This window comes from Kluyvera ascorbata, assembly GCF_023195735.1.
In the GTDB taxonomy this organism is placed as follows: Bacteria; Pseudomonadota; Gammaproteobacteria; order Enterobacterales; family Enterobacteriaceae; genus Kluyvera; species Kluyvera ascorbata.
Map to the genome: position 1 here is coordinate 2,925,512 of NZ_CP096201.1, position 920,851 is coordinate 3,846,362.

Below are 920,851 nucleotides of genomic sequence, written 5' to 3' on the forward strand. Positions count from 1 at the left end.
GCCACCACTTCAAACGGCTGACCACCGGTTTCCACCTCGGCGCTAAAGCACTCCTGGTGGATCTGTTCCGGCGCATAGCCCTGGGCAGTGGCCTGCTCGCTGACCGCATCCATCAGCCGTGTCGGACCGCAGACGTAGACATGGGTGCCAGCAGGCACGTCGCACAGCACCGCATCAAGATTAATGCGCTGTTCATCGCTGAAGTGCAGATGCACCTGCGGGGCGTAGGCCGACGCCGTCAACTGGGCGACAAACGCCGCCTGTGCGCGGCTTCGCGCACAATAATGCAGACTGAAAGCACGCCCGGCCGCCATCAGCTCCGCCGCCATCGCCAGCATCGGCGTAATACCGATACCGCCGCCGATAAGCAGGCTGAAGCTCGCCTTTTCATCCAGCGCAAACAGGTTGCGCGGCTCGCTGACCTGAATCTCATCGCCTTCCTGTAGCCCGTGAACGGCAAGTGAGCCGCCTTTGGACTGGCTATCTTTCAGCACGCCAAGCTGGTAGTGATTGAGTTCGCACGGATCGCCGCACAGCGAGTACGGGCGCACCAGATCCTCGCCCAGATGCAAGTCGATATGCGCCCCGGCGGTAAACGCGGGCAGCGCCGTACCGTCGGCTTTAGCCAGCGTCAGCAGCACCACCTCGCCCTGAAGCTCACGACGAATAACCTGTAATGTCAGCATCGATGGCCCCTTAACGCATAAACAGCCCGCCGTTAATGTCCCAGGTGGCCCCGGTGACAAACGACGATGTTTGGGAAGCCAGCAGGGCCACGGCCTGGGCAACAAACGCCGCGTCGCCAAGCTCACCTACCGGGATCATCTGTAACAGGCCGGGCATCTTCTCTTCCGGCACCAGCGCATGCACCGTCGGCAGGTCCATCGGCCCCGGCGCAATTGCGTTGACCGTCACGCCGGATTTCGCCAGCTCGCGGGCAAAGACTTTGGTCAACGTCAGAATGCCGCCTTTTGACGCCGCATAGTGCGCCCCGGAGGCGGTGCCGCCGTTCTGCCCGGCGAGCGACGCCAGGTTGATGATGCGACCGTAGCCGCGACGGGCGAAGTAGCGCCCCATCGTCTGGCAGCCAACAAAGGTGCCGCGCAGGTTGGTGGAAATCACCTGGTCAAACTCTTCGGCGGTAATGTCCATTACCGGGGTGGCGAGCGTCAGCGCGGCGTTATTCACCAGCACCTGTAGGCTGCCGAAGCGTTCGATGGTCGCCGTCAGCGCGCGGTCAAAAGCTTCCGGCTGGCGGATATCCAGCCCCAGCGCCAGGACTTTGCCTTCGCCGTTATCCAGGTTTGCGGCAGCCGCTTCGGCGCGGGCGGCGTCAACATCGGTCAGCACCACCTGAAAGCCCTCGGCCAGCAGATGAGCGGCAATCACGTTGCCGAGACCGGAAGCCGCTCCGGTGACTAATACGGTTTGCGTCATAAACGGTTCCTTACAGGATGTAGCCGATGCTGTGCAGCACATCGTCGCTGTTGACCAGGCGAATCACCTTCTGCGTGATACGCCAGCCGCTTTCCTGCGGGCGCAGACGCCAGGTAATGTCGGCGGCGTAGTGGCGGCTGTGGCCTTTACGGTGCTCCCACAGCGACTGTGCGCCGCGCACCACCACTTCGTTTTCGCTGGCCTCCAGCAGACGGAAGCGCGACAGCGTGCGCAGCGTTCTGGCGCGCGGCGTGGTGGAAATGGACTCGCCGCTGTAGAGACGCTTCACGCGCTTAGCGCGCATTTCGTGATCGTCACAGGCGTAGTTGAGCGTGTTTTTAAAGTCGGTTTCGGTCGGGTCGATCGGCACTACGTACAGGCCGTCGTGCTGCCAGAGATCCAGCCACGCATCGAACTCGCCCTGATCCAGCAGGTCGCCCTCGAGGTTGATAACCGCGATGGCGTTAAACAGTACAGATTCAGCGGTCGTCATTTATTCCATCTCCGTCATCAGTTTTTTCCACTGCTGGTAGGCCGCACGCATGCCGGTTTCAGCGCTAACGTCGCTACGCCGGCCGTCGTCGGTGCGGTATTCCCCCGCCAGGCCACGGTTGAGCATGATCCACAGGTCGTCACCGGCGGTGGCTCCGCGCTGTACGCGCTCCCATGCTTCCGAGTCGTCCGGCGTACCGAAGCCCATCGGCCCCTGGAAGTGTTCGTGCAGACGTAGACGCGCCTGGTTAGCGATTTCCGGGCCACCGTCCATGGTGATCACCGCATGGTGAATTTCGGTTTCATTTACCGACACCGGCTGCAGGACGCGGAAGAAAGCCATCGAGCAGGCAATGTTCGGGAAAATATTGAGGTTGAAGCCGGAGCCGCCGACCGCACGCACAATACGGCGTACCCGATCTTCGTCGTGATCGGCGCGCAGGGCGTCGGCCAGTTCTGTAAAGCGTTCAGGGATTGGCGCATCAAGATTGGCTTCCAGATCCACCAGCTCCGGGATCATCACCATCACGCTATGGCCGTTGCCGAGATCTTCGACGTAACCGCTGCCGTCGACGAAGTTGAGCATCTCTTCGGTCTGCTTATCGACCGAGCTTAAAAACGAACGGTGCACCACCGGGAAGTGGTAGCCGTCGGTGGTGTTTTCGAGCTGGATTTTCCAGTTGCCGGGGAAGCGGAAACGGTGTGCCGGGCCGGTTTTGATCGGGTAGCCCGCGCCCTGCTTCATAAACAGATCCATCCACTTTTTCGCCGCGCCGAGGAAATCTTCCAGCGGTTCAATGTGGTCGTTAAAGGTGGCGAAAATCATGCCCGCGTACTGTTCGGTGCGCAGGGACACCAGCCCCAGCTCGCCCTTTTCTAACTGGTCGGCATAGCTTTCCGGCTGCGGCACGCCGCGCAGGCTGCCGTCCAGCGCGTAGCCCCAGCCGTGGTACGGGCAGACAAAGCTGTTGGTTTTGCCGCTGCGGTGTTCGCAGACGGTGGCCGCGCGGTGACGGCAGCGGTTAAGCAGCGTGTGGACGTCGCCTTTACGGCCACGCACCACAATCACCGGCTGGGTGCCAATTTCAGTCGTTTTGAAGCTGCCGGTCTCCGGAATTTCGCTGGCGTGTGCCACCCAAACCCAGGTTTTACCGAACACGCGATCCAGCTCCAGATTGAACAGTTCTTCAGAGGTGTACAGCGAGGTGTGTACACGGTCGTGCTGTACCAACGAGGCAAGCGCTTCGCGGCTCGGCACGTTCGGCATCGTGGTATCGATATTCTTCACATTAATCAGGTGGTCACACTGCATGTCCATTCTCCTGCACGTCTTCGACGGTCTGATTTTGGTCCGGCACCGGGAGCGTATCCTCGGCATGCCAGTGGCTTACGGGTCGGCTAAACAGGTTGCGGGTGGTGAAATGGTGCATCACCATCTCCCCCGCTTCGCGCCGGAAGGTGACGTTTAATTCGGCGGCGTTGAGGTGCGCGCCGCCCGCGCTGAAGGCCGACGTTTGCAGCATCAGCCAGCGGCCCTGTACCTCTCCGCCTGCTGCATTCGTCAGCGCCTCTGAGCAGAGAAAGTGCGCGTTCATGGCAAAGTGCGCGGGATGGCGGACGTAGCCCGCCATCATCGCGATAATCGCCGCGCGTCCCTGATGACGCCCCAGCCGCGTGGCGTAGGGTTCGCCCACGCCTTGCCAGCAGGCATCGACAGAGAACAGCGCGCCAATGGCCTGTACCGTGTCGAGTGAATCCAGCCGGTCGCACAGGTGCATGTAGTGGCTGATACACACCCGCGCGGCCTGCTGGTCTTCGAGCTGCTGGAGGCGCAGCGCATCCTGAGAGGTCATCATCGGCTCCCTTAACCCTGGATAATCAGTTCACGACCCACGCGGGCTTCGATTTTGCAGTACTTCCACAGCTTGCTGCCGCCGTCGCCGACCGGGGTGGTGCGGAACAGGTTGCAGACCGCCGCCACGTTTTCCAGTGCCTGCGCGTCCGCCAGCACGTAGGTGGTCCACGGCGCGGTGGTGGACGGCCCGACCATCAGCTGGTCGTCGTCCATGTTGCCGATTACCGTGATCCCCGGGGTCTCTTCCATCCCTTTCATCATTACGCCGAAAGCGGCCCATACCTGTTTGGCTTCGGCCTGGCTGGCGTCAAAAAAGTTCTGGTTCACGCCGATGCAAAACAGCACGCGCAGTGTGGTTGATTGGCTCATTGGTTGCTCCTTAGGTTAAAAATTACAGGTAACCGGGCATCGGTTTACCGCCGAAAAAGACCGTACCGGCGTTGAGGTACGAGAGGTCGCCCATAAAGGCGTGTTGGGTAATCACCATCGTGTCGCGGACGTAGCGCTGCAGCGGGCTGGTCATGGTGACGCCGCCCATGCCGTTTAGCGCCAGCGCCTGGCGCGCCACGTCGGCAGCGACGCGAGTCACGTGGGTTGAGGAAAGTCGTAAGGCGTTGATCTGCGCGCAGTCCGCATCATCGCCTCTGAGCAGTTGCTGCCAGACATCGTCGATAGCGTCATAGAACCAGGCGCGGGCGGATCGCAGGTCAGCCTCGCAGCGGGCAATTTGCATCTGCGCCTGCGGGCGGTCGGCCAGACGCGGTGCGCCGGTGACCGACTGCTGGCGATGAGCAATGGCATAAATTTCGTTGAGCGCCGCGCGGGCCACGCCGAGCGCCACCACAGAAAGCACCTGAGTGGCTAACGAGAGCACCGGGTAGCGGTACAGCGGGCCTTCGAGGTTCAAGGCGCCGCCGCGAATAAAGGTCCAATCCTGTGGCACAAACACGTCGTCCACCAGCAGGTCATGGCTGCCGGTTCCGGCAAGGCCTACGGTGTCCCATACCGGGTCAATCTGCACGCTGGCGCGGGGCAGCACCGCCATGCGCGGCAGCGCCTGGTCGCCGTCGGGCAGAATACCCACGCCCAGCACCGACGCGCCCATGCTGCCGCTGGCAAAACTCCAGCGTCCGCTGACGCGGTAACCACCGTCTGCCTGTCGCGCTTTTTGTGTCGGGAAAATCCCGCCGGCAAAGACCACGTCCGGGCCGTCGCGATAAAGTGCTTTTAACGTTTCTACCGGCAGCGCACCGAGGTAAAACGGGCTCATGCCGAAGCTCGCCACCCAGCCTGCGGAACCGTCCGCGGTGGCAATCTGCTCAATCAGCTCGCAGAACTGCGCCGGAGTGCACTCGTCGCCGCCGTAGATTTTTGGCACCAGCGCACGATACACGCCCGCCTGTTTAAAACCGGTAATGATGTCGTCGGAAATATGGCGTTGATGCTCAAAATCGGTGCTGCGCGCGCTCACTTCGCTCAGCAGCGGAACCAGCGATTCACGAACCTGGATGGCAGACATGGCTTTCTCCATAATTTTTATAGGCAGCCGTTCGCAGAGCGAACGAGGCCGCAATGAGTCGAACTCACTGAGTCATCAGGGAAAAGGTAAAACGGGTTGGCTTAGCGGCGTTGTCGCGCCGTGAGCCATTCGGCGGCCTGTACCAGCAACCCTTCGGCGCCTTTGCGGGCCACCAGTTGCAGGGCAACCGGGCGGCCATCAAGCGTGCCCGCAGGTAGCGTGAGCGCCGGATGTCCGCTGAGGTTAAACGGCCTCACCAGCCGGGTCAGGTTGACCACGCTGAGCGGGTCTTTCGCCTCGTCAAGCGTGGGCGGCAATTCTGGCAACGTCGCCAGCGCCACCAGCGGAGTGATAGCCAGCAGCGCATCCACGTCGTCGCTGAAGCGCTGGCGCACTTTTTCAGCCTCTGCCAGCGCATCGGCGCTGACGTTAGCCCCGGCACGAATGCGGGTTGCCACATCGGCAGAGACGGTGTTTGTCGCCAGCAGCGCGCTGAAGGCCTGCCAGTTTTCATGGCTGATAATGGCCATACCCGCAAGATGGGCATCGGTAAGCGTTGAGAGTTCGCCCTGCTCTGGCTGCACGTCCGCTTCGGCAAGAAAACGCAGCAGCGCGGCATCAATTTCCGGCAGCGCCGCCGGGATAAAGGTGATGGCTGGCAGCGCCTCCAGCGGGGATTCGACGACAATGTGCAGACGGTTCAGCGCCTGACGGAGCGTGCCCGTATCGCGGGTAAACAGACCGACGCTGTCAAGCGAGCTATCGACAGGCAGAACACCTTGTCGGCTCAGCACGCCATAGCCGGGCTTCAGCCCCAGTACGCCGCAGCAGGCTGCTGGCATGCGCACCGAGCCGCCGGTATCGGTGCCGAGCGCAAAATCGACCTCGCCCGCCGCCACGACCGCTGCCGAACCGCTAGAAGAACCGCCGGGAATAAGCGACGGGAAATGAGGATTCACCGGGGTGCCGCTCCAGGGGTTTACCCCGGTCACGCCAAACGCCAGTTCGTGTAACGTGGTTTTTCCTGACAGCACGCAGCCGTTTGCCAGCAAGGTAGCAACGACGATTGCATGCTGCGCGGCGACTGGCGTATCCGCCAGCGCCTGACAACCGGCCTGGGTGCGGAATCCCGCCACGTCCAGGGTGTCTTTGACGGCAAAGCTCAGGTCACCCTCGCCGAGGATGAACCGTTCGATAAACCCATTGCTCTCACAAACTGGCTTCATGATTAACACCTTAACCAGAAAAAATGAATCATATTCAGGCGCGCAGTCGTTGCTGCTTTTTTGCCCTGACCGATGTGTAATCACTATGGAATATTTAGATGAAAATTCAAGTAAATTTTCACGTTAAATTTACTGCAAAATAACAATTAATTAACCTTTTATTGATAAGGGTTAATCGCGCAGTTTGATGAATTACAAAGCAAAATGGCGAATACAGGCGGGCGCTGCCGTTGGCGATGAGGCCAACGGCAGTCATAAAAAAAGAGTTTATTTACAGTGAGTTATGATAATTTTCTACGCGGGTCACAATTTTGTCATTGTGTCGTATTGCGGCTACAGTTCGTTAAGATTATCCAGCACTTTCGACAGCGACTGGTTCATTTTCTCCACCTGACTTACGCTCATCCCCTTAAAGCCTTTGTCGAAAATTTTACCCACCAGCGGCATCGCTTCCGCCACTTTTTGCTGGCCCGCTTCGGTCAGCATCACCACCGTTACCCGCGCATCGCTGGCGCTATTTGCGGTGGTGACCAGGCCATCTTCGCGCAGTCGGCCCACAATCTTGGTGACCGTCGGCATTTTCGCCAGCGCGTATTCGGAGATTTGCGAAATACTCGCCTCGCCGTACTGGTGCGTTATCATCAACACGCGAAAGCGCGACACGTCGAGCGCAATCTTTTTCAGCGCCACTTCTACGGTTTGGGTGTAACGCGCATAGACGTTAACAATCCAGTAGAACGGAAACTCTTCACGATGAAAGGCGGTATCGTCCGATACTTTTTTTATATGACTCATGCGTTTCCTTACCCCATCAAACCACAGATTTTTCGATTATACCCTGAGTCGTTACGCCCGTCCTGACCCCTTTTCACCCCGAATACCGGCGGCTTAAGAATTAGCGCGACGCAGATCTCATTATGATTCACAAATGCCACACACATAACAATTACGTATCATTTTAACTACGTAAAATTGACATTTGTGATGGCTATTTTCTATACGTTAGCAGCCTGCATCTCGGTACCCATACTAATAAACACAATGTGGAGCTTTTCATGAACGATAGCCCTTCTCTGGGACACAAACGCGACGGGGAGCTTGCCACTCCGCCCCCGGCGCAACGGCCGCTGAACCCTCGCCAACAGGCGGTTATCAATAAGCTTTTCCGCCGCTTAATTGTATTTTTATTCGTGCTGTTCGTTTTCTCCTATCTCGACCGTATTAATATCGGCTTTGCCGGCCTGACCATGGGCAAAGACCTGGGGCTGACCAGTACCATGTTTGGTCTCGCGACAACCCTGTTCTATGTGATGTACGTGGTGTGCGGTATTCCCAGCAACGTCATGCTGACCATCGTCGGCGCCCGCCGCTGGATTGCCATCCTGATGATAGTCTGGGGTATTGCCTCGACCGCCACCCTGTTCGCCACCGGGCCGAACAGCCTGTACGCGCTGCGTATGCTGGTCGGTATCGCCGAAGCGGGCTTCCTGCCCGGTCTGCTCTACTACTTAACCTACTGGTTCCCGGCGCACTATCGCGCTCGCGCCAACGCCCTGTTTATGATTGCCATGCCGGTAACCATGGCGCTGGGGTCACTGGCTTCAGGTTATATTCTCAACATGGACGGCTTGCTGAACCTCAAGGGCTGGCAGTGGCTGTTCCTGCTGGAAGGCTTCCCGTCCGTGCTGCTCGGTCTGGTGGTCTGGTTCTGGCTGGACGACAGCCCGTCGAAAGCCAAATGGTTGACCGACGACGATAAAGCCTGCCTCGAAGAGATGATGGAGGCCGACCGCCAGAACGCGCTGCAAACCCAGAGCGCGATTCAGGCGGCATCGGTGGGTCAAAAGAGCGTACAGCGCGAGCTGATGACGCCGACCATTATGCTCTATACGCTGGCCTATTTTTGCCTGACCAATACGCTGAGCGCCCTGAGCGTCTGGACCCCGCTTATCCTGCGTAGCTTTAACGCTGAGAGCAGCAACGTGACCATCGGCCTGCTCAGCGCTATTCCTCAGGTCTGTACTATTGTCGGGATGATCTGGTGGAGCAAGCGTTCGGACCGCCATAACGAGCGTAAGCTGCACACTTTACTGCCCTATCTTTTCGCCGCGGCGGGCTGGGTTCTCACCGCCACCAGTCCGTACCCGCCGTTGCAGTTTACCGGTATCGTGATGGCCTCGATGGGCGCCTTTGCCGCGATGGTCATTTTCTGGACCACGCCGGACAGAGCGCTTTCCCTGCGCGCCCGTGCGCTGGGCATTGCGGTGATTAACGGCACCGGGATGACCGGCGCGGCGCTCGGCCCGCTGCTGATGGGGCTGATGAAGGACGTGACCGGCAGCTTTAACGCGGGGATCTATATGGTCGCCGGGTTCCTGGTGCTGGGCGCGGTGATTATCGCGTTTATTCCGATGAAGGCGACGCAGCGTCAATCAGCCACGGCCGGTGCCGCCCCGGAGTCGGCGTAAACGCCTCGTCCGGGCTACAAGAAACCATCCCGTAGCCCGGCCGAGCAAAGCGACGCCGGGAAGGCTGATTCCCGTCAGAAGGTGTAGCTCGCCCCGAGCTGCACCGTTCTGTCTCGACCAATCCAGCAGTTGGTGCTGTCATAGCAGGTCAACGTTTCTTTGTTGGTCAGGTTTTGCGCGCTGGCTTTCAGCATCAACCCAGCCAGACTGCTCTCCACCGCCGACATATCGTAAGAGAGCGACATATCGTACTGCGTGGTGCCACCGAGTTTGCCAGCCGTATTATCCGGCGCAATCTCCATTGGCCCGGTATAGCGCACCCCGGCCCCTACCGTCAGCCCGCGCACCAGACTTTGATCGAAGGTGTAGTCTCCCCACAGGTTAAACGCGTTTTCCGGAACCTGCGTCGGACGTTTACCCTGATAGGTTTCATCTTCGGTATTAATGGCGTGCGTATAGGCGTAGTTGGCGATCAGGTTGATGTTATCGGTTGGTCGGCTAATGGCCGACAGCTCCGCACCGTTTGATTCAATCTCCCCCGTCTGATGGTAATTCCAGCTCGGGTCCAGGCTCAGCACGTTTTTCTGCTTAATGTTAAACACCGAGGCGGTGAAGGTGGTGGCATATTCCGCCAGCAGGTACTTCACGCCGCCCTCCACCTGTTTACTGGTGGTCGGTTTCACCTGATCGGCCGTCAGGTTACGCGCCGGTGATACCGGTTTAAATCCTTCGGAATAGCTGATAAACGGCGAAATACCGTTATCAAAGGCGTACAGCGCCCCCAGTCGTTTCGTTACTCTATCCTGAGAAATCCACGTTTTCTGGTCAGCGTTAAGATAGTCGGTAGTGGCAGATTGGTACTCATCGTAGCGCAGGCTTGCCAGCAGATTCAGACCGCCAAACTCAACCTGGTCCTGAAGGTAGTACCCTTTCTGGTTGTAGGAGAGACGGTTTTTCTGGGCTGTATACAGCCCCAGCGCATCTTCATTGACCAGGCCGAAATCCGGATTGCGCATATCAATACCCGGCGTTGTAGACGCGGGAGCATAACGATAGTGGTAATGCGAGTTCAGCTTCTGGTAGTCAAACCCAGCCAACAGATGGTGCTGCCAATCACCGAAGGTGAAGGTGCGCGTCACCTGGTTATCAATATTGAAGTTATGCAGGTCTTCATCCGTGGTGTACGCAAAACGGTCTAACTCATAAACGGGATTGCCCGCATTCCCCGTTGAGTAAATGCTCTTCTGGTGGGTGTCGATATCGAAGTAGCGTGCCTTCTGCGCAATGCCCCAGCCGCTATCAAATTCGTGCTCAAAGCTGTAGCCCACCATCCACTGTCGCTGCTTAAAACCGTTCCATTTATCGCCAGCATAATCGCGCTTATCAGCATAGTTTGAGCGCAGATAAGAGAGCGGCAGCGGGTTCGACGGCGTCAGGCTTGGCGTGTTTTGCGCCAGCGCATCAATAGTCAGCCGGGTTTTATCACTCGGTTGCCAGGTGACGCTCGGCGCAACCAGATAATCCTCGGTGCGGGAGGTGTGCGGCTGATCGTCGCCTTCCGTCGCCTTGCCCAGCAGGCGGTAGCTCCAGTCGCTGTCGGCAATGCGCCCGGTGGAATCGAGGTAGCCCTCTTTCAGATTACGGGTACCGGTATTAAAACCGACTTCGGTACGCGGCGTAGTCTGTGGTTTTTTGCCCTGAATGTTGACCAGCCCGCCCGGCGAACCGTTGCCGTACAGCACGGAAGAAGGCCCTTTCAGAATGTCGACGCTCTCAATCAGCAGCGGATCGATACGCGCTTTGGTATTGCCGGTGACGTTATAAGGCAATTGCAGACCGTTATAGAACTCGTTATCGACGGTAAAACCGCGGATTTTATATTCGCTCATATAGGTGGTACTGCCGCGAGACTCGGTTGATACACCCGGCGCATAGCGCAGGATCTCATTCACCGAGGTGGCATGGCGTTCGCTGATTTCATGCTGGCTGATGGTGTTAATCACCTGCGGGGTTTTACTCTCGGCCACCGCGGATTTGGTGGCGCTGTTGGTCCATGCTGGCAGTTCACTGCTCTCGCCCGACCCGGTGACGACCATCGTGGTTTCATTTTTATCAGCCCAGGCCGACGTGGAAAGCGCAACGGCAATCATCCCTGAAAGCGTACAACGACGAAAAACGGTTTTTTTCATTTTATAGGTGAACTCAAAACGCACAAAGAACGATAATTATTATCATTTGTATTTTTAGTTCAACATAAAAATGCAGACAACAACAAAAAGTGGAAAAAACACGCGGGGGATAAAACGAAGAACGGCCCCTTGCGGGGCCGTTGAGAGACATTATTCGCGGCGAATCAGGCGGAAAACCACCAGCACAACGATGGCACCGACTACGGCAACCAGGAAGCTGTGCAGGTTAAACCCGGTGACGCTGCCGCCGAGGCCAAACGTGGTCGCTAACCAGCCGCCCACAACCGCACCGACTATCCCCAGGATACAGGTGAGGATGAATCCCCCCCCATCGCGCCCCGGCATAATCAGTTTGGCAATAACACCGGCAATCAGACCAAAAATAATCCAGGTAATAATACCCATTTTTCCCACCTCTTCAGTTCCATTAAACAGCCATAAAAGCGCCGACATTCTGCGCCGCTAATACTTCAAGTATAGGTAATTGTTCTTAAAAAACCTGGAAAGGCGATGATATTTTATACGGATAAATACGAATTTTGACGTAAGCACTGTCTTAAGTGCTTTGGTCAGCCTAAAGCTGCGAAGATGTTAAATATTTTCATTTGGGCGCTGAAGTTATAGATTGCTACGCCGATACATAATTAAGCCTCTGCCATTCAGGAGCCATTCCACGTGAGTGAGCACAACACACAGTTTCTAAAGCAAAACCCATTAGCTGTATTAAGTATTCTGCGCGATCTTCAGCAGGCTAACGCCGCGCTGCGCGTCAGCTGGTCGTCCCGACAGTTTATTAGCCGTATTCTTGATGCCAGCCAGCAGCGGCTGGTGATTGATTTTGGCAGTCGGGAGGAAGATAACATTGCGGCCAGAACGGCAAAAAATATCACCATCGTCGCCGAAACCAACGGTGCCAAAATTGAATTCACGGTACCAGCGATGGCGGTCGAGGATTATCAGAACTTGCCGGCTTTCGTGATGCCTACGCCTGCGGCAGTCTGGTTTATCCAGCGTCGGGAGTTTTTCCGCATTCCTGCTCCGCTGCATCCGCCCTATTTCGGCAAAGCCACGTTACCGGATAAAAGCACGCTGCGCTTTCGTCTGTACGATCTTTCGCTCGGCGGTATGGGGGCGTTGCTGGATGCGCCAGCACCGGATGGATTAGTTCCGGGTATGCAACTTAACGAGATTGAGCTGGATATGGCGCAGTGGGGGCGCTTTCGCTTTGATGCGCGGCTGTTGGGAATTAGCGAGCGCAAAGTGGTGGATAGCAAGAACGAAACCATCGTCACGCCGCGCTTAAGCTTCCGTTTTCTGCATATGAATCCGGTGCTTGAGCGCTCGCTCCAGCGCATTATCTTTGCACTGGAGCGTGAAGCGCGCGAACGGGCGAATAACGTCCGCTGATTACATGGCGTCCATCGCTTTCTGAACCTTCCAGATATAACGGGGCGCTTGCGGTGCAGGGTGATTCTTCACGACGTGCTGGAAGAACTCATCCTTATCCATGTCGTTAATTTCGGCAATCGCCTTTTTACGATCCGATGAGAAGGTACGCAGCAGCGCGCCGGCACCGTTAGCATAGGAGACCACCAGCGCATACTGCATCACTTCCGGATCGTTTATCCCAGCAAGCGAACCATGTTCGAGAATGCTCAGATAAGCGGCTCCCATGGAAATATTCCGTTCCGGGTTTTTCAGTTCGCTGGTCGACGGTTGTCCACTCCAGCCCATGTAACGATAAACATCCAGACCAGACGTAGAGGCTTTAAGCTGCATCAGCCCTACCGCGTTTGATTTACTGACAAGCGACGGATTGCCGCCTGACTCCACGGCGATAATCGCCGTCAGCAGACGCGGGCTTACGCCCCATGCCGCACCGGCTTTTTCACTGATTGGCATCCACTGCATTGCGCGCTTCACCGGCACTTCGGGGTTCCAGGGTGGGTTGCGATAATCCGATTGGTGAGAAGAACATCCAGCAAGTAATACAATTAAAAAAGCAAACCATCTCAATTTCACGCATCTATCCTTTTAGCTGAACTTTGCCGCCGTTAATGACAACCATGGGCTCAGGCGGCATGATACTCGTTTCATTCTCTGCAAGGAAATGCCATGTCTCAGTTTCATCTCGTCGCCCCTTCCGGTTATTGCATCAATCAGTCCGCCGCGCAGTGCGGGGTCAAGCGATTAGAAGAGGCCGGGCATCGGGTGAATAACCAGCAGGTTATCACTCGTCGCGACCGCCGTTTTGCCGGAACGGAAGCGGAACGTCTGCACGATATCAACGCGTTGGCATCCCTCAAAGAGAAGAATCAGATAGTGCTGGCAGTACGCGGCGGCTATGGTGCCAGCCGTTTGCTGGATACCATTGACTGGCAGGCACTGGCAGCCCGCCAGCGGCAAGATCCGCTACTTATCTGCGGCCATAGCGACTTCACCGCCATTCAGTCCGGTCTGCTGGCAAAAGGCAACGTGATTACCTTCAGCGGCCCGATGCTGGCCGGAAACTTCGGCGCGGAAACCCTGAATGCGTTTACCGAACAGCACTTCTGGCGCGCCCTGCGTCAACCACGCTATAGCGTTGAGTGGCACGGCGATGGCCCGGTATGCGATGAACAAGGGACGCTGTGGGGCGGCAATCTGGCGATGCTCGTGTCACTGATTGGCACGCCGTGGATGCCGGATATTGAAGGCGGCATTCTGGTGCTGGAGGATATCAACGAACATCCGTTCCGCGTCGAACGCATGCTATTACAGCTGCTTTATGCGGGCATTCTGCCGCGCCAGCGCGCCATTGTATTAGGGAGTTTTACCGGCGCGACGCCGAACGACTACGACGCCGGATATTCCCTTGAGTCGATGTATGAGTACCTCCGTTCACGGCTGTCTATTCCGGTCATCACCGGCCTCGACTTTGGCCATGAACAGCGCACGGTGACGCTGGCGCTTGGCGCACAGGCACAGTTGGCCCACGGCGACGGGCAATCCCGGCTGACGATAACCGGTCATCCTGTATTAGTTGAATAAAAAACAATAATCACCGTTTATTAGTCCAATGTTCGTGCCGCAATTATGGTAACGTTTTGTAACTAGCTTGTACGTTATCGGGGAGTGCGTGAACATTGGACGCCACGGCAGTCATTAGTCTCTTTATTTTGGGTTCGGTCTTAGTAACCTGCAGTATTCTCTTAAGCTCATTTTCTTCCCGTCTCGGTATCCCTATTCTGGTTATCTTTTTAGCCATCGGCATGCTGGCGGGCGTCGACGGCATCGGCGGCATCCCCTTCGATAACTACCCTTTCGCCTATATGGTCAGTAACCTGGCGCTGGCGGTTATCCTGCTTGATGGCGGGATGCGCACCCAGGCGAGCTCCTTTCGCGTCGCTTTAGGCCCGGCGCTGTCGCTGGCAACCGTTGGCGTTCTGATAACCTCCGGGCTCACCGGGATGATGGCGGCCTGGCTGTTTAACCTCAATCTGATGGACGGGCTGCTGATTGGCGCCATCGTCGGCTCCACCGACGCCGCCGCGGTATTTTCGCTGCTTGGCGGTAAAGGCCTTAACGAGCGCGTGGGCTCGACCCTGGAGATTGAGTCCGGCAGCAATGATCCGATGGCGGTGTTTCTGACCATCACGCTTATCGAGATGATCCAGCAGCATGAAACCGGGCTGAGCTGGATGTTCCTCGTGCACATTCTCCAACAGTTTGGACTGGGGATTATTATTGGCATCGGCGGCGGTTACCTGCTGTTGCAGATGATCAACCGCATCTCCCTGCCAGCCGGGCTCTATCCGCTGCTGGCATTGAGCGGCGGGATCATGATTTTTGCCGTCACCACTAAACTCGACGGCAGCGGCATTCTGGCGGTCTACCTGTGCGGTTTCCTGCTCGGCAATCGGCCGATTCGTAACCGCTTTGGCATTCTGCAAAACTTCGATGGCCTGGCCTGGCTGGCGCAGATTGGTATGTTCCTGGTGCTGGGGCTACTGGTAACCCCTTCCGATCTGCTGCCTATTGCCATTCCGGCGCTGCTGCTTTCTATCTGGATGATTTTCGTCGCCCGCCCGCTGTCGGTGTTCGCCGGGCTGCTGCCGTTCCGCGGGTTTAACCTGCGCGAGCGCACGTTTATCAGCTGGGTTGGCCTGCGCGGCGCGGTGCCCATCATTCTGGCGGTATTCCCGATGATGGCCGGGCTCGATAACGCCCGCCTGTTCTTTAACGTCGCCTTCTTCGTGGTGCTGATCTCGCTGCTGTTGCAGGGGACGTCGCTCTCCTGGGCAGCGAAGAAAGCCAAAGTCGTGGTGCCACCGGTCGGCTGGCCGATTTCCCGCGTGGGTCTGGATATTCATCCGGAGAATCCGTGGGAACAGTTTGTGTATCAACTTAGCGCCGAAAAGTGGTGCGTGGGGGCGGCCCTGCGCGACCTGCATATGCCGCCGGAAACGCGTATTGCCGCGCTGTTCCGCGATAACGTGATGCTCCACCCGACCGGCAGCACGCGCCTGCGTGAAAACGATATTCTGTGCGTGATTGGTCGTGAACGTGACCTGCCGTCGCTCGGCAAAATGTTCAGCCAGTCGCCGCCGGTCGCATTGGATCAAAGCTTCTTTGGCGATTTTATTCTGGAAGCCGGGGCGAAGTTTGCCGACGTTGCCATGATTTATGGTCTGGACGGCGGTGAAGAGTTCCGCGATAACCAGCAATCGCTGGGGGACATTGTCGAACACCTCTTAGGCGCAGCACCGGTTGTGGGTGACCAGGTGGAGTTTGCCGGTATGGTGTGGACGGTGGCCGAGAAAGAGGAAAATCAGGTTCTGAAGGTTGGCGTGCGGGTCGCTGAGGAAGAATCGGAGTAGTTTGTTGTGCCGGATGGCGCTGCGCTTATCCGGCCTACATGCCCGGTCAGCAAAGCGCTACCGGGCAACATCAAAAAGTTACACCGTCACAACTGGCACACGCGGCGCCAGAGCACACATAAGCTCGTAACCGACGGTTCCCGCGCTGGCGGCCACTTCATCAATCTTGATCTCTTGCCCCCACAGCTCAACGGCGGTACCAATTCCGGCCTGCGGACACGGCGTTAAATCCACCGCCAGCATATCCATCGAAATCGCCCCAACGGTACCGGTACGGATACCGTCCACCAGCACCGGCGTGCCGTTGGCGGCAATGCGCGGATAACCATCTGCATAGCCGCAGGCCACGATTCCAATACGCTGCTCCTCTTTGGCACGATAGCGACTGCCATAACCGACGGCATCGCCGGGCTTCAGATTCTGAATCCCGATTATCTGACTGCTGAGGCTCATGACCGGTTTGAGCCCGGTATTGGCAATATCCTGCCACTGCCCGGACGGTGAAGCGCCGTAGAGCACAATCCCCGGCCGCACCCAGTCGAAATGGGTCTCCGGGTGCCAGAGCGTTGCCGCAGAGTTGGCTAGCGAGCGCGGGCACTCCAGCCCTTCGGCGGCCTGTTCAATACGCTGCATTTGCTCAGCTACGCCATCGATCAGTTCAGACTGAGCAAAATGTGACATCAACGTCATCGCCCCGACGTTACTAATGCCCCGTAGCTGCTGCCAGACGGTATGGATGAGCTCCGGCGCAAAGCCGAGGCGGTTCATGCCGCTATTCACCTTGAGATAGATATCAATCGGCGCATGCAGGCGCGCGTTTTGCAGCGCCTTAATTTGCCAGTTGCTGTGCACGCTGGTGGTCAGCCGGTACTTATCGAAAAGCTCCAGCTCATCAGCGTGGAAAAAGCCTTCCAGCAACAAAATAGGCCCTTTCCAGCCGCGTTCGCGCAGCAAAATGGCCTCTTCAAGATTGAGCATCGCAAAACCGTCGGTTTCCCGCAGCGCATTCCAGATGCGATCTAATCCGTGACCGTAGGCGTTGGCTTTCATCACCGACCAAACGCGAGCACCACCCGCCGCGCGGCGGACAATGCCCAGATTCTGCTTCAGCGCCTGCAAATCAATCGTGGCGAGCACGGGACGTGACATGCGTTCTCCTTATTGGTGTGCGCCATGCAAATGCTGAGGATGTGCCGGCGTAAAGCCCGGCGAATAGCGTGCAACGCTAAGATCATCATAGGGGATAGCCGGCATTCGGCCAGACATTAAATCACTCAGCAACTGACCGGAACCGCAGGACATGGTCCAGCCCAGGGTGCCGTGCCCGGTATTGAGCCACAGGTTTTTGAACGCGGTTTTGCCCACCACTGGCGTGCCATCTGGAGTCATCGGACGCAGGCCGGTCCAGAAGGTAGCCTCTTCGATTTTACCGCCGCGCGGGAAGAGATCGCCCACCACCATTTCCAGCGTTTCGCGACGCGGTTGCAGCAGTTCGGTGTTAAAACCGACGATCTCCGCCATGCCGCCGACGCGGATACGGTTATCAAATCGGGTAATGGCAATTTTGTAGGTTTCGTCGAGAATGGTCGAGACTGGCGCCCCGCTCTCTTCAATAATCGGAATGGTCAGCGAGTAGCCTTTCAGCGGGTAAACCGGAATATCCACCAGCCCTTTCAGCATGGCGGTAGAGTAAGATCCAAAGGCCATCACATAGGCATCGGCTTTCACCAGCTCATCGCCGCATTTTACGCCGACGATGCGGTCCCCTTCCTGAATCAGGCTGTCGACCGGAGTATTAAAGCGGAACTGTACGCCCGCCTGTTCGGCCATTTTCGCCAGACGCTGGGTGAAAAGCTGGCAGTCGCCGGTTTCATCGTTTGGCAGACGCAACCCACCGGTCAGCTTGTGGGCCACTTCCGCCAGCGCCGGTTCAACTTCTGCCAGTCGCGAGGCTTCCAGCAGTTGATACGGAACGCCCGCATCTTCCAGCACCGCGATATCGCGAGTGGCGTTTTCATACTGTTGTTCGGTACGGAACAGCTGCAGCGTACCGCCCTGACGCCCTTCATAAGTAATACCGGTGGTTTCACGTAGCGTCTTCAGGCAGTCGCGGCTGTACTCGGCAAGCCGCACCATCCGACCTTTGTTTTCCATATAGTGGCGGGTGTCGCAGTTGCGCAGCATCTGCCACATCCACTTCAGCTGAAAACCGGTGCCGTCCAGACGAATCGCCAGCGGCGCATGGCGCTGAAACATCCACTTAATCGCCTTCAGAGGCACACCAGGTGCTGCCCAGGGTGCCGCATACCCCGGCGAAATTTGCCCCGCGTTGGCCGCGCTGGTTTCCAGCGCCGGACCGGCTTCCCTGTCAATTACCGTAACCTGATGCCCCGCCTGACTTAAATACCAGGCGCTGGTTACGCCAACCACGCCACTTCCCAGTATGACAATGTGCATAGCCACTCCAGAATGAGTAAAAGAACAATCTTCTAATTACAAATTGATAACCCAGATGAAAATATTATTCAACATATGCTTTTTTTATGGTGACTTGCCTCACAGAGTGCCCATCACACGGGGTAGCGGTGAATTTGATATCTCCTGCTACCCTCTTTTTTTGTCAGCATAAAACTCTGCAAAATTGAAAAATAGTCGCTATCAAAATGAATAAATCATGAAGAAAAGAAATGGCGCTTGTTACAGAATTTCTGCGGTGTTCTATTCTTGAAGAGAGGCTCTCCAGACAGAGAGAGTCGCCAACAATGAGGGCGCGCTAATGGCTACGATTGACTCGATGAATAAGGACACCACTCGTCTGAGCGATGGACCCGATTGGACGTTTCCGCTGCTCGAAACCTACCTGGCAGAGATCGACCGGGTAGCGAAGCTGTACCGGCTGGACACCTATCCGCACCAAATTGAAGTCATTACCTCCGAGCAGATGATGGACGCTTATTCCAGCGTCGGAATGCCGATTAACTACACCCACTGGTCGTTTGGCAAAAAATTTATTGAGACCGAGCGCAGCTATAAGCACGGACAACAGGGGCTGGCCTACGAAATAGTCATCAACTCCAACCCGTGTATCGCCTATCTGATGGAAGAGAACACCGTCACCATGCAGGCGCTGGTGATGGCGCACGCCTGCTATGGCCACAACTCCTTCTTTAAAAATAACTATCTATTCCGTAGCTGGACCGATGCCAGCTCTATCGTCGACTATCTGCTGTTCGCCCGCAAATACATTGCCGACTGCGAAGAACGCTATGGCGTGGACGAGGTGGAGCGTCTGCTCGACTCTTGTCACGCGCTCATGAACTACGGGGTAGACCGCTACAAACGACCATCCAAAATCTCCATGCAGGAAGAGAAAGCGCGGCAGAAGAGCCGTGAAGAGTATCTGCAAAGCCAGGTGAATATGCTGTGGCGCACCCTGCCGAAACGCGATGAAGAGAAAGCCATCGAGTCAGCACATCGCTATCCGTCCGAGCCGCAGGAAAACCTGCTCTATTTTATGGAGAAAAACGCCCCGCTGCTGGAGTCGTGGCAGCGTGAGATCCTGCGCATCGTGCGCAAGGTCAGCCAGTATTTTTATCCGCAGAAGCAGACCCAGGTGATGAACGAAGGCTGGGCCACCTTCTGGCACTACACCATCCTTAACCATCTGTACGATGAAGGAAAAGTGACCGAACGCTTTATGCTCGAGTTCCTGCACAGCCATACCAACGTGGTGTACCAGCCGCCGTACAACAGCCCGTGGTACAGCGGAATTAACCCATATGCGCTGGGCTTTGCCATGTTCCAGGATATTAAGCGCATTTGCCAGAATCCGACCGAGGAAGATAAGTACTGGTTCCCGGATATCGCGGGATCTGACTGGCTCACTACCCTGCACTTCGCGATGCGTGATTTTAAAGACGAGAGCTTTATCAGCCAGTTCTTGTCACCGAAGATCATGCGCGATTTCCGTCTGTTCACGGTGCTGGATGACGATCGTAATAACTATCTGGAGATTTCGGCTATCCATAATGAGGAGGGGTATCGGGAGATTCGTTCGCAGCTTTCGTCCCAGTACAACCTCAGCAATCTGGAGCCGAATATTCAGGTGTGGAACGTGGATCTTCGCGGCGACCGTTCGCTGACGCTGCGCTATGTGCCGCATAACCGCGCGCCGCTGGATAAGGGGCGTCGTGAGGTGCTTAAGCATGTGCATCGTCTGTGGGGGTTTGATGTGCATCTGGAGCAGCAGAATGCGGATGGTAGCGTGGAGTTGCTGGAGCGTTGCCCGCCGCGGCCAAACGCGCTGTAACCTATCATGGTAGCCCGGATGAGGTGCGAAGCACCAACTCCGGGGGGGCTCTGTGCCAGTGATTATCTCTGTAGGTTTATCGCTCTGTTGCGCTCCCTTCCAATGCTAGCCATATAAATTGCACTGGCGCTGAGAGCGCGCAAGGGGCGGCAAAATCGCCACTTCGTGGTTCCCTCAGCTTATTCCCTCCGGCTTCGGGTCGGGCGCAAGTTTACATCCCTGTAAACTGCGCCCTCAGCCCACATCCCTGTGGGCTGACCCGGCCTACGGGAAACGCTTCGGCGATTTAGACGCCACCAACACCCGTGCGGTCTTCCAGTTGACAGCAAAAAACAACACAAATGTCACTGAAACCGATGAGTCCCCGCTGGAAATCGGCGAGCCGGAGAATGGAAGACAAGGTCAGGACGCCATGGATGGCGGACTGAGGCGAACCGAGACAGGGACAAAATTGCCGGGAGCAATTTTGAACAACGCTTGCGTTGGCCCCGAAGGGGCGAGGCCCATGGATGGGCCGAGTAATCTCGAGTTTCGCCGTGCCGCAGGCTGGAGTTCGTAGGTGAGCGCAGTGCGAAGCACCGATTTCCCTGCGGGGCCGCGGGGATTGTTAAGGGGGATGCGGTTATCCCCCTTAACACGTTCACAGATGAAGAAGCGCCATATTCTGCCCAGCATAAAGTGAACGGAACCAACGCACTCCATAAAACAGATAACTACCGGCTATGAATCGCCAAATCTCCCGGCAACGTCTTCTGCATACGATGCCAGATCTCACCGCTGTCATGACCATAGCTACGCACCGTCTCATACACCTTATCGTGCGCGCCCTGCTCACACAGTTCCGCCAGCTTATGGTAGAAACCGAGCGCCAGACTACGCGCTTCCGGACTAGAGAAATAATGACGCCCCAGGCGCGTATACAGCCCCTTCATCCCGTTAAGAATCAGCCCATAGATAGGGTTACCGGAAGCGAATGCCAGACCGCGGAACACACCGTAGTCGAGTTCGGCAAACGCATCAGCGTAGTCTTCGACTTCGCGCGTCGCGGCCAGCACTTCCAGCGCTTTTTCCGGGTGCTGACGGAAAGCGGTACGGATATAAATGGTCGCGATATTGGTACGCACGGACAGCAGATTATCAATCAGCTGCGGTACGCTATCGTGATCGAGACGCGCCAGCGTTTCCAGAATGTTGAGACCTGACGTTTCCCAGAAGTTATTCACTTTCGTCGGCTTACCATGCTGAATAGTCAACCAGCCATCACGAGCCAGACGCTGCAACACTTCACGTAAGGTGGTGCGAGTCACACCAATTAATTCAGAGAGTTCACGTTCAGCGGGAAGAATAGACCCTGGAGGAAAACGGTTATTCCAGATGCTTTCTACAATATACTCTTCCGCGAAACCCGCCGGGCTTTGCGCCTTAATGACCATAGTAAAAATTCCATTACACAGCGTTGCAATTGGACTCATCATACCAGAGGCAACATAGTGCAGGTAGCAGGACAAATGAATTAAAAAGGGATCGCCGTTTCATTTTTCACATTTCTTTGTCGTAGTGGAAAGTACCCACAAAGGCTGAATTCTGGAAGTAGCACTGATTTAGTGGTAAAAAATGACATCTTTTCGGGAGGAAAACGGTTGTTATGGAAATCTCTTACGGTCGCGCGCTATGGCGTAACTTTCTTGGCCAGTCGCCGGACTGGTACAAACTGCTGCTGATTATTTTCTTAGTCATCAATCCGCTGGTATTTTTAATTAATCCATTTGTCGCCGGATGGCTGTTGGTCGTGGAGTTTATCTTCACTCTCGCGATGGCGCTGAAGTGCTACCCGCTGATCCCTGGCGGGCTGCTGGCGATTGAATCGGTGTTTATCGGCATGACCTCCGCTAACCACGTGCGTGATGAGATTGCGGCCAACCTCGAAGTGCTGCTGTTGCTGATCTTTATGGTCGCCGGCATCTATTTTATGAAGCAGCTTCTGCTCTTTATCTTCACCCGTCTTTTGCTCTCCATTCGCAGCAAGCGCCTGCTATCGCTGGCGTTCTGTCTTGCTGCCGCATTTTTGTCAGCGTTCCTTGATGCGCTGACGGTAGTGGCGGTGATTATCAGCGTCGCCGTTGGTTTTTATAGCATCTACCACCAGGTGGCATCATCGCGCCCCGATGATGACGACCTGCTCGACGACAGCCATATCGACAAGCATAACCGCATCGTGCTTGAGCAGTTCCGCGCCTTCTTGCGCAGTCTGATGATGCATGCTGGCGTCGGTACGGCGCTCGGCGGCGTGATGACGATGGTCGGCGAGCCACAGAACCTGATCATTGCTAAAGTTGCTGGTTGGCATTTCGGTGAGTTTTTCCTGCGCATGTCACCGGTTACCGTGCCCGTGTTCATCTGCGGGCTACTGACCTGCTGGATGCTGGAGAAATGCAAAGTATTTGGCTATGGCGCCGAGTTGCCGGACCCGGTCCGTAAAATCCTGTACGACTTTGATGAACGCAGCCGCGTACAACGCTCAAAGCAAGAGAATATGCGGCTGATCGTGCAGGGCGTCATCGGCGTCTGGCTGGTGCTGGCACTGGCGTTACACCTGGCTGAGGTTGGGTTGATTGGCCTGTCGGTGATTATCTTCGCCACCTCATTTACCGGCATTACCGACGAACACGCTATTGGTAAAGCCTTCACCGAAGCGCTGCCCTTCACCGCCTTGCTGACGGTCTTCTTCGCCGTCGTCGCGGTCATTATTGACCAGCACCTCTTTGCGCCAATTATTGACTTTGTGCTCCAGGCTTCACCGCATGCCCAGCGCTCGCTGTTCTATGTCTTTAACGGCGTTCTGTCGTCTATCTCGGATAACGTATTTGTTGGTACCGTTTATATCAACGAAGCCAAAGCCGCGCTGGATAACGGTGCTATCAGCCTGCCACAGTTCGAACTGCTGGCGGTGGCCATCAACACCGGCACCAACCTGCCGTCGGTGGCGACGCCAAACGGCCAGGCAGCTTTCCTGTTCCTGCTCACCTCAGCGCTGGCACCGCTGATTCGCCTCTCCTACGGGCGAATGGTTTGGATGGCGCTGCCCTATACGTTCGTGTTGACGATTGTCGGTCTGCTATGCGTCGAGTTTACGCTGCAGCCGTCGATAGACTGGATGATGAGTAATGGGTTATTAGTTTTGCCTAAGTAACGACTTAATAACGTCCAATGATTATCGCCCAACAAACTTTGTTCGGGCGTTGACTCGTTATTTATGAATAATTACGTATAGCCGGATGGCACGGCTATCGTTTTCGTTTACACTGCGCTTTCAAAGCACGTTCCAGGGAAATGTATATGTTGCGATATTTAAACCAGAGCTCACGTGGCCGCAGTGCCTGGTTATTACTGGCGTTAACCGCTTTTGCGCTTGAGTTAGTGGCATTATGGTTCCAGCACGTGATGTTATTAAAACCGTGCGTACTGTGTATTTACGAGCGTTGTGCGCTGTTTGGGGTTATGGGCGCGGGGCTAGTGGGTGCCATCGCACCGAAAAGCCCGTTACGCTATGTTGCCCTGCTTATCTGGCTTTACAGCGCTTTCAGAGGGTTACAGCTGGCGTGGGAACACACCATGATTCAGCTTCACCCATCGCCGTTTATGACCTGTGATTTTATGGCGCGTTTCCCAAGCTGGCTGCCGCTCGATAAGTGGCTGCCGCAGGTATTTGTCGCGTCAGGTGACTGTTCTGTTCGTCAGTGGGAATTCTTATCGCTGGAGATGCCGCAGTGGCTGGTCGGTATTTTTGCCGCCTATCTGATTGTGGCGCTGCTGGTGCTGATTGCCCAACCGTTCAAACCAAAAAGACGCGACCTGTTCGGCCGCTAATCACCGCCTTGCCAGTGGCTTTGAACAGGCTGCTGGCAAGTTCTTCACCCTCTCTATCCCATCAACGCCCATATTCCATACCCCGCCGCAAGTACCAGACTCCAGCCGCCCAGATTAATCACTAACGCCAGTACTAAGAGCTTTATTGGATTACGCATATGCGTCCTTATACCGAATCGCTTTTATTCTCTATCGGCCCGGTATAAGAATTACGTAGGGATTTAAGGCGGGAAATATAAAAAAAATGAATGATGCCGCAAATTGCGGTTTATTTAGCCCAATCCGGCTTATTTAATATATGGTCCTGCCAGTCGTATACTTCCGACTCTTTCACCGCGATATGACGTACGGAAATACGCTCGCCGTGCATCGCCGCCTTGGAACCGGTGATGAGCGGGTGCCACTGCGGTAGCGACTGCCCTTCCGCCAGCAGGCGATAGGCGCAGGTATGCGGCAGCCACTCGAAGGTAGGCAGATTGTCGCGCGTCAGCTTGATGCAGTCCGGCTCGTATTCGAAGCGGCGTTCATAGTTACGGCACTGACAGGTTTTGATATTGAGCTGCTTACAGGCAACGTTAGTGAAATAGATTTCGTCGGTGTCGTCATCCATCAGCTTATGCAGGCAGCACTGTCCGCAGCCATCACACAGCGACTCCCACTCCGCGTCTGTCATTTCATCAAGGGTTTTGCTCTGCCAGAAAGGTAATTCGCTCATCAGGATGTCCACATCAAAAATCAGGGTGCTTCTTATAACCAGTCTGGCACAGGGATGCAAGTTTTGCCGCCCGAATAGGGCGGCAAGGAGGGCTTACAGAACGCGAGTCGTTAGGGACAGTCCGTTAAACTGCACCTCAAGCTCATCGCCCGCGAGCAGCGGGCCAACGCCTTCCGGAGTACCGGTTAGAACAACATCACCCGGTTTCAGGGTAAAGAAGCGGCTCATATAGGCAATCAGCGGCACGATTTTGTGGATCATATCGGACGTACTACCCTGCTGGCGTACTTCGCCATTGATGGTCAAGCCCAGCGAAATATTCTGCGGGTCGCCCTCAAAAGCGGAAGCAGGAATAAAGCCGGAGATTGGACAGGAGTTATCAAAGCCTTTGGCTTTTTCCCACGGCTGACCAGCCTTTTTCATTTTCCCCTGCAGATCGCGCAGGGTGAGATCCAGCGCCACGCCGTAGCCGGCAATCGCCTGCAATACGTGATCTTCGGTTGCCTGGCGCAGCGTGCCGCCAATCAATACCGCCAGTTCGACTTCATGATGCACAGAGCCAAGACCCTGCGGCAGAATCAGCGGCTGGCGCAGGTCGCACAGCGCCGTTTCTGGCTTAATAAAAAGAACGGGTTCTTCCGGCGTTGCGCTGCCCATTTCCTGGATATGCTTAGCATAATTACTGCCAACACAGACAACTTTGCTTACCGGGTAATCCAGCAGAGCACCCTGCCAGTTATGATGCTGATACATGCTTTTCCCTTACTCGTTGTTCATCGTGGACGCATTTTGGCCGGAAGCGGAGCGGTTACTCGCCCTTATTTTTCGACTCAGCCAAATGCTGCTTTAACAGATTTTCAGGCGGTGGCGGGATCTGTAAATAATAGCCCTGCTCTTTAAGCGCCTGTTTTACTTTTTCCAGGTCGGCATTGACTGTCTTCTTACGTCCGTCAAGCGGCAACAACATGGCTAACTGAGGCTGACCGAAGCCCTGCATCAGTTCTGGCGGCACGCGAGAGAAATCGTCTTTTTTTTCGACATACAAATAGGTTTGATCACGTTTAGAACTACGATAAATCACACAAAACATACTTTATACTCGGAATTAGGACTGTGGTTACTTGCTTGAATATATTAGTGACTATAACATGACTGATAGTCTTCGGAATATCGTCGCGCAACGTGCGGCGATAAATAGCAAATTGAGTAAGGCCAGGATGTCAAACACGCCAATCGAACTTAAAGGCAGTAGCTTCACCCTATCTGTGGTTCATTTGCATGATGCAAAGCCCGAGGTTATTCGTCAGGCGTTGGAAGACAAAGTCGCCCAGGCTCCGGCCTTTTTCCGTCATGCCCCTGTAGTGGTCAATGTCGGTAACCTTGAAGAATTCACCCAGTGGCGTGCTATTCAGCAGGCTATTATGTCCGTGGGCTTGCGGATTGTGGGCGTGAGCGGTTGTAAAAACCCTCAATTTAAAGCGGCCATCGACCAGTCAGGTCTTCCTTTACTGACTGAAGGCAAAGAAAAAGTTGTCCGCGCGGCCCCCGTAGAGCAGCCCAAACCGGTAGAACCCGAACCAATTGTTAGTCCGATCACAAAAACGCGAATGATTGATACGCCAGTACGTTCCGGTCAGCGCATTTATGCACCAAACTGTGATCTGATTGTGACAAGCCACGTCAGCGCGGGCGCTGAGTTGATTGCCGACGGGAATATTCACGTTTACGGCATGATGCGTGGACGCGTTCTGGCCGGTGCCGGCGGAGACCGGGAAGCACAAGTATTTTGTACCCACCTGGCGGCGGAGCTGGTCTCCATTGCCGGGGAATATTGGCTGAGCGATCAGATCCCAGCCGAATTTTATGGCAAAGCGGCGCGTCTACGTTTGGACAACAGCGCTTTGACTATTCAACCGTTAAATTAATCCCTTTTTAACAAGGAATTTCTATGGCACGCATTATTGTTGTGACTTCAGGTAAAGGGGGCGTGGGTAAGACCACCTCCAGCGCGGCCATCGCGACTGGTTTGGCGCAGAAGGGAAAGAAAACGGTCGTTATCGATTTTGATATCGGTCTGCGTAACCTTGACCTGATCATGGGCTGCGAACGTCGTGTAGTTTATGATTTCGTGAACGTTATCCAGGGCGATGCCACGCTGAATCAGGCATTAATCAAAGATAAGCGTACCGAAAATCTTTATATCCTCCCTGCTTCTCAGACCCGTGATAAAGATGCGCTGACCCGCGAAGGCGTCGAGAAAGTGCTCGATGAGCTGAAGAAGATGGAGTTCGACTTCGTGGTCTGCGACTCCCCTGCCGGTATCGAAACCGGTGCGCTAATGGCGCTCTATTTCGCTGATGAAGCGATCATCACCACTAACCCAGAAGTGTCGTCCGTTCGTGACTCCGACCGTATTCTGGGCATTCTGGCGTCGAAATCTCGCCGCGCAGAAAACGGTGAAGAGCCAATTAAAGAACACCTGCTGTTAACGCGCTACAACCCAGGCCGCGTTAACAAAGGCGATATGCTGAGCATGGAAGATGTGCTGGAGATCCTGCGCATCAAACTGGTCGGTGTTATTCCGGAAGATCAATCCGTACTTCGCGCTTCTAACCAGGGCGAACCGGTTATTCTGGATACCGTGTCTGACGCAGGTAAAGCCTACGCCGACACCGTCGATCGTCTGTTGGGAGAAGAACGTCCTTTCCGCTTCATTGAAGAAGAGAAGAAAGGTTTCCTCAAACGCCTGTTCGGAGGATAAATCATGGCATTACTCGACTTTTTTCTCTCACGGAAAAAGAATACCGCCAACATTGCTAAAGAACGCCTGCAAATCATCGTCGCGGAACGCCGCCGCAGTGATGCAGAACCGCACTATCTGCCGCAGTTAAGGAAGGATATTCTGGAAGTGATTTGCAGGTACGTGCAGATTGACCCAGAAATGGTCACGGTGCAGTTAGAGCAAAAAGACGGGGATATTTCGATTCTGGAACTCAACGTCACGCTACCGGAAGCAGAAGAGTCAAAATCCTGACTTTCGGTGGTGTAAAAAAAGGCGCTAGTGATAGCGCTTTTTTTGTGTCTGCCGTTTGGTGCTTTCCGGCTGATGTTATCTCGCTGGTCACGCGGACGAGGCGCTTTAGCGTCGACGCCGGGGTTTCCCCGGTGTCGCTACGCTCGGCCGGCTACGCGTCCTGTTCTGGGCTCGCCGCTGGCTTCTTGCTCTTCCCTTTGCCTTTGCTGAACGACTTCTTCGCGCCCCCCGGCGCAACCAGCCCACGGAACTGTCTTACCGGCGTACTGCGCGCCTGATCGATAAGCTGGAATAATGTCCCCACCAGCGGCTGCATAAAGTCCTGATAGCGGCACTGCTTCTCGCTGATTTGGGTCAGCGTCGACTCCCAGTGTGCCGTCATGTCTGGACGAGTGGCCATCTCCGGCAGCGAGTGGAACAGGGCTTTCCCGGCGTCAGTCGAGTGAATGTAGCGCCCTTTTTTGGTCAGGAAACCACGCTTAAACAGCAGTTCAATAATCCCCGCGCGCGTTGCTTCCGTTCCTAATCCGTCGGTCGCGCGCAGGATTTTTTTCAGATCTTTATCCTGCACGAAACGGGCAATCCCGGTCATCGCCGACAGCAGCGTTGCATCGGTGAAATGGCGCGGCGGTTGAGTTTGTCGCTCCACCACTTCGCCGTTTTCGCACAGCAGTTCATCCGCTTTAGCAACCACCGGCAGCGGCGTACCGTCGTTCTCTTCATCGCGCTCTTTCGCCCCGAGCAGCGTACGCCAACCGGCCTCCGCCAGGAAACGCGCCTTCGCCACGAACTTACCGTTAGCAATATCAAGATCTATCTGACATTTGCGGTATACCGCATCCGGGCAGAACTGCATCAGATACTGACGGGCGACGAGGTTATAAACCTTCGCCTCGTTCTCACTAAGATTGACCTTGCTGGCGCGCGCCGTGGGAATGATAGCGTGGTGAGCATCGACCTTTTTGTCGTCCCAGCAGCGATTGCGAGTATCGGTGTTCACCACCGGCTGCGGCAGCAGGTCCGGCGCGTGCACGCCAATGGCGTTAATCACCGCGTGTCGCCCAGCAAAATGTTCTTCTGGCAGATAGCGGCTATCGGAACGCGGATAGGTGATGAGTTTATGGGTTTCGTACAGCTTCTGGCAGATATCCAGCACGTTCTGCGCGCTCAGGCCAAAGCGTTTGGCCGCTTCAATCTGCAATGCCGACAGTGAAAACGGCAGCGGAGCCGGTTCGGAGTCGCGCTTATCGTTGTAGGCCGTGACCAGCGCAGGCTGGCCGCTAATGCGCTTCACCACGTGCTCAGCCAGCGCGCGGTTCAGCAGACGGCCCTCTTCATCCTGATGCGGCTCGCAGGCCTCGCTTGGCTGCCAGGTAGCCGTAAAGCGTTCCTCTTTCGGCGTGACGATATGCGCTTTGACTTCGAAGAAATCCTTCGAGACAAAGTGCTCAATCTCTTCATCGCGGCGCACCACCAGCCCCAATACCGGAGTCTGTACGCGGCCCACGGAGAGCACGCCCTGATAACCCGCATTACGCCCAAGAATGGTGTAAGCCCGGGTCATATTGATGCCGTACAGCCAGTCGGCGCGAGCGCGGGCCAGCGCCGACACGCACAGCGGGATAAACTCGCTGTTCGCGCGCAGGCGTGAAATCGCCCGCTCTACCGCCTGTGGGTTAAGGTCGTTGATTAAGCAGCGCTGCACTTGGTGACGCTTTTCCGCCGACAGCTGCAAATAATCCAGCACCTCATCCACCAGCAACTGACCCTCTCTATCGGGGTCACCCGCGTGGATGACTTCACTGGCTTCATGCAGAAAGCGCTTAATCACGTTGAGCTGTTTTGTCACCGATGACCGGGGCTGAAGCTGCCATTTTTCCGGCACAATCGGTAAATCCTGCAGATTCCAGCGCGCATAGCGGCTGTCATAAACATCCGGCTGAGCCTGTTCCAGAAGGTGGCCGATACACCAGGTCACAACCTGGCCGTTGCCACACTCGATAAAGCCGTCGCCCTTTCGATGGGGCTTCGGCAATACGTCAGCGATGGCGCGGGCCAGACTCGGTTTTTCCGCTATGAACAGCCGCATGGGTTCAGCGCAGCTCGATCATCGGACGGCCACCGCGTGCTGTCACTAGTTCGCCGATGGCGGTCAGTTTGATACCAAATTCCGCGGCAGCCGCGTGCACCGCATCTTCTGCGTCCGGCGTAACCGCCAGCAGCAGCCCGCCGGAGGTTTGCGGGTCGCAGAGCAACGCGCGTTGGGCATCGGTCATGGTGCCCATCAGGTGCCCGTAGCTGGCAAAGTTACGTTCGGTACCGCCCGGCACGGCGCCAAGCTCGATGTATTCTTCAACGCCCGGCAGCTTAGGCACCGCGTCGAAATCAATCTGTGCCTGTACGCCTGCGCCCTGGCACATTTCGCTCAGGTGGCCGAGCAGACCAAAACCGGTCACGTCGGTCATCGCTTTGACGCCTTCGATGTTGGCAAACGCAGAGCCGACCAGGTTCATCTGGCACATCACTTCCGTCGCCAGCCCTTGATGTTCTGGCTTCAGCAGCGATTTTTTCTCGGCGGTGGTCAGCACGCCAATCCCCAGCGGTTTGGTCAGGAACAGCTTGCAGCCCGCCTGTGCGGTGCTGTTTTTCTTAACGCGTTCGGTCGGGACGATCCCGGTGACCGCCAGGCCAAAAATAGGTTCTGGTGCGTCAATAGAGTGCCCCCCCGCCAGCGCAATACCGGCCTGTTTGCAGGCAAAACGCCCGCCTTCGGTCACTTCACGGGCAATTTCCGGCGCCAGTTTGTTAATCGGCCAACCGAGGATGGCAATCGCCATAATCGGCTTACCGCCCATGGCGAAGATATCGCTGATGGCGTTGGTCGCCGCAATGCGGCCAAAGTCGAACGGGTTATCGACGATAGGCATAAAGAAATCGGTGGTGCTGATGACCGAGGTACCGTTACCCAGGTCATAAACGGCGGCATCGTCGCGAGTTTCGTTACCGACAAGCAGGTTCGGGTCGATAAACTTCGTCTGCTCGCTGTGCAGGATGGTTTCCAGCACCTTCGGTGAAATTTTACAACCGCAACCCGCTCCGTGGCTGTACTGCGTTAAACGAATGGCCTGCTCGCTCATGGACAACTCCTGTCATTGCTCTGGCATTTGCATAGGGGATGTATGTTAACGCCAGAACAGAGCCGTGATAAGTACGACTGTCTGAATTCGGGGGCAGTTGCCTATAATCCAGACAATCGTCGCGGTTTTTCTAGAGATAACGGACGAACGGTGCCGTATCCGGGAAGGTAATGGTGGTGGAGGCTTTGAGCTGCGGCGTGCCCAGATAGAGGAAGCCGACGATTTTGTCCTGCGCACCGCACTGGAACCCTTCACGCACGACGGGGCTTTCCGTCAGCGCTCCGCTGCGCCAGATACCGTTGAAGCCCTGAGCGACGGCCGCCATCTGCATCGCCATTACCGCGCAGCCTGCGGACATCTCTTGCTCCCATTGAGGGATCTTCGGGTGATCCTGGCATTTCGCAATCACGGTGATAATCATCGGCGCGCGGAAAGGCGCATTACGCGCTTTCTCAACGGCCTTTTCATCGCTTTGCGCAGCCACCGCCCCCTGCTCAAGCAGTTGGCTGAAACGCTCGCGGCCTTCGCCTTCAATAATCACAAACTGCCACGGCTGCAGCGTGCCGTGATCCGGCGCGCGCATACCGGCACGGAGGATATTTTCCAGTGCTTCCCCGGTGGGTGCTGGCTCTGCCAGACGGGATGCGCTGCGGCGATTAACGAGTAATTCAAGTGCGTCCATTGAGTAACCCTCTCATGTTATTTTTCATAAAATTAACATGCGCGAGGATTTTGTTACAGCGCCACAGGCGATTCCTGCTGACAAGCGGCGACGGTCTATTTAGGATAGCCACACGTTCCACCGTTTCGGTGGACCTTTTATTTCTTTCAGGGAGAATACATGCGAACCCTATGGCGCTTTATTGCCGGATTCTTTAAATGGACGTGGCGGCTGCTCAACTTCGTACGTGAGCTGGTGCTGAACCTGTTCTTTATTCTGCTGGTGCTGGTTGGCGTCGGCATCTGGATGCAGGTGAGTAGCAGTAGCACAAGCGAGAGCAGCAGTCGTGGTGCACTGCTGATGGATATCAGCGGCGTGGTGGTGGATAAACCTTCTGCCAGCAGCAAGCTCAGCGTGATTGGCCGCCAGATTTTCGGCGCCAGCTCTGACCGCCTGCAGGAAAACTCGCTGTTCGATATCGTGCAGACTATTCGCCAGGCTAAAGATGACCGCAATATCACCGGCATCGTGCTGGATCTGAAAAACTTTGCCGGTGGCGATCAGCCGTCGATGCAATATATCGGTAAGGCGCTGCGCGAGTTCCGCGATGCCGGTAAGCCGGTGTATGCCGTCGGCGATAGCTACAGCCAGGGGCAATACTACCTCGCGAGCTTCGCCAACAAGATTTGGCTGTCGCCGCAGGGCGTGGTTGACCTTCATGGCTTCGCGACCAACGGTCTGTACTACAAATCGCTGCTGGATAAGCTGAAAGTTTCGACCCACGTGTTCCGCGTCGGCACCTATAAATCCGCCGTTGAGCCGTTTATCCGTGACGATATGTCCCCTGCCGCCCGTGATGCGGACAGCCGCTGGATTGGCGAGCTGTGGCAGAACTACCTGAACACCATTGCCGCTAACCGACAGATTACCGCGCAGCAGGTCTTCCCTGGCGCACAGGGTCTGCTCGACGGTCTGCGTAAAGTCGACGGCGACACGGCAAAATATGCGCTCGACAACAAGCTGGTCGATGCGCTGGGCTCAAGCGCGGAAATCGAAAAAGCGATGACCAAAGCGTTTGGCTGGAGCAAAGCCGATAATAACTATCGCGCGGTCAGCATGTATGACTACGCGGTGAAAACCCCGGCGGATACCGGTGCCAGCATCGCGGTCATCTTCGCGAACGGCGCTATCATGGACGGTGAAGAAACCCCGGGTAACGTCGGTGGCGACACCACAGCATCACAGATTCGCGATGCGCGTCTGGACCCGAAAGTGAAAGCCATCGTCCTGCGCGTTAATAGCCCAGGCGGTAGCGTCAGCGCCTCTGAAGTGATCCGCGCAGAGCTGGCCGCCGCTAAAGCCGCTGGCAAACCGGTGGTGGTTTCGATGGGCGGTATGGCGGCATCCGGTGGTTACTGGATCTCTACGCCGGCAAACTACATCGTTGCCAGTCCAACCACGCTGACCGGGTCGATTGGTATCTTCGGGGTCATCAACACCGTTGAAAACACGCTGGATTCTATCGGCGTACACACCGACGGCGTAGCGACCTCACCGTTGGCGGATATGGCGGTGACGAAAGCTCTGCCGCCGGAAGTGCAGCAGATGATGCAACTCAGCATCGAGAGCGGCTACAAGCGCTTTATCACGCTGGTGGCGCAAGCGCGTAACAGCACGCCGGAGGCCATTGATAAGATTGCACAGGGCCACGTCTGGACCGGTGAAGATGCGAAAGCTAACGGTCTGGTTGACAGCCTGGGTGACTTCGACGATGCGGTGGCGAAAGCCGCTGAGCTTGCGAAAGTGAAAACCTGGCATATTGACTACTACCAGAGCGAGCCAACCTTCTTCGATAGGATTATGGACAGCGTGTCCGGTTCAGTTCACGCCGCACTGCCGCAGGCCATTCAGGCTTACTTGCCAGCACCGCTTGCCTCTGCTGCAAATGCAGTGAAAGCCGAGAGCGATAAACTGGCGGTGTTTAACGATCCGCAAAATCGCTATGCATTTTGCCTGACCTGCGCCAATATTCGCTAATCGCAATCCCCTCCGCACGGAGGGGATTTTCTTTCGATTAATCATTAAACGACCCCATGCAAAAAAAATCCATTTACGTCGCCTACACCGGCGGGACCATCGGGATGCAGCGCTCCGATCACGGCTACATTCCGGTTTCCGGTCACCTGCAGCGCCAGCTTGCGCTGATGCCAGAGTTCCACCGTCCAGAAATGCCGGACTTTACCATCCACGAATACGACCCGCTGATGGACTCTTCCGACATGACGCCGGAAGACTGGCAGCACATTGCCGACGACATTAAAGCGCACTACGACGAGTATGATGGCTTTGTTATCCTGCACGGTACCGACACCATGGCGTTCACCGCCTCGGCGCTGTCGTTTATGCTGGAGAACCTCGGCAAGCCGGTTATCGTTACCGGCTCGCAGATCCCCTTAGCTGAGCTGCGTTCCGATGGGCAAATTAACCTGCTGAACTCGCTGTACGTCGCCGCGAACTTCCCGATTAATGAAGTGACATTGTTCTTCAATAATCGCCTCTATCGCGGCAACCGCACCACCAAAGCGCACGCCGACGGTTTTGATGCCTTCGCCTCCCCCAATCTACAGCCGCTGCTGGAAGCGGGGATCCATATCCGTAAACTCGGGACGCCGCCCGCGCCGCATGGCGAAGGCGAACTGATCGTGCACCCGATTACGCCGCAACCGATCGGCGTGGTGACGATTTACCCTGGTATCTCCGCCGATGTGGTGCGTAACTTCCTGCTTCAGCCGGTAAAAGCGCTTATCCTGCGTTCTTACGGCGTCGGCAACGCGCCGCAAAACGGCGTTTTTGTGAATGAGCTGGCCGAAGCCAGCAAACGCGGTATTGTGGTGGTGAATCTTACCCAGTGCATGTCCGGTAAGGTCAACATGGGCGGTTACGCCACCGGTAACGCGCTGGCACAGGCGGGCGTGATTAGCGGCTCAGACATGACGGTGGAAGCCACGCTGACCAAATTACATTATCTGTTAAGCCAGGGGCTGGATGCCGACGCCATTCGCCGCGCCATGCAGCAAAACCTGCGCGGTGAACTGACCCCGGACGAATAAGGAGAGCGAGATGACGCAACGCGCACTGTTATTGGTGGATTTACAGAACGATTTCTGTGCCGGTGGGGCGCTTGCCGTCGCGGACGGTGACAGCACTATCGACGTCGCCAACTTGCTGATTCGCGCCGCTAAAATTCGCGGCGATGCCGTTGTGGCAAGCCAGGACTGGCACCCGGCTAACCACGGCAGTTTTGCCAGCCAGCACGGCGTAAACGCCTACAGTCAGGGCGAGCTCGACGGCCTTGCGCAAACCTTCTGGCCGGATCACTGCGTGCAGCACAGCGACGGCGCGGCGCTGCATCCTCTGCTCGCCGCCCAGGATATTGACGCCGTGTTCCATAAAGGCGAAAGCGTCAATATCGACAGCTATAGCGCCTTTTTCGACAACGGTCATCGCCAGAAAACTGGTCTGGATGCATGGTTGCGCGAGCGCGGTATCAACGAGCTTGTGGTGTTAGGGCTTGCGACCGATTACTGCGTGAAGTTCACCGTGCTGGATGCATTACAGCTTGGCTATGCGGTTAACGTTATCACCGACGGCTGCCGCGGAGTGAATATTCAGCCGCAGGACAGCGCCAACGCATTTATGGAGATGACCGTCGAAGGGGCCACGCTTTATACGCTGGATGACTGGCTGGAAATTCAGGGATAATTCCCTGTAGCCCGGACGAGGCGCGAAGCGCTGACGCCGGGCTCTCTCCGGCGTCGTGTTGCTCAGCCAGACTACTCTCTCCCTTTTTCTTCCTCGTGAACCATCTCGCAGATTTAACCCAGCGGCAGTGATATGTTCGAACGGTTGTTTTTTCGCCACGCCATTTCCGTGGCGTGTTTGCTTTTTTAATGTCAAAGAGGACCGTTTATGAAACTTTTGCCTTTGCTGGCAGCATTACCCCTGCTCTGCGCCTCGGTTGTTTCCGCGAATTCCTTGATGTCCGTCGGCTACTTTAACGGTGGCGGTGACGTGACGGCCGGGCCTGGCGGCGATATCAATAAGCTCGATGTGCGCCAGATAACCCACCTGAACTATTCGTTTGGCCTTATCTACAACGACGAGAAAGACGAAACCAACGACGCGTTAAAAGACCCAACCAAACTGCACCAAATCTGGCTCTCCCCGAAAGTCCAGGCTGACTTAGAAAAAATCCCCGTGCTGCGTAAGCAAAACCCTGACCTGAAGGTCCTGCTTTCCGTCGGCGGCTGGGGGGCTCGAGGTTTCTCCGGCGCGGCAGCGACGCCGGAATCCCGCGCGGTGTTTGTCCGCTCGGTGCAGGACGTGGTGGCGAAATATGGTTTAGACGGTATCGACCTTGACTGGGAATACCCGGTCAACGGCGCGTGGGGGCTGGTGGCAAGCCAACCGGCGGACCGCGATAACTTCACCACCCTGCTTAAAGATCTGCGTACGGCATTTGGTCATAAAAAGCTGGTGACTATCGCCGTCGGCGCGAATGCGGAAAGCCCGAAAAGCTGGGTCGACGTGAAAGCCATTGCGCCGCTGCTCGATTACATCAACCTGATGACCTACGACATGGCGTACGGCACTCAGTACTTCAACTCTAACCTGTACGATTCAACCCAATGGCCGACGGTCGCCGCGGCGGATAAATACAGCGCCGACTTTGTGGTCAATAACTATCTCGCCGCCGGGCTGAAACCAAGCCAGATGAACCTGGGTATTGGTTTCTATGGCCGGGTGCCAAAACGTACCGTTGAGCCGGGCATCGACTGGAGCAAACCAGATGCGCAGAAAAACCCGGTGACCCAGCCTTACTTTGGGCCGCACGAGGTGGATCTGTTTAAATCGCTCGGTGTCGATTTGAGCAAAGATACCTACGTGAAATACAACGACATTGTCAGCAAGCTGCTGAACGACCCGCAGAAGCGCTTTACCGAACATTGGGACGACCAGGCGAAGGTACCGTGGCTGTCGGTGCAGTCAACGGATGGGAAACCGCTGTTTGCGCTCTCCTATGAAAACCCGCGTTCGGTGAGCGTCAAGGCCGAATACATCAAGAGCAAGGGGCTGGCAGGCGCGATGTTCTGGGAGTACGGCGCGGATGACAACAACCAGTTGGCGAAGCAGCTGGCTGAGTCGCTCGGGATCAAACACTAAGCGCTAGCCCGGACGAGGCGTTTCGCCGACTCCGGGATGGCTCGGTGCCAGATGAAACACCGAGCCACTCCCGGCGGCGCTTCGCTTGGTTGGGCTACGAGTTTCAGGTATCACACCGGCGTTAAAATCCCGCTTTGTTCATGAATACGATAACTTGCCCCCGGATGTGGCGTCTGCAACCGGGGGCTGGCGCCGAACAGCTTCTCGCGAAGCGTTCCCTGGCTGTACTCTTGTTTGTAAACCCCACGTTTTTGCAGTTCAGGAATCAGCAATTCGACGACATCGGTGAACGTTTCATGCGTGACCGCGTAGGCCAGGTTAAAACCGTCCACATCCGTCTCTTCCACCCACGATTGCAGCTCATCCGCGACCGTTTGTGCGCTGCCCACCATCAACGGGCCAAAGCCGCCAATGCCGACCCAATCCGCCATCGCTTTTACCGACCACTGCCGCTCCGGGTCAGCGGTTGAGAAGGTATCCACCACCGATTGAATGGCGTTGGTTTCCGCATAGGTGAAGACTTCATCCGGCTGATACTGACCAAAATCGATCCCCGTCCAGCCAGAAATCAGCGCCAGCGCCCCTTCGTAGCTGGTCCAATTTTTATACTCCTGCCACTTCGCCTGTGCGGCTTTGTCGGTTTCACCAACGATAACCGTCTGCATATTGAAGATCAGAATGCTGCGCGGATCGCGTCCCGCTTCTTCAGCGCGGCGGCGAATATCCGCAACCGTCTTTTTCAGCGCGCTTTTTGACGGCGATGCGACAAACACACACTCTGCGTGGCTTGCGGCAAACTGCTTACCACGGCTGGATGCCCCCGCCTGGTAGAGCACCGGCGTACGCTGCGGTGACGGTTCACACAGATGATATCCCGGCACATCAAAAAACTTGCCGTGGTGGTTAATGGCGTGAATTTTACTCGGGTCACTGAAAATTCTGCGTTCACGGTCGCGCAGAATCGCCCCCTCTTCCCAACTGCCCTCCAGCAGTTTGTAGATAACCTCCAGGTACTCATCGGCGTAGTCGTAGCGCGCATCATGCGCCGTCTGCGCCTGCTGGCCGATATTGCGCGCCCCGCTTTCCAGATAGGAGGTAACAATGTTCCAGCCCACGCGCCCTTTGGTCAGGTGGTCCAGGGTCGACAGGCGACGGGCAAAGGGATAAGGATGTTCAAACGACAGCGACGCGGTAAGACCAAAGCCCAGATGCTCCGTCACCAGTGCCATTGGCGTGACCAGCGCCAGCGGATCGTTAACCGGTACCTGAGCGGCCTGACGAATGGCCGCCTCACCGTTACCGTTGTACACGTCATAGACGCCCAGCACATCGGCAATAAACAGGCCGTCGAACTTGCCACGCTCAAGCAAGCGCGCCAGATCGACCCAATAATCCAGGTCTTTATACTGCCAGGACCGATCGCGCGGATGGGCCCAAAGCCCTGGCGATTGGTGGCCGACGCAGTTCATGTCGAAGGCGTTGAGACGAATTTCACGTTGTGATGACATAGCGTTCTCCCATGACGACCGGCAAAGGCCCGACGCCAAAAATTAGGTTGGTGTGTTTACGATAAAACGCGTTGGCGGCAGCCCAGTTTTTCCAGCACTGCATGCGCAACCTGCTGAGCGTGATCGGCGACCTGCGGCAATCCCATCAGCTCGCCAAAACGTCCGCGTGCGGCGGGACCCGCCACCCAAATCGGTAATGTGCTGCCTACAGGCTGCGACTGCGCGTTAACGTCTATGCCCATTCCCAGCGCATCGGCGCGGATAATGCCAGCCTGCTGGAGCGCGCTTAAAAACGGCTGACCGCTAATCAGATTGCTGTGCGCGGGGCCAGTAGTGAGGACCAGATAGTCCACTGTTTCTGTCTGTAGTTCGCCACCGCGCGCGCATAGCGCAAGACGTAGCGTGTCGCCATGAAGAGTGGTGGTCTTCAGCCGTGCGGCCAGCACGCGCAATGTGCCCGCGCGCTGGCGTGATTCAATCGCTTGCGACACCTGCGGAGCAATGCGATAGCGATGCACATCCCAGAAACGCCGCAGATGGCGCTGGAACTGGCGCTTTTCCTTGTCACTCATCTGCTGCCAGATGACCTGTCCCTGGCTGCGTACCGCATCCAGCACCACCTGCCACGGCAACCCGGCCTCGGCGGCGCGGCGAATCTCCTGGCGGACTTGCTTCAGACGCTGGCGCAACGACCCTGTCAGAGCCTTTATGGCCCATTTTGGCAAATTGATTGGCGCATTAGGGCGTGACAGCAGTCCGTGGCGTGAGAACGCGATAATGTTCCCCAGATGCCCCAGGCGGTGGAGCGAGGCCACCACGTCACCCATGCTCAGCGCCGTCCCCATAATCGCAACCTTTGCCGTAGAGGGGATGGTCGCTAACGAGCCGGACTGCCACGGGTTCGCTATCACCCGTGAGTGCAGTGCCAGTTCACCTACCCCGTCCGGTAGCGATGGCGGCGGATGGCTAATGGCCAGCACCAGGCTATCGGCCCGAAGCCGTTCACCTTTTTCTGTCACCACCTGACCGCTGTGCCAATCAACCGCCCGGTCCTGAAGATGCCTCACCCACCCGCGTTGCGCGCTGACTTCGCTCGCCAACGCGGCCTGAAGATAGCGACCAAATGCCCCGCGCTGTGGGTAGATGCTGCCATCGGCTAGCTCCGCCTGTGGGTCCTGCGGGAAATCACCATGACGCCGATACCAGCGGTCAAACGCACCATCGTCGTCTCCCGCAAGCTGCATGCGCGCGGCGGGAACGTTAATCCGGTGCGCCGGGTCGGTGGCCGAATAGGCGACGCCCAGCCCCAACGCGTTGCGCGGTTCAATAATGCTGATGTGTAACGGTCGCGCCGCCTCGCGTAGCAGATGGATGGCGACTGCCGTACCGCTAAATCCGCCCCCGACGATCACCACGTGGGGTTCGCTCATCCGTGGTTGCATGACACCACCTCCTTCAGCTCGCGCTGACCTGTTTGACGGGGCGCGCCGCGCCGCCGATGGTTTCACCGAATGGCCCCGTGTTTAGCTGCCCTTTCGCCGAACGTGGCTGAGTGCTAGTCGGCAGTAGCGGCATCACCAGTTCGGCAAAACGGTGTGCCTCTTCCAGATGCGGGTAGCCTGAGAAGATAAAGTGAGTTATCCCCAGCGCCTGGTACTCGCGGATGCGCTCGGCCACCTGCTGCGGGTTGCCCACCAGCGCGGTACCGGCACCTCCGCGTACCAGCCCGACGCCCGCCCAGAGGTTCGGCGCAATACGCAGGTTTTCGCGATTGCCGTTATGCAACGCGCTCATCCGCGCCTGCCCGGTTGAATCCATGCGAGAAAAAATCTGCTGCGCCTGAGCGATAGTGTCGTCATCAAGATGGGCAATAAGTTTATCGGCGGCGGCCCAGGCCTCGTCTTCCGTTTCGCGCACAATCACATGCAGACGAATACCATATTCCAGCGTGCGCCCTTTCTCTTCCGCCCGTGCTTTAACCACCGCCAGTTTCTCCGCCACCTGCGCTGGCGGCTCGCCCCAGGTCAGATAGGCATCGATATGATCGGCGGCAACATCAATGGCCTGCTCCGACGATCCGCCAAAATAGAGCGGAGGCCCGTTGCGTTGTACCGTTGGGAACAGCACTTCTGCGCCTTCCACCTGAATATGCTGGCCGCGATAGTCCACTTTTTCGCCCGCCAGCAGCCGACGATAGACCTCAAGAAACTCATGGGTGACTTCATAGCGTTCGCTATGGCTTAAGAAAATGCCGTCACCTTTGTTTTCAACCGGGTCGCCGCCGGTCACCACGTTTATCAGCAGGCGGCCTTCAGATAGCCGGTCCAGGGTAGCGGCCATCCGCGCCGCCAGCGTCGGCGGCTGCAAGCCTGGACGTACCGCCACCAGATAGCGCAAATTTCGCGTTATCGGTGCCAGCGCGGCCGCAACAAGCCAGGAGTCTTCGCAGCTTTTTCCGGTGGGGATCAACACCCCGTAGTAGCCGAGGCTGTCTGCCGCCAGCGCCACCTGTTGCAGGTAAGGCAGGTCTACCGGACGCCCTCCTTCGGTGGTCCCCAGGTAGCGCCCATCACCATGGGTGGGTAAAAACCAGAAGATATTGATGTTCTCTGCGGCTTGTACGGTCATTATCCATTTCCTTTATAACTATATTTGGTATTTATAGAAGTGGTTATTTAAGTCAGTTATAAAGGAGTTAGCGAAATGCATGCCAGTTTTCAAAAACAAAAATTACATTAAATATCAATATATTATAGATAATGCTTTTGCCCTCGCGTTGTTGCAAATGCAACAGCGGAGAAGCAAAAACTGCTGCAATGGCAACAGACCACGCCTTCCCCCCTCTGGAAAATTCACCGCGCAAAAGATACCGTCCAGACAGGAATTAGCCGGAGACTCACGATGCTCAATGCAGAACTCACTTCATCAGGCCCGATACTGGTCGACCCCGCTTCACAGGCCTTTCAGAAGGTGCTGAACCGGCTTGCCCCGACGGACGCCACGGTGCTGATTATTGGCGAAACCGGCACCGGTAAAGAGGTGGTGGCGCGTTATCTTCATCACCATAGCCCGCGCGCCAACGCGCCGTTTCTGGCGGTGAACTGCGGCGCGCTGACCGAATCGCTGGCGGAGTCCGAACTGTTTGGGCATGAGAAAGGCGCATTTAGCGGCGCGACGCACCGCCATGAAGGCTGGTTTGAAGCTGCGCAAGGCGGCACCCTGCTGCTTGATGAAATTGGGGAACTGAGCCTGTCGCTACAGGTCAAGCTGCTGCGCGTGCTCCAGGAACGTGAAATTACGCGCGTGGGGTCGCACAGGCCGATTCGCATCAATGTGCGGGTGATCGCCGCGACGCATGTCGATCTTAAACGTGCCATTCAGGAACGTCGTTTTCGGGAGGATCTTTTTTATCGCCTGAATATCGCTGCCGTCAATCTCCCGCCGCTGCGCCAGCGTAAACAGGACATTCCGGTGCTGGCCGCGCATTTCATCCAGCGCTACGCCCACCGACTTGGGCGAGCTGAACAGCAGATTGCCCCCGAAACGCTGGCACTGATGCTGACGTATCCGTGGCCTGGCAATATCCGCGAGCTGGAAAATACGCTGCACAACGCGGTCTTACTGAACCCCGACGCACTGCTCCTGCCGGAGCATCTGCGGCTCACGTCAGCCACATCACCACCGCTCCCCGCGCCGGATGAAAGCGACGAGCTGACCACCTTTATGCGCCGTCAGCTACAGACGCACAGTGGCGCACTGTATGACCGCATGGTGCGCGCCATGATCCAGACGGCAATGAGCCAAAGTGATAACAACCAGAGCCAGGCCGCCTCGCTGCTCGGCATGAGCCGCCATGCGCTGCGCACCCAGTTGGCGCACCTGGGGGTCATTAAGCAACGGCGCAAACCGGGCGAACCGTTGCCTGCGCCACCGCGCGAACGGGAGCTGCGTATTGGCTACCAGCGCTTTGGTAATCTCGGGGTGCTGAAAGCGCGTCAGCTTCTGGAGCAGTCCTTCGCCGATTCAGGGGTAAACGTACTGTGGAGCGAATATCCCGCTGGCCCACAGTTGCTCCAAGCGCTGAGTAACGATGAAATCGATTTTGGCACTACCGGCGAAGCGCCGCCCATCTTTGCCCAGGCGAAGGACAACGCGTTGCTTTACGTGGCCTGGGAGCCACCGGCACCGCGTAGCGTAGCAATGGTGGTGCCGCATGACAGCGACATCCGCTCAATTGAGCAACTCAAAGGCAAACGTATTGCCCTGAATAAAGGTTCAAACGTGCACTGGCTGCTGGTGCAGATTCTGGAAGAAGCAGGGCTGGGGCTGGGAGACGTCAAGATTGTGTATGCCCCGCCTAAGTATCCTTTAACGGCCAGCGACTATCTCGCGGCGGATGCATGGATGATGTGGGACCCGGTACTCAGCGCGGCGGAACGCAGCGGCACCCTGCGGGTGCTGGCCACCGGGGAAGGCCGGGTGAATAACCATCAGTTCTATATTACCCGCCGCCAGTATGCCCAGCATAACGAAGAGATTATCAGCGGCATCGTCGCGGCGCTGGTGAAAACCGGAAAGTTTATCGACAGGCACCGCCATGAGGCAGCGCAGCTTCTGGCAAGCGAACTGGGGCTGGATACCGGATCGCTGGTCTGTGCGCTGGCGCGGCGCAGTCATCAAACGCGTGAAATGGATATGCAGGCGATACGCGCGCAGCAAACGATCGCCGACCGTTTCTACGCGCTGGGCCTGTTGAACAGGCCCGTGGCTGTCAGAGAGGCGCTGTGGTACGCCAACACGCAGTGGGTTGAGCCGTGGGCCGCCGCTTAGTGTTGTTTAAACGTCGCAATCGGCTTCGGTGTGATACCGAAGTCTTCTTTTAGCTGCTGCTTGCTCTTCATCACCATCTGCCCTTGTGTGTCGATAGTCATGTGCTGCGCATCATCGTTGTAGCGAGACTGCCACAGCATCACCAGCTGCAGACAGTTTTCTTTCTGTTCAGCCGTCAGCGCCACGCCGTCAGGCCATTTTCCTAGCTCCACCGCGGTGACTAAACGCTGGTAAATTTCCGGTGTCATATTGTCGATCATTTGCTCAATACTCATCTTCAGCGCCTCTCCTCAGGAATAATTTGCTGAATCGTTTCTTCAACCCTTGGTCGCGTCGCCGTTCTCATCATCCGTGAAGCTTAACGACGCGGAGTTGACGCAAAAACGCTCGCCGGTAGGCTGCGGGCCGTCAGGGAACACGTGCCCAAGGTGCGCATCGCAATTACCACAACGAATTTCAGTGCGTTGCATGCCGTGGGAGTAATCATTGAGGTAACGGATGGCCGTGTCACTCACCGGCTCATAAAAACTGGGCCAGCCGCATCCGGAGTCATACTTACTTTGGGAGTGGAAAAGCGGCGCATCGCACACCAGACAATGATAAATCCCATCGCGCTTATTGTGCAGTAAACGCCCGGTAAACGGCGGTTCTGTGCCATGTTTCTGAGTAACGTAGAACTGCATTTCACTCAGGGTATTTTTCAGTTCTTCTGGGGTGTTTTTTTTCACCATTTTGCTCACATCTCATTATGAAAAATACATATGCCAGACGATTCTAACAAAACATTAACAATGAAGTGTGAACTTTTGTTCTAAACTTAATCGGCGTGAAAAGGCACCCGGGGAATTGTGACTTAAATCACATTTTTATCTTCTGCGCCCTTTAAAATCCCCGGCGCCGCCCTCATGTGGTTTCAAGCTCATAGGAAGAGTGAGACACGTCAGTCGACTAAAGCTTAGGCAGAGGATTGATTTGTCGCAATGATTGACACGATTCCGCTTGACGCTGCGTAAGGTTTTTGTAATTTTACAGGCAACCTTTTATTCACTAACAAATAGCTGGTGGAATATATGACTATCAAAGTAGGTATCAACGGTTTTGGCCGTATCGGTCGCATTGTTTTCCGTGCTGCTCAGGAACGTTCTGACATCGAGATCGTTGCAATCAACGATCTGTTAGACGCAGACTACATGGCTTACATGCTGAAATATGACTCCACTCACGGCCGTTTCAACGGTACCGTTGAAGTGAAAGACGGTCATCTGATCGTTAACGGTAAAAAAATCCGTGTTACCGCTGAACGTGATCCGGCTAACCTGAAGTGGAACGAAGCAGGCGTTGACGTTGTTGCTGAAGCAACTGGTCTGTTCCTGACTGACGAAACCGCACGTAAGCACATTGCTGCTGGCGCGAAAAAAGTGGTTCTGACTGGTCCTTCTAAAGACAACACCCCTATGTTTGTTAAAGGCGCTAACTTTGACAAATACGAAGGTCAGGACATCGTTTCTAACGCATCTTGCACCACTAACTGCCTGGCACCGCTGGCTAAAGTTATCAACGACAACTTCGGCATCATCGAAGGTCTGATGACTACTGTTCACGCGACCACCGCTACTCAGAAAACCGTTGATGGCCCGTCTCACAAAGACTGGCGCGGCGGCCGCGGCGCAGCTCAGAACATCATCCCATCCTCTACCGGTGCTGCTAAAGCAGTAGGTAAAGTACTGCCAGAACTGAATGGCAAACTGACTGGTATGGCGTTCCGCGTTCCAACCCCTAACGTATCCGTAGTTGACCTGACCGTTCGTCTGGAAAAAGCTGCATCTTATGAAGAAATCAAGAAAGCAATCAAAGCTGCTTCCGAAGGCGCAATGAAAGGCGTTCTGGGTTACACCGAAGACGACGTTGTATCTACTGATTTCAACGGTGAAGTTTGCACTTCCGTATTCGATGCTAAAGCTGGTATCGCACTGAACGACAACTTCGTTAAACTGGTTTCCTGGTACGACAACGAAACTGGTTACTCTAACAAAGTTCTGGACCTGATCGCTCACATCTCCAAATAAGTTGAGATGAGTATCTGATCCAAAAAGGCGACTTCGGTCGCCTTTTTTTATGACCAAAATATTTACACACCAAGGATTGCATCATGATTAACAAAATTTTCGCTCTCCCGGTCATTGAACAGCTTACCCCTGTCCTCTCTCGTCGCCAGCTTGATGAGCTGGAGCTTATCGTTGTCGATCATCCCAAAGTCAAAGCGTCCGTCGCTTTCCAGGGCGCACACCTGCTCTCCTGGAAACCAGCGGGTGAAGAAGAAGTGCTGTGGCTGAGCGACAACACGCCGTTTAAAAACGGTGTCGCCCTGCGCGGTGGCGTACCCATCTGCTGGCCATGGTTTGGCCCAGCGGCACAGCAGGGTTTCCCGGCGCACGGTTTTGCGCGCAACCTGCCGTGGGAGCTGAAGGCTCACAATGAAGATGACAACGGTGTCGTGCTGACCTTTGAACTGAAGAGTAGCGATGCCACTCGCCAGTACTGGCCACATGAATTCTCCCTTCTCGCGCGCTTCAAGCTGGGTAAAACCTGCGAGATGGAGCTGGAAGCACACGGTGAGTTCGAGACTACGACCGCGCTGCACACCTACTTCAACGTCGGTGACATTCACGCCGTCAAAGTTAGCGGCCTCGGCGATCGTTACATCGATAAAGTGAATAACGCTGAAATTGGCGAACTGAGCGACGGCGTACAGACCTTCCCGGATCGTACCGACCGTGTCTATCTGAACCCGGAAGCGTGCAGCGTTATCAGCGATGCGTCTCTGAACCGCACTATCGACGTGATTCATCACCACCACGTCAACGTTGTGGGCTGGAACCCAGGCCCGGCGCTGTCGGTCAGCATGGCCGATATGCCAGATGATGGTTACAAAACCTTCGTCTGTGTTGAAACTGCCTGCGCCAGCGCAACGCAGAAAGCCAGTGAAGAGAAACCTGCCCGTCTGAGCCAGACCATCCGCGTCGTTAAACGTTAATTCCCTCCCCTATATCTCGCTGGGCGATAACACATTGCCCGGCGCTTTTCCTCTACCGCGCATCAACAGACTTATTTAATCCAAAAAAGTTACCGGTAACATCACTTAGATCAAGCAGCCTGAAACATCCTGAAATAGGATTATTATTAGGTGATATTCTTATTTCACAACAAGAATATGCCAGTAATTTTCAAATAGTCACAATATTAATCTGAATAACACTCACTCTCATTCCCTTATCTACTGCGCGGCACTCAGGTATTTGCCTGTCTGATTCACCGTCAGCCCCGCAGCGCTCAACACCATTATTTTGTTTTTCCCGAGGATAATCATGCCTGTTTTTCACGCGCTTCCTTTCCGGCGCAGCACCCTTACTCTCACCGTGGGGCTTGCCCTGTGCGCCCTGACACCTAATGGAGTGAATGCTGCCGATGGTGCAGACGGCAGTGCCGCAACGCCTGATGCCAGCGCGCAAGGGGGTCACGGCGGCAATATGGATTTAGTGACCGGTGTCGGTGGCAACGGTGGGGCTGGAGGTGCCGGAGGGCGCGGACAGGCGAGCAGCGACGGACAAAGCGGTGAAGCCGGTAGCCTGAGCGGCAGCCCGATAGCCGCCGGTAACGGTGGGGCTCACCAGGAACCTGACCGCGTAGCCACTACCGGTGCCGGCGCTGCCGGCGGTGGCGGTGGCGGCGGTGCTGCGGGGGCTGTACTGAATGGATCCGGGCACACGCAAAACAACGCCACCATTCGGGGCGGCAACGGCGGGCGCGGTGGTAACGGCGGCTCAAACACCACGGACGTTGTCGATGCTGGGAACGGCGGCAACGGCGGTGACGGCGGTGGCGGAGGGAGCGGCGTGCTGCTCACCGCCAGCGGCAGCTATGACAACAGCGGCACAATAAGCGGCGGTAACGGTGGCACCGGGGGGAATACCGGCAGCGCCAGCGCGAATGATAAAACCAACAACGGTATCACTATCCATGCCGGTAGCGGCGGCGCGGGCGGTGAAGGTGGCGACGGCGTGACTGCAACAAAAGGCGGCAATGTCACCAATAGCGGCACCATCAGCGGCGGTAACGGCGCCACCGGTGGTCTGGCGGCCAACGCCAACAGCCAGCAGAACACCACGGTCACCGGCGTCGGCGGCACCGGCGGGAAAGCGGCCAGCGGCGGTAACGGCGTATGGCTCAGCGATACCAGTTCAATCACAAATACGGGAAAAATACTGGGCGGTATCGGCGGCAATGGTGGCAACGGCGGCGCGGTTGAAGCCGGTCAGGGAACCGGCGTTGTCGGCTATGGCGCCATCGGCGGCAACGGCGGCAGCGGGATCACCGTGGTCAATAGCGGCACTGTCACCAATCAGATGGGTGGCGAGATAAGCGGCGGCTATGCCGGGACCGGCGGCGGTGGTAACTCCAATAGCAGCGGTCTGAACCTCAGCGGCGGCGACGGTGGCGACGGCGGTAACGGTGGTATCGGTATTGCGCTGGAAAATGGCGGTACGGTCTCTAACTTCGGCAAGGTCATCGGCGGCGCGGGCAACCGTGGCGGCGGTAGCGGCAGCCTGGCAACCTCCCACGGCGGCGATTCCGGCATTGGCGGTATTGGGATTGATATCACCCAACAGGGGAAGGTGACCAACGAAGCGTCAGGGAAAGTGCTGGGCGGTAAAGGCGGAGATGACTCTGCTGGCGGCGGTGGCGTCGGGGGAATTGGCGGTACCGCCGTCAATATTACCGGCGCAGGCGATGTCCTTAATAAGGGCGAATTTACCGGCGGCGACGGCGGTGCGGGGGCTAATGCTAACGGTACCAACGCCGACGGCGGAACCGGTGGTCAAGGTGGCAACGGGTTATCCATTCACGGCAAAGGTACCGTCACTAACGCCACCAGCGCTACGGTCCACGGCGGTATGGGCGGCACCGGCGGTGGCGGCAGCATCGGCAACGGTGGCGTTGGCGGCAAAGGAGGCAACGGCGTACTGATTGGCGCAGGCGGCACGGTGACCAACGACGGTAACATTGTCGGCGGGACCGGGAATCGTGGCGGCGGCGGTGGTCAGTCTGACGGCGGCAGCGGCGGTGACGGCGTACATATCGAGGCTGGCGGCGGTACGCTGGATAACAGCGGCACCATTTCTGGCGGCAGCGGCGGCAATGCGGGTACTGCCACCGGCAGCGCGGGTGCGGGCGGCATCGGCGTGTACGGTAGCGATATGACCATCATTAACAGCGGTACGCTTCAGGGCGGGATGAGCCAGGATGGAACCACCCGCGCCCAGGCCGTGATGTTTGCCTCCGGCACCAACTCGCTGGCGCTACATGCGGGCTACAACGTGGTGGGTGATGTCAGCGCGGGTAACGGCGATGATACGCTGATCCTTGGCGGCGACCGTGACGCGGAATTTGATGCCGTAAGTATTGGCGACAGCGCCCAGTATCAGGGCTTCGATCATTTCAGCAAAGAGGATGCCAGCACCTGGCTTTTGAAAAACAGTACGGATTCGGTCACCCCCTGGACGCTGAAAGGCGGCGTATTACAGGTTGCCAAAGCCGAGAGCCTCGGCCAGACCGGAAGCGCGCTGACCTTCGACGGCGGTACGCTCCAGTTGCTCGACAACGTCTCACTGGACGCTTCACGGCCGATGACTCTCGCTGGCGCTGGCGGTACGCTGGATACTCAGGGCTACCGCGCCACGATAGACCAAGGTATGACCGGCAGCGGGAACTTCACCAAACAAGGGTCTGGTGCCCTCACGCTTACCGGTGACAGTACCTTTGAGGGTGAAACGACCCTTGCCGGCGGCAGTATGGATGTCATCGGCTCACTCAAAAGTGCGGTAACCGCACTGAACGCCACCGCCCTCTCCGGCACCGGCAGCGTCGGCAGCACAACGCTTGAAACCAACAGTTCACTGACCGTAGGTTCGCCAGCCGAGAGCGATGACACCGACGCGACCTTTACGGTTGACGGCAACCTCAGTAACGGCGGCAGCGTCACGCTATCACGCAGTCTGCTGCATGTGGGTAACGAGCTGGATGTCAGCGGTAATTATCGCGGCGAAGGCGATAGCACGCTGAATCTCAATACCGTACTGGGAGATGATGCGTCGCAAACCGATCATCTCAGCATTGCGGGTGATACCTCCGGCACCACGCGCGTCACGGTCAATAACGTGGGCGGTCTCGGCGCACAGACGAATCAGGGGATTGAGGTCATCAGCGTTGGCGGACAATCCGCTGCTGGCGCTTTCGTACAGGCGAACCGTGTGGTTGCTGGTCCGTGGGACTATAGCCTGGTGCAAAAAGGCCAGAACTGGTATCTGACCTCAATCAACACCAAGACGGTGACACCGCAGTATCGCCCGGAGGCCGGAAGCTACCTGGTCAACCTGGCCGCCGCCAACACCGTCTTTAGCCTATCGCTGGACGATCGTGAAGGTGCCACTGAGTACACGCCACAGTGCGCGAAGCGCTCTGCCCTGGCAAGCTCCTTCTGGCTGCGCCAGGAAGGCGGACAGAACCGCTCGCGCGCGGCAGGCGGGCAAATTCGCTCCCGCACCAACCGCTATGTGGCTCAGATGGGTAACGAATTCTGGCATGGCAGCAGCAATGGCGACGACCGCTGGGGCGCAGGGCTGATGGCAGGCTACGGTAACGTCTCAGGGCAATCGTCATCATCCCTAACCGGCTATCGTTCGCGTAACCATATGGCGGGCTATAGCGTGGGGGCGTACAGCACCTGGTATCAGAATGCGGTCAGCCGACAGGGTCTGTATCTCGATAGCTGGGTGAACTACAACTGGTTTACTAACCGGGTCAACGGCGATGAGTTGCAGCATGAAACCTATGACAGCCACGGTTTCACTGCCTCGGTGGAAACGGGCTATAACATGCTACTGCGGGAGCAGCCACGCCAGGATATCTATCTTGAACCACAGGCCCAGCTCACGTGGATGGGGGTCAAAAGCCCAGACCACATCGAAGCCAACGGTACGCAGGTGAAAGATAGTAGCAAAGGCAATCTGCAATCCCGTCTGGGGATGCGGCTCTATCTGCGCGGCCACCGCACGGAGGACGACGGCAAGGGGCGAGAGTTCAAACCATACGCCGAAGCCGACTGGCTGCACAATACCCATTTCGCCGAGATTAGCATGGGCGATACCTCGATTCGTCAGGAAGGCGCGGCCAATATTGCACAACTAAAACTCGGCGTGCAGGGGCAAATCTCCCCGTCGCTGAATCTATGGGGAGGCACCGCGATACAGGTGGGTGACCACAGTTATAGCGATGCGTCGATTATGATGGGCGTGAAATACGCCTTTAAATAAAAAAGCCTCACCACGGTGCAGCGCACCACGACGAGGCCCTTTTGCAGTGCAACCCCAACGCGCAAAACGTTGGGGTTCATCCCGCTGAAATTCGGGACAATTTAGAAAGTGTAGGTCACACCCGTAGACAGTAACCCGGTCCAGCTCTTGTCAACCATTGGGCTGTCGGTGATTTCGTCAGACAGACGGGTATAACGCGCGGTACCGTAAACGCTCCAGCTGTTCGCGAAGCGATAGTTGGCGGTCAGCTCCAGATACGGGTTCCAGCTGTTGCTTGGGTCGTAGCTTCTCAGACCACTTTTTGCCGCTTCATGATGCGAAACGCCGTAGTAGTACTGGTTCTGGTTTTCGCTGTTCCACTCAACGCCGATACCCGGCGTTAAGGTCAGGCCACCGTTGGTGTAGCGATACACCCACGCGGTATCCCACACCACCCCGTTACTGTTATCCAGAATGTCACCCGAAAGCGCGGTACGCAGAGAACCATACTGTGTGTGGTGCATCCAGGAAATACCCGCCATCACGGTAGATTTACGCTTATCAAGCTTACGCAGTTGGCTGTTGTCGCTGTCGCCCGGCTTAAAGTACATCGGAGACCAGTATCCCATCACCGAGAGTTGGTCTGTGCCGTCATTCCACAAATAGTAGCCGCCACCCAGACCACGGAACCAGAAGTTATCCCCTTCATAGTTGATAACCGGTACAGGGTATAAGTCATGGTCGTACTGCTTATATGGATGCTCAACAATCCCGACACCCGCACCCAGAGTCAGCTTACTTTCCGCCTGTACTGCGGTAGCAGAAGTGGCAATCAGGACCCCTAAAGCTAGAAGTTTGATTCGATTCACAATCTGTCATTCCTTTTTTCAACATTTCAGCGGGCTGAAGTTTACCTTTCGCACAGCCTAACGACAAATTTTTTACCTGTAATATCAGAATACGACTCATCAATATCTCGCCCAATGATGGCAACACGCTTGCAAATACGTGACAGCACTATGAAAGCGTAAAAAATATAAAAAGAATTAATGCCCGTATTTTTTGATGAGTTATTGATATGTCATTGAAAATCGTTTTTCCCGCCATGCAAGTTTTGCAAATGCCATCTACGCTTAATTTTAGAAGGTGTAATCGCAGCGCACGTTACCGTTAATCGTCCAACAACCTGGCACAAGGGTTGCTGGATTAAGGAGTGAGCGTCGTTCGGCTTACCTCTTCCGGGAGCCCCCACTATTCATACCAATGGCTCTTAACCTGTGCTAAAAAACGAAAGGACGGCATGCCATGAATATATTCGATCACTATCGCCAGCGCTATGAAGCTGCCAAGGACGAAGAGTTCACACTGCAGGAGTTTCTTACCATTTGTCGGCAAGATCGCAGTGCCTATGCTAACGCAGCAGAAAGGCTATTAACCGCTATTGGCGAGCCTGTAATGGTTGATACTGCCCAGGAACCGCGGCTTTCCCGTCTCTTTTCGAACCGAGTCATCGGACGCTATCCGGCGTTTGAAGAATTCTACGGCATGGAAGAAGCGATTGAACAGATCGTCTCCTATTTGAAACATGCCGCCCAGGGACTGGAAGAAAAGAAACAGATCCTCTACTTATTAGGCCCGGTCGGCGGCGGTAAATCCTCGCTGGCGGAGCGTCTTAAAGCGCTGATGCAGCGCGTACCTATTTACGTGCTGAGCGCCAACGGCGAGCGTAGCCCGGTTAACGATCATCCTTTGTGCCTGTTTAATCCGCAGGAAGACGCGCAGATTCTGGAAAAAGAGTACGGCGTGCCAACCCGCTATCTGGGCACCATTATGTCGCCGTGGGCCGCGAAGCGCCTGCACGAATTCGGCGGTGATATTACCAAATTCCGCGTGGTGAAAGTCTGGCCATCCATCCTTGAACAGATTGCGATTGCCAAAACTGAACCGGGCGATGAAAACAACCAGGATATCTCCGCGCTGGTCGGTAAAGTCGATATCCGCAAACTAGAACACTACGCGCAGAACGACCCGGATGCCTACGGCTATTCCGGTGCCCTGTGCCGCGCCAACCAGGGGATCATGGAGTTCGTCGAGATGTTTAAAGCGCCAATCAAGGTGCTGCATCCGCTGCTGACGGCCACCCAGGAAGGTAACTACAACGGGACCGAAGGGATCTCTGCCCTGCCCTTTAACGGCATTATCCTGGCGCACTCAAACGAATCTGAGTGGGTCACCTTCCGCAACAACAAAAACAACGAGGCGTTCCTCGACCGTGTTTACATCGTCAAGGTGCCTTACTGCTTACGCATCTCCGAAGAGATCAAGATTTACGAAAAACTGCTCAACAACAGTGAGCTGACCCACGCGCCTTGCGCGCCGGGAACGCTGGAAACGCTGTCTCGCTTCTCGATTCTTTCTCGCCTGAAAGAGCCGGAAAACTCCAGCATCTACTCGAAAATGCGCGTGTACGACGGTGAAAGTCTGAAGGATACCGACCCGAAAGCGAAGTCCTACCAGGAGTATCGCGACTATGCGGGCGTGGACGAAGGAATGAACGGTCTCTCTACCCGTTTCGCCTTTAAGATCCTCTCTCGCGTGTTCAACTTCGACCACGCCGAAGTGGCAGCGAACCCGGTACATCTGTTCTACGTGCTGGAACAGCAGATCGAACGCGAGCAGTTCCCGCAGGAGCAGTCGGAACGCTACCTGGAGTTCCTCAAAGGCTATCTGATCCCGAAATACGCCGAGTTTATCGGTAAAGAGATCCAGACGGCGTACCTCGAATCCTACTCGGAATATGGGCAGAACATTTTCGATCGTTATGTTACCTACGCCGATTTCTGGATTCAGGATCAGGAGTATCGCGACCCGGATACCGGACAGTTGTTCGACCGTGAATCGCTGAACGCTGAACTGGAGAAAATTGAGAAGCCTGCGGGGATCAGCAACCCGAAAGACTTCCGCAATGAGATAGTCAACTTTGTGCTGCGCGCCCGCGCCAACAACAACGGCCGCAACCCGAACTGGACGAGCTACGAGAAGCTGCGCACCGTTATTGAGAAGAAAATGTTCTCCAATACCGAAGAGCTGCTGCCGGTGATTTCGTTTAACGCGAAGACCTCAACCGATGAGCAGAAAAAGCACGACGATTTTGTCGATCGGATGATGGAAAAAGGCTATACCCGCAAACAGGTTCGCCTGTTGTGCGAATGGTATCTGCGCGTGCGTAAATCGTCATAACCACACGGTACCCGGCGGCGTTCGCGCTGCCGGGCCGACAACAATGTCCCGTAGGCCGGTTCATCCGGCACTTACAGGCGCAGTAAGTTGGCAAAAGCAGTTCAGGAGGGGCTATGACCTGGTTCATTGACCGGCGTCTGAACGGCAAAAACAAGAGTGCGGTTAACCGCCAGCGCTTCTTGCGCCGTTATAAAGCGCAAATAAAACAGTCGATCTCCGAGGCCATCAACAAACGTTCGGTGACCGATATCGACAGCGGTGAATCTGTCTCCATTCCGACGGATGATATTAGCGAGCCGATGTTCCATCAGGGGCGCGGCGGATTGCGGCATCGGGTTCATCCCGGTAACGACCACTTCGTACAAAACGATCGTATCGAGCGACCACAGGGCGGCGGCGGTGGCGGCGGTAGCGGTCAGGGACAGGCCAGCGCCGATGGCGAAGGTCAGGATGAGTTCGTGTTCCAGATTTCCAAAGATGAGTATCTGGATCTGCTGTTTGAAGATCTGGCGCTGCCTAACCTCAAGCGTAACCAACAGCGTCAGCTCACCGAGTTTAAAACACACCGTGCAGGCTTCACCGCCAACGGTGTACCGGCGAACATCAGCGTCGTGCGTTCACTGCAAAACTCCCTCGCCCGTCGTACGGCGATGACCGCAGGTAAACGTCGCGAGCTGCACGCGCTGGAAGCCACGCTCGATGAAGTGGCCAAAAGCGAACCGGCGCAGCTTCTGGAAGAAGAACGCCTACGCAAAGAAATTGCCGAACTACGGGCAAAAATCGACCGCGTGCCGTTTATCGACACCTTTGACCTACGCTACAAGAACTACGAGAAACGCCCTGAGCCTTCCAGCCAGGCGGTGATGTTCTGTCTGATGGACGTCTCAGGCTCGATGGATCAATCTACCAAGGACATGGCCAAACGCTTTTATATCCTGCTCTATCTGTTCCTGAGCCGAACCTATAAAAACGTGGAGGTGGTCTATATTCGCCACCATACTCAGGCCAAAGAGGTAGATGAGCACGAGTTTTTCTACTCACAGGAAACCGGCGGCACGATAGTCTCCAGTGCGCTGAAACTGATGGATGAAGTGGTGAAAGCGCGCTATGACCCGGCGCAGTGGAACATTTACGCCGCGCAGGCGTCGGACGGCGATAACTGGGCGGACGACTCCCCGCTGTGTCATGAAATTCTGGCGAAGAAAATTCTGCCGGTGGTGCGTTACTACAGCTATATCGAAATCACCCGGCGAGCGCACCAGACGCTGTGGCGTGAATATGAACATCTGCAGCAGACGTTTGATAACTTTGCCATTCAGCACATTCGCGATCAGGAAGATATTTATCCGGTCTTCCGTGAACTGTTCCACAAGCAAGGTAGTACAATCAAGGATTAATCAATATAAATCAGCCAGTTATATTTTATTTCTGGCTGATTTTCCTTTCTTGCGAACTGTTATTTTATTCTTTCCTAATCAGTGAGTTAACTTTCATTTTAGGGAATAAATTTCATCAATGGCTGTTAACATCAAGTCAACTGAACATGAATGTTGTCGTTCTCACTTGTTCAAAGGGATTTCAAATCTTGCGAGTTTTCCTATTAAATCAGTGTAATACAGTGATTTTTCGCCAATAGTTCATAATTAAGTGATCAATATTATCAGTCAGTTACAAGTGTAATAGCGTTCCCATGGCGAAAGATTTATTGCAATTAAGGTCCGCTATGAGCGAAGAGCGGACCCTGGAATACTGTATATTCTCTAAATTTGAATAGTAAGGTTACCGGGATACATCCACGATTACGGGATCATACTGGAATTAACAGAGGTTGGGCGGAGCATAACTTACCGCCTGAATCCCCATTTTGACTGGAAGGGTACTGTCAGCAACCACAAAAGAGCCTTTTAAAACGGCTTCAGCATCATACTGGGTGAAGGTATAAGTCTGGTGGCCGACAGAACACATCTTGGGCAGGTTGTATTCTTCCTATGATGAGTTTTTAAGGTGAAAGGTTATTTTACTTTCCTCAGATGAGCTTTGAAAACTGAAGCTGACATCATTTAAATCCTCGTCTAGGCCGTTTTTATCAAATCGCTGACAACTTAAATTACCCCACATATCTTCATAGCAAATAGAAAAAACTTTGAGGTGAAGTTTTTTATCATTAAGTAAGTAACTACCGAAAGCTTCCTTGGATAAGGTGTTCGATATTCCAGAGAAAAATGATAACTCTACATCATTATTACAGCACTCTACACCAATCCATTGGTGTATTTTAAATGTTATTTCATTATAATTAATGTCATTTATTGTTAGTTTTTTGGTGTCAACATCGGAACCTATTACCTTAGCTTGGATAGAAGACTGTAATAATAAGGCAAATTGAGACCTCGTTAGCTTTGAGAGAATGTCATCGTTTTTTAAAATATCTTGAATGGCATTTGTAAAATTAGAAATTTCAAAATTCTCATCTTTCATGAAGCTTTTAATTATATCGGCATTACTAAGGTAGTCTTTTAGGTATTTAGTTTCTGTGTGTTTGTAATAGTAACACTTGTCTGAAATGCAGAGTACACTAATTGCTGGATTTGTTAAGAAGTTAACATCGTTATCATAATATCTGCTAAGTTCGCTTTTTTTCGCGTTACTTGAAAAAGCAAATAGAACAGTGGGGGAGCGTCCGCCAATTGATCGAAATTTTCTAAATTTTTCAATTGTTGTTTCGAGCTCTTTTGCTGTTAAAGTTGATTTAACCTCAATATTATATCTAACTGCCTCTACAGGGACGAAGGCAAGTTCACTATTTATATATGGCGGCAGGATTTCATTATCATAAATTACAATATCAGTTTCGTTTGACTGCTCTCCAGATGAGTTTTCAATTATACCTTTTGAAATCTCATACTTCCTTGGGATAACGTCTTTTATTAATTTTATCAACTCCACTTCGTTTAATCCACCCTTTACGCCTTGATGTTCAACGTTTTTATTTATAGTGAACTCTTGCTTTAACGTTTTTATTCTAGATGATATTTTCTCGGAAATGATGCTCATGCTAATGCCTCCCCCAGCTAACTTATTTTCTATGATTTTAAAAATTATGAACTATACAGGCCATTATTAGGTCTGCTTTTATTGGTCTTTAACAAAACATCTACGGAAAATTTATATGCTTTTAATGAAATCCCCCACAACTCATTTGTATTGATACTCCCACCACAAACTAAAGCAACCAGTTTTCCATCTTCACCGATAATTGGTGCGCCGCTACAACCTTGGAAATGTTGGTGGCCTGGATGATTGAAAGGAAGTTTAAAATAATGATAGTCACCTTCGGTACGAAGATACTCAAGGCCAGTATAAATGCGGAATTCAGTAACTAGAAAATTATTTTCCCCACGCTGAACTATTGATGGCTTAACGAGCCCACTAAAACCATACTTAGTGTTTGTACATGGTTGATTTTCTAAAGAAGATGTCAGTATGGAAATATATTCTTCAGAAAGGATTTCAGTAGTGTTTGGGTCTATTTCTTGGCGTTTGGCAATTGTTGATTCTGGCACTTCAACGTAGGAAAAATCAACATCCACAATTTCCGAAGTATTTATTTTGATTTTCCTTAAAGAGTTGACTCCGCCTAACCTGTATAATTCTGCACCTCGATTAGGAACATACTGTTGCTGAATAGCCCATACTTCGCCATTTCCGGTTGCATGCTGGACGGATAGAAGCAATTTTTTTTCGCCATACCTTACAAAACACCCCGAAGCTATCCCAGTTGGGAGGCCTCTAACGTCAGTAGACACAAGCGGTACGGTGGATAGCCAGAGTTTTCTTTCAAAATTTTCATTCATATGCCTATCGTCCTTTTACAAAAAACCAACAGAAAGTACATGCTTTGATTAAGATGCAATCTGACTTTTTACAGTATGTTATCCAAGATTAAACTAGCTCTGTGGCATCTATAATGCAATGTGTTTCCAGAGATTTATGATATGTCAATCGATATAATATTTATAGGCAGTATGTTTGCTAGATGGGAGAAATCTAACTCAGTGAATATAGCTGTAATTTGAGTTAGTGGCTCAATGAGCATTTCTCTAACGGAAGCATCCAAAAAGCTAAAGATACCTGTTTATGCCAACGTCCGCTTCTGGCTGTGAGTTCAACCGATGGATGCAACACATTGATTGAACCGCTCTGCGGGTGATTCATAGTCTAGCGTTTTTCTCGGCCTCTCGTTGAGCTGTCTGGCAACACTGTTTAGTCTTTGCTGGCTGTGAACCGATAAGTCAGTTCCTTTTGGAAAATACTGTCTGAGTAATCTGTTTGTATTTTCATTTGAGCCGCGTTGCCAGGGGGATTGAGGATCGCAGAAGTAAACCTGAATATCTGTAGCTACGGTAAACCGGGTATGGCTGGTCATTTCAGCACCCCGGTCCCATGTTAATGTTTTATAAAGCTCAGCAGGTAATTCACGGGCTTGTTTGATGAGTGCAGATATAACCGTTATGGTCTTGTTGTCCCTGACTTTGGCCAACATAACAAAACGGGAATGACGCTCTACGAGGGTGACGATATAGGAGTTTTTAGAGCCCTGGATCAGATCACCTTCCCAGTGACCTGGTATGGCTCTGTCAGCTGCTTCAGGTGGCCTTTCGCTGATAGAGATCGTATCCGGGATTGACCCTAATCCTTTCCCTTTAAGCGATGATGTTCTGGATCTACGCACGACTCTTCCGCTTCTGAGGCATTGCTGCAGTTCTTTTTTTAATGCACCCCGGGTTTGTATAAAAAGCGTTTTATATATCGTTTCGTGTGACACATGCATTTCCTGACTATCCGGATAACAGCGTTTCAGCCAGCCGGCGATCTGTTCCGGCGACCAGTCCTGATGCATCTTCTCTGCAATGATTTTACACAATGCGGGGCTTTGAATTAGCTTGCAAGGTTTTGGTCTCAGAGCATTTTCCCACGCAGCAGTATCGGCTTTTGCTGCACGGTATTGTTTTGCACCACCGTGTCTCCTAATCTCGCGGCTAATCGTTGAAGGAGCTCTTGATAATTTGGCAGCGATGTCCCTGATGCTGCGTTTTGCTACCAATCCTCTGGATATTTCCTCTCTTTCATCAAGCGAGAGCGCTAACCGGTGCCGCCTTCGCACGGGAGGACGGTAGCCACCTGTCTGGTGGATTGTAGGCATAATAGAAGAGTGAAATCTGTCGAACATTCTGGCGATATCGTGCAGGGAATCACCTTGCTTATATCGGTCCCAGATAATCGCTTTCTGTTCTGGCGTGTAGTAAATGCGCGTTCTTCGTTTCATGGCAACGTCCCCCCTTGATCAAGGATAGCGTTGCATCGACCCGTTGAACTCACAGCACAAAGCGGACTTTTGGCGCCCTTTCAAATCCTCACTGAATACCGTCTCGCAGTAGGCGTAGAACGAATTCACATTGAAGAGTGCAAACATGTCAACTTGCGGCTTTCACGATGAAAGTCACAACGACGAGCACGTCCAGCGTCTCTTCACTACCAACAATGATCGGGGAGTAAGCGCTGTTCATCGGGTTTAACTGAACCGTCGGCCGAAGTAGCAAGCGTTTCACAGTGCCCCCCTTCCACAGCGGCGATAATGATATCGCCGTGCTCAGCCGTTTTCGAACTGTCCACCACCAGCAAATTACCGTCACTTATCCCGGTATCTATCATTGAATCGCCGGACGCTTCCACAAAATGGGTAGCGCTGGGGTGCTGGATAAGCAGCTCATTCAAATAAATACGTTGCTCAACGTAATCAGCTGTAGGTGAAGGAAAACCGCAAGGAACCCGCTCACTGAACAGCCGCAGCGTGACAATCTCACGCAGTTCTACTGGTGAAAAAAACTTCATAATGAACTCACTCACATTGACACTGTATATACATACAGCGTATATACTGTAGAGAGGAGCTAAAGCATGTTTGCGGAACTCGTTTATGACAAAAGGAATTTCGATGGAATGGGATCATTAATAAGTAATTTCCAGCACCGATAAGTCCACGCGATTCCACTTTCACTGTTCCTACCACCAAACCCACTAGAGTTATCTATTATTGATATTGCACTGTTTAAATGAACAGATATCGGAGGGGACTTGCCCATACAACGCCTTAATTTTGAGCCTTCAGCGATTTATGAATATCCGGAGCATCTCCGTCAGTATCTCTCTGAAATTCCTCCATTACCCGGTGTCTATGTATTCCACGGAGAGAGTGAAACGCTGCCGCTCTACATAGGGAAAAGTGTTAATATTCGCAGTCGCGTGATGTCACACTTCCGTGCCCAGGATGAAGCATCAATGCTCTACCAATCCAAAAAAATAAGTTGGATACGTACCGCTGGTGAAATTGGCGCACTGCTGCTTGAGGCTAAAATGATTAAAGAGCAGCAACCACTCTTCAATAAACGTCTTCGTCGTACCCATCAACTTTGTTCATTACATTTAGATGCAGGACAACCTAAGGTGGTGTATGCAAAGGAGATAGATTTTTCTCATCAACCAAATTTATATGGCCTATTTTCTAATCGACGTAATGCACTTGAAGCATTGAAGTCTATAGCAGATGAACATCGTCTCTGTTACGGATTACTTGGCCTGGAATCACTGAGCGGTAATCGCGGTTGCTTTCGTTCGGCACTGCAGCGATGCGCAGGTGCATGTTGTGGTAAAGAGACCATCGAATCTCATCACCAGAGGCTATTGTTGGCACTTGAACGACTACAGCTTGTATGCTGGCCCTGGAACGGAGCTATTGCTATGAAAGAAGAGAGTGCTGATTTAACTCAGTACCATATTATTCGCAACTGGATGTGGCTTGGCTCAGTCAGTTCACTCGACGAAGCAAAAATGCTATCTCGACAAGAGGCAGGTTTTGATCAGGATGGTTATAAGATCTTATGTAAACCCCTTCTGACCAGCAACGAAAATATTATCATTCTAAACATGTTGGGTTAACGTTAAGACTTTGCTGGGGCACTCCACCGAGTCGATGAGTGAACGGTACAAAATGATCGCAGCCTTAATTGGAAAAAGTTGGTGCTATAGTTACGTGAAAAATCGCGATGACTCCTATCATGAAATTGTTTTATTTTTCACGTGGCGTTTTGGAGATATATTGAGAAGAAAAATTTTTTCAGCAATTACATAACGTTACCGAACGGGTGCTGCTCCACAAGTAAACAACGCATTTAGCTCTTTCCCTCAAGTCTCACAATCAGCGAACGTAAAAAATCCCTGAATCGCTGAGCTGGCGCTGACAGCGGTTGTCCAGCGTTAGTGACCACGCCGACGTCCATGTAGGTGATACAGTCTTCAATCGTCCGACGAATGACGCGCTGGCCGTTTAGCGACCAGGGGCGGTAAACCAGGTCGGATAAGATGGTGATGCCGTTGCCCTGGGCAACGAGGCTGCGCACGGCTTCAAAGGAATTACTACGAAAGTGGATGGAAGGCTGATAGCCAGCGTGCTGCCAGACATGGGTGATCACCGTGGGATATTCATCGGTCTCAAGCATCAAAAAGGGCAGTTTTACGATATCCCGCAGGCGGATAACAGACTGGCTCAGCAAAGCATGTCCCGGAGCGATCCAGAGCTGGCGTAGCGATCGAATAATGGTTTCCACCTCCAGGTCACTGTCGCGCTGAATATTCGATGTGAGCAGTAGACAAAAATCAACCTGCTGCTGACGCAGAGCAGCCAGCAGATCGGGCGCAGTGGCCTCGAAATAGTCAATTTCCAGTAACGGAAAGCGGTTTTCAATGTCACTTAGCATCTCGGGTAGCAGGTAAGCCGAAAGTGTCTGAGCTATCCCTATCCGCACTTTTTCGGCGGTCGTTTCCGGTTGGCGATGCAAATCCTCCAGCGCGATGTGGCTATTGCCGATGATCGTGCGGGCATGAGTCAGGAAACGTTCTCCAGCCAAAGTGAGCTGGATTCCTTTTGGCTGGCGCAGAAACAGCTGTGCATCAAGTGCCTCTTCCAGATTCCGTAATGCGACCGTCATAGAAGATTGCGAAACGTGACAACGGCTAGCAGCTTTAGAAACTTGCAATGTTTCTGCTAATGCTATGTAAAATTCAAGTTGCCTGAGGGTAAATTTCATAGTTTAAAACGATACCATCCGAGCAAAACTTTATATTAGCATCTCCATTTTCTTCGCGGTAATGTTCCAGGGAACAAAAATGAATTATTGAAGGGTATCGCTATGCCTTATTTATTACTCACTCTCGCCGCATGCTTTTGGGGCGGAAATTATGTGGTAGGTCATCTATTAGTCAGTCTTGTTGACCCTGTTCTATTATCCTCTGCTCGCTGGATATTTACGGCCATATTACTGGTAGCGCTCTACTACAGGCAGATTCGTGAGCAATGGAACGCTATGCAGCGTTCTTTTCACATCATCATCTTCCTGGCTTTGTTTGGGCAAGTGTTATTCCCACTGACGCTGTATATTGGTTTGCAATATACTTCTTCGCTTAATGCTGCCATTTATTTGTCTACGACACCGGCATTAGTTCTATTGATCAATAAAACTATTTTTAAGGAAAAAATAACAACCCAGAATATTGCCGGGGTTATTATCAGCTCTTTCGGTGTCGCCTATCTGGTGATGCAGGGGGATTTATGGCACCTGGAAACCCTAAAGCATCTCAATCGTGGCGATCTGTGGACGATGGGTTCGGCAGCAAGCTGGGCGGTATATTGTGCATTTCTGCGGATAAAACCTCGTGAAGTGGGGGGAAATGCGTTTGTGGCCGTTAGTGCGACGATAGGTGCTGTAGTGCTTTTTCCAATATTGATTTTCTCTATGGCGAAAAATGGCATTCCACCACTTGCTGAATTGGGCCACAGTGGTTTGGTGATAGGTCTGCTGTACTTGATAATTTTTCCATCGTGGCTCTCATATTTGATGTGGAATAAAGGCATTCAGGCGATTGGCGCGACGCGTGGAGAAGTGTTTTCCCATTTCATCCCGCTGAGTGGTGGTTTATTCAGCGTGATGTTTCTCAGTGAACCATTACATATATATCATCTGGTCAGCGCGCTACTGATTATCTGCGGGATTGCACTCTGCTCAGGAAAATCAGTGAAGCGAGCATTCAAGGCTAGCGTGTCATAAACAATATATCGCACACAAAACAGAAGCACTCCGTGTAGAAATCCCGGCGTCGCTGCGCTCGGCCGGGCTACAATTGTCGTCGGGGGAAGATGTATATCTCTTCGCCACCCGCGCGGCTACTCTTATCTTACGGCGGTGCGTTTACGCCAGTCGCTCACGACCAGTCCTATAATCATTACGGTGATTGCCAGGCCAACGCCACCGTTATCTACCGGCTGGGAAAGCAAGTCGCCACAGGCTGCGCCGAAAGGACGAGTCAGAATTTAGGCCGCCCAGAAGCAAAATACAGAAAGTGACCAGGTGAGCTACAGTTCCCTATTGACGATAATGAAAAACCGCGCTCACGGGCGAGTTCTTCCCGCTTGATGTTTTCAAAACATTTCTATCGCTAATGCATTGCTAGAGATACCGGGCGCATCATGTTAATATTCCGACTGACACGGAAGAACATATAATTTCACTATGAAACTGCAGAATAAAATACTGCGATTTGTCATTTCATCAGGCGTCGTCATACTGACATCCTCCTTCCTGATTTATGAATTAGTCGCCAGCCATCGGGATATGTCCGAATATATGCGATATATCATCGACAAAGGCGAGTCGGCCTTTCTCTATGAGAAATATCAGAACCAGCTGATTATTTCGCAATTCGCTCAAAAGCTGGATGAACGCCCCACTGCCGAAGCGGCAGCGCATGCCTGCGCCAGCGTACAGCATCGCGGCAACATTCACGGTCTGAACATCGATGGTTACCGCTATTCGAAGCTATCCGGCTCGCTCACTGCGGGGAAAACACCCTGCGACAAATGGGCGCAAAGCCTCCCCGCCCTTGAAGCTTTTGATGCGGCCGTCGACAATAGTACCGCCTGGAAACCACGCCTGCCCGATGCAATACCACAGCAGAAACGTTTTCGTTATTATATTGATGTGGTGAATCAATATATCTATTTTAATTCACCAGTAGTGATTCATGACGCGACATTAACCAGTTGGAATTTCCTTTATGGCGATCGACTGGGTATATCTCCGGCCAGTCTGGAAAATTTATTCCTTGGAAGAACAGTGGTATCCAGTATCTATATTGATACCTTTACTCATAAAAATATCTTAACGTTTTTAACACCGCTCTGGCTTTGTTGAATAAATCAGATTTCGGGTAAGTCTCCCCCGTAGCGGGTTGTGTTTTCAGGCAATACGCACGCTTTCAGGCATACCTGCTTTCGTCATTTTGTTCAGCGCTCGTACCAGGGCCATAGCCTCCGCAACCTGACCATCGTAGTCACGCAGCGTCAGTGAACCCCCGAACAGCTGTTTTACCCGGTACATCGCCGTTTCCGCTATCGAGCGACGGTTATAATCTGTTGTCCATTTCCACCGCGCATTACTCCCGGTCAGCCGCTGATTCGCAACAGCACGGTTACGGTCTGCATATTCACCGGGCCAGTAACCCGCGCCTTTTCGGGGCGGGATAAGCGCGCTGATTTTCTTACGCCGCAGTTCATCGTGACAGAGCCGGGTGTCGTAAGCGCCGTCTGCCGATGCTGCCCTGATTTTTCTGTGAGTCTGCCGGATAAGACCCGGGAAGGCTTCTGAGTCCGTCACATTGTTCAGCGACAGGTCTGCACAGATGATTTCATGTGTTTTGCTGTCAACTGCCAGATGCAACTTTCGCCATATACGACGGCGTTCCTGGCCATGCTTTTTGACTTTCCACTCGCCTTCACCAAAGACCTTCAGCCCGGTGGAATCAATCACCAGATGCGCGATTTCACCTCGGGTGAACGTTTTGAAACTGACATTAACCGACTTTGCGCGCTTGCTGACACTGGTGTAATCCGGGCAGCGCAACGGAACATTCATCAGTGTAAAAATGGAATCAATAAAACCCTGTGCAGCCCGCAGGGTCAACCTGAACACGCGTTTAATGACCAGCACAGTCGTGATGGCAAGGTCAGAATAGCGCTGAGGTCTGCCTCGTGAAGAAGGTGTTGCTGACTCATACCAGGCCTGAATAGCTTCATCATCCAGCCAGAAAGTTATGGAGCCACGGTTGATGAGGGCTTTATTGTAGGTGGGCCAGTTGGTGATTTTGAACTTTTGCTTTGCCACGGAACGGTCTGCGTTGTCGGGAAGATGCGTGATCTGATCCTTCAACTCAGCAAAAGTTCGATTTATTCAACAAAGCCCACCGCTCTATCATCATGAAAACCTACAAGGCATTGTGATGGTCGATCTCTCTCATCAGGACCTACACGATATTTTCTATACCCGTGACCGTCCTCATTTCTGGCGCTATCTGGATATCTCATTTATTGATTCCGATAATAACGCCCATATCGAGGTCCATCGCAGCACGTCTCACCTGCTGAGCTATGTGCACTACAGCCGACCGCTGGCCGAAAACATGCGCGTGGAGCTGTCGCTGGATGTGATGTACTTCCTGCTGAGTTCGTGGAAACTATTCCTGTTTTACCTCATTTCCACCGCCGCGTTGTTGCAGCTTGTTCGCACGCATTTCCGCCTCTACCGGACGGTTAGCCAGGAGAACATCAGCGACGCACTGACCGGGCTCTACAACCGTAAGATTCTCTCGTCGGTGCAGAGCATGCGCTTACAGCGCCTGACGGAACAGGGAGTGGGCGTTGTTGTTATTGCGCTTGACTGCGACAGGCTGAAGTTTATCAACGACACCTGGGGCCACGATGAGGGAGACCGGGTGATAATCATGCTGGCGCAGGCAATATCCGCCACTATCCGCAAAAGCGATTATGGCGTTCGCCTGGGTGGCGACGAATTTTGTATTATCCTGATTGACTACGAAGAAGCTGAAGCGAAGGTGATAACAGAACGTATTCAGGATCATCTGGCGCTTATCGACACGGACAATCGCGTGAGTTTCTCCTGGGGAGCCTACAAAATGCGCCTCGGCGATAGCCTTGAGCAGTCGATGAAGATAGCCGACCAGCGCCTCTATCAACATAAACAGCGTAACAAAACCGCTTCGGCGCATGCACATGGAAAAAATAATGATTGAACCCATCACTGTAAATGTTCATCAACGGCTACTGGGGCTGCTCAACGAGCACCAGGCGCGCTATCGCGTGATGGCGCACGATGCCGTGGGTAAATGTGAAGCCGTGTCTGAAATTCGCGGCACCGCGTTAGGCCAGGGTGCCAAAGCGCTGGTGTGCAAGGTGAAAGGCAACGGCGTAAGCCAGCACGTACTGGCTATCCTCGCCGCCGACCAGCAAGCTGACCTCGCACAGCTGGCGCACCATATCGGCGGCTTAAAGGCATCTCTCGCTAGCCCGGCTGAAGTGGATGCCCTCACCGCCTGCGTGTTTGGCGCGATTCCGCCATTCAGCTTCCACCCGTCGCTACGTCTGGTAGCTGACCCGCTATTATTCGACCGTTTTGAGGAAATTGCTTTTAACGCCGGTAGCCTTGAAAAATCGGTGATCCTCAATACCGAAGATTATCTGCGTATCGCACAGCCGGAGCTGGTCTCTTTCCGCCGTCAATCCTGATCGCTTCGGATACGGTAGGCCGGATAAGCGAAGCGCCATCCGGCACACAGCTGCCTATTGCCGGATGGCGCTTCGCTTATCCGGCCTACATACAATCTCGTTACATTCACACCCATTCATTCTGTTACCGGTATCACGCAAAGCAGTTTACGTAAGCGTAATACGGAATATCGCAATTGTTAACTTTTCTCACTCATCCACACTGTATGGCGTCTTTCCCCACAATCGTGCTGTAACGACACCAGGTGATACGATGAACATGAAAGTTACCCGTAAAGAAAAAATCAGCTATGGATTAGGCGATATGGCCAGCCATATCGGTCTGGACAACGTCATTATCTTTTTAACCTTCTATTATACCGACGTGGTTGGCCTGCCCGCCGCCTTCGTGGGCACCATGTTTTTACTGGCGCGTACCGCTGACGCCATCATCGACCCGGCAATGGGCTATATGGCCGACCGTACGCGCTCACGCTGGGGCAAGTTTCGTCCGTGGATGCTGTGGCTGGCGCTGCCTTTCGGCGTGAGCTGTCTGCTGACCTACGCCGTGCCGCAGTCGCTGGATATATCCGGCAAGATGATCTTCGCCAGCGTCACTTACACCTTCATGATGCTGATGTACACCGCCATCAACATTCCTTACTGCTCGATGGGTGCGGTCATTACGCCAGACAACGATGAACGCATCTCCCTGCAGTCCTGGCGCTTTTTCCTGGCCACGCTCGGCGGCGCCATGTCGACTTTCTTTATGATGCCGCTGGCCGAGTATCTGGGCGGCGATGACAAGCTCATGGGCTACCGTTCCGCAATGGCAATCATGGCCTGCGTTGCCGTGGTGATGTTCTGGATCTGTTTTGCCAACACCCGCGAACGCATTAAGGCCCCAGCCACTCATAACAACTACCTCGCTGAACTGCGTGACCTGCTGCGTAACGATCAATGGCGCGTGGTCGCCATACTGGTGATGACCAATATCGGCTTTGGCGTGATTCGCCTTGGCGCCATGATGTATTTTGTCACCTACTACCTCGGCAGCGCCGCTTACTTTATGTGGATGCTGGCCGCACACATCATCGGCAAAGCCGCCGGTAGCCTGCTGGCCAAACGTCTGACTCGCAACGCCAATAAGGTCCAGATGTTCGGCTACTGCGCCGTGCTGGCCGGGGTACTGAGTATCGGGCTGTTCTTCGCGCCAAAATCCATCGTCGTGCTGGTGCCGCTGACGTTCATCGTCTCTACGCTTTATCAGTCCACCACGACCCTGATGTGGGTGATGATGGCGGACGTCGCCGACTACGGCGAATGGCGTCAGGGCAAACGTATGGACGGCATAATCTTCTCGACCTTCCTCGCCGTGCTCAAGCTGGGTATGGCGCTGAGCGGAGCCATCGTTGGCTGGACGCTTGGCTTTAGCGGTTACGTCGCCAACGCACCAGAGCAAACGCCGCTGGCGATGCACTGCATCGTCGCCCTCTTCACCGTAGTGCCTGGGCTGCTGTCTCTGGGCGCATTCATCACCCTGCGCTGGTACAAGCTGGACGACAGCACCATGCAGGAAATCAATCTTGCGAAAACCCAATCTCTTGTGAAAGGATGAGTCAACCATGAGCGAACTAATTCAGCATGCAAACGCTATCGAGTGGCGCTTCGAACGGCAGATACTGCGCGTAGAGCCCTGGGGAGAACACAGCCTCCGCGTTCGCGCCACCTGTGCTCCGGCGTTCAAGACTGAGCTGAATGCGCTGCTGCCCCAAATTGAAAGCCAGGCGATTATTCAGCAGGATGCGGAAACCCTGAGCTTAACCCACGGCAATATTCGTGCGGTGTTGAACCTCAAAGGGCAGCTGGCGTTTTATAACCAGCGCGGTGAACTGCTGCTGGAAGAGATGTGGCGCCAGCGCTCAACGGTAGGGATTGGCGCCAGCGAAAAGAGCCAGGACAAATACGTCAGCGCCCTCAAGCTCGACGGCCGCGAATTTAAGCCGCTGCCCGGCGGTAAGTATCAGCTGACGGTGCGTTTTGAGTCGCGTGACGGCGAGCGGCTGTACGGCATGGGGCAGTATCAGCAGCCGTGGCTGGATCTCAAAGGCTGCTCGCTGGAGCTAGCCCAGCGTAATTCACAGGCCAGCGTGCCGTTTTTACAATCCAGCCTCGGCTACGGCCTGCTGTGGAACAACCCCGCCATCGGCGAGGCGGTGCTGGCGAAAAACCACACCTGGTGGACCGCGCGCGTCACCGAAGAGATGGATTACTGGATAACTGCGGGCGATAGCGTCGCACAAATTACCCGCCAATACGCGCGCGCCACCGGTACGCCGCCACCCGCGCCGGAATTTATCAGCGGCCTGTGGCAATGCAAGCTGCGCTATCGTAATCAGCAAGAGGTGCTGGAAGTGGCCCGTGAATATCACCGCCGCCAGCTACCGCTCTCGGTGATGGTTATCGACTTCTTCCACTGGCCGAACCAGGGAACCTGGTGCTTTGACCCGGTTGACTGGCCCGATCCTAAAGCGATGGTGGAAGAGCTGGAGTCACTCGGCATTAAACTGATGGTCTCCGTCTGGCCGACGGTTGAAGCGCGCAGCCCGCTGTTCCCGCATATGAAAGCCAAGGGTTGGCTGGTCACCAGCGATCGCGGTGTGCAGGTCAATCTCGACTTTATGGGCAACACCACCTTCTTTGATGCCACCCACCCGCAGGCCCGAGAGTTCGTCTGGGAGACGGTGAAGAAAAACTATTACGATCTCGGTATCAAACTGTTCTGGCTGGATGAAGCCGAGCCGGAGTACCGCGCCTACGATTTCGATAACTATCGCTATCATGCCGGTCCGGTACTGGAAGTGGGCAACCGCTACCCGCGCGATTTTGCGCAGGGCTTCTACGATGGGCTGCACGACGCAGGCGAGCGCGATATCGTCAATCTGGTGCGCTGCAGCTGGGCCGGTAGCCAACGCTACGGCGTGCTGGCCTGGTCAGGCGACGTGCACTCGTCTTTCCACGCCTTCCGCAACCAGTTGGCCGCTGGGCTGAATATGGGTCTGGCGGGGATCCCGTGGTGGACCACGGATATCGGCGGTTTCCAGGGCGGAAACATTCACGACCCGGCCTTCCACGAACTGCTGATCCGTTGGTTCCAGTGGGCCGTGTTCTGCCCGGTGCTGCGCATGCACGGCTACCGCGAACCGCGGGTTCAGCCGCCGGAAAGCTACCGTCATGGTATCCCGCAGTGCGACAGCGGTTCGCCTAATGAGCTGTGGAGCTACGGTGAAGAGAACTTCGCCATTATGCAGCGCTGGCTTGGGGTCCGTGAAAGCCTGCGTCCGTACATTGATGCGCTGTACGATAATGCCCACCGCCACGGTGACCCGCTGATGCGCCCGCTGTTCTGGCACTACCCTGACGAGCCGCAAAGCTGGCAGACGGAAGATCAGTATCTGTTCGGCGAGGATCTGCTGGTCGCGCCGGTGATGCATGCAGGACAACGCCAGCGTGATGTCTGGTTACCGAGCGGTAATGCCTGGGTAGGGCTCGATGGAGAGCGCTATCAGGGCGGCCAGCGCATCACCGCCGCTGCCGGGCTGGAGACGATTCCTCTGTTTATTCGCGAAGGCAGTCCATTGATAACGGTATTGGTCAGATAATCAGGCAAATATCTGAAATCTCCAGCAAAGATTGAAAAAGAACTGTGTACGCCCCGCTTCTTGCGTACAGTAGAGTGACAAACCAGTAGCCCGGCCGAGCGCAGCGACGCCGGGTTACGATAATGCAGTTTTTTTTTCTTTTTCTGGCAAGGATTCCCACTTCATGTTCGATAGCACCCTGTTGCTCCTCCTGTGCCTGGCGGCGCTCGGCTTTATCAGCAACAACTCTACCGTGGCCGTCTCAATTCTGGTTCTCATCATTCTTCGTTCTACCCCACTGAGCGCCTTTTTCCCCTGGGTGGAAAAACAAGGGCTTAGCATCGGGATTATCATTCTGACCATCAGCGTCATGGCACCCATCGCCAGCGGCACGCTGCCGGCCTCCACATTAATACACACGTTTGCCAACTGGAAATCGCTGGTTGCCATTGGCGTCGGCGTGCTTGTCTCGTGGCTCGGCGGGCGCGGCGTAACGCTGATGGGAACTCAGCCGCATCTGGTGGCTGGACTATTAGTCGGTACGGTTCTTGGCGTCGCCCTGTTCCGCGGCGTACCGGTAGGGCCGTTGATTGCCGCCGGTCTCGTCTCGCTGCTTATTGGGAAGTCGTAGTCAGCGCCGCCAGATAGCGCCCCGGCGTTTTCCCTAGCCCCTTGCGGAACATGGTGATAAACGCCGTGGTGGAGTCGTAACCCAGCGACAGTGCCACCTGCTGTACGTTAAGCCCGCGTATTAACATCTGCAGGGCGAGGATCAACTGCAGCTGATGCCGCCAGCGGCGAAAGTTCAGCCCGGTCTCTTTCACCACCAGCCGGGCAAGATTGCGCTCGCTCATGGCGAAGCGCTGCGCCCACTGCGCCAGCGTCTGCCACTGCGCGGGCTCCGCTTCCATGGTCTCCACCATCAGACGAATTTTCGGGTGTGCGGAGACCGGCAACTGTAGCTGCTGCTCTGGCTGCTGCGGTAACTCATCGAACAGAACCTGAATGAGCCGCTGCGTTTCCGGCTCCAGACGCTGGGCTTCATCGCGCTGAGCTAACGCTAAAATCAGCTCGCGCACCAACGGTGATATCTTCAGCGTGCAGCAGTGCGCTGGCATCTGCGCCGCGCCGGGTTCGATAAACAAAAAGCACAGTTCCGCCTGCGGCGTGGCCCGATTGCTGTGCGGTACTTCACCGGGGATCCACACCGCAAACTGCGGTGGTACCATCCACATCGCATTTTCCACTTCACAGGTAATTGCACCGCGCAGCGCAAGAATCAACTGCCCTTTTCGGTGCTGATGCAGCGGAATATGCTGCTCACCCTCCGCTACCTGTACCCCAAACGCGATGGCCGCATCCTGATGGCTATCCGGGTGATAGCCGCCTAAACCGAGTCCCAGCATCATTTTGTCCGAATTTAGCGATAATCTGTCATTTTAGCTTGATTTCAGCAAAGGCTAAACCGGGTATTGTAGTGCTCCCACTCTTTTGTCGAGATGACTATGTCTGATGTTGTGACGTCTTCCAGCCGTCGTTGGCTGCTGATTATTGGTATTTTATTGATTGCTTCGACGCTGCGCGTCACCTTTACCGGCGCCGCCCCTCTGCTTGATTCGATTCGTGCGGAATACGGGCTGACCACCGCACAGACCGGGCTGTTAACTACGCTGCCGCTGCTGGCGTTTGGTCTGGTCTCACCGCTGGCAGCCGGGGTAGCCCGGCGTATCGGCATGGAGCGCAGCCTGTTTATCGCCATGCTGTTGATTTGCGCCGGTATCGCCGTGCGCTCTCTGCCGTCGGTCGCGCTGATGTTTATCGGTACCGCCATTATTGGCTGCGGGATTGCGCTCGGTAACGTACTGCTGCCAGGGTTAATCAAACGTGATTTTGCCTCACAGGTGGCGAAATTCACCGGGGCCTATTCGGTCACCATGGGGGCCGCCGCCGCGTTGGGTTCGGCGCTGGTCGTTCCTATTGCGCTAAGCGGCTTTGGCTGGCGCGGCGCGCTGCTGATGTTGATGGTGTTCCCAGTACTGGCGCTGCTGTTCTGGTTGCCGCAGTGGCGGGCAGCAAAAACCACGGCCATCTCCGGCAGCGGTGCCATGCATAATCGCGGCATCTGGCGCTCGGCGCTGGCCTGGCAGGTGACGCTGTTCCTCGGCCTGAATTCGCTGGTCTACTACGTGATTATCGGCTGGCTGCCAGCAATTCTGATTAGCCAGGGCTACAGCGAAGCGCATGCTGGCTCTCTGCATGGCCTGTTGCAGCTTGCTACCGCCGCTCCCGGTTTTGTGGTGCCGATTATCCTGCATCGTATGAAGGATCAACGCGGGATCGCTATTACCGTCGCGCTGATGTGCGCCGTTAGCGCGCTGGGCTACTGGCTCTTTCCCTCACAGGCGGTGCTCTGGACGGTTATCTTTGGCTTTGGCTCCGGCGCTACTATGATTTTGGGCCTGACCTTTATCGGGCTGCGCGCCAGTTCGGCGCATCAGGCTGCCGCCCTTTCGGGGATGGCGCAGGCAGTGGGCTATCTGCTGGCAGCATGCGGGCCGCCGCTGATGGGGAAAATTCATGATGCCACCGGCGCATGGCATATCTCATTGCTTGCGGTTGCTATCATTGCGCTGGTGATGGCGGTGTTCGGCGGGCTTGCCGGGCGAGATAGAGAGATTAACGTCGGATAACGTCGTAGCCCGGCCGAGCGTAGCGACGCCGGGAAAAATCCCGGAGTCGGCGTACCGCCTCGTCCGGGCTACATTTTTACTGGGCAGCAGCGTGCAGGAAGGCCTGCACCAGCGGCGCTGGGCGTCCCGCCAGCGCGTTACGTTCATGCTGGAACAGCGTGGCCACGAAGAACGGATGCGTGACCAGTTCCACCGCGCGAATGTCACCATTTTCATCCCAGCCGGTTACCCGCAACGCCTGTGATTGCAAGGCATCGGCAAATTCGGCAGAGATGCCGTAGTTGCAATGATAACCTTCTTCAATGCTGTCGCGACCGTACGCGCGGGCAATGAGCGTGTTGGCGCGCAGTTCAATGGTGTCGCTCTTCTCCACCAGCGAGCAGGTCAGCGGCGCAATCACCATGCGGCCTTCGGTATCCGTTTCCGCATGCGCGGCATCTTCCCATCCCATCACGTTACGCGCGTATTCCAGAATAGCGTGCTGGAAACCCCCGCAGGTGCCAAGAAACGGCAGGCTATTTTCGCGAGCATAGCGGGCGGCGGTCAGCGCACCTTCGGTGTTTTCATACGGGCTCGCAGGCACCAGCCAGATGCCATCGAAATCGGCGAAAGCGTCAGCGCTATGCACATCGCGCGTAGCCACCCAGCGGTATTCAATAGGTCGTTCCAGTACCGCAGCGGCGTCATCAAGCGCCAGCGGAATGGCCTGATGCGCAAGGACATCAGCGTTGTAGTCACCCACCAGGGCAATACGAAGAACAGGGGTAGTAGCGGAGTTTTCCATGGGAGATCCTTATGTACAGACATGACGAACGGCATAAGGAGCCTCAGATTAGCGATGTCGTCACGCTTTAGCAATACCCGGAGGGCGAACCCCACGAATCTTTGTGGTATGGTCGAATGGAAAAAGGGAGGAAGGATATGATCCAGTGTAAACGCGTGTATGACGACGCAACACCTGATGATGGTTACCGTGTCCTGGTCGACCGGTTGTGGCCGCGCGGCATCAAAAAGGAAAACCTTATCTACGATGAATGGTGCAAAGACCTTGCCCCTTCAGCCGAGCTGCGCAAGGCCTACCACGGCGAGGTCATCGACTTTGCCACCTTCTGTCAGCATTACCGCGAAGAGCTTTCGCGCCACCAGGACGAAGGCCAGCGTCTTGCTGACATTGCGCAAAGACAGGGATTAACGCTGATTTACGCGGCCGCCAATACCGCGCAAAACCATGCCCGCGTACTCGCCGACTGGCTAAAAAATCGCTAAACCCTGAACGCGATGTCTGCGGACATCGCGTTATTCCACCAGGGCAGCACGCTCTTGCTCAACCTGCGCGTCTGGCGTTAATGGCAGTAAATACTCTGAACGGACAAACGCAAACCCCTGCTGTCCCTCACCTGCGCTGACTTCACCGGTCACCAGCCACAGCGCACGCGGCGCATCGGCGGACAGCTCGGTCATCACGCCGTTAACCGGGTTCAGGCAACGCTCTCCTGGGTTAATCAGCGCAAACAGTTCAACACTCTTGCCAATATTGGCTCGGCCAGCAGCAGTACGGGCACCGATGATCACGGCGATGGTACCCGGTTTCAGCGAAAACATACGTCTCTCGTTAATCAGAATTATCTTAGGTGCGCAGTTTACTGGATAGAGAATGTACTGTCATTTTTTCTGTGGATGATCGCGTCGCCACAGCGCCCACTCCTCAATCGTTTCGCCATTTGGCAGTTTGCAGAGGCTTGATTCGCCCTGCGCATTGACCTGACGAATGCTTTCTCCCCCTTTCTGCTGGCAATAAACCGCAGCAGGATTTGCCATACCAATTTGCGGCGGTAAAGGTGCTTCTGGTTCAGCCTGTTTTGCACATCCTGCAAGCAGCAATGGCAGCAGTAAAACGTAGCGACGGGACATCATTTCTCCTTAGTTTCACACTGGAATTTAGCTTTAAACTCCATAATTTCTTCAAATTAACTACACTTTTGCGACGTAAAGTACATTTCGTTCTCAACTGACCAGAGAACAGAACATTCCATAATCAATGAGTTATTTTGCCCCATCTCCCCCGATGGGGCTTTTTTTTATCTGTAATAAGAAGCAGATAACCTCTCGTTACACACCTTTTAGACACACAGTGCTTACCTTCTTGATACATAATGTATAAAATTTAGTGTATCTGGATCGCATTCAGGCTCAAATGCCACCATTCACGCTATCGTAGGGACCCTCGTTTTCATGTCAGATATTATCCTTGCTCGGGTATCGCAAACGCTTGCCACTGAACAATCTCTGGAAAGTCTTGTTCGCCAATTGCTTGAGATGCTTGAACTGGTGACCAATATGGAATCCACCTATCTGACGAAAATTGACACGCAGGCCGACCTGCAGCACATCGTTTATTCGCGCAACAGCGGTGAAATGAACATTCCAGAGAATTTCTCCGTTCCCTGGGGCGATACCCTGTGTAAACGCGCGATGGACGACGGCTGTTTTTACAGTGACCATGTTCCTGAGCAGTGGGCCGATTGCGACGCCGCCAAAGCGCTGGGTATCACCACGTTCCTGAGCACGCCGATTCACCTGACCGACGGTTCGCTTTTTGGCACGCTGTGCGCTACCAGCACCGAGCAAAAGCCGCTTAGTTTTAATAGCGAACACGTGCTACAACTGTTTGCCAGCATTATCGCCCGCTATATCGAAAAGGAGTCGCTGGTAGCCCAGCTTCAGGAAGCGAACGCCGCGCTGATTTATCACTCCTATACCGATGCGCTCACCGGCCTTCCTAATCGCCGCGCCGTTTTTGAAAATCTGGAGACGCTGTTCTCGCTCGCGAGGCATCTGAACCACTCGGTGATGCTGGCCTTTATCGACCTCGATAAGTTTAAGATGATCAACGACTGCTACGGACATCAGGCGGGCGATGCATTTTTACAGCAGGTAGGTCAGCGCCTCAAGCTTGGCATTTCTCCCGACGACCAGCTTGGCCGGTTGGGCGGCGATGAGTTTATGGTGGCCACGCTTGCCCGTACAGCGGTGCAGCTTGAGCACTTTGCCGAAACGCTACGCCAACTGTTGATTGGTGATTACCTTCTCGGTGACACGTTGATTCACTATCCCGGTGCCAGCATCGGCGCCATTGTGGTCGATCCCAACGTGATGGATCCTGATGGCGCGCTGCGAGCAGCAGATAGCGAAATGTATCAGGATAAAAAATTCCGTCATCGCCCGGAAATTACCGCCCAACGGGTTGAATAATTACAGTATCATACGCGCTGTTTATGGAAAAATTCAGGATGTCACAATGAGATTGGGTATCGCCTTCCCCATCGTTATCTTCATTATCGCCGTGATCTTTCTGGCCTGGTTTTTTATTGGCGGTTACGCGCTGCCGGGAGGAGCACAATGAGAAAGACCACGATTATTATGCTGATCATCGCCATTATTACCGTCGTAGGCGTTCAGCTAGGCTGGTGGTAAACCAGAGATAAGCCGCGCATCTGCCCGGCTTATCACCTTTCCCCGCGACGCTTTTTCATCTGATACATGTCGAGATCGGCCTGCTGAATGGCCGCATCCAGCGTCGTCACGCAAGGCGCAACGCCCCATGATACCGATAGCGGAACCTCCTGCCCCTGCGGGCTAAAAGGAAAGACCGCAATCTTCGCCGCAATCCGTTCTGCCACCATGTGCGCATGCGCAATATCAGTACGACTCAGCAACACCACAAACTCATCACCGCCGCTGCGAATCACCCAATCACCGTTTGCGCGAATATCACTCAGCATACACTGCGAGATAGCCTGCAGCGCTCGATCGCCCGCCTGGTGCCCGTAGCTGTCGTTTATCGCCTTAAACTTATTACAGTCAAAGAGAATAACCGTCATAAAAGGCAGCGCGCGCTGTTGGATAAGCGCGAAAATATTGCGCGTAAAGCAGCCGGTGAGCGGGTCGCGATAAAATCGCAGGTCAGCATGGTTAAGATGGTAACGGATCAATAAGAATAACAAGAGCAGCAGCACCGGGGCTAATGCCATCATCACCTGCGCTTGCGGGGTGTGCGTAATAAAAAGCCACAAGGGAAGCGCATACTTTATTTCATAGCGCGACGATACGGTGTGAATACGGTGACTATCCAGCCAACCGCAGTTGCCAATGATGCACAGCACTTCACCGGTTTCTTTGCTTTGATACCCCATAATCAACCCTGGCGGCACCTGTTGATTAAAGGCAAGCCCCAGCATCCGCTGTAGCTCGACTCGCGACAGATCGTAGGCCAGATAACCGATGATATGGTTGCTCGGTTCACCTTCCGAGAGATCGTAGATATAGCTCACTACGCTGTAAGCTTTATCGCCGGTGATTTTATCGGAGTAAAAGGTTGTCGAACTGAGTGACTTTTTGCGTACGCTCTTTTGCAGCACACGATCGTAGAACATCTCCGGCTCATTAAAAAAATGACTCGGGTCATGTGCCATCTGCGAGGTTTCAAAGCTAAACGGGATGGAATCTGTTGGGGTGAACCAGTAAAACCAGCGGCCGTCGCTGGCAATAATATAGCGATGGATATCATGCTGTTCGGGATTGAGTGCGCGAACTTTATCCCGAATGTATTCGGCCGCGACGTAGATACAACGAGCGCTGCGCTCCGGGCTGCGGGAGATCAATGCACCATGCTGATTATCGATATTTTTTGCATCGGCGTTAATTCCCCAGGCCTCACCGCGAGGCTCAAAAACATCGGCATCACCGCACAAAAAGTGACGGCTTATTTGCTGATAACGCACGCCGGCGGCTTCCGCCATCAGCTCGTTATCGTTAAACAAGGTAGCCATCTGATTTTGAAGTTCGTGAATGCCTTCATTCACCTGCGATAGCGTACGCTGGTACAAGAAAAAAATGGCAAGACAGATAAGCAGGCAGGTGACCGCCACTGAGACCAGTAGGGACTGCTTTTTACGCAAACTATCCTGAATAATTCTCACTGACACCCCGTGCGGATGGGTTAATTCCCTAAAACGCTACCCGCGCAGTCAGCCACAGCGACACGGTACGTTTTCAATACGTATCAGATCATTATGGACGAGAACTTTCGCAAGCGAGAATTCGATCCTGTCAGGAGTCAGGCCTAATGGCAATAGGATTTCAGGAAGGGTGAGCGCCGTCCCTCACCCAAAGTGATTAGTGCTGGTTATCGGAACCTAAGAAATAAAACCCCAGCGGAATGGAACACAGTATGGTAAATATCGAGCTATAGACCATCACCATCGCGCCTTGCAGCACAAACATACCGGTGGTCCACTCGGCGTACGGCAGATTATACTCTCTGACCACACCACCAAAAGTCGCTCGCCCTACCACTACCACGGCAATGGTAAATACCACTACAGCACACAGCAGGAATTTCTTGCCGTTTGGTGTCCGCAGTTTCTCCAGAATCATCGCATCCTCCCGACGCTGACTACACGATATTTTGCTGTATTTGTAACACTAATGAAGCATGAATTGAATGTTTTTGTTTGCGTGAGGTAACTAAGTGACTATCAAACCGCTCCCGTCTTGATGCAGGTCATCATGCTAAAGCATGACCATAGCGGGGCAGATTCATTCTTTTGCAGGAGCGCCCTTCCGCCTTGATTTGCCATGTTTAAAACAACGGCAACGGAGGACAAGACGATGGCCTGGCAGCCCTTTCTTTATGTAATAACCAATGCAACCCCTCGCCGTTCGGCAAAACGCGGCAAGCTCACACTCGTTAAAAAACGTTAACGCCGCCCGCAGGCGGCGTTGGGGGGATTATTCGAAGAAGACTTCCGGGTTATCCGCCAGCGAGACAAACGTTTTGGTGTTTTTATCCAGCGCGCGAATAGCACCGCTTTCAATGTCATACACCCATCCATGCAGACGAATCGCGTTATCGCGCAGACCCACCGCGACCGACGGGTGCGTTTTGATGTTGTTCAACTGCGCAATGACGTTCTCTTCTACCATCGCGTTAACCTTATCGGTTTCGTTCGCGTAGGTTTTCTTCTCAACAACCGCTTTGGCGGCATCAGAATAGCGCAGCCAATGGGAAACCGCTGGCATCGGCTCCAGGCACTGGCAGGTCGCAATCGCTTTCATTGCGCCGCAGTTAGAGTGGCCACAAATCACAATATCGGTTACGCCAAGCGCCACAACCGCGTACTCAATGGTCGCAGATACCCCACCCGGCTCCGGGCCGAAGGACGGCACGATATTACCGGCGTTACGGATGACGAACAGCTGCCCCGGTTCCTGCTGGGTAACCAGCTCAGGGACCAGACGGCTGTCAGAACAGGAGATGAACAGCGCTTTTGGGTTCTGGCTGGACGCCAGGCTGCGGAAGAGTTCCTTACGTTGAGGAAAAACTTCTTTCTGAAAGTTGAGGAACCCTTCAATGATATGTTGCATAGCAGTATCTCTTTTTCGTTTTTACGCAAGTCATGATTGATATCACATTTTCAGTGTACCACCTGTGTGCAGAAGAGAAAGCACTCAATAGCGTTACCCCTTCGTTACTCACTGACAACAACTCGGTTTCGCCCACTTCTTTTGGCAACGTATAACGCTTTATCAGCAAACGAAATACACTCATCTGCCGTGAAACGTTTATCCGGTGGCGTAAACACGCCAATACTCACCGTCATCGGTTCCGGCGTTAATTGCGGCACATTTTTTTCGGTCTCTATCGCGATACGGGCGCGGATTCTTTCTGCAACGATCTGCGCCACCTGCGATGATGCGTTATACATCAGCACGGCGAACTCCTCACCGCCAATACGAGCAAGGACATCGTTTTCACGAATCGCACTCCTGGCCAGTTCAACAACGCATCTGATAACCGCATCCCCGACCGGGTGGCCATAGCGGTCATTGATACGCTTAAAATGGTCAATATCAAGAATCATCACACTGATATCGTCCCTGGAAGCTACTCGCTGCTGTAACTCTTTGTAGAAATACGCGCGATTGTTGATGCCGGTTAATGGGTCATGAATCGAGAGCATGGTGGAGTTTTTGTGCATCAGAAAAATGTCATACAGCAGCACAATAATCACAAAGAAAGTGCAGACTACCTCAATGCCGCGGCTCAGATACCAGACGGAAAAATTGTACTCATTCAGATTCAGCAAAATCAGGTTACTGAAGATGCTGGAAATGCAGAATGCCGATATGCTCACCCAGAGTAAATTTCTGAGCGCCGTTGTGACAATGACCAACAGCAGTACCATAAACCAGGCGGCCACAATCAATGCGCTGTAGTGGCTGCTCCAGGCATTGCGGTCATGACCATTAGCCTTATTAATGAGATTCAGCGAAATCTGTGGGTTATAGCTGGATAAGTTATGTGCAAATATGGCTAAAAAGAAGACCGCAAATGCCAGCAGGATAGCCAACGCCTCATCTTTGCCATCGGGACTAATATTTTTACTCAGTAAATACGCGTAGTACAGTGCAAACAAAATAGCTACGATAAACGTTATCTGTCGGAACAGATAAAAAATAGCCAGATCGTTGGTAATCGCGTTCATCGGAATACACATTGAGATAAAACGCTGAATTAACGTTAACGCTTCTGAACAATAGATATCCGAGCCTAAAAAACCCAGCCCCAGAATGACTACGTATAATAGTTTCCGATTACAAATAAACTGGAAGAGCATAAAGAAGAAAATAATAGCATCCAGCAACAAAAGTAATCCAGTAAAAACAAGATAGTAAATATCAGGAATCACAATATTGTAAGTAGCTAAATGATTAGCCAGTATAAACATTCCGATAAGCAGCAAAAACGCGCTACCCAGGAAAAAACTCACTCTCTGATTTATTCTATGACGACATTTACTCATTCGGCGTCCTCCATGACTACATTTACTTTTATAGTCCGCCTTCAAGCATGAGCATATTGCGCTTAATCAAAATTTATTATTATAAATAGTGACGATTTCCAACATTAATGAGGTGTTGATGATTAATCACCAAATAAAAATAATGGGAAAAGATGATAGGTTTTTATTTATCCGCAGCATTGTTGCCCACTCAAATGCCTATCATCTGGTTTTTAATTTTGGTTAGGTTTCATCATGAGCGGAAACGATCGTTTTCTGCACAACAACGGTCGACCTTTCCATATAAAAACCGCCCGAGGGCGGCAAGAGGATTTACTCGCTGATTTCCAGCGCGTCCTGGATGGCGTCAGCCAGTGCGGCAACTTCCTGAGAAACGTTGCGCAGGTCCATCTGGGAGCGAATCCCCGAGTTTGCGGTGGACGCAGAAACGGACGCTTTGGAGATCTCCAAAACAGCCTGTACGGCGTGAAAAACACAATATTCATCTTTTTATCAGTAATAAGTATGAAATTATGCACTCAAAAAACCATTTGCCGTTAAATTAACCATTTGATTTTTATGGATATAAAAATAATTTTGCAGAACTATTTTCCATGTGAGAAAGCCCGCTTTGAGCGAATAGCGGTAGTGAGAATTAGTCCTGATTATCCGGATTCAGGACTATCACTGGCGTCTGATAATCAATGGAGAACAGATCCCTTCTTATTCATTTATTACGCGCAGGCGAGCATACGTATTGACTTAATACTCGCTCACTTTAAGGCTTCGTCTCTGCCATGATACCAGGCTTCAAAAGCATCTGCGGTCATCGGTTTGGCAAAATAATAGCCCTGCACTTCATCGCAACCCAGCGTTCTTAAAATATCAACGGTACTGGCTTCCTCGACTCCTTCGGCCAGAACGATATAGTCGAGCTGCTTGAGGAGGGTGATAACGTTGCTAACAATGATGCGACTGGCCTTATCGTGAGCAACCCTACTTACAATAGAGCGGTCAAGCTTGATGATGTCCATCGGGATTTTTCGCAGGTAATTAATGTTGCTGTATCCGGAACCAAAATCATCCAAAGATATTTTAAATCCGCGTAGTTTGAGCATAGCCAGGCCGATAAGTGCTGCGGGGCTTTCCAGCATCTTCTCGGTTTCCAGACACTCTACCCCCAGTTGGGCGGGCTCCAGACACGCATCCATAATTTTCTGTTCCAGCTCATCGGCAAAATCTGGTCTTGAAAAATCACTGGCGGACAGATTTATCGACACGGGTAAATAAAACCCTCGGCTTTGCCAGTAACTTAATTGCGCAATAGCCTGATCGATAACCCAAGCGGTGAGTTCACGCATCAGGCTGGTCTTTTCGACGAGAGGAATAAACACCCCCGGCAACACCTCGCCGTTTTTAGGGTGTTGCCATCTAAGCAAAGCTTCGGCTCCCGTCACACGCCCTGTCAGCAGTGAGATTTTTGGCTGATAAACCAGGTATAAGCCCTGATTTTCATGTAGCGCTTTTCTCACTTCAGTAAGAAGACTGAAATCCGTCTTCTTACGGGTATCCAGTGCATCATCATAGACTGTAAACCGGCGTCCCTGACTTATCCCTTCGTGCAAGGCGCTGACAGCACGGCGCAGAATTTCATTCGATGTCAGAGAGTTATCACAAAGCCCGGAGTCCCCCATGTGAATATCCAGATCAAGAGTAACTTCCGGGGTGATCCTGGCCTGTATCCCTTGAAGGCTTTGAGAGATATTTTCTAGTGTCAGGGCTTTTTGCTTATGGGTAAAAAAGGCAAATCGTCCGACTGCCACGGCGTAGAGTAGCCCTGTTAAAGGTAGGCGGAGCTGCAACTCTGCGACCATACTACGAAGTAGATTTTCTACGGCAGTCATACCGAGCGAGCGAGCCATTTCGTAGGCTAATGGCATATCAATACAATCAATAATGACGAGCCTGAATGCGCCTTCAGCTGAAACCTCGATATCTTTCAACAGTCGCTGTCGGTTTGGCAATAGCGTGACGATATCGAGGTAACCGACGGAGTGCCAGGACGCCAAAAAATCCGCTATAAGCCCTGCCATCTTTTCAAAAAGATCGAGCTGCTCGTCTGAAAGTTCCCTTGGTTGGGTATCGAGAATACACAAGGTACCTACGGGTACTCCATCCTGGGTTTTAAGTGGACATCCTGCATAAAAGCGAATGAATGGAGCTTCTTTTACCGCATGATAGTCACGAAAGATAGGGTGCTGATGAGTGTCATGACAAATGAATGTCTTACTCTGTTTCAGAGTCTGTACGCAAAATGCCTCGCTCAGGCTGGTTTCCGTGACGGCAAAATTCTGGGCGGATTTGATGTATTGTTTTTCTTCATCGAGAATAGAAACAAAGCCCATCGGCATGCTCAACAAGTGGCATATTAGATGAATATATTTTTCTAACGCATCATCCCGACCCTTGTCAGGATTTTTCAACAAGTCGATTGCCGCAAGTCTTTTACTTTCATCTCTGCTGAGATCGGTCAACATGGCAAGACATCCTTAGGTGTAGTAGGCTTTTGGTTATTCCACACTCGCAGGTGGCTTGAATAATTCTTCTAATGGCATGTGGTAATACATACGCTGTGACCAGCCTAACTCTCACATTAAAATGTTTTCTGTTGATTGTCTCCCGGAAATGTCGTCCCGGAGCTGCCCGGTAAAGCGGCCGAGCAGCCAGATACTGTCATCTCACATGCTGAATACGAGATATTTGACCAGCAGCTATGAGCGAACTATGCACGTTCTTTTATAGCGGCAGAAAACTTACACAATATCAGACATAACGCTCCTTAAGTGAAAATTGTACTAGACTCTGTTTGATTGATTCAAATTTTTCACCAGAGAATGCATATGATAAATAAAGAAAAACGTACCGTTAGCAGGGGCATAAATCATGTGGGTCTCACGGTTCCAAACCTGCAGCAGGCAACCGATTTTTTGCAAAAGGCATTGGATGCCAGATTTGTTTATGACGGCCTGACCGATAGCGATTCCCCAAGAGAAGGGGCTGATACTGAAAGGCAGTTGGGCCTGACAGAAGGCTCAATGATTATCAAACAACGGTTGCTAAGAATTGGTAATGGTCCAAATCTGGAACTTTTTGAGATAGTAAGCAGAGAACAGGCGCAGCCGGTAAGGCTACAGGACTTTGGCTGGAACCACATTTCACTTTATGTGGATGATATACATTACGCGGTGGAAAGGGTCAAGGCTGCGGGAGGCCAGTTCCTTTCAGAAATTCATGGAAATTCGCGTCATGAAGATACCGATGGTAATGCCAGCGTATACTTTAAGGCGCCATGGGGCAGCTTGATAGAACTGCAATCAATACCTAATGGTTATTATTATCCTGAAGACAGCGAAGCAGACACATGGATACCTGAGCGATAAATGTTCTGTTGCGGTTTTAAGGGTGATGAGTTCCCCACAGCGCACATCCCAGTATCAGGAACGTTCGCTTCTGGCACTTAGCTGTCATTATCAATGGCGAGCGTTCCTGTCATCGAAGAGCTGCGGGCAGAGGTTAAAATCCTTCGTGCTGACCAAAAGGATTATATAAACCAGCCTGTTATGGCTGGTTTTTTATGTCTATTTTCCATATGGGAAACCAGTGTGGTAAAGAGGAGATTTTCCCTTCATGAATACATAATAGCTAATTATAAGGGCGATGAGCATACATAATGCAATCTCTTCCCGCTTTCTTAGCCCGATAAAGCGCATCATCAGCGGCAGTGATAACGTCAGAAGATGAGTCATTTTTCTGTTTAATTGCTGCTCCAATACTTAAAGTAACACGAATACTTCCGTTGCAACCATCCGAAACCGATGCTTTTATGTTTCTAACAATTTCTTCAACATTGGTGTCGTCAAATATGACTATTGCAAACTCCTCGCCTCCGGATCTGGAGATAAAGACATTATCTTTCACGATATTCTTCAACTTCAACCCTATGTTTTTCAATACATTATCGCCAGCTTCATGACCGTATGTATCATTTATTTTCTTGAAGTAGTCAATATCGGCAATGCAAATTGCTCCAGACCTATCCTCTATCTCTCTGAGTTTAACGTTCAGGTGTCGTCTATTTGGTAACCCTGTTAATTCATCTGTTAATGATAAACGAACCGCAGAGTTATAATTAATATTTACGTATGATATGAATTTGTTAAACGAATAAATAATCATGAGCATAGCAGGAACATAAAGAAGAGATGCCAGTACTGATGCTATGTCTCTTTCAATCACATTTAGACCTCCAGCCATAGAAGCCAGAGATGAATTCAGGAGTAAGAATAAACTAATCCTAAACACCAACAAATGCATGTCTCTCGAGTAAATGTTAAAAGACTTTCTAATAAACCATACCATTACAATTACAGTGCATGTATTTATAAAAAAGTAAAAATTTAATTTTGATGTATCTCCTACAGCCCAGAATAGAAAAATAATAAGCATGGACATACAGCAGGTATAAATGATTACCATTCGATAAAGCAGACCGTCATGGGATTCAACTTCATGAATTAGTTTGTCGTGTATCTTAAAATTCATCACATCATCCTGATTTGGTTTAGAACACGATAATACCACGTGATTGATGCTACATCATACATTTTCACCGATTAAGGCATTGAATTAGTTGTTGTGCATGAAGATGAGATATGCAAAAACTCTGCTGGGATCAGCAATCCCTTCTTTGTTTACTATACGTTTCGCGTAAAATCATAAGACTTTATGAATGCTGAATTATGTGACACTCTCAATTTGTTGAGCCACTATTCTTCAGTAATTTATTATTTTCTCACTTAGCCATCTTAAAAATGCAGACCTATTTTAGGTTAGTGCCTCTAGTGATTTCGGGAACAGCCTCTCCAACCTATTGAGTAAGAAAAGACAGGAGTCAGTTAACTACGATTGGTCAAGAGAAGGTGCTCCACCAATTTTTTACGAATAACGTTCATTATCTGAACGGCTATATCACAAACAGAGAGTAAATACTCAAATATTGATGGGACATGCCAGTCAGGAAATGACAGATAGGCACAGCGACTCGAGGGAAGAAAAGTGCAGAGAACTCATCATTTAATAGCCGATCTTGCAGAAGGGTTTTGCAGAAGAGCTAAAAGGTGATTGCCGCCCGTAGGCGGCAAGAGGATTTACTCGCTGATTTCCAGCGCGTCCTGGATGGCGTCAGCCAGTGCTGCAACTTCCTGAGAAACGTTGCGCAGGTCCATCTGGGAGCGTATTCCCGAATTTGCGGTGGACGCGGAAACGGACGCTTTGGAGATCTCCAGAGCGGCCTGAACGGCCAGTAAGCGCTTGTGGTTTTCAGCGGCATCAACGCCGGTGGCGCCGTCGAGATCGAAATACCCTTCTAACATTGCTCTCTCCTTATGGTTTCGTGACCAGTGTAGGGGGATATGTGCAATCGCGCTATCACATTCGCCAGAGACGGAAGTAATACTTAGTAACAATTGAAATACTATTGTAATTATCTTACAGACCTTAAAATACCTATCGTAAACTATTAGAATTTTAATGTATTTGCAAGTTAACCATTCATCAACGCAATTCATTTAAATAATAACAATAATCAATACAACAAACGGCATACATCGGGAGCGTAAATGGAATTTAATGAAATGCTCAGTGGATTTTTTGAGCAGGTCCGAAATGAATCCGACTTCCTTCAGTTTTTAACAGAATTAAAACAAAACAACATCTCTTACTACATTTACTTTGTTGCTACCGGAAATGTTAAGATAGTGACTACCGCAGACACCTATATGTCGATGAAAAGTGACCGGGGTTTAATAAAAATAAACTCAGAAGCCAGCAGTAGCCTGACCCGGATTGCTGCCAAACGTCATTTCACTCGTGTTACCGCTTTCGACCAGTATTGCCGGGAACTCGCCAGAGCCGGGGTTTTTAAGTGGGTCGTGGATGTTAATGAAGAGAATCGTTATTACTGGTCGAAGGATAATCAGTTATTACATGCGGAGAATATCATTAACCCTACGTAATTACGCTGGCATCAGGACAATGACCGCTCATCATGCAGCGGTTTTGATATTTTCATTTCACCCGCAACAAGTCGCTATACCGAGTCGTGTATCGCGGCGACAGCATTTCTCTTTTCATCTGCCACTCCTGCTGAATACCTTGTCCGGCAAAATAGAGCGTCCCCTTTCCCACCTTAGTATTGATGCGATCCAGGGTATCCATCAGTTGCGTACTTTTATGTCTCGGCGCGTTCTCATCGAATAGGTCGAGCTGAGCAATTCCCTGGCTGTAAAAATCCCCCAACATGACGCCCGCTTTTTGGTAACGATGACCGCTCTCCCAGATGGCATCCAGACAGCGCGTGGCTGCCGCGACAATATCCCTGGTATCCTGCGTCGGCGTAAGCAGTTTCACGGATGCGCTGTTACTGTAATACGCTTCTTTCACAGCAAAGGGAGACGTTTTGACAAAAGCTGAAATGAACCGGCAGTACTGGTGTTCACCGCGCAACTTCTCTGCCGCGCGTGCCGCATAGCTACATATAGCTTGCCGCATCTGCTCATAGTCCGTAATACGCTCACCAAACGACCGGGAGCAGATAATCTCCTGCTTTACCGGCGTAAACTCCTCCAGCTCAAGGCAGGGTTCGCCACGCAGCTCGCGTACCGTTCTTTCAAGGACTACGCTGAAATGCTTCCTGATAAAACGAATATCGATGTCCGCCAGTTGCAGTACCGTGTTGATGCCCATTGCCTGAAGTTTCGTGCTTATCCGCCGGCCGATTCCCCACACCTCGCCAACCGGTAAGGCGGCCATCAGCTTACGCTGGTTGTCCACATTGGACAGATCAACAACGCCACCGGTTTGCCGCTGCCAGCGCTTGGCAGCATGATTTGCCAGTTTGGCAAGCGTCTTGGTCTGCGCTATCCCTACGCCGACGGTCAGATGGGCTCGCTGAAACACCGTCGCGCGGATCTCCCGGCCAAAATCGGTCAGATCACGACAGTTTCTTACCCCGGTCAGGTCGCAAAATGACTCATCAATCGAATATATTTCGCATCGCGGCAACATCTCTTCCAGCGTGGTCATCATGCGAACGCTCATATCAGCGTACAGCTCATAGTTGCTTGAAAAAAAATGGACGCATTCAGGGAACCGTACATTTTGCAGTTTGAACCAGGGCGTCCCCATTTTGATCCCTAGCGCTCTGGCTTCTGCGCTACAGGCTATTACGCAGCCGTCGTTGTTACTCAACACGCAAACGGGTTTGCCCTTAAGATCGGGTCTGAATGCGGTCTGGCAGCTCGCATAAAATGAATTCGCATCAACCAGCGCAAACATCAGCCGACCGTCTTCAGAACATGGGTGACGACACCGAAGATATCCAGCGACTCTTCTCCCCCAACCAAAATTGGGCTGTAGGCTGAATTTTCTGGCACCAGCATGACCGTAGGATGCATTTGCAGCCGTTTCACCGTAAATTCACCATCAACCGCAGCGATAACGATATCCCCGTGATGCGCTGTTTTAGCGCTATCGACCACCAGCAAATCACCACTGCCTATCCCCGCACCGTTCATGGAATCCCCTGCTGCACGGACAAAGTAGGTCGCGCTTGGGTGTCGGATAACAAGCTTATTTAAATCAATACGCTGCTCAACATAGTCCTGCGCCGGGCTCGGGAACCCACACGGAACCCGATCGCTAAACAAAGGAAGCGCCGCTATCTGGCCAAGGCCAGTGGGTGAATAAAACTTCATAATGAACTCACTCGTGTTGACACTGTTTATACATCCAGTATATATACTGTTATTATATCCAGTAAAGAGGCGTTAGAAATGTTCGTGGAACTCGTTTATGACAAAAGGAATTTTGAAGGTTTGCCAGGCGCAAAAGAGATAATACACGGTGAACTGAGCAAGAGAATTCACCGTATCTTCCCGGAGGCCGAGGTTCGGGTGAAACCGATGATGACGCTGCCGGCTATCAATACGGATGCCAGCAAGCATGAAAAAGAGCAGATAAGTCGTACGGTGCAGGAGATGTTTGACGAGGCAGAGTTCTGGCTGGAGAGTGAATAACCACCGCCAGCGACCGTCCCCGGCGCCATCAGGGGTGTGCCGGGGAAATGCGCCGCATCGAAGAAATCGAAAACAAAGGATACAATGGAATTCAAGTAAGACTAATATATCGATAAATAAAATAGCAGCCCGTAAGCGCTATTCACATCGCACATCAAAATCTCGGTGCCACACCATATTTTGGTGATTTGATATTGGCAGCCCATACTTTGATATCATTCTGCAGCAATAACGTGAAATCAGAATTGAGACGGCTCACCATCTCATTGACCTGTTCGGCATTCTTCACGGCAAAATGTTCAATCTTGTTCTTTCCTACTGGCACACAGCTGTATTTAGCGGGAATATCTTTTCCATTTACATTCAATGCTCTACTGCTATCAGCGCACGTTCCCTCCGATAGATAAGAGACCACCATATTGGCCCCGCTTCGCCCAGGCTGTGAAATACTCAGCATGACGGGGAATCCATCTGAAGTCTGCGTCATATCATAAAGAATGGCATCTTTTGAATACCAGGTATTGTATTCCCTTTCCTGAAGTGCTGAATGTGTAATGATGGGAAAAGAAAGCAGTGCAATGATTGTAATAGCATGAATTTTCATAAAACATTGCCTTTAATGGTTATCATATGCATTATTCAGATCATGATAAAAACGACAACAAATTAAAATTATTCCTACTATTTTTGGCTGTAATAGAGTGGTTCCAGGTCTGAGGCATCCCCCATCGCACCCCGGCAATTCGTCAAGCTGCACAAGCTGATCACCTGCACGCTAATTCCGTTTTCCCGTTGTTAACAGTGCCATTATAGACAGCAGAAAGATAACTCAATGTATACCTCATCAGTCATTTCTGCTTGTTGGAGGCTCTACACAATTCGAATGCTAATAAAAAAACGGGAACCAACCGGCTCCCGTTTATCACGAATCCAGCAAGTGGATTACATGTTTTCGATGATCGCGTCACCAAACTCTGAACATTTCAGCAGTTTAGCGCCTTCCATCAGACGTTCGAAGTCATAGGTCACGGTCTTGTTGTTGATAGCGCCTTCCATACCTTTAACGATAAGGTCAGCCGCTTCGAACCACTCCATATGACGCAGCATCATTTCTGCGGACAGGATGATAGAACCTGGGTTCACTTTGTCCTGGCCTGCATACTTCGGTGCAGTACCGTGGGTCGCTTCGAACAGTGCGCATTCGTCACCGATGTTCGCGCCTGGGGCGATACCGATACCACCAACCTGTGCAGCCAGCGCATCGGAAATGTAGTCACCGTTCAGGTTCATACAGGCGATAACGTCGTATTCAGCAGGACGCAACAGGATCTGCTGCAGGAACGCATCGGCGATCACATCTTTAATGATGATCTCTTTGCCGGTGTTCGGGTTCTTGATTTTCTGCCATGGGCCGCCGTCAATCAGTTCGCCGCCGAATTCTTCGCGAATCAGCTGGTAGCCCCAGTCTTTGAACGCGCCTTCAGTGAACTTCATGATGTTACCCTTGTGAACCAGGGTCAGGGAATCGCGGTCGTTGGTGATAACGTATTCAATCGCCGCACGCACCAGACGCTTGGTCCCTTCTTCGGAGCACGGCTTGATGCCGATACCGCAGTGTTCAGGGAAGCGAATTTTCTTCACGCCCATCTCTTCGCGCAGGAATTTAATCACTTTCTCAGCGTCAGCAGAGTCAGCTTTCCATTCGATACCTGCGTAGATGTCTTCAGAGTTTTCACGGAAGATGACCATATCGGTCAGTTCTGGGTGTTTAACCGGGCTTGGAGTGCCCTGATAGTAGCGAACCGGACGCAGACACACGTACAGGTCAAGCTCTTGACGCAGCGCAACGTTCAGAGAACGGATGCCGCCGCCAACTGGCGTAGTCAGAGGGCCTTTGATAGCAACACGGTAGTCGCGGATGAGATCCAGCGTTTCTGCTGGCAGCCATACGTCCTGGCCGTAAAGTTGGGTGGATTTTTCCCCGGTGTAAATTTCCATCCAGGAAATTTTACGCTCGCCTTTGTAGGCTTTCTTAACAGCGGCATCAACCACTTTCAGCATTGCTGGGGTGACATCAACACCGATACCGTCGCCTTCAATAAATGGGATAATCGGATTGTGTGGCACATTCAGCTTGCCGTCTTTCAGGGTGATTTTTTGACCTTCCGCCGGAACAACTACTTTGCTTTCCATTCACCTCTCCTTCGAGCGCTTCTGGTGTGCTCGTCATCCTTTACGCCACAGGTTCTTGCCGCTACTACGCCCACTCCACTAATCCCCTTCAGGGTATAGCCTGGAGATGCACTGTCTTACCGTCTTCCTGCAACACAAAGAGTTAGAGCATTTTGTTAATGTTTTGTAATAAGCCTGTCAATACTACCTGATTGTTTGTCGCCATGAAAGACTCTCGTTATTAGGCTATAATGCGCGAATCTATAAGGCCTGAAAATACTATGATTAAGACTTCATTTAGAAAAAACCAGCTTGAGCGATTCAGCTCACGACAAGCCACCAGGTCGCGTAAAGATAACCAACCAAAACGCGTCATTCTGTTCAATAAACCCTACGATGTGTTGCCGCAATTTACCGATGAAGCAGGACGTAGCACGCTAAAAGATTATATTCCTGTGCAAAATGTCTACGCTGCGGGGCGCCTCGACAGGGACAGCGAAGGGCTGCTGGTGTTAACAAATGACGGTGCCTTACAGGCCAGGCTGACGCAACCTGGCAAACGGACAGGGAAAATTTACTACGTTCAAGTCGAAGGCGAACCGACGGAAGAGGCAATGGAAGCGCTGCGTCATGGCGTCACGCTAAACGATGGCCCCACGCTGCCAGCCGGTATTGAGCGCGTTGACGCTCCCGATTGGCTGTGGCCACGTAATCCTCCCATCCGCGAACGCAAATCCATTCCAACAGCCTGGCTGAAGGTCACGCTATATGAAGGGCGTAATCGTCAGGTACGGCGCATGACGGCCCACGTGGGGTACCCGACGCTGCGCCTGATTCGCTATGCCATGGGCGGCTATACCCTGGATAATCTCAACAACGGCGAATGGCGAGAAGCCGACGGCGAACGCGGATAGCGTTCGCCCGGCAATGGGTTTCAGGAAATATCCGGAACAATAATGCTCTTATATTTTTCCAGCACCGGTGAGTTAATGTCAGAAGCGTTCTTCAGCTGCCACAGGTTGCGCGAGATACCGTCATTCACCAGATAGATGACGCCCGTTTCAATCGCCGACATCAGACACAACATCACCGGTTCATTGACCGTATAACCCACTTCACCTTCCAACAGGCGCTGATAGTCGATGTAGCGGAAGACCCCAGCCTGGAACTCATAAGAGAGGATCGTTTTGCTGGTATTCACCGAGGAGAGCACTTCGCCGGTACTGACGTTAACCACCCTCAGGTTGACCGCAATCTGATCGAGCTGATACTGCGTACTCGCCCCGATGCCAAAATACCGCGCCCCTGCCCCGCCCGATTTCACGTTGCTTTCATAACCGATGATGGAACCTTCGATCAGAATATTGGCCGCGACCAGCGATGGAAGCTGAGTGCGGTTATTCACCGCCACGGTGCCATTTTCCTGCGCCGCGCGAATAATTTTTCGTTCATTAAGCAGGTTCTGTAACCCCTGGCGCTCCAGCGGAATAAACCAGTTAGAATCCTTCAGCGCCGATACCAGCATCGCGGTGGCACTTTGCGGAACTGACGTGGAAAAGTTACTCGCCGGATAAGGTTTGAACTGCCCGGTCTCATCCGAGATGTTATAGACCGAAACAAACAGTCTCCCCTGCGGCTCCGGCAGGTGCGTTAAATCCTGGTAGCTCTGTGAACGCGGTAGCAGCGTGGGTTTTGCCGCCTGTTTTGGTGGAGAAGTAATACAGCCTGTCAGCATAAACAGGCTAACAAAAATAGCCACTACCCCAGAGATATTTTTCATGTCAGCTTCTCGCCACTGATTAGTTTGTTGAAATGCTACTCAGGCCGCTGACCTGAATGGTGGACGATTTCCCGGTAGCACGGTCAAGAATATTCATCATCAGTTGACCGTCGGTATTGGTGATATCCACAATAAAATCTTTAGTCACCAGACGCCCGGGTTTGCCGGTGGAAATATTACCCATCAAGCTGCCAAGAAGTTGTGATTGAATAGCCGCGGTGAAATTATCGAGAGCAGAGGTTCCCGTTGATCCGCTATTCCAATCATAGGCATCAGGGTCTTTATAAGAGTTTTGTGCGTTAGCTTGTGAAAGCAAAAATGCGCCGTTATTTGGGTTGCCGCCAAAGTTGGGGTTAACAAACTGGAAAGTCAGATTTCCAGCCTGCGCGGTGGTAGATAAAAAACCAATGCCAAGAATCAAAGAAAGCACTTTCATCGTACACTCCTAGAACTCATCGCTGGTTAAATCGCCGGTATTTAATAATGCTTTATTAATCGCACGTTTCGATAGCGCCTCATAAACCGAGGCTAACGCGATATTAACTTGCTTATTAAAGTCATTTTTACTGGAAAATAAGAACGTTTGATATAATAAATCCTGGTCAACCTTAATCGTTATCCAACTTCCCCAGCGGGCGCTCGGCCGTTCATTAATAGTAATCGCCCCCGGGTATTCCTCCTCCCAATGTTCGGTAAATGCACGATAGAAATCATGACCCACACGAGTGACCGTATTATCTGTCACCAATCCAGGTATTTCTATTTCCGCAGAATAACTGGCGCACGGCGCCAGCAGCATCATTAACGATACTGTTACCACCATCAGATATTTCATGATTAGCGTCTAAGGTTTTCGTTGGCCCAGGTAACCGCCTGCGTCCTGTTTTTTACCGCTATTTTTCGGAAAAGATTATATAAGTGCGTCTTTACCGTATTTTCGCTAATAAATAGCAGGCGAGCAATTTCAATGTTAGAAGCCCCCATCCGGAGTTTATTAAGAATATCTCTTTCTCTTTGCGTCAGCCCACTGGTATCGTCGTGATAGCGGTAATTACCGGACTGATTAATAAGATAACTGGTCAGATCGTGGGGAAAATGGCAGCCGCCGCTCATTACGTTACGGATACCTCCCACCAGCGTAGGTTCATCAACGGAGAGCTGGAAGACGGCGCTGATCCCAAGCCAGGACTCAACCTCATGAAATTGATAGTCATCTGGCATATTGATCAGCAATACTTTAACTTTGTCACGTAATCGTCGAAGCTCGCTCTGCCACAGCATCGTTCTTCTTTTATCCGATTCGCTAAGGTCAAAAAGTACCAGAATGCGCTCAGCGCTGGGCTGTTCGAGCGTTTTTTGAATATTCTGTATTTTGACATTAATTGTTAATGAAGCTTTGAGTTGATGGACCAGGGCGGTTGCCTGCAAAGACGGCCTGGTTATTAACAACAAAATATCGTTATACACCGGTTCAGTTTCTTTCGGCATAATGCAATCCTATCCCGCTTGCTGCTCGGAACGCGTGCCCTTTCTGTTATGCACAAACGAGTGCATATACAGAAAGGGTCGCTGTTCTGTGTAGTTGCTGATTAATAAGTATGACAATAAAGAGATTAAGCACGCATTAGCGCTTAAATCCTAAGTGCTGCAATACTGTTCAATCTAGACATTGCCATTTTTATAGCAAGGGTTATTTGTGTTTCAAAATGTAACAATAACATGTCATTTTATTACAAAAGGTTTTGCCTTTCTTTATGATTAATATAGGAAAAAAAGCCATCAGGATATTATTCAGGCAAAGTGTAAAATGACGTATTTACATTTAAAACCATTAGCAATAAGTCAATGGCAGACAACAATTTACCAAAGTGTAAACTTTATATTCCACAACACTCGCCAGTTACAAGCAGGTTACAGCCAGAGTGTAAACCTTACCGTACTCAAACATCGTCAGCCTCGACGGATTGTTACGCATGGCTTTCGTGCCGCGCCGCAGCGGCTCCCTCATTCCTGCATTCTCATACTATTGACTGATGCTCATTTTCAAAATACGCAATCCAGGTGAAAAACAGGGATATTAGCCTCAGACATACTCAATCCATAAATCAGTTTCACTCCCTAATCCATTATCGGCTTAAGGTGTGCTGATTTAACTCCTGACTTTAACCATCGGTTAAAACTAGGTGCCATTATGAAACAATGGTTTTTATTAATACCCTTATTGGGCTATTCATATCTGTCTATGGCGGGAGGCGATCTTGCTGGTTCTGAGTTTTCAGGGCTGAATAATTATCGTCAGGGCTACAATATGGTTGCCATCACTGGCCAGCACGGCAGTGATAATACTGCGTCTATTACACAGTCAGGCTCGCATATTTATGGTTCTATTTCGCAGGTAGGTGGATATAACAACGCGATATTAAATCAGAATGGTTTTAATAATCGTGCGGCAATAGCGCAATACGGTAATGGTAATAATGCCACGGTCAGCCAATCAGGGACGAACAACTCTGCCGTATTAGTACAGGCAGGAACGGGCAACGAGGCAGATATTACGCAAACGGGTTTTGATAACTCTGCTGAGATTGTCAATAAAGGTGTTCGCAATCTCACGCAGATCAATCAAACGGGCACAAGCCGCAGCGCGGCCGTTGTGCAAAATTCGGCAGGAATGGCAATTCGTATTACCCAAAATTAGTGTTTGAACTGGCTTACCAATCTCTAAACCTATGGGGTATCTCATGAAAAAGTGGAACATTGTTATTTTGTCAACGTTGTTAGCATCTGGTACTGCAATGGCAGGCGGCAATGACTGGACGCCTCCCTCTAGCGGGAGCGGCGTCAGCATCCCTCACGTGGGCTTTACTACACCAACAAAACCGGTTCTTCCTGCTGCGGGGAAATGGGATGGCGTGGTGCACATTTATCAGGCAGGCAGCAATAACGATTCCTATGCCAGTCAGACTGGGGCATCCGGTTCTACTATCGACGTTCATCAGAACGGTGATTGGGGCAGATCAACGGTGAACCAAATTGCCACGAAAAGTGCGACCGTCGTGAATCAGTACGGCACGGGCAACCAATCCTACGCAACTCAGGCGGGGTCCGGTAACTCGATTGCGGTCACACAGTCGGGGACCTCAAACGCCTCCACAACGCTGCAAGCTGGCACGGGTAACGCCATTAATGTAGCGCAGAGCGGCAACAACAATAGCTCGTATATCGACCAGAAAGGCAAAAACAGTTCAGTTGATGTCACTCAGGTCGACTACCGTAATAGCTCAACCGTTAACCAGAATGCAGAAGGTTCAATGGTGGTGGTGTCACAGAGCGGGAGCTATAACAGCAGCTATGTAGACCAGGGCCGTAACAACACGCTGGCTTACGTTCAGCAAGTTGGCGGTTCCGGCAACAGTTCGACGGTACTGCAGCACTAATAAAAGCGGCCGGATGAACATTCATCCGGCCGAATTTCCGCTATCACGAGGCCCGCCATGCATTTACTCCTTATTGCCGCCGCGCTCAGTAACCAACTGTGGTTTGAAACCCAGGCACAGGCCGAAACGGTGGTGATCACCCCGATGGCCAGTCTGACCAGCGACTGTGACTGCCAGTTAACCATTAATGTTATTCATCAAGGCCAGTCCGGCACCAGCAACAGCAGCCAAAGCGGACAGGTGGCCCTTAAAGCCCAGCGTCCCCAGCAGCTCGCCAGCCTGCATCTGGATATTCCCCAGGGCGAATGGACACAAATCACCGTCATATTAAGCAATCAACAAGGGGTGATTATGCAGCAAAGCTGGAGTTCTCCGGCTCGCGTTTGATTCCCTTCCCGCTTCTTTATATCCTTATCTCCTTTCACGCTCGATAAGGATGCCGCATGTTCAAGCCACACGTTACCGTCGCCTGCGTAGTTCACGCTGAAGATAAATTCCTGGTGGTTGAAGAAACCATCAACGGCAAGGCGCTATGGAACCAGCCCGCGGGACATCTGGAGGCGGATGAGACGCTGGTCCAGGCCGCCCAGCGTGAGCTATGGGAAGAAACCGGCATTCGCGCCACGCCGCAGCACTTTCTTCGCCTGCATCAGTGGATCGCCCCGGACAACACGCCTTTCCTGCGTTTTCTGTTCGTTATTGAGCTCGATAACATCTGCCCTACCGAGCCGCATGACAGCGATATTGACCGCTGTTTGTGGGTGAGCGCTGGAGAAATTTTGCAGGCCAGCAACCTGCGTTCCGCACTGGTAGCCGAAAGTATTCGTAGCTATCAGCAAGATGCACGATATCCGCTGTCATTAATCGGCGAATTTAACTGGCCGTTTACAGAGGGTGTCAAGTAAGGGGCTGCGTGCTAGAATATGCCGCCTTGAAGTCCAATGTCGTGAGTATTCCAATGTCAGAAAGCCAGAAAAAAGTGATCGTCGGCATGTCCGGCGGTGTTGATTCCTCCGTTTCCGCCTACCTGTTGCAACAACAGGGCTATAAGGTGGAGGGCCTGTTCATGAAGAACTGGGAGGAAGACGACGGCGAGGAATACTGCACTGCTGCCGCCGATCTTGCCGATGCGCAAGCGGTATGCGATAAGCTCGGCATTGAGCTGCACACCGTTAACTTTGCCGCCGAATACTGGGATAACGTTTTTGAACTCTTCCTGGAAGAGTACAAAGCGGGTCGTACGCCGAACCCGGATATCCTGTGCAACAAGGAGATCAAATTTAAAGCCTTCCTCGAATTCGCCGCTGAAGACCTGGGCGCAGATTACATCGCGACCGGCCACTACGTGCGCCGTGCGGATGTCAACGGCAAAAGCCAGCTTCTGCGTGGCCTCGATGGCAATAAAGATCAGAGCTACTTCCTTTATACGCTCGGCCACGAACAGATAGCACAGAGCCTGTTCCCGGTCGGAGAGCTGGAAAAGCCGCAGGTACGTAAAATCGCCGAAGAGCTGGATCTCATCACCGCGAAGAAAAAAGACTCTACCGGTATCTGCTTTATCGGTGAGCGTAAATTCCGCGAGTTCCTCGGCCGCTACCTGCCAGCACAGCCGGGTAAAATTATCACCGTTGACGGCGAAGAGATCGGCACCCATCAGGGGCTGATGTACCACACGCTCGGTCAGCGTAAAGGTCTGGGTATTGGCGGGACCAAAGAAGGGACGGAAGATCCGTGGTACGTGGTCGACAAAGACGTTGAAAACAACGTGCTGGTTGTCGCCCAGGGTCACGATCACCCGCGCCTGATGTCCGTTGGTCTTATCGCACAGCAGCTGCACTGGGTTGACCGTGAACCGGTCACCGGCACATTCCGCTGCACCGTGAAGACCCGCTATCGCCAGACCGATATCCCGTGCACCGTCACCGCACTGGATGAAGGCCGTATTGAGGTTCGCTTTGAAGAACCTGTTGCCGCAGTGACCCCAGGTCAGTCCGCCGTGTTTTACAACGGTGAAATCTGCCTCGGTGGCGGCGTGATTGAGCAGCGCCTGCCGCTGCCAGTGGAATAAAGCCCTGCTTCGATAGGGTACAACGCAATCTGGCCCGCGTCGCGCCGCAGGTCAGATGCCAACAAGGAGTGAGCGTGGCGAAGAATTACTATGACATCACCCTGGCGCTGGCCGGTATTTGCCAGTCCGCCCGTCTGGTGCAGCAGCTGGCCCATCAGGGACACTGCGACGGCGACGCGTTACACGTTTCGCTGAACAGTATTATCGATCTGAACCCAGACTCTGCGCTGGGCGTGTTCGGTGGCAGTGAAGCCAATCTTCGCCTCGGCCTTGAAACCCTGCTCGCGGTGCTGAATGCCAGCAGCCGCCAGGGCCTGAACGCAGAGCTGACCCGCTATACCCTCAGCCTGATGGTGCTGGAGCGCAAGCTCGCCGCAGCCAAAGGGGCGATGGATATTCTGGGCAACCGTATTACTGGTCTGCAGCGTCAGCTCGACCATTTTGATTTACAGTCCGATACCCTGCTCAGCGCGATGGCCGGTATCTATGTTGACGTGATTAGCCCGCTCGGCCCGCGAATTCAGGTAACCGGTTCCCCTGCCGTGCTGCAAAGCCCGCAGGTGCAGTCCAAGGTCCGCGCTTCGCTGCTGGCAGGTATCCGCGCCGCGGTGCTGTGGCACCAGGTCGGCGGTGGCCGTCTACAGCTGATGTTTTCTCGTAATCGCCTGACCACTCAGGCAAAACAAATTCTTGCTCATTTAACCCCGGAGTTATGATCTATGGAATTATCCTCACTGACCGCCGTTTCACCCGTCGATGGACGCTACGGCGATAAAGTCAGCGCGCTGCGCGGGATTTTCAGCGAATACGGTTTGCTGAAGTTCCGTGTACAAGTCGAAGTACGCTGGCTGCAAAAGCTGGCCGCACACGCAGCCGTCAAGGAAGTTCCTGCTTTTGCTGCCGACGCAAACGGTTACCTTGATAGCATCGTGGCAAACTTCAGTGAAGAAGACGCGGCGCGCATTAAGACTATCGAGCGCACCACCAACCACGACGTGAAGGCAGTTGAGTATTTCCTGAAAGAAAAAGTCGCGTCCGTGCCTGAGCTGCACGCCGTGTCTGAATTCATTCACTTTGCCTGCACCTCCGAAGACATCAACAACCTCTCCCACGCGCTGATGCTGAAAACCGCGCGCGAAGAAGTGGTGCTGCCGTACTGGCGCAAAATGATTGATGCCATCAAAGATCTGGCCGTTCAGTACCGTGATATTCCGCTGCTGTCCCGCACCCACGGTCAGCCGGCTACGCCGTCAACCATCGGTAAAGAGATGGCGAACGTCGCTTACCGTATGGAGCGTCAGTACCGCCAGCTGGCACAGGTTGAAATCCTCGGTAAAATCAACGGTGCGGTGGGTAACTATAATGCCCACATCGCAGCATACCCGGACGTTGACTGGCACCAGTTCAGCGAAGAGTTCGTGACCTCGCTGGGCATTCAGTGGAACCCATACACCACGCAGATCGAGCCGCATGACTATATTGCCGAGCTGTTTGACTGCATCGCACGCTTCAACACCATTCTGATCGACTTCGACCGTGACGTGTGGGGCTACATCGCGCTCAACCACTTCAAGCAGAAAACCATTGCCGGCGAAATCGGTTCTTCCACCATGCCGCACAAGGTCAACCCAATCGACTTCGAAAACTCCGAAGGCAACCTGGGCCTGTCCAACGCCGTGCTGCAGCACCTGGCCAGCAAACTGCCGGTTTCCCGCTGGCAGCGTGACCTGACCGACTCCACCGTGCTGCGTAACCTGGGCGTGGGTATCGGCTACGCGCTGATCGCCTACCAGTCCACCCTGAAAGGCGTAAGCAAGCTGGAAGTGAACCGCGACCGTCTGCTTGACGAACTGGACCACAACTGGGAAGTACTGGCTGAGCCAATTCAGACCGTGATGCGTCGTTACGGTATCGAAAAGCCGTACGAGAAGCTGAAAGAACTGACCCGCGGCAAACGTGTAGATGCCGAAGGCATGAAGCAGTTTATCGACGGTCTGGCGCTGCCAGAAGAAGAGAAAACTCGTCTGAAAGCCATGACCCCGGCTAATTATATCGGCCGCGCCATCACCATGGTTGATGAGCTGAAATAATCTCGCCTCCCCCTCCTTCTTCCTGAAGGAGGGGACTTTCCTGCCAATTTAATCAATGTTTATCTCCATAACGCCATAATCGCGTTAAACTATTCACGTCATTAATTAAATGGAGAAACAGCATGCGCGTACTCGTCGTAGAGGACAACGCTCTGTTACGTCACCACCTGAAAGTTCAGCTCCAGGAAATGGGCCATCAGGTCGATGCCGCAGAAGACGCGAAGGAAGCAGATTATTATTTAGGCGAGCATATTCCAGATATTGCGATTGTTGATTTAGGGCTTCCCGATGAAGACGGCCTGTCGCTGATTCGCCGCTGGCGCAGCCACGATATTTCGCTGCCGATTCTGGTGCTCACCGCACGTGAAAGCTGGCAGGATAAAGTGGAAGTGCTGAGCGCTGGCGCCGACGACTACGTCACCAAGCCTTTCCATATTGAAGAAGTCGCCGCCCGCATGCAGGCGTTGATGCGTCGTAACAGCGGACATGCCTCGCAGGTCATCTCCCTGCCACCGTTCCAGGTTGACCTCTCCCGCCGCGAGCTCTCCATTAATGACGAGGTGATTAAGCTCACCGCATTCGAATACACCATTATGGAAACGCTTATCCGCAATAACGGAAAAGTGGTCAGTAAAGACTCCCTGATGCTGCAACTCTATCCCGATGCAGAGCTACGTGAGAGCCACACCATCGACGTACTGATGGGCCGCCTGCGTAAGAAAATTCAGGCTCAGTATCCCCAGGACGTGATTATCACCGTGCGCGGTCAGGGCTATCTGTTCGAACTACGCGAATGAAGAGTTTACGTCGGCATTTCCTGCCGCTTTCGCTGCGGATGCGTTTCCTGCTGGCGACGGCCGCGGTGGTTATCGTGCTGTCGCTGGCCTATGGCATGGTAGCGCTGGTTGGCTATAGCGTCAGCTTCGATAAAACCACCTTCCGCCTGCTGCGCGGCGAGAGCAACCTGTTCTATACCCTCTCCAAATGGGAGAACAACACGCTCAGCGTCGATATCCCCGAGAATCTCAATCTGCAGGGCCCCACGGTGGCGCTGATCTACAACGCTCAGGGCAAACTCCTGTGGCAGCAAAAAGATCTCCCGTGGCTGGTAAAAAGCATTCAACCCGAGTGGTTAAAAGGCAACGGTTTCTATGAGATAGAAGCCGATGCCAGTGCCAGCAGCACCCTGCTGCGCGACGATCATGAGATACAAAAAGAACTCACCGAAATGCGTCAGGAAGGAGACGATTCGGAGATGACCCACTCGGTAGCGGTCAACAGCTACCCGGCCACCAGCCTGATGCCGGCATTGGTTATCGTGGTGGTGGATACCATTCCTATTGAGCTTAAACGCTCCTATATGGTCTGGAGCTGGTTCTCCTACGTGCTCGCCGCCAACCTGCTGCTGGTTATCCCGCTACTGTGGATTGCCGCGCACTGGAGCCTGCGCCCCATCGCTGATCTGACCCGTGAAGTCCGCGAGCTTGAGGAACATCACCGGGAACATCTAAACCCGGACACCACACGTGAGCTGACAAGCCTGGTGCGCAACCTGAATCGGCTGCTGAAAAGCGAACGCGACCGCTACGATAAGTACCGCACCACGCTGACCGATCTGACCCACAGCCTGAAAACACCGCTGGCGGTGCTGCAAAGCTCGCTGCGTTCACTACGCAGTGAAAAAATCACCGTGAGCGAGGCTGAACCCGTCATGCTGGAACAGATAAGCCGTATCTCACAGCAGATTGGCTACTACCTGCACCGCGCCAGTATGCGCTCCGACAGCACGCTGTTCAGCCGCGAGCTTCATCCGGTGGCCCCGCTGCTGGATAGCCTGACATCGGCACTGAACAAGGTCTATCAGCGTAAAGGGGTCAACATCACGCTGGATATCTCACCGGAGATCTCTTTCGTCGGTGAGAAAAACGACTTTATGGAAGTAATGGGCAACCTGCTGGATAACGCCTGTAAATACTGCCTTGAGTTTGTTGAGGTTTCCGCCCGCCAGACCGATGATTACCTGCATATTATCGTTGAAGATGACGGCCCAGGCATTCCACAAAGCAAACGCGATATCGTCTTTGACCGCGGTCAGCGTGCCGACACGCTGCGTCCGGGACAAGGGGTGGGTCTCTCAGTGGCTCGCGATATCGTGGACCAGTATGATGGTCAGATTGTTGCCCACGACAGTCTGCTCGGCGGCGCGAAAATGGAAGTGATTTTCGGGCATCAGGGTCCGGACAGTCACGAAGGGTAAATAATGTTTCCGTAGCAGGGTAGTTTTGTGAATACGTTGTATAATGCGGACATACACCTGCTGCGGAAATATCAATATGGAATACCACTTAACGTTAAACTGGCCCGATTTTATGGCGCGCTACTGGCAAAAGCGCCCGGTAGTGCTGAAACGCGGCTTCGCCAACTTTATTGACCCCATTTCACCGGATGAACTGGCTGGTCTGGCGATGGAAAATGAGGTGGATAGCCGTCTGGTGAGCCATCTTGACGGCAACTGGCAGGTCAGCCACGGTCCTTTTGAAAGCTACGATCACCTGGGCGAAAGCAACTGGTCGCTGCTGGTACAGGCCGTTGATCACTGGCATGAGCCTTCCAGCGCGCTGATGCGTCCGTTCCGCGCCCTCCCCGACTGGCGAATTGACGATCTGATGATCTCGTTCTCGGTACCGGGCGGCGGCGTTGGCCCGCATGTCGATCAGTACGATGTCTTTATCATTCAGGGTACCGGCCGCCGTCGCTGGCGCGTGGGCGAGAAAAGTGCGCTCAAGCAGCACTGCCCGCACCCGGACCTGCTTCAGGTTCAGCCGTTTGATGCCATCATCGATGAAGAGATGGAACCCGGCGATATCCTCTATATTCCACCAGGATTCCCGCACGAAGGCTACGCGCTGGAAAACTCGCTCAACTATTCCGTGGGCTTCCGTTCACCGAACAGCCGCGAACTGATAAGCGGCTTTGCCGACTATATCCTGCAGCGCGACCTCGGCAGCCAGCACTACAGCGACCCGGACGTGCCTTCGCGCGATCACCCAGCGGATCTGCTGCCGCAAGAAGTGGATCGCCTGCGCGATATGATGCTGGGCATGATCCAGCAGCCGGAACACTTCCAGCAGTGGCTGGGCGAATTTATCAGTCAGTCGCGCCATGAGCTGGATATTGCCCCGCCGGAACCGCCGTATCAGCCGGATGAGATTTACGATGCGCTGCAACAAGGTGACATGTTGCAACGTCTGGGCGGCCTGCGAGTGATTCGTATCGGGGATGATTTCTTTGTCAACGGCGAGAAGATCGACTCACCGCATCAGCAGGCGCTGGATGCCATGGCGGGCAGTATTATGCTGGAGAGCCAGCATTTCGGCGAGGCGCTGGACGATCCGTCCTTCCTGGCAATGCTGGCCGCGCTGGTGAACAGCGGGTATTGGTTTTTCGCAGAATAAATAATACGTAGGCCGGATAAGGCGAAGCCGCCATCCGGCCTACAAAAAAAACCGGCCATCTATCAGCCGGTTTTTTCTTATGAACCGCGCTTCGCCGTCAGTTCCGCAATGCGCACAATCACCTTCACCGCTTTCTCCATGCCTTCCAGGGTCACAAACTCGTGCTTGCCGTGGTAGTTATAGCCGCCGGTAAAGAGGTTCGGGCACGGGAGTCCCATAAATGACAGCTGCGCGCCGTCAGTGCCGCCGCGAATCGGTTTGAGATCCGGTTCGATATCACAATCGCGCATCGCCTGCTGAGCGATATCCAGAATGTGAGGATGATCGGCCACCTTCTCGCGCATATTGTAATAGCTGTCTTCAATCACCAGCTCAATATAGCAATCCGGGTGCAGCCCTTTGCCAACCTTCTTGGCAATTTCCATCATCTTGCGCTTACGCGCTTCAAACTGCTTACGGTCAAAATCGCGCACGATGTAGTGCATCTCCGCGCGATCCACCGAGCCTTTGATGCTGGTGAGATGGTAGAAACCTTCGTAACCTTCGGTGGTTTCCGGGCTCTCATCGGCCGGTACTTCCGCATGAATGCGGGTCGCCAGCGACAGCGCGTTGACCATCACCCCTTTCGCAGTCCCCGGATGCACGTTGTTGCCGACAATTTTGATAGTGATAGAGGCAGCGTTGAAGTTTTCAAACTCCAGTTCGCCCACGCCACCGCCGTCAACGGTATAGGCCCACTGCGCGTTAAAGGCTTCGACATCAAAGTGCTTGGCCCCTTTCCCGACCTCTTCGTCCGGGGTAAACGCCACGCGAATATCACCGTGCGGGATATTCTTTTCTTTCAGCACCGCCAGCGCGGTCATGATTTCGGCAATACCGGCTTTGTCATCAGCGCCCAGCAGCGTTTTGCCGTCGGTGGTGATAAGCGTTTGCCCCAGCAACTGATGCAGCACCGGGAACATCACCGGCGACAGCACTTCATCACCGATACCCAGGGCGATATCGCCGCCACGATAGTTTTCAACAATTTGCGGATTGACATTTTTACCGCTGAAATCCGGTGCGGTATCCACATGGGAGATAAAACCGATCGCCGGAATATCGCCGCTGACGTTCGCCGGGAGGGTGCCCATCACCGTACCCTTCTCGCTCAGCGTGACGTTAACCAGCCCCATTGTTTCCAATTGCTCTTTGAGCAGATGTAATAGTTTCCACTGCCCTTCGGTACTCGGCACCTGACGCACGCCGGGCTTCGACTGTGTGTCCAGTGAAACGTACTGCAAAAAACGCTCAAGCAATTTATCCATGTAGCCACCCTCACTTTTTGTGACAACATTATCAATAAGCCCGAAAACACAAATATTGCGTCAGGTCACTTTTAGTCCGGCAAAGGCCATTTTTTTCATCAATCCGTCGCTAATCATCGGATATACCTAAGGTAGCTTAGACAAGGATTGGCGATTGGGTATCGTTTGCCGTAGAATGCCAGCCCTTATTAATAAATATCAGACCTCTAAACGTCTAAAGGTGGATAACCACAAACCCCGCATCGGTAAGCCATCCGGTGTGTTGACATGGGACAGAGTAAGAAATTGAATACTAAATCGCGTTCGCTTTCACCGCTGGTGCAACTGGCGGGAATTCGCAAAGATTTCGATGGAAAAACGGTCATCTCCGATCTGAACCTGACCATCAATAACGGCGAGTTCCTCACGCTGCTTGGCCCCTCTGGCTGCGGTAAAACAACCGTTCTTCGCCTTATCGCTGGGCTGGAAAACGTCGATGCCGGGAAAATCCATCTGGAAGGTCAGGACATCACCAACGTCCCTGCCGAAGACCGTCACGTCAATACCGTGTTCCAGAGCTACGCGCTATTCCCGCATATGACCGTTTTCGATAACGTCGCCTTCGGCCTGCGGATGCAGAAAACGCCGGCAAGCGATATCACCCCGCGGGTTCACGATGCGCTGCGTATGGTGCAGCTTGAAGAGTTTGCCCAGCGTAAACCGCACCAGCTCTCCGGCGGGCAGCAACAGCGCGTTGCTATTGCCCGCGCCGTGGTCAACAAGCCGAGCCTGCTGCTGCTCGATGAATCCCTCTCCGCCCTCGACTACAAGCTGCGTAAGCAGATGCAGAACGAACTCAAAGCGTTGCAGCGCAAGCTTGGGATCACCTTCGTGTTTGTCACCCACGACCAGGAAGAAGCCCTGACCATGTCTGACCGTATTGTGGTAATGCGCGACGGCAAAATTGAGCAGGACGGCACGCCGCGTGAAATCTACGAAGAGCCGAAGAATCTGTTTGTGGCGAGCTTTATTGGCGAAATCAACATCTTCAACGCTACCGTCATTGAACGTCTCGACTCGCTGCGGGTCCGCGCCAGCGTCGAAGGCCGCGAGTGCAATATTGACGTTAAATTCCCGGTCACGCCGGGTCAAAAGCTCAACGTCCTGCTGCGCCCGGAAGATCTGCGCGTCGATGAAATCCACGACGGCACCGACGTCGACGGCCTGATTGGCTACGTGCGCGAGCGTAACTATAAAGGTATGACGCTGGAATCAGTGGTTGAGCTTGAGAACGGCAAGATGGTGATGGTCAGCGAATTCTTCAACGAAGATGACCCCGACTTTGACCACTCGTTAGATCAGAAAATGGCGATTAATTGGGTAGAAAGCTGGGAGGTTGTACTGGCTGATGAAGAGCACAAGTAAGTTCCAGAATGTGGTGATTGCCACCATCGTCGGTTGGCTTGTGCTGTTCGTATTCCTGCCCAACCTGATGATCATCGTGACCAGTTTCCTGACGCGTGACGATGCCAATTTCGTCCAGATGGTCTTTACCCTGGACAACTATGCCCGGCTGCTTGACCCGCTGTACGCCGAGGTGCTGCTACACTCGCTGAACATGGCATTTATCGCCACGCTGGCGTGCCTGGTGCTGGGCTATCCCTTCGCCTGGTTTCTGGCGCGCCTGCCGCATAAGGTGCGCCCGCTGCTGCTGTTTTTGCTGATTGTGCCGTTCTGGACCAACTCGCTGATACGCATCTACGGGCTGAAAATATTCCTCAGCACCAAGGGCTATCTCAACGAGTTTCTGCTGTGGCTGGGGATAATTGATACCCCGATTCGTATCATGTTCACCCCCAGCGCGGTGATTATCGGCCTGGTCTATATCCTGCTGCCATTTATGGTGATGCCGCTTTACTCCAGCATTGAAAAACTCGATAAACCGCTGCTGGAAGCGGCGAAAGATCTCGGTGCCAACAAGCTGCAAACCTTTATCCGCATCATCATTCCGCTGACCATGCCGGGGATAATCGCCGGTTGTCTGCTGGTGATGCTGCCCGCGATGGGGCTGTTCTACGTCTCTGACCTGATGGGTGGGGCGAAAAACCTGCTGATTGGTAACGTCATCAAGAGCCAGTTCCTCAACATCCGCGACTGGCCGTTTGGTGCGGCCACCAGCATCACGCTGACCGTGGTTATGGGGCTGATGTTGCTGGTGTACTGGCGCGCCTCGCGCTTGCTGAATAAAAAAGCGCACGAGCTAGGCGATTAATTATTTTTCAATATATTAAGTCGGATTCCGGCATACCTTTCACTCTCATGAAAACGGTATGCCGAATCACTATTATTCAATAATTCATCAATGAACTGACCGAGGTGCGTGAGGTGCTCAGCGTTGGCGCTATTCCTGCGCAATCCTCTTCTCCGCCCTCGCCATCGGACATAAACGCCACGATCTCCTGACACACCCGTTGCAGCGAGAGCGGCGCGTCCGCTGGCGCCGATATTGGCAGAGGGATCCCATCTTCCAGGTGATTGAGGATATCTTCGACAAGCCAGTCCGTGCCGTCCTCAAAGCCGATATGTTCCACCCGATACTTTGAGGCAGAGAAATAATCCTGCACCGTGACGTTATCCTCACTGTCCTGGAAACGGATAATCAGGTTATTTTCATGGCGCTGCAAAATCACATCTTCCGCCTGTAGCCCGCTCCCAAAATGTAAGATATCGGAATCGCCGCTGCTGCTGTACACTTCGCTGATAATCTCCTGACCATCACCAGCGTTAAACAGATACACATCGCTACCATAGCCGCCCTTCAGAATATCGTTACCGGCTCCCCCGGTCAGCCGATCGTTACCGTTGCCACCGTCAAGCAAATCGTCACCGGTTCCCCCGCTCAGCCAGTCATTATCCGAACCGCCAGCCAGCGTATCGTCACCCTCATCACCATAGAGCATATCCCGACCGTTATCGCCATTGAGCGTATCGTTACCCGTACCGCCTGCCAGAACATCATCATCGTCGTCACCGTAAAGCGTATCATCACCTCTGCCGCCAAACAGCGTGTCGCTGCCAGCATGACCGTAGAGCACATCGTTACCGCTATCGCCATACAGGGCATCGCTTCCCTCGGCGCCATGTAGCACATCATCACCGCCGGAGGCATGAATTTCACTGCCAATGTCCAGAGCGTACAGCGTCTGTACTTCATCGGTTCCGGCACTTTTCAACAGCTGGTTTTGTATGGACGAGATATCCCATGTCGTGCCATCAGCAAACATAATTTGTTCTATCGAATGAGACTTCGCGTCAAAATAGGCGAGTATTGTTACGCGGTCAGTACTGTCCCGAAAACCAATAAGTAGATCATCGCCACTGCGTTGCACAACGGCGTCTTCCATCCGCAAGCCTTCACCAAAGCGCAAGGTATCCGTTTCAGGGTTATAGCTGCTATCGGCAATGACATCCTGTCCGTCACCCCGGTTGAATAAATAAGTATCCTCACCCAAGCCACCGTCCAGTACATCATTACCAGTGCCACCGGCTAGCACATCGCTGCCTGCATGTCCCCACAGAACATCATCGCCACTGTCGCCGTAAAGACCGTCGTTGCCGTAACTACCATAGAGTTTGTCATCACCGCCTGCTGCGTGAATCTCGCTGCCGTTTTCATCAGCATACAGGTACTGTGCCTCCTCGGTGCCTATTCGCGCCAGCGCGTATACATCAGACTGGGTCCAGGTTGTGCCATCCGCAAAGTAGACAGAGACCAGCAGCCCACGCTTAGTGCCAAAATAATCTTCAACCGTCACACTGTCAGTACTGCCACGGAAAGCGATAATCAGGTCGTCGTCATCACGCCGGACAACGGCATCCTCCACCAGTAGACCGCCGCCAAAATAGAGGGTATCGGCGATATTAACGGCATCGTCACTATAATAATAACCGCCGATCACATCCTGTCCGTCCCCGGCATTAAACATATAGGCATTACTACCTGCGCCACCATCAAGCCAGTCATCGCCCGTCCCGCCTACCAGGGTGTCATTTCCGGCGCCCCCGATAAGCAGATCATCTCCTGCCTCTCCCCAGAGATGGGCATCCGCTTTATCACCATATAGCGCATCATCCCCGCCACCAGCATGAAGCTCACTGACATTTCCTTCAGCTACCATCACCTGCGCCTCATCCGTACCGGTTATCGCCAGCGCATCAATTGCGGCGACATCCCAGCAAGTACCATCTGCAAAGCGAATGCTATCCAGCGGGCGGATTTTTTCTAAAAAGTAACCACCGATAATGATGCTGTCGCTGCTGCCGGAAAAGGTAATAACCAGATCGGTATCGCTGCGCCCTAAGCGGGCATTTTCCGCCAGCAGGCCATCGCCTACATTCAGGATATTACGGTCCTGGGTATCAGGATAATGCATATCATTAATGACATCCTGCCCGTCCCCAGCGTTAAATTGATAGGTATCGCTGCCTTCGCCACCGGCCAGAATATCCGTCCCCGCGCCGCCGGTCAGCCAATCATCGCCATCATTACCGTAAAGCCGGTCGTCCCCGGACATACCAATAAGCGTGTCATGATTGTTACCCGCCTGAATCTCGCCGCCGGTCTCTGTCGCCGTGTGCGTTTGCGCAGCATCAACCACCACTGTCGCGGCAATAATCGTTTCCGTGTTCCAGACGGTGCCATCGGCAAAGACAATCTGCGCCAGCGGTCTGCCTTTCGCGATAAAATAATCGATAACGATGACGCTATCCGTGCCGTCCCCCACGGCGATAATCAAATGGTCTTTCTGGCGCGAAAGCGTAATCTGATCCGGACGAATAGTGTCGCCAAAGCGCAGGGTATCCAGCCCGACATCGCTTGAATAGCGGGTATTATTAAAGATAACGTCCTTACCCCCTCCGGCATTAAAGATATAGGTGTCATTTCCATCACCGCCGTCCAGCACATCAAGGCCCGCCCCGCCGGAAAGCGTATCATCGCCCCAGCTGCCGTACAGTTCATCGTCACCCTCATCGCCATACAGTGCGTCGTTCCCGCGCTCCCCCTCTAGCACATCATTCCCACCGCTGGCATGAATCTCGCTACCTTCCGAGAAGGCTTGTAACCGCTGGTCGGCCTCGGTTCCTGCCAGAATCTGTGCTTTTACCGTTGCCACATCCCAGACGGTACCGTCCTCGAACACCAACTGCTCAACCTTGTGCTCGTCGGCTTCGAAATATCGCAAAACCGTCACGCTGTCACTGCTGTCCTGAAAGGTGATAATTAAATCGTTCATTTCACGGCTGAGAATCGTATTTTCAGCCGTGAGGCCTTCGCCAAAACTCAACCGATCCTGACCCGCTTTCACCGCACGAACGTGCGCCTCTTCTTCATCCCCGGTCAGCGAAAGCAGTTCTTCAATATCGCCGCTGAATTCATAAATCACATCCTGCCCGTCCCCAGCGTTAAAGAGGTATATGTCGTCCCCTTCACTTCCTCTCAGATAATCGTCGCCCTGACCACCGCGCATCATATTCGCGCCGGTATCGCCATGAAGGTTGTTATCGCCATCATCGCCTGACGTCCAGTCAAAAGTGCTTTCTTCAGCCTCTGATTTGGGTTCAACCTCAGTATCTTCTGAAGCGGGAGGCGTATCGTCAGCAATATGGAATGCCGCATCATCCGCCAGGTAATCACTGATTCCCGGTTCACGATTGACTAATTCATAGCGGAGCTCCGCCAGTTTCTGGCGGTTATAATCGGAATAGACGGAGAGATTAAGTAATGCCGTACTCACTTCGCTCAGACGCGCGTATTCTCCGGCCTGATAGAGCCGGGTAAAGAGTTTTTCTGCCGCCGTCAGGCTGATAACCACGCCAAGTACGCCAGAATTAAAGCCGGTTAATACCACATCTTTCAGATCTTCATATAAGGTGGTCTGCGCCAGAAGTTGTGCCGCGGTATAGTTTTTAAAGTTCTGATACTCTTTCAGTAATATTTCTGAAGCTTGCTTTATTAGGGTGATATCGTAGGGAGCTGAAGTCAGTTGCTCAATCACCGCCAACTGTTGCATTGTGATAGCATATTTCTGTACAGAGGACACATCCTGAACCCCTGCCCACTGGTAAATAAGCCGATCCAGCAACGCATCTTTTTTATCGCTGTCCGTCTCGGCAAGCCAGCTAATGACTAATTCCTGTAAAACGCCATCCCTCGCCATCGCCTGACGTAAATCCGACACGTTGCCAAAGCCGCGGGCATTGGGCAGACTTATCACCTCTTCCGTCAGGGGCACATCGTCCACATGAATTCTGTCATACTGATCCACCTGGAACCAGACATCGGCGCTGGTTGTCGTGGTGCCGTCTGCCCGCGTGACCACGCTGGTCTGTCGATGCGCTTCGCCATTGCCATCAAGGAACGTTGAGGAGGCGTAGCGAATATCAATTGCCGTTATACCCGCATCGTCCAGGCTGTAAAGTTCGCCGTCATCGGTTTCGCCATTGCTATTTTTATCCTGCCAGATTTGCAGCGATGACCAGGCTTTATCAAACTTGTCCACGCTGCCGTCGAGATTATCATCCAGCTCCGTCAGCGCCTGAAACCCATTACTAGCGGTGCTACCATCATGCAGGCGCGTATTGTTACCAAACAGTTCCCGACCGTTATTAATTTTACCGTCGCCGTTCAAATCCCGTACCAGCAAGCCATCCGACGCGGCAACCCAGCCGGTTAACTCCTTAACGCCATCGCCACCATAATCAAAATGAATACCTTTATCCGCCAGCGTTTCCACGCCATTACCATCCAGATCGATAACCAGCGGATCTGCGCGAGCGGCATCGTCATCCGGGCCTTTATCCCGCCCATTCCCACCACCTCTATCATCAGGCTGCGAGCCCTCCCCATCGTCCATAGACTCAACTCGAATGGTGATACCTAACGCGGAATAAACCGTATTACCAGCAGAATCCGTTTCAACACTGGCATATGTTTTGAAATTATCGATCCGCAAACCATTGTTAATCACCAGCGTATCACCGTCAAAGGTATATTCATTGCCAGCATTATCAACATATACTCCCGGCTGGGCATCCTCTGAATAGACAGCCTCTGTCAGCTCGGTGGTCTTTTTATTCTCATCGGTAAGGAAAACAGCACCATGAGTATCATCACTACCGTTAAGTATTATGGTGTCATACCCATCCACCATAAAAGTATTAAAACCGTTACCGCCATATAAGCGATCGGCACTTTTATCATTTTGTTCGAGTGCGTATCCGCCATAAAGAATATCATTACCATCGCCACCATAAATAATATCCTCGCCCATACCACCGGATAATATATTACGGCTGAGGTCGGCTAATGTGGCATCGCTGCCGCCATAAAGGATATCGTTTCCCGCATCGCCATACAGCTTATCCTCCCCCTGGCCGCCGTAGAGGACATCATTGCCGTCGCCGCCGAATAAGCTGTCATTTCCCGCATAGCCAATCAGTACATCGTTACCACCGTGGCTGCTGAGGGTATCGTTAAGGCTCCCCCCCATCATCAGGTCCGCAACACCCGCGGCGAATTTGCCTTTCTCATATTCCTGGCTGTCCAGCACTGCCGCAGCGGCATCATCCGGTGCCAGATAAATATTGCTGGCAATCAGCTCATCGCCGTCAAACCAGCGATGAACATTCTCATAACCCTGCCCTTGCAGAAAACCCAGCAAGGCATCCCGGGCCGGAACTAATATCTCCGTCAGGTCGCTGACTTCCTGTTCCGACACATTTTGCGCCAGATCGATAATTGTGGTGTAGTCGTGATTTGCCGCTGCAATACGGTCATTCGTGGGGGAATCCGTATCCGGTGCATGGCCAAACGCGGCTTCGTAGTCCATGATTGTTTGCCGGTGATTTTGCAGCATACGGAAGATATTTTTCGCTTCCGCCGCGCTCACCTCCTGCGGGTCGTCATACAGACCAAACACCTGAGATTCCATAAAACGGCGTTTCGCGATACCAGAGCGGATCTTCTCTGCCTGGTCAGGATCGTTAGATCTGTAGCGGATTTCAAACCAGGCTTCTGCGCGATTGCCCTGCCGGATGGCCTCTCGTAAAGAAGGGCCAATCAGGCCTGCATTGTTCCACCCCAGGCTCGCCAGCACGATTATTTCTTTTGACTCGGTCAGCGCAGTATTGTCCCCACTGCCTGCGGGTAGCCGGTTTAGCACTCGAGCTTTATAAACATCTTCCCACAGGCTATCGAATACGCTCCGGACTTCAGCGTCGCTATAAAAACGAAACTCGGTACGCCTGCTGTCGACCGGGACCAGTGCCGCATACGCCGGGTCGGTATTATTGCGGCGCTCCAGGAGTATTTGGTTATACTGACTGACGTCAGTGACGTGGGCTTCCATTAACTCTTTAAGCCTCCTTGTATAATCATTTTCGATTGCTTGTGCATGGATTACATCGTTATTATTATTGCCATCGTCAGGGTGGAATCCCATCCCCTCCAGAACAGCCTTTCTTACAGGTTCATCACCCGCAACTAAATCAAAGCCAGCGCCAATGGTGGGATTCCCGTTCACACGACTCAATGTCAAGCGTTCATTTTCAGTGCTGGCTTCCATCCCGCAGATAAACATATACAGTTTATCTGGAAAATTAGTTAAAGCGTGCCAGTTAAGTGACATAATTCATTCCTTTTGCATTATACTTTTAACGAATTTGGCAATAGTTTTCATTCAGCCATTCTCTTTTACCGCTGCTGATAAATGAGATACCCCAGTCTGAGGTAAAATGCGGTATGCCTCTGTACAGATAAATTTTATTATTAAACCGGACCATCTTTTTAAGCCTGTTGGAAAGATAGGTTAATTGATTACGACCGCGCCGCACCGGTGGTATGAAAGTCATCACGCGCGGATCGGGGCCATCCAGCGATTCATTCACCAGATAAAGTCCGCCAGAGCTTATCTTTAACGGGGATAACGGAATGCCCTTACATCGGCTGGCAATGAAATCTGCGTAGTTCTTATCCGTAAGCTGAGCCATCCGGATAAAAATCAGGGGTGTGGCCGGCATGTTCTGATTCCGGGCACTTTCTTCCAGCCAGGCCGGAAATGGCATTCTCCATACCCACAGATACCTGCTATTAGCAATAAAATCATCTATCTTTCGTTCTATTTGTTCCTCTTGCTCCCGGGTCAGTGGTGCTCTCGTTCTGAGTGCATCAGGCTGATAAAAATCACGCTCAATCTGCGGATAAAACCCCTCCGTAAAAATCCTGCGCAACAGCGGCCGGTACTGTTCCGGATTCAGCTTTTGCCACGGTGGTTCTTTCAGTTGCTTAAAGTGGGGAATGACGAGATCTATAGCGCAGGCCTGCTGGTTAGCCCGTAGAGTAAGCTGAGAGTAATCAAAACGCTTCAGCTCCTTAAGCAGGGCATCGCAGAACTGATAGCCTTTCCCTGTGAATTGTACCCACGGCCCTACCTGCGGTTCCAGTATCTGTTTTGCCTGCACTGATGATGCGGCCAGCAGCATAGCAATAAAAGAAACTGATAGTTTTTTTTTGAAAGAGAAGTATTCCATAAATTCTCCGGATAAAAAGTACCAACAGATAACGAAAATATATTCTTTAAAATTACCTGCATTGTTGTAATTCACTTCGCAGATAGTTAATTTTTAAACATTAGTTAATAACATAAATAAAAATAAAAAACGCTATAACAGACACCACTATCCAGCCTGTATTCAGGCAATGTCAATACCAGCCCTTAATTATAATTCGAGAGAAAAGCTCTTTAATAACCAATAAAAATAATGAATATCAATATGCAGCCCCCTAAATTTGCAATATCACCATCGATAAATTCCGGATAAAACACAAAGCAAAGACATAATTTTCATCTTGAGTTGGACATTATGCTCGCAGAGTGAACATACCGCCTCTGCACAGTACGGTTCTTGAAGCCTGAAAGGTGCATTTGCGCAACAGCTATACCATGAAAAATATCGTCATATATCAAACACACTGAACCTCCCTTTTCGCTGCAGAAGGCACGCATTTTTTACGCCGGAGAAATGGGAAAAACCTAAGCGCTTGATATCCATCCCCCGTAAATGTGAAAAATGCGGTAGAATGCGCGGCCTCGGGTGATGGTCATGTTGCGTATTTAATGTGAACCATTTTGGTGAAAAGTTTTGGATAACGTTTGGAGAACGGAAAAAGTTGATTTTTTTCAATACTCTGAAACAGTCGCACATTCTGAACAAGAAGGCGGCGCTGAAATGATCGGTCGACTGCTGCGCGGCGGCTTTATGTCCGCCATCTACGCTTATCTCTACATCCCGATTATCATTTTGATCGTGAACTCGTTTAACAGCTCACGCTTCGGGATCAACTGGCAGGGTTTCACCACCAAGTGGTACAGCCTGCTGATGAACAACGACAGCCTGCTACAGGCGGCACAGCACTCGTTGACGATGGCGATTTTCTCCGCCACCGCCGCGACGCTGATTGGCTCGCTCACTGCCGTGGCGCTGTACCGCTATCGCTTTCGCGGCAAACCGTTCGTCAGCGGCATGCTGTTCGTGGTGATGATGTCGCCGGATATCGTGATGGCGATTTCCCTGCTGGTGCTGTTTATGCTGCTCGGCATTCAGTTGGGCTTCTGGTCGCTGCTGTTCTCACATATCACCTTCTGCCTGCCGTTCGTGGTGGTCACCGTCTACTCGCGGCTGAAAGGCTTTGACGTGCGCATGCTGGAAGCGGCGAAAGATCTCGGCGCTAGCGAACTGACTATTCTGCGCAAAATTATTCTACCGCTGGCGCTGCCGGCGGTGGCCGCAGGTTGGTTGTTAAGCTTTACCCTATCGATGGATGATGTGGTGGTATCGTCGTTTGTCACCGGGCCGAGCTATGAAATTCTGCCGCTGAAGATCTACTCAATGGTGAAAGTTGGTGTATCGCCGGAAGTGAACGCGCTGGCGACGATTTTACTGGTGCTGTCGCTGGTGATGGTGATTGCCAGCCAGCTGATTGCACGAGATAAAACCAAAGGCCTGAAGGTCAGGCACTAAACTCAGGGGACGTAAAATGAAAAAATGGTCACGCCACCTGCTCGCGGCAGGTGCTTTAGCGCTCGGTATGAGTGCGGCCCACGCGGACGATAGCAAAACGCTCTATTTCTATAACTGGACGGAGTATGTGCCGCCAGGGCTTCTGGAACAGTTCACCAAAGAGACCGGTATCAAGGTTATCTATTCGACCTATGAGTCGAACGAAACCATGTACGCCAAGCTCAAAACCTATAAAGACGGTGCCTACGATCTGGTCGTGCCGTCGACCTACTTTGTCGACAAGATGCGCAAAGAGGGCATGATCCAGAAGATCGATAAAAGCCAATTGAGCAACTTCAAAAATCTCGACCCGGAGATGCTCAACAAGCCGTTCGATCCGAACAACGACTACTCGATCCCTTACATCTGGGGCGCAACGGCGATTGGCATCAACAGCGATGCGATTGACCCGAAAACTGTCACCAGTTGGGCCGACCTGTGGAAGCCGGAATACAAAGGCAGCCTGCTGCTAACCGACGACGCCCGTGAAGTGTTCCAGGTGGCGCTGCGCAAGCTTGGCTACTCCGGTAACACCACCGACCCGAAAGAAATTGAAGCGGCCTACAACGAGCTGAAGAAGCTGATGCCAAACGTGGCAGCGTTCAACTCCGACAACCCGGCTAACCCGTATATGGAAGGCGAAGTGAATCTGGGGATGGTGTGGAACGGTTCCGCGTTCGTTGCCCGCCAGGCCGGTACGCCGCTGCAAGTGGTATGGCCGAAAGAAGGCGGTATCTTCTGGATGGATAGCCTCTCCATTCCGGCCAATGCCAAAAACAAGGCCGGCGCGCTGAAGCTGATTAACTTCCTGCTGCGCCCGGACGTGGCAAAAGAGGTGGCGGAAACCATTGGCTACCCAACGCCAAACCTGGCGGCGCGTAAGCTGCTGAGCCCGGAAGTCGCCAACGACAAATCGCTCTACCCGGATGCCGAGACCATCAAAAAAGGCGAATGGCAGAACGACGTAGGCAGCGCCAGCACGCTGTACGAAGAGTATTACCAGAAGCTGAAAGCGGGACGTTAATTACGACCCCGCTAACCCGGCAGGCGCAGCGCCGCCGGGATTGCAGCAATAAAAAAGCGGAGCCTAAGCTCCGCTTTTTAGTCGGCACAGCCCAAACATCAAATTTCTTTCAGCAGCTTCGCCACGTACGCTGGCACCACTTCGCTTGCCAGACCATAATGTTTTTCTTCGAACTCGCTGCCCACCTGGCTTGGCTCAAGGTTCAGCTCAACGGTGTGCGCGCCGTGCAGCTTCGCTTCGTGAACAAAACCCGCCGCCGGATAGACATGCCCTGAAGTGCCGATAGCAATAAAAATATCCGCCCTCGCCAGCGCCATGTAGATATGGTCCATCTCAAACGGCATTTCGCCAAACCAGACGATATGCGGGCGCAGCGGTGCCGGGAACTGGCAGCAGTGACAACGGTCATCCACCGTCAGGTCGCCCGGCCAGTCAAATACCTGGCCGCTTTGGGTGCAGCGCACCTTCAGCAGTTCACCGTGCATGTGCAGCACGTTTTTATTGCCCGCGCGCTCGTGCAGGTTGTCAATGTTCTGCGTCACCACCAGCACGTTCTCGCCCAGCGCCTCTTCCAGCCTTGCCAGCGCCAGATGCGCCTCATTCGGCGCAATTTCCGCCTGCTGTAACTGACGGCGACGTTCGTTATAGAAGCGCTGCACCAGCTCAGGATCGCGGTGATAGCCTTCCGGCGTCGCCACATCCTCAACCCGATGCTCTTCCCACAACCCGTCCGCCGCGCGGAAGGTCCGAATACCCGACTCTGCCGAAATGCCTGCGCCCGTCAGTACGACCACTCTTGGTTTATCCATCTCTTCTGGCATCACCCTGTCCGTAAAGAAAATTCGCTGGCGCAGACGCTGGCGCAGCTGACGTTTATTCCGACGAAAACGGCTCAATCGATGTAAGCGGCGCGACTGCATATCTACTCCATGTTAGTTGGTCAGATGAAGGAACGCCGCGCCGCGCATTCCCCCTGCATCCCCGTGACGAGCGCGCTCAATGCGCGGCGTACGAGCTACAGGCAGTAAATGACGCGGTAAGCGTTGCGCTAGTCCATCGGCGATCGCTGTAAAATTAGATAACCCACCGCCGAGCACCATCAGATCCGGGTCGACGATAGTCAGAATGTTGCCAAGGCACACCGCAAGCAGATCCAGATAACGCTCAACGTGCTCACGCGCGTTGCGATCGCCTTGCTGCCAGAGGGCAACGATTTCCGGCGAGGTCAGCGGCTGCTGGTAAAAATGTTCGTACAGCCACGCAAAACCACGACCGGATAAATAGTTTTCAATGCAGCCAGACTGGCCGCAGCCGCAGCGGGTGAGCGGAAAATCACGCCCCACCACTTCCAGCGCATCCACCGGCAGGCGGATGTGGCCAAACTCGCCGGTAATATAACTATGACCGGTAATCGATTTACCGTTCAGAACGATACCGCCGCCGACGCCGGTGCCGAGAATCAGCCCCATCACCAGCGGATACTGGGTGAACTCTTCATCCCAGGCTTCAGAAATCGCGAAGCAGTTGGCGTCATTATCGAGGCGCACGTCGCGATCGAGCAGACGGCTCAGGTCCGCACGCAGCGGTTTCCCGCTGGCCGCCGGCACGTTAGCCGCATACAGCAGGCCGCCTTCGGTTTCCGGCATGCCGGGAATGCCAATCCCCACCGTACCCCGGCAATCAAAACGCTCGTCGGCCTCGTTTACCAGCGCAATGACCGCGTCAAGAAAGCGCTCATAGCTCTCTTTCGGCGTAGGAACGCGTGTTTCCCACCGTAGCTGGCGCGATGAATCAAATACGCCAAGTGCAATCTTGCTGCCGCCAATGTCAAATCCGTAATGCATCATTGTTCATTCCTCTAACTGACGCGCGCAGCAGCAAGGCCACACGGTCAGGACGTCAAATTACTGGCCACTCAGCACCCTCGCAGGGTCAATTCGGCTGGCGCGGCGGGCGGGATACCAGCTCGCCAGCAGACTCAGCAACAGTGCCGTGACCAGCACATAAACGACATCCAGCCAGTGCAGTTCAGACGGCAGGAAGTCGATAAAATAAATGTCGCCAGATAAGAACTGGTGACCAATAAGTTTTTCAATCACGTTGATAATGTTGGTCAGGTACAGGGAGCCTAGCACCCCAATCACCACGCCACACACGCTGCCCAGCAGGCCAGCCAATAAACCATACCACACGAAAATTGCGCGAATCAGCCCGTCTTTGGCACCCAATGTGCGCAACACCGCAATATCGCTACTTTTATCTTTCACCGCCATCACCAGCGTGGAGACGATGTTAAAGCAGGCCACGCCAATCACCAGTACCATCGCCAGATACATGATGGCGCGGATCATCTGGATATCTCGGTACATGTAGCCGTAGGTGCCAATCCAGCTTTTGATGTAGACGTAGTTGTTGGTCACTTCGCCCGCATCACGCACCAGTTTGTTGGCGTTAAAGACGTCGTTCACCTTGATGGCGATACCGGAAATGCTCTCGCCCATGTCGAGATATTGCTGCGCATCCTGCATCGGGATCATCGCAAAGCTGTGGTCAAGCTGACCGCTCAATTGCAAAATACCGGTCACGTGCAGACGCACGCGTTTTGGCTGCAGCAGTTTATGTTCTGGATTCGAGTTCGGGATCATGATTGAAACCCAATCCCCCGCTTTCACCTTCAGCGCATCGGCCACACCTTTGCCAAGAATAATTTGCTGTTCACCGGCTTTAAAATTGGCCCATGCTTCAGCCTGAACAAAGCGTGGCAGCGCGCTAAGTTTACTTTCCTGCGCCGGGTCAACGCCCTTCACCTGGATGGCGCGCAGGTTGCTGCCGCTCTCGACCAGGCCGGTAAAGTTGATGTACGGAGCCGCCGCTTCAATGCCCTTTACCGCTTCAACTTTCGGCAGAACGTTCTGCCAGTGATTCCACGGTTGGTTCACCGCTTCAATTTCACCGTGCGGCACCACCGCCAGAATGCGGTTGTTCAGCTCACGCTCAAAACCGTTCATGGCGCTGAGGCCAACAATCAGCACCGCGACGCCCAGCGCAATGCCGACCGTAGAGATAACGGAAATCAGCGACACCATGCCGCCGCGCCGACGACCGCGGCTAAAGCGCAGGCCAATCAGTAATGAGAGGGACGGAGCCATTAATGCGCTCCCATCAGGGTCAGTTGATCGCTCAGGTGACCATCGCGCATCTCAAGCTGGCGGCCCATTCGTTTCGCCAGTTGAAGGTCGTGCGTGACCACCAGGAAAGCGGTGCCCTGCGACTGGTTCAGTTCGCCCAACAGCTTGAAGATGCTGTCGGCGTTTTTCGCATCGAGGTTACCGGTTGGTTCATCGGCCAGTACCAGGCGCGGGTTATTGACCAGCGCACGGGCAATCGCCACGCGCTGACGCTCACCGCCGGAAAGCTCCGACGGACGGTGATGGGCACGATGCTCAAGCCCAACCGCTTTCAGCATTTCCAGCGCGCGCGTGTTGATTTCGGCGGCTTTCTTTTTGCCAATCAGCAGCGGCATTGCCACGTTTTCCAGCGCGGTGAAGTCCGGCAGCAGATGGTGGAACTGGTAGATAAAGCCAAGCTTCTGGTTACGCAGTTCGGCTTTTGCCGCCGTTGAGAGTTTACTCATCGGCTGACCGCTGAAAATCACGTCGCCGGAAGTCGGCGTATCCAGCCCGCCAAGCAAATGCAGCAGCGTACTTTTGCCGGAACCGGAGGTACCGACAATCGCCATCATTTCGCCTTCGCCAATGCTGAAGCTGACATTGTGCAGAACGTCGGTTTGCACATTGCCTTCCTGATAGCGTTTGCACAGGTTGTCGCATTGCAACAGGATCTTATTCATAACGTAAAGCCTCAGCGGGTTGAGTGGCGGCAGCGCGCCATGAAGGATAAAGCGTCGACAGCAGCGCCAGGGCCATCGCCACCAGCGCAATCACGATAACCTGCAGCGGCTCGATGGCAACCGGCAGCGCCGCGCCGTCAAGGAACGCGCCGATAATCGGCATTAAATTGTTAAGTTGGCTGGCCAGCAGCACGCCAAGCAGCGCGCCTAACAGCGCGCCGATAATGCCCGCGCTGGCGCCCTGCACCATAAAGACGGTGAGGATCTGTCGCGGTGTCAGCCCCTGGGTTTGCAGAATGGCGACTTCGCCCTGCTTCTCCATGACCATCAGCCCAAGCGATGTGATGATATTAAACGCGGCCACCGCCACGATAAGGCTCAGCAGCAGCCCCATCATGTTTTTTTCCATGCGCACGGCCTGGAACAACTCCCCTTTACGCTCGCGCCAGTCCTGCCATTTGGTGCCCTGCGGCAGCGTTTGTTGGCTCAGAGTGTCTACCTGAAGCGGTTGTTCCAGCCACAGACGCCAGCCGGTGATATTTCCCAGCGGGTAGAGCATCAGGCGTGAAGCATCCTGGATATTGACCAGCATCTGGTAGCCATCGACTTCACTGTCGGCAGCGAAGGTGCCAATCACCGTGAACAGACGCTGGCTCGGCAGACGGCCCATCGGCGTAAACTGGCTGGCAGAAGGCACCATCACGCGAATTTGATCGCCACGATTCACCCCAAGCTGCCCGGCAAGCTGCTCGCCGAGAATGACGTTATATTTTCCGGCAGTAAGATCGGTCTGTTTGACGTTGACCAGGTACGGCGTGAGCGGATCTTTTTGCGCCGGGTCGATACCCAGCATCACCCCAACCGAGACGCTGCGCGCGCTTTGCAGCACCACGTCACCGGTGGTGAGCGGCGCAACGCGCGTTACGCCCTGTAGCTTCGCGCTCGATTCCGGGTGCTGTTGCGGGTTGAGGGAGCCTTGATCCGCCGTCAGAATGGCCTGCGGCATCAGCCCCAGGATGTTGTTTTGCAGCTCGCGTTCAAAGCCGTTCATCACCGAAAGTACGGTCACCAGCGCCATTACGCCAAGCGTAATGCCGATAGTCGACAGCCAGGAAACAAAGCGACCGAAACGGTCCGCTGCTCGCCCACGCATGTAGCGCAGGCCGATAAATAGTGCGACAGGTTGGTACATGTAATCCGTCTGGTTGCTGATAGCAGAAGCACGAGTATATAAGCGAAAGCGGAATGGGTAAATGACTGAACCGTAAGCGCAAGGCTGACAATCGCTGACGAAAGGACACAAACATTGAAATTTTGGCCGTCACGGACAATAGTGTTGTTTTCCCTTTATTTGCGAATTCATGATGATCCGCACCGTCAATCCTCTTCTGCTATCCGCAGGCGCGGCGCTTCTGGCGCTGTTCCTGATTTATACCGGCGTAAGTGCCGCTGAAAAAGTGACCTGGCTGATGGAAGTCACCCCGGTGATTATCGTCGTGCCGCTGCTGCTATTCACGGCGAAACGCTATCCCCTCACTCCGCTGCTCTACACGCTGATTTTCTTTCACGCCATCATTCTGATGGTCGGCGGCCAGTACACCTACGCGAAGGTACCGATTGGTTTTGACGTGCAGGCCTGGTTTGACCTCAGCCGTAACCCGTACGACAAACTGGGGCATTTCTTTCAGGGGCTGGTACCGGCGCTGGCGACGCGAGAAATCCTGCTACGCGGACACATCGTGCGCGGGCGTAAGATGCTGGCGTTTCTGGTCTGCTGTGTCGCCCTCGCCATTAGCGCAACCTACGAGCTGATTGAGTGGTGGGCAGCGCTGGCGATGGGGCAAGGCGCGGATGATTTTCTCGGTACTCAGGGCGACCCGTGGGATACCCAGTCAGATATGTTCTGCGCGCTGTTAGGCGCGTTGACGACGGTGATTGTGCTGGCGGGCTGGCACTGCCGACAGTTAAAAGCTGCCGGATGGCGCTAACGCCTATCCGGCAGTCTTCCCTATCCGCGACGGAACTTGATAATCAAAATGGGCATGGCGAACACCAGCGTCATAAAATTCGCCATGCTAACTGCCGTATCTTCAATCATCACGCCGTAAATCAGCCACATGACCAGTCCGCAAACGAACATGATGTACATCAGGCCGGAGATCCCTTGGGTGTTGCGGGTGGCGATCACTTTAATCGCCTGCGGTAAGAACGACAGCGTCGTCAGGCAGGCGGCCGCATAACCAATCAAAGAAGCCCACTCCATGGTTACGCCTGCGCATCGCGAGTTACGGCAAGCGGAGTTACCGGCACCTCTTGCGGTGCGGCGGGCGTCGGTACTTTGCGATATTTATCCAACAGGTGAATCTGAATTCTACGCAGCTGGTCGCCGTTCAAGCGGTAGTAGCGGAAATAGAGCACCAGGGTAATCGCAAAGAACACGACCGGCAGCACAATCATGATGAACTGCATGCCGAGCACGGTTTCGGCAGATTGGGCAACGTTTGGCGTATAGCCAATCACCCCGAGCACCACCGCGATAAAGAAGGCGGCAAACGCCGACCCGCCCTTCACCACCATCGTCTGCACCGCGTAGGCGATGCTCTCGCAGCGGACGTTAAACTTGTACTCCCCGTAGTCGACGGTATCCGCCACCATAATCACCTGCAATACCCAGAACAGCGCGGTGCCGATATTCAGGAAAATCCCCGCAATGCAGATAACCAGCACGTTTGCCGACCCCGCCAGCGCCATCAGCAACAGCACGCCGCCGCTAACCATCGGCAGGATTGACGCCCCCGCCCATAGCACCCGACGCGATAGCGCCTTCGCCAGACGCGGGAACAGCACCAGCGTCAGCAGGTTGGCCGCCCCGGCATAAGAGAGGTAGTACGGGAACAGGTCCGCATCGCCCACCACGTAGGTGAAATAGTAAATGGCAAAACCGGTGATGATATTCGACGCCACGTTGTAGGCCAGCGCCATTCCCAGCAGACAGGAGAGCTGGTCGTTTTTGTAGATGAGGGCAAGGATCGATTTCAGCGACAGGCGGCTGCTGTCCGCCGTGGCATCGCTGTCTGATGAAAAAACTTCATGGACGTTGCGCAGCGTGACAATCGTCGAGGCGATAAAGAACGCGATCAGCACCAGCGTGAACATCTGGAAGCCAAATCCACGATCCGCTCCGCCCACGTAGTTCACGAACGGCAGCGTTATCCCTGCGGTGACAAACCCGGCGAGGCTGGCAAAAAAGCGCGGGAACGGCACCAGCTGTTCGCGTTCGCGCTTGTCCAGAGTAATGGTCGGCACCAGCGACCAGAACGGAATATCCATCAGGGTATAGGTTGTGCCCCACAGAATGTAGGTGATGCAGACGAACACCACCTGCGTAGTGCCTTCAAACAGATGAGCGCTGAACAGTAAAAACAGCACCAGCGAGTTCGCCAGCGTGCCGAGCAGGATCCACGGCTTAAATTTGCCCCACCGCGTTCGCGTGGCGTTCACCACCCAACCCATGATCGGGTCGTTAAACGCGTTCCAGATTTTAGCCACCAGAAACAGCGTGCCCACCAGGCCCACCGATAATCCCACCACGTCGGTGTAGTAGTACATCAGGTACATGTAGACGATACCGATGGCGAAATCCTTACCAAACGCACCGAATCCGTAACTGAGTTTTGTTGTCAGAGAGATGCTCATAGGGTACCGGGTCACTGTTACCAGCGCCCGCCTTCTGTTATTAGAGAGGTAAGCGCCAGGTCTTACGCCCGGCGCAATTTGGATTAACGGTGCAGCCAGGCCGGTAGCCAGTCGCCGTGTGAGGCAATCAGGTCATCCACCAGCGCATAAATCTCTTCAATGCCCAGCACCGCGGCGGTGTGCGGGTCCATCAGCGCCGCATGGTAAACGCGGTCGCGGTTTTCGGTCAGAATCGCTTCGGTCAGCAGCGTCTGCACGTTGATGTTGGTTTGCATCATGGCGGCCAGATGCGACGGAATCGCCCCTACTTTGGTTGGCTGAATACCGTTGGTGTCCACCAGGCATGCCACCTCAACGCAGCTTCCCTGCGGCAGGTTATCAATCAGGCCGTCGTTACGGACGTTGCCGTAAATCACGCTCGGTTCACCGGTCCAGATAGCATTCATAATGGTGCTGGCGTATTCGCGCGACGGCTTAATATCAATGCGATCGGCGGTTTTGTACTCTTCCAGCTCTTTATGCCAGTTCGCCAACTGCTCGACGCAACGTTTCGGGTACTCGTCCAACGGCACCTTGTAGCGTTCAATCAGATCCTCGCGCCCCGGCTTGATAAACCACGGAGTGTACTCCGCAAAGTGCTCTGACGATTCGGTGACAAAATAGCCCAGCTTTTTAAACATCTCATAGCGCACAATATTCTGGCAGCGCTCATTGCCGTGAATATTCGGTTTCGGCGCTTGACCGGCTTCATAGGCCGCCAGCAGTTCCGGGTAGAGGTTAACGTAGCGACCATCGGCGGTTTTACGCTCCAGCTCCAGGTAGAACGCCATATGGTTAATCCCGGCGCTGCGATAGCGCAGCGTCGCAGGGTCAATATTCAGATCGCGTGCCAGCTCTTCCGCCGTTCCCTGCACCGAGTGACACAGCCCCACCTGCTTGATGTGCGGATAACGGGCGTACATGGCCCAGGTGTTCATCGCCATCGGATTGACGTAGTTGAGCATCGTGGCATCAGGACAGACTTCAGTCATGTCGTCGCAAATTTGCCACAGATGAGGAATGGTGCGCAGCGCACGCATGATACCGCCAGGGCCAAGGGTATCGGCAATCGTCTGCTCCAGTCCGTGGCGCTTGCAGACTTCAAAGTCGGTAACGGTACACGGCTCGTAGCCGCCAATCTGGAAGGCGACCACAACAAAATCGGCCCCCTGTAGCGCCGCTTTGCGGTCGGTATGACAGGTGATATGACCAGATGCGCCGGCAGAATCCATCAGTTTGCGCACAACGATGTGCGACTCTTCAAGACGCGTTTCGTCGATATCCATCAGCGCGATATGCGCCGATTTAAGCGCCTCGCGATGAAAAACATCGCCCAGAATATTTTTCACGAAAATGGTCGAACCCGCGCCGATAAAGGTAATTTTTGGTGCTGTCATCATGACTCTCCAGAAACAGTAGTGAACGCCTTTATCGTGGCATGCGCTCCGGGCGAAAACCTCCGTCTTCCCCGGCGAGCATTCCCAAAAACTCAGATCAGAGGGTGGTCGCGACAAGATCTGAGTTTTTGGGAGTAAATAGACTAAAAAGCAGAGTATCCGGCCTGCTGATCAGGCTAATATCAATGATAGCGGCGGCATTTGAGCCCGCCCTGCTGGCATGATTCTGATATTTCAGGAAACGGAGTAACCATGAGCGACGAGCCAATTACCTTTCTGCCCCGCGACCCGCATATGTGCAACGGCGATGAAAAGCAGACCCGCAGCCCGCTGTCGCTCTATTCCGAATATCAGCGTATGGACATTGAGCTCCGTCGGCCGCACGCGATGGCCGCCAGCCACTGGCACGGTCAGGTAGAGGTTAACGTACCGTTTGACGGCGATGTGGAATACCTGATTAACAACGAAGTGGTGCAGATAAAACAGGGTCACATTACGCTGTTCTGGGCCTGTACTCCGCACCAGTTGACGCGACCGGGCGACTGTCGGCAGATGGCGATTTTCAGCCTACCGATGCACCTGTTTCTCTCCTGGCCGCTGGACCGGGAGCTGATTAACCACGTCACCCACGGCATGGTGGTGCAATCGCTGGCGACCCAGCAGCTCAGCACCTTTGAAGTTTTGCGCTGGCAGCAAGAGGCCTACAGCCCCAATGAACAGATTCGCCAATTGGCGATCGATGAGATCGGCCTGATGCTCAAGCGCTTTAGCCTCTCGGGCTGGCAGCCGATTCTGCTCAACAAAACCTCGCGTACCCACAAGAACAGCGTCTCGCGGCACGCGCAGTTTTACGTCAGCCAAATGCTGGGCTTTATTGCCGATAACTACGATCAGGCGCTGACCATCGACGACGTGGCGGATCACGTCAAGCTCAACGCTAACTATGCGATGGGCATTTTTCAGCGCGTCATGCAGCTCACCTTAAAGCAGTACATTACGGCGATGCGTATTAACCACGTACGCGCCCTGCTGTGCGATACCGACAAAACTATTCTTGATGTGGCAATGACGGCAGGCTTTCGTTCCAGCAGCCGCTTCTACAGCACCTTCAGCCGCTACGTTGGAATGTCACCGCAGCAGTACCGCAAGCTGAGCCAGCAGAAGCGACAAACTCTCTGATCCACCGGTTTCGCTATTTTCAGCGGTTGCACTCCCGCCGCCATCACGGATAATAAGTACAGCAAATTTATATTATTACCGTGAAGACACGGCTTTCTGGAGAACGTGCGCCGACTATGCCTGAACATGCCCGTTACGACCTACCGAGTAAACCTGGCGACCAGCGCCAGCTTGGCGAACTGACCGGTGCCGCCTGCGCGACGCTGGTGGCAGAAATCGCCGAACGTCACGCCGGTCCGGTGGTGCTTATCGCCCCGGATATGCAAAATGCGCTGCGTCTGCACGATGAAATCGGCCAGTTTACCGATAATCTGGTGATGAACCTCGCCGACTGGGAAACGCTGCCTTACGACAGCTTCTCTCCGCATCAGGATATTATCTCCTCACGCCTGTCGACGCTGTACCAGCTGCCCACGATGCAGCGCGGCGTACTGATTGTGCCGGTCAGCACGCTGATGCAGCGCGTCTGCCCGCACAGCTTCCTGCACGGCCATGCGCTGGTGATGAAAAAAGGCCAGCGCCTGTCACGCGATGCGCTGCGTAACCAGCTCGAAAGCGCGGGCTATCGCCACGTGGATCAGGTGATGGAGCACGGGGAGTACGCCACCCGCGGAGCGCTGCTTGACCTCTACCCGATGGGCAGCGAACAGCCTTACCGCCTCGACTTCTTCGACGATGAAATCGACAGCCTGCGCGTCTTCGACGTTGACAGCCAGCGCACGCTCGAAGAAGTAGACGCCATTAATCTGCTTCCCGCACACGAATTCCCGACTGATAAAACCGCCATCGAGCTGTTCCGCAGCCAATGGCGCGATAAGTTCGACGTGAAGCGCGATGCTGAACATATCTATCAGCAGGTCAGCAAAGGTACGCTGCCTGCCGGTATTGAATACTGGCAGCCGCTGTTCTTCAGCGAGCCGCTGCCGCCGCTGTTCAGCTACTTCCCGGCCAACACGCTGCTGGTCAATACCGGCGACCTCGACGCCAGCGCGAACCGCTTCCAGACCGATACCCAGGCGCGATTTGAAAACCGCGGCGTCGACCCGATGCGTCCGCTGCTGCCACCGGCTCAACTCTGGTTGAAAACGGATGAGCTTAACAGCGAGCTGAAAAAATGGCCGCGCATCCAGCTTAAAACCGAGAGCCTGCCGAAGAAAGCCGCCAACACAAACCTCGGCTTCCAGCCGCTGCCGGAGATTGCCGTTCAGGCGCAGAACAAGTCGCCGCTGGAGAACCTGCGTAAGTTTATTGAATCCTTTACCGGCCCGGTGATTTTCTCGGTAGAAAGCGAGGGTCGCCGTGAAGCGTTGGGTGAACTGCTGTCGCGCATTAAGCTTGCGCCGAAGCGTATTCAGCGTCTGGATGAAGCCAGCGGTAACAGCCGCTACCTGATGATTGGCGCCGCCGAGCACGGGTTTATCGATACCCAAAACAACCTGGCGTTAATCTGCGAAAGCGACCTGCTCGGCGAGCGCGTCGCGCGCCGTCGTCAGGATGCGCGCCGCACCATTAACCCGGATACGCTCATCCGCAACCTGGCGGAGCTGCATATCGGCCAGCCGGTGGTGCACCTTGAGCACGGCGTTGGCCGCTATGCTGGGATGACCACTCTGGAAGCGGGCGGCATAACCGGCGAGTATCTGATGCTCACCTACGCCAGCGATGCCAAGCTGTACGTGCCGGTCTCCTCGCTGCACCTGATCAGCCGCTACGCGGGTGGTGCGGAAGAGAATGCGCCGCTGCATAAGCTGGGCGGCGATGCCTGGACGCGTGCACGACAGAAAGCCGCCGAGAAAGTACGCGACGTGGCGGCCGAACTACTGGATATTTACGCCCAGCGCGCCGCCAAAGCGGGCTTTGCCTTCAAACATGACCGTGAACAGTATCAACTGTTCTGCGACAGCTTCCCGTTTGAGACCACGCCGGATCAGGCGCAGGCTATCAACGCCGTGCTGAGCGACATGTGCCAGCCGCTGGCGATGGACCGTCTGGTGTGCGGCGACGTCGGCTTTGGTAAAACCGAAGTCGCCATGCGCGCCGCTTTCCTCGCCGTCGAAAACCACAAGCAGGTTGCGGTGCTGGTGCCGACCACCCTGCTCGCCCAGCAGCACTACGACAACTTCCGTGACCGTTTCGCCAACTGGCCGGTGCGCATCGAAATGCTGTCGCGCTTTCGCAGCGCCAAAGAGCAGACGCAAATTCTGGCCGATGCCGCCGAGGGTAAAATCGATATTCTGATCGGTACCCACAAGCTGCTGCAAAGCGACGTCAAGCTGCGCGACCTGGGCCTGTTAATTGTCGATGAAGAGCACCGCTTCGGCGTGCGCCATAAAGAGCGCATTAAGGCGATGCGTGCCGACGTCGATATTCTGACCCTGACCGCCACCCCGATTCCGCGTACGCTGAACATGGCGATGAGCGGCATGCGCGACCTGTCAATTATCGCCACGCCTCCGGCACGTCGTCTGGCGGTGAAAACCTTCGTGCGCGAATACGACAGCCTGGTGGTGCGCGAAGCGATTCTGCGTGAAACGCTGCGCGGTGGTCAGGTTTATTACCTGTTCAACGACGTTGAAAACATTCAGAAAGCCGCCGATAAGCTGGCGGAGCTGGTACCGGAAGCGCGTATCGCCATCGGTCACGGCCAGATGCGCGAGCGCGAGCTGGAACGGGTGATGAACGATTTCCATCACCAGCGTTTCAACGTGCTGGTGTGTACCACCATCATCGAAACTGGGATCGACATTCCGACCGCCAACACCATTATCATCGAGCGAGCGGACCACTTCGGCTTAGCGCAGCTTCACCAGCTGCGCGGCCGCGTCGGTCGTTCACATCACCAGGCCTACGCCTGGCTGCTGACGCCACATCCGAAAGCGATGACCACCGACGCGCAAAAACGTCTGGAAGCCATTGCGTCACTGGAAGACCTTGGTGCGGGCTTTGCGCTGGCCACCCACGACCTCGAAATTCGCGGGGCGGGCGAACTGCTCGGCGAAGACCAAAGTGGCTCCATGGAGACCATCGGCTTCTCGCTGTATATGGAGCTGCTGGAAAACGCCGTCGATGCGCTCAAAGAAGGTCGCGAGCCGTCGCTGGAGGATTTAACCAGCCAGCAAACCGAAGTCGAGCTGCGCATGCCGTCGCTGCTGCCGGACGATTTTATCCCGGACGTCAACACGCGCTTGTCGTTCTACAAACGTATCGCGAGCGCGAAGAGCGAGAACGAACTGGATGAAATCAAGGTTGAGCTGATTGACCGCTTCGGCCTGCTGCCGGACGCCGCACGCAATCTGCTGGATATCGCGCGTTTACGCCAGCAGGCGCAGAAACTCGGGATCCGCAAGCTTGAAGGCAACGAGAAAGGCGGCGTTATTGAGTTCGCTGAGAAAAACCACGTCAACCCAACGTGGCTGATTGGTCTGCTGCAAAAACAGCCTCAGCACTATCGTCTCGACGGCCCAACGCGCCTGAAGTTCTTCCAGGACTTGAGCGAGCGTAAAACGCGTATGGAGTGGGTGCGCCAGTTTATGCGCCAGCTTGAAGAAAACGCGGTCGCCTGAGTCTTCCCCGCCGGGCGGCGCTACGCTTACCCGGCTTATAATCTAATCATGGTAGGCCCGGTAGGCGTAGCGCCGCCGGGTAATTTCTCTCCTTTTCCCCTTTCCTCACCTATCACTCCCGACTGAAAAACCGTTTCACTTCGCACCATTATCCTGCTTACTTTTGTTTACATATGAATAAGAATGCGTATATTTCTCATTTGCATTTGTTTTCAAGTACGCATTGGCATCACTCATTGACCGTGGCCACAGAGCTGCGGAACACAACAACACTCGTTAGATTAAGGGTTTATCATGTCTTTCATTTCCACTACCCGGGATAACCGCACCGCCCCCACTCTCGTGGCGATGGGCATTGCGCTGGCGCTCTACCCAGGCCTCAGCATCGCCGCGGACAGCAGCGAAGATACCATCATCGTCGATGGCTCAACCGACAGCAGTGCTGCCAACGACCAGCAGGACTACAGCGTAAAATCGACCACAGCTGGTACCAAAATGCAGATGATTCAGCGCGATATTCCGCAGTCGGTTAGCGTCGTCAGCGAACAGCGTATGCAGGATCAGCAGCTACAGACGCTCGGTGATGTGATGAACAACACCATCGGTATCACCAGCAGCCAGGCCGACTCCGACCGTACCAGCTACTTCTCCCGCGGTTTTGCGATTGATAACTATATGGTCGATGGCATTCCGACCTATTTTGAATCTCGCTGGAATCTAGGCGATGCGCTATCCGATACCGCCCTGTTTGAACGTGTGGAAGTGGTACGCGGGGCAAGTGGCCTGATGACAGGGACAGGGAACCCTTCCGCTTCCATTAACATGGTCCGTAAACATGCCACCAGCCAGGAATTCAAAGGCAACCTTTCCGCTGAGTACGGTAGCTGGAACAAACAACGCTATGTTGCCGACCTGCAAAGCCCGTTGACCGATGACGGTAAAGTGCGCGCGCGTATCGTTGCAGGCTATCAGAACAATGATTCCTGGCTTGACCGCTACAATAACGAAAAGACGTTCTTCTCGGGTATTCTGGATGCGGATCTCGGTGACACCACCAGCCTCTCCGTTGGCTACGAATACCAGCAAATCAATGTCAACAGCCCTACCTGGGGCGGCTTACCGCGTTGGAATACCGACGGTAGTACCAACCATTATGACCGAGCACACAGCACCTCGCCGGACTGGGCCTACAACGATAAAGATATCAATAAGGTCTTCATGACGCTGACGCAGCGCTTTGCCGATACCTGGCAGGCAACGCTGAATGCCACCCATTCTGAGGTGAAGTTTGACAGTAAAATGATGTACATCGATGCCTATGTTAACAAGGCGGATGGAACATTAGTTGGCCCGTACGGCAGCTACGGCCCCGATTATGAATACGTTGGCGGGACAGGCTGGAACAGCGGTAAACGTAAAGTTGATGCGTTAGATCTTTATGCGGACGGTAGCTATGACCTGTTCGGCCGCCAGCACAACCTGGTGCTGGGCGGTAGCTACAGTAAGCAGAACAACCGCTATGTAAGCTCCTGGGATAACGTTTTCCCGGATGCCGTCGGCAACTTCGCTAACTTCAATAGCGCCAGTTTCCCAGAGACCAACTGGAGCCCACAGAGCCTCGCGCAGGACGATACCACGCGCATGAAGTCGCTGTATGCCGCGACGCGCATCACGCTGGCCGACCCGCTGCATCTGATCGTTGGCGCGCGTTACACCAACTGGAGCATCGACACGCTGGCCTACAGTATGGAGCAAAACCACACTACGCCGTATGCGGGTCTGGTGTTCGATATCAATGATAACTGGTCAACCTACGCCAGTTATACCTCCATCTTCCAGCCGCAAAACGACAAAGACAGTTCGGGTAAATACCTGAAGCCAATTACCGGCAACAACTACGAAGTGGGTCTGAAGTCTGACTGGATGGACAGCCGTCTGACCACCACCCTTGCCGTCTTCCGTATTGAGCAGGATAACCTGGCACAGTCGACCGGGGTGCCGATTGCGGGCAGCAACGGTGAAATTGCTTATACCACTGCCGATGGTACCGTCAGCAAAGGCGTTGAGTTTGAAATTAACGGTGCACTGACCGATAACTGGCAGTTGACCTTTGGCGCAACGCGCTATGTTGCTGAAGACAATGAAGGCAACGCGGTGAACCCTAACCTGCCTCGCACTACCGTTAAACTGTTTACCAGCTATCGTTTACCGGCAGTACCTGAGTTGACGGTGGGCGGCGGTGTGAACTGGCAGAACCGCGTCTACAAAGATACCGTTACCGAATTTGGCACCTTCCGCGCCGAGCAAGGCAGCTATGCGCTGGTGGACCTGTTCACCCGTTATCAGGTAACCAAAAACTTTGCGCTGCAGGGCAACCTCAACAACCTGTTTGACAAAACCTACGATACCAATATCGATGGTTCTATCGTCTACGGTGAGCCGCGCAACGTGAGCATTACCGCGAGCTATCAGTTCTGATTCAATCTCCAGACAAAGCAAGGGAGCCGAAAGGCTCCCACACTTCAGGCGTAAAAAAGGCAGCCATTCGGCTGCCTTAGTCTCCCCAATTTTACGACTTCGAAATAACTTAGTTATTACGAATATAGTCGTCCATCTCGGTTTTCAGGTTATCGGATTTAGTACCGAAAATCGCCTGAACGCCGGAACCTGCAACGACCACACCGGCAGCGCCCAGTTTTTTCAGGCCAGCCTGATCAACTTTCGCTACGTCGGCTACGCTCACGCGCAGACGGGTGATACATGCATCGAGGTTCGTGATGTTTTCTTTTCCGCCGAAGGCTGCAATCAGCGCCGGAGCCATTTCACTGGTTGCGGTTGCTTTGGAGTCTTCAGTGTTATCTTCACGACCAGGGGTTTTCAGGTCCAGTGCTTTAATCAGCACGCGGAAGACAACGTAGTAGACGATCGCATAGCAAATACCGACGATTGGGAACAGCCACAGTTTGCTGCTGTTACCGGACAGTACGATAAAGTCGATCAGGCCGTGAGAGAACGAAGTACCGTCACGCATACCCAGCAGGATACAGATCGGGAACGCCAGACCAGCCAGAATCGCGTGGATGATGTACAGGATCGGCGCAACGAACATGAAGGAGAACTCGATCGGCTCGGTAATACCGGTCAGGAACGAGGTCAGCGCTGCGGAGATCATGATACCGCCCACTTTTGCACGGTTCTCTGGTTTAGCAGAGTGCCAGATTGCAATCGCAGCAGCCGGCAGGCCGTACATTTTGAACAGGAAGCCGCCGGACAGTTTGCCCGCTGTCGGGTCGCCTGCCATGTAGCGAGGGATATCACCGTGGAATACCTGACCTGCGGCGTTGGTGTATTCACCAATCTGCATCTGGAATGGAACGTTCCAGATGTGGTGCAGACCGAACGGCACCAGGCAGCGTTCGATGAAGCCGTAGATACCAAACGCGACAACCGGGTTCTGGTAAGCAGCCCACTGAGAGAAGGTCTGAATAGCAGTACCGATTGGCGGCCAGATGAAGGACAGGATCACGCCGGTAAAGATAGCGGCCAGACCTGAGATGATCGGTACAAAGCGCTTGCCCGCGAAGAAGCCCAGATATTCTGGCAGCTTGATGCGGTAGAAGCGGTTGAACATGTACGCGGCGATGGCACCGGAGATGATGCCGCCGAGAACACCGGTATCAGCCAGGTGTTTAGCGGTAATCTCTTCAGCCGGTAAATGCAGTACCAGTGGCGCAACCACAGCCATGGTTTTCACCATGATGCCATAAGCGACGACGGAGGCCAGTGCGGATACACCATCGTTATTGGTGAAGCCTAACGCAACACCGATAGCGAAGATAAGCGGCATGTTAGCAAAAACAGAACCGCCTGCTTCTGCCATAACATGAGAAACGACGGCTGGCAGCCAGCTGAAGTTTGCGGAACCGACGCCCAGCAGGATACCTGCGATAGGCAGCACGGAAACCGGCAGCATCAGCGATTTACCGACCTTCTGCAGGTTAGCAAATGCATTCTTAAACATAATTAGGAGTGCTCCTGAGTATTTGTACTTTTGTTATACACATTGTGTATATCTACGTTTTCACGCATTGGTGAGAGGGGAGAGACTCACCAGGGACAGGACATCTAAGTGCCCTTTTTATTTATTACACAGAGTAAAATAATTCACTCCGGTTTTGTTTGACGGCTATCACGTTTCAAAGAGCTATGGCGCAAAATCTTAATCTTCTTTACATAAGACGTGTCTGCATGTTTCAAAAATAACATTCACCGCCACTTTTATGGCGGTGAACTGTACTCGCTTTAACCATTAATTACGAGCAATAAAATAAGCTATGAAATCAGGCAGATTGCAGGCGGGAAGGAGCGATATGGAAAAGGGTCGCGAAGTTATCGGTCGTCTGCTGCGCAAGCTGTTCAAGGCTTACGCCCTTTAGCACAGCCATGTATTCAGCGACATCTCGCACCATCGCCGGCTGGTTCTCTTTGCCACGATGCGGAACCGGAGCCAGGTACGGAGAATCGGTCTCGACCAGCAGCCTGTCCAGCGGCACGTAGCGTGCGGCATCGCGAAGCTGCTCCGCATTACGGAAAGTGACAATGCCGGAAAACGAGATATAGAAGCCCATATCCAGTAGCTTACCCGCCGTCTCTCTATCTTCAGTGAAACAGTGTAGTACACCGCCGCAATCCGTCACCTTTTCTTCCTGCAGGATAGCCAGAGTATCCGCGCGCGCGTCGCGGGTATGAACGATGACCGGCTTGTTCAGCTCACGGCCAATCTGAATGTGCTGGCGGAACGAGAGCTGCTGCTGCGCTTTCGTCTCCGGAGTATAGAAATAGTCCAGCCCCGTTTCGCCCATGGCGACAACGCCCTCTTCCGCCGCCAGACGGCGCAGTTCTTCTACGTCGTAGGGCTCATCCTGATTCAGCGGGTGAACGCCGCAGGAAAAGACCACTTCCGGGCGATTGCCCACCAGCTCACGCATGCTGCGATAGCCCGGTATGGTGGTGGCTACCGCAAGGGCAAAACGGACGTCGCGCGCGGCGGCTTTCGCCATCACATCGTCAACGTCTTTGTGCAAGGATTCATAGTTAAGGCCATCAAGATGGCAGTGCGAGTCGACTAAAAACATGATGTCTCTCTTAGAGGTGGGATACTGGCAGTACCGCACCAGGTTGCAAATACTGTTCCCAGCGCAGCAGGCGCTCGGTGAGGATCAATTCTCGGTTTAGCCCGGTGACGCTCAGCAGCTGTTCGCGGCAAGTGCAGGCATCGGCGGCGATCGCCTGCAGGCGCGATGCGGACAGCGCGTTTGCCAGCCGATTCACCAGGTCGACGCTATCAACATTGGTCAGACGCGTGATTCGCTGCTGATGTTTCAGGGCATCCAGCAGCAGCGACGAGAACCAGTGCAGGCGCGCCACGGCTGAATCATGGTTCAACGACGGTAAAAGCGCCAGCCAGTCACCGCTATTTAAGGTAGCGCTCAGCGCCTGACAGAGTTTTTCGCGCGCCCCCCAGGTATCTGCCGCCAGCAGATCCAGCGCGGCAGCAGGCGCGTGGTCGCACAAGCGCAGCGCGGTTAATAACGTCTCTCGCGGCTGGCTGATTTCACGCTCAAGCCACGCCAGTGCATAGGCTTCGTTCGGCGGTGCCAGATGATAGAAACGACAGCGGCTGCGCAGCGTGGCCAGCAGACGTGCAGGCTCTTCACAGGCGAGGAAGAACCAGGTGTTTTTCGGCGGTTCTTCCAGCGTTTTTAACAGCGCATTAGCCGCCGCTTCGGTGAGCAATGCCGCATCGGCAATCCACACCACTTTCGCCCCACCAAGACGCGAATGCTCATACAGTTTTTCGCTAGTCTCGCGCACCGCATCAATACCCAGCGTGCTTTTGCCTTTTTCCGGCTGCAGCACATAGTAGTCGGGGTGCGTCCCCGCCTGCATCAGTTGGCAGCTATGGCACTGACCGCAGCTTTTCTGGCCGTCGGGGTTCTGGCACATCAGGAAGCGGGTGATGGCATAGGCCAGTGAGTCGGCCCCCATTCCGCCGCGCGCCTGAATCAGCAGCGCGTGGTGACCGCGTCCAGCCTGATAGCTTGCAACAAGCTGTTCAAACGGTGGGCGCAACCACGGATACCATTTCATGCCTGCTGCTCCGCAAACCAGGCGGTAACCGCGGCGCGAATATCGCTCATCACGTTGTCCAGCGGCTGGGTGGCATCAATGGTAATGATGCTGTTATCTTCCGCCGCCAGTTCAAGGTAACGAGCGCGGGTGCGGTTGAAGAAATTCAAAGATTCCTGCTCAATACGGTCGAGGTCGCCGCGAGCACGAGCACGTTTCAGACCCACTTCAGGCGTCACATCGAGATAAATGGTCAGGTTCGGACGGAAATCGCCGAGCACGGCATCGCGCAGCGTCGCCAGCATCTTTCTGTCGATACCGCGCCCGCCGCCCTGATAGGCCTGAGTCGAGAGGTCATGACGGTCGCCAATCACCCACTTACCGCTCGCCAGCGCCGGTTTGATAACCGAGTCAACCAGCTGCACGCGGGCAGCATAGAACATCAGAACTTCCGCTTTATCGGTAATCACTTCGTCGCCGACCGATTTGATGTCCAGTACCAGGCTGCGCAGCTTTTCGGCCAGCACGGTGCCGCCCGGTTCACGGGTGAACAGCAGGTCGTTCACGCCGAGGTCGCGAAGCGTTTCGACAACCACGTCACGCGCGGTGGTTTTTCCCGCGCCTTCCAGGCCTTCAATGACGATGTAATTACTGCGCATTTTTATCCTTTAGCACTTTCAGGTAATCCTGCACCGAGCGGTTATGGCTCGCAAGATTGGTATTAAACGTATGCCCGCCTTTGCCATCGGCCACAAAATAGAGGTACGGCGTTTTTGCCGGATGCGCGGCGGCATTCAGCGAGGCTTCGCCCGGGCTGGCAATCGCCCCCGGCGGCAGGCCAGAAATCGTGTAGGTATTATACGCGGTTGGGGTCTCAAGATCCTTACGGGAAAGCTTTCCATCGTAGCTCTCACCCATGCCGTAGATAACGGTCGGATCGGTTTGCAGACGCATGCCGATGCGCAGGCGGTTGATAAACACCGACGCCACGCGGTCGCGTTCTTCCGGCACCGCGGTCTCTTTCTCAATGATAGAGGCCATCGTCACCAGCTGGTTTTTATCATCATACGGCAGGTTATCTGCACGCCCTTCCCAGACCTTATCAACCTGGGCGACCATTTTCTGGTGCGCGCGCTTAAGGATAGCGACGTCGCTGGTATTGGCAGTGTACATCCAGGTATCCGGCCAGAACCAGCCCTCAACCCATTCAGGGTTGTCGAACTTCAGCGCTTCGGCCACCGTGGCGTATTTATCATCGCTCAACGTGTGTTTGATGTACGGCGCTTCACGCAGCTGTTTAAGGTAATCGCTCAGGCGCATCCCTTCGACGAAACGCAGTGGGAACTGCGCTTCTTTGCCGCTCCCCAGCAGTTGCAGCATCTCACGCACGGTCATCTGCGGCGTGAAGCGATAGGTACCGGCCTTAAAGTGAGAAAGTTCAGGTTCAAGACGCAGCAGCCACTGGAATACCCGCGGGCGGTTGAGCACTTTATCTGCATAGAGTTGGTCGCCGAGCGCCAGTCTTCCGGTGCCGGTTTTTAGCGTAAAGACCATCTCTTCTTTAATCAGGAGCGTACTGCTGGCGAGCTGTCGCACTTTCCACACGCCGACGCCGGCGGCAATGCCCAGGACAACCAACAGTAACAAAACTACGCGTAACATTTTCTTCATGCTAATCAGGCGACTCACAAAGTGGGGCTAAATATCGGTAAAGTTCGCGGGCAGACCACTGCTGCTCCGCATAGCGCTGAACGGGAACCACGGGCATCAGAGCGTTACAGATGAGCACTTCATCGGCCTGCGCTAACGCCGACAGCGGCGCATTCACTTCGACAACGCGATAGGCCGTCGGTGCCAGACGTTTCATTATATATTGCCGCATAATGCCGTTCACTCCCGCCTGGTCGAGACGCGGCGTATAGACATCCTGCCCGCAGCGCCAGAACAGATTAGCGGCACAGCATTCCGTAAGCCACCCGTCGCTGTCAAGGACAAGGGCTTCATCGGCGTTTGTCTGCTCAAGATGAGAACGAATCAATACCTGCTCGAGGCGATTGAGGTGCTTAAGGCCAGCCAGGTAAGGATTGCGCCCAAGCGGAACCGGGCTCAGTGCCAGAGTGGCCCCCTCCTCCTTCCAGCGCGCATAATGAGCAGGTGCCGCAGAGGTGGAGAGGATGCGCGTAGGCGTATCGCAGGCGCTGCCGCTATATCCGCGACCGCCCGCTCCCCGGCTCAGAATCACCTTGAGTACGCCCGTTTGCTGGCGCTGGGCAAGTGAGGTCATCTCATCACCGAGCGTTGACCAACGTTCAAAGGGAATAGCTAACCGTTCGCAGGCGGACTGCAACCGGGCAAGATGGGCATCCAGAAGCTGCACCCGGCCATCAACTACGCGGGCGGTGGTAAAGCAGCCGTCACCAAACTGGGTTGCACGATCGTTCACCGCGAGGGTGTTTTGTTCGAGGCCATTAATCAAGAACATAGCGGCTCCTTATTGATGGTCGGGTAGTGTCGCAGGACGAAACGCGTTGAACAAGCAGAGAAAGCCGAATAAAAAAAGGCCCGACATGCGGGCCTTCATCAATGCGTTATCTGATGGCGCATCGCCATCAGATAATCAGGCTCAGACCTTTTTGAAGATCAGTGAGCCGTTGGTACCACCGAAGCCGAAGGAGTTACACAGCGTGTACTCCATGCCGCTAACCTGACGTGCTTCGTGAGGCACGAAGTCCAGGTCGCAACCTTCATCCGGGTTATCCAGGTTGATGGTTGGCGGTACGGCCTGATCGCGCAGGGCCAGGATAGAGTAGATAGATTCTACTGCACCCGCAGCACCCAGCAGGTGACCGGTCATTGACTTAGTGGAGCTGACCATTACGCGGCTTGCTGCGTCGCCAAAGACAGACTTAACGGCCTGTGCTTCTGCTTTATCGCCAGCAGGCGTAGAGGTACCGTGGGCGTTCACGTAGCCAATCTGGCCCACGTCAATACCTGCGTCGCGAATGGCGTTAACCATCGCCAACGCAGCACCCGCGCCGTTTTCCGGCGGTGAAGTCATGTGGTACGCATCGCTGCTCATACCAAAGCCAACGACTTCAGCATAGATTTTCGCGCCACGTTTTTTCGCGTGTTCGTACTCTTCGAGTACAACCATACCTGCGCCGTCACCCAGCACAAAGCCATCACGCTCTTTATCCCACGGACGGCTCGCCGCCTGCGGGTTATCGTTACGCGTAGACAGCGCACGCGCCGCACCGAAACCACCTACACCCAGAGGGGTACTGGCTTTTTCAGCGCCACCGGCAACCATCGCATCCGCATCGCCGTAAGCGATGATACGCGCGGCCTGACCGATGTTGTGCACACCGGAAGTACAGGCGGTCGCGATGGAGATGCTTGGCCCACGCAAACCGAACATGATGGTCAGGTGACCTGCCACCATGTTAACAATCGTCGACGGAACGAAGAACGGGCTAATCTTACGCGGTCCACCATTCACCAGAGAGGTGTGGTTTTCTTCGATAAGACCGAGACCGCCAATACCGGAGCCAATAGCGGCGCCAATACGGTGAGCGTTCTCTTCCGTAATTTCAAGGCCAGAATCCTGCATGGCCTGAACGCCAGCGACAATTCCATATTGAATGAAGGCATCCATCTTGCGCTGTTCTTTGCGCGAGATAATGTCATCACAGTTAAAATCCTTTACTAAGCCAGCAAATTTGGTTGCATAGGCGCTAGTATCGAAATGGTCGATCAGGCTGATGCCACTCTGACCGGCAAGGAGAGCTTTCCAGGTAGACTCTACGGTATTGCCGACAGGAGACAACATGCCCAGTCCGGTCACAACTACACGACGCTTAGACACGTTTGTCCTCCAGGGAGGGATAAAATTGATACTTATGGGAGAAAAAGATAAAACTCAGGCGGTCGAATGACCGCCTGGAGATGTTCACTTACGCCTGGTGACCGTTGATGTAATCAATGGCAGCCTGAACGGTGGTGATTTTCTCAGCTTCTTCGTCCGGAATCTCAGTATCAAACTCTTCTTCCAGAGCCATTACCAGCTCAACGGTGTCAAGAGAATCTGCGCCCAGGTCTTCAACGAAGGAAGCATTGTTGGTCACTTCTTCCTGCTTAACGCCCAGCTGTTCGCCGATGATTTTCTTAACGCGTTCTTCGATAGTGCTCATACTCTTAAATTTCCTATCAAAACTCGCTTTCGCGATGGTTTTCGTAGTGTATAAAATGTTGAAAAATTTGCAACTAAATCCCGGCAGGTCGTACCACGATTTTACGCTATTTTGAGGGTGTTTGCCCTCATAACGCAAATGATTTTGCACTAATCATACTCAGACATACGTAGATTGCCCGTTGTCTGAGCACTTTGTGCAAAACACAATCAGACCATGTACATCCCGCCGTTTACGTGCAACGTTTCACCAGTGATGTAACTTGCTTCGTCGGAGGCCAAAAATGCAACCGCACTAGCGATTTCATTTGGAGTGCCGAGGCGCCCCGCAGGAACTGCCGCCAGTGTACCCGCACGCTGCTCATCGGTCAGCGCACGCGTCATGTCCGTTTCAATAAAGCCCGGAGCAACAACGTTCACAGTAATACCGCGTGACGCAACTTCACGCGCCAGTGATTTACTGAAGCCAATCAGACCCGCTTTCGCCGCAGCGTAGTTAGCCTGACCCGCATTTCCCATGGTACCAACCACAGAACCGATAGTGATGATACGCCCATGACGCTTTTTCATCATAGCGCGCATTACCGCTTTTGACAGACGGAAAACAGATGACAAGTTGGTTTCGATAATATCGTTCCACTCGTCATCTTTCATGCGCATTAACAGGTTATCACGAGTAATCCCGGCATTATTGACCAGAATGTCTACTTCGCCAAACTCTGCGCGGATATTTCCCAGAACTGATTCAATAGATGCCGGGTCGGTCACATTCAACAGCAGACCTTTACCGTTCGCACCCAGATAATCGCTAATCGCCTGCGCGCCGCTTTCGCTGGTCGCAGTACCGATAACTTTCGCGCCGCGAGCGACGAGAGTTTCAGCGATTGCGCGGCCAATACCGCGGCTTGCACCCGTTACCAGTGCAATTTTTCCTTCAAAGCTCATGCTTTCCTCTTTATTGCGCAAGTGCCGCTGACAGGGCAGCCGGCTCGTTAATGGCCGATGCAGTCAGGGTATCTACAATACGTTTGGTCAGGCCGGTGAGGACTTTACCCGGACCAACTTCATACAGATGCTCTACACCCTGGGATGCCATAAACTCAACGGTTTTGGTCCACTGAACCGGGCTGTACAGCTGGCGAACCAGCGCGTCGCGAATCGCGTCGGCATCGGTTTCGCACTTCACGTCGACGTTGTTCACAACCAGAACGGTCGGCGCGTTAAAGGTAATTTTTTGCAGCTCAACGGCCAGTTTTTCCGCCGCAGGCTTCATCAGCGCGCAGTGGGATGGCACGCTAACCGGCAGCGGCAGCGCACGCTTAGCGCCCGCGGCTTTACAGGCAGCACCTGCGCGTTCAACCGCTTCCTTGTGACCGGCGATAACCACCTGGCCCGGCGAGTTGAAGTTGACTGGAGAAACCACCTGCCCTTGCGCAGACTCTTCGCACGCTTTGGCGATAGCCGCATCGTCAAGACCGATGATAGCAGACATGCCGCCGGTACCTTCTGGTACCGCTTCCTGCATGAACTTACCGCGCATCTCAACCAGACGCACTGCATCAGCGAAAGCAATAACGCCCGCACAAACCAGCGCAGAATATTCGCCCAGGCTGTGACCGGCCATCAGAGAAGGCGCTTTACCGCCCTGCTGCTGCCACAGACGATACAGAGCAACGGAAGCGGTCAGCAGCGCCGGCTGGGTCTGCCAGGTTTTGTTCAGTTCTTCAGCCGGACCTTGCTGGGTCAACGCCCATAAATCGTAGCCCAGCGCAGCGGAAGCTTCCTGGAAAGTTTCTTCAATAACCGGATAGGTTGCTGCCAGTTCAGACAGCATGCCTACCGCTTGTGAACCCTGACCCGGGAACACGAAAGCGAATTGCGTCATGTTTATAATCCTTATACTTAGAAACGGACCAGCGCAGAACCCCAGGTGAACCCACCACCGAAGGCCTCAAGCAGCACCAGTTGACCACGTTTAATACGGCCATCGCGTACGGCTTCGTCAAAGGCGCAAGGCACGGAAGCCGCAGAGGTGTTGCCGTGACGGTCGAGCGTTACTACGACGTTGTCCATCGACATGCCGAGTTTCTTCGCCGTCGCGCTGATAATACGTAAGTTCGCCTGGTGTGGCACCAGCCAGTCCAGTTCAGAACGGTCGAGGTTATTGGCCGCCAGCGTTTCATCAACGATGTGCGCCAGTTCAGTTACCGCGACTTTAAAGACTTCGTTACCGGCCATCGTCAGATGGATGGAGTTTTCCGGGTTAACGCGGTCGGCGTTCGGCAGCGTCAGCAGCTTACCGTAACTACCGTCTGCATGCAGATGGGTAGAGATGATGCCCGGTTCTTCGGATGCACCCAGTACCACAGCGCCTGCGCCGTCACCGAAAATAATGATCGTGCCGCGATCGGTAGGATCGCAGGTGCGTGCCAGCGTATCCGCCCCCACCACCAGCGCATATTTCACGGCCCCGGTTTTGACGTACAGATCGGCCACGCTCAGCGCGTAGGTGAAGCCTGCGCACGCTGCCGCGACGTCGAATGCCGGTGCGCCTTTCACGCCCAGCATTTCCTGAATCTGACAAGCTGCGCTTGGGAAAGCGTGGGTCGCAGAAGTGGTAGCAACCACAATCAGCCCCAGTTCGCTGGCGTCAATGCCCGCCATTTCCAGCGCGCGTTTTGCCGCTTCGTAACCCAGCGTAGACACGTTTTCATCAGGGCCAGCAATACGGCGCTCGCGGATACCTGTTCGGGTGACAATCCACTCGTCAGAGGTATCTACCATTTTTTCCAGATCGGCGTTAGTCCGCACTTGCTCAGGCAGATAGCTGCCGGTACCAATAATCTTCGTATACATGTACGCTCAGTCACTTTTCGCTAATATAGCCGCCCTATTCAACGACCGGGGAGTAGGCACTATTTGTTGCCGACTTCCAGGGTGTCGAATCCTGCGGGGTATACGGATTCCAGGCGAGCGGCAATTCGCTGAGGAACTTGTCGCTGCACCGCCTGCACTGCCTGTTCTATAGCGATCGCAAAGGCTCGCTGATTGGCCGCACCATGACTCTTAATCACCGTGCCGCGCAATCCTAACAGACAGGCGCCATTATACTGGTCGGGGTTGAGGTGACTGAATCGCCTTGTCAGGCTTTTTTGTAACCAACGCTTTAATAAATACAGCCACCACGACCGTTTTTTCCCCTCGCTCTGCGATTTCAGCAGCGAAAGGAAGACTCTGACAACCCCTTCCATCGTCTTTAAGGTGACGTTACCTGTGAAGCCATCGCAAACTAATACATCGGTTTTTCCCGTCAACAGCTCATTGGCTTCAAGATAGCCGATATAGTTGAGGGAAGAGATTGTTTTTAACACTAATGAGGCGTCACGAATACTATCATGACCCTTAATCTCTTCTTCACCGATGTTCAGCAGTGCCACGCGCGGGTTTTCAATCCCCAACACGTCCTCGGCCATGACCGAGCCCATGACGGCAAATTGCACCAGCATGGTACTGTCGCAATCCACGTTGGCACCGAGATCCAGCACCACCGTTTTGCCCTTTTGCTGATGCGGTAGAACCGTCACCAGCGCCGGACGCTCAATCCCCTGAAGGGGTTTGAGCAATAATTTTGCCAGCCCCATCAACGCTCCGGTATTCCCGGCGCTGACGCAAGCTTCGGCCCGCCCTTCTTTCACCATCTCCAGCGCCACACGCATTGAACTACCGCGACTGTGGCGAATAGCATGCGAAGGCCGCTCATCACTGGCAATAACCGACTGGGCAGGGATAATCTGCAAACGTGAACGTTGTTCAAAGTCAGCTTTGGCAAGTAATGGCGTAATGTCGTCGGGATTGCCGACTAAAAGAAGTGAGAGTTGCGGATTAGAACTCAGTGCCTGCAATGCTGCAGGCACTGTCACGGAAGGGCCAAAATCGCCCCCCATGACATCTAACGCCAGGGTTAGACGTGTCAAGGTATCGTCGCCGCTTGGTTTGGTTTATCCCCGCTTGCACGGGGAAAGCCTCACTAAGCTTCACCACGCTTGCACTCATTGTCTTTCGCGCCGAAGCGAGAAATCCGCTGAGTATCGCGTGATTACTTAGCGATTACCTTACGGCCACGGTAGAAACCGTCGGCAGTGATGTGGTGACGCAGGTGTTGTTCACCAGAAGTTTTGTCTACAGACAGGCTGGTGACTGCGGTCAGAGCGTCATGGGAACGACGCATGCCACGTTTGGAACGGGTTGGTTTATTCTGTTGTACGGCCATGGACCTTACTCCTCAATTACTTTTGCTTTAAGCTGGCTAATACGGCAAATGGGTTTGGCTTCTGTGCCTCTTCAGGCAATTCACCAAAGACCATGTCCGCCTCGGACACTTCACAGTGTTCAGAATCATGCACCGGAACTACCGGCAAGGCGAGGATGATTTCATCTTCAACCAACGCCAGCAGATCGATTTCACCGAATTCGTTAACCTCAATCGGCTCATACGCTTCCGGGAGTGCCTCAACCTGATCATCATTTTTGACCGGACTGAAACAATACTTTGTGTAAACATGATGCGTAAACGGTTTCCCGCAACGCTGGCACTCCAACGATACCGTCACCTTCACATCGCCGGTCAAGACCGCGAGGCGTTGGTTATCGATATTGAAAGACATGTCGCATTCAACATCACTGTCTACACTGACGACGAACGCAGCGACGCGCTCCGCCTGATCGGGGGTATAGATACCCTGGTAATCAAGGCGTTTTTGAGCCGTACGAACCGGATCGAGAGTCAGGGGTAATTTTACCTTTTGCATAGGGCGCGCATATTAACTTTGTAACGTCATAGAGTCAAAGAAAAAGGCAGCCTCAGGTTGCCTTTTGCCAATAATTCGCACACATTGCGGCCTATAGTTTAAAATGTCGGAATCTAATTCGCTACCGTCTATTTAAAAAATTATGCCTGAATTGATTCTTGCTTCGACATCCCCCTATCGCAAACAGCTTCTGGAGAAACTCGGCCTCCCCTTCGAGTGCGCCGCACCCGAGGTTGACGAACTGCCGTTACCAGGCGAAACCCCGCGCAGCCTGGTGCTGCGCCTGGCGCAGGCAAAGGCCCAGGCGCTGGCCGCACGTTTTCCTGAACATCTGATTATCGGCTCCGACCAGGTGTGTTTACTGGATGGCGAGATCACCGGGAAACCCCACACCGAAGAGAATGCTCGCCTGCAATTAAAAAAGGCCAGCGGAAATGTGGTGACGTTTTATACCGGCCTGGCACTCTATAACTCCGCTAATGGTCAGTTACAGACAGAATGTGAGCCGTTCGACGTCCATTTTCGTCACTTGAGCGAGCAAGAAATCAACGCTTACATCCGTAAAGAAAACCCACTTAACTGCGCGGGCAGTTTTAAAAGTGAGGGGTTAGGTATCGCATTATTTGACCGTCTTGAAGGCCGCGACCCAAACACGCTGATTGGTTTACCACTGATTGCGCTGTGCAAAATGCTGCGCCGGGAGAACTTTAACCCGTTGGCAGATTAGTGCCCCCCCGGCTACTCCCTCAAATGTAACCCGGCCGAGCCCAGGGACGCCGGGAAATCCCACTCACGATCACAGTTTATTTTTTCACCGCCATTACAATCCACACTCTACATTGAAACATTGTTTTAATTTAAGGAGAGAGGATGCGTGGCAAACATAAACTGTTCTTTATACTGGCAATGCTGACTGCGGTGCAGGCCAATGCCGCAGATGACTGGCAGCGTCAGGGCATTACTGAAGGCAATCTTCCTGCCAGCTGGCAGCAGATGAAATCGCAAATGCAGTACCCCGATTCCTGGCTTTCAGGGCACTACACGGACTTCAAACAGTGGCAGCAGCATGCTCGCCAGGAATTCCGTCAATCGCTGCTCACCCCTGACTCAACGAAGCCCTTCGACACCAAAAATATTGCCAGTGAAGACCGGGGCAGCTACACCGCAGAAAAGCTGTCCCTTAACATCACCGACGATAATCGCATCGCTGCGTTAATGCTCACGCCTAAAACCCCTGGCCCACATCCCGCGGTTGTTCTGCTGCACGACCACGGTTCGAAGTTTGATATCGGTAAAGAGAAGCTTATCCGGCCTTGGGGTAACGCAGAACAACTCGCTAGCGCCCAGGCCTGGGCAGATAAATTCTTCACCGGGCGCTTTATCGGCGACGAACTGGCTAAACGCGGCTATGTGGTTATCGCTATCGATAGCCCCGGCTGGGGCGACCGCGGGCCGATGGTCTATGAACAGCAGCAGGCGCTGGCAAGCAACTATTTCAATCTTGGGCGCTCACTGGCCGGTGAAGTGGCCTATGAAGATATGCGTACCGTTGATTTTATCGCTTCGCTGAAAAGCGTCGACAGTCAACGTATTGGCGTGCTCGGCTTCTCGATGGGGGGCTTCCGCGCCTGGCAGCTCGCGGCACTTTCCGACAAAGTGGCCGCGACGGCGGTCATCTCCTGGTTCGGTACTTACAACGGTCTGATGACACCGGGCAACAATGTGCTGCGCGGTCAATCCGCCTTCTACATGCTGCACCCGGGAATGCCCGCGAAAATGGATATCCCCGATATCGCGAGCCTCGCCGCGCCGAAGCCAATGCTGATATTCAGCGGCGGTCAGGACAAGCTGTTCCCTGCGGACGCCGTTAACGATGCCTTTGCTAAAGCACACCGCGTCTGGTCCTCGCAAAACGCCGACGATAGGCTCGTCACCAAAACCTGGCAAGCATTAGGTCACGTCTTTTACCAGCAACAACAGGAGGAAGTTTTCCCCTGGCTGGATAAATGGCTGAAGTAAGAGGAAATAAGAGAGGTTAGCAGGCCGGATAAGCGAAGCACCATCCGGCCTAACGGCTTACTGCTGATTGCGCAGTACCTGCAGGCAGCGCTTGAGCTGGTCATCCATCGGCGCTTCGATACGCAGCACTTCGCCGGTACCCGGATGCGTAAACTTCAGCGCGGCAGCATGCAGGAACAGACGGTTCAGCCCGGTACCCGCCAGCTGTTTATCAAACTCACGGTCTCCATAGCGGTCATCAAAGGCGATAGGATGACCGGCATGCAGCGTGTGGACACGAATCTGGTGGGTACGTCCCGTCACCGGGCTGCAGCGAACCAGCGTCGCGTGGGTATAGCGCTCCTCCACCTTAAAGCGGGTTTCCGACGGCTTCCCTTCCTGATTCACGCGCACGATGCGCTCACCGCTTTGCAGAATATTTTTCAACAACGGCGCCTGCACTACTTTGACATGGGATTGCCACTGTCCACGGACCAGCGCCAGGTAATCTTTTTGCATCCCCTTCTCGCGCAGCTGTTCATGCAGTGAACGCAGCGCCGAACGCTTCTTCGCCACCAGCAGCACGCCGGAGGTATCGCGGTCAAGACGGTGAACCAATTCCAGGAAGCGCGCTTCCGGGCGCAGGGCTCGCAGGCCTTCAATGACGCCAAAGCTCAGCCCGCTGCCGCCGTGTACAGCGGTGCCAGAAGGTTTGTTCAGCACCAGGATATGATCGTCTTCATAGAGGATCACATCGCTCAGGGCAGCGACTTTTTGCAGATGCGGTGATACGGCATCTTCTTCACGCTCGGCAACGCGTACCGGCGGGATGCGCACTTCATCACCCGCTTCCAGCTTGTATTCAGGTTTAATGCGTTTTTTGTTTACCCGCACTTCGCCCTTACGCAGGATGCGATAGATCATGCTCTTCGGCACACCCTTGAGTTGGGTGCGCAAAAAGTTATCGATTCGTTGCCCGGCTTCATCAGCGCTGATGGCAACCATTTTTACGGTTGGAGTCTCAGTTTTCATGGTGCGCGATTCTAAATATCCCCGCTCAATAGCGCCACTCATTTTTCTATGCTTATATTTATCATTACCTGATTACTCTCGTTGCTTCTGCCCGCGAATTGTTTGTTATTAGAACAATCGCATCCAGCAGGTGAAAAAACTGTGAGTAACCGGGTGATAAAAGGTGAAAGTCATCTTGCTATAACTAGGTTAGCAAGGAATAATGAATCTGTTTTCCGTGTTGAACCTGGAATAACAAGGATATTTACGGAATGACCAGTTTTGTCTGTCCGATCATCCACGCAGCAATGGCGTAAGACGTATTGATCTTTCAGACAGTTAGCGGGCTGCGAGTTGCAGTCCTTACCGGTACATATACTGTACGAATTTTAGATGGCAGACAGAAAACGCAACGGGAAACATCCGTGCAGACCTCTACCTTCTGAAAGATGACGAGTATAAATGGAATCTTCTCTGGAGAGTTATCCCAGGCTGTTCCCCAAATAATTGCGCTGTGTTTCCGCTTGAAACACAGGCTACCGACACTCTGCGCCTCTTAAGCGAGCGACAACCGTGAGGTTGGCGACGTGAATAGTCACGAGGCCATCGGTTTACCCCGGAAAGGCAACACTCTGCTCGCAGCTTAGTCGTCAATGTAAGAATAATGAGTAAGTTACGATGAAAAGAATGTTAATCAACGCAACTCAGCAGGAAGAGTTGCGTGTCGCCCTCGTTGATGGGCAGCGTCTGTACGATCTGGATATTGAAAGCCCAGGACACGAACAGAAAAAAGCGAACATCTACAAAGGCAAAATTACCCGTATTGAGCCAAGCCTCGAAGCCGCATTTGTTGATTACGGCGCCGAACGTCATGGTTTCCTCCCTCTCAAAGAAATTGCTCGCGAATACTTCCCTGCTAATTACAACGCTCATGGCCGTCCGAATATCAAAGACGTCCTGCGCGAGGGTCAGGAAGTCATTGTTCAGATTGATAAAGAAGAGCGCGGCAACAAAGGCGCTGCACTGACCACCTTTATCAGCCTTGCGGGTAGCTATCTGGTGCTGATGCCGAATAACCCACGTGCTGGCGGTATCTCCCGTCGCATCGAAGGTGACGATCGCACCGAGCTGAAAGAAGCGCTGGCAAGCCTCGAGCTGCCAGACGGCATGGGCTTAATCGTACGTACCGCAGGTGTGGGTAAATCCGCCGAAGCGCTGCAGTGGGACTTAAGCTTCCGCCTTAAGCACTGGGAAGCTATCCAGAAAGCCGCTGAAAGCCGCCCTGCACCGTTCCTGATTCACCAGGAAAGTAACGTCATCGTTCGTGCCTTCCGCGACTACCTGCGCCAGGACATCGGCGAAATCCTGATCGACAACCCGAAAGTGATGGAAATGGCGCGTCAGCACATTTCTGCGCTGGGTCGTCCAGATTTCAGCAGCAAAATCAAACTGTACACCGGCGAAATCCCGCTGTTCAGTCACTACCAAATTGAATCGCAGATCGAATCCGCTTTCCAGCGTGAAGTCCGTCTGCCGTCAGGCGGCTCTATCGTTATCGATAGCACCGAAGCGCTGACCGCTATCGATATCAACTCCGCGCGTGCAACCCGCGGCGGCGACATCGAAGAAACCGCATTCAACACCAACCTGGAAGCGGCCGATGAAATCGCCCGTCAGCTCCGCCTGCGTGACCTCGGTGGCCTGATCGTTATCGACTTTATCGACATGACCCCGGTACGCCACCAGCGCGCGGTTGAAAACCGTCTGCGTGAAGCGGTGCGTCAGGACCGTGCGCGTATCCAGATTAGCCACATTTCTCGCTTCGGTCTGCTGGAGATGTCCCGTCAGCGTCTGAGCCCTTCTCTTGGTGAATCCAGCCATCACGTCTGCCCACGCTGCTCCGGTACCGGTACCGTGCGTGACAACGAATCGCTGTCGCTCTCCATTCTGCGTCTGATTGAAGAAGAAGCGCTGAAAGAGAACACCAAAGAAGTTCACGCAATTGTCCCAGTGCCAATTGCCTCTTACCTGCTGAACGAAAAGCGCGCCGCTATCAGCGCCATCGAATCCCGTCAGGGCGATGTTCGCTGCATCATCGTGCCAAACGATCAGATGGAAACTCCGCACTACTCCGTACTGCGAGTGCGTAAAGGTGAAGAGACCACTACCCTGAGCTACCTGCTGCCGAAGCTGCATGAAGAAGCCATGGCGCTGCCGGTAGAAGAAGAGTTCGTTGAGCGTAAGCTGCCTGAACAGCCGGCGCTGGCGACCTTCGTAATGCCTGAAGTACCACCAACGTCTGCGACAGAAAAAGCCGCGGTTGCCGCTGCACCACAGCCAAAAGCTGCCGTTGCTGCTGCCCCTGCCGCACCGGGCCTTATCTCCCGCTTCTTCGGCGCGCTGAAAAACCTGTTTGCCGGTACCCCGGAAGCACCGGTTGAAGCTCAGCCAGAGAAACAGGAAGCCAAGCCAGAACGTCAGCAGGAACGTCGCAAACCGCGTCAGAACAACCGTCGCGACCGCAACGATCGCGGTGACCGTAACGACCGCCGTGGCGATCGCAACGAACGTAACGACCGTGGTGAAAACGCCGAAGGCCGTGAACCGCGCGAAAACCGTGAAGGTCGCGAGGACAACCGTCGTAACCGTCGTGAAAAACCGCAGCAGACCGGTGAAGCTCGTGAAAACCGTCAGGTTGCTGCCGTAGACGACAGCGAGAAAGCGAAATCCCGTGACGATCAGCAGCAGTCCCGCCGCGAACGTAACCGCCGCCGCAACGACGAAAAACGTCAGCAGCCGCAGGAAGCCAAGCAGCAGACCCGCGAAGAACAGCCGGTCGTTGTCGACGAAGCTGCACAGGAAGAACGCGTTCAGACTATGCCGCGCCGCAAGCCGCGTCAGCTGTCGCAGAAAGTGCGTATCGAAACCCCTGAGCAGACCGCAGCGCGTGAACTGATTGCAGATGAACCGCAGCAGGAAGAAGCACCACGTACCGCTCTGGCAAAAGTTGATCTGCCAGCCGTTGTTGACGCACCGGTTCAGACCGAGCAGGACGATAGCGCTGAAGGCCGTGATAACAACGGTATGCCGCGTCGTTCCCGTCGTTCTCCGCGTCACCTGCGCGTTAGCGGCCAGCGTCGTCGTCGTTACCGCGATGAGCGTTATCCAACCCAATCACCAATGCCGCTGACCGTCGCCTGTGCGTCGCCAGAACTGGCATCCGGTAAAGTGTGGATCCGCTACCCGGTTGCACAGGTTCAGGATCAGGCTATCGTTGATGCACCGGTTGAGCAGGAAGAGATTGCGCAGCCAATCGTGGCAGAAACCGTTGAGCAAGCCGTAGCGCCTATCGCCGCTGCCGAGCCAGTAGCACCTGCTGCTGTTGAAGCGCCGGTACAGCCTGCGGAAGCGGTTGAGCCAGAAACCGTGGTTGAACCTGTTGCTGTCGCTGCTGAAGAAGCCGCACCAGCCCAGGAAGAAGCGCCTGCGCCAGTTGTTGCAGAAGCAGTAGCTGAAGAGCCAGTCGTTGTTGAAGAAGCACCGGTACAGCCGGTTGCCGAAACCGCAGCGCCGGTTGAAGAAGCCAACGTGGAAGCACCGGTCGCCGCTGAGCCAGTGGTTGAAGTGCCTGTCGTAGCAACGCCTGAAGTAGAAGCGCCAGTGGTTGTGGCAACTCCAGTCGTTGAAGCACCAGTGGTTGCTCCAGCGCCGGTTGTCGCAGAGCCAGCACCTGTTGCTGCTCATCACTCGACCGCACCGATGACTCGCGCACCAGCGCCAGCCTACGTGCCTGAAGCGCCGCGTCACAGCGACTGGGTTCGCCCTGCCTTTGACTTCGACGGTAAAGGTTCTGCCGGTGGTCACAGCGCAACCCATACCGCGACCTCAGGTCCAACCCGCCCGCAGCCGGTTGAATAACCGCTCGCGAGTGAAATAAAAAATCGGCCCTGGTGGCCGATTTTTTTTTAGTCTTTTTTCGGCTGCTGCATCCCGGCAATTTGCGGCATGACTTCCCGCATCAGGTCGAGAAATTTACGCAGCCGCGTTGGGTAATACCGCGCCCACGGGTATACCAGATGCACCGGCAACGGCGCTGCCTGCCACTGTGGCAGCAGCTCAATCAACTGTCCGCTTGCCAGCTCCGCTTCCACCGTCCAGCTCGACACTACCGCCACACCAACATGCGCCAGTGCCGCGTTCTTCGCCACATACAGGCTGTCGGTGCTCAACCGCGCCGCCACCGCCACATTGGCCAGCTGGTCGCTCCCCACCTGACGCAATACCACTTCATGCTGGTAGAAGGTACTGATAGCAATCCACGGTAATGCCGAAAGCTGCTCGGGATTCTCTACCGCCGGATAACGACTCAGCAGTTCAGGTGACGCAACAATACAGCGCGGGACTTCAGCCAGCAGCACCGATACCGTCGCCGGGTCGACATCAGCGCCAACGCGAATGGCGCAATCAATATTGTCGCTGATGAAGTCCACCGCTTTGTCATGCAGCATCCACTCCACCGACAGCTGCGGATAGCGTGCCAGAAAACCCACCAGCGGCATCAGCAGCTGCTGCTGGCCAAATGCATGCGGTGCGCGCACCCGCAGCGTCCCGACCGGCTGGTCATCGGCAAACTGTAGCGCATCCTCCAGCGCCAGCCATGACTCCACCACCTGACGAGCGTGTTGATAGCAGCGTTCGCCATCGTCGGTCAGCTTCATGGCGTGCGTGGACCGTTGCAGCAGCCTGGCTCCCAGCATCTCCTCCAGCGATTGCAGGCGTCGGCTGACGGTGGCCTGAGTAGTCTGCAACTGCCTGGCCGCCGCGGAGAGCGAACCGGATTCCACGATACGAATAAAGGTCCGCATCAGCTCTACGCGGTCTATACGCTCATTTCTTTTCATTATCACTTTGCCTATACGCCAAACGTATAACTGTTTTACCACCAGGCTGGCTACCACTCCACCCCAAAGACACAGAAAATGCGCCTCATACACCGTTGAGGACAACAACATCATGAACAGTCACACCGCATCAACACAGGTCAACAGCCTGCTTATTTTCATCCTGGCATTGGGCGCGGGATTTAGCGTCGCCGCCATTTACTACGCGCAGCCGCTGCTGCCGCTGATGGGCGCAACCTTAAATCTCAGCGTCGAAGGGATGGGGCTGATTCCCACGCTGACTCAGGCTGGTTATGCACTGGGCATTTTATTCCTGTTGCCGCTGGGCGACCGCTATGACCGCAGAACGCTGATTCTGTTTAAAAGTCTGGCGCTGGCCGTGCTGCTACTGATTTATAGCCTGACCCAGCAATTTCATTCTCTGCTGGCGATAAGCCTGCTTATCGGGATGGCTGCGACCATGGCGCAGGATATTGTGCCCGCCGCCGCCATCCTTGCCCCTGCGGGTAAACAGGGGAAAATGGTGGGCACGGTGATGACCGGTCTGCTGCTCGGCATCCTGTTATCACGTACCGTAAGCGGCGTGGTCGGCGAACTCTTTGGCTGGCGCGTGATGTATCAGGCTGCTGCCGTCAGTATCGCGCTGATTGGAGCGCTGCTGTGGCGCGTGCTGCCAAACTTTGCCGCCCACTCAGAGCTGCACTACCCAGCGCTGATGGTGTCGATGGCACACCTGTGGCGTCGCTACCCAACGCTGCGCCGTGCCGCCATGGCGCAAGGTTTTCTCTCTATCGCCTTTAGCGCGTTCTGGTCTACGCTTGCCGTGATGCTGGCCGAGCACTATCACATGGGCAGCGCCGTTGCCGGGGGGTTCGGTATCGCCGGTGCAGCAGGTGCTTTAGCCGCGCCGCTGGCAGGTGGCTTAGCCGATAAAGTTGGTGCCGAGAAAGTCACTCAGTTGGGTGCGCTGCTGGTCAGCCTCTCGTTCGCCCTGATGCTGCTGCTCCCTGCCCTGCCGCCGATGGCGCAACTGGTGCTGATTGCCGTCTCTGCCGTGGGCTTCGACCTTGGCCTGCAGTCAAGTCTGGTGGCACACCAGAATCTGGTTTATAGCCTGGAGCCACAGGCTCGTGGCCGCCTGAACGCGCTGCTGTTCACCGGGGTGTTTATTGGGATGTCAGTTGGGTCGGTGCTGGGGACGCAGGTTTACGCCATGGCCGGTTGGGAAGGAGTGGTGATTCTGGCTACCGTTGCGGGTCTGGTTGCACTGGCTATTCGCGTCAGTGAAACCTACCGCCTGCGTAACACCGCGCTCAATGCACAATAGAAGCTAAAAAAAAGCCCGCGACGGGGTGATGACGCGGGCGATAAAACATATCCAGTTTCCAGATATGTCAAAACTTACATGTTTTATTTATTCAGTTGGAACAGCGACATTCCCTGCATATCCGTAAACGCTTTGTACGCTGCCTGTAGTGCGGTTTGCTGCATGGTGTAATTCGAAATCGTTTCGTTCCAGTCTACATCGACCAGGTTACTCATCTGCTGTGTTTGCGCCAGCGCACGGTCATCACCCAGTGAATCGAGCTTGTCGAGTTCATTAAGCTGGGTACCTAATTCGGCGCGCACGGACAGCACGTTGTTCAATGAGTTACTCAGGCTACGGTTAGTGCGGTCGATTGCCGCTGCCGCCGTATCTTTTGCGGTATCATCATCTTCAACAGGCGTGTTCAACGCGGCAATCGCGGAGTCCAGCGCTTTAAAGATATTGGTGTCCGCATCCGGCTTCGCGTTACTGGTCGCACTGTCAAACACCAGATTACCGGTATGGCCAATCACCATGGTACGTGATGTATCAACCTGCTGTTCGACGTTGAGCGTACCGCCAACGTAGGTGCCCTGGTCGTCAAACGGTGCCGTATCCGTTTTATAACCGGCAAAAATATAGCGCCCGTTACCGTCGGTACTGTTTGCCAGGTTGAGGATCTGGTCACGGATCCCCTGCAGTTCAGTTGCCAGTGAGGCGCGGTCATCATCGCTCAGCGTGCCGTTACCGGCGTTAACGATCTTTTCCTGCGCCGACTGAATCGCGGTGGTCACCTGTGAGAGCGTGCTCTCTTCAATCGACACGCGCTGCGTGGCAAAGGTGCGCGCCGTCGCAAACTGGCTGTTCTGCGCCTGTGCCTGTGACAAGACGACTGCCTGCGAGGCCGCAACCGGGTCATCCGACGCACGGTTAACGCGCTTGCCGGTCGACATCTGTTCGCCATACTTCAACCATGCAGACTGAGAATCGGTAATGCCTCTCATGTTCTGCTGATACATCATTAAGGTACTAACGCGCATGATGGTCCCTCTTCTTAGCGAATATTGATTAATGCGTCGAAGATGGTGCTTGCGGTTTGCAGCACCTGCGCATTGGCCAGGTAATACTGTTGATAGAGCTGCAGGTTGCCGTATTCTTCATCGAGGTTTACCCCAGAGATAGACTGCTGCTGCTCGGTTAATTGGGTGACCACGTTTGCCTGCGTGGTACTGCTGCTCTTCAGCGTCGAGGTTTTGGTACCGATGCTACTCACCAGCGCCGCGTAGGCATCGCTGAAGCTCTTCGAGCCGCCAACCACTTTACTGTTTTGCAGATCCAACAGCGCCTGTCCGTTGCGGTTATCACTCTCGCCAACGCTGTCACCGTTAGTGTCCGGCAGACCCATCGCAATTTCAGACTCGCTGCTGATAGCGACTTTCATGTTAACGATAGTGTCGCTGACCGGCTTAACGGTGAAGCTATCACCGGTATTCGCCGCACCCGTTCCGCCAATAGAAACCGAGAGGCCGTCAAATTTCAGCGTGGTCGCATCGCTATCCGCATCCAGCTTCACGGTGGTGTTATCGGAAGTGCGCGTCACCTGCCAACCGCTGTCGGTTTTCACCACTCGGTAATCCGTCGCCTGTACCGCAGATGACTTACTAACGCTTGCCGTCAGCTCTGCGTCGCCGGTATTTTTACTGTTTGCCAGAACGGACGGTTTGCCGAAGGAGAAGAAATTCTCGCCGGTATCGCCGTTGGCATCGACGCCTTGCTTATGCACCGTGTTGAAAGCGTCGGCAAAGGCCAGCGCCATCTGGTTCAGGCTATTGCGCGTCTGGTCCAGATCCTGAGAGCGGAACGTCAACATGCCGCCCAGTGAACCGGTCGTCAGCAGCTTTTCCGGGATCTCAACATTGCCCGCCACGTTATCAACATAAGCCACAGTCGTCCGCGTTGGATCGGCACTGCTCGGTACCGCCGCCAGTTGGTTAGACTTGGTCCCCGCCACCAGCGTATAGCCGTTTGCCATGGTGATGTTGTAGGTGCTGCCATCCTGGACGTTGACTTCAACGCCCACCAGCTTGTTCAGGTCGCTCACCAGCTGATCGCGCTGGTCCAGCAAATCGTTTGGCGATGCGCCTGCGCCTACGCCGGTCAGACGTGAAATTTTGTCATTGAGGCTGGCAATCTGCGAGGTGTAGTTGTTTATCTGATCAACGGTCGACGAAATACTCAGGTTGATCTGCTTGTCCTGGTCACGCAGATACTGGTCAGCAACCTTGAACTGGTTTACCACGCCATCGGCCTTACCCAGCACGGTCTGGCGTGCCGCCGGATCTTCGGCGTTGCTCACCAGCGTCTGCAGGCTGCTGAAGAAATCCTGCAGGGTCGTCGAGATGTTATTGGTCGTGCTCGCAAACATGTTGTCGAGCTTAGAAACCTGATCGTAACGCGTACTCAAACCGCTGCTCTGGCTTTGCGCCGAACGCAGCTGGTTGGTGATAAAGGCGTTATATTCACGCTGAATGCTGGAGACATTAACGCCATTGCCCACCCAACCGCCCGCACCAAGCGTACTGTTGGCTGCTGCCAGCACCGTCGTCTGACGGGTGTAGCCAGCGACGTTATAGCTGGAGATATTGTTACTGGTGGTATTCAGCGCCGACTGTGCGGCGCTCAGCCCGCTCATCGCGCTGTTAATTAAACTGGACATGAACGCTCCTTCTTTAGACCATGGTATTACTTATCGGATGGCGGACGGCAAACTTGAGGCTCGTCAGAACAGATTTTCGATGTCGTTACGATAGGCATTGCTGACCTTATCGCTCATCGCTTTCAGCTGTTGAATCATGCTGGTGAGTTTGCGCGCATACTGCGGATCGGTGGCATAACCGGCGTTTTGTAGCGCCTGCGCGCCCTGCTCTGCCGTTGATGCCGAGGTCACCGCCGCATAGCGAGGGTTACGCGTTAGCAGATTCACATAGTCCGACAGCGCCTCAAGATAGGAGCTGTAGACACGGAACTTCGCCTTCACCTTCTTCGCTTCGCCGTTTTCAAATTCCGTGGTGGTGATTTCCGTCACCTTACCCTTCCAGTCACCGGACGCTTTCACACCAAACAGGTTGAAGCTTGGTTCACCGTTTTCCCGACGGATCTGTCGCTGCCCCCAGCCAGACTCCAGCGCCGCCTGCGCCAGAATCAGGTGGTGAGGAATACCGCTTTGCTCACTCGCCAGCCGTGCCGGAAGCGACAGCTGGGCGAGGAAGTCTTTGCTATCGCCGGAAAGCGGCGTGTCGCTATTATCCGGTGCCTTCGGCAGCGCTTTACGCACCATCTGCGTCAGCGCGGCGTTCTGGTAGCTGGTAACCGTCTGCATATCGAACTTCATCGGCACCTGGCCGACATTGTCGGCCGGCTCCTGCTGCTGCGCCGACAGCTGCTTGACCATCTCCTCCGCCAGACCTAGGCCTTTTCCTGCCGTCATCTGTTGGGCAATTTGTTGGTCATACATACTGGTGTAAAGCCGCGTCTGTTCGCTGCTGAAAAGACCGTCTTTCGGCAGCGTTTCACGCATGCTTTTCAGCATCATCTGCACGAACATCCCTTCCACCTGACGCGCCACCGGCCGCAGGTTGGCCTGCGGGTCCTGCCCGGCCTTGGTTTTCAGCTCGTTCAGCGACTGCGCGTCCCAGGCGGCGCTCGCCAGTAGTTTGCTGTCGGTCAGCATCAGACAATCTCCACCTTGGCGCGCAGGCAGCCTGCGCTTTGCATCGCCTGAATAATCGACATCAGGTCGATTGGCGTTGCCCCCAACGCGTTCAGCGCACGCACCACGTTGTTCAGGTTGGCGCTTGCGCGAATGCTCTGCAGCGAGCCGCCGCTCTGGCGAAGGTCAATTTGCGTCTGCGGCGTAACCACGGTACGGCCGCCAGCAAACGGCGTATCCGGCTGGTTCACCTGTGCGGAGCGGTTAACGGTAACGGACAGGTTACCTTGCGCGACAGCACAGCTATCCAGCGTCACTTCGCGGTTCATCACCACAGAGCCGGTACGGGAGTTGATAATGATCTTCGCATCCTGCGGCGTGGTACCGACCTCAAGATTTTGAATATCCGCCAGCAGACGTACCTGACCGCTGCCGCCCACCGGCGCGCGCACCTGTACAGTACGCGCATCCAGCGCGGTAGCGTTACCGAGGCTGCTGCGACGGTTAATGGTGTCGGCAATCTGCTGCGCCATGGTGAAGTCATCGTCATTCAGCTGCAGGTTGATGGTGTTACCCGCGCCGAACTGCGTAGGCAGCTCACGTTCAATGGTCGCCCCGCCGGTAATACGCCCGCCGTTCAGCTGGTTCACCTGCACGCTGCTTCCACCGGCCGCGGCGCCAGCGCCGCCGACCAGAATGTTGCCCTGCGCCAGCGCATACACCTGGCTGTCCACGCCTTTCAGCGGAGTCATCAGCAGCGTACCGCCGCGCAGGCTTTTGGCGTTACCCATGGAAGAGACCACCACGTCGATGTTCTGCCCCTGGCGGCCAAACGCCGGAAGCTGCGCGGTGACCATCACCGCCGCCACGTTTTTCAGCTGCATGTTAGTGCCTGCTGGCACGGTGATCCCTAACTGGGAGAGCATGTTGTTAAGGCTCTGAGTGGTAAACGGCGTTTGCGTCGTCTGGTCACCCGTGCCATCAAGCCCCACCACCAGGCCATAGCCAATCAGCGAGTTTTCCCTCACCCCCTGCACGCTGGTGAGGTCGCGAATGCGTTCGGCGTGCGCCAGGCCGGTGACCAGCACCAGCGCCAGGGTTAGCAGAGTTTTAAACATGGTTCACCTCGTTACATCGGCGATAAGTTAAGGAAGAAGCGCTGCAGCCAGCCCATATTCTGCGCTTCGTTGATATAGCCGTTGCCGACATATTCGATACGCGCATCCGCCACCTGCGTGGACGGTACGGTGTTGCTGCCGCTGATGGTGCGCGGGTTAACCACCCCGGAGAAGCGGATAAATTCTGTGCCCTGGTTGATAGCAATTTGCTTTTCACCCACGACATGCAGGTTGCCGTTGACCAGCACCTGATCGACGGTCACCGTCAGCGTGCCGCTGAAGGTGTTGCTGGCGTTTGCGCCACCCTTACCGTTAAAGGTGTTGCCACCGGAAGCATCAACATCGGCGCGCGCATTGCCAAACAGGCCCTGCAGGTAGCGCGGTACGGTGTCAAAGCCAAAATTCGTTTTGCCATCGCGGCTGGCGTTAGCCGACGAGCTTTTGCTCGCACTGACGTTTTCTTGCAGCACGATAGTCAGCGTATCGCCGATATTGCGCGGACGGCGGTCTTCAAACAGCGGCTGGTAGCCGTAGTTAATCGGCTGCGCGGTCTGGAAAATAGAGCCATTCGCCACCGGGACCGGGCCAGGAATCGGCTGGGCGGTCGTCGCCCCTTCCACCAGCGGCTTAGACGGCACCAGAGCACACCCTGCCACGCTGAGGGCGACAATGGTTAAAAGCGGATAACGAAACGCTGCGGATTTTTGCATTGCTTTCTTCTTCTGAATCTCAATGTTTGCCCCGAGAGTGCCCGGAGTCGGCATTCACACCTCGTCCGGGCTACACGGCCTGTCGTAGCCAGGACGAGCGAAGCGACTCCGGGGAACGCCCGGCGAAGCCTTACAGCTGCGTCAGTTTTTGCAGCATCTGGTCAGTCGTCGATACCGCTTTACTGTTAATTTCGTACGCGCGCTGCACCTGAATCATGTTAACCAGCTCTTCCGCCACGTTGACGTTAGAGGTTTCGACATAACCCTGATACAGCAGACCCGCACCGTTCAGCCCCGGCGTGGTGTCGTTCGGCGCACCGGAGGCCTGGGTTTCGATGTACAGGTTTTCACCAATACTCTCGAGCCCGGTGTCGTTCATAAAGGTCGACAGGTTCAGCTGCCCGACCTGAACCGGGTTAGCCTGCCCCTGCTGGGTCACGCTGACGATACCGTCACGGCCGATAGTGATGCTGATAGCGTTCGCCGGAATGGTGATTGCTGGCTGTACCTGATAGCCGCTGGCGGTGACCAACTGACCGTTCTGGTCAACCTGGAACGAACCGTCACGGGTATAGGCCGAAGAACCGTCCGGCAGCAGGATCTGGAAGAACCCGTCGCCTTTAATCGCCACATCTTTACTGTTGTTGGTCTGCGACAGGTTACCCTGGCTGTGCAGACGTTCGGTCGCCACGGGACGCACCCCGGTACCAATCTGCAGGCCTGATGGCAGCGTCGTTTGTTCGGATGATTGCGCACCCGGCTGGCGAACGGTTTGATAGAGCAAGTCTTCAAACACCGCGCGCTGGCGCTTAAAACCATTAGTACTGACGTTCGCCAGGTTGTTGGCGATAACGTCCATATTGGTTTGCTGCGCGTCGAGACCGGTTTTCGCGATCCATAATGAACTGATCATAGTTTTCCTTAGCTCATTGACAGCAACTGGTTAGCTTTCTGCGTGTTTTCATCCACGCTGCTGATAACCTTCATCTGCATTTCAAAACGGCGTGAGCTGGCAATCATGTCTGCCATTGCCGCCACGGGTTTTACGTTGCTGCCTTCCAGCACGCCAGACTGCAGGCGCAGCGTTGGGTCAGCCTGTAAGGTTGGCCCACGCGTCGCAACCGCCGACGGCGTGAGGTGGAACAGTCCATCATCGCCACGCGCCACTTCCGTTGCCGTCGCCTTCACGACCTTCAGCTTACCGACGGGGGAAACCGTATTAGGTGGGTCACCCGGTGTCAGTGCGGAAATAGTGCCGTCCGAGGCAATGGTCACCTGCGAGCCTTCCGGCACGCTCAGCGGCCCGGTTTCACCAATCACCGGATTGCCCTGAATCGTGAGCTGCCCGGTGGAGCTGACCTGGATGTTACCGTTACGGGTATAGCCTTCGGTACCATCTGCCGACTGCACCGCCAGCCAACCGTCCTGCTGAATGGCGACGTCCAGCGGACGTGCGGTGTAGTCCAGTTGGCCTGGGGTCATATCCGCGCCCGGCGTGGTGGCAGCCACCAGCGTACGCGTCTCAACGGACGGCCCCACGACCGGCACCGCACGCATGGCGGTTAGCTGGGCGCGAAAGCCCGGCGTTGATGTATTGGCAAGGTTGCTCGCCGTGACCGCCTGCTGCTGCATGGTCTGGCTGGCGGCACCCATTGCCGTATATATCGCGTGATCCATGAGGTCACCCTATTAGACGATTAACGCAGGTTAACCAGCGTGTTGAGGATCTGATCCTGGGTTTTGATGGTCTGGGCGTTAGACTGATAGTTACGCTGCGCCACGATCATATTCACCAGCTCTTTACTCAGGTCGACATTGGAAGCCTCGAGCGCGCCGTTGGTCAGCGAGCCAAAGTTACCGGTACCTGCCGTCCCCAGCAGCGCCACGCCAGAAGACTGGGTCGCGGACCAGACGTTATCGCCTTCGGATTGCAGGCCGCCGGTGTTGGAGAAGTTAGCGAGTACAATCTGGCCCAACAGCTGGCTTTGACGGTTAGAGTAATTACCCACCACCGAGCCATCATCGTTAACCTGATAGCTCACCAGGCTGCCCGGCGCATAGCCGTTCTGCGTGGTGGCAACCACATCGCTAGAGCCGGTGTTCTGCTGCATGGAGTTAAGGAAGCTGAGGTTGAAGGTTCCCGCCGTCGAGCCATTCAGTGAGGCAACCTGAATGGCGATTTCCGGCGTCGCATTTGCCGTACCGTTGAGATCCCAGGATGCTGGCGTAGTGCTGGTATTGAGGGTGTAATTTGTCACCGTATCCAGAGTACCGCTGTCGGTGAAGCCCATCTGCGCCGCTTTCACCGGATCGGCACCGCTAACGCTGGTATCCTGCGTCCAGACATCCCACTTGTTCGCCGCCGTTTTCACGTAGTACACGTTCAGGTCGTGCGAGTTACCCAGGCTGTCATAAACGGTGACAGTACCCTTTTTGTTGTAGGTATCCGGATCGCTTGGGTTGAAGGTTTTCGTCGTCGGAATGGCTTCATCCGTTGAGTTCAGGTTCATTTGCATGGTGCCGTTAGTCGACGCTTTCGCAGACATCAGCGTGTTCGGAATCGACAGCGCAACCGGGTTTGCCCCCTGCTGGATGGTCGGCGGGGTGCCGCTTGCCGGGTAGCCCGTCAGGTTCAGCCCCTGAGAGTTCACCAGGTTACGGTTCTCATCGAGTGAGAACTGACCGTTACGGCTGTAATACACCGCACCGTTGGTATCAACCAGACGGAAGAAACCGTTCTGGCTAATCGCCACGTCAAGCGCGCGACCGGTACTGGTGGTGGTGCCGTCGGTAAAGTCCTGGGTGATCCCTGCGACTTTAACGCCCAGCCCGACTTTGGAACCGGCGAACATATCCGCAAACGAAGCCGACCCGGATTTAAACCCGTAGGTGGCGGAGTTGGCGATGTTGTTGCCGATAACATCGAGGTTGGTGGCAGCCGCGTTTAAACCGCTGACCGCTTGTGAAAAGGCCATAACGTCTCTCCTGAAGTTGTTAAAGGCTTAGATAATCTGGCGAACCTGGTCCATCGTGGTGGTACCGTACGTTCCCAAATCCAGTTTGTTGCCGTCTTTGCCCAAGGTAACGCCCTGCACTAGCGCAAACTGCAGCGGTTGAACCACCAGCTGCGTGGTTCCCTGACTAGCTGCAAAGCTGATGTTGTAAGCACCATCCGGTGCCGCCGTGCCATCGTCCAGCTTGCCGTCCCAGGTAAAGGTATGAACGCCCGCGGTCTGTGCGCCCATATTCAATGTCCGGATAACTTTGCCGTTGCCATCGGTGATGGTCGCCGTGACCTTATCGGCTGCCTGCGTCAGCTCAATGCCGAATGGCGTGGTGTCCACGCTATCGTTCTCGCTGCCAGCGCTTTTCCCGGCCAGAATGGTCGAACCCGGGATCATCACGCCGTGACCCACCAGCGAACTGGCCTGCAACGACTGGCTGCTATCGATTTGTCCGGAGATGGAACCGAGCGTGGTGTTGAGCTTCTCAATGCCGCTCAGGGTGCTGATCTGTGCCAGCTGTGAGGTTAATTCGTTGTTTTGCAGCGGGTTGGTCGGGTCCTGGTTTTTCAACTGCGCCACCAGCAGCGTCAGAAAGCTGCTCTGCAGGTCAGATGAACTGTTGGTCCCGGTGCTGTTCAGCGCCGACGAGGCTGAACTGCTGCTGGTGGTATCATTAATATTGGCTACGATAGACATCGGTTATCTCCCTTATTGTCCAAGCGTCAACGTTTTCAGCATCATGCTTTTCACGGTGTTGAGGACCTCGACGTTGGCCTGGTAGCTGCGCGACGCCGACATGGTGTTGACCATCTCGCCCACCACATCCACGTTAGGCATACGTACATAGCCCTTGGCGTCCGCTAGCGGATTCCCCGGCTGATAAACCAGCTTGTCCGGCTCCTGGCTTTCCACCACGTCAGCCACCTTCACGCCGCCGGTTGCCGCCCCTATTGGCGCATCCACCTGAAACACCACCTGCTTGGCGCGGTACGGCTGACCGTCCGGCCCGGCGACGCTATCGGCGTTGGCGAGGTTACTGGCCGCGACGTTGAGGCGCTTGGACTGCGCGGTGAGCGCCGACCCGGCGACGTCGAAGATATTGAGTAATGCCATGGATTAGTTCCCCTGCTGCAGGACACTCATCATGCCCTTGATTTGTCCGCCAAGAACCGTAAGACCGGTCTGGTACTGGAGGCTGTTATCGGCGAACTGCGTACGTTCCCGGTCCATGTCGACGGTGTTGCCATCCATCGCGGGCTGGTCGGGAATGCGGTAAAGCAGATCAGCCTCTGGCGTTGAGACAGTCTGCGCGGGAATATGGCGTTCGGAGGTCAGCGTCAGCGCTACGCCGCTGCTTTCCGGCCGTCCACGCGCCATTACTTTTTTGAGTTCACTGGCAAAATCAATATCGCGCGCCTGATACCCGGGGGTATCCGCGTTCGCGATATTAGCCGCCAGAATTTCCTGACGTTCAGCGCGTAGGTTCAGCGCTTCTTGCTGAAAACGTAAGGCGGCGTCGAGTTTGTCGAGCATGTCTCCTCCGCAAATGACAAAGTTTCAGCCGACAGCTTAAATCCCCTTACACGCGCGTCATCGACGGAATAAACGCAATATGCGTCGCTATTTGTTGCGTTGATGTGGCGACAAGATGGGTAAAATGCGTGCATTATCTATTCACTGGAGCGTTCCATGCGTCAGCTCATTGCCCCTCTCATCGCTGCGGCACTGGTCTTTAGCCCATTGGCTTTAGCGGCCGATATCCAGACGCAGCTCACTGAATTTTTTACCCAGCGTCTGACCGGCTTTAGTAATGAAGTCACCGTGAAGCTGCGTAATACGCAAAACCTTAAGCTCGCATGCGACGAGCCCGCGTTCAGCACGCCGGGCAATTCGCGGCTGTGGGGAAATTTAACGGTGGTAGCGCAGTGCGGGAACGCGAAACAGTATTTGCAGGTTAACGTGCAGGCCATGGGCGAGTATGTGGTGGCCGCAGCGCCTATCGTGCGCGGTACACCCATTGAAGCGCAAAGCGTGACGCTGATGCGCGGACGGCTCGATCAGCTGCCGCCACGAACGATGCTCAACCTTTCTCAGGCCCAGGACGCTATCAGCCTGCGCGACGTCGCTATCGGCCAGCCGCTTCAGCTGTCGATGGTGCGCCAGTCATGGCGAGTGAAAGCAGGACAAAAAGTGATGGTAATTGCCCAGGGCGAAGGCTTTAGTATCAACGGCGAGGGGCAGGCAATGAACAACGCCGCCGTCACGCAGAATGCGCGGGTGCGGATGCCGTCGGGCCAAATTGTGAGCGGACAGGTCGATACTGATGGGAATATTCTGATTAATCTATAAACGTTATAAAGAATATGTGTCGCTTGCCGATAGATAATTAACATTTAAGAGAGTCGGCGCCTGCGCCATACAAGAGCCTCAATGAGGAAAGAACCATGAGCATCGATCGTACATCTTCTCTGAAAGCGGTTACCAGCGTCCAGCAGCGTGAAACCCCTGAGACCAGCGCGCCAAAAGTGCGTGCGGAAAAAACAGCCACAGCGACTAGCGCCAGCGTAACGTTAAGCAACGCGCAAACTGCATTAACCCGTTCTTCTGCCGGTGACATTAATATGGCCCGCGTGGAAGAATTGAAAACCGCTATTCGTAACGGTGAATTAAAAATGGACACCGGCAAAATCGCCGACGCGCTTATTCAGGACACACAAGATTATCTGCAGAGTAAATAAGAGATGAGCGGTTTGTCAGCCATACTGGACCAAATGACCAGCATCCTGAACTCGCTGAAAGCGGTGATGGATGCTGAACAGCTGCAGCTCTCCGCAGGCAACGTCAACGGCCTGCAGCTTGCCAGCATCACTGAAGAGAAAAGCTCTCTGCTGGCAACGTTAGACTATCTGGAGAAGCAGCGTCGCGTCGAGCAGGACGCCCAGCGAGAAACGCATGACGATATTGGCGACCGCTGGCAGGTGATTACCGAGACCACGCAGCAGTTGCGTCGTCTCAATCAGCACAACGGCTGGCTGCTGGAAGGACAGATCCTTCGCAACCAGCAGGCGATTGACGTGCTTAAGCCATTCCAGGAAACCGGACTTTACGGCAAGGATGGTCAGGCGGCAGGTGCCCCAGTAGCGCGCAGCGCGAAGAAATATTCAGTCTGAATTGCGGCGGGGCCACAGAATGTGCCCCGCGCAGTGCCTTTCTTTTACGCCGTCCGGCGTGCAAACTCTTTAATCTTAAAGCCCAGAATCGCCAGCGAGGCGAAATAAGCCACGATCCCGGCAACCACGACGCCAAGCAGGCGTAGCAGACGGTAAGGCATCGTTCCCTGCGACCATTCAGGCATGACGTGCATCAAACCGATCAGCGCCGCCGACATCACCAGCACCGAAATCACCAGACGAACTAAGAAAGCCGTCCAGCCCGGCTGAGGCGTGAAGATCTTTTGCTTGCGCAACTGCCAGTAGAGCAGCGCGGCGTTCAGGCAGGCCGCCAGACCAATCGACAGCGACAGCCCCGCGTGCTTCAGCGGGCCGATAAACGCAAGGTTCATCACCTGCGTCATAATCAACGTGACGATAGCAATTTTAACCGGCGTTTTGATGTCCTGACGTGAGTAAAAACCCGGAGCCAGAACTTTAACAATAATCAGCCCCATCAAGCCCACAGAATAGGCCACCAGCGCCCGCTGGGTCATCGCGGCATCAAAGGCGGTGAATTTACCGTACTGGAACAGCGCTACCGTCAGCGGCTTCGCCAGAATACCCAGCGCAACGGCACTCGGCAGCGCCAGCAGGAAGCACAGACGCAGCCCCCAGTCCATCAGGCGACAGTATTCATCATGATTGCCGCTGGCAAAGCTTTTCGACAGCGACGGCAGCAGGATAGTCCCCAGGGCAACACCCAGCACGCCGGACGGGAACTCCATCAGACGGTCGGCATAGTACATCCAGGAGACGGAACCTGACGCGAGGAAGGAGGCAAAAATGGTATTGATGATAAGTGAAATCTGGCTCACCGAGACGCCCAGGATCGCCGGGCCCATCTGTTTCACCACGCGCACGGCACCGGCATCTTTAAAGTTGATACGCGGCAGCACCAGCATGCCGATTTTTTTCAGATGCGGCAGTTGATAAGCCAGCTGCAACACGCCGCCGACGGTCACCGCCCACGCCAGCGCCAGAACCGGCGGATGGAAGTGCGGCGCGGCAAACAGCGCGAAGCCAATCATGCTGACGTTGAGGAACGTCGGCGCAAATGCCGGTACGGAGAAGCGGTTCCAGGTATTGAGGATAGCCCCGACCAGCGAGGCCAGCGAAATCAGCAGAATATAGGGGAAAGTAATGCGCAGCAGTTGGGTCGTCAGCGCAAACTTATCCGCGGTGTCGGCAAAGCCCGGTGCGGTAATGGTAATGACCCACGGTGCCGCTAGCATCCCCAGCACGGTAACCAGCGCCAATGCCAGCGTCAGCAGTCCCGAAACGTAGGAGACAAACACGCGCGTAGCGTCTTCGCCTTGCTTGCTTTTGTATTCAGCCAGAATCGGTACGAACGCCTGCGAGAAGGCGCCTTCAGCAAAAATTCGACGCAGTAGGTTTGGCAGTTTAAAGGCCACAAAGAAGGCATCGGTTGCCATGCCGGCACCAAACACCCTCGCTACGATCGCGTCACGCGCAAATCCCAGTACGCGTGAAAACATGGTCATCGAGCTGACGGCTGCCAGCGATTTTAATAGATTCATTAACTTGTGATTCCACAACCCGGATTAAAGCGCCCGTAGGATGAGCGCTAAAAAAGTGGCGTTAGTCTACCGGGTTCAGAGTGAATTGCTACTGCCAGATGTTACAGCTGGTTGCTCTGAGAAGCCTAGGACTGCCTACTCGCGGATTGCCTCGCGCCACAGCCCTTCAACCACCCGCTGCGCCGCAATCGCCTGCTCCCCTGCGGTTTCCGGAGCCGTCTGATTTTGCACGCACTGAATAAAATGATGCGCACAGCCGGTAAACCCACGCTGCTCAAGGGTCGTCTGCCAGCCCGGAATAGGCCGGGTCACGATGCCAGAACCGCGCTCTTCTCGCCATTCACGCATGTCCGTCACCTCAAACAATCCACCGTCGGCCACCGCTTGCACCCATTCACGCTGACTGCCCGCACGACGGTGCATACTGGTGGTAATTTGCAGTCCCGGCTGGCTGAAATGGTGCTCGGCGTAAAACATATGCCCTTCGTCGGTGGTTTGCAGGACACCATCGCGAAGCGTCGCTTTGCCGTCCGCCAGCCACAGCGCGGTATCGACCACGTGCAGATAATCATCAAGCAACGTGAAGCGCAGATCGTGCGGGCCAATGCTGTCGGCACGATGTTTATCCATGCGCAGCGACGACATCTCCCCGGCGCGCTTTTTCAGCTCGCGGTAAAGCGGCGAGAAGCGACGGTTGAAACCCACCATCAGCGTCAGATTCTTGCGCGCCGCCAGCGCCACCAGCCGCTCCGCATCGTCGAGCTTATCGGCAAGCGGTTTATCCACGCAGACATGAACGCCGGCGTTTAGCAGTTCGCTCACTACCGCGTAGTGTGAGGCCGTCGAGCTGTGCACAAAGACCGCGTCGCACTGCGCCGCTAGCGCGGACAACGAGTCAGCGTAAGGCAGCCGATAGGTTTCGCATACTTTCAACGCTTTCTCTTTGCCCGGCGACCAGGCGGCCTGGAGCGTCCAATCCGTTGCGGCACTTAATACCGGTAGCCAGACTTTCTGGGCAATACCGCCAAGCCCAACGACACCAATGCGAATCTTCGCCATAACGCTTACTCCCCGAGATGCGCCAGCAGTGAATCCAGGCGCTGTTTAAGTTCGGCAACCTCACCTTCAAGCATCTCGACGCGAGCCAGCAGGCTCTCATCCGCCACCGGCGCATCGCTTTGCACCGCTATCGCCTGAAGATCAATTTCCCCGCTGAACAGATGCATATAACGGCTTTCGCGTTTGCCCGGCTCACGCGGTAACCGCACCACAAAAGGGCCATCTTCACGACTCGCCAGGCGTTCCAGGGTATTTTCGACTTCCGCCATATCGGCAAACTCATGCATACGCTGCGCACGGCCACGCAGCTCACCCGGCGTTTGGGCGCCGCGCAGCAGCAGCGTCGTCACCAGCGCCACTTCCGCCGTCGACAGCTTCAGGTCGCCAAACTCCGAGTTGCAAAAGCGCTGCTCATACTTGGTCACGCGGTTACCAAAACCACTCACCGTACGCAAATAGTGGCGCTTTACAAGCGTATCCAGTTGATCCTGCACTTCCGCTTCACTGAGTGTCATCACCGGTTCACGGTTGGTTTTCTGATTACAGGCCGTCACGACGCCGTTGATAGAGAGCGGATACTGCTCCGGAGTGGTGACCTGCTTTTCCAGCAAGCAGCCAATCACGCGGGCTTCCAGCGGGCTTAGTTGATATTTCATTCGGGTCTCCTTATCGACCTGCAGTCCATTGAGGGGTGGTCAACGCGGTCAGAACGTGATCGCGCCATTCGCCGTCAATCAGTAGGTAGTCCTTCGCGTAGCCTTCTTTTTCAAACCCCAGGCGCGCCAGCAAATCGCCGCTGCGTTTATTGTGCGGCATGTAGTTGGCCATAATACGGTGAATGTGCTGGGTACGCTGCATATAGCGAATAGCGCTGGTCAGCGCTTCATACATCATCCCCTGCCCCTGCCACTTCTGGCCGATGGAATAACCGAGGTAGCAGGCGTGGAACGAACCGCGCACCACGTTAGAAAAGTTCGCCACGCCGATAATCTCTTTTTCTTCCGGGTCAAGGAGCGCGAAATAGAAAGCGGTTCCCTGCTTATGAAACTCATTGATCATCGACAGCCGCGCCTGCCAGCCGGACGGATAGCAATGGCTGTCATCCCGAATAGGTTCCCAGGGTTTTAAAAACTGCCGATTCTCGGCGTAATAATCCGCCAGACGCCAGGCGTCCCGGTCGTGAATCAGACGCACAACCAGCCGGTCTGTGGTCAACCGAACTTTCGGCACATTACTGCGATAGCCAAACATCTCACTACTCCTGTACCTGACGTACACCCTGGTCGTTTAACTGTACCTTCCCACGGCGACCAATGAAAACAACAATCTGTCATGATGCATTGTGATAAAAAAGCCCTGCCGCTGGCAATACGAGAAAGAGTGAGATAGTCCGGAAAATTGAAGATGTTACCGCTTCAGTCATTCATTCCCATGCTGAAAAAAATGAACAAGACCAATCATCATCTTATCGGGTTCGAAATCAATGCCATTAAGAGACAAATAAAATAGTCTCCGGTTTGCGAAAATTCGCAACCGTAAAAATTACGTTGTATAGCCATCGCGCTGGCAACTGCTCATTCTATTTAAGTTAAGGTGCCATCATGGGCGAAATTAGCGTCACCAAATTATTAGTCATTGTGGTTCTGGTCGTTCTGCTCTTCGGAACGAAAAAACTCGGTTCAATGGGGGCCGATCTTGGTGCGGCGCTGAAAGGCTTTAAAAAAGCCATGAACGATGACAAAAGCGGTGAAAGCGACGCTGATTTTCTCAATGAGAAAAAGGCACATGATGACATTAAAGATGCTGGGACGAAGTCAAATCAGAACTGAGGGACATCCCAACTTCACGGCAGTGAAGCCGCATAATTGCGCACAGGGCGAACGTCTGGCGGTAGAAATATGTCCTCAATCGCGTAGCATCCGTTTCTCGAATGCCCAAGCGACGGCACTTTCAGTATTTTCCGCTGTCAGAGTCCTACGGACAGAGTATGCTGCTTTATGTCAGGATGCACAGAACGCTTCACCTTGAGGAACCTCATGAAAAAATTGTTTGTTATCGCCGCACTGATCGTCAGCGGCCTGGTGGTTGGCTGCAATCAGCTCACGCAGTATTCCGTCAGCGAGCAGGAAATTAATCAGGCTTTGCAGAAGCGGAATAATTTCTCTAAGGATATTGGCGTGCCCGGCGTTGCCGATGCCCATATCGTCCTGAGCAACCTCTCTAGCGCCATTGGGCGTGAAGAACCGAACAAAGTGACGCTAAGCGGCGACGCCAAGCTGGATATGAATTCTCTTTTCGGTAGCCAGAAAGCGAATATCGCGCTGACGCTGAAAGCGCTGCCGGTGTTCAACAAAGAGCAAGGCGCTATCTATCTGCAGGAGATGGAGATTCAGGATGCGAAAGTCACTCCGGAGAAAATGCAAACGGTGGTGCAGACGTTAATCCCTTATCTTAACCAGTCGCTGCGCACTTATTTCAACAAGCAACCTGCCTACGTACTGAAAGAAGATGCAAGCCAGGGTGAAGCGCTGGCGAAGAAATTTGCTAAGGGTATTGAGGTTAAACCAGGCGAAATTATTATCCCGTTCACTGACTAATTTCCCGAATACATCATGTAGCCCTCTTCGTTGGGAGAGGGCTTACTTCAAATTCCCTTCATTATCATCCATAACAAACAAATTTTACGGAAAAGGATGCAAAGGGAAACGTTTACGCTTATCCTTAGTGCCCGGCAAAAAATGACTGATATCCCACCAGCCGGAGCCTCAAATGACCGCATTACCGCAAGTTCTGAAAATTCGCCGCCCAGACGACTGGCATATCCATCTTCGCGATGGTGAGATGCTGAAAACGGTTGTCCCGTATACCAGTGAACTGTATGGCCGCGCAATTATCATGCCGAACCTGGTTCCGCCAATTACCACTGAGGATGCAGCTATCGCCTACCGCCAGCGCATTCTTGATGCTGTGCCCGCCGGGCACAACTTTACGCCGCTGATGACCTGCTACTTAACCGACACCCTCGACCCGAACGAGCTGGAGCGCGGTTTTAACGAAGGCGTATTCACCGCAGCAAAACTGTATCCGGCGAATGCTACCACCAACTCCAGCCACGGCGTCACCAGCACCGATGCCATTATGCCGGTGCTTGAGCGCATGGAAAAACTGGGAATGCCGCTGCTGGTACACGGTGAAGTGACCCACGCGGAGATTGATATCTTCGACCGTGAAGCGCGTTTTATCGACACCGTGATGGAACCGCTGCGCCAACGCCTGCCGGGGCTGAAAGTCGTCTTCGAACACATCACCACCAAAGATGCGGCGGAATACGTGCGCGACGGTAACGAACTGATCGCCGCCACCATTACCCCTCAGCACCTGATGTTCAACCGCAACCATATGCTGGTTGGCGGCGTTCGCCCTCACCTGTACTGCCTGCCTATTCTGAAGCGTAACATCCACCAGCAGGCGCTGCGTGAACTCGTCGCCAGCGGCTTTACCCGCGCATTCCTCGGCACCGATTCCGCGCCACACGCCCGCCATCGCAAAGAGGCAAGCTGCGGCTGCGCGGGCTGCTTCAATGCCCCAACGGCGCTGGGTAGCTATGCCACCGTGTTCGAAGAGATGAATGCGCTGGAGCACTTTGAAGCCTTCTGTTCTCTGAACGGCCCGCGCTTCTACGGCCTGCCGGTGAACGAGGATGTTGTCGAGCTGGTGCGCGAAGAAAGCCAGGTTGCCGAAACCATCGCCCTCAGCGACGATACGCTGGTGCCGTTCCTGGCCGGTGAAACGCTGCGCTGGACGGTGAAAAAATAATTTCACGCCCCCTGTTGTAAAAGCCGCAAGGTAACTGTATAAATATACAGTATATTACACAGGGGGCAATTATGCGTATTGAAGTTACCGTTGCAAAAACCACTGCACTGCCTGCAGGGGCGCTAGACGCGCTGGCAGGCGAACTTTCCCGCCGTATTAACGACCAATTCCCGGACAGCGGAGGCACCGTCAGCGTGCGCTACGCGGCCAATAACAACCTCTCCGTCATCGGCGGCATCAAAGAAGATAAAGACCGCATCAGCGAGATCCTCCAGGAAACCTGGGAGAGCGCGGACGACTGGTTCATCACCGATTAATATTTGCTCCCTCATTGTGTTTTTGCCGGGTCGCCCCGGCTTTTTTTCGTTCTTTTCTGCTTGTTATTTTCACATTTATCCCCATCTTTTAGATTAGCTGCAAAAACAATGAACAATATGGTTGTTTATTGTGCGAACAGCCGGTCTATTCAGGAATTTATGTTGCTTTTGATTTCAATTCTCGAGTATTTATTGAATTGTTGTATACTGATAAAGCTTCACAAAAAATTGCATTAAACCTCGAGAGTTGTTGCCTTTTAACACATGAAGAAGGGGTTATGATGGAAAAGAATAATGAAGTCATCCAGACCCATCCCCTCGTCGGATGGGACATCAGCACCGTTGATAGCTACGATGCCATGATGCTGCGCCTGCACTACCAAGACCCCAATCAATCGAGCAATAAAGAAGCTGAAGTTGGCCAGACCCTGTGGCTAACCACCGATGTCGCACGTCAGTTTATTTCCATACTGGAAGCCGGGATTGCCAAGATTGAGTCTGGCGATTACCAGGTCAATGAGTATCGCAGGCATTAATGCTGATACTTTCGTCGTATTAACGACCAACAGGCACCTACGGGTGCCTTAATTATTTTCACCCTTGTATAACAACAGTGGGTTAATTACTCTACCAGACTCTGGCTTTACGCTTTTCATCGTGTCGGGAATGACTATGGAATACGATCTTATTATTATTGGCAGCGGCTCCGTCGGCGCGGCGGCCGGTTATTACGCCCGTAAAGCGGGTTTAAATGTGCTGATGACCGATGCCCATATGCCCCCTCATCAGCAGGGGAGCCATCACGGCGATACCCGCCTGATGCGCCACGCCTACGGTGAAGGCGAGAAATACGTACCGCTGGTCCTTCGCGCGCAGGCGCTGTGGGACGAACTGGCCGCCACCAGCGGCGAAGCGCTGTTTGAACAAAGCGGCGTCGTCAACCTTGGCCCAGTAGACTCCACCTTCCTGAACACCGTCGCCAACAGTGCCGAGCAGTTCGGCCTGGCGGTTGAACACCTGGATGCCGGGGCGGTCATGGCCCGCTGGCCAGAAATTCGCGTGCCGAATGACTACAAAGCCATCTTTGAGCCGGGTTCCGGTGTGCTGAAAAGTGAACTTGCGGTGAAGACGCTGATTGCAATGGCAAAAGACGCAGGCTGCGCGCAGCTGTTCAACTGCCCGGTCACCGCCATTCGTAACGATGGCGACGGCGTCGCCATTGAAACCTCCGAAGGAAGCTGGCGCGGCAAAAAACTGCTGCTGACGGCGGGAACCTGGGTTAAGCAGCTCTATCCTGAACTGCCCATCCAACCTGTGCGTAAGGTCTTTGCCTGGTTCCAGGCCGATGGTCGCTATAGCCGCAAAAATAACTTCCCTGCCTTTACCGGTGAGCTGCCGAACGGCGACCAGTTCTACGGTTTCCCGGCGGTGGAGAATGAGCTGAAAATTGGCAAGCATAACGGCGGTCAGGTCATCAATAGTCCGGAAGAACGCAAAGCGTTTGGCACCGTGGCAACCGACGGTTCTGAAGCCTTCAGCTTCCTGCGCCAGATCCTACCTGGCATTGGCGGCTGCCTGTACGGTGCAGCCTGCACCTATGACAACACGCCGGATGAAGATTTTATTATCGACACCCTGCCCGGCCAGCCGGATGTGCTGTTTATCGGCGGCCTGAGCGGTCACGGCTTTAAGTTTGCCACCGTGCTAGGGGAAATTGCCGCACAGTTTGCGCAGCAGAAAACGCCAGAATATGATTTATCACCGTTTGCGCTGTCCCGCTTTAACGGCTGAGCCTCGTGGCGCCGGATGCGCTTTGCTTATCCGGCCGACAAAATAAAACGGCCCCGATAATTCGGGGCCGTTAAATCGAGAATGCTATGCGTCGTCTGTTCTACTTTCTGCTCAACAACATCCGCGAACACCTGATGCTGTATCTGGCGCTCTGGCTGCTGCTGGCTCTTCTCGACATCGCCTGGCTCTGCTTCAACTAATCGTTCTCAGTTTGCGGGTCCGGGATACCCAAACGCGTATTCAGGCGACCGCGCGACTTGTTAAAAATCTTATTACCATTCTCACGCCCGGCACGACGCAGACGCTGCTCTTCTTCTGGCAGTTTATGCTCTTCCTGACAGGCCACGCTGCAACACCCTTCAAACTTCTCGGCACAAGCAGGACACTGGATAAACAGCAGATGGCAGCCATCGTTCAGGCAGTTGGTATGGCTATCGCACGGCGTACCGCACTGATGGCAATGGGCAATGATGTCGTCTGAAATACGCTCGCCCATACGCTCGTCAAAAACAAAGTTTTTACCGACAAAACGTACCGGTAAACCCTGCTCACGAGCGCGGCGGGCGTACTCAATGATGCCGCCTTCGATATGCCAGACCTGATTAAAGCCGTTATGTTTCATCCACGCGCTGGCTTTTTCACAACGAATACCACCGGTGCAGTACATAACAATTTTCTTGTCTTTATGCCCCTGCATCATCTCAACCGCTTTTGGCAGCTGCTCGCGGAAGGTATCCGCCGGGATTTCCATCGCCTGTTCGAAATGCCCCACTTCGTATTCATAGTGATTACGCATATCAATAAACACCGCATCAGGGTCGTCGAGCATGGCGTTCACTTCCGCCGCCTTCAGGTAGTCACCTACGTTGCTGGCATCAAACGTCGGGTCCTCAATACCATCAGCCACAATGCGTTCACGAACCTTCATGCGCAGCACCCAGAATGATTTCCCATCATCATCCAGAGCAATGTTCAGACGCAGCCCTTTCAACGCAGGATCAAAATTATTCAGGCACTCGCGCAGCTTCTCTACGCGGCTCTCCGGCACGCTAATCTGCGCGTTAATACCTTCGCGCGCGAGATAGATTCGACCAAAGACATCAAGCGCAGAGAGCGCAACATAGAGCGCGTCACGCGTGGCTTTTGGATCAACAATGGTGAAGTACTTATAGAATGAGATAGTGGTGCGTGGCTCGGTTTCTGCCAGCATCTTCGCTTTCAGCGTCTCATTCGAAATGCGGTTATGTAACACTGGCATGGTGTTCTTATCCTGCAAAATTGAATGGTGAGTAATAATCGGGGCGCATGATATAGCAATCATCGTTAATTTACATCCCCACATTTTGCGCTACATTCTCATCACGATTACTGATTTGCTGCAAAAAAGTTGAATGAATACTCTCCAGTCGTGACGCAGCCGTTTTGGTTGTCGGAAAAAAAGTGCGACAATAGAAACCGTTGCTTGTAATAACAGGAATGACATGACCCAGTTACCCAAATTTACTGCCTCGTTGCTACATCCTCGCTACTGGCCATCCTGGCTAGGTATTGGCGTACTCTGGCTGGTCGTTCAGCTCCCCTATCCGGTTATCTATCGCCTCGGTAATGCCATTGGCCGCCTGGCGATGCGTCTAATGAGACGTCGTGCCCAAATTGCGTATCGCAATCTTGAGCTGTGCTTCCCACACAAGAGTGAAGCGGAACGTCATGAGATGGTGGTCAAGAATTTTGAGTCCGTCGGCATGGGCGTGATGGAAACGGGGATAGCCTGGTTCTGGCCAACCAAACGCGTCAACCGCTGGATGGATGCGAGTGGTCTTGAGCATATTCGCGCCGTACAGGACTCGGGCCGCGGTGTTTTACTGATCGGTATTCACTTTCTGACGCTGGAAATGGGTGCTCGCATGTTCGGTATCCATAACCCAGGGATCGGGGTTTATCGTCCAAACGATAACCCGGTGATCGACCTGCTTCAAACCTGGGGTCGCATGCGCTCGAACAAAGATATGATTGACCGCAAAGACCTGAAAGGCATGATCAGGGCACTGAAGAACGGTGAAATTATCTGGTACGCCCCGGATCACGATTACGGCCCGCGCGCCAGCGTCTTCGCCCCGCTGTTCGCCGTCAAAGATGCCGCAACCACCTCTGGCACCTGGATGCTGGCAAAAACGTCAAAAGCGTGTGTGGTTCCTTTCGTCCCCCGTCGGAAGCCGGACGGTAAAGGCTACGAGCTGATTATCCTTGAGCCCGAATGCAACCCACCGCTGGACGATGCCGAGACAACCGCGGCATGGATGAACACCATAGTTGAGAAATGCATCATGATGGCGCCAGAGCAGTATATGTGGCTACACCGGCGCTTCAAGACGCGGCCGGAAGGCGCACCATCGCTCTACTAGCGAACGTTAACGCACAGCCCCGCTGTGCGTTTTTGTTTTAGCTTTAAAAGCTGCCCACATTGCAGTGATATAAACACAGGAGCATAATTAGCAGGCTTATAAATACATTCTCTTTTGGCGACGTTTCGCCTGCGGAACCCTATGCAACCCTCAGATGCCCCCATTAACTGGAAGCGAAATCTCGCTGTCGTCTGGCTCGGCTGTTTTTTAACCGGTGCCGCGTTCAGCCTGGTTATGCCTTTCCTGCCGCTATACGTTGAAGCGCTCGGCGTTACCGGCCATAGCTCACTGAATATGTGGTCCGGTCTGGTCTTTAGTATTACCTTCCTGTTCTCCGCTATCGCGTCACCGCTGTGGGGCGGCCTGGCCGACCGCAAAGGGCGTAAGATAATGCTGCTACGCTCGGCGCTGGGCATGTCCATCGTCATGCTGTTAATGGGGCTCGCGCAAAATATCTGGCAGTTCCTGATCCTTCGTGCGCTGCTGGGGCTACTCGGCGGTTTTATTCCGAATGCTAACGCGCTTATCGCCACGCAGATCCCACGCCATAAGAGCGGCTGGGCGCTCGGTACGCTTTCAACGGGGGCAGTCAGCGGCGCGCTGTTGGGGCCGCTGGCCGGCGGTTTCCTTGCCGATAACTACGGCCTGCGCCCGGTCTTCTTTATGACCGCCGCGGTACTGTTTGTCTGCTTCGTCATGACGCTGTTTTTCATTCGCGAGCAGTTCACGCCGGTATCGAAAAAAGAGATGCTGCACGTCAAAGAGGTCTTTGGCTCGCTGAAAAACCGCGAGCTGGTGCTAAGTCTGTTCGTGACCACGCTGATAATCCAGGTGGCGACCGGTTCTATCGCCCCTATTCTGACGCTCTATGTGCGCGATCTCGCCGGCAACATCAGCAACATTGCTTTCATCAGCGGCATGATAGCGTCGGTGCCCGGCGTGGCGGCGCTAATTTGTGCGCCGCGTTTGGGGAAACTCGGTGATCGTATTGGCCCGGAAAAGATCCTCATCGTGGCGCTGGTTGTCTCCGTACTGCTGCTGATCCCAATGTCATTTGTGCAGAACCCACTACAGCTCGGTATCCTGCGCTTCCTGCTCGGCGCCGCCGACGGTGCGCTGCTGCCCGCAGTGCAGACGCTGCTGGTGTATAACTCCAGCAACCAGATTGCCGGTCGTATCTTTAGCTATAACCAGTCGTTCCGCGATATTGGCAACGTCACCGGGCCGCTTATCGGTGCGGCTGTATCGGCCAACTACGGTTTCCGCGCCGTCTTCTGCGTGACCGCCGCCGTAGTCTTGTTCAACGCGATTTATACCGGTTTTAGCCTGCGCCGTAGCCCAGAACCTTCCCGTCCTTAAATACAACGCCCGGCGGTTTGCGTAAAATCAAACCACCGGGCGTGTACAACTCAAAAGTTCAGCTATTATTTCCCTGAATACCTCGTCACATTGCAGGGAGTTGAGATGACTTTATACGCCACGCTCGAAGAAGCTATTGATGCAGCACGTGAAACGTTCCTCGCCGATAACCCCGGACTTGAGGAAGGTGAAGCGGACGTAGAGCAGTTCAATATGCAAAAGTACGTTCTACAGGATGGTGACATCATGTGGCAGGCCGAGTTCTTCGCCGAAGAGGATGACGCAGGCGAGTGCGTGCCGATGCTCAGCGGTGAGGCAGCGCAGAGCGTGTTTGATGGTGATTTTGACGAGATAGAGCTGCGTCAGGAGTGGCTGGAAGAAAATACGCTGCACGAATGGGATGAAGGCGAATATCAGCTTGAGCCCTCGCAGGATACCGAAGAGGGCCAGGCCGCCGCAGATGAGTGGGACGAGCGTTAATCACTCATACGGGCCGTGATTCGCATCAATCGGCAGCAGCAAGGTGTCGAAAACCAGCGAGAAAGGCAGATCCAGAATGGTGACATAGCGCCAGGCTGAATCACGCAGATCCCACTTAACGCCCGGATAGTACTGATTCCCGTGGCCCTGGCCCGGGATCGTCCGGCTGATAATGCTGCCGCATCCGGTGAGCATTATCGCCATGGCGGCCACCAGTATCATTCTTATCACGTCGTTTACCTCATTAAACAGACAAAAAAATACCGGCTTGATGGCCGGTATTTCCTTACGGCAAATATTTGCTCGGAGCCCTCCCCGGAGTCGGTGCTTCGCACCTCGTCCGGGCTACAGGTTACGTAGCCCGGCCAAGCGAAGCGCCGCCGGGGAAGCACCGCACTATTTGGCGTTTAACACCATCGGATTCAGCTTCAGCTTATCGTACTCGGCCACCCACGAAGAGTATTTCTCCGGCGCAGCCCATACGCGATAGTGCAGACGCGACAGCGTGACTGGGTCGCTCAGCAGCACCAGACGTCGATCGCGATTCAGCTTATCCGGCGTTTCATTCAGCGCCTGCTCGACGTGACGATCGCGGGCAATTTCCAACACATGGCTTGCACGGTGACGTGCCGTAGCCATTGCCGTTGCCAGGGCATTCAGCGACGGGTTAAACACCGCATGCATAAAGCCATCGTCCAGCACGCGAGCGCGGTTCTGTTCCAGATACGCTTCGGTATCGGCCAGTACCTTCGGCGTGTTGTACTCTTCCGGGATCAGGAACAGCTTCCAGCGCTTAGTACGCAGACCGATAGTCGAACGGCTGGAAATCACTGAAACGAACGGCGACAGGATCAGCGAGAAGACGATCGGCGCCAGCCAGAACAGGAAGCGCAGGTCCAGCCATGCCATACCGACCGCCCATACCAGACCCAGCAGCAGCTGAGAACCGTGACGCATAAAGGCTTCGCCCCATGGCGTGGAGTCATCGTCACGCTGTGGCGAGTTCCAGACCACTTCCCAACCCAGGAACGCGCTGACCACAAATACGGTATGGAACAGCATACGAACCGGTGCAAGAAGAACGGAGAACAGCACTTCAAGCAGCAGTGAGAGCGTTACGCGAACGAACCCGCCGTACTCTTTCGACCCTTTGCACCACACCAGAATAATGCTCAACAGCTTCGGCAGGAACAGCAGCACCATGGTCGAGGCAAAGAGCGCGATCGCCAGTTCAGGACGCCACTGCGGCCAGACCGGGAATAGCTGACGCGGCTGCAGGAAGTACTGTGGCTCGGTCAGCGCATGCACCACCTGCAGCGCGGTCGACAGGGCCAGGAACATAAACCACAGCGGCGCAGAAAGGTAGGACATGACGCCGGTCAGGAACACCGCACGGTGAACGGGGTGCATCCCTTTCACCAGGAACAGGCGGAAGTTCATCAGGTTACCCTGACACCAGCGACGGTCACGTTTGAGTTCATCAAGCAGGTTCGGCGGCAATTCTTCATAAGAGCCCGGCAGGTCGTAGGCAATCCAGACGCCCCACCCTGCACGACGCATCAGCGCGGCTTCGACGAAGTCATGCGACAGAATTGAACCGGCAAAGTTACCTTCGCCCGGCAACGGTGCCAGCGCACAGTGCTCAATAAATGGCTTCACGCGAATAATGGCGTTGTGACCCCAGTAGTGGGATTCACCCAACTGCCAGAAGTGCAGCCCCGCGGTAAAGAGCGGCCCGTAAACGCGCGTTGCAAACTGCTGGCAGCGTGCATACAGCGTGTCCATCCCGGAAGCGCGTGGGGAAGACTGGATGATACCCGCATTCGGGTTCGCTTCCATCAGACGCACCAGGTTAGTCAGGCAGTCGCCGGACATCACGGAGTCGGCATCCAGTACTACCATGTAGCTGTACTGGTTACCCCAACGACGACAGAAGTCATCGATGTTACCGCTTTTACGCTTCATACGACGACGACGACGACGGTAGAAGATCTGCCCTTCGCCCTGCACCTCGGCAATCAGCTCCATCCAGGCTTTTTGTTCTGCCACGCAGATATCCGGGTTGTAGCTGTCGCTCAGGATGTAGACGTCAAAGTGCTTCTGCTGGCCGGTGGCTTTCACCGACTCCCAGGTTGCACGCAGACCGGCGAATACGCGAGACACGTCTTCGTTACAGATAGGCATGATCAGCGCCGTACGGTGTTCCGGATTCAGCGGCTCATCGCCCACCGTCGAGGCCGAAATACTGTACTTATCGCGGCCAATCAGCAGCTGCAGGAAGCCCATTAAGGCGGTCCAGAAGCCGGCGGAGACCCAGCAGAAGAGCACCGCAAACAAAATCAGGATCCCGGTTTGCAGCAGGTACGGCAGCAGCTGCATGAAAGAAACCCACAGATTCTGCCCGACCATATCCGCCGGGTTAATCAGCGCCCAGCCCTGATAAGGCAGTATGGTCTTCATATACCAGGTCGCGACCACGGTCTGTGCAATCGTCAGGATCAGCAGCGTGTAGCGGCGTAGAGAACCGACCGTACGCCATTTTGCCTCATGCTCCTGCTCTTCTTTGGTCAGACGAGACAGGTAGCGCGGCGTGACGTCACGGCCACGAAGACGATCCCAGAAGCGGCCTACCGGGTTGGTACGCCATGGGTCCGGGAACATTGAGGAGCGCGTAGCTTTCGGCATGGCCTGCAGCTGGGTGCGCCCTTCATCGTCTTTGATAAGCTGATCGCCGCCCAGAGAATCTGGCCAGCCCTCTTGAAGACGCGCCTTGACCGAGGCCAGCGGCGTGTCATCATCACGGGCAATCGCCTGATGCTCATCATCCAGCGCTTCGTGCACGGCACGAAGCGAGCTGTTAGGGAGCGCCGCTTTTTCTGCATCCGTAAGCGACAATGCGTCGATATACTTCGTTGTGTTATTCATTAGCAGGCAGCTGATAGCTCCAGGTTTCACTCAACGTCTGATCGGCGTTGACCAGCGCAGCGCGCATTTCAGTGGTTTTCTTCGGATCTTTCACCTTCACGCGCAGCATCAAGCGCCAGCCTTTCGTGACCGGGTTGTAGCGCACGCTGTTTTCGACGATTTCACCGTTATCGCCAATGCTGGTCTGCGCCGTTACCGGCGTATCCTGCGGCATCTTGCGCATGTCTGCGCCGGTGAAATCCACCACGAAGGCCAGCGTACCGTCCGGCTGACGAATCAGGTTGGACTGCTTCACATCACCGGTAGAACGGCGAGTCTGCATCACGTACGCGTTATCGGTCGGGTGCAGTTTTTCTTCGTCACGGGTAAAGGTGATGGTGTACTTGTAGTTCATCTCTTTACCAGCATCCGGCAGCTTGTCCGGCGTCCAGTAAGCGACGATGTTATCGTTGGTTTCGTCGTTGGTTGGAATTTCAACCAGCTCAACGGTACCTTTGCCCCAATCGCCTTTTGGCGTGATCCAGGCGCTTGGACGCAGGTCGTAGCGGTCATCCAGATCTTCGAAGCGAGAGAACTGACGGCCACGCTGCAGCAGACCAAAGCCCTGCGGGTTTTCGGTGGCAAAGCTGCTAACGGCCAGATGTTTTGGATTGTTCAGCGGACGCCAGATCCATTCATCGTTACCGGCATGAATAGAAAGACCGTTGGAGTCATGCAGTTCCGGGCGATAGTTGGTCGTCGCAGAAGGCTGGTTTGGCCCGAACAGGAACATGCTGGTCAATGGCGCAACGCCCAGTTTACCCACTTTATCGCGCAGGTAAATTTTGGTCTGAACGTCAACCACGGTGTCGCGGCCAGGCATAATTACGAAACGGTATGCCCCGGTCGCACGCGGAGAATCCAGCAGCGCATAGATAGTCAGACGCTTATCGGTGGCTTTTGGACGTTCAATCCAGTATTCACGGAAGCGAGGGAATTCTTCACCTGACGGCAATGCGGTATCAATCGCCAGACCGCGCGCAGAGAGACCATAAACCTGGCCCTGACCCAGAACGCGGAAATAGCTCGCACCCAGCATGCTGACGATTTCATCGTTTTTGTCTTTGCTGTTCAGCGGGTAAAGCACTTTAAAACCGGCGAAGCCTAAATCCTTCACGGTGTCTTTGTCGTGCTGAACGTCGCCGAACGTGAAGTAGTCCGGGCTGTACTTAATTTTGCGCACGGAAGTTGCCGTGACTTCATTAATGGTCACCGGCGTGTCGAAGTACATACCCTGATGGTAGAACTCGAGCTTAAATGGGGTCTTTATATTGTTCCAGTATGCCTTATCGTGGTTGAACTGGATTTGCTGGTAGTCCGCATATTTCATATCGCGGAAGACGGAAGGCAGGTTGCTTTTTGGCGCTTCATAGCTCTTGTCAGCCAGCGATTTTGCCTGCTTTGCAACGTCATCAATAGTGAATGCCCATGCAGATGAAGTACACAGGGACAACATTACGGCTGCGCCTAACCAACGCAGTTTCATCATCTGTGGTGTATGTTTCATATAACTAAGCACTTCCCCCTTTGTGTGCTTAAATCGATCCGATCCATTTTACTGGAAATTCAAGCAATCCGACAACATAATCCCCGTATTGTTCAGCACAGTGGCTTATGGAGTAAGCAACCGTTAACCGCGCTTTGCACTTTGCGTGCTTATCCTGGAGACAGGTAACCAGAGTTAGTGTAGGGTTGCGAACGAATGTAAACTTTATCGTCTTATCAGGTAAGGCGATTAGTCCGAGAATCGTACCTAACCCTATGAATAACAAACCCGCACAGCGTGAATATTTCCTCGACTCCATTCGGGCCTGGCTGATGCTCCTGGGGATACCCTTTCACATCTCCCTGCTTTATTCCAGCCACACCTGGCATATGAACAGCGCTTCACCCTCCTGGTGGCTGACGTTGTTCAATGATTTTGTTCATGCTTTTCGCATGCAGGTGTTCTTTGTTATCTCCGGCTACTTTTCCTATATGCTGTTTTTACGCTATCCCATGAAAAAATGGTGGAAAGTACGCGTGGAGCGCGTCGGTATTCCGATGCTTACCGCCATCCCTCTTCTGACGTTGCCGCAGTTTTTAATGCTGCAGTACGTTAAGGGTAAGACGGAAAGCTGGCATACGCTCTCTTTTTACGACAAATATAATACGCTCGCGTGGGAACTGGTGTCGCACCTATGGTTCCTATTAGTTCTGGTGGTATTGACCACGCTTGGCATTCTGGCGTTTCGCCTGATGCGCCGCCGTCAGATGCGTAGAAGAACCGATATGTTCGACAATATGTCGATGGCAAAACTCACGTTGATGTTTTTAGCGTTGGGGATCGTTTATGCCGCCATTCGCCGAACGCTTTTCCTGCTTTACCCGCCAATACTTAGCGATGGGTTGTTTAACTTTGTCGTGATGCAGACGCTGTTCTACGTTCCCTTCTTTATTCTTGGTGCGCTGGCGTTTATCCATCCCAAGCTGAAAACGCTGTTTACCACCCCTTCACCGTGGTGCATTGTGGCCGCTTTGTTTGGTTTCATTGCTTACCGCCTGAATCAGCATTTTGGCTCAGGTGAAGCATGGATGTATGAAACGGAATATGTGATTACGATGGTACTTGGGGTATGGATGGTGAACGTGGTGTTCTCATTTGGCCACCGCATGCTGAACTTCCAGTCCGCACGGGTGACCTATTTCGTCAACGCTTCTTTATTTATCTACCTGGTACACCACCCGCTGACGCTGTTCTTTGGCGCCTGGATCATGCCGGCCATCAGTTCGAATACCCTGGGCTTCTTGACCGGCCTGATTTTTGTGGTTGGCTGCGCGTTAATCCTTTATGAGATTCACCTGCGTATTCCTGTGCTGCGTTTCCTCTTTTCCGGTAAGCCGCAGCAAAAGCCCTCAAAAGCGCAGATCGCTAGCCATTAAGTATTGGCATCGTTTGCCAGACCCGGAATATGGGTCTGGCTGAGCAACTGCTGATACAGCTGCGTGGTCTCATCATCAAAACAGACGAAATAAACCACTTCCGGCAGGCTACGACGGGTCAGAAAGGCCGCTACCGTGCTCACCGCAATTTCGGCAGCGTCTTTCGGCGGATAACCATAGGCTCCCGTTGAGATAGCCGGGAAAGCAAGGCTGTGATAGCCATTATCCAACGCTAGCTGCAGACTATTACGGTATGCTTCCTGCAACAAAGACGCTTCATTCTCTCCCCCACCCTGCCAGACAGGTCCGACAGTATGGATGACCGCCTTTGCCTTCAGGTTACCCGCGTGCGTAATCACCGCATGTCCGGGCGGACAGGTTCCCTGCTGCTGGCGGACAACGGCACAGGCTTCCTGCAGCGAGGGGCCAGCGGCACGGTGAATCGCACCATCAACACCACCACCGCCCATCAATGAAGGATTGGCTGCATTGACGATAACATCCACCTCAAGGTGGGTAATATCCCCCTGCAGCACCTGAATTCGTACGGTCATGCTCACTATCCTCTAACTAAGACAGAAATATTGTCTACCATAGACAACGCCGACCGCAACTTCGTTTCAGTCTATTCATAGACCACAGTTAATATCGCAAGTTTTTTTTCAGGGTCGACCCACCTCATGCTTGCGGTCGCTTTTGCATTGGTTAACTTACCCCCTTGCAACAAATCACTAACATTAGTGGTTTGTACTTTGTATTTTCCATTTTCGTAACAGCTCACGTTTATGCGCTGAGAGCTAGACTGGTAGTCGCAAGGAGTCTCAACAATTTGTCCGCGGAAATGAATGATCCCGTCCGAGGCAGCCAATGATGGCGTACTGCTAAGAATCAGCAGGGAGAGAGGTACGGTAAAAGAGTGAAGAAATGTTTTCATGGTAACGCCCCTCATTCAAGATCGTCCGTGAATCTACCCTTCCTGATCTGAAATTCGTGGTGAATACACATTTTGTAAACATTACATTTACATTAGTGTGCTTAGTCTTTGATTTCAAGTATTTTTCTCATAGATTATTTGTATGGTTATGAGCCGCATACCCGATCATCACTCCTCTTTTTATCGTAAAAAAGGCCGTAACCTTTATGGTTACGGCCCAGAAATAATGATGACTAACGGAAGTTACAACCCGCAGCCCCCGGCTGATTGCACAGATTTGCACTGCCTGCATTCACAAAGCTCGACGAATCACTGTTCAAAGAACCAAAATTAATGCTGGTTGTATTACCATTGCCTCCGCTGTTACCACCGTTACCGCTGCCTGTGCTACCACCGTTACCGCCGCCTGTACCACCACCGTTACCGCCGCCTGTGCCACCACCGTTACCGCCGCCTGTACCACCACCGTTACCGCCGCCAGTACCACCACCGTTACCGCCGCCTGTACCACCACCGTTACCGCCGTCTGTGCCACCACCGTTACCGCCGCCTGTGCCACCACCGTTACCGCCGCCTGTGCCACCGCCGTTACCGCCGCCTGTGCCACCACCGTTACCGCCGCCTGTGCCACCACCGGTGCCACCGCCGTGGCCACCATGCCCACCATGACCATGACCACTGCCGTAGCTACCACCGTTACCATCGTGACCGCCCTGGCCACCGTGATCATGATCTCCACCCATACCGCCGCCATGGTGACCGCCGTTGCCGCCGCCCTGGCCACCGTGACCATGATCTCCACCCATACCGCCGCCATGGTGACCGCCACTGCCGCCGCCCATGCCGCCGTGACCTTGACCACCACCTATGCCGCCGCCATGATTATCGCCACTGCCGCCACCCTGGCCACCGTGACCTTGACCACCACCTATGCCGCCACCATGATTACCGCCACTGCCGCCACCCTGGCCGCCGTGACCTTGACCGCCACCTATGCCGCCACCATGATTACCGCCACTGCCGCCACCCTGACCGCCGTGACCTTGGCCACCACCTATGCCGCCGCCATGATTACCGCCACTGCCGCCACCCTGACCGCCGTGACCTTGGCCACCACCTATGCCGCCGCCATGATTACCGCCACTGCCGCCACCCAAGCCACCGTGACCTTGACCACAACCTATGCCGCCGCCATGATTACCGCCACTGCCGCCACCCAGGCCACCGTGACCTTGACCACCACCTATGCCGCCGCCATGATTACCGCCACTGCCGCCACCCAGGCCGCCGTGACCTTGACCGCCACCGTTGCCACCGCCCTGACCGCCGCCGTTGCCACCGCCCTGACCGCCACCGTTGCCACCGCCCTGACCGCCACCGTTGCCACCGCCCTGGCCACCACCGTTGCCACCGCCCTGGCCACCGCCGTTGCCGCCGCCCTGGCCGCCACCGTTGCCGCCACCCTGGCCTCCACCGTTGCCGCCGCCCTGACCACCGCCGTTGCCGCTGCCCTGGCCACCGCCGTTGCCGCCACCCTGGCCACCACCGTTGCCGCCGCCCTGACCACCGCCGTTGCCGCCGCCCTGGCCGCCACCGTTGCCGCCACCCTGGCCTCCACCGTTGCCGCCGCCCTGACCACCGCCGTTGCCGCCGCCCTGACCGCCACCGTTGCCGCCGCCCTGACCGCCACCGTTGCCGCCCCCCTGGCCGCCACCGTTGCCGCCGCCCTGACCGCCGCCGTTGCCGTTGCCGCCGCCCTGACCGCCGCCGTTGCCGTTGCCGCCGCCCTGACCGCCGCCGTTGCCGTTACCGCCGCCCTGACCACCGCCGTTGCCGTTACCGCCGCCCTGACCACCGCCGTTGCCATTGGCGTTGCCATTGCCATTATTTCCACTTCCGTTACCACCGCCTCCATTGCCCTGACCATTCCCATTATTTCCGTTGCCGTTCCCGTTAGCGTTCTGGCCGCTATTGCCGTTGTTACCGTTATTACCGTTACCATTTGCCGCTACGGCATATATTGTGGTTGCTGGGTACAAAACGGTAAGCGCCACCATTATGGCGAGTTGCTTCATTTTCATGATGAGCCCTATCACGCATTATTAGTTGCTGTGTGCTGTTGCCGTAATAACCGAACACTCGTTATGCAAATAAACACCGTTCGGTAATGATCACGACACCCGTTCATTGAATTACAAGTATTCCAGGCGATAAAAGGCAGTACCAACGAAGGTAAAAAATGTCACTTATCAATAGATTAAAATAAATGCAAACATGACATGCAGGCGAAAAAAACAGCCATCCATAAACAACCTATGAAGGTTTTTATTATTAATAAATGTTTAACCTAACGAAATTAAAGGTTTAAACGAATACCTTAAACTTTGTCATTCAACATTTATCTGTATGCGTAACACCATAATAGTTTTTGAAAATATACCGCCTCGCCATACCAATGATATCGCCATGGAATTATGTAAAGCTTCATACACCGATATAATTCATGTTTCGATGCTATACGGATGAGTATGCATATTTGGAAGACATGAGGATCTCATGATAAAGTTTGATTTAATTTTAATATTATCAACCTTTAGTATTAACTACTCACAAGGCACTAGACTCTGATAAGATAACCAGAAAACAAAGCGTTAAAAAAAGGCAGACACAACGAAAGTGTTAAAAGCGATTAATATCACGCAATTTCATCATACATATTGGTTAAGAGAAGGCTGATGGACAATTTATAAAAAACAAAAACATCATGAATTACATAATGTTAACAGCATAACACTCTGTCACGCATAACCATTAAGAAAAGCTGTTAAAAACTTAATAAATAAGTTGTATTTACATCTTGTAATTTATTTTTACATCTTGTTTCATGATTATTTCTTGCTTTAGAAATATCAGCGTCTAAATTTTAAATTAAGCAGACATTCTTTTAATTGCGTATTTTAACATTTGTCAAAACAGCAACCACATTTCAGCAATGCTTAACCAGGTGCCTTTATAATTTTGCCTGCTGTTAGAAATTAGGGGTCTCATCATGCAAAAAGAGCTCAGTTTCACGGACCAGACTCTTTCTCTTATCACAAGGCCGTCGCTCCAGTCCTGTGCGCTTTCTCAGAGTCTGAAAAAAACACTAAGGATGAATAGTAAAATCATCAATATTCATACTGTTAGCCAGGAAAACGTATCACAAGGTATCGTACTCTTTGATATGATTGAAATTGATAAAAGGTTAATAAAGGCCTGGCAGGAAGAACTCTGTAAAATAAATAACGGCATAAAACTCTTACTTTTCAATACTCCTGAAGATTACGCCTATCAGGATATTGAAAGTTGGCCGCATATTCACGGCATATTCTATGCACATGATGAAGAACACTTCTTGATCAAAGGCTTACAAAAAGTGATGGAGGGGGAATGTTACTTCTCACGTAAGCTGGCGAGCTATCTTATTATGAATTCTGGAAATTACCGTTATGATACTCAGGAAAGCACAATCCTGACCTTCAGAGAAAAAGAGATCCTGAATAAGTTGCGCATCGGTGCCTCTAACATTGAAATCGCTCGTTCGTTATTCATTAGTGAGAGTACGGTAAAAACGCATTTATATCATTTATTTAAAAAGATCTCGGTTAAAAATCGGACCCAAGCCGTATCCTGGGCAAACGATAATTTCAAGAGCTAATTCGTCCTACACCAGCAATAAAAAAGCGGCGCCAGGTTTACCCTGTCGCCGCTTTTACTGTTTATGCGCACTCTACAGCACGGACTCCTTCGATGCTGTCGTTCTCGCTCTACGGTTTGCCAACCATAGTCCACTGTTTTTCATCGCATAGCCAAAGATCAATCCCACCGCTAATGATGAAACGACCAGTCGCCAGTTGCCCTGTCCAGCAAAGGTCGCACACGCGCCAATGAAAGTGCCTGGAACAAATGACAACAGCATTTGCTTTGCCTGAATACACATCAAAAACGCGACAATACCCGTTATGACGTAACCAAGAATTTCCAGGTGGGGAGCAAGCGCGCTGCCATAGATAATGACTAGCGCCCAAATAACACCGCTCATCGTCGTACAGGCTGAAACGGCCAATCCTTTCAGACCATCATGCGGGCAGGCAAAATAAGCCGTACAGCCCAAAAATCCGGCCCAGCTCAGTAAACCGAGAGACACGGCAACCCATCCCCAGAGACCGGAGAGAATGCCTGTTGTGATTGCAATAGCTAAGATAACGTTCATAGCGCGCATCTTAGCAGATGCGCGCTATTTTGGTGAGATCACGAGCACACAATGCTCATAACATTAATTTCAGTTGCACTAATTTTGTGATTTAAATCACTCTTTATCTTCTTCCTGTAGCTCATCCCACATCGCCGCAATAGCTTCACGGGTCAGCGGTGCCATCGTACGCCAGAACGCAGTGGTCGCATGAGCTTCAACTTTCCCCAGGAAACTTTCAAACCACGGCAGGATAAAGTCACCAAACAGCGTTTCCAACGCCTCGGTGTCGTCCTCTTCCGCTTTATCTTCAAGCCATGAAGCCGCCAGCAGCAGCGTGCCGATGTGATCGGCAGGACTATCCCCTAATGGCATGCCCCATTCCGTCAGGAATTCACGAACTTCAGCTTCGGTCGCGCCGTCATCCCATGCGCTACGGCACGGTGGTACACGGCAGTCATCCCCCACAAACAGCGCGTTGTAGTCAGCCGCAATCTGCTGAATATCACAGCTTTTTTGCAGACGAGCCAGCAGTTCATCCTGCTCCAGCGGCCAACTCGCCGCCAGCTTTCCATCACGGATCAGCGTGAATAGCGGCACCAACAGCGGATCCTGAGGTTGACGGTAGTACAGGGAGCCAAGCACGCGGCAGATGATTGAAAACTCGTTCATTGGTTAATCCATTCAGTCATTAAAATTCAGCAAATTCAGGAATCGGCGCCATTCCACGCGATTCAAGGAAATTCAGGAAGCGCCGAGGGGTAACGTTGAGGATCCTTTCCGCTGGGAATTCCACAGCATCGAGGATCTTCTGGCATTCGGTAAATTCACCCAGCGTAAAAGCAGTATGCGAGTCAGATCCTAGCGCAAGCCAACCACCGGCATCGCGAACGGCCGCAGCTATTGCACGGCAGTTGCTTTCGCTACCCACGCGGGAACTGACAAAAGAGGAGTTGTTAATTTCCAGCGCCACATGATATTTCGCTGCGGCTTCAGCAATGGCGGGAATATCAACGGGGAATTTCGGGTTACCAGGGTGGCTAATCATGTGGACCTGACCACTTGCCATCGCCGCAATCATCGCCTGGGTATGCGTCTCTTTATCCTGAGGCGCAAACACCGGCTCATGGAAGCCGGCGATGATGAAATCAAGCGACGTTAGCATCGGCCCGGTACAATCGATTTCACCTTCAATGTTTTTGATGTTTGACTCAATACCGCGCAGGATCCCGACCCCATCAACGATGCGTGGCCAAATGCGCATATTCACAAAATGCCAGTAATGCGGAGCATCAGCCATATCGGGGCCATGATCGGTGATGGCAAAGAGTTTAATCCCTTTGCGTTTCGCCTCGGCGATATAGTCATGCAACGTACTGTAAGCATGTGTGCTGGCAACGGTGTGCATATGTAGGTCAACAGGATACATCACATTCTCCTCTCTCGTGATAAGCCAAGGATAGCAGGAAACCCTTGTATTTATTAGCTTGGGACATTAATAGCCGCGAACGCGATCGACCTGTCCGCCGGGCGCTTCACCACGTTCCAGTTGGGTAATGGTCTGCGCGATATAGGCAATGGCCTCTTTTGGCCGCGTCACCGCAGCAACGTGCGGTGTCATCGTTACCCGAGGATGAAGCCAAAGTGGGCTCTCTTTCGGCAGAGGTTCACGACTGAATACGTCAAGCATTGCCGCCTTAAGCTTGCCGCAGTCCAGCGCCGCCAGCAGATCCTCTTCAACCACATGAACGCCACGCGCCAGGTTCAACACATAGCTGTTATCCGGAAGCTGCGATAAATGCTGCTGATTGATGATGCCCACCGTTTCCGCCGTATTCGGCAGTAGGTTTATCAATACCCGCGTTCCTTGTAAAAACGCATTCAGTTCATCTTCACCGGCATAGCTCGTCACCTGCGGCCATTGCTTACGGCTTCGGCTCCAGCATCGCACCGGGAATCCCCACGACAAGAGACTTTCCGCCACTTTTGAGCCGAGTACCCCCGCCCCCATAATACCGATGGTAAATTCTTCTTGCGTATAGTCCGGCAGCGGCTGCCACGTGGATTGACGCTGTAGCGCTTGATAATCATCAAAACGACGGAACCAATGCAGCACCTGGCTGACGGCATATTCCTGCATCTGAATACCCATGCCGGTATCTTCAAGGCGGAATAGCGGAATAGATTCCGGTAGCATTTCCGGATGCGCTTTCAATTTACTGAGAATAGAGTCAACGCCAGCGCCTAGCGCAAATACGGCCTTGAGCTCGCGACCTTGCAGCATTTCTACCGGAGGATGCCACACCAGCGCATAGTCGGCTGGCGCATTATCCCCTCGCTCCCATCCACGAATACGGGCATCTGGCAGTAATTTACTTAGCTCGGCAATCCAGTAAGGGGTATCAAACGTGGGGTGGTAAAAGATGATCTCCATAGTGACTCCTGCTTGTAGCACCGCTATCGGAACGAATGGGTGTTGTTTTTGATTATTTTTGTGGGTTAACAGAATAACAAATTTCTTTTCCCTGTCTCGGAAAATGCGGAGCAGATCGCAAATAATACGATTTATGCCTGTTTAAGAAGCATGTTGGTCGAAGTTTGTATAAACGCACGATTTTTTTAAAAAGTTTATTGACGCTGAAGAGCCTTTTCCCTACATTAGCGCTCGTCCCAGCAACACAGGGATGACAATATGGTGAGGTGTCCGAGTGGCTGAAGGAGCACGCCTGGAAAGTGTGTATACGGCAACGTATCCGGGGTTCGAATCCCCGCCTCACCGCCATATTCTAAGAAGAGCTCGTACGAAAGTACGGGCTTTTTTTTCGCCCATTGTACGCCCCGTTTCCCTTACAAGCATCGAAGCCGTCTGTTTCCCCGGGGTCGGCGTAAACACCTCGCCCGGGCTACGGGATGGTAGCCCGGCCAAGCGCAGCGCCGCCGGGAATGCTTATCTCCCAGCCGGACGCACAAAGGCGATACAAACGGTCTGAACGCCATGAGATGAATCCGTCTGGAAATCGACTGGCATCTTTATATCAATTCGAATGTGCGGCCACTCCTGAAGCGCAGTGCCAAAACGCTCCGTCGAGCACGAGCCCCCTACGCGACCAATAAGGGCTACACCATCGCGCAACAACTGTTCGCGACGAATATCTGCGCTGTAGATATTTGGCTGCGTGGCGTTGTTCCATTTGGTGATGATTTTGGGCCGGGATGGGACGTAAAACGTTAGCCATTCTGCCAGACGCTCCCCACCGACATACCTCAACGGCGTACCGTAGCGTTGATACCAGAGACGGTTTACCGTATCGCTAAACGGGATAACACCGCTCATTTTCTGCCCCGCATTAGCCACGTTGGCATACATCACACCGCTGTAGCCCATGATGACCAGCAGCGCAGCGCTGAGTAAGCTAACAAATACGCTGCGTGGAACGATGACAGAAGTTTGGCTGACGCAGCTAACCATCAACGCCGGTGCCAGAATGAAAAAAGGCTGCAGCCATTCAGTTAATCTGCCGCTGTTGAAGAAGAAAAACCAACAGCAAAGCGCTGTCAGCGGAATCAGGTAGACTCCCAGCACTACCCGACGTTCCCATGACGCAGGCCAGCGTAAGCGCGTGCCGCAAAAATACAAAATCGCGCCAGAAATAAGCAGTGGATAGAAAATGGAGAGCAAGCAGGTAAAAAGCCCCGGGTTAATACCTGGGTGCATTTCTGAATTCACCCAATGCAAAGCGGCAAAGTTATGTTCCTGCAGCCATAGGATATTCGGAGCAATTAACAGTACGCCTAATGCTAACGCACAATACCAGACAGCATGCCGATAGCAGCGACGAATATCCGCTACGAAAAGCGTTGAGAGAAATACAGACCCAACCAGAATCAACGTGGAATATTTTGACATGGTTGCCAGCCCAGCCAGCAGAGCAAAAGCAAGCCACCAATATAGATTTCGGCTAATAGCCAGCAGATAACAATACATCATCCATGGCCATAGCATCACCAACAGATAATTATCGTTGTAGCTAATGATATCAAAATTAATTAGCCCTGATAAATTAAGGGTTAACAATGCAAACCAGGCCAACATGTTACTGCCAGTGAGCCTGTGAGCAAGTACCCAACTACCCACCATGCCTATAGCGATGGCGAGAAAATGCGAAGCATACCAGTAAATATTCGCAGGTAGATAAACCGCAGGCCGCATAACCAGGCCAACCAACCATGGATTTTTTGGAGAGCCCCATTCGCCATTTTGCGCCCAGTTTAGCGCCTCTACAGCATCATAGGGAACCGCAGGGTCGAGCGATACCGTCACGATAGTCCACAGGACGGCATACAACGATGCCCAGATTATTACCAACCGTAAATTCATTATGTTTACCGGGCAGATATTCAACGTATTGATCTTAAAGTTATCCCTCATAAAAAAATATAAACAGCAAATCAATGAGATGTTTATTTATGACGCGCTAAAATAATAAAGATGACTGCGTTATCAAAACAGTTAGCCCTATCTTTTAGAGGTAATAGCTCAAACAGAACAATGCACAATATCTGTTTAAATAATTTCTGCACTATCGTTATCACGGCCCCTCATCCGCAGGTACCTGCACCGCTATCTCTTCCGCAATCCCAAACTGCTCCACCAGCAAAACTTTCTGCTGACGGTGCGACAGCGTGTCGAATATCTCTTTGCCTCTGGCATCCCTGACCACCCGCTCACCTTTCACTATCCCGGTAATCGAATCATGTCCCGCACGGCGGATAAGCAGCGCGCCATCAAAACGGCTACTGTGACGGCTTCGTTCGTGTCGCTGTGGATATTCCGCCGCCGACGCGTCCATGTCTAACAACTGGCAGTCCACCCGCGAGCGACCGAGCGGTTTCCAGTTCACGCACCAGAACCCTTCATCACGGTGTACCCGCGTCCCCCACACTGGGTGCGTAGAATGCCAGGCCTGTAGCGGCAACGGCTGGCCGTGAAGCATCGTGGTATCGACAATAAAGTGCTCATCATTAAGGCGGACGAACAGCGTGCCGTGGCCAGGAGAGTCCGCACTGACCGGTCGAGGTGAGCGCATCGTTGAAAGGCCGTACTGTACGGAAAAACCCACCGCTTTTAACAGCGCATACAATGCACCATGGCTAGCCCAGCAGGTGCCACCGGTTCCAAAGCGCAGCCAATGAGAGAAGAAGTCATCCGGCGTAAAGCCGGGTAAATCACCCGAAATACCCTGCGATACCTGTATTCGCTTGCGGATATTATCGAAGGGCACAGAACGACACCATGTCTGATAAAGCTTCGTCAATCCCGACTCGGTTAGCGCGGGATAGTGGCAAAGCCCCATTTTTTCAAGCACCTGTTCGGCGAGAGCAGGCGCAATGCTCATGTTTAAATTTTGCAAACTCATCATTAACCTGTGGCTTGTCTCAGCCATTCATAGAGAACAACTGAGCATCAATAGCACAAGTTAAGAACAATTGTAAACGAAATGTAAATTCACTCTTCAATCATCAATGCATACTCATCGCTGAGAAAATCTACTAATGCGCGAACCGCGGGTAATAACCCTCGACGGGAGGGGAATACCGCGTGAATCACCTCCCGCTTCGGCTCCCACTCATCCAGCACACGCACCAGCGAGCCATCAGCCAGCTGGTCTTTCGCCATCAGGATAGGCAACTGCACGACGCCAATGCCTGCGACCGCCGCCTCACGCAGCGCGAGCATGTCGCTGGTAATCAATCGCGGCGTGAAGTGGACCTCGGCCTTCGCACCGTTCGGCCCATTCAGCGACCAACGATGAACATGCTTTCCTGCCGAGGTACTTAACCCCGGCCAGCGGCTCAGCTCATCAGGCGAGAGCGGTTTACCCATCGTTTCCACCAACCGAGGGCTCGTCACCAGGCAATGCCCACGGTCTGCCAGAACGCGCATCACCAGGTCACTATCATCAAACGGTCTTGGCCTGACGCGAATCGCCACATCGACCCCTTCCGCCACCAGATCCACTCGGCGATTGGTCGCTTCAAGCTGAATCTGTACGCCGGGATAGCGCGCCATAAAACGCGCCAGCATTGGCCCGACGTGCACATGCAGCAATGTCACTGGACAGGTTATTTTGACGCAACCTCGCGGTTCCACCTGCAGTACGGCAATCGCCTCCTGAGCCGCTTCCGCCTCTATCAGCATCGCCTTACAGTGCTGGTAAAACGTCTGCCCCACTTCCGTCACCGTGAACTGACGCGTGGTGCGATGAATTAGCCGCACACCAAGCTGTTCTTCCAGCTGCGCAATGCGTCGGCTGAGCTTTGATTTTGGGATATCCAGCGCGCGTCCCGCCGCGGCAAAGCCGCCGTTATCCACCACGTGAACAAACCACGCGAAATCATTGAGATCCTGCATGACCACCTCATCGTTCTAATTTTGCAACAGTGTAGGTCAATTCCGCTATCTAGCGAGCTATTAAATCCAAATATAAGCTAATCCACATCAAAGCTCACTACGCAGGAGAAACAAATGAAACAGATTACGGGTGTGTATACCGCGCCACGTCCGCACTGGGTGGGTGATGGCTTCCCGGTTCGTTCGTTACTTTCCTATCAGTCTCACGGTGAAAGCCTGAGCCCTTTCCTGCTGCTCGACTATGCAGGGCCGTACAGCTTCCCGGCAGATGGCGCTATGCGAGGGGTGGGAGAACATCCACACCGCGGGTTCGAGACGGTCACTATCGTCTACGCCGGTGAAGTGGAACATCGGGATTCCACCGGTAAAGGCGGTGTGATTGGCCCGGGTGACGTGCAGTGGATGACCGCTGGTTCCGGCATTCTGCATCAGGAATTTCACTCGGCGGAGTTTGCCCGTCGTGGCGGCGAACTGAAGATGATCCAGCTGTGGGTCAACCTGCCGGCGAAAGACAAGATGGCCGCGCCGGGCTACCAGAGTATTGAAGCCACGGCCATTCCAACGGTGGAACTCCCGGATAACAGCGGTTCGCTACGGGTGATTGCCGGTCGCTACGAGGAAAAAATGGGCCCGGCGAGCACGTTCTCACCGCTTAACGTCTGGGATATGCAGCTTCGTGAAGATAAAGAGATGACCTTTGAGCAGCCGGAAGGCTGGAGCACGGCACTCGTCGTGCTGGAAGGGAGCATAACGGTTAACGGTGAAACCCGCGCCCAGGAAGCGCAACTGGTCGTGTTAAGCCAGGAAGGTAAACGCGTGCACCTGCATGCCAGCCATGACGCCAAAGTGCTGGTGCTGGCAGGCGCGCCGCTCAATGAACCGATTGTCGGCTATGGCCCCTTCGTGATGAACAGTAAAACCGAAATCGATGAAGCGATTCGCGATTTTAACTCCGGCCGTTTTGGTCAGATCTGATAATAGAGAGGTGAATAACATGTCTACTCCAGCAAATTTCAACGGTGCACGCCCAGTGATTGATGTGAACGATGCGGTAATGCTACTCATCGACCACCAGAGCGGTCTGTTCCAGACGGTTGGCGATATGCCGATGCCAGAGCTGCGCGCTCGCGCTGCTGCACTGGCAAAAATGGCAACCCTTGCCGGTCTGCCGGTGATCACCACCGCGTCGGTTCCACAAGGCCCCAATGGTCCGCTGATTCCGGAAATCCACGAAAACGCGCCGCACGCACAATATATTGCACGCAAAGGTGAAATCAACGCCTGGGACAACCCGGAGTTCGTTGCTGCCGTGAAAGCAACGGGACGTAAAACCCTAATTATTGCCGGGACGATCACCAGCGTCTGCATGGCCTTCCCGGCTATTGCTGCGGTCGCTGACGGTTATAAGGTGTTTGCCGTCATCGACGCTTCGGGTACCTACAGCAAAATGGCGCAGGAAGTCACTCTGGCCCGCGTGGCGCAGGAGGGCGTTGTACCGATGGATACCGCAGCCGTCGCTTCCGAACTACAGCGCACATGGAATCGCCCGGATGCCGCCGAATGGGCCGAGGTGTACACCAAAATCTTCCCAGCGTACCAGTTGCTGATTGAAAGCTACGCAAAAGCGCAGGACGTCGTGAAGCACAGCGAACAGCTTGATTCCCAGCGTTAACTCTCCTGCCCCACCGCTTTTGGATGGGGCAGTGTTCATTGCTTAACCGAACGATTAATAAATCTGAATTTATGCTTGACCGTTTCAGGTCAACTCCCTATAGTAGCGCCCCGTTGACCACCTACGGTGAGCAGCAAAACAATATGGTGAGGTGTCCGAGTGGCTGAAGGAGCACGCCTGGAAAGTGTGTATACGGCAACGTATCCGGGGTTCGAATCCCCGCCTCACCGCCATATTTTAAGAAGAGCTCGTACGAAAGTACGGGCTTTTTTTTTCGCATGTTGCACGCCCGCGGGGATGAGAATCCCGGACCGGGTTCGACAACTGGCGCAGCCAGTTGGACAGACTGAGAGCGCAGCGAACAGGCTGCCCGAAGGGTGAGCGAAGCGAGCTAATCCCCCTCACCGCCATGTTTTTAGAAGAACTCGTACGAAAATACGGGCTTTTTTTCGCATGTTGCAGCCTGCGGGGGATGAGGATCTACGGTTCTAAAAATACCGTTCATAGGTAGAAGCGGAAATTAGACTATTATCTATCACCTGAATATTAATAATTTGAACTAATGATAACAATGTTGCTATAGCGAATTCACAAAACTATATTTCGATGATGAATAAATGCGAATTTTTCCGAAAAATGGGGAGAATAGGAACGCCAGACACTGGAGCAGTATGTTACTCATGCCCATAAAATAATTACATGGCATTCATTCAGACCATTAATGGTATAATTATCACCAAAGAAAAAACCACAAAAATAAAAATTCACCATGGAAAAAACATCAACCTGAGAGTACCATACTCTCTAGATTAAATTTTAAATAACCATTAAAGCCTTAATGAAACAATAAACATAGGCGTAACAAATGACACACAACCAACGATACTATCTGAGACAGAGAATATTTTAGATTAAAGACCAACGACTCAGAACAATGCAATATTGTATTTTAACTGGCACTGTAAGAAATTACTCCATTACAATACTCATGATGAATGCGAGCAATAGATACATCACAAAAACAAATGTATAGTTATTTTTGATTCATATCGCGACAAAAAACAATCATATAATGTTGACTCATGAACAACTTATGCATAAAAAACAAAAACACAACCTCGAATCCAATGAGCAATAAATTTAAATCCACCAGCATTATTACCGACAGCGCAACGGATGCAACTAAAGGACGGACACAAAAGCATTACAGTGAACAATGTTTTTATGTCCGCCGTGAAATATTGAAAATGCTAATGGGAATTAGCATAAATATAAAAAATGCAAAGGAGTGAAGGAAATGCCAGCACCGTGTTATATCTCAATTAAAGGCCAAACTCAGGGACTGATTACCGATTGCGCATTTACCGCTGAATCTGTCGGCAATATCTACGTTCAGGGTCATGAAAATGAGATGCTTGTGCAGGAATTTAGCCACAACGTCACTGTGCCGACCGATCCTCAGTCCGGCCAACCATCAGGCCAGCGTGCACACAAGCCGTTTGCGCTGAACAACGCAGTTCCTCTGATGTACAACGCTCTGGCCTCCGGCGCTGACGACTGGTGCGCACCACTGGAAGCATAAGCCAAAACCAGCAGTATCAGTACCGAGTTACGTTTTGTATACGGGAGATGGCAGACGCCGGAAACTTCGGCGGTAGCGTGCCTGAAAATAGGCGTAACATCGTACGTCCATTGCAACTGATTCATTTAGTGAATTAATAATGTGAGGGCAAGGTGTCTCATTTATTTTATCCTGAAGGTAATGACTTACCTGGCTATGAGTGGTCTCGTCTATTGGGCCAAACTAAGGGGACCGATTTTGATTTCGGCGCACTGGTTGATGCTCTTGACTGTCAACGTAATTTTTATGGTGTTGGTATTATATACAACGACGGTTCTCGCTCATTTTTAGTTCGCACTTCCAAACGTGCCTCCACTCCGGGCCTGAATCAAATAACCCATGTCATTGTGACTCAAGCCACACATTTATCTCGTGAGATGATGGAGAAAAGAGTCAAAGAAGCTGTGAAAGATCCATCAATTGGGACAGAAATTGCGTCAACAGCACTATCCTGCGGAGCCTGTATACTCACGGCTGTTGCATGCGCTGTTTCGGCTTCCTCCGTACCGCTTACAGGCGGAATGAGTACGCCTCTGGCCGTACTGGCGACTGCCGGAACGATTGCTACTTTTGCTCAATGCGTCAATGGCGCCTGGCGTTTGTATGATATTACGCGTAATGATGCCCAAAATGTTGACTGGATTGATCAGCAGGGATGGTACACGGCGACCTTCACTGCGCTCGATTTAATTTCACTGCTCTCGCTTGTAGGCCCGCTAAAAGAAGTGGTCATGACATACAAAGTGATGAAATCAACCTCTTCAATGAAAGTGATCGACTGGTTAAAGCGTTATCCCAGAATAGAGCGGGTTCGTCTGACTGAAGCTATCATAAAACAACTTAACCCAGGAATATCTAACAAAACGATGAAAGCAATGATCCGCGCGGGAAAATATCCCAGACGATATCCTTCAGAAGGATTTCACGGAGAGTTAATAAAACAACTCATCAACGCGATGACCAGCGCAATGGCGGTTTCTGGTAGTGCAGTCAGTGGAGTTATACATTCTCAGGAAAGTATTATCACCTCTGGTGAATATGTTTTGGGGTTATTACAGTCTGTGGACACTATTAATTAAATGAATATAACGAGAGTATTATTGGGCGCACAGTTTCTACGATTAATTGATGAAGGAAAACAAGCCGACTGCTTGATCAAAAATGGAGGGACTGCTTTACTCAAAAAATCCACCCCGGAGCAGGAAAATGCACTCAATCTTCAATGGCTCAGACTTTCACGTCCCAACCCTTTTTCAATAGGGATTATCGTTATGTTACTGGCAGCCTCGACTCCATGGGGATGGGCATCGATTATATATTACTTTAACCTTCCTGTTGAGGTGAGCTCGATATTATGTTTATCCATTATTCTATTTGCAGGTATATATGTTGCTTTTATACCTTATGGATTAGGGCGAGGCTATACCAGTGGATTAAATTTGATCCGTTATTATTATCTTTTTAATATACTATTATCATTGACTGGTCTTTTACTGATGTTTATACAATCCTCAGGCTTTTATCAGTTAATGAGAGATCTTAATGCATTTTTATTACAATTACTTATTTTATACTTATGTCAATATACTATAAACAGCAACTCATTTTATAGAATAATTTCGTTCCTTCGAACCTTACGTCTAATGCTAGAAGCAAAAAAAGAACGAGAACTGTTACAAAATAACAGTAAGTAGCCTTCTTCAGAAATTTTTTTATTTCACGCATTCACCACTCAATGTTATGCGCTCCTAAACTCAGGAATTACAATGTCTGGATCATTTAACTTATCAAGTAATATGGATATTTATTCGGCCTTATGGAGGTTATATGTCATTAAATGGACTGCGTTTTACGTTAAATATTGATGGTCAGTCAGCGACCGCGCTGGCCGTGGTAGATTTTACGCTTTACCAGCAATATTCTGATCCGTTTGTAATGGAAGTAAATGTTTCCAGCTCTCAATTCAATCTAGTAGCTTCGGATTTTCTTGAAAAAAATGTCGTTCTGACTATCTGGCAAGGTAATATTTCACAACGCCATATCAACGGCATTGTCACTACAATGGCCCGGGGAAATAACAACGGATGGCAGGCAAACTATCATCTGACCATTTCCCCTCCACTTCAGCGCTGTAGTTTGCGCAAGAATTTCCGTATTTTCCAGCAACAGGACATCCAAACCATCTCCGATATTCTACTAACAGAAAATGGCGTAACAGAATGGAAGTCCCACTTTTATGAAAAACACCCACCTCGTGAATTTTGCGTACAGTACGAGGAGTCAGATCTCGCTTTTCTGACTCGCCTATGGTCTGAGGAGGGAATCTTCTTTTTTGAAAAGCTGTCCCCAGACGCTAATGGACCACAGCAGACGCTGACCCTGTGCGACAATTTTGCCGGATTGAAAACCATACCCACCCCAATCCTATTTAACCCAAACGCCACAACAGAAATCACTCCTGAATCAATCAGTGTGTTCCACTATGCGGCCACTGTCACACACTCTTCAGTGCAGCTTCAGGACTACACCTTTAAAGTCCCTGGATGGCCGGGACGCTATACGCATAAAGCCGATAATCTTAACGGCCAGCGGTCACAGTACGAACTTTTTGATTATCCGGGCCGTTTTAAAGATGAACAACAGGGTCAGAGCTTCGCCCGCTACAAAATGGATGGCTGGCGCAGCAGCGCTGAAACGGCCACTTGTACCAGTAATTCCCCCAAACTATGGCCGGGTACACGTTTTACCCTGTCAGGACACCCAACAACTGACCTTAACCGCGAGTGGCAGGTAGTGGGGAGTACGCTGACAGGGATACAACCTCAGGCAATCCATGGTAGTACAGGGCAAGGAACCACTCTCTCCAACGATTTTACTGTAATACCAGCAGATCGAACCTGGCGTTCACAACCATTACCTAAGCCCAAAGTTGACGGTCCACAGAGCGCTATAGTGACCGGGCCTGACGGAGAAGAAATCTTCTGCGATAACCACGGTCGGGTTCGCGTGAAATTTCACTGGGATAGAAACCGCCCCAAAAGTAGTGAGGATACTTCCTGCTGGGTGCGGGTATCGCAGGCGTGGGCGGGATCAGGATTCGGCAATCTTGCTATCCCACGCGTCGGGCAGGAAGTCATTGTGGATTTCCTGAACGGCGACCCGGATCAGCCCATCATTATGGGACGCACCTATCACCAGGATAATCGTTCTCCCGGCGATCTTCCCGGCACAAAAACACAGATGATCATTCGCTCAAAAACTTACAAAAGCGAGGGTTTCAACGAACTGCGGTTTGATGATGCCACTGACAAAGAGCAGGTCTATATTCATGCGCAAAAAAACATGGATACCGAAGTCCTTAATGACCGCAGCACTACGGTACACCACGACCATACCGAAACCATCACCAATAACCAGACTGTCACAGTCGGTGTGGGCCAGACAATCAACGTAGGAAGTAAAAATGAAGGCGGACATAACCAGAAGGTCACCGTCGCCAATGATCAGACCATCACCGTACAAAATAATCAGATGCTGGAAGTCACAAAGGATCGAGAGAAAAACATCGGCGGCAACCAGACCACCACAATTACAGGCAAAGATACAGAAACGGTGGCAGAAGATCAGAATGTCACCATCAAGAAAAGCTACACACTCAATGTCGCTGACAATACAAAAATCATTTCGGGTAAATCCATTGAACTCATCTGCGGCCCCTGCTCCATCAAAATGGAGCAAAGTGGGACCGTTACTATTTCCGGCCTGAAATTTAACTTCGCCGCCAATGGTCCGGTGGAAATTAAGGGCGAAGATGTGGACATTAACTGAGGAAACGCAAATGGAATTTCGTAATCTCACGCCATTCTCAGTAATGGAATACGCGATGGACGATAAACTGGATGAACGGCATCGGGTGGTCGCCATGAAAACGGGTTTTCGTCTGATGCAGGATGCTGGGGGTCAGTGGCATACACAACTTATGGAAAACCCAGCACTGCCGTTATGTATGGAGGACGAATTCTCAGGGGAAATGAATCTATCTCCGGTACTGCGCGAAAGCGACCTGGCCCCCCTGAAACCCGCCTGCGATATTATTGTTAACGGAACGGCTTACACACCAGGTGGCATCGCTGCGCCAGAGATGACCGTAGGAGTCCTAATGCGTGCCCCTTCCGGCGATGTTTTGCTGAATAAAAAGCTACGGATAACCGGCCAGCGTTTTTACCGATGTCAGGCGGTAACCGGGCAATGGTACGAAACTGAGCCTGAACCATTTACCTCCCTGCCTCTGGATTATCGTTACGCTTTTGGCGGCGAGTGCCGCGTATCAACAAACAGTGAGTATGCGAAACTAATCCCCGATGAATTCCGTCTGACTGAGGTGCAACGCGGTGAACACCCCGATAAAGATAATCCACCTCTGGCGCATACGGTCTGTCCAGTCAATCCGGTGGGCTTGGGCTATACGCACCCCTGGTATCTTCAGACCTGCAAAATACAGCAACTCGAAGCCCCTCGTATTATCGCCGTGGACAGCCCGTTCACCCTGCAGCATTTTACAGACCTCCTTGACGACAACGCAGACTGGTTTGCTCCGGCGTTTCAACCAGCCGGTTTTGGCTGCATCAGCCGAACCTGGCTGCCCCGCCTGCTACTGGCGGGAGCCTATGACCAGGAATGGCTGGAAACACAGCATCCTGGCCTGCCGGATGACTTTGACTTCGGTTACTGGAACTGCGCTCCGCATGACCAGCAAATTCTGTATCCCGAACCGGGGCCGGAGTTTGTACTGAGTGGTTTTCGCCCGGAGGGTGATATCCATTTTACCCTGCCAGCACATCAAGGACGCATTCTGCTGAGACTCCCGACCGGGCAGCGCATCCCCATGCCAATGTGGCTGGACACGATCGAAATTAATACCGATGCCCTGACCGTGGCACAGACCTGGCGCTTCCTGCTGCCGGGCAGTTCGCCAGTGCGGGTAATGGAAGCACGTTACAGAACCAGGAGTGCCCAGGATGGCAGATAATTTTACCGCCCGTCAGAACGGGCAATGGAAAGTCGTCAGCACTAAACCCGATGTTTGTAAGACCCCGATGGGGCCCTCCACTCCCCCTGTCCCCTATCCGGTAACCGCAAACATGGGTGCTGCCGTGATGGTCGTATCGTCGGTAAAAATTAACGGCTGCCCGGCAGTAGTACTGGACCAGAGCAAAATCCCACAGACCATTGGCGACACGCCTGGTGCAGCAAAAGGAGTCAGCAGCGGCACTGTCGGTGATGTGTGCGAACCGCTGGAGCATAGTCAGACGGTACGCTTTGGCCGCAAACCAATGCTGCGGCATAACGATGAGTTCTGGATGAACAGCCGGAACACCGTCGGCCTGATAGTCGGTATGCCTCCTGTCGCGGGAGTGTCGGCTGATGACGCTGACCCAGATGATGAGCCAGAAACCGAAGAAGAAGAGAAAGAAGGTGGTGGCTGGCTTGATGCGCTGCAGACGGGGTTAGATGTCGCGGGATTTATACCCGGATTTGGTTTTTTTGCCGATCTGGCCAATGCGGGCGTCAGCGCGGCTAGGGGAAATTACGCTGAAGCAGCAATGTCGCTGGCGGCCTCCATACCAGGTATCGGTGATGCAGCAGCAGCCGGAAAGATGCTGATGAAAGGCAAAAAAGCGGCAAAAGCCGCAAAACTGACCGCCAAAAAAGCCGCAAACAAAAAAGCGGAAAGAGAAGCAGAAAAACGTTCCCGGGCGCAGAGGAAAGTACAGCAGAAAGCCTCAAACCAGAAGAAAGGTGGCAAAATTAAAGGGAAAGGGAAAAAGAACGGTGGCAAAGGGAAAGGGTCAAAAAGCAACGATTGCACAAAACCCGGAGAACCCGTTGATGCCGGAACTGGCGATTTTCTCCAGGAGTTGACCGTTCTCACTCTCCCCGGCTCCCTGCCCCTGAACCTCTCCCGTTTCTACCGTTCACAGGCGCAAAGTGGTGGCATCTTTGGCCCGAAATGGACGGATAGCTGGTCCGTTTCTCTAACAGTACATGATGGAGATTTGCACTTCACCGACCATGAAGGCGTGGTTCTCTATTACCCCATCCCACAGGACGGTATTTTTCATGAAGCCGTTAATTCCCGTCAGGCATATTACCGACTGACAGGAGACATGAGTAGTAAACTTACCCTCCTCGATCGCCGCTCGCAGCAGATGCAGATATTTTCCCCAGCAGGCCATGGTGTTCATCTACTGTCTGCCATCTGCGACCGCTACGACAACCGGATTGATTTTATTCGCACAAATGGCTTGCTGACGGAGATTCGCCACAGCGACGGTTACTCGCTTGCGCTCAACTGGCAGCAACAGCAGCTAATGAGCATTGAACTGGCCGCCCCACAAAAACAACGTCTCGTTACCTGCCATTACGACAACAATGGTTTTCTGGCCGAGTGTGACACCTTCCAGTTCACCCATTTGCAGTATGAATACTCAGCTGACGGTTTTATGACCCGATGGCAGGATACGGACAAAACCTGCGTTGATATTTGCTATGACACACAGGGCCGAGTTATAAGCACCCTGTCAACGGAAGGCTATTACGACGACCGCTTTGTCTATAACGAAGAAGAACACTGCACCACCTATATTGACGCCGAGGGTGGAGAAAACCGCTACTGGTATAACGAGGATGGTCTGGTCACTCGCAGCCTTGACCCACTGGGCCGGGAAGAAATCACCGTATGGGAAAACACACAGCTTCAGTCCCGGACCGATGCGCTGGGACGTACCACGCAATACCAGTACAACGACGAAGGTGATATCCGCCAGGTAGCTTTGCCAGGCGGCTACAGTCTGTATTACGGCTATAACGAACATGGTCAGGTCACCCGGCTGAACGCACCGGGTAACCAAGTCTGGCAATGGGCTTATGACGACCATGGCAGCATGGCCAGCCAGACCGATCCCCAGGGGCGTCAGCAGCAGTTCAGCTACAGCGAACACGGTGATTTATTCCGGCAGATAATACCGGGCAGCGCCACCTGGCAGTGGAATTACGATACCCTACATCAGGTTCGTGAAACCACTGCGCCGGATGGCGGCGTGACGCAGACTGAGCTGGATATACTGGGCCGGCTGCTGAACGTGAAAGATCCGCTAGGCTTCACCACCCAGTTCCGCCACAGTAAAAAACATGCCAGCCCTCTGGGTAGCGCGGAAGAAATTCACCGCCCGGATGGCGTGCGCGAACTGATGCGCCAGAACAGCGAAAAGCTGCCAGAGAGTTTCACCGATGGCGAAGGCAAAACCACCCGCTACGAATATGGCGCATTTGACCTGCTGACCGCTGTCATCCGCCCAGATGGAGAACGGCTGGAATGCCGTTACGACAAACTTACCCGCCTGACTGAAATCACCAACGCTGAAGGTGAATACTACCGGCTGGAATATGATAAGGCCGGGCAGCTTGTCGCCGAAACCGGCTTTACCGGGCGTACGCTGACCTATGTATACGATGCTGGCGGGCGCTGCATCCGCACCACTTTCCCTGACGGCACGCACCTTAACCGCCTGTACAACATCACCGACCAAGTGACAAACGAGGAAGTGACGCAGGGCGACAATGACCGAGTACTCAGCCGCACAACTTTCACCTACGATGCCTTCAGCCGCCTGGTCGGGGCTCACAATAATGATGCCACCGTCACATATGAATACGATAATGCCAGCCGGGTCACCGCCGAAATCATTAATGGCAGGCGAACAGAGTATCAGTACGATGCCATACAGGATACAGTCTCGCAGCGCACCACCGCTGGTATTACAGAGCACTTTACCCATGGGCTGATGGGGGAAATCACGCAGTGGCGGATTGCGGACCATGCCCCGCTAACCCTGGAGCACGACCTGTGCGGTCAGGAGATATCCCGGCAGAGTGATGCCGGGTTCAGCCTCCGCCAGAATTACACCCCGACGGGAATGCTGACTGAGCAGCAGGCCGGTGACCTCACGGCACTGAATCCGCACTACCGGCGCAACAACACCCTGCACCGCCGGTGGCTGTATGACAAAGCTTACAACCTGACAATGATTGCCGATTCCCTGCGGGGAACGATGGTCAACAGCCTCACGGCAAACAATCAGATAAGCCATGCCACCTGGACCGGTAGCAGCAACGTACCAATGTGCGAGGAGCGCTTCACTTACGATAGAAACCTCAATATCTCCCGCCGCCAGACCTGGATAAATGAGGTACTGGAAAGTGAGTCGCACCAGCGCCAATTGCATGGACGGGTGACATCCAGGGAATGCAAAGAATGGCGGCACTCAACACATCGTATAAACCCTAACAGCGGGATGCCGGAAAAAGGCAAATTTGTCAGAGTCATCCGGGATGAGCAGACCACCTGGAAATACGATGTTAACGGTCGTCTAGTGGAAAAGCTGGTTGATAAAGGCGGCCACCGTCCGCTCATGTGGCGCTACCGCTGGGATGCGCGGAGCCAGCTAACCGGGCTGGAAACCCCGGAGGGCGAGCGCTGGGAGTACAAATACGACCCTTTCGGCAGGCGCACCAGCAAGCGCTGCACCAATCGGGATAAACCTGGCATGAATTTTCACTGGAACGGCGACCAGCTAACAGAAGAAATTCCTATTGGAACTGATGGTAAACCGGAAGATGAAAACACCATTCGCTGGATATATGAACAGGGCAGTTTCACACCGCTGGCTCGTTATGAAAGAGGGCAACTGCACTATGCCATCACTGATACGATTGGTCGCATTCAGGAACTGCTGACCGAAGACGGCACCATTGTCTGGCGGGGTAAGCAACAACTCTGGGGCCGGGAAGAAAGCCGGAAAAAGGAAGCCGCCCCCACCTGTCATCTGCGTTTTCCGGGACAGTATGAAGATAACGAATCAGGGTTGTACTATAACCGGTTCCGGTACTATGATTGCGACTCGGGGCAATACCTCTGTGTGGACCCGACAGGGCTGGGTGGGGGAATAAACGAATATAGTTACGTACCCAATACTCTCAGCTATATCGATCCTCTTGGCTTAGCACCTTGTTCATCACATAAATCTCGTGCAGCTCGCCCACCCCGAACACCAAGTCCTCCGCAAAATATTAAGTTAACACGAGAGGGGGTAGAACATGTCAACGAACGCCATATCGGAAATGGTTCTGGATGGGGACATAAAAGCAAATGGACATTAGGTCGTGCAGACTGGAAAACTACGGCAAGAGATGTATTTAGAAATCCTGACCGAATAATAAGGGATGGAGATCGTTTCATTTACGAAAAAACGCTTCGCAAAAAAACAATAGGCAGGACTCCAGAAGGGGTGAATTTAAATAAAGTTCGAGTCATTGTTGAGTATAATGGCGATCTCGTTACAGCATTCCCTCAGGAGGAGCTCAAGATCCTGAGTGCCTCCGATGTGTTAATTTTTTCCAAATAAAGGAGCTAGATATGAGCCTGGATTTACTTATAACGCTTGATAACGGTGAGAGTAAAAGATTATTTATAAGTGAAGCGCTGCACTCTGAACTATTTGGCCCCCTAACTCGCTGGACGAGTTACAAGGAGCTAAGAAAGATAAGCGACTATTATAAAGCCAATGTTAAATTCAATGACAAAGACGTATTGAAATTTCTATCAGAACTAACCGATGTGGCTCAACGCATTGATAGAGAAAAAGATGAACTCCAGAAGATTATTGAATCACTTCGTGTACTAAAAATAAAATCCTTAAGGGTTACAGGAGATTAAATATTGGGTGTGATTTTAACAAACATCCCCCACGATTATTTACCCTCTATAAATCCGATTATGTAGATAGAGAGGGGCTGGGTCAGGTTGTAGTGATGTGATGGACTGATCTTACCCAGCAATAGTGGGCACACGACATTGCCTGTAGCGGTCTCAGTCCAGAACAATTTGAAAACCAGAACCTAGCTTAGGGCCGTGTCCATATTACACGAGTAGGAGCAAGTATTCCTGAGTAAGGCATTGCAGGGGAATACATCATTCTTGAAGAAAAGATAATGGAGCTGAAGTCATCGTACAATTTCTTAGCCCGGCCAAGCGCAGCGCCGCCGGGAACCGCTCGCTCTAGCTCACCGCCACCCTATCCGCTACCTGCGCGGCAAGCCGTAAAGACTCCACCGTCAGCGGCGTATCCACACGAATTCGCAGCTGCCCGACAATTCGTCCCTGAATCGGCTCACAGCTGCTGTAGACAAGCTGTGGGCTTCCGCCAAGCACGTGCACAATCTGCTGTAAATCCGGTTCACGTCCGTTGACACCGTTGAAATGTAGCGTGATCAGCTGCTGCCCTTCGACCATGATTTCACGATTTTCCTCACGCCCGTGATGCAGCGTCCCGAGCATCCCGCGCGTCACCTCATGCTGAGGATCGCCAAACACCTGCCACACTTCTCCTTGCTCAATCACCCGCCCCTTTTCCAGCACCGCCACCCGGTCACACAGCGTACGGATAACATCCATTTCGTGAGTAATCAGGATAATCGTGAGGCCGAGACGCTGGTTAATCTCTTTGAGCAGGCTGAGCACCGCCAACGTGTTTTCCGGGTCGAGCGCCGAGGTGGCCTCATCGCACAGCAAAATTTCCGGCTGCGTTACCAGCGCTCGGGCAATCCCGGTCCGCTGTTTTTGCCCGCCGGACAGTTGCGTCGGGTAACTACCACGCAGCGATTCCAGCCCCACCAGCCGCAGCATCTCGTCAACCCGACGACGACGTTCAGCGGCCGGAATACCGGCCATTCGCAGCGGAAGTTCAACGTTCTCTGCCACCGTCCTGGTCGCGTGCAGATTGAAGTGCTGGAAAATCATCGCCACCCGGCGCCGCAAATCCCGCAGTTGCCCGCGTGCGCCTTCACCAATGGGCACACCGCTTATCGTCATCTCCCCCCGGTCGGCGTTCTCCAGACGGTTAAACAGCCGCAGCAGCGTGGATTTTCCCGCGCCGCTGCGCCCGATAATGCCAAAGATTTCCCCGGCCTGAATCTCCAGGTTAATATCGTCAAGCGCCTGCACGCCGTTCGGGTATGCCTTGCTGATACCGCGCACGCGGATATGTGGTGTCATGGTCGTCACTCCTAAAATCCGGGCACAATTTTTCCCTGATACCGGGTCAGAATAAACTGACGTACCGCATCGGAATTCAGCGCTTTCGCCAGCTTCTGGATGCCGGGATCGTTGATGTTATCCGGGCGGGCGACCAGATATTCGACGTACAGACTTTTCCCTTTTTCCACAATCAGCGCTTTATCCGTATCAATACCCGCTTCCAGCGCATAGTTAGCGAAGATAAACGCCAAATCCACCTGGCTTACTGCACGTGCCAGCATCGCCCCTTCCAATGGACGAATTTTAAAGTGGCGCGGATTGGCGATGATGTCTTTCTCCGTCGACTGCGGGTCTTCCGGGTTTTTGAGCGTAATAAGCCCAGCTTCGCTCAGCAGTACCAGCGCCCTGCCGGTATTCACCGGATCGTTAGGGATAGCGATAGTCGCGCCATCCGGCAGATCCTTAATGCTGGTGTATTTAGTGGAGTACGCGCCAAACGGCTCGATATGCACACCCACCACCGGCACCAGATGGGTGTGACGCGTCTTGTTATAGTCGTCAAGGAACGGACGATACTGGTAGTAGTTTGCATCGAGATGCTTCTCGGCAAGCTGCTGGTTAGGCTGAATAAAATCGTTAAAGACCTTAATCTTCAGATCCACGCCTTCTTTGGCGAGCTGTGGCTTTACGAATTCCAGAATTTCAGCATGCGGTACGGGAGTCGCGCCGACCACCAGCGTTTCATTGGCCACCGCCGATAAAGAGAACAGCGCCATCAGCCCAGCTATCACGGTCTTTTTCATTATGTCATCCTGTTGATATCACTATTTACGACTCATACGGCGCACCAGTCGGTCACCGCTCATTTGGAGAACTTGCACAAGAGCAATCAGCAGCACGACCGTCACCGCCATCACATCGGTCTGAAACCGCTGATAACCAAAACGTATCGCCAGATCGCCTAAGCCTCCGCCGCCTATCACCCCGGCCATCGAGGTGTAATCCACCAGAACAATGGACGTCACCGTCAACGCCGCGATCAGCCCGCCACGAGATTCCGGCAGCAGGGTGTGCCAGATAAGCTGCCAGGTATCGCCCCCCATCGCCCAGTTAGCCTCGATAAGCCCGTGGTCCACTTCACGCAGCGACGTCTCCACCAGGCGAGCAAAGAACGGCGCGCAGCCCGCCACCAGCGGGGGAATGGTGCCTTGTACGCCCAACGACGTGCCGGTTATCAAGGTGGTCAGCGGAATCATCACAATCAGCAAAATGATGAACGGCAGCGAACGCATTATGTTGACCAGCAGCGACAGCACGCGGTAGAGCAGCGGCGCGTGGAGCAACCGGGGCTGCCCGGTCAGATAAAGAATGACGCCCAGCGGCAGCCCAATCAGCACCGTAAATCCCAGCGCCCAGCCCAGCATAATCAGGGTATCCAGCCCTGCCTGAGCGACATCGTTCCAGTCAATTCCGGCCAGAAAAGCGAGCATGCTCCCCCCTCAGTTCCAGTCGTGGCGCGCGGGGCGCTTTCCGTTCAGCACCCAGTTGCCCAGCAGGTGATACTTCCAGCGCACCGGGTCGTGCAGCGTATGCACGCGCCCGTTACGCCAGTGGCGATCGTAGTTGTAGCGCGGGTGTGTCGAGCGGGTGCCACCCAGTTCGAACAAACGCGTTGCGGCTTCCAGCGCCGCTTCGGTGGTGAATATTTTAGCTCGGGCGACGGCAATAGAGGCCAGCGCGACCGCCTCTTCCGAGAGGTCATGTTTATAGCGGTCCAGCACCTTACCGGCCTGCTCCAGCAGCGCATCGGCGGCGGCCAGGCGACTATCAAGCGCACCAATCTGGTAAACGGTCAGCGGGTCATCTCCTGCCCGCTCAACGCCAGCATCAATCCACGGACGGGCAAACTGATTCACAAAGCTGACGGTATCGTTCAATGCCGCGCGGGCAATTCCGGCATCAATAGCCGCGGTCGTTAGTTGGGCAAATGGCCCCGCAAGCGTTGGCGTGTCGTAGGACTTCCAGGTCGGTATCAGGTTAAACGGCTCCACCTGCAGGTTGTCAGCCAGCACCGTACCGCTCGAGGTGGTGCGCTGCCCCAGGCACGCCCAGTCGTTCACCACCGTCAGCCCCTTGGTGCCCCGCGGCACAAAGGCCAGCTGTGCTCGTCCCTCGTCGTCCAGCGCCAGCACGCCTAACCAATGGGCGTACAGCGAGCCGGTGCAGTAGCCTTTACGACCGTTTATCCGCAGGCCATCGGCGGTGTGGCTGATTCGCGTCTGAATGTCCTGCACTGTCTTGCCGCCGGTCTCCGACAGCGCGTTGGCAAAGCGATAGCCCTTCAGCGCCAGTTCAAAGAAATAGCGCTGCTGCTCTTCATTGCCCTGCAGACGAATATCCTCAAGCAGGCAGTAGTGATTCTGCGGAATTTGCCCCAGCGCCGGGTCAGCAGCAGAGATAATGGCAATCACCGCCGCGAGGGTCGCCGCGGACACCTCGGCCCCACCAAAACGGCGCGGCACGGTGATGCCCCACAGCCCGCTGTTGGAATAGGTGTTGACGACCTCAGGCGGTACCACTCCGCTCAGGTCGCGCTCGGACGCGCCGGGTTGCAGGAAAGCGGCGAGTTCATGGGCGATGCTAATCGCCTCTTCATCGCGGGTAATCACATGCGCATGAGGCGCAGCAAGGGTGTAGTCTGGGGTGGCTTGAGTCTCGGGCATAGCATGGTCTCTATAATGTTATCAGCACGGTCAGATGCAATTATCTTTTTGATATTCATGCATATCCCATTAAGGAATGAATGATTGCATCTTTTATCTTTTAGGTTATATGTGTTGATAGCAATGTTTATGCCAGCTTTAACTTCCAGTATTTCAAGCAGTTATACTTGACCAGAAGTACCAGAGAGTAGGATTTGCAACACGCCATTGCTGCAGCTGTTGTATTTGCAACAGCCAAAAATAACAAAGCCCGGTTTCCCGGGCTTTGCAGACGTTACAGCGGTTAGTAGTAGGCTTTCAGCGTGCGCTGGCAGAGCGCCGAGCGTACGCAGTCGTCTTTGGTGAAGCGCACAATACCTATCATTTCATCTTCTTCAAAACGGGCCAGCGCATCGCTAAGCCCGGACTGAACGCCGCGAGGCAGGTCACACTGGGTGATGTCCCCGTTCACGATAACCGTGACGTTCTCCCCGAGGCGAGTTAAAAACATCTTCATTTGCGCCGCGGTAACGTTCTGAGCCTCATCAAGAATCACCACCGCATTTTCAAATGTACGTCCGCGCATATAGGCGAACGGCGCGATCTCTACCTTACCGATTTCCGGGCGCAGGCAATATTGCATAAAGGAGGAGCCCAGTCGTTTCACCAGCACGTCATAGACGGGGCGGAAGTAAGGGGCGAATTTCTCCGAGATGTCTCCGGGCAGGAACCCCAGGTCTTCATCGGCCTGAAGGACGGGACGCGTCACGATAATCTTATTCACATCCTTATGAATGAGCGCCTCCGCAGCTTTCGCTGCGCTGATCCAGGTCTTGCCACAGCCCGCTTCGCCAGTCGCGAAGATCAGCTGCTTACTCTCAATAGCATGCAGGTAGTGGGCCTGAGCGTCATTGCGGGCGGCAATCGGCGAGGTGTCGCGACTGTCGCGCGCCATACCGATTGCTTCCACTCCACCACTCATTTGCACAAGCGAGGTGACCGATTCTTCTTCACGTTGTTTGTGGCTGCGTGAGTCACGTCTCAGCACACGTTTTGCTTCGCGATGAGCTTTGATCACTGCTTTTTGTCTTCCCATGGATAGCACCTTGAGTTGTTGGTATACATCACACGCGCTGAAAGCAGCGCGATTATGCGCACGAACGTCTGAGGTTTGGCTTCCTTGTAAGCCATAGCAACTGCCTGTTGAATTGACGAAAATGCACGGCTACGCGCACCGCGCAATACGTCGGGAACAACGGGTTGAATTCGAATTGGATGAAAAATTGAGGTGACGAAATCGCTGCCGGAGAGGGGGCCTCCGCGCTGGATGATGCGGGTTGAGGTTCTGCTTAGTCCAGTCAAGGACGCTACCATTCGCGATCTCCATAGTGAAACGGAAACTACCGCTATATTTATTATTACATCCAAATCAACAAAAGATGCAACATAATTTTTACACAAACATAACGATGGCTTTCAGAGATAGCATCTGACACTTATGTGACAGTTTTATATCAATCAGGGGAGAAATGAAAAAAAAGGACTGATTGTTGGTGATATTCTGAAGTTTGGGAGAAATCCCGGGGTCGTTTGCGCTCGCCCGGGCTACAAATATGCACTGCCGGATGGCGGCGTGAACGCCTTATCCGACCTACAAGCGTGCGCCGTACAATGTAGCCCGGCCAAGCAAAGTGCCGCCGGGACTGCACTCAAGCTTGCAACAGCGTGCTGCCCAAATAACTCTTATCCGAAGCCACACCCGGCAGCACAAAGAAATACCCGCCGCCAATCGGCTTCACGTACTCCTCAAGCGCTTCACCGTTCAGGCGTTTTTGCACCGTCAGGAACCCTTTTTCAAGGTCATGCTGATAACAAACAAACAGCAGCCCCATATCGAGTTGACCGGAGTTAGAGACCCCCAGCGAATAGCTGTAACCCCGCCGCATCATCAGGCTCGACTGCGTCTCTTTCGTGCGCGGGTTGGCCAGACGAATGTGGCTATCCAGCGCAATCACATCACCGTTCGGGTCACGGACGTAGTCAGGCGTATCGTGCTCGTTCTTCATCCCCAGCGGCGCGCCGCTGTGCTTATCACGCCCGAAAATCGTCTGCTGCTCTTTAAGCGGCGTACGATCCCAGGACTCAACGTGGAACTGAATAATGCGCACGGCCTGATACGAACCGCCCTTCGCCCACGCCGGTTCACCCTGATCGCCCGTTACCCACACCACCTCGTCCATCAACGGTTTATCGCTGCCGTCCGGGTTGGCGGTGCCGTCTTTAAAACCGAGCAGGTTGATTGGCGTCTCTTTGCCTTTGCTGCGCGCCGCGTGGTCGGAGATAAATCCTTCCCGCTTCCAGCGCACGCTGAGCAAGTCCGGCGAGTGCTTGATGATATCGCGCAGCGCGTGGATAACCGTGTCCTGCGTGTTGGCGCAAATCTGCAGCAGCAAGTCGCCATGGCACAGGGCCGCATCCAGCGCATCGTTCGGGAAGCGCGTCATCTTCTGTAGCTTTTTCGGCGCTTTATCCGCAAGACTAAAGCGGCTGTCGAACAGCGAGTGACCAACGGAGACCGTCATGGTCAGGTTATCCGGTGCGATAAACGCCCCGAGAATCCCCGAGTCCATCGGCGGCAGACGCGGATTCGGCGTATCCGGTGCCGGACCGCCTTTGGTGAGGAAGGCAATGCGGTCGGTCAGCAGACGGAACAGACGCTCAAGGTCTGATTTATCTGCCGCCAGCACGTCAAACGCCACCAGCATCATCGCAGCCTGCTGCGGCGTCAGTACGCCCGCCTGGTGCTCGCCGTAAAACGGCTGGGTTTCCATCCGGCTGTTCGCCGCCGGAGCCTCGCTGGCTTTCGCCGCGTGCGCCACCGGGCAACCGCCGGAAATCGCCAGCGCGCCTCCCAGCGCGCCGATCCCTTTTAATAAACGACGACGTGACGGTTCGTTCAGGTCGTCAGAGTGCTGCTTTGCCATCTTGCTTAGTCCAGACCCAGGATCCCACGAAGCTGCGCCAGATCTTCCGCCAGAGTGGTGATCGGCCCTTTCAGCGCATTGCGGTCCGCATCGGTCAGCTTGTCATAGGTTTCGAAGCCGTCTTTGGTGCGGTATTTGCTCAGAATGGCGTCCACTTTCTTGAAGTTAGCGTCAATCTTCGCCAACAGCGCGCTGTTCTCTTTCTGCAGTTGAGGACGCAGCAGGTCAACAATCTTCTGCGCACCGTCGATGTTAGCCTGGAAGTCCCACAGGTCGGTGTGGCTGTAACGGTCTTCTTCACCGCTGATTTTGCTCGCCGCGACTTCTTCAATCAGACCCGCCGCGCCGCCCACCACTTTTGACGGCGGGAAGGCCAGTTCAGAAATACGTTTTTGCAGATCCAGCACGTCGGTATTCAGCTGGTCAGCATAGTGCTCCATACCTTTCACGCTGTTGTCGCCAAACAGCGCTTTTTCCAGACGGTGGAAGCCGGTGAATTTCGGATCCGCCGCTTTCTGTTCGTAGTCGTCTTCACGGGCATCGATGCTGCCGTCGAGGTCAGAGAACAGCTCGGCAATCGGTTCGATACGCTCGTAGTGCTGACGGGTAGAGGCGTACAGGGATTTCGCTTTGGCGATATCGCCCGCTTTCACCGCGTCGGTAAAGGCTTTGGTGCCTTTAACCAGCTCTGCCGTTTCAGCGGTGACGTAGGCTTTATACGCGGTAATCGCATCGTTCAGGCTCAGCAGCGCGTTGGCTTTCGCCGCGTCTTTGGTCGCTTCACCGGTAACAATCAGCTTACCTTTCGGGTTAGTCAGCAGGCCGCAGGTCATGTCGTATTCACCCGGCTGCAGGTTGGCGGTCATCTTCTGGGTGAAGCCCGGCGCGATGTTCTCACGCTCTTCCACCACCATCACCCCTTTGAGGATCTCCCACTCCAACGCCTTCTGGCTGTGGTTCTGGATGATGAACTGGGTTTTACCCGCTTTCACGGTGATGGACATCGGTTCACACTGTTTGTCGTTTACCGTCACTTTAACCTGCGGAATATCGGCAGCCTGTGCCATAAACGCCGTAGAGAAGAGTGCTGCGATGCCCGTCTGCAACGCGCTGCGGCGGAAGTTCTTGGTCATGGTCCATCCCTTTCAATAAGTAGTTGTCACTAAACAGCCGTTATCTGCCTTATGGGGCGATACGTGATGTTGATGTAGCAGCGCGTGGCGGCCAGAAGAACAGCGCCAGTGCGGGAATCAGATACAGGAAATAGACCGCCACTTCGCTGACGCTCGGCGCTTCCTGATAACCAAAGATGCCTTCCAGCAGCGTGCCGAAAAGCGAATGCGTGGTCAGCGTACCGCTGAGATCGAAGGCCACATCCTGGAACGCGTTCCACAGGCCCGCTTCATGGAAGGCGCGAATAGCCCCCGCCGCCAGCCCAGCCGCCACCAGAAGAATAAACAGGCTCGTCCAGCGGAAGAACACGCCGAGGTTGAGGCGAATACCGCCCCAGTAAAGCAGGAAACCCAGCACGATGGCTGTTGCCAGACCCAGGATAGCCCCCAGCGGCGGCCAGATGCCGAGATCCTGCTGGAATGCCGCCAGCAGGAAAAATACCGACTCCAGCCCTTCACGCGCTACGGCGAAGAAGACCATCATGATCAGCGCCCAGCCGTGGTTATTGCCCTTTTGCAGCGCGTTATCCACCGCCTGCTCCAGCTGCTGCTTGACGTTGCGGGACACTTTACGCATCCAGAACACCATCCACGTCAGGATAACCACTGCCACCACGGCCACCAGCCCTTCAAACAACTCCTGCTCTTTTTGCGGGAACTCGCCGGTCGTTTCGTTGATGAAAATGCCCAAACCTAAGCACAGCGCAGCGGCCAGAATCACGCCAACCCACATGACCCCAATCCAGCGACCGCGCTGCGTGCGCTTCAAATAGCTGGCAATCAGGCTGACAATCAGCGCAGCTTCCAGCCCTTCGCGCAGCATAATGAGAAAAGGAACAAACATGCGGACATCCTTAAATGTTTAACGCCGTCAACTTTTGCAAAGACAGGTAAATGTGAGTGATAGTGATTATCATTAAGCCAAAAATAAACACAAGCGAAATGTGAGGGAAATAATGACGAGATGTAAAAAAATAGCGCGAATATAGTTACGCTCGTTATCAGGTGCAAACATAAAAAAAGCCCGCAAAAATGCGGGCTTGAGAGAGTTGCCGGGTTGGTACACCGAGCTACCCCGGAGGCGGCGCTATCGCACCTCGTCCGGGCTACTTAAGCGGGACGGCGGTGCGGAGTGATAATGCGCGTCCGCTTTGGCAAAGCGTTCCTGCATGCTTGCCGACGGCGCTTTATCCAGCAGGCTAAACAGGACAATACCGACGCTGCCAAAGATAAAGCCAGGAATGATTTCATACAGCCCCAGCCAGCCAAACTGTTTCCAGACGATCACGGTCACCGCACCGATAATCATCCCGGCCAGTGCGCCGTTGCGGGTCATACGTGACCACATCACCGAGAACAGCACCACCGGGCCAAACGCGGCGCCGAAGCCTGCCCACGCGTAGCTCACCAGACCCAGCACGCGGTTTTCCGGATTTGCCGCCAGCGCGATAGCCACCAGCGCCACCACCAGCACCATAAAGCGCCCTACCCACACTAGCTCTTTCTGGCTGGCGTTTTTACGCAGAAACGCTTTATACAAATCTTCGGTAATCGCACTTGAGCACACCAGCAACTGACAGCTCAACGTTGACATCACCGCCGCCAGAATCGCTGACAGCAGGATCCCAGCAATCCACGGGTTAAACAGAATCTGCGCCAGCTCGATAAATACGCGCTCGGCGTTCTGGCTCACCGGCCCTGCCACCGACGGGTTGTTCTGGAAGTAGGCAATCCCGAAGAAGCCCACGGCAACCGCCCCAGCCAGACACAGGATCATCCAGGTCATACTGATACGGCGTGCGTGCACAATGCTATGGTGGGAGTCGGCGGCCATAAAGCGCGCCAGAATGTGCGGCTGACCAAAATAGCCCAGGCCCCAGCCCATCAGCGAAATAATGGCAACGAAATTCAGACCTTTGAGCATATCCATGTTTTCAATGCTCTTTTGCTTGATAACTTCCAGCGAGTCACCGAGGCCACCCACGGCGAAGATAACGATAACCGGCGTGAGGATCAGCGCAAAAATCATCAGGCTGGCCTGCACGGTATCGGTCCAGCTCACCGCGAGGAAGCCGCCGATAAAGGTGTAGAGGATAGTCGCTGCCGCTCCCGCCCACAGTGCGGTTTCGTAGCTCATGCCAAAGGTGCTTTCGAACAGACGCGCACCGGCAACAATCCCGGAAGCGCAGTAGATGGTGAAGAACAGCAGGATAACCAGCGCGGAGATAATACGCAGCACGCGGCTGTTATCTTCAAAACGCCCGGTGAAGTAGTCAGGCAGCGTTAAGGCGTTGTTGTTCGCCTCGGTGTGCACGCGCAAGCGCCCGGCCACCAGCTTCCAGTTGATCCACGCGCCAACGGTCAGACCGATGGCGATCCAGCTTTCTGAAATACCGGAAATGAAGATAGCGCCCGGTAGCCCCATCAGCAGCCAGCCGCTCATATCAGATGCCCCGGCGGAAAGCGCGGTCACGAACGGGCCCAGGCTGCGGCCGCCGAGAATATAATCATCGAAATTTTTGGTGTTGCGCCATGCAATAAAACCAATGAGGATCATGCCAAAAATATAGATAAGAAAGGTCACCAGCATCGGTGTACTTATAGTCATTAGAATCTCCAGAATTATGCGTCGGCAACATCCCCATTTGCCGTTTTTTATCATTGCCGGAACGAGGCAATTATTTGAAGCGACCGTATCCTGACGGAAGCGGAATTAATTCACAAACGATTTAACACTGCATTTACATAGAATGCATTACCCCGCTGATAGCATTTTCCTATAGGTTGCACTCCCTCACGTTTTTTACGGTTGCACCACGAATAACTGTTAAGTGGCGCATAAAATCAGCTCGCAATACCCATTTCCCAGGCTGTTTTCCATAAGTTTTACCATTAACAATTAACTCATTTTTAAGCCTGCAACGGACGTCACATTTAACACGGTTGCACAAAGTTGCAACATGATGGATATTCCTGTTACGCAATTACTATGACAACCGAGCAACAGGAGTAGATGGCATGGGCACCACCACCATGGGGGTTAAGCTGGATGACGCAACGCGCGAGCGCATTAAGAGTGCGGCGACACGTATCGACCGCACCCCTCACTGGCTCATAAAGCAGGCAATTTTTAACTATCTGGAAAAGCTCGAAAACGATGAAGTCTTGCCGGAGCTGCCTGCGCTGCTGTCAGGTGCCGCGAATGAGAGTGATGAATCTGCCCAGCCGGCGGAAGAAATCCACCAGCCGTTCCTCGAATTCGCCGAGCAGATCCTGCCGCAATCCGTGACCCGTGCGGCGATTACCGCCGCCTGGCGCCGCAGCGAAACCGACGCCGTGCCAATGCTGATGGAGCAGGCCCGCTTGCCGCAGCCGATTGCCGAACAGGCGCATCAGTTGGCCTGGAAACTGGCGGAAAAGCTGCGCAACCAGAAAACCGCCAGCGGCCGCGCCGGGATGGTGCAGAGCCTCTTGCAGGAATTCTCCCTCTCCTCTCAGGAAGGCGTGGCGCTGATGTGCCTCGCGGAAGCGCTGCTGCGTATTCCTGACAAAGCCACCCGCGATGCCCTTATCCGCGACAAAATCAGCAACGGTAACTGGCAGTCGCACATTGGCCGCAGCCCGTCGCTGTTCGTCAACGCCGCCACCTGGGGGCTGCTGTTTACCGGCAAACTGGTCTCTACCCACAACGAAACCAGCCTGTCGCGCTCGCTGAACCGCATTATCGGTAAGAGCGGTGAGCCGCTGGTGCGTAAAGGCGTGGACATGGCGATGCGCCTGATGGGCGAACAGTTCGTGACCGGTGAAACCATCGCCGAAGCGCTGGCCAACGCCCGTAAGCTTGAAGAAAAAGGCTTCCGCTACTCCTATGATATGCTCGGCGAAGCCGCGCTGACTGCCGCCGATGCGCAGGCCTATATGGTCTCCTATCAGCAGGCGATTCACGCCATTGGTAAAGCGTCCAACGGCCGTGGCATCTATGAAGGCCCGGGGATCTCCATCAAACTCTCCGCCCTGCACCCGCGTTACAGCCGTGCCCAGTACGACCGCGTTATGGATGAACTCTATCCGCGCCTGAAATCGCTGACCCTGCTGGCGCGCCAGTACGATATCGGCATTAACATCGACGCCGAAGAGGCCGATCGTTTAGAGATCTCCCTCGATCTGCTGGAAAAACTGTGCTTTGAGCCAGAGCTGGCAGGCTGGAACGGCATTGGCTTCGTTATTCAGGCCTACCAGAAGCGCTGCCCGTTTGTTATCGACTACCTGATTGACCTCGCCACCCGCAGCCGTCGCCGCCTGATGATCCGTCTGGTGAAAGGCGCCTACTGGGATAGCGAAATTAAACGTGCGCAGATGGACGGCCTCGAAGGCTATCCGGTCTACACCCGCAAGGTGTACACCGACGTCTCTTATCTCGCCTGCGCGAAAAAACTGCTCGGCGTGCCGAACCTTATCTACCCGCAGTTTGCCACCCACAACGCCCACACTCTGGCAGCGATTTATCAACTGGCGGGCAATAACTACTACCCGGGTCAGTACGAGTTCCAGTGCCTGCACGGCATGGGCGAACCGCTGTACGAGCAGGTTGTCGGCAAAGTGGCGGAAGGCAAACTGAACCGTCCATGCCGTATTTATGCGCCGGTGGGCACTCACGAAACGCTACTGGCCTATCTGGTGCGTCGTCTGCTGGAAAACGGCGCTAACACCTCGTTCGTTAACCGTATCGCCGACAGCAGCCTGCCGCTGGACGAGCTGGTTGCCGACCCGGTGCTGGCGGTTGAGAAAATGGCGCTACAGGAAGGTGCGTCCGGTCTGCCGCATCCGAAGATCCCACTGCCGCGTGACCTCTATGGTAAGGGCCGCGTCAACTCCGCCGGTCTGGATATCACCAACGAACATCGTCTGGCTTCCCTCTCCTCGTCGCTGCTCAATAGCGCGCTGCATAAGTGGACGGCGAAGCCGATGCTGGAGCATCCGGTTGCCGACGGCGATATGGTGTCGGTGATTAACCCGGCTGAACCGAAAGATGTGGTGGGCTATGTCCGCGAAGCGACGTCCAGCGAAGTAGAACAGGCGCTGGAAAGCGCGGTGAACAACGCGCCAATCTGGTTCGCCACTCCGCCGCAGGAACGTGCCGCAATTCTGGAACGCGCCGCGGTGCTGATGGAAGATCAGATGCAGCCGCTGATGGGGATTCTGGTGCGTGAAGCCGGGAAAACCTTCAGCAACGCCATTGCCGAAGTGCGTGAAGCGGTCGACTTCCTGCACTACTACGCCGGTCAGGTTCGTGACGATTTCGATAACGAAACTCACCGTCCGCTGGGCCCGGTGGTCTGTATCAGCCCGTGGAACTTCCCGCTGGCTATCTTTATGGGTCAGGTGGCCGCCGCCCTTGCCGCCGGTAACAGCGTGCTGGCCAAACCGGCCGAGCAGACCCCGCTGATTGCCGCTCAGGGTATCGCCCTGCTGCTGGAAGCGGGCGTACCGGCAGGCGTGGTGCAGTTGCTGCCAGGCCGCGGCGAAACCGTCGGTGCGCAGCTGACCGGTGATGCCCGCGTGCGCGGCGTGATGTTTACCGGTTCTACCGATGTTGCCACCCTGCTGCAACGCAATATTGCCATCCGTCTCGACGCTCAGGGCCGCCCGACGCCGCTGGTGGCGGAAACCGGCGGCATGAACGCGATGATCGTTGACTCCTCCGCGCTCACCGAGCAGGTGGTGGTTGACGTGGTAGCCTCGGCCTTCGATAGCGCGGGACAGCGCTGCTCGGCGCTGCGTGTGCTCTGCCTGCAAGACGATATCGCCGACCACACGCTGACCATGCTACGCGGCGCGATGGCGGAATGCCGGATGGGCAATCCGGGCCGTCTGACCACCGATATCGGGCCGGTTATCGATGCTGAAGCGAAAGCCGGTATTGAGAACCATATCCAGACCATGCGCGCCAAAGGCCGTACCGTATTCCAGGCCGCGCGTGAAAATGCCGAGGACAGCCGCGAGTGGCAAACCGGTACCTTTATTCCGCCAACGTTGATTGAGCTCGAGAGCTTCGACGAGCTGAAAAAAGAGGTCTTCGGTCCGGTGCTGCACGTGGTGCGCTACAGCCGGAATCAGCTGGATTCATTGGTTGAACAGATCAATGCCTCCGGCTACGGTCTGACCCTCGGCGTGCATACCCGTATTGATGAAACTATCGCTCAGGTCACCGGCAGCGCGAAAGTCGGCAACCTGTACGTTAACCGTAATATGGTGGGCGCGGTCGTTGGCGTACAGCCGTTCGGCGGTGAAGGTCTCTCCGGCACCGGTCCGAAAGCGGGTGGCCCGATGTACCTGTACCGCCTGCTGGCGAGCCGTCCAGAAACGGCGCTGGCGAAAACGCTGGCGCGTCAGGATGCGGGTCAGGTGGTTGATACTCAGCTCAAAACGCTGCTGGAAAAACCGCTCACCGAGCTGCAAAGCTGGATGGCCGGTCGTCCGGAGCTGCTGGCGCAGAGCAAGCTGTATAGCGAGCTGGCGCAGGCCGGTACTCAGCGCGTGCTACCAGGGCCAACCGGCGAGCGCAACACCTGGACGCTGGTGCCGCGCGAGCGCGTACTGTGCGTGGCCGATAACGAGTCGGACCTGCTGACGCAGCTGTCGGCGGTGATGGCGGTCGGCAGCGAAGTGCTGTGGCAGGATGCGCCTCTGCAGCGTGAACTGGTGAAATCATTGCCGAAAGCGGTGAGCGAGCGTATCCACTTCGCGAAACCGGAAACGCTGATGAACGCCTTCTTCGATGCGGTGATTTACCACGGTGATTCTGACCAGCTGCGCGAACTCTGTGAGCAGGTGGCAGCGCGTGACGGAGCGATTGTTTCGGTGCAGGGCTTTGCCCGCGGTGAAACCAATCTGCTGCTGGAGCGTCTGTACCATGAGCGTTCCCTCAGCGTGAACACCGCCGCAGCGGGCGGGAACGCCAGCTTGATGACGATTGGTTAAGAGGTTCAAACCCCGCCTATTACTAAGAAATTCCCAGTAATAGGCGGTAAAAAATAACGGCATAGAATATTGTGATCTACTGGTTGTGCTAACAATTCAGGGAGACCATATCTATGTCCGTTCGTTCATTTATTCTCATTTAAATCCCTCGTAACTTGATATAAACCATCCAAATCTTAAAGTAATTTCTATGCAGCCGACAGGTTAACTCGATAACAAAAAACGACAACCCGAATATTAAAAAAAACGCCCATAACTCACTAAGATCTTTCTGTGCAATTGAAAATATAAAAAATGACATAATAAAAAACAGAATAACATCAACCTTAATGACTCTTGCATCTGTTAATAAATAAGCCTTTTGCAAGCTTATCTTATTTTCATTAGCAAAACGAATAAGCTTTTGCGCTCTATATTCACTTAACCCCGCAAGTCTAATACCATCAATTAAATCCTTATTATTCTGATCATATTTTTTGAAGAGCATATCCTTATTCTCTCAAATCAGACCAATTAGTACTTTCTCCACCAAGAAGTTGATAAATTGTGAATCCACTAGCGGCATCACCGGTTAACTCATTAGCGCTCCCAACGGCACCCAGGGTTCTCCAACTGCGAATATAATCTTCCTGTATATAGCGGAATAATTTCCACGAATCGGTTTTCAACGTAAGCGTTGAGGCTGAACCAAATGAAAGAACAAGATCTCCCGTTGAAAAAACAATATCCCCACCCTTTTCATCACCACCTAAAAGTTTAACAGCCTGACGATAGGCATACCTCAAAGGCATTTTCTTAGGATCCTCATGATATAATAAATAATAACCATTTTCCCAAACATTCTCACTTCCCTGCATCATTAAAGGTATCCCATAACTTTTACAGGCAGCGCCAAGGCTTGCTTTACATAAACCAAAGCCGCCGATGGCTTGCATTGCCCCACTAACGAAGCCAACTCGTTTTAATGATATTGTTAGAATAGAATGTTTTACTCTTTCACGCTCAACTATTGCATATAATTTAATACTCTCCATTCTTAAGTTCATATAATGTTGAGTTAACGACATATGATATTCACGCAATTTATCCATCGCCCTGCCAAAATCTAATTTCCCATACCGATATTCATCAAGGCAAGCTGATGTGACTCTACGTTCCTCGTTCATATATTTTGAACGTATATCCGGATCGTGAAGATATTGAAAACCTATATCATAGACAAGCTGGTCAATTTTTTCTTTTTCACGTTGCAAGTTCATTAATCCATAGCTACTCAAAATAATCTCCTATTATTTTCCGAGCAATTTATATTGGATTTTAATGCTCCAAATCAAATTTATGACAAACGGCGTGAAGAAGAGCGAAGCAAAAGCAACAGCAATACAGAAAAGAATGTTTGCTATTAAATACTCTATCCCTTCAGAAAGAGACGAAAAAATTACAGCTGATAGTAAAGCCATACTCCAGGCGTAATATTTCCAGGCATAGAGAAAAAACGCCCGGCTTAAACTGATTTTTTTCAATTTTGCCAACTTAATCAGGATAGCGGCATCCTTTTTTTTCATGCCAGCTTTCGCTAGTATCTCTTCCCATTCATTATTCATTCAATGCTTCTATTATTTGTTAATGATAAATATAAAAAATACATACAAGAAACAATTACAGTTTTAAAGTACTCTTAGTGGAATAATAACAAAGTGACAAAGATCAAATCGTTTATTTCGTTATGCCAGAAATATGAGGTTCCCTCAGAGCGATTGCCGGTTTTTTAATTTGGGAACCGTCCGGGATCGCATGCGCTCGCCCGGGAAATTCACTAGCTAGAAGACAGATTTCGTCGTCCACACCCGGCTACGCCATCGCCGGTACATCAGCATCGCCCGCAGCCCTTCATCAATAATGTACGCCATCCAGACCCCAACCAGCCCCAGCCCGAACGAAATACCCAACAGGTAGGAAAACGGCAGGCTGACAATCCACATCACGATAATCCCGCAGATAAACGGAAAGCGAACGTCGCCGGTCGCGTTCAGACTGCTGATGACGATGATATTGGTCGCGCGTCCCAGTTCGAGCAAAATCGACAGCATAAACAGTTTCTTAGTCAGGGCGATGATTTCCTGATTCGGGGTAAAGAGCTGCATAATCGGCTCGGCGAGCAGGTAAATAACCACGCTGATAGACAAGGCCACCGCCAGACCCAACCGCCAGCTTTTAATCCCCTGGCGGTACGCCGCATCAATTTCACGCGCGCCCACCGCACGGCCAATGATAATCTGTGAGGCCTGGCCGATAGATATGGCAAACAGCGCGACAAACTGGCTGATCGTTGAAGCGTAAACCTTGGTAGTTAGCGCTTCGGTGCCGAGAAAAGCGATAATCGCCGTCACCACCAGCTGCGAGCCCGCGTAAGAGAGGTTCTCCCCCGCCGACGGCAGCCCGTAGCGTAAAATGGCTCCCAGCATTTTGCGCGAGCACTGCTTCAGCTTCTGCCAGCGGAACACGTAGCCAATGTACTTTTTCAGCATCCACGCCAACATCAGCATACCAATAACGTTGGCGATACATACCGCAATACCCACGCCGGTCACCCCGAGGTCGAGAAAACTCAGCTTGCCGTAGAGAAACAGGTAGTTGAACACCACGTTGATCACGCTGACCGTGACAGGTACCAGCATCGCCTGACGAACGTAGCCGTGGGTACGCAGAATGGGCAGAATAGACGAATAGAGGGCGATAACCACCGAAATGCCGCCGATGATGCGAATAAACGGCGAACCGACCACCACCAGCGCCTCGCTTAGCCCCAGCATGCGCAAAAACGCATCGCCGAAAAGAATAAAGATAAGGCTCATCGCCACGCCGATAAGAAAAGCCACTACCAGCCCGTTGGTGATCACCCGCTCCACGCGCTTAAACCGCTGCGCACCAATCAGCTGCGCGACCACAATCTGCACGCCAACGGTCAAAAAGCCGTAGAAGATAACGGAAATGGCCAGAATCTGGTTAGCGACCCCGGTGGCAGCAACGGCCTCATCGGAATAGTGTCCCAGCATGAAAACGCTAACGTACCCCAGCATCAGCCGCAGCAGTTGCTCCACAAAAATTGGCCACGCCAGCGTAAAAAGCGTTAACCGAGGCTGAACGTTGGTGCCGGACATCACTGTCATTTCCCTTCCCTCTCTCCGTGCAAGTGCGCGATCATCAACCTTCTACACCAAAGACGTCCAGTCGATCGTTGCGTCACCTTTCAAATTCAGAAAAACGAGCGGTGGTTGGAGGAGATTCAGAGGTAAAATCGTGCTATATCCTGAGCCTAAGCGCCGTATGAATAATCTGGAGAGTCAACCGATGAAACGTCTCTTACCCGCCCTTGCCCTGCTGCTGAGCAGCGGTTATGCCCTGGCGGACGAGTGTGCCGATGCCACTACGCAGGCTGATTTAAACACCTGCTCCGCTGCGCAGTATCAGGCGGCAGATAAAAAGCTCAACCAAACCTGGCAGGACGTGCTGAAGCGCGCAGAGCCCGCGCAGCGAGATTTACTGAAGAAAGCGCAGTCAGCGTGGATTGCGCTGCGCGATGCGGACTGCGCGTTTATCAGCTCCAGTAGCCATGGCGGCAGCGCGCAGCCGATGGTGAACAGCCAGTGCCTGACCGACAAAACTAACGAGCGCGAAGCGTTTCTCTCCTCGCTGTTACAGTGTGAAGAGGGCGACTTGAGCTGCCCTCTGCCGCCCGCCAGCTAACGGACGCGGATACCGTCGATGATGATGCGCTGGACGTTGTCGACGGTCTGCTGAAAGAAGGTTTCGTCGCGCAGGGTTTTCCCGGTCACCGCCTCCACCTGGGTGGCAAAATCAGCGTAATGCTGGGTCGTCGCCCAGATCATAAAGATCAGATGGTGCGGGTCGATAGGCGCGAGCTTGCCCGCACTCACCCACACGGCAATGATGGCCGACTTCTCCACCACCAGCGCTTTCAGATCGCCAGTCAGCTCATCCATCACCAGCGGCGCGCCCTGCAGCATCTCCAGACAGAACAGCTTCGAGGCCTGCGGGTAGTCACGCGAGACCTCAAGCTTGAGACGGATGTACTCTTTAATCGCCACCAGCGGCGCCAGATCTTCCCGAAATGCCTTCAGCGGCGCCAGCCAGATATCGAGGATCTGCTGCATCACGGCCACGTAAAGCGCCTCTTTTGACGGGAAGTAGTAAAGCAGATTGGTTTTCGATACCCCGGCCAGCTCCGCCACTTGTTCAAGGCGCGTGCCGTGGATCCCGTATTGTGAAAAGGTATTCAGCGCGGCGGTAAGGATAGCCTGTTTCTTCGCACTGACAGCCTGCGAACGTTTGCCACCTTTTTTTACTGCATCCTGAGCCATGCGCCCTCTCCTTGTTATTTACGGCATCAATACCTATTTTGCGGGTTACGGCCATAAAAAGAAACCGCCGGATTATCCGGCGGTTAGGAGAGAGGCAGACAATTCACGCACCGCTAGCTGCCGCGGTGGCTACCATGGCTGTTTTTCCCGCCTTTTTTGCCCGCTTCCGAGGCGCGTTGGGGATCGTTCTTGAAGTTCCCGCCGCTGTGTTGGCCGCCCTTACGACCTGCTTCTGATGCTCTTTCACGGTCTTCGGCAAAATTGCCGGAACCGCCACGATGGTTTGCCATTACTGACCTCCGGTTGAGAGAACGACATAGTGCATTACGTAATTCAAAGCGCATTCACCCGCCGTATTGCGCGGGTAGTAATAAGGTTAGCCGTCGCAGCGGCAGCGCAGGCGGATTGGTCACATTTTGTCATATCTAGCGCCCGTTTTTTCAAGGCGACACCTCGCCCCATGCGTAATCGGCTCTTATGGTAGAGGAAAAACGGTCATAAAAAAGTGTGTCAGCCTACGTCAAAAGGCACAGCGGCGGCAAAAAATCATGCCACCCAGGCGCGGATAAATTGCCGAATCGTTGCAGCGAATCCGTCATTTGCGACTATGCTTAAACATGCTTGTTAGGTAACCGACGAATTTGACACAGGAGAGTTAAGATGAGTGGAAATGCAAGTGTTCTGGTGCTCTATTATTCTATGTACGGACACATCGAAACGATGGCTAAAGCGGTAGCCGAAGGCGCAAATAAGGTCGACGGCGTTGACGTCACCATCAAGCGCGTACCAGAAACAATGCAGGCAGAAGCCTTTGCCAAAGCAGGCGGCAAAGCGCAGGCGGTTCCCGTCGCCACCCCACAAGAACTGGCTGATTACGACGCCATTATCTTCGGTACGCCTACCCGCTTCGGCAATATGGCCGGGCAAATGCGCACCTTCCTCGACCAGACCGGCGGCCTGTGGGCGTCCGGCGCGCTGTACGGCAAACTGGCCAGCGTCTTTAGCTCAACCGGTACCGGCGGCGGACAGGAGCAGACCATTACTTCAACGTGGACGACCCTCGCCCACCACGGTATGGTGATTGTGCCGATTGGTTACGCGGCTCAGGAACTGTTTGATGTTTCTCAGGTTCGCGGCGGCACGCCATATGGCGCAACCACTATCGCTGGCGGAGACGGTTCACGCCAGCCAAGCCAGGAAGAGCTGTCCATCGCCCGTTATCAGGGTGAATACGTGGCAGGCCTGGCCGTCAAAATGAAAGGCTAATGATTTAAGGGAGAAGCGATATGCCGACACAAGAAGGCAAGGCTCATCATATTGGTGAATGGGCCAGTCTGCGCAACACGTCGCCTGAAATCGCCGAAGCGATTTTTGAGCTGGCCAAATTTGATGAAAAAACGGCAGAGAAAATCTGGGAAGAAGGCAGCGATGCCGTTCTCGAACTGGCCTTCAGCAAAACCGATAAAGACGCGCTCTTCTGGGGCGAACAAACCATCGAACGTAAAAACGTGTGATGGTCTAAACCCGGCGTCAGCGTAAACGCCTCAGCCGGGCTACCACCCTCTGTCATTCTTAGCCCGGCCGAGCATCGCGACGCCGGGTTTGTTTTTTACACCGCCACCCGCCGCTGCCAACGTTTTGCCACCCTTTCCAGCCCAAAACACAGCAGATAATAGACCACGCCGATAAAGACAAAGATCGCCGTCGGGTAGATCTGCACGCGGTTGTTCACCTGCCCCGCCACCGTGGTTAATTCCGGCACGTTGACGATAAACGCCAGAGAGGTGTCCTTCAGCAGGCTGATAAAAATCCCCACCAGCGAAGGCAGCACGTTGCGAAGGGTTTGAGGCAGCAAAATCAGCCGCAGGCTCTGCCCGGCGCTAAAGCCCTGGGTCAACGCCGCCTCATACTGTCCGGTAGGCAGCGCGCGCAGCCCCGCCAGCACCGAGTGCATCACCATTGCTGCGGTAAACCACGCCAGCGCCAGCGTTACCGTCACCGCACCCGGCAGGTCGCTCCCGGTCAGCATTGGCAGCAGATACCACAGCCAGAAGATAACGAAAATCAGCGGAATCCCGCGTATTACCTCCGCCCACAGGTAAAGCAAGCGCCGGGTCAAACCAGAGAATCGCCACGCCGCGCAGGCCAGCAGAATGCCGCCCGGCAGCGCCAGCGCGCCGGCGCCTATCGCCATCATCAGCGTCAGCGCTACGCCACCGGGCTCGCCATCGGCCAGCCGTCCCCACAGCAGATAGTCGAGGTTGTCGTAAATTACCGCCAGATTAGCGTTCATTCACCGCACCTCCCGCCACGCTCGCCGCCGCCTTCCGCACGCGCTTAGGCTGCCCCACCGGTTTAGGTCCCAGACGGCTCAACAACAGCCCCAGCGCCATGCCGGTCAGCAGATAGAGGACGGTGCCCACCGCGAAAGCCTCCAGCGCATGCGCGTTGTAGCTTTCGATTTGCCGCACCTGATAGGTCAACTCAGCAAAACCAATGCCGCTCGCCAGCGACGAGAGCTTCATCAGATTCAGATACTGCCCCACCACCGGCTGCCAGGCGTTAGCCAGCCCTTGCGGCAGCAAAATATGTCGCAGCAGTCCATAGGTCGAAAACCCCTGCGCCAGCGCCGCTTCGCGCTGGCCGTTCGGCACGCTTTGCAGCCCAGCCGCTATTTCCTCAATCAAGAACGCCGAGGTAAAGACGCCAAGACCCCACGCCGAGCACAGAAACTCCGGCGTCAGCCACCAGACGTTGCCGGGCAGAATCGACCAGTCGTGCGGGTCGTTGACAAAATTCCGCAGCCCCTGCGGCAGGAAGTTCCACGCCGCGAAATACCAGAACAGCAACTGTACCAGCAGCGGCGTATTGCGAAACAGCGACACCCAGCAGGCGGTGATACCCTGCCCCAACCGCCCACCAGCGAGACGCAGCAGTAAAAACAGCGCCGCCAGTACGCTTGCCAGCATAATCCCGGCAAGCGATACCCACAGCGTGGTGAGAAAGCCCGAGATAAGCCATTGTAGAGGCTGCCCGCTCAGTACCCCCTGCCAGTCGAAATTCACCATCACGCCGTCTGCTCCTGGTGCAGCGGGTCCAGCACCTTCTGCAGAAAACGCCGTGCGCGCGGATGCTGCGGACGGGCAAAAAACTCCGCAGGAGGCGCGACCTCCAGCACATCGCCGCCGTCAATAAACACCACTCTGTCGGCAATTTCGCGGGCAAACTGCATTTCGTGGGTCACCACAATCATGGTGATCCCGCTGTGGGCCAGAGACTGCATGACATGCAGCACTTCGCCGATCATTTCCGGATCCAGCGCCGAGGTGGGCTCATCAAACAGGATGATTTGCGGTGAAGAGGCCAGTGCACGAGCAATCGCCACGCGCTGCTGCTGGCCGCCGGAAAGCTGTGAAGGCATGGACTCCGCCTTTTCCGCAAGCCCGACTTTTTGCAGTAGCTCCCGCGCGCGCTGCTCAGCATCGCTGCGCTTCCAGCCGTGGACCGACTCCAGCGCCAGCATGATGTTCTGCGCCGCCGTGAGATGAGCATAAAGATTGAACTGCTGAAAGACGAAACCAATTCGGCTGCGCAGCTGACGCAACGCCCGCCCGCTCAGCTGACTGGTCGGCTTGTCGTCAATCAGGATCTCACCGCCGCTAAGGCTTTCAAGCTGGTTTATCAGGCGGATCAGGGTCGATTTCCCCGAGCCCGAAGGCCCGAGGATCGCCACCACTTCGCCGGGATTAATCGTCAGATCGATGCCGTTCAACACCCGATGACTGCCGTACGCTTTGACTGCCTGACGGAACGCCACGCTGGCATTGCGCAGATGTGAAAAATCCGCGGACTTCGCCGCGGAATGAGAGAATAAAGCCGACAACATATTATTTTGCTTCTATGGTGAAGGAACGCGGCTGAGGCGCTTTGGTGGAAGGGCCAAACCAGGTGTCGTAGATTTTCGCTGCATCGCCTGATTTCTCAAGCGCCACCAGCTCATCGTTCACCGCTTTCAGCAGTGCCGGTTCACCCTTTTTCACGCCTACGCCGATTTCTTCTTTGCTCAGCAGATCCGGCAGGATTTTAAATTTGGCTTTATCCGGCGCTTCGCCCAGCAGGCCCGCCAGAATGGTGCTGTCCTGGGTAATCGCCTGCACGTTGCCGTTACGCAGCGCGGTTAAAGCCAGCGGAATGTCATCATAAGAGAGCACGCGCGCCTGCGGGAAGCGCTGATGCAGCGTTTGCTCGCCGGTCGTGCCCTTCACAGCACCGATGCGCGCTTTGCTGTAGTCGTCGAGCTTATCGCCGCCGGTCGCCGGTACCAGGAACTGCTGACCGGTGACGAAGTACGGGGTGGAGAAATCGATAACCTGCGCGCGCTCCGGGGTAATGGTGATATCAGCAACAATCAGATCGGCCTTGCCGGATTGCAGCAGCGGGATACGGTTCGCCGGGTTCGTCGCCACCAGCTCCAGCTTCACGCCCAGCGATTTTGCCAGCGCTTTGGCGAAATCAACGTCGTAGCCCACCAGTTCGTGAGTCTTCGCATCCACAGAACCAAACGGCGGGTTAGCATCAAAGGTGGCCACTTTGACTACGCCCTTGGCCTTAATATCCGCCAGCTGATCGGCCTGCGCGGTGAAGGTCGTCAGGCCGGTCGCCACCAGACCGGTGAGAAGAGCGAGCTGTGCAACTGTCTGTTTTGTCTTTGCCATAATCTTTCTGGATACCCCTGTTTTTGTATTGTCTTTTTACGCTCCCACACCGCCATCGGCGGAACAAATAACGATTCGCTATGCTTTATAACCAAATATCATTTGGCGAAAGTAATTGTTATCTAAAGGTAAAATCTGATTAACAACGCCAGATATCGCAAATGCTTTGCACAATTTCATCTTTCCATTGCCGTGGATTTCCTGCTGAAATGGTCGAAAAGAAAACCGTAACATTAAGAAGGTCTTAATACGTAAACAGTTATGATTTCCTGGAGTCATTGTTTCCCATCGTTACCAACTGACACAACAATCCGCGAGCATCCAGAGTGACTGGCAACCTATCATTGCCCCGACATAAATAAGGGGGATTTTCCTCCGTTGCCTGACGCTTCCTTCAGCGTCAATTTGAATGCTTTATGGATGACTACAATGAAAAAATTTACCCGCACTGCTTTACTGGTCGCTACGCTTGCTGGCGCGACTTTTGCCGCTCAGGCTGCTGATACCACCGCCGCCCCTGCGCCAGCTCAGGACCCAATCGTTCAGCACCTGAAGCTGACCGATGCTCAGGTTTCCAAAATCAAAACGCTGCACCAGCAGCTGGAGAAAAACGTCCAGGCCATCTCAATGAAAGATGTCAAAGACGGCATGATCATCGACATGATCCAGTCCGGCAAATGGAATGAAGCGGGTGTGAAACAACAGCTGGCGGCGTTCAGTAAAGTGGACCAGCAGGTTCGCTACTACAAAGTGAAATACTACTTTGACTTAAGCCAGGTGCTGACCGCTGACCAGCGTAAGCAGGTCCAAAACGATCTGGCTCAGGCAGCGGCGGAGTAAGCAACATGAAAAAAATCGCGATGATGTTAGGCGCCTGCGCACTGCTGGCAATGGGTGCGGCGAATGCGGCCAACGGCCAGGCAGTAGCGAACGCAAAAACCGCCTGTCAGAACAACCCAACCCAGTGCGCTCAGGCGAAGAGCACGGCAAAAGCTAACGCGCAGAAAGAAGCGAAAGCAGCAAAAGACGCCTGTGCGAAAAACCAGACGGCCTGTAATAACGCGAAAGCGAAAGCTAAAAGCGCGGTGCAGAAGTAAGCCACGGTAGTGAAAACAAAAAAGGCCGCGGGGAGATATTCCGGCGGCCTTTATCATTAGCAAAAGAGAGTTTAAGCTCGGTTTTACGCTGCTTTCTCATTCGCTTTCGCGCGTGCGGCCAGGAAATCTTCTGCCGTAATAATTTTATTGAGTTCAACCTGAAGACGAGCGTCGTTTTCGGTTTCCCATACATCGACAGCTGCCTGTAAATTAATCCAAAATGCAGCCGAGGTATCAAACGCTTTAGCCAGGCGAAACGCCATATCAATAGTCAGCTTACGATTATTGTTCACTAGCGCGCTGACCGTGTTGCGGTGTACCTGCAGCATTTCCGCCAGATCGTTGATTTTAAGGTCAAGCGGCTCCAGGTATTCAAACAGAAGGATGTCCCCTACCGTAGTCGGCTTTCTGGTTGCTTGATTCATAATTTACTCCATGATGGTCGACGGCTTAGCGGCAATAAAAATGGCTAAGCCGATTAGTTCTGTTGATTAGTATTCATGTGGATCTAAATAAAGATCGTGCGCTTTACCATTTGCCCACTGGAAAATTAATCGGTACTGCTTGTTAACCCTTATTGAAGAATAATCTTTGAGTTTTCCCTCAAGTTCCTCATAACGGTTACCGGGCGGTGACTTCAAGTCTTGGTAAGTTACCGCTGCATTAATGATATCTAGCTTCCTGGCCAGAGATGCATGTATGTCTGAGGGGATTTTTTTATGTGGTGTTGCATGTTTAAAAAAATCCGCAAGCCAGTCATCTCGAAAGCTTCCAATGTTTACAAGCATACTCGGCATTCCATTGCACCTCCCTAACTACCTTATCAAAACAATAACGCACCAATGCACTGTGCGCAAGTGCATCATTATTTTAAAGCGCTGGTATGACTGAAACCGCCTGATTTCTACAACAAATTGTGACCTCTCACGCATTACCCATAATCTCTATGCGGACATCCCCCTCGCTTTGATCGCTGTCAAAAAGGAACATACCGTCTGGTCGGTATGATTCGGGCCATGAATATGGAAACCCAACACCGCAAAAAAGATCCGGTCCGTTTATATCAGCTGCTGCTGGAGTCAGCGGCGATGATTGCTGGACGGGACGGCATCGCGGCCCTGTCGCTGAACGCTGTCGCCCGCGAAGCAGGGGTCAGTAAAGGTGGCTTGATTCATCACTTTCCCAATAAGCAGGCGCTGATTTACGCGCTGTTTACCCGCCTGCTGGCGATTATGGAAGAAGCGATCGTCGCATTGATGCAGCAGGATGGCGTCAGCTATGGCCGCTTTACTCGCGCCTATCTGAACTACCTTGCTGACCTGACGGACACGCATGAAAGTCGCCAGTTGATGGTGCTGTCGCTGGCCATGCCGGATGAACCGGTGCTACGAAAATGCTGGCGTGACTGGATGCTGGAACACCTGGCGCACGGCGATGCGCTGGACAATAGCCCCACCGGTACGCTGGTGCGCTATACGGCAGACGGCATCTGGTTATCTGAACTTACGGAAGGGATCACCATGTGCGCCGAACACCGACGAACGTTGGTCGAATCTCTTAATAAGATGACGCTTCCCGCGTGAAGCACAAGGCTGAGGCCGCGATGCGCTACAACATCAATGCCCGTTTTATTTATGATGCAACGGATGGCACGATAACGCTGCCGCAAAGCGCTGAGCCGGACAGCCAGCTGTCGATCACCGCCAGCGCCCTGCTGTTTTTCTTTTTGCGTCACACCGGTATCGTCAGCCGGGAAGAGGTGCTGAAAAAAGTCTGGGATGACAACGGATTAACCTCGTCAAACAGCAACCTGAATCAGTACCTGAGCATGCTGCGCAAAACCTTCCGCCACTACGGCGTCGATAACATTATCGTCACGGTGTCGCGCGGCTACTTGCAGCTCAACCCAGATGTGGTGATTGAAGCGCTGGATGAACCTTCGCCGCCCGTACTAACGCAGGAACCGCCGCTCATCATCCCTGAAGCCGCGCCTGAGACACCACAGGAAACCCCTCCCGCTACGGCGCATGCGCGCGGTGCCTGCTGGTATATCGCAGGTGCCTGCCTGCTGACCATTGCGCTGTTGCTGCTTATCCTGAGTCTGGTGGGTATGCGAGAGTCGCACCCCATCTCACTGAGCCAAATCACCCATAGCCAGTGTGAATTGCTCGCCAGCGATGAAATGCTGCGCTCGGTCAGCGCAGATGCCTACGTGAAAAATTTCGATGAAGTACGTCAGCGGCTGAAGGTCGAGTGCAAACCCGGCGAGCGTTTTCTCTTCTTCTACGGCGACAGACTGGAGACCAACGGCCTGGGGCGCGTGTTCCTCGCCCACTGCGCGATGCATGAAGACAATCCGTTTAGCTACTGTGACAACTACTTTTACTATTCATGGAAACCATGATGAAACTCGCGCCGCGTACGTTCTTTGCCCTTTCTCTGCTCGTGTTTATCGTGGTCGCCGGGTTTAGCGCCTGGCGTCTGCTGCCCGATGAAAACGCTGGCGTAATGAGCTGCTCCACCAAAGGGATCATGCGTTTTGAAAATATGGATAAAGAGAACGTGAACGGTAACATTCACTTTAACTTTGGCGGCCACGGCAAAGGCTCAATGGTGGTCGAGGGTTATACCGATTCGGCCGCTGGTTGGCTCTATCTGCAACGCTACGTCAAATTCAGCTACAGCAGCAAACGCATTTCCGCGACGGAACGTCACTATCGCATCAACCAGTGGGAGTCCAGCGCCTCGTCTATCGATGAATCCCCGGACGTGATTTTCGCCTACTTTATGCGCGAGATGTCCGACAGCCACGACGGGCTGTTTCTCAACGCCCAGAAGCTCAACGATAAAGCCATTCTGCTGAGTTCCATCAACTCACCGCTGTGGATTTGCACGCTGAAATCCGGCAGCGCGCTGAATTAAACGTCGCCGTCCTCATAAAAAACCATGCCTTGATAGGGACGTTCCCGGCAGGCGGCCAGCCGCTGCGCGAGGCTGCCAACGTGTAGCTCCAGCTTGTGCCCGTCCGGGTCGAGAAAATAGTACGACGCCCCCTCGCTGCGGTTATCCTTCCACACCACCACTCCGGCCTGCGCCAACCGCTCGGTCATCGATGCAAAATCAGCTTCCGCCACGCTAAAGGCATAGTGCGTATAGTCGCTCTCCTCGGGTACTATTTTGTGGCGCTGCGCATCCAGCGACAGGCAAAGCCACAGCTCTCCACACGACAAATATGCCCCACCGTCCCAACGGGCGCGCAGGCGCATTCCCAATCGTTGATGATAAAAGTCGACGCTTGACGTCAGGTCGCTGACCGCCAGGGTCAAATGGTTAAGTCCACTCAGCATAAGATCCTCTGATAGATTGACGCTGTTCGGGGGCGTGCGCCCCTTTGTATCGATGGCAAACTGTGATCCATCGCGCATGCACTTTTCCCCACCGCTTATCCCTTATAAAAGACCGCATCTTTTGCGTTTAGCTTCACCGCCAGAATTTGAACCCCACCACAGTTGCCCCTACGCCATGTTACCCGACTTTTGTATAAATTTAGCAACTTCATAACATTTCCAGCGAACGCCGCGCGCACGGAAAAAATCGCCTTATACCCGTCAAAATCCCGCCCCTCCCCGCAGCATAAAGAGATAAATAACCGGTCATAAAAGGCTAAATAGCAGAGTATTTATCTAAATAAGACTTCCACTCAGATTTAAATTCCACTCAAAAGGCCAATCCCTATAGTGAACCCCGAACGCCGCTGCCGTGGGTTAACGCCGTGACACGGACGGTTTTCCTGAAATCACACAACCTGTTTTGAGGAGTGAAGCAATGGGTGATGCATTAGGGCTTATTGAAACCAAAGGTCTGGTGGCCTGCATTGAAGCCGCGGATGCGATGTGTAAAGCCGCCAACGTTGAACTGATTGGCTACGAGAACGTCGGTTCCGGCCTCGTCACCGCGATGGTGAAAGGCGACGTCGGCGCGGTGAAAGCGGCGGTGGATTCCGGCGTGGAGTCGGCGCAGCGCATTGGGGAAGTGGTGACGTCGCTGGTGATTGCGCGTCCGCATAACGACATCAACAAAATCGTCATTAAACACAAGGCTTAAGGCCAGGAGAACGCAAATGGGTGATGCATTAGGTCTGATTGAAACCAAAGGTCTGGTGGCCTGTATCGAAGCGGCAGATGCGATGTGTAAAGCCGCCAACGTCGAACTTATCGGCTATGAAAACGTCGGCTCCGGCCTCGTCACCGCGATGGTGAAAGGCGACGTCGGCGCGGTGAAAGCGGCGGTAGATTCCGGCGTGGAGTCGGCACAGCGCATTGGTGAAGTGGTGACCTCGCTGGTTATCGCACGCCCGCATAACGACATCAACAAGATTGTCTCGCACTACAAAATTAGCGAATAACCGGAGAGAAAATGATGAAAGAAGCGCTTGGTCTGATTGAAACCAAAGGTCTGGTGGCCTGTATCGAAGCCGCAGACGCCATGTGCAAAGCCGCCAACGTCGAGCTTATCGGCTACGAAAACGTCGGCTCAGGCCTCGTCACCGCGATGGTCAAAGGTGACGTCGGCGCGGTCAACGCGGCGGTGGACTCCGGCGTGGAAGCGGCAAAACGCATCGGTGAAGTCGTCACTTCCCGCGTTATTGCACGCCCGCATAACGACATCGAAAAAATCGCATCGCAGCATAAAGCATGACCTGACCGGGCACGCCCCGTCTGCACTCTTTTCGTTTGATGAAGGATAGACTCATGATTGAACTGGATACCGATTTGCTCTCTCGCCAGAACGCGCGAGAACTGGTGCGCAACGCCAAAAAAGCGCAAGCGGTCATGGCCACCTTTTCGCAGCAGCAAATCGACGCCATCGTGAAAAACGTGGCCCAGGAAGCGGCGCATCACGCCGAAGCGCTGGCGAAAATGGCCGCGGAAGAAACCGGCTTCGGCAACTGGCAGGATAAAGTCCTGAAGAACCGTTTTGCCTCGCTGCGCGTTTACGACGCCATCAAAGATATGAAGACCGTCGGCATCATTCATGACGATCAACAAAAGAAAGTGATGGACGTGGGCGTGCCGCTGGGCGTTATCTGCGCGCTGGTCCCCTCAACCAACCCGACTTCAACGGTCATCTACAAAACGCTGATTGCCCTGAAGGCCGGTAACGCAATTATCTTCTCCCCGCATCCGGGCGCACGCCAGTGCAGCTGGAAAGCGATTGAGATTGTGAAACGCGCGGCAGAAGCGGCGGGCGCACCGGCCGGTATCGTTGACGGCGTGACCGAGCTGACGCTGGAAGCCACCTCTGAACTGATGCACAGCAAAGATGTATCGCTGATCCTGGCGACCGGCGGCGAAGGCATGGTACGCGCGGCATACGCTTCTGGTACGCCAACCATCAGCGGCGGCCCGGGCAACGGTCCGGCGTTTATCGAACGCAGCGCCGACATCCCGCACGCGGTGAAAGATATCATCACCAGCAAAACCTTTGATAACGGCGTTATCTGCGCGTCTGAGCAGTCGATCATCGTCGAACGCTGCATTTACGACGAGGTGCATCGCGAGCTGGAAGCCCAGGGCGCGTACTTTATGAACGAAGGCGAAGCGGCGAAAATGGCAGCCCTGCTGCTGCGTCCGAATGGCACCATCAACCCGAAAGTGGTGGGCAAAACGGCGCTCTATTTAAGCCAGATGGCGGGCTTCTGCGTACCGGCCAGCACCCGCGTGCTAATTGCCGCCCAGACTACCGTCTCCCACAAAAACCCGTATTCACGTGAAAAACTGTGCCCGGTACTCGGCCTGTACGTGGAAGAGGACTGGAAAGCTGCCTGCCACCGCGTGGTGGAGCTACTGACCAACGAAGGCCTTGGCCATACGCTGGTGATCCACACCCGCAACCAGGACGTTATCCGCCAGTTCTGCCTCGAAAAACCGGTTAACCGCATTCTGATCAACACGCCCGCGGCCCTCGGCGGCATCGGCGCGACCACCAACATCACCCCGGCGCTGACCTTAGGCTGCGGCGCGGTAGGCGGCGGCTCCAGCTCCGATAACGTCGGTCCAATGAACCTGCTCAATATCCGCAAAGTAGGCTACGGCGTGCGCTCTATCGACGAACTGCGCGCACCGAGCAGCCGCGTGGAACCGCAGCCGACGATCACCAGCCAGCCGGTTGACCCGCGCCGCAGCATCGTTGACGACGCGCGCTTCACCTCCCCTGCCCCAGCCAGCACCATCAGCGCTCACGACGACAACCGTTTCGCGGCGGCCGCCACGGCAGAGGTTGAAGGTGAAATCAGCGAGCAGAACGTGGAGCGCGTTATCCGTCAGGTGCTTGAGCGCTTAGGCAAGTAACGCATTGATATAAGGCGATTAAAACGATGATTCTCGCAAAGGTAACCGGACATGTCGTCGCCACGCAGAAATGCGATGAGCTGCGCGGCAGCAATCTGCTGATGATCACACAGCTGGATGACGACCAGCAGCCCATGAAGAACCGAACCTGGGTTGCCGTCGATAGCGTCGGCGCAGGCATGCACGACATCGTGCTGGCAGAAGAGTACTTCGCGCTCAACAAGGACCGTTACAAGGCGATGTCGGTGGTTGCCATTGTCGAGAACGTCTTTCGGGACGCCTAAGGAGTAAATAACCCAATGAGTGAATTTTTGCTGAAACCCCGGATTTGCTTTGGTCAGGACGCGCTGTCGGCCCTGACCGACGTGTCCGCCCACAGCGTACTGCTGGTCACCGATCAGGCGATGGTCAAGTTCGGCCTAGCCTCACGAGTGACCAATATCCTGCGCGATCGCGGCATTGCATTCCAGATCTGGGACGACGTGGTGGCTGACCCGGACATCGCCACCGTGGTACGCGGCATGAAGCTGATGGACAGCCGCTATCCGGACCTGGTCATCGCACTCGGCGGTGGCTCGGTGATTGACGCCGCCAAAGCGGTTATTTTCGCCCTGGCGCAAACCCGCCCGGACGCAGGACGCGCGCGCCCTTGCTTCGTGGCCATCCCCACCACCAGCGGCACCGGTTCGGAAGTCACCAGCTTTTCGGTGGTGAAAGCTAACGCTGAGAAGCTGGTGCTGGTCGACCCGTCGCTGCTGCCGGATATCGCCATTCTTGACCCAACGCTGGTGGCCTCCGTGCCGCCGGCGATTACCGCCGACACCGGAATGGACGTGCTGTGCCACGCGCTGGAGGCCTACGTCTCCACTGCCGCCAGCGACTTTTCCGACGCGCTGGCCGAAAAAGTGGTGCAGCAGGTCTTCCGCTATCTGCCCACCTGCTGGCGCAACGGCCAGGATTTGCAGGCGCGGGAGAAGATGCACAACGCCTCCTGTATGGCAGGTATGGCGTTTACCAACGCCTCGCTCGGTATCACCCACAGCCTGGCGCACGCGCTGGGCGGCGTGTTCCGCGTGCCTCATGGCCGCGCTAACGCCCTGTTGATGGCGCAGGTCGTGGCATGGAACGCCGATTTTGACGGCCAGTGCGATACCGCCGCCGCCCATAAATATGCCCGGCTGGCGCATTTATTGGATCTGCCGGCAAGCAGCGCCCGCGAAGGCGTTGCCAGCCTGCTGGTAGCCATTGAAACACTGAAAGAAGAGATGCAGATGCCTGCGGGCATTCGTGATACCGCCGTCGATGCCACCGATTTTGAGCGCCGATTGCCGGAAATGGTTGGTCAGGCGTTGCGCGACAGCTGCACTCCGACCAACCCACGTGCGCCGGACGCGCAGGCGCTCACTGAACTCTATCGCCGAACCTACGGGTAACGCCTGATGTAGGCCGGGTAAGCGCAGCGCCACCCGGCAAAATGCCGGCACCCAATAAGAACATCTGGAGAATACTACATGGCACACTACAGCTTAACGCCGCGCGTCAAAGTGTTGGCAGAACGTTTACTCTCACAAAAAAGCACCCTGTGCACCGAACATGCCACCACCCTGAACGCGCTCGATAGCGATATCGCTGGCGTTCCCGCCGCCGTTAAACCGGCGCGCCGCTTCTATGAACTGATGCGTCAACTGCCGCTCACCATCAGCGCCGATGAGCTGATCGTCGGCAACCAGACCCGCAAGCCGCACGGCGCGATCTTCCATGATGAAGCCGCCGCCAGCCGCCCCTCGGCGTTCCAGTTCCTTAATCTGAACAGCGACCTCGACTCCCCGGACTACAAGCTGGTGGTCGAGAAAGGCGTGTTGGCGATTAAACACCAACTGGAAGAGAAAACCCGTACGCTCGGCAGCGCGGTCAGCCGCAGCGGCATGGATGAAGTTAACGGCTGCCGCGCCGCGATTTACGCCTGCGATGGGCTGATGGCGCTGGCGCAAAACCTCGCCCACAGCGCCGAGCAGTTAGCCGCCGCTGAAACCAACGCGTATCGCAAAGCCGAGCTGTTAGACAGCGTTGCTATTTTGCACCACGTTCCGGCCCACCCGGCACGCAGCTTCAAAGAAGCCTGCCAGGCGTTTTATCTGTTCCAGCTGGCGCTTCAGCTCGACAACGGCAGCTACGCCGTCAACCCGGAAGGCGCCGACAAAGCGCTGCTGCCGTACTACCAGCACGATATCGCCAACGGCACGCTAACCGAAGCCCAGGCCTATGAAATCGTTGAGTGCCTGTGGTTTAAGCTCGCGGAATTAAGCGAAGTCCGCGCCGCCAGCGCGATTGACGGCTACCCAATGTTCGATGCCCTGCTTCACGGCGGGAGCCTTGAAAATGCGCGCATCAACGCCCTGTCTGACATGTTCCAGAGCGCCCAGCACAATCTCAGCGCGCTGCATCTGCCGGTGCGTCTGTTCAGCGGTAAACAGTCCGTTTCCGCTGCACCATTCGCCAATTGTACTGAAACCACTACGGCGGAAGGACTGACCCCGCGCATGCAGCGCCTGCGCAACCACTACCTGACCGTGCGCCCAAGCGTCTCCATCTATCGCGCGCTGGCCTTTACCGAAGTGGTGAAAGCGAACCCGGGCATGCCGACCATCCTGCTACGTGCCAAAGCCTTCCGTCACGCCTGCGAAACCGCGCCGATTCTCATTCAGGACGATGAGCTGATCGTCGGCCATCCGTGCGGTAAGCCGCGCGCCGGGGCCTTCTCGCCGGATATCGCCTGGCGCTGGGTACGCGACGAGCTCGACACCATGAGCACCCGTCCGCAGGATCCGTTCGAAATCAGCGAAGAAGATAAGAAAACCATCCGCGAAGAGATCGTGCCGTTCTGGGAAGGCCGCTCGCTGGATGAAATTTGCGAAGCGCAGTACCGCGAGGCGGGCGTCTGGTCCTTCAGCGGCGAAACCTTCGTCAGCGACCTCTCCTACCACCAGATCAACGGCGGCGGCGATACCTGCCCGGGCTACGACGTGCTGCTGTTCACCAAAGGGATGAACGGTATTAAAGCCGATGCCGAGGCACACCTCGCCAGCCTGAGCATGGAGAATCCGGACGATATCGACCGTATTTACTACTACAAAGCGGCGATTGAAACCTGCGAAGGGGTGATTAACTATTCGCACCGCATCGCCGCACGCGCCCGCGAACTGGCTGCCGTTGAGCAGAACGCCCAGCGCCGCGCCGAGCTGCTGACCATCGCCGACGTGAACCAGAACGTCCCCGCCAACCCACCGAAAACCTTGCAGGAAGCGCTGCAAAGCATCTGGACGGTGGAGTCGCTGTTTGAAATCGAAGAGAACCAGACCGGGCTGTCGCTCGGCCGCGTGGACCAGTACTGCTACCCGATGTTTGAAGCCGATATCCGCGAAGGCCGCCTGACCCATGACGCCGCGCTGGAATTATTGCAGGCATTTATCATCAAATGCGCCGAACTGATGTGGATGTCCAGCGAACTAGGGGCGAAGTACTTCGCCGGTTATCAGCCGTTTATCAACCTGACCGTTGGCGGCCAGAAGCGTTCCGGTGGCGATGCCTGTAACGACCTGACCTATCTGATCATGGACGCCGTGCGCTTTGTGAAGGTTTACCAGCCGTCGCTGGCCTGCCGTATTCACAACCAGTCGCCGCAGAAGTACATGGAAAAAATCGTCGACGTAGTGAAAGCGGGCATGGGCTTCCCGGCCTGTCACTTCGATGACTCCCACATCAAGATGATGCTGCGTAAAGGCTTCGACTTTGAAGACGCGCGCGACTACTGCCTGATGGGCTGCGTCGAACCGCAGAAATCTGGCCGCATCTACCAGTGGACCTCCACCGGTTACACCCAGTGGCCAATTGCCATCGAGTTCGTCTTAAACCGCGGCCGCATGGTGCTGTTCGACAGCTACCAGGGGCTGGATACCGGCGACCTGCGCGACCTGCACACCTTCGAACAGTTCGACGCCGCGGTGAAACAGCAGATTGCCCATATCGTGCGCCTGTCGGCAATTGGTACGGTTATCAGCCAGCGCGTACACCGTGACGTAGCGCCGAAGCCGCTGATGTCGCTGCTGGTTGAAGGCTGCATGGAAAAAGGGAAAGACGTGGCTGCCGGTGGCGCGATGGTCAACCACGGCCCGGGGCTGATTTTCTCCGGTCTGGCAACCTACGTCGACTCGATGGCTGCTATCCGCAAGCTGGTATTCGAAGATAAAAAATACACTCTTGAGCAGATGCGCGATGCGATGCTGGCGAACTTTGAAGGTTTCGAAGGGCTGCGCCGCGACTGCCTGAACGCACCGAAGTACGGCAACGACGATAACTACGTTGACCAGTACGCGCTGGATATCACCGAGTGGACCGAGCGCGAGTGCCGCAAGTACAAGATGCTCTACTCCACCCTGAGCCACGGCACGCTCTCCATCTCTAACAACACGCCAATCGGTGAGCTGACCAACGCCACGCCGAACGGGCGTCTGGCGTGGATGCCGCTCTCCGACGGCATCAGCCCGACTCAGGGCGCGGACAAGCATGGCCCAACCGCCATCATTAAGTCGGTCAGCAAGATGAACGTGGAAACCATGAACATCGGCATGGTGCACAACTTCAAGTTCCTCAAAGGGCTGCTCGATACCCCGGAAGGCCGCTACGGGCTTATCACCCTGCTGCGCACCGCATCGATTCTTGGCAACGGCCAGATGCAGTTCAGCTACGTCGATAACGAAGTGCTGAAAAAAGCGCAGCAGGAGCCGGAGAAATACCGCGACCTGATCGTCCGCGTGGCGGGCTACAGCGCCTACTTCGTGGAGCTGTGCAAGGAAGTTCAGGACGAGATCATCAGCCGTACGGTGATTGAGAAGTTCTGATAACACGGACAGCAATCGGACAAGGACGTCCGCAGTTTTCAGGAGGCAAGCGTGATTGGCAATACACAAGAATTAACCGGTCGAATTTTTAATATTCAGAAGTATTCGATCTACGACGGCGACGGCATTCGCACGCTGGTGTTTTTTAAGGGCTGCAACATTCGCTGCCCGTGGTGCGCCAACCCGGAAGGCTTGAGCAGCCAGTTTCAGGTGATGTTCTCCCAGGATAAATGCATTAACTGCGGCGACTGCGTGAACGTCTGCCCGGCGGGCATTCACTACCGTGCGGAAGAAAACGGCGAGATGAAGCACTTCGTCAACCGCAATAAAGACTGCATCGGCTGCCGCAAATGCGAAGATATTTGCACCCAACACGCCCTGGATATTCTGGGCAAAGATGTCACCGTCAGCGAATTGATGGACATCATCATGCAGGACTATGACTTTTACATCTCCTCCGGCGGCGGCGTGACCATCGGCGGCGGCGAGATGAGCCTGCAAACCGATTTTGCCGTCGCTCTGTTCAGTGAATGCAAGAAGATGATGATCAACACCGCCGTCGAGACCCAGGGCACTACGCCGCTTGCGAACTACCAGAAACTGGCGCCGGTCACCGACACCTTCTTATTCGACATCAAACAGATCGACAGCGATCACCACAAAGCGCTGTTCGGCATCGGCAACGAAGGGGTGCGCCGCAACCTTGAGTGGCTGGTGGACTCAGGCGCTAACGTGATTGTGCGTATGCCGTTGGTGCGCGGTTACAACGACTCGTGGGAAGCCATTACCGGGGCGATTGATTACGTCCAGAAGCTGGCGAAGCGCGGCAATATCCGCCGCATCGATATGCTGCCGTACCACCAGTTGGGGCGCAAAAAGTATGAGCGCCTGGATATGCCCTACCCGATTCTGCAAGACCCGTCGTACAGCGTAGAAGAGCTGAACCAGCTAGAGACCTTCTTCGCCGGATTTGATTTTGATATTCGCTTAGTGCGTCACTAAAGGAGCCGAGAATGAAAAGTTTAGGCGTGATTGAAACACGAGGATGGGTCGCCGCCATCCAGGCCGTCGATGCGGCCTGTAAAGCCGCAGGCGTCACCTGCATCGGCTATCGCAAGGTAGGATCAGGGCTGGTGAGCGTCTGCTTTGAAGGAGAAATCAGCGCCATTCACACCGCTATCGAACGCGGCGTGGCGGTCGTTAAGGCGATTAACCTGCCGGCCAATTCGCTGGTGATTGCTCGCCCGGAACGCTGCATCGTTGAAGCGCTGAGCACCCTCAAGGGGCATCCACCACGGGTAAAAGCAGAGCCTGCCGCGCCAGTTGAACTCGCCCATGACGCTCCGGTCGAACTCGCCGCGCCACAGGAAACGGCAGTGGAAGAAAAAAACGCCGCGCACAAAAAAGGGAAAAAGGCATGATTGACGCCCTGCTACAGGAAAAAATCAGCGCCCGGCTGCACGAGGCAACGCCTACCATCCCGGTGGGCGTCTCTAACCGCCACGTTCATCTGTCGCAGCAGGATGTTGAAGCGCTGTTCGGCAAGGGCTATGCGCTGACGCCGTTTAAGCCACTGCGTCAGCCAGGGCAGTTCGCCGCCGAAGAGTGCGTGACCGTTGTCGGGCCAAAAGGCTCGCTGACCCAGGTTCGCGTACTCGGCCCGACCCGCCCGACCACGCAGCTGGAAGTCTCCCGCGCCGACTGCTTTGCCCTGGGGATTAAAGCCCCGGTGCGGGAATCCGGCCAGCTGGAGAACGCCGGTGATGCGCTGCTGGTGGGGCCAAAAGGCCACGTTGAGCTGCACTCGCAGGTGATCTGCGCCTGGCGACATATTCATATGTCGCCGCAGGATGCCCGTATGCTTAACGTCCACAACGGCCAGAAGGTTAGCGTTCGCAGCCGCGGCGAGCGGCAGCTCACCTTCGATGAAGTGGTGGTGCGCGTGCGCGACGATTTCGCCCTTGAGTTTCATATCGATACCGAAGAGGCCAACGCTGCCGGGCTGAAGAACGGCGCGCCGGTCACGTTGATAGGCTAAGGAGTTGCTGATGACCGAGCAACAGACTGACCGTCTGGTGGCGCAGATCCTCCAGCGTTTACGGCCACCGGTGCTGGTGATGGTGACCGCCGCCGAGGGCTATCGTCAGGCTATCCGTCAACGGTTGGCAGCCTGCGGGCAGCGGCTGATGCTGGCGATGGATGAAAGTCTTGAGGACGCCGCGGCGTGGCATCAACTTGGGGAGGTTCTGCCGCTTTCGGGCGAGCCGCCGGTAGGCTATAAAGCGCTGCTGCTGCCGTTTCTCGACTATCCCCAGGCGGCAGATTTGGTCAACGGCACGCTACAAAACCCGGTAGCGCGTCGACTGCACGATGCGCTGCTGGCGGGTGTTCCGGTGCTGGCGCTGCGCTATCACTGCTGCCCACACAGTGAGCTAAACCAGCTGCGCGGCGCGGTCGTCGACAGCGCCTATACCGCGCATATCGACGCCACCCTTGCCCGTCTGGCAGCATGCGGGGTGACGCTGTGTACGATGAATGAACTGCTGGAGAAGCTGGAAACGGGCGCAACGGCAGCCGTAACCGCGCCGCTTACGACGTCCCGTCGTTATCTGACTGTCACAGATATCGTCAATAATCCGTCGCTGGCCGGAAAACCTGACGCGGTGCTGACCGATGCTGCTGTCGACTATGTCAAAACAAAGACAAAAATAACCTTACCTCGATAATAAAACCTGGAGTGTAGAAGATGTCTTCGAAAACAAAATGCTGGCTATGGATGCTGCTGGTTATCGTCTCAGAAACCTCGGCCACCTCAACGCTTAAAATGTTCGACTCCAGCGAAGGGATGACCAAAACCCTGCTGCTGGCGCTGATCGTTGTGCTGTACTGCGTGTGCTATTACTCACTGTCCCGCGCTGTGAAGGATATTCCGGTTGGGTTAGCCTACGCCACCTGGTCCGGTACCGGTATTCTGGTGGTTTCAACGCTGGGTATGGCCTTCTACGGCCAGCATCCAGATACCGCCGCCATCATCGGCATGGCGATTATCGCCAGCGGTATCGTCATCATGAACCTGTTCTCGAAAATGGGTCACGAAGACGCTGAAGAGACGCCGCCCGCCCCGGTCACCAAACTCGATAAAAATATCGCTAACTAACGCAAAAGGAATCGCTCATGTTTAATCTTGGATTTTTATGGCTGGCGCTGTCTATCGGCTCCGAAATTACCGGCACGTCAATGATCAAAAAAACCAACGGCTTTAGCAAACTGGCACCCTCAGTGCTGGTGGTCTGCGCGTACGGGCTATGCTATTTCGCGCTCACCCGCGCGATGAGTACCATCCCGGTCGGCGTGGCCTATTCACTGTGGTGCGGCTTTGGCATCGTCGGCGTCACGATCTGTTCCATGATCCTCTACAAGCAGAAGCCCGACCTTCCGGCTATCTTCGCCATGCTGCTGATTATCAGCGGCGGGATTATCATGAATGTCTTCTCCGGTATGTAAGTCCTGACGATGGCCTTCCCTATAAAGGGAAGGCTAGCCACAACAATGCCAACCATTTTATCCGTCTGCCGAATACTACGCTTCCTGAGGCGTTGCGAAACGATCATAAGACACCGCTCATCTCTGAATCGCTGGTCAATGAAGCAGATGCCCTTTCGTATGAGACACGTTCTTTAATTCTCTAGCTTCCCTTCTATATAGTATGACTATTTATATCTTTTTTGTGAGCTACCAAGCAACTTAACGCATATCATTGCGCGAATAATGGACGGATTGTTTGTTTTTTGATTCTAATAGTCATACTAATAAACAAACTGGAGACGTTAGATGACGCTCGATAGCTCACTTTTTCTCTCAAGCCACGATCTTGCCGACCTCAGGGCCCACCAAAACCGGGACTCACTGCCTGGCGCTACCCTGCGCCAACAACAGCGGCAGCTTGCGGCATGGCTGGAACAACCGTTATGGATCCCGGGTCACGGAGAAGGTGGCGGGCCAGAACATGCCCAGCACAAACTTAACTATCAGATGATAGATTTGGCCGGGCTGCACTGGCTGCTGAGCGGAGATCCGTGCTATCGCGACCGCGTGCTGGCGGTGTTGAGCGGCTATGCCGATATCTACCCTACGCTCGGGAGTGCAACCAGTCGCGATAGTAACCCGCCAGGCCGATTGTTCCATCAGACACTCAATGAAGATATGTTTTTACTCTACGCATCCAGCGCCTGGTCCTGCGTCAAAGGGTCGGCCAGTCCTGAAATGCGGGCACATATTGAAGCGAACTTGCTCTGTCTGATGGTACACGAGGCTTTAACCGTTCACAGTGCTACCTTCGATATCGTGCACAACCACGGCATGTGGTCGGTGGCCGCCATCGCCATTTGTGGCTACGTCACCGACCATCCTGAGTGGGTAGAGGTTGCTCTGCATGGGCGCCTTCACGATGACACCAGCGGTGGTTTCTACGCGCAATTAGATCAGCTGTTTTCCCTCGATGGCTACTATATCGAAGGTCTCTACTATCAACGCTTCGCTCTGCGCCCTCTGCTGATGCTGGCCACCGTGATCGACCGCTATCAGCCTGAGCTTAACATCTGGGCCTATCGGGATCGGTTAATCCATCGCGCCTGCTTCACGATGTTTGATATGGCCTTCCCTGATGGCTCGCTGCCCGCGCTAAATGATGCATCGAAGACCATGAATCTACAGGATGAAGGCGCGCTGATGGCGGTCAGCCTGTGCCGCCAGCATTACGGAGCCTCGGCGCAACTCTCCGCACTGGCTCACTTTCAGCAGCAGTGTTGGCTGTGCCGCGGCGCGCTGGAACTGAGTGAGGATGGCCCTCACAGCCACTCCCCACGGCCCTCTCTTTTGGTGCGAGATGGCGTAATGGGCGAACGCGGGGCCGGTGGGATTCTGCGTACACAACCCGCAGGACAAAATGAAAGTATGGCGCTACTTTGGTGGGGCGGTCACGGCAATATCGCCGGCATGCACAGCGCGCTCAATCACGGCCATTTCGATGGTCTGCACCTGAGCTACTTCACCGAGGGCGTTGAGATCCTTCAGGACTATGGCTTTGCCCGCTGGGTTAACGTCGAGCCAAAGTTTGGCGGTCGTTACGTACCGGAGAATAATAGCTATGCAAAACAGACCATTGCACACAATACGGTAGTGGTCGATGGCGGATGTCAGAATCAAGGCGATAAAGAACGCGCCGCGGTACGCTATGGCAATACGCGCTTCTTCAGCACTGACGGGCCGCATCAAGCCATGAGCGCCGTGCTTGAAGACTACTGGCCCGATGTAACGCAGCAGCGTACGGTGTTACTGCTGGCGCTTACGCAGTGCGAACGTCCGCTGCTGGTCGATCTGTTTACGTTGCAAAGCGGTAGTCGCCATCAGTATGACTATTGCCTACATACGTTGGGACAAATCATCCGTAGCAGCTTAACGCTCGAGACCCTGACCACACGCTCACCGCTTGGAGATGCGCACGGTTATCAGCACCTCTGGCGCTGTGCTAACGCCCACATCCCGGCGTTCGAAAGCTCACAGCTCAGCTGGCTTCAGCGCGATCGCTTTTACACCCTAACCAGCGTTATCCCTCAGAAGGGAGAACTTATTATCGCCCGAACGGGGGCCAGCGATCCGGCGTTCAACCTGCGAGAAGAGCCGACGTGGATACTGAGAACGGAAGCGCAGAACACGCTGTTTGCCAACGTGCTGGAGTGTCACGGTGAGTTTGATGAGTCGCGGGAGATTTCACGTCAGGCTCGAGGGAGCGTAGCGCGCATAACGATTGAAGAGCATTCACCAGAGCAAATCGCCCTGCTGATTCATTTCCATCAGGGCAAGCCGTGCCGGGTTACGGTGGATAACCGCCCTGGGTACGACACGTTCTCCGTTTGCTGATTACAGGCGGTGTTTACTGGCGTCCATCATACCAAGGGACGCCTGGAACGCCGCTTCTGCATCCCCAGCCATAATCGCTTTATAGATACGTTCATGATCGTCAAGACACATGCCGCCCTCTTTCGAGGAGTGGCTGATAAACCATTTGAAGACTGTCGTCAGTACATTACCAAACGGTTGATAGAAACAGTTGCCGGAGGACATAAAGATAATGCGATGAAAGCGGGTATCAGCATCGACCCACTGCTCAGCATCAAAATCGCGAGCAATACGGCACATTTCTTCCCAGGTCTGGGACAGCGCAATACACTGCTCTCGGGTAGCATTAATCGCCGCCAGGCGCGTGGCATGCGGCTCAATCACCCGACGGAACTCAAGAAACTGCTGGTACATTTCCAGCGTCCCTTCCATGCCGCTTAACCATTCCAGCAGCTGTACATCCAGAATATTCCAGTCAGTACGTGCACGTACGCGGGTACCGGTTTTCGGACGCGACTCAAGCAAGCCTTTAGAAGAGACCAGCTTCAGGGCTTCACGCAGCGCAGTACGACTCACCCCAAGCTGTTCACACAGTTCGACTTCCGCAGGGAGCACCGTGCCCGGCGTCAGTTGACCGGAGAAAATCTTCCGCGCGATGTCGCTGGCAATCAGCCCGTCCAGGCCACGCTGCGTTGTGGTAATAGTTGTGAAGTTCATGCTTTTGTCATACCTGAACAAAAATTATGGGCCAGTGTAGCATATACAGGCACGGCAAATTCCGTCTTCAGGTCAATTATATCGGTTCTATCCGCGTTTTTTTTCATCACACCCATCATAAATCGTTCATTTAGTCATACTAATTCTGATTACTTTTAACGCAAAATGTTCAATAACCAAACACACATCACAAGTACCATCATATAAAACCTCAAATATTGAAGCCGATCGCAAAATGTCACACCTCGATTTTATTAGTCATACTAAATGACAAATAATGCATCATCTCCTGATGACTAACTGCGAGTGTGAACATAATGGATATCAACATTATTGTGATGGCGGTGTACTTCGTACTGATGATTGCTATCAGCTACGCTTTTAAAAAGATGGGTACCGGTTCGGCAAGCCACTACTTCCGGGGCGGCGGTAGGATGCTGTGGTGGATGGTAGGCGCAACTGCCTTTATGGCACAGTTCAGCGCATGGACGTTTACCGGAGCAGCCGGCCAGGCTTATCGCTACGGTTTTACTGCCATCGGCGTGTTTGCCGGTAACGTCATTGGCTATATTGTCGGCTGGTGGTGGTTCGCCAGCCGTTTTCGCCAGCTACGCGTCGACACGCCAACTCAGGCTATCAGCCAACGTTTTGGCCCTAAAAATGAGCAGTTCTTTACCTGGATTCTAATCCCGTTAAGCATTCTGAACGCCGGTGTCTGGCTCAATAGCCTCGCCGTTTTTGCCAGCGCAGTCTTTAAGTATGACTTAACGCTTACCCTGTGGATCACCGGAATAGTGGTCCTGCTGATTTCGCTGCTCAGCGGTTCCTGGGGCGTAGTGGCCAGCGATTTCGTACAGACGCTGATTGTCGCCATTATTTCCATCGTGTGCGCCGTCGTCGCGCTGGTGAAAGTCGGTGGCCCGGTCAACATGGTTCACGACTTCCCTTCTGGTTTCTTCACCGGCCCGGATACCGGGCCACACTATATTTTGATCCTGATAGTCTGCTTTGTGTTCTTCTTCGTTAAACAGGTGCAGAGCTTCAATAACCTGCAGGACTCTTATCGTTACCTCAACGCAAAAGACAGCGTGAACGCTAAAAAAGCAGCGCTGTTTGCGCTATTTCTGATGCTCTTCGGCACCCTGATTTGGTTTGTGCCACCGTGGGCAACCGCCATTTTGTACCCGGATATGGCGCTTTCACATCCGGAGCTGGGGAAAAATGCCAGTGACGCAGCCTACCTGGTCTTCGCTGAACGCGCCATGCCGGAAGGTACCGTCGGGCTGCTAATGGCCGGTTTATTCGCTGCCACCATGTCCTCTATGGATACGGCGCTAAATCGTAACTCGGGGATTTTTGTCCGTAGCTTCTGGACACCGGTGGTCAACCGTAATGAACCGAAAAGCGAACACTACCTGCTACGCGTGGGACAAATCGCCTGCGTGGTGAACGGCATATTAGTGATTCTGGTGGCGGAATATATGCAGTCGCTACAGGAACTCAGTCTGTTTGATTTGATGATCCAGGTTGGCACGCTGGCTTCGGCCCCCATTATCGTTCCGTTGTTCTTCGGGATGTTTATTCGTAAAACACCGGACTGGTCAGGCTGGGGAACGGTGCTGTTCGGCCTTCTGGTCTCTTTCACGATTACCCATTGGATAACGGTGAAAGACGTGACGGATGCGATGGCGCTAACGCTGACCAACCGTGAACTCAAAGATCTTTCTGCGGTGTGGAATATCTTCTGCCACCTCGTCTTTACCGGCGGTTTCTTCTGTCTCTCCGCGTTGTTCTGGCATGAACCGACTCAGGCTCGTGCATCTGTGCTCAACACCTTTTTCGTCAACATGGAGACACCGGTGCTTGCGGATCACGAACAGGACGCCTTCGACCGGATGCAGCGCAACAAGATTGGCAAAATCTCGTTGGCCATGGGGCTTTGTATGCTGCTGCTCATCCTGATCCCAAATCCATTATGGGGGCGCCTGCTATTCCTGTTCAGCGCCGCCGCCATCATCCTTTTTGGCTACGTACTTTGGCGTAGCGCCTCATCTGATACGACAAAACAAGGGAGCAACTATGTTTACCGACCTGAAAAATAAGCGCGTGTTAATTACCGGTTCAACCGCGGGCATGGGGCTGGCTGCAGCGCAGGCTTTCGCCCGGCAGGGCGCAAAAGTCGGCATTAACAGCCATGCCTCCTCACCGAGTCTGGAAGCGACGTTAGTTCAACTGCGTGAAAGTGGCGCTGAAGTGGCATTTTTCGAAGCGGATATCACCCGTACCGATGAATGCCGCCGCCTGGTTGAGGCCTTTGTCGCGAAATTTGGCGGTCAGGATGTACTGGTGAATAACGCCGGAGGGTTGGGCGGGCGCGCCAATCTGGAGTCAATCGACGACGCGTTCTATGAGCACGTCATGGATCTGAACGCCCGTTCGGCGCTCATGATGACCAAATATGCGATTCCCCACCTCCGAGCCTCGGCTAAAGCCCGCAACGAAACCAGCTGCGTTATCAGCACCGGGTCTATCGCCGGGCGTGAAGGCGGCGGCGTCGGTGCCGGTATCTACGCAGCATCGAAGGCTTGGTTGCATGACATTCATCGTAACTGGGTGAAAGAGTTCACCGCGGACGGTATTCGTTTCAATATTGTCTCACCGGGCACCATTGATACCGCGTTCCACGATGGCAAAAGCGACGAACTACGCAGCAAAATTGCCGCCAGCATTCCAATGGGCCGTTTTGGCTATGCCGAAGAGGTAGCGCCAGCGTTCTTGTTCTTCGCCTCCCATGCCTGCAGTGGTTACATTACCGGGCAGATTCTCGACGTCAATGGCGGCCAGATGGCACCATAAATTACCTTCAGAGGATCCTGATGGGGATGAAAATCCCCATTTTTTAGCCCTCAATTTCATCCAAAATAAGTATTGCGCTCCCCACCATCTCATCGAAAAATCTGATAATAGGTACAGTTTTCATATTGATATAGCCTCGATGGTTTACCAGCGATATAATTATCGCCCTGAGTACTTTTCCCACTTCCCGCGCGATCGTTAAGGATTATTGATGCCCGCTCAGCGACCAGTGAGACACATCACGAGCGTGCTGATCGTCTCCATCTTTTTGCCCATAATCCTGAGTCTCTGGCTGGCACATCGCCAGGCCCATGAACTGTTTTTGCAGGAAATGGATGGCTACGCCGAACGCATTCAAGCGAGAACCCAGCGAGTCAAAGAACAAACCCGTACCGCCCTTGAAGAGGTCAACCGTTTTCACGGCGTTCCTTGCAGCCCTGAGCACCAGCTGTTAATCCAGAAAGTCTCTTATATTCATCAGTACATTCAGCGTATTTTTTACCTCAATGACGACGATGAACGCTGCAAACTGATACGAAATACGCTGGCAGAAAAAGTCCCTGGCTCCGAATTTGTCACGCCTGCTGGCTACCATGTGTGGCTCACCTCACGTCACGACCTGCATACCGATGACAATATGGTTGCCATCAGCCATGGAAAATATATGGCGGTGATCGACCCAGACTCGTTAATTGATGTGCTGCCGCATCCCTCTTACCCGATTTACGCGGCTATTATTACCGACCGTGGCCTCCGCGTGATTGCCAGCAACCATCCGATTGCTCCTGATGTCTGGCAAAACGTTCTGCACCACGACCAGCCGATGCTTGAAGTCGACGGCATCGTGTATAAACAGCAACCGCTGCCGCCGGTAGGCTCGACGTTAATAACCTGGTCGGCCACCAAACCTATTGATACCAACTGGTTTCACCAGCTGCTGCTCTGGCTGCCGGTTGGGCTGGTCTTAAGCGCGTTGGCATCGTTTGTCGTGCTGCGGATCCTGCGTCGTCTGCAGTCATCGCACTATCGTATTCTTGATGCGATAAAAGCCGGAGAAATTACCGTGCACTATCAGCCCATCGTCTCGCTGGAAGATGGGCGAATCGTCGGCGCGGAGGCGTTGGCTCGCTGGCAGCAGCCGGATGGCCGCTGGCTATCGCCAGAAGTGTTTATCCCCGTTGCCGAACAAACAGGGGTCATCGGCCCGCTAACCGAGTACATCGTCCACAGCGTATTCAACGAATTAGGCCCCTGGCTAGCTCAACATCCTGAGATGCACATTTCGATTAATATCGCCGCCGCTGACCTGCAATCAGCCACGCTGCCCGCGCTCATTCATCAACAGGTTCAGCGCTGGCAGGTTTCCACCACGCAGGTTGCTATTGAAATAACCGAGCGCGATCTGGTCGCGCGCGAAACGGCCATTCCGGCTCTAGAGGCTTATCGCAAACAGGGCTATACGATTTATATCGACGATTTTGGCGTCGGCTATTCCAGCCTCAGCTACCTCAACGATCTGCAGGTTGACGCGCTTAAAATCGATAAAACCTTTGTTGACACCCTGGAATGCAATCCGGTGGTAAACCATATTATTGAAATAGCAAAATCGCTGAATTTATCGGTGGTTGCGGAAGGTATAGAGCATGAAAGCCAGCGTGAATGGCTGAAGGCACGCGGCGTTACCTCAGGCCAGGGCTGGCTTTTTAGCAAGCCGATGCCAGCAGAGGCGTTTATTGATTGGGCCGAGGATAGTCTCGGCCATGCTGGCGATGAACGGTAGTCGTACGGATTTTATTTTGCCCTACCCAGCCTGCTTCGCCAGCCATACGGTATGCCCGCCACATTCGGGGTCTTCCATTTTCATCTCCAGCACCGCAAAACCGTTTTCCGCCAGCAGCGACCGATATTCGTCGGGCGCCAGGCTCGCGTGGAACAACGGTTCCCCTTCAAATTTCCCCATGGCGATACCATGACCTGTGCCGCTGGTGAACATCAAGGCGCTGCCGGGATGGCTATGACGAGCAAAGACGGGAAACATGCGGCGCTGGTCGTCCTGGGTGAGGTGGAAGAAAGAATCCCAGGCGATCAGCCCGTCGAAGGTCTCATCAAGATTTAACGTCCGCATGTCATGGTGCAGCCAGCGCTGCTGGGGAAAATTCGCGCGGGCGCGGGACAGCATCGCCAGCGCGCCGTCGACGCCGGTCAAGGCACAGCCCTGCTGAATAAAATAGTCGGCAATCGGCTGGCCGTTGCCGCAGCCGAGGTCGAGCATTCGCCCAGCACTCCCCATCGCCGCCAGCAGTTTATCCAGCCAGCGCTGCTCAAACAGCGTCCGTGAGCGTTGCTGGTAAAACGCCTCGGCGTGACGCTGGTAAAGATCAAGAATCGTGCGTGCTGCTGGATGGTCCATCGTGGGCCTCGTGGTAGTGGAGTGGCGTACTGAATTCACAGATTAGCCCATCTCATACACAAAAGTCCCCGTCTGGTTGTCGTTCGTGCATTCCCTTTCCCCGCCGTGCATCAAACAATGACAGAGCATCTGTACCCTATTAAAACGTGGAGAAAACCATGACTGAACAGCACGCTTCCCAGAACTGGCTCGATCTCAGCGGCAAGGTATTTGCCGTCACCGGCGCGGCAAGCGGCATCGGCGAAGCCATTGCCACCGCGTTAGCGCAACAGGGCGCCAACGTCGCGCTACTCGACAGCAACCCACAGCGTTGCGAGACAGTGCGGCAGAAGCTTGAGCATCTACCAGGAAAACGCGTGGCGGTGGCCTGCGACGTCAGCCGCGAAGAGCAGGTTAAAGAAGCGGCGCTAAGCGTGCGTTCGCTGCTCGGCCCCTGCGATGGGCTAGTCAACGCGGCGGGCATTTTACGCCCGGCGGGGCTGGCGGACATTAGTCTTGAACAGTGGCAGACCCAGCTCAACGTCAACCTGACCGGCTACCTGCTGTGCGCCCGCGAATTCGCCCACGATATGCGAGCGGCAAAGCGCGGCAGCATTGTGCATATCGGTTCCATTTCCGGACGCATTCCGCAGCCGTGGAGCGGCGCGTATAGTCCCGGTAAAGCCGCCGTTGGTCTGCTGTCACAGCAGATTGCCGTGGAATGGGGTCAGGACGGGATTCGCAGTAATCTGGTCGCCCCGGGGATGATTGAAACCGCGCTGACCGCCGAGTATTACGCGCAGCCGGGCGTACGTGAGAGCCGTGAGGCGTTTACCGCCAGCCAGCGCATTGGCAAACCGGACGATATTGCCAATGCGGTGCTGTTCTTGCTGAGCGATAAATCGAGCTATATCAACGGGGCGGAAATTGGCGTCGACGGCGGCCTGCCGACCATGCTGATGGGCAAATTGCCGCGCCCGGGCTTTACCCGTTAAACGCTATATAGCCTGAGCAGGTTCAGCGTATTCCTGCGTCGGCTTCTCGCGAAAATCACGCGGCGAGAGGCCGGTGCTGCGGCGAAAAAAACGGGAGAAATAGGTGGCATCGCTAAAGCCGAGGTAGTCCGAAATCTGGCTGACCGTCATGCTGGTATAAAGCAGGCTGCGTTTAGCTTCCAGCAACAGGCGCTGGTGCAGCACGCTGAGCGCGCTGCAGCCGTGGAACTCGCGGCATAGCGTATTGAGATGCACCCCAGACATGCCAATCTGGCGGGCGTAGTGCGCCAGCGGGAAATGTTCACGGTAGTGGTTTTCCACCAGCTGGTTAAAACGGCGAATGGCGGTGCGTTTGCGCTCTACCTTATCGCTCACTTCAACGGGCCCGCTGGTCTGACGGTTAAGCCAGACCATCAGCGCGCTAAGCAGCGAATGCAGCATCATGTCGCGCGCGTCGTTATCGGCCTGGTACTCCTGCTGTAGCGTCTGAAACAGGGTATGAATTTGCGCCCCCGCGTCACCAACCGGCACGCGAACGGCGCGGCTTAGCACCTGCAGCGGGCGGCCAAACTGTTGTTCAAACTTGGCCACCAGCGGCGCGGCAAGCGATAGAGAATACCCCTGCGTTCCCGGCGAGAAGCGAAAGCCGTGGACGCACAGCGCTGGCATAATCTGCACGCAGGCGTCGGTGAACGGCTGGCGGACGCCTTCAATCTCAATTTCACCCTGCCCTTGTTGAATATAGAGGATTTGCACCAGATCGGTGTGCTGATGGGCGCGAATGCTCCAGTCATAGAGGCTGCTGCGGCTTTGAATCGACTCGCAGTGCAGGAGGTCCGGCGTCGGCCAGTGCCAGCTTTCGCCGTATAGTTTGAAAACCGGGATGCTGTTGGCGAGGTTCATGGTGCCTCCGTTGGTAAACATGTAGGCCGAAGAAGGCAACGCCGCCATCCGGCAATCTGCGCTGGGTTGCCTGAAGGCGCTGCGCTTATCAGGCCTACGTTTTACTAGCTTATTTTATCGTCGTCGCCCGAATCAACCGCGTCTCCTGCGCCACAATAAACGGCTCAGAAGCTTTAAGATAGGCGGCAAAATCCGGATGCGTGTCGCGCAGGTAACTACGACGTTCGTACTCCGCCAGGCTCTCGTAACCCCACAGGTGCACAAACTGGTTCTGCGGGCCGACAAAACTGGTGTAAAACCCCAGCGGATTGCCCAGCGTCTCTCGCAGCACCGGCATCGCCAGACGGTCAAATACCTCGAGAAACTCGTTCATTTTGCGCAGACGAATAGTGTAAATACGGTGATCGATGATCGGCAACATCATGATTTAACCTCCTGAATCTGATGCGTCGGCCAGCCAAGCGGTCCAAAGCGATCGTAGGGTTTTGGCCACGGCGCGGTTTCGCCAAGCGCGATAGCCGCGTGAATCGGCCAGTTCGGATCATCCAGCATCCCACGGCCAATCGCCACCAGATCCGCCCGTTTTTCCTGCACAATCGCCTCGGCCTGCGGCGCTTCGTAAATCAGCCCGACGGTAATAACTACCGCCTGCGGCAGCGCCTTTTTCACCGCTTCGGCAAACGGCACCATATAGCCTGGCTTGTCGGCATCCGGCGTCTGGTTGTAGATGTTATAGCCGCCGGAAACGTGCAGATAGTCGTAGCCGAGTGCATGCAGTTCGCGGGCAAACCTTACTGCTTCATCAAGCGATAAGCCGCCTTCAGCAAATTCGCCGCCGTTAAAGCGCACGCCCAGCGGACGGGTTTTCGGCCAGACCTCACGCAGCGCGCGCGCCACCTGCAACGGAAAGCGCATACGGTTTTCCGGGCTACCGCCGTAGTTATCTTCACGCTGGTTGCTAAGCGGTGAGAGAAACTGGTTCAACAGATAACCGTTGGCGGCATGAAGCTCAATAAAATCGGCCCCGGCGTTCAGCGCCCGCTGGGCGGCATCAACAAAGCCCTGGGTAATGCGTGCCATTCCCGCTTCGTCTAACACCTGCGGTACGCGCCAACCGGGTTTATACGGGATGGCTGAAGGGGCCACCGTCGGCCAACCGCCCTCTTCATCCGTTAGCGATGTCCCCTGATTACGCCACGGCGCATTGGTGCCCGCCTTGCGGCCCGCGTGGTTGAGCTGCACGCCAATCGGCGTGTTGTTGTAGGTACGAATATCAGCCAGCAATTTTTGTAGTGCCTGCGCCTGCTCGCGATTCCACAGCCCGAGACAATGCGGGGTAATGCGCCCGTCCGCGGTGACGCCGTTGGCCTCGCAAATCACCATTCCGGCACCGGAAATCGCCAGTCCGCCAATGTGCTGGGCGTGCCAGGGCGTGGCAATGCCGTCCGCCTGCGCGGAGTACTGCGACATCGGCGGGACAACAATACGGTTTGCCAGCGTCAGCGGGCCGACCTGTAATGGACTAAAAAGTGTAGACATCATACTCTCCTGATTTATGAGGCTTCGCGCTCTGGCTGCAATGCCGTATCACCGCGTGCCGCCATGCTGCGGGCGGCGATATAGCCGAAGGTAGCCGCCGGGCCGATGGTGATCCCGGCCCCTGGGTAGCTTCCCGCCATCACGCTCGCCATCTCGTTACCGGCGGCGTAAAGCCCCGGAATTGGCAGCCCCTGGTTATCCAGCACCCGCGCTTCGCCGTCGGTTTTCAGACCGTGGAAGGTACCGAGATCGCCCATATAGAGCTTCACGGCGTAGAACGGCCCCTGTGCTATCGGTGCGACGCACGGGTTCGGCTGATGGTTGGCATCGCCGAGATAGCGGTTATAAGCCGACTCACCGCGCCCAAACTGTGGGTCTTTGCCCTGACGCGCGTCGGCGTTGTAGTGGTTAACGGTGCTTACCAGCGTTTCAGCGGGAACGCCCATTTTCTGCGCCAGCTCGCTCAGGGTTTTCCCTTCCAGCAGATAGCCGCTTTTCAGGTAAACCGAGACGGGGATCGGCGCAGGTTTAGCAAACCCCATGCCGTATTTACGCAGCGCCCGGCGATCGCAGATTTGCCAGGCGAAGGTTTCGCGGTCTTCGCGGCAGGTTTCAATCATGGCGATACCGACATCGTGATAGGAGTCAGCCTCGTTGCAAAAGCGCACGCCGTGGCGGTTGATCATGATAAAACCGGGCTTATAGCGGTCGACCAGATGCGGGAACACATACGACCGACGGCCAATCTGCACCTTTGAGGCCGGGATCCACGCCGCCCCGTTGGCATAGCTGTCGTCAAAGCGAGCGCCAATGCGCTCGGCCATCGCAATGCCGTCGCCGGTATCCGCACCGGGCGGCGTCGGGGAAAGTTGAATGCCGCCACGGCGCACGTGCGGGTAGAGTTTTTTCAATCGCGCGTCGTCACGGGCAAAACCGCCGGAGGCCAGCACCACACCGCGTCGGGCGAACAGGTTAATCCGCTCACCGTTCAGTTCAACCACCACGCCGCGCACCACGCCGCGTTCCACGATCAAATCTTTCGCCGCCACGCCGGTGTGAATCGGTATGCCGAGATCCTGTGCGGAGCAGGCTAAGCGAGCGACCACCGCGTTGCCGCCATTGGCGGTAATCCCGCGCCCATAGCGGGCCACTTCCAGCAGGTGGCGGCTCAGGCGCTTAACCACGTAGGCGAAAGATTTCAGCGAACGAGTGGCATTAAAAAAGTGCTTCAGGTCGTTGTTTGAGGAGCTGAACATCATCCCCATGAACGTGATGGTGCGCAGCGGTTTGCGCAGGCGCCGCATGGACTTGCCCAGTTCACGGATATCAAACGCCTCCGGTACCACCGAGCGGCCGCGCATCACGCCGCCGGGGGCATCGGGATGGTAGTCGGGGTATTGGTACAGGTTGCAGCGAAAGCGGGTGTTTTCTTCAAAAAAGCGCAGCATGTCCGGGCCGTTTTTGAGGAAGGCGTCCACCACCTCCGGGCGGAAGCTGTCGCCTGCTTCGCCCAGCAGGTAGGTTCGCGCCGCGGCCTGGCTATCTTCAATACCCTGCTGGCGCGCCAGATGGTTATCGGGGATCCACAGCACGCCGCCGGAAAACGCGGTGGTGCCGCCGAAAACCGCCTCTTTTTCGATAACCTGGACATCCAGCCCATCCAGGCCCGCGGTCACCGCTGCCGATAGCCCGCCGACGCCGCTGCCAATCACCAGTACGTCGCACTCGCGGACGGGGAGTTCTACAGCCATAGGGTACCTCACAGATGAATGATTTTTATTATTTTGCTGATGTTATAAAAACGTTACATATGCATTTTTCACAGCCCACTGTGGAAAAAGAAGGGGACTTTCACACCAAAACCTGCACTTTTCGACAATTGCGAAGAAGTGTGTTCTGGCGCAAATTTTTGCGCTCACCGCTATAGAGAAGCAGCGTTTTTCCGCCCTACTTCACGTCACAAGATGAAGATTCAGCACTTGCGCAATTGCGCGTTTTATCACCGAATTAATGTTATTCGCCATCAAGGCGCCATTCAGTTAAACAGGACAAAACCGGCATCATGCCCGCTCACGTAAACGCCCGCCGAACGCTGCCTAACTACGCCCTTTACGGCGCACAGGACTCTCCCACTGCCGTTGAAAGCGTGCACCATGAGCGTATTCCGTCGCGGGCCAGCCGCTTCGGATTCGAGATTGAGCCGCACTTTCACGAGGCGCTCATCCAGACGCTGTACATCACCCACGGCGGCGGTGAGACGTCGATTGACGGGCAGATATGGCAGCTGGAAGCGCCGTGTCTGGTGGTTATTCCGGCCCGTTCCGTCCACGGTTTTCGTTTTCGCAATGACGTTGATGGGCATGTCATTACTACCGTGCAGTCGGCAATTGAGTCCGTCGCCATGACCGCCGCCCCTGAACTGCTGACCTTTGTGCGTACGCCTGCGGTGCTGGCCGTTGATCCGGCAACCCGCCGCGGCGCACCGCTGGAAGCACTGTTCGATGCTATTGGCCGTGAGGCGGAACACCCGGAACGCTGGCAGTACACCGCTGGGCTGGCGCTGACCATTGCGCTGTTCGTGCAGATTGCCCGCCTGAGCGAAAAAGCGCGTCTGGCAGGCAACCCGGCCCGCGCCGCCCTGGTCGCCCGCATTGAACGCTTTCGTCTGCTGCTCGACGAACGCTGCCGTACCCGCCAGTCGGTAGCCAGCTACGCCGATGCCATGGGCATTTCCGCCGGCCAGCTCACCCGTATTTGTCGCGAGGCGTTCGGGATCTCCGCCATTGAGGCTATCGACCGCCGTGCCGTGCACGAGGCCCGACGGCTGCTGGTGTACTCCAGCTTCAGCGTCAAGCAGATAGCCCGTGAGCTCGGCTTTCGCGACGAGGCCTACTTCGGTCGTTTTTTCCGCAAACAGACCGGGCTGCGGCCCACCGAATACCGTCGTCAGGAACAGGGCCGACTGTCACGTTCAGCCTAATCTTCGTGAGGGCGCATCTGCACAAACAGATGTTCCGGGCCCGAGTTGGTGAGGTTATTGCCGCGGACGTACTGGATAGGGCGTGCCGGGTCGAGGCGAATATCTCCCACCTTGCGCGCCACCAGCTTCGCGGCAATGAGCGTTTCAAGCTTGGCTAACGGCTGACCAAGGCACTTGTGAATACCGTTACCAAAGCCGAGATGCCCGCTGCTGTCGCGATCGATATTGAACGTTTCGCCATCAATAAACTTGCGGCTATCGCGATTCGCCGCCGACAGCAGCAGGCGTATCACCGCCCCTTTGGGTATCTCTATGCCTGCAACCGTGGTGGCTTCGGTGGTGATACGACTCACCCGCTGAACGGTGCCACGATAGCGTGCCACCTCTTCCACAAAGCGGTCGGCATCCTCTTCATTGTCACGAAGACGCGCGACCAGCTGCGGCTGTTCGGCAAACATGCGGAAGGCGTTGGCCACCAGAATGGTGGTGGTATCGTGCCCGGCGATAAAAACGAAGGCGCACAGCTCTTTGGCCTCTTTTTCGTTCAGCATCCCCGATTTCCACATACGGGCAATATGGCCACCGATGGACTGGCTGTTGTTGAGATAGAGCCGCTCCATCGCCTCTTTCAGATAGGCAAAGAAGGCCATCGCGCTCTGCTCATCGGTGCCGGTACCGGGGGCGTTGCGCGCCAGACGGCCAAAGTAGCTGAAGGTTTCGTCAGACCAGAACTTCATTTTCTCTTCGTCTTCATTCGGCACGTCAATCATTGCCGAGATGGTGGCGATACTGAGCGGAATGGCAAAATCTTCCACTACATCGCCACCGCCGTTGGCCAGCATCTGGTCAATCAGCGCTTCGGCGCGGCGTTCAATTTCGGGGATAAACGGCTCCAGCGAGAGCGGCATAAACGACGGCTGCGCCACTTTGCGCAGGCGGGTATGCCCCGGCGCATCGAACAGGGTGAGGAAGGTCAGCGGCGGCGGGCTGACCACTTCGGAGGAGAACAGCTTCGGATTGCGAATCGCCTGGTAGACATCGTCATAGCGCGACAGGAACCAGACGTCGGTAGTGGCCGACTGGCAGCGAAGCACCGGCGCATGTTCGCGCATCCAGCGGTAGTGTTCATACGGGTCGCCCTGAGCGCCGTCATCCACCACTTTGAAGGGCGCTAACCCCTCTGGCCACGCCAGTTCGTGGGAATACGGTGGCAGCGAAGGCGGCAGGAGATCGTGGAACGGACAGCGCAGAGCTTCGGCTTCCGGCACAGACGGTGCGACGGTCAGCGGCGGGGCGGCAGGTGCCGTTTTCAGCGCCAGCGCCCGGCTCATGGTGGTACGCGAGTGCTGCGCGTGCTGGACCAGCACATCGCGGGCGGCGTTGAGATCGCCATATTCAAAGGCCGAGACCAAATCCCGATGCTGCTGCACGATGTCACCGACAATCTCCACGCTGATGGTCAGCGCGCGGTCGATATAGTCACGCACCGTCAGTTGGGCGTAGAGCGCAATCAGCTGCGCATTGCGGGTAGCCTCAATCAGGAACTGATGGAAGGCATGGTTAGCTTCCACGTAGCGCGGCACGTCAATAAAACGCCGCCCGGAGACGAACGCCGCCGTGGCGTCGGCCAGGCGACGGAAGGTGGTTAGCTGCTCGCCGCTAAGCCGCCCCATGGTCAGTTGAACGGCACCCAACTCCAGCGCCAGACGCAGGTCAAAGGCATCGTCCACATCCGCCGCGGCAAGCGGTGGCACCACGCTCGGCACCGCCTGCCCTGCGCCAGCAAACTTCTCGTAGTAGAAGTTGCGCGGCGTCAGCCCTTCGGCGTCCAGGTAGCTGCGCACGGCATCCACCATCGGCGGTGGGCCGCAGAGGTAAACGTCGGCATCACCGCCGTTCAGCATGCCCGCATCGATATGCTGAGTGACATAGCCTTTGTGCGGATAGTCGCTTTCCGGGTCGGCGACGGTACAGCGATAGCTGAAGTTTGGCAGCCGACGCGCATAGTCGTCGAGCACTTCAAGCGCCACCCGATCTTCATCGCGGGTCACGCCAAAAATCAGGTGCACCGGCTGGTGCGTCGCGTGGTCATCCACCAGCGCGGCCAGCATCGACAGGAACGGCGCGATCCCGGTACCGCCCGCCAGAAACAGGAGCGGACGCTCCACCGGGCGCAGGTAGAAGCTGCCCATCGGCCCACGAAACGATATGGCATCACCCACGCGGGCATGCTCGCTAAGCCAGGTCGACATCAGCCCCTGCGGCACATTACGCACCACGAACGAGGCCTCCGCATCCTGCGGCCCGGAGCTAAAGGAGTACGAGCGCGTCTGGTCAGTGCCGGGCACCGTTACGTTGACATACTGCCCCGGCAGGAAGCTCAGTGCTTGCCGGTCGTCTAGCGCAATGGAGAACGTTAAGGTGGTCGGCGATAGCGTACGGCAGGCGGTGATATGCCCCTGATAGGTCGCCACGCAGGCGGCATCTAAAACAGCGGCTATCTCTACCACGCAGTCGCTGGACGGGCGCATCTGGCAGGTCAGTACCCTGCCCGCGCTGGCCTCTTCGGCTGAGAGCGCATCGTCAACGTAATCACCATGCTGATAGTCACCTGAGGCGCAGGTGGCCTTGCAGGTTCCGCAGACGCCGTCGCGACAGTCGAGCGGAATGCTGATTCTGGCGCGCAACGCGGCGTCGGCAACGGTCTCGCCGGTACGGCACGTGATGGTCTGCATCGCGCCGTCTTCAAAACGAAGGGTAATCTGATGGGTCATCTCTCTCATCCTCCAGGCTTTTGCGGTCGGAAAATCTGATGCCTCATCAAATGCTGGATGGCGTTCTGATACAACGGACAGAGATGACATTAAACAGGACAAAACCGGCATGCTGTTGGGTTAGCGGGGGCGGTCACATTTATCGGGTGGGGAAATTGGGGATTGGGCTTATTGAGTACGTGGTTATTGTGGTGCATTACCCCCTCACCCTAGCCCTCTCCCCGGAAGGGCTAGGGGACAGATTAGCGTTGCTGGTAAGCCTGGTGCAGGTTTTCTCTGCCTCCCTTTCTGGGGGAGCGCCGGAGTAAGGGTTTTAGTTAAACAAATAATCAATGGAACGCTAATTATTTTCATATTGAATTGATAAGCATTATCAATTCAATATATTGTCGCGAGCACTCTCCAGGATATTGGATATCCTGCATTTTTCGCCTCGGGACAGGCGGGAGGTTCACTGAATTTACCCTGTTCCATAAGGTTATCCGATGAATTCCAGCCTTGCCTCCAGCGCCGACTCTCCCGCGCTGGCGATTGCCGCCCGCTACCGCCGGGTGGTTATGCAGCGTTACCTGCTTGCCGGTGTCGTGCTGCTCTGTATCCTCTGCTCCCTGCTGCTTGATTTCACCCTCGGCCCCTCGGGTATCTCGGTATCCACGCTGTGGCAAACGCTGTTCCACGCCAACGCAGCGGACCCCGGCACCCGCGTGATCGTCTGGGAGCTACGTTTACCGTTCGCACTAATGGCCATTCTGGTCGGCATGGGCTTAGGGCTTGCCGGGGCGGAGATGCAGACTATCCTCAACAACCCGCTTGCCAGCCCGTTTACCCTCGGCGTCTCTTCTGCCGCCTCGTTCGGTGCAGCGCTGGCGATTATTCTGGGGCTTGGGATTCCGGGCATTCCCGACCAGTGGTTTATCTCGGTTAACGCCTTTGTCTTTGCGCTGATGGCCTGCTTTATTCTCGACGGCATCAGCCGCTGGACGCGGGTAGCAACCTCCGGCGTGGTGCTGTTTGGTATCGCGCTGGTCTTCACCTTTAACGCGCTAATCTCTATTTTACAGTTCGTTGCCAGCGAAGATACCTTGCAGGGACTGGTGTTCTGGACGATGGGCAGCCTGGCCCGCGCTTCGTGGGATAAGCTCGCCATTCTGGCGGTCGCGCTGCTGATTATCGCCCCGCTGTCATTGAAAAATGCCTGGAAGCTCACCGCCCTGCGTCTTGGCGAAGACCGCGCCGTCAGCTTTGGTATCAACGTACGCAAGCTGCGTCTGGCCACGCTGCTGCGCATCAGCATTATCTCGGCGCTGACCGTGGCGTTTGTGGGGCCAATTGGCTTTATCGGTCTCGTTGCTCCGCATATTTCCCGCATGATGTTCGGCGAAGACCATCGCTTCTACCTGCCCGGCAGCATGCTGATTGGCGCACTGGTGCTGTCGCTGGCGTCGGTGGTGTCTAAGAATATCGTCACCGGAGTCATTATTCCGGTGGGCATCGTGACGTCACTCGTGGGCGTGCCGTTCTTCCTGAGCATTATTATTCGCCACCGAGGGACGCTGTGATGGATGGATTGTCGATTCGCGACCTGCATACCGGGTATGGCAAAAAGAAAATCATCGATGGCCTGACCACACCGCTGCTGCCGCGGGGCAAGATTACCGCCCTGCTCGGCCCCAACGGTTCAGGTAAGTCAACGCTGCTGCGCGCGCTGGCGGATCTCAACCCCGCGCAGGGCGTACTGTCGCTGAACGGCGTAGATTTGATGACGCTGATACCGGCTAAGCGTGCCCAAAAGGTGGTTTATCTGCCTCAGTCGCTGCCTGCCGGTGTGCACCTGCACGCGCTGGAGTCGGTTATCGTGGCGCGACGCGCCAGCGGCTATCACCAGGGTAACGCTGAGCAGGAAGCCTACGCCATTCTGGAAAAACTCGGCGTCGCCCATCTGGCGATGCACTTCCTCGACCAGCTCTCCGGCGGCCAGAAACAGCTGATTGGCCTGGCGCAGTCCCTGGTTCGTCAGCCGGATCTGCTGCTGCTCGATGAGCCTCTCAGTGCGCTTGACCTCAACTATCAGTTTCACGTGATGGATATCGTCGCCAGAGAGACGCGGCTGCGCAATATCGTCACCGTGGTGGTTATCCACGATATCAACATTGCCCTGCGTCACGCCGAATATGCCGTGATGATGAAAAACGGCGCGCTGGTCGCAAGCGGCGTGCCGGATGAGGTGGTCATTCCACAAAACCTGGCGACCGTTTACGGCGTGCGCGGCCGGGTCGAACATTGTTCACAAGGGCTACCGCACGTGGTGGTCGATGGTTTAACGACATAACAATAATCGCAAGACGGGGAAATCATGACGATGAAGAAGGCAATATTAGGCGCAGCGCTGCTGTTTTCACCGCTGCTGGCCATGGCGGGCAACTGGCCGGTCACGGTCAAAGATATGGACAACCGGACGGTGACGGTTACGCAGGAGCCGCAGCGCATCATTTTGCAGGATGGGCGCGATATTCTGACGCTGGCGATGCTGGAGCGCGACAATCCGTTCGCCAAAGTGGTGGCGTGGAACAACCTGCCGAAAAAGCAGGATACCGAAACCTGGAACGTGCTGAAGCGGAAATGGCCCGAGGCGGATAAAATCCTCGATATGAAATTCTCCGACCAGGGGAACGTAGACCTGGAGACGGTGATTTCTCGCCATCCGGATCTGATGATTGCCCAGCTGCGTGCGAAGCCTTCGCTGGTGCAAAGCGGCGTGCTGGCAAAGCTTGACGCGCTGCACGTGCCGGTTGTTTTCGTTGACTACGAACTGCATCCGGTTGAGAACACCATGCCAAGCATCGCGATGCTCGGTAAGGTACTGGGTCAGAGCGAACGCGCGCAGGCCTATATCAACTTCTATCAGCAGCATCTGGACACTATTCACCAGCGTCTGGCCAAGGTCGAGAAAAAACCCCTCGTGTTTATCGAGCCGATTGCCGGGGTTGCGGGGCTGGATAACGGCTGTTGCTTCACCCATGCACGCAATGGCTGGGGCGGTCTGGTGGAAGCGGCGGGCGGCGTGAACATCGGCTCACAGCTGCTGCCGGGCGCAACCGGGAATATCTCGGTCGAGAAAATCATCTCCATGAACCCGGATTACTACCTAATGACGGGTTCCAAACGTCCGGGGAAAGGGACGGCGATTATTCCATTTGGCTACAACGTTCCGCAGGCTGATGTGGTGAGCGCCTTTAATGCGCTGCTGGCGCGTCAGGGCGTGAGCAGTATTCCAGCCGTCGTCGCGGGTCATACCGGTGCGCTGTACCATCACTTCTATAACAACCCGTACAACATTATCGCCATCGAGACGCTGAGTAAGATTTTCTACCCGACGCAGTTTAAAGATGTCGATCCATTGGCGGATTATCATCAGCTGATTACCCAATTCACCCATATTCCTGATGATAAGGTGGTCCTGAGCTATACGCCTGAGAAATAGTAAACTCATGCTGGTGAGTTAAGGCAACATTGTAGGCCGGATAAGCGAAGCGCTATCCGGCCTGCCTTTTTTATTTTAGCGATCAACGATCGCTATTGTGAAACCGTTATTAACGCGAGTAATATCCTGCCAAAATAATAATAAAGGTAGTGATTATCATTCGCTAAACAGTAGCATTTAACCTCACCCCAAGTGGGTAATAAATAGAAAATACCAGTAAAAATAAAACACTACATCTCTTCATTTTATCTTTATATATCATAGCGGTTTATCGATTTTACTATTTTTAAAACAGATGAAACGCACAAAATATTGCGTAAATTGATATATATCAGTTTCAGATTAATTCCCTATAGAAACCGTTAAATTTGATTTTAGTCAACTCCCTGCCTGGCTATAGAATGCATTTTATAGCGCTCTTTGCATTGACGGGATGAATAATTAATTGGTTTTAAGACTTGAACAGATGTTTAGCAGGCCATCTAGCCTGTGGGGTTGGTTGATGTGCAATGCCCTGAACGGCGTTGCTATCGTTATCTGCTTTGCCTCCATTAGCGCCGTTATCGGTATCAGAGAAGGTGTCTGGCATATTGTCATCACCGTCGCCATTATTATTTCCGCATTTTATAGCGCTAATTATTTTGCCGCTCTGGAATCACGTAATGATTCCCGCCGTTATTATTTACTGGTGTGGGTAGTTATCACTGTCGCAACTAACTTTATTCGCGTCTGGGGCTAATCCCATCGCGACATAAAATACACAACGCACAACAATAAGGATTCACGCCTTGACTCTGGCAATGATTTTTATCCTCATCAATAACCATAAAGGACTGTCGGCACTGCTTCTGCTGATTATCCTGGTGCTATTCTGGATACTTGGCCCACGGGTGAGAAAGCTGCTGAACGGTATTAAAGACCCTTCCTGATGGCTTGATGGGTTACCGATGCACCCGCATCGGTAACCTATCATCACCATTAGCCCATCGCTTCACACTGGCAGCCAATCTTAATGCTCGCAAATTTATACGCGACGGCGAGATAAAATAGCGCAATCGCAAAACCGACGATCGGATAGAACAGCAGGCTAAATAGCGCCACCGCCAGAATATGCCCCACGCCCGCCATCAAAAAGCCCCGGCGCTTTAAGCGCAGTTTGCCGTAAGAAAACACAAACGCCAGATAAGCGACGATAAACAGTACGATCACAATTTTAAACGATAAAAACTGCACCGAGAAATTCATCTCCGTGACGCCCAGATGCGGCAACGCGAGAAGAACGAACAGCGTGAGAAAAAGCAGCGAGGCGAGCTTGACCCACGCCATTACGCCTTTCCAGAAAGAGATACGGGTCATAACGAAATCCTTAATTTGATGATAAAACAGCATTGTGGCAAGCCGGGAGAATAGCCAATGCGAAGTTCGATGACAGGGCCTGGCTCCCAGGATGCAATACGTTTCAAAGTGAATTTGTCGTGTTAATAAGCATATTGAAAGACGAAGCGTGTCCTATACGACAGGCAGGACTAATAACCGTCGATGCATGGAGACAAAAACAGAACAGATGCCAGAGGAAACAGCAAAGATAACTAGGGTGTTGAAGGGGGTTTAGTCTGCAGGTAACGTTGACTTCGGGTAGTGATATACATTTGCTGATCCATAGCATATAACTCGTTGATAAAGAATGATTAATATTTCCCCTGGTGCCAGGACATTATAGCGTTCTTCCTGTTAAAGATTCTCCAGCCGAACGTAAATAAGTGTCATTTTACTTATTAGTAAAATACCCCTAACGCGGTATATCTGGAATAACTAAATATCTACTATGGGTAATTATGGAAAATAGCCTGTTTAATTACCGTGTAATTTGTGATTATTTTCCGACCTGGAACTAGTGCCAGGCATTACCCTCATCCCAACCCTCTCCCTGGAAGGGAGAGGGAGAAAAACGGTACCAGACTTACCCACGCCTCCTATCGGTCCCCTCGCCCCTTTGGGGAGAGGGTTAGGGTGAGGGGGAAACCCGCACCGAGTGACCAACATCGCTATCAGGGTTTCGGGCCAAACATCGCCTCAAGCTGTTTTTCATCAGGCATCCCCACCACCTGCTGCAGCTCATTCTTGTCGTTCATATAGTAAATCGCTGGCGTCGCGTTCGCCCCTAAGTCATCCATCATCTTCTGATGCGCTTGCAGCAGATTGAAGGTTTCGCGCGGCGTGACGCCGTCAAAACGCGGCAATTTCTTACCGTTGGACAGCTCGTAATCCCGCCAGGCCGCTACCGGGTCCGGCGCATTAAGGATGGCCGTCGCGTTGCGACCGCTTTTCGGGTTAAGAAACGCCACCAGCAGCGTATTGAGTTGAACATGGCCTGCCTCAACCCAAGGCTGTGCCGCCGCCCAGAACGCTTTGCAGTAAGGACAGAAAGGATCGGCAAACACAAAGACCTTTCTCGGTGCGGTCTCGGCGCCCTCTTTCAGCGCATGGGCCGCGTTGAGTTTTTTCCACATCTCATGACCCATCGGCACGTAAATGGCCTGAGTGAAATACCCTTCACTCAGGTTTTTCCCTTTATCGTCATAAAGGTAGCCGGAAACCACATGCTTACCATCCGGTGTCAGGAACAGGTTAACGCCCATGTCCTGATACTGTCCCACCCAGCTTTTCAGGCCGCCGGGGGCATCCACCTCTTTGATAATGGTAATGTTCTGCTGCTCGCTAAAACGCTTTACGATATCGGGAAGCGGCGCGCTGGCATAGGCAAACGCCGGAAGCAGCGCCAGCGACGTTAAGACAATCGATTTCATCCTCGTTTCTCCGTGAACGGGGGATTCCTCCCCCGTGAATAAACTTACTGTTTTTTCAGCGCTTCGCTGACCATAGCATCAAAATCTTCGTAGGGAACCCAGCCCGATAGCATTTCATCGCCGATAAGCGTCGCGGGAGTACCCTGAATGCCTAGCTCCTGTGCTACCGCGAGGCTCTTCTTCACCGTCACCAGGCTTTCGTCATCCGGCGTGTCCACCACCACGCCAGCTTTCTTTTTCGCCTGCGCAATGCTGGCATCATCGTGATACCCCTTTTTCGCCATCAGCACATCGTTGAATTTGATGAACTGTTCAGGGTGCGCACGCCAGACGGTCAGGGCATCTCGTGCCGAAGTGACCGAGCTTTCCGAGCGGTAAGGCAGGAATTTAAAGACCACGGCAACGTCCGGATATTTGGCGACGATCTTCTCCAGATAAGGATCGAACTTTTTGCAGTACGGGCAGTTGTAGTCGGTAAAGACCACCAGCGTCAGGCGTGGTTTTGTCGCGCCAATCCGCGGGGAATTCGGGTCATGAAACAGAAAATCATTATATTGCGCGATAACCTTTTTCAGCTGCTGCTGGTTCGCCTGCGCATTTTGCTGGTCCAGCTTATCCGCCGCCGCGGCCAGAATTTCTGGATGCTTGAGCAACGTTTCCTGTACCAGTTCCTGAACGCGTGCCTCCTGGGCGGGCGTCAGAGCGGGAGCCGCAAAAGCCTGCAAAGAGGCGGTCATCAAAAGCGTAAAAAGAAGCGTGTATTTCATGGTGCATTAACCTTTGGCATGTTTCAGAGCGCGAAGCAGAGATGACGAGTCCAGCAGTGGAGAGAGCGTCTCTCCCTGCGGCAGGCCCGGCCCGTAAACTTCATTGAAGGGGATGGCGTAACGATTACGCGTTTGCAGGAAAGCTGATATCGCATCAGACGGCTTGCTCCAGTCGCCGCGAAGCGCCACCACATCAGGCGCATTCAGCGCAGCGATAACCTCCGGTTGGGTGAGTACGCGCATGTCGTTCACCTTACAGGTCACGCACCAGTCGGCGGTGATATCAACGAAAACGCGCTTGCCGTCGGCCAGCGCCTGCGCAATGGCGTCTTCGCTGAGCGGTTGCCAGCGGATATCCGCACTGGCCTTCGCTGCGCGCTCAGGTGTCGCAGGAGCGTGAATCAACCCGCGAAGCTGATAACCACTCAGCGCCGTGAGCACGAACACCACCAGATAGAACGCAAATCCACTGCGCGGGCCGCGAATAAAGACCGCCGCCAGCGCAGCGAGCGCCAATAACAGGATGACAGCATTGCTGACAAACTCACCCAGATGCTGGCTCAGCAATGATGCCAGCCACAGGCTTGAGGCCAGCATCATCAAGGCCAGGAGGGTTTTGACGATAGCCATCCAACGGCCAGGGCGCGGCAACAGCGCAGCGGTTTTCGGCACCAGCGCCACAAACAGCCAGGGAATCGCCATCCCGACGCCGAGCGCAATAAAGATAAGCCAAAGCTCCTGCAACGGCGCACCCAAAGCAAAGGCGACGGCGGTACCCAGGAACGGTGCCGAGCACGGCGTGGCCAGCAGCGTGGCAAACATGCCTTCGAAGAAGCTCCCGAGCCAGCCGCTTCCCCCCGCGGTGGCCATGCGACTCGCCACAGATGACGGCAACAGCAGCGCGAAGACACCAAAAAGATTCAGTGCGAAGATAAAGGTCACCGCCACCATCAGGCCGATAAACCACGGACTCTGAAACTGGATGCCCCACCCCAGCGCCGCGCCGGTTAACTTCAACGCGGTCACCATCGCCGCCAGCAGCGCGAAAGAGAACAGGATCCCGACGCTGGTTGCCAGAAAACGCAGGCGAATGTTACGTGTATCTGAGCCCGCATGAAGCACGGCGCTCAGCTTCATTCCCATCACCGGCAGAACGCAGGGCATCAGGTTGAGGATCAACCCACCAAGCAGCGCGAAGAGCAGTATCTGCCCGATGCCAGTTCGGGCAATCTGAGGCGGTGCCACAGTCGATTCGTCGGCGCCTACCGTCAGCGTAGTTTGCTGCGCTTTGCCATCGCTGGTGAGAACGAACGAGAGCGTTTTACCCGCCAGCGTCTTCGGTTTATCGCCCCATTCGTCCGTAACCGGTGCGCTGATGGTCAACGTCGCGCCGTCGGTTTTTATGTTCGGGTCGCCGGGAATAATGCCGCCGTCCAGCGGATCGAAATAGATACCCGGGGTACGCCATGCGCCCGCGGTGGTACCGGTGATGACCAGACGATCGCCCGCGAGGTGCGCCGCCAGATTATCCGACAGACCATTTTCCGCCGGGATAGTCCGCATTGCCTGCTCGAAGGCATCCTGGAACTGGCCGTCAACCGGCTGATTAAAATCGAGATGCAGCGGGTAGTCCGTTAACAAACAGACGTTGCTACAGGTCGAGAGCGTCAGCGTACCGTCCAGCACATCGCCTGGATTACCGGTGATAACCATCGGAATAACCACCCGATTATGGTAACCCTGGGTGGTCAGCCCCGAAATTTCAAAGCGCGAGGGAGTCGGCCAGTACCACTGCGCTTTTTCACCGTTTTTCCAGTGAATTTCAGGCGCTACGCCCCCTTCTCCCGGCGATCGCCAGTAGGTTTTCCAGCCGGATTGCAGCTCAACGGTCAGCAGGCCATACAGGCGATCCTTGCCTCTTTCCGCCTGGAAACGAATCTTAGCGTGGTCATTTTGCCCTGACGTGAGCCACCCGGTATCGGCGGCGTGAGCAGAACCCACGCAGGCGAGCAACAGGAGCAATAATCCCCTGAAGATATTCAACATATTTTTTCTCCGTAAATGAAATAATCAATCGTCGTCAGAACGATGATTCATTCACGGAAAACGCAGTTTTTGAGATGTATTCGGACCGTGGGTGGCCGTCTGGGCACGTCGCGAAAGACGAACGCACGCACTTCAGCGAATAGCTGAATCAGGGCCAGGAAGACGATAACGGCAGGCAGCGCGCCGTCGAAGAAAATAGGTTGTGCGCACAACAGCGAATTGGCGCTAAGCTGGCATGGCGAAGGCCCAACCTGGGATTCGTCCGTTGCTGGCGTGGAGATAGTCTGAACCGGGTTGCCCGCCTGCTCGAGAAAATGGTGCAGATAAACGGCCCGCTGCACCAGGCAAAGAGCCATGGCGAGGCAGGTCACTATCAAGAACCCTTTCGCAAGAAGCTGACGATTTCGCATAAATTACCAGACGTTTCAGAACAGCCGAATCATAAACAATCCTCATCAATGCGCAAGGGGTGCGCGTGTAAGGTTTTGTCTTGTCGCAGCGGACAAGCCGGAAAATCATGCTCTATTGCGAATCCATCGCTACGCTGCACGCGGCTGGTGGCGCGCGATATGTTTGGCAACGGCACCAGCGGCTACGGCGTGGGGTTAAGTTAGCTCTCAGGGTTTCAGCAACGCCTGATATTGCGCTTCATATTGCGGAGCATTCCAGGAGCCATCAAAAATCGTGTAGGTAATGTAGCCCTTATTCAACCAGCCGGAATCCGTGTCATCCATAACCACTTTGAGAGACTCAGGGTTCATCGTCTGTCTGGCCTTACCGTCTGCGAGAATATCGTAGCCAATTTGCGCGACCGGGAAGCGCTGATTTTCAACGTAGTGCACGCCTTTAATCTCCGCAGTCGCCAGGGCCGGGTAGTTAATGCTGAGCCCGGTGCCCAACGGCAATAACGGTTTACCCTGTGTGCGCTGGGCATTCAGTTTATCCACCACGCTCACGACATAGTCCACGGAGTCGGGCCAGTATTTATGCGTGCTTGGCCAGCCATTTTTCATCTCCTCTTCGGTAAAACGATAGCCGATGCTGGCGGCAATCGCCGGAACGCCGTAGCGTACGGCGCGAGCCGCCGCGCTGACGGTACCGGAGTTCACCTGCGCCATACCGGTATTTGGTCCATCGTTAACACCAGAAACCACCAGATCAGGCGCGGCCTTTTTCAGCAAGCCATTTAGCCCGAAGTCCACGGCGTCCGCAGGCGTGCCCGGGAAGCAGTAACGCTGTTCGGCAACCTTTTTCACATCAAAAACTTTACCGGTCTTAAAGGTGATAGCAGAACCAATGCCGCTCTGATTAGTGGCGGGCGCGACCATCCAGACATCATAACCTTTCGCCTTAAGCTTATCCTGAAGCGAAGTACTGCCCGGGGATTCACAACCATCATCATTCACAATCAGTATTTTCAGCGGCGCGTTCCCCGCCTGGGCAGAAAATGCGCATATTGCCAGCACCGATGCAACGATCTTTGGTAAATTCATGATGACTCCTTATGGGTTATTAATAGGTCCAAATAACAAGCAAAAAAAAACCTAAGAAATCCCCCACTCGCGTTGAGTAGAAAATTTCTTAGGTTTTGCCTTTATTCAGTAGCAATCCTGATATGGATGAGAAAATAACCGTTATGAGGACTAACGTCCAGACTCGCCACCCGCATTCTGTGACGAGCATCAAATACTGACGGATAAATATACACCTGACCCGAAAGTTAATTTAGTCGAGTAACTACTGGCGCATTATTATGTAGGAAATTCTTATATGAATTATCGAAAAGCAAGACTTGAGGATGATCACAAATATCGATATATAAAAAAATAATTACTGCCATTCTATTTTGATGGTGATATTGTCCGGCCAAACTGGATTGTTACTGTTTTCAACAGGCAAAACCTGCGTTATTTCTCAACCATGCAATTTAAGCGGTTGAGTAAGAGCGCAGGTTTTTTTGTTTTATAAGCAATATAAAAAGGATATCCGATGAAAAAGTGGTTTGTTGCTTTAGCGGCGCTAGCCAGTATAGCCACCTGTTCTGCGGCAGATACGACGCCCTCAGCTCAGGATGATACGGTTACCGTCTATTTTGCCCGTCACGGGAAGACGCTGTTTAATACCTTTGACCGCGTTCAGGGCTGGGCGGATACGCCGCTCACCGAAGAGGGTGTGCAGGTGGCCCGCTATCTTGGCGAAGGGTTAAAGGGCATCAAATTCGATAGTTTTTACTCCAGCGATGCAGGCCGCCAGCGGGAAACCATGGCCGTTATCCTCAAACAAATCGGCGTAACCCAGTACCATCTCAATGAACTGCCGGGGCTGCGTGAAGCGTTCTTTGGCGGTTTTGAGGGCGGCTTCAACAAAGATATGGCCAATGCAGGCGCCCACGCACTGGGGATGGCCGACGCCGCTGCGCTTTTCAATGCCATGAAGGCGGGCACCCTGCCGGTGAAGGACTCCCAGGATGCGCTGGCAAAGGCGGACGTTAAAGGGCTCGCCGAGAATTATGCGCAGGTAAAAAACCGTACTCAGGCCGCGCTGGCGACTATCGTCAAGCAAGCTCAGCAAAATGGCGATAGAACCGTGCTGGCCATTTCATCGGGAACCGCTATGCAGATTATGATTTCCGATCTTACCGATTCACCGGACAAAAATAAGCCGCTGGCTAACGCCGCCGTCGTCAAAATTATCTATAAAGATGGGCATTACAGCGTACCGGAAATTGGCTCACTGCAATACATTGAAACCGGCAAACTGCGTCTGAAAAATCAATAATAGCGTTGCACATTTATTAAGCCGCGGCCCCCTTTTCCCGCGGCGCTATTCTGGGATACCACAATGAAAATGAACACACTGGCGACAGCGATGCTGCTGCTTGGCAGCTATACGCCCGTATGGGCTGCCGATATGGGCCATACTGAAAATAATTATCTTGCCGATCCTTTTTTCAGCGACGCGTCAATGACGCTATCACTGAAGAATTACTGGAAATATCTGAAGGAGGAAAATGCTAACCCTACGCACGTCCATAACGCCTGGGGCCAAGGCGTAGCCGTGGATTATCAATCGGGGTATTTTGCAGATTTTATCGGCGTTGATGCCGTATATTATGGCGCAGTAAAATTGGGTGCCAGCGATTACTTTAACTCCAGAGGAGTACTTTATAATAACGGAGAGGGTAATAAAAAAAGCAACGCGGAGGGCTATTCAAAATTCGGTCAACGAAATATTAAATTAAAATATCTGGCCGGAGACGCTCAGCTTAACGCTCGTTGGGGCTGGCAGGTGCTGAAAAACTACGGGGTGATTTCCACATCCAACCGTTTATCCCCAACGACCTACTCAGGCATTAGCGGTGGGGTCAGCTATGACCACCTCACTCTGCGAGGTGCCTATGTCGAAAATTCGATGGACCGTAACTCCCCGGATAAGAAGCAGTTCCAGACAAATACCGGCGCTAAAATCAATCACCTGGCTTCCGGTGAATTGCTGTGGAATAGCCAGCCGTTTAGCCTGCAATATGGCTACGGTGAGAGTGAAAACTATCTGCGCCGTCATCTGTTATTTACCCAGTTGCGCCCGGTTAGCCATCTGAATATTGGCACGCAGATTTACGCCACTGAGGCACTGGATGAGTATCTGGCAATGCCAGCCAATAAGCGCGATTTTGACCATAACGCCTGGCACTTCGCCGTGGATGCGACCTGGCAGGCGGAACGCTGGGGTACAAAGTGGGGCGTAGGCTATACCAGTGCCAAAAAAGAGAACGAAGTGGGCTTCTACCCGCGTCACATGAGTAAAAACTCACGCGGCACCTTTATCTCAATGGCCTATGCGGGTGACGACTATATGCGCGATGGCGAACTGGTGCTGGCCAATATCTCCGACTACAAGCTCACGCCGGATCTGGCCGTTGGGCTGGCAGGAAATATCGCTCAGTTCAACTATAAGGATAACCACGTACGTACCGGCGAGATTAATGCCTTTACCCGCTGGACGCCTTCTGCGCCGCCAATGAAGAACCTGACAGTATGGTTGATGTTCGGCCCCGGCTGGTCTTATAAAACCAGCGGTAAAACGCCGGTGTTGACCAACGGCCGCTATACGCGAACGCATACGCTGTCGTCTGAGGCGATTATTGAGTATCGGTTCCGGATGTTCTAAGAAAAACAGGCCTGATAGCGATGCTATCAGGCCTGCGAGCAGGTTACGGTGCGGTGCTGTGAACTTCCGCGACGCGCTTACGTACGCCGAACCATCCAGCCACCAGCAGAATAGCAATCAGCGGCAGTGAAGCGATGGTGTAGGTGCCGTTCGGGTAGTCAAACGCCATCAGGACCAGCACGCTCAGCAGGAATAGCAGAGTCAGCCACGAGGTAAACGGTGCGCCCGGCAGCTTGAAGTTCACATCCGCCGCCTTGCCTTCTTTGATGGCCTTGCGCAGACGTAGCTGGCACACCATGATAAACGCCCACGAGGCGATAATCCCCAGCGAGGCGAAGTTCAGAACAATTTCAAAGACCTGAGACGGTACCAGATAGTTCAGGAACACGCCCACCACGTAAACCACCAGCGTCGCCATAATGCCCGCGTACGGCACGTGCTGGCGGCTCATTTTGCTCATAAACTTCGGTGCGGAACCGCCCATCGCCATCGAGCGTAAGATGCGCCCGGTGCAGTAGAGGCCGGAGTTCAGGCTGGAGAGCGCCGCCGTCAGTACCACGATGTTCATGATGCTGCCGATATAAGGCACGCCGAGCTTGGAGAAGAAGGTCACAAACGGGCTCTGCCCCGCCTGATAGGCCGTCCACGGCAGCAGCAGCACCAGCAGTACGACCGAGCCCACGTAGAACAGACCGATACGCCAGATAACGCTGTTGATAGCGTGCGGCACCATGGTCTGCGGGTCTTTACACTCGCCCGCCGCTGTCCCCACTAATTCAATGGAGGCAAAGGCAAAGACAACGCCCTGTACCAGCACCAGCGCAGGCAGCAGGCCGTGCGGGAAGAAGCCGCCGTTGTCGGTTATCAGATGGAAGCCGGTAGCGTTGCCATCCAGCGGTTTTCCACTGCCCAGATACACGGTCCCGACGACGAGGAACACCACAATCGCCAGCACTTTAACCAGCGCAAACCAGAACTCCATTTCGGCGAACCACTTCACGCCAATCATGTTCATGGTGCCGACAATCGCCAGCGCCCCCAGCGCAAACACCCACTGCGGCACATCGCCAAACGCGCCCCAATAGTGCATGTAGAGCGCCACGGCGGTGATATCAACAATGCCGGTCATCGCCCAGTTGACGAAGTACATCCAGCCTGCCACGTAGGCGGCCTTTTCACCGAGAAACTCACGGGCGTAGGAGACGAAGCTGCCGCTCGACGGACGGTGTAATACCAGTTCGCCCAGCGCGCGAAGAATAAAGAACGAGAAGATGCCGCAAACCAGGTAAACCAGCGCCAGCGCGGGGCCAGCCATCTGCAGACGCGCACCTGCACCGAGGAATAAGCCGGTACCGATGGCGCCACCGATGGCGATCATCTGCACCTGTCGGTTACCCATCGCTTTGTGATACCCCTCTTCGTGGGCGTTCAGCCAGCGTCGTTTTGCCGCACGTTGATCCGCAGCCTGTGTGTTTTGTGTTTCCATTATTTCCCTGTACCTGTCTGATTTATGGAATACATAAGATTTTCAAATGAATATGGAACGCATATCCATCAAATCCCGTGCCGTTCTTCCCGTCATTCTGCGTAGGGATAAAACTGCCGCGAAGCATCCTACCTGCAATTATTAAGCGGTGCAAAACATACGGTTACTCCTCGGACTACTTCCGCGTAGAAAACGGTGCCCGTCAGGAAAATCCCGGTGACTTACGCTGGGCTCCCGTCGTCGCCTGTGCAATGGGCATAAAAAAGGCTTCCCAAAGGAAGCCTTTAAAAGCGCGATGATTTTTGTGCGGAGAATTTAACGATGATTGACCTTCGGCTGACGGAATATTTCCACCGAGGCCGCCAGGCAGAGAATATAGCCGAAGAGTTCAGTCCCCTCTTCCACCATATTTTTCACTTCCCGGACGTAGCCATCCTGTAAAAGCGAGTGCCAGAGCAAGGACATACCAAACAGGCGAGAAAATACCAGCGTCGCTAATAATCCTGACAGCATCATTCCGAAGGCGGGTTTCGCCGTATATAGGGTGAGCTGATTTAATACCCGCTGAGGCTGGCGAGAGGCATAGGCAACCGTAATGATACTGACTATCAGCGCAAACCATACCCAACTGCCATGGTGGATAAGGTCGAAGATGCCGTCGAGTTCTCGGATCAGCATGGCCATAAAGAAGCCAGCAATCAAGACATTACATTGGCGCATGTCGGGTTGCTTACGTGCAGCGACGAGGTGAATCAGGACGATAAGGAAGAGGATTGACTCCTGAACAATCTCAGTGAGCGAGATTTCAGACAGGCTATTTTTGAGAATATTGACATCGATATGTAGGCATAGAATAGCAACACTGGTCGCCAGCGATAAAAACAAGCAGCGCAAAAACAAATTAACTAAAATCATAATAGTCACGGTCTTTTAATAAACCAGCAGTTTATATTACAGACCACAACAAAACTTACCCTTATGTGTCACAACGGCCTCCAAATTTAACAATTATTGCGTTATTCAAGAGCAATAATTAATTCCTCCATGACACAGGAGATATATTTTAGTATGAGAATCTACTGAGGAATATATTAAGTTCGGTATAAATCCCTCATTGTCAGGGAATATTTTTTAAACATTCAGCGCGGCTCGCATCGGCGATAGCCGCGCATGAATGCCCGTGCATCAGGCCGCAAGCCAGCGCTGCCCTTCCGCCTTCATTCTGGTTTCCAGCTCACTGCCGCGGGTAGCAAAAACGCGACCCAGAGGGAACCCGCTCTTTTCCAGCAAATAGGCCAGCGGCGCATATTCGCGAGGATAGCGGGCAACCACGCCAGGGTCTATCTCTACCCAGCCCTGTGGGAAGGTGAATGTGCCCATGTCGTAAACGCTCTGGCGATGAAACAGCTTCCACACGCCATCACGTTTTTCCGCCAGATCGAAAAAGCGGTTATGGCATTCGCAACCGATATTCAGTTTAACGTTCTCGGCAATAATCACCGCGTTAGTTTCCAGCGTGGCTTTGGTTCCTTCGGCATTGAAGGTAATGCGGGGTAAGGTAATGAGATGCTTGGTGCGCAGGTCTGACGCTCCCATACGCATCGAGCCGTCGACAAAATCGCTCGCCAGCCCTTCAAACCAGGTGATCTCAATGGTGCCGTCTGGATGAAAGAGATCCCGTAGCTGCGCCCATTCGCCAAGATCGCGGTGGATCCATCCGTTGACCAGGTCATTAAGCTGTTGCCGATCGTTATGTTGAATCTGCATGAAGGTATCTCCAGTAAGGTAGTGGAATGAGTGTGCTGACGGGAGCAATGCAATTCAAATATATTAATATTACCGATTCATCATTTTTAATGATTAATAGCAATCACTATGGAACTCCGTCATCTCCGCTATTTTCTGGCCGTTGCCGAAGAAGGTCATTTTGGCCGCGCCGCCGAGCGGCTCAACATCGTGCAACCGGCGCTCAGTATGCAAATTAAAGCACTGGAATCAGAACTGGGTGGCGCGTTGTTTATCCGTACCAGCCGACGCGTCGAACTTACCGAGGCCGGACAGTTAATGTTAACGGAGGCCAAACGAACATTAATGCAGGCGGAGTATGCTCGCCAGACCGTAGCGCGATCGCTGCACGGTGAGACAGGACGAGTGCGGGTTGGCTTTGCCGGGAACGCAATCTTTAGCGGCAAGATGACGGCTGACCTACGCGAATTTCACCATGCCTATCCGGATGTTGAACTGGTGATTGAAGAGATGGCCCCTCAATCACAGGTAGATGCGATTCTGGCCGGCCAGCTTGACATCGGTTACACGCCCGATAACAGCAAAACCGCCACGCCGGGTATTATCGCGCACCCTATCGGGCGCTGGGCGTTTCTGGTGGCCTTCGTCGACGATCACCCACTGGCCTCGCATACGCGTATTTCCCCCGAGCAGCTTGCCGGGGAAGCGCTCATTCTTTATGAGGCGCACGATATTCATGAACGGCTTTTTTTATTACTGAAAGAAAGGATGGGTGACCGACTGAATATCGCGCAGCGCTCCAGCAGCACGCTAAGCGTACTCGCCATTGCCGCTGCCGGGCTGGGTGTGGCGTTGATTCCTGCTCCATTAGAGCAGGTACACATTCCAGGCCTGACCTATTGCCCTCTCGATGATATTGAACTGAGCGCCAATTTGATGCTGATTTCTCGTGGGCAGGAGCCGAGTGCAGCGGTAAAGGCATTTATTCGGGGAGCTAAGGGCTAGCAAGAAACCGAGCATTAAATATCATGGGGAGTCCCTTCCCCAGGCACGTTAGCCTACATGCTCTTTGCCGTACTGGTCGAACTAAGTGCCGCAATTAGCTTCGTTTTTTCTGCCGGTGAGTTAATTTTCTGGAAACAATCTGCGATAATTTTCTTAGCGACAGTTTGCGTTAACTCATAATTATTTTTTTCCCAGTCGCTAATGGGCCTTGTGCGCTCCGCTGAGAGCAGATCGCTACTCGAGCAGGTGTGATAATAATCACCGCTCTTTATTGTCGTTGAATAGAAGAAAGTATAATCACTGGTATCTAAGCCTTCGTACAAGAGCTTATATTTATACGGCTGGATAATAATTTCTTTATTTACATTAGAGGGGATATCAGCGCTAGCCAGAAGCTCATCAAGCTCTGGATTAACGTACTCCATCGTTCTGTTATGAACGCTGCCAACATAGGTTCCCTTTAGCTGGTCTTTACTAAACGTATCTACCTGCGAAGTCCCGCCACCCAACAATGCCGCAGCAAACTGCAGCGTTTTCAACGCGACAACCTTTGCATTATCAGATTTAGCGACCAGATTAAGCGAGTTATTCGTGTCTTCGATGATATCGCCATTGATTGCATTTTGCGTCAGGACTTCAATTTTGGAACCATTGCTGAGTTTAACAACTCTGGTATCGACAATCTTTGTCTTCGGCGGTTGGGTACTTGAACATGCACTCAGTGCAAGGCCAACAAAGGCCAGCAAGGTCATTTTATATTTATTATCCATCGACAACACATCCCATATAGATCGTTAGTTTTACATTAAAAAAAACCAGATTATTCTTATCACATTTTTAATTTGCTAAAAGGCTAAACGCTTATTTTTGGTAGGGAAAAATCGACATTTTTGAACAATTTTATAGTTTCACAAGATGTGAACCTGCGGTGGCCTCAAATACAGCTAATAAATTTTAGTTAAGGATGAGTTAGGACTTTGTGGGGAATGCCGATGAGGTGAAGTGGGAAACGCCTGGTGATAAAGCACCGCCTGACTAGACGACCCAAAGCAAAAAGGGCTTGTCTTTCGACAAGCCCTTTTCTAATTTGGCGGAAGCGTAGGCATCCTATCTCAAAACTAATTTAGTCCAACCCAATCCAATTAACCCATAAATATCAATAAGATATTTACTTCCCCTCTATAAACCTATTCAATCAAATCCACTGAAAGCCAGAACGAATGGCATACCGAATGGCATACTGGATCCAAAGGAAAAACGATGTCTGTAATCACTGATACCAAAGCCCGCAACATCAAACCTGACGAAAAACCGATCCCCCATGGAGGCATCACGGGGTTAGCGCTGCATCCATCCTCAAAACGTGGAAGAGGGAAATGGGTGCTTCGCTACTTGAGTCCGGTAACACAAAAACGTCGTAATTCGGGCTTAGGTATTTATCCCGAAATTAGTATCGCTGAAGCAGGCAAGCTAGCCACAGCCATGCGAGAACAACTTGCTGTCGGTATTGACCCACTTGAACTCCAAAAAATCGAGAAAGTGGTGATCCCTACATTTGAAGAAGCCGCACGCACGGTTCATGCAGGGCTAAAATCTGGGTGGAAAAATGAGAAGCATGGCAAGCAATGGCTAACCACTCTTGAGAAACATGCTTTTCAACGTATTGGATCGATAGCTCTCAACGATCTGACAGCCGCCAACATTGCAATGGTTCTCCGCCCTATCTGGCTATCTCACCCTGAAACGGCGAAAAGAACGAAACAACGTATCCATACGGTGATGGCATGGGGTTGGGCTCATGGGTACTGCTCTTCTAACCCCGTTGATGTCGTTGGGCATTTATTGCCACAACAACCGAGCGAAGCACTCAGAAGAGTTCATCAACCAGCAATGCCATGGAGGAACATCCCGCTTTTTCTGGCAACCCATATCCAGAATGATGAGCCTTACAACGTCAGCAAGGCGCTGTTAAGCTTTGTTATCCTTACCGCTTGCCGTTCAGGGGAAGCTCGAGCCATGAGATGGTCTGAAGTTGACTTCAAAAATGCTGTCTGGACTATTCCTGCAGAAAAAATGAAAGCCGGGCTTATGCATCGAGTTCCTCTGTCAAATCAGGCTGTTGCTATTATTGATAAGATGAAGGGTTTACACAAAGAACTGGTATTCCCTTCACCACGCAAGCAGATTGTTTTATCAGATATGGCATTGACGGCTTTTCTTCGCAGAACAAAAGCCGTAAGCGATGTACCAGACCGTGTAGCAACGGCACATGGTTTTCGTTCAAGTTTTCGCGACTGGTGTAGTGAACATGGGTATCCACGTGATCTTGCAGAACGAGCTTTGGCACATACAGTCCAGAATAAGGTCGAAGCTGCCTATCACCGAACAGACCTGCTGGAACAGCGTCGCCCAATGATGCAAGCCTGGGCCAATTTTGTAATGTCATCGGGAGAGTAACCAAAAGGAGGATCGCTTCATCGGTCCTTCTTTCTAGTTATCCCCCATGCAATCAATTCAGATGTTTTGTAGTAATTCAGTAACATGCTAAGCCTGAACGGCACTCTACATTACAGGTTCTTATTTTTTTGTTTTATTTTCCTTTGCACGACTGAATCAAAAGCCTTTTTAACACCGTCATGCTTATTGCTCCATGCCAGAACTAAAGGTTCTAATTTTATATTTTGCTCATGTAAATCGCTCTCAATGCCTCTTTTTTTTCCAGCTGGCCAACCAACCTGATCCATAAATAAAAAAAGCTGTTTTTCGATACCCCTAAACGCTGCTACTTTATTTTTCCAGCCATCATCAGGTTTATTCATTTGAAGCAATTCAATAACTTTATCTTTGATATAATCATAACTGGCAGCTCTTGCCTTACCACCAGCAGATTTTTGAGCTTTGTAAGCAACTTCACTATCAATTTTGTCCTGATGCCTGATGTAACCACTGATGAGACCCGAACAATAGTGTAATAAACCAATAGCATCCAATACTAATTCAACTCCTTTATCATTACCTGACATATAGTAACGCATGCCCAATTCTCGCCATACAGCGGCTACTTGTGTCTGACTTGAAATGGTTTCACCAATAGTCTCCTTTAAAGCATCGCCATGCCTATATTTATGCTCAATATCCACAACCTTCCAATAGCATTTCTCCAACGAATCGACTTCTGGTGGATATTTTTGAATGATGCTATCGAGAAAATTTACAGCAGCTGAATCATTTTCATTCAGGCATGTTAAAGCTTCAGACCACTCACCTTTAGGTGAAAAAATAACCAATTTATTGGCAATTCTTTCGTACTCAGAAAGCATCTGTTGAAGAAATTTTTCGTTGTAAAATTCAGCCATAAATCAATCCCTTAGAAAAATCAAAAAATATGCACTGCACACATGTTTTTTTCTCGATTAGCTTTAATTAACCTTCTTCACATCTTAACCAGTACAGAGAAGAGAAGGTAATCTATGCATTCAACCACTGTGAAAATCCTACGTATTCGTGATATTTGTCAAAAAATAGGTATCGGTCGATCTACCGTCTACGATTGGATAAATCCCAAATCACCACGTTACGATGCCAGTTTTCCCAAACGACTTAGATTAGGAAAACAATCTGTTGGTTGGTTGGAATCAGAGATTGATAACTGGATTTTGCAACGCAATACAGTCAAGCCATGAATGTTATTACTACTAGAACATACTCGGGATTAGGCCCACTTGAAAGCAAGTGCTGTAGTATGCTTAATGAGATAGGAAACACCAAATAGGGCAGGAATTCCTGCTCTACGCCATATTCCTTGAATTACTCGACTATATAGCTCGTACTGAATTTCCGTTATAGAATATTCGTTACAAGCATTAGCTTTAATTTGGGGCGTGTATTCAATGTATAGATTTGGTCATTGCAAATAATGCTCACGTTCGATGAATATACCGATTATCTTGTCGTGCATTTCCGCTGATTTTGAATACCCCAGAGTCTTGCGATTCAGTCGTTTTAATCGGTTACGAAGATTCAGGTTTTCTCGCTCAATCCGTTGTGTATAGAGCTTGCCTGTTATGTGCTTTTTACCCGGCAACAGTTCATAAACACTGAAGTTATCTGTACACCAGAAGGCGACATTGAAGCCCGACAGTAACCCCAGTAATTTACGCAGCGTCTTTTTGCCCCGACTCCCGAAAGCATGGGCAATAATGCGTTTCAGCCGGGGTTCCCAGGCATACCACAACCAGCGCTGTTGCTTTTTGTTGCCAACAAATGACCACATTTCATCAACTTCACAAATAAGCTGAATCTGGAGATTATCCAGCGGGAGTGCAGTTACACATCGCGGCGCGAGTTTTTTAAAGTGCGGACAACGGCATTGATGCTGATATGCAGCGCCCGGGCGGTACCGCGGATACCTGCGTTGTTCATAGCAAGGTCAACAACTTGTTCTTTCATGCCAGGCTGGCACGCACGATAAGCATAGTCGAGCTGGAAAGTACGGCTGCATAGCTGGCACCGATAACGCTGAAGTTTGGCCTTACCGAGTCCATGTTTTTTAACGGATTCGGTCTGCTCACAAAACGGGCATTTTACGCCAACTTTAGCCATCAGATACTCTCGACAAAAAGAGTGATTCTACAACATGATCAACACGTTGAATACTTGACCAACAATATGATTTCAGTGTGATTTATCACTCTGGGCAGGATTAACATCTATCATTTTTTTCGACATAAAAATGCGCAACAACCCCCATTAAGGAACATTGCCCTCTATTTAATGTCTCTGCAGCATTAATTATTCTCTTCATATTCAGAGGTCCGAAAAAGCAAAGCTGGTTCTATACTGACCGTTTTCAGGAAGCTTTAAGGCGATACGGCAGGAGTAACTTGAAGTAAAATGGCGGCGGGGACCTTCGCAGTTTGAAAAAAGCATAACTTAATTCGTGCCATATAAAACTACAGGGAGCCAAGGGCTCCCATGATTCTTTTCGACAAGATTGTTTTTTATTACTGTTGAAGAGCTTTAAACAACACCTCAACATGAATATCAACCGTATCTAGTGCCCTAACAGGTAACTCTGTCCCTCCGAATAAAAGGGGGAGCTCTGTACATCCCAGAATGATGGCCTCAATCCCTTCATCCTGATACATGCGTTCAATGATTGTGGTAAATGTGTCTCGCGTCTGTGGCTTGATAATACCTCTTTCGAGTTCATCATGGATTTTATCTGCGATGTAATCAATTTCATCAGCGTGAGGAACGACTACTTGGATGCCAGATTCAGTGAAGGGCCGTTTGAAGAAGTCTGCCTCCATTGTAAATCGTGTGCCCACAAGCCCGACTTTCTTCAGACCCAGAGTCTGAACTTCTGAACAAGTGGATTCGATAATGCTGACAAGTGGAACCATTGTACGCGCCTGGAGTTCATCGAAGACGATATGTGGCGTGTTACCGGTCAGCGCGACGACTTCAGCACCGGCAGCTACCAGATTCCCGATGGCCTTTTCTAGGTATTTCGTCAGTGCTTCATAATCCTTCCGACCGCACATGACCAGTACGTCATATACGTTAATACTTTCGATGGTTAAATTAGGAAAGAAATTGTCGCCGGTACGTTTATTAGCCTCATACACGAATTTTCGGTAATAAAGCAATGTAGATTCAGGGCCTGTTCCACCGACTAAACCGAGTTTTTTCATCTAGACCTCAATTGTTAATCGTATCTTCGCACTCGGGTATGACCGTCAGTGCTTGCGCAGCATGAATGGATATAAATATATTAAGAAGTTCTCTTGCATCAGTTGCATCAGTCAGTGCACTACGCATACCGGCTGGTTCGAACCCTTCGTTAACCAGGGTTTCAGAGCGCAGATGAATAAGTGATGCTGCAATATCGGGTGTGAATTCCGGATGAAACTGGGTTGATACCGCTTTTGCGCTATACCGAATTATTTGGTTTTTATCGTGTGTTGATGAGGCCAGAGATTGCGCGCCAGGAGGCAATTTGGTAACAGTCTGCAGGTGCGTAAGATGTGCTCTGAAACCTTCCGAAAATCCTCGGGTAAGCGGATCATACGTACCTTCTTCTGTCAGGTTTATATCAAGACAACCCATTTCGCGCCCCTGTGGGTGGTAATCGACAGTACCTCCCAGCGCATGTGCCATCAGTTGATGACCATAGCAAACACCAAACAGAGGCATACCAGCCTCAATCGCATAACGTATCCATTTTGCTGTATTCTCGCTCCATTCCAGCTTATCCGTCACCATATCCCATGACCCGGTTATAACAGCGATTCTGTTGGGATCAGGATTCGGCAGCGTTTCGCCGCTAAATACCTTAACGACCTGAATTGCATCTGGTGCAAGAGCCATTGCCCTGCTGAACCATAATGGTAAATCGCCATGTACATCCCTAAGTTCGTCAGGAGGAGTACCAGCCTGAATGAGAAGAATCTGTGGCAACTGATTGCTAACTAAAGAATTACTTTCACATTTCATAATGTACGTAGCTCCTTTCAGACTAATGGTTACTACGGTCGGATAAGCGCTGCCCTTTACAATAAAAAATATGTAATTTCAGTTCAATTGAATAAAATAGAATCCAGCATTCAATTTCGGTGAATAAATGGACATTTCAGATTTCAAAACTGTCATTGCTTTGACAGAAACAGGCAGCATTACCGGTGCAGCAAAATTGCTGCACCGGGTTCCCTCTGCAATCACCGCAAGAGTTCAGAACCTTGAGAGCCAGCTCGCAACTACTCTATTTGTAAAGTCTGGCCGTCGATTTCTTCCGACAAATGATGGCCGGGTGCTATATGAGAATGCACTGAAGATTATCCAGCTAGTTACCTTAGCAGAACAACAGGTGGTCAGGCCGGTACCTAGTGGCCGGTTCCGACTTGGCGCGCTCGACAGCATGGCCGCAACAAGGTTGCCAGAACCGCTGGCGCGGCTTTACCAACAACATCAGTCTGTGTCGGTGGAGCTGATTACCGGGACAAGCCGCGCACTACTCGATGCAGTGCTTAGCCATGAACTTGATGCAGCCTTCATCGCTGACGCACCGGCTGATGATAGGCTGGAACGTATGGCCGTATACAAGGAAGAACTGGTTATTATCGCCGCAGCAAATTTCCTGCCGATACGTTCTGCTGCCGATTTAAGTCACACAACGTTGCTGGTATTCAGCGACGGCTGCTCCTACCGTGACCGGCTAACAACCTGGTTGAGAGAAACTGGGATCAGACCTTACAGGCTGGCAGAAATGTCCTCATACCACGCAATTCTGGGAGGCGTCAGTGCAGGAATGGGGGTTGGCGTGATACCAACCCCCATCCTCGAAACGTTTCCTACACAGGAGCTAGTCACAATCCATCCCTTTAATTCTAAAAACAGTCAAATAACAACGGAACTGATATGGCGTAAGGGAGAGCTCACGGCTAATACAGGCGCCCTGATTGATATCTTGTCCTCAACGTCGAATTTACCTGACTGGCAAGATGCTGCCATCTAGTTTGAAATTATGACCGCCTGGCAGGGTCTGCAATATCGAAAACCCTACCAGATGAAGTTAGACCGCTGGCTTTTTCCGTCCTGACAGACGCTAATACCTGGCTGTAATCCGCCTTACGTTTATTAACATACGCTGAAACTCGTAACTTCCGCTTATGGTTGTGAGTTCAATGGGTCGATGCAACGCTATCCTTAATCAGGGGGGATGTTGCCATGAAACGAAGAACTCGGATTAACTAAACGCCAGAGCAGAAGGCAATTATCTGGGATAGATATAAGCAAGGTTATGGCGGGATAAATGGACAAAATTGGCTGTTCTTACAGGAATCATGCATCCAGGAATAGTTTCCGTGTACCGAAGGCAAGATCGTGCTTTGAGCCGGCTTTGAAATTCAGTTGTACTCTCGACCTTCTGTAAGTCCTTCCGCTTCTAAGCCAAATGGTGACTTTAGTTTATCTTGATAAATCCCGCTAATTAGTTTGAAATGGTGCAATTCCTGAACAAAGGGTTTAATCAGATGACTATGTCACCACCTCCTATTTTTGAAGGCGACGACTATTACAGCGTCTCTGAAGAATTTTTTAGCAAAATACCATCTGATCTAAGAGCGCCTTTTGAACAAATAATGAAGAAAGGGGCCGAGATTATTAGCGGTTGCGATAAAGAGATTGAAAGTCTGATTAGACTTATAAAGGTAATACCTACAACAACAAGCCTTAGTTACATTTATCGTCGGCTTCGTACGACCAAGTTTGAACTCACTACTGAATCGATGATGGAACAGGAGATGTTAACAACCGCTTTTGTGGTCAGCTACTCACGTTTGTTCGCCAAAAGCAATGGCACTTGCGTTCTCCAGCGCAATGATCTCCCTGTCCACCTGCGGACTGTTCATGATGAGCTTTATAAAATTCGCAACGAGCGTTATGCCCATAACGGAGGTCATAAATCGATTGATACTCTAGTAGGGTTTGCGTTCAGCGGCACAGAATTTTATATACAGGCGCAAATGAGCTTAGGGCTCCATATAGGTGGAAGAAACGAGTGGGAAGATCTAATCAAATTCATCGACGCTTCAATGCACGAACGGCTTTATAAAATACTTGCGCGTTTGAAGGAACAAACGGGCTACGAGTGGTTATTTCCAGACGGCCCGACACCAAGTTGGGTGGGCAATTACGGCGATTGAATATGTCGTGCAAGTTGATCACTATCATTGGACTTCAAATCCCTCAGTCCATAGGTGCGTTTTTAAACCTCTTTTATGGAACACCGGAACCGGGCCATTTTCTCGGCCCAGAGTGGCAAAGTTAAATTTTTCTCTTTAATTTTGTTCAGGCAGGATCAATGACGACAAGTTTGATCCATTCCTGAAAACCGGCTTTAATGAGATCTTCTTTTAATTCTTTAAGGCATGATTGTGGTACAGCCAGCCAAAACAAGTTCTTGGCCCGAGTTATTGCGACATATCCGATACGTCCTTCTTCATCACCTGTACCAGAAAGTAGCGATTTGATGTTGGATTTCTTAGCCACATACATAACCGCACCGATAGACTCCCCTTTAACCTGATGAACCGTCTCGACTCTTAGCCCGTGTCCTTGAGCCGAAACTGCACTGGTTAGTGTCTGATCTGGTAATAGTTTCTTAGTGAGTTTAGTACCTACATTGCCAGCAACTTTATATCCGTAGTGCTTTTCAATCTCTGCGAGAAGCACTTTAGTATTTGTTAATAGATTGGAGTGCCAGTCGGTCTTAGCCACAAGCGCAGACGAAGGGAGTCCCAAATCAGCGTTGCGACTGAAACACCACAGTAATCGCTTTAGTCCCTTCATCTCAGCATCCTGTGTTAACCCCTGAAGTCTAGAACTGAGGCCATGGGGTACATCCTCCAATAAGCTGAGAATAGCCCGGCAGACCAAGTTAAAGCATCCATGGTAGTTACTATGCTGATCCCTTAATAACGATGCTTCTGCTAACACCTTGACCATACCTTGCCCTGGAGGGGCAGCCCTACCCACAATTACTGCGGCTCTGTCTGCTCCCCGGCAGAGGAGCACTGCATCCTGATGCTGCATGCCTAACTCATCAATACGGTCCTTGAACGCATCAATTAATTTGGGAAGTTCCGAATCTTTGTATCCAATAAAATAAGCTCCACCTTGTTCCCCCTGGCGGTATGGTTCGTCTTGGCGGCCACTAAGAATGTTGGCGATATTGATGATTGGAGGCAGGGAACGATAATTGCGAGTAAGCTTGTAGCCGGTCACCTCTGCACGATCCTCGTAGCTATTCAGGAACTCACCGTCAGCACCAGCGAAACCATAAATTCCCTGATTAACATCCCCGATAAGCGTAACCTGGACCCCTGCAGTAATGAGTAGCTTTAAGATTTCCTTATGCAGTGTTCCCAAATCCTGAGATTCATCGACAAGCATTTGCGGGTAGCGGGCTGCCAGCGCCCTCAATACTGCAGGTTGAGAATCTAGGGTCCTATACACCCAGTACCGACCTATCTCATGAGTGTAAGCACCTAAACGTCCAAGGTCATGAATTCTCTGGCTTTGTTGAATAAATCAGATTTCGGGTAAGTCTCCCCCGTAGCGGGTTGTGTTTTCAGGCAATACGCACGCTTTCAGGCATACCTGCTTTCGTCATTTTGTTCAGCGCTCGTACCAGGGCCATAGCCTCCGCAACCTGACCATCGTAGTCACGCAGCGTCAGTGAACCCCCGAACAGCTGTTTTACCCGGTACATCGCCGTTTCCGCTATCGAGCGACGGTTGTAATCTGTTGTCCATTTCCACCGCGCATTACTCCCGGTCATTCGCTGATTAGCCACTGCACGGTTACGGTCTGCATATTCACCGGGCCAGTAACCCGCACCTTTTCGGGGCGGGATAAGCGCGCTGATTTTCTTACGCCGCAGTTCATCGTGACAGAGCCGGGTGTCGTAAGCGCCGTCTGCCGATGCTGCCCTGATTTTTCTGTGAGTCTGCCGGATAAGACCCGGGAAGGCTTCTGAGTCCGTCACATTGTTCAGCGACAGGTCTGCACAGATGATTTCATGTGTGTTGCTGTCAACGGCCAGATGCAACTTTCGCCATATACGACGGCGTTCTTTGCCGTGTTTTTTGACTTTCCATTCGCCTTCACCAAAGACCTTCAGCCCGGTGGAATCAATCACCAGATGCGCGATTTCACCTCGGGTGAACGTTTTGAAACTGACATTAACCGACTTTGCGCGCTTGCTGACACTGGTGTAATCCGGGCAGCGCAACGGAACATTCATCAGTGTAAAAATGGAATCAATAAAACCCTGTGCAGCCCGCAGGGTCAACCTGAACACGCGTTTAATGACCAGAACGGTGGTGATGGCGAGATCAGAATAGCGCTGAGGTCTTCCCCGTGATGAAGGCGTTGCCGACTCATACCAGGCCTGAATAGCTTCATCATCCAGCCAGAAAGTTATGGAGCCACGGTTGATGAGGGCTTTATTGTAGGTGGGCCAGTTGGTGATTTTGAACTTTTGCTTTGCCACGGAACGGTCTGCGTTGTCGGGAAGATGCGTGATCTGATCCTTCAACTCAGCAAAAGTTCGATTTATTCAACAAAGCCGAATTCTCTTTAAAACCTTAGCTTTATCAAGAATTTCAAGGTCATTTCTTACATCGGAATAAAAGACAAAATCCCCATCCTGTATGCTTATTTTTATGTCTTTTAATGGCAAAGGGGGGCGACCTTCACGCCAATATTTAAACCTTGCAAGAAAAGGCTCCGAACCTGACACCAGGTATGCAGCCTGAGGTGCGGCCATAGTCCTGTAAGCATGGGGACGTAAAACATGTTTGGTAAAAAAACCGTCAAGTGTATCGACTTCCACCCTTCGACGGTTAGCATCGTCTGTTAGCCCAGCAGCGAGTTCCGCATATCCTGCATTGAATGTATTGACTGCAACATTGGAGAAAGACAACAACACAACGCGGCCGCGACTGTTTTGCATTTTCTGCCGAATAGCGATCAGGCGTCTAATGGCTGTAGCTGTCTTCCCGCTTCCTGCGCACGCAGTGACCGCAATTGGCCCTAACGGTGCTTCTATGATATCTATCTGTTCCTTTGATAGTTTCAAGGCTTGACCACTCCCTGACAGACGTGCTGAATAGCTTTTTTGAGGTACTCAGGGACTTCAAAACCATTTTCTTTCGAAATCTGTTCTGCTAATGCCTGGGCAAATCGACCTTTCTGGATATTGCCGTTGCCTTTTCGCTCAAACATTCCGCAAAATAACGCTTTGGTTTTTGCGGTATTGTCTGGCTGTGCATCAACTATATTACGTAGAGCTTTAGAGATTTTTGGATGTGGGTCGGCTAATGCAGTAAGCATTGGGTCGCGGTTCGCCTCAATGAGTGCCAGATCATATTCAAGGGTCTTCAATCCATGAAAAACCTTCACGAAATCATCCTCCAGACTCTTCATCTTGATGGTATTTGCCGATAACTGCACCTGCTCTCCCAACGCTGGGTACACCTCTTTCCTTTTTACTTTTTTCTTTTTCTCAGCATTGCCAGCAGGCTCTTCATCATCAGGAGCATCTGTTTCTTCCTGGTAGGCTGCCTCAGAAAGTAAGTCATCAATTTCCTCTTCAGCCTGTTCACCCTCTGCCACGACTTCAACTTCTTCTTCTTCAAATGGATCGGCATCTGTTACTACAGCGACGGGGATTCGCAGCCCCTGCTCTCCAAAAAGCGGGAGGAAGGAGTCAAAATTAAGTCCCTCAACGCTAATGAGACTGACCCCATATCCCTTGAGATCAAAGTCCATTTTCTTAGCAAGTGCGTCAATCAACATAAGTTCTGCTGCGCCCTCAACAAAAATCACCCGGCGTGCAAAAAATAGTTCAGCCCTTGTTACGTCCAGATATCGCTCTAACTTTTCACGTTTTCCCTTTTCAAATTTGATATCACGTGGAAAGAAGGTCTCAACACCAGCTTCGTTTTCGATCAAGCATACAAGAGAGTCCAGCTTTGAATTACTGGCAAAATTTGGGGAATGGCTGGTGACAAATAGTTGTACAGGCTTTTCGCCTTCACCCGTTGGAATCCCTGCAAGGTACTGCAGCAATACGCGCTGCAGTTGGGGATGTAAATGCGCTTCAGGTTCCTCAATAATCAAACTCCTGAAAGCAGAATCAGTATTTTTAGCCAATTCACTAAGTACTACCGCCATGAAGATCAGATTATTGAAGCCCAATCCATTCTTCTCAATCTCCATGGCTTCAGCCGTCAAGGTCAGTCGGGAAGAGAGGCGCTGAAAATCAGTCACGCTGAGCCCGACAGCAAGCTCTTGCGCTAGCTGAGCACCCATCATGGAATCATGTCTGGTTGATATCGCTTTATGGGTACTCTGAATGGATTTGTCTTGTTTAAGTGTTTCGTCAAGTTGCTTTAAAGCCGTATTTATTGTGTCACGACCTGCATCATCGGTGAGCAAATGAAGTAATCGAGCCAGCTGGCTGTTACGGTTAGGACGAAGGCCCTGCGCGGCATCGCGGAGAGGCTGGAGATAGACCCCCCGAAGGTTCTCCATCATATCTGAGGTAAGCGAAACTTCTGGGTGATCACCGCACCAACGCCGGACTTTGAACCGTCCCGTCTTATCCATATCGGTATACTGGACATGGATATGCGCTTCCATTGTCATGTCTCCATTTGGCTTGAGGGCAGCTATAAAGTCCGCTTCATCTTCAAGACTTAGACCTCGGAAGACAAAATGGAAACTTATATCACCACTTGGGTCACCCTCATGCGGACGGTGTCTATCAGAACCATCGAGGCGAGGATAATTCTCATCATGACCTGCAAGAAGCGTCCGGAGTGCATCGATTGCTGCACTTTTCCCTACGTTGTTTGGGCCTACTAGAACATTTAAACCGGGTTGAAATCTCAGCGTGGCTTCACGCAGTTTGCGAAAATTCTTTATCGTGAGCTCTGCAAGATACATAAAGGTCCCTATCCTATATTGCTGTTCTTATTAATAAATAAGGCGAAGCGTGAAATCATTCCAGCTTGAATAACGAGCATATTACAAGCCAAATTCTGATATTTAAGTTGCCGCCATCTTATCACCACTGGCATTAGCGGATAAGCGCGTATCAATTGACCTGCGTCCAATTTTTGACATGAAATTTCTATAGAAAGGTTCGCTTCTGGCACTGAGCGGACCGCTTGAAGCGCCGCGAAGTATGCTCTGATCAAAAAGCGGAAGTTTGGAATGCATACTTATATTGAACTATGGGAGCAAGTCAGTTTAACGGTATAACCAAAAGGGCAGGTATTATCTGCCCTAAGCTGACATCCTTGAATTACTCGACTAAAAATCTGGTGCTGAATTTCTATTTGCAAACATTTGCAATACATATTAACCCGAACCTGGAACAGTAATTAAAAATTTGGGTTGATACGTGCTGAAACCCCAGCGTGTTCTTTTAAGAGGTAAAGAAGCCCACCTCCATCAATGAGTTCGATTGGTTTGTCTTCGCAGAAACGATATGCATCTTTACCATATTGACTTGTACACACCAGAATACCTTTGTTAGCACCTTCATTCATCATTGTTCCATAAAGATCTCTAACAGAACTGACACCGACAGTGTCTTTATATCTTTTAGCCTGAATCACCACTTTTCCACCGAGTATCGGGCGTGTGTCGAATGCCACCGCATCAACGCCACCGTCTTTTGTACCTCTCGTGAGTTTGGTGTCCAGTCCCATTTGAGTGAAAAGATTTGATACTAACACCTCAAATTCTGACGGTGAAAGTTCCATAAGGTTTGGTCGTGTTTCAAGGGCTGATAAAGCATCACCTTGTTCAATAAAGCGTTTATCAACCATGTTGAATTCGATAATAGGCTTTACTGCCTGAAGTTCATCTGGTCGCCCTGAAACTTGTGCACCTAAACTTCTAAGGCATGCGCTTTTTTCAACCCTTTCCAGTTTTATTTGCATAAAATCGTCCTTGTAAGCACGGGCAGATACTAATGTGACTTTGATGTCATGCCCACTAGTAGGATCGATAGTATCGATTACACCGTTAAACAGTACTGACGTTAAAGCAGATGCCTTGTCAGCTTCGAAAAGCTCATGCATTGTGCGGAGTGTGATTGCGGCGATTATGTTTTGATAGAGTTCTTTTATCTCGCCAACCTTTCGCGCCTTGGCATCGATGGCATCTCTCGTTTTGATATATCTGTATTCCAACTCGCGTGGTACTACTGCGATTTCAGGTAAGTTGTATTCAACCAACAACTCCTTGCTATCAGGCAAATAGGCCAACCTAAAAGTTTGTGGGAAGCCGTTCTCAGGATATTCAGACCGTGCCAACACCATTTCGCAATATGCCAGCACGCTGTCAGGATCGCAGTTGAGGTAGTCTTGCTCAAACTGGTCAACTTCGTCGTGCTGACTTTTTATTTCTTCGAGGTAAGCGATTCTTCGGGTCTGGTAATCAGCAACTAAAGCATCAAGCTCAACTTTCTGGCTTGAAAGTTTAACTGAATGATCTTCCTTACTTTTACTGAAAGATTCTTCTGCACTCTGCAATTCTCGATAATATTTGTTCTTTACCCATGGGAAAATAGTCTTCCATACAGGTGGGGCGTTCACGACTTTCATCTCTGGCTCTGGGTCTGGTAAGAGATGCTTGGGAGTTTTGAAGTCTTCGAATTTTGGGTGTTTTTTCAGTGCCGAAAAATCAATCGAATCATCAAACTCTAGAGTATGTTCCAGAAGTGTAGAAAGCGCAGAGATATTCTCATTCAACTCAGCGTTAAGATCGGAAACTTCATCTTGACGCTCTTCCAAATACATGGCTTTCGCTAACTTATCAGCCTCTTTTTGCTCACGAAGTCTCTGAGCATTATCACGTTTTATTTCGCGCTCGATACGGCGAACCTCGGCAAAATGATGACGCTCTGATCTCTTACGTTCACGCTCTGCTGCTGCAACGGCTCTGCCTGTAGCACGTATAAAACCTTCAAATCCTGATCTCCGCCCCATTCCAGTCCCCACAGCCTCCAACAGAAAGTTCAGGTTGCAACAAGTGAAGTTACCTCAAGCAACCACCCATCTAATTAATCTGTAATTAATTTACTCTATTAACACCATGCCAATCTACAATATTTTATAAAAGCAATTAGCTAATATCTTAAAATGCATAGGTTTGTTGTCTCTTAACCAATCTATAGAGAGCTGGTCACGACCATTAACTAATTCAGTGAAGAATTACCAACATCCGCTCCTGGCACGGAGCGGACGAGCTAACTGAGCTGAAGGTCCGCTGTGAGCGATAAGCGGACATTGGTGATTACCCCGCGGCGTAAACCAACCACTAATTTCTTTATCTCAAGTCCATTCGCAAGCCCAAATTTCATTCGGATTTTAACATTCTCATATACTGGACTATGTGCTTTTCTGCTTCAGTGAGATATTGACATGAAACATACCGAGCGGTATGTTTCATGAGTGACTATTAATAATCAACGTAAAAAGCAGCCCGAAATCGTAAGGGCAACATTGCTCAGATGTGCGAAAACTCTGGCAGTCAGGAGCGGTCTGGCCGCTATCAGCGTACAGGTCGTATGTGAACAGGCTGGTGTAACAAAAGGGGCTTTTTTCCATCACTTTGAGAATAAGGATGCGCTGCTGAAGTGCGTCTTTGAACAGATGATCACAGAATATTCAGAAGAAATTGACCGGCTTATATCTTCCGACCCCAATGAGAAAGGTGCATTTACTCGAGCCTATCTGGAGCAGGGATTCGCAACCCTGAAAAATGCCGGTCTTATGACCTTATGGAAATCAGCCATGGATGATGAAAACATCTGTTTCCGCTGGCGTAAATGGTATCAGGGAATGCTTGAAAAACGCGGCGATCTAGATGACAACCCACATCTTACCCTGGTGAGACTGGCCGCTGATGGTTTATGCCTTAGCTTCAGCATGCAGATAGCACAGGGAGATCCGGATAATCTCATCGCTACGCTGCGCCAGATGGCGTCCTTACCCTAGAACCAACCTTATTCAATGCAGGAGCAACATATGACCCATCCATTTCTTATTATCGGGGGATACGGCACAGTGGGTTCCCATCTTGTGTCTATACTGAACCAGTTTCTGCCAGAACTGCCAGTTGTGATCGCTGGACGAAATGCGCAAAAAGCCTGCGAAGCAGCATCCCGCTTCAGCAATGCGACCGGCATCGCCGTTGATACACAACGTGCTGACCTGGGGTTAGCCTCACAGGCTCAATTCAGCGGTATTGCCTTGTTGACCAATGATTTATCCACTCACCCAGCAGAATACGCAATCAGTCAGGGCATACCGTACACTAGCATTGCCACTCAACTGAACCACATCGCACCAAAACTTGCATTGTACCTGAATAACCTTTCGACCTGCCGCGTTCTCATTCAGGATACCAGCTTTGCCGGTGCGCTAATTTCTGCAGGAATTCACTGCACTAAAGATTTCAGGTCCGTGGAACAAATCAGGGTGGGCGTGCTGATGGATGAAAATGACCTCGGTGGCCCTGCCAGCATGTCTGATTTTGATGATTACTCCCAGAAAGAGTCGGGCCTGGTGCTGGAAAACTCGCAGTGGAAGGTACCCCGTAACGGAGATGAGCAGCGGAAATATGTCCTGAATGATGGTTCAAGTTTTATTGCTTCAAGCCTGCCAGGATTTGATGCTGCAGAATTGGCTCAGATAACGAAAGCACATTCCGTCAGGGTCGATCTAGTTGTCGGTCAGTCTCCTGGCAGCCTGAAGGGAGATAATCCGTCTGTAGAAATCCTGTATGAGATTGAAGGCATCCTTGTCAACGGCCAACATGAGAGCCTTTCATTTCAGTTGACCCACCCGAAGGGGCAGTCTTATCTGACGGCCGTTGGAGTAGCCGCAGGTATTGAGTCAATGCTGATGAATGCTAAAAAGACAGGGCTGTATCTGACTTCGCAAAAGATCAATCCAGAACTGATGATTGAACGGCTTGAACGAACCGGGGCAAGACTTCAGCCGGTGAAGATATAAGGGTTTAGCTTCTTTTCGCTAAAATTCATGCTACCGGAAACTAAAGCTGCAGGTTCATTTTAATAACATCCCCTGTAAGTCTCAGCTCCTTGCAGGGATAATATCGACTGGAACGTCCGCTCATGGCTGTGAGTTCAACGGGTCGATGCAACGCTATCCTTAATCAAGGGGGGACGTTGCCATGAAACGAAGAACGCGCATTTACTACACGCCAGAACAGAAAGCGATTATCTGGGACCGATATAAGCAAGGTGATTCCCTGCACGATATCGCCAGAATGTTCGACAGATTTCACTCTTCTATTATGCCTACAATCCACCAGACAGGTGGCTACCGTCCTCCCGTGCGAAGGCGGCACCGGTTAGCGCTCTCGCTTGATGAAAGAGAGGAAATATCCAGAGGATTGGTAGCAAAACGCAGCATCAGGGACATCGCTGCCAAATTATCAAGAGCTCCTTCAACGATTAGCCGCGAGATTAGGAGACACGGTGGTGCAAAACAATACCGTGCAGCAAAAGCCGATACTGCTGCGTGGGAAAATGCTCTGAGACCAAAACCTTGCAAGCTAATTCAAAGCCCCGCATTGTGTAAAATCATTGCAGAGAAGATGCATCAGGACTGGTCGCCGGAACAGATCGCCGGCTGGCTGAAACGCTGTTATCCGGATAGTCAGGAAATGCATGTGTCACACGAAACGATATATAAAACGCTTTTTATACAAACCCGGGGTGCATTAAAAAAAGAACTGCAGCAATGCCTCAGAAGCGGAAGAGTCGTGCGTAGATCCAGAACATCATCGCTTAAAGGGAAAGGATTAGGGTCAATCCCGGATACGATCTCTATCAGCGAAAGGCCACCTGAAGCAGCTGACAGAGCCATACCAGGTCACTGGGAAGGTGATCTGATCCAGGGCTCTAAAAACTCCTATATCGTCACCCTCGTAGAGCGTCATTCCCGTTTTGTTATGTTGGCCAAAGTCAGGGACAACAAGACCATAACGGTTATATCTGCACTCATCAAACAAGCCCGTGAATTACCTGCTGAGCTTTATAAAACATTAACATGGGACCGGGGTGCTGAAATGACCAGCCATACCCGGTTTACCGTAGCTACAGATATTCAGGTTTACTTCTGCGATCCTCAATCCCCCTGGCAACGCGGCTCAAATGAAAATACAAACAGATTACTCAGACAGTATTTTCCAAAAGGAACTGACTTATCGGTTCACAGCCAGCAAAGACTAAACAGTGTTGCCAGACAGCTCAACGAGAGGCCGAGAAAAACGCTAGACTATGAATCACCCGCAGAGCGGTTCAATCAATGTGTTGCATCCATCGGTTGAACTCACAGCACAAAGCGGACAGGATTGCTGGGCTAAAGGTCTGCTTTGAGCGAGGAGCGGAAGTTCATAGAGATGGCAGATAAGGGGGAGACTGGAACACCCTGCTGTATACATAATGGCAGGGCTCATAAGTATGCTAAGTCATTTTCTTCTTTCAAGAAGCAGGACTGGCTTATCATAATTACTATTACACCACTGATGTTTTTTTATTACTGCCTGAGGTACTTTCCCCATATCCTTCACAGGCGTGAACCCCATAGAACCGTAGAATCCTTCCAAATTTTCAAATGGCAAACAGTATAATATCGAGAGATCTGAATTCTTAATCAGGAAGTCCACAACTTTTCTGGCGATCCCTAAACCTTCATTGCCTGGGTATACATAAATCCCGCCTAGCTCACCGCTCTCAGCATCTATAGCACCTACTCTTCCCTGACCGGCAGGCTTACCGTCACAGGATGCAAGTACGATTAGTTCGCCTTCATGAGAAGGAACAAAATCGACCTCTTCGTAGCGCTTGTTAACAGCGCCCAGATCTGTGGCGGTGGCAACTCTCAAAAAAATTTCCATTACCTTTCCTAAATCGTGTATTTGCAATCTTGGGCTTAGAATAATAATTAATTCATCACGATGATACTTAGCTGGCTAATAAAATCAAGGAGTGATCATGATTAATGTCCGCTCCTGGCACGGAGCGGACATGCTGATGTGCATCGTCCATCAGTTGAACTCACAGCGATGAACGGAAATTCGTTTTCGGGTAACATAATCCATATGCATGAGGATTTCTAAAAGATAATGGGGCCTCTAAGCTGGATACTTACAACGATTCATGCCGTATTCACCATAAGCACTCTGTTTGGCGAATTTTTAATCAAACAATAAACACCAATAAAAGGAATTTTCATGAACAATATTCCATCTATGCCGCAGTTAGGGGTTTATGTCTCAAAAATCGATCCCACCTTTCGCATCACTGTAACCGACGTTGATATTGTTGATGACGATGATGACTCTCCTGATGATGAATTGTTTTATTTAGTCCGCTGGATCGAGGGGGAGGATGAAAGTGATTTGTCTGCGATGGAATTTGAGCTAGACCCAGCAGGGTGGAAGGCTTTCGTCGAGTCTGAGCAATTAGTGTTTGAGCGCGACCCCTACATGGATTCAGTCCCTGAAAATTCAAACCTTGCGAAAATTCGGGATTTACTCATGAAAACTAAGCAGAATGACCGTTCGTAAGCACCCATCAGGAAAGATGACTTAAGGAATGTAATCCATATCAAATGGAGAAGGTATTACGTGGGGTGCATACGATTCCTACAAATGATGAAGCCAGGGTGTAATTTTTGATATCTTCTGGCCATAGTCGGCAGTAGCGACTATTTAAAAGACAAAAAAGCAGGCGCATACCTGCTTTGGATATCACGGGGGTTAACCTTTCGGTGGGAAGTCATCCCTCCCGTGGGAATCCTTATCCCGGATCTGCCCATTTGGTCGGTGAATAACCAGTTCGCTCTCCTGGTTACGAGCAATAGCACGACCAGCGTCAATAGCTTCCTGCTGCGTACGATGCGTTGAGGTAACGCGCTCGTTGCCTTCCCCACGCACAGCCCATTCCCCGTTGTGCGGTACTACATGCTGATTCTTACCCATCTGTATTACCTGACATGTGATAACACCATATGGTGCTAATAGATAGTATAGATACTACATATTGCGTCTCGTTTGCACCCGATCACATTACCAGAACTACGTTGTATTGAAGATAACTACTTCATGCGGCTAAGCGCGGGCCGACAAGATTAATACTGGCTACACCCCATCGACCGTTCTCGTGAGCTGTACGCTTTCGTACGTTCTTTAGCGAGATAGCTCAACCGAAATACTAGGCGCTTATAATGCACTGAGTAATCACTGGCATTTGTCTCCAACACATAGACCGGATTATCGGGAAACTCGACCAGCGACCGGTAATCATCATAGTCACGTAAATCTAATGCACTCATCCATGCACTTTGAATCATCACCCAAAGGCTTTGAGGATTATCTGCACTCCCTAATCCACGAAAGAGATCTTTATTCAAAAATAAAACGACATGGTAGTGAGGATAAACAGCAGTATCTATTTCTCTCACCCAGAAGTAACGTAACCGACAAGGATGTGCTCGTTTATCTGACCGTTTAAGTCTGTGCCGGTAATGCGCTATTTTCGCTCTGAGAGAGCTTATAAAGCGGCTTAGCAGATCACGTGACATATTAGGGTTACAACATACTGAGTCCTCTGTAATCCATTCTGGTGACATACGCAGGTCAATTCGTATTGCTAATGACCTTGGGTATTCATCCTGTGCTGACTGTAGTACATCCCCCAATCGTTGTAGATAGTGTTGATTAAAAGGTTCTTGACGTTGATCAAGATAGTCTTGAGGGAACATATAATACATCCTTTGTTGCAAATTCGATTGTTAATGACTCTATTGAAATGATTACTACAGATAACCAATTCCAATAGAGCCTTGTAATAACAGGTGGATATAATTTATCAACAGATAATACCCAGCCATCACCTCCATGTAAGTACAGGAGAATGTTTAATAACTAAAATAAAACCATAATCACATTCCAATGTTGTGGTGATTGTCATTAACCAACATCACCATACAGGTAACAGGATTTGTTATGTCAACCAGTCATGGTCGTTGATATGTTTGATTGTCGTATTAATAATAGTCATTCATGTACTCACTAACGTATATCAATACATCATGCTCTATTGCATACTAGTCAATATAGATACTTGAGCATAGATAACCCTTGTATCTACGTAATGGCATTTACGGATAGATGATAACCTATACAGATACACTGTTGTATATATTACAGATGTACTTATATATACTACTGTATATAATACTATTACCGACAGTAAATACTCACAATTATCCACCACCCTCTTCTTTATATAGCACCTCTGTTTTTTTAATTAAATCAGCCAGAAATATTACTCTTAAGTTAACAACGTGAAAATATAAACCAAACACTGCTACATACCCTTATATTTCATGACCTGAAGCTTTATTCAATATAGCTATCGATTATAAGTTTCAAATGATACATACCAATGGTTAGAAAAAATATAGTATCTATATAAAATCAATTTTATCTAATTTTCACCTCTTTTCCTTGCGATAAGTTGCGACAATCGCAAGAGTAGCAACTCAGTAATGCTTGTAAGCTGGATTTTTTGTAAAAATATTGTTATCAAAATTTGTATCTTTACGCACCATTTTTCTGCTGTTTAAATAATAGATCTCAATCACGCATGCATCTGCCAGATTATTTATTACTCGTTCTAGCAATTTCCCCTTACGTAATGCATTAGGGCCAAATCGCCGTATGTCGTTATATCTCACAGAGTCAAACTGAGAGCGATAAAAATCGCGTCGTAGCCATGAAATCAGCAATGCCTCATAATAGCCATCATCTTGCCCAAAAAGATTAATCGCCTGTTCCATATACCATTCACACAGCAACCATGCCCCCTCAACATGCTCTTTTTGTATTAAAAACTCACCTTCTGTAAAGTAAGTAAATAGGGCTGATAACCGTGCTACGTTATTAGCCAGTTTTGAAGCAAAGTCACTCATATTAGAATAGCTTTCGCCTGTTTTAATTCGGCTCTCAATTACATTATAAATTTTGTCCCACGCATCCTGCGCAGAAAGATCAAATGAAAGAATTTTCTGCTCACCGGAACTGGCAGATTTCCCCTCCTCAGAGATTAGCGCTTCCAGACGCTGATGAAAAAATTCAAGATCTCCTAACCTCCCTATATTAGGTTGAATATAACGTTCACCCTGTGTAGAGAGACTTTCATCAATATACACAGGTAAACAACGTGCAAAAAAACCGCTACCTCGGGCTTTTGATCCCTGCCGCTTCAAATATAAATCAAATGTCTTTTTTTGAACCATGAGTGACAGTGTGACACGACCATTTTCAATGGTAAAACTTTGCGTCGTTTTTCGATCCACGCGAAAAGATGCTCCATCCCACATAGTATTAATAAAACTTAAATCGTTCATCACCTGTCTTTCAAGAATATTTGCCCCTTCATCAGCAATCAATCCGATATGCGGAGAATGACTGTACATCGCAAACTGCAATGCCTCCGGGGTGACATTATTATAAATATGTTGACAGATTTTAGGCTGCACTGGTTTTTCAAGCTGCAACGCTCTCAGGTTTTGTGACTCCTCATGAGTGCATTCCCCCTTAGTCGTTTTTTTCTTAATAATATTTAAAATTGCCTTTTCCCTTGTATTCCATATTTTCGTATCAACTTCGAATATCTTCCTCTGCTCCTCTGCCTGTCGTAGCAAACAAGCGTCATGCTGATAAAATGGGCTAAGCACCATACGATCCACGGTTGTTTTTCTCTCACCAGAGTTAGCTATAACGAATAAAAACAAGGATACCGGAGCGGTCACGGATTCATTTAATTTTACGTTGACAGTATTCTGGCAGGCTAAAGACATGGCTCCAATCACGGATGAAGAAATCAGTTCTATCGGTGCCTGCGTGCGTTCCTGAATATCACGAATTGTTTCGCGAATGCTCTCAGGAAAAGCTCTAAGTGGAAAACGGATCATAATTCCCTCATTGGTTACGTTCTGTTAGATGCGAACAATAAATCGCAACTGCAATCGCAAGTCAAACACAAAAGGAACCGTCAAATGGTATCGTATCAAATGAGTTCGATTTGACTCTATTTGGATTATAAGACCAGTTAGCATCAGATTAGATGTGCCTGGAAAAGAAACACTACCTGACGATGATTTATACCAATGCCATCAGCCAGTCCAGGTATGAGAGACATGATTTGTTTACCATCATCTACAGGGGCCGCATGTTAACAAAATGTTTTCCGAACATCACTACAGCGCCCTGAAGAATAAAAATATACTTAGCCTAGAAAGATATTTATTAAGATAGTTTATTTAGGTTCCAAAAAACCGTCTGGAGATTCATGAGAACAATCTAATCATTTATAAATGAATCTCAGTTATATATTACATTATTGAATAACAGCATATCTCACTTAACAGACCATCCCGAAGGATGGTCTGTTTCATTTCTGAGGAGTTATCAATGAAACAGACTTCTGGCTATCAGATTATCCGCCGTCATTTACGTCGCTATCCCCGCACATTACGCCACGCTCTGATTAAGGAACTCAGCCAGCTTATTACTTACGAACCTGTTATCGGTATTATGGGCAAAACAGGTGCAGGTAAATCGTCCCTCTGTAACGCCATGTTTCGCAGTGAAGTCTGTGCAGTCAATGCCGTTGAAGCCTGCACCCGCGAGCCACAGCGTGTGCGTATGCAATTCGGGCAACATTATCTCACCCTGGTCGACCTGCCGGGCGTGGGGGAAAGCCAGTTGCGGGATACTGAATATCGCAAACTCTATCGGGAGCAGCTCCCGAAACTGGATATGGTGCTGTGGGTGTTAAAAGCGGATGACAGAGCCTTCTCTGTGGAAGAGGCCTTTTATCTGTCTGTTTTCGCCCGGTCCGGCAGTGCCATACCACCAGTGCTGTGGGTACTCAATCAGGTCGATAAAGTGGAGCCTTCTGAACGATGGAACTGGCGCTCTGCGAGTCCGTCCCCTGCTCAGCTTGAAAATATTGAGTGTAAGCAACGCGCCATTGCCCGCCAGCTACATATAGAGGAAAAGGGCATCATTCCGGTATCCGTAAAGGGGCGTTACCACCTGTCTCGGATTGTGGAGCAGATGATAAACCGCCTCCCAAAGCAGGCACGCAGTCCGCTGCTGCCCCACCTGCATCAGTCATATCACTCCGCTCCCGTCCGGGAAACCGCCCGCTGCAGCTTTGGCGACGCCGTTGTTGAGACCCTTGACCGGGTCATTGACAGCGCCCCGTTGCCACAGATTGCCCGTAAGGCGCTGCAGGCTGTTACGCACACTGTTGCCCACGTTGCCCGCAGCGTCTGGTCCTTCTTTTTCGATTAGTTTTCACATCTGACGATAAAGTATTTTGCTTGTTCATGATCGATTTTGTCGATCGTTCCGATCTGTTTTATTCATTATCCCTATCTATATTGCGGCTATAAAATTAGCTAGGGATAACGACTACTTAATTTAAATCAACAGGATAGCTGTTACAGCTCCGGCTTCCGGATGTAATGGTAAGGAGATGGCATGCCACTGGTTTTGTTATGGATTTTTCTGGCCGTCGTGCTGGGTTTTCTGGCGAAGGGGGCCGGGCGGTCATTCTGGGGATGGTTTATCCTGGCGATGATAATCGACCCGATTCTCGCCGGGTTGCTCTTCTTTCTCATCGTCAGAGACTGAGGGGCGCTATGGCATTCCCGCACCGACTGGCACGGAAAATTTTCCGCTGCCTCATTATCAACATCGTTCTCACGATTTTTATCGTGTTCGCCATGATATTCCTCGTCGACACATTCGCCCCATAGGGAATTCAGTATGAAACGACTAACCCTGCCTGCACTGGCACTCCTGGCTTTCTCATCCACACCCGCTTTAGCGGGCAACTGGAGATACGCCAGCGGAGAGTATTACTACACCATTAATCGAAACAGCGTGTTTTCTATGGATGACACGCCCGGGCATGAATATATCCAGGTGAAAACAAATGAGAGGAGCAAAAAGGTCTGTCAGACACCGGAAAACACCAATGTGGTCCTGACCCTCAATAAACAGCCTGTACAGGGGGAGCGTTACATCTGGCAGAAGAAAGGGGAATGTCAGATATCCCTGATTATTCGGGGCAAACCCACCCAGCAGTGGCTGGTGAATTACCTGAGTGAACAGGGGCATGTCATCACGCTCTCTGATATGACCGGTGATTTTAAAATCAGCGGACGTGGCTTTAAAGATTTCTGGGATGCAAACCAGTGAGGTAAATAATGAAATTTTCAGCAAAGGCCTTTTTCTCCGCCACGGTATTTATCCTTGCCATACCGACAGCGGCCATCGCGGCCACCATAACCACGCAAACGCGTATTCCCGACAGTCCCTATATCCTCGCCAGTACCGGGGCCGGGGATGGCCTGTGGTGCAACGGTTGCGGTGGTAAACAGGGCTGGGTGCACATCGACAGTGACGAAATGATGACACTGGGCGCAGGGACCACTGTTGCGGCCTCAGGCGGCAAATTTGCCATTTTGCGAACCGATATGGGGATGTCCTGTCCGGCAGGCAATATCAGCGTCCTGGACCTGGAAGCCGGGAAATATGTCGGCCCGGAAATAGATGAATGTAATGATGAAAAAGTCGATTACAAAATCAGCAACGGTAAATGGTGGGTGAAGGTCCGCAATCATATGTATTCCGGAAAATAAACTCCATTCTTTTACAACCCAGATTCACCGTTCTCTTTCAATATTCCCCTCTGTTTAAGGATAAATAATGACAGCTATTAATGAGCTCAGCACACATCTCAACACAAAAACACTGAATTTTGTCTTACTTTCGTTCGTCACCTTTGGCATTTATCCGCTGATGTGGCTTTACCGCAAACAAGGCATCATCATCGACACCACGAAAGTCTCGTTTTCCTCAGACCTCTACGTTCTGTGGATAGCTATCTGTTATGGCATTTCGCGCCAGCTCAGTGTGATGGGCACCACCGACCCGGAAATGTATGGCTATGACCCGACAATGGACGCCATTGCCATGCTCGGCGGTGTGCTCTCCATTGCCAGCGCTGTGATGTACATCATCTGGGCCTTTAAAGCCCGCACGGCGCTGCAGAGCTATGTGCTGAATACCTTTAAGTTTGAGCTGAAGATGAATATCTTCTACCTCATCATCTTCAACGTGTTTTATATCACCTACTGCATCAATGCGATGCCGGAGGCTTTTGCTAAACACAAAATTATCCAGGGTGGCTTAACCGCTGCGCCTGTCGAAGCCACTTTACCGGCGGGGAATAGCCAGGCCGACACGGACCCGAAATAACCGTGCGGTAACTTTCGCTGTCATTACAGAATCCCGCCATTCCCTGATATACCCCATCTGATGCCCTGCTCGTATGAGCAGGGCTTTTTCGTTTATGCCATCCACAAAGGTAAACCCCATGAAATTAGCCAGCCGCTTTGGTCGCGTGAATCTTATCCGCCGCGACCGTCCATTAACCCATGAAGAACTGATGCAACATACCCCCAGCGTGTTCGGTGAAGAGAAGCACAGCTCCCGCAGTGAGCGCTACGCCTATATCCCGACCATTGCCTTGCTGGAGAGCCTCCAGCGTGAAGGTTTCCAGCCATTCTTTGCTTGCCAGACACGCGTCCGTGACCAAAGCCGCCGGGAACACGCGAAGCATATGCTGCGCCTGCGCCGTGCCGGGCAAATCACTGGTCAACAGGTTCCGGAAATTATTCTGCTCAACTCGCATGACGGCTCCAGCAGCTACCAGATGCTGCCGGGCCTGTTCCGTGCCGTCTGCTGTAATGGCCTGGTCTGTGGAACGTCTTTTGGGGAAGTGCGGGTGCCTCATAAGGGCGACGTGGTGGAGAAGGTTATCGAAGGCGCTTACGAGGTGCTCAGGATATTTGACCGGGTGGAAGAGAAGCGTGATGCCATGCAGTCGCTGATACTGCCCCCGCCAGCACAACAGGCGCTGGCTAAAGCAGCCCTGACGTACCGTTTTGGCGAGGAACATCAGCCTATCGCTGAATCACAGGTGCTAAGTGCCCGTCGCTGGCAGGATGAAAAGAATGACCTGTGGAGCGTCTTTAACCGGCTTCAGGAAAATCTGAGTAAAGGAGGTCTGTCCGGTCGTTCAGCACAGGGGAAACGCAACCGGACTAGAGCAGTAAACGGTATCGACGGCGACATCAGGCTGAATCGTGCGTTATGGGTAATGGCGGAAGAGCTGCAGCAGGCGCTGAGTTGAAGCGGATGGTATCTTGCCTTCCGCCTGGACGACGTAATCTGCCAATAACCCATCTTTCTGTCCCCCTCTGAAATCTATCTCTCAACCGTAGGGCCTCGTTCAGCGAGACCTCAATGATTATCTTTCATAAGGAACATCCCATGAGTAACACCACCAGCTTGCACACGCTTGCAGATGCTGACAACACAGCTCTCATCACCGCCACGTTGCTGCCCGATGCACAGCGGCTTCATTTCTGGCCGCAGAATTTTGGCGGTATCCCGCAGTGGATACTGCTGGAGCCGCGTATTTTTGGCTGGATGGACCGGTTTTGTGAGAATTACAACGGCGGCATCTGGCGCTTTTATACACTCATTAATGGTGGGGCCTTTATGGCCCCCGAGCCAGATGATGAGAACGATGAGCAATGGACGCTGTTCAACGCCATGAACGGCAACAGTGCTGAAGTAAGCCCCATGGCTGCTGGTATCACCGCTTGCCTGATGGAATACAACCACCATGCCTGCCGCACAGAGTGTGATGCCATGACGGCGCATTATTACCGCCTACGGGACTATGCCCTGAGCCACCCCGAATGCAGTTCCATTATGCACATCATCGACTGAGGGATTTACGATGGAACAGCAGTTACCTTTATTTGCCTCAGACCTACCGGTTTCCGCACAGCAAGCCATCCTGGAGGCATTAACCCTACTGGAGCATCAACTACGTGAACCCGGCGTGGCATTTACCTCCACCACCGCCGTGCGTGACTGGCTGCGCCTGCAACTTGCCACACAGGAGCGGGAGGAATTCATGGTGCTGTGGCTCGATAATCAGCATCGTCTGCTGGCACACGAAACCCTCTTCACCGGCACCATTAATCATACCGAAGTTCATCCCCGCGAAGTCGTGAAGTCTGGCCTGAAGCATAACGCAGCAGCGGTTCTCGTGGCGCACTGTCACCCTTCTGGTTTCGCTGAACCCAGCCAGGCTGACCGGCGCATCACTGAGCGTCTTAAACTGGCGCTGGACCTTGTCGATATTCGTCTGCTGGACCATCTGGTTGTTGGCGGAATGGATATCGTCTCGTTTGCTGAACGCGGCTGGCTGTAAAGGGAGAGCAATGAATGAAAATCATCAGTAAGCGTCAGGCAATGGCGATATACCGCCAGCACCCTCAGTCCCGGTTGTTTCGCTTCTGTACCGGGAAATATCACTGGTCCGGCAGCGTCTGCCATTACCACGGCCGGGAAGTGCAGAATATCTGCGGTGTACTGGCCGTCTTCGCGGAGCGACGTCAGGACCGCAACGGTCCCTATGTCGTATTGCGCAGCATCACCCTCAATTAACAATCAGCAGAAGGCGCTCCTCTATCATGAAAAAAGACACCGTCAACAAAACCACAGATACGCTGCAATGGGGACTGAAATGCGACATCACGCCGCATTTCGGCGCACGTCTGGTGCTGGAAGGCAACCGCCTGCATTACCTGGCTGACCGGGCCAGTATCACAGGGGCATTCAGTGAGGCAGATTTACGCCATCTCGACCAGGCTTTTCCGGTGCTGCTGAAGCAACTGGAACTGATGCTGACCAGCGGTGAGCTTAATCCCCGTCACCAGCACACCGTTACCCTGTATGCGAAAGGGCTGACCTGCGAGGCCGACACTCTGGGCAGTTGCGGTTATGTTTACCTCGCTATTTACCCGACATTCACAACAGCAACGTAAACCCCGCACCACCTTTCTTTTAAACTCACCCACAAAGAGAGAAACTCCTTGCAAATCCTTTCTGCGCCACCGGCGCGGGCGGCATTGTCACGCCCATCCCCTGTAGCTGTCTGGCAAATACTGCTGTCACATCTGCTGGCACAACACTACGGCCTGACCCTGAATGACACCCCGTTCAGCGATGAAACCATTATCCGCAAGCATATCGATGCAGGTATCTCACTCAGCGATGCGGTCAATTTTATCGTCGAAAAATATGAGCTGGTACGGACTGACCGTCACGGTTCTACAGTGGCGGAACAGTCACCTTTTATCAGCAGCATCGACATGTTCCACGCCCGCCGGGCTACCGGGCTGATGAAACGACGGGGTTACAAAACCATCAGCAATATCATCACGGGTGTTTATCGACAGGAGCAACCATGAAACTGTCACTCAATGTGGAAGCCGACAGTATCAACGTACTGGCCCTCAATATGGGCCGGATCGCCGTTGATATCGATGGAATTGAACTGACCGACTTGATCGACGTGGTTTGTGATAACGGTTATTCGCTTCGTATTGCTGATACCCCTGGTAAGCGGGTTGTCGAAACGCCTCTTCCCCCTTCTGTTCGTCTACCAGGCCTGTGTTGCAGCACGGCACATATCACCTGTGAGGATAACGCTACCCTTGACCAGATAACCCTTCAACACCAGGGCGGCGGCGACAACGACTGGATACTGTACATCTGCTACGGTTATCTGCTCAGACTCAACGCCAGGCGATATCCATTGTTGGAACTGAAGCGAATGGGGCTTTCAAAGGACTGCCGTCGGTTAGTGACCACGCTGATACGACGTTACGGGATCGATATTCTGCATCTGGATGCGGCGGGCGACCTGCTGCCCAGCTTTGAAACCTTCGACTGGTAAGTCTTTCCCTCAATACAACTACAGGTAATCTCATGCTGGCACTCACCACAGAAGCAGCGCTGGATATACTGATTGACTGGCTTCAGGACAACATTAACTGCGATTGCTCGCTGATTTTCGATAACGATGACGACCAGACCCACTCCGCCATGTTATTGCCCAGGGTCCGGCAGGAAAGGAATGATGTCCGGACGCTTCGCCTCCTGCAGCAGTTGCACAACGACAAAAAATCATAATCCCCATACACGCCTGTCAGCGCCAGCCCTCATCCGGCTGGCGCTTTGCTTTCTATAAAGGAAAAACCCAAATGACCGAACTGACTCATACCGACCCCGAAGTCCTAACAGATAACACCGACGTGATTTGTTCCACCAGCATTGAGCGAATCGTCACCGGACGCAACGCCGCACTGGATAAGATTGAAGAATTAATCCACCAGCTTGACGATTTATCAACACTGACCAGCAGCATTGGTGGCGGAACATCTCAGGAATGGGGAATGCGTCAGGGCCGCCGCTACGACTGCTGGTTTACAGAGAAAACAGAAGTCGCCATGAAGGCCATTACCCACAATATCGATCGCAGTATCTGGCGCGATCTCATGCAACGCTCAGGCATGCTGTCGCTCATGGATGCACAGGCGCGCGACGAGTGGTACAAAAGCCTGGAGAAAGACGATATTCCGACGATTTCTGACGCCAATATTCTCAGTACCTTTGAGCAGTTGCATCAGAGCAAAGGTGAGGTCTTTGAGCGTGGAGTGATCAATGTATTTAAAGGCCTGAGCTGGAATTACAAAAGCAACAGCCCCTGTAAGTTCGGCAAGAAGATCATCGTGGATGGCCTAGTGAAATACAACAGATGGGGATTTAGTCTGAATTGGGGTTGGCAGCTCGATCGCCTGGCTGACCTTGAGCGCATGCTGATGCTTCTCGATGGAAAACCTATCCCCGACAACCGCGCCGATGTCACCCGCCGTCTCAGCGATCATATTGATGAGAATAGGCACAACACAAATTATGAGGATGAGATATTTACTATTATGTACTTTCAGAAGGGAACGGCGCACATCACGTTCAAGCGACCGGAGCTGGTTGATAAGATAAATGACATCATCGCAAAGCACTACCCGGCGATGCTTGCATCAGAAAGCTGAAAAACAAACAACAGTCCGATGCAAACTGAGGGGCATCGATTGAAACTAAAGTGACATGGCATACTGGATGGCATACTGAAAATACCCGGAAACGAAAAAACCCAAGTCGCATAACGACTTGGGTTTCGAATTTGGCGGAAGCGTAGAGATTCGAACTCTAGAACCCTTTCGGGTCGCCGGTTTTCAAGACCGGTGCCTTCAACCGCTCGGCCACGCTTCCAATGAGGCGCACTATAAACATCCCGAACGGACCTGTAAAGCACCAAAACGTTCGTTTGCCTGAAAAACAGCCAAAATGTTGTTATTCGCCTGAAAAAACAACAAAATGGCTATTTTTACGACGCTTTATTCCTCAAATTTCCGCTTAATGCTTCTTGATGTAGATATCTTTCGTGGAGAAATTCCCCAGGCGATCCGGCGCAAATCCGCCCACCCACGGTTTTACCAGGTGCGTGCGTACGTAGTGATAGACAGGAATAGCCGGTACATCGCGCGCCAGCAGGTCTTCGGCCTTCTGATAATCGCGCGCACGCTGAGCGACATCCTGCGTCTTCGCCGCATCGCGCAGCGCCTCGTCATAGTCCGGATTGCTGTACTTCGCCGTATTCTCGCTGTCGCCGGTACGGAAGGTGTTGAGGAACGTCGAGGCGTCATCATAGTCCGCAATCCAGGCGTAGCGCACGACGTCAAAGTTGCCGGTATGCATCGCATCCAGCATGGTCTTCCACTCCTGGTTTTGCAACTTGGCTTCAACGCCGAGATTTTTCTTCCACATTGAAGCTGCCGCTATCGCGATGCGCTGGTGGGATTCCGACGTGTTGTACAGCAGGTTGAACGACAGCGGGTGCGCATCATTAAATCCAGCTTCCGCCAGCAGCTTTTTCGCCTCAGCCATACGCTTATCACGCGGCCAGGAGGCGTAATCAGGCCCGTGCAGCTTCACGCCGCCAATATCCGGCTGGCTAATCACCCATGCCGGGCTTTGCCCCTGCCCTAACACTTTGTCGGCAATAATGTCTTTATCCAGCGCCATATTCAGCGCGCGACGCACACGGGCATCGTTAAACGGTGGTTTAGTGGTGTTGAACTCATAGTAATAGGTCGCCAACTGCGGCTTAACGTCCACCTGATCGCCGAGCGTCTTTTTCAACTGACTGAACTGGTTAATCGGTAAGGTGTAGACGATATCGACTTCACCCGCTTTATAGCGGTTCACATCAGAGGCTTCAGAGCGAATAGGCAGGTAGGTTACTTTATTGACCACAGTCTTCGCGTTGTCCCAGTAACGTGGGTTTCGCTCGGCCACAATGCGCTCGTTAACCACCCACTGCGACAGTGTGTAGGCACCGCTGCTAACAAAGTGCTCCGGCTTCACCCATTTATCACCAAACTGGCCGATCAGCACTTTATCCAGCGGCACCATTGACGGGTGCGCCAGCATGGCGAGGAAGGCGGAGTTGGGCTGCGTCAGGGTAACTTCGACCGTGGTGTCATTCAGCGCCTTCACGCCGAGGGTATCCGGGGCCTTCTTACCTAAGGCGATATCCGCCGCGTTCACTATATGCATATTGCCTGGGTAACTGGCGTAAGGCGATGCGGTGGTTGGCGTGACCAGACGCTGCCAGCTCCAGACCACATCTTGTGCGGTAATCGCTGAACCATCAGACCAGGTAATGCCTGGGCGCAGATGGAACGTCCAGACGGTATTGTCCTTATTGTCCCAGGATTCCGCCAGCCGCGGCTCAATGCTACCGTCGGGCTTCACCGCCACCAGCCCATCAAACATATCGTTGAGGATGTTGAACTCAACATCACTCTCAACTTTATGCGGATCAAGCGAGGCAGGTTCATTGCCGTTGCCGCGTACCAGCTCCTGTTTATCGGCAAGCACGGTACCTTCCGGCACGTTTGCCGCCTGAACGGTTGCGGTTATACCTAGCGCCAATAGCGCGATCGTGACGTTGTTATAGTGTTTTAATTTCATTTCCATTGCCTTGTTGTTATAACCCTCTTCACTGTTAGCATGAAGCCGCAACAACGCAAATGCTTTCAACAACCTATAAGAGTTTGATCTCGATCTTCGTGATTTTATTAATGGAATTTGTGACCCACCAGTAATACCCTGATTCGACAGAGTAAAGATGGGTAAAATCATTAGGGAATAAAGAAGAGATTTTTTATTCTGTCTCACTAATAACATCTGTCATATAAAGGGTGACTTATGGATCGCATAATTACTTCATCGCGTGACCGCTCATCGCTGCTGAGCACACACAAAGTTCTGCGTAACACCTATTTTCTGCTGAGCCTGACGCTGGCGTTTTCCGCCATTACTGCGACCGCCAGCACCGTGCTGATGCTGCCGTCTCCGGGCCTTATTCTGACGCTGGTTGGCATGTATGGTTTAATGTTCCTGACCTATAAAACGGCGGATAAGCCGGTCGGTATTCTGTCGGCCTTCGCCTTTACGGGCTTCCTGGGTTACATCCTGGGGCCGATTCTGAACGCCTATCTGTCTGCGGGCATGGGCGACGTTATCGGTATGGCGCTGGGCGGTACCGCGCTGGTGTTCTTCAGCTGCTCGGCCTACGTGCTGACAACCCGTAAGGACATGTCCTTCCTCGGCGGTATGCTGATGGCCGGTATCGTGGTGGTGCTGATTGGTATGGTGGCGAACATCTTCCTGCAGCTGCCTGCCCTGCACCTGGCAATTAGCGCGGTGTTTATCCTGATCTCCTCCGGGGCCATCCTGTATGAGACCAGCAACATCATCCGCGGCGGTGAGACCAACTACATCCGTGCTACCGTTAGCCTGTATGTCTCGCTGTACAACATCTTTGTCAGCCTGCTGAGCATTCTGGGCTTCGCAAGCCGCGATTAACCCCAGCTCAACGGACCCAAGGCCTCGCTTATGCGGGGCCTTTTTATTTGCTACACTTGCCGCCATCTGTTTGTTGCGTGAAATATTATGCTTATCTACGAAAACACTGAAATCGAGACCGATAGCGAAGGCTATCTTAAAGACACTACGCTGTGGAGCGAAGGACTAGCGGCGGCGATTGCCGCCAATGAAGGTATTGAACTGAGCCCTGAACATTGGGAAGTCGTACGCTTTGTGCGTGAGTTTTATCTGGAGTTCAACACCTCTCCGGCAATTCGTATGCTGGTCAAAGCAATGGCGAATACCTTCGGCGAAGAGAAAGGCAACAGCCGCTACCTGTATCGCCTGTTCCCGAAAGGCCCGGCCAAACAGGCCACCAAAATCGCGGGCCTGCCTAAGCCAGTGAAGTGCATCTAATAGCGAATACTGAAGTTGCTCCACGCTTTTTCGGGTTGATGGGGTTCCGCCAGAACTTTATCAACCCGGGCGCTGCGCGGCCCGCCCGCTTTCAACCACGCCAATAGCTTCTCGACCTGCTCTTCGCTGCCGCAGGCGACAACCTCCACGCTGCCATCATCCAGATTCAGCGCGTAGCCTCGCAGGCCCAGACGCACGGCCTCCTGCTGGGTAAAAAAGCGAAAACCGACGCCCTGTACCTGGCCGTAAACCCAACAAATTACGCATTTATCCATGCGGCTTTCCTCCGGTATAGTTCAGACGATTTATTCCACTTTAGCGTCAATTGGCCTGACATTCTTCCGCTGTTCGTTGCATTTATGCAGGGAAGTCGGGAAAATGCAGCCTGATCCCTTCCTATATAGTCAGATAAAAAAACTATGAGTGTACGTTTAGTGTTAGCCAAAGGGCGCGAAAAATCATTGCTGCGCCGTCATCCCTGGGTCTTTTCCGGTGCGGTTGCGCGCATGGAAGGCAAAGCCAGCCTCGGCGAGACCATTGATATTGTCGACCATCAGGGGAAATGGTTAGCCCGCGGCGCATATTCTCCAGCTTCGCAAATCCGCGCTCGCGTGTGGACGTTCGATGCCAAGGAAACCATCGATATCGACTTTTTCGTGCGTCGCCTGCAGCAAGCACAAACCTGGCGCGACTGGCTGGCGCAGAAAGACGGGCTGGACAGCTATCGTCTGATCGCCGGTGAGTCTGACGGCCTGCCTGGCGTCACCATTGACCGCTTTGGTTCCTTCCTGGTGCTACAGTTGCTGAGCGCCGGTGCGGAATACCAGCGTGCAGCGCTGATTAGCGCACTGCAAACGCTGTACCCGCAATGTGCGATTTACGATCGTAGCGACGTTGCCGTGCGTAAAAAAGAAGGTATGGAACTGACTCAAGGGCCAGTCACCGGCGAACTGCCACCTGCCCTGCTGCCTATTGAAGAACATGGCATGAAGCTGTTGGTAGATATTCAGGGTGGCCATAAAACCGGCTATTATCTTGACCAGCGCGACAGCCGTCTGGCGACTCGTCGCTACGTGGCGGATAAACGCGTTCTGAACTGCTTCTCCTACACCGGCGGCTTTGCGGTCTCTGCGCTGATGGGCGGCTGCAGCCAGGTCACCAGCGTAGATACTTCTCAGGAAGCGCTGGACGTGGCACGTCAAAACGTCGAGCTGAACAAACTGGATCTGAGCAAAGCCGAATTCGTTCGCGACGATGTCTTCAAACTGCTGCGTAAATATCGCGACCAGGGCGAGAAGTTCGATGTGATCGTCATGGACCCACCGAAATTTGTGGAAAATAAAAGCCAGCTGATGGGTGCCTGCCGCGGCTATAAAGACATCAACATGCTGGCTATTCAGCTGCTGAACCCGGGCGGTGTGCTGCTGACCTTCTCCTGCTCCGGCCTGATGACCTCAGATTTGTTCCAGAAAATCATTGCTGATGCCGCAGTAGATGCCGGTCGTGATGTACAATTTATAGAGCAGTTCCGTCAGGCAGCCGATCACCCGGTGATTGCAACCTACCCGGAAGGACTGTACCTGAAAGGATTTGCCTGCCGCATCATGTAACTTGAAAAGCGAAATGGTGTCTATATATGTAGAGATACAGAGATAACGCTATTTCCCGGGAGGTGAGTATGATGATTACCAGCAAATTCGGTATTGGCCAGCAGGTGCGTCACTCCCTGCTGGGCTACCTGGGCGTGGTGGTAGATATCGACCCGGTTTACTCGCTTGACGATCCTGATCCCGACGATCTTGCGGCCAACGATGAGCTTCGCGCGTTGCCCTGGTATCACGTGGTGATGGAAGATGACGATGGTCAGCCGGTACATACCTATCTGGCCGAAGCCCAGTTGAGCAGCGAACCGCGAGAAGATCACCCAGAGCAACCTACGATGGATGAACTGGCGCGTACCATCCGCCGACAGCTACAGGCACCGCGGCTGCGTAACTAACCGCCGCGTTAATGCTAAAACCCCGCACTGCGGGGTTTTTTATTATGAAGTACAGATAGCATTCCGTAGCCCGGCCAAGCGAAGCGACGCCGGGAATGCCCTCGCGTGACTCTGATTATTTTGCCAGCCCTAAACGCGGGATCTCAATCGCTGGACAGCGATCCATCACCACTTGCAGACCCGCATTGCGCGCCAGCACTGCCGCCTGCTCGTTAATCACTCCAAGCTGCATCCACAGCGTTTTAGCGCCAATCGCGATAGCGTCTTGTGCCACACCCCACGCCGCTTCAGAGTTGCGGAAGACATCAACCATATCGACCTTTTCCGGCACATCGGCAAGCGTGGCATAGCCTTTCTGGCCCAGCAACGTGCCGCCAGCTACCTTCGGTGACACTGGGATCACGCGATAGCCTTGATCCAGCAGATATTTCATGACCCGATAGCTTGGGCGGTCAGGTTTATCGCTTGCCCCCACCAGCGCAATGGTGTGGGTAGTGGTCAAAATGTTGGCAATATCATGTTCTGTCATCATTATCCTCCTGGCTAATCGTTTAAGTGTACGCGAGCACGCCGATGTCGCGCGTCAAATTTTTGCTAATCAGAGCTTGCAGGCTGATTCGCTTGCAGTAATCTGTCTGGATTACACATATAGGGAATGGTTTATGGAACTCACCACTCGCACCTTACCGGCGCGTAAACACATTGCGCTGGTTGCGCACGACCACTGCAAAGATATGCTGATGAAATGGGTAGAGCGCCACCGGGATTGTCTGGCGCAGCATACGCTGTCGGCCACCGGCACCACCGGTAACCTGGTGCAACGCGCCACCGGCCTGGAAGTGAAAGCTATGCTGAGCGGCCCGATGGGCGGCGATCAACAAGTAGGCGCGCTGATTTCAGAAGGTAAAATCGACGTCCTGATCTTCTTCTGGGATCCGCTTAACGCCGTCCCACACGACCCTGACGTCAAGGCGCTGCTCCGTCTGGCAACCGTCTGGAATATCCCGGTTGCTACCAACGCCTCCACCGCTGATTTTATTATCCAGTCACCGAACTTCAGCGAGCCGGTCGATATCCTGATTCCGGACTACCAACGCTACCTCGCTGAGCGCTTGAAATAAGCGCCAGAAGCAAGCCGGAGTCATGACTCCGGCTTATCTTAAGGTTTTCGCGCCACCGGCACTGACAGCTGCTTCAAAATATCCACAAACGGCGACGGCTGTTGCTGATTAAACAGCAGCCAGACACGTAAACGCGCGCGAGTAATGGCCACGTACAGTAAACGTCTCTCCTCGGCATCCGGGAAATCTTCCGGCGCAGGCAGCAGCGCCTGTTCCATAATCGACTCGCGTGCAGGCGCCGGGAAACCGTCAAACCCTTCTTTAAGCCCCAGCACGATGACGTAGTCCGCCTGTTGGCCTTTGCTGGCATGAACGGTCATAAAATCGATATTGAGCTTAGGCCAGCGCGTAGCGGCCTTATCAAGCGCGGCAGGCTTCAGATGATGGTAACGCGCCAGCACCAGGATTCGTTGATCCTCAGTGGCGTAACCGCTGAGCTTATCAAACAGCGCATCAAGCTTGTCATCCTCCAGCAGCGTCACAGCATGTTTATCGCCCGCGGTCAGGCTATTGAGTGGTTTACTGAGCTGGTGCGGATTTTGCTGAATAAACCGATTGGCTATCTCGCCAATACGGCTATTAAAGCGGTAGGTGGTATCCAGTGCGCAGTTATCGCCTTCACCAAAATAGTGGTTAAACGCGGTGGTCAGCGAAAGCTGCGCACCGCTGAAGCGATAGATGGCCTGCCAGTCATCGCCCACGGCATAGAGCGAGGTTTGTGAGTTCTGCTTACGCAGCGCCGCCAGCAGCGCGGCTCGCTGTGGAGAGATATCCTGAAATTCATCCACCAGAATATGTTTCCACGGGCTGACAAAGCGACCTTTTTCCAGAATATTGATGGCCTGATGGATAAGCCCGGAAAAGTCGACGGCGTTTTCGTCTTTGAGCGCCGTTTTCCACGCCTTCAGCAGCGGCGCCATCAGCTTCACGCGTTTACCAAACAGGTCGCGTACCTCTTCCGGCGCACCGGCAATCATCTCTGCCTGTGAACCGCCGTGCATACGCATCAGGCTTACCCAGCGATCGAGTCTGCTCCCCATGCGTTTAATGAGTTTTTCATCTTCCCAGAAATTATCTTCGGCGACGTCCCAACCCATCTCATCCTGCAGCCACAAACGCCAGCCTTTAGCCTGCGCCTTTTTCTCCCGACACTGCTGCTGCCAGCATTGGGTAAATAGCGCGTAGCGGGCAGAGGAATCGTTCTCCAGCTTGCTAACAACCGGAACTTTTTTGCTACCCTGCTGAATAATGTGCAGCGCCAGGGCGTGGAAAGTACGCGCGGTAATGGCGTCCGTATGCAGCCGCGTTTGCAGGCGCTCATCCATTTCCTGCGCGGCTTTTTTACCAAAGGCCAGCAGAAGGATTTGCTCCGCCGACGCTTCACCCCGCGCAAGCAGCCAACCCGCCCGCGCCACCAGCACGGACGTTTTTCCGCTGCCAGCCCCGGCCAGCACCAGCAGCGAACGTTCACCATTCACCACCGCTCGTGCCTGAGAAGTATTAAGTGGCGATGACTCAATCTGTTCGAAAAATTCAGCGTACTTTTCCAGCATCGCTTCGGTGTATCGCTGATTATGCTGCGCACGACCGTTTTCTTTATCGGTCAGCCATGCCTGACATTGACGCCAGGCATCACAGCAGTTATCAAATGCTTCAAGACGTTCGGTCGGTAACGGTAGCCCTTCCAGCGCCGTGACCACCTGCTGGCGTATTTTTTGCGCCTGTTGGCGGGTGAGCCATTGGGTTTCTGCGCTGCTGCCTGCAATTACCGCTAGCTGCTTTTCGAGAAGTTCAGCGGCAATCGCGCTCATTTCTTCGCCCCATTGCTGCCAGAGCCCCAGCAAATGGCGGTGGAAGCGCTGCGTTTCTCCCCATTCGGTTCCGTGCAGGCGTACGACTTTATCTTCAGGCAAAACGAACTCCAGCTCCCCCCACACCAGACCGCGTTTGCAGTTGATGGCCAGAAGCTGATTGAAAGGAATGAGATACTCATGCTGAGGACCGGAGACCCTGACGCCGGCGTTGAGGATCTCAACCCGGTCATAAGGATGCTGCGCCATGCGCTTGCCCAGCGTTGTTGATTTTAATTCCATGTCGTGTCGAATCCTGACTTTTTCGATACCTCACAGTGTAACCGCCAGAGAATAGGTGCTCCAGCGTAAAAAAACGTTACAATCATCAGGTCTTATTATTCACAGTGCTACACAGAGGGTTTATGCGTACAGTTCTGAATATTTTGAATTTTGTGTTAGGTGGATTTCTGACAACGCTAGGCTGGCTGCTTGCAACGCTGGTCAGTATCATTTTGATTATTACCTTACCGCTCACTCGCTCCTGCTGGGAAATCACCAAACTCTCACTGCTGCCCTACGGTAATGAGGCCGTTCATGTTGATGAACTGGAGCCAGGAACAAAAAGCAGCGTGATGAATGCGGGCGGAACCGTGCTTAATATTGTCTGGTTCGTACTGTTCGGCTGGTGGCTGTGTCTGACTCATATTCTCGCCGGGATTGCGCAGTGCGTGACGATCATTGGTATTCCTGTTGGCATCGCTAACTTTAAAATTGCCGCCATCGCACTCTGGCCGGTTGGCCGTCGTGTGGTTCCCGTGGAAGTAGCGCGCGCGGCTCGCGAAGCAAATGCACGCCGCCGTTTTCAGTAATCAGGACGAATACACGCTATGCTAAGCCCTTTGCTTCGCCGCTATACATGGAACAGTACCTGGCTTTATAACGCCAGAATCTTTATTGCGCTTATCGGTACTACCGCCCTGCCCTGGTGGCTGGGCGATGCTAAGCTCACCATTCCGCTCACCCTGGGCGTGGTCGCCGCGGCGTTGACCGACCTCGACGATCGACTCACCGGACGGTTACGCAACCTGGTTATAACGCTTATCTGTTTCTTCATTGCCTCGGCATCAGTGGAGTTGCTGTTTCCGTGGCCATGGCTGTTTGCGCTGGGTTTAACGATTTCGACGATCGGGTTTATCCTGCTCGGCGGCCTTGGTCAGCGCTACGCCACCATCGCATTTGGTGCGCTGCTTATTGCTATTTATACCATGCTGGGGGTATCGCTTTACGCACACTGGTATCAACAACCGCTGCTGCTGATTGCCGGTGCCGTCTGGTATAACCTACTGACTCTGACCGGGCACCTCATCTTCCCTATCCGTCCACTGCAGGATAACCTCGCCCGTAGCTACGAACAGCTTTCTCGTTATCTCGAGTTGAAATCCCGATTGTTTGACCCGGACCTCGATGACGAAGACCAGGCGCCACTTTATGAGCTGGCATTGGCAAATGGGCAACTGATGGCAACGCTTAACCAAACCAAAGTGTCGCTATTAACGCGTTTGCGCGGCGACCGGGGCCAGCGGAGTACCCGAAGAACGTTACATTACTATTTCGTCGCCCAGGATATTCACGAACGAGCCAGTTCATCGCATATCCAGTACCAGGCGCTGCGCGATAACTTCCGCTACAGCGATGTCATGTTTCGCTTCCAGCGCCTGCTCTCTATGCAGTCCATCGCCTGTCAGGATCTGGCAAAATCAATATTGCTCCGTACCCCCTATCAGCACGATGCGCGGTTTGAGCGCGCATTCTCCCACCTCGATGCTGCGTTAGACCGCGTACGCGCCAGTGGTGCCGCGCCAGAACAGATGAAAGCACTTGGTTTTTTACTGAACAATTTGCGCGCTATTGACGCCCAGCTTGCGACTATCGAGTCCGAGCAACTGCAATCACAGGCGCAAAGCGAGACGGAAACCTTGCTCGCAGACGATAGCCTGCATGGTTTTGCCGATATTCAGTCGCGTCTGAGTCGTAATATGTCACCGGAGTCGGCGCTTTTTCGCCATGCGGTGCGTATGTCATTGGTACTCTGCGCAGGTTACGCATTCATTCAGTTTACCGGTTTGCAACACGGCTACTGGATCCTGCTCACCAGCCTGTTTGTCTGTCAGCCCAACTATAACGCCACCCGTCACCGCCTGGCGCTGCGTATCATCGGTACGCTGGTCGGCGTGGCCCTAGGTCTGCCGATTTTGTGGCTGGTCCCTTCGCTTGAGGGACAATTGGCACTGATTGTCATCACCGGGGTTCTCTTCTTCGCTTTTCGCAACGTTCAATACGCGCACGCGACGATGTTTATCACGCTGCTGGTTCTGCTGTGCTTTAACCTGCTTGGTGAGGGCTTCGAAGTAGCATTGCCGCGTGTGGTGGATACGCTGATTGGATGCGGTATTGCCTGGGTTGCCGTCAGTTTTATCTGGCCTGACTGGAAATTCCGCAATCTGCCTCGCGTGCTGGAGCGCGCAGTTGACGCAAACTGCCGCTACCTGGACGCAATTCTGGAACAGTATCACCAGGGGCGCGATAACCGTCTGGCCTATCGAATTGCACGTCGTGATGCGCATAACCGGGATGCAGAGCTCGCCTCAGTGGTCTCAAACATGTCGACGGAACCTAAGGTCACCCCGGAAATGCGAGAAACTGCGTTTCGGCTGCTCTGCCTCAACCACACCCTGACCAGCTATATTTCCGCTTTAGGTGCCCATCGGGAAAAACTGGCTACAGCAGAAATACTGGCTCTTCTGGACGATGCGGTGTGCTATGTCGATGATGCGCTACACCACCAGCCTTCTGATGAGGAACGGGTGCAGCAAGCTTTATCTAACTTAGCCGCACGAATCCAACATCTCGAACCTCGCCCGGACAGCAAAGAGCCATTGGTCTTACAACAAATTGGCCTGATGATTTCGTTGCTACCTGAAATCTGTCGTTTGCAAAAACAGGTTATGGCCTGACCCCCTCCGTTTTCACGTGGGCTAATGCCCATTCCTGTAGCTCCTGGCGCCGTTGCGCCGGGAGCGCGGCTGAGTGAACGCCCATAATCGCCCCTTCCAGAGAATACAGCACATTAATACTCAGCTGCTTACGAATCTTACGCAGCCGAATCCATGCCATTTCTGCCCCCAGATGCTGAAGCATTTGAGCATCTTTAATTCCCGCTTCACTTAACAACAGCTCCATATGAAATGAGAGATTAGGCAGATCTTTTATCCGTAATGATTTCTGTTGTTTCTTTTCTCGAAGCGCATCCTCGAGAGAAAATTTGCCAAGCTGAAGTAAGACCGGTTCGTCAGACCAGAGCCGCTCGCCAACATGGAAATACTTTAACTGCTGTGAACACCCTCGCTTACGTAATGTCAGTAATGGAGGCGAATGCTGAGCCTGATAGGTCGCACTTTCCTCGCACATCCTCAGGTAGAGTTCCCCTTCAGAGACCATTGCAAATACCGCATCATTGACGGCAAGACTATAGCCACCAAACAGCGCCCGCGACTTGATTTTGCCCAACAGCGAAAAATATTTCTGGGACTGATAAATCCGTTTATATGATATTTTCTTCATGATTAATCCTTAATAATCATGGACATGGATGCATTAAATTTGTTAATGGAAGACATAACAAGCAACATAGGCGCGTTCGTTCGACACGGCAAGGTGAATTTGCCTTTGTAGGCATTTAGAGTGCAATTTTGCGAGTTGCTTTCAGAAAATGAGGTTGATCTTTAATCTTCAGGGTAGTACTGTATATTCATACAGTAACCCACAGGGCTGGATTAACTATGTATACTTCTGGTGTTGTAAATCATTCTTCTGCTGCGGTCTCGACTACCGCTTCCCATACTTTTACATCAGTAAAAGATTCCTCAACCGCTTTGGTTAGCGAAGTGCTTTATCGGGAAGATCAGCCGATGATGGCGCAGCTATTGCTACTGCCCCTGCTACAGCAGCTCGGTCAGCAGTCTCGCTGGCAGCTGTGGTTAACACCGCAGCAAAAGCTCAGCCGCCAGTGGGTGCAAGCATCTGGCCTACCGCTGACAAAAGTGATGCAGCTACGTCAGATGCCTCCAGGCGACATGCTCGACTCCATGGTTCGCGCATCTCGTACGGGGAATTATAGTGTGGTTATCGGCTGGTTGACGGAAGATTTATCAGCGGAAGAACATGCCCGATTACAACAGGCTGCCGAAGACGGTAACGCGATGGTGTTTATTATGCGACCAGTTCACTCTGCCTCTCGTTGTGCTGGACAATTTAATGGGCTAAAAATTCACTCAAATTTGTATCATTGAAGAAAATTAGGAATTTTCCTGGCCTTTTTTTTGCAGTTTTTTTATCTCCTCGATTTTATGAATGATTTTAGGTAGAACGCTTGTCTGGTGCGGTTCTGGGTGTTTTGCATCGTTTAAATTTTCGACACATTTGTTAAATATTGCGTATACAACTCTTTTTTTTTCATAAGCCTGACGGAGTTCACACTTGTAAGTTTCCAGCGACGTTGTAGACTTTACATCGCCAGGGGTGCTCAGCTTAACACCGCAGATATCTGCTGAGTAATTACTAAGCCACGCCCCCGGTGGAAGGATTTAACCGTGAATCTATTTAGAACTTCATGGCAAATTTTGGATGATAACGAGGCGCAAAAAATGAAAAAGACAGCTATCGCGATTGCAGTGGCACTGGCAGGTTTCGCTTCCGTAGCGCAAGCCGCTCCGCAAGACAACACCTGGTATGCGGGTGGTAAACTGGGTTGGTCCCAGTTCCATGACACCGGCTGGTACCAGAGTGACCTGAACAACAACGGTTCTACCCACAACAGCCAGCTGGGCGCAGGCGCGTTCGGTGGCTACCAGGTTAACCCGTATGTTGGTTTCGAAATGGGTTACGACTGGCTGGGCCGTATGAAATACACCGGTAGCCAGACCAATGGCGCACTGAAAGCTCAGGGCGTACAGCTGACCGCTAAACTGGGTTACCCAGTAACTGACGATCTGGATATCTACACTCGTCTGGGTGGTATGGTATGGCGTGCTGATTCCAGCAACAACCAAATCGGCGACAACCACGACACTGGCGTTTCCCCAGTATTCGCTGGCGGCGTTGAGTGGGCTGTTACTCGTGACATCGCTACCCGTCTGGAATACCAGTGGGTTAACAACATCGGCGACGCAAACAGCGTTGGCGTACGTCCAGACAACGGCATGCTGAGCGTAGGTGTTTCCTACCGTTTCGGCCAGCAGGATGCAGCAGCGCCAGTTATCGCGCCAGCTCCAGCTCCAGCTCCAGAAGTACAGACCAAACACTTCACTCTGAAGTCTGACGTTCTGTTCAACTTCAACAAAGCTACTCTGAAACCAGAAGGCAAACAGGCTCTGGATCAGATGTACACCCAGCTGAGCAACCTGGATCCTAAAGAAGGTTCCGTAGTGGTTCTGGGCTTCACCGACCGTATCGGTTCTGACGCTTACAACCAGGGTCTGTCCGAAAAACGTGCACAGTCCGTTGTTGATTACCTGGTATCTAAAGGTATCCCAGCTGACAAAATCTCCGCACGTGGCATGGGCAAATCTAACCCAGTTACTGGCAACACCTGTGACGGCGTGAAAGCGAAAGCTGCGCTGATCGACTGCCTGGCACCAGATCGTCGCGTAGAGATCGAAGTTAAAGGTAGCAAAGACGTTGTAACTCAGCCTCAGGCTTAAGTTCCCGTCTAATAAAAAACCCCGCGCTGCGGGGTTTTTTTTGTCCTGAATTTAATCAGACAAGCTATCGAGACACGGGTAGTGGCTACTTCTCTTTTCCCAGCATCGCCTCAAGGTCCTGCTTCAGACTAGACATCTTCGTCGCATACTTCTCTTTATTCTCAGCATCTTCGATAAGCTTAACCACTGTTTCGGACAGCGTTTTACCCCGGCGCTGAGCAAGCCCTGCTAGACGCTGCCAGACGGCAAACTCGAGATCGATAGACTTCTTGCGGGTATGCTGATGCTCGGCGTTAAAATGACGCTTACGGCGTGCACGAATCGTCTGCTTCATACGGTTTACCAGCTGCGGGTTGATGTGCTGAGCAATCCAGCCATTCACCTGAACTGGTTCATTTTCCAGTTTCAGCAAAACATCGACAGCCTCTTGTGCGGCGCTGGCTTCAATGTAGCGGGTAATGGACTCACCTTCCCGATGTTTTTTCACCAGGTATTTCCACTTCCAGCCGCTTTCAAGATTTTCCAGTTGTTGATATTTCATTGCGATCTCAGTGTGACCGTGTAACTCTTTTCAGGATAACAGTTTTTTCTCAATGTGCTGAGAAGAAATCTGCAACTGTGATATGGATAAAGCCAAGGGCCGAAGATACTTCCCTATTCTCCGTGAGCTTCCCTGCGGCATCAGGTATAATCACGCACTTTACATCTGACTAAAAATAGCGACATTGACTATAAATACTCTTTCCCGGCGCTTTCTCGCCCCCGCGACTGAAGCTTACCAGGCGCTATTTGCCCAGCCTGACTTAGCCTCAGAAAACGACGCATTATTCAGCGAACTCCAGGCCCGTTTACACTACGCGCTGGAGCAGTTTCTCCACCCACAGGGGATCTCACCCTTCTTACTGGTGAAAGCCCCAGAAGAAAAAGAGTACCTGCAACTGCTCTCGCAAACGGCCCTCTCTCTGCGCAATAGCGATGAATCTGCTCTTACGGGCGTTGATTATCAGGCTATCGGTGGCAAAGTCACGATGCAGCCAGCCAAAAGTGCAGAGGATAATTTCGCCAGTACCGGCCCCATCATTTTTGCCGACTGGGCCGAAGCTGAACAACTTTTTGGCTGTGTTCGTCAGTTTAATGGCGAAATCAGCCTGCAGCCAGGTCTGGTCCATCAGGCTAACGGCGGCATTCTCATCCTCTCTTTACGAACGCTGATGTCACAGCCACTGCTGTGGATGCGTTTAAAGAATATCGTCACGCAGCAGCGCTTTGACTGGCTCACCTTTGATGATGCGCGTCCGCTGCCGGTGAGCATCCCTTCGATGCCGTTAACGCTTAAGGTCATGCTGGTCGGTGAACGCGAATCGCTGGCTGACTTCCAGGAGATGGAGCCTGAGTTAGCGGAATCCTCACTGTACAGCGAGTTTGAAGACAGCCTGCAGCTGACAGACGAAGAAGCGCTCAGACAGTGGTGTCAGTGGGTATCAAGCGTAGCCCGTGAGAAATCCCTGCCGATGCTTGCCGCTGATGCCTGGCCGCTCCTGATGCAGGAAGGCGCACGTTACAGCGGTGACCAGGAAATTATGCCGCTTTGCCCGCTGTGGATTAGCCGCCAGCTACGCGAAGCCGCACCGTTTACCACGGATAACACCATCAACGCCGAACAGCTGAAAACGATGCTGGTGCAGCGCCAGTGGCGTGAAGGATTCCTGGCCGAACGTATGCAGGATGAAATTCTGCTTGAGCAGATCCTGATTGAAACCGAAGGCGAATGCATCGGTCAGATCAACGCCCTGTCGGTCATTGATTTCCCTGGTCACCCTCGCCCATTCGGTGAGCCGTCACGAATAAGCTGCGTCGTACATATTGGCGACGGTGAGTTTACCGACGTTGAACGCAAGGCGGAACTTGGTGGCAATATTCACGCCAAAGGGATGATGCTGATGCAGGCCTTCTTAATGGCCGAGTTGGATCTAGACCAGCAGCTCCCGTTCTCTGCCTCTATCACCTTCGAACAGTCATACAGCGAAGTTGACGGCGACAGCGCCTCTATGGCCGAGCTCTGTGCGCTTATCAGCGCCCTGGCAAACGTTCCGATTAATCAAAGCATCGCCATGACCGGTTCTGTTGACCAGTTTGGCCGTGCTCAGCCAGTTGGCGGTCTGAATGAAAAAATTGAAGGCTTCTTTGCCATCTGCGCCCAACGCGGTTTGAGCGGGAAACAAGGGGTCATCATTCCTTCCGCCAACGTACGTCATCTGAGCCTTGCGGCTGAGGTGCAGGAAGCGGTAGAAGCAGGAGAATTCTCAATCTGGGCCATTGATGATGTCACTGATGCGCTGCCGCTTCTTACGCAGCTGAACTGGGACGGAGAAGGTCAGACGCTGCTGCAAACTATTCAGGAACGTATTGCACAAGCCACACAGCAGGAGCCTCGCTACCGCTATCCGTGGCCGTTACGCTGGTTAAATCGTTCAGCTTCCAACTGATCGGACTTGTTCAGCGTACACGTGTTAGCTATCCTGCGTCCCGAACTCAAAATAAGGCTTACTTAAAACATGGTAGATAAACGCGAATCCTATACTAAAGAAGATCTTCTTGCCTCTGGTCGCGGTGAACTGTTTGGCGCTAAAGGCCCGCAGTTGCCAGCTCCGAGCATGCTGATGATGGATCGTGTCATTTCAATGACCGAAACCGGCGGCAACTTTGACAAAGGTTTTGTTGAAGCTGAGCTCGATATCAATCCAGATCTGTGGTTCTTTGGTTGCCACTTTATCGGCGATCCAGTAATGCCAGGCTGTCTGGGTCTGGACGCAATGTGGCAGTTAGTTGGTTTTTACCTCGGCTGGCTGGGCGGTGAAGGCAAAGGCCGTGCGCTCGGCGTGGGTGAAGTTAAATTCACCGGTCAGGTTCTGCCAACCGCGAAGAAAGTGACCTATCGTATTCACTTCAAGCGCATTGTTAACCGTCGTCTGATCATGGGTCTGGCGGATGGTGAAGTACTGGTGGATGGTCGTCTGATCTACACGGCTAACGATCTGAAAGTGGGCCTGTTCCAGGACACTTCTGCATTCTGATACTGCTTGTCGTTAGAGGATCTAACGACGGATAAGCGTTGAGAATTTCAAGGCGAAACCTCCGCTATGCGGAGGTTTCTTTTTAAAGAGACAGTGTCAGGCGACTACCGCCCTGTCCTCCATGGCTTCTCGCCAGCCTCCCAGCCAGTAAGACCTCTGGTTAATGGTCTGGTATGGACACATTTCTTTTGGCCGGCCGGTAATCCCGGCCTGATACCCACGCTGATGTGCCCGCTCCAGGCGATCTCGTTTTTGTCTCTTCATGCCTCGTTTCCCTCATATCTTGGTCTGGTGGAAAAGAAAACAGTGGTTACAAAGTGTGCAGCCACACAATACGAATACCGCTAAATAATCTTCCCGTCAATGCGCAGAATTCATACCAATGTCATATTTGTGAGCTACTCAGAAGATCATTTGTACAAAAAATGTGAAGTGGGTTAAGTAAGCAATTGAGCGTAGGCATAAAAAAACCGCCGAGGTTTTGCACCGTCGACGGTCTTTAGAACTATTAATTCTACTTATGGTTAGCGATTGATGGTCTGAGCTATCGAGGTCGCTTCCTGACTCCAGGCCTGCGCCAACACTTTCACCATCGCGTCATAACCATCCTGCTGCTGCGCCAGTTCAATATGGAACGGGCGTTTAGTCAGCTGCCCTTGATGGTTAAGCAACCATTCACCGCTCACTATCACTTTACCATCGTAACGCCCATGGAAGCCGTTAACCGAGACGTTGAGCGTATCCTGGTCGCTGCCTAACGGTTGCGAGGAGACCACCCAACCCGGTAGCTGATTGCTGAGGTTCGCCACCAGCGTGGTTCGCAGCTGCTGATCCAGCGGGCTTGCCCACAGATTATTGCTGGCAATCACATACTGTACGTCGCTGGTCTGATAGACCACACCGCTGCCTGCAAGGAAATCAGGGATGTTAACCTGTTCCACCCACAGCAAACGTTGGCTGGAGCTCGCGCTATTTTGCACCGTCCCCGTTGCTTGCGGCAGCTGGTAGTAGGTCTTATTCTCCGTGCTGCTACAGGCAGCTAACAGACACACCGCGGCCAGAACTATCCACTTTTTCATTATTTCGCCCTCTTAGGCTCTGGATCTTTTTTATCCTTCGCTTCGAACACCAGCGCGTTGCTCTTCTCATTCAGCGTTTTCAGCACCGGCTGCAGTTCACGCAGAACCTGATCCAGACGCTGCATGTCGCCCACCATCTTGTTATAAGCGGCGGAACCCGGCTGGAAGCCCTGCATACTGCGGTTAAGCTCACGCAGCGTTTTCTGCATGTCGGCTGGCAGCTGCTGTGCTGACTGGCTGGCGGTAATCTTATTCAGATTATCCAGCGTCGTCTGCAGACGGCGCATAGTGTTCTGGCTTTCGCTCAGCGTATTCGTCGCCTGCTCAACCATTGGGGTCAGCGGCAGGTTGTTGATCTTATCAAGCGTATCCATCAGGCGCTGCTGGATCTGCGCCAGACCGCCGCTGACAGTCGGTACTATCATGTGACCACCAAACTCACGCATGCCGGTCACTGGCGGATCTTTTGGATAAAAATCAAGGTCAACGTAAAGCGCACCCGTCACTAGGTTACCCGTTTTCAGCGCACCGCGCAGACCACGTTGGATAAGGCTCGTTAAGTGAGCGCCAACATCAGGTTGTTCTCCAAGCTCGCTCGCCAGACGCTCTGGTTCAATGCGGATCAACACCGGAATACGATAATCGTCGTTCAACGCCTGACGTAAGCCCGGCACAAAATAAGGCACCTGCGCCACGGTTCCAAGACGAATACCGCGGAATTCGACCGGTGCGCCAGGTTGCAACCCACGAACAGAATCTTTAAAGAACATCAGATAATCGATGTGATCGGTATACAACGAATCCTGGATACTTTTCTGATCGTCGTAGAGTTTGAACTCCGTTTTCTCAGCAATTGGCTGGCCCAGGTCGACGCCTTCCGGCACGTCAAAGCTGACGCCACCGCTAAAGAGCGTCGACAGCGATCCCATTTCTACGCGCATCCCTGCGGAGGTCAGGTCGACCGCTACGCCGCTGTCTTTCCAGAAACGTACGTTGCTGGTAACCAGTCGATCGTTTGGCGCGCTGATAAACAACTGATAGCTGATAGTACGGGTCTGCGAGTCAAAAGTACTCGTCTCAACGGACCCCACACGATAGCCACGGAACAACACCGGATCGCCCGGACTGAGCTGCCCTGCTTTTTTACTATCAAGCAGCACACGGATACCTTTTGCATCTGGTGGTGCAAGCGGCGGTGAATCCAGAAGCTGATAGTCATTCGGTGCAGAACCTTTAGTTCCTGGCTGCAGCTCGATATAAGCGCCCGACAGCAGTGTTCCTAAGCCACTGATACCTTCACGGCCAATCTGCGGCTTCACCACCCAGAATACTGAGTCTTTATGCAGCAGCTTTTCCATGCCCGAATTCAGTCGCGCTTTAATTTCAACGTGCGTGAGATCGTCGGTCAGCGTGGTGCTTTCGACAATGCCAACGTCCACGCTGCGACTCTTGATCGTTGTTTTACCACCTTCAATACCTTCAGCATTGGTGGTGATAAGCGTCACCTCCGGCCCCTGATGGCTGTAGTGATAGAATAAGATCCAGGCACCAATCAGCGCCGTGACGATCGGGAAGATCCAGACGGGAGACCAGTTTTTCACTTTCTGCACCTTTGCCTCCCCACTCTTGGTTTCCATGCTTTTACGACTCCTCATGGCTTGATTCAGGTTCCCGATCCCACGAAAGTCGCGGATCAAATGTCATTGCCGAGAACATGGTCATTATGACGACCAGCGCAAACATCAGCGCGCCAATCGCCGGATAGATATTCATTAAGCCCCCAATACGTACCAGGGCTGAAAGTACTGCGATAACAAAGACGTCGATCATCGACCAGCGACCAACAAATTCCACCACTTCATAAATAAGGTGCATTCGTTCGCTGTCCCGATGTTTACGCTTCATGCCATTCGCATCCAGACATAGCCAGGCGATGGCGATCATCTTCAGCGTCGGCACCATAATACTGGCGAGGAAAATGACCATCGCCACGGGATACGACCCTTCACTCCACAGCAACACGACCCCGGCAAGAATGGTCGACGGCATCTTATCACCCAATAAATCGGTAATCATGATAGGCAGAATATTGGCTGGGAGATAAAGCAGAATCGATGTCACCAGCAGCGCCATCGTCCACTGCAGACTGTTTTTGCGCCGGACGTGGCCTTTGCTGTGACAGCGCGGGCACTCAAGCTGGTCGGCCGGTAAAATCGCCGTACAGCACGCGCAGGAGCGTAACCCCTGACGAATGCCGGTCACGCCGGGTTTCAGCGGCTGTTCAAGTTTGGGCATCGGGGCAATATCGTCCCACAGCCAGCGACGATCAACGCATTGTAAGGTACGCAACTGTAACAGACAGAAAAGGCACCAGGGCAAGAAGCTGCTGCCGACACCAATATCGCCGTAAGCCATCAGCTTCACAAAGCTCACCAGCACCCCGGCGAGGAAAATTTCCGCCATCCCCCAGGTTTTTAGCGTGAACAGAATGCGCGCCAAAACCACCTTCAGCCGGAGCGGCATACGCACCCGGTTAACCAACAGCAGGATGGTTATCAGACAGAATGTGGGTACCAACTGGACAAACAGCAGGAAGAAGGTGCCAAGACTGGCGTAGTCTTCCGAGAACATAACGCCCGGGATTTCCAGCAGCTCAATTTCACTACTGACCCCCGCCACATTCATACTGATGAAGGGAAACAGGTTCGCCAACACCAGCATAAAAAGCGCGACCAGAACATAGGCCGTCGGACGCTGACGGGGCTCATCCCACGCGGTGGTTAGCGTCGTACCACAGCGTGGGCAGTTCGCCTTATGTCGGTGTTCAAGGTGCGGCAACGCCACCAGCATGTCACATTGTGGACACAGGATATGCTGCGCAGCATGATGTTGATCGCACATGATTACTCCTCAATCAGGCGCCGTTTTTTAATGCTTCGAGATATTCCCACCGCTCAAACGCTTCTTCCAGCGCTTGCTCAGCCTGAGCCATATCGGCCAATACCTTTTGGGTATGGTCGTGAGGCTGGCTGAAGAAGGACGCATCGGCAACTTGAGTCTGTAACGCCTCAAGGTTCGCTTCCAGCGTTTCCAGCTTCTGCGGTAGCTGCTCTAATTCGCGCTGCAGGTTATAGCTTAGTTTGGCACTGGCTCGTTTGACAGTTTCTGCTTTTGGCTGAGCCACTTCCGCGCTTTTTTTCTCGATCGTCTGTTTTTGCGCCCGTGACTGCGATTGTTGACCGCGCGCGTCGTGATAGCCGCCGACATATTGACCAATACGGCCTTCACCTTCGAAGATCCAGCATTCGGTCACGGTGTTATCAACAAACTGACGATCGTGGCTAACCAACATGACGGTACCCTGGTAACCATCAATCAACTCTTCAAGCAGTTCGAGCGTTTCGACATCCAGGTCGTTGGTTGGTTCATCGAGAATCAACAGGTTACTTGGCTTCAGGAATAATCTTGCCAGCAGCAGGCGGTTACGTTCACCACCGGACAGCGCGCGAACCGGGGTCATCGCACGTTTCGGGTGGAATAGGAAGTCCTGCAGGTAGCCCAGCACGTGGCGAGGCTTACCGTTAACCATCACTTCCTGCTTTCCTTCGGCGAGGTTGTCCATCACCGTTTTATCCGGGTCCAGCTCAGCGCGGTGCTGATCGAAATAGGCCACTTCCAGCTTGGTGCCGACGTGAATACGCCCGCTGTCAGCTTCTAACTGGCCCAGCATCAGCTTCAGCAACGTAGTTTTACCGCAGCCGTTCGCACCAATCAGCGCAATTTTGTCGCCGCGTTGAACCTGCGCCGAGAAGTCTTTCACCAGCACTTTGCCGTTAACCTGGTAGTTAACGTCTTCCATCTCGAACACGATTTTGCCGGAGCGAGACGCTTCTTCGACCTGCATTTTCGCGCTACCCATTACTTCACGGCGAGCGCTGCGTTCGTTACGCATCGCTTTCAGCGCGCGCACGCGGCCTTCGTTACGGGTACGACGTGCTTTGATGCCCTGGCGGATCCACACTTCTTCCTGCGCCAGCTTGCGATCGAACTCGGCGTTTTGCAGATCTTCAACGCGCAGCGCTTCTTCTTTCTCCAGCAGGTACTGGTCGTAGTTACCCGGATAGGTCACCAGCTTGCCGCGATCGAGATCGACAATACGGGTCGCCATATTGCGGATAAAGGAACGGTCGTGGGAGATAAAGATAATCGTGCCTTTGAAGGTCTTCAGGAAGCCTTCCAGCCAGTCGATAGTTTCAATATCCAGGTGGTTCGTCGGTTCGTCGAGCAGCAGCACGCGCGGCGCGCTGACCAGCGCACGACCTAATGCGGCTTTACGCAGCCAGCCGCCGGACAACGCCGCCAGCTCCATATCCGGCTCCAGACCCAGCTGTGCCAACACTTCGTTGATGCGGTTTTCCAACTGCCACAGACCGTGGTGATCCAGCTGTTCCTGAACCTTCGCCAGCTCCTGCAGGTTTTTATCGCTTGGATCGGTCATCACCAGGTGCGAGATATCATGATAGCGTTTGAGATATACCGCCTGCTCTTCGATACCTTCGGCGACAAAGTCGTAGACGCTGCCCTGCACGTTACGTGGTGGATCCTGCTGCAGACGCGCCACAACCAGATCCTGTTCGTAAATAATACGACCGTCGTCCAGACCCTGCTCACGGTTGAGGATCTTCATCAGCGTGGATTTGCCCGCGCCGTTACGGCCGACCAGACAGACGCGCTCGTTATCCTCGATATGCAGCTCTGCATTATCAAGAAGCGGCGCATCGCTGAACGACAGCCACGCACCGTGCATACTAATTAATGACATTCTTTATTCCTTTCAGGCCGCGGTAATCAGCCAGCAGTTGTGGATCTGACGGTTACGGGCGAAATCCTGAGACTGTGTTTTTTGGGTAATGTCTTGTGCTTTCAGTCCCAGTTCTGCCAGGCCGTCGTGGTCCATACGGAAACCGCGTTTGTTGTTGGAGAACATGATGGTGCCGCCTTTACGCAGCAGACGTTTCAGATCTTTCATCAGACGCAGATGATCGCGCTGAACGTCAAACGCATCTTCCATACGTTTGGAGTTTGAGAAGGTGGGTGGATCGATAAAGATAACGTCGAACTGTTCATCGGTATCGCGCAGCCACGCCAGCACGTCCGCCTGCATCAGACGATGCGCGCGACCGGTTAAGCCGTTAAGGCGCAGGTTACGCTCCGCCCACTCCAGATAGGTACGCGACATATCCACGGTAGTGGTCGAACGCGCGCCGCCCAGACCCGCGTGCACGCTAGCGCTGCCGGTATAGGAGAAGAGGTTCAGGAAGTCTTTGCCTTTACTCATCTCACCCAGCATGCGGCGGGCGATGCGGTGGTCGAGGAACAGGCCGGTATCGAGGTAATCGGTCAGATTGACCCACAGGCGCGCGTTGTATTCGCTCACCTGCATGAAGTCGCCCTTCTCGTTCATCTTCTGATACTGGTTTTTACCCTTCTGACGCTCACGGGTTTTCAGCACCAGCTTGTTCGGCGCAATACCGAGCACGGCGATGGTCGCGGCGATAATATCAAACAGACGCTGACGCGCTTTATTGGCATCGACGGTTTTCGGCGGCGCATATTCCTGCACCACTACCCAGTCGGCGTAGCGGTCAACGGCCACGTTGTATTCCGGCAGGTCAGCGTCGTACAAGCGGTAGCATTCAATCCCTTCCTGTTTCGCCCACTTTTCATATTTCTTCAGATTTTTACGCAGACGGTTGGCGTAATCTTCTGCCAGAGAAGCAGGCTTCTCGCCGGTGGTTTCGGTCAGATGGTAGTTTTTCTGTACGCAGTCCAGCGGGCCGTTTTTGGCTTTAAATTGACGCTCAGCGCGCAGCTGTAGACAGCTTAACAGCTCCGGAGAGGCGCTAAACAGCGACAGATTCCAGCCGCCAAAGTGGTTTTTCATATTGCGGCCGAGCAGGCTGTGCATCGCAATCAACGCCGGTTCACTTTCCAGACGTTCGCCGTATGGCGGGTTGCTGATAACGGTACCGTAAGGGCCTTTCGGCAGCGGATTGGTCAGCTGCGCCACGTCTTTCACTTCAAAGGTGATAAGCTCGCCAATCCCCGCACGGCGGGCGTTGCTTCGCGCCAGCTCAACGACACGGCTGTCGATGTCGGAACCAAAGAAGCGAGATTCATAGGCGGCAAGGCCGGCACGGGCGCGAGTCTGGGCGTCAGCTTTGACCTCTTTCCAGACCGCGTCGTCATGCTGTGCCCAACCGCTGAAGCCCCAATGGCCGCGATGCAGCCCTGGTGCCCGGTCAGTCGCCCACATCGCTGCTTCAATCAGCAGCGTGCCGGAACCACACATTGGGTCGAGCAGCGGCGTGCCCGGCACCCAGCCGGAACGCATGACAATAGCGGCCGCCAGGTTCTCTTTGATCGGCGCCATACCGGTGCGATCGCGGTAGCCGCGCAGGTGCAGGCCTTCGCCGCTCAGATCGAGAGAGATATAGGCGGTCTCTTTGTTGAGGCGTACGTTAATACGCAGATCCGGATTGTCGCGATCGACGTTAGGACGCGGTAGATTTTTGCGCGTAAAGGCATCGACGATCGCATCTTTTACCTTCAACGCACCATACTGGCTGTTACGAATGCTATCGTTCAGGCCACCGAAGCTCACCGCAAAGGTAGCATCCGGGGTGAAGATAGCGGTCCAGTCAATAGCCTGTACGCCAAGATAAAGATCGAGATCGCTCCAGACGCTACATTCTCCCAGCGGCATCATGATGCGCGACGCCAGGCGGCTCCACATCAGGCTTTTGTACAGAAGCTGCGTGTCGCCCTGGAAATGGACGCCGCCCTGGGCAATCTGGCACTCTTGGGCGCCCAGGCCTTCCAGTTCAGTTTTTAACAGCTCTTCCAGCCCACGGGCCGTACTGGCAAACAGAGAATTCATATCGTCACTTTTACTCGCAGAAAATTGTTGCGCATTATAGCCAATCTGCGCCCCATGTCATAAAGTTAAAGGCTTATTTTCGACTCAGGGACAGCGTTGTGGCTACATTATCGCGGCTTTTTATACATCCGGTGAAATCTATGCGCGGCATCGGGCTTACGCACGCCTTTGCCGATATTAGCGGGATGGCGTTTGACCGCATTTTCATGATCACCGAGCCTGATGGCACCTTTATTACCGCCCGTCAGTTCCCGGCGATGGTGCGCTTTACCCCTGCGGTCCTTCACGATGGTTTACACCTCACCGCGCCCGACGGCAGCAGTGCGTTAGTCCGTTTTGCGGATTTCCTCGGTCAGCCGTCGCCAACCGAAGTTTGGGGCAACCATTTTACCTCGCGTATTGCGCCTGACGCCATCAATCAGTGGCTCACGCCGTTCTTTAAACGTGATGTCCAGCTTCGCTGGCTGGGTGATGACCTTACCCGTCGCGTTAAGCGCCACGATGCGGTGCCGCTCTCATTCGCCGATGGTTTTCCGTTCCTGCTCACCAACGAAGCTTCGCTGCGCGACCTGCAACAGCGCTGCCGTGCCAGCGTTCGCATGGAACAGTTCCGCCCTAATCTGGTGGTAACCGGCGCGCAGGCCTGGGAAGAAGACAGCTGGAAGACGCTGCGCATTGGCGACGTGGTCTTCGATGTCGTGAAGCCATGCAGCCGCTGTATCTTCACTACTATCAGCCCAGAAAAAGGGCAAAAACACCCGGCAGCAGAACCGCTGAGCACGCTACAGTCATTTCGCACTAACCCCGCCAACGGCGATGTGGATTTCGGTCAAAACCTGATTGCCCGCAACAGTGGCGTGGTTCGCGTGGGCGATGAAGTGGAAATTCTCACCACCAGCCCGGCCATCGTGTACGGTGCAGGGAAAAGCGAGGAGGCGCTGGCCCCGCAGACGCAGCAGGATGCGCTCGTGGAGATTGACTGGGAAGGCAATACCTTTACCGGGAATAATCAACAGATCTTACTGGAACAGCTAGAGCAACAGGGTATTCGCGTCCCCTACTCCTGCCGGGCGGGTATCTGCGGCAGCTGCCGCGTGACGCTGCTGGACGGAGAAGTGAGCCCGCTGAAAAAAAGTGCGATAGCTAACGATGGTACGATTCTTAGCTGTAGCTGTGTGCCGAAAACCGCACTGAAGCTGAAGCTTTAAACCGCCTGTTCCAGGCTGTAACCGTCCAGCCCTGGCTGAGGTTGCAGCCTGTCGTTCATCACTTTGATAGGGTCGCCAAGCTGCATAGTGCGCCCAGCCAGTACCAGCCCTGGCTGTGCTAGCAGGCATAGCGCGGCGTTTTCGCCTGGCTCAACCACCAGCAAATTCACCTGGCTGTCATCGTCACTTAACCAAACGGCTGCGGCATCACCGGTCACCGGAGACCAGCTATCTTCGTGCGCGCGGAAATGCCAGCTTTTCGGCATCTGAGGTTTGAGGAAGCGAATGGCGACGAGGGCATTAAGAATCAGCTCAGCACGATGTTCTTTTGAAAGCACAAGGTCACGGCATTTTTCTTCAAAGGAGAAATAAAGCGCGGCATCGTCAACGCAAAAACCGGTTGGCGCAAAAGCATCGGGCGTTAACATTCGGCGAGCAAAACGCGAACGAAACAACATACCATTGGCTAAATCGAGCATCATTCGATCGTGCTCTTCATCATAATACCAACGCCAGTTATCATCAGGTTTAATTCGCATTTTTCTCTCCCATCATATTCGCATCCAATGCATTGTCTGTTCTTCCGCTGCGTTACTTTCCCTTAAATAATAAAAGACCAATATGTTTAAATAAGCAACAATACGGGAATATAATGCAACCAGGGCCGGAAATAAAGCCCTGGATCACAATACTGGGAAAAATACTAGATGTGGGTAACGATTTCTTTAATCAGCGGCGGGCCTTTAAAAATAAAACCGGAATAAATCTGTACCAGAGACGCACCGGCTGCCATCTTCTCGCGCGCGGCAATCACCGAGTCGATACCGCCAACGCCAATAATAGGTAATTGACCTTTTAATTCGGCTGACAGCATACGAATAATTTCAGTGCTCTTTAATTGTAATGGACGACCACTTAAACCACCCATTTCATCGCAATTTTTCATCCCCTGAACCAGAGAACGATCCAATGTGGTATTGGTCGCAATCACCCCATCAATATTATGGCGAACTAAACTATCGGCCACCTGGATCAACTCTTCATGAGAAAGATCCGGCGCGATCTTCACCGCCACTGGAACAAATTTATGATGCTTTTGTTCAAGTTCAGATTGCTTATTTTTAATACCGGAAAGGAGATCGTCAAGCGCATCACCATATTGCAGCGTACGCAGCCCTGGGGTATTTGGTGAGGAGATATTAATCGCAATATAGCCCGCATAAGCGTAGATTTTTTCCATACAAATCAGATAGTCATCTTTGCCCTGCTCTACTGGCGTATCTTTATTCTTACCAATATTAATACCCAGAATTCCGTCGAAATGCGCTTTTTTTACGTTCTCGACCAGGTTATCAACGCCGTGGTTATTGAAGCCCATGCGGTTGATCAACCCCTCGGCATCGACCAGACGGAACAAGCGTGGCTTGTCGTTACCCGGCTGTGGGCGCGGCGTGACGGTTCCAATCTCAATAGAGCCGAATCCCATCGCCCCTAAGGCATCAATACATTCGCCGTCTTTATCCAGACCTGCGGCCAGACCCAGCGGATTTTTAAACGTCAGCCCCATGCAGGTCACCGGTTTTTCCGGTACTTTTTGACGCACGAGTGCTTCCAGCGGGGTGCCGGTGACGCGACGTAATTGTTGGAACGTTAATTCATGAGCGCGCTCTGGATCGAGCTGAAAAAGTGCTTTACGAACGAAGGGATAGTACATGAACTCTCCTGGATTCCCGGTGTGCAAACCGGGGGCGTATTATGTGCGATAACGCTCAAAAATGGAATTGACCTATGGCAAAAAAAACGCAATCGTTTTCCCTCCATTCAACCCCTACGTCACTCCGCATATGCATTTTCTGGTAATTCATCATCAGAAAAAGTATTTCGCCCTGGGTTTCCCCTCTGACACACTGATGCAAATGTTATCAATTTTAGATTAATGTTTGTTTTTAGTTATAAGGAGAGACCATGCGCGTCATTACTTTAGCAGGCAGCCCCCGTTTTCCTTCTCGCTCCAGCGCCCTGCTGGAGTATGCCCGGGAGAAACTCTCTGCCGCCGACGTTGAAGTTTTTCATTGGCATTTGCAGAACTTCGACCCCGAAGATCTGTTTCACGCCCGCTTTGACAGTCCCGCGCTGCAAACCTTAACCGAGCAGTTGGCACACGCCGATGGCTTGATTATCGCCACGCCGGTCTATAAGGCATCATTCGCTGGCGCATTAAAAGCGCTGCTGGATCTGCTGCCTGAGCGTGCGCTTGAAGGCAAAGTTGTGCTGCCACTGGCAACTGGCGGCACGGTGGCACATATGCTGGCGGTGGATTACGCCTTGAAACCAGTGCTCAATGCGTTGAAGGCCCAGGAGATCCTACAGGGGGTCTTTGCCGATGATAGCCAGGTGACCGATTATCAGCATAAGCCCCAGTTCAGCCCGAATCTGCACACGCGACTGGACAGCGCGCTGGAGACATTCTGGCAGGCATTGCATCGGCGGGACATCCAGGTTCCCACGTTAAGTGCCGCACGACTCACCGAACATGTTTGATAAAAAAAACGCCGCAGGGATAACCCAGCGGCGTTTTTGTTTGTATCGATAAAGTAGCCCGGCCGAGCAACGCGACGCCGGGAAAATCCCGGAGTCGGCGTTAACGCCTCGTCCGAGCTACGTATCAGGCTAATGCTTTCGCAATCTTCTCGTACAGATCGCCGGACAGGTTTTCCAGCCCTTTCAGCTGTTCCAGCGCGGCACGCATTAACGCCTGACGCTTCGCATCGTAACGTTTCAGGCGGATCAACGGCTCAATCAGACGCGAAGCCACCTGCGGGTTTTTGCTGTTCAGCACGGTGAGCATTTCTACCAGGAACTGATAGCCGCTACCGTCTGCCGCATGGAACGCCGCCGGGTTACTGCCCGCAAAGGCACCAATCAGTGAACGAATACGGTTCGGGTTATTCATGCTGAATGAGCGGTGGTTCAGCAGCTTACGTACCGTTGCCAGCACGTCATCCGCCGGGCTTGTTGCCTGCAGAATCAGCCATTTATCCATCACCAGCCCGTCATGATGCCATTTATCATCATATTCTTGCATCAGCGCGTCGCGGCATGGCAGTTCAGCCGCCACGGCAGCAGACAGCGCCGCCAGCGCATCCGTCATGTTATCGGCATTATGGTACTGCTCGCTCACCAGCTTATCGCCAAGCTCACGGTCACCAAACGCCAGGTAGCGCAGGCAGGTATTGCGCAGCGAACGCTTGCCAATGTCGGCATGCTCTACGCGATAGCTGTCGAGCTTGTTGACGTTATAAACCGCCAGACATTCATCGGCCAGTTCAGTCGCCAGCGTACGGGTCAGCGCTTCGCGCACCGCGGCAATGGCGATAGGATCGATAATCTCGAACAGTTCGGCAATTTCGCTCGTTGATGGCAGCGTCAGGATTTCAGCCGCCAGCGCCGGGTCAATGTGCTCATCAAGCAAAATCGCGCGGAACGCATCGGCCACGTGGACCGGCAGCGACAGCGGCTGGCCCTGCTGATGGCGGGCAACGTTCAGCTTGATATAGGTTGCGAGCAGGCTCTGCGCCGCATCCCAGCGAGAGAAGTCATTACGCGCATGACGCATCAGGAACGTCAGCTGCTGATCGCTCCATTTATATTCCAGTTTCACCGGCGCTGAGAATTCACGCAGTAACGATGATACCGGCTGGAAGTAGACGTTATCGAAAACAAAGGTCTGCTCGGCCTGGGTCACATTCAGCACGTGATGCACCGGGTGCCCGTCTTTCTGCAGCGGGATCACTTTGCCTTCGTTATCGTACAGTTCAATGTCGAACGGAATATGCAGCGGGAATTTTTCATCCTGCTCAGCGGTCGCTGGCGTACGCTGACGGATGGTCAACGTATACTGCTCGGTTTCCGGGTTGTAGTCGTCATGCACGCTGACAATCGGCGTACCGGCCTGGCTGTACCAGCGGCGGAAATGAGACAGGTCAACGTTGGACGCGTCTTCCATCGCCTGCACGAAGTCATCACAGGTTGCGGCGCTGCCGTCGTGACGTTCGAAGTACAGCTGCATGCCTTTCTGGAAGTTGGTCTCACCCAGCAGGGTGTGCAGCATGCGGATAACTTCTGCCCCTTTCTCATACACCGTCAGGGTATAGAAGTTATTCATTTCGATAACTTTGTCCGGACGGATTGGGTGCGCCATCGGGCTCGCGTCTTCCGCAAACTGCAGGCCGCGCATGGTGCGCACGTTACTGATGCGGTTCACGGCGCGTGAACCTAAATCAGAGCTGAATTCCTGGTCACGGAAAACGGTTAGGCCTTCTTTCAGGCTCAACTGGAACCAGTCGCGGCAGGTAACGCGGTTACCGGTCCAGTTGTGGAAATACTCGTGGCCAATCACGCGTTCGATGTCGAGATAGTCTTTATCCGTTGCGGTATCGGTTCGTGCCAGCACGTATTTGGAGTTAAAGACGTTCAGCCCTTTGTTCTCCATCGCGCCCATATTAAAGAAGTCGACGGCGACAATCATATAGATGTCGAGGTCATACTCGAGGCCGAAACGATCTTCGTCCCACTTCATGGAGTTTTTCAGCGAGGTCATCGCCCACGGCGCGCGGTCCAGGTTGCCGCGGTCAACGAACAACTCCAGCGCCACTTCACGACCAGAACGCGTTTTGAAGGTATCCCGCAGTACGTCAAAATCACCGGCTACCAGCGCAAACAGATAGCATGGTTTTGGGAACGGATCCTGCCACTGTACCCAGTGACGGCCATTTTCCAGCTCACCCTCGGCAACGCGGTTGCCGTTAGAGAGCAGGAACGGATATTTGGTTTTATCAGCGGTGATTTTGGTGGTAAAGCGCGCCAGCACATCCGGGCGGTCAAGATACCAGGTAATGTGGCGGAAGCCTTCTGCTTCACACTGGGTGCACAGCGCTTCGCCAGACTGATACAGCCCTTCTAACGCCGTATTCGCCGCTGGGCTGATTTCATTCACAATCTTCAGCGTGAAACGTTCTGGCAGGCCAGCAATAACCAGGTAGTTATCTTCTTCTTTATAGTTGTCCCACGGCTCGCCGTTAACGTGAAGGGAGATAAGGGTTAAATCTTCACCGTTCAGACGTAGCGGTACATCAGACGCTGCGTGGCGGGAAACCTGGCTTTCCGCAGTCACGATGGTTTTTGCGGCATCCAGGTCAAAGGCCAGGTCAATATCACTAATCAGGTAGTCCGGCGCACGGTAGTCGTGGCGGTACTTGGCTTGGGGCTGTTGTGTCATAAAAAACCTTTAGCATCTTTTGTAAATGTCACCTCCAGTCTATTCCTGTTGTGTTAAACGCGCTACGCAGAATCTTCATCTTTTCCAGTCAAATAGGGAAAAATGATACATTTGCGTAACACACCGCACAAAACGCCATGGTGACTCTTCGTGCCTTATGGTGTGATCGGGGTTCAATAAATCGATAAACAAGGTATACTCCAGCGATTCTCCCCTGTTGTTTATTGTACTAAACGCTCCTGTGAGAGGATGCTACTGCGCACCATGACACAATTCGCTTCTCCTGTGCTGCACTCGCTGCTAGACACAGATGCCTACAAACTGCATATGCAGCAGGCTGTGTTTCACCACTACTACGACGTAAACGTAGCGGCTGAATTCCGCTGCCGTGGTGACGATCTGCTGGGCATTTATGCTGACGCTATTCGCGAACAAGTCGAAGCCATGCGTTCACTCACCCTGCAGGATGACGAATACCACTGGCTCTCCGGACTTCCTTTCTTTAAACAGGATTACCTGAACTGGCTACGTGATTTTCGCTACGATCCGCAGCAGGTCACCGTCACCAACGATAACGGCAAGCTGAATATTCGCCTTGAGGGCCCGTGGCGCGAAGTTATCATGTGGGAAGTCCCGCTGCTGGCGGTGATTAGCGAGATAGTTCATCACTACCGCTCGCCGGAAAACGGCGTGCCGCAGGCGCTGGAAATGCTGGAGCGTAAGCTCGTCGACTTTAACCAGTTGACTGCCGACATTGATATGTCCGCTTTCAAGCTGATGGATTTTGGTACCCGCCGCCGCTTCTCCCGTGAAGTTCAGGAGGCCATTGTGGGCCGCCTGCAGCAGGAGTCCTGGTTTACCGGCACCAGCAACTACGACCTGGCGCGTCGTCTGTCGCTCACCCCAATGGGGACGCAGGCGCACGAATGGTTCCAGGCGCATCAGCAAATCAGCCCCGATCTCGCCACCAGCCAGTGCGCCGCCCTGGCCGCCTGGCTTGAAGAGTATCCAGACCAGCTCGGCATCGCATTAACCGACTGTATTACTATGGACGCCTTCCTGCGTGATTTTGGCCCGGAATTCGCCACCCGCTACCAGGGGCTGCGCCATGATTCTGGCGACCCGTTTGAGTGGGGCGAAAAAGCCATTAAGCACTATAAAAAGCTCGGCATCGACCCGCTGAGTAAAGTGCTGGTGTTCTCTGATAACCTCGACTTAACCAAAGCCGTCGAGCTATATCGCCATTTCTCATCACGCATCAACTTGAGCTTTGGCATCGGTACGCGCCTGACCTGCGATATTCCTCAGGTTAAACCGCTAAATATTGTTATTAAGCTGGTGGAGTGCAACGGCAAACCGGTGGCAAAACTCTCTGACAGCCCAGGTAAAACTATCTGTCACGATAAAGCGTTTGTTCGCGCTTTACGTAAAGCATTTGATCTTCCGCAGATCAAAAAGGCGAGTTAATCACCAAAGGGAGCCACACGGCTCCCTTCTTCTTTATTTATTTCTGAAAACAGCCCTTCTCGATGCTAATTCTGCTTGTCTGATAGAAGATGACAGGTAACATAGATATCCCCCCGCCGTTCCGGGGAAAACGATTTTTTTATTGGACTACGAATAGAGAGACTATTATGAGCGTTGTGCCTGTAGCCGACGTACTCCAGGGCCGCGTAGCCGTTGACAGCGAAGTCACCGTGCGCGGCTGGGTACGTACCCGCCGAGATTCAAAAGCTGGCTTTTCCTTCCTCGCCGTCTATGACGGTTCCTGCTTTGATCCTGTACAGGCCGTTATTAATAATTCTCTGCCCAATTACAATCAGGAAGTGCTGCGTCTGACCACCGGCTGCTCCGTGATTGTCACCGGCAAGATCGTCGCCTCTCAGGGTCAAGGTCAGAGCTTTGAAATTCAGGCTTCCAGCATTGAAGTGACCGGCTGGGTTGAAGATCCGGACACCTACCCGATGGCGGCAAAACGCCACAGCATCGAGTATCTGCGTGAAGTCGCGCATATGCGTCCACGTACCAACCTGATTGGCGCAGTTGCCCGCGTACGTCATACGCTGGCGCAGGCGCTGCATCGTTTCTTCGATGAGCAAGGTTTCTTCTGGGTTTCTACCCCGCTGATTACCGCTTCCGATACCGAAGGCGCAGGTGAAATGTTCCGCGTTTCCACGCTGGATATGGAAAACCTGCCGCGTAACGATCAGGGCAAAGTCGATTACGACAAAGATTTCTTCGGCAAAGAAGCCTTCCTGACCGTTTCCGGCCAGCTGAACGGCGAAACCTATGCCTGTGCGCTGTCGAAAATCTACACCTTCGGCCCAACCTTCCGCGCGGAAAACTCCAACACCAGCCGCCACCTGGCAGAGTTCTGGATGCTGGAGCCGGAAGTGGCATTCGCTGATCTGGAGGATAACGCCCGTCTGGCAGAGGCGATGCTGAAGTACGTCTTCAACGCTGTGCTGACCGAACGCGCGGACGACATGAAGTTCTTCGCTGAGCGCGTAGATAAAGATGCCATCGACCGCCTGGAACGTTTCGTGACCGCCGATTTCGCGCAGGTGGATTACACCGATGCCGTGACCATTCTGGAAAACTGCGGTAAGCAGTTTGAAAACCCAGTCTACTGGGGCGTGGATCTCTCTTCTGAACACGAACGTTATCTGGCCGAAGAACACTTCAAAGCGCCGGTCGTTGTGAAAAACTATCCGAAAGAGATTAAAGCGTTCTATATGCGCCTGAACGACGACGGGAAAACCGTTGCCGCAATGGATGTTCTGGCTCCGGGCATCGGCGAAATCATCGGTGGTTCTCAGCGTGAAGAGCGTCTGGACGTTCTGGATGCGCGTATGGCTGAAATGGGTCTGAATAAAGAAGACTACTGGTGGTACCGCGACCTGCGTCGCTACGGCACCGTTCCACACTCTGGCTTTGGTCTGGGCTTCGAGCGTCTGATCGCTTACGTTACCGGCGTGCAGAACGTTCGTGACGTTATCCCATTCCCAAGAACGCCACGCAGCGCTACGTTCTAAGTTTATTGTCTGCTAAAGGCCAGCCATCGCGCTGGCCTTTTTTTGCCCGCAACTGTAAAGAAACCTTTTTTTTAAATTTAACAAAATTAAACATCAACCCCCTCCCTGGTGACGTTTGTTACAACCCATGTCATTGCAACAACTCTGTACGAAATTTAGCCTATAAACTATTGCAGTTCAGATTTCACTAATCCCTTAGCATATTTATTGAACAAACACACAGCTGTCCGGATGGCTAAAAATGGCCATAGCAAAAAGTTTGCGTCGCATACATTGGTGATAAGAAAAGGTGTTATACAAATAAAAGATAAGAAATTCATATTGATAGATAAGGAACGGTTCAATTCTCCCGCACCTGTATCAGAACTTTGAGATAGTTCACAAAGTTCCTTAAAATTCACAAAATGTTACACATAATTTCTTTTGCTTACTTATTCTCGATGTTTGTAGCATTTTCAGGCTGGCGGAAGAACGTTTTGGATGGAAAGATGCCTCTCAGACACATAAAGACACCAAACTATCATCAATAGTTCCGTAAATTTTTATTTACGGAAGTAATTGGCGGCAGTGGCGAGTGTCTATAAAAAAAAACCTAATGAGGGTAATAAATAATGATGAAGCGTAATATCCTGGCAGTGGTAATCCCTGCCCTGCTGGTAGCTGGCGCAGCTAATGCTGCTGAAATCTATAACAAGAATGCCAACAAACTGGACTTCTACGGTAAAGCAGTTGGTGAGCACATTTGGACCACCAACGGTGACACCGCCAGCGACGACACCACCTATGCACGTATCGGTTTCAAAGGCGAAACTCAGATCAACGATCAGCTGGTGGGTTACGGTCAGTGGGAATACAACATGGACGCCTCCAACGCGGAAGGCTCCCAGGGCACCAAAACTCGTCTGGCGTTCGCTGGTCTGAAATTTGGCGATGCGGGTTCTCTGGACTACGGTCGTAACTACGGCGCTATCTACGACGTCGCAGCTTACACCGATATGTTGGTTGAGTGGGGCGGCGACTCCTGGGCTGCTACCGACAACTTCATGAACGGTCGTTCTTCCGGCCTGCTGACCTACCGTAACAACAACTTCTTCGGTCTGGTTGATGGTCTGAGCTTCGCGCTGCAGTACCAGGGTAAAAACGAGCGCAGCAACCCAGTAGTTACCACCTTCAACTCTGACGGTACCGTTAAAGATGTTGGTTACGGCGGTAACGGCGCAAAAGCGAATGGCGACGGTTTCAGCACCTCTGCACAATATGACTTCGGCAACGGCATCGCGCTGGCCGCAGGTTATGAAGTTGCAGACCGTACCAACGACCAGGTTAACCCAGGCAGCACCACTGTTGCTGGCGTAACACACACTTGGGCAAGCGCTGGCGGTAGCAAAGCAGAAGCATGGTCTACTGCTGCTAAATACGACGCGAACAACGTCTACGCTGCAGTAATGTACGCTGAAACCCTGAACATGACTCGCGAGCCAGACAACAACTTCGCGAACAAAACTCAGAACTTTGAAGCTGTGGTTCAATACCAGTTCGATTTCGGCCTGCGTCCATCCATCGGCTACGTACAGTCTAAAGGTAAAGACCTGATCGCTCGTGGCGATTTCAAAGGCGGCGATGCTGACCTGGTTAAATACATCGAAGTGGGTACCTGGTACTACTTCAACAAGAACATGAACGTCTACGCGGCGTACAAGTTCAACCTGCTGGACGACAACACTTACTCAGCTGAATCCGGTCTGGCGACCGACGATCAGGCTGCGGTTGGTATCGTTTACCAGTTCTAATCAGCACACCCTCTTTGTATATGCCTAGAAAGCAGGACTTCGGTCCTGCTTTTTTACGTTCCTAAGATGAAGATCGTATCTTTTGAAAACCTTCGCGCTTTTAGTCTCTAACGGTTGGCATTTTGTAAATCTACCGTTAACCTGATAGCGGATTTCCCCCGAACTTATAAATGGAACCTCGTCATGTTTGAGAACATTACAGCCGCCCCTGCCGACCCGATTCTGGGCCTGGCCGATCTGTTTCGTGCCGATGACCGCCCGAGCAAAATCAATCTCGGGATTGGTGTATATAAAGATGAAACCGGGAAGACGCCGGTTCTGACCAGCGTAAAAAAAGCTGAACAGTATCTGCTGGAAAATGAAACCACCAAGAACTATCTCGGCATTGATGGTATTCCTGAGTTTGGCCGCTGCACGCAGGAACTGCTGTTTGGCAAAGGTAGCCCTATCGTTAGCGATAAGCGTGCTCGTACCGCGCAAACCCCAGGCGGTACCGGCGCACTGCGCGTCGCGGCGGATTTCCTTGCTAAAAACACCGACGTGAAGCGCGTTTGGGTCAGCAACCCTAGCTGGCCGAACCACAAAAGCGTCTTTGGTGCTGCGGGCCTCGAAGTACGTGAATACAACTATTACAGCGCAGAAAAACATGCGTTAGATTTCGACGCGCTGCTGGCAAGCCTGAACGAAGCCCAGGCGGGCGACGTTGTGCTGTTCCACGGCTGCTGCCATAACCCGACCGGCATTGATCCAACGCTTGAGCAATGGCAACAGCTGGCTCAGCTTTCTATTGAAAAAGGCTGGCTGCCGCTGTTTGACTTCGCTTACCAGGGCTTTGCCCGCGGTCTGGAAGAAGATGCAGAAGGCCTGCGCGCGTTTGCAGCACTGCACAAAGAGCTGATTGTGGCGAGCTCCTATTCCAAAAACTTTGGTCTCTATAACGAACGCGTGGGTGCCTGTACGCTGGTGACCGCGGATGCGGAAACTGCCGATCGCGCATTCAGCCAGATGAAAGCCGTTATTCGCGCCAACTACTCCAACCCACCGGCTCACGGTGCATCCGTTGTCGCAACCATCCTCAGCAACGATGCCCTGCGCGCCATCTGGGAACAAGAGCTGACCGATATGCGTCAACGCATTCAGCGCATGCGTCTGCTGTTTGTGAATACGCTGCAAGAAAAAGGTGCCAACCGCGACTTCAGCTTTATCACCAAACAGAACGGTATGTTCTCCTTCAGCGGCCTGACCAAAGAACAGGTTCTGCGTCTGCGTGAAGAATTTGGCGTTTACGCCGTGGCCTCTGGCCGCATTAACGTTGCCGGGATGACCCCAGACAACATGGCACCGCTGTGCGAAGCTATCGTCGCCGTGCTGTAAAATTCGAGTAGCCCGGCCGAACGAAGTGACGCAGGGCTACCGGATAGACATAAAAAAGGCCGCATCAGCGGCCTTTTTTATTATTTACCAGACAGGAAGTTCATCCTGCAGGAACGGGTTATGTTGACGTTCGTATCCAATCGTCGACATCGGCCCATGCCCGGCAATAAACTTCACGTCATCGCCAAGCGGCAGCAGTTTACGCTTAATCGCATCAATCAGCTGCGCGTGGTCACCACGCGGGAAGTCGCTGCGCCCTACGCCGCCTTTAAACAGCACGTCGCCGGAAATGAGCAGTCGTGCCTCGTTATCAAAAAACACGACGTGTCCCGGCGTATGGCCAGGGCAGTGCAGCACCTGTAACTTCACGTTGCCTACGCTGACGGTGTCGCCCTCGTTAAGCCAGCGATCTGGCGTCAGCGGCTGACAATCGTCAAGGCCAAACATCCGGCTTTGCGCCGGCAAACCCTGCAACCAGAATTCATCTTCTTTTTCCGGCCCGATAACCGGCACACCATAATGCTGAGCCAGTTCAGCCGCCGCACCCACATGATCGAGATGACCATGGGTCAGCAAAATTTGCTGCAACGTCACGCCAGCTTCGGCGACCTTCTGTTTGATGGTTTCAGCATCACCGCCGGGATCGACCAGGGCCGCCAGTTTGGTTTGCTCACACCAAATCAATGAACAGTTTTGCGCGAACGCCGTGACCGGAATAATACGATAATTCATGCTGCTCCTGTTTATACTCATCACCGCTCAGATACATCAGTGAACCTGAACTGTCGGGCGTAGAGTTACCAGTGCCGAACCGGACCGGTATCAATATGCACAAAGTTGCTACGAGGGTAATATCCTACACCACCTGCGCGCATAGATAACGCTGCTTTGCGTATATTACTTAACGAAATCCCTTCAATATGGAAATCCATTGCCTGACCTTTCGTGTGGTAGCTCTTTTTCGCTACCCCACTGCTGTGCGCTCGCAACTCATTATTGGTATCGATGGAACGATATCCGGAGATTAATTGCACAGGCTTATTTGTTCCTAATAATCCCTGAAGGCGATAGAGCTGATCAAACAAAGAAGGATCGATGCTCTTTATTTTATTCGCGCGATAGTCACGGAAAAAATGGTTTAGTTTTGCTAATTCATCCTGAATATAGCCTCGGCCGTCAAAAAATTCGGCTTTTAGCAACTCACCCGTATGTAGATTACTCAACGTTAAAATACGCGGACGAGGGGTCGAGAGGGTCGCAAACGCGGGCGTGGGTAAGATGGCGGCAGCGCCCAGCGCAACCCCACCTAACGCCAGCAGTTTGCGGCGATTAGCGTCAAATTTGTCCATGATAATCAGGTCTACAGTCAGTAAATGTGATCGAAATATATGCACTTCTGGCGCACGTCTTGCACCTTACCGGGCATCAAAGCCAGCGTCAAGGCGGCCTGTAGCGCAGAAAGGCCAACCCCAGACATTCGGGGCTGGTCCCTACGCTTTTTATTCGACAACTACATTACCTGAACTACTTCATTTATCTGATTAATTGTTCCGCTTTTGGCAAAATTTGTGCGCCGGATCGCGCCGTAACGTCGTAATTGTAAATATCTGTTCGATATTGTGTCTGACCATCAGCGCCAACAAAGGCGGTCAGATAATAGAGATTAACCGGAATATTCTGCCGGATATTAACGTAACGGGTATTACCTTCCTTCAACGCATCAGATATACGCGTGTCATTCCAGCCGGCATCCTGTAACAGCATATTTGCTAAATCAGATGCTTTATTAACCCGCACGCATCCGGAACTTAATGCCCGAGCATCTTTCTGGAACAGATTATGGTTAGGCGTATCATGCAGATAAATAGCGTCTGAGCTTGGCATATTAAACTTATAGCGGCCCAATGAGTTATGATCTCCCGGCGCCTGCTGGAAACGGAACGGCAAATTCGACGGCGTGATCGTTGACCAGTCCACGCGCCACGGGTCGATGGCTTCTTTACTGTTCCAGCCGCGCAGCACGGTATAGTTATGGCGTTCCAGATAACCTGGGTCATTGCGCAGCTTTGGCAGAATGTCATTGCGTGCCAGCGTCGGCGGTACGTTCCACGGCGGGTTGACGACCACATTGTTCAGCGCGCTGCTCATCATCGGTGTTTTGCGATCGGGACGACCGACAATCACGCGCGAGGCCAGCGCTTCATTACCGTTCAGGTAATAGACCAACGAATATGCCGGAATATTCACCATAATCCCGGTAGAGACTTTCCCAGGAAGCAGACGCAGACGCTGAATATTCAGCGCCAGTACGCCAGCACGCTCGGCAGAAGAGACGTTCAGCCAGTCGCGAGTTGAGGTACCAATAACCCCGTCAGCGCCGAGACCTTGCGCCGCCTGGAACCGCTTAACCGCATCAACCAGTTGACGGTCATAGGCCGCAGGCCCGCTTTTCGCCACTTTTTTTGTTTTGCCGACGTTATCACCCGGCAACGGGATCGCCGGACTGGTATCCAGCATGCCATTACGCTGGAGGATTTCACGCAGTGCCGGAACATCACTGCTCCATTGACCTGGTCGTAATGACGCCGTCGACGTCAGCTTAGGCCAAGGGCGGGTATCCCCCACCAGCGCTAACAGCGCCTGATGCATCGCCGCATACTGCGGATGCTTCGGTGCAAGTGAGGCAATAAACGGCACCAGCGAACCATTATCCAGCGCCGTCTGCCACTTGTTCATCACCGACAGCGGCGGTGTCGCCAGCGTGTAAGGTTTATCGCTGTACAGCCAGCGATTACCCTGAACCGGGATACCGCTGATAAAATGCAGATAGCCCATCAGCGCATCAGAGAGCACGACATCGCGCGCCATGCCGCTGACGTTAGGATTAGTGAGCAGTTCAACCCATTGGGTAAACTGTGGCTGGAAACCGGCGATGGCCACTTCCGCAAGCTGCTGCTGGAAAGCGCGAACCGCCTCGCGGTTCTCCCACATCGGTTTCATCTCGCGGGCAGCGTAGAGCGTTACCAGCGGGTTCATGTAGACGGGTTGGTAGCCAGCGGGCAGTATCGACTGGATCTCAGCACGGCTTTTTGCCGCTGCGCCGTCCGCCAGTGGCTTAGTACCGACAAGGTTTGCCATCACAGGCGATTGCGCGCCCGGCTGGAGCAGTACCGGAGAAGGTTCTGCAGGCAGTGCGCTACTGTCAGACGGCACCAGTTCTGGCTCGCCTGCAACAGCCGTAAACAGTGGAGCAAACGCCATTGCCAGACACAAACTTACCGCTGACAACCGACGACCATTTTCTTTTTTCAGCAACATCCCTTGCCCCCTGTTAAATATACGAAGACCCGTAACGTGGGCTCACCTTCAGTATATAAAGACAAAAACTTTTTTGCCCGTTCAAATGTAAAGAAGTCTAAAGATAATAACGCGCTATAGGCTAAATACGGATAACAAAAAAGGCGACATAAATGTCGCCTTAGGTTCTGTTTTCGGATTAAGTGTCATTTCCCGGGTTCGCTATGCTCGTCCGGGCGACATGCTACACCTACGATGCGTCGGCGGTCCCGGGCAAGGTTTCCGGCAGCTGAGCGGCGAAGCCTCGCAGACCGACAACGTGAACGTGTTCATGGTTTTGTACCACTTTACGCACCAGTTTGTAGGTCGTACCTTTCTCCGGACTGATGTTTTCCGGTGCCGCGATAATCAGCTGCATTTCCAGACGCTCGCACAGTTCGAACAGCGTCGCGATGGAGCGGGCATCCAGACGTGCGGCTTCATCAAGGAACAGCAGACGGCACGGAGACAGGTCTTTACCACGCAGACGACGCGCTTCATCCTCCCAGCTCTGCACCACCATCACCAGAATTGACATCCCGGTACCGATAGCTTCCCCGGTAGACAGCGCGCCGGACTCCGCACGCAGCCAGCCGTCGGAACCACGGTTAACCTCAACTTCCATCTCCAGATAGCTACGGTAGTCGAGCAGCTCCTCACCAATGGTTTGCGGCGTGCGCTGGCCCATATCGATTTGCGGATTCAGGCGTTGATACAGCTTCGCCAGCGCTTCTGAGAAAGTCAGGCGATTGCTGTTGAACAGATCCTGATGCTGCTCGTGTTGCTCAGACAGCACGTCCAACAGCGTCGAGTGGGTTTCACGGACGTTCACGTTCAGACGCACGCTGTTCACCTGACCAAACGACACGCTCTGCAGACCCTGGTTCAGCTGGCGGATACGGTTCTGCTCGCGCTGAATGGTTTTGCGGATAATGTTCGCCACGCTTCGGGAGCTTATCGCCAGCTTCTGTTCGCGGTTGGTCAGCTCTTCCGTCAGGCGGCTCAGCTCGATTTCCATCTGTTCGATGGCTTCAACCGGGTCGTCGGTGCGGATGATATCCTGACGAATACGTTCGCGCAGGTGCTGGTAAACGGCGACAAAGAACTGGATCTTACGTTCCGGACGTTTTGGATCTTCCGACATGCGCAGCACATCGCGCAGGTGTTCGTTATCCGCCACGGCCAGACGCAGCGCACCCAGCGCCTTATCCGACATCGAGCGCAGATCGTCAGCGGAGAGATAAGCCAGCTCGCGACGGTGCAGACGACGTTCAACGTTGTTGTCTTTCACCAGACGCATCACTGCGCACCAGCCCGCTTTCGCGCTCACCACCTGCTCGCGCATTTCGAGATAATCACGTTCCAGTTTACGCAGCTTACGGGTCAGGTTATCCATCTCCGCTTCGCAGAAGGTCAGCGCTTTTTCCAGCTGATTACGGCGCGTACGGTTGTTACTTAACTGGGCATGCAGCTCGTCGCGGCGGATACGCGCGCGCTCTTCTGCACCGGCATCGGCGCGAACGCCAATATCTTTCAACTCTTTATAGAGATCGTTAAGCAGCTCTTTTTTGGTGTCATAAGAGCTTTTCAACGATGCCAGCACTTGGCTGTACTGGCTAACCTGCGCTGCGTGAGTACGCATTGCTTCACGAGCGCGGCTACGTTCACTTTCCGCCTGCGCCAGACGTTCACGCAGTTTTTCGTTGAGATCGCTGTTGCCGGAGAGCATCTCAGCCGAATCGGAATAACCAAAGTGCGCGCGACGCTGTACCACTTCCGTGAGGGCAAACGCCTGCTGACGCGCTTCACGCTGCACCTGCTGTGACCAGGCATAATCTTCTTTCAGCTGTTCAAACTGCTCCGGGTCGTTCTGCAGAACAGAAGCGATCGGCTCCAGTTTCGCCAGCTGATTGCCGTGCTGCTGAATGAAGCGCGCGGCTTCCTGAGCTTCGTCCAGGCGTTCCTGAATTTCTTCAACGCGGTCAGCCAGCGTTTCGTCTGCCAGCAGGCTCAGGCGCGGAAGCAGACGGTTAAGCAGGGCCACGCCCTCTTTCGCCTGCTCGTACTGTGCCTGCTGCTGCTGGTTATCGCTTTCGTGGCTGCTGAGCGTACGTTCCAGTTCGTTGCGACGGGCGTTCAGTTTGCGGATTTCCGCTTCCGGATCGTCCTCAAACGCTACCGACAGATGGCTGCCGATAAAACGGCTGAACGCCTGGTGTAGACGCTGGGTTTTCTGTACGTCGAACGACAGGGTCGCAAAACGTTCGGACAGCCCTTCTCGCTCGGCGTGCAGGCTCTCAATTCGGCTTTCGCGCGCAGCACGACCAAACAGCGGTACCGATGGGAAGCGGGAATAACGCCACTGGCGGTCGGAGGTTTTCACCACCACCGCTTTTTCCAGTTCATCGACGTTGAATACGCTGTCATCAAAGGACTGCGGATCCCCTTCAATCAAATAGAGATCTTCCGGGCAATCTTCCAGCCCTTCCAGATACTCGGCGATCTGCGACAGGTCCGGTACCACGATAGCGTGGCGAGACGGCCCGTATAACGCGGAGAAATACGGCGCATCGTCGAGGCTAACGTCATCATAAATTTCGGACAGCAACACGCCGCCAAAACGTTCTGCCAGCGTATTAAGGCGTTGGTCTTCAGAACCGCCTGGCTGGCTAAGACGCTCAATTTCATCATCGACGGCACGTTTACGCGCACCAACTTCGTCGCGTTCAACGATGGCTTCACGTTCACGTTCCAGCAGCTGTTGCAGGTATTCGGTTACATCCTGGCTGGACTCAAACTGCTCGCCGCTCTGCTCACACAGCTGACTTAAGCTGTTTTGTGCCGCCAGCCATACCGGCGCACGATGCATCAGCGCGGAGATGCGCGATTGCAGCTGTTCCTGCTCCTGACGCAGCGCCATACGCTGTTCGCGGGCATCGGTCACGCAGTCGCTCAGCGCAGCGATACGCGCTTCCAGCTCGTGATGCAGCTTTTCGAGTTCGTCGATACCGTACTGTTTGCCCTGACGCTTGCAGAAATCAGCCAGCAGACGCTCGGCTTCCTGCTGCTCACGCAGACGCTGTTCCAGTTCTGTCAGACGGCTGCGCAGCGGCTGCGCTTGCTCCGCCAGATGACGCTGGTTGACGCCGTCGCGCAGCAGTTCACGCGCCACTTCCCAGGCTTCGTTACGCGCCAGCGGGCCGTTAATGGCCTCAACAATCTGGAACGCCTGTTCAAACTGGCTGTGCGCGGTCTGCGACACACTCATTTTTTGTTCGAGGGTCAGCAGTTTTTCCGTTGCTTCCTGCTCTTTGGCCTGGAAGGTTTCCAGCCATTCGCCCGCGCTTTCCGGCGTTAAGTCCGGCAAATGACACAGCGCTTTCGCACGCTCCAGCGCTTGTAGCGCCTGTGTGTACTGAATGGCGCGGGTTTGCTGGACGTCCAGCGCCTGCTGGTAGTCAGCGAGCTGGCTTTTCAGCTCATCCACTTCCAGTTCGGCGGCTTCCGCGCGCGCTTCGTTCTCTTCTTGCTGCTCGGCGGCTTCGGCCACCACTTCGTTCTGCTCTTCCAGACGAATTTGCAGCTCATCTAAGTCCGCTTCATAGCGTTCAATTTTTTCTTGCTGACGCAGCGCCGTCTGCACCAGGTTCAGATGATCGCTAGCGGCCTGGTGGTCAGCCTCCAGATCCCCTTCGGCACCGTTGTGTTCCTGGAGCTCACGGGCCATGTCGACGTGTTTGTACTGCTCTGCCGCCAGCTGAGAGCGAGAGGTGTACAGTTCGCGACGGTATTCCAGCGCTTTATCAAGATGCACACGACGCTCGTTAGCGTGGCGCATGTAGTCGGCGGCCACGTAGTCGGTGGCTTCAGAAATCAGATGTTTAAACAGGTCACGGTCAGACTGAGTGACGCGAATCGCTTCCAGCGTCATGCGGTTTTCACGCAGCGCCGCTTCCATATCCTGGAAGGCTTTACGCACACCGCTGTTTTCCGGCAACAGATAGTCACGCAGCGAGCGGGTAATTGCGCTGGAAATACCGCCGTACAGCGAGGCTTCAATCAGACGGTAGAACTTGCTACGATCCGCCGCGGAGCGCAGGCGACGGGCCACGATGCCCAAATCGAACATCAGCGCATGGTAATCCGTAATCGAGTTGAACTGCTTGAACTGCACGCCTTCGATGGTATCAAGCTTGTCCTTCAGCTCTTGCAGGCTCAGTACGCGCGCCTGGCGTTCATTCAACGTTTCAGTCAGCAGCTGCGTTGGCTGAATGGAGGTTGGCAGGCCCTGAATCGCAAATGGCTTGATGTCAACTTTACGGTCGCGCCCGGCAACCTGCTGTAGACGCACGCCCACCACCACGCGCTGATGGCGTGAGTTCATCACGTCCAGCACAGAATAACAGACGCCGGCTTTTAGCTTACCGTGCAGGCCTTTATCGCGAGAACCGCTGGTGGCCCCGGCTTCCGTGGTGTTACGAAAGTGCAGCAGGGTTAAGTCAGGAATCAGCGCCGTGACGAAAGCCGCCATGGTGGTGGATTTACCGGCACCGTTACCGCCCGAAAGCGTGGTCACCAGTTCATCTAAATCGAAGGTACGGGCGAAGAACCCGTTCCAGTTAATCAGCGTTAGCGAACGAAATTTACCGCGATCGATCATTACTCTTCCTCCCCGCTATCCTGCTGATTGTCGTCGTTCTCGTCATTGAGCTGCAGATGGTTTTCAATCGCCATCGCTTCGCCATCGCGAATCATGCGCAGTTGCGCTTCACGCGCGTCATCGCCGGAGCGAACGTCGGCGCCAAAGCGGAACACCGATTCGGTAATGCGGAATTTGCTGCTGTCATGCCCCATAAACCACACCATCCCAAGACGGCGCAGGCGGTTCAGCGAGGAGCGGACTTTCTCTTGCAGCTTCTGACGATCAAGATCAGAACCGGTTGAGCGGTTATTCACCAGCTTCAGCAGTTTGGCTTCGTCGGCCAGCGACAGTAGCTCATCGTAGAGCTCCTGTTGGGTGAAGATGCCTTCATTCGCCAGACGTTCCGGGCTCAGGTACAGGTAGCAAAGAATTTTGCCGACCATCATGTCCAGTTCGGATAAGACCGAGCGAGGAATCAGCGTAGTAGAGCGCGGGCGCAGATAGAAGAACCCTTCCGGCGCGCGAATCAGCTCTACGTTATAGCGGGCGTAAAACTCTTCCAGATATTCCTGGAAATCCATTAAAAAGGCGTGGTTGTCCAGTTCATCCAGACCGATGTGGCGACCACCGCGCAACGCGCTATCCAGCGCCGGGAAAAGGGGGTTGGCCAGGGCCTGTGCCAGTTTAACCGGCATCACTTGTTCAATATTTATCGATGACATGCGCCTGTACCTTGGCTCCGTAATCATTAATCGACTGCCATTTAGCCGGCAGTCCGGTGAAATCTGCTTGCGCCACGCCCAAACGTACCGCCTGGTCTACCACGATTCTCGCGACGTCGAAGTGACGCGCGCGCGGATACTGCACCAGGTATTCTTTCACCACCAGACCGAGGTCCAGCGGCAGCTGTTTGGTTCGATAGATAGCCAACTGTTCTTCAATTAGCGCGGCGAGCTGTTCGCGAATTTCGTTAAATTCTTCGTACTCTAAATCCGGCGGAAGTTCCCCGGTGACCTCTTCGTCGCGCAGCGTCATCTCTTCATCACGCATGTCCAGCAGACGGTCGGCGCTGGCGTAGGTGAGCGCCCACGGCGCGTCGAAGTAAGACTGTACCGACTGGCGCAAACGCTGAGCAAACACGCGGTTTTTATCCATATCGATAGCGGTACGGATAAATTTATGCACGTGGCGGTCGTAGCCAATCCACAGGTCAATCGCCTGCTGGCCCCAGCTCACGATGCGGTCAAGCTTGCTTTGCAGATCGAATACCAGCCTGTCGACAAAGTGCAGATCGTTATGGCTCAACGTGGCATCCTGAATACGCAGCAGGTTGGCCTGTAGCTTGTCGCCCGCGGCATCTAACGTATCCTGCAGTTCACGCAGGGTGCCGGAGGTTTCAGAAAGCAGCAGCTCACAGCTGGAGATAGCCGCGCGCCAGTCTTTGTTCAGCAACTGGGCAATATCGTCTTTCACCGATTGCTGCTGCTCGTCCATAATGCGCTGCGTCAGATCGATACTGTCAAATATCTCGGCCACTGAGTATTTCAGCGGTGCGTAAACGTTGCGATGCCAGTGAAATTCATCGCCACCCTCGTCGGCGGAATCCGCCGCGCGCTTGAGCTCGCTGGCAACAATCGATAGCTGCATAGAGAGGCGCAGAGTGGAGAATTCACGCTGACGAATATAATAGTCGGTGATGCCAATCCCCAGCGGAGTCAGACGATAAATGGCGTTGCCTTCCGTGATTTCGCTGGTAAAGCGGTTCAGCAGACGTTGGCGAACCAGGTCGTTAATCGCGTTATTGGCACGAGTCCCGATGGTTTCACTGGTTTGCTCAAACGCATCACTGACGTGACGAAACGCGTCCACCAGCTCGCCTTCCGTCATTTCACCTTCCAGTCGTTCACCGTTCAGCGTTGCAATAGCCAGCAAAAACGAGAGCCTATCGACGGGTAGCGAAATGGCGAAATCATTTTTCCTGGCCCAGGCAACCAGTTCGGGGACTGTCTGGGAAAATTCACTCATCGTTTATCCTTGTTTCTGTCTGCGGCTTCAGCGCGGTGACATGAATATAACGCCCCAGGCTAATATAGGGTTCCTGGCGGCAATAGCGCGTTTCAAGCTCCAGCAAAATATCAAAACTGTTTTTTTGCATCTGTTTATCGCGCAAATAGTCATGAAACACCCGCACGCCGGTTTTCCCGTCAATTTGCCAGCCGCTCTCTTCCAGCCAGCGATAGACCTGTTGCGGATCGCGCGGGTAGTTCGGCGACAGCGTACGTCTTTTCTTTTTAGGCATGCCTAGCGCTACGTAATCGAAGTTGCCGACCACCATGTTACGCATCAACAAGCCGTTTGCATTGTAGAACATTAATGATAATGCGCCGCCCGGACGCAGCACCGACCACAGCGTGTTAAGCACGTCCTGCGGTTCGGCCACCCACTCCAGCACAGCATGGAACAATATCAGATCAACCGGGCTTTCCAAATGCTCAGCCACATCCTGGACCGCGCATTGTACGAAATGCATGTTGTGGCTCACACCTTTCTCGCAGGCGGCCTGCGTTGCCCGGGCGATCATCTCTTCGGAAAGATCGCATAGCGTTACGTGATGACCACGCTCCGCCATTTTGATGGCCGTCTGGCCTTCACCACCACCGGCATCCAGGATACGCAGCGGCTGCGGCCCCATTTTAGCCAGCAGCGCGTCAAGATCTTGCCACAGAATAGCCTGGCGCAGCTGTCCCTTCGTGGTGCCGTATATATTGCGGGAAAATTTATCCGCAATGTCATCGAAATTGCGATCCTTCACAGGACATCCTCACATCGCCAGTGACAAAGGGGCTATTTTGTCACACCCACGGCGATAATGAAGCTATCTGGTGTAATATCGCTGCATTCATACGGTCGGATGGTTAAAAAAGGAACGGTGCCGAATGCTTTTTACGCTGAAAAAGTATATTGGCGGCATGATGCTGCCGCTGCCCCTGCTTCTGTTGCTGATAGGTTTGGGAATATTCCTGGTCTGGTTCACCCGCTTTCAAAAACTGGGCAAAGGGGCCATTACCGTAGGATGGCTGGCGCTGCTGCTGCTCAGTCTTCAGCCGGTCGCTGATGGGTTACTCAAACCGATTGAAGATAAATACCCGACATGGCGCGGTGAAGAACCCGTGAAGTACGTTGTTGTACTCGGTGGCGGGTATACCTGGAACCCGGAGTGGGCGCCCAGTTCAAACCTTATCAACAACAGTTTGCCAAGGCTTACTGAAGGTATTCGTCTGTGGCAGGCCAATCCGGACGCGAAGATTATCTTCACCGGTGCGCGGGCAACCACGAATACGGTAAGCACCGCAGAAGCGGGGGCCAGAGTTGCTGAGAGCCTTGGCGTACCGCGCAGCGAAATCATCGTGCTCGATACCCCGAAAGATACCGAAGAAGAGGCCAGCGCCGTGAAGGCTGACATCGGCGACGCCCCTTTCCTACTGGTGACATCAGCGTCTCATTTGCCTCGTGCGATGATCTTCTTTCAACACGCCGGGCTGCACCCGCTGCCTGCGCCAGCCAACCAGTTGGCCATCACCTCTCCGCTTAACCCGTGGGAGCGTATCATCCCTTCCCCGGTTTGGCTGATGCACAGCGACCGGGTCGGATATGAGACGCTGGGACGAATCTGGCAGTGGTTGAAAGGGGGCTCAGGAGAGCCAGGGGAGCAGTGATTTTGAGGCCAGATCGAAGTTGGCCCGGCTGAATTTGCCGGTATTAACCAACTGCTCAACCTCATCCCACAGCAGATATAGCCAGCGCCGCCAGAGAAACGCCTCTGAGACCGGCGCGCGCTGGAGATAGTGCCAGAGCAGCTGTTCCGCTTGCCCGCTCTCATGCAGCCGGAACAACTCATATTCACGCGGTGCCCAGAGAATCGCCCCCGGTCCTACCATCGCCAGCAGCTGATCGCTGCGGGAATCTTTCAGCATGCTGCGCAAAGTCAGATGCCCGTGCACCAGAACGCAGTTATCGCTAAAACCTTCAAACAGCGCATCGAGACACTCACGGGTGCGAAACAGCAGCCGCTTATCCTGCATGGTCAGCCCGGTATTCTGGTAAAGATTGAGCGTTCCCCACAGCACTTCAATACGCTGGCGATACCAGTGCGGCCAGCTATTTTCCTGCGTACCGTCAACAAAGCCGACGCAGCCTGAGCTGTCTACCCGATGCCATGCCAGCAGCGCTTCCACGATTTGATCTTTTAGCGCGTCCCACCGCTGAGGGTTACGGGTGGGTGCTTCAACGGGTACGCCGCGCAGGCGCTCAAGCAACAGTACGTCTGGCCCTGGGTGTTCTTCATGCGTCATCACCCCATATACCACCGGCATCCGCACGGTGCCGTGACGAGCCAGCGTGGAGATTTTCCATGCCAGCTGGCGCGCTACGCCTGGCGATGAAAAGCTCCTCGCCAACAGCGGCATGGGATTTCCTTCGGCATCATACAGCGACCACAGCGCGGTATCCGTCTGCTCGTTAATACATTCCACACGGCTGAGCGATTCTCCCAGCAGGTGGCTGAGTTCTGCACGTAGCTGTTCCATGTCAGATTACCCCTATGAAAGCCATTGCTTTCATAATGAGCATATGAAATATGAATTTCACCAGACAAGATCAAAATTGAAACAGAAAGTCAGGAAATACCCGGGAGGCACTCAATAAAGTTGCCCCCTCAGATTGAGGGGGCGACGGGATTACTTCAGCTCAGCGCGAACGCGGGCCAGATCTTCCGGTGTATCCACCCCTGTGCCCGGCACTTCTTTTGCCACCGCAACGTGAATTTTTTCTCCGTACCACAGCACGCGCAGCTGTTCGAGCATCTCTATGTGCTCCAGCGGGCTTGGCGCCCAGTTGACGTAGCGGCGGATAAATCCAGCGCGGTAGCCGTAGATGCCAATATGGCGCAGCAGCGTATCGCCAATCGCTTCACGGCTGTTGGCAAAACGATCGCGATCCCATGGGATCGTGGCTCGGGAGAAGTACAGCGCGTAGCCGTCTTTATCCATGACCACTTTTACCGCGTTCGGGTTAAAGGCTTCTTCTGCATCATGGATCGGCACCGCCAGCGTTGCCATACCGGAATGGCTGGCCGCCAGGTTTTCCGCTACCTGACGGATAATTACCGCCGGGATCATCGGCTCGTCGCCCTGCACGTTAACGATAACAGTATCATCGCTAAAACCGCATTTCTCGACCACTTCCGCCAGACGCTCGGTTCCGGACTGATGATCGGCACGGGTCATGCACACTTCGCCACCAGCCGCTTCAACGGCTTTCGCTACGTCAGCATGGTCAGTTGCCACAATGATGCGATCGGCTCCAGACTCACGCGCGCGTTCCAGTACGTGCACAATCATCGGTTTGCCGTTGATATCCTGTAACGGCTTTCCCGGCAGACGCGTGGACGCAAAACGAGCGGGAATAATCACGACAAAACTCATGGTCGATTCTCTTCAGCAGCTAAAACGCGGGCTTCGTTTTCCAGCAATACGGGGATTCCGTCACGCAGGGGAAACGCCAGATTATCAAGTTTGCAAATCAGTTCTTGCTTGTCCTGGCTGTAGTAGAGTTTGCCGTTGCAAACCGGGCAGGCAATAATTTCAAGTAGACGGTGATCCATGGTTCCTCCTGATGGGCCGTATCGAAAACCAGTGCAGCATATCATAGAGCGCTACCGGTCTACGTCAATCTCCCAACCGTGTCGTTGTTCACTAAAGAGTTTTTCAGCCACCGCACCGAGTTTCACCCGCGTCGCACCCTGCCAGCGGGCAAAATCGTTAATGGCCTGAATGAGCCCCTTTTCCAGATGCTGGCTGACCCGCACGCCCGTTTCCAGGTACAGTGCAAAAATTTCCAGCACCCCATCTGTACGATGCATCTTGCTGTCCATACGCCCAACGATTTCCCCACGATGCAGCAATGGCAGCACAAAGTAGCCGTACTGGCGTTTCGGCGCTGGCGTGTAGCACTCCAGGCGGTAGGTAAAGTTGAAAAATTGCTCTGCACGTTTGCGATCCCACACCACGGGATCAAACGGTGAAAGCACGGCGCTATGCGTCGCGTTCAGCTTCCCCTCCGCCGCACGCTTCAATTCCGGCAGCAGGCTCTGGTGTACCCACATTTCACCAAGCTGTTCGACGTCAACCGGCACCACCAACTGGCGCTCCTGCCACTCAGCCAGCAGTAAAGCGAGAGCGGGGCGGCGCAGACGGTAATAATCCGCCAGCCACTCTGGGCGGAAAATGCCCAGGCTGCGAGCACTGTTTTCCAGCATAACGGCCTCGGCCTGTGGTTGGGCCAGCGCATCGGTTTCATCGTTCCAGCAAGGCATAACGCGTTCAGTTAGATCGTAGACCCGTTGGAAGTTGCGACGTTCGATAACCATCACTTCCCCGGCGGTAAAGAGGCCTTCGAGATGACGTTTATGCGGTTTCCATTCCCACCAACCGCTCTCCCCCTTACGTGGGTGAACAAAATCAGCCGAGCGCACCGGGCCATTCTGTGCAATATGGGATTTCAACGCGGCGATGTCATCGGCGTGTTCGTCCATCCAGCTCTGGTGATACTTCCAGCCCATATTGTGTGGGGCAAGCATACGATGCCTGACCAGAGAGAAGTCACTTCGCGGAAGGAAGCAGGCTTCATGTGCCCAGTATTCCATTAATTCACCGCGAGAAAGCGCCTCATCCAGCCACGATGGCGAATAAGCACCAAGACGGCTGAAGAGCACCAGATAGGGGCTACGCGCGACCACGTTGATGGTGTCAATTTGCAACAGGGACATTTGCTGAATAGCAGGAAGAATATCGGCCGCCCTAGCCAAGCGGCGCGGGCGGTTAAGCAACCCCTGTGCCGCGAGATGAAGATGGCGTGCGGCACGAAGGGTAAGATGCAACTTAGACATGCGGACTCCCCTAATTGTCGCCGAGGCCGTATAGCGTCGTGCGAGGGTAATCAGTTCCTGAAGCAGCGTCTGTGCGCGGTCACCGGACAGTACGGCGTCCACCGGCAGATACCACCAGTTTTCATGCGCAAAGCGGCGGCATTTCACCGCATCTTTTTCCGTCATTATCAGCGTCTGGTCGGGGTTAACCAATGCCAGCACGTCGGCTTCGACCAGTGCTTGATGATCCGCTAACGCCACCGTACGCACGGGATGCGCGCCGCAGGCGTTAAGCGTGGCGAAAAAGCGTGGAGGGTGGCCGATACCGGCCATTGCGACCACATTCGGCAGAGTTGATACCGGCCGGCGCTCGCCGGTTAACAGGTTAATGGCATCGCCAGGCTGAAGGTGCATCGGAATTTCGCCCGATAGCGCTTCACCGCCGTTCACAATACGCGCATCGACTGAATCCAGCCTTGACGCTCGCTCACGCATTGGCCCTGCGGGAAGCCACCAGCCGTTACCAAAGCGGCGTACGCCGTCGATAACCACAATCTCTTTATCACGTGCCAGGCGGTAGTGCTGCAGGCCATCGTCGGTGACGATAAGCTGGAGATCGTGCGCTGCCAGCAGAGCTTTCACGGCATCGACGCGGATCGGAGATACAGCGACGGGAGCCCCCGTGCGCTGGAAAATAAGGACAGGTTCATCGCCGGCCTGAGCCGTCGTTGTTTGCGCCGTTAACAACAGCGGATAACGTTCGGCTTTACCGCCGTAGCCGCGCGACACTACACCAACGCGAATGCCCTGACGCTGTAGCTGCTCCACCAGCCAGATGACAACCGGCGTTTTACCATTGCCGCCCGCCGTGAGGTTTCCCACCACCACAACGGGACAAGGCGCCCGCCAGGATTTCTTAATACCAAGCTGATAGCACAGGCGGATGATGCCGCTCACCAGGCCATACAGCCAGGAGAGCGGTAGCAGCAGTAGCCAAAGCGGCGATTCGCCTGACCAGATTTTCGCTATCATTCGCCAAACTGCATTTTGTGCAGCTGCGCGTAGACGCCGCGATGGGCAAGCAGGTCGTTATGGTTACCACGTTCAACGATCTGGCCATCTTCAACAACGATAATTTCGTCAGCTTGTTCAATGGTCGACAGGCGGTGGGCAATCACCAGCGAAGTGCGGTTCTTCTGGAGCTCATCAAGCGCGGCCTGAATCGCACGTTCGGACTCCGTATCCAGCGCCGAGGTGGCTTCATCAAGGATCAGGATTGGGCTGTTGCGCAACAGCGCACGTGCAATAGCGATACGCTGACGTTGGCCACCGGAAAGCAGCACGCCGTTTTCGCCGATCACGGTATCGAGGCCGTTATCCATCTTATTGATAAAGTCCATCGCATAGGCCATGCGGGCTGCTTCTTCAATCTGCTCACGGCTGAATTCATCCGTACGCGCATAGGCAATGTTGTTAGCCACCGTGTCGTTGAACAGATGTACATTTTGCGATACCAACGCGACCTGGTTACGTAGAGAGGAAAGCTTGTACTCGCGCAGGTCGTGACCATCGAGCAGAATTTCTCCTTCATCGATATCGTAAAAACGGGTCAACAGGCTCGCAATGGTGGATTTACCTGAGCCAGAACGACCCACAAGCGCAACGGTTTTACCCTCAGGAATGGCCAGGCTTATCTTTTTCAATGCTGGTGTATCGCGGCCAGGATAGGTGAAGGTTACGTTGCGGAATTCGACGTTGCCTTTTGCTCGGTCAATATCCAGTTTGCCTTCGTCTTTTTCTTGTTCGCTATCCAGGATAGAGAACAGCGTCTGACATGCAGCCATACCGCGCTGGAACTGGGCGTTAACGTTAGTCAGTGACTTCAGCGGACGCATCAGCGCAATCATGGACGAGAAGACCACGGTGATGGTACCTGCGGTCAGGGTTTCCATTACGCTCGGGAAGCTTGCAGCATACAGCACGAATGCTAACGCCAGCGACGCAATCAGCTGAATGATCGGGTCAGAGATAGAAGACGCAGAAACCAGCTTCATGCCCTGTAAACGCATTTTGTTGCTGACCTTATCAAAGCGGTTGGTTTCCACTTCCTGGCCACCAAACATCAGCACTTCTTTATGCCCTTTCAGCATCTGCTCAGCGCTGGTGGTCACCTGCCCCATGGTGTTCTGCATGTTTTTACTGATGTTACGGAAGCGCTTAGAGACGATGCGGATAGCCATCGAAACGATAGGCGCCAGGACAATCAGAATAATCGACAATTGCCAGCTGTAATAGAACATCATGATGAACAGGCCAATGATAGACGCCCCTTCACGCACCACGGTAATCAGCGCGTTTGATGACGAAGAAGCAACCTGTTCAGAGTCGTAGGTAATGCGCGACAGCAGCGTACCAGTCGACTGTTTATCGAAGAAAGAGACCGGCATCCCCATCATATGACCGAACAACCGGCGACGCATGGTCATGACAACCTTGCCGGAAACCCAGGATATACAGTAGCTTGAGATATAGCTTGTGATACCACGCAGGATCATCAAGCCAACAACGACCAGCGGCATCCACAGCAGCACTGAGCGATCCGTTTTACCAAAACCATCATCCAGTAACGGTTTAAGAAGCGATAGCATGAAGGTATCGCTGGCTGCGTTAAGGATTAACGCAACGCCCGCCACGAGCAGCCCTGCTTTGTACGGTGCAATAGTCGGCCAGAGTCGGCGGAAGGTCTGCCACGTGGAGAGATCTTTGTCGTTCTGCATTCAAAAAACCAGCTTGTGTTGAAATAGCCGCATATTCTACCCGTTATCGCGAGTCTCGCCAAACCACTGATGATACCAACGTGGTAAAAGTTGATCTCGTAAGCCTTCAATCCGCCAGCTATTTGCGCTAAATGTCACCGTTATCTGCCCCTGATGTGGGGTATCAAACCAGGCATATCGCTGCTGTAGATAGCGCGTCTTCACCTTAGTGGAAGGCAGTCGCCACGCGTTATAGCGGGATGCGGAAGCCAGAGCGGCAACGCCGCCCACCCGTTGTAGCAGTGCCATTCCCGATGATGTCGAGCTGCCGTGATGTGGAACCTGAATAATTGTAGACGCAAACGACTGCCAATAATGGCGTATCATGGCCATTTCCGCCGGTAATTCAATATCTCCGGTCAGCAGGATACTGTTCTTGCCATCATCAACCCTGACCACGCATGAGCCGTTATTGCCTTTTGCTGGTGGCCCGGGTAACGGCCAGAGCGCCTGAAACGTAAGCCCCTGCCATTGCCAGCGCTCGCCCCGGGCACAGGGTTGATGCCCCTGCCATCCCAGTGGGCTTCTCACCCACATTCCAGGCCAGGCTTTTTGCAACGAATGCAGCCCACCACGGTGATCCAGATGATCGTGGCTGAGAATAATCCCCTGTGGCGTAAGCTGGTGCCAGCGCAGCCAGGGAATAATAAGCTGTTCGCCGCTGTCGCCATCGGGCCATGCCAGTCCCGTATCATAGAGAAGCGCGTTATCTCCCCGGGAAATAACCATGGCCAAACCCTGGCCGACATCAAGCATAGTGACCTGCCAGCGGTCCGGTGGCGTTTGTCGCCAGACGGGGAATGAAAGTAGCGTGCACAACGACGCAGCAACCGCCGGAAAGCGAAGCCAGCCATTCAGTTTCCACATCAGTAGCACCAGCCACGGCACCAATGACATACCTAGCCAGGCGCTTCCAATCCTCCACCATCCCGTAGGCAGGAGCCTAAGATAGCCAAAGACTACCGACATCACCCAATCGCCACTATGCCAGGCCGCCATCTCGATAACAGTAAGCCCGCATAAGTGCATTAACATTGCGCATAAAATCAGCGGCACGGCAATAAACGTGACGACCGGTACTGCAATCAGGTTGGCAAAGAGTGATGTCGTGCTAACGCCGTGAAAAAGCAGAATCTGCAACGGCGCCAGTAGTAGCATCAGCCCCAACTGTAGGTGGACAAGGCTTATCAAAGGCCGCACCAGGCGCGGATACCCCTCCGTGCGCAGCGGAAACCACTGATACCAGAATATTAAGGTCGCAACCGCAAATGCTGATAACCACAGACTATCGGAGAGTATCGCCAGCGGATCAATGAATACGATAGTCGCCAGACAGCATAGCCATACCTCCCACCCCGTCCAGCGCAGCCCGCTAAGCCGCAACAGGCACCATACAAGCGCGGCGATAACGGTTCGCAGCGCGGGTGGCTGCATGCCTGTCAGCATGGCGTAGGCAAATCCCCCTGACAGTGAGACCAGCAGCGGTAAGCGCCAGTTAATCAGCCAGCCCGGCAGGAAAAACTGAATCGCGCGAATAAGCAGCCAGCCAATGGATGCGCCTAGCGTAATATGCAGGCCGGATATCGCCATCAGGTGTGATGTCCCGGTCTCCTGCATCAGCGCTTTAATCTCTGGAGAAACGGAAAGCCTTTCGCCCATGCCTAGTGCGAGCATCACATCGCGCCAGTAGAAATCAGCAAGCGTAGTTTTTAGCGAGTTAAGATAACGAGCCCGCAGGCTACAGGTACTATCCAGCACCTGCGCGTCAATAATCCGCCCGGTCAGCGATCGATGCTGAGACAGCGCATAGCGTTGAGAATCGAACCCACCATCATTGAGCTGACCGTGCAGCGCCCTGGCGCGAATCGTCATACGCCAGCGCTGGCCAGCACAGGACGGTTGCGGCAGATAGCTGCCGTACAATGCAATTGCCGGGCTGACAAACAACCGATGCCCTTCCAGCGTCGTAATCTTTCCCTGATGTGTCGTTTGCCCATCGGTCTGCGTGAGCAGTATCTCGATCTGCCGATTTTTCCCTGGAATGGCTTCAGCAGGCCATTGAACCTGCCACGCCGCCAGGACACCCCAGCAGAAGACCAAACCAGTAATGCCTACTCTCCGCCCCATCCTGCTGCACGTGCCCAACACAGTCAGAATTGGAATGGCAATATAGATGGCATTAAGCGGCGGTAAGGCCGGTAGCACAGTAAGCGGTAAAATACCTGCCAGTATGCAGCATGCAAGCTCGGGTAGACGCATCAACACCTCCTTGTTGGCCGAAGTGTTGCGCACACCGTTTGCGTTGTCGCGCATCACCCGTCGCGGTTACGAGAAGGATTCAGAAGAACATTCGCTGCATGCAAGCGTTGCAGTAAAAGTGTGGAGGCTGATTCCAGATGACAGAAAAAAAGCTGGACGACAGAAATGAAAAAAGCACCCGTAGATGCTTTTTTCTCAATCAAGTTTACCGTCAGATCGCAGGTGAAACTCAATCATAAATATTGGCGCGATCGCGCAGTTCTTTACCCGGCTTAAAGTGCGGCACGTACTTGCCTTCCAGTTCCACTTTGTCGCCAGTCTTCGGGTTACGCCCGGTACGTGGTGCTCTGTAGTGCAGAGAGAAGCTGCCGAAACCGCGGATTTCAATGCGCTCGCCCTGTGCCAGGGTTGAAGCCATATGCTCCAGCATCTCTTTCACCGCATCTTCCACTGCTTTAGCAGGGATATGGGATTGCTGGCTGGCAAGTCTTTCAATCAATTCTGACTTGGTCATGATTCCTCCGGTTTCCTTTAACGGAAAATTAGCTAACAGCTTATTAAACAAGGGCGGCCGTAGCCGCCCTTTGTGCTAGATTACAGGCCTAAACCTGCAATCTGTCAAGTAAACTCATCACAATTCAGGTTGTTAAACCCAAATGCGTAAGATTACTCGCCTTTAGCTGCTTTGAATGCTTCAGCCATTGCGTTGGAGAAATTGCCTTCTTCCTGTTTGTTGTTAACAGTAGCGATTGCATCTTTCTCGTCAGCTTCGTCTTTAGCACGTACGGACAGGCTAATTGCGCGGTTTTTACGATCAACACCGGTGAATTTAGCTTCAACGTCGTCGCCAACGCTCAGTACCAGAGTTGCATCTTCAACGCGGTCACGGGATGCTTCAGAAGCACGCAGGTAACCTTCAACGCCGTCGGCCAGTTCTACGGTTGCACCTTTAGCGTCAACTGCAGTTACTTTACCGTTAACGATAGCGCCTTTCTTGTTCAGAGCAACCCAGTTGTTGAACGGATCTTCTGCGAGCTGTTTAACGCCCAGGGAGATACGTTCACGTTCTGCGTCAACCTGCAGAACAACTGCAGCGATTTCGTCGCCTTTTTTGTATTCACGTACTGCTTCTTCGCCTGCAACGTTCCAGGAGATGTCAGACAGGTGAACCAGGCCGTCGATGCCGCCGTCCAGGCCGATGAAGATACCGAAGTCAGTGATAGACTTGATTTTACCTTCAACACGGTCGCCCTTGTTGTGGGTTTCTGCGAACTGCTGCCATGGGTTGTTTTTGCACTGCTTCAGACCCAGGGAGATACGACGACGTTCTTCGTCGATATCCAGAACCATAACTTCCACTACATCACCAACGTTAACAACTTTGGATGGGTGGATGTTTTTGTTGGTCCAATCCATTTCGGAAACGTGAACCAGGCCTTCAACGCCTTCTTCGATTTCAACGAAGCAGCCGTAGTCGGTCAGGTTGGTCACGCGACCAGTCAGTTTGGTACCTTCTGGATAACGCTTAGCGATAGCTACCCATGGATCTTCGCCCAGCTGTTTCAGGCCGAGGGATACACGAGTACGCTCGCGGTCGAACTTCAGCACTTTAACAGTGATTTCGTCGCCAACGTTTACGATTTCGCTTGGGTGCTTAACGCGTTTCCAAGCCATATCGGTGATGTGCAGCAGGCCGTCAACGCCGCCCAGATCAACGAATGCACCGTAGTCAGTGAGGTTCTTAACGATACCTTTAACTTCCATGCCTTCCTGCAGGTTTTCCAGCAGCTGATCGCGCTCTGCGCTGTTTTCGGATTCGATAACGGCACGACGAGAAACAACAACGTTGTTACGCTTCTGGTCCAGCTTGATTACTTTGAACTCAAGCTCTTTGCCTTCCAGGTGCAGAGTATCACGCACTGGACGAACGTCTACCAGGGAACCTGGCAGGAACGCACGAATACCGTTCAGCTCAACAGTGAAGCCACCTTTAACTTTGCCGTTGATAACACCAACTACAGTTTCAGCTTCTTCGTAAGCTTTTTCCAGCGTGATCCAAGCTTCGTGACGCTTAGCTTTCTCACGGGACAGCAGGGTTTCGCCGAAGCCGTCTTCTACTGCGTCCAGCGCAACGTCAACTTCGTCACCGACCTGAATTTCCAGCTCGCCGGCTGCGTTTTTGAACTGCTCTGCAGGGATTGCAGACTCAGATTTCAGACCCGCATCAACCAGGACTACGTCTTTGTCGATAGAGACAACAACGCCACGAACGATGGAACCCGGACGGGTTTCGATTTCTTTTAAGGATTCTTCAAACAGTTGAGCAAAAGATTCAGTCATGTTTAATCTTCAGAGTTAGATTTAACGTCCACCTGGCTTCATGCCGGATGGGGTTGTTTCACATACCCGCTCACAATCCATTGCAGCGGGGGTACTACAAAAAATTCGGTCGCGTTTTACGCGAGTGCCAATTTCTGGCGCGCATAGTCTAACGCTTTTTCAATTACTTGCTCAATGCTTAAGGTGGTGGAGTCCAACACTAAAGCATCGGCGGCAGGAACCAGTGGCGCAACAGCACGATTACGATCGCGGTCATCACGCTCCTTTATCTCTGCCAAAAGGCGCTCAAAGTTAACACTAAAGCCCTTTTCCTGCAACTGTAGCATGCGGCGGTTCGCACGTTCTTCCGAAGAGGCATCAAGGAAAATCTTAACAGGCGCGTCCGGGAACACCACGGTGCCCATATCACGGCCATCGGCAATCAGGCCAGGCGCTTCACGAAAGCCACGCTGGCGGCGCAAAAGCGCTTCACGCACACGCGGGAACGCCGCAACCTGTGAAGCCGCATTAGCCACTTCCTGAGTGCGGATTTCACCGCTAACGTCTTCGCCTTCCAGAATGACCTCGAGCGCGCCGTCAGTTGATACAAAACGCACGTCCAGATGCACTGCCAGCGGAACTAACGCATCTTCTGAGGCGACATCCACATGGTGATGCAACGCCGCTAAGGCCAGAACGCGATAGATTGCGCCTGAGTCCAGCAAATGCCATTGCAATGCTTCTGCCATTGCTTTGCACAGTGTGCCTTTACCTGCGCCGCTTGGGCCGTCAATGGTAATTACCGGGGCAATTGCCGTCATCTCTTTCTCCTTAATAAAAGGCATATACAACGTAAACGCCGCGCATTATACGCATCTCTGGGCCAGACGGTTACCTTTGTCTGCGAATTCCAGAATTAGCCCCATGAATGACAGGAGAATAGATAAGTATAGAGGCCTGACGACAGGAGAGGCTGAAAACTGACGTGGATTTACTTTTTGCTATCGCGATGAACGAAAAACGCCGACGTTACGCCGGCGTTTGTCCAGGCAAATCACTTTCAGGCAAACGTACTGATACGCGCCAACTGCTCGAAATAGTCCGGGAAGGTTTTCGCCGTGCATTTCGGGTCAAGAATGGTGACAGGCGTATCCGACAGCGCCACCAGCGAGAAACACATCGCCATACGGTGATCGTTGTAGGTCCCGATTTCAGCAAAGTTCAGCGTAGCAGGTGGGGTAATGCGAATGTAGTCTTCACCCTCTTCCACTTCCGCGCCCACTTTACGCAGCTCGGTTGCCATCGCGAACAGACGGTCAGTCTCTTTCACACGCCAGTTGTAGATATTGCGAAGCGTGGTTGTTCCTTTCGCGAACAGCGCTGCCGTCGCGATAGTCATCGCCGCATCAGGAATATGGTTCATATCCATATCAATGGCGTTTAATTCGCCACGGGTACAGGCGATAAAATCGTCGCCCCAGGTAATGGTTGCGCCCATTTTTTCCAGAACATCGGCAAAGCGAATATCACCCTGCACGCTGTAGCGACCAATACCGGTCACCTTCACGGTTCCACCTTTAATCGCACCGGCAGCCAGGAAATATGACGCGGACGAGGCATCACCTTCGACCAGATACTGACCCGGGGAAACGTACTGCTGCCCACCGCGCACGACAAAGTGCTGATAGTCCTGGTTTTCCACTTCAACACCAAACGTTTTCATCAGGTGCAGCGTGATGTCGATATACGGTTTGGAAACCAGGTCACCTTTAATGGTGATAGTCGTATCCTGCGGCGCCAGCGGTGCCGTCATCAGCAACGCAGTTAAGAACTGGCTTGAGACGCTACCGTCTACCTCAACGCTACCGCCGATAAAACCACCTTTCAGGCGCAGCGGTGGATAGTTTTCCTGCTCCAGGTACTCAATCTGCGCGCCGCCCTGACGCAGAGCATCAACCAGGTGGCCAATCGGGCGCTCTTTCATGCGCGGTTCGCCGGTCAGGACGATGTTGTTTTTACCGAGGCACAGCGCTGCCGCCAGCGGACGCATCGCGGTACCGGCATTGCCGAGGAACAACTCTAGTTCGTTGGAGGTCTGAAGCGGGCCTGCGTTACCGGTCACTTCACAACGGGTGCGATCGTCAGACAGGGTGTATTGAATTCCCAGCGCCTTCAACGCGTTCAGCATGTGGCGGACATCATCGCTGTCCAGCAGGTTAGTCAGAACGGTCGTGCCACGCGCTAAAGCCGCCAGCAGCAAAGCACGGTTCGAAACGCTTTTAGAACCGGGCAAATTGATCGTGCCATCGACGCGCGCGATAGGTTGTAACGTCAGGGATTCCATGAAACTCAACTCTCAAAAACAGAAGTAAAAACCCCCACGAGCTAGCCGTGGGGATGAATAAAAAACCAGATTAACCGTGGCGGCGCTCGAAGTCCTGCATGAATTCCGTCAGCGTCTGTACGCCGGCCAGCGGCATGGCATTGTAGATAGAAGCACGCATCCCGCCCACCACGCGGTGGCCTTTCAGCGCATGCAGACCCGCTGCAAAGGACTCTTCAAGGAACAGTTTGTCCAGCGCGCTATCCGCGAGCTGGAACGGTACGTTCATACGCGAACGGTTGGCGCTTGCCACATCGTTACGATAGAAATCACTGCCATCAATGGTGTTATACAGAAGATCGGCCTTCTGCTGATTGATACGATCCATAGCGGCAACGCCACCCTGCTCTTTCAGCCATTTGAAGACCAGACCTGCCAGATACCAGGCGAAGGTCGGCGGCGTGTTGAACATCGAGTCGTTATCGTTCAGCACGGTATAGTCGAGGATTGATGGGCAGGCAACGTGCGCTTTACCCAGCAGATCTTCACGTACGATAACCAGCGTTAAGCCCGCTGGACCGATATTTTTCTGCGCGCCAGCGTAGATAACGCCATAACGGCTCACATCAATCGGACGTGAAAGGATGGTTGAGGAGAAGTCGGCAGCAACAATCACGTCTTTACCGAAGTCTGGTGTCTCTTCGATGGCAATACCGTCGATGGTTTCGTTCGGGCAATAGTGCAGATAAGCCGTGTTATCAGAGAGCTGCCAGTCGCGCATCGGTTTGACCGCGCGTTTACCTTCTACGGTGATTTTGGCGTCAATAACGTTCGGGTTGCAGTATTTTTTGGCTTCTTTAACCGCACTTGCCGCCCAGTAGCCGGCATCGACGTAATCAGCCGTGGTTTTGTCGCCGAGAATATTCAGCGGTACGCCCGCGAACTGACCGCGACCACCACCGTGACAGAACAACACTTTGTAGTTGGAAGGGATGTTAAGCAGGTCGCGGAAATCTTTTTCTGCTTCCTCTGCCACGTGGATAAATTCTTTACCGCGGTGGCTAACTTCCATTACCGACGTACCTAATCCGTTCCAGTCGCAAAGTTCTTTTTGCGCCAGTTTAAGGACATCTGCCGGAAGCATTGCCGGACCTGAACTGAAATTAAAAACCTGAGCCATAACCCTCACCACATTGCAATGTTGTCTGACCGCATGCCTCGCGCGTCATCAACGCGTGGGCATAAGTTATTCCTGTGGCTATTGGTTTTATCATTCAGTGACACAGCCCGCAATGGATAATCCCGCACGGGGCAAAAATGCGTGGAAAATCACACAACAGAATCTATCGACTTGACGAAACAAAATGGTCTATTTCGCTATTTGCAATTGCAGATGGAAGTGTATAGCGATTGTCATGCAAACCCCGTATCATTGCGCGCTTTCCGTACGACAAAAGAGATTGCTATGACGCAAACCTATATTCCCGGCAAAGATGCCGCACTGGAAGATTCCATCGCTCGCTTCCAGCAAAAGCTGTTCGATCTGGGCTTCGACATTGAAGAAGCCTCCTGGCTGAACCCAGTTCCTAACGTCTGGTCGGTGCATATTCGTGATAAGGCATGCTCTCTGTGCTTTACCAACGGTAAAGGCGCGACCAAAAAAGCCGCACTGGCCTCCGCGCTGGGTGAGTACTTCGAACGTCTCTCCACCAACTATTTCTTCGCCGACTTCTGGCTGGGCGACAAAATTGCTAACGATCCGTTCGTCCACTACCCGAACGAAAAATGGTTCCCGCTGACCGACGACGATGAAGTGCCTGAAGGCCTGCTCGATGCTCGCCTGCGTGCGTTTTACGATCCTGACGATCAGTTAACCGCCAGCATGCTGGTCGACCTGCAGTCCGGCAACGACGATCGCGGCGTATGCGGCCTGCCGTTTACCCGCCAGTCCGACGGCGAAACTATCTATATCCCGATGAACATCGTGGCTAACCTGTACGTTTCTAACGGCATGTCTGCGGGTAATACCCGTAATGAAGCCCGCGTACAGGGGCTGTCTGAAGTCTTCGAACGTTACGTGAAAAACCGCATCATCGCGGAAAGCATCAGCCTGCCGGAAATCCCGGCCGAGGTGCTGGCGCGTTACCCTGGCGTCGTTGAGTCCATCAAAACGCTGGAAGCGGAAGGTTTCCCAATCTTCGCTTACGACGGTTCTCTGGGCGGTAAATACCCGGTTATCTGCGTCGTGCTGTTCAACCCAGCCAACGGTACCTGTTTCGCGTCCTTCGGCGCGCACCCTGATTTCGGCGTTGCGCTTGAGCGTACGGTGACCGAGCTGCTGCAGGGCCGCGGTCTGAAAGATCTCGACGTGTTCACTCCACCTACCTTCGATGACGAAGAAGTCGCTGAACATACCAACCTCGAAACCCACTTCATCGACTCCAGCGGTCTGATCTCCTGGGATATGTTTAAGCAGGATGCGGACTACCCGTTTGCAGACTGGAACTTCTCAGGCACGACCGAAGAAGAGTTCGCCACCCTGATGGCTATCTTCAATGAAGAAGACAAAGAAGTGTACATCGCCGACTATGAGCACCTGAGCGTTTACGCTTGCCGCATCATCGTGCCTGGCATGTCCGATATTTATCCAGCGGAAGATCTGTGGCTCGCTAACAACAATATGGGCAGCCACCTGCGCGACACCATTCTCTCCCTGCCGGGCAGCGAGTGGGAAAAAGAAGCGTATCTGAATCTCATCGAACAGATGGATGACGAAGGTCTGGACGATTTCACCCGCGTACGCGAACTTCTAGGTCTGGCAACCGGTCCAAATAACGGCTGGTCGACTCTGCGCGTTGGCGAACTGAAAGCCATGCTGGCACTGGCGGGCGGTGACCTTGAGCAGGCGCTGATCTGGACCGAGTGGACCATGGAGTTCAATGCTTCTGTATTCAGTGCTGAGCGTGCTAACTACTACCGTTGTCTGCAAACGCTGCTGCTGCTGTCTCAGGAAGAAGAACGTGAACCTCTGCAGTACCTGAACGCGTTCGTCCGTATGTACGGCGCAGATGCCGTAGAAGCGGCCAGCGCGGCGCTGAGCGGTGAAGAGGCCTTCTATGGCCTGCAGCCTGCTGATGGCTCCCTGGAAGCCTTCCCTGCGCATCAGTCGCTTCTGCAGGCCTACGAGAAGCTCCAGCGCGCTAAAGCGGCTTTCTGGGCAAAGTAGGATATTTCCCGCAGAAAAAGTAGGTTTAACGTACAGTCTACGCTATATTACGGGGCCAAATATTGGCCCCTTTTTTTATTTCCACGCTTCGCTTCGTAGATCTGTGAAAATAAAGTTAAACATAAGTAAACGCAATATTTAGTAGCTTACATTTATTGTTAATTTGCACAATCATTACTCCATTTTAATTAACTAATAAAATGAAGGGTAAAGAAAAAATTCAACTGAATTTGCAAATCTTAAAATTTATTTTTATCATTAGATTCAATAAATTACCCTGAGATCGTTGAAAAACCATTCGTTCTTCAGGCCTATAAGCCAGGCGAGATATGATCTATATCAAATTCTCATCTATAATGCTTTGTTAGTATCTCGTCGCCGATTAAATAAAAAGAGAGAGTTAGTGTGAAAGCTGACAACCCTTTTGATCTACTCCTTCCTGCTGCGATGGCTAAAGTTGCCGAAGAAGCAGGTGTCTATAAAGCAACCAAGCATCCGCTGAAAACCTTTTATCTGGCGATTACTGCGGGCGTCTTTATCTCGATTGCTTTTGTTTTTTACATTACCGCAACCACGGGTACCGCAGGTATGCCATTCGGCATCGCGAAACTCATTGGTGGTATTTGTTTCTCCTTAGGCTTAATTCTTTGCGTGATTTGTGGCGCAGACCTCTTTACCTCTACCGTGCTGATTGTTGTGGCGAAAGCCAGCGGCCGCATCACATGGGGTCAATTGGCAAAAAACTGGCTCAACGTCTATGTTGGTAACCTGATTGGTGCACTGCTTTTCGTGTTGCTAATGTGGCTTTCCGGCGAGTACATGACGGCCAACGGCGGATGGGGGCTCAACGTCCTGCAAACTGCTGACCACAAAATGCACCATACATTTATCGAAGCCGTTGCTCTCGGCATCCTGGCGAACCTGATGGTCTGTCTGGCAGTGTGGATGAGCTACTCTGGTCGCAGCCTGATGGATAAAGCCATGATTATGGTTTTACCGGTTGCCATGTTCGTTGCCAGCGGTTTTGAGCACAGTATCGCAAACATGTTTATGATCCCGATGGGTATCGTAATACGCGATTTTGCTAGCCCGGAATTCTGGACCGCTATCGGTTCTACTCCGGAAAGTTTCTCTCACCTGACCGTGATGCACTTCATCACCGATAACCTGATTCCCGTGACTATCGGGAATATCATCGGCGGCGGTTTGCTGGTTGGGTTGACATACTGGGTCATTTACCTGCGTGGCGGTGACCGTCATTAATTGACGATTGCTCCAGGCAGTAAATAAAAAGTCCACTTAAGAAGGTAGGTGTTACATGTCCGAACTTAATGAAAAGTTAGCCGCAGCCTGGGAAGGTTTTACCAAAGGTGATTGGCAGAATGAAGTAAACTTACGTGACTTCATCCAGAAAAACTACACCCCATATGAAGGTGACGAATCCTTCCTGGCTGGCGCAACTGACGCGACCACCAAGCTGTGGGATAGCGTAATGGAAGGCGTTAAACTGGAAAACCGCACCCACGCGCCAGTTGACTTTGACACCGCCGTAGCTTCAACCATCACTTCCCACGACGCTGGTTACATTAACAAGTCGCTGGAAAAAATCGTTGGTCTGCAGACTGAAGCTCCACTGAAACGTGCTCTTATCCCGTTCGGTGGCATCAAAATGATCGAAGGTTCCTGCAAAGCGTATGACCGCGAGCTGGACCCGATGATCAAGAAAATCTTCACCGAATACCGTAAAACGCACAACCAGGGCGTGTTCGACGTTTATACTCCGGACATCCTGCGCTGCCGTAAATCCGGTGTTCTGACCGGTCTGCCAGACGCCTACGGCCGTGGTCGTATCATCGGTGACTACCGTCGTATCGCCGTTTACGGTATCGACTACCTGATGAAAGATAAATTCGCTCAGTTCTCCTCCCTCCAGTCTGACCTGGAAAACGGTGTGAACCTGGAAGCGACTATCCGTCTGCGTGAAGAAATCTCTGAACAGCACCGTGCGCTGGGTCAGATCAAAGAGATGGCTGCTAAATACGGCTACGACATCTCTGGTCCGGCTACCAACGCTCAGGAAGCTATCCAGTGGACTTACTTCGGCTACCTGGCTGCGGTTAAATCCCAGAACGGCGCGGCAATGTCCTTCGGTCGTACTTCCAGCTTCCTGGATATCTACATCGAACGTGACCTGAAAGCAGGCAAAATCACTGAGCAAGACGCTCAGGAAATGATTGACCACCTGGTCATGAAACTGCGTATGGTTCGCTTCCTGCGTACCCCTGAGTATGATGAACTGTTCTCCGGTGACCCAATCTGGGCGACTGAATCTATCGCAGGTATGGGCGTTGATGGCCGTACTCTGGTTACCAAAAACAGCTTCCGCTTCCTGAACACCCTGTACACCATGGGTCCTTCTCCAGAGCCGAACATCACCGTTCTGTGGTCTGAGAAACTGCCACTGGCGTTCAAAAAATATGCCGCTAAAGTGTCCATCGACACCTCTTCTCTGCAGTACGAGAACGATGACCTGATGCGTCCTGACTTTAACAACGATGACTACGCTATCGCTTGCTGCGTAAGCCCAATGATCGTTGGTAAACAAATGCAGTTCTTCGGCGCACGTGCAAACCTGGCGAAAACCATGCTGTACGCAATCAACGGCGGCGTTGATGAAAAACTGAAAATGCAGGTTGGTCCTAAAACTGAGCCAATGAAAGGCGACGTTCTGAACTACGACGAAGTTATGGATCGTATGGACCACTTCATGGATTGGCTGGCTAAACAGTACGTCACCGCGCTGAACGTCATCCACTACATGCACGACAAGTACAGCTACGAAGCCTCTCTGATGGCGCTGCACGACCGTGACGTTATCCGCACCATGGCGTGTGGTATCGCTGGTCTGTCCGTTGCTGCTGACTCCCTGTCTGCAATCAAATATGCGAAAGTTAAACCGATTCGTGATGAAAACGGTCTGGCTGTTGACTTCGAAATCGAAGGCGAATATCCGCAGTTTGGTAACAACGACGCTCGCGTCGATGACATGGCGGTTGACCTGGTAGAACGTTTCATGAAGAAAATTCAGAAACTGACTACTTACCGTAACGCTATCCCGACTCAGTCTGTTCTGACCATCACCTCTAACGTGGTTTATGGTAAGAAAACCGGTAACACCCCAGACGGTCGTCGCGCTGGCGCTCCATTCGGCCCAGGTGCTAACCCAATGCACGGTCGTGACCAGAAAGGTGCTGTTGCCTCTCTGACTTCCGTTGCTAAACTGCCGTTTGCTTACGCTAAAGATGGTATCTCTTACACCTTCTCTATCGTTCCTAACGCTCTGGGTAAAGACGACGACGTTCGTAAAACCAACCTGGCTGGTCTGATGGACGGTTACTTCCACCACGAAGCGTCTATCGAAGGCGGTCAGCACCTGAACGTTAACGTAATGAACCGCGAAATGCTGCTCGACGCGATGGAAAACCCGGAAAAATATCCGCAGCTGACCATCCGTGTATCTGGCTACGCAGTACGTTTTAACTCCCTGACTAAAGAACAGCAGCAGGACGTTATTACCCGTACTTTCACTCAATCTATCTAATAGATTTGACTGAAATCGCGATTAAAAACGCGTAAAATGAAGGCTCCACCTCGGTGGGGCCTTTCTTATAATCGACACTCGCTGAGTGGATTTTGCTTGCTGACTTCTATACTGAAGTTAACAAGCAAAATAAACTCGACGCGGCTTTATAACCGTGCTCGCAAACCTGGCTGTAAAGCTGGGAAGAACTGGAGATAACACCGCAATGTCTGTAATTGGTCGTATTCACTCCTTTGAGTCCTGTGGCACCGTTGATGGCCCAGGCATCCGTTTTATTACCTTCTTCCAGGGCTGCCTGATGCGCTGCCTGTATTGCCACAACCGTGATACCTGGGACACCCACGGCGGTAAAGAGATCACCGTTGAAGAGCTGATGAAAGAAGTGGTGACCTACCGCCACTTTATGAACGCATCCGGCGGCGGTGTGACCGCGTCCGGCGGTGAAGCTATTCTGCAGGCCGAGTTTGTGCGTGACTGGTTCCGCGCTTGCCACAAAGAAGGGATTCATACCTGTCTTGACACCAACGGTTTCGTCCGTCGTTATGATCCGGTCATTGATGAACTGCTGGAAGTGACTGACCTGGTGATGCTCGATCTTAAGCAGATGAACGACGACATTCACCAGAACCTGGTTGGCGTCTCCAACCATCGTACGCTGGAGTTTGCTCAGTATCTGTCGAAGAAAAACATCAACGTCTGGATCCGCTACGTCGTGGTACCAGGCTGGTCAGACGACGACGACTCCGCGCATCGTCTCGGCGAGTTTACCCGCGATATGGGCAACGTTGAAAAAATCGAACTGCTGCCTTATCACGAGCTGGGGAAACACAAGTGGGTAGCGATGGGTGAAGAGTACAAGCTGGACGGCGTACACCCACCGAAGAAAGAGACCATGGAGCGCGTGAAAGGCATCCTCGAGCAGTATGGTCATAAGGTGATGTACTAACTCCCCTGCTCATCCCGGCGTCGCTTGCGCTCGGCCGGGCTACCGATTTTAAACCCGGCTTTATGCCGGGTTTTCTTTTAGCGCTTTTTGCGCGCCAACAGTGGGAAGATCAGCCCTAACCCCACCAGCACAAACGGCGTGGCCACGTTAAGCGATAGCTGGAATGCCCACTCCGGCGTAAAGGCGGTCATTTTCGGGAAAATGCCGGTCAGACAGGCAAACGCGGTAAACAAGAAGCACCATACGCCAACCGTCATCGCCAACGAACGATTACGGATAAAGACATACTCCGACTGATATTTCTGCCCCAGACGAATTACCGCGATAAACGCGACGAACACCCACAGATAGCGCAGCGGCATCACCACAGAGTTGAGATTGAGCAGCCATTTGTAGAGATTGTTCATATCACCAATACCCAGCGTCGGTAACATAATCAGCAATGCGACCAGCACCAGCGTCAACAGATACCCGTTCACCGGTGTGCCTGAAGCGTTAGTTTTACAGAGCTTCTGCGGGATATAACGGCTGTCGGCATCACTCAGCAGCACCTTTAGCGGCGCATCGATGGAGAACACCAGCGCGGCAACCTGCCCCAGCGTGTTCGCAATGGCATAGATCACCATCAGAGAGTTGCCCATGTGGTAATAGCCCCCCAGTTTCTGGAAAGCATAATACTGGCCGTTAGCCATCAGATCGTCAGGAATATGGTTAGAGTCGAACATCATTCCCATTGCCAGTGAACCGAGGATCGCGCACACGGCAACCATGACCGCCAGAAAGATCATTCCGCGCGGAAACTCTTTTCCCGGGTTACGGGTGTTATTGACGTACGGTGAGATCTTTTCAGCCCCGCCCACCGCGAACACCAGCATCGAAATGGTGGTGATATAGGTGAAGTCAAAATGCGGAATAAAGGTTTGCCAGGTAATATTGGTGGTGGCGATTTTCACCTCGGTGATAGCCGGTGCCGTCACCGCCATCACCACGTACAACAGCGACATCACGAACATGGCGATCCCGGCAATCGACCCTACCAGCTTCAGCGATTTCATCCCTCGGGATGCCACCCACATGAAGAAGACGAAAAGCGCCAGCGTAAAGCCCTGAAGCGCCACCACGCCATACTCGGTGATAAGCGAACCGTTTCCCTTTATTGCCCAGCCCAGCGCAATCAGAATGGCCTGCGGCTTCTGCGCCAGATAAGGAATGTGGACAACCCAGTAGGTCCAGGCAGCCAGATACGCCAGCCCCGGCCCCATCGTATTTTTAATCCAGGTGCTAACGCCCCCCTTCCCATCCTTAAAGGTCGAACCAAGCTGGCCGACGATAAGCGCGTAAGGTGTGAAATAGAGTGCGAAGATAAACAGCCACGAGAAGACAACTACCAACCCCTGGTTGGCGTAGTTATTGACGACGTTGCCGAAACCCCAAACCGTAATAAACGACATCAGCGCGATGTTATACCACCGCAGCTGCTTTTCTTGTTCGCCTGCCATAAACTCCGTTCCTTGAATGTTATTGTTCGCGAATGCGATTTTTATCGACGGATGATTATGCGAGCACTAATCCAAAATAGGTAACGCGAGCGTGCAAAATTACAACATCTCGCACATTTAATCGGGTTTATTGTCTGGAAGTCAGAAGAATATAAGCTCGCCCCCCACCTACGCGAAAGCGACGTGGCAAACCTTAGTATAGCGATGCAGGAAAGAATGACGCGTCATGTTTTCATAAGGCGTCAGCAGGATCAGGCGTGAGCCACCGGGGTAGGATGATGTCCGGCTTTGCGCAGCAGCATCATCAGATATACAAACGATACCCCAGCAATCATGATGAACAAGAGGTTGTCGGAATAACTTTGCATCAGCATTGCCGTCAACGATGGTCCCACCAGGCTGCCGATGGTATAGCTCAGCAGCAGCGCCTGGTTCATCGAGACGAGTTGATGATGTTCCACCTTCTCGCAGGCCCAGGCCATTGCCACCGGATACAACGTGAAGCCCGCTGCGCCGAGAATAAACAGCGCTGGTGCCATTGCAGCCTGGCTCAACATACCTAAGCAGCCAATAATGACCACAAAGACCTGAACACGCAGCACCATCAGGCGCCCATAGCGGTCTGCCAACCGGCCAATCGGCCACTGACCGAGGATCCCCGCGCTGACCATCACCGCCATCCAGAATCCAATACCGGAATCGCTGACGCCACGGTGGTTCAGGTACAGCGGCATCAGGCCATAAAGCGAGCCCAGGACAATCCCGGAAATAATGCAGCCATTAACCCCCAGACGAGCCTGACGCAGTTTGAACATTGGCCAAACGCGCGCACTTTCATCCTGCGCTTCGTCTTTCTGGTTCACAATGCGGGTAAACAGCAGCGGTAAAATGCCTGCCAGCACCACGCCGGTCATCAGCGGAAGAATGGTTGCCATATCCGTCGGCAATCTGCTGACGATAACCTGGCCCAGCACGGTCCCGATGTAATACATCATCATATAGGCCGCCAACAGGCGACCGCGGTTACGTGACGTGCCGCTGCACATCAGCGCGCTCTCGACCACCACCCAAATCATGGCGCAGCCAACGCCCGCGATAAAGCGCCAGAACATCCAGCTCCAGAAGCCCACCATAAAGCCTAGCCCCACGCAGCCCGCGGCAAAAATCAGCGAGGCGATGTAGTAACTGTAATTAAAACCAAGACGCTTAATCAGCCGCCCGGTGAGCATGGTGCCAACCAGGTTGCCGGTAAAATAGGACGAACTCACCACTCCCACCTGCCAGGTAGGCAGATTTTCATGGGCGAGCCAGAGCGGGACGAGCGTGTTTAATACCGCGATCGCCAGCGTCAATAACAGTAGGCCGCAGAGCAGCAATAGCACTGGGCGAGTATAGGTGGTCATGGGTTCAAAACCGTGAGGATAGACAGATTTCGTGCGCATCATGCCACTGCCAAAAACATTGTCAATCCACCTGATTTCAACAGCAGAAGGCTTTCTGGCTCAACGATTGACGTTTCTTATTCAACGCAACGATAAGCCGCGGTTAAGTTTACTTATTAGATTGTTTTAATTGAAAAATAGCAGAATAGCCGAATGAGGGTTCAGTCGAAAAAATTCATGGACAAAAAGTGCCAGGGCAAGCCTGCCCTGGCAGCTTATTTTGCTTAGCTGGCGACCGCCATACCGACGGTCATATGCAGACCGTAGAATACGCCACGGCCAATCATCTCACCGACCAACACCAGCACAAACGCCAGGCTCAGCAACGGTAACGCGGGTTGATAGCCTTTGAGCTGCGGAGCAACCCAGCAGACCAGCGCCAGGGCGATTGCCACGATACGCCACGCCATCAGCGAGCCGTAATCAGGCACCAGCGCGGAAGCTTGCTGGATTGAGCTCTGAATGGAAGCCAGCTCAACGCCCTGCATCGTGGTGACAATCACACTCACCACCAGCGCAGCAAGGCTGATAACCGGCAGCAGACGCATGCCCCAGCCTTCAACGCCTGCCCAGCGCAGCAGCAGGTAACCCAGCAGCGGGCCGCCGATAAACAGCGTCAGGAAGAAGCTCAGCGGCGTCCAGATGGTGTACCAGGTTGGCACGGTATCGATGGTGTTATAGACACGCACCATCATCCAGACAAACACCACGCCCAGTACCATCGTCACCACCAGCCACACGCTGCGCAGCGCGCAGGAGAGTTTGTTGGTGATCGCCAGCAGCCAGCCAATGCCGCCGACCGCAAAGAAGATTGCACCGCTGGCAATTTCGTTACTGAGCGAGGAAGCTCCCACGCGGTTCAGCGAGTTAAAGGCGCGCATTGGCGAACCGAGGTGCAGCGTTGAGGCGATAAAACCAATGCCCATCAACACCCACAGCGCAAACATGCTCAGCACCACGCGCTGCTGCTGTTCTCGAGGGAGTTGCCCCTTGAGCAATGCCAGTGCCAGGACGATAAACCCACCTGCTACGCACTGCCCAAAGACCGTGAAGATCATCAACGGCCATTCATGCCATCCACTTCCCATCTTACACCTCCTTCGGATTGGCCAGATAGCCAGTGGTATCGCCGCACGGACGTGCATTGGCGTTAGGTTTAATCACAATGCTTGGTTTCGTGAAGTGTGCGGACGGCAGTGGTGCCACCGCCGCCAGCGTACCGTGCTTCTGACGCAGCTCTTCGATTGGGCCAAAGTCCAGCGCGCGCAGCGGGCAGGATTCCACACAAATCGGTTTCTTACCTTCCGCCACACGCTCGTGGCAGCCGTCACATTTGGTCATGTGACCTTTGGCTTCGTTGTACTGCGGTGCGCCGTACGGGCAGGCCATGTGACAGTAGCGACAGCCGATGCACACATCTTCGTTGACGACCACAAAACCGTCTTCGCGTTTGTGCATCGCGCCGCTTGGGCACACTTTGGTACAGGCCGGGTCTTCACAGTGGTTACAGGCGATGGACAGGTAGTAAGCAAAGACGTTCTGGTTCCAGACGCCGTTGTCTTCCTGCCAGTCACCGCCTGCGTATTCATAAATACGGCGGAAGCTGACGTCCGGGGTTAAGTCTTTGTAATCTTTACACGCCAGCTCGCAGGTTTTACAACCGGTGCAACGAGCGGAGTCAATAAAAAAGCCATATTGGGTAGTCATCGGTTACTCCTTACACCTTCTCAACCTGGACAAGGTTCGTGTGCGATGGGTTGCCTTTCGCCAGCGGCGACGGACGTTGAGTGGTCAGCACGTTAATGCTACCGGCCTGGTCAATACCTTTAGCATCCGGGTTGTACCAAGCCCCCTCACCCAGCGCGACGATGCCCGGCATCATGCGCGGCGTGACCTTAGCTTCAATATGCACTTCCCCACGATCGTTAAAGATACGCACACGATCGCCGTTAGCGATGCCGCGTTTCTTCGCATCCAGCGGGTTGATCCACATCTCCTGACGACAGGCCGCTTTCAGCACATCAACGTTGCCGTAAGTCGAGTGAACGCGAGCTTTGTAGTGGAAACCAGTCAACTGCAGCGGGAATTTCTCCGCCAGCGGATCGTTGTAGTTCTCAAAGCCTGGGGTGTAGATCGGTAACGGATCGATAACATCGCCTTCGGCCAGTTCCCAGGTGGCGGCAATTTTTGCCAGTTCCTGCGAGTAGATTTCAATTTTCCCTGACGGCGTAGTCAGCGGATTGGCCTGCGGGTCTTCACGGAAGGCTTTATAGGCAACGTGATGCCCTTCAGGGTCACGCTGCTTGAAGATGCCCTGCTTGCGGAAGGTATCGAAGTCCGGCAGTTCCGGCACGGCCTGACGAGAAAGCTCATGCAGATGGCGCATCCATCCTTCCTGCGTCCGCCCTTCGGTGAACTGCTGCTCAACGCCCATACGTTTCGCCAGCTCAGTAGTCATCTCATAGATCGTTTTGCATTCGAAACGCGGTTTGATGACCTGATCGGTGAAGATAACGTAGGACATGTTGCCGCAGGAGGCATCCAGCGCGAAATCCATCTGCTCAGATGCGGTGCAGTCGGGCAGCAGGATATCGGCATATTTCGCCGACGAAGTCATGTGGCAGTCAATCACCACAATCATTTCGCACTTCTTATCGTCCTGCAGAATTTCATGGGTGCGGTTGATTTCAGAGTGCTGGTTAATCAGGCAGTTACCGGCATAGTTCCAGATCATTTTGATCGGCACATCCAGCTTGTCTTTACCACGGACGCCGTCGCGCAGCGCGGTCATTTCTGGACCGCGAACGATCGCATCGGTCCACATAAACATGGAAATGCTGGTCTGTACCGGGTTTTCCAGCGTTGGCATACGCTCAAACGGTACCTCATAGGAGCCTTCACGCGCGCCGCTGTTGCCGCCGTTGATCCCGACGTTACCGGTCAGAATCGACAGCATGGAGATAGCGCGGGTAGCAATTTCGCCGTTAGCATGACGCTGTGGCCCCCAGCCCTGGGAGATATAGGCCGGTTTGGCCAGCGCAATCTCACGCGCCAGTTTCACGATACGCTCAGCAGGAATACCGGTAATGCTCGCAGCCCACTCCGGCGTTTTCGCCGTAGCATCGCTGCCTTGTCCCAGAATGTAGGCTTTATAGTGACCGTTTGTCGGTGCACCTTCCGGAAGCGTTTTTTCGTCGTAGCCAACGCAGTATTTATCGAGGAACGGCTGATCGACCAGGTTTTCGGTGATCATCACCCACGCCAGCGCCGAAACCAGCGCCGCATCGGTACCAGGACGGATAGGGATCCACTCATCTTCACGCCCTGCACCAGTATCGGTATAACGCGGGTCGACGATAATCATGCGGGCATTCGATTTCTGGCGCGCCTGCTCCAGGTAGTACGTTACCCCGCCGCCGCTCATACGCGTTTCGCCCGGGTTATTGCCAAACAGCACGACCAGCTTGCTGTTTTCGATATCTGACGGACTGTTACCGTCGGCCCAGCCGCCGTAGGTGTAGTTCAGGCCCGCGGCAATCTGCGCAGAAGAGTAGTCACCATAGTGGTTCAGGTAACCGCCACAGCAGTTCATCAGTCGAGCAACCAGGGTTTTTCCCGGTGGCCAGGAGCGGGTCAGCGTACCGCCAAGGGTACCGGTGCCGTAGTTGAGATAGATGGATTCGTTACCGTAATCTTTAATCAGCCGCTTCATGTTGTCGGCAATGGTGTCAAAAGCTTCTTCCCAGCTGATGCGCTCGAATTTACCTTCGCCACGTTTACCGACCCGCTTCATCGGGTACTTCAGACGATCGGGATTATAGACACGACGGCGCATGGAACGACCGCGCAGACAGGCGCGAACCTGATGCAGGCCGTCGTAGTTATCATCACCGGTATTATCCGTTTCGACGTATTTAATCTCGCCATCGACAACATGCATGCGCAGCGGGCAGCGGCTTCCACAGTTAACCGTACACGCACTCCAGGTTACGCGCTCTGCCGCCGTACTCGGCGCAATCGCCTCGGCAGCATTCACGATGCGGCTGAAGGGAAGCGTAAACGCACTGCTGGCCATCGCCAGTCCGCCAATGGCCGTGGTTTTCATCAAACCACGGCGGCTGACCTCGGCTGCCAATAAAGCATCGGGGGTTTCAGTTTTCATGGACTCTCACTTCGTTGCTAACATTGAAAACATCATCCGCTATATAGTCATTTATATAACGAAATACTGTTATTATAGTTTTATATGCTGGTGTTACTTAGAAGGGAGTATCAAACGTTCTACCCGAAGAGGTATTGTTCGGTATCAATGCGGATATAAAAAAAGCGCCTTTCGGCGCTTTTTTTGTGAAGCGGTGTAGGATTAACCGATGTATTCCAGACCGTTCATGTATGGACGCAGTACTTCAGGTACTTCGATGCGACCATCTGCCTGCTGGTAGTTTTCCAGCACGGCAACCAGCGTACGACCTACGGCCAGACCAGACCCGTTCAGGGTGTGAACCAGACGCGTTTTCTTGTCGGACTTGCTGCGGCAACGAGCCTGCATGCGGCGCGCCTGGAAATCCCAGACGTTAGAGCAAGAGGAGATCTCGCGGTAGGTATTCTGCGCTGGAACCCAGACTTCGAGGTCGTAGGTTTTGCATGCGCCGAAGCCCATATCACCGGTGCACAGAATGATTTTACGGTACGGCAGACCCAGCAATTGCAGGACTTTTTCCGCGTGACCGGTCATCTCTTCCAGCGCCGCCATAGAATCTTCTGGACGTACGATCTGCACCATCTCAACTTTGTCGAACTGGTGCATACGAATCAGACCACGGGTATCACGACCGTAGGAACCCGCTTCAGAGCGGAAGCACGGCGTGTGCGCGGTCATTTTGATCGGCAGGTCGTCTTCGTCGATGATTTCATCACGCACGAGGTTCGTCAGCGGCACTTCTGCCGTTGGGATCAGCGCGTAGTTGCTGCTGTCAGCTTCTTCTTCCAGCGGACGGGTATGGAACAGATCGCCAGCAAATTTCGGCAGTTGGCCGGTGCCGTACAGCGTGTCCTGGTTTACCAGGTAAGGCACATAGTTTTCGCTATAGCCGTGCTGTTCGGTGTGCAGATCCAGCATGAACTGCGACAGCGCGCGGTGCATACGGGCAATCTGACCTTTCATCACGACAAAGCGTGAACCGGTCAGCTTAACGGCGGCCGCAAAGTCCAGCCCGCTGTGCATTTCACCCAGCGTAACGTGGTCGCGGATTTCGAAATCGAATTCACGCGGCGTGCCCCAGCGGCTAACTTCAACGTTGTCGTTTTCGTCACGACCTACCGGTGCATCGTCGTGCGGGATGTTCGGGATAGTCAGCGCAATATCGCGAATCTCAGCCAGCAGAACATCCAGTTCTGATTTAGCGGCATCAAGTTGTTCGCCAAGCTTGTTCACTTCCAGGCGTAAAGGCTCAATGTCTTCCCCGCGTGCTTTCGCCTGGCCGATGGATTTCGATCGCGAGTTACGCTCTGCCTGCAGATTTTCAGTTTCTACCTGCAGTACTTTACGACGCTCTTCAAGAGCGCGAAGTTTATCTACATCCAGCTTAAAGCCCCGGCGTGCCAGTTTTTCTGCGACTGCGTCTGGCTCTGTACGCAGCAGATTGGGATCGAGCATGCTTATCCTATGCTTATCGAATTGAAAGTGGAGTATGCGACCACAGCCCGTGGTCGCAGAGGTACATCGACAACATTACCGCAACGACTGCACTAGCGGTAGCGTTTTGTGCGGCTATTTTGATCCTGTTCAGCGAGCCAGGCGAGCTTTTCGCCAATCTTGCCTTCAAGACCTCGGTTGGTCGGGTGATAGTAGCGCGTTTGTGCCATTTCGCTGGGGAAATACTCTTCACCAGCGGCGTAAGCATTTGGCTCGTCGTGGGCATAACGATATTCCTGCCCGTAGCCCATCTCTTTCATCAGTTTGGTTGGCGCGTTTCGCAGATGCACCGGTACGTCGTAATCCGGACGTTCGCGGGCATCGGCCATTGCTGCTTTAAAGGCGGTATAAACAGCGTTGCTTTTCGGTGCACAGGCCAGGTAAACAATCGCCTGCGCAATGGCCCGTTCCCCTTCCGCCGGACCAACGCGGGTAAAGCAGTCCCAGGCGGAAATCGCCACCTGCATCGCGCGCGGGTCAGCGTTGCCGACATCTTCTGAAGCAATGGCAAGGCAACGACGAGCAACATAGAGCGGATCGCCACCCGCGCTGATAATGCGGGCGTACCAGTAGAGCGCCGCGTCGGGCGCGCTGCCGCGTACCGATTTATGCAGCGCCGAAATCAGGTCATAAAAGCGGTCACCTTTGTTATCAAAGCGAGCGCTGCGTTCACCGGCAATTTCAGTCAAAAGCTGGGGCTGCAAGACGCGCTTGCCGGCATCATCCAGCTCCGCCATATCAGCCATCATTTCGAGCGTATTGAGCGCACGACGGGCATCGCCGTTGACCAATTCGGCAATCGCGCGGCGCGTGTCGTCCGGCAGAACAATATCCTGCCCGCCGTAGCCCCGTGCTTTGTCTTCCATGGCTTGAGTCAATACCTGTTCAATATCCTCGGTGGTCAGGGATTTCAGCAGATAGACACGGGCACGGGAGAGCAGCGCCGAGTTCAGCTCAAACGAGGGGTTTTCGGTGGTCGCACCAATAAAGGTGATGGTGCCGTCTTCAATATGCGGCAGGAAGGCATCCTGCTGGCTTTTGTTGAAGCGATGAACTTCATCTACAAATAGAATGGTTCGACGCCCAGCGTTGCGGTTCTGTCGGGCACGCTCGATGGCTTCACGAATCTCTTTCACTCCGGAGGTAACAGCAGAGATTCGCTCAACGTCGGCATTCGCGTAGCGAGCAATCACTTCCGCCAGCGTCGTTTTCCCCGTGCCCGGCGGCCCCCAAAGGATCATCGAATGCAGGTGTCCGGCTTCAATAGCGCGCGGCAGCGGCTTGCCGGCAGCCAGCAGATGCTGCTGGCCGATATACTGCGCTAAGTTTTCTGGCCGCATACGCGCGGCCAGAGGTTGGAAGGTATTATCAGAAAAATCGAGCGACAAATTGCCCACGCCTGCCTCTTACTTACGCTGATCGTCCACCGTCACGCCCTGCGGCGGTGTAAAGGTGAATTTAGACGCCTCTATCGCACCGTTCTGCTGCGATTTCAGTTGATAACTGCTGCGCTGATCGTCCTGTTCAATGGCGCTGAACTGATGAATCGTGCCATCACGACCAACGTTAATCGTAAATTTCTTCAGGTTGCCGTTGCTGCCGCGCGGCGTCAGCACAAAGTCATCACCGGTCTGCTGAATATTATACTGCTGCCAGTCGCTGGCCTGGTTGCGGGCAATCAGCATAAACGGCGTATTGCCCGTCGCATCTTTCAGCCAGGTAGCCGTCGCCTGTTCAACAAACGGGTTGTAGAACCACAGCGTTTTACCGTCAGACACCAGAATGCTTTCATCCGGCTGCGTCATGTGCCAGTTAAACAGGTTCGGACGTTTTACCCACAGATCGCCCTGGCCTTCCTGCACCGCGTTGCCGCTGCCGTCGGTCACTTTCTGGGTGAAGCTGGCGTGGAAGCTGCTCACTTTATCCAGACGGCTTTTCAGGTCGCCTGCGGCATCAGCCCATACGCTGCTGACAACAAAGCTGGAAAGTAATGCACACGTGATCGCGATCTTTTTCATTATTAATCCTTAAATAGCTTCATGCTCCCGGCAGGAGAGCCTCTGGCACTCACTCTAAGACTTCGCCCAGAGCGGTGACAGAAGAAAATACTGAATTCTGACTTATTTACCCATCTTTGCAATCAATCGAACGGCGGCGGTGCCAGCACCTCACGGTTGCCGTTGTGCCCCTGCTCGCTGACGATCCCCTGCGCTTCCATCTGTTCGATGATACGGGCTGCACGGTTGTAGCCAATGCGGAACTGGCGTTGTACGCCGGAGATTGATGCCTTGCGTTTCTGGGTCACAAAGTTGACCGCCTGATCGAACAGCGGATCCAACTCTTCGCCACCATCAAAGCCACCGCCGCCGCCTTCACTTTCGGTGTCGGAGGTAATGCCATCAACGTACTGCGGACGACCGCGAGCCTTCCAGTCCTGAACCACCGCATGCACTTCCTGGTCACGGACAAACGCCCCGTGAACGCGCACCGGGTTGTTGGAGTTAGGGCCAGCGTAGAGCATGTCACCCATTCCCAGCAGCGACTCAGCGCCGCCCTGGTCAAGAATGGTACGGGAGTCAATTTTACTCGAGACCGTAAACGCAATACGGGTTGGAATGTTGGCCTTGATAAGGCCGGTAATCACATCCACCGACGGACGCTGGGTTGCCAGAACCAGGTGGATACCCGCAGCACGCGCTTTCTGCGCCAGGCGGGCGATCAACTCTTCCACTTTCTTACCGACGGTCATCATCAGGTCGGCAAATTCATCAACCAGAACCACGATGTACGGCAGTTTTTCCAGAACCGGATGCGTCGCATCCATGCTGTCGCCCGGTTTCCAGTATGGATCCGGAATTGGACGGCCCATGCGCGCCGCTTCAGCAATTTTATCGTTATAGCCAGCAAGATTTCGCACGCCAAGCGCCGACATCAGTTTGTAGCGACGTTCCATTTCGTTGACGCTCCAGCGCAGGGCGTTGGCAGCATCCTTCATGTCGGTTACCACTTCAGTCAACAGATGCGGGATCCCTTCGTAGACCGAGAGTTCCAGCATTTTCGGGTCGATCATGATGAAACGTACGTCCTCAGGCTGCGCTTTGTAGAGCATGCTGAGGATCATGGCGTTCACGCCGACGGACTTACCGGAGCCTGTTGTACCAGCAACCAGCAGGTGTGGCATCTTGGCGAGGTCAGCAACCACCGGCTCACCGGCAATATCTTTACCCAGCACCACGGTCAACGGTGATGGGTTATCACGGAATTTGTCGCAGTCGAGCACTTCGCGCAGGTAAACGGTCTGACGTTTTTTGTTCGGCAGTTCCAGGCCAACATACGGTTTACCCGGAATCACTTCCACCACCCGTACCGCAACGGTCGAGAGAGATCGCGCGAGATCTCGTGACAGGTTAGAAATTCGTGCCGCCTTCACGCCAGGCGCCAGATTCAGCTCGAAACGGGTGATAACCGGGCCCGGAGAGTAGTTCACGACGTCCGCTTTAATGCGGTAATCGGCCAGACGAGTCTCAACCAGACGCGCCATCTGTTCCAGCGCGAAGGTGTCTACCGGCTCCACTTCCGTTGGCGGCGGAGTTAACAGATCTAACGAAGGCAGCGGCGTCGTCGGCTTCTGCAGCGGACGATCGTCGCCGTTACGCATGAGCAGCGGGTGAATCAGACTCTCCTGCGGCGTTACCGGCTGATGCACAGGCTGCTGTTGTGGCGGCTGCGCAAATTGCTGCTGAGGCTGATGATAGCCTTGTGCATGCTGCGGCGGCTGCTGATGGCCCTGAGCATACTGTGATGGCTGCTGCGGTTGAGACGGCGGCGTAACGGTAGGTTCCGGCATCACGCTCGGCGTGAACAATGGTGCCCTCGGCGTATCATCCACCAGAGTTTTCATCGGTGAGAATTCAAAATCGTCGAGAGAGAACGGATGCGCCCCTTCCGGTTGTTCGCTGGCGTAACGGTTCTGCTGAGATGCCGCAAACTGGCGTGCCAGTTCCGCTTCGGCTGCCGTATCCGCATCATCGTCGTCAGACACGAAATCATCATGACTTTCCGTTTCACCGTAACGCTGCTGCTGCGAGGCGGCAAACTGGCGAGCCAGTGCATCCTGCTGCATGGCATCGGCTTCATCGTCGGTCATTGGGTTGCTATCATCATGCTGATAACGTTCTGCCTCGCGAGCCGCCCGCTCTTCTGCCATCCGCTGGGAAGGCAGCTTAATACCATAAGATGCGAGCTCACGGCGCGTGGGTACACGGACTCGGTTAGGACGCGGCAGCTGTGGACCAATGCCCTCTTTAACCTGCGCACGCGGCCCTTCGGCAGGGCTAAACAGCGGTGCAGAGGCAGCCACCGCGGCGGCAGTTCCAGCAACGGCTGCTGCATGGCGTACGCTCGCGGCCACCGGAGCGACAGCGGCGGAAGGTTCTGGCGCAGAAACGGGAATAGACGGTGCAGAGGACGCGCGTTGTTCCATCGGCGCCAGCGGTTCTGGGATCGGTTGATACCATGCTGCCAGCTGTTCACGTTCGCGCGCGCGTTTCTCTTCTACTTCTTCGAAGTAGTACAACGGCGGGCGGTGCGCAGGCTTAACTTCTTCCTCTACAACAGGTTCCGGTTCAGCAACGGGAGCAGGTGTAACCTGCTGTTCGTTCAGATAATCCGGCTCAGCGGAGTATGGCTGCTCGTAAGCAGGCTGCTGCGGCTGAGCATACTGCGGCTGCTCGTAAACAGGCTGCTGCGGTTGAGCATACTGCGGCTGCTCGTAAGCTGGCTGCTGCGGTTGAGCATACTGCGGCTGCTCGTAAGCAGGCTGCTGCGGCTGAGCATATTGCGGCTGCTCGTAAGCTGGCTGCTGCGGTTGAGCATACTGCGGCTGCTCGTAAGCAGGCTGCTGCGGCTGAGCATATTGCGGCTGCTCGTAAGCTGGCTGCTGCGGTTGAGCATATTGCGGCTGCTCGTAAGCAGGCTGCTGCGGTTGAGCATACTGCGGCTGTTCGTAAACAGGCTGCTGCGGTTGAGCATATTGAGGCTGCTGTACTGGCGGCCACCCTTCCGGCGCTGGCGCAATAACGGGGTCAACCGCGGTGGGTGCCGGAACGGCCTGCCATTCAACGGCGGGGGTTGGCACCGGCTGTTCGCTCACTGAAGGGGCTGCTAGCGCAGGCTCGGCTACCCAGGCAGCCGCCCCCGTCGCCGCAACGGCTTCCGTAACAGAATGACCATTCAGCAGCGGATCGTATTCATCATACCCTGCGGCACGGGTGGCGCTAGCGCCAGAGAACAGCACGTCATCAGGATCTACCTGCGCGGCATAGCCAGCGGCTTCAGGCTCATCCATACGACGGCCCGAAAACAGCGCTTCATCCGTTTTGCGGCCCATCGGGTTAGCGAATTTTTCGGCAATACGCTTACGGCGAGCCAGTGCCCCACGTAAGATGCGCGCACGACGAGATTCACGCGACGCTTTCTGCGTCTCCTCGCCGTCGTCTTCATATTCGTCTTCTTCTTCGTACTCGTCTTCATCGACCCAGGTATCGTCACGGCGGGTTCGGTTGCTGGCGAACGTCAGAATGTTGAGGATCCAACTGCCCATTTTCTCGGCGATGCTGACCCACGACCAGCCGGTAAAGAGCGTCAGGCCTGCGGCCCAGATGCAGAGCAGTGCGATGGTCCCGCCGCTGCTGTGCAACATTGGCTGCAGCGCGGTGCTGAGCAGGCTACCAATCACGCCGCCGGAGGCAAAGTACCAGATGTCATCCGCGTTTATCGCCGCGAGGCCGCATGAGGTAAGAATGATGGCCAGTACGCCAATCAGGCGCAGCGAGACGGCGAAGTAGTCGATGTACTCTTCGCTTGAACGGTGCCGCCAGGCAAACCAGCAGCCACCAACAATAATCACCGGTATGGTGTACGCCATCACGCCAAAAATGAAGAACAGCGTGTCAGCCAGCCATGCGCCGGAAGCACCACACAAATTGTGGATGGGTTCGTGCCAGGCCGTTTGTGACCAGCTAGGATCGGAAGGATTGAAGCTCAGTAGTGCAGCCATTAACCAGATGGCAAAAATGGCGCATAAAAGTAGTAACGCCTCAAGGAGCCGGCGTCCGCTGCTGAGTTTTGTGAGTTTGACTTCTTTGTCTTCTGTATATTCCTGGCTCAAGAAAGGCTCTCCAGGTGCCAAATGCTAAAACGGACAACAGTGCCAGATTGCGCCGACACTGTTGCTGTATGGATTAACAGGAGTGTAATCAAACTACGCTGATTTTGCACCTGTTCCGTTTTAGCGGGTCTTAATTACCAGACGATTACTCTGCTTGACCTCTTCCATGACGACGTAAGTACGAGTGTCGTTTACGCCTGGCAGGCGCAGCAGGGTCTCGCCAAGAAGCTTACGATAAGCTGACATGTCAGGTACACGGGTTTTCAACAGATAGTCGAAATCACCGGATACTAAGTGACATTCTTGAATTTCTTCAAGTTTTTGCACAGCGGCGTTAAATTGTTCAAACACGTCCGGCGCACCGCGATTCAGAGTAATCTCAACGAATACCAGCAGCGATGCATCCAGGTAATGCGGGTTTAACAGCGCAGTATAGCCCTGAATAAACCCCTGTCGTTCCAGACGACGTACGCGCTCAAGGCACGGGGTCGGAGAAAGTCCTACTCTTTTGGAAAGCTCGACGTTCGAAATACGCCCATCTTTTTGCAGTTCATTGAGAATGTTGCGGTCGATGCGGTCGAGATCTTTGCCAGGGCGTTTTTTACTATCTACCATTATTATTGTCTCTCTGTATTCCTTCCCTACTCCTGTCTTGACTCTGTGCACTTCACTGTTCAGAGCCTTCTCCCGATTTCAATGCGCCGTTGTTGCTGCAACGACGAATATCCCAGGGTATGTGTATGAGAAGCCCGGCGCCTCACGGCCACCCTCCGACATCACGTATGACGTCTGTCCACACCATACGTAGATTTCAGAGATCCGGGTAAAAATGGTATTTGCGTGCATGAAAATTCACCACACGCGAAACACTGCTTTTCTTCTTCCTTGAATGTTGTCGCAAAAGCACAGGGGATTGTCAAAGCAAAACATCTTTTTTTAGTACAACATGCCACATATTCATGAATCCTGGGTCCGGTTTCACATGTAATCATCTTATAATCATGAGCCTGGCAGTAGAAATAGTTATATTTATTGATGTTAAAATAGACAATCAATCGACTCATCCTATTACACATATCGTTAACAAAATCGCTATGCCCTTTTTTTACGCCTACAAATTCCCTACAATCGCGAACAATGTCTGCCAACAATTATGGGGATCTCATGGGCACGGCCAAACACAGTAAGTTGTTAATCCTTGGTTCTGGACCTGCGGGATACACCGCTGCGGTCTATGCTGCACGCGCAAACCTGCAACCGGTCCTGATTACCGGGCTGGAAAAAGGCGGTCAGCTGACCACCACCACCGAAGTCGAAAACTGGCCGGGCGATCCTAGCGACCTGACCGGTCCGCTGCTGATGGAGCGCATGCACGAGCATGCAACGAAGTTTGAGACCGAAATTATTTTCGATCATATCCACAGCGTGGATCTGCAAAACCGTCCGTTCCGCCTGACCGGCGACAGCGGTGAGTACACCTGTGACGCGTTAATCATCGCGACCGGTGCCTCTGCTCGCTATCTGGGACTTCCGTCAGAAGAAGCATTCAAAGGCCGCGGCGTTTCTGCCTGCGCGACCTGCGATGGTTTCTTCTACCGTAACCAGAAAGTCGCGGTTATCGGCGGTGGTAACACCGCGGTTGAAGAAGCGCTGTATCTGTCCAACATCGCCTCAGAAGTGCATCTGATTCACCGTCGTGATTCATTCCGCGCGGAAAAAATTCTGATCAAGCGTCTGATGGATAAAGTGGAAAGCGGCAATATCGTGCTGCACACCCATCGTACGCTGGAAGAAGTCACCGGTGACCAGATGGGCGTAAGCGGTCTGCGTCTGCGTTCTACCGAAAACGACGAAATTGAATCGCTGGACGTAGCGGGTCTGTTCGTGGCTATCGGCCACAGCCCAAATACTGCCATCTTCGAAGGTCAACTGGCGCTGGAAAACGGCTACATCAAAGTGCAGTCCGGCATTCACGGCAACGCAACCCAGACCAGCATCCCTGGCGTGTTCGCCGCGGGCGATGTTATGGACCACATTTACCGTCAGGCAATCACCTCCGCAGGCACCGGCTGTATGGCCGCGCTGGACGCTGAGCGCTATCTCGACGGTCTGGCTGACGCTTGCAAATAACCTTTACAAGTCAGTAACAAAAGTAAAAAAGGCGACGATAAGTCGCCTTTATTTTTTCTGCGATGTAACATTGCCGCGCCTATAACTGAAACCATTATCCATAAGCACCTGCTAAGCGCCCAATGAATAAAAGTCGCCAACAAGAACTCACCCGCTGGCTCAAACAGCAAAGCGTCCTGTCACGCCGCTGGTTGATGACCTCCCGTCTGCTCGGCTTCGTTAGCGGTGTATTGATCATCGCCCAGGCCTGGTTCCTTGCCCGCATTCTCCACCATATGATTATGGAGAACATCCCGCGAGAAGCGTTGCTGCTGCCGTTTATCCAACTGGTGCTGATCTTTATCCTGCGCGCCTGGGTGGTCTGGCTGCGCGAGCGCGTCGGTTTTCACGCCGGGCAGCAAATTCGATTTGAAATTCGCCGTCAGGTGCTCGATCGCCTTCAACAGGCTGGTCCAGCCTGGATTCAGGGAAAGCCTGCCGGTAGCTGGGCGACGCTTATTCTCGAACAAATCGATGACATGCACGATTACTACGCCCGCTACCTGCCGCAGATGGCGTTAGCGGCCTGCGTTCCCCTGATTATCGTCGTTGCGATTTTCCCTTCAAACTGGGCTGCGGCGCTTATTCTGCTGGTCACCGCGCCGCTGATCCCGCTGTTTATGGCGTTGGTTGGCATGGGCGCTGCTGATGCCAACCGCCGTAACTTCCTGGCGCTGGCGCGCCTGAGTGGGCACTTCCTTGACCGTCTGCGAGGTATGGATACGCTGCGTATCTTTGGCCGCGGCGAAGCGGAAACGGAAAATATTCGCGAGGCATCGCAAGATTTCCGCCATCGTACAATGGAAGTGCTGCGCCTGGCCTTCCTCTCCTCCGGCGTGCTGGAGTTCTTTACCTCGCTCTCCATTGCGCTGGTCGCGGTCTACTTCGGCTTCTCATATCTCGGCGAGCTAAACTTCGGCAGTTACGGCACCGCAGTGACGCTCTCTTCCGGTTTCCTGGCGCTGATCCTGGCCCCTGAGTTCTTCCAGCCGCTGCGTGATTTAGGCACCTTCTATCACGCTAAAGCACAGGCCGTTGGCGCCGCCGACAGCCTGAAAACGTTCCTCGAAGCGCCGCTGGCGCATCCTGAACAGGGCGACCAGACGCTGGACACCAGCGAACCTGTCACGCTTTGTGCCAAAGACCTGTTTATCACCTCGCCAGAAGGCAAAATGCTGGTAGGACCGCTGAACTTCACGCTCAGCGCCGGTCAACGCGCTGTGCTGGTAGGTCTGAGCGGCTCCGGCAAAAGCTCGCTGCTGAACGCGCTGGCGGGGTTCTTACCCTACACTGGGTCGCTGAAAGTGAACGGCGTCGAATTACGCAACCTTCACCCTGAAGGCTGGCGCCGCATGATGAGCTGGGTTGGGCAAAACCCGCAGCTCCCAGCGTCCACGCTGCGCGAGAACGTGCTGCTCGGCAATCCTGATGCCAGTGAACAACAGCTGCAGCAGGCGCTGGATAAAGCCTGGGTGAGCGAATTCCTACCACAGCTACCTGATGGTATCGACACCGTCGTGGGTGAACAGGCCGCACGTCTGTCCGTCGGTCAGGCCCAGCGCGTCGCCGTGGCCCGCGCCCTGCTCGCCCCCTGCCGTTTACTACTTCTGGATGAACCTGCCGCCAGCCTGGATGCACACAGCGAACAGCGTGTCATGCAGGCGTTAACCGAAGCCTCAACCCAGCAAACCACGCTGATGGTAACCCACCAGCTTGAAGGCCTTACCGAGTGGGACGCTATCTGGGTAATGGAGAACGGTCAAATTATTGAGCAGGGAACGTATCAGCAGTTGGTTGATGCTAACGGCGTCTTTACGAGCCTATTGGCCAGCCGTCAGGAGGAGATCTAAATGCGCGCACTGTTACCTTATCTGGCGCTTTATAAACGTCACAAGTGGCTGTTGAGCCTGGGCGTTATTCTGGCGATTGTCACGCTGTTAGCCAGCATTGGCTTGCTCACCCTTTCCGGCTGGTTCCTCTCGGCCTCAGCGGTAGTCGGGTTTGCGGGTGCTTACACCTTCAACTACATGCTGCCTGCTGCTGGCGTGCGCGGTGCGGCGATTATTCGCACCGCTGGGCGCTACTTTGAACGCCTGGTCAGCCACGATGCAACCTTCCGCGTCTTGCAGCATTTACGCGTGTTCACCTTCAGTAAACTGCTGCCGCTCTCTCCTGCCGGACTGGCACGTTTTCGTCAGGGTGAACTGCTCAACCGCATGGTGGCCGACGTCGATACGCTCGATCACCTCTATCTACGCGTCATTTCACCGTTGGTCGGTGCACTGGTGGTCATTCTGGTGGTCACCGCAGGACTTAGCCTGTTGGACGTTGGCCTGGCGCTGACGCTCGGCGGCATTATGCTGGCCACGCTCATTATCCTGCCGCCGCTGTTCTACCGCGCCGGGAAACCTACCGGTGAGCAGTTGACGACCCTTCGTGGTCAGTATCGTCAGCAGCTTACCGGTTGGCTGCAAGGCCAGGCTGAACTGACGATTTTTAACGCCAGCCAGCACTATCGCAAACAGATGGAACAAACTGAGCTCAACTGGCACGACGCCCAACGCCGTCAGTCGGAACTTACCGCGCTTTCTCAGGCTTTGATGCTGTTAATTGGCGGTGTGGCGGTGGTCTCCATGCTGTGGCTCGCCGCAGGTGGCGTTGGCACCAACAGCCAGCCAGGTGCGCTGATTGCGCTCTTTGTTTTCTGTGCGCTGGCGGCCTTTGAGGCGCTCGCACCGGTCACCGGCGCGTTCCAGCACCTTGGGCAGGTCATCGCCTCGGCGCTGCGTATCAGCCAGATTATCGAACAGCAGCCAGAAGTCACTTTCCCAGAGCAGGCCGTAGCGCGACCACAGCAGGTGGCGCTGACGCTAAACCAAGTGTCCTTCACCTACCCGCAGCAGACGCAGCCAGCGCTGGATAACCTTACGCTGTCTATCTCCGCTGGCGAACATATTGCGATCCTTGGCCGAACCGGCTGTGGTAAATCAACGCTGCTTCAGCTGCTCACCCGCGCCTGGGACCCTCAGCAGGGCCAGATTCAACTTAACGGCACACCGCTTTGTCAGTTTGATGAGCAGACGCTTCGTCAGACCGTCAGCCTGGTACCACAGCGCGTACATCTGTTCAGCGCCACGCTGCGCGACAACCTGCTGTTAGCGAAGCCTGATGCCCGCGATGAAGCGCTTAGCGATGTACTGCGCCGTACCGGTCTTGAGAAGCTGCTTGAAGATACCGGTCTGAATAGCTGGCTTGGTGAAGGCGGCCGTCAGCTTTCCGGCGGCGAGCTTCGTCGTTTGGGGATTGCGCGTGCGCTGTTGCATGATGCGCCGCTGATGATGCTGGACGAACCCACAGAGGGGTTAGATGCCACCACCGAGAGCCAGATCCTGGAACTGCTGGCCGACGTGATGCGCCATAAAACGCTGCTGATGGTGACTCACCGCCTGCGCGGACTGGCGCGATTTAATCAGATTATTGTCATGGACAACGGGCAAATAATTGAGCAAGGTAATCATACAGAACTGCTGGCAAAACAAGGTCGTTACTACCAGTTTAAACAGCGCCTGTAGACTATGATTAGTTAACTCTGTTTCGTGAGGTCATCGCGATATGCGCCTTGTCCAGCTTTCTCGACACTCGATCGCTTTCCCCTCTCCTGAGGGCGCATTACGTGAACCAAACGGACTGCTCGCGCTGGGGGGCGATCTCGGCCCCGCGCGCCTGCTGATGGCCTATCAGCGCGGTATTTTTCCGTGGTTTTCTCCAGGCGACCCCATTCTGTGGTGGTCACCGGATCCCCGCGCCGTGCTGTGGCCTGAACAGTTTCACCTCAGCCGCAGTATGAAGCGGTTCCATAAAACCTCTCCCTACCGCGTGACGATAAACTATGCCTTCAGCGACGTGCTCGCCGGCTGTGCGCAGGATCGTAACGAAGGTACCTGGATTACCACCAGTATCAGCCAGGCCTATCATCGGCTGCACGAGCTTGGTCATGCGCACTCCATCGAGGTGTGGCAGGAGAATACGCTCGTAGGCGGCATGTACGGCGTTGCAATGGGCGAACTGTTCTGCGGTGAGTCAATGTTCAGCCGCGCGGAGAACGCCTCCAAAACGGCGCTGTACGTCTTCTGTGAGGCATTCAGCCAGGCGGGTGGAAAATTAATCGATTGTCAGGTATTAAATAGCCATACCGCCTCATTAGGCGCCGTAGAAATACCCCGTCGAGATTATCTTGAGCATCTTGATACTCTGCGCGTACAACCCCTCTCCGATAAGTTCTGGGTGCCCAGAGCGCTCTTTTTACCTGAAGCGTAAATGATTTCAGCACAATTCCCAGCAGGATGATATAATTGCCAACGAGAGTCGCTTCTGCCTTTTACCCCGCCGACGTTTGGGAATCATTCGAGTCAGATAACGCCCACGTTTATCCTGCTGTTTCCAGCCTGGTTCGTGCCCATCACACGATGCATTTGTGTGGTGAAAGGGTAATGCGCAAAAACGACTTTCGCCGATTAAGACGGACAATTCTTTACTTACTTGATGAACTTCGGCATTATCTTGCCGGTTCAAATTACGGTAGTGATACCCCAGAGGATTAGATGGCCAAAGAAGACAATATTGAAATGCAGGGTACCGTTCTTGATACGTTACCTAATACCATGTTCCGCGTAGAACTGGAAAACGGGCACGTGGTTACTGCACATATCTCCGGTAAAATGCGCAAAAACTACATCCGTATCCTGACGGGCGACAAAGTGACTGTTGAGCTGACCCCGTACGACCTGAGCAAAGGCCGCATTGTCTTCCGTAGTCGCTAATCTCCGCAGATAATGAGCGTCTGGCGCTACTTTCGCCGAGCGCTATTTGCCGAATATTAATGCCTCGCTTATTGCGGGGCATTTTTTTGCCTTTCGCCTATCACCTTAAAAATTGTGTGCTTCCGGTTTACGTGATTTTTGCCAGTGATGATGCTCGCGCAACCCTTCCGCTGACTCTTCTGCCACCGCGCGTAGCTCATCGCTATCCGCTTCATGACGCAGCTGATGATCGGCATTTTTAACCCACAAAAACTGATGACCTTTATGTCCGGCCATGAGTTGGCCTGAGAATAACGCGCAGGTGAGTAAAATCACCGATAACAATTTTGAAAACATTATGCCACCGCTTGGTTATATTCTGCCTCCATCATGCCAACCCTTACGTCTGGTTATTATCCAACTGTTCAAATTTGCGCAAATGGAATGTCAGCTAAACAACGAAGATGGCGCATAAAAAAACCGAGCTGTTGTCAGCTCGGTTTTTATTATTTACCGCAAGCGATTAACGTTAATGCGCCGCTTCTGGCTTGTGCTTCTGCGCACTCTGGAAGCCGTAGGTCAGCTCGTTCTTCTCGTTGTCGAGCGCCACGGTAACCTGGCCGCCGTCAACCAGCGAGCCAAACAGCAGTTCGTTGGCCAGCGGTTTTTTCAGGTTGTCCTGAATCACACGCGCCATAGGACGCGCCCCCATCGCACGGTCGTAGCCTTTCTCGGCCAGCCAGTTGCGGGCCTCCTGGCTGACTTCCAGCGACACGCCTTTTTGATCCAGTTGAACCTGCAGCTCGACGATGAACTTATCCACCACCTGATGGATAACGTCGGTCGACAGATGATCGAACCAGATAATGTTGTCCAGACGGTTACGGAACTCTGGCGTAAAGATCTTTTTGATCTCTTCCATCGCGTCGGTGCTGTTGTCCTGCTGGATAAGGCCAATCGATTTGCGCTCGGTTTCACGTACGCCGGCGTTGGTGGTCATCACCAGCACCACGTTACGGAAATCGGCTTTACGACCGTTGTTATCCGTCAGCGTGCCGTTATCCATCACCTGCAGTAGCAGGTTAAAGACGTCCGGGTGCGCTTTTTCGATTTCGTCCAACAGCAGTACCGCGTGCGGATGCTTGATTACCGCATCGGTCAGCAGGCCGCCCTGGTCAAAACCAACGTACCCCGGAGGCGCACCGATAAGGCGGCTCACCGTATGGCGTTCCATATACTCGGACATATCAAAACGCAGCAGCTCAATGCCCATCGCCTTCGCCAACTGGACGGTCACTTCTGTTTTACCCACCCCGGTCGGGCCAGCAAACAGGAAGGAGCCCACCGGACGATGATCGTGGCCGAGGCCCGCGCGGCTCATCTTAATGGCTTCGGTCAACGCATCGATGGCATTATCCTGGCCGAATACCAGCATTTTCAGGCGATTGCCGAGATTTTTCAGCGTATCGCGATCGCTCTGGGAAACGCTTTTCTCCGGGATACGCGCAATACGCGCAACCACGGATTCAATATCCGCCACGTTGATCGTTTTCTTACGCTTGCTCACCGGCATCAGACGGGCGCGGGCGCCTGCCTCATCAATCACGTCAATGGCCTTATCCGGCAGATGACGATCGTTGATGTATTTCACCGCCAGCTCCACCGCCGCACGCACCGCTTTCGCGGTATAGCGGACGTCGTGGTGCGCTTCGTATTTCGGTTTCAGGCCGTTCAGAATCTGCACGGTCTCTTCGACCGACGGCTCGGTAATATCGATTTTCTGGAAACGACGCGCCAGCGCCCTGTCCTTCTCAAAGATATTGCTGAACTCCTGGTAGGTGGTAGAGCCCATCACGCGAATCTTGCCGCTGGAGAGCAGCGGTTTAATCAGGTTAGCGGCATCCACCTGTCCACCCGACGCAGCACCCGCACCGATAATGGTGTGGATTTCGTCGATGAACAGAATGCTGTTGGTGTCCTGCTCTAACTGCTTGAGCAGTGCCTTGAAGCGTTTTTCGAAATCGCCGCGATACTTGGTGCCCGCCAGCAGCGAACCAATATCGAGCGAGTAGATAGTGCAGTCGGCCATGATTTCCGGCACGTCGCCGCGCACAATACGCCATGCGAGGCCTTCGGCAATCGCCGTTTTGCCCACGCCAGATTCACCCACCAGCAGCGGGTTATTCTTACGGCGACGGCACAGCACCTGAATAGCACGTTCCAGCTCTTTATCGCGGCCAATCAGCGGGTCAATTCCCCCGACGCGAGCAAGCTGATTAAGATTGGTGGTGAAGTTTTCCATACGTTCCTCCCCGCCTGCTTGCTCTTCGTTAGTTTGCTGATTCCCGGAATCAGAAGGCTGGCTTGGCTCGTCTTTACGCGTGCCGTGAGAGATGAAGTTCACCACGTCGAGACGGCTGACTTCATGTTTACGCAGAAGATACGCGGCCTGCGACTCCTGCTCGCTGAAAATCGCCACAAGGACGTTAGCGCCGGTCACTTCGCTACGCCCAGAAGACTGAACATGGAAGACCGCGCGCTGCAGAACACGCTGGAAGCTGAGCGTCGGTTGCGTTTCGCGCTCTTCTTCACTGACCGGCAGCACCGGCGTGGTTTGTTCGATGAAGGCTTCGAGTTCCTGACGCAGCGCCACCAAATCGACCGAGCACGCTTCCAGCGCTTCACGGGCTGATGGGTTGCTAAGCAGAGCCAGCAACAGATGCTCGACGGTCATAAACTCGTGACGGTGCTCGCGCGCTCTGGCGAAAGCCATGTTTAAACTGAGTTCCAGTTCTTGATTGAGCATAGGCACCTCCCCCAATTTTCATGCCTGTATCAGGCTTGTTCCAGCGTACACAACAGTGGATGCTCGTTCTCCCTCGCGTACTGATTCACCATGGCAACTTTGGTCTCGGCGACTTCTGCCGTAAAGACACCACAAATTGCTTTACCTTGATAGTGAACCGTTAGCATCAGTTGTGTTGCGCGTTCTACATCATAAGAAAAGAATTTTTGTAACACGTCAATAACAAACTCCATCGGAGTGTAATCATCATTGACCAATATCACTTTATACATCGATGGGGGTTTAAGCCCATCCTGAAGTTTATCTGCCGAAAGCTGGTCGAAGTCCAGCCAGTCTCTGGTCTTACTCATTGTCAGTCATCATTGTGGGTGTCATCTCTTGCTGCTGACGAGTCTGTTTGCACATTAGCGCACCGTATTATTCACGGAAATAATGACACATTTTCCGTCAACAGCGCCGCCATTCATTCCTGTGCATACATGTCCTAAATCTACTGTAGATCATAGATAGCTATCACCTATAGCTGTCATTCGCGAACTCTGTCACATTCCCGTCAATAGCGTTAACTGCTTCAAATTTTGACGCATTTTCCCCCTTCGGCCTCCTTCAAACGCTTGACGCACTGTGCGAAATATCTACATTGTACTGGCGAGAGTTGGTGAGGTTTTGAACAACTCCTGACTCCACCACCGGTTCATTCCATCTACTTATAAACGTATAATAGTGTTACGAAGGATGTCGAAGTATGGAAATGGGTACTGTTAAGTGGTTCAACAATGCCAAAGGGTTCGGATTCATTTGCCCGGAAGGCGGTGGCGAGGACATCTTCGCCCATTACTCCACCATCCAGATGGATGGGTACAGAACGTTAAAAGCCGGGCAATCCGTCCAGTTTGATGTCCACGAGGGGCCGAAAGGTAATCATGCAAGCGTGATTATCCCTCTGGAAGCAGAAACAGCCGCCTAGTGACTGCCCCATTGTGTACATCCCGCTGTCAAAATGCCAGTCCTTCTGACTGGCATTTTTTCATTTATTTTGCGTTTATTCTCGCGCCAGTGCATCAACCGGATCGAGCCTTGCCGCGTTGCGTGCAGGAAGCCAACCAAACAGCACGCCGGTCAGCGTCGAGCAGACAAATGCCGTCAGCAGCGCCAGCGGCGAGAAGCCAATTTCCCATCCCGGCAGCACCAGCTGTAGCAGAAGCGCAATCATCATCGACAGCGCGACGCCAATCGCACCGCCGACCAGACAGACCAGAATCGCCTCTATCAGGAACTGCTGCAGCACGTTGCTCGCCCGCGCCCCAACGGCCATACGAATACCGATTTCCCGGGTACGTTCCGTTACCGACACCAGCATGATATTCATTACACCAATACCGCCAACCACCAGCGAGATAACAGCCACCAGCGTTAAGAACAGCTGTAATGTATGTGTGGTGCGTTCCGCCGTTTTCAAGACGCTGTCCATGTTCCAGACGAAGAAATCTTTTTTGCCGTGCCGCAGGTTTAACAACCGGGTGAGCTGCTCTTCAGCAATGCTGCTGTCGTAACCTTCTTTCACCCTGACGGTAATCGAGTTAAGCCAGGACTGCCCCATGACTCGCCCGGACATAGTGGAGTAAGGCAGCCAGACGCGGAGTATTTTGCTGCTGCCAAACATCGACTGCTTTTCATCCGCCACACCAATCACCGTTGCCGGCATATTGCCTACAAGAATCACTTCGCCCACGACGCTGGCCTTATTCGGGAACAGCTGGCGACGGGTGTTACTGTCGAGCACCACAACCTGCGAACGTTCAGCGGCCTGCACGTCGTTAAAGGTATTCCCCTCACTGAACGTCATACCGTAGACGTTAAAATAGTGCTGCCCAATGCCCTGAACGCTGGCGGCAACGTCGATGTTGCCAGCCCTGACGCGCAGGTTTTTTGACACTGAAGGCGTGACTGAACTGACCCACGACTGCTTTTCAATCGCCAGCAGGTCGTCATATTTCAGCGACTGCTGATACTGCGGATCGTCATCACCGAAATCTTTCCCCGGATAGACGTCAATGGTATTGGTGCCGATGGCGCGGATATCGGCCAGCACCATCTGCTTAGCCGCATCGCCCACCACGACGATAGAGACCACCGAGGCAATGCCGATAATAATGCCAAGCATAGTCAGCAGCGTACGCATCTTGTTGGCGACCATCGCGCGCCAGGCCATCGATAACGCTTCACGGAAACTGTTGCTGAACTGCCGCCAACCGGACGCGTCCTGTGCCGCTGGCTCGCGGGCTGCCGCCGCGGTCTGACGCGCTGGCGGGTTACGAATAATTTCCCCGTCGCGAATCTCAATCACCCGCTCAGCCTGCGCAGCAACCTGCGGGTCGTGAGTAACAATAATAACCGTGTGGCCCTGCTCTTTAAGCTGATGCAGTATTGCCATCACCTCTTCACCCGAACGGGTATCAAGCGCGCCAGTCGGTTCATCGGCGAGGATCACCTGGCCGCCGTTCATCAACGCGCGGGCGATACTCACGCGCTGCTGTTGACCGCCAGAAAGCTGTGATGGCGCGTAGTCCACGCGATCGGCAAGCCCAAGGCGCTGCAATAGCTGTCTGGCGCGCTCAAGGCGGGCTTTGCGTTCCATGCCAGCATACACGGCAGGCACTTCAACATTCTGCGCCGCCGTAAGGTGAGACAGCAGATGATAGCGCTGGAAGATAAAGCCAAAATGCTCGCGCCGCAGCGCCGCCAAAGCGTCACTATCAAGCGTTGCGACATCGACCCCGGCAACCCGATAGGTGCCGCTCGTGGGCTTATCAAGGCAACCGAGAATATTCATCAGGGTCGATTTTCCAGAGCCAGAGGCCCCGACTATCGCCACCATTTCACCGGCGTTGATCTGCAGGGAGATCCCCTTCAGCACATCGACGCTGCCGTCACCAGACGGATAGCTTCGGCGAATGCCACTGAGTTCAAGCAGCGCGGTCATTTTACCGCCCCAGCTTTACCTTCTCCGATAATGACCTCATCCCCTTCTTCCAGCCCTTTAGCAATTTCAACGTCGGTGTCATTACGCGCGCCAATGACCACCTCACGCGTTTTCACTTCGCCATTACGCAGCAGGCGCACGTTATAGCGGTTTTCGCCGACGCTATCGCCGAGTGCGGAAAGCGGGATAGTCAGTACATCGTTTACGCCACTCAGTTGGATATGCACCTGAGCCGTCATATCAAGACGCAGCACCGCCTGCGGGTTAGGGACTTCAAAACGGGCATAATAGAAGATGGCGTCGTTGACCTTTTCCGGGGTAGGCAGAATATCTTTTAGCGTGCCCTCATAGCGGGTCATTGGGTCGCCAAGTACCGTAAACCAGGCTTTCTGACCCGGTTTGAGATGAATAACGTCAGCTTCGGACACCTGAGCTTTAACCAACATCGTACGGAGATCCGCCAGCGTCAGAATATTAGGAGCCTGCTGGGCCGCGATAACCGTCTGTCCCTGTAAGGTGGTAATCTGCGTCACTTCGCCCGCCATCGGCGCCACAATGCGCGTGTAATCGAGGTTGGTTTTTGCGGTATCAAGAGAAGCCTGGTTACGCTTAATCTGCGCGTCAATCGTGCCTATTTGCGCCTTTTTAACCGCCATTTCGGTGGCGGCGGTATCCAGGTCCTGACGTGAAACCGCCTGGGTTTTTGCCAGCTGCTGCTGACGTGAAAAAGTCACGCTTGCCAGCTTCCATTCGGCTTCCGCTTGCTGGCGCTGCGCCCGCAGTTCCATCAACGTCGCTTCCACCTCTTTTATCTGGTTCTGCGCCTGCTCAGGGTCGATAACCCCCAATAGCTGGTCTTTCACCACTTTGTCGCCGATATTCACCGACAGCGTTTTCAACTGACCGCTCACCTGCGCGCCGACGTCCACTTTGCGCAGCGCATCGAGTTTACCGGTGGCCAATACGCTTTGTTCAAGAGAGCCCTTGCGAACAATCAACGTCTGGTAATTGGGTAATGGCGCATTTAGCGTTTTCCAGACCGCTACCATAGCGATTACCACGACGATAGCCGCGATCGCATAGCGTTTTTTAAACTTTCCCTTGATGTTCATAAAAATCCTGAATTCCCCAGTGTATTCGACAGAATGTAAAAGCAAGCGTAAACCAAAGATAAACAACTTCTAAAGAAACCTAAGATTTATCCGATGATTGAGATTCGGTTTAATTTTCCAATTGTAAACTTTTTAAAAGTTTATAACTCAGGTCGTCAGCTATGTCTCAGCTCAGTGATAATTCGCTCACCCCAACTCGTTCATTTACCAGCCTTGGCCTATTTTTCAGCCTATTGAGTGGACAATGGCGCCCAGGGGAACACTGGCACCAACGCAGCTTTCGGCGGAAGTTTATGCTGCGCTCTCTATTAATGCCACGATTAAGCCGTGACTTAATGCGTGAGCTTTCACAGTGGCCGAATCTTAGCGCCGTGATGGCCCGTCAGCCGCGCCTTCCTGTTCGGCTGCATCGCCCCTACCTGGCGATGAATTTTGATCGCCATATGGTGCTGGATGCCCTGCGTTATCACTATAAGCTGTTATCAGAGACAATGTCCCCAGAAGAGTTTGGGACCTATCTGAATTCGCAGTATTTACCGCTCGCCAAAGTCGAGGGGAAAAACGGTGAGATATTCAGCTTTGAAATGACCATGGAAATTAACCTGGACAAAGAAGGCGAGAGTACGCTCATTGTCCGTAACAACGACGGTGAAACGCTAGCGGAAATGACCTTCACCGTCCTCAACTACAATGCTAAGCGGACGCTGTTTATCGGCGGGTTACAGGGAGGCAGACGCGACCTTCCTCATGAAGCCATTCAGGAGGCCACCAAGGCTTGTCACGGATTGTTCCCTAAACGCGTGGTCATGGAAGCTGTGTGCCAATTTGCCAAGCGTCTGCAGGTTGAGCAGATCCTTGCCGTCAGCAATGAAAAACATATTTTCCGCAGCGAACGTTACCACGATAAGAACAAAAAAGTTCTCTCAGATTATGATGTGTTCTGGGAAGCCGTCGGGGGGATCTGCGATGAAGAGGGATACTTCCATATCCCTCTTGAGATACCTCGCAAGGATATTGCGGATATCGCCAGCAAAAAACGTGCGGAATACCGTCGTCGCTATGCGCTACTGGATGAAATCCAGCAGCAAATTCAGTTCACCGCTCAGCGTTAATCCGCTTTCCCGCGCGCCAACCAGACGACGCGGGAAAACATTTTCTTCAGCAGCGGCGGCACGGCTTCGGTTCCGCGTCGGCCTGCCTCCATTGCCACCTCAATCGCCAGATCCGGCTTCGACGAGCGGTGAATAGCCTTGGTAATCACTCGCCGCATATTCATCGGAATATTTTCCGGCAACTGCGCTACGCGATGATAAACGCTGGAAAACCCTTGTTTGTACATGAAGTGTTCCATATCCAGCGCCGGTAGCGTGGTCAGATGATGGTGCTCCTGGTCCCGGTCGTTGTTCACTAAACTGCGCACGGTCGCCGCATACTTTTTCCCCGCTTCATCGCCATCGACCAGCACGTGCCACTCGATACCCATTCGGCTGGCAAACTTAATCAGCGGTTTTAATCCCGACTGGGCAAACTCAATAACCTTCACCCCTTCAGCATCAAAGTGGTGGCCGCACTGACGCGCGAGTTCGTTGATGACCCAGGTTTCAGTCTCCCCTTCTACCAGCAACCAGCAGCGGGCAAACAGAGAGGAAGCACGATTAAAGCGGATATGGAAAGAGATACGTCGGCTGTCTTCGGCGTTCATGCCTTCCGGACCTAAGCGCCAGGCGGATACGCGAGAGGATTCGCGCACCAGCCGACAGACGTACTGCATCGGCGTCAGTGACAGGAGTTCGCCTGAGTTAGTGGTGGCAATACGCTGCAAAGGCAGCAGGTTCAGCAGGCTCCAGGCGACGGATAGCATAATCGGGTGCAGTCGCGTTTCCGGGTCCTCCACCAGCAGCAGCGGCCGGGCATCTTTGTCCAGCCTGACCGTCCCTTTCGCCTGAAGCAGAGTAGAAAACATGCCCAGCAGAATCACCCGGTGATTACGCGCACCGGGCTTGTCTATCATTCGGTTAATCAGATCAAGATAGCGCCAGCTCCGCTGTTCATCATGGGAACGACGGCGCATTAAGCGCTGAATTGCCGGGCCGGAACCCTGCTCAGAAAAGTAGTGTTCCAGCAGTTGCCCCATTGCCGAGAGGCCCTGACGGATTTGCCCGTCGCTCAAGTTTTGCGGGCTGGTGACCAGTTCGCGTGACAGAAAATCCAGCTGGCGGGCGGTAATTTCCACATCCGGGACGTTTGGCACCGTACCATTACGAATGCGCCGCATAAAACGGGCATCGCGCAGGCGCAGCACCGGCATCAGGCGAATTAACTCGCGAGCACAGGCATCGATATCATCAAGCTCCAGCGCCTGGCCGTCACAGTCAATAAAACTGCGCAGGGTCAACACGCTGCCGTCTGCGCCAAGCTCACCCTCAAGGCGATAGAAAATTCGCTGGTAGCCATCGGGACATAACGACCAGCAACCAGATAACCCTCGGTAACGTCGCCCACGATAACGACCGGGTTCGTTCTCGCGAAAGGTCAGAATAATATGCAGATGGTGTTCGCGCCCCTGGACATCCCCCGGAGGGAACCAGAAATCATTACGGACGAAGTGGTAAAGCCCTTCATGCGGGGAAAGCAGCAGCGTTAATGCATCCAGCAGGCTCGATTTACCCCAGGCATTTTCGCCGATTAAGACATTATTTTGCTCCAGCATTAACGACAAACGGTTAATGCCGCGAAATCCTGCAATCTCGGTGCGTTCAAGAAGCATAACTCCTCCGTAACACAGGGCGCGCCTGCACTCCTTTCATCTTCGCAGTATAGCGGGATGCAGTGTCGTTGACACCCGCTTACAGCCTCACTTTCAGACGGAGTGATGCTTTATTAACCTCTAAAAGTAATAAAGTGCGCTCTCAATCACTCTTCACGATTATTCCGAAAATAATCCACTACACTCTAATTCAATGAATGGATTGTCTAAGGATTAACACCACATTGTTTTGCATCAAAGTTCGCGTATTTATTTAACTGGTTAAGGGATGACGTTAGTTTTTAAAATAACGCTGACTATACCTGCCGCTCATTTAAGGTCGGTATAAATTCAGTCGTCATCCTTTATGACGATGATATTTTTGATTCGAGGTGGTTATGTTTAGAAAATTGGCAGCAGAGTGCTTTGGCACCTTCTGGCTAGTATTTGGTGGTTGCGGTAGCGCGGTTTTGGCTGCAGCGTTCCCAGAGTTAGGGATTGGCTTTGCGGGTGTTGCGCTGGCGTTCGGTTTAACCGTTCTCACCATGGCTTTTGCCGTAGGGCACATTTCTGGCGGTCATTTTAACCCGGCAGTGACGCTGGGCCTTTGGGCGGGCGGTCGTTTCCCGGCTAAGGATGTTATCGGTTATATTATTGCTCAGGTTGTTGGCGGGATTATCGCCGCGGCTATTCTGTACCTCATCGCCAGCGGTAAAGCTGGCTTTGATGCAGCAGCCAGCGGCTTTGCGTCTAACGGCTATGGCGAACACTCACCAGGCGGCTACTCCATGCTGTCTGCTATCGTGATTGAAATCGTGCTGACCTGTGGCTTCCTGCTGGTTATCCACGGTGCAACCGACAAGAATGCGCCTGCTGGCTTTGCGCCAATTGCTATCGGTCTGGCGCTGACCCTGATCCACCTGATCAGCATTCCTGTGACGAACACCTCCGTTAACCCGGCGCGTAGTACCGCTGTGGCTATCTTCCAGGGCGGCTGGGCACTGCACCAGCTGTGGCTCTTCTGGGTAATGCCAATTATTGGCGGTATCCTGGGTGGCCTGATTTATCGCACTCTGCTGGAAAAGAAATAAGTAGCCTGTAGGCCTGATAAGCGTAGCGCCATCAGGCAGCGACAGATACATTGCCGGATGGCGGCGTTGCCTGATCCGGCCTACAAAGACCCGCTCTGCCGGGTCTTTCTTTTTTCGTGGCTTTACTCAGAATGGGGTTTTCGGTAGTGTCTGTGCGCTATTTCAAAACTGCAAGGAACTGAGTCAGTCATGTTATCGGGATTGCTAATCATTCTGGTGCCGCTAATTATCGGCTACCTCATCCCCCTTACCCATCGCAGCGCACTGCAAATAATCAACCGTCTGCTGAGCTGGATTGTTTACCTTATTCTCTTTTTCATGGGGATAAGCCTGGCATTCCTGGATAATCTGGCCGACAACCTGTTAGCCATTTTCCACTATTCTGCTATTAGTATTGTGGTTATTTTATTGTGTAATACGCTGGCGCTTTTCTGGCTTGAAAAAGCCCTGCCTTGGGGACATCCTCACCACCAGGAAAAATTACCATCGCGTTTAGCCATGGCGCTGGAATCATTAAAGCTATGCTTTGTGGTTATTGCCGGTTTTGCGGTTGGACTCAGCGGATTCTCTTTTTTACAGCACGCGACCGATGCCAGCGAATATACTCTTATTTTCCTGCTGTTCCTTGTAGGTATTCAGCTAAGAAATAGTGGTATGACATTACGGCAGATAATTCTCAACCGCCGCGGCATGGTCATTGCGCTGGTTGTCGTCGCCAGCTCGATGGTAGCCGGAGTGATTAACGCTTTTCTGCTCGGGTTACCGATTAAAACCGGGATGGCGATGGCGTCCGGATTCGGCTGGTATTCGCTTTCAGGTATTCTTCTGACTGATGCTTATGGCCCGGTCATCGGCAGCGCCACCTTCTTTAACGATCTGGCGCGCGAACTACTCGCCATCATGTTAATTCCAGGATTGGTTCGCCGAAGCCGCTCCACCGCGCTGGGGCTTTGCGGCGCAACCTCAATGGACTTTACCCTGCCGGTGCTGCAGCGCTCTGGCGGCGTCGAAATGGTGCCCCCCGCTATTGTCCACGGCTTCCTACTGAGCCTGCTGGTTCCTCTGATGATGGCCTTCTTCACCGCCTGATACCTCTATGGCGGTAGCGCTCGCTGCCGCCAAAATTGCGCTAAATCAACCTCCCTGTAAGTTGCACCAAAAATGCCTTTTCAAGGCTTAGCACCAGGCTTACCCTTAAACATGTATATTAAATATAACTTTAAAAGGTGTGACCATGTTTTGTGTGCAATGTGAACAAACCATCCGTACTCCGACAGGGAACGGCTGCTCTTATGCACAGGGTATGTGCGGTAAGACCGCTGAAACATCCGATCTGCAGGATTTGCTGATTGCGGCCCTGCAGGGTCTGTCCGCATGGGCGATTAAAGCCCGCGAATACGGCATCATCAGCCACGATGTCGATAACTTCGCCCCGCGCGCGTTCTTCTCTACCTTGACTAACGTTAACTTCGATTCCCCGCGCATTGTCGGCTATGCCCGTGAAGCGATCGCCCTGCGTGAAGCGCTGAAAGCGCAGTGCCTGGCCGTAGACGCCAACGCCACCGTTGATAACCCAATGGCCGACCTGCAGCTGGCGAGCGACGATCTGGGTGCCCTGCAGCAGCAGGCCGCTGAGTTCACGCCAAACAAAGATAAAGCCGCTATCGGCGAAAATATTATGGGCCTGCGTCTGCTGTGCCTGTACGGCCTGAAAGGTGCGGCTGCCTATATGGAGCACGCCCACGTACTCGGCCAGTACGACAACGACATCTACGCGCAGTACCACAAAATTATGGCGTGGCTGGGTACCTGGCCTTCCGACATGAACGCTCTGCTGGAGTGCTCAATGGAAATCGGCCAGATGAACTTCAAAGTGATGAGCATTCTGGACGCGGGTGAAACCACCAAATACGGTCACCCAACGCCAACTCAGGTCAACGTGAAAGCGACCGAAGGCAAATGCATCCTGATCTCCGGCCACGATCTCAAAGATCTCTACAACCTGCTGGAACAAACCGAAGGCACCGGCGTTAACGTCTATACCCACGGTGAAATGCTGCCAGCACACGGCTACCCTGAGCTGCGTAAGTTCAAACATCTGATCGGTAACTACGGCAGCGGCTGGCAGAACCAGCAGGTAGAATTCGCCCGTTTCCCTGGCCCAATCGTGATGACCTCTAACTGCATCATCGACCCAACCGTGGGCGCCTACGACGACCGTATCTGGACCCGTAGCATCGTCGGTTGGCCAGGCGTGAGCCACCTCGAAGGCGACAACTTCGGTCCGGTTATCGCTCAGGCGCAGCAGATGGCAGGCTTCCCATACAGCGAAATCCCGCACCTTATCACCGTCGGTTTTGGCCGTCAGACCCTGCTGGGCGCTGCGGATACCCTGATTGACCTGGTGAGCCGCGAAAAACTGCGTCACATCTTCCTGGTCGGCGGCTGCGACGGCGCACGCGGTGAACGTAACTACTTCACCGATTTCGCCACCAGCGTACCGGACGACTGCCTGATCCTGACCCTGGCGTGCGGTAAATACCGTTTCAACAAGCTGGAGTTTGGCGATATCGAAGGCCTGCCGCGTCTGGTCGATGCTGGTCAGTGTAACGATGCTTACTCAGCCATCATCCTGGCGGTCACGCTGGCAGAAAAACTGGGCTGCGGCGTGAACGACCTGCCGCTGTCTCTGGTGCTCTCCTGGTTCGAACAGAAAGCGATTGTTATTCTGCTGACCCTGCTCTCTCTGGGCGTGAAAAACATCGTCACTGGCCCAACCGCACCAGGTTTCTTCACGCCGGACCTGCTGGCAGTGCTCAACGAGAAGTTCGGTCTTCGTTCCGTGACCACCGTTGAAGAAGATATGAAGCAGCTGCTGAGCGCGTAAGGAGTACAGAATGACCATGCCAACAAATCAGTGCCCGTGGCGGATGCAGGTTCACCATATCCATCAGGAAACGCCGGACGTCTGGACAATTTCGTTGCTCTGTCACGATTATTATCCTTACCACGCCGGGCAGTACGCACTGGTCAGCGTGCGCAACTCAGCGGATACGCTGCGTGCCTACACCCTCTCTTCGACTCCGGGCGTCAGCGAGTACATTACGCTGACCGTCCGCCGTATTGACGACGGTGCCGGTTCACAGTGGCTGACCCGCGACGTGAAGCGCGGCGACTATATCTGGCTGTCCGATGCGATGGGTGAATTTACCTGTGAAGATAAAGCCGACGACAAATTCCTGATGCTGGCCGCCGGCTGCGGCGTTACGCCGATTATATCGATGCGCCGCTGGTTGGCGAAGTACCGTCCAGAGGTCGATGTGCAGGTTATTTTTAACGTGCGCTCACCGCAGGATGTGATTTTTGCCGAGGAATGGCGGCAGTATCCGGTCACGCTGGTTGCAGAAAACAACGCCACGCACGGCTTCGTTTCTGGTCGTCTGAGCACCGAACTGCTGAAAAGCGTACCGGACCTCACCTCTCGTACCGTGATGACCTGTGGCCCTGCGCCATACATGGATATGGTCGAGAAAGAGGTGAAGGCGCTTGGCGTGACGCGCTTCTTTAAAGAGAAATTCTTCACCCCGGTGGCTGATGCTGCAACGAGTGGCCTGAAGTTCACCAAGCTGCAACCGGCAAAAGAGTTCTACGCGCCAGTGGGCACCACGCTGCTGGACGCGCTGGAAAGCAACAAAGTGCCGGTAGTGGCTGCATGCCGCGCGGGTGTTTGCGGCTGCTGCAAAACCAAAGTGGTTTCCGGCGAGTATACGGTCACCAGCACCATGACGTTAACCGAGGCGGAAATCGCCGATGGTTACGTGCTGGCGTGCTCCTGTCATCCGCAGGGCGATCTGGTACTGGCGTAAACTGCGCTATGATGTAAAAAAGCCATCCGGTAAAAACGGATGGCTTTTTTTTGCTTGCGAGAAAAGGATAGTGATTTGCGTGTTGTGTATATTGAGGAGATTGTCTGCAATGTGTGCATGAAGCAGATATAAATTATTCACAAACGAGTCAATACCCCCGATCCTCTGTCAAGCGTTTCAAAAAGGAGCCACATGAAAAAAGTCGCCATCGTCGGCGTCGGCCCCACCGGGATCTACACCTTTCATGCGCTGGTAGAACGTGGTGAACCGCTGGCAGTACTGCTCTATGAGAAAGCCGAACAGGCGGGCGTCGGTATGCCCTACAACAACGAAAACAACTCTGAACATATGCTGGCAAACATCGCCAGTATTGAGATCCCCCCCATTGAAATCACCTATCTGACGTGGCTACAAAACCAAAGCGATGACTACCTCGCGCAATTTGGCGTAGAACGTACCGCTCTCCACGAGCGACAGTTTTTGCCGCGCGTGATCCTCGGCGACTATTATCACGATCGCTTTTTAGCCCTTGTCGACAAGGCTCAGGGATTGGGCTTTGAGGTTTCCGTAAATGAATCCAGCGAAGTCACCGATCTACGTGCGAACTCAGAAGGGGTCTCACTGTGGATAAACCACTCATCGCAGCCCGTTGATGTCGACTTTGCCGTTGTTGCCACCGGCCATTTGTGGCCTGGAACGAGTCCGTCGCCACGTCAATATTTCCCTAGCCCATGGACCGGCCTGATGGACGCGCAAATTAACGCCTGTCGGGTGGGCATTCTGGGCACCTCCCTAAGCGCTATCGACGCGGCGGTCGCCGTGGTGTGCCAACATGGAAGCTTCATTACCGATACGGATGGCACAATTCGCTTTACACGCAAACCGGGCAGCCAAAACCTGAAGCTGACCCTGATGTCTCGCACCGGTGTGCTGCCAGAGGCTGATTTTTACTGCCCTCTTCCCTATGAACCGCTGACTGTCGCCACCGTAGACGCCATTGAGCGCACTATTGCACAAGGTCAAAACGGACTCCTGGACCGCATCTTTGAACTTATCGTGAAGCAGTTACAGGAAGCGGCTCCGCAATGGAGCGAGCAAATATGCCTCGAAGCGCTCACCGCCGATACGTTCTCCGACGCCTGTTTTGCCGACCGCATTCACTACGATCCATTTGACTGGGCGAGGCTTAACCTGCTGGAAGTTGAGCGTAACAAACAGCAGCAGCACACCGTGGCATGGCGCTATACTCTGCTGCGGCTACATGAGGTTATCGAAGATATCGTGCCGTATCTCGATGAGACTGACCGCGCACGGTTCAAACGCGGACTATCACGGGTGTTCATCGATAACTATGCTGCCATTCCTTCTGAGTCCATTCGTCGGGTGCTGGCGCTGCACGATGCCGGGCTGATTGAGATAGTGGCGTTAGGGGCAGATTATGAACGCAAGAATGATCGGGACAAGACGGTTATTTCTCACGACAACCAGCGCCATGAATTTGATGTGTTTATTGATGCTCGTGGGCAGAAGGCATTGAAAAGCAAAGATATCCCTTTCCCCACCTTGCGCAATCAGCTTCTCGCCTGTGGCGATGATATCCCGGATATCGGCGAAGATTATACGCTGCAAGCGCCGGAGGATGCCCGTGGACGCATTGCCTTCGGTGGGCTGCCGTGGTTAATGCACGACCGTCCGTTTATTCAGGGCCTGGTGGTCAGCGCGGAGATTGGCGCAGCAATGAGCAATGCGCTGATGCAACATGCGGTCAGACAACGGAAAAAACGGTGGTTGAGTGATGAAGATGATTAACGTTGTTTTTTAGACAGAGGCGAGCGAACTCGCCTCTACATGATGTTTTTAAAGAGCGGCTACTGCCAGGCTGATTTCCCGCCCAGCGCATATTTCCCCGCGCCGAGAAACGCAATTGCCAGCGCTGCCACAAAGAAGTACACCAGGCTCTCAATTGCCCATGCACCGGTTTTATCCAGTGCGCCGGTCTCACCCAACCCTACCATCAGCCATGCGACCACCATGGTAAACGCTAAGACCAGCGCCGCCGGGCGCGTCAGCACGCCGAGGATCAGCAAGATAGGCGCCACCACCTCACCCACCAGCACGCCATAGGCGATAAAGCCCGGCAGCCCTTTTGCCACCAGCATGGCGCTGATGCCATCAACACCGCCAAACAGCTTGTGCAGCCCGTGGAACAGCATCAGCCCCCCCACGACAAAACGCAGTAATAATTTGCCGAAATCTTCGTGCGACAACGCGCGGTTTACTGCCTGGAGCAATTTTATAATCATTTTAATTTTTCCCTGTTTATCCCTGTAGAACATCTACGGTACTGCTTCTCATTTACTAAATATACCCGCTGAAAATAAGGGTATATTTCCAGCGAAACGACGAGTTTCATCTAAACTTGTAACCGGTATCACAATTCCGGAGATGGAAAACCATGAAACAAACCGTAGCCAACTACATTGCGAAAACATTAGAACAAGCAGGAGTGAAACGAATCTGGGGCGTGACGGGCGATTCGCTCAACGGCCTTAGCGACAGCCTGAACCGAATGGGCACCATTGAGTGGATGCCGACACGACATGAAGAGGTGGCCGCTTTCGCCGCTGGCGCGGAGGCACAGCTCACCGGCGAACTGGCTGTATGTGCCGGTTCCTGCGGGCCGGGAAACCTGCACCTCATCAACGGACTTTTTGACTGCCACCGCAACCACGTACCGGTGCTTGCCATTGCCGCGCATATTCCGTCGAGTGAAATCGGCAGCGGCTACTTCCAGGAAACCCATCCGCAGGAGCTGTTCCGCGAATGCAGCCACTACTGTGAACTGGTGTCTACGCCGGAACAAATCCCGCAGGTGCTGGCCATTGCGATGCGCAAAGCGGTGCTGAACCGCGGCGTGTCTGTGGTGGTTCTGCCTGGCGATGTCGCGCTGAAGGCCGCGCCAGAAAGCGCCAGCACAAACTGGTACCCAGCGCCTCATCCTATCGTCACACCGCCACAAAGCGAGCTGGATAAACTGGCCGAGAAGCTCAAGTCTTCGCGTAATATTACCCTGCTGTGCGGCAGCGGTTGTGCGGGAGCGCATGAAGAGCTGACCGCATTTGCCGGTAAGCTCAAGTCCCCTATCGTTCACGCGCTGCGTGGCAAAGAGCACGTGGAATATGACAACCCGTATGATGTCGGCATGACCGGGCTTATCGGTTTCTCATCCGGTTTCCACGCCATGATGAACGCCGACACGCTGATCCTGCTCGGTACCCAGTTCCCCTACCGCCCGTTCTACCCGACCGAAAGCACCATCATCCAGATAGACATTAACCCGGCCAGCATCGGCGCGCACAGCAAAGTGGATATGGCGTTAGTGGGCGATGTGAAAGCCACGCTGGCGGCGCTGCTGCCGCTGCTAGAAGAGAAAAGCGATCGCAGCTTCCTCGATAAAGCGCTGGAGCACTATCACAGCGCGCGCAAAGGATTAGACGATTTAGCCAAGCCGAGCGATAAGGTCATCCACCCGCAGTATCTGGCGCAGCAAATCAGCCACTTTGCCGCTGAAGATGCCATCTTCACCTGCGACGTGGGCACGCCAACCGTATGGGCCGCGCGCTACCTGCAAATGAACGGCAAACGCCGCCTTCTCGGGTCGTTTAACCACGGCTCCATGGCTAACGCGATGCCGCAGGCGCTAGGCGCTCAAGCTACTGAACCCGGACGTCAGGTCGTGGCGATGTGCGGCGATGGCGGTTTCAGCATGCTGATGGGCGATTTCCTCTCGGTCGTGCAAATGAAGCTGCCGGTGAAAATTGTGGTCTTTAACAACAGCATACTGGGCTTTGTGGCGATGGAGATGAAAGCCGGGGGTTATCTCACCGACGGTACGGAGCTTGGCGACACCAACTTTGCCCGCATTGCTGAAGCCTGCGGGATAACCGGTATTCGCGTCGAGAAATCCTATGACATCGATGCCGCCCTGCAACGCGCCTTCAGCATCGATGGTCCGGTGCTGGTCGACGTGGTTGTCGCGAAAGAAGAACTGGCAATTCCACCGCAGGTTAAACTTGAGCAGGCCAAAGGTTTCAGCCTGTATATGCTGCGTGCCATCATTAACGGACGCGGGGATGAAGTAATCGAACTGGCGAAAACCAACTGGCTCAGGTAAAAATGGAGGCATTATTCTGAGTTAAAAAGGAAATGCCGTGATCGACCTACGCAGTGATACCGTAACCCGCCCGACGCGCGCCATGCTGGAAGAGATGATGGCCGCGCCGGTCGGTGACGACGTTTATGGCGACGACCCTACCGTTAACGCCCTTCAACAATACGCCGCCGAGCTTTCGGGCAAAGAGGCGGCGCTGTTTCTCCCTACCGGCACCCAGGCCAACCTGGTTGCCCTGCTAAGCCATTGCGAGCGCGGCGAAGAGTATATCGTCGGCCAGGGTGCACATAACTATCTCTACGAGGCAGGCGGCGCGGCGGTGCTGGGTAGCATTCAGCCGCAGCCGATTGATGCCGCTTCAGACGGTACGCTGCCGCTCGATAAAGTCGCGGCAAAAATCAAAGCCGACGATATCCACTTTGCGCGTACCAAACTCCTGAGCATCGAAAACACCCACAACGGTAAAGTGCTGCCGCAGGCCTTCCTGAAAGAGGCGTGGGAATTTACCCGCGAGCGTGGTCTGGCCCTTCACGTAGACGGCGCACGTATCTTCAACGCCCTGGTCAGCTACGGCTGCGAGCTGAAAGACATTGCCCAATACTGCGATTCTTTCACCATTTGTCTTTCAAAAGGCCTCGGCACGCCGGTCGGTTCACTGCTGGTCGGCAACCATGACTACATCAAACGTGCTAACCGCTGGCGCAAAATGACCGGCGGCGGTATGCGTCAGGCAGGTATTCTGGCAGCCGCCGGGCTGTATGCGCTGAAAAATAACGTTGCGCGCCTGCAAGACGACCACGACAACGCGGCATGGCTTGCCGAGCAGCTGCGTGAAATTGGCGCAGATGTTATGCGCCACGACACCAACATGCTGTTTGTGCGCGTCGGCGACGCTCACGCCGCAGCGCTGGGCGAGTTTATGAAAGCACGCGGCGTATTGCTTAACGCCTCGCCTATCGTGCGCCTGGTCACTCATCTGGACGTCAATCGTCAGCAGCTCGAAGACGTTGTCTCACACTGGAAAGCCTTTTTAGCCCGTTAAGGAGGCTGACGTGCCACGTACTATTCTGGTTTTTGGTGCCAGCGGCTATATCGGCCAGCACCTGGTGTCTGAATTAAGCCAGCGCGGGTATACCGTGCGGGCGGTGGCACGTCGCATTGAGCGGCTACAAAAGCTACAGCTTCCGGGCGTGACCTGCTATTCGGTCGACCTGGAAAAAACCACCGATGTCGCACGACTGCTCAACGGCGTCGATACCGTCTACTACCTGGTGCACGGTATGGGCGAGAGTAAGGACTTTATTAAGCACGAGCGCCGCGTGGCGGAAAACGTACGCGACGCGCTGCTGATAACCCCGGTAAAACAGCTGATCTTCTTAAGCTCGCTGCAAGCTCCGGAGCATGAACAGTCACCGCACCTGCGCGCTCGCCAGCTCACGGCGGATATTCTGCGCAGCGCAGAAGTCCCTGTCAGCGAACTTCGGGCCGGGATCATCGTCGGCGCGGGCTCTGCCGCTTTTGAGGTGATGCGCGACATGGTCTATAACCTACCGGTGCTCACCCCACCGCGCTGGGTGCGTTCACGCACGACCCCTATCGCACTGGAAAACTTGCTGTTCTACCTGGTCGAACTGTTAAACCATCCGTCACCAGAACACCGCGTATTTGAAGCCGCAGGCCCGGAAGAACTGACCTATCAGCAGCAGTTTGAACATTTCATGGCGGTCAGCGGTCGCCATCGGCCGCTGATCCCCATTCCGCTGCCCACCAGTTGGATCTCGGTATGGTTCTTAAATGTGATTACGTCCGTGCCACCCACGATCGCCAAAGCGCTGATCCAGGGACTGAAGCACGATCTGCTCGCGGGCGATCGCACGCTACGTGCGCTGATCCCTCAGCAACTGATCCCCTTCGATGAAGCGGTTCGTCGCACACTGGAAGAAGAAAAAAAGCTCGCCAACTCCAGCGACTGGGGCTACGACGCGCAGGCTTTTGCGCGCTGGCGGCCCGAGTACGGTTTTTTTGCCAAGCAGGCCGGTTTTACGGTTCAAACATCGGCAAGCCTTTCTGCGCTGTGGCAGGTGGTAAACCGTCTGGGCGGTAAAGAGGGCTACTTCTTCGGCAACGTGCTGTGGAAAACGCGCGCGGCGATGGACCTGCTGGTCGGACACCGGCTCGCCAAAGGCCGCCCGGAACGAGCGATGCTGCAGGTGGGTGATACCGTCGACAGCTGGAAGGTTATCATCGTAGAACCTGAAAAAGCGCTCACTTTACTCTTTGGCATGAAAGCACCCGGCCTCGGTCGTCTAAGCTTTACCATGGTCGATAAAGGCACACACCGTGAACTTGACGTACGCGCCTGGTGGCATCCGCACGGTATGCCAGGATTACTCTACTGGCTGTTGATGATCCCGGCGCATCTGTTTATCTTCCGGGGAATGGCGCGGCGCATTACCCGTCTGGCAGAAGAAGCGACAGGAAAAAGTGCGCAATAACCCTTTTTCGTCTTAGTTTCCCATTGCATACAAGTGAAATAAACGGAAGAATGCGCACGAAACTCTTTTTTAACACTGTGGATGATTATGAAGGTACTGGTCACCGGCGCCACCAGCGGGTTAGGCAGAAACGCGGTTGAATATCTGCGTAGCAGAGGCATCAGCGTCAGAGCGAGCGGTCGCAACGAAGCGATGGGCAAACTGCTGGAGAAAATGGGCGCGGAGTTCGTCCATGCTGACCTGACTGAACTGGTTTCCTCCCAGGCAAAAGTGATGCTGGCGGGCGTTGACACGCTGTGGCACTGCTCCAGCTTCACCTCACCGTGGGGCACCCAGGCCGCCTTCGACTTAGCCAACGTTCGTGCCACCCGCCGTCTTGGCGAATGGGCCGTCGCGTGGGGCGTACGCAACTTCATTCACATCTCTTCACCGTCGCTGTACTTTGATTACCATCACCATCGCGATATTACCGAAGATTTCCGCCCTCACCGTTTCGCCAACGAGTTTGCCCGCAGCAAAGCGGCAAGCGAAGAGGTGATCCAGCTGCTGGCACAGGCCAACCCGAATACCCGCTTCACTATTCTTCGTCCGCAGAGCGTCTTTGGTCCCCACGATAAAGTGTTTATTCCGCGTCTGGCGCAGATGATGCACCACTACGGCAGCGTGCTGTTGCCGCGCGGCGGCCATGCGATGGTGGATATGACCTACTACGAGAATGCAGTTCACGCCATGTGGCTCGCCAGCCAGCCGCGCTGTGACGACCTGCCTTCCGGCCGCGCCTACAACATCACCAACGGTGAACCGCGCACCCTGCGCAGCATCGTAGAGCGTTTGATTGACGAACTGGATATCCCCTGCCGCATCCGCTCCGTGCCTTATCCAATGCTGGATATGATTGCCCGCAGCATGGAGCGCTTTGGTGATAAAAAAGCGAAAGAACCTTCGCTCACCCACTACGGCGTTTCAAAGCTGAACTTCGATTTTACGCTGGATATCAGCCGCGCTCGCGAAGAGCTGGGCTATGAACCCATTGTCTCATTAGACGACGGTATTGTTCGTACCGCCGCCTGGCTGGAAGATCACGGTAAACTGCCGCGCTAGGGCTTAGCCCTGGCCGTATTTCTCCAACAGCGCCTCAGCAATCGCCAGGCTTTCTGCGTCGGCAACGCCGTCATAGCGCGTCGGGCGGAAGTGCATCTGGAAGGCGGCAATTACCCTGATTTGCTGCATTCTGGTCATCCCCGGTTTCACCTCATAACCATATCGCGCCAGCAGGTCGAGCAGATTATTCGTCGCCACCGGCGCGTTAGGTGAGCGCCCGTTCAGGTAGAACGCCACCCGATTTTCATCCGGCCATGCGCCAATCCCCTGCTGCGCCAGCGACTTCCAGGGGAACAGCGGCCCCGGATCGTCTTTACGCTGCGGCGCAATGTCGGAGTGAGCAACCACGTTCTGCGGCTCAATGTTGTAGCGCTTGATGATATCTTTCGCCAGCGGCACCAGCGCCTGGATCTGCGCCGGTTCAAACGGCGTGAAGAACTTGGCGCCGTCGGCTTTCTGCCAGCCGCGGTTCTCAAGCTCAATGCCGATAGAAGTATCGTTGATGCGCGTTGCGCCGCGCCAGAAGCTGATGCCCGCATGCCAGGCGAGCTTCGACTCGGGCACCAGTTGCCAGATTTTCGGCTTGCCGTGCAGCAGCGGTGGTACTGCCGGAATCAGGTAATGCACGCTCACCTGCTGGCCGATTAACGTCGCGAGCGAGACATCAAAATCATCCGCCGTGTAATGAATCACCAGCTCTTTAACGCGCGGATACGCCTGCGGCGATGACTGGCTGGTATCCAGCACATAATTTTGCTTTTCAACGACGGCCTTTTTGTCTTCTCCAGCACAGCCCGCCAGCACCATTGCCAGCACCACCACGGTGAGTAAGCGTTTCATCGGCGCGTTTTGACCGCCGTACCGCTCACGCTCACCATTAGCATACTGCTGTCTTTGCCGACGGTTTCATAATCAATATCAATCCCGACCACCGCATCGGCACCCAGCGCTTTGGCCTGCTCGCCCATCTCCTTGAACGCAATTTCTCGCGCCGAACGCAGCTCTTTTTCATAAGCACCAGAACGGCCGCCGACGATGTCACGAATGCCGGCAAAAAAATCGCGGAAAATATTGGCCCCTAAAATCGCCTCGCCGGTGACCACACCGCAGTATTCAGTAATCGGTTGCCCTTCAAGGGTGGGGGTCGTAGAAAATTGCATGGACTGCTCCTTCGTTAACGTTCAATGCCTTAGCTCTCTGCGCTAAACGCATTATCGGACCGATACGCTATGCTTGAAAAGGGAATACTCCATTATCGTATACATAAATCGCGCCCGCTGCATGGCGGCATATGGGCGATGAATGTTGAGACTGCTAACAAGGAATCACTATGCGTTACACCAACCTTGCACTTCTTCTTCCCGCAGCACTGCTATTAAGCGCCTGTACCACCGTAACCCCGGCCTACAAAGATACCGGAACCCGTATGGGACAGTGCGTAGAGGGCGGGCCAGACGCCGTCGCTCAGAAGTTTTACGACTACCAGATACAGCACCACAGCACTGATTTCACCGCCCTTCGCCCTTACCTGAGCGACGGTCTGGCGAAACTACTGAGCGATAGCAGTCAGGATCCCGACAAACGTGCGTTGCTACAGTCTAACCCGTTCTCCAGCAGCGCAACGACGCCTGGCAGCGCTGACGTGGCTAGCGCATCGACCATCCCGAATACCGACGCCCGTAATATCCCGCTGCGCGTTGAGTTAAAACAGGGGACTCAGAGCTGGAAAGATGAAGTGCTGATGATCCGCGAAGGCAGCTGCTGGGCCGTTGATGACGTGCGCTACCTTGGCAACAATACCCACGCACCGGCAGGTACTTTGCGTCAATCTCTTGAAAAACGTTAATAAATTGTAACGTAATTCTGTCAAATGCCTTATCCCGGCAAAATGTCTGGCATTCCCCGTGGAATGCCGACATTTATACCCTGCGCCCACCCCGACCGTTATTTTGTGCTAACTTTAAAAGAAAAGTTGGTTTATATTTAAGTTTTAACGCACAAATATTGCATAACTATTCTGTCAAAGGTACTATTTGCGGCCTCAATTGCTGATAATTCTCTATGGGCTGATACCTTCAGCGGAGAAATCCAAAAACGACAGCAGAGCATGCACCTGGCCTTTCCAGGGCGAGAACAACACATTCGTGACGGGTATCAATGAGCATTAAATTAGACGGCATTAACTGCTTTTATGGCGCGCATCAAGCGCTGTTCGACATCACGCTGCAATGCCCTGAGGGCGAAACGCTGGTACTGCTTGGCCCAAGTGGTGCAGGTAAAAGCTCACTCCTGCGCGTGCTGAATCTGCTGGAAATGCCGAAATCCGGTACTCTGGCGATTGCGGGTAACCACTTCGATTTTGCTAAGACCCCGTCAGACAAAGCCATTCGCGAACTGCGTCAAAACGTGGGCATGGTTTTCCAGCAGTACAATCTCTGGCCTCACCTGACAGTAGTACAAAACCTGATTGAAGCACCGTGCCGCGTGCTGGGCTTGAGCAAAGACCAGGCGATGGCGCGTGCGGAAAAACTGCTGGAGCGTTTACGCCTCAAGCCGTTCAGCGACCGTTATCCGCTGCACCTTTCCGGCGGCCAACAGCAGCGCGTAGCCATTGCGCGTGCGCTAATGATGGAGCCGCAGGTTCTGCTGTTTGATGAACCAACCGCCGCCCTTGACCCGGAAATCACCGCCCAGATAGTCAGCATCATTCATGAACTGGCTGAAACCAACATTACCCAGGTTATCGTCACCCACGAAGTGGAAGTGGCGCGTAAAACGGCCAGCCGCGTGGTGTACATGGAAAACGGTTATATCGTCGAACAAGGCGATGCAAGCTGCTTTAACAGCCCACAGACTGATGCATTTAGAAGTTATCTTTCTCACTGAGATTCAGGACAATGACGATGAAAAAAGTACTGATTGCCGCGCTGCTTGCTAGCGTCAGCCTCTCCGCTGCCGCCGCTCAAACTATCCGTTTCGCGACCGAAGCTTCTTACCCTCCGTTTGAATCCATGGATGCCAACAATAAGATCGTCGGCTTCGATGTGGATCTGGCTAACGCCCTGTGTAAAGAGATCGACGCGACCTGTACCTTCAGCAACCAGTCTTTCGATAGCCTGATCCCAAGCCTGAAATTCCGTCGTATTGACGCGGTCATGGCCGGTATGGATATCACCCCTGAGCGTGAAAAGCAGGTACTGTTCACCACTCCGTACTACGACAACTCCGCGTTGTTCGTTGGCGTTAAGGGTAAATTCACCAGCATCGACCAGCTGAAAGGCAAAAAAGTCGGCGTGCAGAACGGTACCACGCACCAGAAATTCATCATGGATAAACATCCGGAAATCACTACCGTCCCTTATGACAGCTATCAGAACGCCAAGCTGGATCTGCAAAACGGGCGTATTGATGCGGTCTTTGGTGACACCGCCGTCGTCACCGAATGGCTGAAAGCCAACGACAAGCTGGCCGCCGTCGGCGATAAAGTGACCGATAAAGGCTACTTCGGTACCGGCCTGGGTATTGCTGTCCGTCAGGGCAACACCGAGCTGCAGCAGAAATTCAACGCTGCGCTGGAAAAAGTGAAGAAAGATGGCACTTACGAAACCATCTACGCTAAATGGTTCCAGAAGTAAGACTTGATGAACGAAATGTTTCCTTTAGCAAGCGCCGCCGGCATGACCGTCGGCCTTGCCGTTTGTGCGCTGATAATCGGCCTCGCGCTGGCGATGTTCTTTGCGGTATGGGAGTCAGTTAAATGGCGCCCTATCGCATGGCTCGGCTCCGCGCTGGTTACCGTGCTGCGCGGCCTGCCGGAAATTCTGGTGGTGCTGTTTATCTACTTCGGCTCTTCGCAGCTGCTGCTGACGCTGTCCGACGGTTTTAATATCAACCTCGGTTTTGTACAGATTCCCGTGCAGATGCAGATTGAAAACTTCGACGTCAGCCCGTTCCTGTGCGGCGTCATTGCCCTCTCCCTGCTCTACTCCGCCTACGCTTCGCAGACCCTGCGCGGCGCGCTGAAAGCGGTGCCAGCGGGTCAGTGGGAGTCCGGCCAGGCGCTGGGGATGTCGAAAAGCGCAATCTTCTTCCGTCTGGTTATGCCGCAGATGTGGCGACACGCGCTGCCGGGCCTCGGCAACCAGTGGCTGGTGCTGCTGAAAGATACCGCGCTGGTATCGCTGATTAGCGTGAACGATCTGATGCTGCAAACCAAGAGTATCGCCACCCGCACCCAGGAGCCGTTTACCTGGTATATCGTGGCGGCGGCTATCTACCTGGTAATTACGCTACTCAGCCAGTACATTCTCAAACGCATTGACCTGCGTACCACTCGCTTTGAACGGAGACCAGGCTGATGCTCGAGTATTTACCGGAACTGATGAAAGGGCTGCACACCAGCCTGACGCTGACCGTGGCCTCCATCCTGGTAGCGCTGGTGCTAGCGCTGATTTTCACCATCATCCTGACGCTAAAAACGCCGGTGCTGGTATGGGTGGTTCGCGGCTACATTACGCTGTTCACCGGTACGCCACTGCTGGTGCAGATCTTTCTCATCTACTACGGCCCGGGCCAGTTCCCGACGCTGCAGAACTATCCGGTGCTATGGCACCTGCTCTCTGAGCCGTGGCTGTGCGCGCTGATTGCTCTGTCGCTGAACAGCGCCGCCTACACCACTCAGCTGTTCTTCGGAGCCATTCGCGCCATTCCGGAAGGCCAATGGCAGTCCTGTAATGCACTGGGGATGAGTAAGAAAGATACGCTGGCCATTCTGCTGCCCTACGCCTTTAAACGCGCGCTCTCTTCCTATTCCAACGAAGTGGTGCTGGTGTTTAAGAGTACGTCTCTGGCCTACACCATCACGCTGATGGAAGTCATGGGCCACGGTCAGCTGCTCTACGGGCGCACCTACGACGTAATGGTTTTCGGCGCTGCCGGGCTGGTTTATCTGGTCGTTAACGGCCTGCTGACGCTGATGATGCGTTTAATCGAGCGCAAAGCGTTGGCCTTCGAGCGTCGCGACTAGTTTCTGCATAAACTGCGTTTGTAAAAAACGGATAAGCCATTGGCCTATCCGTTTTTTTTTGCAAATTATAAAATATTTAATCAAATATATTGCATATAAATTCACGCAGTGGCATTGTAGCTCCATGCCACACGCAGGGCAGCACCCAATAAGCGAGACAGACAGGAGCTCATCCATGAAAAAATTAGTATTGGCCGCCTTACTTGCCACCGTCGCCGTAGGCGCCCAGGCCGCAGATAAAATTAGCTTTGGCGTTTCCGCCACCTACCCGCCGTTTGAATCCATGGATGCCAACAACCAGATTGTCGGCTTTGATATCGATCTCGCTAACGCGCTCTGTAAGCAGATGCAGGCTGAATGTACGTTCACCAACCATGCGTTCGATAGCCTGATCCCGGCGTTGAAATTTAAGAAATACGACGCGGTTATCTCCGGTATGGATATCACTCCTGAGCGTAGCAAACAGGTTGCCTTTACCGATGCTTACTATGCTAACTCGGCGCTGGTGATTGCCAAAAAAGGCGAGTTCAAAACCTTTGACGATCTGAAGGGCAAACGTATCGGGATGGAAAACGGCACGACCCACCAGAAATACCTGATGGATAAGCACCCGGAAGTGAAAACCGTGGCCTATGACAGCTACCAGAACGCGATTATCGACCTGAAAAATGGCCGTATCGACGGCGTGTTTGGTGATACCGCGGTGGTGAACGAATGGCTGAAAACCAACCCGCAGCTGGGTGCCGCCACTGAGAAAGTGACCGACCCACAGTACTTCGGTATTGGTCTGGGGATTGCGGTACGTCCAGACAACAAAGCGCTGCTGGAAAAACTGAACGGCGCGCTGAAAGCGATTAAAGCTGACGGTACCTATCAGAAGATTAACGATAAGTGGTTTGCTGAGTAATCAGCCGTTCCCGGGGTCGCTAACGGTACAAACGCTCGCCCGGGCTACATAAAGCTCATCCGTAGCCCGGCCAAGCGAAGCGCCGCCGGGACTATCTCCGCACCAGCAACGTCAATACCTCGTAATGTGCCGTATGCGGGAACATATCAAACAGCTGCACCTTCTCTACGCGATACCCTGCCAGATGGGCAAAATCCTTCGCCATCGTCTGCGCATTACAGCTGGAATAGATAATGAATTCCGGTGCCATCTCGCTTAAATAGTCACACAGCGCCTTGCCAATGCCGCGACGCGGCGGATTGACCAGCACCAGTTGAGGAATATCAGCCTGAGCGGTAGCAAACTGGGTCGAGTCCAGCGCCTGGAAATGAAGCTTTTCCAGGCCCAGCGCCGCCGCCGACTGCTTAGCACAGGCGATAGCTTCCGGCGCAATTTCAATACCGGTCAGCGTCATTTCCGGCGTAGCGCAGTGCAGACCAAAACCACCCACGCCGCAGAACAGATCCCACATATGGTTAATCGGCAGCGCCCTCACCCAATCGCGCGCGGTCGCATACAGCGCGCTCGCCACCGTCGGGTTGGTCTGGAAGAAGCTCTGCGGGCGGATCCACAGCGGCACGTCGTTAAAGCTCTCCGCTAGCGCCTGCTGCTCAGTAAAGAAAATTTCCTGCTCGCCTTCCATAATCGCCATATGTACCGGCTGGATATTGGCGGTAATCACCTTTAACTGCGGCAGCTGCGCCTGTAGCCGCGGCAGCGCCGCGCGAAGCTGGTCCAGCTTGGCTTGTGAGCGCAGAACGAAACGCAGCATCATGCCGCCGTCCAGCTGGCTTTCGGTGAGCAGCAGATATTTAAGCTCGCCGCGCTTGCGCGCCACGTTATAAGGCGTTAAACCCGCACGGGCAATAAACGGCTTCAGCGCGGCAAAGACCGGAGCAAACGCATCAGGATAAAGCGGGCAGTCGGTTAAGTCTTCCGGCGTACCGTCGCGGTGCAGCATGCCGAGTAGCGGGCGTTCTACGCTACCGCTGACCACCATTTTGGCTTTATTACGAAACCCCTGTTCCGGGCCGGATACCGGTGCGCACCAGGCGTTAACGGAAAAATCCGCCAGCAAACTCTGGAGATCGGCCATTTTGGCCGTAAGCTGCTCGGCTATCGGCTGCTCAATCCACTGACAGGAACGGCAACGATGGGCATCATAAAGTGCGCACTGCATAGAAAGACCTTGAGAAAATCGGGGGCGTGGATTGTATCACCGTTATTGTAAGCGGAAAAATCGTCGGGAGGCTGCGGGCACAAAAAGCAGGCATAAAACCAGCAGGTCCGGCATTTTTTGCATGACCAGCGAGCGGAAGATCTCCCGCTTTGATTCGCCCGCGATGCTGAACAGCTCGGGATAACCATAACCCAAGGATGCGGCCCACAGATAGCTGGCAGCAATCACCTGCGTCAACAGATAGACCCAGCGCGCCCAGTTACGCCCTTTTACCAGCGAAAACGCACAGCCTATCTCAACAAAAACCAGCACCAGGCTACTGAGAAAAACCAGCGTCAGCGTCCAGGTTTGTACGCTGCGATGAATAAACTCGCCAATGCCGTGTAGCCCGAGCAGGTTGATTATCATAATCAGGTCGAGACAGCGGATTAAAATAATGGCGAGCGCCGCCACCTGCACCACAGCAGGAACATTCAGGCGAGCATGCGAACGGCTTCGAGTAAACAGATCCAATGTATTGCCTTCCATGAAAACGATGCCGCGAACGTTCGCGGCATCGACTGCATATCCGTATCGATTTTAAGAGGATTATCCGCGTCTTGCACGTTGGATATCGCGTACCCGTTGTTTTTCTGCGCGCGCCATCAGATACCAGGCGATAAATCCGACAATTCCGACCACGCCGAGGATAAGCGTTGCCAGCGCGTTAATCTCCGGATTCACCCCCATACGCACGCTGGAGAAGACCAGCATCGGCAGCGTTGTCGCCCCCGGGCCCGAGACAAAGCTAGCAATCACCAGATCGTCGAGCGACAGCGTGAAGGCAAGCAGCCAGCCAGAGACCACGGCGGGCATGATCATCGGCAGCGTAATGATGAAAAAGACCTTCAGCGGCGTCGCACCAAGATCCATCGCCGCCTCTTCAATAGAACGGTCAAGTTCACGCAGGCGCGAGGAGATCACCACCGCCACGTAAGCCGTACAGAAGGTCACGTGCGCCAGCCAGATGGTCAGCATGCCACGGTCGGCAGGCCAGCCAATCGCGTGACCCAGCGCAACAAATAGCAGCAGCAGCGACAGCCCGGTGATGACATCCGGCATAACCAGCGGCGCCGTTATCATAAAGGCAAAGCCAGTGGACCCGCGGAAACGGCCAAAGCGCACCATCACCACGGCAGCAATGGTACCGAGGATGGCCGCCATGGTCGCCGCACAGGCCGCAATTGTCAGGCTGAGCCCCACGGCGCTCATCATTGCATCGTCGCGGAACAGCTCGCCGTACCAGCGCGTCGACCAGCCCGCCCAGACGGTGACCAGCTTCGAGCTGTTAAACGAATAAACCACCAGCATCAGCATCGGTGCATAGAGGAAGGTAAAGCCAATCACCAGGATCAGAATGCGCCACGGCGATCTTACGACAGGCAGGTTGTTCATCCGTGGTCTCCCATCTGTTTTTGCTGATGTTTATGGAACCACATGATCGGCACGATCAGCAGCAACAGCATGACAATCGCCACCGCCGAGGCTACCGGCCAGTCGCGGTTGTTAAAGAACTCCTGCCACAGCACGCGGCCGATCATAATGCTGTCCGGGCCACCCAGCAGTTCCGGAATCACAAACTCCCCAACCGCCGGGATAAATACCAGCATCGACCCGGCAATAATCCCGCCTTTAGTGAGCGGCACAATCACGCTGAAGAAGGTTTTCAGCGGGCGAGCGCCCAGATCCAGAGAGGCTTCCACCAGCGAATAGTCGATGCGAGTCAGCGCGGTATAGATTGGCAGCACCATAAACGGCAGATAGGCGTACACAATGCCAATATAAACCGCCAGGTTGGTGTGCAAAATCGTCAGCGGCTGATCGATAACGCCTAACCACATCAGGAAGTTATTCAGAATGCCGTTATTTTTCAGGATCCCCATCCACGCATAAACGCGGATTAAGAACGAGGTCCATGACGGCAGAATCACCAGCAGCAGCAAAATATTGCGCGTTGACGGTTTACTGTGCGCCACCGCCCACGCCAATGGGTAGCCGAGCAGCAAACAGCAGAGAGTCGAGATCCCCGCCACCTGCAATGATTGCAGATAGGCCTCAAAGTAAAGCGGATCGTCGGTAAGCTGCAGGAAGTTACCGAAGTTCAGCGCAACGGTGAGCTGACCGTCGGCCCACTCCATCAGATCGGTATACGGCGGGATCGCGCGCGCCATCTCCGCCAGGCTGATTTTAAAAACAATCAGGAATGGCAGCAGGAACAGCAAAATCAGCCACACGTACGGCATAGCGATAACCAGCTTGCGCCCGTGTTTCATATTGATGCGCGCCAGCCACAGCACGAAGCCGCCCGGTTTACGCGGGCGGGCCGGCGGTTCAAACGTACTCATAGCCCCCTCCTTAAACCGTCAACACCACGCAGCTATCGGCATCCCAGCACAGACGCACCTCGTCACCCCAGGTGGGTAATCCTTTCTGGTAGCGATGGGCGTTCTGCAACTGGGCGCTGATCATCTGCCCGCTCTGGAGCCGCACGTGGTAAATGGAGAGATCGCCCAGATAGGCAATATGCACCACTTCGCCGACGGCAAAGTTATAACCGTCCGCAGGCGGCTCTTCGCAGAGCATGATTTTTTCCGGTCGTAGCGCAACGTACACCGGCACATTGTCGACAACCGAGGCATCCGGATCCACTTTCAGCGGGTGAACCAGCCCCGGAGAGTCAATCACCAGACCATCGTCCTCGCGCGACTTCAGCAGCCCCTCGAAGACGTTGACCGAGCCGATAAACTCAGCGCTGTAGCGTGTGGTTGGGTGCTCGTAAATCTCTTCCGGCTCGCCAATCTGCACAAACTTACCGCGGTTCATAATGGCGATACGCCCGGCCATCGTCATCGCCTCTTCCTGGTCATGGGTCACCATCACGCAGGTCACGCCGACGCGCTCCAGAATATCGACCACTTCCAGCTGCATACGGTCGCGCAGCTTTTTGTCCAGCGCGCCCATTGGCTCATCCAGCAGTAGCAGCTTAGGGCGTTTCGCCAGACTGCGGGCCAGCGCCACGCGCTGACGCTGGCCGCCGGAAAGCTGATGCGGTTTACGCTTGGCAAATTCCTGCATATGCACCAGCGCCAGCATTTCAGCAACGCGGGCGGTAATTTCCGCTTTCGGCAGTTTGTCCTGCTTGAGACCGAAAGCGATATTCTGTTCCACCGTCATGTGCGGGAAAAGCGCATAGGACTGGAACATCATGTTAATCGGGCGCAGATAAGGCGGCACGTGCGCCAGGTCGACGCCGTCCAGCATAATCTGCCCAGCGGTAGGCTGCTCAAAGCCCGCCAGCATACGCAGCAGGGTTGATTTACCACAGCCGGAAGCGCCCAGCAGCGCAAAAATTTCGCCTTTATAAATGGTGAGGTTAACGTCGTCTACGGCGTGCTGACCGTCGAAAGATTTGGTCAGGTTACGGATTTCCAGCAGCGGGGTAAGCGCTTTGCGGGTTTTCGCCTGTGGGCGGGGAATAGCGTCGTTCAATCTGGTGCTCTCCGGCAAAATACAAATATCGATATGACCCGGTTGTCATATCAACCTCTGGACACCGACCGTAGAGCCGGTGTCCAGATTGGGGCAGATGCACTGCCCCGGTGCATATTCATCACATAATGGGTGAATGAATTATTTCCCGCTTTTCACTTTGGTCCACGCACGCGTTCTTACGCGGTCGATTTTTGGATCCTGGACCTTCAGCGTAAACAGCTTGGAGAAGACATCCGCTGGTGGATAAATTGCCGGGTTGTCACGAATTTCAGCGCTCACCAACGGCGTTGACGCTTTGTTGCCGTTCGCATAAAACACGTGGTCGCTGATATGAGCAATCACATCCGGACGCATCAGATAGTTAAGGAACTGGTAGGCTTCGTCTTTATTCTTCGCATCGGCTGGCATCGCAAAGACATCAAAGAATGCCAGTGCGCCCTCTTTCGGAATGAAGTAGGAAACATTCACGCCATTTTTCGCTTCTTTCGCGCGATTTGCCGCCTGCCACACATCACCGGCCCAGCCGATAGCGACGCAGATATCGCCGTTTGCCAGGTCGTTAATGTACTGAGAAGAGTGGAAGTAGCGAATGTTAGGACGCAGTTTCAGCAGCAGATCGGTCGCCGGGCCGGTGTAGTCATCGGCCTTGGTGCTGTTCGGATCTTTGCCTAAGTAGTTAAGCACGGTCGCGAAGATTTCTTCTGGTGCATCGAGGAAAGAGACGCCGCAACTTTTCAGTTTCTCCAGGTTTTCCGGCTTCATCACCAGATCCCAGCTGTTCAGCGGCACATCTTTGCCCAGTACGGCTTTGACCTTGTCGACGTTATAGCCGATACCGGTCGTCGCCCACAGGTAAGGCATCGCGTATTTGTTGTCCGGGTCGTGTTTAGCCACCAGCTTCAGCACGTCGGGGTCGAGGTTTTTCCAGTTTGGCAGTTTGCTCTTATCCAGCGGCTGGAACACACCGGCGGTGAGCTGACGCTCCAGGAAGCTTGCCGACGGCACCACCAGGTCAAAACCGGTGCTGCCCGCCATCAGTTTGCCTTCCAGCACTTCGTTGGAATCAAACACGTCATAGACAACTTTAATCCCGGTCTCTTTTTCAAAATTCGCTACGGTGTCCGGCGCAATATAGTCAGACCAGTTATAGATATGCAGCGTTTTTTGTTCCGCAGCGAGCACGCTTGCCGAGGCGACCATCAGCGCCCCTGTCACCAGACCTGTTAACCATTTTTTATTTAAGGCGGCCATATCTCTTATCCTTCTTATCGCCCGTTAACAAACGGGCCAAATATACGCAATTTAGAGTATGCAGAAATCATGCATATTTTTTCGTACTGCATGAAAGAGAAGAGACCGGGCTCCCCTGCAGTCATTGCTCGCTTTATCAATGCAAGAACCTCGCCAACAAAGGGAATTGCCAGCAATAAATAGGGGGGGCATCGATATGTCGCAAGAATAACTGTAGCCCGCACCGGAGGCTATAGGTCAGTGTAAAAAACGCCTTTTATCAATTTTTTATGCAAGATCACTCTATCTGATAAGCCAAAAGGGGCAATCAGGTAGTGAATGAATCTTTAAAAATAGGTTAAACGCAGAATAAAAGCAGGTAATACGCAGCCACTATGGCAGTGACTGCGTTAATTCACGGGGATGATTAGTGAAGAAAATGGTATTGAATATCTTCCGGCGGCTGCTCTTCGTCTTCCGGCTTATAGAGCAGCTGATGCGCGTTTGCCTCGATGATCACCATCGACACCTGCTCTTCGCTCTGCGTCGCGAAAGCGGCGAACTGTTCGAAAGTCACCCCTACGCCGACGGATAAAGACTGGCAAACCACCAGCTTTGGCAGATTATCATCCTGCATATCGAGAAACGCCTTCACCGTCAGCGAACTGGCGTTAATGGCGGAGAGATCGGCCCCCAGCGCCAGCAGCGCGGATGGCTTGACCTCAGCCAGCGCCGAGAAAAGCACGACGTTATCAATGAGATCAATTTTGGCATCGAAGACGCCTTCAAAATTTTGCATATGCGGCAGGTGCAGCGCCTGACAGGTGTCGCACTCAAAAAAGCTCATGCCCATTTCGTCGAGCCACTGACGTAACGTATCCAGACTCGGGACGACGAGAGAATCCATATTGCCTATGACCTCATGCGGTAAAGTAAAACATTCCAGACAAACAAATGACCGGGCAGCAGCCCGGTATCAGTACGAGAGTAGCGCATAGCTTACGCAAAAAAGGTGTCACATACCATGAAAGCGCGCTATCCGCCGATTTTCAGACAAAAACCAGGGTGCGCCTGACGCTCGATCCACTCGATCATTTTTCCGGCAATATCGATGCCGGTGGTGGTCTCCACCCCTTCCAGCCCCGGCGATGCATTGACTTCCATTACCAGCGGGCCGCGGTTAGCGCGCAGAATATCCACCCCTGCAACATCCAGGCCGAGCGTTTGCGCCGCCTTAATGGCTATCGCCCGTTCAGCCGGCGTGATCTCGGCAACTGTCGCCACACCGCCACGGTGCAGGTTAGAGCGAAAATCGCCTGATTTCGCCCGACGTTCAATCGAGGCGACCACTTCATTGCCAACCACCAGGCAGCGAATGTCGCGCCCTTTGGCCTCTTCGATATACTCCTGCACCAGGATATGCGCGTTCAGCCCGCGAAACGCATCAATCACGCTTTCCGCCGCCTGCCGCGTTTCGGCAAGCACCACGCCAATCCCCTGAGTGCCTTCTACCAGTTTGACCACCAGCGGCGCGCCGCCGACCATGTCGATAAGGTCGCTGGTGTCATCCGGTGAATGGGCAATGCCGGTCACCGGCAGGTCGATGCCCTGACGCGCCAGAAGCTGCAGCGAGCGCAGCTTATCGCGAGCGCGGGTAATCGCCACCGATTCATTGAGCGGGTAGCTGCCCAGCATCTCGAACTGACGCAGGGTTGCCATGCCGTAGTAGGTAATCGCCGAGCCAATCCGCGGGATCACCGCGTCGTAGTGCGGTAATTGCCGACCTTTGTAGTGAATCGACGATGCTGCCGGGTCGACGTTCATGTAGCAAGACAGCGGGTCCAGCACTTCAACAATATGACCCCGACGCTGGGCGGCTTCGCGCAGACGCTTACACGAAAAGAGCGTTCCATCCCGGGACAATATGGCAATTTTCACCCTTTACCTCTCCAAAAAAGCCGCTAAAAAAACCGGCGTATCATACGCTTTTCGCATTCACGGGGGATTGAGCCCTGACACAGATTCAGTAATGAATCAGCGCGTAGCAAACCCCTGCTGGTGCAGGTAATCAAGAATAAACGGGCGACTTTCTTTGATAAGCGTACGGCGAATATGGTCGCTCCAGGTATCACGGCGCGCGTTGGTGCTGCGCGATAAATAGTACTGCGCAAGTTCTTCGTCGTACTGCGCCAGCACTTCAGGGTCCATCGGCTGATAGTGATTTTCATGCACCACCAGCGCGGCGGGCAGGCGCGGCTTGAGATCCGGATGGCTGGCTGGCCAGCCAAGGCACAGGCCAAACAGCGGCAGTACATGCTTTGGCAGCTTCAGCAGTTCAGTCACCTGCGCAATATTGTTGCGCAGACCGCCAATATAGACGCCGCCTAATCCCAGCGATTCCGCAGCGGTCAGTGCGTTTTGCGCCATCAGTGAGGTATCCACCACACCAAGCAGCAACTGCTCCACCAGGCCCAACTGCGCCTCAGGGCAAATCTGCAGATGGCGGTTAAAATCGGCGCAAAACACCCAGAACTCAGCGGCCTGGGCAACATGCTCCTGACCGCCGGTCAGTGCAACCAGCTGTTTGCGCATGTCGCTATCGGTGATGCGAATGATCGAGCTGCATTGTAAAAAGCTGGAGCTAGAGGTAGCCTGAGCGCTGGCGATAATCGCGCTGCGCTGTTCGTCGCTTATCGGCTCGCCGGTAAACTGACGAATTGAGCGATGGTTAAGCAGAACCTCAATGGTCGGAGTCATCTTTTTTTTCCTTATCTCGCGGCAGGCCAGGATTCATCAGCTGTGGCGCAACGGCACGGGCTACTCCCCAAAAGAGCACGCCAGCCGCAGGCAGCATCAGCGCAATTCCAATAAAGATCATCACCACCGCCGCCAGTTGGCTGGCAAACGGCGCGGGCAGTGTGATGTACTGATTGAGCGATAGCCACGCCACCGCCAGTACAACCATGCCAATGGTCTCCAGAATTAAAACGCTTTTGGGTAGTGCTCCAAGCGAACGCATGCTTCTCCTCCTGTGAATCCTTAGCGCATTTTGATTACTTATTTACGACGAGTATAACGGCAAGCCGATGAAAAATATTTACCCAAACATAGCCAGAATGAATCAGAACAACAGGTAGAACCTTCTTTTCCCTACGCGCTGCACGCGGCATGATAAGTGCCATTCGCCGACAGGCACGTTGATTATTCCGCTCGTTTGAGGAGAGACACTATGTTTACCGTAATTTTTGGTCGTCCAGGCTGCCCTTACTGCGTTCGTGCAAAAGAGCTGGCGGAAAAACTGACCCAGGAGCGTGATGATTTCAACTACCGTTACGTCGATATCCATGCGGAAGGCATCACCAAAGCCGACCTGGAAAAAACCGTCGGTAAGCCAGTTGAAACCGTGCCACAGATTTTTGTCGATCAGAAACACATTGGCGGGTGCACAGACTTTGAAGCCTGGGCAAAAGAGAATCTTGGACTGTTTGCCTGATAGCATCATCAACGCCCGCGCTTATAGCGGGCGTTTGTTTATCCGGCGTTTGTCGTGCAGCAGTGAACTGATAAACAGATAGCACAGCGCGCCGAGCGCACACCAAAACACCGCGCTAAACAACCATGCCAGCTCCTGCCAGAACGAACGATCGCTGCTGAAAAAAAGACGCGTCAGGACAAGACAGAGCGGCGCGGCAAGAATAGCGCCAACCAGCGGACGCAACACGCGACGACGCGAAGAAAGGAAGCTTGAAACCACGCCCGGAATAATAAAAAACAGCAGCCCCAGCTCAGGGCTTCCATTAGCGCGAAACGCACCCTTCACGTTCAGAACCAGTGAAAAAAAGACCACTATAAAGAGTAAGAAGCAGCAAATAACCCCTGCCCAACCGCGTTCAGATTTCACACGCATCTCCTGAAAATATCTCTATCAAACCCCAGACTTCGCCCTTACGGACACCCAGTCAGATAAAGTTGTTGGCCTTCCCTGCCAAAACTTCGCTACATTTTATCTATCAGTACTTTTGGAGCGTTCTCGCGGGCAAAAAATAACGTGCGCCCGATGATTCGCTCTCTGACCGTCGCGATGCAGACTGATAGATCATATGTAATGTGTATTTAAAGCGATTGTTGCTAGCCGTAGCTATCAGGAACGATTAAACTACTGACCGCTATTTTCTGGTTATTCTTCGGGTTCCGGATAGCAAAACGTATACCCTAGCCCGTGGTAAACAGTAGACCAAATAACCATTCCTTTCAACACGTTACTGGTAAACGATAAGTTAGACTCCGTGAATATAAACGTCGCAGATTTGTTAAACGGGAATTACATCCTGTTATTATTCGTGGTATTAGCGCTGGGGCTTTGTCTTGGCAAATTACGTCTGGGCTCCATCCAACTCGGTAATTCCATTGGCGTTTTAGTGGTTTCTCTCCTATTAGGGCAGCAACACTTCAGTATTAACACCGATGCGCTGAATCTGGGCTTTATGCTGTTTATTTTCTGCGTCGGTGTTGAAGCCGGGCCGAACTTTTTTTCTATTTTCTTCCGCGACGGCAAAAATTATCTGATGCTCGGTCTGGTGATGGTCGGCAGCGCGCTGCTGATTGCATTAGGCCTCGGTAAGCTATTTGGCTGGGACATCGGCCTGACGGCCGGTATGCTCGCCGGTTCAATGACCTCCACCCCAGTGCTGGTCGGCGCGGGCGATACGCTACGCCACTCCGGCATGGAAGCCAGCCTGCTGGCGCAAGCGCAGGATCATTTAAGCCTCGGCTACGCCCTAACCTACCTGATTGGTCTCGTGAGCCTGATTGTCGCGGCCCGTTACATGCCAAAATTCCAGCATCAGGATCTGCAAACCAGCGCCCAACAAATCGCCCGCGAGCGCGGTCTGGACACCGACACCAATCGTAAAGTCTATCTGCCGGTTATTCGCGCCTACCGCGTAGGCCCAGAACTGGTGGCGTGGGCCGACGGTAAAAACTTACGCGAGCTTGGCATCTATCGCCAGACCGGCTGCTACATCGAGCGTATCCGCCGTAACGGCATTCTCGCCAACCCTGACGGTGACGCCGTACTGCAAATGGGCGATGAAATTTCGCTGGTAGGCTACCCGGACGCGCACGCGCGCCTCGACCCAAGCTTCCGTAACGGCAAAGAGGTGTTCGACCGTGACCTGCTGGACATGCGCATCGTCACCGAAGAAATTGTGGTTAAAAACCACAATGCCGTAGGCCGACGTCTGGCGCAGCTGAAGCTGACCGACCACGGTTGCTTCCTTAACCGCGTGATCCGCAGCCAGATTGAAATGCCAATCGATGACAACATCGTACTGAACAAAGGCGATGTGCTGCAGGTGAGCGGTGACGCCCGCCGCGTGAAAACCGTTGCCGACCGTATCGGCTTCGTCTCCATTCACAGTCAGGTCACTGACCTGCTGGCCTTCTGCGCCTTCTTTATCGTCGGCCTGATGATCGGCATGATCACCTTCCAGTTCAGCAACTTTAACTTCGGCATCGGCAACGCTGCCGGTCTGCTGTTTGCCGGTATCATGCTCGGCTTCCTGCGTGCCAACCACCCAACCTTCGGCTATATCCCGCAGGGCGCGCTGAATATGGTGAAAGAGTTCGGCCTGATGGTCTTTATGGCAGGCGTCGGCTTAAGCGCGGGCGGCGGCATCGGTAAGAGTCTCGGCGTGGTCGGCGGTCAAATGCTGGTCGCCGGTCTGCTGGTCAGCCTGATCCCGGTAGTGATTTGCTTCCTGTTCGGTGCCTACGTGCTGCGCATGAACCGCGCGCTGCTGTTCGGTGCCATCATGGGCGCACGCACCTGCGCTCCGGCAATGGAAATCATCAGCGATACCGCGCGCAGCAACATTCCCGCGCTGGGCTATGCGGGCACCTACGCCATCGCCAACGTGCTGCTAACCCTTGCTGGTACGCTCATTATCATCATCTGGCCAGGGCTAGGCGGCTAGCCCTGCGCCGGGGAAACAAAGAAAAGAAAAATATTTTTGCGCAACGCAGAACTTTTCATCAGGGTGCGAGTCTTAATTAGTGCCACTGCTTTTCTTTGATGTCCCCATTTTGTGGAGCCCATCAACCCCGCCATCTTTGGTTCAAGGTTGATGGGTTTTTTGTTGTCTGAAATTCACGTTCCCTCTAAAAATCAATCCATTACACTCATCAACATCACGACTATCACCAAGCGTCACGCATCCGCAAACAGCGCCCGCCACCACTGCGGCTTCATATCTTCAAACGAGTGAGAAGCAGGCGCAAACCGTGCATCCTGATTCTGGTCGAAAACGCCGCTCAGCAGCGCGATAATCGGGCCATCGTCAATCGCCCCCAGCGAGCTGCCGCAGCGCGGGCAGAAGGCGCGGCTGGAATCTTCAGAAGAGCGCCAGACCGCAGGCTTTCCCCCCTCGCCGTTCCACTGTACATCGCCTTTGGCAAACTCCAGCCAGATAACCGACTGGGCGCCGGTATGCTTCTGGCATAAATCGCAGGAACAGCTGTGGGAAGCGCCGGGATTAGTGGCGATAAAAGTGATATGGCCGCACAGGCAGCCGCCGGAAAGCAGGGTTGTCATCGCGAGATCTCCGTTTTGCATTCTCGCTAAGCGTACACGCTTTTCAGGTGCTCTCCCCTGCTATCCGCCCTACCATTTTTCGAATAGTGTTGCGATCGAGCGGCTGGCGGTCGGTGACAAAATGCAGCGTCATTCCTTCGATAAAAGCATCCAGCGCGCGGGCGGTCGCCGGGTCGAACCACTGCTCCAGCGTCTGCTGGCTGCGCTGCATCCAGCGTTGCATCACCGCTTTCATGGCCGGTGAACTGCTCGCCAACGCATAGAACTGGTACATCAGCGTCATATTTTTCGGCGTCGTCACCTGGCTGCTGAAGATAAGCTCCGCCACCGAATCGCAGGCGTCACCTGTCGTTTCTACGCCCTCAAAGAAGGCGGTGTACTCCAGCGACATTCGCTCGGTAAAGGCACTGAACGCTTCACCCAGTAGTGCTTCGATGCCCTCGAAATAGTAGGTCATCGAGCCGAGCGGTACATCGGCACAGCTAGCGATTTTGCGGTGAGTTACCGCGCTGATCCCGTGTGTCGCAATGGTCTCGAGCGTCGCATCAAGGATGCGCTCCCGGCGCTGCGGGTCATTCGGTCGGCGAGCCATAATTCTCCTCTTTCTGGTTATGTACAAATGTACACAACCTTGTTAGTGTTGTCTGCACACTTTCCGACCCGACGCGAATGGATGACAACGTTAACCTCCCGTAAAGCCCTGCAGCTACGCATGTGGGCGCTCTTTATGTTCTTCTTTTTACCCGGTTTGCTGATGGCCTCCTGGGCCACGCGCACACCGGCAATCCGCGATATTTTATCGGTCTCCACGGCGGAGATGGGCATCGTCCTGTTTGGCCTGTCGATAGGCTCGATGAGCGGCATTCTTTGTTCCGCGTTTCTGGTGAAACGATTCGGGACGCGTAAAGTCATCCGCACCACCATGTCATGCGCGGTCTTTGGTATGTTGATTTTAAGCTTGGCGCTGCACTTCAGCTCCGCGTGGATCTTCGCCATCGGTCTGGCGATTTTTGGTGCCAGCTTTGGCTCTGCCGAAGTTGCCATCAACGTCGAAGGCGCGGCGGTTGAGCGTGAGATGAAAAAAACCGTGCTGCCGATGATGCATGGCTTTTACAGCTTCGGGACGTTAGTGGGCGCGGGCGCCGGTATGGCGGTCACCGCGTTTGGTTTACCGGCGATGTGGCACATTTTCGTGGCGGCGCTGATAGGCATTGCGCCTATCGCCATTGCCATTAAAGCTATCCCTGAAGGTACCGGTAAAAACGCGGCGGAAGACGCGCACCATCAAGAAAAAGGCGTACCGTTCTGGCGCGATATGCAGCTGATGCTGATTGGCGTCGTGGTGTTAGCAATGGCCTTTGCCGAAGGCTCCGCTAACGACTGGCTCCCGCTGCTGATGGTTGACGGTCACGGCTTTAGCCCAACCTCCGGATCGCTCATCTATGCCGGGTTCACGCTGGGCATGACGGTCGGGCGCTTCACCGGCGGCTGGTTTATCGACCGCTACAGCCGTGTTACCGTGGTTCGTGCCAGCGCATTAATGGGCGCGCTGGGCATTGCCCTGATTATCTTTGTCGACAGCGCCTGGGTTGCCGGCGTGTCGGTTATTCTGTGGGGACTTGGCGCATCGCTCGGCTTCCCGCTGACCATTTCCGCCGCCAGCGACACCGGACCGGATGCCCCTACCCGCGTGAGCGTTGTTGCCACCACCGGGTATCTGGCCTTCCTCGTCGGCCCGCCGCTGCTCGGCTTCCTCGGCGAACATTACGGCCTGCGCAGCGCGATGCTGGCCGTACTGGCGCTGGTTCTTGTTGCCGCTCTGGTGGCGAAAGCGGTGGCAAAACCTGAGCCCCGCGTTGTAATGGAGAGTCATTGATGAGCGTTAAACTGATCGCCGTCGACATGGATGGTACGTTCCTGAACGATAAAAAAACCTACAACCGCGAGCGTTTTCATCAGCAATATCAGCAGATGAAAGCACAGAACATCCACTTTGTGGTGGCCAGCGGCAACCAGTATTACCAGTTGGCCTCGTTCTTCCCGGATATCGCCAATGAAATCGCCTTTGTCGCCGAGAACGGCGGCTGGGTTCAGGACGCAGGCGAGGACGTGTATAACTGCGCCATGCCGCGCGACCACGTTGATAAAATTACCGCCTTCCTGCTCACTCGCCCGGAAGTCGAGATTATTGTCTGCGGTAAAAAGAGCGCCTACACGCTGAAAAGCTACGACCAAAGCTTCCACGATATTGCCGTGCGCTACTACCACCGCCTGGAACTGGTAGACAATTTCGATAACCTCGACGACACCATTTTGAAGTTCGCGCTGAATATCCCGGACGAGAAAGTGCCACAAATGCAGGCGCTCCTCGATGAGAAGCTCGGCCATATGCTGACCGCCGTGACCACCGGACACGGCAGTATTGACCTGATTATTCCAGGCGTCCATAAAGCCAACGGCCTGCGGTTATTGCAGGCGCGCTGGGGCGTTAACGATGACGAAGTCGTGGCCTTTGGCGACAGCGGCAACGATATTGAGATGGTGAAACAGGCAGGCTACGGTTTTGCAATGGCGAACGCCAACGACGCGGTGAAAGCCGTGGCGGGCTATCATGCGCCGCACAACAATGAAGAAGGCGTGCTGGAGATGATTGATAAGGCGTTGAAGGGTGAAGCGCCGTTTGCGTGATTGAGCTATTCCCGGCGGCGCTTCGTTTGGCCGGGCTACGTGTTGGGTAGCCCGGACGAGGTGCGAAGCACCGACTCCGGGGTTATTTACTGCGGCTGCAGCCCGCTGCCTACCGCTTTATCCCGCAGGAACATCGTCATCAGCCCCAGCCACAGCAGGCCACCCGCCAGGTTAAACAGGCTGAACAGCCCAATGCCACCCAACTCGTAGCAATGCTTACTGAGCTCAATCCCCACCGTAAAGATCAGCATTTGCAGCATTCCCATCGCCGCAGAAACCGTGCCTTTACTCATATCGCTGGCAAACAGCGTCAGGCGCACTAGTCCGGCGTTGGCAAGACCAATCCCGAAGGCGTAGAAGCTTAACCCGGCGGTCATCCATAAATAAGCATGGGACGACACCACCGTCGCTGCCGCAGCCAGCACCAGACCAAACATAATCGGGTAACCACCGGCAATAATCAGCGCACGCACCGTTCGACGTGAGGTCAGACGCGCCAGCACCAGGTTGCCGAGGATCAACGCGCCAAAAATCGGCACCTGCAGCAGGCCATATTCATAGCTACTGGCGTGCTCGCCGCTGATGATAATGACCGGTGACTGCGCAATCCACGCCAGCAGCGGTAAACTAACAAAGCCCGTCGCCAGCGCGCCGGCAACGAAACGACCGTTTTTCAGCACTTCGCGATAATCACGTCCCAACGCCTTGAGCGACAGCGTTTCACCTATGCGGGTCGCCGTTTCCGGCATCGATTTAAACAGCCCGACGAAAGCAATGGCCGACAGCGCCGCGAAGAGCACAAACATCCCTTCCCAGCGCGCCACGTGGATCCACGCCGCGCCCACCAGCGGCCCCAGCAGCGGTGCAATCAGCGCCACGTTGGCCATTAGCGCCGTAATCTTGATACAGGTTGCCTCGTCGAACGACTCCTGGATTGCCGCATAACCCACCGCACCGATAAAGCACAGGCTCACCCCCTGCAAGAAGCGCAGGAACGTAAACTGCTCAATATTGTTCACCAGCAGCGTGGCAAGGCAGGTAACGATGAACCAGACAACGCCGGTCAGCATCACCGGGCGGCGGCCGATCCGGTCCGACAGCGGCCCAAGCAGCCATTGCAGGAACATCCCGCCTGCCAGATAAGCCGTCATCGAGGTCGGAACCCACTCGTTGCCCGCGTTAAATTCTTTGACGACCGCAAGCATGCCCGGCTGGATCATATCGTTGCCGATATAGGTGGAAAATTCGTAGAGCACCAGACAAAGCGGGAACAGAATCGCCTTGCGCCCTAAGCGTTTCCGGGAAGAAGAAGTGTCCATATAGCTCGCATCCATCATAAAAACGCGCAAGTTTAATCAATGCGCAGTAGTGGTGATAGTTAATTATCACGCAGCTTAACAATTTCGCACAAATTGACGTTGTTAAGATTCGCTTAAGGTAGCGGGCGTTATACTCTACGCCACTTAATGCTGCACCTTAATGACAGACGCTTGTACACCGATGGCGCGATTCAGACAATGCCGCTTTACGGTCCAGGATTGGCTTCTTAAGGTGGCTGTCATAAAACCGTCATTTGCGAAACCGGAACGTTATGCTGGAAAATCTGAACAACTCGCTGTTTTTGCTGATCAACGCAACCCCAGCCTCAGCCCCATGGGCAATTTCATTTGCCACATTTATTGCTCAGGATTTGATCCTGATTGTTCCCCTGCTGGCTGCGGCTATGTGGCTCTGGGGCGAACGTCGTCAGGTTCAGGCGCAGCGCCATCTGGTGATTAAAGTCGCACTGGCCATCGCCGTCAGCCTTGCGCTGTCGTGGATGATTGGTCAGCTGTTCCCGCACGAACGTCCGTTCGTTGAGAATATCGGTCATACCTTCCTGCACCACGCGCCGGATAACTCCTTCCCAAGCGACCACGGCACGGTGATCTTCACCTTTGCGCTGGCGTTTTTGTTCTGGCATCGCCTGTGGTCCGGGCTGGTGCTGATGGTGGTTGGCGTGGCGATTGCCTGGTCTCGCGTCTATCTTGGCGTCCACTGGCCGATGGATATGCTCGGCGGCTTCCTGAGCGGCCTTGTCGGCTGCATGGTATCGCAAATGCTGTGGCAGTATATCGGTGCGACGGTTTACCCGCGCCTACAGCAGCTGTACCGTATTGTTTTCTCTGTACCTATTCGTAAAGGCTGGGTGCGTGACTAGACCTGCGCTCGCAGGTAAAATAACGCGCTGACCCCGGTATCCTTACCGGGGCATTTCCGGTAGAGGAACTATGGAAACACGACGCGACGAGCGATTGGGTCAACTGATTCAGGCACTGAAACGCAGCGATAAGCTGCATCTCAAAGAAGCGGCAGCTCTGCTTGGCGTTTCTGAAATGACGATTCGTCGCGATCTGAACAGCGAAAGCGGGCCCGTTGTGCTGCTCGGCGGCTACGTGGTGCTGGAACCGCGCAGCGTTCCACATTACCTATTAAGCGACCAGAAAACCCGACTGGTTGAAGAGAAAAAGCGAGCGGCAGGTCACGCGGCAAAGTTACTCAAACCCCATCAGATGGCCTTCTTCGACTGTGGCACCACCACGCCGTGGATTATTGACGCCATTGATAACGACCTGCCTTTCACCGCCGTCTGCTATTCGCTGAACACCTTCCTGGCATTGCAGGATAAACCCAACTGCCGCCCCATTCTTTGCGGTGGCGAATTCCACGCCAGCAACGCCATTTTCAAACCGCTGAGCGAGCAGGATACGCTTTCACATCTTTGCCCGGACATTGCTTTCTATTCCGCAGCGGGTATCGATATTGAAATGGGCGCGACCTGTTTTAATCTTGAAGAGCTGCCGGTGAAACACTGGGCGATGCGCCAGGCGCGCTACCATGTGCTGGTAGCGGATCACAGCAAGTTTGGCAAAGTGCGCCCGGCCCGTATGGGTGAGCTGACGCGCTTTGATGTGATTGCCAGCGATACCTGCCCGGATGATGAGCTGGTCGCGCTGGCAAAACAGCAGCAAATTTCGCTGCTGTATTAGCGGGATATTACGAGAACCAGCTACCAAACCATTCGTGGAATTTCATCAGCACGAAGTCCATCATGCGGCTGAAGAAGCCGCCCTCTTCGACCGCTTCCATGACAATCAGCGGACGCTGTTCAATGGTTTTGTCGTTAAGCTTGAAGTCGATAGTGCCGACAACCTGGCCTTTGGTTAACGGCGCGGTCAGCTGCGGCTGCGTCAGGGTGTAGCTGGCCTTCAGGTTTTTGAGCTGACCTTTCGGAATGGTCACCGAACCGGCTTCCCCTGCTCCCAGATTCACCTCGTTCTTATCACCAAACCAGACGCGCTGGCTGATGAAAGTGGCATCCGGCTTGATTGGCGTGACGGTTTCATAGAACCGGAAGCCCCAGGTCAGCAGTTTTTCCGACTCATTAAAGCGCACACGGTCGCTCTTGGTACCCAGCACCACCGCAATCAGGCGCATATCGCCCTGAGTGGCCGACGACACCAGGTTATAGCCCGCCCCCGCCGTGGTACCGGTTTTCACGCCGTCGACGTTAAGGTTAGAGCTCCACAGCAGACGGTTACGGTTCGGCTGGCGGATATTGTTGAAGGTGAACTCTTTCTCTTTATGTACCGCGTACTCTTCCGGTACATCGTGGATCATCGCTTTGGTCAGCAGCGCCATATCGCGCGCGGTGCTGTACTGCCCCGGCGCATCCAGGCCGTGAACGGTTTTGAAGGTGGTATTAGTGAGGCCAATTTTCTGCGCGTAGCCGTTCATCAGGCTGACGAAAGAGTCCTGGCTGCCGGCAACGTAGTCGGCAATGGCGATGCTGGCATCATTGCCCGACTGGATAATCACCCCTTTATTGAGGTTCTCAACCGACACCTGCTCGCCTGGCTTAAGGAACATCACCGAAGAGCCGCGTAGCGCCGGGTTGCCGGTGGCCCACGCGTCGCGTCCGATGGTCACCATATCGGTCAGCTTGATTTTATTCGCCTTCAGCGCCTGACCGACCACGTAGCTGGTCATGATTTTTGTCAGGCTGGCCGGATCGAGCTTCTCATCGGCATTGCCCTCTGTCAGGACCTTACCACTGGCGTAATCCATTAATATAAAGGCACGAGCGTCGATTGCTGGCGCGTCCGGAAGTTGTTCCGCCGCCTGCACCGCCGGTGCCACTAAAAGTAAAAGCGCTGAGCCTGCCATCAGGCTCTTGAAGGAGTTAGCGTTACACATCATAAAAGCCACCCAAGTATCCATTCCCAAAAACGCGCCACGACAGTACCGTGCTGCACCAGGCCGTGAGTAATAACGTAGAAACTCTCTTAAAGAAACAGTGAGTTGGTAAAGTTTTTTAAGTTTACGCAAGATCCCCTGGTTGTGCTGAAAACCTGACATTTTTTTTGATCGAGATTGCGTAAGCGTTTACTTTGGCCCACATTTAATCTCTGCTAAAAAAACGGGAGTCGATATGCTAACGCTGTGGGGAAGAAATAACTCAACGAACGTGAAAAAAGTGCGCTGGACGCTGGCTGAGCTTGGCCTGCCGTATGAGCAAATTATGGCGGGCCAGGGATTTGGCGTGAACCGCGACGCGGCCTATCTGGCGCTCAACCCTAACGGCCTGGTACCGATGCTGAAAGACGGCGACGACGTGCTGTGGGAATCGAACTCCATCGTACGCTACCTGGCGGCACAATACGGCGCAGAGAGTCTGTGGCAAGCGCAGCCTGTTCAACGGGCGAAAAGCGAAAAGTGGATGGACTGGGCCAACGAAACCCTATCTCCGGTGCACCGTAAAATTCTCTTCGGGCTGGTGAGAACCCCGGTAGAGCAGCGCAACATGGATGAAATCAACGCGGCAATTGAAGCCTGCGAACCGCTGCTGGCTATCCTGGATAACACCCTGGCAAACCAAACCTGGCTTTCCGGCGACCAGTTTGGCGTGGGCGATATCGCCGTCGCGCCGTTTGTCTATAACGTGCTGGAAACCGTCAAAACCTGGCAGCCGCGGCCGCACCTGGCGCGCTGGTATCAGCAGTTGGCCGAGCGTCCCGCCTTCCGCGACGTGGTGATGATCCCGGTCAGTTAATCCTCTCAGGTGCGCTGGCTACTCCCACGCACCTGCAATTTCCCTACCAGCCGGACATGCGCCGCCGTATCATCCCCTTCGCACAGGTAGTTCACCGCCATTCTGCCCAGTTCGCTATAGGCTAGCTGTACGCTGGTCAACGCCGGGGTCAACTGATGCGCAATGCGCTGATCGTCATAACCACACACCAGCACGTCGCGCGGAATGGCAATATTAAGCGTGGCGAGCGCCTGATAGCAGCCGAGGGTCATCCAGTCACTGGCGCAGAAAATAGCCTGCGGCGGCTCCGGCAAATGCATCAGCTCAAGCGTGGCGTTAAAGGTGGCATTGAGCGACCAGTCGGTCTGTTTAATCAGCGCCTCGTCCACCGCAATACCGGCCTGTTCCAACGACTGGCGATAGCCTTCCAGGCGCAGCACGCTGGCATCCATCCAGTCATCGCCCATGATATGCGCAATGCGCGTAATGCCCTGCGACAGCAGATGGTTGACTATCTGGCAAGCGTTGGCGCGGTCATCAGGAAGGAAAGTCGGCAGCAGCGGGCGCTGCGGGTCGTACTGGTTTAACAGCACCACCGGCTTATTTATAAGCGCGTCGAACGGCGAAAAATCAAAGGCACGAGTCACCGGACTTGCCAGAATCACCCCTGCGCAGGGGCGCTGGTCAAGCTGGCGCAAAATGTGCGCCGCCATCTCCAGATCGTCGCCGTAGTCATAAACGGTCAGCAGGGTATCCCGCTGCCAGGCGGCGGAAACCGCGTCGCTGATGGCCTCAACGAAGGGATCGTAGTTCGGCATCCCGCACAGCAGCAGGGCAATTTCTTCCTGCCCTTCCTGACGATGAGGCACAATGATCTTTTGATAGCCCAGCGCCGTCGCCGCGGCATAGACGCGTTCGCGGGTAGCCTCACTCAGGCGAATCGCCCGGCTATTGTTGAGTACCAGAGAAACCGTCGCCTGCGAAACGCCCGCCTCCCTGGCAATATCACTCATCGTTATTTTGTTTTTCTTCGCCATGTTCGCTCCTTGTCGCCACCGACTATAGCACAGTTATCCCACGCTTTTTTTGTGAACAACTCAACACTTCAACCGCATCAGGATTGCGCCTTGCACTATAGTTAATAAATATTAGCTAATAATTATTACCAAGGAGAAAAACTATGCACTCGCAATGGCGCGAATCGCAGGCGCAGGCCTGGTATCAACAGCACGGCTGGGCATGCGGCTTTAACTATTTGCCGCGCAGCGCGGTCAACTGGACTGAGATGTGGCAGGCAGAGACTTTCGATGCGGCGACCATCGACCAGGAGCTGGGCTGGGCACATGACTACGGCTACAACGCGCTGCGTACCAATCTGCCGTTTATCGTCTGGGAAGCCGACCGCGACGGCCTGCTGACGCGCATCGACACCTTTTTGATGCTGGCGAAAAAGCACCAGATTCAGGTGATGCTGACGCTGATGGACGACTGCGGTTTCTCCGGCGACGAGCCGTACCTCGGCCCACAAAAACCCCCGCGCGAGGGCGTGCATAACAGTCAGGCAGCGGCGAGTCCCGGTCGGGCCATCGTAATGGACCCAGCACAATGGCCGCGCGTAGAAGCCTACGTCCGCGACGTGCTCAGCCATTTTAAAAACGACGAGCGCATCACCATTTGGGATCTCTATAACGAACCAGGCAACCGCGGCATTAACCTGTCCCCCACCAAATCGACCGAGTATGACGAAGCGCTGGAAGCCTTCGCGCTGGAGCTGATGACTGCCACCTTCGGCTGGGCGCGTGAAGTTGGCCCGAGCCAGCCGCTCACTGTAGGCGCGTGGCACATTGACCATCCGCAGTACGGCACGCTACAGCACCCGATTGATATTGCGGCGCTGCAGTTATCCGACATCATCAGCTACCACAACTACAACAATGCCGCCCGCCAGCTCGGCGTACTGGAAAGCCTGACGGCATACCAGCGCCCGGTGCTCTGCACCGAATGGCTAGCGCGGCATATGGACTGCACGTTCAGCGAGCAGCTGCCGCTGTTCTGCGCTTTCGATACCGGCTGCTATCAATGGGGGCTGGTACAGGGCAAAACGCAGACCTGGATCCCATGGACCAGCGTCAATAGAGATCACCCCGATCCTCACTCGCTGTGGTTCCACGATGTGCTGACACCCGACGGCAAACCATGGTGTGAAGAGGAAATGCAGTTGGTGAAAGCGCTCACTGGCTACCGCCAGACGCGTCGTTAATTGTGATACACGGAGGGTTCATCCATGAAAAAATCAGCCTTGTTCCTGCTTGCCTGCTGCGGTTTCGGTGCGATGCCCATCGCGCACAGCGCCGATCAGGTGGAACTCCGTTTTGCCTGGTGGGGCGGTAAGGCCCGTAACCAGGCCACCTTAAAAGCGCTGGATGCTTTTGAAGCCAAATACCCGAACATTAAAGTGAAGGCGGAGTACACCGGCTGGGACGGTTTCTACTCGCGCCTGACCACCCAGATTAATAGCAACACCGAAGCCGACGTCATCCAGACCAACTGGAACTGGCTGACGCTGTTGTCGAAAACCGGCGATGGTTTTTACGATCTCAACAAACTGCGCCAGCCCATTGGCCTCGACCAGTACTCTCCCGCCGCGCTCGCCAGCACGACGGTGAACGGAAAGATCAACGCCATCCCGATTTCCGCCAACGTGATGCTGTTTTACTACAATGCCGCCACCTGGCAAAAAGCCGGCGTACCGCTGCCGAAAAGCTGGGACGATTTGCTGAAAGCCGGGCCGGTATTTAAAGAAAAGCTCGGCGATAGCTACTATCCGCTGATCCTGACCGAGCAGGACTCGCTGTTACTCCTGAACTCCTGGGTCTATCAGGGCAACCAGAAGCCGATGGTGGATGAGAAAACCCGTAAGCTCGGCTGGAACCATGACGATCTGGTGCAGGCCTTCACCTTTTACCGCCAACTAGTAGCGGCACACGCCGTACCGGATGCCCGCACGATGGCCTCATACGGTAAAGGCGTCGCTTATGAAATGAAGCCGTGGATTAACGGCGAATGGGGCGGCATCTATAACTGGAACGTCCTGTATACCGCCGAGTCGCAGAACCTGAGTCATCCCGACGACCTGGTGATGGGTGATTATCCGATGCGCGAAGGCGCCAAAGATGCCGGGCAGTTTAATAAGACTGCGCTGATGCTTTCCATCAGTAAAAATACCCGCCATCCGCAGGAAGCGGCGCTGCTGATTAATTTCCTGATGAGCGAAAAAGAAGGCGTGGTGCCTGTGGGTCTGGAGCGCGGCGTGCCGCTGAGCAAGGCCGGGGCACAGATTTTACGCGACGCGGGGCTGCTAAAAGAGGATGACCCGGTACTCACCGGGCTAACGCAATCGGCTTCATTACCGAATCACGCGAAGGCACTCCCCTATCTTGAAGACCCGCAGTTCACCGCCCTCTTCCTGGCCGCGCTGCAAAGCATCGACTACGGCAAGGCAACCGTCGACCAGGCGGCAACCCGTTTCGAGGAACAGGCAAACCGTATTCTGCGGCGAATCATGCGCTAACGGAGAGAATCATAGACAGGGGGACAAACGTCTCCCTGATGTTAAGCGTGAGTCATTGGTGATTCAGCATCCAGCTTACGAATGCTGTTCGTCAACGCCATCAGGCAGCGCTCAAGCGTTTCCACGTTAACCGCAATATATGACGGGCAGTCGTAACGCCCCGTCATCAAGCACACGGCCGCGGAAGCGATTGCCTCGCCCGCCTGTCGCATCATTTCCAGTTCTTTACGCGAACTACACCGCGTAAGCGGTACAACGTTACCCCGTAGTTCGCAACACAGTTCGAGCAGGTTAGTACGCAGATGATCGTTATCACCGACTGACATATACCCCTTTGCCTTTCTGAGCTGCAAATAGGCATCAAGGTCAATTCGCGCATTGATGAGTCGCCTCATCATCTGGCGTTTCAGTTTGCTATCCGTCATGCATTTACCTCCCTTGCCACCCATTGGCTCTTTCATTATGAGATTACTTAACGGAAGGAATGCTGCGCGATATCAACAATTCATCATTCATAACAATTTTAACAAAATAGTAATGAATTCGGCAAGAATGGTTTGTGGGGTGGTCGGGTCGAATCTCCACGAACCGCCTTGCTTCGCCGGACTACTTGTTACGGTAGCCCGGTTATATTCTGTATTTTTTCACTATCTATCCTGCCCTCCTTGCATGAAAACACCGTAATGTTTACTATAGTAACCGTTACCAGTTGAGGTGAATCATGACTATCTATAAGGCAAAACGATTCAACCAAAACACCAAAAAGCTTGGCATCACGGACGACGTGCTATTGAAAGCTGCCGAAGATATCAAACAGGGTGTTTGGGAAGCGAATTTAGGCGGGGGGGTAATCAAAAAGCGCCTGCCTCTGCAGCAAGGCAAAAGCGGTGGCGCAAGAACCGTCATCTTTTTCAAATACGATCGACATATTTTTTTCTACGATGGTTGGGCGAAAAATAGTGTCAGTAGTGGAAATGGTAAAGAAATAGAGGATGACGAACTTATTGCTTATCGAAAGCTGGCTAGCGCTTTTTTAGCATTCACTGATAAGGATATCGCAAAACTCCTGATCACCGGTTTTTTAGTTGAGGTAGATAAATGACTAACAAACTCAAAACAATACTTGATGACGCTAAAGAGCTTAACGCACTTGGCCTGATGCCAGAGAACGATGTTGCTGAAATCAATAAGCTTTTAAAAGCGCGCGAGCTTAAAACACGTATCGCCGCCGTTAAGATGATGTCTGGTGAAGAGATTAAGGCGGTTCGTGCTCGTTTCGGTATGTCGCAGTCTATTTTGGCGCACACGCTGGGAATGTCTAAAGAGAGCGTGTCCAAATGGGAGCGCAACGAAATCAAACCCAGCGGTCCAGCGTTACGTATTCTCAATACTTTGGCCGCCAAAGGCCCGGAAGTATTCACTAAGTAAAACAACGCTAGCCCGGCCAGGTATTTGCAAGACCGGGCTAGCGTATAAACTATCCTTTCAATTTCGGATCCAGCGCATCGCGCAGACCGTCACCCAACAGGTTAAACGCCAGCACCGTCAGGAAGATCGCCAGCGCCGGGAAGACCGCGACGTGTGGCGCAATCACCATATCCGCGCGCGCTTCGTTGAGCATCGCTCCCCATTCCGGCGTGGGCGGCTGGGCGCCGAGGCCGAGGAACGACAGGCTGGCGGCGGAGATAATCGACACCCCAATGCGCATGGTGAAATAGACCACGATGGAGGAGACCGTGCCGGGCAGAATATGCTGGAACAGGATCACGCGGTCGCTGGCGCCGATGCTGCGCGCCGACTCGATAAAAGTCTGCTGTTTCAGCACCAGCGTGTTACCACGCACCAGACGCGCAAAGGCCGGAACCGAGAAAATCGCTACCGCGATTATCACGTTGGTCATGCCGCTGCCCATAATCGCCACCACGGCAATCGCCAGCAGAATGCCGGGGAAGGCAAACAGCACGTCGCAGATGCGCATGATGATGCGGTCCCACCAGCCTTCGTAGTAGCCCGCCAGCAGCCCAAGCACGGTGCCAATCAGCGAACCAATCAGTACCGCAAACACGCCCGCGGTGAGTGAGATTTGCGCGCCGACCAGTACCCGGCTGAAAATATCCCGCCCCAGCGAGTCTACGCCGAACCAGTGGATCAGCGACGGGCCGTCGTTCAGACGGTCGTAATCGAAGTAGTTTTCCGCATCAAACGGCGCAATCCACGGTGCGACCACCGCCACGATAATCAGCAGCAAAACGAAAATACCGGAAGCCATCGCCACCGGCTGCTGACGAAAGCGCCGCCAGAATTCACGCCACGGCGTGCGCGGAACACCCGCCTGCATCATCGGCATGGCGTTAAGTACAGCCTGTCGACGCCAATTGAATAATCGCACGTTATTTATACCTGATAGCCGGGTTAATGGCGGCGTAGAGCACATCCACCACTAGGTTGATAAGAATAAACTCCAGTGAGAACAGCAGCACCTCGGCCTGAATCACCGGGTAATCACGCATCTCCACCGAATCCACCAGCAGGCGTCCAAGCCCCGGCCAGTTAAAGACTTTTTCCACCACAATCGAGCCGCCGAGCAGGAAGCCAAACTGCAGCCCCATCATCGTCACGACCGGGATCATGGCGTTACGTAGCCCGTGCTTTAGCACCACCACTTTTTCACTCACCCCTTTGGCGCGGGCGGTACGCATATAGTCTTCATTGAGCACGTCAACAAACGAGGCGCGGGTAAAGCGCGCCATCACCGAGGCCACGGCGGCACCGAGGGTGATTGACGGCAGAATGTAGTGCCGCCAGCTGTCGGCACCCACGGTGGGCAGCCAGCCAAGCTCGACGGAGAAAATTTGCATCAGCAGCATACCCAGCGCAAACGCCGGGAAGGAGATCCCGGTGACCGCCAGCGCCATCCCAAGACGATCCGGCCAGCGGTTGCGCCACACGGCGGCGGCAATCCCGGCGGCCATACCAAAGATCACTGCCCACATCATGCTGGCGAGGGTCAGAAAAAGCGTTGGCAGAAAACGGCTCGCTATCTCTTCAGATACCGGACGGCGTGACACCATCGACATGCCAAAATCGCCCTGAACAGCGTGGGTAATGTAGTGCCAGAACTGAACGTACAGCGGCTGGTCCAGCCCTAACTGCTGACGAACCATCGCGATAACCTGCGCGTCCGCCTCCGGCCCGGCAATCAGCCGTGCAGGGTCGCCGGGAAGCATATGGACAAATAAAAACACCAGCACCGCCACGATAAACAGCGTCGGGATCAGGCCGAGCAGGCGTTTGATAACATAGTTAAGCATGACTCTCCTTGCCGTAAGCTCCCTGCGCCATCACGACGCAGGGAGACGTCGCTTACTTCAAATCCGCATCGTCAAAGCTAAAGCCCGTGTCCGGCATAATATAGAACCCGGTCAATGACTTGCTGTGCGCCGATACCAATTTCTCTACCACCAGCGGCACCCACGGCGACTCTTTCCAGATAATATCCTGAGCCTCTTTATAGAGCCGCGCTTTTTCTTTCGCATCCGTGGTTTGCAGCGCCGTCGTCAGGTCTTTATCCACCTGCGGGTTGCTGTAGAACGCGGTATTAAACTGCGTTGGCGGCCAGTTTGAAGAAGCAAACAGCGGCGACAGCGCCCAGTCGGCTTCGCCCGTTGAGGCGGACCAGCCGGTGTAGAACATTCTCACCCCGCTCTCTTTCTGCCCTTTGGCTTCCACTTCCGCCGCGCGCTGACCGGCATCCATCGCCGTCACCTGCGCCTTAATGCCAATTTGCGCCAGCTGCTGTTGGGTAAACTGCAGTACTTTCTGCGCGGTACTGTGGTTGTGCGACGACCACAGCGTAGTGCTAAAGCCGTTCGGGTAGCCCGCCTCTTTCAGCAACGCTTTGGCTTTTGCCGGGTCGTACGGCCACGGCTGATACTGCTGAGCGTAGGCGATTGACGGAGGTACGACACCGGTCGCTGGCGTGGCGTAGCCCGCGAAGGCCACCTTCACCAGCGCCTGGCGGTTGATGGCGTAGTTAATCGCTTCGCGCACCTTCGGGTTATCAAACGGCTTTTGCGTCACGTTCATGCTGATATAGCGCTGCATGATAGACGGGCTGGCCACCAGCTCAAGCTGGCTGTTTTTAGCCAGCAGCGCCGCCTGCTCGTAAGGAATTGGGAAGGCAAACTGCGCTTCGCCGGTTTGCAGCATCGCCGCGCGGGTATTGTTATCGACAACCGGACGCCAGGTAATGGAGTCCAGCTTCGGCAACCCTTGCTGCCAGTAGCCAGCAAATTTACTGACCTTCACAAAGTCGGTCTGATTCCAGGTGTCGAGCTTATACGGCCCGGTCCCCACCGGATGGAAGCCAATCTCGTTGCCATATTTCTTCAGCGCCGCAGGCGAAATCATCGCCGTCGCCGGGTGGGCGAGAATGTTGATAAACGCCGAGAACGGCTGCTTTAAGGTCACTTTTACCGTATGGACATCAACGACCTCGGTTTTATCGATATTTTTGTACAGGTTATAGCGCTTAAGGTGGCTATCCGGGTTGCTGGCGCGATCGAGGTTAATCTTCACCGCTTCGGCGTTAAAATCGGTGCCGTCCTGGAATTTCACCCCCTGACGCAGCTTAAGCGTGTAGACTTTGCCGTCGTCAGAAACGGTATAGCTCTCAGCCAGGACGTTCTGCAGCTTCATCTCTTTATCGAGGCCAAACAGCCCCTGATAGAACGATTTCGCCACCGCCTGCGAGAGCGTGTCGTTAGCATCATATGGGTCAAGCGTGGTGAAATTGGAGCCTACCGCCACGACCACATCTTTTGCCGCGAACGCGGGAGAAGCCGCCAGCGCGGAAGCCACGCCCAGTGCGACCAGCCATTTACGTGAAACGCGTTGTGTCATGTTGTCCCCTGCCTATGGTTTTATTATCGATTTATCAGCGCACTGCTTGCCGGTTCTCGGGCCACATAGTGCCCCGGTGAAACCTGCTGCAAATTAATGGGTTCGACTTCTTCACCCCGTTTATAGATATTGCCCGGCAGTTCGTCCGACAGCAGCACGCGCTGCGGCCGCCGATGCGCCGGGTCCGCCACCGGAACGGCGGAGAGCAGCTTGCGCGTGTACGGATGCTGCGGGTTTTCAAACACCGCGCGGCGCGGGCCAATTTCCACGATGCGCCCGCGATACATCACCGCCACACGGTGACTGATACGCTCCACCACCGCCATATCATGTGAAATGAACAGAAACGCGATGCCCATTTCCCGCTGCAATGACAGCAACAGGTTGATGATTTGCGCGCGAATCGAGACGTCCAGCGCCGAGACCGATTCATCGGCGATCACCACCTTCGGGTTCAACGCCAGCGCACGGGCAATGCAGATGCGCTGCCGCTGGCCGCCGGAAAACTCGTGCGGGTAGCGCCAGGCATGCTCAGGTTGCAGACCGACGCGCTGCAATAGCCACTCCACCCGCTGCTGCAGCGCCTCGCCTTTCAACTCGCCATGGATACGCAGCGGCTCCATAATCGAGAAGCCCACGGTGTGGCGCGGGTCGAGCGAGGCGTACGGGTCCTGGAAGATAAACTGAATATCGCGGCGCAACGGCTGAAGCTGATGGGCTGAAAGCGTATCAATGCGCTCGCCGTTAAAGGTAATGGTGCCGCTTTGCGACTCAACCAGTCGCAGCAGCGCCCGCCCGGTGGTTGATTTCCCGCAGCCGGACTCGCCCACCAGTGACAGTGTCTCCCCCGGCCATAAATCAAAGCTGACGTTCTCTACCGCGTGTACTTCGCGGTTGACGCGGTTCAGAATGCCGCCGCGCAGCGGAAAACGCGTCACCAGGTTACGCACCTTGAGAATCGGCTTCCCCTCAGCAACGGTGTCTTGCTGCTGCGGTTCACTTTCCGGTGCATTGAAATCCGGGAAGCTTTTAGGATAGTCGCTGCCGCGCATTGCGCCCAGGCGTGGTACAGCCGCCAGCAAACGACGCGTGTACGGGTGCTGGGGTGCGGTAAAGATCTCGTCCACCAGCCCGCTTTCGACCACTTCGCCCTGATGCATCACCAGCACCCGGTCGGCAATTTCCGCCACTACGCCCATGTCGTGAGTGATAAAAATCACCCCCATCGACATCTCTTTTTGCAGTACATCTATCAGTTGCAGGATCTGCGCCTGAATGGTCACGTCCAGTGCGGTGGTCGGCTCGTCGGCAATCAGCACCGCCGGGCGGCACGACAGCGCCATCGCAATCATCACTCGCTGACGCATCCCGCCGGAGAGCTGATGCGGATAGCGCGACAGCATGGCCTGCGCTTCCGGAATTCGCACCTTATCGAGCATTTTCTTCGCCTCGGCCAGCGCCTCTTCGCGCCCGAGCCCCTGATGCAGGCGAATCGACTCGGCAATCTGTTCACCGATGGTAAACACCGGGTTCAGCGAGGTCATCGGCTCCTGGAAAATCATGGCGATATCGGCACCGCGCACGCTGCGCATTTGCGCCGACGTCTGCTCCTGAAGATCAATCACTTCTCGATTGCGGCGGCGCAGCAGCAGGCTATCAATGCTCACCTCGCTGCCGGACTGCTCCAGTAGGCGCATTAATGAGAGCGCCGTGACCGATTTCCCCGAGCCGGATTCCCCCACAATCGCCAGCGTTTCACCGCGATTAAGATGAAAAGAGAGCTGATGCACGGCGCGCACGGGCTGCCCGTCCTGACGAAACGTCACGTTCAGGTTATCAACGCTCAGCACCTGCGCGTTATCAAGCTCATCGGAATGCGGCACGGTAACTCCTTCTATTCCTTATAGATACCAATCGTCGGCGTATCACCGGCGTAGGCCCAGGCGCGGTACATGCCTTCGCTGTTAAACGGCAGCACCACGTTGCCTTCGCGGTCGATGGCGATGAGGCCACCGCTGCCGCCAAGCGCAGGCAGTTTTTCCATCACCACGCGCTCGCAGGCCTCATAAAGGCTGAGGTTGCCGTACTCCATCAGCGCGGCAATATCGTACGCCGCGAGCGTACGGATAAAAACTTCGCCCGTGCCGGTACAAGAGACCGCGACGCTGGCGTTGTTGGCATAACAGCCCGCCCCCACCAGCGGGCTATCGCCCACCCGGCCGGGCAGTTTATTGGTCATCCCGCCGGTCGAGGTAGCCGCCGCCAGGTTGCCGTTGAGATCCAGGGCGACAGCGCCCACGGTGCCCATCTTTTGCTGTTCATCCAGCGGAGCGGCATCGTGGTCGAGAATAAAATCGCCGTTGCTGCGCGCCACCAGCAGCTGCTGGAAGCGCTCGTCGGTGGAGAAGAGTGAATTGTTCACCAGCTCCATCCCCTGTGACTGCGCAAAGGCTTCCGCCCCCTCGCCAATCAACATCACGTGTGGACTATTTTCCAACACGCTTCTGGCCGCCAGCACTGGGTTGCGCAGATGTTTTACCCCGGCAACGGCTCCCGCCTGCAGCGAGTACCCGTCCATCACGCAGGCGTCCAGCTCATGCGTTTCATCTGAGGTAAACACCGCGCCAATCCCGGCGTTAAACAGCGGGCACTCTTCAAGCTGACGTACCGCTTCGGTGACCGCATCCAGCGCGCTCGTGCCCGATTCAAGCATCTTTTGTACGCTTTCCACGATGTCGGAAAGCGCCGTGACGTATTGTTGTTCTTTTTCTGCCGAAAGCTGGCTGCGGCTAATCGCGCCTGCCCCACCGTGTATTGCAATGACTGCCTTGCCCATTGAGCCATCCCTTACGTCATTTTCTTTATATACACTTCATCCTTCAAACTGCCTCTGCGTTGGCTGCGTTCGCTCACCCCACTCACTTACTTTAGTAAGCTCCTGGGGATTCACTCACTTGCCGCCTTGACGCAGCTTGAACGATTTTGTGTATAAATATCATTATAGTGTCTCTGTTCCTATATCAATTTTGAATATAGAAATAGCGTTCCATGTAGTGAGGTACACCACAGGTGGCATACTGTCGGTAAGGCTTTTCTGCCATAATGTGCGCATTCGAACGTTTCCCGCAGGAGTTTACCCATGGATTTTACCGCCGGACTGATGTCGCTTGATACCGCGTTGAGCCAAATGCTAGATCAGATTACCCCGCTGCACGAGCGCGAGTCGGTACCGCTGCTGAAGGCTTTTGGTCGCATTACCGCGAGCGATGTTGTCTCCCCGTTGGACGTACCGGGTTTTGATAACTCGGCGATGGATGGCTACGCGGTACGTCTCGCTGACCTCGCGGCGCAAACGCCGCTCGCGGTGGCAGGTAAGGCTTTTGCCGGACAACCCTTCCACGGTGAGTGGCCAGCCGGTACCTGCATTCGCATTATGACCGGCGCGCCGGTGCCCGCGGGTTGCGATGCGGTGGTGATGCAGGAAGAAACCGAGCAAACCGACGACGGCATTCGTTTTACCGCCCACGTTAAAGCCAACCAGAACATTCGTCGTCGCGGCGAAGACATCGCCAACGGCGCGGTAGTGTTCCCGGCCGGAACCCGTTTAACCGTCGCCGAACTGCCGGTGCTGGCGTCGCTCGGCATTGCCGAGGTGGACGTGGTACGTAAAATTCGCGTCGCGCTGTTCTCCACCGGCGATGAGCTGCAACTGCCGGGCCAGCCGCTGGGCGACGGGCAAATCTATGACACCAACCGTCTGGCGGTGCACCTGATGCTGGAACAGCTGGGCTGCGAGGTGATTAACCTTGGCATCATCCGCGACGACCCGGAACAGCTGCGCCAGACCTTTATCCAGGCGGATGAGCAGGCCGACGTGGTTATCAGCTCCGGTGGTGTTTCCGTTGGTGAAGCCGACTACACCAAAACCATCCTCGATGAGCTCGGTGAAATCAGCTTCTGGAAGCTCGCCATCAAACCGGGCAAACCATTCGCCTTTGGTAAACTCAACCACAGCTGGTTCTGCGGCCTGCCGGGCAACCCGGTCTCCGCCGCGCTGACCTTCTATCAGCTGGTGCAGCCTTTGCTGGCGAAACTGAGTGCCGGTAGCGTAGCAACCCAGGCGCCGCGCCTGCGCGTACGCACCACCGACCGCCTGAAAAAATCGCCGGGCCGCCTCGACTTCCAGCGCGGCCTGCTGACCCGCAATGAAAACGGCGAACTGACCGTATCTACCACCGGTCATCAGGGTTCCCACATCTTCAGCTCGTTCAGCCAGGGCAACTGCTTTATCGTGCTGGAGCGCGAGCGCGGTCACGTTGAGCCGGGCGAATGGGTAGAGGTGGAGCCGTTTAACCACCTGCTGGGAGGCCTGTAATGGCGGAGGAGCTTAGCGACGCGGAGATGATGCGCTATAACCGGCAAATCATCCTGCGCGATTTCGATTTTGATGGGCAGGAGCGGCTGAAAGCGGCTCGCGTGCTGGTCGTCGGCCTCGGCGGGCTAGGCTGCGCGGCCACGCAGTATCTCGCTGCCGCAGGCGTGGGCGAGCTGACGCTGCTCGATTTCGATACCGTTTCGCTCTCAAACCTACAGCGCCAGACGCTGCACAGCGATGCCACCATCGGTCAGCCGAAGGTGGACTCCGCTCGCGAGGCGCTGGCGCGCATTAACCCACACGTTAAGCTGAATACGCTGAATGCAATGCTGGAAGACGCGGCGCTGTGGGCGCAGATTGCCGAACACGACCTGGTGCTCGACTGTACCGACAACGTGACCATTCGCAATCAGCTTAACGCGGGCTGCTTCCAGCACAAAATTCCGCTGGTTTCCGGAGCGGCAATTCGTATGGAAGGCCAGATCAGCGTCTTTACGTATCAGAATGGCGAGCCGTGCTACCGCTGCCTGAGCCGTCTGTTCGGCGAGAACGCGTTAACCTGCGTGGAGGCTGGTGTGATGTCACCGTTGGTTGGCGTGATTGGCGCGATGCAGGCGATGGAAGCGATTAAAGTACTGGCGCATTACGGGGTGCCCGCAGCGGGGAAAATCGTGATGTACGACGCGATGCGCTGCCAGTTCAGAGAGATGAAGCTGATGCGTAGCCCGACGTGCGAGGTGTGCGGGCAGGCTTTGGCGTAATCCCCCCTCACCCTAGCCCTCTCCCCACTGGGGAGAGGGAATCGATCGTCACCCGACCCATCATCCGATATTTTCTTTTACAACGACGTACGTCCAAATGCCGTCTGCCAGTCCTGTTCAAACTTCGCGACTGCCGCATCGACCGCCGGATAGCTAATCAACTGCTGTGCCACATCAAGCGGCAGCGTGATGGACTGGCAGCCTGCCAGCAGGCAGTCCAGCGCCTGGCGCGGCGTTTTAAAGCTCGCGGCCAGCACTTTCGACTGTGGTGCGTGCAACGTCAGCAGGTCCTGCAATTCACACACCGTCTGAATACCGTTGCCGCCCTGGGCATCGACGCGGTTGACGTAAGGCGCGACATATTCCGCCCCCGCCAGCGCCGACAGCAGTCCCTGCGCCGCACCGTAAACGGCAGTACCGAGCGTCGGGATCCCTTCCGCTTTCAGCAGCTTAATCGCTGCCAGACCTTCCGCCGTCACCGGCACTTTAACGACCAGATCCGGAATAATCGCCCGTAGCTTGCGTGCGTCAGCCACCATGCCATCCGCCGTGGTCGCCATCACCTGGGCAAACAGACGGCCTTTACCGCCCATGGCGTCCAGCAGTTCTGGCAACAGTGCATCGAGCGGCGTCTTACCTGCCGCCACAATGCTTGGGTTAGTCGTCACGCCAGCCAGTGGGAAAACACGCGCCAGCTTCTTCACTGCGGCGACGTCGGAGGTGTCGAGATAGAGTTCCATGATGTGTCCTTAAACCGTGATATTGAGCATGGAATAACACTACCACAGCAAAACCTCTTCTTAAGTTGATGCACGTCAAGATAACTTTCATTCGAAAGTATTTTAATCTTTATACGAAAGATGAGGGCAGCATATGATTTTCAATATTCAGCGCTATTCCACCCACGATGGTCCAGGCATCCGCACCGTAGTCTTCCTGAAAGGATGCTCGCTCGGCTGTCGCTGGTGCCAGAACCCAGAAAGCCGCTCCCGCGAACAGGATCTGCTGTTCGACCCGCGTCTGTGCCTGGATGGCTGCGACCTGTGCCAGAAAGCCGCACCGTCGGTCATCGAACGTGCGCTTAACGGGCTGGTTATCCATCGGGAAAAGCTGGATGACGCCCACCTTGCCACGTTGACCACCTGCTGCCCAACCCAGGCGTTGACCGTCTGCGGGGAAGCAAAAAGCGCTGAAGAGATTATGGCCACCGTGCTGCGCGACAAACCGTTTTACGACCGCAGCAGCGGCGGCATGACCCTTTCCGGCGGCGAACCGTTTATGAACCCGGAACTGGCGCTCACGCTGCTAAAAAGTGCTCACGACCAGGGGATTCATACCGCCGTTGAGACCTGTCTGCACGTGCCATGGCGCTACCTTGAGCCCGCGTTGCCTTACATCGACCTGTTCCTGGCTGACCTCAAGCATGTCGATGAAGCGCGCTTTAAGCAGTGGACCGACGGCTCAGCAAAGCGCGTGCTCGACAACCTGAAACGACTGGCCGCCGCTGGCAAACAGGTCACGCTGCGCGTGCCGCTGATTCAGGGCTTTAACGCCGACGAAACCTCCATTAAAGCGATTACCGATTTTGCCGCCGACGAAATGCCCGGCGTGCGCGAAATTCATTTTTTGCCTTACCACACGCTCGGCATCAATAAATATGCCCTGCTCGGCCTTCCCTACTTCGCACCCGATAAGCCGCTGAATGACCCTGAGCTGCTGGATTTTGCTCAACAGTATGCCGGTGAAAAAGGGTTAACAGCGACACTACGAGGATAAAACGATGACCACTCTGAAACTCGATAAACTGACCGACCGCATTCAGGCCCACAAAAACGCGCTGGTGCATATCGTGAAGCCGCCGGTGTGCACCGAACGTGCGCGTCACTATACCGAAGCCTATCAGCAGCATCTCGACAAGCCGATTCCGGTACGCCGCGCGCTGGCGCTGGCCCATCACCTCGCAGAACGGACTATCTGGATCAAACACGACGAGCTGATCATCGGTAACCAGGCCAGTGAAGTGCGCGCCGCGCCTATCTTCCCGGAATATACCGTCAGCTGGATTGAAAAAGAGATCGACGATCTGGCGGATCGCCCAGGCGCAGGCTTTGCGGTGAGCGAAGAGAACAAACGCGTACTGCACGAAGTATGCCCTTGGTGGCGCGGCCAGACCGTACAGGACCGCTGCTACGGGATGTTCACCGACGAACAAAAAGCGCTGCTGGCAACCGGTATCATCAAAGCCGAAGGTAACATGACCTCCGGCGATGCCCACCTGGCGGTGAACTTCCCGCTGCTGCTGGAAAAAGGCCTCGACGGTATGCGCGCGAAAGTGGCCGAACGCCGCACCCGCATTAACCTGACCGTGCTGGAAGACCTGCACGGCGACCAGTTCCTGAAAGCTATTGATATCGTGCTGGACGCGGTGAGCCTGCACATCAAACGTTTCGCTGAACTGGCGCGCACAATGGCAGCCGAAGAGATTCGTGAAAGCCGTCGCGATGAACTGCTGGCGATGGCGGAAAACTGCGACGTGATTGCCCACGAGCCGCCGAAAACCTTCTGGCAGGCGCTGCAGCTGTGCTACTTCATTCAGTTGATTCTGCAAATTGAGTCCAACGGCCACTCGGTGTCGTTTGCCCGCATGGACCAGTATCTCTACCCGTACTACCGTCGTGACGTTGAACTGGAACAAACGCTGGACCGCGAACATGCAATCGAGCTGCTGCACAGCTGCTGGCTGAAGCTGCTGGAAGTGAATAAGATTCGCTCCGGCTCGCACTCCAAAGCCTCCGCCGGTAGTCCGCTGTATCAGAACGTCACCATCGGCGGCCAAAAACTGATAAACGGCGAAGCGCTGGACGCGGTGAACCCGCTCTCCTATGCCATCCTCGAATCCTGCGGACGTCTGCGCTCCACCCAGCCAAACCTGAGCGTGCGCTACCACGCGGGCATGAGCAACGACTTCCTCGACGCCTGCGTGCAGGTGATTCGCTGCGGCTTCGGCATGCCAGCATTCAACAACGATGAAATCGTTATCCCGGAATTTATTAAGCTCGGCGTCGAACCGGAAGATGCCTACGACTATGCGGCAATCGGCTGCATCGAAACCGCCGTCGGCGGCAAATGGGGCTACCGCTGCACCGGCATGAGCTTTATCAACTTTGCCCGCGTGATGCTGGCGGCGATGGAAGGCGGCCGCGATGCCACCAGCGGTAAGGTGTTCCTGCCACAGGAGCACGCGCTGTCGCAGGGCAACTTCGCCAACTTCGAGCAGATGCTGGCCGACTGGGACACCCAGATTCGCTATTACACCCGTAAATCGATTGAGATTGAGTACGTGGTCGATACCATGCTGGAAGAAAACGTGCACGATATTCTGTGCTCGGCGCTGGTTGACGACTGTATCGAGCGGGCGAAAAGCATCAAACAGGGCGGCGCGAAGTATGACTGGGTTTCCGGCCTGCAGGTGGGTATCGCCAACCTCGGCAACAGCCTGACGGCGGTGAAAAAGCTGGTCTTCGATCAGGGGCTGATTGGTCAGCAGGAGCTGGCAAAAGCGCTGGCGGAAGACTACGACGGCCTGACCCACGAGCAGCTACGTCAGCGTTTAATCAACGGCGCGCCGAAGTACGGCAACGATGATGACAGCGTCGACACCCTGCTGGCCCGCGCCTACCAGACCTATATCGACGAGCTGAAGCAGTATCACAACCCGCGCTACGGCCGTGGTCCGATTGGCGGCAACTATTACGCAGGGACGTCCTCTATCTCTGCAAACGTACCGTTTGGCGCACAAACCATGGCAACGCCGGACGGCCGTAAGGCAAAAACGCCGCTTGCCGAAGGCGCCAGCCCGGCTTCCGGTACCGATCATCTCGGCCCAACGGCGGTGATTAGCTCCGTGGGTAAACTGCCGACCTCCGCGATTCTTGGCGGCGTGCTGTTAAACCAGAAGCTGAACCCGGCAACGCTCGAGAATGAGAGCGATAAACAGAAGCTGATGGCGCTGCTGCGCACCTTCTTCGAGGTGCACAAAGGCTGGCATATTCAGTACAACATCGTGTCGCGCGAAACGCTGCTGGAAGCGAAGAAACATCCGGATCGGTACCGTGATTTAGTGGTGCGCGTGGCGGGGTATTCGGCGTTCTTTACCGCGCTGTCGCCGGATGCGCAGGACGATATTATTGCCCGTACGGAGCACACGCTGTAGTTCGGTTTTTCCCCCTAACCCTCTCCCCAATGGGGAGAGGGAACCGATCGGCGTTGTCGATAAGCAGGTAGCCCGGTCGTACAATAGTGACCCCGGCTTTTCTTTCGAATGAAATAAATTTGTGCTTTAGCTCACATTGTAATTAAATTGTTTCTGGCCGAAGTTACCCCAGGAGCATCCCGCATGACCGTTAAAGTTATCGTCACAGATATGGACGGAACTTTTCTTAATGACGCCAAGACCTATGACCGTTCACGGTTTCTGGCGCAGTTTGAACAGCTTCAACAGCGTGGCATCGAATTCGTCGTTGCCAGCGGCAACCAGTATTACCAGCTGATTACCTTCTTCCCTGAAATCCGCGATCGCATCTCTTTTGTCGCCGAAAACGGCGCGCTGGTGTACGAACACGGGCAACAGCTTTTCCACGGTGAGCTGACAAAGCATGAGTATCAGGTGGTGATTGGTGAACTGCTGAAAGACCCGCAGATGTACTTCGTCGCCTGCGGTCTGGAGAGCGCTTACATCAGCGAAAGCGCCCCGGATGCCCTGGTCGAACTGATGTCCAAACACTACTACCGCTTAAAGCGCGTGGCGAACTTCCACGACGTCGACGACAAGATGTTCAAATTCTCGCTGAACCTGCCGGACAGCGATATTCCTGAACTAATTGATAAGCTGCACGTCTCTCTCGACGGCATTATGAAACCCGTCACCAGCGGCTTCGGCTTTGTCGATCTCATTATTCCAGGCCTGCACAAAGCCAACGGTATCAGCCGTCTGCTGAAACGCTGGCAGCTTTCGCCGCAACAGTGCGTGGCGATTGGCGACAGCGGCAATGACGCCGAAATGCTGAAGCTTGTGAAGTACGCCTTCGCCATGGGCAACGCGGGCGAGAACATAAAAGCCATCGCCGACTACCAGACCGACGATAACAACCACGACGGCGCGCTGAATGTGATTCAGGCCGTGCTGGACGGCTCCGCACCTTTCTCTTCCTGAAGGTAGCCCGGACAAGGCGCAGCGCGCCGACTCCGGGGTCTCTCCTGACTGACTATTCTTGTGCCTTCCCGGCGTCGCTGCGCTCGGCCGGGCTACTGCTCCCCTTCGTGATTTAATGCAAGAATTTAAACTTGCATTAACTTTATTTTAACTTAAAGTATCACCTGTAATGCATTTTACTTTCGAACGAAAGATTGCGAGGTTGATATGACGATGACATTTACCCACGAAACGCTGCCCGCTGACCCGAAAGCGGCGATTCGCCAGATGAAGCAGGCGCTGCGCGCACAGATTGGCGATGTGCAGGCGGTATTTGACCGTCTGAGCGCCACCATTGAAGCCCGCGTGGCAGAAATTAACGCGCTGAAAGCTGAGGGTCAGCCAGTATGGCCGGAGATCCCATATGCAGAGCTTGCCGCCGGGAAAATCACGGACGCGACTCGCGCTGAAGTGAAACGCCGCGGCTGCGCGGTGATTAAAGGTCATTTCCCTCGCGAACAGGCGCTGGCCTGGGATCGTTCGATGCTCGACTATCTCGACCTCAACCGCTTTGACGACGTCTACAAAGGGCCAGGCGACACCTTCTTCGGGTCGCTTGATGCATCACGCCCGGAAATTTATCCCATCTACTGGTCACAGGCGCAAATGCAGGCTCGCCAGAGTCCGGAAATGGCGAAGGCACAGTCGTTCCTGAACCACCTGTGGCAGGTTTCAAGCGAAGGTAAGCAGTGGTTTAACCCGGATATCAGCGTTATCTACCCGGACCGTATTCGCCGCCGCCCACCGGGCACCACGTCAAAAGGTTTGGGTGCGCATACCGACTCCGGTGCGCTGGAGCGCTGGCTGCTACCGGCCTACCAGCAGGTGTTTGCCAACGTGTTTAACGGCAATATTGAACAGTACGATCCGTGGAACGCCACGCACCGCACCGATGTGGAAGAGTACACCGTGGATAACACCACCAAATGCTCGGTATTCCGCACCTTCCAGGGCTGGACGGCGCTCTCCGATATGATTCCCGATCAGGGATTGCTGCACGTGGTGCCGATTCCCGAAGCGATGGCCTACGTACTGCTGCGTCCGCTGCTTGATGACGTTCCGGACGACGAACTGTGCGGCGTCGCGCCGGGCAAAGTACTGCCGATTTCCGAGAAGTGGCACCCGCTGTTAATCAGCGCGCTGACCGCCATTCCCGCCATTGAGGCCGGGGATTCAGTATGGTGGCACTGCGACGTAATTCACTCGGTGGCACCGGTCGAAAATCAGCAAGGCTGGGGTAACGTGATGTATATTCCGGCAGCACCGATGTGCGCGAAAAACCTCGCCTACGCCCATAAGGTGAAGGCCGCACTCGAGCGCGGCGCCTCGCCGGGCGATTTCCCGCGTGAAGACTACGAAGCCGACTGGCAAGGGCGTTTCACCCTCGCCGACCTCAACATTCACGGCAAGCGCGCGCTCGGTATCGACGGCTGATTGTCGTATAGCCCTTCCCGCTCCACGGCGGTGTGCCCTTTTCCGGGGCGCACCCGTCTGACCGATTCCCGCACCGCCAGCCGCCCATGCAGCAGCAGCGAGCCGACCGGCGCATCCGGGCGAATTAACCGCTGTTGCAGCATCTGCACCGCCTCAACACCCAGCTCATCGCGCGGGACGTGAACCGCCGTTAGCGGGACATCTTCAATCGCCGCCAGGTTAAAACCGTCGATGCTCATTACCGAAACGTCCTGCGGCACGCGCAGCCCGCGCTGGCGCAGCGCGTTGATGGTGCCTGCCGCCATAAAATCACCACCGACCAGGAACGCCGTCGGCATCGGGCGGCTACCCAATGCGTCAAGCCACGCCCCCACTTTCTCTTCCGCCCCTTTGGCGCTAAAGCTGCCAATATTGAGCAAATCACGCTCGTGTTGAAAAACGAGATTGTGCTGCCGCCACGACTCTTTAATGCCCGCCAGCCGCTGCTCCATGGTGTAGCGGCGCAAACACATCACGTTCATCACTTCGCGGTGGCCCATTTCAAACAGATAACGGGCGGCAAATGCGCCGATCGTACGGTGATCCGGCGCGATGGCAGGCAGTCGCATGCGATCGTCGCGGCAGTTGATCAGCACGCAGGGCTTGCCGAGATCGGCCGCCAGATCGTGAATATGGGGATCGTCAATGCCCAGCAAAACGGCGGCCTGCGTCTCCATTTCATTCATGCGCGAGAGAAATAACGCGGGATCGCTGTCATTTTCCTCCAGCGGACAATAGCGCAGACGGACTTCGTGCGGTGCCAGCGCCTTGCTGATGCTCTGAATCACGCGGTAGTAAAAGATATCCGAGCGTTCATCAAACGCCCGCGGCGGCGCGAAGATTATCAGGTTGTTCAACAGCATGCGGCCTGCTGCCATGCCGTCCATTACCCCCAGCTCACGGGCGCAAGCCAGCACCTTTTCTCGGGCGCGGTCGCTGGTGTTGGCCTTCCCTGCCAATACCCGCGAAACGGTGCTGGCGGAGAGCCCGGTTCGCGCGGCAATTTCCGCGATTTTTAGCTTCTTTTCCATTATGTGATCCGCCTCTAATTCAGAAATGAAAAAATTTTCATGACATAAAAACCGCATGCTGATGGGCTTTGAATGCTTGTACGTAATCTATATCAACCAGTTATGAAAAAACGTGCACAAAACCCGCTTTCCCTCGCTTTTATTGTCTCCTACTGTGAATTGGTAGAACAACTTCCATACAAGAACGGTGGAAGTGAACAAAAACAAAAATGATAACAATCAAAACGTTAATAAAAGTGGTGTGACAACTCTCCCACGCAGTTGGCGCATCGTCCCCTACATCATCCTGTGGAGAACCCTATGAGCCAGGGTATCAATAATGATATGGCCGTCAGCAAAACGCGCCGCGTAGTGAAAAACCTGCGCTGGTGGATGCTGGTCCTCTTTTTACTCGGCGTGACCGTGAACTACATCACCCGTAACTCGCTGGGCATTCTGGCCCCAGAGCTGAAAACCAGCCTTGGGATCACCACCGAACAGTATTCGTGGATAGTCGGGGCATTCCAGATTGCCTACACCCTGTTCCAGCCGCTGTGCGGATGGTTGATTGATGTGATTGGCCTCAAGCTGGGCTTTATGATTTGCGCCAGCCTGTGGGCACTGGCCTGTCTGCTGCATGCGGGGGCCGGAAACTGGATACATCTGGCGATGCTGCGCTTCTTTATGGGCGGCGCGGAAGCAGCGGCAACCCCGGCAAACGCCAAAACGATTGGCGAATGGTTCCCGAAATCCGAGCGCCCGGTAGCGGCAGGATGGGCGGGCGTAGGCTTTTCTATCGGCGCAATGCTGGCACCGCCGATCATCTACTTTGCTCACACCTCTTTCGGCTGGCAGGGCGCATTTATGTTTACCGGCCTGCTGGCGCTGGCCTGGGTCGTGCTGTGGTGGGCGTTTTACCATAACCCGGACAAACACCCGAACCTGGGCAAGGCCGAGCTGGACTATATCCGCCAGGATAACGAAGCGCCGCCGGTCAAGCTGCCGTTCCTCACTGCGCTGAAAACCGTCGGCAAAAACAAACGCTTCTATGGCATCGCGATCCCGGCATTTATGGCGGAACCGGCCTGGGCCGTATTCAGCTTCTGGATGCCGCTCTACTTCGCCAAGCAGTACAACATGGATCTCAAGCAGATCGCCCTGTTCGCCTGGCTGCCTTTCCTCGCCGCCGATCTCGGTAGCGTCGCCAGCGGTTACTTAACCCGCCTGTATGTGCGTCTGTTTGGCTGCTCACGCGTTAACTCCACCGTGGCAAGCTCCGTGACCGGCGCGTTCCTGATGGTCTCACTCGCCGTGGTCGCGCTCACTAAAGATCCTATCGTCGCCGTGGTGCTGATGTCGATTGGCGGTTTCGGCCACCAGATTATCTCCTGCATGCTGAGCGCGCTGGTGGTGGAGTCTTTCGATAAAGGCCAGATGGCGACCGTGAACGGTATGCGTGGCTCCGCCGCGTGGATCGCGAGCTTCATCTTTTCCCTGATTATCGGGGTGACCGCCGACAAAATCGGCTTCAACCCGCTGTTTATCGCCATGGGTTTCTTCGACCTGATTGGCGCCATCTTCCTGGTTTCTTTTATTGCTGAACGTCGCGCAAAACGCGCCTGAGAGTGGATGTAGACATGAAAACGCTGAAAAACTGGACCCTGCAAAAACAGTCAACCCATCACGTCGAGCTGCTGGTCGACAGCCAGCACACGCTGTGCCTGTACGTGCTGGAAGAAAATCTGTTCCGCGTACTGTTAAAACGCAAAGGCGAGCTGGCGCTGGATCGCACCTGGAGTATCGCCCCATCGCAGGATGTGCCGTGGGAAGGGCGTGACCGTGAGGATCTCAGCGGCTTTACCCTGCCGGCCTGGACGCTGAGCCAGCAGGACAACACCATAACGGTGACGACCGACTCCCTACGCGCCACTGTCCACCAGCCGCTGTGGATCGAATGGCACTACCGTAACGCCGAGGGCGAATGGCAGCCGCTGGTAAACGATCGCCCGACCAGCGCCTATCTAGTCAATGCCCACGGCGACGGCGTGGCGCACTATCAGAGCCGCCGTAAAGATGAGCGTTTTTATGGCCTTGGCGATAAAGCCGGGGATTTACAGCGTGGCGGCAAGCGTTATGAAATGCGCAACCTCGACGCAATGGGTTACAACGCGGTCAGCACTGACCCGCTGTACAAACATATTCCGTTTACCATCACCCGCCGCGACGACGTGAGCTTCGGGCTGTTTTACGACAACCTCAGCAGCTGCTGGCTGGATCTCGGTAACGAAATTGATAACTATCACACCGCTTACCGCCGCTGGCAGGCCGAAGCCGGGGATATCGATTACTACCTGTTTACCGGCGAACGCGTGCTCGACGTGACCAAAGCCTTTGTTCGCTTGACCGGTAAAACGCTGTTCGGACCGAAATGGAGCCTCGGCTACAGCGGTTCCACCATGCATTACACCGACGCGCCGGATGCGCAGAATCAGCTGATGAACTTTATTCGCCTATGCGATGAGCATGCCATTCCGTGCGACTCGTTCCAGCTCTCTTCCGGCTACACCTCGATTAACGGCAAGCGCTATGTGTTCAACTGGAACTACGACAAAGTGCCGCAGCCGAAGGTGATGAGCCAGGCATTCCACGATGCCGGTCTGCATCTGGCGGCGAACATTAAGCCGTGCCTGTTGCAGGATCACCCGCGTTACGGCGAGGTGGCGGAACAGGCGCTGTTTATTCGCGATTCCGAAAGCGACGGCCCGGAGCGCTCCAGCTTCTGGGATGATGAAGGTTCACATCTCGACTTCACCAACCCGCAGACCGTGGCCTGGTGGCAGAACGGCGTTACCGGTCAGCTGCTGGAGATGGGCATAGATTCGACCTGGAACGATAACAACGAGTTTGAAGTCTGGGACGGCGAAGCGCGCTGCCACGGCTTTGGCAAAGAGATTGCCATCAAGCATATTCGCCCGGTGATGCCGCTGCTGATGATTCGCGCCTCAATGGAAGCCCAACAACGCTTTGCGCCGAACAAGCGTCCGTACCTGATTTCCCGTTCCGGCTGCGCCGGGATGCAGCGCTACGTGCAGACCTGGAGCGGCGATAACCGCACCAACTGGGATACCCTGCGCTACAACACCCGCATGGGGCTGGGCATGAGCCTGTCTGGCCTCTACAACCTCGGGCATGACGTTGGCGGCTTCTCCGGCGATAAACCGGACCCGGAACTGTTCGTGCGCTGGGTACAAAACGGCGTAATGCACCCGCGCTTTACTATCCACTCCTGGAACGATGACCATACCGTCAACGAACCGTGGATGTACCCGGCCATTACGCCAGCCATTCGCAGCGCGATTGAACTGCGTTACCGCCTGCTGCCGTATTTCTACACGCTGCTGTGGCAAGCGCACGCCGACGATGAACCTATGCTGCGCCCAACGTTCCTCGACCACGAGCACGATGAACAGACCTTTGCGGAGTGCGACGATTTCCTGCTCGGCCGCGATATTCTGGTCGCAAGCGTAGTGGAAGAAGGCGAGCGCGAGCGCCGCGTCTGGCTGCCGGATAACGAGGCTGGCTGGTACGATTTTTACACCAGTGAGTGGTTCAGCGGCGGCCAATGGATAACTCTCGACGCACCGCTAGAGAAGCTACCGCTGCTGGTTCGCGCCGGGGCCGGTATTCCAATGAGCGAGCGCATTACCTTTGTGAACGCCGCCGAGGATACGCAGCGCGAGCTCAAGCTGTACCCGCGGAAAGGTATGGGCAGCACGTCTGGCCTGCTGTTTGAAGATGACGGTGAGTCGTGGGGATACCAGCAGGGCAACGCGCTGTGGCTGGAATGGGAGATGGTCTGTACCGGCAGTACCATTGACCTGAAGGTCAACGCGCGCGGCGATTATCGTCCAGCGTGGAAGGCGCTGAAGGTAACGCTGCCTGACGGGGAAAAACGTCAGCTACTGATTAACGGCGTCGCCGCTGAAGAGTGGATAACCCGCTGATTGTTTTCCATTGGTAACAAAGCACGCCATGAGTGTAACCGCTCATGGCGTTTTTTTTGTGCTCACTATACCTTCAGAATGCCCTCTCAATTTGCGGACCCAAAAGTATGAAAATAGTGACCACGATGGCAATGGCATTACTGCTCAGCTCTACCAGCGCATTGGCCTTCCAGGAGCGCCCTTTGCAGGAAACCGCTGCGCAAAATCCTCAAACGAAAACCACGGCACTGAGTCGTTTCTCTGACGACGACAACGATGGTTCTATCGCACAGGCATACGGCCCGGCGACGTTCAGCAGCCCCTCTGACGCCAGCAACGGTTTTCCTCTACCGGTAATACATCACCACCGATAATCGCTCAACGCCGGGCAGCCGTTTACCCTGTCCGGCTTGTTTAAACCTACCAGCCCAAACGGCGTGTCTTTCACGCCGCCGCAATCAAAAAACCAATCAGCACACCGTACAAAACGACATTGACCACCAGCAGCATAATGATCATCAGCATCTGCTCCGTTCAAGGGTTGAGCGGTAGGGTTAACTTTTGACAATGGCCAGGCGAATAAAAGTCAGCATCGCCACGCTGCACACCAGCCAGTTTCGCACCCCGGTCAGCAACGCTTTTCGCCGCCGCCAGACCTCGGTATGACTTCGTCGTCGACAGTGCGCCAGACACTCTTCAATCACGTCCTGGCGGGTGATGTTGCTAACTACCCGGGTACCAAAATGTTCCGCTTCTACGTCGTTTTCTATCCGACTCATCGTTATATAGAAAACGGGGCCGCGCTGCCGTATCTGGTAACGATAAAGGGTTCTGTCGTCCGTGCTGGAGTAAAGCATGAATTCTTGCATCGCCTCTTCCGCCATCAATGAATGTGCGGGAGTCATTTCTTCATAAAATTGTGCAGGAATTATGGTGTGGCGGGGGTTTCGAGAGATTGTTGATGAATTGTTTGTTAGCAGTTATGTCGCCAAAAACTCCCGATGGCACTCGCGCCATCGGGATGCGATACGGGATTAACCGTCGATACCTTTGCTGCGCAGGTAATCTTCGTAGTTGCCGCTGAAGTCCACCACGCGCTCTGGGGTAATTTCAATCACGCGGGTCGCCAGTGAGCTGACGAACTCACGGTCGTGGGAAACGAAGATCAGGGTGCCCTGATACATTTCCAGCGCCATGTTCAGTGATTCGATAGATTCCATATCCAGGTGGTTGGTTGGTTCATCCATCACCAGAATGTTTGGTTTCTGCATCATCAGCTTACCGAACAGCATACGGCCTTTCTCACCACCGGAGAGCACCTTCGCAGGCTTTTTGATATCGTCCTGGCTGAACAGCAGACGGCCAAGGAAGCCACGTACCACCTGCTCGTCGTCGCCTTCCTGTTTCCACTGGCTCATCCAGTCAAACACCGACAGATCGTTATCGAAATCTTCGGCGTGATCCTGCGCGTAGTAACCAATGCTAGCGTTCTCGGACCATTTCACGGTACCGCTATCCGGCGTCAGTTCGCCCACCAGAGTTTTCAGCATGGTGGATTTACCCACGCCGTTGGCACCGATAATGGCAATCTTCTCGCCGACTTCCATCATCAGGTTGAAGTTTTTAAACAGCGGGCCGTTATCAAAGCCTTTGCTCAGCGCTTCGACTTCCAGCGCGTTACGGAACAGTTTCTTCTCCTGTTCGAAACGGATGAACGGGTTCTGACGGCTGGAGGCTTTCACTTCGTCGAGCTTGATTTTGTCAATCTGACGGGCACGAGAGGTCGCCTGACGAGATTTAGAGGCGTTGGCGCTAAAGCGGCTAACGAAGGATTGCAGGTCAGCAATCTGCGCTTTTTTCTTGGCGTTGTCCGCCAGCAGACGCTCACGCGCCTGGGTCGCTGCGGTCATGTACTCGTCGTAGTTACCGGCGTACACGCGCAGTTCACCGTAGTCGAGGTCAGCCATGTGGGTGCAGACCATGTTCAGGAAGTGACGGTCGTGCGAAATGATGATCATGGTGCTGTCGCGTTCGTTCAGCGTCTGCTCCAGCCAGCGGATGGTGTCGATGTCCAGGTTGTTCGTTGGTTCGTCGAGCAGCAGGATGTCTGGGTTAGAGAACAGCGCCTGTGCCAACAGCACACGCAGTTTCCAGCCTGGCGCGACTTCGCTCATCAGACCGTAGTGCTGCTCCAGCGGAATACCCACGCCCAGCAGCAGTTCACCGGCGCGTGATTCCGCGGAGTAACCGTCCATTTCGCCGTAAAGCACTTCGAGATCGGCCACTTTGTAGCCGTCTTCTTCGCTCATTTCCGCCAGACCGTAGATACGGTCGCGCTCTTGTTTCACTTCCCACAGTTCGCCGTGGCCCATAATAACGGTGTCGAGTACGGAGTACTCTTCGAAGGCGAACTGATCCTGACGCAGCTTACCGATGCGTTCGTTCGGATCGAGGGAAACGTTGCCCAGCGTCGGCTCTAAGTCGCCGCCGAGGATTTTCATAAAGGTAGATTTGCCGCTCCCGTTTGCGCCAATCAGGCCGTAACGGTTGCCGCCGCCAAATTTGACGGAGATGTTTTCGAACAGCGGCTTACTGCCAAACTGCATGGTAACGTTGCTAGTAACTAACACGGGAGTATCCTGAAGAATGTGACAAACCGCCTATTCTGCCACAATTGAGAATAAAAAGCGCCCGCCTTCGCCAGTGACTAAACTGTAACTCAAGTGAAAAAAATGTGATTTCGTACACATCCGAATTCCCTGCGACAAGGAATGCACATATAATGCGCTCCTACCAACAGTCTGAATTCTCAAACAACCGCTGTAATGGCACTGATACCTCGCACAACATGAACATGAAATTAACTACGCTTTTCGCTGCGGCGCTTGCTGTCGTAGGCTTCTGTAATACGGCATCGGCGGTTACGTATCCGCTGCCAACCGATGGGAGCCGCATTGTCGGTCAGAATCAGGTCATCACGATCCCTGAAGACAATAAGCAACCGCTGGAATACTTCGCGGCCCAGTACCAGATGGGTCTGTCTAACATGCTGGAAGCTAACCCTGGCGTGGATACCTACCTGCCGAAAGGCGGTAGCGTGCTGAACATCCCTCAGCAGCTGATCCTGCCGGACACCGTGCATGAAGGTATCGTCATTAACAGCGCAGAAATGCGTCTGTACTACTATCCGAAAGGCACCAACACCGTGATCGTGCTGCCAATCGGTATTGGCCAGTTGGGCAAAGATACGCCTATCAGCTGGACCACCAAGGTAGAACGTAAGAAAGCGGGCCCAACCTGGACACCAACGGCGAAAATGCACGCCGAATATGCCGCAGCCGGTAACCCGCTGCCAGCCGTCGTTCCTGCTGGCCCGGATAACCCGATGGGTCTGTACGCGCTGTATATTGGCCGTCTGTACGCCATCCACGGCACCAACGCTAACTTCGGTATCGGCCTGCGCGTGAGCCACGGCTGCGTGCGTCTGCGTAACGAAGACATCAAATTCCTGTTCCAGAACGTGCCTGTTGGTACGCGCGTACAGTTCATTGATGAGCCTGTGAAAGTGACTACCGAACCAGATGGCAGCCGCTTCATGGAAGTTCACAACCCGCTGTCCACCACCGAAGCGCAGTTTGAAGGTGGCGAAACCGTACCGGTTGTGCTGACTAAAGCCGTGCAGAGCGTGACCAGCCAGCCTGACGTTGACCAGAGCATCGTTGACCAGGCGGTTAAAAACCGTTCCGGTATGCCGGTTCGTCTGAACTAATTGCCTGACATTTCCCGGTGGCGCTTCGCTTACCGGGCCTACACGAACATCGTTCGGGCGACAAAACAAAAATGGCGGGTTAATCACCCGCCATTTTTTTATCCATTATTGACTATCACGATGCCACCATGGTCGTAGCGATAGTGGCAGTGCGCGTACTCCAGCGGCGTGCCGTCATCCAGATAGATAACCTGCTCCACTTCCAGCACCGGGTCGCCGGGTTCACAGCTTAAATGCTGCTGATCGAGCGCGTCGGGTTTAATCGCCCGCACCACCCGATACGATCCCATCATCTTCAGGCCCAAATTTTCCTGCACATAGCGAAACACCGAACTTTCAAGGTGCGTTTTGCTTAACCCCGGCACCAGCGACACCGGCATCACGGTGATATCCAGCGACAGCGGTTCGCCGTTGAGCAGACGCAGGCGCACAAAATCATAGACCGGCGCATCGGCGTTAATCAGCAGTGAGGCCTGCTCTTTTTCCGTAGGAAAGCGCAGTTCAAAGCGAATCACCTGGCTTTCCACGGTGCCAAGATGTTCCCAGGTTTCCGTCGCCCCGGAGTAGTCGGTTCCGGGAACGTCCCACTGGGAGAGTTGCAGGAAATTCTTACGCACAAACGTGCCCTGCCCCTGACGGGTATACACCAGCCCTTCGACGATCAACTGGCGCATGGCCTGCTGTATCGTCATCCGGCTGGTACCAAACTCCGCTGCCAGCGCAAACTGGTCGGGTAATGGTTCAGAGGCGGAATACTGCCGACTGATAATCCGTTTTTTAATTTCCCGCGCTATCGCGATGTATTTCGCCGCCATTACCCACTCCCATTGTTACATCTCTTCGCCGTTGCTATGAATCGCTTTTTTCAGCCATTCATAGCTTTTCTTCGGTACACGCTTCAGGTCTTTCAAATCATGGTTTTCACGGTTGACGTAGACCACACCGTAACGTTTACGCATATCGCCCTGCGAGCTAAGAATATCAATCAGCCCCCAGCCGAGATAGCCAATGACCTCTGCGCCATCTTCAAACATCGCCGCTTTCATGGCGTTAATATGGTCGCGATGATAGGCAATGCGATAGTCATCCTCGATGATGTTTTCACCATCCCAGGATTCGATCACCCCAATGCCGTTCTCAATCGGGAACACCGGCAGACGCCAGTCATTGTAATAGCGCGTAATGATACTGCGAAAACCGAGCGGGTCTATCTGCCAGTTCCACTCAGTGGCTTTCAGATACGGGTTCGGCGTGTCGCCAAACAGCATATAGTTGTTCACCGCCGTGCCTTCCGGGATAGCGTCGCTGTTGAGCGTGCGGCTGGCATAGTAGCTAAAGGCCATGTAGTCGTTTTTCATGGTCGCCAGCACCGCCAAATCTTCCTCACGGTAGATGTCGTCAAAGCCGGACTGTTTAACGAAGTGCATCACTTCCGGGCTGTAGCCCTCGCCCGCAAAGGCGCGCAGCAGGTTCTGGTTGAAGAACTCATCAAGCTGCTGAGCGCAGAAGACATCGCGTGGCTTGCAGGTGGCCGGATAAACCTGGGCGTGCGCCAGCATCCCGCCCATCAGCTTGCCCGGTTTGGTGTCGTGCAGGTAGTTCGTGAGGTGAGCGTGGGCCATCATCACGTGGTGCTGAATTTCATAAAGCTCGCGCAGGGTTTTGTCGCCGCGCATATAGCCGGAGATCAGGAACGTTTCCGGCATGTGGTAGAGATTCTGCTCGTTAAATGTCAGCCACCAGGTCACCTTGTCGCCAAAGCAGTCGATCACTTTCTTACCGTAGCGGATAAACGCTTCCATCACGCGACGGTCGGTAAAGCCGTTATATTTTTCCGCCATCGCCAGCGGCATATCGAAATGGTACAGGCAGATCATGGGCTCAATGCCGCGTTCGATCAGCGCATCGATAAAACGGTCGTAAAAGGCAATGCCCTCTTCGTTGAACTCACCGTCGCCGGTTGGGCATACGCGGCTCCAGGCAATCTGGAAGCGGTAACAGTTCATGCCCAGGTCTTTCATTAAATCAAAATCTTCTTCATAGCGATGATAAGAATCTGTCGCCACCTTCCAGTCAGAGGCGAACTCTTTCGGTTCGCGAATATCGTAGACCGACATCCCCTTGCCGCCTTCATTCCAGGCGCCTTCGGTCTGCATGCTGGAAACAGAGTTGCCCCAGAGGAAGTTGGCGGGCAGTGATGGTTTCATGGTTCGGCTCCTATATGACTAGTCATTTAAATTTCATGACTAGTCATATAACGCAAAGACGAAAAAGTGCGCAAGCCTGAAGATCGTTTTTTGTGAGTCGGAGAGGGTTTTTCCCGGCCAAGCGTAGCGCCGCCGGGAGAAAGATCAGCGGAGGATCAACAGCAGCCCGTACCCCACCGCCGCTGCCCACAGCAGCATCGGAATAGAGTACAGATGGAAGCGCCACCAGATACGTCGGTCCGCCGCCATGCGCAGGGCAATCAGGTTTGCCAGCGAGCCGGGCAGCAGTCCGAAGCCACCCACGTTTACCGCCCATGCCAGCAGCAGCGACGGCGGCACGTAGTTGAGCAGGAGAATGGTCGATGGAACGTTACTGATGACCTGCGAAAGCCCAATCGCCGTCAGCCACAACGGCGCGTCAGAGAGCCCACTCACCCCGCTTAATACCTGATGCAGCGCCGGAAGCTGGGTAAGCAAATGGACATCGATAAACATCGCCATAAACACCAGCAGCAACGTCCAGTCCACGCCGAAAACCACGCGCCTTGCCAGCAGCAGAAAACCAACGGCGACAATCACCAGGCCCCAAAGCTCCTGCTTCATCTCGAGCGCGGTGAGAAAGACGAGGTAGAACGCCAGACAGCTCCACACCAGACGCGGCTGCCAGGACGGCGTGATATCACTGCTTTGAAACTGTAACTTTTTCGCCGGAAAGCAAAACCAGCACAGCACCAGCAGCGTGACCATCATCGCCAGCGCCAAAGGCAACATTTGCAAGGTAAACGCCGGAAATGAGAGGCCCGAGCGCCCCCATAGCAAAATGTTCTGCGGGTTGCCGATAGGCGTTAACAGCGACCCGGCGTTGACCGCCAGCGCCTCGAAAATAATCAGCCGGTTAATCGGCAACGCGCACCATTTTTTCAGCGTTAAGGTCAGCGGCACCACGATAAACAGCGCCACGTCGTTGGTCAGAAACGTTGAGAGCAGCGCTGCCGCCAGCACCATAAACAGCGCTAGCTGCCGCTCGGTGGCAAAGCGGCGCGCCATTTTGCGCCCAAGGACATCAAAATAGCCGCTCTGCTCTACCCCTTTGGTAAGTAGCATCAGGCCGCTCAGGGTAATGATGGTGTGCCAGTCAATCGCCGCAGGCCAGCTTGACGGCATGAAGGGAACGAAAAAGCTCAGCAGAACGCCGACGATAATCAGCAGGTGCAAAAAACGGTCGCGAGCCAGCGACCGTATAAAAGGGAGGTTCATTCAGCGTGTTGCCCGTGCTTCTGGGTAAACTGGCGGAACATATCGAGCGTCTCTTCGCTGACGTGATGCTCAATGCCCTCCGCGTCGCGACGGGCAGTATCGGCGCTGACGCCCAGCACCAGCAGAAAGTTTTCCACCACCTGATGACGCTCGCGGCTCTCCTGCGCCAGCTTTTCCCCTTCCGGCGTCAGAAACACCCCGCGCCATGGAATCTGTTCAATCAGCCCTACACCCGCCAGACGCTTGAGCATTTTGGCGACCGTTGGCTGCGATACGCCAAGGCGAGCGGCCATGTCCACCTGTCGCGCTTCCCCTACTTCACGGATCAAATCAGAAATCAGCTCAACATAGTCGTCAATCAGCTCCCGACGATGCGCTTCCCGCACCTGACGGAACCCTTCGACGTGTTCCTCAACGTTCACCAGCTGCGTCGCTTTTTTTGTTGTTGGCGTACCTGCGCGGCGGCTCATAGCACTTCCTCATCTGTGTGACGCCTGAACGCGTCATATCAAGTGAGTCCATTGTAATGGATTGTGACCCGAGTACAAAAAATTAACGTTTTAGCCATAGCTATAAAATATAGCCTGTGCTATATCTGTACGTAATGCAAACGCTCATCACGGAAAGACGAGTCAAATCGCAGGAGGAACCATGAACGAATTCAAGAGGTGTATCAGCGTGTTTAGTCACTCTCCTTTTAAAGTCCGGTTAATGTTGATTGGTATGATTTGCGACCTGTTCAACAACAAACCGCAACAGGACACTCCGTCCCGCTAAGCGGCGAGCGCATCGCCGCTTCATTTTTCCGTCACAATTCGGTGGCAGACTGGCTTTTTGCCTCCAAAAACCCCGACTATTTTCTGGTTTTGCAATCTCCCTCCCAAAACAATTCGTTATGAGTAGTTGACCCAACTATACACACGCTTTATCTTCTTGCAGCCCCGACCTCTGCAACACCTTTTCTCGCACTGTCTGGCCAATAAATACCCCTTGACGCCAGGGGATGCGCATGGCGTTTTTATAGTTGCTATCTATGAACCTGACCCTGAAAGAAACCCTCGCTGCGCGTGGGCTTGCCCTGAGCCCATGGACGGGATTTTATTTTTTACAATCGATCCTGATTAACCTGGCGTTGGGTTATCCGTTTAGCCTGCTGTATGCGGTGGCGTTTACCGGCGTGCTGCACCTGCTATGGCGCACCTTGCCAAAAGCGCAGAAGGTCATTCTGGGGGTTTATTCTCTGGTAGGCGCACTCTATTTCCCGTTCAGCCAGGCCTACGGCGCACCGAACTTCAACACCCTGCTGGCGCTTCACTCGACCAACGTCGAAGAGTCGACGGAAATCTTCACCATCTTCCCGTGGTATAGCTACCTGGTTGGCCTGTTTATTTTCGTGCTCGGCGTGATTGCCGTACGTCGTAAAGAAACAGAAATCGGGCGCTGGGGCGTGATGGAAACACTGTGTCTGCTGTTCTGCATCGGCGTCTTCTTCGTTCAGCCGATTCAAAACAAGATTGATGGTTGGGGATTTAAACTTAGAGATAGCGGCTACCCGGCTTTCCGCTTCGTCAAAGACATCATCGTTAACAACAACGAGGTCATTGACGAGCAGCAGCGTATGGCTGAGCTTTCCAATATGAAAGACACCTGGAACGTGCTCGCCGTGAAGCCAAAATATCACACCTATGTGGTGGTGATTGGTGAAAGCGCACGCCGTGACGCGCTGGGTGCATTTGGTGGACACTGGGACAATACCCCGTTCGCCAGCTCGGTCAATGGCAATTTGTTCACCAACTACGTTGCCGCCAGCGGTTCCACGCAAAAATCGCTGGGGCTGACCCTGAACCGCGTGGTCGACGGTAAACCACTGTATCAGGATAACTTCGTCACTCTCGCCAACCGCGCGGGGTTCCAGACCTGGTGGTTCTCAAACCAGGGGCAAATTGGCGAGTACGATACCGCCATTGCCAGTATCGCCAAGCGCGCCGATGAAGTGCACTTCCTGAAAAGCGGTGATTTCGAAGCGGACAAAAACACCCGCGACGAGGCGCTGCTGAAAATGACCGCCCAGGTACTTTCTACCGCCCGCAGCCAGCCACAGCTGATTGTGCTGCACCTGATGGGTTCACACCCGCAGGCCTGCGACCGCACCCAGGGCAAATATGCCCAGTTCGTGCAGTCCAAAGAGACATCATGCTATCTCTACAGCATGACGCAAACCGACAGCCTGCTCAGCCAGCTTTACGACCAGCTGCGCCGGAATACCGATAGCTTCTCGATGGTCTATTTCTCCGATCACGGTCTGGCTTTTAAAGAGCGTGGAAAAGCGGTGCAGTATCTGGCGCACGATGATAAATACCAGCAGAACTTCCAGGTGCCGTTTATGGTGCTATCCAGCGATGATAAAAAGCACAACATCATCAAGGCGCGTCGTTCTGCCAACGACTTCCTGAGCTTCTTCTCCCAGTGGACCGGGATCCAGACGCAGGAGATCGTACCTAAGTACCGCTTTATCTCGTCGCAAAAAGCCGGGAAGGTCTTTATCACCAACTTCCAGTTACAAAAAGTGGATTACGATTCGCTGAAAACGGATCTGTTTGATCCCAAAAGCTAACTTTCCCCTGTCGCACGCCGGATATCCGTTTACCTCTTAATCAGGTAGACGGATAGCAAACCCGCCTAACGTTGCATTACTATACTCATCTCAAGACCTCTCACCACGAGCATGATGATGATTGCACAACGTCTTACCCGTGACTGGCGTATTCCCACCGCAGGGCTATTACTACTGCTTCTGCTCGCCACCGCGTTCAGCTTACATACCCACTGGAACGCCTTTATCCAGTGGTGCCTGGCGACGCAAATCACTCTACACCGTTATCTGGTGATGTACCTGCTGCAGTTAAACAACCACGAATACAGCGGCGGTCTTTGGTTACTCACCGGCGCATTTTTCTACGGCGTACTGCATGCCATTGGGCCCGGGCATGGCAAATTTATCGTCACCACCTATCTCAGCACCAACAAAGAGAGCCTTCTGGCCGCACGCGTGGTGCCGTTTATCGGTAGCCTGATGCAGGGCATTAGCGCCATTCTTTTTGTTTTTATTCTGGCCGTCGGCTTCAATCTGGCCTCAGGCGATCTCAGTACCAGCCGCTGGTACGTCGAGAAAATCAGCGCGGTGATGATTGGCGCATTCGGGCTGTTTGTTATCTATCAGACGCTGAAAAGCCTGCGTCCGCGTAAACTCGCTATCTCATCGCTCAAACCGCTGCACCAACACGACGAACAGTGCGGCTGCGGAAATCATGGCGTAGGTGCTACGCTTGCTGAAAGTGATTGGAAAACGCGGCTGGGCGTAATTCTGGCAATTGGTGCCCGGCCGTGCAGCGGCGCGATTATGATTCTGATGTTTGCCAACGCGCTCGGTATCGTCAGTTGGGGGATTGCAGCGGTAATGACAATGGCGCTTGGTACCGCCCTGTCGATTCTTGGGCTATCGCTCGCCGTACGCTACGCGCGTGAACGGACGGTCGCCTTTTTTGGCGGCGCGGGAAAACACGGATGGGTGATGCCGGCGGTCAAAATTGCCGGAGGAGTGATGCTGGTGCTTTTTGCTACCGTCCTGTTTTTGACGGTGATTCCGATCAGCGCTAACGGCGACTACATCGCAGCAGGCTGTTAATTCACGAAAAATAAGCATTAAAAAAGGGGTCATCAAGACCCCTTTTTATATCACCGAAGTGATTAGAAGCGGTAACCTGCACCGACGATCCAGGTACCAACGTCAACGCTACGAATACGAGACTGCTCGTAGGATACGTCCAGAGCTACGTTCTCGATTGGGTTGAACTGCAGACCTGCACCGTAGGAGAAACCGTAGTCGCTGGTGCTGTTGGTTTCAGGGAATTGGTTACCCTGTGCTTTACCATAGCCCAGACCAACTACGCCGTAGATGCTAGCCCAGTCGTTGATGCGGTAAGCAGGACCAGCAGTGATGCCGTAGTACTGACCTTTGGTGTACACGCCGTTCTGGGTGTCACTTTTTTCAGTGTAGGTGAAGGAGCTGATCACACCCAGTGGGCTGTTGTCTGCTTCGTAGCGGTATTTCAAGTTGAAACCGCCCGCTTTGTTAGCAACGCCCTGCATATCGCTCTGAGCGTAACCACCAGTAACGGTAGAAGTTGCAGCTACAGCAGTACCTGCGGAGATAGCCAGTACAGCGGCCAGTGCTGAAAGACATGCGATTTTTTTCATAATAACCACCTCAAATGTGCTTCTAATAAGTCCTAAGTTTTAAATATATCAAAAATTGTTAAGAAACTCTTTCGACCTAACGGTGTCTAAAGGCATCAATGATGTAACATTTTGTTTCCATCATGATTCATCCATCTGATTAATAATGTTTTTTTAACCTCAGCATGACTTCTACGCAGGTTAAAACGGGGATGATTTTTCCAGACAATTCCTAATTTGACAGACTAAATTCTTCTCGACTAAAGAAATTCTACTCGTTCCATGACACTTTTTTTTCAACATTCCCTCAACCGTAGTGCACTATTTCAATTACACTGCCGGTTTTACCTCTTTTGACAAAAACTGACAGGAAAAAGATGTCCGGTTCGCTCCGCAAGGTACCTTCGTGGTTACCCATACTCGTTATTCTTATCTCAATGGTCTCTATCCAGAGCGGAGCATCGCTGGCTAAATCATTGTTTCCACTCGTTGGTGCCCCTGGTGTGACTGCGCTTCGTCTGGCGCTCGGTACCCTAATTCTCGTTGTGGTGTTCAAACCCTGGCGGCTTCGCTTTGCCAAAGCGCAACGGCTACCGCTGCTGTTCTATGGACTGTCGCTGGGCGCCATGAACTATCTCTTCTATTTGTCATTGCAGCGTATTCCGCTGGGCATTGCGGTGGCGCTCGAATTTACCGGCCCGCTGGCCGTCGCCCTCTTTTCATCTCGCCGCGCGGTCGATTTTATCTGGGTGATTCTGGCGGTCGTCGGCCTGTGGTTCCTGCTACCACTCGGTCAGGACGTCGCGCACGTCGACTTGACCGGCGCGCTGCTGGCGTTGGGAGCCGGGGCTGGCTGGGCGGTTTATATTCTGAGCGGGCGACGCGCCGGGGAAGAGCACGGCCCGGCGACGGTGGCAATGGGCTCACTGATTGCGGCAATCGTCTTTGTGCCGCTGGGCGCCTTCCAGGCCGCGGACGCGCTGTGGCACTGGTCAATATTACCGCTGGGATTGGCTATTGCCGTCCTGTCCACGGCGCTGCCTTACTCGCTGGAGATGATCGCACTCACGCGTTTGCCGACCCGAACTTTCGGTACATTAATGAGCATGGAGCCCGCGTTGGCGGCGCTCTCCGGGATGGTTTTTCTCGGTGAAATGCTGACCCTGAGCCAGACGCTGGCGCTAGGCGCTATTATTGCTGCTTCAATGGGATCAACGCTGACCATGCGCCAGGAAAGTAAAATTAAAGAGATCGACGTCGGCTAATTTTCTTATATTATGCATAGTGCGTACCACTATGCATAATAACCCTTTCGAACTGCATAATTTCTTATTTAATATCAATAAAATCCGCCACAAAAATATAATCCCATTGCCATAATTTTTTAATTCATTGTTTTGCAATGATTTTTAAACAATTACTGTCGTCACTATCATACCTATAGGCAGAATCAGAAAATACCGTCCCGGTGACGGTGCTATACTTGTTTTCGTTAATTCATGAGGACGAAATACACCAACCTATAGCGGTGTATAAATCAAGAGGATATATGACTATGAGTACTGCAAAACTGGTTAAAACGAAAAACGCCCACCTTCTTTATACGCGTAACGACGTTCCGGACAGTGAAAAACAGGCCACCGTTGCGTTACTCAATCGTCAGGTTCTGCAGTTTATCGATCTGTCATTGATTACCAAACAGGCGCACTGGAACATGCGCGGTGCCAACTTTATTGCCGTGCATGAGATGCTCGACGGCTTCCGTACCGCGTTAACCGATCACCTCGATACCATGGCAGAACGTGCCGTGCAGCTCGGCGGTATCGCACTGGGTACCACCCAGGTCATCAACGCCCAGACTCCACTGAAAAGCTATCCGCTGGATATCACCAGCGTACAGGATCACCTGAAAGAACTGGCTGAGCGCTATGCCATTGTGGCGAACGACGTTCGTAAAGCGATTGGCGAAGCGAAAGATGAAGATACCGCAGATATCTTCACCGCCGCCTCCCGCGATCTGGATAAATTCCTGTGGTTCATTGAAGCGAATATTGAATAACCATAAGTCAATCCTATGCCCTTTCTGCCCCTCGCAGAAAGGGCATTGCACCAGAAAAGTGCGCAACTACGGTCATAAACCCCGCCAAAGTAAATCATTTGTAATAATCACCTCACACAATCGTTAATAAAAGATTGTTTTATCCCCTACGTTTGCGCTAAAAAACACCATACTTAACAACATCAACATCACGCACCACTTTGGTGCCCCCTCATGGTGCATATGGACATTTATCCTGCCAATATCGTGCAGGGTAAAAAACATTATTTGTTAATAAACAATGCATTGTGAAGTTGGCACGATTCTTTCATAAGCCGAATGTTCTCGCAGGGGATCGCCCCGTGGATATAAAAGGAAATGCTATGAAGTCTATGTTTAAAGTTTCACTGGCTGCACTCACCCTGGCTTTCGCGGTTTCTTCTCATGCCGCAGATAAGCAACTGGTTGTGGCAACTGACACGGCGTTCGTTCCGTTTGAATTCAAACAAGGCGACAAGTACGTCGGCTTTGATATCGATCTGTGGGCCGCGATTGCGAAAGAACTGAAGCTGGATTACACCCTGAAGCCAATGGACTTCAGCGGCATTATCCCTGCGCTGCAGACCAAAAATATCGACCTGGCGCTGGCGGGTATCACCATTACCGACGAACGTAAAAAAGCGGTCGACTTCTCCGATGGCTACTACAAAAGCGGCCTGCTGGTGATGGTTAAAGCCAACAACAACGACATTAAAAGCGTGAAAGATCTCGACGGCAAAGTAGTGGCCGTGAAGAGCGGTACCGGTTCTGTTGATTACGCGAAAGCCAACATCAAAACCAAAGACCTGCGTCAGTTCCCGAATATCGATAACGCCTACATGGAATTAGGCACCAATCGCGCTGACGCGGTGCTGCACGATACGCCAAACATTCTCTACTTCATCAAAACTGCCGGTAACGGTCAGTTCAAAGCGGTAGGCGAATCTCTGGAAGCGCAGCAGTACGGTATTGCGTTCTCTAAAGGCAACGACGAGCTGCGCACCAAAGTTAACGGCGCGCTGAAAACGCTGAAAGAGAACGGCACCTACAACGAAATCTACAAAAAATGGTTCGGTACTGAACCTAAATAAACCAACCTGATCCATCAGGTTCTGTAACGCCCGGTGGCGCTTGCGCTTACCGGGCCTACAATTTTAGTCAGCACACGTTGGCTAGTTTTTTTATTTTCCACCACGGTATACAGGAATACATCATGCAGTTTGACTGGAGCGTCATCTGGCCAGCCATTCCAATTTTGTTGGACGGCGCCAAAATGACTCTGTGGATTTCGATCCTCGGCCTGGCGGGCGGTATTGTTATCGGTCTGCTGGCGGGTCTGGCCCGCACCTACGGCGGCTGGATTGCTAACCACATTGCCCTCGTATTCATTGAAGTGATCCGCGGTACGCCGATCGTAGTGCAGGTGATGTATATCTACTTCGCCCTGCCGATGGCCTTCCCGGATATTCGCATCGACACCTTCACCGCAGCGGTGATCACTATCATGATCAACTCCGGTGCCTACATTGCCGAAATCACCCGTGGCTCGGTGCTGTCGATCCATAAAGGTTTCAGCGAGGCCGGTCTTGCGCTTGGTCTTTCTCGTCGCGAAACCATTCGTCACGTGATTATGCCGCTGGCCCTGCGCCGCATGCTGCCCGCGCTCGGCAACCAGCTCATTATCAGTATCAAAGATACCTCGCTGTTTATCGTTATCGGTGCCGCAGAGTTGACTCGCAGCGGTCAAGAAATTATCGCCGGGAACTTCCGTGCACTGGAAATCTGGACCGCTGTTGGCGTTATCTACCTCATTATCACGCAGGTACTCAACATCGTGCTCCGCGTTCTTGAAAGAAGGATGAAAATCCTGTGATTGAATTTAAAAACGTCTCCAAGCACTTTGGGCAAACCCAGGTGCTGCATAACATCGATCTCAACGTCAAGCAGGGCGAAGTCGTGGTGATTATCGGGCCGTCCGGCTCCGGTAAATCGACTCTGCTGCGCTGCATTAACAAGCTGGAAGAGATTACCAGCGGTGAGCTGATCGTCGATGGTCTGAAGGTCAACGACCCGAAAGTGGATGAACGCCTGATCCGCCAGGAAGCGGGTATGGTGTTCCAGCAGTTCTATCTGTTCCCGCACCTGACAGCGCTGGAAAACGTGATGTTCGGCCCAACCCGCGTGCGCGGCCTGAAGAAAGATGCGGCAGAAAAGTTGGCCAAAGATCTGCTGGCGAAAGTCGGCCTTGCCGAGCGCGCCCATCACTACCCTTCTGAGCTTTCCGGCGGCCAGCAGCAGCGCGTGGCGATTGCTCGTGCGCTGGCGGTGAAACCGAAGATGATGCTGTTTGATGAGCCTACATCAGCGCTCGACCCTGAACTGCGCCACGAAGTGTTGAAAGTAATGCAGGATCTGGCAGAAGAAGGCATGACGATGGTTATCGTGACCCACGAAATCGGCTTTGCTGAGAAAGTGGCATCTCGTCTGATCTTTATCGATAAAGGTCGGATTGCCGAAGATGGCAACCCGCAGGAATTGGTGAAGAACCCACCAAGCCAACGTCTGCAAGAGTTCCTGCAGCACGTCTCCTGATGCTAACGCCGTTTATCCCCCATGGGGTAAACGGCGTTTTTCTTAGCGTTTGCGCGCCAGGAAACGACGACGCTGTTCGTCATCCATAAATGACCAGGCGATAAAGCGGCTTTGCTTCTGCCCCTGTGACATCTCTTTTTTCACCACTTTTACCGCACCTACGTCGGTTAACGCGCGGTACAGCGGCGGCAGATTTTCGCCTTTGGACACCAGCGATGTAAACCACATCACCTGACGGGCAAAACCTTTACTCTCTGCAATCATCTGTTTGATAAAGGCCACTTCCCCGCCATCACACCACAGCTCCTGCTGTTGGCCGCCAAAGTTCAGCGCATCATCACGATCCTGGCCCAGGTTACGACGTTTACGTTCGCTGCCCGCGCGCGCTGCGGCCGCCGAATCATGGAACGGCGGGTTGCACAGCGTGGCATCATACTGCTCGTTTTTGTGAATAACGCCGTTGAACATCGCCGTCGTATCCTTCTGGCGACGCAGGCGAATCATGCGGTTCAGCGATGGATTCGCGCTCAGGATAGCCTGCGCGCTGGCAAACGCTTCAGGGTGTGTTTCGCTGCCGGTAAAGCGCCAGCCGTATTCGTGCGCACCAATCAGCGGATAGATGCAGTTCGCACCCACGCCGATATCCAGAATGTTAGCCCCTTTCACCACGCTGCCGCTCTCATCGCTGAGCAGGTCGCCAAGGTGATGGATATAATCCGCACGTCCCGGTACCGGTGGGCAGAGAAAACCTTCCGGAATATCCCACTCTTTAACCGCATAGAAATGCGCCAGCAGCGCCTTGTTCAGCGTCTTCACCGCCAGCGGGTCGGCGAAGTTGATGGTCTGCCCGCCCGCCGGGCTGAGAGTAATAAAATCGCGCAGTGCGGGCACGGCCTGGCACAGCGCTTCGAGATCGTAGCGACTATGATGACGGTTACGCGGGTGTAAACCCGGTTTCTGGGTACTCATGACTTTCTCCTGTCGTAATGCGGCGTAAGATACCCGTTGACGACGGTGCGGTAAATAAGGGAGTCTGGATTCCTGCTTTTAAATATCAGGTGCGCTATGTATTTTTATGAGCCTTCCCACGGACATGGGCTACCTCACGACCCGCTCAACGCCATCGTCGGACCGCGTCCTATCGGCTGGATTTCCTCTGTCGACCCGCAGGGGCGGCGTAATCTCGCGCCCTACAGCTTTTTTAACTGCTTTAACTATCGGCCACCGATCATCGGTTTCGCCAGCAGCGGCTGGAAAGATAGCGTGCAGAATATTGTCGATACCAAAGCGTTCGTCTGGAATCTGACCACCCGTGATTTAGCCATCGCGATGAACGAAACCTCCGCCACGCTGCCGCACGGTGAAGATGAGTTTGCCCGCGCGGGGCTGACGGCTGTACCGAGCCGTCTGGTGGACGCGCCCCGCGTTGCTGAAAGCCCGGTCAACTTTGAATGCCGCCTGTCGCAGTGCATCCAGCTCACCGGCGTGGACGGTACCGCCGTTGATACCTGGCTGGTGCTGGGCGAAGTGGTCGGCATTCACATTGACGAATCGCTGCTGGAAAACGGCATCTATCAAACCGCCAAAGCGCAGCCAGTTCTCCGCGCAGGTGGTCCGTCGGCCTATTACACCATTGATGAAAACCATCGGTTTGATTTAATCCGCCCGGATGCGCGTCAGGGTTGATTGAGGCCATTCCCGGGGTCGGCGTACACGCCTCGTCAGGACTACGGGCGGCGGGTTGGTAGCCCGGACGAGCGCAGCGACTCCGGGGGTCACTCCGACAAATATGTAATCTTTATGTATAAAAAATGAAGAAACTGTAAAGCAATGTATTTATTTTTAGCTCAATGAGTGATAAAAAGTGACGCGATTTGATAATGATTATCAACATCATTTAAAAAAGATAAAGCAACCTGCAGTGGCGAAGGGGACAAGGCGTTCCCTGTTGTCATCTTTAATTTCGCGTTTAAAAATTATAAGACACTCATTGATATGGATAAAAATCGCACTACCCCGTTCAGTAGCTTTAGCTCACTCACGTTTTTTACCGGATTATGCATTGGACTGACGCCTACGGCTCAGGCCGCTGACAGTAAAGAAAAAAGCCCGGGAGATACGTTAGTCGTCGAAGCGCAAGCGCCATCGCTGTATGCCCCAACGAAATCCGCCGACCCTAAATTCAGCCGCCCGATTGCCGACACCACGCGTACCGTGACGGTGATTTCCGAGCAGGTGCTGAAGGATCAGGGTGCCACTAACCTGACAGACGCATTAAAAAACGTCCCAGGCGTCGGGGCCTTCTTCGCGGGTGAAAACGGCAGCTCGTCAACCGGCGATACCATCTATATGCGCGGCGCAGATACGTCTAACAGTATCTACATCGACGGTATTCGCGATATCGGCAGCGTGACGCGTGACACTTTCAATACTGAACAAGTAGAAGTGATTAAGGGCCCGTCTGGTTCAGACTATGGCCGCAGCGCGCCGACGGGCTCGATCAATATGATCAGCAAGCAGCCGCGCCTGGACTCTGGTATCGATGCTTCAGCAAGCGTAGGCAGCGCGTGGTATCGCCGCGGCACGCTGGATCTGAACGAAGCCATCGGCGACACCACTGCCGTACGCTTAAACCTGATGGGGGAAAAAACTCACGATGCAGGGCGCGATAACGTGAAAAACGAGCGCTACGGAGTTGCGCCGTCCATCGCCTTTGGCCTCGGCACGCAAAACCGCCTGTATCTGAACTATCTGCACGTTACCCAGCACAACACACCGGACGGCGGTGTGCCCACCGTGGGTCTGCCGGGCTACTCCGCACCAAACGCCGCCACATCAGCACTCAATAGCTCTGGCAAAGTCGATACGCATAATTTCTACGGCACCAACTCAGACTACGACGACTCCACCACCGATACGGTGACGATGCGTTTCGAACATGACTTTAACGACACCACCACCATCCGTAATACCACCCGCTGGTCGCAGATCAAGCAGGATTATATGATGACGGCGATAATGGGAGGCGCAAGCAACATTGGTCGACCAGACCCTAACAACGTCAACACCTGGACCTGGACGCGCAACGTCAACACCAAAGATGTCAGCAACAAGATCCTGACCAACCAGACTAACCTGACTTCTAAGTTCTACACCGGCGCTATCGGCCACGATATCAGCACCGGCGTCGAGTTTACCCACGAGCAGCAGACCAACTACGGCGTCTACCCGATGACGGCTCCGGTGGTCAATCTGTTCAACCCGAACAGTAACGTCAACATCGGTAGCCTGAACCGTAGCGGCGCTAACGCTAACGGTCAGACCGATACCTTTGGTATTTACGCGTTCGATACGCTGCAAATTACCCGTGATTTTGAGCTGAACGGCGGTATTCGCCTGGATAGCTATCACACCGAATATGACAGCGCCTCACTGTGTGGCGGTACGGGTCGTGGCGCCATTGCTTGTCCAGCGGGCGTTGCCAAAAACACGCCTGTCACCACCGTCGATGCCACGAAATCAGGTAACCTGGTCAACTGGAAAACGGGGGCGCTGTATCACCTGACGCAGAACGGCAACGTCTACGTCAACTACGCCATCTCCCAGCAGCCTCCGGGCGGCAGCAACTTCGCGCTGGCGGCTGGTGGAACCGGTAGCAGCGCCAACCGTACCGATTTCAAACCGCAAAAAGCGAAAACCAGCGAAGCCGGCACCAAATGGGAGCTGCTGGATAAACGCCTACTGCTGTCGGCGGCGGTATTCCGTACCGATATCGAAAACGACGTTGAAGCCAACGACGACGGCACCTATTCGCAGTACGGCACCAAACGCGTGGAAGGCTATGAGCTCTCCGTTGCCGGGAACATCACCCCGGAATGGCAGGTGATTGGCGGCTTCACGCAGCAGCGCGCCACCATCCAGCAGGGTGCAGAGGTGACACAAGACGGCTCATCATCACTGCCGTATACTCCGGAGCATGCCTTCACTCTGTGGAGCCAGTACCAGGCCACCGATGCGATTTCCGTCGGCGCAGGCGCGCGCTACATTGGCAGCATGCATCGCGGCAAAGACGGCGCCGTCGGCACGCCGGACTCCACCGACAGCTACTGGGTTGCCGATGCCAAGATTGGTTACCGCGTGAACAGCACGCTCGACCTGCAGCTGAATGCCTACAACCTGTTTGATACCAACTATGTTGCCTCGATCAACAAGAGCGGCTATCGCTACCATCCGGGCGAGCCAAGAACCTTCGTGTTGACGGCTAACGTACATTTCTAAGTATCACCGTGGGGCGCAAGCCCCACTTTCTTTAAGGAGAGATTCCCATGATGTACCGCATTCCTGGCGTGTTGAGCGCCGAAGAGGTTCGCCAGCTTGTCGGTGAACTGGAGCAAGCGGAGTGGGTAGACGGCCGGGCAACCGTCGGCGCGCAGGGTGCGCAGGTTAAGCAAAACCAACAGGTCGATACCCGCAGTGAACATTATGCAAGGCTACAGGCACGCGTGCTGGACGCGGTGAATCGCCACTCGCTGTTCTTCGCCGCCGCACTGCCAAAAACCATTTCCAGCCCGCTGTTCAACCGCTATCAGCAGCAAGAAACCTACGGTTTTCACGTCGACGGCGCGGTACGTCAGCACCCACACGCCGGCTGGATGCGCACCGACCTTTCCGCCACCTTGTTCTTGTCGGAACCGGATAGCTACGAAGGCGGTGAGCTGACCGTTAACGATACCTATGGACAGCATGCGGTGAAGCTCCCGGCAGGTGATTTGGTCCTCTACCCTTCCAGCAGCCTGCACTGCGTCACGCCCGTCACATCAGGCGTACGAGTTGCATCGTTTATGTGGATCCAATCCATGATTCGAGACGATAAACGCCGCGCCATGCTGTTTGAACTCGACGGCAACATTCAGGCTTTAAAACGCCGTCACGGCGAATCGGAAGAAGCGCTCTCGCTGCTCAACCTGTATCACAATCTTCTGCGGGAATGGTCAGAAATTTAAGCTGAGAATATCTCTCAAATTTTATGATGGAGTTAAACGAAGCCAGGATAACAAAGCGGTCACCGACGTCGCCCTCTCCATCAGAATACAAAACATCGAGAAAAGTTTACGCATCTCGTATCAATAAGAATATAATGCTACAAATAGACCGCTTAACCAGTTTTGATGACAAATCTATACCTGAACATACAGAGCAATCGATTATCTTTACGAGCACGCTTTTTAGTAAAAAAAGTGGCAAATTGTGCGCTAGATCTCTTTACTGACCGCACTTCACCCGCAAACACATTCACATCATGAATATTTTATTAATAATCAATATATTAATAATTGTTCAATTTTTTTGATTATCGACATCAATTCTCTTCGATTTATTCCATCGAATAAAAGCGTGATACTTCTCACATCGACGGAAACAACGTCATCCGAACAACATCACCTGCGAGAGATTAATGATGAAAACGATTAAATATGCTGTTGCTGCTATTGCCCTTTCTACCCTGTCTTTCGGTGCTTTTGCTGCACAACCGGTAACTCAGGAACAAGCGCAAAAAATGAATGAAATTGGTGTGGTATCCGCCAACGGTGCAACCACGCTGGATGGTCTGGAAGCAAAACTGGCGCAGAAAGCTGCTGATGCAGGCGCTACCGGCTACAGCATCACCTCTGCTAACACCAACAACAAAGTTAGCGGCACCGCGGTTATCTACAAATAACCGACCTAAGTACTACCCCGTGAGTTTGACCTCTCACGGGTGCTCCAACCCTCATTGAACTTGTTGATACCCTTGCTTGCCCGGCCGCCACGCCGGGCTTTTTTTTGCGTGGAATTTGGGAATGGGGTTGATCCCGGGGTCACTCCGTTCGCCCGGGAAAGCACGACCGCTTAATACGACTGTGCGACGCGCGCCAGCCCTTCTTCAATACTAGGCACTTCCCCCGTCGCCAGCAGGCAGCACGCGAGCTGGATTTTCAGCGAATGCGGCACCGGCTCAACGCCTGCCACGCAGCGCTCAATCCATCGCGCGGTCACTTCCGGATCTTTACTCGATGGTAGCACCACTTCTGCTTCAGGCTGCTCGCTCTGGCGCGCATTGACCACCCGTGCCCCCTCGCTATCAATCAGCGTTATCTGCGGGCAACGCTGCGGGTTGGCATACACTTCACCTTCCGTGCCGTGCATTAACAGCCCACGCCCACCGATATCCGCAAAGAACTTCGCCACTTTGCCCACGTATTCAGGGTGCGACACGCTGGATAGGCGCAGCGCCGCGTTCTCTTCAAAAGGTGTGGCTAGTTTCGCCAGCGTGTGAGCACTGTTGCGCACGCCAAGCTGCCAGCGAAAGTTGAGCTGGCGCTCCAGCGGCGGGCACAGCGCGCCAACGGGAATATAAACTGGCTGATGGCCTTCAAGCTTCGCCTGTGCCTGACCGGCATGGCGAGTAGGCTCAATGCCCATCAGTTCAAAAATCGTTTCGGTAATCACCCGGGTTGGGTCTTCGCTGACGCCGTGCACCACCACCGGGAAGCCCAGTTTGTGCAGCAGCATCGCCAGCAGCGGCGTCAGGTTGGCCTGTTTGCGCGCGCCGTTATAGCTCGGGATAACAATCGGCATTGGCTTTCCAGCCGGCGGCGTTAAACGCAGCGTCTTTTGCTGCATCGCCTCGTAGAAGCCAATCATCTCCGCTTCGCCTTCTCCCTTAATGCGCATGGAGAGCAAAATCGCACCCATTTCCAGTTCCGGCACGTCGCCCTCCAGCATCTGACTATACAGGCTTCGCGCGGTGTCCTGGTCCAGGTCACGGGCGTGATTTTTACCTCGCCCGATTTCTTTGATGATTTTGCGGTAATCCATGTGCTGCTCCTTTTGCTCGTCGTGGTGCACAGCGGCCGCCTGATGGCGCTACGCTTATCAGGCCTACATGCCGAGTTAACGTTTTTTACGGCGCGGCGATTTGGTTTTCGCCGTCGGGGCTTTCAGCTTTACTTCCGGCACTTCCGGTCGTTCTATCGGGAAAACCGGTAACGCATTCAGTAAACGCTTACCGTAGTTTTTGGTCAACAGCCGCTTATCGTAGATAACCACTTCGCCCCAGCAGCCGTGGCTACGAATCAGTCGCCCCACCTGCTGAATCAGGTTAAATGACGCGCTGGGTAAGCTCTGCACCTCAAAAGGATAGCGGTTGAGGCTTTTCAGCCACTCCCCTTCGGTAATCACCACCGGGCTATCAATCGGTGGGAAGGCAATTTTGTGGATATGCACCTGGGTGAGCAAGTCACCTTTCAGATCCAGACCTTCGGCAAAAGATTGCAGGCCAACCAGCACGCTGCGCTCGCCGTTCTCCACCCGCTTACGATGCAATTCCACCAGCCGATAGCGCGGCTGATCGCCCTGCACCAGCAGCATCAGCCGCAGGTCGGTGACGTACTCAAGAAAACGCTGCATCGCGCGTCCGCTGGCAAACAGCACCAGCATACCGTGGTGCTTTTTGCTCTCAACCTGCTCGCGGAAATAGGCCGCCATCTCGGCAATATGCTGCTCTTCGTTGTCGATAAGCGGCTCATACTGCATCTGCGGAATAACGATTTTGCCCTGCTCGACGTGGTTGAACGGCGAATCCAGCGCGACGAAGCGATCGCCCGCTTTCTCTTTCAGGCCGCTCATCTCCTGCAGACGGGAGAAACTGTTCAGCGAACGTAGGGTTGCAGAGGTCACCACAATATGCGGCACGCTGCGCCACAGCAGGCGTTCAAGCTGATCGCTCACGCGAATACCGACGCAGTGGAACCAGACGTGCATCTGCCCGTCGCGCATATCGCGCGTCGCCCACTTAGTGACCGGTGCGCCCGACGCCTGAGCAAGCGAAGCCAGCCGCCACAGTTTGCTCTGGGACTCAAACATGCCCAGCGCGCGATTCATCTGCAAAATCACGCGGTGTAGCCGCACGATATCGTGGCTGCCGGTTTTTTCACTGAGATCGTTTAAAAACAGCTCTGCAAGCCCGCGTAGCATCTCGGTGAGCTTGGCCAGACGCTGACAAATCTCCATCACCTCGTCGGGCAGTTCGCCCATCGGGAAGCGGTGCTCGGCCTCCTGAGTGACGGGAAGATAGAGATTCAGAATATTATTGAGTGAGGCAATCAGCTCGTACAGCTCTTCACAGTGGGCGGTCAGCCGCTCCGGCAGCGCCAGCGGCGGCGTGGTTTTCGGGCGGAACTGCTCCATACAGGTCGCCACCAGCTTGCTGAAGAGATCGAGCTGTAACCTATACCACGGCGCGGTAATCTCTGCGCTCATCTCCAGCGCATCACGGGCAACATCCGGTAGATGATGACCTTCATCGAGCACCAGCAGCAGGTTTTTCGGCTCCGGCAACACCGCTTCGCTTTCCATCGCGGCCATCACCAGCGCGTGGTTGGCGACAACCACTTCCGCTTCCTGAATTTCGCGGCGTGCGACGAAGAACGGGCATTCGCGATAGTAGTGACAGTTGCGGTTCAGGCAGCTGGCTTTGTCGGTGCTCAGGCGACGCCACAGATCGTCGTCAATGGCGATATCGGTGTGGTCGCGCAGGCCGTCCCATTTATAGCCGTCAAGGTCGCCCTTGAGCTTCGCGCAGCGCTTCTGCTCTTCCTGATTGTTTGGCGTGAGCTCGTCGTCAAGAAAGGCCAGCAGGTCCTGCTGGTTTGGTTCGGTGCTGGCGAGCGCCGCCAGATTACGCGGGCACACGTAGCGCCCACGGCCAAAGGCTGCGGTAAAGCGCAGGTCGGGAATGATTTTACGCAGCAGCGGCAGGTCTTTACTGTAGATCTGATCCTGCAAGGCGACGTTAGCGGTACTGACCACCAGCGTTTTTTGCTCTTCGCGTGCAATGGCAATGCCGGGAATCAGATACGACAAGGTTTTCCCGACGCCGGTCGGCGCTTCAATCGCCAGGTGCCGCCCCTCTTCCCCGGTAAGCGTTTTGGCGACGTCCGCAATCATCTGCCGCTGCGGCGCGCGGGGGATAAAGTCGGGGATCTGTTCCTGGAGCGCCTTGTACCAGGCGGCGATTTGCGCTTTTAGCGCAGCGGTCAAAGCCATGAGAAAACCTGAGATACTGTATAAACAGCCACTATTGTGGCATTTTCTGTACGTTGCCGCAAAAAAGAAAGCCCGGCTTTCGGCCGGGCTCGCAATTTACTGTGCTGCTGCGGGTTTACGCGGGCGGCGCGGCGGTCGTGGCTTATCGCCAGCCGGTTTACCTTCCGCGCTGCGCGGTTTGGCCTTCGGCGCCCCGCCGTCGTTACGACGCGGCTGCTGCTGGCTACGACCCGCGCCCTGCCCTTGACCCTGGCTCTGACCGCGACCACGGCCACCGCCGTTGCCGCCGCCACGCTGCTGGCGACCGTTCTGAATCGGCTCGGCTTTGATTGACGGATCGACGTCATAGCCGTCGAGGGCGATACGAGGGATCTCTTTCTTCAGCAGACGTTCGATGTCGCGAAGCAGTTTGAGTTCATCAACACACACCAAAGACAGCGCTTCACCGGTGGCCGCTGCACGGCCGGTACGACCGATACGGTGAACGTAATCTTCCGGGACGTTAGGCAGCTCGTAGTTCACAACGTGCGGCAGCTCTTCGATATCCAGGCCACGCGCGGCGATGTCGGTTGCCACCAGCACGCGAATATCACCAGATTTAAAATCAGCCAGCGCACGCGTACGCGCACCCTGCGATTTGTTGCCGTGAATCGCCGCGCTACGGATACCGTCTTTATTCAACTGTTCTGCCAGATGGTTTGCGCCGTGCTTAGTACGGGTGAAGACCAGCACCTGCTGCCAGTCACCCTGACCAATCATCTGCGACAACAGCTCACGCTTACGCTTTTTATCCACCATATGCACGTGCTGCGTCACCTGCTCGGAAGCGGTGTTGCGACGCGCCACTTCGATTTCCAGCGGGTTGGTCAGCAGTTTTTCTGCCAGCGATTTGATGTCATCAGAGAAAGTCGCCGAGAACAGCAGGTTCTGGCGCTTGGCCGGCAGTTTGGTCAGTACGCGGCGGATATCGTGGATAAAGCCCATATCCAGCATGCGGTCCGCTTCATCCAGCACCAGGATTTCAATCTGATCGAGCTTCACGGCGTTCTGATGTTCGAGGTCCAGCAGACGGCCCGGCGTTGCCACCAGTACGTCAACGCCGCCGCGCAGTTTCATCATCTGCGGGTTAATGCTCACGCCGCCGAAAACCACCAGCGAACGGATATTCAGGTAGCGGCTGTATTCACGGACGTTTTCGCCAATCTGGGCGGCCAGCTCACGGGTTGGCGTGAGGATCAGCGCGCGTACCGGGCGACGACCTTTAACGTGCGGCTCGCGAGACACCAGCAGTTGCAGCAGCGGCAGCGTAAAGCCTGCGGTTTTACCGGTACCGGTCTGCGCGCTGGCCATCAGGTCACGGCCCTGCAGTACAGCAGGAATCGCCTGCTGCTGAATAGGAGTGGGTTCCTGGTAGCCCTGCTCGGCAACGGCACGCAGAATATCGGGGTTCAGTCCGAGGGAATCAAAAGACATAAATACTCCACACCCACCCCGACCGCACGCGGTGTAGTTTTCGAGGGGATAAAAAACGGGGGAATGACAAAAACCACAATGTCATGAAGGGGCGGAGTGTAGCAGTTTTTGTGATGCACCGCATAAATTATCCCCTCCGGGGAAGAAAACAAGATTATTCACCAGACTGGACAAGTTTAAAAACGCGGCATAATCTTAATCAATCGTTTGATTAATTTTTGGTGGCCCCATGAATACAACGCCAATAACCAGCAAAGGTGAACAGGCTAAAAGCCAGCTGATTGCCGCGGGGCTCGCTCAGTTTGGCGAGTACGGGCTGCATGCCACCACTCGAGATATTGCCGCCCAGGCCGGGCAAAACATCGCGGCGATTACCTACTATTTTGGCTCAAAAGAAGATTTATACCAGGCTTGCGCCCAATGGATTGCCGACTTTATCGGCGAGAACTTCCGCCCGCACGCCGAAGCGGCAGAACAGCTCTTTGCCCAACCCGAGCCGGACAGAGACGCCATGCGCGCGCTGATTCTTCGCGCCTGCCAGAACATGATCCTATTGCTGACCCAGGACGATACCCTGAACCTCAGCAAATTTATCTCTCGCGAGCAGCTTTCACCGACCGCCGCCTACCAGCGGATCCACGATCAGGTCATCGCTCCGCTGCACGCACACCTCACCCGGCTGATTGCCGCCTATACTGGCTGCGATGCCAACAGTACGCAGATGATTCTCCATACCCACGCGCTGCTGGGTGAAGTGCTGGCCTTTCGCCTCGGACGGGAAACCATCCTGATGCGCACCGGCTGGTCACAGTTTGACGCCGATAAGGCCGAACAGATTTTCCAGGTGGTGACCTGCCACATCGATTTGATTCTGCAAGGATTAACGCAAAGGAGTCTGACCTCATGAAAAAACCGGTTGTCCTTATCCTGGTTGTCGTGGCGCTCGTCGCCGTGATTGGCGGCGGGACGTGGTGGTATCAGAGCCTGCAAAACAACGGGCTCACCCTGTACGGTAACGTGGATATTCGCACCGTCAATATGAGCTTCCGCGTCGGCGGGCGTTTGCAATCCCTGACGGTTGATGAAGGGGACGCTATCAAACAAGGACAGACGCTGGGCGAGCTGGATAAAGCGCCATTTGAAAATGCGCTGATGCAGGCGAAGGCCAACGTTGCTACCGCCGAGGCGCAGTACGACCTGATGATGGCGGGCTACCGGGCCGAAGAGATTGCCCAAGCGGCGGCGGCCGTCAAACAGGCGCAGGCCGCCTATGACTACGCGCAAAGCTTCTTGCAACGTCAGCAGGGGCTGTGGAACAAACGGCTGCTGTCAGCAAACGACCTGGCAAACGCGACATCCTCCCGTGACCAGGCGCTGGCGACGCTGAAATCCGCGCAGGATAAATTAAGCCAGTACCGCGCCGGTAATCGTCCGCAGGAAATTGCCCAGGCCAAAGCCAATCTGGAACAGGCGCAGGCGCAGCTGGCGCAATCGACGCTGGATTTGCAGGACACCGTACTCACCGCCCCTTCTGACGGTACGCTGCTTACCCGCGCCGTGGAGCCAGGCAGTATGCTTAGCGCGGGCAGCACGGTGCTGACGCTCTCCCTGACTCGCCCGGTCTGGGTTCGCGCCTATGTAGATGAAAAAAATCTCAGCCAGGCGCAGCCGGGACGCGAAATTCTGCTCTATACCGATGGCCGCCCGGATAAGCCATACCACGGTAAAATTGGCTTTGTTTCACCTACCGCAGAATTCACCCCGAAAACGGTTGAAACGCCAGACCTGCGTACCGATCTGGTTTACCGTCTGCGCATTATCGTGACCGATGCCGACGATAGCCTGCGTCAGGGTATGCCGGTCACTTTGCGCTTTGGCGATGAGTCGCGCCATGAGTAAACAGCAGATTCAGCTGCACGGGCTGGTTAAACAGTTCACCGGCATGAATAAACCGGCGGTGGCGAAGCTGGACTGCACGATTAACGCGGGCTACGTCACCGGGCTGGTCGGGCCGGACGGCGCAGGGAAAACCACCCTGATGCGCATGCTGGCGGGTTTATTGAAGCCCGACGACGGCAGCGCCGAAGTGCTGGGGCTCGACCCGATTCGTGACGATAGCGCCCTGCACTCGGTGATGGGCTATATGCCGCAGAAGTTCGGTCTTTACGAAGACCTCACGGTGATGGAGAACCTCAACCTCTACGCCGACCTGCGCAGCGTCACCGGCGAGGCGCGCGAGAAAACTTTCGCTCGCCTGCTGGAGTTTACCGCGCTCGGCCCCTTTACCTCACGTCTGGCTGGTAAGCTCTCCGGCGGCATGAAGCAGAAACTGGGGCTCGCCTGTACGCTGGTTGGTGAACCGAAGGTGCTGCTGCTGGATGAGCCCGGCGTCGGCGTTGACCCTATCTCCCGCCGAGAGCTGTGGCAGATGGTGCATGAACTGGCGGGCGACGGGATGCTGATCCTCTGGAGCACCTCCTATCTTGATGAGGCCGAGCAGTGCCAGGACGTGCTGCTAATGAACGAAGGCGAGCTGCTCTATCAGGGTGAACCCACCGCCCTCACCCGGACCATGGCCGGGCGCAGCTTTTTAATGCATAGCCCGGTAGAGAATAACCGCCGACTGTTACAGCACGCGCTGAAGCAGGAGATGGTCAGCGACGGCATGATTCAGGGGCGCTCGGTGCGGGTTATCCTGAAGAAATCGGCCACGGCGGAAGATCTCAAACGCGCGCCGGGGATGCCGGAGCTTGAAATTGCAGAGACCACGCCGCGTTTTGAAGATGCGTTTATCGACCTGCTCGGCGGCGCGGGCACCTCTGAGTCTCCGCTGGGAGCCATTCTGCATACCGTTGAAGGCACGGCGGATGAGACGGTTATCGAAGCCAGACAGCTCACCAAGAAATTCGGAGATTTCGCCGCCACCGACCACGTTAACTTCGCGGTCAAGCGTGGGGAGATTTTCGGCCTGCTCGGGCCAAACGGCGCGGGGAAATCCACCACCTTCAAGATGATGTGCGGCCTGCTGGTACCCACCTCCGGCAACGCGCTGGTGCTGGATATGGATCTGAAAACCGGTTCGGGCAAAGCGCGTCAGCACTTAGGCTATATGGCGCAAAAATTCTCGCTCTACGGCAACCTGACCGTCGAGCAAAACCTGCGCTTCTTCTCCGGTGTATACGGCCTGCGCGGGCGAGTACAGAACGAAAAAATTGAACGGATGAGCGAAGCGTTTGGCCTGAAGGCTATCGCTCGCCATACCACAGATGCATTACCGCTAGGCTTTAAGCAGCGCCTGGCATTGGCCTGCTCGCTAATGCACGAGCCGGATATTCTGTTCCTCGACGAGCCAACCTCGGGCGTTGACCCTATCACTCGCCGTGAATTCTGGCTGCACATCAACAGCATGGTGGAAAAAGGGGTGACCGTGATGGTGACCACCCACTTTATGGATGAAGCGGAGTACTGCGACCGTATCGGTCTGGTGTATCGCGGCAAGCTGATTGCCAGCGGCACGCCGGACGATTTAAAAGCCAAAGCCGCGGATGAACAACAGCCTGATCCCACCATGGAACAGGCGTTTATCACCCTCATCCACGACTGGGATAAGGAGCATGCCGATGAGCGCTAAAGGGCTTTCGTGGCGGCGCGTACGCGCGCTGTGCGTGAAGGAAACACGGCAGATCGTCCGCGATCCCAGCAGCTGGCTGATTGCGGTGGTGATCCCGCTGTTGCTGCTGTTTATTTTCGGCTACGGTATCAACCTCGACTCCAGCAAGCTGCGAGTCGGCGTACTGCTTGAACAGCAGAGCAAAGAGGCGCTGGACTTCACCCATACCCTCACCGGCTCGCCCTATATCGACGCCACCATCAGCGACAACCGCCAGCAGTTGATTGAGATGATGCAGGCCGGACGCATTCGCGGCCTGGTGGTAGTGCCGGTCGACTTCGACAAAAATATGGCTCGGCCGGGCAACGATGCGCCCATTCAGGTCATCACCGACGGCAGCGAGCCTAACACCGCAAACTTTGTGCAGGGCTACGTCGAGGGGATCTGGCAGCTGTGGCAGAAACAGCGCGCCGAAGATAGCGGCCAAACCTTCGAGCCGCTCATCGACGTGCAGACCCGCTACTGGTTTAACCCGGCGGCCATCAGCCAGCACTTTATTATTCCGGGGGCGATAACCATCATTATGACGGTCATCGGCGCGATCCTGACGTCGCTGGTGATCGCCCGCGAGTGGGAGCGCGGCACCATGGAGGCGCTGCTCTCCACCGAGGTGACGCGCGTCGAACTGCTGCTGTGCAAACTTATCCCCTACTACTTCCTCGGCATGCTGGCGATGCTGCTCTGCATGCTGGTGTCGGTGTTTGTGCTCGGCGTGCCGTATCGCGGTTCGCTGGTGATTCTGTTTTTCATCACTAGCCTGTTTTTGCTCAGCACGCTGGGAATGGGGCTTTTGATTTCGACCATCACCCGTAACCAATTTAACGCCGCCCAGGTGGCGCTGAACGCCGCGTTCCTGCCGTCGATTATGCTGTCCGGGTTTATTTTCCAGATAGACAGTATGCCAGCGGCTATTCGCGTGGTGACCTATATCATTCCGGCGCGCTATTTCGTCAGTACGCTGCAAAGCCTGTTTCTGGCGGGGAATATTCCGGTGGTGCTGATGGTCAATACGCTGTTTTTGATTGCCTCGGCGGTGATGTTTATTGGCCTGACGTGGATGAAGACCAAACGTCGGTTGGATTGATGCTTTCCCGGGGTCGCTACGCTCACCCGGGAACAACGGAGAACTCATATGCTGTACCGCTTATGGACGCTTATCCGCAAAGAGCTACAGTCGCTGTTGCGCGAGCCGCAGACGCGCGCCATTCTGATCATGCCGGTGCTGATTCAGGTGCTGCTGTTCCCCTTTGCCGCTACCCTTGAGGTGACTAACGCCACCATCGCCGTCTATAACGAAGATAACGGCAAGCATTCGGTGGAGCTAACCCAGCGCTTCGCCCGCGCCAAAGCCTTTACCCACGTCCTGCTGCTGCAAAGCCCGCAGGAGATCCAGCCGACTATCGATACCCAGAAGGCGCTGCTGCTGGTACGCTTCCCGGCTGATTTCTCCCGCGATCTCGACACGTTCCAGACCGCGCCGATGCAGCTATTGCTCGACGGGCGTAACTCGAACAGTGCCCAAATTGCCGCCAACTACTTACAGCAGATCGTCAAAAACTATCAGCAGGAGCTGCTGGAAGGGAAAGCGAAGCCGAATAACAGCGAACTGGTGGTGCGCAACTGGTATAACCCCAACCTCGATTACAAATGGTTCGTGGTGCCGTCGCTTATCGCCATGATCACCACCATCGGCGTGATGATCGTCACCTCGCTGTCGGTGGCGCGCGAGCGCGAACAGGGCACGCTCGATCAGCTGCTGGTCTCCCCGCTTGCCACCTGGCAAATATTCATCGGTAAGGCGGTGCCCGCGCTGATTGTTGCCACCTTCCAGGCAAGCATTGTGCTAGCGGTCGGGATATGGGCCTATCAGATCCCCTTCGCTGGGTCGCTGGCGCTGTTCTACTTTACGATGGTGATTTACGGGCTGTCGCTGGTGGGATTTGGGCTGCTTATCTCGTCGCTTTGCTCGACGCAGCAGCAGGCGTTTATCGGCGTATTCGTCTTTATGATGCCCGCCATTCTGCTGTCGGGTTACGTGTCGCCGGTAGAGAACATGCCGGTATGGTTGCAGCATCTGACGTGGATTAACCCGATTCGTCACTTTACTGATATCACCAAGCAGATCTATTTGAAGGATGCGAGTTTGTCGATTATCTGGGGGAGTTTGTGGCCGCTACTGTTTATAGCGGCCACGACGGGATCAGTGGCGTACGCGATGTTTCGCCGCAAGATCGCCTGAGGTTTTCTCTTTCACCAGCAGTGAGAACACGGCTGGGCCTGCAAGGATAGCAAGCCCGGCCAGCGCCAGCAGGTAGTTATTGTGCAGCACGCGTGACAGCAACCAGACGGCAATCATCGCCGCGCCAAAATACCAGGTGGTGGTTAACTCTTCGAGCACGTCGGCGAAGGCACGCCAGCGCTGCTCAGGGTGGCGCTGCAGCGCCAGCATCAATACGACGGTCACGGCATACAGCACGCAGAGCCCCAGGCCTACGCGTACCAACGCGCCGCCCATCCAGCCCATCACCAGTGCGGCGACGACCAGCAAATGCAACATAATCTGCCAGCAACTGAGTCCTGTTGCGACACGAATTCGTTGTTGCCACTTCATGGCTTCTCTCCTGAAGAATTTTATTCGCTTATTCAGAGTACTCAAGTCTACGGAAAATTCCGTAATAGTGGTGCTTTTTGTGACGCTGTTGTCACTATTTTCACCAACAGAGTGAGGAATTGTGCCTAAACATTCATTTAACGAAGAGGAAAATGCAGGGGATTAGGTGAGATTCCCGGCGTCGCGTTGCGACGCCGGGGAGGTATTTAGCGGCGGTTGCCGAAAATACGCAGCAGCATCAGGAACAGGTTGATGAAGTCGAGATACAGCGTCAACGCGCCAAGGATGGCATATTTGCGCAGGTTCGATGAATCACGAACGTCAATCTGCTCACCGATATTTTTCAGCTTCTGGGTGTCGTAGGCGGTCAGGCCCACAAACACAATCACCCCGATGTAGGTAATAGCCCACATCAGCGCATCGCTTTTCAGCCAGAAGTTCACCAGCGACGCCAGCACGATACCAATCAGCGCCATAAACAGCATGTTGCCAAAGCCGCTCAGGTCGCGTTTCGTGGTGTAGCCGTACAGGCTCATAATACCGAACATCCCGCCGGTCACCACGAAGGTGCTGGCGATGGACGAATAGGTATAAACGATGAAAATACTCGATAGCGTCAGCCCGGTGAGCGCCGAGTAGAGCATAAACAGCGTCGTCGCCATGCCCGCACTCAAACGCTGCACCATGCCCGAAAGCACGAACACCAGCGCCAGTTGTGCAATGATCAGACCAAAGAAGGTAATTTTACTGGAAAAGACAAACATCATCACCGCGGGGGTGTTAGCCGCATACCAGGCGATAAACGCCGTCAGCAGCAACCCGCAGGTCATCCAGCCGTATACCTGCGCCATATAGGTTTGCAGACCGCTACGCGCCTGCACAATCGAATCGGATCGAGGGAATCGTTCCATGACTTTCTCCTGAGTGTGAGTAGAACTTATTCTAAGCGTACCACATTCACGGCTTACCAGCGCTCGGCAGCGTGTTTATCGCTATCGCGGGCTTCCACCCAACGCTCGCCTTCCGGCGTAGCTTCACGCTTCCAGAACGGCGCGCGGGTTTTCAGGTAGTCCATGATAAATTCGCCAGCGTCAAACGCGCTGCTTCGGTGCGCGCTGGTGACGCCAACGAACACAATCTCTTCACCAGGCCACATTTCACCGATACGGTGAATGACCGTTACGCGGCCAAGCGGCCAGCGTTCGCGCGCGGCATCAACAATTTCAGCCAGCGCTTTTTCGGTCATGCCCGGATAGTGTTCCAGGGTCAGGGCTTTGACGCTATCGCCCAGGTTATGGTTACGTACCTTGCCGGTAAAGGTGACAACCGCGCCGTCTTCATCGCGCTCGGCAAGCCACGGGTATTCGTCGCCAACGCTGAAGCGTTCGTGGCGGACGATAATTCGGGTCTCGCTCATCTTAGCCTCCTGTTACCGGTGGGAAAAATGCCACTTCGTCGCCGTCTGCAACCGGATGATCGAAGCTCACCAGCGTCTGATTAACCGCCGCCAGCAGCTTGCCCTCTTCCAGCGCCAGAGACCAGCGCCCTTCCTGCGCCGCAAGATGCTGGCGTACAGCTTCAACCGTTGAAAACTCAGGGGCTAGCGCCAGCGAGTCAATGCCTACCAGCTCGCGGACCTGAGCAAAAAACAGCACATTAATCATAGGAATCCGCCTTAAAATCGCCCGATTTGCCGCCGCTTTTCGCCAGCAGACGAACCGGGCCAATGACCATATCTTTTTGCACGGCTTTGCACATGTCGTAAATCGTCAGCGCGGCGACCGAGGCGGCCGTCAGCGCTTCCATCTCAACGCCGGTTTTCCCGGTCAGACGGCACAGTGATTCAATGCGCACGCGGTGATGTTCCGGCTCGGCCTGCAGGTTAACTTCAACCTTGCTCAGCATCAACGGGTGGCACAGCGGGATAAGATCCCAGGTGCGCTTGGCCGCCTGAATACCGGCGATGCGCGCCGTGGCGAAGACATCACCTTTGTGGTGGCTGCCTTCGATAATCATCGCCAGGGTTTCCGGCTGCATGGTAACAAACGCTTCAGCGCGCGCTTCGCGAACGGTTTCCGCCTTGGCGGAGACATCCACCATGTGGGCTTCACCCGCCGCGTTGATATGGGTCAGTTGCGACATCGTTTATTTCTTCAGATGAGGATGGAAGTTACACGGACGCGTACGGGCATCCAGCTGCGGAGCAATAATGTTATCCCATGCGGTACGACAAGCTTTGGTGGAACCTGGCATCGCGAAAATCAGCGTGCGGTTGGCCATGCCGGCGACGGCGCGAGACTGTAGCGTCGCGGTACCAATCTCTTCAAAGGAGAGCATGCGGAACACTTCGCCAAAGCCTTCAATTTCGCGGTCAAACAGCGGCAGCAGCGCTTCCGGAGCCTGGTCGCCATCGGTCAGACCGGTACCGCCGGTGATCAGCACGACCTGTACATCATCGCGGGCAATCCAGGCAGAAACCTGGGCGCGAATCTGATAGCGGTTCTCTTTGACAATAGCCTTATCAACTATCTGGTGCCCGGCTTCCTGGGCGGAGTCGCGCAGGAAGTGACCGGAGGTGTCATCTTCTTCGCCGCGACGGTTGGAAATGGTAAGAATGGCAATGCGTGTTGGGATAAATTCAGCGCTCACCTGACTCATTTACATGCTCCTTGATTTGGAATTATCCACCGATATAGGACAAATTCTGCGTGATTCCGGTATTGCCCTGATGCAGGAAGTGGGTCTGTTTTTTGTGAGTTAAGGCTTCGGCAATGCGGTCTTCCAGTGCCTGCTGCTGGGCGTCATCCGCCAGCAGTTCACGCAGGTCAACGCCACCATCGCCAAACAGGCACAGATGCAGCTTCCCAATGGACGATACGCGCAGACGATTACAGCTGGCGCAAAAGTCTTTTTCATACGGCATAATTAAGCCGATTTCCCCTTCGTAGTCGGGGTGACAGAAGACCTGAGCCGGGCCGTCGCTGCGTTGACGGATTTGATGGATCCAGCCACGCTTAAGGAGTTGATCGCGCAGCACCATGCCAGAGATATGGTGCTTGCGGAACAGCTCGCTGCTTTCGCCGGTTTCCATCAGTTCAATAAAGCGGAGTTGAATGCGGCGCGGTTTGATCCACGCCAGAAAGGTGTCGAGCTGGTGGTGGTTCACATCGCGCATCAGCACGGTGTTAACCTTCACTTTTTCGAAGCCCGCGGTAAAAGCGGCATCGATGCCGTCCATTACCTGGCGGAATTTATCCTGGCCAGTGATGGCATGAAACTGACGCGCGTCCAGACTGTCGACGCTGACGTTTATCGCGGTTAAGCCAGCATCACGCCAGCCCGCCACGTCACGCGCCATGCGATAACCGTTGGTAGTCACGGCAATCTGGCGGATAGCGGTATTTTCTCTCACTGCGGCGATAACATCGGTGAAGTCGCGGCGCAGCGATGGCTCACCGCCCGTCAGACGTACTTTCTCCGTACCCAACGCCGAAAAGGCGCGCGTCACCCGGCGAATTTCGTCCAGAGACAGAAAGCCGTTGTTGGTGACTCCATTTGGCTGGTAGCCGTTTGGCAGGCAGTAGGTGCAGCGAAAGTTGCACACATCGGTAATCGAAAGACGCAGATAGTAGAAGCTGCGTGCATACGCATCAGTGAGTTGTGAAGCCATAGACACCTTTCCAAATACGGGAGGCGAGATCATTTCTTCCTTCGCCCTGGCAACAGTGAAGCCTGTTGCGGCCAAAGCGCCCTATTTTTCAACTTAGGCGCAGAGGCTAGAGTGTGTTGTTCAACCTGCATGGCAGGATGACTGAACCATGTTATGCCGAATAGTAGCGCGAGAATAACAGTTTCGCCATTTTCGCTTTCGCTGTATAAAGTTGTATATAGCGAGCCTATCGTGCACTTTCCCTACAGAATACGTAAAAATCACGTTTTTGCATTGATATACGTCATTTTGATGCGGGTGGAGCATCGTCTTTTAGAGGTAGTTAGGCTAATGTAAGCAGGTTTTTCAGACATAAGGAAGTTGTATGCGCAATCGCACTTTTGCCGATCTCGACCGCGTTGTGGCGCTGGGCGGCGGGCACGGCCTTGGACGCGTGATGTCCTCCCTGTCATCGCTCGGTTCTCGCCTGACCGGCATTGTCACCACCACCGATAACGGCGGCTCTACCGGGCGTATTCGCCGTTCTGAGGGCGGCATTGCGTGGGGCGATATGCGCAACTGTCTAAACCAGTTAATTACCGAACCAAGCGTTGCCTCAACAATGTTTGAGTATCGTTTTGGCGGTAACGGCGAACTTTCAGGACATAACCTCGGAAATCTGATGTTAAAGGCATTGGATCACCTGAGCGTCCGGCCTTTAGAAGCGATCAATTTAATAAGAAATCTGCTTAAAGTTGAGGCCTCATTGATTCCCATGTCCGAGCAGCCGGTCGATTTAATGGCTATCGACAGCGAGGGACATGAAATCTATGGCGAAGTGAATATTGATCAACTCGCCCTGCCACCGCAGGAGCTTATGCTCACGCCATCGGTATCGGCCACCCGGGAGGCCGTGCAGGCCATCGCCGAAGCAGATTTGATTCTTATCGGGCCGGGCAGCTTTTATACCAGCCTGCTGCCTATTTTACTGTTACCTGAAATTGCTCAAGCGCTGCGGCGTACTCCTGCGCAGATGGTCTACATCGAAAATCTGGGCCGCGAGCACAGCCCGGCTGGGCATTTAACGCTTGGCGATCGTCTTGCGCTGTTGGAACACTACATTGGTAAGCCGGTTATCGATGCCGTGATTGTCGGTCCGAAGACAGAAGTCTGCGGCACCGAGGGCAAACTGGTGATTCAGCAACCGCTCGAAGCAAGCGACATTCCTTATCGCCACGATCGCCACCTTTTACGTGCCGCGCTGGAAGAAGCGCTTCAGGCTTTTGGTCGAGTTTCCTTAAAATCTTAAGGTTGTCTTAAAAAACGTCGGGCAGCATAGCGAACATCAATTTCATTGGGTTCAACGTTATGCTTCGCCTGTTTCGTCAACGGCCTGTCGTCAACCGACTGACCTATATCATCCTGTTTTCACTTTATATCGCTCTGGCGCTGAACATCGCGTTCTATCGCCAGGCCTATACCCTGCTGCCGGTCGATGGTCTGCACAACGCGCTGGTGTTCCTGTCCATGCCGGTGGTGGCATTTGCTGTCATGGCCATTTTGCTGGCCCTGGCGTCGGTGGTTCGTTTAGAGAAAGTCGCCACAACGCTGTTTATTTTGCTCAGCGCCAGCGCGCAGTATTTCATGATGAACTTCGGTATTATTGTTGACCGTTCGATGATCACCAATATTCTCGATACGACGCCAGCGGAAAGCTACGCGTTGCTCTCCGGGCAGATGGTTTTGGTATTTAGTTTTACCGCTCTGCTCGCTATTGCACTGGCCTGGTGGATCAAAATTAAGCCAGCAGCAAGCGTATGGCGCGGCACAATAATGCGTGCAGGTACCGTGACTGTGTCGGTGCTGTTAATCCTGCTGGTCGCCGGACTGTTCTATAAAGATTACGCCTCACTGTTCCGCAATAATAAAGAACTGGTGAAATCACTGAACCCGTCCAACAGCATCGTGGCGATGAACTCCTGGTATTTTCACCATGAGATGGATAATTTGCCGCTGGTAAAAATTGGCGAAGATGCCAAACAGAAAGCGGTGATGAAAAATGGGCCGCGCAAAAATCTGACAATATTAATCGTCGGCGAAACGTCGCGCGCCGCTAATTTCTCGCTGGGCGGGTACGACCGCGAAACCAACCCACTATTAGCAAAAGATAACGTCGTCTATTTCCCCAAAACGGCCTCCTGCGGAACCGCGACGGCGGTATCGGTCCCTTGCATGTTCTCTAATATGCCGCGTACCGGTTATGACGAATCGTTAGCACACCACCAGGAAGGGCTGCTGGATATTATTCAGCGCGCAGGCATTCAGGTGCAGTGGAATGACAACGATGGCGGTTGTAAAGGCGCCTGCGACCGCGTACCGCATCAGGACGTCACCGCACTGAATCTGCCAGGACAGTGCATCAACGGCGAATGCTACGATGACGTGCTGTTCCATGACCTTGAAAAGACTATTGATGCTATGCAGGGTGACGGCGTGATTGTGCTGCACACCATTGGCAGCCATGGCCCAACCTATTACAACCGTTATCCGCCGGAATTTCGTCGCTTCACGCCAACCTGTGATACGAGTGAAATTCAGTCCTGTAGCCAGGAACAGCTGAAAAATAGCTATGACAACACCATTTTGTACGTCGACCATATTGTCGATAAAGCGATAAAACTGCTGCAATCTAAACAGGATAAATTCACCACCAGTCTGGTTTACCTTTCCGACCACGGTGAATCGCTCGGCGAAAACGGCGTGTATTTACACGGGCTACCTTATTCCATTGCCCCAGAAACGCAAAAACATGTGCCGATGCTGTTATGGTTATCTGATGATTATCAGAAACGCTATGGCGTTAATTACGCTTGCTTACAGCAAAAGGCCAAAGAAAATGACTACTCGCAGGATAATCTGTTCTCTACAATGCTGGGGTTAACGGGCGTAGAGACCCAGGAATATCACGCAGCAGATGATATATTAGCCACCTGTAAATAGAGGCCAGCAGATGAAAATATTAGTCGTGGAAGATGACACCCTATTATTACAGGGGCTGATTCTGGCAATGCAGAGTGAAGGATACGCCTGCGACGGTGTGGAAACGGCGCAACAGGCAGCGCTGAGTCTGGCCAACGGGCACTACAGCCTGGTGGTGCTGGACTTGGGTCTGCCGGACGAAGACGGTTTGCACTTCCTCAACCGTATGCGCCAGGAAAAAATGAGCGTGCCGGTACTGATACTGACCGCACGCGATACGCTCGAGGACCGCGTGAGCGGCCTGGATACCGGTGCCGATGACTATCTGGTAAAGCCGTTTGCGCTGGAAGAGCTCAACGCCCGTATTCGCGCGCTGCTGCGCCGCAATCTGAATCAAGGCGATAACGAGATTACCGTCGAGAACCTGCGCCTGAACGTCACCCGCCGCCAGGTCTGGCTAGACGAAGAATTGCTGGATCTCACGCCGAAAGAGTATGCCCTGCTTTCGCGCCTGATGTTGAAAGCCGGTAGCCCGGTACACCGTGAAATTCTCTACAACGATATCTACAACTGGGATAACGAACCGGCGACCAATACGCTGGAAGTGCATATCCACAACCTGCGTGACAAAGTCGGCAAAGCGCGGATTCGTACCGTACGCGGGTTTGGCTATCAGTTGGTTAACACGATAAGCAAAGCGGAGTAAGGCATGGCGCTCTTTTCCATCCGCAAATGGCCGATGCGCCACCAACTGCTACTCACCATCGGTATCATTCTGGTGGTGTGCCAGCTTATTAGCGTGTTCTGGCTCTGGCATGAAAGCAAAGAACAGATTGACCTGGAAGTGGCGATGTTGCTCCACAACCACAACAATGCCAAGCATATCCGTCACGAGGTACGCGAAGCGATTGCCAGTCTGCTAGTGCCCAGTATGCTGATTATCGGCGTCGCTCTCTATCTCTGCCTGCAGGCGGTGAAGCGGATCACACGTCCTTTGGCCGACCTGCAACGGGAGCTGGACTCACGTACGCCGGGGAATTTACAGCCCATCTATCTGCAGCAAACCACCGTTGAGGTGGAAGCGGTGACGAATGCCATCAACCAGCTTGTCGATAACCTTACGCAGACGCTTAACCGTGAACGCCTCTTTACCGCCGACGTTGCTCACGAACTGCGAACGCCGCTGGCCGGGTTAAAGCTACACCTTGAGCTACTGGAAAAAGCCCAGCATCTGAATCTGGCTCCGCTAATACAGCGCCTTGACCAGATGACCGAAAGCGTTGCGCAACTGCTACAGTTGGCGCGTGTGGGCCAGTCATTCGCGGCAGGCGGCTATCAGCAGGTGAATTTGTTGAGCGACGTAATAGAGCCGTTGAAGGGTGAGCTGGAGACCATGCTTGAGGCTCGCGCGCAAAAACTGGTGATTACGGCGCCAACCCCAACGCTGACCGTCGCCGGAGACGCCACGCTGCTGCGGCTACTGCTGCGTAATCTGGTCGAGAACGCGCATCGTTATAGTCCAAAAACCTCAACCATTACGCTGTCTCTGGCGCAGGGTTCACGGCCTATGCTGATAGTGGAAGACCAGGGGCCAGGGATTGATGAGTCGAAGGTAGGGGAGCTCAGCCAGGCATTTGTCCGCATGGACAGCCGTTACGGCGGTATTGGTCTTGGTTTGAGTATTGTAACGCGCATCGCTCAGCTACATGAGGCGGCGTTCTTTTTACAAAACCGCGACACCGAAACCGGGACGCGGGCTTGGGTAGAGTTTAAACAACCTGGCGCGAAAGCGCTTTAGAAGGTCAGCATCCATTGGCAAATAAAGCCAGCAACGATGGCGACAGAGATAAGTACGGTGAACAGCTGCTGGACATTCAGATTAGACATAACACTACCCTCAATGATTTTACGGATAGTATCAGCAGATTATATTAAGTGAACCTTAAGGCGGGTTCCTGATGCGTGATGGCTGCCGCAATTCAGAGAAATAGTGCCGGGCGTAAACGCCTCGCCCGGGCTACGCAGTTTGTAGCCCGGCCAAGCGAAGCGCCGCCGGGACGGCCCCCATTCACGACGCCGCGATAAACAGCTCGCGCAGCTGATGCAGCCGGTCGCGAATTTCCGCCGCTTCTTCGAATTCCAGATTTTGAGCATGCTTGAGCATCTGCGCTTCCAGCGTGGTGATCTGCTGCTGCAGCGCTTTTGGCGTCAGCGCCTGAACATCCGGCTCAACAATTGATGCCGCTCCTTTCGACTTACCGCGGCCTTTCGCTCTGGTTTTCGCCAGCCCCTCACCCATCGCCAGAATATCGACAACGTCTTTCACCAGCCCCTGCGGCACAATGCCGTGCTCTTCGTTATAGCGCTGCTGCTTCTCACGACGGCGTTCCGTTTCGCCTATCGCTTTCGCCATCGACGGGGTAATTTTGTCACCGTAGAGAATTGCTTTACCGTTGATGTTACGCGCCGCACGACCGATGGTCTGAATCAACGAACGTTCGGAACGCAGGAAGCCCTCTTTGTCGGCGTCCAGAATCGCCACCAACGAGACTTCCGGCATGTCGAGACCTTCTCGCAGCAGGTTGATCCCCACCAGCACGTCAAACTCGCCCAGGCGCAGGTCGCGGATGATTTCCATACGCTCTACGGTGTCGATGTCGGAGTGCAGGTAGCGCACCCGTTCACCGTGCTCTTCCAGGTATTCCGTTAAGTCTTCCGCCATACGCTTGGTGAGCGTCGTTACCAGCACGCGCTCGTTGATCACTGAACGTTTGCGAATTTCCGACACCAGGTCGTCCACCTGCGTCCCAACAGGACGAACCTCAATCAGCGGGTCGAGCAGCCCGGTTGGGCGCACCACCTGGTCAATCACATCACCGCCGGATTTTTCCAGCTCGTAGTTGCCCGGCGTCGCCGAGACGTAAATCGTCTGCGGCGCCAGCGCTTCAAACTCTTCAAACTTCAGCGGACGGTTGTCGAGCGCCGACGGCAGGCGGAAGCCATACTCCACCAGCGTCTCTTTACGCGCGCGGTCGCCACGGTACATGCCGCCAATCTGCGGAATGGTAACGTGGGATTCATCAATCACCAGCAGGCCATCGGCCGGCAGGTAGTCGAACAGCGTCGGTGGCGGCTCGCCCGGCCCGCGACCGGAGAGGAAGCGCGAGTAGTTTTCGATGCCAGAGCAGTAGCCCAGCTCGTTCATCATTTCGAGGTCAAACTGGGTACGCTGGCTCAGGCGCTGCTCTTCCAACAGTTTATTATTCGCCAGCAGCACCTTGCGGCGGTCAGCCAGCTCTTCTTTGATCTCTTCCATCGCCTGCACGATGCGCTCACGCGGCGTCACGTAGTGCGATTTCGGGTAGATGGTAAAGCGCTGGATGGTTGAATCAACGTGGCCAGTCAGCGGGTCAAACAGCGAGAGGCGTTCCACCTCTTCGTCAAACAGCTCAACGCGCAGCGCCAGGTCATCCGATTCCGCCGGGAAGATATCGATAACTTCGCCGCGCACGCGGAAGGTCGCACGTTGGAACGCCTGATCGTTACGGGTGTACTGCAGCTCGGCCAGACGACGCAGAATGGCGCGCTGGTCGATAATCATGCCCACCGTCAGGTGCAGCATCATTTTGAGGTACAGATCCGGGTCACCCAGACCGTAGATAGCGGATACCGAGGCCACGACCACGACATCGCGGCGTTCCAACAATGCTTTGGTGGCGGACAGGCGCATCTGTTCGATATGTTCGTTCACCGAGGCATCTTTTTCGATGAAGGTATCCGAGCTCGGGACATACGCTTCCGGCTGATAATAGTCGTAGTAGGAGACGAAGTACTCCACCGCATTCTCCGGGAAGAACGCCTTCATCTCGCCATACAGCTGTGCGGCCAGCGTTTTGTTCGGTGCCAGCACCATCGTTGGGCGCTGAAGGTCAGCAATGACGTTGGCGACGGTAAAGGTTTTCCCCGACCCGGTCACGCCCAGAAGCGTCTGGTGCGCCAGGCCGTCTTCCAGCCCCTCTTTCAGGCGTGAAATGGCAGCAGGCTGGTCGCCTGAAGGACTAAACGCAGAATGCAATTTGAAGGGTTTGCTCATGAATAACGCTACCTGATGACGGATGGGCCGGGCTGGAGATTAATTCTACTCGTCACCTGCCGAATTGCCAATAAAAAATACTGGATATAAAAACAGTAATCACTTATCGTATTTCGTCTATCCGGGGCAATAACCAGCGTCAGCGGCTGAAATTTATTCTCTGACAAGATAAAACACCAACCAGATAAGGTTATCCCCAGAATTTTTTCTCTTTTAACATTTGTCAATATACGTCATGAAAGTTTTATGGCAATCCGCAGCACTTTTTATTACGCCATTGCTTTTATTCATCTTATTGATAATAAAAGAAAAGTACTAAAAGCCGTGTTTCGCACCAATTCGGGCGCAGGCCGCATGTTCTCTCGTTTACCGCAGGTTTTCTAACTCTAATACACAGGGTTATCCACAGGAATAGTGGATAACTACCTCTAGCCCCTATCCCCCGGCACCCGGCGATTTGCGCAACGGCGTGTCAACGTGAATGAAAAAAAATATTTTATCCCCGATTTTGATATTTATCAGCGAAAAAGCACGCCCATTTTGTCCATCAAAACAGGCGATTTCCTTACGTTATCTGCGGGTTAGTGCTTACGAATGAAGAGGGATAACGAAGCAATGGGCGTGCCAGAAAAGCGCTTAAAGTGCGCTCAGGTCGAGGTATTGGCCCAACAACGGTGAATCCACGGCCTCACCGAGCCACGGAATTTCACCAAGCATGGGGGCTGGAATCATCCGCTGAAGCGTACTGAGGTATTCGCTATGACGACGACCCGGCGGGGTCACATCATTGGCAATCCAGCCTGCCAGCCGCAGCCCCGCTTGCTGTACCGCCTGTGCGGTCAGCACCGCGTGGTTGATACAGCCAAGCTTAACGCCCACCACCAGAATCACCGGCAGTTGCTCCATCTTGACCCAGTCTGCCAGCGTCAGCGTCGTGGAGAGCGGCGTAAACCAGCCTCCCGCGCCCTCAACCAGCACCCAATCCGCTTCCGCTTCCAGCGCACGTAAACCGGCAGACAGAATGTCAGCCTCAATAGGCCGCTGTTCGTCGGCGCTGACGATATGCGGAGACGTAGGTTCTGCAAAGGTATACGGATTCACCTGCTCGTAGCGTAACGGCAGCACGCTGTTGCGTTGCAGCGCCAGCGCGTCGCTGTTGCGCAAACCGTCGTCGGTCATTTCACTGCCGGAGGCCACGGGCTTATAACCTGCCGTACGACGCCCCAGAAGACGTGCCGCCTGTAACAGCGCGGTGCTGGCAACGGTTTTACCAACTTCGGTATCGGTGCCGGTTACATAAAAGCGTTCAGTCACGCGAGATAACTCCTGTAAAAAGATGGTAAGTCAGCGGGTATGCGCCCGCCTGAGACGGCCACGCCAGTTGAAGCTGTTGTAGCCTGCCCCGCGTCAGCGGCTGCTGACTGCGCCCTTCGTGAAGATGCGTCGCGCCAATGCCCTTCAGCGAGCGCATGGCGCTCAGCGCATCAGGAAACGTCAGCGTGACAGAAGTGGAAACGCTGCGGCTGTTATAGCCCGCCAGCGCCTGCTGGAGCGTCGCCTCGGGAAGAAAGCGGTTCGCGTGGAGTCGTTGGTCAATGGCGCACCAGGCCTGATTCAACTCCGGCAGTGAGCCTGCCGTCAGCGTGGTAAAGGCCAGCGTCCCGCCGGGACTGAGCTGGCGATAGAGCCCGTCCAGCGCTACGCGGAGGTCGCTACACCATTGAATCGCCAGGTTGCTCCACACCAGGTCAAAACCGCCCGCTGGCAGCGGAATTGCTTCAATATCGGCCTGTAGATAGTGGTCCGCCGCCTGCTGGCGCTGCGCCTGCTCAAGCATTTCTGCCGAAAGGTCCAGTGCCGTGACGTGGCTGCCTTTATCGCGCCAATAGCGGCTGTAGCTCCCCGGGCCACAACCTGCATCCAGCACTCGTTCAAACGCCCGCCCCGGCAACTGGGACAGCAGTTGCCGGGCGCTCAGGCGCTGTAACTCGTCGTGCTGATGGTAGTGCGCTGCCGCGCGGCCAAATGCCGCCGCCACCGCCTGTTTATTGACGGTTGCCATGCAGCACCTCCAGCAATAAGTCGATATCCTGCGATTCATGCGCGGCGGTCAACGTTAAGCGTAAACGCGCCGTTCCCGCCGGCACCGTCGGAGGACGAATCGCCGTCACCCAGCAGCCCTGCTCGCGCAGTTGCTCTGCCAGAACGAGCGTCTGCTGGTTATCGCCAACAATCAGCGGCTGAATCGCACTTTGTGAATCCGTCAACGCAAAATCCAGCCCCTGCGCACCGTGGCGAAACGCGGCAACGTGCTGTGCCAGCTTTTCACGTCGCTGCTGGCCGTCATCGCTACGAATCACCGCTAGCGCCGCCTGTAGCGCCGCCGCCTGGGCGGGCGGCATCGCCGTGCTGTAAATCAAGTGTCGGGCAAACTGTAAAAAGTAGTCCGCCACGTCCTGGCTGCACAGTACCGCTGCACCACTCAGGCCAAACGCTTTGCCAAAGGTCACCACCAATAGTTCTGGATGAACGCCCTGCTGATGGCAACTGCCGCGCCCGCTAGCACCGTTGATGCCAATGCCATGGGCGTCATCGACCATCAGCCAGGCCTTCGCGTCGCGTGCGGCCGCAGCAATATCCGCCAGCGGCGCACCGTCACCATCCATGCTAAACACCCCTTCCGTGACCACCAGTTGCTGACCATCGGTTGGCGCTGCCAGCAGCCTCGAGAGGTGCTGGCTGTCGTTATGCTGAAAGCGGCGAAGCTGCGCCGGGCTCAGCGTGGCGGCTTCGAGCAGCGAAGCGTGGCTGAGACGATCGGCGACGATCCGGTCTTCTCGCCCGGCAAGTGCGGCGATCGTCGCCTGATTGGCGGCAAACCCGGAAATAAACAGCAGCGCGCGGTCATAGCCCAGCCAGTCGGCCAGCTGTTCTTCAAGACGCTGATGCGCGTGGTGGTAGCCGGTCACATGCCCGGACCCACCGCTGCCCACGCCATACTGCTCTGCGCCCTGCTGCCAGGCCTGGATCACCTGCGGATGCTGGCTGAGGCCAAGATAGTCGTTGCTGGAAAAATTGCAGTAACGACGCTCACCGCGCACCAGCCAGCGGCCCGCACCTTGTTCCAGCGGCTGGCGAGAACGGAAGGCCTGAGCCTCCCGACGTTCGCTTAATGCCTGTTCAATGCGCTGTTGCCAGCTCATACCGCCGCCGCGTTGTAATAATCCTCGGTATCCGGCGTCATCAGCACCTGTTCCAGACGCTGCTGCTGTTCGTTATCACCCGCCGTCACCGTGGTCTGCTGCGGGTTGAGCCCCAGTTTACGGAACAGCTGCAGGTCTTTGTCCTCTTCCGGGTTTGGAGTGGTCAGCAGCTTGCAGCCATAGAAAATCGAGTTGGCACCGGCCATAAAGCACATTGCCTGCGTCTGCTCGTTCATCTGCTCACGGCCCGCGGAAAGGCGCACGTGGGAGGTTGGCATCATGATGCGCGCCACCGCGATAGTGCGAATAAAATCAAAGGCATCGACATCGTCGTTATCTGCCAGCGGCGTCCCTTTGACCTTCACCAGCATGTTAATCGGTACGCTCTCCGGCGGCGTTGGCAGGTTGGCGAGCTGCAGCAACAGCCCGGCACGGTCGGTGACGGTTTCACCGAGGCCCACAATGCCGCCGGAGCAGACTTTAATTCCGGCATCGCGCACTTTATCCAGCGTATCCAGACGCTCCTGATAGCTACGGGTGGTAATAATATTGCCGTAGAACTCCGGTGAGGTATCGAGGTTGTGGTTATAGTAATCCAGACCCGCCGTCGCCAGACGATGCGCCTGGCTATCGGACAGCGTGCCCAGCGTCATACAGGCTTCCAGCCCCATCTCTTTCACGCCCTGAACCATCTGTTCCAGGTACGGCATATCGCGGTCGTTCGGGTTTTTCCACGCCGCGCCCATGCAGAAACGGGTCGAGCCCGCCAGTTTGGCTTTACGCGCCGAGTCCAGCACCTGCTCGACTTCCATCAGTCGTTCGGTTTCCAGCCCGGTTTTGTAACGCGAGCTCTGCGGGCAGTATTTGCAGTCTTCCGGGCAAGCGCCGGTTTTGATCGACAGCAGCGTGCTTACCTGCACCTGCTGCGGGTCGAAATGCTGGCGGTGAACCTGCTGAGCTTCAAACAGTAAATCCAGCAACGGTTTATCGAAAAGAGCGGTGACCTGCGACATTGTCCAGCGTAAAGGGTTAGCCATTGGCTTCTCCGGGGTTTTGTTAATTTTCGGTTCGGTTTATACTCGTAAACCTAAAACTTTTCAAAATGGTTTACAAGTCGATTATGACAACGGACGATCTTGCCTTCGATAGCCGCCATATCTGGCATCCCTACACCTCAATGACCAAACCGCTGCCGGTCTATCCGGTGGTTTCTGCCGAAGGCTGCGAGCTGCATCTCGCCAACGGCGAGCATCTGGTGGACGGCATGTCTTCGTGGTGGGCGGCCATTCACGGCTACAATCACCCGCGGCTGAACGCGGCGATGAAGACGCAAATCGACCAGATGTCGCACGTGATGTTTGGTGGAATCACCCACCCTTCCGCCGTGGCGCTGTGCCGTAAGCTGGTGGCGATGACGCCGGAGCCGCTGGAGTGCGTGTTCCTTGCCGACTCGGGTTCGGTGGCGGTGGAAGTGGCGATGAAAATGGCGTTGCAGTATTGGCAGGCCAAAGGCGAGTCGCGCCAACGTTTCCTGACCTTCCGCAACGGCTACCACGGCGACACCTTTGGCGCGATGTCGGTATGCGACCCGGATAACTCCATGCACAGCCTGTGGAAAGGCTACCTGCCGGAAAACCTGTTTGCGCCTGCGCCGCATAGCCGTTTTGACGGGGAGTTTGACGAGTACGATATGGTGGCCTTTGCCCGCCTGATGGCCGCGCATCGTCATGAGATTGCCGCCGTTATCCTCGAGCCTGTCGTTCAGGGCGCGGGCGGTATGCGGATGTATCATCCTGAGTGGCTAAAGCGTATCCGCAAGATGTGCGATCGCGAAGGGATCCTGCTGATTGCCGATGAGATTGCCACCGGCTTTGGTCGTACCGGCAAGCTGTTTGCCTGCGACCATGCGGGGATTAGCGCCGACATTCTGTGTCTCGGCAAAGCGCTGACCGGCGGCACCATGACGCTCTCCGCCGCCATTACCACCCGCAACGTTGCCGAGACCATCAGCAACGGCGAAGCAGGCTGCTTTATGCACGGCCCGACCTTTATGGGTAACCCGCTGGCCTGCGCCGTCGCGACAGAAAGCCTGGCGCTGCTGGAGAGTGGAGAGTGGCAAATGCAGGTGGCGGCAATTGAACGCCAGCTCAAGCGCGAACTCGCCCCAGCCGCCGACGCGCCGCTGGTCGCCGATGTCCGCGTGCTGGGCGCCATTGGCGTCGTCGAGACGCGCTACCCGGTGAATCCGGCGCTGCTCCAGCGCTTTTTCGTTGAACAGGGCGTGTGGATCCGTCCGTTTGGCCGCCTGATTTATCTGATGCCGCCATATCCGATCTCCCCGCAGCAGCTGACGCGCTTGACCCGAGCGGTGTGTCTCGCGGTCGAACAGGAAACATTTTTTATCCAATAAGCTGCGGTAATCCGCCCGCGTTGCCGCTACACTCCTTTGTTAATCAGTTGATTAACAAAGGAGGCAGTTGATGAAATTAGTCAGCCACGACCTGCGTGACGGTGAAAAGCTTCCCCATCGCCAGGTGTTCAACGGCATGGGCTACGATGGCGAAAACCTTTCTCCCCATCTGGCCTGGGACGATGTCCCCGCTGGCACCAAAAGCTTTGTCGTAACCTGTTACGACCCGGATGCACCAACCGGCTCCGGCTGGTGGCACTGGATTGTTGCCAATATTCCAGCAGACACCCGCGAACTGCCAGCCGGCGCAGGTTCTGGCCTGGTCAGCTTACCGGCAGGCGCTTTGCAAACGCGTACCGACTTCGGTAAAGCGGGCTACGGCGGCGCGGCTCCGCCAAAAGGTGAAACCCACCGTTATATCTTCACCGTCCACGCGATGGACGTTGAGAGCATTGAGGTTGATGAAGGCGCCAGCGGCGCGATGGTTGGCTTCAACGTGCACTTCCATAGCCTCGGCAGCGCATCCATTACCGCCCTGTTCAGCTAATCAAAAAACGCTCTGTTAAAGCCCTGCTCGGGAAACCTGGCAGGGCTTTTTTGTGCCTGAGGCGCCGTGCTGTAATTTTCTAACGTAAAGGTCGAAGCGTGAAGGGAAAGCAAGGAAGCGTCAGAGGAATGTAAATATATCTTGTGAATTTGATCACAATTCAAAAACAAACAGCCCAATGCAAAAGGTGATTTAAATCACAAAAAACCGTCCGGTAAAGGTGAGATTTTCGCTTTGTTGCCGACTTACAGCCTGTTTATGTGATGAATATCACTATAAACAGCCATTTGATAGGGTTTGGATGGTGATCCAGATCACAAACACCCCTCGGGGTACGCGAGACGAAAACGCCGTGATAGAGTCGATTTTGCATACAGAACGACTGGATGGTTTTTGGCGAAACCATCACGACTATGACGACGCGCAGCATCTAAGACGCGCACCACGAGGGGTGTTTTTATGTTATCACCAGATATCAAGGTCAAGGTACAGAATTTTGGCCGCTTCCTCAGCAATATGGTGATGCCCAATATTGGCGCATTCATTGCCTGGGGTTTGATTACTGCATTATTTATTCCCACCGGATGGCTCCCTAACGAGACGTTAGCCAAACTGGTTGGCCCGATGATCACCTACCTGCTGCCGCTGTTAATCGGCTACACCGGTGGTCGCCTTATCGGCGGCGAACGCGGTGGCGTGGTCGGTGCCATCACCACCATGGGCGTTATCGTTGGCGCCGATATGCCAATGTTTATGGGCGCGATGATTGCCGGCCCGCTGGGCGGCTGGGCAATTAAACGCTTCGACCGCTGGGTTGACGGTAAAATCAAAAGCGGCTTTGAGATGCTGGTGAACAACTTCTCAGCCGGTATTATCGGCATGCTGCTGGCGATGCTCGCCTTCCTGGCCATTGGCCCGATGGTTGAGCTGCTCTCTAAAGCGCTGGCAACGGGCGTTAACGTCATGGTGCAGAACAACCTGCTGCCGTTAACCTCTATCTTTGTTGAACCGGCGAAAATCCTGTTCCTCAACAATGCCATTAACCACGGTATCTTCTCACCGCTGGGTATTCAGCAGGCCACCGAAACCGGTAAATCTATCTTCTTCCTGATTGAAGCAAACCCAGGCCCAGGCCTCGGCGTGCTGCTGGCGTACATGTTCTTTGGCAAAGGTAGCGCCAAACAGTCTGCGGGCGGTGCGGCAATCATTCACTTCTTCGGTGGCATCCACGAAATTTACTTCCCGTACGTGCTGATGAACCCACGCCTGCTTCTGGCGGTGATTCTGGGCGGCATGACCGGCGTATTTACCCTGACCCTGTTCAACGCAGGTCTGGTCTCCCCGGCTTCTCCAGGTTCTATCTTTGCCGTACTGCTGATGACGCCGAAGGCCTCCATTATTGGCGTGGTGCTGTCGATTCTGGCCTCAACGCTGGTCTCCTTCCTGACCGCCTCTATGCTGCTGAAGCGCGTTCGCGTTGGCGATGAAGAGAGTAACGGTCTGGCCGAAGCCACCCGCCGCATGCAGAGCCTGAAGCAGCAGTCTAAATCCGGCGGGAAATCGTCCGGTGAGCTGCCACAGCCTGCGATGCGTAGCGAAACGCTCGACCTCTCTAAAGATTTGCACCACGTGCGTAAAATCATCGTGGCGTGCGATGCGGGCATGGGTTCCAGCGCATTGGGCGCAGGCGTGCTGCGCAAGAAGGTTAAAGATGCGGGTCTGACCCATATTTCAGTCACCAACTGCGCCATCAACAGTCTGCCTGACGATGTTGACCTGGTGATTACCCATCAGGATTTAACCGAACGCGCCATGCGCTTTGCACCACAGGCGATGCATATGTCGCTCTCTAACTTCCTGGATAGCGGCCTGTATACCGACCTGACCACTCGTCTGCTGGCAGCTAAACTGCCTGCCGCCGCCAACGACAGCCGTCTTATTAACCAGACGATTATCGCGGCGAACGACGACGCGTTCGACGGCACCGAGCGCGACGAGAATCTGTTTAAGCTCAGCGCAGACAACATTTTCCTCAACCTGACCGCCGAGAATAAGGCTCAGGCCATCCGCTTTGCCGGTGAGATGCTGGTTTCCGGTGGCTACGTTGAGCCGGACTACGTTGACGCCATGCTGGCGCGTGAAGCGCTGACCACCACCTATCTTGGAGAATCCATCGCGGTGCCGCACGGTACCGTCGAAGCCAAAGACCGCGTGCTGCGCACCGGGATTGTCATTTGTCAGTACCCAGAAGGCGTTCGATTCGGCGATGAGCCGGACGATATTGCCCGGCTGGTTATTGGCATTGCCGCCCGCAACAACGAGCACGTCCAGGTTATCGCCCGCTTAGCGAACGCGCTGGATGATAAAGACGTGATTGAGCGTCTGACGCAGACCACCAGCGTTCAGGAAATCCTGCAGATTCTGTCAGGCGAGCAAGCAGCATAAGGCTTCAGGGGCAGACGCCCCTGACATGGAAAGATTTTCTCGAGGTCAGATTTATGAAAGCGATTCATTTTGGTGCAGGGAATATTGGCCGGGGCTTCATTGGCAAACTGCTGGCCGACGCACAGGCGGAGTTAACCTTTGCCGATGTTAATCAGCCGCTGGTCGATCAGTTGGCGCACCAGCAGCACTATCAGGTCAACGTGGTGGGCGAAAACGCCCGCGTCGAGCAGGTCAACCGCGTGAGCGCCATCCACAGCAACAGCCAGGATGCCATCCGACAAATTGCCGAGGCGGACATCATCACCACTGCCGTTGGCCCACAGGTATTGAGCAAAATCGCCAGCACGCTGGCGCAAGGGCTGATTGCCCGCCACCAAAGCGGCAATCAGCAGCCGATGAACATTATTGCCTGCGAAAATATGGTGCGCGGCACCAGCCAGCTCAAGCAGCACGTACTGCTGGCGATGCCTACCGAGCTTCACGGCTGGGTGGAAGAACACGTCGGTTTTGTCGATTCTGCCGTCGACCGCATTGTGCCGCCGGGCTCCGCGGCGAACGACGATCCGTTGGATGTCACCGTTGAAACCTTCAGCGAATGGATTGTCGACAGCACGCAGTTTAAAGGCCAGCTTCCCGATATTGCGGGGATGGAATCCACCAGCAACCTGATGGCCTATATCGAGCGTAAGCTGTTTACCCTCAATACGGGTCATGCGATTACCGCTTATCTTGGACAGCTAGCCGGACATAAAACCATTCGCGATGCCATTCTGGATCCGGCGATTCGCGATGTCGTGAAAGGCGCAATGACCGAAAGCGGTGACGTGCTGATCAAACGTTATGGCTTTGATCCTGTACAGCATGCCGCTTACATCGAAAAAATCCTGACGCGTTTTGAAAACCCGTATCTGCATGACGATGTTGAGCGCGTTGGCCGTCAGCCGCTGCGTAAACTGAGTGAAGGTGACCGCCTGATTAAGCCATTGCGCGGCACGCTGGAGTACGGCCTGCCCTACAGCAACCTGGTGATGGGCATCGCGGCAGCGTTAAGCTATCGCAGCAGCAATGACCCGCAGGCGCAAGAAATGGTGGACCGGCTGCGTGATAATGGCGTCACCCACACTGTGACCCAGGTCTGCGGCCTGCAGGACGAGCCAGCCCTTGTCGCTCAGATTGTGAATGTGTATAACGCCATGCAACGGAAATAAATGTTGTTGCCCATTGGGTTGGAGCTGCTGCGCTGGCAGCAGCTCCGGAATAAGAAGGTAAGATGAAACAAAATCGCCTGCGCGTGATCGCGCAACCAGAGATAAAAGGACCTCATCCGAAGGAGCAGGCTCCCGTAAAGTCACGCGCTTCGGTCAATGAAACCACCATGATGGCAACAATGGACGAATCTGACCTTTATAAAAACCAGGCCGCCGAAAACCGGGTTCTCGAAAAGCTCAACGCGCGCCAGACGCTCAGCGGGTTTATTCAGACAACGGTCATTTTGCTCGCCGAAGCGGTAGACCTGTTGATCCTGCAGGCCTTTCGCAAAGATGACTACGCGGTGAAATACGCGGTTGAGCCACTACTCGAAGGCAGCGGCCCGCTGGCCAACCTGTCGGTGCGCCTCAAGCTGATTTACGCCCTCGGTGTGATTAGCCGCGACGAATACGAAGACGTTGAGCTGCTGGTTGCCCTGAACAACGAGCTGGAACAAGAGAATATTGTTTACAGCTTCACCGACGATGAAATCCTTGGCCCGATTAGTATGCTGCACTGCATGACGGCGCTGCCGCCTCAGCCAACGCTGCATATGCCGGAAGATGTCGTGGATGACGCGCTGCGGACCATGCAGGAACAGCGCTATCAGCAGATGGTGCGCTCCGCATTGGTACTGAGCGTCACTGACTTGATTACCCGTTTGTCGCACAAAAAAGCGTTCTGACCGCCCCGCCTTTTGCACATCAACCCTCTGCATAGGCTATTCGCACGGCGGTCTTTTCCGCCAGATGCTTTCCCCTCCTGCGTACTTCACGGTAAGTCGGCAAAAAAACAGGTGATTTTTTTGCCAGCACATCTTCCCGTTTCGCTCAACTTAGTATAAAAAGGCTGCTTTTACGGGATTCACATTCACTTAAATTAGCCTGGAGCAACATGAACACTTTCTCGGTTTCTCGTCTGGCGCTGGCATTGGCTTTTGGCGTGACACTGACGGCTTGCAGCTCAACCCCTGCGGATCAGCAGCCTTCTGACCAGGCCGCCCCTGGTACGGCGTCTCGCCCGGTGCTGTCAGCGGATGAAGCGCAGAACTTTGTCGCCGCGCGTTATTTCTCTTCTCTTGACCCTAACGCTGCCGCCTGGTCTCCGTCTTCCATCGCCGTTCCGGCCAAAGCAGACTTCGTCGTAGGTCCTGCTGGCACTCAGGGTGTGACTCACACCACCATTCAGGCTGCGGTTGATGCCGCGATTGCTCGCCACAGCAGCTCTCGTCTGTACATCGCGGTTCTGCCAGGTGAATACCAGGGCACCGTCTACATTCCAGCAGCACCGGGTAGCGTGACCATTTATGGTACCGGCGAGAAAGCGATCGACGTAAAAATCGGTCTGGCGATCGACTCCGAGATGGACCCAACGACCTGGCGTCGTCAGGTGAACCCAAGCGGCAAGTACATGCCGGGTAAACCAGCATGGTATATGTTTGACAGCTGCCAGAGTAAGCGCAGCGCAACCGTGGGCGTGATGTGCTCCGCAGTAGTCTGGTCGCAAAACAACGGTCTGCAATTGCAGAACCTGACCATCGAAAACAACCTCGGTGACAGCGTGGATGCCGGAACGCATCAGGCGGTAGCCCTGCGTACCGATGGCGATAAAACCCAGATTAACAAAGTGAACATTCTGGGCCGTCAGAACACCTTCTTCGTGACCAACAGCGGCGTCGATAACCGCCTGCAGAACAACCGCCAGACCCGTACGCTGGTCACCGACAGCTATCTGGAAGGCGATGTGGATATCGTTTCCGGTCGTGGCGCCGTGGTGTTCGATAAAACCGACTTCCGCGTGGTGAACTCTCGTACCCAGCAGGAAGGTTACGTGTTCGCGCCAGCAACGCTGTCCAACGTCTATTACGGTTTCCTGGCCACCAACAGCACCTTCACCGCAGCCGGTGACGGCGTGGCGCAGTTGGGCCGTTCTCTGGACGTGGATGGCAACACCAACGGTCAGGTTGTAATTCGCGATAGCGTGATTAACGAAGGCTTTAACTCGGCGAAACCGTGGGCTGACGCTGCCGTTTCTAAACGTCCGTTCAGCGGCAATACCGGCGCGCAGGACGAGAAAGGTCAACTGAAACGCGATCTGAACGATCGTAACTTCAACCGCATGTGGGAGTACAACAACCGCGGCGTGGGAAGTCACGTGGTGGCTGAACCTAAGAAGTAATCCAGCAAAAAGGGCTCATTGAATGAGCCCTTTTTATTGTTGCCTGAATGTGGCACAGAGCCGATTCCCGGCGGCGCTTCGCTTGGCCGGGTTACCGTTTAATGTGCGTTAACGACTACCCACATTGGGCCCTGGCCTACCGCGTAACGCCCTTTCTCTTGCAGCAGCCCCTGCTCACCAGCAATCTCATACACCGCGACGTGGTGTGATTTCTGTCCGGTAGCAATCAGGTATTTCCCGCTGTGATCGACGTTGAAGCCACGCGGCTGCGTTTCGGTCGGCTGGAAGCCTTCCAGTGACAGCACGCTGCCATCTTCGGATACGCTGAAGATGGTAATCAGGCTGGAAGTACGGTCACAGGTGTACAGGTGACGACCATCTGGAGTGATATGAATATCAGCCGCCCAGCGGGTATCGGTGAAATCAGCAGGCATCATATCCAGCGTCTGCACGCATTCGATTTTGCCGTACGGATCTTTAAGCTCCCAGACGTCTACAGAGCCGTTCAGTTCGTTGACGCAGTAAGCGTACTGTTCGTTCGGATGGAACACCATGTGCCGCGGACCGGCGCCTTCTACGGTGGTCACTTCCGCCGGGGTCTGAGCGGACAAGAAGCCGTCGTCACTCAGGGTGAACAGGCAGATGCGATCCTGCTTCAACGCCGGAACCCACAGGGTGCGGTTGTCCGGGGAAATATTCGCGGAGTGACAGCCATCCAGCCCTTCCACAACCGTCACGGTATCGCGCGGCAGGCCATCTTCCAGACGAATAACGCTGACGTTGGCCTGGTTATAGGAGGCGCTAAAGATGAAGTTGCCTTTGCGGTCGGTAGAGATATGGGTAGGGCTACCCGGCAGCGGTGCCTCAGCTTCATAGGTCAGTGCGCCATCGTCCGGCGCAATGCGGTAGGCCAGCACGCGGAATTCAGGGCGTACGCCGACGTACAGAAAACGTTTATCAGGGCTGATGACCATTGGCTGTACCTGACCTGGAACATCCACCACCTGAACCAACGTCAGGCTGCCGTCATGGTTCAGCGTCCAGACGTGGATCTGCTGACTCTCCGGGCTGGCGGTATAAACGGTCTGTTTCATGACTACTCCTTTCTGAAATCATTGAATTGGCAGCGACGACACGCTGCCTGGTCCACACAATTTTGCCGTACAGGTATCTCGGTGTACCATCCTGCACAGCGAATTTTCTCTTTAACTCGAGACAACACTATGACTGCACGTGTGATTGCCCTGGATCTGGACGGAACGCTCCTGACGCCTAAGAAAACCCTTCTCCCCTCTTCACTGGAAGCACTGAATCGTGCCCGTGCGGCGGGCTATCAATTAATGATTGTCACCGGTCGACATCACGTTGCCATTCATCCTTTTTATCAGGCACTGGCGTTAGATACACCTGCAATTTGTTGTAATGGCACTTATCTTTATGATTATCAAAATAAAAAAGTACTTGATGCCGATCCAATGCCGGTCGAAAAAGCCCAGCAACTGATTACCCTGCTGGATGAACATCAGGTACATGGCCTGATGTACGTCGACGATACCATGATGTATCAGTACCCAACCGGCCACGTTATCCGCACCAGCAACTGGGCACAAAGCCTGCCGGAAGCGCAGCGTCCGTCGTTCACCCAGGTCGATTCACTGGCGCAGGCCGCTCACGAAGTCGAGAACGTCTGGAAATTCGCGCTGACCGATGAAAACGGCCAAAAGCTGCGTGAATTCGCCGACCACGTCGAAAAAACGCTGCAGCTGGAGTGCGAATGGTCATGGCACGATCAGGTCGATATTGCCCGCCAGGGAAACAGCAAGGGCAAACGCCTGACGCAGTTTATCACCGCCCAGGGCTGGTCGATGCAGGACGTGGTCGCATTTGGCGATAACTTTAATGACATCAGTATGCTGGAAGCGGCCGGAACCGGCGTGGCGATGGGGAATGCCGATGACGCGGTAAAAGCCCGCGCCAACGTGGTGATTGGCGACAACACCACTGATGCCATCGCCGATTACATTAACCACCACCTGCTGTGATCAGGCGGTGATGGAAACGCTTTTCACCTGAGCGTAGAGCCATTGGCCTGGTTTAACCGCCAGGTCATCCCTCGCCCACGGGCTGATGCGCGCCCACAGCGTGCGCCCGCTGACGTCCAGCTGCACTTCCACCTGCCCGTTATCGTCGTAACACTGCACCACCTTCGCGTGCAGGACGTTACGAATACTGGTGTGTAACGAAGGTTGTAGCACCAGCGACACATCGGTGGCCTGAATGCGCACGCGCACCGCGCTCTGTAGCGGCTTATCAAGTTTATTCACCCAGATATGCTGGTCACCCAGCGCCAGTGCGGTCATTGAATAATGCGGATGATGTTCCAGCACCGTGACGCGCAAAATGCTGCTCTGCTGCTCCTGCGGCAACCACGGATGCATCACGCTGCTGCCCCACACCTCTTCCAGATTGCCAAAGGCTTTCACCTTTCCGCCTTCCAGCACTAGCACTTTATCAGCCAGATGCAGGATCTCATCCAGCGAGTGGCTGACGTAGAGCATGGGAATATTGATTTCCCGCGCCAGGCGCTGCAGATACGGCAGCAGCTCACGTTTACGCGGAATATCAAGCGAGGCCAGCGGTTCATCAAGCAGCAGCAATTCCGGTGCGGTTAGCAGCGCGCGGCCAATCGCCACGCGCTGTTTTTCGCCGCCGGAGAGGCTGCCAGGCAGTCTGTCGAGCAGAGGTTCAATCCCGAGCAGCGCCACCAGCTTATCGAACTGATCGGCCATACTTTTTGCCATGCCGTAGCGCAGATTCCCGCGCACCTTATAGTGCGGAAACAGACGCGCATCCTGGAACACGTAGCCGACGCGGCGTTTTTCCGGCGCCAGACACACGCCCTGCTCCGCATCATTTAATACGCGACCGTTGAGGACAATTCGCCCCTGCTGCGGTTTAGTCAGGCCGCTAATGGCGTTAATCAGCGACGTTTTACCCGCTCCGGAAACGCCAAACACGGCGGTAATACCCGAAGCAGGTAGGGATTCATCGATTTGCAGACAGTGCGTACCCAGCGTCTGGCTAAAGTTTAGCTCCAGCATGGTTACGCTCCCATCCGACGGCGGCTAATGCTTGCCAGCCATTCAGAAATCATCAGGGAAATCAGCGCCAGCACGATAGAAATCAGACACAGACGCGCCGCCGCGCTTTCGCCGCCGGGGGTCTGAATCAAGGTATACATCGCGGAAGGAATGGTGCGCGTCTCGCCTGGGATGTTAGAAACGAAGGTAATGGTCGCGCCAAACTCGCCAAGCGAACGGGCGAAGGCCAGCACGGTGCCGACGATAATTCCCGGTAGCATCAGCGGCAGCGTAATGGTGCAGAACACCCGCCAGCGTCCAGCGCCCAGCGTGCGCGCCGCTTGCTCCAGCTTGACGTCTACCCCTTCCAGCGCCAGACGAATGGCGCGAACCATCAGCGGGAACGACATCACCGCTGCGGCAATCACCGCGCCGCGCCAACTAAACGCGAAGGTCAGCCCGAACCAGTCATACAGCCAGGAACCGATAAAACCACGCCGCCCTAGCGCAATCAGCAGCAGGTACCCAACCACCACCGGCGGCAGCACCAGCGGCAGATGGATAAGACCATCGAGCAGCGCTTTACCCGGGAAGCTGCGACGAACCAGCAACCAGGCGAAAAAGATCCCAAACGGCAGGCTAAACACCACGGCCAGGGACGAAACTTTCAGGCTCAGCAGAACCGCCTGCCATTCGGGATCGGTCAATATCATTAGCGAGTCGTAAATCCGTAACGTTTAAAGATTTCGGATGCCTGCGGCCCTTTCAGGTAGTCATAGAACGCCGAGACGGTTGCGTTTTTATGGCCATCGATGATGGCAATCGGGTATTCCACTTTCTGGTGAGAATCTTCCGGGAAGGTGCCGACCACTTTGACGCCTTTACTGGCGACCGCATCGGAACCGTACACGATACCCAGCGGGGCTTCGTTACGCTCAACCAATGCCAGTGCGCCGCGAACGTCTTCAGCCGGAGCCAGTTTTGGTGACAGCGTTTCCCATGCGCCCAGCTTCTGCAGCGCTTCTTTCGCGTAGATGCCTGCCGGTACGTGATCCGGGTCGCCTACCGCCAGACGGCCGCCTTTCAGCAGACTGGTCCAGTTGGTTTTCGCATCAATGGTGATATCGCCCTGGGCGCTGGCTTTTGGCGCCACAACGACGAGGCTGTTACCCAGCAGGGTTTCGCGGGTTGCAGTGTCGATAGCTTTCTTATCAACCGCATAGTCCATCCATTTCTGGTCAGCGGAGATAAACAGGTCAGCCGGTGCGCCGGCTTCAATCTGGCGTGCCAGCGTAGAAGAAGAGGCAAAAGAAGAGACAACTTCAACGTTCTTCTCTTTTTTATATTCTTTCGCAATATCCTGCATTGCGTTAGTCAGCGATGCTGCCGCAAATACGGTGATCTTGCTTTCATCAGCCAGCGCGTGACCCGCAACGGAAAGGGTTAAAGTCGCCCCTGCAAACAAACGTAACCATGAACCTGTCATTTGAAACTCCTGTGTGTGGCGTTGTATATCGAAAAATACAGCGCAGAGTATAGGGGCTTTCCTGGATTAATGCATTACAGATACATGAATTATTGCTGTGTTTACGGGATGTTATCGGCAGGAGTGTGAAGAACTTCATAGCAAAACGCCCGGTTAGACCGGGCGTTTTGAGGAAATCAGTGGTTTTGCTGGTTGCCGTCTTTATGACCGACACCGGAGAAGATGTTAAACACTTCACCCAGACCGTAAATTAACCCCAGGATGATAGCCATCACTACGGGTACCATGATTACGGCAAAAACCAGACTTTTCAACAGCTCTAACATGGTTTACTCCAGACATTGTGATGCGGTTATTGTAACCGGATATCGCAGAATTACACTCCCTTTTGTGCGGTGTGCTTTGCGCTTGCTAACATTTGGGTCAGAATACCCTTTTTATTGCCAGGATACTCTTATGCAGGCCGAAATCCTTCTTACCCTCAAGCTTCAGCAGCGCCTGTTCGCCGATCCGCGCCGCATTTCACTCCTCAAACAGATAGCACAGACCGGCTCTATCAGCCAGGGAGCGAAAAATGCGGGTATCAGTTATAAGAGCGCATGGGATGCAATTAATGAAATGAACCAGCTAAGCGAGCAATCGCTGGTTGACCGGGCGACCGGGGGAAAAGGCGGCGGCGGCGCGGTGCTTACCCGCTACGGTCAGCGCCTGATTCAGCTTTACGACCTGCTGGCGCAGATCCAGCAGAAAGCCTTTGATGTACTGAGCGATGATGATGCCCTGCCGTTAGACAGCCTGCTCGCTGCCATTTCGCGCTTCTCATTGCAAACCAGCGCCCGCAACCAGTGGTTTGGTACCGTGACCCAACGTGACCACCAGCAGGTGCAACAGCACGTGGATATTCTGCTGGCCGACGGCAGTACGCGCCTCAAGGTCGCCATTACCGCCCAGAGCGGCGAACGTTTAGGGCTAGATGAAGGCAAAGAAGTGCTGGTATTGCTGAAAGCACCGTGGGTTAGCGTCACCCGTGACCCACAGGTCGCCGCATCGGCAGACAACCAACTACCTTGCCAGATAAGCCATATTCAGCGCGGCGAAGAACAGTGTGAAGTGTTGATGGCACTGCCGGATGGACAGACGCTATGCGCCACCCTGCCGCTGGCAGAAGCCGCGGGGCTGGAAGAAGGTGCTGACGTGACAGCATACTTTAACGCCGATCGCATCATTCTTGCCACGTTGTGCTGATGGCATTGACTTTGCGCTAAGGAAGACGTATCCCTGATGCATATTGCTGCAAAAAACGGGATACATCATGTCATCATTGCATATTTCGCAAGGCACGTTTCGTCTTAGCGACACAAAAACGTTAAAAATTGAGCATCTGAAACTGCGAGCTGGTGAGAGCTGGGCCTTTGTTGGTAGCAACGGTAGCGGTAAATCAGCGCTGGCCCGCGCGCTGGCCGGTGAGCTTCCGATACTCTCCGGCAACCGCGACAGCTCGTTTACCCGGATCACCCGTCTCTCCTTCGAACAGTTGCAAAAGCTGGTCAGCGACGAGTGGCAGCGCAACAACACCGACATGCTGAGCCCTGACGAAGACGACACCGGGCGCACGACGGCGCAAATTATCCAGGATGAAGTCAAAGACGAGGCGCTGTGCGCCCGGCTTGCCGCACAGTTTGGCATCAGCCATCTGCTGGAACGCCGCTTTAAATACCTTTCCACCGGTGAAACCCGCAAAACGCTGCTCTGTCAGGCGCTGATGGCGCAGCCGGATCTATTAATCCTCGATGAGCCTTTTGACGGGCTGGACGTGGCCTCTCGTCGCCAGTTAGCAGAACATCTGGCGGTGCTGCATCAGGAAGGTTATACGCTGGTGCTGGTGCTTAACCGCTTTGACGATATCCCTGATTTCGTGCCGTTTGCCGGGGTACTGGCCGACTGTACGCTAACGGAAACCGGCGAGAAGAAAGCGCTGCTCGAACAAACGCTGATTGCGCAGCTGGCGCACAGTGAGAAACTTTCCGGCATGACCTTGCCCGAGCCAGATGCCCCATCAGCCCGGCTCTCTATCGCTGATGACATGCCGCGCATCGTGCTGAACGACGGCGTAGTCTCCTATAACGATCGCGCGATCATCGACCATTTAAGCTGGACGGTAGCCCCGGATGAACACTGGCAAATTGTGGGCCCCAATGGCGCGGGTAAATCCACCCTGCTGAGCCTGGTGACTGGCGATCATCCCCAAGGCTACAGTAACGATCTGACGCTGTTTGGCCGTCGACGCGGCAGCGGTGAAACCATCTGGGACATTAAAAAACATATCGGCTATGTCAGCAGCAGCCTGCATCTGGACTACCGGGTGAGCACCACGCTGCGCAATGTCATCCTCTCTGGCTATTTCGACTCTATCGGCATTTACCAGGCGGTTTCGGATAAACAGCGCAAGCTGGTTGATGAGTGGCTACAAATCCTCGGCATGGACCCGCGCACCGCCGACGCACCGTTCCACAGCCTTTCCTGGGGGCAACAGCGGCTGGCGCTGATCGTCCGCGCGCTGGTGAAGCACCCTACGCTGCTGATCCTCGATGAACCACTTCAGGGGCTGGACCCGCTCAACCGCCAGGTGGTTCGCCGCTTTGTGGACGTACTGATTAGTGAAGGTAAAACGCAGCTGCTGTTTGTATCGCACCATGCGGAAGACGCGCCGGAGTGCATCACCCACCGGCTGGAATTCGTCGCCGATGGCGACGGCTATCGTTACGAAGTCGGCCCAGTTTAAGACCGCCACGATTGCCTGATGGCGCTACGCTTGTAGCCCGGCCAAGCGAAGCGCCGCCGGGTTTACACAACACGTTCCGATTATCACCTCACCTTTTTCAGACTTTTTTCACCCCACCCAGCTAACCCCTTTGATTTATAATGCAATCTGCTGAGATTGTTGCACTGATTCAAGTAGTGTAAGCGATTCCACTAATTTAGCCCATGTCACACTTTTGGCTTCTCTGTTATGCTAAGGTTATTCCATGCCATAAGCTTAACGGAGCTAAAAATGAAAGTATTGGTTACAGGTGGTAGCGGTTACATAGGAAGCCACACATGTGTGCAACTGCTGCAACAAGGTCACGATGTTGTCATCCTCGATAACCTGTGCAACAGCAAGCACAGCGTCGTTCCGGTTGTCGCCCGCCTGGGCGGCAAGCAGCCGAGCTTCGTCGAAGGTGATATTCGTAACGAAGCGCTGATGGTTGAGATCCTCAAGGATCACGCCATTGAGGCGGTGATTCACTTCGCGGGCCTGAAAGCCGTCGGTGAGTCCGTGCAAAAGCCGCTGGAGTACTATGACAACAACGTCAACGGTACCCTGCGTCTGATTGCCGCCATGCGTACCGCCAACGTCAAAAACTTCATCTTCAGCTCCTCCGCAACCGTCTATGGCGATCAGCCAAAAATTCCTTACGTTGAAAGCTTCCCGACCGGCACGCCGCAAAGCCCGTACGGTAAGAGCAAACTGATGGTTGAACAGATCCTGACCGACCTGCAAAAAGCGCAGCCGGACTGGAGCATTGCGCTGCTGCGCTATTTCAACCCGGTGGGTGCTCATCAGTCTGGCGATATGGGTGAAGACCCGCAGGGCATCCCGAACAACCTGATGCCGTACATCGCACAGGTCGCCGTGGGCCGTCGCGAATCGCTAGCCATTTTCGGTAACGACTACCCAACGCCCGACGGTACCGGCGTGCGTGACTACATCCACGTCATGGATCTCGCCGACGGCCACGTCGCCGCGATGGAAAAACTGGCGAACAAAGCTGGCGTACATATTTACAACCTGGGCGCAGGCGTTGGCAGCAGCGTGCTGGATGTGGTTAACGCGTTCAGCAAGGCCTGTGGCAAACCGATTAATTACCATTTTGCTCCACGTCGCGATGGCGATCTCCCCGCTTACTGGGCCGATGCAACCAAAGCTGACCAGGAGTTGAACTGGCGCGTAACCCGTAACCTTGACGAAATGGCGCAGGACACCTGGAACTGGCAGTCCCGTCATCCTCAGGGATATCCAGACTAAGGATTTTGTCATGACGCAATTTAACCCCGTCGACCATCCACACCGCCGTTTTAATCCGTTAACCGGCCAGTGGATCCTTGTATCGCCGCATCGTGCAAAGCGCCCCTGGCAAGGAGCGCAAGAGACACCAGCAAAACAAACGCTGCCCGCGCACGATCCGGATTGTTTTTTATGCCCAGGTAATACCCGGGTGACGGGTGATAAAAACCCCGACTACACCAGCACATACGTTTTTACCAATGACTTTGCTGCGCTGATGACCGACACGCCGGACGCGCCGGAAAGCAACGATCCGCTGATGCGCTGCCAGAGCGCACGCGGCACCAGCAGGGTGATTTGCTTCTCGCCAGACCACAGCAAAACGCTGCCGGAGCTGAGCGTCGATGCGCTGAAAGCCGTGGTGAAAACCTGGCAGGAGCAGACCGCAGAGCTTGGCCAGCAGTACCCGTGGGTACAGGTATTCGAAAACAAAGGCGCGGCGATGGGCTGCTCCAACCCGCACCCGCACGGACAGGTCTGGGCTAACAGCTTCCTGCCAAACGAGATTGAGCGTGAAGACCGCCTGATGCGCGAGTACTACGCCGAGCAAAAATCGCCAATGCTGGTTGACTACGTTAACCGCGAGCTGGCCGATGGTAGCCGCACGGTCGTAGAAACCGAGCACTGGCTGGCGGTGGTGCCGTACTGGGCGGCGTGGCCGTTCGAAACGTTGCTGCTGCCAAAAGCGCACGTGCTGCGTATTACCGATTTAACCGAAGCGCAGCGTGACGATTTAGCGCTGGCGCTGAAAAAACTGACCAGCCGTTATGACAACCTGTTCCAGTGCTCCTTCCCCTACTCTATGGGCTGGCACGGCGCACCGTTTAACGGAGAAGAGAACGCACACTGGCAGCTGCATGCCCATTTCTATCCGCCGCTGCTGCGCTCCGCTACCGTGCGCAAATTTATGGTTGGCTATGAAATGCTGGCAGAAACCCAGCGTGACCTGACGGCAGAACAAGCGGCTGAACGCCTGCGTGCGGTCAGCGACATCCACTTTCGCGAGTCCGGAGAATAACAATGAGTCTGAAAGATAAAACCCAAACCCTGTTCGCTGAGAAATTCGGCTACCCTGCTACCCACATTATTCAGGCTCCGGGCCGCGTTAACCTGATTGGTGAACACACCGACTACAACGACGGCTTTGTTCTGCCGTGCGCCATTGATTACCAGACGGTAATCAGCTGCTCGCCGCGTGATGACCGCCTGGTACGCGTGATTGCCGCCGACTACGACAACCAGAGCGACGAGTTCTCTCTCGATGCCCCGATCGTTAGCCACGATACCCAGCAGTGGTCAAACTACGTACGCGGCGTGGTGAAGCATCTGCAAAAACGCAATAACGCGTTTGGCGGCGCAGACCTCGTTATCAGCGGCAACGTGCCACAGGGCGCGGGCCTGAGCTCATCGGCGTCTCTGGAAGTAGCGGTCGGCACCGTTTTCCAGCAGCTGTATCATCTGCCGCTCGACGGCGCGCAGATTGCGCTGAACGGCCAGGAAGCAGAAAACCAGTTTGTCGGCTGTAACTGCGGCATTATGGACCAGCTTATCTCGGCACTCGGCAAGAAAGACCACGCGCTGTTGATCGACTGTCGTTCGCTTGGCACCAAAGCGGTATCCATGCCGAAAGGCGTCGCGGTCGTCATCATCAACAGTAACTTCAAACGCACTCTGGTCGGCAGCGAGTACAACACGCGTCGCGAGCAGTGTGAAACCGGCGCACGCTTCTTCCAGCGCCCAGCGCTGCGCGACGTGACCATCAACGAATTCAACGCCGTTGCCCATGAGCTTGACCCGATTGTGGCTAAGCGCGTGCGTCACGTGCTGACTGAAAACGCGCGTACCGTTGAAGCGGCCGCTGCGCTGGAAAAAGGCGACCTGCTGCGTATGGGCCAATTGATGGCTGAGTCCCACGCTTCCATGCGTGATGATTTCGAAATCACCGTGCCGCAGATTGATACGCTGGTTGAGATCGTGAAAGCAACCATCGGCGACCAGGGCGGCGTACGCATGACCGGCGGCGGATTCGGCGGCTGCATCGTGGCGCTGATCCCTGAAACGCTGGTGCCTGCGGTGCAACAGGCCGTGGCCGAACAGTACGAAGCCAAAACAGGAATTAAAGAGACGTTCTACGTCTGCAAACCGTCACAAGGAGCAGGACAGTGCTAAGAGAAACGCCAGCGCTGGCCGCAGATGGCCAGCCGTACCGAGTGATTACGTTACGCAACGCCAATGGCGTGGTGGTGACGTTAATGGATTGGGGCGCCACGCTTTTGTCTGCGCGCATTCCGATGAAAGACGGCAGCGTGCGCGAAGCGCTGCTGGGCTGTGCGTCGCCGGAACAGTATACCGAGCAAGCGGCGTTCCTCGGCGCTTCTATTGGCCGCTATGCTAACCGTATCGCCAACAGCCGCTATACGCTGGACGGGAAGACGGTCGAGCTTGCGCCAAGCCAGGGTCAGCATCAGCTGCACGGCGGTCCTGAAGGCTTTGACAAGCGCCGCTGGGCGATTGCCTCTCAGAACCCTACGGAGGCCGTTTTCATCCTCACCTCGCCTGACGGCGACCAGGGCTATCCGGGCGAGCTTCAGGCAAAGGCGACCTATCGCCTCACCGAGGATAATCGTATTTCGATTGAGTACCGCGCAAGCGTCGATAAAGCCTGTCCGGTGAACCTGACAAACCACGTCTATTTCAACCTCGACGGCAATCAGACCGATGTGCGTAATCACAAGCTGCAGCTGCTGGCGGATGCTTATCTGCCCGTTGATGAGAGTGGGATCCCGCACGATGGGCTGAAAGATGTTGCGAACACCAGCTTCGATTTCCGTGAACCGAAAACCGTGGCGCAGGATTTCCTAAGCGACGATGACCAGAAGAAAGTGAAAGGCTACGATCATGCTTTCCTGCTTCAGGCAAAAGGCGATGCCAGTAAAGTGGTCGCCAACGTTTGGTCCGCAGATGAAAAACTGCAGATGGCGGTTTATACCTCCGCACCGGCAATTCAGTTCTATTCCGGTAACTATCTGGACGGCACGTTATCCCGTAGCCCGCAGCCTTACGCCGCCTGGCAAGGCCTGGCGCTGGAAAGCGAGTTTCTGCCGGATAGCCCGAACCATCCAGAGTGGCCGCAGCCGGACTGCGTGCTGCGCCCAGGTGAAGAGTATGTCAGCCTGACGGAATATCAGTTTACCGCGTTGTAATATTACGTTTTGCCGGGTGGCGCTTCGCTTATCCGGCCTACGCGTAGCCCGGCCGAGCGAAGCGACGCCGGGTATTTCCCCACTCTCTCGACGAAGTTTTAGGCACATCGCTGAAAATTGCGCCACGCAAAGACAAAATCATAACGCCTGATTCACATGCACCTTACACTGGAGCACTATTTTCGCTATGGTTATGCATAAGCGTTGCCGTCGAGCCTATCGCGGCAATATAATGAGAATTGTTATCATTCAATAAAGCTTGAGGAGTGAGAGTATGGCTGTAACTAAGCTGGTACTGGTTCGTCACGGTGAAAGTCAGTGGAACAACGAAAACCGCTTTACCGGTTGGTACGACGTTGATCTGTCTGAGAAAGGCGTTAGCGAAGCAAAAGCGGCAGGTAAACTGCTGAAGGCTGAAGGCTTCAGCTTTGATTTTGCTTATACCTCCGTGCTGAAACGTGCCATCCACACTCTGTGGAACGTGCTGGATGAACTGGATCAGGCCTGGCTGCCGGTTGAGAAATCCTGGAAGCTGAACGAGCGTCACTACGGTGCGCTGCAGGGTCTGAACAAAGCTGAAACCGCTGAAAAATATGGTGACGAGCAGGTTAAACAGTGGCGCCGTGGCTTCGCGGTAACCCCACCAGAGCTGACCAAAGATGACGAGCGCTACCCGGGCCACGACCCGCGTTACGCGAAGCTGACCGATAAAGAGCTGCCAACCACCGAAAGCCTGGCGCTGACCATCGAACGCGTCGTCCCTTACTGGAACGAAACCATTCTGCCACGCCTGAAAAGCGGTGAGCGCGTGATCATCGCCGCTCACGGTAACTCCCTGCGTGCACTGGTGAAATACCTGGACAACATGGGCGAAGACGAAATCCTCGAACTGAACATCCCAACCGGCGTACCGCTGGTGTATGAGTTCGACGAGAACTTCAAGCCAATCAAACATTACTATCTGGGTAACGCTGACGAAATCGCTGCGAAAGCAGCTGCCGTCGCGAACCAGGGTAAAGCGAAGTAATACACCAATGCCGGATAGTTTTCGCTATCCGGCATTTCCTCTATTTTGACGGATTGAGTATCTCGTCAATTTGCGCGTCGCTAAGCGAGAGTGCAAAAAACGTCTGATAAAAGCGTCGCGTTTCCTGGCGCATATCCACGTCGGTAAATCGCTGAGGATAAAGCGTTTTTGCCAACCACAGGAACTGTAACGCCTCTTCGCTCGTCTCCCGACACCACCAGAACATCCCTTTAGGATTCACGTACACCCGATGGTGAATCACCGCATCAACCTGAGCCCACTGTGGCGACGTCATCATTTCATCGGCATCGCGTTTATTCATGGCAACGATAACCGCCGGATTAGCCGCCAGAATCTGTTCCAGTGAGACTTCACCGGCACGATTAGGTTTAGCCGCAAACCAATTTTCAGCCACGTTACGGGCACCGGCAAGGTCCATCCAGTCCTGATTCAATGACGGTTTACCGGTGGTGGTCAGCGCGTTGCCCATACTGTGATACACCGCGCGTCGCTCATTATCCGGCAGGTCTTTCAGCCGTGAGGCCACCAGCGCGACGTTGTGATCAAAATAGTGCTGATAGCGCGCGGCTTTTTCCTGGGCATCTGGCCCCAGCACATCTGCCGTTTTCTGTACCCTCGCGGTGAGCGCCGCCATTGAATTCGCCTCAAAGGCCAATATGCGAACCCCCGCGCCTTCCAGTAGGGATTGGCGAGGAATACTCATTGATTTCGGCACGAACAGGAGCTGAGTGCGAAGCGAAAGAATGCGTTCAGGATTCAGTTCATGCCCATTGTTGACGCTCACCACCGGTACATCGTCAATCCGCGGTAGGCTTTGGCGAAAGAGTGGGATCCGTTTGGCAACCTGGGAGGTCCCGACAATATTATCGCCGTAGCCCAGCATGGCGATGATGGTGTTTTGCGCTGGCCACGGCGAGACAATGCGAACATCACTTTGCGGCGTGGCAGCAAACAGGCTCCCCGCCACCAGCCAGGCTAGCGCGGGGATAAGACGACTTATCGTCATGCCATTTTCCTTTAGAAGTCCAGCGTTACGGATGCGCGAACTTCGCGGCCGCTGCCGATAAAGGCGCTTGGGGAACCGTTATCGCCATCGGTACCTGATGGGAAAATAGACGCCCAATAATGCTTATCAAACACGTTATTGACCACTACGCGGAAGGTGGTCGGTACGTTGCTGATTTTAGTGGTATATCGAGTGCCTAAATCCCAGGTTGTATAGCTGCTGGCCCAGGCGGTATTGGTATCGTTGGCGGCGCGCTTACCGGTATAGTGCACGTTCGCGCTGTACACCCATTCAGGCATCGATGGCAGGCTGTACTCTGCCAGCAGGTTAGCCTGCACTTTAGGCACCCCAACAACCTGTTTATCACTGGTCGCGCTGCTAACGGTATCTTTCAGTTTTGGATTAAGGAAGGTCACACCGCTGTAGATATTCAGCCCCTGCCAAACGTTGCCGGAAGCCGTCAGCTCAAGCCCGTTATTGACCTGATTACCTTGCTCTTTATAGACATTTTCCGTCGGGTCAACATAAGCAAACGGGCGTTCAAGACGGAACAGCGCCGCGCCCAGGTTCATCCCGGAGACATCGGCCTTCAGACCCATTTCGTACTGCTTGCTACGGTAAGGATCGAGCGTCTGACCGGCGTTTTTCACGCCGCTATCCGTTGGTGCAGTGCCGCCCTGTTCCAGCGATTCAGCATAGCTGATGTAGCTCATCACGTTCGGCGTGATTTTGTACATAATCGCGGCGTTAGGGCTCAGGCCATTCTCATCAACCTGACTGGTTTTGCTACCGCTTTTATTGTAGTTCTGCGCCTGAATCCAGCTCTGGCTAAGGTAGAACATCGCAGACCACTTCGGCGTAAAGGTGACCGTATCGCCCAGGGTGATGCTCTGCTGCGTGTTTACGCTGGATTTATAGCGATCGCCGCTGGTACGAATTTTCCCATCACCCAGCTCTTCCATTGAGGAAGGGTTATACATGTTGGTGGTTCCCCAACTGTATGACGACCCGGTGCCTTTTGCGCTGTACAGTGACCAAACGTAACCCGTCGTCGAGAGCGCAATATCATGCCCGATAGAACCGGTATCCACATGCCCGTTCAGCGCTACCGTATTACTCAGCACGCGAAAACGTCCGGCAGCAGTCGAGTCTTTCATCGAGCGGCTAATATCGCCGTTGTTGTTGATGATTTTGTTCGACACGCTGCGCATAGCGCGATCCGCCTGCTGCCAGCCCACTCCGGCGTTCACAGACCAGTCATCATTGAAATAGTGAATGAGTCGAGTACTAATGGTATCGGTCGTCAGATCGTTACCGGCGGTATGCAACGCCAGGTTCTTATCTTTTGGATTTGGCGCGGAAGGCAGTTTAATGCCGGGACCATAGCTGAAGCTTCCTGGATAACCTTTCTGGATAAATTCATAGTGGCTGGCATCGAGCTGTAGCTGCGTGCCAGGCTGAATATTCCAGTCGAAGGCAACGGAAAGCAGCTTACGGCGCAGCGTACTGTCATCCAGGTTCCCCTCGCCTTCCTGATTCAGCACGTTTACGCGATAGCCAAAACGATGCTCATCATCAATGTGTCCACCCAGGTCAACGTGGCCGGTGAACGCGCTGCGGCTTTGATAACCTAAAGTCACTTTTCGCAGCGTTTCTTCCGTTGGGCGTTTCGCCACAAAGTTAAACTGACCCGCAGGGCTCGCCGGGCCATAAAGCGCACCTGTCAGGCTGTTAAGCACATCCAATCGCTCCAGCATTTCCACCGGGAATGCCGTTGTAGAGACAATATTCAGTCCATCCAGGCGACTGTTCGCCACCACGCTGCCCTGCATGCCGCGGCTCTGCGGACGTCCAACGTCCATGCCGCCGCGCGCCTGCATTTGCGTACTGGGTGAGTATTTGAGAAGTTCGCTGACGCTTTGCGCCTGCTGGTTTTCGATCATCTCTTTGGTGACGGTGGTGCTGGAATATGGCGTATCAACCCAGGATTTGGTGCCGAGCGGGCCCACATCGATATCGTTAGTTTTAAATCCCGCGCCGGAAGCCGCGTGCGTAGTATCGGCTTCGGGCTGGCTGGTCACCACCATGGTGTCTTCGGTAGACGATTTAGCATGCGCGCTTTGCGGCGCCAGAGTGATAAGTAGCGGCAACAGCGTTGCCAATTGGGTAGGCTTATTCATTTGTATTATCAATCGTTATGTAAATATTTATATTACGATCGATATGTATGTGTAAATTTGATCTCAATCATTTCAAAACTTTTAAGGGCTTGAGATAACCCTTTATGATTACAAGATTTTTATATAAAAAAACCGGCATGGTCAGCCGGTTTTAAGACGAAATGAGGTAAGGAATTAGCTGCGTCGAGCCTTGACTGCATTCGCCAGTTGGCGCAGTACAACGTCGGTATCTTCCCAGTTAATGCACGCATCGGTGATGCTTTTGCCATACACCAGCGGCTCGCCGCTATCTGGGTTCTGATTGCCTTCTACCAGATGGCTTTCAATCATCACGCCCATAATCGCTTTCTCGCCGTTGGCAATCTGTTTGCAAACGTCAGCGCCCACTTCCATCTGCTTTTTGAACTGCTTGCTGGAGTTAGCGTGGCTGAAATCAATCATGATTTGTGCCGGGAGGCCTGCTTTCGCCAGACCCTCTTTCACCGCCGCCACATGGGAAGCGCTATAGTTTGGCTCTTTACCACCGCGCAGGATGATATGGCAATCGCCGTTACCGCTGGTGTTCACAATCGCAGAGTGACCCCATTTGGTGACGGACAGGAAACAGTGCGGCGCACCGGCAGCATTGATGGCATCAATGGCTACTTTAATCGTGCCATCAGTACCGTTTTTGAAACCGACCGGGCAAGAGAGGCCGGAAGCCAGCTCACGGTGAACCTGAGATTCCGTGGTACGCGCGCCAATCGCGCCCCAGCTCATCAGGTCAGCCAGGTACTGCGGGGTGATCATATCCAGGAACTCGCCCGCTGCCGGCAGACCGGTGTCATTAATATCAAGCAGCAGCTTACGCGCGATACGCAGGCCATCGTTAATCTGGAAGCTGTTATCCATATGCGGATCGTTAATCAGCCCTTTCCAGCCAACGGTGGTACGCGGCTTTTCAAAGTAGACGCGCATAACGATTTCCAGCTCACCCTGCAGCTCTTCGCGAATTTTCAGCAGGCGCTGCGCGTACTCTTTGGCAGCAACCGGATCGTGAATAGAGCAAGGACCAATCACTACCAGCAGACGATCGTCTTCACCTTTCAGGATCTGATGGATCGCTTTGCGGGCGTGAGACACCGTATTGGCGGCATTCTCGGTGGCTGGGAATTTTTCAAGGAGCGCTACAGGAGGTAATAACTCGTTGATCTCTTTAATGCGTAAATCGTCGTTCTGATAATTCATGACTGTTCCAGTGTTGCCATACTTATACAATTGAGTGCAATCCCTTCAATCTATATCGTCAGCCAAAAAGTGTAAACTGGCTTTTACACTTTAGCCGAATAATGACTAAAAAAACCCTACAAACCAGAATTTAATAGCGATTAATTAGAGTTTAAACAGCAATCTCCAACGTAATTATCTGCAAATTAATTTAAAAACAATATATTTCAATATCACTTATCGCATTAGACGCTATTTTTGCCCGTGGGATTGCGTCGCTTATTTCTGTGCGGAAAAAGCAAAGATCTGCAATGATGTCAGATAGTCACACTCAAATAGGGAAGGATGAGCGTCATGGCGCATAGGCATGATTCACACTCGCACACCACGCAGAATGATGGCAACGCCCGTCGATTATTGCTGGCTTTTGGGGTCACCGCTGGGTTTATGGTCGTTGAGGCGATTGGCGGGGTTGTCTCCGGATCGCTGGCGCTGCTCGCCGATGCCGGGCATATGCTGACTGATTCAGCCGCGTTATTGTTTGCGCTGCTGGCCGTTCGCTTTGCCAACCGGCCACCGAGCGGGCGTCATACCTTTGGCTGGCTGCGCCTGACCACTCTCGCCGCCTTCGTCAACGCCATCGCCCTGCTGTTTATCATCATCCTGATTGTCTGGGAGGCTGTGCAGCGCTTCTATCATCCGCAGCCGGTCGCTGGCGTCACCATGATGACCATTGCTGTCGCTGGCCTGCTGGCAAATATTCTGGCCTTCTGGATTTTGCATCGCGGCAGTGAAGAGAAAAACCTGAACGTGCGCGCTGCGGCGCTGCACGTCATGGGTGACTTGCTCGGTTCTGTCGGCGCGATTATCGCGGCAGTAGTGATTATGACTACCGGCTGGACGCCTATCGACCCGATCCTGTCGGTACTGGTCTCCTGCCTGGTGCTGCGCAGCGCCTGGTCATTGCTGAAAGAGAGTATGAATGAACTGCTGGAAGGTGCACCGCAGTCGGTTGACGTTGCCGCGTTAAAGCGCAATATGCGCCGTTCGCTTCCGGAAGTACGCGATGTTCACCACGTGCACGTCTGGCTAGTCGGCGAAAAACCCTTGATGACGCTGCACGTTCAGGTCGTGCCACCGCACGATCACGATGCGCTGCTGGATCGTATTCATCATTTCCTTGAAGAACACTATCAGATAGACCATGCGACGGTGCAGATGGAATACCAGCCCTGTAACGGCCCGGAATGCCACCTTAACGAGGCGCATTCCGAACACGGGCATCATCACCACCACTAATGGGACAGCGCGCGAGAACCCCGTTCACGTGCGCTATTCATCCACATCCGGCTACCGTTCAGGGCAATGAAGGTCAGGATCAGATATTCCAGCGCCATCGCATAAACGCCCTGCAGGGCAAAAATCGCCACGCTGATGACGTTGATGATGACCCAAAGCAGCCAGTTCTCGACATATTTGCGTGTCATCAACACCATCGCCGCAATCGACAGTACCATCATGCAGGAATCCCAGAACGGGAACGCATCCGGCTGTAGCGTCGGCATCACCACGTTCGCGCCCATTGCCTGCATCACGTTGACCGCAACACGCGTAAGCACGGCGAAAACGGGGTCGATGTAGAGCGTCATCAACGCAATCGCCACTACACATGCCGCCAGCCAGCTCAGCGCCTTTGGCAACGGCAGCCAGCGAATCTGAAGCTCAGCCTCATTCTGACTGGTTTGCCGCGACCACGCGTACCAGCCGTACAGATTGGCGGCAAAGAAAAACAGCTGAAGCAGCAAGCTAGCGTAAAGCTGAATCTGGAAAAAGATAATCGCAAACAGCGTTACGTTTATCAGACCAAACAGGTAGTTCACGATCTTTTCAAGGCTTGCCAGCCAGATGCAGAGCAGACCGGCGACCGTCCCAACCGCTTCTATCCACGAGAGGTCGTACCCTCCCGCACCCAGCGGTATATGAACCAGAATATTTTGCGTACTAAAGAAATCCATTTTAACTCCAGCGCGTTAGAGGTTTATCCTCGTAGTGTAGCCGCAAAATCCAGCATTCGGTTCAGCGGAACGAGTGCGCCCTGGCGCAGCTGTTCATCAACGTGAATTTCATGGGCAGCCCCGCCGTTCTCCAGACTTTCCGCAATCGCCTTCAGGCCGTTCATTGCCATCCACGGGCAGTGCGCGCAGGTACGACAGGTAGCCCCTTCACCGGCGGTTGGCGCTTCGAACAGCTCTTTATCCGGCACGGCCTGCTGCATTTTGTAGAAAATACCGCGATCGGTTGCCACGATAAGTTGCTGATGCGGTAGCGTTTTGGCGGCATTAATCAGCTGACTGGTTGAACCGACGGCATCGGCCATATCTACAATCGCCTGTGGAGATTCCGGGTGCACCAGCACCGCTGCCTGCGGGTACAGCGATTTCATTCGGCTTAAGGCCTGGGTTTTAAATTCGTCGTGGACGATACATGCTCCCTGCCAGCAAAGTACATCGGCACCGGTCTGTTTTTGCACATAGCGACCAAGGTGGCGGTCCGGTGCCCAGATGATTTTCTCTCCCAGGCTATCGAGGTGTTCAATCAGCTCGACAGCGATGCTGGAGGTGACCACCCAGTCGGCGCGTGCTTTTACCGCTGCCGAGGTGTTGGCATAGACCACCACGGTGCGGTCTGGGTGGGCATCGCAAAAGGCATTAAATTCCTCAATCGGACAACCGAGATCCAAAGAGCATTCGGCATTCAGCGTTGGCATCAGAACCGTTTTTTCAGGGCTGAGAATTTTTGCCGTTTCACCCATAAAACGAACGCCAGCGACCAGAAGCGTTGAGGCAGAATGCTTCGCGCCGAAACGCGCCATCTCCAGGGAATCAGAAATACAGCCGCCGGTCTCCTCCGCAAGCTGCTGGATCTCAGGATCGGTGTAATAATGCGCCACCATGACGGCATCACGTTCCTTGAGCAACCGCTTGATTTTCTCGCGGTAAAATTGTTTCTCATCGAAACTCAACGGGACAGGTTTCGGCGGGAACGGGTAAATTGCGGCTTCTGGATCAAACATCACGCTCATCATGCTTCTCGTTTTACTGGCTTAACGAAATAAACGGTTATTCGGCGAAGATTCGCCGTTACCACGGCAATATGTTTTATATGCTAAACAAGATAGCCGATTCTATGAAAAAAGTCGTGGTGAATTTTGCGCCCTTCCCGGAGTCGGTACGTAGCACCTCGTCCGGGCTACAGGCAAATACAAACGTAGCCAGCCGAGCGTCAGCGACGTCGGGAATGAAAGAGACAGGAATGGAATCGTAGATAGCAAAAAAGCGCCTTTAGGGCGCTTTTTTACACTGGTGGGTCGTGCAGGATTCGAACCTGCGACCAATTGATTAAAAGTCAACTGCTCTACCAACTGAGCTAACGACCCCTTGGGTAAGGGTTACTGCTTATATCATTTCAGGATGGTGGGTCGTGCAGGATTCGAACCTGCGACCAATTGATTAAAAGTCAACTGCTCTACCAACTGAGCTAACGACCCATTCGGGTGCAGCCTGAAAGATTTTTACTCGGAGCCACCATTAAGATGGTGGGGCGTGCAGGATTCGAACCTGCGACCAATTGATTAAAAGTCAACTGCTCTACCAACTGAGCTAACGCCCCGAGTGGTGGGTGATGACGGGATCGAACCGCCGACCCCCTCCTTGTAAGGGAGGTGCTCTCCCAGCTGAGCTAATCACCCGATACTGCGCTGGATACTACCTACTGCTTTCACCGAGCCCACCATAAATGATGGTGGGTCGTGCAGGATTCGAACCTGCGACCAATTGATTAAAAGTCAACTGCTCTACCAACTGAGCTAACGACCCGGTGGTGGGTGATGACGGGATCGAACCGCCGACCCCCTCCTTGTAAGGGAGGTGCTCTCCCAGCTGAGCTAATCACCCGATACTACGCTGGATACTGCTTACTAACTAAGTTAGTGGTGGGTCGTGCAGGATTCGAACCTGCGACCAATTGATTAAAAGTCAACTGCTCTACCAACTGAGCTAACGACCCACTTTTTTCGTCACTTTCAGGATGTTTGATATCCCTTGGCAACGGCGGCATATATTACTGAATTCAGAATTCAGCGCAACAAAAATTTCGACAAAGATCACTTAACTGCTTATGTTTCATGCGGCAAGACCAGAAATAAAACAATTTCTGGTCTTACTTCGCGCATTACATCCCACTGAGACGTTTTTGCGCCTGCTTTGCACCATCGGTACCTGGGTATTTGCTGACAACCTGCTGGTATACCGCTTTCGCTTTTGCAGTATCACCTTTGTCCTGCATGATGACCCCGACCTTAAACATCGCGTCCGCCGCCTTAGGCGACTTCGGGTAGTTTTTCACCACCGATGCAAAGTAGTACGCCGCATCATCTTTTTTACCCTTGTTGTAATTCAACTGACCCAGCCAATAGTTGGCATTGGGTTGGTAGGTTGAATCAGGATATTTTTTGATGAAGTTCTGAAACGCAGTAATGGCGTCATCCTGGCGAGAACTATCCTTCACCAGCGCAATAGCCGCGTTGTAATCCGTATTGGCATCACCCGTCTGCACCGGCACACCAGACGCGCTAGCGCCCGCTGATGCTGCTGGAGTCGCCGCTGCTGGCGCTGCGCCGCTCTGGTCGCCCGTAGCCTGCTGAGCTGGAGCTGCACCGCTACCGCCCAGGCTGTCAATTTGCAGCATAATCTGCTTTTGACGTTCGACGACCTGGTTCAGCTGGTACTGACTTTCCTGGATCTGTCCACGAAGGGCATCAATATCAGTCTGGTTATCGGAGAGTTGCTGCTGAAGTTGGGTTAAAAGCTGACTGTGAGCGTTAGAAATACGCTCGAGTTGGGTGACACGGTCTTCGACCGAGCCTGAGCCGACACTACTGATTGGCGCCTGAGCAAAAGCGGCCCAGGGGGCCGCTATGCCAACCAGTAACGACAGACTCACCATGTGATGTCTGAAGTTACTGCTCATGCAATTCTCTTAGTAAACCAGTACGGCACGACGGTTTTTGGCGTAAGCCGCTTCGTCGTGACCCAGTACTGCAGGTTTTTCTTTACCGTAAGAAACGATGGAGATCTGGTCAGCAGAAACGCCTTTACCCTGCAGGTACATTTTAACTGCGTTAGCACGACGTTCACCCAGGGAGATGTTGTACTCAGGAGTACCACGTTCGTCCGCGTGACCTTCTACGGTGACTTTGTAAGATGGGTTGCTACGCAGGAAGTTAGCGTGAGCATCCAGCATTGCTGCGAAGTCAGAACGGATATCGTACTTGTCCAGATCGAAGTAAACGATGTTGTTCTGCTGCAGCTGCTGCATCTGAAGACGCGCTTGCTCTTCAGAAGACATGTTGCCGCTACCGTTAGCATCCATACCAGTGCCGGCACCCAGCATGCCTTCGCCGCTCTGGTCATTGCTAGCGTTCTTGTTAGAAGAACATGCCGCGATTGCCATAACAGGCAGAGCGATCATCAGCCCTTTCAGCACTTTGTTCAGTTGCATTTCTATGATTCCTTTAGTAATCAATTCATTAATTATTATTACAGATACGGCGACCAGGCAGGGAATTTAACCTGTCCATCAGTTGCCGGAAGACGCGCTTTGAAACGCCCATCTGTAGAAACCAAATTCAGCACGGATCCCATCCCCTGAGAAGAGCTGTAGATTACCATAGTGCCGTTAGGTGCCAGACTTGGCGTTTCGTCCAGGAACGTTGACGACAGTACTTGTACGCCACCCGCTACCAGATCCTGCTTAGCAATGTGCTGCTGGCCGTTAGCCGAGCTGACCATTACCATAAACTTGCCGTCGCTGCTGACGTCAGCATCCTGGTTCTGTGAACCTTCCCAGGTAATACGCTGCGGAGCACCGCCGTTAACATTAACTTTATACACCTGTGGACGACCGGCCTGGTCAGAAGTGAAGGCCAGGTTCTGGCTGTCCGGGAACCAGGTTGGTTCGGTGTTGTTGCTGCGACCGTTGGTTACCTGACGAATCTGGCCAGAGCCCAGGTCCATCACGTACAGGTTCAGGCTACCGGTTTTCGACAGTGCGAACGCCAGTTTAGAACCATCAGGCGAGAACGCCGGTGCACCGTTGTGCTGCGGGAACGAGGCAATCTGACGCACTGCGCCGTTAGCCAGAGTCTGCACCACCAGCGCTGAGCGGCCGCTTTCGAAGGTCACATAAGCCACTTTCGAACCGTCCGGAGACCATGCTGGAGACATCAGCGGCTGCGGAGAACGGTGAACCACAAACTGGTTATAGCCATCGTAGTCAGAAACGCGCAGTTCATACGGGAACTGACCGCCGTTGGTCTGAACAACGTAAGCAATACGGGTACGGAATGCGCCCTTGATGCCCGTCAGCTTTTCGAACACTTCGTCACTGGCAGTATGACCTGCATAACGCAGCCACTGCTTGTTAACTTTGTAGGTGTTCTGTTCCAGCACGGTACCTGGGGCACCGCCGGTATCAACCAGCTGATAAGAAACATTATAGCTGCCGTCAGCGTTAGGGCTCACCTGCCCTACAACGACAGCATCAATACCCAGCGCAGACCATGCGGCCGGCTGAACTTCTTGAGCGCTACCCGGCTGCTGCGGCAGACGAGAACGATCTAATGGGTTAAATTTCCCGCTGTTACGCAGGTCAGCGCCCACGATACCGCCGATATCCTCAGGCGCAGCACCTGGCCCCGCCCACTGGAAAGGTACGACGCCAATTGGGCGTGCCGAGTCCACCCCCTGGGTGATCTCGATACGTACTTCTGCGTGCAGCACTGCTGCCCACAGCATCAGAAAACCAAATGCTACTCGTAATGCCTGCTTCATCATTTCTCCCTTATCCAGGCGGAAAGCCCACGATAATTTAGCAGAATGTTAACAAACTAAAATACACAAAACTACCAAAACCCACCGGCGCCCGAAGATAGTTTTCCCCCGCCGGAGCGGGGAAAATTATGCTTACGGCTTGAAGTCCAGTGGTGCATTTTTAAACACTTCATATACCGCCTGGCTCGGTGGTTTTGGAATCTTCGCCTGACGGGCTGCAGCAAGTGCGGCCTGACAAAGTGCGGGATCGCCACCCTCAGACTGAATGTCCAGCAACAGGCCGTCTGAGGCGAGTTTTATACGCAACGTACAGGTTTTGCCTGCATAGGATGATGCGTCGTAGAACTTGCTCTCAATGGCAGATTTAATCTGCCCAGCATAGTTGCTGATATCCGCGCCTGACGCGCCATTATTTTTAGTATTACCACTCCCCGCTGCGGAAGCATTGTTACCTTTCGCTCCGCCGCCGGTTTTCGGTGCATTCTTACCAGAGCTAAGGTCGCCCAGCAGGTCATCTACGCCGGAAGAAGCAGCGGCTTTCTCAGCAGCAGCTTTTTTCGCGGCGGCCGCTTTTTCAGCTGCTGCTTTCTTGTCCGCTGCGGCTTTTTCAGCCGCAGCAGCTTTCTTATCTGCCGCCGCTTTAGCAGCGGCGGCGGCCTTATCGGCAGCGGCTTTTTCAGCGGCGGCAGCAGCCTTCTCGGCGGCAGCGGCGGCTTTCTCTTCCGCGGCTTTTTCAGCAGCTGCTTTCTTCGCTGCTTCGGCTGCCGCTTTCTTCTCGGCATCCGCAGCCGCTTTCGCGGCGGCAGCTTCAGCTACCTTTTTAGCATCGGCTGCAGCTTTCGCCGCTTCCGCTTCTGCTTTTTTCTGCGCATCGGCAGCGGCTTTCTTCGCTGCTTCCGCCGCAACTTTAGCCTGAGCATCAGCTTTTGCTTTCGCATCAGCGGCCGCTTTCACCGCCGCATCAGCCGCGGCTTTCGCCTGAGCATCTGCCTTCGCTTTTGCATCAGCTGCTGCTTTCGCGGCAGCTTCTTCAGCCTGCTTCTGCTGTTCCTGAGCTTCTTTAGCCGCTTGCTGCGCCTGCAAACGCTCTTTCTCCAGCGCTTTTAAGCGTTCCTGTTCCGCAGCCTGTTTTTCACGTAACTCTTCAGCCTGCTGCTGAGCCTGCTTTTCACGTTGCTCTTGCGCACGTTTTGAGCTGGATTGCTGCTGCTGTTGACGATTATAGTTCTCAACGACCGCGCCGGGATCGACCATGACAGCGTCGATGGACGAACCGCCACCGCCGCCCGCAGAAGCCTCTATATGTTCATCAAACGAGCTCCAGATCAGCGCCGCAAACAAAATGACGTGCAGCACTGCTGAAATAATTATCGCTCGTTTAAGCTTGTCGTTTTGTTCGGTTGCCTTTGACACTCTCGGTTCCCAAAAACTGTTCACCCGTTACTCTACAACGCAAAGAACAGGCCGTTCCCGGCCCGTACCTTCCGCGTGTATGCGGCATCTTGCTGGTTAAATTGGCTGGGTCATCAACCCGACCGATTTCACCCCGGCGCTGTGTAACAGGTTAAGCGCTTTAATTATTTCATCGTAAGGCACGTCTTTCGCGCCCCCAATTAAGAAGACCGTTTTCGGATTCGCCTGTAACCGGCGCTGCGCTTCTGCAACAACCTGTTCAGGTGGCAGTTGCGGCATCTTCTCCTGACCGACGTTCACGCTGTATTGTCCGACACCGGACACTTCAACGATGACTGGCGGCTCATCATTGCTGCTTACCGCCTGAGATTCAGTTGCATCAGGGAGATCCACTTCCACGCTCTGCGTAATGATCGGCGCTGTCGCCATAAAGATCAGCAGCAGCACCAACAACACATCCAGCAGCGGAACGATGTTAATTTCGGACTTCAGTTCGCGACGCCCGCGTCCACGTGCTCTGGCCATGGCTTACCCCTTGTTGCTCTCGCTGACGGTAAAGGCCTGACGGTGCAGAATGGCGGTGAACTCTTCCATAAAGTTGTCGTAGTTCAGTTCCAGTTTGTTCACGCGTTGGTTCAGACGGTTGTACGCCATAACCGCTGGAATTGCCGCAAACAGACCGATAGCGGTCGCGATCAGCGCTTCCGCGATCCCTGGCGCAACCATCTGCAGCGTAGCCTGTTTTACCGCGCCCAGCGCGATAAAGGCGTGCATGATCCCCCAGACGGTACCAAACAGACCGATATACGGGCTGATAGAACCTACGGTGCCGAGGAACGGAATATGCGTTTCCAGCGTTTCCAGTTCACGGTTCATGGAAATACGCATCGCACGCGAGGCCCCTTCCACAATCGCTTCTGGCGCATGGCTGTTTGCACGGTGTAAGCGCGCAAACTCTTTAAAGCCGCTGTAGAAGATCTGTTCCGATCCCGCGAGGTTTTCACGACGTCCCTGGCTCTCCTGATACAGGCGGGACAGCTCGATGCCGGACCAGAACTTATCTTCAAACGCTTCAGCCTCGCGAGTTGCCGCGTTAAGGATGCGCGTTCTCTGGATAATGATGGCCCAGGAGGCGATTGAAAAACCAATCAAAATCAACATGATAAGTTTAACCAGAAGGCTAGCCTTCAGGAACAAATCAAGGATGTTCATGTCAGTCACTGCTTAAACTCCGCGACAATAGACTTGGGAAGCGCACGAGGCTTCATGATGAGTGGATCAACACAGACAATCAGGACTTCTGCTTCATTCAGAACCTTATTCTCAGCGTTGACTATTCGCTGCGTGAATACCATGGAGGTACCACGCATTGATGTAATTTCTGTCTGGACTTCGAGCATATCGTCGAGTCGGGCAGCCGCAAAATACTCCAGCGTCATTTTACGCACGACAAAGGCCACCCGCTCAGCCAACAGCACCTGCTGACTGAAGTGATGGTGACGCAGCATCTCTGTGCGTGCTCTTTCATAGAAAGCGACATAGCTGGCATGGTAAACCACACCACCAGCATCGGTATCTTCGTAATAGACCCGAACCGGCCATCGAAACAGCGTTGTATTCACTTTACATCCCAGTAATGCAAAAAATTTTTGGGTTTTTGAACTTCGCTACTATACGCGCGGGAAAGATGGTTTGGAATGGGGGGAAGTAAACGGAGAGTAAATTTTTATGGGCTTATGCAAGCCCATTATCATCAGGCGATAATTTTCAACGATAGAAGAAGAAAATCAAACCAGCCAGCAGTACCAGATCGGCGATAAGCGGACAAAAAATCCCCTGCCAGTGAACCGTGCGTAGGCGGAACCCTACCCCATGGATCACCCCCGCGCACACTGACCACATCAACAGGAAACCATGCCAGATTTCCAGTTCACTGGTCTTCGCCGCAAAGCGCGTCGGGTCCCAGAAAATGCAGCCTGCCAGCAGCAAGGCCATCACAAGGGAAAGCGCCCGCAAGGGGCGCTTATCCATTATCGCGTACAACATTGCGATAACATTTTTCATCAGTGCTTTTCTTCACCCGCTTTGGTCGCTTCGACGTGCTCTAACGCCAGCGCGGTGATAACGCCGAATGCACAGGCAAGAAGCGTTCCCAAAATCCATGCGAAATACCACATATTCAGCTCCTTACTTAGTACAGAGAGTGGGTGTTACGTTCGATGTCTTCTTTCGTAATACGACCGAACATTTTCCAGTAACACCAGGTGGTGTAGGCCAGAATAATCGGTACGAAGACAGCGGCTACGTAGGTCATCAGGTTCAGCGTCATCTGGCTGGATGTCGCATCCCACATCGTCAGGCTCGCGCTCATCATTGTGCTGGAAGGCATAATGAACGGGAACATGGCAATACCGGCGGTCAGGATGATGCACGCCAGCGTCAGCGAGGAGAACAGGAACGCCCACGCGCCTTTATCCGCCTTAGTGGTCAGGATGGTCAGCAGTGGCAGCACGACGCCCAGAGCAGGAATTGCCCACAGCGCTGGCATGTTGTTAAAGTTCACCATCCATGCACCGGCTTCACGCGCCACTTCTTTGGTCAGTGGGTTAGACGGGCCGGAGTGATCCAGAACCGATTTCACCACGTAGCCATCGATGCCGTAGTAAACCCAGACGCCTGCCAGAGCGAAGCACACCAGAGTGACCAGCGCCGTCACCATAGAGACGTTGCGGGTGCGCAGGTGCAGTTCGCCCACGGTACGCATCTGCAGGTAGGTCGCGCCCTGAGTCAGGATCATCGCGACGCTGACAATACCTGCCAGCAGACCAAACGGGTTCAGCAGCTGGAAGAAGTTACCGGTGTAGTACAGGCGCATATATTCATCGACGTGGAACGGTACGCCCTGCAGCAGGTTACCGAACGCAACGCCAATCACCAGCGGCGGCACAAAGCTACCGATGAAGATGCCCCAGTCCCACATGTTGCGCCAGCGGGTGTCTTCAATCTTAGAACGGTAGTCAAAACCGACCGGACGGAAGAACAAGGATGCCAGCACCAGAATCATCGCCACATAGAAGCCGGAGAAGGCAGCGGCATACACCATAGGCCATGCGGCGAACAGTGCGCCACCGGCGGTGATGAGCCACACCTGGTTACCGTCCCAGTGCGGAGCGATGGAGTTAATCATGATTCGACGCTCGGTGTCGTTACGACCGAGGAAACGGGTGAGCATGCCCACCCCCATGTCGAAGCCATCGGCGACGGCAAAACCAATCAGCAGAATGCCAATCAGTAGCCACCAGATAAAACGCAATACTTCATAATCGATCATTTGACGACTCCTGTCTTAGCGTGCCGGCTGAGCGGTAGGCTGCTCATAGTGGTAACGACCGGTTTTCAGGCTGCTAGGTCCACGGCGAGCAAATTTGAACATCAGGTACAGCTCCGCCACGAGGAACAGGGTGTACAGGCCGCAAATCAGCAACATCGAGAAGATCAGGTCGCCCGCGGTCAGGCTGGAGTTAGCCACTGCCGTTGGCAGTACCTCACCAATCGCCCACGGTTGACGGCCGTATTCCGCTACAAACCAGCCGGATTCGATAGCAATCCATGGCAGCGGAATCGCATACAGCGCGGTGCGCAGCAGCCATTTTTTCTCGCCGATTTTGTTACGAATAACCGTCCAGAAGGAGGTAGCGATAATCAGCAGCATCAAGATGCCGCAGCCCACCATGATACGGAACGCGAAGTACAGCGGCGCAACGCGTGGGATAGAATCTTTGGTTGCCATCTGAATTTGCGCTTCGGTCGCATCAGATACGTTTGGCGTATAGCGCTTCAGCAGCAGGCCGTAGCCCAGGTCTTTCTTCACGTTGTTAAACTGATCGCGAACGGCCTGATCGGTAGAGCCGCCACGCAGCTGTTCGAGCAGCGAGTAAGCCTTCATACCGTTACGGATACGTTCTTCGTGCTGAACCATCAGATCTTTCAGACCGGTAACCTGTTTATCAACAGAGCGGGTCGCGATGATGCCCAGCGCGTAAGGAATTTGAATGGCGAAGTGGTTTTCCTGCGCATCCTGGTCAGGAATACCAAACAGAGTAAAGGCGGCCGGTGCCGGCTGCGTTTCCCATTCGGCTTCAATCGCAGCCAGTTTGGTTTTCTGAACGTCACCCATTTCGTAACCGGACTCATCACCCAGAACGATAACGGAGAGGATAGCCGCCATGCCGAAGCTGGCTGCGATCGCAAAGGAACGCTTAGCGAAGGCGAAGTCACGACCGCGCAGCATATAGTAGGAGCTGATGCCGAGGACGAACATCGCGCCGCAGACGTAGCCAGATGCCACGGTATGGACGAATTTCACCTGTGCGACCGGGTTCAGGACCAGCTCAGAGAAGCTGACCATTTCCATACGCATGGTTTCGAAGTTGAAATCCGACGCAATCGGGTTTTGCATCCAGCCGTTCGCGACGAGGATCCACAGTGCTGACAGGTTGGAGCCCAGGGCTACCAGCCAGGTCACCGCCATGTGCTGGACTTTACCCAGACGATCCCAACCGAAGAAGAACAGACCTACAAAGGTAGATTCGAGGAAGAAGGCCATCAGACCTTCGATGGCCAGCGGCGCACCGAAAATATCGCCCACGTAGTGGGAATAGTACGACCAGTTAGTCCCGAACTGGAACTCCATGGTCAGACCGGTAGCCACACCCAGCGCAAAGTTGATACCAAACAACTTGCCCCAGAACTTGGTCATATCTTTATAAATCTGTTTGCCGGAAAGGACGTAGACCGTTTCCATGATTGCCAGCAGGAACGCCATACCGAGCGTTAGCGGAACAAACAGGAAGTGGTACATCGCGGTCAAGGCAAACTGTAAGCGCGACAGTTCGACTATATCTAACATCATGACTCCTTGCTCATCGCATGAAGACTCCGAGAATGAACCCGTAGACCGGGATTCAAACACATGCCCCAATACAAATTGATTTGTCCCCTTCCCTACTGCCGCCCCTTGGTGAACAGCGGAAACAGCAATAAGTGAAAGTTACAAACGTGTTAATAAAAAACTCAATTGATCCCTAAAATATATTACGCTGTAAAACCCTTACAATAAACAGGTTTTTATTGGAGAAGTTTTACGTTTTTCGACGGTGATCAATTTATAGCGAATCACACTGTTTTAGGCCAATTTGATCCACAACAATTTAGCCGTTTTATTCGCTTATAGCCAGAGATTACATATTGATTTAAATCAACTTAACGCGAAATTGTTAATTATGTTTTTAATTGAATATTATGATGAACAAAATGTTAACAATGTGTTTTCGATTTGACTTTGATGGTTATCAATTGAAGTGAAATTGGACTTAGAGGTAATTGAATTTAACCTCGCGAAACCTGAATAACGTAAAATCGCCCGTATAGTTTAAAGTAGACCGTCCGTCATTTTTTTCCACATCAAACATTGCAGCATGACGCAAATAACATTTCATTTACTTTAAATATTAATAAATTAACATTTACCGCTATCTAAACGGATTTCCACTGTTGACGAATAATTTTTCCTCGCTATTGCTTGCGCAAAAAACGAGCAATAAAGACGATGGCAGATAAAATCAACGGCGCAACATTCAGGGCGGGAGAACATGATAAAAAAAGGCCACCCAGGGGCGGCCAACCATGTCGAAACTAGACATATAAGGCTCCCTCTTTTCCCTGTATGCAGCGGGAATTCGGTGAGGGAGCAGAGAGGATTACTTAATGACGGACTTCAGCGCTTCACCGATGTCAGCCAGGCTGCGAACGGTCTTCACGCCAGCGGCTTCCAGTGCAGCGAATTTCTCATCAGCGGTACCTTTACCACCGGCAATGATGGCACCAGCGTGGCCCATACGCTTGCCTTTCGGCGCGGTAACACCCGCGATGTAGCCAACAACCGGCTTGGTCACGTGATCTTTGATATAAGCGGCTGCTTCTTCTTCTGCGCTACCGCCGATTTCACCGATCATAACAATCGCTTCGGTCTGCGGATCTTCCTGGAACAGCTTCAGGATGTCGATGAAGTTAGAGCCTGGGATCGGGTCACCGCCGATGCCCACACAGGTGGACTGGCCGAAACCGTAGTCAGTGGTCTGTTTAACCGCTTCGTAAGTCAGGGTGCCGGAACGGGAGACGATACCCACTTTACCTGGTTTATGAATGTGACCCGGCATGATGCCGATTTTGCATTCGCCTGGAGTGATAACGCCTGGGCAGTTCGGGCCAATCATGCGCACGCCGGCTTCGTCCAGTTTCACCTTCACGGTCAGCATATCCAGCGTAGGGATGCCTTCGGTGATGGTGATGATAAGCTTAATGCCTGCATCGATAGCTTCCAGAATGGAGTCTTTGCAGAACGGTGCTGGAACGTAGATAACGGTTGCGGTTGCGCCCGTCGCTTCTACCGCTTCACGCACGGTGTTGAACACCGGCAGACCCAGGTGAGTAGTGCCGCCTTTGCCTGGGGTTACGCCGCCAACCATCTGCGTACCGTAAGCAATCGCTTGTTCAGAGTGGAAAGAACCCTGGCTACCGGTGAAGCCCTGGCAGATAACCTTGGTGTTTTTATCGATTAAAATGGACATTATTTCCCCTCCACTGCGGCAACAACCTGCTGTGCTGCGTCCGTCAGACTTTTCGCTGCAATAATATTCAGGCCGCTGTCAGCCAGTTTCTTCGCGCCGAGTTCCGCGTTGTTGCCTTCCAGACGAACAACCACCGGGACGTTAACGCCCACTTCTGCTACCGCGCCGATGATACCGTCAGCGATCAGGTCGCAACGTACGATACCGCCGAAGATGTTAACCAGAACGGCTTTAACATTGTCATCAGAGAGGATGATTTTGAACGCTTCGGTCACGCGCTCTTTGGTTGCGCCGCCGCCAACGTCCAGGAAGTTCGCTGGTTCGCCGCCGTGCAGTTTAACGATGTCCATGGTGCCCATTGCCAGGCCCGCACCGTTAACCATGCAACCGATGTTGCCATCAAGCGCAACGTAGTTCAGTTCCCACTGTGCAGCCTGCGCTTCACGCGGGTCTTCCTGAGACTGGTCGCGCATTTCGCGCAGGTCAGCCTGACGGAACAGCGCGTTGCCGTCAGCACCCAGTTTGCCGTCGAGGCAGATAAGGTCACCCTGCTTGGTCACAACCAGCGGGTTGATTTCGATAAGCGCCAGGTCGCGCTCGAGGAAAATGGTCGCCAGACCCATAAAGATCTTAGTGAACTGCTGAACCTGTTTACCTTCCAGACCCAGTTTGAACGCCAGTTCGCGACCCTGGTAAGGCATTGGACCTGCCAGCGGATCCAGCGCTACTTTGTGGATCAGGTGCGGGGTTTCTTCCGCTACTTTTTCAATTTCTACGCCGCCTTCGGTAGAGGCCATGAAGACCACGCGACGGGAGCTACGGTCAACAACCGCGCCCAGATACAGTTCTTTACCGATGTCGGTCGCGGCTTCAACCAGAATCTGGTTAACCGGCTGGCCGTGTGCATCCGTCTGGTACGTTACCAGGCGTTTACCCAGCCAATGCTCTGCAAAAGCGCGAATGTCTTCTTTAGAGTTTACGACCTTCACACCGCCCGCTTTACCGCGGCCACCAGCGTGAACCTGACATTTCACTACCCACGGGCCAGCGCCGATTTTTGAAGCGGCTTCTTCTGCTTCACGCGGAGTAGTACAGGCATAACCCACCGGAGCCGGTAAGCCATAGCGGGCAAAGAGTTGTTTTGCCTGATATTCATGTAAGTTCATGTGTTCTATCCATCCTATAAAATGTTGTTGAGTTGTTGTCTGGATTTTTTCGTTCAGATAGCCCGAGCGAAACAACGCTCGGGCGACTCTTTACTACACGTCCAGCAGAAGACGGGTTGGATCTTCTAACAGCTCTTTAATTGCCACCAGGAAGCCTACAGACTCGCGCCCATCGATCAGACGGTGGTCATAGGACAGTGCCAGGTACATCATCGGCAGAATTTCCACTTTGCCATCAACCGCCATCGGACGGTCTTTAATGGCGTGCATACCCAGAATCGCGCTCTGAGGCGGGTTGATAATCGGGGTAGACATCAGGGAGCCGAAAACGCCGCCGTTGGTAATGGTAAAGTTACCGCCGGTCAGGTCTTCTACAGTCAGTTTGCCGTCGCGGCCTTTCAGCGCCAGCTCTTTAATGTTCTTCTCAATGTCAGCCATGCCGAGCGCATCAACGTCACGCAGTACTGGAGTCACCAGGCCACGTGGCGTAGAAACCGCCATGCTCACATCGAAGTAATTGTGATAAACCACGTCTTCACCATCGATAGACGCGTTCACTTCTGGGTAGCGTTTCAGCGCTTCGACTACCGCCTTCACGTAGAAGGACATGAAGCCCAGACGGATACCGTGACGTTTTTCAAACGCATCACCGTACTGCTTACGCAGGTCCATGATTGGTTTCATGTTAACTTCGTTGAAGGTCGTCAGCATCGCGGTAGAGTTTTTCGCTTCCAGCAGACGCTCGGCTACGCGCTTACGCAGACGGGTCATCGGAACACGTTTCTCGGAGCGACCTGCCAGCGGAGCAACCGGCGCTGCGGCTGCCGCAGCCGGTGCAGCAGCGGCTTTCGCCGGTGCTTTCGCCAGGTGTTTCTCAACGTCTTCACGGGTCAGACGACCGCCAACACCGGTGCCTTTAATCGCGCTGGCATCCAGATTGTGCTCAGCCAGCAGGCGACGAATCGCCGGGCTCAGCGCATCGTTATTCTGCTCTTCGAGTGAGGCCTGTTGGCGCTGAGCCGGGGTAGACTCTTTGCTTTCAGTTTTAGCGCTGGTTTCTTTACCACCGCTGTTGCCTTCACGCAGGCGACCCAGGATTTGACGGGAGGTGACGGTAGTACCTTCATCTTCCAGAACGGCATCCAGAATGCCATCCGCCGACGCCGGTACTTCCAGTACCACTTTGTCAGTTTCGATTTCTACCAGCACCTCATCACGAACTACCGCATCGCCCGGTTTTTTATGCCAGGTGGCCACGGTCGCATCTGCTACGGATTCAGGCAGGTCAGGGACCAGAATATCTACGCTACTCATTTTGTATCCTTAATTAATCGACGTTCAGCGCGTCATTGACCAGATCTTGTTGCTGCTTCTGGTGAACGGACATATACCCTACCGCCGGTGAGGCGGAGGCTGGGCGACCTGCGTAACGCAGACCAGCACCAAATGGAATCACATCACGGAAATGATGTTGGCTGCAGTACCAAGCACCCTGGTTAAGCGGCTCTTCCTGGCACCAGACAAAATCATGCACGTGAGCATAAGATTTCAACACTTCTTGTACCGCCTGGTGCGGGAACGGATACAGCTGTTCGATACGCACGATAGCGACATCTTTCTGATCGTTCTTGCGACGCTGTTCCAGCAGGTCGTAGTAAACCTTACCAGAGCACAACACCACGCGTTTCACGCTTTGCGGATCCAGTTCGTCAATCTCACCGATGGCCGGCATAAAGGTGCCGTTTGCCAGCTCGTCCAGCGTAGAGACCGCCAGCGGGTGGCGCAGCAGAGATTTCGGTGACATCACCACCAGCGGACGGCGCATCCCGCGCAGCGCCTGACGACGCAGCATGTGATAAACCTGTGCCGGGGTAGACGGTACGCAAACCTGCATGTTCTGCTGTGCGCAAAGCTGCAAATAGCGCTCCAGACGCGCGGAAGAGTGCTCCGGACCCTGACCTTCATAACCGTGTGGCAGCAGCATAACCAGACCGCACATACGGCCCCATTTCTGCTCGCCGGAGGAGATGAACTGGTCGATAACCACCTGCGCACCGTTGGCGAAGTCGCCGAACTGCGCTTCCCAGATGGTCAGCGTGCGCGGCTCAGCCGTCGCGTAACCGTATTCGAATGCCAGAACCGCTTCTTCAGACAGTACGGAGTCCCACACCTTAAATACGCCCTGCCCGTTATGCACGTGCTGCAGCGGAGTGTAGGTAGAACCGTTAGACTGGTTATGAATTACCGCGTGACGGTGGAAGAAGGTGCCGCGACCAGCGTCTTCGCCGGACAGACGGACGGGAATGCCTTCATCGACCAGCGTGGCGTACGCCAGGTTTTCCGCGCCGCCCCAATCGAACAGCTTCTCGCCCGCCGCCATCGCCTGACGGTCGCCGTAGATTTTCGCTACGCGAGATTGCATTTCGATGGCTTCTGGTACGGTACTGATACGGGTAGCCAACTCCTGCAGGCGCTTCATCTCAACTTTGTTCGGGTAGCTTTCGTCCCACTCATGGTTGAGGTATGGCGACCAGGTAAAGGAGTGCAGGTTCATCGGACGCCACTCTTTCACCACGCATTCGCCCGCGTCCAGCGCGTCGCGATACAGGTTGACCATCTCAGTGGCATCTTCCAGCGTCGCGACTTTGTCCGCTTCCAGCTTGTCAGCATAGATTTTACGCGGGGTCGGATGCTTTTTGATTTTCTGATACATCAGCGGCTGGGTTGCGCTTGGCTCGTCGGCTTCGTTGTGGCCGTGACGGCGGTAGCACACCAGGTCGATGAACACATCGCGTTTAAAGGTGTTACGGAAGTCCAGCGCCAGACGGGTGACGAAAGCAACAGCTTCCGGGTCATCCGCATTCACGTGGAAGATTGGCGCCATCACCATCTTACCGATATCGGTGCAATATGGGGTTGAACGCGCATCCAGTGGGTTAGACGTAGTGAAGCCCACCTGGTTGTTGATAACGATGCGAACGGTACCGCCCACTTCGTAACCACGCGCTTTGGACATGTTCAGGGTTTCCTGAACCACGCCCTGACCGGTTACCGCGGCGTCGCCGTGGATGGTAATCGGCAGAACTTTATTGCTGCTTGGCTCGTCCAGACGGTCCAGACGCGCACGCACGGAACCGATAACCACCGGGCTCACGATTTCGAGGTGTGACGGGTTAAACGCCAGCGCCAGGTGAACCAGGCCGCCTTCGGTTTCGATGTCGGAGGAGAAGCCCATGTGGTACTTCACGTCACCGGTGCCGAGGTGTTCTTTATGCTTGCCGGAGAACTCGTCGAACAGCTCCTGGGACTGTTTACCCAGAACGTTGATCAGCACGTTCAGACGACCGCGGTGCGCCATACCCAGCACCACTTCACGCGTACCGCTCTTGCCCGCATGGCGGATCATCTCTTTGAGCATCGGTACCAGCGCATCGCCGCCTTCCAGCGAGAAGCGTTTTGCCCCCGGGAATTTCGCGCCCAGGTAGCGTTCCAGACCTTCTGCCGCAGTCAATTCGCTCAGGAAGCGTTTTTTCTCTTCTGCGCTAAAGGTCGCATGCCCCGCTTCAAAACGCTGTTGGATCCAACGTTTCTCTTCGGTGTTCGTGATGTGCATGTATTCCGCGCCGATGTGGCCGCAGTAGGTCTGTTTGAGAGCATCAATCAGATCGCCGAGCTTCATCGTGTCTTTGCCGATGGCGAAAGAACCTACGTTAAAGCTCTCCTGGAAGTCGGCCTCAGTCAGATCGTGGAAAGCGGGATCTAAATCAGCCACTTTATCCTGCTGCCACAGTCCCAGCGGATCGAGGATCGCGTTCTGGTGACCACGGAAGCGATAAGCGTTGATAAGCTGCAGGACTTTAACCTGCTTCGCATTCGTGTCAGGGTCGGAAATCGAAGAAGAGTAACGTGAGGCATCCTTCGCCAGACGACGGAAATAATCACGTGTTTTGGAATGAAATTGATCCGGTTTGACTCCGGTACCAGGTAACTGCTGGAACATTGAACGCCAGTGAGCGTCGACAGAGTCAGGATCGGTTAAGAAGTCTTCATAGAGCTGTTCTATCCAGCTCTGGTTCGCGCCAGAGAGGTAAGAAGAGTCCAGCCAGGCTTTCATTGCGCCGTTCTGCATCGTGATCCCTTAAGCATCTTATGCTTATTTCGCCGTGGATAACTACGACGTACGCCGGTATAGCACACGTCCCAGGGTTCACTTGCGAGCTCTTGTATTTGCACTGGCCCGCGAAGGAACCTTTAGAAACTGTCTTAAGCGCTTTGCGCTCACCCTTTCTCATGAGAGAAAGCAGATTTGGCAGTTTTTAAAGGTTTCCTGCATTTTTGTTGCCTGATGGCGCTTCGCTTATCAGGCCTACAGGGGATGTAGGCCGGATAAGACGGTACGTCGCCATCCGGCAACAATGACTACTTACGCACTACGTTGCAGCAGCATCGACTTAATGTGGCCGATGGCGCGCGTCGGGTTCAGACCTTTCGGACATACACTGACGCAGTTCATGATGCTATGGCAGCGGAATACGCTGAAAGCGTCACTTAACCCTTCCAGGCGGCTGTCGGTTTCGGTATCACGGCTATCAATTAAGAAGCGATACGCAGCCAGCAGGCCTGCCGGGCCGATAAACTTGTCCGGGTTCCACCAGAACGATGGGCAAGAGGTCGAACAGCATGCGCAGAGAATGCACTCGTACAGACCATCGAGTTTCTCACGCTGCTCTGGCATCTGCAGATGCTCACGAGCCGGAGGATTTTGCCCATTATTCAACAAGTAAGGCTTAATCTTCTCATACTGTGCGTAGAATTGCCCCATGTCTACCACCAAATCGCGGATAACCGGCAATCCAGGCAGCGGACGGATAACAATTTTCTTACCCGGCTGATTCAGCGCGGAGATCGGCGTGATGCACGCCAGACCGTTTTTCCCGTTCATGTTCAGACCATCAGAACCACAAACCCCTTCACGGCAGGAGCGGCGGAACGACAGGCTTGGATCTTTTTCTTTCAGCTGCATCAATGCATCCAGCAGCATCATGTCGCGACCTTCTTCCGCTTCCAGGGTGTAATCCTGCATGCGCGGAGCATCGTCAACGTCCGGGTTATAACGATAAACTGAAAACTCGAGTTTCATAATCCTGTCTCCGCATTAATAAGTACGAATCTTCGGCGGGAATGCCGGACGCAGTTTCGGTTCCATATTGACGCTACGACGCGTCATGGATTCCGACTCTGGCAGATACAGGGAATGGCACAGCCAGTTTTCATCATCACGATCCGGGAAGTCGAAGCGGCTATGTGCGCCACGGCTTTCGGTACGGAAGTTTGCAGACACCGCGGTGGCGTAAGCCGTTTCCATCAGGTTATCCAGCTCCAGGCACTCAACGCGCTGGGTGTTGAATTCGCTGGAGGTGTCATCCAGACGGGCATTTTTCAAACGCTCGCGAATGGCTTTCAACTGCTCAAGACCTTTAGCCATCGCATCGCCTTCACGGAATACCGAGAAGTTATGCTGCATACATTCCTGCAGCGCTTTGCGAATTTCGACCGGGTCTTCACCGTCACGGTTACCGTTCCAGCGATTCAGACGTTCCAGGGAAGCGTCGATTTCTTCTTCGGTCGCATCACGCAGTACGCCCTGCTCGGCGATAGACTCTTGCAGATGCAGGCCCACAGCGCGGCCAAAGACCACCAGGTCCAGCAGCGAGTTACCGCCCAGACGGTTTGCACCGTGAACGGATACGCAGGCAATTTCACCTACCGCGAACAGACCAGGAATCACTACATCTTCGCCCTGCTCGTTCACGGTCAGCGCCTGACCGCTTACTTTGGTCGGAATACCGCCCATCATGTAGTGGCAGGTTGGGATAACCGGGATTGGTTCTTTAACCGGGTCAACGTGTGCAAAGGTACGAGACAGCTCCAGAATGCCCGGCAGACGGGATTCCAGAACCTCTTTACCCAGGTGATCCAGCTTCAGCTTGGCGTGTGGACCCCATGGGCCGTCACAGCCACGACCTTCACGGATTTCGATCATGATGGAACGTGCCACCACGTCACGACCCGCCAGGTCTTTCGCATTCGGGGCATAACGCTCCATGAAGCGCTCACCGTGTTTGTTCAGCAGGTAACCACCTTCACCACGGCAGCCTTCTGTCACCAGAACGCCCGCGCCGGCGATACCGGTTGGGTGGAACTGCCACATTTCCATATCCTGCACCGGAACACCGGCGCGAATAGCCATACCAACGCCGTCACCGGTATTGATGTGGGCGTTAGTGGTGGACTGATAAATACGCCCTGCCCCGCCGGTTGCCAGCACGGTTGCGCGCGCTTTGAAGTAAACCACTTCACCGGTTTCGATGCACAGTGCGGTACAACCCACAACGGCGCCATCGGCGTTTTTCACCAGGTCCAGCGCATACCACTCGGAGAAAATAGTGGTGTGGTTTTTCAAATTCTGTTGATAAAGCGTGTGCAGCAGTGCGTGACCGGTACGGTCAGCCGCCGCTGCGGTACGTGCCGCCTGCTCGCCGCCGAAGTTTTTCGACTGACCGCCAAACGGACGTTGATAGATGGTCCCATTCTCCAGACGGGAGAACGGCAGCCCCATGTGGTCCAGTTCCAGAATCGCTTCCGGCCCGGTCTTACACATGTATTCAATAGCGTCCTGGTCACCGATGTAGTCCGACCCTTTTACGGTGTCGTACATGTGCCATTCCCAGTTATCTTCATGCGTATTACCGAGCGCAACGGTGATACCACCTTGCGCAGATACGGTATGGGAACGGGTTGGGAACACTTTAGACAGCAGCGCACAAGTCTGGCCGCTTTGGGAAATTTGCAGCGCCGCGCGCATACCTGCGCCACCGGCACCAATCACAACAGCATCAAATTCTCTGACTGGCAGTTTCATCACACACCCCACACCACAACAAATCCATAGATAACGTAAACCAGCAGGGCCACAACAATAACCAGTTGCAGCGTCAGGCGCAGAGCCAGTGGTTTAACGTAGTCGGTCAACACCTGCCACATGCCGATCCAGGCATGAATCAAGATAGAAAACAGAGCCAGCAGGGTGAACACTTTAGTGAACGCAGAGGCAAAGAAACCGCTCCAGATTTCCCAGGTGACTTCACCGTGAATCGCAAAAAAACCCACCATGTAGATGATGTACAGAGTCAGGACAATAGCGGTGGCGCGAACGAGGATGAAGTCATGTACGCCGTTGCGTCCTAATGCTGAGGCGTTGCTTACCATACGAGGACTCCTGCAAGAATTGAAAGCACGACAGTAATAACAAAAGAAATTTTCGCAGAGCGCTGACCGGCTTCGAGGGTTTCTTCGATATAACCGAAATCCATTAACACGTGACGAATACCTACGACAGCGTGATACGCCAGCGCAGTAAGGATGCCCCACATAATGAATTTAACGAAGAAGCTGCTCATAATAGAGGAAGCGGTCAGGAAGCCTTCCGGGGAGGAGAGACTGGTGCCCAGCAGCCATAGCAGAATACCGACCGCCACAAACGTGATCACACCGGATACGCGATGGAGAATGGACGCTATCGCTGTTATTGGGAACCGGATTGTTGTCAAATCCAGATTGACAGGTCTTTGTTTTTTCACATTTCTTATCATGAATAACGCCCACATGCTGTTCTTATTATTTCCTTCCTCCGGTCCGCAGGCGGGTCAAGCAGCGTCCTTTCTATAACTTCGCGTCATGGTTAAATCTGCTCACAGATGCTAAATCGACACGTTAAAACGCTGGGTGGCTCGGGATTGCAGGGTATTCCGGAGACCTGGCGGCAGTATAGGCCGTTCACAAAATCATTACAATTAACCTACATATAGTTTGTCCGGTTTTATGCAGAACAGTGATCATGCTCACGATTAAAACAATTTTTTAAAAATTAATCACGTGATTTGACAAATATTAAACATTATTGTTACAACCATCACCTGTAAAAGCATATAATGCTCAAAAGTTATGGGGTCACTCTTTCACCTGATAATAAGTTATGTAACAGTGTGACGGTATTGACCGAACTTATCAGGACAGTTATTAGTGTTATACAGGTTTGAATCATCGGATTGCTAAGACCCTGATTTGCTGTTGTTTCACTGTAGATTAGACGTGCACCGTCAAGCGCCCTTGCTCTGTACCCTCGCTTCATCTCTACAGCAGAGCCGTGAGCCAAATAACAAACTGGCAACGTCGAAATATGTTTTGAATTGCAAATCCGGCATCCAGCAGTCTTAAGCAAAAAGGCGCTAAGGAGACCGTAAATGGCTGATACGAAGGCAAAAATCACTCTATCAGGTGATACTGCTATTGAACTGGATGTGCTAAAAGGCACGCTCGGTCAGGATGTTCTTGATATCCGTAGTCTGGGTTCGAAAGGCATTTTTACCTTTGACCCTGGTTTTACCTCTACCGCATCTTGCGAGTCTAAGATTACTTTTATTGATGGCGACGAAGGGATCTTGCTGCACCGCGGCTTCCCTATCGATCAGTTAGCCACAGAATCTAACTATCTCGAAGTGTGCTACATCCTGCTGTACGGTGAAAAACCGTCCCAGGCTGAATTTGACGAGTTCACGACTACCGTAACTCGCCACACCATGATCCACGAGCAGATCACCCGTTTATTCCATGCGTTCCGTCGCGACTCTCACCCTATGGCGGTGATGTGCGGGATTACCGGTGCGCTGGCGGCGTTCTATCACGACTCTCTGGATGTGAATAACCCGCGTCATCGCGAAATTGCCGCATTCCGCCTGCTGTCGAAAATGCCGACCATGGCCGCGATGTGCTACAAATATTCCATTGGTCAGCCGTTTGTGTATCCACGCAACGACCTCTCCTACGCCGGTAACTTCCTGCGTATGATGTTCGCGACCCCATGCGAAGATTACGAAGTGAACCCGGTCCTGGAACGCGCAATGGATCGTATTCTGATCCTGCATGCTGACCACGAGCAGAACGCATCCACCTCTACCGTGCGTACCGCCGGTTCTTCTGGTGCTAACCCGTTCGCGTGTATCGCGGCCGGTATTGCTTCTCTGTGGGGGCCAGCACACGGTGGCGCCAACGAAGCAGCACTGAAGATGCTCGAAGAGATCAGCTCCGTTGAGCACATCCCTGAGTTCGTGCGTCGTGCGAAAGATAAGAACGACTCTTTCCGCCTGATGGGCTTCGGTCACCGCGTGTACAAGAACTACGACCCGCGTGCTACCGTGATGCGTGAAACCTGCCACGAAGTGCTGAAAGAACTGGGCACTAAAGATGATCTGCTGGAAGTGGCGATGGAGCTTGAGCACATTGCGCTGAACGACCCGTACTTCATCGAGAAGAAACTGTATCCGAACGTCGATTTCTACTCCGGTATCATCCTGAAAGCGATGGGTATTCCATCGTCCATGTTTACCGTTATCTTCGCGATGGCGCGTACCATTGGCTGGATTGCGCACTGGAACGAAATGCACACCGACGGCATGAAGATTGCGCGTCCGCGTCAGCTGTACACTGGCTATACGCAGCGTGACTTCAAATCAGACCTCAAGAAGTAATTGAGAGTTTGAGAGTAAAAAAGCGCCTGCGGGCGCTTTTTTTATGGCTGTGGTGGGCGTTTTTCCCGGGGTCGCTGCGCTCGCCCGGGAGATCTCACCGCTTAATGCTGACACCCCGGACACCAATAAAACGGTCTTGAGGACAGCATCGTCTTCTCAATAATGCCACCGCAGCGCTCGCACGCCTCGCCATCGCGATGAAACACCTTAAAGCTGAACAACGCGCCGTGGTGCTTGTTATCATCCACCTGCCCGCGCGTGTTGTAGGAGAGCCGAGGAATGTCGAGCAGCGCATGCGACAGCGCCTCAAGCTGCTGTTCATCCAGCTGCGAAGCTTTATGATTCCCGGTTAATCTCACCTGCCAGAGGATCTCAACCCGAAGATAGTTACCCAGCCCCGCAAGAAACGCCTGATCCAACAACAGGCCAGAGAACTGGCGGTTGCGGAATTTTGCCGACAACAGCCGCGCTTTTACCGCCTCCGGCGTTAAGGTCATATCAAGTACATCGGGCCCGACGCGCAGTAAAAACGGGTGCGTTTTTACCTGCTCTGGCGTCAGCATCTCAATATCAGAAGCGCTGTAGAGCAGAATCGCTTTATCCGCGGTTTGTAATTTTACCCGCAGCACCCGCGTGGTATCTGGCATCTCCCCGGCGTTAACAACTCGCCACACGCCGTAGAGTTGATTGTGGCTGTAGAGCGTCAGGCCACCAGAAAAATGGGTCAGCAGCGCTTTACCGCGGGTTTCAACGTGGGTGACGTGCTGGCCTATCAGAGCGGGGGCATAAAAAGATAATTCGGGGTAGGCAAACCAGACTTCAGTCAGCGGTTTATCCTGAATCGCCTTTTCCAGGCTGTCCGCCGCCCGGCGGATCTCTGGACCTTCAGGCATAGTGATGGCTCCCTTTCAAACGTCAAGGCAACAATATTATCAATAATACGTTTGGCTCGCACACGGCGCGTCGAACAAAAGAACGGGTGCATGAGGATAGCAACAACACCGAAAAAAGGCGGGGATGACTCCCCGCCGGCGCTCTTACTTAACAGATTCGTAAGCTGTGAAGACAGCGAGCTCCGCGTGGCCGGTTCGGAGCCGTACCTCGCAGAGATCTTCTCTTGTGACCAGCACCACCAGAATGGCGGTGATACAGATAACAATCAGGGCGATAACCATCGCCTTTGGCTGCTTCATAGTCTACTTCTCCTTGACCCAAGGGTCGGTAAGAGACTATCTTTATGATGCTGTTTCATACAGATGGCCTCAGATTAATGTTTAACGTCCTGCAAGACGTTGAAGGTTATCTGGGGCTTTTCTCTATCTGCCTTTCGGCTAATGCCTGAGACAAATAGCCTCAAGCACCCGCCGGGAGTGTACTGCAATACCCGCCCGTTTCAGCCTTGATGAATTCCGAATTACCAGTGGGTTTGTCGGTGCTCGCTTAACAACATCATGCCGTTATCTGAATACCCTGCGCCGTAAATTCACGCCGCAAGCGACGAGCGAACGCCAGCGCATGTGCGCCATCGCCGTGCAGGCAGACCGTTTCCGCCGTTACCCTGGACCACTGACCGTCAACGCTTCTCACTCGCCCGCGCTGCACCATCTCCAGCGTTTGCGCCAGCGCCTGGTCTTCATCGCTAATCAACGCGCCCGGCTGGCCGCGGGGTACCAGAGAACCGTCAGACTGATAGCCGCGGTCGGCAAACACTTCCTGACGCGTGGCGAGTCCGTAGCGCGTTCCGGCGTGAATCAGTTCGCTTCCCGCCAGGCCGACCAGAATAAGCATCGGATTGGCCGCGAACACCGCCTTAGCGATAGCGTCCGCTAAAGCAGGGTCTTTAGCGGCCTGGTTATAGAGCATACCGTGCGGCTTCACGTGACGCAGTACGCCGCCTTCAGCCTGGACTATCGCCGACAGCGCACCGATTTGATACAACGTCTGGGCATAGACCGTTTCCGGCGGTAGCTGCATCGCGGTACGGCCAAAATTTTCCCGGTCGGGGAAGCTTGGGTGCGCCCCCACGGCAACGCCATTTCTCAGCGCGGCACGTACACAGGTCAGCATCGTGCTGGCATCCCCAGCGTGAAAGCCGCAGGCTATATTGGCCGATGACACCAGCGTGAGCAGTTCTGCATCGCTAGCCGCGCCTTCACCGAGGTCGGCGTTAAGATCAATCTTCATCATTCAGTCGCCAGGCCAGTTGTTCCAGATAACGCTGCTGATCGTGTCGCGCTTTTAGCGCCTCTTCCAGCGAACACTGGATAAAGTGAATCGGCTGTCCGAGCGGGATTTGCGCCAGTTGAAACATGTCGGCCTCAATAATGCAGGCAATACGCGGATACCCGCCGGTGGTCTGCGCGTCGTTCATCAACACAATGGGCTGGCCATTATGCGGCACCTGAACCACGCCAGGCACCAGACCATGAGATACCAGCTCGCGAACGTTGTCACGCACCAGCGGCTGCCCTTTCAGACGGTAACCCATGCGGTTACTTTGCGGACTTAACTGCCACGGAGAACGCCAGAAGGCCTCCTGAGAAGTGGCGTCAAACTCCTGATATTCCGGCCCCGGCAGCGCACGAATACGGTTGCTGGCGATAAGCGGCTTGACGCCGCGTGGCTCGCGGAACGTACGCACAGGTTGACCCAATGGCAGCACATCACCATCTTGCAAACACCGACCTTCGAAGCCGCCTACGCCGACGTTAAGATCGGTACTACGTGAGCCCATCACGGCAGGCACATCAATGCCGCCAGACAGCGCCAGATAGCTACGAATACCGTGCTTCGGACGCTTGAGCGTCAGTGTCTGCCCGGCTTTCGCCCAGTGCCGCCAGCCGCTCCACACCGCCTCGCCGTCGAGCGTGGCTTCGCAGCCAGCTCCGGTAAGGGCAAACCAACCTTCACGCACAAAGGTGAAGGTTGCCATGCCCAGGGTTATCTCCAGCGCCGCGGCGTTGGCATCATTACCAACCAACAGGTTCGCCGTTACCAGCGCTGGTTTATCCAACGCCCCACAACGGCTTACGCCGAACTGCCGTAATCCTTCGCGACCTGCATCCTGAACCGAGGTATACATGCCTGCACGGGTCACCTTCAGCATACGCCCTCCTTTTGCGGCACAAAGCGCACCGTATCACCGGGGCGTAGTAAAATCGGCTCCTCACGATTGGGCGAGAACAGCGGCAAAGAAGTGCGGCCAATCAGCTGCCAGCCGCCCGGCGTGGACAGTGGATAAATTCCGGTTTGCTGGCCACCGATGCCCACGGAGCCCGCGGGTACTTTTAACCGCGGCTCGGCGCGACGTGGCATTCTCAGGGGTTCCGGCAGCCCACCGAGATACGGAAAACCCGGCTGGAAGCCGAGGAACCACACGACGTAGTCAACCGATGCGTGCAGCTCCACCACCTGCCGCGGCGTCAGGCCGCTAATGTGGGCCACTTCAGGAAGATCAGGCCCCTGTTCACCGCCGTAAATTACGGGAATATCAATGGCCCGAAATTCAGGCTCCAGGGCTTCGCTCTCTTCCCACCAGCGCTGAAGACGTTCAATCGCATCCAGCGCCAGGCTCTGCGGGTCACGTAGCTTGACCGTGATATTATTCATGCCCGGAATGACGTCCACCACGTCCGGCAACTTTGCCGCCCGCTGAGCCAAACGCCAGACTCGTTTCTGCGCCGCCAGCGTCACCGGCGGCTCCAGCTCCAGTACGACAGCCGTTTCACCTAACAGATAACAACGCGCTCGCTGCACTTTATTCCCTCATCATCAGGCCGGATTGGGGATGTCCACGAAGGTGACATCCAGCTCGGTCGTTTCAGTGAGCCACTCGCCGAGGGCGCGAATACCGCCGCGCTCCGTGGCATGGTGGCCCGCTGCATAAAAGTGTAGCCCCTGCTCGCGGGCAGAATGAATAGTCTGTTCTGACACTTCACCGGTAATAAACGCATCGACGCCAAAACGAGCTGCGCTGTCGATAAAACCCTGACCGCCACCGGTACACCAGGCAATACGAGAGACCTTATCTGGCCCGGTATCCCCACTCCATAGCGGTTTACGCCCCAGACGGGCTTCAATCCACGACGCCAGCTCCAGACCAGATACCGGCATCGACAGCTCACCCCACGGCACCAGCGGTTCGATTTCCCCCATCACGTTGATACCAAGAAGCTGTGCCAACTGGGCGTTGTTACCCAGCTCAGGATGCGCGTCCAGCGGCAAATGCCAGCCATAGAGGTTAATATCGTTTTCCAGCAGGGCTTTCAGACGGTTACGTTTCATACCGCGAATCACCGGCGACTCACCTTTCCAGAAATAGCCATGATGCACGATCACCGCATCCGCCTGCTGACGCACGGCCTCATCAATCAGCGCCTGGCTGGCGGTCACGCCGGTGACAATTTTCTGCACCGTTTCACGTCCTTCAACCTGCAGGCCGTTAGGGGCGTAATCGCTGAAGGCGGCACCGTTGAGTTTTTCATTAATCAATTGTTCTAGTTCGGTATTTTTCATCGTCGCTCTCTTCAAAAGTGATGCTCTACTACAGGATAAAATAGCGTCCCCAGCGCATTGCGTCGATACACAATTCGTTAACCTCTTTCCGGACCCGCTTAATTACGCGCAATAAGTGCTTAAACAACACAATTTGTCTGTTTTTGTGTGACCAAAATCATGTATATTTATGCAACCATACCGCATATTACAAAGATAATACGATTATCCTCGTATTATTACATAAATGAAACAAAGCCTTGCGTAGCGTGATGTTGCCGGGTTTCGAGGTCTAATTGGTAATGAATAAATCACATTCGCAGCCTAAGGCAATTTACTACGTTGTCGCGCTGCAAATTTGGGAATACTTTAGTTTCTACGGCATGCGCGCACTGCTGATCCTGTATCTCACCAATCAACTGAAATACAACGATACCCACGCTTACGAGCTGTTCAGCGCCTACTGTTCACTGGTTTACGTCACGCCAATTCTTGGCGGCTATCTGGCCGATAAAGTGCTCGGCAACCGGATGGCGGTGATGCTGGGCGCCCTGCTCATGGTCATAGGCCATATGGTGCTTGGGGCCAGTGAAGTGGCGCCGATGTTCCTTTATCTGTCGCTGGCGATTATCGTCTGCGGCTACGGGCTGTTTAAATCCAACATCAGCTGCCTGCTGGGTGAACTGTACGAACCTACCGATCCACGTCGTGACGGAGGTTTCTCGCTGCTTTATGCGGCGGGTAACGTCGGTTCTATCGTCGCGCCTATCGCCTGTGGTTTCGCACAGGAGCAGTATAGCTGGGCCATGGGCTTCACCCTGGCGGCAGTGGGTATGCTGGCGGGTCTGGTTATCTTCATCAGCGGCCGTCGTCACTTTGCCCACACTGCCGGTGTGAACAAAGAAGTGCTGTGCGCGAAGAAGTTCCTGCTGCCCAACTGGGGTTGGCTGCTGGTGCTGCTGGTGGTTGCGCCGCTGTTTATTACCGTGCTGTTCTGGAAAGAGTGGTCGGTCTATGCGCTGATCGTGGCGTCAATCATCGGTCTGGCGGTGCTGGCAAAAATTTATCGTCGCGCCGAAACCGCCGAACAACGTAAAGACCTGCGCCTGATTGTCGTACTGACCTTCTTTAGCTTGCTGTTCTGGGCGTTTGCTCAGCAGGGCGGCAGCTCCATCAGCCTCTATATCGACCGTTTCGTTAACCGTAATGTGCTGGGCTATGAAGTGCCAACCGCGATGTTCCAGTCGGTTAACGCCTTTGCCGTGATGCTGTGCGGCATCGTACTGGCCTGGCTGATCAAAGAAAAAGTGACAACCAACCGCGATCTGCGTCTGTGGGGCAAATACGCATTAGGCCTTGGCCTGATGAGCGCAGGCTTCTGCATTCTGACCCTGAGCGCACGTTTGTCCGCAAGCTACGGCCACTCCTCCATGCCGCTGATGCTGCTGGGGCTGTCGGTGATGGGCTTTGCCGAACTGTTTATTGACCCGGTGGCGATGTCGCAAATCACCCGCATCCAGATCCCGGGCGTCACCGGCGTGCTGACCGGCATCTATATGTTGCTTTCCGGTGCGGTGGCAAACTACGTGGCAGGGATTATCGCCGACCAGACCTCTCAGGGGTCATTCGACACCGCGGGCGCGGTGGATTACTCCATCAACGCCTACATTGACGTGTTCGATCAGATAACCTGGGGCGCACTGGCCTGTGTCGCCGTCGTGCTGGTTATCTGGCTGTACCATTCGGTGAAAGTTCGCTCCCGCCGCCTGGCCGCCGAAGCGTAACCACAGCCTGTATCCCGGAAGAGGCGCCCAGCGCCGACTCCGGGAATTCTCCAGTATCACATCCCGTGTTTTTTTGCCGCTTCGTAAGCAGCAAGCGTTGCTACCCTCGCCTCAGCGTGATCGACAATGGGTCGCGGATAGTTAATCTCAACCTTCTGCTTTTCCGCCCACACCCACGGCTGGTGAATCGCCTTCTCCGGAACCTCGGCTAATTCCGGTAGCCACTGACGAATAAATGCGCCGCTTTTATCAAAACGCTCCCCCTGTGTGGTGGGATTGAAAATTCGAAAATAAGGCGCTGCATCCGTTCCCGTCGAGGCCGCCCACTGCCAGCCGCCGTTGTTAGCCGCCAGGCAGCCGTCCACCAGCTGTGACATAAAATACTGCTCGCCCTGTCGCCAGTCGATCAGCAAATCTTTGACCAGGAAGCTGGCAACAATCATCCGCAACCGATTATGCATCCAGCCGGTTGCATTAAGCTGTCGCATCGCCGCATCCACAATCGGGTAACCGGTACGCCCTTCCTGCCAGGCGATAAGTGCTTCTGACGGCTCTTGCCAGCGCACGCGATCGGTCCAGTCGATAAACGGGCGATGTTTGCAAAGTCGAGGAAAGTAGGTCATCAGGTGGCGGTAAAACTCGCGCCAGATAAGTTCGTTCAGCCAGACGCTACCCGCGCCGCCGTTCAGCGCTTCGGGTTGTTCCGCCAGCAGACGGTACAGGCACTGGCGAGGTGAAAGCACGCCAACCGCGAGGCAGGCCGACAGGCGGCTGGTGCCTTCAATCGACGGGAAATCGCGCTGAGCCTCGTATTCACCCGCGCCGTCCTGACAAAAACGGCGAAGCTGGCCGATAGCTGCCTTTTCATCCGCAGGGAAAAGCGCCGGGTCAAAGGGCTGCAGGGGATACTGAAAATGAATGGTTGCCGCGTCGGTTACCGCCGAAGTATTCCGTGACTCAGGAGCACGCACGCATTCCGGCATGTGCTCTTTTAAGCGCCGCAGCCAGGCATTTTTATACGGCGTGAAAACTTTATACATTTCGTGATTGCCGGTCATCACTGCGCCGGGAGGTAGGATCACGCTGTCATCAAAGCCCTGACAAACCGTGTCCGTCAGCACCCGCTCTACGGCGGCGTCACGCTGGCGCTCGTTGAATTCATACTGGTAGTTATAAAAAAGCTGCGTCACCTCGTGCTGCTGACAAATCGTTTTTACGATTTCGACGCTGGCGGCAAAGTCGGCCACCTCATGAAAAATTAGCGGGATATTTTTCTCTGCCAGCGCCTGACGCAGCGCATTCACCTGCGCGGCGATATAGGCCGCCTGGCGCGGAGCCATATGGTGCGCTTTCCACTGTTCAGGAGTCGCAATAAAGAGCGCCAGCACCTGCGCATCGGGATCGCGGCAGGCGGCAGCAAGGGCAAAATTGTCGTGCAGTCGGAGATCGGCGCGAAACCAGACCAAATGGGTAGACATAAATATCCTGAATGTATTTATCTAATACATTCATATTACACAATTATTCGATAACGTGCGGCTCGACAGCCTGATGGCGCTGCGCTTATCAGGCCTACAAAAACAAAAAAGCCGCCCTGGTAAGGACGGCTTTGTAGCCCGACCAAGCGAAGCGTCGCCGGGAATAGCACGACACTATCAATAGAAGTCGCAGGCGGCCTCTTCAGCCTGCGCCATCCAGACCGGCTTATCGCTGGTTTTCGACCAGACGCGGTGCAGATAGCTGTAGAAGCGGGCGCGATCTTTCCAGAACAGCATCACCGGTAATGCGACAATCCCCGCCACCACGGCGAAAGTACGACGCAACAACACAATGTGTGCAGGATATTTTCTATACAGGTCCATATTCTCTCCCCTAAGTTGGCCGGCAACGCACGCCGGAAAATGAAGCTCAGTAATCTGACTAAAAGAGTACCGTTATTTGTGTAATTTTACTACTCATCCGACCACTAATTTTTGTGCATTTAGTGTTTATTTACATTCACGCCGTAATTGAGTTACATGATTGTTAAATTAATACTAACCATTAGTTAAATTGTGGATTACGCCATTTTTATACTTTTTTTACACCCCGCCATTCTATTTTTGCGAAATTTTTGCACCCAAAAACCTACGCTTAGCGCAATAACTCAACCATCCGGAGGTGGATTGTGACTACAGGCGTAATAGCCGGCACGGTGCTGGTATTCCTGTTACTGGCGTATCTGGTTTATGCCCTTTTCAAGGCGGAGGCGCTGTAAATGGCTGCTCAAGGATTTTTACTCGTTGCCAGCTTCCTGCTGGTGCTGTTTGTGCTCGCCCGTCCGCTGGGCAAAGTGCTGGCAGGGATGATCAACAACACGCCGCTGCCGGGGCTTGCCCGCTGTGAAAGCGGGCTCTGGCGCGTCATGGGCATTTCCGGCCAGGAGATGAGCTGGGGGCGCTATACCATTGCCATCCTGCTGCTGAATCTGGTCGGGCTGCTGGTACTTTTCGCCATGCTGATGTTGCAGGGCGTGCTGCCACTGAACCCGCAAAAACTTCCGGGGCTGTCATGGCATCTGGCGCTTAATACCGCCGTCAGCTTTGTCAGCAACACCAACTGGCAGTCCTATAGCGGTGAAACCACCCTGAGCTATTTCAGCCAGATGGCGGGTTTGACGGTACAGAACTTCCTCTCTGCCGCCACCGGGATTGCCGTGCTGTTCACGCTGGTGCGTGCGTTTGCCCGCCACAGCGTGAACACGCTGGGTAACGCGTGGGTCGATATCACCCGCATCACGCTATGGCTGCTGCTGCCGATTTCCCTGCTGCTGGCGCTGTTCTTCATTCAGCAAGGGGCATTGCAGAATTTCCTGCCCTACCAGCCGTTTACCAGCATTGAGGGCGCGCATCAGTTGCTGCCAATGGGGCCGGTCGCCTCGCAGGAAGCCATTAAGATGCTCGGTACCAACGGCGGTGGCTTCTTTAACGCCAACTCTTCGCATCCGTTTGAAAACCCAACGGCACTCACCAACTTTGTGCAGATGCTGGCTATTTTCCTGATTCCTGCCGCGCTGTGCTTTGCCTTTGGCGAAGCGGTGGGCGATAACCGCCAGGGCCGCGCCATTCTCTGGGCCATGACGCTTATCTTTATCATCTGCGTCGCAGTGGTGATGTGGGCTGAAACCCGCGGTAACCCGCATCTGTTGGCCTTCGGTGCCGACAGCAGCATCAATATGGAAGGTAAAGAGAGCCGCTTTGGCATTCTTGCCAGCAGCCTGTACGCCGTGGTGACCACTGCCGCCTCCTGCGGTGCGGTCAACGCGATGCACGATTCCTTTACCGCACTCGGCGGCATGATCCCGCTGTGGCTGATGCAGATTGGTGAAGTGGTGTTCGGCGGCGTCGGTTCTGGTCTCTACGGCATGCTGCTGTTCGTGATGCTGGCAGTGTTTATTGCCGGTCTGATGATTGGCCGCACCCCGGAATATCTCGGTAAAAAAATCGACGTGCCGGAGATGAAGATGACCGCGCTGGCGATTCTGGTCACCCCGACGCTGGTACTGCTTGGCACTGCGCTCGCGATGATGACAGACGCGGGCCGCAGCGCGATGGCTAACCCCGGTTCACACGGCTTTAGCGAAGTGCTGTACGCCGTATCGTCAGCCGCCAACAACAACGGTAGCGCCTTTGCCGGTCTTAGCGCCAACTCACCGTTCTGGAGCTGCCTGCTGGCGTTCTGCATGTTCGTCGGTCGCTTCGGCGTCATCGTACCGGTGATGGCGATTGCCGGTTCGCTGGTCAGCAAAAAAATCCAGCCAGCCACCCCGGGTACGCTTGCCACCCATGACGCGCTGTTTATCGGCCTGCTGATGGGGACCGTACTGCTGGTCGGTGCCCTGACCTTTATTCCCGCCCTGGCGATTGGCCCTGTTGCGGAACATCTTTCCCTGTTTTGAGTGATGCGGAGCTATTGGTTATGAGTCGCAAACAACTGGCCCTGTTCGAACCCTCTCTGGTTCGCCAGGCGTTGATCGATGCCGTGAAGAAACTGAGCCCGACCATTCAGTGGCGTAACCCGGTGATGTTTATCGTCTGGATAGGCAGCGTACTCACCAGCGGGTTGGCCGTCGCCATGGCGCTGGGAATCCTGCCGGGTAACGCCTGGTTCAGCGGTGCTATCGCGCTGTGGCTGTGGTTTACCGTACTGTTCGCTAACTTTGCCGAAGCGATGGCGGAAGGCCGCAGCAAGGCGCAGGCCAACAGCCTGAAAGGGGTCAAGAAAACGGCGTTTGCCCGCAAACTGCGCGAGGCCCGCTACGGTGCCGCGATGGATCACGTCCCGGCAGACGAACTGCGTAAAGGCGATGTGGTGCTGGTGGAAGCCGGAGATATCATTCCCTGCGACGGCGAAGTTATTGAGGGCGGTGCGTCGGTGGATGAAAGCGCCATTACTGGGGAATCTGCACCGGTAATCCGCGAGTCCGGCGGTGACTTTGCCTCCGTCACCGGTGGGACGCGCATTCTCTCAGACTGGCTGGTCGTGCGCTGTAGCGTCAACCCAGGCGAAACCTTCCTTGATCGGATGATCGCCATGGTTGAAGGCGCGCAGCGTCGTAAAACGCCTAACGAAATTGCCCTGACTATTCTGTTAGTCGCGCTGACTATCGTATTCCTGCTGGCGACGGCCACCATCTGGCCATTCTCCGCCTGGAGCGGCACGCCGATTAGCGTCACCGTGCTGGTTGCGCTGCTGGTGTGTTTGATTCCTACCACCATCGGTGGCCTGCTCTCCGCCATCGGCGTGGCCGGGATGAGCCGTATGCTCGGCGCTAACGTGATTGCCACCAGCGGTCGCGCAGTAGAAGCGGCGGGCGACGTGGACGTGCTGCTGCTGGATAAAACCGGCACCATCACCCTCGGCAACCGTCAGGCTTCCCAGTTCCTGCCAGCCGATGGCGTGGACGAGAAAACGCTGGCCGATGCCGCACAGCTCTCATCGCTGGCGGACGAAACGCCGGAAGGCCGCAGCATCGTGGTGCTGGCAAAACAGCGCTTTAATCTGCGCGAGCGGGATCTGCAAACGCTGCATGCCACCTTTGTACCGTTTACCGCCCAAAGCCGCATGAGCGGGATCAACATTGACAACCGCATGATCCGTAAAGGCTCAGTCGATGCCATTCGCCGCCATATCGAGAGCAACGGCGGCAGCTTCCCACAGGACGTGGAGCAAAAAGTCGAGAGCGTTGCCCGCCTTGGTGCCACGCCACTGGTGGTAGCAGAAGGGGCTCGCGTGCTCGGCGTTATCTCGCTGAAAGATATCGTCAAAGGCGGCATTAAAGAGCGCTTCGCTCAGCTGCGCAAAATGGGTATCAAAACGGTGATGATCACCGGTGACAACCGCCTCACCGCGGCCGCGATAGCCGCCGAAGCGGGCGTGGACGATTTCCTGGCCGAAGCCACGCCGGAGGCCAAACTGGCGCTGATTCGTCAGTATCAGTCCGAAGGTCGCATGGTGGCGATGACCGGCGACGGCACTAACGACGCCCCGGCGCTGGCGCAAGCCGACGTAGCGGTGGCGATGAACTCCGGGACCCAGGCGGCGAAAGAGGCTGGCAACATGGTGGATCTGGACTCAAACCCCACCAAACTGATTGAAGTCGTGCATATCGGTAAACAGATGCTGATGACTCGTGGTTCCCTGACCACCTTCAGTATCGCCAATGACGTCGCCAAATACTTCGCCATCATTCCAGCGGCGTTCGCGGCAAGCTGGCCACAGCTGGGCGTGCTCAACATCATGCATCTGCACTCGCCTGACTCGGCCATTCTGAGCGCGGTGATTTTCAACGCCCTGATTATCGTCTTCCTGCTGCCGCTGGCGCTAAAAGGGGTGAGCTACCGCCCGCTCTCCGCCTCGGCCATGCTGCGCCGTAACCTGTGGATCTATGGTGCTGGTGGTCTGGTTGTGCCGTTTATTGGCATTAAAGTTATCGATTTACTGCTGACCCTGCTGGGTCTGGTCTGAGGAAATAGCCATGTCTGCATTACGTCCTGCTATCGTGATTTTTCTGTTCCTGGCGCTTATCACCGGGGGGCTCTACCCTCTGCTGACCACCGCGCTGGGGCAGTGGTTCTTCCCGGCGCAGTCGGGAGGGTCATTAATTATCGAAAACCATGAGATTCGCGGATCGTACCTGATCGGGCAGAACTTTACCGATCCCCGCTATTTCCAGGGTCGCCCTTCCGCGACCTCGGACGCCCCGGATAACCCGATGGCGTCCGGCGGCAGTAATCTCGCGGGCAGCAACCCGGCGCTGGATAAACTGTTTACCGACCGTATCGCCGCGCTACGTGCCGCTAACCCGGATGCCAGCCATGAAGTACCGGTTGAGCTGGTTACCGCCTCCGCCAGCGGGCTGGACCCGAACCTGACGCCAGCCGCCGCGCTGTGGCAGGTACCGCGTATTGCCAAAGCGCGTAACGTCCCGGCGGAGTGGCTGCGTAAAGAAGTTGAAGCCGCGACAAACTCTCCGCTGCTCGGCTTTCTCGGACAACCTGTGGTAAATATTACTAAGCTGAATATGGCGCTGGATGCCCACAAGGATAACTGATGATGACCGACGAGCCGCTGCGTCCCAACCCGGACCGCCTGCTGGAACAAACCGCCGAAGCGCACCGCGGTAAGCTGAAGATTTTCTTCGGTGCCTGTGCTGGGGTAGGAAAAACCTGGGCGATGCTGGCCGAGGCGCAGCGTCTGCGGGCGCAAGGGCTCGATATTCTGGCGGGCGTGGTGGAGACACACGGACGTAAAGAGACCGCCGCAATGCTCAGCGGCCTCACCCTCCTGCCGCCAAAGCGCAGCGCCTATCGCGGGCGCTACGTTTACGAGTTTGATCTCGATGCCGCCCTCGCCCGTCGTCCGGCGCTGGTATTGATGGACGAGCTGGCACACAGCAATGCGCCCGGCTCGCGTCACCCTAAACGCTGGCAGGATATTGATGAACTGCTGGAAGCAGGCATCGATGTCTTCACCACCGTTAACGTTCAGCATCTGGAGAGTCTCAACGATATCGTCAGCGGCGTGACAGGTATTCAGGTGCGCGAAACGGTACCCGATCCCTTTTTTGATGCCGCCGACGAGGTGGTGCTGGTCGACCTTCCCCCGGACGATCTGCGTCAGCGCCTGAACGAAGGTAAGGTCTACCTTGCCGGGCAGGCCGAACGCGCCATCGAGAATTTTTTCCGCAAAGGTAATCTGATTGCCCTGCGCGAACTGGCGCTGCGCCGTACCGCCGACCGCGTGGACGATCAAATGCGCGCCTGGCGCGATGGTCAAGGGCAAGAAAAAGTCTGGCATACCCGCGATGCCATTTTGCTGTGTATCGGCCACCACAGCGGCAGCGAAAAGCTGGTGCGCTCCGCCGCGCGACTGGCGGCTCGCCTTGGCAGCGTCTGGCATGCCGTATATGTGGAAACCCCTACCCTGCACCGCCTGCCCGAACCTCAGCGTCGGGCTATTCTCAACGCCCTGCGTCTGGCGCAGGAGCTGGGTGCCGAAACGGCTACGCTTTCTGAGCCGTCGGAAGAGGCGGCGGTGATCCGCTACGCGCGCGAGCACAATCTTGGCAAAATCGTGATTGGCCGTCAGAAAAAGCGCCACTGGTGGCGAGGCGAACGCTTTGGTGAGCGGCTCGCCCGCCATGCACCAGAGCTGGATCTGCTGGTCGTCGGCGTCGATGAATCGCCGCTTCCCCTGCCGGAGCGATCGCGCGATCAGCGACCATTTATGGATAAGTGGCGGGTACAGATTCGCGGCTGTCTGGTGGCGCTAGGGCTATGCGCCGGTATTACGCTGATTGCCAACCAATGGCTGATGGCCTTTGAGGCCGCCAACCTGGTGATGCTTTATCTGCTGGGCGTGGTGATCGTCGCGCTGTTCTACGGCCGCTGGCCGTCGGTACTCGCCACAGTGATTAACGTGGTCAGCTTCGACCTCTTCTTCATCGCCCCACGCGGGACGCTTGCCGTCTCCGACGTGCAGTACCTGCTCACCTTCGGCGTAATGCTCACCGTGGGGTTAGTTATCGGTAATCTCACCGCGGGCGTCCGTTATCAGGCGCGCGTTGCACGTTATCGCGAGCAACGCACCCGTCATCTTTATGAGATGTCCAAAGCGCTTGCCGTGGGCCGCAACGCCCACGATATCGCCCACACCTGCGAGCAGTATATTCGCACCACCTTCCACGCCCGCAGCCAGGTACTGATGCCGGATGAACACGGCACGTTAACGTCGCTGACCCACCAGGAGGGCATGACGCCGTGGGATGAAGCCATCGCCCACTGGAGCTTTGATAAAGGGCTACCGGCCGGTGCGGGAACCGATACCCTGCCCGGCGTGCCCTACCTGCTCCTCCCGCTGCGCAGCGCCGATAAAACCTACGGACTTATCGTGGTCGAACCCAATAACCTGCGCCAGTTGATGATCCCCGAGCAGCAGCGTCTGCTGGAAACCTTCACCTTGCTGGTTGCCAGCGCGCTGGAACGCCTGGCGTTAACCGAAAGCGAAGCGCAGTCGCGGCTTATCAGCGCCCGCGAGAGCCTGCGCAACTCGCTACTGGCAGCGCTTTCTCATGATCTGCGCACACCGCTGACCGTGCTGTTCGGCCAGGCGGAAATCCTGACGCTCGACCTTGCCAGCAGCGGCTCGCCGTACGCGCCTCAGGCCAACGAAATTCGCCAGCACGTGCTCAACACCACCCGGTTGGTGAACAATTTGCTGGATATGGCGCGACTACAGTCGGGCGGCTTTAATTTGCATAAAGAGTGGCTGACGCTTGAGGAAGTGGTCGGTAGCGCGCTGCGTATGCTGGAGCCGAGCCTTAACGGTCGGCATATCGCCCTCTCCCTGCCCGACCCGCTGATGCTGGTACATATCGACGGCCCGTTGTTCGAGCGCGTGCTGATTAACCTGCTGGAGAACGCCGTGAAATACGCGGGTAGCGAAGCGGAGATCGGTATCGCTGCCACTACCAAAGATGACCATCTGCTGCTTGACGTCTGGGACAGCGGGCCCGGCATTCCCGGCGGACAGGAAGAACATCTTTTTGCCAAGTTTACCCGTGGGCATAAAGAGTCTGCGATCCCCGGCGTGGGGTTGGGGCTCGCTATCTGCCAGGCAATCGTCGATATTCACGGCGGTACACTCACCGCCAGCAACCGCCCGGAAGGCGGCGCCTGTTTTCGTGTTACACTTGCGTTAGAACAACCGCCAGAACTTGATGAGGGACACGACGGCCTGTGACCAGCGTTTTAATTGTTGAAGATGAACAAGCCATCCGCCGTTTTCTGCGCACCGCGCTGGAAGCAGAAGACCTGCGCGTTTTTGACGCCCCCACGCTACAGCGAGGCCTGCTGGAAGCCGCCACGCGCAAGCCTGACCTGATCATTCTCGACCTCGGTCTGCCCGACGGCGACGGGTTGGATTTTATCCGCGATATTCGCCAGTGGAGCCCGGTGCCGATTATCGTGCTGTCAGCGCGCAGCGAAGAGAGCGATAAAATTGCCGCGCTCGACGCGGGTGCGGATGACTATCTCAGTAAGCCTTTTGGTATTGGCGAGCTTCAGGCTCGTCTGCGCGTTGCGCTACGCCGCCATGCGGGCAGCCAGCCGAATGATCCTATCGTGACCTTTTCAGATACCACCGTCGACCTCGCCGCGCGTCGTATCACTCGCGGCGGAGAAGAAATTCACCTCACCCCTATTGAATTCCGTCTGCTGGCGGTGCTGCTCAACAACGCGGGAAAAGTGCTCACCCAGCGCCAGCTGCTCAACCAGGTCTGGGGACCCAACGCCGTAGAGCATAGTCACTATTTGCGCATTTATATGGGGCACCTTCGCCAGAAGCTGGAAATAGATCCCGCGCGCCCACAGCATTTATTAACCGAAACCGGAATTGGTTATCGGTTTATGTTATGAATATTTATTCATAAACCCTCGCTTCTTTATTTATTATTTCACCGCACAATTAACTATAAACCGAAAATATTAACGCGGTGACACTACTTTTATTTTAGATAATTATTAAACAGTTTATTTACAACATTGAAACAAAACAGCATTTAATCCTGGAATCACCCCTACCAATAATGAATAATTTCATCATTGATCTTGTTATATTGATCATCCTCACAGTTTTAAGACCATTCAGAGATAAAATGACTACGCTTTAAGATATTCATCGAAGGTATACGAAATGGAAAACAACAACCGATTGATGCCTCATATTCGACGGACAACACATATTATGATGTTTGCCCATCGCAATAGTTTCGATTTTCACTTCTTTAACGCCCGATAAGTCTCCCGACTTCGGGCGCCTCGCAGATATTCCCTGCTAATACGGGCTCACGCCTGTAGCCAGCGCTCGCTCTGACAAACCTATACCCTAAATAATTCGAGTTACAGGAAGGCGGCAACAGAGTGAATCCCGATGAGCTTACTCTAGTAAGTCATTCGGGTGAACGAACGCAGCCAACGCACCTGCAGCTTGAAGTATGACGGGTAAAAGCTTCCGGCCACCGGACCGGCTGGGTTTGCCACATTCCAAAAAAGCTCACGCCCTGACGTTATTGTCAGCGAGATCGTTTTGCTTTTTTCCGGCGATATCAATTTCTCATTCGGGAAATTGAGGGACTGCTATTACCTAAAATAAAGAGATGAAAAATGTCTGAATTAAAAATTGCCGTAAGCCGTACTTGCCCGGACTGTTTTACTACCCAGCGCGCTATTATCAATACCTGCGACACTCACTTTATTGATGTTGCTGCTGCCGTATTATCTATTGAAGACGTTGGTAATGACTCCAACTTACTGATAGTGTTTTATGTTCAGATAATGCCCGATGACCTTGTCATGCAGCTCCAGCGATTTTGAGAACGACAGTGACTTCCGTCCCAGCCTTGCCAGATGTTGTCTCAGATTCAGGTTATGTCGCTCAATGCGCTGAGTGTAACGCTTGCTGATAACGTGCAGCTTTCCCTTCAGGCGTGATTCATAAAGCGGCCAGCCATCCGTCATCCATACCACCACATCAAAGACCGACAGCAGCTCCAGAAGACGCTCCAGTGTGGCCAGAGTACGCTCACCAAAGACGTGTGCCACCACCGTCCTGCGCATCCTGTCATAGGCGTAAAATAACCAGCGCTGACATGATTTAGCCCCGACGTAGCCCCACTGTTCGTCCATTTCCGCGCAGACAATGACGTCACTGCCCGGTTGTATGCGCGATGTTACCGGCTCCGGCCTGAGTTTTTTAAGTGCCGTAAAATCGTGTTGAGGCCAACGCCCATAATGCGGGCACTGGCACGGCACCCAACCCCATTCATAGCCATATCAATGATTTTCTGATGTGTACCGGGTTGAGAGGCGGTGTAAGTGAAGCTGATTTGCCATGTTTTACGGCAGTGAGAGCAGAGATAGCGCTGATGTCCGGCAGTGCTTTTACCGTTACGCACGACGCCTTCGGTAGCTGAACAAGTGGGACATCTGATGGAAATGGAAGCCACGCAAGCACCTTAAAATCACCATCATACACTAAATCAGTAAGTTGGCAGCATTACCGAAGACGTTGAGTGCGGTAAACTCGATGAAATAGACGCGACGGGTTATAACCTGCCAGTATTTATTGCTATTAATAAAGACCAGATTGTTCCCGCCGAATATCTTTCACGTATTCAAGGGGTATTCGAGCATGATGAAACCCGCAATGACTTCTATGGTCGTCAGCTGGAATCGGCCGCTCACAAGTATGAAGTGAACCTGCGCCCACCGTTCTTCAGCGCGCTGGTTGATTACGTGGCACAGGGTAACAGTGCGTTTGACTGCCCGGGGCATCAGGGGGGTGAATTCTTCCGCCGTCACCCTGCGGGCAACCAGTTTGTTGAATACTTTGGCGAAACCCTATTCCGCTCTGACCTTTGCAACGCCGACGTGGCGATGGGCGACCTGCTTATCCACGAAGGTGCGCCGTGCATTGCACAGCAGCACGCCGCCAAAGTGTTTAACGCTGATAAAACCTACTTCGTCCTGAACGGCACCTCGTCTTCTAACAAAGTGGTGCTGAACGCCCTGCTCACCCCGGGTGACCTGGTGCTGTTTGACCGCAACAACCACAAATCCAACCACCACGGCGCGCTGTTACAGGCGGGGGCTACGCCAATTTATCTGGAAACCGCGCGTAACCCGTACGGCTTTATCGGTGGTATCGATGCCCACTGTTTTGAAGAGGGTTATCTGCGTGAACTGATTGCCGAAGTTGCGCCAAACCGCGCGCGTAATCAGCGCCCGTTCCGCCTGGCGGTGATTCAGCTTGGCACCTACGACGGCACCATCTATAACGCCCGTCAGGTGGTTGATAAAATTGGTCATCTCTGCGACTACATCCTGTTCGACTCCGCGTGGGTCGGCTATGAACAGTTTATTCCGATGATGGCCGACTGCTCGCCGCTGCTGCTTGAACTCAACGAAAACGACCCAGGGATTCTGGTCACTCAGTCGGTGCACAAACAGCAGGCAGGCTTCTCTCAGACTTCACAGATTCACAAGAAAGATAGCCATATCAAAGGCCAACAGCGCTATGTTCCGCATAAACGCCTCAATAACGCCTTTATGATGCACGCCTCCACCAGTCCGTTCTACCCGCTGTTTGCCGCCCTGGACGTGAACGCCCGTATGCATGAAGGTCAGGCTGGCCGCAATATGTGGATGGACTGCGTTTCCAACGGTATCGAAGCGCGTAAGCTTATCCTCGATAACTGCCACCATATTCGCCCGTTCGTACCAGGCGAAATTGACGGTAAAGCATGGCAGTCATGGCCGACCGAAACCATTGCCAACGATCTGCGCTTCTTCCACTTCGTACCGGGCGAGCGCTGGCACGGTTTTGAAGGCTATGCAGAACATCAGTACTTTGTCGACCCATGCAAACTGCTGCTGACCACCCCGGGCATTAATGCTGAAGGCGAATATGACACCTTCGGCGTACCGGCCACCATTCTGGCGAACTACCTGCGTGAACACGGCGTGGTGCCGGAAAAATGCGACCTCAACTCCATCCTGTTCCTGCTGACGCCAGCGGAAGATATGGCCAAGCTGCAACAGCTCGTCGCGCTGCTGGTCCGTTTCGAAACGCTGCTGGAAGCCGATGCGCCGCTGCAAGAGGTTCTGCCATCGCTCTACGGTCAGCATAAAGACCGCTATGCCGGTTACACCCTGCGCCAGCTCTGCCAGGAAATGCATGACCTGTATGCGCGTCACAACGTGAAACAGCTGCAAAAAGAGATGTTCCGTAAATCACACTTCCCACGCGTCAGCATGAATCCACAGGACGCCAACTACGCCTACCTTCGTGGTCAGGTTGAGCTGGTACCGCTGTCGATGGCGGAAGGCAAAATCGCCGCCGAAGGTGCCCTGCCGTATCCTCCAGGCGTGCTGTGTGTTGTTCCTGGGGAAATCTGGGGTGATTCCGTTCTGCGCTACTTCAAAGCGCTGGAAGAAGGCATCAACCTGCTGCCGGGCTTCGCGCCAGAGCTGCAGGGGGTTTATATCCAGGAACACGACGGCCGCAAAGAAGTGTGGTGCAACGTGATTGAGACTCAGCAGCCGCAACCTGCCCTGCTGAAAGGGGAGAAATTATGAGCAAAGCCAACAATAAGATGGGTGTTGTTCAGCTCACCATCCTGACAATGGTGAACATGATGGGCTCCGGGATTATCATGCTGCCCACCAAACTCGCTGAAGTCGGCACCATCTCCATTATCTCCTGGCTGGTCACCGCCGTCGGCTCGATGGCGCTGGCCTGGGCCTTTGCAAAATGCGGGATGTTCAGTAAGAAACCCGGCGGTATGGGTGGCTACGCGGAGTATGCCTTCGGTAAGTCGGGCAACTTCATGGCCAACTATACCTACGGGGTTTCACTGCTGATTGCCAACGTCGCTATCGCCATTTCGGCGGTGGGTTACGGTACCGAGCTTTTCGGTGCCGCACTGAGCCCGGTGCAGATCGGGCTTGCCACCATCGGCGTGCTGTGGATCTGTACCGTTGCTAACTTCGGCGGTGCGCGCATTACCGGGCAGATCAGCAGCATCACGGTATGGGGCGTCATTATTCCGGTGGTGGGTCTGTGCATCATCGGCTGGTACTGGTTCAGCCCGACAATGTACGTCGAATCCTGGAACCCGCACCACGTGCCGTTCTTTAGCGCCGTCGGTTCTTCTATTGCCATGACGCTGTGGGCGTTCCTTGGTCTGGAATCTGCCTGTGCAAACGCCGAAGTGGTGGAAAATCCGGAACGTAACGTGCCGATTGCTGTTCTCGGCGGGACGCTCGGGGCGGCGGTGATTTACATCATCTCCACCAACGTGATTGCCGGTATCGTACCAAACATGGACCTGGCCAACTCCACCGCGCCGTTCGGCCTGGCCTTCGCGCAGATGTTCACCCCGGAAGTCGGGAAAGTGATTATGGCGCTGATGGTGATGTCCTGCTGCGGTTCGCTGCTCGGCTGGCAGTTCACCATTGCTCAGGTGTTCAAATCCTCGGCGGACGAAGGTTACTTCCCGAAAATCTTCTCCCGCGTCAGCAGTGCTGATGCTCCGGTTCAGGGGATGCTGGTTATCGTGATTATCCAGTCCGGGCTGTCGCTGATGACCATTAGCCCGTCGCTGAACAACCAGTTCAACGTGCTGGTTAACCTGGCGGTGGTAACCAACATTATTCCGTACATCCTGTCGATGGCTGCGCTGGTGATTATCCAGCGGATGGCTAACGTGCCTATGAACAAAGCACGCGTCGCCAACTTCGTGGCATTCATTGGGGCAATGTATAGCTTCTATGCGCTCTACTCTTCCGGCGAAGAAGCGATGCTGTACGGTTCCATCGTGACGTTCCTCGGTTGGACGCTGTACGGGCTGGTATCGCCGCGCTTTGAACTGAAAAACAAACACGGTTAAATCTACCCGGGCTGCAGACCACTGCAGCCCACTTTTCTTCTTTTCTGATAAGACCATCATCATGAGCAATCCAGAACGCATCGTCAGCGACCCCGATAAAATTCGTAGTCTGCTTCAGCACCATCAGATTTGCCGCATCGCCCTTAACGATGAGTACAGCCCATATATTGTGCCCGTCAATTTCGGCTATACGCATGAAGACGGGCGCTGGACGTTCTATTTCCACGGCGCGCGTAGCGGAAAAAAGATGCGTTTACTGCGCATAAACCCTGCTATTAGTCTTGAAATTGATGGCGATCACCAATTAATTGCGGCTGCCGATGCATGCGACTATAGCTTTGCTTATTCCAGTATTATTGCCAGCGGACGGGCGACTATTTTGCATGAACGTGAAGAAATGGTGCACGGACTGGATGTCATTATGCGCCAGGCCGTACCGGGACGAACATTCAGCTATCGGGATGACATGCTAAAAGCGGTTTGCGTCGTGCGCATCGATTGCCAGATGTTAACCTGCCGCCAGCACGCGGAGAGATAAAAAAGGGAGCCATTCGGCTCCCCTTTTCTTACCCCATCACTCAGGCGTTTTTCAGCACTTCGCTGACAATTTCTACCGCTTCTTTCTCAATCTGCTTACGGTGTTCAGCACCGAGGAAGCTTTCGCAGTAAATCTTGTAGGCATCTTCGGTACCGGATGGACGCGCGGCGAACCAGCCGTTGTCGGTCATCACTTTCAGACCGCCGATAGAAGCGCCGTTACCCGGTGCCGCCGTCAGACGCGCGGTAATCGGGTCACCCGCCAGCGTGCTGGCGCTCACCATTTCTGGAGAGAGCTTAGACAGCGCCGCTTTCTGCGCGGAAGTGGCGCTGGCCTGCAGACGGTTGTAGCTTGGCGCGCCGAAACGAGCCGCAAGTTCGTTGTAGTGCTCCTGCGGGTTCTTACCGGTGACGGCAGTAATTTCCGCCGCCAGCAGGCACATGATGATCCCGTCTTTATCGGTAGACCACGGTGTACCATCGAAGCGCAGGAAGGAAGCGCCCGCGCTCTCTTCGCCGCCGAAGCCGAAGCTACCGTCGAACAGACCATCAACGAACCATTTGAAACCTACCGGTACTTCTACCAGCTTACGGCCCAGGTCGTTCACCACGCGGTCAATCATCGCAGAAGAGACCAGGGTTTTACCCACGGCAACGTATTTGCCCCACTGCGGGCGATGCTGGAACAGGTAGTTGATTGCCACTGCCAGATAGTGGTTCGGGTTCATCAGGCCAGCCGGCGTGACGATACCGTGACGGTCATAGTCCGGGTCGTTAGCAAACGCCAGGTCGAACTTATCACGCAGCGCCAGCAGGCCCGCCATGGCACACTCGGAGGAGCAGTCCATACGGATCGCGCCGTCTTTATCGAGGTGCATAAAGCGGAAAGTCTGGTCAACGTGATCGTTAACGATGGTCAGGTTCAGGTTGTAATGCTTAGCAATACGCTTCCAGTATTCGATACCGGAACCGCCCAGCGGGTCAACGCCCAGGGTCAGACCGGCTTTCTGGATAGCCGCCATATCGACGATATCCGCCAGCCCTTCAATAAACGGCTGCACCAGATCGACTTCTTTCACGTGACCGGAAGCCAGTGCCGCGTCGTACGAAATACGCTTCACGCCTTCCAGATTTGCTGCCAGCAGCGCATTCGCGCGGTCTTCAACCACTTTGGTGACGTTGGTATCAGCCGGGCCACCGTTTGGTGGGTTGTACTTGATGCCGCCGTCTTCCGGTGGGTTGTGGGATGGCGTAATCACGATCCCGTCGGCCAGCTTGCCGCCTTTTTTGTTGTGAACCAGGATAGCGTTAGATACCGCTGGAGTTGGCGTAAAGCCATTGTCTTCCTGAACAATGACATCCACCCCGTTTGCTGCCAGCACTTCGAGAACGGAGATAAACGCCGGCTCAGAGAGCGCGTGAGTATCTTTCCCGACATAGCATGGGCCCGTAATTCCATTTTTCGCGCGCTCTTCAGCAATCGCCTGAGCAATGGCCAGAATATGCTTTTCATTGAAGCTGTGACGACCCGCGCTCCCACGGTGGCCGGACGTACCGAACTTCACCGCATGTTCCGGGTTACTCACGTTAGGCTGCAGCACGTAGTACTGCGCCGTCAGTTGGGCGACGTTGATCAAATCACTCTGCTGTGCAGGTTGTCCTGCACGGGTATGGTTTGCCATTGCCTGGTCCTTCTTATGCAAGGGTTAGATTGTCAGTATTAGATAGTACCGCAAACCTTCTCAATCAATTCCCCCGGGAATTGCATTGATTGCATGATGTGTTCGACCATGCTGCATTTACGGCCTGTATTGGTATTGGTAATGACCCAGTATGGCGTATCCGGAACCTGTTTTGGTTTTGTCTGATTGCCGTTTTTGAGCAGCGTTTGCTCATCAGCCGCAAAATAGACACGGGTACGACCGTGAAGGGATTCGGTAGCTTCTGCAAACGCTTTGTTGTCCAGAGCGTACAGCGTGGTCAGAACCAGCATGAAGCGGTTAACCGCTTTCTTCTGCTCGGCATACTCATCAGAGAGCAGCAGCTCGCGCATGGCACGAACTTTATCTTTGGCGGTTTTCACCGTTTTTACGTCAGCAACGGGAGCAGCAGCCGGGGCCGGAGCGGGAGCCGGTTCTGCTTTGACGACCGGCGCAGCGGCAGCAGCCACGGGCTGGGAAGCGGCGGAGAATTTCAGCATACGCCGTAAAATGTCGGACGCGCTCTCGCCAATGTGCAGAGTGTGAGCCGCAATATAGCGATAGAGCTCGTCATCAACTTCGATCGTTTTCATCTTAATCCGGTGCGATAATTTTTCTGAATACAATTCATTGGGATTATAAAGTCAAAACCCAACAGCGGGTAGCGCCAAACCAGGAAGACGGCAAAATTCGGATGAGTTCCTCTCTTGCCCCTGAGCGTTAGAATGTCCAACATGATACCCTAACCCGACAATGCGAAAAAAAGAACTTTGCTATGAAATTGAATGTCCGAGCGCAATCTGCACAAAACCTGCACAATAATTCTCCCATCGTTCTCGTCCACGGCCTGTTCGGCAGCCTCGATAATCTGGGTATCCTGGCCCGCGACCTGGTTACCGATCACGATATCCTCCAGGTCGACATGCGTAACCATGGCCTCTCACCGCGTGCCGATGAGATGACCTATCCCGCCATGGCTCAGGATCTTCTCGACACGCTTGATGCCAACAGCATCGAAAAAGCCACGGTTATCGGCCATTCCATGGGTGGCAAAGCGGTGATGGCGCTTACCGCGCTGGCCCCAGAACGCATCGACCGCTTGGTCGCAATTGATATTGCACCGGTGGATTATCACGTCCGTCGCCACGATGAGATTTTTGCGGCCATTAACGCCGTTACCAGCGCCGGTGTAGCAACTCGCCAGCAGGCCGCGACGGTAATGCGCGAATACTTAAAAGAAGAAGGTGTGATTCAGTTCCTGCTGAAATCCTTCGTCGACGGTGCCTGGCGCTTTAACGTACCGGTGTTGTGGGAGCAATACCCGCATATCGTGGGCTGGGAAACCATTCCGGCCTGGGACCACCCTGCTCTGTTTATTCCTGGCGGCAATTCACCGTACGTCACCGAAGCCTACCGCAGCGCGCTGCTGGCTCAATTCCCCCAGGCAAAAGCACACGTCATCGCCGGTGCGGGCCACTGGGTTCACGCCGAAAAACCGGACGCGGTACTGCGGGCTATCCGTCGTTACCTCAGTGAATGATTAAAAATGCATCGACCGCGCGCCAGAATGGCCGTGGTCGTTGGCGTGTGGGTCTCACTGATGTATGATTGCGCGCTGTCTGCACTGGGCACCGCCCGGTAGCTTGTTTCCCCGAAGTCACTCAGAACCATGGCAAAAGAACAAACGGACCGTACGACCTTAGATTTGTTCGCAAATGAGCGTCGGCCGGGAAGACCAAAAACCAATCCGCTTTCGCGTGACGAACAGCTGCGCATTAATAAGCGTAATCAGTTAAAACGCGACAAAGTGCGCGGTCTGAAACGCGTGGAGCTGAAGCTGAATAACGAAGCCGTTGATGCGCTCAACGAGCTGGCGACTGCCCGTGATATGAGCCGTAGCGAACTCATCGAAGAGATGTTGATGAGTCAGTTGGCCCAGCTACACGGACAGGGGAAAGTCTGAAAATCCCCCCAAAACACACTTTCATGTAGCAGAGTGTGCAGTACGGCACGATAGCGGTTTCCGCACGCTTCTCAGTTCTGCTATGATTGCCCTTATCTGTGGGCAATAAGCCACCACCATATCATTAAGTTTCAAGAGGTTATTTTACTCATGGCAATCGTTGGCATCTTTTTCGGTAGCGATACCGGGAACACCGAAAATATCGCAAAAATGATTCAAAAACAGCTTGGTAAAGATGTCGCTGACGTTCACGACATTGCCAAGAGCAGCAAAGAAGATCTGGAAGCATTCGATATTCTGCTGCTGGGTATCCCAACCTGGTACTACGGCGAAGCGCAGTGCGATTGGGACGATTTCTTCCCAACGCTGGAAGAAGTGGACTTCAACGGCAAGCTGGTCGCGCTGTTTGGCTGCGGCGACCAGGAAGACTATGCTGAATATTTCTGTGATGCGCTGGGTACCATTCGCGACATCATTGAACCACGCGGCGCGACCATCGTCGGTCACTGGCCAACGGCAGGTTACCATTTCGAAGCGTCTAAAGGCCTGGCCGATGACGACCACTTTGTTGGTCTGGCCATCGACGAAGACCGTCAGCCTGAGCTGACCGCTGAACGCGTTGAAAAATGGGTTAAGCAGGTTGCAGAAGAGCTGCACCTGGAAGAGATCAAAAACGCCTGATGCAAAACAGTGAGGCGTAGTGATGAAACTACGCCTCATTAATAGGTAAAAGCAATTAAAATAATAGCTACAATTTTTTAACTTTTTAGCGCATACCTGTACAATATCTTCTGATTTAGCGCGGTCTCATCGTAACTTTGTCGGTGAAGCCTCGTTTTTGATAGCTTAGTTTACCCGGCTCTTGCTGTTTTCATTTCAATAGGGTCATTCTATAATGAGACGCATTAATTCGGGTGCATTCTCTGTGATACTTTCGCTGATGGAAGTTGATCGTTTAGCAACAGGACAGATTCCGCATGACTGACAACAATACCGCATTAAAGAAGGCTGGCCTGAAAGTCACACTTCCACGGTTAAAGATTCTGGAAGTCCTTCAGGAACCGGATAACCACCATGTCAGCGCGGAAGACTTATATAAACGCCTGATCGACATGGGTGAAGAGATTGGTTTGGCCACGGTTTACCGCGTACTTAACCAGTTTGATGACGCCGGCATCGTGACTCGTCATAATTTTGAAGGCGGTAAATCCGTTTTCGAACTGACCCAGCAGCATCACCACGATCACCTGATTTGCCTCGACTGCGGCAAAGTGATCGAGTTCAGCGATGATTCCATCGAAGCTCGTCAGCGTGAAATCGCGTCGAAGCATGGTATTCGCTTAACGAACCACAGTCTTTATCTCTACGGTCACTGCGCTGAAGGCGACTGCCGTGAAGATGAACACGCGCATGACGCAGTCGCAAAATAAGCGTACTGCCTCTCGAAAAGCCAGCCTATGCGCTGGTTTTTTTATACTCTGCGTTTTACGACGCCCACAAAAAAACCGCTGCAAGCAGCGGTTTTTTATTATCAGCGTAAGCCTATTTCTGCGGCGTATTGTTGCTGCGAATTTCTTGCCAGATCTTATCGCAGTTTTTTGCTACTGCTTCATCATTGCCCATTTTTCTAGCGTTAATGCATTTCTGGTAGTCGATGACGCGCACGCTTTCCTGGTTCGCGAACTGCTCGTGTGCTTTCTCTTGCTTCAGCACGTTCAGTACGCTTTGACAGGCCTGAATTTTATCCGGGTTGCCTTCTGCGGTGTTAATACAGGCGCTGTAGGCATCCTTCAGCTTGCTATCTTCCTTCGGCGCAGGAGATTGCGCACAGGCGGTTAACCCAGCAGCCATCAGCGCAACAATAATCAGTTTTTTCATACGATGAGCCTCTTAGCGGCGGCAGAGGTCTCCCCCTGCCACGTTAGCATCAGAAAATGGTGAACGGTGCGATAACCATGAATTTCACGTCACGCTCATCCTGGAAGATGTTGCCGTAACCACCGCCCCAGCTTGGGATATCGGAGTGATTGTCATACTGAGTGAAGTGCAGTTTGAACAGCGTACCTTTCGCACGACCATCCTGTACGGTGTATGCTACATCGAGGCTGTAGGCAGACTCTTTAATCTTGTTGTTCTTGTCGTAGTACGCATCCGGGCTCAACTGCCAGGTCGCTGGCTTAGCATCCCATGCGTAAACGTAAGAAGCACCCACTGCCCAACCCGGCAGATCCCAGTTTTTCAGGTCATACATAGTACCGAAGAAGACCGCTTTTTCGCCGTTGGCGTTGAAGTCAGAGCGGTTATCCCACCAGATATCCAGACGACCGTTAGAGGAGGCGTAGGTTGGCGTCATACGCTGCAGGAAGTAACCCTGCTGGCCTTCTGCTTTAACCCAGGTCCCTTCCAGACGGAAGTCGAAGACTTCTTGCAGCTTGTAGCCGAAGGTTAATGCTTGCAGCCATGCGGTGCCGTCATAGATGTCGTTGACGCCGTGATCGCTCACCTTGTCACGGGTACCGTAGAACTGGTAGCTGGTGGTCAGCGGGCCGCCAGGGATATCAAATTTGTAGCTACCTTTGGCGAAGTACTGATCGATATAGCCTTCTGCCTGACCAAATGCGGCTTCCAGCACCAGGTCATTTTTGAAATCGTATTTCGCACCGATGGAGTGCAGGTAATCAACTTTGGTCTTCTTATCGTTCTGATAGAAGTTGTCCATTTCAAGGTGCCAAGGCGCCTTGTAGTTGTTGGTCCACATGTAGGAGAAGCTCAGCGCGCCAGCATCACCGTAGTCGAAATTGGCCCCGGCTTCAGCACCCTGATAGGTACCTGGCATAAAGCTCCAGTGCGGCGCCAGCAGCGTCTGACCGGTTGGCTGGATGTAACCTGCGCGAGCCCATGCTGGCCCTAATTTAAATTTAGCTGCCGCTTTGTACAGGCTGATACCGCTCTTATCGCCGCTGTAATCTTCGCTGTAGCCTTTGTTCTTAGAGGAGAACGCAATTTCGTTCGGGTGACCGCTTTCTGCACTTTCCGCCATTTCAATTGCGGTGAACGCAGCAATATCAATACCGAACATATCGGCAGCATAGCCAGACTGGAAGTCGAGGTTGGCGTTCCAGGTGGAATGAGAAAGGTTGGTTTTGTATTTGTCATTATCGGTGACATCTTTACGGTCACGCTCACGCTGCCAGTAATAGATACCGCCGGTCAGTGTAGAATCATCGATGAAACCTTCTGCTTTTGCTTCCGGGGTCATCATAAAGCCTGACATTGCTGTCACACCGGCGATAGCCAGCGCCAGCGTACTACGTTTGCCACTAAACGTACGCATAGTTATATCCTCTTTGACTTTTAAAAATGCCGCTGCAAAGCAGAAGCAAAAAATAAAAACTTTAAAAAAAATGAACTTCTTAAAAAAGGTGTTTCGCTACACCGATAGACTATTTTTCGCGACGCGAATTATCAATCCTTTTCCTCAACGAGAGTGCAGGATTATGACAAAGCGCACATATTTGGTTTCTGTTTGTAACAGCGTGCGTTATTGAAACATATTCACGTCAGGCCTTGTGGGCTCTGGGTTAAATGTGAATGAGAGCGTTTACATAATGTTTCTGTGATAGAAGAGATCAAAAATGAAGAAGCGCTTAGGCTTAGAAGGTTTGCATTAATTCGCTACGCGAAACTATGAGGGACGTATTTTTTCATCCGAAAGAACACCGTTATTCCAACGAAAGTTTTCGTTAAAAACGAGGCAAAAAAAACGCCGCATGGGCGGCGTTTTTATTATTGGGTGTTAATTACCCCACCCAGGTGTCTCGTAAACCAACGGTACGGTTAAACACCAGCTTCTCAGCCGTGGTGTAGCGGCTGTCCAGGCAGAAGTAACCCTCACGCTCGAACTGGAACGCTTTACCGGCTTCAGCGGCCTGCAGAGACGGCTCAGCGTAGCCCTGCTTGATAACCAGTGACTCTGGGTTCATTACCGACAGGAAGTCTTCTGCGGCACCAGGGTTTGGCACGCTGAAGAGACGGTCGTACAGACGAATTTCAACCGGCAGCGCATGTGCCGCGCTAACCCAGTGAATGACGCCCTTCACTTTACGACCATCTGCTGGGTCTTTGCTCAGGGTATCAGCATCGTAGGTACAGAAGATGGTGGTGATATTGCCTTCAGCATCTTTCTCTACGCGCTCTGCTTTCACCACATAGGCGTTACGCAGACGAACTTCTTTACCCATCACCAGGCGCTTGTACTGCTTGTTGGCTTCTTCACGGAAGTCCGCGCGGTCGATCCAGATCTCAGCGCTAAACGGCACGTCACGGCTACCCATTTCCGGCTTATTCGGATGGTTAGGCATAGAAACCAGCTCGCTTTCGCCCTGCGGGTAGTTTTCGATAACCAGTTTAACCGGGTCGATAACCGCCATTGCGCGCGGCGCGTTTTCGTTGAGATCTTCGCGAATGCAGGATTCCAGCGAAGCCATCTCAATGGTGTTGTCCTGCTTGGTGACGCCGATGCGCTTACAGAATTCACGGATAGACGCCGCGGTATAACCACGACGACGCAGACCGGAAATGGTCGGCATACGTGGGTCATCCCAGCCTTCTACGTGTTTTTCCATTACCAGCTGGTTCAGCTTACGCTTGGACATCACGGTGTATTCCAGATTCAGGCGCGAGAATTCGTACTGGCGCGGGTGAACCGGGATGGTGATGTTGTCCAGCACCCAGTCGTACAGACGGCGGTTGTCCTGGAATTCCAGCGTACACAGGGAGTGCGTAATGCCTTCCAGCGCATCGCTGATGCAGTGAGTAAAGTCGTACATCGGGTAGATGCACCACTTAGTGCCGGTCTGGTGGTGATCGGCAAATTTAATGCGGTACAGCACCGGATCGCGCATGACGATAAACGGCGAAGCCATATCGATTTTAGCGCGCAGGCAGGCAGTACCTTCAGCAAAGCCGCCGGTACGCATTTTTTCGAACAGCGCCAGGTTCTCTTCCACGCTGCGATCGCGGTACGGGCTGTTTTTGCCCGGTGCGGTCAGCGAACCGCGGTATTCGCGGATCTGCTCAGGCGTTAATTCATCAACGTACGCCAGGCCTTTGTTGATAAGCTCGACCGCGTAGGCATGCAGCTGATCGAAGTAATCAGAAGAGTAACGGACGTTGCCAGACCAGTGAAAACCTAACCACTCGACGTCGTTTTTGATGGACTCAACGTATTCGATATCTTCTTTAACCGGGTTGGTGTCATCGAAACGCAGGTTGCACTGGCCTTGATAATCTTGCGCAATGCCAAAGTTCAGGCAGATGGATTTCGCATGGCCGATGTGCAGATAGCCATTCGGCTCTGGCGGAAAACGAGTATGCACCGTGTTGTGCTTACCGGTAGCCAGATCTTCATCAATGATCTGACGAATAAAGTTAGTCGGGCGGGCTTCAGCCTCACTCATCGTGGATTCCTCAAAGCGTAAACAACGTATAACGGCACATGATCTTATAAGCCGCGCCCGGAGACAACTATTTGTTGCACAAAAAAGGCGATGGAATATCGAATATGGGGGTATTTGCTGCAAAAAAAAGCGGCGGAGGATTTCCCCCCGCCGCTTAAGGCACTTAACTCACTTTACTCAGGAGCAGTTATTTACCTTTAATCTCATACAGTGGCGTTTGACCGGCAACCACATGACCTTCGGCTTTAATCACCAGACCGCCGAAATCATCGCTGTTGCTGCAAACTACCGGGCTAATCATCGAGCGCGCATTGGCGTTCAGGAAGTCCAGGTCCATTTCCAGGATTGGCTCACCCGCTTTCACTTCTGCACCCTCTTCAACCAGACGTTTGAAGCCTTTACCTTCCAGCGCCACGGTATCGATACCCATGTGGACAACGATTTCCGCGCCTTTGTCAGTTTCCAGGCAGAACGCGTGGTTGGTGTTGAAGATTTTCACGATGGTGCCCGTTGCTGGGGAAACTACGGTTTTATCCGTTGGTTTAACCGCCACACCGTCACCGACCGCTTTGCTGGCGAAGGCTTCATCAGGAACCTGCTCCAGTGCAACCACATCACCGGTAATCGGAGAAACCAGAGTTTCTACGGTCGCGGTGTTAGCCACAGCCTGCGGTTTTGCCGCCGCTGGTGCTGCTGGCGCTGCGCTTTCCGCTGCTGCTGCGGCAACCGGGCCACGCGCAACGACTTTCTTCATCGCGTCGCCGATAGACTCAGCTTTCGCACCCACGATAACCTGGATGGTTTGTTTGTTCAGTTTCACCACACCGGAAGCGCCCAGACGTTTGCACATCGCGTCGCTTACCTTCGCGGAGTCGCCTACGGTCAGGCGCAGACGGGTAATACAGGCATCAATCGCTTTCAGGTTGTCAGTACCACCAACTGCGGCAATGTAGTTAGTTGCCAGCTGATTCAGACCTTCTTCGGTGTTACTGTTCGCTTCTTCAGTCACCACGTTGTCGTCTTTATCTTCACGACCTGGTGTTTTCAGGTTGAACATGCGGATAACCACACTGAACAGGACGAAGTAGATAACGAAGAAGACCAGACCCATTACCACCAGCATCCAGACGTTCTTACTTGCTGCCGGCAGGCTGTACATCAACACGTAGTCGATAGCGCCTGCGGAGAAGGAGAAGCCCGCGTGGATACCCAGCAGCGTTGCGATGAACAGGCTAACGCCGGTCAGAATCGCGTGCAGCAGGTACAGTACCGGCGCCAGGAACATGAACAGGAATTCCAGCGGCTCGGTTACACCGGTCAGGAATGCGGTGACCGCCACGGACAGCAGCATACCGCCAACCATTGGACGACGCGCTTTCGGTGCTGCGAAGTACATCGCCAGCGCCGCACCCGGCAGACCAAACATCATGATTGGGAAGAAGCCGGACATGAACATACCCGCAGTGCCGTCACCCGCATAGAAGCGGTTGATGTCACCGTGGAAGACCGCACCGGCCGCGTTGGTGAACTCACCAATCTGGAACCAGGCGATGGTGTTCAGCACCTGATGCAGACCAGTTGGGATCAGCAAACGGTTGATGAAACCAAAGATACCGGAGCCCAGCGCGCCAGCGCCAACGATCCACTCACCACCTGCGTGGATGGCGTTCTGCACCGGTGGCCACACGTAGCCAAAGATGGCTGCCAGCACCAGACAGAAGAAGCCAGTGGCGATCGGCACGAAGCGTTTGCCGCCGAAGAAGCTCAGGAAGTCAGGCAGTTTGATACCCGCCCAACGGTTATAAACGGCACCACCGACCAGACCGGTAATGATACCCGCCAGGACACCCATGTTAATGGCTGGGTTGATGGTGACCATTGCTTTAGTCAGTACGAAATAACCGACTGCGCCTGCCAATGCTGCTGCACCCGCGCTGTCTTTAGACCAGCTGGATGCCACACCGATGGCAAAAATCAGCGCCAGGTTATCAAAGATAGACCCGCCCGCTTGTGCGATGAACGGCACGTTAAGTAAGTCTGGCTGACCGAATCGCAGCAACAGCGCCGCCACCGGCAGCACAGCGATAGGGAGCTGTAACGCCCTACCTAGTCGCTGGAAAAACCCTAAAATATTCATCTTATTCCCCCTACGAGACCCCGATACGGCTCATTTAAGCCATTTTTTTATTGTGCAAAAAAGCATGACACTGCGATGTCTTGTAAACTGCAATCACAACTCTGAGGATTATGAGTGTGTGGAAGTTTAATTCGTATCGCAAATTAAACACGTGTTTTTTGTGACTATTGTCACCAAATATTGTTATCACCACTCCCTTTCGCTGGCTAACCATGAAAACTTATTTTATGATTCAAAAAATCAAAACGGATTGCTCCCTGACGATGCAAACAGGTGACGCTTAAAGCGTGTACGGAGATGCCATCCGCCAACTTCTTACATTTTACATTTTGAGGTGAAGAATGAGACTGATTCCTCTCGTTAACGCTGAACAAGTCGGCAAATGGGCTGCCCGCCACATCGTTAACCGTATCAATGCTTTCAAACCTACCGCGGACCGTCCGTTCGTCCTCGGCTTGCCAACCGGCGGCACCCCGCTGGCAACCTATAAAGTATTAGTTGAAATGCATAAAGCGGGCCAGGTGAGCTTTAAGCATGTCGTCACCTTCAACATGGACGAATACGTTGGTCTGCCAAAAGAGCATCCGGAAAGCTATTACAGCTTCATGCACCGCAACTTCTTCGACCACATTGATATCCCAGAAGAAAATATCAACCTTCTGAACGGCAACGCGCCGGATGTTGACGCAGAATGTCGTCGTTATGAAGAAAAAATTCGTTCTTACGGCAAAATTCACCTGTTTATGGGTGGCGTGGGCAACGATGGTCACATCGCGTTCAACGAACCGGCGTCTTCCCTTTCTTCCCGTACCCGTATCAAAACGTTGACGCATGAAACCCGCGTCGCAAACTCCCGTTTCTTTGACGGCGACGTTGCACTGGTACCAAAATATGCGCTGACCGTTGGCGTAGGTACACTGCTGGACGCTGAAGAAGTGATGATTCTGGTGCAGGGATCAACTAAAGCGCTGGCGCTGCAGCAAGCGGTTGAAGGCAACGTTAACCATATGTGGACCATCACCTGTCTGCAGCTGCACCCGAAATCGCTGATTGTCTGCGACGAACCTTCTACCATGGAGTTGAAGGTCAAGACCCTGAAATATTTCAATGAATTAGAAGCTGAAAATATTAAAGGTCTGTAATGTCTTATCGTCCCGTGGTCTACCGCGGGACAAATTTTTAGAACACCGGGGGTCGTAATGTATGCATTAACCCATGGCCGAATCTATACCGGCCACGAAATTCTGGATGACCATGCGATTATCGTCGCCAATGGCCTTATTGAACGTATTTGCCCACTGGCCGATGTACCAGCGAACGTCGAACAGCGTTCTGTTAATGGCGCCATTCTCGCCCCTGGTTTTATCGACGTTCAGCTTAACGGCTGCGGCGGCGTGCAGTTCAACGACACCGCTGAAGCGGTCACCGTTGAAACGCTGGAAATCATGCAGAAAGCCAACGAGAAATCGGGCTGCACCAACTATCTGCCTACGCTCATCACCACCAGCGACGACCTGATGAAACAGGGTATCCGCGTGATGCGCGAATATCTGGCGAAGCATCCTAACCAGGCGCTGGGTCTGCACCTTGAAGGCCCGTGGTTGAATCTGGTGAAAAAAGGCACTCACAACCCAAGCTTCGTGCGTAAACCCGATGCTGAATTAGTGAAGTTCCTCTGTGATAACGCAGACGTCATCACCAAAGTGACCCTGGCACCCGAGATGGTTGCACCGGAAGTCATCACCGCGCTGGCCAATGCAGGCATCGTCGTTTCTGCAGGCCACTCCAACGCCACCGCGCAAGAAGCACGCGTAGGTTTCCGCGCAGGCATCACCTTCGCGACGCACCTGTTTAACGCGATGCCTTATATGTCTGGCCGCGAACCGGGCCTGACCGGGGCTATCCTGGATGCGAACGAAATCTACTGCGGCATCATTGCTGACGGCCTGCACGTGGACTACATCAATATCCGTAACGCCAAGCGCCTGAAAGGCGATAAGCTGTGTCTGGTAACCGATGCCACCGCACCGGCAGGCGCCGATATTGATCAGTTCATTTTTGCTGGTAAAACAATATACTACCGTAATGGACTCTGTGTTGATGAAAACGGTACATTGAGCGGTTCCTCGCTGACCATGATCGAAGGAGTTCGCAATCTGGTAGAACATGCCAATATTGCGCTCGACGAAGTGCTTCGCATGGCAACGCTCTACCCTGCTCGCGCCATTGGCGTTGAAAAACGTCTCGGCAGCATTGCACCGGGCAAGGTCGCGAACCTGACCGCATTCACGCACGACTTTAAAATCATCAAGACCATCGTTAATGGCAACGAGGTCGTTACTGAGTAAGAGAAAGTATGACATCAGGCGGACAAGCTCAAATTGGTAATGTTGACCTCGTAAAACAGCTTAACAGCGCGGCCGTTTACCGCCTGATTGACCAGCATGGGCCAATCTCGCGTATTCAGATTGCCGAGCAGAGCCAGCTTGCTCCCGCCAGCGTGACCAAAATCACGCGTCAGCTTATTGAGCGCGGATTGATCAAAGAAGTCGATCAGCAGGCCTCCACCGGAGGCCGCCGCGCTATCTCCATCATTACCGAAACCCGTAATTTCCACGCCATTGGCGTTCGCCTTGGCCGTCACGACACGACCCTCACGCTGTACGATTTAAGCAGTAAAGCGGTTGCTGAAGAGCATTATCCGCTACCTGAGCGCACCCAGGAAACGCTGGAACATGCCCTGCTTAACACCATCGGCACTTTTATTGAATCGTGCCAGCGTAAAATTCGTGAGCTGATTGCTATTTCAGTGATTCTGCCTGGGCTGGTTGACCCTGAGAGCGGCGTTATTCGCTATATGCCGCACATCCCGGTGGAAAACTGGCGTCTGGTTGAAGCGCTGGAAAAACGCTTCAAAGTGACCTGTTTTGTGGGTCACGATATCCGCAGCCTGGCGCTGGCCGAGCACTACTTTGGTGCAAGCCAGGACTGTGAAGACTCCATTCTGGTGCGTGTGCATCGCGGCACCGGCGCAGGCATTATCTCCAACGGGCGCATTTTTATCGGCCGCAACGGCAACGTCGGTGAGATTGGTCATATTCAGGTCGATCCGCTCGGCGAGCGCTGCCACTGCGGTAACTTTGGCTGTCTGGAAACCGTGGCCGCCAATGCCGCCATTGAGCAACGCGTGCGCCATCTGCTGGAGCAGGGCTACCAAAGCCGCGTGACGCTCGACGATTGCCACATCAAAACTATCTGCAAGGCCGCCAATAAGGGCGACGCGCTGGCAACCGAAGTGATTGAGCATGTAGGCCGTCATCTCGGTAAAACCATCGCCATTGCCATTAACCTGTTTAACCCGCAGAAAGTAGTGATTGCCGGTGAAATCATCGAGGCCGACCGCGTCCTGCTGCCCGCCATTGAAGGCTGCATTAACACGCAGGTTTTAAAGGCTTTTCGCAAGAATCTGCCGGTGGTACGTTCAACCCTCGACCACCGCTCCGCGATTGGCGCATTTGCGCTGGTCAAGCGCGCAATGCTCAACGGTATCCTGCTACAACATTTGTTGGAAGGTTAGTCCTAAGAGGCAACGCCGGGGATAACGTGTATAATTACGCCTCTTTAAAAACAAACGCCAGGTAGTCCATGACCATTCAGAATGTAATCTGTGATATTGACGGCGTGCTGATGCACGACAACGTTGCCGTGCCGGGTGCGGCGGAATTCGTCGCACGCGTACTGGATAAAGGTATGCCGTTTCTCTGTCTGACCAACTACCCTTCACAGACGGGCCAGGATTTGGCGAACCGCTTCGCCACCGCAGGCATCGACGTGCCTGACAGCGTGTTTTATACCTCCGCCATGGCAACCGCCGATTTCCTGCGCCGCCAGGAAGGGAAAAAAGCCTACGTGGTTGGTGAAGGGGCATTGATCCACGAGCTCTATAAAGCCGGGTTCACCATTACCGACGTCAACCCGGACTTCGTTATCGTGGGTGAAACACGTTCCTTTAACTGGGAAATGATGCACAAAGCGGCATTCTTCGTCGCCAATGGCGCTCGCTTCATCGCCACAAACCCAGATACCCATGGCCGCGGCTATTACCCAGCCTGCGGCGCACTGTGCGCCGGTATCGAAAAAATCTCTGGCCGTAAGCCGTTTGTCGTTGGCAAGCCAAGCCCGTGGATCATCCGCGCCGCCCTTAACAAAATGCAGGCCCACTCTGAGCAGACGGTTATCGTCGGCGATAATCTTCGCACCGATATTCTGGCTGGCTTCCAGGCAGGGCTCGAGACCATTCTGGTTCTCTCTGGCGTCTCCACCGTTGATGACATCGACAATATGCCGTTCCGCCCGTCGTGGATTTACCCATCGGTTGCCGAAATCGATATCCTTTAATGATCCAGCCGCTGCAAATGGCAGCGGCAACACCGGTGCCCGCTCGGGCATCGGTCCAACTAATCCCTCTGACTTCTCTCATCTTTTTTTCTGTTGCTTAGACCCGTTCTAACGTCACCCGGCAATATCTGAAGAGTTGGCTAACAACTTGCCCCACAGAAAACAGATTCACTAAAAAAAACACGTTTAAAATGACAATTCATCAATAATAGAGAAGTTAACGTACGTATTTTTTAGTATTCATTAACCCCTATTGCATTATTTCTTTCAGAGGCTGAAAAAACCTTGCGCCTGCTCGCCCTTTGCGGCATTTTTTTAGTCATGCAAAGACGCTGCGACAGTACAGCGCCGCACAATTTCACAGCACAACAGGGTTAACGGAGAAGTCTATGTGTTCTATTTTCGGTGTACTGGATATTAAAACTGATGCGGTCGAGCTGCGTAAAAAGGCGCTTGAGCTCTCCCGCCTGATGCGCCACCGTGGCCCGGACTGGTCTGGGATCTACGCAAGCGATAAAGCGATTCTCGCGCATGAACGCTTGTCGATTGTTGACGTCAACGCCGGTGCCCAGCCGCTGTATAACGAAAAGAAAACGCACGCTCTGGCCGTCAACGGTGAAATCTACAACCATCAGGCGCTGCGCGCTGAATACGGTGACCGTTACCAGTTCCAGACCGGTTCTGACTGCGAAGTCATCCTCGCGCTGTATCAGGAAAAAGGTCCAGAATTCCTCGACGATCTGCAAGGGATGTTCGCCTTCGCGCTGTACGACAGCGAGCAAGACGCGTACCTGATTGGCCGCGACCATATCGGTATTATCCCTCTGTACATGGGTCACGACGAATTCGGTAACTTCTACGTCGCTTCTGAAATGAAAGCACTGACCCCAGTTTGCCGCACCATTCAGGAGTTCCCTGCCGGTAGCTATCTGTGGAGCAAAGACGGTGAAATCCGTCAGTATTACCAGCGTGATTGGTTCGACTACGATGCGGTTAAAGACAACGTCACCGACAAAAACGAACTGCGCCAGGCGCTGGAAGAATCGGTGAAAAGCCACCTGATGTCTGACGTACCGTACGGCGTGCTGCTTTCCGGCGGCCTGGATTCTTCGGTCATTTCAGCTATCACCAAAAAATTCGCCGCGCGCCGTGTAGAAGATCAGGAACGCTCAGAAGCCTGGTGGCCGCAGTTGCACTCCTTCGCCGTCGGCCTGGAAGGGTCTCCTGACCTGAAAGCCGCGCAGGAAGTGGCAAACCACCTGGGTACCGTGCACCATGAAATTCACTTCACCGTGCAGGAAGGCCTGGATGCGATTCGCGACGTGATTTATCACATCGAAACCTACGACGTGACCACCATTCGTGCCTCAACGCCGATGTATCTGATGTCACGTAAAATCAAAGCGATGGGCATCAAAATGGTGCTGTCTGGTGAAGGTTCTGATGAAGTGTTTGGCGGCTACCTGTACTTCCACAAAGCGCCAAACGCCAAAGAACTGCATGAAGAGACCGTGCGTAAATTGCAGGCGCTGCACATGTACGACTGCGCGCGTGCTAACAAGGCGATGTCCGCTTGGGGCGTAGAAGCACGCGTACCGTTCCTGGATAAAAAATTCCTCGACGTGGCGATGCGCATCAACCCGCAGGACAAAATGTGCGGCAACGGCAAGATGGAAAAACACGTGCTGCGTGAGTGCTTCGAATCGTATCTGCCAGCAAGCGTTGCATGGCGCCAGAAAGAGCAGTTCTCCGACGGTGTAGGCTATAGCTGGATTGATACGCTGAAAGAAGTGGCGGCGAAACAGGTGACCGATCAGCAACTGGAAACTGCGCACTTCCGCTTCCCGTACAACACGCCAACGTCTAAAGAAGGCTATCTGTACCGTGAAATCTTTGAAGAGCTGTTCCCGGTGCCAAGCGCTGCGGAATGCGTCCCAGGCGGCCCGTCCGTTGCGTGCTCTTCCGCGAAAGCAATTGAGTGGGATGAAGCGTTCAAAACCATGGACGATCCTTCTGGTCGTGCGGTAGGCGTGCACCAGTCGGCTTACAAGTAAGCGTGGTCGTGAGATAGAAAAAAGCCCCTGATGGTGACATCAGGGGCTTTTTATTTGCCGGGGTGAGGGGAAAACTACTCCCCACGCCCCTTCTTCGCCGCCAGCGATCGCAGCAACACGCCCAGCGTCGTCCCATTATGCAACATGGCACTCGCCCCCGGCGTCAACCAGCCCAGCGCCGCTGCCAGCATAATGGCGCTGTTCACCCACTCGGTCAGCTTGATGTTGCTGTTCACCAGCTTCATTGCCTCCAGCGAGAGTTGACGCGCGGTAACCACGCCATACAGGTTGTCCTGTAACAGCACCGCATCCGCCGCCTGCTGCGCCAGCTCTGTACTCTGGTTCATGGCTAAACCAACGTCCGCCTGCGTCAGCACCGGCGCATCGTTGATACCATCGCCCACGAACATCACCTTGTGCCCCGCCTCCTGCAACGCTTTCACCACCTCGACTTTGCTCTCCGGCGTGGCTTCGGCAACGTAGCGGTCAATGCCTACGCGTTCTGCAAGCTGGCACGCCTTCTCAGCGCGATCGCCAGTCAGCAAGACCACCTGGCGAATGCCGGACGCTTTAAGCTGCTCAATCACTTCAGAGGCTTCATCGCGCAGATGATCCTGCAGACCGATCATCCCCACCAGTTGATTATCAAAACCGATAAACAGCAGGTGCCGCCCCAGGGACGCCAGTTCATCGATCTCCGCTTCATACGGCGTGAAATCGATGTCGTAGTGGCAATCCAGGAAGTGGCGGCTGCCAATCACCAGCTGATGATCTTCCAGCGCGCAAAGCAGGCCGTGTGCAATGACATACTCCACTTCACCATGCGCAATATGCGGCAGCTCGTGGTGCTCAGCCGCCGCCACGACCGCATGGGCCAGCGGATGATTACTGTGCTCTTCTACCGAGGCAGCAATCGCCAGCAGACGCTTGGCCTGCACCAGTTGGTCGTTGAAGCTGATGACGTCCGTCACCTGCATCTCGTCGTGAGTCAGGGTGCCGGTTTTATCGAACACCACCGTATCGACATCCGCCAGCTTCTCAATCGCTCGTCCACCTTTCAACAACAGACCGTTCTGCGCAGCCCGGTACATAATCGATTTAAAAGCGATTGGCGTACTGAGCTTCAGCGCACAGGAATAGTCCACGAGGAAGACGGAGGCCAGACGCTGCCAGCTACGGGTCATGGCAAACACCGCCGCGCCCACGCCAAGCGTGATGCCAACGCGACGGTCGGCCATGGCCTGAGTGACCTGCTGGGTTTCACTACGCTGGGTCAGCGAATCGCGGATAAAGCGGCGAATATGCGCCGTCGAGGAAGACTCCCCAACCTGCTCGGCGGTAATCGCGACGTTTCCGTCCTGGATTTGCGTTCCCGCATAGACCCAGGAGCCCGGTTCACGACGTACCGGCACGCTTTCCCCGGTCATCGACGCCTGATTGACCTGAGCAATACCGCGCAGCACCGTGCCGTCGGCCGGGATATTATCCCCCGGGCCAAGCAGCATCACATCGCCCGCCACCAGCTCGCTGCTGTTGATCTCCACGCTTTCGCCATCGCGCTCAACCCATACCGGGTGCTCGCGCGGCTGCATCAGGTCGGCCAGCAACGCATCCGAGTGACGGCTGGTCTCCTGTTCCATGTACTCACCGAGCGTCAGCAGCGACTGCGTCAGCATGGCGGTACGGTTATCCCCGCGTAGCATCGATAGGCTCAATGCCAGCGCATCCAGCACTTCGACCTTCAACTGCCCTTGGCTCAGGGTATTCGCCCCTTCCAGGATAGTTGGAGCGGTCAACAGCGCCGCCGGTAGACGCGCCCAGCGAGGCGGCAGCACCTGCGTTAGCGCCAACCCAGCGAGGTTGAGGAGGTTATCGCCGCCGCAGTATTCGGTTTCAAATTCGCAGTCGTCCGCCGATTGCCAGTCCAGTGTTTCCACCGCCGCCACAATGGCGGCAAGTGACGTTCGCGCGCGATCCCATTGGATCACCGCACTGCGCGCCGAAGGACGAATGCGCACACCGCTGACGCCGGGCAGCGTCAGGATCTGCTGTTTCAGCCACCCGGCGGCATCTGGATAGTCACCTAGCGCCGCGATTCGCAGGCGCACACGTCCGGGGATCTGGTGAACGACGGTAACCCGTTCGCCTACCGCACTCACTCGATCTCATCCTTATTCTGGCTACGGTAGTAGTCCAGTTCCGCCTGCAGGTCGGCAATGCGTTCTTTCATCTCTTCCATTTCGCCACGCACGGTACCCCAGGCTTTACTCGCCGTATTGGTGATCCCCTGCTGTACGTTACGGTTGGTCAGAAGGTAGGTGATTGCCGCTCCGGCCACCAGCCCGGTTAACAGGTGGGTGCGGCTATTGCTTGTCGTTGCCGCTGGTGCCTGCACCGGCATGGCTGCCGGATTACGTTCCCACGCACCGGTCCACGGGTTGTACAGGTATTCAGGCTGATTCATCGTTTCCTCGCTTAGCTATCGCATCCATAAGATAAAGAGAAGCGGCACCCACCCCGATAAGGGTCAGCACGGACTGCAGCGGACGGGTCTTATTGGCATCCGCTATCGCCATCACCGTTCCGCTGATAAGACTGGCCTTCGCCGTCGCCTTCATCACCGTGCAGGCCGCTTCATTCAGCGTTTGTTCATTTTGCTGGTAGCGCTGCCATTCACGTGCGCAGGCAGCACTTCCCCCGACAAGCGCGCCGGCAATAGCGGCGCGGCCTACTCGGTTTTGTCTGTCACGGCTGTTGTTCATCCGCTACGTCCTCATCATCAAACGGCATGGCACCCGGTTGGCGATGGCGCTCTACGGACTCCTGAAAGCCCTCTTTCCCTGCTTTCATGGTGTCGCGAAAGATAGCCGCGCTGGAGGTTGCCGTCTCTTTGATGGCCTCAGAGCTATTCTTCACGCCGTCTTTGACTTTGCTGGAACCGGCTTTGAGCATGTCACCTGCGCCCGCCAGCGTTTGCATCAGCATGCCGCGCACGGAATCGTTAGTCAGCAGCAGCGTCACTGCCGCCCCAACCATCGCCCCTTTCCAGAACTCTTTGTCGTCCATCCCAACGGTGCTGATGATATTTTTCAGCAGGCCAGCCTGGTCGCCCATCGCGCCATCAACCACGTGCTGCGCGTACTGGCTCCAGTCCACGCCCTGCTGCGCGGCAGCATGGTGATGATGGTGATGCGGGTGAGCAAACTGCGGAGGTACTGCGCCCTGAGGTGCCGGAGGGAAGCCCATAGGTGGGAAACCCATCGCCATTTGTGGTGGCATCTGCATTTGCGGCTGCGGTGGCATCTGTGGCTGAGGAGGAACCTGCCCGTTCTGCGGCCACGCCATTCCCTGCGGCATTGGTGGGTACGGATACCACGGGTAGCCGTATGGCGGATAGTAACCGGCCGGTGGAACTTGCTGTGCGTTGTTGTCATTGGTGCTCATGATGACTGTCCTTTTTCATTTAGTGAGAGGGGCTAAGAATGGCGGCCAGTTGCTCCAGCGCCTGCTGGGCCTGCTCGCCATCCTGACCAAACAGCTGATTGAGGATGTGCGGGCGAATCGCGGCTGCATCGTACTCAAGGACGATAGAGCCGGTATCGCTATTGATCTGATAACGCCGGAGGTACCCTTCAGGAGAGCAATAAGCATCAAGCTGCTTGAGCTTCCCCTGGCTAAGGCTGGCTATAAGCTTGTTGGAAAACCGCAGGCGTAAGCGCCCGGGGATATGGTGTGCCACTTCAACAAAGCGGCGCAAAGTCAGTAAGTCGCCCAAGGATTCAGCAGGCATATCATTTAATACCCTGATATTTATAGGTGGTATTAATGAAATCACAGATAGAAAACGCCAGATAGCACTAATCGCCCTTCTCTTGCGATGCGTCAAAAGGGAGCGTCCGATTCTTTTTTGCGCTGCGTGCGGTGAAGGCTGGACACGGGCGGAATGCAAATATAAATTACTCTCATTACCACTATATAAGTAAAAATGAGGCGGCTATGACTCCTTACCTGCACCAGACCCCCAATCGCATCCGCATCCGCTCAAGCTGGATCCAGCGCCATCCGCACGAGGTTGAAAAGTTGATTGAGCAACTGCGCACCCGTGACGGTATTAAAGAGGTGATTCACCGCTTATATGCCGGTTCCGTGGCGGTAAGCTTCGATCCCGCGCGTATTTCTGCCTCAACCCTGCTTAATGAGCTGGAACAGGCGCAATGGCTTAGCAGCCAGAAAGATAAGAGCTACATCGAGAACACCCTACGCGTAGGGGCCAGTCATTTATTAAAAACGCTGGCTTTCGGCGCGCTTAAGCGTACCGTGGGTGGTCCGGTGGTTTCTCTTGTTAGCGTATTAACGCGATAACCTTGCAGTGAATCCGGATGTATTGATGGCATGATTTAACGCGAAATAACCAATAATTGCCGAATAATGCGCCAGGCTGTTCACAACCCAACCAAACAGTCACATTCCGGTGAATTTCATTGAAAAAGGTGTTGACGGTATTGGGCTCAATACGCATAATGCGCCCCGCAACGCCGATAAGGTAACGCGAAAAAAAAGATGGCTACGTAGCTCAGTTGGTTAGAGCACATCACTCATAATGATGGGGTCACAGGTTCGAATCCCGTCGTAGCCACCATCTTTTTTTGCGGGAGTGGCGAAATTGGTAGACGCACCAGATTTAGGTTCTGGCGCCGCAAGGTGTGCGAGTTCAAGTCTCGCCTCCCGCACCATTCACCAATAAGCGTTGCACGGATGGGGTATCGCCAAGCGGTAAGGCACCGGTTTTTGATACCGGCATTCCCTGGTTCGAATCCAGGTACCCCAGCCATATTTTCTTCGATATTTGCGGATAGCCGCGACGGTATTGGGGTATCGCCAAGCGGTAAGGCACCGGTTTTTGATACCGGCATTCCCTGGTTCGAATCCAGGTACCCCAGCCATCGAAGAATATGTTAGTATCGGCTACGTAGCTCAGTTGGTTAGAGCACATCACTCATAATGATGGGGTCACAGGTTCGAATCCCGTCGTAGCCACCAAATTCAGAATCTATCGAGTTATCGATAAATTCGAAAAAAATTGTTGGGGTATCGCCAAGCGGTAAGGCTCTGGTTTCTGATACCAGCATTCCGAGGTTCGAATCCTCGTACCCCAGCCATTTTCAAAAAGTCGTCCACTTTTGTGGACGCACCCGTTGGGGTATCGCCAAGCGGTAAGGCTCTGGTTTCTGATACCAGCATTCCGAGGTTCGAATCCTCGTACCCCAGCCATTTTCAAAAAGCTCGCTTCGGCGAGCTTTTTTTGTTTTTGTGCTTTTATATTCCCGGGGTCACTGAGTTTGCCCAGGCTACGTTGATAAGGTAGCCCGGGACAAACCGAGAACTATAATCCCAGCGCGTACTTCAGCGCCTGACGCTTCAACACGCCCGCGCGCTGCGCCGCCATTAATCCCACATTACGTAATACACGCAGCGGGCCGAGATCGTTACTGAACCCAGCGTAGAACAGATCCATCCCGCTCTGCATCAGTAGATTATCTACCCGACGGCGCGCCTGATAACGCTGTAACACCGTCAGGCTGGCCCAGTTTTCGCCGATGCTGCGCGCATTCGCCAGCACATCCAGCAGCGCGTCAACGTCGCGATAGCCAAGGTTTACCCCCTGCCCCGCCAGCGGATGAATGGTATGGGCAGCATCGCCAACCAGCGCCAGCCCCGGCTGTACATACTGCTGGGCATGACGGCGGGTTAATGGAAACGCCCCGGCCGCCACCGGCGTAACGGCTCCCAAACGCTGTGGAAAATGGCTCGCGATTTCTCGCTGTAGCTGCGGCATCGGCAGCGATTGCAACTGGCGAATCCGCGCCGGTGTGTCATACCACACCAGCGATGCCCAGTTATCAAACAACGGCAGAAAAGCGCGCGGCCCGGTTGGCGAAAACTGCTGCCAGGTGCTGTCGCCGGGTTCGTTGTCACACTGTACGGTTATCAACATGCAGGACTGCGGATACTGCCAGCCGTTTGTGCCAATTCCCGCCTGCTGACGCACCTGCGAAAGCGCACCGTCGGCCCCCACCACCAGACGAGCAGCAACCTTGCGATCGTCATCCAGATGTAAAATGTGGCTATCGCCTTCGACCTGCATATCCTGCAGCGATGCGCTGTGCAATAGCGCGACCTGCGGATGCGCCTCCAGCGCTTGCCAGAGCGCCAGTTGCAGGACGTTGTTCTCAACCATATAGCCAAGGTTCGGAAGCTTCAGCTCCGCGGCATCAAAAACAACTTGCGCCGTTTGCCATTCCCAGGTTTCCAGACGGCGCCAGGGGTGCGCACGCATCGCCAGTACGGCATCCCAGACGCCCAGGTCACGCAGCAACTGCACCGACGAAGCGCTGATGGCTGAAATCCGAACATCAGGCTGCGAGGTCGGGTCAAAGTCCGCTGGCGGATTCTTCTCCAGCACCGCCACGGAAAACCCCTGCTGCGCCAACCCTAACGCCAGCGCACCACCGACCATCCCGCCGCCAACCACCGCAACGTCTTTGTGTAGAATTGTCATCATTTATTATCCTTAAAGCCGAATACCTTCAGTTTACCGGACTTTCGCCCTCCGAGGCCAATAACCGTCAAGCTGGTCACAACCGCACCAAAGCATTACAATACGCGCCCTGCAATGTGGGCTATTCATAATTGAGCAAGAGCAAGTCGATGACAAAAAAACTCCATATTAAAACCTGGGGCTGTCAGATGAACGAATACGATTCATCAAAGATGGCCGATCTGCTGGATGCCACTCATGGGTATCAACTGACTGAAAACGCAGCAGAAGCCGACGTCCTGCTGCTGAATACCTGCTCAATCCGTGAGAAAGCCCAGGAGAAAGTCTTCCACCTTTTAGGCCGCTGGAAATTACTTAAAGCAAAAAATCCTAAGCTGATTATTGGTGTAGGCGGCTGCGTCGCCTCACAGGAAGGCAAACTTATCCGCCAGCGCGCGCACTACGTGGATATCGTTTTTGGCCCACAGACTCTGCACCGTCTGCCAGAAATGATCGATGCCGTACGTAATAACCGCCGCCCGGTGGTTGACGTCAGTTTCCCGGAAATTGAGAAATTTGACCGTCTGCCGGAGCCGCGCGCCGATGGCCCGACCGCGTTTGTCTCGATCATGGAAGGCTGCAACAAATACTGCACCTACTGCGTGGTGCCTTATACCCGCGGTGAAGAAGTCAGCCGTCCGTGCGACGATATTCTGTTTGAAATTGCCCAACTGGCCGCCCAAGGCGTACGTGAAGTCAACCTGCTGGGGCAGAACGTCAATGCCTGGCGCGGTGAAAACTACGACGGCACTACCGGCAGCTTTGCCGAGCTGCTGCGTCTGGTGGCGGCGATTGACGGCATCGACCGTATCCGTTTCACCACCAGCCACCCAATCGAATTTACCGACGACATTATCGACGTGTATCGCGATACGCCGGAGCTGGTGAGCTTCCTGCATCTGCCGATTCAGAGCGGCGCTGACCGCGTGCTGAACATGATGGGGCGTACCCATACGGCGCTGGAATACAAATCCATCATCCGTAAGCTGCGCGAAGCGCGCCCGGATATTCAGATTAGCTCCGACTTCATCGTCGGTTTCCCTGGCGAAACCGACCAGGACTTCGAGCAGACCATGAAGCTGATTGGCGACGTGAACTTTGACGTCAGCTTTAGCTTTATCTTCTCCGCCCGTCCAGGTACGCCAGCGGCCGATATGGTCGACGATGTACCAGAAGAGGTGAAGAAACAGCGCCTCTATATTTTGCAGGAGCGCATCAACCAGCAGGCCATGGCCTGGAGCCGCCGTATGCTGGGCACCGTGCAGCGTATTCTGGTGGAAGGTACCTCCCGTAAGAGCATTATGGAGCTGACCGGACGCACCGAGAACAACCGCGTGGTTAACTTCGAAGGCACGCCGGATATGGTCGGTAAATTCGTCGATGTGGAGATCGTTGATGTCTACACCAACTCACTACGCGGCAAATTGGTGCGCACCGAGGACGAGATGGGCCTGCGCATCGTTGAATCACCGGAGTCAGTGATTGCGCGTACGCGTAAAGAGAGCGACGCGGGCGTCGGGATTTATCAGCCTTAATCTCCCAGGCCCGTCTCCCCTGACGGGCCTTGTATTTCCTGCTGCTATCCCCATATTTATTGCAATGCTTGCGCCTTTTTACTGTGGCGTGAATAATTCCTTTATCAGCCGGTCACGTCTTACTACCGGCAACTCACGCATAAGAGGAACAGTTTGAACATAGACACTCGCGAAATTACCCTGGAGCCAGCCGACAATGCCCGTCTGCTGAGCCTGTGTGGCCCGTTTGATGACAATATCAAACAGCTGGAGCGACGACTGGGCATCGAGATCAACCGCCGCGATAACCATTTCAAACTGACGGGACGCGCCATCTGCGTGACCGCCGCTGCCGACATTCTGCGCAGCCTGTACGTTGATACCGCGCCGATGCGCGGCCAGATTCAGGATATTGAGCCGGAACAGATTCACCTGGCGATTAAAGAAGCGCGCGTGCTGGAACAAAGCGCGGAGAGCGTGCCTGAATACGGCAAAGCCATCAATATCAAAACCAAACGCGGGGTGATTAAACCGCGTACGCCAAACCAGGCGCAGTATATCGCCCACATTCTCGACCACGACATCACCTTCGGCGTGGGCCCTGCGGGTACCGGTAAAACCTACCTCGCCGTTGCGGCTGCCGTTGATGCGCTGGAGCGCCAGGAAATTCGCCGTATTCTGCTGACCCGCCCTGCGGTTGAGGCGGGCGAAAAACTCGGCTTCCTGCCGGGTGATTTGAGCCAGAAAGTAGACCCGTATCTGCGCCCGCTGTACGACGCGCTGTTCGAAATGCTCGGCTTCGAGAAAGTTGAGAAGCTGATGGAGCGCAACGTCATCGAAGTTGCACCGCTGGCCTACATGCGCGGGCGTACGCTGAACGATGCCTTTATCATCCTCGATGAAAGCCAGAACACCACCATCGAGCAGATGAAAATGTTCCTGACCCGTATCGGCTTCAACTCCAAGGCGGTCATTACCGGTGACGTCACCCAGATTGACCTTCCGCGCAGCACTAAATCCGGCCTGCGCCACGCGATTGAAGTGCTGGCTGAAGTCGATGAAATTAGCTTTAACTTCTTCCACAGCGAAGACGTGGTGCGCCACCCGGTGGTTGCCCGCATCGTTAACGCTTATGAAGCGTGGGAAGAAGCCGATCAAAAACGTAAAGCCGAGCTGGCCGCAGAACGTAAACGCGAAGCTCAGGCGCAGGAGCAGAAATGAGTCAGGTGATCCTCGATCTCCAGTTGGCCTGTGAAAACAACACCGGTCTGCCAGAAGAAAGTCAGTTTCAGACATGGCTGGATGCCGTCATCCCGCAGTTTCAGGAAGAATCAGAAGTCACGATTCGCCTGGTGGATGACGCGGAAAGCCACGAACTGAACCTCACCTACCGCGGTAAAGATAAACCGACTAACGTGTTGTCATTCCCCTTTGAAGCCCCACCGGGAATGGAAATGCCGCTGCTGGGCGATTTGATCATCTGCCGTCAGGTGGTTGAGCAAGAAGCCGTTGAGCAAGGCAAGCCGCTGGAAGCTCACTGGGCGCATATGGTTGTGCACGGTAGCCTGCATCTGCTGGGCTATGACCATATTGAAGATGAAGAAGCGGAAGAGATGGAAAGCCTCGAGACAGAGATAATGCTTGCTCTGGGCTATGAGGATCCGTACATTTCCGAGAAAGAATAAACGGTAGGGCTTCGGCCCTGCCTTTTATAGACGTGAAGTACCACGAGTATACATGCCGTCCGGCGCTGACTTTACGCGCGACGAGCGACAGTTAAATCAACATGAGAACCCAAACGACGCCATGAGCGACGACAATTCACACAGTAGTGACACAGTAAACAGCAAAAAGGGATTCTTCTCCCTCTTACTCAGCCAGCTTTTCCACGGTGAACCCAAAAACCGTGACGATCTCCTGGCGCTGATCCGTGATTCCGGGCAGAACGAGCTTATCGATGAAGATACGCGCGATATGCTTGAAGGGGTAATGGATATCGCAGACCAACGCGTCCGCGACATCATGATCCCGCGCTCCCAAATGATTACCCTGAAACGCAACCAGACCCTGGACGAATGTCTTGATGTGATCATCGAGTCCGCCCACTCGCGTTTCCCGGTGATCAGTGAGGATAAAGATCACATCGAAGGGATTCTGATGGCTAAAGACCTGCTGCCGTTTATGCGCAGCGACTCTGAAGCTTTCAGCATGGATAAAGTGTTACGCACCGCGGTTGTCGTTCCAGAAAGCAAACGGGTTGACCGTATGCTGAAGGAGTTCCGCTCCCAGCGCTACCATATGGCCATCGTTATCGATGAGTTTGGCGGCGTGTCGGGTCTGGTGACGATTGAAGACATTCTCGAACTGATTGTCGGCGAAATTGAAGATGAGTATGACGAAGAGGACGATATCGACTTCCGTCAGCTCAGCCGCCACACCTGGACGGTACGGGCGCTGGCCTCAATTGAGGACTTCAACGACGCGTTCAGCACCCACTTCAGCGATGACGAAGTAGACACCATTGGCGGTCTGGTGATGCAGGCCTTTGGCCATCTGCCAGCCCGTGGTGAAACCATCGACATCGATGGTTACCAGTTCAAGGTCGCTATGGCGGACAGCCGTCGTATTATTCAGGTTCACGTTAAAATCCCGGACGATTCCCCACAACCGAAACTGGATGAATAACCTTCATGGCCTTTGCCACACTGCTTGAACGCCAGCGCATTCGTCTGCTGCTGGCGCTACTTTTCGGAGCCAGCGGTACGCTGGCTTTTTCTCCCTATGACATCTGGCCTGCGGCGATTGTTTCGCTGTTTGGGCTGCAGGCGCTGACGCTTAACCGTCGCCCCGTGCAGGCCGCCGCCATTGGTTATTTTTGGGGCTTTGGCCTGTTTGGTACCGGCATTAACTGGGTATACGTCAGCATCGCGCAGTTTGGCGGTATGCCGGGCCCGGTCAACGTCTTCCTCGTGGTGCTGCTCGCGGCATACCTGTCGCTGTATACAGGGCTGTTTGCCGGCATTCTGTCGCGCCTGTGGCCGAAGACCAACTGGGTTCGCGTTGCCATTGCCGCGCCGGTTGTCTGGCAAATCACCGAGTATCTACGCGGCTGGGTGCTGACCGGTTTCCCGTGGCTACAGTTTGGCTACAGCCAGATTGACGGCCCGCTGAAAGGGCTGGCACCGCTGATGGGCGTGGAGGCCATCAACTTCCTGCTGATGGCCGTAAGCGGCCTGTTAGTGCTGGCATTGGTGACCCGCAGCTGGCGTCCGCTGGTCGTTGGCGTCGTTCTCTTCGCCCTGCCGTTCCCGCTACGCTATATCCAGTGGTATACCCTGCAAACCGATAAAACCACCCAGGTTTCGCTGGTGCAGGGCGATATTCCGCAGGCAATGAAGTGGGACGAAAAAGAGCTGCTGAATACGCTGAAAATTTATCTCGATGCCACCGAGCAGGTGATGGGCAAGTCGCAGCTGATTATCTGGCCTGAATCCGCTATCCCGGACCTGGAAATCAACCAACAGCGCTTCCTGAGCATGATGGATGATTTACTGCGCGCCAAAGACAGCACGCTGATTACCGGTATCGTCGACTCACGCCTCAATAAGCAGAATCGCTACGACACCTACAACACCATCATCACGCTGGGCAAAGACAGCCCGTACAGCTACGAGTCGACCAATCGCTACAACAAAAACCACCTGGTACCGTTTGGTGAGTTTGTGCCGCTGGAGTCGATTCTGCGCCCACTCGCGCCGTTCTTTGACCTGCCGATGTCGTCATTCAGCCGTGGCCCTTACGTCCAGCCGCAACTGCAGGCGCATAACCTGAAGCTGACTGCCGCAATCTGCTACGAGATTATTCTCGGCCAGCAGGTGCGCGACAACTTCCGCCCGGATACCAACTTCCTGCTGACTATCTCTAACGACGCATGGTTTGGTAAGTCCATCGGCCCGTGGCAGCACTTCCAGATGGCACGTATGCGCGCCCTGGAGCTGGCTCGTCCGTTGCTGCGCAGCACCAACAACGGTATTACCGCCGTAATCGGCCCACGCGGTGAAATTCAGGCGATGATCCCGCAGTTTACGCGTCAGGTTCTGACCACCAAAGTGACGCCAACCACCGGCTTAACGCCTTATGCACGAACCGGTGACTGGACGGTATGGCTGATTACCGCGCTGTTCGGTTTTGGCGCACTAGTCATGAGCCTGCGCCAGCGTCGCAAATAAAATAGTGCACCATCGACTGTAGGCCGGATAAGGCGGTACGCCGCCATCCGGCAACCGTGCAGTATTGCGCCTGATGGCGCTACGCTTATCTGGTCTACGCGCTCCCTCTCCTTCCAAAACTCCCATTCTGGCACGCCAATTGCTTAATATAATCAAGAGGCTGCATATCCCCGATCGGCGCAACCAGGTTGCACCACAACACGACATCGGTGGCACCATTATTGTGCAAACTGCGATTTTTGCCTCAAAACGGTGCGGGGCGCCTCGCAAAAATAAACAATAAAGCAGCAAAATCTTTACATTAAGCCAAACTAAATGCTAACAAACACACATAACGCTGCACGCTAAAGACGCAGCGAAAACAACACAACAATCACAATGGGTATCAATGCATCTTTGCGGATGCAGAGGATAAAGGAGTTGGATATGCAATTACGTAAACTGGCCGCCGCCATGCTGGTCATGGGTGTGACCGCTGGCCTGGCGCATGCAGAAGACGCACAGCCTGCCGCCGATGCCGCGCAGCAATCGACGCTGGATAAAATTGCTAAAAACGGCGTTATCGTCGTAGGCCACCGTGAATCATCTGTGCCGTTCTCCTACTACGACAACCAGCAGAAAGTGGTCGGTTACTCTCAGGACTACTCCAACGCCATCGTTGACGCTATCAAGAAAAAGCTCAACAACCCGAAACTGGACGTGAAGCTGATTCCAATCACTTCTCAAAACCGTATTCCACTGCTGCAAAACGGCACCTTCGACTTTGAGTGTGGTTCCACCACCAACAACGTTGAGCGCCAGAAACAGGCTGCGTTTTCCGACACCATCTTCGTCGTCGGTACGCGTTTGCTGGTGAAAAAAGGCGGCCCGATTAAAGACTTCCCGGATCTGAAAGACAAAGCCGTTGTTGTGACCTCCGGTACCACCTCTGAAATTCTGCTGCACAAGCTGAACGACGAGCAAAAAATGAATATGCGCATCATCAGCGCCAAAGACCACGGCGACTCCTTCCGTACGCTGGAAAGCGGCCGCGCGGTGGCGTTTATGATGGATGATGCCCTGCTGGCGGGTGAACGTGCGAAAGCCAAGAAACCAGACAACTGGGAGATCGTCGGCAAGCCGCAGTCTCAGGAAGCTTACGGCTGTATGCTGCGTAAGAATGACCCGGACTTCAAAAAGCTGATGGATGACACCATCGCTCAGGCGCAGACTTCAGGCGAAGCGGCGAAATGGTTTGATAAGTGGTTCAAAAACCCAATTCCACCGAAAAACCTGAACATGAACTTTGAGCTGTCAGAAGAGATGAAAGCGCTGTTCAAAACGCCAAACGACAAAGCACTTAACTAATTAAAAAAATGGGGCGGATAAATCTGCCCTCTCGATTGTGGTTCAGCACGGACAGACTATACGTCAGGTGGTCGTTCCCCACCTGGCCTGAATACCGCAAAACGCTGTTCAACAATCTTCGAGGGTAGCAGGTCGTACTGCTACCCTTTTTTTTCTGGAGTTCATTATGTCAATAGACTGGAACTGGGGAATCTTTTTACAACAGGCCCCATTCGGCAACACCACCTATCTCGGCTGGCTCTGGAGCGGTTTCCAGGTCACCGTCGCACTCTCGATTACCGCCTGGATTATTGCTTTCCTCGTCGGCTCACTGTTCGGTATTCTGCGTACCGTTCCTAACCGCTTTTTATCCTCACTCGGCACCTGCTACGTTGAGCTGTTCCGTAACGTTCCGCTGATCGTGCAGTTCTTTACCTGGTACCTTGTGGTGCCGGAATTGCTGCCGGAAAACCTCGGCATGTGGTTTAAGTCGGAGCTGGATCCGAACATTCAGTTCTTCCTCTCTTCGATGATCTGTCTGGGTCTGTTTACCGCCGCCCGCGTCTGCGAGCAGGTGCGTGCCGCCATTCAGTCGCTGCCGCGTGGGCAGAAGAACGCCGGTCTTGCGATGGGCCTGACCCTGCCGCAAACCTACCGCTACGTGCTGCTGCCGAACGCCTATCGCGTGATTGTGCCGCCGATGACTTCCGAGATGATGAACCTGGTGAAGAACTCGGCCATCGCGTCCACGATTGGTCTGGTGGACATGGCCGCGCAGGCGGGCAAGCTGCTGGACTACTCCGCGCACGCCTGGGAATCTTTTACGGCGATCACCCTCGCCTACGTCTTCATTAACGCCGTGATTATGCTGGTGATGGCGCTGGTGGAACGCAAAATCCGCCTGCCAGGCAATCTGGGAGGTAAATAATGTACGATTTTGACTGGAGTTCGATTGTTCCGTCGATGCCTTACCTGCTGGCAGGTCTGGTTATCACCCTCAAAATTACCGTCACGGCGATTATCATCGGTATCGTCTGGGGTACGCTGCTGGCGGTGATGCGTCTGTCGACGTTTAAACCCGTTGCCTGGTTTGCCAAAGCCTACGTCAACGTTTTCCGCTCCGTGCCGCTGGTGATGGTGCTGCTGTGGTTCTACCTGATTGTGCCGGGCTTCCTGCAAAACGTGCTCGGGCTGTCGCCGAAAAGCGATATCCGCCTGATCTCCGCGATGGTGGCGTTCTCGATGTTTGAAGCCGCCTACTACTCCGAGATAATCCGAGCAGGTATTCAGAGCATTTCGCGCGGGCAGTCCAGCGCCGCGCTGGCGCTGGGGATGACCCACTGGCAGTCAATGAAGCTCATCATTCTGCCGCAGGCCTTCCGCGCCATGGTACCGCTGCTGTTAACCCAGGGGATTGTCCTGTTCCAGGATACCTCGCTGGTATACGTCCTGAGCCTTGCGGACTTCTTCCGTACCGCTTCCACGATTGGTGAGCGTGACGGGACTCAGGTGGAAATGATCCTGTTTGCTGGTTTTGTCTATTTTGTGATTAGCCTTAGCGCCTCGCTGCTGGTCAGCTACTTGAAGAAAAGGACCGTATAATGATTACCCTGAAAAACGTCTCTAAATGGTATGGTCACTTTCAGGTGCTGACCGATTGCTCCACGGAAGTGAAAAAAGGTGAAGTGGTGGTGGTATGTGGGCCGTCCGGCTCCGGCAAGTCCACGCTGATTAAAACCGTTAACGGCCTGGAACCGGTACAGCAGGGCGAAATCCTGGTGAACGGCACCAAGGTTAACGACAAAAAAACCGACCTCGCAAAGCTGCGTTCTCACGTTGGCATGGTGTTCCAGCACTTCGAACTGTTCCCGCACCTGTCTATTATCGAGAACCTGACGCTGGCGCAGGTGAAAGTGCTGAAGCGCGATAAAGCCGCAGCCCGCGACAAAGGCTTAAAGCTGCTTGAGCGCGTAGGGCTTTCCGCGCATGCCAACAAGTTCCCGGCACAGCTCTCCGGCGGCCAGCAGCAGCGTGTGGCGATCGCCCGCGCTCTGTGCATGGATCCGGTGGCGATGTTGTTTGACGAACCGACATCGGCGCTCGATCCTGAAATGATCAACGAAGTACTGGACGTCATGGTGGAACTGGCGAACGAAGGGATGACCATGATGGTGGTGACCCACGAAATGGGCTTTGCCCGCAAAGTGGCCAACCGCGTCATCTTTATGGATGAAGGCAAGATTGTTGAAGATGCTGACAAAGAGGCCTTCTTCGCCAACCCGAAATCTGACCGCGCGAAAGACTTCCTCGCCAAAATCCTGCACTAACTCTCCAGACGTAGCCCAGCCGAGCGAAGCGACGCCGGGCTACCCTTTTGCGCTATGCGTCACGCTTTGACGTCTCGATTCTCGTCCCTTCTCCATTCAAGCTTTACCCTTGTCACAAAATAATGCTGAAAAGGAACCGCTATGGCACAGCCGATTATTCTCGATTGCGACCCGGGTCATGACGATGCGATCGCCATTGTTCTCGCTCTTGCCTCACCTGAACTGGAGGTGAAAGCCATCACCTCTTCCGCCGGGAACCAGACGCCTGACAAAACGCTGCATAACGTACTGCGCATGCTGACGCTGCTGAATCGCCCAGATATCCCTGTCGCTGGCGGCGCGGTGAAGCCGCTGATGCGCGAGCTGATTATTGCCGATAACGTGCACGGAGAAAGCGGGCTTGATGGCCCGGCGCTGCCGGAACCTTCGTTCGCGCCACAGCCGTGCACCGCCGTTGAGCTGATGACCAAAACCCTGCGTGAAAGCCCGCAGCCGGTGACTATTGTCTCTACCGGCCCGCAAACCAACGTGGCCTTGCTGCTAAACAGCCATCCTGAGCTGCACGCGAAAATCGCCCGCATCGTTATTATGGGCGGCGCAATGAGCCTGGGTAACTGGACGCCAGCCGCCGAGTTCAATATCTTCGTTGACCCAGAAGCGGCAGAAATCGTCTTCCAGTCAGGTATTCCGGTTGTCATGGCTGGACTTGATGTGACCCATAAAGCGCAGATCCACGCCGCCGATACCGAGCGTTTTCGCGCCATTGGCAACCCGGTTTCAACCATTGTTGCCGAGCTGCTCGACTTCTTTATGGAATACCACAAAGACGAAAAATGGGGCTTTGTCGGTGCGCCACTGCATGACCCGTGCACCATCGCCTGGCTGCTGAAGCCGGAGATTTTCACCACCGTTGAGCGCTGGGTCGGCGTAGAGACCCAGGGGAAATATACCCAAGGGATGACCGTGGTGGATTATTACTTCCTGACGGGGAACAAACCGAATGCGACGGTCATGGTAGATGTTGACCGTGAGGCGTTTGTTGACCTGTTGGCGGAGCGGTTAGCGTTTTACCGTTGAACCTGCCCCGGCGGCGCTTCGCTTGTAGGCCGGCGAAGCGCCGCCGGGAATGCCAATTACGGCTCGAACGGCCGACGCTGGAACTGGTCATGCCCGCACTTCGGGCAGCGCGGCAGCACGTCCGGCGTATACACCGCCAGATGATAGTGACACTTCTCACACACCAGATTGCCCAGCCCCACCACTTCCCCGCTGTGATACACCCCGTGATGGTTCAAGTCCTGGAAAACCTCACGCCACTCCAGCTGCGTTTTATCGGTAATATCCACCAGCTCCTGCCAGAGACTCTCCTTAATCACCCGCAAAAACACGCTGTCGGAATCCTCTTCCTGGCTTTCGCTGTAGCTCATCGCAAACTCTTCGAGGTCACGACGCACGGCGCGCAGCAGTTCATCAATTTCAGTGCGCGTTAACTCGCTGGTTTGTGCGACCTTCGCCCGCGCCTGTGCGACCAGCGCATCGATGTCACGTTCACCATTGCGCAGACGTTCAGTTAGCGAACCAACCAATTCACGGTAAATTTGAGCAACCTTGTTCATTGTTTCCTCTCCCAGCCAGTTAACCTCTTCTAATAATAGCCGTTATTTACTTTATGCTTTGCCAGCTTTGCCACAGAGTTGATAAAAGTCACCCAGAGCTTTTCGCCGCCATAATGTGCGAAAGGCTGTTTTGACGTGAACGTTTGGGCTATGCTATGCGGATCTGAAATACCACGTCTATTGGCTACATTTGTAGCTGTATTGAAAATAGGATCACTGGCTGCCATGCAAGAGCAATACCGCCCGGAAGAGATAGAATCGAAAGTCCAGCTTCACTGGGATGAGAAGCGCACATTTGAAGTTACTGAAGACGAGAGCAAAGAGAAGTATTACTGCCTGTCGATGCTACCCTATCCTTCTGGTCGACTACACATGGGCCACGTCCGTAACTACACCATCGGCGATGTGATTGCTCGCTATCAGCGCATGCTGGGTAAAAACGTTCTGCAGCCAATCGGCTGGGATGCGTTCGGCCTGCCAGCTGAAGGCGCCGCGGTAAAAAACAATACCGCGCCTGCGCCGTGGACCTACGACAACATCGCGTACATGAAAAACCAGCTCAAAATGCTGGGCTTCGGCTATGACTGGAGCCGCGAGCTGGCTACCTGCACCCCGGAATACTATCGCTGGGAGCAGAAGTTCTTCACCGAGCTGTACAAAAAAGGCCTGGTGTACAAGAAGACCTCTGCGGTGAACTGGTGCCCGAATGACCAGACCGTACTGGCGAACGAACAGGTTATCGACGGCTGCTGCTGGCGCTGCGATACCAAAGTTGAGCGTAAAGAGATCCCGCAGTGGTTTATCAAAATCACCGCTTACGCCGACGAACTGCTGAGCGATCTGGACAATCTGGATCACTGGCCTGACACCGTGAAAACGATGCAGCGTAACTGGATTGGCCGTTCCGAAGGGGTTGAGATCTCCTTTGACGTTAACGACTACGCCGACAAGCTGACCGTTTACACCACTCGTCCAGATACCTTCATGGGTTGCACCTACCTGGCCGTTGCTGCGGGCCACCCGCTGGCACAGCAGGCTGCTGCGAACAACCCAGCCCTGGCTGCTTTTATCGATGAATGCCGCAACACCAAAGTGGCTGAAGCCGACATGGCGACCATGGAGAAAAAAGGCGTCGACACCGGCTTTAAAGCAATTCACCCACTGACTGGCGAAGCCATTCCAGTCTGGGCTGCAAACTTCGTGCTGATGGAGTACGGTACTGGCGCAGTGATGGCGGTTCCTGGCCACGATCAGCGCGACTACGAATTTGCCAGCAAATACGGTCTGAATATTAAACCGGTTATCCTTGCAGCCGACGGCAGCCAGCCCGATCTCTCCGAGCAGGCGCTGACTGAAAAAGGCACTCTGTTTAACTCCGGCGAATTCGACGGCCTGAGCTATGAAGACGGCTTCAATGCGATTGCGGACAAACTGGCCGCAATGGGCGTTGGCGAACGTAAAGTTAACTATCGTCTGCGCGACTGGGGCGTATCCCGTCAGCGCTACTGGGGTGCACCAATCCCAATGGTAACGTTGGAAGACGGCACCGTGCTGCCAACTCCAGAAGATCAGCTGCCAGTTATTCTGCCGGAAGATGTCGTCATGGACGGCATTACCAGCCCGATCAAAGCCGATCCAGAGTGGGCAAAAACCACCGTTAACGGTATGCCTGCACTGCGTGAAACCGACACCTTCGATACCTTTATGGAATCGTCATGGTACTACGCGCGTTACACCTGCCCGCAGTATCAGGAAGGCATGCTGGATTCTAAAGCGGCAAACTACTGGCTGCCGGTTGATATCTACATCGGTGGTATCGAACACGCCATCATGCACCTGCTCTACTTCCGCTTCTTCCACAAACTGATGCGTGATGCAGGCCTGGTGAACTCTGATGAACCGGCTAAGCAGCTGCTGTGTCAGGGCATGGTGCTGGCGGATGCCTTCTACTACGTGGGCGTCAACGGCGAACGTAACTGGGTTTCCCCGGTTGACGCTATCGTTGAGCGTGACGAAAAAGGTCGTATCGTAAAAGCGAAGGACGCGGCAGGCCATGAGCTGGTGTATACCGGCATGAGCAAAATGTCCAAGTCCAAAAACAACGGTATCGACCCACAGGTCATGGTTGAGCGCTACGGCGCGGACACCGTGCGTCTGTTCATGATGTTTGCTTCCCCAGCGGATATGACCCTGGAATGGCAGGAATCCGGCGTAGAAGGGGCTAACCGCTTCCTGAAACGCGTCTGGAAACTGGTTTACGAACACACCGCACGTGGCCCGGTTGCAGCCTTGAATACTGATGCATTGAGCGAAGATCAACAGGCTCTGCGCCGTGACGTTCATAAAACTATTGCTAAAGTTACCGATGATATCGGTCGTCGTCAGACCTTCAACACCGCCATCGCGGCGATTATGGAGCTGATGAACAAACTGGCGAAAGCACCGCAGGAAGGCGAACAGGACCGCGCTCTGATTCAGGAAGCGATGCTGGCCGTCGTGCGTATGCTCAACCCGTTCACCCCTCACGTTTGCTTCACGTTGTGGCAAGAACTGGGCGGTGAAGGCGATATCGATAACGCACCGTGGCCGGTAGCCGACGAAAAAGCGATGGTCGAAAACACCACGCTGGTCGTCGTTCAGGTCAACGGTAAAGTTCGCGGTAAAATCACCGTTGCGGTGGATGCGACCGAAGAACAAGTGCGTGAACGTGCAGGCCAGGAACACCTGGTTGCAAAATACCTTGAGGGCGTAACCGTACGTAAAGTGATTTACGTACCGGGCAAGCTGCTTAACCTGGTCGTTGGCTAAGCGCGGGAGGAAGCGTGCGATACCTGACAACATTGTTGTTATCTTTGGCGGTGCTGATCACCGCCGGATGCGGCTGGCATCTGCGTAGTACTACGCAGGTACCGGACGATATGAAAACATTGATTCTTCAGTCCAGCGATCCTAACGGCCCTCTGAGCCGCGCGGTCCGCGATCAGCTGAGAGCGAGCGGTATTACCGTACTTGATCAGAGCACGACGCGTCAGGACGTGCCGTCTCTGCGTCTTGGCTCATCCAGCATCCAGAAGGATACCGCTTCCGTCTTCCAGAATGGTCAAACTGCTGAGTACCAGATGGTGATGACGGTCAACGCTACGGTGCTGATCCCAGGTCAGGATATTTTCCCGATCAACACCAAAGTATTCCGTTCGTTCTTCGACAACCCGCAAAAAGCGCTGGCGAAAGACAACGAGCAGGACATGATCGTAAAAGAAATGTACCAAAGAGCAGCGGAGCAGCTCATTCGTAAGCTGCCAAGCGTACACGCTGCTGATGTCAAAGAGAGTGCGGCGAATCAGGCAAACAAGCCTGCCGCTAGCTCTCGTGTCTCCACCACTCTGGGTAACTGATGATTCGGTTGTACCCAGAACAACTCCGCGCGCAGCTCTCCGAAGGGCTGCGTGCGGCGTATCTCCTGCTCGGTAATGACCCCCTTTTCCTTCAGGAAAGCCAGGACGCTATACGGCACGCCGCCGTAAGCGAAGGCTTTATTGAGCATCATACCTTTACGCTTGATGCCAGTACCGACTGGCATGAGCTCTTTTCCCTGTGCCAGTCGATCAGCCTGTTCGCCAGCCGTCAGACGCTGCTGCTGCTGCTGCCTGAAAACGGCCCCAATGCTGCCATTAACGAGCAGCTCGCTACGCTGGTCGGCCTGCTGCATGACGATCTTCTGCTGATCGTTCGCGGCAACAAGCTGACCAAAGCGCAGGAAAACGCCGCCTGGCTTACCGCACTGGCCACCCGTGCCGTACAGATTAGCTGTCAGACGCCGGAACCGGCGAACCTGCCGCGCTGGCTTGCCAACCGCGCAAAACAGAACAACCTCCAGCTTGATGAACCTGCCAGCCAACTGCTGTGTTACTGCTATGAAGGTAACCTGCTGGCGCTATCGCAGGCGCTGGAACGGCTGTCACTACTGTGGCCGGACGGTAAGCTGACGCTGCCTCGCGTGGAACAGGCCGTTAACGATGCCGCGCACTTTACCCCCTTCCACTGGGTCGACGCCCTGTTAGCCGGTAAAAGCAAACGCGCGTTGCATATCCTGCAACAGCTACGATTAGAAGGCAGCGAGCCGGTGATTCTGCTGCGTACCGTACAACGTGAACTGCTGCTGCTGGTGACCTTGAAACGTCAGAGTGCACATACGCCGCTGCGTTCGCTGTTTGATAAGCATCGGGTCTGGCAAAACCGTCGTGGCATGGTGGGCGATGCGCTCAACCGCCTTAGCGCACCGCAGCTTCGTCAAGCCGTCACGCTGTTAAGCCACGCGGAGCTTACGCTTAAGCAAGATTACGGTCAGTCGATCTGGGCTGAACTGGAAAGTTTGTCGCTACTGCTTTGTCATAAAGCACTGGCCGACGTTTTTATCGATGGATGATATGGCAAAACTACAGGCGCTTTTTGGCGGGACCTTCGATCCCATTCACTACGGTCACCTTAAGCCGGTAGAGATTCTGGCCAACCTGATTGGTCTGTCTCGGGTCATTATTATGCCCAACAACGTGCCGCCGCACCGCCCGCAGCCGGAAGCCACCAGCGAACAGCGCAAGTTTATGGTCGAACTGGCCATTGCCGACAAACCGCTGTTCGTTCTTGATGAACGCGAACTGCGCCGTGATACGCCGTCCTGGACGGCTGATACGCTGCTGGAATGGCGACAGGAGCAAGGTCCAGAGCAACCACTCGCCTTTATCATCGGCCAGGACTCACTGCTTACCTTCCCAAGCTGGGAGCGTTACGAAACGATCCTCGACAATGCTCACCTACTGGTGACTCGTCGACCTGGCTATCCGTTGACCATGAAGCAGGAAGAACACCAGCAGTGGCTCGACCGCCACCTCACCAGCAATATCGAAGACCTGCATAATCAGCCAGCCGGGAAAATTTACCTCGCGGAAACGCCGTGGTTTGACGTCTCCGCCACCTTGATTCGCGAACGCTTAGAGCGCGGCGAGTCCTGCGAGGAGATGATGCCAGAGGCCGTACTCTCTTACATCATGAATCAGGGGCTCTATCACCACGGCGCCTAGCGCCAGGCTAAAGGGGAAGCACGATGAAAATCTGGCTGGTACGCCACGGTGAAACCGAGGCCAACGTAGCAGGTCTATACAGCGGCCATACCCCTACTCCGCTAACCACTAAAGGCATGAAGCAGGCTGAACGTCTCGGTGAGATGCTGCATCACGTTCCCTTCGACCGCGTGCTGTGCAGCGAACTGGAGCGCACCCAGCATACGGCGCGTCTACTGTTAGGCGATCGTCACATTCCCGTCACGCCACACCCGCTGCTTAACGAAATGTTTTTCGGCGACTGGGAGATGCGTCATCACCGCGACCTTCAGGTTGAAGATAAAGAAAACTACGCCGCCTGGTGCGCCGACTGGCAGCATGCCTCGCCGACCAACGGCGAAAGCTTTCCCGATTTTTCTCATCGCATCTCGGCATTTACCGCCGAGCTCGCTCACTACCAGGATGAGAATCTACTTATCGTCAGTCACCAGGGCGTACTTAGCCTGCTGACAGCGCTGTTGCTCGGCATGCCGATGGCCGGAATGTGGCATTTCCGCATCGACCACGGCGCGTGGAGCGTTATTGATTTTTCAGCGGAATTCGTCACCCTCCGGGTGCTCAATAGTAGAGCAATCTGGCTACCTGAAGCGGAATAAAACGGATTTCTTCACCAGACGTCCGTCCACCCATTGACACCAATTGCCAGGCTGTTATTCTCCGCAGCCAGAATCATCCCCCTCCTGCACTTGTGGACAGAAATTGTTTTACAAAAATGGCGATGCAATCGGCGTAAAGGGATGGGATGATAGCCCGCCAGAACGCCCGTTCGGTGATTTTTTGTCCCGATAATGTTTTCAGTTCGGGTATACTGTCAGGCTGTTTAATATTGTTTATCTTCACACCCCAGGGGGAACACTTGCAGGGTAAAGCACTCCAGGATTTTGTTGTCGACAAAATTGATGATTTGAAAGGTCAGGACATCATCTCCATTGATGTTAAAGGTAAATCCAGCATCACTGATTGCATGGTTATCTGTACTGGCACCTCTAGCCGCCATGTAATGTCCATTGCCGATCATGTGGTCCAGGAATCCCGCGCCGCCGGTTTGCTGCCGATGGGCGTTGAAGGCGAAAATACCGGTGACTGGATTGTTGTTGATTTAGGCGATGTCATTGTCCACGTCATGCAGGAAGACAGCCGTCGCCTGTATGAACTGGAAAAACTCTGGGGTTAAGTTGTGAAGCTGCAGTTGGTCGCCGTCGGCACCAAAATGCCGGATTGGGTACAAACCGGGTTTACCGAATACCTTCGTCGTTTTCCGAAAGATATGCCGTTCGAACTGGTGGAAATTCCTGCCGGCAAGCGCGGTAAAAACGCGGACATCAAACGTATTCTGGATAAAGAGGGCGAGTTAATGCTCGCCGCCGCAGGAAAAAACCGCATCGTCACGCTGGATATTCCAGGCAAACCCTGGGATACGCCACAGCTTGCCCGCGAGCTGGAACGCTGGAAAGGTGACGGTCGTGACGTCAGCCTGCTTATCGGCGGCCCTGAAGGCCTTTCCCCGGCATGCAAAGCCGCAGCAGAGCAAAGTTGGTCGCTCTCCACGCTGACGCTCCCACACCCGCTTGTGCGCGTGCTGGTTGCCGAAAGTTTGTACCGGGCGTGGAGTATTACCACCAACCACCCTTACCACCGCGAATAATGAGACCTAGGTAGATTAAGCAGCGAATGAAACTACAGAATTCTTTTCGCGACTATACGGCAGAGTCCGCGCTTTTTGTGCGCCGGGCGGTGGTCGCTTTTTTGGGAATTTTGCTGCTTACCGGCGTGCTGATTGCCAACCTCTACAATTTGCAGATCGTTCGTTTTACCGACTACCAGACGCGTTCTAACGAAAACCGCATCAAGCTGGTGCCCATCGCACCAAGCCGCGGCATTATTTACGATCGCAACGGGACGCCGCTGGCGCTTAACCGCACCATCTACCAGCTGGAAATCATGCCGGAAAAAGTCGACAGCGTGCAGGAGACCATTGATGGCCTGCGCAGCGTCGTTGACCTTTCCGATGATGATATTGCCGCCTTTAAAAAAGAGCGTGCACGTTCACACCGCTTTACCTCCATCCCGCTGAAAACTAACCTCACCGAAGTGCAGGTGGCGCGCTTTGCCGTCAACCAGTACCGTTTCCCGGGCGTTGAGGTTAAGGGCTACAAGCGCCGCTTCTATCCGTATGGTTCCGCCCTGACCCACGTCATCGGCTACGTCTCCAAAATTAACGATAAAGACGTTGACCGCCTGGATAAAGACGGCAAGCTCGCCAACTATGCGGCGACCCACGATATCGGCAAACTCGGTATCGAACGTTATTACGAAGACATGCTGCACGGGCAGACCGGCTATGAAGAAGTTGAGGTTAACAACCGTGGCCGCGTGATCCGCCAGCTCAAAGAAGTCCCGCCGCAGGCCGGGCACGATATCTACCTGACGCTTGATCTGAAGCTCCAGCAGTATATCGAAACGCTGCTCGCCGGTAGCCGCGCCGCCGTCGTAGTCACAGACCCACGCAACGGCAGCATTCTGGCGCTGGTCTCTATGCCAAGCTACGATCCAAACCTGTTCGTTGATGGCATTTCCAGTAAAGACTACAGCGGCCTGTTAAACGATCCGAACACACCGCTGGTTAACCGTGCGACGCAGGGGGTTTACCCACCAGCTTCAACGGTGAAACCGTATGTGGCCGTCTCCGCCATGAGCGCAGGCGTGATTAACCGCAATACCAGCCTGTTTGACCCAGGGTGGTGGCAGCTTCCGGGCTCAGAAAAACGCTATCGCGACTGGAAAAAATGGGGCCACGGCCACCTGAACGTCACCAAAGCGTTGGAGGAGTCCGCGGATACCTTCTTCTATCAGGTCGCCTATGATATGGGTATTGACCGTCTGTCCGAGTGGATGAGCAAGTTTGGTTACGGTGATTACACCGGCATCGACCTTGCGGAAGAGCGTTCCGGTAACATGCCGACGCGCGAATGGAAGCTGAAACGCTTTAAAAAACCGTGGTATCAGGGCGATACCATTCCGGTGGGGATCGGTCAGGGTTACTGGACGGCGACGCCTATCCAGATGAGTAAAGCGCTGATGATCCTGATTAACGACGGCATTACCAAAACGCCTCATCTGCTGTCCAGCACGGTAGAAAATGGTAAAAAAGTCCCATGGATACAGCCGCCGGAGCCTCCTATTGGCGATATTCACTCCGGCTACTGGGAAATTGCCAAAGACGGGATGTTTGGCGTTGCCAACCGTGGCAACGGTACCGCGCATAAATATTTCGCCAGCGCACCGTACAAAATTGCCGCCAAGTCAGGTACCGCGCAGGTCTTCGGCCTGAAGGCAAACGAAACGTACAACGCCCATCGTATTGCAGAGCGTTTGCGTGACCATAAATTAATGACCGCGTTCGCACCGTATAACGACCCGCAGGTGGCGGTCGCTATTATTTTAGAAAACGGCGGTGCGGGTCCGGCAGTTGGTACCATTATGCGTCAAATTCTCGACCACATTATGTTGGGCGATAACAACACCGATTTACCGGCTGAGAACCCAGCGGCCGCCGCATCGGAGGACCAATAAACATGACGGATAATCCGAACAAAAAATCCATTTGGGATAAAATCCACCTCGATCCCGCCATGCTGCTCATTCTGCTGGCGCTGCTGACCTACAGTGCTCTGGTTATCTGGAGCGCCAGCGGCCAGGATATGGGTATGATGGAGCGAAAAATCGGCCAGATTGCGATGGGCATCGTCATCATGATCGTGATGGCGCAAATCCCGCCGCGCGTATACGAAGGCTGGGCTCCGTGGCTCTATATCTTCTGTATTATCCTGCTCGTGGCGGTGGACGCCTTTGGCGCAATCTCTAAAGGCGCGCAGCGCTGGCTGGATCTGGGTGTCGTCCGCTTCCAGCCGTCAGAAATTGCCAAAATCGCGGTACCACTGATGGTGGCGCGTTTTATCAACCGCGATGTCTGCCCACCGACGTTGAAAAACACTGGGATTGCGCTGGTACTGATTTTCCTGCCAACCCTGTTGGTTGCCGCGCAGCCTGACCTCGGGACCTCGATTCTGATCGCACTCTCTGGCCTGTTCGTACTGTTCCTGGCAGGCTTAAGCTGGCGTTTAATTCTGATTGCCGTTCTGCTGGTCGCTGCCTTTATCCCGATATTGTGGTTCTTCCTGATGCACGACTATCAACGTCAGCGCGTCATGATGCTCATGGACCCAGAATCAGACCCGCTGGGCGCGGGTTACCACATTATTCAATCTAAAATCGCCATTGGCTCCGGCGGCCTGCGCGGGAAAGGCTGGCTGCACGGTACCCAGTCACAGCTCGAGTTTCTACCGGAACGCCACACCGACTTTATCTTCGCGGTGCTTTCAGAAGAGCTGGGGCTTATCGGCATTCTTATCCTTCTGGCGCTCTACGTCCTGCTGATTATGCGCGGACTGTGGATTGCCGCTCAGGCGCAAACGTCCTTCGGCCGCGTGATGGCCGGCGGTTTAATGTTGATTTTATTCGTTTATGTCTTCGTAAATATTGGTATGGTAAGTGGCATCTTACCGGTGGTTGGCGTACCGCTACCGCTGGTCAGCTACGGGGGCTCGGCCCTAATCGTACTAATGGCCGGGTTTGGTATCGTCATGTCGATACACACCCACAGAAAAATGTTGTCAAAAAGCGTCTAAGGGGTGCTCAATGCGTAAGCAATGGCTTGGGATCTGCATAGCGGCAGGGCTGCTGGCGGCTTGTTCGAGCGATGATGTTCAGCAAAAAACCGTCTCTGCACCACAACCTGCGGTATGTAACGGCCCGTCGGTAGAAATCAGCGGGGCCGATCCGCACTTTGAGACCCTGAATGCAACCGCAAATCAGGACTATGAACGTGACGGTAAGAAATACAAAATCGTTCAGGACCCATCAAACTTCAGCCAGGCCGGTCTCGCCGCCATTTATGATGCCGAACCGGGCAGCAACCTGACCGCCTCCGGTGAAGCTTTTGACCCGACACAGTTGACGGCGGCGCACCCGACGTTGCCTATCCCAAGCTACGCGCGTATCACCAACCTGGCCAACGGTCGAATGATCGTGGTACGCATTAACGATCGCGGCCCTTATGGCAACGATCGTGTGATCTCTCTTTCTCGCGCAGCGGCAGATCGCCTGAACACCTCCAACAATACCAAGGTCCGTATCGACCCGATTATTGTGGCTCAGGATGGTTCACTTTCCGGTCCAGGCATGGCCTGTACCACCGTAGCGAAACAGACCTACGCCCTGCCGAGCCGCCCGGACCTCAGTGGCGGGATGGGCAGCGCCTCTTCCGCCCCGCAGGCCAGCGCGCCACAGGGTGACGTTCGCGCGATCAGCAACGATACCCTGACCTCCGCCGACAACGGCGAAGGCGCACCGGTGAAAAGCGGCGGCTTCCTTGGCGCTCCAACGCCATTAAATAGCGGCGTGCTGGAAGAGCCGGCTCCGGCTCCAACACCCGCCCCTGCCGCGACGGCAGCACCGGTGAGTGCGCCAGCAAGCACCGCTCCGGTTAGCGCCCCAGCGGCCGCAGCCGTTGCCGCCCCGGCCGCGGCCACCGGCGATTACGTCGTTCAGGTGGGTGCCGTTAGCGATCAGACGCGTGCACAGCAGTATCAACAGCGCTTAAGTCAGCAGTTTTCCGTCCCGGGCCGCGTCACGCAAAACGGCGCGGTCTGGCGTATTCAGCTCGGCCCGTTCGGCAGCAAAAGCGCGGCCAGCACAATACAACAGCGTTTGCAGAGCGAAGCGCAGCTGCAATCGTTTATTACTCACGCCAACTAGAACGCTCAGAGGTATCCGAATCTTCGTATATGTAAAAGTCGTTAACAAACTCATATACGATGTCGGATGCCTGTCTGTGGGGCATTTGCTATAGTAAGGCACTTTTTAACTCCATCACGGATGTCGTTGTTTTGACCATGAAGACCTCTTTTTTCGCTCGCTTACTCATTCCGGCGCTCTCCGTCGCAGCACTGTCTTCCGCTGCCCACGCCGATGACCTGAACATCAAAACCATGATCCCAGGCGTTCCGCAGATTGACGCGGAATCCTACATTCTTATTGATTACAACTCCGGTAAAGTTCTGGCTGAGCAGAATGCTGACAGCCGTCGCGACCCGGCGAGCCTGACCAAAATGATGACCAGCTACGTCATCGGCCAGGCAATGAAAGCAGGTAAATTTAAAGAGTCAGATTTAGTCACCATCGGCAACGATGCCTGGGCGACCGGCAACCCGGTATTCAAAGGCTCTTCCCTGATGTTCCTGAAGCCTGGCATGCAGGTTCCTGTATCTCAGCTTATCCGTGGTATTAACCTGCAGTCCGGTAACGATGCGTGCGTCGCAATGGCCGACTACGTGGCCGGTAGCCAGGATGCTTTCGTTGGCTTGATGAACAGCTACGTCACCGCGCTGGGCCTGCAGAACACGCACTTCCAGACCGTTCACGGCCTGGACGCTGATGGTCAGTACAGTTCCGCACGCGACATGGCGATGATTGGCCAGGCGCTAATCCGTGACGTACCGAACGAATACACTATCTATAAAGAAAAAGAGTTCACCTTTAACGGTATCCGTCAGCTCAACCGTAACGGTCTGCTGTGGGATAACAGCCTGAACGTGGACGGCATCAAAACCGGCCACACCGATAAAGCAGGCTACAACCTGGTCGCTTCCGCAACCGAAGGTCAGATGCGTCTGGTCTCTGCCGTGATGGGCGGTCGTACCTACAAAGGCCGTGAAACCGAAAGTAAAAAACTGCTGACCTGGGGCTTCCGTTTCTTCGAAACCGTGAACCCAATTAAAGCGGGTAAAGAGTTTGCTTCTGAGCCAGCCTGGTTTGGTGACACCGATCGCGCCTCCCTGGGCGTCGATAAAGACGTTTATCTGACCATTCCACGTGGCCGCATGAAAGACCTGAAGGCCAGCTACGTGCTGACCACCAGCGAGCTGCATGCGCCACTGCAGAAAAATCAGGTTGTGGGGACTATTAACTTCCAGTTGGATGGCAAAACCATCGATCAGCGTCCTCTGGTGGTTCTGCAGGAAATTCCCGAAGGCAACTTCTTCGGTAAGATCATTGATTACATTAAATTAATGTTCCACCACTGGTTTGGTTAAAAATCACCCACTTGAAAGTGTGATTTCCATCCCCATATACTATGCATAGTAAAAACAACTCCCGCACATTTGGCGGGAGTTGTTCTTTTTCAACACTGGAGCTGACATGAAAACCAAACTGAACGAACTGCTTGAATTCCCTACACCATTTACTTACAAAGTAATGGGTCTGGCGAAACCTGAGCTGGTTGACCTGGTGGTTGAAGTGGTACAGCGCCATGCGCCAGGTGACTACTCTCCGCAGATAAAACCGAGCAGCAAAGGCAATTACCACTCGGTGTCCATTACCATCAATGCCACTCACATTGAGCAGGTAGAGACGCTGTACGAAGAGCTGGGCAATATCGAAATCGTCCGTATGGTGCTGTAATCGCATCACCGTTACCCGGCACAGCCGGGTAACGCCTCCCCCCTTCTCCCTGTGATATACTCTGCAACCATCATTTCCCCTCTCTGCGGAGACGCTGTTTTGGACTTAAATACCCTCCTGATCCGTCAACTTGGCCTGCAACCCTACGAACCCATTTCTCAGGCAATGCATGATTTTACCGATAGTCGTGATGAATCCACGCTGGATGAAATCTGGCTGGTTGAACATCAGCCTGTGTTCACGCAAGGCCAGGCAGGCAAAGCCGAACACGTGTTGGTTCCGGGAGATATTCCGGTGATTCAGAGCGATCGGGGCGGTCAGGTGACTTATCATGGGCCGGGTCAACAGGTGATGTACGTTCTGTTAAACCTCAAACGCCGCAAACTAGGCGTACGAGAGCTGGTGACGCTTCTGGAGCAGACCGTCGTTAATACGCTGGCAGAAGTCGGCATTGAGGCACATCCGCGCGCCGATGCACCGGGTGTTTACGTCGGCGAGAAAAAAATCTGCTCCTTGGGGCTGCGCATTCGTAAAGGCTGCTCATTCCACGGTCTTGCGCTCAATATTGCCATGGATCTTTCCCCCTTCCTGAGAATTAACCCTTGTGGTTACGCGGGAATGGAAATGGCCCAGGTTTCACAATGGGTTAACGATGCGAAGCCGGAAAATATATCCCCACGATTAGTCTCCCATTTTTTAGCGCTGCTAAACAATCCACCTCACGAATATATCAACGCTTAATATATTATATATTTTGGCCCAATAATCCGTTGGGCCATTCACTATATTTTTCTGCTGCCCTTTACAATAAGGGAATGATTCTCTATTTTTTTTGAATGTTCTCGCCATAAAATGCATCGTAGATCGCAATTTTGCGCAAAAAAATGCATATAAACATAGATCACATCAATGCATTAGCTTTACTAATGCATTGACTCATAACGCAAAAATCTCGTTTTTATCTTGCGATCGAGTGGCGTCCAGAATAATAATATTATTATTACGATAAACTATCATTCATGGTGTGAATGAATGCGGGGTAAGCAGTGTGGATTATAACGATAAGCCTGAAAATAAAACCAACCTTAATGTCGAAAATGACACGCCACAAATTTTCCGTACGCTACGTAATATAGATCTTAATTTATTGACCATATTTGAAGCGGTATATGTGCATAAAGGCATCGTAAATGCTGCGAAAATACTGAATCTCACCCCATCTGCGATAAGTCAGTCAATTCAGAAACTTAGACTCCTCTTCCCCGATCCCCTTTTTATTCGTAAAGGTCAAGGTGTCACACCAACTGCCTATGCTACGCATCTTCATGAATATATCAGCCAGGGTCTGGAGTCGATTCTTGGGGCGCTGGACCTGAACGGCAGCTACGACAAGCAGCGGGTCATCACCATCGGCACCGCCGCCTCCGTGGGCGCCATTGTCATGCCGGTCATCTACCAAATTGTGAAAAAGACCTACCCGCAGGTTCTGCTGCGCAACGTTGCCGTGACGGATGCAAACGCACAGCTCAGCCAGTTTCAGACCGATCTCATCATCGATAACCACGAACATAACAATCCGCGCACGCTGGGACGTCATTCGCTATTCAGCGACAGACTGGTGTTGGTGTGCCGCAACGAGCACCCGGCAGTTGATGAAGAACCTTCTCTGGACACGCTGATGCAGTACGAGCACACGCTGCTGACGATGGACGGTGCGGGGCAAAATGACCAGTACAAACGTATTCGCGATATGCTTCCCGATCGTCAGGTTAGCGTAAGCAGTTACAACCTGTTCACCATCGCGTCACTGATTGCCTCAAGCAACCTGATAGGCATCATGCCGCTGCGCTTTTATCATATCTTCAAACAGTGCTGGCCGTTGAAGACGCTGGATTTCGAACCGCTCCAGCAGGAACGCGTCGACTTTTCATTGCATTACAACAAACTCAGCCTGCGCGACCCGGTAATGCAAAACATTATCAACGTCATCCACCAGGCGTTTTGAGCCTCCAGCTCCTCATCCTTCCTTAGCCGGCAAAAAAGCATTATTCAACAACTATTTTACAATTTGCCGGCACGGTAGGCTGCTTTATGCCCCATTTAAATGGTATACTGCCTGCTATAAATTCAAAAATAGTTGATAAATACAACATTCCCTTGAATTGAAACGCTTTCCCTCGATACTCGGAACTGGAACACGTACGCTATGAGTAAACCCATTGTGATGGAACGCGGTGTTAAGTACCGCGATGCCGATAAAATGGCCCTTATCCCGGTTAAAAACGTGGCAACAGAGCGCGAAGCGCTGCTGCGAAAACCGGAATGGATGAAAATTAAACTTCCGGCAGACTCCTCCCGTATCCAGGGTATCAAAGCAGCCATGCGTAAAAATGGCCTGCACTCCGTCTGTGAAGAAGCGTCCTGCCCTAACCTGGCTGAGTGCTTTAACCACGGCACCGCTACCTTTATGATTCTGGGCGCCATCTGTACCCGTCGCTGCCCGTTCTGCGACGTTGCCCACGGTCGCCCGGTGGCCCCGGATGCTAACGAACCACAAAAACTGGCCCAGACTATTGCCGATATGGCGCTGCGCTATGTGGTTATCACCTCTGTGGATCGTGACGATCTGCGTGACGGTGGCGCTCAGCACTTCGCTGATTGCATTACAGCAATTCGTGAGAAGAGCCCAACCATTAAGATTGAAACCCTGGTGCCGGACTTCCGCGGCCGTATGGATCGCGCGTTAGAGATCCTGACCGCAACCCCTCCGGATGTTTTCAACCATAACCTGGAGAACGTGCCGCGTATTTATCGCCAGGTTCGCCCAGGTGCCGACTATAACTGGTCATTAAAACTGCTTGAGCGTTTCAAAGAAGCCCACCCAGAGATCCCGACCAAGTCTGGTTTGATGGTTGGTTTGGGTGAAACCAACGCGGAAATTATTGAAGTAATGCGCGATCTGCGCCGCCACGGTGTCACCATGCTGACGCTGGGTCAGTACCTGCAGCCAAGTCGTCACCACCTGCCGGTACAACGCTACGTTAGCCCTGACGAATTTGAAGAGATGAAAGCCGAAGCGCTGGCAATGGGCTTTACCCATGCAGCCTGTGGTCCGTTCGTGCGTTCGTCCTACCACGCCGATCTCCAGGCTAAAGGCATGGAAGTTAAATAAGCCCGTAGCCAGAAACAAAAAAGCCGCTCTCTGCTGAAAGCGGCTTTTTTATGCCTTAACCAGAAATAAATTGTTTCAATAAGACAATATTAGCAATGTTATTTCCATGAAAAAGGGCTACAACGTGCTTACGCTGTAGCCCCTTCCGCGGATGCTCACACCCGCGCATGGCGCACGCAAATCGGCACGCCACGTGAAACGCTGCCCTGCTTACTCTTTATGAGAGAGTTTTTCTGCCGGGGTCTCATCTGCGCTTTTTTGCGCCGTGGTTTCATCATCATTCATGGCTTTCTTGAAGCCCTTGATGGCTGAACCCAGATCCCCACCCAGAGTCCGTAATTTTTTGGTACCAAACACCAGAACAATCAGTGCTGCCACTACCAGCAGTTTGGTAATACTAATCTCACCCATAGATACCTTCTTCTCAAAAACAGGCTGCAGAATGCGCCACATCACTGTGGTTTATTAACGGTCATCTGGCGCGCGCACACAATAGCAATCTGTAACAAGGTGAATCAAGCATTGTTTAAAAAAACGTCACGTTAATTGCGGTAGCGCAAACCGTCGATTCACCAGTACTGGAAGCTGATGGCGAACGTTCAAAAGATGCTCGCGCTGAATATCAGAAACAATCAGCTGCGGTTCGGCCGTTGCGCCAGCCAGAGTGACGCCCAGCGGGTCAATAATCCGACTTTGACCAATATTCCGTGTCCCGCACTCACCGCTTGCCACGATATAACAGGTGGTATCCAGCGCACGAGCCGCAAGCAACGTTGACCAATGGTGCTCTTTTAACGGCCCACGAACCCAGGCGGCGGGCAGCGCCAGAATATCCGCCCCCTGTAGCGCGAGGGTCAACGCCAGCTCTGGAAAACGAAGATCGTAGCAGGTCAGCACACCCACCTTATAGCCTTCAACCTCAATCAGCGGCGGGAGGACATCACCGGCATCCACCCGCTTTGACTCCTGAATAGAAAATGCGTCGTAGAGGTGGAGTTTATGATAGTGGGCAATCACCTCTCCTTCACGCAGCACCACCAGCGTGTTTCTCGCACGACCTTCTCTGGAGGGAGTATGAATCGTCAACACCGTTGTTACTGAATCATTACGGCTTTGCGCTTTTAATAGCTGCATAAAACCGCCATCAAGCGGCTGTGCCGACTTCACGGACATATCAGGGTCAGTATCACTGCGCGCCAGCAGCGCTTCAGGCAACACCAACAAAGACGTACCCGCCTCCGCTGCCGAGCGCATCAGCGCCACACAGCGTTGCGCATTGACCTGCCACTCCGGCGTGACAGCAAACTGTCCTGCAGCTACCCGCATCCCCACTCCTCAGGTTCTACTAATATATCAATATGATGAATGCTGATGAGTATATAGCCAGATTCATCTATTCAGCGTTAAACTGAACCCATTAATAGAAAATGGCAGGAAACTCGCACGATGCAACTTTTGTTGGCCGTTTTTATTGGCGGAGGTACCGGGAGCGTGGCTCGCTGGCTGCTGAGCCTGAAACTCAATCCCATGCATCACGCCATCCCTCTGGGCACGTTAACAGCAAACCTGATTGGGGCGTTTATCATTGGTGCCGGGCTTGCCTGGTTTAATCGTCTACCACAGGTAGACCCGGTCTGGAAGCTGCTCATCACCACGGGCTTTTGCGGGGGGCTGACGACCTTCTCCACCTTCTCGTCGGAAGTGGTCTTCTTACTGCAGGCAGGGAAGTTTAGCTGGGCGCTGCTGAATATTACGGTCAACCTGCTGGGCTCATTTGCGATGACCGCTCTGGCCTTCTGGCTTTTCAGCTCTAGCCGCTAGAAAAAAGATAAAAAAAACCCGCGATTAAGCGGGTTTTGAATTCTGACTGCTATTCTCGCTTACAGAGCGGTAACGTTAGCAGCAGAAGGGCCTTTGGCACCGTTAGTGATTTCGAACTCTACACGCTGACCTTCAGCCAGAGTTTTGAAACCGTTGGTCTGGATTGCAGAGAAGTGTACGAATACGTCTTTGCTGCCATCTTCCGGAGTAATGAAACCGAATCCTTTGGACTCATTAAACCACTTAACGTTACCTTTAATCTTAGACATCAAAATTACCTTTATATGAAAAAACGACACTAATCTGTGTCAGTTAACAGTACAACAATTGTCGTGGGTTTTGTCCAGCCTAACTTCGTTAAAAAGTGATAAATGTCGCTAACTTTTATTTGCGGGTTGACATTACCGTAAGCTGTGCTCCAGGCCAGTTTTAGAACTGGAAACGGAGCCACGCGAAGTAGACGTTGCCGTTGTTATAGGTTCCGGGAATGTAGGTCATCTGGAACGTGGCGGGCCCATAACCGATAGAGGCCATCGGCAGTGCAACCGGTACCGGGATATAATTCCAGTTATCGCGCGCAGTCACCCCAATCGTGTAACCTAACCCGAGGTGGAAATTATCGTCCGCCAGCGGTCGCCAGGTGGCTTCCCAACCGTAGCCGCCAATCGGCTCCCACTTATTAAAGGAGTCTTTAAATGCCATCAAATAGATGCCATGCCAGTTACCTTTATCATCCCAACGCGAGATACCAAAACCAGCACCCCAGGGACGTTCATTGTATTTGTCCGTCTTCTCTTTATCGTAGGCAAAACGGGCATGCCAGGTAATCGCCGGCACATACAGATCGTAGTTCTGCGGCTCATCCCAGGTCTGTACAATGTTATTGCTCAGCGTGTTATAGCCATCCTTAATCGTCCCGGTAAAAGACGCATGGGCAGAAAGAGTGGTACCGAAAAACCCTACCATCACTACTAACAGTGCGAAAAATCTATTTAGTTTTAACACGATAATCTTGCCAAAAAATGATTAATTAAGAACATTCTATCAAACGTAAGCTTAATGATATCTTAACCGCCGCAGCGACTTAGTTTTTTTCTTCATCTGAATTATAAATTAGAATTTTCCTAAACAAACTGTCAAGCCAACCTAACGGCCTAAGCTAAATTATAATGCATACTGACTGCCAACGATAAGCATTCTCGTCCAGACTCGAGAAAACCATAAATAAAAAGTGCCTTCTGATAATAATCGGCTAAATGCTTAACATATTATTTTCGGAATATGAGAATAAATACTTAATAATTAAATGACGGATTATTTTGCGCGTTTTTTATGCAGCTTTATCTCATCACCAATCGCCTGTAAAAGAATGCTATCCCTCTTCGCAACAACTGATGCTATCAGGCTTTTATCCCTACAAATGGTAAGGTGACATTTCATTTCCTCTGGCTGTATAGTATTCCACCAGCACGCTATACTCACTGTGGTGACAATGTTCCACTTTGTGAGTACACCGACCAAATGATCATTTCGCTTTCTTTAATTACTCTTTTTATTGATTTTCATCAGCTAAATTTGTCGTTTTTTTCGGCACATTTCACCCCTTACTTTTGATGCAGCACTGCGTCAATTTTTACAACTGGGCGATAGGTGTTAATAATGTTAACGTTCTTTGAACTCCTGATTGGTGTTGTGGTTATTGTGGGCGTGGCTCGCTACATCATCAAAGGTTACTCTGCAACGGGGGTCCTTTTCGTCGGAGGTTTACTGCTACTGATTGCCAGCGCATTGATGGGCCACAAGATTTTACCTAGCAGTGAAACCAGCACCGGTTACTCTGCAACCGATATTATTGAATATATCAAGATCTTATTGATGAGCCGCGGCGGCGACCTCGGCATGATGATCATGATGCTCTGCGGTTTTGCCGCTTATATGACGCATATCGGAGCTAACGATATGGTCGTTAAGTTAACCTCCAAGCCGCTGAAATTTATTAACTCGCCTTATATACTGATGATTGCCGCCTATTTTGTGGCCTGTCTGATGTCGCTGGCCGTCTCTTCAGCGACCGGGCTTGGCGTATTACTGATGGGCACGCTATTCCCGGTGATGGTTAACGTAGGTATCAGCCGTGGTGCAGCCGCCGCTATTTGTGCGTCACCCGCCGCCATTATTCTCTCCCCTACTTCCGGTGACGTGGTGCTGGCGGCAAAAGCCGCAGAAATGCCGTTGATTGATTTTGCGTTTAAAACCACACTGCCTATTTCCATCATTGCCATTATTGCTATGGCGATTACCCATTTCTTCTGGCAGCGCTACCTGGATAAAAAAGAGAATATTTCTCACGAAATGCTGGATGTCAGTGAAATTACCACCACGGCACCTCGCTTCTATGCCATCCTGCCGTTTACGCCAATTGTCGGGGTACTGATTTTTGACGGTAAATGGGGCCCGGAGCTGCATATTATTGCCATCCTGGTTATCTGCATGCTGCTGGCCGCGGTGCTGGAATTCCTGCGCGGCTTTAATACCCAAAACGTGTTTGCAGGCCTCGAAGTTGCCTATCGCGGCATGGCTGATGCATTCGCAGGCGTGGTGATGCTGTTGGTTGCGGCGGGCGTATTTGCTCAGGGTCTGAGCACTATCGGCTTTATTAACAGCCTGATTTCCATCGCAACTTCGTTCGGTTCCGCCAGCATTATACTGATGTTGGTACTGGTCATATTGACGATGCTGGCAGCAATGACCACCGGTTCCGGTAACGCACCGTTCTATGCTTTTGTTGAGATGATTCCAAAGCTGGCGCAATCCTCCGGCGTCAACCCCGCGTATCTTTCTATTCCGATGCTGCAGGCCTCTAACCTCGGTCGTACTATCTCCCCGGTCTCCGGCGTGGTAGTAGCGGTAGCCGGTATGGCGAAAATATCTCCGTTTGAAGTGGTTAAGCGCACATCGCTGCCGGTTATCATTGGTCTCATCGCGGTCATTATCGCCACCGAGATTCTGGTGCCCGGCGTCGCCGCGTAATCATTTATTGGCTAAATAAATAAGGCGCCTGAGGGCGCCTTATTTTATTATGTAATAACGTCACTAAATGAATTAAACCGTGGAGTCAGGAATATGTTAAGGAAGAATATTGTGTCAGGATGCGCGCTGCTGCTCTGCGCTGGCAGCCTTCATGCTGCCCCGCTGGAGCCTACACAATATGGCGACTTCGACCGTTACGTCCTGGCACTCTCCTGGCAAACCGGTTTTTGCCAGAGCCAGCATGATAGAAACCGCAACGAGCCGCTGGAGTGCCAGCAACAAAAAGAGGCCGTAAACAAGGCCGATTACCTCACTGTACATGGATTATGGCCAGGCCTGCCGGGCTCAATTGCCTCTCGTGGTGTCGATAACAATCGCTGGATGCGGTTTGGCTGCGCAACCCGCCCGATTCCAAACATGCCGGAAGCAAAAGCCAGCCGCAAATGTGCCGCTGAAGAGACCGGCTTATCGCTGGAAGTCGCCAATAAACTCAATCAGGTGATGCCGGGTAGCGGTGGGAACACCTGTCTCGAGCGCTACGAGTACGCAAAACACGGCGTCTGCTTTGGTTTTGATCCGGATGCCTATTTCGGCACAATGGTGCGCCTGAACGGCGAAGTGAAACAAAGCGCGCTCGGCCAGTTCCTTGCCGCCAACTATGGCAAAACCGTCACCCGTGCAAGCTTTGACGATGCGGTCGCCCGCGCCTTCGGCAAAGAGAGTGTCAAGGCAGTGAAACTAACGTGCAACGGCAATCCGGCTTATCTGACCGAAATGCAGATTGCGATTAAATCTGCCAGCATCAACAACCCATTGACGGCAGATTCGCTGCTCCCGCAGCCGCATCCCGGCAACTGTGGCAAACAGTTCGTTCTGGATAAAATCGGTTACTAAACATGCGGTAATGCCCCCGGTTCTCGGGGGCAATTCATACTATTGCTCGATAAATGACAGCAGATCTTCATTGATCTGATGTTTGTGCGTGGTGCAGATCCCGTGCGATCCGCCGCGATACACCTTCAGCTCCGCGTTTGGCAAAATTTCAGCCGCCACCTTGCCGCAGGTTTCAAACGGCACAATCTGGTCATCATCGCCGTGAATCACCAGCGTCGGGATGGTCATTCTGCGCAGGTCCTCACGCAAGTCGGTTTCCGAGAAGGCCTTGATACAGTCATATAGCGCCTTAATCGAGCCCTGAAGTCCTTGCTCAACAAAGCCTTCACGCACCGCTTTCGACTCCTTCGCGCCAGGACGGTTATAGCCGTAAAACGCCGCCGTCAGCTCGTAGAAGAATGCGCCACGATCGTTAATCACGCCGTCACGAATACCATCGAACACCTCAAGCGGCACGCCGTTCGGGTTAAAGTCCGTCTTAACCATGATGGGCGTTACGGCGCCAATCAGCACCGCCTTCGCCACTCGCTGCGTGCCGTGTCGACCAATATAGCGCGCGACTTCACCGCCACCGGTCGAGTGTCCGACATGCACCGCGTCTTTCAGATTAAGGTGAGCCGTCAGCTCTGCCAGATCATCGGCATACTGATCCATATTGTGCCCATCCCAGGGTTGCGCCGAGCGTCCGTGGCCTCGTCTGTCGTGGGCGATAACCCGATATCCCTTTGACCCCAGATACAGCATCTGATCCTCAAACGCATCAGACGTCAGCGGCCAGCCGTGGCTGAATACAATTGGCTGTCCACTCCCCCAATCTTTAAACCAGAGATAGCTACCATCTTTCAGGGTCAGTTTATCGAAACCACTCATACGATCTCCTGTACAGGAAGGACGCTGCCAGGTGCAGCCTAAAAAGAATAATCCAGATTTATAGATTGCGAGGTATTTCGCATAAAATTCACACAACGATGATTATTGCCATCTTCGAATGTGCGCTGTATCACTTCAAACCTGACGCCAGGATCAGTATGATGGGATGAGATGAACCCTTGCCGCTGGCGGTGAGGGTTTTCTTTTGGATAATCGATAGACATGGAGTAAATAATGACCAGACCTGCCATCATTATTAATGAGTTCGATGCCGAGCGTATCGACCGCCTGCTTGAGCAACCTGCTTACGCAAATTCCCCGGTGGCGAACGCGCTAAACGACGAACTGGATCGTGCCCAGATGTGTGCCCCTGAGGACATGCCGCATGATGTAGTGAGTATGAATAGCCAGGTCAGATTCCGCGATCTCACGACCGGTGAAGAGCGTGTCCGCACTCTGGTCTTCCCGGCACAGATGACCGACAGCAGCACCCAGCTTTCGGTGATGGCGCCCGTTGGCGCAGCGCTGCTTGGCCTGCGTGCAGGCAGTGCGATTCACTGGGAGTTACCGGGCGGTACTTCAACCCACCTGGAAGTTCTTGAACTACTGTATCAGCCGGAAGCGGCAGGCGAATTTCATCGCTAACCTTCCGCGTTAATCAATTAAGAGGATGTTATGCATCCTCTTTCTGTTTTGCCCCGCCTAACGAAACTTTACAACTCCCCTGTCCTCGATAAACTATTTTGCGAACTAAATGACATATTCAGAACGTATTATGTGTTCTGATAGTTCCACAAAGACAAGGAGGAGCCATATGTACAAAACAATCATTATGCCAGTTGATGTTTTTGAGATGGAGTTAAGTGACAAAGCCGTTCGTCACGCTGAATTTTTAGCTCAGCAGGAGGGGATTATCCATCTGCTGCACGTGTTGCCCGCATCGGCAAGCTACACCATGAGCCGTTTTGCCGCCGATCTACGACGCTTTGAAGAGCATTTGCAGAAAGAAGCCGAAAGCCGCTTGACCACGATGGTGAGCCATTTCTCTATTGATCCTTCCCGCATTAAGCTTCACGTTCGTCTCGGTAGCGTTCGCGATGCGGTCAATGAGCTGGCGGAAGAGCTGAATGCCGATATGGTCGTCATTGGTTCACGTAACCCGTCCATCAGCACGCACCTTCTTGGCTCTAACGCCTCAAGCGTTATCCGCCACGCGCACATCCCCGTTTTAGTCGTCAGATAATGTATCCCGGCCAGGCGAAGTACCGCCGGGAAATAGCAGACGTATAAAAAAAGGCCACCTTTCGGTGGCCTTTGACATTGCAGGCATTGTCTTCTTTTTTATGCAGTTTTGGTACGAATCAGGTAGTCAAATGAACTCAGTGACGCCTTCGCACCTTCGCCAGTGGCGATAATAATCTGTTTGTACGGCACGGTGGTGCAGTCGCCCGCGGCGAATACGCCCTTCACGTTAGTTTCGCATTTCGCATCAATAATGATTTCGCCCATGCGATTGCGCTCAATGGTGCCTTCGAGCCAGTTGGTGTTTGGCAGCAGACCAATCTGGACAAAAATACCCGCCAGCGCAACGTGATGCTCATCGCCGGTCACACGGTCACGATACTGCAGTCCGGTCACCTTGCTGCCGTCGCCTTTCACTTCAGTGGTCTGCGCGTTCAGAATAATGTCGACGTTTTTCAGGCTGCGCACTTTATCCTGCAGCACCTGGTCAGCCTTCATTTCTGGCGCAAACTCAAGCAGAGTCACGTGTTCAACAACACCGGCCAGATCGATAGCCGCTTCCACGCCGGAGTTACCGCCGCCGATCACCGCCACGCGTTTGCCTTTAAACAGCGGGCCGTCACAGTGTGGGCAGTAGGTCACACCTTTGGTGCGATACTGATCTTCACCCGGAACGTTCATGTTACGCCATTTGGCACCGGTCGCAATGATAATGCTGCGTGCTTTCAGCACCGCGCCAGAGGCAGTTTCAATCTGATGCAGGCCGCCTTCAACCGCGGCAGGAATCAGTTTAGACGCACTCTGGGAGTCAATCACGTCCACGTCGTACTCGCTCACGTGCGCCTTCAATGCGCCTGCCAGCTTCTGACCTTCGGTCTTTGGCACCGAGATATAGTTTTCAATATCGACGGTATCCAGCACCTGGCCGCCAAAACGCTCGCCCATCAGACCGGTACGGATACCTTTACGCGCAGAGTAAACCGCTGCCGCAGCGCCGGACGGGCCGGAGCCGACGATCAGCACATCATAAGCGTCACGTTTGTTCAGCTCTTCCGCTGCACGTTTTTCCGCGCCGGTATCCACTTTGGCAACAATTTCCGCCAGCGTCATGCGACCCTGACCAAATTCCTGACCGTTCATAAACACCGCCGGAACGCCCATGACGTTACGATCGGTAATTTCGTTCTGGTAAGTCCCGCCGTCAATCGCCGTATGCTTGATGCGCGGATTCAGTACCGCCATCAGGTTCAGCGCCTGCACCACGTCAGGGCAGTTGTGGCAAGAGAGCGAGTAGTACGTTTCAAACTCAAAATCGCCGTCGATATCGCGGATCTGTTCCAGCAGAGACTGCGCTTCTTTCGACGGATGGCCGCCGGTCCACAGCAGCGCCAGCACCAGCGAGGTGAACTCGTGGCCCAGCGGGGAACCTGCAAAACGTGGGCCCTGGTGGGAACCTGGATTAGTAATCAGGAACGATGGCTTACGTACCGCGAGCGTGTTGTCTTCTTTAAAGGTGACTTTGTCTGACAGTTCAGCGATTTCAGCCAACAGTTCCTTGATCTCTGCCGATTTAGCGCTGTCATCCAGCGTGGCAATCAGCTCAACAGGTTTGGTCAGCTTCTCAAGATAAGCCTTGAGCTGGGTTTTCATGTTGGTGTCGAGCATTTTTATCTCCTGGGCTTAAAACATCATCATGCAAGCGGCCAGATACGAGCTGCGTGTAAGCAACTTGCATCATGATGCTGGAATAAAACAGGCGCAGAGGTGCGCCTGTGGGATACCGGATGGCACTGCGTTTATCCGGCCTACATACTGTAGGCCAGTGCCGTGCCATCAAGCAGACGACTTAGATTTTGCCGACCAGGTCCAGAGATGGAGCCAGAGTGGCTTCGCCTTCTTTCCATTTAGCCGGGCAAACTTCGCCTGGGTGGGAAGCAACATACTGAGCCGCTTTGATTTTACGCAGCAGGTCAGATGCGTCACGGCCGATACCTTCAGCGGTAACCTCGATAGCCTGGATGATACCCTGTGGGTCAACAACGAAGGTGGCACGGTCAGCCAGGCCTTCATCTTCACGCATGTTGTCGAAGTTACGGGTCAGGGCGCCAGTCGGGTCACCGATCATCGCGTATTTGATTTTCGCGATGGTGTCAGAGCTGCTGTGCCATGCTTTGTGGGTGAAGTGGGTATCGGTAGATACGGAGTACACGTCCACGCCCAGTTTCTGCAGTTCTTCGTAATGGTCTGCTACGTCGCCCAGTTCGGTTGGGCATACGAAGGTGAAGTCAGCCGGGTAGAAGAAGAAGACGCTCCAGCGGCCTTCGGTATCTTTCTCGGTAACTTCTACGAATTCACCGTTTTTGAACGCCTGGTTTTTGAAAGGTTTGATTTTAGTATTAATTAAAGACATCGAGTACTTCCTCCGTGTTTTCGTTGAGGTCTAAGTTAACGACTTTTTCCTGATTCGACCAATGCGTTTACATTATCAAATCAATAAGCGTTATCTAACAACCGGAACAAGACAGCTTTGTGAACCCATGTTGAGAGTGCGCACAATTCGCTCATCCTCAAACGTAAAAAGGCCGCAACACGGCGGCCCTGTTACCTGAATTCCCAGCAGGTGAATTCAGCGCCAGCAGCGCTGGCATGTTGTTGCGCTCTCTATCACCCTAAACAAAGGTGTTAACAGCGTCTTGATTACATCACCCGGGTCCGCAAAGGGCAATCAACCTGCCGTCGATCTTCTCTATGGCTGTGATAGGCTACGCCGTTTATTGCAGATTACCCACTGATTTTACATTGCTTTTCCATGAAAAAGTCTTCTTTACCACCATCGTTTTAGCGCGATAAAGGTGTCCTCGAACAGGTCGCGGTGAAGTGGGTGAAATGGGTAGGTTGTCGAATCGTCAACTTAATACCCAGACATTTTACATAGAGGACAATTATATTTTGCATATCGTTATATTGAGGACTGAATATGACAAAAGCTATATTATATTGAAACAAAGCATTTGTTACATAAATTATATTTAAATTTAGAATAATAAGCTTACTTTCATTAGCAGTGGATAAACGGAGTTTTATGATATATATTTAGAAATAGTTTAACCACATTGTAGTTTTTCGAACACATGGATTGTGCCGGATGGAGCAAAAGAGAGCTTCATTCAACGTAAGGAATAACAATGGCTAACCTCTATAATCTCAAGAGATTCGATCTCAACCTGCTCGTTATTTTTGAGTGTATCTATCAAAACCTGAGCATCAGCAAAGCAGCACAAACATTATTTATCACGCCATCTGCGGTCAGTCAGTCACTACAGCGTCTACGCATTCAGTTAGATGATCCCTTATTTGTTCGTTCAGGAAAAGGTATTTCTCCCACCACCGTGGCGGAAAATTTACATCTCCATCTGGTAGAAAACCTGAACAGTATTGAACAAACGATTAACATTACGGAAAAAAGCAATCTCAAAAAACGTTTTGTCGTTTACGGCCCACAGCTTCATGCCTCGCCAAAGTTGATCCGCTTTATGAACATCCTGCTTGAAGAGCCCAATCTTGAGGTGGTTTACCATGATACTGCAGCGGAAACGGATAATATTGAAGAGATGATGAACTATCGCAAAGCTGACGTGGTCTTCACCATGGAGGCTTGCCACAATAGAGCGCTCGTAAGCGTACCGTTTTGGGAATGTCCGGTCGTACTGGTATGCCGTAAAGATCACCCTCGTTTGGATAATACTGCAACACCAGAAGATCTTGTAAAGGAACGGTTTGCACTATTTCTAAGCCATGCACAGCAGGTCAAAGAATTCCGAACAACCCACAATGTCGCAGGCTTAGCTGAAAAAGATATCGCCTTTACCTCATCCTCCCTGATGACGATTTTCAGTATAATCCGTCAGAGTGATTTGGTAGGTTTTGTCCCAAAACTTATGTTCGAAGTATTGAAAGACACGCTTAATCTAAAAGAGATATCAGGTCTTTCACCACTTCCTACGTTTACCATATACATGGTTTATAGCCGTGCATCGCTGAGTTCACCTATTTTTTCAGACATTATGAAAAAAGTTAAGCATCACAAATTCATTCACGAAACCGATATTTAAAATGCAATACATATTTATAGAAAATATATTATCTTATTTATTACTCCTCATAATAGCGTACTATAACCAGCATCTTTTTAGACATCATCGCCATAAAGGATTGCTGATTTATGTCAATCACAAAACTCCCCTTACCTCTCTCCGTATTGGAGGCTAGTCGGGAACGAATAAACTGGACGTTGAATAACTTACCCCGCGTTTGTATTTCTTTTTCCGGCGGAAAAGATTCAACGGTAATGCTACATTTAGCGGCAGAACAGGCCCGCCAGAATGGCAAGAAATTCAGCGTGCTGTTTATAGATTGGGAAGCTCAATTTTCCTATACCATCACCCACTGTCAGAAATTACGCGCGCGCTATAGTGACGTCATTGAGACTTTTTATTGGGTCGCTCTACCGCTGACAACCCAAAACTCACTGACCCAATTCAATCCCGAGTGGCAGTGCTGGGAGCCAGGCGCCAAATGGGTGCGCCAGCCGCCAGAAGATGCGATCACCGACCCCGACTTTTTCCCTTTTTATGAACAGGGCATGTCTTTCGAACTGTTTGTGCAGAAGTTTGCCGATTGGTTTTCACAGCAGCGCCCGGCCGCCGTGATGGTAGGGATTCGTGCCGACGAATCTTACAACCGCTTCTTGACCATCGCCTCGCAGCGCAAACGCCGTTTTGCCGATGATAAACCCTGGACTACCGTCGCGCCGGGCAATCATGCCTGGTACGTCTACCCGATCTATGACTGGAAAACGGCGGATATCTGGACCTGGTTTGCCAAAAGTAAGCAGCCCTACAACCCACTCTATGACCTGATGTATCAAGCGGGCGTGCCGCTGCGCTACATGCGTATCTGCGAGCCCTTTGGGCCGGAACAGCGCCAGGGATTGTGGCTCTATCACGTCCTCGAGCCTGAACGCTGGGCCGCAATGTGCCAGCGGGTTAGCGGCGTACACAGCGGCGGTATTTATGCCGGTCAGGATAATCAGTTCTACGGCCATCGCAAAATCGAAAAACCGGAGAATTACAGCTGGCGCAGCTACGCTCATTTCCTGCTGTACAGCATGCCGGAAGCCACCGCCGAGCACTATCGCAACAAAATAGCCGTCTATCTTCACTGGTATCAAAAACAGGGATGGGAAGATATCCCGGATAGCCAGGAGAAAGACCTCGGCGCTAAAGACATTCCATCATGGCGACGAATCTGCAAAGTCTTATTAAACAATGATTACTGGTGCCGGATGCTCTCTTTCAGCCCAACAAAAGCCAGCCACTATCAACGATATCGCGCGCGCATGGGACAGAAGCGTCAACAATGGGGGTTACTATGCAACAAAGACTGATTGCCCAACTGCAAGGCTATCTAAAGACCTTAACGGATGATGAAAAAATCGAAGCAATTAACCAGTTTCGACAAGCATTGCATGAGGAGAGCCCATTTCGCGACCAGCCAATTGACTGCGTACTATGGGTGAAAGAAGAGCAGGTTTCACCGAACAACTACAACCCCAACAATATGGCACCGCCGGAAAAACGGTTGCTGACCAAATCACTGGAAGCCGACGGTTTCACTCAACCTATTGTGGTAATTGAGAAAAACAACCACACCTATGAAATTGTCGATGGTTTCCACCGCCATCTACTCTCGCAGTCAAAAGCATCGCTGAAAAAACGCTTTCACGGTTATCTACCGGTTACACAGCTAGAGAAGAGCGATCGCTCGCAGCCATCCCGGATGGCGGCTACCATTCGCCACAACCGTGCACGCGGTCGCCATCAGATAGGCGCGATGTCCGACATCGTGCGCGAGCTGAGCCAGCTCGGCTGGGAAGATGAGAAAATCGGTCAGGAACTGGGCATGGATGCCGATGAAATTCTGCGACTGAAGCAGATTAACGGCCTGTGTGAACTGTTTGGCAATCGCCAGTACTCACAGGCCTGGACGGTTAAATAGCTACAGCTTGCACAGACGCTCGGCGGCGGCCAGCAGCGTCGCTTCCTGTTTGGCAAAACACAGACGAATCAGCTTATGCGGGAACGGCGCCACGCAGAAGACCGACAGCGGAATCGCCGCGACGCCCACTTCGGTGGTCAGCCACTGGCAAAAACTGACATCATCAAGGTCAGAAATCGCGCTGTAATCGGCCAGCAGGAAATAGGTTCCTTCGCACGGCAGCAGCTTCAGTCGGCTCTGGCTGAGTGCATCAATAAACAAGTCACGGCGCGCCCGATAAAAATCGGGCAACTGCCGGTAGTGCTCAGGTTCAGCGCGCAGCATATCCGCCAGCGCCAGCTGTGCTGGGGTATTAACGGCAAAGGTCAGATATTGATGCACCTTACGCAGCTCGGCGCTTATCGGCGCGGGTGCGACGCAGTACCCTACCTTCCAGCCGGTCATATGATAGGTTTTACCAAACGATGAAACCGCCACCGCCCGCTCGCGAAGCTGCGGATGCGCCAGCACGCTGGCGTGTCCGGCTTCGCTAAAGCAAATATGTTCATACACTTCATCGCTGAGCACGTAGATTTCCCGCTCGGCAATCGCCTGCCAGAGCGCCTCGAAATCTGCCGCCTGCCAGACGGTTGCCGAAGGGTTATGCGGGGTGTTAAGGATAACCAGCCGGGTGTTATCGCTAAGCGTGTCGGCAAATTCCTGCCAGTCGACGCGGAAATGCGGTGGCTGTAACGCGATACGCTTGACGATGCCGCCGGAAAGTTCGACCGCGGGGGCATAGCTGTCATAGCTTGGGTCGAAACAAATAACCTCATCACCGTTACGCACCAGCGCCGTAATCGCGGCGTACAGCGCTTCGGTCGCCCCGGCGGTGACCGTAATGTCGCTATTCACATCCGGCGAGTGACCGTATAGCGCGAGCGTTTTCTCGGCAATCGCTTCACGCAGCGCCAGCGCGCCGGTCATCGGCGCATACTGGTTCGCGCCTGCGGCAACATGGTGCGCCAGACGCGCCTGAAGATAAGATGGGCCATCAAAATCGGGAAATCCCTGTGAGAGGTTAATCGCCTGGTGCTGCTGCGCCAGCGCGCTCATCTGGGTGAAAATGGTGGTACCGAGGTTAGGTAACTTGCTTTGTGGGATGAGTTGCTTATTCGTCATTCTGCGCCTGCCGCTCGTGATGCCAAAATTAACATCAATATAACACGGCGAACGCGTTTGGCAATCGAGACGTTTAGATGTCTAAATAAAACATTAACAGCACTTCGCGCCGCCCTTTCCGCCGTATCGTGCGTCCTGGCGGTCGCGGAAAAACTCCTCATAGGTCATTGGCGTCTGGTCAGGATGCGTGATGCGCATATGCTCGACGTAGTTGTCGTAGTCCGGCACGCCTATCATCATTTTGGCCGCCTGACCGAGGTATTTTCCGGCTTTCGAGAGTGTATCAAACATCGTTTTGTCCTTTGGGTAAACCCGGCGTCGCTGCGCTCGGCCGGGCTACAACATCATCAATTAGCACGTAAAGACATTAATGCGCGCGTCTCGCCTGCGCCACCAGATTCTCCGCATCCGCCGGCATCGGCTCGTACGGGGTCTCTTTGGCCGTCGGTTTGTCCTCTTTCAGCGCCGCCAGCGCGGTTTTGAGTGAGAACAGCGCCAGCACCACAACCACCACCATAAAGAAAATGGTCAGACCGGCATCAAGACGGTTGTTAAACACCAGCTGCGCCAGCTGCGACTCGGTGTACTGCGGCGGAATATTGCCGCTGTCGATCATCGCCTGGAACTTGTTGGCAATCGCCAGGAAGCCCACGCGGATATCTTCGCTGAACGATTTCTGCCAGCCCGCCACCAGCGTACACACCAGCAGCCAGGACGTTGGCACCAGCGCAACCCACGCGTAGCGCTGACGTTTCATTTTGAACAGTACCACCGCACAGAGCATCAGCGCCATACCTGCCAGCATCTGGTTAGCAATCCCGAACAGCGGCCACAGCGTGTTGATGCCGCCCAGCGGGTCAACCACCCCTTGATGCAGGAAGTAGCCCCAGGCCAGCACGCAAAGCGCCGTCGCCAGCAGGTTAGCCGGCAGAGAATCGGTACGTTTAAGCCCTGGATTGATAACACCCAGCAGGTCCTGCAGCATAAAGCGCGCCGCACGGGTACCGGCATCCACCGCCGTCAGAATAAACAGCGCCTCAAACAGAATGGCGAAGTGGTACCAGAACGACACGTCCATCAGGCCACCCAGCGCCCCGTGAAGGATATAGGCCATCCCCACCGCCAGCGTCGGCGCACCGCCCGCTCGCGAGATAATCGACTGTTCACCCACTTCGTTGGCAATCTGATGCAGCAGGTCCGGCGTCACCGCGAAGCCCCAACTACTGACCACCTGCGCCGCAGAAGCTACCACGTCGACGGTACCGGCCGGTGCCAGCATCGCCATTGGGCTATTCATCGCAAAGTACACGCCCGGGTCGATAATACAGGCGGAAACCAGCGCCATAATGGCGACGAAGGATTCCATCAGCATACCGCCGTAGCCGATAAAGCAGGCCTGATTTTCGTTCGCCAGCATCTTCGGCGTAGTGCCGGAAGCAATCAGCGCGTGGAAGCCAGAAACCGCGCCGCAGGCGATGGTAATAAACAGGAATGGGAACAGGTCGCCGGTCCAGACCGGGCCAGTGCCATCAATAAATTTGGTCAGCGCTGGCATGGTCAGCGTCGGGCGCATAATCAGAATACTAATCGCCAGCCCAACGATAGTCCCGATTTTCAGGAAGGTAGACAGATAGTCGCGCGGTGCCAACAGCAGCCATACTGGCAGAACAGAAGCCACAAAGCCGTAGCCCACCAGCATCCAGGTCAGCTGTACGCCGGTATAGTCAAACCACGGTGCCCAGGTTTCGCTTGCCGCCACCCAACCACCGGAAATAATGGCAAACACCAGCAGCACCAGGCCAATAACCGACACTTCGCCAATGCGTCCCGGACGCAGATAGCGAATGTAAATCCCCATAAACAGCGCCAGCGGAATGGTAAAGGCAACGGTATAGGTTCCCCACGGGCTGTGGGTCAGCGCTTTCACCACGATCATCGCTAGTACGGCCAGAATGATCACCATGATCATAAAGGTCGCCACCAGCGCAATTACGCCAGCAACCGGCCCCATCTCCTCTTTCACCAACTCGCCCAGCGAGCGGCCATCACGACGAGTAGAGACGAACAGCACCATAAAGTCCTGTACCGCACCGGCCAGCACCACCCCGGCTAACAGCCAGAGCATACCAGGCAGATAGCCCATTTGCGCCGCCAGCACCGGCCCCACCAGCGGGCCCGCCCCGGCAATCGCCGCAAAGTGGTGACCAAACAGCACCTTTTTGTCCGTCGGCACATAGTCGAGGCCGTCGTTATGACGCACGGCAGGCGTCATGCGCGTCGGGTCAACCTGCAACACCTTTTTCGCAATATAGAGGCCATAAAAACGATAGGCGATGAGATAAACGCAGACCGACGCCACGACTATCCACAGCGCGTTGATCTGTTCACCACGGTTAAGGGCGATGTAGCCCAGGGCAAACGCTCCGACAATGGAGAGTAACGCCCATATAAGGTATTTCCCTGAATTGTTCATAGTTATTGTCCGTATCAGTAGCAGAGGATGTTACATTTTGTGTCCATGCAAGCACACTTGATTTAACAACCTTGAAACTAATATGAACAGGAACAGCACCCGACATTTACATCACATTGTTAACGGGATCACTTAAGTCAGAAAAACGGATGAGAGGTGGGAAGTGAAAGTGGGATGAACGCAGGTATGTAGGCCGGATAAGCGAAGCGCCATCCGGCCTACGCCTTATTCGGCTACCGAAACCCTAACCGAGCACCGCCGTCCCTAACCGGCAGGTACAGCAGCGCCGCCCCTGCTCGTCAAAAACGACAATTTCCCAGCTCTGGCTCTGACGCCCCAGATGCAACGGCTGACACACCGCTCGCACCTGTCCCTGAGAAACCGGACGATGGTGCGACGCGTTAAGCTCGGTACCCACCACGCACTGTCCCTCACGGGTCATCAAAAAACCCGCCATTGAGCCCAGCGTCTCCGCCAGCGCCGCCGACGCGCCACCGTGCAACAGGCCAAAAGGCTGATGGGTGCGGCTATCCACCGGCATTACCGCTTCCAGGCTGTCGTCGCCGATATGGGTATAAACAATCCCCAGATGCGCCACCATGGTGTTATCACTGGTGGCGTTCAGTTCATCGAGGGTTAAATGACGTTTCCAGATCATCCTACGCTCCCAGCGTTGAGCCGCCGTCCACCACGATATCCTGCAACGTGATGTGGCTGGCGCTGCTCGAGGCGAGGAACAGGATGGTATTGGCAATTTCCTGCGGACGCGCGATTTTGCCAAGCGGAATGCCAAGCTTGAACTGCTCGCCAAAACCACGAATACGCTGCTGTTCGGCATCGTCGCTGACCCACAGCACCCGCTGCATATCGGTATCGGTCGAGCCCGGCGAAACGATATTACAACGCACGCCCGCGCTGGAAAGCTCCAGCCCAACGGTCAGCGCCAGGCTTTTCAGCGCCGCCTTCGACGCACCATACGCGCTCATGCCGATACGCGGCGAATGCGCCGCATCTGACGCCACGGTGACTATCGCCCCGCCCTGCTGACGACGGAACTGTGCCATCGTCTGCTGGAAAAGGTTAAATGCGCCGCCGACGTTGACCGCAAAGGTCTGCTGCCAGTCGTCCAGGCTTAATGCGTCCGTGGCGCCCATGCGCAAAATCCCGGCTGCGTTGACCAGCACATCCAGCCGTTCGGTGGTGGCGAGCAGGCGCTCGCACACCTGCGCCACCTGCTGAGCATCTGCCACGTTCAGCACTTCGGTGGCGAACGGATAATGCTCGCCGTTGAACGCCAGGTCGAAACCCGTCACCTTCGCGCCCGCGTCCACAAACGCCAGCGCGGTAGCGTGGCCGATACCTTTCCCGGCCCCGGTCACCCACACGGTCTGACCGTTAAAATCGAACCCGGCCATTATTTCACCTCGCGGGAGAGCAGCGCCCACCAGGCGTCGATGCTTGGATTTTTTGCCAGCATCACGAAGTCGATATCGCCGTGCACTTTACGCCAGCGGGCGGCCAGCGCCATCATGCGCACAGAATCGAGACCGTAATCAATCAGATTATCATCGTCGAGCGGCTCGTCGGACTCATCCAGCAACGGCAGCACCAGCGCACGCAGTGCCTCTTTGCTGGTTGGGACAGACGGCAGCAGCTCATCGGTCATCACCACGCGGCCGCTACGGCCGGCAACGTATTTCAGCGACATCAGGTGCTCATCGCGGCTAAAGTCCGCCAGCGCGTCCGCCACAAAGAACGGTTTAATGTCGCGCATAAACGCATCGGTGGCGGTGGTCATGCAGCCAATGTGCGCATACACGCCGGTGATAATCAGCTGATTACGGCCGGTCTCTTTCAGCATCTGCTCCAGCGGCGAACGGTGGAATGCGCTGTAGCGCCACTTCACCAGCACGGTATCCTGAGTATCAGGTGCCAGCGCGGCAATCACTCGCTGCTGCTCCGGCGAGCGGGTCAGCCCCGGCCCCCACATATCGTTCAGCAGCGCGCGGTCTTCATCGCTCTGCTCTTTCGGCTGCGCGGTGTAGTACACCGGAATGCCATTTTTCTTGCAGAAGTCGCGCAGCGCAGCAATATTCGCCACCACGGTCTCCATCATTTCGCTATCGTCGCCCCAGAAGTTGAGGAAATACTCCTGCATATCGTGGATAAGCAGCGCGGCGCGCGACGGTTCAAACGCCCAGTTAACCTTGTTTTCGGGAAGATCCAGCGCGGTTGGCAGCGCGTAGCCCTGTAATTTTGGAATCGCCATGTTGTTCTCTCCTTCAGCCCTGCGAGCGGCTCGCCAGCCACTGACGTAATTGTTTTTTATCGACTTTACCGACGTGGGTCAGCGGCAGTTCATCTACGCACTCGACGCGGTCAGGCAGTTTAAATTCGGCCACCCCCTGCTCGCGCAGGAAACGGCGGACGGCAACGGCGCGCAACGGCGATTTCACCACCAGATACGCGCAGCTTTTCTCGCCGAGCAGGCTGTCTTCCATGCTGACCAGCGCCGCGTAGACCACCGCGTCATGACGCAGCAGCAGGTTCTCAATCTCTTCAGCGGCAATCTTCTCGCCGCCGCGGTTAATCTGATCTTTCTCGCGCCCTTCGACGGTGATGTAACCGTCCTCGTCGATGGAGATAAGATCGCCCGAGCAGTAAAAACCGTCGGCATCAAAGGCGCTGGCGTTATGCTGCGGGCTTTTGTAATAGCCGCGGAAGGTATACGGACCACGTGTCATCAGGCGACCAACCTCACCGCGCGGCAGAGGGTTACCGTCGGCATCCGCCACCCACACTTCGTCGTCCGGGCACATCGGGTAGCCCTGGGTATTGAGGATCTTCTCCTCTGAATCGTCCAGACGGGTATAGTTCACCAGCCCTTCCGCCATGCCGAAGACCTGCTGCAACTGGCAGCCAATCTCCGCCGGAATACGCGCCGCCAGCGTCGCAGAAAGGCGCGCACCGCCCACCTGTAACAGCTTCAGCGAACGTAGCTGGGCGTTGCTGCCCCACTCGCTAATCGCCTGCAACCACAGGCTGACGGCAGGCGGCACCAGCGCCGCCACGTTGACCTGATGCTTTTCAATCAGCGGGAAGCAAAGCGTCGCGCTCGGGTCCGCCGCCAGCACCACCGTACCTTGCGCCAGGAAAACGCCCAGCGCGCCAGGCGAACTCATGGCGTAGTTATGCGCCGACGGGATCGCGCACAGATAGCGCGTCTGCGCATCAAAGCGGCAAATCTCATTACTGCGGCGAATGCTGTAGTAATAGTCGTTGTGGGTGCGGGGGATAAGCTTCGGCGTGCCGGTACTGCCGCCGGAAAGCTGAAAAAAGGCCACTTCGTCAGCGGCGGTCGGCGTTGGGGTAAAGTCGGCCGCCGGGCGCGCAATCGCCGCCTCCAACGCGTGTTCTCCTTCACCTTTACGCAGCAGCACCATGCGCAGTGAGCGATGCTGTTCGCAAAAAGCGTTGAGGAAACTATCATCACCAAACAGCGTATGGGAACGGTCGGCAATCAGCGCCGCCGGGGCTATCTGCTCAGCGTAGGCGTTCAGCTCGCTGCGCTGATGGCTGAACAGCGCGTTCACCGGCGCAACGCCGATTTTCAGCAGCGCAAACAGCGTAATGTAAAACTCGGCGATGTTGCCCAACTGCACCAGCGCGGTTTCGCCACGCTTAAGGCCTTTGTGCTGCAACGAGGCCGCCAGGTTATCAACATAGTGATTCAACTGGCGATAGCTAATCTGATGGTCGCCATCAATCACCGCAATCGCGTCGCTGTCCGCGTGGCGGGTCAGTATTTCGGTCAGCGGCAGATCCTGCCAGTAGCCTTTTTCGCGGTAGCGCGCCGCCAGCGCGTCCGGCCAGCGGGTAAATTCCACGGTCATTCTGGTTCCTTAATGCAGGCCGAAAACATTCAGCATGGTCGAAAGTTTGACGCCGGTTTCACGCCACTCGGACTCCGGCGATGACGCAGGCACAATGCCCGCTCCGGCAAACAGGCGCACGCTATTGGCTTTGACGCGCGCGCAGCGGATAGTCACCACCCACTCGCCGTTACCTTCGGCGTCACACCAGCCGACAATACCGCCGAACAGATCGCGCTCGAACGGCTCCAGTTCAGCAATCAGCTGCTTCGCCGCTTCGTGCGGGAAACCGCTCAGCGCAGGCGTTGGGTGCAGCAGGCAGGCGAGCGTCAGCGCGTTTTCTTCCGCTTTGGCCTGGCCTTCAATTGGTGTGGCGAGATGCCACAGAGTTGGCGTGGTGATCAGCTGCGGCGTGCTCGGCAGCGTGAGCTGTAGGCTACGTGGCGCCAGCGTCTTTTTCATCGACTGGGTCACCAGCTCGTGCTCATGACGATCTTTTTCCGAGGCCAGCAGGCGGTTGCCCGCTTCACGATCCAGCATATCGTCCGGCTGACGGCGCGCGGAGCCCGCCAGCGGCAGCGAATGGAACATCGCCCCCTCTTTACGCAGCAGCAGTTCCGGGCTCGCGCCAAGCAGTACGCCGCCGTCCGGTAGCGGGACGTGGAAGTTAAAGCTCGCCGGGTTTTGCGCCACCAGACGCTCCAGCAGCGCGCCGCTGTCGAGGGCCTGCTCGGCTTCAATATCAATCAGGCGGGAAAGCACCACTTTGTTGACCTGAGGCGTGGCGGTCAGCTCTGCCGCACGCGCCACCATATCGAGGAACACCGAGCTTTCGGGGATCTCCTGGCGCGCCACTACGCTCAGCGGTTCACGTGAAGCATGATAGCGAGAGGAGTGTTGTTTTGCGGTGCGTACAAACGCCTCGCAGCGTTCAGGAATAAACAGCGCGGAAGGCTGCGTGGTATCGAACGGGATGGCACCAACCATCACCGGATTGGCAATCCCGGCGGCTTTTGCCCCAGCAAATGCCGAGGCTAAACCCTGCTGGAACGCGCTATCTGGCGCATCGCCGCCTTCAGCCGGGCAGGTAAAGCGCTGGAAGCAGCCTGAGGTGGTAAAACTGCGGTACGGCGACATAAAGAAAAAGTTATCAGCCGAGACAGCAGCCTGATGGTGTTGTTCTTGTTCATCCGCAGCAAGTGACGTTTCCATATCATCCTCCAAAACGATAAAGATATTACGAATAATTATCATTTATATTTTGGTTGAGTAACCTAAAAGTTAACGCCCCGTATGTCAACAGCGTGAAGCAGCATCTTGTGCTTAATACTCACCTCGTACCCCTGATATTGCCCTTCCCGGCAACGGCAAGAGGACTTGCATCTATCGCCGACAATAGTTGAAAATGAGAAGCATTAACCAACAACCATCAGGACGTTTACCCGTGAACTTCTCCGCTTTATGGCGCACCGTGGCGCTCATCGCCGGTTTCAGTGTTTTAGGAATATCCTCAACTCAGGCCGCCGAGTGGCCGCGTCAGATTACCGATAGCCGCGGCGTGCATACGCTGGAACAGAAGCCGACGCGCATTGTTTCCACCAGCGTGACCCTGACCGGTTCCCTGCTGGCGATTGACGCGCCGGTGATAGCCAGCGGTGCCACCACGCCGAATAACCGCGTAGCGGATGCCCAGGGTTTCCTGCGTCAATGGGGCGATGTGGCGAAAGCGCGCAAGGTCTCCCGTCTCTATATCGGTGAACCGAGCGCCGAAGCCGTGGCCGCGCAGATGCCAGACCTGATTCTTATCAGCGCCACCGGCGGCGACTCCGCGCTGGCGCTCTACGATCAGCTCTCCACCATCGCCCCGACGCTTATCGTCAACTACGACGATAAAAGCTGGCAGGCGTTGCTGACCGAGCTCGGCACCATGACCGGGCAGGAAAAACAGGCCGCCGCGCGTATTGCCGAGTTTGATAAGCAGTTGGCGACGGTGAAGCAGCAGATGAAATTACCGCCGCAGCCGGTAAGCGCGCTGGTTTATACCGCCGCCGCACATAGCGCCAACCTATGGACCAGCGAGTCAGCCCAGGGGCAATTCCTCTCCCAGCTCGGCTTTACGCTCGCCACCCTGCCGGAAGGCCTGCACGCCAGCCAAAGCCAGGGGAAACGTCATGACATCATCCAGCTTGGCGGTGAAAATCTGGCAACCGGTCTGAACGGCAACAGCCTGTTCCTGTTCGCCGGTGACCAGAAAGACGTGGACGCGATTTACGCCAACCCACTGCTGGCGCACCTGCCCGCGGTGAAAGAGAAACGCGTTTATGCGTTAGGCACCGAGACGTTCCGCCTCGATTATTACAGCGCGACGCGGGTGTTAGCGCGGCTGTCGGCGTTGTTTGGTTAAGCACCGAGCCCGGTCCCGGCGGCGCTTCGCCTGGCCGGGCTACTGAAACGTGTAGCCCGGACGAGGCGGTTACGCCGACTCCGGGATCTCGCGCCGGAACCGCCGCAGCTCGCCCAGCACCAACAGCAAAATCCCGCCAACAATCGCCAGCCCCCAACCGCTTACGCTTGCCGAAGCCACCGGCGTCAGCATCGCCCCCAGCCCGCCGAGCAGCGCTGCGCCAATGGCATCACCGGTCACGTTCTGCGCCGTCCACAGCCCGTTAATACGCCCGAGCATCGCTTCCGGCGTCTGGGTCTGAATCAAGGTGTATTGCAGCAGCGAACTGATGGCGCTCAGCCATCCAAACAGCGCCAGACATACCATCCCCAGCGCCCAGTGCGGCATCATGGCAAACAGCCCAATCGCCACAAACGCGCCGACCGTCGCCAGTAGCATGGCCCAGCCCGGGCGCTCGCTCTGCGCGAGTCGTCCGCTGGTGAGCGCACCGAAGGCAGCCCCAAGCGGAATTGCCGCATACAGCAGGCCAATCGATGCCGCCGACATCTGCCAGCCCTGCGCCAGCGCGGGGTAAAGTACGCGAACGGCGCTGGCCATCGTCACCAGCCCGCCCAGTAGCGCAATGCCGCCAATCAGCGGGCTACCGAGCAGAAAGCGAAAACCGGCCACCAATGAAGTGAACGGATGTTCGCGCGGCTGCGGCGGCGGAGGCAGTTGCGGTAAACGCAGTAGCGTTAGCGTGGTAATAAAGGTGCCCAGCGCCGCCAGCAGGTAGTTCCAGGAGACCCCGCCGGAGGCCAGCAGCAGGCCGCCGACCATCGGCGAAATCACCGAGCCCAGGCGCACCGTCAGCATGGTGATCGCTCCCGCCTGCATCAGGTTTTCACGCCCAACCAGCGCAGGCGTTGCCGCCAGCAGCGCCGTCACACCGAGCGAAGCGAAGAAACCATCCCATAACCCCAGTAGATAAATCGCCGCCAGCGACGGCTCCGGCAGCATCGCGTTCAACCACAGGCCAATAAACCCTACGCCGCAGGTACCGCGCGCCAGCAGAATCAGCTTGCGGCGCTCGTAGCGGTCGGCCAGCACGCCGCCGACCATCAGCCCGACGAACATCGCCCCGCCGGTCAGCGTGACCGAGAGTCCCACCTGCCAGGTGGAGTGGGTCATCATCTGGATTTGAACGGGTACCGCAACGCCGAGCAGGCCAAGCGAGAGGATAGAAATAAAGCGAGCGATAAAGACGGCGCGAAAGGCCGGATGCGTTTTTAGCAGGCTCAGATTCAGCAGCCAGGATTGTCGATTCATTACAAAACCTTGAACGTTTTTTCTTACCCTTTCCGAGGGCGCTCATGCTAACATAAGCGAATAAGATAGATAACGATAATTAATATCATTATCAAATCAGGGATGTCGCCATGTCGTTTTCCACCCCGGTGCTGCGCGCCCTTGCGCTGCCTGGATTGTTGATACTGCTGTTTCTCGCCGCCACGCTCAGTTTATTGATTGGTGCTAAACCGCTCCCGGTTCACGTCGTCGTCGACGCGCTCAGCGGCACCTGCCAGAGCGCCGACTGCATCATCGTGCTTGATGCCCGACTGCCGCGAACGCTGGCCGGTCTGCTCGCCGGTGGTGCCCTGGGGCTTGCCGGCGCGCTGATGCAAACCCTCACCCGCAACCCGCTCGCCGACCCCGGTATTCTTGGCGTCAACGCCGGAGCCAGCTTTGCTATCGTGTTGGGTGCGGCGCTGCTCGGCATTACCTCACCGCAGGAACAGCTAGCGATGGCCTTTTGCGGCGCGCTGGTCGCCTCATTAATTGTCGCCTTTACCGGCAGCCAGGGCGGCGGCCAGCTAAGCCCGGTGCGCCTGACGCTGGCGGGCGTGGCGCTCGCCGCCGTACTGGAAGGTTTCTCCAGCGGTATCGCCTTGCTCAATCAGGATGTCTACGATCAGCTGCGCTTCTGGCAGGCCGGTTCACTGGATATTCGCACCCTGCAAACGCTAAAAACGGTGCTGATCCCGGTGCTGGTTGCCGGTGCCGTCGCGCTAATGATGAGCCGCTCGCTCAATAGTCTGAGCCTCGGTGCCGACACCGCGACCGCACTTGGCAGTAAAGTCGCGCGTACGCAAATCATGGGGCTGCTGGTGATCACCATCCTGTGCGCCAGCGCGACTTCGGTGGTGGGCCCAATCGCCTTTATTGGCCTGATGATGCCGCATATTTCCCGCTGGCTGGTCGGTTCGGATCACCGCTGGTCGCTCCCGGTTACCCTACTTGCCACCCCCTCGTTGCTGCTGTTTGCCGATATTATTGGCCGCCTGCTGGTGCCCGGCGAACTGCGCGTTTCGGTGGTCAGCGCCTTTATCGGCGCGCCGGTGCTGATTTTCCTCGTTCGTCGTAAATCGAACGGAGGTGGCCGATGAACGCCCCTTCTCGTCGTCTGGTGGCAAGCTGTCTGCTGCTGGTTGCCGCGTGCATGCTGCTCACGCTGCTGAGCCTGCGCAGCGGCGCGGTCACGCTGGAATTTTCACAAATCTTCGCCGCGCTGTTCGGCGATGCGCCGCGCGCCATCACGCTGGTTGTTACCGAGTGGCGTCTGCCCCGCGTGCTGATGGCGTTATTGATTGGCGCGGCGCTCGGCGTCAGCGGCGCGATTTTCCAGTCGCTGATGCGCAACCCGCTGGGCAGCCCGGACGTAATGGGCTTTAACACCGGGGCATGGAGCGGCGTTCTGGTGGCGCTGGTCTTCTTCGGCCAGAACCTCACCACCATCACCCTCGCCGCCATGGCGGGCGGTATCGCCACCTCGCTTATCGTCTGGGCGCTGGCGTGGCGCGACGGTATCGAAACCTTCCGGCTGATTATTATCGGCATCGGCATCCGCGCGATGCTGATGGCCTTCAACACCTGGCTGCTGCTGCGCGCGTCGCTTGAAACCGCCGTCTCCGCCGGGCTGTGGTTTGCCGGTTCACTCAACGGCATGACGTGGGCCAAAATCTGGCCCGCCGCACCGATGATGGTGGTTGCCCTCGCCTGTTCGGCACTCTTAGTGCGCCGTCTGCGTCTGTTAGAAATGGGCGACGACAGCGCCTGTGCGCTGGGGGTTCGCGTTGAGTATTCCCGCCTGCTGCTGATGCTGGTCGCCGTGGTGCTGACCGCCGCCGCGACCGCGCTCGCTGGGCCCATTTCCTTTATTGCACTGGTCGCCCCCCATATCGCCCGCCGCTTGAGCGGCACCGCGCGCTGGGGGTTAACTCAGGCAGCGCTCTGCGGCGCGCTGCTGCTGGCTGCCGCCGATTACTGCGCCCAGCAGCTGTTCTTGCCTTATCAGCTTCAGGTGGGCGTGGTCACCGTTAGCCTTGGCGGTATCTACCTCATCGTGCTGCTTATTCAGGAGTCTCGTAAAAAATGACCGACACCGTCGCTCGCCTGCGCGGCGAGGCGTTAACCCTCGCCTACGGTAAAAAAACCATCGCCGAGTCGCTGAACGTCACCATCCCTGACGGTCATTTCACCGCCATTATCGGCCCCAATGGCTGCGGGAAATCAACCCTGCTGCGCACGCTCAGCCGTCTGATGACGCCGGTTCACGGCCACGTGTATCTCGATGGCGAAGAGATTCAGCGCTACGCCAGCAAAGAGGTGGCGCGTCGCATCGGCCTGCTGGCGCAAAACGCCACGACGCCGGGTGATATTTCGGTGCAGGAGCTGGTTGCCCGTGGGCGCTACCCGCACCAGCCGCTGTTTACCCGCTGGCGGCAAGAAGATGAGGACGCGGTACAGCGGGCGATGCAGGCCACCGGCATCATGAATCTGGCGAGCCAGAGTGTCGATACGCTCTCCGGCGGCCAACGTCAGCGCGCGTGGATAGCCATGGTGCTGGCGCAGGACACGTCGATTATGCTGCTCGACGAACCAACGACCTGGCTTGATATCAGCCATCAGATTGACCTGCTGGAACTATTAAGCGAGCTGAACCGCGAACGCGGCTATACGCTGGCGGCTGTGCTGCACGATTTAAACCAGGCGTGCCGCTACGCGACGCACCTGATTGCACTCCGTGATGGGAAGATTGTGGCGGAAGGCGCGCCGAAAGAGATTGTCACACCGGCGCTTATTGAGGCGATTTACGGCCTGCGCTGCGTGATTATTGACGACCCGGTGGCGAATACGCCGCTGGTGGTGCCGCTCGGACGGCGGTGAATCTCCCCCAGGCGACCACCGTGTAGGCCGGATAAGGCGTAGCCGCCATCCGGCACCGTGCGCCGATCTGCCGGATGGCGCTTTGCTTATCCGGCCTACAGGATAATCAACCGCTGTTCTCCTACCCCAATATCTCTCGAATCACCGGCCCAATCGCCTCAAACGCCGCAGGCGTAATGATGTCGACGTGCGCACAATCCTGACTATAAACCTCCAGCTCACCCACCCACGGCCCCCAGGCCATATGCGGATCCGCCTGTCGGGTTTTCTCGGCGACAAACAGCGTCGCTTTACCGTCAAACGTCGCGCTGTGCGCGGTGGTCAGCAGGCGCACAGCGTCGGCGTAGTTGCCTTCAATTGCACTGAACAATTCGCTCGAGCCTTGCCCTTGCTGGGCGGCGAGAAACGCTTCACGTTCGCGGTCAATCTCCGCCAATACCGCAGGATCAAGACCGTTAGCCTCTTTTTCTGCCCAATTTTGCGTTTCCGGCGGCCAGGTATCGAGTAGCCCAAGGAACGCCACCGTTTCGCCGCGCTGACGTAAACGGGCGGCAATGCCCTGCGCCAGCGTACCGCCAAGCGAGTAGCCAAGCAGGTAATACGGCCCGTGCGGCTGCTGGGCGAGCAAGGTTGCCAGATGATGCTCGCACACCTCGTCCAGCGTCGCAGCGGTTTGCATCGGCCCTTCCGGGCGCGGCGACTGAATGCCGGTAATTGACCATCGCGGCGACAGATAGCGCGACAGCACGCTGAACTGCCAGGCAAAACCGGATGCCGGATGGAAGCAGAACAGCGTCGGTCCATCGCCGGTGCGCAGCGGCAGCAACGACTCATAGCCCAGACGCTGCGCCTGTTCGTCGTCGCTGTTGTCCAGCAGCGCGCTCAATTGGCCAACCGTCGATGACACCATCACCTGCCCCGGCGTCACCTTGCGCCCGGTTTGCTGACTCAGCGTTGCAGCAAGGCGCATGGCGAGCAGCGAGTGGCCGCCAAGCGCGAAGAAATCAGCGTCGATGTCCTGAATGTCGCAGCCGAGCAACTGGCTGAACGCCGCCGCAACCTGCACCTCGGTTGCCGTTTGCGGCGCGCGGCCGCTGGTTTTCTGCGTCAGCGACGGTAGCGGCAGCGCTTTACGATCCAGCTTGCCGTTGGCGCTCAGCGGCAGCGCGCTCAGCTGTAACAGCACCACTGGCACCATATGCGGCGGTAGCTGTTGGCGAAGCTGCGCCAGCAGGGCTTCGGTATCGAGCGGCAGGCCGGAAAGCGACACCACATAACCCACCAATTGGCGCGCATCGCCGCCGGTGGCCGCCGCCTGATTGATAACACAAGCATGCGTCACCGCCTGTTCCACGTCCGGCAGGCTCTGCATCACCCGGTCGATTTCACCCAGCTCGATGCGCTGACCGCGAATTTTGAGCTGATCGTCGCTGCGACCGAGGTATTCCACCGCGCCGTTATTCAGCCAGCGCGCTACGTCGCCGGTACGGTACATCCGTTCACCGGGGGCAAACGGGTCGGCAATAAAGCGGCTGGCGGTTAGATCCGGCCTTCCCAGATACCCCTGCGCCAGTTGAATACCCGTAAGGTAGAGATCGCCCGCCACGCCAAACGGCACCGGGCGCATCATGGCGTCGAGGATACGCAAGCCGGTATTCCATACCGGGAAACCAATCGGCACGCTGTTGCCCGACACCGCCGCCAGCGCTTCACCGTAGGCCGGGTACCAGCTCACGTCCACCGCCGCTTCCGTTGGCCCATAGAGGTTGTGCAGCGGTACGTGGGTCAGAACTTCCCACTCGCGGCATAGTGCAGTTGGCAGTGCTTCACCGCTGCAGAACACCCGCTGTAGCGAGCAGCAGCTGTCCACCGTTTCCGGCGTCAGCGAGGCCACAAATGCCGCCAGCATCGACGGCACGAAGTGGGTCGTGGTCACGCCGTAGTCGGCGAAGAATCGCTGCATCGCCAGCGGGTCGCGGTGCGCTTCCGGCTCGGCCATCACCAGGCTCGCGCCGGTGATAAACGGCCACCAGAATTCCCACACCGACACATCAAAACTGCATGGTGTTTTTTGCGCCACCACATCATCGGCGGTCAGCGGATAGTGGTCTTGCATCCACAGCAGGCGGTTAACGATAGCTTCATGGCCGACCATCACCCCTTTCGGACGGCCGGTCGACCCCGAGGTAAAGATGATATAGGCCGTCTGTTCCGGCGTCGCGAGCGCGAGCGGCCGATCGTCTCCTGCCGCCAGCGGTGCGTTCAGGCACAGACTGTCGATATTCGGGAAACGGTGCAGCTGGTCTGGGGCGGTTATCAGCAAGGTTGGACGCGCGTCTTCCAGCATCATTTGCAGACGGTCGTCCGGGTAGCCGGTATCCAGCGGTAGCCATGCCGCCCCCGCCTCAACAATGGCGTGCAGCGCCAGCGTCAGGAATACCGAGCGAGGTAGCGCCACGGCGACGCTATCGCCAGGTTTTACGCCGCGCTCGCGCAGGACTTTTGCCAGTGCGATCGCCTGCTGGCGCATCTCGCGGTAGGTAAAGCGATAGTTGGCATCCACCAGCGCCAAGGCATCCGGCGTTTTCGCAGCCTGCTCGGCTACCAGTGAACTGAGCGTAGCGCGCGGCAGGGATTTTTCGGTGGCGTTGATCTGCACCAGACGCTGATATTCATCCTCCGACAGCAATTCCGCATCGGCACACATTAGCGCTGGATTATCGGCAAACTGCTGCAAAAGTGCGGTTAAGCGGGCGATATGCTGCTGCAACGTCGCTTCGTCATAGCGCTGCTGGTTGGCCAGTATTTCCAGCGACAGTCCACCGTCTTCGTCCGGAAACAACGCCAGCTCAAGGTCATTAACCGGACCGGTCGCCAGCGTATGGGTTGTCGCGTTAACGTCGGCGAAACCGAGACGATAATCAAACATTTTGACGTTAAATACCGGCCCAAACAGCGCCTCATCGCCCGCGGCTTTTCCAGCATCGCGCACAATCTGCTCCGCATCATAGCGTTGATGGCGGCGCATCTTTTTCAACTGCCCGGAAAGGCGAGTTGCCAGCTCAGGCAACGTTTCCTGGCCGTTCAGCGTCACGCCAAGCGGCAGTACGTTAAGCACCGGGCCGGTGGCGGTCAGCGCGACCGAGCCCATGCGGCGCATAAAGATAAACCCGGCGGCGTAATCGCTGCGCCCGCATAGACGGCCCAGCCAGAGTGCGACCAGCGCCAGCGCCAGATCGGCAGGCTGGCACTGAGGAGCGGAAGCGGCCAGGCGGGTAAATGCTCGACGGTCGGCGGTGAGCTTCAACCGCCAGATAGCGGTGCTTTGCGCGCGGCCCGGCAGCGGCGCAGAGGAGAGCGAGGCTGGAGACGGCAAGGCTTTACGCTGTTCGGCCCAGAAGGCTTTATCCCGCTGGAACGCCTCGCTGTCCCGATAGCGCTGATACTCTTCCACCACATCGGCAAACGGCGTGAACGCCGGTTCCGGCAGCGTATCGCCTGTGACCAGCGCCTGGTAAATCAGGCTTATCTGGCGTGTAATCGCCGGGAAGCTGAAGCCGTCCACCAGCAGATGATGGTAACGCTGATACCAGAACCACTGATTATCGCCAACGCGGAAAAGCTGGTGGCAATAGAGCGGATTGCCGCTGTCGACGCGGCTATTTTGCGCGAGGTCGCGCTGCATCAGGACCAGCGCCGCCTGCTGCGGGTCAGACTCTCCGCGCAGGTCATGGCATGCCGGTTCGGCTATCGCCATGCTCTCATCCAGCCACTGCCAGACTTCGCCGTTGTCTTCGCTAAAGCGCATACGCAGCGTATCGGCCTGACTCAGGCCCATCACGATAGCGCGCACCAGCAGGTCGCCGTCAATCTTCCCGTTCAGCTCAACGTAGTGCGCCACGCTCCAGGCGTTAGGCAACGTCGACAGGGCTTCCGCCATCCAGATCCCCGGCTGAGCGGCAATGAGCGGTAAACGCGGGCTCATGAGCGGCCTCCGGTGATGGAGAAATGGTCAGGATAAAGCGTCGTCCAGTTATGGGTGAGCCAGGCGTTGCACGCCTCAAGCGGCTGCGGCTCGCACACCACCGTCCAGCCCGCAGGTAGTGAACACTGCTGGGGCCAGAGGCTGAACTGCTGTTGAGGATTTTGCAGAAGGTAAAACTGCCCTTGCGCCACGTCGAAGGGGTTACTGACTTGCATACCAAACTCCTGTCGTTAATCGCGCGTTGCCGCCTGGGGGTTCCAGAGCGTCATCAGCCCGGCGGTCAGCCCGCCGCGCCAGCAAAGCGCATCATGTCCGCCATCAACCTGATGCCAGAAAATCGGCTGCTGTGTGCGCTGTAACTGCGCCAAAAGCGCCTGATTGGCGCGAAAAATTATCGGTTCACGGATGCCCGCTTCCAGCACGATCCGCAGCCCCTGCGGGTTCAACTCACCGCTTTCAAGCTGCTGTACAATTTCCCCGGTCTGCTGCCCACCTCGGTGCGGCCACCAGTACGACCCCGACTGGCTCAGCACGCAGCCAAAGCGTTCCGGCCAGTGCAATCCGGCGTAAAGCGCAGAGAGGCCGCCGAAGCTCTGACCAGCCACCACCGTTCGGTCAGCGCGCTCGCTGAACGGCGCAATCGTCTGCACCTGCGGCAGCAATTCCTGCTGTACCGCCAGCCAGAAGTCCGGGTTGCAGGGCAGCTCAACGCTGCGGTGCGCGTTATCAATCACGTCAATCAGCAGATAGACCGCGGCAGGCAGCTTTTTCGCTTCGGTGAGCGAAGTCAGCGCAGGCCACACCGGCATGCTTTCAGCCCAGAACTGGCCGTCGAGCAGCACCGCTAAAGGTCGATCGGTTTCGTTCATCGCTCCGGTGGTGAAGATCCACACCCGGCGCTGATTGCCCAATCGTTCGCTGCGCCAGGTAATGCACTGCGGTTCTCGCCAGGTGGACGCTGGTGTTGACCACCCCGGCTGTTCCGGAGCCTGCGGCATCTCGAGCGCCGAAACCGCATGACCGCGCCCGCCCTTCCAGCTTTGTGGATTCAGCGGGTCAGCAATGGCCTGCGGCAGCAGCTTGCGCCAGCCTTCGCGCAGCTTCTGCCGGTCCGGCTCAGCGGCGGTAAAAATGTCAGGAGAGAAATCATCGTCGCGCTCGCTGGGAGCAAAACAGTAACTCCCGCGCCAGGTGGGCGGCAACTTGGTCGTCCAGCGCCAGACGTCGGTATCGGGAATACGTTCAAGAGTCTGCGGGGCAGAGTTGTGGTGGTGATCGGTGACGCCGGTGATGTAAATCCATACCCGGCGAATGGGCGATGAATCCTCGCTGCCTGCGGGGTCGCGCCACCAAAATGTGACACGATAATCTTCGCCAACTCTTTCATATTGTGGGCCTTTTATCGCATCCCACCACGCGTCACTTCCTGTTGTTAACATTCCCACCACGTTAACCCTATGTTTATTGTGGAATTTATTGTTACATATGAAAATTTATTGATAATATTATTGATAACTATTTGCATTTGCAATAGCGTATTGCCGCGCACTTTCACATGCTTCTGGCATACAACCTTGCCGCGTCTCCCCTTTTGGGAACGGATCACGACGGGACGTTGGCGACGAAAAGCAGGACACACAATGAATAATAAAATCAAACCCCTGGCCTTCCTGGTCAACCTGGGTATTTATGGCGTTGCATCTCCGGCTTTTGCCGCCGAGACGACCAGCAATAAAGACGTGGACGGTGAAACCATGGTCGTTACCGCTGCCGAGCAGAACCTGCAGGCACCGGGCGTCTCCACCATCACCGCCGATGAAATTCGCAAGCGCCCACCGGCTCGCGACGTTTCTGAAATCATCCGTACCATGCCGGGCGTTAACCTCACCGGTAACTCTACCAGCGGCCAGCGCGGTAACAACCGCCAGATCGATATTCGCGGTATGGGCCCGGAAAACACCCTGATTCTGATCGACGGCAAGCCGGTCACCAGCCGTAACTCTGTACGTCAGGGCTGGCGTGGTGAACGTGATACCCGCGGTGATACCGGCTGGGTGCCGCCAGAAATGATTGAACGTATTGAAGTCCTGCGTGGCCCAGCGGCTGCCCGTTACGGTAACGGCGCGGCGGGCGGCGTGGTGAACATCATCACCAAGAAAAGCAGCAACGAATGGCACGGCTCCTGGAACACCTATTTCAACGCCCCAGAGCACAAAGAAGAAGGCTCCACCAAGCGTACCAACTTCAGCCTGACCGGGCCGTTGGGCGATGCGTTCAGCTTCCGCCTCTTCGGCAACCTGGATAAAACCCAGGCCGATGCCTGGGACATCAACGATGGTCACCAGTCAACGCGTACCGGTGCTTACGCGGATACCATGCCTGCCGGTCGTGAAGGGGTGGAAAACAAGGACATCAACGGCCAGTTGCGTTGGGACTTTGCCCCGATGCAATCATTGGAATTTGAAGCGGGCTACAGCCGTCAGGGTAACCTGTACGCTGGTGATACCCAGAACACTAACAACGACAACGACACCACCAAGGGCGGCAAAGGTTTGGTGAAAAAATACTACGGTAAAGAGACCAACCGTATGTATCGCCAGAACTATGCGCTGACCTGGAACGGCGGCTGGGATAACGGCATCACCACCAGCAACTGGGCACAGTACGAACACACCCGTAACTCTCGTTTGGGCGAAGGCCTGGCCGGTGGGTTGGAAGGATTGTTCAACAGCAACCTGTTTAACGATACCGATCTGAACGACGTGACGCTGCACAGCGAAATCAGCATTCCGTTCGATTTTGTGGTGAATCAGAACCTGACGCTGGGTACCGAATGGAACCAGCAGAAGATGAAGGACTCCAGTTCCAATACTCAGACCTTTATGGGCGGTAATATTCCAGGTTACAGCAGCACCAACCGTAGCCCATATTCCCAGGCTGAGATCTTCTCGCTGTTCGCTGAGAACAACATGGAGGTGACCGACAGCACCATGCTCACACCGGCGCTGCGCTTCGATCATCACAGCGTTGTGGGCGATAACTGGAGCCCATCTCTGAACCTGTCGCAGGGCTTAGGCGATGACTTCACGCTGAAAATGGGTATTGCCCGCGCCTATAAAGCACCAAGCCTGTACCAGCTCAACCCGAACTACATCCTGTACAGCAAAGGTCAGGGATGTTACGCCACTGGCGCAGCTACCGGTATCGGCTGTTACATGATGGGTAACGATGACCTGAAGGCCGAGACCAGCATCAACAAAGAAATTGGTCTGGAATTCAAACGTGACGGCTGGCTGGCGGGCGTGACCTGGTTCCGTAACGATTATCGCAACAAGATTGAAGCGGGTACCACTCCGCTGAGCCGCACTTCCATTACCAGCGGCACGACCACCACCTACACTGACATCTACCAGTGGGAAAACATTCCTAAAGCGGTGGTTGAAGGTCTGGAAGGGACGCTAAACGTTCCAGTAAGTGAGACGGTGAGCTGGACCAACAACATCACCTACATGCTGCAAAGTAAAAACAAAGAGACCGGCGAGCGCCTGTCGATTATTCCTGAGTACACGCTGAATTCTACCCTGAGCTGGCAGGTTCGTCAGGATGTGTCGCTGCAGTCTACCTTTACCTGGTACGGAAAACAGCAGCCGAAGAAATATGACTACCAGGGCAAACCGGTTAGCGGCACCTCCGCCGCTGAAATCAGCCCGTACAGCATCGTCGGCCTGAGCGCAACCTGGGACGTCAACAAAAACGTCAGCCTGACCGGCGGCGTGGACAACGTCTTCGACAAACGCCTGTGGCGTGAAGGTAACGCCCAGACCGTGAGCGACACCAAAACCGGTGCCTATATGGCCGGTGCGGGTGCCTACACCTACAACGAACCGGGTCGTACCTGGTACATGAGCATCAATACGCACTTCTGATAATCTGTGCCTACCCTCTCCCTACCGGGGGAGGGTTTTTCAGGAGGCTTATGTTTACCTACCACACCACCTTCAACGCTATTCACCGTATCGATTTCCAGCCTGAGACCTTCACACCACAGGACTTACTGTGGCTGCCACACCACGCCTTGCTAGAACGCTCCGGTAAAAAACGCCAAACAGAACACCTGGCGGGGCGCATTGCCGCCGTTTATGCGCTGCGTACCGTTGGCGAGAAATCTGTACCAGGCATAGGGGAAAATCGCGCGCCGCTTTGGCCAATAGGGCTATATGGCAGCATCAGCCACTGCGGGCAAACAGCGATTGCTATCGTCTCGCATCGTCCGGTAGGGATCGATATTGAAGAAGTGATGAACGTTTCGCTTGCCGAATCCCTCGCTGAGCAGGTAGCGAGTGGCGCTGAGCTAACAAACCTGCGTGCGGCCCCTGTCCCCTTCCCGCTGGCGCTGACGCTGACTTTTTCGGCAAAAGAGAGCCTGTACAAAGCGCTTTCAGCTCGCTACCCCCAGTTGCTCCATTTCCATGATGCCGTGGTGACCCATATTGATGCCCAAAATATCACGCTGCACATCCCTACCATTAACCTCACCGCCATCATTGTGTGGTACACCGTTGACCACCAACGTATCGTCACGCTGTATCAACAGCCATAAATATGACCAGGCATCGAAAACACCGAATCAACAACCAATCAAAACCTCATTGATAAAATAAAAAATCAAAAAATGCGTCTTTAGTCAGATTTATCCACCATAAAAATAGTGTTCCTCACGGCAATTCCCCCTATCATTCCCCTGAAACATTCATACAAACAATGAAACAATTGTCTGAATTAAGGAACCGAATGAATACCCAAACACGGACACGGAATGAAGTGGGTGAAAGCCGCCTGATGACGGGCTTTCTTAACGCGATTGAAAAAGCAGGGAACCGGTTACCTGAACCGGCGATGATCTTTTTCTACTTTTTATTGATTGTGATGGGCCTGTCGGCGGTGCTGTCGATGATGACCTTCGACGTTATCAACCCGATGACGCAGGAAGCGGTGAAGGTGAATAACCTGCTCTCTCCTGAAGCGCTGACCAATACGCTCGCCAATATGGTCACCACCTTTACCGGCTTTGCGCCGCTGGGGATCGTGCTGGTGGCGATGCTCGGCGTGGGCGTTGCCGAAAGCTCCGGCTTTATCAACGTGGCGCTGAAAAAGATGCTGCGCGTAACGCCGAAAAAACTGCTGACGCCAATGCTGATTTTTGTGGCGATGTTCAGCCACGTGGCGGCAGATGCGGGCTACGTGCTGGTCATTCCGCTGGGGGCAATTATCTTTATGTCCGCTGGCCGTCACCCGCTGGTGGGGATTGCCGCCGCGTTCTCCGGCGTCTCCGGTGGTTTTGCCGCCAACATGGTTCCGACCGGTAACGATGCGCTGCTGCAAGGCTTTACTCAGGCCGCCGCCCAACTGCTGGACAGCACCTACACCGTTAACACCCTGTGCAACCTGTTCTTCGGTATTGTCTCTTCTATCGTGATTACGCTGGTCGGCTGGTGGGTCACCGAGCGTATCGTTGAGCCGCGCGTCAGCAAAATGGCCATCGACGGCGATTTTAAACACGATGAAGATATGTCTAACGTCACGCCGCAGGAGAGCCGCGCTTTCCGCCGCGCGTCGCTGGTGATGCTGTTAGGTCTGTCGGCGCTGGCCGCTGCGGCCTGGCCGGAAGGTTCGATGCTGCGCGGCACCGACGGTTCACTCACCTCGTATAGCGCGCCGATTATGAAGTCCATCGTGCCGCTGATTTTCCTGATCTTTATTCTGCCGGGTATCGTCTACGGCTTTGTGTCCGGTACCTTTAAGTCGGGTAAAGACGTGATTGGCGCGATGAACGATTCCATGAGCAAAATGGGTTCGTACATGGTGATGGCTTTCTTCTGCGCCATGTTTATCAAAGCATTCAGCGACTCCAACATTGGTACGCTGTTCGCGCTGATGGGTGCCGACGGTCTGAAAGCGCTAGAACTGCCGGGGCAGGCAACGATTATCGGTATGATTGTGCTGACGGCGGTGGTGAACCTGCTGATTGGCTCCGCGTCGGCGAAATGGGCGCTGCTGTCGCCGATTATGGTCCCTATGCTGATGGCGGTGGGGATTTCTCCGGAGCTGACGCAAGCGGCGTTCCGTATCGGTGACTCCTGCACCAACATCATCACCCCGCTGATGGTCTTCTTCCCGCTGATCGTTATCTACTGCCAGCGCTACGTGAAGGGCGCGGGTGTGGGCACGCTGGTCTCGATGATGATGCCGTACTCCATCGCCTTCTTCATCGCCTGGAGCATTCTGTTGCTGGTGTGGTGGGGGGTGGGTATGCCGTTGGGTATCGCGGCGCCGTATACCTGGAGCCCGAGTTAACGGTCTGTTCGGTGCCATTCCCGGCGGCGCTTCGCTTGGCCGGGCTACAACGTTGGTAGCCCGGCACAAAACTACACGGCTAAATGGGCAAAATTGCCTAACACGTTGTGCAAAATCCCTACCCCTTTCTGCACCTGCTCGGCGCTGATGGTGCACGGCGGCACCACGTGAATGCGGTTCTCCACCACGAAGCTCAGCAGCCCCGCTTCGGTTAACGCGCCTTTAATCTCCGCCATATCCCCAGCCGCCAGCGGCGTTTTCTTCGCCCGGTCGCTCACTAGCTCCAGCGCCTGGAACACGCCACGCCCGCGCACTTCACCTATCAGCGGTGACGACGCGGCCAGCGCCTCCAGCCCCTGACGCAGCACGCCGTTGCCGATGTGTGCCGCGTTCTCTACGATTCCTTCGTCCTTCATCGCATCAAGGGTGGCAATAATCGCCGCCATCGCCAGCGGATGTCCGGAATAAGTCAGCCCACCGGCAAAGAAGTGATCGTCAAAATAGTGAGCGATCTTGTCGCTGATGATCACCCCACCGGCCGGAACATAGCCCGCGTTCACCCCTTTGGCAAAGGTGATCAGATCAGGCACGATCCCGTCCTGCTCGAAGGCAAACCAGCTACCGGTACGGCCAAACCCGGCCATCACTTCATCGAGAATCAGGATAATCCCGAATTCGTCCGCCAGCGCACGTACGCCCTTCATATAACCTTCCGGCGGCACCAGAATCCCCGCCGTGCCAGGAATCGACTCCAGCAGGATAGCGGCAATAGAAGACGGACCTTCGCACTCGATCATCCGCCGCAGGTGAGCCAGCGCACGGCTGCACTCTTCCTGTTCAGAGGTGGCGTTAAACTCCGTGCGGTAGAGGTATGGGTTAAAGAAGTGCACGTGGCCGCGCGAATATTCGTTCGGTACGCGACGCCAGTCACCGGTGGCGGCAATGGCGCTGCCGGTATTGCCGTGGTAGGAGCGGTACGCCGACAGCACTTTATCGCGCCCGGTGTAAAGACGCGCCATGCGGATGGCGTTTTCGTTGGCATCGGCCCCGGCGTTGGTGAAGAACACCTTGCTAAAGCCTTCCGGCGCCAGCCCAATAATGCGTTTTGCCGCTTCGCCGCGCGCCAGGTTGGCGGTGGCCGGGGCAATCGTCACCAGCGACTCGAGCTGATCTTTCATCGCCGCCAGCACGCGAGGGTGCTGGTAGCCGAGGTTAACGTTCACCAGTTGGCTGCTGAAATCAAGATAGGTTTTCCCGTCGTAATCCCATAGCTCGCACCCTTTCGCGCCGGCAATCACCAGCGGGCTCAGATTGCCCTGCATCGACCAGGAATGAAAAACATACTCTCTGTCCAGCTGGCGAACCGCTTTGTTGTTCAACTCTGTCATTCGTCGTTCCTCGCATACCGTTGGCTGTGATTCATCATGTCGTCGGCGGAAAAAAAAGTGATAGAGCCAGTGTAGTCGCGGCGCTGTGACAACGGTGTCACATCGCCATACGCCGACTGGCTCTCGGCAGGCCGCGCCGCGGTTTTTATAGTGACCGGAACAACCTGCACAGGAGAGCACAATGCAAAAGCGTAACGTGGTGTTTATTACCGGGGCGACCTCCGGCTTTGGGGAAGCGGCGGCGCATGTGTTTGCGCGCGCGGGCTGGGCGTTGGTACTGAGCGGGCGTCGGCTGGCGCGTCTTCAGGCGCTACAGGCCGAGCTGGCATCGCAGGTGCCGGTGCATGTGATTGAGCTGGACGTACGGGACAGCGCGGCGGTGAGTACAGCCGTCGCCGCGCTGCCGCCAGACTTTGCCGATGTTACCGCGCTTATCAACAATGCCGGGCTGGCGCTGGCACCACAGCCGGCGCAAAAGGTCGATCTGGCCGATTGGCATACCATGATTGATACCAACGTGACCGGGCTGGTGAATGTGACGCACGCCCTGCTGCCAACGCTGATTCGCCACGGCGCAGGCGCGAGCATTATTAATATTGGGTCGATTGCAGGGCAGTGGCCCTATCCCGGCAGCCACGTTTACGGTGCCAGCAAGGCGTTTGTGAAGCAGTTCAGCTATAACCTGCGCTGCGATCTGTTAGGCACCGGCGTGCGCGTCACCGACCTGGCGCCGGGCATTGCCGAGACCGAGTTTACGCTGGTGCGCACCAAGGGCGACCAGGCGGCATCCGACGCGCTATACCGTGGCACCACGCCGCTGTCGGCGCTGGATATCGCTGAGCAGATGTTCTATATCGCGACCCTGCCGGACCATATGAATATTAACCGCGTGGAGGTGATGCCGGTGCGTCAGGCGTGGCAGCCGTTTGCGATTGATAGGGATTAGTGTGGCTTTCCCCCTCCCCTTTTCAGGGCTGCTTTACACGCAATCTCGTGGTGACAGTTATCCAATAAGTGGAGATGCATTCGGGTTGAGCACTCTGTTGCGCTCCCTTCAAGTTCCAGCCGCATAAATTGCGCGGGTGCAGGGAGCGCGCAAGGGGCGGCCAATCGCCGCCGCCCCCTGCACCCCCGGGCTCTGGCGGCAAAATCGCCGCTTCGCGGTTCCCTCAGCTTATTCCCTCCGGCTTCGGGTCGGGCGCGAGTTCACATCCCTGTGAACCACGCCCTCAGCCCACATCCCTGTGGGCTGACCCGGCCTACGGGAAACGCTTCGGCGATTTAGACGCCACCAAAAACCGTGCGGTCTTTAAGTTAACGGCAAAAAATACACGAATGTCACTGAAACCGATGAGTCCCCGCTGGAAATCGGCGAGCCGAAGAATGGAAGACAAGGTCAGGACGCCATGGATGGCGGACTGAGGCGAACCGAGACAGGGATGTCGAGTTTCGCCGTGCCGCAGGCTGGAATTCGTAGGCGAGCGTAGTGCGAAGCACCGATTTCCCTGCGGGGCCGCGGGGATTGTTAAGGGGGATGCGGTTATCCCCCTTAACACGTTCACCGGTGAAAAGTCCTCATATTCTACCCAGCGTAAAGTGAACGGAACCTTTCACCACACTGGCATATATTCAGCTTTCCCCTGGAGTTTATGTAAAAGAGACTGCTTCCAGGGAGAAAACCAGGAGAGCCGCCCACGTTGTTTGAACTAACGACTACTTTGCAAAAACTGCCTCACCCGCTCCGACTTCGGCGCCGTAAAGAAAACCTCCGGCGGCGCTTTCTCAATCAAAATTCCCTTCTCCAGAAACACCACTTCGTTCGACACCTGGCGGGCAAACTCCATCTCGTGCGTCACCACCACCATGGTGTAGCCCTCCGCAGCCAGCGACTTCATCACGCTTAGCACCTCGTTCACGCGCTCCGGGTCGAGCGCCGAAGTCGGCTCGTCAAACAGCAGCACCTCCGGCGACATCGCCAGCGAACGGGCAATCGCCACCCGCTGCTTTTGCCCACCGGAGAGAGTTATCGGGTAAGCCTCTGCTTTGTGCTCCATCCCCACCTTCTCCAACTGCTGATGCGCAATCTGCCGCGCCTCATCGCGCTTCATGCCTTTTACATGCAGCAATGCTTCCATCACATTTTGCAGCACCGTCAGGTGCGGCCACAGGTTGAAGCTCTGGAACACCATCCCTACCCGCTCGCGAATCTTCGACAGCTCGCGGTGCGACATACTTTTTCCGGAGTGGTCATCAACGCCAATGCGCTGCCCACCGATACGGATTTCGCCGCGGTCGGGCTGTTCCAGCCAGTTCATGCAGCGCAGCAGCGTCGATTTTCCCGAACCGGACGAACCGAGAATGCTAACCACCGTCCCCTTCTCCACCGTCAGATTGATATCGCGCAGCACCTCGACGTTATCAAACTGCTTGGAGACATTTTTGACGCTTACCGCCGTGGTATCAGACATGGCTCATTCCTCTTTTAGCGCTATAAACACTCAACCGTTTCACCAGCAGTTCGAGCACGATGCTGATAGCCCAATACAGCGCGATGGCGACAATAAAGGCGTTAAACGGAATAAAATAGGTTGCCTGCACGCTGTTCGCGGCGGCGGTAATTTCCTGTACGGTAATAATGCTGAGAAACGCGGTGTCTTTCAGGCAGATAATCAGCTGATTGCCCAAAAGCGGCAGCGCGGAAGAGAAAATATTCGGCAGAACGATGCGGCGAAAAATGGTGTAGCGGGAGAAACCCTGCACCACAGCGGCTTCAATATAGCCGTTGGAGAATACCCGACGCTGGCTGCGGAGAATCTCAAAGAAATAGGCACCGTGGTAGATAATTAACGCCACCAGCCCCGCCGTCCATGCGTCCAGGCTAATGCCTAGCTCCGGCAATCCGTAATACAGTAAATAAGCCAGAATCAAAAACGGAATCGCCCGCATCAGGTTCACAAACCCAACAATAACGTTATTCAGCACCCGCTTCTGGTATTCGGTGAAATAGCACAGCAGCGTGCCAATCAACAACCCACATACGGCGGCAGTAATAAACAGTTCAAGCGTCGCCAGCAGGCCGGCAATAAAATTGTCGTGCTCGGCCCAGATAATGGCCCATTGGTTCATGTGTCCTCCCGAGGCTTATCGCGCCAGTCGTTTTGCTTTGCGTTCCGCCAGGTTCTGAAGCTTGAGCAGCAGACCAATAATCACCACGTACAGCAGACCGGCGGCCAGGATGGGTGACAGCGGTTCATAGGTGACGGAGGCGATGCGGTTGGTGACGCGGGTGAGATCCACCACGCCTATCACCGCAATCGCCGGGCTGCCCTTAATCAAAAAGGACATTTCGTTCACCAGCGCAGGCAGGCTCTCCAGCCACATTTGCGGCAGCATGATGTAGCGAAAATAGGGCCAGCGGCGCATCCCCACCGACTCCGCCGCTTCGCGCTGTTCACGCGGGAAAGTGCGAAAGGCGTTGCGCCAGATTTCAGCATTAAACGCCGAGGTATTGAGGGTGAGCGCGACAATAGCTGCCACCGTTTTGTCGAGGTTAATGCCCACCGTCGGCAGCGATAAAAAGAGAAACAGCACCAGCGTCACCAGCGGCGTGGCGCGGGCAAGGCTGATATAGATAACCAGAATCTGGTCGATGACCGGGATTTTCATCATGCGCACAAAGGCGATAATCAGTCCTATCACCACCCCAAAGGCGATGGCGATGGCCGAAATCCAGAGGGTCGTCCATGCGCCTTCGATCAGTAACTGCCATGCTATTGCGTCCATGGTGCCCTCCTGAGGTTAATCGGGGTATAGCTCCCGGCGTCGCGTGGCTCGGCCGGGCAACGCTTTACTGGCCGGCGAGCTTGTGGAACTGCGCGGCGCTGGTGATTGGTTCGGTTGGCAGGTCGTCATAGGTTTCGCCAAACCATTTTTTCTGCAGCTCAGCGAGCTTGCCGGTTTCACGCATGTGGTTGATAAATTTGGTCATGTACGCCAGCAGCTCCGGCGAGTTTTTCGGAATTGGCCAGGCCATATAGCCCGGGCCGGAGACCGGCAACCCCTTGGCGAAGACCTTCGGCTTGGCTTTTACCAGGTCGTTCACGGAAATCACCACGTTAATCACGTAGTCGAGACGTTTATTGGCTAAATCGGCGTAGGCCTCCGGGTAAGAAGGGTATTCCACTACCGGGCCGAGCTTGCCGCCGGTTTTTTCAATCATCGCTTTCAGTTCCGGCAGGCGGGCTAATAGCGCGCTGCCCGCCTGAAGGCCGACTTTTTTACCGCTGAGATCGGCAATGGTATTTAATGAGTTATCGCCCGCACGCTTCACAAAATAGTGCTGCGCAGAAGCCCACGGCGGGGTGAAATTAAACACGTTGAGGCGTTCATCGGTGACGACGGCACCGGTTAATGCCATATCGTACTGCCCGGTGGAGACCGCTGCTAATAACCCGGTCCACGGCAGAATACTTTGCGTGACGTTGAATTTGGCGTACTCGCGCAGCGCTGCCAGCATATCTTTGTTAAACCCATCGGCATTGCCGTTATTCATAAAGTTAAACGGCGCGTAGTCATCCTCGGTAGCCACTTTTAAGGTCCCGGATTTTTCAATTTCTGGCAAATCAGCGGCGGCGACCTGTAATGAAAAGGTCATTGCCATCACGGCGGCCAGATAATACGAACCCATCGTTTTTTTCATCGTTTGACCCCTACTCAAATATGCCGAACACGTTTATTCCAGACGCTCTGGAACCGTTGCAAGATGTATGCCGACAGACGCATTTTTTAACGATGGCTGGCGACGTTTTTACTGTAGGGAGACTTTTTGCATTCTGAATAGAGCCAGTTTTCGCACACGCTTGTGTCAGACGATTTCAGCCTGGTACAGAAATTGCTGCACTCAGGGAAAGCGGATATTCGAAGGAGCAGCGTATGATTCGGCACTTATTGCACGTGGATTTTGACCACCAGCGCGGGTTGCAGGAGCAGGTTCGTGAATCGCTGGTCAACGCCATTCTCGGCGGCATTTTCGCCGTCGATACGCCGCTGCCGTCGTGTCGGCAGCTGGCGCAGCAGCTTCAGGTTTCGCGCAATACCACCGCGCTGGTGTTTGAAAGCCTGGTCAACGAAGGCTATCTGGTCAGCCGTCCACGCAGCGGTTATTACCTGCATCCGGACTACCACGCGCCGCGCCTTTCTGCTGCCGCGCCTGCACCCGCCAGCGGCGATTCTGCACCATCGTGGGGCAAACGACTCAACATCACTCCCAGCCAGCAGGAGTCTATCCTCAAGCCTGCCGGCTGGATGAACTACCGCTATCCGTTTATCTATGGCCAGCCCGATACCCGTCAGTTTCCGCTGGCCAGCTGGCGGTCGGCGGCAAACTGGCTGCACGGCGGCATGCGCGACCCGGCGTGGGTTGTCGACCATATCGACCAGGATGTACCAATGCTGATTGAGCAAATCCGCACCCGCGTGTTGCCCAAACGCGGCATCGTCGCCGCGCCGGATGAAATTCTGATTACCCTCGGTTCGCAGAATGCGCTCTACCTGCTCACCCGACTGCTGATGTCGCGCCAGACCCGAGTGGGCGTGGAGAACCCCGGTTTTCGCGAGGCGATTAATACCTTTCTGCTCGGTGACAGCGACATCGTGCCGCACCCGGTGGATGAAGAAGGGATTGTGCTCAGCGACACGCCCTGCGACTACTACTACGTGACGCCAGGCCACCAGGTGCCGACCGGCGTTACCATGAGCAAGACCAGACGTAGCCAGCTACTGGCGCACGCCGCGCAGCATGACGCGGTGATTATTGAGGATGATTACGATTCGGAGAGTAACTTCCAGGCCAATCCGCTGCCCGCGTTGAAGGCCAGCGACCGCAACGGGAGGGTGATTTACGTCAGCAGCCTGTCAAAAGCGCTGTCGCCGGGGCTGCGCTTAGGATTTATGGTCGCCGACCCGGATCTAATTGATGAAGCCCGCGCCCTGCGTCGGCTGGTTTACCGCCATCCGCCGACCAACATTCAGTACCAGATGGCGCATTTTCTCGCTCAGGGCCATTACGAGACGCACCTGCGGCGCTACCGCGATGACTCCGCCCGGCGCTGGGACAGGCTGCATACCGCGCTGACGACGCTGCTGCCGGAGTGCCAGCCGCTGCCCGGCAGCGAACACGCCAATGCCTTCTGGCTACGCACGCCCGCAAACATCAGCACTCAGCAGCTCACCTGGCGCGCCGCCCATACCGGGGTGTTGATTGAGCCCGGCGCACGGCATTTTCTTGATGCGGCGCCGCCGGACAATTTCTTCCGTATGGGCTTTCACGCCATTAACCCCGACGCCATTGCGCCGGGGGTGGACGTGCTGCGAAGCCAACTGGCGCAGATGGGTTAGCCCGCCTTGCGGTGCGCCCACTCGCGCAGGCGCTGGAACAGCACGTAGAGCGACGGGATAAACAGGATGCCAATCACCGTCGCCACCAGCATGCCGCTGAACACCGTGGTGCCAATTATCCGGCGGCTCTGCGCCCCGGCCCCGGTGGAGAACATCATCGGCATGATACCGATAATAAACGACACCGCGGTCATCATCACCGCGCGGAAGCGACGGGTCGCCCCCTCGCGCGCGGCCTCGACGATAGAGAGCCCGGACTGCCTGCGCTCGCGAGCGAATTCGACAATCAATATCGCGTTTTTCGCCGCCAGCGCGATAAGTAGCACCAGGCCAATCTGCACGTACACGTCGTTGGCATAGCCCGCCGTCCATAGCCACAGCAGCGCACCACCGATGGCGAACAGCACCGACAGCATGACGCTCGCCGGTAGCGTCCAGCTTTCATACTGTGCCACGAGGAACAGCCACGCCATCGCTACCGCCGCCAGCACAATCCACACCGCCTGGTTGCCGGTCTGCTGCTCCTGCCAGGAGAGCCCGCTCCAGGCGTAGTCGTAGCCCTCCGGCAGGTTCGCCTTGAGCAGGTTCTCCATCTCGGTCATCGCCGTACGACTGCTGACCCCTTCCGCTGCCGAACCGCTGACCGATACCGACGGGAACTGATTGAACTGCTGAATAAACGGCGCACCGACGGTTGGCGTTACGGTGACCAGGTTGCTCAGGCGAACCCGCTCGCCCTGGTTACTGCGCACGAACAGTTCGCTGATTTGCTCGGCGCGCTCGCGCCACTGCATCTCGTTTTGCATCACCACGTGGTAGACGCGGTTATTAATACTAAAGTCGCCAGCGCGTGCGCCGCCAAAGGCCGTTTGCAGGCTGTTAAAGATACGAGAAACCGGCACGTCCAGCCTGGCGGCCTGGTCGCGGTCAACGGTTAAGGTCAACTGCGGAACGTTGCTGCTCCAGGTGGTGAACACACGGCTAAGCAGCGGATGCTGGTTGGCCTTCATCAGAATGGCGCGCGTCACCTGCTCCAGTTCGGCTGGCGTTTGCCCGGCCTGCGCCAGAATACGCAGGTCGAAGCCCGCAGCGCTGCCAAGGCCCGGAAGCGTTGGCGGCGCAAACAACATAATGTTGGCTTCTGGCATCGCCATCAACTGATGCTGAAGCTCACCCATCACCGTCTCCAGAGGTGCACGCTGCGACCAGTCTTTCAACATCAGCGAGATAAAACCGCCGTTTGAGGCGCTGGTGCCGCTCAGAATACTAAAGCCAGACACCTGAATCACATCCTCTACCGCCGGATGCGCGCCCAACAACTCGCGCGCCTTCGCCATCACCGCTTCGGTTCGCTCAAGCGAAGCAGACTCTGGCAGTTGAACGTTGGCAAACACGTATCCCTGATCTTCCTGCGGCAGGAAGCCTTTCGGCATGCTGGTAAAGCTGAACGCCACCAGCAGCGCAGCAAGCAAGGTGCCCGCTACCGCCACCAGCGGACGACGGTTCATCCACGCCACCAGCCTGCCGTAGCCGTCGCGGGTGGCGTTCAGCCCGAGGTTAAACCACTGAAAGAAACGGGCGGGCTGCTTGAGACGAGGACGCAGCAGCAGCGCACACAGCGCTGGGGTCAGCGTCAGCGCCACAATGCTGGAGAGCGTGACCGCCGTGGAGAGCGTCACCGCAAACTGGCGATACAGCTCACCAACAATACCCGGCAGCATCGCTACCGGCACAAACACCGCCAGCAGCACCAGCGTGGTGGCAATCACCGGCCCGGCAATCTGGCGCAGCGCCAGCCCGGTAGCTTCCAGGCGGTTCATCCCTTCCGCCATGTGCCCTTCGACGCTTTCCACCACCACAATGGCGTCATCCACCACCATGGTTAGCGCCAGAATAATCGCGAACAGGCTGAGCGTGTTGGCGCTGTAACCCAGCAGGTAGAGCACGGCAAACGTCCCCACCAGCGACACCGGGATCGCCAGCGCCACAATCAGCGTGGCGCGCAGGCTTTGCAGGAACAGGGAAACCACCGCCACAACCGCCAGCAGCGTCAGCGCCAGCGAGGTACCAATCTCTTTAATCGTCGCCGCCACAAAGCGGGTGGTGTCAAACTTCACTTCCCACATCAGATCCGCCGGGAAGCGGCTTTGCAAACGGGTCAGTTCATCCTGCACCACCTTTGCTACCTGTAACGCATTGGCGGTTGGCGTGGGGTAAATCCCCATATACGCCGACTCCACGCCGTTAAGCTGAGCGCTGGAGCTATAGCTGCGCGCGCCAAGCTCAATGGTTGCTATGTCAGACAATCGCACCAGTTGGCCCTGCTCACCGCTGCGCACCACGATGCGGCGGAACTCGTCGGCGTCGGTCAAACGCCCCAACCCGTTAATGGTCAGCGTCTGCTGCTGGCCGTTAAATACCGGTGGCGTACCGATTTGCCCGGATGCCCCCTGCACGTGCTGCTCGCTGAACGCCTGGGCGATATCTTCACTGGTGATATTCATCGCGTTCATGCGATCCGGACGCAGCCAGATGCGCATGCTGTAATCGCGCGCGCCAAACATCTGCACCTGACCGACGCCCGGCAGACGCGCCAGCGCTTCACGCACCTGAGTACTGGCGTAATTGCTTATCTGTAAGGAAGAGAGCGAGCCTTTTGGGGAATAGAGGCTAACCCCCATGAGCAGGTTGCTGGCGCGTTTACGCACCTGCACACCGTTTTGCTGCGCTTCGGTTGGTAGCTGCGCGACCGCCTGGGAAACGCGGTTTTGCACATCAATCGCCGCCATGTCCGGGTCGGTTCCGGCGGCGAAGGTCAGGTTCAGGCTGTAGCCGCCGTCGTCTGAGCTGGTCGACTCCATATAGAGCATATGGTCAACGCCGTTCAGCTGCGTTTCCAGCGGCGCGGCAATGGCTTCCGCCACATCCTGCGCGCTGGCGCCCGGCCAACTGGCGCTGACGTTAACCACCGGCGGAGTGATTTGCGGGTACTGCTCCACCGGAATGAGCTTTAGCGCCACCGCGCCAACAAAGGTCATCAGCAGCGCAATCACCATCGCGAAACGCGGGCGACGAATAAAGAACGTCAGCATGCTCTCTCCTTACTTAATTCAGCAGCGTGACGGTGGCACCGTCGGTCAGACGCTGGGCGCCTTCGGTGACAACGCGCTCACCCGCTGTTAACCCCTGCGCGACCGCAAAGGTTTGTCCTTGCTGGCCATCCAGCGACAAACGACGCTGCCCGGCCTTGTTTTCTGGCGTCACGACCCAGCTAAAGTAGCCCTGCGCGTCCTGCTGTACCGCTGCCGCTGGGATCATCACCCGTTCGGCGGCTTCCTGCTGGCGCAGGGTGACCGAAACGTTACCGCCCGGCAGCAATCGATGCTGCGGGTTAGCAAACTCCGCGCGTATCGTCACGCTGGCGGTGCGGGCATCAATACGATTGTCGACCGAGGTCAGGACACCATCTTCACGCTGGCCATCGAGGGTAATTTGCGCCAGCCACGCCGCCTTCAGCGCACGGATATCCGCATGCTGCCCGGCTTTGGTGTAGAAAGCCGACTCATCCAGCGCGAAGCTCACGCGGATAGGATCCAACTGCACCACGTCTGCCAGCACGCCGCTGGCTGGGTTAACCAGCGTACCGACGTGAAACGCGCTATGGCCCATGCGCCCGCTAACCGGCGCGGTGATACGGGTGTAATCGAGGGTAATTTGCTGTGCAGAAATCCGGGCTTTTGCCTGCTCAACGGCAGCGGCCGCCACGTCGCGCTGCATCTGCGCGTTATCAACATCGTTGCGGCTGATGGCCTGGCTGGTGTTCAGACTCTGATAGCGCGAGAGCAACTGCTGTGCCTGACGCAGTGAGGCCTGCGCACTTTTTAGCTCCGCCTGCGCCAGCGCTAACGCCGCGCGGGGTTGAGCGTCATCGAGGGTAAACAAGAGGTCACCTTTATTGACCTCCTGTCCATCCTGGAAATGGCGCTTCACGATGGCACCTTCGGTACGGGCGCGAATTTCAACGGCGTGAATAGCCTCTACGCGCCCCGGCACCTGACGCTCAGCGGCGTGTGGAGCCTGCTCAACGGTAATCACACGAACCGGTACCGAAGCCAGGGCCGGTGCGCAGGCGACCAGGCCGCAGGCCAACAGGGCGAGGCGGAAGGTTTTTCTCATGGGGAAGTCCTTGCAGGGCAAGGCCCCCCTCCGACTGGAGAGGGGCTTATCAATTACGATGTTGTTTTACGGAAACGGCGGGTCAGACGTTTTTCCACTTCAACCACCAGGAACATCGCCACGCCAATCACCAGCGTGATACCCCAGTAGCGCAGCGGCAGCGCTTCGGTGCCGAACAGCGTCTGCATCAGCGGCAGGTAGATAATCGCCATCTGGAGCAGAAGCAGCACGCCGGTCACCAGCCAGATGCCTTTGTTCTTCAGCAGACCGCTGTTCAGGGAGAAGCGGTCGCTGCTGCGGCAGTTAATCATGTAGACCCACTGCGCGGTTACCAGCATCTGTAACAGCACGGTGCGCACGAACTCGGCGCTGTGGCCGCGCGGTGCCAGCCAGGCCTCAAGGATAAAGGCGGCAATGGCAATCATCGAACCGACGAAGGCGACGCGCCAGACGGCAAAGGCATCCATCACGTGCTGGCCGGTTTTACGCGGCGGACGGTTCATTACGTTACGCTCAGCAGCTTCAAACGCCAGGCCAAAGGAGAGCGTGGCAGAGGTCGCCATGTTCATCCACAGAATCAACACCGGGGTGAGCGGGATGATATTGCCCGCCAGCAGGGCGATGATAATCAGCAGCCCCTGCGCCAGGTTGGTTGGCATAATGAACAGAATCGTCTTCTTCAGGTTGTCGTATACGCGACGCCCTTCTTTCACCGAACTGGCGATGGTCGCAAAGTTGTCATCGGTCAGAACCATGTCGGCGGCCTCTTTGGTCACCTCGGTGCCTTTAATACCCATGGCGATACCGACATCTGCCTGACGCAGCGCTGGCGCATCGTTCACGCCGTCGCCGGTCATGCCGACGATTTCGCCGTTCTCCTGCAACGCTTTCACCAGGCGCAGCTTATGCTCCGGGCTGGTACGCGCGAAAATGTCGTACTCCAGCGCCGCTTTTGCCAGCTCGGCGTCATCCATGTGCTCCAGCTGGTAGCCGGTCATTGCTTCGCTGCTGTTGCGGATCCCCAGCATCTGGCCAATGCTCATGGCAGTCTGCGGGTGATCGCCGGTGATCATCTTCACGCGGATCCCTGCATTCTGGCAGGTATGAATCGCATCAACCGCTTCCGGGCGCGGCGGGTCCATCATCCCGGCAATGCCGAGGAAGATAAGACCTTCCTGCAGGTCGCTGTGGTCGAGGGTTTTCGCCCCCGGCGCGGCTGGCTTAGTGGCCGCTGCCACCATGCGCAGCCCCTGGCTGGCAAAGCGCGCCATTTCTGCTTCCCAGTAGCTACGCTCGAACGGCGTGACGCCACGGGCGGTCTGCTGCTGCTGGCACAGTGCAAAGAGCACGTCCGGTGCACCGGTGACCATCACCACTTCTTCGTCATCCAACTGGAAGTGGGTAGACATGTACTTGTACTGCGAGTCGAACGGGATCTTGGCAATCAGCTGGGTACGCAGCGGCTCAAGGTTAGCTTTGGCCGCCAGCACCTTCAGTGCGCCTTCGGTTGGACCGCCGGTAATGCCCCAGTGGCCCTGCGCGTCCTGAATCAACTGGCTGTCGTTACACAGGTCGATGGTACGCAGATACTTCTCCAGCACGGTGTACGGCTGTACGTTGACCGGCTCGTTGCTGCCTTCCAGGTAAATGCTGCCGTGCGGCTCGTAGCTATTGCCGTCCACACGGTAGCAGCTGTCGGCGGTGATAATCGCCTTCACGGTCATTTCGTTCATGGTCAGAGTGCCGGTTTTATCCGAGCAGACCACGGTCATCGCGCCCAGAGTCTCGACGGTTGGCAGCTTGCGGATGATAGCCCGCTTGCGCGCCATCGCCTGTACACCCAGCGACAGGATAATCGAGATAATGGCTGGCAGACCCTCAGGTACCGCGGCAACCGCGAGGCTAATCAGCGACAGCAGCAGTTCGCCCAAAGGAATGTCGCGCAGCGCCATGCTGAAGACAAACAGCGCACCCATCATCGCCAGGATAATGGCGAAAATCGCTTTGCCGAGCTTGTCCATCTGCACCAGCAGCGGCGTACGGTGCTTTTCGATACCGGCCATCATCTGGTTGATGTGACCCAGTTCAGTCTCCTGTCCGGTCGCCACGACCACGCCTACGCCGCCACCGGCGCTGACGGTGGTGCCGGAGAACACCATATTGGTACGGTCACCGAGCGGCAGTTCACCGTGCAGCGCATCGGTGTGCTTATCCACCACGGTGGACTCACCGGTCAGAATCGCTTCTTCCACGCGCAGGTTGTGCGCTTCAATCAGACGCATGTCCGCAGGAATTCGGTCACCCGCGCGCAGTACCACGATATCGCCCGGCACCAGTTCGGTGGTTGCCACCGTCTTATGGCTACCGCCGCGAATCGCTCGCGCGTCGCTGGACAGCATATTGCGGATGCTTTTCAGCGATTTCTCCGCGTTGCTCTCCTGAATGTGACCAATCAGGGCGTTAATCACCGTCACGCCAAGAATGACAAAGGTATCGACCCAGTGCCCCATCACGGCGGTCAGCGCCGCCGCGGCCAACAGGACATAAATCAGTACGTCGTTGAAGTGTGCCAGAAAGCGCAGCCACGCGGGCTTGCCCTTTTTCTCCGGCAGTGCGTTCGGGCCATAGGTGTTCAGACGCTCGGTCGCATCATCCATGCTCAGGCCGTCAGGCTGGCTATTCAGCTGCGACAGCACCTGCTCGGTGGTCTGCTGGTAGGCGTGCTCATGTGGGTCATAGCCCGCGTGCGGCACGTTTTTATTGTTCATCATTTTCGACATGATAGGTTTCCTTTTAAATTCCTGCTAACGGAAAGCCTGAATTCACTTTCTGGCCAAGGCGACGTCATTGAATAATATCGACGAGCAAAAAAAATATTTATTAAGCCAAAATATTTTTTGCTTTTTAAATTTCAAAATGACATTAAGTTGATTTACTAATATTAATATTACAGAATGTTCCTAAACCCCATCTAAACGAGGTCATTATGTTTGGAATCTACAGAGGACGCCGCCTAGCGCTGTACATCGCGCTGGCTATCGTGATTGCCACGCTGGTTGGATATAGTACTTATACTTTTGTAAAATTATTATCATGAGCATGACGTTAATTTACGAAAGCTATATTTAATTTAAACCAGAACATTATTTCACTTCTCGGCATGCGATTATTATCGTAGGTCTGGTTATTTATTTTAATTATTCGATAAAAGATCTGTTTAATTAGAAACATTGCGTTCCATTAAAAATTACCGGACAATAATATCTTTAACTAAAGATTAACATGATATGAAGCATCCGCTCGAATCCCTGATGACCGCCGCCGGTATTTTATTGCTGGCGTTCCTCTCCTGCCTGCTGCTGCCCGCACCGTCGCTAGGGCTGACGCTGGCGCAGAAGATGGTTGAGACCTTCCATTTTATGGATCTAAGTCAGTTTTACACCGTGCTGTTTTGCGTGTGGTTTCTGGCGCTGGGGACGATTGAGTATCTGGTGATTCGCTATGTGTGGCGGCGCTGGTTTTCGCTGGCGGATTGAATGCGGCGATTCCCCGGCGTCGCTGCTGTACGACCGGATACATAGGTAACACTTCAGACCGGGAACATAGGTAACACTTTCCTAGTCTATCCGGATAATACTACGGCTTTTCCGGTCATAGTAAGCAAGCGTTATTCCGTTAAAGATGATGGCCTCAACGCCATCATCTTTTTCTTCCAGCATGATGTATTCTCCCAGCAGCGCCTCGCTCAGGAACACTTCCTTACCGATGTGTATTACTCCTTTCGACATCACCCTGTACAGCCGTGCCCCCTCAGGCCACTCATATTCAGGGACCTTTCCATCCCAGCGACGCGATGAAGGCCGCCATACCTGGCCCGGCGTACTTCCTCCCAGTGCCTCATGCGGACGCTCCTGGTTAAACTCTTCTCTGTAATGACTGAACCAGGCCTGTTGCTCCTCCTGCGTTCTGAAGATATTCCCGTGCTTCAGCGCACTTTTCAGCGAGCGGTGCATGCGTTCATGACGACCATTTTCTTCCGGATGTCCCTTCCTGATGCGCTCGGGTCTGACGCCCAGCTTGATAAGCCAGACTGACAGACGGCTGAGACCCGCTACCCCGACACCTGCAAAGGGCTGCCCGTTATCGGTTCGCAGTACATCCGGCAGACCATATTCAAGGAAGGCATCAGTGAGGCACTGCCGGGCGAACACGGTGTTCTCGTGATGGTTACCCCGGCAGCTCAGAAGGTAACGACTGTGGTTATCCGTTAGCGTAAACGGATGGCAGTATTCCCGGCTCAGCAGTCTGAACTTCCCTTTAAAATCAGCGCTCCAGACCTGATTAATATTCTGGACAGTGGTCAGCGGCTGACGATTACCGGGGGTTCTGTGTTTGCGTTTTCTGTCCGGAACCAGCCCCTGGCGTTTGAGGATGTCACCGATGGTGCTGGCAGCCGGGACCGGGAAGTCGACCTGATGATTAAGGAGCCACATCCGCAGCTTTTTCGGCCCCCAGTCAGGGTGTTTTTGTCGTAACGCCATCAGATGGGCAGCAATATCTGGCGGGATGGTGCGGGAATGTGAGTGTGGTGCGCGTGAGCGGTCAAAAAGCGTCGCAGGCTCTGAGGGCTCAAAACGCCCGAGCCATTTATAGCCCGTTTTACGGCTGATGCCGAAGAGGCGGCAGAGCGCGGAGAAAGACATCGTGCCAGTCTGGCTGGCACGGATAAAATCAAGGCGTTGCATAGGTCGGGTCTCAGTCCAGGGCATAGCGAGTCTCCTCTTCTATGCCAGTTATAACTGTTACCCATGTATCCGGTCTAAAGTGTTACCTATGTTTCCGGTTTGTACCTGCGCTCGGCCGGGCTACGGGGCATGAGATTGTTTTGTAGCCCGGCCGAGGCGTTTACGCTGACCCCGGGGCGGAATCAATGCGTCTGCGGACGATGATTCTCTTTGCGGTAGGCACCCGGCGACTGATGAAACGTGCGGGTAAAAATGCGGGTAAAGGTTTGCTGGGAATCAAACCCATACTTCAGACAAATGTCATAAACCTTTTGATTGGTCGTACACAGCTCATCTGCCGCCAGATGAAGCTTCCGGTGGCGAATGTAACGCCCCAGACTCTCCCCTTTATGTTGCAGAAAAATGCGCTGTAAATGCCATTTTGAGTACCCTGCCCGACGGGCAATTTCATCAATGCGCAGTGGCTGATGCAGATTATCGTCAATCCATTCGACCAGTGTGTCGACAACCTGAGTGGCTAATTCGGTCATACACCCCTTCCCCCTCGTTTAACTACAGCCGGTGGTTATTCCCACCAGGCACGGAATGTTTGTGTTGAGTCTGCAAGCCATACCGGCTCGCCCTGCATCGGCGTTAACAGCCGATACGCTTTATCTTTGCTGGCCTGTACCAGACGTTTGTACGGGTCGTCCCAGGTATGTTTTGCCAACACGAAGCGCCCGGCATGTCCCGGCAGCACGCGCTGGGCGTTAAGGTCTGCCGCCGCCTGCGCCGTTTGTTCCGGCATCATGTGGATGTAGCGCCAGTCCTGGTCGTACTGACCGTCTTCCATAATGGCAACGTCAACGCGGCCAAACTGCTCACCAATCGCTTTAAAGTGCGGGCCGTAGCCGGTGTCGCCGCTGTAATAAATGTTCTGTGTAGGCGTCACAAACATAAAGCTCGCCCACAGCGTCTGGTTACGCTTCAGCCCGCGGCCAGAGAAGTGACGCGCAGGCAGCACGTGCACGCTCAGCGCATCGCTGATGGTGACGCTTTCCTGCCAGTCGGCCTCGCTAATCACCTCGTCTTTCATCCCCCAGTAACGCAGGTGGGAACCTACGCCCAGCGGCACCACGGCACGTTTGATCTTCGGCATCAGCCCCTTAATGGTGGCGTAGTCGAGATGATCGTAATGATCGTGAGAGATAATCAGCAGGTCTATCTCCGGCATGTTCTCGGCGCGCCACGGGTAGTTACCGGGGAACGCTTTATTCAGAAAAGAGAACGGCGCGGCATAGTTGCTGAATACCGGGTCAATCAGAATGCGCTTGCCAGACAGCTGCAAATACCATGAGGAATGGCCGAGCCAAATCATGGTGTCCTGCCCCAGCGGCAGGCTGGCGAGAGCGGTCGGGACCATCGGCAGCGGCTGGGTTGGACGGGCATTTTCACGTTTGGCGGTTAAAAACTCCCACCACGCCATCACCATATTTTTGTCACCGGTAAAGCCAGGCGTTGGCAAGGCGTTCTGGAACGCGCCGTCACGGTAGTTCGGTGAGCGTTCAATCTGACTTTTTTCAACCCCTTGCGGTGCCTGGCCAAAACCGGCGTTCAGGACGAAAGGTAAACTTGCGGCACTGGCAATAAGCATGATGGCAACCACACTGATGATAAAAGGTTTCATATCCTGACCCTGGACCAGCTTCATCCAGGAAGCCACACTAAAAAGGTTGATTATGAGTGAGTAGGCACTCATTATAGAAAGACGGGGAAAAAATCGTCAAGCAATTTTCAAAATTTGACAATCGACGTTGAAGTCCCTGGGGTCGGCATGTTTCAATCACGTTTTTTACAGTCAGAGAGGTAAAGTGTAGTGGCTCGTCCGAAGAGTGAAGATAAAAAACAAGCGTTACTGGAAGCTGCCACCAGCGCCATTGCCCAATCCGGCATTGCCGCATCAACTGCGCTGATTGCGCGCAGCGCGGGGGTTGCAGAGGGCACGCTGTTTCGCTATTTCGCCACCAAAGACGACCTTCTTAATGCGCTTTATCTGCATCTGAAAACCGGCCTCTGCGAAGCAATGAAGGCCGGTCTGGTGGAAACCGAATCGCCAAAAGCGTTCACGCATGGCATCTGGAATAGCTACATCGATTGGGGCGTGCGCAATCCTATCGGGCATCACGCGCTACGACGCATGGCGGTAAGCGAAAAAATCACCGAAGAGACCATCACCCAGGTGAGAGCGATGTTCCCAGAGCTGCAAAAGCTCTGCCAGCGCTCGGTGCGCCCGGTGTTTATGTCCGATGACTTCCGCGCCTTTGGCGACGCGCTGTTCCTGTCGCTGGCGGAAACCACCATTGAATTTGCCAGCCGCGAACCGCAGCGCGCCGATAAGCTCAAAGCGTTAGGCTTCGAAGCGATGTGGCTGGCCCTGGCCGAAGGTGACTAATGGACGGTAAAACGCTGCATGAACGGGCGCACGAGTTTGCGCTGACCCTGCCCTTCTCTGACATCTACTGGCCTTTCGGGCCGGAGTACGATGTTTTCACCGTGGAAGGCAAAATGTTTATGCTCAAGGCTTACCTACGCGGCGAGCCTATCATCAACCTGAAGGTTGACCCGGAGCAATCGCTGCTGCACCAGGCCATCTACCCGCACATTAAGCCGGGCTACCACATGAACAAAAAGCACTGGATTTCGGTCTATCCCGGCGATGAAATCACCGTGGACCTGCTCAATAGCCTGATTGAAGATTCGTGGAATCTGGTGGTTAATAAACTGCCAAAACGGGTGCAACAGCGCGTCCGTCCCGTCTGATTTTCTGCGAAATGCGATAAGTGTTATCGCATTTTACACCCTTCTCATTTGTGACATGGCGCGGTAACCTGCCTGGATTCAACGCACCGATTCGCGGTGCCTTTAATCATTCAGGAGTGTTTATGGATATCGTTTCCGTTGCTAAAGCGCGCTATTCCACCAAGGCCTTTGACGCCAGCAAAAAGCTGACCGCTGAGCAGGCTGCCAGTCTGAAAACCCTGCTGCGCTTTAGCCCGTCCAGCACCAACTCCCAGCCGTGGCACTTTATCGTCGCCAGCACCGACGAAGGCAAAGCGCGCGTCGCCAAATCTGCCGCGGGCGGTTACGTGTTCAACGAACGCAAAATGCTGGATGCTTCCCACGTAGTGGTGTTTTGCGCAAAAACCGCGATCGACGATGCCTGGCTGGAAAAAGTAGTGGATCAAGAAGACGCCGATGGCCGTTTCGCTACGCCGGAAGCCAAAGCGGCTAACCACAAAGGCCGCACCTTCTTCGCCGACCTGCACCGTAAAGAACGTCACGACGACGCGCAGTGGGCAGCCAACCAGACCTACCTGAACGTGGGCAATTTCCTGCTGGCGATGGGCGCAATGGGCCTGGACGCAGTCCCTATTGAAGGCTTCGACGCCGAGATTATGGACGCGGAATTTGGCCTGAAAGAGAAAGGCTTCACCAGCCTGGTGGTAGTGCCGGTTGGGTATCACAGCGTGGAAGACTTCAACAAAGCGCTGCCAAAATCTCGTCTGCCGGAAGAAGCGGTGATTACCGAAATCTGATTTAGCTTTAGTGTCTTCCCGGCGGGGCTTCGCTTGGCCGGGCTACTCGTCTTGGGTAGCCCGGCCAAGCGAAGCCCCGCCGGGAAATCTCAATACAGCAAGATCTGCGGATGTTTCACCCCGCAAGCCAGCGCATAGCGCGTCAGCGTATCAAGGCTTGCTCGCGTCACGTTGGCTTCCATTCTTGAGACCGTTGGGGCACTCACGCCCATTCGCTGCGCAACCTGCGCTCGTGTCAGGCCCGCATTGCTACGCCACTTCGCCAGCATATCTCGCAGACGTTCCTGCCGTTCCTGCGCATCAAATGCCGCTTTCACGTCTGCACGCTCCAGCATTTCGGCTCTCAGATCGTCCCAATCAATTACTTTCTTGCTCATCCCGCATCTCCTGTAGCCGTTTTAATGCCAGACGGATGTCCGCTGGAGGTGTTTTTTGCGTTTTTTTAATAAATACACGCAGTAAGAAAATCGTCTGCCCCTGCTGAAATGCATAGATGCCGCGACAATGAATCATCCCTACCGTACGGATTTCAAAAAGACCGTGAGAGAGAGGTTTACTGTCTGGCTCTCGCAGAACGGTAGGATTTAGCCGAAGTTTTTCTATTTTGCCGATCATCTTCGCTTGCGCAGATGCAGGCAATGCCAGCATTTCCTCTCTGGCATCTGCATGAACAAGAATTCTGAACACGATTTTCGTCCTTGAATATTAGCATATAAGGCAAATTGCATTAAAGGCTAATTTACCCGTTTTGCCCTACCCTACTCCTGATAGCATCAAGGTTCAGATTCTTGCGTCAAACATGGATTGCGGATCGTAAAACGCACACCCCGGGTAGCCCGGTCAAGCGAAGCCCCGCCGGGATCGTCTCCGTACTACAACCTCGCTAACACCCCTTCCCCCACTTCATCTACCGGTAAATAAACCAGCAAACGCGAGCCGTTGCGCGGCGCGGAGTACCAGTACATCTGCTGGAGCTGAAACTCACCGAACTCGGGATGGCGGAATGTTTTTATCTGATTTTCGACGCCGCGGACTTCGTAGCGCTGGTGCCAAAGCGTTTCAAACTCGGCAGAGGCGGCAAAGAAGCGGGCGAGCTTATTCTCCCACGCCGGTTCCCCTCGGTGCTCGGCCATCGCGGCGCGGAAATAGGAGACAAAATTGCCCATCACGTCGGGATTGGCCAGACGGCTACGCCAGCCAGGGTGGGTCAGATACAGGTAGATACAATTTCGTTCATCTTCGGGGATGAGGGAAAAATCAACGCCCATCAGCCTACAAAACGCGTCATTCCACGCCACGATATCGAAGTTTGGTTTCTGAATGCTGGCCGGTTGAGGCAGCAGACTGTCCAGCATACGGCGCGTGCCGGGGCTGATCCCCTCGCACTGGGGGACATTTAAAGATTCCAGCGGCGTTAACCCCGCCAGCACAAACAGATGGCGCGTTTCCAGCTCGCTGCACTGGAGCGCTTCGGCGACCGCTTGCATTACCGCCACCGACGGATTAACCTCGCGCCCCTGCTCAAGCCAGGTATACCAGGTCACGCCAACGTCCGCCAGCATCGCCACCTCTTCGCGACGCAGGCCAGGCGTGCGCCGCCGCCCGCTACGCGGTAGCCCTAACCGCTGCGGGTCGAGACTTTCCCGTCGCGCCCGAAGAAATGCACCCAGCTGCTTACGGCTATCCATCTGCCGTGTCTGCAATACGTCCATTTCACTGTCGCTGATGAGGCTCATGGTATCTCCAGCATAGTAGTGCCAGTACCAGTATAACCAGGAACTGGTACCCGTTTATTTAATCAGGGATGCTACGTCCAATCGCTGAATGACGCAATGGAGTCACCATGAAAACGTCTGCTGTTTCACCCGGTCGCGCGGGGCTTTTCCTGCTGCTTACCGGCCTGATGTTGCCCCAAATCGATACCTCGATTACCAACGTCGCCCTGGATTCCATCACCGAGTCACTGCACGCCAGCCCCACCCAGCTTGAGCTGATTGTGGCGCTGTACGGCGTGGCGTTTGCCGTCTGTCTGGCGATGGGCAGCAAACTTGGCGACAACTACGGTCGCCGCCGCCTGTTTATGTGGGGCGTGGCGATTTTTAGCCTCGCTTCGTTGCTGTGCGGAGTTTCTAATTCGATTACCGCACTGCTTGCCGCCCGTACCCTTCAGGGGGCAGGCGCGGCGCTTATCGTGCCGCAGATCCTCGCCACCCTGCACGTCACGCTGAAAGGAACTGCGCACGCCAGGGCCATTAGCCTCTACGGCGGCATTGGCGGCATTTCGTTTATCGTCGGGCAGATGTTCGGCGGCTGGCTGGTGTCGGCAGATATCGCTGGGATGGGCTGGCGTAACGCCTTCTTTATCAACGTGCCAATTGGCCTGCTGGTACTGGCCTTTAGCCGCCGCTACGTGCCGGAAACCCGCCGCGATGAACACTCAACCATCGATTGGCAGGGCACCTTTAGCCTCGGGCTTATCCTCTGCTGCCTGCTATTCCCGATGGCGCTGGGGCCGGAGTTGCACTGGCCGTGGTCGATGCGCCTGATGCTGCTGGCGATTATTCCGCTGCTGTTCTGGATGCGCGCCATCGCGTTGCGTAAAGAGCAGCGCGGCGAGCACCCGCTGCTACCGCCACGCCTGCTGCAGCTTGCCAGCATTCGCTTCGGCATGGTAATTGCGCTGCTGTTCTTCAGCGCCTGGTCCGGGTTTATGTTCTGCATGGCGCTGACCATGCAGTCCGGCCTTGGCATGGCGCCGTGGCAGTCCGGAAACAGCTTTATCGCCCTTGGCGTGGCCTACTTCCTGTCGGCAATGTACGCGCCGAAGCTGATTGCGCGCCACAGCATGGGACGCATTCTGGTCGCCGGGTTAGTGGTACAAATTAGCGGCCTGCTGTTGCTGATGGAGACCTTCCACCACTACGGCCAGACCACCACCACGCTGACGCTAGTGCCCGCCACGGCGCTGATTGGCTACGGTCAGGCGTTGATTGTGAACTGCTTCTATCGTGTGGGAATGCGCGATATCACCCCCAACGACGCGGGTGCTGGCAGCGCGCTGCTGAGTACGCTGCAACAGGCGACATTAGGGCTTGGTCCGGCGGTATTTGGCTCACTGCTGTTAATGCTGATGCGGAATCATCACGGTAGCTATCCGCAGGCGATGATCGGTTTTCTCGGCGTGGAGGCGGTGATGATGCTGCTGCTGGCGGTGATTGCCATTGGCCTACGTCATCACTTAAACCGTAGCCCGGCGATGGCAACCTCCTGATTATTAAGTTCCTGTATACCTGTTTGCATATTATAGCTAGCCTGGTCATTATTAAAGACTGGCTATATAGGAGACGTTATGCAGGAACTCATTTCCCAGATAGAAGAGATGGGCATTGAAATAAACCATACCAATTCACTTGTGATCATCTTTGGTATTATTTTTCTCACTGCCATCATTGTTCATCTGATTTTACACCGTCTGGTGCTGCGCACTTTCGAAAAACGCGCGCAGGCCAGCAGCCATTTATGGCTGCAAATCATCACGCAGAATAAACTGTTTCATCGACTGGCGTTTACGCTGCAAGGGATCATTGTCAACGTGCAGGCCGTGCTGTGGCTGCAAAAAGGCAGTGAAGCAGCGGAAATATTAACCACGGTGGCGCAGCTGTGGGTCATGCTATATGCCCTGCTGTCATTCTTCTCGCTGCTGGACGTTATTTTCAATCTGTCGCAGAAACTCTCCTTCTCTTCTCAGCTTCCGCTGAAAGGCATATTTCAGGGTGTGAAGCTGGTCAGCGCTATCCTGATTGGCATCCTGATGATTTCCCTGCTGCTGGGGCAGTCACCGGCGATTCTGATAAGTGGTCTGGGGGCGATGGCGGCGGTATTGATGCTGGTCTTCAAAGACCCAATTCTGGGTCTGGTGGCCGGTATTCAGCTGTCGGCGAACGATATGCTGAAGCTCGGCGACTGGCTGGAAATGCCGAAATACGGTGCCGATGGTGCGGTGACGGATATCGGCTTAACCACGGTCAAAGTGCGTAACTGGGATAACACCATTACCACTATTCCTACCTGGTCGCTGGTCTCTGACTCCTTCAAAAACTGGAGTGGAATGTCAGCGTCAGGCGGACGTCGAATTAAGCGCAGCCTGAACATTGATACCACCAGCGTCCATTTCCTCGATGAGCAAGAACAACAGCGCTTAATTCAGGCACGACTGCTAAAACCGTACATGGACTCTCGCTATCAGGAAATTAGTCTGTGGAATCAGGAATACGGTAGCGATGATTCGGTGCTTAATCTGCGTAAAATGACCAATATTGGTACCTTCCGTGCGTATCTCAACGAATATCTGCGTAACCATCCGAAGATTCGCAAGGATATGACGCTGATGGTACGTCAGTTGGCACCGGATAATAACGGCTTGCCGATTGAAATATATGCCTTCACCAACACCGTTGTCTGGGCAGAATACGAAAGCATTCAGGCGGATATCTTCGACCATATTTTCGCAGTAGTGGAAGAGTTTGGCCTGCGAATACATCAGTCGCCGACCGGTAATGATATTCGCGCCCTCGCGGGCGCTATCGGGCAGTAATCACCCCACCTCAGGCGTCTGAATCAGGGCGATAAACTTGTCAGCCAGCGGATTTTTCCGACTGGCTGACCAGGCTACCGCCGTGGTGATCACCTCGATCGTCTGGTCGAGCGGCACGGTCACCACGTTGGCCGGTGACAGACGCTCCAGCGAGTCCGGCACCAGCGCAATTCCCTGCCCACAGCCGACAAAAGCAATCTGTGAAGAGACCGAGCGTACGTGGTGAATAATCCGCGGCGAAAAGCCTTCGTTGCGGCAAGCGGCGGTAATACTGTCGAAATAAACCGGGCTCAGGTGGCGAGAGAACATAACCCACTCTTCCTGCATCAAATCGCGCAGCACAATCTGCGACTCGCCGGCCAACCGGTGCTGGCGGGGTAATGCCACCACCAGTTCGGCGCTGGACAGCGGCAGCAGCGTAATCCCCTCGCCCATTTCCCCGGTGAGGCGCGCAAAAGCGAGATCGATCTCCCCATTTTGCAGCGCCAGTACCGCTTCGGCGCTGTCGATCTCCTTAATGGAAATCACGATATCCGGGTAGCACGCTTTCATCCTATCAATTAGCGGCGGCAACACATCGAGCATAGCGGTGCTAATCGCGCCGATGGTCAGCATGCCGGTATGCCCGGCTACCGCTTCGTTTACCGCCAGCTCCAGCCGCTCAACCTGCTCGGCAAAGCGTTTGACCGCAGGCAGGATGGCAAGCCCCACGGGCGTGAGCTGCACGTTGCGCTTCGAGCGGTCAAACAGCTGCACCTTCAGGGACTGCTCCAGCACCTGAATCTGCTGGGTGAGGGGCGGCTGGGTCATGCCGAGTCGCTTCGCCGCTCGGCCAAAATGTTTCTCCTCCGCCACCGCGAGAAACAGCCACATATGGCGAATAATGCGAAAATTGATCATCTTTGCATGGCTCCTGTCACCGCTCACATCAATCGATATTAAAAATGTATCAGAGCATTACTTTAATACGATTTTACATATCAGAGAATGACGGCGACGATAGCCGCCCCACGAATGCATAAGAAGAGTGACCATGCCCCACGAATTTCACCGCACGCACTTCGCGTTAACGGTACAAGCGACGCCGATGCAGGTGGCCGCCATTCACCGTTCCGGCCCCCGCGAACCGATTGTGTTTCTCCACGGCTTTGGGTCAACCAAAGAAGATTATGCCGATATCGTGCGCCACGCTGCCTTCGACGGGCGGCCGTTTCTCGCCTACGATGCCCCCGGCTGCGGGGAGACGGAATGCGCAAATTTGCAGAAAATTTCGATTCCGTTTTTAGTCGAGACGGCGCTCGCGCTGATTGACCAGTTGGGTTTCCAGCGCTTCCACCTCGTCGGCCATTCCATGGGCGGCCTGACCGCGCTGATGCTGGCGCACGCCCATCCCGAGCGGGTGCTCAGCTTTGTCGACATCGAGGGGAATATCGCGCCGGAAGATTGCTTCCTGAGTCGCCAGGCCGTTGATTATCCCGATGGCAACGACGAGCAGTTTTTTACTGATTTTATCGCCCGGACTCATCAGTCTCCGGCGTGGGCCAGCGCGCTGTATGCCGCCAGCCTCAAGCATAAAGTGCGGGCAGCCGCGGTTAGACCTATTTTTACCTCGATGGTGGACTATTCCGACCACGGCGACCTGATGGCGAAGTTTCTAAATCTACCCTTGCCAAAAATGTTTATGTACGGCGCGCAAAACAACACGCTGAGCTATCTGGCGGATATTGAACGTCGTGGCGTGACGCTTGCAGAAATTCCCCACTGCGGGCACTTCCCAATGTATTCCAATCCAGTTGTGATGTGGCAACGCATCAGCGAACTACAGGAACGGGCACGGTGAAGTTGCATCTCACTTCCCGGGTGGCCGGGTTTTCGCTGGCGATACTCGCGGCGTTCGGCTTTTCGTTTAAGGCGATATTCGTCAAGCTGGCGTATGCGGTCGCACCGGTCGACCCGGTCACGCTGTTGATGTTGCGTATGTCGATGTCGCTGCCGCTGATTGCCCTTACCGCGTGGCCGGTGCTGCGTAAAATGACCACCCTGCATCGTCAGGATTACGCGCTGCTGGTGGTGCTGGGTGTCGCAGGTTACTACGCCTCGGCGATGCTCGATTTTATGGGGCTACAGTATATTACCGCCGGCCTCGAGCGGCTGATTCTCTTTACCTACCCGATGCTGACCATCTTGATTGGCGTCTTTTTTCTCGGCAAAACCTTTGAGAAGAAACTGCTGCTGGCGATGCTGCTCTCCTACGGCGGCATTCTGATTGCCTTTGTGCACGACCTCGGCCTCACCGCCGATAGCCATTCGGTGCTGATCGGCGGTTCGCTGGTGTTTGGCTGCGCGATTACCTACGCCATTTACAACGCCGGGGCGGAGGTGGCTATCGGGCGCATAGGCGCGATCCCGTTTTCGATGCTGGCGCTGCTGGTGTCGATTGCGGCGACTCAGGTGCACTTTTTTGCCACCCGTCCCGTTGCCGCGCTTAATCTGCCGTGGCAGGTGTACGCCTACAGCGCGGGCATGGCGGTCTTTTCCACGGTAATGCCGATATTCTGGCTGTCGTCGGCCATTCATCGCATCGGCGCGGCAAAAGCGGTGCTGATCGGGTTAATCGGCCCGATTCTGACCATTCTGTTTAGCTGGTGGCTGCTGGATGAGCCGCTGTCGGTTGAGCAGCTGCTGGGGACGGGGCTGGTAGTGTGCGGACTGTTGGTAGTTATCAGGCGTTAGGGTAAGTATTGCCGGATAAGCGCAGCGCCATCCGGCAATCCTAAAATCAGGCGCTGGCGCGGGGAATAAAACGCCACTCCAGCATCACCCGCTCTGGGGCAACGTCCGGGTTATCAATTTTATTCAGCAGCAGCGTGACCGCTTTAGCGCCAATCTCCCGCGACGGCTGCTGTACGGTGGTGAGCTGCGGGGAGACCATCTCCGCCAGCTCCGTGCCGTCGAATCCGACCACGGCAATATCTTCCGGTACGCGCAGTCCGGCCTGTTCGATGGCGCGAATGGCACCCGCGGCCAGCGAATCCGAGATGGCAAAGACCGCATCCGGGCGCGGACTCATCGCCAGCAGATTTTTCATCGCCGCCTTGCCCGCCGCCGCGCTGAGATCGTCCGCGTACTCCACTGCGGCGAAGTCGAGCCCCTGCTGTTGCAGCACGTCTTGATAGCCCTGCTCGCGCAGACGGGCGTATTTATAGCTTAAATCATGGTTAATCAGGGCAATACGCTGGTGCCCCTGCGCCGCCAGGTACCCAACCGCATGCTGGGCCGCGTCAACGTCGTTAATCCCGACACAGGAAACTTCACCGGCATCCGCGTATTCCGCACACTGCACCCACGGCGCATCGCCAATCACCGTGGTCAACTCCGGCAGGCGGGCAAACGCATCCATGGTGATAATGCCGTCGACCATTTTTCCGGTCAGCAGGCGCAGGCCTGATTTAGAGCGCTCAATATCAGAACCAGAGTTGCACAGCAAAATGCGATAGCCATTTTTCTCTGCTTCCGCTTCGATGCCCTTGACCACTTCCGCGCAGAACGGGTTAGCAATGTTCGATACCATCACCAGAATCATCGAGCTACGCGCCGTCCGTAGCTGGCGCGCCAGCAGGTTCGGTTGATAGTTACTCTCTTTGATAGCCTGAAGCACCCGCTCGCGGTTCTTCGCTTTCACCGTATCGCTGTTGTTCAACACCCGCGATACGGTGGCCACCGACACGCCCGCCAGCTGGGCGATTTTCTGAATTGACATGCTACGCCGTTCCCTGCAATTAACGCTTTGCGTGAAGGCTACCATAAAAACAGGCCCGCGTACCGGGCACAAGGTTATTGTTCGACGCTGACCCAGCATCGCTGCTGATGGCTTTTCACAATAGCGTCAATAAGATACATCACGTTCGCGCCCTCACTGAACGATGCAAAGCGGCGTTCGTTCTCCTGCGGCATCTTTCCAGCACACACCGCCTGGTAAAAATTAAGCATCATGTTTTTAAACGCATCCGGCCAGCCTTCGTTGTGCCCACCGGGGAAGTGGGCCTGTGAGGCAACGTCGCGGTTCAGCAGGCCAGGGTCATCGCTTAAAAGCTGATTAGGCTGGCTGCGGTGGCCAATCCACAGCTGCTGCGGCGTTTCCTGATCCCAGGCCAGCGAACAGGCGCTGGCGTTGATATCAAAGTGAAGGCGGTTTTTGCGCCCGGCGCTCACCTGCGAGACGCTAAAGCAGCCTTTACTGCCGTCGTCAAAGCGGAACAGTACCGAGCCGGCATCTTCGGTGGTCACCGGCACGTCCTGGTAACCGGGGGAATCAGGCTGTTCGCTGAAGGTCGCCTGCGCCCCGAGGCTGGCTTTGCGCGTCGGCCAGACGATAGCGAGGTCGGCCATCACCTCTACAATGCGCCGCCCGGTCACAAACTGCACCGTATCGCACCAGTGCGAGCCGATATCCGCCACCGCCCGGGAAACGCCGCCCTGCTGCGCGTCCACGCGCCAGTTGAAGTCGTTTTCCAGCAGCATCCAGTCCTGGTGGTAGCCGCCGTAGGCGGAGAAAAGCCGCCCGGCGCTGCCGTCACGCATCATGCTCGCCGCCTGCTGCACCATCGCAAACTGGCGATAAACGAAACTCACACCGTGTACTACGCCCGCTTCTTGCGCCATCTTAACCAGTTCACGCGCCTCTTCTGACGTCATGCACAACGGTTTTTCAGAGAAGACATGTTTCCCCGCCCGCAGGATCTGGCGGTTAACCTCGGCATGCAAAAAGTTCGGAGTACAGTTATGCACCACCTGTAACCCCGGGTGCGCCAGCAGCGCGTCGACGTCGTCATAGGCGTCGGGAATATTGAGCTGCCGCGCCTTTTCCTGCGCCAGCTCCAGCGAAACGTCGCACAGCGCTACTACCTCAACAAAACCCAGCCGACGCAGCGCTTCAATATGCGCCGGGCCAATGAAACCTGAGCCAACAATACCGACCTGAATCATCCGCGTACCTCGCTGCCCGCGGCAAAGTCATCAAAGGCCCGTGCGGATACGGGAATGATATGCCGTTTAATAAACTCACTGCCTTCGCGCGCGCCGGTCTGCGCGTCCTTCAGGCAGCACTCCCATTCCATCACCGCCCAGCCGTCAAAATCGTACTGACTGAGCTTGCTGAAAATTTTTTTGAAATCGATATCGCCATCGCCGAGCGAGCGGAAGCGCCCGGCGCGTTCCAGCCAGTTCTGATAGCCACCGTAGACGCCGCTGCGCCCGTTACGCTCGAACTCCGCGTCTTTGACGTGGAATGCCCGAATGCGTGAATGGTAGATATCGAGATACGCCAGGTAGTCGATATTCTGCAGATGCAGATGGCTCGGGTCGTAGAGCATGTGGCAGCGTGGATGGTTATCGACCTTTGCCAGGAATCGCTCGAAGGTCACGCCGTCGTGCAGGTCTTCGCCGGGATGAATTTCGTAGCATAGGTCCACGCCATGCTCGTCAAAGCAGTCCAGAATAGGCCGCCAGCGGCTGGCCAGTTCATGAAACGCCTCGTCGAGCAGCGCCGCATTGTGCGGAGGCCACGGGTAGAAGTAAGGCCAGGCCAACGCCCCAGAGAAGGTGGCGTGCGCCTTCAACCCCAATCGTGCCGACGCCTGCGCCGCCTTTTTCACGCTCTCTACCGCCCACTGCTGGCGTGCCGCAGGGTTGCCGCGAAGCGCCGCGGGGGCAAAAGCGTCAAAAGCACTGTCGTAGGCCGAATTCACGGCGACCAGTTGGCCTTCAAGATGCGTAGAGAGTTCACTAATGACCAGCCCGTGTTCAGCGAGCCTTCCGGTTATCTCATCGCAGTAGGTCTGGCTGGCCGCCGCCTGCGGTAAGTCAAAAATCGCCGGGTGGTTGCACGGCAACTGGAGCGCCTTAAATCCCAGCCCCGCCGCCCATTCGGCTAGCCCATCGAGCGTATTAAACGGCGGCGCTGAACCAATAAACTGCGCCAGGAAAATGCCCGGTCCCTTGATGGTTTTCATACCCCCTCCTTTCAAAAAAATTACGCGTGCTCTTTCTCGTTATATTTGAACGAGACAAGGAAAATCAGTGCAATAACGACCGCGGCCACCGCCGGGATCCACCAGAAGTTCACCCAGGCCGCCGGTACGGTTTGTCCTGCGACCAGATGGTTGTACAGCGAGCCGGAAATCTGTGAGCCCAGCAGCATGCCGATACCGTAGGTGAACATCACCACCATGCTCTGTGCCTGACCTTTCACCTTTTCGCCCGCCACGCGGTCGGTGTAGATAAAGCCCACCACGAAGAAGAAGTCATAGCAGACGCCGTGCAACAGAATGCCGAGATACAGCAGGAAACGCGTCTCTTCGTTGATGCCCAGCGCAAAGAACATATAGCGCACAAACCACGCCAGCATGCCGATGAGCAGCATGTACTTCACGCCAAGACGACGGAACAGCAGCGGAATAATCAGCATGAAGAAGATTTCCGACATCTGGCCGAAGGACATAGCGGTGCTGACATCCGCCACGCCCGCGTCCGCGAGGAATGAGGCGGTATAGGCGTAGTAGGTGCCGAGCGGTACCGAAATCAGCGTGGCGCACACGGCGAACACCAGGAAGTGACGGGTTTTCAGTAACGCAAAGGCGTCAGCGCAGAACAGGTCGCGTAGCTTAAGCGGCTGCCCTTTCGCCGGTGCCGGCGTGTGCGGCAACGTCAGGCTATAGACCGCCAGCACCACCGAGCACAGCGCCGCCAGCGTGAAGATGCCGGTGGTGTCGGAAATGCCGGTCACGCCGATAAAGATCCCGGCGACAATCCAACCGATAGTGCCGAACACGCGCACCACCGGGAAGGTTTTGTCGATATTGGTCAGGCTATGGAACGCAATGTTGTTGGTCAGCGCCAGCGTTGGCATATAGCACAACGTATAACCGAACAGCAGCGCAATCAGCAGCGCGCCGTTTTCCGCCACCAGCGCCTGCGGCACAAACCACAGAATCGCTGCGCCAAGCAGGTGCATCACCGCCATCACCTTTTGCGACGGGAAGAAACGGTCAACCAGCATCCCGAGGACGAACGGCGAGAGGATCGAGGCAATCGGCCCCGCCGAGAAGGCATCGCCAATCAGCAGCGACATGTTGTACTGGGTCATCACCAGGCCAAGCGTGACCGACCAGCTTCCCCAGATAAAAAACTGCATAAACATCATTAACGACAGGCGCGGGACTAACAGCCGGTGCTGTATGCCGCTGTGTTCACGACTTTCCGTTGTAGACACCATGTTTTCACCCTCAAAAAGTAATCGATTACAAAATCAGTCAGCGAAGAAAGTAATCGATTACAAAAATAAGATCCTGTTCGCCATTCGCAATTTGGGAGAAGCGTCACGATTAAAAAACAGTCGGGGATCGATAGCGATCGTTTACGTTACCGGGATCACATTTTTATCCGATTTAGATGGTAATCGATCGCACTGGCTCTATTTTGTAATCGATTACTTTTTAAATAAAACGGATAACCTGATGAAAAAATTTCTATTGGCAGCCACTCTTTTCGCTTCATTTTCCGCGGCGTCCGCGCCGAACGTCGAGAATGAAATTGCCCTGCAGATGTACACCTTACGCAACGTCGGCACGCCCGCCGAACAGTTCGCCATGGCGCATAAAGCCGGGTTTGAACACGTTGAAGTGGTTGGCAATCACGGCCTTAATGCCGGGCAGATGAAATCGCTGCTGGCGGAAAATAAGCTCACGGTCACCTCCTCCCACGAGCAGCTCAGCGCGCTGGAAACGCGCTATCAGCAAACGGTGGATTTCAACAAAGCGATTGGCAACAGCACTATCGTGGTGCCGTGGATTGAACCGAAGGATCGCCCTGACAGCGCCAAAGGCTGGGCCGATTTCGCGCAGCGTCTCGATAAACTGGGGGCAAAGCTGCGCCACGATGGAATGCAGTTGGCCTATCACAACCACAACTTTGAGATGAAAAAATACGATGGCGTGACCGCGCTGGAGATTATCTTCAACCATTCTAAAGCGGAAAATCTCAAGCTGGAGATGGATGCCGCCTGGGTTTCACGCGGTGGACAAGATCCGGCGCGTATTCTGAAAGCATATCCGGGCCGCGTTTATGCCATTCACGCCAAAGATAATGCGTCCATCGGCATTCGCGATGACGAGATGAACTTTGCGCCGCTGGGCGAAGGCCTGCTGGATTGGTCAACGATTCTGCCAGCCGCGAAAGCCAGCGGCGTGAAGTGGTTTATTATCGAGCACGATAAGCCGAAGGATGCGTGGAGCATTATTACCACGTCGCATCAGAATCTGCGGGCGGCGCTGGAGAAGCTGGGGGAATAGTGCATTCCCGGGGTCGCTGCGCTCGTCCAGGCTACATTTGATGGTAGCCTGGAAGAGCACAGCGACTCGAGGGAAATTACGCTTTGCGGCGCAACGTTTTGAAAGCCACAAACAGGAACAACACCCACACCGGCAGTAAGATTGCCGACAGGCGCATGCCGTCCATGGTGCACATCAGCCCAAGGATCATCAGCAGGAAAGCGATGCAAAGGTAGTTGCTTGCCGGAGCCCACAACGCTTTGAACTTCGCTTCGCGGCCTTTACGGCGCATCGCGGCGCGGAATTTCAGGTGCGCCATGCAGATCATTATCCAGTTCAGCAGCAGCGTCGCCACCACCAGCGCCATCAGCAGGCCAAAGGCTTTTTGCGGCAGCAGATAGTTAACCAATACCACCAGCGAAGTGATAGCACCGGAGAGCAGCAGTGAGTTCACCGGCACGCCGCGTTTGCTGACCTTCGTCAGGAAACGCGGGGCGTTACCCTGCACGGAGAGGCCAAACAGCATGCGGCTGTTGGAGTAAACGCCGCTGTTATAGACCGACAGTGAGGCCACCAGAATGACGAAGTTCAGCGCAGAGGCGACAACATTGCTGTCCAGATTGTGGAAGATCATCACAAACGGGCTGCTATCGGACTGGATTCCCTGCCACGGGTAGAGCGCCAGCAGCACAATCAGCGAGCCGATATAAAACAGCAGAATACGGTAAACCACCTGGTTCACCGCTTTCGGGATCGTGGTCTCCGGGCTGCGCGCTTCCGCCGCCGTAATACCAATGAGCTCCAGCCCGCCGAAGGAGAACATAATCACCGCCAGCGACAGAATCAGCCCTTTCCAGCCGGTGGCCAGGAAGCCGCCATCGCGCCAGAGGTTATCAATGCTGGCATGCTCGCCGCCATTGCCGGTCGTCAGCATCCAGATACCGAAGCCAATCATGCCGATAATCGCCAGCACTTTAATCAGCGCAAACCAGAACTCCGTCTCGCCGTACAGACGCACGTTCACCAGGTTCACGGCGTTTATCAGCACGAAGAAGCCCGCCGCCCAGATCCAGGTTGGGACGTGCGGCAGCCAATATTGCATATAGATCCCGGCGGCGGTCAGTTCTGCCATACCCACCAGCACGAACATGACCCAGTAGTTCCAGCCAGAGAGAAATCCGGCGAACGGCCCCCAGTATTTATAAGCAAAATGAGCAAATGAACCGGATACCGGCTCTTCAACCACCATCTCACCAAGCTGGCGCATGATAAGAAAAGCAATCACACCGGCAATCGCGTAGCCCAGCACCACGGCTGGGCCTGCCATCTGAATGGCGGGGCCGATACCGAGGAACAGACCGGTGCCGATGGCACCCCCGAGGGCGATTAATTGAATATGGCGGTTTTGTAATCCGCGGTGAAGCGTCGGGCTATTTTCCGACGACGCATCCGGTTGATTCTGGCTGGATGCTGATGACGCGTTTTTCACGTCTAACCCCTTAGCATTTTTATGAAGGGGCACCTTTTAACACTTAGCGCGACTTGCCGCAAGGCAATCAGCACCCGGTCCCCAGTAGTAAAAAGCCCCGAAACGCACGCGTTTTCGGGGCAATAACCCTATTTTAGCAATGACTTAGAAGTCGTAGCTGACCGAGACTTTTAAGGTACGCGGCTCACCCTGGTAGATATAGACACCGGTGTCATCAGCACCCGACCAGTAGTTCTGGTTGGTCACGTTGGTCACGCCCACACGCCACACCAGATCGTTCTGCTCCTGGTTCAAACGCATGCGGTAGCGCATACCCAGATCAAGCGTCGTGTAGCTATCGAGTTTTTTGGTGTTGGCCGTATCCGCATACTGGGAACCGGTATGGTTCACGCGCGCGGTCGCCGTCAGCCCATCAATCGGTTTGATGTCGTATTCAGCCCCCAGCACCGCATAGAAGCGGGAGACGCCAATCGCATCGTTACCGTCGTAAGTACCGCCCGCGGTTTTGGTCAATTCAGGGTCAATCCACAGCGCACTGCCAGTCAGACGCAGGCCCAGCACTGGTTCGCCAAACACGTTGAGCTCTACGCCGCGGTTACGCTGCTCGCCGTCCATACGGTAGTACTTGTCGCTATCTAACACCCCAGACGGCTTAGTAATCTGGAATAGCGACAGTGAGCCACCCACGCGCTGATAATCAATTTTTACGCCCACTTCGTCCTGTTTCGAATGGGCGATACCAATACTTTGGCCGTAGTTTTTCGCAGTATTAGGTGCATTGTTCGCAGGCTGCAACGCTTCGGTATGGTTAGCGTACAGCGAGAGTGTCTCCCATGGCTTGTACACCAGACCAAACGTCGGCATCCAGCGGCTTTCAGTAAAGCTTGAGCTAGTGGTTTCCTGGCCCGTCTGGTTGTCATAGTTACGAATCACCACCTTCTGATGGCGTGCCGCAGCGGTAAAGAGCAGGCTATCGTCAAAGAAGCCCAGCGTGTCGCTGAGCAGCCAGCCTTGGGTACGGTTGCGCGCGGTGGTCAGCGGATCGTCATAGTGGCCGCCTTTTGGATTCGGCTTATAGTCCGGCATGTCTACGTCATGACTGTTGTAGATATTGATAGTCGGGTTTTTAGTGCTATCGGACATACGCCAGGCAGTCGCATCGCGACGTATCTGCGCCGAGTAGCCCACGTTCACTTTATGGGAGACCGCGCCGGTATTGAAGCTACCGCGGATGCCGCCCATGCCGCTGAAGCTGTCGATAATACGGTTGGTATCCAGACGACCGACGGTGGCATTGCCATTCACGTTGGTCAGCTTCGGTGCAGCATAGGTGCCGATTTCATGCGCATGCTGCGCGCCAAGCCCGGCGTAGGTTGTCCAGTTATCGGTCAGGTCATATTCGGTTTTAACCATGCCGAATTCGTTTTCGATGTCGCTAAAGCCCCACTTCTGCGCGTAGCTTTTGGTGGCGTCCGGTACCGCTGGAATGGCGGCAATATTGGCCACACCAACGCCCATTTCACCGCCGTGGAAGGTTTTTTTCTGATAGCCAAAATCAAGAGATGAACGCAGGCGGTCGCCACGATAATCAAGACCCAGCGATGCCAGGGTGGTGCGGCGCTTGTCGTTGTCAATACGCCCTTCCCCTTCACGGTGCAGCACGTTTACGCGCGCGCCAAACTGGTTGTCATCACCGAAGCGGCGCCCCAGATCCAACGAGCCACCGACCTGTGAATCAGAGGTGTAGTCCACGCCAAGGCGGGTGGTGGGAATATCTTCAGCACGTTTAGGCTCAAGGTTTATCATTCCGCCTACGCCGGAACTGGCTGCGCCGTTCACCAGCGCGTTCGCGCCTTTGAAGACTTCAATGCGCTCCAGCATTTGGGTGTCCATCACCTGACGCGGTACCACGCCGGAGAGGCCGCCCATCGTCATATCATCGCCATCAAGCTTAAAGCCGCGAATACGGTACGTTTCCGCAAAGTTGCCGTAGCCCTGAACCGCCTGGACGCCTGCGTCATTTTTAACGACGTCAGCGACGGTTTTAGCCTGCTGATCCTGCACCAGCTTTGAGGTATAGCCGATGACGTTGAACGGCACGTCCATCGCCTTTTGCTCGCCCAGCATCCCTAAGCGGCCGCCATGGGCAATTTGCCCGTCGAGATAAGCTGGCACCAGATCTTCGCCACCGGCTTTGAAATCGCTGCCGTCAACGCCCTGAACCACCATCGTTTCAGGCTGATTTTTCCTGGTTGTTGTGTCTTCGGTCGTTGCCGCATAGGCGGCAGGCAGCACGGTGCCTATCGCCAGTGCCAGCACGGAGAGTTTGGTTTTCATGAGAACATCCCTTGGTATTGAATAAAAAATTCATCGTGGGTACCAACGGGTTTATCGCTTCTCACGCCCCAGAATCCCCCTGTGAAATATCCTCACCGATTACTGGGCCAGCTGTACCGCATCAATGAATAAAAATGAGATCGAGAACTATACGCATTATCAAAATGTGATCAAGTCTCAATCAGTAGTAGAGGGCGGAAATAACCACAGAAAAAACATGTCTTTGCCTGGGAGCCAACGCACAAAACAATGGCGCTATGCTACGTGGCTTCATGCATAATTATTCCAATACCTCCAGAGGACGCTCCCGTGCTGCTCAAAATCATCCTGGCTATGGTGGCATTTGCCGCAAACTCCCTGCTCTGTCGGCTGGCGCTGAAGGGGCTGCATATGGATGCCGTTTCATTTAGCAGTGTTCGCCTGCTGAGCGGCGCCATCGCGCTGTTCTTGCTGCTCCAAATGCCTGGTCTACGTAAGAAACCAGAATTTAATTGGCTGAACGCCGCGCTGCTGGCGACCTACGTATTTGCATTCTCGCTGGCCTATCTGTCGTTAACCACCGCCGCAGGCGCACTGCTGCTGTTTGGCACCGTACAGTGCGTAATGACAAGCTGGGGGTTGATGCGCGGTGAGCGGCTGACGGCGCTGAAAAGCGTCGGCATGCTGGGGGCGATGGGTGGGCTGGCGCTGCTGCTGTTGCCCGGAGCGGGGCACCCTTCCGGCAGAGCTTCGCTGTTGATGATCCTGTCCGGCGCGGCGTGGGCGGTTTACTGTATTACCGGCAAGAAGGTGCAGAATGCGGCGGCGGCAACGACTGGGAATTTTATTCTGGCGGTTCCCATGGCGCTGCTAGTGTTTCTGCTCAGTGGTTTTCATGTTCAGGCGGATGCCATCGGGCTCGCGCTGGCCGTCACCTCCGGGGCGCTGATGTCCGGCGGTGCTTATCTGCTCTGGTACTCATTGTTGCCTAAGCTTAGCCCCACGACCGCCAGCACGCTGCAGCTCAGCGTTCCCTGCCTTGCGGCGTTGGGCGGTCTGGTCTTTATGGGCGAAGCCATTGATATGCGCATGCTGCTGGCTATCGTTATCACCCTTTCCGGTATTGGTCTGGTGATTGTGGCGGACAGGCGGCGGTAAAAATTCCGTTTACCCTGTGCGTGTCATCTCCGCTCGCCACAGCGCAGATAGCTGGGCCAGCGTGTCATCAATTAACATTCGTTTTTCGCTCCCCGGCCGCCAAATCGTCACCATGGTCTGGCTGATGCCTTCATTGCCCACCACCGTGGGAATCGCCGCGACATTCCGCCAGCGCGCCGCCTCAAAATGGGTCGGTAAAAATCCCCATCCACACCCGGCCTCAATCAGGCCGCGCAGCATTTCAAGCTCATTGGCCACCATCACGTTCCCCGAGATTTGTAGCCGCCGCGCCATCGGTAGATCGCTTGTTGAGTGCATCACCACTTGCGGCGTTAAAGAGAGGTCGAGCAGCGAACAGGGACGTGCAACATCAGCAAACAGCGGCTCGGCGGCGTAGAAATCCATATCGATAGCGCCAAGCGCACGCCACTCCATATCGTTGCCCACGCTGTGGTTATTCGCCTGAAAGAAGCCTAAGTCAGCCTGACCACTTGTAAGCGCTTTTTCACCTTCGGCGCGCGAGGTGCAGCGCAGGCTCAGGCGAATCCCCCGTTTTACCATCTGGGCGATCAGTGCCTGCAAAAAACGACGCGGCGTAAAAGGATCGTAGGCAATGCTCAGTTCCTGAATGTCGGCTGACGGCACCTGGCGGGCAAACTGCTCAAATGCTCTGGCCTGGCGCATCAGTAGATGCGCCTGACGATGCAGCTGCTCGCCTTCTGCCGTGAGCTGTAGCGCTCGCCCCTGGCGGACAAACAGTGGGTAGCCAAGGCCATCTTCCAGCAGATCGATGAGATCGCGCAGCGTCGTGCGATCTTTCTCCAGCTTCATCGCCGCCTTCATCAGGCTGCCGTGTTCCGCAACGGCGGTGAAGGCTTCAAGCTGAGAAAATGAGTAGGACAATGACGGCACACCGGGCTCCTTTTGCAGTACTTATGGGGGTTTTTCCACCATTACGCGTTTTTTATTATAGTGCGGCGATTTTTATACTGCACCCATCCCGTCACCCCGCCGGGACAACGTGTCTATTGGTATAACTAAAATCGAGAACGCTATGAATAATAAACATAAATCTTTACCTGCAAAGTACTGCCTGCTGGCAAGCCTGGTGGCTGGGGCATTCCTCTCCTCACCCGTAATGGCGGCCTGTGAAGGCACCGAACTCACCGCCTGCCCGGCCCCCTTTGATGCAAAACTGCCCGATACAAAAGCAATGCTGACCTGGAGTCAGGCCGATCGTGTCATCGGTTTTCGTAACGACTACCGCAACTATCAGGGCGATGTTTTCCACCACGGCAAATCCGTGCCGCTCGCCGCGGCGGAAAAACCGCTGACGCAGGCGAGCTATCAGGTCAACGGCAAACAGTGGACGCTTCAGGATTATATTAAACGCCAGAACGTGAGCGGCATGCTGGTGCTAAAGGACGGTAAGATTGCCTGGAAATACCTTGGCGAGGGCAACACCGATACCACGCTCTGGACCTCCCGCTCGGTCGGAAAATCGGTGGTCTCTACGCTTGTGGGCGTAGCGTTAAAAGAAGGGAAAATCCACTCGCTGGACGACCAGGTCACACAGTATGAACCCGACCTGAAAGGTACGGCCTGGGACGGCGTGACGCTGAAACAGTTGATTCAGCACACTTCCGGCGTGGCGTGGAATGAAGATTATGCCAACCCACAGTCTGACTTCGCCAAACTCACGCAGTGCGAAGCGCACGCAGGTACCTACGACTGCGTTCGCACGCTGGTTTCCGGCCTGAAACGCGCTCATCCGGCGGGTGAGGTCTGGTCCTACTCCTCCGGCGGTGCCTGGCTGCTGGGCGATGTGCTGGAGCGCGCAACGGGTATGACGCTTGCCGCCTACCTTGAGAAAAGCATCTGGCAGCCGTATGGCATGGCGAGCGATGGCGTATGGCATTCCTACAGCAAAAACCAGCATGATGTTGGCGCACATGGTTTTAACGCCACGCTGGAAGACTGGGGCCGCTTCGGCGAATTCGTGCTGAACAACGGCCGTCTGCCGAACGGTAAGCAGATTCTGCCAGAAAACTGGGTGGCTCAATCCGCCGACTGGAACAAGGCGAAAAACTCAGTCTCCGCCGCGCATCCGCAGGGGCTTTATGGCTACCAGTGGTGGAATAACGAAGTGCCTGCCAACGCTAAAAACGTAGTGCCAGCGCCGCAGGACTCGCTGAAAGGCTCGATGTGGGCACTGGGGATTTATGGCCAGATGATTATGGTCAACCGCGCGGAAAATCTGGTGATCGTCCAGTGGTCGACCTGGCCGCAGGCGGAACCGTCATTCAGCGCCCAGCCGCTGGAAGCCTCGCTGATGTTTAGCGCGATTGCGAAGGCATTGCATTAATCATCGGCCATATATACCGTTAGCCCAGCGACGCCAGAGACATACTTTACGCTCTGGCGTTTTCAGGTCAGGCTTTTGGTTCAACCGCCACAAACATCTCGATATCCCAGTAGCCGTCTTCCGCCCCATTGTTGTGGTAAATTTCAAAGCAGGGCTTAGGCGCACACTGGTGGGTTTTATCTTTCAGAACGCTATCAAAGAACTGATACCAGGGCGTAGCAAAGTCGTGGTCAATGACGCGAGCCTGTGCGACGGCATACAGCCCGCCCGCCACTTCCGCCAACATCACGCCTTCGCTGTTTGGCGGAATAACGAAATCATCGGCAACCGATACGACCGTATCGCAGCGTAGCTTTTCCGCCGGGACCTCATCAGGGTTATCGTAATAAACGGCAAGCCATTCCTGCGCGGGGATCTGCTGACCATCTACCCACATCATCAGCTGCTCAAACCCTTGCTTGACCGTCTGTTCCCACGGCCCAACCATATGAAAACCGGCGATTTTGCGTTGCTGAACCTGCTTTATCTCGTAGTCCATACTGCCTCCGTTAAAATACTGTAATTTCATACAGTATAATTGACGTATTCTGGTTTAGACAAACGAACAGTGAACATTATGTGAGCAGATTCGCACTCTTGCCAGGGGAAGAATGTGGGGGAAATTTCAGGAAAATGGTGCGCCCTGCAGGATTCGAACCTGCGGCCCACGACTTAGAAGTTCCTAGAACTACTATCAAGTACAGCAACTTACCGCATCATCACTGCGCTCACACGTCCCATGATGATAAAAGTTAGCAACCCATGACAATCAGTGGAAATGCATGACTGTCCCGAATTGGTCCCATGCCCCACAGAGCATTAGCGCAAGACTAATCACCACCTTCATCGGTTTTGAGTTGTTTTGCGCTAATTTTTTGCCCCATGCATGCCCCATTACACGCCAGGCACTGTCGGACACTCGATATCAGGCGCTTTAGTCGCGTCAATCCCTGGAGATTGTTCAGCAAGATACCGCTCCATAACCAGGCTTAAGCTTCAGAATCAGACGTGTAAGTGGTATAGTTCACAAATAATTATAGTTACCCTTAGTTTAATAATGATAGAACCAACTATGCTAATAATCCCTATAATGTGCTTTAGCTTAATTCTTGGTGCCGTTCTAATTGGCGCGTTTAGGCTTTCCCCTACTAGATATGAATCATTATCAAGAAATTCTCCGATCGACGGATTGCGAGGCCTGTTAGCGATATCAGTAATGACACACCATTTCTACGTCACTTACATGTGGAAGACCACTGGGGAATGGTTTGCACCGAAACAATATGCATTAGATAACCTAGGGGCAATTGCTGTATCTTTATTTTTTATGATTACAGGCTATCTCTTCCTTAAGAAGATGAAAAAGAATGAAATATCATGGATTAATTTATATAAGGGAAGGATATTCAGAATATACCCTCTATACCTTTTCGTGGGAGCGGTAGTTTTTTCGTTAGCAGTAATTGAGTCTGGTTACAGCAAGATAGGGCTATATGCCTTGATAAGGTCATTCGTTAACTGGGCTATGTTCACAAACTCATTCCTTGGTAGTTCTAGCACCAACTTAATGATTTCCGGTGTTAACTGGACCCTGCTCTACGAATGGGGATTTTACTTATCCTTGCCGATTATATATTCAATATCAAAATGGAATGTAAGATGCAAGTTGGCAATTTTATTAACAGCCCCAATTCTGGCATATGTTTTAAGTGAGACAAAGCCACTCTTCTACGCTCTTTTTGCGCTTTCCGCAGCATCAACATTGGAGATGCGTTCTGTAAAAAAACTGATCATGCGATTTAAATTCATCTCAGGTTTATTTCTCTTGTCTTTAATCTCATTTACGTTATTTTTCACCCCAGCATATTCAGCACAACAAATGATTCTTGTTTTGCTTGTTTTTATAATTGTGGTTAATGGTGGTGATATCTTTGGGTTGTTTCATTTAAAAGGAATGAAGATTCTTGGTGATATTAGTTATAGCATATACTTACTTCATGGATTGACTCTTTACTTGGTTTTTAGCGTTTTTGACGTGTTTGATTTCTCAAGAGGATTTGAAGCGTATTGCGCATATTACCCATTAATTCTTGCCATTACCATTGCTGCATCCATGTTGACTTACAACTACGTGGAGCAACCATCAATACGACTTGGCAGGATTATTTTAAGCTCTAAGGCGCTAGCTTTTAATGATCGCCAGTAATCTCAAGTTATCTGAGTGATCTGCCACTTCAGGAACCACCTTCCCTATTGAGAATATTTATGTAATGGGAAGGTGTTTCATGAGCATTTAGGATTAAGATGCTGGAGGTGAAGGCCATTCAATGTCAGGGGCTTCGCTAGTCTTGACTCTCATGAGCGTGACTCTATACATTTCCCATGCATCAAGTTCTTTTGATTCTTCATCCGTTGCAACCTCCTTCTCAACAGCATACTTCCTCCATTCAATTTCTTTTGCTGCTTCAGACAGCAGAGAGGATTTTTTGCTTTCCGCTTCTGCGATGCTTATTGCAGAAAAATCCTCATCTGAGATGTACCAGGTGTTCTTGTCGGGGTCGAATTTATGAAACGATGACGGCCTTTTATCTGACAGACACAACCGCCCATCCACATCCAAATAAACACGCCTCTCCCCGTCATTCATTCCTGATATCAACCTCCAATGGTCCTCTTCGCTGATGCCTATGGCATCTGTTGGAGGTGACTGGTAATTATTATCATAAAAAGCTTGCTCGGTGATGCTAAATTTAATGCTATTCATTGTGTTATTCCGGTAAGTAATTAGTCACCAATGCAAAACCATCTAAAAACAACACTGGAGCTAGAGCTCATGGTGAAATTGTTAACGTTGACGGCACAGGAGTAAACCCTTAACTGTGTTTTGCTTGGCATATCAGCAGAACCAAAGCACAGTATGTTTGTATTTGGGTTGTCGTGGGTTATAAATATCTGCCGAGGTGCATTTGGGAACGCGATTGGGAATGTTCCGGTGGTGTAACCAGCTGGAGATGAAACAGTGGCAATAGTACCCCATTGGATTAATGTTCCACCGGGTAAATATTTATATCCAGACGCCCCATTTAAACCGATAAAGGAACTCATATCAGGGATCTGCCCTGTTCCGGTTCCGACATTTTTAGTTGCAGCTGTTCCAAGCTCAAGATAAGTGAGTACATCAGCAATCGAAGATTTACCGATGATATCCCGGCCAACTGATGTTAAATCAGTTTGAGCGGCTGTATTTGCCCCAGTAAAGTACGGGAGCTTATCAGCGCCACCGGCCAATGCTGCAATGGCTGTAACTTTAGCCAGGCTCAGCCACCCTGTAGGTGTGGAGTTAGGGTTATTCGTGTTTGCATCAACCGTGCTGATATAGATAGAAGAACCATCATCACCAACAATAACTGATGCTTTAGGGTACCCACCGACAGCAGTGGAAAAGGTGTCATCGTAAGCATTCAGTGCGCCAGCTGAAAGCCACCGTCCGATCGCTGAAAGCTCGAACAGGATTTGGTTCATATCCTGCCCTTCAGGTGGAATGCCACCCGCAGACTTGAGGATCATGGTTACTTGTGGATAACCAGCATCGTAAGATGCTCTATTGCTTCCGGCAGGAGTTGTGGTAAGCAAATCCTGGCGCGGTCCATTTGTGCCAAATGGCACTGGTTGTTTCTTGGGTGCATCTGTGCGATTCATATTTAGTCTCTAGAAAAATGTTCCGTCGTTAAACGGGTAAGCGTCTTCAGCAAAACCAAAATAAGGATGGACTATCTGGGTTATATTGAGTTGGACACCACTAGGAATTGGCACAACGTCATAATTGGTAAGTATTGATTCTTCGAATGGAGCAAGGGAGAACTCAAAGGTAATTCCAAGAGTCATTGAACGGTAATTTATGCAATATGCCCTTCCTCTATTTGCAAAGAGCATCCTCAGGAAGCGATTTATATCCGGGATGGTCGCAATGCTTATGTTTGAGAATGCCTTGCAGAATATCAATGTCCGGTAGGCATCATCCCCTAATCTGACATTCGTGGTTTCCTGAACTCCTGCATAAAATGGGGAGTCGTTGAATGGTGATGGATATCCAGTGCTTCCATCATCAGCCTCAGAGAAACCGAATGAGTCACTATCAATTGGGGCAGTTATGTATCTGCCAATGCCAACTCTCTTTCCCCACATATCCAGACCGAATGATCCGCAGGTGGTCAAATCCCACACCTCAGAAATGAATTCGTCAGTGAAGTCATCAAGGCTAACGGCTTGATCGAAGGTGTCTATAATACTGAGGAGGCGTTGGCTGGCAGAATACTGGGTAAGTATTGTGTCATTCCAACTCATGTTAATGTCACCGTGATGTCTGATGCCTGAAGTGTCGGTACCTGATCAATGCCCATTGTCACTGATGGGGAAAACGTTGTTCCGTCCAGAGATACTCCGATAGACAAGATGCCGAGAGTATCAGGTGATATTGAAATTACCGGTGCGTAGTACTTCCCGCTGTTAATTGACGCACCAATTCTTGCTTTTGCAATACCGTCATACTCTCCATTGAATACCTCGATGATCATGCTTTGCACCTGCGTTGTTATGTCGCTAGGCGGGTTAAGGCTGGCATCCAGGTTTACTTTGAAATATACCCGTGTTGGGTCCGCTGTTTGCCACTGCATGACATACTCGGGATATGGAGAAGAGTAATTAACGTTGTCGTAAATAGTGAAGGTTGTATCACCATTCATATTTGCGCCACCGTTGTAGGTTTTGAAAATCGACTCAGCAATGTCAGCGGATGACCCACCGTAAACGCATATGTATATCGAATGCTCAAGAACCGGGAAGTTGGTAGAGCCTTTATTAACAGTCGTCCCTAGCCTGTTTGACCAGACATAAGCATCAAGTACGCCATCAGTTTCCAGTAACTTAGAAAGCACAGAACCATCCATGTTACGGCTATTTCTTGCTACGGACTCTTTGCGCCTGGTCTCAAACGCAATGCGAGATTCAACATCCACACCAACTACACCTGGGTTGGCATTGTTGATTGAATCCCATCCGGACACAGCCCGATAGATTTGATTTAATGCGCCAGCTGCGCACGAAATCGGACCGGTAGTAGTGTTAGTAAACTGAACATCAACACTACCAGTTGAAGGGATCGTTGCGTCGCTTTTCGACTGGTAAATGTAGCCGGCAGTGTCGATTGCAGAACTACCTGCAGGAATGATTGTGCCAACCTTGCCAATACAGGTTGCTGTTACTACCGTTCCCTGTGCTGAGATTCGCTCCAGGAAATAGATGCGGCCAATACCGTCCTGAAACCTCCCAGTAGAATAGTCAGGGTTAATCTGGTTAAACAGGCAAAGTAGCTTGTCATACCCTTGTGCAATAATTTCGGTATCAGACTGCGCCAGTTGCCCCTGCGGTGAGCTTAGTGATTGGCTAGCGCCGCCGCCCAACGCGGTTGTCATGTCGGTTAGTCGCCCGGCAAGGACGTCTGATACATCCGGTACCAGTAGGCCATTCTCGGTTATTGTGACATCCGGAACAGCTGTATTTAGTGTCGTCATAAAGTCGCCTGTGAGATGTCCCCGTTGATGTCTTCAACTCTGATGGTGCCGCGCATTGTCCTGGTGTTTTTATCGAAGAAAACGTTAGCAAGGGCTTTATCCACGATCGGGAGTTTCAATGCTTCCGTCTGCAGCTTCTGCTGGATGTAGCCGGGTGAGGGCCGCTTACCGAGAACGTCTGTCTTCCAGGGAATTCCCAGGGTGTTGTCGTAATAGCATTCACCTGAGAACACCAGACAAGCACTGGCAACATCCTGCGCTGTCGCGTAACCATCATTGGCGATTGCCAGATTACCCGCGCCATCAAGCGTCAAATCCCACGTACCGGTATCTAGTTGCATGGTTCTGTATGTCATCTTATGGATCCAGAGGGTCTGTTCTGCCTGAGCCTGGTTCAATTCCACCATGGTCATGTCCGTCAACAATACTTCCATCCACAAGCTGCAAGCGCCCATCAGGAAGAATTTTCAGGCCGTTGATGTTCACGGTGCCGGATGATTTGATGTTGATTCCAGAGCCAGTGAACTTTACGAATTCAGTAGGTTTTGCGTTGAGTACGCCACCCATGTATGTTGCATCGGATTTGCTGTGCTTTCTGGAACTTCCAGGAGGGGACTCTTTTCTGTTTGCCCTCACCAGTGTTGTATCTCTGTCATTAATAAGAATTTGACCAATGTCCCCAGGTATTGGGTCAATCACTACGGCGCTATTACCGCTTTGCAACCTGAAGACTGGAATGTCATAAATCACAGAGTTTTTTATTGGCGCTCCGTTTCTATTCTGACGTGAAAGCAAAGGAAGTACGTCCACTACGAGGGTTTCATCCTCTCCCCGCACATTCATCACCATCACAATCTCAATGAAGTAATATCCAGACAGAAGCATCTCAAAAGCGTATGCCATCGATTCAGCGTCATTAATCTGGGCACTGGTAGGAGTAAATTGACTATTATCCATTGGTATTCTGAGCCTTAGCCCTCTCCTCTGCCGTCCTGGAAGCGGTGCATATAGAGTGCCATGGGCCTCCAGAAACCCATGCAGAAAGCTCGCTCCTTACGCTATTTAAATGATATCTACCGCTGGCCCAAGGCAATTCCGTTTCTAATTCAATATATCTTCCGATAGAAAGAAGGGATGAATATTGAGTCTGAAACATTACGCCACCACCAGAAAAAACAGGATATCCGATCAGCCCATATTCTTTTGATATAAAAGGAATGGAACTCCCTCGCTGTGATGAAGAAGGCCAGAATTCAGCCTTTCCTGGGGGGGTTACCGCCATTGCCAAGCCATAATCGGAACATACGCTATTTAATTGATCGAACACGCTCCCTTCAAAGTGAGGACTTCCGGAAGTAGTCATGCCGTTTACACCATCACCAAAAACTGCCTCATAACCTGCTGAAGTGCAAATTGCATTTATAACGTCTGTAATAGCCTGCGGGCCTCTTGAGCTAAATGGGCTAACTGGCTTGTTTCTCAACTCCGCGCTAGCGCTTGCTGATATCATTAACCCACTTTCAGGAGCCTGATTTATATTTGCTACTGCCGATGTCATCACCCCATAAAAAACCAATATTTCATCAGCAAAAATTCCAACATTGATATTTTGGGTGTTAAGCATACTCCCATCAGCCCTACCTGACAGGGAAGCTATTCTTTCAAGGCTGAGACCATATAGAGCTATATCAGCACTAGACCCGGTCATGCCAATGACATCATTCAGAGAGGCTGTAGATTTTATATTGCTGAATGATAATTTATTGTTTCCATTCTTATCGAATGGTTCTTTTGTATTAGTAAACTCAAAGCGGAGAGTGTGTTGCTTATACAATTTCGCTCTCCTCAATGTAGTAGAGAATATATCTACTGCCTAACCCTTCATAAGATGGGTCTGATTGTCCATCATTATCAATAAATACCATATCACCTTTAAATCCAAGATATGCGTAGCCAACCATCTTATTCCCGTACAAGCATGGGACGCCTTGCATGATCGGATTTCCGTTCACAGTAAGGTCCATATAAATGAAGCTCTCACGCTGGATAAGACGAATAATACACAGTTGTCCGGCAAGGGTAATGGAAAGGCTCTGCGACTTTTTAGGCTCTATCGAGATGGTCTGCATCTTTATTTACCTGATGGCCCAGTGATGTTTCCACTAATGTTTTTTGCTATCTCGGTAGCTTTCTGTGTGGCGCTGTTAGTTACATCCAGAACAGGCTCCGCAACGGTATCAAGCGCGCTCTTAAAGCCAGTTGTTATGGTGTCAGAAACTCCGCTGGCAATATCGCCGATTGCTGATTTTAGTGACGACCATGACTTGCTTAATTGGTCCAGCGTTGATGTAGTTGAACTGGCGTTTTGCGTCACAGCCCCAGCGCCAGTGACACCCTGATTTTTGGCATCATCTGTAGGCTTATTTGCTGATTGAGCACCTGAAAGTGTCACCTCCATTTGCTGCATGACCTCCTGAAAAACCAGGTAGACGGTCAACATGCTCACACCCCGCTGAGAGTTAACCTCATAGTCATGATCCATGAGGTCGTAGCTAGTCAGCGTTTCCTTCGGCGTTTCAATGTCATAGATTTCCGTAGCGGAAAGCATCTCTTTGATGGTGCTTAAAGTGGAACTCTGGCTGGTGAATGTCAGGTCAAAGATGTTAGGGATGCTTCCGGTGAAGCCCGTCAGTCCGCTAATAATGATGGAACACCGAACTACCGCGGGCTCCCTTACTTTGTTTATCGACTGATACTGGCCCTTCTCAACCGGTGCGTTTGTTATCTGAGCACGACCGCCGGGTTGGATAGAAGCCATGCCGCTAAACTCGAGCGCCACATCGTTGGTTTTATTGTTTCGGATGACGTACTGCGGATGCAAAACACTATCGATAATGGATAGCGGAGAACCGCCGCCAATGGCGTTGAATATATCTGCTGTGTTTAAGTCGATGATGCTCATCGGTGCTCCGGAAAATAAAAACCCGCCGGAGCGGGTATGATGCGTGCCGTGCAAAAATGCACGCTGACTATTCAGCTATTTTCTCTGCAAATCCTGGCAGCCTAATTTGCCCTTGCTGCTCAATCCGTTCGATTCTTGCAAGCAGAGCTGGCTTTTTAATTCTGCCCCAGCGATTGAGTAGACGGCCTGACATACTCGCTACATCTTTCTCTTTCATGAACTCCAGCATGACCGCATTTCGCTCAGCCTCAAGGTTATGCTTGCCCTGGGCGATCATGTCAGCCATCCAGTCGAACGCGGCAATGTAAGCCTCTTTGAATGCAAACGCGGCAGCCCCTGTGAAGCTGAAAACCAGCATCGTCCAGCCGTTACGAGTCATTCTGTAAAATGGCTGAGGCTTTCCGTTCTGTAACTCATTGTTTTCATGGCAAAGCGTAAAATTGCGCTCTGCAAAATCCGGGGAGCATGAGTTGATCACCTTTCTGGTCTTTCTCATCACATCCTTATGGCCCTTCCCAAAGGCCTTTGCCACTTTGAATGTATCAGTTGCTGATTCCGTGCCGGACAAGAAGATGAGCTCACGAAAATCGAAGCCGTTGATAACAGTTGGGTATGTCATTGCGATTTGCCTATAGAAAGCGAGCCTGTCACACAGAAAAGCCGCCCAAGAGAGGTCGCCACCTATACGGCAGTTCTCAGGCTCAGCTTTCTGTAGGCTCTTGGATTATAACTTGCGCGTGTGAAGCGCGGGTAATTTACTGCGGGCATAAAAAAGCCCACCGAAGTGGGCCTTGTTATCTGACCCTAGTGGGCCAAAAGTGAATGATGTGAACTATTGCTGAAGATATAGCCACCCATGCAACGAGAAGAAGTAGTGCATAACCAGCATTAATAGTCATCAATTGATCTACTGGTTTTGCAAAAAAAATAAGTGTGAACACATAAATGAAGAAATACAGTAACGATCTTCTCATAAGATGCTCGATTCGAAATATAAGTAACTTCATTATCCAGGTAGGAAGCAAAACTTCAAGTTAATAACTATTTACTTTATTGCACTGGAAAAAGCAGCGTTAGTAGAGGACCGCTTAGCTTGCTGATTGATGCTTGTTGTCAGGGCGTCTACAGATTGAGGGTTACTATTCACGTTCACCGTGTTGATGTGTGTGCTGTTTTGCACTTGAGGTTGTCCTCCGCCATATTGTAATGGCGATGGGCGGTTAGCAGCCATCCTCCCCTGCATTTCGTAATACCCTCTTGCGCCTCCCATATTTCCATACACCTTCCCTGTGTACTCTCTGGTTTCTTTTGGCAATGCAGCGACATTGCTACCATTGTCAATCCATTTATCTACGTTCCCCATTCCCCAGTTGTACGCCCTCAGGGCATTATCAACATTACCGTCATAGCGGTTAAGAAGTTGGCGCATATAGACGGATGCGGCAGCCCTGGATTTTTCTGGATCTAACCGTTCATCAACCTTTGAGTCTACCCTAAGCCCCATATCGCGAGCAGTTCCAGCCAAAAACTGATATGCACCCGTTGCTCCTGATCTGGCATTGTAGGCTAGCGGATTTCCTCCAGACTCCGTCATCATCAAGGCGTCAAGCAAGCCATCCATTGTGCTTTGCGCGGGCCATTTTGAACCAGATGACTGAGACTGATCTGGCACAAAAAATGATTTTATGGAATCCCAGGTAAGGAAAGGCTTTTTATCTTCATGAACACGACCATAGAGGTATGAACCAACATCTTTTCCTTGTGATGCTGCTGCCTGCCTTGCTTTATCGATACCATTGCTCGCCGCAGCGGCGGCAATTGCTCCCATAACCAGCGGGTTCGCTCGCAAGCCAGCCGCTAGTAATAGCAGGAGTGTATTTGCTCCCCCAATAGACTCGGTCAGCTTTTTAATTGAATCACCCGCGTCACGGAAGAAGCCGATAATATCGCCGTGGTGGTCTCTGATCCAACCACCAAAATCCTTCATGGCGTTTATCACTTCTGGCGCGAACGCTATCGCAATGTCTTGTCGTAAGCGATCAAATTCTGCATCAAGTTGACCAAGTGTAGCGACAAGCGCTTCTTGCTCTTTAACCTGCGCTGCGGTGATGTTTGACTTCTTGGTCTCGGAATCAACCAGCGACTTCAGTTCACCAGATTTAATCTTGGCTGCGTCTGTCGGGTCGAATCCGGCCGCCGCCATCACCTGCATCAAGTTTTCCTGGGAGTGCCCTTTCCCGTAGCGGGTGAACTCACTCAGCGCCTTGTTCGGGTCGCCGAGGTTATTGATGTTCAGGCCGGTACGAGCGCCTAGCACCATAAGGTTCTGTGCAGCACCGGTGAGCCCACCAAAGATTGTCGGGTCAGCGATATTGGCCAGCGCCATGCGAGCATTACCGGAGGCGCCGATAAACGCATCGCCGTTCAAGCCGGCCTGTTTAAATCCGCGCTGCACACCGAACATCTTGTTCACGTCAGAGCCGAAGAACTTCGCCTGCTGGCTGGCTCGAACAATCTCGTTAGCCGTCGAGGTAAAAAGTTGCTTGATGCCGTACAGGCCAGCACCAATACCCAGGAATCCGGCTGCGGCGGTATAAGCACCGCGAAACGATGATACGGCCGCCGAGCCGAACTTGGTCATCTCGCCTGAGGTAGATTTCAGCGTCTGATTGATGTTTCGGCTGGAGCGGTCGAAATCACCCTCCAGTCCGCGTACTTCATCCTTCAGCTTACGTTTACCATTCAGGAACTCGTCGGCCCTGAGCGTGACCTTATAGGCCAACTCATTGATGATCATTATTGCTCCTGATGCTTATGCCAGACGCGCTGATTGAAGTTGTCCACGGAAATAATCTCCAGCAGGTTGTACATATCCATGACGGATAGCTTTTCCTGAAGGTCGATATACGTGGCCTTTCCTGAGCAGATGATGGCGTTGAGGGTTGGTGAGATATTGACAGTGGAAACGAGCTTTGCCGGGAGGGATTCCTCTTCGAGATACGGGTACTTTACTCTCCGGCGATCGTTAAAAAACTGAAATTGACCTCGAACACTTTGTCCAGCAGATCGCGGATTGTCGACACTTCTTCAAAGTCGATAGAGCCATCTACTTTTCTCTGCTGGCGTTTACCTTCGTGGGTAATGACAATATCAACAGTAGACATCAGTCGGTCGCGAAGGGATTTGGAAACATCAGGAGAAGAAGCGGATATAACACTTAATCCGACAGTCGCAAGCCCCGCACAACCCATTGAGATAACGTCTGCGGGGATACTGCTGTAATTTGAATCACCCATCGCTCGGAAGATATCCTGCGACAGCGTATCCGCGTCCCACGCTGACATTTCAGTAATGATGAACTCCTTCCCTTTATCTCGACCTTCTTTGGTGACAATAAAGGGGATCTCTTTACGTGACATTAGATAGAGCTCCGTAATGCTGATTTGAATCGGAATACAGCGGCGCGAGGCTGAAGAATTCGACGGCCAGGAGGCGTTGGAACCCAGCTAATTAGATAACCATTAACAAGATTCCATTTTGCCCCCAAGGAAGGAACCGTTAGCGTCGCATTACAAACAAATGCTCCAATGGCCGTCTCTTCTGCCGCGGTCCAGTTATCCAGCAAAAGCCCAGTATTTGATGCCGGAGAAAGCGTGATAGTGAACTCTGATGGGTTGAAGATATAACCAGCATGGTAATTTCCGTCTGCGGTCATTACATCTTCTTTGTTCTGTCGTGACGCGGTCTCAAACATGCTATCTGCCGCGTAATCTTCAACGTCAAATCCGGTTGGATAATAAGCTGGAACGACAATGCGCAGTTTGGAGTTGGCACTTGTAATATCTGACATTTTGTCGTCCTTACAGAATAGCGGTTGAAGACATCGTGATTGACTGGATTAGTTGGCCGTCAACCCAATAGAAAATTACACCCTGAAGGTCTCGAGAAAGACGCGCGGAACCGGTCTGCGTCGGGATATATAAATACCAGCCCTGAGAGTACAGGGTCGCCGAGATATCCTTGCCAACCGATGTGTTCACAATACGGATTTGCGAGTTATCCAGCACCACGCCGCGCTGAATCGCGCCGAATGTTAACGCCTGTTCTGCCACATCAATTGTCGCTGCTTGCACCGCGCCATAGCCATTATCATTGAACGGGTAGGACTGGTTAGCAGTGAACAGAGTTGCATACGCACCTACCAGGCTGGCGTTAATCCACACCTGGTCAATGAAACTATCCAGCCAGACAAACTTGCCGGTAATCGCGCCGTCGGATGCGTACTGAGCCATGGTCTTGTTCAGGCTGTATGAGCCGTAGAAGTTATAGCCGTTGGACTTCAGAGCCTGTGCCGTTGCCAGATCGCTTACGTTTGGCGCAAGACCAGAGAAGCCGCGGAACTTGAACGAGATACGCCCATTGGTTCGCGCAAAGTCGATTGACGCAGCGTAGGCCAGCGCCGTTACTGCATACAGGTACGACCCGTAGATAGGGAAGATGTTCTCGTAGCCATTAGCCACAACGACTGACTGCACGAAGCAGGAGGCGTTATTAGCGACCGTAGGAGCTGCGGAGGTGTCGTGAACCACGTAACCATAGCGGTTATGGCTCGCGCTTGCCCATGCGCAAAGTTCGGTCTTCTGGTCGTCGGTCAACTCAGTCAGCGTCTGGAACAGAATCCAGTTCTGATTGGTGTTGATGATGTTATTCATCGTGTCTGTAGGTGTTACTGCATCAGAGCCAGGAGACACCGTAGCGGCAGTGTCCTGAGTTAACTTGAGGCCAGTTGCCAGCGTACCCACAGAAGCGAATGATACCTCGCTATCCGCGCCGGTTGTTGCCGAGCGAATGATGAACCGGTTAGCGATAGGCAGCCACTCGACAGAGACCTTGCTAGCTCCAATGCCTGTTTCAAGGCCATCAGCAATATCAGAGAAGCTTGTCGCAGATGAAAGGTCGATTGATGCGCTAGTTACTGAGGTTCCATCAACTGTCAGGGTGATAGTGCCAGCCGGGATGGCTTTAAGAGTAGCTAGAGGTGCTCCTTTAAGGTTGCCGGACAGCAAATAGCCAGCAACCGGAGCAGTAACAAGGCGATACATCAGCAATTCACCCGGGATGACAGAGGAATTGTCATAGCCGTTGAAATACTGCTGCGCTGCCAGGAATTCTTTTGAGTCGCTACCCATCAGCGCCGATACGTCAGATGATGAGTAATAAGACTGCACCGCGCCGACCGGGATCAGCTCGTTATCCGTCAGCATCAGGCCGTTTGCATCAACCGCAGAACCGGCAGGCGAAACGACATTGGGCGTAATACTAAAATCTAGGGAAAGAGGAATTGTGCTCATTGGCGTCCATCCACCTGTTCAGTTGTAAATTCTGCTTTGTCGAAATAGTCCTGAGGGAACGACACGGTAATGTGCGCCTGCAGGGAGAGAGTGAGGGTGTAGCGCTCCTGCCATTGGCTCTCGGCGTTAATCATGGGAGCCTGAATAGCAGCGCTTGAATAAAGAGGCGCGAGACGCTCGTCCCGCGCTTTGATTTTTTCGTAGGCATACCCACTGGTGAAAACTGTCTCCAGAGCGATAGCTCTGTCTCCAGCGCCATCCCCGTAGATGTCCACCTGGATGTCAGCCTGCCGCACTTCGGTGTAACCCATGGCACTTGTCGATGAGTCGCCGGTGTCCTGGCTAACATCTCGCGTCGTGGATAGCCGGGTGAATCGCAACGGGGTCAGGATGCAAAACTGGTCTTTTGGCATAGGAACCCGGTTAGCCTGAGCCTGCTGCGCCTTTCCGCAAATGGGCTCAACAAAGTCAGCTAGCACATCGATGACGTTGTCTATCGTGAAGTCATTCATTCATCCACCTGCAGGCAGACCAGCAGCCTCGACCAATCTGTCCAAAGCTCCAGCGGCTCAATGACCAGCCACGTTTTCCCATCGACAATGAACAGGTCGCCGCCCTTCTGCATCTCGCGGTTTACGCTGTAGAAGCTTCCGTTGACATGGATGGACTTGAACAGACCCTGAATATTGAGGCCGTCTACGTGCTGTAAATCACCTTTGGTGAGAGGCTGAAACTGGATGGTGATTTGCTCATCTGGTGCGTACTGAGGGATGGGCTTGCGCCCTGGCCCCATTACTTCGCCCGTATATCGGCGTACAGTTGCCGGGATATTGGGATTGATTGACGCCGTGGCGCGGTTAGCTATTTGTCTAAGGTTCAAGATCGCCCACCTCATAATCCACGGAGTTTTGCATGTGACCTGTCCATATCAGCGGCTTGTTTGAACCACTTCCAGTAACTCCAGCTTTAACATCCTCACGGGCCTTGAGTACGTCGCTGAATGTCATTCCGTCCCTCATCGGGAATCTATCACGTAGAAGTATCGTCACCGGACTCAATGCTGGCGAGGAAATCTCCCCTATAGACCGCATGACGTCATCCTTGATGATCTCCCCCATCAACTCAAGAACCGTAGTGGTGTCTCCGTTGTGGGTTCTCATCAAGGATTCTGCGTTTTCGGACCATTTCACTTCGTTCTCTGAGATAGAATTTCTGAAGAACGGCCTCGGAGGACTGCCGCTAGCTGGGTTACCAAACTCGTTTGACGCTGCCACCATGGGAACAGAAGTCCCGTCCGGATAAGTGGCCCCCTCAAGAAACCCGACCTTCAGTTGTTTTGATGAAAGTTCAGATCCAACAGAGTCCAGAAAATCCATAACCTTATCCATTGCTATCTCCTGGTTACTGGCCTGCGGTAGTAATGACTCGGATACATGGAAGGTGAGCCGCCGGGCACGTAGCGAATGATTCGGTAAGGAGCTGTCGCCTGCCAGTACGCTGCGCCGTATGGTGTTTGCAGATACCACCAGGAAGCGTCGCTTACAGGAACCTCGCCGAGGGAGACAGAAACAGAACCCTCAGACGCACTCGCTACGCGCCCAACCAATCCGGTCGGCTTCTCACCGTTTGCGCCGGAATTGAGCGCAGCAAGATGAGCAACCAACATATTCAGATAAATGGTCCGAAACGCGATATCGCAAACCGGGCTTCTGTCGGTGTTATCGAGGTAGACCGTTGCTTCGACGAAATACGCATTCAGCAGCGAGTCACTTACGGCATCAAACTCCGGGTAACGCTCACGAAATGCGTTAATGTCAAAGACAACGATCGCCATGATTACTTACCGTCCGATTTTTCGATGCCAGCCATCGGCTTGTCTTGCGGCAGGCCTTCCAGTCCAGACTTGACCTTGGCGTTTTCAGTCGCCTTCGCCTGAGCGCTGTTGGTTTTGGCTTGAGCAAATACCAGATCCTTTTTCACATAAGGCTGGTCTTTGTGGACAGAAAGCCACTTTTCAAAGGCGTCTTTATCAACGCCTTCAGTCAAGCCGTAACCACCTACGACCAGAGAAGAGTTGGAGCCGTTAAGCTCCACCGCATACCCTTCATGCTCAATCACCAGTCCATTCGGCAGTTTGCAGCCTACGGTTACTAATTCAGACATTCGTTAAACTCCCAGCATTGATGCAATGCCCAGAGGCTGGCGAATAATCGCGCCCCATGTGCCACCTGATTTTTTCTGTTTCCAGCTCGACTCTTCGACCACCACAGCGTGAGCACGCATTTTTTCGGTGAATGCCGCATAAGCCGTGTCCTGATCGCCAAGGCGGTCAGCAATAAGTTGCACCATCTCGCCAGCGTCAGTGGCGTACTCAATTGCGGTTTCGATGCGCAGGTTGGGGAAGTTTTTCTTCAGCTGGTCAGAGACGTTCACGTTGTACATGTTCGTCTTGGTCAGGTTAACTTCCATTTCAGGAGACATTGCCAGGGTCATGGCGTCGGTGCGCTCAATGAGACCTTTGGTTTGTGCGATCAGCTTGGCGTACAGGCGACCAGAGATGTCGTCATAAACGGCCTGGCCGTCTTTATCCGCCCATTTCAGGCTGCCACCAGTGCCGGTTGCGCCAGGTGTTACCGGAGTGCTCAGGCTCGGGTCATTCAGCAGGCCGTAGTTTTCCAGACCGTCGATGCCGAAGAAGTACGATTTGTTCTGGAACTTGTTCAGGGTCAGAGCAGAAGCGACGTTAAGCTCTGCGGCATAGCCAATGCGCCCAGCACCGTACATGTCCAGCTCGCGCTCACCCCACCGGGTGTGGGTCTGGTAGTGGTATGACTGGCGAGGAACCCAGTTCACGTTCGCAGAGGTCATGCCGTTGTTGTTGAAATCGCCGTAGGAACTGGTTTCACCTACAGACTCCACAATCGGGAACTGAGAGGTAAGGGTTGTCCAGTCGCCTTTCTTCACTTCGCCGATGATTTCTGCGGCCTTCATCGGAGTTACCAGTACGCGGATCAGCTCAGGGTCAACGTAGTTGGTGAAGTACGCCGGGATGCCGGAGTTTGGCGTGGTGACCATGTTCGGCTGAGCATCCATCGCCATCTGATAGTTATCGGCGAATTCAGGCTTCAGGTACTCTTTTGCACCCGGCAGCACGATGCCGTATTTACCGCTCGCTGCGGCGTAGTGTCGCTGAAATTCGTTCATTACTTGCTCCAGGTGGTGATTTTGACAAGCTCACCGGCATCTGCGGCGCTGCCTACAAAGAAGTCGGTTTCTACAAACCCAGCCACAGTGGCACCGGCTGCACCGGTCTGAACCTGGCCAGTAGTGAGTGAGGCGAAGATTTTCTGTCCGCGGGTTGCTGCTGTTGCCGTTTTGGCCCAAAAGTCACCTGCAGTCATCAGGGTAACTTCTCGACCAGGCTGAATCAGCATTGATGCTTCACCAAGCCAAACAGTAATGGATGCCTGGCCGTCACGATGCACAAAACCGGACGGCGCGCCGGTACCAGCATTTGATGCAACGCCATCGTCATCCCATGCAAATCGTCCCACCGTTAAACCGGTGTCACCTGCTACCAGCGCACCCTCTCCAGCCAGATATGTCGCGTGGGGGTTGGTGCTGGCAAAGCCACCCTCTACTCCGGGGGCCGGATACTGATTAATTACACTCTGAAAACCTGCCATGATTAACCTCGTTTCAGTTTTCCAGCGGTCGGGAATGCTTTCTCGAAATCGCTGATTGAAGTGGAATCCTGAGCAATGACAGGACGTGAATTTTGTTTCTGGCTGATTGCCATCTGAACCAGGGCCGGGAACGCAGAAGGGTGAACTCCTTTGATATCGACGCCAGACTGCTCAAGGGCGGTGCGATAAACGTCATCGGCGGAGTCCATAGCCACGACGTCGCCGATTAGGGGGCGCACTACCAACTCTGCTTCGCGGATTTTGCGGAAGTTCTCGGCGGCGCGCTTAGTGGCGCTGTCGGTAGCCAGGCGGATCGCAGAGTCCATCGCAGTTTTTGAGACTTTGTCGTCTTTCTTGTCGTCATCGTCCTCGTCGTCTGCGGTCTTTTTCTTTTTATCGTCGTCGTCATCTTCGTCTTCGGCGATATCGCGCTTGCGGTCTTTGTTTTCGCGCTCTTCACGCTCTTTCAGTTCACGCTCTTCGCGTTTCAGGCGCTCCGCTTCAGACTCGTTGTCACGCTCTGCGCGTGTCTCCTCATCTTTGGCGACTTCTTTCTCAACCGCCTCTTCGATTTCCTCTGGCTTAGCATCCTTCGCCAGCAGCGGCGCGATAGCTGCCATTACCTTTTTGGTAAGCTCTGACATTCTTTTCATTCCTGTAGGTAGTGAATCAGCGACCAGTACGTCGCTACCTGCGCGGCCTTCAGGGACCAGCGCTTCGTGGTTACCGACCAGATCGCGCATGATGCCGTCATAAGGCACACCATCAGGCGTTACTCCGGGGGTCATATCTGCGACGTACTGATACGATGCAGACAATTCTCTTTGCTCACCCGTCTCTATCCCGGCCATCGCTGAGTCGTCATAGATGGTCATGCCGACAGTCAGGTACGTCCCATCAAACTCACAGTTGGAGTGAGTTGCACCTACGCGAAATTCGCGAGGCGGATCTGATGGGAAATCGGGGACGTGGCGGTCTAGAACGGGGATGTTGTTGAATGTGTGGGCGGCTTTCTTCAGCTCATCAGGGTGCCGGTACAACTGGTAAATCTTGTCCGGCTGCAGGCCAAGCTTTTCGTAGTTGGGAATCTCTTTCCCGTAGTACGGGCAGACATTGGCCTTGCTGATGTTTGTTTTTGCTATCTGCAGTCGCCCGTTACCGTCGATTGTGCGCACGGATGCGCGGTCAAACGCTAACCGTTCGATCGTCATTTTTATTCCGTTTTAGTGATTCCGGGGATAACTGGTGACCATGTGCACCGGCAGTTGATTTCCTCACCAGGCATCACCCACTTCTCGTCCAGGTACATGCCTTTGTCGAGGTCGAATACCTTTCCATCAGCCTTAACGTGAGAGTGGCGCGGTTCTTTGCCGGCGTGAGAGTGACGCCAGATGCCCTGAGTGATCCCCAGTGCCTTTTGCCTGGCCGCCTGCATCACTGAGGTGGCTTTGTTGTTCTGGTCTCGTGCGATTGTTGCAGCGCGGCGGCGAGTGATGCCGTATCGCTTTTGCAGCTCTTCGGTCAGATAACCAAGGTCACGACCACGGGCAACCGACCGCATCACCATGCCTTCCACTTCAGTGAAATACTTCTCCGGGATGGAGCGAATCAGGATGACGTTTTCGGTGATGGTTGCCTGCAGTGCGTTGTTCATCTGCGAGGTCATCTTGAACTGCACGGTGAACCCTGTATCCTTCAGCGCACTGCCAAGAGAAGCGTCCGTATTGCTCATAGCGTCAGTTGCGAACCGGTCGGCAAGTTTTTGCGCCATGTCATCGAAACGCTTCGTCCACCGCTTAGCCAGCTTACGCATCGCCTCACGCATAAATACAGCGGGAGATTCGTCCATTGCCACCTCCGCCCCGCTAGCCTTGTAGTTTGCGGTTAGCCAGTAAACAACGGACTTCTGCATCTCCCTAACCTGATTATCAAGCTGCCTTCGATACCACGCTTCGACTCCAGCGTTAGGATGAATTGCTCTCAGCGTTTGCTGCGTCGGCTTCTTCATCCCTCTGCTCATCGTCTTCGTAGTCTTCTTCGATTTCGATGTCATCGCTCAAGTCCAGTGAGTGGTAAGGGCTGTCCGGGTCATCGGCAACCTTTTGCCGCACTTCTTTTCCAGCCAGAACACCGGAGGTGATGTAAACCGCATCAGTGTCTGCGTCGACTTTGCGAATATCTGCCTTTTCCTTCTCGCTCAACTCGTAGAGAGGCTCAAATTCAAAGGTGATATCAGGGTCTATATCACCGAACTCGGATAGCTGAATGATGTTAAGCGCACGGGTCAGGTTGTCCTTGAACAGGATTTGCTGAAGCGCGTGGATGAAGTCGTAGAAGACGCGAATCTCGCCATCTGATGAGGCATTCAGGCCGCTTGGGGTGATGCCAAGGAGCTTAACCAGGGGGATGCTTGATACCGCTGACATCTGCTCCTGCGCTTGCGCCTGGAGATTATCCAGACCACTAAGCGGGGCGTTAACGAACTCAACAGTTTCGGGTTGAGTGGCGTTATTGTCTTTCGCAAAAGCCCCTCTGTTATCCCGGCACTGGTTGAACATATCCAGCCTGGCGATCAGCGTGTCGGCTGCCCCGCCCTGCAGGATTGTGCTCATGTTGGTACCGATAACAGGAACCGAGAACGAGTGGATCATGTCGCTAACGCTGTCACGGGTTCGCAACCAGTTATTGACGTATGGTTCCGCCATCTGAGTAAGGCTCAGCCCACGGAAGTTATAGGCCGCTTTCAGCAGGTCAGGAACCTGGCGAGAAACGAAGTCCATCATGCGGCTGGCGTTAACCGTCTTAGCCATCACAAACCATTCTGTCGGCTTGTAGAAGTCAGGACTCATCGGGTTGTCGGTGTTATACACCCCCGGGTAAGTCCAGACTGGCTCAATGACTGTGAATCCGCGCAGGCTTCCTTTCTTGATCTTCTTGTCAGACAGGAATAGTTTTGACTGCAGTTCTACCGGGTCAGTCCACGCAGAAACTCCCCGTGCCGACTGCACATCGATATAAATCTGACCGCCACCGAAATAGCCATCATGCTCTGCCGCTTCACGGAAGCGATCTTTGATCTTGAATCTCTCCATCGCATCGTAAAGTTGATTAACGCGATCGGACTTGTCTTCATCACCCACTGTTTTGAGCTTAATCCACTTGCGGGTCATCTCTTCAGCCAGGGTGCCGACCATCTTCCGGTATTCTGGCTTCTGAGCCAGCGTGGCGAGGTATGGGTATCCGGGAAAAGTATCGGGGTATCCGTAGGTGAATCCCTGATACGCATCGTTTAGTGCGGCGTAAGGGGTAGAGTCCATAGCCAGGATTCCTGACTCAATGTTCTCCGGGATAACTCCCTTTGGCGGCCTGTACTGCTGAAATTCTTTTTGAGGTCGGGCAGAAACATCGGCCACGGCCTCCGGGCGAATCTTCATCTGAACATCTTCGGGTTCTTTCACCGGCTCAGGCGCGGCAACTTGTTTCTTTTTAAACGGCCACACTTAAATTCTCCTGAGTTGTCGTGGATCGATAACCATCGGCTGAATACCTGAAATCAGGTTGTCGTCTATGGCATCCATCCAGGTGTCTAGTATGTCGTCATTGTCGTGGCTGTCGTCAGCAGAGAACGCTGCACACTCTGTCATTGCCGTCAGCACCCAATCGGTATTCGCGGCGACCGACCCATCCTCGTAATAGACATGAGAACTCACCGCGCCATCATTGCTGTGGGTTGCAGGGACATAAACCTTGCCAGTCTTTATCTGAGGAATGACGTTCAGGCAGCGAACCAGCTTGTTCTGGCCGGTGCCTCGGGGGATTTCTTTAACGGGTATCGCAATCTGTCCCGGGGTGGCGCTGCGCTTCTTCAGCGTGGTTATCAGCCCCTGTCCTGCCTGTTTCTCTTCGATAGCCATGTGGCGAACCGGCATGATTCGAATCGTTCCCTGCATGCGCCACTTTTCCCAAAGCTGCTCTGCTTTAGTCAGCAAATCTTCCGGATCCCAGCGACCGCGCACAACATCGATGATGTAGAGGTTTCCGTCGACGCCCATTCCCACAAGCGTGAAAACGGTGTAATCGAGCCAGTCCTCAACCTTGCCGCTGTTCGTATCGACATACACGGCCCGATGAGTCAGCTGTGGTAACGTCGTATACGTCTGGAACCACTCGGTATCGATGATTCCGCCAGTGAGCGCCATCGGGTTTTGCTGGTACTGAGACAGGAACGTATAGCGGTCTTTCTCCCACAATTGCAGGAGGTCGTTAACGTCCTCCATCTGCGGCCAGTAGGACCAATATCGAGTCCCGGCAACCACAACAGAGTCGGTGTCTTTTACCGTATCCCAGCATAGTGAGCGCCAAGGCTCTGCAAGAGACTGGATGTATTTCTCATCAATCATCGCCGGGATAGCGACGTGGTGGAATTTGACGCCCATGCCACCACTCAGCATAAAGCCGGTAGCATCGTCGGTATGCAATCGCTGCTGGATGCTCACAAACGGCGTCGGATGCTCTTTCGACTTATCGCCACGACGGGAGCGAATGGTATTCACCAGCAGCGTGTTGGCGCTATTCCTGCGCGACTCGCTGAGCATGTCGACAGGCTTGTTATAGTCGTCCAGCATAACCATGCCGGAGAACTCATCACCGTAGTAACCACCACGACCACCGGTAATCTGCCCGTTGCTGGAGCGTGATACCGTCTGCCCTATTGAACGACCGCGATCGTCTTTTATCTCCCACTCTTCGGCCTGGTTAACGCCAAATGAGCAAGGCCAGAACTCCTGATACTCGCGGCTGGCTATGATGTCTCTGGTACGGCGTGAGTTGCGTTTTACCAGCGTGTCAGCAAACGAGATATTCAGGTTGCGGAAGCGTTTTAATCTCCCTTCCTGCACCAGTGCATTGACGTAGGCAGGAAAGTGAATGGAGAAGAATTCTGTCTTCGTTCCGCCTGGCGGAATGTTGATGATCAGGTTGCGCGGCTCTAATCGACCAGCAAGCAAATCGTCAATCTTTGATGCCATCAGGCGGTGATGCCAGTTAACCAGTAGACGATCACCCTGAATCAGCTCGAACCAAACGCGTGTAAAGTTAAGGAATGACTTCGTTGACTTGGACTTGAGCACAACGCGATCCGGGAAGGTTAAATCATCCCACTCGATAATTTCGCTCATATAGTTAGTCCAGGCCGGTTAGTTTTCCCTCTAGCGCCTTCTGCGCAGCGGCGTAATCGGATGGTGAGTAATTAACCACCTCAAGAGTTCCTGACTGCTCGGTTTTGATGCTCTCTTTGAACGCTTGCACATCGACATGCTTGCCTAGCAACTCAAGGTTCTTCACCTTGTCAGGCCACTTAATCTTCTTCAGGATGCCAACCATCTCTCGGTCATCCCCGCGCCCTTCGAACATTTCCGCAAGGTCAAATCCACTGAGATAGCGACGCCATGATGCAGGCCATTCAGAGACGGGCTTCAGACTCATGTCATCAGTCATGATGTCGAGAACGTCCATTTGGTCTATCTCAACCAGACGACGAAGGACATAGGCAGAGTCAATGCTAACCATCTCATTGCGCTGACTCATGAGGCAGGAGATAAAGTTTTGGAGGTTAACATTAGTCAACAGGCGAGCGCCTTGCGCTTTGGCGGTCTTCTCGCTGTAACCCGCCCTGATAGCTGCCTGAGTGGCGTTTAAATCTTTCAGGTACTCACGGGCAAACAGCTCTTGTTTGTCGGTGAGCTTTGCCATTTAGAATATTCCACTGGATTGGTTGAATACATTGCGGGGATTGGCGAGACAGCAGCCAATTAAAACTTACATAAAACTCTGTGAAAGCCACCATTTAGATAGCTTTGTCAGAATTTTATAAACTTCGTTAATCGCCGCTAACTCCCAAGTTGTCCAGAATTCCGCATTGCTTGCATAAGCTGTGACAGTGTTGTCCCCATTGCTGCGATTGCCGCCTGAGCACTTTCAATATCGGTAACGGCGATGGTTTCTACGTCTTGCACAGGGATAGCCTGTTTCATGATGCCAGGAGTTTCGATGGTGGCAACCGGCACGTCACCTGCGCCACCTGCAGCAGAAACCTCTACCGTCTTTCCTGAAACGGAAACTACACGTTCTGTCATTGCTTGCTCCTTAACTCTTCAATCTTTCCGATAGCCCTCAGGCTCCCGTAACACTGATTAATAGCCCCAAGAAGAGGAGGTATGAGCAGAACGGCAACGCCATACGGGAGAGGCTTTGGAATATCAGGCAGAGTGGGCTCAGCGAGTAGGTTTGCTGGTATCGGTGGCTGCCTCACCTTTACTGCTTCGTATTGAATCTGTTTGCTCCCGCAGCCGGTCAGCAACACCATCAGGCACATTGACATGGGCGCACTTATCACCGCGTAGCATTTCAGCGATTTCACCTTGCAACCTCTGCTGTTTCATCTCTGCCGCAGCGCGGCGTTTGGATTCTGTTTTGACTATCTCGTTTTGAGCGGCAGCCTGTTCAGCGAGAGTCTTAATCGACTCGGCCAGTCCGTCGTTCTTTTTGTTCAGCTGCTTCACATCACTACGGAGTCCTTTGTTATCGCTCTCAAGCTGGATGTTGTCGTACCCCAACTTGGCGATGAATCCGATAATGATGAAAGAGAATACGAGGGGGATGGCGCTCTTAATCGCCTGAAGGTTCAGCATAAAGCAGCCTCTGCAATGCGCGTTCTGGCTTTGCGGTCATCGATACCATTCAGGCCGCCATTGATTCTCTTCGTCAGACCAACAACATCACCGGCATCGGCAAATGCATTACAGCCGTTGGCACTCCAGAACCATCCGGCAGATAGGGCTGCGTAGCGGTCTTGTGTTAATAGGCCAGGCTCTGCGATGAGATTCAGTCCAAGCGCCTTACCACAGGCGGCGTAGTTATCCTTGAAGGTGATCTGTTTTAATCCCCTTCCGCGATACAGCCAGCCATCGCCATTCAGGTTGTTACCGTATCTACCGCCATACACCAGATTGGCAATAGCCTCCTGGCGCTTAGGTGATAAAGCTGATTCACCAGGCTTTCGGCCTAACCGCTCTCGCTGGGCCGCGGTTAAACGCGAACCGAAGATAGCAAGCCCAGCCACGGAATAATTTAGCGACTCCTGAACCGAGCGAAAACCGCCTGATTCGGTGCCGATCTGCGCGATGAAGTTCGCCTGGCGCTTTGGCGTGTTAATGCCAAACATCTGCATAGCTTCATTGACATGAGGAAACCATTTATCGCCAAGTGCTGGGGTAATTCCTGCAGCCTTGATGAATTGCTGTTTATTCAACTTTCGGTCCCTCTTCGCCGGAAACCTTACTAAGGAATCGACGATCAAGTGCTTTAATGAATTCCTGACCAGCCCAGCCAGACAAGCCGCATGAACAGCCAGTCAACTCAACAGGCCAGCCGTAATAGCTCGCTATAAGTGCCATTAGTAATCCAGCGAACATCGCGACGATGATCTGCAGGCATAGAGTTCTCCAACTGAATTTGTCACCGCTAAGCACCCGGTATGCATAACTCGCAACGGCACCCAGCAATGTCATTCCCAGAGCAATAAGCATGGAAATTACGCCGGGTTCGTTTTTCCAGGGCATACGCATATCTCTCTCCTCGCGTTAAATGCGGGAGCTGTGTTTAGTGGGGAAAGGCTGTCAGACACTGATAGCTACGGGGCATCTTTGACTGATTGTCGGCGGCCTGAATAAAGAGCCCACGGCGCGGTGGGCAAGAGGGTAAGGCATTTGGCTCTGCGGCCTGATTTCCCAGTTGGCGGGATTTGGCGCAATAAAAAAGCCACCGGCTTTAACCAGTGGCTTGCATGTGCTTGGTGATTTTCTGCTTCACCTCGCTCTTTCGCCTTTGACGTCCGAGCATACCTGAATTATGCAGCTTCAAAACTTGTTTTCAAGTCTTTTTTGCAAGTTTCTTCATTTTCGTGACCAAGTTCTGCAATTAGCGTGAAGAAGACGGCAGAGTTGAACAATTCGATACACCAACGAACTCGGTCGATGCACTGCTTTTCAGTCAGGAACGGTGCGTGATAGTGCTGCATCCAGCGAGCCATATCGTTGATGGTCTTGCGCCAGGTGTAATAGTCCTTTCCAATCTCGTAGACGATGCTGTTTTTGGGGAATGATTTGAGGATCACCCTCTCCATAAATTCAGCCTCCTCCTCATCGCTAGCCTTCCCCATCAGGTCGGAGAGTGACTTTTTAGGCCAGATTATGGCTTTAGCCTGAGTGATGAGTTGATCGCCTGAATATCCCATCTTGCGCAACCCAGCAAGCACAGTAGTGATTCGCTCCTGTTGCTCACCAGTCCACCCTGTCAGAATCATTGACCACATCCCACCGCCACCAGAAAGACGAACGGTATCGCTACCGCCCAACTCTCTACCCCACAGGCCAAGAAGAGACCTTACCCAGCGACTTTGAGATGGTGTGAGTCGACGATACTTTCCAAGATATGACCGGCGAGGGACTGCTGCCAGTTTCATCCAACTACATTCAGGATCGGCACGTCGTACCGATAATTTCTCATAATTATTGATTTCGGTTCGGGTCATGCGGCCTCCTGCTGTTTCAGTTCTTTGAGCTTTGCGCGGTAATGCGCTGCCAGTGCGTCGAGTTCTTCACGCGTCCATTTCTTGGTTTCGTGCGGGCCCATCAGTCGGTCATAGGCCGCTTGCCCAATCTTGGCGATCAGCCTAGGGCGGTATTCACCGATATTTCCAGACAGGTAGGAGTTACAGGCTTCACACTGGATATGGCAGTTGGTTTCGTCGTAGCGGGTTTCTGGCGATGCGCCGACAGTGCGAAAGTGACCGGCATTCATCTTCGCGCCGGAGTTACGACCGCAACTTATGCATGGCTGTCCTGCGTCACGTTGGCGAATAAACGCGTTAAAGGCTGTCTGAGCGCGTTTGTGGTATTGGCTAAGTGGTTGCAGAGCCTTCTTGCGAATCTTCAGCTCACGGCGTTCCTGCTGCGCCTCCTGCTTGCGTTTGCGCTCGGCTGCCAGTTTCTTCTTAGCTAACAGAAGTTGACTGTACTCGAAGCCATGCTCAGGACAGCGCCACCAGACGTTTTCGTAGGTGGCGGTGAATTTGGCCTTGCAGATTTTGCAGCTGCGGCGGGATGGTTTACGCATGGCGATCACCCCACCGCTTAGCCCATTCGATTTCGATGCAGGACTTCTCGCTGAATTTGACGTTCTGCTGAGTGCCAAACCAGTAGATAGCCTCGATGACTTCGACCATCTGTTTGACGGTCATCTTGCTGGTACGCTGCCCGAACATCACAATTCCGCCATCCAGACCGGGAGCCATGCGTTGCTCTTGCTTCTTGGACTTGGCGACCATCGCGGTGATGAGGTCTTTCCAGTCATCTGAGTCGTATTTATTGCCGAACCAGAGAACCTGGTCTGAGAGGTCTTTCAGCAGCGGCCATAATTTCCGATTCTGTGAAAGTGTGCGGGTCATCTCTTTGATATCGAGAATCAGTGGTCGCTTAGCATCCACCGGTAATTCCCGGATGAATTGGATAGCGTTCTGTTTAACGGATTCGTTAACGAGGTGGAATTGTTGCCTCACGCTTCACCTCCGCAGAGGTCAAACGCAGAATGCAGAAAAGCACCGGTGCCGGAAAGCATCAGTGACAGGTGATATGTTACTTCGTAGTACTGGTGCACATTAATGTCCCCATTAATGCGCCGGATGCATTACCGCCGGGCGTTCAACTCCGACGGCAATGCAATTATAACACTACTTTTGAGAATGGGTAATTAGTGTTGCTTGACGTTGAGATACTTTGCGTTCTGCTGGGGATTTAGGCATCACCCCACCTCCTTTGGCGCTGCCTCAATCATCCGGCGATACACATCGTATGTGCCAAACTGAGCATCACCTGCCTCAAGCATTTCGTACGTCGGCTCTTCTGGCACCAATATCCAACCATCCGGAGTTACCGGAGAGTTGCGCCGGAACGCCAGCAGCTCACGATACGCATTAGCCTGCGGGTTATTACCGTGCGCCATTGCTTCCAGTTCTTCATTCGTGAATGAGTTATCTGGAATGGCTTGAACCATGATTTCCTCATATTCGGCAACCTGCAGGTCTACTGGTTGAGATAGGTCACGGCGATTATCGTGCACCATGGCTGCGCGGCAGGAGTTCCATGCGCAAACAAAGGAATCAACAGGAGACATTACTCCGCCCTTTTCCATCAGTAAGTCATACGCCTTGCATGCCGTCATCTCTTCCAGAGCTACCGGCTCACCCTTCGCCTTCCGCACTTCCCGCAGCTCTCTCAGCCCCTTCACCGCATCAGCAATGAAATGGTCCAATGTGCTGCCGTTGCGATACTTGAGCGAACTCTCAAGCGCTTCGATAACGCGTTCAATGCGCTCACCTGTGAGTTGAGAGTTTGCAGGGTGGTTAGCTGGGTCTGTTAAGTTGATTGTCATGCTGCACGCTCCTCAGTAGACAAAGTCACAAGTGAATTCATGGTCACACTCCGGACAGCAGCATTCGAAGTCTTTTGTGGCCGGAGTGTTATACTCCCCGGCTTCATCAATTCCGTGCCAGAAATCATCGGTTCTGGTTAGGTCGAAAGTGTGCCCACACTGAGGGCAATCCACATTAAGCTCGATAGTCCATTCTGCTTCGACTTTGCTCATTGTCCTTCTCCTTCGATAACCTGGATGCCAGCGGCGGCCAGCCACTTGGTGAAATTGTTCTGACAGTCGATATAGCCTTTCGCGTAGTCCTCAGTGGTTCCGTAGTGACACAACTGAAAATCGTCACGCAGCTTCACGGTGACGGTGCGGGACTCATCTGCTACAGGCTTTAGCATTGCTGTTGCCATTTCCTGATTCATGCGCTTTCTGTCACTGAGTTTCTTTTCCAATCGCGCAATCTGCTTATCCCTGGCTTCCAGCGCCTCTACCAGCGCCAGAACGTTCGCTGGGTTAGCAACAGCGATGAACTCAGCAACTAGGCTTTCCCCGTTGACGTTTTCACAATCCACAATGTGGTCATAGCAGACGGTATCGCCAACATCGTAGGCTCCGCCGTATACGCTGGCCCCTTCGTCATGCCAAGTGTCGCCATCTAAATTCTCTGCTGCAGCTTTCATTGTCGCCATCAGTGCGGTGATATCGTTCATTGGGCCTCCCGTTTTTCCGCCTTCAGAATCATGCGAGAGCCGTCATCAAGCTCCCAGCCGATTTCACCGCCTTCAGCCATAACCAACTGCCAGACAAGTTGTGCGGCCTCGTTGGTAACATCGCGACCACGATCATTTCCCACGCGTAAGCGTCCGCCGCCGTCCAAATCGCGCATTTTTGCAAGGGTGATTGTTTTGCTCAGCGGGGAGAAACCGAGCTGAAGTTTTGCTGTATTGCTCATTGCTAGGCTCCTTTGCGAAGTTTCTGCGCTAAATCGTCAAGCATATTTGCGTAATTAAACTGGTTTACGTCATCGAGAGCGCAAGCCGCCATCTCCACCCCCTGAGCCCGCACTTCAGCCAGGTACGCGTCGGTTGCTGGCATAAACAATGCTGATTTAGCATCAAACATGAGTGATTTCGCGGGATTGATTGACTTCTCCTCAGGAGAAATACCGCTCATTGCAAATTGGTTAACCATGCGCTCAACCACTTCACGCAATGCTGCATTGTCGACCGCCAGAGCCTCGCTATGCGTCTGCTGCTTTTCACTCTCCGCCGCCAACTCAGCGCGCTCGCTCTCAACGTTCGCTAATTTCACTGACAGTTCGAGAAGCTGCTGCTCTAATGCTTTGGATGCTGCTTGCCAGGCTTCCAACATCTTTCCAACGACAGGATTTTTATATGTTCCTGACTTTACGCCGCGGGTCCAGATAGAAAGGTCACTGTTTTGATTTTTGGCCCACAATTCAAATTGCTCTTTAGTATTCATGCTCTCTTCACTCCGAATGTTTTAACCAGTGCCGACTCCATGCGACCTACGCAGGAGCGGATACGGGTAATCTCTGTCTCTGGAAAATTGCTGATTGCCATCTGATGCAGAGCGCCTTTTAGGGGCTTGCTCTCGATGATTTGCATGCGGTTAGCAGCGAATTGCTTCAGTGATTGCTTGATGCTTCGTCCGTCTGCTCTGGCACATGCGCGGCATAGTTCGGCATGGAGGATGGTTTCAGGGAATTCCGGGTACTCAGCTTCGATAATCTCTCGGGTGTTTCTGCACTCACTAACACTCATAGTCAGCCTCCTGCATATCTCTTTCGTCTTTGGTGAATGCAACCGGATCAAGACCTGAGTAACGGCTGCTGAAGTGGTAGGTTTTCTCGGCGCCGGGTGCATGGCGAGATTTGACGCAGATAATTTCCGTGATGCCCTTCAGCTCGGTATTCGGGTTGTACTTCTCATCCCGGTACACCATGAAAATCACGTCGGCTTCCTGCTCGATCACACCTGACTCGCGTAGGTCTGCCGCCACCGGGCGCTTGTTGGCTCGTTGCTCAAGATTTCGGTTGAGCTGGGCCAGGGCGATGACCGGGCAGCGCAACTCCTTAGCCAAGTTCTTCAGGCCGGTGGCAATCTCGCCTACGCTTCGGTTCATGTTCTCCGGATCTGCCATACGCATTTTCTGGAGATAATCGACAATCACCACGCCGAGTCCACCGAGTTTCTTGTGCATGCGTCGCGCCTCTGCTCGCACCTGGTGTACGCTGAGAGATGTCTTGTCGTTGATGTAGATTGGAGAGTCGATGAAGTCCTTCATGCAGTGACCAACCTTTCCCCATGCGCCATCCATCACACCAGCCTTGTTGCTTAGTAGATCCTCTTTGCTAACTCTCGCCCGGTGGAATGCCACACGTTCGGATATCTGCTCTACTGGCATTTCCAGGCTGAAGAACAGGACGGGCTTATTGTTTTTCAGCCCTACCGTTTCGGTTACTGTGGTGCTGAACATGGTTTTACCCATGCCAGGACGGCCTCCAACCACAATGAAATCGGTGTTGTTGAATCCGCCAAAAGCGCTGTCGATCGTTGCCATGCCCAGCTCTGTCTTGTGCTTCCAGATGTCACCACTGATGATCGACTGGATGGTTTCCAGAGACATGTCAATGCCAGTGGTGATGTGTTCGGTCCCGCTTTCGTCCTGGCATTCAATGCCTGACACATCGGCCTGTATGGCGCCAATAATGTCGCTTAGTGAGTCCGATGTTGGCTCGGAAAGCTTCTGGATGCTGGCCTGAAGGATTAGCGTCATCCTGCGCCCGGTAGCAAGTTCACGAAGCTTCTCGCAGTACGCTGAAAGATTTGCGTAGGATGGTGTGTCTTTTGAGCATTCAGCCAGGTAAGCGAATCCACCAACGTCTGCCAGGTGTCCAATGCGCTCCAAGTCATCAGTCAGCGTTAACAGGTCAATGGGTGTCCCTGCATCGTTCAGGCGCTTGTAGGCGTTCAGAATTAGTTTGTGAGGTCTTACGGTGAAGTGTTCCTCACCCATTCCCTCGATAGCGTCAGTGGCGGCGTCGGCGCCTTCCGGCTTGCTGGCTGCCAGCATGATTCCACCGATGACTGACTTCTCTGCGTAGAGATCGATAAAACGGCTCATGCAGTAACTCCCTTGCGCATACGGTGCTCGTTGATGGCCTGCTCGTAGACAGAGCCCCAGTTTTTCGGATTCAGGATCCAGTCGAGGGTCAGCCATGGCTGATCACCTCGGGTGCTGAACAGGGAGGACTTCCCGATCAGTTCGAAGGCCATGCCCATGTGTTTCAGCTCGCGCCAGTTGCCCTGGCTGGTCTTGCCATTCCAGACCGCCTCAAGGTCACGGTAGGCCGGTCGGCGGCGGTTCCACTCATGCAGAGAGACAGCCTTAGCCGGGAATTTGCCATTCCAGAGCTTGATGATTTCTTCGTGTGGGCATGGCGCCGGGTTGCTTCCCTGCCCGTCTGCCCAGATCAGGGCGTCTGACAGGTAGCCATCGAAGCGGGTCATTCGGCACAGGTTTTCCGGCTTGAATCTGTGGTCCCATTTTGCGTGGGCCCAGCGGATAACCAGTTTCAGCTCTTCAGCGGTGTAGCACTGGTCTTTGCACTTCACGGTGGTGAGCACTTTTTCGAACGGTGCCAGGTTTGAGTAACGACCGCCTGTCAGCTGGTTGAAGTAATCCATGACTTCCTGAGCGAGCGTGTTTTCCCCCTGGGGGGTAAGGGGGGTTTTATTAGTTTTAGTAACTCCATTCTTGTTCTGTTCGACGGGTGGTTCGTCACCCCCTTCGACGGGTACTAGCTTCAAGACCGCGCCAGCACTGGGTTTAGGTTCGACGGGAGGTTCGTCACTACCTTCGACGCCTGAAATACCCTGATATTCACAGTAATTTGTGATGGTAATCACGGTTCCGAATGGGGTTCCTTTAGTGCTTAACATCCCTTCCCGACTGAAGAAATTCAGCATTCGCTCAACGGCTTTCGAGCTCTTTTCGTTGCCATCCTGATCGCGAAGTTTTCTCGCCAGAATGGCGGTGGTGGTCACCAGCTGCCCGGCCCCAAGCATCCACTCACGACCGGCAAATTCAACGCTGCCCGGCTTAAAGCGAGCTTCACCAAGCAGGCGCACCCACAGGGCTAACTTTGCCGTATCCTTTGACCACGGTGCCGTGAGAGCGCTTCTGAACATGGCAAAGTGACCCTGCTTCCTGTTGTCCACGCGAGAGCTCCTGGAGGAATACACGCCTCCGTTTCGATCTGCTAACTTAACGACGCCCATGCTTCACCCCTGACTTAGCCATTGCGATGCGGATAACTCCAATCAGGCGCTCTGCGAATGCCTGATTCTTGGACGCTGCGACGATTAGGCCGTCTGGTGAATCTGGATGGCGTCGCTCCTCTTTTTCCTGGTACTTTCTGCGCTTAACCATTAAACTGACTCCTGTTGGATGTGTTGACGTAACACAGTGTTGAGAAGGCCTTTGGAGTTACCGCTTCAAGGGCTTTCGCTTTTTTGGTAGTACCCATCACATAACTCCCAGCATTGAAGTGACCATCGTCATCAGCGGGCCTACCTGGTCTGGCATGAGGCGGAACATGGCAGCTATACCCTCGCTTACCTCTTTCAGCTTCTGATGCTCTGGTGCGTCCAGCATGACCGCCTGCTTTGCTTCCGATACTTCCTTCTCAGCTTCTGCCAGCCTGACCAGTTTGCAGTCAGCGCCAACCAGCTTTGTGCGGTACTCAATTGGCAGAACAGCCATGATTGCCGGTGTCAGCAGGCGCACGTTCTCGCGGTACTGCTCGGAGTCGAAGCGGTTATCGAGGAAGCGGAACAGCTTCTGGCGCTGGCGGCTTACATCCTTCGGGAAAGTGATATCCACCCCGCCCTGCTCCCGGTACTCATTGACGATCAGCATCGTCACCACGTCCTGCCCCTGAGAAGCCGCCCATGAGCGGATCGCATTGCGGATCGCGTCGTGGTTATCTTCCTGTTTTTGCTGAGCGCGATTTATCATCACGCCTGGAGAAAATCCGATACTCTGTTGATAAGTAAGTGAATGCATGTGCAGTTCCTTAAATTGAAAAAAGGACAGATAGGCCATGCGCAGACACGCAGAGCCATGTTTGATTTGTTTTATTGGAACTAGCTTTTCAGCTACGTAGGCCGGACGGCCATTGTGAAGAGTAGATATTAAGCAGCGTTGTGTTCTGGTGGGAACACGTCGTCAAGATTTACTGTTGCGCCTAGCTTGTTTAGGCAATCAACAATAGCTCGACATGTTTTAAGGTCAGGATGGCGTCGACCGCACTCCCAATGACCTATTGCGCCTTGGCTGCATCCAATAACATCAGCCAAGGTTGTTTGGGATATCTTCAAGGACTCCCGATACATTCGTAGGTTGCTCATACATCCTCCATAGTAACCATAACCAAACAATACAATATGTACTTTGATAAAGCAACATAAAAAATACATAACGTGCATGGCTGTATGTAGTACAAAGCGTAATAATGGCGGTATGAATATGAAATGGAACGAACTGGCAAGAGCCAGAATGAAAGAGCTTGGCATTACGCAAGAAATGCTGGCTGAAGAGCTTGGAATGACGCAGGGTGGCGTAGGTCACTGGTTGCGTGGATCACGACATCCATCGTTAGATGAAATCGGGATTATTTTTCAATATCTTGGGATTTCAAATGTTTCATTTAATCATGATGGTACATTCTCGATCACTGGCCAGGTTACCAATGCGCCAGTGAAAAAGCAGTATGACTACCCAGTATTCTCGCATGTGCAAGCAGGTATGTTCTCTCCTGAATTTAGAACATTCACAGAGCGTGATGCGGAAAGATGGATAAGCACAACAAAGAAAGCCAGCGACAATGCATTCTGGCTTGAGGTTGAAGGTCACTCCATGACGGCTCCAGCTGGTTCAAAGCCTAGTTTTCCTGAGGGAATGCTGATTCTTGTAGACCCGGAAGAGCCTGTTGATCCTGGTGACTTTTGCATTGCTCGCCTTGGTGGAGATGAGTTTACATTCAAGAAGCTAATCAAAGACAGTGGGCAGGTTTTCCTGCAGCCGCTAAACCCACAGTTCCCTATGATCCCATGCAATGAACATTGCCGAGTTGTGGGTAAGGTTGTTGCGTCACAGTGGCCTGAAGAGACGTTTGGGTGATGGGCAAGGTGTTCTGGTCGGCGCATAGCTGGTGAAAAAATTATTTAATGCGGTGTATTGGCTGATTGTAACCCCATGTAACATCTTGCCGTCACCATTTCGGTGGTTAGATTTTTAATAAAAAAAACAAATGTATAGCAAGGTTTTTTATGGATAAAATTAATTACCCACCCCTGTTTGAGCCAGGGTTCCATGACATGGATGAAGCTGGATTAAAATCGTATTGTGTCGATTGCTTTCCTTCATCATCCAGGCGAGGCATGCTATACTGTAATTTTATACAGCTACTCGAATCTATTCGAGAATTATCTGCTCAATATGGCTGTTTTACAGAAATATGGGTTGATGGTTCATACACCACGTCTAAACCAGAGCCTGATGATATTGATATTTTGTTGGTATGTGACTATAGCAATATAAACTCAATACCTGTCATGCTTCGGGGCCGCGTCGATAATTTGCTTGACCGAAACTACATCAAACAAAACTACAAAATTGATGTCCTACTACTCATGAAGAATTTAGATGACCCTAACTATGATTATGAGTACTGGCGTAGCTACTGGCGCGGTTGGTTTGGTTTTGATCGCAGTGAAAACCCGAAAGGGTTAGTGAGGATTTTTTTATGAATGATAAATCAATGTTTAAAAATTGCGATAAACGCATTGATTTCATTCAAAAAGAAGTCGATGCAATGAAGCAAAACAAAACCAGGTCCTTTGCTGACATGCTTCTTTATCGCTCCATGGATTCTCATTTGAGCGATTTGAAGGCCGAAAAATTAAAGCAAGATAGTCGGCACCCACTTATCGATTTTTTTGAGCTGCGGCTGAAAGGCTCTGAGGTTGACTTTGGCTCTATTCCTTTAGAGCTGCTTGGGGCTATTTCAACAAATCTTGCAGCGCTAATACAAAGAGCAACACACAAAATTGCCTCAGGCAAGGACTCAAAAAAAGTTCCCTACGACGTGAAAAGCTCCTTAAACCTCAGGCTGGCTGATTTATCCCCTGGGTCTACAAAATTGGGCGTCACCTTCTCTACAGGAATAGCAGAATTAGTAGAAACAGTACCCAGCAAGGCTGTAAAAGGCATATTCGATTTGTTGTTAAGCGATGACGACAACAACTTCATGAATCACGTCGCTGAAATTGGATACAATTCCACTGTAAGCCTTAAGAGAATCGTAGAGGAATGCGATAAACACAACTTAACATTTGATGCAAGTTGGACCGGTCCATTTAGTAATGGCACCAAGGTGGCAACTATTGACTCCAATAAAATTAAGTACTTGGTGAGTAGACTTACATCAACCATTTCATCCCCTCCCATTACTGAAACGCTTACAGGCGAACTGGTCGTTCTATCCAAATATGGGAAGCTGGAGCTTGATGTTGGTGGTGAACATTTAAAGGCTTCCTATCCGATTGAAATGCTAGATTTAATACAAAAAAAACACAAGGTCGGACAGATTGTTTCTCTTTTAGTGGAGACTACTGAGATTCACAATGATCGCATAGGTCTGTACCGTAAAAACCATCTTGTTAAATCGGTTCTTTAATATCTCACCCGGCCACCACGCCGGGTTTTTTATTGCCCACCCATAAAGCCATCCTCCATTCTGCCGATAACTATCCAGCCTGAAGCTGATAACAATAACTATCGCAACACTACCTGCCCGCCCGTGCGGGCTTTTTTACTGCCCTTTCCTCACGAACTCCGCAGCATCCCTCAGCAATCCCTTGTGAATAACATTACCAACAGCCTTCCTCTTGGCCTCCAGGCTATCCACAATCGCATCCTGACTAATCGCTATCCCACCGATAATCAGCTCGACAACCGCTCCGCCAATCTCTCCAGCGATGAAAGCAGCACGATCTTCCAGTAGTTCATCTCTCCCCATATCCATTCCTAATCCCATATCTATGCCCTTTTTGGTGTTTTTATGAGCACATCACCGCAAATTGAAAATAAATACCTCATTCAAACAATACGTTATGGTGCTTTTCCTTATTTATAGAACAAATTGTATTGACCAATCATAAGTACAACATGTACTATTAACTCCATCAACAGGACGCACCACTCACCAGGACGGTGAACATACAACGATTCAGTGATGAATCTACGAGGCTGAAAAGCCTGATAACCAAAGTGAGCTTTGGGATGTGGCAAGCGAGAACGGGTAAACGTGAAGAAGCCCTGACTTGTGCGGCTGGTTACCGCCCACATCACCAAAGTTCATCAGGAGGTCACCATGACACGCAGAACAGCATTCAATGGGTCAGCAGCAGGTCGTCGCCGTGAGCGTCGCGCAGCAGTACAGAGCGCAGTTGCAGTAAGCGCCGAGAGTATGCATCGCCCTACCCTCAGTCGCGCACAGATTCAGGCGAAGGGTACACACGAAACGCCTAAGCGCCTTGAAGATGCCAAGCCACTTCAATTTATGGCTCAGGACGCTTTCTGGAATCTGAAAGAGTACAAGTTGCAGATCGAACGAGCGGCGATCGTCTATAGCAATGAGTTTGGTCACAAGCCGATGGAATCCGGGATGTGTCTGCCAGATGTAGCAATCTTCGCTGCCGGTCACCGCCGGAGCAAACAGGTAACTGCGAGATAAGTGAGGTGAGATGTGGACTCGAATAAATTTCGGTGCACCGGTCAATGGAATGAAGAGACGTTCGACAGGGTTATTGAGGCAGAGGATGAAGGTGATGCCCGTGAACATTGGATGTACTGGGCGTGGGCAGCTGGAGCAACGCTGCAAAATCTGGAAATAACTGAGGCTGCCTAATGGCGGCCTTTTTATTGGTAACTAAGAGGGTAAGAATGAACGAGCAAGCAAACAAAATTCTCGTCGAGCTGCTACAGAAAGCAGCTAATGGCATCGATGCTGCGGTCACTTTCAGTCAGGCTCAGATTCCTGATGTTGTTCATCAGCTTCTGCTCTGGGAAATGACATACAGCCTAATCATGACGATTCTCCCCATATCAACAATCCCAGCGGTTGTCTGGTTTGTTAAATGGCAATGCAAAAAGGTTGAGATCGGGAAATTTGGGAATGAGGGATATTCGTGGGATAGAGGCAATCCAAAGTACAGCCCAACAATGATATGGGATAGCAAGGGTGAACTTAGTTTCCTGATTGCTCCGCTGGCATTCTTCCTCTTCATGTGGGGTAGTTGGCTGATTCTCGCAATAGCTAAGATGACTTGGCTGAAAATCTGGCTCGCACCAAAAATTTACCTCCTCGAATACGCAGCATCACTCATCAAATAGACCCGCTCCGGCGGGTTTTTTCATACCCCAGCAACTTCACCGAGGTTGCTTAGTTATGAAGCGGCTATCCACCGCAATGACGCGATTATTTTTGTTACAGCGTCGAATGCAGATATCAACGTTCAGCGGCGCGGCTTAAGCGCATCACTAAGGAAACCACATGACACAGAAAACTATCGTCACCTACAAAGGCTTCAACAAAGATTTGCAGTGCCGGGATTATCAGTTTGCTATCGGTGAAACCTACCATCACGAAGGAAAAGTAGAAGCCTGTGGCTCTGGTTTCCATGCGTGTGAATGTCCTTTTGATGTCTTCGGTTATTACTCACCAGCAGATAGCCGATTTGCAGAGACTATTTCTTTCGGCACAACCGATCGTGAAGAAGGTGGTGACACGAAAATAGCCAGCGCCAGCATCACGATTAAAGCCGAATTAACACTGCCTCAGTTTATTCAGCATGGTATTGAGTGGATCTGGAGCAAGATTGATAAGTCGTTAGAACAGCAGATCATGTCGGGCAACCAGTCAGCGGCAACCAACACTGGCTACCAGTCAGCGGCAACCAACACTGGCGACTGGTCAGCGGCAACCAACACTGGCGACTGGTCAGCGGCAACCAACACTGGCTACCAGTCAGCGGCAACCAACACTGGCTACCGGTCAGCGGCAACCAACACTGGCGACTGGTCAGCGGCAACCAACACTGGCTACCAGTCAGCGGCAACCAACACTGGCGACTGGTCAGCGGCAACCAACACTGGCTACCAGTCAGCGGCAACCAACACTGGCGACTGGTCAGCGGCAACCAACACTGGCTACCAGTCAGCGGCAACCAACACTGGCGACTGGTCAGCGGCAACCAACACTGGCAACCGGTCAGCGGCAACCAACACTGGCTACCAGTCAGCGGCAACCAACACTGGCGACTGGTCAGCGGCAACCAACACTGGCAACCGGTCAGCGGCAACCAACACTGGCAACCGGTCAGCGGCAACCAACACTGGCTACCAGTCAGCGGCAACCAACACTGGCTACCGGTCAGCGGCAACCAACACTGGCTACCGGTCAGCGGCAACCAACACTGGCGACTGGTCAGCGGCAACCAACACTGGCGACTGGTCAGCGGCAACCAACACTGGCAACCGGTCAGCGGCAACCAACACTGGCGACTGGTCAGCGGCAACCAACACTGGCGACTGGTCAGCGGCTGAGGTCTCTGGATCACAATCAGTAGCAGCATCACTCGGAATCGAAGGTAAAGCCCGCGCATCAGAAGGTGGAGCTATCGTTCTTTGTTACCGGGATGAAGATGGTGTGCTTATCCATATCCGCGCCAGCAAGGTTGGCGAGAATGGGCTGAAAGCCGACACCTGGTATCAGTTGGATGAAGGTGGCGAATTCGTGGAGGCATCATGATTAACCATTACTTACTTCAGGTAGCTCAGGGTGAGCTTGCAATAGCTCAGGTTACTGGTGACGGTCTGTTGTGGCAGAGAGCTATGGCAAAGATGCGTGTTGCTATGGGTACGCCGAGATATAAGCGCGGAGGATGCAATGGAGCTAGTTCAATTCATTAAGCGTGTCGGTGAGTATTACGACGATTGCAACCTTGGCTTCCCTGAAATTATCGAATTGAAAAGCGAATCGGGCCTCGAGAAGCAGGAAGATACCATCCACGGCATGCCGTATGTGCTTGTCGAGCAACACACCGGTTATCCGTGCGAAGACAGCTTTTATGGTTATCTGTTCTTCCCTCTAAAGAAACGCAAATACATTCGAGTTCCTTTCTACATGTAACCAATCCCCCTTTCCTCTCTGGCAGTCATTCAGATGCCGGGAAGCGCTTACACACAATTCAGGAGAACTCATGAGCGAAGTAACGGATTTAGTCGTAATCGAAAAATCGAGCGCAATGGCTGTATTCACCAATAACGAGCAGCTCGATCCAATCATTGAAAAAATCGAGAAAGAAGCTCGTAGCCTGGTGCCGGATGTATCCACCAAGAAAGGTCGTGATGCTATTGCGTCAATGGCTCACAAAGTTGCGCGTTCCAAGACGTATATCGACAACGCCGGTAAAGACCTTGTAGCGGAGCTTAAAGCCCTGCCCAAGCAGATTGACGAAAGTCGCCGTCTGGTGCGTGAACGCCTCGACCTGCTGAAAGATGAAGTGCGCCGGCCGCTTAACGAATGGGAGCAGGCTGAAGATGAGCGCAAGCAGGCATTGCAGCAGCGCCTGTCGGACCTCCGCGCGCTGGCCGATGTGATTGACGATGCAGGTAACTACCTGCCTTCCACTGATATTCAGTATCGACTAGGAGAGGCCAAAGCGGTGACGCTTGGCGACTCATGGCAGGAATTCGCAACCGAAGCAGGCGTTGCGAAGGATACCACGGTGCAGAAACTGGAAGCGGCGGTAATCATAGCGAAGCAGCATGAAGATCAGGCCGCCGAGCTTGAGCGTCTTCGCAAAGATGCCGAAGAGAAGGCGCGCCGCGACCACGAAGAGAAGCTGAAGCGTGAAGCTGCAGAAGCAGCACGGCGTGAAGCCGAGCAGAAAGCACAGGTCGAGCGAGAAGAGTCCGCGCGCCGCGAGGCAGAGCTGAAAGCCAAAGCCGAACAGGCAGAACGTGACCGCATCGCCGCACAGGAACGTGCAGAGCGTGAAGCTAAAGAGGCGCAGGAACGCACTGCAAAACTGGCTCAGGAAGCGCGTGAACAGGCTGAGCGCGAGAAGCAGGAAGCCATCGCAGCAGAGCAACGCAAGGCGCAGGAAGCCGCCGACAAGGTTCGTCGTGAAGCCGAAGCAACTGAAGCCGCCCGCCTGGCAGAAGAGAAACGCATCGCTGATGAAAAGGCCAAGCGTGAAGCTGATGTTAAGCACCGCAAAGCAATCGGCACTGGCATTGTGAACGCGCTAACCGCCAATTCCAGCATCAGCCGCGACCAGGCTATCGAAGTGCTAACCGCTCTGATGAATGGCCTGGTACCACATACCAAGATTAATTACTGAGGTGGCAGATGATTCCTGTCCAATTAGCACGTACCGAGAAAGAAAGCCGCTTAAAGCGTATCTGCTTCCTCGCTGAAGCACGTTACTGGCGCAGCGTTGGCAACAAGAAGCTTAAGCGCGTCAATTTATCTCTCGCTAAGGATGAGCGGCTATCGTCGCGGGATTTCCTTGGTGAACCACCATTCTGAGGTGAGGCATGGATCTGAATAAATTTGATGAGCCATTCGCAGCTGATGACATCGAGTGGCGAATACAACAAAGCGGTAAAACAGGTGCTGGAAAGGTGTGGGCCATGGTTCTGGCCTACGTCACAAACCGGGCGATCATGAAACGCCTGGATGATGTTTGCGGCAAAGCTGGCTGGAAGAATGAATACCGCGATATTCCGAATAACGGCGGTGTCGAGTGCGGCATATCAATCAAAGTTGGTGATGAGTGGATCACCAAGTGGGATGCCGCAGAGCAGACGCAAGTCGAAGCGGTTAAGGGAGGACGCTCAGGCGCAATGAAACGCGCCGCCGTGCAATGGGGAATCGGACGATATCTGTATGACCTTGAAGAAGGATTTGCGCAGATATCCACTGAGAAAGAAAAATCTCGCGGCTGGAATCGAGCAAAACTTAAAGACGGAACTACATTCTATTGGCTCCCGCCTAATCTTCCATCTTGGGCAATGCCGGGCACATCTGAAGCGCACGTGTCTGAGTCTCAACCAATACAGAATATCTCCAATGATGCAAATACTGACGCAGCAGAATCCGCACTTTTCGAATTTGCAGCATTAGCTGGAAAGGTTGCTTCAGTAGAGGCATTGCAGGAAGCATATAAGGACGTATGGCCTAAGCTAGGCGGATCTAAAACTCACGAAGAGCGCTGCACTGAAACCTACCGTACCCGCGGCAAAGAACTCCAAACACAACAGGCGGCATAGTCCGCCTCTCCATCAGGGCGGCGCGATGCCGTTACCGCTATGAAACCAGAAATCATTCTCAAGATTCTGCGCAAAGATGCGCGGAACAACATCACTGTATTTCACAGATGGCAAACATCTCGCAGTGCTGGCAGCCACATCGCTGGAGCCACCCTGAATTATCACGAGCCATATTACGAAGGCTGGGCTCCTTCTCTGTCCATGCGAGAAGAGTTCATTTCAATGTCAGAGCTTATGCAGATTGAAAATCAACTCACTGTTGAGCATTGGGGTAATTCAACGCTAGGCGGCCGCATTTACCGACTCAAGGAGGCGCAATGAAGTGCGAACCATGGGAACAGTACGAAGAGGACTTCCTGCGGGAAGTCGCCTCATCGATGACCGTAGAGGATATCGGTGAAAAGCTGGATCGCACAGCGAATGCAATCATCTGCAAAGCCTCAAGAATGGGCGTAAAGCTATCGGCTAAAAGGGTGTTCAAGCGGTGGAATAAGAATGAGGTAGCGATGATATCCGCCCTCCCCGCCATCACAGTAGCCAACCGAACCGGGCGCAGCATCTACGCCATCAGGGCAAAGCGGTACAAGTTGAGTCGACGGGAGGCCGCATGACCGATTACACCGGAAGTAACACACCAGCAGAACAGCGCGATTTGTGGCGTACGCCACCCGCTCTCTTTGCTGCGTTGGATGCTGAATTCTGCTTTCAGCTTGATGCGGCCGCCGCGGCGCACAACGCGCTTTGTCGGAAGTTCATCACAGAGGAACAGAACACACTGGTTACGCCGTGGTTCGAGCATATGCAGATCCCAGGCTACGCATGGTTGAACCCACCATACAGCGACATCACGCCATTCGTGAAGAAAGCGGCTATAGAGAGCGAGAACCGGATCGGCACAGTGATGCTGGTACCGGCAGACACTTCCGTTGGCTGGTTCAAAGAGGCTATCCAGACAGCTAGCGAAGTGCGTTTCATCACCGCCGGGCGGCTGGCATTCATCAATCCGGTAACCGGCAAGCCAGTATCTGGTAATAACAAAGGGTCAATGCTCATTATCTGGCGACCATATCCTCGCACTCACTGCGAATTCACCACTACCGATCGGGAAGTGATGATGGAATTCGGCGCGCGAATTATAGCGAGGCGTGAAGCAGCATGACCAAGCTATCAAAAATCATACAGGAGCTTATAGCTCCTTTTTTATTGGTGTCGTTCGTAATCAATCAACAGTTTAGGGAGTGAGGTATGGAAGAGTTTAAGGGTACTCCGGGGCCGTGGAAATACACAGTCAGAAATGTGAATGAAATGATGACGACATTTCACGGCGTGGCTATAGGAGATACGTACATTGAAGCTGCAACCAGAAACGAACGAGAAGATGCGCGATTGATTTCAGCAGCACCTGATTTGCTGGAAGCATGCCTACGACTTCGTAATCAGCTTTATGCGGCGGGTTACGACAGCAAAGAGAAATCTCTCAATCCTACGGAAGAACTCCTTTTCCAGACAGAGCAAGTCATCGCCAAAGCACTCGGTAAGGAATAGCTATGAAGAAATCAATGCTAGCGATTAGCGTAAGCATGCTCACACTTGCTTCACTTCCTCGTTTTTCTCCAGCAGAAATTTGGGCTCCACCAAAACATAATCAAGGTAGCTATCCATCAACAACCGGGAAAACTGGTATCGCAGCTGCTAAGCGTGCAGCGAAGAAGCGCAGGATAGCAAAGTAATGGCCGACATCATTGATTCAGCATCAGAAGTAGAAGAGTTACAGCGTAATGCTGCACTGGCTGCGCACCGGATTAACCGGCTTGCAGTATCGGCGTTGAAATGCAGCGATTGCGGCGATCCGCTAACAGAGGAGCGTCGGGAGGCTTCTCCAGGATGCACGATGTGCGTTAGCTGTCAGGATGATTCAGAGAGACGGAATCGGAGGATGTGATGGCTAAATTCACCACTATTCAGGAGCTTACTGGGTCTGATATCACCCAAGGAAAAGCGTTGATGAATCGGTACCACAAATCATCATCACTACCAATTATGGAGAGAAGGAAAAATGCTCCTACAGTTTGCTGTTTCAGGCGTGACAGGGTTCTGCGTAGGTTGATGAGAATAGAAATGGATGCGTTGCTTCAGAGATTCACTAAGTGGGGTAATGAGATGAAGGAAGCAGCCAATGTTCCAACTTATTCTACCCGGTAGCTATTACGTCGACCATCATAACGCCCTCTGCAAAATCCTCCGCACCACCTCCACAACAGTCCACTACCAGCGAAACGGTCATAACTGCATAGCCAGCATGATGCGGTTTAACGCTGATTTCGAATTCGTGGATGGCGCGGAGATAAAGCAGATATGGGCAGACATCGAAACAGCAGATCACATTAAGAAGCTACGCGCTATGCGGGTGGCTTAGGGGGAATTATGGGGAAGACATCCATTCGTCTGGAGGAGTTTAAACGGGACGCCAATGGCCTTGAAGACTACAGCAAATACACCGTCATCAGTCACTCGTCGCAGGAGCACTCAACAATCGTCGATTGGCCCATTGAGCTTGAATATCGGCCGATGACGCATCTCAACCAGGTATCAATGAACATCCACTCTGACCTGCATGAGACAAAAGAAGAAGCTATGGAGCAATTAGGTCGCTGGCTTGTTCGCCTAGGTGAGGCGCTGCAAGAACACAATTTCAAATGACGCAACTGATAGCTGATTCACTGAGTCGGCTATTGGGTGCGAACCGTTATCCCTTGATGTTATTGCCCACTTTGGTGGGCGTTTTTTTAAGGTAAATATTATGAGCGAGTCTATACAAATGCCGCAGTATCAGTGCCACAAGAAGGTTTGGGCGCTGAAAATTCAGCAAGTTTATTCTGTAGGAAGTCAAAACCTCATCGTTCCAGCTGACTATGGCTATGATGATTTCCCTGTGTCACAGGAATACATCGACAAGCACAAACCACAAGAAGGCGGTTATTACGTTCAATACGAAGATGGCTATGAATCGTATAGCCCGGCAGATGCATTTGAATCTGGTTATACGCGAATTTAACGCCGTGACACGTCACAATCAGCCGGCCAATGTACCGGCTTCTTTTTGCCTGGAGAAAACCAATGGAGCAATACAGCCTCACTCTCGATGAGGCCTGTGCATTTCTGAAGATATCCAGACCAACCGCGACGAACTGGATCCGCACTGGCCGACTGCAAGCAACCCGCAAAGACCCTTCAAAACCCAAATCCCCTTACCTCACCACCAGACAGGCCTGCATTGCGGCACTCAACTCACCGCTGCATACTATCGACGTGAGCGCGGCGGATGCATTTAAAGAGGAAAGAAAATGTCCATCTTCCGCAGAGGTGAAATATGGTACGCCTCGTACTCGCTCCCGGGCGGGAAGCGAATTAAGGAGTCTCTTGGCACAGCGGACAAGCGGCAAGCTCAGGAACTGCACGACAAGCGAAAGGCAGAACTCTGGCGAGTAGACCGGCTTGGTGACTTCCCGGATGTGTCGTTTGAGGAAGCTTGCTTGCGCTGGCTGGAGGAGAAAGCAGATAAGAAGTCGCTCGACTCTGACAAAAGCCGGATCGAGTTCTGGTTGATTCATTTTGAGGGGATGAGGCTGAAGGATATTACTGAGGCGAAGATTTACGCCGCGGTAAGCAGGATGCAGAACAGGAAGGCGAAGGAGATTTGGCAGAGTAAAGTTGAGGCGGCGAAGAGGAAGGGATTGGATGCGCCAGTATTCGAGCCCAAACCCGTCACCACCGCAACGAAGGCCAAGCACCTGGCAATGATGAAGGCGCTACTCCGGGCCGCTGAGCGTGACTGGAAGTGGCTGGAGAAAGCGCCGGTTATCAAGGTACCTGCAGTGAGGAACAAGCGCGTAAGATGGCTTGAGCATGATGAGGCGAAACGGCTTATTGATGAATGTCCGGAGCCGCTGAAGTCGGTGGTTAAGTTTGCGTTGGCAACCGGGCTTCGTAGGTCGAACATCATCAATATGGAGTGGCAACAAATCGACATGCAGCGTCGCGTTGCCTGGGTGAACCCGGAAGACAGTAAGTCAAACCGCGCTATTGGCGTAGCGCTTAATGATACGGCCTGTAAGGTTTTGCGAGATCAGATTGGCAACCATAATAAATGGGTGTTCGTGCATTTGAAATCGGGCTATAGAGGCGATGGGACATCAACGCCTTCAGTCAGAAAGATGAGAGTGGATGACGGCCGCGCGTGGAACGCAGCATGCAAACGAGCAGGTATTGATGATTTCCGTTTTCACGACCTGAGACATACATGGGCCAGCTGGTTAATCCAGTCCGGGGTTCCGTTGTCCGTTCTGCAGGAAATGGGCGGATGGGAGAGTATCGAAATGGTTCGCCGATATGCTCACCTGGCACCTAGTCACCTGACCGAGCACGCACGACAAATTGACTCGATTTTTGCCGATGATGTCCCAAATATGTCCCACAGCGGAAATCAGGAGGAGGCGAAAGAGGCGTAAGCTATTGAAACTAAATGGTGCGCCCTGCAGGATTCGAACCTGCGGCCCACGACTTAGAAGGTCGTTGCTCTATCCAACTGAGCTAAGGGCGCACTGGGGAAGTCAAAACTTCATGGTGGGGTGAAACGCGTGGAATTATACGGTCACTGGCAGGTGAGTCAATCCATTTCCTTACGAAACCTGCGCGGCCTGCAGCGATGGATAAAGTACAACCAACTATCGCTCAACTCTTCGACAAAACCACTTTCCGCGGAAAACTCGCAAACGATACCTGACAGCGAGCCTCGCATCTGACAAAATATGTCCATCCCCCCTTCGTTAATGACAGATGGAAAATTTTCCCTGATGGCAGCAAAGATTATTGACGGTAAAACGATTGCGCAGCAGGTGCGCTCTGAGGTTGCTGAAAAAGTGAAGGCCCGCGTTGCGGCCGGAAAACGCGCCCCTGGGCTAGCCGTTGTCCTCGTGGGCAGCAACCCTGCCTCGCAAATTTATGTCGGCAGCAAGCGCAAAGCCTGCGAAGAGGTGGGTTTCGTCTCCCGCTCCTATGACCTGCCGGAAACCACATCAGAAGCCGAACTGCTAGCGCTGATTGATACTCTGAATGCCGACACCACCATCGACGGTATTCTGGTACAGCTGCCGCTGCCTGCTGGTATTGATAACGTGAAAGTTCTGGAGCGTATCGATCCAGACAAAGACGTGGATGGCTTCCATCCGTATAACGTCGGTCGCCTGTGCCAGCGTGCACCGCGCCTGCGCCCTTGTACTCCGCGCGGTATCGTGACGCTGCTGGAGCGCTATAACATCGACACCTACGGCCTGAACGCCGTGGTGATTGGCGCGTCCAACATCGTTGGCCGTCCGATGAGCATGGAGCTGCTGCTGGCCGGCTGCACCACCACCGTGACCCACCGCTTCACCAAAAATCTGCGCCACCACGTTGAGCATGCGGATCTACTGATCGTTGCGGTCGGCAAGCCGGGTTTTATTCCCGGCGAGTGGATTAAAGAAGGTGCCATCGTCATTGATGTCGGGATTAATCGCCTCGAAAACGGTAAAGTAGTCGGCGATGTGGTGTTTGAAGAAGCCGCCGCGCGCGCGTCTTACATCACCCCGGTACCGGGCGGCGTAGGTCCAATGACCGTCGCTACCCTGATTGAAAACACCTTACAGGCGTGTGAAGAGTATCACGACGTGGAGAAGGCATAAGATGGCAACATTTTCTTTGGGTAAGCATCCGCATGTGGAACTCTGTGACTTACTGAAGCTGGAAGGCTGGAGCGAAAGCGGCGCGCAGGCGAAAATCGCCATCGCCGACGGTCTGGTTAAAGTTGACGGCGCGGTAGAAACCCGCAAACGCTGCAAAATTGTCGCCGGTCAAACCGTAAGCTTTGAAGGTCAGAACGTCACCGTGACGGCGTAAGCCTTACTGTAGCCCGGCAGAGCTTCGCGACGCCGGGTCTCATCCCCTCCCCCTATTTTTCAGAATTACACCCTGCTGCAAAAATTCGCGTCAACAACGATACTCTGTACTCCTCATGCAAAAACGGACGACAGATGCCAACGATTATCACCCACGCCGCAGTCCCGTTGTGCCTTGGTTTAGGCCTCGGAACCCGCGTTATTCCGCCACGTTTGCTGTTTACCGGCGTCGTGCTGGCAATGCTCCCCGACGCCGATGTGCTGGCCTTTAAGTTCGGTATCGCCTACGGCAATATTTTCGGCCACCGCGGCTTTACCCATTCACTGTTGTTTGCCTTCGTGGTTCCCCTGCTCTGCGTAATCGTGGGTCGACGATGGTTTGGCGCGGGGTTAATGCGCTGCTGGCTGTTTTTAACGGTCTCGCTGCTGTCACATAGTCTGCTGGATTCTATTACCACCGGTGGCAAAGGTGTCGGCTGGCTGTGGCCGTGGTCGGATGAACGGTTTTTCGCACCGTGGCAGGTGATTAAGGTCGCGCCGTTTGCGCTCTCACGCTACAACACGCCGTACGGACATCAGGTGATAATTTCAGAGTTACTGTGGGTGTGGCTGCCGGGTGTGGTGGTGATGGGATGGCTGTGGTGGCGCCGTCGTTAAGTGAGCGCGCGTTAGGTAGCCCGGCCGAGCACAGCGACGCCGGGAACCGCACCACGGCCAAAGTGAAGCGCATCACAAATCATCGCGCCCAACCCTGGCTTTTCAGGTCGCTCAGACATTCATCTAATTTGTAATACATTGAATAATAAAAGCTTAAAAACACCATCCCTACAATCAATTCGATAATCATATCAATATCGCCATTTATCGAATTGGATTGGCAATCAACCGCTCCACAGAATAGGGAAAAACATCCCTGATTCTGGAGTCCCTATGTCACCGTCAATTCTCAACAATGCCCCTTACGAAGCCGTCGAGGTACTGCGCGCGGCCAAACCCGGTTTCACCCCTCGTATCGCGCTCATCCTCGGCTCTGGCCTCGGCGCGCTGGCCGACCGGATGGACAATAAAACTACGCTCTCCTACGAGGAACTTCCCGGCTTTCCGGTAAGCACCGTCATCGGCCATGCCGGGGAAATCGTCATGGGGACATTACACGGCGTGCCGCTGATTTGCATGAAGGGCCGTGGGCATTTCTATGAAGGATTAGGCATGGGCATCATGACCCAGGCGGTGCGCACCTTTAAGCTGCTCGGCTGCGAATTTATGTTCTGTACCAACGCGGCGGGCTCTCTTAATACGGACATTCCGGCCGGAAGCCTTGTTGCACTGAATGACCATATCAATACTATGCCCTCGACGCCGATGGTTGGCCCGAACGACGATCGCTTCGGCCCGCGTTTCTTTAGCCTGGCCAATGCCTACGATAAAGACCTGCGCGCCCAACTGCATCACACGGCTAAAGGGCTGGACATTCCGCTGCACGAAGGCGTTTTTGTCTCCTACCCAGGGCCCAACTTCGAAACCGCCGCGGAGATTCGCATGATGCAACGCATGGGCGGCGACGTGGTCGGTATGTCGGTGGTGCCGGAAGTGATCGCCGCACGTCATTGCGGGCTGAAGGTGCTTGCCGTTTCCGCCATCACCAATATGGCGGAAGGGCTGAGTGACGTGGAGTTATCGCACGAGCAAACGCTGAAGTGCGCAGCGATGGTCACCGACGACTTTATCCGTCTGATTGGCCAGTTCATTAAACAATACGCTTAATCCATGATTCGTCGGCGGGCACGCTGCTGCCCGCCTGGAGATACGTCTATGTCTGACATGTCCTGGTCTCGCCCTAATTTAAACGCCGTCTCATACCTCAGCTACTATTTCGTCGGCGCGCTGGTCTCTACGCTCGGTATCGTCCTCGGCCCGCTGTGCGCGGCTTTTCATAAAGACCCGAGCTTTATCGGCCAGGTCTTTACGCTGATGAACATCGGCATGTTTATCCCCATCATGCTCGGCGGCATTCTGATGCGTAAATGGGGGCTGCAAAAACCGCTGGTTATCGCCGCGGCGCTCACCATGCTTATCAGCGCTATCCTGTTCGTCTCGCCAACGCTCACGCTGTTCAGCTTTGCCGTTGCTGGTATCGGCGCCTGTGGGGGCATTTTCATGACCATCGGCAGCTATCTGGTCGTGCGGATTAATCCGGATGAAAAAAGTCGCTCCTCAAGCCTGATTTTTACCGACTTTTTCTTTAGTCTGGCTGGCGCAACCCTCTCTTTCCTGCTGGCCTGGCTGTTCCGCATGGGCGCAAGTTGGGTCGCGATGTACGGCATTATGGGCGGCCTGGGCGCGCTGATGCTGGCGCTGACTATCCGCTGTCGCTTCCCTTCCACAGAAGCGCCTGTTGCACAGCAGCACAGCAGTACCGCCGCACGTGAACCCTGGGGTCCATCAATTTATCTGATTTGCTTCGCGCTATTCGCCTTCCTGCTGGCGGAACCCATTTTCACCATGTGGACGCCGGGCTACCTGCAGTTCCGCTTCCATATCCAGCCACAGGACGCCGCGCTGTACACCACGGTCTACTGGGTAGCGAAAGCTATCGGCCTATTCCTCAATCAGTTCACCGTGAAGTGGATGAAGCTGCGCACCTTCCTGCTGGGCTGCACCGTTATTGGTCTTATCGCCATTGCACTGATTGCTAACAGCAGTAGCACCACGCTGATTCTGGTGGCCTGCGGCGTCTTTGGTTTCTTCAACTCAGGCCTGTTCTCCGGGCTGATGAGCTACGGTTCGCTGCAGGTTAGCCAAAGCTCGCCAACGCTTATCTCCGCGCTGCTGACCTGCGGCACGGTAGGCACGCTGCTGTTCGCCAGCGTCTCTTCGCTGGTCAACGGTCATTACGGTCTGCACGGCGCGCTAAACACCGCCACGATTTCCTACGCCATTCTGCTGCTGGTATTGGTCGTCGCCATCGTATGCAGCCGCGCAGAACGCCTGCACACCACCGCACCGGCGGCCGTTTGACAAGGCAAGAGGAGGGGGGCATGATGGCCCTCCCTCCCCTTTTTCCCGAACTGACCATGACTGACGCCCTGGCCAATAACCGTATCAATATCCGTGCGCTACGCTACTTCCAGGCGCTTGCCGAAGAGCTGCATTTTGGCCGCGCAGCAGAGCGGCTGAATATCTCCCAACCGCCGCTGAGCACGCAAATTAAAGAGCTGGAAGAGACGCTGGAAACGAAGCTGTTTGAACGTACCAGCCGAAAAGTGGTGCTGACCCGCGCGGGCCAGGTATTAAAAACCGAGGTTGACCGCATTCTTAGCGCCACCGAGCAGTCGCTTAACTACGTCCGGCAGATTGGCCGCAGTGAGCATCGGCACATCAGCATTGGGGTAGTGGGCAGCGCGCTCTGGGGGACGTTGCTCACAAGGCTAAAGGCGTTTAAGGCAAATCATCCGGACGTGGACTGGAGCCTACGAGAGCTTTCTCAGCATCAGCAAATCGCCGAACTGCGGGCCCGCACAATTGATATCGCCATTAACCGCAACGTCCTGCCCTACGCTGAAACCAATATTCGTAATCAGCTTATTGCGCCAGAATCGGTGGCGCTGGCCGTACCGGACAACGATCCGTTCTGCCAGCTAGCCGCGGTACCTCTGACGGCGTTGGCTACCCGCCCCTTGATTTCGCTTGCCTTCCATCAAAGTGATTTCGCCCGCCAGTTGCACGACCGCTGCGTAGAGGCCGGGTTTTACCCTTTAATTACCCATCAGGTGAACGAGCCGCAAACGGCACTGGCGCTGGTAAGCGCGGGAATGGGGCTGTCTCTGCTGCCGGAAACCTGCGGGCTGATTCACTGGCCTGGCGTGCGTTTTCTGCCGCTGGAAGAAACGGTACCGGCGGATCTCTATGCGCTGTGGTATGACGAACCGCTGTCGGAACTGATGACCGCGTTTGTGGCAGGATTACAGGGGCGTTGATGCGGGGGGGAAATCCCCGGAGTCGGCGCTTACGCGCCTCGTCCGGGTGACTGACTTACTTACGGCGCCAGGTTGTACCCTGCGGGCCATCTTCCAACACGATCCCCATCTCGTTGAGACGGTCACGCGCGGCGTCGGCTGCTGCCCAGTCTTTAGCTTTACGCGCGTCCAGACGCTGCTGGATTAACGCTTCAATTTCAGCAACTTCACCGTCATCGGCCTGCGCACCGCTTTGCAGGAACGCTTCAGGTTCCTGTTCCAGCAGGCCCAGCACCGCGGAGAGCTTACGCATATGCGACGCCAGCGCGTTGGCGGCATGCATATCTTCGCTCTTCAAACGGTTTACTTCGCGCGCCATATCAAACAGCGCGGAGTAGGCTTCCGGGGTGTTGAAGTCGTCGTCCATCGCTTCAATAAAGCGCGCTTCGAACGCTTCGCCGCCCGCCGGCGCAACGGATTTGTCGGTACCGCGCAGCGCGGTGTACAAACGCTCCAGCGCGGAACGTGCCTGCTTGAGGTTCTCTTCGCTGTAGTTCAGCTGGCTACGGTAGTGGCCGGACATCAGGAAGTAGCGAACGGTTTCAGCGTCGTAGTACTTCAGCACGTCGCGCACGGTAAAGAAGTTGCCCAGCGATTTAGACATCTTCTCGCGGTCAACCATCACCATGCCGGAGTGCATCCAGTAGTTCACGTACTCGCCGTCGTGCGCACAGGTAGACTGCGCGATTTCGTTTTCATGGTGCGGGAACATCAGGTCAGAACCGCCGCCGTGAATGTCGAAATGGTTGCCCAGCTGTTTGCAGTTCATCGCGGAACATTCGATGTGCCAGCCCGGGCGACCTTCACCCCACGGGGATGGCCAGCTTGGCTCGCCCGCTTTGGACATTTTCCACAGCACGAAGTCCATTGGATCGCGCTTCACGTCAACCACGTCAACGCGAGCGCCAGCCTGCAGCTGATCCAGATCCTGACGCGACAGCTTGCCGTAGTTCGGATCGGTCGGTACCGAGAACATCACGTCGCCATTGTCCGCCACGTAGGCGTGACCTTTGGCAATCAGCTGCTCGGTGATTTCGATGATTTCGTGAATGTGGTGGGTCGCGCGCGGTTCGCTGTCCGGGCGCAGAATGTTCAGCGCGTCGAAGTCTTTGTGCATTTCGACGATCATGCGATCGACCAGCGCGACAAAGCTTTCACCGTTTTCGTTAGCGCGCTTGATGATTTTGTCGTCAATATCGGTGATGTTGCGCACGTACTTCAGCTTGTAGCCGAGGAAACGCAGGTAGCGTGCGACCACGTCAAAGGAGACGAAGGTACGGCCGTGGCCGATATGACAGAGATCGTAAACGGTGATACCACACACGTACATGCCAACTTCTCCGGCATGAATGGGCTTAAATTCCTCTTTCTGGCGAGTCATTGTGTTGAAGATTTTTAGCATCGAGAATTCCATGTTTACGTGTGTGAACCGGGCAAACACTCTAAGGATTTCGAGTTGCAGGAAGGCGGCAAGCGAGTGAAACCCGATGAGCTTACTCCTAGTAAGTGATTCGGGTGAACGAACGCAGCCAACGCACCTGCAACTTGAAAGACGACGAGTGTACGCCTTAAACGGTATATTCTACCCGTAATTCAACCCGGAAGCAGCACACAATGCAAGATGATCGCGCCGCCCGGTTATGCTATAACAGATGCCTATGTGCAGCCCACAGGCGGGCTGAAGCACCACTCTAAACGGAACAGGATGCAGAAATGGTTACTTTCCACACTAATCATGGCGACATCGTCATCAAAACCTTCGACGACAAAGCGCCGGAAACAGTTAAAAACTTCCTGGACTACTGCCGCGAAGGTTTCTACAACAACACCATCTTCCACCGTGTTATCAACGGTTTCATGATCCAGGGTGGCGGTTTTGAGCCAGGCATGAACCAGAAAACCACCAAAGAAGCTATCAAGAACGAAGCCAACAACGGTCTGAAAAACACCCGTGGTACGCTGGCAATGGCGCGTACTCAGGCTCCGCACTCCGCTACCGCACAGTTCTTCATCAACGTAGCAGACAACGACTTCCTGAACTTCTCAGGCGAAAGCCTGCAGGGTTGGGGCTACTGTGTCTTCGCCGAAGTGGTTGAAGGTATGGACGTAGTCGACAAAATTAAAGCCGTCTCTACCGGTCGTAGCGGCATGCACCAGGACGTTCCTAAAGAAGACGTTATCATTGAAAGCGTGACCGTCAGCGAGTAATTGGTGGCGACATTCTTTATTGCAGATCTTCATCTGCAAACAGAAGAACCGGCGATTACCGCCGGTTTTCTGCGTTTTTTAGGCGGCGAAGCCCGCCGTGCCGACGCGCTGTACATCTTAGGCGACCTGTTTGAAGCCTGGATTGGCGATGACGATCCTAACCCGCTACACCGCGAAGTGGCCTCCGCCATCAAATCGTTGGTCGATTCTGGCGTCCCCTGCTACTTCATCCACGGCAACCGTGATTTTCTGATCGGCAAACGTTTTGCGGCTGAAAGCGGCATGCAGCTGTTGCCTGAAGAGAAGATGCTAGACCTCTACGGCCGGCGCATTCTGATTATGCACGGCGACACCCTCTGCACGGACGACCCCGGCTATCTGGCCTTTCGCGCCAAAGTGCACACGCCGTGGATCCAGAAGCTGTTCCTCGCCCTGCCGCTGTTTATCCGCCGCCGTATTGCCCAGAAGATGCGCAATGACAGCAAGGCCGCTAACAGCAGTAAGTCGATGGAAATCATGGACGTAAACCCGCAGGCGGTCATCGACGTAATGGAGAAACATCACGTGCAGTGGCTGATTCACGGGCATACCCATCGTCCGGATATCCACGCGCTTGAGGCTAACGGCGACGAGGCGTTTCGCGCGGTACTTGGTGCCTGGCATACTGAAGGTTCGCTTATCCGCGTCACCAAAGACGACGTGACGCTTATCGCCTTCCCATTTTAATTTTTCCCCTTTATTACCCCGTCGCATGGCGACGCAACCGTTTTCCTTGCCCGTTTTCCATGTTATTCTCTGTGGCCTCTAACGTCGTGTGCAGCACACCCACAGGAGTTTTAAGACGCATGTCTTCCCGCAATAATCCGGCACGTATCGCCATCGTGATGGGGTCCAAAAGCGACTGGGCTACCATGCAGTTCGCCACAGAAATCCTCGATATTCTGAACGTTCCTCACCATGTTGAAGTGGTTTCCGCCCACCGTACGCCCGATAAACTGTTCAGCTTTGCCGAAGCGGCAGAAGAGAACGGTTACCAGGTGATTATTGCCGGTGCCGGCGGTGCAGCCCATTTACCCGGAATGATTGCCGCCAAAACTCTGGTGCCGGTACTCGGCGTACCGGTACAAAGCGCTGCATTAAGCGGCGTAGACAGCCTCTACTCTATCGTCCAGATGCCGCGCGGTATTCCGGTGGGGACGCTGGCTATTGGTAAAGCTGGTGCCGCTAACGCCGCCCTGCTTGCCGCACAGATTCTGGCCCAGCACGATGCCGAACTGCATCAGCGTCTTGCTGACTGGCGTAAATCGCAGACCGATGAAGTGCTGGATAACCCAGACCCACGAGGTGCGGCATGAAGCAGGTCTGCGTGCTGGGCAACGGTCAGCTAGGTCGTATGCTGCGTCAGGCCGGTGAGCCGCTGGGTATTGCCGTCTGGCCGGTTGGCTTAGAAGCGGACCCGGCAGCCGTGCCGTTCCAGCAAAGCGTCATCACCGCAGAGATTGAACGCTGGCCGGAAACCGCCCTTACCCGCGAACTGGCTGAGCACACCGCGTTTGTTAACCGCGACGTGTTCCCGATTATCGCCGACCGCCTGACGCAAAAGCAGCTGTTCGATAAGCTGAATCTGGCAACCGCCCCGTGGCAGCTGCTGGCAAGCGCCGACGAGTGGCCTGAGGTGTTTGGTCGTCTAGGTGAGCTGGCTATCGTTAAGCGCCGAACCGGCGGCTACGATGGCCGTGGTCAGTGGCGTCTGCGTAAAGACGAAACCGCACAGCTGCCTGCCGAGTGCTACGGCGAGTGCATCGTTGAGCAAGGCATTAACTTCTCTGGTGAAGTGTCGCTGGTTGGCGCGCGCGCCCACGATGGCAGCACCGTGTTCTATCCGCTGACCCAAAACCTGCACCAGGACGGCATTCTGCGCATGAGCGTCGCTTTCCCACGGGCGGACGCGCAGCAGCAGACTCAGGCTGAATCCATGCTCAGCGCCATTATGCAGGAGCTGGGCTACGTCGGCGTGATGGCGATGGAGTGCTTCGTCACCCCTGGTGGGCTGCTGATTAACGAACTGGCGCCACGCGTGCACAACAGCGGTCACTGGACGCAAAACGGCGCGTCCATCAGCCAGTTTGAGCTGCATCTGCGCGCCATTACTGACCTGCCGCTGCCGCCACCGGTGGTTAACAGCCCGTCGGTGATGGTGAACCTGATTGGTACCGACCTGAACTACGACTGGTTGAAGCTGCCGCTGGTGCACCTGCACTGGTACGACAAAGAGGTACGCGAGGGCCGCAAAGTGGGCCACCTGAACCTCAATGACAGCGACACCGGCCGCCTCAACGCCACGCTGGAAGCGATGGTACCCCTGCTGCCACCGGAGTACGCGAGCGGTATTGCCTGGGCGCAATCACGCCTGAAGTAAGCCTTAAATGCCGGGGAAAGCAACTTATCCTTCCCCGGCCCCCTCTCTGAAGCGTAAAATCCCGCCATTATCGCGTTACCCCCGATTTAATTAAGAAGGATTTCCCCATGGATAATGGGACGGATTACTGCGCTATTCTGCGCGCGGAAACGCCCATCATTGACGTGCGTGCCCCCGTCGAGTTTGCTCAGGGCGCGATGCCCGCGGCCGTTAACCTGCCGCTAATGAACGACGCTGAGCGCGCCGCCGTTGGCACCTGCTATAAACGTCAGGGGCCAGAGGCGGCGCTGGCATTGGGGCATAAACTGGTCTCCGGGCAGACGCGCCAACAGCGCATTGACGCCTGGCTCGATGCCTGTCGTCGCGCGCCGCAGGGTTATCTGTGCTGCGCCCGGGGCGGCCAGCGTTCGCATATCACCCAGAGTTGGATCAAAGAAAACGGTCTTGATTACCCGCTGATCGTCGGCGGCTATAAGGCGCTACGCCAGGCTGCCATTAAGGCTACCGAGGAACTGGTGCGCCATCCGATCGTGCTGATCGGCGGCTGTACCGGTAATGGCAAAACGCCATTGGTGCGCCAACAGCCGCAGGGGATCGATCTCGAAGGGCTCGCTCACCATCGCGGGTCGTCGTTTGGTCGTACGTTAACGCCGCAGTTTTCTCAGGCTACCTTTGAGAACCATCTGGCAACCGCGCTGCTGAAAGGCGCATATCAGCAGGACAAGGTTCGCTGGGTGCTGGAAGATGAAGGTCATATGATCGGCGCTAACCACCTGCCGGAATGCCTGCGCGATCGCATGGCTCAGGCACCGATCGCAGTGGTTGAAGATCCGTTCGAACTGCGTCTCGAGCGTCTGCGTGAAGAGTATTTCACCCATATGCACCGCGACTTTACCGCCGCGTTTGGTGAAGAGAAAGGCTGGGAAGAGTACAGCGCCTATCTGCACCACGGCCTGTTCGCCATTCGCCGTCGCCTGGGGCTACAGCGTTTTGCCGAACTGACCGCCGCGCTTGATGAGGCCCTGGCTGAACAGCAGCGCAGCGGTTCAACCGAGGCACACTTTGCCTGGCTGGTGCCGCTGCTCAACGAGTATTACGACCCGATGTACCGCTATCAGTTGGAAAAGAAAGCCAGCAAAATCGTCTTCCGCGGAACATGGGAAGCGGTTAATCACTGGCTATTGAGCAATTAGAAAATGATCCCCCTACCATTCACCGTAGGGGTATTTTTTATCTTTGATAAAATCCAGTGTTCTTCGGGAATATTGATAATCATCTTTATAAATCGTTTTCCCTTTACACAAATCCAGCTGGTCACCCGAGACCGTTTCTATCAGGATCACCTTTTCCCCCGTGATGAGGATATTCGCTTCATTATAATCTTCCAGCCATACCCGCACCTTTCCCCCTGGCGCCAGCCCTATCAGCATAAACCGGTGATACCTGATTTCACCTGGACGATGTGTCAGCGCATAAGGCGTCAGCATCATTTTCCACACCTCGCCGCTGAAGGTGATACGGGTCTCATAGAGCTTTTTATCTATGATTGAATCCCAGCAAAAACGGATAAACTGCGGCGGGTTTTTAGCCTTATTAAAGGGCGACCTGCCGGCAAAAAGATCGTTCTGCCACGTTCCTTTTGTATCTGAACTGGGTATTGTTGCATCCGGTGCTCTGAATTGGTAAAAATAGGCACCGGTATCTAATAGCTCAACATAAGTTACTTCAGCGGGTAAGGCATAGGGATAGAAGAAATTAAAGTACCACTCATCATAAGGTGAAATCAGTGACGTTAGCTCTTTTCCACTGGTGGTTAATGATATTCCCAGTATCAGGCTGAATAATAATCCTGTACCTGCTTTTCTGTTCATTGTGGCTTCCTTTTCTGAAAAACCTACCATTCACCGTAGGGGTATTTTTTATCTTTGATAAAATCCAGTGTTTCCTGAATATAGCTATAACCATGACTATATGCCGTTTTCCCTTTACACAAATCCAGCTGGTCACCCGAGACCGTTTCTATCAGGATCACCTTTTCCCCCGTGATGAGGATATTCGCTTCATTATAATCTTCCAGCCATACCCGCACCTTTCCCCCTGGCGCCAGCCCTATCAGCATAAACCGGTGATACATAATTTCATCTGGATAACGCGTCAGCGTATAAGGCGTCAGCATCATTTTCCACACCTCGCCGCTGAAGGTGATACGGGTCTCATAGATTTTTTTATCTATGATTGAATCCCAGCAAAAACGGATAAACTGCGGCGGGTTTTTAGCCTTATTAAAGGGCGACCTGCCGGCAAAAAGATCGTTCCGCCATGTTCCTTTTGTATCTGAACTGGATATTGTTCCATCCGGTGCTCTGAATTGGTAGAAATAGGCACCGGTATCTAATAGCTCGACATAAGTTACTTTAGCAGGTAAGGCATAGGGATAGAAAAAATTAAAGTACCACTCATCATAAGGTGCAATCAGTGACGTCAACTCTTTTCCTGATACACTCCCCCCTGAAAGCAGCATAAAAATCAAGAGCGTTATTTTCATCTTCATTTAAATCTCCTTTCCCGCCATATTATAAATAGTGCGTTCCCAGTTATCATCCGGACGATTAATAAAGCGCAGCGTCTCGAGCGAAGACACCGCTGAAGCGACAGGATGCTTAATATGATAATCAACCGTATTCCAGTGTGCCGACCCGTGAATATATTTTCCTATAATATCAATTTCATCTTTTGAAAAAGGCATTGTGAGGAAGCCTTTTACGGTTGCTTTTGCCTGCAAAATGGCTTTCTCACATATCGCTTCTAGCTCTGTCGGTAACATGAGGCTCTCATTTCCCTGGACTTTATTAAAAACAGCCCCAGCGTCCTTCGCCACCTCATACATCACACGTAGCGTCACCTTTGACCAGTCATTGCTGATGGTCCGGCGGAAAGTCACCGCGGCGGCAACGCGTTTATGGATATCGTGATACTGATCCAGCGGCAGATTATCTTCAACATCCGTTTCTATTTTCAATACGCCTGAAGGAAGGATCGGAGCCAGTGCCGGGTAGGTATGTAATAATTCGGCCTCTTTAGCCGCCGTACGATACACGTCGGTGGACTGTATTGGGGTATCAACGGGTACGCTTTGTATCCCCGGACGGGTAAGAAAAAGGTACTCCTCCTCAAGAGGATTATACCCGCCGCCAATATCGGCATGCGCGCCCGGCAAGCTTAATTCCGGCCACTGCTCTTTAACGCTGTTCAGGCAGAAGTTATAGCGGCATTCGTGCATGGCCGTCAGGTGAAAGACATGTTTCGCCACGCCCTGCGCAAGGGCGAGTTTGACCGCCAGATTATTACCATCGTGGGGATCAAAACCGTCTGCCAGCCCCCCAACCGCTGTCACCGTATCAAAAAGCCCCAGAAAGTGAACTTCACCGGCAGGCTTTCCGGTGTATTCAATATCGGCAAAAGTCCTCTTGAGCCTGAGCGCGAAGAGATAATCCTCTTCAAACACCAGGTTAGTAAAATGACGGGCAGCGGCAGCGCCACGGCTGAAACCAAAAACGTCAAATTGAAGACATTTTACAGAAACATTTAAACCACGAATTCCCTTCAAAACACCATTGATTACATCAAGTAAAAGAGAAACCGCCCTCTCTGTTTTGGCTATAACGCCCGTATCATTATTTCCCAGCCCCATGCCGACAATTGAGTCAGCCTTGTTATTTTCAGTACCTATCCCTTCAACGTAAACCTTATCCTGAAAGTCATTTTTCTCCTTGGTAATGCTTGCGTCTTTTTTATACAATTCATACAACCACCGAATATTGGTATAGTAATTCAAATAGCTCCCCGCCCCTGCGCCAGCAAAACCTTCTTTTTGAATACAGCGCTGACTAAACTCCGCTAACGCTCGGGCATCAAGCCCATAGCTTTCAGGATCACATTTTTGCATCCGCAGGTTGGTATTGAGCAGGTTATTGCCTGTGCCATCAAAGAACACGCCGATGGTTAACGTTATCTCCTGCTTTTTCCCAGGTTCCTCGAGGTTTACTATCGGCGGTGGCGCTGGTGGGAAGAGTTGATTGTAGTTTTCAGGCACTAACAAAATGCTGTATTCAGTACCCGCCCCCAGGTGCTTTGAACAGATATAATCATAATTTATCGTTATAATTTCCTCTGCTAACCCATGAATCTGGGTATGCATCGAATAAGCGCTGATGCTCGCCCCCCTAAGCTCAATATGGTAATACTTCTCCCAGCGTCCCCAGCGATTAATACGATAATAGGTAAAATCAAGAGAACAACGCTCATTGTTATTTATAGCTTGGGCAAATAGAGGAGAGCTTTTATCAATGGTTTTACAAAACTGGATGCCGTGATGATTGACACCGTCAGGTGTACTGGAAATCGCCCCGCGCAGGCTAAAAACAAAAATTTCATCTTCATGATCTTTTTGAAAACGATTGCCAACAGATTGTTCGCTGCCACAACTTTCAGAAATCAGCCCCTGCTGTTCGCCAACGATTCTTAAATAAATAATATCGCTCATATATATTCGCCATTTGTATATTTAACAGAAATGGAATAAATAAAATATAATAAGAACTCAAAAATATCATTAAACAGTAAAGCCGTCTCTTATTACAGCGATATTTATAAATAAAGACAGAACATCATTTTATTAAGCGTTATACCCATAATGTAAAAAAACCGGGTGGTGTTGCCACCAGCCCGGTCTGAGATAGGTTTACTTTTCCCGCATGCGGGAGAAACAACTTAGAAATCGTAACGCAGACGAACCAGGTTCATATCACCCAGGTTGTCGGTGCTGGAGGTGAACACGTGTTCGTAGTCAACACGGAAACCGTAATCCAGCTGGAAGCTGATACCTACGCCGTTATCGGTACGCAGATAGTTACGGCCATTCACGTATTCAATACGGTCACCCATGACGTATGGCTGAACGGATTTAAGCGCGTACTGACCAACCGGGATTTTGTAACCCGCGAAGTATTCCAGACCCCACGCGTCGCCCGCGAAGTAGTCGTGTACGGAGACTTTTTTGGTGGTCATGAAGTTCTGGTACCAGCCGCCGCCGAGGGAGAAGGTCCAGTTATCCGGCGTCCAGCTCAGCGCAGTACCGACGATGTTCTGATCGTAGGTTTTGGTGTCGTTGGTGTCCGAATCACGCATATCTGCACGCGTGTAGTTCCATGCGGTACCCCAGGTCAGGTCGTCGGTGATGTGGTAGTCAACACCTAAAGAACCGCCGCCTTTACGCTCATAGCGCAGGCCATTTTCTGGGTTGTAATCATCGCTGAACAGGTAAGACGCGTAGAGATCAACATCACCTACGGTTTTCTTATATTTCAGAGATTTACGAGTACGGTAAGAACCGTCGTAGTCACCGTTGATACCGTTACCTGGTGCCTGACCAATCATATCATAGTCCCAGATATCGGTTTTCACGCCGACCACATCGTAGTACACGCTGTTTTGTTGACCGAAGGTCAGCGTACCCCAGGTATCGCTCTTCAGACCGGTGTACAGCATACGGCGAGTGGTGTTGTTCGCGCCGTCAGCGTAGTGGTTGTCCCAGTTGAACATTGCCGGGAAGTTTACGCCCAGCTCGTAGTAGCTGACCCAGCTAATGTCATCAAACAGGTAGTAATCAGCTGCGAAACGGAAACGGGTGCCGCCGTCAAAGCCGTTACGCTTGTAGCCATTTTTACCGTCATCGCCGGTCATGTTCTGGAACTGCGGACGAATACTCCCGCCCACGGTGAAGTTCAGACGGCTCAGCGGGTTACCAGCCTGAGGATCCTGCTTGAGCAGGGTAATTTCAGCCTGGGATGCGAAAGACGTCAATGCCACTGCAGCGCCGATCGAGATCGCCAGCGCTTTCATTTTTATAGTCATTATTTTTCCTTGATAGATTACGTGCCATCTATTTGGCACACAAATCTTATCGTTTATTAATAAATTACACCTGACTGATTTTTAATGAAACGTGCGACTTAGCGCTGCAGAATTACCGAATGGTGCCCTAAAACGGGCAAATTGATGAAAGGATGAGCAATTTTGCGGGTGCGGAAAGTGACCCGGCGGCGCTGCGCTTGGCCGGGCTACTCATAATCTGTAGCCCGGGCGAGCACAGCGCCGCCGGGAAATAGCTAGCTGGAAAACTGGCGGAACAGCGCCCTACCCTTAAGCAGACGCAGCCCCAATCCCCCGCCGCACAGCGACAGCAGCAGCGCCCCGCACAGCGGTAGCGCCACCCACAGCCGCCAGTCCGGTGACCACGGGAAGTCGAACACCTTCGTTTGCAGCATCGCCAGCGCGGTCTCCGCGCCGATGGCCGCCACCAGCCCGGAAATCGCCCCTAGCAGGGCAAACTCAGCCCACAGCGTCAGACGCAGCAGCGACTTTCCGGCACCGAGAGTGCGATAAACCACCAGCTCCTGATGACGCTGGCGCATGCCAACCTGAACCTGCGCCAGCAGCAACAGCACGCCGCAGGCGGTCACCAGAACCACCATCACCTCCAGCGCCCGGCTGACCTGCGCCAGCACCTGACCAACCTGTTTTAAGATAGCGCCAATGTCCAGCAGGCTCACGGTCGGGAATTCACGGTTTAGCTGAGTCAGCAGCGTCGTGCCGTGGTCCCAGCGGAAGCTGGTGAGCCAGCTTTGCGGCTGACCGTCTAGCGCACCGTCCGGGAAGATAAAGAAGAAGTTCGGCCGCAGGCTTTCCCAATCGACCTTACGAATGCTGCTCACCTTCGCCGTAAAGTCCTGGGTATCACCGGTGAAGGTCACGCTATCGCCAAGGCCAATGTTCAGCCGCTGCGCCAGCCCTTCCTCAATAGAAACCTCCCCGGCTTTTGGCGGCCAGACGCCGGCCACCAGCGGGTTATGCTGCGGCCGCTGATTTTGCCAGGTAAGGTTCAGCTCGCGGTTCAACGATTCATCTTTATTACCTTCGGTGCTATGACCGTTGATCTGGGTGAGACGCGCGCGAACGATCGGGTAAAACGCCGCCGGGATCACCTGATGCTCCGCCAGGAAGGTTTTCACCTCACTCACCTGCTCCGGGGCAATGTTGATCAGAAAATAGTTCGGGCTTTCCGGCGGTAGCTGCTGTTGCCAGCGATCCAGCAGATCGCCACGCAGCACCAGCAGCAGCGCCAGCAGCATAAATGAGAGCGAGAACGCCGCCAGTTGGCTAAGCGTCGACCATGGCTGGCGCAGCAGACGATTCACCGCCAGACGTAGCGGCAACGCGCGCAAAGTGATGCGCTTCAACACCTTGAGCAGCAGCCAGCCCACCAGCCCGCACAGCGCCGCCAGCACCACCGCGCCCGCCAGCACCGACCACAGCAGCGGGCTACCGCCCATCAACCACGCCAGCAACACTACCGTGACGATACAGACCAACGGCAGGTAAATTTTCAGCGGCCAGACGTTGGCCACTATGTCCTGTCGCAGCACGCGCAGCGGCTGAGTGGCCAGCAGTAACCGGTACGGACGCAGCCCGACCAGCAGCGAAATCACCGTCATTGACCCCACCGCCCACAGCCACGGCCAGGCGCTAGCGGCAGGTAATGCCGCTGGCAGCACCGGCTTGAGCAGCGCTAGCAGGACCGACTCAAACAGCAGACCCATCGCCCCACCCGCCAGCGCCGAAAGCGCCAGCAGCAGCACCCACTGGCCGATAATCAGTTTGCGCAGCTGCGCCCGCCCGGCACCTAAGGTTTTCAGCACCGCCACCAGATCGTAGCGACTGCGGCAGTAGTGGCCCATCGCCACCGCCACGGCAGCCACCGCCAGCAGCAGCGTCAGAAGTGCCGAGAGCAGCAGGAACTGCTGGGAGCGCTGTAGCGATTTGCCTAACGCGCCGTCGTCCTGATCCGGGCCAATCCAGCGATGCTCAGGCTTGAGCTGAGGCAGCAACCAGCTTTCGTAGCTGGCAAGCTGCGCGGGCGTGCCGGCAAACTTATAGCTCCAGCTTACCCGGCTGCCGGGCTGTACCGCGCCGGTTTTCGCCACGTCGGCCAGGTTCATCATCAGCCTGGGCGCCATCTGGAACGGGTTAAAGCCGCTGTCAGGCTCCTGCACCACTTCCCCGGCAATACGCAGCGTGGCGTCGCCAACGTCAAGGTTATCGCCGGTTTTCAGATTCAGCAGCGCCATCAGGCGGGGAGCCAGCAGCACCGTCCCGGCCTGCGGTTTCAGGCCCGCCGGTGCGGTTTGCAGGTCGCCGTACAGCGGGTAGCTGTCGTCCACCGCTTTCACGTCGGCAAGCTGCGGCGTATCGCCCGCCCAGGTCATGGTCGAGAAGTTAATTTGTTCGCCAACCGTGAGTCCCTGAGCGCGCGCGTGCTCAATCCACTGCGTTGGGACTTCGCGCGAACTGCGCAGCACCCGGTCGCCCGCCATATATTCACGGCTTTGTTGATTGAGCCCTTTGTCCATGCGGTCGCTGATGCTGCCCAGCGCCAGCACGCAGGCCACCGCCAGGCTCAGCGCCAGCCAGACAATCAGCAGCGACGGCGAGCGCCACTCCCGCCAGAACCAGCGTAAAATCATGCCTCCTCCCGTAGCTGCCCGTCGACCAGACGCAGCCGTCGGTCGCAGCGCGCGGCAAGCTGCGCATCGTGGGTCACCAGAATCAGCGTGGTGCCGTGTTCACGGTTAAGTGAGAAAAGCAGGTCGGCGATTTTGTCACCGGTCTGACGGTCGAGGTTGCCGGTCGGTTCATCGGCAAACAGCAGATCCGGGCGACCATTAAAGGCGCGCGCCAGCGCCACGCGCTGCTGTTCACCCCCGGAAAGCTGCGCCGGGAGATGGTGCAGACGCTTACCTAACCCCAATTGTTCCAGTAATGCCTTTGCCCCCTGGCGGCTTTGCCCGTCACTTTCCCCACGCAGCAGCGCAGGCAGCTCAACGTTCTCCAGCGCATTCAGCGTTGGGATCAGCATGAAGGACTGGAAAACGAAGCCGATATGCTGGGCGCGCAGGCGCGCTCGCGCTTCTTCATCGAGCTTCTCCAGCGGATGCCCCAGCAGCTTCACCTCGCCGCTGCTGCCGTCATCCAGCCCGGCCAGAATCGCCAGCAGCGTCGACTTCCCGGAGCCCGACTCGCCAATCAAAGCAAGGGTTTGCGCCGGTTTGACAATCAGGTTAACTCCGGTAAGGATGGAAAGCTCATGCTCCCCCTGACCGACGGATTTCTTAAGATGATGCACTTCAAGTACGTTTTCCGCTGGCATTTGCCTATCCTGTTTTTGATTCTGTTTAGCCTGCGTGCCGCGGCGGCGGACACGCTGTTAGTGCTTGGCGACAGCCTTAGCGCGGGCTATCGCATGGCGGCCAATACGGCCTGGCCGGCGCTGTTGAACGATAAATGGCAACCTGACATCACGGTGGTGAACGCCAGTATTAGCGGCGATACCTCAGACCAGGGGCTAGCGCGCCTGCCCGCACTACTGCAACAACATAAACCACAATGGGTGCTGGTTGAACTCGGCGGCAACGATGGACTGCGCGGTTTTCAGCCGCAGCAAACCGAGAAAACGCTGCGCACGATTCTGCAACAGGTGAAAGCCGCCCATGCCCAACCGCTATTAATGCAAATTCGTCTGCCAGCAAACTACGGACGCCGCTATAATGAGGCCTTCAGCGCTGTATATCCGCGGCTCGCCAGCGAGTTTTCTATTCCACTGCTGCCCTTCTTCATGGAAGAGGTCTATCTCAAGCCGCAGTGGATGCAGGATGATGGCATTCATCCCAATCGTGACGCCCAGCCGTTTATTGCTGACTGGATGGCGACACGCCTGGCTCCATTAGTTAATCACGATGCCGGAAAGTAAAGCGGTGTCTTCAGGTAAAGTTATGCAAAAATCGGTCTTAATTACAGGATGTTCCAGCGGGATTGGCCTCGAAAGCGCGTTAGAACTGAAACGCCAGGGTTTTCGCGTACTGGCCGCCTGCCGCAAACCCGATGATGTGAAGCGCATGAACGGCATGGGGTTTACCGGAATATTGCTCGACCTCGACAGCCCGGAAAGCGTCGATAACGCCGCGGAGCAGGTGATCGCACTGACCAACAATCGTCTGTTTGGTCTGTTTAATAACGCCGGATATGGCGTTTATGGGCCGCTGGAGAGCATCAGCCGCGCGCAAATGGTGCAGCAGTTTTCCGCCAACTTTTTCGGCGTCCACCAGCTAACCATGCGCCTGTTGCCAGCGATGATCCCGCACGGCGAAGGCCGTATAGTCATGACGTCATCGGTGATGGGGCTTATCTCTACGCCGGGCCGCGGTGCTTATGCCGCCAGCAAATACGCGCTGGAAGCCTGGTCAGACGCGCTGCGCATGGAGCTGCGCCATACGGGCGTGAAGGTGAGCCTGATTGAACCCGGCCCGATTCGCACCCGCTTTACCGAGAACGTCAACCAGACCAGCGATAAGCCGGTGGAGAATCCCGGCATTGCCGCACGCTTCACCCTTGGCCCGGATGCGGTGGTGGCGAAAGTGCGCCATGCGTTTATCAGCGATAAGCCGAAATTACGCTATCCGGTCACCCTGGTCACCCACGCGGTTGGCTGGCTGAAACGCCTGCTGCCGGGTCGTGCGATGGACAAAATTCTGCAGGGCTAAGTTGAAGCCGACGCTTTTGCCCCCATCTCGAATACAAACCGACTACAGAGAAAGACCTATGTCCGTACAGAATATCGTCAACATTACCGAAGCTAATCTCCACCAGACGCTGGAGCAATCCGTTACCACACCGGTGTTGTTCTACTTCTGGTCCGACCGTAGCCAGCACTGTCTGGAGCTGACGCCGGTGCTGGAAAATCTGGCCGCGCAGTACAACGGTCAATTTATTCTGGCGAAGGTCGACTGCGACGCCGAGCAGATGGTCGCCTCTCAGTTTGGCCTGCGCTCCATCCCGACCGTTTATCTGTTCCAGAACGGCCAGCCGGTTGACGGCTTCCAGGGCCCACAGCCGGAAGAGGCGATTCGCGCGCTGCTCGATAAAGTGCTGCCGCGTGAAGAAGAGCTGAAAGCACAGCAGGCGCTGGCGCTGATTCAGGAAGGCAACCATGCCGACGCGCTGCCGCTGCTGAAAGATGCCTGGCAGCTCTCCGGTCAGGACAGCCAGATTGGCCTGCTGCTGGCGGAAACGCAGATTGCGCTTAACCGTTCAGAAGAGGCAGAAGCGGTGCTGAAAACCATTCCGTTGCAGGACCAGGACACCCGCTATCAGGGGCTGGTTGCGCAGATTGAGCTGCTGAAGCAGGCAGCAGATACGCCGGAAATTCAGCAATTGCAGCAAGAAGTAGAGGCCAACCCAGAAGATGCCGCGCTGGCCTCGAAGCTGGCGCTTCAGCTGCATCAGGTGGGCCGTAACGAAGAGGCGCTGGAGCTGCTGTTCAGCCACCTGCGTAAAGATTTAGGCGCGGCCGATGGTCAGGCGCGCAAAATGCTGCAGGAAATTCTGGCGGCGCTCGGTACCGGTGATGCGTTGGCGTCGAAGTATCGTCGCCAGCTGTATTCGCTGCTGTACTAATGGTGTGATTCCCGGCGGCGCTTCGCTTGGCCGGGCTACGTTTTGGTAGCCCTGGCTAGCGAAGCGACCCCGGAAAATCTCACGCTACGCGCGTTTCTTCAGCTGCGTCACCACCAGCTGATGGCGGGCGTTGTAAAACTTCCGGTAGGTCAGATAGCAGGCAATAATGGTCGACAGGCTGGCGGTTGAGAGCAGCATAAACGTCACCATAATCTGATACTTAATCGCTTTGACCGGGTCGATACCGGCAAAAATCAGCCCGGACATCATTCCCGGCAAACTCACCAACCCCACAGTTTTTGCCGAATCCACGGTCGGGATCAGCGACGCTCGAATACTTTCGCGAATCAGGCGTGCGGAAGCCATTTTCGGCGTAGCTCCCAGACTCAGCTTCTCCTGAATTTGCTGCTGCTCGGCGCTAAAGCGCTGCCCCAGGTTGTTGTAACACAGCCCCACAGCAATCATCGCATTCCCGGCAATCATCCCGGAAATAGGGATAACCTGCATCGGCACAAAGGCAATGGAGCCGGAGAACACCAGCACCGCCAGCGTTAGCCCCGCGCCGGTGGTAATGGCGATAAACGATGACACAAAGGCTTTATCGATATACTTACTGCGCTTTTGCGCGTTGTACGCCGCGTTGAAGCAGATAAACAGCACCATGCACAGCGTCAGCACCGCGTGATTAACGTTGAAGATATATTTCAGCACGTAGCCGACGATAATCAGCTGCACCACCGCCCGGCAGATGCTCCAGATAATGTCTTTTTCCAGCGCCAGCTTTTCCCGGTAGCTCACCAGGATGGCCACCAGTACCAGCACCATCGACAGCGCCAGCGATTGGTTAGTGATGATATGTTCGCTATTCATTGACCGCCTCCTGATGCGAAGGCAGCGTCACCACTTCATCCGCATGGCTAATTTCATCTTTATCGTGCGTCACCCACAGCACGGCAATCTGCTGCTCGCGCACGTACTGATGAATAATCTCGTTCACGTTCTTTTTGTTTTGCTCATCCAGCGCGCTGGTTATTTCATCCAGCAGCAGCACCTTCGGTAAAAATTGCAGGTTACGAATGAGCGACACCCGCTGTTTTTCGCCACCGGAGAGATCGTTAATCGATTTCGACAGCGTCTCTTCCGGCAGGCCAAAGCGCGCCAACTGCGTCAGAAAACGATCCGGTTCAGGATTTTTATGGCGAATCTGCCACGGGAAAATAAAGTTGTCGTAAACCGTATCACCAAACAGCGCCGGGGTTTGTGCGCAGTAGGAAACCTGCTTGCGATAGGCTTCCGGCGTAAGTGCATTGATATCCTTCCCCTCAAAGAGAATCTTCCCATCGGTAGGTGAAAGCAGCGAGGCGATAATTTTTAATAAGGTGCTTTTGCCGCAGCCGGAGGGCCCGGTAATCAGCTTAAATTCACCGGGGGCTACGCTTAAATTAATCTTATCAAGGACCGTTTTCTCGCCAATACGAAAGCTCACCTGTTCAAGTTGTAAAATCGCGCTATTTTCCTTCATTGCTTTAATGTGTCCTGATGCTGACTTTTGTGCCCTTAGTGTAACCCCAATTAATTTCAGGGGGCGAATTTCCCCCGCATAGCCGATATACTTGAAGAGGTTACGGACAGTTAAACAGGAGGTTTTATGCTGATATTTATCCCGGTTCTTATCTTCGTCGCGCTGGTCATTGTCGCGGCGGGTGTCAAAGTTGTGCCTCAGGGCTACCAGTGGACGGTTGAACGCTTTGGCCGCTACACCAAAACCCTGCATCCGGGCTTAAGCCTGGTCGTGCCGTTTATGGATCGTATCGGCCGCAAAATCAATATGATGGAGCAGGTGCTCGATATCCCTTCCCAGGAAGTGATTTCCAAAGATAACGCCAACGTCTCAATTGATGCCGTTTGCTTTATTCAGGTCATTGATGCCCCAAAAGCGGCCTATGAGGTCAGCAATCTTGAATTGGCCATTATCAACCTGACGATGACAAACATTCGTACCGTCCTCGGTTCGATGGAGCTCGACGAAATGCTCTCCCAGCGTGACAACATCAACACGCGTCTGCTGCATATCGTTGATGAAGCAACGAATCCGTGGGGCATCAAAATCACCCGTATCGAGATTCGCGATGTCCGCCCACCGGCTGAGCTTATCGACGCTATGAACGCGCAGATGAAGGCGGAACGTACTAAGCGAGCCTATATTCTGGAAGCAGAAGGGATTCGCCAGGCGCAAATCGTTAAAGCCGAAGGTGAAAAACAGGCGCAGATCCTTACCGCTGAAGGTGAGCGTCAGTCGGCGTTCCTGCAGGCAGAAGCGCGTGAACGTTCTGCGCAAGCTGAAGCTACAGCAACGAAGATGGTATCTGAAGCCATTGCCGCCGGTGACATTCAGGCGGTGAACTACTTCGTGGCGCAGAAATACACCGACGCGCTGCAGCAGATTGGCTCCGCCAATAACAGCAAAGTGGTCATGATGCCGCTGGATGCTAGCAGTCTGATGGGCTCAATCGCCGGGATCGCCGAGCTGATTAAAGACAGCGCCAGCGAACGGAAATCATCATGATTGCGCTGGTGCTCTCGCACCCGCATCTCTTCTGGCTAAGCCTTGGCGGGTTGCTTCTGGTTGCTGAAATGCTCGGCGGCAGCGGCTACCTGCTGTGGAGCGGCATTGCGGCGGCGGTCACCGGCGCCATTACCTGGCTGCTTCCGATCGGTTGGGAATGGCAGGGCGCGCTGTTTGCCGTGCTGACGCTGCTGGCGGCCTGGCTATGGTGGAAGTGGCTGACTCAACGAACAAGCCGTCAGCGCCCGTCAGAAGGCCAGCTTAACCAGCGCGGTCAACAGCTGCTGGGCCAGCGCTTTACGCTGGATAGCACGCTGGTGAACGGTCGCGGCCATATGCGCGTTGGCGATAGCTCATGGCCGGTTGCCGCCGATGACGATCTACCCGCTGGCAGCAAAGTCGAGGTGATTGCGGTGGAAGGGATCGTCCTGCGAATCAGGCTCTCCCCTCCTCGCTAGGCATCAGGCCAGGGTTTTACGGTGACAGCAGCCGGAGAGATTATCAATAATCGGACAATCGGCGCTGTCATCTCCCGGGCAGGATTCTGCCAGCGAGAGCAGCTGATCGCGCATCGCCTGCAGGTCGTTGATATGACGCTCGATGTCCGCGACTTTCTGCAGCGTATAGGCTTTCACATCGGCGCTGTGGCGCTTTGGATCGTTAAACAAATTCACCAGCTCGCCGCACTCTTCGAGATTAAACCCGACCTGTCGTGCCTGACGCAGTAGCGTAAACTCATCAAGGTGTTTCTGCGTGTAGCTGCGGTAGCCGTTTTCGCTACGCAGCGGCGGCGTGACTAGCCCCTTCTCTTCATAAAAGCGAATCGCTTTGCTGGTTAAGCCGGTTTTTTTGGCAACATCACTGATATTCACATTTCCCCCTTGACCTTCCCCTTGCTGGAAGGTTTAACCTTCACAACTGTAGACCATAAGGTGAATTTGGTCATCCATTATTGAGGAAAGTGATATGTCTCAAACCATCGATCTAGCCCTGGACGGTCTGTCCTGCGGCCACTGCGTAAAACGCGTGAAAGAGAGCCTGGAACAACGCCCTGACGTTGACCATGCGGAAGTGACTATCGAAGCCGCCCACGTGACCGGCAGCGCCAGCGCTGACGCGCTTATCGAAACCATTAAGCAAGCCGGTTATGGTGCGGAGTTAAGCCACCCAAAGGCTAAACCGCTGGCAGAGTCATCACTCCCGTCGGAAGCACTGACAGCGGCCACCCCTGAGCTTCCGGCAGCACAGGAACTGGATGACAGCCAACAATTGCTGATCAACGGTATGAGCTGCGCCAGCTGCGTTTCCCGGGTACAGAATGCGTTGCAGGCCGTACCGGGCGTCGTACAGGCACGGGTAAACCTGGCGGAGCGCACGGCCCTGGTTATGGGCAGCGCCTCCGCCGGGGATTTAGTTCAGGCAGTAGAAAAAGCGGGATACGGCGCGGAAGCGATTGAGGATGACCTCAAGCGCCGCGAGCGTCAGCAGGAAACCGCCCTCGCGACCATGAAGCGTTTTCGCTGGCAGGCGATCGTCGCCCTGCTGGTCGGTATCCCGGTGATGGTCTGGGGCATGATTGGCGACAACATGATGGTCTCCGACGATAACCGTTCCCTGTGGCTGGTCATCGGCTTAATCACCCTGGCGGTGATGGTCTTTGCCGGCGGTCACTTTTACACCAGCGCATGGAAAAGCCTGAAGAACCGTACCGCCACGATGGACACCCTGGTCGCCTTAGGTACCGGCGTCGCATGGCTCTACTCGATGAGCGTCAACCTGTGGCCGCAGTGGTTCCCAATGGAAGCCCGCCACCTTTATTACGAAGCCAGCGCCATGATTATCGGTCTGATAAATCTGGGGCATATGCTGGAGGCGCGTGCACGTCAGCGCTCCTCCCGGGCGTTGGAAAAACTGCTCGACCTGACGCCGCCAACCGCCCGCGTGGTGACGGAAGACGGTGAAAAAACCGTGCCGCTGGCCGACGTTCAGCCGGGGATGATCCTGCGCCTGGCTACCGGCGACCGCGTCCCCGTTGACGGTGAAATTAGCCAGGGCGAAGCCTGGTTTGATGAAGCGATGCTGACCGGTGAGCCTATCCCGCAGCAAAAAGGCGATGGCGATAGCATTCACGCCGGTACCGTGGTCGAAGATGGTTCAGTCCAGTTCCGCGCAAGCGCTGTTGGTAGCCACACCACGCTATCGCGCATTATTAAGATGGTGCGTCAGGCACAAAGCAGTAAGCCTGAAATCGGCCAACTGGCGGATAGAATCTCCGCCGTGTTCGTGCCGGTGGTGGTCGCCATTGCCATTTTCAGCGCCGCCATCTGGTACTTCTTCGGCCCGGCACCGCAGATTGTCTACACTCTGGTTATCGCCACGACGGTGCTGATTATCGCCTGTCCTTGTGCGCTGGGCCTGGCAACGCCGATGTCGATTATTGCCGGTGTCGGCCGCGCCGCAGAGTACGGGGTGCTGGTACGTGATGCCGATGCATTGCAGCGCGCCAGCGAGCTCACCACGCTGGTGTTTGATAAAACCGGCACGCTGACCGAAGGTAAACCGCAGGTCGTTGCGGTAAAAACGCTGGGCGCAATGAGCGAAGCCACCGCGCTGCGTCTGGCCGCCGCGCTGGAACAGGGCTCGAACCACCCATTAGCGCGCGCTATTGTGGAGAAAGCCGCCGAGAAATCACTGCCGCAGGTTAATGCCTTCCGCACCCTGCGTGGGCTTGGAGTTAGCGGCGAAAGTGACGGACATGCCCTGTTGCTCGGCAACCAGGCGCTGCTGCATGAACATCAGGTCGTCACCCGCGAGCTGGATGATGAAATGGCGCAACAAGCCGCACAGGGCGCAACCCCGGTGCTGTTGGCAATCGACGGCAAAGCCGCCGCGCTGTTCGCCATTCGTGACCCGCTGCGCAGTGACAGCGTTGCCGCGCTGCAACGTCTGCACCGTGAAGGCTACCGCCTGGTGATGCTGACCGGGGATAATCCCGTCACCGCCAACGCGATTGCCAAAGAAGCGGGTATTGATGAGGTAATTGCTGGCGTACTACCGGACGGTAAAGCGCAGGCGATTAAAGATTTGCAGGCGCAGGGCCAAAAAGTGGCAATGGTCGGTGACGGTATCAACGATGCGCCAGCGTTAGCGCAGGCCGATGTAGGTATCGCCATGGGCGGCGGCAGCGACGTTGCGATTGAAACCGCGGCGATTACGCTGATGCGCCATAGCCTGGTCGGGGTCGCCGATGCGCTGGCGATTTCTCGCGCCACGCTGCGTAATATGAAGCAGAACCTGCTCGGGGCATTTGTCTATAACTCGCTGGGTATCCCGATTGCCGCCGGGATCCTCTGGCCGCTGACCGGAACGCTGCTAAACCCGGTGGTTGCGGGGGCCGCGATGGCGCTCTCATCGATTACCGTTGTGAGTAACGCTAACCGCCTGCTGCGCTTCAAACCTAAACAGTAACCCACCGTCCCTCCCGCCACCGGGAGGGACGCGTTTGCACCTTTCCCCCCATCGCGCTAGCATGAGATTTTCCTTCCAGGGAGCGCGGATGAGCCTGTTAAATCAACTACAACGTCTGTGGCACACGCTGCGCGGTTCCCCATACAGTTGGCCCGCGCTGGACGTCATACTCCCCGGCGGTCGCTATCTGCATTTGGTGGGCAGCATTCACATGGGAACGCGCGACATGGCGCCGCTTCCCGCTAAGCTGCTGAAAAAACTTCGTCAGGCCGATGCGTTAATCGTTGAAGCGGATATCTCCGGTAACGAGACCCCTTTCAGCGATTTACCGGAATACCCACCGCTTCGCGAACGACTCAGCGAAGCGCAGTTCAGCCAGTTGGAAAAACTCAGCGACGAACTGGGAATGCCGCTGTATCGCTTTGATACCCAGCCGCTTTGGCAGGTTGCCATGGTGCTGCAGGCCACCCAGGCACAAAAGCTGGGGCTGCGCCCGGATTACGGTATTGATTATCAGCTCCTGCAGGCGGCGCGCGAAACGTCGCTGCCGGTGCAGGAACTGGAGGGAGCAGATAGCCAGATAGCCCTGCTCTGTCACCTTCCCGACGGGGGAATGGCGTTACTCGACGATACGCTGACCCACTGGCACACCAACGCCCGGCTGCTGCAGGTGATGATCGGATGGTGGTTAGAGCAGCCACCGTCTAACGGCACGGCGTCGCTGCCCAATACCTTTAGCCAGTCGCTGTATGATGTGTTGATGGTAAAACGCAATGAAGCCTGGCGTGACGCGCTGCTGGCGCTGCCGCCAGGGCGTTATGTGGTGGCCGTGGGGGCGCTCCATTTGTATGGGGAAGGCAACCTGCCGCAGATGCTGAGATAAAAAAATGGCCAATATCTCTATTGGCCCGTCAAAGAGGAATTTCATCATTATTATTATCCCGGAGTTCGCACTCCGGATCTCTCGATTGTCGCTCAAAGTTGCCGCAACTGCCAATACCTATTGCGCAAGATTATACTATTTTTTAGTCCGTTTTAGGGCGTATGCTGAGTGCATATCACGTCTGCAGTAAGAAGGAACGTTATGACTCCCGCAGTTAAGCTACTCGAAAAGAACAAGATCCCGTTCAGCATCCACACCTACGATCACGATCCAAATGAAACTAATTTTGGCGATGAAGTGGTGCGTAAACTGGGGCTGAATGCCGACCAGGTATATAAAACGCTGCTGGTTGCGATGAACGGCGATATGAAACAGCTGGCGGTCGCGGTGACACCGGTCGCCGGGCAGCTGGATTTGAAAAAGGTCGCGAAGGCGCTAGGGGCAAAAAAAGTCGACATGGCCGATCCGATGGTCGCCCAGCGCGTGACCGGCTATCTGGTGGGTGGTATAAGCCCGTTGGGGCAGAAGAAGCGTCTGCCAACGGTGATTGATGCGCCGTCACAGGAATTTGCCTCTATTTATGTTTCCGGTGGCAAACGCGGGCTGGATATTGAACTGGCTGCGGGCGATTTAGCGAAAATTCTTAGCGCGACGTTTGCGGATATTGCGCGCCGGGATTGATAGGTGCAGGTTGTCCCCTCACGCTAACCCTCTCCCCAAAGGGGAGAGGGAATAGAACGTAGCCCGGCCAAGCGAAGCGTCGCCGGGAACGGCTCAAACCTTACTGCCAGCTCACTTCCCCTTTCGGTTCGTAAGCATTCACATCCAACGGTGAGTTCTGCTCGATATACTGTTTGAGCACCTCAGCATCGATAAACCCGGTATTCACATATCCCGGTTTGCTATCAATTTTCGGATACCCATCCCCGCCGGTGGCGTTAAAGCTCAGGGTCGCCATGCGGTAGGTTTTCGCAGGGTCAACCGGCTCACCTTTGATTTTCAGGTCCTGAAGCTGCCCGTCTTTTGCCACAAAACTCACGTTAGCAAACTGCGGGTAAGCCCCGGAGTCCGGCTTCATCTGCGCCACGGCGGTCAGGTACTCGGTCACCTCTTTACCGCTCATGTCAGCGTACACCACCACGTTGCCAAACGGCTGCACCTTTAGCACGCTCTTGTAGGTGATATTGCCCGCTTCAATGGAATCACGAATGCCGCCGCCGCTCATTACGCCAAAGTCAGCGCCAGTGCGCGCCATTTGCGCAGCAAGAATCAGGCGTCCCATATTGGTTTGCACAAAGCGAACTTTGCTGCGGTCGCCTTCCAGATGCCCGTTCACGCTGCCCACTTTCACCTCTAACTGTGCTTTACCTTTGCTCTGGAACGGCGTCAACAGCGAGAGCATCTGCGGGTTTTCCGGGATTTGTGGCGTGTAAAGTACGCGCTCACTCTGGCCGTTATCGTAGGTCACCTTTTTCTTCAGGTTCACAGGGATCAGCTGATAGTGCACCAGCTTCAGCTCGCCGTTGCGGAACTCAAAGTCAGCGCGGCCAACATATTTACCCCACTCATGTGCCTGCACAATCCAGATGCCGTTTTGTTTGTCTGGCGCACACGGGGTACCCGGTACGTAGTCGACCTGCTTTTTATTCTCCGACGCCATGCAAACCGGGTCCTGTGAGTGACCACCCACAATCATCGCCAGCGCGCCCGCAGGCAGGCTGCGCGCCATTTCGACATCACCCGGCGCGTTGGAACCGTGCTCGCCATTGTCGTAATGCCCCATATGGGTCGCCGCCAGAATCAGGTCCGGCTTCTCTTTTTGCTGGAGTTCCTGAATCACCAGTTTCGCTTCTTCCGCCGGTTTGCGGAATTCGATATCGGTGAAATATTCCGGGTTGCCAATTTTAGCGGTGTCATCGGTGGTTAGACCAATAACGGCAATTTTGAGATCCTGACGTTTGAAAATCGCCCAGGGTTTAAACAGGCGCTCGCCGGTGCTTTTCTGATAAATGTTGGCGGAGAGGAACGGGAATTTTGCCCATTTTTCCTGCTGGCGCAGCACGCTCATCGGGTTATCAAATTCGTGGTTTCCCACGGCCATCGCGTCATAGCCCACGAGGTTCATGCCGCGGAAATCAGGCTCGGCATCCTGAAGGTCAGACTCCGGCACCCCGGTGTTAATGTCGCCGCCGGAGAGCAGCAGTACGCTACCGCCTTCTGCCGCCACCTCTTTACGAATACCGTCCACCAGCGTTTTTTGCGCCGCCAGACCATATTCACCATATTCACTACGCCAGAAGTGACCGTGATGATCGTTAGTATGCAGGATGGTGATTTTGTAGGTTTTATCCTGCTGATAGGCCTGCGAAGGTAAGCTGACCAAAGACAGTGCTGCCAGCATCGCCAGCGCCACGCCCCGTTTAACAAATTGCATGTTTCTCTCCCTGAGTGAATAACAACCGCGAAATTACAATGCTCTGAAATATTAGTCTAATTTGTTTTCAGAAATGAGACTTCCTTCAAACGTCGTAGGCAGGTATCTTAGTCTGATAATTATTATTAAAGCGTTTTCCCCCAACATCGCACTACAAATTACAAGTGGAATCTATGGCAATTTCTGAAACCAGCCCTACGCGGCCTGGCCCATCTGCGTCTTCGCAAAAGGGTCGTACTTCATTTGGTATTCTGGGAGCGATCAGCCTCTCCCATCTGCTCAACGATATGATTCAGTCGTTGATCCTGGCGATTTATCCGCTGTTGCAGGCGGAGTTTTCGCTAAGCTTCGTGCAGATTGGGATGATAACCCTGACCTTCCAGCTTACCTCATCACTGTTCCAGCCGGTCATCGGTTACATTACCGATAAACGCTCGATGCCGTGGTCACTGCCGGTGGGTATGTGCTTTACCCTCAGCGGCCTGGTACTGCTGGCGCTCGCGGGTAGCTTTGGCACCGTACTGCTGGCCGCCGCACTCGTCGGTACCGGCTCGTCGGTATTCCACCCGGAGTCTTCCCGCGTGGCCCGCATGGCCTCCGGCGGACGCCACGGGCTGGCGCAGTCCATCTTCCAGGTGGGCGGCAACTTCGGTAGCTCGCTGGGGCCATTGCTGGCGGCGGTGATCATCGCCCCATACGGCAAAGGTAACGTGGCCTGGTTCGTACTGGCTGCGCTGCTGGCGATTGTCGTGCTGGCGCAGGTTAGCCGCTGGTATGCTGCTCAGCATCGTTTAGCGAAAGGCAAACCGAAAGCGGTTATCGTCAACCCGCTGCCGAAAAACAAAGTTGTGCTCGCCGTTTTCATCCTACTGATGCTGATTTTCTCGAAATACTTCTATATGGCGAGTATTAGCAGCTACTACACCTTTTATCTGATGCAAAAATTCGGATTATCGGTACAAAATGCCCAGATTCACCTCTTTGCCTTCCTGTTTGCGGTTGCCGCGGGGACCGTAATTGGCGGGCCTGTGGGCGATAAGATTGGGCGTAAATATGTTATTTGGGGCTCTATCCTCGGCGTTGCACCGTTCACTCTCCTTTTACCCTACGCAACGCTCTGGTGGACGGGTATTCTGACGGTGATCATTGGATTTATCCTCGCGTCGGCGTTTTCCGCCATTCTGGTGTACGCACAAGAGCTGTTACCGGGGCGTATCGGTATGGTTTCTGGGCTGTTCTTCGGTTTCGCCTTTGGGATGGGTGGCCTTGGTGCCGCGGTTCTCGGGCTGATTGCGGACCACACCAGTATCGACCTGGTTTATAAAATATGTGCTTTCCTGCCGCTTATTGGGATGTTGACCATATTCCTACCTGATAACCGCCAGAAACACTGATTTTCAGGCAGCCAAACCTTTATTTTGGCTGCCACCTTCCTCCCCGCAAGCACACGTCCTCTCTGACTTTACGTATTCCATTTTCTCTTTTGTGCCATCTACTCCTAAAAAATCAATTTTTTAGTTAAATTCAAGAATTATTCACAAACAAAATGACCGAAATTGTCATAAACTATTACGAGGTTTTTTGGTTTTCAGGCTGTTTCGGCATTCTGCGCCAAAAATGGGACCACGCATCACGACGAAAGGAGACGGAATGCATCACGCCACACCGCTAATCACCACCATTGTTGGTGGCCTTGTGCTCGCTTTTTTCCTTGGCATGATTGCCAATAAGTTAAGAATCTCTCCACTGGTAGGATATTTGTTAGCGGGCGTACTGGCCGGACCGTTTACTCCAGGATTTGTCGCTGATACCAAACTGGCCCCTGAACTGGCGGAATTAGGCGTTATTTTGCTGATGTTTGGCGTGGGTCTCCATTTCTCGCTCAAGGATCTGATGGCGGTAAAGTCGATAGCCATCCCCGGGGCGATTGCGCAGATAGCCGTCGCGACGTTGCTCGGCATGCTGCTCTCCACCTTCTTAGGCTGGTCAATCATGACCGGTATCGTCTTTGGTCTATGTCTCTCTACCGCCAGTACCGTGGTGCTGCTGCGCGCGTTGGAGGAACGACAGCTTATCGATAGTCAGCGCGGGCAAATCGCCATTGGCTGGCTAATTGTTGAAGATCTGGTGATGGTGCTGACGCTGGTCCTGCTGCCAGCCGTCGCCGGGATGATGGAAAAAGAGAATATCGGGTTTGCCTCACTGGCTGTCGATATGGCAATCACCATCGGCAAAGTAGTGGCGTTTATCGCCATTATGATGCTGGTTGGCCGCCGTCTGGTGCCGTGGATCCTTTCCCGCAGCGCCGCCACCGGCTCTCGTGAACTGTTTACCCTCTCGGTACTGGCGCTGGCGCTGGGGATTGCCTTCGGCGCGGTTGAGCTGTTCGATGTCTCCTTCGCCCTGGGCGCGTTCTTCGCCGGGATGGTGCTGAACGAGTCTGAGCTGAGCCATCGTGCTGCCCACGATACGCTGCCGCTGCGCGATGCGTTCGCGGTGCTGTTCTTTGTCTCCGTCGGGATGCTGTTTGACCCGCTGATCCTCATTGAACAGCCGCTGGCCGTGCTGGCGACGCTTGCCATCATTATCTTCGGTAAATCGCTGGCGGCCTTCGGCCTGGTGCGCCTGTTTGGCCACTCGCAGCGCACGGCGCTGACCATCGCCACCAGCCTGGCGCAGATTGGTGAATTCGCCTTTATCCTTGCCGGTCTTGGCATGGCGCTGGGGCTGCTGCCGCAATCCGGGCAGAACCTGGTGCTCGCTGGCGCTATCCTCTCCATTATGCTCAACCCGGTGCTGTTCTCAGTGCTCGAAAAATACCTCGAGAGAACAGAAACCCTTGAGGAACAGACGCTGGAAGAGGCGCTGGAAGACGAGAAGCAAATCCCGGTGGATATCTGTAACCACGCGCTGCTGGTCGGCTACGGCCGCGTTGGCAGCCTGCTGGGCGAGAAGCTGATGGCGCAGGGCATTCCACTGGTGGTGATTGAAACATCGCGTACCCGCGTCGACGAACTGCGCGAACGCGGCATTCGTGCGGTGCTGGGCAATGCGGCCAATGAAGAGATTATGAACCTGGCGCATCTGGACTGCGCGCGCTGGCTGCTGCTGACCATTCCAAACGGCTACGAAGCCGGAGAAATTGTCGCCAGCGCCCGTGAGAAATGCCCGGACCTTGAGATTATCGCCCGCGCGCACTACGACGATGAAGTGGCGTATATCAGCGAGCGTGGAGCCAATGAAGTGGTGATGGGCGAGCGTGAAATTGCTAAAACGATGCTGGGGTTGTTGAGCGACCCGCCGTTGAGTGAGGCGGTTAGCGGATAATACTCGTCGCTCTATCGTAGGCCGGATAAGGCGAAGCCACCATCCGGCAATGTGCGCCGATATTGCCTGATGGCGCTACGCTTATCAGGCCTACACGTTTGCGTAGGCCTGAATAATAATCTTACCGTTCCCAGTACGCCTCTTCGAGGCTATCTTCTTTCTCCGGCAGGCCGCGCGTCAGGCGCGGTGAGTGCTGGTTCAGTACCTGATAGCTTACCCGGTTTGCATACTTACACACCTGCGCCAGCGACGAGTAGGTCAGCCAGTTATGCTGGTGCTTGCTGGAGTTTGGCACGTTCGAACGATGATACGCATTCGCCGTAATGTCGTGCAGCAGCGCGGCCAGCGCGCCATCGCCCGCGCCGTTGGTGTTCATGATCTTCTCAGGGCCGCCCATAAACGGCGCGATGTGCGAGTAAATGCGCAGCGGCTCCTGACAATCTTTAAAGCGCACCGCGCGGCTGAATTCGTACTGGTTAAATTCGGCAATCGCCCCCGGCAACAGCGGGTGCTGCGTTTTGCGTTTAGCTTCATTTTCGGTAAAGCCAGCCATATACAGCCCGGTTGGTCCGGCGGTACACAGCACCAGATCCACCCAATCCAGCGCTTTATCAGACGCCTGAAGCGGATCGCCTAAGCCAGTCAGCGCTTCCGCCTCTTCTTCGTTCATCGCCAGAATCGACACGTGCTCTTTGATAAAGCTCTGCCACCACTCCGGACTCTCGGCGATTACGAATTTCGTTCCCAGCGTCAGCACCACCGGCACGTCATATTTCTTCGCATAGGCGATAGCCTGCATGGTCGCCTCAGGCATCGGTTCGCCCGGCTTACAGCGCACCAGATACGATGTCAGCACCAGCGCAGAAGCACCGGCAATCACCGATTCAGGCACGCTTTCCGCGCGCAGCTTGTTCATATGGCCCGGGCTGATGGCGAAGGTACGTTCGCCGGAATCGCTGATAAGGGTAAAGCAGCGGCCAATGGGGCCATCGACACCTTGCAGGTAGTTGAGGTCGGTACGGCTTGAGGTGTTGCACAGGTAGCGATAGGCGTAGCCACCGATTTCGATGTTGCTGCACATCACGCCCAGCAGCACCGAGCGGTCATCCGCAAGTACCGAGTAGTTGTGCATAGTATTGCCGATGGTGCCACCGGCAAACTGATGGGTGATCAGGTTTTCGCGTACCAGCTCCTGATACAATGCTTCCGCCACATCATCTTCAATCACCAGCGAATGCCCGGCGCTCAGGCCATAGCGCGCAATAAACGCATCATCGACTTTGGCCTCAATATCAACCAGCGTCTGGTCGATACCGACAACCCAGGAGGCACTGGTTTCACTTTCAGGTTGAATCTGTTTCAGCAGCGGATCGCGAGCGTCCACCGGAAAATAGTGTTTGGATTTGCGTTTACCGGGAAATTTCATGGTGATTTCTGGAATGGCTGTTAACAGGCGGGGAATAGTAGCACACTCCTCCGCCTGCTTGCGATCAGGTATACCGCGCGGTCAGATTCACCATCATGGAGATATGCGCCTCGTCGTCATTCAACGCCGGAATGTATTCATACTGCTGCCCACCGGCTTCGATGAACACCTCACGGTTCTGCACCGCAATTTCTTCCAGCGTTTCCAGACAGTCGGCAGAGAAGCCCGGGCACATCACCTGAATGTGCTTCACGCCCTTCTCCCCGAGCATTTTCAGCGTCTCATCGGTGTAAGGCGTCAGCCACGGTTCGCGGCCAAAGCGCGACTGGAAGGTCATCATCACCTTATCCGGTGAGATGCCAAGCGCGGAGACCAGCTCGCGGGTGGTATCGCGACAGCGCTGAGGGTAGTCGTCACCTTCATTGGCGAAACGTTGCGGAATACCATGATAGGAGAGCAGCAGCACGTCCGGTTCGCCGTGACGGGCAAACGACGCGCGGGCGCTGGCGGCCAGCGCTTGAATATAGCCATGATCGGTAGCGTAGTCGCGAATAAACGAAACGCTCGGGATTGCCCGTTTGGTTGCCAGAATTCGCGCCAGTTCGTCCCACACCGCCGCCACCGTCGAGCAAGAATATTGCGGATACAGCGGCAGCACGATGAGATGGTCAACGCCTTGCGCCAGCAGTTCATCGACACCGCTTTGCAGCGACGGCGTACCGTAGCTCATCCCCAGTACTACCGGGATATCAGGCAGACGGGCGGCAAGCGCGCGCTGCTGGCGGCGGCTATACACCATCAACGGTGAGCCCTCTTCCATCCATACGGATTGATAGAGTTTGGCGACCCGCGGCGCACGAATCGGCAGAATGACGCCGCGCAACAGCGGCCACCACAGCAGACGAGGCGTATCGACGACGCGCGTATCGCTTAAAAACTGGGTCAGATAGCGTTTAATCGCTTCAGGCGTTGGAGCATCGGGGGTGCCGAGGTTTACCAGCAGAATACCAGGTTTACTATGATGCATTACCGCCTCTTATCGATTCAAATTGTTGATAATTGTAGCGGAAAAGTGAGGAAGAAAAACTAATTGCTGCGAGAGGTAGAGGGAGAATTTACCTGATGGCGCTGCGCTTATCCGGCCTACGGTATAATGTAGGCCAGACAAGGCGTTCACGCCGCCATCCGGCACGCTCGGTGCCGGAAGGACGAGATTAACCGAGGATCTTCGCCAGTTCAGCGCGTACGTCAGCTACGGCTTTGGTGCCGTCAACTTTGGCGTACTTGGTGTTACCCGCCTGCGCTTCTTTGGAGTAGTAACCGATCAGTGGAGCGGTCATCTGATGATATTCTACCAGGCGCTTACGCACGGTTTCTTCCTGATCGTCTTTACGGGTGGTCAGATCTTCGCCGGTCACGTCATCTTTGCCTTCAACCTTAGGTGGGTTGAATTTGATGTGGTAAACACGGCCAGATGCCGCGTGTACGCGACGACCAATGATACGGTCAACGATCAGTTCGTCAGGAACGTCAAATTCCAGAACGTAGTCAACGTTGATGCCCGCTTCTTTCATGGCGTCTGCCTGCGGGATAGTGCGTGGGAAGCCATCCAGCAGGAAGCCGTTACGGCAGTCTTCCTGAGAGATACGCTCTTTAACCAGCGCGATAACCAGTTCATCAGTGACCAGTTTGCCTGCGTCCATGATGTCTTTAGCCTGTTTGCCCAGCTCGCTGCCGGACTTTACAGCCGCGCGCAGCATATCACCGGTGGAAATTTGCGGAATGCCATATTTCTCCATGATGAACTGTGCCTGAGTTCCTTTACCCGCGCCCGGTGCGCCAAGCAGAATGATACGCATTGCGAAAATCCCCTTAAAGGTTGTCGATATTTTTTAAAAAGCGCTAAAAGATACCACCAGAACGGCACTGGCTCAAGGAAGGTGGGGCGGCTGAAACGGTTAATGGTCAGATATTTTACGCACGGTGCGATTTGATGCCCTCTCCCCTGCTCTTCTCAACCAGGGCAGTCCAAACGTCTTCTCGTATTGATTCCCCCTGGCCCTTCGTAGGTATCCGCCTGTTGCGGATTAGTTAGCGGTAACTCAATTTTTAACATTTTTATTTGTTAGCGCTAACTCTGCGAGATCGATCACAGTTGTATTTTATTTGGCTGTTTATAGTTCACCCTATTGAAGCCTCAGGAGAACACATGCATAGAAACAGATTAACAGCGATGAAATAAATATTATCGATTCAATGAAAAAACCGGGGATATGCTGCTCTTTTTTGCAGAGTCTTTCTGGTGAAAATCATATTAAACAAATATTCAGCCGCCATTAATAATGTACGGTTAAGTAATTTACTGGGCAACGATAAACCAAATAAAAGTCAGAAATAAAACCAATCAACTCTTATATGATTCGTGGAGTTTATTATGCTTCAGTTTATTATTTACGATGTACTAGGAACACCGGCAATTCTGGTCGGGTTATTTTCGCTGGCCGGCCTATTATTGCAAAAAAAATCGATATCAGACGTTATTTCTGGCACACTCAAAACAATAATGGGTTTTGTTATTTTAACGGCTGGCGCTGGTATTGTCGCCTATACGTTAACTATCTTTAGCCAGCTATTTGAGCATTCGTTTCATATCCAGGGCGTCGTGCCGAATACCGATGCTATGGCAGCCCTGGCGCAGAAAATTTATGGTACAGCAACGGCCATGATTATGGTTTTAGGGATGCTTTTCAATATCGTCCTTGCTCGTTTCACGCCATTAAAATACATCTTTCTGACGGGGCATCACACCCTCTACATGGCCGCCATGCTGGCCGTTATTTTATCCGTAGGCGGGTTATCAGGATTCTGGGTTGTCGCTATCGGCGCGCTCATTCTGGGGGCGATGATGGTCATTTCCCCGGCCATTTTGCAACCGTTCACCCGCAAAATTACGCACACTGACGATCTTGCCCTGGGGCATTTTGGCTCCACCGGTTATTTAGTTTCTGCACTGGTTGGCAAAGTGGTCGGCAAGGGAAGCCCTTCCATTGAAGAAATTAAGGTACCTCAGTCTCTGAACTTTCTTCGTGACTCCTCGGTATCCATCTCGCTCATCATGATGATTCTTTTCCTGGTGTTAGTGAGCGTGGCGGGTAAACCCTTTGTCGAGACGACGCTGAGCTCGGGCCAAAACTACATTATCTTTGCCATTATTCAGTCCCTCACCTTTGCTGCTGGCGTTTATATCATCCTGGCAGGCGTACGCATGGTCATTGCAGAGATAGTCCCAGCGTTTAAGGGGATTGCGGACAAATTAGTGAAAGACGCAAAACCAGCGCTCGACTGCCCAACCGTCTTCCCGTTTGCACCTAATGCCGTCATCGTCGGGTTCCTCTCAAGCTTTGTTGCCGGGCTGCTCAGTATGTTCCTCTGCCCACTGTTCGGTTTGAGCGTTATCGTGCCGGGGCTGGCACCGCACTTCTTCTGCGGGGCAACGGCTGGGGTTTACGGCAACATTACCGGTGGGCGTCGCGGCGCCGTTATCGGGGCGTTTGCCCATGGTCTGCTGATTTCATTCCTCCCTGCCATTCTTTTGCCAATGATGGGTGATATGGGGTTGGACGCCACCACGTTTGGCGACGCGGACTTCGGCGTAGTAGGCATTATTCTGGGCCACATCATGGCCATTTTTAACTAACTATTTTGTATCGGAGGTGGTTTATGGGCGCTAAATTTTCACCCTCATTGATGTGTATGGATTTGACGCTGTTCAAAGAGCAAATCACGGCAATGAACAGCAAGGCGGATTTTTATCATGTTGATATTATGGATGGAAACTACGTCCGCAATATCACGCTCTCGCCTTTTTTCATTGAGAACCTGAAAAAAATCACCACGGTTCCTATCGACGTTCATCTGATGGTGAATCATCCAGAGGATATCATTCCCATGTGCCTCGATGCCGGAGCCGACATTATTAGCTTCCATCCTGAAACGGCGAATAACAAAATTTTCCGTCTGCTTAACCAGATCAAGGATGCGGGTAAAAGATGCGGCGTGGTCCTTAACCCGGCAACACCGGCGGAGAGCATTGCAGAATATGCGCATTTACTGGATAAAGTGACCGTCATGTCGGTTGACCCCGGTTATGCAGGCCAAAAATTTATACCGGAGTCGCTTAACAAAATAAAAAAACTCATCAACATGCGTGAAAAGCACGGTTACCACTACCTGACCGAAATTGATGGTTCATGTAATGAGAAAACGTTTGGGCAAATTGCTGAATCTGGTGTCGACGTGTTTATCGTTGGTACATCGGGCCTATTTTCTTTACACGCGGATGTCAGCCAGGCATGGGATAAGATGATCGATATTTTCTATCGGGAAACGGTTACCGCATAACGCTTTAATTATAGATATAAGCGTTATTTCAATTTCTCAAATGCAGATTATTTAAATCTAATAACAGAGCGATTACGCCATAACTGAGGAGTGTACTCTGTTATTCAAATTTCATGCTCTGATAACGAAGGTAAATGATGGACATCTCAACTGTACTCAATGTTAAAAACATCAAATTAAATATGACGGCGAAAACCAAAGAAGAAGCCGTTGAAGAATTAACGGATTTATTGGTTCAAGATGGTGCCATTACTCATAAAGATGATTTTCTTCGCGACGTCTGGCTTCGTGAGGCACAGGGCTCCACTGGCTTTGAAAACCATATTGCGATCCCACATGGCAAGTCTTCGGGCGTAGCCCATACCGCCCTGGCCATTGGCCGCACCCAGCACGGGATCCCTTGGGAAACCATGGATGACAGCGACGTGCGCTGCGTGATTTTATTCGCGGTGACCCTGGTGGATCAAAATGCCACCCATATCCGCTTACTCTCTCAAGTTTCGGGTTCACTGGCGGATGAAGATATCGTCGCACAATTGCTGAAGGTTAACGATCCTCAAAAAGTCATCGATATTTTCAATGCTGAAGGCATTGACGCTTAATTTAACGTTAGTCATTACCCTTGCCGTTTACGGCAAATTTGTTGCGATTAAAACACTATGGAGAAGAACCATGAATATTGTTGGGGTTACTGCCTGCACCGTCGGTATTGCACATACTTATATTGCTCAGAAGAAAATTGAAATCGCCGCTAAAAAAGCGGGGCACAATGTCAAAATTGAAACGCAGGGTACGATTGGTATCGAAAACGCATTAACCGATGCTGAGATTGCGCAGGCCGATATTGTTCTGTTAGCCGCCGATGTGAAAGTGTCGGGAGAAGAACGCTTTGCCGGCAAAAGAGTCGTTAAAGTCGCCACAGAAACGGCAGTGAAATCGCCAAACAAACTTATCGAAAAGCTCAGTGAAATAGTGAATTCATAACATTTCATCTTTGCTCATCCCATATCAATAAAGGGTGTGATTTATGAATATCAAAGAAATCTGGAAAGCAGCGAACCCGAAAGGCCACCTGCTTACCGCAATCTCGTACCTGATCCCTATTGTCTGTGGTGCTGGCTTTATTATTGCTATCGGTATGGCGCTTGGCGGTACGGTTCAGGATACGCTAGTCCCAGGACATTTTGATTTATGGCAGGTCCTGGCGACGCTCGGTGCGAAAGCTCTTGGACTGTTGCCTGTCGTTATTGCTATCGGTATTTCCGGCTCAATCGCTGGCAAACCCGGTATTGCACCTGGTTTTGTCGTCGGTCTGGCGGCGAATGCGATTAGCGCGGGCTTCATCGGCGGTATGATTGGCGGCTACATTTCGGGATATATTGCGCTCGCCATCATTAAAAACGTCAAGGTTCCAGCCTGGGCTCGTGGTTTAATGCCGACATTAATCGTTCCCTTTTTCGCATCCATTATCAGCTGCCTGATCATGGTGTATATCATCGGCACGCCTATTGGTATTTTCACCGATGCATTAACATCTTTCCTTAGAAGTATGGGGACGTCATCTAACTTAATTTTAGGTGCGGTTATTGGGGCGTTATGTATTGTGGATTTCGGTGGACCGCTCAATAAAACGTGCTTCGCCTTCGTTTTGACGCTTCAGGCACAGGGAATCAATGAACCCATTACGGCGCTTCAGTTAGTCAATACCGCAACGCCAATCGGCTTTGGTCTTGCTTATTTCATTGCCAAACTACTACGTAAAAATATCTATAATGACGAAGAGATCGAAACCTTAAAATCAGCGGTGCCGATGGGCGTCGTGAATATTGTAGAAGGTTCTATCCCTATCGTCATGAACGATATTGTTCGCGGCATTGCTGCTGCTGCAATCGGCGGGGCCTGCGGTGGCGCAGTCACTATGGTATATGGCGCTGATGCAACGGTACCGTTCGGTGGGGTATTGATGATTCCAACCATGTCACATCCGATGGCGGGCGTGATGGCGTTGCTCGTCAATATACTGGTGACGGGGACGATTTATGCTGCGATTAAGAAAGATGTCCCTCGCGAGGTTATTGCAAATAACGATTGCGAAGAAGAGGATATCGATTTGGATGATATTAAAATAAGTTAACTCTAGCGGTAATAGCCCCGCCCGCAGCTTGGGATAACCTCAACTACGGGCGGGTGCATCAGACTTATGACACCAGCAGCTGGTTCATGCGGCGGATAAACTGGTTAGGATCTTCCAGCGTACCGCGCTCTGCAAACAGCGCCTGGTCAAGCAGCAGCTCAACCCACTCTTTAAACTGCCCTTCATCCTGGGTATCCGCAGTGCGTTTCACCAGCACGTGATCAGGGTTCAGTTCAAAGATGTATTTCACTTCCGGCGCGGCCTGGCCCGCAGCAGCGAACAGTTTCGCCATCTGGGTGCTCATTTCATCCGCATCAGTCGTCACGATGGCCGGAGTGTCGGTCAGACGGTGAGTCAGACGCACTTCTTTCACGCGGTCGCCCAGCAGGGTTTTTACGCGTTCAATGAATGGCGTCAGCGCTTTTTCCGCTTCTTTCGCGCTCTCGTCCACTTCATCCGCCAGCTTGTCGATAGACTCGTCGGCTTTGGCAACGGACTGGAATGGCTTACCGTCGAATTCGGTCAGGTAATTCATCATCCACTCATCGATGCGATCGGAAAGCAGCAGCACTTCGATGCCTTTCTTACGCAGCAGCTCGAGGTGCGGGCTGCTCTTCGCCGCAGCATAGCTGTCGGCGGTGATGTAGTAGATCTTCTCCTGCCCTTCCTTCATGCGGGACACGTAGTCGGCCAGCGACACGGTCTGCTCAGAAGAGTCGGTATGAGTCGAAGCAAAGCGCAGCAGCTTGGCAATCGCTTCCTGGTTGCCGTTGTCTTCTGCCGGGCCTTCTTTCAGCACCAGACCGAACTGTTTCCAGAAGGTCTGATATTTCTCAGCATCGTCTTTCGCCAGCTTATCCAGCATCTGCAGCACGCGCTTGGTCAGGGCGTTACGCAGGTTACGGGTGACGGTGCTGTCCTGCAGAATTTCACGGGAGACGTTCAGCGGCAGATCGTTGGAATCTATCAGGCCGCGCACAAAGCGCAGATAGTTCGGCATGAACTGCTCGGCGTCGTCCATGATGAAGACGCGCTGCACGTACAGCTTCAGGCCATGCTTATGATCACGGTTCCACATATCCCACGGCGCCTGCGACGGGATGTACAGCAGGCTGGTGTACTCCTGCTTACCTTCCACGCGGTTGTGGCTCCAGGTCAGCGGGTCGGTAAAGTCGTGGGCGATATGCTTGTAGAACTCTTTGTATTCGTCGTCGTTCAGCTCGGCTTTGTTACGCGTCCACAGCGCCTGCGCCTTGTTGATCTTCTCCCAGGAAACCACGGTCTCGCCGTCTTTCTCTTCCTGTTTTTCGATCTCTACCGGCAGCGCGATATGGTCGGAATATTTGCTGATAACGGAACGCACGCGCCAGTCGTCGAGGAACTCGCTTTCGTCTTCACGCAGATGCAGGGTAATTTCGGTACCGCGGTCTTCTTTGGTGATGTCCGCTACGGTGTATTCACCTTCACCGGCAGACTCCCAGAACACGCCGTTTTCCGGCTTGTCACCCGCCGCACGGGTACGCACGGTGACTTTATCCGCGACGATAAACGCCGAGTAGAAACCGACGCCGAACTGGCCGATAAGCTGGCTGTCTTTCGCCTGGTCAGAGCCCATGGACTCGAGGAAAGCTTTGGTGCCGGATTTTGCGATAGTCCCCAGATGGTCAATCACTTCGTCGCGGTTCATGCCCACGCCGTTATCGGCAATGGTCAACGTACGCTTATCTTTATCGAAGGAGACGCGCACGCGCAGTTCACCGTCCCCCTCATACAGATCCGGGTTAGACAGCGCGCGGAAACGCAGCTTGTCGGCGGCATCTGAAGCGTTAGAGATAAGCTCACGCAGGAAGATTTCTTTATTGGAATACAGAGAATGGATCATCAGATGCAGAAGCTGTTTAACTTCTGACTGGAAGCCACGGGTTTCTTGTCCTTTCATTGCAAAATACCTCAATGCTGATTACAAGGTAAAAAAAGCGATGAGAGGAAAATGGGGATGGGTGTAGCGGATTTCAAGCGAGAGCAGAAAATCCTGCTCTCGATTGATTAAAAACGAATCTTATGGCGACCGGCCAGCGAGTGCGACAGCGTGGTGCCGTCGACCATTTCCAGCTCACCGCCTACCGGCACACCGTGGGCGATGCGGCTGGCTTCAACGCCATACTGCGCGCAAAGCTCGGCGATATAGTTGGCCGTGGCTTCCCCTTCCACCGTTGGGTTGGTGGCGAGAATAATTTCCGTGAGCTGCTCCGTTTCCAGACGCTGCTCAAGGCGGTCAAGTCCGATATCGTCCGGGCCGATGCCGTCTAACGGTGACAGGTGACCCATCAGCACGAAGTAGCGGCCGGAGAACTGTCCGGTCTGCTCAATGGCGTAGATGTCCGCAGGACTCTCCACCACGCAGATTTGACCGTTTTCCTGGCGACGCGGGTTCGAGCAGATGTTGCACACCTCCTGCTCGGTGAAGGTGCGGCAATCGGCACAGTGGCCGATTTCCGACATCGCGCGGGTTAAGGCCTGCGCCAGACGCATCCCGCCGCTGCGGTCGCGCTGCAGCAGGGTAAACGCCATGCGCTGCGCCGACTTCGGGCCAACGCCCGGCAGACAGCGCAACGCTTCCATCAGCTGAGTTAACAGCGGACTGGTTTGCATCAGAACGGCATCTTGAAGCCTGGTGGCAGCTGCATACCGGAGGATACAGAGGCCATTTTTTCTTTCTGGGTTTCATCAATACGGCGCGCCGCATCGTTGAACGCCGCAGCAACCAGATCTTCCAGCATCTCTTTGTCGTCTTCCAGCAGGCTTGGGTCGATTTCAACGCGACGGCAGTTGTGCGCGCCGTTGATGGTCACTTTGACCAGACCTGCGCCAGATTCGCCGGTTACTTCCAACTGGGCGATTTCTTCCTGCATTTTCTGCATTTTGTCTTGCATCTGCTGGGCCTGTTTCATCAGGTTACCCAGACCGCCTTTACCACCAAACATAGGCTTCTCTCTCAGTAGGTCACGTTAAACAATAACGACCGTAAGCAGCGCTTGCGGTCAAATGGGGCGGATGCTCTCTTCATCCAGGTCCGCGTCGAAGAATCGGCGCAGCGTCTGAATGTTATTATCCGCGATAATCGACTCGCGCGCCTGCGCGAGCTTCTCTTCATAGATTGCCTGTCGCCACTCCAGCGGCGTACGCACCGCCGGATTATCATCTTCCACGATGGTCAATTCAACAGGCGCGCCGTATAAAGTGCTCAGCGCTTCGGTCAGCTTTTGCTTCGCGCCGGGCGAATTGAGGTGCCGCTGCGTAGGACGCAGATGCAGGCACACGGCGTTACCGTTTTGTTCTTTCCACGCGTTGAGCGCCACCTGCTCGACGAGCTTCGGTAACGCCATCTGGCTCACCTCTGCCGCCCACGGGTCACGTTCTAAAGATTCCGCCGCCAGCTTGGCCGCCAGTTCGGGCGTTTTCTCATGCTCCAGCGCTTTCTTCAGCGCTTTCGGCGTGGCGATTTCTTCTTTTTTCACTTCTTCAGCAGGCGTGGTCGCTTTCCAGCGATAAGCCTCTTTTTTCGCTGCCGGCTTGGTTAACGCCGACGGCTCCGGGCGCGCCTGAACGCGTTCGGTTACCGAGGCAAGTCTTTCCAGCGCAGCACTGTTCACCGGCCGCGCGCGGGAAGCGGCTGCCGGTTCACTCTTTTTTGGGGTGTTTACTCCCGGATTGCTCTGCTGCAATTGACGACGCGCGGCCAGCACCTGATTGGTGGAATCCGGTAACGGCGCAGCAGGCGGCGGGGTAATCGGTGCCGAAGCGGGCATCGGCTGCTGTTGGGGTTGCGGCTGTTGCATCATTGGCGCATTGGCCGGCGCAAACGTCTGCTGGGGCCTTTCCGGCTCCGGCAGCGGTGCATTCGGATGGAACGCCAGCGCGCGCAGCAGCGTCATTTCGATGCCCATACGACGATCGGGTGCATACGGCAGCTCTTTGCGGCCAATCAGCATCGTCTGGTAGTACAGCTGAACGTCAGTTGGCGGCACGGTACGTGCGAGGTTGCGCATCCGCTGTTCAACGGCGGCCATATCGCTGCCAAGCGCCGCAGGCGACAGCTGCACCATCGCAATACGGTGTAGCAGGCTTTGCATCTCAATCAGCAACGCCTCCCAATCAACGCCGCGCAGTGCAGCATCGTTGACCAGCTCCATCGTCCGCTCGCCGTTGGCGGCCACCAGCGCTTCAATCAGCGACAGCGCCTGATCGTCGTCCAACGTGCCGAGCATCTCGCTGACCGACGCGGTGGTGAGCTGGCCTTCACCGCTGGCAATTGCCTGATCGGTAAGGCTTAACGCATCGCGCAGGCTACCATCTGCCGCGCGCGCCAGCAGTTGCAGGGCACGAGGCTCATGGGCGATATGCTCTTCATTAAGGATATGCTCAAGCTGATGACGAATCTGCTCAACGTCCAGCGCCTTCAGGTGGAACTGCAGGCAGCGAGACAAAATAGTGACCGGCAGCTTTTGCGGATCGGTGGTCGCCAGCAGGAATTTGACGTGCGCAGGCGGCTCCTCCAGCGTTTTTAACAAGGCGTTAAAGCTGTGACGGGAGAGCATGTGCACTTCGTCGATAAGATAGACCTTAAAGCGGCCGCGGGCGGGCGCGTACTGGACGTTATCCAGCAGGTCACGGGTATCTTCGACTTTGGTTCGCGAGGCGGCATCGATCTCAATTAGATCGACAAAACGCCCCTGTTCGATTTCGCGGCAGTTATCACACACGCCGCACGGCGTGGCGGTAATGCCGGTTTCGCAGTTAAGCCCCTTCGCCAGCAAACGGGCGATAGAGGTTTTCCCCACACCACGGGTGCCGGAAAAAAGGTATGCGTGATGAATGCGCCCTAACGATAAGCCGTTCGCCAGTGCGGTCAGCACATGTTCCTGGCCGACGACGTCAGCAAAGGTTTGTGGGCGCCATTTTCGGGCTAAGACCTGATAACTCATTGGCAGGCTCTGAAACGCTGGAAGGTGGATTCACGAGGGAGTAATGCTATCACAGCCCCGCCGGGCAGGCGAGGCTATGTATCGGGAAATGCTTAGTGACCCGGGAAATTCACCAGGCTGTAGCTGGTGATGCCCTGTTTTTCCAGACGCTGCTCGCCGCCCAGATCGAACAGGTTGATGATGAAGGCCGCATCGTGCACTTCGCCACCCAGACGACGGATCAGTTTAACCGTCGCTTCGATAGTCCCACCGGTTGCCAGCAGATCGTCGACCACCAGTACTTTATCGCCAGCTTTGATCGCATCAACGTGGATCTCAAGCTGATCGGTGCCGTACTCCAGCTCGTAGCTTTCGGCGATCGTTTCACGCGGCAGCTTGCGCGGTTTACGCACCGGGACAAAACCTACGCCCATGGCCAGCGCGACCGGCGCGCCAAACAGGAAACCACGCGCTTCGGTACCCACGACTTTGGTGATACCGGCGTCTTTGTACTTCTCGACCAGCAGTTCAATGCTGAGCGCGTAGGCTTTCGGGTCTTCCAGTAAGCTGGTGACATCGCGGAAAAGAATGCCAGGTTTTGGATAGTCCTGGATGCTCTGGATGCTGTTCTTCAGATATTCAAGCTGCTGTGCAGTTGCGGTCATAGGTTTGTGCCTAATTGAAACAGTGTTACTCAAGGCGAGCAAAACGGGCTAAAAATCACAATTGGTTAACTTTTAACCGGGCGCGCCTGTGCTCGAAAACGCCAGAATTTACTGGCTCATTCGTAGAATTGCAACACCATAAATGCGGTTCACCCGTTTTGTTGTTCTGCATCAACCACCGGAATGCGCCAGAGGAAAACCAACAAGCCACAAAGAATCGCCAGCAACAGCAGTCGTACCCACAGCATGTTGACCAGCCACAGCGAAACGCCAAAGGTCAGTAAAATCACCATAATCGCCCGTAGTTTAGCGCCTGGCGGCATGGCTTTATAGCGCTGCCAGTGGCGTAAATAGCCGCCAAACCAGGAACGATACAGCAGCCAATGATGAAAGCGCGGCGAAGAACGCGCAAAGCACCAGGCGGCGAGCAGAATAAACGGCGTCGTCGGCAGCAGCGGCAATACCACGCCAATGGTGCCAAGGACTACCGCCAACCAGCCAATAATGATTAAAATAGTACGCTGCATAATGCGAATCGTTATCAAATGAGTCTGCTACTCTAGCATAGCCGATAACCATCAAGGGGAGAATCCGGTGAAAACGGCGCAGCTTTTACAAACGCTGGAACAACAGCTTGCCCGGCTTCAGGCGCGTATCGCACCGCTTGCCGCGCATGCCACGCTGAGCGCGCGCTTTGACCGCCAGCTTTTCCAGACGCGTAGTACGAAAATGCAGGCCTATCTCGATGAAGCCCATGCTCATCTCGAAGAGCTTAAGCACGCCGTTGAACAGCAGCAATTGCCGCAGGTAGCCTGGCTTGCTGAGCGGCTGGCGGCACAGATTGAGGCTATCAGCCGTGAGAGCGAGGCCTGGTCGCTGCGCGTCTGGGATAGTCCCTCGCCCGGGCTACGTCGCTGGCAGCGTAAGCGGCTGGAAACGCAGGATTTTGAACGTCGACTGCTGGAAATGAAGCAGCAGCGCCAGCAACAGTATCAGCAGGCGACGACGCTTGACGACCAGCAGCGTCTGGCCCGTGAAATTACCGCCTTTGATGGCCGTCTCAGTCGCTGCCGTCAGGCGCTGGAAGATATTGAACGCATACTGGCGCGCATGACGCGCTGACAAGGAGAAACTATGTCGCTGGAAAGCGCCCCGGATGATGTCAAACTGGCAGTGGATCTGATTGAGCTGCTGGAGAGCAATGAAATTGCGCCGGAAGTAGTGCTGAGCGCGCTGGAGATGGTGCGCAAAGATTACATCAACAAGTTAAAAAACGTGGAAGATGACGTGTAAAACGTAAAATTATCAGCGGCAACACCGTCATCGCCTGTGGCACATTCTTCTCCTCGCCCAGGAAACTCGATGACGGAACATCATGAATATCTATTCGGCAACGCCACACGACGCTATTTTTAAGCAGTTCTTACGCCATAAAGCGATAGCGAGGGATTTCTTACAGGCTCACCTTCCAGGTGAACTTCTGGCGCAGTGCAAACTTGAAACGCTCCAGTTGGCCTCTGGGAGCTTTGTCGAAGAAAATCTGCGCGCCAGCTATTCCGATATCCTCTACTCATTGCAAACCCGCGATGGGCCCGGCTATATCTATGTGCTGATTGAGCACCAAAGCACACCGGATAAACTGATGCCCTTTCGCCTGATGCGCTATACGCTCTCTGCCATACAGCAGCATCTCGACGCGGGCCACAGCACGCTGCCGTTGGTCATCCCGATGCTGTTTTATCACGGCAGTGTCAGCCCCTGGCCATACCGTATGAACTGGCTTGAATTATTTGACAACGCCGCGCTGGCACACCGTCTATACACAGAGGACTTTCCTCTCGTTGATATCACCGTAATGCCCGATAGCGAGATCATGGCTCACCAGCGCATGGCCATGCTGGAGCTGTTGTTTAAGCATATTCGTCAGCGCGACCTGGCTTCTTTACAAGAACAGCTGGGAGCTTTGCTGATAGAGAATTGGCTCACACCGTCACAGCTCGAGGCGCTGCTCACCTATATGCTACAAGCAGGTAGTACATCTCATCCGGAAGCGTTACTCTGCACATTAGCGCAATATTCACCACAGCATAAGGAGCAGCTGATGACCATCGCCGAATGGTTGGCCGAAGAGGGACGAAAGAAAGGCATTGTTCAGGGAATCGAACAAGGAATAGAGCAAGGAGAAGCGCTAGGCCGTCGTGATGAAGCGCAAAAGATTGCGCTGAATATGCTAAACGCCGGGCTGGCTGCAACATTAGTTCAGCAGCTTACTGGGTTAAGCGAAGACGACCTCCTGGCGGCAAAAGCGGAATAAATAAGGGCGGCTTTCGCCGCCCTTTTCAGTCTTAATCCGCAACCAAATCCTGGCCATCGGTTTTACCGTCACGCTTCACTTCCGTCACCACATCCCCTTTCTCATTGTGCAGATGCACTTCGAGCTGGTTGAAGGCGATGTTGATGTCGTTTTCGCGGCACAGACGATCGATAGTGCGGTTCAGCTCATCGACGGTATAGCTACGGTCACGCAGCTCGCGCACGTACAGGCGCAGTTCGTGATCCAGCGTGCTGGCGCCAAACGTGGTAAAGAAGACCGACGGTTCCGGGTCATGCATCACTTTCGGGTGGCTGGTCGCCGCTTGCAGCAGCACTCTTTTCACCTTATCGAGGTCGGAGCCGTAGGCTACGCCAAGACGGATCACAACGCGCGTAGTGGTATCGCTCAACGACCAGTTGATGAGGCGCTCGGTCACAAACGCTTTGTTCGGGATAATCACCTCTTTGCGGTCAAAGTCGGTAATCGTGGTAGCACGGATACGAATCTTACTTACCGTCCCCGAGAAGGTGCCAATGGTAACCGTGTCGCCAATACGCACCGGGCGTTCAAAAAGAATAATCAGGCCGGAAACGAAGTTCCCGAAGATTTCCTGTAAGCCAAAACCCAGACCTACCGACAGCGCAGCGGCGAGCCACTGCAATTTATCCCACGACACGCCAAGTGAACCAAACACGGTCATCGCGCCAACGGCGATAATCGCGTAGTTCAGAATCGTGGTAATCGCGTACGAAGCCCCCTGACGCATGTTCAGCCGTGAAAGCACCAGCACTTCCAGCAGACCCGGTAAGTTGCGAATCAGTGCCCAGGCCACCATCGAGGCAATAATGGCAAACAGCAGGCTGCCCATGGTGACATCTTTCACCACGCTGGCGCCCGCTTCGGTGCCGTTGTAGTGCCAGAGCGTAATGCTATCGAGGTAGCTGAACACGGTGATTAAGTCAGACCAGATAGCCCAGAACATCACGCCAAATAGCGCCACCATCACCAGCATAGTGATGCGCAGCGTTTGCTGGTTGATTTGCTCCAGCGCAATCGTCGGTTCTTCCTGCGGTTCAGCGCCTTCAGCCCCCTCTTTCACCAGATTCTGGCGACGCGCAACCGCACGACGATAGGCAATACGGCGCGCCGCCACGCTCAGGCCGCGCAGCACCGTCTGATAAAGCAGGTTCCAGAAAATAACCAGATAAACGGTTTCAATCCAGCGACCAGAGAGGCGCAGCGTGGTGTAGAAATACCCCGTTGCGGTCAGTACCATCAGACCGAGCGGCACCAGCGACAACACCGTCACCGTGAGCAGGCGTAAGCTGTGGGACTCTTTATCTCGCCAGCTTTCACGGCACATCGGCCACATCAGCACCGCGATAACCAACAAATTAAGCAGAATAACGAACTGTCCCAGCACATCATCCATCAGATTCAGAGGAGAGAGCTCAGATACTACAGACCAGAAGTGTAGCGGCAGCAGTGCGAGGCTAATACGCACGATCTGGCGACGCCAATGGCTGGTCAGCTGTTCCGGCATATTAAAGTGGCGCACGGCCACGCCGTTTTTCTCCAGCACTTTCCAGCACAGTCCAAAGACCAGCCAGAAGATGGCCAGTTTTTTACTGAACGCCCACAGCAGTGCGCTGATGTTAAGCTGCATGGTCAACAGAATCAGGCCAATCGCCAGAATGATCAGTACCACCGGGAGCGCACGGATGAGGTCGATGAGAATGGCCTTCGGCGTATGCAGCTGGCTGTCGTTACGCAGATTGCCAACCTGATCGCCGAGCTTATCCTGGTAATTACGCAACCACTGAAGTCGCCAGCGAATCAACCCGGCAATCAGCAGCAGCGGAAGCCCGGCGAGGAAGGCGACAAACACAGCCGGCCACGCTTTCTCCCAGTTCACGGTGATTTTCATCGACTTGAACTGACTTTTCAGCGCTTCAGGGAAGGATTTAATCCAATCCCAGTCCATCGGCTTGTTGCTGTTCACCCAGAAGATTTGTTGGGTCAGAATCGATTTCAGGCTTTTGGAGACGCTCATCAACTGCTGCTGGTTAATCTGCAGGTTGATAGCCATCATCAGCTGGTTACCCAGCTGCTTGTTAATCAGGTCCAGCATTTCGCGGCGCGCGTCGACGATTTGCAGCAGCGCATCGTGCACTTCGCTATCGACTTCACTGCTATGCCCCTCTTCCAGCTTGGCGACAAAATCATCGCTCTGGAACAGAGTGTCGCGCTGCTGGTTAATCTCGAACTGCTCGAGGCGCAGATCGGCGATGCGGGTGGTCATATCCTCCAGCTCATCCGCGGACGGTAGCGTCTGCTGCTGCTGATAGAGAATACGCGACAGCAGCAGGCTGCCCTTGAGCACCGCAATCTGCTCTTTGACGTTACGCTCAGACTGCAACGCGCGGTCAAGCCAGGTTTTCACCCTGATATTCTGTTGCACCAGTTGGTTACCGCTTTCCGTTGCGGTAATCAGTTTTTGGCTCAACTGATGGTTAATTTCGAGCTCCTGCTTCACCAGCGGGTTACCCTGAATACGGGCGGTCTCTTCTGGGGAGGCATTCTCAGCGGCGGTTTTTTCCGACAGCATCAGACGCTTACTGTTGACCGCTTCCTGCAACAGCTGCAGCTGATGCTCAAGCCGGGTGCTGTAGGCGGTCACGTAGTCGCGCTGCTTCTGCAAAGAGTCCTGCAATACCGTGTTACCGGCCAGGCTCTTACGCTGAAGCTCTATCTCAGCGTCAAGCAGCGTTTTTTGCACCTGCAACATGGTCTGCTGGGTAGGACGCAGACCGTCGCCGACGGTGCTGCTATTCAGGCTGTTACGCACCTGTAGCAACTGCTGCGAGGCAGAGTTCATCGCGTTCTGCACGCGTTCAGGTTGGGTTTGCAGGGAGACGAGCTGGCTGTTATAGGTGGCCAGGTCGTTTTGCGCATTCTGTAAATCATCTACCGCCTGCGACACGCGGGCTTCAAGCTGGCGCAGTGACAGGGTGCTCAGCGTTTTACGCGTCTCATCATCGTTATCAACATCGCTGATGTCATTCAGATTGTCGGTAGCCTGGCGCAGCTTAATGGGCGCCTGTTCAATCTGTTTTTGTAGCTGAGTGCTTTCAGCCTTAACGCTGTCGATTTTATCAAGTAGCTGCAGCGTTTCTGTCAGATCCTGCTGAACTAACTTCTCCTGAGGCGTCAGGTCTTTTTTATTGTTCAGCGCGCTAAGCTGGTCCTGAACGTCAGTACGGTCAGGAATATCGGTGCCATTCAGCGCGCGGGCTTGTACCGCGGCGATAGACAGCACAAAACAGACAGCAATAATGAGAAATGCAGAGATCGTGGCCCGAGGGCGGATGTTATGCAGCATAATCTTAACATGTGTGGTGGCTAAAGCCGGCGGTACGCCGGAGATAAATACCTGCGCAGAATAGCACTTCTGGCAACAGGCGAATAGCCAGGGAAACCAGGATTATTCCTGGTAATCCTCAGAAGAAGGGAGGTTTTTTTCACCGCGTAGCGTTGGGCAAAATTGGTACATTTCAAGCAGAATAGCCACGTAGGACTCCGCCTCGGCCCGCAGGTCGAAAGAGTTCGGCGCGAACAGCCAGTTTTCCATTAGCCCGGAGATATAGCTGCGGGTTAAGATTGCCGCCCGGCGGCTTAACAAATTTGCCGGTAAAACTTTCGCCGTAACACAGTCATTTAACGTCTGTTCAATTCTATCGTAACTTTCCAAACATAAATTACGCTGAGCCTGTTGCACTACAGCCATTTCACCGACAAACTCACATTTGTGGAAAATAATTTCCATCATCAATCGTCGGCGCTCTTCGATAACTGTGGCAACTAGAATGTAAACGAGGATTTCTCTCAAAACTGAGAGTGGATCACCGGGGAATTTTGCCCGATACTCAATTTCAAGATCGCCTATGCTGGACTCTGATAACGCCCAGATTTCATTAAAGAGATCCGACTTATCCTTAAAATGCCAGTAAATTGCGCCGCGCGTCACCCCAGCCGCTTTTGCAATCTCGGCGAGTGAGGTGGATGATACCCCCTGCTGTGAGAACAACCGTAGGGCGACATCCAGTATGTGCTGACGCGTAGCCAGCGCCTCTTCTTTGGTTTTTCGTGCCATAGGTCGGTGAATTTACAGGGGTTAGATTTACATACATTTATGAATGTATGTACCATAGTATGACGATAATACAAACGCAGCAATGGGTTTGTGGACGCTTGTTCCATTGATCAATTTGAAATCGGACACTCGAGGTTTACATATGAACAAAAACAGAGGGTTAACGCCTCTGGCGGTCGTTCTGATGCTCTCAGGCAGCTTAGCGCTAACAGGATGTGACGACAAACCAGCTCAGCAAGGAGGTCAACACGCGCCAGAAGTTGGCGTAGTGACGCTCAAATCTGAACCTCTTGTAATCACGACGGAACTGCCAGGCCGCACCAACGCCTATCGTGTCGCAGAAGTTCGCCCGCAGGTCAGCGGGATCATTCTGAAGCGCAACTTTATCGAAGGTGGCGACATCAAGGCGGGCGAGTCGCTCTATCAGATTGATCCGGCAACCTATCAAGCCACCTACGAAAGCGCGAAAGGTGACTTAGCGAAAGCGGAAGCGGCTGCCAATATCGCCAAACTGACGGTGAATCGTTACTCCAAACTGCTGGGTACTCAGTACATCAGCCGCCAGGATTACGATACCGCCGTTGCGGATGCACAGCAGGCTAACGCCGCCGTTCTGGCCGCCAAAGCTGCCGTCGAAACCGCGCGAATCAACCTGGCTTATACCAAAGTGACCTCACCTATCAGCGGACGCATTGGTAAATCTGCGGTCACCGAAGGGGCGCTGGTACAAAACGGTCAAACAACCGCACTGGCTACCGTTCAACAGCTCGACCCTATCTATGTTGATGTGACCCAGTCCAGCAATGATTTCCTGCGCCTGAAGCAGGAGCTGGCAGACGGCAAACTGAAACAGGAAAACGGTAAAGCGAAAGTGGACCTGGTAACCAACGATGGTATCAAGTATCCGCAGAGCGGGACGTTAGAATTCTCGGATGTCACCGTTGACCAGACCACCGGTTCTATCACGCTGCGCGCTATCTTCCCGAACCCTGACCATACGCTGCTGCCGGGCATGTTTGTTCGCGCACGTCTGGAAGAAGGGACCAACCCAACCGCGCTGCTGGTTCCTCAGCAGGGTGTGACCCGTACGCCACGTGGCGATGCGAGCGCCATGGTTGTGGGTGAAGGCGATAAAGTTGAAGTTCGTCAGATCGTTGCAAGTCAGGCGATTGGCGACAAGTGGCTGGTTACGGATGGTTTGAAAGACGGCGATCGCGTGATTATCAGCGGTCTGCAAAAAGTGAAACCGGGCGTGCAGGTTAAAGCCCAGGAAGTCACTTCTGACGATAAACAGCAAGCTGCCGCTGGCGCCGCTCAGTCAGAACAAACCAAGTCTTAACTTAAACAGGAGCCGTTAAGACATGCCTAATTTCTTTATCGATCGCCCGATATTTGCGTGGGTGATCGCCATTATTATCATGCTGGCTGGGGGGCTATCGATCCTCAAATTGCCGGTAGCGCAATATCCGACGATTGCGCCGCCTGCGATTTCGATCACGGCCATGTACCCCGGTGCTGACGCCGAAACGGTGCAGAACACAGTAACTCAGGTTATCGAACAGAACATGAACGGTATCGATCACCTGATGTACATGTCCTCCAACGGCGACTCCACCGGTACCGCAACCATTACCCTGACCTTCGAATCCGGTACCGATCCGGATATCGCACAGGTTCAGGTACAGAACAAGCTCGCTCTGGCGACGCCGCTTCTGCCGCAGGAAGTTCAGCAGCAGGGTATCAGCGTTGAGAAAGCCTCCAGCAGCTTCCTGATGGTTGTTGGTGTTATCAACACCAACGGCACCATGAACCAGGACGATATTTCGGACTACGTTGCGGCCAACATGAAGGACGCCATCAGCCGTACTAGCGGCGTGGGCGACGTTCAGCTGTTCGGTTCCCAGTACGCTATGCGTATCTGGATGGACCCGAACAAACTGAACAACTTCCAGTTGACGCCGGTGGATGTTATTAGCGCGCTGAAAGCGCAGAACGCCCAGGTTGCAGCAGGTCAGTTAGGTGGTACGCCGCCTGTACCTGGCCAGCAGCTGAACGCCTCTATCGTGGCACAAACCCGTCTGACGAATACCGAAGAGTTTGGCAACATTCTGCTGAAGGTTAACCAGGACGGTTCGCAGGTTCGCCTGCGCGACGTGGCGAAAATTGAGCTCGGCGGCGAAAGCTATGACGTGGTGGCGAAGTTTAACGGTCAGCCGGCTTCCGGTCTGGGTATTAAACTGGCAACCGGCGCAAACGCCCTGGACACCGCGAATGCTATTCGCGCTGAACTGGCGAAAATGGAGCCGTTCTTCCCGTCAGGGCTGAAAATCGTTTACCCATATGACACCACGCCGTTCGTTAAGATCTCGATTCACGAAGTGGTGAAAACGCTGGTCGAAGCGATCATCCTGGTGTTCCTGGTGATGTACCTGTTCCTGCAGAACTTCCGCGCGACGTTGATTCCAACTATCGCGGTGCCGGTGGTACTGCTCGGGACCTTTGCGGTGCTTGCCGCGTTTGGCTTCTCGATAAACACCCTAACGATGTTCGGGATGGTGCTCGCCATCGGGCTTCTGGTGGATGACGCCATCGTGGTGGTCGAGAACGTTGAGCGTGTCATGGCCGAAGAAGGGCTACCGCCGAAAGAAGCCACGCGTAAGTCCATGGGCCAGATTCAGGGCGCACTGGTCGGTATCGCGATGGTGCTGTCAGCGGTATTTATCCCGATGGCCTTCTTCGGTGGTTCTACCGGGGCAATTTATCGCCAGTTCTCCATCACCATCGTTTCCGCGATGGCGCTGTCGGTACTGGTAGCGTTGATCCTGACGCCGGCACTGTGTGCCACCATGCTGAAACCAATCGCCAAAGGCAGCCACGGCTCTACCAAAGGCTTCTTCGGCTGGTTCAACAACATGTTCGAGAAGAGCACGCACCATTACACCGATAGCGTAGGCAACATTCTGCGCAGCACCGGTCGTTATCTGCTGCTGTATCTGATCATCGTTGTCGGTATGGCGTACCTGTTCGTGCGTCTGCCAAGCTCCTTCTTACCGGACGAAGACCAGGGCGTATTCCTGAGCATGGCGCAGCTGCCTGCCGGTGCGACCCAGGAACGTACGCAGAAAGTGCTGGATGAGATGACCAACTACTATCTCACCAAAGAGAAGGACAACGTTGAATCCGTCTTTGCCGTAAACGGCTTCGGCTTCGCGGGTCGCGGCCAGAACACCGGTATCGCCTTCGTGTCGTTGAAAGACTGGAGTGAACGTCCAGGCGCTGAAAACAAAGTTGAAGCGATTACCGGTCGTGCGATGGGCTATTTCTCGACGATTAAAGATGCGATGGTGTTCGCCTTTAACCTGCCAGCTATCGTAGAACTGGGTACCGCTACCGGCTTCGACTTCCAGCTGATCGACCAGGCAGGTCTGGGACATGAAAAACTGACCCAGGCGCGTAACCAGCTGTTCGGGATGATTGCCCAGCACCCTGACGTGCTGACCGGCGTGCGTCCTAACGGCCTGGAAGATACGCCGCAGTTCAAAATTGATATCGACCAGGAAAAAGCTCAGGCGTTAGGTGTTTCCATTAGCGACATCAATACCACTCTCGGCACGGCCTGGGGCGGTAGCTACGTCAACGACTTCATCGACCGCGGTCGTGTGAAGAAGGTGTACCTGATGTCTGAAGCGAAATACCGTATGCTGCCGGAAGATATTGGCAAATGGTACGTTCGCGGTAGTGATGGTCAGATGGTGCCGTTCTCCGCATTCTCCACCTCACGTTGGGAATACGGTTCACCGCGTCTGGAACGTTACAACGGTCTGCCATCCATGGAAATCCTGGGTCAGGCAGCTGAAGGTAAGAGTACCGGTGAAGCCATGAACATGATGGAAGAACTGGCGGGCAAACTGCCTGCGGGTATCGGCTACGACTGGACGGGCATGTCCTACCAGGAACGTCTGTCCGGTAACCAGGCCCCTGCCCTGTACGCTATCTCGCTGATTGTCGTCTTCCTGTGTCTGGCTGCGCTGTACGAGAGCTGGTCTATTCCGTTCTCCGTTATGCTGGTGGTTCCACTGGGGGTTGTTGGTGCGCTGTTGGCCGCTACACTTCGCGGGTTAACGAACGACGTTTACTTCCAGGTGGGCCTGTTGACCACCATTGGCCTGTCGGCGAAGAACGCGATATTAATCGTTGAATTCGCCAAAGACCTGATGGACAAAGAAGGCAAAGGGCTGATTGAAGCGACGCTAGAGGCGGTACGTATGCGTCTGCGTCCAATCCTGATGACCTCACTGGCGTTTATCCTCGGCGTTATGCCGCTGGTTATCAGCTCTGGTGCAGGCTCCGGTGCACAGAACGCCGTTGGTACCGGCGTAATGGGCGGGATGGTGACAGCAACCGTTCTGGCCATCTTCTTCGTACCGGTGTTCTTCGTGGTTGTACGTCGTCGTTTCAGTCGTAAAAGCGAAGACGTCGAGCACAGCCATAAGGTAGAGCATCACTAAAGCTATGCTATCGAAAGGGCCGCAATTGCGGCCCTTTTTTATTCCCGCCATTCACTTTTGCGTGGTGTTTATTTTTTAATCACCACAAAAACAATTGATACCTTTTATCAACCGAAATTTAAATACCCTCACATTTCCGATTTAATTGAGATTTATCTTTAAGTAATTTCGAATAATCCCAAAAAAAGCCCAAAACAGAAGCAAATTAAGAATATTCCTATGACCATTAAACGCACGAAACGACGTTGTCGTGGTCTAACTCTTTGAATGTTCTCTTTATCAAACTAAAGTATGAGAAGGTAAGGCATTAACGCCTTTCTGGATGGGTGTCGTTTATAAACAGACTAACCATTTGAGACTTAATTGTAATTTTTCGTAATAGCTCGGTGAAATCTTTTGCGGAGTAGATTATAGTTACAGCAGATCAGGAACACGTGCATGTTTCAGGTTACCCAGTAGTACCCATCCCGCACCGGTATTTTTTACTCGTTGTTTGAACTGCGATAAGGGGATGCGTTATGGACGAATACTCACCAAAAAGACACGATATCGCACAGCTTAAGTTTCTTTGTGAAACCCTGTATCATGACTGTCTTGTCACGCTTGAAGAGAGCAACCATGGCTGGGTGAATGACCCTACCTCGGCGGTTAACCTGCAGCTTAATGAGCTGATTGAACATATTGCAACGTTTGCACTTAATTATAAAATTAAGTACGACGAAGATAATAAATTGATTGCACAGATCGACGAATATCTGGATGATACTTTTATGTTGTTCAGTAACTACGGCATTAATAGCAGCGACCTGCAAAAATGGCGTAAGTCAGGGAACAAACTTTTCCGCTGTTTCGTCAACGCTAGCCGAGCTAACCCTGTTAGCCTCTCTTGTTAAAATTATTACAATCATTAGGTGAATTATGTCTGATAAACCATTAACTAAAACTGATTATTTGATGCGCCTAAGACGCTGTCAGTCAATTGATACGCTGGAGCGTGTCATTGAAAAAAATAAATATGAATTGTCCGATAACGAACTGGCGGTATTTTACTCAGCAGCCGATCATCGTCTGGCCGAGTTAACCATGAATAAATTGTACGACAAAATTCCTTCGACCGTCTGGAAGTTCATCCGTTAATCTTTATTCATTACAGGCACGTACCCACTTTTTCCGATCTGAACAATATCTGTGATTGTGGTCACAACGATAAAAAGGGAACGTTCCCAAAACATCATTCGCCTTCTATGGTGATGGCTTCCAGTACAGGGAGGCCCCATGAGTGAAGAAAAACGCAAAATGATTGCCGGTGATGTTTATCGCCCGGCTGACGATACGCTTAAAGCAGACCGAATGCGCGCCAGGCAACTTATTCATCGGTATAACCACACCGGACCGGATGAAAAAGCCGAACGTCACGCGCTATTGGCCGAACTATTGGGCACAACACACGATGCCTATATTGAACCGACATTCCGCTGCGACTACGGCTACAATATTCATCCTGGTGCCAACTTCTACGCTAATTTTGACTGCGTAATGCTTGATGTCTGCCCTATTCATATCGGCGATAACTGCATGCTGGCCCCGGGCGTGCATATCTACACCGCCACCCATCCGCTTGATGCCACAGAACGTAACAGCGGCATAGAATACGGAAAGCCGGTCACCATCGGTCACAACGTATGGATTGGCGGGCGAGCGGTCATTAACCCTGGCGTCACCATTGGTGATAACGTGGTTATTGCTTCTGGCGCAGTCGTGGTGAAAGATGTCCCAGCAAACGCCGTTGTTGGCGGTAACCCTGCAAGAATCATCAAAATGTTGTCCTGATAACAGACGCTGACTGTTATGCTTTTTTGCAACCGATCTGTTACTTTTCGTATTGATTGACGCAACATACAATAAGCTATTCCGCCCCTCGTTGCCGAGCAAAAGATGTCAGAGATCCAGCGATTACTCACGCAAACCATTGATGAACTGAACGCCACTGAAAAGCGCGATAATCGACCGCGCTTTAGCATCAGCTTTATCCGTAACCATCCCGGCCTCTTTATCGCCATGTACGCCGCGTTCTTCGCCACGTTGGTGGTCATGATGCGTTCTGAGACCCTGGCTGATACGGTCTGGCTACTCTGGCTGCTGTTTGCGCTGCTGAACGGCTTCTTCTTTTTCGATGTTTATCCGCGCTACCGCTATGAAGATATCGATGTGCTCGATTTCCGCGTCTGCTACAACGGCGAGTGGTACAACACCCGCTTTGTGCCAAAACAGCTCATCGAGCGGATCCTGAATTCTGCCCGCGTGGATGTCCAGGCCAAGGCCCAGTTGCAAAAAATGGTTTCAACCAAGGGCGAGCTGTCGTTCTACGATGTCTTCACCCTTGCCCGCGCTGAAGCGGTACAATAAGACGCTGTAACGTCCGTATCGCCGTCGTAAACTGCGATGCGGACGTATTACCATAACCCAGCACCAGCCCTGATTTCGCCTTCTGGCGGTCAAGATAGAACGTACTGAGCGCGCTGGGTGCCATCTGGTGTAAACGCGCTTGCCGCACCAGCTCCACGTCATCAATCCCTTCAATCACCACCGTCATATGCAGCCCCCCTTCTCCTGCCATCAACTGATGGGGAACGATCAGTTCTTGTTCCAGCGCTTCCTGTAACTGCGCCTGCCGTTTACGGTAAAGTCGCCGCATTGCCGCCAGATGGCGGGCATAGTGCCCCTCTTCAATAAAGCAGGCCAACGCGCGTTGCTCGGCACGGTGTCCGCCGCGTAATAGCGCACGTATAGCTGGCTGAGCGGCCTCAACCAGCATCGACGGCAGCACCATAAACCCAATGCGTAACGATGGAAACAGCGTCTTGCTGAAGGTCCCCAGGTAGACCACAGGGGCGTTATCCACCATACCTCGCATCGCTGGTATCGGTTCGCCGCTAAAGCGAAACTCACTGTCATAGTCATCTTCGACTATCCAGGCCCCCTGCTGACGAGCATAGTCCAGCAGCGCAAGGCGTCTCGTGGCACTGAGTACGCTGCCGGTAGGATACTGATGCGAAGGTGAGGTAAAAATCATCGTTGGCGACGGTAAGTCCGGCGAAATTTGCATCCCTTCGCCGTCGACCGAAACGGCTTCAACCTGTAGTCCTGCAGCCAGAAAGGCGCTTTTAGCGCCAAAATACCCCGGGTCCTCGACCCAGGCAGTCTGGCCAGGCTCACTCAGCAAATGCGTACACAGATTTACCCCTTCCAGCGCCCCTTCGGTGATGACGATTTGCCGAGCGTCGCAATCAATCCCGCGCGATAACGCAAGATGTCGGGCTATCGCGACCCGTAGCGGCCACTCACCTGCCGCATCGCCATAGCCCAACAGTGAACTCCCCTCTTCACGCAGGACGCGGTCGAGCAACCGCCTCCAGAGCGGTAATGGAAAATAGTTAATGGCTGGCGTTCCCGGCGTGAACAGCAGCGGTGGCGTATCGCGCGGCGAAATCTGCGGTAGTCGCTGTAAGCGTGATGGCAGCGTTACCCGCTCCAGCACGGCACCATCAATACTCACTGACTGTGGTAAAGACGCCACTCGAGAACCCTGGCGGTCCCGGCGAAGATACCCTTCCATCGCCAACTGTTCCAAAGCAGCGTTCACCGTATTGCGAGAAATCTGCAGCCGTTCAGCGATAACCCGCGACCCGGGAAGCCAGCTCTGCGCCTTTAGCTGTCCTTGCATAATGGCCTCTCGCAACGCGGCATACAGGCTACGTTGAAGTGTCTCTTTGCCGCGCATCTGAAGCGAGCGGGATAGCAGGGTAAAAAAGGGATCGTCGGGAATATTCATCTCAGCTCCTCGTGGTACCATAAAAATATAACCTGGTGGCACTTTTTACGGAACCAGTAAACCCCTACGCTCAGCGTATTGTTTATTTTCCCTAAGGAGAGGTTATGAGTCAGCTGAATCAATTTGGTCAGTTAATCGGCGATGCCCTGCCGGATTGGCAGCCACGTCCACATCCTGAGCGGGTGGTTCTGAAAGGGCAATACTGCCGCCTTGAGCCGCTAAGCCTTCAGCACGCCGATGCCCTGTTTACCGCGCACCGGCAGGCAACCGATACCCGCAACTGGACGTGGTTGCTGCGCGAGCCAGAAAGTTCGGTTGAAGAGTATCGTCAGTGGGTCGCCAGCGTCGAAGCGCTACAGGATCCACTGCACTTTGCGGTGATAGACCAACGAACGAATAAACCCGCGGGCTCGCTGGCGCTGATGCGCATCGACCCGAATCATGGGGTCATGGAAGTCGGCCACGTCCACTTCTCACCGTTGTTAAGCAGAACCCCCGCCTCTACGGAAGCGCAGTGGTTGCTTATGCGCTACGCCTTTGAAACGCTGGGCTATCGTCGCTACGAATGGAAGTGCAACAGTCTGAATGAACCTTCCCGCAAGGCCGCACTGCGTTTAGGATTTCAGTTTGAGGGTCATTTTCGGCAGGCGCTGGTGATTAAAGGCCATAACCGCGATACCGACTGGTTTTCGATTATCGACGGCGAGTGGCCAGCCTTGAATGGGGCATTTCAGAAATGGCTTGCCGCCGACAATTTTAGTGCCGACGGCAAGCAACTCCACTCCCTGGAGTCACTGCGAGAGTTGTCCGCTTAACGGCGCTTCTTGCGCCCCTGAACGGCCTTAAAGCGAGGGTTTGACTTGCAGATAACGTACAGTCGTCCTTTGCGTTTCACGATCTGGCAATCCGGGTGGCGCTGTTTGGCGCTGCGCAATGAGTTAAGTACCTGCATTATGAACCTCGTTTCACATCAATAAAGCGACCAAAACGCTGGCTGAAGCGCGCCACGCTGCCCTCGGTGGAGGCCGTTCTCTGCTTCCCGGTGTAGTACGGGTGCGATTTGGACGACACATCAATCGTGACATACGGATATGTCACACCTTCCAGCTCAATTTCCCGGTCGGTTTTAATGGTCGAGCCCACTTTGAAGTACTCGTTGGCGCTGGTGTCATGAAACACCACGGTGCGGTAATGAGGATGGATATTGGCTTTCATCTGGCCCTCGATATCATATGTTATAACATAACAATTACGATACGCCGTCAAAAAGCGCTTTGCAACCCTACATTTTAAGGGGATATAACCGAAGTGCAGACCGCACTTCGGCAAGGGAGGTTAGCGGCTGAGCTGATGCGCAATAGCGCGCAGCTGCTCGGCAATCGCCTGCATATCTTTGCCCTGCTCCACCTTCGCACCGGTAGAGTGACGCACGACAAGGCGAGCTGGGAGGATGGATGAAGTCCGTGACGAAGCGTTATCGTCGCTTTCAAGAATGCGGCGTACCGCCTCTTTGCCTTGCAGGTCGAGGTCAAGCGACACGGTGGTCAGCGCCGGATAGAAAAACGAGCTTTCATAAGTGTCATCGTAACCAATCACCGACTTTTCGCCGGGGATAGCCACCTGATGCTGATGAAATGCGCTCAGTACCCCTAACGCCATCTGATCGTTCCCCACCAGCACCGCCGAGAAATCCGGGGTTTCGCGCAGCATTTGCAGCGCGCAGGCGTAGCCGCTTTGCGCATCCCAGTTGCCGTGCAGCACGGTCACCGGCTTCAGGCCATAGCTGCTGAGCGTATCCAGCCAGCTTCTTAAACGCAGGTTGGCAGAGACAGAGCTCACCGGCCCGGCCAGAATCGCCATCTCCCGATGACCCGACTCATACAAATATTTCACGCTAGCACGCGTGCCATCTGCCGGGTTGAACGAAACGTTATACACCGAACTATAGGGATCAACGTCGAGGAAAAGACAGACGATATCATCGTTATCATCTGCGATTTTCTGCGCCATTTCGGTCTCTAATGGCACGTTGATAATCACTTTACTCACCAGCTGTGATTTCAGTTCGTTGATCGAATCCTGAATACTATGATTGACGCTCTCATCAATCATCGAAATCAGTACCTGATACCCCTCCACATTTGCGTAGCGTTTCACCGCTGCCGCAACCTGAGAAGGCGCATGCAGCGCCAGTGAAGTGGTCACCAGTCCAAGGGTATGACTGGTCTTGCCAACCAGCTGCTGGGCAAGTCGGTTTGGGACATAGCGGAGTACCTCGATGGATTTCTCCACCTTGTGGCGTGTGGCTTCGGATACATTGGCAGATTTATTGAGTACCCTGGACACAGTCTGGTAGGAGACACCCGCATGGCGAGCAACGTCTTCCAAAGTTGCGCTTTTAGACTTCATCGTCCGGTTCCTTATGTTGTTATCGCTAGATTGTAACAGGGGTCATCCCAAAAAACGTCTACCGACCTGATTTATGGCATACGATAACATAAAAAAGACATACGCTCACATAGGCATACAATAAGAACCGTCTTACACACTCAACCAAAAATGGCTAATTTATTTGCAGTTAATCACACATCAGCGATCAAATGTTTGCCAGTTTTTACATTTAGGCATTTTATTACACACGTTATGTGAACGTAATACAAAACAAAACGAGGATAATAATGAAAACAACCCTACGCACGCTTTCAATTGCGTTGGCTACTGCGCTGACTTCATCTTCTCTGCTGGCGGCAACGTCAGTTCCTATTGATTTCCATGGCTACCTCCGCTCCGGCGTAGGAGTTTCTAGCGATGGCGGAATGCAAGAATGGCAAAAGAACAAACTCGGCCGTCTGGGAAACGAAGCCGACACCTACGGTGAGCTTGAATTAGGCTCTGAGGTGTATAAGAAAAACGATGTCAGTTTCTATCTGGACTCAATGGTCAGCATGGTCTCCGACGGTTCAAACGATAACGAAACTACCCTCGGCGACGATGCGCAGTTTGGTTTACGTCAGTTAAACCTGCAGATTAAAGGGCTTGTCCCGGGCGATCCGAATGCGGTTATCTGGGGCGGGAAACGCTATTACCAGCGCCACGACCTGCACATCATCGATACCAAATACTGGAATATTTCCGGCTCCGGCGCCGGGATCGAAAACTACACCGTTGGCCCAGGCGCAGTGTCACTGGCCTGGATCCGCGGCGATGCCAACGATGTCGACTATCGCGTTGACGGCGATAACGACGTCAACATCAACTACATTGACCTTCGCTATGCGGGCTGGAAACCGTGGAGCGGCGCCTGGACCGAATTCGGTATCGACTACGCCATGCCGAACCCAACCGACAAACAGAAAGATTATGGTGGCCTGTATGATGCCGATAACGGCGTAATGCTGACCGGCGAAATTAGCCAGGATATGTTTGGCGGCTATAACAAGCTGGTGCTGCAGTATGCCAACAAAGGTCTGGCACAGAACATGGTCTCTCAGGGCGGTGGTTGGTACGACATGTGGAACTACGTCAACGATGCCACCGGCTACCGTGTTATCAACACCGGTCTGATTCCAATTACCGACAAGTTCTCTCTCAACCACGTGCTGACCTACGGTTCGGCGGATAACACCACCGAGTACACCGATAAATCGCGTCTGGTCTCGCTGGTTGGCCGCGCGCAGTATCAGTTCACCGAATATGTGCGTTTAATCGGCGAAGTGGGTGGCTTCTACCAGAAAGACTCCTACACCAACGGCAGCCACTATAAGCAGAGCGGCGAGAAATACACCATCGCGTTAGGCCTGGCAGATGGCCCTGACTTTATGTCTCGTCCGGAACTGCGCGTCTTTGCCTCTTACCTGAATGATTCCGAGCAGGGCAATGCCTTTAACGACGGCACCGCCAGCGATACCTGGAACTTCGGCGTACAGGTGGAAGCCTGGTGGTAATGCGTTAACCTGACTGAGTCATTGTTTTGCCCTAATTCTATCTTTTTTTATTTGCGCCAATTTTATATTTGCCACTCCATTATTGTTTCTATCATCTGGCCTTGGGGATAACGCTATTATTAGGTTATCCCTTTTTTTATCGTACAGATAATAAAAAACCCCGATATTAAATCAGGGTCTTAATACCATCATTTGTAGGCCGGCACGCCGGTTGTCTCAACAAACAATATAAAACGATTTATTTATTGCCAGCAAAGTGTTCATCTAATAACTGACGCAATGCATCAGATTGCTTGCCAAATATAGCGTGAACCTGCTGCCCCAGAATAATAACCCCCAGCGCACCTTCATTCTGCAACGCCTGAGAATCTACAACGGACAGATCTTTGACCGTGACGCGCAGTCGCGTAATACAGGCATCAACATTTTCAATATTATTCTGACCGCCAAACGCGCTAATCAGACGCTGAATTTGCTGTTGCTCATTGGCGCTTAATGGCACCGACGGTTTAGGCTGGGAGAAGTAGTGCAGGAAGGATTTAAGGCTGACCATCATCGACGCTCCTTGATTATCTACAGAGGTAAAAAAGCCTGCTCGGATGAGCAGGCTTGGGATTGCGGCGGATTATGCTGTACGGCGAACGATACGACAGTCCCAGGGTTGCAGTACCTGTTGACCGCTGGCATCAGCGCCGGTAGCGGCGTGCTCATAGCCATCAGGCAAGGTGACCGTCTGCGTCTGCGCGGTAAAGTTCTGCACAAAGACAAAGGTACTTTCGCCATCGGTACGCGCGGTTGCCACCACGCCCGGCGGGAAGCTGCTTGCAACCGCTCGAGGCAGCGCCAGTTCATCCATCAACGAGGCGAAGAAATCACGCTGGAACGCCAGATCGTTACGCGAGGCAATATGCCACGCCTTGCCCTTACCGACGCTATTGACGGTCACGGCCGGGCGACCCGCATAAAAATCATCGCGATACGCTGCCAGCGTCTGCGCCGTTTCAGGATGAATCAACTCGCACAGGTGGCGTACCTGGTACGGCCCCTGTAGGCCAACCATGTTCCCCGCCAGCCCCTGAACCTGATTACGTTCGCCGTCGTCCAGGCAATCGATCTCTTCTGCCCAAATACCTAGCAATTTGCGCAGCGGGCCAGGGAAACCTCCAAGGTGGCAAAGGTCGCTTTCATTGACGATCCCCGTCCAGTAGGTAGTGACCAGATGACCGCCGTTAGCAACAAAGGCTTCGGCTCGCTCAGCAAAACCGTCGCGCACCATATACAGCATTGGCGCAATCACCAGCTGATAGGCGCTGAGATCGCCGTCGGCGTCAATCACGTCTACGGCGACCCCTTGCTCCCAGAACGGACGATAGTGTTCGTTCACCGTCTGTTCATACTCCATACCTTTGTTGCGTGGCCCCTGCGCGTCGTCCATCGCCCAACGGTTCTGCTGGTCAAAGATGATGGCGACCTTCGCATCGGTGCGACAGCCGACCACGTCCGGTAGCTGGCTTAATATATTGCCAAGCTGAGTGACTTCGCGGCCAACGCGGGTATCAAGATGGCCAACGTGGTCGATAATCGCGCCGTGGAATTTCTCCACCGAACCACGGCTCTTACGCCACTGGAAATACTGCACTGAATCCGCGCCATGGGCTACCGCCTGTAGCGAAGAGAGGATGTGCATACCCGGTTTTTTCAGCTTGCTGGTCGGCTGCCAGTTGGTCACGCTCGGCGTGGACTCCATCAGCACGAACGGTTTGCCGCCTTTCAGCGTACGCATCATGTCGTGGTACATCGCGGTATAGCAGGCGAGCGTGGTCTCGTCTTTATCGCGATGCCACATCGGATAGCTATCCCAGGAGATAAAATCCAGCGGCTCGGCAAGCTGCGAATAATCGTAGTCGTAGAAATATTCCATAAAGTTGGTGGTTACCGGCAGATCCGGGTTCGCCGCCTTCAATGGCGCAATTTCATGACGACAAAATTCCGTCACCTGCGCAGTATTAAAACGTCGCCAGTCAAGGTTCAGGCCATGAATAGACACTTCGCCCTGCGGCGACGGCGACTCAATCTGCTCCCAGTCGGTATAGGTATGGCTCCAGAAGGTGCTCCACCAGGCGTGGTTCAGATTATCGAGCGTCTCGTACCGCGCCTTCAGCCAATCGCGGAACTTCACCTGACAGCGCGGGCAGTGGCACTCACCGCCGTATTCATTGGAAATATGCCAGCCCAGCACCGCCGGGTGCTGGGAATAGCGTTCCGCCAGCAGCGTGTTAATTTTCAGCGTTTTTTCACGGTAAACCGGCGAGGTCATACAGTGATTATGACGACCGCCGTGCAGCGCCGGAACGCGATCGCGCCCCACGCGCAGCACTTCCGGGTAGGCTTTTGACATCCATGCCGGGCGCGCGCCGCTTGGCGTGGCTAAAAAGACATGTATCCCAGCGGCATAAAGTTTATCAATAACATTATCCAGCCAGGCGAAATCAAATACGCCCTCTTGCGGTTCAAGTTTGGCCCAGCTAAATATCCCCACCGACATGACATTACAGTTTGCCTGCTTCATCATCATAATATCCTGGTCAATAATACCGGGATAACTCTCCCACTGCTCCGGGTTATAATCTGCGCCATGCAATAGCGCATTAACCTTCGGGCTCAAAGGCGGAAATTTTTGCATAATAAAACCCTGAAAAAGAGTGTTCAAATTAATTAAATACTTTTACCGACGGCAAGACTTTCCCTTTGCAGTCAAATAGCGCCTGGTTTTCGCGTGCATTACCTTCTTTCCATTCATCATGGATATATTTCATGCCCGCTTTCGTAGCCCAGGTATTTCCCGGAACGGCAATCCAGGTTGGCTCCCAATAGAAAATGCCTTTGCCTCGATGATTGGGAACATCAATAACGGCCTGCATTAAGTCATGAATATAGTTATATTGCCCCTGAACCGTGCCCGGATAACCGCCGTCTTTCTCCTCTTTCGCCTGGAAGCTGTTTTCTGCGTTATCGCAGTTCTCCAGGGTGTAGCCGTAGGCGGCTTCGACCACGATGACATCTTTGTTATAGCGTTTGCTGATGTCATCCATGTTGGCCTTCAGCGCGCTAATAGGGCCGTTCCAGTAGGTATACATCGACAGACCAATCACGTCATACGGCACGTTGCGTTTGCTGATTTCATCAAACCACCAGCGGAAGGTGTCGTTTTTAGTACCTTCAGCCAGGTGGAGCATGATTTTGACCTGCTCGCCGCCCTTCAGATTCTCTTTCAGCCCGGAAATCGCTGCGTTCAGCAGGCCTGCTAAACGGTCAAACTCGCCGCCGCCCTGCCCCCAGCTTTTGCCTTCAGGCCAGAGAATGCCGCCGTTAATTTCGTTGCCAATCTGCACCATGTCCGGCAGCACGCCCTCTTGCTTGAAGCGAGCGATGGTGTCACGGGTATAGTCATGAATCTCGGTTTTCAGCTGTGGGTAGTCCATCTTTTCCCAGGCTTTGGGTTTGTACTGCTTGCCCGGGTCGGTCCAGAAATCGCTGTAGTGGAAGTCCAGCAGCAGCTTCATACCCTGCGCTTTTGCTCGCTTCGCCAGCGCCAGCGTACTGGCGAGATCGTTATCGCCGCCGCCGTATGCTTTGCCGTCGGCATCTTTCGGGTCAACCCACAGGCGCAGACGAACGTAGTTCACGCCGTTGGCTTTAAGAATGGCCAGCGCGTCCTGCGGCTGATTTTGTTCGTTGTAGAAACGGGCGCCGTGCTTCTCGGCATCCAGCAGGGTCGAAATATCCGCGCCTTTAATAAAGTCCGCCGGCATGGCGTTAAACGGCTTTGTTTGCAGCGTCTCGGCCGCCAGTGAAGAGGCGGAAAAACTACAGGAGAGACAAACAGCAAGCAGAGCGGGTGCAAATCTTTTCATGTGGTTATCCTTTGGTGCTGCCGGAGGTCAGGCCGGACACGAAGTATTTCTGTAATGCCAGATAGAGAATCGCCACCGGTACGGCAATCAATACGGCTCCTGCCGCGTAGGTGGTGTAACTGGCGCCCATTTTTTGCGCCACCAGGTTGTACAACCCGATAGGCAGCGTGTATTTATCCGGCGTACGCAAGATGGTGCTGGAGAGAATGAAATCCCCCAGCGGGCCGGTGAAGGAGAACAGCGCCACCACCGCCACAATCGGCTTCGACAGCGGCATGATTATCTCGATGAAAATGCGGAAGTTACTCGCTCCGTCCATACGCGCGGACTCATCAAGATCTTTGGGGATCGCATCGAGATAGCCCTTCATCAGATAGGTATTCATCGGGATCATCCCCGCCACGTAGATCAGCACCAGCGCGAAGTGGCTGTTAATCAGCCCCAGCAGCTGAGAGAGCACGAAAATGGCAATCAACGCGGAGAACTGCGGGATCATCTGCAGCAGTAAAAACAGCATTAGCCCGTTCTGTCGCCCTTTAAAGCGGAAGCGCGAGAACGCATAAGCGGTGAAGCTCACGCTAATTAGCGTCAGCACCATAGTCAGGAAGCTGATTTTCATCGAGTTCCAGTACCAGGTCATGTAGTTCACCTGGCCGTTAAACAGGTCGGCGTAGTGCTGGAACGACAGGTTCTCCGGAATAATAGAGGTGCTCAACAGGCTGTTCCCGGCGTTGAGCGACGCGCCAATAGTCCAGATCAGCGGGTAAATAATGATGGTGGAAACCAGCACGATAACCAGCCAGGAGAGCGACAGTCGCACCCATTTTTCACGTTTAATACTTTGTGATTTAGCCATGTGATTCCCTTACGCCATGTCGTCATTTTTGAAGGATTTCGTGGCGCGGAACTGCCACAACGCCAGACCGACGACAAAAATCGACAGCAGAATGGTAATAGTTGCCGCAATGGCATACTGGGAAGAGGACATGGTCAGCTTATAGATCCACGACACCAGAATATCCGTACCGCCCGCGTTCGACCCGGCTACCGCCGGCCCACCGTTGTTAAACAGGTAGATGATGTTGAAGTTGTTAAAGTTGAAGGTGTATTGCGTGATGATAATTGGCGCAATCGAGTAGAGCACCAGCGGCAGCGTGATCGTGCGCAGTTTGGTGGTAGTGCTGGCGCCGTCCATCGTCGCCGCCTCGTAGAGATCGTCAGGAATCGCCTGCAATACCCCAGTGGTCATCGCGAACACAAACGGGAAGCCAAGCCAGGTCTGCATCATAATCAGCGCAGTCTTGGTCCAGAACGGGTCGGTCATCCACGCTTTTGGGCTGATGCCGAAGAACGACAGAATCGCGTTGTTAATCACGCCGAAAGAGTCGTTAAACATCCCGGCAAACACCAGAATGGTGACAAAGCCCGGTACCGCCCACGGCAGAATAAAGATGGTACGGATAAGCGGCTTAAAGCGCAGATCCTTCTGGTTGACCAGAATTGCCAGCAGTACGCCCACGGTACATTGCAGCGTGGTGGCCAGCAGCGTCCAGACCACCGTCCACTGCAGCACGTCGAAGAAGGTCGAGCGCCAGATGGACAACGTGAAAATATTAACGAAGTTCTTAAGCCCTACCCAATCCACCAGCTTCGCAGGCGGCGTGTGGTAAAGGTTATAGTTGGTAAAAGCGATGGCGAAACCAAACAGGATTGGGAAAATCACCACGAACACCAGCAGGATGAAGCCTGGGGTGATCATTAAATAGGGGAAGCCATCGCTCAGCAGCATCTGGTACTGCTTGCGCACGCTGTTCAGTTGCTGGCCATCGTCACGCTTCTTACCGTTCACCCACGCATCACGAAGGGAAAGGTAATAAACGGTAGCGCCAAAGGCGACAATCAGCACGCTGATAATCCCTTCCGCTAACAGGAAAATAGAGTTATCGCGCGGGACCTCTTCTCCCAGCGTGTATAGCCCCCACAGCCCTTCGCGCAGGAAGTCATAAAACACGCCCATAAAGCTGCTGAGCAGCACCAGGAAGATAAGTCCCTTCAGCCACTGGCGGTGATAGAACTGGCCAAAGCCAGGCACAATGGCCAACAGCAGGCCGCACCACGCATGGCGTCCGGCCCCCTGTGCTCTGTTTAAATTTTCGCTGGGATTGATAATCACACACGGCTCCTTCTGAAAACGGGAGGTCCCCCTCCCGTCCGTGACGTCAGTGCTTACTGGTTACTCGCCTGCATGGCTTCGATCTGCATCTTGACCTGTTTTTCGGCGTTATCGAGCGCCGCTTTCGGCTCTTGCTTACCGGTGAGGCTCAGCTCGAGCGCCGCGTTAGCTGGCCCCCACACTTCGCCCATTTCCGGAATACCCGGCATTGCCGTAGCGCGTGCCGCCTGCACCGCAACGGCGCTGGCTTTCTCATCGTTCTTGATAATCGGATCGTCAATCATCGCCTTCTGCGGCGGGATCTCACGCGTCGCGATATAGCGTGTTTTCACGTACTGCGGCTGGTTGATAAACGAAATGAACTTCTGCGCCATCTCCTTATCTTTACTCCAGGTCGACACCACGTAGCCCTTCACGCCAAGGAAGGAGCTCATCGGTTTACCGTCCGGCAGGTTTGGCAGCGGTGCCACACCATAGTTGATGCCCGCAGCTTCATACGGCTGGAAAGCCCACGGCCCGTTGATAACCGCCGCCGCTTTCTTCTCAGTGAACAGTGAATCGATGGCGTTCAGGCCGTTGTCGCCAATAATCCCCGCAGGGAACACGCCGTCGGCATAGAATTTTTTCAGGTAAGTGACCGCTTCAACGGCACCAGGCTTGTTCAGACCGACATCCTGCGCGTTGTAGCCGCCTTTGCCGTTATCGCCAAAGATATAGCCGCCCATCGGGCCAATCGCGCCCCAGCTGTAGTAAATCTGGTCGAACTTGGCGAGCAGGCCGTATTTGTTTTGCGCACGCTGTTTCTTCGAGTAGTCGTACCATTCCGGGAGGCTTGCCAGCGGCTTGTCGATTAAATCTTTGTTGTAAATCAGCACCAGCGTTTCGACCGCTTTCGGCACGCCATACAGAGCGTTATCCATACGAAAAGCGTTAATCGACGCGGGGGTAAACTCATCAATCTGCTTCTGGTCAAGCTTCAGCGGCGACAGCAGCCCCTGAACCACCGCGCCACCGAGCTGATCGTTGGGAATAACCAGCACATCTGGGCCAATCCCTGCCGGGCCATCAAGGCGCAGTTTTTCTAGCTGCTGCGCGTAGGGCATCTCCTGCACGTTGACCTTAACGTCATACTGTTTTTCAAAATCAGCGATGGCATCCTTAATTCCGGCGGATTTCTTTATGTCTTCCCAGACGTTAAGCTGCGTAGCCGCATGAGCCTGCAGGCTAATCAACTGCCCCGCGGCCAGAGTGGTAAGGATTAGTGCGGCAATGGTGTTCTTTTTCATTATCAACCTCATGTGAAGGTGTAACAATTTATCGTTTTAAACTACAGGGTACAGCACACTGTGACGCTTATAATGCTTGTTTAGCACCGAGTTACTCGTCTGCCTGTGATTTGTTATACGCTACGCTTTGAGTGATGATAAAACCACTGACAACTGCGAGTTGTGTGATCGTGATTGCAGAAATGAAACATCGATATAGGGCGCGTAAATAGCGGAAGTTATAGTCGTGCCATGATTTTCACGCTGTTGAGCACCGTTTAGCCAAATTGTCATACGTAGTACACAAATGACATTCAGCGGTCCTCATCCAACGGCAGGCAAAGGTTAATAACTTCGGGGAACGTCGATGTCTAATATCCGACTGAGGAATGTCACGAAACGCTTTGGCAGCACCGTCACGCTGCATAATGTCAATCTCGATATTGAAGACGGCGAATTTGCCGTATTTGTCGGCCCGTCCGGCTGCGGTAAATCAACGCTGCTGCGCATGATTGCCGGGCTGGAGGAGGTCAGCGACGGCGAAGTGCTGATTGGCGACGAAGTCATGAACGATGTCGCGCCGTCCCATCGCGGCGTGGCGATGGTGTTCCAGTCTTACGCGCTCTACCCACACATGACCGTTGCCGAGAACATGGGCTATGGCCTGAAGGTGAACAAAGTACCAAAAGACGATATTCGTCGTCAGGTTGAAATGGTCGCCAAAACGCTGCAGCTTTCGCACCTGTTGGACCGCAAACCTAAGCAACTTTCCGGCGGCCAGCGCCAGCGTGTGGCTATTGGTCGTGCCATCGTGCGTAACCCGCGCGTCTTTATGTTTGATGAACCGCTGTCAAACCTCGATGCCGAACTGCGCGTGGACATGCGTCTGCACATTGCGCGCCTGCACCAGGAGCTGAAAACCACCATGGTTTATGTCACCCACGATCAGGTCGAAGCGATGACGCTGGCCGATAAAATCGTGGTGATGAACTACGGCAAGGTCGAGCAGATGGGCTCACCGATGGACCTTTACTACAACCCGATCAACAAGTTCGTCGCCGGGTTTATCGGCTCACCGAAGATGAACTTCCTGCCCGCTACCGTCGCCGACTGGCAGCCAGGCTCGCTGACCGTGAACCTCGCCCAACAGCATACGCTGACGCTGGCGATAGAGACCGCCCCGCTTACGCCAGGTGCCACCGTCACGTTAGGCATCCGCCCGGAGCATCTCTCAACCGACACCAGCCGCGGGACGGTACTGGCCTTTAACTGTGAAGTGGTCGAGCGCCTTGGCAACAACACCTATCTGTTCGGACAATGCTACGGCCACGACAACGTGAAAATCCTGCTGCCGGGCGATGTCCACTTCCGCCCATGGCAGCAAATTGACCTCGCCTTCGATAACCAGCACTGCATGGTCTTCGATGAAGATGGCCTGCGCATCAGCGCCGATATTGCCGCGCCTAATCAGCATTAATCCCCGCCTTCCGCGCACGGCCTTACGCCGTGCGCTTTAGCTAATTTTCGCAAAAGCTCAGACCCCCACTCCGTCATAAATTAGAAAATAACGTTATTGGTCGCCCCTTCCGCCATCAGGCAGTCTGTCGTTATCAACCCGACGGAGATATCCCATGCAGCGCTGTTGTTGTCATCCCGCATTTGCACCACCTGAACATTACGGCATTCATCTGCAAAACGGAGTATTCAATGAGTCTGACCACCCTGCCCATCCTCAGCCTGGCGCACTACCACCAGCCGTCTGAGCGCGCTGAGTTTCTGCTGCAACTTCGCCACGCCGCCCGCGACGTCGGCTTTTTCTATCTCACCGATCACGGTATCAACGATGCCTTGCAGCAGTCGCTGCAGTCGGAATCGCGCCGCTTTTTCGCCCTGTCCGACGAACAAAAACAGCAGGTGGCGATGATTCATTCTCCGCACTTTCGCGGCTACAACCGCAGCGCGGCAGAGCTAACGCGCGGCCAGCCGGACTGGCGGGAACAGTTTGATATCGGTGCCGAACGTCAGGCCGTCTCACTGCGCGAGCACGACCCGCGCTGGCTTCAGCTTCAGGGGCCCAATCTCTGGCCTGAGGCGCTTCCCACCCTGCGTCCGGTGCTGTTGCAATGGCAACGGGCGATGACCGAGATGGCGATGACGCTGCTGCGCGCCTTTGCTGAAGCGCTCGAATTGCCCCCCGAGGCGTTTGACACCCTGTACGGCGAGAAGCCCAACGAACATATCAAGCTGATCCGTTATCCCGGCCAGCAGGAGACGCAAAGCAGCACACAAGGCGTTGGTGCGCATAAAGATTCCGGCTTCCTGAGTTTCCTGCTGCAAGATGAGCAGAAAGGGCTACAGGTAGAAGTCAGCGACGGCCACTGGATTGACGCCGAACCACTGCCTGGCAGCTTTGTGGTGAACATCGGTGAACTGCTGGAACTGGCAACTAATGGCTATCTGCGCGCCACCGTTCACCGCGTGATTTCACCGCCCGCGAACCAGCAGCGCCTCTCCATCGCCTTCTTCTTAGGGGCGCAACTGGACGCCGTGGTGCCGGTTTATTCCCTGCCCGAACCGCTGGCACGAGAAGCCAACGGCCCACAAAGCGATCCGCAGAATCCGCTGCTGCGAGATGTGGGTTGGAACTACCTGAAAGGCCGCCTGCGCTCCCACCCGGACGTGGCGGAGCGCTATTACCGTGACGTACTACGCGCACGCAGTGAACAGCTGATTGCCTGATAACCATTAAAATAAGGAACACACCATGAAACATGCCGCATTCAAACTGGCAGGGGTAGCACTGTCTCTTTCTCTGGCCTGGAGCGCATCCGCCGCGCCGCTGCGTATCGCCGCTGACCCGGTGCCGCACGCGGAGATCCTCAACTTTATTAAAAAGCAGGACCCGAAACTGGATCTGAAAATTGTCGAACTGACCAGCGGCGTTAACGCCAACGAACTGCTGGCCAACGGCGACGTGGATGCCAACTACTTCCAGCACGTGCCGTATCTGAAAGATCAGGAAAAAGCGCTGGGCAAAACGTTTGCCGTTGCCGCCACGGTGCACATCGAACCGCTGGGGATCTATTCGCACAAACATAAAGATCTGCAATCGCTGCCAGAAGGTGCAACCGTCGCGGTCCCGAATAACACCACCAACCTGAGCCGCGCGCTATTCCTGTTGCAAAGCAAAGGGTTGATTAAGCTCGATGCAAAATTTACCGACCCGGCAACCACTCTCGCGACACCGAAAGACATTGTGGAAAACCCGCATAAGCTGAAGATCCTTGAGGTGGAGTCCCCGCAGATCCCGCGTTCGCTGGACGACGTCGACCTGGCGGTGATCAACGGCAACTACGCGCTGGAAGCGGGACTGAACCCGGCCAAAGACTCACTGGGGCTGGAGAGTGCCACGCATAACCCCTACGCCAATATTCTGGTCACCACTCCGCAGCTGGCAAACGATCCGCGTATCAAACAGCTCGCCAAAGACCTGACTTCACCGCAGGTGGCCGAGTTTATTCGCCAGCACTACAACGGCTCGGTGATCCCGGTTAGCGCGCCGCAGTCATGATAGTCATTGAAGGGCTGAGCAAGCAGTATGCCGGAAGCGGCCACCCGGCACTCAACGACGTTTCGTTTACCGTCCCCAAAGGGGCCATTTACGGCATTCTTGGGCGGAGCGGCGCGGGTAAAAGCACCCTGATTCGTTGTTTGAACCTACTGGAGCGGCCCAGCGCGGGCCGCATTCTGTTCAACGGGGAAAATATCGTGCAGTACGATAAAGTGCGGCTTCGTGCCCATCGTCTGCGCACCGGCATGATTTTTCAGCACTTCAATCTGCTACACGCCAGAAGCGTTGCCGACAACGTCGCCGTACCGCTGGAAATCGCCGGTGTGCCAAAGGCGCAGCGCCAGCAGCGCGTGACGGAACTGCTCGCGCTGGTAGGGCTTGACGATAAAGCCAACGCCTTCCCTTCGCAGCTTTCCGGCGGACAAAAGCAGCGAGTGGGTATTGCCCGCGCGCTGGCGGCAGAGCCCGACGTGTTGCTGTGTGATGAAGCCACCAGCGCGCTGGATGCCGAAACCACCGCCAGCGTGCTGGCGCTGCTGGAGACAATAAACCGCCAGCTTGGGCTCACTATCGTGCTGATCACCCATCAGCTTGAAGTGGTCAAAAATCTGTGCGATCACGCGGCGCTGCTGGAAGGTGGAGAATTACAGGAAAGCGGGAAAATCGCCGACCTGCTGGCCTCACCCTGGTCACGTCTACGGGAAATTTTGCTGGGCGACGGCGATGAAGAACGCCGTTTTCTCGCTCGCCACGGCCTTGATGGGAGACACCTATGCATAGTCGCATGAGCTGGGAAGATTTATGGCCGCTGCTGGTCGACGGCACGCTGGATACCCTCTATATGGTTGGATTCGCGACGCTGTTTACCGTCTTAATCGGGCTGCCGCTGGGCGTACTGCTGTTTATCTCACGGCGTCAGGGCATTGTCCCCATGCCGCGCCTGAACGCGGTGCTGGGCGCAATCATTAACACCGGCCGCTCGCTGCCGTTCATCGTACTGCTGATTGCCCTTATCCCGTTCACCCGTCTGCTGGTCGGCACTACGCTTGGCAGCACGGCGGCAATTGTCCCCATTACCATCGGGGCATTTCCCTTCTTTGCACGGCTGACCGAAAGCGCGCTGGATGAGGTGGATTACGGGCGTATTGAAGCGGTGCTGTCGATGGGCGGCAACGCCTGGCACGTGGTGAGCAAAGCGCTGTTGCCTGAAGCGCTGCCAGCGCTGCTGGCCGGCACGACGCTGACCATTGTCATGCTGATTGGTTTCTCTTCCATGGCTGGCGTTATTGGCGGCGGCGGGCTGGGCGATTTAGCGATTCGCTATGGCTATCAGCGTTTTAACGATCAAATCATGGTGGGCACCGTGCTCATTCTGGTGCTGATGGTTCAGGGGGTACAGATGGGCGGCGACAGATTAGTTCGCGCGCTGGCGCACCGTCGCTAATTTGAGCTAATTCTGGTAAGGCATGAGATTTCACGTAATAAGCGTAGAAAATGTCGGGTATACTTACACGACTTGATCCCGGAAAAGGACCGGCAGTGACAACTCGACACCTGATCGGTCTGATAACCGGCGTGCTGATTATGGCGATACTCCTGCCTATTCTGCTGAGCATCTGGCTCGCCCAGCGCGAGGCGCATCGACAGTTTATCGATGAGCAGGAGACCTATGCTTCGCGCGTGCTTATGCGTACCGAGCAGGTCATGGACCAGGCCAAAGGGGCGCTGCAACAGATGGATGAGCTGAAAGCCCCCGGCTGTAGCCCCGAACATTTGCAGGAAATGCGCCGCCTCTCTTACTCCTGGCGTTATATTCAGGAAGTACTGTACCTCGACGGGCTAACCGCTAAATGCTCTTCACTTGAAAACAGCGGCGCACAGTTTACCTTCCCGCAACCTGACCGCATCACGCCTGGGGGCTACCGCGCCTGGTATACTGAGCGAAACGATCTCGGCATTCACCGCTATATGGCAGCCTTTGCCTCCGCTCGCCACATGGTGATCATCGACCCGGTCTCTTTTATCGATGTGATTCCGTTTAGCAATTCCAAAACCCAGGTTGCGCTGATTAGCACCCACAACAGCCGGGTGCTCGCCAGCAGCGCGCCGCTGGACCAGCAGGCCTGGCAGAAAATCCAGCTACAGCACCTGGAGACGCTAACCGAGAACAATATCGTTTATACGGTCCGTGAGTTTCCCGACCTGCAGCTGTCGATCATGACCTGGTCTTCCACCCTGCCGCTGTCAGAACGCCTGCACCACCAGCTCATGCTGTGGTTGCCGGTTGGTATACTGATAAGCCTGCTGGCAAGCTGGTTGATTGTCCAGGTGCTGCGCCGCCTGCAATCGCCGCGTCAGCGTATGCTCGACGCGCTGAACAATGCCGCCATCACCGTCTACTACCAGCCAATTGTGTCGCTAAAAGACGGCAAAGTGGTGGGATGTGAAGCGCTGGCGCGCTGGAAACAACCGGACGGCACCTATCTGTCACCGGAAATTTTTATCCCGCTTGCCGAAGAAACTGGGCTCATCACCAATCTGACGGAAAACGTCGCGAAGTCAGTGTTCCGCGACCTCGGTAAATGGCTGAGTCTGCACCCCGACCAGCACGTCTCCATCAACCTCTCCGTCGCCGATTTCCACTCGGTCGTCTTGCAAACGCTGCTACATCAACAGATGCGAGTCTGGAATGTCCAACCGCAACAAATTGCCCTTGAGCTCACCGAGCGCGGCTTTGCTGACCCCAAAACGACGCTCCCGGCGATAACCGCCTACCGCAAGGCCGGGCACGCCATCTATATCGACAACTTTGGCACCGGCTACTCCAGCCTGCGCTATTTGCAGGACCTTGAAGTCGATACCTTAAAACTCGATAAATCCTTCGTTGAGGCGCTCGAATACGCCCAGGTCACGCCATACATCATTGAGATGGCGAAAACCTTACAACTCAACGTGGTGGCGGAAGGGATCGAGAACACCTGCCAGGAGAAGTGGCTGCGCGAGCACGGCGTGCAGTTTGGGCAGGGCTGGCTTTACAGCAAGGCCCTACCGAAAGAGGAATTTATTCTCTGGGCGGAAAGCAACCTGCGGGCGCACGCTACTTAAGATAGGATTTGATCACCTGCATCACCACCTCGAGGTCAGCTTCACGCTGCACCTCTTCGGGCTCTTTGACCACGTGATCGGTCAGATGCCCCTGAATCACCTGCAGCATCATGCCGTTTACCGCGCCGCGAATCGCCGCCAGCTGCTGTAACACCTCCGCGCACTCGTGCTCACGGTTGAGCATTTTCTCAAGCGCAACGCTTTGCCCCTGAATTTTCTTCAGACGCGTCAATAACATCTTCTTGTGACGAACGGTATGTGACATGGCCGGGATCCTGTTCTTAACTCCTGCGCAAGCATACCACGCACGGCCCTGACTGCGTATTTTTATACTAGGGGGTAGTATTAAAGTACTGGGTGGGAGTATAGTCATTTCACTTTTCACAAGGATCTTCCGCGATGAACGACTTCACCACACTCTTACAACAGGGCAATGCCTGGTTCTTTATCCCCGGAGCCATTCTGCTGGGGGCGCTGCACGGCCTGGAGCCAGGCCATTCCAAAACCATGATGGCGGCGTTTATCGTGGCGATCCGCGGTACGCTAAAACAGGCAGTGCTGCTCGGGTTGGCGGCTACCCTGTCGCATACCGTGGTGGTCTGGGTCATTGCGATGGCCGGGATGTGGTTTGGCCGCGGCTGGGACGCCCAAACCGCAGAGCCGTGGTTCCAGTTGCTTTCCGGGATAATCGTTATTGTTATCGCGCTGTGGATGCTGTGGCGTACCTGGCGTGAATCACGCGGGGCGCACGATCATGACCACGAGCATGCGCACCACCGCCACGATCATCACCACGCTCATGATCACGATCATCACCACGGTCATGAGCATCATCATGACCACGATCATCACAATCTGGTTGATGCAGACTGGCAGGATGCCCACCAGCGCGCACACGCCGAAGAGATCAACCGCCGCTTCAAAGGCCAGGAAGTCACCACCGGGCAGATTGTGCTGTTTGGTCTTACTGGCGGGCTCATCCCTTGCCCTGCATCCATTACCATTCTGCTTATCTGCCTGCAGCTTAAACACGTAGCGCTGGGCGCGACGCTAGTGCTAAGTTTTAGCGTCGGGCTGGCGCTCACGCTGGTGGCCTCCGGCGCCATTGCCGCCATCGGTCTGAAGCATATGAGTAAACGCTGGAGCGGGTTCGGGGAGCTATCGAGAAAGGCGCCGTGGTTCTCCGGCGCGTTGATTATTCTGGTGGGACTTTACATGATGGGTCACGGCATCAGCGCACTGGTCTGATGCCGTGCATAGTACTCAGCGTAGCCGCCGGGCACCACGGCAGAAACATCATACAGACAAACTCAAGCAATTTGACGCTGCATCACGCGGGGAGTCTGGAACCATGGCAAGAAGAGCTGAATAAGCGGGCCAATGGCCAGCGCATACAGTACGGTCCCGACGCCAAACGTCCCGCCCAGCAGCATGCCGATGACCAACACGGAGAGTTCAATCGTCGTGCGAATGCGGCGAATGGGCCATCCGGTGCGGGCATGAATCCCGGTCATCAGACCATCACGCGGCCCCGCGCCAAAGCCTGCGCCAATATACATACCGGTCGCCATACCGTTCAGCACCACCGCCAGCAGCAGCAGCACACCGCGAACCCAGAGTGATTCCAACGGCGGCATCAGAGACAGCGTGGCGTCTGCCGCCAGCCCCAGCACAATGACGTTGCTGATGGTGCCAAGCCCCGGGCGCTGGCGCAGCGGTATCCACAGCAGCAGAACGGCAGCGCCGGTCAGAATCATCACGATGCCAATATCAAGAGACGTCAGCCCGGAAACGCCGAGGTGGAAAACGTTCCACGGATCGGCGCCAAGATTGGCACGGACATAAACGGCGGTCGATACTCCATAGAGCATTAACCCAAGGTAGAGCTGAATCAGTCGGCGTAGCATGGGCACCTCGGCCTATCGAAAGAGGCTTCCATCATCGGTAAAAATGGCATTATGATTAATGACCAGTTTTAAAAAAGTGGACTGCACCGATGCTTCGACGTTCCGCCACCCAATCTTTAGTTCGCCTGCTGGGCCACTGGCAGGACGGCCCTTCCCCGACCCCGCTCTGGCGACAGCTTACCGACGCGCTGCGGTTACTGATTCTGGACGGTCGGTTGCCGCTGGGCACGCGTCTACCAGGCGAGCGAGAATTTGCCAGCGCGCTGGGCGTCAGCCGCACCACCATTGCCAGCGCGCTCGGGCAACTGCGCGACGAAGGCTATGTGCAGAGTAAACAGGGCAGCGGTTCAACGGTGACGCTCAGTGCCGAAGGCTACCAGCGCGCACCGCGTATGCCGACATCGCCGACGCTGGATATGTCCACCGCCGCGCTAGCTGCGGGCGCGGAAATTCATCAGGCCTACAGTCATGCGCTGGCGGCCCTACCCGGCTATCTCAACAATACCGGCTATGATCAGCATGGATTGCCCGCCCTGCGTGAGGCCATTGCCCAGCGCTACTGCGCGCGCGGGCTGCCGACGCATGCCGATGAAATCATGCTGGTTAACGGTGCAGTCAGCGGGCTGGCGCTGATTCTGCGTTACCTTACGGGGCCTGGCGATCGGGTGGTGGTAGAAACACCAACCTACCCGCTGGCCATTTCCGCCATTGAAGGCGCGTCCTGTCGCCCGGTGGCTTTACCGATGCCTGACAAAGGCTGGGACACCGACGGTCTGGCAGCCATTATCGCCCAAACCGCACCGCGGCTGACGTATCTGATGCCCGATTTTCAAAACCCTACCGGGCAGTGCATGGACAGCGCGACGCGGCAAATCGTCGCAGACCTGTCGGCCCGGACCTGCACCACGCTCGTCGTCGACGAAACGATGGTAGATTTGTGGTACAACGCCCCACCGCCACCGCCGCTGGCGGCGTTTAATCACGATGCGCCGATCGTCACGGTGGGCTCAACCGGGAAAAGCTTCTGGGGTGGGCTGCGCCTGGGGTGGATCCGCGCGTCATCGCGCACCATCGCGGCCCTCATTCAGACCCGCGACACGCTCGATTTAGGCTCGCCGCTGCTGGAGCAGCTGGCCACCTGCTGGCTGCTGGAGAATGAACATCATCTGCTCCCTGAACGGCGGCGTCTGCTGACGGCGCGGCGCGATATGTGCGCGGCGCTCATGCGAGAATATTTTCCGCAGTGGAAATTTGTCCTGCCGGAAGGCGGGCTATCATTCTGGGTGGAACTGCCGGAAATGATGGCCACTCGGTTTGCCGCACGGGCAGAGGCCAGCGCGATTCATCTAGGGGTAGGAACGCGATTTGGTCTGGCAGGAAGTGGAGAGCGTAACTTACGCATTCCCTTTACGTTGGACGATGAAATCCTGCGTCGCGCTTTTTCGACATTACAGCCGATATGGGCAACGTTAGCAGGCCAGCATGGCGCAAACAAAATGCGGAAAATAATTTAACCGCGCGCAGGGGAAGACGTCCCCACTCACATAACCGGCCCGAAACTTTATATTCTTTAATGTAATAAAGCGCTGCTAAAGAATATATTAGTGCTGCGGAGGGATCGGAAAGCCTTTCAGGGAAATAACGAAAGATTCTCCCTCTTTTTTAATCTTAGCACCGGTATCGCACCAGTCTGAGGCAATACGAAAGAATTCATCGCTGCCAACATTCCAGTTGAGAAGAACATGCTTCACGTAGCCTGAACGTAACAGATCGCAGGCTTCACTATAGTTACACGCTATCGACGTTTGCTGTTTCATTTTCTCTTCTTCAGGATTTTACGTAATGCTTTGATTTCTTTAGGCGAGAATGGAGCAACATCTTCTTCCGTATGCTGGCTGTCGATGTCATCTTCACAAACGCCCGCCTCTTCTTCCGCTGCAAACCCAAGCAGCAGCAGTTTTTCCGCCGCAGCGCCTAAAGTCAGGCCATGGACCTCGGCAAAGTGGCGAAGTCTTTCTTTTACTGTTTCATCAATTTTTACGTTGAGCACTGCGACGGTCATGTGAACTCCTTCCGGTAAAGACGCGTCATCCATACACGGTTTGTGTTAACAAATTCCGTGGAACAACGCTGTCCAAAATGGTTTATGTATTATTTCTGTAATAACTAATACATGAAACCAACAGCACATTCCAGAAATATATTTATAACACAATGGGTAATATAAATACCCAATGTTAATTTAAAACCAATTTATGACACATAAATGACAGTATTATTACAAGAGGATGAATATTAATTGAATGCGGGAAGAAGAAAGCAGCGAATAACCACAATAAAAACAGGGATGAGTTTGGTCTGAACGGAGAGTTTTTGCGGAGGCGGAAATGGGTGGGGGCCCTGCCAGCTACATCCCGGCACACGCGTCATCTGCCCTGGCTGCTTCCTTCCGGACCTGACCTGGTGAACAGAGTAGCGTTGCGGGAGAACCAACAGGGCCCCCATTGAGAGCGTTGTTATCCAACGCGCTGGCGCATTATCACTGCTGAGGCAGTCAAATGCAAGCCATCCGCTACTGCCTGCTGGATTCTTGCGCAATCCGCCCTTCACAGGGTGCATAGAGCTGATTATGCTGAAGGTTCTGCCTTCAGGAACTTACTATGGACGATTTTGGCTCTTTCCCTCAGCGCGTATGGCAAATCGTAGCTTCCATCCCGGAAGGCTACGTTACCACTTACGGCGATATTGCCCGACTGGCAGGTTCACCCCGTGCCGCGCGCCAGGTAGGCGGCGTATTGAAACGACTGCCAGAAGGGTCCACGCTGCCGTGGCATCGCGTGGTGAACCGGCACGGCGTCATTTCACTGACCGGCCCGGATTTACAGCGCCAGCGTCAGGCGCTGCTCTCTGAAGGGGTGCAGGTTTCAGGAAGTGGACAGATTGATATGCAGAAGTATCGCTGGAACTACTAGCAATGTAGCCCGGCCGAGCGAAGCGACGTCGGGAAGCCCCAAGGGTCAGCAGCCGTGCTACAAAAAAATGCCCTCACATGGAGGGCATTTACGTTTAAGGAACCTGTACTGGAGAGGTGTCCTGAACCGGAACCGGCGTTTGCTGTACCGGCACCAACGTCAGGTCGACTTTGGTGCCGCCATGGTTGATAACCTCTTGCACGGTATCGGTGATAAAGACCAGCTTATCGTTGATGGTCACCGCTGCGCTCAACAGGATACGGGCATTTGGCTGGATCTCTGCCGGGTTATACGGCAGCACAAAGCTAAACGGTGCCTGTTTACCTTCGGTACGCGTCACTTTCTGCGACAGGACTTTCGATGGTGCGTCGGCCAGCGAGGCATCGGACAGGGTGACGGTCAGCACGGCATCCGGCGGCAGCGCCACTTTCTGGCGGATCCACACATTACCGGAAACGTTCGGTCCCTGAATGGCCTGAGTTGCTGCGGCTGCGCCTGGCGCAGATGTCTGATTCTGACTTTGCTGGTGCGTATTCGCACAGCCCGCCAGGGCCAGTGCAATCGCCAAACCGCTTAAGATCGGCACAAGTTTCATTAGCATTCTCCTTATTGCTCACTCAAATTGAGGCAAATTTCTCAATTGAGCGACAACGCTTTAACAAACGTAACCGCTTTAGTGTGGCATATCTTTCACATGTTTGCCTGCAAACGCCCCATTATTCAGATAATTGAACCCATCGGACCACTGGCGAAACTACGTTATAATGGAGATATTCACCTGCAGCTGTGACCGTAAAATATAGAGGGTATCAATGAGCCAAGCGCTTTCTAATCTGCTGACGTTGTTAAATCTGGAAAGAATTGAAGAAGGGCTGTTCCGCGGCCAGAGTGAAGACTTGGGTCTGCGTCAGGTCTTTGGCGGCCAGGTTGTCGGCCAGGCGCTGTATGCGGCAAAAGAGACCGTCCCTGCCGATCGCCTGGTGCACTCTTTCCACAGCTACTTCCTGCGTCCTGGCGACAGCCAGAAGCCTATCGTTTATGACGTTGAGGTGCTGCGCGATGGCAACAGCTTCAGCGCGCGCCGCGTGGCGGCTATCCAGAACGGTAAACCGATTTTCTATATGACCGCCTCCTTCCAGGCGCCAGAATCAGGCTACGAGCATCAGAAAACCATGCCAGTTGCCCCATCACCGGACGGCCTGCCTTCGGAAACCGATATCGCCCGCTCGCTGGCGCACCTGCTGCCGCCGCAGGCCAAAGAGAAGTTTCTCTGCGATAAGCCTCTGGAAATTCGCCCGGTTGAGTTCCATAACCCGCTAAAAGGCCATATCGCAGAACCGCGCCGCCAGGTGTGGATGCGCGCCAACGGTACCGTACCGGATTCACTGCATATTCATCAGTATCTGCTGGGCTACGCCTCAGACTTCAACTTCCTGCCGGTCGCGCTCCAGCCACACGGCGTAGGCTTCCTTGAGCCGGGTATGCAGGTTGCAACCATTGACCACTCAATGTGGTTCCACCGTCCGTTTAATATGAACGAATGGCTGCTCTACAGCGTCGAAAGTACCTCAGCCTCCAGCGCGCGCGGCTTTGTGCGCGGCGAGTTCTACACTCAGGACGGCGTGCTGGTGGCTTCGACGGTGCAGGAAGGCGTCATGCGCAACCGTAATTAATTCGGTTCATGTACAAAAAAGCCTCCCATTGGGAGGCTTTTTTGGCTTTGGAGATACCGCATCAAAGATGATATCCCCGGAGTCAGCATGTGCGCCTCGTCCGGGTTAGCGATATCAGGCGTTGTACGCATTCTCGCCGTGGCTGTTCACGTCCAGACCTTCGCGTTCCTGGTCTTCCGGTACGCGCAGACCGACGGTTAAATCCGCCACTTTGTAGCCGATGAAGGCCACTACGCCGGACCAGACGATAGTGATAGCGATGCTTTCAAGCTGTACCAGAACCTGATGGCTCATGGTCACGCCTTCCGCATAGCCCACGCCGCCAAGCGCCGTAGAAGCAAAGATACCGGTCAGGATACAGCCGATGATGCCACACACGCCGTGGACACCGAACACGTCGCATGGGTCATCCACGCGCAGCCAGCGTTTCAGGGAGGTGACGCCCCACAAACCAGCCAGACCGACCACGATACCCAGGATCAACGCACCGCCGACACCGATATAACCGCACGCTGGGGTGATACCGACCAGGCCCGCAATCGCACCGGAACATGCGCCCAACAGAGAAGGCTTACCGCGCAGCGCCCATTCGCCAAATACCCAGCCAAGAATAGCAGCAGCGGTAGCGACAACGGTGTTCACGAAGGCCAGACCGGCAATTTCGTTTGCCGCACTGGCGGAACCGGCGTTGAAGCCGAACCAGCCAAAGTAGAGGATTGCGGTACCGATAAACACCATCGGCAGGTTGTGCGGTTTAAACGCTTCTTTGCCAAAGCCCACGCGTTTGCCAATCAGGTATGCGCCGACCAGGCCTGCCACCGCCGCGTTAATATGCACCACCGTACCGCCCGCAAAGTCGAGCGCACCGTGGCTCGCCAGCAGACCGCCGCCCCAAACCATGTGGGCAATCGGCACGTAGGAGAGGGTCAGCCAAATGACTACGAAAATCAGCACCGCGGAGAAGCGAATACGCTCCGCCAGCGCGCCCACAATCAGGCCCACGGTGATACAGGCGAAGGAGCCCTGGAACGCCACGTGGATATACTGATAGAACGAGCCCATCAGATCGGTGATCTTGATATTTTTCAGCATGATCCAGTCGAAGCTGCCGAAGAAGCTGCCGCCGGTACCGAAAGCCAGTGAGTAGCCGTAAACGACCCACAGTACGCAAACAACGGCGAAGGTCACCGCTACCTGCGTCAGCATAGAGAGTACGTTTTTACCGCGGATCAGGCCGCCGTAGAACAGCGCAATCCCCGGGATGGTCATAAACAGCACCAGCGCGGTACACAGCATCATAAAGGCGTTATCGGCTTTATCCACCACCGCCGGTGCCGCCATTGCCAGACCCGGCAACAGCGCCAGCGCGCTCAACCCCGTTTTTACCATTGTTTTTTTCATCATCTCGATCCCTATCACTGTGCTGGCTGGGAATTACAGCGCCGCTTCGTCGGCTTCGCCGGTACGAATACGGATTACGCGCTGCAGTTCAGCGACAAAAATCTTACCGTCGCCAATTTTTCCGGTGTAAGCGGCTTTGCTAATCACATCGACGACTTCATCAAGCTGATCGTCGGCGATAGCCACATCAATTTTCACTTTCGGCAGGAAGTTGACGCTGTACTCCGCACCGCGGTAAAGCTCTGCATGACCTTTCTGACGACCGAAGCCTTTCACTTCTGTCACCGTTAAGCCCTGAATGCCAATGGAAGACAGCGCTTCGCGAACGTCTTCAAGTTTGAATGGTTTGATTACCACGGTAACCAGCTTCATAGATCCCCTCCAGTCAGAATTCGGTAATGGCTGCGAACACGTAATAGATAAAGCAAGGGCCATGCCAGAAATGAAAACGGCGCTGCTTTATGGAGAAAATCAGGGTTTACCGTGGCGAAATCGAGGGAGCAAAAAGAAAAACGCACCATGCGAGTGCATGATGCGTGTCACAACGGCAATCTGTTAGAAAAATGCCTGACGGTGGTGCATCAGGCGGTTACCGCATCGTCCTGCGCGCTGGCAGCCAGCTCTTCTCCGGCCAACTGCAGCTGATACATCTGCCAGTATCGGCCTTTGGCTTCAAGCAGTTGCTGGTGATTGCCCTGCTCAACGGCCTGGCCACGGTGAAGCACCATAATAGTATCTGCCTCCACAATGGTCGACAGACGGTGGGCAATCACCACCAGCGTCGTGTGCTGGCGTACACCAGCCAGCGCGTGCTGTATGGCGCGCTCGGTGCCGGAGTCAATATTGGCTGTCGCCTCATCAAGGATCAGCACCTGCGGGGTTTCCACCAGCACGCGGGCCAGCGCCAGCAGCTGCTTCTGCCCAACAGACAGATTGTTACCCTGCTCGCCCAGATGCGTATAGATACCGTCGCTCATGCCTCGCGCCAGCTCCGCCAACTGCACCGTTTCCAATACCTGCCAGACCTGCGCCTCGCTGATATCGCGCCCCAGCGTGACGTTCGCGAAGAAAGAGTCAGCCAGCACGACGGGATCCTGCTGCACCACGGCGATGCCCTGCCGCAGCACCTGATGACTCAGGCTCTGAAGCGGGCGGCCGCCAAGGCGGATTTCACCGGAATCAGGCGGGTAGTAGCCCATCAACAGGCTGGCGAGCGTACTCTTGCCGCTGCCGGTGTGTCCCACCAGCGCCACAAAGCTTCGCGCCGGAATCGACAGCGAAATGTTTTGCAGCACCAGCTTGTCGTCGCGATAGGCAAAGGAGACATCATCAATGTCGATATCCCCGCGCTCCAGCGGTGCAAGATCGTGCCCGTACTGCTGACGCGGGCGATCCATCAGTTCAAAGACGCGCTCGCCAGCCACCACCGCCTGTTGCAGCATCGACTGCTGGGTTGTCAGTTCAATCAGCGGCTCGTTAAGGCGGCCCAGATAGCTAATAAAGGCATACAGCACCCCCACTTCAATGGTTCCCTGCGCGCTAAAGCCAAACAGCATCAACAGGCCACAGAGCACCAGCGTGGAGAACAGGCTCAGTAGTGGGCGCAGTAAGAAACCGTCCAGACGCAGCGTCTGCATACGCGCCAGATAGTGCGAGCGGCTCACTTCACCGATACGTTCGCCAAAACGTACCTGCTGGCGGAACTGCTGAATAACGCTCATGCCGTTGATGACTTCGTTGAAGCCATCGTTGATATCCGCCAGATAGGCGCGAACACGGCGCACAATCGGCGTGCTGTAGCGCTGATAAATCACCATCACGATCATCACCGCCGGGAAGATAGCCATCGCCACCAGCGCCATGCGCCAGTCAAGGCTAAACATCGCTACCAGCATCGCGCCGATAAGCGCAGCGCTGCGCAGCACTGTCGCCACCACCGTGACGTACAGGTCGCGGATCACTTCCGTATCGTTAGTCACGCGGGAGATAAGCTGGCCGACCGGTTGGGTGTCAAACTCGCTCAGCGGCTGGCGCAGCGCGGCGTCCATCACGTCGCTACGCAGCTGCTGTACCACGCCGACCGCTGCGCGGTTAAACAGCAGCGACTGACTGTAGTGCAGCGAGGCGGCCAGCAATTGCAGGCCAACATAGGCCGCAGCCAGCCCGGCAACCGTTCCCAATGGCAGAATATTCTTCGCCACCATATTGTCGATAAAATAACTTATCAGCAGCGGCCCGCTCACCTCGGCGGCCGCGGCAATCCATAGCATCACCACCGCAATCGATAGCGGTTTACGCCACGGCGAGCCGTAGGCCAGCAGCCGCTTCAGGGTAGGCCACAGTTGCCCGAAACTACGCATCTGTCACCTCCGATTTGTCTTCTTCCGGCACGTCATTCAGCGCGGCCTCAAGCTGTTGATAACGGTGCATATCGCGATACCAGCCCTGCTCCGCTGCCAGCCGTTCATGTCGACCGCGCTGGGCGATATGCCCATGCTGCATCACAATAATTTCACTGGCATCCGATAGCGCCGAAAGACGATGAGCGCTAATGATGACCGTGCGCCCCTCTCCCCACTGACGCAGGTTATGCAGAATCTGGTGTTCCGTGCGGCCATCGACCGCCGATAGCGCGTCGTCGAGTATCAATATTTCCGCCTCCAGCAGCAGCGCGCGCGCAATGGAGATACGCTGTTTCTGCCCTCCGGAGAGCATCACACCGCGCTCGCCCACTTCAGTATCGTAACCCTGCGGCAAACGCAGAATATCTTCATGCACGTAGGCCAGACGCGCCGCATGCTCAATCTCTTCCTGCGTAGCGCTCGGGTTGCCCAGCGCAATATTGCTAGCCACCGTGTCAGAAAAGAGGAACGGCGTCTGGCTCACCACCGCCAGGCGGCTACGCCAGGCATCGAGCTGCAATTGGCGCAGAGGAATATCATGGAAGCGGATTTCACCTTCATCCACGTCAAAATGGCGCTGGATAAGCGACAGAATGGTCGATTTTCCCGAGCCCGTCGGCCCGCAGATACCGAGCATATGGCCCGGTTTCAGGGTCACGTTGACGTGACAGAGCGTTGGTTTGTCGGTTTGCGGATAGCTAAAGCGTTCAATCGCCAGCTCCAGCGTTCCGCGCCCTTCTGGCACTGCCTGAGTGCCGTCATCCACTACCGGAGCTTCCGCCAGCAGCGTGCGAATACGGCTATAGGCGGCGCTGCCACGCTCAACGATATTGAACATCCAGGCCAGCGCGAGCATAGGCCAAATCATCAGGCCAAGGTACATCATAAAGCTGGTGAGCTCACCGAGCGTGAGTTCGCCCTGCATCACCATCCAGCTGCCACCTGCAATTGCCAGCAGGTTTGCCATGCCGATGGCGATATAGATAGTGGGGTCAAAGCGTGCGTCGATACGCGCCACGCGCATGTTCTTCACACCGGTGTCAGCCGCATCGGCGGCAAACTGTGCGGACTGTCTGTCCTCCAGACCGAACGCTTTGATCATGCGAATGCTGGTCAGGCTTTCCTGGGTACGATCGTTAAGGCTAGAAAACGCCGCCTGCGCCACTTTGAACCGTTCGTGCAGAAGGTTGCCATAGCGATGGATAACCAGCGCCATAATCGGCATTGGCACCAGCGCCAGCAGGGTCAGCTGCCAGCTTAACTGTGTGGACATCACGATCAATACCGCACAGCCCATCACCAGTGAGTCCACCAGCGTCAGCACCCCTTCCCCGGCGGCAAACACCACCCGGTCGACATCATTGGTGGCGCGGGCCATCAGGTCGCCGGTACGGTGACGCAGGTAAAACTCCGGATGCTGGCGACTAAGCTGGCGATAGAAATCTTCACGCAGTTCAACGGCGAGCTGATAGGAAGCGCCAAACAGCAGCACGCGCCAGACGTAGCGCAGCAGATAGACCACCACGGCAATCAGTACCATGGTGCCAATCCACATCATCACCTTCCCGGCGCTGAAGTGGTGTTGTGTCACGCCATCCACCACAATCCCCACCACTTTAGGTGGAATAAGCTGCAGTATGGCGATGATAATCAGCAGGGAAACCGCGCCGAGATAGCGTCGCCATTCCCGGCGGAAGTACCAACTTAATTGAGCAAATAATCGCACGCGATAAAATCCTGAACGTCGATTCTCTTCGTCCTGTGCTGCCGCCCTGGCAGCCTGAAGGGCAAAGAGAAAATCCCAGAGAAAGTGTTATTCGATGGGGAGAGCTGTGGTGTATTTAATCTGTTCCATCGCAAAGCTTGAGGTGACATCCGACAGTCCGGGGACGCGGTTCACCAGGCTTTTATAAAAATCATCGTAGCGTTTCATGTCCGCCACCTGGACGCGCATCAGGTAATCATACTCCCCGGCCATGCGCCAGAAGCCCAGAACTTCGGGCATTTGCGTCACTTCGCTCACAAAAAGGCTGTACCAATCGCTGCTGTGGTGCTGGGTCTTTATCAGCACAAATGCCGTTAACCCAAGCCCAAGCTTTTCGGCATCCAATAGCGCGACGCGTCCAAGCAACACACCGTCGTCTTCCAGGCGTTTTAGCCGTTTCCAGCACGGTGTGGTGGTCAGATTAACGGCATCCGCGAGTGCCTGCAAAGAGAGCGTGCAGTCATTTTGTAGTAGGGCCAGGAGCTTTCGGTCAATTTTATCTAACATTTCGGCCTCCGGGAGAAAATTTTTCTATCTTAATTCTATTTTAAAGGTCAGATGGCAACAAATTTTTCTGCACTTTTCGCTAAGCTGGGCACAAAATGACAAACGGAAAAGAATGATGAATAGCAACTGGGTCAAACACGCCATCAGCGAAATTAACGCCGACTACCAACGCAGCGCCGACACGCATTTAATCCGCCTGGCGCTGCCCGCCTTTCCCGGCATTCAGCTCTATTTGAAAGATGAAAGCACGCATCCGACCGGCAGCCTCAAGCACCGTCTGGCGCGCTCGCTGTTCCTTTACGGCCTGTGCAACGGCTGGATCAAAGAAGGCACCACCATTATTGAGTCGTCGTCCGGCTCAACGGCGGTTTCCGAAGCCTACTTCGCGCGCCTGCTTGGCCTGCCGTTTATTGCGGTAATGCCGTCCTGCACGGCGAAACGCAAGGTTGAGCAGATTGAGTTTTACGGCGGCCGCTGCCACTTTGTGGAGAGCGCGTGTGAAATTTACGCCGCTTCCGAAACGCTGGCCCGCGAGCTGAACGGTCATTATATGGATCAGTTCACCTACGCTGAGCGCGCCACCGACTGGCGCGGCAACAACAATATTGCCGACAGTATTTTCCGTCAGATGTCCCACGAGCCCAATCCGGTACCGGCGTGGGTGGTGATGAGCGCGGGCACTGGCGGCACATCTGCCACCATTGGCCGCTACATTCGCTGTCAGGGCTATGAAACACAGCTGATGGTCGTGGACCCGGAAAACTCGGTGTTTATGGACTACTGGCAGCACCGCGACGTGAATCTTCGCGGCAGCGTCGGCAGCAAAATTGAAGGTATTGGTCGCCCGCGCGTCGAGCCGTCGTTTATCCCTGACGTGGTCGACAGCATGCTGCGCGTACCGGATGCCGCAAGCGTTGCCACCGCACAGTGGCTGGAGACGCAGCTTGGCCGTAAGGTTGGCGCTTCTACCGGGACGAATATGTGGGGCGCGCTGCAATTAGCCGCACAGATGCGCGACGAAGGAAAAACCGGCTCCATCGTGACGCTGCTGTGCGACAGCGGTGAACGCTACCTGGATACCTACTACAACGCTGAGTGGGTGGCGAATAACATCGGCGACACTGCGCCGTGGCAGCAGGCTATCAACACCCTGCTCGGGAAATAAAAAAAGCCAGGCATCAAATGAGCCTGGCTTGCTGGAAGGTCTCTCTATTCGGGGGAATAAGGAAGATTAGGTGTATCCAGCCAATGAGCTAAATAGTGAGAAACCGCCTGATTTTTGCAGTTTCCAATAATCGGCAGATGGGGAAGCGCCGCTTTGAGCTGCCCCATCGCATTACCCATGATCACGCCACGCCCGACGAGCCCCAGCATTTCACGGTCATTCATTGCATCGCCAAAAGCCATGCACTCGTCCATGCCCACGCCCAGATGGCGGCTCAGCACGGACAGAGCCGCGCCTTTGTTACTGCCAAGCGGCAGGACCTCCAGACAGTCAACGGCGGAGAAGCAGATATCGGCCCGCTTATCGAACGCTTCGACGAGCTGAATTCGCAGGCGGCAAAGATCGTCGTGATCCCCACAGAAACAGATCTTCGTCACCTGATGCGCCGGCATCATACGAAGATCACGAAGCTGATAGCGGAATCCGCTATAAACATGCGCTTTTAACATTTCCGGTATTTCCTGCCCGGTAAACCAGCCGCCGTCGTTAAAGACATGGACGCTGGCCTGCGTATCCCAACGCGTGTGCAGCACCTCTTCCGCTACGTCCGGAGAGAGATCGCTACGGTGCAGCACTTCCCCCTGCTGGGTGTGAATACGCGTACCGTTGCCGGTAATCAGGAAGGCATTCAGCGACAGCTTCTCCACCAGCGGGCGCATTTCCAGCACGTGGCGACCGGTGGCAAAGGTCAGCGTGATGTTCCGCTCGCGCAGGCGCTTTAGCACCGCCACGGTTCTCTCGCCTAAGCGATGGTCTGGCATCAAAAGGGTGCCATCCATATCAAATGCTGCCAGTCTTGCCATCTTTTATCCCGCCTGTGATCGCTCTCTCTTGCCACTTAGTATCTGCTGGGATATACGGAAGTAATACTGAATAGTTGATATTTATTGTTCCGGGTTTCTATGCGCCAGTTAAATCGTTTAAATCAGTTCCAGCGTCTGTGGCTGCCGTCGCAGGGAGAAGATCAACAGGTCACCATCTCCGAGCTGGCTGCCCGCTGTTTTTGCAGCGAGCGCCACGTACGCACCTTGCTGCGTCAGGCACAAGAGGCAGGCTGGCTGAGCTGGCAGGCGCAGTCCGGGCGCGGCAAGCGCGGGCTGTTGCAGTTCCATACCGCGCCGGAAACGCTACGTAATGAAATGATGGAAACGGCGCTGAACCGCGGCGAGCAGCACAACGCGCTGGAGCTGGCGCAGATTGCCCCGGTTGAGCTACGGGCGCTGCTGCATCCGTTTCTCGGCGGCCAGTGGCAAAACAATACGCCGACGCTGCGTATTCCCTATTACCGACCGCTTGAGCCGCTGCACCCCGGTTTTCTGGCCGGACGCGCGGAACAGCACCTTGCCGGGCAGGTCTACTCCGGGCTGACCCGCTTCAACCACGAAGCCTCACAGCCGCAGGGCGACCTGGCACATCACTGGTCCGTGTCTGACGACGGACTATGCTGGCAGTTCTATATTCGCTCGACCCTGCATTGGCACAACGGCGATGCCGTTGAGACCGAGCAGCTTCGCCGACGATTATTGATGCTGTTGGAATTGCCTGAACTGGCGAAGCTCTTTTCCAGCGTGAAAGCGATTACGCAAACGCACCCACAGTGCCTGACTTTCACGCTCCATCACCCGGACTATTGGCTGCCGCATCGACTGGCGAGCTACTGTAGCGTGCTGGCGCACCCGGATAAACCGTCACAGGGAACCGGTCCATTTATGCTGAAAATTTTTGAGCCGGAGCTGGTACGCATTGAGAGCCACCATCAATACCACCATAGCCACCCATTGCTACAAGCCATTGAATACTGGATTACACCGCAGCTTTTCGAGCAGGGGCTCGGCACCAGCTGTCAGCATCCGGTGCAAATCGCTATCGGAAAACCTGAAGAGCTTGGCGAACTTCGCCTGGTGAGCCACAGCATCAGCCTTGGATTCTGCTATCTGGCACTGCGCCAGAGTCCACGACTGAGCGCCGCCCAGGCGCAGCGGGTGATTGCGCTGATTCACCGCTCTGGCCTGCTGCAAAGCCTGCCGCTGGGAGAAAATCTGATTACCCCAAGCGAAGAGATGCTGCCTGGCTGGGATATCCCCCTGCCGAAAGAAGCGCCCGACGTTGCTCTGCCAGCCCATCTGACGCTTATCTATCATCTACCGGTGGAACTGCACACCATGGCCGAAGAGCTCAAAACCGCGCTGGCTCGTCTTGGCTGCGAGCTCACGGTGATTTTTTATGATGCTAAAAGCTGGACCGGCTGCCCGGACCTGCCGCAGGCAGATTTGTTTATGGGCGACCGCCTGATTGGCGAGATGCCGGAATACGCGCTGGAGCAGTGGCTTCGCTGCGATGCGCTGTGGCCCGCGCTGTTTACCGCGTCACAGTCCCATCGCGTTCACCAGGCGCTGGATGAAGCACAATCGCTGCCGGATGATACTCAACGTATCGCCGCGCTGAAGACGATTTTTACCCGACTGATGAGTGAAGCCATGCTGACGCCGCTGTTTAACTATCAGTATCAGGTCAGCGCACCGCCAGGGGTTAACGGCATTCGCCTTAACGCGCGCGGCTGGTTTGACTTTTCCGCCGCCTGGCTGCCGCCGACCACGCGGTGAAGAAGCTGGTCGCCACGCCCCGCAGGCGTTACCATAGCGGCTTTTAGAGTCACAGACAGGAAAAGCCATGAAACGTGCCGTTGTCGTCTTTAGCGGTGGACAAGATTCCACAACATGCCTGGTGCAGGCGCTGCATCAATATGATGAAGTTCACTGCGTCACGTTTGATTATGGCCAGCGTCATCGTGCTGAAATTGACGTTGCCCGCGAACTGGCGCTGACGCTGGGCGCTCGCGCGCATAAAGTTCTGGACGTCACCCTGCTCAATGAACTGGCGGTCAGCAGCCTGACTCGCGACAGTATTCCCGTGCCAGACTACGAACCGGATGCCGACGGCATTCCAAATACCTTTGTACCGGGACGCAATATTCTGTTCCTGACGCTGGCAGCTATTTATGCCTATCAGGTGAAGGCGGAAGCCGTCATCACCGGCGTATGCGAGACCGACTTCTCCGGTTATCCGGACTGTCGCGATGAGTTCGTGAAGGCGCTGAACCATGCGGTCAGCCTGGGCATGGCGAAAGATATTCGCTTTGAAACGCCGCTGATGTGGCTCGACAAAGCCCAGACCTGGGCGCTGGCGGACTACTGGGACAAACTTGAACTGGTACGCACCGAGACGCTCACCTGCTACAACGGCATCAAAGGCAATGGTTGCGGCCACTGCGCGGCCTGTAATCTGCGCGCCAACGGGCTGAATCATTATCTGGCAGATAAGCCAGGAGTGATGGCAGCGATGAAGCAGAAGACCGGGCTGAAATAGATCTGACATCATTCCCGGGGTCGCTTGCGCTCGCCCGGGCTACCGTCCCGGGCCAGGCGTTTATGCCGCCCCGGGACAAGCACATTACTCAACCATCGCTTCCAGATGCTCCCGCAACTCCCCTTCCAGCGCCAGCGCCTTCTGCGTTTTCAGGTCAATGCAGACAAAGGTAATCAGCGCGTCGGCAACTACCTGCCCTTCAGGCTCCAGCGTTACCACCTGACTTAACACACCGCTTTTGCCGTTCAGTTGTTGCACCTTGCTGGTCACCGTCAGCAGATCGCCCAGTACCGCCGGGCGACGATAGTTAATATTGATGTTCACCACCACAAAGGCAATGTGGTGCGCACTCATCCACTGAAACCCCGCGCTGCTCTCCAGCCCATCCCAGCGGGCCTCTTCGAGAAACTCCAGATAGCGAGCATTATTAACGTGCTGATATACGTCCAGGTGATAACCGCGAACTTTGATTTGTGTCTGCATAGCGCCATAGCCTTATTATTTTGTTTTATACATAGAGTCAGAGGTCACACCACTGGTATGACCTCTTTAGTCTGGCAAATTTTCAGACGAGTGCAAACACCTTGTGCAAATTAAAGCGTGAGGTGGGCCAGATTACGCTCAACGAGCGAGCTGCCCATACCCGGAACCTGCTTGAGATCGTCCACCGTTTTGAACGGGCCGTACTCTTCACGGTAGCTGACGATAGCCTGCGCTTTTTTCAAACCCACGCCGTTCATCGCCTGTGCCAGCGCTTCGGCCGAAGCCGTATTGATGCTAACCCTGGTGCCTCCATCATCCACCGTTTTACCGGCAGGCACGGCTTTCGTCTGCTCTGCGGTATCTGCGTTGGCTTTCACCTGCGTTGCCTGCGTTTTTGCAGCCGCGGGTTGTGCCGCCTGAACGCTAAAGCTCATTCCCACACACGCCAATACTGCCGCCATAACAGACATTTTGATTCCACGTTTCATGTTGATTTCTCCTTATTGATTGATAGCGAAAGCACCATAACGGTTAGCGCGCAACGGTTCAAAAGGCAGATTTCAAATGTGGAAAAGGCCGCGAAAGCGGCCTTTGATTTGTTCATCGCATTACAAAATTATGCGAAGCGAATTCCGATTATTGCTGCTGGTCGATGATATCGCCGAGCTTAATCTTCGCGGATTTACGCAGGTTGTTCATCATCGCTTCGAAGGCGATTTGCGCGTTGTTCTGGGTAATGCCCTGAACCATCGCTTTCTTCTGCGCTTCCGGCATTTCGCCCGCTTTCACTTCGTCCAGCGCCAACAGAACCACGTTGCCCTGCATATCGTTACCGATACCGTAGCTTGGTTTGTCTTTCTGCGGCAGCGGCAGCGCGAAGGCAGCCTGGCTCAGTGGATCCTGACCGGCACGGCTCAGGGTTTTGCTGGCGCTAAAGGTCAGACCCGCCGCTTTCATCGCATCGTCGCCCTTACCGTCTTTCAGCGCCACCAGCAGTTTTTCAGCATCCAGTTTGGCCTGCTGTTCTGCTTTGTTGTGCTTAACGATGTCGGTCACCTGTGCTTTCACTTCGGCCAGCGGTTTCACCGCTTCAGCTTTGTGCTCGCTCACGCGAATAACGAAGGCGCGGTCACCGTCAACGGTGATGATATCTGAGTTGCTGCCCGGCATGCCGTTCTCACCAACCAGACCACCGTTAAAGATTGCGTCGGACACCGGCTTGAAGTTCAGCTCTGCTGGCAGGCTGTTACGGTCAAACCAACCGGTCTCAACCGCTTTCACGCCAGCCGCCTGCTCTGCACCCGCCAGAGAGTCGTTGTCGTTGCTCGCCGCATCGCTCACCTTCTGCTGCAGGGCGTAGTAAGCGTCGAGAGATTTTTCCTGTTTAACTTTGTCAGCAATTTGGCTACGTACATCCGCCAGCGGTTTCACCACCGGAGCCTGAACGTCATCCAGACGCGCGACCAGGAAGCCCACGGAAGATTTGATAACGCCTGACAGCTGGCCTTTCTCTTTCAGACCGGCATTTTTCAGTTCGTCAGGTGTGGTAGACGCTTCCAGCCAGCCCATATCACCGCCGTTACGCGCGGAGATAATGTCGGCAGATTTCTCTTTCGCCAGCGTGGCAAAATCAGCGCCTTTGTTCAGTGCATCCAGAACCGCTTTCGCATCGGCTTCAGTTTTGGTCTGAATCACGCTGTAGCGATCACGCTGCGGCTGAGTGAACTGATCCTGATGCTGATCGTAGTAGGACTGGATTTCGTCGTCAGAGACGGGTTCGCTCATGGAAGTTGCGTCCAGCTTGATATAGCTCACGCGAAACTGTTCCGGCGCGACAAACTGGTTTTTGTTCTGCTCGTAGTAGCTTGCAACTTCCTGGTCAGAAACCTGCTGCTTCGCCGCCAGCGCGCTCACGTCGATAGTGGCTTCGCGAACCAGACGCTGCTGAGCAACCAGTTCGGCCAGTTGATCGGTTTCACCTGGCAGCATGAAGTCAGTACCCGCGACGGCGTTAATCAGCTGCTGAGTGGTCAGCTGGTTACGCAGTGCTTGCGCGTATTGATCGGCCGTCATCCCCATCTGATTCACCAGCGCGTTGTAGCGGGTGTTATCAAATTTGCCGTCGGTCTGGAACGCAGGAGTCGCGAAAATCGCTTTACGCACCTGCTCATCGCTGATGCCAAGGCCTAATGTCTTCGAATACTGGTCGAGCAGCGATTCGTCAATCAGGCGGTTCAGCACCTGCTGGCGCATAGATTTGATGTAGTTTTCGTTGGCTGCCAGCTCTGAGTACTGGTCGCCAAGCTGCTGCTGCATGCGGTTACGCTCGCTAGCAACGGCATTTTCAAACTGGGCGCGGCCAATTTCCTGGCCATTCACTTTCGCGGCAAAATTATTGTTACCGCCGATCAGGTAACCACTCACGCCGGTCAAAATGAACGACACGATAATGAGACCGAAAATGACTTTGATCACGACGCTGTTGGCTGCCGTGCGTAAATTGTCCATCATGGTGTAACAACACTCCGCTGTAGGTGACAAATACCTCGTGCAGCATAGCACGTGTGGCCGCTATTTTGACAAGAAACCGGGGTGCTTGTCAGCATGACACCGAATATAAACGCTTAAAAGTACACAATAAGCCATAAAAAAAGGCACATCAGATGATGCGCCCTTGTACTGTGCCACATTCCCTACGAGGGAAAGCGATCAGTTTACCGCGTCTTTCAGTGCTTTACCTGCACGGAACGCTGGTACTTTAGCAGCGGCGATAGTGATCTCTTTACCAGTTTGAGGGTTACGGCCAGTACGGGCAGCACGCTCTTTAACAGCAAAGGTACCAAAACCTACCAGTGCAACATCATCCCCGGCTTGCAGAGATTCAGTAACAGAAGCAATTAAAGCATCTAACGCACGTCCAGCTGCAGCTTTGGAGATATCCGCGCCAGCAGCAATTTTGTCAATCAGTTGAGATTTATTCACTGTTCTCTTCCTCTCTTTATTATTTATATCGCACCGGAGTCCTTCGCGGTGCAATCGCGGAGCAGTTATATCAGGACTCCCATGCCCTTACAACACCCGTCGTCTTAGACACACCTGCCAGCCGTCTAAATTAGCGAGACAAAAAAAGGCTGGCAAGTCAGTTTACGCTTGCCAGCCTTATTTTTATTAACGCTCTTTGCGCGAGGTCACTATTTTGCGCTTACAACCTGCATGCCAGACGGCTCATTTTGCAGCGCCAGCGCCAGAACTTCCTCAATGCGCTTAACCGGATGAATCTCCAGATCGGCCAGAACGTTGTCCGGAATCTCTTCCAGATCGCGTTTGTTCTCATCAGGAATCAGAACAGTCTTAATACCGCCACGGTGTGCCGCGAGCAGTTTTTCCTTCAGACCGCCGATTGGCAGCACCAGGCCACGCAGGGTAATTTCCCCTGTCATCGCCACGTCTGCACGCACCGGGTTACCGGTCAGACAGGAAACCAGCGCAGTACACATCGCGATACCCGCACTTGGACCGTCTTTCGGCGTCGCCCCTTCCGGAACGTGAACGTGAATGTCGCGTTTTTCGTAGAAATCTGGGTTGATACCCAGTTTTTCTGCGCGCGCGCGCACCACGGTCAGCGCTGCCTGAATGGACTCCTGCATCACTTCACCCAGAGAACCGGTATAAGTCAGCTTGCCTTTACCCGGTACGCAGGCGGTTTCAATGGTCAGCAGGTCGCCGCCCACTTCCGTCCACGCCAGACCGGTGACCTGACCCACACGGTTTTCGTCATCGGCGCGACCGTAGTCGAAGCGCTGAATGCCGAGGAAATCATGCAGATTGTCGCCGTTAATCTCGATGTGTTTCAGATCTTTATCCAGCAACAGCTGTTTAACCGCTTTACGGCACAGCTTCGAGATTTCACGTTCCAGGCTACGGACGCCCGCTTCACGGGTGTAGTAACGAATGATGCCAACAATCGCGCTGTCATCAACCGTCAGCTCGCCTTTTTTCAGCGCATTACGTTCAATCTGCTTCGGCAGCAGGTGACGTTTTGCAATGTTCAGCTTCTCGTCTTCGGTATAACCGGACAGACGGATCACTTCCATACGGTCCAGCAGCGGCGCTGGAATGTTCATGGAGTTCGACGTCGCCACGAACATTACGTCGCTGAGATCGTAATCGACTTCCAGGTAGTGATCGCTGAACGCCACGTTCTGTTCTGGATCAAGTACTTCCAGCAGAGCAGAGGCCGGGTCACCGCGCATGTCCGAAGACATTTTGTCGATTTCATCGAGCAGGAATAGCGGGTTTTTAACGCCCACTTTGGCCATTTTCTGGATCAGTTTACCCGGCATAGAGCCGATGTAAGTACGACGGTGACCGCGGATTTCCGCTTCGTCACGCACGCCGCCCAGCGCCATACGAACGTATTTACGTCCGGTCGCTTGAGCAATGGACTGACCCAGAGAGGTTTTACCCACACCAGGAGGCCCTACCAGGCACAGGATTGGCCCTTTCAGCTTGTTCACACGGCTTTGAACCGCGAGATACTCAAGAATACGGTCTTTGACGCGCTCGAGGCCATAATGATCGGTATCGAGGATTTCCTGCGCCTGACGAAGGTCTTTTTTGACCTTGCTGCGCGAATTCCACGGCACCTGCACCATCCAGTCGATATAACCGCGAACCACGGTGGCTTCAGCTGACATCGGCGACATCATTTTCAGCTTCTGCAGTTCGGCTTCGGTTTTCTCTTTCGCCTCTTTCGGCATTTTCGCTGCGTCGATCTTACGCTTCAACGCTTCGTTTTCGTCAGGAACTTCGTCCATCTCGCCGAGTTCTTTCTGAATGGCTTTCATTTGCTCGTTCAGATAGTACTCACGCTGGGATTTCTCCATCTGCTTTTTGACGCGGTTGCGAATGCGCTTCTCAACCTGCAGCAGATCGATTTCTGACTCCATCATCGCCATCAGATATTCCAGGCGCTCGTTGATGTCAGACATCTCCAGAACGGACTGTTTATCTGCCAGCTTCAACGGCATGTGGGCCGCGATGGTGTCAGCCAGACGTGCAGGGTCGTCGATGCTGTTCAGCGACGTCAGCACTTCTGGTGGGATTTTCTTGTTCAGCTTGATATAGCCTTCAAACTGACCAATCGCGGTGCGTACCAGTACTTCCTGCTCGCGCTCTTCAATGGCCGGCGATTCAAGGTACTCTGCTTTCGCGGAGAAGTGTTCGCCGTTATCAGAGAGCGTAGAAATACGCGCACGCTGCAGCCCTTCGACCAGTACTTTGACCGTACCGTCAGGCAGCTTCAGCATTTGTAAAATAGAGGCCACGGTCCCGACGGTGAAAAGATCGTTTACACCCGGCTCATCCGTTGAAGCATCTTTCTGCGCGACCAGCATGATTTTTTTATCATGATCCATGGCCGCTTCCAGACAACGGATAGATTTTTCCCGCCCTACAAATAAGGGGATGACCATGTGCGGATAAACCACCACATCGCGCAACGGCAATACGGGGATTTCAATGCGTTCAGAACGCTCAGGATTCATAGAGCTCTCTCTTAGTTTAGTGTCCGCCAGGTAAACTGGTCATGCGACTGTGCTTCACACAACCATTAACATGTAACCAGTATATGGGGATGTATTCCACACATTCAACGCCATGAATACGGAAAAATAAAAGGGGAGATAAAATCCCCCCTTTTTGATTAACTGATTGTATGAACTGGTGAATTATTCGCCAGATGCCTGCTGCGCTTCTGGCTTGCCGTAAATCAGCAGCGGTTCGCTTTGACCGGCAATCACCGATTCATCGATAACCACTTTCTCAACGTCTTCCATAGAAGGCAGATCGTACATGGTTTCGAGCAGCGCGGCTTCTACGATGGAGCGCAGACCACGAGCACCGGTTTTACGCGCCATCGCTTTCTTGGCGATAGCGTCCAGCGCTTCGTCACGGAATTCCAGATCCACGCCTTCGAGGTTAAACAGCGCCTGATACTGTTTGGTCAGGGCGTTTTTCGGCTCTTTAAGGATCTGAATCAGCGCTTCTTCGCTCAGCTCAGTCAGGGTTGCGACCACCGGCAGACGGCCGATGAACTCAGGGATCAGACCAAATTTGATCAGATCTTCTGGCTCAACCTGGGTCAGCAATTCACCTTCGCTGGCTTTGTCGGATTTTGCTTTTACGGTTGCGCCGAAACCAATGCCGGAGCCAGTTTCAACACGGTTAGCAATCACTTTATCCAGACCAGCAAATGCACCACCGCAGATAAACAGGATCTTCGAGGTATCAACCTGCAGGAACTCCTGCTGCGGATGTTTACGGCCACCCTGCGGCGGAACGGCCGCCACGGTGCCTTCAATCAGCTTCAACAGCGCCTGCTGTACGCCTTCACCGGATACGTCGCGGGTGATTGACGGGTTATCGGACTTACGAGAAATCTTGTCGATTTCATCGATGTAAACAATACCGCGCTGTGCTTTCTGTACGTCGTAGTCGCACTTCTGCAGCAGCTTCTGAATAATGTTTTCAACGTCTTCACCCACGTAACCAGCTTCGGTCAGGGTGGTCGCATCGGCCATGGTGAACGGTACGTCCAGCAGGCGCGCCAGCGTTTCAGCCAGCAGGGTTTTACCTGAACCGGTCGGGCCAATCAGCAGAATGTTACTTTTGCCGAGCTCAACACCGTTGTTGGTATCACCGTTACGCAGACGTTTGTAGTGGTTGTAGACCGCAACGGCCAGCACCTTTTTCGCCTGTTCCTGACCGATAACGTAGTCATCTAAGTGGTGGCGAATTTCGTGTGGCGTCGGCAGAGCACTGCGTTCACGATGCGGCGCCACTTCTTTAATCTCTTCGCGAATGATGTCGTTACATAAGTCGACGCATTCGTCGCAGATATACACGGATGGGCCGGCGATGAGCTTACGCACTTCGTGCTGGCTTTTGCCGCAAAAAGAGCAGTACAACAGTTTGCCCGAGCCATCTTTGCGTTTATCTGTCATGAGTCAAAACCTCTTTTTAAGTTCTTTGTGCCGCATATGACGACGCAAATGCCATTCTTAAGCGCAAGCTGCTACGCAAGCGTTGTGCCGCCCTTAGTAGTATATACCGTGCAGCGGCACGTGCCGTCATGACATTAGTTACGCTGGCTCAAAATTGAGTCAACCAGACCATACTCGACAGCTTCAGAAGCAGACAGGAAACGGTCACGTTCAGTGTCGCTCTCAATCTGCTCCAGCGATTTGCCGGTATGGTGCGCCATAAGCTCATTCATGCGTCCTTTCACCTTCAGGATCTCACGGGCATGGATTTCGATATCCGTTGCCTGGCCCTGATAACCGCCCAGCGGCTGGTGAATCATTACGCGGGAGTTTGGCAAGCAGAAGCGCTTACCTTTTGCGCCTGCGGTCAGCAGGAACGCGCCCATAGATGCCGCTTGCCCCATACAAATGGTGCTGACATCCGGCTTGATAAACTGCATGGTGTCATAAATAGACATCCCTGCTGTAATCACGCCACCTGGGGAGTTGATGTATAAATAAATGTCTTTTTCCGGGTTTTCCGCTTCCAGAAACAGCATTTGCGCCACAATCAGGTTTGCCATGTGGTCTTCGACCTGACCGGTCAGAAAGATTACGCGCTCTTTAAGCAGACGGGAGTAGATATCAAAAGAACGTTCGCCACGTGAGGTCTGTTCAATGACCATCGGCACCAGGGCCATGTGGGGTGCAAAATTATCTCGTTCGCCACTGTATGACATTTCCGTCTCCTGGATAATAAATAAAATAGCCACAGCTTGCTAATTATAGAGATGCGGCGAGTGATTCGTTCCCTCAGTTATGGGTACGATCCTACCCTATTTCAAGCATAACAATATTTTGTTGATACGCTAACACCGAAAAGCCGTTTTATCACGCAAGCTTTGGTTATTGCTGCAATAAAAAAACCCGTCACCAAAAGGCAACGGGTTTTTTCTCAAAACCGTAAACCGGTAAGCGAAATTACGCCTGCTGGTTCATCAGTTCATTGAAGGAAGTTGCTTTTTCAGTCACTTTCGCTTTTTCCAGAACCGCTTCAACAGCCTGTTCTTCCAGAGCGACACTGCGCATGTTTTCCATCAGCTCTTTGTTTTTGCTGTAGAATTCAATAACTTCTTTCGGATCTTCGTAGGCAGATGCCATTTCTTCGATCAGGGTAGCAACGCGTGCTTCGTCAGCTTTCAGCTCGTGGGTACGAATCACTTCGCCCAGCAGCAGGCCAACAACTACGCGGCGTTTCGCCTGCTCTTCGAACAGTTCGCGAGGCAGTTCCATCGCTTGCTGCTGGTTGCCACCGAAGCGCTGTGCAGCCTGACGGCGCAGAACGTCGATTTCGCTGTCGATCAGGGCTGCAGGAACGTCGATCTCGTTCGCTTTAACCAGACCTTCGATTGCCTGAGATTTAACGCGGTTACGTACCGCGCCTTTCAGCTCGCGTTCCATGTTTTTACGCACTTCAGCGCGCAGGCCTTCAACGGAACCATCTTCAACGCCGAAACGTTTGATGAATTCAGCAGTCAGTTCTGGCAACTCACGCTCTTCAACTTTCTTCAGGGTAATCGCGAATTTAGCCGCTTTACCTTTCAGGTTTTCAGCGTGGTATTCTTCTGGGAAGGTTACGTCGATAACGAACTCTTCACCTGCTTTGTGACCTTTGATACCGTCTTCAAAGCCTGGGATCATACGACCCTGACCCATTGCCAGTACGAAATCAGTCGCTTTGCCGCCTTCGAATTCTTCGCCGTCTACGGAGCCGGAGAAGTCAACGGTAACACGGTCTTCAGCGTCAACAACGCCGTCTTTGTCTTTCCAGGTTGCCTGCTGCTTACGCAGAGTGTCCAGCATGCCGTCAACGTCAGCTTCGGTCACTTCAACAACTGGTTTTTCAACTTCGATAGCGTCCAGACCTTTCAGTTCAACTTCTGGGTACACTTCGAATTCTACTGCGTAGGTGAAGTCTTCACCCAGCTTGTATTCACCTGGAACGTAGTTAGGCGCGCCAGCTGGATTGATTTTCTCTTTGATGATCGCGTCAACGAAGTTACGGCTCATCAGGTCACCCAGAACGTCCTGACGCACGGAAGCGCCATAACGCTGAGCAACAACATTCATCGGTACTTTACCTTTACGGAAACCGTCAATGCGTACTTTTTTCGCTACGTTGACCAGCTCGCTTTTTACAGCGGTCTCGATGCTGTCAGCAGCGATAGTAATCGTTACACGGCGGCCAAGGCCCTGAGTGGTTTCAACTGAAACTTGCATCTTGTTACCTCAAAAAAATCACAGTGCTCGGTCAACTCTACTCCGCAAGCTCGAAAAGCTGGCGTTGCGGACCTGGGATGCTCTCGTAATCAATCACATTCCCTGTCGTCAGAATCATCCCGAAGACATTCCGAAAAATAAGACGCAGCATTATAGCGGCATCACTTTTATGAGTCGAGAACGGTTATCACGCGTTGCTGCGGCATTTTTCACAATTCCCGGCTAATTTTTGTCTGAACGCTGTCGAATACGCTCAAAATTCAGACAAAACAAAACGGCCCGCAGGCCGTTTTCTCATAATCTGTACGCAACATACTGGAAAAGTTCCGTGTTGCAAATGCCTTTTCTACGCGATAGTGCCCGCTCCGCGGCATGGCGGTGAGGTAATGACGGTATCTTGCAAACCTTCCCACTCTTTTCGCGTGTAAGTATGCAATGCCAGCGCATGGACGGTGGACGCAAACTCCTCTGTTAACGTTCCGTAGATCATCCGATGACGATTCAGAAAACGTTCCCCGGTAAACTTATCGCTCACCAGCACAACTTTAAAGTGGCTCTCAGAGCCGGCCGGTACGTTGTGGCGGTAGCTTTCGTCTACGACTTCCAGGAAAACAGGTTCAAACGCTGCCCTCAGTTTTTCTTCGATTTGTTCACGCATCATCATGATATTACTCCTCCGACAACGTTAAGATGCCGCCTATCCCTTTAAATGTTAGCCGCTTTTACTGATTCCATTACACGAAGGCAACAAAAAATTAGCGTTCACGCCATTTTATTTCTCAAGTAGATGAAGTTAACGTCTTTTACAATCGCTTCTCATCTTAAATCCTACTTCTATTTGTTTCCGAGTACACAAAAGCAACAACACGATGAAATTACATGCGTTGCCTACTTCCCCTGACCGATGGCGATGTTATGATGGCGGGAATTTTCAGTAAACAATGCGTTTGAGACCCCTAACATGTTAAAAAAAATCCTCTTCCCACTGGTAGCACTGTTTATGCTGGCTGGATGCGCAACGCCTCCAACCACGGTTGAAGTGTCGCCAAAAATCACTCTGCCTCAGCAAGATCCAAGCCTGATGGGCGTTACCGTTAGCATCACCGGTGCCGACCAGCGTCAGGATCAGGCACTGGCAAAAGTCACCCGTAACAACCAGCTGGTCACCCTGACCGCTTCCCGTGACCTGCGTTTCCTGATGCAGGAAGTACTGGAAAAACAGATGACCGCACGCGGTTATATGATTGGTCCGAACGGTGCGGTTAACCTGCAGATTATCGTTAATCAGCTGTACGCAGACGTTTCCCAGGGTAACGTGCGTTACAACATTTCTACCAAAGCCGACATCGCCATCATCGCGACCGCTGCTAACGGTAATAAAATGACCAAAAACTACCGTTCTAACTACTCCGTTGAAGGCGCATTCCAGGCTTCCAACAAAAACATTTCCGATACCGTTGATAGCGTGCTGGGCGATACCATCGCCGATATGGCACAAGACACCACTATCCACGATTTCATCAAGCAGAACGCGCGCTAATCTCGTCACAGACCCGGCTTCGGCCGGGTCTGAACAAAGAAAACTATGCCTGGTCACTATCTCCGCATTTTTCAGCAACCGAAATCAGCCATTCTGCTGATTCTTGGCTTTGCTTCCGGCTTACCGCTCGCCCTGACCTCAGGGACGCTGCAAGCATGGATGACGGTCGAAAACATCGATCTGAAAACCATTGGTTTTTTCTCGCTTGTCGGCCAGGCATACGTTTTTAAGTTTCTGTGGTCTCCGGTCATGGACCGCTATACGCCGCCGTTTTTAGGGCGCCGTCGCGGCTGGCTATTAACGACCCAATGTTTACTGCTTATCGCCATCGCCGCGATGGGTTTTCTTGAGCCCTCCACGCAGCTGCGCTGGATGGCGGCGCTGGCGGTGATTATCGCCTTCTGTTCCGCGTCGCAAGATATCGTCTTCGATGCCTGGAAAACCGACGTGCTTCCGGCGGAAGAACGCGGTGCAGGCGCGGCAATTAGCGTGCTGGGCTACCGCCTTGGGATGCTGGTTTCCGGTGGATTAGCGCTGTGGCTGGCGGATAAATGGCTCGGCTGGCAGGGCATGTACTGGCTGATGGCCGCACTGCTGGTGCCTTGTATTATTGCTACGCTGCTGGCACCTGAACCCAGCGACGTCATCCCCGTTCCGAAAAGCCTTGAGCAGGCGGTTGTTGCACCATTAAAGGACTTCTTCGGCCGTAACAATGCCTGGCTTATCTTGCTGCTTATCGTGATGTACAAGCTGGGCGATGCCTTCGCTATGAGCCTGACGACCACCTTCCTTATTCGCGGCGTCGGATTTGACGCAGGCCAGGTAGGGATGGTTAACAAAACCCTCGGCCTGTTTGCGACCATTGTCGGCGCACTTTACGGTGGCGTGCTGATGCAGCGCCTGACGCTGTTCCGCGCGCTGCTGATATTTGGCATTTTGCAGGGTGTATCGAACGCTGGCTATTGGGCGCTCTCGGTCACCGATAAACATATTTATTCCATGGCCGCCGCGGTCTTCTTTGAAAACCTATGCGGTGGCATGGGCACGGCTGCATTCGTCGCGCTGCTGATGACGCTGTGTAACAAGTCGTTTTCCGCGACCCAGTTTGCGCTACTGTCGGCGCTCTCCGCCGTCGGGCGTGTCTACGTTGGGCCAATTGCCGGCTGGTTTGTCGAAGCTCACGGCTGGCCAACGTTCTATCTGTTCTCCGTTATTGCCGCCGTACCGGGCATTTTGCTGCTGCTTATCTGTCGCCAGACGCTGGAATACACTCAGCAAACCGAGCAATTTATGCCGCGTGATAGCTACGCTGGTGCCTACCGCCTTGCGCTGCGACTGTTGCTTCTAGGTACCGCGCTGTTGGGTATCTGGCTGGTGATGCTGATTGCGAATGCCCTGAACCTCACCGCACTCGAATGGTCCGGAATCGTACTCGAAGTCGGGGTGCTGATTGCCTTTGTTGGCATCGTGTTCGGTTGTCTGCTGGACTATCTTGCTCTGCGAAAAACGCAGTTCCGCTAAAATAAGATGAAAATGTGAAACCTACGTTGTAATCACTATCCGTAATAATAACCCGCGCATCGTATGTGAAAAAAAATATTTGTGCTTTTGTGCGCTTTAGAATTCTGGAAATTATTGGAACGTGTAAAATGCGCTTTATTTCTTTAACCGATTCAGCACCAGAGTAATTAATTTTTCGTTTTTTAATTGTCTATTTTTTGATGATTAATTGTTAATTATTTGTATATTTTTGGCAATGGTTATACCAATTGCCATCTCACCTACCTCCCCATACCCCCTTTCGTTATAACGCCCGCCAGATGGGCTTTTCGCTCGAAAAACAGACACATTTAGCAACATCTGTGACAGGTGCGGCAGAACCCGGTAACACATAACTGACAGAGCCCTAATGATGTTTACAGTAATGTAACCTTCCCGTAAAATGCCCACACACTTTAAACGCCACCAACACCCCGTGGAATTGAGGTCGTTACATGAGACTCAGGAAATACAATAAAAACTTGGGATGGTTGTCATTAATCGCCGGCACTGTATTACTCAGTGGCTGTGATTCTGCACTTCTTGACCCCAAAGGACAGATTGGACTGGAGCAGCGTTCGCTGATTCTGACGGCTTTCGGCCTGATGATGATCGTCGTAATCCCGGCCGTCTTAATGGCCGTTGGTTTCGCCTGGAAGTATCGTGCGAGCAATAAAGATGCGAAGTATAGCCCGAACTGGTCACACTCCAATAAAGTGGAAGCTGTGGTCTGGACCGTGCCAATTCTTATCATCATCTTCCTCGCCGTACTGACCTGGAAAACCACTCACGCTTTAGAACCGAGCAAACCGCTAGCCCATGATGAGAAACCAATCACTATCGAAGTGGTTTCCATGGACTGGAAATGGTTCTTCATCTACCCGGAGCAGGGCATTGCTACCGTTAACGAAATCGCTTTCCCAGCGAACGTTCCGGTGCAGTTCAAAGTGACCTCTAACTCCGTGATGAACTCCTTCTTTATCCCGCGTCTGGGCAGCCAGATTTACGCGATGGCCGGTATGCAGACCAACCTGCATCTGATCGCTAACGAAGCAGGTATCTACGACGGTATCTCTGCTAGCTATAGCGGCCAAGGCTTCTCTGGAATGAAGTTCAAAGCCATTGCAACGCCGGATCGTGCCGCATTCGATCAGTGGGTCGCGAAAGCGAAACAATCTCCGAACACCATGGATGACATGGCTACCTTCGAGAAATTGGCTGCACCGAGCGAATACAACAAAGTGGAGTACTTCTCCAGCGTGAAACCTGATTTGTTTAAAGCAGTAACCAGCAAATTCATGGATCACGGCAAGAGCATGGACATGACCAAACCAGAAGGCGAACACGCATCGCACGAAGGAATGGAAGGCATGGACATGAGCCACGCGGAATCCGCTCACTAAGGGGCCGAGGAAGAATACGATGTTCGGAAAACTGACACTGGATGCAGTGCCCTACCATGAACCCATTATCATGGTTACGGTGGCTGCCATTATCGTCGGGGGACTCGCTCTCCTGGCGGCCATCACTTACTTCGGTAAGTGGTCTTATCTATGGAAAGAGTGGCTGACTTCGGTTGACCACAAACGTCTTGGCATCATGTATGTCATCGTTGCTATCGTCATGCTGCTGCGTGGCTTTGCCGATGCCGTGATGATGCGTAGCCAGCAGGTGCTGGCTTCAGCGGGCGATGCAGGCTTCCTGCCACCGCACCACTACGATCAGGTCTTTACCGCCCACGGCGTTATCATGATCTTCTTCGTAGCGATGCCGTTCGTTATCGGTCTGATGAACCTGGTGGTTCCACTGCAGATCGGCGCGCGTGACGTAGCGTTCCCATTCCTGAACAACCTGAGCTTCTGGTTCACCGTTGTCGGTGTGATTCTGGTTAACCTGTCCCTGGGCGTTGGTGAATTTGCTCAGACCGGCTGGCTGGCCTATCCGCCGCTCTCGGGAATAGAGTACAGTCCGGGCGTAGGTGTCGATTACTGGATATGGGCGCTTCAGCTCTCCGGTATTGGTACCACACTGACCGGTATTAACTTCTTCGTGACCATCATCAAGATGCGTGCGCCAGGAATGACGATGTTCAAGATGCCGGTATTTACCTGGGCATCTCTGTGCGCCAACATCCTGATTATCGCCTCCTTCCCAATTCTGACGGTTACCGTCGCGCTGCTGACCCTGGATCGCTATCTGGGCACCCATTTCTTTACCAACGATATGGGCGGCAACATGATGATGTACATCAACCTGATTTGGGCCTGGGGTCACCCGGAAGTGTACATTCTGGTACTGCCAGTCTTCGGTGTATTCTCTGAAGTTGCAGCGACCTTCTCCCGTAAACGCCTGTTCGGTTACACCTCACTGGTGTGGGCGACCGTGTGTATTACCATCCTGTCGTTCATCGTTTGGCTGCACCACTTCTTCACCATGGGTGCTGGCGCGAACGTAAACGCCTTCTTCGGTATTACCACGATGATTATCGCCATCCCTACCGGGGTTAAGATCTTCAACTGGCTGTTCACCATGTATCAGGGTCGCATCGTCTTCAACTCTGCGATGCTGTGGACCATCGGCTTTATCGTGACCTTCTCGGTCGGCGGTATGACCGGCGTTCTGCTGGCAGTGCCGGGTGCGGACTTCGTGCTGCACAACAGCCTGTTCCTGATTGCGCACTTCCATAACGTTATCATCGGCGGTGTGGTATTCGGTTGCTTTGCCGGTCTGACCTACTGGTGGCCGAAAGCCTTTGGCTTCACCCTGAACGAAACCTGGGGCAAACGCGCCTTCTGGTTCTGGATCATCGGCTTCTTCGTTGCGTTTATGCCGCTGTACGTTCTGGGCTTCATGGGCATGACCCGTCGCCTGAGCCAGCAGATTGACCCGCAGTTCCACCCAATGCTGGTTGTTGCAGCATGCGGTGCGGCGCTGATCGCCTGCGGTATCCTGTGCCAGCTGATTCAGTTCTACGTTTCTATTCGCGACCGCGAGCAGAACCGTGACCTGACCGGTGACCCATGGGGCGGCCGTACGCTGGAGTGGGCAACCTCTTCCCCTCCTCCGTTCTACAACTTTGCCATTGTGCCGCAGATTCACGAACGTGACGCATTCTGGGAAATGAAAGAGAAAGGCGAAGCGTACAAGCAGCCGGCTCATTATGAAGAAATTCATATGCCGAAAAACAGCGGTGCGGGCATTGTGATTGCCGCCTTCGCAACAATCTTTGGTTTCGCCATGATCTGGCATATCTGGTGGATGGCGATTGCTAGCTTCGCAGGCATCGTGATCACCTGGATTATCAAAAGCTTTGACGAGGACGTGGATTACTACGTGCAGGTTGCAGAAGTCGAAAAACTGGAAAATCAGCATTTCGATGAGATTTCTAAGGCAGGGCTGAAAAATGGCAACTGATACTCTGGCGCATAACGCCCACGCGCATGAACATGGGCATCACGATACAGGGCCGATGAAGATCTTCGGCTTCTGGATCTACCTGATGAGCGACTGCATCATCTTCGCCACCCTGTTCGCTACCTATGCCGTTCTGGTGAACGGCACGGCTGGCGGCCCGGCGGGTAAAGATATCTTCGAGCTGCCGTTCGTTCTGGTTGAAACTGCACTGCTGTTATTCAGCTCCATCACCTACGGCATGGCGGCTATCGCCATGTACAAAAACAACAAGAGCCAGGTCGTTTCCTGGCTCGCCCTGACCTTCCTCTTTGGTGCAGGGTTCATCGCGATGGAAATCTATGAATTCCATCACCTGATTGTTGAAGGTATGGGCCCGGATCGCAGCGGCTTCCTGTCAGCGTTCTTCGCGCTGGTTGGTACTCACGGTCTGCACGTGACCTCCGGTCTTATCTGGATGGCGGTGCTGATGGTGCAGATTTCTCGCCGCGGCCTGACCAGTACTAACCGTACACGTATCCTGTGCCTGAGCCTGTTCTGGCACTTCCTGGACGTCGTGTGGATCTGTGTGTTCTCGGTTGTTTATCTGATGGGGGCAATGTAATGAGTCATTCTAACGATCATAGCGGCGCATCCCACGGTAGCGTGAAGTCGTACATGACAGGTTTCATCCTGTCTATCATCCTGACGGTGATCCCGTTCTGGATGGTGATGACCGGCACCGCGTCGCATGCGGCGATTCTGGGTACCATTCTGGTAACCGCTGTTGTGCAGATTGTCGTACACCTGGTGTACTTCCTGCACATGAACAGCAAGTCTGACGAAGGCTGGAACCTGACCGCGTTTGTCTTTACCGTGATAATCATTGCCATCGTGGTTGTAGGCTCCATCTGGATTATGTGGAACCTGAACTACAACATGATGGTTCACTAAGAGCGGCGAGTATGTTTAAGCGATACCTGCAAGTAACGAAGCCTGGCATCATTTTTGGCAACCTGATCTCCGTGATCGGCGGTTTCCTGCTGGCCTCTAAAGGTCACATTGATTATCCGCTGTTCGCCTGGACTCTGATCGGCGTGTCCCTGGTGGTCGCCTCGGGTTGTGTTTTCAACAACTACATCGATCGTGACATCGACCGTAAGATGGAGCGAACGAAGAACCGAGTGCTGGTTAAGGGACTGATTGCGCCAAAAACGTCGCTGGTCTACGCCACTTTGCTGGGTCTCGCTGGCTTCATGCTGCTGTGGTTCGGCGCCAATCCCCTCGCCTGCTGGCTGGGGGTAATGGGGTTCGTGGTTTATGTCGGCGTTTACAGCCTGTACATGAAGCGCCACTCCGTTTACGGCACGCTGATTGGTTCTCTCTCCGGCGCTGCGCCGCCGGTGATTGGCTACTGCGCAGTGACCGGCAATTTCGACAGCGGTGCACTGATTCTGCTGGCGATTTTCAGCCTGTGGCAGATGCCTCACTCCTACGCTATCGCGATTTTCCGCTTCAAGGATTATCAGGCAGCGAACATTCCGGTTCTGCCGGTAGTGAAAGGCATTGCAGTGGCGAAAAACCACATCACGCTGTACATCGTGGCGTTTGCTCTGGCCACATTGATGCTCTCTCTGGGCGGCTACGCTGGGTATAAATACCTGATCGTTGCAGCAGCGGTGAGCGTCTGGTGGCTTGGCATGGCGCTGCGCGGTTACAAAGTGGAAGATGATAAGGTCTGGGCGCGCAAGCTGTTCGGCTTCTCCATCATCGCCATTACCGCGCTGTCCGTGATGATGTCCGTCGACTTTATGGTGCCGAATTCTCAGAACCTGCTGACTTACGTCTGGTAAAGAGACACCGTTTGATAAAAACCTCGCTACGGCGGGGTTTTTTATTGCCTGAAGAAAAGCGCCAGCGCCCAATATTGATGTTTTCCTAAATAGCGGCGAAGCCAGCGTTTAGGCGGCTCATTCGAAGGGAAGAGGTATAGAATCGCGGCGGCTGCTTGAGACTGTTTGTCTTGAGCAAGATGTGAAAGGCAGATAGACAAAAGCCCCAGATAACATTCTGCGTCCGGCAAGACGCTTAACATTAATCTGAGGCCCCTAAATACCCAACAGTATTAGGTTAGCCTCTTACCGACCTTAGGGTCAAGGAGAAGTAGCCTATGAAACGGAACAAGGTAGTGATTGTTGCCCTGATTGTCCTCTGTATTACCGCCGTGATGTCGGTACTGGTCACGCGCAAAGATCTTTGCGCGGTCCGTATCCGCAGCGGGCATACGGAGGTCGCCGTCTTCACAGCCTACGAATCTGTTAAGTAAGAGACCCGGCGGGGAGTCATCCCCGCCACTCTTGATGCTGCCAGGTATTCTCAACGCACCCAATTTTTTCACCTGACTAGCCCACCAGCATCGCCTGCGCGCTATACAGCAGATCGAGATGATCCCGGCACAGCGCCTCCAGCGACGTGCGCGACTGATGGCTGGTCAGACTCAACGCCCCCCAGTACAGCCCTTCCCTATCAGCAAGTGGAACGGCGATCACCAGCATACCTATCTCAAACTCCTGCTCAATAGAGGCGTATCCCTGACGACGGACCTGCGCGATACGCTCCATCAATGTCGGTACATCCGTCACCGTGTAAGGCGTTCGCTGCTCGCGGGTCACTCGCTGTAACACAGCCTCGCATTCAGCTTCCGGCAAGGAGGCTAACCACAAGCGACCGCCCGCGGTGCAGTGAATCGGCACTCGTTCGCCGAGCCGTACAGAAGTTGAGTTAAATGGCGTGTGTTTGCTGCGGGCAATATAGACCAGCTCGTTATCATCAATCACCCCCACCGACGCATGCTCCTCTGAACGACTGGCAACATATTCAACAATTGGCCGCACCATACGCGGGAACTGCGCGGAATCGACATAGGCCTGCCCCAGACGCAGCGTTTTCGCCATCAGCCAGTAGTAGCGCCCGTCGGTATCCAGATAGCCATCATGTACCAGCGTCAGGAAAAATCGGCGAGCCGCGCTCTGCGTCAACCCGCTCATTTTTGCCGCCTGCGGCACCGTCAGCCGTGGGTTTGCCTTCGAAAAAAGCTGGATCAGCGCCAGCCCTTTTTGCAATCCCACGATCAAATCGCGCTGATGAATCTCGTTTTGCATAGCTGTTCACACTTTTGCAACAGAGGAAGTCGATTACTGCGATTATCGCACTGTCGGTGCGATTAACAACCAACCTGTCCGAATTCTGCGTTGTCGCTCACCGCTTCCATTGAAATACTCAAGCAACAGTTTATTAACAAAAGAGGTGAGCAATGGTCAGCGGATTTACTCAGGTCGTCGCCGTTATCGGGCATCCCATTACCCAGGTGAAATCACCGGAAAACTTTAACCACTACTTTGCCAGCCAGAGCATGGATAAGGTAATGATCCCGGTCGATATCGCGCCGGAAGCCGTTGCCGACTACCTGAATGCTCTACGCGGCTGGCAAAACATGAGCGGCATTCTGGTCACCGTGCCGCATAAACAGCGCGTGGCCGGGCTGCTTGATACCCTCACGTCTCGTGCTCGTCATCTCAATGCCGTTAATGTCGTACGCAAGTTGGCAGATGGTCGCTTAGAGGGTGACATGCTGGACGGCGTCGGTTTCCAGCGCGCAGCTGAAGCGCACGGCTTTAACCCCGCAGGCAAACGCGCTCTGCTTTCCGGCTGCGGCGGCGTCGGCAGCGCCATCGCCTGGGGATTGTGCGAAGCGGGCATTAGCCACCTCGCGCTCTACGATCGTGACGAAGCCAGCCGCCAGCGTCTGGAAAACCGCTTAGCAACCCATTTTCCAACCGTGCATATTTCCACTCTCCCCGATTCATTGGCAGAGGTTGATCTGCTGGTCAACGGTTCCCCCGCGGGCATGGCGGGCTTCGATGCGCTGCCGTTAAGCCAGGCGCTACTGGAGACATTAACGGCGACGACTCACGTCGCTGATGTCGTCACTGCGCCGGTTATCACTCCACTACTGGCCTTTGCCAATACACGAGGTTGCCGCACCCAGACCGGCCCGGAAATGGCGCTGGCGCAGATGCAACTTATGGGGCAGTTCATCGGCGCGATTGAACAACCTGACGAGGCCGCAGCATGAAAAGCTGGGATGTTATCGTTATCGGCAGCGGCGCGGCGGGCTTTGCCGCCGCCGTGACCGCCTGCTGCAAAGGGCTTTCGGTATTAATGCTTGAAAAAGCCCCGCACTTTGGCGGCACCTCAGCAATTTCTGGCGGGGCGGTGTGGATTAACGACACCGATCAGGCCCGAAATCTGGGAAAAAGCGGCTCACCAGAGGCCATGAAAACCTACCTGCGAGCCATTATTGGTGAAGCGAACTATCGCCCGGACATGATTGATGCTTTTGTCCATGCAGGGCGAGAAGCACTGGCCTTTCTCGAACAGGAAGGCGCGGTGAAATACAGCCTGCGCCCGCTGTCGCCAGACTACTATCCGGATGAGCCCGGTGGCGTCGATGTTGGCCGTGCGCTGGAAGTGGTGGAGTATGATGGCCGCGAGCTGGGACAGCATTTCACGACCCTGCGTTCGCCGCCGCCGGGCATGCTGCTGTTTGGCGGCATGATGGTGAACCGCGTCGATATCCAACACTTCCTCGATATGCGTCGCTCGTGGCGCTCGTTGGCCCACTGCACAAAGCTGCTGCTCCGCTACGGGCGCGACCGTCTGCGCCATCACCGCGGTACTCGTCTGGCAATGGGCAACGCACTGATTGCGCGCATGGCGACACTGGCGCTGCGTAAAGGGTTGGAGCTGGAACTTAACGTCACGGTGACGTCGTTGGTTGAGCAAAACGGCCACGTGACCGGCGTTGAAATCGAGCGTGATGGCCAAACGCTCACCTTACATGCCCGTCGTGGCGTCGTGCTTGCCGCCGGGGGCTTTGCTGCCGGGCGCATCGCACCACAGTTCCGTCCGGCAACGCAGCAGCACTACACCATGTCACCCATCACCAACGACGGCGCGGCTTTCCAGTTAGGACTGAGTGTCGATGCCCGACAAGGCGCAGACCTGCCGTCGAACTTTTTCTGGGCTCCGGTCTCCGTACTGCGTCGCCCAGACGGTAGCGAAGAGCGTTTTCCCCATCTGGTCACCGACCGTGCCAAACCGGGGGTCATCGCAGTTAACCAGCGCGGCGTACGCTTCGTCAACGAATCAAACTCCTACCACCATTTCGCCAGCGCCATGCAGCAGCAGCCAGAAAACGCCCCGTGCTACCTGCTCTGCGATGCGCAGGCAATGAAGCGCTATGGTCTCGGGCTGGCGCGCCCGGCACCGGTTAACAACGATGCGCTGGTGAGCGCAGGCTATCTGCATCAGGCCGATAGCCTGCACGAACTGGCTCAGCAGCTAGGCCTGGATCCACAGCAGCTTGAGCAAACCGTTTCCCGCTACAACCAGCATGCAGCAAACGGCAGTGACCCGGAATTTCATAAAGGCGGCAACAGCTATAACCGTGCGATGGGCGACGCGGCACACGGCCCGAATGCCTGCAACGCCCCACTGTTAAGCGCCCCCTTCTATGCCATCAAACTCTTTACCGGCGACTTAGGCACATCTCGCGGGCTGATGACCACCGCCGATGCCCAGGTCATCAACCAACAGGGACAGCCCATCCACGGCCTGTATGCGGTCGGTAACGATATGGATTCCATGATGGCAGGTACCTACCCCGGCCCGGGCATCACCCTTGGCCCAGCACTTACCTTCGGCTATCTGGCCGCCGTGCATATGACAAACACATCCCCACACACTTCAGGAGAAGCAGCATGATCTACGAAAAACGCACCTACACCATCAATCCACTGAAAATGGCCGACTGGCTGGCACTGTACAAAAGCGACGCCTTTGCGGTGCAAACCGAACATCTCGGCAAGCTAATTGGCTTTTTCTTTACCGAAATCGGCGTGGTCAATCAGGTGGTACATATCTGGGCCTACGAGAGCCTGGATGACCGCCTGGTGCGCCGGGCGCGTATGTCTCAGGACGAGCGCTGGCTAACCTTCTCGCGGAAAAACCGCGAACTGGCAGCGGTTGAGCGTCTGGAATCGGTGCTGATGCGTCCCACCGATTTCTCGCCGCTGCAATAAGGAGTGACCCATGAGCAGGCATGTAGAGGTAGATATGCTGGTGATTGGCTCCGGTGCAGCCGGGCTTTCTGCCGCCGTCACCGCCGCGTTGCACGGCGCGCGGGTGCTCGTCGCCGAAAAGGAATCGACGATCGGCGGCACTAGCGCATGGTCGGGCGGATGGCTGTGGATCCCGCAAAACCCGCTGGCCCGTGAGGAAGGCATAATGGAGGGCGATGCCGCCCCACTGCGCTATCTGCAATCCGAGATGGAGGGCCGCCCCGCCGATGCACGCCTGCGCACCTTTTTACGCTACGGCCCGGAAATGGTGGATTTTTTCCGGAAAAACACCGCCGTGCAGTTTCTGTCCGGCAGCAAAATGCCCGACTTTCATAACAGCCCAGGCTTTGCCACCGGTGGCCGCTCCGTTACCGCACAACCGTACGATGCTCGTGGGTTAGGCGACTGGCTTCACCGACTGCGCCCGCCACTGGAGACCATCAGTCTTGCCGGCATGGGCATTGCGGGCGGCGCTGATATGGCGCACTTCTTTAACGCCACGCGCTCGCCGCGATCGGCACTGTATGCCGCCCGCCGCCTGATGCGTCACGGCTGGCAACGCCTGTGCTATGGCCGCGGTCGTCATCTGGTCAACGGCAATGCGCTGGTCGCGCGTCTTCTTCGTTCTGCGCTGGACGCTAATGTGAACTTCCAGCTCAATGCACCGGTGACGCGTTTATTGCAGGATAGCCACGGCGTGACCGGCGCCATCCTCAATAGTGATGACGGCGAAATTCAGGTTAACGCCCGTGCGGTAGTGCTGGCCTGCGGCGGTTTTCCGCACGATAAACAGCGGCTAGCCGAACAGGTGCCGCACGCGGCGCAGGGCTACGGCCATTTCTCCGCCGCGCCTCCGGGAAATCAGGGTGACGGCATTCGCCTTGGTGAAACCGCGGGCGGACAGTTTGATAGCTCGCTTAAGCACCCCATGGCGTGGGCCCCCGTCTCCCGCGTCTCGCTCGCCAGCGGGCTACAGTTAGCATTCCCTCACCTGGTTGAGCGCGCCAAACCCGGTTTTATTGCGGTACGCAGCAACGGCAAACGCTTCGTCAATGAAGCCGACTCCTACCACGACTTTATCGCCGCACTGCTGGACGCCACGCCGGAAGGTGAAAAGCCGGTAGCCTGGCTGATTGCCGACAGCCGCGCGCTGCACCGCTACGGGCTGGGTCATGCACGCCCCACGCCGTTCCCGGTGAAAGCCTGGCTTCGAACCGGCTATCTGCAAAGCGCCGACACGCTGGAAGCCCTGGCACAAAAATGCGGCATCGACGCGTCAACGCTCAGCGACACCGTGAATCGCTTTAATGGCTTTGCCCGTCAGGCCCACGATGACGACTTCCAGCGCGGCGCATCGGCCTATAACTGCGCGCAAGGTGATACCGTCCACCAGCCCAGCCCGACGCTGGGCGAGCTGAAAAAAGCACCTTACTTCGCGGTACGCATTCTGCCCGGTTCGCTTGGCTCATTCAGCGGCCTGAAAACCGACGAACGGGCGCGCGTTCTGGACGCCGAGCAACATCCCATCCCCGGCCTGTTTGCCGTGGGCAACGATATGTCGAGCGTGATGCAGGGGTTCTACCCCAGCGGCGGCATCACGCTAGGCCCCGCCATGACCTTTGGTTATCTGGTGGGGAAAAATCTGTCCGCAAATATAACCTCATAAAAAAACACGCATTTAGCCAGGGAAAGGCACCAAACATAACAACAAACCTCACCTGCAACTGTACTGGAGTCTGTATGAATATGCGTTCTATCTCCCTTGCGGCACTGACCGTGCTGGACGTTTCACCGCCGGAACAGGTGCGCATCGCCGCGCTCACCGGCTACAGCCACGTCGGCATTCGCCTGCTGCCCGCAACACCTGATGACCCCGATTACGACATGCTTGGCGATACGCATACGGTACGTGAAACGCTGGCTGCACTCCGCGATACCGGCATTCGCGTCTCCGACGTGGAAATTGTCCGCCTGACGCCGGATTTCAACCTCGATGCGCTGCGCCCGTTCCTAGAAACCGCTGCACGGCTGGAAGCCCAGCAGGTGCTGGTCGCTGGTAATGACGATAACCTTTCTCGCTGCGCAGAGAACCTGGCGAAGCTGGCACAGGCGGGGGAAGCCTACGGCCTGACCATGAACCTGGAGCCGATGCCGTGGACCCACCTGCCCACGCTTGCCAGTGCGCAAAAGTTGATTGCTGAAAGCGGGCAGCGCAACGTTGGCATTCTGGTAGATGCCATTCACTTCTGGCGTGCGGGCGAGTCTCTGGAGGCACTGAGCGCGCTCGCGCCAGAACAACTGAACTATATGCAGCTCTGCGATGCCCCGGCGCAAATACCCACGGATACCCAGGAGTTGATTTATCAGGCCCGCAGCGCGCGTCGTGTCCCGGGCGAGGGTGAGCTGGATCTCCGCGGTCTGCTTGCGGCGCTCCCGCCGACCATCCCCGTCTCGGTAGAGGTGCCGTTGGCCGGCGCACAGGGAGCACTACCGGCACAGCAACGCGCTCAGCTGCTGTTTAACGCTGCACAATCCTTCCTGTAAACGGGAGCTCGCCATGTCACAGACACAACGCCTGGATGTCAGAGAATTAATTAACACCAACCCGCTCAGCCGCTACCAGAAGCTGGTCATTTTTCTCGGTTTTTGCGTCATTGCACTGGACGGTTTTGATATCGCCATCATGGGTTTTATCGCCCCAACGCTGAAGCAGGAATGGGGCGTCAGCAACCATGAGCTCGGCTTTGTTATCAGTACCGCGCTGATTGGCCTCGCACTCGGCGCGCTCTTCTCCGGTCCGCTTGCCGACTGGCTAGGGCGCAAAAAAATCATCATTAACAGCGTCTTCTTCTTCGGTTTCTGGACCATCGCTACGGCGTTTTCCCAGAACATCGAACAGATGATCTTCTTCCGCTTTATGACCGGACTCGGGCTGGGCGCTGCCATGCCTAACATGAGCACGCTGGTCTCGGAGTACGCGCCGGAGCGTCAGCGCTCGTTTATTATCACCGTCATCTTCTGCGGCTTTACCTTTGGTGCGGCCATCGGCGGGTTTGCCGCCTCATGGCTTATTCCACAGTTTGGCTGGCACTCATTGATGGCGCTGGGCGGCGTACTACCGCTGTTATTCGCACCGGTACTTATCTGGAAGCTGCCGGAATCGGCGCGCTTCCTGGTGATTAAGCAGGCCCCCGCCGCGCGAATACACGCCATCCTTCAGCGGTTTTTCCCAGGCCAGGTCAGCGAAAATGTCAGCTTTATTCTGCCCCAGCAGCCTATTAAGAGCAGCGCCATGCGCATTGTGCTGTCACGCGAGTATTTGTTCGGCTCGCTGATGCTGTGGCTGGTCTATTTTATGGGGCTGTTCCTGGTTTATATCCTCGGTAGCTGGCTGCCGACGCTGGTAAAAGAGATAGGTCTGACCGTCAGTCAGGCGGCGATAATGACCGCCATTTACCAGGCTGGCGGCACCGTTGGCTCGTTGTTCGCAGGCTGGCTGATGGACCGCATCGATCCGCATCGGGCGCTGGGGGTTATCTTCGCCGTGGGCGGTCTGTTCACCATGGCGATTGGCTACGCAGGGGTGAACTTCCCGTTGCTGTGCCTGCTGGCCTTCGTCAGCGGCGCCTGCCTTAACGGTGCGAATACCGGTATGAACGCCCTTTCCGCCCGTTTCTATCCCACCCAGGCCCGTGCTACCGGCTCAAGCTGGATGCACGGTGTCGGGCGAATCGGCGCCATTCTAAGCGCCTTCGCCGGTGCAGAAATGCTGGCGCTGGGGCTCGATTTTAAATCGGTATTCCTGATCCTCGGTATTCCCGCAGCCCTGACCGTCATCGGTCTGGCCGCCAAAGGTTACTGGGCGGCAAGCCCGGCCAACGCGAAATCCACCATCACAACCACTCTGAGGAGCCCATCATGAATCGCATCCGTCTTGCCGTTATCGGTGCGGGCGCTATCGGCCGCAAGCATATTGAAGTTATTCAGCAGACGCCTGAAGCGGAGCTGGTTGCGCTGGCCGATCCTTCACCTCAGGCTCAGGCGCTGGCGGCATCGCTGGGTGTCGCGTGGTATGCCGATATCAATGACATGCTGGATCGGGCCAACCCACAGGGGGTGATTAACGCTACGCCAAATACCCTGCACGTACCGTGCGCTATCGCCTGCGTGGAACGCGGCATTCCGGTGCTGGTGGAAAAACCGGTCGCCGAATCACCAGAACCCGCGCAGGAGCTGGTCGACGCCGCAGCACAGCGCGGGGTTCCCGTCCTGGTGGGCCACCACCGGCGGCACAACGCGCTAACGGCAGCGGCAAAGTCGCTTATCGACAGCGGTGAGCTGGGCAACATCGTGGCGGTTTCGGCGCACTGGATCCTGCAAAAGCCCGACGACTACTTCGACGTCGCCTGGCGCCGTGAACCGGGCGCCGGGCCTCTACTGGTTAATCTGGTGCACGATATCGATCTGTTACGATATCTTCTCGGTGAAATTGAAGAGGTACAGGCAATGACCAGCAATGCCGGACGCGGGTTCGCTAACGAAGACAGTGCGGTAGTGAATCTGCGTTTTGCCTGCGGAGCGCTCGGAAGCGCTGTGCTAAGCGACTGCGGCGTCAGCCCATGGAGCTGGGAGATGAACTCGGCAGAGAATGAAATTTACGCCCATACCCCAGAAAACTGCTATCTGATTTCCGGCAGCAAAGGTGCGCTGGCGATTCCGCAAATGCGCTGGTGGCGCTACGGTGAACAACGTGGTTGGCACGCGCCGTTATTACAGGAAACGCTCGCCGTTGAACCTATCGATCCCTTTATTCTACAGTTGCGCCATTTCCTGCAAGTGATCGTCGGTAAGGCCGAGCCAATCATTGATGCAGCGGATGCTTTGCGTTCACTGGAAGTGATCGACGCCATTCGTCAAATATCGCAGAAAGCCGCCTGACCAGGCTTTGCCCCGGCGGCCCTGGTGCCGCCGGGTTATTGTTTATGTCTCTATTCCGCACAAATGATTCAATAATGTAATATTTGTTAATTAACCGTCTGTTTACCCTGCCCTCTCCCCGCACTACACTACTCCCAGCTTTTATATTGAGGTGGGAATGAACGATTACAAAATGACGCCGGGTGAGTTACGCGCCACCTGGGGTTTAGGGACCGTATTTTCTTTGCGTATGCTCGGTATGTTTATGGTCCTTCCGGTTCTGACCACATACGGCATGGCATTGCAGGGCGCAAGCGAAGCGCTGATTGGCCTGGCGATTGGTATTTACGGACTGGCGCAGGCGGTATTTCAGATCCCCTTCGGGTTAATCTCCGATCGCATTGGCCGCAAACCGCTGATTGTCGGCGGCCTGGCTATTTTCGTCCTCGGCAGCGTGATTGCCGCAATGTCGGATTCTATCTGGGGCATTATCCTTGGCCGCGCGCTGCAAGGTTCTGGCGCGATTGCCGCTGCGGTCATGGCGCTGCTTTCCGACCTTACCCGTGAACAAAACCGCACCAAGGCGATGGCGTTTATCGGCGTCAGCTTCGGCGTAACCTTTGCGATTGCCATGGTGCTAGGTCCGATTATCACCCACAAGCTCGGCCTGCACGCGCTGTTCTGGATGATTGCCGGGCTGGCGACGCTTGGCATCCTGCTCACCCTCTGGGTAGTGCCGGACAGCAAAAACCACGTGCTCAACCGCGAATCAGGAATGGTCAAAGGCTGCTTTAGCAAAGTGCTGATGGAGCCGAAATTGCTGAAGCTGAACTTCGGGATCATGTGCCTGCATATCCTGCTGATGTCGACCTTCGTGGCGCTTCCTGGGCAGCTGGAATCCGCGGGCTTCCCGGCTTCCGAGCACTGGAAAATCTACCTGGTGACCATGGTCGTCTCGTTTATCGCCGTCGTCCCATTTATTATTTATGCCGAAGTAAAGCGCCGCATGAAGCGTGTGTTCGTACTGTGCATCGCCTTGCTGCTGATTGCAGAAATCGTGCTGTGGGGTTCCGGTAATTACTTCTGGGAACTGGTCGCTGGCGTACAGATTTTCTTCCTCGCGTTTAACCTGATGGAAGCGCTGCTGCCCTCGCTTATCAGCAAAGAAGCGCCTGCGGGCTATAAAGGCACAGCGATGGGGATTTACTCCACCAGCCAGTTCCTTGGCGTTGCCATCGGCGGTTCGCTGGGCGGCTGGATTGACGGCCTGTTTGACTCGCAAACGGTGTTTCTCGCCGGAGCGCTGCTGGCAACCGCATGGCTGTTGGTCTCGATGACGATGCAGGAGCCGCCGTACGTTAGTAGCCTGCGCGTGCAGATCCCGGACGATGTGAATGCTGATGACGCGCTGCGCGAGCGCCTGCTGGCGACCGAGGGCGTTAAAGAGGTGTTGGTGGTGGCGCAGGAGCACTCCGCTTACATCAAGATTGACAGCAAAGTGACGAACCGCTTTGAGGTTGAGCAGGCGATTGCCGCCAGATAAGACGAGACTGCCCGCACCGGAGTGTGGGCAGCACTTTCACGATTAGTCGCGGAAGTTTTTAAACTGGAACGGCTGACCGAGGTCGCCACCGCGCACCAGCGCCATTACGGCCTGCAGATCGTCGCGGGATTTCCCGGTGATACGAATCTCTTCACCCTGAATCTGCGCTTGCACCTTCAGCTTGCTGTCTTTAATCAGCTTCACAAGCTTCTTCTGAACGCTGCTTTCAATACCCTGTTTCAGCTTGGCTTCCACAAACCAGGTTTTGCCGCTGTGTACGAACTCTTCAGGTACATCAAGTGATGCGCCTTCGATGCCGCGCTTAAGCAGCTTGGCGCGCAGGATATCCAGCAGTTGGTTGACCTGGAAGTCAGACTCGCTCAGCACCTTAATGGTCTTATTCGCTTCGTTCAGCTCAATTTTCGCTTCTACACCGCGAAAATCGAAACGTGACTCAACCTCACGGGCTGCGTTATCCACGCCGTTACGCGCTTCCTGAAGATCGACTTCAGAGACAATATCGAAAGATGGCATCTTTTCCCCTCCCTTAGTTTCGTTTGCGTTGCATAATACCTGCAACGCGGCATAACTCAACTTGTTATCCCCGGAAGCTTAGTTGATAACGCTATACTTATTCGAGTTATCGCGTGAAGTATGACATACCAGCAGCATCTGGTGTGGTAAGGAGGATGTTTGAAAATTACCGTATTGGGATGTGGTGCGCTAGGCCAGCTATGGATGACGGCGCTCCATAAAAAAGGATTTGAAGTACAGGGATGGTTACGTGTACCTCAGCCCTATTGCAGCGTAAACCTTATGGAGCTGGACGGTAGCGTATTCAACCAATCACTTATCGCCAACGATCCCGATTTCCTGGCGCAAAGCGATTTGCTGCTGGTCACGCTCAAAGCCTGGCAGGTTTCTGATGCCGTCAGAAGTCTGGCGGCCACGCTTCCGGCGACCACGCCGATTTTACTGATTCATAACGGTATGGGCACGCTGCTGGAGCTTAACGGTATCCAGCAGCCCATTTTACTGGGTGCAACCACTCAGGCCGCACGTCGCGACGGCAATATCATTATCCACGTCGCCAACGGTACCACCCATATCGGTCCTGCCAAACGCTACGACCACGATTACAGCCAGCTTGCGGAAACGCTCCAGAACGTGCTCCCGGACGTCGCCTGGCATGACAATATTCACTCCGCCATGTGGCGTAAACTCGCCGTGAACTGCGTGATTAACCCAATGACCGCGCTGATGAACTGCCCGAACGGTGAACTGCAACATCATCAGGAGCAGGTGGCCCGCATTTGCGACGAAGTGGCGATGACCATGACGCGGGAAGGATTTCATACCTCCCCGGAAAGTCTGTTATTTTATGTTAATCAGGTCATTGACCTGACGGCGGAGAACATTTCCTCCATGCTGCAGGACATCCGCGCGCAGCGGCATACGGAAATCGACTACATCACCGGTTACCTACTCAAGCGCGCGCGGGCGCACGGCATTCCGGTGCCGGAAAATACTCGCTTGTATGAACGGGTTAAACGTAAGGAGAGTGAATATGAGCGCGTCGGCACTGATTTGCCTCGCTCCTGGTAGTGAAGAGATGGAGGCCGTCACCACTATCGATCTGTTAGTGCGTGGCGGCATCAGCGTCACCACCGCCAGCGTCGCCAGCGATGGCAACCTGACCATCACCTGCTCCCGCGGCGTTAAGCTGCTGGCCGATGCTCCGCTGGTCGAAGTCGCGGACGGTGACTTCGATATCATCATTCTACCCGGCGGCATTAAAGGTGCAGAGTGCTTCCGCGATAGCCCGCTGCTGGTCGAGACGGTGAGACAGTTTCATCACTCCGGGCGCATTGTTGCCGCTATCTGCGCGGCGGCCGCTACCGTGCTAGTGCCACACGAGCTCTTCCCTATCGGCAATATGACCGGTTTCCCGGCGCTGAAGGACCAGATCCCTGAAGGCCAGTGGCAGGATAAGCGTGTAGTCTGGGACCCACGCGTCAACCTGCTGACCAGCCAGGGGCCGGGCACATCGATTGATTTCGGGCTGAAGATTATCGACCTGCTGGTCGGTCGTGAGAAGGCGTATGAGATTGCATCGCAGCTGGTGATGGCGGCGGGGATTTATAATTTTTACGAAGCGTAGGTGAAAACCCGGCGTCGCTCTGTTCAGCCGGGCTACCTGATATAAAAAAAACCGGCCAGGCCGGTTTTTTTATTTATGGGCGGTAAACCTTAACGTTGGTGAAGCCCTGCTCGCGCAGATAAAGCGCCTGTAGGCGGCTCATCACGCCGCGCTCACACCACAGCAGGTAGGTCTTGCTCTGGTCGAGGTCGCCGAACTGGGTGCTCAGCTTGTAGAATGGCAGAGAGGCAATCTCCACGCCTTCCAGCTTCAGCGGTTTATCGTCCTGCTCATCAATGGAGCGAATATCCAGAATCACGTCGTTGTCGTTAAAGCCGCTGACGGTTTCAACTTCAACCACCTCTTGCTGCGTCTGCTGCGCGATTTCGCGGATGTCGACGTTGTTCGCTTCGGCAACCACTTTATCCAGAATCGCAAAATCGAAATTCGCTTCTTCCGCTTCGATTTTCGCCTTCACCGCTTTGATGGTTGGGCTCTTCGAGATCACGCCACAGTATTCCGGCATGGTGCGGGCAAAGTCTTCGGTGCCGATTTCACGCGCCAGGTTGATGATGTGCTCTTTATCGTGAGAAATCAGCGGACGCAGGATCAGGGTATCGGAGACGTTATCGATAAGACGCAGGTTGGTCAGCGTCTGGCTAGACACCTGACCCAGCGCTTCGCCGGTCACCAGTGCCTGTACGCCGTAGCGCTCAGCCACTTGCGATGCCGCGCGGACCATCATGCGCTTCAGCACGACGCCCATCTGGCCGTCTTCCACTTTCTCCAGAATTTCACCGACTACCGGCTCGAAGTTGATCGCCACGAAACGTACGCGGTGTGAACTACCGAAACGGTTCCACAGGTAGTGAGCCACCTGACGAACGCCGATTTCATGCGCCGCGCCGCCGAGGTTGAAGAAGCAGTAGTGTACGCGACAGCCGCGACGCATCAGCATATAGCTGGAAACCCCGGAGTCGAAGCCGCCAGAAATAAGCGATAGCACGTCTTCCTGAGTACCAATCGGGAAGCCGCCAATACCTTCGTAGCGCCCTTTCACCAGCAGCAGACGGTCGTTCTCGATTTCGAGGTTAACGGTCACGTCCGGGTTGGTCAGCTTCACGCGTGCCGTCTCGATGTGCTGATTCAGACCGCCGCCAACGTAACGCTCGACTTCAATAGACGTAAATTCGTGCTTACCACGACGCTTAACGCGTACGCAGAAAGATTTACCCTCCAGCGTTTCACGCCACAGCGGCAGCGTCTGCTCAAAAATATTGTGCAGCGAGGTAAACGGAACGTCTTCGACTTCCAGAATATGGTGGATCCCCGGGATGCGGGTCAGCGCATCGCGCAGCACCAGACGTTTGTCTTCATCTTTAGAACGCACTTCGATGTGGTCCCAGTGGCGGACGACAGCAAGCGTTTCATCGTGGTTTTTAAGAACGTTACGAATATTCCCGGTTAAAATTTTAATAAAGCGCAAACGCACAGTTTGGCTTTTGATGGTGATTTCCGGGAACAATTTAATGATAAACTTCATGGCGGCAATGGTTCGTTGACAAGCCCGACGGGCTTTAGGCAAAAGATGTATCGCAGTGTACCCATGGCATCTGCGTCCAGATGCGCGGAGTATATCATCATCCCGCTTACCATTGCGTGTTATTTGCTTCACACCCAGACTCCGTTACCATAGACGCAGTCGCGACATAACAAGAGCCAAACATTCACTATGCCAAAGAAAAACGAAGCCCCGGCCAGTTTCGAGACCGCTTTAACCGAGCTGGAGCAAATTGTTAACCGTCTGGAAAGCGGTTCCCTTCCACTGGAAGAGGCGCTGAACGAATTCGAACGCGGCGTGCAGCTGGCACGTCAGGGGCAGACGAAGCTGCAACAAGCGGAACAACGCGTGCAGATCCTGTTAGCCGATAACGAAGATTCCCCCCTTGAGCCTTTCACGCCGGACGCCGAATAAATGGATTTTTCGCAACAGCTGAATGCCTGCGTTGAGCAGGCAAATGACGCGCTGCGCCGTTTTATCGCTCCGCTGCCGTTTCAGAACACTCCACTGGTTGATGCCATGCAGTATGGCGCACTATTAGGCGGTAAACGCCTGCGCCCGTTCCTGGTATATGCCACCGGTCAAATGTTCGGCGTCAGCCTCACGACGCTGGACGCGCCCGCGGCGGCGGTCGAGTGCATTCACGCCTATTCGCTGATGCATGATGATCTCCCGGCGATGGACGATGATGACCTGCGCCGTGGTCAGCCGACCTGCCATATTAAATTTGGCGAGGCGAGCGCCATTCTGGCCGGTGATGCGCTACAAACGCTGGCGTTTTCTATACTGAGTGATGCGCCGATGAACGAGGTCTCAGACCGCGATCGTCTGGCGATGCTGTCCGAACTGGCAACCGCCAGCGGCGTAGCCGGCATGTGCGGTGGTCAGGCGCTGGATCTGGAAGCTGAAGGACAACAGGTTAATCTGGAAATGCTGGAGCGCATTCACCGCCATAAGACCGGTGCGCTGATCCGCGCCGCCGTACGCATGGGCGCACTCAGCGCGGGTGAGCAAGGCCGCAAGGCGCTACCACTGCTGGATAAGTATGCCGAAAGCATCGGCCTGGCGTTCCAGGTTCAGGATGACATTCTGGATGTGGTGGGCGATACTGCGACCCTCGGAAAGCGCCAGGGTGCCGACCAGCAGCTCGGCAAGAGTACCTATCCTGCATTACTGGGCCTTGAGCAAGCCCGGAACAAAGCCAGTGACCTTATTGCCGATGCCCGTCAGTCCTTAACTGAACTGGCCGCACAATCACTGGATACCACAGCACTGGAAGCGCTAGCGAACTACATCATCCTGCGCGACAAATAAACTATAAATGAGTCTCAGATGAGTTTTGATATTGCCAAATACCCGACCCTGGCGTTGGTCGATTCCACTCAGGAATTGCGCCTGCTGCCAAAAGAGAGCCTGCCGAAGCTGTGTGACGAGCTGCGTCGTTACCTGCTCGACAGCGTGAGCCGTTCCAGCGGACACTTCGCCTCCGGGCTTGGCACGGTGGAGCTCACCGTGGCGCTGCACTATGTCTATAACACGCCGTTCGACCAGCTTATCTGGGACGTCGGTCACCAGGCCTATCCACACAAAATTCTGACCGGTCGCCGCGATAAAATTGGCACCATCCGTCAGAAAGGTGGCCTGCATCCGTTCCCATGGCGCGGTGAGAGCGAGTATGACGTGCTGAGCGTCGGCCACTCCTCGACGTCTATTTCCGCCGGCATTGGTATTGCGGTTGCCGCAGGCAAAGAGAACAAGCAGCGTCGTACCGTCTGCGTGATTGGCGATGGCGCCATTACTGCGGGTATGGCGTTTGAAGCAATGAACCACGCAGGCGATATCAAACCCGATATGCTGGTGGTGCTGAACGACAACGAGATGTCTATCTCTGAAAACGTCGGCGCGCTGAATAACCATCTGGCGCAGCTGCTTTCCGGCAAGCTCTACTCTTCCCTGCGCGAAGGTGGCAAGAAAGTCTTCTCTGGCGTCCCACCAATTAAAGAACTGCTCAAACGTACCGAAGAACATATCAAAGGTATGGTGGTGCCTGGCACGCTGTTTGAAGAGCTGGGCTTCAACTACATCGGGCCGGTTGACGGTCACGACGTGCTGGGGCTGGTCAATACGCTCAAGAACATGCGCGACCTGAAAGGCCCGCAGTTCCTGCACATCATGACCAAAAAAGGCCGTGGCTATGAGCCTGCCGAGAAAGACCCAATCACCTTCCACGCGGTGCCGAAATTCGATCACACCAGCGGTAAGCTGCCAAAAAGCAGCGGCGGCCTGCCGTCATACTCGAAAATTTTTGGCGACTGGCTGTGCGAAACCGCAGCGAAAGACAGCAAGCTGATGGCGGTCACCCCGGCAATGCGCGAAGGCTCCGGCATGGTGGAGTTTTCGAAAAAATACCCTGACCAGTATTTCGACGTGGCCATTGCCGAGCAACACGCGGTGACCTTCGCCGCAGGACTGGCGATTGGCGGCTATAAACCGATTGTGGCTATCTACTCCACCTTCCTGCAACGCGCCTATGATCAGGTTATCCACGATGTAGCTATCCAGAAACTGCCGGTACTGTTCGCGATTGACCGCGCGGGTATTGTCGGCGCCGACGGTCAGACGCACCAGGGGGCATTCGATATTTCTTACCTGCGTTGCATTCCTGATTTTGTCATCATGACGCCAAGCGATGAAAACGAATGCCGTCAGATGCTCTATACCGGCTATCACTATAGCGACGGCCCAAGCGCGGTGCGCTATCCGCGCGGCTGCGGTACCGGCGCTGAACTTCAACCGCTGGAAAAACTGCCGCTGGGTAAAGGGGTAGTGAAACGTGAAGGCGAGAAGCTGGCGATCCTCAACTTCGGTACTCTGCTGACCGAAGCGGAAATCGTCGCCGAGAAGCTTAACGCCACGCTTGTGGATATGCGCTTTGTGAAACCACTCGATCAAAGTCTGATCCTCGAGATGGCCTCGCGCCACGACTCGCTGGTGACGCTGGAAGAGAACGCCATCATCGGCGGTGCGGGCAGCGGCGTGAACGACGTGCTGATGGCGCATCGTAAACCGGTGCCGGTACTAAACCTCGGCCTGCCTGACTTCTTCGTCCCACAGGGTACTCAGGAAGAGGCGCGCGCCGACCTCGGTCTCGATGCCGCCGGTATCGAAGCGAAGATCGCGGACTGGCTAGCATAATCCTCTCCCTCGCTCCTGCTATGCTTAAAGGTAAACCGCTTACCCGCTAGCAGGAGCTGATTCATGCAATACGATACGTTAGGACACACCGGCCTTCGGGTCTCTCGTCTTTGCCTTGGCTGTATGACCTTCGGCGAACCGGATCGGGGTAAACACGCCTGGACGCTTCCGGAAGACAGCAGCCGCCCCATCATTCAGCGCGCCATTGAAGGCGGCATCAACTTTTTCGACACCGCAAACAGCTACTCTGACGGCAGCAGTGAAGAGATCGTCGGCCGCGCGCTGCGCGACTTCGCTCGCCGTGATGACGTCGTGGTAGCCACCAAGGTTTTTCACCAGGTAGGCGACCTTGAAGAGGGGCTTTCCCGCGCGCAAATTCTTCGCTCCATCGATGACAGCCTGAAGCGCCTTGGGATGGACTATGTCGATCTGCTGCAAATTCATCGCTGGGACTATCGCACGCCAATTGAAGAAACGCTGGAAGCGCTGGATGAGGTGGTGAAATCCGGTAAGGCCCGCTTTATTGGCGCGTCGTCGATGCACGCCCGCCAGTTTGCGCACGCGCTGGCGCTGCAAAAAGCCAACGGCTGGGCACCGTTCGTCACCATGCAGGATCACTACAATCTGATCTACCGGGAAGAAGAGCGCGATATGCTGCCGCTCTGTTCTCAGGAAGGGGTGGCAGTTATTCCGTGGAGCCCGCTGGCGCGCGGTCGCCTGACGCGTCCGTGGGGAGAAACGACGGCAAGGCTGGTCTCCGACGAATTCGGGCAAACGCTGTATAGCTCAACCGAAGAAAACGATGAGCAGATTGCCGGTGAACTGGAGCGGGTAGCGCAAGAGGTGGAAGCTAGCCGCGCGCAAACGGCGCTGGCGTGGTTGTTGAGTAAACGGGGCGTTGCGGCACCGATTATTGGCGCGTCGCGTGAGGATCAGTTAGATGAACTGCTGAACGCGGTGGATATAACGTTAACGCCGGAGCAGATTGCGTCAATGGAAGCGCCGTATCAGCCGCATCCGGTGGTTGGGTTTAAGTAACGCGCCGGATATCCCCTCACCCTAACCCTCTCCCCAAAGGGGCGAGGGAACCGTTTGGTGCAATTTTCGCACTCACCATCAAAAGGCAGCACGCGGTTTTCGCCCTCTCCCTTTCAGGGAGAGGGCCGGGGTGAGGGTTAACGCATCACAGAATGTAATGCCCTACAACAAACAGTATCGCCGCTGAAATCACCCCAGCGATGATATCATCCACCATAATCCCCATTCCGCCGTGGACGTTACGGTCAAACCAACGGATCGGCCAGGGCTTCCACATATCAAAAATACGGAACACCACAAAGCCTGCCAATACCCATTGCCAACTAATGACCGGAATCGCCATCAGCGTAATCCACATACCGATAAACTCATCCCACACGATACTGCCGTGGTCGTGCGTCCCCATATCGCGCGCCGTGCGGCGGCAGATATAAACGCCGATGCAGATGCCGAACATCACCACCAGTGAATAGAGCTGCAGCGGCAAAAACGTTAGCACATACCAGAAGGGAATGGCGGCAATCGAGCCTGCCGTACCCGGCATTATCGGGCTCAGGCCGCTGCCAAACCCCGTTGCCAGCAGATGCCAGGGATTGCTTAAATTAAGACGACTTTTTGCTTCGTCACGCTTAGCCAAAATGATCGTACCCCTTCCAGTCGAGCTGCACCGCTTTCCCCTCCTGGGTGAAATGCAGTCCCTCTACATCGGCGCTGATTTGTCCGATGCAGGTAAACGATGTACCCAGTTGACCCAGCGCCACTTCTAGCGCGCCGCGGTTCAGTTCTGGAACGGTAAAGCAGAGTTCATAGTCTTCACCGCCGGAGAGCGCCCAACGGCATGCCTGCTCTGGCTGCACGTGACGGCGCAGCGCATCAGAGTACGGCAGCAGATCGAGGTCAACGCGAGCCCCTACGCCGCTGGCATTCAGAATGTGGCCCAGATCGGAAATCAGACCGTCAGAGATGTCGATAGCCGAGTTTGCCAGGTCACGCAGCGCCTGTCCTTGCAGGATACGCGGCGTCGGGCGAAGATGACGCTGGCGCAGATAGGCAGCATCCTCTGGGTTATCAATCGTTAACTGATTCAGAATCAGCGCCAGACCCGCGGCGCTGTCGCCTGGCGTGCCGGTCACGTAAATCCAATCACCCGGTTTTGCGCCCGAGCGCTTCAGCGCACGTCCAACCGGTACATAGCCGTGAATACCCAGCGTCATCGACAGCGGCCCTTTGGTGGTGTCGCCGCCAATCAGCTGCATATCGTAATAGTTTAACAGTTCAAACAGACTGTCACTGAACGCCGCCAGCCACGCTTCATCAACCGCAGGCAGCGTCAGCGCAAGCGTCAGCCAGGCCGGGTCCGCGCCCATTGCCGCTAAATCGCTAAGATTGACGGCCAGCGCTTTATGAGCTAGGTCAGCCGGGTCGATATCAGGAAGGAAATGATTACCCACCACCAGCGTATCGGTGCTGATAGCCAGAGTCTGTTTTTCGGGAATATTGAGTAACGCGCAGTCGTCGCCGATTCCGGTGTCTACATCGAGACGGGCGTTTCGTACTCGGTCAAAATAACGGGCAATCAGGGAGAATTCGCCGCATGCCATACGTTATGCCTCAGCAGAAGGATAAAACAAGGCCGGACCTGCCAAATGAAATTCGGCAAAATCCGGCCTGGAGATTACTTTTTGTGGGGACGAATGACAGGAGCGGCTTTATCCAGCACGCCGTTGACAAACTTGTGGCTGTCTTCAGCGCCAAAGGTTTTTGCCAGTTCGATAGCTTCGTTGATAGCCACTTTATATGGCACATCATCACGCTTCGACAGCTCGAACAGCGCGATGCGCAGTACGGCTTTCTCTACCTGGCCCAGCTCTTCGAGCATACGGGACAAGTACGGCTTCATCAATCCATCGAGGTACGCGCTGTTAGTCGCCACCCCGGACAGCAGCTCACGGAAGTACAGGACGTCGACATCTTTAACGTCTTGTTCTGCCAGGAACTGGTATTCAACATCGGAGATGTCGTTCTGGGACAACTGCCAGGAGTAAAGCGCCTGGACGGCACACTCACGGGCGCGGCGACGAGCAGCAGGTTTCACGGATTTCCCCTTACAAAAATCAGGCCTTGATGGCTTTCAATACATTAATCATTTCAAGCGCGGTCAGTGCAGCTTCTGCACCTTTGTTACCGGCTTTTGTGCCAGCACGTTCGATGGCTTGTTCAATACTTTCGGTGGTCAGAACACCAAAGGCTACCGGGATTTCGCTGTCCTGAGCGACGTGCGCCAGGCCATTGCTTGCCCCGCCAGCGACATATTCGAAGTGCGCAGTACCGCCACGGATAACCGTACCCAGCGCGATCACTGCATCGTATTTACCGGTTTTCGCCAGTGCGCCAGCCGCCAGAGGCAGTTCATAAGCACCTGGAACCCAAACAACGGTGATGTTTTCATCTTTAACCTGACCAATGCGCTTCAGGGCGTCGATAGCACCTTCCAGCAGGCTGTCATTGATAAAGTTGTTGAAACGCGCGATGGTGATGGCGACGCGAGCGTCCGGGGTAGCAACGTTAGCTTCAATAATGTTCATACTCTTCCTTTGGGTTCATTTGCCCCGCAGGGGGGCGGATTTTATCATAATATTCTGGGCGCTGCTTCCTCTAATTCGGAAAGCCTCACGCAGTCGTTAAATGCAGGCAAACATCCGGGCCTACCTGTCGTATCTCATTGAATTTGAAATGGGGCGCATCGGCCAGTTTCTCAAGGCCTGGCAGCATACATAATCCGCGCGCATCGCTTCCTAACAGTTTAGGCGCGATATAGACGATAAGCTCGTCAACCAGCCCCGCCTGAATCAATGCACCGGCAAGCGTTGGCCCCGCTTCCACCCAGATACTGTTAATCTGCTGTTTGCCCAGCTGCATCATCAGCAGCACCAGATCGAGATGCCCGTTGTGCTCCGGCACTTTCAGCGTTTGTACGCCTTCCGGCCAGTCGCGGGTATCGTCTTCGGTACGCGCAAACAGCGTTTCACCGGGCTGCTGCACGATACGGTGCTCCGGCGTCACGCGGTTGCCGCTATCAATCACAATGCGCAGCGGCTGGCGCAGATTTTCCTGCGGGTAGAGCGCCTGCGTTTCGGCATTGAGCTCATCCCAACGCACGGTCAGCGCCGGATTGTCCGCCAACACCGTAGCGCTGCTGGTTAAAATCGCGTGACTTTCCGCCCGCAGGCGCTGCACATCGCGGCGCGCCTGCGGCGAGGTGATCCATTGGCTTTCCCCGCTGGCCATTGCCGTGCGGCCATCCAGCGACGCACCCAGCTTCAGCTGGATATACGGGAAACCGGTACGCATCCGCTTGAGGAAGCCTTTGTTCAGCGCTTCGGCTTCGCTCATCATCAGCCCGTGGCTGACCTCAATACCGGCCTGCTGTATGCGGTACAGTCCACGCCCCGCAACCTGCGGATTTGGATCCTGCATGGCGGCGACCACACGGGAGACACCCGCGGCAATTAAGGCATCGCAGCACGGCGGCGTGCGCCCATGGTGGCTGCACGGCTCCAGCGTAACGTAGGCGGTGGCGCCTTTGGCTTTATCGCCAGCCATGCGCAGCGCGTGCACTTCCGCATGGGGTTCACCGGCGCGATAGTGGAAGCCCTCGCCGACAATTTCGCCCTGATTCACAATCACACAGCCCACACGCGGGTTGGGATGTGTGGTAAAGCGACCACGTTGCGCCAGCTTCAGCGCACGCGCCATGTACATTTCATCGTGCATAGCTTAGTCCTGTAAGCGGGCGATCTCTTCGCCAAATTCTTTAATGTCTTCGAAGCTGCGATAAACCGAGGCAAAGCGGATATAGGCCACTTTATCGAGCTTTTTCAACTGCTCCATGACCAGATTGCCCAGCAGTTTACTCGGTACTTCCCGCTCGCCGGTGGCGCGCAGGTGTGATTTGATATGGTTAATCGCCATTTCCACATCATCGGAGCTGACCGGGCGCTTTTCCAGCGCACGCAGCATACCGCTGCGCAGCTTATCTTCATTGAACGGTTCACGCACATCGTTGCTTTTCACCACGCGCGGCATTACCAGTTCAGCCACCTCAAACGTGGTGAAGCGCTCATTGCACACCAGGCATTGCCGACGGCGGCGAACGGAGGAACCTTCTCCCACCAGGCGGGAGTCAATGACTTTAGTATCTACGGCGAAACAGAATGGGCAGTGCATACAACGTCCTGACGATGAGGGTGATGGGAATCTATTTTACCCTGAACTGCGGATACAACAAAGAAACAGCGCTTTTTGAGACAAAGGATCGATGTCAGATGCCGCATAGCACGCTACCATTGCGTTATCCGAAGAAAAGGAAACAGACAGCATGACAAGACGTTACCTAAGAATCGCCCTGCTGGGAAGCCTCGTCAGCCTGAGCGCCTGCGCGCAGCAGTCCGAGGTGAAGCAGATGCATCAAAACATCAGCGCCCTCAGTACCGAGATGACGCAGCTCAATAAAGAGACGGTGAAAATCACTCAGCAAAATGCGCTGAATGCGAAATCAACGCGCGGTGTTTACCTGCTTCCTGGCGCGAACACGCCAGCACGCCTGAACAGCCAGATTGGTACGCTGCGCATGTCGTTACGCAATATCGCCGCTAACGCGCAGGGTACGGCGGTGACGCTGCATATTCAGGGCGAGTCAAACGATGCGTTGCCTGCCTTCACCGGCACCGTTGAGTGGGGTCAGATTCAGGGCACGACCGAGCAGTATCAGGAGGTCAACGTGCAGAATCAGCTCTTCTCCGCCCCGGCGAGCGTGCTGGCGCCAAGCGATGTCGATATTCCGCTTCAGCTTAACGGCGTGACCCCGGAACAGCTTGGCTTCGTACGCATCCACGACGTACAGCCTGCCAACGCGCAATAACATTTCAATCGAGGGAGAATGGTAACAACATTCTCTCTCAAATTCTGTCTTCTCCCCCTGCCTGAAACACATTTCGCGTATGTAAACATTTGCATTAATTCACTCCATCAGTACAATCGCGGCGTCTAAACTACGCAAACGTGAACGCAATCGATTACGCGATTGAAAAATGTGTGAACCATGACTGATTTTCGTGAGCAAGGATTCATATAATAGGCACGCAGAAACACGAAACATTTAGAAAAACTTCGGTGATAAAAATCACTCTCTTTCGATTTTTTTTATTAGTGGCAGAAATATGAAAAAAACATTATTAGCAGCCGGTGCTGCACTGGCGCTCTCCGCTTCTTTCACTGCTAACGCAGCGGGCGATTCTCAACCTCAGTATGTCTCCGACTGGTGGCATCAGAGCGTAAACGTGGTGGGTAGCTATCACACCCGCTTCTCACCGAAGCTGAACAACGACGTTTACCTGGAATATGAAGCATTTGCCAAAAAAGACTGGCTCGACTTCTACGGCTACATCGATATTCCTAAAACCTTTGACTGGGGTAACGGCAACGATAAAGGCGTATGGTCCAACGGTTCTCCTATGTTCATGGAAATCGAACCACGCTTCTCTATCGATAAGCTGACTGGCGCTGACCTGAGCTTTGGTCCGTTCAAAGAGTGGTACATCGCTAACAACTACATCTACGATATGGGTGACAACAAGGCCAGCCGCCAGAGCACCTGGTACATGGGTCTGGGTACCGATATCGACACCGGCCTGCCAATGGGTCTGTCCCTGAACGTCTATGCCAAATACCAGTGGCAGAACTATGGTGCCGCGAACGAAAACGAGTGGGATGGCTACCGCTTCAAAGTGAAATACTTTGTGCCAATCAGTGACCTCTGGGGCGGTAAGCTGAGCTACATCGGCTTCACCAACTTCGACTGGGGTTCAGATCTTGGCGACGAACCAAACCGTACCAGCAACTCTATCGCATCCAGCCACATCCTGGCGCTGAACTACGATCACTGGCACTACTCTGTCGTTGCCCGTTACTTCCATAACGGCGGTCAGTGGCAAGGCGGCAATACCCTGAACTGGGGCGAAGGCGACTTCAACGCGAAGTCTACCGGTTGGGGTGGTTACCTGGTTGTAGGTTACAACTTCTAAGTTCGACACCGCAAAAAAGGCCAGAGGTTACCCTCTGGCCTGTTTCGGGCGCATGCTGCCACGCGGGCGGCAGGTTTGCCCACCTCGCCTTATCTCTGACTATGCCACCAGCCTAAAAACAGACCTGTCGCAATACCGACCAGCGTTGGTGCTGCCAGATCGTGCCAGACAATAATGCAAACTTCCGTGAGCGTCATACAGCCGCCTTGGTTGCAATGGCAACGGTTCGCGGCTATCCTCAACTTGTCTAGGGTCAAGTTAGCCCCCGTTATGTTGCCGGTGAATACCGAACAATG

Annotated in this window: 872 protein-coding genes, 18 tRNA genes, 1 other RNA gene, 9 pseudogenes, 1 riboswitch and 1 other annotated feature (1 of these 902 only partly in view); of the genes and pseudogenes, 428 read left to right on the top strand and 472 right to left on the bottom strand. The window is 54.1% G+C overall.

The window, feature by feature from the left end:
* The 9 genes from MY052_RS14025 to MY052_RS14065 form a co-directional block, all read right to left on the bottom strand.
* A protein-coding gene (locus tag MY052_RS14025; RefSeq protein ID WP_202215922.1) for a PDR/VanB family oxidoreductase crosses the window boundary here: on the bottom strand, positions 1-686 show its 5' portion. 247 nt of this gene lie to the left of the window's left edge; only the first 686 of its 933 coding nucleotides appear in the window; its start codon is at positions 684-686; its stop codon lies beyond the left edge, outside the window.
* 10 nt (positions 687-696) lie between these two features.
* Positions 697-1,437 carry an SDR family NAD(P)-dependent oxidoreductase gene (locus MY052_RS14030; RefSeq protein WP_035893530.1) on the bottom strand — a complete coding sequence of 247 codons (741 nt, stop codon included), beginning with the start codon at positions 1,435-1,437 and terminating at the stop codon, positions 697-699.
* 10 nt (positions 1,438-1,447) lie between these two features.
* Positions 1,448-1,930 carry an aromatic-ring-hydroxylating dioxygenase subunit beta gene (locus MY052_RS14035; protein ID WP_035893528.1) on the bottom strand — a complete coding sequence of 161 codons (483 nt, stop codon included), beginning with the start codon at positions 1,928-1,930 and terminating at the stop codon, positions 1,448-1,450.
* The gene (locus tag MY052_RS14040; protein WP_248537231.1) at positions 1,931-3,241 is read right to left on the bottom strand and encodes an aromatic ring-hydroxylating oxygenase subunit alpha; all 1,311 of its coding nucleotides are present in this window, start codon (positions 3,239-3,241) and stop codon (positions 1,931-1,933) included.
* The gene (locus tag MY052_RS14045) at positions 3,231-3,785 is read right to left on the bottom strand and encodes a nuclear transport factor 2 family protein (protein WP_248537232.1); all 555 of its coding nucleotides are present in this window, start codon (positions 3,783-3,785) and stop codon (positions 3,231-3,233) included. Before MY052_RS14045 ends, MY052_RS14040 begins: the two co-directional genes overlap by 11 nt.
* An 8-nt stretch (positions 3,786-3,793) precedes the next feature.
* Positions 3,794-4,153, bottom strand: a complete 360-nt coding sequence (locus MY052_RS14050; RefSeq protein ID WP_035893525.1) for a hypothetical protein — start codon at positions 4,151-4,153, stop codon at positions 3,794-3,796.
* A 22-nt stretch (positions 4,154-4,175) separates the two neighbouring features.
* Positions 4,176-5,303, bottom strand: coding sequence for an acyl-CoA dehydrogenase family protein (locus tag MY052_RS14055; protein ID WP_248537233.1), 1,128 nt, complete (start codon positions 5,301-5,303; stop codon positions 4,176-4,178).
* A 101-nt stretch (positions 5,304-5,404) separates the two neighbouring features.
* The gene (locus MY052_RS14060) at positions 5,405-6,529 is read right to left on the bottom strand and encodes an amidase (protein WP_248537234.1); all 1,125 of its coding nucleotides are present in this window, start codon (positions 6,527-6,529) and stop codon (positions 5,405-5,407) included.
* Positions 6,530-6,862: 333 nt separating this feature from the next.
* Positions 6,863-7,324: a MarR family winged helix-turn-helix transcriptional regulator gene (locus MY052_RS14065; RefSeq protein WP_035893520.1), complete on the bottom strand. Its 462-nt coding sequence runs from the start codon at positions 7,322-7,324 to the stop codon at positions 6,863-6,865.
* A gap of 260 nt (positions 7,325-7,584) precedes the next feature.
* On the opposite strand from MY052_RS14065, the gene hpaX reads away from it, so the two are divergent.
* Positions 7,585-8,997, top strand: a complete 1,413-nt coding sequence (gene hpaX / locus MY052_RS14070; protein ID WP_248537235.1) for a 4-hydroxyphenylacetate permease — start codon at positions 7,585-7,587, stop codon at positions 8,995-8,997.
* A 74-nt stretch (positions 8,998-9,071) separates the two neighbouring features.
* Here the strand turns inward: hpaX and MY052_RS14075 are convergent, their stop codons facing one another.
* Together MY052_RS14075 and MY052_RS14080 are read right to left on the bottom strand one after the other, a co-directional pair.
* On the bottom strand, positions 9,072-11,186 hold the full coding sequence (locus MY052_RS14075; protein ID WP_248537236.1) for a TonB-dependent siderophore receptor: 2,115 nt from the start codon (positions 11,184-11,186) through the stop codon (positions 9,072-9,074).
* A 150-nt stretch (positions 11,187-11,336) separates the two neighbouring features.
* Positions 11,337-11,591, bottom strand: coding sequence for a GlsB/YeaQ/YmgE family stress response membrane protein (locus tag MY052_RS14080; protein ID WP_035893566.1), 255 nt, complete (start codon positions 11,589-11,591; stop codon positions 11,337-11,339).
* A gap of 270 nt (positions 11,592-11,861) precedes the next feature.
* On the opposite strand from MY052_RS14080, the gene ycgR reads away from it, so the two are divergent.
* The gene (gene ycgR / locus MY052_RS14085; protein WP_248537237.1) at positions 11,862-12,593 is read left to right on the top strand and encodes a flagellar brake protein YcgR; all 732 of its coding nucleotides are present in this window, start codon (positions 11,862-11,864) and stop codon (positions 12,591-12,593) included.
* Here ycgR and emtA read toward each other — a convergent pair whose 3' ends face one another.
* Complete coding sequence (emtA, locus tag MY052_RS14090; RefSeq protein ID WP_035893513.1) at positions 12,594-13,208, bottom strand: membrane-bound lytic murein transglycosylase EmtA; 615 nt, start codon at positions 13,206-13,208, stop codon at positions 12,594-12,596.
* Between the two features lie 93 nt (positions 13,209-13,301).
* Between emtA and ldcA the strand changes: the two genes are divergently transcribed.
* Both ldcA and MY052_RS14100 read left to right on the top strand, forming a co-directional pair.
* Positions 13,302-14,216 carry a muramoyltetrapeptide carboxypeptidase gene (ldcA, locus tag MY052_RS14095; RefSeq protein WP_248537238.1) on the top strand — a complete coding sequence of 305 codons (915 nt, stop codon included), beginning with the start codon at positions 13,302-13,304 and terminating at the stop codon, positions 14,214-14,216.
* Positions 14,217-14,344: 128 nt separating this feature from the next.
* Positions 14,345-15,979 (top strand): annotated as a pseudogene (locus MY052_RS14100) (potassium/proton antiporter); the annotation flags it as partial.
* On the opposite strand, the gene MY052_RS24315 reads toward MY052_RS14100, so the two are convergent.
* From MY052_RS24315 to MY052_RS14110, 3 genes are all read right to left on the bottom strand, one after another.
* Positions 15,920-16,060, bottom strand: a complete 141-nt coding sequence (locus MY052_RS24315) for a hypothetical protein (RefSeq protein WP_420828645.1) — start codon at positions 16,058-16,060, stop codon at positions 15,920-15,922. The pseudogene MY052_RS14100 and the gene MY052_RS24315 overlap by 60 nt on opposite strands.
* A 63-nt stretch (positions 16,061-16,123) precedes the next feature.
* On the bottom strand, positions 16,124-17,194 hold the full coding sequence (dadX, locus tag MY052_RS14105) for a catabolic alanine racemase DadX (RefSeq protein WP_248537239.1): 1,071 nt from the start codon (positions 17,192-17,194) through the stop codon (positions 16,124-16,126).
* A 9-nt stretch (positions 17,195-17,203) separates the two neighbouring features.
* Positions 17,204-18,502: a D-amino acid dehydrogenase gene (locus tag MY052_RS14110; protein ID WP_248537240.1), complete on the bottom strand. Its 1,299-nt coding sequence runs from the start codon at positions 18,500-18,502 to the stop codon at positions 17,204-17,206.
* Positions 18,503-18,821: 319 nt separating this feature from the next.
* On the opposite strand from MY052_RS14110, the gene MY052_RS14115 reads away from it, so the two are divergent.
* Positions 18,822-20,354 carry a SpoVR family protein gene (locus MY052_RS14115; RefSeq protein WP_248537241.1) on the top strand — a complete coding sequence of 511 codons (1,533 nt, stop codon included), beginning with the start codon at positions 18,822-18,824 and terminating at the stop codon, positions 20,352-20,354.
* 713 nt (positions 20,355-21,067) lie between these two features.
* Here the strand turns inward: MY052_RS14115 and fadR are convergent.
* The gene (gene fadR, locus MY052_RS14120) at positions 21,068-21,787 is read right to left on the bottom strand and encodes a fatty acid metabolism transcriptional regulator FadR (RefSeq protein ID WP_035893499.1); all 720 of its coding nucleotides are present in this window, start codon (positions 21,785-21,787) and stop codon (positions 21,068-21,070) included.
* A 212-nt stretch (positions 21,788-21,999) separates the two neighbouring features.
* On the opposite strand from fadR, the gene nhaB reads away from it, so the two are divergent.
* Positions 22,000-23,544: a Na(+)/H(+) antiporter NhaB gene (nhaB, locus tag MY052_RS14125; RefSeq protein ID WP_248537242.1), complete on the top strand. Its 1,545-nt coding sequence runs from the start codon at positions 22,000-22,002 to the stop codon at positions 23,542-23,544.
* A gap of 146 nt (positions 23,545-23,690) precedes the next feature.
* Positions 23,691-24,221, top strand: a complete 531-nt coding sequence (dsbB, locus tag MY052_RS14130) for a disulfide bond formation protein DsbB (protein ID WP_248537243.1) — start codon at positions 23,691-23,693, stop codon at positions 24,219-24,221.
* 268 nt (positions 24,222-24,489) lie between these two features.
* Here the strand turns inward: dsbB and MY052_RS14135 are convergent, their stop codons facing one another.
* From MY052_RS14135 to MY052_RS14145, 3 genes are all read right to left on the bottom strand, one after another.
* Positions 24,490-24,936, bottom strand: a complete 447-nt coding sequence (locus tag MY052_RS14135; RefSeq protein WP_248537244.1) for a YcgN family cysteine cluster protein — start codon at positions 24,934-24,936, stop codon at positions 24,490-24,492.
* 93 nt (positions 24,937-25,029) lie between these two features.
* Entirely contained in the window at positions 25,030-25,689 is a 660-nt protein-coding gene (locus MY052_RS14140; protein ID WP_248537245.1) for a fumarylacetoacetate hydrolase family protein, read from the bottom strand.
* Positions 25,690-25,744: 55 nt separating this feature from the next.
* Positions 25,745-26,026, bottom strand: coding sequence for a YcgL domain-containing protein (locus MY052_RS14145; RefSeq protein WP_035894581.1), 282 nt, complete (start codon positions 26,024-26,026; stop codon positions 25,745-25,747).
* A gap of 127 nt (positions 26,027-26,153) precedes the next feature.
* Here MY052_RS14145 and minC point away from each other — a divergent pair, with 127 nt between their 5' ends.
* From minC to minE, 3 genes are read left to right on the top strand one after another with little or no spacing between them, the layout of a single operon-like run.
* On the top strand, positions 26,154-26,861 hold the full coding sequence (gene minC / locus MY052_RS14150; protein WP_035894582.1) for a septum site-determining protein MinC: 708 nt from the start codon (positions 26,154-26,156) through the stop codon (positions 26,859-26,861).
* Positions 26,862-26,884: 23 nt separating this feature from the next.
* Positions 26,885-27,697 (top strand): septum site-determining protein MinD, encoded by an 813-nt coding sequence (minD, locus tag MY052_RS14155; RefSeq protein WP_035894583.1) that lies wholly within the window; start codon positions 26,885-26,887, stop codon positions 27,695-27,697.
* Positions 27,698-27,700: 3 nt separating this feature from the next.
* A complete protein-coding gene (gene minE / locus MY052_RS14160; protein ID WP_035894584.1) occupies positions 27,701-27,970 on the top strand; it encodes a cell division topological specificity factor MinE in 270 nt (89 codons plus the stop codon).
* Between the two features lie 151 nt (positions 27,971-28,121).
* Here minE and MY052_RS14165 read toward each other — a convergent pair whose 3' ends face one another.
* The 3 genes from MY052_RS14165 to MY052_RS14175 all read right to left on the bottom strand — a co-directional run bounded on the left by MY052_RS14165 (position 28,122) and on the right by MY052_RS14175 (position 31,789).
* Positions 28,122-30,059, bottom strand: coding sequence for a DNA topoisomerase III (locus tag MY052_RS14165; RefSeq protein WP_248537246.1), 1,938 nt, complete (start codon positions 30,057-30,059; stop codon positions 28,122-28,124).
* A 4-nt stretch (positions 30,060-30,063) separates the two neighbouring features.
* The gene (gene selD, locus MY052_RS14170; protein ID WP_248537247.1) at positions 30,064-31,107 is read right to left on the bottom strand and encodes a selenide, water dikinase SelD; all 1,044 of its coding nucleotides are present in this window, start codon (positions 31,105-31,107) and stop codon (positions 30,064-30,066) included.
* 130 nt (positions 31,108-31,237) lie between these two features.
* Positions 31,238-31,789 (bottom strand): NAD(P)H nitroreductase, encoded by a 552-nt coding sequence (locus MY052_RS14175; RefSeq protein WP_035894588.1) that lies wholly within the window; start codon positions 31,787-31,789, stop codon positions 31,238-31,240.
* 159 nt (positions 31,790-31,948) lie between these two features.
* Between MY052_RS14175 and sppA the strand changes: the two genes are divergently transcribed.
* From sppA to chiD, 4 genes are all read left to right on the top strand, one after another.
* Positions 31,949-33,805 carry a signal peptide peptidase SppA gene (sppA, locus tag MY052_RS14180; protein ID WP_248537248.1) on the top strand — a complete coding sequence of 619 codons (1,857 nt, stop codon included), beginning with the start codon at positions 31,949-31,951 and terminating at the stop codon, positions 33,803-33,805.
* Between the two features lie 56 nt (positions 33,806-33,861).
* Positions 33,862-34,878 (top strand): asparaginase, encoded by a 1,017-nt coding sequence (ansA, locus tag MY052_RS14185; RefSeq protein WP_035894591.1) that lies wholly within the window; start codon positions 33,862-33,864, stop codon positions 34,876-34,878.
* A gap of 10 nt (positions 34,879-34,888) precedes the next feature.
* Positions 34,889-35,530: a bifunctional nicotinamidase/pyrazinamidase gene (pncA, locus tag MY052_RS14190; protein WP_248537249.1), complete on the top strand. Its 642-nt coding sequence runs from the start codon at positions 34,889-34,891 to the stop codon at positions 35,528-35,530.
* Between the two features lie 207 nt (positions 35,531-35,737).
* On the top strand, positions 35,738-36,991 hold the full coding sequence (chiD, locus tag MY052_RS14195; RefSeq protein ID WP_248537250.1) for a chitinase ChiD: 1,254 nt from the start codon (positions 35,738-35,740) through the stop codon (positions 36,989-36,991).
* Between the two features lie 110 nt (positions 36,992-37,101).
* Here chiD and MY052_RS14200 read toward each other — a convergent pair whose 3' ends face one another.
* Genes MY052_RS14200 through ssuD form a run of 3 tightly spaced genes read right to left on the bottom strand, consistent with a single transcriptional unit; the run spans position 37,102 to position 41,127 of the window.
* Positions 37,102-38,499, bottom strand: coding sequence for an LLM class flavin-dependent oxidoreductase (locus tag MY052_RS14200; protein WP_035894594.1), 1,398 nt, complete (start codon positions 38,497-38,499; stop codon positions 37,102-37,104).
* 56 nt (positions 38,500-38,555) lie between these two features.
* On the bottom strand, positions 38,556-39,941 hold the full coding sequence (locus tag MY052_RS14205; protein WP_248537251.1) for an FAD/NAD(P)-binding protein: 1,386 nt from the start codon (positions 39,939-39,941) through the stop codon (positions 38,556-38,558).
* Positions 39,942-39,954: 13 nt separating this feature from the next.
* Entirely contained in the window at positions 39,955-41,127 is a 1,173-nt protein-coding gene (gene ssuD, locus MY052_RS14210) for an FMNH2-dependent alkanesulfonate monooxygenase (protein ID WP_248537252.1), read from the bottom strand.
* Positions 41,128-41,400: 273 nt separating this feature from the next.
* Between ssuD and MY052_RS14215 the strand changes: the two genes are divergently transcribed.
* The gene (locus MY052_RS14215) at positions 41,401-43,329 is read left to right on the top strand and encodes a sigma-54-dependent Fis family transcriptional regulator (RefSeq protein ID WP_248537253.1); all 1,929 of its coding nucleotides are present in this window, start codon (positions 41,401-41,403) and stop codon (positions 43,327-43,329) included.
* On the opposite strand, the gene MY052_RS14220 is transcribed toward MY052_RS14215, so the two are convergent.
* Both MY052_RS14220 and msrB read right to left on the bottom strand, forming a co-directional pair.
* Entirely contained in the window at positions 43,326-43,604 is a 279-nt protein-coding gene (locus tag MY052_RS14220; RefSeq protein WP_035894598.1) for a YeaC family protein, read from the bottom strand. The two genes, MY052_RS14215 and MY052_RS14220, sit on opposite strands and share 4 nt — an antisense overlap.
* A 42-nt stretch (positions 43,605-43,646) precedes the next feature.
* Positions 43,647-44,060 carry a peptide-methionine (R)-S-oxide reductase MsrB gene (gene msrB / locus MY052_RS14225; protein WP_035894600.1) on the bottom strand — a complete coding sequence of 138 codons (414 nt, stop codon included), beginning with the start codon at positions 44,058-44,060 and terminating at the stop codon, positions 43,647-43,649.
* Positions 44,061-44,399: 339 nt separating this feature from the next.
* Here msrB and gapA point away from each other — a divergent pair, with 339 nt between their 5' ends.
* The 3 genes from gapA to MY052_RS24185 all read left to right on the top strand — a co-directional run bounded on the left by gapA (position 44,400) and on the right by MY052_RS24185 (position 50,699).
* Positions 44,400-45,395: a glyceraldehyde-3-phosphate dehydrogenase gene (gene gapA, locus MY052_RS14230; protein ID WP_035894601.1), complete on the top strand. Its 996-nt coding sequence runs from the start codon at positions 44,400-44,402 to the stop codon at positions 45,393-45,395.
* 83 nt (positions 45,396-45,478) lie between these two features.
* Entirely contained in the window at positions 45,479-46,363 is an 885-nt protein-coding gene (locus MY052_RS14235; RefSeq protein ID WP_035894602.1) for a D-hexose-6-phosphate mutarotase, read from the top strand.
* Positions 46,364-46,694: 331 nt separating this feature from the next.
* A complete protein-coding gene (locus tag MY052_RS24185) occupies positions 46,695-50,699 on the top strand; it encodes an autotransporter outer membrane beta-barrel domain-containing protein (protein WP_276522974.1) in 4,005 nt (1,334 codons plus the stop codon).
* Between the two features lie 101 nt (positions 50,700-50,800).
* On the opposite strand, the gene MY052_RS14250 is transcribed toward MY052_RS24185, so the two are convergent.
* On the bottom strand, positions 50,801-51,547 hold the full coding sequence (locus MY052_RS14250) for a MipA/OmpV family protein (RefSeq protein WP_248537254.1): 747 nt from the start codon (positions 51,545-51,547) through the stop codon (positions 50,801-50,803).
* 436 nt (positions 51,548-51,983) lie between these two features.
* Here MY052_RS14250 and yeaG point away from each other — a divergent pair, with 436 nt between their 5' ends.
* A complete protein-coding gene (gene yeaG, locus MY052_RS14255; RefSeq protein WP_035894607.1) occupies positions 51,984-53,918 on the top strand; it encodes a protein kinase YeaG in 1,935 nt (644 codons plus the stop codon).
* 113 nt (positions 53,919-54,031) lie between these two features.
* Positions 54,032-55,315 (top strand): YeaH/YhbH family protein, encoded by a 1,284-nt coding sequence (locus MY052_RS14260; protein ID WP_035894609.1) that lies wholly within the window; start codon positions 54,032-54,034, stop codon positions 55,313-55,315.
* Positions 55,316-55,904: 589 nt separating this feature from the next.
* Here MY052_RS14260 and MY052_RS14265 read toward each other — a convergent pair.
* The 4 genes and pseudogenes from MY052_RS14265 to MY052_RS14280 all read right to left on the bottom strand — a co-directional run bounded on the left by MY052_RS14265 (position 55,905) and on the right by MY052_RS14280 (position 59,810).
* Positions 55,905-56,972, bottom strand: a complete 1,068-nt coding sequence (locus MY052_RS14265) for a DUF6602 domain-containing protein (RefSeq protein ID WP_248537255.1) — start codon at positions 56,970-56,972, stop codon at positions 55,905-55,907.
* A gap of 44 nt (positions 56,973-57,016) precedes the next feature.
* Positions 57,017-57,772 carry a hypothetical protein gene (locus MY052_RS14270; RefSeq protein WP_248537256.1) on the bottom strand — a complete coding sequence of 252 codons (756 nt, stop codon included), beginning with the start codon at positions 57,770-57,772 and terminating at the stop codon, positions 57,017-57,019.
* Positions 57,773-58,083: 311 nt separating this feature from the next.
* Positions 58,084-59,244 (bottom strand): IS30 family transposase, encoded by a 1,161-nt coding sequence (locus tag MY052_RS14275; RefSeq protein ID WP_115074693.1) that lies wholly within the window; start codon positions 59,242-59,244, stop codon positions 58,084-58,086.
* Positions 59,245-59,392: 148 nt separating this feature from the next.
* Positions 59,393-59,810: pseudogene (locus MY052_RS14280) on the bottom strand (translesion error-prone DNA polymerase V autoproteolytic subunit).
* A 243-nt stretch (positions 59,811-60,053) separates the two neighbouring features.
* Here MY052_RS14280 and cho point away from each other — a divergent pair.
* Positions 60,054-60,914: an excinuclease Cho gene (cho, locus tag MY052_RS14285; protein WP_248537257.1), complete on the top strand. Its 861-nt coding sequence runs from the start codon at positions 60,054-60,056 to the stop codon at positions 60,912-60,914.
* A gap of 233 nt (positions 60,915-61,147) precedes the next feature.
* On the opposite strand, the gene MY052_RS14290 is transcribed toward cho, so the two are convergent.
* Complete coding sequence (locus tag MY052_RS14290) at positions 61,148-62,062, bottom strand: LysR family transcriptional regulator (RefSeq protein WP_248537258.1); 915 nt, start codon at positions 62,060-62,062, stop codon at positions 61,148-61,150.
* A gap of 102 nt (positions 62,063-62,164) precedes the next feature.
* On the opposite strand from MY052_RS14290, the gene MY052_RS14295 reads away from it, so the two are divergent.
* Positions 62,165-63,079 carry a DMT family transporter gene (locus MY052_RS14295; RefSeq protein WP_248537259.1) on the top strand — a complete coding sequence of 305 codons (915 nt, stop codon included), beginning with the start codon at positions 62,165-62,167 and terminating at the stop codon, positions 63,077-63,079.
* 462 nt (positions 63,080-63,541) lie between these two features.
* Complete coding sequence (locus tag MY052_RS14300) at positions 63,542-64,222, top strand: GAPES1 domain-containing protein (RefSeq protein WP_248537260.1); 681 nt, start codon at positions 63,542-63,544, stop codon at positions 64,220-64,222.
* Positions 64,223-64,267: 45 nt separating this feature from the next.
* Here the strand turns inward: MY052_RS14300 and MY052_RS14305 are convergent, their stop codons facing one another.
* Positions 64,268-65,236, bottom strand: a complete 969-nt coding sequence (locus MY052_RS14305; protein WP_074449071.1) for an IS5 family transposase — start codon at positions 65,234-65,236, stop codon at positions 64,268-64,270.
* A 34-nt stretch (positions 65,237-65,270) separates the two neighbouring features.
* On the opposite strand from MY052_RS14305, the pseudogene MY052_RS14310 reads away from it, so the two are divergent.
* The 5 genes and pseudogenes from MY052_RS14310 to MY052_RS14330 all read left to right on the top strand — a co-directional run.
* A pseudogene (locus MY052_RS14310) lies at positions 65,271-66,116 on the top strand (diguanylate cyclase domain-containing protein); the annotation flags it as partial.
* Positions 66,109-66,609, top strand: a complete 501-nt coding sequence (locus MY052_RS14315) for a YbaK/prolyl-tRNA synthetase associated domain-containing protein (RefSeq protein ID WP_248537262.1) — start codon at positions 66,109-66,111, stop codon at positions 66,607-66,609. The pseudogene MY052_RS14310 and the gene MY052_RS14315, both read left to right, overlap by 8 nt.
* A gap of 253 nt (positions 66,610-66,862) precedes the next feature.
* The gene (locus MY052_RS14320; RefSeq protein WP_248537263.1) at positions 66,863-68,206 is read left to right on the top strand and encodes a glycoside-pentoside-hexuronide (GPH):cation symporter; all 1,344 of its coding nucleotides are present in this window, start codon (positions 66,863-66,865) and stop codon (positions 68,204-68,206) included.
* Between the two features lie 7 nt (positions 68,207-68,213).
* The gene (locus MY052_RS14325; protein WP_248537264.1) at positions 68,214-70,250 is read left to right on the top strand and encodes a glycoside hydrolase family 31 protein; all 2,037 of its coding nucleotides are present in this window, start codon (positions 68,214-68,216) and stop codon (positions 70,248-70,250) included.
* Between the two features lie 163 nt (positions 70,251-70,413).
* Positions 70,414-70,860 carry a DUF441 domain-containing protein gene (locus MY052_RS14330; protein WP_248537265.1) on the top strand — a complete coding sequence of 149 codons (447 nt, stop codon included), beginning with the start codon at positions 70,414-70,416 and terminating at the stop codon, positions 70,858-70,860.
* Here the strand turns inward: MY052_RS14330 and MY052_RS14335 are convergent.
* Positions 70,844-71,635: an AraC family transcriptional regulator gene (locus MY052_RS14335; protein ID WP_202218131.1), complete on the bottom strand. Its 792-nt coding sequence runs from the start codon at positions 71,633-71,635 to the stop codon at positions 70,844-70,846. The genes MY052_RS14330 and MY052_RS14335 overlap by 17 nt on opposite strands.
* A gap of 99 nt (positions 71,636-71,734) precedes the next feature.
* On the opposite strand from MY052_RS14335, the gene MY052_RS14340 reads away from it, so the two are divergent.
* Positions 71,735-72,919 (top strand): CynX/NimT family MFS transporter, encoded by a 1,185-nt coding sequence (locus tag MY052_RS14340; RefSeq protein ID WP_248537266.1) that lies wholly within the window; start codon positions 71,735-71,737, stop codon positions 72,917-72,919.
* A gap of 76 nt (positions 72,920-72,995) precedes the next feature.
* Here the strand turns inward: MY052_RS14340 and MY052_RS14345 are convergent, their stop codons facing one another.
* Positions 72,996-73,703: a CTP synthase C-terminal region-related (seleno)protein gene (locus MY052_RS14345; protein ID WP_123652520.1), complete on the bottom strand. Its 708-nt coding sequence runs from the start codon at positions 73,701-73,703 to the stop codon at positions 72,996-72,998.
* Between the two features lie 137 nt (positions 73,704-73,840).
* Between MY052_RS14345 and MY052_RS14350 the strand changes: the two genes are divergently transcribed.
* Entirely contained in the window at positions 73,841-74,185 is a 345-nt protein-coding gene (locus tag MY052_RS14350; RefSeq protein ID WP_035897165.1) for a DUF488 domain-containing protein, read from the top strand.
* 30 nt (positions 74,186-74,215) lie between these two features.
* On the opposite strand, the gene MY052_RS14355 is transcribed toward MY052_RS14350, so the two are convergent.
* Both MY052_RS14355 and MY052_RS14360 read right to left on the bottom strand, forming a co-directional pair.
* Positions 74,216-74,521, bottom strand: coding sequence for a hypothetical protein (locus MY052_RS14355; RefSeq protein WP_035897163.1), 306 nt, complete (start codon positions 74,519-74,521; stop codon positions 74,216-74,218).
* A 60-nt stretch (positions 74,522-74,581) separates the two neighbouring features.
* Positions 74,582-74,830 carry a putative hemolysin gene (locus MY052_RS14360; protein WP_227675092.1) on the bottom strand — a complete coding sequence of 83 codons (249 nt, stop codon included), beginning with the start codon at positions 74,828-74,830 and terminating at the stop codon, positions 74,582-74,584.
* 321 nt (positions 74,831-75,151) lie between these two features.
* Here MY052_RS14360 and MY052_RS14365 point away from each other — a divergent pair, with 321 nt between their 5' ends.
* Entirely contained in the window at positions 75,152-76,171 is a 1,020-nt protein-coding gene (locus MY052_RS14365; RefSeq protein WP_115074691.1) for a sensor domain-containing diguanylate cyclase, read from the top strand.
* A gap of 46 nt (positions 76,172-76,217) precedes the next feature.
* Entirely contained in the window at positions 76,218-76,322 is a 105-nt protein-coding gene (locus MY052_RS14370; RefSeq protein WP_035897158.1) for a YoaK family small membrane protein, read from the top strand.
* A 103-nt stretch (positions 76,323-76,425) separates the two neighbouring features.
* On the opposite strand, the gene MY052_RS14375 is transcribed toward MY052_RS14370, so the two are convergent.
* The 6 genes from MY052_RS14375 to MY052_RS14400 form a co-directional block, all read right to left on the bottom strand.
* On the bottom strand, positions 76,426-77,898 hold the full coding sequence (locus tag MY052_RS14375; RefSeq protein WP_248537267.1) for a GGDEF domain-containing protein: 1,473 nt from the start codon (positions 77,896-77,898) through the stop codon (positions 76,426-76,428).
* 196 nt (positions 77,899-78,094) lie between these two features.
* A complete protein-coding gene (locus tag MY052_RS14380) occupies positions 78,095-78,355 on the bottom strand; it encodes a DUF2534 family protein (RefSeq protein WP_035897791.1) in 261 nt (86 codons plus the stop codon).
* A 354-nt stretch (positions 78,356-78,709) separates the two neighbouring features.
* Entirely contained in the window at positions 78,710-79,345 is a 636-nt protein-coding gene (locus MY052_RS14385; RefSeq protein ID WP_035897790.1) for a carbonic anhydrase, read from the bottom strand.
* Positions 79,346-79,449: 104 nt separating this feature from the next.
* Complete coding sequence (locus tag MY052_RS14390; RefSeq protein WP_248537268.1) at positions 79,450-80,784, bottom strand: sensor domain-containing diguanylate cyclase; 1,335 nt, start codon at positions 80,782-80,784, stop codon at positions 79,450-79,452.
* 312 nt (positions 80,785-81,096) lie between these two features.
* On the bottom strand, positions 81,097-81,234 hold the full coding sequence (locus MY052_RS14395) for a hypothetical protein (protein WP_202215967.1): 138 nt from the start codon (positions 81,232-81,234) through the stop codon (positions 81,097-81,099).
* A gap of 302 nt (positions 81,235-81,536) precedes the next feature.
* Positions 81,537-83,300 carry a sensor domain-containing phosphodiesterase gene (locus tag MY052_RS14400; RefSeq protein ID WP_202215968.1) on the bottom strand — a complete coding sequence of 588 codons (1,764 nt, stop codon included), beginning with the start codon at positions 83,298-83,300 and terminating at the stop codon, positions 81,537-81,539.
* 363 nt (positions 83,301-83,663) lie between these two features.
* On the opposite strand from MY052_RS14400, the gene MY052_RS14405 reads away from it, so the two are divergent.
* Positions 83,664-84,203 (top strand): VOC family protein, encoded by a 540-nt coding sequence (locus tag MY052_RS14405; RefSeq protein ID WP_248537269.1) that lies wholly within the window; start codon positions 83,664-83,666, stop codon positions 84,201-84,203.
* Between the two features lie 262 nt (positions 84,204-84,465).
* On the opposite strand, the gene MY052_RS14410 is transcribed toward MY052_RS14405, so the two are convergent.
* Both MY052_RS14410 and MY052_RS14415 read right to left on the bottom strand, forming a co-directional pair.
* Positions 84,466-85,059: a GGDEF domain-containing protein gene (locus MY052_RS14410; RefSeq protein ID WP_248537270.1), complete on the bottom strand. Its 594-nt coding sequence runs from the start codon at positions 85,057-85,059 to the stop codon at positions 84,466-84,468.
* 911 nt (positions 85,060-85,970) lie between these two features.
* Positions 85,971-86,195, bottom strand: coding sequence for a hypothetical protein (locus tag MY052_RS14415; RefSeq protein ID WP_035896104.1), 225 nt, complete (start codon positions 86,193-86,195; stop codon positions 85,971-85,973).
* A gap of 246 nt (positions 86,196-86,441) precedes the next feature.
* Between MY052_RS14415 and MY052_RS14420 the strand changes: the two genes are divergently transcribed.
* Positions 86,442-86,837: a DUF1398 domain-containing protein gene (locus MY052_RS14420; protein ID WP_248537271.1), complete on the top strand. Its 396-nt coding sequence runs from the start codon at positions 86,442-86,444 to the stop codon at positions 86,835-86,837.
* Between the two features lie 52 nt (positions 86,838-86,889).
* Here MY052_RS14420 and MY052_RS14425 read toward each other — a convergent pair whose 3' ends face one another.
* Together MY052_RS14425 and MY052_RS14430 are read right to left on the bottom strand one after the other, a co-directional pair.
* Complete coding sequence (locus tag MY052_RS14425) at positions 86,890-88,158, bottom strand: Y-family DNA polymerase (protein WP_248537272.1); 1,269 nt, start codon at positions 88,156-88,158, stop codon at positions 86,890-86,892.
* Entirely contained in the window at positions 88,158-88,577 is a 420-nt protein-coding gene (locus tag MY052_RS14430; RefSeq protein ID WP_248537273.1) for a translesion error-prone DNA polymerase V autoproteolytic subunit, read from the bottom strand. Before MY052_RS14430 ends, MY052_RS14425 begins: the two co-directional genes overlap by 1 nt.
* A 78-nt stretch (positions 88,578-88,655) precedes the next feature.
* Between MY052_RS14430 and MY052_RS14435 the strand changes: the two genes are divergently transcribed.
* On the top strand, positions 88,656-88,898 hold the full coding sequence (locus MY052_RS14435) for a DinI-like family protein (RefSeq protein ID WP_035896099.1): 243 nt from the start codon (positions 88,656-88,658) through the stop codon (positions 88,896-88,898).
* Between the two features lie 154 nt (positions 88,899-89,052).
* Here the strand turns inward: MY052_RS14435 and MY052_RS14440 are convergent, their stop codons facing one another.
* Positions 89,053-89,502, bottom strand: a complete 450-nt coding sequence (locus tag MY052_RS14440; RefSeq protein WP_248537274.1) for a hypothetical protein — start codon at positions 89,500-89,502, stop codon at positions 89,053-89,055.
* Positions 89,503-89,840: 338 nt separating this feature from the next.
* The gene (gene icd / locus MY052_RS14445) at positions 89,841-91,091 is read right to left on the bottom strand and encodes an NADP-dependent isocitrate dehydrogenase (protein WP_035896096.1); all 1,251 of its coding nucleotides are present in this window, start codon (positions 91,089-91,091) and stop codon (positions 89,841-89,843) included.
* 230 nt (positions 91,092-91,321) lie between these two features.
* Between icd and rluE the strand changes: the two genes are divergently transcribed.
* Positions 91,322-91,984, top strand: coding sequence for a 23S rRNA pseudouridine(2457) synthase RluE (gene rluE / locus MY052_RS14450; protein ID WP_035896093.1), 663 nt, complete (start codon positions 91,322-91,324; stop codon positions 91,982-91,984).
* 20 nt (positions 91,985-92,004) lie between these two features.
* On the opposite strand, the gene csgG is transcribed toward rluE, so the two are convergent.
* Genes csgG through csgD (MY052_RS14470) form a run of 4 tightly spaced genes read right to left on the bottom strand, consistent with a single transcriptional unit; the run spans position 92,005 to position 94,338 of the window.
* Positions 92,005-92,850, bottom strand: coding sequence for a curli production assembly/transport protein CsgG (gene csgG / locus MY052_RS14455; protein ID WP_248537275.1), 846 nt, complete (start codon positions 92,848-92,850; stop codon positions 92,005-92,007).
* A 19-nt stretch (positions 92,851-92,869) separates the two neighbouring features.
* The gene (gene csgF, locus MY052_RS14460) at positions 92,870-93,286 is read right to left on the bottom strand and encodes a curli production assembly/transport protein CsgF (RefSeq protein WP_035896090.1); all 417 of its coding nucleotides are present in this window, start codon (positions 93,284-93,286) and stop codon (positions 92,870-92,872) included.
* Positions 93,287-93,295: 9 nt separating this feature from the next.
* Positions 93,296-93,685 (bottom strand): curli production assembly/transport protein CsgE, encoded by a 390-nt coding sequence (csgE, locus tag MY052_RS14465; protein ID WP_248537276.1) that lies wholly within the window; start codon positions 93,683-93,685, stop codon positions 93,296-93,298.
* A 2-nt stretch (positions 93,686-93,687) separates the two neighbouring features.
* A complete protein-coding gene (csgD, locus tag MY052_RS14470) occupies positions 93,688-94,338 on the bottom strand; it encodes a biofilm master transcriptional regulator CsgD (RefSeq protein WP_035896087.1) in 651 nt (216 codons plus the stop codon).
* A gap of 703 nt (positions 94,339-95,041) precedes the next feature.
* On the opposite strand from csgD (MY052_RS14470), the gene MY052_RS14475 reads away from it, so the two are divergent.
* The 10 genes from MY052_RS14475 (at position 95,042) to MY052_RS14520 (ending at position 103,900) form a co-directional block, all read left to right on the top strand.
* Positions 95,042-95,548 (top strand): hypothetical protein, encoded by a 507-nt coding sequence (locus MY052_RS14475; RefSeq protein WP_035896086.1) that lies wholly within the window; start codon positions 95,042-95,044, stop codon positions 95,546-95,548.
* Between the two features lie 43 nt (positions 95,549-95,591).
* Complete coding sequence (locus MY052_RS14480; RefSeq protein ID WP_181814586.1) at positions 95,592-96,287, top strand: hypothetical protein; 696 nt, start codon at positions 95,592-95,594, stop codon at positions 96,285-96,287.
* Between the two features lie 57 nt (positions 96,288-96,344).
* Positions 96,345-96,674, top strand: coding sequence for a curli assembly chaperone CsgC (csgC, locus tag MY052_RS14485; RefSeq protein WP_248537277.1), 330 nt, complete (start codon positions 96,345-96,347; stop codon positions 96,672-96,674).
* Between the two features lie 56 nt (positions 96,675-96,730).
* The gene (locus tag MY052_RS14490; protein ID WP_248537278.1) at positions 96,731-97,192 is read left to right on the top strand and encodes an NUDIX hydrolase; all 462 of its coding nucleotides are present in this window, start codon (positions 96,731-96,733) and stop codon (positions 97,190-97,192) included.
* Between the two features lie 53 nt (positions 97,193-97,245).
* Entirely contained in the window at positions 97,246-98,355 is a 1,110-nt protein-coding gene (gene mnmA, locus MY052_RS14495; RefSeq protein ID WP_035896079.1) for a tRNA 2-thiouridine(34) synthase MnmA, read from the top strand.
* Between the two features lie 74 nt (positions 98,356-98,429).
* Positions 98,430-99,071 carry a high frequency lysogenization protein HflD gene (hflD, locus tag MY052_RS14500; RefSeq protein WP_035896078.1) on the top strand — a complete coding sequence of 214 codons (642 nt, stop codon included), beginning with the start codon at positions 98,430-98,432 and terminating at the stop codon, positions 99,069-99,071.
* 3 nt (positions 99,072-99,074) lie between these two features.
* Entirely contained in the window at positions 99,075-100,445 is a 1,371-nt protein-coding gene (gene purB, locus MY052_RS14505; protein ID WP_123652498.1) for an adenylosuccinate lyase, read from the top strand.
* Positions 100,446-100,567: 122 nt separating this feature from the next.
* A complete protein-coding gene (phoP, locus tag MY052_RS14510; RefSeq protein WP_035896075.1) occupies positions 100,568-101,242 on the top strand; it encodes a two-component system response regulator PhoP in 675 nt (224 codons plus the stop codon).
* Positions 101,239-102,702 carry a two-component system sensor histidine kinase PhoQ gene (gene phoQ, locus MY052_RS14515; protein ID WP_248537279.1) on the top strand — a complete coding sequence of 488 codons (1,464 nt, stop codon included), beginning with the start codon at positions 101,239-101,241 and terminating at the stop codon, positions 102,700-102,702. Before phoP ends, phoQ begins: the two co-directional genes overlap by 4 nt.
* A gap of 76 nt (positions 102,703-102,778) precedes the next feature.
* The gene (locus tag MY052_RS14520; RefSeq protein WP_035896072.1) at positions 102,779-103,900 is read left to right on the top strand and encodes a ribosomal protein uL16 3-hydroxylase; all 1,122 of its coding nucleotides are present in this window, start codon (positions 102,779-102,781) and stop codon (positions 103,898-103,900) included.
* 77 nt (positions 103,901-103,977) lie between these two features.
* Here MY052_RS14520 and pepT read toward each other — a convergent pair whose 3' ends face one another.
* Positions 103,978-105,207, bottom strand: a complete 1,230-nt coding sequence (pepT, locus tag MY052_RS14525; protein WP_185064546.1) for a peptidase T — start codon at positions 105,205-105,207, stop codon at positions 103,978-103,980.
* Between the two features lie 267 nt (positions 105,208-105,474).
* Here pepT and potA point away from each other — a divergent pair, with 267 nt between their 5' ends.
* Positions 105,475-106,611: a spermidine/putrescine ABC transporter ATP-binding protein PotA gene (potA, locus tag MY052_RS14530; RefSeq protein WP_035897412.1), complete on the top strand. Its 1,137-nt coding sequence runs from the start codon at positions 105,475-105,477 to the stop codon at positions 106,609-106,611.
* Positions 106,595-107,458: a spermidine/putrescine ABC transporter permease PotB gene (gene potB / locus MY052_RS14535; RefSeq protein WP_123652494.1), complete on the top strand. Its 864-nt coding sequence runs from the start codon at positions 106,595-106,597 to the stop codon at positions 107,456-107,458. Before potA ends, potB begins: the two co-directional genes overlap by 17 nt.
* A 76-nt stretch (positions 107,459-107,534) precedes the next feature.
* Here potB and MY052_RS14540 read toward each other — a convergent pair whose 3' ends face one another.
* Positions 107,535-113,594: a calcium-binding protein gene (locus MY052_RS14540; protein WP_248537280.1), complete on the bottom strand. Its 6,060-nt coding sequence runs from the start codon at positions 113,592-113,594 to the stop codon at positions 107,535-107,537.
* A gap of 304 nt (positions 113,595-113,898) precedes the next feature.
* Positions 113,899-114,774 (bottom strand): hypothetical protein, encoded by an 876-nt coding sequence (locus tag MY052_RS14545; protein ID WP_248537281.1) that lies wholly within the window; start codon positions 114,772-114,774, stop codon positions 113,899-113,901.
* A 699-nt stretch (positions 114,775-115,473) separates the two neighbouring features.
* Between MY052_RS14545 and potC the strand changes: the two genes are divergently transcribed.
* Positions 115,474-116,265: a spermidine/putrescine ABC transporter permease PotC gene (gene potC / locus MY052_RS14550; protein ID WP_390885190.1), complete on the top strand. Its 792-nt coding sequence runs from the start codon at positions 115,474-115,476 to the stop codon at positions 116,263-116,265.
* A gap of 16 nt (positions 116,266-116,281) precedes the next feature.
* Complete coding sequence (gene potD, locus MY052_RS14555; protein ID WP_248537282.1) at positions 116,282-117,328, top strand: spermidine/putrescine ABC transporter substrate-binding protein PotD; 1,047 nt, start codon at positions 116,282-116,284, stop codon at positions 117,326-117,328.
* A gap of 98 nt (positions 117,329-117,426) precedes the next feature.
* On the opposite strand, the gene cobB is transcribed toward potD, so the two are convergent.
* From cobB to lolC, 5 genes are read right to left on the bottom strand one after another with little or no spacing between them, the layout of a single operon-like run.
* Positions 117,427-118,248 (bottom strand): Sir2 family NAD+-dependent deacetylase, encoded by an 822-nt coding sequence (gene cobB, locus MY052_RS14560; RefSeq protein WP_248537283.1) that lies wholly within the window; start codon positions 118,246-118,248, stop codon positions 117,427-117,429.
* Between the two features lie 12 nt (positions 118,249-118,260).
* Positions 118,261-119,172 (bottom strand): N-acetylglucosamine kinase, encoded by a 912-nt coding sequence (gene nagK / locus MY052_RS14565; RefSeq protein ID WP_248538947.1) that lies wholly within the window; start codon positions 119,170-119,172, stop codon positions 118,261-118,263.
* A 60-nt stretch (positions 119,173-119,232) separates the two neighbouring features.
* Positions 119,233-120,477, bottom strand: coding sequence for a lipoprotein-releasing ABC transporter permease subunit LolE (lolE, locus tag MY052_RS14570; protein WP_115074683.1), 1,245 nt, complete (start codon positions 120,475-120,477; stop codon positions 119,233-119,235).
* Positions 120,477-121,178 carry a lipoprotein-releasing ABC transporter ATP-binding protein LolD gene (gene lolD / locus MY052_RS14575; protein ID WP_115074681.1) on the bottom strand — a complete coding sequence of 234 codons (702 nt, stop codon included), beginning with the start codon at positions 121,176-121,178 and terminating at the stop codon, positions 120,477-120,479. The genes lolE and lolD overlap by 1 nt, the downstream gene beginning before the upstream one ends.
* Complete coding sequence (gene lolC / locus MY052_RS14580) at positions 121,171-122,370, bottom strand: lipoprotein-releasing ABC transporter permease subunit LolC (protein ID WP_248537284.1); 1,200 nt, start codon at positions 122,368-122,370, stop codon at positions 121,171-121,173. The genes lolD and lolC overlap by 8 nt, the downstream gene beginning before the upstream one ends.
* A gap of 172 nt (positions 122,371-122,542) precedes the next feature.
* On the opposite strand from lolC, the gene MY052_RS14585 reads away from it, so the two are divergent.
* Complete coding sequence (locus tag MY052_RS14585; protein WP_248538948.1) at positions 122,543-123,166, top strand: DUF2238 domain-containing protein; 624 nt, start codon at positions 122,543-122,545, stop codon at positions 123,164-123,166.
* Positions 123,167-123,186: 20 nt separating this feature from the next.
* On the opposite strand, the gene MY052_RS14590 is transcribed toward MY052_RS14585, so the two are convergent.
* From MY052_RS14590 to melA, 3 genes are all read right to left on the bottom strand, one after another.
* Complete coding sequence (locus MY052_RS14590; RefSeq protein ID WP_035897442.1) at positions 123,187-123,441, bottom strand: SemiSWEET transporter; 255 nt, start codon at positions 123,439-123,441, stop codon at positions 123,187-123,189.
* Between the two features lie 2 nt (positions 123,442-123,443).
* Complete coding sequence (gene melB / locus MY052_RS14595) at positions 123,444-124,874, bottom strand: melibiose:sodium transporter MelB (RefSeq protein ID WP_123651287.1); 1,431 nt, start codon at positions 124,872-124,874, stop codon at positions 123,444-123,446.
* Positions 124,875-124,957: 83 nt separating this feature from the next.
* Positions 124,958-126,313: an alpha-glucosidase/alpha-galactosidase gene (gene melA, locus MY052_RS14600; RefSeq protein WP_248537285.1), complete on the bottom strand. Its 1,356-nt coding sequence runs from the start codon at positions 126,311-126,313 to the stop codon at positions 124,958-124,960.
* 249 nt (positions 126,314-126,562) lie between these two features.
* On the opposite strand from melA, the gene melR reads away from it, so the two are divergent.
* The 3 genes from melR (at position 126,563) to fhuE (ending at position 133,530) form a co-directional block, all read left to right on the top strand.
* The gene (gene melR / locus MY052_RS14605) at positions 126,563-127,489 is read left to right on the top strand and encodes a transcriptional regulator MelR (RefSeq protein ID WP_248537286.1); all 927 of its coding nucleotides are present in this window, start codon (positions 126,563-126,565) and stop codon (positions 127,487-127,489) included.
* Between the two features lie 116 nt (positions 127,490-127,605).
* On the top strand, positions 127,606-131,052 hold the full coding sequence (mfd, locus tag MY052_RS14610; RefSeq protein WP_248537287.1) for a transcription-repair coupling factor: 3,447 nt from the start codon (positions 127,606-127,608) through the stop codon (positions 131,050-131,052).
* A gap of 294 nt (positions 131,053-131,346) precedes the next feature.
* On the top strand, positions 131,347-133,530 hold the full coding sequence (gene fhuE, locus MY052_RS14615; protein WP_248537288.1) for a ferric-rhodotorulic acid/ferric-coprogen receptor FhuE: 2,184 nt from the start codon (positions 131,347-131,349) through the stop codon (positions 133,528-133,530).
* Positions 133,531-133,639: 109 nt separating this feature from the next.
* Here fhuE and ptsG read toward each other — a convergent pair whose 3' ends face one another.
* The 14 genes from ptsG to yceD form a co-directional block, all read right to left on the bottom strand.
* Positions 133,640-135,073: a PTS glucose transporter subunit IIBC gene (gene ptsG / locus MY052_RS14620; RefSeq protein ID WP_035894159.1), complete on the bottom strand. Its 1,434-nt coding sequence runs from the start codon at positions 135,071-135,073 to the stop codon at positions 133,640-133,642.
* A gap of 319 nt (positions 135,074-135,392) precedes the next feature.
* On the bottom strand, positions 135,393-136,187 hold the full coding sequence (locus tag MY052_RS14625) for a metal-dependent hydrolase (RefSeq protein ID WP_123651284.1): 795 nt from the start codon (positions 136,185-136,187) through the stop codon (positions 135,393-135,395).
* A gap of 10 nt (positions 136,188-136,197) precedes the next feature.
* Positions 136,198-137,202 carry a DNA polymerase III subunit delta' gene (gene holB, locus MY052_RS14630; protein ID WP_248537289.1) on the bottom strand — a complete coding sequence of 335 codons (1,005 nt, stop codon included), beginning with the start codon at positions 137,200-137,202 and terminating at the stop codon, positions 136,198-136,200.
* The gene (gene tmk / locus MY052_RS14635; RefSeq protein ID WP_248537290.1) at positions 137,199-137,840 is read right to left on the bottom strand and encodes a dTMP kinase; all 642 of its coding nucleotides are present in this window, start codon (positions 137,838-137,840) and stop codon (positions 137,199-137,201) included. The genes holB and tmk overlap by 4 nt, the downstream gene beginning before the upstream one ends.
* Positions 137,830-138,852, bottom strand: coding sequence for a cell division protein YceG (gene yceG / locus MY052_RS14640; RefSeq protein ID WP_035894167.1), 1,023 nt, complete (start codon positions 138,850-138,852; stop codon positions 137,830-137,832). Before yceG ends, tmk begins: the two co-directional genes overlap by 11 nt.
* Before the next feature lies 1 nt (position 138,853).
* Positions 138,854-139,663: an aminodeoxychorismate lyase gene (gene pabC / locus MY052_RS14645; RefSeq protein WP_248537291.1), complete on the bottom strand. Its 810-nt coding sequence runs from the start codon at positions 139,661-139,663 to the stop codon at positions 138,854-138,856.
* A 141-nt stretch (positions 139,664-139,804) separates the two neighbouring features.
* Positions 139,805-141,046, bottom strand: a complete 1,242-nt coding sequence (gene fabF / locus MY052_RS14650; RefSeq protein WP_035894170.1) for a beta-ketoacyl-ACP synthase II — start codon at positions 141,044-141,046, stop codon at positions 139,805-139,807.
* Positions 141,047-141,134: 88 nt separating this feature from the next.
* On the bottom strand, positions 141,135-141,371 hold the full coding sequence (gene acpP / locus MY052_RS14655; RefSeq protein ID WP_000103754.1) for an acyl carrier protein: 237 nt from the start codon (positions 141,369-141,371) through the stop codon (positions 141,135-141,137).
* Positions 141,372-141,580: 209 nt separating this feature from the next.
* Positions 141,581-142,315: a 3-oxoacyl-ACP reductase FabG gene (gene fabG, locus MY052_RS14660; RefSeq protein ID WP_035894171.1), complete on the bottom strand. Its 735-nt coding sequence runs from the start codon at positions 142,313-142,315 to the stop codon at positions 141,581-141,583.
* Positions 142,316-142,325: 10 nt separating this feature from the next.
* On the bottom strand, positions 142,326-143,255 hold the full coding sequence (fabD, locus tag MY052_RS14665; RefSeq protein WP_248537292.1) for an ACP S-malonyltransferase: 930 nt from the start codon (positions 143,253-143,255) through the stop codon (positions 142,326-142,328).
* Positions 143,256-143,272: 17 nt separating this feature from the next.
* Positions 143,273-144,226 (bottom strand): beta-ketoacyl-ACP synthase III, encoded by a 954-nt coding sequence (locus MY052_RS14670; RefSeq protein WP_123651279.1) that lies wholly within the window; start codon positions 144,224-144,226, stop codon positions 143,273-143,275.
* Between the two features lie 59 nt (positions 144,227-144,285).
* On the bottom strand, positions 144,286-145,344 hold the full coding sequence (gene plsX / locus MY052_RS14675) for a phosphate acyltransferase PlsX (protein WP_072011380.1): 1,059 nt from the start codon (positions 145,342-145,344) through the stop codon (positions 144,286-144,288).
* A 122-nt stretch (positions 145,345-145,466) separates the two neighbouring features.
* The gene (gene rpmF, locus MY052_RS14680; protein ID WP_003036242.1) at positions 145,467-145,640 is read right to left on the bottom strand and encodes a 50S ribosomal protein L32; all 174 of its coding nucleotides are present in this window, start codon (positions 145,638-145,640) and stop codon (positions 145,467-145,469) included.
* A 16-nt stretch (positions 145,641-145,656) separates the two neighbouring features.
* Complete coding sequence (gene yceD, locus MY052_RS14685) at positions 145,657-146,178, bottom strand: 23S rRNA accumulation protein YceD (protein WP_035894179.1); 522 nt, start codon at positions 146,176-146,178, stop codon at positions 145,657-145,659.
* Between the two features lie 142 nt (positions 146,179-146,320).
* On the opposite strand from yceD, the gene MY052_RS14690 reads away from it, so the two are divergent.
* Both MY052_RS14690 and MY052_RS14695 read left to right on the top strand, forming a co-directional pair.
* Positions 146,321-146,905, top strand: coding sequence for a Maf family protein (locus MY052_RS14690; RefSeq protein ID WP_202215995.1), 585 nt, complete (start codon positions 146,321-146,323; stop codon positions 146,903-146,905).
* A gap of 179 nt (positions 146,906-147,084) precedes the next feature.
* Positions 147,085-148,197, top strand: a complete 1,113-nt coding sequence (locus tag MY052_RS14695; RefSeq protein WP_227675187.1) for a dienelactone hydrolase family protein — start codon at positions 147,085-147,087, stop codon at positions 148,195-148,197.
* Positions 148,198-148,254: 57 nt separating this feature from the next.
* Here the strand turns inward: MY052_RS14695 and rluC are convergent, their stop codons facing one another.
* A complete protein-coding gene (gene rluC, locus MY052_RS14700; RefSeq protein ID WP_248537293.1) occupies positions 148,255-149,208 on the bottom strand; it encodes a 23S rRNA pseudouridine(955/2504/2580) synthase RluC in 954 nt (317 codons plus the stop codon).
* A gap of 657 nt (positions 149,209-149,865) precedes the next feature.
* Between rluC and rne the strand changes: the two genes are divergently transcribed.
* Positions 149,866-153,105 carry a ribonuclease E gene (gene rne, locus MY052_RS14705; RefSeq protein ID WP_248537294.1) on the top strand — a complete coding sequence of 1,080 codons (3,240 nt, stop codon included), beginning with the start codon at positions 149,866-149,868 and terminating at the stop codon, positions 153,103-153,105.
* A 47-nt stretch (positions 153,106-153,152) separates the two neighbouring features.
* Here rne and MY052_RS14710 read toward each other — a convergent pair whose 3' ends face one another.
* Positions 153,153-154,088 carry a LysR family transcriptional regulator gene (locus tag MY052_RS14710; protein WP_248537295.1) on the bottom strand — a complete coding sequence of 312 codons (936 nt, stop codon included), beginning with the start codon at positions 154,086-154,088 and terminating at the stop codon, positions 153,153-153,155.
* A gap of 112 nt (positions 154,089-154,200) precedes the next feature.
* Here MY052_RS14710 and MY052_RS14715 point away from each other — a divergent pair, with 112 nt between their 5' ends.
* Positions 154,201-155,415, top strand: coding sequence for an MFS transporter (locus MY052_RS14715; RefSeq protein WP_035894190.1), 1,215 nt, complete (start codon positions 154,201-154,203; stop codon positions 155,413-155,415).
* A gap of 83 nt (positions 155,416-155,498) precedes the next feature.
* On the opposite strand, the gene flgL is transcribed toward MY052_RS14715, so the two are convergent.
* The 11 genes from flgL to flgB all read right to left on the bottom strand — a co-directional run bounded on the left by flgL (position 155,499) and on the right by flgB (position 165,469).
* Positions 155,499-156,434, bottom strand: a complete 936-nt coding sequence (flgL, locus tag MY052_RS14720) for a flagellar hook-associated protein FlgL (protein WP_248537296.1) — start codon at positions 156,432-156,434, stop codon at positions 155,499-155,501.
* A 14-nt stretch (positions 156,435-156,448) separates the two neighbouring features.
* Positions 156,449-158,110: a flagellar hook-associated protein FlgK gene (gene flgK, locus MY052_RS14725; protein ID WP_202216002.1), complete on the bottom strand. Its 1,662-nt coding sequence runs from the start codon at positions 158,108-158,110 to the stop codon at positions 156,449-156,451.
* A 63-nt stretch (positions 158,111-158,173) separates the two neighbouring features.
* Complete coding sequence (gene flgJ / locus MY052_RS14730; protein ID WP_035894197.1) at positions 158,174-159,124, bottom strand: flagellar assembly peptidoglycan hydrolase FlgJ; 951 nt, start codon at positions 159,122-159,124, stop codon at positions 158,174-158,176.
* Complete coding sequence (locus MY052_RS14735; RefSeq protein ID WP_123651269.1) at positions 159,124-160,221, bottom strand: flagellar basal body P-ring protein FlgI; 1,098 nt, start codon at positions 160,219-160,221, stop codon at positions 159,124-159,126. The genes flgJ and MY052_RS14735 overlap by 1 nt, the downstream gene beginning before the upstream one ends.
* An 11-nt stretch (positions 160,222-160,232) precedes the next feature.
* On the bottom strand, positions 160,233-160,931 hold the full coding sequence (gene flgH, locus MY052_RS14740) for a flagellar basal body L-ring protein FlgH (protein WP_035894212.1): 699 nt from the start codon (positions 160,929-160,931) through the stop codon (positions 160,233-160,235).
* Positions 160,932-161,061: 130 nt separating this feature from the next.
* Positions 161,062-161,844 carry a flagellar basal-body rod protein FlgG gene (flgG, locus tag MY052_RS14745; RefSeq protein WP_035894201.1) on the bottom strand — a complete coding sequence of 261 codons (783 nt, stop codon included), beginning with the start codon at positions 161,842-161,844 and terminating at the stop codon, positions 161,062-161,064.
* Between the two features lie 8 nt (positions 161,845-161,852).
* Positions 161,853-162,608 (bottom strand): flagellar basal body rod protein FlgF, encoded by a 756-nt coding sequence (locus MY052_RS14750; RefSeq protein ID WP_035894203.1) that lies wholly within the window; start codon positions 162,606-162,608, stop codon positions 161,853-161,855.
* Positions 162,609-162,628: 20 nt separating this feature from the next.
* A complete protein-coding gene (gene flgE, locus MY052_RS14755) occupies positions 162,629-163,906 on the bottom strand; it encodes a flagellar hook protein FlgE (RefSeq protein ID WP_248537297.1) in 1,278 nt (425 codons plus the stop codon).
* A gap of 27 nt (positions 163,907-163,933) precedes the next feature.
* Positions 163,934-164,632 carry a flagellar hook assembly protein FlgD gene (flgD, locus tag MY052_RS14760; RefSeq protein ID WP_202216005.1) on the bottom strand — a complete coding sequence of 233 codons (699 nt, stop codon included), beginning with the start codon at positions 164,630-164,632 and terminating at the stop codon, positions 163,934-163,936.
* 12 nt (positions 164,633-164,644) lie between these two features.
* The gene (gene flgC / locus MY052_RS14765) at positions 164,645-165,049 is read right to left on the bottom strand and encodes a flagellar basal body rod protein FlgC (protein ID WP_035894207.1); all 405 of its coding nucleotides are present in this window, start codon (positions 165,047-165,049) and stop codon (positions 164,645-164,647) included.
* A 3-nt stretch (positions 165,050-165,052) separates the two neighbouring features.
* Complete coding sequence (gene flgB, locus MY052_RS14770; protein ID WP_035894208.1) at positions 165,053-165,469, bottom strand: flagellar basal body rod protein FlgB; 417 nt, start codon at positions 165,467-165,469, stop codon at positions 165,053-165,055.
* 156 nt (positions 165,470-165,625) lie between these two features.
* Here flgB and flgA point away from each other — a divergent pair, with 156 nt between their 5' ends.
* The 3 genes from flgA (at position 165,626) to flgN (ending at position 167,106) form a co-directional block, all read left to right on the top strand.
* A complete protein-coding gene (gene flgA / locus MY052_RS14775; protein ID WP_202216006.1) occupies positions 165,626-166,285 on the top strand; it encodes a flagellar basal body P-ring formation chaperone FlgA in 660 nt (219 codons plus the stop codon).
* Between the two features lie 95 nt (positions 166,286-166,380).
* Positions 166,381-166,674, top strand: a complete 294-nt coding sequence (gene flgM / locus MY052_RS14780) for a flagellar biosynthesis anti-sigma factor FlgM (protein ID WP_035896484.1) — start codon at positions 166,381-166,383, stop codon at positions 166,672-166,674.
* Positions 166,675-166,677: 3 nt separating this feature from the next.
* Positions 166,678-167,106, top strand: coding sequence for a flagella biosynthesis chaperone FlgN (flgN, locus tag MY052_RS14785; RefSeq protein WP_035896483.1), 429 nt, complete (start codon positions 166,678-166,680; stop codon positions 167,104-167,106).
* A gap of 44 nt (positions 167,107-167,150) precedes the next feature.
* Here flgN and murJ read toward each other — a convergent pair whose 3' ends face one another.
* The 4 genes from murJ to rimJ all read right to left on the bottom strand — a co-directional run bounded on the left by murJ (position 167,151) and on the right by rimJ (position 170,996).
* Positions 167,151-168,686, bottom strand: coding sequence for a murein biosynthesis integral membrane protein MurJ (gene murJ / locus MY052_RS14790; protein WP_123651264.1), 1,536 nt, complete (start codon positions 168,684-168,686; stop codon positions 167,151-167,153).
* Positions 168,687-168,821: 135 nt separating this feature from the next.
* Positions 168,822-169,736: a Gfo/Idh/MocA family protein gene (locus MY052_RS14795; protein ID WP_248538949.1), complete on the bottom strand. Its 915-nt coding sequence runs from the start codon at positions 169,734-169,736 to the stop codon at positions 168,822-168,824.
* A 14-nt stretch (positions 169,737-169,750) separates the two neighbouring features.
* A complete protein-coding gene (locus tag MY052_RS14800) occupies positions 169,751-170,401 on the bottom strand; it encodes a YceH family protein (protein ID WP_248537298.1) in 651 nt (216 codons plus the stop codon).
* A 10-nt stretch (positions 170,402-170,411) separates the two neighbouring features.
* Positions 170,412-170,996, bottom strand: a complete 585-nt coding sequence (gene rimJ / locus MY052_RS14805) for a ribosomal protein S5-alanine N-acetyltransferase (protein WP_035896479.1) — start codon at positions 170,994-170,996, stop codon at positions 170,412-170,414.
* Between the two features lie 350 nt (positions 170,997-171,346).
* Between rimJ and tatA the strand changes: the two genes are divergently transcribed.
* The 7 genes from tatA to MY052_RS14840 all read left to right on the top strand — a co-directional run bounded on the left by tatA (position 171,347) and on the right by MY052_RS14840 (position 175,869).
* Positions 171,347-171,574, top strand: coding sequence for a Sec-independent protein translocase subunit TatA (gene tatA, locus MY052_RS14810; RefSeq protein WP_248537299.1), 228 nt, complete (start codon positions 171,347-171,349; stop codon positions 171,572-171,574).
* Between the two features lie 207 nt (positions 171,575-171,781).
* Positions 171,782-172,342 carry a lipoprotein gene (locus MY052_RS14815; RefSeq protein ID WP_035896888.1) on the top strand — a complete coding sequence of 187 codons (561 nt, stop codon included), beginning with the start codon at positions 171,782-171,784 and terminating at the stop codon, positions 172,340-172,342.
* 172 nt (positions 172,343-172,514) lie between these two features.
* A complete protein-coding gene (gene pyrC, locus MY052_RS14820; RefSeq protein WP_248537300.1) occupies positions 172,515-173,561 on the top strand; it encodes a dihydroorotase in 1,047 nt (348 codons plus the stop codon).
* A gap of 71 nt (positions 173,562-173,632) precedes the next feature.
* Entirely contained in the window at positions 173,633-173,878 is a 246-nt protein-coding gene (gene dinI / locus MY052_RS14825) for a DNA damage-inducible protein I (RefSeq protein WP_035896890.1), read from the top strand.
* Between the two features lie 281 nt (positions 173,879-174,159).
* A complete protein-coding gene (gene bssS / locus MY052_RS14830; RefSeq protein WP_035896892.1) occupies positions 174,160-174,414 on the top strand; it encodes a biofilm formation regulator BssS in 255 nt (84 codons plus the stop codon).
* A 136-nt stretch (positions 174,415-174,550) separates the two neighbouring features.
* Positions 174,551-175,669: an N-methyl-L-tryptophan oxidase gene (gene solA / locus MY052_RS14835; RefSeq protein WP_202216010.1), complete on the top strand. Its 1,119-nt coding sequence runs from the start codon at positions 174,551-174,553 to the stop codon at positions 175,667-175,669.
* Positions 175,670-175,755: 86 nt separating this feature from the next.
* Positions 175,756-175,869 carry a DUF2770 family protein gene (locus MY052_RS14840; protein WP_248537301.1) on the top strand — a complete coding sequence of 38 codons (114 nt, stop codon included), beginning with the start codon at positions 175,756-175,758 and terminating at the stop codon, positions 175,867-175,869.
* Here the strand turns inward: MY052_RS14840 and trhO are convergent.
* Positions 175,866-176,927, bottom strand: a complete 1,062-nt coding sequence (gene trhO / locus MY052_RS14845; RefSeq protein ID WP_248537302.1) for an oxygen-dependent tRNA uridine(34) hydroxylase TrhO — start codon at positions 176,925-176,927, stop codon at positions 175,866-175,868. The genes MY052_RS14840 and trhO overlap by 4 nt on opposite strands.
* Before the next feature lie 223 nt (positions 176,928-177,150).
* Here trhO and MY052_RS14850 point away from each other — a divergent pair, with 223 nt between their 5' ends.
* The 3 genes from MY052_RS14850 (at position 177,151) to MY052_RS14860 (ending at position 179,910) form a co-directional block, all read left to right on the top strand.
* The gene (locus tag MY052_RS14850) at positions 177,151-178,071 is read left to right on the top strand and encodes a Kdo(2)-lipid IV(A) acyltransferase (RefSeq protein ID WP_248537303.1); all 921 of its coding nucleotides are present in this window, start codon (positions 177,151-177,153) and stop codon (positions 178,069-178,071) included.
* A gap of 141 nt (positions 178,072-178,212) precedes the next feature.
* Positions 178,213-179,430: a multidrug efflux MFS transporter MdtG gene (mdtG, locus tag MY052_RS14855; protein ID WP_035896899.1), complete on the top strand. Its 1,218-nt coding sequence runs from the start codon at positions 178,213-178,215 to the stop codon at positions 179,428-179,430.
* Positions 179,431-179,535: 105 nt separating this feature from the next.
* Positions 179,536-179,910, top strand: a complete 375-nt coding sequence (locus MY052_RS14860; protein WP_248537304.1) for a MysB family protein — start codon at positions 179,536-179,538, stop codon at positions 179,908-179,910.
* Here MY052_RS14860 and MY052_RS14865 read toward each other — a convergent pair whose 3' ends face one another.
* From MY052_RS14865 to mdoG, 3 genes are all read right to left on the bottom strand, one after another.
* Positions 179,911-180,138: a YceK/YidQ family lipoprotein gene (locus tag MY052_RS14865; RefSeq protein WP_035897071.1), complete on the bottom strand. Its 228-nt coding sequence runs from the start codon at positions 180,136-180,138 to the stop codon at positions 179,911-179,913.
* A gap of 168 nt (positions 180,139-180,306) precedes the next feature.
* Positions 180,307-182,835: a glucans biosynthesis glucosyltransferase MdoH gene (mdoH, locus tag MY052_RS14870; RefSeq protein WP_035897064.1), complete on the bottom strand. Its 2,529-nt coding sequence runs from the start codon at positions 182,833-182,835 to the stop codon at positions 180,307-180,309.
* The gene (gene mdoG / locus MY052_RS14875; protein ID WP_202216013.1) at positions 182,828-184,381 is read right to left on the bottom strand and encodes a glucans biosynthesis protein MdoG; all 1,554 of its coding nucleotides are present in this window, start codon (positions 184,379-184,381) and stop codon (positions 182,828-182,830) included. Before mdoG ends, mdoH begins: the two co-directional genes overlap by 8 nt.
* 254 nt (positions 184,382-184,635) lie before the next feature.
* Between mdoG and mdoC the strand changes: the two genes are divergently transcribed.
* Positions 184,636-185,796: a glucans biosynthesis protein MdoC gene (gene mdoC / locus MY052_RS14880; protein ID WP_035897067.1), complete on the top strand. Its 1,161-nt coding sequence runs from the start codon at positions 184,636-184,638 to the stop codon at positions 185,794-185,796.
* Here mdoC and ymdB read toward each other — a convergent pair.
* The 3 genes from ymdB to MY052_RS14895 form a co-directional block, all read right to left on the bottom strand.
* Positions 185,793-186,350, bottom strand: a complete 558-nt coding sequence (ymdB, locus tag MY052_RS14885) for an O-acetyl-ADP-ribose deacetylase (RefSeq protein WP_202216015.1) — start codon at positions 186,348-186,350, stop codon at positions 185,793-185,795. The genes mdoC and ymdB overlap by 4 nt on opposite strands.
* Before the next feature lie 71 nt (positions 186,351-186,421).
* Positions 186,422-186,730, bottom strand: coding sequence for a type 1 fimbrial protein (locus tag MY052_RS14890; RefSeq protein ID WP_147281549.1), 309 nt, complete (start codon positions 186,728-186,730; stop codon positions 186,422-186,424).
* A gap of 316 nt (positions 186,731-187,046) precedes the next feature.
* Positions 187,047-187,433, bottom strand: coding sequence for a hypothetical protein (locus tag MY052_RS14895; protein WP_248538987.1), 387 nt, complete (start codon positions 187,431-187,433; stop codon positions 187,047-187,049).
* On the opposite strand from MY052_RS14895, the gene MY052_RS24190 reads away from it, so the two are divergent.
* Together MY052_RS24190 and csgD (MY052_RS14910) are read left to right on the top strand one after the other, a co-directional pair.
* A complete protein-coding gene (locus MY052_RS24190; protein ID WP_276522976.1) occupies positions 187,402-188,898 on the top strand; it encodes a hypothetical protein in 1,497 nt (498 codons plus the stop codon). The genes MY052_RS14895 and MY052_RS24190 overlap by 32 nt on opposite strands.
* Positions 188,899-189,779: 881 nt before the next feature.
* Entirely contained in the window at positions 189,780-190,427 is a 648-nt protein-coding gene (gene csgD, locus MY052_RS14910) for a biofilm master transcriptional regulator CsgD (RefSeq protein WP_202216018.1), read from the top strand.
* Between the two features lie 72 nt (positions 190,428-190,499).
* Here the strand turns inward: csgD (MY052_RS14910) and MY052_RS14915 are convergent, their stop codons facing one another.
* The 4 genes from MY052_RS14915 to ghrA all read right to left on the bottom strand — a co-directional run bounded on the left by MY052_RS14915 (position 190,500) and on the right by ghrA (position 193,395).
* Positions 190,500-190,982: a DUF1097 domain-containing protein gene (locus tag MY052_RS14915; RefSeq protein WP_202216019.1), complete on the bottom strand. Its 483-nt coding sequence runs from the start codon at positions 190,980-190,982 to the stop codon at positions 190,500-190,502.
* A gap of 96 nt (positions 190,983-191,078) precedes the next feature.
* Positions 191,079-191,633, bottom strand: a complete 555-nt coding sequence (locus MY052_RS14920; protein WP_248537305.1) for a TorD/DmsD family molecular chaperone — start codon at positions 191,631-191,633, stop codon at positions 191,079-191,081.
* A 19-nt stretch (positions 191,634-191,652) separates the two neighbouring features.
* Positions 191,653-192,390: a phosphatase gene (locus tag MY052_RS14925; protein WP_035896180.1), complete on the bottom strand. Its 738-nt coding sequence runs from the start codon at positions 192,388-192,390 to the stop codon at positions 191,653-191,655.
* A gap of 66 nt (positions 192,391-192,456) precedes the next feature.
* Entirely contained in the window at positions 192,457-193,395 is a 939-nt protein-coding gene (ghrA, locus tag MY052_RS14930; protein WP_202216021.1) for a glyoxylate/hydroxypyruvate reductase GhrA, read from the bottom strand.
* 260 nt (positions 193,396-193,655) lie between these two features.
* Here ghrA and MY052_RS14935 point away from each other — a divergent pair.
* A tRNA-Ser gene (locus MY052_RS14935) sits at positions 193,656-193,743 on the top strand.
* A 165-nt stretch (positions 193,744-193,908) separates the two neighbouring features.
* On the opposite strand, the gene MY052_RS14940 is transcribed toward MY052_RS14935, so the two are convergent.
* From MY052_RS14940 to MY052_RS14950, 3 genes are all read right to left on the bottom strand, one after another.
* Positions 193,909-195,339: a glycosyltransferase family 39 protein gene (locus tag MY052_RS14940; protein WP_202218135.1), complete on the bottom strand. Its 1,431-nt coding sequence runs from the start codon at positions 195,337-195,339 to the stop codon at positions 193,909-193,911.
* 211 nt (positions 195,340-195,550) lie between these two features.
* Positions 195,551-196,357, bottom strand: a complete 807-nt coding sequence (locus MY052_RS14945; protein WP_123651231.1) for an arylamine N-acetyltransferase family protein — start codon at positions 196,355-196,357, stop codon at positions 195,551-195,553.
* Positions 196,358-196,467: 110 nt separating this feature from the next.
* Positions 196,468-197,379: a LysR family transcriptional regulator gene (locus MY052_RS14950; RefSeq protein WP_248537306.1), complete on the bottom strand. Its 912-nt coding sequence runs from the start codon at positions 197,377-197,379 to the stop codon at positions 196,468-196,470.
* A 108-nt stretch (positions 197,380-197,487) separates the two neighbouring features.
* Between MY052_RS14950 and MY052_RS14955 the strand changes: the two genes are divergently transcribed.
* The 10 genes and pseudogenes from MY052_RS14955 (at position 197,488) to MY052_RS15000 (ending at position 210,441) form a co-directional block, all read left to right on the top strand.
* A complete protein-coding gene (locus tag MY052_RS14955; RefSeq protein WP_202216024.1) occupies positions 197,488-198,348 on the top strand; it encodes a pirin family protein in 861 nt (286 codons plus the stop codon).
* Between the two features lie 19 nt (positions 198,349-198,367).
* Positions 198,368-199,045, top strand: a complete 678-nt coding sequence (locus tag MY052_RS14960; protein WP_248537307.1) for an isochorismatase family protein — start codon at positions 198,368-198,370, stop codon at positions 199,043-199,045.
* 145 nt (positions 199,046-199,190) lie between these two features.
* Positions 199,191-199,278 (top strand) — tRNA-Ser (locus MY052_RS14965).
* A gap of 1,064 nt (positions 199,279-200,342) precedes the next feature.
* A pseudogene (tssD, locus tag MY052_RS14970) lies at positions 200,343-200,594 on the top strand (type VI secretion system tube protein TssD); the annotation flags it as partial.
* A gap of 185 nt (positions 200,595-200,779) precedes the next feature.
* Positions 200,780-201,745, top strand: a complete 966-nt coding sequence (locus MY052_RS14975) for an Ssp4 family T6SS effector (protein WP_227675095.1) — start codon at positions 200,780-200,782, stop codon at positions 201,743-201,745.
* A 21-nt stretch (positions 201,746-201,766) separates the two neighbouring features.
* Positions 201,767-202,360 carry a hypothetical protein gene (locus MY052_RS14980; RefSeq protein ID WP_202216026.1) on the top strand — a complete coding sequence of 198 codons (594 nt, stop codon included), beginning with the start codon at positions 201,767-201,769 and terminating at the stop codon, positions 202,358-202,360.
* A gap of 133 nt (positions 202,361-202,493) precedes the next feature.
* Entirely contained in the window at positions 202,494-204,494 is a 2,001-nt protein-coding gene (tssI, locus tag MY052_RS14985; RefSeq protein ID WP_248537308.1) for a type VI secretion system tip protein TssI/VgrG, read from the top strand.
* On the top strand, positions 204,478-205,695 hold the full coding sequence (locus tag MY052_RS14990; RefSeq protein WP_248537309.1) for a DUF2169 family type VI secretion system accessory protein: 1,218 nt from the start codon (positions 204,478-204,480) through the stop codon (positions 205,693-205,695). The genes tssI and MY052_RS14990 overlap by 17 nt, the downstream gene beginning before the upstream one ends.
* Positions 205,685-210,130 (top strand): PAAR-like domain-containing protein, encoded by a 4,446-nt coding sequence (locus MY052_RS14995; protein ID WP_227675096.1) that lies wholly within the window; start codon positions 205,685-205,687, stop codon positions 210,128-210,130. The genes MY052_RS14990 and MY052_RS14995 overlap by 11 nt, the downstream gene beginning before the upstream one ends.
* An 11-nt stretch (positions 210,131-210,141) precedes the next feature.
* On the top strand, positions 210,142-210,441 hold the full coding sequence (locus MY052_RS15000; protein WP_202216029.1) for a hypothetical protein: 300 nt from the start codon (positions 210,142-210,144) through the stop codon (positions 210,439-210,441).
* Between the two features lie 342 nt (positions 210,442-210,783).
* On the opposite strand, the gene MY052_RS15005 is transcribed toward MY052_RS15000, so the two are convergent.
* The 9 genes from MY052_RS15005 to putP all read right to left on the bottom strand — a co-directional run bounded on the left by MY052_RS15005 (position 210,784) and on the right by putP (position 221,227).
* Positions 210,784-211,779 carry a methionine ABC transporter ATP-binding protein gene (locus MY052_RS15005; RefSeq protein WP_035896191.1) on the bottom strand — a complete coding sequence of 332 codons (996 nt, stop codon included), beginning with the start codon at positions 211,777-211,779 and terminating at the stop codon, positions 210,784-210,786.
* Positions 211,780-211,790: 11 nt separating this feature from the next.
* Positions 211,791-212,564: a MetQ/NlpA family ABC transporter substrate-binding protein gene (locus MY052_RS15010; RefSeq protein WP_248537310.1), complete on the bottom strand. Its 774-nt coding sequence runs from the start codon at positions 212,562-212,564 to the stop codon at positions 211,791-211,793.
* Between the two features lie 21 nt (positions 212,565-212,585).
* Positions 212,586-213,251: a methionine ABC transporter permease gene (locus MY052_RS15015; protein WP_248537311.1), complete on the bottom strand. Its 666-nt coding sequence runs from the start codon at positions 213,249-213,251 to the stop codon at positions 212,586-212,588.
* Between the two features lie 9 nt (positions 213,252-213,260).
* The gene (locus tag MY052_RS15020; RefSeq protein WP_202216032.1) at positions 213,261-214,484 is read right to left on the bottom strand and encodes an SfnB family sulfur acquisition oxidoreductase; all 1,224 of its coding nucleotides are present in this window, start codon (positions 214,482-214,484) and stop codon (positions 213,261-213,263) included.
* A 283-nt stretch (positions 214,485-214,767) separates the two neighbouring features.
* Entirely contained in the window at positions 214,768-215,559 is a 792-nt protein-coding gene (gene phoH / locus MY052_RS15025) for a phosphate starvation-inducible protein PhoH (protein WP_035896196.1), read from the bottom strand.
* A gap of 613 nt (positions 215,560-216,172) precedes the next feature.
* Entirely contained in the window at positions 216,173-217,447 is a 1,275-nt protein-coding gene (gene efeB / locus MY052_RS15030; RefSeq protein WP_202216033.1) for an iron uptake transporter deferrochelatase/peroxidase subunit, read from the bottom strand.
* A gap of 5 nt (positions 217,448-217,452) precedes the next feature.
* Entirely contained in the window at positions 217,453-218,580 is a 1,128-nt protein-coding gene (gene efeO, locus MY052_RS15035) for an iron uptake system protein EfeO (RefSeq protein WP_202216034.1), read from the bottom strand.
* A 49-nt stretch (positions 218,581-218,629) separates the two neighbouring features.
* Positions 218,630-219,463 (bottom strand): iron uptake transporter permease EfeU, encoded by an 834-nt coding sequence (efeU, locus tag MY052_RS15040; protein ID WP_248537312.1) that lies wholly within the window; start codon positions 219,461-219,463, stop codon positions 218,630-218,632.
* 243 nt (positions 219,464-219,706) lie between these two features.
* Positions 219,707-221,227, bottom strand: coding sequence for a sodium/proline symporter PutP (gene putP / locus MY052_RS15045; RefSeq protein ID WP_248537313.1), 1,521 nt, complete (start codon positions 221,225-221,227; stop codon positions 219,707-219,709).
* Between the two features lie 410 nt (positions 221,228-221,637).
* On the opposite strand from putP, the gene putA reads away from it, so the two are divergent.
* Positions 221,638-225,600, top strand: a complete 3,963-nt coding sequence (gene putA, locus MY052_RS15050; RefSeq protein WP_248537314.1) for a trifunctional transcriptional regulator/proline dehydrogenase/L-glutamate gamma-semialdehyde dehydrogenase — start codon at positions 221,638-221,640, stop codon at positions 225,598-225,600.
* A 139-nt stretch (positions 225,601-225,739) separates the two neighbouring features.
* On the opposite strand, the gene MY052_RS15055 is transcribed toward putA, so the two are convergent.
* The 4 genes from MY052_RS15055 to MY052_RS15070 form a co-directional block, all read right to left on the bottom strand.
* Entirely contained in the window at positions 225,740-226,087 is a 348-nt protein-coding gene (locus MY052_RS15055; RefSeq protein ID WP_248537315.1) for a hypothetical protein, read from the bottom strand.
* A 4-nt stretch (positions 226,088-226,091) separates the two neighbouring features.
* Positions 226,092-226,877: a DUF4225 domain-containing protein gene (locus MY052_RS15060; protein WP_248537316.1), complete on the bottom strand. Its 786-nt coding sequence runs from the start codon at positions 226,875-226,877 to the stop codon at positions 226,092-226,094.
* Between the two features lie 12 nt (positions 226,878-226,889).
* Positions 226,890-227,204 (bottom strand): hypothetical protein, encoded by a 315-nt coding sequence (locus MY052_RS15065; protein WP_202216040.1) that lies wholly within the window; start codon positions 227,202-227,204, stop codon positions 226,890-226,892.
* Positions 227,205-227,420: 216 nt separating this feature from the next.
* On the bottom strand, positions 227,421-228,770 hold the full coding sequence (locus MY052_RS15070; protein ID WP_248537317.1) for an MATE family efflux transporter: 1,350 nt from the start codon (positions 228,768-228,770) through the stop codon (positions 227,421-227,423).
* Between the two features lie 181 nt (positions 228,771-228,951).
* Here MY052_RS15070 and MY052_RS15075 point away from each other — a divergent pair, with 181 nt between their 5' ends.
* Positions 228,952-229,347 (top strand): lysozyme inhibitor LprI family protein, encoded by a 396-nt coding sequence (locus MY052_RS15075; RefSeq protein WP_035896680.1) that lies wholly within the window; start codon positions 228,952-228,954, stop codon positions 229,345-229,347.
* On the opposite strand, the gene rutR is transcribed toward MY052_RS15075, so the two are convergent.
* Both rutR and MY052_RS15085 read right to left on the bottom strand, forming a co-directional pair.
* Positions 229,344-229,982: an HTH-type transcriptional regulator RutR gene (gene rutR / locus MY052_RS15080; RefSeq protein ID WP_248537318.1), complete on the bottom strand. Its 639-nt coding sequence runs from the start codon at positions 229,980-229,982 to the stop codon at positions 229,344-229,346. The genes MY052_RS15075 and rutR overlap by 4 nt on opposite strands.
* A 113-nt stretch (positions 229,983-230,095) precedes the next feature.
* Entirely contained in the window at positions 230,096-230,272 is a 177-nt protein-coding gene (locus MY052_RS15085) for a con-10 family general stress protein (RefSeq protein WP_035896676.1), read from the bottom strand.
* A gap of 370 nt (positions 230,273-230,642) precedes the next feature.
* Here MY052_RS15085 and wrbA point away from each other — a divergent pair, with 370 nt between their 5' ends.
* Positions 230,643-231,248 (top strand): NAD(P)H:quinone oxidoreductase, encoded by a 606-nt coding sequence (gene wrbA / locus MY052_RS15090; protein ID WP_035896674.1) that lies wholly within the window; start codon positions 230,643-230,645, stop codon positions 231,246-231,248.
* 20 nt (positions 231,249-231,268) lie between these two features.
* Entirely contained in the window at positions 231,269-231,496 is a 228-nt protein-coding gene (locus MY052_RS15095) for a YccJ family protein (RefSeq protein ID WP_035896671.1), read from the top strand.
* Positions 231,497-231,591: 95 nt separating this feature from the next.
* Here the strand turns inward: MY052_RS15095 and MY052_RS15100 are convergent, their stop codons facing one another.
* The 4 genes from MY052_RS15100 to MY052_RS15115 are packed head-to-tail and all read right to left on the bottom strand — an operon-like array spanning position 231,592 to position 234,697.
* On the bottom strand, positions 231,592-232,275 hold the full coding sequence (locus MY052_RS15100; RefSeq protein ID WP_035896670.1) for an amino acid ABC transporter permease: 684 nt from the start codon (positions 232,273-232,275) through the stop codon (positions 231,592-231,594).
* Positions 232,265-233,050, bottom strand: coding sequence for an amino acid ABC transporter permease (locus MY052_RS15105; RefSeq protein WP_115074642.1), 786 nt, complete (start codon positions 233,048-233,050; stop codon positions 232,265-232,267). The genes MY052_RS15100 and MY052_RS15105 overlap by 11 nt, the downstream gene beginning before the upstream one ends.
* The gene (locus MY052_RS15110; RefSeq protein ID WP_202216042.1) at positions 233,050-233,868 is read right to left on the bottom strand and encodes an amino acid ABC transporter ATP-binding protein; all 819 of its coding nucleotides are present in this window, start codon (positions 233,866-233,868) and stop codon (positions 233,050-233,052) included. The genes MY052_RS15105 and MY052_RS15110 overlap by 1 nt, the downstream gene beginning before the upstream one ends.
* 1 nt (position 233,869) lies before the next feature.
* Complete coding sequence (locus MY052_RS15115) at positions 233,870-234,697, bottom strand: ABC transporter substrate-binding protein (protein ID WP_227675098.1); 828 nt, start codon at positions 234,695-234,697, stop codon at positions 233,870-233,872.
* 429 nt (positions 234,698-235,126) lie between these two features.
* On the opposite strand from MY052_RS15115, the gene MY052_RS15120 reads away from it, so the two are divergent.
* Positions 235,127-235,537 (top strand): Spy/CpxP family protein refolding chaperone, encoded by a 411-nt coding sequence (locus MY052_RS15120; RefSeq protein ID WP_035894792.1) that lies wholly within the window; start codon positions 235,127-235,129, stop codon positions 235,535-235,537.
* Between the two features lie 5 nt (positions 235,538-235,542).
* The gene (locus tag MY052_RS15125; protein ID WP_123651217.1) at positions 235,543-235,794 is read left to right on the top strand and encodes a late histone H1; all 252 of its coding nucleotides are present in this window, start codon (positions 235,543-235,545) and stop codon (positions 235,792-235,794) included.
* Between the two features lie 83 nt (positions 235,795-235,877).
* On the opposite strand, the gene MY052_RS15130 is transcribed toward MY052_RS15125, so the two are convergent.
* Both MY052_RS15130 and MY052_RS15135 read right to left on the bottom strand, forming a co-directional pair.
* Positions 235,878-236,219 carry a HigA family addiction module antitoxin gene (locus MY052_RS15130; protein WP_123651216.1) on the bottom strand — a complete coding sequence of 114 codons (342 nt, stop codon included), beginning with the start codon at positions 236,217-236,219 and terminating at the stop codon, positions 235,878-235,880.
* Positions 236,220-236,285: 66 nt separating this feature from the next.
* Positions 236,286-236,582 (bottom strand): type II toxin-antitoxin system RelE/ParE family toxin, encoded by a 297-nt coding sequence (locus MY052_RS15135; RefSeq protein ID WP_167540417.1) that lies wholly within the window; start codon positions 236,580-236,582, stop codon positions 236,286-236,288.
* A 216-nt stretch (positions 236,583-236,798) separates the two neighbouring features.
* On the opposite strand from MY052_RS15135, the gene MY052_RS15140 reads away from it, so the two are divergent.
* The 3 genes from MY052_RS15140 to MY052_RS15150 are packed head-to-tail and all read left to right on the top strand — an operon-like array spanning position 236,799 to position 238,716.
* Positions 236,799-237,377 (top strand): TetR/AcrR family transcriptional regulator, encoded by a 579-nt coding sequence (locus tag MY052_RS15140; protein WP_035894787.1) that lies wholly within the window; start codon positions 236,799-236,801, stop codon positions 237,375-237,377.
* A 20-nt stretch (positions 237,378-237,397) separates the two neighbouring features.
* Complete coding sequence (locus MY052_RS15145; protein WP_248538950.1) at positions 237,398-238,198, top strand: winged helix-turn-helix domain-containing protein; 801 nt, start codon at positions 237,398-237,400, stop codon at positions 238,196-238,198.
* Complete coding sequence (locus MY052_RS15150; protein WP_035894785.1) at positions 238,198-238,716, top strand: FidL-like protein; 519 nt, start codon at positions 238,198-238,200, stop codon at positions 238,714-238,716. Before MY052_RS15145 ends, MY052_RS15150 begins: the two co-directional genes overlap by 1 nt.
* Here the strand turns inward: MY052_RS15150 and MY052_RS15155 are convergent.
* Positions 238,713-239,141, bottom strand: coding sequence for a FosA family fosfomycin resistance glutathione transferase (locus tag MY052_RS15155; RefSeq protein WP_248538951.1), 429 nt, complete (start codon positions 239,139-239,141; stop codon positions 238,713-238,715). The genes MY052_RS15150 and MY052_RS15155 overlap by 4 nt on opposite strands.
* A 478-nt stretch (positions 239,142-239,619) precedes the next feature.
* Between MY052_RS15155 and MY052_RS15160 the strand changes: the two genes are divergently transcribed.
* The 14 genes from MY052_RS15160 to MY052_RS15225 all read left to right on the top strand — a co-directional run bounded on the left by MY052_RS15160 (position 239,620) and on the right by MY052_RS15225 (position 252,961).
* Positions 239,620-239,898, top strand: a complete 279-nt coding sequence (locus MY052_RS15160) for a BMC domain-containing protein (protein WP_001540796.1) — start codon at positions 239,620-239,622, stop codon at positions 239,896-239,898.
* Positions 239,899-239,914: 16 nt separating this feature from the next.
* Positions 239,915-240,199 (top strand): BMC domain-containing protein, encoded by a 285-nt coding sequence (locus MY052_RS15165; protein ID WP_115074640.1) that lies wholly within the window; start codon positions 239,915-239,917, stop codon positions 240,197-240,199.
* Between the two features lie 14 nt (positions 240,200-240,213).
* On the top strand, positions 240,214-240,492 hold the full coding sequence (locus tag MY052_RS15170) for a BMC domain-containing protein (protein ID WP_015585230.1): 279 nt from the start codon (positions 240,214-240,216) through the stop codon (positions 240,490-240,492).
* A gap of 53 nt (positions 240,493-240,545) precedes the next feature.
* Complete coding sequence (locus MY052_RS15175; RefSeq protein ID WP_202216045.1) at positions 240,546-242,144, top strand: acetaldehyde dehydrogenase (acetylating); 1,599 nt, start codon at positions 240,546-240,548, stop codon at positions 242,142-242,144.
* Positions 242,145-242,170: 26 nt separating this feature from the next.
* Positions 242,171-242,428, top strand: coding sequence for a EutN/CcmL family microcompartment protein (locus MY052_RS15180; protein ID WP_035894783.1), 258 nt, complete (start codon positions 242,171-242,173; stop codon positions 242,426-242,428).
* 15 nt (positions 242,429-242,443) lie between these two features.
* Positions 242,444-243,577 carry a 1-propanol dehydrogenase PduQ gene (locus tag MY052_RS15185; RefSeq protein WP_248537319.1) on the top strand — a complete coding sequence of 378 codons (1,134 nt, stop codon included), beginning with the start codon at positions 242,444-242,446 and terminating at the stop codon, positions 243,575-243,577.
* 78 nt (positions 243,578-243,655) lie between these two features.
* Entirely contained in the window at positions 243,656-247,042 is a 3,387-nt protein-coding gene (cutC, locus tag MY052_RS15190) for a choline trimethylamine-lyase (RefSeq protein ID WP_248537320.1), read from the top strand.
* 54 nt (positions 247,043-247,096) lie between these two features.
* Positions 247,097-248,044 (top strand): choline TMA-lyase-activating enzyme, encoded by a 948-nt coding sequence (gene cutD / locus MY052_RS15195; protein WP_248538952.1) that lies wholly within the window; start codon positions 247,097-247,099, stop codon positions 248,042-248,044.
* A gap of 11 nt (positions 248,045-248,055) precedes the next feature.
* Entirely contained in the window at positions 248,056-248,463 is a 408-nt protein-coding gene (locus MY052_RS15200; protein WP_248537321.1) for a BMC domain-containing protein, read from the top strand.
* Entirely contained in the window at positions 248,460-249,080 is a 621-nt protein-coding gene (locus tag MY052_RS15205; protein WP_035894777.1) for a phosphate propanoyltransferase, read from the top strand. Before MY052_RS15200 ends, MY052_RS15205 begins: the two co-directional genes overlap by 4 nt.
* Positions 249,081-249,090: 10 nt before the next feature.
* Positions 249,091-249,768: a hypothetical protein gene (locus tag MY052_RS15210; RefSeq protein ID WP_248537322.1), complete on the top strand. Its 678-nt coding sequence runs from the start codon at positions 249,091-249,093 to the stop codon at positions 249,766-249,768.
* Between the two features lie 20 nt (positions 249,769-249,788).
* Positions 249,789-250,199, top strand: a complete 411-nt coding sequence (locus tag MY052_RS15215) for a DMT family transporter (protein WP_035894775.1) — start codon at positions 249,789-249,791, stop codon at positions 250,197-250,199.
* A 17-nt stretch (positions 250,200-250,216) separates the two neighbouring features.
* On the top strand, positions 250,217-250,546 hold the full coding sequence (locus tag MY052_RS15220) for a DMT family transporter (protein ID WP_115074638.1): 330 nt from the start codon (positions 250,217-250,219) through the stop codon (positions 250,544-250,546).
* 327 nt (positions 250,547-250,873) lie between these two features.
* Positions 250,874-252,961, top strand: a complete 2,088-nt coding sequence (locus tag MY052_RS15225) for a heparinase II/III domain-containing protein (protein WP_248537323.1) — start codon at positions 250,874-250,876, stop codon at positions 252,959-252,961.
* Here MY052_RS15225 and MY052_RS15230 read toward each other — a convergent pair whose 3' ends face one another.
* Positions 252,962-253,657 carry a FadR/GntR family transcriptional regulator gene (locus MY052_RS15230; protein ID WP_248537324.1) on the bottom strand — a complete coding sequence of 232 codons (696 nt, stop codon included), beginning with the start codon at positions 253,655-253,657 and terminating at the stop codon, positions 252,962-252,964.
* Positions 253,658-253,974: 317 nt separating this feature from the next.
* On the opposite strand from MY052_RS15230, the gene MY052_RS15235 reads away from it, so the two are divergent.
* The 3 genes from MY052_RS15235 (at position 253,975) to MY052_RS15245 (ending at position 258,293) form a co-directional block, all read left to right on the top strand.
* A complete protein-coding gene (locus tag MY052_RS15235; protein WP_248537325.1) occupies positions 253,975-255,759 on the top strand; it encodes a sodium:solute symporter family transporter in 1,785 nt (594 codons plus the stop codon).
* Positions 255,737-256,513, top strand: a complete 777-nt coding sequence (locus MY052_RS15240) for an SDR family NAD(P)-dependent oxidoreductase (RefSeq protein WP_248537326.1) — start codon at positions 255,737-255,739, stop codon at positions 256,511-256,513. Before MY052_RS15235 ends, MY052_RS15240 begins: the two co-directional genes overlap by 23 nt.
* Before the next feature lie 211 nt (positions 256,514-256,724).
* Complete coding sequence (locus MY052_RS15245; protein WP_248537327.1) at positions 256,725-258,293, top strand: EAL domain-containing protein; 1,569 nt, start codon at positions 256,725-256,727, stop codon at positions 258,291-258,293.
* A 21-nt stretch (positions 258,294-258,314) separates the two neighbouring features.
* Here MY052_RS15245 and MY052_RS15250 read toward each other — a convergent pair whose 3' ends face one another.
* Positions 258,315-258,923 (bottom strand): class I SAM-dependent DNA methyltransferase, encoded by a 609-nt coding sequence (locus tag MY052_RS15250; protein ID WP_248537328.1) that lies wholly within the window; start codon positions 258,921-258,923, stop codon positions 258,315-258,317.
* Between the two features lie 158 nt (positions 258,924-259,081).
* Here MY052_RS15250 and MY052_RS15255 point away from each other — a divergent pair, with 158 nt between their 5' ends.
* Positions 259,082-259,897, top strand: coding sequence for an SDR family NAD(P)-dependent oxidoreductase (locus MY052_RS15255; RefSeq protein ID WP_248537329.1), 816 nt, complete (start codon positions 259,082-259,084; stop codon positions 259,895-259,897).
* A 3-nt stretch (positions 259,898-259,900) separates the two neighbouring features.
* On the opposite strand, the gene MY052_RS15260 is transcribed toward MY052_RS15255, so the two are convergent.
* The 4 genes from MY052_RS15260 to MY052_RS15275 form a co-directional block, all read right to left on the bottom strand.
* The gene (locus tag MY052_RS15260; RefSeq protein WP_202216053.1) at positions 259,901-260,800 is read right to left on the bottom strand and encodes a helix-turn-helix domain-containing protein; all 900 of its coding nucleotides are present in this window, start codon (positions 260,798-260,800) and stop codon (positions 259,901-259,903) included.
* Between the two features lie 109 nt (positions 260,801-260,909).
* Positions 260,910-261,224, bottom strand: coding sequence for an NIPSNAP family protein (locus MY052_RS15265; protein WP_227675099.1), 315 nt, complete (start codon positions 261,222-261,224; stop codon positions 260,910-260,912).
* Positions 261,221-262,339, bottom strand: coding sequence for an NADH:flavin oxidoreductase/NADH oxidase (locus MY052_RS15270; protein WP_248537330.1), 1,119 nt, complete (start codon positions 262,337-262,339; stop codon positions 261,221-261,223). Before MY052_RS15270 ends, MY052_RS15265 begins: the two co-directional genes overlap by 4 nt.
* A gap of 14 nt (positions 262,340-262,353) precedes the next feature.
* On the bottom strand, positions 262,354-264,090 hold the full coding sequence (locus MY052_RS15275; protein ID WP_248537331.1) for an FAD-dependent oxidoreductase: 1,737 nt from the start codon (positions 264,088-264,090) through the stop codon (positions 262,354-262,356).
* A gap of 311 nt (positions 264,091-264,401) precedes the next feature.
* Here MY052_RS15275 and MY052_RS15280 point away from each other — a divergent pair, with 311 nt between their 5' ends.
* Positions 264,402-265,319 (top strand): helix-turn-helix domain-containing protein, encoded by a 918-nt coding sequence (locus tag MY052_RS15280; protein ID WP_248537332.1) that lies wholly within the window; start codon positions 264,402-264,404, stop codon positions 265,317-265,319.
* On the opposite strand, the gene MY052_RS15285 is transcribed toward MY052_RS15280, so the two are convergent.
* Together MY052_RS15285 and benC are read right to left on the bottom strand one after the other, a co-directional pair.
* On the bottom strand, positions 265,316-266,992 hold the full coding sequence (locus MY052_RS15285; protein WP_248538953.1) for a cytochrome P450: 1,677 nt from the start codon (positions 266,990-266,992) through the stop codon (positions 265,316-265,318). The genes MY052_RS15280 and MY052_RS15285 overlap by 4 nt on opposite strands.
* A gap of 93 nt (positions 266,993-267,085) precedes the next feature.
* Positions 267,086-268,093: pseudogene (gene benC, locus MY052_RS15290) on the bottom strand (benzoate 1,2-dioxygenase electron transfer component BenC); the annotation flags it as partial.
* 557 nt (positions 268,094-268,650) lie between these two features.
* Here benC and MY052_RS15295 point away from each other — a divergent pair.
* From MY052_RS15295 to MY052_RS15315, 5 genes are all read left to right on the top strand, one after another.
* Positions 268,651-269,652 (top strand): FecCD family ABC transporter permease, encoded by a 1,002-nt coding sequence (locus tag MY052_RS15295; RefSeq protein ID WP_373995168.1) that lies wholly within the window; start codon positions 268,651-268,653, stop codon positions 269,650-269,652.
* Positions 269,649-270,422 carry an ABC transporter ATP-binding protein gene (locus MY052_RS15300; RefSeq protein ID WP_369708712.1) on the top strand — a complete coding sequence of 258 codons (774 nt, stop codon included), beginning with the start codon at positions 269,649-269,651 and terminating at the stop codon, positions 270,420-270,422. The genes MY052_RS15295 and MY052_RS15300 overlap by 4 nt, the downstream gene beginning before the upstream one ends.
* Positions 270,423-270,446: 24 nt before the next feature.
* Positions 270,447-271,574, top strand: a complete 1,128-nt coding sequence (locus tag MY052_RS15305) for an ABC transporter substrate-binding protein (RefSeq protein WP_248537334.1) — start codon at positions 270,447-270,449, stop codon at positions 271,572-271,574.
* A gap of 502 nt (positions 271,575-272,076) precedes the next feature.
* Positions 272,077-272,313 carry a hypothetical protein gene (locus MY052_RS15310; RefSeq protein ID WP_035897698.1) on the top strand — a complete coding sequence of 79 codons (237 nt, stop codon included), beginning with the start codon at positions 272,077-272,079 and terminating at the stop codon, positions 272,311-272,313.
* A gap of 49 nt (positions 272,314-272,362) precedes the next feature.
* Complete coding sequence (locus MY052_RS15315) at positions 272,363-272,503, top strand: hypothetical protein (RefSeq protein WP_185064460.1); 141 nt, start codon at positions 272,363-272,365, stop codon at positions 272,501-272,503.
* 49 nt (positions 272,504-272,552) lie between these two features.
* On the opposite strand, the gene MY052_RS15320 is transcribed toward MY052_RS15315, so the two are convergent.
* The 6 genes from MY052_RS15320 to surE form a co-directional block, all read right to left on the bottom strand.
* Positions 272,553-272,930, bottom strand: a complete 378-nt coding sequence (locus MY052_RS15320; RefSeq protein WP_248537335.1) for a hypothetical protein — start codon at positions 272,928-272,930, stop codon at positions 272,553-272,555.
* 692 nt (positions 272,931-273,622) lie between these two features.
* Positions 273,623-274,381 (bottom strand): thiol:disulfide interchange protein DsbG, encoded by a 759-nt coding sequence (gene dsbG, locus MY052_RS15325; RefSeq protein WP_248537336.1) that lies wholly within the window; start codon positions 274,379-274,381, stop codon positions 273,623-273,625.
* 44 nt (positions 274,382-274,425) lie between these two features.
* Positions 274,426-275,148, bottom strand: coding sequence for a DsbA family protein (locus tag MY052_RS15330; protein WP_202216061.1), 723 nt, complete (start codon positions 275,146-275,148; stop codon positions 274,426-274,428).
* Positions 275,149-275,154: 6 nt separating this feature from the next.
* On the bottom strand, positions 275,155-277,194 hold the full coding sequence (locus MY052_RS15335) for a protein-disulfide reductase DsbD family protein (RefSeq protein WP_248537337.1): 2,040 nt from the start codon (positions 277,192-277,194) through the stop codon (positions 275,155-275,157).
* Positions 277,195-277,241: 47 nt separating this feature from the next.
* Complete coding sequence (locus MY052_RS15340; protein WP_035896333.1) at positions 277,242-277,604, bottom strand: hypothetical protein; 363 nt, start codon at positions 277,602-277,604, stop codon at positions 277,242-277,244.
* 207 nt (positions 277,605-277,811) lie between these two features.
* Positions 277,812-278,687 (bottom strand): 5'/3'-nucleotidase SurE, encoded by an 876-nt coding sequence (gene surE / locus MY052_RS15345; RefSeq protein ID WP_035896332.1) that lies wholly within the window; start codon positions 278,685-278,687, stop codon positions 277,812-277,814.
* A gap of 496 nt (positions 278,688-279,183) precedes the next feature.
* On the opposite strand from surE, the gene MY052_RS15350 reads away from it, so the two are divergent.
* Both MY052_RS15350 and MY052_RS15355 read left to right on the top strand, forming a co-directional pair.
* Positions 279,184-279,972 (top strand): histidine phosphatase family protein, encoded by a 789-nt coding sequence (locus tag MY052_RS15350; RefSeq protein ID WP_248537338.1) that lies wholly within the window; start codon positions 279,184-279,186, stop codon positions 279,970-279,972.
* 132 nt (positions 279,973-280,104) lie between these two features.
* Positions 280,105-281,361 (top strand): OprD family outer membrane porin, encoded by a 1,257-nt coding sequence (locus MY052_RS15355; protein WP_376753166.1) that lies wholly within the window; start codon positions 280,105-280,107, stop codon positions 281,359-281,361.
* A gap of 43 nt (positions 281,362-281,404) precedes the next feature.
* Here MY052_RS15355 and ansP read toward each other — a convergent pair whose 3' ends face one another.
* From ansP to MY052_RS15370, 3 genes are all read right to left on the bottom strand, one after another.
* Positions 281,405-282,847 (bottom strand): L-asparagine permease, encoded by a 1,443-nt coding sequence (ansP, locus tag MY052_RS15360; protein WP_248537340.1) that lies wholly within the window; start codon positions 282,845-282,847, stop codon positions 281,405-281,407.
* Between the two features lie 315 nt (positions 282,848-283,162).
* Positions 283,163-283,762 carry a transporter gene (locus MY052_RS15365; RefSeq protein WP_248537341.1) on the bottom strand — a complete coding sequence of 200 codons (600 nt, stop codon included), beginning with the start codon at positions 283,760-283,762 and terminating at the stop codon, positions 283,163-283,165.
* A gap of 270 nt (positions 283,763-284,032) precedes the next feature.
* Entirely contained in the window at positions 284,033-284,614 is a 582-nt protein-coding gene (locus MY052_RS15370; protein ID WP_248537342.1) for a nuclear transport factor 2 family protein, read from the bottom strand.
* Between the two features lie 108 nt (positions 284,615-284,722).
* Here MY052_RS15370 and MY052_RS15375 point away from each other — a divergent pair, with 108 nt between their 5' ends.
* A complete protein-coding gene (locus MY052_RS15375; protein ID WP_248537343.1) occupies positions 284,723-285,598 on the top strand; it encodes a LysR substrate-binding domain-containing protein in 876 nt (291 codons plus the stop codon).
* 53 nt (positions 285,599-285,651) lie between these two features.
* Here the strand turns inward: MY052_RS15375 and MY052_RS15380 are convergent, their stop codons facing one another.
* The gene (locus tag MY052_RS15380; protein ID WP_248537344.1) at positions 285,652-286,368 is read right to left on the bottom strand and encodes a hypothetical protein; all 717 of its coding nucleotides are present in this window, start codon (positions 286,366-286,368) and stop codon (positions 285,652-285,654) included.
* A gap of 490 nt (positions 286,369-286,858) precedes the next feature.
* Between MY052_RS15380 and MY052_RS15385 the strand changes: the two genes are divergently transcribed.
* Positions 286,859-288,055: a tyrosine-type recombinase/integrase gene (locus MY052_RS15385; protein WP_248537345.1), complete on the top strand. Its 1,197-nt coding sequence runs from the start codon at positions 286,859-286,861 to the stop codon at positions 288,053-288,055.
* 110 nt (positions 288,056-288,165) lie between these two features.
* Here MY052_RS15385 and MY052_RS15390 read toward each other — a convergent pair whose 3' ends face one another.
* Positions 288,166-288,954, bottom strand: a complete 789-nt coding sequence (locus MY052_RS15390; protein ID WP_248537346.1) for a hypothetical protein — start codon at positions 288,952-288,954, stop codon at positions 288,166-288,168.
* 114 nt (positions 288,955-289,068) lie between these two features.
* On the opposite strand from MY052_RS15390, the gene MY052_RS15395 reads away from it, so the two are divergent.
* Positions 289,069-289,281 (top strand): helix-turn-helix transcriptional regulator, encoded by a 213-nt coding sequence (locus tag MY052_RS15395; RefSeq protein WP_248537347.1) that lies wholly within the window; start codon positions 289,069-289,071, stop codon positions 289,279-289,281.
* A gap of 221 nt (positions 289,282-289,502) precedes the next feature.
* Here the strand turns inward: MY052_RS15395 and MY052_RS15400 are convergent.
* From MY052_RS15400 to MY052_RS15410, 3 genes are all read right to left on the bottom strand, one after another.
* Positions 289,503-290,200 (bottom strand): IS1 family transposase gene (locus MY052_RS15400; RefSeq protein WP_248537348.1). Its coding sequence is split into 2 segments (ribosomal slippage): positions 289,503-289,951 and positions 289,951-290,200, totalling 699 coding nucleotides; the frame shifts between segments, so codons are not numbered across the junction.
* A 401-nt stretch (positions 290,201-290,601) separates the two neighbouring features.
* The gene (locus MY052_RS15405) at positions 290,602-291,294 is read right to left on the bottom strand and encodes an aspartate/glutamate racemase family protein (protein ID WP_248537349.1); all 693 of its coding nucleotides are present in this window, start codon (positions 291,292-291,294) and stop codon (positions 290,602-290,604) included.
* Positions 291,295-291,301: 7 nt separating this feature from the next.
* Positions 291,302-292,096 (bottom strand): glutamine amidotransferase, encoded by a 795-nt coding sequence (locus MY052_RS15410; RefSeq protein ID WP_248537350.1) that lies wholly within the window; start codon positions 292,094-292,096, stop codon positions 291,302-291,304.
* A 127-nt stretch (positions 292,097-292,223) separates the two neighbouring features.
* Here MY052_RS15410 and MY052_RS15415 point away from each other — a divergent pair, with 127 nt between their 5' ends.
* Both MY052_RS15415 and MY052_RS15420 read left to right on the top strand, forming a co-directional pair.
* A complete protein-coding gene (locus tag MY052_RS15415; RefSeq protein WP_248537351.1) occupies positions 292,224-293,114 on the top strand; it encodes a LysR family transcriptional regulator in 891 nt (296 codons plus the stop codon).
* A gap of 517 nt (positions 293,115-293,631) precedes the next feature.
* A complete protein-coding gene (locus MY052_RS15420; protein WP_248537352.1) occupies positions 293,632-294,303 on the top strand; it encodes a hypothetical protein in 672 nt (223 codons plus the stop codon).
* A 145-nt stretch (positions 294,304-294,448) separates the two neighbouring features.
* Here MY052_RS15420 and MY052_RS15425 read toward each other — a convergent pair whose 3' ends face one another.
* From MY052_RS15425 to MY052_RS15445, 5 genes are all read right to left on the bottom strand, one after another.
* Entirely contained in the window at positions 294,449-295,552 is a 1,104-nt protein-coding gene (locus tag MY052_RS15425; RefSeq protein ID WP_248537353.1) for a UvrD-helicase domain-containing protein, read from the bottom strand.
* Between the two features lie 178 nt (positions 295,553-295,730).
* Positions 295,731-296,699, bottom strand: a complete 969-nt coding sequence (locus tag MY052_RS15430; RefSeq protein WP_023279773.1) for an IS5 family transposase — start codon at positions 296,697-296,699, stop codon at positions 295,731-295,733.
* A gap of 21 nt (positions 296,700-296,720) precedes the next feature.
* Positions 296,721-297,242, bottom strand: coding sequence for a UvrD-helicase domain-containing protein (locus MY052_RS15435; protein ID WP_248537354.1), 522 nt, complete (start codon positions 297,240-297,242; stop codon positions 296,721-296,723).
* Positions 297,239-299,113: an ATP-dependent nuclease gene (locus MY052_RS15440; protein WP_248537355.1), complete on the bottom strand. Its 1,875-nt coding sequence runs from the start codon at positions 299,111-299,113 to the stop codon at positions 297,239-297,241. The genes MY052_RS15435 and MY052_RS15440 overlap by 4 nt, the downstream gene beginning before the upstream one ends.
* A gap of 440 nt (positions 299,114-299,553) precedes the next feature.
* On the bottom strand, positions 299,554-301,167 hold the full coding sequence (locus MY052_RS15445) for a restriction endonuclease (protein ID WP_248537356.1): 1,614 nt from the start codon (positions 301,165-301,167) through the stop codon (positions 299,554-299,556).
* A 465-nt stretch (positions 301,168-301,632) separates the two neighbouring features.
* Here MY052_RS15445 and MY052_RS15450 point away from each other — a divergent pair, with 465 nt between their 5' ends.
* The 3 genes from MY052_RS15450 to MY052_RS15460 all read left to right on the top strand — a co-directional run bounded on the left by MY052_RS15450 (position 301,633) and on the right by MY052_RS15460 (position 304,540).
* Entirely contained in the window at positions 301,633-302,178 is a 546-nt protein-coding gene (locus tag MY052_RS15450) for a TetR/AcrR family transcriptional regulator (RefSeq protein ID WP_248537357.1), read from the top strand.
* 30 nt (positions 302,179-302,208) lie between these two features.
* Entirely contained in the window at positions 302,209-303,198 is a 990-nt protein-coding gene (locus MY052_RS15455) for a hypothetical protein (protein WP_248537358.1), read from the top strand.
* Between the two features lie 181 nt (positions 303,199-303,379).
* Positions 303,380-304,540, top strand: a complete 1,161-nt coding sequence (locus tag MY052_RS15460; RefSeq protein WP_115074693.1) for an IS30 family transposase — start codon at positions 303,380-303,382, stop codon at positions 304,538-304,540.
* Positions 304,541-304,681: 141 nt separating this feature from the next.
* On the opposite strand, the gene MY052_RS15465 is transcribed toward MY052_RS15460, so the two are convergent.
* On the bottom strand, positions 304,682-305,110 hold the full coding sequence (locus tag MY052_RS15465; protein WP_248537359.1) for a GNAT family N-acetyltransferase: 429 nt from the start codon (positions 305,108-305,110) through the stop codon (positions 304,682-304,684).
* A gap of 336 nt (positions 305,111-305,446) precedes the next feature.
* On the opposite strand from MY052_RS15465, the gene MY052_RS15470 reads away from it, so the two are divergent.
* Positions 305,447-305,782, top strand: coding sequence for a DUF8087 domain-containing protein (locus tag MY052_RS15470; RefSeq protein WP_248537360.1), 336 nt, complete (start codon positions 305,447-305,449; stop codon positions 305,780-305,782).
* A 192-nt stretch (positions 305,783-305,974) separates the two neighbouring features.
* On the opposite strand, the gene MY052_RS15475 is transcribed toward MY052_RS15470, so the two are convergent.
* The 3 genes from MY052_RS15475 to MY052_RS15485 form a co-directional block, all read right to left on the bottom strand.
* Positions 305,975-306,196 carry a DUF2188 domain-containing protein gene (locus tag MY052_RS15475; protein WP_248537361.1) on the bottom strand — a complete coding sequence of 74 codons (222 nt, stop codon included), beginning with the start codon at positions 306,194-306,196 and terminating at the stop codon, positions 305,975-305,977.
* Between the two features lie 149 nt (positions 306,197-306,345).
* Positions 306,346-306,978, bottom strand: a complete 633-nt coding sequence (locus tag MY052_RS15480; protein ID WP_248537362.1) for an inovirus Gp2 family protein — start codon at positions 306,976-306,978, stop codon at positions 306,346-306,348.
* Positions 306,979-307,761: 783 nt separating this feature from the next.
* Positions 307,762-309,195 (bottom strand): YfjI family protein, encoded by a 1,434-nt coding sequence (locus MY052_RS15485; protein WP_248537363.1) that lies wholly within the window; start codon positions 309,193-309,195, stop codon positions 307,762-307,764.
* A 499-nt stretch (positions 309,196-309,694) separates the two neighbouring features.
* On the opposite strand from MY052_RS15485, the gene MY052_RS15490 reads away from it, so the two are divergent.
* The 14 genes from MY052_RS15490 to MY052_RS15555 all read left to right on the top strand — a co-directional run bounded on the left by MY052_RS15490 (position 309,695) and on the right by MY052_RS15555 (position 317,274).
* A complete protein-coding gene (locus MY052_RS15490; protein WP_248537364.1) occupies positions 309,695-310,582 on the top strand; it encodes a GTPase family protein in 888 nt (295 codons plus the stop codon).
* Positions 310,583-310,771: 189 nt separating this feature from the next.
* Positions 310,772-310,924, top strand: coding sequence for a hypothetical protein (locus tag MY052_RS15495; protein WP_167809833.1), 153 nt, complete (start codon positions 310,772-310,774; stop codon positions 310,922-310,924).
* 135 nt (positions 310,925-311,059) lie between these two features.
* The gene (locus MY052_RS15500) at positions 311,060-311,494 is read left to right on the top strand and encodes a hypothetical protein (RefSeq protein ID WP_248537365.1); all 435 of its coding nucleotides are present in this window, start codon (positions 311,060-311,062) and stop codon (positions 311,492-311,494) included.
* 8 nt (positions 311,495-311,502) lie between these two features.
* Entirely contained in the window at positions 311,503-311,937 is a 435-nt protein-coding gene (locus MY052_RS15505) for a hypothetical protein (RefSeq protein WP_248537366.1), read from the top strand.
* A 67-nt stretch (positions 311,938-312,004) separates the two neighbouring features.
* Positions 312,005-312,556, top strand: a complete 552-nt coding sequence (locus MY052_RS15510) for a DUF4234 domain-containing protein (protein WP_248537367.1) — start codon at positions 312,005-312,007, stop codon at positions 312,554-312,556.
* 118 nt (positions 312,557-312,674) lie between these two features.
* The gene (locus MY052_RS15515) at positions 312,675-313,493 is read left to right on the top strand and encodes a DUF932 domain-containing protein (protein WP_248537368.1); all 819 of its coding nucleotides are present in this window, start codon (positions 312,675-312,677) and stop codon (positions 313,491-313,493) included.
* A 140-nt stretch (positions 313,494-313,633) separates the two neighbouring features.
* Positions 313,634-314,098 carry an antirestriction protein gene (locus tag MY052_RS15520; RefSeq protein WP_248537369.1) on the top strand — a complete coding sequence of 155 codons (465 nt, stop codon included), beginning with the start codon at positions 313,634-313,636 and terminating at the stop codon, positions 314,096-314,098.
* Between the two features lie 10 nt (positions 314,099-314,108).
* Positions 314,109-314,588, top strand: a complete 480-nt coding sequence (gene radC / locus MY052_RS15525) for a RadC family protein (RefSeq protein WP_248537370.1) — start codon at positions 314,109-314,111, stop codon at positions 314,586-314,588.
* A 14-nt stretch (positions 314,589-314,602) separates the two neighbouring features.
* Positions 314,603-314,824, top strand: coding sequence for a DUF987 domain-containing protein (locus MY052_RS15530; RefSeq protein WP_248537371.1), 222 nt, complete (start codon positions 314,603-314,605; stop codon positions 314,822-314,824).
* A gap of 26 nt (positions 314,825-314,850) precedes the next feature.
* A complete protein-coding gene (locus MY052_RS15535) occupies positions 314,851-315,204 on the top strand; it encodes a type IV toxin-antitoxin system YeeU family antitoxin (protein WP_248537372.1) in 354 nt (117 codons plus the stop codon).
* 48 nt (positions 315,205-315,252) lie between these two features.
* Positions 315,253-315,630, top strand: a complete 378-nt coding sequence (locus MY052_RS15540) for a TA system toxin CbtA family protein (protein WP_248537373.1) — start codon at positions 315,253-315,255, stop codon at positions 315,628-315,630.
* Positions 315,627-316,118, top strand: coding sequence for a DUF5983 family protein (locus MY052_RS15545; RefSeq protein WP_248537374.1), 492 nt, complete (start codon positions 315,627-315,629; stop codon positions 316,116-316,118). Before MY052_RS15540 ends, MY052_RS15545 begins: the two co-directional genes overlap by 4 nt.
* Before the next feature lie 32 nt (positions 316,119-316,150).
* Positions 316,151-316,354, top strand: a complete 204-nt coding sequence (locus tag MY052_RS15550; RefSeq protein ID WP_248537375.1) for a hypothetical protein — start codon at positions 316,151-316,153, stop codon at positions 316,352-316,354.
* A gap of 71 nt (positions 316,355-316,425) precedes the next feature.
* The gene (locus MY052_RS15555) at positions 316,426-317,274 is read left to right on the top strand and encodes a DUF4942 domain-containing protein (protein WP_248537376.1); all 849 of its coding nucleotides are present in this window, start codon (positions 316,426-316,428) and stop codon (positions 317,272-317,274) included.
* 132 nt (positions 317,275-317,406) lie between these two features.
* Here the strand turns inward: MY052_RS15555 and MY052_RS15560 are convergent.
* Both MY052_RS15560 and MY052_RS15565 read right to left on the bottom strand, forming a co-directional pair.
* Positions 317,407-317,494: transfer RNA gene (locus tag MY052_RS15560), tRNA-Ser, on the bottom strand.
* A 144-nt stretch (positions 317,495-317,638) separates the two neighbouring features.
* A complete protein-coding gene (locus MY052_RS15565; protein ID WP_202216117.1) occupies positions 317,639-319,258 on the bottom strand; it encodes an ABC transporter substrate-binding protein in 1,620 nt (539 codons plus the stop codon).
* Between the two features lie 237 nt (positions 319,259-319,495).
* On the opposite strand from MY052_RS15565, the gene yccA reads away from it, so the two are divergent.
* A complete protein-coding gene (gene yccA, locus MY052_RS15570; protein WP_052284078.1) occupies positions 319,496-320,155 on the top strand; it encodes an FtsH protease modulator YccA in 660 nt (219 codons plus the stop codon).
* A gap of 87 nt (positions 320,156-320,242) precedes the next feature.
* On the top strand, positions 320,243-320,572 hold the full coding sequence (gene tusE / locus MY052_RS15575; protein ID WP_202216118.1) for a sulfurtransferase TusE: 330 nt from the start codon (positions 320,243-320,245) through the stop codon (positions 320,570-320,572).
* On the opposite strand, the gene yccX is transcribed toward tusE, so the two are convergent.
* Positions 320,569-320,847 (bottom strand): acylphosphatase, encoded by a 279-nt coding sequence (gene yccX / locus MY052_RS15580; RefSeq protein ID WP_035892387.1) that lies wholly within the window; start codon positions 320,845-320,847, stop codon positions 320,569-320,571. The two genes, tusE and yccX, sit on opposite strands and share 4 nt — an antisense overlap.
* 144 nt (positions 320,848-320,991) lie before the next feature.
* Between yccX and rlmI the strand changes: the two genes are divergently transcribed.
* Positions 320,992-322,182 carry a 23S rRNA (cytosine(1962)-C(5))-methyltransferase RlmI gene (gene rlmI, locus MY052_RS15585; protein WP_248537377.1) on the top strand — a complete coding sequence of 397 codons (1,191 nt, stop codon included), beginning with the start codon at positions 320,992-320,994 and terminating at the stop codon, positions 322,180-322,182.
* A gap of 71 nt (positions 322,183-322,253) precedes the next feature.
* Positions 322,254-322,571: a heat shock protein HspQ gene (gene hspQ, locus MY052_RS15590; RefSeq protein ID WP_035892449.1), complete on the top strand. Its 318-nt coding sequence runs from the start codon at positions 322,254-322,256 to the stop codon at positions 322,569-322,571.
* A gap of 115 nt (positions 322,572-322,686) precedes the next feature.
* Here hspQ and MY052_RS15595 read toward each other — a convergent pair whose 3' ends face one another.
* Positions 322,687-323,100 (bottom strand): CoA-binding protein, encoded by a 414-nt coding sequence (locus MY052_RS15595; RefSeq protein WP_248538954.1) that lies wholly within the window; start codon positions 323,098-323,100, stop codon positions 322,687-322,689.
* 133 nt (positions 323,101-323,233) lie between these two features.
* On the opposite strand from MY052_RS15595, the gene mgsA reads away from it, so the two are divergent.
* Positions 323,234-323,692, top strand: a complete 459-nt coding sequence (mgsA, locus tag MY052_RS15600) for a methylglyoxal synthase (RefSeq protein ID WP_035892391.1) — start codon at positions 323,234-323,236, stop codon at positions 323,690-323,692.
* Positions 323,693-323,730: 38 nt separating this feature from the next.
* Here mgsA and helD read toward each other — a convergent pair whose 3' ends face one another.
* A complete protein-coding gene (helD, locus tag MY052_RS15605; protein WP_202216119.1) occupies positions 323,731-325,785 on the bottom strand; it encodes a DNA helicase IV in 2,055 nt (684 codons plus the stop codon).
* A gap of 122 nt (positions 325,786-325,907) precedes the next feature.
* On the opposite strand from helD, the gene MY052_RS15610 reads away from it, so the two are divergent.
* Both MY052_RS15610 and yccS read left to right on the top strand, forming a co-directional pair.
* Entirely contained in the window at positions 325,908-326,354 is a 447-nt protein-coding gene (locus MY052_RS15610) for a YccF domain-containing protein (RefSeq protein WP_035892393.1), read from the top strand.
* Positions 326,355-326,372: 18 nt separating this feature from the next.
* Positions 326,373-328,499, top strand: a complete 2,127-nt coding sequence (yccS, locus tag MY052_RS15615; protein WP_202216120.1) for a YccS family putative transporter — start codon at positions 326,373-326,375, stop codon at positions 328,497-328,499.
* On the opposite strand, the gene MY052_RS15620 is transcribed toward yccS, so the two are convergent.
* On the bottom strand, positions 328,489-329,106 hold the full coding sequence (locus MY052_RS15620; RefSeq protein ID WP_035892396.1) for a TfoX/Sxy family DNA transformation protein: 618 nt from the start codon (positions 329,104-329,106) through the stop codon (positions 328,489-328,491). The genes yccS and MY052_RS15620 overlap by 11 nt on opposite strands.
* A gap of 218 nt (positions 329,107-329,324) precedes the next feature.
* Here MY052_RS15620 and sulA point away from each other — a divergent pair, with 218 nt between their 5' ends.
* Positions 329,325-329,834, top strand: a complete 510-nt coding sequence (gene sulA, locus MY052_RS15625; RefSeq protein ID WP_035892397.1) for an SOS-induced cell division inhibitor SulA — start codon at positions 329,325-329,327, stop codon at positions 329,832-329,834.
* 354 nt (positions 329,835-330,188) lie between these two features.
* A complete protein-coding gene (ompA, locus tag MY052_RS15630; RefSeq protein WP_202216121.1) occupies positions 330,189-331,244 on the top strand; it encodes a porin OmpA in 1,056 nt (351 codons plus the stop codon).
* An 85-nt stretch (positions 331,245-331,329) separates the two neighbouring features.
* Here ompA and matP read toward each other — a convergent pair whose 3' ends face one another.
* Complete coding sequence (gene matP / locus MY052_RS15635; protein ID WP_202216122.1) at positions 331,330-331,785, bottom strand: macrodomain Ter protein MatP; 456 nt, start codon at positions 331,783-331,785, stop codon at positions 331,330-331,332.
* 184 nt (positions 331,786-331,969) lie between these two features.
* Between matP and MY052_RS15640 the strand changes: the two genes are divergently transcribed.
* A complete protein-coding gene (locus MY052_RS15640) occupies positions 331,970-333,730 on the top strand; it encodes an AAA family ATPase (protein ID WP_202216123.1) in 1,761 nt (586 codons plus the stop codon).
* 69 nt (positions 333,731-333,799) lie between these two features.
* Positions 333,800-334,318: a bifunctional 3-hydroxydecanoyl-ACP dehydratase/trans-2-decenoyl-ACP isomerase gene (gene fabA, locus MY052_RS15645; RefSeq protein ID WP_035892401.1), complete on the top strand. Its 519-nt coding sequence runs from the start codon at positions 333,800-333,802 to the stop codon at positions 334,316-334,318.
* A gap of 96 nt (positions 334,319-334,414) precedes the next feature.
* On the opposite strand, the gene rmf is transcribed toward fabA, so the two are convergent.
* The 6 genes from rmf to rlmKL form a co-directional block, all read right to left on the bottom strand.
* Entirely contained in the window at positions 334,415-334,582 is a 168-nt protein-coding gene (gene rmf, locus MY052_RS15650) for a ribosome modulation factor (protein WP_035892402.1), read from the bottom strand.
* A 260-nt stretch (positions 334,583-334,842) separates the two neighbouring features.
* Positions 334,843-335,397, bottom strand: coding sequence for a membrane integrity-associated transporter subunit PqiC (gene pqiC, locus MY052_RS15655; RefSeq protein ID WP_035892403.1), 555 nt, complete (start codon positions 335,395-335,397; stop codon positions 334,843-334,845).
* The gene (pqiB, locus tag MY052_RS15660; protein WP_035892404.1) at positions 335,397-337,034 is read right to left on the bottom strand and encodes an intermembrane transport protein PqiB; all 1,638 of its coding nucleotides are present in this window, start codon (positions 337,032-337,034) and stop codon (positions 335,397-335,399) included. Before pqiB ends, pqiC begins: the two co-directional genes overlap by 1 nt.
* Positions 337,035-337,038: 4 nt before the next feature.
* Complete coding sequence (pqiA, locus tag MY052_RS15665; protein WP_248537379.1) at positions 337,039-338,298, bottom strand: membrane integrity-associated transporter subunit PqiA; 1,260 nt, start codon at positions 338,296-338,298, stop codon at positions 337,039-337,041.
* A gap of 13 nt (positions 338,299-338,311) precedes the next feature.
* A complete protein-coding gene (locus MY052_RS15670; RefSeq protein ID WP_248537380.1) occupies positions 338,312-340,219 on the bottom strand; it encodes an ABC transporter ATP-binding protein in 1,908 nt (635 codons plus the stop codon).
* A 12-nt stretch (positions 340,220-340,231) separates the two neighbouring features.
* On the bottom strand, positions 340,232-342,337 hold the full coding sequence (rlmKL, locus tag MY052_RS15675; RefSeq protein WP_035892407.1) for a bifunctional 23S rRNA (guanine(2069)-N(7))-methyltransferase RlmK/23S rRNA (guanine(2445)-N(2))-methyltransferase RlmL: 2,106 nt from the start codon (positions 342,335-342,337) through the stop codon (positions 340,232-340,234).
* 98 nt (positions 342,338-342,435) lie between these two features.
* Here rlmKL and MY052_RS15680 point away from each other — a divergent pair, with 98 nt between their 5' ends.
* On the top strand, positions 342,436-343,545 hold the full coding sequence (locus MY052_RS15680) for a YcbX family protein (protein WP_248537381.1): 1,110 nt from the start codon (positions 342,436-342,438) through the stop codon (positions 343,543-343,545).
* Here MY052_RS15680 and zapC read toward each other — a convergent pair.
* Both zapC and pyrD read right to left on the bottom strand, forming a co-directional pair.
* Positions 343,542-344,084 carry a cell division protein ZapC gene (zapC, locus tag MY052_RS15685; RefSeq protein WP_035892410.1) on the bottom strand — a complete coding sequence of 181 codons (543 nt, stop codon included), beginning with the start codon at positions 344,082-344,084 and terminating at the stop codon, positions 343,542-343,544. The two genes, MY052_RS15680 and zapC, sit on opposite strands and share 4 nt — an antisense overlap.
* A 164-nt stretch (positions 344,085-344,248) precedes the next feature.
* Positions 344,249-345,259 (bottom strand): quinone-dependent dihydroorotate dehydrogenase, encoded by a 1,011-nt coding sequence (gene pyrD, locus MY052_RS15690; RefSeq protein WP_248537382.1) that lies wholly within the window; start codon positions 345,257-345,259, stop codon positions 344,249-344,251.
* A gap of 251 nt (positions 345,260-345,510) precedes the next feature.
* Between pyrD and ssuE the strand changes: the two genes are divergently transcribed.
* Positions 345,511-346,086: an NADPH-dependent FMN reductase gene (gene ssuE / locus MY052_RS15695; RefSeq protein WP_035892412.1), complete on the top strand. Its 576-nt coding sequence runs from the start codon at positions 345,511-345,513 to the stop codon at positions 346,084-346,086.
* 124 nt (positions 346,087-346,210) lie between these two features.
* Here the strand turns inward: ssuE and pepN are convergent, their stop codons facing one another.
* On the bottom strand, positions 346,211-348,823 hold the full coding sequence (gene pepN, locus MY052_RS15700) for an aminopeptidase N (protein WP_248537383.1): 2,613 nt from the start codon (positions 348,821-348,823) through the stop codon (positions 346,211-346,213).
* Between the two features lie 264 nt (positions 348,824-349,087).
* On the opposite strand from pepN, the gene pncB reads away from it, so the two are divergent.
* The 4 genes from pncB (at position 349,088) to MY052_RS15720 (ending at position 355,022) form a co-directional block, all read left to right on the top strand.
* Entirely contained in the window at positions 349,088-350,290 is a 1,203-nt protein-coding gene (gene pncB, locus MY052_RS15705) for a nicotinate phosphoribosyltransferase (RefSeq protein WP_248537384.1), read from the top strand.
* A 167-nt stretch (positions 350,291-350,457) separates the two neighbouring features.
* Positions 350,458-351,858, top strand: coding sequence for an asparagine--tRNA ligase (asnS, locus tag MY052_RS15710; protein ID WP_035892415.1), 1,401 nt, complete (start codon positions 350,458-350,460; stop codon positions 351,856-351,858).
* A 611-nt stretch (positions 351,859-352,469) separates the two neighbouring features.
* Positions 352,470-353,648 (top strand): porin, encoded by a 1,179-nt coding sequence (locus tag MY052_RS15715; RefSeq protein WP_115074628.1) that lies wholly within the window; start codon positions 352,470-352,472, stop codon positions 353,646-353,648.
* Between the two features lie 183 nt (positions 353,649-353,831).
* Entirely contained in the window at positions 353,832-355,022 is a 1,191-nt protein-coding gene (locus MY052_RS15720; RefSeq protein WP_035892417.1) for an amino acid aminotransferase, read from the top strand.
* An 84-nt stretch (positions 355,023-355,106) separates the two neighbouring features.
* On the opposite strand, the gene MY052_RS15725 is transcribed toward MY052_RS15720, so the two are convergent.
* The 7 genes from MY052_RS15725 to cmoM form a co-directional block, all read right to left on the bottom strand.
* Positions 355,107-355,754: an MBL fold metallo-hydrolase gene (locus MY052_RS15725; RefSeq protein WP_035892418.1), complete on the bottom strand. Its 648-nt coding sequence runs from the start codon at positions 355,752-355,754 to the stop codon at positions 355,107-355,109.
* Positions 355,755-355,819: 65 nt separating this feature from the next.
* On the bottom strand, positions 355,820-356,371 hold the full coding sequence (mepK, locus tag MY052_RS15730) for a peptidoglycan L,D-endopeptidase MepK (RefSeq protein WP_123651308.1): 552 nt from the start codon (positions 356,369-356,371) through the stop codon (positions 355,820-355,822).
* A gap of 184 nt (positions 356,372-356,555) precedes the next feature.
* Positions 356,556-358,340 (bottom strand): L,D-transpeptidase, encoded by a 1,785-nt coding sequence (ldtD, locus tag MY052_RS15735; protein ID WP_202216130.1) that lies wholly within the window; start codon positions 358,338-358,340, stop codon positions 356,556-356,558.
* Between the two features lie 229 nt (positions 358,341-358,569).
* A complete protein-coding gene (mukB, locus tag MY052_RS15740) occupies positions 358,570-363,018 on the bottom strand; it encodes a chromosome partition protein MukB (protein WP_202216131.1) in 4,449 nt (1,482 codons plus the stop codon).
* Complete coding sequence (gene mukE, locus MY052_RS15745; protein WP_035892423.1) at positions 363,018-363,722, bottom strand: chromosome partition protein MukE; 705 nt, start codon at positions 363,720-363,722, stop codon at positions 363,018-363,020. The genes mukB and mukE overlap by 1 nt, the downstream gene beginning before the upstream one ends.
* A complete protein-coding gene (gene mukF, locus MY052_RS15750; RefSeq protein ID WP_035892424.1) occupies positions 363,703-365,025 on the bottom strand; it encodes a chromosome partition protein MukF in 1,323 nt (440 codons plus the stop codon). The genes mukE and mukF overlap by 20 nt, the downstream gene beginning before the upstream one ends.
* Positions 365,018-365,812 carry a tRNA uridine 5-oxyacetic acid(34) methyltransferase CmoM gene (cmoM, locus tag MY052_RS15755; protein WP_123651311.1) on the bottom strand — a complete coding sequence of 265 codons (795 nt, stop codon included), beginning with the start codon at positions 365,810-365,812 and terminating at the stop codon, positions 365,018-365,020. The genes mukF and cmoM overlap by 8 nt, the downstream gene beginning before the upstream one ends.
* 124 nt (positions 365,813-365,936) lie before the next feature.
* Here cmoM and elyC point away from each other — a divergent pair, with 124 nt between their 5' ends.
* On the top strand, positions 365,937-366,716 hold the full coding sequence (gene elyC / locus MY052_RS15760; RefSeq protein WP_248537385.1) for an envelope biogenesis factor ElyC: 780 nt from the start codon (positions 365,937-365,939) through the stop codon (positions 366,714-366,716).
* Here elyC and MY052_RS15765 read toward each other — a convergent pair.
* From MY052_RS15765 to MY052_RS15795, 7 genes and pseudogenes are all read right to left on the bottom strand, one after another.
* Complete coding sequence (locus MY052_RS15765; protein WP_035892427.1) at positions 366,693-367,586, bottom strand: YcbJ family phosphotransferase; 894 nt, start codon at positions 367,584-367,586, stop codon at positions 366,693-366,695. The two genes, elyC and MY052_RS15765, sit on opposite strands and share 24 nt — an antisense overlap.
* A 150-nt stretch (positions 367,587-367,736) precedes the next feature.
* Positions 367,737-368,483 (bottom strand): 3-deoxy-manno-octulosonate cytidylyltransferase, encoded by a 747-nt coding sequence (gene kdsB, locus MY052_RS15770; protein ID WP_035892428.1) that lies wholly within the window; start codon positions 368,481-368,483, stop codon positions 367,737-367,739.
* Positions 368,480-368,662, bottom strand: a complete 183-nt coding sequence (gene ycaR, locus MY052_RS15775) for a protein YcaR (protein ID WP_035892430.1) — start codon at positions 368,660-368,662, stop codon at positions 368,480-368,482. Before ycaR ends, kdsB begins: the two co-directional genes overlap by 4 nt.
* Positions 368,663-368,713: 51 nt before the next feature.
* Positions 368,714-369,946: a winged helix-turn-helix domain-containing protein gene (locus tag MY052_RS15780; RefSeq protein WP_202216133.1), complete on the bottom strand. Its 1,233-nt coding sequence runs from the start codon at positions 369,944-369,946 to the stop codon at positions 368,714-368,716.
* A 102-nt stretch (positions 369,947-370,048) separates the two neighbouring features.
* A pseudogene (lpxK, locus tag MY052_RS15785) lies at positions 370,049-370,957 on the bottom strand (tetraacyldisaccharide 4'-kinase); the annotation flags it as partial.
* Positions 370,954-372,702, bottom strand: coding sequence for a lipid A ABC transporter ATP-binding protein/permease MsbA (msbA, locus tag MY052_RS15790; RefSeq protein ID WP_035892433.1), 1,749 nt, complete (start codon positions 372,700-372,702; stop codon positions 370,954-370,956). The gene msbA and the pseudogene lpxK, both read right to left, overlap by 4 nt.
* Positions 372,703-372,738: 36 nt before the next feature.
* Positions 372,739-375,000 carry a ComEC family protein gene (locus tag MY052_RS15795; protein ID WP_248537386.1) on the bottom strand — a complete coding sequence of 754 codons (2,262 nt, stop codon included), beginning with the start codon at positions 374,998-375,000 and terminating at the stop codon, positions 372,739-372,741.
* Between MY052_RS15795 and MY052_RS15800 the strand changes: the two genes are divergently transcribed.
* The gene (locus tag MY052_RS15800; protein ID WP_248538988.1) at positions 374,915-375,169 is read left to right on the top strand and encodes a hypothetical protein; all 255 of its coding nucleotides are present in this window, start codon (positions 374,915-374,917) and stop codon (positions 375,167-375,169) included. The two genes, MY052_RS15795 and MY052_RS15800, sit on opposite strands and share 86 nt — an antisense overlap.
* 60 nt (positions 375,170-375,229) lie before the next feature.
* Here the strand turns inward: MY052_RS15800 and ihfB are convergent, their stop codons facing one another.
* The 5 genes from ihfB to serC form a co-directional block, all read right to left on the bottom strand.
* Positions 375,230-375,514 (bottom strand): integration host factor subunit beta, encoded by a 285-nt coding sequence (ihfB, locus tag MY052_RS15805; RefSeq protein WP_015965094.1) that lies wholly within the window; start codon positions 375,512-375,514, stop codon positions 375,230-375,232.
* Between the two features lie 152 nt (positions 375,515-375,666).
* Positions 375,667-377,340, bottom strand: a complete 1,674-nt coding sequence (gene rpsA, locus MY052_RS15810; RefSeq protein WP_035892436.1) for a 30S ribosomal protein S1 — start codon at positions 377,338-377,340, stop codon at positions 375,667-375,669.
* 116 nt (positions 377,341-377,456) lie between these two features.
* Positions 377,457-378,140 carry a (d)CMP kinase gene (cmk, locus tag MY052_RS15815; RefSeq protein ID WP_035892437.1) on the bottom strand — a complete coding sequence of 228 codons (684 nt, stop codon included), beginning with the start codon at positions 378,138-378,140 and terminating at the stop codon, positions 377,457-377,459.
* Between the two features lie 239 nt (positions 378,141-378,379).
* The gene (gene aroA / locus MY052_RS15820; protein ID WP_248537387.1) at positions 378,380-379,663 is read right to left on the bottom strand and encodes a 3-phosphoshikimate 1-carboxyvinyltransferase; all 1,284 of its coding nucleotides are present in this window, start codon (positions 379,661-379,663) and stop codon (positions 378,380-378,382) included.
* Between the two features lie 70 nt (positions 379,664-379,733).
* Positions 379,734-380,822 carry a 3-phosphoserine/phosphohydroxythreonine transaminase gene (gene serC, locus MY052_RS15825; protein WP_248537388.1) on the bottom strand — a complete coding sequence of 363 codons (1,089 nt, stop codon included), beginning with the start codon at positions 380,820-380,822 and terminating at the stop codon, positions 379,734-379,736.
* 285 nt (positions 380,823-381,107) lie between these two features.
* Between serC and ycaO the strand changes: the two genes are divergently transcribed.
* From ycaO to pflA, 4 genes are all read left to right on the top strand, one after another.
* On the top strand, positions 381,108-382,868 hold the full coding sequence (ycaO, locus tag MY052_RS15830; protein WP_248537389.1) for a 30S ribosomal protein S12 methylthiotransferase accessory factor YcaO: 1,761 nt from the start codon (positions 381,108-381,110) through the stop codon (positions 382,866-382,868).
* A gap of 405 nt (positions 382,869-383,273) precedes the next feature.
* On the top strand, positions 383,274-384,131 hold the full coding sequence (gene focA, locus MY052_RS15835) for a formate transporter FocA (RefSeq protein ID WP_035892441.1): 858 nt from the start codon (positions 383,274-383,276) through the stop codon (positions 384,129-384,131).
* A 55-nt stretch (positions 384,132-384,186) separates the two neighbouring features.
* Positions 384,187-386,469 carry a formate C-acetyltransferase gene (gene pflB, locus MY052_RS15840; RefSeq protein WP_035892442.1) on the top strand — a complete coding sequence of 761 codons (2,283 nt, stop codon included), beginning with the start codon at positions 384,187-384,189 and terminating at the stop codon, positions 386,467-386,469.
* Positions 386,470-386,674: 205 nt separating this feature from the next.
* Complete coding sequence (gene pflA / locus MY052_RS15845; protein WP_035892443.1) at positions 386,675-387,415, top strand: pyruvate formate lyase 1-activating protein; 741 nt, start codon at positions 386,675-386,677, stop codon at positions 387,413-387,415.
* A gap of 77 nt (positions 387,416-387,492) precedes the next feature.
* Here the strand turns inward: pflA and MY052_RS15850 are convergent, their stop codons facing one another.
* From MY052_RS15850 to lrp, 10 genes are all read right to left on the bottom strand, one after another.
* Entirely contained in the window at positions 387,493-388,914 is a 1,422-nt protein-coding gene (locus MY052_RS15850; protein WP_035892444.1) for an APC family permease, read from the bottom strand.
* Between the two features lie 251 nt (positions 388,915-389,165).
* Positions 389,166-390,317, bottom strand: a complete 1,152-nt coding sequence (locus MY052_RS15855) for an MFS transporter (protein WP_202216140.1) — start codon at positions 390,315-390,317, stop codon at positions 389,166-389,168.
* A 263-nt stretch (positions 390,318-390,580) separates the two neighbouring features.
* Positions 390,581-391,444, bottom strand: coding sequence for a dimethyl sulfoxide reductase anchor subunit family protein (locus tag MY052_RS15860; RefSeq protein ID WP_248537390.1), 864 nt, complete (start codon positions 391,442-391,444; stop codon positions 390,581-390,583).
* A 1-nt stretch (position 391,445) separates the two neighbouring features.
* The gene (locus tag MY052_RS15865) at positions 391,446-392,063 is read right to left on the bottom strand and encodes a DMSO/selenate family reductase complex B subunit (RefSeq protein WP_035892446.1); all 618 of its coding nucleotides are present in this window, start codon (positions 392,061-392,063) and stop codon (positions 391,446-391,448) included.
* A gap of 10 nt (positions 392,064-392,073) precedes the next feature.
* Positions 392,074-394,518 (bottom strand): dimethylsulfoxide reductase subunit A, encoded by a 2,445-nt coding sequence (gene dmsA / locus MY052_RS15870; protein WP_248537391.1) that lies wholly within the window; start codon positions 394,516-394,518, stop codon positions 392,074-392,076.
* A 201-nt stretch (positions 394,519-394,719) separates the two neighbouring features.
* Complete coding sequence (serS, locus tag MY052_RS15875) at positions 394,720-396,012, bottom strand: serine--tRNA ligase (RefSeq protein ID WP_035892448.1); 1,293 nt, start codon at positions 396,010-396,012, stop codon at positions 394,720-394,722.
* A gap of 92 nt (positions 396,013-396,104) precedes the next feature.
* Positions 396,105-397,448: a replication-associated recombination protein RarA gene (gene rarA, locus MY052_RS15880; RefSeq protein ID WP_115074624.1), complete on the bottom strand. Its 1,344-nt coding sequence runs from the start codon at positions 397,446-397,448 to the stop codon at positions 396,105-396,107.
* A 9-nt stretch (positions 397,449-397,457) separates the two neighbouring features.
* Positions 397,458-398,069, bottom strand: coding sequence for an outer membrane lipoprotein periplasmic chaperone LolA (lolA, locus tag MY052_RS15885; protein WP_035896350.1), 612 nt, complete (start codon positions 398,067-398,069; stop codon positions 397,458-397,460).
* A gap of 122 nt (positions 398,070-398,191) precedes the next feature.
* On the bottom strand, positions 398,192-402,220 hold the full coding sequence (locus MY052_RS15890) for a DNA translocase FtsK 4TM domain-containing protein (RefSeq protein ID WP_248537392.1): 4,029 nt from the start codon (positions 402,218-402,220) through the stop codon (positions 398,192-398,194).
* 120 nt (positions 402,221-402,340) lie between these two features.
* A complete protein-coding gene (lrp, locus tag MY052_RS15895; protein WP_000228469.1) occupies positions 402,341-402,835 on the bottom strand; it encodes a leucine-responsive transcriptional regulator Lrp in 495 nt (164 codons plus the stop codon).
* A gap of 549 nt (positions 402,836-403,384) precedes the next feature.
* Between lrp and trxB the strand changes: the two genes are divergently transcribed.
* The 5 genes from trxB to infA all read left to right on the top strand — a co-directional run bounded on the left by trxB (position 403,385) and on the right by infA (position 409,209).
* Entirely contained in the window at positions 403,385-404,350 is a 966-nt protein-coding gene (gene trxB, locus MY052_RS15900; protein WP_035896352.1) for a thioredoxin-disulfide reductase, read from the top strand.
* Positions 404,351-404,472: 122 nt separating this feature from the next.
* Positions 404,473-406,239 carry a heme ABC transporter permease/ATP-binding protein CydD gene (cydD, locus tag MY052_RS15905; protein WP_248537393.1) on the top strand — a complete coding sequence of 589 codons (1,767 nt, stop codon included), beginning with the start codon at positions 404,473-404,475 and terminating at the stop codon, positions 406,237-406,239.
* A complete protein-coding gene (gene cydC / locus MY052_RS15910; RefSeq protein WP_248537394.1) occupies positions 406,240-407,961 on the top strand; it encodes a heme ABC transporter ATP-binding protein/permease CydC in 1,722 nt (573 codons plus the stop codon).
* A 40-nt stretch (positions 407,962-408,001) separates the two neighbouring features.
* Positions 408,002-408,706, top strand: a complete 705-nt coding sequence (gene aat, locus MY052_RS15915; RefSeq protein ID WP_202216145.1) for a leucyl/phenylalanyl-tRNA--protein transferase — start codon at positions 408,002-408,004, stop codon at positions 408,704-408,706.
* A gap of 284 nt (positions 408,707-408,990) precedes the next feature.
* Positions 408,991-409,209: a translation initiation factor IF-1 gene (gene infA / locus MY052_RS15920; RefSeq protein ID WP_002211347.1), complete on the top strand. Its 219-nt coding sequence runs from the start codon at positions 408,991-408,993 to the stop codon at positions 409,207-409,209.
* A 105-nt stretch (positions 409,210-409,314) separates the two neighbouring features.
* Here the strand turns inward: infA and MY052_RS15925 are convergent, their stop codons facing one another.
* From MY052_RS15925 to clpS, 3 genes are all read right to left on the bottom strand, one after another.
* The gene (locus tag MY052_RS15925) at positions 409,315-409,545 is read right to left on the bottom strand and encodes a DUF2554 family protein (protein WP_035896356.1); all 231 of its coding nucleotides are present in this window, start codon (positions 409,543-409,545) and stop codon (positions 409,315-409,317) included.
* 172 nt (positions 409,546-409,717) lie between these two features.
* Positions 409,718-411,994 (bottom strand): ATP-dependent Clp protease ATP-binding subunit ClpA, encoded by a 2,277-nt coding sequence (clpA, locus tag MY052_RS15930; protein WP_035896357.1) that lies wholly within the window; start codon positions 411,992-411,994, stop codon positions 409,718-409,720.
* Between the two features lie 29 nt (positions 411,995-412,023).
* Complete coding sequence (clpS, locus tag MY052_RS15935; RefSeq protein ID WP_035896358.1) at positions 412,024-412,344, bottom strand: ATP-dependent Clp protease adapter ClpS; 321 nt, start codon at positions 412,342-412,344, stop codon at positions 412,024-412,026.
* Positions 412,345-412,739: 395 nt separating this feature from the next.
* On the opposite strand from clpS, the gene cspD reads away from it, so the two are divergent.
* Positions 412,740-412,961, top strand: a complete 222-nt coding sequence (gene cspD, locus MY052_RS15940) for a cold shock-like protein CspD (RefSeq protein WP_035896359.1) — start codon at positions 412,740-412,742, stop codon at positions 412,959-412,961.
* A gap of 75 nt (positions 412,962-413,036) precedes the next feature.
* Here the strand turns inward: cspD and macB are convergent, their stop codons facing one another.
* Together macB and macA are read right to left on the bottom strand one after the other, a co-directional pair.
* Entirely contained in the window at positions 413,037-414,977 is a 1,941-nt protein-coding gene (macB, locus tag MY052_RS15945) for a macrolide ABC transporter ATP-binding protein/permease MacB (protein WP_115074619.1), read from the bottom strand.
* The gene (gene macA, locus MY052_RS15950; RefSeq protein ID WP_202216147.1) at positions 414,974-416,089 is read right to left on the bottom strand and encodes a macrolide transporter subunit MacA; all 1,116 of its coding nucleotides are present in this window, start codon (positions 416,087-416,089) and stop codon (positions 414,974-414,976) included. The genes macB and macA overlap by 4 nt, the downstream gene beginning before the upstream one ends.
* A 161-nt stretch (positions 416,090-416,250) precedes the next feature.
* Between macA and MY052_RS15955 the strand changes: the two genes are divergently transcribed.
* The gene (locus MY052_RS15955) at positions 416,251-417,201 is read left to right on the top strand and encodes a VirK/YbjX family protein (RefSeq protein WP_035894676.1); all 951 of its coding nucleotides are present in this window, start codon (positions 416,251-416,253) and stop codon (positions 417,199-417,201) included.
* Here MY052_RS15955 and MY052_RS15960 read toward each other — a convergent pair.
* Positions 417,198-418,856: an ATP-dependent endonuclease gene (locus MY052_RS15960; RefSeq protein ID WP_035894675.1), complete on the bottom strand. Its 1,659-nt coding sequence runs from the start codon at positions 418,854-418,856 to the stop codon at positions 417,198-417,200. The two genes, MY052_RS15955 and MY052_RS15960, sit on opposite strands and share 4 nt — an antisense overlap.
* Before the next feature lie 377 nt (positions 418,857-419,233).
* On the opposite strand from MY052_RS15960, the gene aqpZ reads away from it, so the two are divergent.
* The 5 genes from aqpZ to MY052_RS15985 all read left to right on the top strand — a co-directional run bounded on the left by aqpZ (position 419,234) and on the right by MY052_RS15985 (position 425,601).
* On the top strand, positions 419,234-419,926 hold the full coding sequence (aqpZ, locus tag MY052_RS15965; RefSeq protein ID WP_035894674.1) for an aquaporin Z: 693 nt from the start codon (positions 419,234-419,236) through the stop codon (positions 419,924-419,926).
* 189 nt (positions 419,927-420,115) lie between these two features.
* Positions 420,116-421,015, top strand: a complete 900-nt coding sequence (locus MY052_RS15970) for a LysO family transporter (protein WP_035894673.1) — start codon at positions 420,116-420,118, stop codon at positions 421,013-421,015.
* Positions 421,016-421,160: 145 nt separating this feature from the next.
* Positions 421,161-422,813 (top strand): hydroxylamine reductase, encoded by a 1,653-nt coding sequence (gene hcp / locus MY052_RS15975; RefSeq protein ID WP_248537395.1) that lies wholly within the window; start codon positions 421,161-421,163, stop codon positions 422,811-422,813.
* Positions 422,814-422,823: 10 nt separating this feature from the next.
* On the top strand, positions 422,824-423,792 hold the full coding sequence (hcr, locus tag MY052_RS15980) for an NADH oxidoreductase (protein WP_248537396.1): 969 nt from the start codon (positions 422,824-422,826) through the stop codon (positions 423,790-423,792).
* A 192-nt stretch (positions 423,793-423,984) separates the two neighbouring features.
* Complete coding sequence (locus MY052_RS15985; protein WP_248537397.1) at positions 423,985-425,601, top strand: FAD-NAD(P)-binding protein; 1,617 nt, start codon at positions 423,985-423,987, stop codon at positions 425,599-425,601.
* Between the two features lie 59 nt (positions 425,602-425,660).
* On the opposite strand, the gene MY052_RS15990 is transcribed toward MY052_RS15985, so the two are convergent.
* On the bottom strand, positions 425,661-426,095 hold the full coding sequence (locus MY052_RS15990; protein ID WP_035894668.1) for a DoxX family protein: 435 nt from the start codon (positions 426,093-426,095) through the stop codon (positions 425,661-425,663).
* 152 nt (positions 426,096-426,247) lie between these two features.
* On the opposite strand from MY052_RS15990, the gene poxB reads away from it, so the two are divergent.
* From poxB to MY052_RS16010, 4 genes are all read left to right on the top strand, one after another.
* Positions 426,248-427,966 (top strand): ubiquinone-dependent pyruvate dehydrogenase, encoded by a 1,719-nt coding sequence (poxB, locus tag MY052_RS15995; protein ID WP_248537398.1) that lies wholly within the window; start codon positions 426,248-426,250, stop codon positions 427,964-427,966.
* Between the two features lie 37 nt (positions 427,967-428,003).
* Entirely contained in the window at positions 428,004-429,005 is a 1,002-nt protein-coding gene (ltaE, locus tag MY052_RS16000; protein WP_248537399.1) for a low-specificity L-threonine aldolase, read from the top strand.
* 10 nt (positions 429,006-429,015) lie between these two features.
* Positions 429,016-430,458 carry a DUF2867 domain-containing protein gene (locus MY052_RS16005; RefSeq protein ID WP_248537400.1) on the top strand — a complete coding sequence of 481 codons (1,443 nt, stop codon included), beginning with the start codon at positions 429,016-429,018 and terminating at the stop codon, positions 430,456-430,458.
* 87 nt (positions 430,459-430,545) lie between these two features.
* Positions 430,546-431,559, top strand: coding sequence for an NAD-dependent epimerase/dehydratase family protein (locus MY052_RS16010; protein ID WP_035894678.1), 1,014 nt, complete (start codon positions 430,546-430,548; stop codon positions 431,557-431,559).
* Between the two features lie 3 nt (positions 431,560-431,562).
* Here MY052_RS16010 and MY052_RS16015 read toward each other — a convergent pair whose 3' ends face one another.
* Both MY052_RS16015 and MY052_RS16020 read right to left on the bottom strand, forming a co-directional pair.
* Entirely contained in the window at positions 431,563-432,399 is an 837-nt protein-coding gene (locus MY052_RS16015) for an N-acetylmuramoyl-L-alanine amidase (RefSeq protein WP_035894664.1), read from the bottom strand.
* Positions 432,396-432,719: a heavy metal-binding domain-containing protein gene (locus MY052_RS16020; RefSeq protein ID WP_035894663.1), complete on the bottom strand. Its 324-nt coding sequence runs from the start codon at positions 432,717-432,719 to the stop codon at positions 432,396-432,398. The genes MY052_RS16015 and MY052_RS16020 overlap by 4 nt, the downstream gene beginning before the upstream one ends.
* A 170-nt stretch (positions 432,720-432,889) precedes the next feature.
* Between MY052_RS16020 and MY052_RS16025 the strand changes: the two genes are divergently transcribed.
* The 6 genes from MY052_RS16025 (at position 432,890) to artJ (ending at position 437,492) form a co-directional block, all read left to right on the top strand.
* Positions 432,890-433,405, top strand: coding sequence for a lipoprotein (locus MY052_RS16025; protein ID WP_202216153.1), 516 nt, complete (start codon positions 432,890-432,892; stop codon positions 433,403-433,405).
* 311 nt (positions 433,406-433,716) lie between these two features.
* Positions 433,717-434,445, top strand: coding sequence for an arginine ABC transporter ATP-binding protein ArtP (gene artP, locus MY052_RS16030; RefSeq protein WP_035894661.1), 729 nt, complete (start codon positions 433,717-433,719; stop codon positions 434,443-434,445).
* A gap of 17 nt (positions 434,446-434,462) precedes the next feature.
* On the top strand, positions 434,463-435,194 hold the full coding sequence (gene artI / locus MY052_RS16035) for an arginine ABC transporter substrate-binding protein ArtI (RefSeq protein WP_035894660.1): 732 nt from the start codon (positions 434,463-434,465) through the stop codon (positions 435,192-435,194).
* A 6-nt stretch (positions 435,195-435,200) separates the two neighbouring features.
* Entirely contained in the window at positions 435,201-435,917 is a 717-nt protein-coding gene (artQ, locus tag MY052_RS16040; protein WP_035894658.1) for an arginine ABC transporter permease ArtQ, read from the top strand.
* Positions 435,917-436,585, top strand: a complete 669-nt coding sequence (gene artM, locus MY052_RS16045) for an arginine ABC transporter permease ArtM (protein WP_035894657.1) — start codon at positions 435,917-435,919, stop codon at positions 436,583-436,585. Before artQ ends, artM begins: the two co-directional genes overlap by 1 nt.
* Positions 436,586-436,760: 175 nt before the next feature.
* A complete protein-coding gene (artJ, locus tag MY052_RS16050) occupies positions 436,761-437,492 on the top strand; it encodes an arginine ABC transporter substrate-binding protein ArtJ (protein ID WP_202216154.1) in 732 nt (243 codons plus the stop codon).
* A 91-nt stretch (positions 437,493-437,583) separates the two neighbouring features.
* Here artJ and rlmC read toward each other — a convergent pair whose 3' ends face one another.
* The 10 genes from rlmC to MY052_RS16100 form a co-directional block, all read right to left on the bottom strand.
* Positions 437,584-438,711 carry a 23S rRNA (uracil(747)-C(5))-methyltransferase RlmC gene (rlmC, locus tag MY052_RS16055; protein WP_248537401.1) on the bottom strand — a complete coding sequence of 376 codons (1,128 nt, stop codon included), beginning with the start codon at positions 438,709-438,711 and terminating at the stop codon, positions 437,584-437,586.
* Between the two features lie 42 nt (positions 438,712-438,753).
* The gene (locus MY052_RS16060) at positions 438,754-439,239 is read right to left on the bottom strand and encodes a YbjO family protein (protein WP_035894654.1); all 486 of its coding nucleotides are present in this window, start codon (positions 439,237-439,239) and stop codon (positions 438,754-438,756) included.
* 60 nt (positions 439,240-439,299) lie between these two features.
* Positions 439,300-440,145: a putrescine ABC transporter permease PotI gene (gene potI / locus MY052_RS16065; protein WP_035894653.1), complete on the bottom strand. Its 846-nt coding sequence runs from the start codon at positions 440,143-440,145 to the stop codon at positions 439,300-439,302.
* On the bottom strand, positions 440,142-441,095 hold the full coding sequence (gene potH, locus MY052_RS16070) for a putrescine ABC transporter permease PotH (protein ID WP_123651346.1): 954 nt from the start codon (positions 441,093-441,095) through the stop codon (positions 440,142-440,144). Before potH ends, potI begins: the two co-directional genes overlap by 4 nt.
* Positions 441,096-441,105: 10 nt before the next feature.
* Positions 441,106-442,239, bottom strand: a complete 1,134-nt coding sequence (potG, locus tag MY052_RS16075; protein WP_156105150.1) for a putrescine ABC transporter ATP-binding subunit PotG — start codon at positions 442,237-442,239, stop codon at positions 441,106-441,108.
* A 141-nt stretch (positions 442,240-442,380) separates the two neighbouring features.
* The gene (potF, locus tag MY052_RS16080) at positions 442,381-443,493 is read right to left on the bottom strand and encodes a spermidine/putrescine ABC transporter substrate-binding protein PotF (RefSeq protein WP_035894649.1); all 1,113 of its coding nucleotides are present in this window, start codon (positions 443,491-443,493) and stop codon (positions 442,381-442,383) included.
* 406 nt (positions 443,494-443,899) lie between these two features.
* The gene (locus MY052_RS16085) at positions 443,900-444,379 is read right to left on the bottom strand and encodes a type III secretion system chaperone family protein (RefSeq protein ID WP_248537402.1); all 480 of its coding nucleotides are present in this window, start codon (positions 444,377-444,379) and stop codon (positions 443,900-443,902) included.
* 128 nt (positions 444,380-444,507) lie between these two features.
* Positions 444,508-445,410: a 30S ribosomal protein S6--L-glutamate ligase gene (gene rimK, locus MY052_RS16090; RefSeq protein WP_248537403.1), complete on the bottom strand. Its 903-nt coding sequence runs from the start codon at positions 445,408-445,410 to the stop codon at positions 444,508-444,510.
* Positions 445,411-445,506: 96 nt separating this feature from the next.
* Positions 445,507-446,229, bottom strand: a complete 723-nt coding sequence (gene nfsA / locus MY052_RS16095) for an oxygen-insensitive NADPH nitroreductase (protein ID WP_248537404.1) — start codon at positions 446,227-446,229, stop codon at positions 445,507-445,509.
* Entirely contained in the window at positions 446,213-446,491 is a 279-nt protein-coding gene (locus MY052_RS16100; protein ID WP_115074616.1) for a DUF1418 family protein, read from the bottom strand. Before MY052_RS16100 ends, nfsA begins: the two co-directional genes overlap by 17 nt.
* 210 nt (positions 446,492-446,701) lie before the next feature.
* Here MY052_RS16100 and MY052_RS16105 point away from each other — a divergent pair, with 210 nt between their 5' ends.
* Positions 446,702-446,965, top strand: coding sequence for a GrxA family glutaredoxin (locus MY052_RS16105; RefSeq protein WP_035894505.1), 264 nt, complete (start codon positions 446,702-446,704; stop codon positions 446,963-446,965).
* Between the two features lie 21 nt (positions 446,966-446,986).
* Here the strand turns inward: MY052_RS16105 and MY052_RS16110 are convergent, their stop codons facing one another.
* Positions 446,987-447,373, bottom strand: coding sequence for an inner membrane protein YbjM (locus MY052_RS16110; protein ID WP_248537405.1), 387 nt, complete (start codon positions 447,371-447,373; stop codon positions 446,987-446,989).
* 385 nt (positions 447,374-447,758) lie between these two features.
* Here MY052_RS16110 and MY052_RS16115 point away from each other — a divergent pair, with 385 nt between their 5' ends.
* Positions 447,759-449,447: an aspartate:alanine antiporter gene (locus tag MY052_RS16115; RefSeq protein WP_035894504.1), complete on the top strand. Its 1,689-nt coding sequence runs from the start codon at positions 447,759-447,761 to the stop codon at positions 449,445-449,447.
* A 233-nt stretch (positions 449,448-449,680) separates the two neighbouring features.
* Here MY052_RS16115 and MY052_RS16120 read toward each other — a convergent pair whose 3' ends face one another.
* Together MY052_RS16120 and MY052_RS16125 are read right to left on the bottom strand one after the other, a co-directional pair.
* Positions 449,681-450,064, bottom strand: a complete 384-nt coding sequence (locus tag MY052_RS16120) for a GFA family protein (RefSeq protein WP_202216160.1) — start codon at positions 450,062-450,064, stop codon at positions 449,681-449,683.
* A gap of 43 nt (positions 450,065-450,107) precedes the next feature.
* A complete protein-coding gene (locus MY052_RS16125; RefSeq protein WP_035894502.1) occupies positions 450,108-450,656 on the bottom strand; it encodes a TetR/AcrR family transcriptional regulator in 549 nt (182 codons plus the stop codon).
* A gap of 81 nt (positions 450,657-450,737) precedes the next feature.
* Here MY052_RS16125 and MY052_RS16130 point away from each other — a divergent pair, with 81 nt between their 5' ends.
* Together MY052_RS16130 and MY052_RS16135 are read left to right on the top strand one after the other, a co-directional pair.
* Positions 450,738-451,940, top strand: a complete 1,203-nt coding sequence (locus MY052_RS16130) for an MFS transporter (protein WP_248537406.1) — start codon at positions 450,738-450,740, stop codon at positions 451,938-451,940.
* The gene (locus MY052_RS16135; protein WP_202216161.1) at positions 451,940-452,752 is read left to right on the top strand and encodes a Cof-type HAD-IIB family hydrolase; all 813 of its coding nucleotides are present in this window, start codon (positions 451,940-451,942) and stop codon (positions 452,750-452,752) included. Before MY052_RS16130 ends, MY052_RS16135 begins: the two co-directional genes overlap by 1 nt.
* An 86-nt stretch (positions 452,753-452,838) precedes the next feature.
* Here MY052_RS16135 and MY052_RS16140 read toward each other — a convergent pair whose 3' ends face one another.
* On the bottom strand, positions 452,839-454,071 hold the full coding sequence (locus tag MY052_RS16140) for an MFS transporter (RefSeq protein WP_248537407.1): 1,233 nt from the start codon (positions 454,069-454,071) through the stop codon (positions 452,839-452,841).
* 272 nt (positions 454,072-454,343) lie between these two features.
* Between MY052_RS16140 and ybjG the strand changes: the two genes are divergently transcribed.
* Both ybjG and deoR read left to right on the top strand, forming a co-directional pair.
* A complete protein-coding gene (ybjG, locus tag MY052_RS16145; RefSeq protein ID WP_202216163.1) occupies positions 454,344-454,952 on the top strand; it encodes an undecaprenyl-diphosphate phosphatase in 609 nt (202 codons plus the stop codon).
* A gap of 70 nt (positions 454,953-455,022) precedes the next feature.
* Positions 455,023-455,781: a DNA-binding transcriptional repressor DeoR gene (deoR, locus tag MY052_RS16150; protein ID WP_035894498.1), complete on the top strand. Its 759-nt coding sequence runs from the start codon at positions 455,023-455,025 to the stop codon at positions 455,779-455,781.
* Between the two features lie 7 nt (positions 455,782-455,788).
* Here the strand turns inward: deoR and dacC are convergent, their stop codons facing one another.
* Entirely contained in the window at positions 455,789-456,991 is a 1,203-nt protein-coding gene (gene dacC / locus MY052_RS16155) for a serine-type D-Ala-D-Ala carboxypeptidase (RefSeq protein WP_035894507.1), read from the bottom strand.
* Between the two features lie 232 nt (positions 456,992-457,223).
* Here dacC and MY052_RS16160 point away from each other — a divergent pair, with 232 nt between their 5' ends.
* Entirely contained in the window at positions 457,224-457,844 is a 621-nt protein-coding gene (locus MY052_RS16160; protein WP_035894497.1) for a glutathione S-transferase family protein, read from the top strand.
* A 5-nt stretch (positions 457,845-457,849) separates the two neighbouring features.
* On the opposite strand, the gene MY052_RS16165 is transcribed toward MY052_RS16160, so the two are convergent.
* Positions 457,850-458,860 carry a LacI family DNA-binding transcriptional regulator gene (locus MY052_RS16165; protein ID WP_248537408.1) on the bottom strand — a complete coding sequence of 337 codons (1,011 nt, stop codon included), beginning with the start codon at positions 458,858-458,860 and terminating at the stop codon, positions 457,850-457,852.
* A gap of 143 nt (positions 458,861-459,003) precedes the next feature.
* On the opposite strand from MY052_RS16165, the gene MY052_RS16170 reads away from it, so the two are divergent.
* On the top strand, positions 459,004-460,083 hold the full coding sequence (locus tag MY052_RS16170) for a glycoside hydrolase 5 family protein (protein ID WP_248537409.1): 1,080 nt from the start codon (positions 459,004-459,006) through the stop codon (positions 460,081-460,083).
* Between the two features lie 24 nt (positions 460,084-460,107).
* Positions 460,108-461,394 (top strand): ABC transporter substrate-binding protein, encoded by a 1,287-nt coding sequence (locus MY052_RS16175; protein ID WP_248537410.1) that lies wholly within the window; start codon positions 460,108-460,110, stop codon positions 461,392-461,394.
* A gap of 41 nt (positions 461,395-461,435) precedes the next feature.
* On the opposite strand, the gene MY052_RS16180 is transcribed toward MY052_RS16175, so the two are convergent.
* Entirely contained in the window at positions 461,436-461,819 is a 384-nt protein-coding gene (locus MY052_RS16180; RefSeq protein WP_248537411.1) for a biofilm formation regulator BssR, read from the bottom strand.
* A 296-nt stretch (positions 461,820-462,115) separates the two neighbouring features.
* Between MY052_RS16180 and MY052_RS16185 the strand changes: the two genes are divergently transcribed.
* Together MY052_RS16185 and MY052_RS16190 are read left to right on the top strand one after the other, a co-directional pair.
* Entirely contained in the window at positions 462,116-462,496 is a 381-nt protein-coding gene (locus MY052_RS16185; RefSeq protein WP_248537412.1) for a type II toxin-antitoxin system RelE/ParE family toxin, read from the top strand.
* A complete protein-coding gene (locus MY052_RS16190; RefSeq protein WP_202216168.1) occupies positions 462,493-462,822 on the top strand; it encodes a helix-turn-helix domain-containing protein in 330 nt (109 codons plus the stop codon). The genes MY052_RS16185 and MY052_RS16190 overlap by 4 nt, the downstream gene beginning before the upstream one ends.
* A gap of 49 nt (positions 462,823-462,871) precedes the next feature.
* Here the strand turns inward: MY052_RS16190 and gsiD are convergent, their stop codons facing one another.
* The 5 genes from gsiD to iaaA are packed head-to-tail and all read right to left on the bottom strand — an operon-like array spanning position 462,872 to position 469,132.
* Positions 462,872-463,783: a glutathione ABC transporter permease GsiD gene (gene gsiD / locus MY052_RS16195; RefSeq protein WP_248537413.1), complete on the bottom strand. Its 912-nt coding sequence runs from the start codon at positions 463,781-463,783 to the stop codon at positions 462,872-462,874.
* A gap of 1 nt (position 463,784) precedes the next feature.
* A complete protein-coding gene (gene gsiC / locus MY052_RS16200; protein WP_123651360.1) occupies positions 463,785-464,705 on the bottom strand; it encodes a glutathione ABC transporter permease GsiC in 921 nt (306 codons plus the stop codon).
* A gap of 52 nt (positions 464,706-464,757) precedes the next feature.
* Positions 464,758-466,296 carry a glutathione ABC transporter substrate-binding protein GsiB gene (gene gsiB / locus MY052_RS16205; protein ID WP_248537414.1) on the bottom strand — a complete coding sequence of 513 codons (1,539 nt, stop codon included), beginning with the start codon at positions 466,294-466,296 and terminating at the stop codon, positions 464,758-464,760.
* A 23-nt stretch (positions 466,297-466,319) separates the two neighbouring features.
* Positions 466,320-468,179, bottom strand: a complete 1,860-nt coding sequence (gene gsiA / locus MY052_RS16210) for a glutathione ABC transporter ATP-binding protein GsiA (RefSeq protein WP_248537415.1) — start codon at positions 468,177-468,179, stop codon at positions 466,320-466,322.
* A gap of 11 nt (positions 468,180-468,190) precedes the next feature.
* Positions 468,191-469,132 (bottom strand): beta-aspartyl-peptidase, encoded by a 942-nt coding sequence (iaaA, locus tag MY052_RS16215; RefSeq protein ID WP_035894487.1) that lies wholly within the window; start codon positions 469,130-469,132, stop codon positions 468,191-468,193.
* 303 nt (positions 469,133-469,435) lie between these two features.
* Here iaaA and moeA point away from each other — a divergent pair, with 303 nt between their 5' ends.
* Positions 469,436-470,671 carry a molybdopterin molybdotransferase MoeA gene (gene moeA, locus MY052_RS16220; RefSeq protein WP_035894486.1) on the top strand — a complete coding sequence of 412 codons (1,236 nt, stop codon included), beginning with the start codon at positions 469,436-469,438 and terminating at the stop codon, positions 470,669-470,671.
* Positions 470,671-471,432 carry a molybdopterin-synthase adenylyltransferase MoeB gene (moeB, locus tag MY052_RS16225; protein ID WP_248537416.1) on the top strand — a complete coding sequence of 254 codons (762 nt, stop codon included), beginning with the start codon at positions 470,671-470,673 and terminating at the stop codon, positions 471,430-471,432. The genes moeA and moeB overlap by 1 nt, the downstream gene beginning before the upstream one ends.
* A gap of 77 nt (positions 471,433-471,509) precedes the next feature.
* On the opposite strand, the gene fsa is transcribed toward moeB, so the two are convergent.
* On the bottom strand, positions 471,510-472,172 hold the full coding sequence (gene fsa, locus MY052_RS16230) for a fructose-6-phosphate aldolase (protein WP_064548509.1): 663 nt from the start codon (positions 472,170-472,172) through the stop codon (positions 471,510-471,512).
* A gap of 133 nt (positions 472,173-472,305) precedes the next feature.
* Here fsa and MY052_RS16235 point away from each other — a divergent pair, with 133 nt between their 5' ends.
* The 4 genes from MY052_RS16235 to MY052_RS16250 all read left to right on the top strand — a co-directional run bounded on the left by MY052_RS16235 (position 472,306) and on the right by MY052_RS16250 (position 478,117).
* Entirely contained in the window at positions 472,306-473,208 is a 903-nt protein-coding gene (locus MY052_RS16235; protein WP_248537417.1) for a glycyl-radical enzyme activating protein, read from the top strand.
* 4 nt (positions 473,209-473,212) lie between these two features.
* Positions 473,213-475,645, top strand: a complete 2,433-nt coding sequence (locus MY052_RS16240) for a formate C-acetyltransferase/glycerol dehydratase family glycyl radical enzyme (protein ID WP_248537418.1) — start codon at positions 473,213-473,215, stop codon at positions 475,643-475,645.
* 183 nt (positions 475,646-475,828) lie between these two features.
* Positions 475,829-476,644 carry a Cof-type HAD-IIB family hydrolase gene (locus tag MY052_RS16245; protein WP_202216176.1) on the top strand — a complete coding sequence of 272 codons (816 nt, stop codon included), beginning with the start codon at positions 475,829-475,831 and terminating at the stop codon, positions 476,642-476,644.
* 207 nt (positions 476,645-476,851) lie between these two features.
* Positions 476,852-478,117: a DUF1479 domain-containing protein gene (locus MY052_RS16250; RefSeq protein ID WP_248537419.1), complete on the top strand. Its 1,266-nt coding sequence runs from the start codon at positions 476,852-476,854 to the stop codon at positions 478,115-478,117.
* Here the strand turns inward: MY052_RS16250 and MY052_RS16255 are convergent.
* Positions 478,084-479,244 (bottom strand): LacI family DNA-binding transcriptional regulator, encoded by a 1,161-nt coding sequence (locus tag MY052_RS16255; RefSeq protein WP_202216178.1) that lies wholly within the window; start codon positions 479,242-479,244, stop codon positions 478,084-478,086. The genes MY052_RS16250 and MY052_RS16255 overlap by 34 nt on opposite strands.
* Before the next feature lie 243 nt (positions 479,245-479,487).
* Here MY052_RS16255 and MY052_RS16260 point away from each other — a divergent pair, with 243 nt between their 5' ends.
* The 3 genes from MY052_RS16260 to MY052_RS16270 all read left to right on the top strand — a co-directional run bounded on the left by MY052_RS16260 (position 479,488) and on the right by MY052_RS16270 (position 483,523).
* Positions 479,488-480,789 (top strand): MFS transporter, encoded by a 1,302-nt coding sequence (locus MY052_RS16260; RefSeq protein WP_248537420.1) that lies wholly within the window; start codon positions 479,488-479,490, stop codon positions 480,787-480,789.
* A 14-nt stretch (positions 480,790-480,803) separates the two neighbouring features.
* Positions 480,804-483,170, top strand: a complete 2,367-nt coding sequence (locus tag MY052_RS16265) for a glycoside hydrolase family 31 protein (protein WP_248537421.1) — start codon at positions 480,804-480,806, stop codon at positions 483,168-483,170.
* 107 nt (positions 483,171-483,277) lie between these two features.
* Positions 483,278-483,523 (top strand): hypothetical protein, encoded by a 246-nt coding sequence (locus MY052_RS16270; RefSeq protein ID WP_248537422.1) that lies wholly within the window; start codon positions 483,278-483,280, stop codon positions 483,521-483,523.
* Positions 483,524-483,703: 180 nt separating this feature from the next.
* Here the strand turns inward: MY052_RS16270 and MY052_RS16275 are convergent, their stop codons facing one another.
* Together MY052_RS16275 and MY052_RS16280 are read right to left on the bottom strand one after the other, a co-directional pair.
* Complete coding sequence (locus MY052_RS16275; protein WP_202216182.1) at positions 483,704-484,018, bottom strand: hypothetical protein; 315 nt, start codon at positions 484,016-484,018, stop codon at positions 483,704-483,706.
* A gap of 165 nt (positions 484,019-484,183) precedes the next feature.
* Positions 484,184-485,779: an ABC-F family ATPase gene (locus tag MY052_RS16280; RefSeq protein WP_035892284.1), complete on the bottom strand. Its 1,596-nt coding sequence runs from the start codon at positions 485,777-485,779 to the stop codon at positions 484,184-484,186.
* 218 nt (positions 485,780-485,997) lie between these two features.
* Here MY052_RS16280 and ldtB point away from each other — a divergent pair, with 218 nt between their 5' ends.
* Positions 485,998-486,918 (top strand): L,D-transpeptidase, encoded by a 921-nt coding sequence (ldtB, locus tag MY052_RS16285; RefSeq protein WP_035892291.1) that lies wholly within the window; start codon positions 485,998-486,000, stop codon positions 486,916-486,918.
* 98 nt (positions 486,919-487,016) lie between these two features.
* Here ldtB and MY052_RS16290 read toward each other — a convergent pair whose 3' ends face one another.
* The 4 genes from MY052_RS16290 to mntR form a co-directional block, all read right to left on the bottom strand.
* Positions 487,017-487,733 (bottom strand): GntR family transcriptional regulator, encoded by a 717-nt coding sequence (locus tag MY052_RS16290; protein ID WP_035892283.1) that lies wholly within the window; start codon positions 487,731-487,733, stop codon positions 487,017-487,019.
* 15 nt (positions 487,734-487,748) lie between these two features.
* Positions 487,749-489,125 carry a glycoside hydrolase family 1 protein gene (locus tag MY052_RS16295; RefSeq protein ID WP_123651371.1) on the bottom strand — a complete coding sequence of 459 codons (1,377 nt, stop codon included), beginning with the start codon at positions 489,123-489,125 and terminating at the stop codon, positions 487,749-487,751.
* A 144-nt stretch (positions 489,126-489,269) separates the two neighbouring features.
* Complete coding sequence (locus tag MY052_RS16300) at positions 489,270-490,382, bottom strand: anion transporter (RefSeq protein ID WP_248537423.1); 1,113 nt, start codon at positions 490,380-490,382, stop codon at positions 489,270-489,272.
* Positions 490,379-490,852: a manganese-binding transcriptional regulator MntR gene (gene mntR, locus MY052_RS16305; RefSeq protein WP_035892280.1), complete on the bottom strand. Its 474-nt coding sequence runs from the start codon at positions 490,850-490,852 to the stop codon at positions 490,379-490,381. The genes MY052_RS16300 and mntR overlap by 4 nt, the downstream gene beginning before the upstream one ends.
* Positions 490,853-491,033: 181 nt before the next feature.
* On the opposite strand from mntR, the gene mntS reads away from it, so the two are divergent.
* The 3 genes from mntS (at position 491,034) to MY052_RS16320 (ending at position 494,067) form a co-directional block, all read left to right on the top strand.
* Positions 491,034-491,159 (top strand): manganase accumulation protein MntS, encoded by a 126-nt coding sequence (mntS, locus tag MY052_RS16310; protein ID WP_035892278.1) that lies wholly within the window; start codon positions 491,034-491,036, stop codon positions 491,157-491,159.
* Positions 491,160-491,415: 256 nt separating this feature from the next.
* Positions 491,416-492,996: a phosphoethanolamine transferase gene (locus MY052_RS16315; RefSeq protein WP_202216185.1), complete on the top strand. Its 1,581-nt coding sequence runs from the start codon at positions 491,416-491,418 to the stop codon at positions 492,994-492,996.
* 117 nt (positions 492,997-493,113) lie between these two features.
* A complete protein-coding gene (locus MY052_RS16320; protein ID WP_202218147.1) occupies positions 493,114-494,067 on the top strand; it encodes a nickel/cobalt transporter in 954 nt (317 codons plus the stop codon).
* 62 nt (positions 494,068-494,129) lie between these two features.
* On the opposite strand, the gene ompX is transcribed toward MY052_RS16320, so the two are convergent.
* Positions 494,130-494,639 (bottom strand): outer membrane protein OmpX, encoded by a 510-nt coding sequence (gene ompX / locus MY052_RS16325; protein ID WP_123651374.1) that lies wholly within the window; start codon positions 494,637-494,639, stop codon positions 494,130-494,132.
* Positions 494,640-494,995: 356 nt separating this feature from the next.
* Between ompX and rhtA the strand changes: the two genes are divergently transcribed.
* The 5 genes from rhtA (at position 494,996) to glnQ (ending at position 499,287) form a co-directional block, all read left to right on the top strand.
* On the top strand, positions 494,996-495,883 hold the full coding sequence (rhtA, locus tag MY052_RS16330; RefSeq protein ID WP_035892274.1) for a threonine/homoserine exporter RhtA: 888 nt from the start codon (positions 494,996-494,998) through the stop codon (positions 495,881-495,883).
* 290 nt (positions 495,884-496,173) lie between these two features.
* Positions 496,174-496,677, top strand: a complete 504-nt coding sequence (gene dps / locus MY052_RS16335) for a DNA starvation/stationary phase protection protein Dps (RefSeq protein WP_248537424.1) — start codon at positions 496,174-496,176, stop codon at positions 496,675-496,677.
* Between the two features lie 362 nt (positions 496,678-497,039).
* Entirely contained in the window at positions 497,040-497,786 is a 747-nt protein-coding gene (gene glnH, locus MY052_RS16340) for a glutamine ABC transporter substrate-binding protein GlnH (RefSeq protein WP_035892272.1), read from the top strand.
* Between the two features lie 122 nt (positions 497,787-497,908).
* Positions 497,909-498,568, top strand: a complete 660-nt coding sequence (gene glnP, locus MY052_RS16345) for a glutamine ABC transporter permease GlnP (protein WP_035892271.1) — start codon at positions 497,909-497,911, stop codon at positions 498,566-498,568.
* Entirely contained in the window at positions 498,565-499,287 is a 723-nt protein-coding gene (gene glnQ, locus MY052_RS16350; protein WP_035892269.1) for a glutamine ABC transporter ATP-binding protein GlnQ, read from the top strand. The genes glnP and glnQ overlap by 4 nt, the downstream gene beginning before the upstream one ends.
* Before the next feature lie 42 nt (positions 499,288-499,329).
* Here glnQ and rlmF read toward each other — a convergent pair whose 3' ends face one another.
* Positions 499,330-500,256, bottom strand: coding sequence for a 23S rRNA (adenine(1618)-N(6))-methyltransferase RlmF (rlmF, locus tag MY052_RS16355; RefSeq protein ID WP_248537425.1), 927 nt, complete (start codon positions 500,254-500,256; stop codon positions 499,330-499,332).
* Positions 500,257-500,352: 96 nt separating this feature from the next.
* Here rlmF and MY052_RS16360 point away from each other — a divergent pair, with 96 nt between their 5' ends.
* The 4 genes from MY052_RS16360 (at position 500,353) to ybiJ (ending at position 505,006) form a co-directional block, all read left to right on the top strand.
* Complete coding sequence (locus MY052_RS16360; protein ID WP_248537426.1) at positions 500,353-500,973, top strand: flavin reductase family protein; 621 nt, start codon at positions 500,353-500,355, stop codon at positions 500,971-500,973.
* A gap of 309 nt (positions 500,974-501,282) precedes the next feature.
* Entirely contained in the window at positions 501,283-503,565 is a 2,283-nt protein-coding gene (locus MY052_RS16365; RefSeq protein WP_248537427.1) for a catecholate siderophore receptor Fiu, read from the top strand.
* A 47-nt stretch (positions 503,566-503,612) separates the two neighbouring features.
* Positions 503,613-504,290, top strand: coding sequence for a PKHD-type hydroxylase YbiX (gene ybiX, locus MY052_RS16370; protein ID WP_248537428.1), 678 nt, complete (start codon positions 503,613-503,615; stop codon positions 504,288-504,290).
* Positions 504,291-504,745: 455 nt separating this feature from the next.
* Positions 504,746-505,006 carry a DUF1471 family protein YbiJ gene (ybiJ, locus tag MY052_RS16375; RefSeq protein ID WP_035892289.1) on the top strand — a complete coding sequence of 87 codons (261 nt, stop codon included), beginning with the start codon at positions 504,746-504,748 and terminating at the stop codon, positions 505,004-505,006.
* A 170-nt stretch (positions 505,007-505,176) separates the two neighbouring features.
* On the opposite strand, the gene ybiB is transcribed toward ybiJ, so the two are convergent.
* The 3 genes from ybiB to rhlE form a co-directional block, all read right to left on the bottom strand.
* Positions 505,177-506,145 (bottom strand): DNA-binding protein YbiB, encoded by a 969-nt coding sequence (ybiB, locus tag MY052_RS16380; RefSeq protein WP_202216189.1) that lies wholly within the window; start codon positions 506,143-506,145, stop codon positions 505,177-505,179.
* Between the two features lie 75 nt (positions 506,146-506,220).
* Positions 506,221-508,374, bottom strand: coding sequence for an ATP-dependent DNA helicase DinG (dinG, locus tag MY052_RS16385; RefSeq protein WP_248537429.1), 2,154 nt, complete (start codon positions 508,372-508,374; stop codon positions 506,221-506,223).
* Positions 508,375-508,470: 96 nt separating this feature from the next.
* The gene (gene rhlE, locus MY052_RS16390) at positions 508,471-509,847 is read right to left on the bottom strand and encodes an ATP-dependent RNA helicase RhlE (RefSeq protein ID WP_248537430.1); all 1,377 of its coding nucleotides are present in this window, start codon (positions 509,845-509,847) and stop codon (positions 508,471-508,473) included.
* A gap of 229 nt (positions 509,848-510,076) precedes the next feature.
* Between rhlE and cecR the strand changes: the two genes are divergently transcribed.
* Genes cecR through MY052_RS16415 form a run of 5 tightly spaced genes read left to right on the top strand, consistent with a single transcriptional unit; the run spans position 510,077 to position 515,756 of the window.
* Positions 510,077-510,754, top strand: a complete 678-nt coding sequence (cecR, locus tag MY052_RS16395; RefSeq protein ID WP_035892260.1) for a transcriptional regulator CecR — start codon at positions 510,077-510,079, stop codon at positions 510,752-510,754.
* Positions 510,751-511,746 (top strand): secretion protein HlyD, encoded by a 996-nt coding sequence (hlyD, locus tag MY052_RS16400; RefSeq protein WP_035892258.1) that lies wholly within the window; start codon positions 510,751-510,753, stop codon positions 511,744-511,746. Before cecR ends, hlyD begins: the two co-directional genes overlap by 4 nt.
* On the top strand, positions 511,739-513,478 hold the full coding sequence (locus MY052_RS16405) for an ATP-binding cassette domain-containing protein (protein ID WP_123651739.1): 1,740 nt from the start codon (positions 511,739-511,741) through the stop codon (positions 513,476-513,478). The genes hlyD and MY052_RS16405 overlap by 8 nt, the downstream gene beginning before the upstream one ends.
* The gene (locus tag MY052_RS16410) at positions 513,468-514,601 is read left to right on the top strand and encodes an ABC transporter permease (protein WP_035892255.1); all 1,134 of its coding nucleotides are present in this window, start codon (positions 513,468-513,470) and stop codon (positions 514,599-514,601) included. Before MY052_RS16405 ends, MY052_RS16410 begins: the two co-directional genes overlap by 11 nt.
* 48 nt (positions 514,602-514,649) lie before the next feature.
* On the top strand, positions 514,650-515,756 hold the full coding sequence (locus MY052_RS16415) for an ABC transporter permease (protein WP_248537431.1): 1,107 nt from the start codon (positions 514,650-514,652) through the stop codon (positions 515,754-515,756).
* Here MY052_RS16415 and MY052_RS16420 read toward each other — a convergent pair.
* The 7 genes from MY052_RS16420 to moaA form a co-directional block, all read right to left on the bottom strand.
* The gene (locus MY052_RS16420) at positions 515,718-516,128 is read right to left on the bottom strand and encodes a YbhQ family protein (protein WP_248537432.1); all 411 of its coding nucleotides are present in this window, start codon (positions 516,126-516,128) and stop codon (positions 515,718-515,720) included. The two genes, MY052_RS16415 and MY052_RS16420, sit on opposite strands and share 39 nt — an antisense overlap.
* A gap of 206 nt (positions 516,129-516,334) precedes the next feature.
* Positions 516,335-517,039, bottom strand: a complete 705-nt coding sequence (locus MY052_RS16425; protein ID WP_035892249.1) for a Bax inhibitor-1/YccA family protein — start codon at positions 517,037-517,039, stop codon at positions 516,335-516,337.
* 53 nt (positions 517,040-517,092) lie between these two features.
* Entirely contained in the window at positions 517,093-517,545 is a 453-nt protein-coding gene (gene moaE, locus MY052_RS16430; RefSeq protein WP_035892247.1) for a molybdopterin synthase catalytic subunit MoaE, read from the bottom strand.
* Between the two features lies 1 nt (position 517,546).
* A complete protein-coding gene (gene moaD / locus MY052_RS16435) occupies positions 517,547-517,792 on the bottom strand; it encodes a molybdopterin synthase sulfur carrier subunit (protein ID WP_035892245.1) in 246 nt (81 codons plus the stop codon).
* Positions 517,785-518,270, bottom strand: coding sequence for a cyclic pyranopterin monophosphate synthase MoaC (moaC, locus tag MY052_RS16440; protein WP_035892244.1), 486 nt, complete (start codon positions 518,268-518,270; stop codon positions 517,785-517,787). The genes moaD and moaC overlap by 8 nt, the downstream gene beginning before the upstream one ends.
* Before the next feature lie 3 nt (positions 518,271-518,273).
* Positions 518,274-518,786: a molybdenum cofactor biosynthesis protein B gene (moaB, locus tag MY052_RS16445; protein WP_035892242.1), complete on the bottom strand. Its 513-nt coding sequence runs from the start codon at positions 518,784-518,786 to the stop codon at positions 518,274-518,276.
* Between the two features lie 22 nt (positions 518,787-518,808).
* A complete protein-coding gene (gene moaA / locus MY052_RS16450) occupies positions 518,809-519,798 on the bottom strand; it encodes a GTP 3',8-cyclase MoaA (RefSeq protein ID WP_123651734.1) in 990 nt (329 codons plus the stop codon).
* A riboswitch (molybdenum cofactor riboswitch) is annotated at positions 519,786-519,922 on the bottom strand. Its footprint overlaps the gene before it by 13 nt.
* Before the next feature lie 240 nt (positions 519,923-520,162).
* Between moaA and yvcK the strand changes: the two genes are divergently transcribed.
* The 4 genes from yvcK to pmrB are packed head-to-tail and all read left to right on the top strand — an operon-like array spanning position 520,163 to position 524,554.
* Positions 520,163-521,086, top strand: coding sequence for a uridine diphosphate-N-acetylglucosamine-binding protein YvcK (gene yvcK / locus MY052_RS16455; protein ID WP_035892239.1), 924 nt, complete (start codon positions 520,163-520,165; stop codon positions 521,084-521,086).
* Between the two features lie 59 nt (positions 521,087-521,145).
* On the top strand, positions 521,146-522,777 hold the full coding sequence (eptA, locus tag MY052_RS16460) for a phosphoethanolamine transferase EptA (RefSeq protein WP_248537433.1): 1,632 nt from the start codon (positions 521,146-521,148) through the stop codon (positions 522,775-522,777).
* Positions 522,778-522,787: 10 nt separating this feature from the next.
* Positions 522,788-523,462, top strand: a complete 675-nt coding sequence (pmrA, locus tag MY052_RS16465) for a two-component system response regulator PmrA (protein WP_035892237.1) — start codon at positions 522,788-522,790, stop codon at positions 523,460-523,462.
* Between the two features lie 3 nt (positions 523,463-523,465).
* Positions 523,466-524,554: a two-component system sensor histidine kinase PmrB gene (gene pmrB / locus MY052_RS16470; protein WP_202216200.1), complete on the top strand. Its 1,089-nt coding sequence runs from the start codon at positions 523,466-523,468 to the stop codon at positions 524,552-524,554.
* A 270-nt stretch (positions 524,555-524,824) separates the two neighbouring features.
* Here the strand turns inward: pmrB and uvrB are convergent, their stop codons facing one another.
* Positions 524,825-526,849, bottom strand: a complete 2,025-nt coding sequence (uvrB, locus tag MY052_RS16475; protein ID WP_248537434.1) for an excinuclease ABC subunit UvrB — start codon at positions 526,847-526,849, stop codon at positions 524,825-524,827.
* Between the two features lie 246 nt (positions 526,850-527,095).
* Between uvrB and MY052_RS16480 the strand changes: the two genes are divergently transcribed.
* On the top strand, positions 527,096-527,233 hold the full coding sequence (locus tag MY052_RS16480; protein ID WP_156105143.1) for a hypothetical protein: 138 nt from the start codon (positions 527,096-527,098) through the stop codon (positions 527,231-527,233).
* Between the two features lie 252 nt (positions 527,234-527,485).
* Here the strand turns inward: MY052_RS16480 and bioD are convergent, their stop codons facing one another.
* The 4 genes from bioD to bioB are packed head-to-tail and all read right to left on the bottom strand — an operon-like array spanning position 527,486 to position 531,089.
* Positions 527,486-528,163, bottom strand: coding sequence for a dethiobiotin synthase (gene bioD, locus MY052_RS16485; protein ID WP_202216202.1), 678 nt, complete (start codon positions 528,161-528,163; stop codon positions 527,486-527,488).
* Entirely contained in the window at positions 528,156-528,911 is a 756-nt protein-coding gene (gene bioC / locus MY052_RS16490; protein WP_035892228.1) for a malonyl-ACP O-methyltransferase BioC, read from the bottom strand. The genes bioD and bioC overlap by 8 nt, the downstream gene beginning before the upstream one ends.
* The gene (bioF, locus tag MY052_RS16495; RefSeq protein ID WP_202216203.1) at positions 528,895-530,052 is read right to left on the bottom strand and encodes an 8-amino-7-oxononanoate synthase; all 1,158 of its coding nucleotides are present in this window, start codon (positions 530,050-530,052) and stop codon (positions 528,895-528,897) included. Before bioF ends, bioC begins: the two co-directional genes overlap by 17 nt.
* Entirely contained in the window at positions 530,049-531,089 is a 1,041-nt protein-coding gene (bioB, locus tag MY052_RS16500) for a biotin synthase BioB (RefSeq protein ID WP_248537435.1), read from the bottom strand. Before bioB ends, bioF begins: the two co-directional genes overlap by 4 nt.
* 83 nt (positions 531,090-531,172) lie before the next feature.
* Here bioB and bioA point away from each other — a divergent pair, with 83 nt between their 5' ends.
* The 6 genes from bioA to MY052_RS16530 all read left to right on the top strand — a co-directional run bounded on the left by bioA (position 531,173) and on the right by MY052_RS16530 (position 538,880).
* Positions 531,173-532,462, top strand: coding sequence for an adenosylmethionine--8-amino-7-oxononanoate transaminase (bioA, locus tag MY052_RS16505; RefSeq protein WP_248537436.1), 1,290 nt, complete (start codon positions 531,173-531,175; stop codon positions 532,460-532,462).
* 70 nt (positions 532,463-532,532) lie between these two features.
* On the top strand, positions 532,533-533,009 hold the full coding sequence (locus tag MY052_RS16510; RefSeq protein ID WP_123651727.1) for a kinase inhibitor: 477 nt from the start codon (positions 532,533-532,535) through the stop codon (positions 533,007-533,009).
* 459 nt (positions 533,010-533,468) lie between these two features.
* Complete coding sequence (locus tag MY052_RS16515; protein WP_035892221.1) at positions 533,469-535,454, top strand: PTS mannitol transporter subunit IICBA; 1,986 nt, start codon at positions 533,469-533,471, stop codon at positions 535,452-535,454.
* 53 nt (positions 535,455-535,507) lie between these two features.
* The gene (locus MY052_RS16520) at positions 535,508-536,662 is read left to right on the top strand and encodes a mannitol-1-phosphate 5-dehydrogenase (protein WP_248537437.1); all 1,155 of its coding nucleotides are present in this window, start codon (positions 535,508-535,510) and stop codon (positions 536,660-536,662) included.
* 167 nt (positions 536,663-536,829) lie between these two features.
* Positions 536,830-537,387 carry an MltR family transcriptional regulator gene (locus tag MY052_RS16525; RefSeq protein WP_227675190.1) on the top strand — a complete coding sequence of 186 codons (558 nt, stop codon included), beginning with the start codon at positions 536,830-536,832 and terminating at the stop codon, positions 537,385-537,387.
* A gap of 209 nt (positions 537,388-537,596) precedes the next feature.
* A complete protein-coding gene (locus tag MY052_RS16530) occupies positions 537,597-538,880 on the top strand; it encodes a putative acyl-CoA thioester hydrolase (protein ID WP_248537438.1) in 1,284 nt (427 codons plus the stop codon).
* A 98-nt stretch (positions 538,881-538,978) separates the two neighbouring features.
* Here the strand turns inward: MY052_RS16530 and pgl are convergent, their stop codons facing one another.
* Positions 538,979-539,974 (bottom strand): 6-phosphogluconolactonase, encoded by a 996-nt coding sequence (pgl, locus tag MY052_RS16535; protein ID WP_035892216.1) that lies wholly within the window; start codon positions 539,972-539,974, stop codon positions 538,979-538,981.
* A gap of 129 nt (positions 539,975-540,103) precedes the next feature.
* Here pgl and MY052_RS16540 point away from each other — a divergent pair, with 129 nt between their 5' ends.
* Entirely contained in the window at positions 540,104-540,922 is an 819-nt protein-coding gene (locus MY052_RS16540) for a pyridoxal phosphatase (RefSeq protein WP_115074602.1), read from the top strand.
* Here MY052_RS16540 and modC read toward each other — a convergent pair whose 3' ends face one another.
* The 4 genes from modC to MY052_RS16560 all read right to left on the bottom strand — a co-directional run bounded on the left by modC (position 540,923) and on the right by MY052_RS16560 (position 543,772).
* Positions 540,923-541,981 carry a molybdenum ABC transporter ATP-binding protein ModC gene (gene modC / locus MY052_RS16545; RefSeq protein WP_123651722.1) on the bottom strand — a complete coding sequence of 353 codons (1,059 nt, stop codon included), beginning with the start codon at positions 541,979-541,981 and terminating at the stop codon, positions 540,923-540,925.
* 2 nt (positions 541,982-541,983) lie between these two features.
* Positions 541,984-542,673 (bottom strand): molybdate ABC transporter permease subunit, encoded by a 690-nt coding sequence (gene modB, locus MY052_RS16550; RefSeq protein WP_035892212.1) that lies wholly within the window; start codon positions 542,671-542,673, stop codon positions 541,984-541,986.
* A complete protein-coding gene (modA, locus tag MY052_RS16555) occupies positions 542,673-543,446 on the bottom strand; it encodes a molybdate ABC transporter substrate-binding protein (RefSeq protein WP_035892211.1) in 774 nt (257 codons plus the stop codon). The genes modB and modA overlap by 1 nt, the downstream gene beginning before the upstream one ends.
* A gap of 176 nt (positions 543,447-543,622) precedes the next feature.
* Positions 543,623-543,772: an AcrZ family multidrug efflux pump-associated protein gene (locus MY052_RS16560; RefSeq protein ID WP_035892210.1), complete on the bottom strand. Its 150-nt coding sequence runs from the start codon at positions 543,770-543,772 to the stop codon at positions 543,623-543,625.
* A 130-nt stretch (positions 543,773-543,902) separates the two neighbouring features.
* Here MY052_RS16560 and modE point away from each other — a divergent pair, with 130 nt between their 5' ends.
* The 7 genes from modE (at position 543,903) to gpmA (ending at position 551,784) form a co-directional block, all read left to right on the top strand.
* Positions 543,903-544,691 carry a molybdenum-dependent transcriptional regulator gene (gene modE, locus MY052_RS16565; RefSeq protein ID WP_035892209.1) on the top strand — a complete coding sequence of 263 codons (789 nt, stop codon included), beginning with the start codon at positions 543,903-543,905 and terminating at the stop codon, positions 544,689-544,691.
* 67 nt (positions 544,692-544,758) lie between these two features.
* Entirely contained in the window at positions 544,759-546,228 is a 1,470-nt protein-coding gene (gene modF, locus MY052_RS16570) for a molybdate ABC transporter ATP-binding protein ModF (protein ID WP_248537439.1), read from the top strand.
* 270 nt (positions 546,229-546,498) lie between these two features.
* A complete protein-coding gene (galE, locus tag MY052_RS16575; RefSeq protein WP_248537440.1) occupies positions 546,499-547,515 on the top strand; it encodes a UDP-glucose 4-epimerase GalE in 1,017 nt (338 codons plus the stop codon).
* A 10-nt stretch (positions 547,516-547,525) separates the two neighbouring features.
* Entirely contained in the window at positions 547,526-548,572 is a 1,047-nt protein-coding gene (galT, locus tag MY052_RS16580; RefSeq protein ID WP_035892205.1) for a galactose-1-phosphate uridylyltransferase, read from the top strand.
* A 2-nt stretch (positions 548,573-548,574) separates the two neighbouring features.
* Positions 548,575-549,723 (top strand): galactokinase, encoded by a 1,149-nt coding sequence (galK, locus tag MY052_RS16585; protein ID WP_248537441.1) that lies wholly within the window; start codon positions 548,575-548,577, stop codon positions 549,721-549,723.
* Positions 549,717-550,757: a galactose-1-epimerase gene (galM, locus tag MY052_RS16590; protein WP_248537442.1), complete on the top strand. Its 1,041-nt coding sequence runs from the start codon at positions 549,717-549,719 to the stop codon at positions 550,755-550,757. Before galK ends, galM begins: the two co-directional genes overlap by 7 nt.
* Positions 550,758-551,031: 274 nt before the next feature.
* A complete protein-coding gene (gene gpmA, locus MY052_RS16595; protein WP_035892201.1) occupies positions 551,032-551,784 on the top strand; it encodes a 2,3-diphosphoglycerate-dependent phosphoglycerate mutase in 753 nt (250 codons plus the stop codon).
* 40 nt (positions 551,785-551,824) lie between these two features.
* On the opposite strand, the gene MY052_RS16600 is transcribed toward gpmA, so the two are convergent.
* The 3 genes from MY052_RS16600 to aroG form a co-directional block, all read right to left on the bottom strand.
* Positions 551,825-552,811: an ABC transporter substrate-binding protein gene (locus MY052_RS16600; RefSeq protein ID WP_202216217.1), complete on the bottom strand. Its 987-nt coding sequence runs from the start codon at positions 552,809-552,811 to the stop codon at positions 551,825-551,827.
* A gap of 11 nt (positions 552,812-552,822) precedes the next feature.
* Complete coding sequence (locus MY052_RS16605; RefSeq protein WP_248537443.1) at positions 552,823-554,991, bottom strand: TonB-dependent receptor; 2,169 nt, start codon at positions 554,989-554,991, stop codon at positions 552,823-552,825.
* A gap of 174 nt (positions 554,992-555,165) precedes the next feature.
* Positions 555,166-556,218 (bottom strand): 3-deoxy-7-phosphoheptulonate synthase AroG, encoded by a 1,053-nt coding sequence (aroG, locus tag MY052_RS16610; RefSeq protein WP_035892198.1) that lies wholly within the window; start codon positions 556,216-556,218, stop codon positions 555,166-555,168.
* Positions 556,219-556,551: 333 nt separating this feature from the next.
* Here aroG and zitB point away from each other — a divergent pair, with 333 nt between their 5' ends.
* On the top strand, positions 556,552-557,496 hold the full coding sequence (gene zitB, locus MY052_RS16615) for a CDF family zinc transporter ZitB (protein WP_035892197.1): 945 nt from the start codon (positions 556,552-556,554) through the stop codon (positions 557,494-557,496).
* Here the strand turns inward: zitB and pnuC are convergent.
* From pnuC to sdhC, 28 genes are all read right to left on the bottom strand, one after another.
* A complete protein-coding gene (pnuC, locus tag MY052_RS16620; protein WP_123651712.1) occupies positions 557,493-558,212 on the bottom strand; it encodes a nicotinamide riboside transporter PnuC in 720 nt (239 codons plus the stop codon). The genes zitB and pnuC overlap by 4 nt on opposite strands.
* A 23-nt stretch (positions 558,213-558,235) precedes the next feature.
* Complete coding sequence (gene nadA / locus MY052_RS16625; RefSeq protein WP_035892194.1) at positions 558,236-559,279, bottom strand: quinolinate synthase NadA; 1,044 nt, start codon at positions 559,277-559,279, stop codon at positions 558,236-558,238.
* A gap of 278 nt (positions 559,280-559,557) precedes the next feature.
* Positions 559,558-559,633: transfer RNA gene (locus MY052_RS16630), tRNA-Lys, on the bottom strand.
* Between the two features lie 35 nt (positions 559,634-559,668).
* A tRNA-Lys gene (locus MY052_RS16635) sits at positions 559,669-559,744 on the bottom strand.
* Positions 559,745-559,790: 46 nt separating this feature from the next.
* Positions 559,791-559,866: transfer RNA gene (locus MY052_RS16640), tRNA-Lys, on the bottom strand.
* 3 nt (positions 559,867-559,869) lie between these two features.
* Positions 559,870-559,945 (bottom strand) — tRNA-Val (locus MY052_RS16645).
* A 51-nt stretch (positions 559,946-559,996) separates the two neighbouring features.
* Positions 559,997-560,072: transfer RNA gene (locus MY052_RS16650), tRNA-Lys, on the bottom strand.
* Between the two features lie 2 nt (positions 560,073-560,074).
* Positions 560,075-560,150: transfer RNA gene (locus tag MY052_RS16655), tRNA-Val, on the bottom strand.
* A gap of 36 nt (positions 560,151-560,186) precedes the next feature.
* Positions 560,187-560,262: transfer RNA gene (locus MY052_RS16660), tRNA-Lys, on the bottom strand.
* 165 nt (positions 560,263-560,427) lie between these two features.
* A complete protein-coding gene (cpoB, locus tag MY052_RS16665; RefSeq protein WP_248537444.1) occupies positions 560,428-561,225 on the bottom strand; it encodes a cell division protein CpoB in 798 nt (265 codons plus the stop codon).
* 9 nt (positions 561,226-561,234) lie between these two features.
* Complete coding sequence (pal, locus tag MY052_RS16670; protein ID WP_035892735.1) at positions 561,235-561,756, bottom strand: peptidoglycan-associated lipoprotein Pal; 522 nt, start codon at positions 561,754-561,756, stop codon at positions 561,235-561,237.
* Between the two features lie 38 nt (positions 561,757-561,794).
* Positions 561,795-563,087: a Tol-Pal system beta propeller repeat protein TolB gene (gene tolB / locus MY052_RS16675; RefSeq protein WP_248537445.1), complete on the bottom strand. Its 1,293-nt coding sequence runs from the start codon at positions 563,085-563,087 to the stop codon at positions 561,795-561,797.
* A gap of 132 nt (positions 563,088-563,219) precedes the next feature.
* Entirely contained in the window at positions 563,220-564,500 is a 1,281-nt protein-coding gene (gene tolA, locus MY052_RS16680; RefSeq protein WP_035892733.1) for a cell envelope integrity protein TolA, read from the bottom strand.
* A gap of 96 nt (positions 564,501-564,596) precedes the next feature.
* Positions 564,597-565,025, bottom strand: a complete 429-nt coding sequence (gene tolR, locus MY052_RS16685) for a colicin uptake protein TolR (protein WP_035892731.1) — start codon at positions 565,023-565,025, stop codon at positions 564,597-564,599.
* Positions 565,026-565,028: 3 nt separating this feature from the next.
* Positions 565,029-565,721, bottom strand: a complete 693-nt coding sequence (gene tolQ, locus MY052_RS16690; RefSeq protein WP_115074598.1) for a Tol-Pal system protein TolQ — start codon at positions 565,719-565,721, stop codon at positions 565,029-565,031.
* Positions 565,718-566,122, bottom strand: coding sequence for a tol-pal system-associated acyl-CoA thioesterase (gene ybgC, locus MY052_RS16695; protein ID WP_035892730.1), 405 nt, complete (start codon positions 566,120-566,122; stop codon positions 565,718-565,720). Before ybgC ends, tolQ begins: the two co-directional genes overlap by 4 nt.
* Positions 566,123-566,267: 145 nt before the next feature.
* Positions 566,268-566,564, bottom strand: a complete 297-nt coding sequence (ybgE, locus tag MY052_RS16700) for a cyd operon protein YbgE (RefSeq protein WP_035892729.1) — start codon at positions 566,562-566,564, stop codon at positions 566,268-566,270.
* The gene (gene cydX, locus MY052_RS16705) at positions 566,564-566,677 is read right to left on the bottom strand and encodes a cytochrome bd-I oxidase subunit CydX (protein WP_003858598.1); all 114 of its coding nucleotides are present in this window, start codon (positions 566,675-566,677) and stop codon (positions 566,564-566,566) included. Before cydX ends, ybgE begins: the two co-directional genes overlap by 1 nt.
* Positions 566,678-566,691: 14 nt before the next feature.
* Entirely contained in the window at positions 566,692-567,831 is a 1,140-nt protein-coding gene (gene cydB / locus MY052_RS16710; protein WP_035892728.1) for a cytochrome d ubiquinol oxidase subunit II, read from the bottom strand.
* A gap of 15 nt (positions 567,832-567,846) precedes the next feature.
* On the bottom strand, positions 567,847-569,409 hold the full coding sequence (cydA, locus tag MY052_RS16715) for a cytochrome ubiquinol oxidase subunit I (RefSeq protein WP_035892727.1): 1,563 nt from the start codon (positions 569,407-569,409) through the stop codon (positions 567,847-567,849).
* An 850-nt stretch (positions 569,410-570,259) separates the two neighbouring features.
* A complete protein-coding gene (gene sucD, locus MY052_RS16720; RefSeq protein ID WP_035892726.1) occupies positions 570,260-571,129 on the bottom strand; it encodes a succinate--CoA ligase subunit alpha in 870 nt (289 codons plus the stop codon).
* Positions 571,129-572,295: an ADP-forming succinate--CoA ligase subunit beta gene (sucC, locus tag MY052_RS16725; RefSeq protein WP_003022927.1), complete on the bottom strand. Its 1,167-nt coding sequence runs from the start codon at positions 572,293-572,295 to the stop codon at positions 571,129-571,131. Before sucC ends, sucD begins: the two co-directional genes overlap by 1 nt.
* Before the next feature lie 93 nt (positions 572,296-572,388).
* Entirely contained in the window at positions 572,389-573,609 is a 1,221-nt protein-coding gene (gene odhB, locus MY052_RS16730) for a 2-oxoglutarate dehydrogenase complex dihydrolipoyllysine-residue succinyltransferase (protein ID WP_035892725.1), read from the bottom strand.
* A gap of 13 nt (positions 573,610-573,622) precedes the next feature.
* Positions 573,623-576,424 (bottom strand): 2-oxoglutarate dehydrogenase E1 component, encoded by a 2,802-nt coding sequence (sucA, locus tag MY052_RS16735; protein ID WP_035892723.1) that lies wholly within the window; start codon positions 576,422-576,424, stop codon positions 573,623-573,625.
* A 294-nt stretch (positions 576,425-576,718) separates the two neighbouring features.
* Complete coding sequence (sdhB, locus tag MY052_RS16740; protein ID WP_035892722.1) at positions 576,719-577,435, bottom strand: succinate dehydrogenase iron-sulfur subunit SdhB; 717 nt, start codon at positions 577,433-577,435, stop codon at positions 576,719-576,721.
* 15 nt (positions 577,436-577,450) lie between these two features.
* Positions 577,451-579,217, bottom strand: coding sequence for a succinate dehydrogenase flavoprotein subunit (sdhA, locus tag MY052_RS16745; protein ID WP_035892721.1), 1,767 nt, complete (start codon positions 579,215-579,217; stop codon positions 577,451-577,453).
* On the bottom strand, positions 579,217-579,564 hold the full coding sequence (sdhD, locus tag MY052_RS16750) for a succinate dehydrogenase membrane anchor subunit (protein WP_035892719.1): 348 nt from the start codon (positions 579,562-579,564) through the stop codon (positions 579,217-579,219). Before sdhD ends, sdhA begins: the two co-directional genes overlap by 1 nt.
* Entirely contained in the window at positions 579,558-579,962 is a 405-nt protein-coding gene (sdhC, locus tag MY052_RS16755) for a succinate dehydrogenase cytochrome b556 subunit (protein WP_035892718.1), read from the bottom strand. The genes sdhD and sdhC overlap by 7 nt, the downstream gene beginning before the upstream one ends.
* Positions 579,963-580,286: 324 nt before the next feature.
* On the opposite strand from sdhC, the gene MY052_RS24320 reads away from it, so the two are divergent.
* Complete coding sequence (locus MY052_RS24320; protein ID WP_420828620.1) at positions 580,287-580,394, top strand: hypothetical protein; 108 nt, start codon at positions 580,287-580,289, stop codon at positions 580,392-580,394.
* 204 nt (positions 580,395-580,598) lie between these two features.
* Positions 580,599-581,882, top strand: coding sequence for a citrate synthase (locus MY052_RS16760; protein WP_035892717.1), 1,284 nt, complete (start codon positions 580,599-580,601; stop codon positions 581,880-581,882).
* Positions 581,883-581,983: 101 nt separating this feature from the next.
* Here the strand turns inward: MY052_RS16760 and nei are convergent, their stop codons facing one another.
* The 6 genes from nei to MY052_RS16790 form a co-directional block, all read right to left on the bottom strand.
* Positions 581,984-582,775, bottom strand: a complete 792-nt coding sequence (gene nei, locus MY052_RS16765; RefSeq protein ID WP_248537446.1) for an endonuclease VIII — start codon at positions 582,773-582,775, stop codon at positions 581,984-581,986.
* Positions 582,776-582,919: 144 nt separating this feature from the next.
* Positions 582,920-583,075 carry a Hok/Gef family protein gene (locus MY052_RS16770; RefSeq protein ID WP_185669338.1) on the bottom strand — a complete coding sequence of 52 codons (156 nt, stop codon included), beginning with the start codon at positions 583,073-583,075 and terminating at the stop codon, positions 582,920-582,922.
* A 256-nt stretch (positions 583,076-583,331) separates the two neighbouring features.
* Complete coding sequence (gene pxpA / locus MY052_RS16775) at positions 583,332-584,066, bottom strand: 5-oxoprolinase subunit PxpA (RefSeq protein WP_248538955.1); 735 nt, start codon at positions 584,064-584,066, stop codon at positions 583,332-583,334.
* The gene (pxpC, locus tag MY052_RS16780; RefSeq protein WP_248537447.1) at positions 584,056-584,988 is read right to left on the bottom strand and encodes a 5-oxoprolinase subunit PxpC; all 933 of its coding nucleotides are present in this window, start codon (positions 584,986-584,988) and stop codon (positions 584,056-584,058) included. Before pxpC ends, pxpA begins: the two co-directional genes overlap by 11 nt.
* Positions 584,982-585,638, bottom strand: coding sequence for a 5-oxoprolinase subunit PxpB (pxpB, locus tag MY052_RS16785; RefSeq protein ID WP_248537448.1), 657 nt, complete (start codon positions 585,636-585,638; stop codon positions 584,982-584,984). Before pxpB ends, pxpC begins: the two co-directional genes overlap by 7 nt.
* A gap of 15 nt (positions 585,639-585,653) precedes the next feature.
* A complete protein-coding gene (locus MY052_RS16790) occupies positions 585,654-586,397 on the bottom strand; it encodes a type 2 GTP cyclohydrolase I (RefSeq protein WP_123651704.1) in 744 nt (247 codons plus the stop codon).
* Between the two features lie 281 nt (positions 586,398-586,678).
* On the opposite strand from MY052_RS16790, the gene dtpD reads away from it, so the two are divergent.
* Positions 586,679-588,160 (top strand): dipeptide permease DtpD, encoded by a 1,482-nt coding sequence (dtpD, locus tag MY052_RS16795; RefSeq protein WP_248537449.1) that lies wholly within the window; start codon positions 586,679-586,681, stop codon positions 588,158-588,160.
* A 56-nt stretch (positions 588,161-588,216) separates the two neighbouring features.
* Here dtpD and phrB read toward each other — a convergent pair whose 3' ends face one another.
* Both phrB and MY052_RS16805 read right to left on the bottom strand, forming a co-directional pair.
* The gene (gene phrB, locus MY052_RS16800; RefSeq protein ID WP_248537450.1) at positions 588,217-589,638 is read right to left on the bottom strand and encodes a deoxyribodipyrimidine photo-lyase; all 1,422 of its coding nucleotides are present in this window, start codon (positions 589,636-589,638) and stop codon (positions 588,217-588,219) included.
* A 177-nt stretch (positions 589,639-589,815) separates the two neighbouring features.
* Entirely contained in the window at positions 589,816-590,022 is a 207-nt protein-coding gene (locus tag MY052_RS16805; protein WP_035892708.1) for a YbfA family protein, read from the bottom strand.
* A gap of 305 nt (positions 590,023-590,327) precedes the next feature.
* Between MY052_RS16805 and kdpF the strand changes: the two genes are divergently transcribed.
* The 8 genes and pseudogenes from kdpF to MY052_RS24325 all read left to right on the top strand — a co-directional run.
* Entirely contained in the window at positions 590,328-590,417 is a 90-nt protein-coding gene (kdpF, locus tag MY052_RS16810) for a K(+)-transporting ATPase subunit F (protein ID WP_035892707.1), read from the top strand.
* Positions 590,418-592,097, top strand: a complete 1,680-nt coding sequence (gene kdpA / locus MY052_RS16815; RefSeq protein ID WP_248537451.1) for a potassium-transporting ATPase subunit KdpA — start codon at positions 590,418-590,420, stop codon at positions 592,095-592,097.
* Positions 592,098-592,117: 20 nt separating this feature from the next.
* Positions 592,118-594,166: a potassium-transporting ATPase subunit KdpB gene (gene kdpB / locus MY052_RS16820; RefSeq protein WP_248537452.1), complete on the top strand. Its 2,049-nt coding sequence runs from the start codon at positions 592,118-592,120 to the stop codon at positions 594,164-594,166.
* Positions 594,167-594,176: 10 nt separating this feature from the next.
* Positions 594,177-594,752 carry a potassium-transporting ATPase subunit KdpC gene (gene kdpC / locus MY052_RS16825; protein WP_035892703.1) on the top strand — a complete coding sequence of 192 codons (576 nt, stop codon included), beginning with the start codon at positions 594,177-594,179 and terminating at the stop codon, positions 594,750-594,752.
* Positions 594,753-594,754: 2 nt separating this feature from the next.
* Positions 594,755-597,442: a two-component system sensor histidine kinase KdpD gene (gene kdpD / locus MY052_RS16830; RefSeq protein WP_248538956.1), complete on the top strand. Its 2,688-nt coding sequence runs from the start codon at positions 594,755-594,757 to the stop codon at positions 597,440-597,442.
* Complete coding sequence (gene kdpE / locus MY052_RS16835) at positions 597,439-598,116, top strand: two-component system response regulator KdpE (protein WP_035892702.1); 678 nt, start codon at positions 597,439-597,441, stop codon at positions 598,114-598,116. The genes kdpD and kdpE overlap by 4 nt, the downstream gene beginning before the upstream one ends.
* A 277-nt stretch (positions 598,117-598,393) precedes the next feature.
* On the top strand, positions 598,394-598,498 hold the full coding sequence (speFL, locus tag MY052_RS16840) for a leader peptide SpeFL (protein WP_106875989.1): 105 nt from the start codon (positions 598,394-598,396) through the stop codon (positions 598,496-598,498).
* A 365-nt stretch (positions 598,499-598,863) separates the two neighbouring features.
* Positions 598,864-598,992: pseudogene (locus tag MY052_RS24325) on the top strand (hypothetical protein); the annotation flags it as partial.
* Positions 598,993-599,007: 15 nt separating this feature from the next.
* On the opposite strand, the gene MY052_RS16845 reads toward MY052_RS24325, so the two are convergent.
* Positions 599,008-599,705, bottom strand: a protein-coding gene (locus MY052_RS16845; protein ID WP_248537139.1) for an IS1 family transposase whose coding sequence is annotated in 2 segments (ribosomal slippage) — positions 599,008-599,456 and positions 599,456-599,705 — 699 coding nt in all. Because the reading frame shifts where the segments join, the coding sequence is not laid out codon by codon here.
* A 58-nt stretch (positions 599,706-599,763) separates the two neighbouring features.
* Between MY052_RS16845 and speF the strand changes: the two are divergent.
* From speF to MY052_RS16860, 3 genes and pseudogenes are all read left to right on the top strand, one after another.
* Positions 599,764-601,836: pseudogene (speF, locus tag MY052_RS16850) on the top strand (ornithine decarboxylase SpeF); the annotation flags it as partial.
* Complete coding sequence (gene potE, locus MY052_RS16855; RefSeq protein ID WP_248537453.1) at positions 601,833-603,149, top strand: putrescine-ornithine antiporter; 1,317 nt, start codon at positions 601,833-601,835, stop codon at positions 603,147-603,149. The pseudogene speF and the gene potE, both read left to right, overlap by 4 nt.
* Positions 603,150-603,210: 61 nt before the next feature.
* The gene (locus tag MY052_RS16860; RefSeq protein ID WP_248537454.1) at positions 603,211-603,687 is read left to right on the top strand and encodes a pyridoxamine 5'-phosphate oxidase family protein; all 477 of its coding nucleotides are present in this window, start codon (positions 603,211-603,213) and stop codon (positions 603,685-603,687) included.
* A gap of 40 nt (positions 603,688-603,727) precedes the next feature.
* On the opposite strand, the gene pgm is transcribed toward MY052_RS16860, so the two are convergent.
* The gene (gene pgm, locus MY052_RS16865; protein ID WP_248537455.1) at positions 603,728-605,368 is read right to left on the bottom strand and encodes a phosphoglucomutase (alpha-D-glucose-1,6-bisphosphate-dependent); all 1,641 of its coding nucleotides are present in this window, start codon (positions 605,366-605,368) and stop codon (positions 603,728-603,730) included.
* A gap of 38 nt (positions 605,369-605,406) precedes the next feature.
* Positions 605,407-605,979, bottom strand: a complete 573-nt coding sequence (gene seqA, locus MY052_RS16870) for a replication initiation negative regulator SeqA (protein ID WP_248537456.1) — start codon at positions 605,977-605,979, stop codon at positions 605,407-605,409.
* Positions 605,980-606,161: 182 nt separating this feature from the next.
* Between seqA and ybfF the strand changes: the two genes are divergently transcribed.
* The 4 genes from ybfF to fur all read left to right on the top strand — a co-directional run bounded on the left by ybfF (position 606,162) and on the right by fur (position 608,779).
* Positions 606,162-606,926, top strand: coding sequence for an esterase (gene ybfF, locus MY052_RS16875; RefSeq protein WP_248537457.1), 765 nt, complete (start codon positions 606,162-606,164; stop codon positions 606,924-606,926).
* A 129-nt stretch (positions 606,927-607,055) separates the two neighbouring features.
* A complete protein-coding gene (ybfE, locus tag MY052_RS16880; protein ID WP_035892694.1) occupies positions 607,056-607,349 on the top strand; it encodes a LexA regulated protein in 294 nt (97 codons plus the stop codon).
* Between the two features lie 150 nt (positions 607,350-607,499).
* The gene (gene fldA / locus MY052_RS16885; RefSeq protein ID WP_035892693.1) at positions 607,500-608,030 is read left to right on the top strand and encodes a flavodoxin FldA; all 531 of its coding nucleotides are present in this window, start codon (positions 607,500-607,502) and stop codon (positions 608,028-608,030) included.
* A gap of 296 nt (positions 608,031-608,326) precedes the next feature.
* Entirely contained in the window at positions 608,327-608,779 is a 453-nt protein-coding gene (fur, locus tag MY052_RS16890) for a ferric iron uptake transcriptional regulator (protein WP_035892692.1), read from the top strand.
* A gap of 112 nt (positions 608,780-608,891) precedes the next feature.
* On the opposite strand, the gene MY052_RS16895 is transcribed toward fur, so the two are convergent.
* The 4 genes from MY052_RS16895 to nagE all read right to left on the bottom strand — a co-directional run bounded on the left by MY052_RS16895 (position 608,892) and on the right by nagE (position 614,945).
* Positions 608,892-609,227: a ChiQ/YbfN family lipoprotein gene (locus MY052_RS16895; RefSeq protein ID WP_035892691.1), complete on the bottom strand. Its 336-nt coding sequence runs from the start codon at positions 609,225-609,227 to the stop codon at positions 608,892-608,894.
* Between the two features lie 49 nt (positions 609,228-609,276).
* Positions 609,277-610,683: a chitoporin ChiP gene (gene chiP / locus MY052_RS16900; protein ID WP_248537458.1), complete on the bottom strand. Its 1,407-nt coding sequence runs from the start codon at positions 610,681-610,683 to the stop codon at positions 609,277-609,279.
* 466 nt (positions 610,684-611,149) lie between these two features.
* The gene (gene glnS, locus MY052_RS16905) at positions 611,150-612,808 is read right to left on the bottom strand and encodes a glutamine--tRNA ligase (protein ID WP_035892688.1); all 1,659 of its coding nucleotides are present in this window, start codon (positions 612,806-612,808) and stop codon (positions 611,150-611,152) included.
* Positions 612,809-612,995: 187 nt separating this feature from the next.
* Positions 612,996-614,945 (bottom strand): PTS N-acetyl glucosamine transporter subunit IIABC, encoded by a 1,950-nt coding sequence (gene nagE, locus MY052_RS16910; RefSeq protein WP_202216229.1) that lies wholly within the window; start codon positions 614,943-614,945, stop codon positions 612,996-612,998.
* Between the two features lie 341 nt (positions 614,946-615,286).
* Here nagE and nagB point away from each other — a divergent pair, with 341 nt between their 5' ends.
* The 5 genes from nagB to asnB all read left to right on the top strand — a co-directional run bounded on the left by nagB (position 615,287) and on the right by asnB (position 621,397).
* Positions 615,287-616,087 (top strand): glucosamine-6-phosphate deaminase, encoded by an 801-nt coding sequence (gene nagB, locus MY052_RS16915; RefSeq protein WP_035892686.1) that lies wholly within the window; start codon positions 615,287-615,289, stop codon positions 616,085-616,087.
* Between the two features lie 57 nt (positions 616,088-616,144).
* The gene (nagA, locus tag MY052_RS16920; RefSeq protein WP_035892685.1) at positions 616,145-617,293 is read left to right on the top strand and encodes an N-acetylglucosamine-6-phosphate deacetylase; all 1,149 of its coding nucleotides are present in this window, start codon (positions 616,145-616,147) and stop codon (positions 617,291-617,293) included.
* An 8-nt stretch (positions 617,294-617,301) separates the two neighbouring features.
* The gene (nagC, locus tag MY052_RS16925) at positions 617,302-618,522 is read left to right on the top strand and encodes a DNA-binding transcriptional regulator NagC (RefSeq protein ID WP_035892684.1); all 1,221 of its coding nucleotides are present in this window, start codon (positions 617,302-617,304) and stop codon (positions 618,520-618,522) included.
* A gap of 68 nt (positions 618,523-618,590) precedes the next feature.
* Complete coding sequence (locus tag MY052_RS16930) at positions 618,591-619,343, top strand: HAD-IIA family hydrolase (protein ID WP_035892682.1); 753 nt, start codon at positions 618,591-618,593, stop codon at positions 619,341-619,343.
* Between the two features lie 389 nt (positions 619,344-619,732).
* Positions 619,733-621,397 (top strand): asparagine synthase B, encoded by a 1,665-nt coding sequence (asnB, locus tag MY052_RS16935; RefSeq protein WP_035892681.1) that lies wholly within the window; start codon positions 619,733-619,735, stop codon positions 621,395-621,397.
* 74 nt (positions 621,398-621,471) lie between these two features.
* On the opposite strand, the gene MY052_RS16940 is transcribed toward asnB, so the two are convergent.
* From MY052_RS16940 to MY052_RS16960, 5 genes are read right to left on the bottom strand one after another with little or no spacing between them, the layout of a single operon-like run.
* The gene (locus MY052_RS16940) at positions 621,472-623,556 is read right to left on the bottom strand and encodes a heavy metal translocating P-type ATPase (RefSeq protein ID WP_248537459.1); all 2,085 of its coding nucleotides are present in this window, start codon (positions 623,554-623,556) and stop codon (positions 621,472-621,474) included.
* A complete protein-coding gene (locus MY052_RS16945) occupies positions 623,553-623,861 on the bottom strand; it encodes a YtxH domain-containing protein (RefSeq protein ID WP_035892678.1) in 309 nt (102 codons plus the stop codon). Before MY052_RS16945 ends, MY052_RS16940 begins: the two co-directional genes overlap by 4 nt.
* Positions 623,848-624,159 carry a magnetosome protein MamC family protein gene (locus MY052_RS16950; protein WP_123650119.1) on the bottom strand — a complete coding sequence of 104 codons (312 nt, stop codon included), beginning with the start codon at positions 624,157-624,159 and terminating at the stop codon, positions 623,848-623,850. The genes MY052_RS16945 and MY052_RS16950 overlap by 14 nt, the downstream gene beginning before the upstream one ends.
* Positions 624,143-624,841 carry a YtxH domain-containing protein gene (locus MY052_RS16955; RefSeq protein WP_051910728.1) on the bottom strand — a complete coding sequence of 233 codons (699 nt, stop codon included), beginning with the start codon at positions 624,839-624,841 and terminating at the stop codon, positions 624,143-624,145. The genes MY052_RS16950 and MY052_RS16955 overlap by 17 nt, the downstream gene beginning before the upstream one ends.
* Before the next feature lie 19 nt (positions 624,842-624,860).
* Positions 624,861-625,187, bottom strand: a complete 327-nt coding sequence (locus MY052_RS16960) for an HMA2 domain-containing protein (protein ID WP_072011359.1) — start codon at positions 625,185-625,187, stop codon at positions 624,861-624,863.
* Positions 625,188-625,393: 206 nt separating this feature from the next.
* On the opposite strand from MY052_RS16960, the gene MY052_RS16965 reads away from it, so the two are divergent.
* The 8 genes from MY052_RS16965 to MY052_RS17000 all read left to right on the top strand — a co-directional run bounded on the left by MY052_RS16965 (position 625,394) and on the right by MY052_RS17000 (position 626,668).
* Entirely contained in the window at positions 625,394-625,759 is a 366-nt protein-coding gene (locus tag MY052_RS16965; protein WP_202216233.1) for a hypothetical protein, read from the top strand.
* A 200-nt stretch (positions 625,760-625,959) separates the two neighbouring features.
* Positions 625,960-626,036: transfer RNA gene (locus MY052_RS16970), tRNA-Met, on the top strand.
* A 9-nt stretch (positions 626,037-626,045) separates the two neighbouring features.
* Positions 626,046-626,130 (top strand) — tRNA-Leu (locus MY052_RS16975).
* A gap of 23 nt (positions 626,131-626,153) precedes the next feature.
* Positions 626,154-626,228, top strand: a tRNA-Gln gene (locus tag MY052_RS16980).
* A 37-nt stretch (positions 626,229-626,265) separates the two neighbouring features.
* A tRNA-Gln gene (locus MY052_RS16985) sits at positions 626,266-626,340 on the top strand.
* Positions 626,341-626,360: 20 nt separating this feature from the next.
* A tRNA-Met gene (locus tag MY052_RS16990) sits at positions 626,361-626,437 on the top strand.
* 44 nt (positions 626,438-626,481) lie between these two features.
* Positions 626,482-626,556 (top strand) — tRNA-Gln (locus tag MY052_RS16995).
* A 37-nt stretch (positions 626,557-626,593) separates the two neighbouring features.
* Positions 626,594-626,668, top strand: a tRNA-Gln gene (locus MY052_RS17000).
* 112 nt (positions 626,669-626,780) lie between these two features.
* Here MY052_RS17000 and ubiF read toward each other — a convergent pair.
* Positions 626,781-627,956 (bottom strand): 3-demethoxyubiquinol 3-hydroxylase, encoded by a 1,176-nt coding sequence (gene ubiF / locus MY052_RS17005; RefSeq protein ID WP_248538957.1) that lies wholly within the window; start codon positions 627,954-627,956, stop codon positions 626,781-626,783.
* A gap of 149 nt (positions 627,957-628,105) precedes the next feature.
* Between ubiF and miaB the strand changes: the two genes are divergently transcribed.
* From miaB to rihA, 10 genes are all read left to right on the top strand, one after another.
* The gene (gene miaB / locus MY052_RS17010; protein WP_035894308.1) at positions 628,106-629,530 is read left to right on the top strand and encodes a tRNA (N6-isopentenyl adenosine(37)-C2)-methylthiotransferase MiaB; all 1,425 of its coding nucleotides are present in this window, start codon (positions 628,106-628,108) and stop codon (positions 629,528-629,530) included.
* A 153-nt stretch (positions 629,531-629,683) separates the two neighbouring features.
* On the top strand, positions 629,684-630,730 hold the full coding sequence (locus tag MY052_RS17015) for a PhoH family protein (protein ID WP_035894310.1): 1,047 nt from the start codon (positions 629,684-629,686) through the stop codon (positions 630,728-630,730).
* Positions 630,727-631,194 (top strand): rRNA maturation RNase YbeY, encoded by a 468-nt coding sequence (gene ybeY / locus MY052_RS17020; protein ID WP_248537460.1) that lies wholly within the window; start codon positions 630,727-630,729, stop codon positions 631,192-631,194. The genes MY052_RS17015 and ybeY overlap by 4 nt, the downstream gene beginning before the upstream one ends.
* Positions 631,195-631,315: 121 nt before the next feature.
* Entirely contained in the window at positions 631,316-632,194 is an 879-nt protein-coding gene (corC, locus tag MY052_RS17025) for a CNNM family magnesium/cobalt transport protein CorC (protein ID WP_035894346.1), read from the top strand.
* Positions 632,195-632,199: 5 nt separating this feature from the next.
* On the top strand, positions 632,200-633,738 hold the full coding sequence (lnt, locus tag MY052_RS17030) for an apolipoprotein N-acyltransferase (protein WP_248537461.1): 1,539 nt from the start codon (positions 632,200-632,202) through the stop codon (positions 633,736-633,738).
* A gap of 426 nt (positions 633,739-634,164) precedes the next feature.
* A complete protein-coding gene (locus tag MY052_RS17035; protein WP_035894313.1) occupies positions 634,165-635,085 on the top strand; it encodes an amino acid ABC transporter substrate-binding protein in 921 nt (306 codons plus the stop codon).
* Between the two features lie 166 nt (positions 635,086-635,251).
* Positions 635,252-635,992, top strand: coding sequence for an amino acid ABC transporter permease (locus MY052_RS17040; RefSeq protein WP_035894314.1), 741 nt, complete (start codon positions 635,252-635,254; stop codon positions 635,990-635,992).
* Positions 635,992-636,666 carry a glutamate/aspartate ABC transporter permease GltK gene (gene gltK, locus MY052_RS17045; RefSeq protein WP_035894315.1) on the top strand — a complete coding sequence of 225 codons (675 nt, stop codon included), beginning with the start codon at positions 635,992-635,994 and terminating at the stop codon, positions 636,664-636,666. Before MY052_RS17040 ends, gltK begins: the two co-directional genes overlap by 1 nt.
* A complete protein-coding gene (gltL, locus tag MY052_RS17050; protein ID WP_248537462.1) occupies positions 636,666-637,391 on the top strand; it encodes an amino acid ABC transporter ATP-binding protein in 726 nt (241 codons plus the stop codon). The genes gltK and gltL overlap by 1 nt, the downstream gene beginning before the upstream one ends.
* Before the next feature lie 141 nt (positions 637,392-637,532).
* Positions 637,533-638,468 (top strand): pyrimidine-specific ribonucleoside hydrolase RihA, encoded by a 936-nt coding sequence (gene rihA / locus MY052_RS17055; RefSeq protein WP_202216238.1) that lies wholly within the window; start codon positions 637,533-637,535, stop codon positions 638,466-638,468.
* Between the two features lie 56 nt (positions 638,469-638,524).
* On the opposite strand, the gene MY052_RS17060 is transcribed toward rihA, so the two are convergent.
* Positions 638,525-639,007 carry a zinc ribbon-containing protein gene (locus tag MY052_RS17060; RefSeq protein WP_035894318.1) on the bottom strand — a complete coding sequence of 161 codons (483 nt, stop codon included), beginning with the start codon at positions 639,005-639,007 and terminating at the stop codon, positions 638,525-638,527.
* Between the two features lie 225 nt (positions 639,008-639,232).
* On the opposite strand from MY052_RS17060, the gene leuS reads away from it, so the two are divergent.
* The 15 genes from leuS to lipA all read left to right on the top strand — a co-directional run bounded on the left by leuS (position 639,233) and on the right by lipA (position 654,820).
* Positions 639,233-641,815, top strand: coding sequence for a leucine--tRNA ligase (leuS, locus tag MY052_RS17065; RefSeq protein ID WP_115074590.1), 2,583 nt, complete (start codon positions 639,233-639,235; stop codon positions 641,813-641,815).
* 14 nt (positions 641,816-641,829) lie between these two features.
* The gene (lptE, locus tag MY052_RS17070; protein ID WP_248537463.1) at positions 641,830-642,402 is read left to right on the top strand and encodes an LPS assembly lipoprotein LptE; all 573 of its coding nucleotides are present in this window, start codon (positions 641,830-641,832) and stop codon (positions 642,400-642,402) included.
* Entirely contained in the window at positions 642,402-643,433 is a 1,032-nt protein-coding gene (gene holA / locus MY052_RS17075) for a DNA polymerase III subunit delta (protein ID WP_248537464.1), read from the top strand. The genes lptE and holA overlap by 1 nt, the downstream gene beginning before the upstream one ends.
* On the top strand, positions 643,426-644,085 hold the full coding sequence (gene nadD / locus MY052_RS17080) for a nicotinate-nucleotide adenylyltransferase (RefSeq protein ID WP_147281546.1): 660 nt from the start codon (positions 643,426-643,428) through the stop codon (positions 644,083-644,085). Before holA ends, nadD begins: the two co-directional genes overlap by 8 nt.
* Positions 644,086-644,108: 23 nt before the next feature.
* Entirely contained in the window at positions 644,109-644,720 is a 612-nt protein-coding gene (locus MY052_RS17085; protein ID WP_248537465.1) for an adenosylcobalamin/alpha-ribazole phosphatase, read from the top strand.
* A 260-nt stretch (positions 644,721-644,980) separates the two neighbouring features.
* Entirely contained in the window at positions 644,981-645,298 is a 318-nt protein-coding gene (gene rsfS / locus MY052_RS17090; protein WP_035894326.1) for a ribosome silencing factor, read from the top strand.
* A gap of 3 nt (positions 645,299-645,301) precedes the next feature.
* Positions 645,302-645,769, top strand: coding sequence for a 23S rRNA (pseudouridine(1915)-N(3))-methyltransferase RlmH (rlmH, locus tag MY052_RS17095; protein ID WP_035894327.1), 468 nt, complete (start codon positions 645,302-645,304; stop codon positions 645,767-645,769).
* 26 nt (positions 645,770-645,795) lie between these two features.
* Positions 645,796-647,697: a peptidoglycan DD-transpeptidase MrdA gene (mrdA, locus tag MY052_RS17100; RefSeq protein ID WP_035894328.1), complete on the top strand. Its 1,902-nt coding sequence runs from the start codon at positions 645,796-645,798 to the stop codon at positions 647,695-647,697.
* Positions 647,698-647,699: 2 nt separating this feature from the next.
* On the top strand, positions 647,700-648,812 hold the full coding sequence (gene mrdB, locus MY052_RS17105; RefSeq protein WP_202216243.1) for a peptidoglycan glycosyltransferase MrdB: 1,113 nt from the start codon (positions 647,700-647,702) through the stop codon (positions 648,810-648,812).
* 10 nt (positions 648,813-648,822) lie between these two features.
* The gene (gene rlpA / locus MY052_RS17110) at positions 648,823-649,941 is read left to right on the top strand and encodes an endolytic peptidoglycan transglycosylase RlpA (protein ID WP_248537466.1); all 1,119 of its coding nucleotides are present in this window, start codon (positions 648,823-648,825) and stop codon (positions 649,939-649,941) included.
* A gap of 137 nt (positions 649,942-650,078) precedes the next feature.
* Entirely contained in the window at positions 650,079-651,278 is a 1,200-nt protein-coding gene (gene dacA, locus MY052_RS17115; protein ID WP_123650106.1) for a D-alanyl-D-alanine carboxypeptidase DacA, read from the top strand.
* 106 nt (positions 651,279-651,384) lie between these two features.
* Positions 651,385-651,648, top strand: coding sequence for a DUF493 family protein YbeD (gene ybeD / locus MY052_RS17120; protein WP_035894333.1), 264 nt, complete (start codon positions 651,385-651,387; stop codon positions 651,646-651,648).
* 99 nt (positions 651,649-651,747) lie between these two features.
* The gene (gene lipB / locus MY052_RS17125) at positions 651,748-652,389 is read left to right on the top strand and encodes a lipoyl(octanoyl) transferase LipB (protein ID WP_035894334.1); all 642 of its coding nucleotides are present in this window, start codon (positions 651,748-651,750) and stop codon (positions 652,387-652,389) included.
* Positions 652,390-652,696: 307 nt separating this feature from the next.
* The gene (locus MY052_RS17130; protein ID WP_035894347.1) at positions 652,697-653,653 is read left to right on the top strand and encodes a YbeF family transcriptional regulator; all 957 of its coding nucleotides are present in this window, start codon (positions 652,697-652,699) and stop codon (positions 653,651-653,653) included.
* Positions 653,654-653,854: 201 nt separating this feature from the next.
* A complete protein-coding gene (lipA, locus tag MY052_RS17135; protein ID WP_035894335.1) occupies positions 653,855-654,820 on the top strand; it encodes a lipoyl synthase in 966 nt (321 codons plus the stop codon).
* A gap of 210 nt (positions 654,821-655,030) precedes the next feature.
* Here lipA and tatE read toward each other — a convergent pair whose 3' ends face one another.
* Together tatE and MY052_RS17145 are read right to left on the bottom strand one after the other, a co-directional pair.
* Complete coding sequence (gene tatE, locus MY052_RS17140; protein ID WP_035894336.1) at positions 655,031-655,231, bottom strand: twin-arginine translocase subunit TatE; 201 nt, start codon at positions 655,229-655,231, stop codon at positions 655,031-655,033.
* Positions 655,232-655,357: 126 nt separating this feature from the next.
* Entirely contained in the window at positions 655,358-656,146 is a 789-nt protein-coding gene (locus MY052_RS17145) for a deaminated glutathione amidase (RefSeq protein WP_035894337.1), read from the bottom strand.
* A 120-nt stretch (positions 656,147-656,266) separates the two neighbouring features.
* Between MY052_RS17145 and crcB the strand changes: the two genes are divergently transcribed.
* Positions 656,267-656,641: a fluoride efflux transporter CrcB gene (crcB, locus tag MY052_RS17150; RefSeq protein ID WP_035894338.1), complete on the top strand. Its 375-nt coding sequence runs from the start codon at positions 656,267-656,269 to the stop codon at positions 656,639-656,641.
* 59 nt (positions 656,642-656,700) lie between these two features.
* Here the strand turns inward: crcB and cspE are convergent, their stop codons facing one another.
* Together cspE and pagP are read right to left on the bottom strand one after the other, a co-directional pair.
* A complete protein-coding gene (gene cspE / locus MY052_RS17155) occupies positions 656,701-656,910 on the bottom strand; it encodes a transcription antiterminator/RNA stability regulator CspE (RefSeq protein ID WP_000034826.1) in 210 nt (69 codons plus the stop codon).
* Between the two features lie 160 nt (positions 656,911-657,070).
* Positions 657,071-657,646 carry a lipid IV(A) palmitoyltransferase PagP gene (gene pagP, locus MY052_RS17160; protein WP_374043994.1) on the bottom strand — a complete coding sequence of 192 codons (576 nt, stop codon included), beginning with the start codon at positions 657,644-657,646 and terminating at the stop codon, positions 657,071-657,073.
* Positions 657,647-658,300: 654 nt separating this feature from the next.
* Between pagP and dcuC the strand changes: the two genes are divergently transcribed.
* Positions 658,301-659,671 (top strand): anaerobic C4-dicarboxylate transporter DcuC, encoded by a 1,371-nt coding sequence (gene dcuC, locus MY052_RS17165; RefSeq protein WP_123650103.1) that lies wholly within the window; start codon positions 658,301-658,303, stop codon positions 659,669-659,671.
* Positions 659,672-659,764: 93 nt separating this feature from the next.
* Entirely contained in the window at positions 659,765-660,565 is an 801-nt protein-coding gene (gene rna / locus MY052_RS17170) for a ribonuclease I (protein WP_035894341.1), read from the top strand.
* Between the two features lie 39 nt (positions 660,566-660,604).
* Here the strand turns inward: rna and MY052_RS17175 are convergent, their stop codons facing one another.
* A complete protein-coding gene (locus MY052_RS17175) occupies positions 660,605-661,435 on the bottom strand; it encodes an alpha/beta fold hydrolase (RefSeq protein WP_248537467.1) in 831 nt (276 codons plus the stop codon).
* A 234-nt stretch (positions 661,436-661,669) separates the two neighbouring features.
* On the opposite strand from MY052_RS17175, the gene rnk reads away from it, so the two are divergent.
* Both rnk and uspG read left to right on the top strand, forming a co-directional pair.
* Entirely contained in the window at positions 661,670-662,080 is a 411-nt protein-coding gene (gene rnk / locus MY052_RS17180; RefSeq protein ID WP_035894344.1) for a nucleoside diphosphate kinase regulator, read from the top strand.
* A gap of 169 nt (positions 662,081-662,249) precedes the next feature.
* Entirely contained in the window at positions 662,250-662,678 is a 429-nt protein-coding gene (gene uspG / locus MY052_RS17185; protein WP_115074585.1) for a universal stress protein UspG, read from the top strand.
* Positions 662,679-662,776: 98 nt separating this feature from the next.
* On the opposite strand, the gene ahpF is transcribed toward uspG, so the two are convergent.
* The gene (gene ahpF, locus MY052_RS17190) at positions 662,777-664,342 is read right to left on the bottom strand and encodes an alkyl hydroperoxide reductase subunit F (RefSeq protein WP_202216246.1); all 1,566 of its coding nucleotides are present in this window, start codon (positions 664,340-664,342) and stop codon (positions 662,777-662,779) included.
* A 181-nt stretch (positions 664,343-664,523) separates the two neighbouring features.
* On the bottom strand, positions 664,524-665,087 hold the full coding sequence (gene ahpC, locus MY052_RS17195; RefSeq protein ID WP_035895873.1) for an alkyl hydroperoxide reductase subunit C: 564 nt from the start codon (positions 665,085-665,087) through the stop codon (positions 664,524-664,526).
* Between the two features lie 775 nt (positions 665,088-665,862).
* Between ahpC and citR the strand changes: the two genes are divergently transcribed.
* The 3 genes from citR (at position 665,863) to MY052_RS17210 (ending at position 668,734) form a co-directional block, all read left to right on the top strand.
* Positions 665,863-666,789 (top strand): DNA-binding transcriptional repressor CitR, encoded by a 927-nt coding sequence (gene citR, locus MY052_RS17200; RefSeq protein ID WP_248537468.1) that lies wholly within the window; start codon positions 665,863-665,865, stop codon positions 666,787-666,789.
* Between the two features lie 110 nt (positions 666,790-666,899).
* Positions 666,900-668,123 (top strand): phosphoadenosine phosphosulfate reductase, encoded by a 1,224-nt coding sequence (locus MY052_RS17205; RefSeq protein ID WP_248537469.1) that lies wholly within the window; start codon positions 666,900-666,902, stop codon positions 668,121-668,123.
* Positions 668,108-668,734, top strand: a complete 627-nt coding sequence (locus tag MY052_RS17210; RefSeq protein ID WP_202216249.1) for an IbrB-like domain-containing protein — start codon at positions 668,108-668,110, stop codon at positions 668,732-668,734. Before MY052_RS17205 ends, MY052_RS17210 begins: the two co-directional genes overlap by 16 nt.
* Here the strand turns inward: MY052_RS17210 and MY052_RS17215 are convergent, their stop codons facing one another.
* The 8 genes from MY052_RS17215 to entC all read right to left on the bottom strand — a co-directional run bounded on the left by MY052_RS17215 (position 668,735) and on the right by entC (position 677,452).
* Complete coding sequence (locus MY052_RS17215) at positions 668,735-669,895, bottom strand: pyridoxal phosphate-dependent aminotransferase (RefSeq protein WP_202216250.1); 1,161 nt, start codon at positions 669,893-669,895, stop codon at positions 668,735-668,737.
* Positions 669,896-669,988: 93 nt separating this feature from the next.
* Positions 669,989-670,186, bottom strand: coding sequence for a YbdD/YjiX family protein (locus tag MY052_RS17220; RefSeq protein ID WP_035895883.1), 198 nt, complete (start codon positions 670,184-670,186; stop codon positions 669,989-669,991).
* A gap of 76 nt (positions 670,187-670,262) precedes the next feature.
* Positions 670,263-672,368, bottom strand: coding sequence for a pyruvate/proton symporter CstA (gene cstA / locus MY052_RS17225; protein WP_248537470.1), 2,106 nt, complete (start codon positions 672,366-672,368; stop codon positions 670,263-670,265).
* A 244-nt stretch (positions 672,369-672,612) separates the two neighbouring features.
* Positions 672,613-673,026, bottom strand: coding sequence for a proofreading thioesterase EntH (gene entH / locus MY052_RS17230; RefSeq protein WP_035895886.1), 414 nt, complete (start codon positions 673,024-673,026; stop codon positions 672,613-672,615).
* 1 nt (position 673,027) lies between these two features.
* On the bottom strand, positions 673,028-673,783 hold the full coding sequence (gene entA / locus MY052_RS17235) for a 2,3-dihydro-2,3-dihydroxybenzoate dehydrogenase EntA (protein ID WP_202216251.1): 756 nt from the start codon (positions 673,781-673,783) through the stop codon (positions 673,028-673,030).
* Positions 673,783-674,637: an isochorismatase gene (locus MY052_RS17240; protein ID WP_035895890.1), complete on the bottom strand. Its 855-nt coding sequence runs from the start codon at positions 674,635-674,637 to the stop codon at positions 673,783-673,785. Before MY052_RS17240 ends, entA begins: the two co-directional genes overlap by 1 nt.
* Before the next feature lie 13 nt (positions 674,638-674,650).
* The gene (gene entE / locus MY052_RS17245) at positions 674,651-676,261 is read right to left on the bottom strand and encodes a (2,3-dihydroxybenzoyl)adenylate synthase (protein ID WP_248537471.1); all 1,611 of its coding nucleotides are present in this window, start codon (positions 676,259-676,261) and stop codon (positions 674,651-674,653) included.
* A 9-nt stretch (positions 676,262-676,270) separates the two neighbouring features.
* A complete protein-coding gene (gene entC / locus MY052_RS17250) occupies positions 676,271-677,452 on the bottom strand; it encodes an isochorismate synthase EntC (RefSeq protein ID WP_248537472.1) in 1,182 nt (393 codons plus the stop codon).
* A gap of 232 nt (positions 677,453-677,684) precedes the next feature.
* Between entC and fepB the strand changes: the two genes are divergently transcribed.
* Complete coding sequence (fepB, locus tag MY052_RS17255; protein WP_248537473.1) at positions 677,685-678,644, top strand: Fe2+-enterobactin ABC transporter substrate-binding protein; 960 nt, start codon at positions 677,685-677,687, stop codon at positions 678,642-678,644.
* Positions 678,645-678,713: 69 nt separating this feature from the next.
* Here fepB and entS read toward each other — a convergent pair whose 3' ends face one another.
* On the bottom strand, positions 678,714-679,952 hold the full coding sequence (gene entS / locus MY052_RS17260; RefSeq protein WP_420828621.1) for an enterobactin transporter EntS: 1,239 nt from the start codon (positions 679,950-679,952) through the stop codon (positions 678,714-678,716).
* Positions 679,953-680,062: 110 nt separating this feature from the next.
* On the opposite strand from entS, the gene fepD reads away from it, so the two are divergent.
* The 3 genes from fepD to fepC are packed head-to-tail and all read left to right on the top strand — an operon-like array spanning position 680,063 to position 682,850.
* A complete protein-coding gene (gene fepD, locus MY052_RS17265; RefSeq protein WP_035895895.1) occupies positions 680,063-681,070 on the top strand; it encodes a Fe(3+)-siderophore ABC transporter permease in 1,008 nt (335 codons plus the stop codon).
* Positions 681,067-682,059, top strand: coding sequence for an iron-enterobactin ABC transporter permease (gene fepG / locus MY052_RS17270; RefSeq protein WP_035895897.1), 993 nt, complete (start codon positions 681,067-681,069; stop codon positions 682,057-682,059). Before fepD ends, fepG begins: the two co-directional genes overlap by 4 nt.
* Positions 682,056-682,850, top strand: a complete 795-nt coding sequence (gene fepC, locus MY052_RS17275) for an iron-enterobactin ABC transporter ATP-binding protein (RefSeq protein ID WP_115074583.1) — start codon at positions 682,056-682,058, stop codon at positions 682,848-682,850. The genes fepG and fepC overlap by 4 nt, the downstream gene beginning before the upstream one ends.
* Before the next feature lie 121 nt (positions 682,851-682,971).
* Here fepC and entF read toward each other — a convergent pair whose 3' ends face one another.
* From entF to fes, 3 genes are read right to left on the bottom strand one after another with little or no spacing between them, the layout of a single operon-like run.
* Positions 682,972-686,835 (bottom strand): enterobactin non-ribosomal peptide synthetase EntF, encoded by a 3,864-nt coding sequence (gene entF, locus MY052_RS17280; protein ID WP_248537474.1) that lies wholly within the window; start codon positions 686,833-686,835, stop codon positions 682,972-682,974.
* Complete coding sequence (locus tag MY052_RS17285) at positions 686,832-687,050, bottom strand: MbtH family protein (protein ID WP_123650085.1); 219 nt, start codon at positions 687,048-687,050, stop codon at positions 686,832-686,834. The genes entF and MY052_RS17285 overlap by 4 nt, the downstream gene beginning before the upstream one ends.
* A 15-nt stretch (positions 687,051-687,065) precedes the next feature.
* Positions 687,066-688,274 carry an enterochelin esterase gene (fes, locus tag MY052_RS17290; RefSeq protein WP_248537475.1) on the bottom strand — a complete coding sequence of 403 codons (1,209 nt, stop codon included), beginning with the start codon at positions 688,272-688,274 and terminating at the stop codon, positions 687,066-687,068.
* Between the two features lie 201 nt (positions 688,275-688,475).
* On the opposite strand from fes, the gene MY052_RS17295 reads away from it, so the two are divergent.
* The 3 genes from MY052_RS17295 (at position 688,476) to MY052_RS17305 (ending at position 693,189) form a co-directional block, all read left to right on the top strand.
* Complete coding sequence (locus tag MY052_RS17295; protein ID WP_248537476.1) at positions 688,476-690,761, top strand: TonB-dependent siderophore receptor; 2,286 nt, start codon at positions 688,476-688,478, stop codon at positions 690,759-690,761.
* Between the two features lie 50 nt (positions 690,762-690,811).
* On the top strand, positions 690,812-691,435 hold the full coding sequence (gene entD, locus MY052_RS17300; RefSeq protein ID WP_248537477.1) for an enterobactin synthase subunit EntD: 624 nt from the start codon (positions 690,812-690,814) through the stop codon (positions 691,433-691,435).
* Between the two features lie 191 nt (positions 691,436-691,626).
* A complete protein-coding gene (locus tag MY052_RS17305; protein WP_035897231.1) occupies positions 691,627-693,189 on the top strand; it encodes an AbgT family transporter in 1,563 nt (520 codons plus the stop codon).
* Between the two features lie 71 nt (positions 693,190-693,260).
* Here the strand turns inward: MY052_RS17305 and MY052_RS17310 are convergent, their stop codons facing one another.
* The gene (locus MY052_RS17310; protein ID WP_035897228.1) at positions 693,261-694,577 is read right to left on the bottom strand and encodes an aspartate aminotransferase family protein; all 1,317 of its coding nucleotides are present in this window, start codon (positions 694,575-694,577) and stop codon (positions 693,261-693,263) included.
* A gap of 181 nt (positions 694,578-694,758) precedes the next feature.
* Between MY052_RS17310 and MY052_RS17315 the strand changes: the two genes are divergently transcribed.
* Complete coding sequence (locus MY052_RS17315; RefSeq protein WP_035897225.1) at positions 694,759-695,523, top strand: SDR family NAD(P)-dependent oxidoreductase; 765 nt, start codon at positions 694,759-694,761, stop codon at positions 695,521-695,523.
* A gap of 760 nt (positions 695,524-696,283) precedes the next feature.
* On the opposite strand, the gene MY052_RS17320 is transcribed toward MY052_RS17315, so the two are convergent.
* The 4 genes from MY052_RS17320 to MY052_RS17335 form a co-directional block, all read right to left on the bottom strand.
* Positions 696,284-697,045 carry an amino acid ABC transporter ATP-binding protein gene (locus MY052_RS17320; protein ID WP_035897623.1) on the bottom strand — a complete coding sequence of 254 codons (762 nt, stop codon included), beginning with the start codon at positions 697,043-697,045 and terminating at the stop codon, positions 696,284-696,286.
* On the bottom strand, positions 697,038-697,703 hold the full coding sequence (locus MY052_RS17325; protein WP_035897621.1) for an amino acid ABC transporter permease: 666 nt from the start codon (positions 697,701-697,703) through the stop codon (positions 697,038-697,040). The genes MY052_RS17320 and MY052_RS17325 overlap by 8 nt, the downstream gene beginning before the upstream one ends.
* 15 nt (positions 697,704-697,718) lie before the next feature.
* Complete coding sequence (locus MY052_RS17330; RefSeq protein ID WP_248537478.1) at positions 697,719-698,360, bottom strand: amino acid ABC transporter permease; 642 nt, start codon at positions 698,358-698,360, stop codon at positions 697,719-697,721.
* Between the two features lie 64 nt (positions 698,361-698,424).
* On the bottom strand, positions 698,425-699,276 hold the full coding sequence (locus tag MY052_RS17335) for a transporter substrate-binding domain-containing protein (protein WP_035897617.1): 852 nt from the start codon (positions 699,274-699,276) through the stop codon (positions 698,425-698,427).
* Positions 699,277-699,509: 233 nt separating this feature from the next.
* Here MY052_RS17335 and pdxR (MY052_RS17340) point away from each other — a divergent pair, with 233 nt between their 5' ends.
* On the top strand, positions 699,510-700,973 hold the full coding sequence (pdxR, locus tag MY052_RS17340; RefSeq protein ID WP_248537479.1) for a MocR-like pyridoxine biosynthesis transcription factor PdxR: 1,464 nt from the start codon (positions 699,510-699,512) through the stop codon (positions 700,971-700,973).
* Here pdxR (MY052_RS17340) and MY052_RS17345 read toward each other — a convergent pair.
* The 3 genes from MY052_RS17345 to MY052_RS17355 are packed head-to-tail and all read right to left on the bottom strand — an operon-like array spanning position 700,970 to position 707,929.
* Complete coding sequence (locus MY052_RS17345; RefSeq protein WP_248537480.1) at positions 700,970-704,065, bottom strand: efflux RND transporter permease subunit; 3,096 nt, start codon at positions 704,063-704,065, stop codon at positions 700,970-700,972. The genes pdxR (MY052_RS17340) and MY052_RS17345 overlap by 4 nt on opposite strands.
* A gap of 13 nt (positions 704,066-704,078) precedes the next feature.
* A complete protein-coding gene (locus tag MY052_RS17350) occupies positions 704,079-705,149 on the bottom strand; it encodes an efflux RND transporter periplasmic adaptor subunit (protein ID WP_248537481.1) in 1,071 nt (356 codons plus the stop codon).
* A 53-nt stretch (positions 705,150-705,202) separates the two neighbouring features.
* Positions 705,203-707,929 (bottom strand): cation-transporting P-type ATPase, encoded by a 2,727-nt coding sequence (locus MY052_RS17355; RefSeq protein WP_420828622.1) that lies wholly within the window; start codon positions 707,927-707,929, stop codon positions 705,203-705,205.
* Positions 707,930-708,436: 507 nt separating this feature from the next.
* On the opposite strand from MY052_RS17355, the gene MY052_RS17360 reads away from it, so the two are divergent.
* Positions 708,437-708,685 carry a DUF1158 domain-containing protein gene (locus tag MY052_RS17360; RefSeq protein ID WP_035891755.1) on the top strand — a complete coding sequence of 83 codons (249 nt, stop codon included), beginning with the start codon at positions 708,437-708,439 and terminating at the stop codon, positions 708,683-708,685.
* Between the two features lie 81 nt (positions 708,686-708,766).
* Here the strand turns inward: MY052_RS17360 and MY052_RS17365 are convergent, their stop codons facing one another.
* The 3 genes from MY052_RS17365 to MY052_RS17375 all read right to left on the bottom strand — a co-directional run bounded on the left by MY052_RS17365 (position 708,767) and on the right by MY052_RS17375 (position 711,584).
* Complete coding sequence (locus MY052_RS17365) at positions 708,767-709,918, bottom strand: integrase core domain-containing protein (RefSeq protein WP_248537482.1); 1,152 nt, start codon at positions 709,916-709,918, stop codon at positions 708,767-708,769.
* 158 nt (positions 709,919-710,076) lie between these two features.
* Entirely contained in the window at positions 710,077-710,424 is a 348-nt protein-coding gene (locus MY052_RS17370) for a RamA family antibiotic efflux transcriptional regulator (RefSeq protein WP_035891756.1), read from the bottom strand.
* Positions 710,425-710,459: 35 nt separating this feature from the next.
* A complete protein-coding gene (locus tag MY052_RS17375; RefSeq protein WP_420828623.1) occupies positions 710,460-711,584 on the bottom strand; it encodes an MBL fold metallo-hydrolase in 1,125 nt (374 codons plus the stop codon).
* Positions 711,585-711,749: 165 nt separating this feature from the next.
* Between MY052_RS17375 and MY052_RS17380 the strand changes: the two genes are divergently transcribed.
* The 3 genes from MY052_RS17380 (at position 711,750) to nfsB (ending at position 713,469) form a co-directional block, all read left to right on the top strand.
* A complete protein-coding gene (locus tag MY052_RS17380) occupies positions 711,750-712,325 on the top strand; it encodes a TetR/AcrR family transcriptional regulator (RefSeq protein WP_035891760.1) in 576 nt (191 codons plus the stop codon).
* The gene (locus MY052_RS17385) at positions 712,325-712,693 is read left to right on the top strand and encodes an MmcQ/YjbR family DNA-binding protein (RefSeq protein ID WP_123650073.1); all 369 of its coding nucleotides are present in this window, start codon (positions 712,325-712,327) and stop codon (positions 712,691-712,693) included. The genes MY052_RS17380 and MY052_RS17385 overlap by 1 nt, the downstream gene beginning before the upstream one ends.
* A 122-nt stretch (positions 712,694-712,815) precedes the next feature.
* Complete coding sequence (gene nfsB, locus MY052_RS17390) at positions 712,816-713,469, top strand: oxygen-insensitive NAD(P)H nitroreductase (protein ID WP_202216266.1); 654 nt, start codon at positions 712,816-712,818, stop codon at positions 713,467-713,469.
* 89 nt (positions 713,470-713,558) lie between these two features.
* On the opposite strand, the gene MY052_RS17395 is transcribed toward nfsB, so the two are convergent.
* From MY052_RS17395 to MY052_RS17405, 3 genes are all read right to left on the bottom strand, one after another.
* On the bottom strand, positions 713,559-713,846 hold the full coding sequence (locus MY052_RS17395; protein ID WP_202216267.1) for a helix-turn-helix domain-containing protein: 288 nt from the start codon (positions 713,844-713,846) through the stop codon (positions 713,559-713,561).
* Positions 713,827-714,156 carry a type II toxin-antitoxin system RelE/ParE family toxin gene (locus MY052_RS17400; protein WP_202216268.1) on the bottom strand — a complete coding sequence of 110 codons (330 nt, stop codon included), beginning with the start codon at positions 714,154-714,156 and terminating at the stop codon, positions 713,827-713,829. The genes MY052_RS17395 and MY052_RS17400 overlap by 20 nt, the downstream gene beginning before the upstream one ends.
* A gap of 185 nt (positions 714,157-714,341) precedes the next feature.
* Positions 714,342-715,181, bottom strand: a complete 840-nt coding sequence (locus tag MY052_RS17405; protein ID WP_248538959.1) for a helix-turn-helix transcriptional regulator — start codon at positions 715,179-715,181, stop codon at positions 714,342-714,344.
* A gap of 131 nt (positions 715,182-715,312) precedes the next feature.
* Between MY052_RS17405 and MY052_RS17410 the strand changes: the two genes are divergently transcribed.
* Together MY052_RS17410 and MY052_RS17415 are read left to right on the top strand one after the other, a co-directional pair.
* Positions 715,313-716,740, top strand: coding sequence for an MFS transporter (locus MY052_RS17410; protein ID WP_248537484.1), 1,428 nt, complete (start codon positions 715,313-715,315; stop codon positions 716,738-716,740).
* Positions 716,741-716,818: 78 nt separating this feature from the next.
* Entirely contained in the window at positions 716,819-718,063 is a 1,245-nt protein-coding gene (locus MY052_RS17415) for a mechanosensitive ion channel family protein (protein WP_115074574.1), read from the top strand.
* Here MY052_RS17415 and MY052_RS17420 read toward each other — a convergent pair whose 3' ends face one another.
* Positions 718,064-718,963, bottom strand: coding sequence for a LysR family transcriptional regulator (locus MY052_RS17420; RefSeq protein ID WP_248537485.1), 900 nt, complete (start codon positions 718,961-718,963; stop codon positions 718,064-718,066). It lies immediately after the preceding gene.
* A 133-nt stretch (positions 718,964-719,096) separates the two neighbouring features.
* Between MY052_RS17420 and MY052_RS17425 the strand changes: the two genes are divergently transcribed.
* Both MY052_RS17425 and MY052_RS17430 read left to right on the top strand, forming a co-directional pair.
* A complete protein-coding gene (locus MY052_RS17425; RefSeq protein ID WP_248537486.1) occupies positions 719,097-719,903 on the top strand; it encodes an alpha/beta fold hydrolase in 807 nt (268 codons plus the stop codon).
* Positions 719,900-720,796: a DMT family transporter gene (locus MY052_RS17430; RefSeq protein ID WP_248537487.1), complete on the top strand. Its 897-nt coding sequence runs from the start codon at positions 719,900-719,902 to the stop codon at positions 720,794-720,796. Before MY052_RS17425 ends, MY052_RS17430 begins: the two co-directional genes overlap by 4 nt.
* 46 nt (positions 720,797-720,842) lie before the next feature.
* Here MY052_RS17430 and MY052_RS17435 read toward each other — a convergent pair whose 3' ends face one another.
* From MY052_RS17435 to MY052_RS17450, 4 genes are all read right to left on the bottom strand, one after another.
* Positions 720,843-721,823 (bottom strand): LacI family DNA-binding transcriptional regulator, encoded by a 981-nt coding sequence (locus MY052_RS17435; RefSeq protein ID WP_123650068.1) that lies wholly within the window; start codon positions 721,821-721,823, stop codon positions 720,843-720,845.
* Positions 721,824-721,897: 74 nt separating this feature from the next.
* Entirely contained in the window at positions 721,898-723,049 is a 1,152-nt protein-coding gene (locus tag MY052_RS17440) for a Gfo/Idh/MocA family protein (protein WP_248537488.1), read from the bottom strand.
* A complete protein-coding gene (locus MY052_RS17445) occupies positions 723,046-724,074 on the bottom strand; it encodes a sugar phosphate isomerase/epimerase family protein (protein WP_248537489.1) in 1,029 nt (342 codons plus the stop codon). Before MY052_RS17445 ends, MY052_RS17440 begins: the two co-directional genes overlap by 4 nt.
* 20 nt (positions 724,075-724,094) lie before the next feature.
* Positions 724,095-725,300 carry an MFS transporter gene (locus tag MY052_RS17450; RefSeq protein ID WP_248538960.1) on the bottom strand — a complete coding sequence of 402 codons (1,206 nt, stop codon included), beginning with the start codon at positions 725,298-725,300 and terminating at the stop codon, positions 724,095-724,097.
* Positions 725,301-725,577: 277 nt separating this feature from the next.
* Here MY052_RS17450 and MY052_RS17455 point away from each other — a divergent pair, with 277 nt between their 5' ends.
* Entirely contained in the window at positions 725,578-726,411 is an 834-nt protein-coding gene (locus tag MY052_RS17455) for a sugar phosphate isomerase/epimerase family protein (protein ID WP_248537490.1), read from the top strand.
* A 76-nt stretch (positions 726,412-726,487) separates the two neighbouring features.
* Here the strand turns inward: MY052_RS17455 and pheP are convergent, their stop codons facing one another.
* Positions 726,488-727,879, bottom strand: coding sequence for a phenylalanine transporter (gene pheP, locus MY052_RS17460; protein ID WP_123650064.1), 1,392 nt, complete (start codon positions 727,877-727,879; stop codon positions 726,488-726,490).
* A gap of 144 nt (positions 727,880-728,023) precedes the next feature.
* Positions 728,024-730,216 carry a TonB-dependent receptor gene (locus tag MY052_RS17465; protein ID WP_248537491.1) on the bottom strand — a complete coding sequence of 731 codons (2,193 nt, stop codon included), beginning with the start codon at positions 730,214-730,216 and terminating at the stop codon, positions 728,024-728,026.
* Positions 730,217-730,525: 309 nt separating this feature from the next.
* Between MY052_RS17465 and MY052_RS17470 the strand changes: the two genes are divergently transcribed.
* On the top strand, positions 730,526-731,353 hold the full coding sequence (locus MY052_RS17470) for a DMT family transporter (protein ID WP_248537492.1): 828 nt from the start codon (positions 730,526-730,528) through the stop codon (positions 731,351-731,353).
* A 9-nt stretch (positions 731,354-731,362) separates the two neighbouring features.
* On the opposite strand, the gene MY052_RS17475 is transcribed toward MY052_RS17470, so the two are convergent.
* Positions 731,363-732,265 (bottom strand): LysR family transcriptional regulator, encoded by a 903-nt coding sequence (locus MY052_RS17475; RefSeq protein WP_248537493.1) that lies wholly within the window; start codon positions 732,263-732,265, stop codon positions 731,363-731,365.
* A gap of 142 nt (positions 732,266-732,407) precedes the next feature.
* Here MY052_RS17475 and MY052_RS17480 point away from each other — a divergent pair, with 142 nt between their 5' ends.
* Positions 732,408-733,718, top strand: a complete 1,311-nt coding sequence (locus tag MY052_RS17480) for a serine hydrolase domain-containing protein (protein ID WP_248537494.1) — start codon at positions 732,408-732,410, stop codon at positions 733,716-733,718.
* 67 nt (positions 733,719-733,785) lie between these two features.
* Here the strand turns inward: MY052_RS17480 and sbmC are convergent, their stop codons facing one another.
* Positions 733,786-734,256, bottom strand: coding sequence for a DNA gyrase inhibitor SbmC (gene sbmC / locus MY052_RS17485; protein WP_248537495.1), 471 nt, complete (start codon positions 734,254-734,256; stop codon positions 733,786-733,788).
* Positions 734,257-734,973: 717 nt separating this feature from the next.
* Here sbmC and MY052_RS17490 point away from each other — a divergent pair.
* Positions 734,974-735,963: an acyltransferase family protein gene (locus MY052_RS17490; RefSeq protein ID WP_248537496.1), complete on the top strand. Its 990-nt coding sequence runs from the start codon at positions 734,974-734,976 to the stop codon at positions 735,961-735,963.
* Between the two features lie 93 nt (positions 735,964-736,056).
* Here MY052_RS17490 and MY052_RS17495 read toward each other — a convergent pair whose 3' ends face one another.
* The 43 genes from MY052_RS17495 to MY052_RS17700 form a co-directional block, all read right to left on the bottom strand.
* Entirely contained in the window at positions 736,057-736,521 is a 465-nt protein-coding gene (locus MY052_RS17495) for a tail fiber assembly protein (RefSeq protein ID WP_248537497.1), read from the bottom strand.
* A gap of 20 nt (positions 736,522-736,541) precedes the next feature.
* Positions 736,542-737,456 carry a gp53-like domain-containing protein gene (locus MY052_RS17500; RefSeq protein ID WP_248537498.1) on the bottom strand — a complete coding sequence of 305 codons (915 nt, stop codon included), beginning with the start codon at positions 737,454-737,456 and terminating at the stop codon, positions 736,542-736,544.
* A gap of 9 nt (positions 737,457-737,465) precedes the next feature.
* Positions 737,466-738,101 (bottom strand): baseplate wedge 1 family protein, encoded by a 636-nt coding sequence (locus MY052_RS17505; protein WP_248537499.1) that lies wholly within the window; start codon positions 738,099-738,101, stop codon positions 737,466-737,468.
* Complete coding sequence (locus tag MY052_RS17510) at positions 738,098-739,327, bottom strand: baseplate J/gp47 family protein (RefSeq protein ID WP_248537500.1); 1,230 nt, start codon at positions 739,325-739,327, stop codon at positions 738,098-738,100. Before MY052_RS17510 ends, MY052_RS17505 begins: the two co-directional genes overlap by 4 nt.
* Complete coding sequence (locus MY052_RS17515; protein ID WP_248537501.1) at positions 739,324-739,683, bottom strand: contractile injection system sheath initiator; 360 nt, start codon at positions 739,681-739,683, stop codon at positions 739,324-739,326. Before MY052_RS17515 ends, MY052_RS17510 begins: the two co-directional genes overlap by 4 nt.
* A gap of 1 nt (position 739,684) precedes the next feature.
* Positions 739,685-740,284, bottom strand: coding sequence for a hypothetical protein (locus tag MY052_RS17520; protein WP_248537502.1), 600 nt, complete (start codon positions 740,282-740,284; stop codon positions 739,685-739,687).
* Entirely contained in the window at positions 740,277-741,161 is an 885-nt protein-coding gene (locus MY052_RS17525; RefSeq protein ID WP_248537503.1) for a hypothetical protein, read from the bottom strand. Before MY052_RS17525 ends, MY052_RS17520 begins: the two co-directional genes overlap by 8 nt.
* Positions 741,154-741,456, bottom strand: coding sequence for a phage baseplate plug family protein (locus tag MY052_RS17530; RefSeq protein ID WP_248537504.1), 303 nt, complete (start codon positions 741,454-741,456; stop codon positions 741,154-741,156). The genes MY052_RS17525 and MY052_RS17530 overlap by 8 nt, the downstream gene beginning before the upstream one ends.
* 2 nt (positions 741,457-741,458) lie before the next feature.
* Positions 741,459-742,289 carry a phage baseplate protein gene (locus MY052_RS17535; protein WP_248537505.1) on the bottom strand — a complete coding sequence of 277 codons (831 nt, stop codon included), beginning with the start codon at positions 742,287-742,289 and terminating at the stop codon, positions 741,459-741,461.
* 67 nt (positions 742,290-742,356) lie between these two features.
* Positions 742,357-742,908, bottom strand: coding sequence for a Rha family transcriptional regulator (locus tag MY052_RS17540; protein WP_248537506.1), 552 nt, complete (start codon positions 742,906-742,908; stop codon positions 742,357-742,359).
* A gap of 426 nt (positions 742,909-743,334) precedes the next feature.
* Positions 743,335-745,086, bottom strand: coding sequence for a lytic transglycosylase domain-containing protein (locus MY052_RS17545; protein ID WP_248537507.1), 1,752 nt, complete (start codon positions 745,084-745,086; stop codon positions 743,335-743,337).
* A gap of 211 nt (positions 745,087-745,297) precedes the next feature.
* Positions 745,298-745,708 carry a hypothetical protein gene (locus tag MY052_RS17550; protein WP_248537508.1) on the bottom strand — a complete coding sequence of 137 codons (411 nt, stop codon included), beginning with the start codon at positions 745,706-745,708 and terminating at the stop codon, positions 745,298-745,300.
* Positions 745,708-746,139, bottom strand: a complete 432-nt coding sequence (locus tag MY052_RS17555; protein ID WP_248537509.1) for a phage tail fiber protein — start codon at positions 746,137-746,139, stop codon at positions 745,708-745,710. The genes MY052_RS17550 and MY052_RS17555 overlap by 1 nt, the downstream gene beginning before the upstream one ends.
* 10 nt (positions 746,140-746,149) lie before the next feature.
* Positions 746,150-747,640, bottom strand: a complete 1,491-nt coding sequence (locus MY052_RS17560; RefSeq protein WP_248537510.1) for a DUF3383 domain-containing protein — start codon at positions 747,638-747,640, stop codon at positions 746,150-746,152.
* Positions 747,637-748,152: a phage neck terminator protein gene (locus tag MY052_RS17565; protein ID WP_248537511.1), complete on the bottom strand. Its 516-nt coding sequence runs from the start codon at positions 748,150-748,152 to the stop codon at positions 747,637-747,639. The genes MY052_RS17560 and MY052_RS17565 overlap by 4 nt, the downstream gene beginning before the upstream one ends.
* On the bottom strand, positions 748,149-748,520 hold the full coding sequence (locus MY052_RS17570; protein ID WP_248537512.1) for a hypothetical protein: 372 nt from the start codon (positions 748,518-748,520) through the stop codon (positions 748,149-748,151). The genes MY052_RS17565 and MY052_RS17570 overlap by 4 nt, the downstream gene beginning before the upstream one ends.
* Complete coding sequence (locus tag MY052_RS17575; RefSeq protein ID WP_248537513.1) at positions 748,510-749,028, bottom strand: hypothetical protein; 519 nt, start codon at positions 749,026-749,028, stop codon at positions 748,510-748,512. Before MY052_RS17575 ends, MY052_RS17570 begins: the two co-directional genes overlap by 11 nt.
* A gap of 2 nt (positions 749,029-749,030) precedes the next feature.
* Positions 749,031-749,474 carry a DUF4054 domain-containing protein gene (locus tag MY052_RS17580; protein WP_248537514.1) on the bottom strand — a complete coding sequence of 148 codons (444 nt, stop codon included), beginning with the start codon at positions 749,472-749,474 and terminating at the stop codon, positions 749,031-749,033.
* Between the two features lie 2 nt (positions 749,475-749,476).
* Positions 749,477-749,803, bottom strand: a complete 327-nt coding sequence (locus MY052_RS17585) for a hypothetical protein (RefSeq protein ID WP_248537515.1) — start codon at positions 749,801-749,803, stop codon at positions 749,477-749,479.
* A gap of 3 nt (positions 749,804-749,806) precedes the next feature.
* Complete coding sequence (locus MY052_RS17590) at positions 749,807-750,844, bottom strand: DUF2184 domain-containing protein (RefSeq protein ID WP_248537516.1); 1,038 nt, start codon at positions 750,842-750,844, stop codon at positions 749,807-749,809.
* Complete coding sequence (locus MY052_RS17595; RefSeq protein ID WP_248537517.1) at positions 750,844-751,326, bottom strand: structural cement protein Gp24; 483 nt, start codon at positions 751,324-751,326, stop codon at positions 750,844-750,846. Before MY052_RS17595 ends, MY052_RS17590 begins: the two co-directional genes overlap by 1 nt.
* A 2-nt stretch (positions 751,327-751,328) precedes the next feature.
* On the bottom strand, positions 751,329-752,537 hold the full coding sequence (locus MY052_RS17600) for a DUF2213 domain-containing protein (RefSeq protein ID WP_248537518.1): 1,209 nt from the start codon (positions 752,535-752,537) through the stop codon (positions 751,329-751,331).
* A 2-nt stretch (positions 752,538-752,539) separates the two neighbouring features.
* Positions 752,540-753,238 (bottom strand): phage head morphogenesis protein, encoded by a 699-nt coding sequence (locus tag MY052_RS17605; protein ID WP_248538961.1) that lies wholly within the window; start codon positions 753,236-753,238, stop codon positions 752,540-752,542.
* A 52-nt stretch (positions 753,239-753,290) separates the two neighbouring features.
* Complete coding sequence (locus MY052_RS17610) at positions 753,291-754,826, bottom strand: DUF1073 domain-containing protein (protein ID WP_248537519.1); 1,536 nt, start codon at positions 754,824-754,826, stop codon at positions 753,291-753,293.
* Positions 754,827-756,503 (bottom strand): phage terminase large subunit, encoded by a 1,677-nt coding sequence (terL, locus tag MY052_RS17615; protein WP_248537520.1) that lies wholly within the window; start codon positions 756,501-756,503, stop codon positions 754,827-754,829.
* Between the two features lie 4 nt (positions 756,504-756,507).
* Positions 756,508-757,077, bottom strand: coding sequence for a terminase small subunit (locus MY052_RS17620; protein ID WP_248537521.1), 570 nt, complete (start codon positions 757,075-757,077; stop codon positions 756,508-756,510).
* Positions 757,078-757,214: 137 nt separating this feature from the next.
* Positions 757,215-757,460, bottom strand: coding sequence for a hypothetical protein (locus tag MY052_RS17625; RefSeq protein ID WP_248537522.1), 246 nt, complete (start codon positions 757,458-757,460; stop codon positions 757,215-757,217).
* On the bottom strand, positions 757,457-757,705 hold the full coding sequence (lysC, locus tag MY052_RS24330; RefSeq protein ID WP_420828624.1) for an Rz1-like lysis system protein LysC: 249 nt from the start codon (positions 757,703-757,705) through the stop codon (positions 757,457-757,459). The genes MY052_RS17625 and lysC overlap by 4 nt, the downstream gene beginning before the upstream one ends.
* Positions 757,599-758,015 (bottom strand): DUF2570 domain-containing protein, encoded by a 417-nt coding sequence (locus MY052_RS17630; RefSeq protein WP_248537523.1) that lies wholly within the window; start codon positions 758,013-758,015, stop codon positions 757,599-757,601. The genes lysC and MY052_RS17630 overlap by 107 nt, the downstream gene beginning before the upstream one ends.
* Positions 758,009-758,635, bottom strand: coding sequence for a glycoside hydrolase family 19 protein (locus MY052_RS17635; RefSeq protein ID WP_248537524.1), 627 nt, complete (start codon positions 758,633-758,635; stop codon positions 758,009-758,011). Before MY052_RS17635 ends, MY052_RS17630 begins: the two co-directional genes overlap by 7 nt.
* On the bottom strand, positions 758,628-758,951 hold the full coding sequence (locus MY052_RS17640; RefSeq protein ID WP_248537525.1) for a phage holin family protein: 324 nt from the start codon (positions 758,949-758,951) through the stop codon (positions 758,628-758,630). The genes MY052_RS17635 and MY052_RS17640 overlap by 8 nt, the downstream gene beginning before the upstream one ends.
* A gap of 281 nt (positions 758,952-759,232) precedes the next feature.
* Entirely contained in the window at positions 759,233-759,916 is a 684-nt protein-coding gene (locus tag MY052_RS17645) for a DUF1133 family protein (RefSeq protein ID WP_248537526.1), read from the bottom strand.
* Positions 759,913-760,500 (bottom strand): recombination protein NinG, encoded by a 588-nt coding sequence (locus MY052_RS17650; RefSeq protein ID WP_248537527.1) that lies wholly within the window; start codon positions 760,498-760,500, stop codon positions 759,913-759,915. Before MY052_RS17650 ends, MY052_RS17645 begins: the two co-directional genes overlap by 4 nt.
* Positions 760,493-760,942: a recombination protein NinB gene (locus MY052_RS17655; protein ID WP_248537528.1), complete on the bottom strand. Its 450-nt coding sequence runs from the start codon at positions 760,940-760,942 to the stop codon at positions 760,493-760,495. The genes MY052_RS17650 and MY052_RS17655 overlap by 8 nt, the downstream gene beginning before the upstream one ends.
* Positions 760,943-761,184: 242 nt before the next feature.
* Positions 761,185-761,814, bottom strand: a complete 630-nt coding sequence (locus MY052_RS17660) for a hypothetical protein (protein WP_248537529.1) — start codon at positions 761,812-761,814, stop codon at positions 761,185-761,187.
* A gap of 209 nt (positions 761,815-762,023) precedes the next feature.
* Positions 762,024-762,515 carry an ead/Ea22-like family protein gene (locus MY052_RS17665; RefSeq protein ID WP_248537530.1) on the bottom strand — a complete coding sequence of 164 codons (492 nt, stop codon included), beginning with the start codon at positions 762,513-762,515 and terminating at the stop codon, positions 762,024-762,026.
* On the bottom strand, positions 762,512-762,757 hold the full coding sequence (locus MY052_RS17670; protein WP_248537531.1) for a DUF7446 family protein: 246 nt from the start codon (positions 762,755-762,757) through the stop codon (positions 762,512-762,514). The genes MY052_RS17665 and MY052_RS17670 overlap by 4 nt, the downstream gene beginning before the upstream one ends.
* Before the next feature lie 2 nt (positions 762,758-762,759).
* Positions 762,760-763,287, bottom strand: a complete 528-nt coding sequence (locus MY052_RS17675; RefSeq protein WP_248537532.1) for a phiTE_015 family protein — start codon at positions 763,285-763,287, stop codon at positions 762,760-762,762.
* Positions 763,284-763,589 carry a hypothetical protein gene (locus MY052_RS17680; RefSeq protein WP_248537533.1) on the bottom strand — a complete coding sequence of 102 codons (306 nt, stop codon included), beginning with the start codon at positions 763,587-763,589 and terminating at the stop codon, positions 763,284-763,286. Before MY052_RS17680 ends, MY052_RS17675 begins: the two co-directional genes overlap by 4 nt.
* Positions 763,579-764,952, bottom strand: coding sequence for a replicative DNA helicase (locus tag MY052_RS17685; RefSeq protein ID WP_248537534.1), 1,374 nt, complete (start codon positions 764,950-764,952; stop codon positions 763,579-763,581). The genes MY052_RS17680 and MY052_RS17685 overlap by 11 nt, the downstream gene beginning before the upstream one ends.
* A complete protein-coding gene (locus tag MY052_RS17690; protein ID WP_248537535.1) occupies positions 764,949-766,049 on the bottom strand; it encodes a DNA replication protein in 1,101 nt (366 codons plus the stop codon). The genes MY052_RS17685 and MY052_RS17690 overlap by 4 nt, the downstream gene beginning before the upstream one ends.
* 307 nt (positions 766,050-766,356) lie before the next feature.
* The gene (locus tag MY052_RS17695) at positions 766,357-766,896 is read right to left on the bottom strand and encodes a toxin YdaT domain-containing protein (RefSeq protein WP_248537536.1); all 540 of its coding nucleotides are present in this window, start codon (positions 766,894-766,896) and stop codon (positions 766,357-766,359) included.
* A 128-nt stretch (positions 766,897-767,024) separates the two neighbouring features.
* Entirely contained in the window at positions 767,025-767,240 is a 216-nt protein-coding gene (locus MY052_RS17700) for a helix-turn-helix transcriptional regulator (protein WP_248537537.1), read from the bottom strand.
* A 118-nt stretch (positions 767,241-767,358) separates the two neighbouring features.
* Between MY052_RS17700 and MY052_RS17705 the strand changes: the two genes are divergently transcribed.
* From MY052_RS17705 to MY052_RS17715, 3 genes are all read left to right on the top strand, one after another.
* Complete coding sequence (locus tag MY052_RS17705; protein ID WP_420828625.1) at positions 767,359-768,012, top strand: LexA family protein; 654 nt, start codon at positions 767,359-767,361, stop codon at positions 768,010-768,012.
* 149 nt (positions 768,013-768,161) lie between these two features.
* Positions 768,162-768,641: a DUF6932 family protein gene (locus MY052_RS17710; RefSeq protein ID WP_016063144.1), complete on the top strand. Its 480-nt coding sequence runs from the start codon at positions 768,162-768,164 to the stop codon at positions 768,639-768,641.
* On the top strand, positions 768,638-769,570 hold the full coding sequence (locus MY052_RS17715) for a hypothetical protein (protein ID WP_248537539.1): 933 nt from the start codon (positions 768,638-768,640) through the stop codon (positions 769,568-769,570). The genes MY052_RS17710 and MY052_RS17715 overlap by 4 nt, the downstream gene beginning before the upstream one ends.
* A 135-nt stretch (positions 769,571-769,705) precedes the next feature.
* Here MY052_RS17715 and MY052_RS17720 read toward each other — a convergent pair whose 3' ends face one another.
* Positions 769,706-769,912, bottom strand: a complete 207-nt coding sequence (locus tag MY052_RS17720; RefSeq protein ID WP_170975603.1) for a hypothetical protein — start codon at positions 769,910-769,912, stop codon at positions 769,706-769,708.
* 354 nt (positions 769,913-770,266) lie between these two features.
* Here MY052_RS17720 and MY052_RS17725 point away from each other — a divergent pair, with 354 nt between their 5' ends.
* The 20 genes and pseudogenes from MY052_RS17725 (at position 770,267) to MY052_RS17815 (ending at position 779,741) form a co-directional block, all read left to right on the top strand.
* On the top strand, positions 770,267-770,629 hold the full coding sequence (locus MY052_RS17725; protein WP_248537540.1) for a transcriptional antitermination N peptide: 363 nt from the start codon (positions 770,267-770,269) through the stop codon (positions 770,627-770,629).
* 12 nt (positions 770,630-770,641) lie between these two features.
* On the top strand, positions 770,642-770,803 hold the full coding sequence (locus tag MY052_RS17730; protein WP_248537541.1) for a hypothetical protein: 162 nt from the start codon (positions 770,642-770,644) through the stop codon (positions 770,801-770,803).
* Between the two features lie 35 nt (positions 770,804-770,838).
* Positions 770,839-771,288 carry a hypothetical protein gene (locus tag MY052_RS17735; RefSeq protein WP_248537542.1) on the top strand — a complete coding sequence of 150 codons (450 nt, stop codon included), beginning with the start codon at positions 770,839-770,841 and terminating at the stop codon, positions 771,286-771,288.
* A gap of 160 nt (positions 771,289-771,448) precedes the next feature.
* Positions 771,449-772,705, top strand: coding sequence for a DUF7666 domain-containing protein (locus MY052_RS17740; protein ID WP_248537543.1), 1,257 nt, complete (start codon positions 771,449-771,451; stop codon positions 772,703-772,705).
* 138 nt (positions 772,706-772,843) lie between these two features.
* On the top strand, positions 772,844-773,086 hold the full coding sequence (locus MY052_RS17745; RefSeq protein WP_248537544.1) for a hypothetical protein: 243 nt from the start codon (positions 772,844-772,846) through the stop codon (positions 773,084-773,086).
* Between the two features lie 70 nt (positions 773,087-773,156).
* Positions 773,157-774,302, top strand: coding sequence for a hypothetical protein (locus MY052_RS17750; RefSeq protein WP_248537545.1), 1,146 nt, complete (start codon positions 773,157-773,159; stop codon positions 774,300-774,302).
* An 8-nt stretch (positions 774,303-774,310) separates the two neighbouring features.
* Positions 774,311-774,490: a hypothetical protein gene (locus MY052_RS17755; RefSeq protein WP_248537546.1), complete on the top strand. Its 180-nt coding sequence runs from the start codon at positions 774,311-774,313 to the stop codon at positions 774,488-774,490.
* A gap of 8 nt (positions 774,491-774,498) precedes the next feature.
* A complete protein-coding gene (locus MY052_RS17760) occupies positions 774,499-775,233 on the top strand; it encodes a Rad52/Rad22 family DNA repair protein (RefSeq protein WP_338033430.1) in 735 nt (244 codons plus the stop codon).
* Between the two features lie 39 nt (positions 775,234-775,272).
* Positions 775,273-775,554: a hypothetical protein gene (locus MY052_RS17765; RefSeq protein WP_248537547.1), complete on the top strand. Its 282-nt coding sequence runs from the start codon at positions 775,273-775,275 to the stop codon at positions 775,552-775,554.
* Positions 775,551-775,844, top strand: a complete 294-nt coding sequence (locus MY052_RS17770; protein WP_248537548.1) for a hypothetical protein — start codon at positions 775,551-775,553, stop codon at positions 775,842-775,844. The genes MY052_RS17765 and MY052_RS17770 overlap by 4 nt, the downstream gene beginning before the upstream one ends.
* A complete protein-coding gene (locus MY052_RS17775; RefSeq protein ID WP_248537549.1) occupies positions 775,841-776,392 on the top strand; it encodes a phage N-6-adenine-methyltransferase in 552 nt (183 codons plus the stop codon). The genes MY052_RS17770 and MY052_RS17775 overlap by 4 nt, the downstream gene beginning before the upstream one ends.
* Before the next feature lie 86 nt (positions 776,393-776,478).
* On the top strand, positions 776,479-776,778 hold the full coding sequence (locus MY052_RS17780; protein WP_248537550.1) for a hypothetical protein: 300 nt from the start codon (positions 776,479-776,481) through the stop codon (positions 776,776-776,778).
* Positions 776,779-776,780: 2 nt separating this feature from the next.
* Positions 776,781-776,963, top strand: a complete 183-nt coding sequence (locus MY052_RS17785) for a hypothetical protein (protein WP_248537551.1) — start codon at positions 776,781-776,783, stop codon at positions 776,961-776,963.
* Positions 776,963-777,175 (top strand): TraR/DksA family transcriptional regulator, encoded by a 213-nt coding sequence (locus MY052_RS17790; RefSeq protein ID WP_248537552.1) that lies wholly within the window; start codon positions 776,963-776,965, stop codon positions 777,173-777,175. The genes MY052_RS17785 and MY052_RS17790 overlap by 1 nt, the downstream gene beginning before the upstream one ends.
* A gap of 62 nt (positions 777,176-777,237) precedes the next feature.
* Entirely contained in the window at positions 777,238-777,435 is a 198-nt protein-coding gene (locus tag MY052_RS24335; protein ID WP_420828646.1) for a DUF7301 family protein, read from the top strand.
* Positions 777,410-777,649 (top strand): DUF4222 domain-containing protein, encoded by a 240-nt coding sequence (locus MY052_RS17795; protein WP_248537553.1) that lies wholly within the window; start codon positions 777,410-777,412, stop codon positions 777,647-777,649. Before MY052_RS24335 ends, MY052_RS17795 begins: the two co-directional genes overlap by 26 nt.
* An 8-nt stretch (positions 777,650-777,657) precedes the next feature.
* Complete coding sequence (locus tag MY052_RS17800) at positions 777,658-777,933, top strand: hypothetical protein (protein ID WP_192464152.1); 276 nt, start codon at positions 777,658-777,660, stop codon at positions 777,931-777,933.
* 100 nt (positions 777,934-778,033) lie between these two features.
* Positions 778,034-778,288: a hypothetical protein gene (locus MY052_RS17805; protein WP_248537554.1), complete on the top strand. Its 255-nt coding sequence runs from the start codon at positions 778,034-778,036 to the stop codon at positions 778,286-778,288.
* Between the two features lie 62 nt (positions 778,289-778,350).
* Positions 778,351-778,413: pseudogene (locus tag MY052_RS17810) on the top strand (helix-turn-helix domain-containing protein); the annotation flags it as partial.
* 164 nt (positions 778,414-778,577) lie between these two features.
* On the top strand, positions 778,578-779,741 hold the full coding sequence (locus MY052_RS17815) for a tyrosine-type recombinase/integrase (protein ID WP_248537555.1): 1,164 nt from the start codon (positions 778,578-778,580) through the stop codon (positions 779,739-779,741).
* A 15-nt stretch (positions 779,742-779,756) separates the two neighbouring features.
* Here MY052_RS17815 and MY052_RS17820 read toward each other — a convergent pair.
* A tRNA-Arg gene (locus MY052_RS17820) sits at positions 779,757-779,833 on the bottom strand.
* Positions 779,834-780,086: 253 nt separating this feature from the next.
* Between MY052_RS17820 and folD the strand changes: the two genes are divergently transcribed.
* The 6 genes from folD (at position 780,087) to MY052_RS17850 (ending at position 785,143) form a co-directional block, all read left to right on the top strand.
* Positions 780,087-780,953, top strand: coding sequence for a bifunctional methylenetetrahydrofolate dehydrogenase/methenyltetrahydrofolate cyclohydrolase FolD (gene folD / locus MY052_RS17825; RefSeq protein ID WP_248537556.1), 867 nt, complete (start codon positions 780,087-780,089; stop codon positions 780,951-780,953).
* 1 nt (position 780,954) lies between these two features.
* Positions 780,955-781,167 carry a ribosome-associated protein YbcJ gene (ybcJ, locus tag MY052_RS17830; RefSeq protein ID WP_035891785.1) on the top strand — a complete coding sequence of 71 codons (213 nt, stop codon included), beginning with the start codon at positions 780,955-780,957 and terminating at the stop codon, positions 781,165-781,167.
* 134 nt (positions 781,168-781,301) lie between these two features.
* A complete protein-coding gene (locus MY052_RS17835; RefSeq protein WP_202216281.1) occupies positions 781,302-781,823 on the top strand; it encodes a metal-dependent hydrolase in 522 nt (173 codons plus the stop codon).
* A 273-nt stretch (positions 781,824-782,096) separates the two neighbouring features.
* Positions 782,097-782,930: a xanthosine phosphorylase gene (gene xapA, locus MY052_RS17840; protein ID WP_123650057.1), complete on the top strand. Its 834-nt coding sequence runs from the start codon at positions 782,097-782,099 to the stop codon at positions 782,928-782,930.
* A 48-nt stretch (positions 782,931-782,978) separates the two neighbouring features.
* A complete protein-coding gene (gene tsgA / locus MY052_RS17845; protein WP_202216283.1) occupies positions 782,979-784,184 on the top strand; it encodes an MFS transporter TsgA in 1,206 nt (401 codons plus the stop codon).
* A gap of 23 nt (positions 784,185-784,207) precedes the next feature.
* The gene (locus MY052_RS17850; RefSeq protein WP_248538962.1) at positions 784,208-785,143 is read left to right on the top strand and encodes a LysR family transcriptional regulator; all 936 of its coding nucleotides are present in this window, start codon (positions 784,208-784,210) and stop codon (positions 785,141-785,143) included.
* Between the two features lie 55 nt (positions 785,144-785,198).
* On the opposite strand, the gene cysS is transcribed toward MY052_RS17850, so the two are convergent.
* Positions 785,199-786,584: a cysteine--tRNA ligase gene (cysS, locus tag MY052_RS17855; protein ID WP_202216284.1), complete on the bottom strand. Its 1,386-nt coding sequence runs from the start codon at positions 786,582-786,584 to the stop codon at positions 785,199-785,201.
* Positions 786,585-786,895: 311 nt separating this feature from the next.
* Here cysS and ppiB point away from each other — a divergent pair, with 311 nt between their 5' ends.
* The 5 genes from ppiB (at position 786,896) to mnmH (ending at position 791,002) form a co-directional block, all read left to right on the top strand.
* The gene (ppiB, locus tag MY052_RS17860) at positions 786,896-787,390 is read left to right on the top strand and encodes a peptidylprolyl isomerase B (RefSeq protein ID WP_035891791.1); all 495 of its coding nucleotides are present in this window, start codon (positions 786,896-786,898) and stop codon (positions 787,388-787,390) included.
* 3 nt (positions 787,391-787,393) lie between these two features.
* Positions 787,394-788,116 (top strand): UDP-2,3-diacylglucosamine diphosphatase, encoded by a 723-nt coding sequence (gene lpxH / locus MY052_RS17865; protein ID WP_035891878.1) that lies wholly within the window; start codon positions 787,394-787,396, stop codon positions 788,114-788,116.
* 119 nt (positions 788,117-788,235) lie between these two features.
* Positions 788,236-788,745 carry a 5-(carboxyamino)imidazole ribonucleotide mutase gene (gene purE, locus MY052_RS17870; protein ID WP_035891792.1) on the top strand — a complete coding sequence of 170 codons (510 nt, stop codon included), beginning with the start codon at positions 788,236-788,238 and terminating at the stop codon, positions 788,743-788,745.
* Positions 788,742-789,809, top strand: coding sequence for a 5-(carboxyamino)imidazole ribonucleotide synthase (purK, locus tag MY052_RS17875; RefSeq protein ID WP_248537557.1), 1,068 nt, complete (start codon positions 788,742-788,744; stop codon positions 789,807-789,809). Before purE ends, purK begins: the two co-directional genes overlap by 4 nt.
* A 107-nt stretch (positions 789,810-789,916) precedes the next feature.
* Positions 789,917-791,002, top strand: a complete 1,086-nt coding sequence (gene mnmH / locus MY052_RS17880; protein WP_248537558.1) for a tRNA 2-selenouridine(34) synthase MnmH — start codon at positions 789,917-789,919, stop codon at positions 791,000-791,002.
* 12 nt (positions 791,003-791,014) lie between these two features.
* Here mnmH and MY052_RS17885 read toward each other — a convergent pair whose 3' ends face one another.
* The 6 genes from MY052_RS17885 to ybbA all read right to left on the bottom strand — a co-directional run bounded on the left by MY052_RS17885 (position 791,015) and on the right by ybbA (position 799,074).
* Positions 791,015-791,680, bottom strand: coding sequence for a DUF2931 family protein (locus MY052_RS17885; RefSeq protein WP_248537559.1), 666 nt, complete (start codon positions 791,678-791,680; stop codon positions 791,015-791,017).
* 23 nt (positions 791,681-791,703) lie between these two features.
* Positions 791,704-792,360 carry a DUF2931 family protein gene (locus MY052_RS17890; RefSeq protein ID WP_248537560.1) on the bottom strand — a complete coding sequence of 219 codons (657 nt, stop codon included), beginning with the start codon at positions 792,358-792,360 and terminating at the stop codon, positions 791,704-791,706.
* Positions 792,361-794,352: an Hcp family type VI secretion system effector gene (locus tag MY052_RS17895; protein WP_248537561.1), complete on the bottom strand. Its 1,992-nt coding sequence runs from the start codon at positions 794,350-794,352 to the stop codon at positions 792,361-792,363.
* A gap of 227 nt (positions 794,353-794,579) precedes the next feature.
* Positions 794,580-795,722: a porin gene (locus MY052_RS17900; protein ID WP_202216292.1), complete on the bottom strand. Its 1,143-nt coding sequence runs from the start codon at positions 795,720-795,722 to the stop codon at positions 794,580-794,582.
* 254 nt (positions 795,723-795,976) lie between these two features.
* Entirely contained in the window at positions 795,977-798,391 is a 2,415-nt protein-coding gene (gene ybbP, locus MY052_RS17905) for a putative ABC transporter permease subunit YbbP (protein ID WP_248537562.1), read from the bottom strand.
* A complete protein-coding gene (gene ybbA / locus MY052_RS17910; protein WP_123650048.1) occupies positions 798,388-799,074 on the bottom strand; it encodes a putative ABC transporter ATP-binding protein YbbA in 687 nt (228 codons plus the stop codon). The genes ybbP and ybbA overlap by 4 nt, the downstream gene beginning before the upstream one ends.
* Between ybbA and tesA the strand changes: the two genes are divergently transcribed.
* From tesA to MY052_RS17925, 3 genes are read left to right on the top strand one after another with little or no spacing between them, the layout of a single operon-like run.
* Positions 799,042-799,674 (top strand): multifunctional acyl-CoA thioesterase I/protease I/lysophospholipase L1, encoded by a 633-nt coding sequence (gene tesA, locus MY052_RS17915; RefSeq protein WP_123650047.1) that lies wholly within the window; start codon positions 799,042-799,044, stop codon positions 799,672-799,674. The two genes, ybbA and tesA, sit on opposite strands and share 33 nt — an antisense overlap.
* 22 nt (positions 799,675-799,696) lie before the next feature.
* On the top strand, positions 799,697-800,464 hold the full coding sequence (locus MY052_RS17920) for an SDR family oxidoreductase (protein ID WP_035891880.1): 768 nt from the start codon (positions 799,697-799,699) through the stop codon (positions 800,462-800,464).
* A 58-nt stretch (positions 800,465-800,522) separates the two neighbouring features.
* Positions 800,523-801,377 carry a co-chaperone YbbN gene (locus tag MY052_RS17925; protein WP_035891807.1) on the top strand — a complete coding sequence of 285 codons (855 nt, stop codon included), beginning with the start codon at positions 800,523-800,525 and terminating at the stop codon, positions 801,375-801,377.
* Positions 801,378-801,461: 84 nt separating this feature from the next.
* On the opposite strand, the gene fetB is transcribed toward MY052_RS17925, so the two are convergent.
* Positions 801,462-802,247, bottom strand: a complete 786-nt coding sequence (fetB, locus tag MY052_RS17930) for an iron efflux ABC transporter permease subunit FetB (protein ID WP_035891808.1) — start codon at positions 802,245-802,247, stop codon at positions 801,462-801,464.
* A complete protein-coding gene (gene fetA, locus MY052_RS17935) occupies positions 802,240-802,899 on the bottom strand; it encodes an iron efflux ABC transporter ATP-binding subunit FetA (protein WP_248537563.1) in 660 nt (219 codons plus the stop codon). Before fetA ends, fetB begins: the two co-directional genes overlap by 8 nt.
* 126 nt (positions 802,900-803,025) lie before the next feature.
* On the opposite strand from fetA, the gene MY052_RS17940 reads away from it, so the two are divergent.
* Complete coding sequence (locus MY052_RS17940) at positions 803,026-803,943, top strand: SPFH domain-containing protein (RefSeq protein ID WP_035891812.1); 918 nt, start codon at positions 803,026-803,028, stop codon at positions 803,941-803,943.
* Positions 803,940-804,401: an NfeD family protein gene (locus MY052_RS17945; protein ID WP_035891814.1), complete on the top strand. Its 462-nt coding sequence runs from the start codon at positions 803,940-803,942 to the stop codon at positions 804,399-804,401. The genes MY052_RS17940 and MY052_RS17945 overlap by 4 nt, the downstream gene beginning before the upstream one ends.
* Positions 804,402-804,404: 3 nt before the next feature.
* Here the strand turns inward: MY052_RS17945 and cueR are convergent, their stop codons facing one another.
* A complete protein-coding gene (gene cueR, locus MY052_RS17950; RefSeq protein WP_035891815.1) occupies positions 804,405-804,815 on the bottom strand; it encodes a Cu(I)-responsive transcriptional regulator in 411 nt (136 codons plus the stop codon).
* Positions 804,816-804,909: 94 nt separating this feature from the next.
* Here cueR and copA point away from each other — a divergent pair, with 94 nt between their 5' ends.
* The 3 genes from copA to ybaK all read left to right on the top strand — a co-directional run bounded on the left by copA (position 804,910) and on the right by ybaK (position 808,975).
* Positions 804,910-807,411, top strand: coding sequence for a copper-exporting P-type ATPase CopA (gene copA, locus MY052_RS17955; RefSeq protein WP_248537564.1), 2,502 nt, complete (start codon positions 804,910-804,912; stop codon positions 807,409-807,411).
* Positions 807,412-807,499: 88 nt separating this feature from the next.
* Entirely contained in the window at positions 807,500-808,294 is a 795-nt protein-coding gene (locus MY052_RS17960; protein ID WP_123650044.1) for a TraB/GumN family protein, read from the top strand.
* A 201-nt stretch (positions 808,295-808,495) separates the two neighbouring features.
* Positions 808,496-808,975, top strand: a complete 480-nt coding sequence (ybaK, locus tag MY052_RS17965; RefSeq protein WP_202216298.1) for a Cys-tRNA(Pro)/Cys-tRNA(Cys) deacylase YbaK — start codon at positions 808,496-808,498, stop codon at positions 808,973-808,975.
* 100 nt (positions 808,976-809,075) lie between these two features.
* Here ybaK and ushA read toward each other — a convergent pair whose 3' ends face one another.
* Positions 809,076-810,728 carry a bifunctional UDP-sugar hydrolase/5'-nucleotidase UshA gene (ushA, locus tag MY052_RS17970; protein ID WP_202216299.1) on the bottom strand — a complete coding sequence of 551 codons (1,653 nt, stop codon included), beginning with the start codon at positions 810,726-810,728 and terminating at the stop codon, positions 809,076-809,078.
* A gap of 173 nt (positions 810,729-810,901) precedes the next feature.
* On the opposite strand from ushA, the gene MY052_RS17975 reads away from it, so the two are divergent.
* Together MY052_RS17975 and ybaL are read left to right on the top strand one after the other, a co-directional pair.
* A complete protein-coding gene (locus tag MY052_RS17975) occupies positions 810,902-812,122 on the top strand; it encodes an MFS transporter (protein WP_035891826.1) in 1,221 nt (406 codons plus the stop codon).
* Between the two features lie 256 nt (positions 812,123-812,378).
* Positions 812,379-814,055: a YbaL family putative K(+) efflux transporter gene (ybaL, locus tag MY052_RS17980; protein ID WP_035891827.1), complete on the top strand. Its 1,677-nt coding sequence runs from the start codon at positions 812,379-812,381 to the stop codon at positions 814,053-814,055.
* A gap of 121 nt (positions 814,056-814,176) precedes the next feature.
* On the opposite strand, the gene MY052_RS17985 is transcribed toward ybaL, so the two are convergent.
* The 3 genes from MY052_RS17985 to adk all read right to left on the bottom strand — a co-directional run bounded on the left by MY052_RS17985 (position 814,177) and on the right by adk (position 817,340).
* The gene (locus tag MY052_RS17985; protein WP_248537565.1) at positions 814,177-815,481 is read right to left on the bottom strand and encodes an inosine/guanosine kinase; all 1,305 of its coding nucleotides are present in this window, start codon (positions 815,479-815,481) and stop codon (positions 814,177-814,179) included.
* A gap of 64 nt (positions 815,482-815,545) precedes the next feature.
* Positions 815,546-816,508: a ferrochelatase gene (hemH, locus tag MY052_RS17990; protein WP_248537566.1), complete on the bottom strand. Its 963-nt coding sequence runs from the start codon at positions 816,506-816,508 to the stop codon at positions 815,546-815,548.
* Positions 816,509-816,695: 187 nt separating this feature from the next.
* Positions 816,696-817,340: an adenylate kinase gene (gene adk / locus MY052_RS17995; protein ID WP_035891831.1), complete on the bottom strand. Its 645-nt coding sequence runs from the start codon at positions 817,338-817,340 to the stop codon at positions 816,696-816,698.
* 575 nt (positions 817,341-817,915) lie between these two features.
* Between adk and MY052_RS18000 the strand changes: the two genes are divergently transcribed.
* The 5 genes from MY052_RS18000 (at position 817,916) to MY052_RS18020 (ending at position 822,016) form a co-directional block, all read left to right on the top strand.
* Positions 817,916-819,178 carry a PTS ascorbate transporter subunit IIC gene (locus MY052_RS18000; RefSeq protein WP_248537567.1) on the top strand — a complete coding sequence of 421 codons (1,263 nt, stop codon included), beginning with the start codon at positions 817,916-817,918 and terminating at the stop codon, positions 819,176-819,178.
* Between the two features lie 23 nt (positions 819,179-819,201).
* Positions 819,202-819,882, top strand: coding sequence for a D-allulose 6-phosphate 3-epimerase (alsE, locus tag MY052_RS18005; protein ID WP_035891834.1), 681 nt, complete (start codon positions 819,202-819,204; stop codon positions 819,880-819,882).
* A gap of 137 nt (positions 819,883-820,019) precedes the next feature.
* Positions 820,020-820,484 carry a PTS sugar transporter subunit IIA gene (locus MY052_RS18010; RefSeq protein ID WP_035891881.1) on the top strand — a complete coding sequence of 155 codons (465 nt, stop codon included), beginning with the start codon at positions 820,020-820,022 and terminating at the stop codon, positions 820,482-820,484.
* Positions 820,485-820,554: 70 nt separating this feature from the next.
* Entirely contained in the window at positions 820,555-820,866 is a 312-nt protein-coding gene (locus tag MY052_RS18015; RefSeq protein ID WP_035891836.1) for a PTS fructose transporter subunit IIB, read from the top strand.
* A gap of 43 nt (positions 820,867-820,909) precedes the next feature.
* On the top strand, positions 820,910-822,016 hold the full coding sequence (locus tag MY052_RS18020; RefSeq protein ID WP_115074568.1) for a PTS fructose transporter subunit IIC: 1,107 nt from the start codon (positions 820,910-820,912) through the stop codon (positions 822,014-822,016).
* A gap of 64 nt (positions 822,017-822,080) precedes the next feature.
* On the opposite strand, the gene htpG is transcribed toward MY052_RS18020, so the two are convergent.
* From htpG to MY052_RS18050, 6 genes are all read right to left on the bottom strand, one after another.
* Complete coding sequence (gene htpG / locus MY052_RS18025) at positions 822,081-823,955, bottom strand: molecular chaperone HtpG (protein ID WP_035891840.1); 1,875 nt, start codon at positions 823,953-823,955, stop codon at positions 822,081-822,083.
* Positions 823,956-824,062: 107 nt separating this feature from the next.
* Positions 824,063-824,668: a recombination mediator RecR gene (gene recR, locus MY052_RS18030; RefSeq protein WP_035891842.1), complete on the bottom strand. Its 606-nt coding sequence runs from the start codon at positions 824,666-824,668 to the stop codon at positions 824,063-824,065.
* Entirely contained in the window at positions 824,668-825,000 is a 333-nt protein-coding gene (locus tag MY052_RS18035; RefSeq protein ID WP_035891844.1) for a YbaB/EbfC family nucleoid-associated protein, read from the bottom strand. Before MY052_RS18035 ends, recR begins: the two co-directional genes overlap by 1 nt.
* A gap of 57 nt (positions 825,001-825,057) precedes the next feature.
* Positions 825,058-827,001, bottom strand: a complete 1,944-nt coding sequence (gene dnaX / locus MY052_RS18040; RefSeq protein ID WP_248537568.1) for a DNA polymerase III subunit gamma/tau — start codon at positions 826,999-827,001, stop codon at positions 825,058-825,060.
* Positions 825,664-825,728 (bottom strand) — a sequence feature (DnaX frameshifting element). (Overlaps the previous gene by 65 nt.)
* 92 nt (positions 827,002-827,093) lie before the next feature.
* Positions 827,094-827,645, bottom strand: a complete 552-nt coding sequence (apt, locus tag MY052_RS18045; RefSeq protein ID WP_035891847.1) for an adenine phosphoribosyltransferase — start codon at positions 827,643-827,645, stop codon at positions 827,094-827,096.
* Positions 827,646-827,794: 149 nt separating this feature from the next.
* Positions 827,795-828,172: a DUF454 family protein gene (locus MY052_RS18050; RefSeq protein ID WP_202216304.1), complete on the bottom strand. Its 378-nt coding sequence runs from the start codon at positions 828,170-828,172 to the stop codon at positions 827,795-827,797.
* 67 nt (positions 828,173-828,239) lie between these two features.
* On the opposite strand from MY052_RS18050, the gene priC reads away from it, so the two are divergent.
* The 3 genes from priC to MY052_RS18065 all read left to right on the top strand — a co-directional run bounded on the left by priC (position 828,240) and on the right by MY052_RS18065 (position 829,959).
* A complete protein-coding gene (priC, locus tag MY052_RS18055; RefSeq protein WP_202216305.1) occupies positions 828,240-828,767 on the top strand; it encodes a primosomal replication protein N'' in 528 nt (175 codons plus the stop codon).
* A 12-nt stretch (positions 828,768-828,779) separates the two neighbouring features.
* Positions 828,780-828,938, top strand: coding sequence for a pleiotropic regulatory protein RsmS (rsmS, locus tag MY052_RS18060; protein ID WP_248537569.1), 159 nt, complete (start codon positions 828,780-828,782; stop codon positions 828,936-828,938).
* A gap of 82 nt (positions 828,939-829,020) precedes the next feature.
* Positions 829,021-829,959 (top strand): Rpn family recombination-promoting nuclease/putative transposase, encoded by a 939-nt coding sequence (locus tag MY052_RS18065; protein ID WP_035891853.1) that lies wholly within the window; start codon positions 829,021-829,023, stop codon positions 829,957-829,959.
* 31 nt (positions 829,960-829,990) lie between these two features.
* On the opposite strand, the gene mscK is transcribed toward MY052_RS18065, so the two are convergent.
* Together mscK and acrR are read right to left on the bottom strand one after the other, a co-directional pair.
* Positions 829,991-833,341, bottom strand: coding sequence for a mechanosensitive channel MscK (gene mscK / locus MY052_RS18070; RefSeq protein ID WP_248537570.1), 3,351 nt, complete (start codon positions 833,339-833,341; stop codon positions 829,991-829,993).
* A gap of 102 nt (positions 833,342-833,443) precedes the next feature.
* The gene (gene acrR, locus MY052_RS18075) at positions 833,444-834,112 is read right to left on the bottom strand and encodes a multidrug efflux transporter transcriptional repressor AcrR (protein WP_035891855.1); all 669 of its coding nucleotides are present in this window, start codon (positions 834,110-834,112) and stop codon (positions 833,444-833,446) included.
* A gap of 142 nt (positions 834,113-834,254) precedes the next feature.
* Here acrR and acrA point away from each other — a divergent pair, with 142 nt between their 5' ends.
* From acrA to MY052_RS18105, 6 genes are all read left to right on the top strand, one after another.
* Positions 834,255-835,451 (top strand): multidrug efflux RND transporter periplasmic adaptor subunit AcrA, encoded by a 1,197-nt coding sequence (gene acrA / locus MY052_RS18080; protein WP_123650031.1) that lies wholly within the window; start codon positions 834,255-834,257, stop codon positions 835,449-835,451.
* Positions 835,452-835,473: 22 nt separating this feature from the next.
* Complete coding sequence (gene acrB, locus MY052_RS18085; protein WP_115074566.1) at positions 835,474-838,620, top strand: multidrug efflux RND transporter permease subunit AcrB; 3,147 nt, start codon at positions 835,474-835,476, stop codon at positions 838,618-838,620.
* A 518-nt stretch (positions 838,621-839,138) separates the two neighbouring features.
* Entirely contained in the window at positions 839,139-839,513 is a 375-nt protein-coding gene (tomB, locus tag MY052_RS18090; RefSeq protein WP_035891857.1) for an Hha toxicity modulator TomB, read from the top strand.
* A 25-nt stretch (positions 839,514-839,538) separates the two neighbouring features.
* Positions 839,539-839,757 carry an HHA domain-containing protein gene (locus MY052_RS18095; protein WP_035891858.1) on the top strand — a complete coding sequence of 73 codons (219 nt, stop codon included), beginning with the start codon at positions 839,539-839,541 and terminating at the stop codon, positions 839,755-839,757.
* Between the two features lie 138 nt (positions 839,758-839,895).
* A complete protein-coding gene (gene maa / locus MY052_RS18100; protein WP_248537571.1) occupies positions 839,896-840,450 on the top strand; it encodes a maltose O-acetyltransferase in 555 nt (184 codons plus the stop codon).
* A 105-nt stretch (positions 840,451-840,555) separates the two neighbouring features.
* A complete protein-coding gene (locus tag MY052_RS18105; protein ID WP_248537572.1) occupies positions 840,556-841,026 on the top strand; it encodes a YlaC family protein in 471 nt (156 codons plus the stop codon).
* On the opposite strand, the gene pdxR (MY052_RS18110) is transcribed toward MY052_RS18105, so the two are convergent.
* Entirely contained in the window at positions 840,995-842,452 is a 1,458-nt protein-coding gene (gene pdxR / locus MY052_RS18110; protein WP_248537573.1) for a MocR-like pyridoxine biosynthesis transcription factor PdxR, read from the bottom strand. The two genes, MY052_RS18105 and pdxR (MY052_RS18110), sit on opposite strands and share 32 nt — an antisense overlap.
* Before the next feature lie 104 nt (positions 842,453-842,556).
* Here pdxR (MY052_RS18110) and MY052_RS18115 point away from each other — a divergent pair, with 104 nt between their 5' ends.
* Positions 842,557-843,267: a GNAT family N-acetyltransferase gene (locus tag MY052_RS18115; protein WP_248537574.1), complete on the top strand. Its 711-nt coding sequence runs from the start codon at positions 842,557-842,559 to the stop codon at positions 843,265-843,267.
* On the opposite strand, the gene ykgO is transcribed toward MY052_RS18115, so the two are convergent.
* From ykgO to MY052_RS18130, 3 genes are all read right to left on the bottom strand, one after another.
* Positions 843,264-843,404 (bottom strand): type B 50S ribosomal protein L36, encoded by a 141-nt coding sequence (gene ykgO / locus MY052_RS18120; protein WP_003859006.1) that lies wholly within the window; start codon positions 843,402-843,404, stop codon positions 843,264-843,266. The genes MY052_RS18115 and ykgO overlap by 4 nt on opposite strands.
* Positions 843,404-843,667 (bottom strand): type B 50S ribosomal protein L31, encoded by a 264-nt coding sequence (locus MY052_RS18125; RefSeq protein WP_035891863.1) that lies wholly within the window; start codon positions 843,665-843,667, stop codon positions 843,404-843,406. Before MY052_RS18125 ends, ykgO begins: the two co-directional genes overlap by 1 nt.
* A 120-nt stretch (positions 843,668-843,787) precedes the next feature.
* A complete protein-coding gene (locus tag MY052_RS18130; protein ID WP_035891864.1) occupies positions 843,788-844,861 on the bottom strand; it encodes a LacI family DNA-binding transcriptional regulator in 1,074 nt (357 codons plus the stop codon).
* Between the two features lie 269 nt (positions 844,862-845,130).
* On the opposite strand from MY052_RS18130, the gene MY052_RS18135 reads away from it, so the two are divergent.
* Positions 845,131-846,396: a maltoporin gene (locus MY052_RS18135; RefSeq protein WP_248537575.1), complete on the top strand. Its 1,266-nt coding sequence runs from the start codon at positions 845,131-845,133 to the stop codon at positions 846,394-846,396.
* 238 nt (positions 846,397-846,634) lie between these two features.
* Here the strand turns inward: MY052_RS18135 and MY052_RS18140 are convergent, their stop codons facing one another.
* From MY052_RS18140 to MY052_RS18165, 6 genes are all read right to left on the bottom strand, one after another.
* Positions 846,635-846,949, bottom strand: a complete 315-nt coding sequence (locus MY052_RS18140; RefSeq protein WP_202218155.1) for a PTS sugar transporter subunit IIB — start codon at positions 846,947-846,949, stop codon at positions 846,635-846,637.
* A 72-nt stretch (positions 846,950-847,021) separates the two neighbouring features.
* On the bottom strand, positions 847,022-849,079 hold the full coding sequence (locus tag MY052_RS18145; RefSeq protein ID WP_248537576.1) for a beta-galactosidase: 2,058 nt from the start codon (positions 849,077-849,079) through the stop codon (positions 847,022-847,024).
* Between the two features lie 28 nt (positions 849,080-849,107).
* Positions 849,108-850,310, bottom strand: coding sequence for a glycoside hydrolase family 53 protein (locus MY052_RS18150; protein WP_035891867.1), 1,203 nt, complete (start codon positions 850,308-850,310; stop codon positions 849,108-849,110).
* Positions 850,311-850,314: 4 nt separating this feature from the next.
* Positions 850,315-851,166: a sugar ABC transporter permease gene (locus tag MY052_RS18155; RefSeq protein ID WP_035891868.1), complete on the bottom strand. Its 852-nt coding sequence runs from the start codon at positions 851,164-851,166 to the stop codon at positions 850,315-850,317.
* Between the two features lie 9 nt (positions 851,167-851,175).
* A complete protein-coding gene (locus tag MY052_RS18160) occupies positions 851,176-852,483 on the bottom strand; it encodes a carbohydrate ABC transporter permease (protein WP_035891869.1) in 1,308 nt (435 codons plus the stop codon).
* 53 nt (positions 852,484-852,536) lie between these two features.
* Positions 852,537-853,769, bottom strand: coding sequence for an extracellular solute-binding protein (locus MY052_RS18165; RefSeq protein ID WP_248537577.1), 1,233 nt, complete (start codon positions 853,767-853,769; stop codon positions 852,537-852,539).
* Between the two features lie 346 nt (positions 853,770-854,115).
* Here MY052_RS18165 and MY052_RS18170 point away from each other — a divergent pair, with 346 nt between their 5' ends.
* From MY052_RS18170 to MY052_RS18195, 6 genes are all read left to right on the top strand, one after another.
* Complete coding sequence (locus tag MY052_RS18170) at positions 854,116-855,225, top strand: ABC transporter ATP-binding protein (protein WP_035891871.1); 1,110 nt, start codon at positions 854,116-854,118, stop codon at positions 855,223-855,225.
* A 230-nt stretch (positions 855,226-855,455) separates the two neighbouring features.
* Positions 855,456-856,487, top strand: coding sequence for an isopenicillin N synthase family dioxygenase (locus MY052_RS18175; RefSeq protein WP_248537578.1), 1,032 nt, complete (start codon positions 855,456-855,458; stop codon positions 856,485-856,487).
* Positions 856,488-856,512: 25 nt separating this feature from the next.
* Entirely contained in the window at positions 856,513-857,319 is an 807-nt protein-coding gene (locus MY052_RS18180) for a MetQ/NlpA family ABC transporter substrate-binding protein (RefSeq protein ID WP_035891873.1), read from the top strand.
* Complete coding sequence (locus MY052_RS18185) at positions 857,316-858,107, top strand: methionine ABC transporter ATP-binding protein (RefSeq protein WP_248537579.1); 792 nt, start codon at positions 857,316-857,318, stop codon at positions 858,105-858,107. Before MY052_RS18180 ends, MY052_RS18185 begins: the two co-directional genes overlap by 4 nt.
* Positions 858,104-858,763 carry a methionine ABC transporter permease gene (locus tag MY052_RS18190; protein WP_167540398.1) on the top strand — a complete coding sequence of 220 codons (660 nt, stop codon included), beginning with the start codon at positions 858,104-858,106 and terminating at the stop codon, positions 858,761-858,763. The genes MY052_RS18185 and MY052_RS18190 overlap by 4 nt, the downstream gene beginning before the upstream one ends.
* Positions 858,764-858,858: 95 nt before the next feature.
* The gene (locus MY052_RS18195; RefSeq protein ID WP_248537580.1) at positions 858,859-860,424 is read left to right on the top strand and encodes an EAL domain-containing protein; all 1,566 of its coding nucleotides are present in this window, start codon (positions 858,859-858,861) and stop codon (positions 860,422-860,424) included.
* Here MY052_RS18195 and MY052_RS18200 read toward each other — a convergent pair.
* Positions 860,417-860,689, bottom strand: coding sequence for a metal-sensing transcriptional repressor (locus tag MY052_RS18200; protein ID WP_115074562.1), 273 nt, complete (start codon positions 860,687-860,689; stop codon positions 860,417-860,419). The genes MY052_RS18195 and MY052_RS18200 overlap by 8 nt on opposite strands.
* 134 nt (positions 860,690-860,823) lie before the next feature.
* Between MY052_RS18200 and MY052_RS18205 the strand changes: the two genes are divergently transcribed.
* The gene (locus MY052_RS18205) at positions 860,824-861,672 is read left to right on the top strand and encodes a nickel/cobalt efflux protein RcnA (protein WP_248537581.1); all 849 of its coding nucleotides are present in this window, start codon (positions 860,824-860,826) and stop codon (positions 861,670-861,672) included.
* A gap of 62 nt (positions 861,673-861,734) precedes the next feature.
* Here the strand turns inward: MY052_RS18205 and yczE are convergent, their stop codons facing one another.
* Complete coding sequence (yczE, locus tag MY052_RS18210) at positions 861,735-862,331, bottom strand: membrane protein YczE (RefSeq protein WP_248537582.1); 597 nt, start codon at positions 862,329-862,331, stop codon at positions 861,735-861,737.
* A gap of 89 nt (positions 862,332-862,420) precedes the next feature.
* Between yczE and yczR the strand changes: the two genes are divergently transcribed.
* Positions 862,421-863,845 (top strand): MocR-like transcription factor YczR, encoded by a 1,425-nt coding sequence (gene yczR, locus MY052_RS18215; protein ID WP_248537583.1) that lies wholly within the window; start codon positions 862,421-862,423, stop codon positions 863,843-863,845.
* Positions 863,846-863,932: 87 nt separating this feature from the next.
* Here yczR and MY052_RS18220 read toward each other — a convergent pair whose 3' ends face one another.
* The 3 genes from MY052_RS18220 to ffs all read right to left on the bottom strand — a co-directional run bounded on the left by MY052_RS18220 (position 863,933) and on the right by ffs (position 864,826).
* The gene (locus tag MY052_RS18220; protein WP_035895186.1) at positions 863,933-864,148 is read right to left on the bottom strand and encodes a hypothetical protein; all 216 of its coding nucleotides are present in this window, start codon (positions 864,146-864,148) and stop codon (positions 863,933-863,935) included.
* Positions 864,145-864,393, bottom strand: coding sequence for a hypothetical protein (locus MY052_RS18225; protein ID WP_035895184.1), 249 nt, complete (start codon positions 864,391-864,393; stop codon positions 864,145-864,147). Before MY052_RS18225 ends, MY052_RS18220 begins: the two co-directional genes overlap by 4 nt.
* A gap of 336 nt (positions 864,394-864,729) precedes the next feature.
* Positions 864,730-864,826, bottom strand: an RNA gene (gene ffs / locus MY052_RS18230) — signal recognition particle sRNA small type.
* Between the two features lie 165 nt (positions 864,827-864,991).
* Here ffs and MY052_RS18235 point away from each other — a divergent pair.
* The gene (locus MY052_RS18235; RefSeq protein ID WP_035895177.1) at positions 864,992-865,303 is read left to right on the top strand and encodes an MGMT family protein; all 312 of its coding nucleotides are present in this window, start codon (positions 864,992-864,994) and stop codon (positions 865,301-865,303) included.
* A gap of 94 nt (positions 865,304-865,397) precedes the next feature.
* Here MY052_RS18235 and MY052_RS18240 read toward each other — a convergent pair whose 3' ends face one another.
* Positions 865,398-865,898, bottom strand: a complete 501-nt coding sequence (locus MY052_RS18240) for a YbaY family lipoprotein (RefSeq protein ID WP_035895175.1) — start codon at positions 865,896-865,898, stop codon at positions 865,398-865,400.
* A gap of 217 nt (positions 865,899-866,115) precedes the next feature.
* Between MY052_RS18240 and tesB the strand changes: the two genes are divergently transcribed.
* Entirely contained in the window at positions 866,116-866,976 is an 861-nt protein-coding gene (gene tesB / locus MY052_RS18245) for an acyl-CoA thioesterase II (protein WP_123650019.1), read from the top strand.
* 114 nt (positions 866,977-867,090) lie between these two features.
* Here the strand turns inward: tesB and amtB are convergent, their stop codons facing one another.
* The 5 genes from amtB to MY052_RS18270 all read right to left on the bottom strand — a co-directional run bounded on the left by amtB (position 867,091) and on the right by MY052_RS18270 (position 873,051).
* A complete protein-coding gene (gene amtB / locus MY052_RS18250) occupies positions 867,091-868,377 on the bottom strand; it encodes an ammonium transporter AmtB (RefSeq protein WP_248538963.1) in 1,287 nt (428 codons plus the stop codon).
* Positions 868,378-868,410: 33 nt separating this feature from the next.
* Positions 868,411-868,749: a P-II family nitrogen regulator gene (gene glnK / locus MY052_RS18255; protein WP_004858743.1), complete on the bottom strand. Its 339-nt coding sequence runs from the start codon at positions 868,747-868,749 to the stop codon at positions 868,411-868,413.
* A gap of 209 nt (positions 868,750-868,958) precedes the next feature.
* Positions 868,959-870,737, bottom strand: a complete 1,779-nt coding sequence (locus MY052_RS18260) for a SmdB family multidrug efflux ABC transporter permease/ATP-binding protein (RefSeq protein ID WP_248537584.1) — start codon at positions 870,735-870,737, stop codon at positions 868,959-868,961.
* Positions 870,730-872,505, bottom strand: a complete 1,776-nt coding sequence (locus MY052_RS18265) for a SmdA family multidrug ABC transporter permease/ATP-binding protein (protein WP_248537585.1) — start codon at positions 872,503-872,505, stop codon at positions 870,730-870,732. Before MY052_RS18265 ends, MY052_RS18260 begins: the two co-directional genes overlap by 8 nt.
* A gap of 87 nt (positions 872,506-872,592) precedes the next feature.
* Positions 872,593-873,051 (bottom strand): Lrp/AsnC family transcriptional regulator, encoded by a 459-nt coding sequence (locus MY052_RS18270; protein WP_035895169.1) that lies wholly within the window; start codon positions 873,049-873,051, stop codon positions 872,593-872,595.
* A 112-nt stretch (positions 873,052-873,163) separates the two neighbouring features.
* Here MY052_RS18270 and MY052_RS18275 point away from each other — a divergent pair, with 112 nt between their 5' ends.
* Complete coding sequence (locus tag MY052_RS18275) at positions 873,164-874,216, top strand: PLP-dependent cysteine synthase family protein (RefSeq protein WP_221181508.1); 1,053 nt, start codon at positions 873,164-873,166, stop codon at positions 874,214-874,216.
* Positions 874,217-874,260: 44 nt separating this feature from the next.
* On the opposite strand, the gene cof is transcribed toward MY052_RS18275, so the two are convergent.
* Positions 874,261-875,079, bottom strand: a complete 819-nt coding sequence (gene cof / locus MY052_RS18280; protein WP_123650016.1) for an HMP-PP phosphatase — start codon at positions 875,077-875,079, stop codon at positions 874,261-874,263.
* Between the two features lie 99 nt (positions 875,080-875,178).
* On the opposite strand from cof, the gene MY052_RS18285 reads away from it, so the two are divergent.
* Positions 875,179-876,879, top strand: coding sequence for an SgrR family transcriptional regulator (locus MY052_RS18285; protein WP_248537586.1), 1,701 nt, complete (start codon positions 875,179-875,181; stop codon positions 876,877-876,879).
* A gap of 67 nt (positions 876,880-876,946) precedes the next feature.
* A complete protein-coding gene (queC, locus tag MY052_RS18290) occupies positions 876,947-877,642 on the top strand; it encodes a 7-cyano-7-deazaguanine synthase QueC (RefSeq protein WP_035895165.1) in 696 nt (231 codons plus the stop codon).
* 84 nt (positions 877,643-877,726) lie between these two features.
* On the opposite strand, the gene MY052_RS18295 is transcribed toward queC, so the two are convergent.
* The 9 genes from MY052_RS18295 to bolA all read right to left on the bottom strand — a co-directional run bounded on the left by MY052_RS18295 (position 877,727) and on the right by bolA (position 888,091).
* Positions 877,727-878,125, bottom strand: coding sequence for a YbgC/FadM family acyl-CoA thioesterase (locus tag MY052_RS18295; protein WP_035895164.1), 399 nt, complete (start codon positions 878,123-878,125; stop codon positions 877,727-877,729).
* Positions 878,126-878,235: 110 nt separating this feature from the next.
* Entirely contained in the window at positions 878,236-878,613 is a 378-nt protein-coding gene (locus MY052_RS18300) for a helix-hairpin-helix domain-containing protein (RefSeq protein ID WP_035895163.1), read from the bottom strand.
* A 148-nt stretch (positions 878,614-878,761) separates the two neighbouring features.
* Positions 878,762-880,636 carry a peptidylprolyl isomerase gene (ppiD, locus tag MY052_RS18305; RefSeq protein WP_035895162.1) on the bottom strand — a complete coding sequence of 625 codons (1,875 nt, stop codon included), beginning with the start codon at positions 880,634-880,636 and terminating at the stop codon, positions 878,762-878,764.
* Between the two features lie 198 nt (positions 880,637-880,834).
* Positions 880,835-881,107 carry a nucleoid-associated protein HU-beta gene (hupB, locus tag MY052_RS18310; RefSeq protein ID WP_035895161.1) on the bottom strand — a complete coding sequence of 91 codons (273 nt, stop codon included), beginning with the start codon at positions 881,105-881,107 and terminating at the stop codon, positions 880,835-880,837.
* Between the two features lie 209 nt (positions 881,108-881,316).
* On the bottom strand, positions 881,317-883,671 hold the full coding sequence (lon, locus tag MY052_RS18315) for an endopeptidase La (RefSeq protein WP_115074560.1): 2,355 nt from the start codon (positions 883,669-883,671) through the stop codon (positions 881,317-881,319).
* A 183-nt stretch (positions 883,672-883,854) separates the two neighbouring features.
* The gene (gene clpX, locus MY052_RS18320) at positions 883,855-885,129 is read right to left on the bottom strand and encodes an ATP-dependent protease ATP-binding subunit ClpX (protein ID WP_035894304.1); all 1,275 of its coding nucleotides are present in this window, start codon (positions 885,127-885,129) and stop codon (positions 883,855-883,857) included.
* A 134-nt stretch (positions 885,130-885,263) separates the two neighbouring features.
* Positions 885,264-885,887 carry an ATP-dependent Clp endopeptidase proteolytic subunit ClpP gene (gene clpP, locus MY052_RS18325; protein WP_035894303.1) on the bottom strand — a complete coding sequence of 208 codons (624 nt, stop codon included), beginning with the start codon at positions 885,885-885,887 and terminating at the stop codon, positions 885,264-885,266.
* A gap of 241 nt (positions 885,888-886,128) precedes the next feature.
* Positions 886,129-887,427 carry a trigger factor gene (gene tig / locus MY052_RS18330; RefSeq protein ID WP_035894302.1) on the bottom strand — a complete coding sequence of 433 codons (1,299 nt, stop codon included), beginning with the start codon at positions 887,425-887,427 and terminating at the stop codon, positions 886,129-886,131.
* A 346-nt stretch (positions 887,428-887,773) separates the two neighbouring features.
* Positions 887,774-888,091, bottom strand: a complete 318-nt coding sequence (bolA, locus tag MY052_RS18335) for a transcriptional regulator BolA (protein WP_035894301.1) — start codon at positions 888,089-888,091, stop codon at positions 887,774-887,776.
* A 297-nt stretch (positions 888,092-888,388) separates the two neighbouring features.
* Between bolA and MY052_RS18340 the strand changes: the two genes are divergently transcribed.
* From MY052_RS18340 to MY052_RS18375, 8 genes are all read left to right on the top strand, one after another.
* Entirely contained in the window at positions 888,389-888,967 is a 579-nt protein-coding gene (locus tag MY052_RS18340) for a lipoprotein (RefSeq protein ID WP_035894299.1), read from the top strand.
* Positions 888,968-889,012: 45 nt separating this feature from the next.
* Positions 889,013-890,488 carry a muropeptide MFS transporter AmpG gene (gene ampG / locus MY052_RS18345; RefSeq protein ID WP_202216334.1) on the top strand — a complete coding sequence of 492 codons (1,476 nt, stop codon included), beginning with the start codon at positions 889,013-889,015 and terminating at the stop codon, positions 890,486-890,488.
* A gap of 473 nt (positions 890,489-890,961) precedes the next feature.
* On the top strand, positions 890,962-891,909 hold the full coding sequence (cyoA, locus tag MY052_RS18350) for a cytochrome o ubiquinol oxidase subunit II (protein ID WP_035894297.1): 948 nt from the start codon (positions 890,962-890,964) through the stop codon (positions 891,907-891,909).
* Between the two features lie 19 nt (positions 891,910-891,928).
* Positions 891,929-893,920 (top strand): cytochrome o ubiquinol oxidase subunit I, encoded by a 1,992-nt coding sequence (gene cyoB / locus MY052_RS18355; protein ID WP_248537587.1) that lies wholly within the window; start codon positions 891,929-891,931, stop codon positions 893,918-893,920.
* On the top strand, positions 893,910-894,521 hold the full coding sequence (locus tag MY052_RS18360) for a cytochrome o ubiquinol oxidase subunit III (RefSeq protein WP_035894295.1): 612 nt from the start codon (positions 893,910-893,912) through the stop codon (positions 894,519-894,521). Before cyoB ends, MY052_RS18360 begins: the two co-directional genes overlap by 11 nt.
* Positions 894,521-894,850, top strand: coding sequence for a cytochrome o ubiquinol oxidase subunit IV (locus tag MY052_RS18365; protein ID WP_035894294.1), 330 nt, complete (start codon positions 894,521-894,523; stop codon positions 894,848-894,850). Before MY052_RS18360 ends, MY052_RS18365 begins: the two co-directional genes overlap by 1 nt.
* A gap of 11 nt (positions 894,851-894,861) precedes the next feature.
* Positions 894,862-895,749: a heme o synthase gene (gene cyoE / locus MY052_RS18370; protein ID WP_035894291.1), complete on the top strand. Its 888-nt coding sequence runs from the start codon at positions 894,862-894,864 to the stop codon at positions 895,747-895,749.
* A 317-nt stretch (positions 895,750-896,066) separates the two neighbouring features.
* Positions 896,067-896,222, top strand: a complete 156-nt coding sequence (locus tag MY052_RS18375; protein WP_202216335.1) for a Hok/Gef family protein — start codon at positions 896,067-896,069, stop codon at positions 896,220-896,222.
* A gap of 76 nt (positions 896,223-896,298) precedes the next feature.
* Here the strand turns inward: MY052_RS18375 and MY052_RS18380 are convergent, their stop codons facing one another.
* Positions 896,299-897,057: an IclR family transcriptional regulator domain-containing protein gene (locus MY052_RS18380; protein WP_202216336.1), complete on the bottom strand. Its 759-nt coding sequence runs from the start codon at positions 897,055-897,057 to the stop codon at positions 896,299-896,301.
* A gap of 152 nt (positions 897,058-897,209) precedes the next feature.
* Here MY052_RS18380 and MY052_RS18385 point away from each other — a divergent pair, with 152 nt between their 5' ends.
* From MY052_RS18385 to MY052_RS18420, 8 genes are all read left to right on the top strand, one after another.
* On the top strand, positions 897,210-898,031 hold the full coding sequence (locus tag MY052_RS18385; RefSeq protein ID WP_248537588.1) for a shikimate dehydrogenase family protein: 822 nt from the start codon (positions 897,210-897,212) through the stop codon (positions 898,029-898,031).
* Positions 898,028-899,722 carry an FAD-dependent oxidoreductase gene (locus MY052_RS18390; RefSeq protein WP_248537589.1) on the top strand — a complete coding sequence of 565 codons (1,695 nt, stop codon included), beginning with the start codon at positions 898,028-898,030 and terminating at the stop codon, positions 899,720-899,722. Before MY052_RS18385 ends, MY052_RS18390 begins: the two co-directional genes overlap by 4 nt.
* On the top strand, positions 899,719-900,039 hold the full coding sequence (locus MY052_RS18395) for an NIPSNAP family protein (protein WP_035894285.1): 321 nt from the start codon (positions 899,719-899,721) through the stop codon (positions 900,037-900,039). The genes MY052_RS18390 and MY052_RS18395 overlap by 4 nt, the downstream gene beginning before the upstream one ends.
* 10 nt (positions 900,040-900,049) lie before the next feature.
* The gene (locus tag MY052_RS18400; RefSeq protein WP_248537590.1) at positions 900,050-901,744 is read left to right on the top strand and encodes an FAD-dependent oxidoreductase; all 1,695 of its coding nucleotides are present in this window, start codon (positions 900,050-900,052) and stop codon (positions 901,742-901,744) included.
* Between the two features lie 74 nt (positions 901,745-901,818).
* Positions 901,819-902,622, top strand: coding sequence for a sugar phosphate isomerase/epimerase family protein (locus MY052_RS18405; protein ID WP_248537591.1), 804 nt, complete (start codon positions 901,819-901,821; stop codon positions 902,620-902,622).
* Positions 902,623-902,635: 13 nt separating this feature from the next.
* Positions 902,636-904,000 carry an MFS transporter gene (locus MY052_RS18410; protein ID WP_248537592.1) on the top strand — a complete coding sequence of 455 codons (1,365 nt, stop codon included), beginning with the start codon at positions 902,636-902,638 and terminating at the stop codon, positions 903,998-904,000.
* Positions 903,997-905,016, top strand: a complete 1,020-nt coding sequence (locus MY052_RS18415; protein WP_248537593.1) for a Gfo/Idh/MocA family protein — start codon at positions 903,997-903,999, stop codon at positions 905,014-905,016. Before MY052_RS18410 ends, MY052_RS18415 begins: the two co-directional genes overlap by 4 nt.
* A gap of 157 nt (positions 905,017-905,173) precedes the next feature.
* Positions 905,174-906,538, top strand: a complete 1,365-nt coding sequence (locus MY052_RS18420) for an MFS transporter (protein WP_202216342.1) — start codon at positions 905,174-905,176, stop codon at positions 906,536-906,538.
* Positions 906,539-906,580: 42 nt separating this feature from the next.
* Here MY052_RS18420 and MY052_RS18425 read toward each other — a convergent pair whose 3' ends face one another.
* Complete coding sequence (locus MY052_RS18425; RefSeq protein WP_035894278.1) at positions 906,581-907,072, bottom strand: YajQ family cyclic di-GMP-binding protein; 492 nt, start codon at positions 907,070-907,072, stop codon at positions 906,581-906,583.
* Positions 907,073-907,231: 159 nt separating this feature from the next.
* Here MY052_RS18425 and panE point away from each other — a divergent pair, with 159 nt between their 5' ends.
* The gene (panE, locus tag MY052_RS18430) at positions 907,232-908,143 is read left to right on the top strand and encodes a 2-dehydropantoate 2-reductase (protein ID WP_035894276.1); all 912 of its coding nucleotides are present in this window, start codon (positions 907,232-907,234) and stop codon (positions 908,141-908,143) included.
* Positions 908,106-908,699 (top strand): protein deglycase YajL, encoded by a 594-nt coding sequence (gene yajL, locus MY052_RS18435; protein WP_035894275.1) that lies wholly within the window; start codon positions 908,106-908,108, stop codon positions 908,697-908,699. The genes panE and yajL overlap by 38 nt, the downstream gene beginning before the upstream one ends.
* Before the next feature lie 73 nt (positions 908,700-908,772).
* Here yajL and thiI read toward each other — a convergent pair whose 3' ends face one another.
* Positions 908,773-910,221 (bottom strand): tRNA uracil 4-sulfurtransferase ThiI, encoded by a 1,449-nt coding sequence (gene thiI, locus MY052_RS18440; RefSeq protein ID WP_248537594.1) that lies wholly within the window; start codon positions 910,219-910,221, stop codon positions 908,773-908,775.
* Between the two features lie 189 nt (positions 910,222-910,410).
* Here thiI and xseB point away from each other — a divergent pair, with 189 nt between their 5' ends.
* From xseB to MY052_RS18460, 4 genes are all read left to right on the top strand, one after another.
* The gene (xseB, locus tag MY052_RS18445; RefSeq protein WP_035894270.1) at positions 910,411-910,653 is read left to right on the top strand and encodes an exodeoxyribonuclease VII small subunit; all 243 of its coding nucleotides are present in this window, start codon (positions 910,411-910,413) and stop codon (positions 910,651-910,653) included.
* Positions 910,654-911,553, top strand: a complete 900-nt coding sequence (gene ispA, locus MY052_RS18450) for a (2E,6E)-farnesyl diphosphate synthase (RefSeq protein WP_123650006.1) — start codon at positions 910,654-910,656, stop codon at positions 911,551-911,553.
* Between the two features lie 18 nt (positions 911,554-911,571).
* Positions 911,572-913,434, top strand: a complete 1,863-nt coding sequence (gene dxs / locus MY052_RS18455; RefSeq protein ID WP_248537595.1) for a 1-deoxy-D-xylulose-5-phosphate synthase — start codon at positions 911,572-911,574, stop codon at positions 913,432-913,434.
* A 63-nt stretch (positions 913,435-913,497) separates the two neighbouring features.
* The gene (locus MY052_RS18460; RefSeq protein ID WP_115074550.1) at positions 913,498-914,472 is read left to right on the top strand and encodes an aldo/keto reductase; all 975 of its coding nucleotides are present in this window, start codon (positions 913,498-913,500) and stop codon (positions 914,470-914,472) included.
* 145 nt (positions 914,473-914,617) lie between these two features.
* On the opposite strand, the gene pgpA is transcribed toward MY052_RS18460, so the two are convergent.
* The 6 genes from pgpA to nrdR all read right to left on the bottom strand — a co-directional run bounded on the left by pgpA (position 914,618) and on the right by nrdR (position 918,699).
* The gene (pgpA, locus tag MY052_RS18465; protein WP_248538964.1) at positions 914,618-915,112 is read right to left on the bottom strand and encodes a phosphatidylglycerophosphatase A; all 495 of its coding nucleotides are present in this window, start codon (positions 915,110-915,112) and stop codon (positions 914,618-914,620) included.
* Complete coding sequence (gene thiL, locus MY052_RS18470; protein ID WP_035894263.1) at positions 915,102-916,073, bottom strand: thiamine-phosphate kinase; 972 nt, start codon at positions 916,071-916,073, stop codon at positions 915,102-915,104. The genes pgpA and thiL overlap by 11 nt, the downstream gene beginning before the upstream one ends.
* A 74-nt stretch (positions 916,074-916,147) precedes the next feature.
* Positions 916,148-916,567, bottom strand: coding sequence for a transcription antitermination factor NusB (gene nusB / locus MY052_RS18475; RefSeq protein ID WP_035894262.1), 420 nt, complete (start codon positions 916,565-916,567; stop codon positions 916,148-916,150).
* Between the two features lie 19 nt (positions 916,568-916,586).
* Positions 916,587-917,057 carry a 6,7-dimethyl-8-ribityllumazine synthase gene (ribH, locus tag MY052_RS18480; RefSeq protein WP_001021161.1) on the bottom strand — a complete coding sequence of 157 codons (471 nt, stop codon included), beginning with the start codon at positions 917,055-917,057 and terminating at the stop codon, positions 916,587-916,589.
* An 85-nt stretch (positions 917,058-917,142) separates the two neighbouring features.
* Positions 917,143-918,246, bottom strand: coding sequence for a bifunctional diaminohydroxyphosphoribosylaminopyrimidine deaminase/5-amino-6-(5-phosphoribosylamino)uracil reductase RibD (gene ribD, locus MY052_RS18485; RefSeq protein ID WP_248537596.1), 1,104 nt, complete (start codon positions 918,244-918,246; stop codon positions 917,143-917,145).
* A 3-nt stretch (positions 918,247-918,249) separates the two neighbouring features.
* Entirely contained in the window at positions 918,250-918,699 is a 450-nt protein-coding gene (gene nrdR, locus MY052_RS18490; RefSeq protein WP_052283888.1) for a transcriptional regulator NrdR, read from the bottom strand.
* 151 nt (positions 918,700-918,850) lie between these two features.
* On the opposite strand from nrdR, the gene MY052_RS18495 reads away from it, so the two are divergent.
* Both MY052_RS18495 and MY052_RS18500 read left to right on the top strand, forming a co-directional pair.
* Positions 918,851-919,393 (top strand): SadB/YajI family lipoprotein, encoded by a 543-nt coding sequence (locus MY052_RS18495; RefSeq protein WP_123649999.1) that lies wholly within the window; start codon positions 918,851-918,853, stop codon positions 919,391-919,393.
* Between the two features lie 298 nt (positions 919,394-919,691).
* Positions 919,692-920,555: a nucleoside-specific channel-forming protein Tsx gene (locus MY052_RS18500; RefSeq protein WP_123649998.1), complete on the top strand. Its 864-nt coding sequence runs from the start codon at positions 919,692-919,694 to the stop codon at positions 920,553-920,555.
* Between the two features lie 89 nt (positions 920,556-920,644).
* Here MY052_RS18500 and MY052_RS18505 read toward each other — a convergent pair whose 3' ends face one another.
* A complete protein-coding gene (locus MY052_RS18505; protein ID WP_035895150.1) occupies positions 920,645-920,752 on the bottom strand; it encodes a type I toxin-antitoxin system toxin Ldr family protein in 108 nt (35 codons plus the stop codon).
* Positions 920,753-920,851: the final 99 nt, after the last annotated feature.

Excerpts from the sequence above, each read along its gene's own strand:
- MY052_RS14030 (WP_035893530.1), bottom strand. The coding sequence starts at position 1,437 with ATGACGCAAACCGTATTAGTCACCGGAGCGGCTTCCGGTCTCGGCAAC.
- MY052_RS14035 (WP_035893528.1), bottom strand. The coding sequence starts at position 1,930 with ATGACGACCGCTGAATCTGTACTGTTTAACGCCATCGCGGTTATCAAC.
- MY052_RS14040 (WP_248537231.1), bottom strand. The coding sequence starts at position 3,241 with ATGCAGTGTGACCACCTGATTAATGTGAAGAATATCGATACCACGATG.
- MY052_RS14045 (WP_248537232.1), bottom strand. The coding sequence starts at position 3,785 with ATGATGACCTCTCAGGATGCGCTGCGCCTCCAGCAGCTCGAAGACCAG.
- MY052_RS14050 (WP_035893525.1), bottom strand. The coding sequence starts at position 4,153 with ATGAGCCAATCAACCACACTGCGCGTGCTGTTTTGCATCGGCGTGAAC.
- MY052_RS14055 (WP_248537233.1), bottom strand. The coding sequence starts at position 5,303 with ATGTCTGCCATCCAGGTTCGTGAATCGCTGGTTCCGCTGCTGAGCGAA.
- MY052_RS14060 (WP_248537234.1), bottom strand. The coding sequence starts at position 6,529 with ATGAAGCCAGTTTGTGAGAGCAATGGGTTTATCGAACGGTTCATCCTC.
- MY052_RS14065 (WP_035893520.1), bottom strand. The coding sequence starts at position 7,324 with ATGAGTCATATAAAAAAAGTATCGGACGATACCGCCTTTCATCGTGAA.
- hpaX (WP_248537235.1), top strand. The coding sequence starts at position 7,585 with ATGAACGATAGCCCTTCTCTGGGACACAAACGCGACGGGGAGCTTGCC.
- MY052_RS14075 (WP_248537236.1), bottom strand. The coding sequence starts at position 11,186 with ATGAAAAAAACCGTTTTTCGTCGTTGTACGCTTTCAGGGATGATTGCC.
- MY052_RS14080 (WP_035893566.1), bottom strand. The coding sequence starts at position 11,591 with ATGGGTATTATTACCTGGATTATTTTTGGTCTGATTGCCGGTGTTATT.
- ldcA (WP_248537238.1), top strand. The coding sequence starts at position 13,302 with ATGTCTCAGTTTCATCTCGTCGCCCCTTCCGGTTATTGCATCAATCAG.
- dadX (WP_248537239.1), bottom strand. The coding sequence starts at position 17,194 with ATGTCACGTCCCGTGCTCGCCACGATTGATTTGCAGGCGCTGAAGCAG.
- MY052_RS14110 (WP_248537240.1), bottom strand. The coding sequence starts at position 18,502 with ATGCACATTGTCATACTGGGAAGTGGCGTGGTTGGCGTAACCAGCGCC.
- MY052_RS14115 (WP_248537241.1), top strand. The coding sequence starts at position 18,822 with ATGGCTACGATTGACTCGATGAATAAGGACACCACTCGTCTGAGCGAT.
- fadR (WP_035893499.1), bottom strand. The coding sequence starts at position 21,787 with ATGGTCATTAAGGCGCAAAGCCCGGCGGGTTTCGCGGAAGAGTATATT.
- nhaB (WP_248537242.1), top strand. The coding sequence starts at position 22,000 with ATGGAAATCTCTTACGGTCGCGCGCTATGGCGTAACTTTCTTGGCCAG.
- dsbB (WP_248537243.1), top strand. The coding sequence starts at position 23,691 with ATGTTGCGATATTTAAACCAGAGCTCACGTGGCCGCAGTGCCTGGTTA.
- MY052_RS14135 (WP_248537244.1), bottom strand. The coding sequence starts at position 24,936 with ATGAGCGAATTACCTTTCTGGCAGAGCAAAACCCTTGATGAAATGACA.
- MY052_RS14140 (WP_248537245.1), bottom strand. The coding sequence starts at position 25,689 with ATGTATCAGCATCATAACTGGCAGGGTGCTCTGCTGGATTACCCGGTA.
- MY052_RS14145 (WP_035894581.1), bottom strand. The coding sequence starts at position 26,026 with ATGTTTTGTGTGATTTATCGTAGTTCTAAACGTGATCAAACCTATTTG.
- minC (WP_035894582.1), top strand. The coding sequence starts at position 26,154 with ATGTCAAACACGCCAATCGAACTTAAAGGCAGTAGCTTCACCCTATCT.
- minD (WP_035894583.1), top strand. The coding sequence starts at position 26,885 with ATGGCACGCATTATTGTTGTGACTTCAGGTAAAGGGGGCGTGGGTAAG.
- minE (WP_035894584.1), top strand. The coding sequence starts at position 27,701 with ATGGCATTACTCGACTTTTTTCTCTCACGGAAAAAGAATACCGCCAAC.
- MY052_RS14165 (WP_248537246.1), bottom strand. The coding sequence starts at position 30,059 with ATGCGGCTGTTCATAGCGGAAAAACCGAGTCTGGCCCGCGCCATCGCT.
- selD (WP_248537247.1), bottom strand. The coding sequence starts at position 31,107 with ATGAGCGAGCAGGCCATTCGTTTAACGCAGTACAGCCACGGAGCGGGT.
- MY052_RS14175 (WP_035894588.1), bottom strand. The coding sequence starts at position 31,789 with ATGGACGCACTTGAATTACTCGTTAATCGCCGCAGCGCATCCCGTCTG.
- sppA (WP_248537248.1), top strand. The coding sequence starts at position 31,949 with ATGCGAACCCTATGGCGCTTTATTGCCGGATTCTTTAAATGGACGTGG.
- ansA (WP_035894591.1), top strand. The coding sequence starts at position 33,862 with ATGCAAAAAAAATCCATTTACGTCGCCTACACCGGCGGGACCATCGGG.
- pncA (WP_248537249.1), top strand. The coding sequence starts at position 34,889 with ATGACGCAACGCGCACTGTTATTGGTGGATTTACAGAACGATTTCTGT.
- chiD (WP_248537250.1), top strand. The coding sequence starts at position 35,738 with ATGAAACTTTTGCCTTTGCTGGCAGCATTACCCCTGCTCTGCGCCTCG.
- MY052_RS14200 (WP_035894594.1), bottom strand. The coding sequence starts at position 38,499 with ATGTCATCACAACGTGAAATTCGTCTCAACGCCTTCGACATGAACTGC.
- MY052_RS14205 (WP_248537251.1), bottom strand. The coding sequence starts at position 39,941 with ATGCAACCACGGATGAGCGAACCCCACGTGGTGATCGTCGGGGGCGGA.
- ssuD (WP_248537252.1), bottom strand. The coding sequence starts at position 41,127 with ATGACCGTACAAGCCGCAGAGAACATCAATATCTTCTGGTTTTTACCC.
- MY052_RS14215 (WP_248537253.1), top strand. The coding sequence starts at position 41,401 with ATGCTCAATGCAGAACTCACTTCATCAGGCCCGATACTGGTCGACCCC.
- MY052_RS14220 (WP_035894598.1), bottom strand. The coding sequence starts at position 43,604 with ATGAGTATTGAGCAAATGATCGACAATATGACACCGGAAATTTACCAG.
- msrB (WP_035894600.1), bottom strand. The coding sequence starts at position 44,060 with ATGGTGAAAAAAAACACCCCAGAAGAACTGAAAAATACCCTGAGTGAA.
- gapA (WP_035894601.1), top strand. The coding sequence starts at position 44,400 with ATGACTATCAAAGTAGGTATCAACGGTTTTGGCCGTATCGGTCGCATT.
- MY052_RS14235 (WP_035894602.1), top strand. The coding sequence starts at position 45,479 with ATGATTAACAAAATTTTCGCTCTCCCGGTCATTGAACAGCTTACCCCT.
- MY052_RS24185 (WP_276522974.1), top strand. The coding sequence starts at position 46,695 with ATGCCTGTTTTTCACGCGCTTCCTTTCCGGCGCAGCACCCTTACTCTC.
- yeaG (WP_035894607.1), top strand. The coding sequence starts at position 51,984 with ATGAATATATTCGATCACTATCGCCAGCGCTATGAAGCTGCCAAGGAC.
- MY052_RS14260 (WP_035894609.1), top strand. The coding sequence starts at position 54,032 with ATGACCTGGTTCATTGACCGGCGTCTGAACGGCAAAAACAAGAGTGCG.
- MY052_RS14265 (WP_248537255.1), bottom strand. The coding sequence starts at position 56,972 with ATGAGCATCATTTCCGAGAAAATATCATCTAGAATAAAAACGTTAAAG.
- MY052_RS14270 (WP_248537256.1), bottom strand. The coding sequence starts at position 57,772 with ATGAATGAAAATTTTGAAAGAAAACTCTGGCTATCCACCGTACCGCTT.
- MY052_RS14275 (WP_115074693.1), bottom strand. The coding sequence starts at position 59,244 with ATGAAACGAAGAACGCGCATTTACTACACGCCAGAACAGAAAGCGATT.
- MY052_RS14290 (WP_248537258.1), bottom strand. The coding sequence starts at position 62,062 with ATGAAATTTACCCTCAGGCAACTTGAATTTTACATAGCATTAGCAGAA.
- MY052_RS14295 (WP_248537259.1), top strand. The coding sequence starts at position 62,165 with ATGCCTTATTTATTACTCACTCTCGCCGCATGCTTTTGGGGCGGAAAT.
- MY052_RS14300 (WP_248537260.1), top strand. The coding sequence starts at position 63,542 with ATGAAACTGCAGAATAAAATACTGCGATTTGTCATTTCATCAGGCGTC.
- MY052_RS14315 (WP_248537262.1), top strand. The coding sequence starts at position 66,109 with ATGATTGAACCCATCACTGTAAATGTTCATCAACGGCTACTGGGGCTG.
- MY052_RS14320 (WP_248537263.1), top strand. The coding sequence starts at position 66,863 with ATGAACATGAAAGTTACCCGTAAAGAAAAAATCAGCTATGGATTAGGC.
- MY052_RS14325 (WP_248537264.1), top strand. The coding sequence starts at position 68,214 with ATGAGCGAACTAATTCAGCATGCAAACGCTATCGAGTGGCGCTTCGAA.
- MY052_RS14330 (WP_248537265.1), top strand. The coding sequence starts at position 70,414 with ATGTTCGATAGCACCCTGTTGCTCCTCCTGTGCCTGGCGGCGCTCGGC.
- MY052_RS14335 (WP_202218131.1), bottom strand. The coding sequence starts at position 71,635 with ATGCTGGGACTCGGTTTAGGCGGCTATCACCCGGATAGCCATCAGGAT.
- MY052_RS14340 (WP_248537266.1), top strand. The coding sequence starts at position 71,735 with ATGTCTGATGTTGTGACGTCTTCCAGCCGTCGTTGGCTGCTGATTATT.
- MY052_RS14345 (WP_123652520.1), bottom strand. The coding sequence starts at position 73,703 with ATGGAAAACTCCGCTACTACCCCTGTTCTTCGTATTGCCCTGGTGGGT.
- MY052_RS14350 (WP_035897165.1), top strand. The coding sequence starts at position 73,841 with ATGATCCAGTGTAAACGCGTGTATGACGACGCAACACCTGATGATGGT.
- MY052_RS14355 (WP_035897163.1), bottom strand. The coding sequence starts at position 74,521 with ATGTTTTCGCTGAAACCGGGTACCATCGCCGTGATCATCGGTGCCCGT.
- MY052_RS14360 (WP_227675092.1), bottom strand. The coding sequence starts at position 74,830 with ATGTCCCGTCGCTACGTTTTACTGCTGCCATTGCTGCTTGCAGGATGT.
- MY052_RS14365 (WP_115074691.1), top strand. The coding sequence starts at position 75,152 with ATGTCAGATATTATCCTTGCTCGGGTATCGCAAACGCTTGCCACTGAA.
- MY052_RS14370 (WP_035897158.1), top strand. The coding sequence starts at position 76,218 with ATGAGATTGGGTATCGCCTTCCCCATCGTTATCTTCATTATCGCCGTG.
- MY052_RS14380 (WP_035897791.1), bottom strand. The coding sequence starts at position 78,355 with ATGATTCTGGAGAAACTGCGGACACCAAACGGCAAGAAATTCCTGCTG.
- MY052_RS14385 (WP_035897790.1), bottom strand. The coding sequence starts at position 79,345 with ATGCAACATATCATTGAAGGGTTCCTCAACTTTCAGAAAGAAGTTTTT.
- MY052_RS14390 (WP_248537268.1), bottom strand. The coding sequence starts at position 80,784 with ATGAGTAAATGTCGTCATAGAATAAATCAGAGAGTGAGTTTTTTCCTG.
- MY052_RS14400 (WP_202215968.1), bottom strand. The coding sequence starts at position 83,300 with ATGTTGACCGATCTCAGCAGAGATGAAAGTAAAAGACTTGCGGCAATC.
- MY052_RS14405 (WP_248537269.1), top strand. The coding sequence starts at position 83,664 with ATGATAAATAAAGAAAAACGTACCGTTAGCAGGGGCATAAATCATGTG.
- MY052_RS14415 (WP_035896104.1), bottom strand. The coding sequence starts at position 86,195 with ATGTTAGAAGGGTATTTCGATCTCGACGGCGCCACCGGCGTTGATGCC.
- MY052_RS14420 (WP_248537271.1), top strand. The coding sequence starts at position 86,442 with ATGGAATTTAATGAAATGCTCAGTGGATTTTTTGAGCAGGTCCGAAAT.
- MY052_RS14425 (WP_248537272.1), bottom strand. The coding sequence starts at position 88,158 with ATGTTTGCGCTGGTTGATGCGAATTCATTTTATGCGAGCTGCCAGACC.
- MY052_RS14430 (WP_248537273.1), bottom strand. The coding sequence starts at position 88,577 with ATGAAGTTTTATTCACCCACTGGCCTTGGCCAGATAGCGGCGCTTCCT.
- MY052_RS14435 (WP_035896099.1), top strand. The coding sequence starts at position 88,656 with ATGTTCGTGGAACTCGTTTATGACAAAAGGAATTTTGAAGGTTTGCCA.
- MY052_RS14440 (WP_248537274.1), bottom strand. The coding sequence starts at position 89,502 with ATGAAAATTCATGCTATTACAATCATTGCACTGCTTTCTTTTCCCATC.
- icd (WP_035896096.1), bottom strand. The coding sequence starts at position 91,091 with ATGGAAAGCAAAGTAGTTGTTCCGGCGGAAGGTCAAAAAATCACCCTG.
- rluE (WP_035896093.1), top strand. The coding sequence starts at position 91,322 with ATGCGCGAATCTATAAGGCCTGAAAATACTATGATTAAGACTTCATTT.
- csgG (WP_248537275.1), bottom strand. The coding sequence starts at position 92,850 with ATGAAAAATATCTCTGGGGTAGTGGCTATTTTTGTTAGCCTGTTTATG.
- csgF (WP_035896090.1), bottom strand. The coding sequence starts at position 93,286 with ATGAAAGTGCTTTCTTTGATTCTTGGCATTGGTTTTTTATCTACCACC.
- csgE (WP_248537276.1), bottom strand. The coding sequence starts at position 93,685 with ATGAAATATCTGATGGTGGTAACAGTATCGTTAATGATGCTGCTGGCG.
- csgD (WP_035896087.1), bottom strand. The coding sequence starts at position 94,338 with ATGCCGAAAGAAACTGAACCGGTGTATAACGATATTTTGTTGTTAATA.
- MY052_RS14475 (WP_035896086.1), top strand. The coding sequence starts at position 95,042 with ATGAAACAATGGTTTTTATTAATACCCTTATTGGGCTATTCATATCTG.
- MY052_RS14480 (WP_181814586.1), top strand. The coding sequence starts at position 95,592 with ATGAAAAAGTGGAACATTGTTATTTTGTCAACGTTGTTAGCATCTGGT.
- csgC (WP_248537277.1), top strand. The coding sequence starts at position 96,345 with ATGCATTTACTCCTTATTGCCGCCGCGCTCAGTAACCAACTGTGGTTT.
- MY052_RS14490 (WP_248537278.1), top strand. The coding sequence starts at position 96,731 with ATGTTCAAGCCACACGTTACCGTCGCCTGCGTAGTTCACGCTGAAGAT.
- mnmA (WP_035896079.1), top strand. The coding sequence starts at position 97,246 with ATGTCAGAAAGCCAGAAAAAAGTGATCGTCGGCATGTCCGGCGGTGTT.
- purB (WP_123652498.1), top strand. The coding sequence starts at position 99,075 with ATGGAATTATCCTCACTGACCGCCGTTTCACCCGTCGATGGACGCTAC.
- phoP (WP_035896075.1), top strand. The coding sequence starts at position 100,568 with ATGCGCGTACTCGTCGTAGAGGACAACGCTCTGTTACGTCACCACCTG.
- phoQ (WP_248537279.1), top strand. The coding sequence starts at position 101,239 with ATGAAGAGTTTACGTCGGCATTTCCTGCCGCTTTCGCTGCGGATGCGT.
- MY052_RS14520 (WP_035896072.1), top strand. The coding sequence starts at position 102,779 with ATGGAATACCACTTAACGTTAAACTGGCCCGATTTTATGGCGCGCTAC.
- pepT (WP_185064546.1), bottom strand. The coding sequence starts at position 105,207 with ATGGATAAATTGCTTGAGCGTTTTTTGCAGTACGTTTCACTGGACACA.
- potA (WP_035897412.1), top strand. The coding sequence starts at position 105,475 with ATGGGACAGAGTAAGAAATTGAATACTAAATCGCGTTCGCTTTCACCG.
- potB (WP_123652494.1), top strand. The coding sequence starts at position 106,595 with ATGAAGAGCACAAGTAAGTTCCAGAATGTGGTGATTGCCACCATCGTC.
- MY052_RS14540 (WP_248537280.1), bottom strand. The coding sequence starts at position 113,594 with ATGGAAGCCCACGTCACTGACGTCAGTCAGTATAACCAAATACTCCTG.
- MY052_RS14545 (WP_248537281.1), bottom strand. The coding sequence starts at position 114,774 with ATGGAATACTTCTCTTTCAAAAAAAAACTATCAGTTTCTTTTATTGCT.
- potC (WP_390885190.1), top strand. The coding sequence starts at position 115,474 with ATGATCGGTCGACTGCTGCGCGGCGGCTTTATGTCCGCCATCTACGCT.
- potD (WP_248537282.1), top strand. The coding sequence starts at position 116,282 with ATGAAAAAATGGTCACGCCACCTGCTCGCGGCAGGTGCTTTAGCGCTC.
- cobB (WP_248537283.1), bottom strand. The coding sequence starts at position 118,248 with ATGCAGTCGCGCCGCTTACATCGATTGAGCCGTTTTCGTCGGAATAAA.
- nagK (WP_248538947.1), bottom strand. The coding sequence starts at position 119,172 with ATGCATTACGGATTTGACATTGGCGGCAGCAAGATTGCACTTGGCGTA.
- lolE (WP_115074683.1), bottom strand. The coding sequence starts at position 120,477 with ATGGCTCCGTCCCTCTCATTACTGATTGGCCTGCGCTTTAGCCGCGGT.
- lolD (WP_115074681.1), bottom strand. The coding sequence starts at position 121,178 with ATGAATAAGATCCTGTTGCAATGCGACAACCTGTGCAAACGCTATCAG.
- lolC (WP_248537284.1), bottom strand. The coding sequence starts at position 122,370 with ATGTACCAACCTGTCGCACTATTTATCGGCCTGCGCTACATGCGTGGG.
- MY052_RS14585 (WP_248538948.1), top strand. The coding sequence starts at position 122,543 with ATGATCCGCACCGTCAATCCTCTTCTGCTATCCGCAGGCGCGGCGCTT.
- MY052_RS14590 (WP_035897442.1), bottom strand. The coding sequence starts at position 123,441 with ATGGAGTGGGCTTCTTTGATTGGTTATGCGGCCGCCTGCCTGACGACG.
- melB (WP_123651287.1), bottom strand. The coding sequence starts at position 124,874 with ATGAGCATCTCTCTGACAACAAAACTCAGTTACGGATTCGGTGCGTTT.
- melA (WP_248537285.1), bottom strand. The coding sequence starts at position 126,313 with ATGATGACAGCACCAAAAATTACCTTTATCGGCGCGGGTTCGACCATT.
- melR (WP_248537286.1), top strand. The coding sequence starts at position 126,563 with ATGAGCGACGAGCCAATTACCTTTCTGCCCCGCGACCCGCATATGTGC.
- mfd (WP_248537287.1), top strand. The coding sequence starts at position 127,606 with ATGCCTGAACATGCCCGTTACGACCTACCGAGTAAACCTGGCGACCAG.
- fhuE (WP_248537288.1), top strand. The coding sequence starts at position 131,347 with ATGTCTTTCATTTCCACTACCCGGGATAACCGCACCGCCCCCACTCTC.
- ptsG (WP_035894159.1), bottom strand. The coding sequence starts at position 135,073 with ATGTTTAAGAATGCATTTGCTAACCTGCAGAAGGTCGGTAAATCGCTG.
- MY052_RS14625 (WP_123651284.1), bottom strand. The coding sequence starts at position 136,187 with ATGTTTTTAGTCGACTCGCACTGCCATCTTGATGGCCTTAACTATGAA.
- holB (WP_248537289.1), bottom strand. The coding sequence starts at position 137,202 with ATGAAATGGTATCCGTGGTTGCGCCCACCGTTTGAACAGCTTGTTGCA.
- tmk (WP_248537290.1), bottom strand. The coding sequence starts at position 137,840 with ATGCGCAGTAATTACATCGTCATTGAAGGCCTGGAAGGCGCGGGAAAA.
- yceG (WP_035894167.1), bottom strand. The coding sequence starts at position 138,852 with ATGAAGAAAATGTTACGCGTAGTTTTGTTACTGTTGGTTGTCCTGGGC.
- pabC (WP_248537291.1), bottom strand. The coding sequence starts at position 139,663 with ATGTTCTTGATTAATGGCCTCGAACAAAACACCCTCGCGGTGAACGAT.
- acpP (WP_000103754.1), bottom strand. The coding sequence starts at position 141,371 with ATGAGCACTATCGAAGAACGCGTTAAGAAAATCATCGGCGAACAGCTG.
- fabG (WP_035894171.1), bottom strand. The coding sequence starts at position 142,315 with ATGAGCTTTGAAGGAAAAATTGCACTGGTAACGGGTGCAAGCCGCGGT.
- fabD (WP_248537292.1), bottom strand. The coding sequence starts at position 143,255 with ATGACGCAATTCGCTTTCGTGTTCCCGGGTCAGGGTTCACAAGCGGTA.
- MY052_RS14670 (WP_123651279.1), bottom strand. The coding sequence starts at position 144,226 with ATGTATACGAAGATTATTGGTACCGGCAGCTATCTGCCTGAGCAAGTG.
- rpmF (WP_003036242.1), bottom strand. The coding sequence starts at position 145,640 with ATGGCCGTACAACAGAATAAACCAACCCGTTCCAAACGTGGCATGCGT.
- yceD (WP_035894179.1), bottom strand. The coding sequence starts at position 146,178 with ATGCAAAAGGTAAAATTACCCCTGACTCTCGATCCGGTTCGTACGGCT.
- MY052_RS14690 (WP_202215995.1), top strand. The coding sequence starts at position 146,321 with ATGCCTGAATTGATTCTTGCTTCGACATCCCCCTATCGCAAACAGCTT.
- MY052_RS14695 (WP_227675187.1), top strand. The coding sequence starts at position 147,085 with ATGCTGACTGCGGTGCAGGCCAATGCCGCAGATGACTGGCAGCGTCAG.
- rluC (WP_248537293.1), bottom strand. The coding sequence starts at position 149,208 with ATGAAAACTGAGACTCCAACCGTAAAAATGGTTGCCATCAGCGCTGAT.
- rne (WP_248537294.1), top strand. The coding sequence starts at position 149,866 with ATGAAAAGAATGTTAATCAACGCAACTCAGCAGGAAGAGTTGCGTGTC.
- MY052_RS14710 (WP_248537295.1), bottom strand. The coding sequence starts at position 154,088 with ATGAAAAGAAATGAGCGTATAGACCGCGTAGAGCTGATGCGGACCTTT.
- MY052_RS14715 (WP_035894190.1), top strand. The coding sequence starts at position 154,201 with ATGAACAGTCACACCGCATCAACACAGGTCAACAGCCTGCTTATTTTC.
- flgL (WP_248537296.1), bottom strand. The coding sequence starts at position 156,434 with ATGCGCGTTAGTACCTTAATGATGTATCAGCAGAACATGAGAGGCATT.
- flgK (WP_202216002.1), bottom strand. The coding sequence starts at position 158,110 with ATGTCCAGTTTAATTAACAGCGCGATGAGCGGGCTGAGCGCCGCACAG.
- flgJ (WP_035894197.1), bottom strand. The coding sequence starts at position 159,124 with ATGCTGACCGACAGCAAACTACTGGCGAGCGCCGCCTGGGACGCGCAG.
- MY052_RS14735 (WP_123651269.1), bottom strand. The coding sequence starts at position 160,221 with ATGTTTAAAACTCTGCTAACCCTGGCGCTGGTGCTGGTCACCGGCCTG.
- flgH (WP_035894212.1), bottom strand. The coding sequence starts at position 160,931 with ATGCAAAAATCCGCAGCGTTTCGTTATCCGCTTTTAACCATTGTCGCC.
- flgG (WP_035894201.1), bottom strand. The coding sequence starts at position 161,844 with ATGATCAGTTCATTATGGATCGCGAAAACCGGTCTCGACGCGCAGCAA.
- MY052_RS14750 (WP_035894203.1), bottom strand. The coding sequence starts at position 162,608 with ATGGATCACGCGATATATACGGCAATGGGTGCCGCCAGCCAGACCATG.
- flgE (WP_248537297.1), bottom strand. The coding sequence starts at position 163,906 with ATGGCCTTTTCACAAGCGGTCAGCGGTTTAAACGCGGCTGCCACCAAC.
- flgD (WP_202216005.1), bottom strand. The coding sequence starts at position 164,632 with ATGTCTATCGTAGCCAATATTAATGATACCACCAGCAGCAGTTCAGCC.
- flgC (WP_035894207.1), bottom strand. The coding sequence starts at position 165,049 with ATGGCATTACTCAATATCTTCGACGTCGCCGGGTCGGCGCTCACCGCG.
- flgB (WP_035894208.1), bottom strand. The coding sequence starts at position 165,469 with ATGCTCGACAAACTCGACGCCGCCTTACGTTTTCAGCAAGAAGCGCTG.
- flgA (WP_202216006.1), top strand. The coding sequence starts at position 165,626 with ATGCGTCAGCTCATTGCCCCTCTCATCGCTGCGGCACTGGTCTTTAGC.
- flgM (WP_035896484.1), top strand. The coding sequence starts at position 166,381 with ATGAGCATCGATCGTACATCTTCTCTGAAAGCGGTTACCAGCGTCCAG.
- flgN (WP_035896483.1), top strand. The coding sequence starts at position 166,678 with ATGAGCGGTTTGTCAGCCATACTGGACCAAATGACCAGCATCCTGAAC.
- murJ (WP_123651264.1), bottom strand. The coding sequence starts at position 168,686 with ATGAATCTATTAAAATCGCTGGCAGCCGTCAGCTCGATGACCATGTTT.
- MY052_RS14800 (WP_248537298.1), bottom strand. The coding sequence starts at position 170,401 with ATGAAATATCAACTAAGCCCGCTGGAAGCCCGCGTGATTGGCTGCTTG.
- rimJ (WP_035896479.1), bottom strand. The coding sequence starts at position 170,996 with ATGTTTGGCTATCGCAGTAATGTGCCGAAAGTTCGGTTGACCACAGAC.
- tatA (WP_248537299.1), top strand. The coding sequence starts at position 171,347 with ATGGGCGAAATTAGCGTCACCAAATTATTAGTCATTGTGGTTCTGGTC.
- MY052_RS14815 (WP_035896888.1), top strand. The coding sequence starts at position 171,782 with ATGAAAAAATTGTTTGTTATCGCCGCACTGATCGTCAGCGGCCTGGTG.
- pyrC (WP_248537300.1), top strand. The coding sequence starts at position 172,515 with ATGACCGCATTACCGCAAGTTCTGAAAATTCGCCGCCCAGACGACTGG.
- dinI (WP_035896890.1), top strand. The coding sequence starts at position 173,633 with ATGCGTATTGAAGTTACCGTTGCAAAAACCACTGCACTGCCTGCAGGG.
- bssS (WP_035896892.1), top strand. The coding sequence starts at position 174,160 with ATGGAAAAGAATAATGAAGTCATCCAGACCCATCCCCTCGTCGGATGG.
- solA (WP_202216010.1), top strand. The coding sequence starts at position 174,551 with ATGGAATACGATCTTATTATTATTGGCAGCGGCTCCGTCGGCGCGGCG.
- MY052_RS14840 (WP_248537301.1), top strand. The coding sequence starts at position 175,756 with ATGCGTCGTCTGTTCTACTTTCTGCTCAACAACATCCGCGAACACCTG.
- trhO (WP_248537302.1), bottom strand. The coding sequence starts at position 176,927 with ATGCCAGTGTTACATAACCGCATTTCGAATGAGACGCTGAAAGCGAAG.
- MY052_RS14850 (WP_248537303.1), top strand. The coding sequence starts at position 177,151 with ATGACCCAGTTACCCAAATTTACTGCCTCGTTGCTACATCCTCGCTAC.
- mdtG (WP_035896899.1), top strand. The coding sequence starts at position 178,213 with ATGCAACCCTCAGATGCCCCCATTAACTGGAAGCGAAATCTCGCTGTC.
- MY052_RS14860 (WP_248537304.1), top strand. The coding sequence starts at position 179,536 with ATGACTTTATACGCCACGCTCGAAGAAGCTATTGATGCAGCACGTGAA.
- mdoH (WP_035897064.1), bottom strand. The coding sequence starts at position 182,835 with ATGAATAACACAACGAAGTATATCGACGCATTGTCGCTTACGGATGCA.
- mdoG (WP_202216013.1), bottom strand. The coding sequence starts at position 184,381 with ATGAAACATACACCACAGATGATGAAACTGCGTTGGTTAGGCGCAGCC.
- mdoC (WP_035897067.1), top strand. The coding sequence starts at position 184,636 with ATGAATAACAAACCCGCACAGCGTGAATATTTCCTCGACTCCATTCGG.
- ymdB (WP_202216015.1), bottom strand. The coding sequence starts at position 186,350 with ATGACCGTACGAATTCAGGTGCTGCAGGGGGATATTACCCACCTTGAG.
- MY052_RS14890 (WP_147281549.1), bottom strand. The coding sequence starts at position 186,730 with ATGAAAACATTTCTTCACTCTTTTACCGTACCTCTCTCCCTGCTGATT.
- MY052_RS24190 (WP_276522976.1), top strand. The coding sequence starts at position 187,402 with ATGACCACTGCCGTAGCTACCACCGTTACCATCGTGACCGCCCTGGCC.
- MY052_RS14895 (WP_248538987.1), bottom strand. The coding sequence starts at position 187,433 with ATGGTAACGGTGGTAGCTACGGCAGTGGTCATGGTCATGGTGGGCATG.
- csgD (WP_202216018.1), top strand. The coding sequence starts at position 189,780 with ATGCAAAAAGAGCTCAGTTTCACGGACCAGACTCTTTCTCTTATCACA.
- MY052_RS14915 (WP_202216019.1), bottom strand. The coding sequence starts at position 190,982 with ATGAACGTTATCTTAGCTATTGCAATCACAACAGGCATTCTCTCCGGT.
- MY052_RS14920 (WP_248537305.1), bottom strand. The coding sequence starts at position 191,633 with ATGAACGAGTTTTCAATCATCTGCCGCGTGCTTGGCTCCCTGTACTAC.
- MY052_RS14925 (WP_035896180.1), bottom strand. The coding sequence starts at position 192,390 with ATGTATCCTGTTGACCTACATATGCACACCGTTGCCAGCACACATGCT.
- ghrA (WP_202216021.1), bottom strand. The coding sequence starts at position 193,395 with ATGGAGATCATCTTTTACCACCCCACGTTTGATACCCCTTACTGGATT.
- MY052_RS14940 (WP_202218135.1), bottom strand. The coding sequence starts at position 195,339 with ATGAATTTACGGTTGGTAATAATCTGGGCATCGTTGTATGCCGTCCTG.
- MY052_RS14945 (WP_123651231.1), bottom strand. The coding sequence starts at position 196,357 with ATGAGCATTGCGCCTGCTCTCGCCGAACAGGTGCTTGAAAAAATGGGG.
- MY052_RS14955 (WP_202216024.1), top strand. The coding sequence starts at position 197,488 with ATGAAACAGATTACGGGTGTGTATACCGCGCCACGTCCGCACTGGGTG.
- MY052_RS14960 (WP_248537307.1), top strand. The coding sequence starts at position 198,368 with ATGTCTACTCCAGCAAATTTCAACGGTGCACGCCCAGTGATTGATGTG.
- tssI (WP_248537308.1), top strand. The coding sequence starts at position 202,494 with ATGTCATTAAATGGACTGCGTTTTACGTTAAATATTGATGGTCAGTCA.
- MY052_RS14990 (WP_248537309.1), top strand. The coding sequence starts at position 204,478 with ATGTGGACATTAACTGAGGAAACGCAAATGGAATTTCGTAATCTCACG.
- MY052_RS14995 (WP_227675096.1), top strand. The coding sequence starts at position 205,685 with ATGGCAGATAATTTTACCGCCCGTCAGAACGGGCAATGGAAAGTCGTC.
- MY052_RS15000 (WP_202216029.1), top strand. The coding sequence starts at position 210,142 with ATGAGCCTGGATTTACTTATAACGCTTGATAACGGTGAGAGTAAAAGA.
- MY052_RS15005 (WP_035896191.1), bottom strand. The coding sequence starts at position 211,779 with ATGACACCACATATCCGCGTGCGCGGTATCAGCAAGGCATACCCGAAC.
- MY052_RS15010 (WP_248537310.1), bottom strand. The coding sequence starts at position 212,564 with ATGAAAAAGACCGTGATAGCTGGGCTGATGGCGCTGTTCTCTTTATCG.
- MY052_RS15015 (WP_248537311.1), bottom strand. The coding sequence starts at position 213,251 with ATGCTCGCTTTTCTGGCCGGAATTGACTGGAACGATGTCGCTCAGGCA.
- MY052_RS15020 (WP_202216032.1), bottom strand. The coding sequence starts at position 214,484 with ATGCCCGAGACTCAAGCCACCCCAGACTACACCCTTGCTGCGCCTCAT.
- phoH (WP_035896196.1), bottom strand. The coding sequence starts at position 215,559 with ATGGGAAGACAAAAAGCAGTGATCAAAGCTCATCGCGAAGCAAAACGT.
- efeB (WP_202216033.1), bottom strand. The coding sequence starts at position 217,447 with ATGGCAAAGCAGCACTCTGACGACCTGAACGAACCGTCACGTCGTCGT.
- efeO (WP_202216034.1), bottom strand. The coding sequence starts at position 218,580 with ATGACCAAGAACTTCCGCCGCAGCGCGTTGCAGACGGGCATCGCAGCA.
- efeU (WP_248537312.1), bottom strand. The coding sequence starts at position 219,463 with ATGTTTGTTCCTTTTCTCATTATGCTGCGCGAAGGGCTGGAAGCTGCG.
- putP (WP_248537313.1), bottom strand. The coding sequence starts at position 221,227 with ATGACTATAAGTACACCGATGCTGGTGACCTTTCTTATCTATATTTTT.
- putA (WP_248537314.1), top strand. The coding sequence starts at position 221,638 with ATGGGCACCACCACCATGGGGGTTAAGCTGGATGACGCAACGCGCGAG.
- MY052_RS15055 (WP_248537315.1), bottom strand. The coding sequence starts at position 226,087 with ATGCTCTTCAAAAAATATGATCAGAATAATAAGGATTTAATTGATGGT.
- MY052_RS15065 (WP_202216040.1), bottom strand. The coding sequence starts at position 227,204 with ATGAATAATGAATGGGAAGAGATACTAGCGAAAGCTGGCATGAAAAAA.
- MY052_RS15070 (WP_248537317.1), bottom strand. The coding sequence starts at position 228,770 with ATGACAGTGATGTCCGGCACCAACGTTCAGCCTCGGTTAACGCTTTTT.
- MY052_RS15075 (WP_035896680.1), top strand. The coding sequence starts at position 228,952 with ATGAAACGTCTCTTACCCGCCCTTGCCCTGCTGCTGAGCAGCGGTTAT.
- rutR (WP_248537318.1), bottom strand. The coding sequence starts at position 229,982 with ATGGCTCAGGATGCAGTAAAAAAAGGTGGCAAACGTTCGCAGGCTGTC.
- MY052_RS15085 (WP_035896676.1), bottom strand. The coding sequence starts at position 230,272 with ATGGCAAACCATCGTGGCGGTTCCGGCAATTTTGCCGAAGACCGTGAA.
- wrbA (WP_035896674.1), top strand. The coding sequence starts at position 230,643 with ATGAGTGGAAATGCAAGTGTTCTGGTGCTCTATTATTCTATGTACGGA.
- MY052_RS15095 (WP_035896671.1), top strand. The coding sequence starts at position 231,269 with ATGCCGACACAAGAAGGCAAGGCTCATCATATTGGTGAATGGGCCAGT.
- MY052_RS15100 (WP_035896670.1), bottom strand. The coding sequence starts at position 232,275 with ATGAACGCTAATCTGGCGGTAATTTACGACAACCTCGACTATCTGCTG.
- MY052_RS15105 (WP_115074642.1), bottom strand. The coding sequence starts at position 233,050 with ATGGTGAATTTCGACTGGCAGGGGGTACTGAGCGGGCAGCCTCTACAA.
- MY052_RS15110 (WP_202216042.1), bottom strand. The coding sequence starts at position 233,868 with ATGTTGTCGGCTTTATTCTCTCATTCCGCGGCGAAGTCCGCGGATTTT.
- MY052_RS15115 (WP_227675098.1), bottom strand. The coding sequence starts at position 234,697 with ATGGCAAAGACAAAACAGACAGTTGCACAGCTCGCTCTTCTCACCGGT.
- MY052_RS15120 (WP_035894792.1), top strand. The coding sequence starts at position 235,127 with ATGAAAAAATTTACCCGCACTGCTTTACTGGTCGCTACGCTTGCTGGC.
- MY052_RS15125 (WP_123651217.1), top strand. The coding sequence starts at position 235,543 with ATGAAAAAAATCGCGATGATGTTAGGCGCCTGCGCACTGCTGGCAATG.
- MY052_RS15130 (WP_123651216.1), bottom strand. The coding sequence starts at position 236,219 with ATGAATCAAGCAACCAGAAAGCCGACTACGGTAGGGGACATCCTTCTG.
- MY052_RS15135 (WP_167540417.1), bottom strand. The coding sequence starts at position 236,582 with ATGCTTGTAAACATTGGAAGCTTTCGAGATGACTGGCTTGCGGATTTT.
- MY052_RS15140 (WP_035894787.1), top strand. The coding sequence starts at position 236,799 with ATGATTCGGGCCATGAATATGGAAACCCAACACCGCAAAAAAGATCCG.
- MY052_RS15145 (WP_248538950.1), top strand. The coding sequence starts at position 237,398 with ATGCGCTACAACATCAATGCCCGTTTTATTTATGATGCAACGGATGGC.
- MY052_RS15150 (WP_035894785.1), top strand. The coding sequence starts at position 238,198 with ATGAAACTCGCGCCGCGTACGTTCTTTGCCCTTTCTCTGCTCGTGTTT.
- MY052_RS15155 (WP_248538951.1), bottom strand. The coding sequence starts at position 239,141 with ATGCTGAGTGGACTTAACCATTTGACCCTGGCGGTCAGCGACCTGACG.
- MY052_RS15160 (WP_001540796.1), top strand. The coding sequence starts at position 239,620 with ATGGGTGATGCATTAGGGCTTATTGAAACCAAAGGTCTGGTGGCCTGC.
- MY052_RS15165 (WP_115074640.1), top strand. The coding sequence starts at position 239,915 with ATGGGTGATGCATTAGGTCTGATTGAAACCAAAGGTCTGGTGGCCTGT.
- MY052_RS15170 (WP_015585230.1), top strand. The coding sequence starts at position 240,214 with ATGAAAGAAGCGCTTGGTCTGATTGAAACCAAAGGTCTGGTGGCCTGT.
- MY052_RS15175 (WP_202216045.1), top strand. The coding sequence starts at position 240,546 with ATGATTGAACTGGATACCGATTTGCTCTCTCGCCAGAACGCGCGAGAA.
- MY052_RS15180 (WP_035894783.1), top strand. The coding sequence starts at position 242,171 with ATGATTCTCGCAAAGGTAACCGGACATGTCGTCGCCACGCAGAAATGC.
- MY052_RS15185 (WP_248537319.1), top strand. The coding sequence starts at position 242,444 with ATGAGTGAATTTTTGCTGAAACCCCGGATTTGCTTTGGTCAGGACGCG.
- cutC (WP_248537320.1), top strand. The coding sequence starts at position 243,656 with ATGGCACACTACAGCTTAACGCCGCGCGTCAAAGTGTTGGCAGAACGT.
- MY052_RS15200 (WP_248537321.1), top strand. The coding sequence starts at position 248,056 with ATGAAAAGTTTAGGCGTGATTGAAACACGAGGATGGGTCGCCGCCATC.
- MY052_RS15205 (WP_035894777.1), top strand. The coding sequence starts at position 248,460 with ATGATTGACGCCCTGCTACAGGAAAAAATCAGCGCCCGGCTGCACGAG.
- MY052_RS15210 (WP_248537322.1), top strand. The coding sequence starts at position 249,091 with ATGACCGAGCAACAGACTGACCGTCTGGTGGCGCAGATCCTCCAGCGT.
- MY052_RS15215 (WP_035894775.1), top strand. The coding sequence starts at position 249,789 with ATGTCTTCGAAAACAAAATGCTGGCTATGGATGCTGCTGGTTATCGTC.
- MY052_RS15220 (WP_115074638.1), top strand. The coding sequence starts at position 250,217 with ATGTTTAATCTTGGATTTTTATGGCTGGCGCTGTCTATCGGCTCCGAA.
- MY052_RS15225 (WP_248537323.1), top strand. The coding sequence starts at position 250,874 with ATGACGCTCGATAGCTCACTTTTTCTCTCAAGCCACGATCTTGCCGAC.
- MY052_RS15230 (WP_248537324.1), bottom strand. The coding sequence starts at position 253,657 with ATGAACTTCACAACTATTACCACAACGCAGCGTGGCCTGGACGGGCTG.
- MY052_RS15235 (WP_248537325.1), top strand. The coding sequence starts at position 253,975 with ATGGATATCAACATTATTGTGATGGCGGTGTACTTCGTACTGATGATT.
- MY052_RS15240 (WP_248537326.1), top strand. The coding sequence starts at position 255,737 with ATGTTTACCGACCTGAAAAATAAGCGCGTGTTAATTACCGGTTCAACC.
- MY052_RS15245 (WP_248537327.1), top strand. The coding sequence starts at position 256,725 with ATGCCCGCTCAGCGACCAGTGAGACACATCACGAGCGTGCTGATCGTC.
- MY052_RS15250 (WP_248537328.1), bottom strand. The coding sequence starts at position 258,923 with ATGGACCATCCAGCAGCACGCACGATTCTTGATCTTTACCAGCGTCAC.
- MY052_RS15255 (WP_248537329.1), top strand. The coding sequence starts at position 259,082 with ATGACTGAACAGCACGCTTCCCAGAACTGGCTCGATCTCAGCGGCAAG.
- MY052_RS15260 (WP_202216053.1), bottom strand. The coding sequence starts at position 260,800 with ATGAACCTCGCCAACAGCATCCCGGTTTTCAAACTATACGGCGAAAGC.
- MY052_RS15265 (WP_227675099.1), bottom strand. The coding sequence starts at position 261,224 with ATGATGTTGCCGATCATCGATCACCGTATTTACACTATTCGTCTGCGC.
- MY052_RS15270 (WP_248537330.1), bottom strand. The coding sequence starts at position 262,339 with ATGTCTACACTTTTTAGTCCATTACAGGTCGGCCCGCTGACGCTGGCA.
- MY052_RS15275 (WP_248537331.1), bottom strand. The coding sequence starts at position 264,090 with ATGGCTGTAGAACTCCCCGTCCGCGAGTGCGACGTACTGGTGATTGGC.
- MY052_RS15280 (WP_248537332.1), top strand. The coding sequence starts at position 264,402 with ATGCCCGCTCACGTAAACGCCCGCCGAACGCTGCCTAACTACGCCCTT.
- MY052_RS15285 (WP_248538953.1), bottom strand. The coding sequence starts at position 266,992 with ATGGGGCGGCTTAGCGGCGAGCAGCTAACCACCTTCCGTCGCCTGGCC.
- MY052_RS15295 (WP_373995168.1), top strand. The coding sequence starts at position 268,651 with ATGCAGCGTTACCTGCTTGCCGGTGTCGTGCTGCTCTGTATCCTCTGC.
- MY052_RS15305 (WP_248537334.1), top strand. The coding sequence starts at position 270,447 with ATGACGATGAAGAAGGCAATATTAGGCGCAGCGCTGCTGTTTTCACCG.
- MY052_RS15310 (WP_035897698.1), top strand. The coding sequence starts at position 272,077 with ATGTGCAATGCCCTGAACGGCGTTGCTATCGTTATCTGCTTTGCCTCC.
- MY052_RS15320 (WP_248537335.1), bottom strand. The coding sequence starts at position 272,930 with ATGACCCGTATCTCTTTCTGGAAAGGCGTAATGGCGTGGGTCAAGCTC.
- dsbG (WP_248537336.1), bottom strand. The coding sequence starts at position 274,381 with ATGAAATCGATTGTCTTAACGTCGCTGGCGCTGCTTCCGGCGTTTGCC.
- MY052_RS15330 (WP_202216061.1), bottom strand. The coding sequence starts at position 275,148 with ATGAAATACACGCTTCTTTTTACGCTTTTGATGACCGCCTCTTTGCAG.
- MY052_RS15335 (WP_248537337.1), bottom strand. The coding sequence starts at position 277,194 with ATGTTGAATATCTTCAGGGGATTATTGCTCCTGTTGCTCGCCTGCGTG.
- MY052_RS15340 (WP_035896333.1), bottom strand. The coding sequence starts at position 277,604 with ATGCGAAATCGTCAGCTTCTTGCGAAAGGGTTCTTGATAGTGACCTGC.
- surE (WP_035896332.1), bottom strand. The coding sequence starts at position 278,687 with ATGAATTTACCAAAGATCGTTGCATCGGTGCTGGCAATATGCGCATTT.
- MY052_RS15350 (WP_248537338.1), top strand. The coding sequence starts at position 279,184 with ATGAAAAAGTGGTTTGTTGCTTTAGCGGCGCTAGCCAGTATAGCCACC.
- MY052_RS15355 (WP_376753166.1), top strand. The coding sequence starts at position 280,105 with ATGGGCCATACTGAAAATAATTATCTTGCCGATCCTTTTTTCAGCGAC.
- ansP (WP_248537340.1), bottom strand. The coding sequence starts at position 282,847 with ATGGAAACACAAAACACACAGGCTGCGGATCAACGTGCGGCAAAACGA.
- MY052_RS15365 (WP_248537341.1), bottom strand. The coding sequence starts at position 283,762 with ATGATTTTAGTTAATTTGTTTTTGCGCTGCTTGTTTTTATCGCTGGCG.
- MY052_RS15370 (WP_248537342.1), bottom strand. The coding sequence starts at position 284,614 with ATGCAGATTCAACATAACGATCGGCAACAGCTTAATGACCTGGTCAAC.
- MY052_RS15375 (WP_248537343.1), top strand. The coding sequence starts at position 284,723 with ATGGAACTCCGTCATCTCCGCTATTTTCTGGCCGTTGCCGAAGAAGGT.
- MY052_RS15380 (WP_248537344.1), bottom strand. The coding sequence starts at position 286,368 with ATGGATAATAAATATAAAATGACCTTGCTGGCCTTTGTTGGCCTTGCA.
- MY052_RS15385 (WP_248537345.1), top strand. The coding sequence starts at position 286,859 with ATGTCTGTAATCACTGATACCAAAGCCCGCAACATCAAACCTGACGAA.
- MY052_RS15390 (WP_248537346.1), bottom strand. The coding sequence starts at position 288,954 with ATGGCTGAATTTTACAACGAAAAATTTCTTCAACAGATGCTTTCTGAG.
- MY052_RS15395 (WP_248537347.1), top strand. The coding sequence starts at position 289,069 with ATGCATTCAACCACTGTGAAAATCCTACGTATTCGTGATATTTGTCAA.
- MY052_RS15405 (WP_248537349.1), bottom strand. The coding sequence starts at position 291,294 with ATGAAAAAACTCGGTTTAGTCGGTGGAACAGGCCCTGAATCTACATTG.
- MY052_RS15410 (WP_248537350.1), bottom strand. The coding sequence starts at position 292,096 with ATGAAATGTGAAAGTAATTCTTTAGTTAGCAATCAGTTGCCACAGATT.
- MY052_RS15415 (WP_248537351.1), top strand. The coding sequence starts at position 292,224 with ATGGACATTTCAGATTTCAAAACTGTCATTGCTTTGACAGAAACAGGC.
- MY052_RS15420 (WP_248537352.1), top strand. The coding sequence starts at position 293,632 with ATGACTATGTCACCACCTCCTATTTTTGAAGGCGACGACTATTACAGC.
- MY052_RS15425 (WP_248537353.1), bottom strand. The coding sequence starts at position 295,552 with ATGCTTGTCGATGAATCTCAGGATTTGGGAACACTGCATAAGGAAATC.
- MY052_RS15440 (WP_248537355.1), bottom strand. The coding sequence starts at position 299,113 with ATGTATCTTGCAGAGCTCACGATAAAGAATTTTCGCAAACTGCGTGAA.
- MY052_RS15445 (WP_248537356.1), bottom strand. The coding sequence starts at position 301,167 with ATGGGGCGGAGATCAGGATTTGAAGGTTTTATACGTGCTACAGGCAGA.
- MY052_RS15455 (WP_248537358.1), top strand. The coding sequence starts at position 302,209 with ATGACCCATCCATTTCTTATTATCGGGGGATACGGCACAGTGGGTTCC.
- MY052_RS15460 (WP_115074693.1), top strand. The coding sequence starts at position 303,380 with ATGAAACGAAGAACGCGCATTTACTACACGCCAGAACAGAAAGCGATT.
- MY052_RS15465 (WP_248537359.1), bottom strand. The coding sequence starts at position 305,110 with ATGGAAATTTTTTTGAGAGTTGCCACCGCCACAGATCTGGGCGCTGTT.
- MY052_RS15470 (WP_248537360.1), top strand. The coding sequence starts at position 305,447 with ATGAACAATATTCCATCTATGCCGCAGTTAGGGGTTTATGTCTCAAAA.
- MY052_RS15475 (WP_248537361.1), bottom strand. The coding sequence starts at position 306,196 with ATGGGTAAGAATCAGCATGTAGTACCGCACAACGGGGAATGGGCTGTG.
- MY052_RS15480 (WP_248537362.1), bottom strand. The coding sequence starts at position 306,978 with ATGTTCCCTCAAGACTATCTTGATCAACGTCAAGAACCTTTTAATCAA.
- MY052_RS15485 (WP_248537363.1), bottom strand. The coding sequence starts at position 309,195 with ATGATCCGTTTTCCACTTAGAGCTTTTCCTGAGAGCATTCGCGAAACA.
- MY052_RS15490 (WP_248537364.1), top strand. The coding sequence starts at position 309,695 with ATGAAACAGACTTCTGGCTATCAGATTATCCGCCGTCATTTACGTCGC.
- MY052_RS15495 (WP_167809833.1), top strand. The coding sequence starts at position 310,772 with ATGCCACTGGTTTTGTTATGGATTTTTCTGGCCGTCGTGCTGGGTTTT.
- MY052_RS15500 (WP_248537365.1), top strand. The coding sequence starts at position 311,060 with ATGAAACGACTAACCCTGCCTGCACTGGCACTCCTGGCTTTCTCATCC.
- MY052_RS15505 (WP_248537366.1), top strand. The coding sequence starts at position 311,503 with ATGAAATTTTCAGCAAAGGCCTTTTTCTCCGCCACGGTATTTATCCTT.
- MY052_RS15510 (WP_248537367.1), top strand. The coding sequence starts at position 312,005 with ATGACAGCTATTAATGAGCTCAGCACACATCTCAACACAAAAACACTG.
- MY052_RS15515 (WP_248537368.1), top strand. The coding sequence starts at position 312,675 with ATGAAATTAGCCAGCCGCTTTGGTCGCGTGAATCTTATCCGCCGCGAC.
- MY052_RS15520 (WP_248537369.1), top strand. The coding sequence starts at position 313,634 with ATGAGTAACACCACCAGCTTGCACACGCTTGCAGATGCTGACAACACA.
- radC (WP_248537370.1), top strand. The coding sequence starts at position 314,109 with ATGGAACAGCAGTTACCTTTATTTGCCTCAGACCTACCGGTTTCCGCA.
- MY052_RS15530 (WP_248537371.1), top strand. The coding sequence starts at position 314,603 with ATGAAAATCATCAGTAAGCGTCAGGCAATGGCGATATACCGCCAGCAC.
- MY052_RS15535 (WP_248537372.1), top strand. The coding sequence starts at position 314,851 with ATGAAAAAAGACACCGTCAACAAAACCACAGATACGCTGCAATGGGGA.
- MY052_RS15545 (WP_248537374.1), top strand. The coding sequence starts at position 315,627 with ATGAAACTGTCACTCAATGTGGAAGCCGACAGTATCAACGTACTGGCC.
- MY052_RS15550 (WP_248537375.1), top strand. The coding sequence starts at position 316,151 with ATGCTGGCACTCACCACAGAAGCAGCGCTGGATATACTGATTGACTGG.
- MY052_RS15555 (WP_248537376.1), top strand. The coding sequence starts at position 316,426 with ATGACCGAACTGACTCATACCGACCCCGAAGTCCTAACAGATAACACC.
- MY052_RS15565 (WP_202216117.1), bottom strand. The coding sequence starts at position 319,258 with ATGAAATTAAAACACTATAACAACGTCACGATCGCGCTATTGGCGCTA.
- yccA (WP_052284078.1), top strand. The coding sequence starts at position 319,496 with ATGGATCGCATAATTACTTCATCGCGTGACCGCTCATCGCTGCTGAGC.
- tusE (WP_202216118.1), top strand. The coding sequence starts at position 320,243 with ATGCTTATCTACGAAAACACTGAAATCGAGACCGATAGCGAAGGCTAT.
- yccX (WP_035892387.1), bottom strand. The coding sequence starts at position 320,847 with ATGGATAAATGCGTAATTTGTTGGGTTTACGGCCAGGTACAGGGCGTC.
- rlmI (WP_248537377.1), top strand. The coding sequence starts at position 320,992 with ATGAGTGTACGTTTAGTGTTAGCCAAAGGGCGCGAAAAATCATTGCTG.
- hspQ (WP_035892449.1), top strand. The coding sequence starts at position 322,254 with ATGATTACCAGCAAATTCGGTATTGGCCAGCAGGTGCGTCACTCCCTG.
- MY052_RS15595 (WP_248538954.1), bottom strand. The coding sequence starts at position 323,100 with ATGACAGAACATGATATTGCCAACATTTTGACCACTACCCACACCATT.
- mgsA (WP_035892391.1), top strand. The coding sequence starts at position 323,234 with ATGGAACTCACCACTCGCACCTTACCGGCGCGTAAACACATTGCGCTG.
- helD (WP_202216119.1), bottom strand. The coding sequence starts at position 325,785 with ATGGAATTAAAATCAACAACGCTGGGCAAGCGCATGGCGCAGCATCCT.
- MY052_RS15610 (WP_035892393.1), top strand. The coding sequence starts at position 325,908 with ATGCGTACAGTTCTGAATATTTTGAATTTTGTGTTAGGTGGATTTCTG.
- yccS (WP_202216120.1), top strand. The coding sequence starts at position 326,373 with ATGCTAAGCCCTTTGCTTCGCCGCTATACATGGAACAGTACCTGGCTT.
- MY052_RS15620 (WP_035892396.1), bottom strand. The coding sequence starts at position 329,106 with ATGAAGAAAATATCATATAAACGGATTTATCAGTCCCAGAAATATTTT.
- sulA (WP_035892397.1), top strand. The coding sequence starts at position 329,325 with ATGTATACTTCTGGTGTTGTAAATCATTCTTCTGCTGCGGTCTCGACT.
- ompA (WP_202216121.1), top strand. The coding sequence starts at position 330,189 with ATGAAAAAGACAGCTATCGCGATTGCAGTGGCACTGGCAGGTTTCGCT.
- matP (WP_202216122.1), bottom strand. The coding sequence starts at position 331,785 with ATGAAATATCAACAACTGGAAAATCTTGAAAGCGGCTGGAAGTGGAAA.
- fabA (WP_035892401.1), top strand. The coding sequence starts at position 333,800 with ATGGTAGATAAACGCGAATCCTATACTAAAGAAGATCTTCTTGCCTCT.
- rmf (WP_035892402.1), bottom strand. The coding sequence starts at position 334,582 with ATGAAGAGACAAAAACGAGATCGCCTGGAGCGGGCACATCAGCGTGGG.
- pqiC (WP_035892403.1), bottom strand. The coding sequence starts at position 335,397 with ATGAAAAAGTGGATAGTTCTGGCCGCGGTGTGTCTGTTAGCTGCCTGT.
- pqiB (WP_035892404.1), bottom strand. The coding sequence starts at position 337,034 with ATGGAAACCAAGAGTGGGGAGGCAAAGGTGCAGAAAGTGAAAAACTGG.
- pqiA (WP_248537379.1), bottom strand. The coding sequence starts at position 338,298 with ATGTGCGATCAACATCATGCTGCGCAGCATATCCTGTGTCCACAATGT.
- MY052_RS15670 (WP_248537380.1), bottom strand. The coding sequence starts at position 340,219 with ATGTCATTAATTAGTATGCACGGTGCGTGGCTGTCGTTCAGCGATGCG.
- rlmKL (WP_035892407.1), bottom strand. The coding sequence starts at position 342,337 with ATGAATTCTCTGTTTGCCAGTACGGCCCGTGGGCTGGAAGAGCTGTTA.
- zapC (WP_035892410.1), bottom strand. The coding sequence starts at position 344,084 with ATGCGAATTAAACCTGATGATAACTGGCGTTGGTATTATGATGAAGAG.
- pyrD (WP_248537382.1), bottom strand. The coding sequence starts at position 345,259 with ATGTACTATCCCTTCGTTCGTAAAGCACTTTTTCAGCTCGATCCAGAG.
- ssuE (WP_035892412.1), top strand. The coding sequence starts at position 345,511 with ATGCGCGTCATTACTTTAGCAGGCAGCCCCCGTTTTCCTTCTCGCTCC.
- pepN (WP_248537383.1), bottom strand. The coding sequence starts at position 348,823 with ATGACACAACAGCCCCAAGCCAAGTACCGCCACGACTACCGTGCGCCG.
- pncB (WP_248537384.1), top strand. The coding sequence starts at position 349,088 with ATGACACAATTCGCTTCTCCTGTGCTGCACTCGCTGCTAGACACAGAT.
- asnS (WP_035892415.1), top strand. The coding sequence starts at position 350,458 with ATGAGCGTTGTGCCTGTAGCCGACGTACTCCAGGGCCGCGTAGCCGTT.
- MY052_RS15715 (WP_115074628.1), top strand. The coding sequence starts at position 352,470 with ATGATGAAGCGTAATATCCTGGCAGTGGTAATCCCTGCCCTGCTGGTA.
- MY052_RS15720 (WP_035892417.1), top strand. The coding sequence starts at position 353,832 with ATGTTTGAGAACATTACAGCCGCCCCTGCCGACCCGATTCTGGGCCTG.
- MY052_RS15725 (WP_035892418.1), bottom strand. The coding sequence starts at position 355,754 with ATGAATTATCGTATTATTCCGGTCACGGCGTTCGCGCAAAACTGTTCA.
- mepK (WP_123651308.1), bottom strand. The coding sequence starts at position 356,371 with ATGGACAAATTTGACGCTAATCGCCGCAAACTGCTGGCGTTAGGTGGG.
- ldtD (WP_202216130.1), bottom strand. The coding sequence starts at position 358,340 with ATGTTGCTGAAAAAAGAAAATGGTCGTCGGTTGTCAGCGGTAAGTTTG.
- mukB (WP_202216131.1), bottom strand. The coding sequence starts at position 363,018 with ATGATCGATCGCGGTAAATTTCGTTCGCTAACGCTGATTAACTGGAAC.
- mukE (WP_035892423.1), bottom strand. The coding sequence starts at position 363,722 with ATGTCATCGATAAATATTGAACAAGTGATGCCGGTTAAACTGGCACAG.
- mukF (WP_035892424.1), bottom strand. The coding sequence starts at position 365,025 with ATGAGTGAATTTTCCCAGACAGTCCCCGAACTGGTTGCCTGGGCCAGG.
- elyC (WP_248537385.1), top strand. The coding sequence starts at position 365,937 with ATGCTTTTTACGCTGAAAAAGTATATTGGCGGCATGATGCTGCCGCTG.
- MY052_RS15765 (WP_035892427.1), bottom strand. The coding sequence starts at position 367,586 with ATGGAACAGCTACGTGCAGAACTCAGCCACCTGCTGGGAGAATCGCTC.
- kdsB (WP_035892428.1), bottom strand. The coding sequence starts at position 368,483 with ATGAGTTTTGTCGTGATTATTCCCGCTCGTTTTGCGTCCACGCGTCTG.
- ycaR (WP_035892430.1), bottom strand. The coding sequence starts at position 368,662 with ATGGATCACCGTCTACTTGAAATTATTGCCTGCCCGGTTTGCAACGGC.
- MY052_RS15780 (WP_202216133.1), bottom strand. The coding sequence starts at position 369,946 with ATGTCTAAGTTGCATCTTACCCTTCGTGCCGCACGCCATCTTCATCTC.
- msbA (WP_035892433.1), bottom strand. The coding sequence starts at position 372,702 with ATGCAGAACGACAAAGATCTCTCCACGTGGCAGACCTTCCGCCGACTC.
- MY052_RS15800 (WP_248538988.1), top strand. The coding sequence starts at position 374,915 with ATGGCATTAAGCGGCGGTAAGGCCGGTAGCACAGTAAGCGGTAAAATA.
- MY052_RS15795 (WP_248537386.1), bottom strand. The coding sequence starts at position 375,000 with ATGCGTCTACCCGAGCTTGCATGCTGCATACTGGCAGGTATTTTACCG.
- ihfB (WP_015965094.1), bottom strand. The coding sequence starts at position 375,514 with ATGACCAAGTCAGAATTGATTGAAAGACTTGCCAGCCAGCAATCCCAT.
- rpsA (WP_035892436.1), bottom strand. The coding sequence starts at position 377,340 with ATGACTGAATCTTTTGCTCAACTGTTTGAAGAATCCTTAAAAGAAATC.
- cmk (WP_035892437.1), bottom strand. The coding sequence starts at position 378,140 with ATGACGGCAATTGCCCCGGTAATTACCATTGACGGCCCAAGCGGCGCA.
- aroA (WP_248537387.1), bottom strand. The coding sequence starts at position 379,663 with ATGGAATCCCTGACGTTACAACCTATCGCGCGCGTCGATGGCACGATC.
- serC (WP_248537388.1), bottom strand. The coding sequence starts at position 380,822 with ATGGCTCAGGTTTTTAATTTCAGTTCAGGTCCGGCAATGCTTCCGGCA.
- ycaO (WP_248537389.1), top strand. The coding sequence starts at position 381,108 with ATGACGCAAACCTATATTCCCGGCAAAGATGCCGCACTGGAAGATTCC.
- pflB (WP_035892442.1), top strand. The coding sequence starts at position 384,187 with ATGTCCGAACTTAATGAAAAGTTAGCCGCAGCCTGGGAAGGTTTTACC.
- pflA (WP_035892443.1), top strand. The coding sequence starts at position 386,675 with ATGTCTGTAATTGGTCGTATTCACTCCTTTGAGTCCTGTGGCACCGTT.
- MY052_RS15850 (WP_035892444.1), bottom strand. The coding sequence starts at position 388,914 with ATGGCAGGCGAACAAGAAAAGCAGCTGCGGTGGTATAACATCGCGCTG.
- MY052_RS15855 (WP_202216140.1), bottom strand. The coding sequence starts at position 390,317 with ATGACCACCTATACTCGCCCAGTGCTATTGCTGCTCTGCGGCCTACTG.
- MY052_RS15860 (WP_248537390.1), bottom strand. The coding sequence starts at position 391,444 with ATGGGAAGTGGATGGCATGAATGGCCGTTGATGATCTTCACGGTCTTT.
- MY052_RS15865 (WP_035892446.1), bottom strand. The coding sequence starts at position 392,063 with ATGACTACCCAATATGGCTTTTTTATTGACTCCGCTCGTTGCACCGGT.
- dmsA (WP_248537391.1), bottom strand. The coding sequence starts at position 394,518 with ATGAAAACTGAAACCCCCGATGCTTTATTGGCAGCCGAGGTCAGCCGC.
- serS (WP_035892448.1), bottom strand. The coding sequence starts at position 396,012 with ATGCTCGATCCCAATCTGCTGCGTACAGAGCCAGACGCAGTCGCAGAA.
- lolA (WP_035896350.1), bottom strand. The coding sequence starts at position 398,069 with ATGAAAAAGATCGCGATCACGTGTGCATTACTTTCCAGCTTTGTTGTC.
- lrp (WP_000228469.1), bottom strand. The coding sequence starts at position 402,835 with ATGGTAGATAGTAAAAAACGCCCTGGCAAAGATCTCGACCGCATCGAC.
- trxB (WP_035896352.1), top strand. The coding sequence starts at position 403,385 with ATGGGCACGGCCAAACACAGTAAGTTGTTAATCCTTGGTTCTGGACCT.
- cydD (WP_248537393.1), top strand. The coding sequence starts at position 404,473 with ATGAATAAAAGTCGCCAACAAGAACTCACCCGCTGGCTCAAACAGCAA.
- cydC (WP_248537394.1), top strand. The coding sequence starts at position 406,240 with ATGCGCGCACTGTTACCTTATCTGGCGCTTTATAAACGTCACAAGTGG.
- aat (WP_202216145.1), top strand. The coding sequence starts at position 408,002 with ATGCGCCTTGTCCAGCTTTCTCGACACTCGATCGCTTTCCCCTCTCCT.
- infA (WP_002211347.1), top strand. The coding sequence starts at position 408,991 with ATGGCCAAAGAAGACAATATTGAAATGCAGGGTACCGTTCTTGATACG.
- MY052_RS15925 (WP_035896356.1), bottom strand. The coding sequence starts at position 409,545 with ATGTTTTCAAAATTGTTATCGGTGATTTTACTCACCTGCGCGTTATTC.
- clpA (WP_035896357.1), bottom strand. The coding sequence starts at position 411,994 with ATGCTCAATCAAGAACTGGAACTCAGTTTAAACATGGCTTTCGCCAGA.
- clpS (WP_035896358.1), bottom strand. The coding sequence starts at position 412,344 with ATGAGTAAGACCAGAGACTGGCTGGACTTCGACCAGCTTTCGGCAGAT.
- cspD (WP_035896359.1), top strand. The coding sequence starts at position 412,740 with ATGGAAATGGGTACTGTTAAGTGGTTCAACAATGCCAAAGGGTTCGGA.
- macB (WP_115074619.1), bottom strand. The coding sequence starts at position 414,977 with ATGACCGCGCTGCTTGAACTCAGTGGCATTCGCCGAAGCTATCCGTCT.
- macA (WP_202216147.1), bottom strand. The coding sequence starts at position 416,089 with ATGAACATCAAGGGAAAGTTTAAAAAACGCTATGCGATCGCGGCTATC.
- MY052_RS15955 (WP_035894676.1), top strand. The coding sequence starts at position 416,251 with ATGTCTCAGCTCAGTGATAATTCGCTCACCCCAACTCGTTCATTTACC.
- MY052_RS15960 (WP_035894675.1), bottom strand. The coding sequence starts at position 418,856 with ATGCTTCTTGAACGCACCGAGATTGCAGGATTTCGCGGCATTAACCGT.
- aqpZ (WP_035894674.1), top strand. The coding sequence starts at position 419,234 with ATGTTTAGAAAATTGGCAGCAGAGTGCTTTGGCACCTTCTGGCTAGTA.
- MY052_RS15970 (WP_035894673.1), top strand. The coding sequence starts at position 420,116 with ATGTTATCGGGATTGCTAATCATTCTGGTGCCGCTAATTATCGGCTAC.
- hcp (WP_248537395.1), top strand. The coding sequence starts at position 421,161 with ATGTTTTGTGTGCAATGTGAACAAACCATCCGTACTCCGACAGGGAAC.
- hcr (WP_248537396.1), top strand. The coding sequence starts at position 422,824 with ATGACCATGCCAACAAATCAGTGCCCGTGGCGGATGCAGGTTCACCAT.
- MY052_RS15985 (WP_248537397.1), top strand. The coding sequence starts at position 423,985 with ATGAAAAAAGTCGCCATCGTCGGCGTCGGCCCCACCGGGATCTACACC.
- MY052_RS15990 (WP_035894668.1), bottom strand. The coding sequence starts at position 426,095 with ATGATTATAAAATTGCTCCAGGCAGTAAACCGCGCGTTGTCGCACGAA.
- poxB (WP_248537398.1), top strand. The coding sequence starts at position 426,248 with ATGAAACAAACCGTAGCCAACTACATTGCGAAAACATTAGAACAAGCA.
- MY052_RS16010 (WP_035894678.1), top strand. The coding sequence starts at position 430,546 with ATGAAGGTACTGGTCACCGGCGCCACCAGCGGGTTAGGCAGAAACGCG.
- MY052_RS16015 (WP_035894664.1), bottom strand. The coding sequence starts at position 432,399 with ATGAAACGCTTACTCACCGTGGTGGTGCTGGCAATGGTGCTGGCGGGC.
- MY052_RS16020 (WP_035894663.1), bottom strand. The coding sequence starts at position 432,719 with ATGCAATTTTCTACGACCCCCACCCTTGAAGGGCAACCGATTACTGAA.
- MY052_RS16025 (WP_202216153.1), top strand. The coding sequence starts at position 432,890 with ATGCGTTACACCAACCTTGCACTTCTTCTTCCCGCAGCACTGCTATTA.
- artP (WP_035894661.1), top strand. The coding sequence starts at position 433,717 with ATGAGCATTAAATTAGACGGCATTAACTGCTTTTATGGCGCGCATCAA.
- artI (WP_035894660.1), top strand. The coding sequence starts at position 434,463 with ATGAAAAAAGTACTGATTGCCGCGCTGCTTGCTAGCGTCAGCCTCTCC.
- artQ (WP_035894658.1), top strand. The coding sequence starts at position 435,201 with ATGAACGAAATGTTTCCTTTAGCAAGCGCCGCCGGCATGACCGTCGGC.
- artM (WP_035894657.1), top strand. The coding sequence starts at position 435,917 with ATGCTCGAGTATTTACCGGAACTGATGAAAGGGCTGCACACCAGCCTG.
- artJ (WP_202216154.1), top strand. The coding sequence starts at position 436,761 with ATGAAAAAATTAGTATTGGCCGCCTTACTTGCCACCGTCGCCGTAGGC.
- rlmC (WP_248537401.1), bottom strand. The coding sequence starts at position 438,711 with ATGCAGTGCGCACTTTATGATGCCCATCGTTGCCGTTCCTGTCAGTGG.
- MY052_RS16060 (WP_035894654.1), bottom strand. The coding sequence starts at position 439,239 with ATGGAAGGCAATACATTGGATCTGTTTACTCGAAGCCGTTCGCATGCT.
- potI (WP_035894653.1), bottom strand. The coding sequence starts at position 440,145 with ATGAACAACCTGCCTGTCGTAAGATCGCCGTGGCGCATTCTGATCCTG.
- potH (WP_123651346.1), bottom strand. The coding sequence starts at position 441,095 with ATGAGTACGTTTGAACCGCCGGCCCGCCCGCGTAAACCGGGCGGCTTC.
- potF (WP_035894649.1), bottom strand. The coding sequence starts at position 443,493 with ATGGCCGCCTTAAATAAAAAATGGTTAACAGGTCTGGTGACAGGGGCG.
- MY052_RS16085 (WP_248537402.1), bottom strand. The coding sequence starts at position 444,379 with ATGGATTCTCTCGTCGTCCCGAGTCTGGATACGTTACGTCAGTGGCTC.
- nfsA (WP_248537404.1), bottom strand. The coding sequence starts at position 446,229 with ATGACTCCGACCATTGAGGTTCTGCTTAACCATCGCTCAATTCGTCAG.
- MY052_RS16100 (WP_115074616.1), bottom strand. The coding sequence starts at position 446,491 with ATGCGTTCGCTTGGAGCACTACCCAAAAGCGTTTTAATTCTGGAGACC.
- MY052_RS16105 (WP_035894505.1), top strand. The coding sequence starts at position 446,702 with ATGTTTACCGTAATTTTTGGTCGTCCAGGCTGCCCTTACTGCGTTCGT.
- MY052_RS16120 (WP_202216160.1), bottom strand. The coding sequence starts at position 450,064 with ATGACAACCCTGCTTTCCGGCGGCTGCCTGTGCGGCCATATCACTTTT.
- MY052_RS16125 (WP_035894502.1), bottom strand. The coding sequence starts at position 450,656 with ATGGCTCGCCGACCGAATGACCCGCAGCGCCGGGAGCGCATCCTTGAT.
- MY052_RS16130 (WP_248537406.1), top strand. The coding sequence starts at position 450,738 with ATGACAACGTTAACCTCCCGTAAAGCCCTGCAGCTACGCATGTGGGCG.
- MY052_RS16135 (WP_202216161.1), top strand. The coding sequence starts at position 451,940 with ATGAGCGTTAAACTGATCGCCGTCGACATGGATGGTACGTTCCTGAAC.
- MY052_RS16140 (WP_248537407.1), bottom strand. The coding sequence starts at position 454,071 with ATGGACACTTCTTCTTCCCGGAAACGCTTAGGGCGCAAGGCGATTCTG.
- ybjG (WP_202216163.1), top strand. The coding sequence starts at position 454,344 with ATGCTGGAAAATCTGAACAACTCGCTGTTTTTGCTGATCAACGCAACC.
- deoR (WP_035894498.1), top strand. The coding sequence starts at position 455,023 with ATGGAAACACGACGCGACGAGCGATTGGGTCAACTGATTCAGGCACTG.
- dacC (WP_035894507.1), bottom strand. The coding sequence starts at position 456,991 with ATGATGTGTAACGCTAACTCCTTCAAGAGCCTGATGGCAGGCTCAGCG.
- MY052_RS16160 (WP_035894497.1), top strand. The coding sequence starts at position 457,224 with ATGCTAACGCTGTGGGGAAGAAATAACTCAACGAACGTGAAAAAAGTG.
- MY052_RS16165 (WP_248537408.1), bottom strand. The coding sequence starts at position 458,860 with ATGGCGAAGAAAAACAAAATAACGATGAGTGATATTGCCAGGGAGGCG.
- MY052_RS16170 (WP_248537409.1), top strand. The coding sequence starts at position 459,004 with ATGCACTCGCAATGGCGCGAATCGCAGGCGCAGGCCTGGTATCAACAG.
- MY052_RS16175 (WP_248537410.1), top strand. The coding sequence starts at position 460,108 with ATGAAAAAATCAGCCTTGTTCCTGCTTGCCTGCTGCGGTTTCGGTGCG.
- MY052_RS16180 (WP_248537411.1), bottom strand. The coding sequence starts at position 461,819 with ATGACGGATAGCAAACTGAAACGCCAGATGATGAGGCGACTCATCAAT.
- MY052_RS16185 (WP_248537412.1), top strand. The coding sequence starts at position 462,116 with ATGACTATCTATAAGGCAAAACGATTCAACCAAAACACCAAAAAGCTT.
- MY052_RS16190 (WP_202216168.1), top strand. The coding sequence starts at position 462,493 with ATGACTAACAAACTCAAAACAATACTTGATGACGCTAAAGAGCTTAAC.
- gsiC (WP_123651360.1), bottom strand. The coding sequence starts at position 464,705 with ATGCTTAACTATGTTATCAAACGCCTGCTCGGCCTGATCCCGACGCTG.
- gsiB (WP_248537414.1), bottom strand. The coding sequence starts at position 466,296 with ATGACACAACGCGTTTCACGTAAATGGCTGGTCGCACTGGGCGTGGCT.
- iaaA (WP_035894487.1), bottom strand. The coding sequence starts at position 469,132 with ATGGGCAAGGCAGTCATTGCAATACACGGTGGGGCAGGCGCGATTAGC.
- moeA (WP_035894486.1), top strand. The coding sequence starts at position 469,436 with ATGGATTTTACCGCCGGACTGATGTCGCTTGATACCGCGTTGAGCCAA.
- moeB (WP_248537416.1), top strand. The coding sequence starts at position 470,671 with ATGGCGGAGGAGCTTAGCGACGCGGAGATGATGCGCTATAACCGGCAA.
- fsa (WP_064548509.1), bottom strand. The coding sequence starts at position 472,172 with ATGGAACTCTATCTCGACACCTCCGACGTCGCCGCAGTGAAGAAGCTG.
- MY052_RS16235 (WP_248537417.1), top strand. The coding sequence starts at position 472,306 with ATGATTTTCAATATTCAGCGCTATTCCACCCACGATGGTCCAGGCATC.
- MY052_RS16240 (WP_248537418.1), top strand. The coding sequence starts at position 473,213 with ATGACCACTCTGAAACTCGATAAACTGACCGACCGCATTCAGGCCCAC.
- MY052_RS16245 (WP_202216176.1), top strand. The coding sequence starts at position 475,829 with ATGACCGTTAAAGTTATCGTCACAGATATGGACGGAACTTTTCTTAAT.
- MY052_RS16250 (WP_248537419.1), top strand. The coding sequence starts at position 476,852 with ATGACGATGACATTTACCCACGAAACGCTGCCCGCTGACCCGAAAGCG.
- MY052_RS16255 (WP_202216178.1), bottom strand. The coding sequence starts at position 479,244 with ATGCGGTTTTTATGTCATGAAAATTTTTTCATTTCTGAATTAGAGGCG.
- MY052_RS16260 (WP_248537420.1), top strand. The coding sequence starts at position 479,488 with ATGAGCCAGGGTATCAATAATGATATGGCCGTCAGCAAAACGCGCCGC.
- MY052_RS16265 (WP_248537421.1), top strand. The coding sequence starts at position 480,804 with ATGAAAACGCTGAAAAACTGGACCCTGCAAAAACAGTCAACCCATCAC.
- MY052_RS16270 (WP_248537422.1), top strand. The coding sequence starts at position 483,278 with ATGAAAATAGTGACCACGATGGCAATGGCATTACTGCTCAGCTCTACC.
- MY052_RS16275 (WP_202216182.1), bottom strand. The coding sequence starts at position 484,018 with ATGCAAGAATTCATGCTTTACTCCAGCACGGACGACAGAACCCTTTAT.
- ldtB (WP_035892291.1), top strand. The coding sequence starts at position 485,998 with ATGAACATGAAATTAACTACGCTTTTCGCTGCGGCGCTTGCTGTCGTA.
- MY052_RS16290 (WP_035892283.1), bottom strand. The coding sequence starts at position 487,733 with ATGGCGGCGAAATACATCGCGATAGCGCGGGAAATTAAAAAACGGATT.
- MY052_RS16295 (WP_123651371.1), bottom strand. The coding sequence starts at position 489,125 with ATGAAACCATCACTGCCCGCCAACTTCCTCTGGGGCAACTCTGTTTCC.
- MY052_RS16300 (WP_248537423.1), bottom strand. The coding sequence starts at position 490,382 with ATGAACCTCCCTTTTATACGGTCGCTGGCTCGCGACCGTTTTTTGCAC.
- mntR (WP_035892280.1), bottom strand. The coding sequence starts at position 490,852 with ATGAGCCGCCGCGCAGGTACGCCAACAACAAAAAAAGCGACGCAGCTG.
- mntS (WP_035892278.1), top strand. The coding sequence starts at position 491,034 with ATGAACGAATTCAAGAGGTGTATCAGCGTGTTTAGTCACTCTCCTTTT.
- MY052_RS16315 (WP_202216185.1), top strand. The coding sequence starts at position 491,416 with ATGAACCTGACCCTGAAAGAAACCCTCGCTGCGCGTGGGCTTGCCCTG.
- MY052_RS16320 (WP_202218147.1), top strand. The coding sequence starts at position 493,114 with ATGATTGCACAACGTCTTACCCGTGACTGGCGTATTCCCACCGCAGGG.
- ompX (WP_123651374.1), bottom strand. The coding sequence starts at position 494,639 with ATGAAAAAAATCGCATGTCTTTCAGCACTGGCCGCTGTACTGGCTATC.
- rhtA (WP_035892274.1), top strand. The coding sequence starts at position 494,996 with ATGTCCGGTTCGCTCCGCAAGGTACCTTCGTGGTTACCCATACTCGTT.
- dps (WP_248537424.1), top strand. The coding sequence starts at position 496,174 with ATGAGTACTGCAAAACTGGTTAAAACGAAAAACGCCCACCTTCTTTAT.
- glnH (WP_035892272.1), top strand. The coding sequence starts at position 497,040 with ATGAAGTCTATGTTTAAAGTTTCACTGGCTGCACTCACCCTGGCTTTC.
- glnP (WP_035892271.1), top strand. The coding sequence starts at position 497,909 with ATGCAGTTTGACTGGAGCGTCATCTGGCCAGCCATTCCAATTTTGTTG.
- rlmF (WP_248537425.1), bottom strand. The coding sequence starts at position 500,256 with ATGAGTACCCAGAAACCGGGTTTACACCCGCGTAACCGTCATCATAGT.
- MY052_RS16360 (WP_248537426.1), top strand. The coding sequence starts at position 500,353 with ATGTATTTTTATGAGCCTTCCCACGGACATGGGCTACCTCACGACCCG.
- MY052_RS16365 (WP_248537427.1), top strand. The coding sequence starts at position 501,283 with ATGGATAAAAATCGCACTACCCCGTTCAGTAGCTTTAGCTCACTCACG.
- ybiX (WP_248537428.1), top strand. The coding sequence starts at position 503,613 with ATGATGTACCGCATTCCTGGCGTGTTGAGCGCCGAAGAGGTTCGCCAG.
- ybiJ (WP_035892289.1), top strand. The coding sequence starts at position 504,746 with ATGAAAACGATTAAATATGCTGTTGCTGCTATTGCCCTTTCTACCCTG.
- ybiB (WP_202216189.1), bottom strand. The coding sequence starts at position 506,145 with ATGGATTACCGCAAAATCATCAAAGAAATCGGGCGAGGTAAAAATCAC.
- dinG (WP_248537429.1), bottom strand. The coding sequence starts at position 508,374 with ATGGCTTTGACCGCTGCGCTAAAAGCGCAAATCGCCGCCTGGTACAAG.
- rhlE (WP_248537430.1), bottom strand. The coding sequence starts at position 509,847 with ATGTCTTTTGATTCCCTCGGACTGAACCCCGATATTCTGCGTGCCGTT.
- cecR (WP_035892260.1), top strand. The coding sequence starts at position 510,077 with ATGAATACAACGCCAATAACCAGCAAAGGTGAACAGGCTAAAAGCCAG.
- hlyD (WP_035892258.1), top strand. The coding sequence starts at position 510,751 with ATGAAAAAACCGGTTGTCCTTATCCTGGTTGTCGTGGCGCTCGTCGCC.
- MY052_RS16405 (WP_123651739.1), top strand. The coding sequence starts at position 511,739 with ATGAGTAAACAGCAGATTCAGCTGCACGGGCTGGTTAAACAGTTCACC.
- MY052_RS16410 (WP_035892255.1), top strand. The coding sequence starts at position 513,468 with ATGAGCGCTAAAGGGCTTTCGTGGCGGCGCGTACGCGCGCTGTGCGTG.
- MY052_RS16415 (WP_248537431.1), top strand. The coding sequence starts at position 514,650 with ATGCTGTACCGCTTATGGACGCTTATCCGCAAAGAGCTACAGTCGCTG.
- MY052_RS16420 (WP_248537432.1), bottom strand. The coding sequence starts at position 516,128 with ATGAAGTGGCAACAACGAATTCGTGTCGCAACAGGACTCAGTTGCTGG.
- MY052_RS16425 (WP_035892249.1), bottom strand. The coding sequence starts at position 517,039 with ATGGAACGATTCCCTCGATCCGATTCGATTGTGCAGGCGCGTAGCGGT.
- moaE (WP_035892247.1), bottom strand. The coding sequence starts at position 517,545 with ATGAGCGAGACCCGAATTATCGTCCGCCACGAACGCTTCAGCGTTGGC.
- moaD (WP_035892245.1), bottom strand. The coding sequence starts at position 517,792 with ATGATTAATGTGCTGTTTTTTGCTCAGGTCCGCGAGCTGGTAGGCATT.
- moaC (WP_035892244.1), bottom strand. The coding sequence starts at position 518,270 with ATGTCGCAACTGACCCATATCAACGCGGCGGGTGAAGCCCACATGGTG.
- moaB (WP_035892242.1), bottom strand. The coding sequence starts at position 518,786 with ATGAGTCAGGTGAGCGCTGAATTTATCCCAACACGCATTGCCATTCTT.
- moaA (WP_123651734.1), bottom strand. The coding sequence starts at position 519,798 with ATGGCTTCACAACTCACTGATGCGTATGCACGCAGCTTCTACTATCTG.
- yvcK (WP_035892239.1), top strand. The coding sequence starts at position 520,163 with ATGCGCAATCGCACTTTTGCCGATCTCGACCGCGTTGTGGCGCTGGGC.
- eptA (WP_248537433.1), top strand. The coding sequence starts at position 521,146 with ATGCTTCGCCTGTTTCGTCAACGGCCTGTCGTCAACCGACTGACCTAT.
- pmrA (WP_035892237.1), top strand. The coding sequence starts at position 522,788 with ATGAAAATATTAGTCGTGGAAGATGACACCCTATTATTACAGGGGCTG.
- pmrB (WP_202216200.1), top strand. The coding sequence starts at position 523,466 with ATGGCGCTCTTTTCCATCCGCAAATGGCCGATGCGCCACCAACTGCTA.
- uvrB (WP_248537434.1), bottom strand. The coding sequence starts at position 526,849 with ATGAGCAAACCCTTCAAATTGCATTCTGCGTTTAGTCCTTCAGGCGAC.
- MY052_RS16480 (WP_156105143.1), top strand. The coding sequence starts at position 527,096 with ATGGCAATCCGCAGCACTTTTTATTACGCCATTGCTTTTATTCATCTT.
- bioC (WP_035892228.1), bottom strand. The coding sequence starts at position 528,911 with ATGGCAACCGTCAATAAACAGGCGGTGGCGGCGGCATTTGGCCGCGCG.
- bioF (WP_202216203.1), bottom strand. The coding sequence starts at position 530,052 with ATGAGCTGGCAACAGCGCATTGAACAGGCATTAAGCGAACGTCGGGAG.
- bioB (WP_248537435.1), bottom strand. The coding sequence starts at position 531,089 with ATGGCTAACCCTTTACGCTGGACAATGTCGCAGGTCACCGCTCTTTTC.
- bioA (WP_248537436.1), top strand. The coding sequence starts at position 531,173 with ATGACAACGGACGATCTTGCCTTCGATAGCCGCCATATCTGGCATCCC.
- MY052_RS16510 (WP_123651727.1), top strand. The coding sequence starts at position 532,533 with ATGAAATTAGTCAGCCACGACCTGCGTGACGGTGAAAAGCTTCCCCAT.
- MY052_RS16515 (WP_035892221.1), top strand. The coding sequence starts at position 533,469 with ATGTTATCACCAGATATCAAGGTCAAGGTACAGAATTTTGGCCGCTTC.
- MY052_RS16520 (WP_248537437.1), top strand. The coding sequence starts at position 535,508 with ATGAAAGCGATTCATTTTGGTGCAGGGAATATTGGCCGGGGCTTCATT.
- MY052_RS16525 (WP_227675190.1), top strand. The coding sequence starts at position 536,830 with ATGATGGCAACAATGGACGAATCTGACCTTTATAAAAACCAGGCCGCC.
- MY052_RS16530 (WP_248537438.1), top strand. The coding sequence starts at position 537,597 with ATGAACACTTTCTCGGTTTCTCGTCTGGCGCTGGCATTGGCTTTTGGC.
- pgl (WP_035892216.1), bottom strand. The coding sequence starts at position 539,974 with ATGAAACAGACCGTTTATACCGCCAGCCCGGAGAGTCAGCAGATCCAC.
- MY052_RS16540 (WP_115074602.1), top strand. The coding sequence starts at position 540,104 with ATGACTGCACGTGTGATTGCCCTGGATCTGGACGGAACGCTCCTGACG.
- modC (WP_123651722.1), bottom strand. The coding sequence starts at position 541,981 with ATGCTGGAGCTAAACTTTAGCCAGACGCTGGGTACGCACTGTCTGCAA.
- modB (WP_035892212.1), bottom strand. The coding sequence starts at position 542,673 with ATGATATTGACCGATCCCGAATGGCAGGCGGTTCTGCTGAGCCTGAAA.
- modA (WP_035892211.1), bottom strand. The coding sequence starts at position 543,446 with ATGACAGGTTCATGGTTACGTTTGTTTGCAGGGGCGACTTTAACCCTT.
- MY052_RS16560 (WP_035892210.1), bottom strand. The coding sequence starts at position 543,772 with ATGTTAGAGCTGTTGAAAAGTCTGGTTTTTGCCGTAATCATGGTACCC.
- modE (WP_035892209.1), top strand. The coding sequence starts at position 543,903 with ATGCAGGCCGAAATCCTTCTTACCCTCAAGCTTCAGCAGCGCCTGTTC.
- modF (WP_248537439.1), top strand. The coding sequence starts at position 544,759 with ATGTCATCATTGCATATTTCGCAAGGCACGTTTCGTCTTAGCGACACA.
- galE (WP_248537440.1), top strand. The coding sequence starts at position 546,499 with ATGAAAGTATTGGTTACAGGTGGTAGCGGTTACATAGGAAGCCACACA.
- galT (WP_035892205.1), top strand. The coding sequence starts at position 547,526 with ATGACGCAATTTAACCCCGTCGACCATCCACACCGCCGTTTTAATCCG.
- galK (WP_248537441.1), top strand. The coding sequence starts at position 548,575 with ATGAGTCTGAAAGATAAAACCCAAACCCTGTTCGCTGAGAAATTCGGC.
- gpmA (WP_035892201.1), top strand. The coding sequence starts at position 551,032 with ATGGCTGTAACTAAGCTGGTACTGGTTCGTCACGGTGAAAGTCAGTGG.
- MY052_RS16600 (WP_202216217.1), bottom strand. The coding sequence starts at position 552,811 with ATGACGATAAGTCGTCTTATCCCCGCGCTAGCCTGGCTGGTGGCGGGG.
- MY052_RS16605 (WP_248537443.1), bottom strand. The coding sequence starts at position 554,991 with ATGAATAAGCCTACCCAATTGGCAACGCTGTTGCCGCTACTTATCACT.
- aroG (WP_035892198.1), bottom strand. The coding sequence starts at position 556,218 with ATGAATTATCAGAACGACGATTTACGCATTAAAGAGATCAACGAGTTA.
- zitB (WP_035892197.1), top strand. The coding sequence starts at position 556,552 with ATGGCGCATAGGCATGATTCACACTCGCACACCACGCAGAATGATGGC.
- pnuC (WP_123651712.1), bottom strand. The coding sequence starts at position 558,212 with ATGGATTTCTTTAGTACGCAAAATATTCTGGTTCATATACCGCTGGGT.
- nadA (WP_035892194.1), bottom strand. The coding sequence starts at position 559,279 with ATGAGCGTGATGTTTGATCCAGAAGCCGCAATTTACCCGTTCCCGCCG.
- cpoB (WP_248537444.1), bottom strand. The coding sequence starts at position 561,225 with ATGAGCAGTAACTTCAGACATCACATGGTGAGTCTGTCGTTACTGGTT.
- pal (WP_035892735.1), bottom strand. The coding sequence starts at position 561,756 with ATGCAACTGAACAAAGTGCTGAAAGGGCTGATGATCGCTCTGCCTGTT.
- tolB (WP_248537445.1), bottom strand. The coding sequence starts at position 563,087 with ATGAAGCAGGCATTACGAGTAGCATTTGGTTTTCTGATGCTGTGGGCA.
- tolR (WP_035892731.1), bottom strand. The coding sequence starts at position 565,025 with ATGGCCAGAGCACGTGGACGCGGGCGTCGCGAACTGAAGTCCGAAATT.
- ybgE (WP_035892729.1), bottom strand. The coding sequence starts at position 566,564 with ATGAAAAATGTTATCGCAATGTTGTACGCGATAATGGATAAGCGCCCC.
- cydX (WP_003858598.1), bottom strand. The coding sequence starts at position 566,677 with ATGTGGTATTTCGCATGGATTTTGGGAACGCTTCTTGCCTGTGCATTC.
- cydB (WP_035892728.1), bottom strand. The coding sequence starts at position 567,831 with ATGATCGATTATGAAGTATTGCGTTTTATCTGGTGGCTACTGATTGGC.
- cydA (WP_035892727.1), bottom strand. The coding sequence starts at position 569,409 with ATGTTAGATATAGTCGAACTGTCGCGCTTACAGTTTGCCTTGACCGCG.
- sucD (WP_035892726.1), bottom strand. The coding sequence starts at position 571,129 with ATGTCCATTTTAATCGATAAAAACACCAAGGTTATCTGCCAGGGCTTC.
- sucC (WP_003022927.1), bottom strand. The coding sequence starts at position 572,295 with ATGAACTTACATGAATATCAGGCAAAACAACTCTTTGCCCGCTATGGC.
- odhB (WP_035892725.1), bottom strand. The coding sequence starts at position 573,609 with ATGAGTAGCGTAGATATTCTGGTCCCTGACCTGCCTGAATCCGTAGCA.
- sucA (WP_035892723.1), bottom strand. The coding sequence starts at position 576,424 with ATGCAGAACGGCGCAATGAAAGCCTGGCTGGACTCTTCTTACCTCTCT.
- sdhB (WP_035892722.1), bottom strand. The coding sequence starts at position 577,435 with ATGAAACTCGAGTTTTCAGTTTATCGTTATAACCCGGACGTTGACGAT.
- sdhA (WP_035892721.1), bottom strand. The coding sequence starts at position 579,217 with ATGAAACTGCCAGTCAGAGAATTTGATGCTGTTGTGATTGGTGCCGGT.
- sdhD (WP_035892719.1), bottom strand. The coding sequence starts at position 579,564 with ATGGTAAGCAACGCCTCAGCATTAGGACGCAACGGCGTACATGACTTC.
- sdhC (WP_035892718.1), bottom strand. The coding sequence starts at position 579,962 with ATGTGGGCGTTATTCATGATAAGAAATGTGAAAAAACAAAGACCTGTC.
- MY052_RS24320 (WP_420828620.1), top strand. The coding sequence starts at position 580,287 with ATGCTCAAAAGTTATGGGGTCACTCTTTCACCTGATAATAAGTTATGT.
- MY052_RS16760 (WP_035892717.1), top strand. The coding sequence starts at position 580,599 with ATGGCTGATACGAAGGCAAAAATCACTCTATCAGGTGATACTGCTATT.
- nei (WP_248537446.1), bottom strand. The coding sequence starts at position 582,775 with ATGCCTGAAGGTCCAGAGATCCGCCGGGCGGCGGACAGCCTGGAAAAG.
- MY052_RS16770 (WP_185669338.1), bottom strand. The coding sequence starts at position 583,075 with ATGAAGCAGCCAAAGGCGATGGTTATCGCCCTGATTGTTATCTGTATC.
- pxpA (WP_248538955.1), bottom strand. The coding sequence starts at position 584,066 with ATGAAGATTGATCTTAACGCCGACCTCGGTGAAGGCGCGGCTAGCGAT.
- pxpC (WP_248537447.1), bottom strand. The coding sequence starts at position 584,988 with ATGCTGAAGGTGACCCGTGCAGGCATGTATACCTCGGTTCAGGATGCA.
- MY052_RS16790 (WP_123651704.1), bottom strand. The coding sequence starts at position 586,397 with ATGAAAAATACCGAACTAGAACAATTGATTAATGAAAAACTCAACGGT.
- dtpD (WP_248537449.1), top strand. The coding sequence starts at position 586,679 with ATGAATAAATCACATTCGCAGCCTAAGGCAATTTACTACGTTGTCGCG.
- phrB (WP_248537450.1), bottom strand. The coding sequence starts at position 589,638 with ATGTCTACCCATTTGGTCTGGTTTCGCGCCGATCTCCGACTGCACGAC.
- MY052_RS16805 (WP_035892708.1), bottom strand. The coding sequence starts at position 590,022 with ATGGACCTGTATAGAAAATATCCTGCACACATTGTGTTGTTGCGTCGT.
- kdpA (WP_248537451.1), top strand. The coding sequence starts at position 590,418 with ATGGCTGCTCAAGGATTTTTACTCGTTGCCAGCTTCCTGCTGGTGCTG.
- kdpB (WP_248537452.1), top strand. The coding sequence starts at position 592,118 with ATGAGTCGCAAACAACTGGCCCTGTTCGAACCCTCTCTGGTTCGCCAG.
- kdpC (WP_035892703.1), top strand. The coding sequence starts at position 594,177 with ATGTCTGCATTACGTCCTGCTATCGTGATTTTTCTGTTCCTGGCGCTT.
- kdpD (WP_248538956.1), top strand. The coding sequence starts at position 594,755 with ATGACCGACGAGCCGCTGCGTCCCAACCCGGACCGCCTGCTGGAACAA.
- speFL (WP_106875989.1), top strand. The coding sequence starts at position 598,394 with ATGGAAAACAACAACCGATTGATGCCTCATATTCGACGGACAACACAT.
- potE (WP_248537453.1), top strand. The coding sequence starts at position 601,833 with ATGAGCAAAGCCAACAATAAGATGGGTGTTGTTCAGCTCACCATCCTG.
- MY052_RS16860 (WP_248537454.1), top strand. The coding sequence starts at position 603,211 with ATGAGCAATCCAGAACGCATCGTCAGCGACCCCGATAAAATTCGTAGT.
- pgm (WP_248537455.1), bottom strand. The coding sequence starts at position 605,368 with ATGGCAAACCATACCCGTGCAGGACAACCTGCACAGCAGAGTGATTTG.
- seqA (WP_248537456.1), bottom strand. The coding sequence starts at position 605,979 with ATGAAAACGATCGAAGTTGATGACGAGCTCTATCGCTATATTGCGGCT.
- ybfF (WP_248537457.1), top strand. The coding sequence starts at position 606,162 with ATGAAATTGAATGTCCGAGCGCAATCTGCACAAAACCTGCACAATAAT.
- ybfE (WP_035892694.1), top strand. The coding sequence starts at position 607,056 with ATGGCAAAAGAACAAACGGACCGTACGACCTTAGATTTGTTCGCAAAT.
- fldA (WP_035892693.1), top strand. The coding sequence starts at position 607,500 with ATGGCAATCGTTGGCATCTTTTTCGGTAGCGATACCGGGAACACCGAA.
- fur (WP_035892692.1), top strand. The coding sequence starts at position 608,327 with ATGACTGACAACAATACCGCATTAAAGAAGGCTGGCCTGAAAGTCACA.
- MY052_RS16895 (WP_035892691.1), bottom strand. The coding sequence starts at position 609,227 with ATGAAAAAACTGATTATTGTTGCGCTGATGGCTGCTGGGTTAACCGCC.
- chiP (WP_248537458.1), bottom strand. The coding sequence starts at position 610,683 with ATGCGTACGTTTAGTGGCAAACGTAGTACGCTGGCGCTGGCTATCGCC.
- glnS (WP_035892688.1), bottom strand. The coding sequence starts at position 612,808 with ATGAGTGAGGCTGAAGCCCGCCCGACTAACTTTATTCGTCAGATCATT.
- nagE (WP_202216229.1), bottom strand. The coding sequence starts at position 614,945 with ATGAATATTTTAGGGTTTTTCCAGCGACTAGGTAGGGCGTTACAGCTC.
- nagB (WP_035892686.1), top strand. The coding sequence starts at position 615,287 with ATGAGACTGATTCCTCTCGTTAACGCTGAACAAGTCGGCAAATGGGCT.
- nagA (WP_035892685.1), top strand. The coding sequence starts at position 616,145 with ATGTATGCATTAACCCATGGCCGAATCTATACCGGCCACGAAATTCTG.
- nagC (WP_035892684.1), top strand. The coding sequence starts at position 617,302 with ATGACATCAGGCGGACAAGCTCAAATTGGTAATGTTGACCTCGTAAAA.
- MY052_RS16930 (WP_035892682.1), top strand. The coding sequence starts at position 618,591 with ATGACCATTCAGAATGTAATCTGTGATATTGACGGCGTGCTGATGCAC.
- asnB (WP_035892681.1), top strand. The coding sequence starts at position 619,733 with ATGTGTTCTATTTTCGGTGTACTGGATATTAAAACTGATGCGGTCGAG.
- MY052_RS16945 (WP_035892678.1), bottom strand. The coding sequence starts at position 623,861 with ATGAATCAGCCTGAATACCTGTACAACCCGTGGACCGGTGCGTGGGAA.
- MY052_RS16950 (WP_123650119.1), bottom strand. The coding sequence starts at position 624,159 with ATGAACAACAGCCGTGACAGACAAAACCGAGTAGGCCGCGCCGCTATT.
- MY052_RS16955 (WP_051910728.1), bottom strand. The coding sequence starts at position 624,841 with ATGAGCACCAATGACAACAACGCACAGCAAGTTCCACCGGCCGGTTAC.
- MY052_RS16960 (WP_072011359.1), bottom strand. The coding sequence starts at position 625,187 with ATGCCTGCTGAATCCTTGGGCGACTTACTGACTTTGCGCCGCTTTGTT.
- MY052_RS16965 (WP_202216233.1), top strand. The coding sequence starts at position 625,394 with ATGACTCCTTACCTGCACCAGACCCCCAATCGCATCCGCATCCGCTCA.
- ubiF (WP_248538957.1), bottom strand. The coding sequence starts at position 627,956 with ATGACAATTCTACACAAAGACGTTGCGGTGGTTGGCGGCGGGATGGTC.
- miaB (WP_035894308.1), top strand. The coding sequence starts at position 628,106 with ATGACAAAAAAACTCCATATTAAAACCTGGGGCTGTCAGATGAACGAA.
- ybeY (WP_248537460.1), top strand. The coding sequence starts at position 630,727 with ATGAGTCAGGTGATCCTCGATCTCCAGTTGGCCTGTGAAAACAACACC.
- corC (WP_035894346.1), top strand. The coding sequence starts at position 631,316 with ATGAGCGACGACAATTCACACAGTAGTGACACAGTAAACAGCAAAAAG.
- lnt (WP_248537461.1), top strand. The coding sequence starts at position 632,200 with ATGGCCTTTGCCACACTGCTTGAACGCCAGCGCATTCGTCTGCTGCTG.
- MY052_RS17035 (WP_035894313.1), top strand. The coding sequence starts at position 634,165 with ATGCAATTACGTAAACTGGCCGCCGCCATGCTGGTCATGGGTGTGACC.
- MY052_RS17040 (WP_035894314.1), top strand. The coding sequence starts at position 635,252 with ATGTCAATAGACTGGAACTGGGGAATCTTTTTACAACAGGCCCCATTC.
- gltK (WP_035894315.1), top strand. The coding sequence starts at position 635,992 with ATGTACGATTTTGACTGGAGTTCGATTGTTCCGTCGATGCCTTACCTG.
- gltL (WP_248537462.1), top strand. The coding sequence starts at position 636,666 with ATGATTACCCTGAAAAACGTCTCTAAATGGTATGGTCACTTTCAGGTG.
- rihA (WP_202216238.1), top strand. The coding sequence starts at position 637,533 with ATGGCACAGCCGATTATTCTCGATTGCGACCCGGGTCATGACGATGCG.
- MY052_RS17060 (WP_035894318.1), bottom strand. The coding sequence starts at position 639,007 with ATGAACAAGGTTGCTCAAATTTACCGTGAATTGGTTGGTTCGCTAACT.
- leuS (WP_115074590.1), top strand. The coding sequence starts at position 639,233 with ATGCAAGAGCAATACCGCCCGGAAGAGATAGAATCGAAAGTCCAGCTT.
- holA (WP_248537464.1), top strand. The coding sequence starts at position 642,402 with ATGATTCGGTTGTACCCAGAACAACTCCGCGCGCAGCTCTCCGAAGGG.
- nadD (WP_147281546.1), top strand. The coding sequence starts at position 643,426 with ATGGATGATATGGCAAAACTACAGGCGCTTTTTGGCGGGACCTTCGAT.
- MY052_RS17085 (WP_248537465.1), top strand. The coding sequence starts at position 644,109 with ATGAAAATCTGGCTGGTACGCCACGGTGAAACCGAGGCCAACGTAGCA.
- mrdA (WP_035894328.1), top strand. The coding sequence starts at position 645,796 with ATGAAACTACAGAATTCTTTTCGCGACTATACGGCAGAGTCCGCGCTT.
- mrdB (WP_202216243.1), top strand. The coding sequence starts at position 647,700 with ATGACGGATAATCCGAACAAAAAATCCATTTGGGATAAAATCCACCTC.
- rlpA (WP_248537466.1), top strand. The coding sequence starts at position 648,823 with ATGCGTAAGCAATGGCTTGGGATCTGCATAGCGGCAGGGCTGCTGGCG.
- dacA (WP_123650106.1), top strand. The coding sequence starts at position 650,079 with ATGAAGACCTCTTTTTTCGCTCGCTTACTCATTCCGGCGCTCTCCGTC.
- ybeD (WP_035894333.1), top strand. The coding sequence starts at position 651,385 with ATGAAAACCAAACTGAACGAACTGCTTGAATTCCCTACACCATTTACT.
- lipA (WP_035894335.1), top strand. The coding sequence starts at position 653,855 with ATGAGTAAACCCATTGTGATGGAACGCGGTGTTAAGTACCGCGATGCC.
- tatE (WP_035894336.1), bottom strand. The coding sequence starts at position 655,231 with ATGGGTGAGATTAGTATTACCAAACTGCTGGTAGTGGCAGCACTGATT.
- MY052_RS17145 (WP_035894337.1), bottom strand. The coding sequence starts at position 656,146 with ATGCGGGTAGCTGCAGGACAGTTTGCTGTCACGCCGGAGTGGCAGGTC.
- crcB (WP_035894338.1), top strand. The coding sequence starts at position 656,267 with ATGCAACTTTTGTTGGCCGTTTTTATTGGCGGAGGTACCGGGAGCGTG.
- cspE (WP_000034826.1), bottom strand. The coding sequence starts at position 656,910 with ATGTCTAAGATTAAAGGTAACGTTAAGTGGTTTAATGAGTCCAAAGGA.
- dcuC (WP_123650103.1), top strand. The coding sequence starts at position 658,301 with ATGTTAACGTTCTTTGAACTCCTGATTGGTGTTGTGGTTATTGTGGGC.
- rna (WP_035894341.1), top strand. The coding sequence starts at position 659,765 with ATGTTAAGGAAGAATATTGTGTCAGGATGCGCGCTGCTGCTCTGCGCT.
- MY052_RS17175 (WP_248537467.1), bottom strand. The coding sequence starts at position 661,435 with ATGAGTGGTTTCGATAAACTGACCCTGAAAGATGGTAGCTATCTCTGG.
- rnk (WP_035894344.1), top strand. The coding sequence starts at position 661,670 with ATGACCAGACCTGCCATCATTATTAATGAGTTCGATGCCGAGCGTATC.
- uspG (WP_115074585.1), top strand. The coding sequence starts at position 662,250 with ATGTACAAAACAATCATTATGCCAGTTGATGTTTTTGAGATGGAGTTA.
- ahpF (WP_202216246.1), bottom strand. The coding sequence starts at position 664,342 with ATGCTCGACACCAACATGAAAACCCAGCTCAAGGCTTATCTTGAGAAG.
- ahpC (WP_035895873.1), bottom strand. The coding sequence starts at position 665,087 with ATGTCTTTAATTAATACTAAAATCAAACCTTTCAAAAACCAGGCGTTC.
- citR (WP_248537468.1), top strand. The coding sequence starts at position 665,863 with ATGGCTAACCTCTATAATCTCAAGAGATTCGATCTCAACCTGCTCGTT.
- MY052_RS17205 (WP_248537469.1), top strand. The coding sequence starts at position 666,900 with ATGTCAATCACAAAACTCCCCTTACCTCTCTCCGTATTGGAGGCTAGT.
- MY052_RS17210 (WP_202216249.1), top strand. The coding sequence starts at position 668,108 with ATGCAACAAAGACTGATTGCCCAACTGCAAGGCTATCTAAAGACCTTA.
- MY052_RS17215 (WP_202216250.1), bottom strand. The coding sequence starts at position 669,895 with ATGACGAATAAGCAACTCATCCCACAAAGCAAGTTACCTAACCTCGGT.
- MY052_RS17220 (WP_035895883.1), bottom strand. The coding sequence starts at position 670,186 with ATGTTTGATACACTCTCGAAAGCCGGAAAATACCTCGGTCAGGCGGCC.
- cstA (WP_248537470.1), bottom strand. The coding sequence starts at position 672,368 with ATGAACAATTCAGGGAAATACCTTATATGGGCGTTACTCTCCATTGTC.
- entH (WP_035895886.1), bottom strand. The coding sequence starts at position 673,026 with ATGATCTGGAAACGTCATTTAACCCTCGATGAACTGAACGCCACCAGT.
- entA (WP_202216251.1), bottom strand. The coding sequence starts at position 673,783 with ATGGCCGGGTTCGATTTTAACGGTCAGACCGTGTGGGTGACCGGGGCC.
- MY052_RS17240 (WP_035895890.1), bottom strand. The coding sequence starts at position 674,637 with ATGGCGATTCCAAAATTACAGGGCTACGCGCTGCCAACCGCGCTGGAT.
- entE (WP_248537471.1), bottom strand. The coding sequence starts at position 676,261 with ATGACCGTGGAATTTACCCGCTGGCCGGACGCGCTGGCGGCGCGCTAC.
- entC (WP_248537472.1), bottom strand. The coding sequence starts at position 677,452 with ATGGAAACGTCACTTGCTGCGGATGAACAAGAACAACACCATCAGGCT.
- entS (WP_420828621.1), bottom strand. The coding sequence starts at position 679,952 with ATGAATCGACAATCCTGGCTGCTGAATCTGAGCCTGCTAAAAACGCAT.
- fepD (WP_035895895.1), top strand. The coding sequence starts at position 680,063 with ATGTCGTTTTCCACCCCGGTGCTGCGCGCCCTTGCGCTGCCTGGATTG.
- fepG (WP_035895897.1), top strand. The coding sequence starts at position 681,067 with ATGAACGCCCCTTCTCGTCGTCTGGTGGCAAGCTGTCTGCTGCTGGTT.
- fepC (WP_115074583.1), top strand. The coding sequence starts at position 682,056 with ATGACCGACACCGTCGCTCGCCTGCGCGGCGAGGCGTTAACCCTCGCC.
- entF (WP_248537474.1), bottom strand. The coding sequence starts at position 686,835 with ATGAGCCCGCGTTTACCGCTCATTGCCGCTCAGCCGGGGATCTGGATG.
- MY052_RS17285 (WP_123650085.1), bottom strand. The coding sequence starts at position 687,050 with ATGCAAGTCAGTAACCCCTTCGACGTGGCGCAAGGGCAGTTTTACCTT.
- fes (WP_248537475.1), bottom strand. The coding sequence starts at position 688,274 with ATGTTAACAACAGGAAGTGACGCGTGGTGGGATGCGATAAAAGGCCCA.
- MY052_RS17295 (WP_248537476.1), top strand. The coding sequence starts at position 688,476 with ATGAATAATAAAATCAAACCCCTGGCCTTCCTGGTCAACCTGGGTATT.
- entD (WP_248537477.1), top strand. The coding sequence starts at position 690,812 with ATGTTTACCTACCACACCACCTTCAACGCTATTCACCGTATCGATTTC.
- MY052_RS17305 (WP_035897231.1), top strand. The coding sequence starts at position 691,627 with ATGAATACCCAAACACGGACACGGAATGAAGTGGGTGAAAGCCGCCTG.
- MY052_RS17310 (WP_035897228.1), bottom strand. The coding sequence starts at position 694,577 with ATGACAGAGTTGAACAACAAAGCGGTTCGCCAGCTGGACAGAGAGTAT.
- MY052_RS17315 (WP_035897225.1), top strand. The coding sequence starts at position 694,759 with ATGCAAAAGCGTAACGTGGTGTTTATTACCGGGGCGACCTCCGGCTTT.
- MY052_RS17320 (WP_035897623.1), bottom strand. The coding sequence starts at position 697,045 with ATGTCTGATACCACGGCGGTAAGCGTCAAAAATGTCTCCAAGCAGTTT.
- MY052_RS17325 (WP_035897621.1), bottom strand. The coding sequence starts at position 697,703 with ATGAACCAATGGGCCATTATCTGGGCCGAGCACGACAATTTTATTGCC.
- MY052_RS17330 (WP_248537478.1), bottom strand. The coding sequence starts at position 698,360 with ATGGACGCAATAGCATGGCAGTTACTGATCGAAGGCGCATGGACGACC.
- MY052_RS17335 (WP_035897617.1), bottom strand. The coding sequence starts at position 699,276 with ATGAAAAAAACGATGGGTTCGTATTATCTGGCCGCCGTGATGGCAATG.
- pdxR (WP_248537479.1), top strand. The coding sequence starts at position 699,510 with ATGATTCGGCACTTATTGCACGTGGATTTTGACCACCAGCGCGGGTTG.
- MY052_RS17345 (WP_248537480.1), bottom strand. The coding sequence starts at position 704,065 with ATGCTGACGTTCTTTATTCGTCGCCCGCGTTTCGCGATGGTGATTGCG.
- MY052_RS17350 (WP_248537481.1), bottom strand. The coding sequence starts at position 705,149 with ATGAGAAAAACCTTCCGCCTCGCCCTGTTGGCCTGCGGCCTGGTCGCC.
- MY052_RS17355 (WP_420828622.1), bottom strand. The coding sequence starts at position 707,929 with ATGTCGAAAATGATGAACAATAAAAACGTGCCGCACGCGGGCTATGAC.
- MY052_RS17360 (WP_035891755.1), top strand. The coding sequence starts at position 708,437 with ATGAAGCATCCGCTCGAATCCCTGATGACCGCCGCCGGTATTTTATTG.
- MY052_RS17365 (WP_248537482.1), bottom strand. The coding sequence starts at position 709,918 with ATGCCCTGGACTGAGACCCGACCTATGCAACGCCTTGATTTTATCCGT.
- MY052_RS17370 (WP_035891756.1), bottom strand. The coding sequence starts at position 710,424 with ATGACCGAATTAGCCACTCAGGTTGTCGACACACTGGTCGAATGGATT.
- MY052_RS17375 (WP_420828623.1), bottom strand. The coding sequence starts at position 711,584 with ATGAAGCTGGTCCAGGGTCAGGATATGAAACCTTTTATCATCAGTGTG.
- MY052_RS17385 (WP_123650073.1), top strand. The coding sequence starts at position 712,325 with ATGGACGGTAAAACGCTGCATGAACGGGCGCACGAGTTTGCGCTGACC.
- nfsB (WP_202216266.1), top strand. The coding sequence starts at position 712,816 with ATGGATATCGTTTCCGTTGCTAAAGCGCGCTATTCCACCAAGGCCTTT.
- MY052_RS17395 (WP_202216267.1), bottom strand. The coding sequence starts at position 713,846 with ATGAGCAAGAAAGTAATTGATTGGGACGATCTGAGAGCCGAAATGCTG.
- MY052_RS17405 (WP_248538959.1), bottom strand. The coding sequence starts at position 715,181 with ATGGACGTATTGCAGACACGGCAGATGGATAGCCGTAAGCAGCTGGGT.
- MY052_RS17410 (WP_248537484.1), top strand. The coding sequence starts at position 715,313 with ATGAAAACGTCTGCTGTTTCACCCGGTCGCGCGGGGCTTTTCCTGCTG.
- MY052_RS17415 (WP_115074574.1), top strand. The coding sequence starts at position 716,819 with ATGCAGGAACTCATTTCCCAGATAGAAGAGATGGGCATTGAAATAAAC.
- MY052_RS17420 (WP_248537485.1), bottom strand. The coding sequence starts at position 718,963 with ATGATCAATTTTCGCATTATTCGCCATATGTGGCTGTTTCTCGCGGTG.
- MY052_RS17425 (WP_248537486.1), top strand. The coding sequence starts at position 719,097 with ATGCCCCACGAATTTCACCGCACGCACTTCGCGTTAACGGTACAAGCG.
- MY052_RS17435 (WP_123650068.1), bottom strand. The coding sequence starts at position 721,823 with ATGTCAATTCAGAAAATCGCCCAGCTGGCGGGCGTGTCGGTGGCCACC.
- MY052_RS17440 (WP_248537488.1), bottom strand. The coding sequence starts at position 723,049 with ATGATTCAGGTCGGTATTGTTGGCTCAGGTTTCATTGGCCCGGCGCAT.
- MY052_RS17445 (WP_248537489.1), bottom strand. The coding sequence starts at position 724,074 with ATGAAAACCATCAAGGGACCGGGCATTTTCCTGGCGCAGTTTATTGGT.
- MY052_RS17455 (WP_248537490.1), top strand. The coding sequence starts at position 725,578 with ATGAAAAAATTTCTATTGGCAGCCACTCTTTTCGCTTCATTTTCCGCG.
- MY052_RS17465 (WP_248537491.1), bottom strand. The coding sequence starts at position 730,216 with ATGAAAACCAAACTCTCCGTGCTGGCACTGGCGATAGGCACCGTGCTG.
- MY052_RS17480 (WP_248537494.1), top strand. The coding sequence starts at position 732,408 with ATGAATAATAAACATAAATCTTTACCTGCAAAGTACTGCCTGCTGGCA.
- sbmC (WP_248537495.1), bottom strand. The coding sequence starts at position 734,256 with ATGGACTACGAGATAAAGCAGGTTCAGCAACGCAAAATCGCCGGTTTT.
- MY052_RS17490 (WP_248537496.1), top strand. The coding sequence starts at position 734,974 with ATGACACACCATTTCTACGTCACTTACATGTGGAAGACCACTGGGGAA.
- MY052_RS17495 (WP_248537497.1), bottom strand. The coding sequence starts at position 736,521 with ATGAATAGCATTAAATTTAGCATCACCGAGCAAGCTTTTTATGATAAT.
- MY052_RS17500 (WP_248537498.1), bottom strand. The coding sequence starts at position 737,456 with ATGAATCGCACAGATGCACCCAAGAAACAACCAGTGCCATTTGGCACA.
- MY052_RS17505 (WP_248537499.1), bottom strand. The coding sequence starts at position 738,101 with ATGAGTTGGAATGACACAATACTTACCCAGTATTCTGCCAGCCAACGC.
- MY052_RS17510 (WP_248537500.1), bottom strand. The coding sequence starts at position 739,327 with ATGACGACACTAAATACAGCTGTTCCGGATGTCACAATAACCGAGAAT.
- MY052_RS17515 (WP_248537501.1), bottom strand. The coding sequence starts at position 739,683 with ATGACATACAGAACCATGCAACTAGATACCGGTACGTGGGATTTGACG.
- MY052_RS17520 (WP_248537502.1), bottom strand. The coding sequence starts at position 740,284 with ATGGATAATAGTCAATTTACTCCTACCAGTGCCCAGATTAATGACGCT.
- MY052_RS17530 (WP_248537504.1), bottom strand. The coding sequence starts at position 741,456 with ATGCAGACCATCTCGATAGAGCCTAAAAAGTCGCAGAGCCTTTCCATT.
- MY052_RS17535 (WP_248537505.1), bottom strand. The coding sequence starts at position 742,289 with ATGAGCATCATCGACTTAAACACAGCAGATATATTCAACGCCATTGGC.
- MY052_RS17540 (WP_248537506.1), bottom strand. The coding sequence starts at position 742,908 with ATGACATACCCAACTGTTATCAACGGCTTCGATTTTCGTGAGCTCATC.
- MY052_RS17545 (WP_248537507.1), bottom strand. The coding sequence starts at position 745,086 with ATGATCATCAATGAGTTGGCCTATAAGGTCACGCTCAGGGCCGACGAG.
- MY052_RS17550 (WP_248537508.1), bottom strand. The coding sequence starts at position 745,708 with ATGTCACGTAAAGAGATCCCCTTTATTGTCACCAAAGAAGGTCGAGAT.
- MY052_RS17555 (WP_248537509.1), bottom strand. The coding sequence starts at position 746,139 with ATGTCAGATATTACAAGTGCCAACTCCAAACTGCGCATTGTCGTTCCA.
- MY052_RS17560 (WP_248537510.1), bottom strand. The coding sequence starts at position 747,640 with ATGAGCACAATTCCTCTTTCCCTAGATTTTAGTATTACGCCCAATGTC.
- MY052_RS17565 (WP_248537511.1), bottom strand. The coding sequence starts at position 748,152 with ATGAATGACTTCACGATAGACAACGTCATCGATGTGCTAGCTGACTTT.
- MY052_RS17575 (WP_248537513.1), bottom strand. The coding sequence starts at position 749,028 with ATGGATAAGGTTATGGATTTTCTGGACTCTGTTGGATCTGAACTTTCA.
- MY052_RS17580 (WP_248537514.1), bottom strand. The coding sequence starts at position 749,474 with ATGGCGATCGTTGTCTTTGACATTAACGCATTTCGTGAGCGTTACCCG.
- MY052_RS17585 (WP_248537515.1), bottom strand. The coding sequence starts at position 749,803 with ATGTCTGAATTAGTAACCGTAGGCTGCAAACTGCCGAATGGACTGGTG.
- MY052_RS17590 (WP_248537516.1), bottom strand. The coding sequence starts at position 750,844 with ATGAACGAATTTCAGCGACACTACGCCGCAGCGAGCGGTAAATACGGC.
- MY052_RS17595 (WP_248537517.1), bottom strand. The coding sequence starts at position 751,326 with ATGGCAGGTTTTCAGAGTGTAATTAATCAGTATCCGGCCCCCGGAGTA.
- MY052_RS17600 (WP_248537518.1), bottom strand. The coding sequence starts at position 752,537 with ATGACGATCGAACGGTTAGCGTTTGACCGCGCATCCGTGCGCACAATC.
- MY052_RS17605 (WP_248538961.1), bottom strand. The coding sequence starts at position 753,238 with ATGCAGAAGTCCGTTGTTTACTGGCTAACCGCAAACTACAAGGCTAGC.
- terL (WP_248537520.1), bottom strand. The coding sequence starts at position 756,503 with ATGAGCGAAATTATCGAGTGGGATGATTTAACCTTCCCGGATCGCGTT.
- MY052_RS17620 (WP_248537521.1), bottom strand. The coding sequence starts at position 757,077 with ATGGCAAAGCTCACCGACAAACAAGAGCTGTTTGCCCGTGAGTACCTG.
- MY052_RS17625 (WP_248537522.1), bottom strand. The coding sequence starts at position 757,460 with ATGACAGAACGTGTAGTTTCCGTTTCAGGAAAGACGGTAGAGGTTTCT.
- lysC (WP_420828624.1), bottom strand. The coding sequence starts at position 757,705 with ATGTCAATGTGCCTGATGGTGTTGCTGACCGGCTGCGGGAGCAAACAG.
- MY052_RS17630 (WP_248537523.1), bottom strand. The coding sequence starts at position 758,015 with ATGCTGAACCTTCAGGCGATTAAGAGCGCCATCCCCCTCGTATTCTCT.
- MY052_RS17640 (WP_248537525.1), bottom strand. The coding sequence starts at position 758,951 with ATGCGTATGCCCTGGAAAAACGAACCCGGCGTAATTTCCATGCTTATT.
- MY052_RS17645 (WP_248537526.1), bottom strand. The coding sequence starts at position 759,916 with ATGACCCGAACCGAAATCAATAATTATGAGAAATTATCGGTACGACGT.
- MY052_RS17650 (WP_248537527.1), bottom strand. The coding sequence starts at position 760,500 with ATGCGTAAACCATCCCGCCGCAGCTGCAAAATCTGCAAGGCCAAATTC.
- MY052_RS17660 (WP_248537529.1), bottom strand. The coding sequence starts at position 761,814 with ATGACAATCAACTTAACAGACCCAGCTAACCACCCTGCAAACTCTCAA.
- MY052_RS17665 (WP_248537530.1), bottom strand. The coding sequence starts at position 762,515 with ATGAACGATATCACCGCACTGATGGCGACAATGAAAGCTGCAGCAGAG.
- MY052_RS17670 (WP_248537531.1), bottom strand. The coding sequence starts at position 762,757 with ATGAGCAATACAGCAAAACTTCAGCTCGGTTTCTCCCCGCTGAGCAAA.
- MY052_RS17675 (WP_248537532.1), bottom strand. The coding sequence starts at position 763,287 with ATGAATACTAAAGAGCAATTTGAATTGTGGGCCAAAAATCAAAACAGT.
- MY052_RS17680 (WP_248537533.1), bottom strand. The coding sequence starts at position 763,589 with ATGAGTGTTAGTGAGTGCAGAAACACCCGAGAGATTATCGAAGCTGAG.
- MY052_RS17685 (WP_248537534.1), bottom strand. The coding sequence starts at position 764,952 with ATGAGCCGTTTTATCGATCTCTACGCAGAGAAGTCAGTCATCGGTGGA.
- MY052_RS17695 (WP_248537536.1), bottom strand. The coding sequence starts at position 766,896 with ATGCATTCACTTACTTATCAACAGAGTATCGGATTTTCTCCAGGCGTG.
- MY052_RS17700 (WP_248537537.1), bottom strand. The coding sequence starts at position 767,240 with ATGAGCAACCTACGAATGTATCGGGAGTCCTTGAAGATATCCCAAACA.
- MY052_RS17705 (WP_420828625.1), top strand. The coding sequence starts at position 767,359 with ATGAAATGGAACGAACTGGCAAGAGCCAGAATGAAAGAGCTTGGCATT.
- MY052_RS17710 (WP_016063144.1), top strand. The coding sequence starts at position 768,162 with ATGGATAAAATTAATTACCCACCCCTGTTTGAGCCAGGGTTCCATGAC.
- MY052_RS17715 (WP_248537539.1), top strand. The coding sequence starts at position 768,638 with ATGAATGATAAATCAATGTTTAAAAATTGCGATAAACGCATTGATTTC.
- MY052_RS17720 (WP_170975603.1), bottom strand. The coding sequence starts at position 769,912 with ATGGGGAGAGATGAACTACTGGAAGATCGTGCTGCTTTCATCGCTGGA.
- MY052_RS17725 (WP_248537540.1), top strand. The coding sequence starts at position 770,267 with ATGACACGCAGAACAGCATTCAATGGGTCAGCAGCAGGTCGTCGCCGT.
- MY052_RS17735 (WP_248537542.1), top strand. The coding sequence starts at position 770,839 with ATGAACGAGCAAGCAAACAAAATTCTCGTCGAGCTGCTACAGAAAGCA.
- MY052_RS17740 (WP_248537543.1), top strand. The coding sequence starts at position 771,449 with ATGACACAGAAAACTATCGTCACCTACAAAGGCTTCAACAAAGATTTG.
- MY052_RS17745 (WP_248537544.1), top strand. The coding sequence starts at position 772,844 with ATGGAGCTAGTTCAATTCATTAAGCGTGTCGGTGAGTATTACGACGAT.
- MY052_RS17750 (WP_248537545.1), top strand. The coding sequence starts at position 773,157 with ATGAGCGAAGTAACGGATTTAGTCGTAATCGAAAAATCGAGCGCAATG.
- MY052_RS17755 (WP_248537546.1), top strand. The coding sequence starts at position 774,311 with ATGATTCCTGTCCAATTAGCACGTACCGAGAAAGAAAGCCGCTTAAAG.
- MY052_RS17760 (WP_338033430.1), top strand. The coding sequence starts at position 774,499 with ATGGATCTGAATAAATTTGATGAGCCATTCGCAGCTGATGACATCGAG.
- MY052_RS17765 (WP_248537547.1), top strand. The coding sequence starts at position 775,273 with ATGAAACCAGAAATCATTCTCAAGATTCTGCGCAAAGATGCGCGGAAC.
- MY052_RS17770 (WP_248537548.1), top strand. The coding sequence starts at position 775,551 with ATGAAGTGCGAACCATGGGAACAGTACGAAGAGGACTTCCTGCGGGAA.
- MY052_RS17775 (WP_248537549.1), top strand. The coding sequence starts at position 775,841 with ATGACCGATTACACCGGAAGTAACACACCAGCAGAACAGCGCGATTTG.
- MY052_RS17780 (WP_248537550.1), top strand. The coding sequence starts at position 776,479 with ATGGAAGAGTTTAAGGGTACTCCGGGGCCGTGGAAATACACAGTCAGA.
- MY052_RS17785 (WP_248537551.1), top strand. The coding sequence starts at position 776,781 with ATGAAGAAATCAATGCTAGCGATTAGCGTAAGCATGCTCACACTTGCT.
- MY052_RS17790 (WP_248537552.1), top strand. The coding sequence starts at position 776,963 with ATGGCCGACATCATTGATTCAGCATCAGAAGTAGAAGAGTTACAGCGT.
- MY052_RS24335 (WP_420828646.1), top strand. The coding sequence starts at position 777,238 with ATGAATCGGTACCACAAATCATCATCACTACCAATTATGGAGAGAAGG.
- MY052_RS17795 (WP_248537553.1), top strand. The coding sequence starts at position 777,410 with ATGTTCCAACTTATTCTACCCGGTAGCTATTACGTCGACCATCATAAC.
- MY052_RS17800 (WP_192464152.1), top strand. The coding sequence starts at position 777,658 with ATGGGGAAGACATCCATTCGTCTGGAGGAGTTTAAACGGGACGCCAAT.
- MY052_RS17805 (WP_248537554.1), top strand. The coding sequence starts at position 778,034 with ATGAGCGAGTCTATACAAATGCCGCAGTATCAGTGCCACAAGAAGGTT.
- MY052_RS17815 (WP_248537555.1), top strand. The coding sequence starts at position 778,578 with ATGTCCATCTTCCGCAGAGGTGAAATATGGTACGCCTCGTACTCGCTC.
- folD (WP_248537556.1), top strand. The coding sequence starts at position 780,087 with ATGGCAGCAAAGATTATTGACGGTAAAACGATTGCGCAGCAGGTGCGC.
- ybcJ (WP_035891785.1), top strand. The coding sequence starts at position 780,955 with ATGGCAACATTTTCTTTGGGTAAGCATCCGCATGTGGAACTCTGTGAC.
- MY052_RS17835 (WP_202216281.1), top strand. The coding sequence starts at position 781,302 with ATGCCAACGATTATCACCCACGCCGCAGTCCCGTTGTGCCTTGGTTTA.
- xapA (WP_123650057.1), top strand. The coding sequence starts at position 782,097 with ATGTCACCGTCAATTCTCAACAATGCCCCTTACGAAGCCGTCGAGGTA.
- tsgA (WP_202216283.1), top strand. The coding sequence starts at position 782,979 with ATGTCTGACATGTCCTGGTCTCGCCCTAATTTAAACGCCGTCTCATAC.
- MY052_RS17850 (WP_248538962.1), top strand. The coding sequence starts at position 784,208 with ATGGCCCTCCCTCCCCTTTTTCCCGAACTGACCATGACTGACGCCCTG.
- cysS (WP_202216284.1), bottom strand. The coding sequence starts at position 786,584 with ATGCTAAAAATCTTCAACACAATGACTCGCCAGAAAGAGGAATTTAAG.
- ppiB (WP_035891791.1), top strand. The coding sequence starts at position 786,896 with ATGGTTACTTTCCACACTAATCATGGCGACATCGTCATCAAAACCTTC.
- purE (WP_035891792.1), top strand. The coding sequence starts at position 788,236 with ATGTCTTCCCGCAATAATCCGGCACGTATCGCCATCGTGATGGGGTCC.
- purK (WP_248537557.1), top strand. The coding sequence starts at position 788,742 with ATGAAGCAGGTCTGCGTGCTGGGCAACGGTCAGCTAGGTCGTATGCTG.
- mnmH (WP_248537558.1), top strand. The coding sequence starts at position 789,917 with ATGGATAATGGGACGGATTACTGCGCTATTCTGCGCGCGGAAACGCCC.
- MY052_RS17885 (WP_248537559.1), bottom strand. The coding sequence starts at position 791,680 with ATGAACAGAAAAGCAGGTACAGGATTATTATTCAGCCTGATACTGGGA.
- MY052_RS17890 (WP_248537560.1), bottom strand. The coding sequence starts at position 792,360 with ATGAAGATGAAAATAACGCTCTTGATTTTTATGCTGCTTTCAGGGGGG.
- MY052_RS17895 (WP_248537561.1), bottom strand. The coding sequence starts at position 794,352 with ATGAGCGATATTATTTATTTAAGAATCGTTGGCGAACAGCAGGGGCTG.
- MY052_RS17900 (WP_202216292.1), bottom strand. The coding sequence starts at position 795,722 with ATGACTATAAAAATGAAAGCGCTGGCGATCTCGATCGGCGCTGCAGTG.
- ybbP (WP_248537562.1), bottom strand. The coding sequence starts at position 798,391 with ATGATTTTACGCTGGTTCTGGCGGGAGTGGCGCTCGCCGTCGCTGCTG.
- tesA (WP_123650047.1), top strand. The coding sequence starts at position 799,042 with ATGATGCACTTCAAGTACGTTTTCCGCTGGCATTTGCCTATCCTGTTT.
- ybbA (WP_123650048.1), bottom strand. The coding sequence starts at position 799,074 with ATGCCAGCGGAAAACGTACTTGAAGTGCATCATCTTAAGAAATCCGTC.
- MY052_RS17920 (WP_035891880.1), top strand. The coding sequence starts at position 799,697 with ATGCAAAAATCGGTCTTAATTACAGGATGTTCCAGCGGGATTGGCCTC.
- MY052_RS17925 (WP_035891807.1), top strand. The coding sequence starts at position 800,523 with ATGTCCGTACAGAATATCGTCAACATTACCGAAGCTAATCTCCACCAG.
- fetB (WP_035891808.1), bottom strand. The coding sequence starts at position 802,247 with ATGAATAGCGAACATATCATCACTAACCAATCGCTGGCGCTGTCGATG.
- fetA (WP_248537563.1), bottom strand. The coding sequence starts at position 802,899 with ATGAAGGAAAATAGCGCGATTTTACAACTTGAACAGGTGAGCTTTCGT.
- MY052_RS17940 (WP_035891812.1), top strand. The coding sequence starts at position 803,026 with ATGCTGATATTTATCCCGGTTCTTATCTTCGTCGCGCTGGTCATTGTC.
- MY052_RS17945 (WP_035891814.1), top strand. The coding sequence starts at position 803,940 with ATGATTGCGCTGGTGCTCTCGCACCCGCATCTCTTCTGGCTAAGCCTT.
- copA (WP_248537564.1), top strand. The coding sequence starts at position 804,910 with ATGTCTCAAACCATCGATCTAGCCCTGGACGGTCTGTCCTGCGGCCAC.
- MY052_RS17960 (WP_123650044.1), top strand. The coding sequence starts at position 807,500 with ATGAGCCTGTTAAATCAACTACAACGTCTGTGGCACACGCTGCGCGGT.
- ybaK (WP_202216298.1), top strand. The coding sequence starts at position 808,496 with ATGACTCCCGCAGTTAAGCTACTCGAAAAGAACAAGATCCCGTTCAGC.
- ushA (WP_202216299.1), bottom strand. The coding sequence starts at position 810,728 with ATGCAATTTGTTAAACGGGGCGTGGCGCTGGCGATGCTGGCAGCACTG.
- MY052_RS17975 (WP_035891826.1), top strand. The coding sequence starts at position 810,902 with ATGGCAATTTCTGAAACCAGCCCTACGCGGCCTGGCCCATCTGCGTCT.
- ybaL (WP_035891827.1), top strand. The coding sequence starts at position 812,379 with ATGCATCACGCCACACCGCTAATCACCACCATTGTTGGTGGCCTTGTG.
- MY052_RS17985 (WP_248537565.1), bottom strand. The coding sequence starts at position 815,481 with ATGAAATTTCCCGGTAAACGCAAATCCAAACACTATTTTCCGGTGGAC.
- hemH (WP_248537566.1), bottom strand. The coding sequence starts at position 816,508 with ATGCATCATAGTAAACCTGGTATTCTGCTGGTAAACCTCGGCACCCCC.
- adk (WP_035891831.1), bottom strand. The coding sequence starts at position 817,340 with ATGCGTATCATTCTGCTTGGCGCACCGGGCGCGGGTAAAGGAACTCAG.
- MY052_RS18000 (WP_248537567.1), top strand. The coding sequence starts at position 817,916 with ATGCTTCAGTTTATTATTTACGATGTACTAGGAACACCGGCAATTCTG.
- alsE (WP_035891834.1), top strand. The coding sequence starts at position 819,202 with ATGGGCGCTAAATTTTCACCCTCATTGATGTGTATGGATTTGACGCTG.
- MY052_RS18010 (WP_035891881.1), top strand. The coding sequence starts at position 820,020 with ATGGACATCTCAACTGTACTCAATGTTAAAAACATCAAATTAAATATG.
- MY052_RS18015 (WP_035891836.1), top strand. The coding sequence starts at position 820,555 with ATGAATATTGTTGGGGTTACTGCCTGCACCGTCGGTATTGCACATACT.
- MY052_RS18020 (WP_115074568.1), top strand. The coding sequence starts at position 820,910 with ATGAATATCAAAGAAATCTGGAAAGCAGCGAACCCGAAAGGCCACCTG.
- htpG (WP_035891840.1), bottom strand. The coding sequence starts at position 823,955 with ATGAAAGGACAAGAAACCCGTGGCTTCCAGTCAGAAGTTAAACAGCTT.
- recR (WP_035891842.1), bottom strand. The coding sequence starts at position 824,668 with ATGCAAACCAGTCCGCTGTTAACTCAGCTGATGGAAGCGTTGCGCTGT.
- MY052_RS18035 (WP_035891844.1), bottom strand. The coding sequence starts at position 825,000 with ATGTTTGGTGGTAAAGGCGGTCTGGGTAACCTGATGAAACAGGCCCAG.
- dnaX (WP_248537568.1), bottom strand. The coding sequence starts at position 827,001 with ATGAGTTATCAGGTCTTAGCCCGAAAATGGCGCCCACAAACCTTTGCT.
- apt (WP_035891847.1), bottom strand. The coding sequence starts at position 827,645 with ATGACCGCAACTGCACAGCAGCTTGAATATCTGAAGAACAGCATCCAG.
- MY052_RS18050 (WP_202216304.1), bottom strand. The coding sequence starts at position 828,172 with ATGCAGCGTACTATTTTAATCATTATTGGCTGGTTGGCGGTAGTCCTT.
- rsmS (WP_248537569.1), top strand. The coding sequence starts at position 828,780 with ATGTCGCTGGAAAGCGCCCCGGATGATGTCAAACTGGCAGTGGATCTG.
- MY052_RS18065 (WP_035891853.1), top strand. The coding sequence starts at position 829,021 with ATGAATATCTATTCGGCAACGCCACACGACGCTATTTTTAAGCAGTTC.
- mscK (WP_248537570.1), bottom strand. The coding sequence starts at position 833,341 with ATGCTGCATAACATCCGCCCTCGGGCCACGATCTCTGCATTTCTCATT.
- acrR (WP_035891855.1), bottom strand. The coding sequence starts at position 834,112 with ATGGCACGAAAAACCAAAGAAGAGGCGCTGGCTACGCGTCAGCACATA.
- acrA (WP_123650031.1), top strand. The coding sequence starts at position 834,255 with ATGAACAAAAACAGAGGGTTAACGCCTCTGGCGGTCGTTCTGATGCTC.
- acrB (WP_115074566.1), top strand. The coding sequence starts at position 835,474 with ATGCCTAATTTCTTTATCGATCGCCCGATATTTGCGTGGGTGATCGCC.
- tomB (WP_035891857.1), top strand. The coding sequence starts at position 839,139 with ATGGACGAATACTCACCAAAAAGACACGATATCGCACAGCTTAAGTTT.
- MY052_RS18095 (WP_035891858.1), top strand. The coding sequence starts at position 839,539 with ATGTCTGATAAACCATTAACTAAAACTGATTATTTGATGCGCCTAAGA.
- maa (WP_248537571.1), top strand. The coding sequence starts at position 839,896 with ATGAGTGAAGAAAAACGCAAAATGATTGCCGGTGATGTTTATCGCCCG.
- MY052_RS18105 (WP_248537572.1), top strand. The coding sequence starts at position 840,556 with ATGTCAGAGATCCAGCGATTACTCACGCAAACCATTGATGAACTGAAC.
- pdxR (WP_248537573.1), bottom strand. The coding sequence starts at position 842,452 with ATGAATATTCCCGACGATCCCTTTTTTACCCTGCTATCCCGCTCGCTT.
- MY052_RS18115 (WP_248537574.1), top strand. The coding sequence starts at position 842,557 with ATGAGTCAGCTGAATCAATTTGGTCAGTTAATCGGCGATGCCCTGCCG.
- ykgO (WP_003859006.1), bottom strand. The coding sequence starts at position 843,404 with ATGCAGGTACTTAACTCATTGCGCAGCGCCAAACAGCGCCACCCGGAT.
- MY052_RS18125 (WP_035891863.1), bottom strand. The coding sequence starts at position 843,667 with ATGAAAGCCAATATCCATCCTCATTACCGCACCGTGGTGTTTCATGAC.
- MY052_RS18130 (WP_035891864.1), bottom strand. The coding sequence starts at position 844,861 with ATGAAGTCTAAAAGCGCAACTTTGGAAGACGTTGCTCGCCATGCGGGT.
- MY052_RS18135 (WP_248537575.1), top strand. The coding sequence starts at position 845,131 with ATGAAAACAACCCTACGCACGCTTTCAATTGCGTTGGCTACTGCGCTG.
- MY052_RS18140 (WP_202218155.1), bottom strand. The coding sequence starts at position 846,949 with ATGGTCAGCCTTAAATCCTTCCTGCACTACTTCTCCCAGCCTAAACCG.
- MY052_RS18145 (WP_248537576.1), bottom strand. The coding sequence starts at position 849,079 with ATGCAAAAATTTCCGCCTTTGAGCCCGAAGGTTAATGCGCTATTGCAT.
- MY052_RS18150 (WP_035891867.1), bottom strand. The coding sequence starts at position 850,310 with ATGAAAAGATTTGCACCCGCTCTGCTTGCTGTTTGTCTCTCCTGTAGT.
- MY052_RS18155 (WP_035891868.1), bottom strand. The coding sequence starts at position 851,166 with ATGGCTAAATCACAAAGTATTAAACGTGAAAAATGGGTGCGACTGTCG.
- MY052_RS18165 (WP_248537577.1), bottom strand. The coding sequence starts at position 853,769 with ATGAAAAAGAACACCATTGCCGCACTAATCCTTACCACTCTGGCCGCG.
- MY052_RS18170 (WP_035891871.1), top strand. The coding sequence starts at position 854,116 with ATGTCTAATATCCGACTGAGGAATGTCACGAAACGCTTTGGCAGCACC.
- MY052_RS18175 (WP_248537578.1), top strand. The coding sequence starts at position 855,456 with ATGAGTCTGACCACCCTGCCCATCCTCAGCCTGGCGCACTACCACCAG.
- MY052_RS18180 (WP_035891873.1), top strand. The coding sequence starts at position 856,513 with ATGAAACATGCCGCATTCAAACTGGCAGGGGTAGCACTGTCTCTTTCT.
- MY052_RS18185 (WP_248537579.1), top strand. The coding sequence starts at position 857,316 with ATGATAGTCATTGAAGGGCTGAGCAAGCAGTATGCCGGAAGCGGCCAC.
- MY052_RS18190 (WP_167540398.1), top strand. The coding sequence starts at position 858,104 with ATGAGCTGGGAAGATTTATGGCCGCTGCTGGTCGACGGCACGCTGGAT.
- MY052_RS18200 (WP_115074562.1), bottom strand. The coding sequence starts at position 860,689 with ATGTCACATACCGTTCGTCACAAGAAGATGTTATTGACGCGTCTGAAG.
- MY052_RS18205 (WP_248537581.1), top strand. The coding sequence starts at position 860,824 with ATGAACGACTTCACCACACTCTTACAACAGGGCAATGCCTGGTTCTTT.
- yczE (WP_248537582.1), bottom strand. The coding sequence starts at position 862,331 with ATGCTACGCCGACTGATTCAGCTCTACCTTGGGTTAATGCTCTATGGA.
- yczR (WP_248537583.1), top strand. The coding sequence starts at position 862,421 with ATGCTTCGACGTTCCGCCACCCAATCTTTAGTTCGCCTGCTGGGCCAC.
- MY052_RS18220 (WP_035895186.1), bottom strand. The coding sequence starts at position 864,148 with ATGAAACAGCAAACGTCGATAGCGTGTAACTATAGTGAAGCCTGCGAT.
- MY052_RS18225 (WP_035895184.1), bottom strand. The coding sequence starts at position 864,393 with ATGACCGTCGCAGTGCTCAACGTAAAAATTGATGAAACAGTAAAAGAA.
- MY052_RS18235 (WP_035895177.1), top strand. The coding sequence starts at position 864,992 with ATGGACGATTTTGGCTCTTTCCCTCAGCGCGTATGGCAAATCGTAGCT.
- MY052_RS18240 (WP_035895175.1), bottom strand. The coding sequence starts at position 865,898 with ATGAAACTTGTGCCGATCTTAAGCGGTTTGGCGATTGCACTGGCCCTG.
- tesB (WP_123650019.1), top strand. The coding sequence starts at position 866,116 with ATGAGCCAAGCGCTTTCTAATCTGCTGACGTTGTTAAATCTGGAAAGA.
- amtB (WP_248538963.1), bottom strand. The coding sequence starts at position 868,377 with ATGAAAAAAACAATGGTAAAAACGGGGTTGAGCGCGCTGGCGCTGTTG.
- glnK (WP_004858743.1), bottom strand. The coding sequence starts at position 868,749 with ATGAAGCTGGTTACCGTGGTAATCAAACCATTCAAACTTGAAGACGTT.
- MY052_RS18260 (WP_248537584.1), bottom strand. The coding sequence starts at position 870,737 with ATGCGTAGTTTCGGGCAACTGTGGCCTACCCTGAAGCGGCTGCTGGCC.
- MY052_RS18270 (WP_035895169.1), bottom strand. The coding sequence starts at position 873,051 with ATGTTAGATAAAATTGACCGAAAGCTCCTGGCCCTACTACAAAATGAC.
- MY052_RS18275 (WP_221181508.1), top strand. The coding sequence starts at position 873,164 with ATGATGAATAGCAACTGGGTCAAACACGCCATCAGCGAAATTAACGCC.
- cof (WP_123650016.1), bottom strand. The coding sequence starts at position 875,079 with ATGGCAAGACTGGCAGCATTTGATATGGATGGCACCCTTTTGATGCCA.
- MY052_RS18285 (WP_248537586.1), top strand. The coding sequence starts at position 875,179 with ATGCGCCAGTTAAATCGTTTAAATCAGTTCCAGCGTCTGTGGCTGCCG.
- queC (WP_035895165.1), top strand. The coding sequence starts at position 876,947 with ATGAAACGTGCCGTTGTCGTCTTTAGCGGTGGACAAGATTCCACAACA.
- MY052_RS18295 (WP_035895164.1), bottom strand. The coding sequence starts at position 878,125 with ATGCAGACACAAATCAAAGTTCGCGGTTATCACCTGGACGTATATCAG.
- MY052_RS18300 (WP_035895163.1), bottom strand. The coding sequence starts at position 878,613 with ATGAAACGTGGAATCAAAATGTCTGTTATGGCGGCAGTATTGGCGTGT.
- ppiD (WP_035895162.1), bottom strand. The coding sequence starts at position 880,636 with ATGATGGACAATTTACGCACGGCAGCCAACAGCGTCGTGATCAAAGTC.
- lon (WP_115074560.1), bottom strand. The coding sequence starts at position 883,671 with ATGAATCCTGAGCGTTCTGAACGCATTGAAATCCCCGTATTGCCGTTG.
- clpX (WP_035894304.1), bottom strand. The coding sequence starts at position 885,129 with ATGACAGATAAACGCAAAGATGGCTCGGGCAAACTGTTGTACTGCTCT.
- clpP (WP_035894303.1), bottom strand. The coding sequence starts at position 885,887 with ATGTCATACAGTGGCGAACGAGATAATTTTGCACCCCACATGGCCCTG.
- tig (WP_035894302.1), bottom strand. The coding sequence starts at position 887,427 with ATGCAAGTTTCAGTTGAAACCACTCAGGGCCTTGGCCGCCGTGTAACG.
- bolA (WP_035894301.1), bottom strand. The coding sequence starts at position 888,091 with ATGATGATGCGTGAACAAATCGAAGAAAAACTGAGGGCAGCGTTTGAA.
- MY052_RS18340 (WP_035894299.1), top strand. The coding sequence starts at position 888,389 with ATGTTAAAAAAAATCCTCTTCCCACTGGTAGCACTGTTTATGCTGGCT.
- ampG (WP_202216334.1), top strand. The coding sequence starts at position 889,013 with ATGCCTGGTCACTATCTCCGCATTTTTCAGCAACCGAAATCAGCCATT.
- cyoA (WP_035894297.1), top strand. The coding sequence starts at position 890,962 with ATGAGACTCAGGAAATACAATAAAAACTTGGGATGGTTGTCATTAATC.
- cyoB (WP_248537587.1), top strand. The coding sequence starts at position 891,929 with ATGTTCGGAAAACTGACACTGGATGCAGTGCCCTACCATGAACCCATT.
- MY052_RS18360 (WP_035894295.1), top strand. The coding sequence starts at position 893,910 with ATGGCAACTGATACTCTGGCGCATAACGCCCACGCGCATGAACATGGG.
- MY052_RS18365 (WP_035894294.1), top strand. The coding sequence starts at position 894,521 with ATGAGTCATTCTAACGATCATAGCGGCGCATCCCACGGTAGCGTGAAG.
- cyoE (WP_035894291.1), top strand. The coding sequence starts at position 894,862 with ATGTTTAAGCGATACCTGCAAGTAACGAAGCCTGGCATCATTTTTGGC.
- MY052_RS18375 (WP_202216335.1), top strand. The coding sequence starts at position 896,067 with ATGAAACGGAACAAGGTAGTGATTGTTGCCCTGATTGTCCTCTGTATT.
- MY052_RS18380 (WP_202216336.1), bottom strand. The coding sequence starts at position 897,057 with ATGCAAAACGAGATTCATCAGCGCGATTTGATCGTGGGATTGCAAAAA.
- MY052_RS18385 (WP_248537588.1), top strand. The coding sequence starts at position 897,210 with ATGGTCAGCGGATTTACTCAGGTCGTCGCCGTTATCGGGCATCCCATT.
- MY052_RS18390 (WP_248537589.1), top strand. The coding sequence starts at position 898,028 with ATGAAAAGCTGGGATGTTATCGTTATCGGCAGCGGCGCGGCGGGCTTT.
- MY052_RS18395 (WP_035894285.1), top strand. The coding sequence starts at position 899,719 with ATGATCTACGAAAAACGCACCTACACCATCAATCCACTGAAAATGGCC.
- MY052_RS18400 (WP_248537590.1), top strand. The coding sequence starts at position 900,050 with ATGAGCAGGCATGTAGAGGTAGATATGCTGGTGATTGGCTCCGGTGCA.
- MY052_RS18405 (WP_248537591.1), top strand. The coding sequence starts at position 901,819 with ATGAATATGCGTTCTATCTCCCTTGCGGCACTGACCGTGCTGGACGTT.
- MY052_RS18410 (WP_248537592.1), top strand. The coding sequence starts at position 902,636 with ATGTCACAGACACAACGCCTGGATGTCAGAGAATTAATTAACACCAAC.
- MY052_RS18415 (WP_248537593.1), top strand. The coding sequence starts at position 903,997 with ATGAATCGCATCCGTCTTGCCGTTATCGGTGCGGGCGCTATCGGCCGC.
- MY052_RS18420 (WP_202216342.1), top strand. The coding sequence starts at position 905,174 with ATGAACGATTACAAAATGACGCCGGGTGAGTTACGCGCCACCTGGGGT.
- MY052_RS18425 (WP_035894278.1), bottom strand. The coding sequence starts at position 907,072 with ATGCCATCTTTCGATATTGTCTCTGAAGTCGATCTTCAGGAAGCGCGT.
- yajL (WP_035894275.1), top strand. The coding sequence starts at position 908,106 with ATGAGCGCGTCGGCACTGATTTGCCTCGCTCCTGGTAGTGAAGAGATG.
- thiI (WP_248537594.1), bottom strand. The coding sequence starts at position 910,221 with ATGAAGTTTATCATTAAATTGTTCCCGGAAATCACCATCAAAAGCCAA.
- xseB (WP_035894270.1), top strand. The coding sequence starts at position 910,411 with ATGCCAAAGAAAAACGAAGCCCCGGCCAGTTTCGAGACCGCTTTAACC.
- ispA (WP_123650006.1), top strand. The coding sequence starts at position 910,654 with ATGGATTTTTCGCAACAGCTGAATGCCTGCGTTGAGCAGGCAAATGAC.
- dxs (WP_248537595.1), top strand. The coding sequence starts at position 911,572 with ATGAGTTTTGATATTGCCAAATACCCGACCCTGGCGTTGGTCGATTCC.
- MY052_RS18460 (WP_115074550.1), top strand. The coding sequence starts at position 913,498 with ATGCAATACGATACGTTAGGACACACCGGCCTTCGGGTCTCTCGTCTT.
- thiL (WP_035894263.1), bottom strand. The coding sequence starts at position 916,073 with ATGGCATGCGGCGAATTCTCCCTGATTGCCCGTTATTTTGACCGAGTA.
- ribH (WP_001021161.1), bottom strand. The coding sequence starts at position 917,057 with ATGAACATTATTGAAGCTAACGTTGCTACCCCGGACGCTCGCGTCGCC.
- ribD (WP_248537596.1), bottom strand. The coding sequence starts at position 918,246 with ATGCACGATGAAATGTACATGGCGCGTGCGCTGAAGCTGGCGCAACGT.
- nrdR (WP_052283888.1), bottom strand. The coding sequence starts at position 918,699 with ATGCACTGCCCATTCTGTTTCGCCGTAGATACTAAAGTCATTGACTCC.
- MY052_RS18495 (WP_123649999.1), top strand. The coding sequence starts at position 918,851 with ATGACAAGACGTTACCTAAGAATCGCCCTGCTGGGAAGCCTCGTCAGC.
- MY052_RS18500 (WP_123649998.1), top strand. The coding sequence starts at position 919,692 with ATGAAAAAAACATTATTAGCAGCCGGTGCTGCACTGGCGCTCTCCGCT.
- MY052_RS18505 (WP_035895150.1), bottom strand. The coding sequence starts at position 920,752 with ATGACGCTCACGGAAGTTTGCATTATTGTCTGGCACGATCTGGCAGCA.